Source organism: Aliikangiella aequoris, assembly GCF_053709105.1.
In genome coordinates this window covers 1-655,000 of sequence record NZ_CM132298.1, presented here as the reverse complement: position 1 = coordinate 655,000, position 655,000 = coordinate 1, and the positions used below count along the sequence as shown (strand labels likewise).

At 40.3% G+C, this 655,000-nt stretch carries 590 protein-coding genes, 2 tRNA genes, 2 pseudogenes and 2 riboswitches (1 of these 596 cut by a window edge); of the genes and pseudogenes, 231 read left to right on the top strand and 363 right to left on the bottom strand.

Annotated elements, in window-relative coordinates; translation table 11 throughout:
• Positions 1-357: the 5' end (the start) of a tyrosine--tRNA ligase gene (tyrS, locus tag ACUR5C_RS02970; RefSeq protein WP_454466868.1), read on the bottom strand. It extends 939 nt beyond the left edge of the window; 357 of the gene's 1,296 nt are visible here — the first part of the coding sequence; its start codon is at positions 355-357; its stop codon lies beyond the left edge, outside the window.
• Positions 358-671: 314 nt separating this feature from the next.
• On the opposite strand from tyrS, the gene ACUR5C_RS02965 reads away from it, so the two are divergent.
• Positions 672-2,129 carry a peptidoglycan DD-metalloendopeptidase family protein gene (locus tag ACUR5C_RS02965; protein WP_454466867.1) on the top strand — a complete coding sequence of 486 codons (1,458 nt, stop codon included), beginning with the start codon at positions 672-674 and terminating at the stop codon, positions 2,127-2,129.
• On the top strand, positions 2,129-3,322 hold the full coding sequence (locus ACUR5C_RS02960) for an anhydro-N-acetylmuramic acid kinase (protein ID WP_454466866.1): 1,194 nt from the start codon (positions 2,129-2,131) through the stop codon (positions 3,320-3,322). The genes ACUR5C_RS02965 and ACUR5C_RS02960 overlap by 1 nt, the downstream gene beginning before the upstream one ends.
• Here the strand turns inward: ACUR5C_RS02960 and ACUR5C_RS02955 are convergent.
• The 4 genes from ACUR5C_RS02955 to ACUR5C_RS02940 all read right to left on the bottom strand — a co-directional run bounded on the left by ACUR5C_RS02955 (position 3,319) and on the right by ACUR5C_RS02940 (position 5,836).
• Positions 3,319-4,158: an RluA family pseudouridine synthase gene (locus ACUR5C_RS02955; protein WP_454466865.1), complete on the bottom strand. Its 840-nt coding sequence runs from the start codon at positions 4,156-4,158 to the stop codon at positions 3,319-3,321. The two genes, ACUR5C_RS02960 and ACUR5C_RS02955, sit on opposite strands and share 4 nt — an antisense overlap.
• Before the next feature lie 3 nt (positions 4,159-4,161).
• Positions 4,162-4,515, bottom strand: a complete 354-nt coding sequence (gene erpA / locus ACUR5C_RS02950; protein ID WP_454466864.1) for an iron-sulfur cluster insertion protein ErpA — start codon at positions 4,513-4,515, stop codon at positions 4,162-4,164.
• A 149-nt stretch (positions 4,516-4,664) separates the two neighbouring features.
• A complete protein-coding gene (locus tag ACUR5C_RS02945; RefSeq protein ID WP_454466863.1) occupies positions 4,665-5,120 on the bottom strand; it encodes a bactofilin family protein in 456 nt (151 codons plus the stop codon).
• 11 nt (positions 5,121-5,131) lie between these two features.
• Positions 5,132-5,836 carry a DUF6776 family protein gene (locus tag ACUR5C_RS02940; RefSeq protein ID WP_454466862.1) on the bottom strand — a complete coding sequence of 235 codons (705 nt, stop codon included), beginning with the start codon at positions 5,834-5,836 and terminating at the stop codon, positions 5,132-5,134.
• 293 nt (positions 5,837-6,129) lie between these two features.
• Here ACUR5C_RS02940 and ACUR5C_RS02935 point away from each other — a divergent pair, with 293 nt between their 5' ends.
• Positions 6,130-7,902, top strand: a complete 1,773-nt coding sequence (locus tag ACUR5C_RS02935; RefSeq protein ID WP_454466861.1) for a chloride channel protein — start codon at positions 6,130-6,132, stop codon at positions 7,900-7,902.
• 14 nt (positions 7,903-7,916) lie between these two features.
• A complete protein-coding gene (locus ACUR5C_RS02930) occupies positions 7,917-8,345 on the top strand; it encodes a CopD family protein (RefSeq protein WP_454466860.1) in 429 nt (142 codons plus the stop codon).
• On the opposite strand, the gene ACUR5C_RS02925 is transcribed toward ACUR5C_RS02930, so the two are convergent.
• On the bottom strand, positions 8,346-9,674 hold the full coding sequence (locus ACUR5C_RS02925) for a hypothetical protein (protein WP_454466859.1): 1,329 nt from the start codon (positions 9,672-9,674) through the stop codon (positions 8,346-8,348).
• A 195-nt stretch (positions 9,675-9,869) separates the two neighbouring features.
• On the opposite strand from ACUR5C_RS02925, the gene ACUR5C_RS02920 reads away from it, so the two are divergent.
• The 3 genes from ACUR5C_RS02920 (at position 9,870) to hemL (ending at position 12,771) form a co-directional block, all read left to right on the top strand.
• Complete coding sequence (locus ACUR5C_RS02920) at positions 9,870-10,277, top strand: oxidoreductase (RefSeq protein ID WP_454466858.1); 408 nt, start codon at positions 9,870-9,872, stop codon at positions 10,275-10,277.
• Positions 10,278-10,408: 131 nt separating this feature from the next.
• Entirely contained in the window at positions 10,409-11,425 is a 1,017-nt protein-coding gene (locus tag ACUR5C_RS02915) for an aspartate carbamoyltransferase (RefSeq protein ID WP_454466857.1), read from the top strand.
• Between the two features lie 59 nt (positions 11,426-11,484).
• Complete coding sequence (hemL, locus tag ACUR5C_RS02910) at positions 11,485-12,771, top strand: glutamate-1-semialdehyde 2,1-aminomutase (protein WP_454466856.1); 1,287 nt, start codon at positions 11,485-11,487, stop codon at positions 12,769-12,771.
• A gap of 204 nt (positions 12,772-12,975) precedes the next feature.
• Here the strand turns inward: hemL and ACUR5C_RS02905 are convergent, their stop codons facing one another.
• The 10 genes from ACUR5C_RS02905 to glyA form a co-directional block, all read right to left on the bottom strand.
• Positions 12,976-13,632 carry a retropepsin-like aspartic protease family protein gene (locus ACUR5C_RS02905; RefSeq protein WP_454466855.1) on the bottom strand — a complete coding sequence of 219 codons (657 nt, stop codon included), beginning with the start codon at positions 13,630-13,632 and terminating at the stop codon, positions 12,976-12,978.
• Positions 13,623-14,099: a phosphatidylglycerophosphatase A family protein gene (locus ACUR5C_RS02900; RefSeq protein WP_454466854.1), complete on the bottom strand. Its 477-nt coding sequence runs from the start codon at positions 14,097-14,099 to the stop codon at positions 13,623-13,625. The genes ACUR5C_RS02905 and ACUR5C_RS02900 overlap by 10 nt, the downstream gene beginning before the upstream one ends.
• An 86-nt stretch (positions 14,100-14,185) precedes the next feature.
• Complete coding sequence (thiL, locus tag ACUR5C_RS02895) at positions 14,186-15,142, bottom strand: thiamine-phosphate kinase (protein WP_454466853.1); 957 nt, start codon at positions 15,140-15,142, stop codon at positions 14,186-14,188.
• Between the two features lie 145 nt (positions 15,143-15,287).
• Positions 15,288-15,716 carry a transcription antitermination factor NusB gene (nusB, locus tag ACUR5C_RS02890; RefSeq protein WP_454466852.1) on the bottom strand — a complete coding sequence of 143 codons (429 nt, stop codon included), beginning with the start codon at positions 15,714-15,716 and terminating at the stop codon, positions 15,288-15,290.
• 3 nt (positions 15,717-15,719) lie between these two features.
• Complete coding sequence (gene ribH / locus ACUR5C_RS02885) at positions 15,720-16,187, bottom strand: 6,7-dimethyl-8-ribityllumazine synthase (RefSeq protein WP_454466851.1); 468 nt, start codon at positions 16,185-16,187, stop codon at positions 15,720-15,722.
• A 76-nt stretch (positions 16,188-16,263) separates the two neighbouring features.
• Positions 16,264-17,379: a bifunctional 3,4-dihydroxy-2-butanone-4-phosphate synthase/GTP cyclohydrolase II gene (gene ribBA / locus ACUR5C_RS02880; protein WP_454466850.1), complete on the bottom strand. Its 1,116-nt coding sequence runs from the start codon at positions 17,377-17,379 to the stop codon at positions 16,264-16,266.
• 53 nt (positions 17,380-17,432) lie between these two features.
• The gene (locus ACUR5C_RS02875; protein WP_454466849.1) at positions 17,433-18,083 is read right to left on the bottom strand and encodes a riboflavin synthase; all 651 of its coding nucleotides are present in this window, start codon (positions 18,081-18,083) and stop codon (positions 17,433-17,435) included.
• A complete protein-coding gene (gene ribD / locus ACUR5C_RS02870; RefSeq protein ID WP_454466848.1) occupies positions 18,083-19,252 on the bottom strand; it encodes a bifunctional diaminohydroxyphosphoribosylaminopyrimidine deaminase/5-amino-6-(5-phosphoribosylamino)uracil reductase RibD in 1,170 nt (389 codons plus the stop codon). Before ribD ends, ACUR5C_RS02875 begins: the two co-directional genes overlap by 1 nt.
• Before the next feature lie 11 nt (positions 19,253-19,263).
• Positions 19,264-19,719: a transcriptional regulator NrdR gene (nrdR, locus tag ACUR5C_RS02865; protein WP_454466847.1), complete on the bottom strand. Its 456-nt coding sequence runs from the start codon at positions 19,717-19,719 to the stop codon at positions 19,264-19,266.
• 125 nt (positions 19,720-19,844) lie between these two features.
• Entirely contained in the window at positions 19,845-21,098 is a 1,254-nt protein-coding gene (gene glyA / locus ACUR5C_RS02860) for a serine hydroxymethyltransferase (protein ID WP_454466846.1), read from the bottom strand.
• Between the two features lie 357 nt (positions 21,099-21,455).
• On the opposite strand from glyA, the gene ACUR5C_RS02855 reads away from it, so the two are divergent.
• Both ACUR5C_RS02855 and ACUR5C_RS02850 read left to right on the top strand, forming a co-directional pair.
• Positions 21,456-23,063 (top strand): ABC transporter substrate-binding protein, encoded by a 1,608-nt coding sequence (locus ACUR5C_RS02855; RefSeq protein ID WP_454466845.1) that lies wholly within the window; start codon positions 21,456-21,458, stop codon positions 23,061-23,063.
• Positions 23,060-26,233 carry an EAL domain-containing protein gene (locus ACUR5C_RS02850; protein ID WP_454466844.1) on the top strand — a complete coding sequence of 1,058 codons (3,174 nt, stop codon included), beginning with the start codon at positions 23,060-23,062 and terminating at the stop codon, positions 26,231-26,233. Before ACUR5C_RS02855 ends, ACUR5C_RS02850 begins: the two co-directional genes overlap by 4 nt.
• Before the next feature lie 70 nt (positions 26,234-26,303).
• Here ACUR5C_RS02850 and ACUR5C_RS02845 read toward each other — a convergent pair whose 3' ends face one another.
• Positions 26,304-28,265: an OPT family oligopeptide transporter gene (locus ACUR5C_RS02845; RefSeq protein ID WP_454466843.1), complete on the bottom strand. Its 1,962-nt coding sequence runs from the start codon at positions 28,263-28,265 to the stop codon at positions 26,304-26,306.
• 246 nt (positions 28,266-28,511) lie between these two features.
• On the opposite strand from ACUR5C_RS02845, the gene ACUR5C_RS02840 reads away from it, so the two are divergent.
• The gene (locus ACUR5C_RS02840; RefSeq protein WP_454466842.1) at positions 28,512-29,843 is read left to right on the top strand and encodes a M20/M25/M40 family metallo-hydrolase; all 1,332 of its coding nucleotides are present in this window, start codon (positions 28,512-28,514) and stop codon (positions 29,841-29,843) included.
• Positions 29,844-29,947: 104 nt separating this feature from the next.
• On the opposite strand, the gene ACUR5C_RS02835 is transcribed toward ACUR5C_RS02840, so the two are convergent.
• Both ACUR5C_RS02835 and ACUR5C_RS02830 read right to left on the bottom strand, forming a co-directional pair.
• A complete protein-coding gene (locus ACUR5C_RS02835) occupies positions 29,948-30,661 on the bottom strand; it encodes a UPF0149 family protein (protein WP_454466841.1) in 714 nt (237 codons plus the stop codon).
• 117 nt (positions 30,662-30,778) lie between these two features.
• Positions 30,779-31,387, bottom strand: coding sequence for a transglycosylase SLT domain-containing protein (locus tag ACUR5C_RS02830; protein WP_454466840.1), 609 nt, complete (start codon positions 31,385-31,387; stop codon positions 30,779-30,781).
• Between the two features lie 117 nt (positions 31,388-31,504).
• On the opposite strand from ACUR5C_RS02830, the gene murI reads away from it, so the two are divergent.
• Positions 31,505-32,314 (top strand): glutamate racemase, encoded by an 810-nt coding sequence (gene murI / locus ACUR5C_RS02825; protein WP_454467862.1) that lies wholly within the window; start codon positions 31,505-31,507, stop codon positions 32,312-32,314.
• A 66-nt stretch (positions 32,315-32,380) separates the two neighbouring features.
• On the opposite strand, the gene ettA is transcribed toward murI, so the two are convergent.
• The 6 genes from ettA to ylqF all read right to left on the bottom strand — a co-directional run bounded on the left by ettA (position 32,381) and on the right by ylqF (position 40,586).
• Complete coding sequence (ettA, locus tag ACUR5C_RS02820; RefSeq protein WP_454466839.1) at positions 32,381-34,045, bottom strand: energy-dependent translational throttle protein EttA; 1,665 nt, start codon at positions 34,043-34,045, stop codon at positions 32,381-32,383.
• Positions 34,046-34,232: 187 nt separating this feature from the next.
• Entirely contained in the window at positions 34,233-36,578 is a 2,346-nt protein-coding gene (locus ACUR5C_RS02815) for a carboxypeptidase-like regulatory domain-containing protein (RefSeq protein ID WP_454466838.1), read from the bottom strand.
• Between the two features lie 188 nt (positions 36,579-36,766).
• Positions 36,767-37,789: a M14 family metallopeptidase gene (locus ACUR5C_RS02810; protein ID WP_454466837.1), complete on the bottom strand. Its 1,023-nt coding sequence runs from the start codon at positions 37,787-37,789 to the stop codon at positions 36,767-36,769.
• On the bottom strand, positions 37,786-39,261 hold the full coding sequence (locus tag ACUR5C_RS02805; protein WP_454466836.1) for a glutamate-cysteine ligase family protein: 1,476 nt from the start codon (positions 39,259-39,261) through the stop codon (positions 37,786-37,788). The genes ACUR5C_RS02810 and ACUR5C_RS02805 overlap by 4 nt, the downstream gene beginning before the upstream one ends.
• A gap of 153 nt (positions 39,262-39,414) precedes the next feature.
• Positions 39,415-39,636: a DUF3820 family protein gene (locus ACUR5C_RS02800; RefSeq protein WP_454466835.1), complete on the bottom strand. Its 222-nt coding sequence runs from the start codon at positions 39,634-39,636 to the stop codon at positions 39,415-39,417.
• Positions 39,636-40,586, bottom strand: a complete 951-nt coding sequence (gene ylqF / locus ACUR5C_RS02795) for a ribosome biogenesis GTPase YlqF (protein ID WP_454466833.1) — start codon at positions 40,584-40,586, stop codon at positions 39,636-39,638. Before ylqF ends, ACUR5C_RS02800 begins: the two co-directional genes overlap by 1 nt.
• Positions 40,587-40,754: 168 nt before the next feature.
• Here ylqF and ACUR5C_RS02790 point away from each other — a divergent pair, with 168 nt between their 5' ends.
• Positions 40,755-41,114, top strand: coding sequence for a PilZ domain-containing protein (locus ACUR5C_RS02790; protein WP_454466832.1), 360 nt, complete (start codon positions 40,755-40,757; stop codon positions 41,112-41,114).
• Between the two features lie 8 nt (positions 41,115-41,122).
• On the opposite strand, the gene radA is transcribed toward ACUR5C_RS02790, so the two are convergent.
• The gene (radA, locus tag ACUR5C_RS02785) at positions 41,123-42,490 is read right to left on the bottom strand and encodes a DNA repair protein RadA (protein WP_454466831.1); all 1,368 of its coding nucleotides are present in this window, start codon (positions 42,488-42,490) and stop codon (positions 41,123-41,125) included.
• A 192-nt stretch (positions 42,491-42,682) separates the two neighbouring features.
• Between radA and ACUR5C_RS02780 the strand changes: the two genes are divergently transcribed.
• From ACUR5C_RS02780 to ACUR5C_RS02770, 3 genes are read left to right on the top strand one after another with little or no spacing between them, the layout of a single operon-like run.
• The gene (locus ACUR5C_RS02780; RefSeq protein ID WP_454466830.1) at positions 42,683-44,080 is read left to right on the top strand and encodes a 3-deoxy-7-phosphoheptulonate synthase class II; all 1,398 of its coding nucleotides are present in this window, start codon (positions 42,683-42,685) and stop codon (positions 44,078-44,080) included.
• A 35-nt stretch (positions 44,081-44,115) separates the two neighbouring features.
• Positions 44,116-44,379, top strand: coding sequence for a DUF2970 domain-containing protein (locus tag ACUR5C_RS02775; protein WP_454466829.1), 264 nt, complete (start codon positions 44,116-44,118; stop codon positions 44,377-44,379).
• 51 nt (positions 44,380-44,430) lie between these two features.
• Positions 44,431-44,907: a GNAT family N-acetyltransferase gene (locus ACUR5C_RS02770; RefSeq protein ID WP_454466828.1), complete on the top strand. Its 477-nt coding sequence runs from the start codon at positions 44,431-44,433 to the stop codon at positions 44,905-44,907.
• An 82-nt stretch (positions 44,908-44,989) separates the two neighbouring features.
• Here the strand turns inward: ACUR5C_RS02770 and ACUR5C_RS02765 are convergent, their stop codons facing one another.
• The 4 genes from ACUR5C_RS02765 to ACUR5C_RS02750 all read right to left on the bottom strand — a co-directional run bounded on the left by ACUR5C_RS02765 (position 44,990) and on the right by ACUR5C_RS02750 (position 50,583).
• Positions 44,990-46,864, bottom strand: a complete 1,875-nt coding sequence (locus tag ACUR5C_RS02765) for a CocE/NonD family hydrolase (RefSeq protein ID WP_454466827.1) — start codon at positions 46,862-46,864, stop codon at positions 44,990-44,992.
• A gap of 90 nt (positions 46,865-46,954) precedes the next feature.
• The gene (locus ACUR5C_RS02760) at positions 46,955-48,217 is read right to left on the bottom strand and encodes an MFS transporter (RefSeq protein WP_454466826.1); all 1,263 of its coding nucleotides are present in this window, start codon (positions 48,215-48,217) and stop codon (positions 46,955-46,957) included.
• Positions 48,218-48,342: 125 nt separating this feature from the next.
• Entirely contained in the window at positions 48,343-49,473 is a 1,131-nt protein-coding gene (locus ACUR5C_RS02755) for a PilT/PilU family type 4a pilus ATPase (RefSeq protein ID WP_454466825.1), read from the bottom strand.
• A gap of 75 nt (positions 49,474-49,548) precedes the next feature.
• Positions 49,549-50,583, bottom strand: a complete 1,035-nt coding sequence (locus tag ACUR5C_RS02750) for a type IV pilus twitching motility protein PilT (RefSeq protein ID WP_454466824.1) — start codon at positions 50,581-50,583, stop codon at positions 49,549-49,551.
• Positions 50,584-50,752: 169 nt separating this feature from the next.
• Between ACUR5C_RS02750 and ACUR5C_RS02745 the strand changes: the two genes are divergently transcribed.
• The 17 genes and pseudogenes from ACUR5C_RS02745 to ACUR5C_RS02665 all read left to right on the top strand — a co-directional run bounded on the left by ACUR5C_RS02745 (position 50,753) and on the right by ACUR5C_RS02665 (position 68,676).
• Complete coding sequence (locus ACUR5C_RS02745; RefSeq protein WP_454466823.1) at positions 50,753-51,445, top strand: YggS family pyridoxal phosphate-dependent enzyme; 693 nt, start codon at positions 50,753-50,755, stop codon at positions 51,443-51,445.
• The gene (proC, locus tag ACUR5C_RS02740; RefSeq protein WP_454466822.1) at positions 51,442-52,311 is read left to right on the top strand and encodes a pyrroline-5-carboxylate reductase; all 870 of its coding nucleotides are present in this window, start codon (positions 51,442-51,444) and stop codon (positions 52,309-52,311) included. Before ACUR5C_RS02745 ends, proC begins: the two co-directional genes overlap by 4 nt.
• Before the next feature lie 45 nt (positions 52,312-52,356).
• A complete protein-coding gene (locus tag ACUR5C_RS02735) occupies positions 52,357-52,908 on the top strand; it encodes a YggT family protein (protein ID WP_454466821.1) in 552 nt (183 codons plus the stop codon).
• A gap of 385 nt (positions 52,909-53,293) precedes the next feature.
• Positions 53,294-55,258 carry a dynamin family protein gene (locus ACUR5C_RS02730; protein ID WP_454466820.1) on the top strand — a complete coding sequence of 655 codons (1,965 nt, stop codon included), beginning with the start codon at positions 53,294-53,296 and terminating at the stop codon, positions 55,256-55,258.
• A gap of 626 nt (positions 55,259-55,884) precedes the next feature.
• Positions 55,885-56,259: a hypothetical protein gene (locus ACUR5C_RS02725; protein WP_454466819.1), complete on the top strand. Its 375-nt coding sequence runs from the start codon at positions 55,885-55,887 to the stop codon at positions 56,257-56,259.
• A gap of 102 nt (positions 56,260-56,361) precedes the next feature.
• Positions 56,362-56,796 (top strand): hypothetical protein, encoded by a 435-nt coding sequence (locus tag ACUR5C_RS02720; protein ID WP_454466818.1) that lies wholly within the window; start codon positions 56,362-56,364, stop codon positions 56,794-56,796.
• 170 nt (positions 56,797-56,966) lie between these two features.
• Positions 56,967-57,944 carry a transposase gene (locus tag ACUR5C_RS02715; protein WP_454466817.1) on the top strand — a complete coding sequence of 326 codons (978 nt, stop codon included), beginning with the start codon at positions 56,967-56,969 and terminating at the stop codon, positions 57,942-57,944.
• Between the two features lie 524 nt (positions 57,945-58,468).
• Complete coding sequence (locus ACUR5C_RS02710; RefSeq protein ID WP_454466816.1) at positions 58,469-58,948, top strand: helix-turn-helix domain-containing protein; 480 nt, start codon at positions 58,469-58,471, stop codon at positions 58,946-58,948.
• A 93-nt stretch (positions 58,949-59,041) separates the two neighbouring features.
• A complete protein-coding gene (locus tag ACUR5C_RS02705; protein ID WP_454466815.1) occupies positions 59,042-59,254 on the top strand; it encodes a hypothetical protein in 213 nt (70 codons plus the stop codon).
• Positions 59,255-59,513: 259 nt separating this feature from the next.
• Positions 59,514-59,645, top strand: a pseudogene (locus ACUR5C_RS02700) (transposase); the annotation flags it as partial.
• Positions 59,646-59,738: 93 nt separating this feature from the next.
• Positions 59,739-60,167, top strand: a complete 429-nt coding sequence (locus tag ACUR5C_RS02695; RefSeq protein ID WP_454466814.1) for a hypothetical protein — start codon at positions 59,739-59,741, stop codon at positions 60,165-60,167.
• A gap of 44 nt (positions 60,168-60,211) precedes the next feature.
• Entirely contained in the window at positions 60,212-60,682 is a 471-nt protein-coding gene (locus ACUR5C_RS02690) for a hypothetical protein (protein ID WP_454466813.1), read from the top strand.
• A 413-nt stretch (positions 60,683-61,095) separates the two neighbouring features.
• Entirely contained in the window at positions 61,096-61,554 is a 459-nt protein-coding gene (locus ACUR5C_RS02685) for a DUF4426 domain-containing protein (RefSeq protein ID WP_454466812.1), read from the top strand.
• Positions 61,555-61,590: 36 nt separating this feature from the next.
• Positions 61,591-62,208 carry an RdgB/HAM1 family non-canonical purine NTP pyrophosphatase gene (rdgB, locus tag ACUR5C_RS02680; protein ID WP_454466811.1) on the top strand — a complete coding sequence of 206 codons (618 nt, stop codon included), beginning with the start codon at positions 61,591-61,593 and terminating at the stop codon, positions 62,206-62,208.
• Between the two features lie 52 nt (positions 62,209-62,260).
• On the top strand, positions 62,261-63,466 hold the full coding sequence (gene hemW / locus ACUR5C_RS02675; protein WP_454466810.1) for a radical SAM family heme chaperone HemW: 1,206 nt from the start codon (positions 62,261-62,263) through the stop codon (positions 63,464-63,466).
• 142 nt (positions 63,467-63,608) lie between these two features.
• Positions 63,609-66,431: a trypsin-like peptidase domain-containing protein gene (locus tag ACUR5C_RS02670; protein ID WP_454466809.1), complete on the top strand. Its 2,823-nt coding sequence runs from the start codon at positions 63,609-63,611 to the stop codon at positions 66,429-66,431.
• Positions 66,432-66,450: 19 nt separating this feature from the next.
• Entirely contained in the window at positions 66,451-68,676 is a 2,226-nt protein-coding gene (locus tag ACUR5C_RS02665; protein WP_454466808.1) for a S9 family peptidase, read from the top strand.
• 133 nt (positions 68,677-68,809) lie between these two features.
• On the opposite strand, the gene ACUR5C_RS02660 is transcribed toward ACUR5C_RS02665, so the two are convergent.
• Positions 68,810-69,166 carry an MGMT family protein gene (locus tag ACUR5C_RS02660; protein WP_454466807.1) on the bottom strand — a complete coding sequence of 119 codons (357 nt, stop codon included), beginning with the start codon at positions 69,164-69,166 and terminating at the stop codon, positions 68,810-68,812.
• Positions 69,167-69,286: 120 nt separating this feature from the next.
• Here ACUR5C_RS02660 and ACUR5C_RS02655 point away from each other — a divergent pair, with 120 nt between their 5' ends.
• On the top strand, positions 69,287-70,114 hold the full coding sequence (locus tag ACUR5C_RS02655) for a M48 family metallopeptidase (RefSeq protein ID WP_454466806.1): 828 nt from the start codon (positions 69,287-69,289) through the stop codon (positions 70,112-70,114).
• Here the strand turns inward: ACUR5C_RS02655 and trmB (ACUR5C_RS02650) are convergent.
• From trmB (ACUR5C_RS02650) to asnB (ACUR5C_RS02635), 4 genes are all read right to left on the bottom strand, one after another.
• Positions 70,090-70,752, bottom strand: a complete 663-nt coding sequence (trmB, locus tag ACUR5C_RS02650; RefSeq protein ID WP_454466805.1) for a tRNA (guanine(46)-N(7))-methyltransferase TrmB — start codon at positions 70,750-70,752, stop codon at positions 70,090-70,092. The genes ACUR5C_RS02655 and trmB (ACUR5C_RS02650) overlap by 25 nt on opposite strands.
• A gap of 116 nt (positions 70,753-70,868) precedes the next feature.
• Entirely contained in the window at positions 70,869-72,158 is a 1,290-nt protein-coding gene (locus ACUR5C_RS02645; protein WP_454466804.1) for a metal-dependent hydrolase family protein, read from the bottom strand.
• Between the two features lie 203 nt (positions 72,159-72,361).
• The gene (locus tag ACUR5C_RS02640) at positions 72,362-72,673 is read right to left on the bottom strand and encodes a LysR family transcriptional regulator (RefSeq protein WP_454466803.1); all 312 of its coding nucleotides are present in this window, start codon (positions 72,671-72,673) and stop codon (positions 72,362-72,364) included.
• 125 nt (positions 72,674-72,798) lie between these two features.
• On the bottom strand, positions 72,799-74,493 hold the full coding sequence (gene asnB / locus ACUR5C_RS02635; protein WP_454466802.1) for an asparagine synthase B: 1,695 nt from the start codon (positions 74,491-74,493) through the stop codon (positions 72,799-72,801).
• Between the two features lie 303 nt (positions 74,494-74,796).
• Between asnB (ACUR5C_RS02635) and asnC the strand changes: the two genes are divergently transcribed.
• Positions 74,797-75,255 (top strand): transcriptional regulator AsnC, encoded by a 459-nt coding sequence (gene asnC, locus ACUR5C_RS02630; RefSeq protein WP_454466801.1) that lies wholly within the window; start codon positions 74,797-74,799, stop codon positions 75,253-75,255.
• 85 nt (positions 75,256-75,340) lie between these two features.
• Positions 75,341-75,994, top strand: a complete 654-nt coding sequence (locus ACUR5C_RS02625; RefSeq protein ID WP_454466800.1) for an SOS response-associated peptidase family protein — start codon at positions 75,341-75,343, stop codon at positions 75,992-75,994.
• A 1-nt stretch (position 75,995) separates the two neighbouring features.
• On the opposite strand, the gene ACUR5C_RS02620 is transcribed toward ACUR5C_RS02625, so the two are convergent.
• Both ACUR5C_RS02620 and ACUR5C_RS02615 read right to left on the bottom strand, forming a co-directional pair.
• Positions 75,996-77,165 carry a VanZ family protein gene (locus ACUR5C_RS02620; protein ID WP_454466799.1) on the bottom strand — a complete coding sequence of 390 codons (1,170 nt, stop codon included), beginning with the start codon at positions 77,163-77,165 and terminating at the stop codon, positions 75,996-75,998.
• Between the two features lie 63 nt (positions 77,166-77,228).
• Entirely contained in the window at positions 77,229-78,077 is an 849-nt protein-coding gene (locus ACUR5C_RS02615) for a DUF6265 family protein (protein ID WP_454466798.1), read from the bottom strand.
• Positions 78,078-78,330: 253 nt separating this feature from the next.
• Between ACUR5C_RS02615 and ACUR5C_RS02610 the strand changes: the two genes are divergently transcribed.
• Entirely contained in the window at positions 78,331-79,941 is a 1,611-nt protein-coding gene (locus ACUR5C_RS02610; protein ID WP_454466797.1) for a S41 family peptidase, read from the top strand.
• Between the two features lie 15 nt (positions 79,942-79,956).
• On the top strand, positions 79,957-80,346 hold the full coding sequence (locus tag ACUR5C_RS02605) for a hypothetical protein (RefSeq protein ID WP_454466796.1): 390 nt from the start codon (positions 79,957-79,959) through the stop codon (positions 80,344-80,346).
• Between the two features lie 57 nt (positions 80,347-80,403).
• Here the strand turns inward: ACUR5C_RS02605 and ACUR5C_RS02600 are convergent, their stop codons facing one another.
• The 15 genes from ACUR5C_RS02600 to leuS form a co-directional block, all read right to left on the bottom strand.
• Positions 80,404-80,919, bottom strand: coding sequence for a hypothetical protein (locus ACUR5C_RS02600; protein ID WP_454466795.1), 516 nt, complete (start codon positions 80,917-80,919; stop codon positions 80,404-80,406).
• A gap of 83 nt (positions 80,920-81,002) precedes the next feature.
• Positions 81,003-82,019 (bottom strand): lipoyl synthase, encoded by a 1,017-nt coding sequence (gene lipA, locus ACUR5C_RS02595; protein ID WP_454466794.1) that lies wholly within the window; start codon positions 82,017-82,019, stop codon positions 81,003-81,005.
• Positions 82,020-82,085: 66 nt separating this feature from the next.
• Complete coding sequence (gene lipB / locus ACUR5C_RS02590) at positions 82,086-82,748, bottom strand: lipoyl(octanoyl) transferase LipB (RefSeq protein ID WP_454466793.1); 663 nt, start codon at positions 82,746-82,748, stop codon at positions 82,086-82,088.
• Between the two features lie 12 nt (positions 82,749-82,760).
• A complete protein-coding gene (locus tag ACUR5C_RS02585) occupies positions 82,761-83,051 on the bottom strand; it encodes a YbeD family protein (protein ID WP_454466792.1) in 291 nt (96 codons plus the stop codon).
• Positions 83,052-83,197: 146 nt separating this feature from the next.
• Complete coding sequence (locus ACUR5C_RS02580) at positions 83,198-84,373, bottom strand: serine hydrolase (protein WP_454466791.1); 1,176 nt, start codon at positions 84,371-84,373, stop codon at positions 83,198-83,200.
• Positions 84,374-84,499: 126 nt separating this feature from the next.
• Positions 84,500-85,321: a septal ring lytic transglycosylase RlpA family protein gene (locus ACUR5C_RS02575; RefSeq protein ID WP_454466790.1), complete on the bottom strand. Its 822-nt coding sequence runs from the start codon at positions 85,319-85,321 to the stop codon at positions 84,500-84,502.
• Positions 85,322-85,370: 49 nt separating this feature from the next.
• Complete coding sequence (gene mltB, locus ACUR5C_RS02570; protein WP_454466789.1) at positions 85,371-86,399, bottom strand: lytic murein transglycosylase B; 1,029 nt, start codon at positions 86,397-86,399, stop codon at positions 85,371-85,373.
• Positions 86,400-86,443: 44 nt separating this feature from the next.
• The gene (gene rodA, locus ACUR5C_RS02565; protein WP_454466788.1) at positions 86,444-87,568 is read right to left on the bottom strand and encodes a rod shape-determining protein RodA; all 1,125 of its coding nucleotides are present in this window, start codon (positions 87,566-87,568) and stop codon (positions 86,444-86,446) included.
• 1 nt (position 87,569) lies between these two features.
• Positions 87,570-89,501 carry a penicillin-binding protein 2 gene (mrdA, locus tag ACUR5C_RS02560; protein WP_454466787.1) on the bottom strand — a complete coding sequence of 644 codons (1,932 nt, stop codon included), beginning with the start codon at positions 89,499-89,501 and terminating at the stop codon, positions 87,570-87,572.
• A 13-nt stretch (positions 89,502-89,514) separates the two neighbouring features.
• The gene (gene rlmH, locus ACUR5C_RS02555; protein ID WP_454466786.1) at positions 89,515-89,985 is read right to left on the bottom strand and encodes a 23S rRNA (pseudouridine(1915)-N(3))-methyltransferase RlmH; all 471 of its coding nucleotides are present in this window, start codon (positions 89,983-89,985) and stop codon (positions 89,515-89,517) included.
• Positions 89,986-90,031: 46 nt separating this feature from the next.
• Positions 90,032-90,349, bottom strand: a complete 318-nt coding sequence (gene rsfS, locus ACUR5C_RS02550; protein WP_454466785.1) for a ribosome silencing factor — start codon at positions 90,347-90,349, stop codon at positions 90,032-90,034.
• On the bottom strand, positions 90,349-91,020 hold the full coding sequence (gene nadD, locus ACUR5C_RS02545) for a nicotinate (nicotinamide) nucleotide adenylyltransferase (RefSeq protein WP_454466784.1): 672 nt from the start codon (positions 91,018-91,020) through the stop codon (positions 90,349-90,351). The genes rsfS and nadD overlap by 1 nt, the downstream gene beginning before the upstream one ends.
• 29 nt (positions 91,021-91,049) lie before the next feature.
• Positions 91,050-92,039: a DNA polymerase III subunit delta gene (gene holA / locus ACUR5C_RS02540; protein WP_454466783.1), complete on the bottom strand. Its 990-nt coding sequence runs from the start codon at positions 92,037-92,039 to the stop codon at positions 91,050-91,052.
• 8 nt (positions 92,040-92,047) lie between these two features.
• A complete protein-coding gene (locus ACUR5C_RS02535; protein WP_454466782.1) occupies positions 92,048-92,494 on the bottom strand; it encodes an LPS-assembly lipoprotein LptE in 447 nt (148 codons plus the stop codon).
• Between the two features lie 94 nt (positions 92,495-92,588).
• On the bottom strand, positions 92,589-95,189 hold the full coding sequence (leuS, locus tag ACUR5C_RS02530; RefSeq protein WP_454466781.1) for a leucine--tRNA ligase: 2,601 nt from the start codon (positions 95,187-95,189) through the stop codon (positions 92,589-92,591).
• 594 nt (positions 95,190-95,783) lie between these two features.
• On the opposite strand from leuS, the gene ACUR5C_RS02525 reads away from it, so the two are divergent.
• Together ACUR5C_RS02525 and ACUR5C_RS02520 are read left to right on the top strand one after the other, a co-directional pair.
• A complete protein-coding gene (locus ACUR5C_RS02525; protein ID WP_454466780.1) occupies positions 95,784-96,344 on the top strand; it encodes a hypothetical protein in 561 nt (186 codons plus the stop codon).
• Between the two features lie 157 nt (positions 96,345-96,501).
• Positions 96,502-98,628 carry a tetratricopeptide repeat protein gene (locus ACUR5C_RS02520; RefSeq protein WP_454466779.1) on the top strand — a complete coding sequence of 709 codons (2,127 nt, stop codon included), beginning with the start codon at positions 96,502-96,504 and terminating at the stop codon, positions 98,626-98,628.
• A 15-nt stretch (positions 98,629-98,643) separates the two neighbouring features.
• On the opposite strand, the gene ACUR5C_RS02515 is transcribed toward ACUR5C_RS02520, so the two are convergent.
• From ACUR5C_RS02515 to ACUR5C_RS02450, 14 genes are all read right to left on the bottom strand, one after another.
• Positions 98,644-99,156 carry a hypothetical protein gene (locus tag ACUR5C_RS02515; protein WP_454466778.1) on the bottom strand — a complete coding sequence of 171 codons (513 nt, stop codon included), beginning with the start codon at positions 99,154-99,156 and terminating at the stop codon, positions 98,644-98,646.
• A 189-nt stretch (positions 99,157-99,345) separates the two neighbouring features.
• On the bottom strand, positions 99,346-103,446 hold the full coding sequence (locus ACUR5C_RS02510) for a hypothetical protein (RefSeq protein WP_454466777.1): 4,101 nt from the start codon (positions 103,444-103,446) through the stop codon (positions 99,346-99,348).
• Between the two features lie 300 nt (positions 103,447-103,746).
• Positions 103,747-104,145 (bottom strand): hypothetical protein, encoded by a 399-nt coding sequence (locus tag ACUR5C_RS02505; protein WP_454466776.1) that lies wholly within the window; start codon positions 104,143-104,145, stop codon positions 103,747-103,749.
• Positions 104,146-104,164: 19 nt separating this feature from the next.
• Positions 104,165-104,311 carry a hypothetical protein gene (locus tag ACUR5C_RS02500; protein ID WP_454466775.1) on the bottom strand — a complete coding sequence of 49 codons (147 nt, stop codon included), beginning with the start codon at positions 104,309-104,311 and terminating at the stop codon, positions 104,165-104,167.
• Positions 104,312-104,442: 131 nt separating this feature from the next.
• Positions 104,443-104,787 (bottom strand): VOC family protein, encoded by a 345-nt coding sequence (locus ACUR5C_RS02495; RefSeq protein ID WP_454466774.1) that lies wholly within the window; start codon positions 104,785-104,787, stop codon positions 104,443-104,445.
• Between the two features lie 108 nt (positions 104,788-104,895).
• Positions 104,896-105,183, bottom strand: coding sequence for a hypothetical protein (locus tag ACUR5C_RS02490; protein ID WP_454466773.1), 288 nt, complete (start codon positions 105,181-105,183; stop codon positions 104,896-104,898).
• A 320-nt stretch (positions 105,184-105,503) separates the two neighbouring features.
• A complete protein-coding gene (locus tag ACUR5C_RS02485) occupies positions 105,504-106,406 on the bottom strand; it encodes a mechanosensitive ion channel family protein (RefSeq protein ID WP_454466772.1) in 903 nt (300 codons plus the stop codon).
• A 187-nt stretch (positions 106,407-106,593) separates the two neighbouring features.
• Positions 106,594-107,121: a TlpA family protein disulfide reductase gene (locus ACUR5C_RS02480; RefSeq protein ID WP_454466771.1), complete on the bottom strand. Its 528-nt coding sequence runs from the start codon at positions 107,119-107,121 to the stop codon at positions 106,594-106,596.
• Between the two features lie 66 nt (positions 107,122-107,187).
• The gene (gene ilvA / locus ACUR5C_RS02475) at positions 107,188-108,738 is read right to left on the bottom strand and encodes a threonine ammonia-lyase, biosynthetic (protein WP_454466770.1); all 1,551 of its coding nucleotides are present in this window, start codon (positions 108,736-108,738) and stop codon (positions 107,188-107,190) included.
• A complete protein-coding gene (gene ilvD, locus ACUR5C_RS02470) occupies positions 108,738-110,588 on the bottom strand; it encodes a dihydroxy-acid dehydratase (protein WP_454466769.1) in 1,851 nt (616 codons plus the stop codon). Before ilvD ends, ilvA begins: the two co-directional genes overlap by 1 nt.
• Positions 110,581-111,567, bottom strand: a complete 987-nt coding sequence (locus ACUR5C_RS02465) for a branched-chain amino acid transaminase (RefSeq protein WP_454466768.1) — start codon at positions 111,565-111,567, stop codon at positions 110,581-110,583. Before ACUR5C_RS02465 ends, ilvD begins: the two co-directional genes overlap by 8 nt.
• Positions 111,568-111,597: 30 nt before the next feature.
• Complete coding sequence (ilvM, locus tag ACUR5C_RS02460) at positions 111,598-111,858, bottom strand: acetolactate synthase 2 small subunit (RefSeq protein WP_454466767.1); 261 nt, start codon at positions 111,856-111,858, stop codon at positions 111,598-111,600.
• 1 nt (position 111,859) lies between these two features.
• On the bottom strand, positions 111,860-113,506 hold the full coding sequence (gene ilvG, locus ACUR5C_RS02455; RefSeq protein WP_454466766.1) for an acetolactate synthase 2 catalytic subunit: 1,647 nt from the start codon (positions 113,504-113,506) through the stop codon (positions 111,860-111,862).
• Between the two features lie 501 nt (positions 113,507-114,007).
• A complete protein-coding gene (locus ACUR5C_RS02450) occupies positions 114,008-115,198 on the bottom strand; it encodes a GNAT family N-acetyltransferase (RefSeq protein WP_454466765.1) in 1,191 nt (396 codons plus the stop codon).
• Between the two features lie 170 nt (positions 115,199-115,368).
• On the opposite strand from ACUR5C_RS02450, the gene ppnN reads away from it, so the two are divergent.
• Positions 115,369-116,739 carry a nucleotide 5'-monophosphate nucleosidase PpnN gene (gene ppnN, locus ACUR5C_RS02445; RefSeq protein ID WP_454466764.1) on the top strand — a complete coding sequence of 457 codons (1,371 nt, stop codon included), beginning with the start codon at positions 115,369-115,371 and terminating at the stop codon, positions 116,737-116,739.
• A gap of 2 nt (positions 116,740-116,741) precedes the next feature.
• On the opposite strand, the gene ACUR5C_RS02440 is transcribed toward ppnN, so the two are convergent.
• The gene (locus ACUR5C_RS02440; RefSeq protein WP_454466763.1) at positions 116,742-117,314 is read right to left on the bottom strand and encodes a type 1 glutamine amidotransferase; all 573 of its coding nucleotides are present in this window, start codon (positions 117,312-117,314) and stop codon (positions 116,742-116,744) included.
• 202 nt (positions 117,315-117,516) lie between these two features.
• Positions 117,517-119,340 carry a translational GTPase TypA gene (gene typA / locus ACUR5C_RS02435; protein WP_454466762.1) on the bottom strand — a complete coding sequence of 608 codons (1,824 nt, stop codon included), beginning with the start codon at positions 119,338-119,340 and terminating at the stop codon, positions 117,517-117,519.
• Positions 119,341-119,557: 217 nt separating this feature from the next.
• Between typA and ACUR5C_RS02430 the strand changes: the two genes are divergently transcribed.
• The gene (locus ACUR5C_RS02430) at positions 119,558-120,694 is read left to right on the top strand and encodes a WD40/YVTN/BNR-like repeat-containing protein (RefSeq protein WP_454466761.1); all 1,137 of its coding nucleotides are present in this window, start codon (positions 119,558-119,560) and stop codon (positions 120,692-120,694) included.
• 129 nt (positions 120,695-120,823) lie between these two features.
• Positions 120,824-121,663, top strand: a complete 840-nt coding sequence (locus ACUR5C_RS02425) for a hypothetical protein (RefSeq protein ID WP_454466760.1) — start codon at positions 120,824-120,826, stop codon at positions 121,661-121,663.
• A gap of 297 nt (positions 121,664-121,960) precedes the next feature.
• On the opposite strand, the gene ACUR5C_RS02420 is transcribed toward ACUR5C_RS02425, so the two are convergent.
• The 3 genes from ACUR5C_RS02420 to ACUR5C_RS02410 form a co-directional block, all read right to left on the bottom strand.
• On the bottom strand, positions 121,961-123,496 hold the full coding sequence (locus ACUR5C_RS02420; protein WP_454466759.1) for an AbgT family transporter: 1,536 nt from the start codon (positions 123,494-123,496) through the stop codon (positions 121,961-121,963).
• Positions 123,497-124,114: 618 nt separating this feature from the next.
• A complete protein-coding gene (locus ACUR5C_RS02415; RefSeq protein ID WP_454466758.1) occupies positions 124,115-124,588 on the bottom strand; it encodes an NfeD family protein in 474 nt (157 codons plus the stop codon).
• 14 nt (positions 124,589-124,602) lie between these two features.
• Entirely contained in the window at positions 124,603-125,550 is a 948-nt protein-coding gene (locus ACUR5C_RS02410; protein WP_454466757.1) for an SPFH domain-containing protein, read from the bottom strand.
• 355 nt (positions 125,551-125,905) lie between these two features.
• Here ACUR5C_RS02410 and ACUR5C_RS02405 point away from each other — a divergent pair, with 355 nt between their 5' ends.
• On the top strand, positions 125,906-126,796 hold the full coding sequence (locus ACUR5C_RS02405) for a LysR family transcriptional regulator (protein WP_454466756.1): 891 nt from the start codon (positions 125,906-125,908) through the stop codon (positions 126,794-126,796).
• Positions 126,797-126,860: 64 nt separating this feature from the next.
• Here ACUR5C_RS02405 and ACUR5C_RS02400 read toward each other — a convergent pair whose 3' ends face one another.
• Positions 126,861-127,193, bottom strand: a complete 333-nt coding sequence (locus ACUR5C_RS02400; protein ID WP_454466755.1) for a hypothetical protein — start codon at positions 127,191-127,193, stop codon at positions 126,861-126,863.
• 156 nt (positions 127,194-127,349) lie between these two features.
• Between ACUR5C_RS02400 and ACUR5C_RS02395 the strand changes: the two genes are divergently transcribed.
• From ACUR5C_RS02395 to ACUR5C_RS02380, 4 genes are all read left to right on the top strand, one after another.
• Entirely contained in the window at positions 127,350-128,195 is an 846-nt protein-coding gene (locus ACUR5C_RS02395) for a tetratricopeptide repeat protein (RefSeq protein ID WP_454466754.1), read from the top strand.
• 127 nt (positions 128,196-128,322) lie between these two features.
• The gene (locus ACUR5C_RS02390) at positions 128,323-129,135 is read left to right on the top strand and encodes a response regulator (protein ID WP_454466753.1); all 813 of its coding nucleotides are present in this window, start codon (positions 128,323-128,325) and stop codon (positions 129,133-129,135) included.
• Positions 129,136-129,245: 110 nt separating this feature from the next.
• Positions 129,246-129,620, top strand: coding sequence for a PA2779 family protein (locus ACUR5C_RS02385; protein ID WP_454466752.1), 375 nt, complete (start codon positions 129,246-129,248; stop codon positions 129,618-129,620).
• A gap of 9 nt (positions 129,621-129,629) precedes the next feature.
• A complete protein-coding gene (locus ACUR5C_RS02380; protein ID WP_454466751.1) occupies positions 129,630-130,613 on the top strand; it encodes a PA2778 family cysteine peptidase in 984 nt (327 codons plus the stop codon).
• A gap of 9 nt (positions 130,614-130,622) precedes the next feature.
• Here ACUR5C_RS02380 and thiE read toward each other — a convergent pair whose 3' ends face one another.
• The 5 genes from thiE to thiC form a co-directional block, all read right to left on the bottom strand.
• On the bottom strand, positions 130,623-132,185 hold the full coding sequence (thiE, locus tag ACUR5C_RS02375; protein ID WP_454466750.1) for a thiamine phosphate synthase: 1,563 nt from the start codon (positions 132,183-132,185) through the stop codon (positions 130,623-130,625).
• A gap of 108 nt (positions 132,186-132,293) precedes the next feature.
• On the bottom strand, positions 132,294-133,187 hold the full coding sequence (locus tag ACUR5C_RS02370; protein WP_454466749.1) for a thiazole synthase: 894 nt from the start codon (positions 133,185-133,187) through the stop codon (positions 132,294-132,296).
• Between the two features lie 2 nt (positions 133,188-133,189).
• On the bottom strand, positions 133,190-133,387 hold the full coding sequence (gene thiS, locus ACUR5C_RS02365) for a sulfur carrier protein ThiS (RefSeq protein WP_454466748.1): 198 nt from the start codon (positions 133,385-133,387) through the stop codon (positions 133,190-133,192).
• A 31-nt stretch (positions 133,388-133,418) separates the two neighbouring features.
• Complete coding sequence (gene thiO, locus ACUR5C_RS02360) at positions 133,419-134,528, bottom strand: glycine oxidase ThiO (protein ID WP_454466747.1); 1,110 nt, start codon at positions 134,526-134,528, stop codon at positions 133,419-133,421.
• A 5-nt stretch (positions 134,529-134,533) separates the two neighbouring features.
• Positions 134,534-136,438, bottom strand: coding sequence for a phosphomethylpyrimidine synthase ThiC (thiC, locus tag ACUR5C_RS02355; protein WP_454466746.1), 1,905 nt, complete (start codon positions 136,436-136,438; stop codon positions 134,534-134,536).
• Positions 136,439-136,529: 91 nt separating this feature from the next.
• Positions 136,530-136,664: riboswitch (TPP riboswitch) on the bottom strand.
• Between the two features lie 127 nt (positions 136,665-136,791).
• Here thiC and ACUR5C_RS02350 point away from each other — a divergent pair.
• Complete coding sequence (locus ACUR5C_RS02350; protein ID WP_454466745.1) at positions 136,792-137,235, top strand: hypothetical protein; 444 nt, start codon at positions 136,792-136,794, stop codon at positions 137,233-137,235.
• 44 nt (positions 137,236-137,279) lie between these two features.
• Here the strand turns inward: ACUR5C_RS02350 and ACUR5C_RS02345 are convergent, their stop codons facing one another.
• The 4 genes from ACUR5C_RS02345 to ACUR5C_RS02330 are packed head-to-tail and all read right to left on the bottom strand — an operon-like array spanning position 137,280 to position 141,814.
• Positions 137,280-137,837 (bottom strand): Tll0287-like domain-containing protein, encoded by a 558-nt coding sequence (locus tag ACUR5C_RS02345; RefSeq protein ID WP_454466744.1) that lies wholly within the window; start codon positions 137,835-137,837, stop codon positions 137,280-137,282.
• 21 nt (positions 137,838-137,858) lie between these two features.
• Positions 137,859-139,280, bottom strand: coding sequence for an ammonia-forming cytochrome c nitrite reductase subunit c552 (locus ACUR5C_RS02340; RefSeq protein WP_454466743.1), 1,422 nt, complete (start codon positions 139,278-139,280; stop codon positions 137,859-137,861).
• Positions 139,281-139,288: 8 nt separating this feature from the next.
• A complete protein-coding gene (locus tag ACUR5C_RS02335; protein ID WP_454466742.1) occupies positions 139,289-141,268 on the bottom strand; it encodes an FAD-dependent oxidoreductase in 1,980 nt (659 codons plus the stop codon).
• Positions 141,269-141,289: 21 nt separating this feature from the next.
• Complete coding sequence (locus ACUR5C_RS02330) at positions 141,290-141,814, bottom strand: hemerythrin domain-containing protein (protein WP_454466741.1); 525 nt, start codon at positions 141,812-141,814, stop codon at positions 141,290-141,292.
• Positions 141,815-142,485: 671 nt separating this feature from the next.
• Between ACUR5C_RS02330 and ACUR5C_RS02325 the strand changes: the two genes are divergently transcribed.
• Positions 142,486-142,713, top strand: coding sequence for a DUF6316 family protein (locus tag ACUR5C_RS02325; RefSeq protein ID WP_454466740.1), 228 nt, complete (start codon positions 142,486-142,488; stop codon positions 142,711-142,713).
• 111 nt (positions 142,714-142,824) lie between these two features.
• Here the strand turns inward: ACUR5C_RS02325 and ACUR5C_RS02320 are convergent, their stop codons facing one another.
• The 5 genes from ACUR5C_RS02320 to sfsA all read right to left on the bottom strand — a co-directional run bounded on the left by ACUR5C_RS02320 (position 142,825) and on the right by sfsA (position 147,312).
• Complete coding sequence (locus tag ACUR5C_RS02320) at positions 142,825-143,235, bottom strand: helix-turn-helix domain-containing protein (RefSeq protein WP_454466739.1); 411 nt, start codon at positions 143,233-143,235, stop codon at positions 142,825-142,827.
• Between the two features lie 11 nt (positions 143,236-143,246).
• Positions 143,247-143,510: a type II toxin-antitoxin system HigB family toxin gene (locus ACUR5C_RS02315; RefSeq protein WP_454466738.1), complete on the bottom strand. Its 264-nt coding sequence runs from the start codon at positions 143,508-143,510 to the stop codon at positions 143,247-143,249.
• A gap of 377 nt (positions 143,511-143,887) precedes the next feature.
• Entirely contained in the window at positions 143,888-144,145 is a 258-nt protein-coding gene (locus ACUR5C_RS02310; protein ID WP_454466737.1) for a hypothetical protein, read from the bottom strand.
• Between the two features lie 236 nt (positions 144,146-144,381).
• Positions 144,382-146,418 (bottom strand): winged helix-turn-helix domain-containing protein, encoded by a 2,037-nt coding sequence (locus ACUR5C_RS02305; protein ID WP_454466736.1) that lies wholly within the window; start codon positions 146,416-146,418, stop codon positions 144,382-144,384.
• 183 nt (positions 146,419-146,601) lie between these two features.
• Positions 146,602-147,312, bottom strand: coding sequence for a DNA/RNA nuclease SfsA (gene sfsA, locus ACUR5C_RS02300; RefSeq protein WP_454466735.1), 711 nt, complete (start codon positions 147,310-147,312; stop codon positions 146,602-146,604).
• A 240-nt stretch (positions 147,313-147,552) separates the two neighbouring features.
• On the opposite strand from sfsA, the gene metK reads away from it, so the two are divergent.
• The 3 genes from metK to ACUR5C_RS02285 all read left to right on the top strand — a co-directional run bounded on the left by metK (position 147,553) and on the right by ACUR5C_RS02285 (position 151,102).
• Complete coding sequence (gene metK, locus ACUR5C_RS02295) at positions 147,553-148,713, top strand: methionine adenosyltransferase (protein ID WP_454466734.1); 1,161 nt, start codon at positions 147,553-147,555, stop codon at positions 148,711-148,713.
• 73 nt (positions 148,714-148,786) lie between these two features.
• Positions 148,787-148,869, top strand: a riboswitch (S-adenosyl-L-homocysteine riboswitch).
• Positions 148,870-148,886: 17 nt separating this feature from the next.
• Positions 148,887-150,287 (top strand): adenosylhomocysteinase, encoded by a 1,401-nt coding sequence (gene ahcY / locus ACUR5C_RS02290; protein WP_454466733.1) that lies wholly within the window; start codon positions 148,887-148,889, stop codon positions 150,285-150,287.
• A gap of 71 nt (positions 150,288-150,358) precedes the next feature.
• The gene (locus ACUR5C_RS02285; RefSeq protein ID WP_454466732.1) at positions 150,359-151,102 is read left to right on the top strand and encodes a 16S rRNA (uracil(1498)-N(3))-methyltransferase; all 744 of its coding nucleotides are present in this window, start codon (positions 150,359-150,361) and stop codon (positions 151,100-151,102) included.
• Here ACUR5C_RS02285 and ACUR5C_RS02280 read toward each other — a convergent pair.
• From ACUR5C_RS02280 to pilG, 11 genes are all read right to left on the bottom strand, one after another.
• Positions 151,099-152,550 carry a gluzincin family metallopeptidase gene (locus tag ACUR5C_RS02280; protein WP_454466731.1) on the bottom strand — a complete coding sequence of 484 codons (1,452 nt, stop codon included), beginning with the start codon at positions 152,548-152,550 and terminating at the stop codon, positions 151,099-151,101. The genes ACUR5C_RS02285 and ACUR5C_RS02280 overlap by 4 nt on opposite strands.
• 129 nt (positions 152,551-152,679) lie before the next feature.
• Positions 152,680-154,035: a DUF3482 domain-containing protein gene (locus ACUR5C_RS02275; RefSeq protein ID WP_454466730.1), complete on the bottom strand. Its 1,356-nt coding sequence runs from the start codon at positions 154,033-154,035 to the stop codon at positions 152,680-152,682.
• Complete coding sequence (locus ACUR5C_RS02270) at positions 154,032-155,201, bottom strand: DUF2868 domain-containing protein (protein WP_454466729.1); 1,170 nt, start codon at positions 155,199-155,201, stop codon at positions 154,032-154,034. The genes ACUR5C_RS02275 and ACUR5C_RS02270 overlap by 4 nt, the downstream gene beginning before the upstream one ends.
• Entirely contained in the window at positions 155,176-155,649 is a 474-nt protein-coding gene (locus ACUR5C_RS02265) for a chemotaxis protein CheW (RefSeq protein ID WP_454466728.1), read from the bottom strand. The genes ACUR5C_RS02270 and ACUR5C_RS02265 overlap by 26 nt, the downstream gene beginning before the upstream one ends.
• Positions 155,650-155,682: 33 nt before the next feature.
• Complete coding sequence (locus ACUR5C_RS02260; RefSeq protein ID WP_454466727.1) at positions 155,683-158,196, bottom strand: chemotaxis protein CheB; 2,514 nt, start codon at positions 158,194-158,196, stop codon at positions 155,683-155,685.
• Positions 158,197-158,204: 8 nt separating this feature from the next.
• A complete protein-coding gene (locus ACUR5C_RS02255) occupies positions 158,205-164,996 on the bottom strand; it encodes an Hpt domain-containing protein (protein WP_454466726.1) in 6,792 nt (2,263 codons plus the stop codon).
• Positions 164,993-165,892: a CheR family methyltransferase gene (locus ACUR5C_RS02250; RefSeq protein ID WP_454466725.1), complete on the bottom strand. Its 900-nt coding sequence runs from the start codon at positions 165,890-165,892 to the stop codon at positions 164,993-164,995. The genes ACUR5C_RS02255 and ACUR5C_RS02250 overlap by 4 nt, the downstream gene beginning before the upstream one ends.
• An 11-nt stretch (positions 165,893-165,903) precedes the next feature.
• Positions 165,904-167,967: a methyl-accepting chemotaxis protein gene (locus tag ACUR5C_RS02245; RefSeq protein WP_454466724.1), complete on the bottom strand. Its 2,064-nt coding sequence runs from the start codon at positions 167,965-167,967 to the stop codon at positions 165,904-165,906.
• A 46-nt stretch (positions 167,968-168,013) separates the two neighbouring features.
• Positions 168,014-168,562: a chemotaxis protein CheW gene (locus ACUR5C_RS02240; protein ID WP_454466723.1), complete on the bottom strand. Its 549-nt coding sequence runs from the start codon at positions 168,560-168,562 to the stop codon at positions 168,014-168,016.
• Between the two features lie 8 nt (positions 168,563-168,570).
• On the bottom strand, positions 168,571-168,936 hold the full coding sequence (locus ACUR5C_RS02235; RefSeq protein ID WP_454466722.1) for a response regulator transcription factor: 366 nt from the start codon (positions 168,934-168,936) through the stop codon (positions 168,571-168,573).
• A gap of 74 nt (positions 168,937-169,010) precedes the next feature.
• Positions 169,011-169,397, bottom strand: coding sequence for a twitching motility response regulator PilG (gene pilG, locus ACUR5C_RS02230; RefSeq protein ID WP_454466721.1), 387 nt, complete (start codon positions 169,395-169,397; stop codon positions 169,011-169,013).
• 350 nt (positions 169,398-169,747) lie between these two features.
• Here pilG and gshB point away from each other — a divergent pair, with 350 nt between their 5' ends.
• The 4 genes from gshB (at position 169,748) to ruvX (ending at position 172,703) form a co-directional block, all read left to right on the top strand.
• The gene (gshB, locus tag ACUR5C_RS02225; protein WP_454466720.1) at positions 169,748-170,701 is read left to right on the top strand and encodes a glutathione synthase; all 954 of its coding nucleotides are present in this window, start codon (positions 169,748-169,750) and stop codon (positions 170,699-170,701) included.
• Between the two features lie 21 nt (positions 170,702-170,722).
• Entirely contained in the window at positions 170,723-171,616 is an 894-nt protein-coding gene (locus ACUR5C_RS02220) for an energy transducer TonB (RefSeq protein ID WP_454466719.1), read from the top strand.
• 116 nt (positions 171,617-171,732) lie between these two features.
• Positions 171,733-172,293: a YqgE/AlgH family protein gene (locus ACUR5C_RS02215; RefSeq protein WP_454466718.1), complete on the top strand. Its 561-nt coding sequence runs from the start codon at positions 171,733-171,735 to the stop codon at positions 172,291-172,293.
• Positions 172,290-172,703, top strand: a complete 414-nt coding sequence (gene ruvX, locus ACUR5C_RS02210; RefSeq protein WP_454466717.1) for a Holliday junction resolvase RuvX — start codon at positions 172,290-172,292, stop codon at positions 172,701-172,703. Before ACUR5C_RS02215 ends, ruvX begins: the two co-directional genes overlap by 4 nt.
• A gap of 9 nt (positions 172,704-172,712) precedes the next feature.
• Here ruvX and ACUR5C_RS02205 read toward each other — a convergent pair whose 3' ends face one another.
• The 3 genes from ACUR5C_RS02205 to ACUR5C_RS02195 form a co-directional block, all read right to left on the bottom strand.
• Positions 172,713-173,309: a peptidylprolyl isomerase gene (locus tag ACUR5C_RS02205; RefSeq protein WP_454466716.1), complete on the bottom strand. Its 597-nt coding sequence runs from the start codon at positions 173,307-173,309 to the stop codon at positions 172,713-172,715.
• 79 nt (positions 173,310-173,388) lie between these two features.
• Positions 173,389-174,573: a MalY/PatB family protein gene (locus ACUR5C_RS02200; protein WP_454466715.1), complete on the bottom strand. Its 1,185-nt coding sequence runs from the start codon at positions 174,571-174,573 to the stop codon at positions 173,389-173,391.
• Between the two features lie 38 nt (positions 174,574-174,611).
• Positions 174,612-174,962 (bottom strand): VOC family protein, encoded by a 351-nt coding sequence (locus ACUR5C_RS02195; RefSeq protein WP_454466714.1) that lies wholly within the window; start codon positions 174,960-174,962, stop codon positions 174,612-174,614.
• A gap of 138 nt (positions 174,963-175,100) precedes the next feature.
• Between ACUR5C_RS02195 and tsaA the strand changes: the two genes are divergently transcribed.
• Entirely contained in the window at positions 175,101-175,811 is a 711-nt protein-coding gene (gene tsaA, locus ACUR5C_RS02190) for a tRNA (N6-threonylcarbamoyladenosine(37)-N6)-methyltransferase TrmO (protein ID WP_454466713.1), read from the top strand.
• A 148-nt stretch (positions 175,812-175,959) separates the two neighbouring features.
• Entirely contained in the window at positions 175,960-176,820 is an 861-nt protein-coding gene (locus ACUR5C_RS02185) for a phage integrase N-terminal SAM-like domain-containing protein (RefSeq protein ID WP_454466712.1), read from the top strand.
• 28 nt (positions 176,821-176,848) lie between these two features.
• Here ACUR5C_RS02185 and ACUR5C_RS02180 read toward each other — a convergent pair whose 3' ends face one another.
• The 9 genes from ACUR5C_RS02180 to ACUR5C_RS02140 all read right to left on the bottom strand — a co-directional run bounded on the left by ACUR5C_RS02180 (position 176,849) and on the right by ACUR5C_RS02140 (position 188,475).
• Entirely contained in the window at positions 176,849-178,105 is a 1,257-nt protein-coding gene (locus ACUR5C_RS02180) for a sensor domain-containing diguanylate cyclase (RefSeq protein ID WP_454466711.1), read from the bottom strand.
• 170 nt (positions 178,106-178,275) lie between these two features.
• Positions 178,276-178,752 (bottom strand): transcription elongation factor GreA, encoded by a 477-nt coding sequence (gene greA / locus ACUR5C_RS02175; protein ID WP_454466710.1) that lies wholly within the window; start codon positions 178,750-178,752, stop codon positions 178,276-178,278.
• A 12-nt stretch (positions 178,753-178,764) separates the two neighbouring features.
• Complete coding sequence (carB, locus tag ACUR5C_RS02170; protein WP_454466709.1) at positions 178,765-181,983, bottom strand: carbamoyl-phosphate synthase large subunit; 3,219 nt, start codon at positions 181,981-181,983, stop codon at positions 178,765-178,767.
• A 72-nt stretch (positions 181,984-182,055) separates the two neighbouring features.
• Positions 182,056-183,192, bottom strand: coding sequence for a glutamine-hydrolyzing carbamoyl-phosphate synthase small subunit (gene carA, locus ACUR5C_RS02165; RefSeq protein WP_454466708.1), 1,137 nt, complete (start codon positions 183,190-183,192; stop codon positions 182,056-182,058).
• 191 nt (positions 183,193-183,383) lie between these two features.
• A tRNA-Leu gene (locus ACUR5C_RS02160) sits at positions 183,384-183,469 on the bottom strand.
• A gap of 54 nt (positions 183,470-183,523) precedes the next feature.
• Entirely contained in the window at positions 183,524-183,994 is a 471-nt protein-coding gene (gene secG, locus ACUR5C_RS02155; RefSeq protein WP_454466707.1) for a preprotein translocase subunit SecG, read from the bottom strand.
• A 3-nt stretch (positions 183,995-183,997) separates the two neighbouring features.
• Positions 183,998-184,759, bottom strand: a complete 762-nt coding sequence (tpiA, locus tag ACUR5C_RS02150) for a triose-phosphate isomerase (RefSeq protein WP_454466706.1) — start codon at positions 184,757-184,759, stop codon at positions 183,998-184,000.
• A 123-nt stretch (positions 184,760-184,882) separates the two neighbouring features.
• On the bottom strand, positions 184,883-186,979 hold the full coding sequence (locus ACUR5C_RS02145) for a putative bifunctional diguanylate cyclase/phosphodiesterase (RefSeq protein WP_454466705.1): 2,097 nt from the start codon (positions 186,977-186,979) through the stop codon (positions 184,883-184,885).
• Positions 186,976-188,475 (bottom strand): YfiR family protein, encoded by a 1,500-nt coding sequence (locus ACUR5C_RS02140; protein ID WP_454466704.1) that lies wholly within the window; start codon positions 188,473-188,475, stop codon positions 186,976-186,978. The genes ACUR5C_RS02145 and ACUR5C_RS02140 overlap by 4 nt, the downstream gene beginning before the upstream one ends.
• A gap of 455 nt (positions 188,476-188,930) precedes the next feature.
• Here ACUR5C_RS02140 and ACUR5C_RS02135 point away from each other — a divergent pair, with 455 nt between their 5' ends.
• The 9 genes from ACUR5C_RS02135 (at position 188,931) to nqrM (ending at position 197,030) form a co-directional block, all read left to right on the top strand.
• Positions 188,931-190,274, top strand: a complete 1,344-nt coding sequence (locus ACUR5C_RS02135) for a Na(+)-translocating NADH-quinone reductase subunit A (RefSeq protein WP_454466703.1) — start codon at positions 188,931-188,933, stop codon at positions 190,272-190,274.
• Positions 190,274-191,476, top strand: coding sequence for an NADH:ubiquinone reductase (Na(+)-transporting) subunit B (locus tag ACUR5C_RS02130; RefSeq protein WP_454466702.1), 1,203 nt, complete (start codon positions 190,274-190,276; stop codon positions 191,474-191,476). Before ACUR5C_RS02135 ends, ACUR5C_RS02130 begins: the two co-directional genes overlap by 1 nt.
• Complete coding sequence (locus tag ACUR5C_RS02125) at positions 191,466-192,224, top strand: Na(+)-translocating NADH-quinone reductase subunit C (RefSeq protein WP_454466701.1); 759 nt, start codon at positions 191,466-191,468, stop codon at positions 192,222-192,224. Before ACUR5C_RS02130 ends, ACUR5C_RS02125 begins: the two co-directional genes overlap by 11 nt.
• Entirely contained in the window at positions 192,224-192,859 is a 636-nt protein-coding gene (locus ACUR5C_RS02120; RefSeq protein WP_454466700.1) for an NADH:ubiquinone reductase (Na(+)-transporting) subunit D, read from the top strand. Before ACUR5C_RS02125 ends, ACUR5C_RS02120 begins: the two co-directional genes overlap by 1 nt.
• Positions 192,859-193,467, top strand: coding sequence for an NADH:ubiquinone reductase (Na(+)-transporting) subunit E (gene nqrE, locus ACUR5C_RS02115; RefSeq protein ID WP_454466699.1), 609 nt, complete (start codon positions 192,859-192,861; stop codon positions 193,465-193,467). The genes ACUR5C_RS02120 and nqrE overlap by 1 nt, the downstream gene beginning before the upstream one ends.
• A gap of 18 nt (positions 193,468-193,485) precedes the next feature.
• Positions 193,486-194,715 (top strand): NADH:ubiquinone reductase (Na(+)-transporting) subunit F, encoded by a 1,230-nt coding sequence (nqrF, locus tag ACUR5C_RS02110; protein ID WP_454466697.1) that lies wholly within the window; start codon positions 193,486-193,488, stop codon positions 194,713-194,715.
• 78 nt (positions 194,716-194,793) lie between these two features.
• Positions 194,794-195,807, top strand: coding sequence for an FAD:protein FMN transferase (locus tag ACUR5C_RS02105; RefSeq protein ID WP_454466696.1), 1,014 nt, complete (start codon positions 194,794-194,796; stop codon positions 195,805-195,807).
• A gap of 20 nt (positions 195,808-195,827) precedes the next feature.
• Positions 195,828-196,763, top strand: a complete 936-nt coding sequence (locus ACUR5C_RS02100; protein ID WP_454466695.1) for a carbon-nitrogen hydrolase family protein — start codon at positions 195,828-195,830, stop codon at positions 196,761-196,763.
• Positions 196,764-196,784: 21 nt separating this feature from the next.
• The gene (gene nqrM, locus ACUR5C_RS02095; protein ID WP_454466694.1) at positions 196,785-197,030 is read left to right on the top strand and encodes a (Na+)-NQR maturation NqrM; all 246 of its coding nucleotides are present in this window, start codon (positions 196,785-196,787) and stop codon (positions 197,028-197,030) included.
• A 49-nt stretch (positions 197,031-197,079) separates the two neighbouring features.
• On the opposite strand, the gene ACUR5C_RS02090 is transcribed toward nqrM, so the two are convergent.
• The 3 genes from ACUR5C_RS02090 to folP all read right to left on the bottom strand — a co-directional run bounded on the left by ACUR5C_RS02090 (position 197,080) and on the right by folP (position 199,802).
• Complete coding sequence (locus ACUR5C_RS02090) at positions 197,080-197,493, bottom strand: CBS domain-containing protein (protein ID WP_454466693.1); 414 nt, start codon at positions 197,491-197,493, stop codon at positions 197,080-197,082.
• A gap of 86 nt (positions 197,494-197,579) precedes the next feature.
• A complete protein-coding gene (glmM, locus tag ACUR5C_RS02085; RefSeq protein ID WP_454466692.1) occupies positions 197,580-198,917 on the bottom strand; it encodes a phosphoglucosamine mutase in 1,338 nt (445 codons plus the stop codon).
• A gap of 57 nt (positions 198,918-198,974) precedes the next feature.
• On the bottom strand, positions 198,975-199,802 hold the full coding sequence (gene folP / locus ACUR5C_RS02080; protein ID WP_454466691.1) for a dihydropteroate synthase: 828 nt from the start codon (positions 199,800-199,802) through the stop codon (positions 198,975-198,977).
• Positions 199,803-199,976: 174 nt separating this feature from the next.
• Between folP and ubiE the strand changes: the two genes are divergently transcribed.
• The 11 genes from ubiE to ACUR5C_RS02025 all read left to right on the top strand — a co-directional run bounded on the left by ubiE (position 199,977) and on the right by ACUR5C_RS02025 (position 207,783).
• Entirely contained in the window at positions 199,977-200,741 is a 765-nt protein-coding gene (gene ubiE / locus ACUR5C_RS02075) for a bifunctional demethylmenaquinone methyltransferase/2-methoxy-6-polyprenyl-1,4-benzoquinol methylase UbiE (protein ID WP_454466690.1), read from the top strand.
• Between the two features lie 14 nt (positions 200,742-200,755).
• Positions 200,756-201,367: a ubiquinone biosynthesis accessory factor UbiJ gene (locus ACUR5C_RS02070; protein ID WP_454466689.1), complete on the top strand. Its 612-nt coding sequence runs from the start codon at positions 200,756-200,758 to the stop codon at positions 201,365-201,367.
• Positions 201,364-203,001, top strand: coding sequence for a ubiquinone biosynthesis regulatory protein kinase UbiB (ubiB, locus tag ACUR5C_RS02065; RefSeq protein WP_454466688.1), 1,638 nt, complete (start codon positions 201,364-201,366; stop codon positions 202,999-203,001). Before ACUR5C_RS02070 ends, ubiB begins: the two co-directional genes overlap by 4 nt.
• Positions 203,002-203,034: 33 nt before the next feature.
• Positions 203,035-203,370: a histidine triad nucleotide-binding protein gene (locus ACUR5C_RS02060; protein WP_454466687.1), complete on the top strand. Its 336-nt coding sequence runs from the start codon at positions 203,035-203,037 to the stop codon at positions 203,368-203,370.
• A 43-nt stretch (positions 203,371-203,413) separates the two neighbouring features.
• Positions 203,414-203,635, top strand: coding sequence for a Sec-independent protein translocase subunit TatA (gene tatA / locus ACUR5C_RS02055; protein ID WP_454466686.1), 222 nt, complete (start codon positions 203,414-203,416; stop codon positions 203,633-203,635).
• 35 nt (positions 203,636-203,670) lie between these two features.
• A complete protein-coding gene (gene tatB, locus ACUR5C_RS02050) occupies positions 203,671-204,054 on the top strand; it encodes a Sec-independent protein translocase protein TatB (protein WP_454466685.1) in 384 nt (127 codons plus the stop codon).
• Positions 204,051-204,806 (top strand): twin-arginine translocase subunit TatC, encoded by a 756-nt coding sequence (tatC, locus tag ACUR5C_RS02045; protein WP_454466684.1) that lies wholly within the window; start codon positions 204,051-204,053, stop codon positions 204,804-204,806. Before tatB ends, tatC begins: the two co-directional genes overlap by 4 nt.
• Positions 204,807-204,819: 13 nt before the next feature.
• Complete coding sequence (locus tag ACUR5C_RS02040; RefSeq protein WP_454466683.1) at positions 204,820-205,233, top strand: hypothetical protein; 414 nt, start codon at positions 204,820-204,822, stop codon at positions 205,231-205,233.
• 1 nt (position 205,234) lies between these two features.
• Positions 205,235-206,020, top strand: a complete 786-nt coding sequence (locus ACUR5C_RS02035; protein WP_454466682.1) for a YdcF family protein — start codon at positions 205,235-205,237, stop codon at positions 206,018-206,020.
• 102 nt (positions 206,021-206,122) lie between these two features.
• A complete protein-coding gene (gene pyrE, locus ACUR5C_RS02030; protein WP_454466681.1) occupies positions 206,123-206,767 on the top strand; it encodes an orotate phosphoribosyltransferase in 645 nt (214 codons plus the stop codon).
• 44 nt (positions 206,768-206,811) lie between these two features.
• A complete protein-coding gene (locus ACUR5C_RS02025; RefSeq protein WP_454466680.1) occupies positions 206,812-207,783 on the top strand; it encodes a hypothetical protein in 972 nt (323 codons plus the stop codon).
• Between the two features lie 31 nt (positions 207,784-207,814).
• On the opposite strand, the gene slmA is transcribed toward ACUR5C_RS02025, so the two are convergent.
• Genes slmA through coaBC form a run of 3 tightly spaced genes read right to left on the bottom strand, consistent with a single transcriptional unit; the run spans position 207,815 to position 212,179 of the window.
• A complete protein-coding gene (gene slmA / locus ACUR5C_RS02020; RefSeq protein ID WP_454466679.1) occupies positions 207,815-208,396 on the bottom strand; it encodes a nucleoid occlusion factor SlmA in 582 nt (193 codons plus the stop codon).
• 12 nt (positions 208,397-208,408) lie between these two features.
• Entirely contained in the window at positions 208,409-210,925 is a 2,517-nt protein-coding gene (locus ACUR5C_RS02015; protein WP_454466678.1) for a phosphomannomutase/phosphoglucomutase, read from the bottom strand.
• Between the two features lie 45 nt (positions 210,926-210,970).
• Positions 210,971-212,179: a bifunctional phosphopantothenoylcysteine decarboxylase/phosphopantothenate--cysteine ligase CoaBC gene (coaBC, locus tag ACUR5C_RS02010; RefSeq protein ID WP_454466677.1), complete on the bottom strand. Its 1,209-nt coding sequence runs from the start codon at positions 212,177-212,179 to the stop codon at positions 210,971-210,973.
• Positions 212,180-212,381: 202 nt separating this feature from the next.
• On the opposite strand from coaBC, the gene radC reads away from it, so the two are divergent.
• The 3 genes from radC (at position 212,382) to rpmG (ending at position 213,649) form a co-directional block, all read left to right on the top strand.
• Complete coding sequence (radC, locus tag ACUR5C_RS02005) at positions 212,382-213,062, top strand: RadC family protein (protein ID WP_454466676.1); 681 nt, start codon at positions 212,382-212,384, stop codon at positions 213,060-213,062.
• Between the two features lie 182 nt (positions 213,063-213,244).
• A complete protein-coding gene (rpmB, locus tag ACUR5C_RS02000; RefSeq protein ID WP_454466675.1) occupies positions 213,245-213,481 on the top strand; it encodes a 50S ribosomal protein L28 in 237 nt (78 codons plus the stop codon).
• A 12-nt stretch (positions 213,482-213,493) separates the two neighbouring features.
• The gene (gene rpmG / locus ACUR5C_RS01995; RefSeq protein ID WP_142892448.1) at positions 213,494-213,649 is read left to right on the top strand and encodes a 50S ribosomal protein L33; all 156 of its coding nucleotides are present in this window, start codon (positions 213,494-213,496) and stop codon (positions 213,647-213,649) included.
• 60 nt (positions 213,650-213,709) lie between these two features.
• Here the strand turns inward: rpmG and ACUR5C_RS01990 are convergent, their stop codons facing one another.
• The 12 genes from ACUR5C_RS01990 to ACUR5C_RS01935 all read right to left on the bottom strand — a co-directional run bounded on the left by ACUR5C_RS01990 (position 213,710) and on the right by ACUR5C_RS01935 (position 224,018).
• Positions 213,710-214,453 carry a Rossmann-fold NAD(P)-binding domain-containing protein gene (locus ACUR5C_RS01990; protein ID WP_454466674.1) on the bottom strand — a complete coding sequence of 248 codons (744 nt, stop codon included), beginning with the start codon at positions 214,451-214,453 and terminating at the stop codon, positions 213,710-213,712.
• Positions 214,454-214,459: 6 nt separating this feature from the next.
• Complete coding sequence (mutM, locus tag ACUR5C_RS01985) at positions 214,460-215,272, bottom strand: bifunctional DNA-formamidopyrimidine glycosylase/DNA-(apurinic or apyrimidinic site) lyase (protein WP_454466673.1); 813 nt, start codon at positions 215,270-215,272, stop codon at positions 214,460-214,462.
• Entirely contained in the window at positions 215,273-215,752 is a 480-nt protein-coding gene (locus ACUR5C_RS01980; protein WP_454466672.1) for a hypothetical protein, read from the bottom strand.
• Positions 215,749-217,779 (bottom strand): DUF4350 domain-containing protein, encoded by a 2,031-nt coding sequence (locus ACUR5C_RS01975; RefSeq protein WP_454466671.1) that lies wholly within the window; start codon positions 217,777-217,779, stop codon positions 215,749-215,751. Before ACUR5C_RS01975 ends, ACUR5C_RS01980 begins: the two co-directional genes overlap by 4 nt.
• A gap of 3 nt (positions 217,780-217,782) precedes the next feature.
• Positions 217,783-218,682 (bottom strand): ATP-binding cassette domain-containing protein, encoded by a 900-nt coding sequence (locus ACUR5C_RS01970; protein WP_454466670.1) that lies wholly within the window; start codon positions 218,680-218,682, stop codon positions 217,783-217,785.
• A gap of 128 nt (positions 218,683-218,810) precedes the next feature.
• Positions 218,811-219,119, bottom strand: a complete 309-nt coding sequence (locus ACUR5C_RS01965; RefSeq protein ID WP_454466669.1) for a DUF3301 domain-containing protein — start codon at positions 219,117-219,119, stop codon at positions 218,811-218,813.
• Positions 219,120-219,253: 134 nt separating this feature from the next.
• Entirely contained in the window at positions 219,254-219,667 is a 414-nt protein-coding gene (locus tag ACUR5C_RS01960) for an ExbD/TolR family protein (RefSeq protein ID WP_454466668.1), read from the bottom strand.
• Positions 219,668-219,883: 216 nt separating this feature from the next.
• Complete coding sequence (locus tag ACUR5C_RS01955; protein WP_454466667.1) at positions 219,884-220,144, bottom strand: YfhL family 4Fe-4S dicluster ferredoxin; 261 nt, start codon at positions 220,142-220,144, stop codon at positions 219,884-219,886.
• Positions 220,145-220,300: 156 nt separating this feature from the next.
• Complete coding sequence (gene coaD, locus ACUR5C_RS01950; RefSeq protein ID WP_454466666.1) at positions 220,301-220,792, bottom strand: pantetheine-phosphate adenylyltransferase; 492 nt, start codon at positions 220,790-220,792, stop codon at positions 220,301-220,303.
• Positions 220,793-220,815: 23 nt separating this feature from the next.
• Positions 220,816-222,417, bottom strand: a complete 1,602-nt coding sequence (locus tag ACUR5C_RS01945; RefSeq protein ID WP_454466665.1) for a GMC family oxidoreductase N-terminal domain-containing protein — start codon at positions 222,415-222,417, stop codon at positions 220,816-220,818.
• Between the two features lie 3 nt (positions 222,418-222,420).
• Positions 222,421-222,981, bottom strand: coding sequence for a hypothetical protein (locus ACUR5C_RS01940; protein WP_454466664.1), 561 nt, complete (start codon positions 222,979-222,981; stop codon positions 222,421-222,423).
• Between the two features lie 32 nt (positions 222,982-223,013).
• The gene (locus tag ACUR5C_RS01935) at positions 223,014-224,018 is read right to left on the bottom strand and encodes a hydrolase (RefSeq protein WP_454466663.1); all 1,005 of its coding nucleotides are present in this window, start codon (positions 224,016-224,018) and stop codon (positions 223,014-223,016) included.
• A 394-nt stretch (positions 224,019-224,412) separates the two neighbouring features.
• On the opposite strand from ACUR5C_RS01935, the gene ACUR5C_RS01930 reads away from it, so the two are divergent.
• Positions 224,413-226,599: an Ig-like domain-containing protein gene (locus ACUR5C_RS01930; protein WP_454466662.1), complete on the top strand. Its 2,187-nt coding sequence runs from the start codon at positions 224,413-224,415 to the stop codon at positions 226,597-226,599.
• A gap of 50 nt (positions 226,600-226,649) precedes the next feature.
• On the opposite strand, the gene hemE is transcribed toward ACUR5C_RS01930, so the two are convergent.
• The 9 genes from hemE to ACUR5C_RS01885 all read right to left on the bottom strand — a co-directional run bounded on the left by hemE (position 226,650) and on the right by ACUR5C_RS01885 (position 235,916).
• Entirely contained in the window at positions 226,650-227,699 is a 1,050-nt protein-coding gene (hemE, locus tag ACUR5C_RS01925; protein ID WP_454466661.1) for a uroporphyrinogen decarboxylase, read from the bottom strand.
• A gap of 80 nt (positions 227,700-227,779) precedes the next feature.
• Positions 227,780-229,255 carry an AAA family ATPase gene (locus tag ACUR5C_RS01920; RefSeq protein ID WP_454466660.1) on the bottom strand — a complete coding sequence of 492 codons (1,476 nt, stop codon included), beginning with the start codon at positions 229,253-229,255 and terminating at the stop codon, positions 227,780-227,782.
• Between the two features lie 11 nt (positions 229,256-229,266).
• Complete coding sequence (gene aroB / locus ACUR5C_RS01915) at positions 229,267-230,343, bottom strand: 3-dehydroquinate synthase (protein WP_454466659.1); 1,077 nt, start codon at positions 230,341-230,343, stop codon at positions 229,267-229,269.
• A 21-nt stretch (positions 230,344-230,364) separates the two neighbouring features.
• Complete coding sequence (gene aroK / locus ACUR5C_RS01910; protein ID WP_454466658.1) at positions 230,365-230,889, bottom strand: shikimate kinase AroK; 525 nt, start codon at positions 230,887-230,889, stop codon at positions 230,365-230,367.
• Between the two features lie 88 nt (positions 230,890-230,977).
• Entirely contained in the window at positions 230,978-233,077 is a 2,100-nt protein-coding gene (locus ACUR5C_RS01905) for a type IV pilus secretin PilQ (RefSeq protein ID WP_454466657.1), read from the bottom strand.
• Positions 233,078-233,096: 19 nt separating this feature from the next.
• Entirely contained in the window at positions 233,097-233,657 is a 561-nt protein-coding gene (locus tag ACUR5C_RS01900) for a pilus assembly protein PilP (protein WP_454466656.1), read from the bottom strand.
• Positions 233,658-233,659: 2 nt separating this feature from the next.
• Entirely contained in the window at positions 233,660-234,280 is a 621-nt protein-coding gene (locus ACUR5C_RS01895; RefSeq protein ID WP_454466655.1) for a type IV pilus inner membrane component PilO, read from the bottom strand.
• Entirely contained in the window at positions 234,280-234,849 is a 570-nt protein-coding gene (locus ACUR5C_RS01890; RefSeq protein ID WP_454466654.1) for a PilN domain-containing protein, read from the bottom strand. Before ACUR5C_RS01890 ends, ACUR5C_RS01895 begins: the two co-directional genes overlap by 1 nt.
• Positions 234,849-235,916 carry a pilus assembly protein PilM gene (locus ACUR5C_RS01885; protein ID WP_454466653.1) on the bottom strand — a complete coding sequence of 356 codons (1,068 nt, stop codon included), beginning with the start codon at positions 235,914-235,916 and terminating at the stop codon, positions 234,849-234,851. Before ACUR5C_RS01885 ends, ACUR5C_RS01890 begins: the two co-directional genes overlap by 1 nt.
• 353 nt (positions 235,917-236,269) lie before the next feature.
• Here ACUR5C_RS01885 and ACUR5C_RS01880 point away from each other — a divergent pair, with 353 nt between their 5' ends.
• Positions 236,270-238,855: a penicillin-binding protein 1A gene (locus ACUR5C_RS01880; protein WP_454466652.1), complete on the top strand. Its 2,586-nt coding sequence runs from the start codon at positions 236,270-236,272 to the stop codon at positions 238,853-238,855.
• 80 nt (positions 238,856-238,935) lie between these two features.
• Here the strand turns inward: ACUR5C_RS01880 and ACUR5C_RS01875 are convergent, their stop codons facing one another.
• From ACUR5C_RS01875 to crp, 3 genes are all read right to left on the bottom strand, one after another.
• Complete coding sequence (locus ACUR5C_RS01875) at positions 238,936-239,586, bottom strand: hypothetical protein (RefSeq protein ID WP_454466651.1); 651 nt, start codon at positions 239,584-239,586, stop codon at positions 238,936-238,938.
• Between the two features lie 77 nt (positions 239,587-239,663).
• Positions 239,664-240,254 carry a LysE family translocator gene (locus tag ACUR5C_RS01870; protein WP_454466650.1) on the bottom strand — a complete coding sequence of 197 codons (591 nt, stop codon included), beginning with the start codon at positions 240,252-240,254 and terminating at the stop codon, positions 239,664-239,666.
• Between the two features lie 193 nt (positions 240,255-240,447).
• On the bottom strand, positions 240,448-241,104 hold the full coding sequence (gene crp / locus ACUR5C_RS01865) for a cAMP-activated global transcriptional regulator CRP (protein WP_454466649.1): 657 nt from the start codon (positions 241,102-241,104) through the stop codon (positions 240,448-240,450).
• Positions 241,105-241,425: 321 nt separating this feature from the next.
• On the opposite strand from crp, the gene ACUR5C_RS01860 reads away from it, so the two are divergent.
• Positions 241,426-241,824, top strand: a complete 399-nt coding sequence (locus ACUR5C_RS01860; RefSeq protein WP_454466648.1) for an OsmC family protein — start codon at positions 241,426-241,428, stop codon at positions 241,822-241,824.
• A 55-nt stretch (positions 241,825-241,879) separates the two neighbouring features.
• Here ACUR5C_RS01860 and phoU read toward each other — a convergent pair whose 3' ends face one another.
• The 8 genes from phoU to phoB all read right to left on the bottom strand — a co-directional run bounded on the left by phoU (position 241,880) and on the right by phoB (position 250,586).
• Positions 241,880-242,596, bottom strand: coding sequence for a phosphate signaling complex protein PhoU (phoU, locus tag ACUR5C_RS01855; RefSeq protein WP_454466647.1), 717 nt, complete (start codon positions 242,594-242,596; stop codon positions 241,880-241,882).
• A 10-nt stretch (positions 242,597-242,606) separates the two neighbouring features.
• Positions 242,607-243,443, bottom strand: coding sequence for a phosphate ABC transporter ATP-binding protein PstB (gene pstB / locus ACUR5C_RS01850; protein WP_454466646.1), 837 nt, complete (start codon positions 243,441-243,443; stop codon positions 242,607-242,609).
• Positions 243,444-243,452: 9 nt separating this feature from the next.
• The gene (gene pstA / locus ACUR5C_RS01845; protein ID WP_454466645.1) at positions 243,453-244,748 is read right to left on the bottom strand and encodes a phosphate ABC transporter permease PstA; all 1,296 of its coding nucleotides are present in this window, start codon (positions 244,746-244,748) and stop codon (positions 243,453-243,455) included.
• Positions 244,741-246,138 (bottom strand): phosphate ABC transporter permease subunit PstC, encoded by a 1,398-nt coding sequence (gene pstC / locus ACUR5C_RS01840; RefSeq protein ID WP_454466644.1) that lies wholly within the window; start codon positions 246,136-246,138, stop codon positions 244,741-244,743. Before pstC ends, pstA begins: the two co-directional genes overlap by 8 nt.
• A gap of 67 nt (positions 246,139-246,205) precedes the next feature.
• Positions 246,206-247,240, bottom strand: a complete 1,035-nt coding sequence (locus tag ACUR5C_RS01835) for a PstS family phosphate ABC transporter substrate-binding protein (protein ID WP_454466643.1) — start codon at positions 247,238-247,240, stop codon at positions 246,206-246,208.
• Positions 247,241-247,468: 228 nt separating this feature from the next.
• Positions 247,469-248,164 carry a SapC family protein gene (locus tag ACUR5C_RS01830; RefSeq protein WP_454466642.1) on the bottom strand — a complete coding sequence of 232 codons (696 nt, stop codon included), beginning with the start codon at positions 248,162-248,164 and terminating at the stop codon, positions 247,469-247,471.
• A 359-nt stretch (positions 248,165-248,523) separates the two neighbouring features.
• Complete coding sequence (gene phoR, locus ACUR5C_RS01825) at positions 248,524-249,831, bottom strand: phosphate regulon sensor histidine kinase PhoR (protein WP_454466641.1); 1,308 nt, start codon at positions 249,829-249,831, stop codon at positions 248,524-248,526.
• A gap of 59 nt (positions 249,832-249,890) precedes the next feature.
• Positions 249,891-250,586 (bottom strand): phosphate regulon transcriptional regulator PhoB, encoded by a 696-nt coding sequence (gene phoB, locus ACUR5C_RS01820; protein ID WP_454466640.1) that lies wholly within the window; start codon positions 250,584-250,586, stop codon positions 249,891-249,893.
• A 518-nt stretch (positions 250,587-251,104) separates the two neighbouring features.
• On the opposite strand from phoB, the gene ACUR5C_RS01815 reads away from it, so the two are divergent.
• The 8 genes from ACUR5C_RS01815 (at position 251,105) to ACUR5C_RS01780 (ending at position 261,361) form a co-directional block, all read left to right on the top strand.
• Positions 251,105-252,334, top strand: a complete 1,230-nt coding sequence (locus tag ACUR5C_RS01815) for a fibronectin type III domain-containing protein (RefSeq protein ID WP_454466639.1) — start codon at positions 251,105-251,107, stop codon at positions 252,332-252,334.
• Between the two features lie 319 nt (positions 252,335-252,653).
• On the top strand, positions 252,654-253,328 hold the full coding sequence (locus tag ACUR5C_RS01810) for a fibronectin type III domain-containing protein (RefSeq protein WP_454466638.1): 675 nt from the start codon (positions 252,654-252,656) through the stop codon (positions 253,326-253,328).
• Between the two features lie 272 nt (positions 253,329-253,600).
• On the top strand, positions 253,601-253,840 hold the full coding sequence (locus ACUR5C_RS01805; protein WP_454466637.1) for an acyl carrier protein: 240 nt from the start codon (positions 253,601-253,603) through the stop codon (positions 253,838-253,840).
• A 43-nt stretch (positions 253,841-253,883) separates the two neighbouring features.
• Positions 253,884-255,065: an acyl-CoA dehydrogenase family protein gene (locus tag ACUR5C_RS01800; RefSeq protein WP_454466635.1), complete on the top strand. Its 1,182-nt coding sequence runs from the start codon at positions 253,884-253,886 to the stop codon at positions 255,063-255,065.
• 5 nt (positions 255,066-255,070) lie between these two features.
• On the top strand, positions 255,071-256,000 hold the full coding sequence (locus tag ACUR5C_RS01795) for an amino acid--[acyl-carrier-protein] ligase (protein WP_454466634.1): 930 nt from the start codon (positions 255,071-255,073) through the stop codon (positions 255,998-256,000).
• 3 nt (positions 256,001-256,003) lie between these two features.
• Positions 256,004-256,972 carry a DUF1839 family protein gene (locus tag ACUR5C_RS01790; RefSeq protein ID WP_454466633.1) on the top strand — a complete coding sequence of 323 codons (969 nt, stop codon included), beginning with the start codon at positions 256,004-256,006 and terminating at the stop codon, positions 256,970-256,972.
• Between the two features lie 48 nt (positions 256,973-257,020).
• The gene (locus ACUR5C_RS01785) at positions 257,021-259,570 is read left to right on the top strand and encodes a glycoside hydrolase family 2 protein (RefSeq protein WP_454466632.1); all 2,550 of its coding nucleotides are present in this window, start codon (positions 257,021-257,023) and stop codon (positions 259,568-259,570) included.
• Positions 259,571-259,576: 6 nt separating this feature from the next.
• Complete coding sequence (locus tag ACUR5C_RS01780; protein ID WP_454466631.1) at positions 259,577-261,361, top strand: serine aminopeptidase domain-containing protein; 1,785 nt, start codon at positions 259,577-259,579, stop codon at positions 261,359-261,361.
• Positions 261,362-261,410: 49 nt separating this feature from the next.
• On the opposite strand, the gene ACUR5C_RS01775 is transcribed toward ACUR5C_RS01780, so the two are convergent.
• Positions 261,411-262,160, bottom strand: a complete 750-nt coding sequence (locus ACUR5C_RS01775) for a methyltransferase domain-containing protein (RefSeq protein WP_454466630.1) — start codon at positions 262,158-262,160, stop codon at positions 261,411-261,413.
• A gap of 229 nt (positions 262,161-262,389) precedes the next feature.
• Here ACUR5C_RS01775 and ACUR5C_RS01770 point away from each other — a divergent pair, with 229 nt between their 5' ends.
• The 5 genes from ACUR5C_RS01770 to asnB (ACUR5C_RS01750) are packed head-to-tail and all read left to right on the top strand — an operon-like array spanning position 262,390 to position 269,059.
• Complete coding sequence (locus tag ACUR5C_RS01770) at positions 262,390-263,532, top strand: glycosyltransferase family 2 protein (protein WP_454466629.1); 1,143 nt, start codon at positions 262,390-262,392, stop codon at positions 263,530-263,532.
• A 17-nt stretch (positions 263,533-263,549) separates the two neighbouring features.
• The gene (locus tag ACUR5C_RS01765; protein ID WP_454466628.1) at positions 263,550-264,686 is read left to right on the top strand and encodes a glycosyltransferase; all 1,137 of its coding nucleotides are present in this window, start codon (positions 263,550-263,552) and stop codon (positions 264,684-264,686) included.
• A gap of 13 nt (positions 264,687-264,699) precedes the next feature.
• Positions 264,700-265,809: a glycosyltransferase gene (locus tag ACUR5C_RS01760; RefSeq protein WP_454466627.1), complete on the top strand. Its 1,110-nt coding sequence runs from the start codon at positions 264,700-264,702 to the stop codon at positions 265,807-265,809.
• Positions 265,810-265,820: 11 nt separating this feature from the next.
• Positions 265,821-267,059 (top strand): glycosyltransferase family 4 protein, encoded by a 1,239-nt coding sequence (locus tag ACUR5C_RS01755; RefSeq protein WP_454466626.1) that lies wholly within the window; start codon positions 265,821-265,823, stop codon positions 267,057-267,059.
• A 2-nt stretch (positions 267,060-267,061) separates the two neighbouring features.
• A complete protein-coding gene (asnB, locus tag ACUR5C_RS01750; protein WP_454466625.1) occupies positions 267,062-269,059 on the top strand; it encodes an asparagine synthase (glutamine-hydrolyzing) in 1,998 nt (665 codons plus the stop codon).
• 25 nt (positions 269,060-269,084) lie between these two features.
• Here the strand turns inward: asnB (ACUR5C_RS01750) and ACUR5C_RS01745 are convergent, their stop codons facing one another.
• Positions 269,085-270,206 (bottom strand): glycosyltransferase family 4 protein, encoded by a 1,122-nt coding sequence (locus ACUR5C_RS01745; RefSeq protein ID WP_454466624.1) that lies wholly within the window; start codon positions 270,204-270,206, stop codon positions 269,085-269,087.
• 319 nt (positions 270,207-270,525) lie between these two features.
• Here ACUR5C_RS01745 and ACUR5C_RS01740 point away from each other — a divergent pair, with 319 nt between their 5' ends.
• From ACUR5C_RS01740 to ACUR5C_RS01730, 3 genes are read left to right on the top strand one after another with little or no spacing between them, the layout of a single operon-like run.
• Positions 270,526-271,578 carry an acyltransferase family protein gene (locus ACUR5C_RS01740; protein ID WP_454466623.1) on the top strand — a complete coding sequence of 351 codons (1,053 nt, stop codon included), beginning with the start codon at positions 270,526-270,528 and terminating at the stop codon, positions 271,576-271,578.
• Positions 271,579-271,616: 38 nt separating this feature from the next.
• Positions 271,617-272,651 carry a polysaccharide deacetylase family protein gene (locus ACUR5C_RS01735; protein WP_454466622.1) on the top strand — a complete coding sequence of 345 codons (1,035 nt, stop codon included), beginning with the start codon at positions 271,617-271,619 and terminating at the stop codon, positions 272,649-272,651.
• Between the two features lie 43 nt (positions 272,652-272,694).
• Complete coding sequence (locus ACUR5C_RS01730) at positions 272,695-273,825, top strand: acyltransferase family protein (RefSeq protein ID WP_454466621.1); 1,131 nt, start codon at positions 272,695-272,697, stop codon at positions 273,823-273,825.
• Between the two features lie 3 nt (positions 273,826-273,828).
• Here the strand turns inward: ACUR5C_RS01730 and ACUR5C_RS01725 are convergent, their stop codons facing one another.
• Genes ACUR5C_RS01725 through ACUR5C_RS01695 form a run of 7 tightly spaced genes read right to left on the bottom strand, consistent with a single transcriptional unit; the run spans position 273,829 to position 280,537 of the window.
• Complete coding sequence (locus tag ACUR5C_RS01725; protein ID WP_454466620.1) at positions 273,829-274,629, bottom strand: sulfotransferase; 801 nt, start codon at positions 274,627-274,629, stop codon at positions 273,829-273,831.
• A 38-nt stretch (positions 274,630-274,667) separates the two neighbouring features.
• On the bottom strand, positions 274,668-275,771 hold the full coding sequence (locus ACUR5C_RS01720; RefSeq protein ID WP_454466619.1) for a glycosyltransferase family 4 protein: 1,104 nt from the start codon (positions 275,769-275,771) through the stop codon (positions 274,668-274,670).
• 13 nt (positions 275,772-275,784) lie between these two features.
• Positions 275,785-277,233: a lipopolysaccharide biosynthesis protein gene (locus ACUR5C_RS01715; protein WP_454466618.1), complete on the bottom strand. Its 1,449-nt coding sequence runs from the start codon at positions 277,231-277,233 to the stop codon at positions 275,785-275,787.
• 34 nt (positions 277,234-277,267) lie between these two features.
• The gene (locus ACUR5C_RS01710) at positions 277,268-278,590 is read right to left on the bottom strand and encodes an O-antigen ligase family protein (RefSeq protein ID WP_454466617.1); all 1,323 of its coding nucleotides are present in this window, start codon (positions 278,588-278,590) and stop codon (positions 277,268-277,270) included.
• Positions 278,591-278,625: 35 nt separating this feature from the next.
• Positions 278,626-279,663, bottom strand: coding sequence for a FemAB family XrtA/PEP-CTERM system-associated protein (locus ACUR5C_RS01705; protein WP_454466616.1), 1,038 nt, complete (start codon positions 279,661-279,663; stop codon positions 278,626-278,628).
• Positions 279,663-280,112, bottom strand: coding sequence for a DUF3473 domain-containing protein (locus tag ACUR5C_RS01700; RefSeq protein WP_454466615.1), 450 nt, complete (start codon positions 280,110-280,112; stop codon positions 279,663-279,665). The genes ACUR5C_RS01705 and ACUR5C_RS01700 overlap by 1 nt, the downstream gene beginning before the upstream one ends.
• A 23-nt stretch (positions 280,113-280,135) precedes the next feature.
• Positions 280,136-280,537: a polysaccharide deacetylase family protein gene (locus ACUR5C_RS01695; protein WP_454466614.1), complete on the bottom strand. Its 402-nt coding sequence runs from the start codon at positions 280,535-280,537 to the stop codon at positions 280,136-280,138.
• Positions 280,538-280,799: 262 nt separating this feature from the next.
• Between ACUR5C_RS01695 and ACUR5C_RS01690 the strand changes: the two genes are divergently transcribed.
• Together ACUR5C_RS01690 and ACUR5C_RS01685 are read left to right on the top strand one after the other, a co-directional pair.
• Positions 280,800-281,939, top strand: a complete 1,140-nt coding sequence (locus ACUR5C_RS01690; RefSeq protein ID WP_454466613.1) for a DegT/DnrJ/EryC1/StrS family aminotransferase — start codon at positions 280,800-280,802, stop codon at positions 281,937-281,939.
• 110 nt (positions 281,940-282,049) lie between these two features.
• Entirely contained in the window at positions 282,050-282,964 is a 915-nt protein-coding gene (locus ACUR5C_RS01685; protein ID WP_454466612.1) for a polysaccharide lyase, read from the top strand.
• Here the strand turns inward: ACUR5C_RS01685 and ACUR5C_RS01680 are convergent.
• Genes ACUR5C_RS01680 through ACUR5C_RS01665 form a run of 4 tightly spaced genes read right to left on the bottom strand, consistent with a single transcriptional unit; the run spans position 282,961 to position 287,314 of the window.
• Entirely contained in the window at positions 282,961-284,313 is a 1,353-nt protein-coding gene (locus ACUR5C_RS01680) for a hypothetical protein (RefSeq protein WP_454466611.1), read from the bottom strand. The two genes, ACUR5C_RS01685 and ACUR5C_RS01680, sit on opposite strands and share 4 nt — an antisense overlap.
• 2 nt (positions 284,314-284,315) lie before the next feature.
• Positions 284,316-285,140, bottom strand: coding sequence for a CpsD/CapB family tyrosine-protein kinase (locus tag ACUR5C_RS01675; protein WP_454466610.1), 825 nt, complete (start codon positions 285,138-285,140; stop codon positions 284,316-284,318).
• A gap of 3 nt (positions 285,141-285,143) precedes the next feature.
• Positions 285,144-286,679, bottom strand: coding sequence for an XrtA system polysaccharide chain length determinant (locus ACUR5C_RS01670; protein WP_454466609.1), 1,536 nt, complete (start codon positions 286,677-286,679; stop codon positions 285,144-285,146).
• A gap of 14 nt (positions 286,680-286,693) precedes the next feature.
• The gene (locus ACUR5C_RS01665) at positions 286,694-287,314 is read right to left on the bottom strand and encodes an XrtA/PEP-CTERM system exopolysaccharide export protein (protein WP_454466608.1); all 621 of its coding nucleotides are present in this window, start codon (positions 287,312-287,314) and stop codon (positions 286,694-286,696) included.
• 580 nt (positions 287,315-287,894) lie between these two features.
• Between ACUR5C_RS01665 and ACUR5C_RS01660 the strand changes: the two genes are divergently transcribed.
• Both ACUR5C_RS01660 and ACUR5C_RS01655 read left to right on the top strand, forming a co-directional pair.
• Positions 287,895-289,448 (top strand): right-handed parallel beta-helix repeat-containing protein, encoded by a 1,554-nt coding sequence (locus tag ACUR5C_RS01660; protein ID WP_454466607.1) that lies wholly within the window; start codon positions 287,895-287,897, stop codon positions 289,446-289,448.
• Positions 289,449-289,737: 289 nt separating this feature from the next.
• The gene (locus ACUR5C_RS01655) at positions 289,738-290,976 is read left to right on the top strand and encodes a glycosyltransferase (protein ID WP_454466606.1); all 1,239 of its coding nucleotides are present in this window, start codon (positions 289,738-289,740) and stop codon (positions 290,974-290,976) included.
• A 45-nt stretch (positions 290,977-291,021) separates the two neighbouring features.
• On the opposite strand, the gene ACUR5C_RS01650 is transcribed toward ACUR5C_RS01655, so the two are convergent.
• On the bottom strand, positions 291,022-292,041 hold the full coding sequence (locus ACUR5C_RS01650; protein ID WP_454466605.1) for a polysaccharide deacetylase family protein: 1,020 nt from the start codon (positions 292,039-292,041) through the stop codon (positions 291,022-291,024).
• Positions 292,042-292,478: 437 nt separating this feature from the next.
• A complete protein-coding gene (locus ACUR5C_RS01645) occupies positions 292,479-292,847 on the bottom strand; it encodes an acyl carrier protein (protein WP_454466604.1) in 369 nt (122 codons plus the stop codon).
• 82 nt (positions 292,848-292,929) lie between these two features.
• Between ACUR5C_RS01645 and serA the strand changes: the two genes are divergently transcribed.
• From serA to ntrC, 3 genes are all read left to right on the top strand, one after another.
• Positions 292,930-294,165, top strand: coding sequence for a phosphoglycerate dehydrogenase (gene serA, locus ACUR5C_RS01640; RefSeq protein WP_454466603.1), 1,236 nt, complete (start codon positions 292,930-292,932; stop codon positions 294,163-294,165).
• Between the two features lie 132 nt (positions 294,166-294,297).
• Positions 294,298-295,353, top strand: a complete 1,056-nt coding sequence (glnL, locus tag ACUR5C_RS01635; RefSeq protein WP_454466602.1) for a nitrogen regulation protein NR(II) — start codon at positions 294,298-294,300, stop codon at positions 295,351-295,353.
• Positions 295,340-296,731 carry a nitrogen regulation protein NR(I) gene (gene ntrC, locus ACUR5C_RS01630; RefSeq protein ID WP_454466601.1) on the top strand — a complete coding sequence of 464 codons (1,392 nt, stop codon included), beginning with the start codon at positions 295,340-295,342 and terminating at the stop codon, positions 296,729-296,731. Before glnL ends, ntrC begins: the two co-directional genes overlap by 14 nt.
• A gap of 106 nt (positions 296,732-296,837) precedes the next feature.
• On the opposite strand, the gene ACUR5C_RS01625 is transcribed toward ntrC, so the two are convergent.
• The 14 genes from ACUR5C_RS01625 to ACUR5C_RS01560 all read right to left on the bottom strand — a co-directional run bounded on the left by ACUR5C_RS01625 (position 296,838) and on the right by ACUR5C_RS01560 (position 310,981).
• Positions 296,838-297,080: a hypothetical protein gene (locus ACUR5C_RS01625; RefSeq protein ID WP_454466600.1), complete on the bottom strand. Its 243-nt coding sequence runs from the start codon at positions 297,078-297,080 to the stop codon at positions 296,838-296,840.
• Positions 297,081-297,185: 105 nt separating this feature from the next.
• On the bottom strand, positions 297,186-297,551 hold the full coding sequence (locus ACUR5C_RS01620) for a hypothetical protein (RefSeq protein ID WP_454466599.1): 366 nt from the start codon (positions 297,549-297,551) through the stop codon (positions 297,186-297,188).
• A gap of 374 nt (positions 297,552-297,925) precedes the next feature.
• On the bottom strand, positions 297,926-298,390 hold the full coding sequence (locus ACUR5C_RS01615; protein WP_454466598.1) for a tRNA (cytidine(34)-2'-O)-methyltransferase: 465 nt from the start codon (positions 298,388-298,390) through the stop codon (positions 297,926-297,928).
• A gap of 4 nt (positions 298,391-298,394) precedes the next feature.
• Positions 298,395-299,408 (bottom strand): NAD(P)H-dependent glycerol-3-phosphate dehydrogenase, encoded by a 1,014-nt coding sequence (locus tag ACUR5C_RS01610; protein ID WP_454466597.1) that lies wholly within the window; start codon positions 299,406-299,408, stop codon positions 298,395-298,397.
• Between the two features lie 240 nt (positions 299,409-299,648).
• Positions 299,649-300,161: a protein-export chaperone SecB gene (gene secB / locus ACUR5C_RS01605; protein WP_454466596.1), complete on the bottom strand. Its 513-nt coding sequence runs from the start codon at positions 300,159-300,161 to the stop codon at positions 299,649-299,651.
• 68 nt (positions 300,162-300,229) lie between these two features.
• The gene (locus ACUR5C_RS01600) at positions 300,230-300,655 is read right to left on the bottom strand and encodes a rhodanese-like domain-containing protein (protein ID WP_454466595.1); all 426 of its coding nucleotides are present in this window, start codon (positions 300,653-300,655) and stop codon (positions 300,230-300,232) included.
• 528 nt (positions 300,656-301,183) lie between these two features.
• Entirely contained in the window at positions 301,184-304,795 is a 3,612-nt protein-coding gene (locus tag ACUR5C_RS01595; protein WP_454466594.1) for an EAL domain-containing protein, read from the bottom strand.
• A 788-nt stretch (positions 304,796-305,583) separates the two neighbouring features.
• Positions 305,584-306,033: a hypothetical protein gene (locus tag ACUR5C_RS01590; protein WP_454466593.1), complete on the bottom strand. Its 450-nt coding sequence runs from the start codon at positions 306,031-306,033 to the stop codon at positions 305,584-305,586.
• 83 nt (positions 306,034-306,116) lie between these two features.
• Complete coding sequence (locus tag ACUR5C_RS01585; protein WP_454466592.1) at positions 306,117-306,395, bottom strand: hypothetical protein; 279 nt, start codon at positions 306,393-306,395, stop codon at positions 306,117-306,119.
• Positions 306,396-306,732: 337 nt separating this feature from the next.
• The gene (locus tag ACUR5C_RS01580; protein ID WP_454466590.1) at positions 306,733-307,710 is read right to left on the bottom strand and encodes a transposase; all 978 of its coding nucleotides are present in this window, start codon (positions 307,708-307,710) and stop codon (positions 306,733-306,735) included.
• A 565-nt stretch (positions 307,711-308,275) separates the two neighbouring features.
• Positions 308,276-309,253, bottom strand: a complete 978-nt coding sequence (locus ACUR5C_RS01575) for a transposase (protein WP_454466589.1) — start codon at positions 309,251-309,253, stop codon at positions 308,276-308,278.
• A gap of 162 nt (positions 309,254-309,415) precedes the next feature.
• Complete coding sequence (locus ACUR5C_RS01570) at positions 309,416-309,763, bottom strand: MafI2 family immunity protein (RefSeq protein WP_454466588.1); 348 nt, start codon at positions 309,761-309,763, stop codon at positions 309,416-309,418.
• A gap of 382 nt (positions 309,764-310,145) precedes the next feature.
• On the bottom strand, positions 310,146-310,469 hold the full coding sequence (locus ACUR5C_RS01565; protein WP_454466586.1) for a hypothetical protein: 324 nt from the start codon (positions 310,467-310,469) through the stop codon (positions 310,146-310,148).
• 119 nt (positions 310,470-310,588) lie between these two features.
• Complete coding sequence (locus tag ACUR5C_RS01560; RefSeq protein WP_454466585.1) at positions 310,589-310,981, bottom strand: hypothetical protein; 393 nt, start codon at positions 310,979-310,981, stop codon at positions 310,589-310,591.
• Between the two features lie 313 nt (positions 310,982-311,294).
• On the opposite strand from ACUR5C_RS01560, the gene ACUR5C_RS01555 reads away from it, so the two are divergent.
• Positions 311,295-311,411 carry a phage integrase N-terminal SAM-like domain-containing protein gene (locus tag ACUR5C_RS01555; RefSeq protein ID WP_454466583.1) on the top strand — a complete coding sequence of 39 codons (117 nt, stop codon included), beginning with the start codon at positions 311,295-311,297 and terminating at the stop codon, positions 311,409-311,411.
• A gap of 240 nt (positions 311,412-311,651) precedes the next feature.
• Here the strand turns inward: ACUR5C_RS01555 and ACUR5C_RS01550 are convergent, their stop codons facing one another.
• The 4 genes from ACUR5C_RS01550 to ACUR5C_RS01535 form a co-directional block, all read right to left on the bottom strand.
• Positions 311,652-312,491, bottom strand: a complete 840-nt coding sequence (locus ACUR5C_RS01550) for an alpha/beta hydrolase (protein ID WP_454466582.1) — start codon at positions 312,489-312,491, stop codon at positions 311,652-311,654.
• A gap of 256 nt (positions 312,492-312,747) precedes the next feature.
• Complete coding sequence (locus ACUR5C_RS01545) at positions 312,748-313,098, bottom strand: FHA domain-containing protein (RefSeq protein ID WP_454466581.1); 351 nt, start codon at positions 313,096-313,098, stop codon at positions 312,748-312,750.
• Positions 313,099-313,235: 137 nt separating this feature from the next.
• The gene (locus ACUR5C_RS01540; RefSeq protein WP_454466579.1) at positions 313,236-313,970 is read right to left on the bottom strand and encodes a Stp1/IreP family PP2C-type Ser/Thr phosphatase; all 735 of its coding nucleotides are present in this window, start codon (positions 313,968-313,970) and stop codon (positions 313,236-313,238) included.
• 39 nt (positions 313,971-314,009) lie between these two features.
• On the bottom strand, positions 314,010-316,286 hold the full coding sequence (locus ACUR5C_RS01535) for a serine/threonine-protein kinase (RefSeq protein WP_454466578.1): 2,277 nt from the start codon (positions 316,284-316,286) through the stop codon (positions 314,010-314,012).
• 244 nt (positions 316,287-316,530) lie between these two features.
• Between ACUR5C_RS01535 and gpmI the strand changes: the two genes are divergently transcribed.
• The 3 genes from gpmI to ACUR5C_RS01520 all read left to right on the top strand — a co-directional run bounded on the left by gpmI (position 316,531) and on the right by ACUR5C_RS01520 (position 320,592).
• Positions 316,531-318,045, top strand: a complete 1,515-nt coding sequence (gene gpmI / locus ACUR5C_RS01530; RefSeq protein ID WP_454466576.1) for a 2,3-bisphosphoglycerate-independent phosphoglycerate mutase — start codon at positions 316,531-316,533, stop codon at positions 318,043-318,045.
• 93 nt (positions 318,046-318,138) lie between these two features.
• A complete protein-coding gene (locus ACUR5C_RS01525; protein WP_454466574.1) occupies positions 318,139-319,284 on the top strand; it encodes a murein hydrolase activator EnvC family protein in 1,146 nt (381 codons plus the stop codon).
• 114 nt (positions 319,285-319,398) lie between these two features.
• Positions 319,399-320,592 carry a class I SAM-dependent rRNA methyltransferase gene (locus tag ACUR5C_RS01520; protein ID WP_454466572.1) on the top strand — a complete coding sequence of 398 codons (1,194 nt, stop codon included), beginning with the start codon at positions 319,399-319,401 and terminating at the stop codon, positions 320,590-320,592.
• A gap of 22 nt (positions 320,593-320,614) precedes the next feature.
• Here ACUR5C_RS01520 and metX read toward each other — a convergent pair whose 3' ends face one another.
• The 16 genes from metX to trmB (ACUR5C_RS01440) form a co-directional block, all read right to left on the bottom strand.
• Positions 320,615-321,712, bottom strand: coding sequence for a homoserine O-acetyltransferase MetX (gene metX / locus ACUR5C_RS01515; protein ID WP_454466570.1), 1,098 nt, complete (start codon positions 321,710-321,712; stop codon positions 320,615-320,617).
• 256 nt (positions 321,713-321,968) lie between these two features.
• Positions 321,969-323,336, bottom strand: a complete 1,368-nt coding sequence (locus ACUR5C_RS01510) for a DegQ family serine endoprotease (protein ID WP_454466568.1) — start codon at positions 323,334-323,336, stop codon at positions 321,969-321,971.
• Between the two features lie 384 nt (positions 323,337-323,720).
• Complete coding sequence (locus ACUR5C_RS01505) at positions 323,721-325,736, bottom strand: DUF3857 domain-containing transglutaminase family protein (protein ID WP_454466566.1); 2,016 nt, start codon at positions 325,734-325,736, stop codon at positions 323,721-323,723.
• Entirely contained in the window at positions 325,729-326,853 is a 1,125-nt protein-coding gene (locus ACUR5C_RS01500) for a hypothetical protein (protein WP_454466564.1), read from the bottom strand. The genes ACUR5C_RS01505 and ACUR5C_RS01500 overlap by 8 nt, the downstream gene beginning before the upstream one ends.
• A 71-nt stretch (positions 326,854-326,924) precedes the next feature.
• Positions 326,925-328,268: a DUF58 domain-containing protein gene (locus ACUR5C_RS01495; RefSeq protein WP_454466563.1), complete on the bottom strand. Its 1,344-nt coding sequence runs from the start codon at positions 328,266-328,268 to the stop codon at positions 326,925-326,927.
• Between the two features lie 14 nt (positions 328,269-328,282).
• Positions 328,283-329,284, bottom strand: a complete 1,002-nt coding sequence (locus ACUR5C_RS01490; RefSeq protein ID WP_454466561.1) for an AAA family ATPase — start codon at positions 329,282-329,284, stop codon at positions 328,283-328,285.
• Positions 329,284-330,435, bottom strand: a complete 1,152-nt coding sequence (locus tag ACUR5C_RS01485) for a DUF4350 domain-containing protein (RefSeq protein ID WP_454466560.1) — start codon at positions 330,433-330,435, stop codon at positions 329,284-329,286. Before ACUR5C_RS01485 ends, ACUR5C_RS01490 begins: the two co-directional genes overlap by 1 nt.
• The gene (locus ACUR5C_RS01480; protein ID WP_454466558.1) at positions 330,432-332,099 is read right to left on the bottom strand and encodes a hypothetical protein; all 1,668 of its coding nucleotides are present in this window, start codon (positions 332,097-332,099) and stop codon (positions 330,432-330,434) included. The genes ACUR5C_RS01485 and ACUR5C_RS01480 overlap by 4 nt, the downstream gene beginning before the upstream one ends.
• Positions 332,099-333,076 carry a stage II sporulation protein M gene (locus ACUR5C_RS01475; RefSeq protein WP_454466556.1) on the bottom strand — a complete coding sequence of 326 codons (978 nt, stop codon included), beginning with the start codon at positions 333,074-333,076 and terminating at the stop codon, positions 332,099-332,101. The genes ACUR5C_RS01480 and ACUR5C_RS01475 overlap by 1 nt, the downstream gene beginning before the upstream one ends.
• Entirely contained in the window at positions 333,073-333,768 is a 696-nt protein-coding gene (locus ACUR5C_RS01470; RefSeq protein ID WP_454466553.1) for an RDD family protein, read from the bottom strand. Before ACUR5C_RS01470 ends, ACUR5C_RS01475 begins: the two co-directional genes overlap by 4 nt.
• 216 nt (positions 333,769-333,984) lie before the next feature.
• The gene (gene fba, locus ACUR5C_RS01465; protein WP_454466551.1) at positions 333,985-335,049 is read right to left on the bottom strand and encodes a class II fructose-bisphosphate aldolase; all 1,065 of its coding nucleotides are present in this window, start codon (positions 335,047-335,049) and stop codon (positions 333,985-333,987) included.
• Positions 335,050-335,134: 85 nt separating this feature from the next.
• Positions 335,135-336,313 carry a phosphoglycerate kinase gene (locus ACUR5C_RS01460; protein WP_454466549.1) on the bottom strand — a complete coding sequence of 393 codons (1,179 nt, stop codon included), beginning with the start codon at positions 336,311-336,313 and terminating at the stop codon, positions 335,135-335,137.
• A 226-nt stretch (positions 336,314-336,539) separates the two neighbouring features.
• On the bottom strand, positions 336,540-337,538 hold the full coding sequence (gene gap, locus ACUR5C_RS01455) for a type I glyceraldehyde-3-phosphate dehydrogenase (protein ID WP_454466547.1): 999 nt from the start codon (positions 337,536-337,538) through the stop codon (positions 336,540-336,542).
• Between the two features lie 95 nt (positions 337,539-337,633).
• Entirely contained in the window at positions 337,634-339,625 is a 1,992-nt protein-coding gene (tkt, locus tag ACUR5C_RS01450) for a transketolase (RefSeq protein WP_454466545.1), read from the bottom strand.
• A gap of 252 nt (positions 339,626-339,877) precedes the next feature.
• Positions 339,878-340,195: a thiosulfate sulfurtransferase GlpE gene (glpE, locus tag ACUR5C_RS01445; protein ID WP_454466543.1), complete on the bottom strand. Its 318-nt coding sequence runs from the start codon at positions 340,193-340,195 to the stop codon at positions 339,878-339,880.
• Between the two features lie 31 nt (positions 340,196-340,226).
• Positions 340,227-340,913 carry a tRNA (guanosine(46)-N7)-methyltransferase TrmB gene (gene trmB / locus ACUR5C_RS01440; RefSeq protein ID WP_454466541.1) on the bottom strand — a complete coding sequence of 229 codons (687 nt, stop codon included), beginning with the start codon at positions 340,911-340,913 and terminating at the stop codon, positions 340,227-340,229.
• Positions 340,914-341,158: 245 nt separating this feature from the next.
• Between trmB (ACUR5C_RS01440) and ACUR5C_RS01435 the strand changes: the two genes are divergently transcribed.
• The 4 genes from ACUR5C_RS01435 (at position 341,159) to ACUR5C_RS01420 (ending at position 344,508) form a co-directional block, all read left to right on the top strand.
• Entirely contained in the window at positions 341,159-342,997 is a 1,839-nt protein-coding gene (locus tag ACUR5C_RS01435; protein WP_454466539.1) for an SLC13 family permease, read from the top strand.
• Positions 342,998-343,030: 33 nt separating this feature from the next.
• On the top strand, positions 343,031-344,056 hold the full coding sequence (gene mutY / locus ACUR5C_RS01430; protein ID WP_454466538.1) for an A/G-specific adenine glycosylase: 1,026 nt from the start codon (positions 343,031-343,033) through the stop codon (positions 344,054-344,056).
• Positions 344,057-344,081: 25 nt separating this feature from the next.
• Positions 344,082-344,345 (top strand): oxidative damage protection protein, encoded by a 264-nt coding sequence (locus ACUR5C_RS01425; protein ID WP_454466537.1) that lies wholly within the window; start codon positions 344,082-344,084, stop codon positions 344,343-344,345.
• 87 nt (positions 344,346-344,432) lie between these two features.
• A tRNA-Phe gene (locus ACUR5C_RS01420) sits at positions 344,433-344,508 on the top strand.
• Between the two features lie 850 nt (positions 344,509-345,358).
• Here ACUR5C_RS01420 and ACUR5C_RS01415 read toward each other — a convergent pair.
• Together ACUR5C_RS01415 and ACUR5C_RS01410 are read right to left on the bottom strand one after the other, a co-directional pair.
• Entirely contained in the window at positions 345,359-346,054 is a 696-nt protein-coding gene (locus tag ACUR5C_RS01415) for a LytR/AlgR family response regulator transcription factor (protein WP_454466536.1), read from the bottom strand.
• Positions 346,055-346,072: 18 nt separating this feature from the next.
• A complete protein-coding gene (locus ACUR5C_RS01410; RefSeq protein WP_454466535.1) occupies positions 346,073-347,140 on the bottom strand; it encodes a sensor histidine kinase in 1,068 nt (355 codons plus the stop codon).
• Between the two features lie 259 nt (positions 347,141-347,399).
• Between ACUR5C_RS01410 and ACUR5C_RS01405 the strand changes: the two genes are divergently transcribed.
• The 3 genes from ACUR5C_RS01405 to ACUR5C_RS01395 are packed head-to-tail and all read left to right on the top strand — an operon-like array spanning position 347,400 to position 350,433.
• On the top strand, positions 347,400-347,942 hold the full coding sequence (locus ACUR5C_RS01405; protein WP_454466534.1) for a DUF6841 family protein: 543 nt from the start codon (positions 347,400-347,402) through the stop codon (positions 347,940-347,942).
• A 15-nt stretch (positions 347,943-347,957) separates the two neighbouring features.
• Positions 347,958-348,998 carry an SDR family oxidoreductase gene (locus ACUR5C_RS01400; protein ID WP_454466533.1) on the top strand — a complete coding sequence of 347 codons (1,041 nt, stop codon included), beginning with the start codon at positions 347,958-347,960 and terminating at the stop codon, positions 348,996-348,998.
• A 52-nt stretch (positions 348,999-349,050) separates the two neighbouring features.
• On the top strand, positions 349,051-350,433 hold the full coding sequence (locus ACUR5C_RS01395; RefSeq protein ID WP_454466532.1) for an NTP/NDP exchange transporter: 1,383 nt from the start codon (positions 349,051-349,053) through the stop codon (positions 350,431-350,433).
• A gap of 297 nt (positions 350,434-350,730) precedes the next feature.
• Here the strand turns inward: ACUR5C_RS01395 and ACUR5C_RS01390 are convergent, their stop codons facing one another.
• From ACUR5C_RS01390 to ACUR5C_RS01360, 7 genes are all read right to left on the bottom strand, one after another.
• The gene (locus ACUR5C_RS01390; RefSeq protein ID WP_454466531.1) at positions 350,731-351,861 is read right to left on the bottom strand and encodes a S8 family peptidase; all 1,131 of its coding nucleotides are present in this window, start codon (positions 351,859-351,861) and stop codon (positions 350,731-350,733) included.
• Between the two features lie 329 nt (positions 351,862-352,190).
• Positions 352,191-353,039: an EamA family transporter gene (locus ACUR5C_RS01385; RefSeq protein ID WP_454466530.1), complete on the bottom strand. Its 849-nt coding sequence runs from the start codon at positions 353,037-353,039 to the stop codon at positions 352,191-352,193.
• Positions 353,040-353,054: 15 nt separating this feature from the next.
• Positions 353,055-354,116 (bottom strand): GGDEF domain-containing protein, encoded by a 1,062-nt coding sequence (locus tag ACUR5C_RS01380; RefSeq protein ID WP_454466529.1) that lies wholly within the window; start codon positions 354,114-354,116, stop codon positions 353,055-353,057.
• Between the two features lie 70 nt (positions 354,117-354,186).
• Positions 354,187-354,864, bottom strand: a complete 678-nt coding sequence (locus ACUR5C_RS01375) for a TorF family putative porin (protein ID WP_454466527.1) — start codon at positions 354,862-354,864, stop codon at positions 354,187-354,189.
• A 51-nt stretch (positions 354,865-354,915) separates the two neighbouring features.
• Positions 354,916-355,218, bottom strand: coding sequence for a DUF6694 family lipoprotein (locus tag ACUR5C_RS01370; protein ID WP_454466526.1), 303 nt, complete (start codon positions 355,216-355,218; stop codon positions 354,916-354,918).
• A gap of 82 nt (positions 355,219-355,300) precedes the next feature.
• On the bottom strand, positions 355,301-358,513 hold the full coding sequence (locus ACUR5C_RS01365; protein WP_454466525.1) for a ligand-binding sensor domain-containing protein: 3,213 nt from the start codon (positions 358,511-358,513) through the stop codon (positions 355,301-355,303).
• A gap of 81 nt (positions 358,514-358,594) precedes the next feature.
• Positions 358,595-360,376 carry a S8 family peptidase gene (locus ACUR5C_RS01360; protein ID WP_454466524.1) on the bottom strand — a complete coding sequence of 594 codons (1,782 nt, stop codon included), beginning with the start codon at positions 360,374-360,376 and terminating at the stop codon, positions 358,595-358,597.
• A gap of 395 nt (positions 360,377-360,771) precedes the next feature.
• On the opposite strand from ACUR5C_RS01360, the gene ACUR5C_RS01355 reads away from it, so the two are divergent.
• The 9 genes from ACUR5C_RS01355 to ACUR5C_RS01315 all read left to right on the top strand — a co-directional run bounded on the left by ACUR5C_RS01355 (position 360,772) and on the right by ACUR5C_RS01315 (position 374,590).
• The gene (locus ACUR5C_RS01355) at positions 360,772-360,960 is read left to right on the top strand and encodes a hypothetical protein (RefSeq protein ID WP_454466523.1); all 189 of its coding nucleotides are present in this window, start codon (positions 360,772-360,774) and stop codon (positions 360,958-360,960) included.
• Positions 360,961-361,220: 260 nt separating this feature from the next.
• The gene (locus tag ACUR5C_RS01350; RefSeq protein WP_454466522.1) at positions 361,221-364,289 is read left to right on the top strand and encodes a response regulator; all 3,069 of its coding nucleotides are present in this window, start codon (positions 361,221-361,223) and stop codon (positions 364,287-364,289) included.
• Between the two features lie 264 nt (positions 364,290-364,553).
• Positions 364,554-366,656 carry a S8 family serine peptidase gene (locus tag ACUR5C_RS01345; protein ID WP_454466521.1) on the top strand — a complete coding sequence of 701 codons (2,103 nt, stop codon included), beginning with the start codon at positions 364,554-364,556 and terminating at the stop codon, positions 366,654-366,656.
• Positions 366,657-367,040: 384 nt separating this feature from the next.
• On the top strand, positions 367,041-368,684 hold the full coding sequence (locus ACUR5C_RS01340) for a S8 family serine peptidase (protein ID WP_454466520.1): 1,644 nt from the start codon (positions 367,041-367,043) through the stop codon (positions 368,682-368,684).
• A 324-nt stretch (positions 368,685-369,008) separates the two neighbouring features.
• Entirely contained in the window at positions 369,009-370,091 is a 1,083-nt protein-coding gene (locus ACUR5C_RS01335; RefSeq protein WP_454466519.1) for a sensor histidine kinase, read from the top strand.
• 32 nt (positions 370,092-370,123) lie between these two features.
• Positions 370,124-370,930, top strand: a complete 807-nt coding sequence (locus ACUR5C_RS01330) for a LytR/AlgR family response regulator transcription factor (protein WP_454466518.1) — start codon at positions 370,124-370,126, stop codon at positions 370,928-370,930.
• Between the two features lie 110 nt (positions 370,931-371,040).
• Positions 371,041-372,465: an aldehyde dehydrogenase family protein gene (locus tag ACUR5C_RS01325; protein ID WP_454466517.1), complete on the top strand. Its 1,425-nt coding sequence runs from the start codon at positions 371,041-371,043 to the stop codon at positions 372,463-372,465.
• 211 nt (positions 372,466-372,676) lie between these two features.
• Complete coding sequence (locus ACUR5C_RS01320; protein WP_454466516.1) at positions 372,677-373,666, top strand: endonuclease/exonuclease/phosphatase family protein; 990 nt, start codon at positions 372,677-372,679, stop codon at positions 373,664-373,666.
• Between the two features lie 99 nt (positions 373,667-373,765).
• A complete protein-coding gene (locus ACUR5C_RS01315) occupies positions 373,766-374,590 on the top strand; it encodes a formyltransferase family protein (protein ID WP_454466515.1) in 825 nt (274 codons plus the stop codon).
• Here ACUR5C_RS01315 and ACUR5C_RS01310 read toward each other — a convergent pair.
• A complete protein-coding gene (locus ACUR5C_RS01310; protein ID WP_454466514.1) occupies positions 374,561-374,842 on the bottom strand; it encodes a hypothetical protein in 282 nt (93 codons plus the stop codon). The genes ACUR5C_RS01315 and ACUR5C_RS01310 overlap by 30 nt on opposite strands.
• On the opposite strand from ACUR5C_RS01310, the gene fahA reads away from it, so the two are divergent.
• The 3 genes from fahA (at position 374,816) to ACUR5C_RS01295 (ending at position 378,765) form a co-directional block, all read left to right on the top strand.
• A complete protein-coding gene (fahA, locus tag ACUR5C_RS01305) occupies positions 374,816-376,129 on the top strand; it encodes a fumarylacetoacetase (protein WP_454466513.1) in 1,314 nt (437 codons plus the stop codon). The two genes, ACUR5C_RS01310 and fahA, sit on opposite strands and share 27 nt — an antisense overlap.
• Positions 376,130-376,268: 139 nt before the next feature.
• Positions 376,269-377,582: an NTP/NDP exchange transporter gene (locus ACUR5C_RS01300; protein ID WP_454466512.1), complete on the top strand. Its 1,314-nt coding sequence runs from the start codon at positions 376,269-376,271 to the stop codon at positions 377,580-377,582.
• 61 nt (positions 377,583-377,643) lie between these two features.
• A complete protein-coding gene (locus ACUR5C_RS01295) occupies positions 377,644-378,765 on the top strand; it encodes an NAD-dependent epimerase/dehydratase family protein (RefSeq protein ID WP_454466511.1) in 1,122 nt (373 codons plus the stop codon).
• Positions 378,766-378,813: 48 nt separating this feature from the next.
• Here ACUR5C_RS01295 and ACUR5C_RS01290 read toward each other — a convergent pair whose 3' ends face one another.
• From ACUR5C_RS01290 to cspE, 3 genes are all read right to left on the bottom strand, one after another.
• Positions 378,814-379,431: a GNAT family N-acetyltransferase gene (locus tag ACUR5C_RS01290; protein WP_454466510.1), complete on the bottom strand. Its 618-nt coding sequence runs from the start codon at positions 379,429-379,431 to the stop codon at positions 378,814-378,816.
• Positions 379,432-379,478: 47 nt separating this feature from the next.
• Positions 379,479-380,414: an aldo/keto reductase gene (locus ACUR5C_RS01285; RefSeq protein WP_454466509.1), complete on the bottom strand. Its 936-nt coding sequence runs from the start codon at positions 380,412-380,414 to the stop codon at positions 379,479-379,481.
• Between the two features lie 185 nt (positions 380,415-380,599).
• Entirely contained in the window at positions 380,600-380,806 is a 207-nt protein-coding gene (gene cspE / locus ACUR5C_RS01280; RefSeq protein WP_454466508.1) for a transcription antiterminator/RNA stability regulator CspE, read from the bottom strand.
• Positions 380,807-381,304: 498 nt separating this feature from the next.
• Here cspE and ACUR5C_RS01275 point away from each other — a divergent pair, with 498 nt between their 5' ends.
• From ACUR5C_RS01275 to ACUR5C_RS01260, 4 genes are read left to right on the top strand one after another with little or no spacing between them, the layout of a single operon-like run.
• Positions 381,305-382,111, top strand: a complete 807-nt coding sequence (locus ACUR5C_RS01275; RefSeq protein ID WP_454466507.1) for a DUF432 domain-containing protein — start codon at positions 381,305-381,307, stop codon at positions 382,109-382,111.
• Between the two features lie 16 nt (positions 382,112-382,127).
• Positions 382,128-382,961, top strand: a complete 834-nt coding sequence (locus ACUR5C_RS01270; protein WP_454466506.1) for a mechanosensitive ion channel family protein — start codon at positions 382,128-382,130, stop codon at positions 382,959-382,961.
• Complete coding sequence (locus ACUR5C_RS01265) at positions 382,948-384,798, top strand: autotransporter assembly complex protein TamA (RefSeq protein WP_454466505.1); 1,851 nt, start codon at positions 382,948-382,950, stop codon at positions 384,796-384,798. The genes ACUR5C_RS01270 and ACUR5C_RS01265 overlap by 14 nt, the downstream gene beginning before the upstream one ends.
• Entirely contained in the window at positions 384,795-388,472 is a 3,678-nt protein-coding gene (locus ACUR5C_RS01260) for a translocation/assembly module TamB domain-containing protein (RefSeq protein ID WP_454466504.1), read from the top strand. Before ACUR5C_RS01265 ends, ACUR5C_RS01260 begins: the two co-directional genes overlap by 4 nt.
• A 51-nt stretch (positions 388,473-388,523) precedes the next feature.
• Here ACUR5C_RS01260 and ACUR5C_RS01255 read toward each other — a convergent pair whose 3' ends face one another.
• Both ACUR5C_RS01255 and ACUR5C_RS01250 read right to left on the bottom strand, forming a co-directional pair.
• Complete coding sequence (locus ACUR5C_RS01255; protein WP_454466503.1) at positions 388,524-388,754, bottom strand: hypothetical protein; 231 nt, start codon at positions 388,752-388,754, stop codon at positions 388,524-388,526.
• Between the two features lie 92 nt (positions 388,755-388,846).
• Positions 388,847-391,768, bottom strand: coding sequence for a diguanylate cyclase domain-containing protein (locus tag ACUR5C_RS01250; RefSeq protein ID WP_454466502.1), 2,922 nt, complete (start codon positions 391,766-391,768; stop codon positions 388,847-388,849).
• Between the two features lie 241 nt (positions 391,769-392,009).
• Here ACUR5C_RS01250 and ACUR5C_RS01245 point away from each other — a divergent pair, with 241 nt between their 5' ends.
• Positions 392,010-393,077: a saccharopine dehydrogenase family protein gene (locus tag ACUR5C_RS01245; protein ID WP_454466501.1), complete on the top strand. Its 1,068-nt coding sequence runs from the start codon at positions 392,010-392,012 to the stop codon at positions 393,075-393,077.
• A 15-nt stretch (positions 393,078-393,092) separates the two neighbouring features.
• On the opposite strand, the gene ACUR5C_RS01240 is transcribed toward ACUR5C_RS01245, so the two are convergent.
• The 5 genes from ACUR5C_RS01240 to ACUR5C_RS01220 form a co-directional block, all read right to left on the bottom strand.
• Positions 393,093-395,276, bottom strand: coding sequence for an ATP-binding protein (locus ACUR5C_RS01240; protein WP_454466500.1), 2,184 nt, complete (start codon positions 395,274-395,276; stop codon positions 393,093-393,095).
• 9 nt (positions 395,277-395,285) lie between these two features.
• The gene (locus tag ACUR5C_RS01235) at positions 395,286-395,858 is read right to left on the bottom strand and encodes a YfiR family protein (RefSeq protein WP_454466499.1); all 573 of its coding nucleotides are present in this window, start codon (positions 395,856-395,858) and stop codon (positions 395,286-395,288) included.
• 7 nt (positions 395,859-395,865) lie between these two features.
• Positions 395,866-398,115 carry a TonB-dependent receptor plug domain-containing protein gene (locus tag ACUR5C_RS01230; protein WP_454466498.1) on the bottom strand — a complete coding sequence of 750 codons (2,250 nt, stop codon included), beginning with the start codon at positions 398,113-398,115 and terminating at the stop codon, positions 395,866-395,868.
• A gap of 94 nt (positions 398,116-398,209) precedes the next feature.
• Complete coding sequence (locus ACUR5C_RS01225; RefSeq protein WP_454466497.1) at positions 398,210-400,099, bottom strand: PhoX family protein; 1,890 nt, start codon at positions 400,097-400,099, stop codon at positions 398,210-398,212.
• Between the two features lie 59 nt (positions 400,100-400,158).
• Complete coding sequence (locus ACUR5C_RS01220) at positions 400,159-400,641, bottom strand: GNAT family N-acetyltransferase (protein ID WP_454466495.1); 483 nt, start codon at positions 400,639-400,641, stop codon at positions 400,159-400,161.
• 260 nt (positions 400,642-400,901) lie between these two features.
• On the opposite strand from ACUR5C_RS01220, the gene tesB reads away from it, so the two are divergent.
• On the top strand, positions 400,902-401,762 hold the full coding sequence (gene tesB / locus ACUR5C_RS01215) for an acyl-CoA thioesterase II (RefSeq protein WP_454466494.1): 861 nt from the start codon (positions 400,902-400,904) through the stop codon (positions 401,760-401,762).
• Between the two features lie 82 nt (positions 401,763-401,844).
• On the opposite strand, the gene ACUR5C_RS01210 is transcribed toward tesB, so the two are convergent.
• The gene (locus tag ACUR5C_RS01210) at positions 401,845-403,182 is read right to left on the bottom strand and encodes a M24 family metallopeptidase (protein WP_454466493.1); all 1,338 of its coding nucleotides are present in this window, start codon (positions 403,180-403,182) and stop codon (positions 401,845-401,847) included.
• A 300-nt stretch (positions 403,183-403,482) separates the two neighbouring features.
• Between ACUR5C_RS01210 and ACUR5C_RS01205 the strand changes: the two genes are divergently transcribed.
• Together ACUR5C_RS01205 and ACUR5C_RS01200 are read left to right on the top strand one after the other, a co-directional pair.
• The gene (locus tag ACUR5C_RS01205) at positions 403,483-405,654 is read left to right on the top strand and encodes a winged helix-turn-helix domain-containing protein (protein ID WP_454466492.1); all 2,172 of its coding nucleotides are present in this window, start codon (positions 403,483-403,485) and stop codon (positions 405,652-405,654) included.
• Between the two features lie 187 nt (positions 405,655-405,841).
• A complete protein-coding gene (locus ACUR5C_RS01200; protein ID WP_454466491.1) occupies positions 405,842-406,903 on the top strand; it encodes a Kelch repeat-containing protein in 1,062 nt (353 codons plus the stop codon).
• A 542-nt stretch (positions 406,904-407,445) separates the two neighbouring features.
• Here the strand turns inward: ACUR5C_RS01200 and ACUR5C_RS01195 are convergent.
• Positions 407,446-407,982, bottom strand: coding sequence for a hypothetical protein (locus tag ACUR5C_RS01195; protein WP_454466490.1), 537 nt, complete (start codon positions 407,980-407,982; stop codon positions 407,446-407,448).
• 196 nt (positions 407,983-408,178) lie between these two features.
• On the opposite strand from ACUR5C_RS01195, the gene ACUR5C_RS01190 reads away from it, so the two are divergent.
• The gene (locus ACUR5C_RS01190; protein WP_454466489.1) at positions 408,179-408,550 is read left to right on the top strand and encodes a VOC family protein; all 372 of its coding nucleotides are present in this window, start codon (positions 408,179-408,181) and stop codon (positions 408,548-408,550) included.
• A gap of 92 nt (positions 408,551-408,642) precedes the next feature.
• Here the strand turns inward: ACUR5C_RS01190 and ACUR5C_RS01185 are convergent, their stop codons facing one another.
• Positions 408,643-409,017, bottom strand: a complete 375-nt coding sequence (locus ACUR5C_RS01185) for a hypothetical protein (protein ID WP_454466488.1) — start codon at positions 409,015-409,017, stop codon at positions 408,643-408,645.
• A gap of 148 nt (positions 409,018-409,165) precedes the next feature.
• Between ACUR5C_RS01185 and ACUR5C_RS01180 the strand changes: the two genes are divergently transcribed.
• Complete coding sequence (locus ACUR5C_RS01180) at positions 409,166-409,783, top strand: arylesterase (RefSeq protein WP_454466487.1); 618 nt, start codon at positions 409,166-409,168, stop codon at positions 409,781-409,783.
• Positions 409,784-409,836: 53 nt separating this feature from the next.
• Here the strand turns inward: ACUR5C_RS01180 and ACUR5C_RS01175 are convergent, their stop codons facing one another.
• Together ACUR5C_RS01175 and ACUR5C_RS01170 are read right to left on the bottom strand one after the other, a co-directional pair.
• Positions 409,837-410,733 carry a spermidine synthase gene (locus ACUR5C_RS01175; protein ID WP_454466486.1) on the bottom strand — a complete coding sequence of 299 codons (897 nt, stop codon included), beginning with the start codon at positions 410,731-410,733 and terminating at the stop codon, positions 409,837-409,839.
• Positions 410,734-410,756: 23 nt separating this feature from the next.
• A complete protein-coding gene (locus ACUR5C_RS01170) occupies positions 410,757-411,410 on the bottom strand; it encodes a fused MFS/spermidine synthase (protein WP_454466485.1) in 654 nt (217 codons plus the stop codon).
• 125 nt (positions 411,411-411,535) lie between these two features.
• Between ACUR5C_RS01170 and ACUR5C_RS01165 the strand changes: the two genes are divergently transcribed.
• Both ACUR5C_RS01165 and ACUR5C_RS01160 read left to right on the top strand, forming a co-directional pair.
• Positions 411,536-412,240, top strand: coding sequence for a helix-turn-helix transcriptional regulator (locus ACUR5C_RS01165; RefSeq protein ID WP_454466484.1), 705 nt, complete (start codon positions 411,536-411,538; stop codon positions 412,238-412,240).
• A 41-nt stretch (positions 412,241-412,281) separates the two neighbouring features.
• Positions 412,282-412,998: an SDR family NAD(P)-dependent oxidoreductase gene (locus ACUR5C_RS01160; protein ID WP_454466483.1), complete on the top strand. Its 717-nt coding sequence runs from the start codon at positions 412,282-412,284 to the stop codon at positions 412,996-412,998.
• 77 nt (positions 412,999-413,075) lie between these two features.
• Here the strand turns inward: ACUR5C_RS01160 and ACUR5C_RS01155 are convergent, their stop codons facing one another.
• Positions 413,076-414,488 (bottom strand): aminotransferase-like domain-containing protein, encoded by a 1,413-nt coding sequence (locus ACUR5C_RS01155; RefSeq protein WP_454466482.1) that lies wholly within the window; start codon positions 414,486-414,488, stop codon positions 413,076-413,078.
• Positions 414,489-414,655: 167 nt separating this feature from the next.
• On the opposite strand from ACUR5C_RS01155, the gene phhA reads away from it, so the two are divergent.
• Together phhA and ACUR5C_RS01145 are read left to right on the top strand one after the other, a co-directional pair.
• Positions 414,656-415,477, top strand: coding sequence for a phenylalanine 4-monooxygenase (gene phhA, locus ACUR5C_RS01150; protein ID WP_454466481.1), 822 nt, complete (start codon positions 414,656-414,658; stop codon positions 415,475-415,477).
• A 27-nt stretch (positions 415,478-415,504) separates the two neighbouring features.
• Positions 415,505-415,843, top strand: a complete 339-nt coding sequence (locus tag ACUR5C_RS01145; RefSeq protein ID WP_454466480.1) for a 4a-hydroxytetrahydrobiopterin dehydratase — start codon at positions 415,505-415,507, stop codon at positions 415,841-415,843.
• Between the two features lie 28 nt (positions 415,844-415,871).
• Here ACUR5C_RS01145 and ACUR5C_RS01140 read toward each other — a convergent pair whose 3' ends face one another.
• The 4 genes from ACUR5C_RS01140 to ACUR5C_RS01125 all read right to left on the bottom strand — a co-directional run bounded on the left by ACUR5C_RS01140 (position 415,872) and on the right by ACUR5C_RS01125 (position 420,520).
• Entirely contained in the window at positions 415,872-416,414 is a 543-nt protein-coding gene (locus ACUR5C_RS01140) for a DUF7010 family protein (protein ID WP_454466479.1), read from the bottom strand.
• Positions 416,415-416,447: 33 nt separating this feature from the next.
• Positions 416,448-417,818, bottom strand: coding sequence for a Re/Si-specific NAD(P)(+) transhydrogenase subunit beta (gene pntB, locus ACUR5C_RS01135; protein ID WP_454467881.1), 1,371 nt, complete (start codon positions 417,816-417,818; stop codon positions 416,448-416,450).
• Positions 417,819-417,877: 59 nt separating this feature from the next.
• Positions 417,878-419,413: a Re/Si-specific NAD(P)(+) transhydrogenase subunit alpha gene (locus ACUR5C_RS01130; RefSeq protein ID WP_454466478.1), complete on the bottom strand. Its 1,536-nt coding sequence runs from the start codon at positions 419,411-419,413 to the stop codon at positions 417,878-417,880.
• A 198-nt stretch (positions 419,414-419,611) separates the two neighbouring features.
• Positions 419,612-420,520 (bottom strand): diacylglycerol/lipid kinase family protein, encoded by a 909-nt coding sequence (locus tag ACUR5C_RS01125; protein ID WP_454466477.1) that lies wholly within the window; start codon positions 420,518-420,520, stop codon positions 419,612-419,614.
• A 175-nt stretch (positions 420,521-420,695) separates the two neighbouring features.
• On the opposite strand from ACUR5C_RS01125, the gene ACUR5C_RS01120 reads away from it, so the two are divergent.
• Entirely contained in the window at positions 420,696-421,427 is a 732-nt protein-coding gene (locus ACUR5C_RS01120; RefSeq protein ID WP_454466476.1) for a helix-turn-helix domain-containing protein, read from the top strand.
• A 16-nt stretch (positions 421,428-421,443) separates the two neighbouring features.
• Here the strand turns inward: ACUR5C_RS01120 and ACUR5C_RS01115 are convergent, their stop codons facing one another.
• On the bottom strand, positions 421,444-422,241 hold the full coding sequence (locus tag ACUR5C_RS01115) for an ROK family protein (protein ID WP_454466475.1): 798 nt from the start codon (positions 422,239-422,241) through the stop codon (positions 421,444-421,446).
• A 54-nt stretch (positions 422,242-422,295) separates the two neighbouring features.
• Positions 422,296-425,064 (bottom strand): bifunctional diguanylate cyclase/phosphodiesterase, encoded by a 2,769-nt coding sequence (locus tag ACUR5C_RS01110; RefSeq protein WP_454466474.1) that lies wholly within the window; start codon positions 425,062-425,064, stop codon positions 422,296-422,298.
• A 428-nt stretch (positions 425,065-425,492) separates the two neighbouring features.
• On the opposite strand from ACUR5C_RS01110, the gene ACUR5C_RS01105 reads away from it, so the two are divergent.
• Positions 425,493-426,542, top strand: a complete 1,050-nt coding sequence (locus ACUR5C_RS01105; protein WP_454466473.1) for a diguanylate cyclase domain-containing protein — start codon at positions 425,493-425,495, stop codon at positions 426,540-426,542.
• 118 nt (positions 426,543-426,660) lie between these two features.
• Positions 426,661-427,437, top strand: coding sequence for a ferredoxin--NADP reductase (locus ACUR5C_RS01100; protein ID WP_454466471.1), 777 nt, complete (start codon positions 426,661-426,663; stop codon positions 427,435-427,437).
• Here ACUR5C_RS01100 and ACUR5C_RS01095 read toward each other — a convergent pair.
• From ACUR5C_RS01095 to ACUR5C_RS01085, 3 genes are read right to left on the bottom strand one after another with little or no spacing between them, the layout of a single operon-like run.
• The gene (locus ACUR5C_RS01095) at positions 427,434-427,934 is read right to left on the bottom strand and encodes a hypothetical protein (RefSeq protein WP_454466470.1); all 501 of its coding nucleotides are present in this window, start codon (positions 427,932-427,934) and stop codon (positions 427,434-427,436) included. The genes ACUR5C_RS01100 and ACUR5C_RS01095 overlap by 4 nt on opposite strands.
• A 49-nt stretch (positions 427,935-427,983) precedes the next feature.
• Positions 427,984-428,541, bottom strand: coding sequence for a heme-binding beta-barrel domain-containing protein (locus tag ACUR5C_RS01090; RefSeq protein WP_454466469.1), 558 nt, complete (start codon positions 428,539-428,541; stop codon positions 427,984-427,986).
• 52 nt (positions 428,542-428,593) lie between these two features.
• Positions 428,594-429,025 (bottom strand): YybH family protein, encoded by a 432-nt coding sequence (locus ACUR5C_RS01085; RefSeq protein WP_454466468.1) that lies wholly within the window; start codon positions 429,023-429,025, stop codon positions 428,594-428,596.
• Between the two features lie 189 nt (positions 429,026-429,214).
• On the opposite strand from ACUR5C_RS01085, the gene ACUR5C_RS01080 reads away from it, so the two are divergent.
• Positions 429,215-429,787, top strand: coding sequence for a TlpA family protein disulfide reductase (locus tag ACUR5C_RS01080; RefSeq protein ID WP_454466467.1), 573 nt, complete (start codon positions 429,215-429,217; stop codon positions 429,785-429,787).
• 47 nt (positions 429,788-429,834) lie between these two features.
• Here ACUR5C_RS01080 and ACUR5C_RS01075 read toward each other — a convergent pair whose 3' ends face one another.
• On the bottom strand, positions 429,835-430,398 hold the full coding sequence (locus ACUR5C_RS01075) for a DNA-3-methyladenine glycosylase I (protein WP_454466466.1): 564 nt from the start codon (positions 430,396-430,398) through the stop codon (positions 429,835-429,837).
• A 171-nt stretch (positions 430,399-430,569) separates the two neighbouring features.
• Between ACUR5C_RS01075 and ACUR5C_RS01070 the strand changes: the two genes are divergently transcribed.
• Both ACUR5C_RS01070 and ACUR5C_RS01065 read left to right on the top strand, forming a co-directional pair.
• Entirely contained in the window at positions 430,570-431,475 is a 906-nt protein-coding gene (locus ACUR5C_RS01070) for a hypothetical protein (protein WP_454466465.1), read from the top strand.
• Between the two features lie 43 nt (positions 431,476-431,518).
• Positions 431,519-431,905 carry a TonB-dependent receptor gene (locus ACUR5C_RS01065; RefSeq protein WP_454466464.1) on the top strand — a complete coding sequence of 129 codons (387 nt, stop codon included), beginning with the start codon at positions 431,519-431,521 and terminating at the stop codon, positions 431,903-431,905.
• A gap of 42 nt (positions 431,906-431,947) precedes the next feature.
• On the opposite strand, the gene ACUR5C_RS01060 is transcribed toward ACUR5C_RS01065, so the two are convergent.
• Positions 431,948-437,950, bottom strand: coding sequence for a GAF domain-containing hybrid sensor histidine kinase/response regulator (locus ACUR5C_RS01060; protein WP_454466463.1), 6,003 nt, complete (start codon positions 437,948-437,950; stop codon positions 431,948-431,950).
• A gap of 409 nt (positions 437,951-438,359) precedes the next feature.
• On the opposite strand from ACUR5C_RS01060, the gene rsmD reads away from it, so the two are divergent.
• Complete coding sequence (gene rsmD / locus ACUR5C_RS01055; RefSeq protein ID WP_454466462.1) at positions 438,360-438,977, top strand: 16S rRNA (guanine(966)-N(2))-methyltransferase RsmD; 618 nt, start codon at positions 438,360-438,362, stop codon at positions 438,975-438,977.
• 36 nt (positions 438,978-439,013) lie between these two features.
• Here rsmD and ACUR5C_RS01050 read toward each other — a convergent pair whose 3' ends face one another.
• Genes ACUR5C_RS01050 through ACUR5C_RS01030 form a run of 5 tightly spaced genes read right to left on the bottom strand, consistent with a single transcriptional unit; the run spans position 439,014 to position 443,544 of the window.
• Positions 439,014-439,460: a YaiI/YqxD family protein gene (locus ACUR5C_RS01050; RefSeq protein WP_454466461.1), complete on the bottom strand. Its 447-nt coding sequence runs from the start codon at positions 439,458-439,460 to the stop codon at positions 439,014-439,016.
• A gap of 23 nt (positions 439,461-439,483) precedes the next feature.
• Complete coding sequence (locus ACUR5C_RS01045; protein ID WP_454466460.1) at positions 439,484-439,822, bottom strand: tRNA-binding protein; 339 nt, start codon at positions 439,820-439,822, stop codon at positions 439,484-439,486.
• A gap of 46 nt (positions 439,823-439,868) precedes the next feature.
• Entirely contained in the window at positions 439,869-440,660 is a 792-nt protein-coding gene (locus ACUR5C_RS01040) for a PhzF family phenazine biosynthesis protein (RefSeq protein WP_454466459.1), read from the bottom strand.
• Positions 440,661-440,671: 11 nt separating this feature from the next.
• Complete coding sequence (locus tag ACUR5C_RS01035) at positions 440,672-441,478, bottom strand: class I SAM-dependent methyltransferase (protein WP_454466458.1); 807 nt, start codon at positions 441,476-441,478, stop codon at positions 440,672-440,674.
• Positions 441,479-441,504: 26 nt separating this feature from the next.
• Positions 441,505-443,544 carry a M3 family metallopeptidase gene (locus tag ACUR5C_RS01030; RefSeq protein ID WP_454466457.1) on the bottom strand — a complete coding sequence of 680 codons (2,040 nt, stop codon included), beginning with the start codon at positions 443,542-443,544 and terminating at the stop codon, positions 441,505-441,507.
• A gap of 106 nt (positions 443,545-443,650) precedes the next feature.
• Between ACUR5C_RS01030 and gorA the strand changes: the two genes are divergently transcribed.
• Both gorA and ACUR5C_RS01020 read left to right on the top strand, forming a co-directional pair.
• On the top strand, positions 443,651-445,003 hold the full coding sequence (gene gorA / locus ACUR5C_RS01025; protein WP_454466456.1) for a glutathione-disulfide reductase: 1,353 nt from the start codon (positions 443,651-443,653) through the stop codon (positions 445,001-445,003).
• A gap of 113 nt (positions 445,004-445,116) precedes the next feature.
• Positions 445,117-445,647 carry a gamma carbonic anhydrase family protein gene (locus ACUR5C_RS01020; RefSeq protein WP_454466455.1) on the top strand — a complete coding sequence of 177 codons (531 nt, stop codon included), beginning with the start codon at positions 445,117-445,119 and terminating at the stop codon, positions 445,645-445,647.
• Between the two features lie 78 nt (positions 445,648-445,725).
• Here ACUR5C_RS01020 and aroE read toward each other — a convergent pair whose 3' ends face one another.
• Together aroE and ACUR5C_RS01010 are read right to left on the bottom strand one after the other, a co-directional pair.
• Complete coding sequence (aroE, locus tag ACUR5C_RS01015; RefSeq protein WP_454466454.1) at positions 445,726-446,541, bottom strand: shikimate dehydrogenase; 816 nt, start codon at positions 446,539-446,541, stop codon at positions 445,726-445,728.
• Between the two features lie 212 nt (positions 446,542-446,753).
• Positions 446,754-447,320, bottom strand: coding sequence for a hypothetical protein (locus tag ACUR5C_RS01010; RefSeq protein WP_454466453.1), 567 nt, complete (start codon positions 447,318-447,320; stop codon positions 446,754-446,756).
• 135 nt (positions 447,321-447,455) lie between these two features.
• On the opposite strand from ACUR5C_RS01010, the gene ACUR5C_RS01005 reads away from it, so the two are divergent.
• Positions 447,456-448,373 carry a DMT family transporter gene (locus ACUR5C_RS01005; RefSeq protein WP_454466452.1) on the top strand — a complete coding sequence of 306 codons (918 nt, stop codon included), beginning with the start codon at positions 447,456-447,458 and terminating at the stop codon, positions 448,371-448,373.
• A 12-nt stretch (positions 448,374-448,385) separates the two neighbouring features.
• On the opposite strand, the gene ACUR5C_RS01000 is transcribed toward ACUR5C_RS01005, so the two are convergent.
• Positions 448,386-448,922, bottom strand: coding sequence for a tetratricopeptide repeat protein (locus tag ACUR5C_RS01000; RefSeq protein ID WP_454466451.1), 537 nt, complete (start codon positions 448,920-448,922; stop codon positions 448,386-448,388).
• Between the two features lie 241 nt (positions 448,923-449,163).
• Between ACUR5C_RS01000 and ACUR5C_RS00995 the strand changes: the two genes are divergently transcribed.
• Positions 449,164-449,814: a Crp/Fnr family transcriptional regulator gene (locus ACUR5C_RS00995; RefSeq protein WP_454466450.1), complete on the top strand. Its 651-nt coding sequence runs from the start codon at positions 449,164-449,166 to the stop codon at positions 449,812-449,814.
• 46 nt (positions 449,815-449,860) lie between these two features.
• Here the strand turns inward: ACUR5C_RS00995 and ACUR5C_RS00990 are convergent, their stop codons facing one another.
• On the bottom strand, positions 449,861-450,592 hold the full coding sequence (locus ACUR5C_RS00990; RefSeq protein WP_454466449.1) for a 1-(5-phosphoribosyl)-5-[(5-phosphoribosylamino)methylideneamino]imidazole-4-carboxamide isomerase: 732 nt from the start codon (positions 450,590-450,592) through the stop codon (positions 449,861-449,863).
• Between the two features lie 664 nt (positions 450,593-451,256).
• On the opposite strand from ACUR5C_RS00990, the gene argC reads away from it, so the two are divergent.
• Both argC and argB read left to right on the top strand, forming a co-directional pair.
• Entirely contained in the window at positions 451,257-452,315 is a 1,059-nt protein-coding gene (gene argC / locus ACUR5C_RS00985; protein WP_454466448.1) for an N-acetyl-gamma-glutamyl-phosphate reductase, read from the top strand.
• Between the two features lie 82 nt (positions 452,316-452,397).
• The gene (argB, locus tag ACUR5C_RS00980) at positions 452,398-453,228 is read left to right on the top strand and encodes an acetylglutamate kinase (RefSeq protein WP_454466447.1); all 831 of its coding nucleotides are present in this window, start codon (positions 452,398-452,400) and stop codon (positions 453,226-453,228) included.
• A 52-nt stretch (positions 453,229-453,280) separates the two neighbouring features.
• On the opposite strand, the gene ACUR5C_RS00975 is transcribed toward argB, so the two are convergent.
• Positions 453,281-454,519 carry a DEAD/DEAH box helicase gene (locus tag ACUR5C_RS00975; RefSeq protein WP_454466446.1) on the bottom strand — a complete coding sequence of 413 codons (1,239 nt, stop codon included), beginning with the start codon at positions 454,517-454,519 and terminating at the stop codon, positions 453,281-453,283.
• A 351-nt stretch (positions 454,520-454,870) separates the two neighbouring features.
• Here ACUR5C_RS00975 and ACUR5C_RS00970 point away from each other — a divergent pair, with 351 nt between their 5' ends.
• On the top strand, positions 454,871-455,782 hold the full coding sequence (locus tag ACUR5C_RS00970) for a M14 family metallopeptidase (RefSeq protein ID WP_454466445.1): 912 nt from the start codon (positions 454,871-454,873) through the stop codon (positions 455,780-455,782).
• Positions 455,783-456,024: 242 nt separating this feature from the next.
• On the opposite strand, the gene ACUR5C_RS00965 is transcribed toward ACUR5C_RS00970, so the two are convergent.
• Positions 456,025-457,755, bottom strand: a complete 1,731-nt coding sequence (locus ACUR5C_RS00965) for a hypothetical protein (protein WP_454466444.1) — start codon at positions 457,753-457,755, stop codon at positions 456,025-456,027.
• A gap of 443 nt (positions 457,756-458,198) precedes the next feature.
• Here ACUR5C_RS00965 and ACUR5C_RS00960 point away from each other — a divergent pair, with 443 nt between their 5' ends.
• Positions 458,199-459,053, top strand: a complete 855-nt coding sequence (locus tag ACUR5C_RS00960) for an alpha/beta hydrolase family protein (RefSeq protein ID WP_454466443.1) — start codon at positions 458,199-458,201, stop codon at positions 459,051-459,053.
• Between the two features lie 90 nt (positions 459,054-459,143).
• Here ACUR5C_RS00960 and rarD read toward each other — a convergent pair whose 3' ends face one another.
• Together rarD and ACUR5C_RS00950 are read right to left on the bottom strand one after the other, a co-directional pair.
• A complete protein-coding gene (rarD, locus tag ACUR5C_RS00955; protein ID WP_454466442.1) occupies positions 459,144-460,061 on the bottom strand; it encodes an EamA family transporter RarD in 918 nt (305 codons plus the stop codon).
• Between the two features lie 166 nt (positions 460,062-460,227).
• Entirely contained in the window at positions 460,228-460,767 is a 540-nt protein-coding gene (locus ACUR5C_RS00950; protein WP_454466441.1) for a thioesterase family protein, read from the bottom strand.
• Between the two features lie 151 nt (positions 460,768-460,918).
• On the opposite strand from ACUR5C_RS00950, the gene ACUR5C_RS00945 reads away from it, so the two are divergent.
• The 3 genes from ACUR5C_RS00945 (at position 460,919) to ACUR5C_RS00935 (ending at position 463,085) form a co-directional block, all read left to right on the top strand.
• Positions 460,919-461,737, top strand: a complete 819-nt coding sequence (locus ACUR5C_RS00945) for a UDP-2,3-diacylglucosamine diphosphatase (RefSeq protein WP_454466440.1) — start codon at positions 460,919-460,921, stop codon at positions 461,735-461,737.
• Positions 461,738-461,872: 135 nt separating this feature from the next.
• Positions 461,873-462,511, top strand: coding sequence for a glutathione S-transferase family protein (locus ACUR5C_RS00940; RefSeq protein WP_454466439.1), 639 nt, complete (start codon positions 461,873-461,875; stop codon positions 462,509-462,511).
• A 19-nt stretch (positions 462,512-462,530) separates the two neighbouring features.
• On the top strand, positions 462,531-463,085 hold the full coding sequence (locus ACUR5C_RS00935) for a DUF1415 domain-containing protein (protein WP_454466438.1): 555 nt from the start codon (positions 462,531-462,533) through the stop codon (positions 463,083-463,085).
• Positions 463,086-463,119: 34 nt separating this feature from the next.
• Here ACUR5C_RS00935 and ACUR5C_RS00930 read toward each other — a convergent pair whose 3' ends face one another.
• Positions 463,120-463,308, bottom strand: coding sequence for a CPXCG motif-containing cysteine-rich protein (locus ACUR5C_RS00930; protein WP_454466437.1), 189 nt, complete (start codon positions 463,306-463,308; stop codon positions 463,120-463,122).
• A 174-nt stretch (positions 463,309-463,482) separates the two neighbouring features.
• On the opposite strand from ACUR5C_RS00930, the gene ACUR5C_RS00925 reads away from it, so the two are divergent.
• The 4 genes from ACUR5C_RS00925 to ACUR5C_RS00910 all read left to right on the top strand — a co-directional run bounded on the left by ACUR5C_RS00925 (position 463,483) and on the right by ACUR5C_RS00910 (position 468,512).
• Positions 463,483-465,003 (top strand): YifB family Mg chelatase-like AAA ATPase, encoded by a 1,521-nt coding sequence (locus ACUR5C_RS00925; protein ID WP_454466436.1) that lies wholly within the window; start codon positions 463,483-463,485, stop codon positions 465,001-465,003.
• 142 nt (positions 465,004-465,145) lie between these two features.
• Positions 465,146-465,343: a hypothetical protein gene (locus tag ACUR5C_RS00920; RefSeq protein WP_454466435.1), complete on the top strand. Its 198-nt coding sequence runs from the start codon at positions 465,146-465,148 to the stop codon at positions 465,341-465,343.
• A 137-nt stretch (positions 465,344-465,480) separates the two neighbouring features.
• On the top strand, positions 465,481-467,502 hold the full coding sequence (rep, locus tag ACUR5C_RS00915) for a DNA helicase Rep (protein WP_454466433.1): 2,022 nt from the start codon (positions 465,481-465,483) through the stop codon (positions 467,500-467,502).
• A 32-nt stretch (positions 467,503-467,534) separates the two neighbouring features.
• Positions 467,535-468,512 (top strand): SRPBCC family protein, encoded by a 978-nt coding sequence (locus ACUR5C_RS00910; protein WP_454466432.1) that lies wholly within the window; start codon positions 467,535-467,537, stop codon positions 468,510-468,512.
• A 122-nt stretch (positions 468,513-468,634) separates the two neighbouring features.
• Here the strand turns inward: ACUR5C_RS00910 and ACUR5C_RS00905 are convergent, their stop codons facing one another.
• Both ACUR5C_RS00905 and ACUR5C_RS00900 read right to left on the bottom strand, forming a co-directional pair.
• Entirely contained in the window at positions 468,635-468,898 is a 264-nt protein-coding gene (locus ACUR5C_RS00905; RefSeq protein ID WP_454466431.1) for a hypothetical protein, read from the bottom strand.
• A gap of 213 nt (positions 468,899-469,111) precedes the next feature.
• Positions 469,112-471,406, bottom strand: coding sequence for a di-heme-cytochrome C peroxidase (locus tag ACUR5C_RS00900; RefSeq protein WP_454466430.1), 2,295 nt, complete (start codon positions 471,404-471,406; stop codon positions 469,112-469,114).
• 234 nt (positions 471,407-471,640) lie between these two features.
• Between ACUR5C_RS00900 and can the strand changes: the two genes are divergently transcribed.
• On the top strand, positions 471,641-472,264 hold the full coding sequence (gene can / locus ACUR5C_RS00895) for a carbonate dehydratase (RefSeq protein WP_454466429.1): 624 nt from the start codon (positions 471,641-471,643) through the stop codon (positions 472,262-472,264).
• A gap of 62 nt (positions 472,265-472,326) precedes the next feature.
• Here can and ACUR5C_RS00890 read toward each other — a convergent pair whose 3' ends face one another.
• The 3 genes from ACUR5C_RS00890 to ACUR5C_RS00880 form a co-directional block, all read right to left on the bottom strand.
• Positions 472,327-475,383, bottom strand: a complete 3,057-nt coding sequence (locus tag ACUR5C_RS00890; protein WP_454466428.1) for an efflux RND transporter permease subunit — start codon at positions 475,381-475,383, stop codon at positions 472,327-472,329.
• A gap of 16 nt (positions 475,384-475,399) precedes the next feature.
• Positions 475,400-476,485 (bottom strand): efflux RND transporter periplasmic adaptor subunit, encoded by a 1,086-nt coding sequence (locus ACUR5C_RS00885; protein ID WP_454466427.1) that lies wholly within the window; start codon positions 476,483-476,485, stop codon positions 475,400-475,402.
• A 230-nt stretch (positions 476,486-476,715) separates the two neighbouring features.
• Entirely contained in the window at positions 476,716-478,899 is a 2,184-nt protein-coding gene (locus ACUR5C_RS00880) for a pre-peptidase C-terminal domain-containing protein (RefSeq protein ID WP_454466426.1), read from the bottom strand.
• 602 nt (positions 478,900-479,501) lie between these two features.
• On the opposite strand from ACUR5C_RS00880, the gene ACUR5C_RS00875 reads away from it, so the two are divergent.
• Complete coding sequence (locus ACUR5C_RS00875; protein WP_454466425.1) at positions 479,502-481,934, top strand: ATP-binding protein; 2,433 nt, start codon at positions 479,502-479,504, stop codon at positions 481,932-481,934.
• Between the two features lie 3 nt (positions 481,935-481,937).
• Here ACUR5C_RS00875 and ACUR5C_RS00870 read toward each other — a convergent pair whose 3' ends face one another.
• The 5 genes from ACUR5C_RS00870 to ACUR5C_RS00850 form a co-directional block, all read right to left on the bottom strand.
• Positions 481,938-482,345 (bottom strand): ACT domain-containing protein, encoded by a 408-nt coding sequence (locus tag ACUR5C_RS00870; RefSeq protein ID WP_454466424.1) that lies wholly within the window; start codon positions 482,343-482,345, stop codon positions 481,938-481,940.
• 80 nt (positions 482,346-482,425) lie between these two features.
• Positions 482,426-483,643: a pyridoxal phosphate-dependent aminotransferase gene (locus ACUR5C_RS00865; protein WP_454466423.1), complete on the bottom strand. Its 1,218-nt coding sequence runs from the start codon at positions 483,641-483,643 to the stop codon at positions 482,426-482,428.
• 85 nt (positions 483,644-483,728) lie between these two features.
• Positions 483,729-485,834 (bottom strand): polyphosphate kinase 1, encoded by a 2,106-nt coding sequence (ppk1, locus tag ACUR5C_RS00860; protein WP_454466422.1) that lies wholly within the window; start codon positions 485,832-485,834, stop codon positions 483,729-483,731.
• A 148-nt stretch (positions 485,835-485,982) separates the two neighbouring features.
• Positions 485,983-487,209 carry a 2-oxoglutarate dehydrogenase complex dihydrolipoyllysine-residue succinyltransferase gene (gene odhB, locus ACUR5C_RS00855; protein WP_454466421.1) on the bottom strand — a complete coding sequence of 409 codons (1,227 nt, stop codon included), beginning with the start codon at positions 487,207-487,209 and terminating at the stop codon, positions 485,983-485,985.
• 73 nt (positions 487,210-487,282) lie between these two features.
• On the bottom strand, positions 487,283-490,102 hold the full coding sequence (locus tag ACUR5C_RS00850; protein ID WP_454466420.1) for a 2-oxoglutarate dehydrogenase E1 component: 2,820 nt from the start codon (positions 490,100-490,102) through the stop codon (positions 487,283-487,285).
• Positions 490,103-490,694: 592 nt separating this feature from the next.
• Between ACUR5C_RS00850 and ACUR5C_RS00845 the strand changes: the two genes are divergently transcribed.
• Both ACUR5C_RS00845 and ACUR5C_RS00840 read left to right on the top strand, forming a co-directional pair.
• Positions 490,695-491,060: a cupin domain-containing protein gene (locus ACUR5C_RS00845; protein WP_454466419.1), complete on the top strand. Its 366-nt coding sequence runs from the start codon at positions 490,695-490,697 to the stop codon at positions 491,058-491,060.
• A 301-nt stretch (positions 491,061-491,361) separates the two neighbouring features.
• Complete coding sequence (locus ACUR5C_RS00840; protein WP_454466418.1) at positions 491,362-491,724, top strand: cold-shock protein; 363 nt, start codon at positions 491,362-491,364, stop codon at positions 491,722-491,724.
• Between the two features lie 65 nt (positions 491,725-491,789).
• On the opposite strand, the gene ACUR5C_RS00835 is transcribed toward ACUR5C_RS00840, so the two are convergent.
• From ACUR5C_RS00835 to ACUR5C_RS00825, 3 genes are all read right to left on the bottom strand, one after another.
• On the bottom strand, positions 491,790-492,134 hold the full coding sequence (locus tag ACUR5C_RS00835) for a hypothetical protein (protein WP_454466417.1): 345 nt from the start codon (positions 492,132-492,134) through the stop codon (positions 491,790-491,792).
• A 39-nt stretch (positions 492,135-492,173) separates the two neighbouring features.
• Positions 492,174-492,605, bottom strand: coding sequence for a hypothetical protein (locus ACUR5C_RS00830; RefSeq protein ID WP_454466416.1), 432 nt, complete (start codon positions 492,603-492,605; stop codon positions 492,174-492,176).
• Between the two features lie 133 nt (positions 492,606-492,738).
• A complete protein-coding gene (locus ACUR5C_RS00825; protein ID WP_454466415.1) occupies positions 492,739-493,425 on the bottom strand; it encodes an NAD(P)H-binding protein in 687 nt (228 codons plus the stop codon).
• A gap of 126 nt (positions 493,426-493,551) precedes the next feature.
• On the opposite strand from ACUR5C_RS00825, the gene ACUR5C_RS00820 reads away from it, so the two are divergent.
• Positions 493,552-494,043 (top strand): hotdog fold domain-containing protein, encoded by a 492-nt coding sequence (locus ACUR5C_RS00820; protein WP_454466414.1) that lies wholly within the window; start codon positions 493,552-493,554, stop codon positions 494,041-494,043.
• Between the two features lie 13 nt (positions 494,044-494,056).
• On the opposite strand, the gene ACUR5C_RS00815 is transcribed toward ACUR5C_RS00820, so the two are convergent.
• The 3 genes from ACUR5C_RS00815 to ACUR5C_RS00805 form a co-directional block, all read right to left on the bottom strand.
• The gene (locus tag ACUR5C_RS00815; RefSeq protein ID WP_454466413.1) at positions 494,057-494,569 is read right to left on the bottom strand and encodes an HvfX family Cu-binding RiPP maturation protein; all 513 of its coding nucleotides are present in this window, start codon (positions 494,567-494,569) and stop codon (positions 494,057-494,059) included.
• A 62-nt stretch (positions 494,570-494,631) separates the two neighbouring features.
• On the bottom strand, positions 494,632-495,351 hold the full coding sequence (locus ACUR5C_RS00810; protein ID WP_454466412.1) for a zinc metalloprotease: 720 nt from the start codon (positions 495,349-495,351) through the stop codon (positions 494,632-494,634).
• A gap of 93 nt (positions 495,352-495,444) precedes the next feature.
• Positions 495,445-496,938 carry an FG-GAP repeat domain-containing protein gene (locus ACUR5C_RS00805; protein ID WP_454466411.1) on the bottom strand — a complete coding sequence of 498 codons (1,494 nt, stop codon included), beginning with the start codon at positions 496,936-496,938 and terminating at the stop codon, positions 495,445-495,447.
• Positions 496,939-497,146: 208 nt separating this feature from the next.
• On the opposite strand from ACUR5C_RS00805, the gene ACUR5C_RS00800 reads away from it, so the two are divergent.
• On the top strand, positions 497,147-497,563 hold the full coding sequence (locus ACUR5C_RS00800; RefSeq protein ID WP_454466410.1) for a hypothetical protein: 417 nt from the start codon (positions 497,147-497,149) through the stop codon (positions 497,561-497,563).
• Positions 497,564-497,577: 14 nt separating this feature from the next.
• On the opposite strand, the gene ACUR5C_RS00795 is transcribed toward ACUR5C_RS00800, so the two are convergent.
• Positions 497,578-498,462: a LysR family transcriptional regulator gene (locus tag ACUR5C_RS00795; protein WP_454466409.1), complete on the bottom strand. Its 885-nt coding sequence runs from the start codon at positions 498,460-498,462 to the stop codon at positions 497,578-497,580.
• Between the two features lie 232 nt (positions 498,463-498,694).
• On the opposite strand from ACUR5C_RS00795, the gene ACUR5C_RS00790 reads away from it, so the two are divergent.
• The 4 genes from ACUR5C_RS00790 (at position 498,695) to ACUR5C_RS00775 (ending at position 501,901) form a co-directional block, all read left to right on the top strand.
• Entirely contained in the window at positions 498,695-499,894 is a 1,200-nt protein-coding gene (locus ACUR5C_RS00790) for a multidrug effflux MFS transporter (protein WP_454466408.1), read from the top strand.
• A 183-nt stretch (positions 499,895-500,077) separates the two neighbouring features.
• Positions 500,078-500,836 (top strand): thiol:disulfide interchange protein DsbA/DsbL, encoded by a 759-nt coding sequence (locus ACUR5C_RS00785; RefSeq protein ID WP_454466407.1) that lies wholly within the window; start codon positions 500,078-500,080, stop codon positions 500,834-500,836.
• A gap of 33 nt (positions 500,837-500,869) precedes the next feature.
• Positions 500,870-501,538 carry a DNA-3-methyladenine glycosylase I gene (locus ACUR5C_RS00780; protein ID WP_454466406.1) on the top strand — a complete coding sequence of 223 codons (669 nt, stop codon included), beginning with the start codon at positions 500,870-500,872 and terminating at the stop codon, positions 501,536-501,538.
• 90 nt (positions 501,539-501,628) lie between these two features.
• Positions 501,629-501,901 (top strand): PilZ domain-containing protein, encoded by a 273-nt coding sequence (locus ACUR5C_RS00775; protein WP_454466405.1) that lies wholly within the window; start codon positions 501,629-501,631, stop codon positions 501,899-501,901.
• A 14-nt stretch (positions 501,902-501,915) separates the two neighbouring features.
• Here ACUR5C_RS00775 and ACUR5C_RS00770 read toward each other — a convergent pair whose 3' ends face one another.
• Together ACUR5C_RS00770 and ACUR5C_RS00765 are read right to left on the bottom strand one after the other, a co-directional pair.
• The gene (locus ACUR5C_RS00770; protein ID WP_454466404.1) at positions 501,916-502,437 is read right to left on the bottom strand and encodes an SRPBCC family protein; all 522 of its coding nucleotides are present in this window, start codon (positions 502,435-502,437) and stop codon (positions 501,916-501,918) included.
• Positions 502,438-502,502: 65 nt separating this feature from the next.
• Complete coding sequence (locus ACUR5C_RS00765) at positions 502,503-502,901, bottom strand: hypothetical protein (RefSeq protein WP_454466403.1); 399 nt, start codon at positions 502,899-502,901, stop codon at positions 502,503-502,505.
• Between the two features lie 188 nt (positions 502,902-503,089).
• Here ACUR5C_RS00765 and ACUR5C_RS00760 point away from each other — a divergent pair, with 188 nt between their 5' ends.
• A complete protein-coding gene (locus tag ACUR5C_RS00760; RefSeq protein ID WP_454466402.1) occupies positions 503,090-503,800 on the top strand; it encodes an alanyl-tRNA editing protein in 711 nt (236 codons plus the stop codon).
• 59 nt (positions 503,801-503,859) lie between these two features.
• Here ACUR5C_RS00760 and ACUR5C_RS00755 read toward each other — a convergent pair whose 3' ends face one another.
• Positions 503,860-504,975, bottom strand: a complete 1,116-nt coding sequence (locus ACUR5C_RS00755; RefSeq protein ID WP_454466401.1) for a cystathionine gamma-lyase — start codon at positions 504,973-504,975, stop codon at positions 503,860-503,862.
• A gap of 130 nt (positions 504,976-505,105) precedes the next feature.
• Here ACUR5C_RS00755 and ACUR5C_RS00750 point away from each other — a divergent pair, with 130 nt between their 5' ends.
• From ACUR5C_RS00750 to ACUR5C_RS00735, 4 genes are all read left to right on the top strand, one after another.
• A complete protein-coding gene (locus tag ACUR5C_RS00750) occupies positions 505,106-506,002 on the top strand; it encodes a DMT family transporter (protein WP_454466400.1) in 897 nt (298 codons plus the stop codon).
• Positions 506,003-506,120: 118 nt separating this feature from the next.
• Positions 506,121-508,028 carry an ATP-binding cassette domain-containing protein gene (locus tag ACUR5C_RS00745; RefSeq protein ID WP_454466399.1) on the top strand — a complete coding sequence of 636 codons (1,908 nt, stop codon included), beginning with the start codon at positions 506,121-506,123 and terminating at the stop codon, positions 508,026-508,028.
• A 47-nt stretch (positions 508,029-508,075) separates the two neighbouring features.
• The gene (locus ACUR5C_RS00740) at positions 508,076-508,309 is read left to right on the top strand and encodes a YheV family putative zinc ribbon protein (RefSeq protein WP_454466398.1); all 234 of its coding nucleotides are present in this window, start codon (positions 508,076-508,078) and stop codon (positions 508,307-508,309) included.
• Between the two features lie 19 nt (positions 508,310-508,328).
• Entirely contained in the window at positions 508,329-509,072 is a 744-nt protein-coding gene (locus ACUR5C_RS00735; RefSeq protein ID WP_454466397.1) for a phosphorylase family protein, read from the top strand.
• A gap of 75 nt (positions 509,073-509,147) precedes the next feature.
• On the opposite strand, the gene ACUR5C_RS00730 is transcribed toward ACUR5C_RS00735, so the two are convergent.
• Complete coding sequence (locus ACUR5C_RS00730) at positions 509,148-510,116, bottom strand: BsuPI-related putative proteinase inhibitor (protein WP_454466396.1); 969 nt, start codon at positions 510,114-510,116, stop codon at positions 509,148-509,150.
• 352 nt (positions 510,117-510,468) lie between these two features.
• Between ACUR5C_RS00730 and ACUR5C_RS00725 the strand changes: the two genes are divergently transcribed.
• From ACUR5C_RS00725 to ACUR5C_RS00700, 6 genes are all read left to right on the top strand, one after another.
• On the top strand, positions 510,469-511,788 hold the full coding sequence (locus tag ACUR5C_RS00725; RefSeq protein ID WP_454466395.1) for a short-chain fatty acid transporter: 1,320 nt from the start codon (positions 510,469-510,471) through the stop codon (positions 511,786-511,788).
• Positions 511,789-511,838: 50 nt separating this feature from the next.
• Entirely contained in the window at positions 511,839-512,765 is a 927-nt protein-coding gene (gene hemC, locus ACUR5C_RS00720) for a hydroxymethylbilane synthase (protein WP_454466394.1), read from the top strand.
• Positions 512,766-512,768: 3 nt separating this feature from the next.
• Positions 512,769-513,566: a uroporphyrinogen-III synthase gene (locus ACUR5C_RS00715; protein WP_454466393.1), complete on the top strand. Its 798-nt coding sequence runs from the start codon at positions 512,769-512,771 to the stop codon at positions 513,564-513,566.
• Between the two features lie 21 nt (positions 513,567-513,587).
• Positions 513,588-515,006 carry a uroporphyrinogen-III C-methyltransferase gene (locus tag ACUR5C_RS00710; RefSeq protein WP_454466392.1) on the top strand — a complete coding sequence of 473 codons (1,419 nt, stop codon included), beginning with the start codon at positions 513,588-513,590 and terminating at the stop codon, positions 515,004-515,006.
• Positions 515,003-516,286, top strand: a complete 1,284-nt coding sequence (locus ACUR5C_RS00705; RefSeq protein WP_454466391.1) for a heme biosynthesis HemY N-terminal domain-containing protein — start codon at positions 515,003-515,005, stop codon at positions 516,284-516,286. The genes ACUR5C_RS00710 and ACUR5C_RS00705 overlap by 4 nt, the downstream gene beginning before the upstream one ends.
• Positions 516,287-516,543: 257 nt before the next feature.
• Positions 516,544-516,837, top strand: a complete 294-nt coding sequence (locus ACUR5C_RS00700; RefSeq protein ID WP_454466390.1) for a hypothetical protein — start codon at positions 516,544-516,546, stop codon at positions 516,835-516,837.
• Positions 516,838-516,934: 97 nt separating this feature from the next.
• On the opposite strand, the gene ACUR5C_RS00695 is transcribed toward ACUR5C_RS00700, so the two are convergent.
• Both ACUR5C_RS00695 and ACUR5C_RS00690 read right to left on the bottom strand, forming a co-directional pair.
• On the bottom strand, positions 516,935-517,660 hold the full coding sequence (locus ACUR5C_RS00695; protein ID WP_454466389.1) for a LytR/AlgR family response regulator transcription factor: 726 nt from the start codon (positions 517,658-517,660) through the stop codon (positions 516,935-516,937).
• A gap of 23 nt (positions 517,661-517,683) precedes the next feature.
• Positions 517,684-518,733: a sensor histidine kinase gene (locus ACUR5C_RS00690; RefSeq protein WP_454466388.1), complete on the bottom strand. Its 1,050-nt coding sequence runs from the start codon at positions 518,731-518,733 to the stop codon at positions 517,684-517,686.
• 291 nt (positions 518,734-519,024) lie between these two features.
• Here ACUR5C_RS00690 and ACUR5C_RS00685 point away from each other — a divergent pair, with 291 nt between their 5' ends.
• Together ACUR5C_RS00685 and sbcB are read left to right on the top strand one after the other, a co-directional pair.
• Positions 519,025-522,207: an amidohydrolase family protein gene (locus ACUR5C_RS00685; protein WP_454466387.1), complete on the top strand. Its 3,183-nt coding sequence runs from the start codon at positions 519,025-519,027 to the stop codon at positions 522,205-522,207.
• Between the two features lie 107 nt (positions 522,208-522,314).
• The gene (gene sbcB, locus ACUR5C_RS00680; protein WP_454466386.1) at positions 522,315-523,754 is read left to right on the top strand and encodes an exodeoxyribonuclease I; all 1,440 of its coding nucleotides are present in this window, start codon (positions 522,315-522,317) and stop codon (positions 523,752-523,754) included.
• A 9-nt stretch (positions 523,755-523,763) separates the two neighbouring features.
• On the opposite strand, the gene ACUR5C_RS00675 is transcribed toward sbcB, so the two are convergent.
• Together ACUR5C_RS00675 and ACUR5C_RS00670 are read right to left on the bottom strand one after the other, a co-directional pair.
• Complete coding sequence (locus ACUR5C_RS00675; protein WP_454466385.1) at positions 523,764-525,449, bottom strand: TIGR03545 family protein; 1,686 nt, start codon at positions 525,447-525,449, stop codon at positions 523,764-523,766.
• A 71-nt stretch (positions 525,450-525,520) separates the two neighbouring features.
• Entirely contained in the window at positions 525,521-526,027 is a 507-nt protein-coding gene (locus ACUR5C_RS00670; RefSeq protein WP_454466384.1) for a TIGR03546 family protein, read from the bottom strand.
• 290 nt (positions 526,028-526,317) lie between these two features.
• Here ACUR5C_RS00670 and ACUR5C_RS00665 point away from each other — a divergent pair, with 290 nt between their 5' ends.
• Both ACUR5C_RS00665 and ACUR5C_RS00660 read left to right on the top strand, forming a co-directional pair.
• Positions 526,318-527,028 carry a 2OG-Fe(II) oxygenase gene (locus tag ACUR5C_RS00665; RefSeq protein WP_454466383.1) on the top strand — a complete coding sequence of 237 codons (711 nt, stop codon included), beginning with the start codon at positions 526,318-526,320 and terminating at the stop codon, positions 527,026-527,028.
• A gap of 271 nt (positions 527,029-527,299) precedes the next feature.
• On the top strand, positions 527,300-529,243 hold the full coding sequence (locus ACUR5C_RS00660) for a methyl-accepting chemotaxis protein (RefSeq protein ID WP_454466382.1): 1,944 nt from the start codon (positions 527,300-527,302) through the stop codon (positions 529,241-529,243).
• A gap of 148 nt (positions 529,244-529,391) precedes the next feature.
• Here ACUR5C_RS00660 and ACUR5C_RS00655 read toward each other — a convergent pair whose 3' ends face one another.
• The 19 genes and pseudogenes from ACUR5C_RS00655 to ACUR5C_RS00565 form a co-directional block, all read right to left on the bottom strand.
• A complete protein-coding gene (locus ACUR5C_RS00655) occupies positions 529,392-529,847 on the bottom strand; it encodes a GNAT family N-acetyltransferase (RefSeq protein WP_454466381.1) in 456 nt (151 codons plus the stop codon).
• A gap of 84 nt (positions 529,848-529,931) precedes the next feature.
• Positions 529,932-530,612 (bottom strand): response regulator transcription factor, encoded by a 681-nt coding sequence (locus ACUR5C_RS00650; RefSeq protein WP_454466380.1) that lies wholly within the window; start codon positions 530,610-530,612, stop codon positions 529,932-529,934.
• On the bottom strand, positions 530,609-532,498 hold the full coding sequence (locus ACUR5C_RS00645; protein ID WP_454466379.1) for a sensor histidine kinase: 1,890 nt from the start codon (positions 532,496-532,498) through the stop codon (positions 530,609-530,611). The genes ACUR5C_RS00650 and ACUR5C_RS00645 overlap by 4 nt, the downstream gene beginning before the upstream one ends.
• On the bottom strand, positions 532,440-534,260 hold the full coding sequence (locus ACUR5C_RS00640; protein ID WP_454466378.1) for a vWA domain-containing protein: 1,821 nt from the start codon (positions 534,258-534,260) through the stop codon (positions 532,440-532,442). Before ACUR5C_RS00640 ends, ACUR5C_RS00645 begins: the two co-directional genes overlap by 59 nt.
• 380 nt (positions 534,261-534,640) lie before the next feature.
• On the bottom strand, positions 534,641-534,907 hold the full coding sequence (locus ACUR5C_RS00635; protein ID WP_454466377.1) for a hypothetical protein: 267 nt from the start codon (positions 534,905-534,907) through the stop codon (positions 534,641-534,643).
• A gap of 25 nt (positions 534,908-534,932) precedes the next feature.
• The gene (locus tag ACUR5C_RS00630) at positions 534,933-535,238 is read right to left on the bottom strand and encodes a DUF1272 domain-containing protein (protein ID WP_454466376.1); all 306 of its coding nucleotides are present in this window, start codon (positions 535,236-535,238) and stop codon (positions 534,933-534,935) included.
• Positions 535,239-535,336: 98 nt separating this feature from the next.
• Entirely contained in the window at positions 535,337-535,807 is a 471-nt protein-coding gene (locus ACUR5C_RS00625) for a L,D-transpeptidase family protein (protein ID WP_454466375.1), read from the bottom strand.
• Positions 535,808-535,882: 75 nt separating this feature from the next.
• A complete protein-coding gene (locus ACUR5C_RS00620) occupies positions 535,883-536,332 on the bottom strand; it encodes a helix-turn-helix domain-containing protein (protein WP_454466374.1) in 450 nt (149 codons plus the stop codon).
• Between the two features lie 362 nt (positions 536,333-536,694).
• On the bottom strand, positions 536,695-537,243 hold the full coding sequence (locus ACUR5C_RS00615) for a GNAT family N-acetyltransferase (protein ID WP_454466373.1): 549 nt from the start codon (positions 537,241-537,243) through the stop codon (positions 536,695-536,697).
• A 336-nt stretch (positions 537,244-537,579) separates the two neighbouring features.
• Positions 537,580-537,780: pseudogene (locus ACUR5C_RS00610) on the bottom strand (S1 RNA-binding domain-containing protein); the annotation flags it as partial.
• Between the two features lie 156 nt (positions 537,781-537,936).
• Positions 537,937-538,140, bottom strand: coding sequence for a hypothetical protein (locus tag ACUR5C_RS00605; protein WP_454466372.1), 204 nt, complete (start codon positions 538,138-538,140; stop codon positions 537,937-537,939).
• Positions 538,141-538,676: 536 nt separating this feature from the next.
• The gene (locus tag ACUR5C_RS00600; RefSeq protein WP_454466371.1) at positions 538,677-539,639 is read right to left on the bottom strand and encodes a calcium/sodium antiporter; all 963 of its coding nucleotides are present in this window, start codon (positions 539,637-539,639) and stop codon (positions 538,677-538,679) included.
• Between the two features lie 45 nt (positions 539,640-539,684).
• Entirely contained in the window at positions 539,685-540,221 is a 537-nt protein-coding gene (locus tag ACUR5C_RS00595; protein WP_454466370.1) for a P-loop NTPase family protein, read from the bottom strand.
• A 100-nt stretch (positions 540,222-540,321) separates the two neighbouring features.
• Complete coding sequence (locus ACUR5C_RS00590) at positions 540,322-540,864, bottom strand: hypothetical protein (RefSeq protein ID WP_454466369.1); 543 nt, start codon at positions 540,862-540,864, stop codon at positions 540,322-540,324.
• A gap of 71 nt (positions 540,865-540,935) precedes the next feature.
• Positions 540,936-541,346: an LIC_13387 family protein gene (locus ACUR5C_RS00585; protein WP_454466368.1), complete on the bottom strand. Its 411-nt coding sequence runs from the start codon at positions 541,344-541,346 to the stop codon at positions 540,936-540,938.
• A gap of 81 nt (positions 541,347-541,427) precedes the next feature.
• On the bottom strand, positions 541,428-541,907 hold the full coding sequence (locus tag ACUR5C_RS00580; protein WP_454466367.1) for a hypothetical protein: 480 nt from the start codon (positions 541,905-541,907) through the stop codon (positions 541,428-541,430).
• Between the two features lie 39 nt (positions 541,908-541,946).
• Positions 541,947-542,384: a hypothetical protein gene (locus ACUR5C_RS00575; protein ID WP_454466366.1), complete on the bottom strand. Its 438-nt coding sequence runs from the start codon at positions 542,382-542,384 to the stop codon at positions 541,947-541,949.
• A 33-nt stretch (positions 542,385-542,417) separates the two neighbouring features.
• Positions 542,418-542,888 carry a hypothetical protein gene (locus ACUR5C_RS00570; RefSeq protein WP_454466365.1) on the bottom strand — a complete coding sequence of 157 codons (471 nt, stop codon included), beginning with the start codon at positions 542,886-542,888 and terminating at the stop codon, positions 542,418-542,420.
• 118 nt (positions 542,889-543,006) lie between these two features.
• A complete protein-coding gene (locus tag ACUR5C_RS00565; RefSeq protein WP_454466364.1) occupies positions 543,007-543,789 on the bottom strand; it encodes a YqjF family protein in 783 nt (260 codons plus the stop codon).
• Between the two features lie 686 nt (positions 543,790-544,475).
• Between ACUR5C_RS00565 and ACUR5C_RS00560 the strand changes: the two genes are divergently transcribed.
• Entirely contained in the window at positions 544,476-545,318 is an 843-nt protein-coding gene (locus tag ACUR5C_RS00560) for an alpha/beta hydrolase (protein ID WP_454466363.1), read from the top strand.
• Between the two features lie 112 nt (positions 545,319-545,430).
• Here ACUR5C_RS00560 and ACUR5C_RS00555 read toward each other — a convergent pair whose 3' ends face one another.
• The 3 genes from ACUR5C_RS00555 to uvrD form a co-directional block, all read right to left on the bottom strand.
• A complete protein-coding gene (locus ACUR5C_RS00555; RefSeq protein WP_454466362.1) occupies positions 545,431-548,025 on the bottom strand; it encodes a M14 family zinc carboxypeptidase in 2,595 nt (864 codons plus the stop codon).
• Positions 548,026-548,316: 291 nt separating this feature from the next.
• Positions 548,317-548,934, bottom strand: a complete 618-nt coding sequence (locus ACUR5C_RS00550) for a DUF4919 domain-containing protein (protein WP_454466361.1) — start codon at positions 548,932-548,934, stop codon at positions 548,317-548,319.
• 341 nt (positions 548,935-549,275) lie between these two features.
• Entirely contained in the window at positions 549,276-551,426 is a 2,151-nt protein-coding gene (gene uvrD / locus ACUR5C_RS00545) for a DNA helicase II (protein ID WP_454466360.1), read from the bottom strand.
• A gap of 114 nt (positions 551,427-551,540) precedes the next feature.
• On the opposite strand from uvrD, the gene ACUR5C_RS00540 reads away from it, so the two are divergent.
• The 3 genes from ACUR5C_RS00540 (at position 551,541) to ACUR5C_RS00530 (ending at position 555,826) form a co-directional block, all read left to right on the top strand.
• Complete coding sequence (locus ACUR5C_RS00540) at positions 551,541-552,383, top strand: 2-keto-4-pentenoate hydratase (protein WP_454466359.1); 843 nt, start codon at positions 551,541-551,543, stop codon at positions 552,381-552,383.
• A gap of 60 nt (positions 552,384-552,443) precedes the next feature.
• Positions 552,444-553,883 carry a coniferyl aldehyde dehydrogenase gene (locus tag ACUR5C_RS00535; RefSeq protein WP_454466358.1) on the top strand — a complete coding sequence of 480 codons (1,440 nt, stop codon included), beginning with the start codon at positions 552,444-552,446 and terminating at the stop codon, positions 553,881-553,883.
• Between the two features lie 212 nt (positions 553,884-554,095).
• The gene (locus ACUR5C_RS00530; RefSeq protein WP_454466357.1) at positions 554,096-555,826 is read left to right on the top strand and encodes a two-component system response regulator; all 1,731 of its coding nucleotides are present in this window, start codon (positions 554,096-554,098) and stop codon (positions 555,824-555,826) included.
• On the opposite strand, the gene ubiK is transcribed toward ACUR5C_RS00530, so the two are convergent.
• On the bottom strand, positions 555,823-556,074 hold the full coding sequence (gene ubiK, locus ACUR5C_RS00525; protein ID WP_454466356.1) for a ubiquinone biosynthesis accessory factor UbiK: 252 nt from the start codon (positions 556,072-556,074) through the stop codon (positions 555,823-555,825). The genes ACUR5C_RS00530 and ubiK overlap by 4 nt on opposite strands.
• Before the next feature lie 195 nt (positions 556,075-556,269).
• On the opposite strand from ubiK, the gene yihG reads away from it, so the two are divergent.
• The gene (yihG, locus tag ACUR5C_RS00520; protein WP_454466355.1) at positions 556,270-557,187 is read left to right on the top strand and encodes a 1-acylglycerol-3-phosphate O-acyltransferase, YihG family; all 918 of its coding nucleotides are present in this window, start codon (positions 556,270-556,272) and stop codon (positions 557,185-557,187) included.
• Positions 557,188-557,233: 46 nt separating this feature from the next.
• Here yihG and ACUR5C_RS00515 read toward each other — a convergent pair whose 3' ends face one another.
• The 6 genes from ACUR5C_RS00515 to ACUR5C_RS00490 all read right to left on the bottom strand — a co-directional run bounded on the left by ACUR5C_RS00515 (position 557,234) and on the right by ACUR5C_RS00490 (position 563,204).
• Positions 557,234-557,425, bottom strand: coding sequence for a hypothetical protein (locus ACUR5C_RS00515; RefSeq protein WP_454466354.1), 192 nt, complete (start codon positions 557,423-557,425; stop codon positions 557,234-557,236).
• Positions 557,425-557,802: a SirB2 family protein gene (locus ACUR5C_RS00510; RefSeq protein ID WP_454466353.1), complete on the bottom strand. Its 378-nt coding sequence runs from the start codon at positions 557,800-557,802 to the stop codon at positions 557,425-557,427. The genes ACUR5C_RS00515 and ACUR5C_RS00510 overlap by 1 nt, the downstream gene beginning before the upstream one ends.
• Positions 557,784-558,395, bottom strand: a complete 612-nt coding sequence (locus ACUR5C_RS00505) for a YigZ family protein (protein ID WP_454466352.1) — start codon at positions 558,393-558,395, stop codon at positions 557,784-557,786. Before ACUR5C_RS00505 ends, ACUR5C_RS00510 begins: the two co-directional genes overlap by 19 nt.
• A 107-nt stretch (positions 558,396-558,502) precedes the next feature.
• Complete coding sequence (pepQ, locus tag ACUR5C_RS00500; RefSeq protein ID WP_454466351.1) at positions 558,503-559,828, bottom strand: Xaa-Pro dipeptidase; 1,326 nt, start codon at positions 559,826-559,828, stop codon at positions 558,503-558,505.
• 207 nt (positions 559,829-560,035) lie between these two features.
• Positions 560,036-560,581 (bottom strand): Mpo1 family 2-hydroxy fatty acid dioxygenase, encoded by a 546-nt coding sequence (locus ACUR5C_RS00495; protein ID WP_454466350.1) that lies wholly within the window; start codon positions 560,579-560,581, stop codon positions 560,036-560,038.
• 106 nt (positions 560,582-560,687) lie between these two features.
• Positions 560,688-563,204, bottom strand: coding sequence for an EAL domain-containing protein (locus ACUR5C_RS00490; protein WP_454466349.1), 2,517 nt, complete (start codon positions 563,202-563,204; stop codon positions 560,688-560,690).
• Between the two features lie 337 nt (positions 563,205-563,541).
• Between ACUR5C_RS00490 and fadB the strand changes: the two genes are divergently transcribed.
• Entirely contained in the window at positions 563,542-565,686 is a 2,145-nt protein-coding gene (fadB, locus tag ACUR5C_RS00485; protein ID WP_454466348.1) for a fatty acid oxidation complex subunit alpha FadB, read from the top strand.
• Positions 565,687-565,716: 30 nt separating this feature from the next.
• Complete coding sequence (gene fadA / locus ACUR5C_RS00480; RefSeq protein ID WP_454466347.1) at positions 565,717-566,877, top strand: acetyl-CoA C-acyltransferase FadA; 1,161 nt, start codon at positions 565,717-565,719, stop codon at positions 566,875-566,877.
• Positions 566,878-566,947: 70 nt separating this feature from the next.
• Here the strand turns inward: fadA and ACUR5C_RS00475 are convergent, their stop codons facing one another.
• A complete protein-coding gene (locus ACUR5C_RS00475) occupies positions 566,948-567,478 on the bottom strand; it encodes a S8 family serine peptidase (RefSeq protein WP_454466346.1) in 531 nt (176 codons plus the stop codon).
• A 15-nt stretch (positions 567,479-567,493) separates the two neighbouring features.
• Positions 567,494-569,833 carry a S8 family serine peptidase gene (locus ACUR5C_RS00470; protein ID WP_454466345.1) on the bottom strand — a complete coding sequence of 780 codons (2,340 nt, stop codon included), beginning with the start codon at positions 569,831-569,833 and terminating at the stop codon, positions 567,494-567,496.
• A gap of 196 nt (positions 569,834-570,029) precedes the next feature.
• Between ACUR5C_RS00470 and ACUR5C_RS00465 the strand changes: the two genes are divergently transcribed.
• Positions 570,030-570,704: a glutathione S-transferase gene (locus ACUR5C_RS00465; protein WP_454466344.1), complete on the top strand. Its 675-nt coding sequence runs from the start codon at positions 570,030-570,032 to the stop codon at positions 570,702-570,704.
• A complete protein-coding gene (locus tag ACUR5C_RS00460) occupies positions 570,691-571,350 on the top strand; it encodes a tRNA (adenine(22)-N(1))-methyltransferase TrmK (protein WP_454466343.1) in 660 nt (219 codons plus the stop codon). The genes ACUR5C_RS00465 and ACUR5C_RS00460 overlap by 14 nt, the downstream gene beginning before the upstream one ends.
• A gap of 77 nt (positions 571,351-571,427) precedes the next feature.
• Here the strand turns inward: ACUR5C_RS00460 and ACUR5C_RS00455 are convergent, their stop codons facing one another.
• The 7 genes from ACUR5C_RS00455 to ACUR5C_RS00425 all read right to left on the bottom strand — a co-directional run bounded on the left by ACUR5C_RS00455 (position 571,428) and on the right by ACUR5C_RS00425 (position 578,209).
• A complete protein-coding gene (locus ACUR5C_RS00455) occupies positions 571,428-572,639 on the bottom strand; it encodes a DUF4097 family beta strand repeat-containing protein (protein ID WP_454466342.1) in 1,212 nt (403 codons plus the stop codon).
• Between the two features lie 53 nt (positions 572,640-572,692).
• Positions 572,693-573,673, bottom strand: a complete 981-nt coding sequence (locus tag ACUR5C_RS00450) for a HEAT repeat domain-containing protein (RefSeq protein WP_454466341.1) — start codon at positions 573,671-573,673, stop codon at positions 572,693-572,695.
• A 3-nt stretch (positions 573,674-573,676) separates the two neighbouring features.
• Positions 573,677-574,264: an RNA polymerase sigma factor gene (locus ACUR5C_RS00445; RefSeq protein WP_454466340.1), complete on the bottom strand. Its 588-nt coding sequence runs from the start codon at positions 574,262-574,264 to the stop codon at positions 573,677-573,679.
• A 162-nt stretch (positions 574,265-574,426) separates the two neighbouring features.
• Positions 574,427-575,800, bottom strand: coding sequence for an amidohydrolase (locus ACUR5C_RS00440; RefSeq protein ID WP_454466339.1), 1,374 nt, complete (start codon positions 575,798-575,800; stop codon positions 574,427-574,429).
• A gap of 44 nt (positions 575,801-575,844) precedes the next feature.
• Complete coding sequence (locus ACUR5C_RS00435; RefSeq protein ID WP_454466338.1) at positions 575,845-576,435, bottom strand: hypothetical protein; 591 nt, start codon at positions 576,433-576,435, stop codon at positions 575,845-575,847.
• Complete coding sequence (locus ACUR5C_RS00430) at positions 576,429-577,589, bottom strand: radical SAM protein (protein WP_454466337.1); 1,161 nt, start codon at positions 577,587-577,589, stop codon at positions 576,429-576,431. The genes ACUR5C_RS00435 and ACUR5C_RS00430 overlap by 7 nt, the downstream gene beginning before the upstream one ends.
• Positions 577,590-577,774: 185 nt before the next feature.
• The gene (locus tag ACUR5C_RS00425; RefSeq protein WP_454466336.1) at positions 577,775-578,209 is read right to left on the bottom strand and encodes a hypothetical protein; all 435 of its coding nucleotides are present in this window, start codon (positions 578,207-578,209) and stop codon (positions 577,775-577,777) included.
• 283 nt (positions 578,210-578,492) lie between these two features.
• On the opposite strand from ACUR5C_RS00425, the gene ACUR5C_RS00420 reads away from it, so the two are divergent.
• The gene (locus tag ACUR5C_RS00420) at positions 578,493-581,681 is read left to right on the top strand and encodes an ATP-binding protein (protein WP_454466335.1); all 3,189 of its coding nucleotides are present in this window, start codon (positions 578,493-578,495) and stop codon (positions 581,679-581,681) included.
• On the opposite strand, the gene ACUR5C_RS00415 is transcribed toward ACUR5C_RS00420, so the two are convergent.
• The gene (locus ACUR5C_RS00415) at positions 581,678-582,016 is read right to left on the bottom strand and encodes a hypothetical protein (RefSeq protein ID WP_454466334.1); all 339 of its coding nucleotides are present in this window, start codon (positions 582,014-582,016) and stop codon (positions 581,678-581,680) included. The genes ACUR5C_RS00420 and ACUR5C_RS00415 overlap by 4 nt on opposite strands.
• Before the next feature lie 191 nt (positions 582,017-582,207).
• Here ACUR5C_RS00415 and ACUR5C_RS00410 point away from each other — a divergent pair, with 191 nt between their 5' ends.
• Positions 582,208-583,332, top strand: coding sequence for a GGDEF domain-containing protein (locus ACUR5C_RS00410; protein ID WP_454466333.1), 1,125 nt, complete (start codon positions 582,208-582,210; stop codon positions 583,330-583,332).
• Positions 583,333-583,367: 35 nt separating this feature from the next.
• Here the strand turns inward: ACUR5C_RS00410 and putA are convergent, their stop codons facing one another.
• Positions 583,368-587,171 (bottom strand): bifunctional proline dehydrogenase/L-glutamate gamma-semialdehyde dehydrogenase PutA, encoded by a 3,804-nt coding sequence (gene putA / locus ACUR5C_RS00405; protein WP_454466332.1) that lies wholly within the window; start codon positions 587,169-587,171, stop codon positions 583,368-583,370.
• Positions 587,172-587,327: 156 nt separating this feature from the next.
• On the opposite strand from putA, the gene ACUR5C_RS00400 reads away from it, so the two are divergent.
• A complete protein-coding gene (locus tag ACUR5C_RS00400; RefSeq protein WP_454466331.1) occupies positions 587,328-587,807 on the top strand; it encodes an Lrp/AsnC ligand binding domain-containing protein in 480 nt (159 codons plus the stop codon).
• A gap of 85 nt (positions 587,808-587,892) precedes the next feature.
• On the opposite strand, the gene ACUR5C_RS00395 is transcribed toward ACUR5C_RS00400, so the two are convergent.
• Together ACUR5C_RS00395 and ACUR5C_RS00390 are read right to left on the bottom strand one after the other, a co-directional pair.
• Positions 587,893-588,534 (bottom strand): hypothetical protein, encoded by a 642-nt coding sequence (locus ACUR5C_RS00395; RefSeq protein ID WP_454466330.1) that lies wholly within the window; start codon positions 588,532-588,534, stop codon positions 587,893-587,895.
• 68 nt (positions 588,535-588,602) lie between these two features.
• The gene (locus ACUR5C_RS00390; protein ID WP_454466329.1) at positions 588,603-589,211 is read right to left on the bottom strand and encodes a MarC family protein; all 609 of its coding nucleotides are present in this window, start codon (positions 589,209-589,211) and stop codon (positions 588,603-588,605) included.
• Between the two features lie 425 nt (positions 589,212-589,636).
• Between ACUR5C_RS00390 and arfB the strand changes: the two genes are divergently transcribed.
• On the top strand, positions 589,637-590,050 hold the full coding sequence (arfB, locus tag ACUR5C_RS00385) for an alternative ribosome rescue aminoacyl-tRNA hydrolase ArfB (protein ID WP_454466328.1): 414 nt from the start codon (positions 589,637-589,639) through the stop codon (positions 590,048-590,050).
• 4 nt (positions 590,051-590,054) lie between these two features.
• Here arfB and ACUR5C_RS00380 read toward each other — a convergent pair whose 3' ends face one another.
• Positions 590,055-590,621, bottom strand: coding sequence for a peroxiredoxin family protein (locus ACUR5C_RS00380; RefSeq protein ID WP_454466327.1), 567 nt, complete (start codon positions 590,619-590,621; stop codon positions 590,055-590,057).
• A gap of 270 nt (positions 590,622-590,891) precedes the next feature.
• Here ACUR5C_RS00380 and ACUR5C_RS00375 point away from each other — a divergent pair, with 270 nt between their 5' ends.
• Positions 590,892-592,343 carry a GGDEF domain-containing protein gene (locus ACUR5C_RS00375; protein ID WP_454466326.1) on the top strand — a complete coding sequence of 484 codons (1,452 nt, stop codon included), beginning with the start codon at positions 590,892-590,894 and terminating at the stop codon, positions 592,341-592,343.
• A gap of 51 nt (positions 592,344-592,394) precedes the next feature.
• Here ACUR5C_RS00375 and ACUR5C_RS00370 read toward each other — a convergent pair whose 3' ends face one another.
• Together ACUR5C_RS00370 and ACUR5C_RS00365 are read right to left on the bottom strand one after the other, a co-directional pair.
• On the bottom strand, positions 592,395-592,664 hold the full coding sequence (locus tag ACUR5C_RS00370; protein ID WP_454466325.1) for a YHYH domain-containing protein: 270 nt from the start codon (positions 592,662-592,664) through the stop codon (positions 592,395-592,397).
• A gap of 213 nt (positions 592,665-592,877) precedes the next feature.
• Positions 592,878-594,251: a class II fumarate hydratase gene (locus ACUR5C_RS00365; protein ID WP_454466324.1), complete on the bottom strand. Its 1,374-nt coding sequence runs from the start codon at positions 594,249-594,251 to the stop codon at positions 592,878-592,880.
• A 168-nt stretch (positions 594,252-594,419) separates the two neighbouring features.
• On the opposite strand from ACUR5C_RS00365, the gene acnA reads away from it, so the two are divergent.
• From acnA to ACUR5C_RS00350, 3 genes are all read left to right on the top strand, one after another.
• Positions 594,420-597,128 (top strand): aconitate hydratase AcnA, encoded by a 2,709-nt coding sequence (gene acnA / locus ACUR5C_RS00360; protein ID WP_454466323.1) that lies wholly within the window; start codon positions 594,420-594,422, stop codon positions 597,126-597,128.
• Positions 597,129-597,253: 125 nt separating this feature from the next.
• On the top strand, positions 597,254-597,793 hold the full coding sequence (locus tag ACUR5C_RS00355) for a cytochrome b (RefSeq protein ID WP_454466322.1): 540 nt from the start codon (positions 597,254-597,256) through the stop codon (positions 597,791-597,793).
• 11 nt (positions 597,794-597,804) lie between these two features.
• The gene (locus ACUR5C_RS00350; RefSeq protein WP_454466321.1) at positions 597,805-598,374 is read left to right on the top strand and encodes a YceI family protein; all 570 of its coding nucleotides are present in this window, start codon (positions 597,805-597,807) and stop codon (positions 598,372-598,374) included.
• A 208-nt stretch (positions 598,375-598,582) separates the two neighbouring features.
• On the opposite strand, the gene ACUR5C_RS00345 is transcribed toward ACUR5C_RS00350, so the two are convergent.
• The 15 genes from ACUR5C_RS00345 to ACUR5C_RS00275 all read right to left on the bottom strand — a co-directional run bounded on the left by ACUR5C_RS00345 (position 598,583) and on the right by ACUR5C_RS00275 (position 606,247).
• The gene (locus ACUR5C_RS00345; protein ID WP_454466320.1) at positions 598,583-599,446 is read right to left on the bottom strand and encodes a hypothetical protein; all 864 of its coding nucleotides are present in this window, start codon (positions 599,444-599,446) and stop codon (positions 598,583-598,585) included.
• Between the two features lie 27 nt (positions 599,447-599,473).
• A complete protein-coding gene (locus tag ACUR5C_RS00340; RefSeq protein WP_454466319.1) occupies positions 599,474-600,214 on the bottom strand; it encodes a hypothetical protein in 741 nt (246 codons plus the stop codon).
• A gap of 78 nt (positions 600,215-600,292) precedes the next feature.
• On the bottom strand, positions 600,293-600,580 hold the full coding sequence (locus tag ACUR5C_RS00335; RefSeq protein WP_454466318.1) for a helix-turn-helix domain-containing protein: 288 nt from the start codon (positions 600,578-600,580) through the stop codon (positions 600,293-600,295).
• Entirely contained in the window at positions 600,567-600,752 is a 186-nt protein-coding gene (locus ACUR5C_RS00330; protein ID WP_454466317.1) for a type II toxin-antitoxin system RelE/ParE family toxin, read from the bottom strand. Before ACUR5C_RS00330 ends, ACUR5C_RS00335 begins: the two co-directional genes overlap by 14 nt.
• Before the next feature lie 239 nt (positions 600,753-600,991).
• Positions 600,992-601,474, bottom strand: coding sequence for a hypothetical protein (locus ACUR5C_RS00325; RefSeq protein WP_454466316.1), 483 nt, complete (start codon positions 601,472-601,474; stop codon positions 600,992-600,994).
• Positions 601,475-601,550: 76 nt separating this feature from the next.
• Complete coding sequence (locus tag ACUR5C_RS00320; protein ID WP_454466315.1) at positions 601,551-601,919, bottom strand: hypothetical protein; 369 nt, start codon at positions 601,917-601,919, stop codon at positions 601,551-601,553.
• A 239-nt stretch (positions 601,920-602,158) separates the two neighbouring features.
• The gene (locus tag ACUR5C_RS00315) at positions 602,159-602,587 is read right to left on the bottom strand and encodes a hypothetical protein (RefSeq protein WP_454466314.1); all 429 of its coding nucleotides are present in this window, start codon (positions 602,585-602,587) and stop codon (positions 602,159-602,161) included.
• Positions 602,588-602,666: 79 nt separating this feature from the next.
• Complete coding sequence (locus tag ACUR5C_RS00310; protein ID WP_454466313.1) at positions 602,667-603,164, bottom strand: hypothetical protein; 498 nt, start codon at positions 603,162-603,164, stop codon at positions 602,667-602,669.
• 86 nt (positions 603,165-603,250) lie between these two features.
• A complete protein-coding gene (locus ACUR5C_RS00305; protein WP_454466312.1) occupies positions 603,251-603,529 on the bottom strand; it encodes a hypothetical protein in 279 nt (92 codons plus the stop codon).
• Between the two features lie 72 nt (positions 603,530-603,601).
• Positions 603,602-603,976, bottom strand: coding sequence for a hypothetical protein (locus ACUR5C_RS00300; RefSeq protein ID WP_454466298.1), 375 nt, complete (start codon positions 603,974-603,976; stop codon positions 603,602-603,604).
• A gap of 51 nt (positions 603,977-604,027) precedes the next feature.
• Positions 604,028-604,426 carry a hypothetical protein gene (locus tag ACUR5C_RS00295; protein ID WP_454466311.1) on the bottom strand — a complete coding sequence of 133 codons (399 nt, stop codon included), beginning with the start codon at positions 604,424-604,426 and terminating at the stop codon, positions 604,028-604,030.
• Positions 604,427-604,495: 69 nt separating this feature from the next.
• A complete protein-coding gene (locus ACUR5C_RS00290; RefSeq protein ID WP_454466310.1) occupies positions 604,496-604,825 on the bottom strand; it encodes a hypothetical protein in 330 nt (109 codons plus the stop codon).
• 90 nt (positions 604,826-604,915) lie between these two features.
• Positions 604,916-605,281: a hypothetical protein gene (locus ACUR5C_RS00285; protein ID WP_454466309.1), complete on the bottom strand. Its 366-nt coding sequence runs from the start codon at positions 605,279-605,281 to the stop codon at positions 604,916-604,918.
• Between the two features lie 72 nt (positions 605,282-605,353).
• Positions 605,354-605,788: a hypothetical protein gene (locus ACUR5C_RS00280; RefSeq protein ID WP_454466308.1), complete on the bottom strand. Its 435-nt coding sequence runs from the start codon at positions 605,786-605,788 to the stop codon at positions 605,354-605,356.
• A gap of 60 nt (positions 605,789-605,848) precedes the next feature.
• The gene (locus ACUR5C_RS00275) at positions 605,849-606,247 is read right to left on the bottom strand and encodes a hypothetical protein (protein WP_454466307.1); all 399 of its coding nucleotides are present in this window, start codon (positions 606,245-606,247) and stop codon (positions 605,849-605,851) included.
• A 179-nt stretch (positions 606,248-606,426) separates the two neighbouring features.
• Here ACUR5C_RS00275 and ACUR5C_RS00270 point away from each other — a divergent pair, with 179 nt between their 5' ends.
• Positions 606,427-607,470, top strand: a complete 1,044-nt coding sequence (locus ACUR5C_RS00270) for an IS110 family RNA-guided transposase (RefSeq protein ID WP_454464923.1) — start codon at positions 606,427-606,429, stop codon at positions 607,468-607,470.
• 477 nt (positions 607,471-607,947) lie between these two features.
• On the opposite strand, the gene ACUR5C_RS00265 is transcribed toward ACUR5C_RS00270, so the two are convergent.
• The 5 genes from ACUR5C_RS00265 to ACUR5C_RS00245 form a co-directional block, all read right to left on the bottom strand.
• The gene (locus tag ACUR5C_RS00265; protein WP_454466306.1) at positions 607,948-608,550 is read right to left on the bottom strand and encodes an HAD-IB family phosphatase; all 603 of its coding nucleotides are present in this window, start codon (positions 608,548-608,550) and stop codon (positions 607,948-607,950) included.
• 79 nt (positions 608,551-608,629) lie between these two features.
• On the bottom strand, positions 608,630-609,073 hold the full coding sequence (locus ACUR5C_RS00260) for a hypothetical protein (RefSeq protein ID WP_454466305.1): 444 nt from the start codon (positions 609,071-609,073) through the stop codon (positions 608,630-608,632).
• A 496-nt stretch (positions 609,074-609,569) separates the two neighbouring features.
• Positions 609,570-609,935, bottom strand: coding sequence for a hypothetical protein (locus tag ACUR5C_RS00255; protein WP_454466304.1), 366 nt, complete (start codon positions 609,933-609,935; stop codon positions 609,570-609,572).
• Between the two features lie 103 nt (positions 609,936-610,038).
• Positions 610,039-610,263: a hypothetical protein gene (locus tag ACUR5C_RS00250; protein WP_454466303.1), complete on the bottom strand. Its 225-nt coding sequence runs from the start codon at positions 610,261-610,263 to the stop codon at positions 610,039-610,041.
• Between the two features lie 74 nt (positions 610,264-610,337).
• The gene (locus ACUR5C_RS00245) at positions 610,338-610,679 is read right to left on the bottom strand and encodes a hypothetical protein (protein WP_454466302.1); all 342 of its coding nucleotides are present in this window, start codon (positions 610,677-610,679) and stop codon (positions 610,338-610,340) included.
• Positions 610,680-610,863: 184 nt separating this feature from the next.
• Between ACUR5C_RS00245 and ACUR5C_RS00240 the strand changes: the two genes are divergently transcribed.
• A complete protein-coding gene (locus tag ACUR5C_RS00240) occupies positions 610,864-611,907 on the top strand; it encodes an IS110 family RNA-guided transposase (RefSeq protein ID WP_454466301.1) in 1,044 nt (347 codons plus the stop codon).
• 478 nt (positions 611,908-612,385) lie between these two features.
• Here ACUR5C_RS00240 and ACUR5C_RS00235 read toward each other — a convergent pair whose 3' ends face one another.
• The 12 genes from ACUR5C_RS00235 to ACUR5C_RS00180 all read right to left on the bottom strand — a co-directional run bounded on the left by ACUR5C_RS00235 (position 612,386) and on the right by ACUR5C_RS00180 (position 617,995).
• Positions 612,386-613,102 (bottom strand): hypothetical protein, encoded by a 717-nt coding sequence (locus tag ACUR5C_RS00235; protein ID WP_454466300.1) that lies wholly within the window; start codon positions 613,100-613,102, stop codon positions 612,386-612,388.
• 77 nt (positions 613,103-613,179) lie between these two features.
• Positions 613,180-613,485, bottom strand: a complete 306-nt coding sequence (locus ACUR5C_RS00230) for an energy transducer TonB (protein WP_454466299.1) — start codon at positions 613,483-613,485, stop codon at positions 613,180-613,182.
• A 78-nt stretch (positions 613,486-613,563) separates the two neighbouring features.
• On the bottom strand, positions 613,564-613,938 hold the full coding sequence (locus tag ACUR5C_RS00225) for a hypothetical protein (RefSeq protein WP_454466298.1): 375 nt from the start codon (positions 613,936-613,938) through the stop codon (positions 613,564-613,566).
• Between the two features lie 59 nt (positions 613,939-613,997).
• Entirely contained in the window at positions 613,998-614,294 is a 297-nt protein-coding gene (locus tag ACUR5C_RS00220; protein ID WP_454466297.1) for a hypothetical protein, read from the bottom strand.
• 30 nt (positions 614,295-614,324) lie between these two features.
• Positions 614,325-614,891: a DUF6438 domain-containing protein gene (locus ACUR5C_RS00215; RefSeq protein WP_454466296.1), complete on the bottom strand. Its 567-nt coding sequence runs from the start codon at positions 614,889-614,891 to the stop codon at positions 614,325-614,327.
• A 76-nt stretch (positions 614,892-614,967) separates the two neighbouring features.
• Positions 614,968-615,345 (bottom strand): hypothetical protein, encoded by a 378-nt coding sequence (locus ACUR5C_RS00210; RefSeq protein WP_454466295.1) that lies wholly within the window; start codon positions 615,343-615,345, stop codon positions 614,968-614,970.
• Positions 615,346-615,420: 75 nt separating this feature from the next.
• Positions 615,421-615,675: a hypothetical protein gene (locus ACUR5C_RS00205; RefSeq protein ID WP_454466294.1), complete on the bottom strand. Its 255-nt coding sequence runs from the start codon at positions 615,673-615,675 to the stop codon at positions 615,421-615,423.
• Between the two features lie 52 nt (positions 615,676-615,727).
• Complete coding sequence (locus tag ACUR5C_RS00200) at positions 615,728-616,078, bottom strand: hypothetical protein (protein ID WP_454466011.1); 351 nt, start codon at positions 616,076-616,078, stop codon at positions 615,728-615,730.
• A 49-nt stretch (positions 616,079-616,127) separates the two neighbouring features.
• A complete protein-coding gene (locus tag ACUR5C_RS00195) occupies positions 616,128-616,589 on the bottom strand; it encodes a hypothetical protein (protein ID WP_454466293.1) in 462 nt (153 codons plus the stop codon).
• A gap of 87 nt (positions 616,590-616,676) precedes the next feature.
• Entirely contained in the window at positions 616,677-617,039 is a 363-nt protein-coding gene (locus ACUR5C_RS00190) for a VOC family protein (protein ID WP_454466292.1), read from the bottom strand.
• Positions 617,040-617,117: 78 nt separating this feature from the next.
• On the bottom strand, positions 617,118-617,525 hold the full coding sequence (locus tag ACUR5C_RS00185; RefSeq protein WP_454466291.1) for a DUF7684 family protein: 408 nt from the start codon (positions 617,523-617,525) through the stop codon (positions 617,118-617,120).
• Positions 617,526-617,626: 101 nt separating this feature from the next.
• Positions 617,627-617,995 (bottom strand): hypothetical protein, encoded by a 369-nt coding sequence (locus ACUR5C_RS00180; RefSeq protein ID WP_454466290.1) that lies wholly within the window; start codon positions 617,993-617,995, stop codon positions 617,627-617,629.
• Between the two features lie 291 nt (positions 617,996-618,286).
• Between ACUR5C_RS00180 and ACUR5C_RS00175 the strand changes: the two genes are divergently transcribed.
• A complete protein-coding gene (locus ACUR5C_RS00175) occupies positions 618,287-619,261 on the top strand; it encodes an integron integrase (protein WP_454466289.1) in 975 nt (324 codons plus the stop codon).
• A gap of 170 nt (positions 619,262-619,431) precedes the next feature.
• On the opposite strand, the gene ACUR5C_RS00170 is transcribed toward ACUR5C_RS00175, so the two are convergent.
• The 7 genes from ACUR5C_RS00170 to ACUR5C_RS00140 all read right to left on the bottom strand — a co-directional run bounded on the left by ACUR5C_RS00170 (position 619,432) and on the right by ACUR5C_RS00140 (position 629,211).
• A complete protein-coding gene (locus ACUR5C_RS00170) occupies positions 619,432-622,857 on the bottom strand; it encodes an EAL domain-containing protein (RefSeq protein ID WP_454466288.1) in 3,426 nt (1,141 codons plus the stop codon).
• Between the two features lie 43 nt (positions 622,858-622,900).
• Complete coding sequence (locus ACUR5C_RS00165) at positions 622,901-623,599, bottom strand: HAD-IA family hydrolase (protein ID WP_454466287.1); 699 nt, start codon at positions 623,597-623,599, stop codon at positions 622,901-622,903.
• Positions 623,596-624,543, bottom strand: a complete 948-nt coding sequence (locus ACUR5C_RS00160) for a tyrosine recombinase XerC (protein ID WP_454466286.1) — start codon at positions 624,541-624,543, stop codon at positions 623,596-623,598. Before ACUR5C_RS00160 ends, ACUR5C_RS00165 begins: the two co-directional genes overlap by 4 nt.
• Before the next feature lie 17 nt (positions 624,544-624,560).
• A complete protein-coding gene (locus tag ACUR5C_RS00155; protein WP_454466285.1) occupies positions 624,561-625,313 on the bottom strand; it encodes a DUF484 family protein in 753 nt (250 codons plus the stop codon).
• Complete coding sequence (gene dapF, locus ACUR5C_RS00150; RefSeq protein ID WP_454466284.1) at positions 625,310-626,140, bottom strand: diaminopimelate epimerase; 831 nt, start codon at positions 626,138-626,140, stop codon at positions 625,310-625,312. Before dapF ends, ACUR5C_RS00155 begins: the two co-directional genes overlap by 4 nt.
• On the bottom strand, positions 626,137-626,325 hold the full coding sequence (gene lptM, locus ACUR5C_RS00145) for an LPS translocon maturation chaperone LptM (protein ID WP_454466283.1): 189 nt from the start codon (positions 626,323-626,325) through the stop codon (positions 626,137-626,139). The genes dapF and lptM overlap by 4 nt, the downstream gene beginning before the upstream one ends.
• Before the next feature lie 129 nt (positions 626,326-626,454).
• A complete protein-coding gene (locus tag ACUR5C_RS00140) occupies positions 626,455-629,211 on the bottom strand; it encodes a class I adenylate cyclase domain-containing protein (protein ID WP_454466282.1) in 2,757 nt (918 codons plus the stop codon).
• A 147-nt stretch (positions 629,212-629,358) separates the two neighbouring features.
• Between ACUR5C_RS00140 and ACUR5C_RS00135 the strand changes: the two genes are divergently transcribed.
• On the top strand, positions 629,359-630,153 hold the full coding sequence (locus ACUR5C_RS00135; protein ID WP_454466281.1) for a hypothetical protein: 795 nt from the start codon (positions 629,359-629,361) through the stop codon (positions 630,151-630,153).
• 75 nt (positions 630,154-630,228) lie between these two features.
• Here the strand turns inward: ACUR5C_RS00135 and ACUR5C_RS00130 are convergent, their stop codons facing one another.
• Complete coding sequence (locus tag ACUR5C_RS00130; protein WP_454466280.1) at positions 630,229-630,648, bottom strand: c-type cytochrome; 420 nt, start codon at positions 630,646-630,648, stop codon at positions 630,229-630,231.
• 298 nt (positions 630,649-630,946) lie between these two features.
• Between ACUR5C_RS00130 and ACUR5C_RS00125 the strand changes: the two genes are divergently transcribed.
• From ACUR5C_RS00125 to gmhB, 19 genes are all read left to right on the top strand, one after another.
• Complete coding sequence (locus ACUR5C_RS00125) at positions 630,947-631,870, top strand: hypothetical protein (RefSeq protein ID WP_454466279.1); 924 nt, start codon at positions 630,947-630,949, stop codon at positions 631,868-631,870.
• 1 nt (position 631,871) lies between these two features.
• Positions 631,872-632,465, top strand: coding sequence for a PilN domain-containing protein (locus ACUR5C_RS00120; RefSeq protein ID WP_454466278.1), 594 nt, complete (start codon positions 631,872-631,874; stop codon positions 632,463-632,465).
• Positions 632,455-633,111 (top strand): hypothetical protein, encoded by a 657-nt coding sequence (locus ACUR5C_RS00115; RefSeq protein WP_454466277.1) that lies wholly within the window; start codon positions 632,455-632,457, stop codon positions 633,109-633,111. Before ACUR5C_RS00120 ends, ACUR5C_RS00115 begins: the two co-directional genes overlap by 11 nt.
• Positions 633,104-633,433 carry a hypothetical protein gene (locus tag ACUR5C_RS00110; protein ID WP_454466276.1) on the top strand — a complete coding sequence of 110 codons (330 nt, stop codon included), beginning with the start codon at positions 633,104-633,106 and terminating at the stop codon, positions 633,431-633,433. The genes ACUR5C_RS00115 and ACUR5C_RS00110 overlap by 8 nt, the downstream gene beginning before the upstream one ends.
• 13 nt (positions 633,434-633,446) lie before the next feature.
• A complete protein-coding gene (gene mshL, locus ACUR5C_RS00105; RefSeq protein ID WP_454466275.1) occupies positions 633,447-635,069 on the top strand; it encodes a pilus (MSHA type) biogenesis protein MshL in 1,623 nt (540 codons plus the stop codon).
• A gap of 34 nt (positions 635,070-635,103) precedes the next feature.
• A complete protein-coding gene (locus tag ACUR5C_RS00100; protein ID WP_454466274.1) occupies positions 635,104-636,000 on the top strand; it encodes an ExeA family protein in 897 nt (298 codons plus the stop codon).
• A complete protein-coding gene (locus ACUR5C_RS00095) occupies positions 635,997-637,202 on the top strand; it encodes a tetratricopeptide repeat protein (RefSeq protein ID WP_454466273.1) in 1,206 nt (401 codons plus the stop codon). Before ACUR5C_RS00100 ends, ACUR5C_RS00095 begins: the two co-directional genes overlap by 4 nt.
• Before the next feature lie 3 nt (positions 637,203-637,205).
• Positions 637,206-638,912 carry a GspE/PulE family protein gene (locus ACUR5C_RS00090; protein ID WP_454466272.1) on the top strand — a complete coding sequence of 569 codons (1,707 nt, stop codon included), beginning with the start codon at positions 637,206-637,208 and terminating at the stop codon, positions 638,910-638,912.
• Positions 638,913-638,916: 4 nt separating this feature from the next.
• A complete protein-coding gene (locus ACUR5C_RS00085; RefSeq protein WP_454466271.1) occupies positions 638,917-640,143 on the top strand; it encodes a type II secretion system F family protein in 1,227 nt (408 codons plus the stop codon).
• 2 nt (positions 640,144-640,145) lie between these two features.
• Entirely contained in the window at positions 640,146-640,670 is a 525-nt protein-coding gene (locus ACUR5C_RS00080) for a hypothetical protein (RefSeq protein WP_454466270.1), read from the top strand.
• 90 nt (positions 640,671-640,760) lie between these two features.
• Positions 640,761-641,216, top strand: coding sequence for a pilus assembly FimT family protein (locus ACUR5C_RS00075; RefSeq protein ID WP_454466269.1), 456 nt, complete (start codon positions 640,761-640,763; stop codon positions 641,214-641,216).
• 15 nt (positions 641,217-641,231) lie between these two features.
• The gene (locus ACUR5C_RS00070; RefSeq protein WP_454466268.1) at positions 641,232-641,672 is read left to right on the top strand and encodes a pilus assembly FimT family protein; all 441 of its coding nucleotides are present in this window, start codon (positions 641,232-641,234) and stop codon (positions 641,670-641,672) included.
• 44 nt (positions 641,673-641,716) lie between these two features.
• Complete coding sequence (locus tag ACUR5C_RS00065) at positions 641,717-642,211, top strand: hypothetical protein (protein ID WP_454466267.1); 495 nt, start codon at positions 641,717-641,719, stop codon at positions 642,209-642,211.
• On the top strand, positions 642,211-643,017 hold the full coding sequence (locus ACUR5C_RS00060; RefSeq protein ID WP_454466266.1) for a prepilin-type N-terminal cleavage/methylation domain-containing protein: 807 nt from the start codon (positions 642,211-642,213) through the stop codon (positions 643,015-643,017). The genes ACUR5C_RS00065 and ACUR5C_RS00060 overlap by 1 nt, the downstream gene beginning before the upstream one ends.
• Positions 643,007-643,447 (top strand): hypothetical protein, encoded by a 441-nt coding sequence (locus ACUR5C_RS00055; protein ID WP_454466265.1) that lies wholly within the window; start codon positions 643,007-643,009, stop codon positions 643,445-643,447. The genes ACUR5C_RS00060 and ACUR5C_RS00055 overlap by 11 nt, the downstream gene beginning before the upstream one ends.
• A gap of 23 nt (positions 643,448-643,470) precedes the next feature.
• Positions 643,471-643,935: a YchJ family protein gene (locus ACUR5C_RS00050; protein WP_454466264.1), complete on the top strand. Its 465-nt coding sequence runs from the start codon at positions 643,471-643,473 to the stop codon at positions 643,933-643,935.
• A 150-nt stretch (positions 643,936-644,085) separates the two neighbouring features.
• Positions 644,086-645,006 carry a glycine--tRNA ligase subunit alpha gene (gene glyQ, locus ACUR5C_RS00045; protein ID WP_454466263.1) on the top strand — a complete coding sequence of 307 codons (921 nt, stop codon included), beginning with the start codon at positions 644,086-644,088 and terminating at the stop codon, positions 645,004-645,006.
• A complete protein-coding gene (gene glyS / locus ACUR5C_RS00040; protein WP_454466262.1) occupies positions 645,006-647,072 on the top strand; it encodes a glycine--tRNA ligase subunit beta in 2,067 nt (688 codons plus the stop codon). The genes glyQ and glyS overlap by 1 nt, the downstream gene beginning before the upstream one ends.
• Before the next feature lie 56 nt (positions 647,073-647,128).
• Positions 647,129-647,701: a D-glycero-beta-D-manno-heptose 1,7-bisphosphate 7-phosphatase gene (gene gmhB / locus ACUR5C_RS00035; protein WP_454466261.1), complete on the top strand. Its 573-nt coding sequence runs from the start codon at positions 647,129-647,131 to the stop codon at positions 647,699-647,701.
• Between the two features lie 21 nt (positions 647,702-647,722).
• On the opposite strand, the gene ACUR5C_RS00030 is transcribed toward gmhB, so the two are convergent.
• The 6 genes from ACUR5C_RS00030 to dnaA form a co-directional block, all read right to left on the bottom strand.
• A complete protein-coding gene (locus ACUR5C_RS00030; RefSeq protein WP_454466260.1) occupies positions 647,723-648,037 on the bottom strand; it encodes a c-type cytochrome in 315 nt (104 codons plus the stop codon).
• A gap of 72 nt (positions 648,038-648,109) precedes the next feature.
• Positions 648,110-648,802: an aspartate/glutamate racemase family protein gene (locus ACUR5C_RS00025; RefSeq protein ID WP_454466259.1), complete on the bottom strand. Its 693-nt coding sequence runs from the start codon at positions 648,800-648,802 to the stop codon at positions 648,110-648,112.
• Between the two features lie 101 nt (positions 648,803-648,903).
• On the bottom strand, positions 648,904-651,333 hold the full coding sequence (gene gyrB / locus ACUR5C_RS00020) for a DNA topoisomerase (ATP-hydrolyzing) subunit B (protein WP_454466258.1): 2,430 nt from the start codon (positions 651,331-651,333) through the stop codon (positions 648,904-648,906).
• A 29-nt stretch (positions 651,334-651,362) separates the two neighbouring features.
• On the bottom strand, positions 651,363-652,469 hold the full coding sequence (gene recF / locus ACUR5C_RS00015; protein ID WP_454466257.1) for a DNA replication/repair protein RecF: 1,107 nt from the start codon (positions 652,467-652,469) through the stop codon (positions 651,363-651,365).
• 26 nt (positions 652,470-652,495) lie between these two features.
• The gene (gene dnaN, locus ACUR5C_RS00010; protein ID WP_454466256.1) at positions 652,496-653,602 is read right to left on the bottom strand and encodes a DNA polymerase III subunit beta; all 1,107 of its coding nucleotides are present in this window, start codon (positions 653,600-653,602) and stop codon (positions 652,496-652,498) included.
• 30 nt (positions 653,603-653,632) lie between these two features.
• On the bottom strand, positions 653,633-655,000 hold the full coding sequence (gene dnaA, locus ACUR5C_RS00005) for a chromosomal replication initiator protein DnaA (RefSeq protein ID WP_454466255.1): 1,368 nt from the start codon (positions 654,998-655,000) through the stop codon (positions 653,633-653,635).

Below are 655,000 nucleotides of genomic sequence, written 5' to 3'. Positions count from 1 at the left end.
GTTTTCACCACAGTCAAAATCAATAAACTGACTAACTTGCTGTTTAAGGCTTTCAACCCAGTTTTGCACCGTTTCTGCGGTATTGAGCTGGCGTTCTGCCGCTTTAAATGATGGATCACCAATCAGGCCAGTGGCACCGCCAACCAAAGCTATGGGTTTATGGCCATACTGTTGAAAGCGCTTTAACGCTAAAAGTGGCACTAAGCTTCCGATATGTAAACTATCTGCAGTAGGGTCAAAGCCACAGTACACGACTTTCATTCCATCACTTAAATGTTGTTTAAGTTCGTCTTCAGCAGTCATTTGCTGAATCATGCCACGCCATCCTAAGTCGGATATTAAATCTTGCTTTGCCATATTTTTACCAAAAAGCCATTATTAAAAGAATTGCTTGATTATTTGAATTTTATAACAAGAAGTGGGTCAGATAAGATTGACCCGATTATTACAAAAAGCTATCTTAAGCGCCCAAATTGCTGAGTATATCTGTATTCAAAATTATTGCCGATGCTTTTTACACTATTTTTGGCATAACTTACAATAGTTTTGGGTAACATAGGTATAAACTTTCGGTCGAGCTAAAAGGTAATTAAAATCTAGCTTGAATAATAAAAAGTGCAGCTCAATTAGTTGACTTAATGCACACTGACTTAAAAAGACACAACCTTTGTATGATTAAACAAGATTATAAACCGAAAGAAAACTCACCTATTCGCTACAAAGCCGCAAACTTTAAGTTACCACATTGGCTTAAGCACCCCTATATTATTATAGGTACTGCGATTGCCGTAATAACACTTGCAATCGCGCTTTCCACCTCTAAAAGTGGCTCTAGCGACTCTCAAATGGAAACTCAAAAATCCTTAGAGATAGAAGAGTTAACCTTAATAGCCGAAGAAACAGCACAAAATACCGCAGATCTTTCTGCGCAACAGGTCGCTAATTATAGCGACCCTATCGCTATCCCTATTGATTTAGGTAAACCGAAAGTCGATGAAATAGCGACTTTTCCAATGCTAGAGCAATCAACTCTATGGCAAACCGAAGCAGTGAAAAAAGGCGATAACCTATCGCTAATTTTTAAGCGAATCGGGTTATCGGCACGCCAAGTTCATGAAGTGATTAATTTAGACCAAAATGCCAAGTTATTATTAAAGCTAAAACCTGGAGAGCTTATTAGTTATCAATTAGCAGAAGGCCAGTTAAAAGCGCTAAAATATCGTATCGACATCCAGCAAACCCTTTATATTGAAAGAACAAAAAATGGACTTACTAGCCGCATTGACAATAAATCGATAGAAGTTCGCACCGCTTACGCCCATGGAACCATAGAGGACTCTTTATTTAACGCGGGTAAGAAAGCAGGCCTAACTGACAGCCAAGTAATGCAGCTAGCGAATATTTTTGACTGGGATATCGACTTTATTCTCGACATTCGTAAAGGAGACAGCTTTTCGTTTTTATACGAAGAAAAATTTATTGAAGGGGAAAAAATTGGCGACGGTGATATTTTAGCTGCAGAGTTTGTTAATCAAGGCAAAAGCTTTGTTGCAGTAAGATATACCGATAGCAAAAACAACAGCAGTTTTTATACTCCTGAAGGATTAAGTATGCGCAAGGCGTTTTTACGAGCGCCAGTTAAGTTCAACTATATTAGTTCTAGCTTTAAACCGCGTCGCTTTCATCCAATTTTAAAGCGTTGGAAAGCTCATCGCGGAATCGACTATAGAGCGCCAACCGGCACGCCTATTAGGGCTGCAGGCGACGGCAGAGTCATCGCGTCTAGTTACAATAAGTACAATGGAAAATACGTGTTTATTCAACACGGCCAAGGCATTGTTACTAAGTACTTACATATGTCTAAAAGAGCAGTAAGCAACAACAAGCGCGTCAAACAAGGACAAGTGATAGGCTATGTTGGCGCGACCGGGCTTGCAGAAGCTCCGCACTTACATTATGAATTCGTCGTCAATGGTGTGCACCGCAATCCAAGAACCGTCAAGTTGCCCCAAGCTCAGCCAGTTGAGCCATCTGAAAAAGATCGCTTTATAGCATCAACGCAACCCTGGCTAAATCAATTAACTTCTCGCAATGCGGTTATTCGAGATAATCAGGCGGTAGCCCCTTAATGTCAGCTAAAACATTGTCGAAAATGCCCTCCCATGACACTTCTTCAGAAGTTTATATTGGACTCATGTGTGGTACCAGCATTGACGGTGTTGATGTTGCAGTCGTTGATTTCTCAGATAACGGCTGCCAATTAATTGCTGCTCACTTGCACCCCATAGACAAACAAGTGAAGTCTAAATTGCGTTCACTGTGTTCATTAACCTGCCAAGAAAACAACTTACAAAGCTTTGAACATAGAATAGAGCTATTAGGAGAACTTGATCATGTTATGGGCGAAGTATTTGCTGCCGCGGTAAATGCAACATTGCAGCAATACTCAATTGCAGCGGCGAGCATTAAAGCCATTGGAAGCCATGGGCAAACGATTCGCCATCAACCTAGCCTTGCTTCCCCGTTCACCTTGCAAATAGGCGATCCGAATGTCATTGCTTATCAAACCAAAATTACAACGGTTTCAGACTTTCGCCGCATGGATATGGCGGCAGGTGGTCAAGGAGCACCTTTAGCGCCCGCATTTCACAACGCTGTGCTGCGTTCACCTCTTGAAAATCGTATTATTTTAAATTTAGGCGGAATTGCCAATATTACTTACTTACCGCAACAGCCAGAAGCTGAAGTTTTTGGATTTGATACGGGTACGGCTAACACTTTAATGGATGTTTGGTTTTTACATCACCATCCCAACGCCACCGATGATTTTGACCGAGATGCTAATTTTGCTCAACAAGGCAATGTTAATTCGGCATTATTAACTCGCTTAATGAGCGATCCTTACTTTCAACTGCATTACCCTAAAAGTACTGGCCGGGAATACTTTTCCTTAGAGTGGCTTCAACAACACATTGCCGCTCTAGGCGATCAGCTAACACCCGCTGACGTGCAGGCGACTTTGCTTGAGTTTACAGCGCAGTCTATTTTTGAATCAGTGAACAAACTGCAACTGCCCGACTACAAAGTCTACAGCTGCGGTGGTGGTAGCCATAACCCGCATTTAATAAGCCAACTTGAAACTAAGTTTGGCCACAAAATACTTACTACAAAAACCATTGGCGCCGATCCAGATTATTTAGAAGCGATAACATTTGCCTGGTTAGCTAAACAAAGAATGGAACACAAGCCTGGCAACTTGCCATCGGTTACTGGCGCTCGCTCAGCACAAATTCTAGGTGCCATTTATCAGTGCAGCGCTTAAATATCTGCGAGCTGGAAAGATTTTGGTTGCTGCGTCACCGGACAGTTAAAACTCAATTGGTAAGCTGTTAATTGAAGATCACGACTTTGCACTTGAGCCCCATACAAACGATCACCGATAATCGGGTAGCCAAGCGAAGCTAAGTGACGCCTAATTTGATGTTTTCTGCCAGTATGCAGTTTTAATAAAATCCTACTTGAATTACTCGAAGGCTCAAAACAACAACTTAAGATTTCTGTTTTTGCAGACTTATTATCTATTGGCAGCTCGATTAACCTAGCGTCGCACAAATCAGCTAAAGCGACTCGAAAATCACCGCAAACTTCTGCTTTATATTGCTTGATAACTTGCCGGTTTTCAAAAAGCTGCGCCAGTTTAGTGGTCACTGTTTTGCTATGCCCAATAACAATAACGCCTTGGGTTGCTCTATCGAGGCGATGAACTAAAAATGCAGGACGCTGTTCAGGGTCGTGGGTTTCTACCCAACGCGTGATGGTATTTTGGTCGCTCCACTTAGTTCCCTGCGAAAACATTCCCCTCGGTTTCGACCAAACACTATATTGATCTTCATCGGAGATTAGATGCGGTCTTGCTACTGGCTCAGTTAATATAGCTTCATTGTAATAAATGAATAGGCTGTCACCAACTAAGAGTTTAGATTTGGCCCGCCTAATTCGGCGCACACTATTACCGCGTTTTAGCCATACGGCTCCAGCAGTAAGAGCAGCTTTGGTTTTGCTGCTCGTAAGCTCAGGGCAATGGGAATTGATTAATGAAACTAAGTTCGTATTATTTTCTAGGACTGGAATTTCTTTTTGAAACTTAATTCCACTCATGATTTAAATAGAAAAGGATGATCCACAACCACAAGTTGTTTTCGCGTTGGGATTTTCTACAACAAACCTTGAGCCATCCAAGTCTTCTCGGTAATCAACTTGTGAACCGACTAAATACTGAAAGCTCAGCGCATCGACCACCAGAGAAACGCCTTCTTTTTCAACAATAAAGTCATCATCTGCTTTATCTTCGTCGAAGCTGAAACCATACTGAAAGCCTGAACAGCCGCCTCCCGTCACATAAACGCGTAGCTTTAGTTGAGGGTTTTCCTCTTCTGTCACTAACTCTTTTACTTTAGCACTGGCGGCTTCAGTAAAAATAATAGGGCTAACTTTAGCGACTCCACTTGTAGACATAACTTCTCTCGATGACCCTTTTTAGTAAACTCGCGAATTATTCATGAAACAGTCAAGTAACGCAAATAAACTCTCGCTATTTATCACTTTATTCATATCAACCTAAACAAAAGGGCTAAATTGTTTATTTTAACCCTTCAAAATAGACTTTATTTTGCAGCGTTTTCTTTTGGCGATTGCGACTCTTCACTTAACTCTGTCGCTTTTTTATTATGGCCAATAAGTTTCGGCTTTTCCTCTTTGTGTAACATTTGCCCATTGACTTCGGCTCCCATAGCCATCTCAATGAGCTTATAATACACATTGCCTTCTACTCTTGCCTCTGACATCAGTTCAACATGTTCTAACGCATGAACATCCCCCTTCACACGACCTAAGATCATAATATGAGGCACATTAATCTCACCTTCAATATAACCATTTTGGCCAACCGTTAGCAGCGAGTTTTCAAATTCATCGGCGGCGACATCTCCCTTAATATAACCATCTACGTAGAGCACACCAGTAAAGTTTACATTACCAGTGATTTTTGCTTCTTTACTAATCAAGGTATCAGCGGCACCTGCTTTGGCTCTAGGTGACTGCTTTTTATTTCGGCCTAACATGAAGTTAACTCCTAAATATTCCAAATAAATTGATATTGTGCAGATTGGTTTTTGCGCAACCCACTCGTTTTAGCTTCAATCTCGACCTTTTCAGCAATAAAATCAGCCGGTATTGCAATTTCACCTTCCAGGTTTTGAAAGTACCGAAATTGGAACTGAAAATCTTTACTTTGAAAAGTACCTAGTTCACGAAACTGATAGGCTTTTGTTTCGCCAGCTAATTTACCATGTAACACTAAGCTAACGCGGCCTTTTAAAAATTGGTCCTGCTTTCCAGCTTGAGTAAGCACTAACTTATAATTAAAACTTTCTTTTTGGTTACTTGCAGTAACTTGAAAATCAGCAATGGTTAAGCCTTCTTGATCGAGCTCTGGCGCCATGATCTTACGGTAAAATGACAACTCAGACTCAAGACTCAATTGAGTTTGCTGCATTTGTTTAACTGTTTCTACTAGTTGCTGATTAGACTGATTATCTACCTTAGCGGTTTGAGCTTGCATAATTAAATCTTGATTCGCTTGTTGGTAGGCTGATTGAAACTTATCCAATTCGTTCTCTAACCAAATCACCTTCTCTAATGCTTGCCGCTCACTTTCATGATTGACTAATCGCCCCAAAAAATAGCTCGCAACTAATAACGCGGCCGCTAGCACACCCCAACCACAATACCATAGTGGCGTCTTTTGCTGAGTAATAATTAATCGACTTTGCGACATACTTATAAAATACCAGAATGCATAATTCAATTTTGACTGCTAGTTTACCTTGTTTAGGCTCTAAAACCTAACAAATAAGCCTTTTTGAAAGCGAAATTTAGCTAATTTAATGATTTTATTTGTCTTTTTTATCAATAGGTTATATGCTCTTTTTAAAGTCAAATAATAGATCGAGCTGGGGGTTCTAGCTATTGACTTAAAAATTTGCCGTACCAGAATTTGTTCAACCGAAACAATAATTGCGCTTAGCAAGCGTAATCATTCCCCAACTTATCACAGCAGAATTACAATTAATGTCATTCTTTGAATCAATTAGATTAAAACTAGGCAGTTTAAACGCCTTACCAATTCTAGCAGCTATGGGCCTAATCAGCGGTCTTTTAGCTGGTGGCGTCGTGGTATTGTTTCGGCTGTTTATAGAAAGCGGCTTAGTGTTATGGCATTCCGGTGATGGCAGCTTAGACTTCGAAGAGACAAGCTGGTGGTTTCGATTAGCATTGCCCTTAAGTGGCGGCTTTTTAGTGGGGTTGGTTTTACACAAAGTTGGCAAAGAAAGGCGCCAAGTTGGTGTAGGCCACGTATTAGAAAGAATGGCTTATCACCAAGGCTATTTATCTTGGCGAAATGCCGTAGTACAGTTTTTAGTCGGAGGGTTAACCCTCGCAACCGGCCAGTCCGTTGGCCGCGAAGGCCCTAGCATTCACTTGGGTTCTACCGCTGGAAGTTGGCTTGGCCAGCAAATGAAGCTTCCCAATAACAGCATTCGAATTTTAGTAGGCTGCGGCACTGCAGCGGCTATTTCTGCAAGCTTTAATACTCCTTTAGCTGGGGTGATTTTTGCGATGGAGGTAGTCATGATGGAATACGCTGTGGCTAGCTTTATCCCGTTAATTCTAGCGTCTGTTTCTGCAGCGATTTTGTCGCGGATTGTGTTTGGAAACGATGTTGCTTTTACCGTTCCTACATTAGATCTAGCTTCACTTTGGGAAATCCCCTATTTTATCTTTTTAGGCCTTGTTATTGGCACTGTTGCTAGCTTATTTATAATCACCACGCGCTATATTGCAGTCGCTGCTAAGGACTGGCCAGTTTGGCTAAAATGTGGCGCTGCTGGTAGCTGTGTTGGAGTAATCGCTTTAGTTGCGCCACAGGTTATGGGCATTGGCTATGACTCCGTCAACGCTGCGCTGCATGGCAGTTTGCCTTTACAAATATTAGCCATAGCCTTTGTAGGAAAACTGCTCGCAACAATTATTTGTTCTGGTTTATCACTGCCAGGCGGAGTCATCGGCCCAAGTATGTTTATTGGCGCAATGATTGGGGGCCTTGTCGGCTCTTTTGGTGGATTAATTATGCCAGAACATGCTTCTGATTATGCATTTTACTCCATGATTGGCATGGCTTCTATGATGAGCGCCATTCTCCAAGCGCCTTTAGCCGCATTAATGGCATTATTAGAACTTACTAACAATCCGAATATTCTATTGCCGGGTATGCTGGTACTAGTTATTGGAAATTTAGTGGTATCAGAACTCTTTAAACAACCTTCTATTTTTCAATCACAAATGCGCGTTAAGGGGCTCGATTTAAAAGTAAATCCTTTGTCGCAGTTTTTAAGAAGTGTTGGGGTTGCAGGGCTAATGGAAAGGAAGATCGCTGTACACGAAAAGCAAATTACCGTCGCACAAATAGATAAATTATTAGAGTCAACACCACGCTGGATTTTAATAAAAGAAGATGAGATCCCCAAAGCACTTATGGCCGCTAATGACCTAGCCCGCTATTTCATTGAACTGAAAGAGCAATTCGCCCAACAAACCGATGAGGGCAGCGTTGACCCTAGCGAGCTAAACGAGCAAGTAATTGACCTATTGAGTATACCCGGGGATAGACAAGATATTGCTTCAGTCTATTTGCAAGGAAACTTAGAGGAAGCTTTAGACACTATGGACAGAGAGTCTGTTGACGCGGTTTATATCTTTAGAACCACGGCACCGCTCACTGACAAAATATATGGCATTTTGACTCGCGAAATAATTGAGTCACATTATAGTTACAAGCGTTAGCAAAGTAGGCCACTATGATCGAATGGTACATTTACATTAAGGCAATGCACATCGTATTTTTCACCAGCTGGTTTGCTGGGTTATTTTATTTGCCACGTATTTTCGTTAACTTAGCGATGGTAGAGCACCCGAGTACATATCAGCACTTACTTTTAATGGCACAAAAGCTCTACCGATTTATTACGCCGTTTATGTGGATAACAATTTTTCTAGGCGCTTGGTTGTTATGGCTAAATCCTACTTGGCTGAACATGGTTTGGTTACAAGCTAAGTTAATTCTGGTGCTCACCTTAGTGATTTATCACGTTCAATGCAGTCGTTATTTAAATCGATTTGCCAATCAAGAAAACGCCAAAAACCATGTTTTTTTTCGTTGGTTTAATGAGTTCCCCGTACTCATTCTAGTTGCGATTGTCGTGCTAGCAGTTGCAAAACCCTTATAGCTAGCCTTCTGCCGAAACTTCTTGATAAACCTGCACTTTAACAATTTGGTTACGTGCAACGGGTAATTCAAGCTCACCCCCTTCGGTTCTGATTTTTAACCATACGGAGCGTGCATTTGCTCGGCTTAGACGACCGTCAAAGTCTTGCCCGTCATCTCGATAAATTTTTACTCTTTCATGCATATGACGATCTAAATAAACTGGTGGAATATCAACAAAGGCTTTTTTAATCAGTACGGTCCGATATTGTGAACGCTCAGGATCAGCGAGTAACTTAGCCTTTTCAAATTGTGCGCCAATTTCATCAAACCGAGATAAGTCCCACTCTGACAATAAAGCAGTAACATCTTGTTGATTGATACTTAAGCGCATTCGAGTTAAATCAATTAGCTCGCCAAGGTCATAATACTCACTACCATTTAACTCAAAGCCGACTTTAGGTTGCATAAATAAGTGCAGTTCGCTTTCTGGTTTTATATAGTCGGTATAAAATTTTTGCGCTTCTAAAGACATCTCTACGCCAACCGAATCAAGCATTTCTGCCACAGCACTAACGTGGCCAGTATAATACTCCGCAACTTCAACACCTTGTTGAATGGCACAAAACTCGGCTTTTCGTTGATTATAACCATTATCTTTAGCTGTCAATTCAAACAAAGTAAGATTAGGTAAAACGGTTTCAGTCGCAGCCGAGGCGAATGGGGTAGCTTGAATTGACTCTAACCAAGCAAGAACGCCACCAATATTCATTTGATAGTCAAAGCGCCCTAGCTCTTCAATATCGACTTCTCCATTAAGCACAACACTGCCACTATATCTATCGAGCATGTAAAACTGTTTAGCGCTTAAAGCAAAATAGTTATATCCCATTCTTTCTAACTGGTTGAGCCCAATGGTTTCTTGCTCTCCACAAAAAGCCGATTCAATTAAATCTAAACTGGTGACTGAACTCGGTTGGGTAAGCGCTTTCGACATATTATTATCAAACGGAATTAATACATCGCGGATTGTTAAATAAGCATTATCCGGTAGTTCCTGCTGACTAATGGTGCTATTTAAAAATGCGAGCTCAAAAAGGTTACCGGCAAAAAAGCGTAACTCACCAATTTCGATGCTCGCCCCCATGCTAAAAACGTAAACAGAAACAGCATTTAGCTTTATTTCTCCGTTTAAACCTACACTGGCAGAGTCGTACTCTAATTGAGCAAACGGACTAATTGTATTGGCAAATGCTTTAATGTCTTTATTAAGTTTCCAATCCGAAATAAGCATAGTAGCGGCAATTACGACAATCGCGAGCAAAAGAATTTTTATTAAAAATCGTAACATCCTAAATGTCCTATAATAAGTGCTGGCAGCGTTGTTTTTCTTGAAGAATATATTGGATTCTAACTGGGTTTAGGGATTTTTACTGGTATTTATTCATATTATAGCGACATCCTACCGTTTTATGTCTATAAATACAAAAGCGGAACAATTATTAAGCCGGTTCTAAAACCTAGTTGAAAGGTAGGCCAAAACACAATGTCGAACGACAATGAACTATTTAAAAACTTAAAAGCACTAGAAGACGCAAGTTTTCCAAAAGCCTGCCATAAATGCGGAAATCGCTTTGAAAATGAAGCTGAATATATTGCCAAAACGATTCCATACACTAAAAGCCCTTCCATCGCCGAGTCACAAGATAACGCAGGGCAATCGTTTGTGAAAGTGATTCGGCAATGTAATTGCGGCATGCCAATTGTTGATCATTTTGGTGATAGACGTGATATGTCGCAACGCGGAGAAATAAGACGCCAGGCTTTCGAAAAAGTCATTGTTAGTTTAATCGAGAAAGGCGTTTCACGAGAAATCGCCCGCCAAGAAATGATGAAATATATGCGCGGCAATAAGAGTCTGCTTTTAGAGAAATTAGGCATTTTTAAATCCTAACTATGTTCAAGCGAGTGAGAATATTTTTTCTTTCACATTGCCCTTTATACCTAGAAAATAAAAGTAGACTGCTATTAATTATTTTTAAAAACGACTAAAATAGCGGCAATCGCTTTTATTGAGGTTTTCCCGTGATTCTAAAAGGCCAACACCTACTTTCAGTTAAAGATGTTTCGTTAGAGTTAGTCGATTCGCTTTTTCAAGTTGCCGAAGAAATGCGCCCCTACGCAACCCGAAAAAAAATATCTAAAGTGCTAGACGGTGCTGTGTTAGGCAATATGTTTTTTGAGCCTAGCACACGTACACGGGTGAGCTTCGGCTGTGCATTTAATTTACTTGGTGGTGAAGTACGGGAAACAACCGGCCTATCTAATTCAGCATTAGCAAAAGGCGAATCCTTATACGATACCGCACAGGTTTTATCTGGATACAGTGACATTATCGCTATGCGTCACCCAGAAGCAGGATCCGTCGCCGAGTTTGCCATTGGAAGTCGAGTACCAGTTATCAATGGCGGTGACGGCCCAAACGAGCATCCAACCCAAGCATTATTAGATTTATTTACCATTCAAAAAGAACTACAGCGCCAAGGAAAAGATATTAGCGAATTAAGCCTAACCCTTTTAGGTGACTTAAAGCACGGCCGCACTGTGCACTCGCTGTGCCAGTTACTTTGTTTGTACCGCGGTTTAAAAATACAACTTATTTCGCCGCAAGCACTAGCCATGCCCGCTCAATATATTGACTTACTGACCAATGCCGGCCATCAAGTTACAATGGGAGAAAAGCTAGAACAAGGACTTCCGCAAGCCAACATTATTTACCAAACCCGTATTCAAGAAGAAAGGTTTGCTACAGTTCAAGAAGCCGAAAGTTACAAAGGTTACTTTAGACTAAACAAACAAATTTACTTAGCCCATTGTCAGCCGAATGCCGTTATTATGCACCCATTACCTAGAGACTCTAGGAGCAATGCTAACGAACTAGACAACGACTTAAATTTAGAGCCTGGCCTAGCTATTTTTAGACAGACTGACAACGGTCTATTAGTAAGAATGGCGCTGTTCGCCTGCATTCTTGGGGTAGAGGATCAGTTAAAACAGTATGAAAAATCGGTTAACTGGTTTACTGGCTTGCAGCGTAGTTAGCTTGTTAATATTTAGCTCAATTCAGGATCACGTTTTCCACCACATTTTTAGAGAAACTAATGCAAAAATCAACTCAGCTTTACAATCAATCGTTAGCACTTATTCCTGGTGCCGTTAACTCTCCAGTAAGAGCTTTTAATGGTGTGGGGGGGACGCCCGTATTTGTTGCGCGTGCCAATGGAGCTCACTTTATCGATGTAGATGGAAAAGAATATATTGACTATGTTGGCTCTTGGGGGCCTATGCTACACGGCCATAATAACCAAGAAATTAAACAAGCAGTCATTAACGCAGTAGAAAATGGACTTAGCTTTGGCGCGCCAACTGAAGTGGAACTGCAAATGGCACGAAAGATCAATCAACTGATCCCCTCAATTGAACAGGTTCGTATGGTGAGCTCTGGGACCGAAGCAACCATGAGCGCAATTCGGCTTGCTCGAGGTTATACATCAAAAGATAAAATCATCAAGTTTGAAGGCTGCTACCACGGCCACGCCGATAGCTTATTAGTTAAGGCAGGTTCAGGTGCCCTTACACTTGGCGAGCCTACCTCTCCCGGAGTGCCTGCAGACTTTGCAAAGCACACGCTCACCGCAGAATTTAACAACCTGGAGAGCGTCAAAAAGCTGCTAGAAGCCAACCCAAACCAAGTCGCTTGCATTATTTTGGAGCCGATAGCGGGTAATATGAACTGCATTCCACCCTCAGATGGGTTTCTTGAAGGGTTACGTCAACTTTGCGATGCGCATCAGGCATTATTGATATTCGACGAAGTTATGTGCGGATTTAGAGTGGGAAACTGCAGCGCCCAATCACTTTATACGATTACCCCTGATCTAACTTGTTTAGGTAAAATTGTGGGCGGCGGAATGCCCGTAGGAGCATTTGGTGGCAAAAAGGAAATAATGCAACACCTTGCACCGGCAGGGCCGGTTTATCAAGCCGGAACATTATCCGGAAACCCGATTGCGATGACTGCCGGGCTGACCGCTTTAACGCTATTATCAGAGGACGACTTTTATCCACCAATTTATCAATACTGCGAAGATCTAGTCAGCGGACTACAAAGGTTGGCAGACAAACACCAAGTCCCTTTTACAACAAATCATGTGGGAAGCATGTTTGGGTTGTTTTTTACTGATGAGAAAAATATAAGTCGCTTTTCTCAAGTGGCAAACTCTAACCTAGATCGCTTTAAAAAGTTTTTCCACTTTATGTTAGAGGAAGGCGTTTATCTGGCTCCTTCTGCTTTTGAAGCAGGTTTCATTAGCTCTGCTCATACTCAAGAAACTCTCCAGCAAACCCTTGAGGCAGCCGATAAAGCATTTGCAAAACTAATGATCTAGCCTTGAATGTCAACTCGCTGTGAAGCAATCAATTGAAAAGCTTTTGCTTCACAGCCACCAAAGCTGAAAAGCTCTTCGATCGCTGCAAAAGTAACGCAGCGCACCATCAAAGGTTCAACCGATAGCGGAAAAAAATCCTGCGCAAAAAAGGCGCGAATCAAAAGGCGCGAATCAAATATGTAAGCAAAATAACAGACAAAGCACTTAAAATATTTTACTTAAATGCAAAGTTTCGCCTTTATTCTCCATTTTGACACGGCTTAAAAAGGACATACCTAACAGTACTTGGTCTGGCCCAGCTCCCTGAATCACCATACCGGAAACTTGAGAAAGTTGGATCCCTCCAACATTCACTTGGTTTAAGACCACTTCCCAAGCTCTCGCCCGACCGCTTGCCGTAAGCACAATGCTGGGCACCCCATTTTGCCTATAATTTAAACCAATACTTTGAGCAGTTGACTCATTCATTGCGACATGTGATGCACCGGTATCGACTAAAAACTGAGTCGCAACACCGTTAATTAAGCCAGAAGTAAAATACATCCCCGTTTGAGCTCTACTCACCACCGCCGTTGGCGCTGCCTGCTGAGAGCTATTGCTCGCAGAAAAAGCGCCAAGCTGCTTCAACTTCAGCTGAAGAGGTTTGCCATTAACGAGAAAGGTTGCGCTGTGAGAGTCGGCTTTGATTAACTTAATTACCGGTGATAGGTTTTGCCCCACTCTGACTAACTTTTGATTACCATTTAATTTGACCATAGCGGCATTTTTGAATAACGCGGTCACTTGTATTTCTTCTTCAGCAACTAAATTTAGTGAAACAAAAGTTCCAATCACAAAAATAATTGCGCGTATTATAGCCATAAAACATTAACCCCAAACAGGATAGCCCAAGCGAAACAGCCTGCTAAAATGTCGTCTAACATAATACCAAAGCCGCCACTTACTTTTTGGTCTACCCACTTTATCGGCCAAGGTTTAAAAATATCAAATAATCTAAATAGAATAAAAGCTAAAATTATATTGGTTCCGCTAGGGGGAATCGCAATTAAGGTGATGAGCATTCCGGCAAACTCATCCCACACAATACCGGGATGATCATGTGTGTTCAGTAAGCTTGCTGAACGCCCACATAAATAAACGCCAAGTATACAAACCACAGCACAAACTAAACCATAACTCCACACTGAAAAGTCTGCGATTAGCCAATAAAATGGCAATACAGCGATAGTGCCAAATGTGCCGGGCGCTTTGGGCGCTAGTCCACTACCAAAGCCAAAAGCCAAAAAGTGAACAGGATGATTAAAAACTGTTTTTGCTGAAACACGCATTAAGGCTGTTGGCTCCCAAAGTAAGCGGCGGTTAAAGGTAAAGTTTTAGTTAACCTAAATTGCTTTGCTATAGTCTAAATTGCTAATTAAAAATGCTCAAAGCCGTTAAAATCTAGCGTCACTTCTTGCTTATCTTGCATGACTCTAACACCAGGCTTACCCGTCATACGCCCTACCGGTATACAATCCGAACCGACAGTTTCTAACGCCAACCGGGTCGACTCTAGCGCATCTTCGTCAACAGTAAAGCAGAGTTCATAATCATCGCCACCAGCTAACACACTACGCATCACCAGCTCTTGATTTTGGATGCCTTGGGCCGCACTAGACAGCGGCAGCCATTCTTGCTTGATTAGCGCACCAACTTCGCTGCGATCACTAATATGCTTAATATCAGATAATAAACCATCGGAAATATCTATCACCGCCGTCGCTCTTCCTCGCAAAGCAATTCCAGCAGCAATTCGCGGGTTAGGGGTGTAATACTTTTTAAGGAAATAGCTCGCGTCTTGTTGGCATACATGCAGTTTATTTTGAGCTACTTGCAGACCTAAAGCTGCATCACCTAAATTACCTGTAACACAAATTAAGTCTCCGGCCTGAGCGCCGCTACGCCGATGGAATACATTTTCGGGCACAAACCCATGCGCTTGAATCGTAATTGATAGCGGCCCCTGACAAGTATCACCGCCAACAATTTGAACACCGTAATATTCCGCCATTTTCCTTAAGCCTTGATGAAACTTTTCCATCCATGCCTGCTCAAACTTAGGCATAGTTAGCGACAAAGTTAACCAAGCTGGCTCAGCTCCCGCGGCAGCAAGATCACTTAAATTAACTGCGACTGCCTTATGAGCAATTTCTGCCGGATCACTATCAGCTAAAAAATGTACATCAGCCACTAGCGTATCCATAGAGATAGCAAGCCTTTGCCCTCTTGGCACTTTAAGTAGTGCACAATCATCACCAATTCCAACGAGAACATCTTTTCGACTATCACTATCAAAGTTTAAATAGCGTTGAATTATTTCAAACTCTTTCATCAAAATCCTTATGCAAAAAGTTTTAACAAATACCTTCGCGCTGCATTTAGCAGTTGCCTGTAAGGTAATTCAGGCGTCGCACTAATAAAGCATTTGGTTAATCAAATTTCATAGAAAACCATTAAGCCCCTAAAATAAAAGTTATTTATTTCGCTTCTAGGGGACGTAACTGCTTCGCAAGCTTATCGAGAATACCGTTAACAAATTTATGGCCATCTTCAGCACCAAACGTTTTGGTTAACTCTAGCGCTTCATTAATAACTACTTTGTAAGGAATATCCATACGAGACCTTAATTCGTAACAAGCCAGTCTTAACACAGCTAATTCAACTGGGTTCACTTCGCTAAAGTCCCTTTGCACCACAGGCTCTAAATCAGCGTCTATTTGCTTAACAGAGGCCAAAGTATTTACCAAGATTTCTCTAAAATACTCAATGTCGACTTTGGCTTGATTTATCGTTTCTAAAAACTGCAATTCTATTTCTTCAATAGCATTACCGCTCATTTGCCATTGATAAATACCTTGCACAGCATAGCGCCTAGCTTTTTTGCGGGTTGAAGGTTTTTGAATCATGATTTATTTATCCAGCTGTTTAAAAAGGTTTACCATTTCTAGTGCGCCTAATGCCGCTTCAGCTCCTTTATTTCCAGCTTTAGTTCCCGCTCGCTCAATGGCTTGCTCAATGCTATCAACGGTAAGCACTCCAAAAGCGACTGGAATGTCAGCGTTTAGTGAAACTTGCGATAAGCCTTTAACGCACTCACCGGCAACATATTCAAAGTGAGGCGTACCACCTCTAATCACTGCACCTAATGCGATAATGGCGTCGTGCTGTTTTTTTGCTGCAATTCGTTGTGCTGCAATTGGCATTTCGAATGCACCCGGCACACGAATAATTTCAATATTAGACTCGTCAATACCATGCCGCTTTAATGCATCGATAGCACCTTCGACCAAACTTTCTACCACAAAACTGTTAAATCGAGCCACCAGTAAAGCAAACTTACTACCTTGACCTACCATATTACCTTCAATCGTTTTCATTTCTTTCTCACTTTCAATTTTCTATTTTAAATTCAATTCACTTAAACATTTGGATAATAAATACCAAACACTTTGACTATTTATCTTCAATATATTCGACAACTTCTAACTTAAATCCAGATAACGCAATAAATTTCTTTACCGGACTTAGCAAGCGCATTTTATGCACGCCAAGTTCCATTAAAATTTGTGATCCAATGCCAACGGTTCGAGAAGCTCGACTAGCTTGCGCTTGCTCTTTTTTAGCAATGCTTTTTTCTCCAGCCAAAACTGCAATACGATCTAAAACTGCATCTGAAGATGCGTGATAACCAAGCAGTAGGACCACACCATTTCCTTCCGCAGCAACCTTTTCTAGTGCTCGGTTTATGGTCCAGCTTCCAACACTCTTTTTCTCTTTGGCAAGTAAGTCAGTTGCCACATCTGGCACATGAACTCTCACTAAAGTCGGTTGCTCTGCTTTTATTTCACCTTTCACTAAAGCAATATGTGTTTGGCCATCAATTTGGTCTTTAAACGCGTGTAACTTAAATTGCCCAAAACGTGTATCCCAATCCGTACATAAGACTTGCTCAACACTATGCTCGGTTTGCATTCTATATTCGATAAGGTCAGCAATAGTTCCAATCTTTAACTGGTGCTCTTGAGCAACAATTTCTAAATCTGGGCGACGCGCCATAGTGCCATCTTCATTTAAAATTTCGACAATTGTCGCGCTCGGCTCTAACCCAGCTAATCGCGCTAAATCACAACCAGCCTCGGTATGACCCGCGCGATGTAATACCCCACCCGGCTTGGCCATAATAGGAAAAATATGCCCAGGCTGAACAATATCTTCTGGCTTAGCATTGGGAGCCACTGCAGCCTGAATTGTTTTGGCGCGATCTGCCGCTGATATACCTGTCGTAACGCCTTCTGCAGCCTCAATAGAAACAGTAAAGTTAGTTTCAAAAGAGGCCGAATTTCTGCCCACCATTAGCGGTAAACGTAACTGCTCACAACGCTCTTGGGTTAAGGTTAAGCAAATTAAACCGCGACCATAACGAGCCATAAAATTAATATCTTCAGGCCGAACCATACTAGAAGCCATAACTAAGTCGCCTTCATTCTCGCGATCTTCGTCATCCATTAAAATAACCATTTTGCCGGCAGCAATATCGTCAATTATTTCTTTTGCTGTATTCAGTTGCATTTTTTGTTATCCAATAAGGAAATGTTTTTTAAAAAATTATTGAGCTTAACTTTTTAAGCAAAGCCATTTTTAACCAAAAAGTCATAATTTAAATGAGATTCTGGTGCCTGCTTTTGTCCAGTTAACAGTCGCTCTAAATAGCGAGCCAGCAAATCAACTTCTAAATTAACTTTGCTGCCTACTTGATAATGTAAAGCAGTGGTTTCTTGTATTGTATGTGGCACAAGATTCAACATAAAATTGTCGCCATCTAAATCATTTACCGTTAACGACACGCCATCAACAGTAATTGAGCCTTTTTTAGCAATATATTTCGCTAAATCTTGGGGTGGCTTTACCCAATACTGAACGCTTCTAGCCTGCTTAACTATTGCAACTATTTCTGCTACGCCATCAACATGTCCACTCACTAAGTGTCCACCGAGCCGAGTTGTGGGAGTGAGTGCTTTCTCTAAGTTAACGGCTGTACCGACGTTTACCTGACTTAGTGTAGTCAATTTTAGCGACTCTGCAGAAACATCTGCGGTGTAGAAGTTGTCACCAAATTCAACCACAGTTAAACAAACACCGTTACACGCAATACTATCGCCCAATGCCACATCACTCATATCAAGCTTACCCACAGCTATTTTTAGGCGCGAATCCCCACTGCGAGTTTCGATTTCCGCTATTTTGCCAACCGCTTCTATAATGCCTGTAAACATTATTTTTTTACCCCATAATTTAAGCGAATATCTTGACCTAATTGGGTAAGACTTTGCAGTTCTAACAATGGCGTTTGCGCCATATCACTCACTTGCAAATTGATTAACCCCATCGCATCACTTCCCATCAATTTAGGTGCCATATAAACGATAAGTTCATCGACTAAGTTTTGCTTAAAAAAACTACCCGCTAAACGACTACCCGCTTCAACCAAGACTTGATTCATGCCACGCTTTGCTAACTCTTCTAATAGCTCGGTTAAATCAAACTCATTGGCGTGCTCTGTTAACACCATATTGGTTAAGTCGCCTTGCTCAGGTTTAACCTCAATGTTCTTTTGAGTAACCCAAATTTTAGAGCCCTCTAATTGAAAAAATTTCGCATCTTGTGGCGCTTTAGCATGTCGATCTAGTAAAACTCTGGCTGGCTGTTGAAAACCAAGCTGTTGCGCCTCTACTAACCACTGGCTACCTAAAGCTGGTTCTTCCATACGGACATTTAAGCTTGGGTCATCCATTAATACCGTACCAATTCCGGTAATAATCGCATCTTGTTTAGCGCGCAGTTTTTGAACGTCACGGCGTGCTTCTTGTCCAGTAATCCATTGACTCGCACCACTCTTTAAAGCCGTCCTTCCGTCAATGCTCATGGCCAGTTTAAGACTGACTCTCGGCCGCCCTTGGGTAAACCGAGAAATAAACCCCAAGTTAAGTGACTCTGCTTGCGGCTTCATTAAGCCCAACTCAACTTGAATGCCAGCGCTACGTAAAATATCAAAGCCGCTACCGGCTACCTGAGGGTTAGGATCTTGCATGGCAGCCACTACGCGACTCACACCTGCATTCACCAATGCTTTGGCACATGGACCAGTTTTTCCAGTATGGGCACATGGCTCAAGCGTAACATAGCAAGTGGCTTTATTGGCTTGCTTGCCGGCTTGATGTAACGCATTGACTTCAGCATGCGCACACCCCGACTTTTGGTGCCACCCTTGTCCCACAATTTTATCATTTTGAGTGATGACGCAACCCACCATAGGATTAGGGCGCGCAGTATATTGCCCCTGCTTGGCTAAACGTAACGCCAGCGCCATCATCGCATAATCTTGAGAGTTCCATGTTGCGTTAGAATTTGTCATGCGATTAGACTGCGCGCCGTTTTGATTCATTACGCTGCACTCTATTCGTCTTGAGATAGACGTTCAATTTCATCACGAAAATCGCTAACGTCTTTAAATCTTCTGTACACAGAAGCGAAGCGCACATAGGCAACTTGATCTAATTGCTTTAGAGCGCCCATCACTAACTCACCAATCACTTTGGCGGAGACTTCTCGCTCCCCTAGAGCTCTAAGTTGAGATTGGATATTTAAAATTGATTTTTCGACATCTTCTACAGAAACAGGACGTTTCTCTACCGCGCGCAGAATACCCGCTTTTAATTTACTGTCATCGAAAGGCTGACGTGTTCCGTCTCCTTTGATCACCCGAGGCATCACAAGCTCAGCACCTTCGAATGTGGTAAATCTTTCGCCACACTCAATGCATTCTCTGCGCCGACGGACTTGATCACCCTCGGTGACTAACCGTGAGTCGATCACTTTTGTATCTTGAAAAGAGCAAAATGGGCAACGCATGGCGGCTCCAAATAAGGTGGAAATTTCCACTAAGTCAAATAAAACAAAGCCACGCTAACTCTACAATTAGCGTGGCTGCAAGATTATAACATCAAGCTGTGTGGTTTGAGTAGTCTAGGACCTAGTTAGCTTTGATAAACAGGAAACTTGGCAGTTAACTCTAAAACCTGTGCTTTAATTGTTTCGATAGTTTGCTGATTATCAATATCATCAAGAATATCGCAAATCCAATTTGCCAATAACGTCGATTCGGCTTCTTTCATGCCTCTGGTGGTAATTGCAGGCGTCCCCATGCGTAACCCACTGGTGACAAATGGCGAACGAGGCTCATTAGGTACTGTATTTTTATTAACGGTGATAAAGGCCGCTCCTAATGCCGCTTCGGCATCTTTACCAGTGATATCTTTTTCAATTAAATCAATTAAAAACAAATGGTTATCCGTACCACCAGAAACTATCTTATAGCCTCTATCTTGAAGTACGCTCACCATAGCTTTCGCATTTTTAAGCACTTGAGCTTGAGTTTGTTTAAATTCTTCGCTCAAAGCCTCTTTAAATGCCACCGCCTTTGCGGCAATCACATGCATTAAAGGCCCACCTTGATTACCCGGAAATACCGACGAATTAAACTTTTTTTCTAAGGCTTCATTGGCTCTGGCTAAAATAATTCCACCGCGCGGTCCAGCCAATGTTTTATGTGTGGTCGAGGTCACCACATCTGCATGTGGAACAGGGTTAGGATAAAGGCCTGCGGCAACTAAACCTGCAACATGCGCCATATCTACCATAAAATAAGCGCCAATTTTATCCGCGATGGCACGAAACTTAGACCAGTCAACGGTTCTAGAATAAGCAGAAAAACCCGCTAGTATCATTTTAGGCTTATGCTCTAATGCCAGCTTTTCAACTTGCTCATAATCAATATAGCCTTGCTCATCTAATCCATATTGCACAGATTTGTATATTTTACCCGAGAAATTAACCGGTGAGCCGTGAGTCAAATGCCCTCCCTCACTTAAGCTCATTCCAAGCACAACATCTCCCGGGTTAAGTAACGCCATGTAAACCGCGGCATTTGCTTGTGAACCAGAGTGTGGTTGAACATTGGCATAGTCAGCGCCAAACAAAGCCTTAACTCGCTCAACCGCTAAGTCTTCTGCTACATCAACATATTCACAGCCACCATAATAGCGTTTATGCGCATAGCCCTCGGCATATTTGTTGGTCAAAACTGAGCCTTGCGCAGCCATAACTCTGGCACTGGTATAATTTTCTGACGCAATCAACTCTATATGTTGCTCTTGGCGCTGCTTTTCAGCTTCAATAGACGCCCACAACTCAGGATCAAAATCGGCGATAGTCTGCTTGTTATCTAACATGGGGAGCTTCCTAGGTTAAAATTCCAAGAATTAATACTTGTTTGGAAAAGGTTAAAAAATTTGGCGTATTGTATAGCAACTTAGCCTAAAAGTCGCGAATTTGCAGCGCTTATAACTGTTCTATCTACTCACCCTTCAAGCAGGCTGCCTATTGCATGTAATAACAGCGTTATTTTTTGCTTTAAAGTCAGCGAAATCACAAACTATCAACTAAAATAAGATTAATACTTACGGCCTAAAATCAGTAACTTATATCAAAACTTGTGAATTTAGGTGTCAAAATAATTCGATTATAAAGAAGTTATTATGCCTTCAAGATACCAGAGCCTAATAAAATGCCCTTTACGATTTAGGTTCTTGTTACAAGCTAAGGGTGGCCAAGCCATTTTAGCCCTCGCTAAAATATTGAAATCTGCACGACTAAGCTGCTTTTTACTCTTTGTAAGTAGTGCTTTACCGCTGGTAAACGCTGCCCAAGCAAGCGGCCCAACTCACAGTAATATTAACATTGCTTATTTTACCGAAGATCCCCCTAGCATTGATCCTTTGTCGCAGTCATTCGACCCAGATTCCTACTCCGTTATTGCGCAAATATTTGATCCACTGCTTTACCTCGACTTAAAGGGTCAGCTGCAGCCGGCATTAGCGACTCGCTGGGAACAGCTTTCTGAAACTCGCTGGTTATTCCATTTACGTCAAAACGTTAAGTTTCATAATGGTGAAGTTTTCAATGCCAAAGCAGTCAAATTTACTTTTGATTATGTCCTTAACCCAAAAAAACGCACTGGGAATCGCTGGATTTTTAACACCTTAAAAAATACTTATTTAGTAAAAGGTCAACCTTATCAAATTATTTTTGAAACTACCGCCCCTGACGGTATGTTCTTAAATAGGCTACATTTATTTAGCTCTATTTGCCCACCCAATTATATTAAGAAGCATGGTATTGAACACTTTCAGCGACAACCGATTGGTACTGGCCCATTTAAATTTAAACAATGGCAACCACAAAAATCGATCACTTTAGAGCGCAATAGCAATTACTGGCAACAAAACAAGCCTTATTTAGATCAGGTTACTTTTACTATGACGCCTAAATCGAACTGGCTAGCCGGATTTAAAGCCGGAAAGATTGACTTTATTCCTAACTTAAGTGGCAATAAAACCACATCATTGCTCAGTCTAACTCAAGGCGACGCCAGAATTATTAAAAAGAATATTCTAGCGAGCTACATGATTTTGCTCAATGATAAAGGACCTCTTAAAAATCTCAATTTACGTCGAGCTATTAACTTTGCAACCAATAAGCAGGACATTATTAAGTTTGCTGACTTTGGCAACGCTTTGCCCTTAGGATCACTGGGTAAACGTGGCGAGTTTGGGGCAGACGACTCGATTCCAGTGTACGAATATTCTCCGCAAACAGCACGCAAGCTAATTCAACAAAGCAACCTAACGCTGCCCATTAAACTAACCGCACTTGTTGCTGACTTAGCAGAACCCACCGCTAAAATTATAAAAAGAAACCTTGCCAGTGTTGGCATTCAACTCGATACCACGGTGGTATCGCGATCCGAGTGGACTAAACAAGTTGTGGTTTATAAGATTAGAACCGGAAAACGCCCTGACTATGACATGGTCATTTCGCTCGTTGACAATCCTATTTATCACCTTGGTTTTCACGCTGGCTTATTTTTCCATTCAGAAAGTCCATGGTCTCAAATAAGCTCTGCAGAGTTTGATAATAAGCTGCAAGCAGTCATGCAAATAGCAGAACAAGATAAACACCAAGAGGCTTTGCAAAGTCTAGATTGGTATATTCACCAACAAGCTTTGCTGTTATTCACCACTCAAAAGCAAGTGACTGCAGCCGTTAGAAACACCTATAGCATTAATGACTTTTCTCTTAGCGGCCACCTAAACTATCAAATCCTAAGTGATGCCCAGGTTTCCAACGAGCAATGAACTTTTTTACTCAGCGATTTTTCAGCCGACTAAGGGTTAAATTTTTAGCTCGGAGCATCTTAGTACTAATTATTGGTGTCGTTGGATTTGAAGCCATTACGCTCTACCAAATGAGCAATATGATAAAAGAGCTAACCATTAAAGATGCGCGCACAACATTAAATGATATATCAGTAAAGTTTAATGCTGAGCTATTCCAACTTAACCAAAGCATTGCCACTATTCAGACTTTGCCAGCACTCGAAGGTTACTTGCTGAATATGGATTACGGACTTGAAAATGAAGCCGACCAATACAAGCAAGCACTGGCAGATTTTTTTAAACAGCAAGCTACTCGTAATCAAGAGTTTATGCTATTTAACGTATGCAATACTGATTCAGACTTACTGTTTGGTTACTCCGTTAACAACCAACATCAGTCTTTCGATAAAAATTGTAGTAGTGTCGATAAAAATGAATCTATCGTCACTCGATACGAAAAAATCAAACAGAATACATTCTTAGTCAGTACCGCAAAAATTTTTCGCAAAGAGCAGTTTTTGGGTGTTTTAGAGACCTACTACGACCTAACGCCTTACTTAAAAAAATTAACCCATTCTTACACTAATCAAACTGGCGCGATAGTTGTTCTCGATAGTAAAAACATACCCATCACACCGATAGCAGAGAAGGCTTTTGCCAGCATAATTAATTCAGCCGCTATTTCTCAAATGGACTATGAAAAATCCAATCAAGTTGGCAAGCATTTAATTTACTTGCAAAGACTAGAGAAAATTGACTGGTCGATAATTGCATTATTAAACAAAGAAACGATATTCGCGCCATTATACGCTCAAATCAATTTCGCAATATTAACGATAATTTGCTTGGTCATTTTCGAGATTATTTTCTTAAACTTTTTTACTCGCTCACTGATTACTCGGCGAATAAACAAATTACTCTCAGCAACCAAAAGTATTCTTCAAGGAAACTACAGCGCCCAACTTGACGATGATGGAAATGACGAAATTTCCCGTCTAAACCAAAGCTTTAACCACATGAGTCGCTCGCTACAGACTCAGCTCAGCCAGCTTGAATCTGAGCAAACTGAATTAAAAAAGAGCCAGCACCTTCTACAAAATATAATCGATAATAGCAGCGCCATAGTATCTATTAAAAACACTCAAGGCGAATTTATTCTTGTTAACCATATTTTCTGCCAACATATAGGCAAGACTCCTGCGGATGTTATTGGAAAAACAGACTTTGAACTATTTAGTCAGAAGCAAGCAAAACAATTTTCAGAAAATGATCGCCACGTAATTGAAACCAAACAACCGACTAATTTTGAGGAAAATTCGAGCGACAAAGATGGCAACCAACATACGTTTTTAGTCATTAAGTTCCCGCTGTTTGATGGTGACGGAAAAGTTTACGCCATCGCTGGAATTTCTACGGATATTACTAAGCGAAAAGAAGAAGAGCTTAAGCTACAGGAAACTATCGCAAGACTTACACTTAGCAACAAAGTCATTGAGAATATCGACGAGGGTATCGTTGTGACTGACAGTGAATTTAATATTATCGATGCCAACCCTGCCCTAACTAAAATATTTGGATATAGTAAAAGCGAAATGCTAGGGAGTAAGCCGGAAATTTTTCGGTCGGGCGCTCACGATAATGTTTTTTTTAAGCGCCTTTATGAACGGCTTGAAACACGAGGCAGTTGGCATGGTGAAATAATAGAAAAAACTAAATCGGGCGAAACTATACCGCAACTACTCACCGTCACGTCAATAAAAGACAAAGACGGGAAAATAACCAACTATGCAGGAATTTATTCTGACATAAGCGAGCTTAAACAAACTGAAGCTAAATTACAAAAGATGGCTCACTACGACGCTTTAACCAACTTGCCAAACCGCACCTTATTAGAAGAGCGTACCTCACAAGCAATTTTAGACGCAAAGCGAAACGGTCATAAAGTGACTATGCTATTTATCGACTTAGACAACTTTAAATATATTAATGACACTTTAGGTCATGATGTAGGAGACAAACTATTAATAGAAGTCGCAAAGCGTTTTAAAGAAAACCTTCGAGACACAGATTCGCTCGCCCGTTTAGGTGGCGACGAATTTGTCGTGCTGCTATCTAAAACAACACACTCGGAAGATGCAACCATAATTGCCACCAAATTAAAAGCAGCCGGTAGTTTAGCCTTTAGTGTTGATGAGCATGAACTCTTTATTAGCACTAGCATTGGTATTTCTGTTTATCCAGATGATGCGCAAAACACAACTGAATTGCTAAAAAGCGCCGACATGGCAATGTATGCGGCAAAAGAATCCGGTAAAAATAATTTCCATTTTTATTCTTCTGAGCTAAATCATGCTGCAATTGACCGTTTACGAATTGAAAAAGACCTACGTAAAGCGATAAGAAATAACGAATTACAGCTTTATTATCAACCGCAAATAGCGACTAAAAATAACCAAGTCGTTAAAGTAGAGGCTCTAATTCGATGGCAAAAAGAAGACTTAAGTTTTGTGCCCCCAGACTTATTTATTCCAGTTGCTGAAGAGTCAGGTATTATTGTTTCTTTAGGAGAGTGGATTGTAGCCAAAGCAACACGCGACATTGCTGAACTTAACTCCCAGTTAGACACTCCAATGGCCTTGTCAGTTAACCTGTCAGCACGTCAGTTTAGACACCATGGCCTAGCAGAAACTTTACGCAAAATAGTTGCAAATGAAGGCGTAAACCCTAAGCTAATTGAGTTCGAAATAACAGAAGGGTTACTTGTTGAAGATTTTAAACTCGCAGAAAAAATCTTAACCGAAATAAAGGCGCTAGACTTTTCAATTGCATTAGATGATTTTGGTAAGGGCTATTCTTCCTTAAGCTATTTAAAACACTTCCCCATAGACACTTTAAAATTAGACAAAGTTTTTATGAGTGACATTGAGTCGGACAAGCGTAATCAAGCTATCGTCACGGCAGCGGCAACTTTAGGCTTTGCTCTAGACATGACAATTGTGTGCGAAGGTATCGAAACTAAACAACAATATGACTTTGTATCTTCTATTGGCGATATATTTGTGCAAGGCTATTACTGCTCAAAAGCACTACCTATAGAGCAGCTAAAAGCTTATACCGAAGCAGTAAACGCGGGTAAGCCTATCTATTAAGTTAACCAATAAAAAGCCGGCAAACTAGCCGGCTTTTTAAGAGTTCAGTTGCAAAGTTCAAATCACCTGGTTATTTCGCATTTTTAATTAAGCGGAAAAACCATACAATCAACAGGGTAAAGCCGATTGCACCAGCAAGCATTGCCATTAAGTCACTGCCTGCCCAGCCAGTTCCAAAACCGTCAGGCTTTTTACTTTGGATAAAGGCAACCGCAGCAATACCTACACCCAGAAGCCCTTCTCCGCCCACAAAACCACTACCCAAAAGCACGCCGCGCTCTCTGCGCTCTTCTAATTGTGCTTTATTCTTAGTACGCGTTTCAAAGTAGTGTCGAATTAACCCACCAATAAAAATTGGCGTCATGGTCGCTACTGGTAAGTATACGCCAACGGCAAAAGGCAAGGATGGGATTCTAAAAAGCTCGCATAATATTGCTATACCAGCGCCAATGGCAACTAAAGTCCAAGGTAAGTTTTGATCTAAAACGCCATCGATGACAAGTTTCATTAAAGTTGCCTGTGGAGCCGGCAATTCTTTGGAGCCAAAACCGAAAGTTTCGGCTAGCAATAGTACCGCTAAACAAACAAATGTCGCCGAAGTTAATACCCCAATAAGTTCAGCCATTTGTTGCTTCTTAGGCGTCGCACCTAATAGATAACCACTTTTCAGATCTTGCGAAGTATCGCCCGAAATGGAGGCAGCAATAGCCACGACGCAACCTACGATTAAGGTAGCTGCTTTACCGGTGTTATCGGTCCAACCCATCGCTAAAAATATGGTTGCTGTCCCTAACAATGCCGCTATCGTCATTCCACTCGTTGGGTTAGAAGTTACCCCAACTAAACCAACAATGCGCGAAGCAACTGTGACAAAAAAGAAAGAAAATATTACCACACACAGCGCAGCAATTAATCGTGTTGATACGCCACCTACAGCACCAAAAGCATTAGGAAATAACGTTAATACGGCTACTATAGCTAAAATGCCAAAACCTACTACTTTGAGCGGCTGGTCGAGGCTAGTGCGCTTTGCAACCACTGGCGCGGCAGTATTGTTGCCGATTTCTTTAGCCCCCATTTTAAAACTTTCTAACATTACTGGCACACTACGTATTAAAGTAATGACCCCCGCTGTAGCAACTGCACCAGCACCTATGTACCTAACATAGCGGGTCCATATTTGGCTTGCAGACATATCTTTAATTAAGTTAGTCGTTTCCGGAAACAGTGGCGCCGTTAGAGACTCTCCCCAATAAGCAATTCCAGGTATGATAATAATGGCGGACAGTAATCCGCCTCCAACCATAATTGCCGCAATTCTTGGGCCTAATATATAACCTACCCCAAACAAAGCTGCAGATAGATCAATGCCAATACTCGCCTTTTTAATAAAAGGTATTTTTAATGCCGCATGGTCAGGAATAATCTTTATCCATGAAGTTAAGGTTTTAAAAAGAGCTGCAACTCCCATTCCCCAGAATATATATTTGGCTTTATTGCCACCAACCTCGTTAGCAACTAAAACTTCAGCACATGCCGTACCTTCTGGATAGGGTAATTTTCCGTGCTCTTTTTCAATTAGAAATTTACGTAGAGGAATCATAAATAGAATTCCTAATAGGCCGCCACACATTGCCAAAATGGTCATCTGTAATAAGTCTGGTGCCATTCCCCACATAAATAATGCCGGCAATGTAAAAATCACACCACTGGCAACCGAGCTAGAAGCCGAACCGGTAGTTTGAGCAATATTAGTTTCTAAAATAGTTGACTGAATACCGCTCTTGGCAAGAATTTTAAATACAGCTACCGCCATCACTGCCACAGGAATAGAGGTGCTAATAGTTAACCCCGCGCGCAGTCCTAGGTAGGCATTGGCAGCGCCAAAAATAATACCAAATAAAATGCCTAGTCCAACTGATTTAAAGGTGAATTCAGCAATCGTTTCCGTCGCTGGGATATAGGGCTGATAACTCTCCCCTTCTTGCAGTGGTGTATAAGCTTTAGGATCAAGGCCTTTTTTTTCGCTCACAAATAGCTCCCCGTGAATTTCATGGTACCCGTACAAAGGTACTTTCTGGTTATAATCATTGGCGCCTATTAAATACGCTCTGTTACACCATTGTCAAATTCCGCCATAGCGGGCTTGGCTATCAATAGTCTCTCTAAACCATTAATTTAGATCCAATATTAATAATTACCTGCTTAAAAGGAGTATGCGTTTTACACCAAAATCAATTAAAGTGAGTCTATTCCCAAATAACTTATTCAAAAAACAATGAAACTTATCTTTAAATTTATAATTATTAGTTTTTTATTTGCTGCAACAGCTAAAGCCGTTACCAACCCCAACCTAACCGCTCAGGAAGAGAAAATAGTCCAGTCAATTAACCAAAACCTAGCGAATGCCGAGTCGCTGCTCCTTAAGACAGTCAATATTAATAGCGGCACCATGAACTTTGCAGGCATTAAAGCGGTAGCCAATGTTTATCGCGCAGAGTTTGACGCGCTGGGCTTTACTACTCGGTTTGAAGAAGGCAGCGCCTTTGCTAGAGCAGGCCATTTAATAGCCGAGTACGGCACCGGCGATCTTAAAATCTTAATGATTGGCCACCTAGATACGGTTTTTGCGCTAGACGATCCGTTTCAAAAAGCAGAGAAGCTTAGTCAACAACACATTAAAGGCCCAGGCATTACAGATATGAAAGGCGGCAATGTCATTATTATTGAGGTTTTGCGCAGTTTAAAATCTTTACAGCTGCTCGATAATGTCAGTATTCGGGTCATTTTAACCGGTGATGAAGAAAAAAGTGGTAAGCCACTCAGTTTATCTAAACAGTCCTTAATTGAGGCTGGGCAATGGGCTGATATTGCACTTGGTTTTGAAGATGGAGACGGAGATATTAACACTGCAGTTACTGCAAGACGAGGAGCCAGCGGATGGACCTTAACAGTAACAGGCAAGGCGGCTCACTCGTCGCAAGTATTTCGTGAAGATATTGGATTTGGCGCAATTTATGAAACTGCCCGTATCCTGAATGAATTTAGAGAACAGCTAACTAAACATCAATACCTTACCGTCAACCCGGGTATTGTTATGGGCGGGACAACCATTGATAATGATTTTGCTCACAACCAAGCCTCGGCTTTTGGTAAAAGTAATATTATTGCCAAAACTGCCATAGTAACAGGCGACATTCGCGCACTTTCTCCACAACAAGAAGCAACGGCCAAAGCGCTAATGCAAAAGATTGCAGCAAATAACTTACCTCATACTTCGGCTACTTTAACTTTTGAAGAAGGATACCCTTCAATGGCGCCGACTAAAGGTAATACCCAGCTGCTGGGCTTTTATAATCAAATTAGCCGTGACTTAGGCTACAACCCAGTTACTGCAGTCAATCCAAGACGAGCGGGTGCGGCAGACATTTCATTTGTAGCCAATAACGTAGTAATGGCGCTCGATGGGTTAGGTTTAATGGGTGACGGTGGACATACGAAAGACGAAATCGCTGATATGACAAGTTTTGCGAAAAATATGCACAAAGCGGCGTTATTGATTTACCGATTGTCTCAAAGCAGACCTGCGAAGCCAGCCCCACAAGATTAGAAGCTTGCTAATTAGCTCATAAAATTACCCTGTATATGGGTGAGCCTTATGGGCTATTTTCTAGCTTGTCGATAGCGTCACAACGAATTTTTGTAAACAACGAATTAGTGTAAACAACACTTTTTAAAGGGCTTTCCACTTCCGCAGGGACAAGGATCATCTGGTTTAAGATCGATATCAAAGTCGACTCCAGAGTGGGGAATTTTTTCAAAATGATTGCCTTGCGCAATTCGGTGACCATCAATACCTATCGCCGAAAGTGTCTCTGAGAAAAAAGAAACGACTCGTTTTTCTGACTCTAGCAATGAACCAATGACATCGGGTAAATCATCAATACCTTCTATTGGTTCAGGCCACTTAATTATTTGGATAATCATCACATGTGCAACACCAATTAATGCTGAAGTTTCAGAACTTTCATCAACACATTCATCCCATAAGTCTTCTAACCAGTCGTAACCATTAATATAGCCTTCACAAAATTCTGTTAGTTGATAACTTGGTTTGCCATTTTCAGCAAAACTCATGTTACTAGGAAGGTTAATGTTTTTAGACTCGGAAAGGCATGAATTGCAGTAGTTCCACCATACTAGCAACTCATCAATAAAGACTTTAGACTGATCTGGCGACTCAAACTCGACTTCTTTTTCAATATCTTTAGCGATTAGCGGAAACCATTCATTTATTTTAATTAGATCCGGGGCAGAGGCGACAGCGACGATTAAACCTAAAATATAATAAGGCGACTCTAGCTGTTCGCTCAAGCTAGGATCATTAAAAGCATCAAGGTAAGATTGGAGCTTAAATTCAGATTTCATTTTATACAGATTACGCTGCGCTTAGTAAGCTTGCAATACAAAGTATTCAAGCAGTATTGTTATCAATAAAAATCAGCTAACTAGATTATAGCAGACCCAACCTGATTTTCCGCCTGCTTAAAACCAACTATCGACCTTATCGTCTAGTTGCTTTTTACAACGCTTTAATTGTGAATTATAAGTAGCTGCTCGTTTTTGTACTTTTTTTGCAACTTTGATTAACCAAGGCTTTTTATTAAAGGTTTTTCTTGAGTAACCGCCACGACCTTCGTGGTAGGCTAAATACTGACCATAGGTATCCCACTTAGATAATTTCAATCGCTTGTGGCTACCATGTGTATACCAACCGATAAAGTCAATGGCATCTTCAAAGTCATCGCGATTTGCGCCAAAGCGACCAGAGTCATTGAGATATTCTTCCCATGCAGGATCTTGTGCCTGCGCATACCCATACGCCGTAGAGCGTCGTGGTAGTGGAATAAACCCCAAAAACCAGTCCCTGTCTGGCTGTGCATCAGATATAAAGCGAGACTCTTGATGCATAACAGCCATCATGACATGAATTGGTGTTCCCCATTTATGTTGAGCATCGCGGGCGGCTTCATACCAATCAACTTCGCCCAAAAAAATGTCGCATATATTATTCGTGTTGCTAGGTACATAAGTTGCGCAGCCACTAAGGCTCGACAAGATAATAATGCTAATAATCATTTTAATACGGGGCATTCATGACTTCTTTTTTTCATATAATAGGCAAATCATGATAGCAAAGGATTGGTGTGTAATTAAAGAGTTGATCTATAATCGGCTCATAGTTTTACTTTTTTACTAGTCGAGGTTGTTATTAGCTCTCAATTACACCAACAAAGCGAGCGTCAAGCGCACAGCCCCATTGGCATTTTTGACTCAGGCGTCGGCGGTTTAAGTGTTTTAAACGCAATTAATCAACTGCTACCTAAGGAAAATCTAATTTATCTAGCAGACACTCAGTACACGCCTTACGGAGAAAAAAGCGAAGAGCAGATAAAGCAGCGAGTTTTGAAAATAGCGCAGTTTCTTATTCAAAAAAAGGTCAAAATGATAGTTGTTGCGTGCAATACTGCCACTGCAGCAGCGGTTAACAACTTAAGAGAAACTTATACCATTCCCATTGTCGGTTTAGAACCCGCATTAAAACCAGCCATTTTATTTAGTGAAAAAGAAACCGTTGGGGTACTCGCAACCCGCTCTACTTTAGAAAGTGAAAAATATAAAACCCTTAAAGCTCGCTTTGAAGGGCAAGCAGACATTATTGAAAAAGCTTCTTCTTTATTTGTTGAAATGGTAGAAACTGCGCCTCTCATTGGAGCACGGCAACAAGCGCTAATTAAAGCCGAATTACAGCCTTTTATAAAGGCAAACGTAGCGAGCTTAGTCTTAGGCTGTACCCATTACCCATTTTTAACCGAAGCCATCAGTCGCATTATGGGGCCAAAGGTAAAATTATTTGAAAGTGCGCAACCGGTGGCGAATGAAGTAAAACGTCGTTTAGAAACCAACCTAAATTCACAACAATCAAATGGCGCGATTGAATTTTTCTCTAGCGCTCCAGAAAAGGCGCAGCAAAGTTTTGAGCGGCTACTAAAGCGCCAAGTTAACATAAACTCGTTTTAAGTAGGCGAATAAGAGGCAACAAAAAAGCCGTTATATTGCTATAACGGCTTTCTATTGGTTTTTTAATTAACTTATTTTTCGATATTTAATTCGCGTGGGTGTATCCGCATCTGCGCCCAAGCGACGCTTGCGATCGGCTTCGTAGTCTGCATAATTTCCTTCAAACCAAACCGTTTTACTTTCACCTTCATAAGCTAAGATATGCGTGGCAACTCTATCTAAAAACCAGCGATCATGCGAAATAACCACAGCACAGCCAGGAAATGCTAATAAAGCTTCTTCTAGGGCGCGCAAGGTTTCTACGTCTAAATCATTGGTCGGCTCATCGAGAAGCAATAAATTACCGCCACTTTTTAACAACTTAGCTAAGTGGACTCGATTGCGCTCCCCGCCAGACAAGTCTTTAATAAACTTTTGCTGGTCGCCGCCTTTAAAATTAAAGCGCCCAACATATTGGCGCGATGGAACTTGGTAATTCCCAACGCTAATGACATCTGAGTCATCCGAAATTTCAGCCCAAACAGTCTTATTATCATCAAGACTATCTCTTGACTGGTCTACATAAGAAATTTGTACCGTCTCACCCACACGAAGCGTCCCTGAGTCTGGCTTTTCTAACCCAGTTAACATTTTAAACAACGTCGATTTACCGGCACCATTTGGGCCAATAATTCCAACAATCCCCCCCTGAGGCAGGTTAAAGCTTAAATCGTCTACCAAACATTTATCGCCAAAACTTTTAGTTAAGTGTTCGGCTTCAACCACTAAATTGCCTAAACGCGGTCCTGGTGGTATGTAGAGCTCTTGAGTTTCGTTGCGTTGTTGAAACTCTTGCGAAGAAAGCTCTTCAAAACGATTGAGTCGAGCTTTACTTTTCGCATGCCGACCTTTTTGGTTAGATCGCACCCATTCAAGCTCTTCTTTCATGGTTTTCATGCGCGCGGTTTCACGCTTTTCTTCAATCATTAAACGGTTTTGTTTTTGCTCTAGCCAAGAAGAGTAATTACCCTCCCATGGAATACCGTGACCGCGATCAAGTTCTAAAATCCAACCCGCAACATTGTCTAAAAAGTAACGGTCATGGGTAATCGCTACAACAGTCCCTTTAAAATCTTGTAAAAAGCGCTCTAGCCACGCCACAGACTCTGCGTCTAAGTGGTTTGTTGGTTCGTCTAAAAGCAGCATATCGGGTTTAGATAATAACAGTTTACATAACGCAACTCGTCGCTTTTCACCTCCGGAAAGGTGCTTCACTTCCGCTTCCCATGGTGGTAGCCTTAGCGCCTCTGCGGCTTTGTCGAGCATACGATCGACTTCCCAACCGCCCATAGCATCTATCTTATCTTGTAATTGCGCCTGTTCTGTTAATAAAGCGTCGAAGTCAGCTTCCGGATCAGCAAAGGCGTTACTCACTTCTTCAAAACGGTTTAAAATTTGTTTGATTTCGGCAATACCTTCTTCAACATTTCCGCGGACATCTTTAGCTTCATTAAGCTGCGGCTCTTGCGGTAAATAACCTATTTTGGTTCCTTTTAACGGAATCGCTTCACCTTCAATATCGGTATCAATACCAGCCATAATTCGTAGCAAAGTCGATTTACCGGCGCCATTCAAACCGAGTACACCTATTTTTGCACCAGGAAAAAAGCTTAAAGAGATATCTTTTAAAATGGTTTTTTGCGGCGGGACTATTTTACTAACCCGGTTCATTGAATAAATATATTGCGCCATAAATTTTTAACCTTATTCCAATTTAAAGACAACTGCGTTTAACATTACTAAATTTTTGGCATACATTGTAAGCGCTTTTAATAATTGAGTCTAATGAGCACTCGCCAACATTAATCTAAAGGATTCCTTAAAAATACAAAAGCCAGCTTAAGCTGGCCTTTATATTGATAAAAACAACCTATCTAAATCACTTATCAACGCCTGCTTCATTTCTAGCGTGCGTTACTTCTCCATGAGTAGATTGAATCAGCGGTAATTCAACCGGTCTTTCAGTGACTTTTTGCCAAGTTGTATTATAAAAGCTAGCCCAATATAAAATGTGTCCTTCTGGTGGTATTCCAGAGTAATATGCTCGGTTAGCGTCATCGAAAAAGCGATGGCTCTGCTGCACATAATAACGGTTTGTGTCTGATATATGACTTAAATTCCATTCACGCTTATGATAAAGCACACAATCATCAGAGTCTGCAGGCTCAAAAACTGCAGGCGTACAATAACCCCCGCCATTTCCGTTAGCGGCATTATTTCTATATCTTCTAACTTCTAAAACACCATCAAAACGCAACTGCCAAAATCCAGGCGCAATCCAAAATTCATTAGACTCTAGTTGACCATTTTGATCTAAATCTCTTGTTGATACTGTCGTAGAGGTACCGTCGCTATTTAACTCAATCCAAAAATAACCATTTGGCTCGCCAAAACCAACGCCTAAATCATAAACTCCAACGATATTATTCTCTGTCCAGTTTTCCGCTTTAAAAGGTATCACCCTTCCCGAATAAGAAACTTCATTATCACCTGATGCGCTCACATTAACTAGCGGGAATCCTTCATCATCTAAATCTAAAATTACAAAGTCCCAGCTATTTGAACCCGTTATGGCTAAATGACCTTCACTGGTAATCTGCCAGTTTGCAACTGTATTGTTGTCACTCACATACGAACCATCCCCCTGAATAGTCCGGCTCTCAATTGTCACGTTACCGCCAGAAGCTAAATTTCCGGTAAACATCATATTAGTGGCCATTTCCTCAACTTCAACGCCATCAACTTTCGGGTTCAATACTTGATTATTCATATTGGGAACTGGCATAGAATAAGTAGTATTAAGGCCCAACACAGTCGCCGCGTCAATAACGCCTGCAGACTTCACAAAAGTTTGCACCCAAGCTAGTCGCCTATAATCGTCTTCATCTGGTAACTCGCCATTGGGGAAATGTCTTTTAATCACTGTTGTTTGCAAAACTTCATCAAGTTCCGTGCCTTGATTTAACCATTTAAATATTTTTCTCGACACTATTTCTTCAACTTGTACGGTTCTACCTATTGAGTCGAAATACTCTTCATAAGTTTGGTAAACTAAATCGTTACTTCCTGGAAAAGTGAACACTAACTCTCCAGCATTTCTAGAGACGACAAAAGGGGCAGAGCCTCGAGTGTCAGTGTAGAACCCGGTTAAATTAGTGTTAATTTCAAAGCGATCGGCGTTAAAAGAATAATAACTATCAGGAACTTGACTCATGTCAAAGTTATTCGCAAATAGTAAACTATCTTCTTGTATCAGTTCTTTAACGGCATCAACCAAGTTAGGATAATCTCTTAAAGATACTCGGTAAAACTCGCTCACCGCGTCGTGATCTAGTGCAAATTCCAAAGTATTTGCTGCCGTATTAGGCAAGCTAAAGGCAGTATTTTCACTTGAATAATCAATGACTAATTTAATGACTGTCGCATAGTCTAAAACAAGTCCTTCATTATACCCCTTCATCAAAGCATAAAGCTCGTTCGCATCTTCTATTTGAAAACCATTATTCGCTTTAACTAGCAGCGCGTATCTCGCTGTCGAAAGGTGAGTGACGTTAACGCCAGTAAATTCGTCAAAATCTAATGTATCATCACCGGCCTTTAACGCTAACTGCTCAAAAGAGTCTAATACAGAAACTAACTTAACTTGTTCCTGAGCACCAACGCCAGCAGCTTCAATCGTTACTAAACTTTCAACCAGCGAGTCGTCTATAGATAGCTCTACGGAATAATCACCGTTTTGATCGGCAACCGTCGAAAACACAGTACCAGCAACAGATACATCCACAGTCGCAAAAGCGATTGGTCCATCAGTTACTTTTCCTCGAATTGTCAAAGACTCTAAGTTATTTTCGACAAGCACAGTGACCGATGCAGTCGTAGAGCCACCTTTATCATCAGTCGCTGTCACTGCGAAGACCAATACACTAGGCTCTGTCACTTGTGGCGCAGTAAATGCCAATGTTGCGGTTGAAGAACCGCTTAAAGGCACGTTAATGCCAGAAACTTGAGCCCAGTTGATTAATACAATGCTGCCATCAGGATCTTGAATAGAAGCTTGAATCGAAACTTGCTGACCTTCACTAACAGTTTGATCTTGAACAGAAATTATGGGTTTTTGGTTTTCTTCACCGCCGCCGCCACCGCCGCCGCCACCACAAGCAACAAGGAGGGTTAAAAAAATGAAAGATAAAGAGGTAAAAACTAACTTTTGATTAAAAAACTTCATAAAAAATCCCTAATAGCCTAACCAATGGCGACGAAAACATGATTCGCCACTCTAATTTTTTGTGGATAATATAGGAGAAACGATTACACGACAAGCATCTATAAAAACTAAACGGTGTCACTTTAAAAACGGCTTACGAAATGTAAAATGCGCGGTTACGCAGCTTAACAACAGGTGAACAGTTAGTTCTAACCTAAGGTTACGTAGAACAAACAATCGTTAGTGGCAATATCAGGAAGCGTTGTTGCCATAAAAACTTGCAAGTCTTGCTTAGCTAATAAGCTGCCCTTTTCAAATCTAAAAAGATCCAAGGTATGATCCTGATTTAACTGATCGAGTGCGCTAATAGGTATTGGCTTTGTTTCATCATACCAACCAAGGAACTCATTTTTTTGCGCTTTTTTAGAATTAAGCAACTCAATATCCAGTCGCATCGTTAGACTAGCAGTTGGTAGCTTAACTTTAGCAAAACCGACCGACGCATTGTTTTTTAGTTGTACCCTTACTGGCTGACGATAAACTTTAACCATTGGAGCCTTCAGTGAAAACAAATTGTGCAACGCAAAGAATTGTTGAATCCCTTTGTAAGCTATCTGATGAGCAACTGAATCCTTCGCTCCGCCACACTCTATGGTAACAATAGGGGCGTTAAATTCTAACTCCATCAAAGCTCCTACTTTAAGCTCTGTTAAAATCACCTTTGAAGCAAATAAGTTAACTAATGCTAAAGCGCCTTTTGAGTCACTTATTGAAACCCCAAAAGCAGGGCCCGAACCAGAGGTATTGTGTATGTCAATAACCGCCTCAGGCTTAACTTCTTCAATTAACGCTTGAATTTGACCAGCCCTAACACCCAAAACGCATTTTTTCTGATTGCTATGGCCAAAGTAACGATTTAAATCCTTATCTAGATCAATATAACGATGAGTAAAAACAGGCTTCGTCGATGCGGCTTCAGGGTTACAAATTAAAATTCGTACATTAGTTGCAGGCGTTAGTCCACTTTTTAACCACTCGTAACAGGCAATAAATCCCGACGGCTCGTTCCCATGAATTAAAGTGGTTAAAACTCGTGTTCTTTTATTATCAATACCAGGTATGTCTATCACCGAGAGTCCAGTGAAAACATCCAAGAACTGAATTAAATCGGCACCAATATCAGCACGAATACTTTCGTTAAAATAGCTCACCTCTGGATTTAAGTTAATCATTTCCAGCAACACTCCCATTCACTGATGGGCGCACCACTCATTTGATTGCGATAGTAATTCTCGAGCATTTTACGACATGCTTTCTCATTACTCATTGACTGACGGAAATGTAACAGCGTCTGCTTTTGCCAGCTTGCGCCAGTGATACCGTAGGCTAAGCGCTTCTGAATGACACCCAAATATTTTAAGCGCTCTTCACGATCAACGTTTAATTTTGCGAGTCCATCATCTGCGATCTGGAGCATTTCTTCAATCACATTTCGCAAAGGTATTTGTTGCGGTTTATTCTGAAATTTTTGGGGCCATAATATTGTCGCATCTAAGCCATTTTTTGCGGCTCGATAAAAGTTGTACTCGGCAAACTGAAATGGAATGCGCGCAATATATTCATCGACTCTGTCTTCTAACCCCATAGCCATCCCAATTGAAAAGGCGCTATTAGCTGCCATATCAATTGCAGAAGGTCCTGCTGGTAGCGCTCTAAACTCAATGCGTAAATGGCCTTTTCCCTCATTGGAATATATAGCACGATTCCACGGCCAGGTGGTTCCCATATGTAAATTAAGCTCTGCAAGCTCAGGAGTTTCCTCTTGGCTATCAGCGTCAAATAAATGAGGTAAAATGGGGGCATATAAATTCACTGTTTCTGCAAATAACTCCCAAGCACTCTTACGCACCCAGCCATGCCCAAAAGTCACCCTCGCTGGTTGACGCCAGCCGGTAGAGTCGGGAATTCTGCTATCGGTAGACTGTTTAAACAGCACAACCCTTGTTTCATCCCATAGACATTTGCCTAGTAACACCCCCGAGTTAGCTGATATTCCTAATGCCATAGGTAAAGTTAATTGTGCTGCATTAAAAACATTAGCAAATCGGTCTGGTTGAACCATCAAGTGCACTTGCAAAGAAGTGTTAGCCCCTTCAACACAAACTTCTGAAGAGAGAAAGTCAACGCTTTCTTCTCCTTCAATTTTTATTTGAAACGGTTCACCCCGCTGTTTGAGCAGCTCTCGCGCTAACATTTTGTAACGCTCTAAATCTGTCATAAACTTATTGTCAAGTTGATGTGCTTTTAACGTTGGGAGTATCCCAATAGCGAGCGGGCGAGTATCTAACTGCTTAGATGCTTTTTGTAATAGGCTAAATTTTTCTAAAATCTCTGAAGTCATTGCACTAAATGGCTTGCCAGCAGCAAGCACCGGTGACAGATTGACTTCTAAATTAAATTTGTTGAGCTCAGTTTGAAACTGCTCGTCGCCTAACAATTTAAGCAGCTCTAAACTAACCGGGCTAACGTCGTTATTAGCATTGATTAAATAAATTTCAATTTCGCTACCAATTTGGCAAGCACCGCTACCAAAGCTAGGCCTAGCGATAACTTCTTTTAGCTGTTCAACTTGATTATGAATTTTGCGGTTAAAAGCTTCATAGTCTTCAGCTTTGAACGTTTTCTCTTGAATATTTCGCCCCATTTTGGCTCCTTTGAGCTGTCATTTAATAAAACCTAGCTTAAAGCTAAGTAAAGCTCAAGTTCAGCAGGCGTTAGGGTGATTTTGAAAAGGCAAAAACTAGCGAGTTCACGCCTCATCACTTAACAGTAGCGCAAACCAACAAAAGAATGGGGATTAAGTGCGGTTTTGCTTTAGCGGAATAATTAGCGACTCGAGACCATTAACTTTAATTTCTAAAGTCAACTGCATTAAATCGCCAATGGCTCCTTTTGGAAAGCCTTGTTGCCCAAACCACACTAAATAAGTTTCAGGTAAATCAATCAACATGCGGCCCTGATACTTTCCAAATGGCATCGCTGTATTGGCAATTTTTACAAGATGATGTTTTTCAAACATTAGCGCTTTCTTCTTTTAGCAGCTTTCTTTTTTCCGGCGGCTTTACGTGCAGCATCTTTTTCTTCTTTTAGGCGGGCTTTTGCTGCAACTTCTATTAATTCACTTTCTATCATTGCCGGGCGCTCTAAACTAATTGGCGCTATGCTGGCAGAGCGAAACTCATGAATTAATATTTTACATACTTTATCTAAATCAATTCTTCCGCCGGGCTTTAAACAGCCGCGCTTTTTGCCAATCGCTTCTAGTGTTTCTAATAGTGTTTCGGCAAACCCTTCTAATTTGTATTTTTCTATAATTGCTTGCGGGTAGTATGCTTGAAAATACTCTAATGCATAAAATGCAATATCGTCATATTCAAGCGCGGTATCTTTAATCGCGCCAGTGATTGCCAAACGATAACTACTATTCATATTCTCAATTTTTGGCCACAAAATTCCCGGAGTATCAAATAGCGTTACGCCTTCCTTTAAGTCTATTCGTTGTTGCCTTTGGGTTACTGCTGGCTCATTACCTACCTTGGCAATAACTCGACCAGCTAAAGCATTTATGATGGTAGATTTACCTACATTGGGGATCCCCATAATCATGGCTCGCACCGGCAGCTCTTTTTCAACTCGATGCGGCGCCATTTTGCGACATAGTTGAATGACTTTTTTAACTTGCTCTGGCTTGTGCGCCGAAAGCGGTAGCGCCTTCACACCTTGTTGTTGTTCTAAATACTCACACCAAAGTTGGGTTACTTGCGGGTCGGCTAAATCGGTTTTATTAATTAGCTTAATAATTGGCCGGGTTAACCCGCGATTACTTTCTAATTCTGCGATTACAGGGTTTGCACTACTATAAGGAATACGCGCATCAACGACTTCAATGATTAAATCAACGCTGGGTAAAGCCTGTTTGATCTCTTTTTGGGCTTTGTGCATATGCCCTGGATACCACTGAATTGTCATACAAATGCCATTTATTAAGTTAGGTGTTCAAATTAATCCGCTAGTGTAATCAATATTAGCTCAAAGGGTAAGAGTTTAACTCTGGTTAAATTTCGTGCTATCTTTAATGGGTCTATTAATTATTGCGAAAAGCAGCAACCCACTCTACTTTAAATAAAGGGGTAAGCTATGCACCAAGAAAGACGTCAGTTTAACCGAGTTAGCTTTAATGGCTTAGCAAAACTAGAATGTAACGGCGAGTCAATTAATTGTGAAATCAAAGACTTATCATTGCATGGGGTTTTAATTAGCTTGCCTTCGCCTTTTCTTTTAGTAGACAATCAAACTTGTCAGCTAACCATTCCGCTCACAGACGACATATCGCCTATTCACATGTCTTTGAAAGTAGCTTACGTGAAAAACAAAGAAGTTGGCCTAGAATGCACTGAAATAGATTTAGAAAGTATTTCTCATTTGCGCCGCATTATTGAGCTTAATTTAGGCGATGCCTCATTACTTGAAAGAGACTTTTCTGCGCTGGCCACTTAATACCAAGATTAAATTTCTGATAAGGCTCCTAACATTTGCTGTAGGTTAGTAACCCCGATGGTCTTAATTCCTTCTATGGTTTTTTTGGGTAAATTAGATTGAGGTACAATAGCGGTTTTAAAGCCATGCTTTTTAGCCTCTTTAATACGCTCTTGGCCATTAGGAACCGGTCTTATCTCTCCCGCTAAGCCTACCTCTCCAAAAACGATAAGATCTTGCGGTAGAACTTGATTTCTTAAACTTGACGAAACCGCCGCAAGTAAGGCTAAATCAGCACTGGTTTCCATGACTCTCACCCCACCAACCACATTAAGAAATACATCTTGATCATGGCAAAAAACACCGCCGTGTCGAGATAAAACCGCTAACAACATGGCAAGTCGATTTTGATCTAAGCCAACCGCAACTCGCCGTGGGTGTCCCGAATGAGATTCATCGACCAAAGCTTGTACTTCGACCAAAAGCGGCCTAGAGCCCTCCCAAGTAACTGTAACCGAACTTCCAGCCGCAGCTTGCTGATAGCGGGATAAAAATATCGCAGAAGGGTTTTGAACTTCTTTTAAACCTTCTTCGCTCATAGCAAAAACGCCTAACTCATTCACGGCGCCAAAGCGGTTTTTGACCGCTCGTAGTATTCGATAGCGACCATCTCGCTCTCCTTCGAAATAAAGCACTGCGTCAACCATATGCTCAAGTACTCTCGGGCCGGCTAAGGCGCCATCTTTAGTCACATGCCCAACAACAAATAACGCAATACCTTTTTGCTTAGCAAAACGCACTAACTGGGCGGTCGACTCTCTTACTTGGGCAACGCCTCCTGGTGCAGATTGCAATAGTTCGGTATAAATGGTTTGAATAGAGTCAATCACCATCACTTGAGGTTGGGTAGACTGAGCCATAGCAATAATGCTTTCAACCTGAGTTTCGGTTAACAAACTTAATTTATCACCAGCTAGCCCAAGCCGTTTAGCGCGCATCGATATTTGTTGTGGCGACTCTTCCCCGGTGACATAAACCGCATTTAGCTGTGCACTTAAGTGGCACATTGATTGAAGTAAAATCGTCGACTTGCCAATCCCTGGGTCGCCGCCAATTAACACCACCGAACCAGGCACCAAACCGCCGCCTAATACTCTGTCTAACTCTTTTAGGCTAGTAGGAATGCGCTGCGTATCGCTGTGTTTAACTTCACTTAACTTTTGTAACTGTTTATCAGCTCCTGCATATCCAGCAAACCGAGCGTTTTGAACGGGCTTTTTGGTTTCAATTTGTTCAACCAAACAATTCCATTGGCTACAGTCACTGCATTGACCAGCCCACTTAGGGAAAATAGCACCACATTCGGTGCAAGCGTATTGAGTTTTTGACTTGCTCATTCAGTTCCGTTCAATTTTAAGGGTTATAAACAACAATAAATTCTATAGCGATAGACAATATAGGTTCTACATTTAACTTCAATTTTGGTAATATAACATCATCAGTATTTCTTGCTAAGGTTTTACTAACTTTTCATTCAATGAAAGATTAAACCCTTTAAAGAATAAGCGTTTTCTCAACGGACAACCGTTATGCAAGTATCGCAATCGACAGATTGGCATCCTAATAGCTGGCAAAAATTTAAAGCCTTACAGCAAGCAAATTATGCCAACTCGTCCCACCTTAATGCAGTAATAGAAGAGCTAAGCAGCTTACCACCGCTTGTTTCTGTACGTGAGATCAATGAGCTAAAGCAACGTATTGCAAGTGCTGCACAGGGTGACTCCTTTATATTACAAGGGGGCGATTGCGCCGAGCTATTTAAAGAATGTAACGCGCCAACCATTTCGAGCAAGCTTAAAATAATTATGCAAATGGCGCTTGTTCTAGTTCACGGCCTGAATAAACCGGTTATTAAAATTGGCCGCATGGCAGGTCAGTACGCCAAACCTCGCTCAACAGAAAATGAAACGATTAATGGCGTTAGTTTACCTTGTTATCGTGGCGATCTGATCAATAGCCCTAACTTTGAAGCTGTGTCTCGCCAACCCGATCCTGACAGATTGTTAAAAGGTTACTCGTTCGCCTCGTTAACACTAAATTATATTCGCACGCTGTTAAAAGAAAACTTTTCAGACTTCTCACAGATTGACTCTTGGAACCTTGAGTTTATTTCTCACTCAGGCAGTGCTCGTGAGTACCAATATATTCTTAATGAAATTAAACGCTCACTCGCTCTGCTCAATAACCTTTCTGGAAATGAAAAGTTTGGTCGCCATAATGACAGGCTATTTACTAGCCATGAAGCTCTGCATTTACATTACGAGCAGGCGTTAACCCGCCAGTCAGATGAGGGCCAATGGTTTAATCTATCGACTCATCTGCCTTGGATTGGAATGCGCACCGGGGCAACTAACTCAGCCCACGTTGAGTATATGCGTGGTATTAATAATCCTATTGGTATAAAAGTAGGCCCTAGCGTGAAAGAGCAAGATCTACTTGAATTATGCGAATTGCTCGACCCGACACGAGAGCCGGGTAGACTCACCTTAATTACACGCTTAGGCCACGCTAGCATCGAGCAAAAATTGCCACGCTTAATTAAAGCAATGCAATCACAACGCCGCCAACCACTGTGGGTTTGCGATCCCATGCATGGCAATACCATTCAAACAAATAATGGTGTAAAAACTCGCAGGTTTGACGATATTTTAGCGGAACTCGGTTTAGCTTTTAAAATCCATAACCAAAACAACAGTCATTTAGGTGGGGTCCATTTTGAGCTAACCGGCGAGCACGTTACTGAGTGTACTGGCGGTGCGCGCGGGTTGAGCGAAGCGGATTTATCAACCGCTTATAAAAGCTTAGTTGATCCAAGATTAAATGCAGAACAAGCACTTGAGATGGCGCTAAAAATTGTTCAACTCAATTCTCCGCAAGGGTTAAGTGCTAAACAAAATAGTAATATACACTCATTCAATAAAAAATAATTTTTAGTTTAGTCACGATATAAAAAGGTCATTTAATGCAAGACGCCAAACCAACAAAAGATAACGAACAAACTCAATTGGATGCAACACCTAAACCGCCAAAGCCTGGTATTTTAGGCGTACTACAAAGTGTTTTAGCGGCTTTTTTTGGGGTTCAAAGTGAGCAAAAGCGTCAACAAGATTTTCAGTCTGGCGACGCGAGTAGTTATATTTTTGTTGGCATCGTTATGGTGGTAGTGTTTGTTTTTAGTATTATTGCTATTGTAAATTCTATTTTAGATAATGCAGCTAAAGGCTAAACAAAATTTTATTGTTAGTTGCTTTAACCCATCAATCTTGACAATCCAAACATGCACTCAATTAGACAGCCTGAGATAAGACAAGCACAACTATCGGATCTCGCTTCATTAGCGACTGTCTATGATGAGTATCGGCAACTTTTTTCTTTACCCTCAAGCAAACAACGCTGCGTAGCCTTTTTAAGAGAAAGGTTAGTTAAGCAAGACTCTATTATTTGGATTGCTGTGATAAATGACACCGTGGTGGGGTTTATACAGATTTACCCCAGCTTCTCTTCTATTGCGATGCGCCCTATTTGGCAGTTTAACGATTTATTTATTGGCACCCAATTTCGTCGCAAGAATATTGCCACTCAACTGATCCAGTCTATGGAGGTAGCAGCTCAACAAAATAATATTTTTTCAATTAAACTAGCTACAGCCACTACTAATCAGGCTGCACAGCAACTCTATAAAAAATTAAATTATCAGCCTAGCAGCGACTTTTTGCATTTTTTTAAACAGGTGCCAAGCAAGTCGGAGGCGTAATTTCTGCACCGATTTAATTACTTAGTTAAAGTTTTTGCCTGATGAGCTTGGAGCGCAAATTTACGCTCCAAGATAATGCTTACTATTCAATAATCTTAAATTCAATTTTGCTTTGATTTTGTTGATTGTGATAAACCGTGTGAGTTGCTTTGACAAAATCTTCAGCCTTTGCTTCAAAAATATTAGCGACATAGCGCTGAGGGTTCAAATCTAAAAACGGAAATAAACTACTCTGTACTTGAATTTGCAACTTATGCCCTTTCTTGATGGTATGCAGTACATCGTATAGTTCAAACTTAACTTGAGTGGGTTGATTAGCAACAAAAGGTATCGGCTTACTCATACTTTCTCTAAAGCGACCGCGCATAACGCCCCAACGAACTAGTTCATGGCGATTTCCATTAACACTATTTACTTTGTTCGTGTTGCTATCTTGCTCTGGAAAAACATCTACAAGTTTGACTACAAAATCTGCAGCTGTCTCGGTTGTTGATACCGTTAAATCGACGTTTATTGCACCAGCTAAAGTTAAATCCGCGGCTAAAGGTTCGGTTTCAAAAACCAATACATCAGGCCTACGAGCAGCAAAGCGCTGATCTTCAACCATATATTCTTTGTCCCAACCTCGGCCAATTTTTGCTGAATGTGGTACTGGGCTATTCGGATCACTGACAAAATCACTTTGGCCTGCTAATAATTCTTGCTCCTCAACTAGCTTGTCACCTTTGGAGAAATACAGCGTTTTAGACTGAGAAACTTTAGGCGGCCACTGCGAAAAGTGTCGCCACCGATTGGCGCCGGTTTCAAACATGGTAGCCTGAGCAATTTGCGGCTTTCCCTTGCCTTTTAAGTAATATAAAAAGAATGGTAGTTGAATCTCTTCTTGAAACCACTTACTGGTACTAAAGCCAAAATTAGCTTCACCTAAACTATCACCTTTTCCTCTATTCCACTGACCATGTGACCAAGGCCCCATGACCAACTTAATGTGCTCGCGCTGGTTTTTGCGTGACATCGTTTGGTAAGTTTCTAAGGGGCCATAAAGATCCTCTGTATCGTACCAACCACCCACCACAAGCGTTGCAGGTTTTACATTTTTTAAATGAGGCAACACATTGCGTGCTTTCCAGTAGTCATCATAATTAGGATGCTGAATAATCTCATTCCAAAATGGTCTTTCTCCCTTAAAATATTTTTCATTAACATTAGACAGCGGCCCTAGCTTTTTAAAAAAATCATAGCCGTCAACTGTCTGCTTCTTCATTGCTTCTGGCCAGTGTGCATGCAACTCTTCTCGTTGCTGGTCAAAAGTATCAAAAAATATGAAAGCCATGGGAATCACAAAAGCGCCATTACGATGAAAGTCATCAAAAAACCAATCCGCAATAGGCGCTTGTGGTGAAATCGCTTTAAGCGCTTTGTGACTATTAATAGCTGCAACCGATGTATAGTAGCCAGGGTAAGATGTCCCCCACATGCCGACTTTGCCATTATTATTAGGGAGATTTTTGGTTAGCCACTCTATGCTATCAAAAGTGTCGGTTGCATCATCAACTGCGTTTTTACCTTTTTTATAGGCATCTTGCGGCCGCATGTTGACAAATTCTCCTTCAGACATAAATTTCCCGCGAACATCTTGATGCACAAATATAAATTTTTCTTGCTCAAACGACTCACTCGGACCCAGTCGCTTTTTATATTGACTAACGCCGTAAGGTGCGACCCTATAAGGTGTTCGGTTCATCATAATAGGATATTTTTGAGTACGATCATTGGGTAAATAAACCGATGTGAATAACTTCACTCCATCGCGCATGGGAATTTGGTATTCAAACTTAGTATAGTTTTCTCTAATAAATTCAGCTCTAGTATCTGCTTTCTCAGCACCTTGAATTGAAAACGATGAAACTAACAGCAACCCCAATAAACTTAAGGTAATTATTTTTATCTTTAACATGAAATCTTCTCGTTGTTTTTCTAATCCACTTCTTTCTAACGCTTTGCTAGATCAAGTTCAATTAATAGAATGTAATATTTCTTGTTTTAATCAACTCTCTAATTGCGAGGTTGGCTTTTTTAATAACAGCACATACCAAATACTAACGCCAAACATAACCAATATTGCGGGTATCGCAATGCTAATTAACTGTTCCCAGCTATGACTAAATAAAATCACTCCAGCAGAAAGCGAACCGAGCGCCTGCACGATAAAAATACTAAAGTCATTTAATGCTTGCGCTTTAAAACGCTCATTAGGTTGGTAAGCTTGAGGTAACAAAAGCGTTCCGCTAGTAAATAAAAAGTTCCAGCCAATACCCAACAACACTAATGCCCACCAATAGTGCATGATGTGTTTGCCTGCTAAAGCGACAAACACCACACCAATATAAATAACGCACCCTATTATAAGTAGTTTAGCAATTCCTAAATATCGGATCAGTAAAGCTGAAAAAAGGCTAGGTAAATACATTGCAATGATGTGACTTTGAATAACCCATTTAGTCGACTCTAAACTATGCCCTTCTATATTGTGCATGCTGAGAGGTGTCGCTGTCATCACGTAGCTCATCACCGAATAGCCTATCGCACCGGCGCACAGCGCAATGATAAAAATAGGTTGCGCGACAATAGCTTTAAGTGGCCGAGGGTTAGCGTCAGCGGGATTTTCTTTAACTCCAATGGGATCCAATAAAGCGATTGTTATAGCTGCCATAATTAACATAACCGCCAAACCAGCAAAAGAGCCTGCAAATCCATTTGAAGAAACTATCCAGTCTTTAGCAACAACAGCGACTTCTGGGCCTAAAATCGCGGCAAACATTCCGCCTACCATTAACACCGCAATAGCTGTAGGTGAATCCTTTAAATCTGCTAAACTTTCCATTGCAGCAAACCGCATTTGAGCGACAAACGCCATACTAAACCCAAGTAACACCGAACCGCCAACAAGCCAGTAAAAAGCACTATAATAAGCCGCTGCCGAGCACCAAACTGCACCCACAATGGCAACAAACAATCCGCAAAGTGTTCCAATGCGTCTTCCCAACTTTTTCATTAGCATGCTGGCAGGAATAACCGCTACAGCGGTTCCTAAAATCATTAGAGTTAGTGGCAAGGTAGCCAGCTCAGGTGACGGCGCTATTTTTGCAGCAACAATGCCGCCGGCAAATACCACCATGGATGAGGAAGACATAGCAAGAGGCTGGGCATAAAATAATAGCCAAATATTTTTAGGTAATTGAATAAAATAGCGCCCGAACAGCGCAATGAATAAATGTAAAACTAAGGCAATTAATAAGGTTGTCGACATGTTGCAGGCTCTAGGTCAAAGTGCAGCTCAAAGCATAACTAAAGCGCTAACACAAAGGCACATTAAAATTATTAATAAAAAGGGTATTCTACTTTTTAAACACCCCTTTTAAATACCCTTTTTAATTATCGAGGATCTTGTTCTTCCAGTGACATGCCACCTAACTCACTACCGATTGCTTGACCTTCATTTTCGGAAGAGTCTAACTTAATCATTAAGCGCAGATCGTTTGGTGAATCAGCATGATGCAGAGCATCTTCGTAAGTAATTTCACCCGACTTAAATAACCGGAATAAGCTTTGGTCAAAAGTTTGCATTCCTTGTTCATTTGATTTGCCCATTAAGTCTTTTAGCAAATGCAATTCGCCTTTACGAATATGATCTGAAAGCAACGGTGTGTTAATCATAATTTCAATTGCAGGGCGACGACCTTTACCATCGGGTGTAGGTATTAATTGTTGAGCCACAATGGCTTTTAAGTTTAAAGAAAGATCCATTAACACTTGGTTGTGTTTTTCTTTTGGAAAGAAATGTAATATACGATCAAGTGCTTGGTTTGCGTTATTCGCATGCAAGGTACACATACACAAATGACCAGTTTCCGCAAATGCTACCGCATAGTCCATCGTTTCTGCAGTACGTACTTCACCAATTAAAATAACGTCAGGCGCTTGTCTTAAGGTGTTTTTTAAAGCAACATCAAATGATTCTGTGTCTAAACCCACTTCGCGTTGCGTAATAATACATTTATCATGATTATGAACAAACTCAATGGGATCTTCGATTGAAATAATATGCCCAGTAGTTGATCGATTACGATAACCAATCATGGAAGCTAAAGAAGTCGACTTACCAGTGCCGGTTGCACCAACAAAAACCACTAAACCACGTTTAGTTAAAGACAGTTTTTTTAGTATATTAGGTAACCGCAGTTCTTCAATGGTAGGAATGGTGGTTTCAATTCTACGCAGCACCATACCCACATGGTTACGCTGTTGAAAAGCACTCACACGAAAACGGCCAATTCCGGCAGCACTAATCGCAAAATTACATTCATGGACCCGAGCAAAATCTCGGCGCTGCTCTTCATTCATAACACTTAACACAACTTCTCTTGCTTTTTCAGGAGTAAGAGCACGTTGCGTTACTGGCATAACTTTACCGTGAATTTTAATACTCGGCGGCACCCCAGCAGTAATAAATAGATCAGACGCTTTTTTAGTGACCATTAGCTTTAACAAGCCTTCAAAATCCATTACTAACCGCTCCGCTCAATAAACTTTTGATATTGTGTTGATTATACATAGTAAAAACTTCTTCAAATATATTAATTAAAACTCTTCTTTATTTTTCGCCTTATCTCGAGCATCTTGTCGGCTAATAAGTCCTTTGGCCAACAAATCTTTTAAACACTGATCGAGTGTTTGCATGCCTACCCCAAGGCCGGTTTGAATGGCACTATACATTTGTGCGACTTTGTCTTCTCGTATCAGGTTTCTGATTGCAGGAGTACCAATCATAATTTCATGTGCTGCAACTCGGCCGCCACCGTTCTTTTTAAGTAATGTTTGAGAAATAACAGCCTGTAATGACTCAGAAAGCATTGAGCGTGTCATATCTTTTTCCGCAGCAGGGAAAACATCAACAATTCGGTCGATTGTTTTAGCGGCGCTCGAAGTATGTAATGTACCAAATACCAAATGCCCGGTTTCTGCTGCTGTAAGCGCTAGTCGAATAGTTTCTAAATCACGCATCTCACCAACCAGTACAATATCGGGATCTTCACGTAATGCCGAGCGTAATGCTTCACTAAACCCTAAAGTATCACGGTGGACTTCACGCTGGTTAATTAAGCATTTCTTACTTTCATGTACAAATTCTATTGGATCTTCAATTGTTAATATATGCCCATAATGATTGTCATTAATATAATCAATCATGGCGGCCAAAGTCGTACTTTTACCCGACCCGGTAGGTCCTGTCACTAGCACCAAACCTCTAGGGTGCATACACATTTCTTTAAACGCATTAGGCGCGCCAAGCTCTTCTAGGGTAAGTACTTGTGAAGGAATGGTACGAAACACCGCCGCTGCACCACGATTTTGATTAAACGCATTAACACGGAAGCGAGCAATGCCAGGCAACGAGAATGAAAAGTCAGTTTCGTAAAACTCTTCAAAATCTTTACGCTGTTTATCGTTCATAATATCGTACACCAAGCTATGCACCATTTTATGATCCATAGGTGGTACGTTGATGCGTCTGACGTCGCCATCGACACGAATCATCGGCGGTAATCCGGCCGATAAATGTAAATCTGACGCTTTATTTTTTACACTGAAAGCGAGTAACTCGGTGATATCCATAGGAAGAATACTCCAACATTTCTTTTTTTTAGATGCTAAAATACTAGCGGATCTTTTAATTGATTGATACTTTTACGTTTTTTTGATTGAAGGAAATAAAATAATTGTCTGAAAAGCAGTCAAATATTAAGCAATCCTTCATGCCAAGGCCACATAACGCAAAGCTCTTATGACTATAGCAGATCAAATTCAACAAGTTAGAGCAAATATCGAACTATTCTGCCAAGAATGTGCTCGCCCGCCTGAAAACGTCAGATTATTGGCGGTAAGTAAAACACATCCTATAAGTTCAATTCAAGCAGCCTTTGAGAGCGGTATCACAGATTTTGGTGAAAGCTATATTCAAGAAGCCGTCAGCAAAGTAAATTCCCTCAGTCACTTGCCAATTACTTGGCATTTTATTGGCCCAATTCAAAGTAATAAAACGAAGTTAATTGCAGCACATTTTCACTGGGTACAGAGTGTCGATAGAGAAAAAATATTAAAACGCTTAAATGACCAGCGACCGGCACACCTAGCCCCCATTAATGTTTGCCTACAAGCTAACCTATTTAATGAGCCACAAAAACAAGGCGCTAGTCTAGAACAATTACACCAACTACTTGCAATTGCCACAAGGCTCCCCAATATAAAAGTACGTGGAATCATGGTTATTCCACCGGCCGAGACAGATTTTGAACGACAAATGCAAAGGTTTAGCCAAGTAAAAGCAACCTTTGACACGCTAAAACAAAGCAATGCTCATTTAGACACCTTATCAATGGGAATGAGCGGCGATATAAAAGCAGCAATCTTTAACCATTCAACAATGGTCAGAGTGGGAACAACCATTTTTGGCCCTAGAGGAACTAATCATTTATGAATTCTGAGCAAACTAGCCAGCAATCAACCAAATCAGTATCAAATCAACTTAAAGCGCAGCCTAAAGTCGCATTTATAGGTTGTGGAAACATGGCAAGAGCCATTATTTTAGGCATGCTCAAGTCAGGTTGGCCAGTCAATTCAGTTATGGGAAGTAATCCCAGCCAAGGCAAGTTAAATCTTCTGCTTGAGCACTACCCAATGCCAACAACCCACAATAACCAGCAAGCAGTAGAATTTGCCGATATCGTGGTACTCGCTGTAAAACCCCAAAAAATGCTCGAAGTGTGCCGCCCGCTGGCCCATATCGATATGCGTACCAAGTTAGTGATTTCAGTGGCCGCTGGTTTTCCAGCAGATAAAATCGCGAACGCTTTCGAGCAAGATATTGCGGTTATTCGAGCTATGCCTAACACGCCCGCACTGATAGGTTCTGGCGCAACTGGCCTGTATGCAAATGCTAAAGTCTCAAGCCAACAAAAGGCGCAAGCAGAAGCGATTTTCGGCTCTGTAGGCAAAAGTGCCTGGGTAGAAAATGAGTCAGATATTAATACGGTAACGGCAATTGCCGGAAGCTCTCCGGCGTATGTGTTTCTTATGATGCAATCCATGGTTGAACAAGCCATCGCCTGTGGCCTGTCGCAAAGCACGGCAAAAGCATTAGTTACTCAAGCTTTTTTAGGCACGGCACAATTGGCTCAAGAAACTCCAGCAAAATCCTTAGAGCAGCTACGTAAAGAAGTGACCTCGCCAGGCGGAACTACTGCTGCAGCAATTAACAGTTTAATTGGAGACAACTTTGAAGCCATTGTAAAATCAGCTGTGACTGCGGCCATTCGGCGAGGCGAAGAGCTTGGAGCTGGCTAAAAAGTAAATAAACAAGATTAACTCAATTATATAAAGGACGCTTGGATGAACCCATTTGCTCAACTGTTTTCAATGCTGATTGGCTTTTATGTCAGCATCATTTTGCTTCGCTTTTTGCTTCAGTACTTTCGAGCAGACTTTTACAACCCACTGTCGCAATTTGTGATAAAAGCCACCGATCCACTGATAAAACCCTTGCGCCGGGTTATTCCAGGATTTGCGGGAATCGATTTTTCAACGCTGGTTTTAGCCTGGCTAGTAACCTGTGCCAAAATTTTTCTTATTCAGCTAATCAGCGGAATGGGTATTTCCAACCCAGTAACCGCCTTGCTTTATTCGCTAATTGATATGTTAAGCGCTCTTATTGGACTATATATTATTTTAATTATTGGCAATGTCATTATTAGCTGGGTTTCTCCTGGCGGTTACAATCCGCTCGCCAGTGTAATTCAACAACTTACCGAGCCCTTTTTAGCAAAATTTAGAGCGCTGCTTCCGCCTATGGGAGGGCTCGACCTCTCACCCATGATAGCGCTAGCGCTTTTGTTTTTTCTTAAAAGCAGCCTAACTTACTATCTTTACCCACTTATTGTTTAGTAACGTTAATATTACCAAGTGGCTTATCTCTTTGTGAGCTACTTGGTTACTCAACTTAGCCTTTCCATATAAATCAATTACTTAGCACCCACCCAATAAACTCATTTTGCGATACTTCTTATCAATTATCTCCCTTTAAAGCTATAAAACCCCCCTTTAATCTAGAAACAACCCTAAATTTGAGGCCTAGGTTGCGGATTTACCTAGGTTTTCTGCTACAATCAGCCTAGCTGAGCATTTTCTAAACTAAAAAGCTACCGGCTCTTTTTAAGAGACAGGGGTTACCCAGCTTTAGTCTATTGCTCTTGGTTCTTTCTGGTTAAGCTTTTTAATGCTTAAAACAGTCAGCGGTAATTAAGTTGATAAACTAAAGATGTGAAGCCCTATGTCACAAGAATTCTCTCAAAATATTGACTCATTTGATGAGTGGAAAGCGGACATTGGCCGTAGTTTAAGTCGTTTTCGTCTATGGTTACGTCGTAATCAGCTTTTTGATCAATCTGTTGATGACAGGCTTTACTCACTGCAAGAATCACTAAAAAGCGAATACTTAACTTTAGCTTTTGTCGGCGAGTTTTCTCGGGGTAAAACAGAGCTAATTAATTCGTTATTTTTCTCAGAATATGGGCAACGCATTTTGCCTTCGGAAGCCGGTCGCACCACCATGTGCCCCACCGAAATATTTTTTGATCGCAAAGAAAACAGACCTTATTTACGTTTACTACCCATTGAAACTCGATTGGACTCCACCACGCTTTCCGATTTTCGACGTATGCCAAGTCAGTGGACAGAAGTACCACTAATGACAGGCTCAGCTCAAGAAATGACCTTAGCATTGCATACGATCACCCAAACCAAAGATGTCAGCAAAGAAGAAGCGCTCGCATTAGGTTTTGACGAAGACATGCTTGAGCCAAGCGAGAATGACGAATCGTTAGTAGAAATCCCTGCATGGCGACATGCACAAGTCAGTTTTCCCCATCCGTTACTTAAGCGCGGCTTGTGTATTTTAGACACACCAGGACTCAATGCCTTAGGTAGTGAACCAGAACTGACTTTAAAGCTACTCCCCCAAGTTCAAGCCATAGTATTTTTACTTGGCGCTGACACCGGTGTGACTGCAAGTGATATGGCAATTTGGGAAAATTATATACAAAGCATTGATCAGGGCAACCAACTCGGTCTATTTGCTGTGCTTAATAAAATAGACACCTTATGGGACGAGTTATCTAGTCGTAAAAAAATAGATAAAGCCCTCAAGCGTATGGTGAGCACTACTGCGCGGCAACTCCAAATTGCGCCAGCTCAAGTGCTACCAGTATCGGCACAAAAAGCTTTAGTCGCACGAGTTAAAAATGACAAGTCACTGCTTATAAAGAGTCAAATAGCAGAACTTGAGCACGTACTTTCTGTGAGTTTACTTGAAAATAAAGAAAACTATATTACCGAAACAGTAATTGAAAATGCGACTAACTTAATTAAAGATGCAATGCAGTTACTTAATAATAAAAGTGACAAACTACAAACACAAAAACTGGAGTTAGAGTCATTAAAAGGCGCAAGCAAAGAAAAAGTTAGCGAGCTAATCGAATCAAACCGAGCTGACTTAAAAGTTTTTGAGCACCGCCTACACGCCATTCGACCAAGTCAGCGTTTGTTAGAGCGTCAAACTCAGATACTATTATCTACCATCGGCTCAAAAGTTCTTTCAAAAGAAGTCGAGTTAACCCTGAATGAACTGGTTAATTCAAAAACAACGATTGGCTTGTTTAGCAACATGCGCCAATTTTATATTGCAGTAAACACCATTATGAAAGAGCTTACGCGTGAGGCTGAACTCACCAACAAAATGGCGATTTCGCTGTATAAAAAGTTTGCCGACGATTTTGATATGCATTTGCTAGAACCTAAACTTTTCCCAGCTAAAAAGCTTTCAAGAGAGTTAGAACAAATCATTAAACAGTCTAAGCGCCTCGATAAAAACTTATCAACAACCTTTACCGAGCATAGTTTAGCGGTAAGACGCTTTTTCTCAGGTACAGTGACTGAAGTTTTAGAGTTTTTTCAGCACGTTCGCAATGATCTCGTCAGCTGGACACAAAACGTGATCCATCCTTTAACTCAGCAACTTAAGGTTCAACAACAGCTTATCTCTCAGCATCGAGTTGAGTTGAGCGAGCTAAATAAATCGCGCTCAAACCTTGAAGGAAAAATTAAAGGCCTAAACCGCCTAATTGACGAAGTTGAAATGGAAAATAAAACCGCTTTAGACTTTATTGAGTCACTAGAGAGCAAAAAGCCACTCAACGAGAAGAGCAATATCGTGCGAATGTCTAGGGCAGGACACTAACCAACAAAAATACAGACTAGGCGTTTTGAATAGAATTTCATTATGCCTTGTTTGCACAAACCAATAAATCTTACCTATACATGCATACTTTCAGCAAGCTTATAACAATGGTTTAAGAGCTTTAGAAAATGTAAAAAGCCTAAAGAAGCGATATAGCTGCACAAACGCAACCTGACAACTCGGTACAAATAGCCCGATACTCACAAAAGCAAAAGCCGACGCGAAGGTTGAATCAAAAAATATGGTTCCCCCTTGATAGTAAGCTGCCGGGGCTCCTTCGTCTCCCCGTATCTACAATTAACCCGACTTACGCTTTGTTATAAAGCTATGGCTGTCCTTTTTTATTCACGCGTTTTTAGACGCAGTTAACTTCTGTGGGGGCTCGCTTGCACTCACACAAAAAACATGGCATCTTAGGCAGCATAAATAGACATTATTGATGGAATAAATACGCCAAGAAAGGATGCAAAAACGAATAGCCCGCCTCACACGGTTCAATCGGCCTTCTCACTTAGCTAACAAAACCCATTAATAAAGTATTAACTTCTGTGCCAGCGCGGCACAGTCCAACAGGCATTTATATTGAACGGACTGATGTTCAACATAAATGCTAAATGGTTAAAACTATGAATCAAACAATTCAAAATTTTGTACTAACGCTAGCTGTCTTATTGATATTTATGTTTGGCTATTTCTATTTAAAGCCACAAGTGCCTCAAAATAAGCTAGTTACGTTACAGGGAGTTTATAAATCCGATCTTGTTGAATGGCGCTGGTTTGTTGATTGTGAAAGCCAAAAAGAATATCTACTTACATGGGGTATAACTGAACAACTTGATAAAATTTATCAAGAACATGCGCCAGATGGAAATAAGTCCGTTTATGTCGAAGTAGATGGTCGTTTAGTATATAAGGCCTTGAATGGTACCGAATTGCTTACAGAGCTGGTCATAAACAAAGTGAATAAAATTGTTCCAAATAAAGATTGCAACAATCAATGAAAGGTTTTAACCAGCATGTGTTGCAGATTCGGAGTAAAAGACTCCTCTCTGCAAACATGAAACGTTAAAATAGACAACAAACAATCAAGGTAACAAATTAAAATGCAAAAAATATTTTTAGTAACAATAGTAGCAGCGTCTTCTATGTTTAATCATTCTCAAGTAATGGCTAACGAACATGCTATTGGAGTATATGCGGGTAATATAACTTTGGGTTCGACCACTGAATCTATTTCAGGAATTACATATGAATACCAACTATCAGATAGCTGGGGGGTAGCGGCAAATTACGACCAATATACATACAAAGACAAGGATGATAGAACCAATACGTTTATCGGTGCTCATTACTATCCAGTAGGGCGATTACAATTTGGATTTGGTTTATCTAGTGAATCTTCAGAGGATGGCAGTGAGGCTGGAGCCAGAGTAAGTGTTGGGTATGCATTTAACTTAAGTAGATTAGTAATCACCCCAAGTTACAGAAAATACCCAAACGCAAGTGAATTAGGTGTTTCTCTACAGCTAAAATTTTAACCCGTAGCGGCACACGAAAACTAACAAATAAAGGGATAACAAATAAAGGGACACCCATAATTTTTTCCACCCATAATTTTTTCCAAAAACATCTCAAGATAAATTTGACGGCGGCGCGAGTTTTTATTAGTTTGGCTTAAAAGGATATCGAACTAGAAGGGATTTCAACGATGACTCGCGCTCGCAATTCAATAATTGATTTAGCTTCAACCACTTATTACCACTGTATCTCTCGTTGTGTTAGACGCGCATTTTTATGTGGCGAAGATAAGTTTTCTGGAAAGAGTTTTGAGCATCGAAGAAGTTGGATAGTTGAACGAATAGCCTATCAATTAGATTCATTCGCCATTGAAGTGGCGAGTTACGCTATTATGTCAAACCACTATCATCTTGTGCTTAGAGTCGATGACGACAAAGCCAAAGGCTGGAGTGAGGCCAATGTTATTCGGCGCTGGAAGCGACTCTATAAAATTCCGCCTGTGGTACAGCAGTATATTAAAAATCCACAAGCGCAAGGTATCGCTGAAGTAGCTCAAGACATGATTCAAGAATGGCGAGAGCGACTGATGGATATCTCTTGGTTTATGCGCGGTTTAAATGAATATCTGGCCAGAGAAGCAAACAAAGAGGATGATTGCAAAGGCCGGTTCTGGGAAGGACGCTTCAAATCTCAACCACTGTTAGATGAAGCCGCTGTCATAACCGCAATGGGCTATGTCGATTTAAATCCCATCCGAGCGAAAATGGCTAAGACGCCAGAAAACTCTGACTTCACCTCTATTCAACAGCGAATCAAACAACAATTAAAAACTAAAATAAAAACTACAATACCTCTGCTTAAACTCACCCAATCAAAGCAAAAACATAAAAATGCAATTAATGTAACCCAGCAAGATTATATCGAGCTAGTAGACTGGCTAGGTCGTGCGATAGTTCCCACTAAACGGGGTTATATTGAAAGCGATACACCGCCAATACTAAATCGTCTTAATCTCCATGCTGATGAGTTTGTTTCGTTAATGAAACAAAAAGATGACTTATCGCAACTCAGTGTCATTGGCTCTCCCAGTGCTATTACACACTTTATGGATGTCGCTGAAAGAAAATTAGTGAAAGGGCTTTCTGCGAGTCAGCGATTATTTCTTTAGCTAAAACATATTTCATCAACTCGTAATACCTTTATCAGCTTGGCTGAGGCATAGTGCAAAATACCGGGACACCACTATTTCTCAATCATCACGAACATAATCAATACGATAAAATTATTTACGCCTAAAGCCGAGGCGTACGCTTTGAAATTATGCTGAGGTATTGTAGTATTAGGCAGAAATAAAAATGGGTGTCCTTATTATTTCCTAATAGACATTATTGATGGAATAAATTCGCCAAGAAAGGAAGCAAAAACGAATAGCCCGCCTAACACGGTTCAATCGTCCTTCTCACTTAGCTAACAAAACCCATTAATAAAGTATTAACTTCTGTGCCAGCGCGGCACACTCCAACAGGCATTTATATTGAACCGACTGATATTCAACATAAATGCTAAATAGCTATGTGCAACAAATCCCGAATTTCACGATTTTTTGCAATTGTCAGGTGAATTGACGGGTACTGTCGTCACCGACAGATTGGAAAACTCTCTATATTTAGCGCGTCGCAACCGGAGATTAACATGCTAATTAGACAACTTAGGCAAAATGCTGAGCTATCCCAAGAGCAATTGGCTCAGGAAACTGGTTTGAGCCTTCGCACAATTCAGCGAGTAGAGGCTGGTCATCGAGTTAGTTACGCATCGCTTAGAGCTCTGGCGGCGACATTTGAAACCAATGTCGACTCACTTGAACAGGAGCTATATGCAATGAAAAATATGAACAATGAATTTATAGAAAAGCCACTTTGGGTTAGGCTGTTACTATCTTTACCTTCCATAGGAAAGTTAGATTTATCTGGGTTAAAACGGCATGAGTTAAGCCTGGTTGCTTATTCGGTTTTTGCCTATATAGCCTCGTTTTTAGTGCCCAGGATTGAAACAGAGTATTGGGGTATAACTACTGTAGATCTATTATATTTTAGTGCTTTTACTTCACTTTTATTAGCTTACGTCACTGCAATTACACCCAGGCTTCGCGATAAATTTGGGCCAAGCACATAACAATGCGCTCTTGTCGCCGCAAAAAACGCGGCTGGGACCTTCGTTCCGCTGCGCTTCACTACGGCCCCAAAGCTTAGCGTTAACTGTAAAACTATGAAGAACATCATCGCATTATTCTTATTACTTTTAAGCCATTTTGTAGTGGCTGGAGAGCTTATTCGAGTTCAAAATTCACCGAATAATAGCTGTGGTGAATCTGGTTGTATGTACGACGAATGGAAACTTAACGAAAAATTACCGGGACACCCATCACTATTTCTCAATCATCACGAACATAATCAATACGATAAAATTATTTACGCCTAAAGCCGAGGCGTACGCTTTGAAATTATGCTGAGGTATTGTAGTATTAGGCAGAAATAAAAATGGGTGTCCTTATTATATTATGAAACAAAGAAGGCCAGCAAAGGTTGGAAACAATGGGGAAGAAAAAGAGGACTTTATACTTGGAAAAAAAGAGGACACCCACAACTTTTTCAAAAAACATCTCAAGATAAATTTGACGGCGGCGCGAGTTTTTATTAGTTTGGTTTAAAAGGATATCAAACTAGAAGGGATTTCAACGATGACTCGCGCTCGCAATTCAATAATTGATTTAGCTTCAACCATTTATTACCACTGTATCTCTCGTTGTGTTAGGCGCGCATTTTTATGTGGTGAAGATAAATTCTCTGGAAAGAATTTTGAACATCGCAGACTAGGGTGCTTTAAAGTTATGGTGTGGTGTTGTAATATAAAGCAGGTATAAAAATAGATGTCCCTTTTTTCATTGTTCATTAACACTACTAAGATGCGAAGACTTTTAACTTATGCACTTGCAACTCCAGTATACGGGCCGATGATATTGATGTTGTGGGGAGCAACTCTTTGGGTTCCGGGTCTAGTCTTTATGCCCATGTTCGAAGGTGACTTTTCGGTGGTGTATATGTTTGTGCCAATCATTTTAGGCTACTTCGGTTTAATGGCTGCTATTGATCTTGTAGAGTTTTTATCTGCTAACAAAGATAGCCTTGATGATTATCGAAAAACTTACTTAGGAATGGTTGCAGGAATTATAGCAATAGGATTCCATCATTATATTGTTGAACCGAGCATTTTGAGTTCATTATTGATTGAATTGCCACCCATAATTGCTTCTCTAACAATTGTAGGTTATGTTGAGAGAAAAGGTGTTAACCAGAAATTACATAAAGACGCAAAAGGCACGCGTCTGAATTGAGTGTTAGAGCAAATTGAGAACTCTGGATAATTGAAGGATATTCAATGGAAGAATTATTAGAACGAAAATTTTTAAAAAAATACATGCGTGAAAAATTTGGATTTTTTACTCTGTGTAGAGAGTTATTTAGAGGAAAAGAAGCAATTGGCGCAACTCTGAACAATGATATTAAAGAAGCCAACGATATAAGAGCCATTATCCAGAATAAACTAAATTCAAACGAAGCAAGCCTGTCTGAAAGAGCAGAGTTATGGTCATTACTGCTTAAACCAAAAGTTGGCGCATTGAAATTCTGGTCCAATTTTTGTTCTTCAATGATTGCATTACTGGCTGCGGGCTTACTCACGGTTCGCTATTTGTCTAGTCTATTCAACGATAATAATTCTTGGACTTTGGTGCTAATATTTATCGTATTAACTGTTCTGTTTCTACTTCTTAAATCTTATATAGAGCAAAGAGCATCTTGGCTCGAGTATCTTGGGAGCCATATGGATGCCATTGCTAAACTGTCGTAGATTACCGGGACACCCGCCACTATTTCTCAATCTTCACGAACATAATCAATACGATAAAATTATTTACGCCTGTAACCCCCCCCATTAATTAGCAGCAGTTAAAAGTAGAAAACTATCTAGTTGCTAATAATGAGTGGATTACATAAACTTCTAAAAATATCACAATCAAATCAGTGTGTTACAGCTAATACTATTATCTGCTAGCGTTGCTAGGCGACTTTGCCGAAACTTAGAAACCTAGTCTTGCCTAATAAAGAGGTCAATTAATGGGTGGTCAACCTCGATTAAACACGGCAAACAAACCTCTGCAACCCGCCCTCTCCACTATACTCTTTGTCAATACCCCCTAGATCGCGTTAAAATACCAACCAACTTCAAGCATTAACACTATTCCCTTTTTTAAGGAGCGAACAATGAAATTGCACCTTCATATTTTAGCCAAGTTATCGCAGCTATTATTAATGCTTGGGCTTTTAGGGCTCCCGTTTAGTTCTCCCGCCGCAAACGAGTTTAAAATTAATGATGTCACGATTTATTATAGTGCTGTCAATACTTCGCTAATACCGCCGAGTGTTGCGGCTCAATATGGCATTAAACGCAGCGGTCGCATTGGTTTGGTTAACATTGCAGTGAAAAAGAACGACCAAGCGGTTATCGCAAATATTTTTGGCCACGGTAAAAATTTAACTGGCCAATTAAAAGAATTGGCCTTTAAAGAAATTAAAGAAGACAAAGCAATTTATTATATTGCGACCTATACCTTTAATAACGCAGAAAAAGTTACCTTCGATTTGCAAATTCAGCCAGAGAAAAACGGTCGCTTAATTCCGCTGCAGTTTAAACAGGCGCTTTATATAGAACGTGCTGAGTAAACTTTTACTAGCCCAAACACATGAGATAGCAATACCATGCCAATCCCACAAAAGCCCAGCCAAATAGTTCTCGCTAGTGGCAACCAAAAAAAGCTCAAAGAGCTCACTCAAATTTTGGCTGAGTTTCCAATAACACTCCGCTCGCAAGCTGAGTTTTCAGTAACAGAGGCAATAGAGGATGGCTTAACTTTTGTTGAAAACGCGCTAAAAAAAGCGCGTAGTGCGTGCCAGCAAACCGGGTTACCTTGTATTGCAGATGACTCTGGCATTGAAGTCGACTTTTTAAATGGACAGCCTGGCATTTATTCGGCACGCTTTGCAGGCGAAAAAGCAAGTGACGAAGACAACTTACAAAAACTGCTTACACAAATGCAAACCGCGACCGAAGCCGAGCGCAAAGCAAGGTATCAATGTGTCATTGTTTATTTAAGACATTCTCAAGATCCCACACCGATAATTTGCCAAGCAAGTTGGGAGGGTTCAATCTTAACCGAGAAAGTCGGTGATGGCGGTTTTGGCTACGACCCAATTTTTTATTGCCCAAAGTTAAAGCGTTCTGCCGCGCAATTAACTGCTTTGGAAAAAATGAGTGTCAGCCACAGAGGCAAAGCCTTAGCGCAATTTCAAGCTTCTTTTAGCCAATTGTATGCTTAAGCTCGTTGTTACTATTTAATTCCGCTGACCGATCTGAGAGCTTTTAAAGAATATGCCAATCACCACGCTTCCGCCACTCGCACTTTACATTCATACGCCTTGGTGTGTTCAAAAATGTCCTTATTGTGACTTTAACTCTCACACCCTAAAACAAAGCATCCCTGAACGCGAGTATATAGACCGGCTATTATTTGATTTAGAATCAGAAATGCCCTCTGTGTGGGGGCGCCAACTCAGTAGCATTTTTATTGGCGGCGGCACACCTAGCCTACTTGCGCCAGAAAGCTATGAGCGGCTGTTAAGTGGAATTAGAGCACTGTTACCATTTTACGCCGATATAGAAATCTCCATGGAAGCTAATCCAGGTACTGTAGAAGCAGAAAAATTTGCCGGATTTTTTGCTGCGGGCATCAACCGAATATCAATAGGCGTACAAAGCTTTAATGACAAGTATTTATCAACTTTGGGGCGTATTCACAGCGCGAATGAAGCAGAAAAAGCTTTTCAAATTGCACGCAATGCTGGCTTTAAAAATATCAATGTAGATTTAATGTATGCACTTCCTCAGCAGACATTAGCTCAAGCAATGCAAGACTTAAATCAAGCTATTGCACTACAACCCGAGCATATTTCTTGGTACCAACTTACTCTAGAGCCAAACACATTATTTTATAATCAGCCTCCGACACTTCCAGAAGACGAGCTAATTTGCGATATGGCAGATGCAGGCATTGAGCTGCTCGCCCAAAATGATTATCAGCAGTACGAAGTGTCTGCTTATAGTCGAGGAGGAAACTACCGCTCACAACATAATTTAAACTACTGGCAGTTTGGTGACTATCTCGGAATTGGCGCTGGTGCACACGGAAAAATAACCCGTGCAGACAAAAATAGCATTACGCGTATTAGTAAACGGCGCAGCCCTAAAGACTACTTAAACTCAGAAAAACCAATTATCGATCGACAGAGAGAACTCACGCTAGACGAACTACCACTTGAATTTATGATGAATGTAATGCGACTGAAACAGGGTGTTCCGCAAAGTCTGTTTTTTGAGACAACAGGTTTAGCATTAAACCAGATTAGTGATGTTTTAAGACAAGTTGAGCAAGCGGGTTTAATTAGCTTAAAAGATCAAAAAATTGCGCCGAGTGAACAAGGCTACCGTTTCGTAAACGAGACGCTAGCTTACTTTATGCCTGAAAATTTTAAGCATTTTAGTGGCCTTAAAAATATAAAGATTAAGGAAATCACCTAACATTATCACAAAAGCTCGCCTAGCAAGTTATTACTGATTTGTTACATTTTAAAAACACCTAGTTTAATAGCAATGCTTTATAGTTAAGTGCTAGTAGTTAAGTGCTAGTTTTTTCACAATAGACAGAAAAAAGGAACTCACTTTGTTCAACCGATACTTTATTCTAAAAACTTTTATTTTCGTTTTGTTGTCCACTAATGGGATAGCTAAAGAAAGTTCTCAATGGGATAAAGTGATTGCTAGCGCGAGCAAGTCAGTGGTTAGCATTAGAGTCAATGTAGTTCGCTCGTTTGATACAGAAACCGCAAAAGTGACTCAAGCAACAGGCTTTATTGTTGATGCAGAGCGCGGCATTATTGTGACCAATAGGCACGTTGTTAACCCCGGACCTATCACCGCGGAAGCTGTTTTTTCCAATAATGAAGAGATCCAGTTGCGCCCCATTTACCGCGATCCCGTACATGACTTTGGTTTTTTCCGCTATGATCCCAAAGCGCTTAAATTTATCAGTCCCAATGCTTTGCCTTTAGACGCAACCGCAGCTAAAGTCGGCGATGAAATTAAAGTCATTGGTAATGACTCTGGCGAGCACATGTCTATTTTATCAGGGACTATAGCTCGAATCGATCGCCAAGCACCTTACTATAGCCGCGGTGGGTATAACGACTTTAATACTTTTTACTTTCAATCTTCGGCTGACACCTCCGGCGGCTCATCTGGCGCTCCCGTAATTAACCGCGAAGGAAAAGTTATCGCCCTAAATGCTGGCGCCAACAACCGGAGCTCTTCAAGTTTTTTCTTACCGCTTCATCGAGTAGCCGCTGCGCTACACGCTATTCAAACCAACAAACCTATTCAGCGCGGCTCTATAGAAACTACTTTTGATTATATTCCTTACGACCAAGCGCGCCGACTTGGCCTTACCCCAGAACAAGAAAAAGCATTTAGAAAACTCAAATTAGGCAATGGCGTACTAGCCGCCAGTAGCGTGGTTAAAGATAGTGCTGCCGACGGACTAATAAAGCCAGGCGACATTTTAATTTCGGTTCAATCAACTCGGCAATCGCAAGGCCAGTCTTTAAACTATATTAACCGCTATGAGGCGTTAGAAGGGTTTCTTGACCAACATGTTGAAGAAGTCGTTTCTATCAAGCTGGCTCGACTAGGAAAAGTTGAAACCATACAACTGAAAGTTAGTGATCTACATTTAATAACGCCAGCAGAGTATTTACAAATTGCTAACGGCATTTTTCATAATTTTTCTTACCAACTGGCTCGTCAATCTAATTTGCCAATCAAAGGGGTATACGTGGCGATGCCTGGCTATATGTTTGGTGCATCAAATATTTCTCGAGGCAGTATTATCACCGAACTTAATCAAAAGCCAATTACCAATCTTGCCCAATTTGAAACTGCACTTAGTGAAGTGAAAGAAGCGCAATCCTTTTTAATTAAATATGTCAATCTATCTGCGCCGCATTTACCGCAGGTTGCCAATTTAAAAAAGCAAACCAACTGGCATTTAAATCAAAAATGTCGCAAAAATGATAATGAAGGCCGCTGGAAGTGCGTTAATCTTAATTGGAGTGGCGACAAAGAAGCATTTATCGCTAGCAAAATTTATCCTTCTAAGCATGCTGATCCTCAGGTTAAAAAAGTTTCGCCTTCGTTAGTTTTAATCGACACCACACTGCCCTATCATATTGATGGCCACAACTACAAACACTACTCTGGAACCGGACTCATTTTAGACACTAAAACAGGACTGGTACTTACAGATAAAAATACCGTTCCAGTTAAAATGGCCGACGTAACAATCACCATTGGTGGTATAGCTGAAATTCCCGCTCAAGTAGTTTATGTGCACCCGACGCATAGCTTTGTTTTCATTCAATACGACCCTGCAAGAATTAAAGCACCGCATTTACGCTCCGCAGAACTTTCTAATAAGCCATTAAAAGCTGGCGATTCAGCGTGGTTAGTTGGCTACCAAGCCAGTAATCGGTTGATTAGCGAAAAAGTAAATATCTCTTCATTTGAGCACTTAGAGCTACCTCAACCCAGAGTTCCTCGCTCTAAAGAAATAAATACCAATAGTGTAATAGTCACCAACCCACCAGCAGTCGCAAGTGGCGTGCTCACGGATAAACGCGGCCGAGTACGCTCTTGGTGGACCAATTTTTCACTCGATAATAGCGGTGAGTTAGTGCTTGATCGCGGATTACCGATTAATACTGTCATTTCAATGCGCGATCAATGGCTTAAAACAGGGCGAGTTGAATTTTATTCTTTAGAAACCGAATTCTCACCAATAACGCTAGCTAGTGCGAGAAACTTTGGAGTACCTGAGAAGTGGCTGCTACAACTTCAGAAAAAAGGCGCTAAACCACAAGTCTTAAGAGTCATGGCAACCGTTGCCGGATCTAATGCTGCTGCCAATTTAAATAGTGGAGACTTACTTCTCGCAGTTGACGATCAGGTTGTTCAATCATTTGAGCAACTCGATTTAGTTAGCAACAAGCCTTCTGTCACCCTGACCTTGTGGCGCGATCAAAAAGAAATTAAACAGACAATTACAACCACTTTGTTGCAACAAGATGAAACTCAAGTAGCCTTTTTATGGGCTGGTGCTTTAATCCAGTCGGCCCATAGAGCGGTTAACTTACAACACAAGGTTGATCCGAGCAGTGTTTACATTAGTTGGTATTGGTATGGCTCACCAGCCAATCGATATGGGTTAAGCCCATTACGCCAAATAGTAGAATTTCAAGGCATAACCATTCAAAGTTTAAACCACTTTATTCAACTTAGTCAGCAGTACCAGTCAGCAGAATATGTTAGCCTACGCTTAAAAGATTTAGTGGGTAGAGAGTCGATCTTATCGCTTCGCCAAGATTTTGATTATTGGCCAACACAAAAAATATTTTGGAATGGAAAAAGCTGGCAAAATACTTTAGTAAAATAAAAACAAGCAGGGTAACTCAATGAACCTAAAAAAATTAATTATTAGTACCACTTTTATTGCGTGCAGCGCGATCACACTACCAACTAGTGCTAAGCAGCTCAGTATTGAAAGAATTTACTCTTCTCCTTCACTAAGTGGCGCAAGTATGCGCGGCTTAAAAGTTTCTCCTGACGGTAGCCGGGTTACCTTTTTAAAAGGAAAAGAAAGCGATTACGAGCGACTTGATTTATGGGAGTTTAATTTACAAACCAAACAAACTCGTATGCTGTTTGACTCAGATGATCTTCATAGCGGAGCTGAAGTACTCTCAGATGAAGAAAAAGCGCGCCGTGAAAGAATGCGTTTAAGTGGTTCTGGTATTGTTAGTTATCAATGGTCCAATGATGGGACTGCACTTTTATTCCCACTCGCTGGCGATATTTACTACTACAAAGTCGGCGCAAAAAATGCAACAAAAATAGTCAATACGCCAACATTCGAAACCGATGTACGTTTTTCTCCAAAAGGTAATTTTATCTCTTTTATCAGAGAGCAAAATATTTTCCTCTATGACTTAACTAAAAACAAAGAAATTCAAATAACAAAAGACGGCAAAGGGCCAATTAAGAACGGTATGGCTGAATTTGTTGCCCAAGAAGAAATGGATAGAATGACGGGCTATTGGTGGGCACCAGACGAATCAAAAATTGCATTTACTCAAATTGACGAGTCGCCGGTTGAAGAAGTAATTCGTAGTGAAATTTATGCCGACGAAATAAAAACCATTAAACAGCGCTATCCATTTGCGGGCAAGGCTAACGTTGCAATTAAATTGGCGGTTATTCAATTAAAAGATAAAAAGCGACGTTGGGTTGACTTAGGTAAAGAAACTGACTTTTACTTGCCCAGAGTAAAGTGGACAAAAAATAGCAATCTATTGTCTTATCAATGGCAAAGCCGCGATCAAAAAGAGCTAAAGCTCAATTTGTACGACTGGAACAAAAATAAAGCTCACAATATACTTGTCGAATCATCTAAAACTTGGGTTAATTTGCATAGTGACTTAATGTTTATGGATGATAAAGAACATTTTATTTGGGCCAGCGAATCCGATGGTTTTAAACATCTTTATTTATACAACATCAATGGAACGCTAGTACGCCAACTAACACGAGGCGAGTGGGTAGTAAACGATTTAAAGTTCTACGATAAAGCAAACCAAACAGTTTATTTTACCGGTAGAAAAGACACACCGCTGGAAACCCATTTATACAGTGTAAACATCGAAGCTGACGACATAAAACGGATCACGCAACGCGAAGGCACTCATGGTATAGTTTTTTCAAAACAACAAGGTTTATATATTGATTACTTTTCTTCAATCACCACCCCACCACAAATTAGCTTACACCAGCTAGATGGTAAACGAATTACTTGGTTATTAGAAAACAGACTCGATCAAAACCATCCATTGTCACCTTACTTAACTGACTGGATCACACCAACTTTTGGTAGCTTTTTAACTGAAGATAAAACTCAGTTATATTATCGTTTATATAAGCCAGCCAACTTTAACCCTAAACAAAAATATCCGGTTTTAGTTTATTTATATGGCGGCCCACATGCTCAAATGGTGCGTAACACTTGGGGTAACTATTTTCTACAGTATATGGCTCAACAAGGCTATGTCGTCTTTACGGTAGATAATAGAGGCTCAAATTACCGCGGCAAAGCCTTTGAAGATCCGCTGTATAAATCAATGGGAGGCATAGAAGTCGCTGATCAAATTGAAGGTGTTAAATTTTTACGACATTTCCCTTGGGTAGACGCAGAAAAAGTCGGCGTGCATGGTCACAGTTATGGCGGCTACATGACACTAATGAGCTTATTTAAAGCGCCAGAATATTTTAAAGCAGGCGTGTCAGGCGCACCGGTTACTGACTGGTCTTTGTATGACACTCACTATACTGAGCGCTATATGGGGACGCCAGAGAATGATCAAGAAGCCTACCAAAAGGCTTCGGTATTTCCTTACGCCACTAACTTAAAGTCACCACTGTTGATCTATCATGGTATGGCAGACGACAATGTACTATTTAAAAACTCAACTCGTTTATATAAAGTACTACAGGATAATAACTTACCCTTTTATGTTATGGACTACCCTGGAAAAAAACATGGGATTCGAGGCAAGAAAACATCGATGCATCGCGCCAATATGATTAAGAATTTTTTCGATTTACATTTTGGCTTAGTTAATAAGTAATTTTATTTTTTAAAGCAGCTTAAGTTCGCTATTAAGCTGCTTTAAATGAGCATAGAGAGAAAATTTAACTTTCATCATTTCATCATTTCATCATTTCATCATTTCATCATTTCATCATTTCATCATTTCATCATTAAAAATTTAAAGCTAATAACTCTCCTAGCGAAGGCTGCCATTGAAATTTTTTCATGCTAACTCGATTGTTTATAACAATCACCCGCTCTTGCGATAACAGTTTCGTTTGTTGTTGAGCTTGTTCTGAGCCTGCAGCAAATGCTAACTGTCCGTTACTCCGAATAACTCTATGCCAAGCTAGGGTTAGCTTTTTGGGCGCTTGTCTGAGTGCTTTACCAACCATACGAGCTCTGCCGGGTAGTCCAGCCAAGTCCGCTACTTGGCCATAGCTTACAACTTTACCCAATGGAACCTGATTAACTACCCAATAAATTTTTTCTGCTTTGGCTAAACTAGCCGCTGGAGTGTTTAACATACGGCCTCTATTTTCCACATTTTATTTTGCATTCTGAAATTTAGCATATTTTTTACCTTGTTATTTTCTGTTATGGTGTCATCTAGCTAAAACAAATTCACTTTTTTAAGGACTTATCTAATGTTAAATAATTTTGATAAAAGCCTAAACTCTCAGCTCAGCTTTACTAGAGCGACTTGGATAGCCGGAGTCGTTTTACTGCTAACTGCCTGTGCAACGAATATAGCCGGCCGAAAGCAGTTAAGCTTAGTTTCTGAGCAAAGCGCAATAGTTGCTTCTAAACAAGCTTATGTAAATACTTTAGCACCGCTAGCTGAGGCAGGCAAAATTGACTCAGATCCACAAATTGTTGCTCGGGTAAATCGCATTACTCAACGCCTAATTCAGCAGGCGACAAAGTTACGCCCAGAAACCAGTCAGTGGGAGTGGCAAGTAAAAGTATTACAAGATGACGAAGTTGTGAATGCTTGGTGTATGGCGGGCGGAAAAATGGCGATTTACACCGGTTTAATAAGACAGTTAAATGCCAGCGACGATGAAATAGCACAAGTGATGGGACATGAAATTTCCCATGCACTTTTAAACCATTCTGCAGAGAGAATGTCAGTGGCAATGGCTAACAATATGGCACTTTCAATTTTACAGTCAACAACTGAGGCTTCCGATAAAAATATGACTCTTGCTTCGGCTGCTGCTCAAGTAGCCCTCACGCTACCTAATAGCCGCAACTCAGAAAGTGAAGCCGACCGTATTGGTATTGAGCTCGCCGCGAAAGCTGGATTTAACCCCAATGCAGCGGTCACGCTTTGGCAAAAAATGGCTCAGCTAGGCGGTAGTGGTGGTCCTGAGTTTTTAAGTACTCACCCATCACCCGAAAACCGAGAGCAAAAACTACAATCGTTGATTCCGGAAATGATGCCGCTTTATCGAGCCGCTAAGGTCAACTGATAAACTTGTTGCCCACTTAAAGTATATTTCTTTTCAAATAATGTCAGCGGCACTTGTGCCGCATGAATTTTTGGCTTAATTAAAGCGCCGCTTAACACAAACCAAGCCACAGAAAATTCTTCTAAATAGAGCGCCCAATTACTCCTTACAATGGTTTCATCTGCCAGCTTAATCAAGGCGGGAAAAACAGGATGACCATGCCAGCGCCGCTTTAAATGGATCGATTTAGGCCAAGGATTAGGGTATAAAATATAATGCTCATCAAACTTAATCTTATTGATTACACATAACCGCCATATATCTTCGCAATTCGCTTGTAGCAATAACAGGTTGTTAGGTAAGCGTGCTTTATCATTGGCTTTGCTAAGCCGATAAAGTGATTGATCTATCCCTACCACCAGTGCTTCAGGATTAGCTGCAGCTAACGATTGACTACTTAATGCAGTGCCACAACCAGAGTCAAGAATTAAGCGACGATAGCCAAAGCTCAACAGTTTATTTTGGAGCTCGTTAAAAGCGTCTAAATTATGCTGCCTGTAAGGCTTTAGGTAATCAGTTTTAATATGCTTTAGAACGGTTTGCTCTAGACGCGGATGCAAATCAATTTGGTTGCTAGTAACAACTTTTGAATGGTACACAGTTTTTACGCCTCGCGTTCAAATTTAGAGCATGTTGGGTATTTGTTAGCTATCGTTTACTGCTTACAAAAATGCCGCTAAGTGCGGCATTTTTTTAGATAGCAAAACTGAATGACCTAATCTTTATAAACTTTACCGTCTTTCATCACAAACGTCACTTCAAGCAATTGTTCAATTTGTTTTAAAGGAGACTTTTTAGTGGCGATAATATCTGCGTACTTACCGACTTCTATTGTGCCAATCTTGTCTTGCATATCGATTAAGTCTGCGGCATTAATTGTTGCCGATTTTATAATTTCCACTTCGCTCATACCCGCTTGGTGCATTAAAACCGCTTCGCGCGCGTTCTCGCCATGAGGTGCAACGCCACTATCTGTTCCAAAGGCAATTTTAACTCCAGCTTTATGTGCTTTAGCAAAGTTGCCTTGCATATCAGTGCCCACGCGAATCGCTTTTTTCTTTATGGCATCACTCATAAAGTCAGAATTTTCCGCCATGCGCTTTACCGTATCGCCGGCGACTAATGTGGGAACTAAATAAGCGCCGGTTTTCTTAAATAGTTTTATTGCCTTTTTACCAGTATAAGTACCATGCTCGATACTATCAACGCCAGCCTCTAACGCAGCAACAATGCCGTCTTCTTGATGTGCATGTGAAGCAACCTTTCGGCCCATACTTTTAGCTGCTTTTACAACTTCTTTAAGCTCATCCATTTCCATTTGACGGCCGGTACCGGTTGCTCTGTCGGTAAGTACGCCTCCAGTTGAGGTAATTTTTATTAAATCCGCACCGTACTTAATCACATGCCTTGCCGCACGTCTGCAATCATAAGGTCCATCGCAAACGGTTTTAGAAGTATACAAATCCATTAGTTTAGGTTTTACGCCACTGACATCACTATGCCCGCCAGTTATGCCAACCCCACCAGAAGCGACTATTCTAGGTCCATCGACCCAACCTTGATTAATCGCGTCTCTAAGGGCATACATATACTGCGAGTTTGAGCCAACATCTCTTACCGTGGTAAAGCCTGCGCGTAATGTTTTCATGGCATAGTCGATACTGCGCATGGCCACTAGTTGATCAGACATTTTAAGAGCGTCCTGGGCCTTATTGGGTCCTAACTCGCCTTGCAAATGTACATGCATATCCATAAGTCCGGGCAAAACAAATTGAGATTTAAGGTCGACAAATTGGGCGTCTTTAGAGAACTGGCTAGCACTAATATACCCAGCATGAATTGCTTTAATCAGATTATCTTCAACCACAATGGTTTGCTGACTTAACGGCTTTTTCTCAGCACTTATAAGCAGTGAACCGGCATAAATAACGGTTTCTTTTGCTGAAACGCTGAGTGCACCAACAAGGAGACATAGTCCAGAAAAATATTTAGTATTTAGTTTCAAAATAACCCCCGCAGTTATTATTATTTTAATCACAAGAAATTAAACTAACATATGCAGCTATACAAGGGTATCTTAAATATTGGCTAAACAAGAGTTGAAACATTTCTTTACGCTTTAAGCAGGTAAGCTGCAGCTGATGAGCTATTTGATATTAACTTACAGATTAGCTCACAACTTACCTGCCAAAGTAGTCGGTTTTAGTTTTAGGCTAAACTAACAAACTGGCGCATACTTAAAGGGCGATTAGACCGATTAATCTCGTAACTAAAATCTTTTATTTCAGACACGCTTTGCATAATTTGATGGGCTTTATCTAAAACGACTTTGCCTGCCTCGGTTACACCGACTAGGCTTTTACCATTACGGGCAAATATTTCTATTCCCAGCTCTTCCTCCAATAACCTTAGTTGTTTGCTAACGCCCGGCTGCGATGTATAAAGCCGCTGCGAAGCCAAGGTAATATTTAAGTTACTTTCTGCTATTGCTAGAATAAATCTTAATTGCTGTAATTTCATTTTAGTTCTCCCGTAATTCGCTCATATATACTGGTGGATAACCCGCAATGTGAACACTCCTATTTTTAATGGTTAATGGTTAATGGTTAAGAATATCTTTGCGCTGACTAGGTACTAGCAGCAGTTTAAACCGCTTTAGCATGAACTCCCGCTACCGCTCTTCCCGAAGGATCAGCGTTGCCACTAAAGCTCGCATCCCAGGCTAAAGCTTCCTTGGTGCTACAGGCAATTGACTTGCCACTAGGCACCGTTGCAGCGGCACTGTTTAGCTTAAAGTGAGATTCAAATATTTTGCGGTAAAGTAGCCCTTCTTTACTATCTGGCGTACCTATAGGGAAATCAATTGCTGCTCTTGCCATTTGAATGTCATCGATCTGTGATTCAGCATAAGCTTTTAATGAATCAATCCAGCTATAGCCTACACCATCAGAAAATTGTTCTTTTTGACGCCATAAAATTTCTTCAGGAAGGTAGCCAGTAAATGCCTCTCGTAAAAGTCCCTTTTCAATTTTTCCGTTACCGCACAATTTAGCTTCTGGGTTTACTCTCATCGCGACTTCTAAAAATTCTCGATCTAAAAAAGGCACGCGGGCTTCAACTCCCCAAGCAGCCATCGCTTTATTAGCGCGTAAACAATCGAACTGATGCAACCTTTCAAGTTTTCTCACCGTCTCTAAATGAAACTCTTGCGCATTGGGTGCCTTGTGAAAATATAAGTAGCCGCCAAAAATCTCATCGGCTCCTTCTCCACTAAGTACCATTTTTATGCCCATGGATTTAATTTTTCGCGCCATTAAGTACATAGGTGTAGAAGCTCGTATCGTGGTTACGTCATAGGTTTCCAAGTGGTAAATTACGTCGTTTAGGGCATCAATACCTTGTTGAATAGTAAAGTGAATTTCATGGTGAATGGTGCCAATATAATCCGCGACTTTTTGTGCTGCGATTAGGTCTGGCGAGCCTTTGATACCTACCGCAAAAGAGTGCAATTGTGGCCACCATGCGGGTGATTTTTGCTCATCTTCGACCCGCTTAGCAGCATTTATTTGTGCCACCGCAGAAATAATTGAAGAATCCAGCCCGCCCGACAGCAAAACGCCATAAGGTACATCAGACATCATATGACTTTTAACTGATTTCTCTAAAGCGTGCTTTATGGTGTTAGGATCAACAAGGGTTTCACTAGCACTCGGATAGTCTTTCCAACCAGGTTGATAGTAAGCGCAAATTTGGTTAGTGCGACTATCTAAATAGTGACCCGGTGGAAACACATGAACTTCTTGACATACATCGACTAAAGCTTTTAATTCCGAAGCAACATAAAGTTGACGCTGCTCATCATAACCATAGTACAAAGGAATAATCCCAATTGGATCGCGCGCAATTAGGTAGCGTTCATTAAGCTGGTCATAAAGAATAAAGGCGAACATACCCTGAAGTTGATTAAGCCTAAATTCAATTTGCGCTTTACTTAGCTTATTTTTTTCTCGATCTTGCTGATATAACCCAAGAATCACTTCGCAATCCGATTGGGTTTGAAATTGCACCTTGCTCAATTCTTGCTGGGCGAGCTGTTGGTGATTATAAATTTCGCCATTGACTAATAAAACAAGATCATTAGCTTGGTTGACCAAGGGCTGTTCACCACTATGAATATCGACTATGGCGAGCCTTTCGTGCACTAGCACTGCGTTAGCATCATTCCAAATACCAGACCAATCTGGGCCGCGATGCCGCTGAAGCTGTGACTGGCGTAAGGCAAGCTGACGCAGCGGAGCAATATCTGCTTGAATATTTAAAATGCCAAATATAGAACACATAACTAATCCTAAGAACAAGGCCCAACAAGACCTAATTTAAACTCGCATTAACCGATAAAGACAGAATATAAAAACAAAAACACCCCGCCAATCGACAATAAAATTCCGCGTTCGGCAAGTTCACAGAACAAAATAAATCTAAGATTTATGCTTTCAATCACCAAAACGAACATTTAACAAAACAATCATTAACCAAAACAGCCAATATGTGAATAGCCATTAACACAAATAGCGCATTAGGTGAATAATGTTTAATTTTTTGCTAGTATTCTGATAAATAACTAAACAATCTATGAAATAACTATGCAAAATCATCAAATCGACAAATTAGACAGAGATATTCTTAACGCACTGATGCAAGATGCACGGATCCCTTATGCAGAACTTGGAAAACGATTTAAAGTGAGTCCAGCGACCATTCATGTGCGCATAGAAAAAATGCGCAGCGCGGGTGTGATTAGTGGCACTAGCTTAAAAATAGAACCTAAAAAGCTGGGCTACGATGTGTGTTGTTATATCGGCATTACGCTTAAAAGCGCCGGAGCTTATCCAGAAGTAATAGAACATTTAAAACAAATCGACGAGGTTGTTGAAGCACATTATACAACTGGAAAGTTCAGTATTTTTATAAAAGTGCGCTGTCACTCAATTGAAGACTTACAATGGGTTTTAATTGGAAAGATTCAGTCAAACCAAAAAATTCAAGCCACAGAAACTCTCATTTCACTACAAAATCCAATTCAACGAAATGTTAAACCATAAATTATTTATGCTTACGAATTTGCTCAACACTGTTTGCTTGCTATAGTAAATATCAACTTTAAAACTTTAGCAAACGAGAGAGTATATGTGCGGAGCAATAGGAAGAGTCACTGATAGTCCCTTTGTTAAATCCTTAATGCAGCTGCTCGAAATAAATATTACCGATCCCAGTGATATGAATATTCGGCCCAATGCTAAACTCCCCATTGTCATTGGCAGTGAAAACGGTAATGCCAGCGTTAAGGCAAACTGGTGGCTTTTTCAAAAGCGCATCGAGCAAGGCTATACTTACGACCCAAGATATAAGTCGTTTAATACAAGACGCGATAAACTATTTACCAACCGCAAACAAGATTTCTCGAGTCGGCGTTGTATTATACCTGCTTCTTGTTTTTACGAGTGGAAAGGACACCGCTATAAAATTGCGGCAAAAGACCGCGCAATTGCTTTTGGCGGACTTTATAAAACTTGGCCACTTGCTGACGGTGGTATTCATTACTCTTGCTCTATAATCACTTTACCACCTCACCCAAGATTTAATCATATTCATGACAAGTCTTTCCCGCTAATGCTGTTAGAAGATGAATTTGAACCATGGTTAGACACTCGCTTCCACGACCTTAATTACTGGAGCAATACCTTAGAAACGAGTATTCGATTTGATTTGCAAATAGAACCGGTGAACAAGCAGCAACCCGAAACTTCTATTGGACCGACAGAGCTGCTTAGCGCGGATTAAATTAAGATTTTTTCACTTTCAACCTGAGTAAATCGTTTTGCATAAAACGGGGAAGTTGTTCCATTTTTAAAAATAACACAGCGATCATACTAACAATGATGAATTCGCTAATATCAGGCGATGCGCCCCCTAAAAACAGCTTCATCATTTCCGCCGTTATAACAACTAAAAAACTAGCCAAAAAGGCATATCCAAAACGACCCAGCCAAACAAAGTTAAAATATAAGATGCTACCTAGCAGGTAAATTTTTTGTAAAAAAAGATGCGTATTCATCCACATAGAGCCTTTTAAATAACTTTTAAAAGGAACCCAATTAACTGAACTTAAATCAACTTTATAGTTGAAAGGCAGCAGTCCTTTAAACAGGTAAATAGCGATTAAACACAAGCTTAAATACATCGCTTCTTTTTGCTTGGGTAAATAAATAAAAAATAGTGACCCAATGAGTGGAGCGATCAATTCTTCTAAAGTTAATGAGTTATATTTCACTAAAACTTCTGCCACCCAGGTTATACAAACCAAAACAATCATTCTGGATAAGGTAAGGGAAAGTCGAAATTTACTTAGCATATTCCACAAAGCCCACCATAATAGGCTTTGAAAAATAAGCTCCAGTCCGTCAATTTGAGATAACATGACTAAAGGCTGCAAACTTAACGACAAGCTTTGCCAACTAAAAGAAGGCATTAATGGGAATAATTTGTACAAAAACCAGCAAACAATTAGGCTAAACAAAGCATAAAAATAGGGCGGCCTAGCGGCAAAAATCTGTGGCGATTTAATTGACTGGTAAGCCACAAGCACACCACACATCACGCCAGTGCAAATACCCCAAAAATTAACTAATACGTCAGCGACAGTGGGTACACGGCTAGGAATATAGAATTGAATAAGTTGCATTAGATAGGCTAACAATAAGCTCAGCAATATTACCGAGGCGATTCTTAAAGCAATGCTTTTTACTTTAAGCGGATTAACTAAAAAGCTACAAAAGCCTAATGGAATGAAGGTTAAATAATTACTTAAAATATCACCGTTGGTAGTTCGTTGTTGCAGCTGAGTTGTCCAATCAAACCATGCGATGCTAGCAGGGTCTACCCAAACAAAATCGAATGGATACACCGAACCATAGACAATCACAAACACTACCATCCATAATAACCAGCCCATTTTGTTAGCTTTTAACTCCTAAAATTGTTTGACCTAATGCCTTAAAAACCAATCAGCTCAGTTTCAACATTGAAACGCAGGGTAATACCAAACTTGTTTGATTAAACCGCTATCAAATTGGTAAACAACTAAACTACACTGCGTTTTCACTACTCCCTGCTGAGTCCATGTTACCTTTTCTGTCGCACTTATAAATTCGCCCTGCTCAGTCGCATTAAGTAAAACCGCTTGAGTATTGGAAGAAGCAAAATAGCTATCTAAAGCTTTTAGCAGTGCCTCTTTGCCTCGTGTTTCTAAGTTCATTTTTTGGTTGTAAAAATTAAACCACTGTATGTCATCAGTCACCCATCGCAGCATTGCCTGACTGTCCTGCTGATTAAATAAGCTTAAGTAATGTTTAACTCTTTCAACTTTTGATGATAACTTTGTCGAATTGGGCTTAAACTTATCTTTTTTATAAACTACTTTAAAAGCAATTTTTTCAAGGCTACCTACTGATGCTATCAGTTGCCCTTGAGCATTTAGCTGATAGCGAATTAATTGCGGAAAGTCATGTTGAGGATTAACGAGTTCAACTTGATTGTTTTGGCAGTTTTTTGCCTCAAACAACACTGGTTTTAAATTGTCTGGTGTTTTAACGACGTGATATATTTTACCGCCAAGAGAGATGACTTTAAAAACTTCTTTAAAGTGAGCTTTAGATTCGTTTTGTTTAGCAATAGTAGCCTGTCCAGTTATTTCGCTCTCGCTAATTCGCCAGCTTTCTTGGTAAATGTTGCCATCACTTTGTGCGTGCCAATCCCCTTTTAAAAATTGAAACGCTGCAAGGTTGCACTGGTTAGCAGCATACCCTGTGCCAATATAGCTAAAGCCAATTAAACCCAGCACAACTTTTAAACCGTTAAAATACAAAAGCGCTTTCTCCAAAATCTTTATATTAAAAGCTCGCTTTTTCCAATAGGGATAGGACGAGCAGAAAGTTAATTTAACGCGATACGACAAACGCCAGAATATCTATTTGCGATTATCTTGGTTAATTTAGCTGATATTCTCAGAATATTTAAACATAAAGTCTCTCAGTTTGGCATTATTCCGCTGCATTTTATCTTAAAAAATGGCAGACTTATTTTATCTTGCCAGCTCATCACTAATGGAATTGTTATATATGGGACCTATTTTTAACAAGCATATCGCCTCGCTAACGGGGTTAAGCCTTATTTTCTTAATTGCCTGTGGTGGAGATGGTGGTTCTGAGCCACCAGCAGATGAAGCCCCTACATGGGCAGCTGGAGTTTATGCAGACGAAGCTAACTTTAAGAATCGCTGTGAAAACCCGCGTGTAGGCAGTGATATTAACGGCAATGCATTTCCAGATATTCAGGGCAGCACTTTACTAGAAAACAACTGGTTAAGGTCTTGGAACAACAACACTTATCTTTGGTACGACGAAGTTACCGATATCAACCCTGCTGGTTTTTCCTCGACTCTTGAGTACTTTGCGCTTTTAAAAACCGACCAAACAACCAGCTCTGGTGCGCCCAAAGACCAGTTTCACTTTACTTATGACAGTGCTGAGTACTTAAAATTAACCCAGTCGGGTGTTTCTTCTGGATATGGTGCGGAATGGGCCATAATAGCTAACACCCCACCGCGCAAGTTGGTGGTAGCCTTTACTGAGCCAAACTCTCCGGCCTCTCAACCCAGTGTTAATTTACAAAGAGGAACAGAAATATTAACCGTTGACGGAGTTGACTTTGTTAACGCCAACGACCAAGCCAGTGTGGATATTATTAACGCAGCACTATTCCCAGATTCAAATGGTGAGCAACATACTTTTACGGTTAGAGACGTTGGAAGCAATAATACGCGCAGCGTTACTATGACATCAGCAGAAATAACCCAAGCGCCGGTAAGAAATGTAGCGACAATCCAAACCCAAAACTCTAACGTTGGCTACCTATTATTCAACGCTCACATTGCCACCGCAGAAGAAGGCCTTTTTAACGCAATGACAGAGTTAGCATCGGCCAACATTGATGAGCTAGTACTTGACCTAAGGTACAACGGCGGCGGCTTACTCGCAGTAGCAAGTCAGTTAAGCTATATGATAGCCGGAGCCACCCAAACATCTCAAAAAACTTTTGAGCTAACCCAATTTAATGACAAACACCCTACCACTAATCCTGTCACTGGAGCGACGCTCGCACCGGTGCCTTTTTATGATCAAACTCTGGGCTTTTCAATGACGGAAGGGCAAGCCTTACCTAGCTTAAATTTAAGTCGCGTATTTATTTTATCTACCGGCGGAACTTGTTCAGCCAGTGAAGCAATTATTAATGGGTTACGGGGTATCAACGTAGAAGTAGTACTTATTGGCTCAACTACTTGTGGCAAGCCTTACGGTTTTTATCCTACCGACAACTGTGGGACTACATACTTTACCGTTCAATTTAAAGGAGAAAATCATTTAGGCTTCGGCGATTATAGCGATGGTTTTTCACCGATGAATACATTGGGTAATGTCGGCACATTAGTACCAGGCTGTTCCGTAAATGACGACTTTAGCCAACCGCTCGGTAACCAACAAGAAGCACTTTTAAGCACCGCAATAAATTATATGCAATCTGGCACCTGCCCAACACCTAGCGGTAAGACCATGCAGGCTAAACATCAATTTCAACCTTCGGCTGCATCTGAAAACGGGATCCCAATTTATAATCAACGTAAGTTAACCCAACGACTATTTGGCTTACCCAGTAAAACTCAGCAACCATAAATGGCGGTTTAAGCAATGACATATTTTAAAGTTTTACTACAAGCTGCTGGCCTAACACTGTTAATTAGCGGCTGCCAAAGCAAAGCTGAGCAGCAACCCATAAAAGCTAAAATTGTACAGCAAGATGCGAGTAGTCGTGCAGAAATAGCCGCTATCATTAGCGGCGCTTTGGGAACTCAGCAAATTCAACTAGGTAACGCGCTCTTCTTAAATACCAACAAACTCGTTGTACAAAGAAAGCAGCAAAGAAATATGCAACAAGGGGTGATTAACGGCCGCGACCATCAAGTCCCTAGCTTATTTTTACTCAGCATTGAAAACGGACAATGCAAAATAACCTTAGAGAGTAGCAATAAAAGCTGGCCGCTGAAACGGGCTACTTGCGTGCCTTTGAGTGATGACTAATTTTGCAACAGAACACTCAAATCATGCGAAGAAGTGTATTTCGTATACATTTTTTTGTTAAGAGCACTCTATCACCTCGACTTTCTCTAAACAGTTTTCAGCTACCAAATCGATATAGTTGTAAAGACTTTCGTTGTAGTTCGAACACGCCCCAATAAAAAGTTTCTCGACATTATTTGTGCCTTCTACTGAGTTCAGTATTTCAACATTCATGTATGAAACTTCTAGATTACCACTTTCCCTTGTTGACCACTGAAAATGGTATCGAGTGTACCTCGGTGATAACTGAACTCGATCTGGAGGAGAAACAAACCGGCTGGTGACAGTCGAAGCTTTCTGATCTTGTTTTTCTACAAACACCGTCATTGATCTTGGAGTCCAACCATGCAGCCAGTCTCTTTCAATCTTGGTTTTTATCAGGCATTGTCCTAGTTGTGATGTATTGGACAACGATTCAACAATATCTGCATATTCGTGATTTCTAGCGCTATTTAAAAGAGCAAGTAGCGACCACATTACACTCAACGATGACACCACACTAAGTGCTTTATTTTTTTTATTGCTCGGTCGCATCAAACCTCCATGTCATGCTCTTAACAGCTAACTCTGTGCAGAAAGCTAACCTGTGCCTTTTAAATTTAATCTAAAAGCGGTGACTAAAGATTTTTAATGCCCGCATTATTGCCTTCAAGGGCTTTTTCTGCTCTATAACTAGAGCGCACAAATGCCCCTGAAACAACCTCTTTAAAACCAAGTTCTAAGCCCCATTGACGATACTTTTCAAACTCGGCGGGAGTAACATAGCGTTCAACTGCAAGATGGTTTGGGGTTGGTCTTAAGTACTGACCAAAAGTCACAATATCTAGTTTTATTTCACGCAAATCACGCATTGTTTGCATAATTTCATCATCCGTCTCCCCTAAACCTAGCATTAAGCTAGTTTTAGTCAGTATGTCTGGTCGATATTGCTTAGAGTGCGCTAACAAGGCCATAGTGGTTTCGTAACTGGCTCGCGGGTCTCTTACTGGATGAGTTAAACGCTTAACAGTTTCTAAATTTTGCGCAAATACTTTAATACCAGAATCTAGTACTTTTTCTAGGTGCTGGGTGTTTCCTTTAAAATCAGGCGTTAAAACTTCTACATTAATGCTTGGGCTCGCTTTTATAATTGCTTTTACACAGTCGGCATAATGTTGCGCGCCACCATCAGCTAAATCATCTCGATCAACCGACGTAAGTACTATATATTTTAACCCTGTCGCACTCACAGACTCTGCGGCATTTTGAGGCTCGTCTTTATCTAGCCAACCTTTTGGATTACCGGTATCAACTGCACAAAACTTACACGCCCTAGTACAAACTGACCCCATTAACATAATGGTTGCGGTACCAGCACTCCAACACTCTCCAATATTAGGGCACATAGACTCTTCGCACACAGTCGCTAAACGATTGGTACGAACATTCTCTTTCATCGCTTTGTATTTACCGCCGGTAGGAAGTTGAACTTTAAGCCATTCAGGTTTTCGACCTAAAGCTTCAGGGTGCGCACCTTTGCGTTGTTTAACGCCATTTTTAATCGCACTAAACCCTTGCTCAGTTTCAAATTTATTTCCGCTTTTCACAACGACCGGAATGCGCTCTCCGCGTAGTGGTATTTCATTATCTTTCATTGATTACAGCTCGGGTTTATACAGTTTAGCCATTTATAACTTTTTGCAATCTTAGTGGATTGACGCTTAGCTTTCTTTAAATAGCTCGTAATGTTGATAGTTAAGATTGTGCATTATAGCATCAATTAAATCATTCGCGACTTGTTGAATGTCGCTTGGGCCGCCATTTTCGCTCACTTGAGTCACCTGCATGCCGGCGTATCCACAGGGATTAATACGCCTAAAAGGTTCCGTGTCCATGGCTACATTTAATGCAAGTCCGTGAAAAGAGCAGCCTTTTCTAATCCTAAGGCCTAATGAGCAGACTTTTTTTCCTTCAATGTAAACACCGGGTGCATCAGCTTTAGGCGCGGCACTTATAGCATATTGAGCTAACAAATCGACTACGCTATTTTCTATAGCGGTTACCAGTTGACGTACACCAAGCTTTTTTCTGCGCAAATCCAGTAAAAAATAAACCACTAATTGGCCTGGTCCGTGGTAGGTAACTTGTCCGCCTCGGTCTACTTGAACAATCGGAATATCTCCAGCAGCCAGTATATGCTCTGGCTTGCCAGCTTGCCCTTGGGTAAAAACAGGGTCATGTTCAACTAACCAAATTTGATCGCGGCTTTGATCATCACGATTACCAGTATAAGATTGCATTGCTTGCCAAACATCAACATAGTCACAGCGGCCTAAGTTTTTAACCACAAAAATCTGGCTTAAGTCGAGTTTTTCGTTATCCATTAACGAGTTAACCTACAAGCAAACTTTAACGCAATCTAGTGCATTAACTGCCAAATAAATTTCATCTAACTGCTGCTTTGAGGTTGCGGTAAAGGTAACACTCACGGCAACATATTTACCGGTTCTACTTGGGTTTAACTTTGGCGTGTAGTCGCCCGGCACAAAACGCTGAATAACGGCAACAATTTCATCCTCAACACCTGCTTGTGCAAAAGCCATCGCTTTAAACATAAACTGACAAGGAAACTGCCATAACTCTTCACTGGGATCTTTGTCTCCCGTATCGTTGACTTTGTCGCTCATAACTGCCTCGGTACTAAATTTTAAATTAACGTTGAGAAACCAGACTTTCTACAACAACAAAGCCGCCGAAGCGACTTCATTGACTGTATATTGTCACCTAAATTGAAAGTAAGCGGTTACTTTCTATTTAGGTTTAGTAGCTAAAACTACTCAAACAAAGAGTCAAACCACTGACTAACGGAATCACTCATGCGGCCAAAAAAGCCCGCTTCTGCAATACTTTGCATTGCCACTAGCGGATATTCGGCTATCGTTTCATCATCTAGCTGAAAGAAGACCTTACCTGCTCTTTGGCCCTTGTTAATTGGGGCACTTAAATTCTTTTCAACTACAAAATGTGCTTTCAGTTTATTCTGGCTATTTCTTGGAATGGTGACATAAATGTCTTCTGAAATGCCTAGCTCAACTTCATTTGCTTCGCCCATCCAAATCCTAGGTTTGTGTAAAACCTTTCCTGCTTGTAACGGCATAACGGTTTCATAAAAACGAAAGCCATAAGATAGTATTTTTTTGCTTTCGGTTTTTCTCGCATTATTACTGCTTGCCCCCATAACCACAGCGATCAAGCGCATATCATCTTTAGTCGCAGAAGACACTAAACAGTAGCCAGCTTCTTCGGTATGACCGGTTTTAATGCCATCAACATCTAAACTTGGATCAGACAACAAAGGGTGACGATTATATGTCTCTATGTTGTTGTATTTATATACTTTTTCTTTATACAGACGGTATTCTTGAGGAAAGTCTCGAATCAAAGCTACGGCGAGTATTGCCATATCTCTAGCTGTCGTTTTATGCGTTTTAGCTGACAGACCGTGAGAGTTCTCAAATGTGGTATTTTCTAAGCCTAATCGACTCGCATGGTGGTTCATTAATTGAGTAAATGCGTCTTCAGAACCTGCGACATGCTCTGCTAATGCCACTGCGGCATCATTACCGGACGAAATAATAAGCCCTTTTAGCAACTCAGAAACTTTAACTTGCTTGCCAACTTCTAGCCACATCAGCGAGCTTCCCTTAAATACAGGGTTTTGCGCGTAAGCATTATGACTAATGGTGACAATATCATCAGCACTAATATTACCCGCCTCTAGCTCGTGAGAAACCACATAGCCGGTCATCATTTTAGTTAAACTTGCTGGCGCAACTGGCAACTCTGGGTTATTTTCCGCAATAATTTTGCCGCTATGATAATCCATTAAGACATAGGATTTAGCGGCTAAAGAAGGAGGCTCAGGGACAATGGCAGTAGCATGGCCGACAAACAAGAATAACGTACTAACTAAAAACAACTTTATAACAAGGTTAATATTATGACTCATTGTGTTCCCAAAAAAGTTAATCAAAAAACGCTAAAAAATATTGGATTTATTATAACACTGGTTGTGCAAAGCTGATAGCGCTGCTCTGGCCAGTGTTGCCGCGCGCCTTGCAACAGACTGCGGATTTCACTGGTAGACTACTTTTGGTTTACCAAGTTCCTTAATATCTAAAGTTTGTACAAGCTCTTCAGCAATTTCAAGCGTTGGAACCGGGCCAATTCTAACTCGGTAGAGCTTCTTGCCACGCCGAGTGATATGAGTAATTTTAACCGGAAGTTTAATTTCTCTATCTAAAACTTTTGCCAGTTTTTGAGCTGTTTGGTGATTTGCATAGGCGCCAACCTGCACAAAACGTAAACGCTTATCTTTATTAGAAGCCGCTACTTTAGCCTGCTTTATTGCCTGCTGGCTAAAATTAATGGTTTCTACTTCAACTTTAGCCGTACCCGCTTGGGTCATTCCTAACTTATGCGCAGCGGCATATGACAAATCGATAATTCGATTCTTTCTAAATGGCCCACGGTCGTTAATTTTGACAATCACCTGTTTGCCGTTTTCTAGATTAGTGACTTTTGCATAAACCGGAATAGGCAACGTCTTGTGTGCAGCTGTCATGCTTAACATATCGTAGGTTTCGCCACTTGAGGTTCGGCGACCGTGAAACTTAGTACCGTACCAACTCGCTATGCCCTGCTCTTTATAGTTTTGCGCAGACGCTAACAAATAATAAGTTTTGCCATCCTGCTCATAAGATTTAGGGTTGCCGTAACGACTAATAGGTTCAGGCTTGGGTGTAACCGGCTTTACTTTAGCCCAATCTATTGCGCCAACCGGCGCAGAGTCTGTCTGTTGCGGTGATGGTTTGTTTAAACTAACACAGCCAACAACACTAACGGTTATTAGTAAAACAAATGTTACTTTATATATCTTCGGAAAAATATTTATCATGACTTTAACTCAAGCGCTCCACGGCTTATTCAGCCAAACGGCAAACTATTTATTGCTGCTTTTGTTTTTCAGCTACAATAGCTTGACTCAATTCAAATACTGCAAGCGCATACAAAGCACTATGATTGTAGCGGGTAATCGTATAAAAATTATCTCCCACTAGCCAGTACTGTTGTTGGCCATTAGCCAGCTCAAATGCGAAAATACCGGCCTTTTTAGAACGCTCTTCTAGTGCGGCAACATCAACGCCAGCCGACTGCAGATCCGCCAATGAGTGTTTCAGCTTTAAACTGCTTTGAACCAGTTCTTTTTGCTTTTCAGTCAGCATTATAGGCTGTGCAACAAACCCATTTAATTGCCATTTAAAGCGACTAAAGTAATTGGCAACGCTACCTATCATATCAACCGTATCATTAAATAAATTAACTTTACCATCAGCGTTAAAGTCAACACCATAATGTCGATAGCTGCTTGATATAAATTGCCCCATGCCCATAGCACCGGCATAGGATCCTTTGATTTCGTCTAGCTTCCAATTCTGCGCACGAGCGAGTCGATAAAACTCGCCAAGTTCGCTACGAAAAAATTTGGCTCGTTTGGGATAATAAAAACCTAAAGTATGCAGCGCTTCAACAACCGGAAATGAGCCTTGTATTCTACCGTAAAAAGTTTCTACTCCGATAATGGCAACAATAATAGATGCATCGACACCAAAAGTTTCTTCTGCTCGCGCTAAAGTGTCGGCATGCTTACTCCAAAACTCAACCCCTTGATTAATTCGCTTATCTTGAATAAATATTTTTCGGTAACGATGCCAAGGCATCGACTCAGCAGGCTTTGATATTCTAGCGATAATGTCAGCTCTAGGTTGCATTGCTAGCAACTTTTCTTCTAGCGCGGTTTGATCAAATTGATGCTGTTCGGCCATTTCTTTTGCAAAGGCTTTTATGTCTTTTTCAACATCAGCAGCAGATGGAAGGCTCGCTTGCGCCACTAACGCACAACTAAATAGTAAACTTAAACTAACTGTCCCAATTCTGAGCACGCCTTGAGTTACTGTGGTTAAAAAAAATTTCATTAATAATCCTTACTACTATAAAAATGACTGGGTAAAAAATTGTCCTAACCAGGCAAAAGTTTCTTGTGAGTTTGAATGCCCATTAAAATACCAAAGGATGCCATTAAAGTTACCATTGAAGTTCCGCCATAACTGACTAACGGCAACGGCAAACCAACGACAGGCAAAATTCCCGTTACCATACCAATATTAACAAATATATAAACAAAGAATGTGAGCGTGATCGCACCGGCGAGCAATCGAGTGTATGTTTCTTGTGCTTTTACTGCAATAAAAAAGCCACGTCCAATAATCCATAGATAAATCGTAATTAATAATACAATGCCGTAAAACCCAAACTCTTCGCCGAGCACTGCGAATATAAAGTCTGTATTTCGCTCTGGCAAAAACTCTAGCTGCGACTGAGTACCTTCTAACCAACCTTTGCCCTTAATGCCACCAGAACCAATCGCAATTTTAGATTGAATAATGTGGTAACCACTGCCTAAGGGATCTTTTTCGGGATCTAAAAAAGTGAGTACTCGCTGCTTTTGATAACTTTGCATTACAAAAAACCAGTGAATAGGCGCATAAACAACAACTAGCAATAAAAAACTCAAAATAATACGCCAGCGAATTCCCGCTAAAAAAATAACAAAAATGCCGGAGCTCGCTATCAGTAATGAAGTTCCCAAGTCAGGTTGAATCATAATAAGTAAAGTAGGTACACCAATAATGGTGGCAGCAACTAACAGTTCAGACAACTTGGGCGGTAACGATCGTTCACTAAAATACCAAGCGAGCATCATAGGCACCGCAAGCTTCATTATTTCCGATGGTTGAAACCTAAAAAAACCTAAATCTAACCAACGCTGCGCACCTTTCCCTTTATCACCAACTAAAATTACCGCAATTAATAGCAATATACCGCACGCGTAAATAAACGGCGTCCACTTTTGATAAACTCTAGGAGGCACCCATGCGAGTATAAGCATTGCACTGAACGCAATGGATAACCGAATAATTTGACGATTAAGCTGGCCTTGGCTTTCGCCAGAAGCGCTATAAAGAATTACTAATCCAAAACCAATAAGCAGAAGAAGACCTGCAATTAATGGTAAATCGAGGTGAAGCCTTTGAGTAAAACTTTTACCTCTTCTATCTGAGTTGTCGTAGTCTATAAACGCCATGTCATTGACCTACTAATTGATGTTCAGGTGGCTTAGAAAACGAATTTTTAACTTGCTCACTGGTCTTATTTTTAAAATACTCATCAAAAATCAAACGCGCTAAAGGTGCGGCTTTATCACCACCATGCCCAACATTTTCTACCACAACTGCAAGCGCAATTTCTGGCGCATCATAAGGAGCATAACCAACGTACATGGCGTTATCCCTTAACTTTTTAGCTACTTTCTCTTGGTCATACTCTTCTTCACTTTGAGTCACCAATTGCACCGTACCAGTTTTGCCAGCTGACTCATAAGTTGCATCTTTAAAAGCTTTACGGGCAGTGCCGTATGGAAACTGATTCACTTGTCGCATCGATTTATGCACTGCTCGTAAACTCGATTTATTAGAAAAGTCCGCTTGTTCTTGTGCTTCAACAGGCGCAAAAGTTTTCCACTTATCTGACTCGCCTTGGATCGCCTTAACCAATCGTAATTGATAGCGCTTACCGGCAATGCCAATTTGACCTATCGCGTTGGCTAATTGCAACGGAGTGGCAATCCAATATCCCTGACCAATACCAGTAATTACCGTTTCACCAGGAAACCAAGGCTGCTTATGTACACGCCTTTTCCACTCTCGCGACGGCATAATTCCCGGCACCTCTTCTCCCATATCGATTCCAGTGTAGGCGCCAAAACCAAATTGACGCATATACTTTGACAAGGTATCAATTCCCATGCGGTAAGCTAAATCATAAAAGTAAGGATCACAAGATTGGGCGATAGCCAAATTTAAATCAACATTTGGACCATGCCCCCAACGAATATGGTCGCGATAAACTCTTTCTTCTTCGGTAGGAATTACCCAATAACCGGGATCATTAATCGTGGTTTTTGGGGTAATTAATCCAACTTCTAAGCCTATCCAGCCAATATGCGGCTTAATTGTTGAACCTGGAGAATACAAGCCACGTAATGCGCGGTTAAATAACGGCCGGTCTTTTGACAAAGTGAGCTTGCTATAGTCTTTAGTTGATATACCAGTCACAAATTCGTTTGGATCATAGCCAGGATTGCTCACCAGAGCTAGCACTTCACCATTTCTAGGATCGATAGCGACAATGGAGCCACGTTCCTGTTGCAGTGCTTTCGCTGCGATCCGCTGTAATCGAATATCTAAGCTTAAATGTAGGTTTTCGCCAGAAACCGGTGGCTTTTCAAATAATGGCTTACCTATCACGCGGCCTTGCACATCAGTTTCCACACGGCGCAAACCCACTTGGCCATGTAAAATATCTTCGTAATACTTTTCTAAGCCGACTTTTCCAATATGTCGGGTAGCTTTATAGTTTGACTGGTCAATTTGCGCTAGCTCTCGGCTATTAATACGACCTACATAGCCTAAGGCATGCACTAGCTCTTCGGCATAAGGGTAATAGCGAACTAAACGTGCTTCAACACTCACCCCTGGAAATTGATGTCGACTCACAGAGAAACGCGCCACTTCAGCTTCATTCAATTGGTTTTTTACTACAATGCTTTTAAAGCGGCGCTGCCCTCGCAAATCACTCAGAAACTTTTCTTGGTGTTTGTCTTCTATCAACCCCATGCTTTGCAGCCTTTGCAAAGTATCCTGAATATCTTTAACTTGCTCTGGAATAATTTCTAATGAGTAAATCGAACGATTTTCAGCGAGTAACACTCCGTTTCTATCGTAAATAAGCCCTCGTTTAGGGGCGATAGGTTCAACGCTTATTCGATTATTATTAGAGCGTGTTTGGTAGTTTTCAAACTCCACCACTTGCAAATACCAAGCGCGGGCCAATAAGCACATCATTAAACTAAAAACAAAAACAAACGCGAAAATACTGCGACGGATCAACAACTGACGTTCGTTATAGTGATCTTTAAAAGAGCGAGCGTTACTATATCGATTCTGCGACTTAATCATTTAAGCAACAGTCCTACTCGCGATGATAAGGATGATTGACCGTGACAGACCAAGCACGATACAGTGCTTCAGCTAAAATAACTCGCACCATTGGATGAGGTAAAGTTAATCCCGATAACGACCAACGCGTGTTGGCTCTTTGCAGACAGCTAGCTGATAAACCGTCAGGTCCACCAACCAATAAGGCAACGTTGCCACCGCGATGCTGCCACTCAGTGATTTGCTCCGCCAAAAATTGAGTACTCCAGTTTTTACCTTTAACATCTAGTGCTACAACCCAGTCGCTTGGGTCAATGACTTTAAGAATCTGTTGCCCTTCTTTTTCCATCCATTGCGCGGCCAATTGATTCTTAGTTCTTTTGGCTGCACTAATCTCAATTAGTTCCAAACTGCAATCACGGGGCATGCGTTGCGCATAATTAACAAATGCCTGATTGACCCAATCAGGCATTTTAGTTCCAACGGCAATTAGCTTAATTTTCATCGATGTTATTTAAGCAACAAAAACTGCATAAAGCATAAGGCCTTGCTTATTCCCACAGCTTCTCAAGTTGATAATAATCTCGCGTGGTAGGTAGCATGACGTGCACGATAACATCACCAGAATCAACTAAGACCCATTCTGCGGCGTCTTCACCTTCTACGCCTATCGGTGGCAAATTGCGTGCTTTTAACTCTTTAATTAACAAAATAGCTATCGATTTAACATGGCGGCTCGAAGTACCAGAACAAATCACCATAAAATCTGCAATCGTCGACTTTTCACCAATATTTAATACTTTAATCTCTTGTGCTTTGATTTCTTCGAGCTGTTCAACGATAAAATCTTTTAATTGTGTACCTTGCATTAACTCTCTTCACTCTTATATAAATAATTTTGACGGATGTATTCTATAACACTCTGTGGAACCATAGTATCTATGCGGGGATGTTTTCCACCTAATTTGCGAATTTTAGTGGAAGATTCGTTTTTTTCTGGCATTTTAAGTAAAAAAACTCCAGATTGAGCCATTTTTTTGCACCCAGACCAACTACTACACCATTGTAAACCGACCTGTTCGGCTTTAGCGGAAAGATCAACCGGTAGGCTATTATGACGATTTACCACAACCATATTGCAAAGTTGAGATAATTCTTCGATTGCTTGCCATTGTGGCAAGTCGTTAAAGCTATCCATGCCCATCACCAGCCAAAAGCGAGTTTTAGGAAACTCTGCGCGTAACGACTTGATGGTATCTATGCTATAGGATTTTTTCGCTCGTTGGCATTCGCGTTCATCTATAGTGACTTGCTTAAAGTTAGCAAGTGCTAACTTTAGCATGGCTACGCGATGCGCAAAACTCGCACTTGGCTGCCCTTTTAAAGCTGGAATAGCACAAGGAATCAATCGCACTGGAAATTCTGGTTGGAGTTTGGTTATAGCCTCAACAATTGCTAAGTGGCCTTGGTGAACCGGATCAAAGGTGCCACCAAAAACAAACTCATCATATTCAATACTCGAGTTACCCAGATTATTCATAGAAAATATGCATTAATGATTAAGCTAACTTAGCCCACTCTTCCCCAAATTCGCTGACCCGCTATCATCCACAAACACAGCTCTAGTTCATTCCAAATATCACCGCTTTCTTGCCCTTTAATCATTCCGTCTAACAGTGCACAACGCATCACTAAACGTTGCCAAACCACTGCAGAAAGACGATTAGAAGCAGTGGCTATTAAGCGCTTTTTGCTATCCCATAAAAAGCTTTTGGCTAATGCTTGGGTTGGGCTAATTCCTTTAAGTCCGGCTAAAGCGACTTCTTTACATTGCTCTATTTCGCGGGTTAAATTCACCAAAATAACAATTGGGGCAACGCCTTCATGACGAAACTTATGTAACATCTTTACTGCTCTAGCGCCTTTTCCCGCTAAAGCTTCATCTAAGCATAAAAATATCGAGTAGCGGGCATTGTCCGAAGTGACTTCGACCATTTGTTGCGCGCTGATAGACTCTTGTGGATAAAGCAAAGCGAGTTTCTGCAAACTTTGTCGAGCTGCTAGCAAATTACCTTCAGATTGTTGCGCTAAGCAATGTGCCGCCTCAGGCGCTAATTGAAGTTGCATTTGTGCCGCGCGCTGATTAATCCAATTTACAAATTCATGGGGTTTAGGCGGCCATAACTCGTGCAATTGTGCATTCTGGCTGACAGACTTAAACCACTTTGTAGACTTTTGACGCTTATCTAATTTAGGTAATCGAATTAAAAATTGATTTTCAATTGAAGCCGTCGCTACTAACTCGTTTAAACCATCTTGTGCTTGTTTATTAGGTACTTTATTAAAGCGAATATCGAATAGCTTTAGTTCAGCAAACAAGCTCATACTACTACTATTAGCGATAAATTGATTCCAATCAGTTTTTTCATCAACATCTAATACTTCGCGCTCGCTCACACCGTTTTTTTTAGCCGCTTGAATAACTTGATCGCAAGTTTCCATTTGAAGCAAGGGCTCTTCACTGATGACGATATTAACAAAGCTTGTTGAGCGATTCATAAAGTCTCTTAAAGCTCCATTAAGGAAAGTTGGCGCAATAACTTTTGCGACAGCTCCCGATAAATTTCAGACTTAGTTTGGCGCAACTGATTTTGATGCCCGATGGGGTTTCTAAAATCTTGATAATAACCTTTCTTTAAAGTGATTTTTTTTACTAGAGGTTCGCTTTGCATGCCATTTTTAATTTGGCTCACCCGATACTCTAAACTCGCCGTCACTTGTATTTCATTTGCGCGGCCAGTGGCATCACGACTGACTCCCTGCTGTACAAACTGAATAGGCAGTAATTGTAGTTGCAATCTATCACGACTTAACTCAGTTGTTTGAGTCCTAGATAATTTTGGCTGGTTACTGTCAACGACTTGGCTACCAAGGCTTAATAAATCAGCCTTTAGCATCTTTTCAAACTCACCAAACGGGGTTGCACTGATTAACTGAATGGGTTGCGTGATCATCTTAATTTGATCAGCGCCACGCAGCTTAAAACCGCAACCGGAAAGCACCAAGCCCAAACAAAAAACCAGGCTTATAGCAATAAATTGAAGTCGATTAATTAGCAACAATATTAACCAAACGCCCCGGAACAACAATGACTTTACGCACTGTTTTTCCTTCTATAAATTTAACAACATTTTCGTTTTCAATGGCAATGGCTTCTATGTCTTGCTTTGAAGCCTCAGCAGGCACGCTAACTTTGCCGCGCATTTTACCGTTAACTTGCAGAATAATTAACACTTCATCTTGAACTAAAGCAGCCTCATCCACGGTTGGCCAAGGTGTATCGACAATAAGGCTTTGGTTACCCGCTTGTTGCCATAAAGCTTGTGCCATATGCGGCGCAACTGGAGAAACTAAAATAATGGCATGATCTAAAGCATGTTTAATAACAGCCTGGTCAACCTCTGATTTAACCTCAAATTTTGCAATTAAATTGGTTAATTCCATAATTGCAGCAATTGCGGTGTTAAACGAATGACGACGTGCATAATCATCTGACACTTTGGCAATTGTTTGATTCGTTTTAGCATAAACGGCTTTTTGTTCTGCGTTTAATTCTGCTAGTTTAAAATCGACCGGCTGTATTAAAGCGTTATCCACATAGAGCTTCCATAGTCGCTTAATAAATTTATGCGCACCATGAACTCCGTCATCTCGCCACTCTAAAGATTGCTCTGGAGGCGAAGCAAACATGGTATATAAGCGGGCTGTGTCGGCTCCGTATTGATCAATAAGTGCTTGCGGGTCGATACCGTTATTTTTCGATTTAGACATTTTTTCCATGCCCGCCAAAATAACTGGCTCACCAGTTGATTTCAGCTTGGCACTTACGGCTTTACCTTTGCTATCTTTTTCTACATCAACTTCATCGGCTGAATGATAATGCTTAGTACCTTTTTCATCTAAGGTCACAAAAGTTTCTGATAACACCATGCCTTGGGTTAACAAACGCTTTGCAGGCTCATCGGAATTAACTAAACCTTGATCTCGCATTAATTTATGAAAAAACCGAAAGTAAAGTAAGTGCATGGTGGCATGTTCGATTCCGCCAATATACTGATCAACCGGCAACCAATAGTTAGCTTCTTCACTATCAAGCATTGCATCGTCGCTTTGCGGACAAGTGTAACGGGCATAATACCAACTAGATTCCATAAACGTATCAAAGGTATCAGTTTCCCGCTTGCCAGCGACGCCATCAACCACGACATCTTGAAATTCTGGGTTGTCAATTAATGGAGAGTTTGCCCCTTCCATAATAATATCGGTTGGCAACTTAACCGGGAAATCTTTGGCCGTTACCATTTCGCCGGTTTCTAATTTAATCATTGGAATTGGCGCACCCCAAAATCTTTGACGCGACACACCCCAATCTCTAATTCGATAATTTACTTGAGTTTTGCCAAGGCCGCGCTCATTCAGCCACTCTGCAATCACCGTAAGCGCCTTGTCTGAACTTAGCCCGTCAAACTCGCCCGAGTTTATTAAAGTCCCTTTTTCGGTAAATGCTTGTTGGCTTAAGTCACACACCAAATTGCTGCCTTCTGGCGCAGCAATGACTTGCTTAATTTCAATGCCGTATTTATGTGCAAACTCCCAATCACGCTGATCATGCCCAGGAACGGCCATCACCGCGCCAGAGCCGTAGTCCATTAACACAAAGTTGGCTACCCATATTTCGACAGTCTCACCACTCACTGGGTGAATGGCCTGAACCCCTGTAGCCATGCCTTTCTTTTCCATAGTTGCAATGTCAGCTTCCGCCGTTGTGCTACGATTACATTCTGCAATAAAGTTGGCTAATTCAGGATTGTTTTTGGCTGCAGCTTCTGCAATGGGGTGCTGTGCTGCCACCGCTAGATAAGTTACTCCCATTAAGGTATCTGGTCGAGTTGTATAAATACTCACCCCAGTTTCAGCCAGTTCAAGCCCATTGTTCTGCGCTAATTCAAATGTCATCTCGACACCTTCTGAACGGCCTATCCAGTTGCGCTGCTGAGTTTTAACGCTTTCAGGCCAGCCTTCTAAGTCGTCAATGCTAGACAACAGTTCTTCTGCGTATTCGGTAATGCGAATAAACCATTGGTCAATTTCCTTTTTCTCAACTGGCGTATCGCAACGCCAACAACAACCATCATGCACTTGCTCGTTAGCCAATACGGTTTCATCGTGAGGACACCAATTAACTGCTGAGGTTTTTTTGTAGGCTAAGTCTTTTTCAATTAGTTTAGTGAAAAACCACTGCTCCCACTTGTAGTACTCTGGCTCACAAGTCGTCACTTCGCGCTCCCAGTCATAAGCAAAACCAAGACTTTTTAATTGCTTTTTCATGTAGGCAATATTTTCTACCGTCCAAGCATGTGGCTGTGCTTTGTTCTTAATAGCAGCATTTTCCGCAGGTAATCCAAAAGCATCCCAACCCATTGGCTGAAGTACGTTTTTACCTTGCATGCGTTGATAGCGAGAAATCACGTCACCAATGGTATAGTTTCGTACATGCCCCATATGCAAACGGCCACTCGGATAAGGCAACATCGACAGACAATAGAACTTTTCTTTGCTGGCATCGTGCACCGCTCTAAAAACCTGGTTTTTATCCCAGTGTTGTTGCACCATTTCTTCGACTTGTTTCGGGTTGTATTCTTGCTGCATTCTTAATAGTTCTCGTTATACTTAGGCTGCGATGGCCAATTGGTGTCAGCTCAGCTTAATTGCCAAGCGACTTTACCCTTGCGCATTTTTAAGGGGCTAACAATTTGCGGCTAATTTTAACGACTTTCTAGGCGAAGCTAAAGCAAAAGCGCTCACATTTACTCGCTTTAAGCCAAGTTTCAGGAGATTAACACTTAAAGCTAGCCAAACGAGCCTATTATTAACTCGCTTAACGCGCTGACCTTAAACTGCATTACCTCTCTTTAGCTAACTCTTATAGCTTTCGGTCTTCATACTTCTTTCCTGCTTTTTGTTAAAGCATTAACCCATAACCAACCGATTGAGAGAACACTTTATTGCGTAAAAACAAAGTGTTACGCCGGGTAAATAAAGGGAAAAAATGAAACCGCCCCGACTTTGACTGGTAATTTAATTGGCCCACGCCGGTTAACTTTGTAATGTCTAATTAACCCACGGAGTCAAGGGCGCAACAAAATTAAACTACCGATTGAGCTGCGCCCATTCACTGTCACAGGGGAAACCACTTTATACAACTTACACACAATCAATCACCCAAGATAATTAGAGGAATAAATGATGAAAAAGAAACTTATTTTTAGCGCATTAGCAGCAACGTTTTTATCGAGTGTCGTTCAAGCTGTACCTTGGTGTCATCGTGGTACTATCGTGCAAATAGCAGATGTTCAATGGACACAAGCCCAAATTCTCGCAAACTTCACGGGCAGTGTACCCGGCGGAGTGGCCGATCCTGAAGTTTATAAAACATCGACAGCAACTTATAACTATGCCAGCACCTTTACCGGTGGTGGGGGTGGCTTTGGTGGATATTCTGTGCCGGGTTCTGGCCAGGTAAGAGTAATACCCTATGCCCCTTATACTTACACTAACATGGTAGGTCCGGGTTACTACTTTACTAGCCAAGGGGTGAAATTTAAGCTAGAAAAATGCTATACCATTCCGCCGATGACTGCGCATTTAGAAGTTGATCGACTCAACCCAGACGATGACAGCGGCGGAATTATCTTTAAACCGGCAGAAAAACTACCTGCTTTAGAGCATTATTGGTTAGCGCCAATCACCGATCCTGATGAAGACGAAGACTTTGATCAAGACGAAGACGCCGCCACACGCTAAGTTAGAGCATATCAAGCGAGACACAATAGTTTGAGATAATTTCCCCGTTAGTTAAACACTAATGGGGAAATTGTTGCTTAAAGACTCTTTAGCAATTGAAATAGATAGCCGAACTGCGTAATGTAAGTCATTGGTTTTAACAACTCATTGGCTGTAAATGAATAATAGGTTTGTTTTTAATTGGTATAGCGCGTTCAAATTATTTGGTTACTTTTTTGCTTATTTCTTTAGCCTATATAGCTTATCTTCTTGGTCATCAAACTGCTTTGAGCAACAACTACCGGCGCAACTAAAAATTCAAGCTTGTCAAAATCAAATTCAACAATATCAGGAAAAATACAACAACGCGGCACTCGACGAGCCAACATTTGAAAAATTTAACAAACTCATTGTTTTGCTAACCGCGCAAGGTAGCTTTACTGAAGCTAGAGAACTAATCGCAACAACTCAGCTCGCGCCATTAAATCAATACACGTTTAAAAATCACTTCGACTTTTTACGTAGCAAAGGCATTCTTAATTATCGCCAAGGAGAACTCGCTCACGCTCTAGATAGCTTTTCTTTAGCTAACCTACTCGCTGAAAGCCAACAAGATCACGAATCTATTGCTAAATCGCTTTCAGACAAAGGCACTGTGTATTTAGCTATGATGCAATACCCCGAAGCCTTAGGCGCTTATCAGCTTAGTTTAAAACTCAAACAAAAACTAAACCAACCCAAAAGTATCGCTATTACTTTAAACAATATTGGCAATGTCTATCGCAAACTTCATGATTGGTCACTGTCTGAGCAGTTTTATCAACAAGCATTAGCAATTTATCAGTCACTTAACGACACCAAAGCGACTGCTCATACCCAAGAAAACATTGGCCTTATCCATTTACAAAACCATTCACCTCAGCAAGCAGTTGAAGTATTTTTAGCATCCTATGCCCTGTTTAAGGCGAGTGATGAGCAGCACGCGCAACTAAGGGTATTAATTTTACTTGCCCAGGCTCACCTGCAAATGCAGGAGCTAGATAAAGCCGCAAGCTATTTGCAACAAGCAGAGCAAATTGATCTCCTATTAGGCACTAGCGCCCAGTCAACGAAACTTAAATTAAATCTTGGCCAACTACTCAGTTTAAAAGGGCAATACCAACAGGCACAGGCAGTACTTTTAAGTGGCTTGAATTTTGCCATTGACAAACAAGACAAAGAAAATGAAATCTTAATTTTACAAGCACTCACCGAGCATGCATTACGCTTTAATCAGTGGAAAAATGCGCAGTCTTGGCAGGCTAAACTAACTCAGCAACAATTAGCACAATACCAGCAAAACTTTAATCTATTACTGGCCCAAAAACGCGCCTTATTTGAGTATGAACAGCAACAAAAACAAATCACCATTTTAAATCGAGACAATCAAATTAAAGATCTTAAAATAGCTAATCAGACTCAAAGTATGTGGCTATTAATTACAATGGGTTTGTTACTTATTACCATTACCGCTTGGTTTGCCGCTATACAAATTAAAAAACGCCGCGCCCTAAAACAAGCCTTAACCGAAAAGTCTCAGTTTCATCATCAACAAGTCAAACAACTAGGCGCCAGTTTTGAGTCACTTAAAAATGTTTTTGGCAAAGTCGAACAAGCGTTACTTTTGTTTAATAATAAAAACCAACTCATTTTTATTAATCAACGCTGCAGTGATGAGCTTGAAATTGATAATCAAGAACTTTTAGCAACGCCTTTAGACAGCATAATAGAACGCAGCAACCAAGATTTTTGGAAGCTTTTTGAGTCTCAGGAAGAACTAAACCAACAACAGTTATGCGATGTAACCATTAAGATAGGGAATAAAGAGTTTACTTACGATTTACTCATCAGCAGTGTGCAGCGAGAAGAAGCAATGACCTTAATTGCGCTTGTTGACCAATCGGCCTCGGCTTTAAACTTAACCATTGAGCAGTTAATTCCAGAAGCCAGCTTGCCACAACAGTTAGTCGATCTTATGTTGTCTGGCTTAACCGCATGGGAAGAAGCAACTCAGTCCAGCAGAATAGAGTTAGCTGAACAAAGTGGCATTTGGCGGGTATCTATTGACGATGGCCGGCTGCGCACGCGTTCACTCGACAAATACCTTACTTTAAAAACACTCCCCAAACGACCACGTTGGCGCGAAGTTTTACGCACTGCGCATTTTGTTTTAGCTCACTGCGAACTTAAGCCTGAAACAAAAGTTGCGCTTGAAGACAAACTCAATCGAGTGACTCAACTGATCAAAGCTAAAGCCTTACTTTAAAATTAGTTATTCCGCTTAGCGAGATTTAGCATGTTGCCCGTCATCTTTAACCGCACTGTCACCTAATTCACACAAGCCACAAGAAAACTCAAGCCCTTGCTCAAAAGAGTACAAGGTATGATGGTTGGCTTCGGAGTTTTTCATGGTGGCCGGCGAATGGAATATAGCTCGCACGCTCAAGTGATCACCAATATTTTTATAGGTTAGTTCAGCTTCACTAAAAGAGTGGCAGAGCGCACCAGCTGTTTTATAGGCAACGCCATATTCGTCGTCAAATTGACCACAACTTTTTAACTGGCTACATACCCCGCTAGACTCCTTTGCAAATTGCTGAAGTAAAGCTTGATTGAGTTTAAACTGTCCTAAAATAGTAATTTGACCGCCTGAGCACCAACCGGTGTTAATTGCTTCTTCATGCGCAAATGCAGTGCTACTCACACCGGCACCTAACATCACAGCGGTGGCTAAAGTCCCCACCTTGAGCGTTGTTTTAACCAGATTAGTTGTTTTATTGACAAGTTTTTGCATTATCTTTACCTTCTAACAGTTTTATTCGTTTGCACTAACTTCAGCCTACCTAACCTAACTAATTTTCACTATCAAATTTTAGGGTAAAAACGGGCAAATTAAACCTAACCTATTGAATAAAAACAAATAAACATAATAAACCCGTCGCCTTTTAAGGCGCTATAGTTACCTCAACTCAGCATATCATGATTACTTTTTACTCTCGTCTGCAGACGGGCTGGCTAACTTTGCTTTAGCTTGTTTAGTGGTGGTTAGCTTAGCGTCTGCTAAGTCTTGCCAAATCCAACTGATCCACTTAATTAAACAAAAGCTTAACCAGGTTGCCCAAACAAGCATTAACCCTTTATATATCCAAAGCGGCACACTTATCACATTAAACAGACCAAGAGCACCTTCACCATGATCCATAAACCATTGCATCATATAGCGACTTGAGCCATTGCCGGTTACTCCCATGTTAGGCGATTGCAACAACCCAGAGGGTACTGCCGCAATTAGCGTAAACACCGCAATAACACTGCTAGCTATCACCATCCAGTTTTGGAGTAGTGACTGTTTATAATCAGGTATTTGTCTGCGCCATTGAGTACTTAATAGCCAAGCACCGACAAAAGCTAAAGCCCCCCATGAAAAAGTACTCATACCAAAGCCAAGTGCCAACCACTGCCAATAATTAAGTGGTGAAAACGCTAAGCGACTGAGCCCAAAAGCCAGTCCAATAAAAAATAAAAGCTCACCCCAATAGATAAAAGCAGGACCAATTCCTGGGCCACTTGCTCTTAACAACCAGCGATTTTCCGGCACTATAACTTCGCTCGTTAAATTTGAGTAAGCAAAGTTAAGCTTTGGTGTGGTCACTTCACTTATAAGCGATAATGACAAGGGCGCTTCAAGCACTATGGCTAACTGGTTTTCTCCAAGCTTTAAATTAATCGACACAAGATTATCCACCGCACCAATATTAAGCGGCTGCCCGTTGTGGGTTAAGTTTTTCAGTTCGGCTTCACCAATATCAACAATTAACTGCTCAGATCGAGTGGCGCGATAATTTAGTTTTATTTCATTGGTTAGCTTTCGCTTACTTAAAATTAATCTTTGCTGTACATTTTCAATAGCAACCGAGCTACCGCTAGCGGCAGGTGGTTTAGATAAAGTAAAGTTCAGTTTCTCTCCGGCTCGAGGGTAATATTCATAGCGCCAGTAATCATCGTCGGAGGTTTCAGATTTAACTTGTGGTATGCCTTGCAACTCAATATGCCAATTAGGAAAAACAATAAAAGACCATATTTCATTGATGTGACTTTGCGAAGAAGCCACTAGTTCATAAGACTCTTGTTGAATCACGCTTGAGCGCCAGTCGAAACTATCTGCTTGAGCGGGCAAATTAACCTGCATTTCACTGTCTTTAATAAGTCGATGATGCATTAATGGCTGTTCAAATGAGAGCAGCGGAATGCGTGCATTAATACTCCCTTTTAGCGGCGCTAATCGCTCCACACTGGAAGTTAACTCCCAGTTGTTAGCAAACCAAAAATCACGACGCAAAATAAAATTACTCGCAATTGATTGCTCCTTGGCTTCACTGCTCGCTGCGCCGGGCTGGTCTTTACTGGTTTGAGTAGTTACTTTTTTAATCAACTGAACTTGCTGCCCCAGTATGCGTTGCTCCGCCACGCCAGCAATGTCCCATCCATTAAGCTCACTTTTAAATAACAACGGTCGCTCGGCAAATTCCAGCGACAACTCTGCTTTATTTTTTAATAACGCTGTCACCCTCACTTGACTAATACCTTGAGGTAGATTGATCCAACTCCCTTGGCGGTTTCGCCAAAGCTGCTTAACTGGCTTGCCATTTAAACTAATTTGCTGAATTTGCCAATCTTGAGAATGAGGTAATAGTCCTGCTGTTTTGGCACCATTGTGATAGGTCATACGCAAACTCAACTGACTATTGGTCACGCGTAATTCCGCTTCACTGATACTCACACAGTCTGGTGCACAGAGTGCTTTAGGATATAACCTTTCGCGCAGCTCAGACAGTAGTTGCTCATTAGGTATTGTTTGAGCTTTAACCTCTGGCGCAGTTAAGCTTAAAGCAGCCAATAAAATACACAACATTCCTGCCCACACAGGTGAACTGGCCGCTGTGCCTGACGGCTTAAATGCCGCGCGCCATCCACTAAATAGCTTACCACTCGATTTCAGCATAAAACCAACCCACATTAAGGTAAATAAAATAAGCGCACAACGCCATCCAACTAGCTGCCAACCAGAGATGATAAATAACTCTAAGGTTTCATCTCCATTTACCGGGCCATTCCAACTATACCCTGCTTTATGCCAGCGCCATTCAGGCAACCCTGTTCCAGCCTGAATAATCGCGCCAGATTCATAGCTAGTATCGAGATCTCGACGCTGGATTCTAGAGCCAGTAATAGTAATTTTTTGCAGCTCGTCGCTTGATTCAGCGCTTTGACGTGAACGTTTAAGCTTTACATCTGAACTATCTTGCATCATTGATGGTTGCGCAGAAGGCTTAAGTAAAGCAGTTTGATTTATATTGTCGCGATAAATTAATGAGCGCGACATTTCAAGTTGCGGGTATAGGCTTAATCGAATTTGTTCCGCAATAAAAGGTAATAGCACTAACAACAATAAGCTAATGCTTACGACTTTATACCATTGTATAGCCTTAGTCGCTTTAGGACTTTTAACTAGCTTAACTAAGCCTAACGCAACTACTAAATTGAGCAATAATAAACTCGGCATATCACTTTCTTGGTAACCTAAAAAAAGCGCGATAGCAGCGGTAATGCCAACTCCAAAACCAAAAAACCGATAAACCAAAACCACGGTTAATAGCAGCATAAATAAATCCATTAAATGCCACTTTGAAACCCAATCACCATAGCTATTATCGGCTCCACTAATATTTAAAAGTTTAAACCCCGGCGGAATATTTAATTCAACTTGAGAGTTCGCAAATGAAATATCCCAACCAGAAGCATGTTGCATTTGCGTGGCTTTTACTTTTCCACCGGCATTAATATCTATTCTCGGCGTTCTAATTTCAGCCCCTGTTCGCAGCTGCTCATCTAGCGTAATTAAACGATCTATACCATGATTAGTTAATTGGGTGAGCTGATAGTTAGGTAGCGTTGAAACCCGCCAGTCTTTGGTTTTGTTGCCAGCAATAGCATCTTTAAAATGAAAAACTTCACCATCAAAACTTAACCACAATTGACGCCTTAAGCTTAAAGAGTCGTATTGATGACTTAACCCCCGACTTCGCTCCGTAAAAAGGAAGCGACTATTTTTATCAACCACAAAGTGCGGAAACTGCTTCCAGCCAGGCTGAAATCCCTGCTGGGCATCGATAGGCTCAACCCCTTCAATCTGCAACGAGCGAATCTTTTCGTTTGCTTTAAATGCCCACAATTCTTGCTGCGGCCAATGCTCTCCTTCAGTTTGTAATCTCAATTCTTGAGGAAAATCATTCAACTTAAAAGTTAGAGCAACTTGGTATTCCCCAGGCTTTAACTGCATAATCAACTGGCCAGTACTATCTACTCGCGTGTTTAACGAAGACTCTATTGCCATAAGCTGCTTATTATCTAAGTTAAATTTACCAATAACTTCTTCACGGGCTCTTCCAGAAACATCCAGCTCTAACGCCACTTCCATTTTCATAGGGTGAGAATCAGTAATTAACCGATTGACATAAAGTTTAACAAAGTCAGCTTGCGATTCCGTTTCAGACTTTTCACTGCCTAACCACAAGCTACCGTCACTCATTTTTGGAAAGTTAATTGGTGTATCGTCAACACTTAAGTCAACCAACATAACCCCCGAAGGTAGCGGCAAGGACTCTGGTCGGTGGTTCCAGTTAAATTGACCTTTGATCTGATATTGACCTTTTTTTAGATAAACATAAGGACGATTTCCATACGCGAGAATTGTCACGGGTTGTTGGTTAACGGTGACTTGTTGCGGCCAGTGAAGCGTATCGCCCGGCAGAAAAATCCGAGTCTCATTAATCACATGCCAAGCTTGAGAGAACTCAGCTCCACTATCGCTGACTTTTAAATTAAGTACGCTGGGCCAAGCACAAATATAATGTTCTAAAGGCTGGTTGTTGTCTCCCGACAAGCTCGGGCAATCACGAAACTCTTGCTTATATTGCACCCATGCTTGCCAATCTTTAAGTACTGGCGGAAGCTCATTTGCATTACTTTTAAAAAAAGTTAATAAACCCAGTATTATCAAAACAAAACTTAATGCTTTTTTCACTAATCAATGCCCTTAGATTCCATTTAAGAACACTCAAACTAGCGTAAATAACAACGCAAAGCAACTGCTTCATTTTTATCACGACTCAGTCTATTTCCTTTAACCTTTGCTTACTCATTTAATACCCTGATGATTTCAGTGACATTAGGGTTAGCGCGCTATTTATAGCAACCAAAACAACTAGCCTGCCAGACTAATAAATAACTGACAAAACGGTTAAACGCTTCAACAAGTAGTTAATCCTATTAACAGGCTTTTGCGCGCGGTGAAAGGGAAAACGTTATATAGTTGCAAGCGAGGCTAAGAGGGTTTGTTAGGTGAACATTGATTGACTTCTGCCAAGCCTAAATCAATATGTGCGACGATATAACCGTACTCTTTTTTAGAAAGCTTATCAGATTTGTACATTTGTTTAGCTAATGGATGATTCCATTTGACTCCACATGGTGGACTAGGAATTGATGTATCAACTTTTAAAAGGTGCATTTCTTCTATTATGCCGCCTTTTTTCACAACACTTTTTGCACACAAGCTAAGAGAGTATTCTACAGCATACTTATCTACCCACGGCAGACCAGAAAACTCAACATCACAAGCAAGCTTCTTGTCACCGTTTTTATCTAAGTAATACAACTGCCCTGTTGTACACCCTGTAAAAGCCAAAGAAAGACCAAGGATTAAAAATTTTAAATTGTTCAATGTGTTTTCCATTCATCGATTAGGCAGCGCGAAAGCCGTCGCCTTGAATTTCTAAAAATAGTGATTCGTAACTAGCTCGCTCATCACTTACAGACGGCACATATTCTGACTCGCAACCAACCGGGAAAAACAAAAATATTATAAAGTAATTTCTTATTGTCATCATCAAGCTTCAGCTGTACGGAATACAGAGTTCAGGAGCAATGATTGGGTGGAGTAAAAACTGGAGCTTGCGACATTAGTACCATTTAGCTATTAATTGTCTTTCCTGTAAAGGCTTGTTATGTAACTGAAGCACTACACTTGCCATAGTCCAAGCTGGTTTCCACCCTGTAAATAGATCGCAAACATTCCAAAGCCGGGAATTTCCAATGGGGGATGGATTATTTCTCCTCCCGTACTTACAACCGTTTCTATTGCTGAATCGATGTTTTCGACTAACATATATGGCCGAATGACTGGCTCCTCGGATTCGTGCAGCGGAGCTCGTATGCCGATTATCCCTCCATTCCCAAGTTCAGCTTTACGTGCATTCCCAAGTTCGGGAATTTCATCACTGAATTTTATGCCATATAACTCTGAATAAGTTGCACAAGTATTAGAGACTTCTTGTGTCACGATTTCTAAATAATGGACTTGCATAATTTCTACTCTGTAGTTTCATAACGCCGCAAACAGCGGTAGTTTTGGAGCGTCATTGCCGCGAAAAAGCTGTCCAGCCCACGAAATGGGCGGTGCTGCTTTACTTTGTTAAGTGTTTATTGATTTATGCCACCTGCGAGCATTTTTGAAAGCCTTGTGCCTAGTTGCCTGAGGATATACTCTTTTGTCGGATATTCTCTCTAGTACCTCTACGATATCACTGTCTATTTCAAATCCTTGCTCAATCCATTCGAGCGCGCAGTCAACCCAGTAATAAGTCTGCCAAGTTAATCCAGCCATCAGTGTTTCGCGCATATCCTGCTCACCTAAATCTATTGCCGAAATAAGATCCTTCTCTAGGTAAGCAACTAGCTGTACTTGTCTCTTCGTAGTCATGACACTTAACGCTTATTCTATGCAGTAAATCACATTAAGTAACAAGACTTTTAACTGCAAAAGGTTCAATGTTTTTTATTTTCAATAGTTTATAATCCTTTAAGAGTTAGCTCAAGCGGTATTATGCCAGTCGAGACTAACTTAATAACGAAGCTCACTATGAGAAAAGCAGCACATTTCAATGAGTGAACCAAAAATTATGTGGCGCGTATAATCGAAGACCGGAGTCCGGCAGTGTTCAGAATCTACTGCCAAGCCCAAGTACTCGGATTCGTTGGGCTTTGCTTTAATTACTTTAAAACGCCTTAGCTCGATAGCAGTTATTTTTCAGCACGGCTTTTAAGCATAGTATCTAAGGTTTTACCGCCTTTAGCGTCAAAGTCTAAAGTACGAATAGGAAACGGAATTAATATATCTGCTTTATCCAGCGCTTTCTTGATTGTGACAATCGCTTGATGCCTTGCTTCCATAAACCCAATGCCTTCTGGATAACTAATCCAAAACCACACTAATAAATTTATACTACTATCGCCAAAGCCTTCTGAGTAAACAGCGGTTTCGTCCTTTTGAATAACAAAATCTTGTTTGTTTAAAGATTCAACGATAACTTTCCCCGCTAACTCAGGATCGTCAGCATAAGAGATACCGACAGGTATTTCTATACGTCGCTTTTGGGTTGAAGAAAAATTAGTCAGTACATTTCTAAATAGTATTTTATTTGGAACAATTTCTAACTGGCCATAAAATGTTTCTATTAGAGTATTACGCAAGTTAATTTTTTTAACCGTACCAAAAACATCTCCCGCCTTAATAATGTCATTTATTTGAAATGGCTTACGGATCCCCATGGCGATACCGGCGATTAAATTTTCGGTCATATCTTGAAACGCAAAACCTAATGCTAAACCAATAATACCCGCACCAGCTAATAGGCTAGTGACAGTGCCTTTTAATCCCACAAAGTCAAGCGCAATAAAAATACCAAAACTAACCAAAATCACTTTAATAATAGAGGTTAATAAGTCAGCGATTTGGCGAGACTCTAAGGTTCTATATAACACCCGTTTTATTGCGCTACTTAGTACTCTAGCTAATAGCGCAAAAACAAACGCTACCAGTACTGCGACGACTAAATTGGGTAGATGCTTCACCGTCGCTTCAAACCATAACGAAAGCTTCTCACTAATCAGCACCCAAAATTTATCTACATTTAAAAAATCCAACTTTTTCCTCCTGTGCAAGTTAATGTAGTCTCACAAGCAAAGACCAGGCCAAAAAAAAAGCCCCTATAAAATAGGGGCTTTTGGCAGGATTAAATTACCAATATCAATTAAATTGACAATGAGTAAGTAATTTTTAACTTGATTTTGTAAAATTTACGCATTATTCAAATAGGTTAAAGGCCGCTCGCTAGTTAGACCAAACAATTTTCGACAACTGCTCTTCACCTTCAGCTAAATTCATTTCTATAACACGGTTATTTTCATCAACTGTAATAAACCGGGGTATTCCAGCGGCAGCAAACTGTGAAAAAATTGCTCGGTTCTCGTCCGCAGCCAAACTGACTTTAATATTGTTTTTATCACGCCAATCGAGCACTGTTTCACGGCTTTCTTCTCGCGCAATGGCGACAATGTCAATATCCTTTCTCGTCAGCAATAACGAAGTGTTTAACGCTTTTAGTGCGCGGTTTGAGTCTGAGCACCAGGTCGCAAATAGAATGACTAGTTTTTTTCTTTTCGGATTGGTTAAGTCAATGACGTCGCCTTCAATTGTTGTTACTGACTGAATCGGTAATATCTCTCCCGATTGAAGATACTCTTCGTATTTGGGTGTGCTAGAAGCGTTCACTGACGACTGCTTAAATAAAGACATTTGACAACCGGAAAGAATCACTAACACCGATAATAGTGTCGCTCGAATTAAATTGAAAAACATAATCAGTCCAAAAGATTTTTAGTTGGCGCTTTATAACGCGAAGCTGAAAGAAAGTAAAGCGGCTTATTAAGTTAAAAAGTGTGTAAATGCGACATTACTCGTTTCGTCTTTAAATTGGTAGTTTAAATCTTTTAAGTGACGCAAGAATTGCATAGTTTGATTGTCTGCCACATCAAATCCCGCTAGTACTTGGCCCACCGCGCTGCCATGATTGCGGTAATGAAATAAAGTGATATTCCATTGCTCTCCTAGCGTATCTAAAAATTTTTCTAATGCCCCAGGGTATTCTGGGAATTCAAATTGAAACACTCGCTCTTTTCGATCACTCAGTGTGACTCCACCCACCATATAGCGAATATGTAGTTTTGCAAGCTCATTATCTGACAAATTAATGACTTGGTAATGTTCACTTAATTGCGCAAGCAACTGCGCGAGCTCATGCTTACCTTGGTTTAATTTTACGCCGACAAAAATATGCGCTAAGTCATTACTTCTAAAACGGTAATTAAATTCAGTGATTGTTCTCCCACCAATCACTTGGCAGAACTTTTTAAAGCTGCCTTTCTTTTCCGGAATAGCTACAGAAAGAATCGCTTCTCTTTGTTCAGCGAGTTCACACCGCTCAGACACATAACGTAAGGTGTGAAAATTCATATTAGCGCCACTTAATATTGCAACCAATTGCTGATTGCCCGGACTGGTTTGCATATACTGAATGCAGCCGGCTAAAGACAAAGCACCAGCAGGTTCTGCTATCACTCGCGTATGCTCAAAAATTTCTTTAATCGCACCACAAATTTCATCATTTGATACGCAAATCACTTCATCGCAAAATGCTTGAATCAAAGGGAAATTTTCAGCGCCTACTTTTCTCACTGCGACGCCATCGGCAAATAAGCCAACATTATCTAACTCTACAGGTTTACCAGCCGCAAGCGCCGCACTTAAACAAGCTGAATCTTCAGCTTCTACGCCAACAACTTTTATGTTGGGTTTTAGTTGCTTTATATAAGTAGCAACTCCGGCGAGTAACCCACCGCCACCAACCGGAACAAAAACCACATTAGCGCTAGGAAGCTGCAGTAAAATTTCTTTACCCAGTGTCCCTTGCCCTGCGATTACATCTTTATCGTCAAAAGGCGGAATAAAAACGCAACCACTTTGCTTGGCAAGATCAATTGCCGCTAAATTTGCTTCATTAAAGTTTTTACCAATCAAGTGCACAGTCGCACCCAAATCACGCACACTTTTCGCTTTTATTTCTGGCGTGGTGATGGGCATCACTATGCTGGCTTTAAGATTTAAATATTGCGCAGACAAAGCGACCCCCTGCGCATGATTCCCTGCAGAGGCAGCAACTACGCCTTGCTCATTGCCACATTGACTTAAATTTAGCATGCGATTATAAGCACCTCGAATTTTAAACGAATGTACCGGTTGTTGATCTTCGCGTTTTAGATAAACTTGATTGTTATAAGCACTCGATAGACGATGTAATCGGCTTAACTCTGTTTCTTTGGCAATATCGTATACCGGAGCACACAAAATTCTTTTTAAATAATCGAGAGCAGCGGTGTTTAAACACGGCTTTTGGTGTTTAGAATTAGCCGCCTCCATTACATCATTCCGCTTAATTTACTTAAATCTCTCACAGCACCTTGGTCTGCACTGGTAGCAAACGCAGCATAGGCTTGTAGTGCAGAAGATACATGACGAGTTCGTTGCTGTTTTGGCTGCCATCCTCGCGCAGAAACGAGCGCTCGGCGCTTTGCTAAGGTTGAATCGCTTACCGCTAAATGAATTTTTCGCGCGGGTATATTAATTTCAATTTTATCACCGTCTTCAACCAAACCAATACAACCTTGACTTGCAGCTTCAGGAGAAACGTGTCCTATTGATAATCCTGAAGTCCCACCAGAAAAACGACCGTCGGTTATTAATGCACACTTCTCACCTAACCCTTTGCCCTTTAAGTAACTGGTTGGGTATAACATTTCTTGCATACCCGGCCCACCTTTGGGTCCCTCATAACGGATCACCACCACATCTCCCGCGACCACTTGATCATTAATTATTGCGTCAACTGCGCTTTCTTGGCTTTCAAAAACTCGCGCGACTCCCTCAAAAACTAAACAGCTTTCTGCAACGCCGGCAGTTTTTACAATGCATCCCTGTCGCGCTAAATTGCCTTGTAAAACAGCAAGTCCCCCTTCTTGACGATAGGCGTAGTTTAATGATCGAATACAACCGTTTCGCCTATCTTCATCTAAGCTAGGGTAACGGCAAGCTTGCTGCATCGCTTTTGTGGTTCTTATACCAGCCGGACCTGCCCGATAAAAACGCTTTACCGCTTCACTTTTAGTCACCTTAATGTCCCAATGCTCAAGCGCTTTTTGCAGTGTTCCTTCGCTTACATTGAGACAATTGGTATCTAATAAATTGGCGCGTGCTAGCTCGCCTAAAATTCCCATAACGCCACCGGCACGATGAACATCTTCCATATGATATTTGTTACAAGAAGGTGCAACCTGACAAAGCTGCGGTACCTTGCGAGAGAGCCGATCAATATCTTGCATAGTAAAATTGACCTCGCCTTCTTTAGCCGCGGCAAGTAAGTGCAATACTGTATTAGTGGATCCCCCCATCGCAATATCCATCACCATAGCATTCTCAAAAGCCGCTTGGTTAGCTACCGATTTTGGCAGTACAGTGTAATCATCGTGCTGATAAAAACGTTTGCATAGTTCTACAATTTTTTTGCCTGCTGCTTCAAAAAGTTGCCGCCTATCTTGGTGCGTAGCAAGCACACTACCGTTGCCCGGTAAAGCCAAGCCTAGCGCCTCAGTTAAACAGTTCATTGAGTTGGCCGTAAACATTCCAGAGCAAGATCCGCAAGTAGGACAAGCAGACTCTTCTACTTGCTTAACCGCTAAGTCAGACTGAGTGTCATCGACTGACTGCACCATTGCGTCGACTAAATCGACTTTTATTATTTGTTCAGATAATACGGTTTTTCCTGCTTCCATAGGGCCACCAGAAACAAAAATAACAGGAATATTAAGGCGTAATGCAGCCATTAACATACCCGGCGTGATCTTGTCGCAATTAGAAATGCAAACCATCGCATCGGCACAATGGGCATTAACCATGTACTCCACAGAGTCTGCAATTAGCTCTCTCGACGGAAGACTATAAAGCATACCGTCATGCCCCATGGCTATCCCATCGTCAATCGCAATAGTATTAAACTCTTTAGCAACCCCGCCCGCTCGATTTATTTCCTTGCCCACTAACTCGCCTACGGGTGCTAGGTGAATATGCCCAGGTACAAACTGAGTGTACGAATTAACCACTGCGATAATCGGTTTGCCAAAGTCAGAGTCTTGCATTCCGGTCGCTCGCCAAAGCGCTCTCGCTCCAGCCATGCGTCGCCCTTGCGTAGTAGTTGCTGAACGTAATTTAGGCATTACTAGTTTCACCTTGCGATTGTTGTTTGGACGGCTTTAAGGAATAACTTTGAGTCGCATTAACAGGTTCTAACCAGCCCCACTCATCTAGGGTCGAGCCGTTAAACAAACCAAAAAATGCAGATTGTAATTGAGTCGTTATAGGCCCTCGAGATCCATTACCAATAACAATTTGATCAACACTGCGCACCGGTACTACTTCGGCAGCAGTTCCAGTCATGAGTATTTCATCGGCTAAATACAAAGACTCTCGGGCAATGTTTTCTTCTTTCACTGCATAACCGTGTGATTTAGCCAAAGTCATAATAGTGTCGCGAGTTAACCCAGGTAAAATACAGCCTGATAGTGGTGGCGTATAAATAGTGCCATTACGAATAACAAATAGGTTTTCGCCTGCCCCCTCACTAATCATGCCATTAACATCCATAGCAATGCCTTCGTGGTATCCATGCCGCTTAGCCTCGGTTGAAATTAACTGCGAACTTAAATAATTTCCGCCGGCTTTAGCACCTGTTGGCATAGTATTTGGCGCTAAACGGTTCCACGAAGTGACACAAACATCAACGCCTTGTGCTAATCCTTCTTCACCTAAATAAGCCCCCCACTCAAATGCTGCCACTGCAACTTCCACAGGGACTTTAGGCGGCGTTAAGCCTAACCCTACATTACCGTAAAACGCGACCGGACGAAGATAAGCACTCGTTAAGTTATTAATTGCTACCGTAGACAAACACGCTTGAGTTAACGCTTGATGCGAGTAAGGGATTTTCATACGATAAATTTTTGCTGAATCAAATAATCTTTTAATATGATCTTTTAATCTAAATGCTTGTGCACCTTGAGGCGTTTCATACACGCGCACGCCTTCAAAAACTGACGAGCCATAATGAATGGCATGAGTTAAAACGTGAACTTGCGCATTTTGCCAGGGCATTAATTTGCCATTAAACCAAATGGTTTCAGGATGTGATTTTTTCACTTTTGTATTCCTCAGTTGATTTTTTTATTGTTAATTGGCGTACTGCTGTTGTTGCTTAGCTGTCTTTAAAGTAACGCTTTTTATATCTATTAGCTTAGTCAGCTGATTAATCAGCAGTTCGATACGGCGAGAGCTTTTTACTTTAACTAAAACACTCATCAACTCATCTTCGAAACTAGACTGCATAACAACTTTCTCTAGTTTAAAACCTCGATAACGCATAACTCTTAATAGTTGTTCTAAAGTCGCTGCCTGATTGTCTGCATTAATTTGAATTACGTGTCTTTTCATTTTATCCCTCTAACATAGATTGATTGGCTGAATTTGGTGGTACTAACGGCCATACATTTTGATCTGGATCAATTCTTACATGCAGCAAAAAAGCTTGCTTCGAATGCAACATAAGCTCCAAGCCAACAGCGATCTCGCTCGACTTAGAAATAGTTTTACCTTGAATGCCAAAAGATGCAGCGAGTTGTATAAAATCAGGATTATCTGATAGATCAGTTTCACTAAATCGTTTATCAAAAAACAATGACTGCCATTGGCGTACCATGCCTAACTTTGTGTTATCTATTAGTAAAATTTTAACGGCTAGATTAAAGCGTTTAATTGTACCTAGCTCTTGTATGTTCATCATGATTGAACCATCGCCAGTTACCGCAATGACTTTTGCATTTGGTCTTGCTAACTGCGCGCCTATTGCTGCCGGCAATCCAAATCCCATTGTGCCCAAAGCACCACTGGTTAAAAAATTATTGGGATGTTTAAATTGCATATGCTGAGCCACCCACATTTGGTGCTGACCTACATCGGTAGTAACCACATTATTTTTCGGTAACATATGACTTAGTTGATTTAATAAAGTCGGCGCGTTAATACTCTTTGCATGAACATGCTGAGTATATGAATATTGATTTTTCTGAATTAAATTACGACATTGCGCTTGCCATTGATCAATTTTTCGCGGACTAGATAAGTGCATTAGCACTTTACCCAAATCGGCCTTGATAGCCACACAGGGGTGACGCAACTTACCTAACTCTGCTTGATCAATATCTATATGAATCACTCGCGCATGTGGCGCAAACTCTGCAAGCTTTCCGGTCACTCGGTCATCAAAGCGCGCACCAAGTGCAATTAATAAATCACAATCTTGAACTGCTAAATTAGCCGCTTTATTTCCGTGCATGCCGAGCATACCTAAGTAGCAAGCAGCATGTAGGCTGCTGCACCCAAGTCCTTTTAACGTAGCAACACTCGGTATGCCAGATCGTTGCTGATAATTTCTCAACTGCTCTGTCGCTCCACCAATAGCAACCCCTCCACCGATGTATAAAATGGGTTTACGTGAACATTTTATTAGCTGGTTGGCCTGTTCAATCAGCTCAATACTTGGCTCTTGAGCGAGCGTCTCTTTCATCAATAAAGGTTTAAAGCTAGCCTCTGCCATTTGCACGTCTTTGGGAATATCTACCAACACCGCACCAGGTCTTCCTGTCGTAGCAATCTGAAGTGCACGTTCTAATGTCGATTCTAGTTGCTCAACGTCGGTAACTTGAAATGCGTGCTTGGTCACGCCCAAAGACACCCCTAACACATCAACCTCTTGAAAAGCATCGGTTCCCATAAGTGCGGTAGGAACTTGACCCGTAATTGCAAGCACCGCAACCGAATCTGCGGTGGCATCAGCTAGTCCGGTCACTAAATTTGTCATGCCAGGGCCGCTTGTTGCCATGCAAACCCCTACACGCCCGCTGGCTTTGGCATAACCCAATGCTGCAAATGCTGCTCCCTGTTCTTGGCGGCAAAGATAATGCTTTACTTCACTGCGATAGAGCGCGTCATAAATGGGCATAATCGCTCCGCCGGGATATCCAAAAACACAATTGATATTGTGCCTCGCTAGCACATTTAAAATTAACTGAGCGCCGTTCATTATCGCTTCCCTTTTAATACTGTTATTAGTTTTATGATCATTCTTGTTTGCTAAAAAAAATCAAAAAAAAACCTCCGGTTCTTACGAAGCGGAGGTTTAGCGTTTAAGTCAGTTTTAATTAACCATAGCTCTCCCCCGCGCAGGGAATAATAATCACCACGACCACGAGGACTTGTAAAATAAAAAGTGAAGCTAAAGTATTTTTCATTCGTTAATTTTAATTGCTAATTTAGTTACCTATTAGTAACACAGGTTTTTTAAAAAAAACAAATAACTTTTCTACTCGATCTTGTTTATTAAAATAAAACCATAAGATGGCCACGCTAATTAACAACCATTAACTCGTCAATTTTTGTTAATTATCTTTAATTAAACAGGCACTTAGCCTCAACAACTTAACTAAGCACCTAGTTTTTTTATTTTTAATTTAGTTATCTAACTTTTAGTTATAAGATTATTTCGCTGCTTTAAACCAACCCCAATAAAGCCCGTTATTATTAATTAAGTTTTTAAGCTCTGGCGTTCGGGCGCTTCTTGATGAGGAATTAAACCAAAAAACTGGCGCAAAATAGAGTTCACCAAAGGCTTACGATGCCGGCCCCAAATAAATGAGTCGACCGGCTTTGCACCTAAATTTGCTTTAGGTTCTAATGCGGTTCTGCCTAAAGATAACTTAGGGACTTGCCATTCTATTGCAGCGTTTACGGCAAGTTGAAGCAATCGAAAATAAATAGGTAGCCCTGCAGCCTTACTGTAGTCAATTCCAACATAATAGCCAAAGGCCATTTGTTGATCTTTGATTATGCTAATAAACCCCAGTAACTCACCATCTTTTTTAATGCCATAACAAACAAAATTATTCTGGAGTAACTGCGACATAGCATAAAAGTAACCCCGCTTTAAGCTAGCAGGACGAACTGATGACTGAGCCTCAACATTCATATAAAGTTGATGCAACTCTCGATCCAGCGCTTTATCTAATGTTAGCTTTTCAATCGTACAGCCAACTGAGTCGAGAGTTTTAATGACTTTTCGTGCTCTATTTCGGTATTTTGAAGTTAGCGTCATTAAATAATCGTCAAAGCTTTTAATCTCTTTTGCTAAACTAAGCTGCATGTCTGGATCGGTTTTAATTGGGCGATAGCTATAGCGCTCTAACAAGGTTGAACTAGCGTACAAGTCTTGTTTTATATCTTTTATTAAAGTGACATTAATGCGATGGTTTAACTTTTCAGCTCGCCTAATTTTATACAATACATCAGCTAAAATTCGCCAACCTAAGCTATTTTCTATATGCTCGCTCACAGCAAAACCGTCTAAACCGCTGGACAACATATTTCCACATACTAGAATATTTTCACTATAATTTTTAGCTACCTTTTCGACTAAGCTCGAACTTTTTGTGGAAAGGTTTGCCGCAGACAACTGAGTAATTTGGCAACACACAATAACAACCGGAATACCATTTTGATAAGCGATCGCAAAGCGTGGCGTAACATTATCTGGCTGATGACGCTGCAGCATAGCGAGATATTGATAGCTTAAGAAAAAGCTGTTCTGGTGGGCAACGGTTTGCCAATCATCGATATTTAGTAATTCAATTTTATCGCTTAACACGAGATCATAGTCTAGGTTGGCATGCCTCTCTTTGTGTCGCTGAATTTTGTCCTTTAACTCACTCACTAACGCCATTATATACCTGCCTTCTTATGCTGATTTGGTCTGATTAAACACAAATGTCATATTAAGCACTATAATTAACTTAAGAAACCTATTAGATGAGAGTAGCAATATGCGAAACTAAAGGTGTTAAAATCAGCGCCAAGCGCCTGCTGTTATTAAAATAATTGAAAGGAAGTAGTGTGAATAAAAGACCAACAATCAGTGCCTCAGTATCGCCGAAAGGTAGTTTAGAAATACTTTCTCAGGTCGAAGTAGAAAAGCTTAAGAAGGTGGGTGAAAATGGCCTATATGCACTGTTCCGGCAATGTGCATTAGCCATTTTAAATACTGGTTCCGATAGTGATAATGCAAAAACAATTATTGAAGCTTATGCCGACTTTGACATTGAAATAGTTCAACAAGATAGAGGTATTCGACTCAATTTAATTAATGCCCCTGCCAATGCTTTTGTCGATGGCGAAATGATAGCATCCTGTCGCGAAATGTTATTTAGCTCTATGCGAGATATTGTTTACACGGAAACTGAAAAGCGATTACAGCGTAGCGAGTTACAAACGGGGACTGGTTTAACTGATCATGTTTTTCATTTACTCCGTAACGCCGATATTTTTAGAGCCGGTGTAGAGCCCAATATTGTTGTTTGTTGGGGCGGCCACTCCATTAACCAAATAGAGTATGAGTACACCAAAGAAGTAGGCCACTCAATGGGGCTGCGCGGATTAGATATTTGTACTGGTTGTGGGCCTGGCGCGATGAAAGGTCCTATGAAAGGCGCCACCATTGCACATGCTAAGCAGCGCTATCATGACTCACGATTTATCGGCTTAACAGAACCTGGAATAATTGCGGCTGAAGCACCTAACCCTATTGTCAATGAACTAGTTATATTACCAGATATTGAAAAACGTCTTGAAGCATTTGTAAGAATCGCACATGGCTTAGTGATATTTCCTGGTGGCGCAGGAACGGCTGAAGAACTACTTTACTTATTGGGGATTTTGTTAGAGCCAGCTAACCAAGAACTTCCTTTTCCATTAGTGTTAACAGGTCCTAAAAGTTGCGAGCAGTACTTTCAGCAGCTTCATGAGTTTATTGGCGCAACACTTGGTTTTAAAGCACAGCAAAAATATGAAATCATCATTGACGATCCAGAGCAAGTAGCTCGACTCATGCGCCAAGGCACTCATAAAGTAAAAGCACACCGCCGCCAACATAATGATGCGTTTTATTTTAATTGGAGTTTAAAAATACGTGAAGAGTTTCAAAACCCATTTGAGCCAACTCATGAAAATATGGCGGCGCTGGAACTAAACCTTAATATGCCATCGCATCTTCTGGCCGCTAATTTACGCCGCGCATTTTCTGGAATTGTTGCTGGCAACGTGAAAGAGTCTGGGATTCGCGCTATTGAGGCACATGGCCCTTATGAAATTAAAGGCGATCAAGCCATTATGCAGCCACTCGATCAATTGCTGAGCGCTTTTGTTTCGCAACAAAGAATGAAACTGCCCGGCAGTGAATACCAACCATGCTACAAACTAGTAAAATAAGTTTAATTCGCTGCCTCAACAATTTTAAAAAAATTCTTTAATAGGCGGCGACCATTTTCCTGTGATACTTCTGGGTGAAACTGCACCGAATAGACTGGAAGGGTTTGGTGGCACATGGCTTCAACTGGATAATACGCAGAGCTAGCTAAACATTTAAACGCTGGCGCTAAATCTATGCCTTCGCAATGGTCTTGTTGCATTTCAAAGTTGCTGGCTAAACCGGCTAACAACGGATGGTCTACAACCTTTCGAATCGATTCTTTGTCTCTTCTTGGCTCGCCTTTATAAACACTAGCACCATATTGAATACCGATTGCTTGATGTCCTAAGCAAATGCCAAGTAAAGGAACTTTAACCGTTTTAATAAATTCAAATTGCGGCATTAATCGACTGAAGGTTTCCGCTTCAGTGAGTAAGTGCGGACCACCTGAAATAATGACCGCTCGAAAACCTGCTAAATTAATCCCATTGGCAGCTTCCAAAGCAACAGTTTTATCGTTTAGCCTAAACCGGTTTACCCATTGAGCTATCTGTGGGACTTTGTCACTACCGCAATCGACAATTAAAACTTGCAATTTTTTCTCCGGTTTAGTGGCAGATACTAGTGCTTAGTGGTAATTTCTAACATTACAATTAATTTATTCAATCACAAAAATAGATCCACCCATACCCATAAAAAAAAGCTGCACTTCTCACTCAAAAAAAAACCTGCTAACAAAACGATTGATAGCAGGTTTTTAATTCACCGTTAAAGACGGTGTAAAAAAGCTTGAGTGACTAACTTTCTTTAGGCTTGCGCGATTGCTGTTTACGCTCGCTTTCTGAAAGGTATTTTTTACGAATACGAGTAAAGTTAGGTGTTACTTCAACTAACTCATCGTCGTCGATAAATTCTAAGCTTTGCTCTAGTGTCATCACGATAGGTGGAGACAGTTGAATATTTTCGTCAGTACCCGAGGCGCGAACGTTAGTCAGCTGCTTACCTTTTAAAGGGTTAACGGTTAAGTCATTATCACGAGCGTGAATACCAATAACCATTCCTTCATAAACTTCAACACCGTGTCCTATAAATAAACGGCCACGCTCTTGGAAGTTAAATAAGGCATAACCAAGTGCTTTACCTGTTCCGTTAGAAATTAACACGCCATTGTGTCTTTGTGCCAAAGAACCTTTATGAGCTGGGCCATAGGCGTCAAAAGTATGGTAGATAAGACCAGTACCAGAGGTTGCTGTCATAAACTCAGTTTGAAAACCAATTAAGCCACGCGAAGGAATGTAGAAATCAATTCTTACCCGGCCAGTTCCGTCAAGCTGCATGTCACGCATTTCGCCTTTACGCTCGCCTAAACGCTCCATAATTGTGCCTTGATGCGCTTCTTCTATGTCAACCGTAACGTTTTCATAAGGTTCCATTAAAACGCCATCGACTTCTTTCATAATAACTTCTGGACGAGAAACAGCCATTTCGAAACCTTCACGGCGCATTGTTTCAATTAATACAGAAAGATGAAGCTCTCCACGACCCGATACTTTAAATTTGTCTGCATCGTCTAATTGCTCAACGCGTAATGCAACATTATGAATAAGTTCTTTTTCCAAACGCTCTAAAATTTGTCGCGAAGTTAAGAACTTACCATCTTTTCCTGCAAAAGGTGAGGTATTAACCTGAAAGGTCATATTCACTGTAGGCTCGTCAACCGTTAGTGCAGGTAAAGCTTCTACATTGTCTGGGTCACAAAGTGTATCAGAAATTTTGGGTTCACCTATTCCGGTTACCGCAATAATATCGCCAGCGCCAGCTTCTTCAACTTCAGTACGCTCTAATCCCATATAACCGAGCACTTGACCCACTTTTATTTTGCGAGTTTTACCTTCTGCGTCAATGCTAATTAGTTGCTGGTTTTTACGAATTTTTCCGCGAGTGACACGACCTACGCCAATCGCACCAACATAGCTGTTATAGTCTAATGAAGTGATCTGCATTTGAGTAGGTCCATCCATTTCAACTTGTGGATGAGAGACATACTTAACAATCGCTTCAAACAAAGGGTTCATATCCCCTTCACGTACACTATCATCTTCGCCTGCATAGCCATTTAAAGCCGATGCATAAATGATAGGGAAGTCGAGTTGCTCGTCAGTTGCCCCTAATTTGTCAAATAGGTCAAAAACTTGGTCAATAACCCAGTCTGGACGAGCGCCAGGGCGGTCTATTTTATTTACAACAACAACAGGCTTTAAGCCTTGAGCGAATGCTTTTTGAGTCACAAAACGAGTTTGCGGCATTGGGCCATCTACGGCATCAACTAATAGCAAAACAGAGTCTACCATCGACATGATTCGTTCAACTTCACCACCAAAGTCAGCATGCCCGGGGGTGTCAACAATGTTTATTCGATAGTCGTTCCATCTTAATGCAGTATTTTTAGATAAAATGGTAATCCCACGCTCTTTTTCTAAATCGTTTGAGTCCATTACTCGTTCAGTTGGTTCAGCCCGCTGATCTAATGTACCCGACTGTTGCAGGAGCTTATCAACCAAAGTTGTTTTACCATGGTCTACGTGCGCGATAATCGCAATATTTCTTAAATTTTCAATCACTAGAGTTTATGCCTCAATCTACCGGTTTGACGCTAACGAGTTTAGCGCCAGCAAAAATAGGCGCGTATTCTACGTGTAAATGACGTTGAGTGCATTGTTTTTGGTGTTTTTTTCACCAAAAGGCCTCAATTAGCTCACAATAAGCCAAATAAATGATGATTGTTATTAAATAGTGGGTTTGATATAACTGTTTAAACCGCTCAACAAAACCATTTCAATGAAGAATAAAAATCTTACTTTACCTCTCGATAAATGGACGCTTGCCAGCAAAAATTCACTCACTTTAGGCCTGAGCCGGTGCTTAGTGCTTGGCTTAATGCTGATCAGCCCTTTAGTTAAGACCCACACCAAACAGGAAAAAACTTCTGGCGAGCAAGCTGAATGGCTAATGGCTTATTTGCCCGGCAAACCCTCACTTAGAGCTAGCGCAACCAGCCCACATAAGCTATGGGTTGCAGGAACCATGGGCACCGTATGGACTAGTGCCGATTTAGGCAAAACTTGGCAAGCCAGTAAGGTTGCAACAAATTTTAATGGTGATATTAGAGATTTACAGGTATTTGATGATAGTACCGCAATTGCTATGAGCGCCGGTGAAGGCTCAGACTCTCGACTCTATTTAACTGAAAATGCTGGTAAAACTTGGCGGTTACTATTACAAAACACTCACCCTAAAGGATTTTTTGACGCCATTGACTTTTGGGATCGTCACCACGGATTATTACTAGGCGACCCAACCAACGGCTATTACACCGTGTTAAAAACCAGCGATGGAGGTAAGTCCTGGAGTCGAATAGAACAAGCTAACTTGCCCGCAATAAAAACTGATGAAGCAGCATTTGCCGCAAGTGGCAATACATTAATAACGGTTAACCGAACCCAGGCATGGATCACAACAGGCGGCAAGTCAGCCTCTGCTTGGTTCTCAACTAACCAAGGCGAAAACTGGACTCGAGTTGATGTCCCTATTTACCAACAAACTTCAACTGCAGGTGGTTATGCAGTAGGCCAGAATCAATACCAACATATTTTTGTATTAGGGGGAGATTATTTACAACGCGATGCCAATTACCCTAACTTAGCAAAATTTAACCAGTCTTTTTCTAAACCAAAGTTTGAACTAAGCCATTCAGGAAACTTAGGTTTACGAACGGCGATGCAATGCATTAAAGAAATTTGCTTGCTAACCGGAAAACTTGGCACCGACATTTCATTTAACAACGGCAATAACTGGCGTCCTTTTTCAAACCAAGGTTTTTATACTTTAGCCAAAAGTGATACGGCTTTTTTAGCCGCGGGGCACGACGGCAGAGTTGGCGTGCTACAAATAAAACACCTCATTAAAGCAAAATAATAAATACCATCAAATTACAACAATTAACCTACAACTATTAACAAACAACTATAATCTTTCACAGACATAGCATTAGTTTCCAGTTATTTTTGTTTATCATATTTTAGTTAAATCTATAGGTAGTAAGTAATGAAAGGTTTTATCTTGCAAGCTTTAGCTGCGAGCCTCATGGTTTCTTTGCTTGGCTGTAACGTAAAAAATGACCCAGAGAAAGACACGCTCACACTTGAAATTAATGCGGTTCAAGTTTCTAGCACAGTTAAGCTAGAGGAAGAGTTTTCAAAGCAAGTCATTAACATAAGTGCCACTGGTCGATATGCGTTCAAACTGCCTTCTGGGCAAAAAGTGTATAACCTAAATATCATTGAAAGTGGAGACGAAGCTTGCCAACTATCACCCAGTTTAACTTTAAGTTGCCATCCGGTTGCCTGTACCGCTGACCACAATCCTGTTTGTGCGAAGCAGCCTTTAGCAGGTGTACAATGCGTAACTACCCCCTGCGAAACAGATGCTTATAAAACATTTAGTAATCAATGCTTCGCGGCAACAGCTTATGCAGCTATCAGTTTTAGTGGTAGTTGCCAAGCGTTAGAAGGTGTAACTGCGCTACCTATTTCGCCAGTGATTATAACTGAGCTTGCCTCCGCAAGTATTATCGCAGAGCCGTTTAATATTGTATCGCAAACCATTAACCAAGATACTTTAAACGTTAGTTTTGAATTTAGCGGTGGCTGCGGAAGTCATGAATTTGAGCTTTATCTTAATAATGTTTTAAGCGACACCAGTCCTCCTGAAGTAAGCAACACTTACTCACACGCTAGCAACGATAACTGTATTGAAACGGTAAAATTACAAAAGCAATTCGACCTTCTGCCTTTAAAAGAAATTTACCGCCAGGCAAACCCAGAGGCCAGCGGCGAGCAACAAATAATTCTAGAGGACATTGGCACTTATACTTTTACACTTTAATAAGCAGCTCATTATTAAGCTGGTGTCGCGCTCATCCGCTATAAACAAAACAGCAATTAACTTTTGCATTTAATTGAGCGATGCTGCCGGGTTTCGTCTGTCTACCCGACCTAGCGTTAGCCCGATTTACGCGTTGAGTAAAAGCACCCGTTAAACTTGGGTAGGATTATGGTGTCTCCTCTTCTTTATATTAGGAGTTGTTTAGCCATTTGGCTTATCAAATGTCATTTGAAAAGGTCAACTCACAAAAAAGCCCGGTCAAAACCGGGCTTAGTTATTCAATACAAAAGTTTTTGGTTAAGGGTAGACATAACTTGACTGAATACCCAATGGAATACCTATCCACCAGTAAATAAGCAGGAATATTGTCCAGCCAACCATTAAAGCAATACTGTATGGCAGCATCATAGCAATCACCGTTCCAATACCGGTACCTTTTACATAGCGCTGGCAATATACAACCACTAATGGGAAGTAGGGCATTAATGGGGTAACGATATTTGAAGTGGAATCTCCAACACGATAAGCGGCTTGGGTTAAGTCAGGAGAAATACCTAATTGCATCAACATGGGCACAAAAATAGGCGCCAATAATCCCCACTTAGCCGAGCTGGAACCGACAAATAAGTTGACGATTGCGGTTAAAATAACAATACCAATAATGGTAACAGCACTTGGTAGTTGCATCGCTTTCAGCCCTTCTGCCCCCTCAATGGCCATTAAAGCACCGATATTCGACTTGCCAAACGCATCGATAAATAAAGCGCAGAAAAATGCCATGACAATGTAGTAAGCCATGGAGTTCATTGACTTGCTCATGGCACTAATCATATCTTTGCTTGACTTGAAGGTACCCGATAAAAAGCCGTAAACTGCTCCAGGAACAATAAATAGCAAAAATATAAGCGGTACAATTGACTGCATAATGGGCGCACTAAAGTCAGCTAATTTTCCATTCGCTGAGCGCAGCGGAGAGTCATCGGGATACGCAGCGAAGAACAAACCCACTAGGCCTAAAAACATTACCGCGGTTGCAATAAAAAAGCATTTTTTGTCGCGCGATGTGATTTCTCCGAACACTGGTAACTCTTCTTCATTGGTATCGATTTTAGTATTGGCTAATCGAGGCTCAACAATTTTATCGGTTATGTACCATCCAAGTAGAACAATAAATAAACTAGACGCTGAAGTAAAAAACCAGTTGTTTAAAGGGTTTATTTGTATTCCCGGCTCAATAATTTGAGCGCCAGCTTGAGTAAAGCTTTGTAGTAATGGGTCAATACCTGACGGGATGAAATTTGCACTGAAACCGCCACTTACACCGGCAAACGCCGCAGCAATACCCGCAACAGGGTGACGACCCATAGCATAATAAATAATACCCGCTAATGGGATAACTAATACATATCCCGCATCGGTCGCGGTGTGACTAACAATCGCAATTAAAATGATAGACGGAGTTAATAATGCTTGAGGGGTTACTTTCAGCATCATTTTTAGTCCCGCATTAATGTAACCAGAATGTTCGGCAACTCCAACCCCCAACATCGCAACCAGTACCACCCCTAAAGGAGCAAATGCGGTAAAGGTTTTGACCATATTGGCCAGAAATAAAGCTAAGGCATCGCCGGTTAATAAGTTATTAATGACGATTGCCTTACCGGTTCGCGGGTCGATGGCATCGAATGTCATTTGGGCGAAAATCGCAGACAGAATCCAAATGATTATCATAGAAAATAAAAAGATCATTGCGGGATCGGGTAACTTATTCCCCGCGCGCTCAACCCCATTGAGCATCCGCATTATAAAGTTTGGTTTGGTGAGTTCTGACATAGTCGCCTCCTGGTTGCTCACTCTTGTGATTGTTTCCTGAAAATGGGCTATAACTTGCCATTAAACCACTAAAAGCGCAACCGTTAAGAGAGTCAAACCTTTATAATTTCGTAAGAAGTCACAACAACGAAATCTGTGAGTGGCTGTTTTGAGTGACGCAGGAATCCCAACAAACCGAGCTAAATTTTAATATTTAGTAATATTTTTTAAAGCCGTTTCACAACGCGGCACTTTCCTGCGGGCGACTTTCTGCAAGAGCTAAAAAGTCACCCCAAAAGCCCACCGCTCGGTCCACTAGGACAGCGCGATTTAGTAAGCACTAAAAATAACGATTAACAGTTGCGCCTACATACTTGCCATAATCTATGGCTTTAACCACAACTAAAATTGGATTTAACCGAGGAAATCATGGCAATAAAAAGAAAAAGACTAATCATTTAAAAAGTCTATTTTTGGGGTGGGACTGGTAATTAAGTATTATATAGTGCTCAAAAAAAGGGCGAAGTACCAATGCATTCACATTGATACTTTCACCCTTTAAATGATTGGATTTTACTTAGCCATTTAAAATACTAACAAACCTAAAAAAAGAATTTTAATTAAACCTTAATCAATAGATTATGCTGGCTTAACTAAAAACTTGGCAACTTCAACCGACGTGACTTCAACCAGTTGGTTGGCTTCAATTTTGTCGACTTGAGCTTTAGGATCAATGGTAACTTTCCAAGTAACACCTGAATATTCAGTGCTAGCAGTACTCGCTGGAGTTAGACTTGTTGTTAGCACAAACTGATACCCCACTAAATCGCTACTATTATCTTTTTCAATTGCTTTATCTCCTTGCAACTTTTTAAAAGGTTTCCAAAGCAATCCAGTAATTACGCCAGTACTAACGCCAGTACCTGCCAACCCCGCAACCCAAGTTTCGGGCAACACTTCTAACGTCATTAGCCCACCACAACAAAGCGCCCCGATTCCAGCAAATAGAAAAATTCCGCTGACAAAGCCAGTTGCGACTTCTACTGCCAAAAGTACGAATCCTAACACAAGCCAAAACTCAGCTTGATGGTCAGCAATATAATCGAAAAGCATATTATTTCTCCTTGCTAAGCAACACCCTTGTTAGCATTTAAGGTATTAATAATGGTCATAGCTTCAGCAACAACATTTGCTGCACTTGAGCCACCGTCTGGTAATAAGACCACTGTAGATTCTTTGGCAATAGCCTCTTTGGCTGCGATAGCTTTATCTGCAAGCTCAAGCTGGATCGCTTTTTGACCTTCGCTTGTTGCTGCAACATGACCCACCGTTTGTAATGCTTTTGCTTTAGCGTCGGCTACCGCGATAATCGCTTTCGCCTCACCTTCTGCTTCTAAAATTTGTTCCGCTTTATTAGCTTCAGCAGCTAAAACTTGAGCTTGTTTGGCACCCTCTGCAACGTTAATAGCAGACTGCCTATGCCCTTCCGACTCTAAAATAGTCGCGCGCTTTTCTCGTTCAGCTTTCATTTGCCTTTCCATTGCGTCTAAAATGGTTCTAGGCGGTTCAATATCTTTAATTTCATAGCGTAGTACTTGAATACCCCAAGGTTCAGAAGCGAGGTTTATGGCATTCACAATATTCACATTTAAGCTTTCTCTTTCCTCAAAAGTTTTATCTAAATCAATTTTACCTATTTCACTTCGCATTGTGGTTTGAGCTAGCTGAGAAACAGCATAAACGTAGTCGTCGACGCCATAAGAAGCTTTGTAGGGATCAAGTAATTTTATGTACAAGACGCCATCGACAATTAACGAGATATTATCTTTAGTAATTGCAGACTGACTCGGTACGTCAAATGCATGCTCTTTTAGAGACTGTTCATACGCCACCTTATCAATAAAAGGGACTAATATGTTAAGTCCAGCGACCATGGTTTTGTGATATTTACCAAATCTTTCTACAACAAAAGCTCTATTTTGCGGCACAAACTTAACCGAAGACTTGACCACAATAATGACTAGCAATGCTAAGCCTGTCCAAAAATTTAGTATTATTCCTAATAGCTCGTTCATGTGTTTTCCTTAGTTATTGGCAGGTTGAAGCCCTTGCAATGAAAAATTGAGGAGGCTTTAATGCCGATTTGTTTTGTTAAACATTCACTTATTTGTACCTAAGCACCACCCATAGTGCAAGCAGATTTATGCAAAGCACCCAAGTTAAGCGCCAAGATAAGCACCACACTTTCAAATCCTAGCGAGATAAACGCCTTAAAGTGTGAGATATTCCCAAAAAAAGAGATACCGGATAAAGTACTTGGAGAAGCATATAAGCTCACCAGAACGCTATAACCGATTCGTATTAAGTCACAAACTACTACAGATAATTTTATGATAAACTCATCAAACTGATAGAAAATACTGATTAACTATGAAGCTAGACTTAGATTCCATTCGCGTCCTTAATACGATTGTTGAGCAAGGCAGCTTTGCTGCAGCAGCTAAAACACTACATAGAGCACAATCTGCCATTAGCTACCAAATAAAGAAGCTAGAAGATGCGCTCGAACTAGAAATATTCGACCGGAGTGAATACCGCGCCGTTTTAACACCGACCGGCAAAGTTATCTTAGAGGAAGGTATAAGGTTACTGGGGCAAGCCCAACATATAGAGAGGCTGGCCCAACAGTTGAACCAAGAGTGGGAACCGAGTTTCGAGGTGGTCATTGACGGTATTTTAAAAATTGACCCAATTATGGCAGCAATGCATAAACTACTCGAAGAGGATATACCCACCAAAATTTCGTTAACAATGGAATATTTAGGTGGAGTACAGCATCGTTTTGAAAAAAACAACGCGGATCTTATGTTAGTAAAAGAGTATCAAAAATCTACCCAGCTATTGTCTAAACCGTTACCTTCTGTCGAGTGCTTGCTTTGCGTTGCTAGCCACCACCCTTTGGCCAATCAATCGCAAGTGAGCTTAGCTGTACTACAACAACAAGTTGAGCTCAGTGTGCATGATTCCAGCGAACAACAACTATATGATGTTGAGCATATGCACTTTGGTGGAGAACGAATATTTTTTTTAAGCGACTTTAAAAGCAAACATCAAGCATTGTTGCAAGGAATCGGCTTTGGGTGGATGCCAAACTATCTTGTTGAAAACGATATAAAAGCGAAAAAATTATGTGAAGTACGTTATGAGCATGGCTCGCGTTTTTCTTTTGTGCCACATTTAGTATGGCGCGCAGAAAAAAAGCTTGGTAAAACAGCGCAAAGATTTATTGAACTGCTCGATGAGTTTACCGCAAAGCAATAACAATAACCAAAGCGCCTTTAACTAAAAAATAATGACAACGCCAACAAACTTTATTTTGGCCACTTTAATCACATTCTAAAAAGTAGTCTCTCATCCAATTGAATAATACTTTAGAGGTTACTTCGTCTATTCTTATTTCTAAAAACTCGTCATCCGGCTCTGTGGTTTTAAAGCTAAATTGATAGCGAACCACTTGTGGCATTTGATCATGTAAAATAATGATAATTCTTTTGCCACTGCGCAAACAGTCTATAGTCATGGCATCTGCGGGGATCCCTAAGTCACGCATTTTTCGACTAACGCCAACAATTGGATCAATGTTTTGATATTGCGCTTGAATTTGTTGGTGAGCTTCACTTATTTGATCTGATAATTGCGCTAAATTTTTATCTGACACTAAATTTCCCTAAAGATTAATTGCTTTAAATTCAATCCACATTTTACCTTAGATAGATAGAAATTTCTTCTATCCAGTGCTAAGGTGACAGCTATCCAATTTTGGCGTATACAGCAGAACTTAGCGCATTTATACTAAAATAAATATGAGGTTAACATGGCTCTAAATCCTTTAACACGGTTTAAACTAACCCATTCCCTAAAAGTAGCTCGCTGTTTAGTTGCTGTAATAGCGCTAGTGCTTTGCTCAACAAATGCAATGGCATCGCTCGAACAAGCAGATAAAGCTTACCAAGCAAAACAGTATGAAGAAGCCTTAGAGCTATACTTGCCGCTAGCAGAACAAGGTAACAGTCATGCCCAAGCTCGACTTGCCAGTATGTATTTTTGGGGGCATGGCGTTAGAAAACAGCCTTCTAAAACTTATGCGTGGTCACTTAAAGCAGCCAAACAAAGCAACCCAAAAGGTCAGCATATGCAGGCTTACCTTTATGAAAATGGCGTTTTCGTTACACAAAATAAGCGCAAGGCAATTCAGTGGTATAAACTAGCAGCTGAGCAAGAGTATGCCCCTGCAATGGCATTTATGGCCTCGCATTACATTTTCGCAGAAGTACTTCCTAAGAACATCGCTAAAGGGTTACAACTTGCTAAAAAGGCAGCCAAAAAAGACGAGCCAATGGCACAATATTTGATGGGATATTTATATGAAACGGAATATAAAGATGTGCGAGCCGCGCTAAAATGGTACCAGCTTGCAGCAGAAAATCACTATGCAATGGCGGCCAACCAAATTGGCCTTATTTATTATCAAGGAACGGGGCTTGCAGGCCAAGATTTAAACTCCGCCTATCGTTGGTTTATTATTGCTGAAGAGTTAGGCTCGCCGGAAGGATTTAAGAATAAGCCGATTATTCAGGCGAAGATAAAACCGGCACTACGCAAAAGCATAGAAGAAGAAGCTCAACGCTGGCTAAACAACCACCCATATGAGGAATCATAAAACTTTCCTAGCCAATCCTATTTTTGTCCTAGTTAAATAGGATTGGGCTCACCCTTATGATTACTCAAAGCCAATAAAATTGAACTATACTTGGTAGGTTTAATAATAAATAGCTACTGAGTAACTTATGCAACCACTAAAAATCGCGGTAATCGACGATGCAACGATGATCCGCGATCTAATCAAAAAATTTATTCGGCAAAATTTTCCCAGTGCAAAAGTGTTCGATGCCAATAATGGACTTACTGGTAAAAACTTGCTCACTAGGCAACCTGTTGATTTAATTCTCTGTGACTGGGAAATGCCCGAAATTAATGGAGAAGAACTTTTAAAATGGGTTAGAGAGCAAGCGACTCTTAAAGATACCCCTTTTATTATGGTAACTAGCCGAGGAGATAAAGAGTTTGTTATTCAAGCAATTCAGTCAGGCGTTAGTGACTATCTTGTTAAACCATTTAACAACAAACAATTTCTCGAAAAAATCTATAAAGCTTTAAAGAAGCATGGCAAAGAATTACCCACCAGTGAACTAGTTAATAAACCGCCTACTGGCAGAGGCGGCGACTCTTTGGCTGTACTTACACAGCACTCCGCCCCTGCGCCGCTAAAAAAACCGAAAGAAATGCCTAAGGGGTTGGCGCTACTACGTACTGCAAATGGCGAGCTACATTGCGTACTTAAGCAACTAGATCTTAATGCAATGCTAGGTCTTTTTAAACACAATGACTATATGCCTGCGCTACTCGATCAAGTTTCTTTAGATATTGAGTTTAAGCGTGGTGAAGAAAAGCAAGTCATGCGTATCAATGGTTTTATTCAAATGCTAAAAACCAACGACTTAAAACCCGACTGTAATAAAGTGCATGTCAAAGTGGTGTTTATGGATGAAGATCCAGAAAAACAACGCTTAATTTCAGAATACGTTGGGCAATTTAACTAACCGATCAATAAACAATTGTATAAACTTGCTTAGTTTTCAGTATAGCGCTACCCTATTATTGATTTCGTAATAGCAACTTAGAGCTTAACTAAATTAAAAGGGCGATTAAAATGAAACGATTAATAAGTTTAATTTTTGCAGGACTGTTTAGCTTTTTCTTAGTTAACAGTGCGTCAGCAGGTGTGGTTACCTCTGAAGAAGTGCTACTTCAAGAGCAACGCGACTTTACCCAACAACAAATTATTGCAATGATTGATTCAGAAGAGGTTCAACAGCAATTAATTAGCTATGGAGTGTCACCAGAGCAAGCTAAAGCAAGGGTTGCTAGCCTCACTCAACAAGAGTTAGTACAACTCAATCAAGAAATAAACCAAATGCCTGCAGGTGCTGGAATTGTGGGAACGGCTGTGACGGTATTAATAGTTTTAGCAATTCTAGATATTTTGGGTGTCACCGATGTCTTTTCCTTTATAAATCCAATCTAGCGACAACATATGCTGTTTCACCGATTTAGAGCAGGCATTAGTGCCTGCTTTTTGTTGCTTTGTTCTGGCTGTATTTCTACTGCTTGGCAAACTCAACAAATACGCAACAACCCGCCACCAATAAAACCACAGCACTTAATAAAAGATGTACCTTTTTTCCCGCAGCAACAATATTATTGTGGCCCCACTACGCTTGCAGAAGTGGCAAATTATTATCAAAAAGATACAACCCCAGACAGCATAGCTCCAGCACTTTTTATTCCAGAATTTAAAGGAACTTTGCAAATTGAATTACAAGCTGCTGCACGCCAGCAAGGTTTATTAGCTTACGCTGACAATAGCAGTATTGCTCAACTACTCACGCTATTAAGCGAAGATATTCCGGTAATCGTTTTACAAAATTTAGGTACCGACTGGCTGCCCCAATGGCATTATGCTGTAGCAATTGGCTATAATTTAAATGAACTGAGCATCACCTTACACTCAGGACAAGATGCATTTCGTTGGACCCAGCTAGATAATTTTGAACGCACTTGGAAGCGATCGAATTATTGGTTATTGGTTGCATTACCTGCGACTAAAATATCAACTACTATGCAGCCCATTCGCTACCTAAATGCGGCACAGGATTTAGTTAGCGTGCAACAAACCCAACACGGTTTAAACGCAATGCACACGGCCCAGCAAAAGTGGCCAAATTATTGGCTCAGTTATTTTTTACTTGGAAACTACTACCTTAAAGATAACGAAAAACAGGCATTGGCTTGGTATTTAAAAGGCGAGCATTTAGCACTCAATAACATTTCATATTTGAATAATTTAGCGTTCGCGTTTGGTATGAACGGATGTCAATCGCTTGCTCTTGCCACAATAGAAAAAGCGATAAAAATTAACCCTAATGATAGCAATTTACGCGACTCTAAAAAGCAAATTTTAGCTATGCAAGAAACTGAACAATGCAGTGAAACTATGCTTAAAACACCGTTAAACTAGGTGTTTTTATTACTCAGCACAAGTTACCGCTTCTCTTTGGCTAAGCCTTATAGCTATATCCTCGCTTGGCTTATCGAGTATTTTTTTATGCTGCGTTTGCTCAATTATAGTTAACAAGCGTTGGGTTTGAGCAAGCGGATCGTCTGCCTCAGTAATGGCGCTAATCATAGCAATACCACTTACCTTAGTTGCTGCTACATCGGCTATTCTCGACGCATTAATTCCACCAATTGCAACCAATGGGTAATTCAATGATTGCCGCCAATAGTTCAACTTATTTAGGCCTTGTGGCGTCCAAGGCATTGCTTTGCTATCGGTGTGATAAACCGGGCCACAAGCGATATAAGAAGGTTTTAACCGAATAGCCCTTGCAACTTCGTGGTGACAATGTGTGCTGACTCCTAGCCTAAGACCAGCAGAGTAAATTGCTTCAATGTCAGCGCTTTCAAGGTCTTCTTGCCCTAAGTGCACTCCGTAAGCACCTAACTCGATTGCCTGCTCCCAATAGTCATTTATAAATAATCGACATTCAAATTGATTGGCTATTTCGACCGCTTTTTTAATTTCTCTAGTTAAAGCTTCGCCTCTCAGATCTTTAATTCTCAACTGGATAGTCGTTATGCCTAACGGCAGCAATTTTTTCAACCAGATAGCTCGCTCTACTACTGGGTAAAGACCTAACGGCTTATCATCGCACTTAGGAAAACTTAGGCGATTTAAATCATCCGTTGCCTGACAAGAAACAATTGGTAAGTATTTTTCAGCGACTGGAAAGCTAGCAATATCAATAGGACCTTTACTTTCGGCTACAGAGTAGCTTTGTGCTATCCCTTGATTAATTGCCATTTTGGCAATCACTACGGCATCTTCCATAGAAGTACCATGCGCGATACAGCTTGCAACAACAGACGCTAACGCGCAGCCTGTACCACGTGTATTTCTCGATAATTTTCGTTCGCTACTCAGCCAGAAACATTTATCATCACTGGCAAAATAGTCCTGACAATAATCGCTATATTCTTCCTCGGCATGGCCACCTTTTATTAAGACATGCTGGGCACCAAACAGAAGCATAGACTCAGCTGCTAGCTCAATTTCTTGAGCAGAATCAACCCCTAAATTAGTTAACAACGAGGCTTCTTTCAAATTAGGGGTAACTAAACTACATAAGGGAAGTAACACGTCAACATATGCAGCGATATCTTGGCTTTTAAAGAATGTTTTGCCGCTAGACGCACTTAAAACTGGATCGAGAATAAGCGGCAACTGGCTACTCATAATAAACTTTGCGATCACACGTGCTTGCTCAATATTGGCAATTAATCCAACTTTTACAACGCAAATAGGCAGTGATTTAACCGCTTCTAGCTGTTCTTTTAAGGCAACCACATCGACAGGGTTTATTGCTACCACTTCAAAGTTATTTTGCGCAGTAGTGGCCGTTAGTGCCAGCATAGAATGAATCCCAAACGCTTGCTGGGTCTTTAAGTCTGTACTTATTCCCGCCATACCAGCCGAGTCAGAGGCAGCGATGGTTAAAACTATTGGGCGGTGTTTGTTATTTAGAAACATAAACGACTACTTGATTAAATCATTAAACAGTTAAAAAGCATTGATTAAGCAAGCTTTTTTCGACGCCCAAAACTCATCATGTAGCAACCACAGACTTAAAAGCAAAGCTTACTCAATTTGCTGCCAAAATGGCGTACCGAGTGTTGGTGTACTCGGTTGCGCAATGTCTCGCTCAGGCATAATGCCTGCATGATAAGCTAAACGACCAGCTTGTAAAGCATATTTAAACGCTTTTGCCATTTTAACGGGACTTGTCGCTAGTGCCACAGCGGTATTTAAAAGCACGCCGTCAAAGCCTAGCTGCATTGCCTCAACCGCATGTGATGGCGCACCAATGCCCGCATCAACAATAAGCTGTGTACCGCTAAAGTGCGAGCGCAAGCTTCTCAACGCATAAGGGTTAATAATGCCCTTACCGGTACCAATGGGAGCCCCCCATGGCATAAGCACTTTACAACCTGCTTCCACTAGTTTCTCGCACACGATTAAGTCATCGGTACAATAAGGAAAGACTTCAAACCCCTGAGAATTTAATTCTTTTGCGGCTTCTACTAACCCAAAAGGGTCGGGTTGTAAGTTATACTCATTGCCAATAACCTCTAACTTAATCCAGTTAGTATCAAAAAGCTCTCTGGCCATTTGCGCGGTAACAATTGCCTCTTTAGCGCTATGACAGCCAGCGGTATTGGGCAACAAGCTCACCGGCAATTGTTTTAACATTTCCCAAAATTTTTCACCACCATGAGCAGCAGGGTTTTGACGTCTAAGTGAAACAGTGACAATTTCGCTTCCAGAAGCGCGTATAGCCTGCTGCATAATACTCGGCGATGGATATAAAGCCGTGCCTAATAAAAACCGGCTGCTAAAAGTCTTACCTGCTAGCTCCCAATTATCTTGAGTGCTGTCTGGAGTATTGTTTGGATTGTTTTTTGTTTTGATTTTGTTTGCTTTAAAATCATCTGCTTGTTGTAAGCTTGCTTTTTTTAGCTCGTCAACTGCCATGATTAGCCTCCCGCCATTGGTGCTACTATTTCAATTTGATCATTTTGCTGCAAGCCATGATTTGCATAATCAGCTCTAGTAACAAAAGTGCTATTTAAAGCAACCGCAACGGTTCCCGGCTCACAATGTAATTCATTTAATAACTCAATTAAATTTTCGCTGTGCGTTTGATATTTTTCACCGTTTAAAACTATATCCATAAATTAATCACCTAAGAAACAAAAGCCTAAACTAAGCATTCATCATTGGTTTTGAATTCAACAAATCGCCTTGCCAACTAGAATCTTCAGCAACCACCTGGACTATCTGCTCTGCGATAGCGGGTGCGACTAAATAGCCATGTCGAAACAAACCATTAACTTGAATCAATTTGTCGTTTATGTGCACTAAAGGTAAGTTATTTGGCATGGCTGGGCGACAGTGAGATTTTGTGTTTAAAATAGCGGCTTCAGCAAAGCCGCTGTGAATACTATAAGCCGCAGAAAGCAACTCTAAAGTAGAGCGCACACTAATCGGGCGCAAATCGTCTGACTCTATTTGAGTTGCGCCTATAATGTATTGATTTGGGCTCGACTGGGGCACCACATACAGTTGGTAGCGAGGGTGAATTAACCGAACTAAACGACTAAGTTTAACCTCAGGTGCATCCAGCAAAATGAGTTCACCTCTCACTCCTCGCAGATTTTGGATAGTTTCTTTTGCCGCTAACCCTCGGCAATCGATCACCCAGTCAAAAGTCTGGCTTTGCTTGTCATAGTATATCTTTTGCGATTCAATTTGTTGAACCGCGCAGTTAAATCGAGTCTTAACTCCTAGCGTTTTCAGCTGAGCTAAAATCGCAGCCATCGTCTTATGTGCAGATAACCAAGCCTCTTTAGAAAAATAATAACCACTCGAAAACTTTGCCCATAGTTCTGGCTCAAGCTTGGCTAAATCGTCCTTAGTTAAAGTTGTTTGAACGACGTTTTCATTGTTTAAAGTTTGGCAAAAGTCGCGCGATGCCTGCTGCTTAAAACGGAGCAAGTCTGCGTGATCTCCAGGGTGAGCAACAACAATACAACCGCGTTGAAAATACCCGCAGTCAGTTTGAAGCGAGTCAATAATTTTTGGCCATAATTGTAAAGAGCGCATGCCCAATTGAAAAATCAGCGTCTCACAGTTTTCTAATTCAGAATAAGGTGTAAGCATTCCAGCAGCAGTAAACGAAACTGCAGCTTGTGATTTTTCTGACTCGCGCTCAAACAAAGTAACTTGGTGCTTTTGATTGGCAAGTTGTAGCGCCAACATACGCCCAATGATACCAGCACCAACAATTGCAATTGTTTGCTTGCTTGGTTTCACTTTAGCTATTCCTGCTGCACATAAATTTCAGCGCCTTGCGATTTAAACTCTGCAGATTTTTGCTGCATGCCTTTTTCAGCATAATCGCGTACTTCTTGGCTAATTTTCATGGAGCAAAACTTAGGTCCACACATTGAACAAAAGTGCGCCACTTTGGCCGAATCTTTTGGCAAAGTTTCATCATGGTATTCTCTTGCGCGATCAGGATCTAAACCTAAATTAAACTGATCTTCCCAACGAAACTCAAAACGGGCCTTACTAAGTAAATCATCTCTGTAGCGAGCTCCCGGATGTCCTTTAGCGAGATCTGCCGCGTGCGCAGCTATTTTGTAAGTAATAATCCCTTCTTTAACATCGTCTTTGTTGGGTAAACCTAAATGCTCTTTCGGTGTTACATAACATAACATGGCGCAACCATACCATCCGATCATTGCTGCTCCAATGCCCGACGTAAAATGATCGTAACCCGGAGCAATATCGGTTGTCAGCGGACCTAAAGTATAAAAAGGTGCTTCATCGCAATGTGCTAGCTGTTTATCCATATTTTCTTTAATCATATGCATTGGCACATGACCTGGCCCTTCTATCATCACTTGTACGTCATGCTTCCAAGCTATTTTTGTCAACTCACCAAGTGTTTCTAGCTCACTAAATTGTGCTGCATCGTTTGCGTCGGCCAACGAACCTGGGCGTAACCCGTCCCCCAATGAAAAGCTAACATCGTAGGCTTTCATGATTTCGCATATTTCTTCAAAGTGGGTATATAAGAAATTTTCTTGATGATGAGCAATGCACCATTTCGCCATGATTGAGCCGCCTCTCGAAACTATACCGGTCACTCTATCAGCGGTTAAAGGAACATAACGCAATAAAACACCTGCATGAATGGTAAAGTAATCAACCCCCTGCTCTGCTTGCTCAATTAAGGTATCTCTAAACACTTCCCAAGTTAAGTCTTCTGCGACGCCATTAACTTTCTCTAGCGCTTGATATATCGGTACGGTGCCAATAGGAACGGGTGAGTTTCTAATAATATAATCTCTCGTAGCATGAATATGCTTACCCGTTGAAAGATCCATGACGGTATCTCCTCCCCAACGAATTGACCAAACTAGCTTTTCAACCTCTTCTTCAATACTCGAGGTGACCGCAGAGTTACCGATATTAGCGTTAATTTTTACTAAAAAATTTCGCCCAATAATCATAGGCTCTAATTCAGTGTGGTTAATATTTGCGGGAATAATCGCTCTTCCAGCGGCAATTTCTTCGCGTACAAATTCTGCGGTAATGGGTTGCAAATTAGCGCCCAAAGCATTGCCTTTAAGTCGCTGTTCACGCTCTTGGGTAGTAAATTCATTTTGTAATGCTTCACGCGCTTGATTTTCTCTAACCGCGACATATTCCATTTCAGCAGTAATAATGCCTTGCCGTGCATAGTGTAATTGCGAAACGTTTTCACCCTGCTTCGCCCTTCGAGGCTGACGCTGTAACGCCGCATTGTAAAACTGAAACGCTTTACTAGAACTGCTATGCCCATTGTCTAAAGCTTTTACGCCTCTTCCATGGTAGAGTTCGCTATCTCCACGGGCTTGTATCCATTTTGAACGTATGTCAGCTAGACCTTTATGGACATCTATTTCACAACTAGGATCGGTGTAGGGGCCAGAAGTATCGTAAACAGTAACCGATGTCGCATCGCTTAAGTTTATTTTTCGCATTGCAACCTCAGCTTTAAAAACTGGCGTCACTAGATAAGTTTTTTCGCTAGCGGGCAAGGGGGTTCGGGTAATAAGACTATTAGCTTTTAAAGAAGTTTTACTCGTGTTCGAGCTTACTTGGTAAGATGTTGGGCTTGCTGCGGTATTAGTTTCAGAGTCTGACTTAAAACTCGTGATTGAGTTATCGTTCATTTATATTCCCCACTGTTTAATCATTTAGCATAGTGAGGCGAGAAGTAGCCCAAAAGCACTAAAGCCTTTTACAGACTTTTAATACAATGAGATTACTTCGCTCGCTCATCCCTACGCCGATACTAATCGGATCAGGTTCTACGGGTTTGTGAAATAGCTAAAAATAACTCAAATCACATCTCAGCCAAGGTTAGTTTAAAAACTAAAGGCACCCCGAGAGCTCATGGGCATTATAATCAAGCTTTAAAATAAAGCAAACTAAGTTTTCGTCCTGGAATAGGTTGGCCTTTATTGGCTTAACTCGCTATCATAGAACCAGAAATCTACTTACCTAAAAATAGTTTGCGACAAAAATGCCACAACAAAAATACTTATTCATGCTAAAAGTTATGTTACTTTCGATAACATTCGCTATGCTTTTTAGCTGCTCTAGTAAAAGGGCTGACCCTTTTAGTGAAAGCTTCTATACATTCGAATCTGCAGATAAACTACCTTCTTTTTCCTTTATTCTGGCGTTAAAGGGTACTCAGATTCAACTTAACAATGAGCAGCAAGCTATTCATGATTATCAAACAGGCGAAAGCACGGCTCGAGCGCGTAGCAACCAAAATCTTGCCTTAACTGACGATCCTCAGGACAGATTAGTATCACTTAAATTTAAAATGGAAGAACAAGCTCATAAGCGCTTGGCAAAAAAACTAAAAGCAAGCGGTTTTTGTAATAGCAATATAGTGTATCAAGCCGATGAGTACACTCATGGCCGATATAAGATAAGCGGACACTGTGCTCAAAACTAAAACCCAAATTGGAATTAATTTTAAAGCACAGTAGCATGCAGCTTTTAGTCGAGAGGAATTCTAATCACTAGGCCACCCATAGTGTCACCAATTTTAAAGTCTGTTTTGGGGCTATCGGCATGATCATTATGACAGTCAACACAGGCTTTAGAAACGGCAATATCTGGATACACCGCGGTGTAATAGTTTTTATCTCCTAATTTTTCCTCACCATAAAAATTAGCTTTATTCTTTTCTATTGCTTCCATCGCTTTCACTTCTAGCGGTGTTCTCGGTTTGTTTTGCTTGTTAATGGCAAAACTAGACAGCAGCGCAAAGCTAAAACCTGTGTTTTTTTCATTAACTCTTTCCGCAGACATTCGCAGCATTTGCGCTGGAAGCGGCAAAGCACTCTCTTCTTTCCAACGCTCTTCTGCAGTAATTACTTCGTCTTCATTTTGGAGGCGATGCACGACCTTTTGAGTATACACAGCTCTATCAGCTTCAATTACTGCAAAAATAGCATCAGCCATTTTCTTTACGCTAACTTCTTTAGCGAAACAAACGTTTGCGCTTCCAAGTAAAACAAGCACCGTTGTGAGTTTTCTTATCGATAGTTTCATTTCTTTCTCCTGTTAATGTCTCTATTTATTTTGTTTCTGTTCTATTCGCTCTTTAACTAACTGAATTGCTGGGTGATTTTTATCTGGCGCACGAGAAAAGTTATTTTCAATTAGCGCTTCATCGGCCAAAGCAGATAACGAGAACTCCAGCCCATGACAGTTCATACAAACCTTTCTAAGCATTTTGGTATTGGGTCTTAGATTCTCGTTTTGGTTATGCGAAACATGTACATTACGGCCTTTTTTAATTCTAGGTAAATGACAACTAGCACAACTCACTCCGCTTCCCTTTGGCAGCCGGCCACTTTGTTCCTTGCTCCAAAGTTGATAATGCGGTGTCAACAAATAAGATTCGCTATGATTATCCTGATGACAACCTAGACAAGCTTCAACTGCAGCAAAAGAAACATCCAGCGAATGGGGCTTATGACAGCTATTACAATTTAGTTCCTGATTCCGGTGTGAATTTAAATCGAGCCGCCCTTGCTGCGGGGTAAGTGCAGATAAGCCTTGAGGTAAACGCATGCCATGTTTACTTTGTTCAAAATCATTTACCTGCTTTTTATGACAGCTTTCGCACTTTTTGACTACCTCTGCGCTACTTAGATCAAATTGCCAAAACTCGCTTGAGTGCTGCGAATTTTTATCACTTTTTAGTTCGTTTAAATGACAACTTGAGCAGTTAGCCGCCGTTTTAGCGTGGACGCTCAATTTCCATTCCTGCTCGGCAGTTTGCCAACCTTTTTGTGTATAAGACTCTTGCAGGTTCTTTACCTCTACATTAGCTAACTCAGCTTTGTTGAAATCAGCTTTATCCACTTCAAGCGGCAACTCTAGTTTGTGCTTCTTTAGCCAACGCTTAAAATTCGTTCTGTCCGGTAATAACTGCTTTTCTTTGTGATCGGGTCCATCAAAATGTTTGGTTAAAAACTTTTCGTAAAGCATGCTGTTATCATGGTAGTTATGACAACCCGAGTTAGCACATGAGTCAAATTTAAACTCTGCATGACTTTCTCTTTCAGAGGTAACGTCTTTGTGGCAATGAAAACAAAAATCTTCAGCTAAAGTCACGCCAGTTTTTCGAGTAATTTCCGGCTTATGTTCGCGATGACAAGATACACAATAGCGTGCATCTAAACTTTCTAGCAGCTCAGCATTGCGAGGATCTTGGAATACTTTTTTAGGATGGCTGTCGCTTACTCGATCAAGCTCTTTGGCATGGCAAGATTCACACGCCGTTTGCATATCATCTGCAGAAGAAAATGAATCAACATGGCAAGCATTACATTTAAGTTCAATTTGATAGTGCCCATGCGAAGTATCACCACTTAAAAAATAAGTTTTATCACCTTTAAATAAATTAAAGGCCAGTACTGCACCTATAACAATAGTAAAGAAAATTCCTAAAGGAAGTACGCCGAGTTTTTTATTATATTTTTTCATTATACTTCTTAAAAATAGTAAGCAGATAGAATGTGGAAAAAGATTAATGGCGGAAGCATCCACAGCAATGAGTAATGAACTCTGGACCACCACAAGCGATGTTTTCTAAGTTTAAGATCACTCCAATGATGGTTTCTAGCCATAAAAACACCAACTAAAGAACCTGTGGTGGTCGCTAGCAAAAATACAAACATCAGTGCAAAATTTAAGTTGTTGCCTAACCTCATACCAGTATGAATCATCAACACAAATAGTGCGCCAACACCAATAATAGAGTGAGCAAAGCGCCAACTATCCACATGCCCTACATTAAACCGCTTGATTCGCTTTCGGGCAGCAAGTGCGGTCGCAATAAAGCAAAACCCTAATAACGTAAAACCACTAACTTGTTTCCAAAATGGATCAAACCATAGTTTTTCAATGTGCCAACTAAACTGTACCGAATCGGCAATAGATAGTGGTTCGAAGAAAACTAACGCAAGTATTGCAATGATAGAAAAAATTGAAGTGTATAAAATCGCTTTTTGATGACGCATGACTAAGTTAGGTGCGGGCGTATCGAGCAGGTTAAGTAAAAGCGGCTTACAAGAACCACAGACAGTGCCTGCTTTAGTTTTTTCACCTAATATTTCTACCGTCCTACAACCACTTTCAATTTCTTGACTAAGCTGTCCTCGAGTAATGTTCTGACAAAGACAAATAATATAATCTTCAGGTAGCTCTTTAATATTCGTTTTATTTTGCTCGCGCAAAAGCGTACCATTTTTTTGAAACGCCAAATACTGGCGATGCTTAAGCTTAGTTTTATCATTAAGCATGGCTCGTATATCATTTTGCTCATCCCAATTACCTATAATGATGGCACCAACCAAATGGCCATCAAGCACAACCAATTTACGGTATATGCCTTTAAGGCGATTGCTATAAGTATATGTTTGGCTCCCTTCTACATCTAACTCGCCAAAGTAAGCGGTGGTATAGTCGCTAAATTTAACTTGAACATTTTCTTCCTCTTTTTCAAAGTAGCCTTCACTACCAAAAATATCTTCTACGCAAGCCGCCGCTTGTTTAAAACCCGGAGCTACAACGCCAAAAGTCGAAAACTCAAACTCACAGCATTCACCAATTGCGTAAATGTCTGGTGCACTAGTGCGCATATTTTTATCAACAACTATGCCATTTCTCACCGCTAAATTCGCTTGCTTAGCTAAGCTTGTTTCAGGCCGAACTCCAACACAAAAAATTAAACAGTCGCAAGCTATTCTAGCGCCATCGGTTAACTCAACAGCTTCAACATGTTGTGCTCCACACACCGACGCAATCGGATTACCTTGAACCACTTCAATACCGGATGCATTAATATAGTCTTTTAAAATTGTCTGAGCTTGTTCACTAAAGTTTTGATTGAGTAGTTTAGAGCGAACATCTAAAGTCACTTGGTTGTTTGGTGTTTTTAGAGCCATTGCTGTTTCTAGACCTAATGGACCGCCACCAACAATATAAAACTTTTTTTTTGTTTCTTTTTCACTAAGCAGTCGGTTAGTATCTTGAAGCGTCCTAAACTGATGCACTCCCTTGAGGCTAGTATTCGGGATATTGGGAATAACTGGATTTGAGCCTGTTGCTAGTATTAGTTTTGAATACTTTGTGGATTGACCAGAGTCATCAATGACCACTTTTAGCTTTGGATTTATTTCGACAACTTTGCGGCCAACAAATTGTGTAACCGATTTGGAGCGAGGCTGGGCGGTTTCTAACAGGTCACTTTCTGCAACTTCGCCCGCTAAATATTGCGATAATTGCACTCTGTTATAGGGTTGGCAATTTTCTTCACCAAATATAATAACTTTTACATTCGGATCGCGGGACTCAATTAATTCTGCCGCTTTTAAACCCACTGGACCGTTACCTACAATCACGACCGCATTTAGTATCTTTACTTCGTCGTTTTTATAAGTTTCGGTCACAATTAAGTTGTCACTACTCACTCAAAAGCCCTAACTTTCAATTTAGTTTGGCTGGTAAAGCACGTATAGCGACTTCTCCTCTAAGCTAACACGGCGAGTTAACACTTCACCTACAGCGGTATAATCAGACTTAAACTTAACGACAAGTTCTGGAGTTAAGTCACCTTGGTAAGTTTTACAAAACTTGACCACAGCATTCGCTATGTCATTCATGTCTGTTCTGAACTCTTTAACAATGTTCAAATTATGCTTGTCATTGGCTAAAGTTTGTTCCAAATAGACATAAAATTTAACGTTTTCAGTCAATAAGTGTGCTTGAAAATCACTCTTAAACTGAGCTATTAATCGAGACATAGCGGCAAAATCCTTTTTCTCATAGCCTTCTGACCAGATACGTGAATACAGATTTACCAACTTCGAATGATCACTTTCAAGCTCTTGCATTAGATTAGGATCATATTTAATAGTAGTGGCACTTTTAGGTGGTATTATTTGCGGAGCAGGCGAAGCACTAGGTGCAGCCTTCTCTGGACGATTTTTAAAGAAATTACCGATAAATTCAAACACGTTTAAAACCTCAAGTCCTACTGGACAACAACTGTAAACCACAGAAAAAGCGTCATTTAAAGCTTGCTAGAAACACCAAAAACCGGAGATTTTCCCAATTCCGTTGCTATCCGCTAGAATGACCCATTTAAAGCTATTTATTCAAGACAAGAATCGGGAGATATCTACGACAAAAAAACAGCTTCAACTTATCAATGATTTCCCTAAATTGTTTAAGGATACAGATACCAACCAATCAACGTGACGCACATCACACTTTTCGCTAAAAATAATCTCACAAAGAAATTAGAATCTCACCAAGAGAACGCATAGACTGGTTAACTTTTATATTTCCTTTATTTATCAAAAAACAATGATTAATACCTACTGTTTATATATATTCTGATGATTACCCTTTAATTTAATCGTGGTGACACTAAGCTAACGCTAGTTTTCAAACTAGCCCGTAACTTAAAATCAACAAAGAGTGCATATTCCGCTCGACTATATTCATAGAAACCCATCTTAAAAATGGCTTAATGTAACCTACTTGGCTTTATTAGACTCAGTTGGCGATATCTCCTTAGTTAAATTAAGAGATATCTCACAAAATAAAGCGCCAATTGCCAACAGACTGCGTGAACTCTTGTTGTTATACTTTTTGCAGGATGAAATAAGAAAGGATGCAAACAATGAAAGCCTATAGAGAAACAGACCTAAGGACTTCAAACAAGCATAATCGAAGCCATAGAATTGTAAGCAACAAAGAAGGGATCTTTTATAAAACCAGAGAAAACCATCTAGTTGGGCCTTTTTCTACCCTATCCAAGGCAAAGTTCGATTTGAACATTTTTATAGAAGTAGCAACCTTAGAACAGCAGCTAGAACAAGACTATAGTTTGCAAGTAGCTTGGGGATAGCGCTATAGCGACTGTCGCCATAGCGCCCAACTTAAAACACAAGGCACTACTGAGTGATAACTCACTGCTTCATACGTATTCACTAGTAAATTACGTATGCGGTTTGCTCATTTATTCTATATCAATAAATGTATTAGGTGACACATTAAACCGCTTAGCGAGCTCTCTAACATGACGCAGCGTTAAAGATCGTTTATTACTTAGTATTTCTGAAACAACACCTTGGCTACCTATCTCTTTAAGATCTGCTTGGCGTACATTGTGCAGTTTAATTAAGTAGCGTAGTGCGTGCAGCGCACCGCCTTGCTGCTCCACTAAGTAGACTTTCTCATATTCTTCTGCTGCTCTAGACATTGCTTTAATTAACCCCGATAAAGGGCTATTTGGCCTGTTCTCAACTAATTCCATCGTTGTTTTTAAGTTGATAAGCAACGCTTCATAATCTTCTGGCGATCTTGGCGTGTCGATTACCGGCGCAACCATGTTCCAGTGGTGGAGTGCTTTTTCTAAGTTAGCTTGCATTTGTTTTACCTCTAGTGATGACCTGGCTTTATCGTTTCAATAAATGCCACTTGTGATTCAAAATTAATTAACGTGTGAACAAGTAAAGTTGTTTCTGGAATAGGAAACTTAAACTGAAAGTTGAACCCTCGCATATCGCCAAATGTTGCTCGCAGATCGTTTTCAGAGTAAAAGTCACCCTGCTTTATAATTTGGTACCAACCATCTAAGTGCCAATGAGCAGCTGGATACTTCAATTTTGCTTCTTTTAGCTTTTGGGTCGCGACAACTCTCACAGACCTATCCTCTTTCAATGTTTCTTTTAAACTTAGGGAGTAAAATCCATTTTCATTTTATTCCCCCTTCTATTACGACCAACCTCCTAGTGAGATATGTTCGCTTTAAATTCAAGTTACAGGGGAATTTTCGGAAAATCGAATAAATTGAGATAAATATGCATAACCCATTGATATGCAATGAGATAAAATTATATAAATTTGAGATTTAAGAGATAAATATAGCTAAACACGGAGGTATCTCAGGTCGAAATATATCCAATTGGATATTATGAAAAAGAGAGAACAGAAAGAGTCTCGTGCAAAGAGAAATTAGAATATAAGGTTTGCTTTAGTATGCAGGCTCAATGGCTATATCGCCATTGAGCTGAATTAGATTAACTATCAGATTTAGTCTTGTCATCACGAGCGGGAGTTAATCCTTTACGCTCATTTTCATAGGTACGACTCATAAGCTCTTGCTCTGGTGGCGCACAATTAGGAAAAAGGTGACAATCAAAAGGTTGAGGCTTAAACAGGCTTTCCAGTAGACCGACATCCCTGGTTGCTTCATTTGATGAGAAGTCTGTGGTTTCGGTGTCTGCTAACAGGTTACTTGATAGGATTAATAAAAACGCGCTTAAAATCTTCTTCATAGATAGTACCTCATTAAGTTATTCTAATTAGCCTTAACTTAGATTACCTTCAACCAGTAATTAGGAAGAACTAATTATAAAGTTACTTATATACAATCAGGGCATTTGATAAGAAATATCTTGACTATATGGTCAAAGGTTAATAAAGAGCTAAAATTTATACAAATAAATTAACATAAATTAATATAAAGACTCTTTAACTAATTAAAAAATAAGAAGTTGTTAATCCCTATCTCCTATTTAGATATGTCGAAATACATAAGATCAGTGTTACCCTGAGACGCGATATTAGTGTATAGCTTGCTTTCTTGGCGCTGAAATCCAAACGATTGAGCTTCAGTAAAGTATAAGGATTCTTTTTCACCAGTTAGAAAATTGAGTTTAATGACTTCGTTTAGCTGCTCTCCTTTGTGCTTATGCAAATACAATATATGTTCTTGATCGTATACCGCCCACTCGCCAGCTCTTCGAATATAGTCTACATCTAAAAGCTTAACGCTCGTATTACTCGCAGAAGAGTACTTATACAAGCTTGGATCTTTTTCTTTAAAATAGAGAATACACTTGGCATTGATACAGGGCCTTGCCGTCACGCCTTTAACTAATACACGTTTTTTGCCCAGAGACTCAAGTTGTCTCGACTCTATATTCCACTCTCCGTCGTATTGTACTGAATACAAAAAGCTCTCGTCATCGAAATTAAAAACCGGATTATTGTGCACTTGGTTTGAATAATTAATGGAGTCAAATACTACATTGCCATGTTCGTCAATAATATTAATCACGCCACTTTTATTAAAGATAAGTAACTTTCTTTCGACAGACGCAGACAGCCACTTTAACTCATAAGTTTTATTAAATTGAGTTAATTGCTTAGCATGGTTATTCTCATCCATTAACCAAACTTGAGGCTCTCCAGAGCGACTCGATACAAAGCCTAAAAATCCTTTCCCCCCAGCAGCATAATAGTCATTTGCATTTGAACTGATTAGGGTAGATTTCAAGTTGGTTTTTAAGTCTAAAACTTCAATATCAACGACCCGAAAATCACCAATAACAACACCTATACGCTCATCATCTATGACAAAAGGTAAAAATACTTTTGATAAAAACTGTGCAATGACTTCTTCCTTTGAACCATCAAATTGCATTTTTGAAATTGTTTTATTCCCAGACTGAAAATACACAAAACCCTGAGAATCCCAATCTAACTCTGTTAATAAAATTGGCATCGATTTAATTTTATTATGTAAATTGCTCTCTAAGTCGTAGACCCAAATTTCAGAGGAAGACCAACCAATATTTCGAATATAAGCTAACTTGTTTATTTCTGCAGAATACTTTAAAGCGTAGTCTCCAAAACCTTTTGAGTCAGGGCGCGACACGAGTCGTTGTTCGTGGGTTTTTAAATTGTAATGGTAGATACTCGCTGGCGAGCTTAAATCGGTATTAACACTTAGGAATACTTCCGATTGATTTATCCACTCCGCTCGATAACGTTCTTTTTTATTTTCGCAAGGTTTCACTAAGTCAGCTTTACCCACTGCTTTTGACTCAAGGTCAATAGTCCTCATATATAAACCGCATTCACTTTCGTTTGTAAAAAAGTACAAAAATGCTGATTGATCGGGAGAAAATACCGGGAAAAGCTCATCGGCTTCACTATTTAATATCACATGATAAGACTCTTCACTGATCGGCTTTAGATAAACATCCCAACTGCCATGACGGCGGTGGTTAAATAGAATGTACTTACGATCCGGACTCAAGTCTGGGTTATGCTCTAACCCTTTTAACGTTGTTAAGGGGTGAAGCTTTTTAATTAATGATTTCGGCTGCGAACTCGTGTTCAAAAATACCAGTAACGCAATGGCCACAACTGCCAAAATAGCGCTGGAAATATAGAAAAAATATTTATTACTACTGGCAGCTTGAGGAGCTAACCGATAAAACTCGGAATTGGCAATAAAGCGGAAGCCTTCTCCTGTCACGGTTTCAATATATTGTGGATCGGCAACTGAGTCGCCTAAAGTGTCTCTTAGTTTTTTTATGTTTTGATTTACATTGGCGCCAACGACAATTTTATCTTTCCAGACATGTGAGATAATCTCTTCACGGGTAAGAATTTTATTCTGATGATCAATAAAACATTTTAATAATGTATACAATGTTGGAGAAAGCGAAATCTCTTGATTGTGTTCATCATATAATTTTCTGCTTTCAGTATTGAGAACAAACTCGCCTACTTTAAGCAAATGGGGGTCATTGTCCACTTACAGCCCTTAAACCTATAATTCAATTAAAACCAATAGAACTATTCTTATTTACGGCGCAATACTTCACGCGAAAGCCATATAGTATAACTCTTGTTATCATTTAATAAACCATTATTATCATAATTCGTTCTTACAAAGCATGAATTTAGATTGATCTCCACTAAGTTTAACACGCTGCAATTAAGCTAGATGAAAGGGTATTTTATGCTCGAGTACAATCTGAGTGGTTGAAATATGAGCTTTATAGACCAAGACTTCAACACCTAGCTCAATCGCTTGTTGTAACAGTTCAGCGTACAAGGGGTCAATTTGTTTAGCCGGCACCACTTTTTCAATTGCTGAATGTTGAACCACAAATAGCAATACTGCACGATGCCCTGCTTTCACGCAGTCCATTAACTCTCTCAGATGCTTTTGACCTCTTACAGACACAGCGTCTGGAAAAGCGCCTACACCGTCGCCTAAATGTAAAGTGACACTTTTTACTTCAATATAACAGATTCTATTCTGAGGACTGAGCGTTAAAAAGTCGACTCGGCTATTTTCACTTCCATACTTTACTTCTCTTTGGAGCTCGTTAAAACCAGATAGCTCTGGTATTTTTCCTGCTTGCAGCGCTTCAAACACAACTTCATTAGCCAAGTGAGTATTAATACCAATGATTTCACCTTGCGGACTTTCGCTTACAACCCAAGTATACAAATACTTCCTTTTGGGGTTACCGCTATCAAGGATCCAAGCATTCCAGTTGGGTTCCCAACAGTTTTTCATGGACCCTGTGTTTGGGCAATGTACGGTTAACTCACCTAATTTAGTGTGGACAACATCGGCCAAAAAGCGTTTGTAGCGTTTAACCAAGCGGCAAGTTTCAAGCGGTGTAGTAAATTTCATAACGTAACTGACTGTAATTACAGCTCATTAACCTAAACAAAACACTACCTTAGCCAATCTACTGCTAAGTTTCTATTACTATTGATAATAACTATAACGAATACGTTTATACGGCTAAAAGTCGTGAAAAAGGTGTTTTTTATCTGTACAATTGCGACCTACCTTACAATGATGTTCACATTTAACTTTACCTTGTATTAATTAAGTCTTAATTAATCTTTTATTAAGGGGTTTTTACTCATGGCAGAATACGCTTTATTTACTTCTGAATCGGTTTCTGAAGGCCATCCAGACAAAATTGCCGACCAAATTTCTGATGCCGTTTTAGATGAGATTTTAAAGCAAGATCCCAAAGCCAGGGTCGCCGTTGAAACCATGGTAAAAACTGGCATGGCAATAGTCGCGGGTGAAGTAACAACTTCCGCTTGGGTAGATTTAGAGGATATTGTGCGCTCTACAATTTGCGATATTGGCTATACCAGCTCTGAAATGGGATTTGACGGACAAACTTGTGCAGTCATAAATGCCATTGGAAAGCAATCACCCGATATTAATCAGGGGGTTGATCGTGACAGTAAAGAGGAGCAAGGCGCAGGCGATCAAGGACTTATGTTCGGTTATGCAACCAATGAAACCGACTCGCTCATGCCAGCAGCAATCAGCTGGTCTCATCAATTAGTTGCCCGTCAAGCGCAAGTGCGCAAAAACGGCACATTAGGGTGGTTACGTCCTGACGCAAAAAGCCAGGTAACTTTACGCTACCAAGACGGTAAGCCAGTCGCGATTGACGCGGTCGTATTATCTACCCAGCACAACCCAGAAGTTTCTCAAAAAGACCTTAAAGAAGCCGTTAGAGAGCTCATTATTAAACCGATTCTACCTGAAGAGCTCATTCATAAAGACACTAAGTTTCATATTAATCCAACTGGAATTTTTGTGATTGGTGGCCCAGTAGGTGATTGCGGTCTAACCGGGCGTAAAATAATTGTCGATACCTATGGCGGTTCAGCTCATCACGGCGGGGGAGCATTTTCAGGTAAAGACCCTTCAAAAGTTGATCGTTCTGCAGCTTATGCAGGCCGCTATGTTGCTAAAAATATTGTTGCTGCCGGCTTGGCCGATCGCTGCGAGATTCAAGTTTCATACGCTATTGGTGTAGCTCAACCAACCAGTATTAGCTTAAATACTTTTGGTACAGCTAAAATAGACGAAACAAAATTAATAGAGTTAGTAAAACGCCATTTTGACTTAACGCCGTACGGGATAATCAAAATGCTCGATCTTATTCGTCCCATTTATCGTAAAACTGCCGCCTACGGACACTTTGGTAGAGACGACGACGACTTTACTTGGGAAAAAACTGATAAAGCCGATGCACTTAGACAAGATGCAGGTATTTAAAACTTTTTAATCGGTTTTGATTGTTTTTACGTAGTTATCATTTAAATCGCACTAATTAAAGTGCACGCTATAGTCGACTGAGGGGCGCTGCAGCAGAAATTAGCTTTCTGTCACGCTCAGTCGACTTTCCATTTACTTAAAGGGCGCTCTTATTTTTTATCGGAGAGCATATAATGACTGAAAATAAAGATTTTTATGTCAAAGACTTATCATTGGCTGACTGGGGCCGCAAAGAAATAGCCATCGCAGAAACAGAAATGCCTGGGCTAATGGCGATGCGAGAAGAATTTGGTGATAGTAAGCCATTAAAGGGCGCTAGAATAGCTGGCTCTTTACACATGACAATCCAAACCGCAGTATTAATTGAAACTCTGGTCGCTCTAGGTGCTGATGTACGCTGGGCTTCTTGTAATATTTATTCAACTCAAGATCATGCCGCAGCGGCAATTGCTGCATCCGGTGTTCCGGTTTTTGCTTATAAAGGGGAAACACTTGAAGAGTACTGGGATTTCACTCATAGAATATTAGACTGGGGCAATGGTGAAACTGCCAATATGATTTTAGATGATGGTGGCGACGCTACACTCGCAGTTATTTTAGGCGCAAAAGCGGCAAAAGATATCTCAGTACTGACTAACCCCGAAAGCGAAGAAGAAACCTTTTTATTTGCGGCAATCAAGAAGCAGTTAGCTAGCGATGCAGAATTCTACGCACGCGCAAGCAAAAATATACAAGGGGTTACTGAAGAAACAACGACCGGCGTTATGCGGTTAAATCAAATGGCTAAAGAAGGTACGCTTCCATTCCCTGCTATTAATGTAAATGATTCAGTAACTAAGTCTAAATTCGATAACTTATACGGTTGTAGAGAGTCATTACTTGACGGAATTAAACGCGCAACAGATGTGATGATTGCTGGAAAAATTGCACTTGTGTGTGGTTATGGCGACGTTGGTAAAGGTTGTGCACAGTCGCTGCGCGGCCAAGGTGCAACAGTATATATTACAGAAATTGATCCTATTTGTGCTCTTCAAGCAGCAATGGAAGGCTTTAGAGTTGTTACCATTGAAGATATGGTTGAACAGACTGATATTTTTGTAACTACAACAGGCAACTTCGATATCATCCGCCATGAACATATGACGGCAATGAAAGACCAAGCTATAGTTTGTAACATTGGCCATTTTGATAACGAGATTCAAGTAGCTTCATTAAAGCAATATCAATGGGAAAATATTAAACCTCAGGTTGATCATATTATCTTCCCTGATGGTAAGAGAATTATTCTGTTAGCTGAAGGTCGACTCGTCAATTTAGGCTGCGCAACGGGGCATCCAAGCTTTGTTATGTCTAATTCATTTACCAACCAAACTTTAGCGCAGATTGAATTATGGAAAAATAATGATCAGTATGAAAACCAGGTCTACATTTTACCTAAACACTTAGACGAAAAAGTTGCCCGCTTACACTTAGCAAAAATTGGTGCTAAATTAACTCAATTAACGCCAGAGCAAGCAGCTTACATTAATGTCAGTGTTGACGGCCCTTACAAGCCTGATCATTACCGTTACTAAGCACTAACAGATAAAGAGAAGCGCCCGCTTCTCTTTATCTTTAATTTTTTACTCGCCAATAATACAGACTTATGAGAACTCATCGATTTTACCTTAATGACGAACTGAGTCTCGGCTTAGCCCTTAAACTTCCCAAAGAAGTCAGTCACCATTGCATTCAAGTTTTAAGATACAAAGCAGGCCAAACACTTTGTTTATTTAACGGCGATGGATATGAATACACTGCCACCATAGAGAAAATAGAAGCAAAACAAGCTTGGGTCACTATCACACAGGCCGAACAGCAGCTTTCGGAGTCTCCTCTAAACCTCCACCTTTTTCAGGGCATCGCCAAAGGTGACAAAATGGATCTAATTATTCAAAAGTCGGTTGAGTTAGGCGTTAAAAGTATTACCCCAGTATTTAGCGAAAGGTGCAATGTTAAGCTAGACCATAAACGATTAGAAAAAAAAATGTTGCACTGGAAAAAAGTTTTAATAAGTGCCTGTGAGCAATCGGGACGTGCAATAATTCCCGCACTACAACCTCCACTAACCTTAAACTCTGCAGCAAGTTTACCCGCAACTGGACAAACTACGATATACCTAGAGCCTACTGCAGACTCTAGCCTTTCACAGATTCATAAGCCTAAAGATGCGCCACATGGGATAAACCTTTTTGTAGGACCTGAAGGCGGACTTTCGGACTCAGACATTGCGATTTTAAAAAGTCTTGGAGCGGTTGGAGTCAGTTTAGGTCCAAGAATTCTTAGAACAGAAACCGCTGGCTTTTGTTGCATTTCAATTCTTCAAAGCCAGTTTGGAGACTTAAATTAATCTTGTAGCGGCGTTAGTATTTGCTGCGCCAACGGGGTTAAATTTTGCTTGCTTCGGTTATCAAGTTTAACACCCAATTCTTGTAACAACTTTTGATACGCAGGGTATTTTTTTGAGAATGCGTATTTAAAATAGTTATCACTAAACAAGGTTGTCCCTGAAATACTATCAAGCGATTGAACCAAAGCTTTACCGCTCCACTCTTTCTCATGGTTATTACAGCACAGGCTAAATTTGGCTAAAACGCTAGCCAAACTCTGCTTACCTTTGGATAGCTTACGTAGCTCAATATCCATCGCTAAAAAGTAAATTGCGCCACTCCAATAAAGCCTTTTAGTTCGCCCTACAGGTCCTTTTTTGTGGCGATTAACGACGGCTTCTTGTAAAGTTTCTTGCGGGGCTTTTTGCGCGTGTTTTTCTCCGCGCATGAAACCTGAATACAGCTTTTCCCAGGTAACACTATGGCTTATATTTCCTGCCTGGCCCATTAAGACATACTGTAAATACGAAGCTAAGCCCTCAGACAGCCATACGTCTTTGTATTCAAGCTTAGGTAAAATTAAATGGGCAAACTCATGCGTTGCAGTCCAGTCAGTATAGTATTCTTGAATTGAGCGATCACTGTTAACTAAATAACGAATGGTCAACCCACCGCCACGTTTCACATCGCCCCAAGGCACGGGACCATTTTTATACTGTTTATTCTCTAACACCATTACCTGCAAGTGCTTAAAAGGGTAGTGACCTAAATAGCCCAATAACGTATTCGATGAGTATTTAATCCACTTAATCAGTTCTTTATGTTTAGGAATACTACTTAGTATAGCAATCTCTATTACTTGATTATCATTAAGCTTGATTGGGTAAAGACTTATATCCCCAATCATAATATTAAAATCCCAATCAACCGGAGTTTTGGCTAACAAAAAAGAATTCCTTTGCGCTGCAATTCTTTGCCAGGGAGTGGAAATATTTAACCGACTAGGCAACTCGAATGTCACCTGAACACTTTCAGACTCAGTGAGCTCACTGGGCAACCATAACCAAGTGTTTTTGCTTTGAAAGCTAAGTAATTTAGGTTCGTCAATGGCGTTATAGCGTTTACTAATAAAGCCACTAATATTGGAAGCGTAGCTAATACACGCGCTATCCCCTAATTTTGATAGATCCCATACCAAGCCGTCTATCGGTATGGCCGATTTTTCAGTCTTAGGGCGCTCTAATAAGTATTGGTTTGAGTCTGGCTGACTTACGACTAGCGATTTAGGAGGCTGCCCCTGAAAGCAGGCGCTCACTTTAGCCGTGGTTAAAGTATCATTTATCTCTACTGTATAGTGGTGAACTCTACCCTGCGCAGCAAAAACTAAACTGGAGCTCAGCCCTAAGCAAGCAAGCACAAGCGCTTTGATTAAGACTATAAACTGCTTTTTGTAGCCGCTCCAGAACATGTATATAAAATTCCTAATTAACAATAATTGAAAACTTGTGATGGTATGTTTCAAGACTAGGCAATCATTGAATGAGAGTCGAATAGATAATTGTAACTGAATCCTACAAAATGCTGTTTAAACAGAACTTTAAAATAATTTAATTAATAAATTATAAAGATCATCAACCTCTTTCTGTTTACATAGCTTGTCACAGGCTAAGTGCAGTGCTCTTTGATCGGAGCTCTCAAGTGAATTGATCCTTGCTTTTAATGCGCTGCTTTCAGCAACAATATTATTTCTAACTGCGTGAGTGCGCTGGTTAATTTGGGTATATAAATACAAAAATCGGCCAATAACAACGTACGGAAAATTACGATTTTTAATTGGACCATATTGCGCTTCGTAACCGCCAACAGGGATCCCTTTGACTTGCGAAGTCGCTATTTTATCGGCTCCAAATACCACACCACCAAAACCTAACAGTCCGCCTCCTATCGCTCCAAGCATAAAGCTATGACCAGCGACGGCTAAGTCTGCAGCGGCCCCTGCTACGGCGCCGCTCATTGCGCCTACGATTGCCAACTGCTGCTTGTTTAACCCCCACAAATACCATTGCTCGCAATCAAATAAATCGGGTGGTAAGTCAAAATCGTTTAGCTCAACTTTTACATTTTGATGAGAATAAAGCGTTAATAATGTAGCAAAGATTTCTTTTTCCTTTGCAATCATTGCTTGCGAAAACCTTTTCGCTAACAATGGCTTTAAACTTTCCGCCTGTGACTTCTGAACCACCTTCTGAGTTACTTTAAAGGTACACATGTCTTCTAGAAGCCTGCTCAAAAGCAATACAGCTTGCTGCTTTTGGGTAGTTCGCTCGGCTTGTAAATCCTTTACTAGTTGCTCTAGTTGCCCACCCCATTTAGGATTGATATGTGAAAAAGTTTGTAGCAACTCTAATTGGCTTTCAAAGCTCGCCTGCATAGGGTTAAACACTCTCACTGTTTTAAAATATTGAGTTAAAGCGTTTTCCCATTCAATCACATAATCATCGCTTTCAATGGGATTAATTAGCGCCATGCTGGGTTGGCCTGTCCAACGCAAGATTTCCATTTCTGCTTCATATTCACGTCCGTATGGCCGCGAGCCATCAACCACGTACAATATTGCAGCGCCTTGAGTTATCGGCCTTAGTAACTCGACCTCATCAGGAAACTGTTGCTGACACTCGAGATTATTAACAAACTCATTCACGACTGCAGCGCGTTTATCGGCGCTTACGTTTTTCTCTGTCAGCCAAGCAAGCACTCGGCTGGGTCGCTGAAACCCTGGAGTGTCAATAAGCTCATATCCTGCATTGGCGGTTTCAACCCTAAACTGATTCGCTTTTTCAGTAGTACCGCTGCGCTGTGATATAACCACTGAGTCATTTCGTGACAGCGTAGAAACAATTGACGACTTACCTTTATTAGGGTGTCCAACAACGGCAAATGAAGGTCTCATCATAACTCCGAACTTGGCATTAGATCTTCAGGGATAAAAATTTTCCAATGCGGTAATTTATTTGCAAATCTTTGCCACTCTTCCAAGTGATTCTGCTTTATTGGCGCAAGTTGATTCGCCTTTAAATCAACAGGGCAAATAAAGCCATGAGAGTTTTCTAAATAGTCTGCAAGCTCACCTAATGGCGGTTCCCAAGACTTTACTAATACTAATTGTTCGCCGCGCCATCGCTCAGCTACCTTTCGCTCGGCGATACTTGCGGTTGGACCAGCTGAAAAAATACGCTCATCTTGCGGCTCATATCCAAGCATATTAGTTACAATCGCTCGATTAAACCCACCCCAGTTGCAAATGTATAAATTTTGATTTACTTGATGAACTAGGCTAGCTAGTGCAAAATTTTCACTAGGGCTAGTTGCACCAGAAGTGGCTTTTTGTAGCAATTGAACAGCAAAATCTTTTGCAATACGGTAACGAAACAGAGCAGCCGTAAAAGCCAGTAAGATTCCCCTAGCTAAAACACAATAAACGAGCTGTACCGCTAAGATGAACTGCCACCAAGCTGCGTGAAATTCTGAAACCGAATAAGTGTTTAACAATCTCGAATCTTGGGTTTGAGAAAGCAATTCTAAACTAGGCTGAGCAGACTCCCAAAACAACCAAGGCGAAGCAGCTAATTTTAGAAACCGATACATTGTCTCAGTATCAATTAACGTACTTCGCCAAACAAAATTAACGTCGGAAATTACAAGCAACACAAAATAACTAAGCAAACTGGCAATTGAAAATGCAATAGCTGCGACTTGGCTCTGGTAAAAGAACCATTGTTTGTCAACATTATACTGTTTAATCTTGCGCAACTTTTCTATTTGGTTATCAAACAGTTTAGGTAGTTTGGTTAACAGCCTGGGTAAATTAAGCCCTTTACCAAAAGCTAATGAAACAATTGATATCAATAAACTACTTAAAGGAATAAATAAGTAGATAAAGAGTAAGTAAAGTAGGTTTACTCTACCCTGCGCATCGCCAGAGAGAACACCCCAACTAATAACTAAACCTAAACATGCCGCAACAAAAACAAAAAACCAGTAAACTTTTAGGTCTACTGGTTCAACACGATTATTTTCTTTCACTGGCAATACTTTAGGCTTGAGCTCGGGCTTCAACAATCATTTCTTCTAATTTATCTAAATCGGGAATTGATGCACCAATGTTATCGACGGTCACTTTAATTTTTTCTGCGCTCGATAAAGTCGCTTCGGTTAAAGCTTTAATATTATCTGGACGAACATGAGAAAGTCTCGGAATTCCTTGTACAACAATTGCAATATAAGGTAATTCACGGTTCGCATTTAAAGTATGAGCAACAGCTACACGAGAACGTTTGTTGGCTTGTGGATCTGATTCCCCCTGGATAACGTCTATAGAAATTAGAGGTATTTCTTGGCCACGCCAAAGTAGATGTCCTAAAAACCAGTTAGGTCGCTCAGCGCTCTCAGGAAACAGTTCAACATTACTAAATGGTACTATCTCAGCGACATTAGAGTTAGGTAATAAGATATTACTTTGTACAGTTGGAATCATTAAGCTGTACACTTCTTTCATTTCATCACTCATAGAATTTCTCTCAATTTAGTGCGTGCGACTTTATTAGCTTGTGACACTCAGCGGTAAAAAGCTTAACAGTCGCTGCGCGAGCTCTTCTGGACTTCCAATAAAATCGGTTTGTTGGGCATCGATTACTGACTCTGGCATCGATGCGTTAGCACAAGTTTCTGGCGATTGAGCCCAAACTTTGCCGCCAGCTTGGCGCATTTTAATGGCGCCTTGTAATCCATCTTCTCCCATTCCGCTAAAAATAATAGCGCCTGAACTTTCCGCGTAAACTCCGCTTACTGCCTCAATAACATCATTAATACAAGGAGAATAAGGTCCACTCCATTTTTGCGAGTGATCAATTAACATTGACCCATCTCTTAAAATGACAATTTTCCCTTTAAGTGGCGCAAGGTAAACTTTACCTGCTTGCATATTGTTACTTCCATTAGCAATTTCCACTTCGAACTGGCTATTATTGGTAAGAATTTCGGCAAGTACGGGCAAAAAATTCTCATCAATATGTTGAGCGATAATAAAACTCGCATTAATATCTTTAGGTATACAGTGGAGAAAACGTTTTACCGCCGCAGGCCCACCTAAAGAAGCTCCAATTACCCAGCAAGGTGTAGTAGGTTTGGCGACTGCAGTATTTTGTTTCTCTTCAAACTCAATATGAACTGCCGCTTCTTCTAACATTGGAATTTCAAAATCGGCCAACTGAATTGTGTCACTGCTTGGCTCAACTATTTCAGTGACTTCTTCGGAAATTTTGTCTATCTCGTTCTGAACTTCGGTTTCTGAAACATCACTCACCGGCGTCGAATTTTCCGTTGCACTTTTTGACTCTTCAGTTAAAGAGAAAGATTCGAGCGCACTTTCAAACTCTTCGCTGCTGGGCTCTATTAGATTTTCAGATTGATCTTGCTTAGCTAGTTTTTCTTCGTCGTTTTTCTCAGCATTTTCATCTGACTCTAGAGCACTTGCAGCAATACTTTGAACCACTTCAGGATCAAGTGCAATTTCTGAGTCATCATCTATTTCAAAATCATCTAAGCTCAATTCATCAGGTGCACCAAGATCTAGATCCAGCTCGGGTTCTACAGCCGACTCAATCTCTACTTCTGCCTCTATCTCGGCAAAATCTTCAAGCGTCTCTCCAGTCGCAGCTGCTTGTTGCGAAATAGCGGCTTGACTAGTTTCAGTATTCGTTTCTTCAAGATCTTTTGTATCACTTTTTGCAAGTAACTCATCATCCCCCAAATCAATTGCAAACTGAGCTTTACCGCTTACTGGCTTTTCGCCATCTAAACTTTCTAGCGATAAATTTGCGCTTAATCGCTCAATTTCGCTTTGATCCCCGTCCCCTGAACTAACATCACCTTCACTCGACTCTTCGGCTATTTCGCTATCGAAATCCGCCAACTCTAAATCAAGCTCAAACTCAGAAGGCTCGGCTAAAGGTTCGCCTTCAGCTTTGTTTTCAATTTCAACATCATGTTCAGTGGTATTGTCATCAGAAGAAAAGTTACTAATATCTAAACTAATATCATCATCGTCACCGCCCAGATCCAACTCAGCCAATTCAAAAGGGGTGCTATCTAAGTCCATAGGTTGTTCAATAGAAAGCTCAAGAGAATCTTCGTCGGCTGCAGCTTTCGCATTACCTTCATGCGCTTGGACTTCATCTTGAATATCTTGAATTAGACTTTCTTCATCGTGCGATAAATCAAGTTCAACGGTTTCTTCTTCAAAGTAATCAACAGGTGGCGTATCAAGCTCTTGAGTTTCAGTATCGCGCTTGGAAAGTACGGACTCAGTTGGAGCGTCACCTAGTCCAATATTAAAATTTTCTTCAACTGGCTCGTTGGGAAGGTGCTCAAAATCTATCTCGACTTCTTCTGCGACTGTTTCAGGTTCAGCCAGTGGAGAAGTTTCAATTGAATTTTCGTCAGTGGCAAATTGTTCTTCTTCTGCTGCAAGCACAGAAGGCAAGCTTTCAAGTTCAGAAACCAATTCTGCAGCAATGTCGTCTGGCAAGCCAACAGAATTTAAATCTAGCTCTTCTAGCGAAGTTTCTAAATTTAAATTATCAGCAATGGAGCTTGTTGGTTCGCTTGCCTCGGAAGCTCGATTATTTTCTGATAATTCAACTTCATTTTGACTGGTAATCTCATCATCGCTAGTAGTTTCTTCATCGCTAGTAACTTTAGCTTCACTCACACTTGAGCTATTATCATCTGGCTCTATGTCTGTCATTTCATACAGTCGATTGAGCAAATTACTACACCAAAACTCCGGATGTGATTGCTTTTGTAGAGTTCCAGGTTCGTTAAAATAAACCGGAATTTCAGACTCATCGAGTAAATGATCGATTTGATCGTGCCATGAATCGTCATCCACGCACAAAAGCCAAACATGAATTGATTGGTCTTCTAAATGCTCATCGTTAATTTCACTTGCTTCAATTTGATGCACAATTTGTGCACCAGATTGAGTTAATAAATTAACTAATAGTTGGCTCTCGTCACTTGACGATGCTACCAATCCTATCTTTAAACTACTCACTTTAATCCTCAGGATTTATTCGGTAACAGCGCGGAAATTGTATCTAATAGATCCACTTCATTATAAGGCTTACCCATATAGTCATTGACTCCGATTTGCTCGGCTCTTTCTCTATGTTTTTCACCAGTGCGTGAGGTAATCATTATAATTGGTAAATCTTTTAAACCTTCATCGTGGCGTATAATTGTTGCTAGCTCAAAGCCATCCATTCTTGGCATTTCAATATCAAGTAGCATCACATCAGGCTTGTGCTCTCCCAATATAGATAGCGCATCAACACCATCTTTAGCCGTGATGACTTCAAAGTCATGCCGTTCTAATAAACGCTTGGTAACTTTTCTTACTGTAATAGAATCGTCCACAACCATAATAGTTGGAACTTTTTCTTCTACAACTTCAACTTCAGGACCACCTAGCTCGGCCGCGTTAACATCAATACGTCTAATTAACGAAGGCATATCCAAAATGAGTACAACTCGACCATCACCAAGAATAGTCGCGCCAGATAGGCCACTCACTGTACTTAGCTGACTACCTATGGTTTTAACAACAATTTCTCGACTTCCCAATAGGTCATCTACTTGCAATGCAGTTGGATGGTCAGCTCCATGCAACAATAAAACCGGTAGTGGTTGAGTGATGCCTTGAAGATTTGCGCTGGCCTTATGATCTAACATTTGACCTAAGTGATACATCGAATAATCAATGCCTGCATATTCAAACGCAGAATCTGGGTTGGCGTAATACTCTTCTAATTCAAATGGGCTTACCCTTACAATACCTTCAATATTAGAAAGTGGTATCGCATAAACCTCTTCACCTAATTTTACCATTAAGGCGTGATTAACCGACATTGTAAAAGGAAGCTTAACGGTAAAGGTTGTCCCTTGACCTTGTTTAGAGTCAATTTCAATGACGCCGCCTAATTGCTTAATTTCACTATGTACAACGTCCATGCCTACACCGCGACCAGATATTTGGGTGATTTGTTCTGCTGTACTAAAGCCGGCCTCTAAAATAAGTTGCTGTAACTCATGGTCAGTCAGTTCAGACGACTCAGTTATTAAACCTTTTTCAATTGCCTTTTTACGAATGGCTTGTAAATTTAAACCGCGACCATCGTCTTTAATTTTAACGAAAACTTCAGAACCTTCTCGATACATCGAAATATTAACAGTACCGGTTTCTGATTTTTGATTTGCCTTGCGCTCAGATGGTGGTTCAATGCCGTGGTCCATCGCATTTCGGAGCATATGCTCTAACGGCGCAATCATTCTTTCTAAAACCGTTCGGTCCATCTCACCATCGGCACTAATGGTTAACTCAATAGTTTTACCAAGCTCGGTACTAATTTGACGAACCATTCGACGTAATCGAGGAACTAAGCTTTCAAACGGAATCATGCGAGTGCGCATTAAGCTCTCTTGCATTTCCGTATTAACTCGGCCTTGCTGTAATAATAATGTTTCTGAGTCAGCGGTTAATAGATCAAGTGTCTCTTTCAAGCTAACCAAATCCACGGCGCTTTCACTTAAGCCTCGAGTAAGCTCTTGTTGGCGAGTATATCGATCCATTTCTAGCGGATCAAAGTCTTCGTATTCGGTTACCCCAGACACCTCTTTACGATAAGAAATTTGCGCATCGGTTTCTATATCAAGGTTTCTAAGCTGCTCACGTAATCGCTCAACTGTAGAGTTCATTTCCTCTAAGTTGTAGCGAAGTACTGACATTTGTTGCTCTAAGCGAGAGCGGAAAATACTCGTCTCACCGGCAAGGTTTACTAAGTTTTCTAATTGATCTGCCGAAACTCTGACAACTTCGGTTGATGCTGCAGATTTTTGTTTGACCTCTTCTTGTTGCTGCTTTTTCTTGGCAAACGAAACCACTTCAGCGGAAGCAGGCTCTTCTGCAGCTTTATCCTCTTTTGCTTCTTCTGGCTGTGGAGTTGACTCGATAATTGGTGCCGGAGCTTCCCCTTTAATGAGTGCATGCAAAGCTTGCATATAGGCTTCGGGCACCGTCATTTGCCGCTCTGTTTCAACTTCTTTAACCAGTTTTTCTATAACGTCATAACCTTGCAACATAAAGTCAACGTCGGCACTAGTTGGCGTTAATTGGCCAGCAGTTACCTTTTCAAAATAGGTTTCCATCTCATGGGTCAAATCACCTAGAACCACTAAGTCAGAAAGTCTCGCGCCGCCTTTAAATGTGTGTAAAGTACGTTGCAGCAAATCAATGGTCTCTTTGTTTTCAAGCCCATCCGCCCAATCATGTAAACCTTCGTCTAAGGCTTCTAACAACTCTTCGGCTTCTTCTAAGTATATTTCTAATACTTCTTCACCGTCTTCATCGAGCTCAATTTTGTGCACGTTGCCAGACATCACGATAGGTGCTGCTGGTTGAATTGTATCAGCGGTTCGCGTTTCGGTATTGCTTTCTTTAACTTTCTCTGTTGCTTCTTGAGAGCGCTTATGGGTTAGCTGAATTAGCGCTTCCATATTTTCCGCTTCGGCAAGCTCTTGATGCGATGACTCTTCGGCGCTAGGCTCTTCTGTATCAGTCACCTCAGAAACGAGCTCTGATTGCTCCGTTTCTGCCTGCTCAAACTCTGGCGAATCATCTGTTGCTTCAATTTCTACGCTTTCAGTTTCTAAGCTTTCAATCTCAGTCGTCTCGTCGGCCGCAGCTTGGTGTGTGCTTTCATCTGAAATTTCGTCTGTCGTTTCAACCACAAACTCTTCAGCCTGCTCTAATTCTGAAAACTCAAATGCGCTTGCTTCGTCGGTTAGTTCAGACGTTTCATCTTGCTCTAAACTATCTTCACTCGCGTCCAGATCTTGCTCTGCTGACTCAGTTTCTATCAATTCTTCTGATACTTCAGCTTCGCTATAATCAACGGCTGGCACTTCTAAAGAAATCTCACCAAATTCAATCTCTTCATCTAATGCGCTTTCTGCTTCTGAATCACCTGTTTCAAGGGAAACTTCCTCTTCGCTAACCGTATCTATTACGGTAGGGATCTCTTCTTCTGCTTCAACCGTAAACTCTTGCTCCGCTTGAATATCATCTGCTGGCTCTTCCGGCAGTTCAAAACTAAACTCATCCGCCGGCTCTTCCGTGTCCTTCAGCGTTGGAATTTCAAGCTCAGATTCAATTTCGTCTGTTGTGTCTTCAGTAATTGGCTCCAGAACTTCACTATCGGCAGTGTCTGAAGTAACGGTTTCGCTCGGAGCGGCTTCTTCTGGTGCAGTTACAGCTAATTCCGGATTTAAATGATTGCGAACTTTTTGGATTTCGCTATCTGCAGCTTTTGGCCATTTTAATCGCTTAAGCGTTGCGATCATTGCCTCTAGTTTATTGGTCGCCGATTCTACAATTGGGTAGTCTTTTTCTGTTACCTCGCGGCCAAAATCAACCACTGTATTAAAAACGTCTTCTACTGCATAACCTAGATCGCCAATCGTCATGGCTCCAGCCATACGAGAGCTACCTTTCAGCGTATGATAAATTCGACGTAATTCGCTTATAATCTCTTTACTGTGTAAGTTATCTTTCCATCGAGCAAGCAGTTCGCGCGCAGATTCAATTAACTCTTCACCTTCTTCAACAAAAAGCTCAACAAGCTCTTCGTCCATATCTTGTGGGATAGCTTCATCATCGCTGCCTTCCATCCACTGGCTCAGCTTGTCAACGAGTGCTTGAGGAGATTCTATATCTTCCTCTGATGCAATTCGATTTAACATGCCCATTAAACAGTCTACCGACTCATTCAATAACTCACAAAAAGCGGCATCTAAGTTATCACTTTCCACTGCATAAGCAGCCAGCTGCTCAGTGGTAAATGCGAGCAGCCCCATTTCATCGATGGAAACCATTTCTGCACCACGATGGAATGTATGCAACTCAGCACGTATTGACTCTTTAATTGCTGGATTATTTAAATCGCTTTTCAATTCATCATTAAGGCGGGTGACTTCTTGCAGTATATCCAGCCCTTCAGTTAGGAATATTGATACAAACTGCTGATCGCGATGCTTAACATTGCTATCACTGCCGCTCGGCGCGACTTTTAATTGCTCAACTCTTGAGAGTAAACTTTGATACTCAGTTTCATTGAACTCACCAGCTTTTAAATTATTAATGCAAACTTCTAAAAATTCATGAGTTTCAGCTAATAGCGAAATGGTCGCTTGTTCAAAACGCTGATTACTACCTTTGGCAATTCGCGCGGCTTTTTCCCATGGCCCTGTGATGACAGAGATAGGAGTTACACCTGCCATGTTAGCGCTGCCTTTTAAAGTATGTAACGATCGAATTAGCTCATCACTAATGGCAACAGTTCCTTCACTTGGAGCATCTTTTAAATACTGCTGGATTGAGTTTAAATGACCTTCTGCCTCGGTTGAAAAAATCTCTAATAAGATAGGGTCAATTGCCTCAACCGCTTCTTCGGTTACAGCGCTTTCTTGTTCTTCTTCTATTTCTGGCTCAGCTGTAACACTACCTTGCGGTGTATAGTCAAAGCTAGCTATCGCTTTACCTTCTGCTATATGGTTTGCTTTGGCAATAAACTCTTGATAATCAATATCAACCGAAGTTTGATTCGCAAACGCCTCCACCAAAGTAGGTAAAATTGAACGAGCCTCGCTTAATAAAGCAATTACTGGCGACTCAGCGGGAATTGATTCTTCAATCACTTTATTTAGGGTATTTTCAACTGCCCAACTAACGTCACCAATTACTTTAGCGCCCACTAAGCGGCCGCTACCTTTTAATGTATGGAAAGAACGTCTTAATGTCGTGAGTGCGTCTTCATCATTAACATTGTTGCTCCATCGAGGTAGCATATCGTCAATAACTTGAATTTCTTCTTCGGCTTCTTCTAAAAAGATTTCTAAAACTTCTTCATCAATAAGAGTTTCATCGACTTGCTTATCTGCAGAGGCCGTTACTAATGGAATAATTTCAGCAGAGCTTACCGGCTCAGCTTTTGCTGACGATTGTTCACTAGCTGCAGCATTCGAACTTTGTTGTTCGGTGTCAACCTGCAGCTCTGGTTCTGCTTCAACCGGCTCAATATCATCCTGCGTATCTAATGACGCTTGCAGGGTTGCAACACTTTGCTGCGCTCCTTTCAAGATTGAAGCAACACCTCGAGTTGTGCCTTCCTCTGAAGCATCTAAATAATATTCCACACTGGTAATGACGTCAGCTAGAGCATCTAAATGAGATTCATTAGGTGGCGTTTGCTGGTTGAGTATTTTACGATTCACAAAAGCAAGCGCTATTTCTAAAATATCTGCTGCATCGTCAAATGATACGATTCTCACCCCGCCAAGTACTTCTTGTAATAGCCCAGGCACTTGCGCTAACGACTCTTTATCAAAGTCTGACGCAATGTAATTAATCATATGGTCTTTAGCTGCTTGCATACTCTTACGAGCCGCTTTAATTAATGCGTGAGTTGCGTCATCTACTTGCGATTCTTTAGCATGATCGGCACCAGTTTTTTCTGCTTCTGCGTCGCTGACGTCTGCCTTACTAGATTCTAAATTAACGTTTTTAAGATTAGCTTCTACAAATAATAATGCTCCAGCAATGTCCATTACCATTGAGTCATCGGGCATTTTATTATTTTCTATGAGCTTATTAATGCTCATTATTTGTTGGCGCACCACGTCTCGTGGAATAGCTAATTCAAGCAGTGTTAAGGTATCAGAAATTCGGTTTAGCGACTCGACTAAACTTTGGAGTTCAGAAATATCTTTAGCTTGCGAGCGAACAAATAAATCGAGTTGGTCTTTAACTGTCGCCAACTCTTCATTAATCGCTCCTACTACGCTTGTGATCGCAGTAGAGTCAGGCTTAGTCAGTTTCTTTTGCTGTTGTTTTATTTCTTCGCTGTCAGCAAGAGAAGCCTGCAAATTAAATTCTTTTTTAAGCGCTTCTACTCTAGCGTTTTTCGAGTTTGAACGCGCTACATAGTATAAAATATCTGATAGCAGTTTATCTGGAATGACATCGTCTAATGCGTCAGTGCCTAAATCTGAGAGACGTTTTATTTGTTTATCCACTTGAGCCAAAAGCATGTGAATTTCTTTTTTCTTAAACAAGCCACCTTCGGTGATAGAAAAAATAAAACCATCAGCAACCCACCAAAGTCGTGAAACAGAGTGGCCTTCGGTTAATGCTTCTAATCGCAATAAAACTTTATGGATACGAGACAACGACTCTTTCGGCTTGTCGCCTCTAATTAATCCTGTAAGACCTTTTTGAAAGTGGGCGCGTAACTTTTTAGCATTGTCTTGAAACGCAGACGTTTTATCTTCATCAGATACAGCTTCGGACGCTTTCGGCGGTACCACACTGTAAGTGTCTGCGCTAAATAATTCTCTTTCGTCTAGCGGTGACTCTTCAGCTGCCGCCCTTAGCTCATTTATTAATGGCAATAGGACAATCGGAATATCTTTTTGGCCGTCTTCAACTCTTTCTAAATAGCCAGGCATTTGTAACAAAGCACGCATTAGTACTTCAAACGAAGACTCAACCGCAAACTTTGAGTCGGTCGCCATTTTTTCTGCGAGGAGCTCCATCTCTTGAGCGAGCTTTGCTGCGCCAGAAAATTCTAGCATTTGCAATGTTCCTTGCACTTGATGCAAGCAATTTATACAAAATTGGATTTGAGTTTGGTCTTGAATATCGTCAGCGAAACTTTCCAACCCTTGACGTGCTTGCTCAAGCGTATTGTTAATTTCTTTTCGGACCCAACTTAACGCCAATTGGTCATAATTGTCGCTCATGACTTCTCCGCCATTTTTAATTGACTATCTTTACGTAAGTACGCAAGACAGTGTTTATTATCAACTCTAGTTAGCAACTCTTCATTTACACTGGTCACTTCACCATGACCCAAAACTAATAACCCGCCGGGCTTTAGTCGCTGCAACAGCTGCTCAATAACTTCTTTTTTGCGTTCTTGTCTAAAGTAGATAAGAACATTTTGGCAGTAAATCACATCAAATGATTGCTTTAACTTACTGCTCATTTCTAATACATTACTTTGAATAAAACACGTTCGTTGTCGAATGTTATTTTTTATCTGAAAGTAATCATCAGGGAGCTTTTCAAAGTATGTGTTTTTGGTAACTGGTGGCACAAAGTCCAATTGCCTTGCAGCATAGATACCTTCGCGGGCTATCGCTAACGAAGGGTAACTAATATCTACCCCTGTCACACCAAAATACACTTGCTGTCCCGCTGACTCTTGCAGCCCAACATTCACTTTATCCATTTCAATGGCAAGCGTGTATGCTTCTTCGCCGCTCGAACATCCAACGCTCCATAACTGTAGATGCTGAGGTTTATCTGATGCTTCTTGAAAACCCTTGAGTGCTTTGTTGCGACAATAATTAGCAACAACTCTAAGGGAAGGTGCATCTCGATAAAAACAAGTTTCATGCACGGTTAAAGAGTCGACTAATGAAGCCCAATCTAGCACCGAAACTTGCCCAGCATCTAATTTGCTATAGAGATCTTTATACTGCTTTATCCCTTTAACATTCATGTGCCTAGACAGCGCAGCAATTAAAAATGCCTTTCTGCTCTCAGGTAACCACAAACCTGTCTCTCGCTCTAAAAGAGCTTGCCATAAAGCAAACTCTTCAGAGTGCATTTCGGGCAAATCAAAAGCCGCCATGCTCAATATAACTATGCTTCTTCAGGTAATTTAAATCCGGCGATTGAATTATTTAGCTCATCTGCCAGTTCCGCTAGTTTACCAATCGAGTTCGCTGTATTTTGAGTACCTTCGGAAGTTTGGTTAGTAATTTCTTGGATAACATTCATCGTATTAGATACATGACCCGCTGATGCCGCTTGCTGACGCGCAGCGTTCGAAATGTTTTGGATTAAGTCTGCCAAACTTTTCGATACCCGCTCGATTTCTTCAAGTGCAACACCCGCATCTTGTGCTAGGCGTGCTCCATGAACCACCTCTGCAGTACTTGCTTCCATCGAAATAACCGCTTCGTTGGTATCCGTTTGAATCGTTTTAACTAGCGCTTCAATCTGCTTGGTTGCGTTACCAGAACGTTCCGCTAGTCGCTGTACCTCATCCGCAACAACCGCGAAACCACGACCGGCTTCACCCGCCATCGATGCTTGGATTGCAGCGTTAAGTGCCAGAATGTTTGTTTGGTCAGAAATGTCATTAATCAAAGATACGATATCACCGATTTCTTGAGAGGACTCACCAAGACGCTTGATTCGTTTTGATGTTTCTTGAATTTGCTCACGAATAGTATCCATACCAGTAATAGTATTTCGTACAACCTCACCACCTTTTTTCGCGATATCAACCGACTTTTCCGCAACCGTTGCTGATTCAGAAGCATTCGCAGATACTTGCTCAATCGACACAGCCATTTCGTTGATTGCCGCTGATGCACCAGTAATTTCTTGTGCTTGGTTGCGCGATGCTTGCGCTAGCTCCATCGAGATGTTTTGCGTCGCATCGGTTGCGTTAGCCAACTTAACAACCGAGTCTTTGATGGTTGATACTAAGCTTCTTAGTTGGTCAATGGTAAAGTTCATCGCATCTGCGATTGCCCCAGTAAAGTCTTCGGTTACCGTTGCATTCGTGGTCAAGTCACCGTCTGCCAATCCTTCCATTTCATCCAGCAATCGAATGATAGCTTGTTGGTTTCTTTCGTTTTGCAGTTTCTCTTGGTCAGCAACTAAACGGGCTCTTTCAGTTCTACCCCGGTCATCTTTTCGTTGGCGGCCATATAGCAAGAATAAGAATATAATGACGAAGCCACCGGCTATTCCTGACCAAAAAGGATGGCCAACTTGGTAAATATTTGAACCTTGGTTTTCATACGCTGACTGAAGTTGCTCAGTAAGAGTCAACATATCATTCGCTTGGGTAAAAATCTCATCTGACTTGCTATGCACTTCAAACAGCTCGTCAGTATTACTAATTACATATTCAACGTTTTGTTTTACTTGGGTGTACAATCCTGCGATTTCTTCTAACGCCTCTCTAGCTTGACGGTTTGAAACTCGACTGATGTCCATCATCGCGTCGCCTTCAAGCATCCCGGTTAATACTTCACCAAATAAGTCCACGTCGTGCCCAAAGTTTTCCGCTGAGCGGCTTGCATCATCACCACCGGCTAATACTTTTTGGAAGCTTCGGTTAATTCGCTCGGCATAGGTTATTTGGCGAGTGGCATACATAACCTGCTGCGCAGAGGCATTATTATCTAATAGAATGTCTTGGACTTTTTCATACAGAAACTGCATTTGAGGAATCGCTTCAGACAATTGGGTAGATATGTCATACAAACCGATTACGGTTTGCTGCCCCTTACTGACAACTGCTGAATTAGCGCTCATGTCACTCCACAAGTCGCCTACACGTTTAACTTGATTGTCACGAATACTTTCAGGTGACGGCGGCAACCCTTTAGAGTCATCGCCCCTTTCTAAATGATTATACTTTGCTTGAAATTCTTTAACAGAATCATTCAATAAGCGAAACGCTTGCTCGTTACCTTGCGATGCTTCCGAGGCATTTTTCGCAATTTGCTGAGAAAGCACCCTTAAGTCACCGGCTTTAGTTAAGCGAGACTGGTTCTGTTGACTCTGGTACAACCCCCACCAAAGGTTAGCCGCCCCAACTAAAATAAATACTAAAAGCAAACCAACATAAACCCCAGTATTAGACTTAGCATTTAATTGATTTTTTTTATCGTCTGTTGCGCTCATAGCTTAATTCCTGAATGCAAAAATATTTTCAAAAGAAAAATGTCTTTTATATCAACGCAACTTTACGAAACGCTGGCGTTTCGGCAAGTGCGTTCAAACTAAAAACAGTCCATAGCTTTTCACCCGAATAAAAACCTCCTTTCAGGTATGGCTGCATGAGTTCATCATGCACTGGGACTTCCTTTACCCAGTCTTCATCTTCAAAGTGGTTCATACCGAGAACTTCATCGACAATAACACCACAGTGAATATCATTATGGTTAATCACCAACAAGCGTTGTCGACGTAGTGCATGAGGCGCTTTGCGCCCTAAAAAGCCATGCAAATCCATAATAGGTAATAAGGTTCCTCGTATATTAGCTAAGCCTTTAACCCAAGGTTTAGCACCAGGAACTTTGGTATAACGAGGAATTGAAATTATTTCAGCAACTTCACCGAGGTTGACAATATAGTCATTACCAGACATTTTGAAGCCAACACCAGTCCAAAAACGACTTAAGTCTTCTTCTCTAGGCGACAATGCAGCACTTTCAAAACTACGCTGTTCTATGCTTTGTAAAAACTCAAACGCTTGCTTGTCTGTAATCTCGGTCATAATTGAAATTATCTTCCTAGAATTGCTTGAATCGTATTAATTAAATTGCCTTCTTCTACCGGCTTGGTCAAATAGTCTTTTGCGCCCTGACGCATGCCCCAAATTTTATCGGTTTCTTGATCTTTGGTTGTGACAATAACTACCGGAATATGCGCGGTTGTAGACTCTTTCTTTAATTGACGTGTAGCTTGGAAGCCGTTTAAGCCAGGCATTACAACATCCATAAGAATTAAGTCTGGTAGCTCTTGCTTAGCGACTTCAACTCCAGATTCACCACTGTCGGCAGTTACAATTTGATAGCCGTTGGCTTCTAAAATAGTTGATAGGACGTGGATCTCCGTTGGAGAGTCATCAACAATTAATATTTTAGACATTTATTTTTTTCTCCCGCTTAGTTTGTTCATACTTTGAAAAAACTAAAGATTAATAAGATAGAAACGACAACCTGCTATGCGTGACTAACGTGCTGTTTAATCGCGCCAAGAAGTTCGTCTCTGCTAAATGGTTTCGTAAGATATTGGTCAGACCCAACAATTCGGCCTTTGGCTCGGTCAAAAAGCCCGTCTTTACTTGAAAGCATTATGACCGGAGTATCTTGAAAATCCTTATTATTTTTGATCAAAGCGCAAGTCTGATAGCCATCAAGTCGCGGCATCATAATGTCCACAAAAATAATATTAGGTTTGTGATCCGCTATTTTAGCTAAGGCGTCAAAGCCATCAACGGCCGTTACAACTTCGCAGCCAACTTTTTTAAGCAATGTCTCAGCAGTTCGACGAATCGTCTTACTGTCGTCAATAACCATTGCTTTTAGACCTTGAAAGCTATTTTCCATTCATCTTTTCCTCTACAGATAGAAGTGTGAACTACCTGAAATTCTGTACTAGTACGAAGCGCCAAGTATGGCACACCTGAAACCTGAGTCACTTTTAACATAAAAATCGGTGCTCTTCCACCGAGATTTAGCGTAAATGCGTGCAAAACGCAGAGAGTGGTGTATATTGCAAGCTTAAAAAAGAAAACCATAAGAATCAAGCTTTTAAATGACAAGACAACTAATTAACTTTAAATAAACCGATTAAGCCTTTGATTATATTAACAATATACTTTTTTCAATCTAGCGCTTTCTTTGCATTAAATTGCATAGTAACCTTCATATGTTCCTAATTATAGTCGAGATTCTCCATGTCGTTAAAAATTGCAATCCTGATGGATCCTATTGAGCAAATAAACATTAAAAAAGATAGTAGCTTTGCAATGTTATTAGAAGCTCAAAAACGTCAGCATCAACTGTTTTACTTTGAGCAATCTGACTTACATCTTAATCAAGGTGAGCTTCTAGCCCACTCTTACGCGCTAGAAGTGAAGGACAATCCAAATAATTGGTTTACTAAATCTAGCCTTGCAACCCGCAAAGTTACTGAGTTTGACGTTATTCTCATGCGTAAGGATCCGCCATTTGATATGGAGTTTGTCTACTCAACTTACTTACTTCAGTTGGCGCAAGAAAAAGGCGTGTTAGTTGTAAATAACCCGCAAGCAATACGAGATGCAAATGAAAAGCTTTTTACTGCGTGGTTTCCACAGTGTTGTACGGCTACTTTGGTCAGCCGAAATGCGAAAGATTTTCGCGCATTTCACCAACAGCACAAAGACATTATCTTAAAGCCGCTAGACGGAATGGGCGGTAGCTCTATATTTAGGGCCACCGAAAACGACCCTAACCTTGGTGTAATTATTGAAACTTTAACTCAGCTAGGGCGCGAAACCGCCATGGCACAAAAGTTTATCCCTGAAATAAGTCAGGGCGACAAAAGAATTTTAATGGTTAATGGTGAGCCTGTTCCCTATTGCTTAGCGCGTATTCCCGCCAAAGGTGAAACTCGCGGCAACCTAGCAGCTGGCGGCAGAGGCGAGGCAAGACCGCTAACTGAAAAAGATCGCTGGATTGCCAACCAAGTTGGCCCCACTCTTAAACAAAAAGGGTTATTATTTGTCGGACTCGACGTAATTGGCGAGTATTTGACAGAAATTAACGTCACCAGCCCAACTTGCATTAAAGAAATCGATGCGGCTTATGACTTAAATATCGCCGCCATGTTGTTCGACGCCATTGAGTCTAAAGTGACTTTGAATTAATTTTTAATATTAGTGAAACTTATGCAAAACCACCAAGGTGTCATTGACGAAGCCAACCAGCCGCAAATTAGTCAACTAGATAAAGTCATGTTTTGTGGCTTTTTGGCTATTGTGTTCCATGCCATGTTATTTTTTGGATTAGGTTTTAAATTACCGGACTTATCTAAAAGTACTGCCGGCAAAACTTTCAATGTTGTATTAGCTCAATTTGAAGCCGACAAAAAGCCAGAAAAAGCAGACTATATTAGCCAAGCAAACCAAGAAGCGGGAGGCAGCAGTGAGCAAAAGCTTGCTCCGAGTACCACTCAAAAGGCGCTGTTTAACAATCCCGATCAAATATCCTCTGAGCCGCAGGTCGCCAGTCGACAGATGACTCAACAACCGCCTACACCCGATGTGATTAACTCACAAGGCCGTGCGTTTAAAATGTCGAACCCTCAGCAAAAAGTGGAAGTGAGCAAGCCAATTCCAGACGCTGCGGCACTCATTGATAAAAGCTACCGTCTTTCCGGCCTTATTGCCAATCTAGATAATAGTAACGTTAACCAAGCTCTTAAAGGTCGTAAACGACAAGTTTCTGCCGCAACTCACAGAGCCAGTGATGCCCTTTACTTAGATAGCTGGCGCCGCAAGATAGAAATGATAGGTAATCAAAATTATCCTCAAAAAGCCAAGGTCGATAAAATATTTGGCAACTTAACCATGAAAGTAGCCATCAATAAAGATGGCACTATTAATCAAGTTCAAATCATGCAAAGCTCAGGAAATAAAGTTTTAGATAATGCCGCATTAAAAATTGTTCGCCTTGCAGCTCCTTTTAAGCCGTTAACTGAAGAAATGACCAAAGACACCGATATTCTTGAAATTATTCGAGTTTGGCAATTTCAACCAGACTACATTTTGAATACAAACTAGTCTTATTGATAAAATCGCATTTAGTGCTTTGCTTTATAAAATCATTTAACTAAACCGCCGAATAAAAAATTCATTTGTTACTTGCCTTTAATTCAATAAGTGGCAACACTAGTCATATGAAAAAATTTCCAAGCTTAAAAAACCATTTGTTAATCGCGATGCCAAGCCTTAAAGATCCCAGCTTTGAGCAAAGCGTGACACTACTGTGTGAGCACAATGAAGAAGGAGCCATGGGTATTGTCATTAACCACCCACTAGACTTTTCAACCTTTGAGCTGCTTGAACATATGGCCATACCCTGCTCTAACGCCAGAAATATTAATCCTGTTTTCGCTGGTGGACCTGTGCAGCAAGATAGAGGTTTTGTTATTCATCAGGCAGACAAAATATGGAAGTCTAGTATTGTACTTGAGCAGAATGTTTCCATTACAACATCTACCGATATTCTGCATGCCATTGGGCGTCACGAGCTTAACGATGAAGCTTTTATTGCGTTAGGTTATGCTGGCTGGGAAGCTGGTCAGTTAGAGCAAGAAATTATGCAAAATAGCTGGCTAACCGTTCCGTTAAACCCTCAAATCGTTTTTGCTACCGAGGCTAGTAAAAGGTGGGAAGAAGCGATTAACCTCTTAGGTATTGACCCTCACAGTTTATCTGATTTTACGGGGCACGCATGAGTCAAGTAATTGCTTTTGATTTTGGCTTAGCTCGCATTGGAGTTGCGGTAGGCCAATCAATTACACAAACAGCAACACCATTAGAAACATTAAAAGCAGCTGATGGAAAGCCGTCTTGGGAGCTTGTAGAGCAGCTACTTAAACAGTGGCAACCTCAGCTGGTTATTGTTGGGGAACCATTTAATATGGATGGTACCGAGCAAGAAATTACAAGACGCGCTAGAAAATTTGCCAATCAAATTCACGGTCGCTTTGGTGTGCAAATAAAAATGGTAGATGAAAGACTGAGCAGTGCAGCAGCGCGTGAAGAAATTTTCGAATTTGGCGGTTTTAAAAAACTAAAAAAGTCACAAATTGATAGTGTTGCTGCTGCTCTAATTCTTGAGTCTTGGTTTTTAAGCCAGAATTAAAAGCGCCAACTATTCTTCCAATAACATGGCTTTTACTAACACCAAGGGCTTTACAGGAACATCTGGCCAGCCTAGCTTACTATCGACTCCTGTTTGTACACGAGACATTCTATCAAGTATTTCGGTGCCCTCAATCACGACCCCAAAAACGCTATACCCCCAATTGCTTCCCGGATCTAATCCTGGATTATCGCTAATATTAAAATAAAATTGGCTAGTCGCACTATGCGGCTTATCGCTACGAGCCATGGCGATAGTATAAGACTCGTTTTTTAACCCATTGCCGGACTCATTAAAGATTGGCTGATTTTCTTTTATTGGGTTGTATAAGAGATCATATCCCCCACCTTGCACTACAAAGTCAGCAATAACCCGATGAAATACCGTATTATCATATTGCTTTTGGGTAACATAAACTAAGAAGTTATTACTGGTAATAGGCGCTTTATGCCGATCTAACTCAACAATTATATCGCCAAACTGGGTGACTAATTTGACCCGTGGAAACAAATTGTCGGGCTGAATTTCACTACCTGAGTTATAAGCAAACAGCGAATTAAATTGAATTGCAGTAAAAAAAATTACTAGATATTTTATGATTTTCATTCAGTTTCCTGAGCAAAAGTTGAGTTTGATTGAGCTAACATGAACTTATTTTAACATAACTAAGCACTAGGTTAAGCAATTAGCTAAATGCTTGAATAATATTATGTAATGCTTCCTCTAAAAGTTTTTTTGAGCAAGCCAAGTTGATTCTAAAAAAGCCCCGCCCCTCTTCACCAAACAATAAACCATCATATAAACCTACCCGTGCCTTTTTTACTAATAATTTTCGAATCGTTTCATGAGGCAAATTTAAGCCAGAAAAATCAACCCATGCTAAATATGTACCTTGCGCTTCAACTAATTTAACTTGGGGAAGTTCTTGCTCAAGTTTTAATTTTACTCGATCACGGTTTAATGCGATATATTGGTTTAGGCTTTGTAGCCATGCTCGGCTCTGCGAGTAGGCAGCTTGAGTGGCTACTGCTGAAAACTCATTATCAAGTGAAAGGTGAGACTTATCGATTAGCATTTTTATGCTTCGTCTTAATTGAGGATTAAGACAAATCAATGTCGACTGCGGCAAGCTGGCTAAATTAAACGACTTGCTCGACGAAATAATAGTAATGCTGTTGGTATTACTTTGCGCTAGTCGACTAAAGTGAAAGTGCTGAACGTTTGACGGTCTTATATCAGCATGTACCTCATCACTAATGACTAGAATATTATGCGCTTCACAAATTTGGTTTATTTGGTTAAGTTCCGCTTCCGTCCAAACCCTACCAGTGGGATTATGCGGACTACATAAAATTAAAATTTTAGTTTGGGGGGTAATTATTGAGCGTAAATGGTCCAAATCCATGTGATATTGGCCACTGTTATAGACCAATGGATTAGTGATTAATTGCCGTCCATTTCTAGTGACTAACTTTAAAAGCGGGGGATAAGCAGGTGTCTGTACAATAATTTCATCATTTGGCGATGAAAACTCATTGACGAGTGCATTAATAGCTGCAACGGTTCCTGGCGGATAAAAAAGTAAATCTGATTCATTTAATCTCCACTGATATTCATGTTGCAGCCAATCAATTATAGCATTGACATAGGCTTTGGTGCGCATGCTATAACCAAAAACAGGGTGTTCAGTGCGTGCTTTAATTGCAGTAATAATGGGATCGGCTATCGCAAAATCCATGTCAGCTATCCATAATGGAATTAGGTTAGCATCGGCAAATTTTTTTTGATTGTAATCCCACTTGTAACAATGTGAGTTTTTTCGATCAGGCGGATTATCAAAAGCGTCAAATGGGTTAGGTGCGTCTTTCAAGTGACCTCCTTTAGTGCATTTAAAATGCCCTAGGTTTCTTATTCGCTCCAAACAGCAAATTCATTTAAATTAGTGTCAACAAACTGAAACCGCTTTCCGCCAGGAAAATTAAATATTGGTTTAACGATTTTGCCTCCAGCAGCCTCTACCGCAGCGATGCTCTTTTCAAGATCATGGCTATAAATAACCAAAAGAGCACTGCCCGATTGCGTTTGCATCGACTGCTCACTTAAATAAAAACCAGCATCAATACCCGCATTAGAAATCGCACAATAGGTATCTCCGTAATCAATGAAGCGCCAGCCAAAAACCGCTTGATAAAACTCTTTCGCTTTCACAAGATCTTTTACAGGAAACTCTACATAGTTTATTTTATGATGGGTTGGCATTGCAATTCTCATTCATTTTGGTGATACAAGTAATTGCTAACCTTAAAACAATTGAAATAAGCAATCAATTAAGTCATTCATTAACCAATAAACTAAACATGTTACACTGCACTTAATAATTAATAACGCTCAATTAACATGGCTTACTCATTAAATCCAATTGGAGTTATCCACTCTCCATACAAGCAGAAGTTTGCAATTCCTCGTCAACCCGGCTTGGTTAGCCTTGCTAAAGGCTCAATCGAACTTCACCCGCCGTTTAATGACCCGCAAGCATTTTTAGGAATAGAAGAGTTTTCGCACTTATGGATTACTTTTATATTTCACCAAACAGCAGAGCAAGGCTGGGCCGCGCAAGTAAGGCCACCACGCTTGGGCGGAAATCGAAAGCGAGGCGTATTTGCAACCCGAAGTAATTTTAGACCCAACCCAATTGGACTTTCGGTGGTAGAAAATTTAGGTTTAAGACGCACAAAAAGTCAGTTGTTTTTAGATATTGCAAACTTTGACTTCCTCGACGCTACCCCTGTTATCGACATAAAGCCTTACATTCCTTATTCCGATTCAATAGAAAAAGCGAGCGCAGGCTTTGCACAACTCGCACCAAAATCAGTTTTAGAAATAAGCTTTTCACCTCAAGCAAAGCAGGCTTGTGAAACTCATCGGTCTACTCACCCCAATTTACAACCGTTTATAAGCCAGGTACTTACCCAAGATCCTCGACCCGCACACAAAAAAGCAGACTTAAAGGTTCAGCAATATCAAGTATATCTATATGAGTTTAATGTAAAGTTCGAGATTGCGAATAAACACTGTAAAGTAACCGAAATAAAAAATAGACAGGAGTAAATTGTTATGCTTTTCAGTTAGTTAAATTCTAGGCGAAATTAAAAGGTTAAAATATATACAATAAAACTTGCATAAAACCACCTGTACAAGTAGTATTTATACAGCTAGCCAAAACTAGCAATTAATCTTTTTAAATGGAGACTAACTTATGAGCCAATTACCTCAAAACGCGATTGAGCTAATTCCTAGGATCAATCAAGTAGCTATGCAAGCTGGGCTAGCCAATAACCAAATAGCAGGGCTTATCAATTGGGTTTTGCGTTTTAAAAGGTTTTACAAAGATACCCTAAACATAAGCTTTAACGAGCAGCATTTAGAAGGTTACCTAAACCATTTAATGGTTCATCATGCATACGACTCCTCTCAACTAAAGAATGTTGTCAAAAAGATCTCCTTTTTTTACATCCATATATTAGGACTTAAAATAGGCGAAATAAAAATCCCAAAACCGCAGCGTCAGGCTACAGATAAACCTCATACAAATGACTACTCTAAGCTTTTTCCATACATGCAAGGCACCCCACTATTAATGGTAAAATTAGCTACATTAGCGCAGTTAAGCTTAAACCAAGTAACGCGTATTCGATTGGTTGACCTTTGCTTAAAGCGAAACTGTTTAAGGATAAGGGGAGCTAATAACGCTATTCTTAAGCAAATTCAAATTCCCCTTCAACTGTGCATAGAGTTAAGAATTCAGAGTTTAAAGGTGAAGCGATTAATCAATATTCAAGTTGAAAAGCTTACTGCTTTACCTCAGGCTAACTTGCTTAATAATCAAGACGTCAGTTCGGAACCAGATCAAGCTTTGTTTGTCTTGGGTAGTCATTGCAACAACCCTTTAGCGGCTATTAGCTTTAAACACTTGCTAAATGAAATAAAACTTGCCGAGCGTCAGCTTAACCTTTTTAAATCAACAGTAAGTAATTCAAGGTCACTAGCAAACACTTTTCAGCAAGGTAATAATTTACAGAAAGAATTAGGCTTTAGCGCTCACTTGGGCGCGGCTTAATCATGCTTGAGTAATGCTATGAAGCTTGCTAGGTGCTTATAAATGGTTGTGTATTTCTATCGGCAAAGTCAATTAACTCTTCTGCCGATGTGCCATTTTTGGGGTAATTTGCTTGTCCAACCTGATAGTTAAACTCTAAAAGTTCGCCTTTAATTTCATAGAAGCGCTGCATCGTATCTTGTAGGCGCCATAATAAATCTTTTACGGTTTCAGCAGAAGTATCATCACTCAGTAACACAACAAATTCAGCGCCGACAATTCTGGCAATATTGTCAGACGCTCTAAAACTGTTATTTAACCTAACCGCAAACTCTTTGAGGTATTCGTCACCGAGCTTATGGCCAAGCTTCTCGTTAAGTTCTTTAAAGCCAATTAGATCAATCAACAAAATTGAGCAGTTGCTATTATCGCGAACACTACGCTGTAATGCTCTATCGATTAATTCAATAATTCCACTTCGGTTATAAAGCAGAGTTAAAGGATCTCTTATCGCTTTTTCTCTTAACTCATACTCAAGGTCTTTCTGTTTAGTTATATTTAAAGATACGCCTTCGACGCCTAAAAACTCACCGTCGGCTTTAAAGCGCGCATACGCACTCGTAGAAACCCAAAAAGTCGAGCCATCTTTGCAACGCATTAGAGTTTCTACCGCGACCGCATCACCATTTGATGCCAATATTTTTTGTAAAGTTTCGCTGCGTTCTTCCGGGTTAGCGTAAAAGTGAGTCATCGGTTTACCGATAGCTTCGGAAAAGCTATAGCCTAAGATACGCAACGCATAGGGCGAAGCTTTAATTAAGTTACCTTCAGCGTCGGTTCGGTAAAAAATGCCTGGCATATTCCTAATTATTTGCTTTAACTCGCGCTCAGATTCTCTAAACTGCTTTACTAACTTAGCATGCCAGCTAATATCTCGAACCGTTACAACAATTAGCTGATCGCGGTTAAGCTCTACTAATGTGCCGCAGGTGAGAATCAATGTTCGGGTTATATTAGTACAAGAGAGCTCAACTTCTATTTCACTTTTGGCTTCACTATTGGCTTCACTTTCGCTTGCAGACTTTTGGAGTAGAGCCTCTATTTTTGACGTGAAATCTGATGAAAAAAAGTCACTAAAACGCTGTTTTACTAGAACGTCTAGTTGACAGTTTAATAATTCGCAAAGGGCATTATTAGCAAAAAGTACTACTCCATCATCTAAAATTGCTACGCCGTCCTGAACAGCATTTAGCAATGCGAGGCTGTTAACGTGCTCAATTTGGGGGTTATGAATAGCAGAGTCCATTAGCTTCGGGTGTATTAAGCGAAAAGGATAAACTAGTTTGGCACGATATTTAGAGTATTTCTACTACTAGAGCAGCAATGCGTGAAGTCGTTTTTAATTTAACACCTTTTAATTACTAAAAAGCCTAGCTTAGCTAGGCTTATTAACAAAATTTTAAAGAAGCTTTAAGTTTATAAATATTTCACTTCAACAATTTCGTATTCTACGTCACCATTGGGCGTTCTTACGACAGCAATATCACCTTCTTCTTTACCAATTAAAGCTCTCGCAATGGGCGAGTTTACAGAAATTTTATTCACTTTAATATTGGCTTCATCATCGCCCACAATTTTATAAGTAACTTCCGCATCAGTTTCTAAATTCACCAAGTCTAAAGTTGAGCCAAATATAACTTTGCCATTGTTGGTAATTTTAGTGACATCAATAATTTGCGCCGAACCCAGTTTCGACTCTATTTCTTGAATACGACCTTCAATAAAGCCTTGTTGTTCTCTTGCCGCATGGTACTCAGCATTTTCTTTTAAATCACCATGCTCTCTTGCTTCTGCAATAGAAGCAACAACTCTAGGTCGTTGCACTTGTTTTAAATCAGTTAATTCGGCTTTTAAGGCGTCTGCACCTTCAACCGTCATAGGGGTTAAGTTCATTTATCGTTACCTTTATTTAATTCTTTTATGCAGCTCTTGCAGCGAGCTAACAGATTGTCTATTTTGATGACGTATCGCTTCTGCTGTGGCTAAACCTCCAGCAAGCGTTGTGGTATAGGCCACTTTATACTGTAACGCAGAACGTCTTATTTGAAATGAGTCTGCAACAGCTTGCTTACCTTCTGTGGTGTTTACAATATAATCAATTTCATCATTTTTAATCATATCAACAAGATGCGGTCGGCCTTCAAAAACCTTATTCACGCGCTGACAAAATATACCTTCTTGAATGAGCTTAGTAGCAGTACCACCGGTCGCTAAAATCTCGAATCCACAATCAATGAGCGCCCGCGCAGTTTCTGGCAATTTAACTTTATCACTTTCTTTAACACTCAATATCGCTTTGCCGCCACGCGGTGCTTGCGAGCCACCACCAAGTTGGGCCTTATAATAAGCTTCTCCAAATGATTCGCCTACTCCCATAGCCTCACCCGTAGATTTCATTTCTGGGCCTAGAATGGGATCGGAACCTGGAAACTTATTAAAAGGAAATACGGGCTCTTTAACGGTAAAGAAATTACTGTCTACTAGCGGTTCAACGCCTTGCTCTTTTAAGGAACGCCCTGCCATGACACTTGCGGCAATTTTAGCTAATGGTCGTCCAGTAGCTTTAGATACAAATGGTACGGTTCGCGAAGCACGAGGATTAACCTCTAAAACAAATATATTGTCGCCTTGAATTGCAAACTGAGTGTTCATTAAACCTCTTACATCAAGCTCTTTGGCCATCACTTTGATTTGTTCAGCCAATCGCGCTTGCATGTCCTTACTTAAAGTATGAGGCGGAATACAGCAAGCCGAATCACCTGAGTGAACTCCCGCTTGCTCAATATGCTCCATAATACCGCCAATTAAAACGGTCTCACCGTCAAAAATAGCATCAACATCCACTTCTATAGCGTCATCGAGAAAACGGTCGAGCAGTACTGGCGACTCATTGCTAACAGATACCGCGTCGGTCATATAGCGACGTAACTCTTCTGCATTGAACACGATTTCCATGGCTCGCCCACCCAGAACATAAGAAGGACGAACGACTAAAGGATAACCAATTTCATCAGCAAGTCGAACTCCATCTTCCATATTTTTTGCGGTTCGATTAGGCGGCTGTTTTAAACCTAAGCGCTCAATAGCTCGCTGAAACCTTTCTCTGTCTTCAGAGCGGTCGATTGCGTCGGGCGAAGTACCAATAATTGGAACGCCGGCAGCTTCTAAATCACGAGCTAGCTTAAGCGGTGTTTGTCCACCATATTGAACAATGACGCCTTTAGGCTTTTCTTTATTAACGATTTCTAAAACATCTTCAAGCGTAACAGGCTCAAAATAAAGTCTATCTGAAGTATCGTAATCAGTTGATACTGTCTCTGGGTTACAGTTAACCATGATAGTTTCATAACCATCATCGCGCATTGCAAAAGCAGCATGAACACAACAATAATCAAACTCAATACCTTGCCCAATTCGGTTAGGACCGCCGCCTAAAATCATGATTTTATCACGCTCAGAAGGGTTCGATTCGCACTCCTCTTCATAGGTAGAGTACATATAAGCGGTATTAGTTGAAAACTCTGCAGCACAGGTATCGACACGCTTGTAAACTGGAAACAGCTTAAACTTATGGCGTAACTTGCGAAGTTCTTTTTCCGAAACATCAATGAGTTTAGATAGTCGTCTATCAGAAAATCCTTTGCGCTTCATTAAGCGAAGCTTATCGCGATCCAGCTGACCAATACCGAGCTTTGCAAACTCGCTTTCTAACTTAACAATCTCTTCAATTTGCACTAAAAACCAAGGATCAATTGCGGTTATATTAAAAACTTCTTCAACACTATAATTTTGACGGAATGCATCAGCTACATAATAAATTCGCTCGGCTCCCGGCACTTGTAAGTGGTGTCTTAACGTTTCTTTCCAGTTGGTGCGCTTGACATTAAGAATCGGATCAAAACCATCAACTCCAGTTTCTAACCCGCGTAGTGCTTTTTGCATCGATTCTTGGAAAGTTCTACCTATGGCCATTACTTCACCTACTGATTTCATTTGAGTAGTCAAAGTGGCGTCTGAATTAGGGAATTTTTCAAAGTTAAAGCGTGGTATTTTAGTTACTACATAGTCAATACTCGGTTCAAATGAAGCTGGCGTATTGCCACCCGTAATGTCATTTTGCAGCTCATCTAAGGTATAACCTACCGCAAGCTTGGCAGCAATTTTAGCAATAGGGAAACCTGTCGCTTTAGACGCTAAAGCAGAAGAACGCGACACGCGTGGATTCATTTCAATTACAATCATACGACCCGTTTTGGGGTCAACCGAAAACTGAACATTTGAACCGCCAGTCTCGACACCTATCTCACGCAACACAGCTAAACTCGCATTACGCATTATTTGATATTCTTTATCGGTTAAAGTTTGGGCTGGTGCTACAGTAATAGAGTCTCCGGTGTGAACTCCCATAGGGTCAAGGTTTTCAATAGAACAAACTATAATACAATTATCTTTTCTATCTCTAACCACTTCCATTTCATACTCTTTCCAACCGATAAGCGATTCATCAATTAATAGCTCAGTTGTCGGTGACAAATCTAACCCGCGAGTACATATTTCTTCAAACTCTTCGCGGTTATATGCGATACCGCCACCCGTTCCACCCATAGTAAAAGACGGGCGAATAATACATGGGAAACCGACCTGCTCTAATACTTTATGTGCATCATCTAAAGAATGAGCAATGCCAGCTTTAGGCATGTCTAAACCAATTTTACGCATTGCGCGAGCAAACTGTTCTCTATCTTCGGCTTTATCGATAGCTTCGCGATTAGCACCTATCATTTCAACTTTATGGATCTCTAGAACGCCTCTAGACGCCAGATCAAGTGCACAATTCAGCGCTGTTTGCCCTCCCATAGTGGGTAATATTGCATCGGGCTTTTCTTTTTCGATAATTTTGGCAACAACTTCCCAGTGCAAAGGCTCAATATAGGTAGCATCGGCCATTTCAGGATCAGTCATTATAGTTGCCGGGTTAGAGTTAACTAGAATAACTCGATAACCTTCCTCTTTTAATGCCTTACAAGCCTGCGCTCCAGAGTAATCAAACTCACACGCTTGCCCAATAATTATTGGGCCCGCTCCTAAAATTAAAATACTTTTTAAATCGTTACGTTTTGGCATCAACTATTACCGTTTTAGTTTAGCTATATGTAAAAAAATGACGAATATTGAAATGCTATATTCTGTCTTATCTTAACTTTTAGTGACTTGCATCATGTCAATAAATTTATCAAACAGTGGTGCTGCATCATGAGGCCCAGGACTCGCTTCAGGATGACCTTGGAAACTAAATGCGGCTTTTTGGGTATGCTCGATACCTTGCAAACTACCATCAAATAATGACTTGTGAGTTACTCTTAATGTATCTGGCAATGAACTTTCATCAGCAGCGAAGCCATGGTTTTGGCTGGTTATCATAACGGTTTTATCGTCGAGAGATTCTACTGGGTGATTTGCACCATGATGACCAAATTTCATTTTGACTGTTTTACCGCCACAAGCTAAAGCGAGTAATTGATGCCCTAAACAAATACCAAACAGCGGTATATCTGTCTTTAAAAATGCTTTGATAGCTTCGATTGCATATTCACACGGCTCAGGATCACCTGGCCCATTTGAAAGGAAAATGCCATCCGGGTTTAATTTAAGTACTTCTTCGGCTGGTGTTTGTGCAGGAACAACTGTTAAGCGGCAACCTCGATCAGCTAACATGCGTAAAATATTCTTCTTTACCCCAAAGTCATAAGCAACCACGTGAAACTTTTCATCGGCCTCGGTCAGCTTTTTATGTCCACCAACTAGCTCCCAACTTCCTTCAAACCACTCGTAAGACTCAGAAGTAGAAACGACTTTCGCTAAGTCCATCCCTTTTAATCCAGCAAAGTCTTTCGCTAGCTGTAAGGCTTTCGCTTCATCAATGTTATCACCGGCCATCAAACAGCCGTTTTGAGCACCTTTGTCTCTTAAAATTCGAGTCAATTTACGGGTGTCTATGTCTGCTATACCAACAATATCATTCTCTGCTAAGTAGCTCGATAAGCTCTTTTCTGCGCGCCAATTGCTGTGAACTAATGGCAAATCTCGAATGATTAACCCAGCAGCCCAAATTTGATTAGATTCTTGGTCTTCTTGGTTGATCCCGGTATTTCCAATGTGGGGGTAAGTTAAGGTCACCATTTGCTTTGCATAAGAAGGGTCTGTCAAAATCTCCTGATACCCACTCATTGCGGTGTTAAAAACGACTTCGCCAACTGAAACGCTTTCAGCGCCAATCGACACACCATGAAAAATACTTCCGTCTTCAAGGACTAGAATGGCAGGTTTAGACAAGTTACCCTCCGGCATAAAACAGATATGAAAAAGCGGAAAAGGGTTAAAATTCTCTTCCGCTTTCTAATTTAATTGTGCACTCGACCGCATTCGCGGAAAATCGGGGTATTTTAAGCGATCTGATAAGTGAATGTCCAATCAGAGTGACAAAATAAATATAAAAAAACCGCCTAAAAAGGCGGTTTTAAAATTGGTGCCGAAGGCCGGACTTGAACCGGCACGACCAAAGGCCACTACCCCCTCAAGATAGCGTGTCTACCAATTCCACCACTTCGGCATAATTCTGTTCATTTAACATATTGATACTTCTTATATATTCAATAAGTAATGTTTATTTAGTGTCATCTTCAGGTTGAGTTTTAGCTGCTTCTTTAGCTTTTTCTACTGCAGTTTCAGACTCTACTTTCGCCGCTTCAACTTTAGCATCGCCTGCTTGCTTAACTTCTTGAGTCGCTTGAGGTTGAGCTGGAGCAACTTGTGATTCAAGCCCTGCTTCTGTTTTAGGCAGCTCACTTTCAATGCCTTTGCTTTCAATTGGCGCTGTTACATCTAAAACTTCATCAACAATAATTTCTGGCTCTGCATTTAAATAGCTTATTGCTAAAGCAGTAGCAAAAAATAAAATCGCTAAAATGGTCGTGGTTTTAGTTAATGCATTGCCTGAACCAGCAGCACCAAAAACTGTATTCGCGCCACCTGCACCAAACGAAGCCCCCATTTCAGCACCTTTACCTTGCTGTAAAAGAATAATGCCAATTAAGGCAATTGAGACTACTAAATAAATAATTAAAATAATTTCCATGGTTTATCCTGCCGCAGAATAAATGTTTAAAAAGTCTTCAACTTTCAACGAAGCCCCGCCAATTAAGCCTCCATCAATATCTGGTTGCGCTAATAGGTCACTGGCATTGGTAGCATTCATACTGCCACCGTATAAAATTTGTAAATTTTGTGCAATTGATGCGTCTTTGCGCGCAAACCACACTCTTAACTCAGAGTGTACTTGGTGTGCTTGCTGTGGGCTAGCTGTTTTTCCTGTACCAATTGCCCAAATTGGTTCATAAGCGATTACCGCAGATTTAAATACTTCAACACCCACTTTATCTATAACCGCTTGGCATTGTGCCTTGAGTACTTCTAAAGTTTTCCCAGCTTCACGCTGTTCTAGAGTTTCACCAATACATAATATAGGCGTAATTCCTAGTTTTAAAGCCGCACCAAACTTATTTGCGACCATTTCATCAGTTTCGCCGAATATTTCACGTCTTTCAGAGTGACCTACCAATAGGTAGTCTACCGAGTAATCCGCCAACATGTTAACACTAACTTCGCCCGTATAGGCTCCACTCGCTTCCCAATGCGCGTTTTGAACACCTAGCTGAATTTCGCTGCCACTCAAAATTTGAGCAACATCAGCCACGTGAATACTTGGTACACAGACAATCATAGTCGCCATTGGGCTTGGCTTAAATGACGTTACTAGGCCTTGGGCCAAACTCATTGCTTCCTCTCGGTTGCAATTCATCTTCCAATTTCCAGCAATTATGCGCTTTCTAATACTAGTCATACCAAGTCAAAATCTGGCTATCTTTAAAAGGGCGCAAATCTTACCTGACAACTATCAGATATACAAGATCTGGATAAATTAATTAACTTGAAAAGCTTAACTTGAGCAAGATAGAGCCAGCATTTAGCTGGCTGATTGATTAACATCTTGTTGATTACCACCATCCGACTTTAAAAAAGCGATAAAATCGTCATACACGAGCGGCCTAGAAAAATAATAACCTTGAATATCATCACATTCATTTTGCGCTAAGAAGTCTTGTTGCTGTAAGGTTTCTACACCTTCAGCAATAACCTCTAACCGCAAGCTTTTTGCCATTGAGATAATCGCCAAAGTGATTGCGGTGTCATCGGCATCCACCACCAATTCATCGATAAAAGTACGGTCAATTTTCAGCGCATCGAGAGGAAAGCGGCGCAAATAAGCCAGTGAAGAATAACCTGTTCCAAAGTCATCAATGGCAATTCTAATTTGCATTTCCTTTAGTTTCTCTAAAATAGAAATCGCCTGCGAAACATCACGCATCAACATGCTTTCGGTTATTTCGACTTCGAGCAGTCGCGGCGGAATGCGGTATTTTTGCATCACCATTGCTATCGACTCTGGCAAATTAACTTGACGGAACTGCAATGCAGACAAATTAACCGCTAAGCGTATTTCTAAGCCATTTTCTCTACAAGCAGCAATCGATCGGCAAGCATTTTCAAGAACCCAGCTACCAATTTCTTTGATTAAGCCTGTATTTTCTGCAATAGGTATAAATTCTGCGGGCGAAATTTGGCCTAAAATAGGATGACGCCATCGGAGTAGCACTTCCGCACCAATTACCTTGTTTTCTTTAATATTAAACTGAGGCTGAAAAACTAAACTTAACTCTTTATTTTTAATTGCCTGACGCAACTCATTGGCTAGTTGGTGGCGTCTAATTGCTAACTGGTTAAGCTCCGCCTCATAAAACTCATAGGTATTTCGCCCCACTTCTTTTGCTTTATACATAGCAGCGTCTGCGGCTTTCATTAAAGAATCGACATCTGCACCATCATGCGGGAACATGCACACGCCAACACTCACAGTTGTATTAACTTCATAGTTAGATAACTTAAAGGGAGCCTCAAAACTGCCAACAATTTTTTCAACAATAGATATGACATCTTCAATGTCATGCAGCTCATTCAATATGATAACAAACTCGTCACCGCCTAACCTGGCTAAGGTGTCTTCACTTCTTATTTTTTCTAGTAAGCGTTGACTTGTCGCTTTTAAAAGCTGATCCCCAACCGCATGACCGAGTGAGTCATTCACATCTTTAAAGTGGTCTAGGTCAAGAAAAAGAATCCCTACCATCGCATTAGTTCGCGAAGCACGCTTTAAAGCGTATTTAATTCTGTCCATACACAACGCGCGATTAGGGAGTTGGGTGAGAGAATCATAGTTTGCTAAATATTGGAGGTCTTTGACAGCTCGCTCTAGGCGTTTTTTATTTAACTGCAATGCTTCACTTGCTGCGTCTCTTTCCTTTTGATTGATCTCTATTTTTTCTAACATTTGATTAAACGAGCGCCCTAAGGAGCCTATTTCGTCATAATCGTGTAGCGGTACTCGTATTGCATAGTCTCCACTTTTACTGACTTCTTTAGTAATTTCATCTAATTCGATAATTGGCCCTGAAATAGAGCGCTGGATTGTTAACGATAATAAGTAAACCCCCAAGCAAAGGGTTGCCACTATCGCTAAACTTATTAATGCAAACTCACGTATCAATCCAGAAAAGCGAGACGTTGACAGCTTTAAGTAAATCACCCCAGAAACTTCACCATCTTCTTGAATAATAGGCTCCCAGACACGAAGTTGGTCATTACGCCATTCAACCGCACTTTCAACTTTAAACTCTGCCTCGCTGATATAAAAGGAGGACGCGTTTTCGTCTCGAGTGACTAAAATGCGTCCGGTTGCATCAAACACAGCAGCCCCAAAATCTTCACTTAGCGCAGCTGTTCTTAATACTTTCACAAGGGTGTCTTCATCTTGCAAACTCGCAGGCACCAGTGAGTTATTTGCTAGTAAGCGCGCTTGTGAAACAGCGTCAGCTATTAATGCCGTTTGGGTCGTTTTATAAAAGTTAATCCCAGTAAATAGCATACCGATAATTAACGCACTGCTCGATGTGACCAGAATAACAGCTATGAGTTTGGCTTTGATTGAGCGAGTTAGTCGATTCATTTAGCCTCCCTCTTAAACGCAGTTCCCATTTTAAGAAGCTCTCGTGAAGCCACAAAACCGCTACGAGATAGCGCGGGTATGTCTATATCCAAATGCAAACGTTTGGACTTGAAGCTAACGTTAAAATGAAATTGAGCATTATCAATTTCCTCAAGGTTGGTGATTAGCAGCAAGTTAATATCATTAGAATGACTTAAAATATCGATATTGTTCACTTGCTCCACTGAGTTCACAATCATGGCATCACAAGATTCAACCGGCTTATCAAACTGATATTGTTGCAAGCTAACAGTATGACTAATCTCATTCACCCCAATTAACTTCTGCTCTTGCAGAGTTAATTTTAGGCGATTAAAAATCGCTTCGAAGCTGTCACTATCTTTAAACTCTTTTGAAATACACAGATTCTTCGTTGTTTTAGCGCTCTCAGTTAAAGTCGCCGGCCATTGAGTCTGCCTTAAAATTTCAAGCAAAATAGAAGAAAGCTCTAAATAATCTGTTTTAACTAAGTCAGCCGAGTTTAAAAGTTCAAAGCGGGGTTTATGCCCAGACTTTTCAAACGCCATAAGATTAATTTCAAATTTTCGCTTACTAACCTTTCTATCATCAATTAAGTTAAAGTGAACGCCGCTTTCACCAACCAAGTCACCAAACCCCAAAACCAGCGTATTACGGTTTAAGCGGCTATTAATCATACTTAAAATGCTATTCCCGTTAATTCGGTTAATCACCAAGCCATGACAGTCCGCTAACGACTCTGGCGAAGATTTCTGAAAGACTCTCAGCGGTTTATTTTTAAAACTTTTGTCGCCAACACTTTTTTGAATTATTTGCGCTAAAACCTTATTGCCAGTTAAACACAAATTAAAAAACTGACTTTTATTAAAGTTACTCAATTCAGGCCACTCGGTAAAATTGATCAGCTGACGCAACCGCTGGGCTTTCAAAAGGCTTTGGGACTCTACTACATTAGCGTAATTGATTAACTCTTCACTTGGTACAAACCAGCTTTCGAGAAAAGCATCTAAATTTAGTTCGTAATTAAACGTGTTTTGGCGGTTTAGAAAGAGTCCAATATGAGCACCGGCATCAGCCCTGCCTCGACCTTGAACAATAATTAGCACCTTTGACTGAAGCGTTACTTTTTCAATATGGCGCTTCACTAGTTGAGAGACTTCATTCAAATACAGCGCATTACAGCGACTTAACTCGTTCAACTTTTGTATATTTCTTATTTTAAGCGGCTGTTGATTTACGCTGACGTTTAGAGGAGTTAAATGCTGCTCAAAAATAGCTGCTTGCATTGAGTCTCGAAAAGTACACAGCCGATACTCGGCGAGCTGAACGGCACCGCTCTTTGGCTGCGACTTAACTTCAGCCAAAAACTGCCTAACAATTAAAGATTTGGCTATATTTTCGTCGAGCGCATCTTCAGCCGGTACTGGAATAGCAATAATACAAGTTAATACGATACATACAGCCAGTATCCGCTTCAAGGTGAGCATCCTGTACTTCTAGTGGGTATGGAAAACGACATAATGATATTATCTCTTTGGCTCATTGTATTATTTTAGGCCATATAATTGGCAAACCAATCAAATATAACTGACAAATTTGCTTAGAAATTACAATAATCTAACCCACTCAAGTATAGATTAAATTGATTTAAATTGCTGAAATCACATCAATTAAATCAATATTTTATTATTAATTGATGTTTTCGCTGGTCAATTATCGGCCTAACCCCGTATAATACGCGCGCCCAAAATCTTCGATTAGGTCGACACCTTAAATCAGTGATAATTGGGTAAAGAAAACATTTTGACGCTAGAACGTTCATGCGCCTTAACGCAGCAATAGACCAGTTATTTTTAGGTTAAATTAAGCAAGTGTAAGGCTTTTAAACTATATTGAACGTTCACAAATTCAACTTTTTACCGCTGAAAATTCTATGATCAAAATAAAACGAGGCTTGGATCTTCCAATTAGTGGAAGTCCAAAACAAGAAATTCATGACGGGCCAGCTGTTTCAGAGGTTGCATTATTAGGTGAAGATTACCTAGGGATGAAGCCAACGATGAAAGTTCGCGTTGACGATAAAGTTAAATGCGGAGATCCACTCTTTCTCGACAAGAAAAACGATGGCGTAATTTATACCGCACCCGCTAGTGGCACGGTCAAAGCGATAAACCGAGGCGCAAAGCGCAAACTACTATCAGTTGTTATTGAAGTAGAAGGCGACGAAAGCGTAGAGTTTAATCGTTATGATGCGGCTCAACTACCGCAGCTTAAGCGCGAACAAGTCGTTGAAAACCTAGTAAACTCTGGGATGTGGCCGAGTATTAGAACTCGCCCATTTAGCAAGGTTCCTGCAATAGACGCAGCACCTGCCGCTATTTTTGTAAGCGTTTTAGATACTAACCCGCTTGCCGCAGACCCAATGATTGTCATACAGGGTCAAATGGAGGCGTTTAATCATGGCTTAACGATTCTCAAGCATCTAACTGAAGGCGAGTTATTTGTCGCTTATGACAATACCAAGTCGCATGATTTAGCCCAAAACCCTATCGCAAACTATCAAGCGTTTAGCGGCGTTCATCCTGCAGGAAATGTTGGTACCCATATTCACTTTTTAAAGCCCGTAAACGAAAAGCGAAGTGTATGGCATGTTGGTTACCAAGACGTTATTGCTATCGGTAAACTATTTACTAGCGGTCATTTGTATACCGATAGAGTTATTTCTTTGGCTGGTCCTTTAGTTAAAGCTCCTCGACTAATTAAAACTCGCTTAGGTGCTAATACTGACCATTTAGTCGCTGGACAAATCGCAGATGAAGACGAGCGTGTAATTTCAGGTTCAGTTTTTAACGGCCATATTGCGGTTCAACATCGCGCATATTTAGGTCGTTACAGCAATCAAATCAGCGTATTAGCAGAAGGTCGAGAAAAAGAGTTCTTTGGTTGGTTATTACTAGGTAAAGACAAATTTTCTGTCACTCGAGCCTTTAGTTCACATTTAAACTCAAGTAAAAAGTTTGATTTCACAACCACAACTGGTGGTAGTGAAAGAGCCATTATGCCAATTGGAACTTATGAGCAAGTCATGCCTTGGGACATTTTGCCAACACAGCTCATTAGAGCCTTAGTTGTTGGTGATACTGAGTCAGCACAACAACTCGGTTGCCTTGAGTTTGATGAAGAAGACTTAGCATTATGCACTTTTGCCTGCCCGGGTAAATATGAGTATGGGCCGATATTACGTGATGTTTTAACCACGATTGAGAAGGAAGGCTGATGAAAAAATTAAGAGAGTACATCGACCATCTTGAACCCCACTTTGAAAAAGGTGGCAAGTATGAGAAGTGGTATGCTTTATATGAAGCAGTCACTACTATCTTTTATACGCCAGGACATGTGACTAATAATGCGTCACACGTAAGAGACAACATTGATCTAAAGCGAATTATGATTTTCGTTTGGGCATGTACATTTCCTGCCATGTTTTGGGGTATGTATAACGTTGGCTTCCAAGCTGTAGAAGCTATGGGCAGCTCTAATGTGGTTGCTCTTGAGGGCTGGCGCGGCTGGATAATGAGTGCTTTTGGCATTCAATATACCCAAGACATATTTAACTCTATGTTTATTGGTGCGCTTTACTTCTTACCCATTTATGCTGTCACTTTTATTGTTGGTGGCTTTTGGGAAGTGCTATTCGCCTCTGTTCGTGGCCATGAGATTAACGAAGGCTTCTTCGTAACCTCTATATTGTTTGCACTTTGTTTGCCGCCAGATATTCCTCTATGGCAAGTGGCGTTAGGCATTAGCTTTGGTATTGTGGTTGCAAAAGAAGTTTTTGGCGGAACCGGTAAAAACTTCATGAACCCCGCACTAGCAGGCCGCGCATTTTTATTCTTTGCCTATCCGACAGACATGTCTGGTCAAGTATGGAACGTGGTTGATACTTATACGGGCGCTACTCCTTTAGCCGCTGCGGCAGCAGGTGACTTACAATACGCTATCAATGATCAATGGTGGGATGCTTTCTACGGTTTTATACCTGGCTCTATTGGTGAGGTTTCAACCCTAATGATCTTAATTGGCGGCGCTGCATTGGTGTACTTTAAAATTGCTTCGTGGCGAATTATTGTTGGCGTCATGTTAGGTATGGTTGCGACTTCTAGCTTATTAAACTTAGTTGATTCTTCCACTAACCCTATGTTTGCAATGCCTTGGTATTGGCATCTCGTTACTGGTGGCTTTGCTTTTGCAATGATGTTTATGGCCACAGATCCAGTTTCGGCATCACTTACTAACAAAGGTAAATTTTACTTCGGCGCTTTAATCGGCTTAATGTGCGTATTAATTCGTGTAGTAAACCCAGCATTCCCAGAGGGAATGATGCTTGCAATCCTGTTTGCGAACTTATTTGCACCGTTAATCGACCACTTCGTGGTGCAAGCAAACATTAAGCGGAGGGCTAAACGCTATGTCAGCTAATAATTCTTTTGTGCGAACTATCGTAGTCGCACTTGCTATTTGTTTAGCGTGTTCTATTTTGGTTTCAAGTACAGCGGTTGTTTTGAAAGAAAAACAACAAACCAATGCCAAATTAGATAAACAAAAAAATATTTTACGTGCTGCTAATTTATACCAAGAAGGTATGGATGTGGACGCAGCGTTTGCCAATATAGACAAACGTTTTGTTGACTTGGCAACTGGCAAATTTATCACAGTGGAAAACCCTGATAGTTTTAACCAGCGTAAAGCAGCTAAAGCCCCACAAACCAGCATTGATATTGAAAATGATATTGCCCAAATCGGCAGACGCTCAACGGTTGCAGCAGTATATCTAGTGCGAGAAGGTCAAGCGGTTAAAACTATTATTTTACCAGTTCATGCGAAAGGCTTATTTTCAACATTATATGGCTTTTTAGCGATTGCAGCTGATAAGCAGACTGTTGTTGGACTTAAGTTTTACGAGCATGGCGAAACGGCTGGTTTAGGGGGTGAAATTGAAAACCCCAAATGGCTAGCTAAATGGCCAGGCAAAACCGTACTTAACGAGCAACTTGAGCCAGTATTGCAATTAGTTAAAGGTGGCGCTACACAAAATACCGAAGTTGATGCTTTATCTGGTGCGACTTGGACCACCTCTGGGGTGCAAAACATGCTCAACTATTGGCTAAGTGAAAATGGCTTTGGCCCTTTTCTTTCTCGCTTAGACGTTAACAAGGGAGAAGCATAATGGCTATTGATATAAAAGAAATCAAAAGCGTATTAGTTAAACCAATTGCTGACAACAACCCAATCGCTTTACAAATATTGGGTGTTTGTAGCGCATTAGCGGTAACCAGTAAATTAGAAACAGCACTGGTAATGTGTTTAGCGCTGACCATAGTGACTGCGTTTTCTAACTTGCTGATTAGTACAATTCGCGCACAAATCCCGTCAAGTATTCGTATTATTGTACAAATGACAATTATTGCTTCGCTAGTAATTATGGTTGATCAAATTTTAAAAGCTTACGCTTTTGAAACGGCCAAACAAATGACAGTTTTTGTTGGGTTAATCATTACTAACTGTATTGTTATGGGTAGAGCAGAAGCTTACGCAATGAAAAACGGTCCAGTAATGAGCTTTTTTGATGGTATTGGTAATGGTCTAGGTTACTCAGTAATCTTAATTATTGTTGGTGCAACCCGCGAGCTATTTGGTAGTGGAAGTATCCTTGGCTTTAGCATTTTAAAGCCTATCGCTGATGGTGGTTGGTATCAACCAAACGGTTTATTACTATTGCCACCTAGTGCATTTTTCATCATCGGATTAATTATTTGGGCATTGCGTACTTGGAAGCCTGAGCAAGTAGAGGACGAAAAATAATGGAACAGTATATTAGTTTATTTGTCCGCGCTGTTTTTATTGAAAACCTCGCGCTAGCCTTCTTTTTAGGTATGTGTACTTTTTTAGCGGTATCTAAAAAAGTACAAACAGCTATGGGATTAGGCGTTGCGGTTATTGTGGTTCAAACAATCACTGTTCCAGTTAATAACTTACTTTACACCTACTTATTAGCAGATGGTGCACTTGCTTGGGCTGGTATGCCCGAAGTGGACTTAAGCTTTTTAGGTTTAATTGTTTATATCGGTGTAATCGCTGCAATCGTACAAATTTTAGAAATGTTTTTAGATAAATTTGTACCTGCTTTATATCAAGCGTTAGGGATCTTCTTACCGCTTATTACAGTTAACTGCGCTATTTTAGGCGGCACTTTGTTCATGGTACAAAACGATTATGACTTTACTGAGTCGGTTGTGTTTGGCGTTGGCGGTGGTGTTGGCTGGGCATTAGCAATTGTATTGCTAGCTGGTATTCGAGAAAAGATGAAATACAGCGACATTCCGCACGGTTTACGCGGACTGGGAATCACATTTATAACAGTTGGCTTAATGGCATTAGCGTTTATGTCATTTAGTGGCGTTCAGCTTTAACTCAAGGAAATTAAGACTATGGTAGAAACTATTATTGTTGGCGTTTCCATGTTCACTTTAGTGATTTTGGCGCTTGTGCTTATCATACTTGCAGCTAAAGCTAGCTTAGTGAGTAGTGGTGATGTAAAAATTAATATTAACGGTGATGAAGAAAAGTCATTAGTAACAAACGCCGGCGGCAAGCTATTAGGCGCTCTGGCAAATAATGGCATCTTTGTTTCATCGGCATGTGGCGGTGGCGGCACATGTGGCCAATGTGTGTGTAAAGTAAAGTCAGGAGGCGGTACTTTATTACCTACAGAAGAAAGTCATATTAACAAACGTGAAGCCCGTGAAGGTTATCGACTATCTTGCCAGGTTAATGTTAAACAAGACATGGAAATTGAATTACCAGAAGAAGTTTTTGGGGTTCAAAAGTGGGAATGTGAAGTTATTTCAAATGATAACGTAGCAACGTTTATCAAAGAACTGAAATTAAAACTCCCAGAAGGTGAAGAAGTCCCCTTTAGAGCCGGTGGTTTTATTCAAATTGAGTGCCCTCCTCATACCGTAAAATACAAAGATTTTGACGTTGATCCAGAGTACCACCCAGATTGGGATCACTTTAAAATTTGGGATGTTGTGTCTGAAGTTAAAGAACCTGTCACACGAGCCTATTCAATGGCAAACTACCCTGACGAAAAAGGGATGATAATGTTAAACGTGCGGATTGCTTCACCACCGCCCAGAAACATGAGTCTACCGGCAGGAAAAATGTCATCATACATATTTAATTTAAAAGCCGGTGACAAGGTAACAATTTCAGGTCCTTACGGAGAGTTTTTTGCTAAAGAAACCAAAAATGAAATGGTATTCATTGGTGGTGGTGCAGGTATGGCACCGATGCGCTCTCACTTATTCGACCAATTGAAACGCATTAAGACCGATCGTAAAATTTCGTTTTGGTATGGCGCTAGAAGTAAACGTGAAATGTTCTATGTAGAAGACTTTGACGGATTAGCAGCCGAAAATGAAAACTTTGAATGGCACGTCGCTCTTTCTGACCCAATGCCAGAAGACAACTGGGAAGGCTATACTGGTTTTATTCACAATGTACTTTATGAAAACTATTTAAAAGATCATGAAGCACCGGAAGACTGCGAATATTACATGTGTGGACCACCAATGATGAACGCTGCAGTTATCAAAATGCTAGAAGACTTAGGCGTCGAAAGAGAAAATATTTTCCTCGACGATTTCGGCGGATAGCTTTAAAAAGGCAGTTAATAACTGCCTTTTTTTTCAACTACTCTTTCTTTTATATCACTATTTAGTTAGATAAAAATCATGTTTAGAACAACCATTTTAAGTATCTTTATACTCATTTTAATTAGTGGCTGCGAGCAAAAGAGCAACTATTTAAAACTCAATGGCTCAACCATGGGCACTACTTACAGCATTACTTTTAAAGCCCCAACTAGCCAATTTAACAAAGCCAAATTACACCAAAAAGTTGAACAAGAGTTAAAGCTTATTAACCAATTAATGTCGACTTATATCGAAGACTCTGAACTGTCGTTATTTAATGCCGCACTCTCAACTCAATGTCAGCCTTTGTCTAATCAAACTCTATATGTGATTGAATCGGCGATTAAAGTCGCACAACAAACGCAAGGCAAGTTTGATGTTACTTTAGCTCCCTTAATTGAAATTTGGGGCTTCGACAAAAAACAAACTCATAACCAAGTGCCTGCTGAAAATGTTATTCAACAACTGTTGGGCGAGATCGGATTTCAAAAACTAAGCGTTGGCGAAGGTTGCGTCGCAAAGCAAAATCCGTCGCTGTCAGTTAATTTATCTGCTATAGCTAAAGGATATGGCGTCGACCGCATTGCTGAAATCATTGAGGCAGAAGCCATTGCTAATTACCTTGTTGAAATAGGTGGCGAAGTCGCTACTAAAGGCAAAAACCCTAAAGGGATTGATTGGCGCATTGCGATTGAATCGGCAAGCAGTGCCAAGCGCAGTATTCAACAGGTTGTTTCCACAAAAGGACTAGGTGTTGCCACTTCTGGCGATTATAGAAACTATTTTGAAAAAGACGGTAAACGCTATTCACACACTCTGGATCCAACCAGTGGCTACCCAATAACCCACAATTTAGCCTCAGTTACGGTGTTACATCCAAAAACCATGCTAGCAGATGCTTACGCAACCGCTATGATGGTGATGGGACCGCAACAAGCGCTAAAATTTGCCAATGAGCAACAACTCGCGGTTTTTATGTTAATAAAAGAAAATGGCGGATTTAAAGAAATTTATAATGAAGCCTTTGCACAACATCTATCCCAAGTTAACTAAGCCGACTTAGGAGAGTCATTATGAAGGTAGCTTTAGCCCAAATCGCCCCCGTTTGGCTGAACCGTGAAAAGACGCTTCACAAAGTAGTCGCCAGTATTCAACAAGCGGCTAGCCAAAAAGCCAAACTCATTGTGTTTGGCGAAGCTTTGGTCCCCGGTTATCCGTTCTGGATAGAGTTAACCAATGGGGCTAAGTTTAATGACCCAATACAAAAGAAGATCCACGCAGAGTATGCCAACCAAGCGGTGCAGCTGGAGCGCGGAGACTTAAGCGAAGTTTGTCTGGCAGCGGCTGAAGCGAGTATAGCAGTATATTTAGGCATTATAGAAAGACCGTCTGAACGCGGCGGACACAGCCTTTATTGTAGTATGGTTTACATTAACAACAATGGCGAAATAGCGTCTGTACACCGCAAACTGGTGCCTACCTATGAAGAGCGATTGAGTTGGTCTCCTGGCGATGGTCATGGATTAGTGACTCATAAACTAGAAGAGTTTACCCTTGGCGGGCTTAACTGTTGGGAAAACTGGATGCCTCTAACCCGCGCTGCATTATACGCCCAAGGTGAAGATTTACATGTTTCAATTTGGCCCGGCAGTCAACACAACACCTTTGACTTAATACCGGTAATTGCAAAAGAAGCCCGCGCTTACTCCCTAGCAGTATGCAGTATCATGCGCCCAGCCGACTGTGATTCGACACTGCCAGAACTAGCCGCATTAAGGGAAAGCGAAACGCCTTTTTTGGCCAATGGGGGAAGTTGTTTAGCCAATCCTGATGGCAGCTGGCTGATTGAGCCACAAGTCAATTGCGAAAATATTTTTTATGCACAGCTAGAACACGACTTTGTGCGTCGCGAACGCCAAAATTTCGACCCATCCGGTCACTATTCGCGCCCAGATGTCACCCAATTAACGGTTAACCGCGAGCGCCAAGCTGTGGTAAAATTCAAATAGTTATAGATTGAGAACTCAGCAATGCAATTATTTTTAATCACTTTTATTTTAATGCTCGCCGTCGTTGGTATTATGGCTATTGGCTATATTTTGCAGCGCAAACAAATTAAAGGCAGTTGTGGTGGCATAGCTTCTTTGGGCCTAGAAAAAGCCTGTGACTGTGACGAACCTTGTGATAAACGCAAAGAATTAATCCAGAAAATGCAGCAACAGCAACGTGAAGAGTCATTAATCGATATTAAAGTTATTGAGAACTCAAACTCTTAAAGCCGTTTAAGTTCTCAAAAATAAGCCTAAAATATAGGCTCTAATACAACTACTTTTCTGGTCTAGTTTGGCTCATTTGGCAAAAAGCATTTAATACGCTTTGGCGCGAAATCATTCCTACCAATACTTCTTTCTCAACCACAGGGTACATTCTTACCCCGTCTTTTAAAAATCGCTCAGCCACATCAGTAATATTTTCAGTTGGGTGAACAGACTTTAGCGTTTTAGACATACGATCTTCTACCAAATCTCCGTAATCTTGGTTGTAAACTGCACTTAACACCGTATGCAGACAATCTTTCTCAGATAAAAAGCCAATCACTCGCTTATGCTTGTCAACCACTGGTGCACCTGACAACCGATACTCCAATAAGGTTTGAGCAGCTTCCACAATATCTACATCCGGCTTTAACGTAATCATTGCCGAAGTCATGTAATCTTTCACTGTAACCGAATTAAGCATAGAGAGTCCTCTTTTTATCCATTGTTATATTCGCCAAACGCGCTTTAAACTAGCCTACCTATTTACTCATAATTATAGAAGATAAATTACAGATTATCTTTAACAACGCCAGCCAACTGCTCGGTATATGCGTCTACTCGTGCCCGATCAGTGCCCTCAACCATTACCCTGATTAACGGCTCCGTACCTGAAGCTCGTAACAATACGCGACCACTATCGCCAAGCTCGGCTTCTATTTGCTCAACGGCTGACTTAATTTTAGCGTTGGCTAAAGGCTCACATTTTTGGCTAATTCTTACATTAATCATTTTCATTGGGGCTTTTTGCATTCCTTGCTTTAGTTCTGCCAAAGATTTAGCTTCACTCGCCATTACCGCAAGAATTTGTAGCGCAGAAATAATACCATCGCCGGTGGTGTTTTTTTCTAAACATACAATATGCCCAGACGACTCTCCACCAAACTTCCAGTTATTTTGTTGTAGTAGCTCCATCACATAGCGATCACCGACATTGGCACGCAGGAAAGGTATATTATCGGCCTTTAGGGCTTGCTCTAAACCAAAGTTCGACATAAGAGTACCAACAACACCGCCGTCTAATACACCCCGCTTTTGTGCGTCTTTCGCGATAATATAAATTATCTCGTCGCCATCAACGACTTCACCATTATGATCGACCATCATAATACGATCGGCATCTCCGTCTAAAGCAATACCTAAATCTGCGCTTTCAGCTTTAACTAGCTTTGACAGTGCATGCAAATCTGTTGCCCCACACTCTCGGTTTATATTTAGCCCGTCTGGCTGATTAAATACCGGCAATACATCCGCGCCTAACTCTCGAAAAACTTTAGGAGCGATGGAATAGGCAGCGCCATTGGCACAATCGACTACAATTTTTAAGCCTTCTAAGGATAAATGAGTCGGTACGCTCGCTTTGCAAAATTCGATGTAGCGGCCAGCGGCAGTTTCAACTTTTTTTGCTTTGCCGAGCTTTTCTGCGGAAACGGTGGTCATTTCTTGATCCATCATCGCTTCTATTTCTAGTTCGACTTCGTCGGGAAGTTTTAAGCCCTCGGGAGAAAAGAATTTAATGCCATTGTCTAAATAAGAGTTATGCGATGCTGAAATAACAATACCGGCCGCAGCTCTGAAAGTGCGAGTTAAATAAGCAATACCAGGAGTAGGCATTGGTCCAAGAATTTGAACATTCATTCCAGCGGCAATAATGCCTGACTCAAGCGCTGACTCAAACATATAACCGGATATACGGGTGTCTTTACCAATGACAATTCTATCCCTTTTACTAGAGCCAAGTACTTTGCCCACTGCCCAGCCTAGCTTTAAAACAAATTCTGGGGTAATTGGGAACTCGCCAACTTTGCCTCGAATTCCGTCAGTTCCAAAATACTTTCGCTCAGCCATTTAACTCTCCTAGTTAATTTTTATTGTAAAGCGTGTTATCAGTTAATTAAGTACAGTTTAACAGTTGCTTAGCGCCTGATAAACTTTGATTATATCTCGCGTTTCAGCTACGTCATGAACGCGAATGATATTGGCACCATTTTGTAGCGCCACTAAAGCTACAGCCAAACTGGCTGCAGTCCTTTGTTCTAGGGGCTTACCAGTTATTTCACCTAACATGGATTTGCGCGACATTCCGACTAAAATAGGCAATTTAAACTGTTTAAAACTTTTTAACTCTCGCAGTAATTGAATGTTATGTGGCAAGCTTTTACCAAAGCCGAATCCAGGATCAATTGAAATTAACTCGCGTGCGATACCAGCCTTTTCACATGCTTTTAACCGCGACTCAAAAAACTGGCTAACTTCGCTAATAACATCATAATAGTTTGGGCTTAGTTGCATATTAGCTGGCTGACCCTGCATGTGCATTAAACAAACCGGTAATTGGGCTTGTGCTGCCGCATCTAAAGCTCCCGGCTGGCTCAAAGCACGTACGTCGTTTAACATATCTGCTCCAGCCTCAGCGGCAGCTAACATGACTTCAGGCTTACTCGTATCAACCGATACAGACACACCAAGTGATTTTATCGGCTTAATTAGCTTAATCACGCGAGCAAGCTCTTCTTCAACAGTTACTTCAGCCGCACCCGGCCGGGTTGATTCGCCTCCAATATCAATGATACTAGCACCCGCATTTACCATGTGCTGCGCATGGTTAAGCGCGCTCTGTGTGTCCAAATATTTAGCGCCATCTGAAAAAGAGTCTGGCGTTATATTTAAAATCCCCATCACTTGCGGAGTGGTGCTCTGATAAATCGCAGGCATCGCTGTATTACTTTGCATTGTTTGTAGTAGCCACTTTAAATCACATATAAACTAATTATGACAAATAACAACACAGATAAATAGTTTCAAATGCCTTAGTATTTGCCAGCAGCTTCGGCTTGAATAAGCTGCTAATCTGCGTAACAGTTGGTATACTCTTAGCAACTTTATTCAATATTCGAATGATTGACTATGCACGAAACCTCTTCAGAAAAAAATAATACGACACATTTTGGCTTTGCCGATGTTGCAGTAGAAGAAAAGCAGCAAAAAGTTGCCCAGGTATTTCACTCTGTGGCGCAAAAATACGATCTAATGAACGACCTTATGTCCGGTGGCATACATCGTTTATGGAAACGCTTCACGATTGAAATGAGTGGAGCAAGGCCGGGCCACAAAATTTTAGACTTAGCCGGCGGCACCGGTGACTTAGCCGCGCTGTTTTCTCCTAAGGTCGCACCTCAAGGGCAAGTCGTTTTAGCAGATATCAACGACTCAATGCTCAAGGTAGGTCGAGATCGATTAATAGATAAGGGGCTCGTTAACAATTTGCATTTTACCCAAGTCAACGCTGAAAGCTTACCCTTTGCTAGCAATACTTTCGACTGTATAACAATTGCATTTGGGCTGAGAAACGTCACCGATAAACAAAAAGCCCTCGCTTCAATGTTTCGCGTTCTAAAGCCCGGTGGACGCTTGCTCGTTTTAGAATTCTCAAAGCCAATATACCCATGGCTAAGCAAAGTCTACGACGAATACTCATTTAAGTTATTGCCTAAATTTGGCAAATGGGTTACCGGTGACGAAGATAGCTATCGCTATTTAGCAGAGTCCATCAGAATGCACCCAGATCAAGAAACTCTTAAACAAATGTTTACCGAAGTTGGGTTTGAAGACTGCGAATATCATAACTTAACCGGTGGAATAGTCGCACTTCATCGCGGCTTTAAATACTAGTAGGCAAGCCTTAAATGCTTTCAACATTTAACCAACCAAGCAGCAGACTAATAGAAACAGTTGCAAACCGCATTTTGCTGCTTGACCCTAATGCAGAACAATTGCTTGCCCCATTTCAGGATAAATTGATACACGTTTGCATCCAAGACTTAAATTTAAACTACTACTTCACTTTCCCCAATAAAAGCTTGGTTGTACAAACTCAATCAACCCGAGAGGCTTCAGTTGCAATAAAAGGCAAGTTAAGCGCCTTTATGGCCGCAGCAAGTGACGAAAACTCTAGCGACGCCATTTTTAAGGGAGAGCTTCACTTTAGTGGTGAAATTAATACGGCTCGTCAACTTCAAGACAACTTAAAACAGCTTAACATTGACTGGCACGAACCATTAGCTGAGCTATTTGGCGACGAAATAGGATTTATGGTTGCTAAGGGTATTTCCAAAGCGAGTGACTTTTTTAGAAACCTCATGCAGCAAACGGCAAAAGACATTCCAGAATACTTACAAGAAGAGCTTAAAGTCACCCTAACCCATTCTGAGTTAGAGCACTTTTATCAGTCGGTAGACCTCACTCGCAGCCAAGTCGATCGATTAGAAGCTAGAATACAGAGGATTATTCGTCAATGACCAATTTATTTACTTTGCGGCGAGCCTTTGTGATCAACCGTGTCTTGATCCGCCATGGTCTAGAGGAATTTTTAGCGCCAACCCCCTTGGCAAGATTAACTGGAGTGCTAAAGCTGTTTGCTCTCAGTAAAAATAAAAACAAACAGCTTAATCGCGGCCAGCGCCTAAACCAGGCACTGACAGAGCTAGGTCCTATTTTTATTAAGTTGGGGCAAATGCTTTCAACGCGTCGCGACTTACTTCCACCAGATATTGCGCAAGAGCTAGCCAAGCTGCAGGATAAAGTTACCCCCTTTGCGGGAGAAACGGCAAAAAAAATATTAGAAGCACAATTAGGTACTAGCATTACGCAACAATTTGCAAGTTTTGACAGCACCCCTTTGGCCTCTGCCTCGATAGCGCAAGTTCACCTTGCACAGCTAATAAGTGGCGAAAATGTGGTTGTTAAAATTATTCGTCCGGGAATTCTAAAACAAATAAAAGCCGATCTTAAGCTCTTACATTTGTTAGCTGCTTGGTTCGAAAAATATTCTCGTATTGGTAAACGAATTCACCCTAAAAAAATTATTAGTGATTACCAAACAACTCTTTTTAACGAGCTCGACCTTCAAGTTGAAGCAGCCAATACAAGTCAACTAAAGCATAATTTTGAAAACAGCGACTTACTCTATGTTCCTAAAGTTTACTGGAAGTTAAGCCGCCCAAAAGTAATGGTTCAAGAGCGAATTTATGGCGTACCCATAGGTAACACTCAAGCATTAATAGACGCCGATGTTGATATGCGTTTACTTGCACATCGGGGAGTCGAAATATTTTTTACCCAAGTTTTCAAACACAGTTATTTTCATGCCGACATGCACCCTGGAAATATATTTGTTGATATATCCAACCCTCAGTCACCTAAATATATTGCCATTGATTGCGGTATTATGGGCACTTTAAATGAGAAAGATAAACGTTATCTGGCGCAAAACTTTGTTGCTTTTTTTAACCGCGACTACCGCCAAATCGCATTACTGCACATTGATTCGGGCTGGGTTAACCCAAATGTCTCAGTGGAAGAATTTGAGTCTGCGATTCGTACGGCCTGTGAACCAATTTTTGGTAAGCCGTTGAACGAAATATCCTTTGGACACTTTTTAATTCAACTCTTTCAAACCGCTCGCCGTTTCGAAATGGAAGTCCAACCTCAGCTGGTACTGCTGCAAAAAACTTTACTTTATATTGAAGGCCTCGGTCGCCAGCTTTACCCCCAACTCGATCTGTGGGAAACAGCACAACCATTTTTAGATGACTGGTTAAAACAAACTTATGGGCCAAAAGCAGTGTTTAACAAAATAAAAGATAAAGCACCGCTTTGGTTAGAGCAGCTGCCCGATATGCCAGATAAATTTAATCGGTTTATTGAGCAAGTAGAACTTTCGCAAGCAAATCAAACACAATTAACTCAGCATTTAAAACAGCTGACTCTAGTGCAAAAAAAGAGCAACTTTAAGCTTCGCGCAGCTTTAGTCGGCTTAGCCGGCCTAATGCTTGCTTTATTCTTACCACCGCAATTAGCGCACATCGACTGGCTACCGCTGAGTTTAGTTGGCTTGTCATTATTAAGTTTTGTGGTATCTTTCACAGCCTAAAACAACCAAAGTTTAAGTTTACTGGAGATGATTATGAGCGACTGTTTATTCTGCAAAATCGATCAGGGTGAAATTCCTTCTGATATCATCTATCAGGACGAGAATGTGTTTGTTATCAAAGATATTGCACCTAAAGCAGAAACTCACTTATTAGTTATTCCTCACAAACACATTGCTTCACTTAACGATTTGTTACCAGAAGATAAGCAACTTATGGGCGAAATCATGTTACTGTTACCGCAAATAGCTAAAAATGCTGGTTTGGATCAGGGCTTTAGAACCATTATTAATACCGGAGCTGGCGGCGGACAAGAAATATTTCATATACATATCCACCTATTAGGTGGTGCTCATTTACCTTTTGGGTAACAATATTAACCAATTTAATAGATAACATAGAGAGTAGAAAATTATGGGACCGAGTTTGTGGCAACTATTGATTGTATTGGTCATTGTGATCTTACTTTTTGGAACCAAACGTTTAAAAAATATAGGGAGTGACCTTGGTGGCGCGCTTAAAGGTTTTAAGAAAGCCGTCAACGATGGTGATAAAGAAGCTAAAGATAACTTAGAACAAAAAGAAGCCAATGTTATTGAAGGCGAAGCAACAAAAGATAAAGAAAAAACTCAGTAAAATTAATTATTTAGCCTTAGGAAGTTACCTTTATTATGAGTTTTTTTGAGTTGGTTATTATCGGCATAATTGCCCTAATAGTGCTTGGCCCTGAGCGACTACCAAAAGCAGCCAGAACTGTGGGGCTGTGGATTGGCAAAGCCAAATACAGCTTTAATTCGATTAAAAATGAAATTGAAAGAGAGCTTCAGGTTCAAGAGCTGCAAGAAAAAATAAAACAACAAGAGCAAGCATTAAGTCATTTAGATAAAGACTTATTAGGCGATGACGTTGCTAACCTTACCCAAGATATCAATCAAATAGCCAATGATCTTGAAGCTTCGCCACAAGCTATAAAGGCTGAACAAAGCTCGAAAAACACAAACTCTCAAGCAGAAAAAAGTGACTTGTCAAAAGCTCAAAAAGAGCCGCCTCAATGACCCAGAATAACCCCAAGCAGACAAATGCCAATGAAATGCCTTTACTTGCGCATTTATTAGAACTGCGTAATAGACTACTTCATTCGGTATTGGCCGTTTTAGTTATTTTTTTAGGCTTAATCTATTGGGCCAATGACATTTACTTGTTTTTATCAGCGCCGTTAAGAGAGCAGCTACCCGAAGCCTCAGCGATGATTGCTACGGACATTATTTCACCTTTTTTAACCCCCTTTAAAATGACCGCCATTTTGTCAGTATTTCTTGCAATGCCGTATATACTGCATCAGGTTTGGGCATTTATTTCACCCGGCTTATATCAACACGAAAAGCGCTTTGCCTACCCTCTGCTGTTTTCAAGCATCGTTTTATTTTATGCCGGTTTAGCCTTTGCTTATTATGTGGTTTTTCCGCTCGCTTGGACCTTCTTAACTAAAGCGGGCCCAGAGGGCGTTCAAGTATTGCCCGATATTAGCTCTTATTTAAGTATTGTTTTAAAAATGTTTTTTGCTTTTGGTGTCGCCTTTGAAATTCCGGTGGCAACAGTATTAATGATTTGGTCAGGGCTAACTACGGCTGAAAGCTTAAAAGAAAAACGTCCTTATGTCATAGTTGGCGTTTTTGTTGTCGGAATGTTGTTAACACCACCAGATGTAATATCACAGATTTTACTAGCAGTACCTATGTGGGTATTATTTGAATTAGGCATCATTTTTTCCGCTTTTGGAAAAAGCACCAAATCACAAAAAGATTAATAAGGTTTTGAAAATGAAAAAATTGTACTGGGTTTTCGCTTTAGCAATGCTTTCTAGCGTCATTAATGCACAAGAGCTTCAGTCATGTGCAGACATCAAAGACTCTAAAGCAAGGCTCGCGTGTTACGATAAAACCATTGAGAAGTCCAAGCAAGTCAACGAAGATAAAATTGGCTTGCCTAGCAAAAAGCCTGCCGAAGCCCTACCGAAAGAAATCAACACCCATATTGTTGGGCCGTTTAGAGGCTGGAAAAATGGCCAAGTATTAATCTTAGCCAATGGCCAGGAATGGAAAGTTGTTAGCCGAACATCAGGATATGTAAAACTAGATTCCCCAAAAATACAAATTACAGAAGGGGTATGGGGCAGCTTTGACATCAAAGTAGAAGGCTTTAATGTTCAAGGAAAAGTAAGGCGTATTAAATAATATGTGGTGGGAAGAAGCTTTTAGAGCAACTATTGAAGTCTTGCTTCTTCCGCCAAGCGCAAACTTCATTATTTTATGCCTTGCGCTCTTCACATTTAAACGTCGCCCTAAAACCGCAGGCCTGTTAGCAGGGTTGAGCTTATTAGTATTGTATATTTTGAGCCTACCGGTTATTGCCAGCAAACTAGCACTTTCTCAACAGCAAGGCGAGGTGCTTTCGCCAGCGTTATTTAAACAAATCACCGCGAAAAAAGCGCCCAATACAGCAATAGTTGTTATCAGCTCAGGCAAAATTAGGCGCGCACCTGAATATGGTGAAATAGATACGGTCAACCCAGAAAGCTTATCGCGACTGATGTTTGCAGCAGAAATAGTTAACAAAACTGATTTACCCATACTTTTAGCTGGCGGCGGCTACCCAAAAGATGCAACACCAGATTCAGTTCTCATGAACAATGTCATGCTAAAATATTTTTCAGTTGCACCTCGCTGGATCGAAACTCAAAGTCAAAACCTAAGCGAGCTGACGCAAAATACTGCTAAGCTTTTGTTAAATAATAATATTAATCAAATAGTATTGATCACCGGGCCATGGAAAATGCCTAGAACTTTACAGGCTTTTCAAAAAACAAAATTAAAGGTTATTACCGCACCTACTGGCCACTTCGTGACTGAGGATAGCATTAAAACTTCCGATTACTTTATTCCCAGCGCATCGGCGCTCCAACAAAGTACACAATTATTAACAGAAAAACTGGGGCTAGCCTCACTAAGTGATCAGTTTTAAAGCAATAGATGAGCAAAATGTGAGCTATTAAATACTTTAAATTTGTTGCCTCTAAATAAACCAGTTAAAATTGCCTTTTAAATAATATGATTAGAACCCTCAATGAACTCAGTTAAAGCAGCATTTATTGATTTAGCCATTTCTCGCCAAGCCTTAAAATTTGGTAGTTTTGAGCTAAAGTCAGGTAGAACCAGCCCGTATTTTTTTAATGCCGGTCACTTCGATCATGGCGCTGATCTCGCTTTATTAGGCGACAGCTATGCGCAAACTTTAACTGACTCAGAAGCCACATTTGATATGCTTTTTGGGCCAGCTTACAAAGGTATTCCGCTGGCAGCTGCTACCGCAATATCGTTGGCGCGTGAACATAACAAAAGCGTGCCTTTTTGCTTCAACAGAAAGGAAGCTAAGTCTCACGGAGAGGGTGGCAGTTTGGTTGGGGCACCTTTGCAAGGCAAGGTATTAATTGTTGACGATGTAATCACTGCCGGAACCGCAATTCGCGAATCAATCGATATTATAACCAACGCGGGCGCTACTCCTGCGGGCGTACTAATTGCACTAGACAGGCAAGAAAAAGGCGTTTCAGAACTATCTGCGATACAAGAAGTCGAAAAAGACTATAATATACCTGTTTATGCTATTATCAATTTAGGTGACTTACAAAACTACCTTTCTGATCACTCCGAGCTATCAAAATACTCGCAGGCTATAAAGGATTACCGCCAAGCTTACGGCGTAGAATAAAGGTTATTTAGTATTTATTTAATATTAAGATCGAGTAAGAATGAATGAAATTTATCAATAATCTAATTTTTATTACTTTACTGGCAATTGTGAGCCTGGCGATTAATGCCAAGCAGTTTTACCGCTTTAAAAATGAAGAAGGTAATCTTGTTGTTAAAGACCAGGTAAGTAAAGAAATGATTGAAAAAGGATATGATGTTATTTCAGACACCGGCAACTTGATTAGAAGAGTCGCACCAGGGAAAACATTAGCTGAAATTGAGCAAGATAAACTAAAAAAAATAGAAGAAAGAAAAGAAAAGTTAGCTTTTAAACGCAAAATTAAAAGCGATGCGGAGCTACTAAGACAATTTAGCTCCATCACCGACATTATTAGAAACCGAGATGCTCAATTATTAGCTATTGAGCAGCGAATTAAAATTCAAGGCAGTAAATCCGACTTACTTCGCTTGCAGCTTGAAGATCAACAGCGTCAAGCCGCTACTCACGAGCGCTTAGGTCAAAAGATACCCAAATTATTACAGCAAGACATTATCGAAACACGGCGCCAAATAGAAAACAATGACAATAGCTCTGTTACCTTAGAAGAAGAAAAAGTTGATGTGGCCGCTAGATATCAAAGAGATATTATTCGCTACAAGGAATTAGAGTCTCTTAGAATGACACTAAAGAAAGATAAGCCAAGCAATGATGGCAGTAGCGCAGTGCTCTATGATTGTAACAACCGTGATGAGTGCGATCGCGCATGGCAGTTGGCACAAATTTATGCAAAAGATAATGCTAGCGGCCAAATTGAAATTATTACCAACGCGTTAATTGTGACTAGCACACCGCTAGAAGATAATGATATTTCCCTTTCTTTTTCAAAGATCCCAACACCCAATAATAAAGATCAAATTGTGTTCGAAATCACCTGTAAAGACTCTGAAGTAGGTGCTGAATTTTGCAAGAGCGAAGTTGTCAAAAATATACGCATGAACTATTTAAAATTAGTTAAGCAAAGAGTCGAAAACTAAAGACTCTTTGCTTATTAGGCTATAAACCTGATTAACTAGAAAGCCCTTTATGCAGCAGCTTCCATTGAAATTCCCAGCCCATAATGGGGTCATTTTTGAAGCTAGATCGTACAAATTGCTGTAGTCTACCTTCAACCAAAGAACTGATTAACTTAGCTTCTGCTGCTGAATCAACGGTTGACATGCCTTGTTTAATCGCATTATCGCGTATCACTTGTTTTATTTGTAATTCAAATTTTTCGAAAAACTGAGAAACTCTCGCTTTTAACCTTTCGGTTTCGCCAAGTAAAACCTCTCCAGTAAGTAATCTAGAAATACCGGCATTTTTTTGTGCGAAGTTAAGCAATAACGAGCTAATTAAATAACACTTTTCATTAGCAGAATGTGCACCTTGCAATATTTGATTAATTCTGGAAAAAATACTTTCTTCAGCAAAGTCGAGTAATGATTCGTACATTCTCGCCTTACTTGGAAAGTGTCTGTACAAAGCCGCTTCAGAGACACCAACTTGCTTTGCCAGTCTTGCAGTTGTAATTCGATCACTTAAATCAGACTCAAGCATATGGGCCAAGCTTTGTAGAATATCTTGTTTTCTATTTGTTTTCTTTTCCACCGAAAGGATCCCCTAAAAGTCCAAATTAAGGCTGCTATCAACCATCATCATTTGTTGCTTAAATATTTTTTTGATGCGCGCGATGATTTCTTGGCTTTCACCTTCAAAGCGAATAACTAAATTAGGCGTTGTATTCGACGCTCTTACCAATCCCCAACCGTCGGCATACTCAACTCTAACTCCATCAATATCAATCATTGTGCCTTCGCCAAACGCACCTTGCTTACTGAGTTTTTTAACAAAATCAAACTTTTTAGCATCATCAATAGCGACGTTTATTTCTGGCGTAGCTTCACTATTAGGTAGCGCCTTAAACACCTCAACTGACTTGCGAGTATCAGCAGAAAGCACTTCTAATAGCCGTGACGCAGCGTATAAAGCATCATCAAAGCCATACCAGCGCTCTTTGAAAAATATATGACCACTGCATTCGCCAGCGAGCAATGCACCAGTTTCACGCATTTTTGCTTTAATCAGAGAGTGACCTGTTTTCCACATGATAGGGTGGCCGCCATTAGCAGAAATAACTTTGGCTAAATGCTTGCTGCATTTAACGTCAAAAATAATATCTGCTCCTGGGTTACGGGATAATACATCCATCGAGTACAACATCATTTGGCGATCAGGCCATATAATATTACCGTCTGAATCGATAACACCTAAACGGTCACCGTCGCCATCAAACGCGAGCCCAATATCCGCTTTTTCAGATTTAACTAAATCGATTAGTTCTTGTAGATTTTCAGGCTTACTGGGATCAGGGTGGTGATTAGGGAAGTTACCGTCAACTTTGCAGTATAACCCTATCACTTCACACCCTAATGCCTGCAATAATTGAGGCGCGATTCTACCTGCCACGCCATTACCACAATCAACGGCAACTTTTAATGGCTGTGCCAATGCAACATCGCCAGTAACCTGCCCAATATAGTCTTGAGTTACCGAGGTGGTTTCACAAGTTCCTTTACCTTTAACAAAATTACCACTTTCTATTCGCTTTCTTAAACCTTGAATTTCATCACCGGACAAGGTGTGTCCAGCAATCACAATTTTAAGCCCGTTATAATCTTTTGGGTTATGGCTACCAGTCAAAACCACACCGCTGCTAGCGTCTAAATAGTTAGTAGCAAAATACATTAATGGCGTTGGCACTTCACCAATCTCTATCACATCGCGTCCACTCTCCATCAAGCCTCGCTTAAGAGCCTCAAGTAAACTAGGGCCTGACAAACGACCATCTCTGGCTACGATGATACGCTGTTCGCCACGCTCAAATGCTTCGCTACCAATCGCTCTACCAATATCTGCAACAATAGCTTCATTTAAAGTTTCTCCAACAATTCCTCGAATGTCATACTCTCTAAAAATAGTCGCCGAGATTTCACTGGTATGCGGTAATGCTTTAACGTCTAACCCATCGTCGCTGCTTGAGCTGAGCGCTTCAATTAAAGAGCTGCTCTCTTTAATGGGTTCTTCGGTTTGTTCTTTTTTACTTTTTTCGTTGCTGCTATTACTTTGATTAAAATTAAACCCTTCGCGGCTTAAAGTTTTGCTCATATCTTGGAAGATCTGTAAGTTAAATTCTTCAGTCGCCAGTAGTTTGTTTTCTTGTTTACTATCGAGCAACCACTTCATTAAGGCTGACGCGTCGCTCCGCACCATAAGATGAAGCTTATTTAGCCCTAAAAACCCACCAACACCAACGAGGCTTAAAACTAAAATCAGCCCACCAAAAAATAACATTAATTCGACTTCGGAATTGAACTCAGCGGGATTTTCAGGCCAAAATGCAATTCTCCACGGAGTTTCATTGACACTTGCAATTCCTAGCGGCTCACCAACCTTATACTGAGGATCACCTAGTGACTTTATAACCGTATTCTTATTCGCAAAATTCTGCAAAAACTCATAATATCCGGGCACTAGTCTCGAGTTTGGCAGCGCTTTTTCAAAAATCTCAAAGTCAATTCCTATTAATGCCACTTTATTTGTGCCGCTAATGCTCATCACAACAGCGATATGACGACTTGAGCTGTTGGGGTTTATTGCTTCAGATACAACTTGATGATCTTGTTTTACCCTACGGATTAAGTCTAAAGTTACATTGGTAATTACAGGTACCGAGTTAGTATCAACGTTGTGAGTTTCGCTATCTAAAATACGAACTCCTACTACATGGTTTAACTGCGTTTGCAGGCGTTTCTCTAAAACACTAACGCTTTGTTCACTCGATAAGCGTAAATTACTTTGTACTTCAGGATCTTTTAAGATCGATTGAGCCGAGTCTTTAATACTATTGACCTTACTCAACACCAATTCCATATAAGCACTCATAGTGACATTGACAAAGGTACGATTACGCCCTTCAGCAGGCTGCACTACAACCAAATAATATTGCACTATAGCAACAAATATTACGGTCAATACGCACAGAGCCAAATAAGGCAATGCATGTGAAAGTAATGTTTTTACCGGTCTTTTAGGTCGCTTTTTGAGTTTTTGTTTTTCTTTGTCTTTGGTAATTTTCAATTCTTATTCTCCAACTCCGAATGATAAGCTGTAACTTACTTCGCCCTAATTACTAATTCGCTTACTAATTTCATCTACAATGCTGTGAGCCAGCACTTCTTTTGCTGCAATAGTTAAGCGCTTTTCTTCTTCTCCTTTAAATAGCAATAACAGCTCGTTATTATCGCTATTAAACCCTACATCTGTGTTACTTATATTATTTGCACAAATCATATCGAGCTTTTTGTTATTCAGTTTGCCTAAAGCAAAGGTTTTTAAATTTTGACTTTCTGCCGCAAAACCAACGACAAAGGGGCGGTTTTCAGTGTTAGACACCCAAGCTAATATATCAGGGTTTCGTTTTAATTTGAGGATCATTTCATCCTCATTTTTCTTTATTTTTTGTGTGCAAACTTCAACCGGCGAATAATCTGCGACAGCGGCACAACCAATAAAAACGTCAGTCCCTAACAGGTTATCTTGTACTGCTTGCAACATTTCCATCGCACTAGTGACTTTAATTACATTAACATTAGCAGGTATCGCAAGATTGACAGGGCCAGAAACTAAGCATACCTTAGCGCCAGCTGCCGCTGCAGCCTTAGCTAGAGCGTATCCCATTTTCCCGGAGCTATGATTAGAAATAAAGCGCACCGGATCAATCGCTTCAACCGTTGGGCCTGCAGTTAGTAAGACACTTTTTCCTGCTAAACTGCCTTTAGCAGCATATATTGTCGCCAAACGCTGTGCAATATCAAGCGGCTCTAACATACGCCCTAACCCAATATCACCACAGGCTTGCGCTCCCTCACCTGGCCCTAAAATATGATGCCCATTATGTTCAAGTTGCTGCATATTGGCTTGAGTTTGTGGGTTGGACCACATTTGTTGGTTCATAGCTGGCGCAATAAATAGCGGTGCGCTACTCGCCAAAACAATAGTCGTAAGCAAGTTATCAGCTTTTCCATGAGCAAGCTTTGCCAAAGTATTCGCAGTAGCTGGCGCAATGAGTATGGCATCGGCCCAACGAGCAAGCTCAATATGTCCCATAGCAGCTTCCATGTCGGGATCAAAAGCGGCTTGATTAACAGGATTTCCAGACACCGCCTGCAAGGTCATTGGGGTAATAAACTCAGCCGCGGCATCGGTCATTACCACTCTCACGTCAAAGTCACGCTCGACTAATCGGCGCACCAGATCAGCACATTTGTAGGCGGCAATTCCACCGCAAATACCTAATAAAAGTTTAGTTTTATGATTCGAGTTAGGTGACAAGTTATTTTCCTTGAACATGACTTATCTGGATAATCGTTAAAGAATAGTGGTCGTTAGTTGAAACTGAACACTTACTAACTTGAATCATAGCAAACCTTTTGAGTCATTTCTCACTCTTTTTATCAGAACTATCCTACAGACATTAACCAACCCACAAGCCAAAATACCAAGCTCTACTTCTAGCAAACGCAACGGAGCTGCAATGTCAAGATTGTCAAACTGGCCTGCTACTGAACGCCCCCGAGAAAAGCTGCTTAATCAAGGCGCTAATACCCTGTCTGACTCAGAGCTACTCGCAATATTTTTAAGAACCGGAATTCCAGGGAAAAACGTAATAGAGCTAGCCCGGGATATTTTGGTGCATTTTGGAAGCATAAAAAAAATGTTTTCTGCCGACATTAATAGCTTTTGCCAGTTAAAGGGCCTCGGCGAAGCTAAATATGTTCAGTTGCAAGCCTGTCTTGAGATGAGCCAACGCTTTTTAGCGGAAGAGCTCGCCCTAGGAAATGCAATATCAAACCCGCAACAGGTCAAATCGTTTATTCAAACTCAGTTAGTAAGAGAGAAAAATGAAGTGTTTGCCGGGCTTTTTTTAGACAACCAACATCGCGTGATCCACTATGAAGCTTTATTCTTTGGTACCATTAACGCCGCCTCGGTACACCCCCGAGTACTCGTTCAAAAAGCGTTAAAGTACAATGCCGCAGCAATGATTATAGCTCACAACCATCCCTCAGGCGTGGCCGAGGCAAGCTTATCTGATATTGATATAACGCAAACCATCAAATCGGCTTTGGAGCTGATTGATGTACGCTTACTCGACCATTTAATTGTCGCCGGCCACCAAGTCGTATCTTTAGCCGAACAAGGCAAAATGGGCTAGAAGCATAGGAATTTTTAGCGTAACCGATAAAACGACCACTAATTGGTAATTTTATGAGCAAAAAGTTGTATTATTGGGCTGTATTTGGTATAAAGTGCGCCCTTTCCGCGGCAGGAAGGTTAAAAGGTAATAATTACCATGACGAAATGCCGCAATGTTTAGAATTTTAAGAGGCTAATACCATGTCACGAGTATGTCAGGTTACAGGCAAGAGACCAGTAACAGGAAACAACGTATCACATGCGAAAAACCGCACTCGTCGCCGTTTTTTGCCAAACCTTCACAGCCACCGTTTTTGGGTAGAAAGTGAAAACCGTTTTGTAAAACTTCGCGTTTCTGCGAAAGGTATGCGCATCATTGATAAGAAAGGCATTGATGCTGTATTAACAACCATGCGCCAACGTGGCGAAAAAGTATAATAGGAGCTGATCATGCGTGATAAAATTAAATTAGTTTCATCTGCTGGTACAGGTCACTTCTATACTACAGACAAAAACAAAAAGAACACTCCTCACAAGCTTGAGTTTAAAAAGTACGATCCAGTTGTACGCAAGCACGTGATGTACAAGGAAGCTAAAATCAAATAAATTTGATTTTACACCTCGTGTACCGAGTAGCCTTAAAAACCCAGTCAATGACTGGGTTTTTTAGTCTTGGTAGTCGCTAGGCAAAAAAGCGTGAGAATTCACCAATAAACGTTGTTGCTGCGCTAGTTTTTTAGCAAACTCCGATTCAACCGCTAGTGGATAAGCTTTCCCTTGCCAATAAACCATACCATCTGTTACTAGTTCTAGCTTAACGCTGTTGAGCGACGCATAACTTTGCGACTGACTACAAATATTAATAATGCGCTGAATAAGTAATTCAATATTCACTCCAAACCTAACTTTATCATCTGATACAGAAGCCAGTATTTCAGCATATTTAGAGTAACCATTACCGTAGAGCCCGCAGGCTCTTAAAAAATAACTTGTTTGAGCAACTCGGCGTAGCTGCTGTTCCGCAGTTATTAATTGCATGGCGCGATTAGAGCTTCCTTTAAGCGGAGTGCTAGCACTGATAAACCCATCAGAATAACCGTCGTAGACCCGGGTTGAAGAAACAAAAATTAGTCGTTCCACCTTGAGTTTGTTTTGCGCTACCTGTGCCACTAGACCACCAAATATTTCACTCCATTGCCATTTAGGCCCTGCAGGGCTAGCACTCGCAGGACTAATACAAATAATCAGGTGAGCGGCTTTCAATTGAAGATCTGCGCCTTGATGATTTAGAAGTAAGCCGCGCTCTGGGTCGATTCTCGCAGAAGCTAAATTAAAGCCTTGGGCTTGTAATTCGCTAAAAACAGCAGCCCCAATTCGACCATTACCACAAACTATTGCATCATAGTCCATGCTGTTCTAACGCTGGCATTGAGAGCAGTAAACAGTCGTTCGCTGCGCTATCACTTTTTGTTTTAACTTCGACTGACAATTCACACAAGGCATACCGGCTTTGCCATAAACTTGGTGTGTGTGTTGAAAGTAACCCGGTTTACCGTCTGCAGAAGTAAAGTCCTTTAAAGTACTTCCCCCCGCTTCTATCGCTTCGCTTAATACCAGTTTAATTTCAGCTACAAGCTTCCCAATTCGCGTTTTTGACATGCGATTAGCTGCACGCATAGGTAAAATTCCGCAGCGAAATAATGCCTCTTGTGCATAAATATTACCTACACCTACCACCACCTGACTATTCATAATTAGTACTTTAATCGCAACTTTACGCTGCTTGGCTATGCCATAAAGGTAGTCTTCATTAAATGCAGAAGATAGCGGTTCGACGCCTAACTTTTTTAACAGTGGGTGATCTTCGCCTTCTTGATTGATTAGCACGCTGCCAAAGCGTCTAGGGTCATTGTAGCGCAGTACTTTGCCAGTATTTAGATGAATATCAAGGTGATCATGTTTGGACGCTTCAAGCCCCTGCTCTACAACTCGTAAGCTCCCCGACATACCTAAGTGGATCATAAGCACTAAGTGACCACAATCCATCAATATATATTTACCGCGCCGCTTCACTGCAGCTATTTTTAAGCCCGCCATTCGAGCATTGATGTCTGCGGCTACCGGCCAACGCAGCCGAGGTTGACGAACCTCTACTTTAACAATGGTATTGGCAATGCAATAAGGTCTAATTCCGCTACAGCTGGTTTCTACTTCGGGCAACTCTGGCACTTATTTCTCCTCAGGAAAATAGTTTGATAATTGCGCTATGGGAAACTCAAACTCTTGCTCTTGTTCAACAAAAATAATTTTAAAATAATCTGAATTGCGAACTAATTTACACATAATAGGCCTAGCTCGGCTGGTTAAATAAAGCGAAATTATTTCTCCAGCATAACTTTCAGTGGCCACAGCGCGACCTTGCTGAGTCAATAAGTTTTGCCAAGCAGCAACAATCGAATACATGCTTTCAGTCGAGACTTGCGCCCCAAAACTTTGCCATTGACCATTCTTAAACACAATGCTCACGCCATTAAAATCTATTTGTTTAAGCTCAGCCAATTGACTTATTTTTAATTGAGATACTGGCTTTTCTGCTGTGCTAACTTGCATAGCGCGCCCTACTAAAATCAAAATCAAGATCATTCCACTCACAACTAAAATGATGACATTTAGCCATTGCGCACTACTAAGCCGAGATTTAGCTGTCACGGTTGTTTTCCTCTCGCCCTGTGTGCAAACCGAAAACTAAACCATATAGATAAAAGAATAACCGGGAAAAGCAAACTAAATCCCCATTGCATAAGCCAAAAAACTAACCGGTGAGGCTTAATCGATGAATCTAAATTTGAAGCCTCAGGCGACTGTTTAATCACAGAGTGGGTTAACCAATTAAAGAGGTTTAATGCAAATTGTTTATTCGCATAGTTATTAATTGCGGTATTCGCAGCGAAGTGACTATCACCGATAAATATAGCTCTTTGGTTAGTTTGCTTATGTTCAAAAGCAACTCCTACCGAGAATGCTTGTTGCAGCTCTCCCTGCGACTCGTCAAAAGACAAAACCGTGGCCTCACTGTTTAGCTCATTCCAAACAGCTTGAGGTGATAAAACTATATTTTCAACATTAAACTGGTTAGCTGCAGCTTGCGAATCGACTAGCCACGCGTGACTCCACGGAAAAGCTAATACACTATTTAGAGTAGACACCGTCGGGTGAGATTGCATTTTATCAACAATTAGAATCGCCGGGTGCGGTGTGCCGCTTTGGTGTCCTTGCCAATCAATTAGCACGCCAGGCAGCGGTGAAATCCCGAAATAATCTAACACTTTTTGTGGTAGCCGACTCTTTGGGTCAGACAGCACTAACAAATTTCCACCTTGCTCTAAATAATTTAACAGTAAATTCGTTTCTTTAGTTAGCCAATCTTCTTTACTTGAAGCAATAACCAGCAACTGCGAATTATCACTCAGCTCAGGTAGCAGTTGTAAATTTTGCACCGCTACAGGCCAACCTGCGGCAGTGAGCGATTGATATAGCTGGCTCAAATCGGAAGACTCTCGCCCAAGCGGGCTTGCTTCACCGTGGCCTTCGATAAAAGTTAACCATTGCGACTTGCGCTTTAACATTTGCAGTAAAGCGACTTCGAATGCTTGTTTTACTGGCAGGTCAAAGGGGTAAGCTACTACTTGAGTTAAATCACCTAAAGATAATTGAATGAACTCTCCGGCAAAGCCTAACGAACTTTGTAACGACTGGCGAGACTTAAACTCTAGTTGAGTTTGTGGAAAGTAACGTTTGAGTGTGCTAAAGCCAGCAATGATCTCATCTCTATTAGTCACTTCATCAACCACGGCGGTCACTTTTAACACATTTTGATTTGTTTCTAGCAGCTTTACTAGCTCACTATCTAGGGTGTTTTTCTGTGCTTGAGAAACGTCGCTATAGCCTGGAATATAAGCGGCAACAATTAATAGTAGCGCAGCCACAACAGTAGCTAAAAACATTTTCACGCCGTGCCTATTACAACTAATTGCAATAAAAACTAAACTAATCGCGTAAAGGGTCCAAATAAAATAATTGGCTATGTCTGCGTAAACAATAAGCCCATTACGTAAACTCAATAGTGGTAAAAACAGGCCACGCCACTGGTTAATTTCTGCAGCATATAAAAAACTCATTTCAAAAGCTAAATAACCTAAAACTAGGCTCAATAAAGTAAGTAAAACTGCCATTGGGTGTTTTATCTTTAAACTAAGAACTAGCCCCAAGCAACTACAAACCACACTAACAACTAAAACCCCAATAAAGCTAGCGGCAATTCTAACCCAGTCAAGCTGCGTAGCTAAATCTAAACTGATGAGAATAAAACCTACATAAACCAAAGGCAGTGAGCCAAGCACAACAAAGGGAGTCAAATAAAAACTCAGCAGCTTGCGTGAGCTTAACTTAGACATGCTTAATAGGTGAGAGTGGCCAGAATGGTTTATGCTCGGAAGAAATGCAGCCGACAAAACACTAATAAATAATATACTGGTAAACACCACCAAGCCGACTAAAGGAACGACTAGCTCATCAACTACAGAAAGATTCTTGATATTTTGATTTTGTAAAAATAAAAAGTCTAAATAAACTTTATGAGTAAAAAGTCCGAGTACTGCCAAAACAGCAACTAAGCTCAAAAAGACTATCGGTTTTCGAATTAAAAAGCGAACTAACAATATCGGCATACTTGGCATAGCTTAATCCTTATTGTTAGAGAGAAGTTCAAAAATAGGCAAAATCGCATCGCGGCTAGACTGATAAACTTGATGGATAACATTCTGCTCGCTTAATGGTTCACAACAAGCTGTAACCTCTAACTCACTCTGCACTAAGAAATTAGCTATTATGAAATGCTTGGTTTGCGATCTAATTTGAATATTTTCGTTATTATTTAATATAGCCAGGCAATCTGAGTCTGGTCGCTCTATGATTAGCCAGCGCTGATCTGCTTGAGTTAAATCTAAGCTAATAATTAACTCGCCACGATCTAATAACAAAATTCGATCAGCTGCACTGACTGCCTCATTAAAGTGATGTGAAGAAAAAATTAAGCTTGAGCTTTGTTTGACCTGATTAATATTTTGAATGAGCCTTTGCTGCTCTAAGGGATCTAATGCTTGGGCTGGCTCGTCTAATAATATGTACTTTGGGCTGCCTAAAAAAGCTTGAGCAATAGCAATTTTTTGCATATTACCCTGTGACAAACTAGCAAGCGGTTGCAGAAGATAGGATTCAAAAAACCATTGCTTTGCTAGTGTTTTAACTTCAGCTTCAACAGCGTCTTGGGCTATCCCTTTTAAGTAGCAACATAAATGTAAGTACTCGAGCACGCTTAAATACTTAATTGGTTCCATGTGACTTGGCTGATAGCCAATTGAACTGAATTGGATTGGTAGCTCTTGATTATCGCTCGTAAATTTGAAGCTGCCACTGGTTGGTTTCATTTCGCCAGCAAGCAATTTTAATAAACTAGACTTTCCTGCACCATTGGGTCCGAGCAAAGCAATGGCTTCATTATTATTTAAGCTAAATGAGATTTGGTTTAACAGTTGCTTGTTAGCAACTTGATATCCAAGCTTGTTGACGATTAAACTCAAACAATTAGTTCCTTTTCAGTGTTAATTAGCCAGCATGTTTATTCACTACTAATATATCACCACTAATATAACAAAGACTTTAAATTGGTTATATCTAAACTCTACTCGTTCTGGTTTAGCAATGCAGGCTAATTTAAAGAGTAGGCTTCCAGTTCTACATCGACAATATAATGACCATGAGCCGTCACTGTCCCCTGATAACGGTGTTCACCAGTCGATGTAAACTCAAAATAATAGACTCGCTGCAATCCCCAGCGGCCCAACTTATCTTTGGCTAAGCTTATTTTACGTTGAACGACAGAGTGATCTAAAAACTGAACACCAGCTTCCTTGCAACGCTTTCGGCTAGCGTACATAGCAGCCTGCTTAAGTTTTTGTGTTTTAGACCAATAAAAAACCCCTAGTCCAATAAATAGCAACGCGATTATTTTACTCATAAATAAATCTTATTATCGACTCTAACAATACAGGAACACCTTTTAGGCAAATTTAATTGAATCATCACTAATTGATTAATAAACAAGCACAAAAAAGGCGACTAAAAAAGTCGCCTTTTAAATACTAATAGTATTTAATTTTTAGGTTCTTTAACTACCGTTACCGGACCTGAACCAGCCAGTTTAGCTTGGTCAACAGCTCTTACAACAACCCCTGACTTAGCTGACTCTGCAGCCATAACAACAACAGACGCTTTAGGACGTGCTGCCCGCGCAGTTTCTACGTTTGGTTGAATTGCTTCTACGTCAATTAATCGCCCGTCCATTTCTACGTCGCTATTGGCATTAATTGAAATCAAAATAGGTCGAACAGGGCTAGGCGGCTGATCCACTGGAGGATTTGCCGGCGGTCTATTTAAAACAATTCCGTCTTCTTTTACAAAAGAAGTAGTAACAATGAAAAATATTAACATGATAAATACAATGTCAAGCATTGGAGTCATGTCGACTTCAGTCTCATCATCGTAATGTTTTCTGGCTCTACGCATTTCTTAATCCCGTACTTTTAATAAACCAATTTTCATTAATAATCTTTATTTTCAATGTGTTAGCTAATTTTTATAATTTATACTGCAAAATCACAATTGAATTTAAAATCTTACTTTTCTTAACTTTGCCTACTATAAACCAGTGCAGTGAGATAAGTCTACCCTGTCCAACACAATTACGCGGAATTATCCCTGCCAATGAGGCATTATTTTTACTTAGCCAACAAAAGTATTGCCGGTTAAGTTTTCATATTTAACAATAAGTTGCTCTTTAGACTCTTTGTTATTTGGGTCAAAAGGAATACAGTCTACAGGGCACACTTGTTGACATTGGGGTTCATCATAGTGACCCACACACTCAGTACATTTATCCATGTCAATTTCATAAATCTCTTCCCCTTGCGAGATCGCTTCGTTGGGGCATTCGGGCTCGCAAACATCACAATTAATGCATTCGTCAGTAATAATAAGAGACATGCCGTTTTACTCTCAATTTAAAGAAGAAAGCTATTGTACACTAGGGTTACTCATTGACCAATAAGCATATCTTATGAAACAAGCAGCGAGACTAGCCACAGCTGCGTCTTTAATTATGCCAACGCAAGTCAAACTCAGTCTTTAGCAACCAATATTTTACTCGGCCTGCTTAGCAAATTTTAATTCTAGTGCCGTTAGCACTGGCTCTGGAACAAACTCTTTCACTTCGCCACCTAACATAGCGATTTCTCTGACTAACGAGGAAGAAATAAAGGAGTTTTTTTCCGACGGAGTTAAAAACAGACTTTCTAGTTCCGGCGCTAAACGGCGGTTCATATTAGCGAGCTGAAACTCATATTCAAAGTCAGATACTGCTCGCAAGCCTCGCAATAATGCATTAACTTGCTTTTTTCGCGCCACATCGACCAATAAGCCTGAAAACCCGCAAACCTCAATATTCGCTAACTTAGCAACCGACTGGTTCACTAGCTCAACTCGCTCGTTAACACTAAACAATGGCGCTTTACCAGCACTTTCAGCAACCGCCACAATAACCTTATCAAACAGTTTAGAAGCACGATAAATTAAATCTAAATGCCCATTTGTAATGGGATCAAAGGTTCCAGGGTAAAGTACGATTTTGGGCATTGTTTTTACTCAATTTAAATATTTTAATTAGAACCGTCACTCGAGGCTAATAAGTTGAAGTCGCGGTTATGCTTTAAAGCTAAATTAAACGCTAGTTTAGCTACAATTGCATAAATGCTCAATTGGGGATTAACGCCTAAGCTGGTTGGGAACAAAGAACCATCAAATACAGAAACGCCGCTAACGCCTTTAAGCTCTCCTTCTGAATTGCAAACGCCATGATTAGATTTTTCACTCATACCGCAGCCTCCCATAACGTGAGCGCTTACTATTTGCCAGCGTATTTTTTTGGCTGGCAAATTTTCAATTGCTAATTTGGCCTGCTGCCAATTTGAATACACTTGTGCGTCCATATGCAGCGGCATTACCTGAGCTGCGCCCGCAGCAAACTGGACTTCACAGTTGGCAAGCATTGCGGCTTTCAATCCTCGCCACAATAACGGCGTTAGTGGATAATCAAGTTGAGGATGACCGAATTTATCTAAGCTTACTTTGCCGCCACTTGACTGCTCATTAAACCCATCTCTTAACAAACTAATATTCGCTTGATAGAAAGGAAAGTCCTGCATTAACTGCTGGTGAAATGCACCGTGATGGCGCAATAGTGTGGCTGCTAAAACAGGGTGCAGCGGCGGCACCTCCATTTTAAACCCAAGCTCTTGGGTTACTCCGTCACGCCATAAAAAGTGATCGCTATAAATGCTTTGGGGTGCGCCTTGAAAAGCATTTACCTGATGAGGCATTTTCGCCACGCTGGCAGTTACCGGGTGTAAAAAGGTTCTAGCGCCCAGCTCTGGGCTTATCGTATCAATTTTACTGCGCATTAAAATTGCTGGGGTACCAATCGCACCAGCAGCAAGAATGACTCGCTTAGCTTTTATTTTAAACGGTTTAACCGCTCTTGCTTGCCCTAAACTATCCATCGGCTGAATTTCAACACCACTTGCCTCGCCTCCATTCACCAAAACCCGCTTAACTTGGGCCCGCGATAACAACTGAGCGCCACGACTCAGGGCATTAGGAATGCAACTTACCAACATCGACTGTTTGGCATCGATTGGGCACCCCATACCGCAATAACCTAAATTAGCACAGCCCTTAACGTTACGAGCAATGGTTCCAAATGACCAACCAAGCTTTTTAAGCCCTTGGCTCAACAATTCGTTATTTTGATTTGGCGGTAATGCCCAAGGACTAATATTGAGCTTATTTTCAACCCACGCAAACCAAGGGTTAAGATCGGTCGCCAAAAGCCCTTGTAGCCCAAACGCTTGCTTCCAATGGTTTAGCGTTTGCTCCGGTGTCCGAAAGCTCGATGTCCAATTCACTGTAGTCGAACCACCAACACACTTGCCTTGCAAGATTTGAATTGCTTTATCTTGAGTTTGGCGGCTCCCCATTTCTTGATAAAGTTCAGCGTATGCTTGCTTTTCCGTAAGCTCAAAATCCGCAGCCGTTTTTAGACCTCCCTCTTCAACAATGATGACCGTTAACCCCGCTTGGGTTAATATTTCAGCGCTAATTCCGCCGCCAGCGCCACTGCCTACGATAACAATATCGCTTTCCAGATCGGCAAACGAAGTTGTTTGGCTACAATCAATGCTATTAAGTTGAGTTAATTTCATAGGTTAAGCCAGATTAAATTGCGGTGGCCCGGGGTAATTTATAGCGCGCCAGCTACTTTGTTCTGCATAAACAGCCCCCATAATCAACTGATGCAACCCATTGTAAGCACTTTGCAATAGTGTCAATGAACTGTCTTTTAGCTGGGTGAATGCTCGATCAATTTGAGTTACGCTCGCTTGTTGCCAATTAGCCCAAATTCCCAATAACAGCACCTTGCCTAAATGAGAAAATAATAAATCAAACAGTTGCCGCAACTCATGTTGAGTACTTTTGGGCAAGCGTAGAATAGATTGATCGATATTAGTTAAAACTTGAGTTAACTCTTGCTCAGAAAAAGCTCTGGCTGCAAATATTGGTGTTAGTACGCTTAGCAGCAAACAATCTTCCTCTTGCAAGAACCGATAGCTTTTTGCATCCATGTAATTTAACTGAGTGTTTTGCCAGTACTGCACTGCGCTAGCGCCACCAAGCAACACGAGACTGCTGGCCAGTACCCCTTTTAAAACTGTCCTTCGGGAAGTTTTAGGTTGTTCAGAAGAGTCTTTTTTGAATTGGTTATTCATGATGTTCCTGACGCTTTAAATTAATTGGCTAATTAAAACTGACATGACTTTAAACTTATCTGCTCAGCAAAAAAAGCGGGGATCCTTTGCTCTAAATAGTAATTTGGACGCCACGGCCATCGACCAGCAATAAACCCAACATGCCCGCCGCGCTCAGCAAGTTCTAGCTCCACACAGGCGGAGAGTTCGGCTTCAGCCGGAATCACCGCGGGGGTCATAAAAGGATCATCTTTAGCATGAATGATTAATGTAGGTACTTCAATTGATTTTAAAAACTGACGGCTCGATGACTTTGCATAATAATCTTGCGCGCTGTTAAAGCCATTGATTGGTGCAGTAATTAAATTATCAAACTCCCAAAAGCCGTTGATTCTTTTTATTTGCTTTACAGAAGGCAAGTTTTCGCGCGGGTAACGCTGCTTTTTTAAGATAGCCTTTTGCTTTAATGTTGCTAATAGACGTTTTGAATAGAGCTTAGAAAACCCACGGTCAATCGCGCTGGCGCTAATATCAAGTTGCAAAGGCACACTAACCGCAACTGCCGCTTTAACATAATGCCCTTGATGCTTCTCGCCTAACCATTTAAGCAAGACATTTCCACCTAGTGAAAAGCCCACCAAACAATCTATTTTTAACCCTCGTTTGGCTAGTTCAATCAGAACTATCTGTAAATCACCGCTAATACCACTATGATAACTTGATAACTGACGGTTATCTTCTCCACTACAACCTCTAAAGTGCATCACAAGCGCCTGCATTCCGGACGCCAAAGTTTGCTGCACTAGCCCACCAATATAATGGGAGTGGCTTGATCCTTCTAATCCATGAAGTATTAACAAAGTTGGCTTATTCTGATCTAATGAGCCAAGAGGCACTTGTGCAACATCGATATCTATAAAATCATCATCAGGAAGCTTTAGTCGATGTCTTTTAAAACCTCCAAACCTGCTTGAATTTTTCGCAACGGCTCCCCAAATTGTTTGCAAATGCCTGTTTGCTAACCACCAAGCGGGTCTAAAATTTGAATTTTTAATCAAATGCAGTCCTTACGTATCTAGCCGTCTATCGCAATATAGCCTATTTAGTCACTATTTTTACCCAAAGTGAACACTTTAGGATTAAACTAATTAAATTAGTTAGCATAATCCACAATACGTATGGCACAAATAATTAGCACTTTTTAAGCTAATTTAACGAAATCTGCGTAATTCTAACAAGCATTTGAGAACTGGTTAGTTGAAATTGCTAGAAATTAGACTAACTTTGTTGAAGAACTCATTGTTTTTAGAGACATTTTAACTATTAATGATTGTAAATCGAAGCTTAATTAGGTAGGCTGAAAGCTGCAATTTTTACTTTTCATGGTTCATTCGCTATAAATGACTTTTAAGCGAATGATTCCTGCAATGACAGGCTTATAGGAGACCCGTGATGGATTGGTTATTTAAGGCGTCCTCACCTTTTAAAGTGTTTAATTTAATTGCCAGTATTACCTTTCTGGCGTTTCTTTCAGCGTGTGGTAGCGGTGGTTTTGATGGCCCGGTAGATGACGGAGGCCCCGGTACAGGTGGTGGAAGCAACCCAGATCCTATTGTTATCTCCTTAGCTTTAACCAATGCTTCAACTGGCCAAACAACACAAACGATTACTTCAGCCAATCCAGGTAAGGTTACTGCAACCGTTTCTGGTATTAGCTCTCCAGTCATTGTTACCTTTAGCACTAACATTGCATCCATTCCAATTCCGACTGCAATTACCAACGGCAGCAATCAAGCTACCGTAGATATTTTAGCTGGCTCTCAGTTGGGTGCCGGTACTATTACCGCATCGGTCAGCACGGGAGAAGAAGCCCAGCTTGTGTATGTAGTTGGGGCAACTAACCTTAAAATGGGAAGCGGCTCTCCTTTTAGCGAAGGCGTAGCTGAAATAGGCGCAGCTCAAATTTCTGCTGGCGGAACCACTACCGTTAGCGTAACCATTGTTGACGAAAATGACGTCATTTTCACAGAGCCTGTGGAAGTTAATTTTGCTTCGGCCTGTACCAACTCAAATCCAGCGACTGCTACTTTAAGCACGCCAATTACTACGGTCAACGGGGTTGCCTCAAGCACCTATTTAGCCCAAGGCTGCGTTGGTAACGATACTATAAACGTTACAGCTAATGCTGGCGGAATTTCACTGTCGGCCAATGCGACAGTTAATGTACTTTCTGCAGATGTAGGTAGTATTGAGTTTGTCTCTTCGACTCCTGAAAATATCGTCATACAAGGTGCCGGTGGAATTGGTGGGTCAGAGAGCTCAACCGTACAGTTTAGAGTCAAAGATACTAACGGAAACCCAGTAAACGGACAGCTAGTAAACTTTAGTTTAAACACTCAGCAAGGCGGCATTTCAATTGACCCGATTTCTGCAACAACAAATTCACAAGGTTTAGTCCAAACTGTAGTTAATTCTGGAACAGTCGCAGCATCAGTGAGAGTAACAGCAGCATTGAATGGCAGCGATCCTGCAATCTCAACTCAGTCGAGCAACCTTTCGGTTTCTACTGGTATTCCAGATCAAGATAGCTTTACTTTAGCTGCGTCAGTATTAAATCCAGAAGGCGGAGATTTATCAGGCACTGAAGTAGAAATTACGGCTTTTCTCGCTGATGGCTTTAACAACCCTGTACCAGATGGTACTGTGGTTTCGTTCTCAACAGAAGGCGGTAGAGTTGAACCCTCCTGTACAACGACTGCTGGCCAATGTAGTGTTACATGGAACTCTCAAAACCCTCGTCCAATTGGTGCTAAACATGGAGAGGCAGGCTTAGGGCCAAGTATTAATAATTATATGTATTTGGCTGACGGAACTCTGAATCCCTACTCATTAGGACAGCCTTACGCAGCAAGAACAACAATCATAGCAACTGCAATCGGTGAAGAGTCATTTCCGGACGTAAACGGAAACGGACGTTTTGACGAGTCCGAAATGAATACGTTTTTGACTCAGCAAGATGTTGGAGGAAGGGACTTTGACCTAGATGAAGCATTTAGAGATCACAACGAAGATGGCTTTTTCAACCCGTGGGAAGATCCAGCTAATGAGCAGCCTGGTGGTGAGCTTGAAATATTAGTCGACTTTGACAGTGATAGTAATTGGACTCAAAGAGACTCTCTCTACAATGGTGTACTATGCTCAATACCTGCTCACGCAGGATGTGCTCAACAAAAATCTCTTAATGTTCGCTCTCAAATCGTATTAGTTATGTCAGGAAGTAATCCTTATTTTAGAGTGTCTAATACAATTGACTCTCCAAGTGATCCTGCAAACAACGACCCAAATGATCTTGACTTACACTTAGCTCCAGAATCTCAGGGAATGGGCACTGTGGTTATTTCAGATATTCACAACCAACCAATGCCAGCAGGTACCACTGTAAAATTTGAAACAACGATAGGCAGCCTAACAGGGACCACATCGTTTGAGTTTCCAAGTACTAACAGAAATGGTGGCTATGAGTTCTCGTTTACAGTAAAAGCGGGAACGACGCCTGGCCAAGGAGTGGTAAATGTAGAAGTTGAAACCCCAGGTGGCTTAAAAACTGTTGCTAGTTTAGTTAATGTAATAGTTGAGTAAAACCAAACAAAAAAGCGACCATATGGTCGCTTTTTTTTACCCATCGCTTTCTATCGAGCACTAAGCTCATGTACAGCATCAACATAAGCTTTAACATTCGCAGGGTCAATTGTTGGGTGAATACCGTGACCTAAGTTAAAGATATGACCATTACCATCGCCAAACTTAGTTAAAATATCACCAACTTCAGCGCGTACTCTTTCTGGATTAGAATACAAGACACAAGGGTCCATATTACCTTGTAATGCAACTTTATCACCAATACGCGCTTTAGCTACATCAATATCAATTGTCCAGTCTAATCCAACACAATCAGCACCGGTCGCCGCCATTTGCTCTAACCAGTTGGCACCGCCTTTAGTAAAAATAGTGACGGGGATTTTTTGTCCATCATGGTGGCGCTTTAATCCATCAATTATTTGTTGCATATATTGCAACGAAAACTCTTGGTAGTTTTGAGTAGAAAGTACGCCGCCCCAGGTATCAAAAATCATTACGGCTTGCGCACCCGACTCTATTTGTGCATTTAAATAGTCAGTTACCGAGCGAGCTAGTATATCCAGTATTTGATGCATCATTTTAGGTGATTCAAACAGCATTCCTTTTACTTGACCAAAATTTTTGGTTGTGCCACCTTCAACCATGTATGTTGCTAAAGTCCAAGGGCTTCCAGAAAAACCAATTAAAGGCACATCACCTTTAAGCTCCTTTCTAATGACACTAACCGCATCTGTAACATACTTTAGTTTATCGAAAGTATCTGGAACAAATAATTGGTCTATGTCAGCTTGGGTACGAACTGGCTTTTTGAATGCAGGTCCCTCTCCAGACTTAAAATATAAGCCAAGCCCCATCGCATCAGGTATAGTTAATATATCAGAAAACAATATTGCCGCGTCTAGTTCATATCTTCTTAAAGGCTGTAAGGTTACTTCACAGGCTAGTTCAGGATTACTACAAAGTGACATGAAATCGCCGGCTTTGGCACGTAATTCACGATACTCTGGGAGATATCGTCCAGCTTGGCGCATCATCCAAACCGGAGTTTTATCTACAGGTTGTGAAAGCGCCGCTTTAATATATCTATCGTTTTTTAACATTTGAAGTCACCTGAATTTTAAATTGCGCGCATTCTACCCTAGCAAGCAACAGAATAAAATAAAAGTGACTATAAAATAGGCTAGTTGAGGTTAGCGATGTCTTGCTGCACAGACTTGAGTGTTTTTATCCAAGGCTTTCCAGGATAGTCACGCCGAATATAAACGACACGGGCGTGCTCAGCATCAACCTTACTTAAGTAAGTGTTAGAAATCACTAAATATAAGTATCCTTGCTGTGTTTTGCGTCTAAATATCGACATTTGGTCTTTTAACGGATGTTTGTTTCTATAACTAAGGGCCGACTCATAACTACTTAACCCCACCCACTGTAAAGTAAACAGGTTGGCTGACAAAGTAGAAAGGTAAACTTCGTCTTCAGTTAAATCGGTAGCTTTGTTAGATGTATTTTGTTTTGAAACTGGCGCTTGATCGAGTGATTTTGTTTGCTCGATTTGAGCAGTTTTAGGCGATTGCTCACTTAACGCCGATTTCTCGGCATTGGCTTTAGGCTGACTTTCTTGGTTTTCCGCTATGTCATCTTGTGAAAGAGCTTGTTGAGTATTACTCTCAGCTTTTACCTTTTGACTTGTTTTAAGACCTGCTGTAGTCGGCTCTTTGGGTTGGTTTTGTAGTTCAGGCTTAGCCTGGTCTTGCTGCTTTGTTAAACGAGTCGAAGAAGATGGCGCAGCTTTAGTTGGTCGCTTTAAGTCTGGCGTTTCTAGTTCGAGCGACTGTGGTGGAATATTTTCTAAAGTTTCGGTTTCATCTATTGATTGGTTTATTTCATCTTGAAAGATCAAAATAAAAACCAACCCTAAACAAACCACGCTATATAATAAAGCTTTAACGTATCCACCCGCTTTGCTCGCGTGCACGACTTCTGGTTTAACGACTTCTTGCTGGTTTAGCCAACGCTCAATTTGTAATTTTAATTGGCCAGGCAATCCCTGACTTAATCGCCAAAAATAATCAATTTTTTGCTCATCATAAAGCGCCAAAGCTGTACCTACATCAATCTCTTGAAAGTCAGCAATTAAATGTTGTGTTTCATTTTGCTCAAAAGGCTGCAGTTCAAACACAGCACATAAATCCGGGTTCTCTTTCAAAGCCTCAGACTGAGCAAGCTGCTCTGCTAACTTGGAAGTACCAGAAAGTAAAATAAATAGCTGTGTGTTTTTTTGAGTAAACTGCTGTTTAACAATATCAAGCAAGTAATCTCTCGCTTGTTGGTTCAACTGCTCAGCATCGTCGAACATAACTAGAATGCGTTGTGATAGTTTAGCCGCAGCTTTTTCAATAATATTGACGCCACTAGCTGCTAAGTCAAATCCAACACATTCAGAAATTTGCGTATTAATACCTTCTGGCATTAATTGGCTTGTACATGAGATTTGCGCGATAGCTACTTGAGCTGAGGTTCTTTGTGCTAGCTGGGCTAAAAAAAAGCTTTTGCCAATATGTTGAGGCCCAATAATGACACAGCACAGGTCTGCATATAGCACTTGGTTCTCAATAGAGTCGAGAGTTTGCCTTTTATGATTATTAATATAACTCAAGCTAGCACCTGCTATTCTAATTGTTTTTCAATAGCCTTCATTAAAGCCTCGTTAGCTTCTGTCTCAAAAATAAAGCAGCCTTTATTTGTGGGTATTACTAAGCGATACAAATGACTTAGATTTTTTTTGTCTAGTTGCATTGCTGCTAAAACATCTGACGCACATAGATTAGCATTACAACTAAGAGGTAACCCAATATCACTCAACATTGTTTTATAGGCCAGCGCCCTTTCTTCGGATATTTTATCAAGTGTTAAGGCTAAGTTGATCGCCATAGCGATTCCGATAGATACGGCTTCGCCATGCAAATAATGCTGGTATTGAGTTAATCGCTCTATCGCGTGACCAAAAGTGTGCCCTAAATTAAGTAACGCTCTTTGACCCGACTCTTTTTCGTCTAAACTAACAACTAACGCCTTTTGCGAGCAACTGTGACTAATGATTTGAGCTAATACTTGCTCATCTTTGTTAAGGATAGCTTCACTCTGATTTTTTAATAATGCTTCAATTTTAGTGCAGCCTAATATGGCATATTTAATAACTTCAGCAAAACCAGATAGATACTCTTTTGAAGGTAAACTATGTAGAGACTGCGGATCAATAAAGACCGCTTTTGGCTGATAAAAGGCTCCTATCATGTTCTTTCCAGCAGGATGATTAACCGCAGTTTTTCCTCCGACCGATGAGTCAACCTGTGCTAAAAGGCTAGTAGGGCATTGAATAAACCCCATACCTCTTTGATAACTCGCCGCAACATAACCACCTAAATCGCCAATAACACCGCCGCCTAGAGCCACCAAGGTGTCATTTCTACGAAACCGCGTACTAATCAAAAAGTCTATTATTTGCGTAAATGACTGCAAGCTCTTGTGGCTTTCGCCATCGGGAACGAGAAATTCAAAGACATTTTTATGGAGGAACTGTTGTTTAAGCTTGTCGAGATAAAGTGGCGCAATGGTCTCATTAGTTAAAACCAGAACATTATCGCCCTCACAGTAAGACTCTATTAATGGATTGTTTCTTAAAAGGCCTGACTCAATATAAATATTATAGCTACGCTCACCGAGATTGACTGGTAGTTGTTGCATCAGAAAGTTTTCGACCTTAAGTTATTCAGCGTTAATTTGCGCCACTATTTTATTGGCTACTGACTTAATAGAGTTTTCATTAGTTGCCACAATGATATCCGCAATTTCTCTGTAGAGACGATCTCGCTCAACATTTAATGCTAACAACGTCGCTTCAGGATCTTCTACACCTTGTAATAATGGGCGACGTTTATCCTTTCGAGTTCTTTCTACCTGTTGTTCAATTGAAGTTTCAAGGTATACAACTATCCCTCGTCCAGCAAGGAAAGTTCGATTTTCTGGCTCAGTGATAGCGCCACCACCAGTGGCCAAAACAATACCTTGTCGTTGAGTGAGTTCCTCAATCATTTCTTTTTCGCGCTTGCGAAAACCGTCTTCACCTTCAATATCAAAAATCCAATCTATTGGCGCGCCGGTTTTCTCTTCAATCTCTTGATCAGAGTCAACAAATTGTAAATGCAAAATTTGGGCTAGTTGCTTCCCAATGGTGGTTTTTCCTGCCCCCATTGGGCCAACTAAAAATACGTTCCGTTTACCTTTCATCATAATTTAAAAACTACTTATTCCCCATACAATAAAAGCAAGAACCCGCAATTAAGCGGGGCCTTACGACTATAACTCCAGGTGTAAAAACTTATCTGATCGATTCTTTAACGATCTTAGGTGTTACAAACATCAATAACTCTTGTTTTGCCGATGTTTCTCTAGTAGTTCTAAATAGTGCGCCCACTCCAGGAATATCTCCTAAGAAAGGAACTTTAGTCACATCGCGATTGACGCGTTGTTGATATACCCCACCTAAAACTACCGTTTCACCATTTTCTACCAGAACTTGAGTTCCAACTTCGCGAGTATTAATCGCAGGGCCGAAGTTTACAATATTTTCACCCCTTGTGTCCTGATTTACCTGTAAATCCAGAATTATACGATCATCTGGGGTAATTTGTGGAGTAACTCTTAGACTGAGAACCGCTTTTTTCCAGGTCACTGTTGTACTACCTGCACTACTTGCAGTTAAGTACGGAATTTCTTCACCCGATTCAATGTAGGCTTCTTTTTGATTGGCAGTAATTACTCGTGGAGAAGCAATAACTTCGCCGCGGCTTTCACTTTCTAGTGCAGATAGCTCTAAATCGAGTATGGTGCCTTCGGTTAGCTTTGCGACAGTTAAACCAATGGAACCCGCTGGGTTTAGGTTAGGTAAATCGACTGCAAAGGTTCTGCCTGCTGGGCTTCCTGTTGCATAAACATTGTTCGCTCCCGCTGCAGTGCCCGAAATTGCACCGTCTTGCCCCACATCGGTCACTCCAAAACGCACACCTAACTCTTCTTCAAATCCATCATCAGCGACAACAATACGCGACTCAATTAAAACTTGCTTAACTGGTACATCAAGAGTTCGTGTCATTAACCGAATTTGATCAAGCTTTTTGGCGGTATCTTGTACCAGTAAATGGTTTGTGCGCTCATCAACTGACACACTTCCACGAGTAGAAAGATAATTAGCGCCAGGGGTTCTTATTAACTCGGCTAAAGCACTTGCTTTGGCATAGTTCACTTGAATAAATTCTGCTCTTAAAGGTGCTAATTGTTCTATCTGTTTCTCAGCTTGCAACTCTTGCGCTTCGCGCGAAGCAATCTCAGCCGCAGGCGCTACTAACATGACATTGCCGTTCTGACGCTTAGCTAATCCTTTCGTTTTTAACACTATATCAAGCGCCTGATCCCATGGAACTGTTTGTAATCGCAAAGTAATTGTGCCAGAAACAGTATCACTGGTAACTAAATTAAGGCCTGTAAACTCCGCAATAATAGCAAGTACCGCTCGTACTGGAATATCTTGGAAGTTTAATGATAAACGCTCTCCGGTATAAACTGGTTCAGACAGCTTTTTACGTTCAATTTCTTCAGGCGTTAGCGGCTTTAATTCTATAACGTAGGTATTGTCAGCTTGATAGGCTAAATACTCGAACTCATCTAGGGTATCAATTGCAATGCGAACGTTATTTCCAATCCGACTAGTACTTACTAGCTTGGCTGGCGTTGCAAAATCGACAACATCGAGTTTCCTTATTAGGTCATTAGAAATGTTTGCATCGACGAAATCGGCTAAAATGGTACGTCCTTCTTGGCGTAAATCAATACCAATATTAGCGTTATTTAAATTAACGATAATTCTGCCTTCGCCTTGCTCACCTCGTCTAAAGTCGATAGCAGCAATATCTTCTCCAGTTAGGCTCTTTTTAGTTGCCGAAGGCGTTGCATTTTGTGAACCGTTAAAAGCAGTTGAAGCTCCCTCTGACTGACCATAGCCTACGGTTAACAGCAATTCATTACCTTCTACTCTAGAGGAAAAAGGCACCATTTCAACTAGGTTAACCACAACGCGAGTTTTTCCGCCAGCTTCTACTGCGGTAACGCTGCGCGTTGAACCGATTCCAATACTGTGAGTTTTACGGCTTAAAGCGCTCGAGACACCGTCAAAGTCCATCCAAATCCGAGCTGGATTTTCGGTTGTAATTTCCTTAAATGCAGGCGGCGGAGAATCCATAGTAACTCGAATTAAAACTTTATCTCCCGGCAGAACATTAAAGCTAATGTCTTGAATCTCCGTTGCAGATAAAGTAAGACTCATGCAGGCCAACACCAACACTAATAATTTATTTAAATGGCGGGTAAACATAGCCCTCGCTCCTCGATTCTGTTGAATTTTTTTCTTGCCCCAAGAACTCATACATCACTCCTATATAGCGCTATTGAGCTAGCGCCATAAACACTTCACGTTTTTCCCAACATCCTTTGCTATCAGGAACCAAAGTGCTTATCTTTATTTGCGTTTCGTCAATCGTTTCAATTTGGCCATGATTTATGCCCAAATAATTACCCACCTTGACATGAAAAACCTTATTAATATCCGGACCGGCAGTCATTCTCACCAAGCCCCATCGCTTATCTCGATTATTAACAACGCCCACCATTTGCATTGAATCTAATGAGTAACGCTCTAAATCTTCTTTTCGCCGGGTTATGTCAGGTCGAATATTTTCATCACAACCATCATGCAGAGCCTGTAGTTGTGCTTCTAATTCAGGCTCCATTTCGGAAAATGGGCTTTTCAAATGCGAAGACTGATACTCATGAGGCTTGTATTCAACAACCTCCGGCATTGGCTTTATTCGCCCTGGAGGCTGTGCTTTTATCGTATCAACCCAAGCTCTTAAATCTTCTGTATCAGACGAACAACCAGCAAGACTCAGTCCGGCCAAAGCAGCGAGTATTAACTTATTGAAGTTAGAGTTTCTAAATAATTTCATTATTACTCTCCCTCCGAATCAGAACGATAAGTTTTCGCTGTAATGCTCATCACTAGCATTTTTTCACCAGGTGATGAGGGTACATCCCCTTGCCCTACCGAAATATGAAAGTCGTGCAAAGTCACAATTCTAGGTAAACGTGACACCCTACTAACAAAATCAGCAAGTTGATGGTAACCACCAGTCACTTTAATTTGAATCGGTTTTTCCGAATAAAACTCAGAAGCTTTTTCTTGCAAAAAGCTTGCGTCTAAAAGCTCACACCCAGCCCCTGTTGCAGCATAAGAAAACTCTTCAACTAGCTCAGCCATTTGTTCTGACTTAGGTAATTGTTGAAGCAGCGTTTGAAAACTTTTCTTGATCGTTGACATTTGCTGCTTGTATTTCTCTAGGTTTACCGCTTTCGCTTGTTTTTGCTCAAATTCGCGCTTAAAGTCAATTTCTTTTCGCTCTAATTCTACGAGATCTTCTGTTTGCTCGTTAATGAACAAATAATAAGCAGCGCTAATAACCAATGCTAAAACCAATGCAGCAACTACGCCTTTAGCCGCATTAGGCCACGAGCCCATATTGTTAAAGTCAATGTCACTCAAGTCTAAATTGTTGATATCATCTAAATTCATTATTTAGTCTCCCCTGCGTTCTCATCTTTAGGAGAGCTAATAGTTGTCGTTAAAGAAAAACTTTTACGACCTGACGCAGAGTTAGCGTCGTCAGATATTTTGTCGAGTGGGCCTAGCTCTAGCCACCTGGAGTTTGCCACATTTCGCATAAACTTAGAAACCCGTGGTGCTGATTCAGCAACGCCATTAAATATAAGCTTATCGCCTCTTCTGCTTACAGTTCTCAGATTTACACCTTCAGGTATATTCGTGACTATTTCATCAAAAACGTGAACAATTTGAGGGCGGCTTTTTTGCAGATCTTGGATTAGGTTCATTCGCTCAACCAGCTCCATACGTTCTTTTTCTAACGACTGAATTTCTTTTATCTTAGAATTCAGCTTTTGAATTTCAGTTTGCAAAAATTTATTGCGGCTACGTTGGTTATCAATTTGCGAGCCATAATAGCTATATATTGACCAGCCAATGACAACCCCTAATATTACTACGAGCCCTAGAACGCTTAAGAATTGGCGCTGCTTTTCTTGCCGCAGCTCTTCGCGCCATGGAAGTAAGTTAATATTTGCCATTAATCAAAACTCCTTAAGGCTAAGCCACAACATATCACCAGGGAAGGTGCGTCAGAACTAAGCGCTTGTGCATTAACTTTAGAAGACAATGACATATCAGCAAAAGGGTTGGCGATAGAAGCGGTCGTTCCTAATCTTTCTTCAATCATTTCCTCAAGCCCTTCGATAATAGAGCAACCGCCAGCCAACACTATGTGGTCGACTTCACCATATTGGCTTGAGCCATAAAAAAACTGCAGTGACCGACTCACTTGCTGAATAATTGCTTCTTTAAACGGTTCTAATACTTCTGGCTCATAATCATCTGGAAGTCCGCCTTGCTTTTTCGCCATACCAGCTTCCTCAAACGATAAGCCATAGCGACGTTGGATTTCTTCGGTCAATTGTGAGCCGCCAAAGGTTTGTTCGCGCGTGTATATCGTATTAAAGTCTTCCATTACGCTGAGGCTAGTATTAGTCGCGCCAATGTCGGCAACAGCAATTATTTGACCTTCACCTTGATCGGGCAGTTGACTAGCTAGTAAGCGGAATGAGCGTTCTATAGCATAGGCTTCAACATCGACGATTTTAGCAGTTAGCCCAGCTAACTCTAATGCGTCAACGCGGGAATAAACATTCTCCGAACGAGAAGCGGCTAATAAAACATCGACTTTATCAGGGACTTTCTCCGACTCACCTTGGACCTGAAAGTCCAACGCAACCTCTTCAAGCGGATAAGGAATATATTGATCGGCTTCAACTTCGATTTGATTTTCCATCTCGTCGTCGCTGAGTCCTTTATCCATTTGAATAACTTTGGTTATCACAGAAGAACCCGCAACAGCTACCGCGGCATGCTTAATATTGGTTCCAGAGCGGCTAATTACACGTTTAAGCGCTTCTCCAATGACTTCTGGATCGCGGATATCTCGGTCAGCCATTGCATCTTGGGGCAGTGGTTCCACCGCATAACTCTCAACTCGGTAACGCGAGCCAACCTTGCCTAACTCTATAAGCTTACAAGCGGTAGAGCTAATGTCTATCCCGACTAGGGACGTTTTTTTAGAGCCGAATAAATTAGCCAGCATAATCCTAATTTTCCTATCAGTTTTATCCAGTTACAGGCGGAAACTGTGTATTCACTTTAAATAATAGCGCTAACTATAAGAAATTTCACCTGTTTTTTGTTTTTCTGTGCTCAATTTCGCGTTATTTTTTGATCTTGTCAAGGGTTATTTTTTGACCAGAAGCAATGTTTGCAGACATATCAACTAGTTAGCTTCGTTGATTATCGCGTATTTCGATTAAAAAAAGCCGTGACCCACTGCTAATATTTTAGAATGACAACACCAAATAATTAACTTTGAGGTTAAAGCTGCGAACAAATACCTATATACTTTGTCGATAGTCAACATTAGTTATAGTTTGAACTCTTCCATTTATGAAATTAATTAAGCATATTTTTCCTAAACTTGCCTACTGGGGAACACTTTTTGTCGTTTTGGGCGGCATGGGGTTCGTGGCTCTTTACTTAGCCGTAGGTCCAGGCCTGCCAGATGTGGAGTCCATTCGAAAGATTAAACTACAAACCCCAATGCGAGTTTATTCTAATGATAATCAATTAATTGAAGAGTTCGGCGAAAAAAGACGCATACCTATCACTCTAGACCAAGTACCTAAAGATTTCATTAATGCTTTACTGGCAACCGAGGATCAGCGTTTTTATCAACATTCAGGAGTCGACCTGCTTGGCGTGATGCGAGCCTTTATTAACTTAGCAGTTACCCAAACTAAAAGTCAGGGTGCCAGTACCATTACTATGTTAGTGGCCCGCAACTACTATTTGTCACGAGAAAAACGCTTTTCACGCAAATTTACTGAAATGTTTCTGGCTTGGAAGCTAGAATCTGAATTAAGTAAAAATGAAATACTAGAACTATTTCTAAATAAAATCCCCTTCGGCCACCGCGCATTTGGGCTTGGCTCGGCAGCCCAAGTTTATTATGGGACAACTTTAGACCAACTAAGCTTAGCTCAATTGGCTACACTTGCCGGTATTCCTAAAGGACAGTCTATTTTTAACCCAATATCAAATCCCAAAAAATCTCGTGGCCGGAGAAATCATGTACTCGGCCGAATGTTAGCTGAGGGATTTATTACTCAGCAGCAATTTGAAGAAGCTTCCAATCAACCCATAGAAACAGAAAAGCATGGTGCCAGTTCAACCGTTTATGCACCACACATTGCTGAAATGGTGCGCAAACAAATCATCGAAATGTACGGCCGTGAAGTGGCTTTAAGCGACGGTCTTAAGGTGTATACAACGGTCGATGGAACTCTGCAGCAATATGCACAACAAGCTTTGGTAGAAGGTCTCGAAGAGTATGATCGTCGTCACGGTTATCGCGGGCCGGAGCAAAGTTTTGCAATTAAAGATGATTACGATTTAGAGCAACTACAAGAGTGGCTAGACGATATTCCAACAGTATCAACTCTAGAACCTGCAATTGTCACTCAGGTAAATGAAGAGTCAGCGCAGTTATTATTAAAAAATGGACAAACAACTAGCTTAACTTTGGCATCGGTAAAATGGGCACGTCAGTTTGTCGATGAAAACCATCGCGGCCCTCGAATCAATAAAGTGTCAGACGTACTATCTCAAGGCGATTTAATCAGAGTAAAAATGATTAGCTCTGCTACTTCAGTTACTCAAGATGAACCGGCAAGCCAACCACAGCCACAGCCACAGTATGAGTTAGCTCAAATTCCAGAAGTGAGTGGCGGGTTAATTTCACTCAATCCGCAAAATGGAGCTATTGAGTCACTTATTGGAGGCTACGACTACACTATTAACAAGTTTAATATGGTTACCCAAGCGCGCCGACAACCTGGCAGTAATATAAAGCCATTTATTTATGCGGCAGCTTTCGATAAAAACTACACCGCGGCCTCAATTATTAACGATATGCCCATAGTCGAAGAAGACATTACCGCCGAAAACGTGTGGCGCCCCAAAAATGACGGTGATACCTACTTAGGGCCAACCAGTTTACGCACCGCTTTAAGACGCTCTAGAAATACTGTTTCTGTGCGTTTAATTCGTGAAATTGGCCCAAGTTATACCAAGTCCTATTTAGAAGAATTAGGCTTTCCAGGCGAGCATATGCCACCTTATTTATCGCTGGCGTTAGGCACCGCGGCCTTTACTCCATTAGAAGTTGCCGCAGGCTATGCAATTTTAGCCAATGGCGGATATAAAGTAGAACCTTGGTTTATTCATAAAATTGAAGATGCTAACGGCAAAATTATTTTTGAACACCAACCTAAACAAGTTTGCAAAGAGTGTGAGGCAGTAATTGCTCAGCGCAAGGCCGAAAAAGCAGATCAAGATGAAACTAAGGTTCCGAATGAAACAGAGGCCAATACTGCGCATAATGCTTCTCAATCACTCAGCGAAGCCAGCTCATTTCATAATTTGCCACTAATGCCTATTCCAGAGAAAAACGTCGCTAAGCGAGTGATCGAAGCGCGAGTTCATTACCTTATAGACAACATCTTACAAGATGTTATTCATAACGGTACCGCAAAGCCTACATTGGCGCGCACTCGCAGCCCCTTGCTAAAACGACAAGACTTAGCGGGCAAAACTGGAACGACTAACGATGCTAAAGACGCTTGGTTTAGTGGCTATAACTTAAAACATGTCGCTACCACATGGGTTGGCTTTAATGATCACACCAGAAAACTTGGTACCCGCGAGTTTGGTGGTAGAGCAGCACTACCTATTTGGCAAAAATTTATGGAAAAGGCCCTCGCCAATACACCACAGATAAATCATTTGCGCCCCGAAGGGATTACCACGGTAAGAATTGATCCTAAAACTGGATTACTTGCCACTAGCGCTACAGAAAACCCTATTTTTGAATTATTTAGGAACGAAAATGTACCCACGGAATACGCAGAGCCGCCAATAGGGGATATTTTCAATCAAGACAATGAAGTGGTTGACGAAGAAGGTATTTTCTAACAATAAAACTAAAATACCTTCTATATCAGAAGGTTTAACACTGCCAAATGTTAAAATAAGAAAGTATATTTAACCAGGGTTTAACTTGAGGCAGGGCGATTGCTTAATAATGCAATCCCAAGCCATAAAAACCATAGGATTTGTGTTACCCCAAAAATCTCAGTAAATATGACAGCAGGATAAACTGTGGCAATTCCGGCCACACCAACTAACATTCCAAGATAATTCAGCCCTCGCGAAAACAGCCCCTGCTGTTTAGCCGCAATACTGATTAACAGCACCCATATTCCGCCAACAAGCTCATTGCCGCCACCAATGCTTTCAGTAATTACTGTAATAACAACCCAAAGGTCATAGGCCCTGTCATAATTCGAGTCAATCAGTGCAACTGCGTGCGAAAGGCCAATCGTTGAGAGCATCCCACTGGCAATTACAAGCCCAACCCAAATTGCACCAAACAATGAGGCTATCTTAAATAGCGAGCTTGAGCGACATGCGAGTTGCTCATTCAAATTAACAACAATAACCGCCAATAATAGTCCAAAAACAACATAGATTAGAAAATAAACCATTGAGATTAGGCTTTTATGCTCCGCCAAGTAAAGCATTACTTGTTCTGAATTAGCCCCACTGGGCATTGCAGAAAACACGCCAAAATAGACAAAAGCTGCAATATAAATGAGTGCTGAACCAACGGCTGCAACGCCCGCAATTTTATTAAATTGAATCAATTAAATTTTATCCTATGCGGTATTTTATGATTATCTCACTTAGCTTACGCAGTCCATAAACCAAAGTTAAACCAAAGTTAAATCAAAGTATAGGCGACAGCAACTACCATCGATAATGCAAATATAATGCTAATAACTCGTGCGTGCATAGGCTCTGAAAAAATGGGCTTTAAAACTCCGCCGAGCGCCAACCAAACCCCATCTACTATGGCAGCAATAAAAAGACAGGTGAGACCTGTTACCAAAGTCGCGATTTTAGGATCTGAAAAAGGTAAGAGGAACTGAGAAAAAATAGCAAAAAAAGCGGCGTATGCTTTAGGGTTTAACAGGTTAAGAACAAAACCATCTTGGAAGTTAGGAGCTTTTGTCGCTATCTGATTTTTGGATAAGGGGGCGCAAGCAATTTTAAAGGCGATATAAAGTATATAAGCAGCCCCTGCAAATTTTAAAAATAGGCTCAAACTAGGAAAATGTGAAAGCAATCCCGCTATACCAACAATTGCAGCGCCAATCGCAACACTCAGACCCACAAGAATGCCACTAAGAAAAGGGATCCCTCTTTTTACGCCAAAAGTCGCTCCTGTTGCAGCGAGTGATAACGGCGCGGGACCAGGCGAACCAAGCAACAGAGCGGTTGCTGTTATTAACGCAATAAATGATTCTAACAACTAACCAATTCCTTTCTAAACCACTGCCATTCCACTACTAACACGATTAAAGCCGCTTAGCTCGAAGCTACATTGTGGTTTTAGTTTCGCGGAATACATGCGTTGCGTTAAGAACAATAAAAATCGCGATGAAATGCTACTAAAAATTATTATGGAGACTGACAGCCTGTATTAATTTTAAAACGCAAGCCGTCTAGCGAGTACCGTAAATGACCATGGTTTTACCTTTAACTGAAATATGCTCCTGCTCTTCCAATACCTTTAAAACTCTACCTACCATCTCTCTGGAACAACCAACAATACGCCCTAACTCTTGCCGAGTCACTTTAATCTGCATGCCATCGGGGTGTGTCATGGCGTCGGGTTCTTTAGCCAAATCGAGTAATGCTCTGGCTACGCGGCCGGTCACATCCATAAAAGCCAAGTCACCTACTTTACGGCTGGTTTTTCTAAGCCTTAACGCCATTTGCTCAGCGAGCTTAAACATTATTTCTGGCTGCTCTTTTACTAAGGCTTGAAAGCGCGCATAACTTATTTCTGCAACATCTGTCTCGGTTTTCGCTCTAACCCAAGCACTACGATCGCTCAGACTATCGAATAAGCCCATTTCGCCAAAAAAATCACCGGAGTTAAGATAAGCTAAAACAAGTTCTCTGCCGTCGTCATCTTCAATTAAAACGCTGACCGAACCTTTAATTAAAAAATAGAGGGTTTCAGGCTTGTCGCCAGCAAAAATGATCGTCGTTTTAGGAGCATAGCGACGCTTGTGGCATTGCGATACAAACCATTCCAATGTTGGATCGCTTTTAATATTATGTGGTAATGCTACAGGTTCTTTAATTAAAGCCATTTTGAATTCCGGTTCACGCCTTAAGTGGCATTTCTAGTTTAATACTAGCACTATTACAAGCCTTTCTAGTAAAAATTAAATATGTTGAACATATTCAACTTACTGTATGGATAATACCTGTGAGCTTATCACCATTCAACCAGCAATTACCCTTGAGCATGGGATTCAGCTAAACCGTGAACAAGTTCATGCTTAAAATCATAAATTCTAAGGGTATATTTTGCAAATCCGATAGCAACAAAGGTAAGATCACGCCAATCTTTATAAAACTTAAAACGCACCTACTAACTCAAGCGAGAAATCTCATCAGGAGAACATGTAATGCAAATTACGACTAACTGGCAAAAAGATTTAACTTTTACTGGAACAACCGAATCTGGTCAAGAAATCACTATGGACGGAGATGGAAAAGCCGTCTCGCCAATGCAACTGATATTAATGGCGGTAGGCGGCTGCTCGTCAATTGACGTTGTGATGATTTTACAAAAAGGACGCCAGGATGTAACCGATTGTCGCTGTGAAGTAAAAGCAGAGCGAGCCACGACTGATCCTAAAGTTTTTACTAAAATTCATGCTCATTACAAAGTCAGTGGAAACCAGCTAAAAACAGCCCAAGTTGAAAGAGCTTGTAATTTATCAATGCAAAAATACTGCTCAGTCTCGTTAATGCTATCTAAGTCTGTGGAAATTTCGCACAGCTATGAAATCATTGAAAACTAAAAAGCGCCAGTAAAATTTAAATTGGCGCTGCATTTTTGGACACACTAAGCTTAAATTAAGCGTCAATTTGGCGCTTAATTTCTTCTATTGAGGAGTGCCTTACATCTTTACCTTTGACTAAGTAAACAATGTATTCACAAATATTCTTAGAGTGATCGCCGACTCTTTCTAAAGCGCGAGCACACCAAGAAATTCTTAATGCATTTTTTATCTCCCGTGGATCTTCCATCATTTTAGTAATAAGCAGCCGTGAAATATTTTCAAACTCTTGGTCAATCTGCTCATCATTTTTAATTATTTCTAAAGCTTTATCTACATCCATTCGTGCATAGGCCGTTAGCGCTTGATTTAAGGTTGTAATCACATGCTCACCTAAATGCTTTAGCTCTGCATACTGGCGTGCATTCTTACCATCGTCAGCCAATTTGCTTGCATTTCTGCCCAATTTTACGGCTTCATCGCCGATTCTTTCCAAATCGGTAATCGTTTTGATTATGCTAACCATTAATCGCAAGTCACTTGCGGCAGGCTGGCGACGAGCTAAAATTTGGGTACAGTTTTCGTCGATATCTATTTCCATTTGATTCACTTCAACATCGCGTTTAACAACTGTTTTAGCTAACTCAATATCAGCATTTAAAAGTGACTTTAATCCTTGAATAACTTGCTGCTCAACCAAGCCTCCCATTTGCATTACTTGATTGCGCGCTGCTTCTAACTCTTCGTTAAACCGCTTTGATATATGCTGACTTAAATGTAAATCATTTTCCATTACGCGCTCCTTATCCGAATCGGCCGGTAATATAGTTTTCTGTTAAAGTGTGAGCGGGGTTAGTAAATATTTGCTCCGTTTTGCCCATTTCAACTAGCTGCCCCATATGGAAATAAGCAGTGGTTTGCGAAACTCGGGCCGCTTGCTGCATCGAGTGGGTTACTATCGCTATAGTATATTTTTCTTTTAACTCATCAATTAGCTCTTCAATGACAGCCGTGGCAATCGGATCTAATGCAGAAGCCGGTTCATCCATCAATATGACCTCCGGACTAACCGCAATGGTTCTTGCAATACAAAGCCGTTGCTGTTGGCCGCCTGAAAGCCCTGTTCCCGGCGAATCTAATCGGTCTTTTACTTCTTTAAAAAGGCCAGCTCGCTGTAAACTCGACACAACGATTTCATCTAGCTCTGCTTTGTTGGTGGCTAGACCGTGAATTTTTGGTCCATAAGCGACGTTATCATATATTGATTTAGGAAACGGGTTCGGTTTTTGAAACACCATGCCAACCCGCGCCCGCAGCAAAACGGGATCTAAACTTTTAGCATAAATGTCTTGCTCTTCAAGCATTAAAGTACCATCAACTTTGCAGCTAGTTATCGTATCATTCATCCGGTTTAAACAACGCAAAAAGGTCGACTTGCCACAACCAGAAGGCCCAATTAATGCTGTTACTTGATTTCTTGCTAGGTCAAGGCTAACGTTTTTAATCGCCTGCTTGTCACCATAATGAACATTCACATTCCGCATCGACATTTTAGGATCATCGGCAGTAACCTTACCTACAGTTTCTTCGATAATGATTTCATTGGTTTTAAAATTGTCTGTAAACGCACGATCTTTCATATTAGCTACCTAAACTTGCTTTTCAAATTTTCTGCGCAATATTGCAGCGCTAGAATTAATCAGCATTAAAAATGTTAATAATACGAGTATTGCAGCCGAAGTTTTTGCAACAAAAGCTCGCTCGGGGCTATCAGCCCACAAATAAATTTGCACAGGCATTACCGTAGCCGCTTGGTCGATACCGCCCGGTACATCGACAATGAACGCCACCATACCAATCATTAATAATGGCGCAGTTTCACCCAAAGCTTGCGCCATACCAATGATAGTGCCGGTGATAATTCCAGGCATAGCAATAGGCAGCACATGAGAAAAAGCAACCTGCATTTTAGATGCGCCTAACCCAAGCGCCGCTTCTCTAATGGAAGGAGGTACTGCCTTAATTGATGCCCTACTGGCAATGATAATTGTAGGTAAAGTCATTAAAGTTAATACAATACCACCAACCAAAGGAGTAGAACGAGGCAGTCCAAAAACATTGATAATAACGGCTAAACCAAGCAAACCAAACACGATCGATGGAACAGCCGCTAAATTATTAATATTTACCTCAATAAAGTCAGTTATTTTATTACTTGGTGCAAACTCTTCTAAATAGATTGCCGCAGCAACGCCTAATGGAAACGATAAAAGCAAGGTAACTAACATTGTCCACATAGTCCCAGCGAGTGCACCGCGCACACCCGCTAACTCGGGCTCTCGCGAATCTGAATTAGTTAAAAACTCAATGTTCCAACGCTTTTCAATTCTATTTTGTTGCGACCAACGCTCTACAATATCAACTTGGCTATCGGTTAATCGAATGCCTTTTGCTTCAAACCCGGCGTTGGTTTTTAGGTAGCTGTCAACATCATCATCTAGCATGACCCACACTGAGCGTTTTTTGCCTAGAAACTCAGGTTGTTTTAACAAAGCGTCTCTCACTGTAAACTCAGCATTATTACTAATTAATTGATAGAGATTTCGTTTTTCTTTTCGACCTTGCACTTCTGGCATTGATTGCGCCATAGAGCGACGCAGTGCTTTTCTAAAGTTTGCAGACGCTAATGCATCGATACTTAAACTATCAACACCCAACCAGCTTGGTTGATAGTCAATATCTAATTTCACCCAATGCTGATGAAAAGCAGGTAAGGCCTTAATGACAATGTCTGAAATTAATGTCAAAACCAGCATAAATCCAAAGCAAACTGACAGCAGCCCAAAACCTCTAAAAATTTTTTCTTTTCTGCGCCGCTTCTTCAAGCTTTTTTCAACTCGCTGTGTGACAGAAAGCGCCTCATTGATTTGGTCTAATTTAGTCATACTGCTCTCGATATTTTCTTACAACTTTTAATGCCAACACATTTAGCGCTAAAGTAGTTACAAATAGCATTAAACCCAATGCAAACGCAGCTAATGTTTTAGGGCTGTCAAACTCTTGGTCACCAGTTAACAAAGTGACTATTTGCACGGTAACAGTGGTTACCGACTCTAGCGGATTGGCAGTTAAATTTGCCGCCATTCCAGCAGCCATCACCACAATCATAGTTTCGCCAATTGCGCGAGACACGGCCAGTAAGATAGCACCAACTATGCCTGGCAGTGCAGCTGGTAGAAGCACCTGACGAATCGTCTCAGACAGAGTTGCTCCCATACCTAAAGATCCTTCTTTTAGCGCCTTGGGGACTGCGTTAATTGCATCGTCAGACAAAGAAGAAACAAAAGGGATAATCATGACTCCCATTACGATACCTGCAGCCAAAGCACTTTCACTAGCAACATTTAAACCAATGCTTTCACCTACATCTCGAACAAATGGCGCTACTGTTAACGCGGCAAAAAAGCCATACACTACAGTTGGAATACCTGCCAATATTTCTAACATAGGTTTGGCGTAGGTTCGCAATCGCAATGACGCATACTGAGACAGGTAAATAGCAGTCATCAAGCCAACCGGGACCGCTAAAAGCATAGCGATAAAAGTAATTAACAAGGTACCAGCAAAAAGCGGCACTGCGCCAAAAGAGCCGCTAGATGCAACTTGCTCTGCATGCATAGCAGTTTGTGGACTCCACTGAGTTCCAAATAAAAACTCCCATGCTGGCACGTCGCTAAAAAAACTCATCGACTCAAATAGAACCGAAAGCACAATGCCTACGGTGGTTAAAATTGCAATTCCTGAGCTGCACATAAGAACGTTTAATACGATTTTCTCCGACGCAACTCTTGCTCTAAACTCTAACTCAAAGCGGCTTACAATAAATAAAACACTACAAATACACACTACGACGACTAATAGTGACTTCATCCAAGCGGCATTGTTAGTTAATTCTTGATACTGAGTAGCTGCGGCTAACTTTACAGGATCATTAGAAAAGCTTTCTAAGCTAAGCGCCCCATTGGCGGGTAAATCTTTTAAAGGGTTAAGGTATAGCCCTAAATCAGACGAAGACAATGCTTGAATATCTTGCGGCAACCCAGATACTAGAATCGCTTCGATAACAGTAGACTCGAAACTACTCCAAATGAGTAATACCATTAGCGCAGGAATTCCGCACCATAACGCAGTTAAAAACCCAAATTGCTTTGGCAAAGAGACTAGCCGTTTAACTTTGGTTATGCCACCGGCAACTTTTACGGAACGATGAATACCGTACCAGTAGCTAAACAAAGCTAAAAAAACTATCACAAATAGAAGTGTAGATGATGTCATATTGTACTCTCAAAAAAGTTTGAGACAGTCATTGCTGCCTCAAACTTTTCTTATTGTTCGCTTATTACTATAAACTTAATGGGGTAAAAGATAAAACTTGGGCTCGAATAGCTTTTAGCTTCTCTTCACCTAATGGAATTAACCCTTTGTCTGTTAAATAGCCTTCTTCACCCATTGCATTTTCGCTTGTGTATTCAGTTAAAAACTCTTTAATACCGGGAACTTTACCAACATGTGCGTTTTTAACGTAAAAATATAGAGGCCGTGAAACTGGGTAAGAGCCGTCGGCAATCCCTTCAAAAGTTGGCTTCTGCCCATCAACTAAAGAGCCTTGTAGTTTGTCTGAATTTTGGTCTAAAAAACTAAAACCGAATATGCCTAACGCTTTTGGATTAGCGACTAGCTTTTGCACAATTAAATTATCATTTTCTCCCGCTTCAATATAAGCGTGATCTTCTCTAACCGAATGACAAATTGACTTATATTTGCTTTTGTTTTGCTTTTTTATCGCCTTAATCCATGCAAACTGCTTACAACCGCCTTCTAGTACTAGTTCAGCAAAAGCATCTCGAGTCCCTGAAGTAGGTGGAGGCCCTAACACTTCAATTTTAGTTGCTGGTAGCTTGGGATTGACTTCGTTCCAAGTTTTATAAGGGTTGTCAATTAGAGTTTCGCTGCCATCAGGCGCTGGAATTTGTTTCGCTAGAGCTAGAAACATTTCTTTACGCGTAATTTCCATTGGGGCTGTTGCTTTAGAGTTAGCAATAACAATTCCATCATAGCCAACTAATACTTCAGTGATACTTTCGACACCATTTTTTTGGCACATTTCGAATTCGCTTTTTTTCATACGACGCGACGCATTAGACATATCTGGAGTATCGACGCCAACGCCAGAACAAAATAACTTCATTCCGCCACCGGTACCGGTCGACTCAATTTTAGGCGTTTTAAAGTCAGTCGTTTTACCAAATCTTTCGGCAACAACCGTTGAGAATGGATACACCGTTGAAGAGCCTACTACACTAATAGTATCTCGACCCGCAGCAAGCGCACTTCCAGATATCGCTAACAAAGTTACAGCAAGAGTTAAGTTTTTCATATAATTCCCCGTCTTTTATAAGATTGTTTTAACATACGCCGCTCATGGTATGTAGGAAGTATGACAAGTATATGAACGCAATATGACAGACATATTACACACAACAAACGAATGATGAAAAACTACCGAAAGTAGCCCCAGAACTAGCCATTTTAGTAGCCCCTAAAACAAAAAGGCGCTTGTCCTAAAACAAGCGCCATGACTAAAACAGGGGATCTATAGTGAGAGTTAACGAGCTCTATTTAAAAGTCGCTGCGCCTGTTTTAATGAAATAATATGAGCAATTATCGGGTTGATATAGCCTTTTTTCCTTAAATCTAAATATTGCTCATCGTTTAACTCATTTAACTTCTGCTCATTCACAACATAGATTCCGTTGACACTTCGTTTTTGCTCAGCAACTTCAAAGCTTAAAGTTTGCTCGTCTAACAACTCCAGCTTCACAACAGTGTCAATAAAGTCACGCGTGGTTATTGCACACTTGTAATAATTCTCTAGCGCTTGTCTTCGAGTGGCTAATTGCTCACTTTCAGAGCCATCTTCGTTGAAAATAGCCTCACCTTCGTCACTAATCGCATTGCTTGCCATATCTATTGTCATGCTATATTTCTGTTTATCTTCTGGGTGTGGCACCAACGAAAGTGGGTAATGGGTTAAGCCAGCGGGGATAAATGGGCTGTCCCACTGTCCGTCTTTAACCAGTAAGTTTTCTTTCTCTTGAAGCCCAAACAAAGTGACTAAAAGAAACTGGCCTGTATCTCCATTTTTCACAAAAACTACGGGTAACTCAGAAGCAGCACTCATCACTTCATGCACAATAACAGGCGCCATATGTTGCTCTTTTATATGCTCAAAGCTTTTATTTAATACCAACTTAACATTGGCATGTTCTTTACTACTTAACGGGACAACGTTTGACTGCATGTTTCTCTCCAAAATCATTTCACACTATGTGAATTAGTTTAAAACGCTTATTGATTTTATAGACACTATTTTAAGTTAGTTATTATCTATTAGTTACCAATAAGCTAATCAATTTTTATACAATATCGATGTCTAGCGAAAGCTTTATCACTTTACTAGTGGTTTATCAGGGCTTTTTAGGTAATATTTAGCCGATATAGTGAGGCTAACGGAGGTCAAACACTCAATATTGCAGTGTGTTCAGCCTAACACTTGTTAAACAAGTTGAAAATAGTAATATCCACAAAATGAAGTTTAATTTAAATACCAGTTAACTTTTTATTTCACTTAGCTACTCATAGCCTCTAACAGCGTCATAACTAACTTTCCGTCAGTATTAATCGGCTTTTAGGAAAACGGGCACTAAAAGTAGAGCCTTCGCCCAACTCACTTTCAACATGTAAATAGCCGCCATGGTTCTCTAAAATGTGCTTCACAATAGAAAGCCCCAAGCCCGTTCCGCCAACTTGGCGTGAGCGAGTCGCATTAACCCGATAAAAGCGTTCAGTCAACCGCGACAAGTGCTCAGGCGCAACCCCTTCACCATGATCTATTACTGCAAGTGTGAGCTCTTGTTCATTACTTAAACCCCACACAACTTTAATGCTCGAGCCTTCTGGTGAGTATTTAACGGCATTACTAATCAAGTTTTGAAACAAGCTATAAAGCTCAACCTCTACGCCTTTAATATACAGTTTTTCATCAACTTCTGTTGCTATTTCGCAACTCCCCAAAGCTGAGGTTTTCTTTAGATCGCTAACTAGCTTCAAAATAAGATTTGGCATATCAACCACTTCACCAGAGTTGGCGTCATACCCCTTCTCTTCAAGTTTAGACAAAGTTAATAAATCATCTAAAATACGGGTCATTCGGGTCGCTTGGCTGCTTGCATTAACAATTTGAGTGCGCGTTGACTTGCTTAGCTCAGGTTCAGACTCTAGTAACTCGAGATAACCAGAAATAACGGTTAATGGCGTTCGTAATTCATGTGAAGCATTGGCGATAAAAGCTTTGCGCATTTTTTGCACAGCTAACCTCTGGCTAATATCTCGCGCAGTAACGAGTTTTCTATTTTCGCCAAAATCAACACAGGTAATGGAAAGTGACTTGCCTCGCTCAATTGGTGATGTCATATCAATTTGAGACACAGTTTGTTGCGATTCGATCAATTGATGTAATAGGGGATCTCGAATTAAGTTATCAATCCTTTGCCCAAGATCAGTGGATTTATGAATTCCCAATAAGTCATAGGCCGCCTGATTGGTCAGCTCAATTTCTCGGTGTTGGTTAATGACTACAGTCGCATCAGGTAGCGCAGCAATAGTCGCTTCAAACCGGCGAGCCATTTGGCTTAAACGCTTTTTACGTTCTTTGTTTTTTCGCTGAGCATGCACAATATTTTGTACAATAAGCTGCCAAATACCGCTCGAATCCAACGCTAAACTATGTTTAGCTCCTATCCGAATCCACCTTTCAAGCGCTCTTATTTGGATTAACATCCAGCAAATATAAATAATACAAGGTAACAGAATAGCCACAACCCACCAGCCAGAAACAATTCCAAATAAGATTGCGGCGGCGGCTAAAACTAAAATGCGGGAAATCTCGACTGTCCAAGCATTGTTCATGCGGTTTGATTCTCGCTTAGTATATTAACGGTTAGATTTATAAAGCTAACTTAAACTCGCTATTCAGCCTTTTTCTGGGAGAACATATAGCCCATGCCACGTACGGTTTTAATTAATCCATCCTTAGCAAAGGGTTTGAGTATTTTTCTCAACCTTAAAACATGTACATCGACAGTGCGCTCTTCAATGTATACCGCTTGTCCCCATACAAAGTCTAGCAACTGAGCGCGCGAGTATACTCGATTCTTGTGTTCGACAAAAAATTTAAGTAACGAAAATTCAGTTTGACCAATGTGAACATCACTTCCATCAATACTCAACTGGTTAGTCGCTAAATTTAACTCTAGGCCTTCTGCGGCTAATACGTCGTCTTCATTAGCCTGCGAAGTTCGACGCAATAACGCTTTTATTCTTGCCAACAGCTCCTTCATCCCTACTGGCTTGGTCAAGTAGTCATCGGCACCACAGTCTAATCCGCGCACTTTATCATTCTCTTCAACGCGTGCGGTTAACATGATTACCGGAAGTTCTTTCAGTACTGAGTCTTTGCGTAAGCGCTTAATGAATTCGACCCCATCTTCACCCGGCATCATCCAATCAACAATAATTAAGTCTGGCCTTTGGCGAGCTAGAACGTCTCTACCGGCAACGGCATTAGAAGCTTCCAATACCTTATAGTTTTCACGCTCCAAAGCAAATCGCAGCATTTCTCTTATCGGTTGTTCGTCTTCTACTAGTAATATCTGTTTCGCCATAACGGGCACCTTATACTGCACTTTTTTATTACAAATGCTTTGTTTCTAATATGACATAAAAAATACGCTACATCTTGTCATCTAAAATATAAAGCAAATCAAACTTTGAATATTCGCTATTTTTACCATGAAAAATGACAGCATTATGACAAGTTTAGCGCTTACCCGCGGAAAATCTGCAGTGACCAGCTTTCCTTAACATCACACACTCTACAATCTACTTAACTTTCAGGCTGAAAAATAAATCCAATCAAATATCATAATAAGATTTTGCGATGCCGTTTTTAACTAATAACCGCTTATTTAACTCATTATTTAACTCGTCCAAAGTCAACCACATTAGACCTTAAACCGAATATTAAACGGCGATTTTATTTGTTTGCGTGTCACAAAAATGTGTTAAATAAGTATAAAAAGGCCGACTAGGTCACATTCCAACACTATCCCGCGTTAAGTAATCTGAATTCAACCGATAAACCCTGTGCGCTTCTTAATTTAGGCTTTATTTGGTGAACACTATGACAAAACTTGCTTCTTTAATTCAAACTAATACTGCTTTAGCTGTTTTTTTTGCGGCGTTATTATTGTTAATAAGTGGTTGCGGTGGCGGCGGAACCACTGACGATTCAAGTGATAACACACCACCACCTGCTGGAAATAATGCGCCCTTTATTACGATTATCCCGCCAACAACTAATACCGCTTTCACAACCGAAAGTAACGTCACTTTTGCGGCTACAGCGAGCGATGCAGAAGACGGAGATTTAAGTCATAACATTCAGTGGGAGTCCAATCTAGACGGCGCCTTAGCCACCGGAGCAGAGTTTTCTACTAGCTTAAGTGAAGGAACTCACACTATTAGCGCTAGCGTAGCTGACTCTGCTGGCCTAACGACAACTTCAAGTGTTTCTGTTGTAATTGAGGCAGCTCAACCCAGTAACCAAGCGCCGCAATTAGCTATTATAAGTCCTGAAAACGATTCAAGCAGCTATGCCAATCATGTCGTTTTGTTAAGCGCTAACGCCTTTGATGAAGAAGACGGAAACTTAAATGATAATATCAATTGGGTTTCTAGTATTGATGGTAATTTAGGTGACGGTGCAGAGCTTAGCGTACAACTTTCGGTTGGCTCACATACATTAACCGCCACAGTGACAGACTCTGGAGAATTGAGCAGTAACGCAAGCGTTAATGTGGTTGTAAATCAAGAACCAAATGAAGCGCCTAGGGTAGAAATTACCCAACCTGGAACTCATAGTGAGTTGACTGAAAACGACAGCATAAACTTTATCGCAACAGCGCAAGACGCCGAAGATGGTAACCTCGCGAGCGAGCTAGTTTGGTCTTCGGACTTAGATGGCGATTTAGGCCAAGGTGGTGATATAACAACTCAGCTAAGCGTTGGCGAGCATATTATTACCGCAACGGTAAGCGACTCAAATGGTCAACAACACTCAGATTCAATTAGCCTAACTATCACTCAAGCAGCCCAAATGGCGACTATTTCTTGGAATGCTCCAACTCACAATACAGACAATAGCCAACTAGAAGACTTAACTGGATTTAAAATATACTACGGTACTTCAACTGAAAACCTTAACTTAAGTGTTACGATAGATGACCCCTCGGCCAGCGCGTGGGTAATCGAAAATTTAGCACCTAACACCACTTATTACTTTTCTGTAACCGCAATTAACAGCGCAGGGTACGAAAGTGACTACTCAAATATGGCAAGTAAAGACACCTAATATTTAATCTCAAAAACTATCAAGCCAGATATTTGCAACTCGATTGAGGAAAAAATATCTGGCTACACACTCACCTCATTAGCGCCAAAGCCTATCTGCAAAAACCACAAAAAATGACTAAAACCGACCTAGTACTGGTTTTTTTAAAATAACTGAGTATTATCTAACTCACTGGCGAGCCGCCTATTACGACTAAAAACGAGAACCTGGTCACGCTTTTTTGATCTAAAGGTTAAGTTTTTACTCAATAACCGATAAAACTATCACTTGATTTAATTCAAGCACAAATTTTGCTGTTGCTTAACTGGATACTCTGTAAATGTCGTTGCGAAAAAATAACTCCTTTCTACAAAATATTGGCTTTTATTGCTTATTATTGCCGTATTTGATCACCATTACTGCTTGCGGTGGCGGTAGCGAAGGCGATCCAGAAACGACCAACCAAGATCCTGTTAACTTAGCGCCAGTGGTGACAATCACTTCACCTAGCAATAACTTTGACGCAAACAGTCAATCCTCAATCGACTTTTCTGCCACAGCGGTTGACAGTGAAGACGGAGATCTCAGCGGAAGCATAGTGTGGACTTCGGATATTAGCGGAGAGCTTGGAAGTGGCGCTAACATTTCTACAAGCTTATCTGTCGGTACGCATAATATTACGGCGACAGTGACAGATAGTGGCGGGCTATCTCACAGCTCAAGCATCAGTGTAAATGTCAACAACCTTACCGGCATGGCAAGTGTTAGTTGGAACCCACCATCGACAAATACTGACGACTCCCCGCTAGAAGACTTAATTGGATTTAAAATTTACGTCGGCGAATCAGTTGAGACACTTAGCCCGAAAGTGACTATTGATGACCCGCAAACCTATTCCCACGTTATTGACGAGTTAAAACCCAACACTACTTATTATTTTGCAGTAACCGCTATCAACAGCCAAGGGATTGAGAGCGACTATTCTAATATTGCCAATAAATTCACTGGTAACTAAGCGACAGAACTCAGCTTTGTACTAAAATAAGCCTAAGGCGCTTTATTTAGCGCCTATTGATCACTTTTATTTCCCATATCAAATAACCGATAAAAACAATAAGTTAGCCTCATCGTCAAGCAACCTACAATAAATAATGCTTGCTCAAAACTGATTCTTTAGCCTATCAAACTATTAAATTAAATGAATGCACGTTTTCAGCTATGATTTCCTAGGTCATTTATTTATAATACCTGAGATTTATTCCACATTTTTGTTTTAAGGGAAGTAATATGAATAGCGAAAAGATCAGAGACATCCTTTCTTCGCATGGAAGACTTACGGAATCCGTAGCCAATCTTAAAGATGACAGTGACCTATATCAGGCCGGACTTACCTCTTTAGCCACAGTTGGGTTAATGCTCGCACTAGAAGACGAATTTGACATCGAGTTTCCAGATTCTGCTTTAAGTCGTAAAACTTTTGGTAGCATCAACGCCATAGCGGACACTATTGAAGACTTAGCCGACTAAACTTCAACTCGAAAAGCCAACGATTTTAATGGAACTAGAAATCATGCAGAAAAACGAGCAACAACAAAAACAAGCCTTCAACTCGCTTCTCGAGCAAATTCACAAAATTGGCGCAGATATCATCGCTAAGCACGCCCCCGATGTCGACGAAAAAGCTCGTTTCCCACAAGAAGGCATCGACGCATTAAAGTCGCTAAAATTAATGAGTAGCTATGTTCCCGAATCACTTGGCGGAATGGGCCTAGACATAGCTCAAACCGGAAAAATTTGTGAAGCGTTAGGTCAATATTGTGGTTCTACCGCAATGATCTACGCAATGCACCAAATTCAGGTGGCTTGCATAATCCACCACTGTCTCGATACCGACTATTTTGTCGACTACAGTAAACAACTAGTTAACGAACAGCGCTTAATTGCTTCCGCTACCACAGAAATTGGCATAGGCGGTGACCTTTTATCTAGTTTTTGTGCAGTAGAAGCGCATGACGATACTTTTGATTTAGTAAAAAAAGCCCCTGTCATTTCGTATGCAGAATATGCCGACGACCTAATCATAACCGCACGAAGAAATCCTGAAGCACCTAAAAGCGATCAAGTTGGCGTGCTAATAAGCAAAAACCAGTATAGTGTAGAGCCAATTTCTGATTGGGACACCTTAGGCTTTAGAGGAACTTGTAGCTCTGGTTTTGTAGTTACAGCCAAAGCCAACGCTGCACAAATTTGCCCTACACCTTTTGCTGAAATGCTTAGCCAAACCATGCATCCATACTCACATATTGTATGGGCCTCTTTATGGTCAGGAATTGCTGCATCAGCTGTCGCTAAAGCACGTCAGTTCGTGAAAAATGCCATTCGCCGCAATCCAAACATGCCACCCATATCTTCTATTCGGCTGGCAGAAGTAGATACCAAGTTGCACTCGATGCGTAATAACGTTAGTGCAGCGGTTATTGAATATACCAATTTACTTGATGCCGGCGACAGCGACGCATTTAGTAATTTCGGCTTTGCGATTAGAATTAATAACCTAAAAATTAATAGCTCTAAACATTTAATCGAGATTGTTGGCGAAGCGATGATGATTTGCGGAATTGCAAGCTATCGCAACCAGTCAGAATTATCGCTTTGTCGTCATATTAGAGACGCCTATGGTGCATCGCTGATGGTTAATAATGATCGAATTATGATGCATAACTCTTCTTTAGTTATTATGCACAAGGAGTAATAAAAATGTGTAATTCACATGCGACCCTGGAAGGTCAATACGATAGTTACCGAGAAGAATTAATTGAAGCTGGCTTACTTATTCCATCAGGTGTTAGTGGCGTTTATGGCTTAAGTGGTACTTTTGAGTACATAGTCGAAGCATTTGAACGCTATGTTAGCTCACAAGGAAAAGCACTTAACCCTGAAGTCATGCGTTTTCCGCCAATATTAAACCGCCAAACTTATTTATCCACTGATCATATTGAAACAATGCCTGATCTAATGGGCTCAGTTCATACCTTTAAAGGAAGTCAGCGTGAACACGTTGCAATGATCAATAAGAAATTAGATGGCGAAGACTGGACTAGCGAGCTAGCACCAACCGACGTGATGATGGTTCCCGCAGCATGCTATCCATTGTACCCAACTGCAGCAAATACAGTTTTACCTAAAGCCGGTAGAATTGTCGATTTAAGGGCGTTTGTATTTAGACATGAACCCTCACCCGATCCTGCGCGTATGCAAATATTTAGACAGCGTGAATTTGTGCGTTTAGGTACTCCGCAACAGGCAAAAGAACATCGCGATTACTGGCTAGAAAAAGGTCAAGAAATTCTTCGCTCGGTAGGCTTACCCGTAAAAGCCGAGCTCGCTAACGACCCATTTTTTGGACGTGGCGGCAGAGTAATGGCTGCCACTCAGCAAGAGCAAGAACTTAAGTTTGAAATCGTAGTACCAATCGCTTCAAACGAAAAGCTCACTGCAATTTCCTCTAGTAACTGCCACCTCGACCATTTTGGTAAAGAGTTTAATATTACCACGCCAGATGGCGAATATGCCCATACGGCTTGCATTGGTTTTGGGCTAGAAAGAATCGCTTTAGCCCTACTCAAAACACATGGCTTTGAACTCAACAATTGGCCAGCTGAAGTTAAGCGTGTATTGGGGCTCTAGTTGATGTTTAGTCTTTTAGATGTTTCGCCACAAAATTACCAAAACCATAGCATTCATACTCAAGAAAGAGATTGGGCCGAAACCAACTGCTATGTCGATGTTTGGATTGAACAACTGCATGCCTTAGGGCTTGAGCCCATCGCGGCAATGCCCTTTACTTTAAGCGCCGATTTTGAAGGCGATCAGTGGACATTTTTTAAATTTCAATTAAACGATCTATACGACTTATACGGCATTGAAGTTCAAGAGCTTGTGATTTGGAAAGAATTAATTTCCCATATTGAAGAGCAGCTGAATCTTGGACGGGCCTTTTTAGTTGAGCTAGACTCAATGTATTTGCCGGACACAGCAGGCACGGCTTATCAACGAGAACATGTAAAAACAACAGTCTCTATTAATAAAATAGACGCTAAAAATCATTATTTAGAATACTTTCATGCGCAAGGTTACTACTCGTTAGAAGGGGAAGACTTTCGCAAAATATTTCATTTAGATAAGCAAGATTCCAGTTCAATTCTTGCCCCCTATGTTGAGATTGCTAAATTGAAAAAGCTGCGCCGTTACTCAACGGAAGAGCTAGCAAGTCGCTCCCATGAGCTACTTAAAAAGCAACTGACACATCTACCAGAGATTAATCCATTTATCGCTTTTCGGGAAAGATTTGAAACTGATTTTGCTTGGTTGCTAACTCAAAATATTGAAACTTTTCATCAATATTGCTTTGTAACTTTCCGTCAGTTTGGAGCCTGCTTTGAACTTGCAGCTAACTATCTTAACTGGCTAACTTTACATAAAGTTGAGAACTTAAGCCAAGCTGCACAACAATTTAAGCAAATATCAGAAATAACCAAAGTGTATCAGTTTCAATTGGCGCGCTCTGTGAGCCGAGGTAAACCGCTCGATTTAGGCGTTATCGATAAGCTTGCGCAACATTGGGAAAATGCCACACTGGCCCTTAAACAAAACGACTAAGTAAGAGCTTAACCATAACACTTTGGCTTAATTGACTTGGAAAAACCTATGCCCCAACTAACCGAGCCGTGCAACACTTTAAACGCTTGCTATGAACTAGACACTCAATGGCAGCTTTTTAAAACTAAGCCGGGGCAATTCACATCACCAAAAGAGTTATTCGACAGCCAATTAAATAGTATTGAAGCTATTGTGCCCGGCACAGTTGCAATGGCACTAAACCAGATAGAGTCAGCTCCCATTTGGGAACCTCACTTTAAATATGACGATCATGATTGGTGGTATTCAACCGAATTTAGTAGCCAGCCTGATCACAACTTTGAATATCTCCAGTTTTTAGGTTTAGCTACTTTGTGTGAAGTTTGGCTAAATGGCGAAATGATTTTGTCTAGCCAAAACATGTTTATCCAACACCATGTATTGATTAAAGAACGATTAAAAGCAAACAATCACTTAGCTATTTGCTTTCGTTCAGTCGAATCTTTTTTACAACAACGTCACCCACGACCTCGCTGGAAAACTAAGCTAGTTGATAACCAACATATGCGCTGGGTTAGACAAACAGTTTTAGGCAGAGTTGATGTTTGGACCCCCCCCTTTACTCCTATAGGTCCTTGGCGAAAGATTCAGCTTCAACCGAGCGCGCCATTAACACTTAGTGACTATAAGATACATGCTTTTAGTCACAATAACCAAGCCATGCTAAAGCTCGCAGCAAGGCTAGAGCTAAACCAACTGTCTAATACAAACTTGTCTGCCTACATTGAAATTAATGGTGCACACTATCCGTTGCAAATTTCACAGCATGATTCCTATGCTACACTTTCAATTGACACCCAAATTAACAATGCTGAACTTTGGTGGCCCCACACTCATGGCACACCACAGCTATATGAGTATCAACTCATTGTATCTACTGAACAGCAAAATATTTGTGTTAAACAAGGTCAACTTGGATTTAAATCTGTTGAACTGATAAGCAATCAATCCACGACTCAATTTAAACTTAACCATCAGCTAATATTTTGCCGTGGTACCTGCTGGACAGTCAGCGACTATTTTGGGTTAGACACTGACTTGCCTAGTCTTGAAAAGCATTTACAAATGTTAAAGCAGAGCGGCCTCAACATGATTCGGGTTGGGGGAACGATGATATATGAAAGTGATAATTTTTATCAGCTGTGCGACAAGCTTGGCATATTAGTTTGGCAAGACTTCATGTTTGCAAGTATGGATTACCCTACAGAAGATGCTAACTTTCAAACCAATATTGAAACTGAAACCTACCAACAAGTACAGCGGCTGTCGCAACATGCTTGCTTGGCTTTATTTTGCGGAAATACAGATATCGCCGCTCAAGCGGCAATGTTTGGAATGCCTGAACCACTTTGGAGTAATGAGTTTTTTGACACCTATTTACCCAAGGTCTGCAATCAGTTAGCTCAGTCTATACCTTATATTCCTTCGTCTCCTTCTGGTGGTGTATTACCTTTTCATCTCGACCAAGGTGTTGCTCACTTTTGGTCGGTGGGTGCTTACAGGCACCCAACAGAATCTAGCGATCAACATAGAATAAAATTTGCATCTGAAGGTATGGGTCTGCCACATATTCCCGAAGACGAAACTATCCAATTAGTTAGTGGTAAGCAAACCCTCTTCCCTTACAGTAACCAATGGAATCTGCGCACTCCCCGAGATCTTGGGGCAGGTTGGGACTTTGAAGATATTAGAAATTTTTATTTAAATGATATTTTTAAAGTGAATGCAAACGACTTAAAGCGGAGTCATGTCGACAAATTTATTGCGCTTTCGCGCGTGGTTACTGGAGTAGCAATTAGTCGAGTGTTTCGTCAATGGCGAAAATTTGATAGTGACTGCAACGGTGGTCTCATTTGGTTTAATAAAGATTTTTGGCCGTGCGCCGGATTTGGCATTATTGATAGTCAAGATATTCCTAAAGCTAGCTACTTCCAATTACAAAACGTATGGGCAAGCCGCGCGGCTTTAATCACCAATGAAGGCTTAAACGGTGCTTTTGTCACACTGATTAATGAGCATCCCAAGAAGCTTAAGGGTAAACTAAAAATCAATTTAATTAAGTATCCTAATACTAGCGTTGCGCAAAGCGAAAAAACCATCAATGTAGATCCAAATGAAAAACTAAAAGTCAGTGTAGAAGAAGCTGTCGGCGGATTTTACGATACTGGTTATGCTTATCGATTTGGCCCCCCTCAATTTGATATTATTCATTGTGAGCTACTAGATTGCGAACAAAATGAGCTATGCATTCATCAAGATTATTTATTCACTCACGATCAGCTTTTACCAGAGATAAGCGAGCCAAACGTAAGCGCAACTGCTACGGTTATTGACGAGAACAAGCTGTTATTAACCTTAAGTGCGAGCGTATTTATGCAATACGTGCGGATAAAAGTGAAAGGTTACTCACCACAATGTAACTATTTTCACTTAGCCGCTAACCGCCCCATCAAAGTTATGCTGAATGCCAATGACAACGCCACAGCTCGCTTTAGAGGAGAGGTTTCTGCGTTAAACTTAACTTCCACCTTCCCTATTACTTTACAAGAAAACGATTAGTACTTTATGCAGCCAAACCCGTTAGATTCGCTCAAACAAGTGAAACGCAAAGCTATTTGGATTAACCAAGGCGACCAAGCGGTTTATACCACTTTACACCTACCACTAGGCTCTCCCGAGATAAGTTCTACGGGAGTGATTATTTGTCCACCTTTTGGCTATGAATACACTCATTCGCAGCGCAGCTTACGCAGTTTAGCAGACCAATTTGCTAGCCAAAATTTTGCCAGCCTAAGGCTCGACTACAATGGCACAGGCGATTCATTTTCTGATTTGTTGCAAGCGGATCGAGTGACAACCTTCATTGATAATATTCAACAAGCGGTTGATTGCTTAAAAACAAACCTAGGGGTTACCCAAATAGCTTTAATCGGACTTAGACTAGGCGCGACTTTAGCCGCTGAGTTGGCCACTAAGCTGTCTATTGAGCATTTAATATTATGGGCACCTTGTGTTAAAGGTAAAGCCTATGTGAGAGAACTACAAATCGCACAAAAATTGGCAAGTCACCAGCAAAAGCCAAATGAAAAGGCTGATTTTATTGATAGTGGTGGCTTTATTCTTTCACAACAAACAGCTGACGATATAAGCCAATTAAATTTACTCAAAATGGCACAATTAAAGTCTCAAAGTGTACTCATAGTCGATAGAGAAGAAGCGCCCAGCGCACAAAAACTTAGCTCTCATATTAGCCAATTACTGCCCGGCAAAGTAACCTGCCTACGCTCGCGCGGATTTAATGAAATGATGGCTGAGCCGCAGAATACTCAAATTCCTTATCAAACTATCGACTCAATTCAAGGTTGGTTAAAACAACACTGTCATGCTGCGACAATTGCTCTTAACCCGCAGTCTATAGACAGTTTTTCAGCTGTCAATTCGAGTCCAGATAAAGCTTTTAACGAGCAAATCATCGTTGAGCCAAGCAACCAATTAGTCGGCATATTAACTCAACCTGCAACCTCATCAACAAATGACACAGTCGTCTTGCTAGCAAACTCTGGTTCGGTTCACAAAGTCGGTCCTAATAGAATTTATACTGAGCTTTGCCGGTACTTGGCAGCTCAAGGTGTTCATATCGTCCGTTTCGACTTAAGTAATTTAGGTGACAGTTTAAACGCTGACTCGCGCGACGAAAACGATCCCTATCCACTTTATTCAACCCGTGATATAGCAGCATTTTCGCAGCACCTTGTTGCTACCTATGGGTACTCCTCAATTCACCTAGCAGGATTGTGCTCTGGCGCTCACAATGTTTTGCACAGCGTCCTTGAGTGTTCTAGCATTCCAGTTTCAAACATTACCATGATTAACCCACTGGCCTTTTATCGCCGTAAAGGAGCAGAGGTTTATAATTTTCAAGATCAAAACATGGCTACTGAAATGCTCCAATATCGGCAAAGTATTTTTAGCTTAAGTAAGTGGAAAAAGATTATCTTTGGACAAAGCAACTTTTTACATCTGCTCAAATTTGTATTGCGGGGAATAAGCCGATTGGCTACTAGCCCTGCACGCAAACTAAAGCGACTATTTAAGGGCGTTCCGATTACCCAACTAGATAAAGACTTAAGCAAATTAGCACAACAAAAAATAAAGCTGAATGTCATTGTTGCTTCTAAAGATCCAGGCAAGGCACTAATTAAAAGCGAAGCGCCAAGCCAAGTCCCACAGGGAATTAAATCTGGCGACATTGAGTTTTATGATGTTAAAAACGCCGATCATACTTTCTCCACTTTTGAGAGTCGGCAGGAGTTTTATCGTGTATTTAGCCGCATACTAAAATCAGAATAAGTCAGCCGAATTACTTCAGCTGACTTATTTCATGAGTTTTTACTATGGATTATTGTTTTTCAAATATTAGAATAAATTTATCGGTTTTTTTGAAAACACTTGGCTCCCAAATATTGAGAGTTTTAGAGTCATTAGGATTAGCTAATAAATTAGAGCGACTAGCTAATTGGTAGCCATTATCAGCAAAGACTTTAACCACATATTCTGCAGCAATTCGATGAGTTTTGCTGGTTTGCGAATAACCGCTTCCATTCGGGGCACTATGATCAACAACAAAAACTCTACTTCCGGGTTTAACGGCTTTGTCTAATTCTGTAAAAAATGCCTGTGCATTCTGCAGTGCATCATCGCTGGTAAAAAGATCATGAAATACTTTAGATACCAATACAAAATCTACCGCTTCAGGTACTTTAAATTGAGTTAAGCTGCCAACTAATGGAGAAACATTCGGCAGCCGATTATTAACAAAGCGGGCTGTGGATTTTTCAACGTTTTTAGGTTTATTATGCAAATAAACGTGTCCGCTATCGCCAACCATATAGCTCATTAGCTCACTAAAATAGCCCGTACCAGCATAAATATCTAATACTTTCATCCCTGGCTTTAAATCCATAAGCTTGAGCATTTCAACTGGTTTAGACTGGCTATCTAGCTCAACATCTTTAGGAGGACGTTCAGGATTAAAGACAGCTTCCTCAAACTTGTTTTTAGGAACCGGTTTGGGTTCTTCCGCACAACCGACCAAAACCACACTTAATGTCAGCAGCGAAAAACTCACCAATAATTTTAAAATATTCATTTTTTTCAATCCTTTAAGTCATATTTTATCAGCAATAAGGGAAATCTATTCGGGGCTAACATTAGCATATAAAATGGTCATTTGTCATGAAAGAAGTCCACCTTTAAAGCACATCAAATGTTGATTTAACCTATACATTTGGACGCTTTTAACATAAGCTATCGGAACTATTTAAAACGCCTCATTCGGCGGAGAATTATTTAAATATCATCATGGAAAGATAACAACAATGAACCTCAATATACTTCTTGTCGTAAGCCTCATTGGTGTTGCTTATAGCTATTTTATTTACCCAATAATTTTATTATTGCTACCTAAAAGGCAAGCCAGCACAGGCGCTACAGTTGATGATTCAAGCTTACCTTCAATGACGTTTATTATTACGGCATTTAATGAAGAGTCACAAATAAAGTCAAAATTAGAAAATACCTTAGCTGCCCAATACCCTCAAGAATTACTCGAAATATTGGTCGCTTCAGATGGCTCTACCGATAAAACCAATCAAATAGTGACGGATTTTGCCTCGCAAGGGGTGCGCTTGGTTCATGTTGCTGAGCGCAAAGGTAAAGAAAACGCCCAAAAGTCAGCGATTCAAGCCGCACAAGGTGATATTTTAGTTTTCTCCGACGTTAGTACTAAAATTGAGCCGCATGCACTAAAGGTTATCGCTAACGCATTCCAAAATCCAAAAGTTGGTGCCGTTTCAAGCGAAGATCGCTTTATTTCAGAAGATGGGACAATTGCCGGCGAAGGAGCCTATGTTAAATACGAAATGTGGCTACGCCAACAAGAAGCTGCAGTAAATACCCTAGTTGGGCTTAGCGGCTCTTTTTTTAGTGCTCGTAGAAGCATTTGTCAAACTTGGGATATTTCAGTCCCTAGCGACTTTAACACCGCAATTAACTGTTACTCCCAAGGTTACATCGCAATTTCCGAACCTAAAATGCTTGGCTTTTATCCTAATTTAAAAGATGAAACTAAAGAGTATCAGCGTAAAGTAAGAACGGTTATTCGCGGCATTGCTGCGCTGTTTGCTAAACCCAAATTTCTAAACCCATTCAAATATGGGCTTTTCTCGTTCCAGTTAATTTCACATAAATTAATGCGCTGGACAGTTCCTTGGTTTCTTATACTGTGCTTCATAAGCAATTTACTATTAGTTTCGCAACACAGCTTTTACCAACTACTAATGCTTGCTCAAGTAAGTTTTTATCTTGTCGCCCTATTAGGCTGGATGTCAGCAAAAGCACGTGCTTTTTCGCTCATAAAAATTCCCTATTTTTTTGTTCAGGTCAATTTAGCGATTGCTCATGCAACTCTACAATATATTAGTGGCAAACGAGTTACCGTTTGGGCGCCATCTAAGCGCTAACTAAGGCCGACCCTCTTATGTCAAAGCAATCCGTTTCTAATCAACCGCTCAAGGTATTACAAATTGCTTCTGGTGATCTGTGGGCGGGCGCAGAAGCGCAACTGTTTACCTTGTGTGATTCACTCAAGCACGACTTTTCCCAGCAAGTTTGCGTTATCTTACTCAACCACGGTGAGCTTGAAACTCGCTTAAAGTCAATCGGCATTAAAGTCTATGTTATAAACGAGAGTCAATTTAACATCGTAAAAATTATTCAGCGTTGCATTCGCATTATTAAAACAGAAAAGCCGCAAATAATTCACACACATCGATTTAAAGAAAACATTATTGGCGCAATTTCTGCTAAATTTTGTAATAGCATTGCAACACTACGTAGTTGTCACGGGCATGCTGAGCATCACTATGGTTTTCTTAAAGTTCATAAAAAGCTTTTAAACTTAGTTGAACTCTGGATGGGAGAATACTGGCAAAAGTATATAGTTGCTGTGTCTGAGCAATTAGCCGAAAGTCTGAGTCATCAGTTTTCTAAAGATAAAATTAAAGTTATCGAGAACGGAGTCAATACAAGAGCCATTGAAGCTTTTTTGCAATCGTATAATCCTCCAACAAAGCAACCTAAACGGGTAGCAATTGTAGGAAGGCTTGTGCCAGTAAAGCGAGTTGATTGCTTTATTGAGTTGGCGCATTATTGGCAGCAGAACCAGTCGAGCGAAGTTGAATTTATTGTATATGGTGACGGTCCATTGGCCCCTTTGCTTAAACAGCAAGCAAACGACTTACAACTCAACAATATTCAATTCGCCGGGCACACACAGGAAATATACGCGGCGATAGCATCACTAGATGCGCTAGTTATTGTTTCTGATCACGAAGGCTTACCCATGACTCTACTAGAAGCAATGGCAATTGGTACGCCAATTATGTCGGTAAAAGTCGGTGGAATTCCAGCGGCACTAAAGCAGGGTGAGTGTGGTCTATTAGTTGACTCACAGACTCCGCAAGTTTTGGCGCAAGGGCTAGATGAACTGCTTACTAACCAAACAGCCACACAAGCTAAAGTGTCCGCAGCGAAACAAAATATTGAGCTAAACTACTCTGCCAAAAACAACGCAGGGAAGTTTTTAAAGCTTTATGACTCAATGTTGAAGAACTAACGGAGCAACTACCATGAAAATAGCTCAGTTTATTGATACGCTAGGTGTTGGCGGCGCAGAAACAATGCTAATAAGGCTTGCCGAAGCCATACAGAAAAGTGATCATCAAGTGACTATTTTTCACTTTGGTAATCCCTATATCAGCGAAACAGCAGAGTCACTAAATATTGAACATGTCGTTATCCCTTATTTAACAGAATACAAATCGCTTAAAACCATTTTTCAATTTAGTCGGAATTTTTCACAGCTTTTAAAAGAACATAAAATTGATGTTCTCCATAGTCATTTGTACGGCTCTATCACTGGGGCTCTGTGGGGTTGTTGGCGCAATAAAATTCCACATATTGGCACATTACACGACAAATATATGGTAGAAGAGCGCGTTGGTAGAGGTTGTCTATTACGTATTGCGCAACAGCTCAATACACAACTCGTTGCTGTGTCAAAAGACATGCAGGCGTTTTACCATGACTATATTCCGCTCGCCAAAAAAATAACCTGCATCTACAACGGATTTGATCCTAAGCCATCACTCTTAGAGAGTAACCCTCAAGCCAGTATAAAGAATATTGGTGACCCCAATGCGACTAAAATTGTAAGTGTTGGCAGACTAATCCCATTAAAGCGACACAGTCATCAAATTCGTGAGCTTAGTCAACTTTTAAATACCAACCAAGCGGAACTTTTTATTGTTGGAGGTGGGCCAGAGTTTGAACGCCTACAACAACTCATTGTAGATTTAGATCTCACAGAAAAGGTATTTTTGCTAGGTGAGCGAGATGATGTTGAACAAATTTTACACGATGCAGATTTATTTATTTTAACCTCTGCAAGTGAAGGTTTGTCTTGTAGCATTATAGAGGCATTATCAGCAGGTTTGCCTTGCGTTGTTAGTGATGTTGGTGGCAATAGAGAACTCATTGAGCAACACGTTAATGGCTTCGTTTACCCCTTAGAAAATGAAGAATTACTTAGTGCCTATGTCTTAAATATTATTCAAGAACCCAAACAAGCTGCTGCAATTAGCATCGCTAATAAAGAAAAAGCCCAAGTCGTTTTTTCGGTTCAACAAATGTTGAATCAATATATTTCAGCATATCAACTCATTAGTCAGATAAAATAAAGAAAAAATTTATGAAAATTTTATGGTTATCTCATTTTATTCCGTATCCGCCTAAAGGCGGAGTATTACAACGCGGCTACCACCTAGTAAAGCAACTGGCAAAGTATCATGACGTCCATTTGCTTGCTTTTAATCAAGAAGATCTTATGAGGCCATTATTTCCAAGTGTAGAGCAAGGAGTTAATGAAGCCAAACAGCACTTATCAACTTATTGTAAATCCGTTAGTTTTGTCCCACTTCCTCTAGACAAAAGTCCATTAGCCAAAAAATGGATGGCTTTTAAAAGTCTGTTTGGGCACTCTCCCTATACGATGAACTGGTTATTGTCGAATGAGTACGCAGAAAAAATACAACAACTCATGGCGGAGCACGAATTTGACTTTGTTCACTTTGACACTATCAGCTTAGCCCCATTTAAAGTCCACTGTGGCAATGTAAAAACATCTCTTGACCACCACAATATTGAGTCACATATGTTAATTCGGCGCGCCTCAAAGGAACCTAATATTCTTAAGAGACTTTATTTTTTACAAGAAGGAAAGCGCTTAGAAAAATTTGAAAAATCATTTTGCCCCAAATTCGACTTTAACTTTACTTGCTCAGAAATTGACACCCAAAGATTACAAGAGATTGCACCAAATGCTAACTCCCATACTATTGCCAACGGAGTTGACACTAGCTATTTCGTTCCAAACCCAGAAATAGAAAAAGTTGACCGATTAATTTTTGTAGGCACTTTAAGCTGGTACCCTAATATAGAAGCGGTCAATTTTATCGCCAATGAAATATGGCCTGCGATTAAAGAAAAGCATCCCAACCTGCAAGTTGATATTATTGGGGCTAACCCACCTCAGTCTATTCTCGACTTAGCCCACCAAGATGATCGTTTTCACGTACATGGCTTTGTCGATGACATTTTACCTCTTTTACATCAAGCAAAGTGCTATATTTGCCCAATTAAAGACGGCGGAGGAACTAAGTTAAAAATTGTCGACGCGCTATCAATCGGCATGGCTATAGTCGCCGACGAAATTGCTTGTGAAGGCATTAATGTAAAAAACAATCAAAACGTATTGTTTGCACAAACCGCCAATGAGTATGTGGAACAAATTGAAAGTGTCCTTTTCAACAATGCTAAACGAGAAGGTCTTCAGCAGAATGCGAGGGAACTAGCTCTTGCAGAATACTCTTATGCTTCTATTGGTAAAAAGCTAGCAGAGCTTTTTAATCACTATGCAGGTGCGCAATAAAAATGTGTGGAATTGCCGGAATTATAACTCAAAACTTAGACTTGAACTTGCCACAATTATCCGCACAAATGGCGCGCTCGCTTGCTCACCGCGGTCCAGACGATAATGACTATTGGATAGAAAAAAACCTCACTCACTGCCAATTAGGTATGGTTCATACCCGCTTATCTATTCAAGATCTTTCGGCTCACGGACGTCAACCAATGCAATCAGCATCACAACGTTACTGCATTGTTTACAACGGCGAAGTTTATAATTTTAAACGTTTAAGAAGTCAGCTCGAATCTAAAGGCTATAGTTTTAGTAGTGGCTCAGACACAGAAGTTATTTTGGCAGCAATTGAAGCTTATGGGTTACACCAAGCGGTGGCGCTTTTCGAAGGAATGTTTGCTTTTGCATTGTGGGATAAAAAACATCAAACTCTCAGTTTATGCCGCGATAGACTCGGAGAAAAGCCTCTCTACTACGGCTGGTATCAAGACAGTTTTTATTGGACTTCTGAGCTTAAAGCACTACAGCAATTAGATAGCTGGAAGGCTCCCGTCAATCACGCTATTCTACCTCAATATCTAAAATATGGTTACGTTCCTCAGCCAGATTCAATCTACGAAAAACATTATAAATTGCTACCCGGAAGTATTTTGAGCTTTAGTTTAGAACAGCTGTTTAGCGCCAAATTTTCGCCTAAGACAGTACAAGATAAAGCCACAATCTGCCCTAAACCTTACTGGAATTTAGCGGATTTTACCTCTAAAGAAAACCGAAATACTCACTTAAGCTACGCACAAGCGGTTGAGTCACTTGATGAGCTTTTGAATCACGTTGTACAAGATCAAATGATCAGCGACGTACCTTTTGGCGCTTTTTTGTCTGGCGGTATAGATTCGAGTTTAACGACCTCAATCATGCAAGCGCAAAGCCAGGTCCCCATAAACACTTTTACCATTGGCTTTAAAGAAAAAGATTATAATGAAGCAGGGTTTGCAGCAGAAATTGCTAAGCATTTAGGCACCAATCATCATGAAATGATTATTGAATCGAAGGACTGCCTCAACTTAGTGCAAAACATTCCGCAAATAATGAGTGAACCTTTCGCAGACTCCTCCGTTTTACCTGCATATTTTGTTAGCAAAATGGCACGAGAAGAAGTCACCGTTGCGCTTTCAGGTGATGCCGGCGACGAATTATTTTGTGGCTATAATCGGTATACGCATACGGCTGAAATTTGGACAAAGTTAAACAGACTTCCCTACCCCATTAGGCAAGTTTTAAGTAAAACAATCTTGCTGTTTCCGCCGGCTATGTATGAAACTATTTATAATTTGCTCAGTAAAGCTTTAAGCAGCTCAAATAAAAATACGCGAGTTGGGTTAAAAATACAAAAGCTAGCCAAAATGCTAGCCAAGCGAGACTCTACAGAAATTTATGAAATGTTGATCGCTTATTGTCAGCCGGAAGATAGCATACCGCAAACAACAGCAACCTATTACAACTTGCTAGATAGCGACTTAATAGCAAACCTAGATTCACAAAACGACTTTATAGAAAAAGCGATGGCAGTGGACACTTTAACCTACTTGCCGGACGACAATCTAACCAAAGTTGATAGAACTAGTATGGCTTCTAGCTTGGAAACTCGCCTGCCGCTGTTAAACCATAAAGTGGTCGAGTTTGCTTGGACCTTGCCGCTTGAATTTAAATATCAAAATGGCGTTTCTAAGCGCATATTAAGAGATGTGTTATTTAAACGAGTGCCAAAAGCATTAATTGAACGCCCTAAAATGGGTTTCTCAGTGCCAATTGCTGACTGGTTAAAAGGGCCATTAAAACACTGGAGCGAAAGCTTGTTAATCGACCCTCAAAGCCATTCACATGGTTTGTTAAACCAATCCCATGTAGCTCAAATGTGGCAACAGCACCTGAGCGGCAAACGCGACAACTCTGCCGCGCTTTGGTCAATTTTAATGTTTCAGGCTTGGTATGCCAACCAAGCCAATTAAAATTAAAACTGCCCCTGACGAAAACTTAACGATTTAACACGCGCGAATAAAGCGCGTGTGTTTTGCGAATATATTCACTTAAGCAAAATTCAGCAGCAAGCCTTTGCTGAGCGCTTTCTCCCATACGCTCCCTTAACTCTGGCTGACTCATTAACTTAGATAGCGCTTGGGCGAGTGAGTCAACGTTTTCCGGTTCAAACAACAATCCATCGTGGCCATCTTGAATGACCGTAGGAATTCCACCCACGTTACTACCAACTCTCGCCTTGCGGCTAGCCATCGCTTCTAACAACACGCGTCCCATGGCTTCTGTTCTAGATGGTAAAACGAAGAAACCACACTCCCCCATTAACTGACGAACTTCTTTAGGCATGACCGGTTTACGGTATTCAATTTGGGGATGATTATCAATTTCTGCTAGCACTTCGTCGAGATTAGTAAACCAGCCAACGATAGTGAGCTTCCAAGAGGGATATTGAGTTGCGATCTTTTTAAAGGCCGCGATAAGAATATCAACACCTTTTAAATAGTAAGGGCTTCCAATAAACAAAACCTGATCTGTGTGCTTAATATATTGAAAACTTTCCAGTCCGCTATAGTCAAAAATGCGTTCGATGATATGGCTATGTTTATCAATACCAGTCCACTCAATTTGGTTGTCATATAACAAGCGAATTCCATCCGCTCGTTTTAACACAAATTTTTCCAAGCGCATAAAAACCCAGCGACGTAGTTTATTAATTAGAGTAAAACGGCTGCTGGCATGGTTTTCAATAGCGGTGAAATCGCCATTTACTTCGACTAATAATTTCACTTTATAAAGCTTTTTTAATATCAGTCCGATGAGACCTAACTTAATTGGATCATATGCAACGATCATTTCAATTTCTTGGGGCGTATTAACGCGACTTGCCAGTGCATTTTTACAGGCTTGATAAAACTGATAAGCTTTCTTAAACGGGTTTGCCGAAAATACAGGGTGCGCTTGATAATCAAAGTCACCTAATTTTCCAGTTTCGGCTTCTTCTCCAGTAATTACAATACAGCCAGAGTAATGCTCTGATAACGCTTTAAACTTTTCCATGTGGGTATACTGAAATGTCATTGCAGGCCCTGGAAACATCATCATTATACGCGGTTTATCCATTATTAATCCTTTATCACTTTAATGCTAAATGTATTGTTTTATTAAGTGCTTAACTAGAACAGCTCATACTATGGCTAAAACCAAGACGAATATAATGCCTGATAAATCAGCATAGTAGCCGAGAAACTCAATTTTGATGGAAGATCTTAGCATAATATGCTATTTTTCATGCCAAATTATTCTTCAAATTTAGCCAGTTTGGCCCTAATTTAAAGTCAACGTGAAGATTTAAAGTCAATGTGAAGATTTAAAGTCATCGAGAAGCGTTCTTAACAATAAAAAGAATAATTACCAGGCTTAATTGAATAAGGATTGTGCATTGAGACTAAAAGAACTAGATCTACTACGCTTTATTGCGGCCCTAAGTGTTGTGCTATTTCACTATGTCGCCTATTTTTCTGTCGACTTTCCCAAACAGCGTCCAATATTAGACAGCTTAGAAGTCATTACTCAATTTGGCTTTTTGGGAGTGCCTCTATTTTTTATGATTAGCGGGTTTGTTATTCTTGCTTCGGCTATGCACCGCTCCAATTTAGACTTTGCAATCGCACGATTTGCGCGGCTATATCCCGTATATTGGCTCTGCGTGAGCCTAACCGCTTTAATTGTATTTTTAGTCGATCACAAACCTATCGACTTACCGACTTACTTTGTGAATATGACCATGCTGCAAAGCTTTGTAGGCTTTGCCGATGTCGATGGCGTATATTGGACACTAGCAAAGGAACTCCAATTTTACTTTTGTATTTTTGCACTGCTCTCTTTAAATCTTATTTCACATGTTAAAAGCTGGCTAAGCGTTTGGCTTGTTGCAACTATCACATTCACTTTTTTTAAACAGCCATTCTTTATGGGCTGGTTTATCACTCCAGAGTATTCATCATTTTTTATTGCTGGGGTCTGTCTTTATATGCTTCAACAACAGCGCGATCTAGTATTTTATAATCTAGTATTAGTTCTTTCGCTACTACTTTCAGGGTATTGGATTTACCGCATGTCGCCTGAATTCTTATCCCACGCCACACAGCTCGAACAGTCGATTAGCGTTGCTATAGTCGCCATTTTATATTTAATATTTTGGCTTATCGCTGCAGGCAAATGGACTATGAGTAAAACTTCAAGCTGGATGACTTTAGGTGCGTTAACTTATCCGCTTTATCTACTACATAATATTTTAGGGAAAATAGCACTTAATTATTTAGCTCCGCTAATTGGCGAAGAGCTTGCAGTGTTATTAGTAACGCTCATTGCACTTTACTTATCTTATTGCGTTTATTACTACTTTGAACGTAACGTTGCTTCGCCACTAAAGAAATACTTAATTAATTTAAATAAATTTAAAGGATTTGGCGCTAACTCTACTCCCAATTAGCCTGTTAGAGCCGCTCAAAAAAAGATTTAGGAATGTTCGTGAGAAAGTTAAAACTTGTCATTTATTATATTGCCAAATATACGGGGCTATTTGCCCTAGCAAAATCTAAAACCAAAAATAAGCTGAGAATACTATGCTATCACGGTACATCTTTTCATCAAGAGCATAAAACATTCGACTGGCTTTTTATTAGACCGACGCTATTAAAGCAACGCCTTGAAACGATTAAAAAATATCAGCTGAACGTAGTTGGCTTAGATCAAGCCGTGGATATGTTAGAGCAAAATAAAATAGAAGACTACGCAACAGTAATTACGTTTGATGATGGCTGGAGCGGAATGTATAACCACGCGGCACCCATTTTAAAGTCATTTAATTTTCCGTGGACTTTATATGTCAGCAGTTACTACATGCAAAAGCAAACTATGGTATTCAATATTGTATTGCAACACCTCATTAGGAATGGAAACAAACAAACGGTAACCCTAAATGAGCCTTTCTGCGGCTTGCAAGGAGAGTTCGATTTAACCGGCCCCGTTATCCAAACCGCTTTTTATAAAGGGATAATTCAGTATGCTGATGCGCACCTAAGCGCTACACAGAAACAAGCACTGCTACCTCAACTAGACCAATTGCTTGATTCAGACTTATCAGAATTAATTCAGCATGACTGCTATCGCTACATTACCACCGAGCAATGTAAAGCCCTCTTCAACGATGGCGTAGATATTCAATTGCATACCCACAGACATATTTTTCCACCAAGCGACTATGCGACTGCTCGTAAAGAACTACTGGAAAACAAAGAAATTCTCGACGAGATTACCCAAACTGACACCCGGCATTTTTGTTACCCCAGTGGCGTCTATGGAGAAACAAGCTTTAAAGTCCTGAAGGAGTTTAACATTCGCTCGGCCACAAACTGTATGCCAGGGCTTAATGATAGTAGTACCCCCAAATTAATGCTACGACGCTTTCTAGATGGTGAAAACATAAAGCAAATTGAGTTTGAAGCTGAACTCTCGGGGTTTGCAGAATACTTTAGAATATTTCTTAATAAAGAACTCAGCTAACTGGCTTTAGCAATAAAAAAATTAATGGGATATAACAAGAATTATGAATCAATATATTAGAGGCTTAGATGGTCTACGTGCACTCGCGATAAGTTGGGTTATGTTTGGTCACGTATCAGCCTCTTTAGCGTATGAGCCAGCCTCAGCGATAGAAAAAGGAATGACTTTATTAGCCAATATGGGCTGGGTTGGGGTTCAGCTTTTCTTTGTCATCTCTGGTTTTTTGATTACCAAAATATTACTCGATAATAAAGGTAGCCCGCAGCAGTTAAAAAACTTTTATATTCGACGTAGTTTACGAATATTTCCTATCTACTATATTACCCTTGCATTTTTCTTTATTCTTTTACCCCTTTTCAACGCCGCTCCAACATGGATCCAAGAACCTATCGATCATCAGTGGTGGTTTTGGACATACATGCACAACTGGATAAGGCCTTATATGGGAGATTCAGGTTTTGGTCATCTTTGGTCATTGGCAATTGAAGAGCAGTACTATTTATTGTGGCCACTTTTTGTTATTTGGCTATCTCCCAAAAGACTTATTCAAATCTGCTTGCTACTCGTTGTTTCTGCGCCAATATTTCGCTATTGGTTTTTTTACCACTACCCAGAAGCCTGGGGCGGAATTGAAACCGGCGCAAGTGCCGCTTATGACTTTACGGTATCACGTTGGGATGCTATCGCACTAGGCTCACTGTTAGGCATTATATCTAAACAACCCAAACTAATAGAGCCGCTTAATCGCTATTGTGTATTCGCACTTAGCGCAGTGCTAGCTATCATTGCGATTCAAATTGTTATATTCCATCATTTTATTTCGGTCAGTGCCGGCGTCTCTTTATTAAACCAAACGACTGCAGCTTTGGCGTTCTTTCTAGTTGTTATTTTTGTGGTTGATCGCCAAACATCCCCATTAACCAAAGCTTTAGAATTTGCGCCAATTAAACTGGTAGGAAAATATAGCTATGCCATGTACTTATTTCATTTACCCATAATGATTTGTTGGAATAACTACTGGCAATTTGAAGCAGCCAACTACTCTGGTATCAAAATGGCAATGCTCGTTTTATTTAACTATGGCAGTGTATTCTTACTTACAATGATTCTAGCTGCAGCTTCTTGGGCTTTAATAGAGCATCCTTTTCTAAAGCTAAAAAAGCGCTACAGCTAATCGCTATAAACGCACACCATAGTCTTTCTCAAGCAGAGTTAAAACCGGCATACAGAATTCTGCATGCCGCTGCGCAACATAATTAGTATCAACTAACTCTAGCAAATTAAACTTTGCAGGCGCTTTATTAAGGTGTCCTGCTGAGTAGTCGAGTTTTGCTGGTTCAATATTTAAAAACGCCGCAATTTCATTTGCCATAGATTTCATTTGTTTAGTTGGCACTATTAATAGCTGCTCTTTAGGAATACAGTCTAGCACTCGAGTTACCGCAGACGACCAAAATTTTAAATAAGCTTCAATGGAATAAACATTGTGCTCTCGCAAGGCTTTATCTTCTGCTTGATGTGGGTGTTCGCTTGGCCTAAAAAACATATCATGCCAATAAGCAATCACTTGCTCACTTGGCGGTGGATAGTTAATCGTATGATTTAGCATTGAGTCTAACCAAGATAGTGGCTCACGTATGGATAGTAAATAATGTGCTTTAGGATAAGCCTTAAATAATAAATCTGGGCGATACCCCAAAAAGCAGTTTGACTCAATGTCTAACCAAATGCGTTTGTCTCGTTTAACTAACCACTTAACATAGGCTTCATCAGACATTTTGCCGTGAAAGTGGCGGTGTATTACATGAATTAATTCTATTCTTTCGGGTTCGTGACTAGAGCGAAAATGTTGATTAAATAATCCTGCAACCGAAGTAGTACCGGACTTAGGCGTGCCAATACTAAATGCCTGTAGCTGACGTGGGTGAATTTTTTGACGAATGGTATCAGGAATTAAATACTTTATACCGCTTGTCATTTTATACTTTATAAGATTCATTTGACCCATTATAAGACCTATTTTTTATTACTGTTGCTACTTACTTCAAGTACTGTTTGTATATAATCATTGGCTAACGCTTGCCAAGATTTTGCGTATTGACGCGCGCCACAATGAGCGCTATAAGCTAATGCTTTCTGTGCATCTACGTCCATAGCATAGTAACTTTCAATCGCTTTAGTTAAAGCTTGGCTATTAAGATTCTCAACAATCAATCCAGACTTACCATTTTCAATTAGATAAGGCATGGCGCTATTATTAAAAACGACTGGAATACAACCAGCGGTCATGGCTTCGAGCACGGCCATTGGCATGTTCTCACTTAAAGAGGGAAAAACAAAGAGCTGCGCACTAGCATAAGATTTTTCTAACTGAGCAAATTTTAGCAACCCTAAAAACTCAAACTGTGAGTCTAGACCATGCTGATGAATTAAATCTTTGACCTCGGTTAAGTAAGTCTGATTATTTAGTGAGCCAGCAATTTCAACTCGAATTTTTTGTTTGAGTTGTGGTGGAAGTGCGGCAACCGCTTCTACTAGATAATGAACGCCTTTTTGCGGCACCACGCTACCCACAAACAATAACCTATGGTTGGTTTTATCCGCGTTATATTTAACTTCGCTTTGCACAGTGGTGAGTACGGTTTTAATTTTATGTCGGTGCTTTTTACCAGCTAACTCTTCTGCAAGCTCTTTCACACAAATGCCAGCAGATATCGCTATGTCACATGCTTTTAGCATCCACTCATCGAGCTTTTTAGTCAGCCTATAGTGCAACCGGTTTTCGCGTCGAGTATAAGCTAATTGATGCAGCATGATCACTGTTTTAACACGCTTAAAGATTAAGCTAGTGAGCAAAGTAATAAACATTCGTTGATGCATCGACTCATCAAATATAACGGTTGCGCCAGAGTCATGGCTTACAATAGAGCGAGCGGTCTTAAAATCAAATAACAGCCCGCCTAAAAAATTTGGCCATGGGTAGTCAATTGGGTAAAACTCTACGTCATCACGTTTAGCGAATTCTTCTACTACTTTAGCGTTATACAATTGACCACCGCTCACTGGACGGGAAAACTCAGTCCCAATAAAGTAAACAACCCGACGCTCTTCTTTGCTCATACCAGCTTCCTCTTTAGCGCTTAAAACTCTTCAGTGTTGCTACCATTTCGACTACTTGCTGACGGTTTAATAAAAAATAGCTGCCTAAATAGACTAAGCCACCTATCCCAATACTAGCAATTAAATTAGCCCATGCAGGCAGCATCATTGAAGACGTCGATTGGCGTATCAATAAAACCACAAGTGCCATGATTAAAGTCGCATATATCGCGCTAGACACTGACTGCCACAACTCTGAAACCTCTATTTTCAAAGATAAACAAAGCACCCGAAATAAATATATATAGGCGATTGGAAATGAAATGGTCCACGCGACTAACATCCAATTTAGCCCCCATTGAACCCCTAGCAACATACTTAATGCCATAGAAATAGAAAGAATAATTTGATAATTTACATTCGCTCTTGGGTTGCCTATACCTTCTAAAATTTTAGGTACAATTTGCGCACTAATTCGCATCACACATAGCACACATAAAATTTGTACCGGAGTAATTATACTCACCCATTTTTCCCCGAGCAGTAATGGAATAATATCTTCTGCTACTAACGCCAAACCAGAAAAAAGTGGCAGCGTGATAATTAATAAATAGCTGTGCATTTTTAAAAATAACGACTTACTTTTATTTAAGTCATGTTTTATGCGAGAGACAGAAGGAAATACAATTTGATTAAATATTTCGCCAATTTTGGTTAAGGGCATACTGGCCAGAATATTAGCCATTTGAAAATTCCCTGTGGCAGTTTGACCTAAAAAATGTCCGGTATAAATAGGCCCCCATAAAGTACTAATATAGTTTACTAAGCCAGAAGTCATTATTTGAAATCCATAGCGATAAAAATCAACTAGGGTTTTTATACTTGAGGGGCGGCCAGGTATATACTTTGCTCGGTAGAAGTTAGCACATAGACCAAATATTTGAGAAATAATAACCGACCAAACCAAAGACCAAAACCCATAACCTAGCAAAGCGAAGCCTAGGGTACTTAGCATTAAAATAAAATTAACACTAAATGAGATCATTGCAGATGTTTTAAAGTCCATTTGGCGCAAGATTAATGCGTGCGGTACGGTTGTTAACATGGATAAGATAACGATTAAGCCGGCTACTCTTATAACCTGGCTTAAATGTTCAATTTGATAATATGACTCAATAACCGGACCTAATAAAAAAAGCCCACTGTAACAAACCAATGAGAAAAGCAGCCCAGTCCAAAAAATACTGTGTAGCTCGCTTTCGCTGACCTCGTCTTTATTGACAATGGCGGCTCCTAGTCCCATCCCTGAAAACATCAGCACCACGCCAGTATAGATCCCAGAAATTCCAATTAAGCCATAGTCGTCTGGCGTTAACATTCGGGCGACCCAAATGGTAGAGACCCATGAAAAAACTTGTATAAGCAACTTGGTAGACGCTTCCCAAGCAAACCCGCTAATTATTTTGTCTCGCATATTATCCATAGTGATTAACTAACTTCCCTTTATAATTTTGCGATTAATTTTTTCGATTAAGCAGGTTGGAGAAAAACTCAGAAACTTCGGTTTTATTTTTAGCTTGTGCTTGCGGCTCGAGCTGTTCGATATGCTCCATAACGATTTTGTAAGACACCAAAACTAACCCTGCCAAGTACCAAATAAATGGATAATACAAAACGGAAATAAAAGTTCCGCAAACAAGAAATCCAATTGTAGAAGCAATAAAACTGTTAAAGAGGTAATACTCCCGCTTTAATTTACCTTGCTTAAAGTAAGGTAACAAAATAAGTTTAGCTCGCTGGCATTTGGTAAACAGAATTTTTAATATAACAAAAAATAACAACACACCGATTGTGCCTAATTCAGGAAACAGCGTGAAATAAACTGAATGCGCTTGCCGCCCGGCCATGACTTTGCGGCCTTCTTCCCACATGGGACTTAACTTATAATATGCGCCATTAGCCCAAGGGTAGTTACCCGCACCTATACCAAACCAAGGGTTCTCAACATACATAACCCAGCCAATACTCCAAGACCACAAGCGTTCGTCGCGAGTACTATCCTCAGGGTTAGTCATATTTGTCATATCTGCAACATAAGCTTCTGGTAACGACGCCAAAATGACGCCGCCAGCGACAATCATAAACAATAAAATAATCATGCCATTTTTAACGGGTTTTTCTGACATTAACACTAAGAACCCTATCACCGCAGCAAAGCCTAAAATACCACCGCGAGAAGCAGTAATTGGAATAGCCAAACCAACTACTAAAACACATGCTCCCCAAAAAAAGCGATGCTTAAATTCTTTTTTTGCATTAACAAAATAATAAAATACAAACGGAAATGCCATAACCAAAGCACAGCAAACATCATTTTCGTCTTCGACAATACCGCCAGGACCATAACCACCTTTTGACAAAACTATGAGCGCAAGCAAAACATGGGTGCCTACCCATACATTAATCACAGTTCTTAATTTCGAAAGATCATCTATTATCACCATTAAAGGAAATACAAAAGCGACCAAAAACCAAAATATGCTCATTGACGAGTTAAAGGCAAAACGTGTATTAACCGACCAAAGTACAGAAGACACCGCGAGAATAAAAAAACAGATTAGTAGCTTGTTGCAAGTTTCAGTTTTTAAATAAGGTTTAGGGTGGATAAAAAAGATATAGGTCATTGCCAACATATTTAAGCCAGGCAGCTTTAGCGGTGATAGAAATGACAAGTAGGAGTCCATGGGACGTAAAAATTCAAATATAATCGCTAATGACAGGCACAACATAAACCAACGCGGGTTGGTTTGTTTTTCTTCTTGGCGTAAAAATGAGTTCATAATCAATAAACCATCACTAACTTAGCCATGCTAAGTTATGGCAAGCCTCTAACAATATGTGGCCCAACTAACTGGGTTATTTTTAGTGGTAGCTTTTGCCATAAGTTAATCGCTATTTGGTATTTAGGATTGGAGTGGTTCATCACCGGAACAGGCTCGTTTTCCGGTAGCATATAGTACCAGTACAAAGGAACTTGCTGAGCACCCCACTGCTTTTTAAACTTTAAAGTCCCCGAATCTTTGCTTGAGCGGCCAAAATCAAATTGCTCTGCGCCACTTTCAATTGAGTCTTTTAATATGTTCCAATACAAAAACATATTCACACCAATTCGATTAACTTTTCTTAAGGTTGAAGCCCACGGAATTTCAACTTTTCCATTATTATCAAGTAAAAATCCAGTTGCTACCGCTTCGCCATTTAGTTCAACTATGGCGATTTTAGCTTCTTTAGGGAAATACTTAAAAATACTCTCAAATAACTTTTTCGCGTAAACAGGGGTCCCTAAGTCGCGCATATTAATAGAAAAAACCGAATAGAAATCATCAATTAATTCAGCGCCACCTACTTTAAAGCTAACCCCTTCTCTTATGGGACGCTTTACCTGAGCTCGACGTTTTGCGCCTATGTCACTCCATAGCTCATCTGCAGTTTTGGGCAGCTGCAGCAGCATAGTGACTTTGTCTTCTCGCACAGGCAGGTCACAATTTTGCTTGTCCGTTGCGCGCAGCTCAACATGACTACAACCCAGTTCTTGTTTAAGCTTTTCTGCTTCTGCAATTAAAAAATTTTGAGCTTCAACACTTGTAGCGATTATGCCTGCATAATTGAAAAATGGCAGTGAAACTAAGTAGTTTCCAAATAATAAGGTCTTCATTCTAACTAAGGGCAAAATACCCACTACTTGCTGCTCAGCATTTTTAGCATAAAGATAATAGGTTTGATGCCCAAAGACTTCTTCTATCAGTTTTTTCCAACGTACATCATGATAAAAGCTGACTTCATGACTAGTGACAAACTCGCTCCAGACTGTAGTATCTTGTTCGCCTAACCGATGAATAGAAAACTGGCTCATCATTGATACCTTATTTGCGGTTCTTGTTGCGTAGTAAACATGTCTAAACTATCTAGCTTCTCTCGCATTGTCGTAAATTCAAACTCGTTGCAAAGCTTATTTAAACGATCACTGCACACATCTAGGTTGTTATAATGCCTAAACTTTGAAAACCAACTGACCTTAACTTTAGGCTGCTCAGGGTCAACTTCCCAAGGATGTAAATAAAACACAAACGATCGCTCCTTCGCGTTAACTTTACGGTAAAAATAGCGACTTAACCAATAGGGATAAAGCCGAAAATATCCGCCACCAGCAATCGGCAAGGTTTGTCCTAGCATTTGATAGGTTGACAAAGGATACTCAATTAATCGCGCCCCATTAGGCGTTTCTAACACATGCGGCTCAGTAGGTGAGCCTTTAATGCCATAACGGTCATGGACTACAGGAAATATACTAGAGTCGTACAAAAAACCCGCCTCGTGCAAAATATCTAACGCCCAAGTCGAGTTTCGAGTAATTGAGTAGCTAGCGGCACGATAGCCCCAATGACAGCTTCACCGCAAATATCTTCAAGAAGCGCTTTGGAATCTAGAGTTTCTTGCTTAAATACTGCAGGAGACTGGTTATAGATCAATTGATGACTCATACCGTGGCTAGCGATTTCGTGGCCTCTAGAATGAATATCTTTTATTAATTGAGGGAATTTTTTCGCTACCCAGCCTAGAACGAAATGGGTCGCTTTAATGTTATGTTGCTCAAATATATCTAAAATTTTGTGAGTATTGGCTTCAACTCTAGGTTTTATACTATCCCATTGTGAAACTTGAATACTCTCTGCCAATGCTGAAACTTGAAAATAGTCTTCAACATCAATACTCATAACATTTTTCATTCCAGACCAGATCCCTTTTGTATTGGAATAGATTGCTCTATTATACTTATTTTCAGATAATTAAACTGTTTAGTTACAGTATTTTGTTAAGCGCATTACATGTTTTAATTTCCTTGCCGAGCGCTAACCGAGATATTATATAATACTTGTTTAGGATATTACATCAGTAAGCAGACGCAATCGGCTAATTAGAATCGCTTAAACCGTTACTCAAGGCTTACTCACACCAAACTAAGTGAAAGCACTTAAAAAGGATTGCATTTTGTTTCGTCACTTACGCCCCGTTGGCAACCCAGTAAAATTAACAACAGCTTCACTTGATAGCTTCTTGCCAGACTTTCACTTGACCGGCTTTGGCTCAGGAACACAAGCCCTTGCTGCCGCCCTTATCGCAGCAAAAAGCCAATTTCCACGGGTTAAAGATGCCAAAGTACTGCTACCAGCCTACGCTTGCCCAGATTTAATCAGCGCTTGTGTTTTTGCTAAAGTGAAGCCTATTTTAGTCGATTTAGAAGCTTCTAAGCCTTGGATGGATTTAAGCTTGCTCAAATCCTACTGTGACCCAGATGTTGTCGCTATTATCGCAGTCAACTTTCTTGGTATTCCAGAGAGAATTCAAGCGATTCGCAATGCGACAGCCGCAAAGTCACCGATAATCATTGAAGACAGTGCACAATACCTGCCAACTCAGCCAAACAGCAGCGACTATCAAGGTGATTTAGTGATCCTTTCATTTGGTCGAGGTAAACCTTTAAGTATGCTCGAAGGCGGGGCTGTTTTAACAAAGTCACAAGCGCTATTCGATCAACTACCGCAGCCTAACCAGCCTACCCCCAGTAGCCTGAGTGATTTAAAGTATCAACTTAAGGCCACTCTATTTAATATTATTACCCACCCTGTGCCATTTTTCGCATTGAACTTGATACCTGGAATAAATTTAGGTCAAACCATCTATAAGCCGCTAACTCAATTACAATCGCTACCTCTGCCAGTCGCGTCGCGGCTTTCCAGCAACTTTCAGCGTCTTGCGGAACAAACCTGCTTAGTGAGTTTATATCAGCTTGCGCTTGAGAAATTTAACCAATCACAGCTCAGTGATTTAAGTAAGCTTGAAAGCCGTGATAAAAACGGTTTTTTATTAAGGTACCCTCTATTAATTACAAATAAAAAAGCCAGAGATGCAATTCTCAACGCAGCGACTAAACAACGCCTTGGCGTTACCGCTATGTATCAGACTTCGCTAGGCAAAGTCGCAGGCATTCCTAGCGAGCTTAACATTAATCAACAACTTCAAAATCAGGCAAACCACTTTGCTCAACAGTTACTCACTTTACCGGTACACTCAGCAGTAAAGCCAAAAGATATAAAAAAGATAATAGCCATTTTAAATCAATATTTATAATCTCAAGTTATCTTTGCCATAATAAAACTAGCGAACGTCAAAAAGGCTCTAAAATAAGCAGGTTTTGATAGTTTTTACTTTTAAACAATACCAACAAAGCGGATGGATTCATGAGTGCTTCTAAAAATACATTGATAGTTATCAATAGCTTACTTTTTTGCTTATCGCCTACGTTAAGCAATGCCGCTGAACCGGGCTGCCCTAATAGTGATGCACCAAACTCACAAGTTTTGTTCTGTGATAGCTTTGAAACGCCAGGCGCCAATGAAACCAGCATTAATACTCAAGCGTATTTCGATTTTAATGACGACGATGGAGACTTACAGCGCACTGCTAGTGAAGCAGCCCATGGCAACCATGCAATGCGTGTACAATGGCAAACAGGTGAAGATGAGGCGGGTGCGTTTTTTATCAACTTTGGACGCTCACCGCTAACTTCAAACATTAGCAGTAGTAATGACTTTAGGGAAATTTATTGGCGCTGGTATGTTAAATACCCCGAGAACTTTCAGAGTTATCCAGACAAAATGACCCGCATTACCAGCTTTGCAAACGCTAATTGGGCACAGGCAATGGCTGCACATATTTGGGCAGATTCAGCCGGTAACGCAAACCTAGCCTTAGATCCGGTTTCAGGTATAAAAGACAATCAATTAGTCACCACTCGCTGGAACGATCAAGGCAGCTTTACTTGGCTTGGCTTGGTGAAATCTCAACAGGATTTTCCTAAAGGTCGTTGGGTATGTGTAGAAGCACATATTAAACTCAATGATGCAAACCAAACGAATGGTTTGTTTGAACTATTTATCGATGATCAGCTCGATATTACTAAAAGCGACATTAATTGGGTTGGTAACTGGAATGACTACGCACTAAACTCAATCCACTTTTCAAATTATTGGAATGGTGGTGCGCCAGCCAATCAGCAAAGGTTTTTAGATGCCATTGTTGTTTCCACAGCTAAAATAGGTTGTATTGCACCTGAAAAGCGCCCTAACCCGCCAGAAGATGTTTTATCAAACTAAAAACGTCCAAAGTCTGAATAAGTAAATCCTAAAAAGATTGAATCAGAATCGTTTCTTCCAATACTAAGGTCGGCGCTTAATTCTTTTGAGCGTCTTGACTGAAGCTCAATAAACATTGATAAAGTTTGCGAGTACATGTGCCTATAAATCAAACTCACTTGAGTTAGTTGAGTGTCTGTAATTTGAGTTTGAGCACTGTCAAATTCACTTTCATTTTTGTCAAAAACTAATTCAACGCGAGAATCTAACGGAGTTCCTAGTAAACGCGAAAGGCCATAAGAAAACGCAAGCCTTGCCCCTTTTTGCAACTCTTTATTTGGAGTAAATACTTGGCTTATTTCACGCTGGTTAACGCTTAGGGCGGTTCGTAAAAATAGCGCTGTATATGCATAACTTAACGAATGCTCACGCGCTAACTGTGCACTCGGTATCACTTCATTTCGCTGATTAATAACAATACGATCAGTCGCTAAATTCGTGCTCACAGCACCTTGAATGCCATTCGTGAAACGATATTCAATCGTTTGATTACGATTTACTTGACGAAAAATATTAAAAAGATGCAAGTCAGCGTCTAATTCTCTGCCTTGCTGATCGGTTAACTTTGAGCGTCCTAACTCAGCTAAAATTCGGTTAGTTGAACCGTCTGAGCGCCATTTTAAGTAATATTCTTGTTTATCATAATCTATCACACCTTGCTGCGAATCGGCGGTAAAGTCTGTGGTAGATTTTTTAGCGACCAAAGAAATAAAATTGGTTGGGTTAATTTGCCTTTGTAGCTCTGCTGCAAACTCATTTACATCGCGAGAATTATCAAGTTGTGCCGGTGCTTGATTCGATGTTTCAGAGTCAAATTTTACTTTCATTCCAGTAAAAGTAATACGATCTAAGGTATTTAAACGAACAAAGTAAGCAGGCATGAGTGCAACCGCTCTTTCTTCACGTAAATTATTCACTTGCTGAGTTTGAAATCGATTCACAGGTACTTGCGTAATAGAGCCCAGCCCCAATACAGAAAAGTTAGCGCTTCGCGGCTGGTAATTTACATTGCCTTCAAAGCTTTTTGTATCTTCACTTTCTAAGCCGCTGACCGAATAATTAATGCGATTTAAACGCAAACCTAAATCGTAGGTAAAATCAATGCTTTCAGTTGATGCAAGCGACAACTCAAGCGAACCGGTTGTCGCACTGCCAGACTCTCCGCCCGGCCGTTGTGTTATATTATCACTCGACTGGTTAGCCAGACCAAATAAATAGCGGTACTCTGTAGCTTCAGCTAGGCCAACAAAAAAAATTCCTGCAACGCAAGCTAGCTTTAATAAAATCCTTTTATTTAAATAATTTTTCATTGCTAAAAGTCGTTTAAAACTACCCCTGCAAACTTGTCTTCTCCAATGGTTAAGGCGGCCTGTACAAACTCTTCTTCGGTGCACTTACCATAAGGAATAACTAAGATAACTTTGTCGCAAAGCTCTGCCAATATACGAGCGTCGGCAGAATTAACAATGCTAGGCGCATAAACAATAGGAAAGCGATCAGGGTAACGATTCAGCAGTTGCTGCATAAACTCGCCCATTTTTTCAGAGGTAAAGTATTCAGCAGAATTAGCTCGTTCCAATCCACTTGGCACAAATCTTAGCCGCGGTATACCCGTTTTATATAAAATCTGTTTAGCGTCCCAATCGTCTGCTTCAAGATAGTTAATGAGTCCATCTGTATTCTCAACTTCAAGTAACTTTCCTAATCTTGGCTGGTGAATATCGCCATCAACTAAAATCGACGTTTTGGTTTCGTCTAAAGCAAAAGACGCCGCTAAATTCGCTGCAACTAAACTACAGTCATAATTTGGTACTGCAGAGGTTATTAAGGTAACAAAGTTATCTTTGTTACTCATTGAGAGAAGTTTGGTACGCAAGTTGCGATAGTGATCAAGCAAAGTCGCATCTTTCATTTTAGGATGAATTAAGCGTTTAGCCACTAATTGTTTACGCGTAAATAACGCTTGTTGTTCCATATTAGTGATCCCAGTTTTACTGGGTGATACTAAGTTTTTTCTCGGTCTGTCGTGCTGCTTTAACGACGCATCGGTAATTCCCAAAGCGTTTTCTGCGCTGCCTTCATCTTGAGAATTTTCTTCTTTCATCGCCTTTAAAAAGGCTTTTTCTAAAGTATTCATGTTTTACCCTTGCATTCTCAAATGAACTGTATAGCCATAAGCAATCCACACCACGCTTACCACACTAAACAGCACCGCGGCTTTAAAGTAGTTGGTTTTTTTCTCTTCTTCGGTTACCGCAGCATAAACCGAGCCTAATACCGGTAACTTATATTTATCAGCAAATATACTTTCGTTTCTAACTTTTTGATCCAAAATGGTTAATCCATAAACCACGCCAATAGGAATTAAAAAGCTCATGATAAGGCCAACAATAATAATATGTGAGAAACGAACCCCTTTTGGCGTCACGGGTAAAGAAGCTGGCTCCTGAACTTTCAATGTCATGCCTTGGTTATTAATATCAATGTTCATTGAAATTCTGGCATTTTCTCTTTGGCTTAACAATTCCTGGTAAACGGTTTGATTCACTTCATAGTCACGAGTTAACTCTGATATTTCGGCTTCTACAGAGTTAATCATATCTAAAGTATTACGCTCTTTATCAATGAGTCGCAGCAATTGTGCGCGCTTAGAGTTAAGCGTAGAAATATTAGCTTCAATCGCTAAAATTTGGCTTTTTAGCTCGCGCGCAATAGCGCCGGTTGGAATTTCTTTAACTCCAAGCTTAGCAGCGATACTACGTTCCTCTATTTCTTTTACAATTTGCGCTTTCAGTGAATCTATCTGACCTTTAATTTGCACTATATCAGGATAAGTATCTTTGTAATTTAAACGCAGTGTATCAAGCTGTGTTTCTAAGCCTGAAATTCTTAAATTTAATTGGCGCTCTTTATCAATGCTTGCTCGACTGGCAGCGCCACTTTCACCGGCTAGTTGTTTCTGCTTGGCCAACATACTCGACTCTTGCGTAGAAATTTCTAGTTCAACTGTTTCTAGTTCACGATTTAGCTCGATTAAACGAACATTCGCATTGGCTTTAGCGCCTGGAGTAGCATCAATGTGCTTAGAGCGAAACTCTTTTATTGCCGTTTCTGCACTCTTTAATTTTTCGTGGTATACCGCAACTTGGTTATCAATAAACTCATACGCAGAACGACTTTCTTCTCTTTTTGCTTCTAAGCTTTCATCAATAAAAATCCGCGTCATTTGCTTTGCTGTTTCGTAAGCGGTATTCGCATCATCACTTTTAAATTCAATTTGGATTAAGTTTTTGCCCGCATTACTTACCCGCGTTGAGCCACGAATATAGTCGCTTAAGCCTTCAAACTCTTTTGGGGAGAGAGAACCGGCATTGTCACCTGCCCACGCATCAGTGCTTATGATTTTTTTCATTGCTCGCTGGCTAAAAATAATTTGGTTAGCCATTTTTGCTCGGTCAGTCACATCAGTGGTTACTGCCGTTCCAGCCATTAAAGGGCGAAGGATATTTTGCTCATCAACCAATACGGTCGCCGTCGAAGTATATATTCTTGGCCAAAACCAAGCAGCCGCTAAGAATAAAGCAGAAAAAAAGACATACAGGATTGTCACCAGCGTCTTTTTATCCCACACTTCTTTTTTAATAATTCTAAGTAAATTCGCAATCGTTTGATTCATGATAAATTGTCTTTTTAAAAGTTACGTTCTGGTATAGAAAGAATGTCACCCGGCTGAATAGCATAATTTGTACGCATGTCACCATTATTTAGAATATCAGCCAGGTCAATATCGATAGCTTCAACTTTATCTTGGGTTCTTCTAAATAGCTTCGTTCGGTTAGCCGATGCAAACTCATTTAGCCCGCCCGCTTCAAGCACAACGTCTAACACGGTCATACCCTGGCGAAAGCTCATCGATGAAGGTGTGCGTACCGCACCAGTTACTCTTACCCGTGAAAGATATTCATGACTTCTTAACTGCTCCAATATTACCGCAACCTGTGGATCGCGAATATATTTTGCCAGCTTACTCGTGACTTCTTCCGCCACATCAAGCGGCGTTCTACCACCAGCGGTGACTTCACCAACTAAAGGTACAGAGATTTTTCCATCAGGTCTAACCGGAACGGTTATCGACAAATCAGGGTTTTTCCAAACATTGACTGAAACAATATCGTCTATTCCAATATAATATTGATCAACTAAAAGATTGGTATTAGCACTTGGCCCAGGGGTTGTTTTAGCCGTGTGGTTATTCGAAGAGCACCCTGTGACAACCAGGCAGGCGAAGATCGCAAACAAAATTGGTCTCATAAATAATCCTTTAAAGTAGTAGGTCGTTGGCATTATTATGACCGAGACGACAAAATAAACCTAGTACAAACAAGCAACTATCGCTATATACTATAGAAAAAGCGCTAAATGTTAAGTGATTGTCAGCCTAAAACGGCAATAAAAGGAATGGAATTAGATAAGCGATTACTTACTCAGCTAAAGGTAAGCAAACTTCAGTAATATTGTTATTTTTTCAATCATACTGCTTTTATGTTGGATCCATTCCCTTCGACCTCAACATTCAATCAATACATAATTTCAGTCGCAATAATAACTCTATGCGATATACTAGTCAATCAAATAACAAGGAAGCCTTATAACATCAGGGCTACAAGGATTCACTCCGGCACACAAAGGCAATAAGTAATAGCTAACAGCTCGACTCTTTTCTCATTGCTTATGTGATGTGAGTATCAGTTTGTAGCATTGCAAGGCGACTCGCTTTAAGTAAATTATGGGTTAGCCGATAATTGACGATGTATCCACGAAGTACTATGCTGATTCGATCTAAATGGAATTGACTTAGCGCTAAGTGGTTGGCTAGCAAGTAGAGGTATAAATGATGCTTAAAAGATTGCCAAATCTTTTCTTAATATTACTTTCATTTGGGGCAATGGCTTCAGATGCAAAAATTGATGAAAAAAAATCTCAGGTTTTGCCTGAAAAAAGTCGCGCCATCGCAACTTTTCACGTGGATAAAGACCACCCTTTAGCGAATAACCTGACCAATACGGGCACTGCAGAAAGCCCTTGGTTAACTATTCAGCATGGTGTTAATCAACTCCAACCAGGAGACACTTTAATTGTTCATGAGTCTGCAGAGCCTTACTTTGAACCTTTTCGCGCTAACGGAAGAGACCGTGGCGGTGTGACTATTTTAACTGACGGTACCGCAGAGAACCCAATTACCATTAAAGGCGCTGACGGCGAAAGACCGGTTATTGACCAGCAACGAGCATTATCACAGCTCGACGCTCTCACCGGAGGCGTGTCTAACGACAATCCGTTGCGACTCACGGGGATTTATGTCAATGCTAACTATATCAATATTTCAAATTTTGAAATCCGAAATACCACCGCATCAGGCATTGCGACCTCAGTAACAGAACGCGAAACCAAATATGTCACGATAGAAAATACCCATATTCATCACCAATATGGTCAAGACAACATTGCGGCAATTAGGCTCGATCACTGCGACTTATGTGTCGTTCGCAATAATATCTTGCACGACACTTATAATACTCATAGCTACTCAACTTCTAATCCTTACACCAATGAGCCCTACCAAATGCACTCAGGCGTAATGGGGTATCAAATGGGAAGCCCTTTAATTGAAAACAACACCATGTACAATTTAGATCGTGGCGTTTTTGAGAAAAGTCCAGTTGAGCCAGGAGAAGTCCTAGATGGTGTACCGCTCGACGCCGGTACTATTCGAAAGAATTTGTTTTATAACATTGTAAAAGGGGCTTATTTGCTCGAAGTAATGGGTAGCAATGACCGCCCATCTTATCGCGCAGAGTTTTATGGCAACATCATAGATACCGCCAGAGTCGGTATTGAAGCTGACCTTTACGAGACACGCGCCCAGTCAAGCGACTTTAAAATCTATAACAATACGTTTTACAACGTTGACTGGGGAATTGCGAGTTTAAAAGGGTTTCATGATGTGCAAATCTATAATAACTTGGTAGTGAAAAGTAAAACCACTAACTTCTATACGGTTGACCCTAGTCATAATACCTACAACAACTCTAATCAAATAAGTTACTTTAATAATAACTTTTACTCAGAAGATGCCGATAACTGGGAGCTAGAAATTTATAGCAACGATTCACAAAAATTTGGCTCATTCCCTAGTTGGAAAAGCGCAGCGACAGCTGAGTCAGGCGCTGGATTAGCCGCTGACCCTGACCGTGACAGCTTACGTGGAGAAGCAAACTTTATTGACCCTTTACGCAAGAACTTTCAACTGGCCCCCAGTTCAAATGCTAAAAGCGTAAAACTTCGCGACGGCACTACTGGAGAAGTGGGTGCTTTTGGTATCCCTGGAAATGTCGGAGCTGAAGTCGTTAAGTCCAATCCGCCAACAGGCGCTGTTGCTCAATAAAACTTAGCTCTTAAATAAAGCATCGCAATGACTTCTCATCGCGATGCTTTTTATTAATTTACTCCGTAACAAAAATAAAAATTCTCAATTCTGTTAATCTAAGATTTCTAACTTAACTCTCACGCTAGACATTCACTGCGGCTAGGTTTAATATTTGCGCTCCCTTACGGGGTCAATAATGCTTGATATACTAGGCGTGAGATATTATCTTAAGATTTGGTCGCTATTATTCAAATCGCACTCCTTTAGCGCTCAATAAAAACAAGACGGTTACGGAAAAGACTATTAAATGGAATCATCAATTAAGCACAAGTTGCGCAATAGCAAGTTGTTTTCTCGTGTATTAGAGAAAATTACCTTATTGCCACTCACTCGAGCACTTAGGGTTAGTTTGTGCATAACCTATTTACAATGCGACACCCCAAGAAAAAAGGTCGACCAAGTCTTAGCTAGAGCACTCAAACTTATTGATGTAAATCATAATGAGTCGGAAGTGACTCTGCCTAAAAGTGCGGTAATAAAATCTCCAGTCGTCAACCAGCAATCTCAAGTAGTTGAAAAAGGCGTCATGATTGTTGGCTTTGAGCATGAGCTTGATCGCTTAATTAGCAGCCAACATTTTAACTATATTTGCGATCATTATGACGTGTTATTTTTACCTACATGGCAACCTTTTTATAGCGAAGCATTACTCAGGTTTATCAAAACGCGTCCAGAAAGTTTTGTGCTGCTACCTTCTAGTCAAGGGTGCTACTTTAGTGCGATTCAAAACCCTAAACTAGGAAGAACCTTACCTTTTCATGCTTCAAGTTGGGTAGATGGTAGTATTTTCCCTAAACTAGACAAAGATATTGATATTTTAATGGTCGCCAACTTCGCCCACTACAAACGTCATTATCTTTTATTTGAAGCGCTAAAAACACTGCCAAGTCATTTAAACGTTGTCCTTGTTGGGCGCCAATTGGCAGACCGTAGTTCTGCCGTTCTGCTAAAAGAAGCAGAGTCATACGGGGTTAAAGATAAATTTAGACTGATCGAGTCACCCACCAACGAAAAAGTTAGAGAGTACTTAGGCAGAGCTAAGCTAGTATTAGGACTTAGCCAAAGAGAAGGATCTTATGTGTCTCTTGCGGAGTCTTTATTTGCGGGAACTCCCGTAGCAGTGTATGCCGACGCTGTTGTTGGAACCAAGAATTACGTTAACCCAGAAACCGGATTTTTATTACAGCCAGACCGTCCACTGGCAAGCCAAATTTTAAAATGTTTAGAGCTAGCAGACACGCTCGATCCGAGACGCTGGGCGCTTTCCAATATTGATACGATGTTTAATGTGAAGCGAATGAACAGTATTTTAGCTGCAGAAGCTAAAAGAAATAATAAGCCGTGGACCACAGACTGTAGTGCGTTTCGAATACAAAACTTTGAGTTTGAGCCAATGCAATCGAGTTGGCCAACTGACATTTTTAACAGTGTTCAACAGCTAAAAGATATGGGAATAAACCTGCCTGCGCAATTCACCACTAGCTAAACCACTCGGCAATTAGAAGGGCTTATTCATCAAAGAATAAGCGCTTTATTCACAAAATAATCGCGGGAAAGCAATTTTCGCTTTAAATAAGGCAAACGGGGCGTAAATATCAACATGAAGCCTCTCTATAGAAAAGCGTGAGGGGCGCCCAACACCATCAACAAAAGAAAAACCCACTCGATACCCGGCGGCTTTGGTGTATTTTATTACGTCATCAGAGTATGACTCGTGTTGGCCTACAGGATAAGCAATCGAGTCAACCTGATAGTCCAACCTAGACTCAATTAGCCGCTTACAGCCAACAATTTCATTTTCAATCTCTTTTTCCTCTAACATCGACAGCACAGGATGAGAAATAGAATGGCCGCCAATATCCATACCGGCAGCTACCATCTCTTTGAGCTGCTCCCAACTCATGGAACGGCTTAAATCAGCCTCAGCTTCACTCGCTTGAAGATAAGGATCGCCATAACGTTCGAATAAATCGCTGAGTATTTTTAGGCGCAACTCATTTTTGACTTGCTTTAGTTGTTCCACTGTTTTTAGGTAAGCTTTGTAACGAGCGCGCTGGCCTTTCAGCGTTAAAGATAAACTAAGTTCATGAATTTCAACTAAAGGATGAGCTAACTTATGAAAAAAATAAGCTAGTCTTTCATACCAGAGGGTTTCGGTTGAGTCGATAAAATCGGTGGTAACAAAAAAGGTTGCAGGAATAGAAAGCTCTTTTAAAATTGGGAAAGCAAGGCGGTAATTATCGTCAAAACCGTCATCAAATGTCACCAAAACGGGCTTTTTAGGAAGCTTTAACTTACCTTCAATGTAGTCAGCCATTTGTGCCATATTTAAGGGCGTGTAACGCTTGCTTAAATAGCTCATTTGCTGCCGAAACTCTTCCGGTGTCGCGCTGTATAAACCGTGATCAAAGGGATAGTTTGAACTTGGACGGCCAATTCGATGGTAGGTCAGCACAGGGACGGTTTGTGAAAATCTAGCCGAATAAGAATTCAAAACTCGGTGTAAACCCAGTTTTGTAAACACTTCTGCTGCTAAATGAAGCTTTCTCATTCCAATAATCTCTCACCTACTCAACGCAAAGAGAGCACCTCAATTTAATCAAAACAATATTTTTTATAGGTGCTTAGTCCTTTAAACAACTGCAATGACTGCGGGGCACTTTTGACCGATAGCTAATACAACAATCTCAATTTTATATAAGATATTAACTTATTTGCTAAATAAATTAAGATTATTAGTTAAAAGTGACATTCAATTTTAAGAATAGTCTAGACAACCTATATAAGATAAAACCCACACTATATTGTGATTCTCTAATATTTTAGTCCCCAGCAACAATGCCAGTTTTCGATAGCTGTTGCAAGCCTATATTGTAGACAAAATAATAATTAAATAGAGCCATTGAAAAATAGCCGGAGAAAACTGATATCTAGACTAAATTAGCGACCCAACTTAGCCTAACGTGAACTTTTAATTAAGGCTTACTTTTATTTTTTACTTTCAACAAACTCAATTAAACTACCCACACTTTCGAAAACGTCGGCGCTCAAATCATCGTCATCTGCCATAAAGCCAAACTCTTCTTCTAAAGCAGTTATAACAGATACTATAGCCATAGAGTCAAACTCAGGAATATTACCTAAAAGTAGCGTGTTTTGGTCCAATTGCTCAGGCGTTATATCTAACGACAAAGTTTCAATTAATATTTTCTTAGTTGATATTGCGACGTGATTTAAAGTCATATTAGTCATTCTTACGTAATTTGGCGGGATTTTATCAGTATGTCGGTTATCTTGTACAATCCAATTTTCAATCGATTTAACTTTTGGGTCTAGGCTATAACTTTTTGTTTGCATATAATTGCCACTAAACAGTAGTAATCCGACCAGTTTTTACCTATTCTATTAACAAACATTCACTCTCACTAAGGAACCTAGCGTGAGCCCGCAAAAAGAGTCACTCAATAAGAATAAAATTAAAATTGTTTTATTAGAAGGCATTCACCCTAGTGCCGAAAAAGTATTTCGTGATGATGGCTATACGAATATAGTGACCGCAACCAAATCTTTACCTCAAGATGAGCTTAAGCAAACTTTAGCCGATGCCCACTTTCTCGGAATTCGCTCGCGAACACAAGTTACTCCAGCGCTATTAGAATCAGCCCCTAAGCTTAACGCAATTGGTTGCTTTTGTATTGGGACTAATCAAGTGGACTTGCAAGCCACCAAAGAACGCGGCATTCCGGTCTTTAACGCCCCCTTCGCCAACACAAGGAGCGTCGCAGAGCTAGTGCTTGGTGAAATGATTTTATTATTAAGAGGCGTGCCTCAAAAGAATGCCGCCGCACATCGTGGGGAATGGCTCAAATCCGCTGAATCTAGTTTTGAGACCCGCGGCAAAACCTTGGGAATTGTTGGATACGGACACATTGGTACTCAAATAGGCATACTGGCAGAAAACTTGGGCATGAATGTGCAATATTTTGACATTGAGACCAAGCTAGCATTAGGCAACGCCAGCCCGGCAGAAAGCTATCATGAATTATTAGCGACTTCAGACGTAGTCACATTTCACGTGCCTGAAACGCCAGACACTAAAAACATGATGGATAAAGCAGCTTTTAAGCAGCTCAAACAAGATGCCATTTTAATCAATGCTTCGCGAGGCACTGTAGTAGATATCGATCAGCTCCAGCAGGCATTGCAACAAAAGCGCATATTAGGCGCTGCAATAGACGTATTTCCGGTAGAGCCAAAATCAAACCAAGAAGAGTTTATTTCTCCTTTGCGCGAGTTCGACAATGTCATTTTAACTCCGCATGTCGGCGGGAGCACCAAAGAAGCACAAGCCAATATAGGCATTGAAGTCAGCGAAAAGCTGGTTAAATACAGTAACAATGGCTCTACCCTTTCTGCAGTAAACTTTCCCGAAGCAGCTCTCCCCTCGCACTTAGGGAAGCACCGAATTTGCCATATTCACAAAAATGAGCCCGGCGTACTGGTTAAAATCAACGAAGTATTTTCAAGCAAATCGGTTAATATTTCAGCCCAATACCTACAAACCGACGAAAAGGTGGGTTATGTAGTTACCGATGTTGACTTAACTTCTAGCGATGAAGCCTATGAGTCATTAAGGAAAATTCCCGGAACTATCAGAACCAGAATTCTCTATTAACGCCCCAAAGCCCTCGCAGAGCGGCGAAAGCCCTAGATTTTATGGTTATATCTAGCCTCTATTTGCACCATAACGGTGCAAATAGATTTAAATTAAGATAAAATCACCAAAACAAACCACTTATAGGCTTGTATGGACTTTTCTCCATCTCTCGACTCACTCGGTACGGCATTGCTCGTATTAGATAAACAATTTCATATTATTTATTTAAATCAGTCCGCCGCCCAACTCCTCGGTTACAGTGGACGCGTCGTGCGCGAAGAATCATTTTTTGACTTAGTTAAAAGCGAGCTAGACGAAAACCTCCTAAAGCAGTTCGACAATTCACAAAACATTATATTTTTAGAAGAAATAGAGTTAAAAACCGCTCGGGGAATAATCAACAGCAACATTATGCTGTCAAAATACTCTGCACAAAATGGCTCGGGCAACGCGCATTTATTATTAGAGTTTCAGTCTAGCGAGCACCACTCTAATATCCGTAAAGACATTGAGTTGCAACAGCAAAGCCGAGTAAGTAATCACTTAATAAGAAACCTAGCGCACGAAATTAAAAACCCACTGGGCGGGATTAAAGGAGCTGCCCAGCTAATGCAACGCAAATTACCAGACTCTTTTCCAGACAAATATACCAATATTATTATTCAAGAGTCGGAACGCTTAAGTGACTTAGTTAGCCGATTACTACTTCCGGCAGAGCCAGAAGAAGTAGTACAAGTAAATTGTCACTTAATTATTGAAAAAGCACTTGAACTCGTTCTGCTACAAAACCGCTCAAAAATACACATTGTTAAAGACTATGATCCTAGCTTGCCAGATCTAAGTATTGCGCCGGGTCAAATTCAACAGGCACTGCTTAATTTAATTAAAAATGCCATGGAAGCGGTTACGAGCGACGCTAAAATCACGCTAAGAACGCGCATCGTTCATCAACATACCATCGGCAAAATACAGCATCGCCAAGTTGTGAGAATCGATGTGATAGATAATGGCTGCGGAATTCCTAAACACTTAATAAAAGATATTTTTTTCCCAACGATTAGCGCTAAAAACAGCAGTGGCTTAGGCCTAAGTATTGCGCAGTCGTTAGCTGGACATCATGGCGGCATCATTGAAGTTGAGAGCCAACCAGGAAACACTTGTTTTAGCCTTTACTTACCAGTCGAGAAACCGCATGCAGGAAAATAACCCCAAAAAGCTATTACTGGTCGATGACGATGATAGTATCCGCTGGGTATTAAACGAGTTACTGACCGATCTCGGCCATCATGTGGTACAAACTGAGTCTGCCGAGTCTGCCATTCAATTGCTTGAGCAGCAGGCTTTTGATTTAGTGGTTTCAGATGTACGCATGAAAGGCCAAAGCGGTATGCATTTACTCGCCCATTGCCAACGCCATCGCCCCAAAATGCCTGTTGTTATAATGACAGCACATTCAGACTTGGAAAGCGCAGTCAATGCTTACCAAAGTGGCGCATTTGAATACCTGCCCAAACCATTTGATCTCGACGAAGTTGTCGCCACTGTAAGCAGAGCACTTCAGCCTAAACAAGCGCAACCACTGCCTACGAGCAATAAACAAAATAGCTTTGCTATTATTGGTGAATCACAAGCCATGCAAGATCTTTATCGTGCAATAGGCCGACTTTCAAACTCACAGGTGACAGTATTACTGCACGGAGAATCAGGTACGGGTAAAGAGTTAGTCGCCAACGCTTTGCACCAACACAGCCCACGTCAAAACTCGCCTTTTATTGCCCTAAATATGGCGGCTATTCCTAAAGACTTAATAGAGTCGGAGCTATTTGGGCATGAAAAAGGTGCATTTACCGGCGCCACAGGGCGTTATTTAGGTCGCTTTGAACAAGCCAACGGTGGTACTTTGTTTTTAGATGAAATTGGAGACATGCCGCTAGAAACGCAAACCCGTTTACTGAGAGTTCTTTCAGAAGGCGCCTTTTATCGGATTGGGTCGTCACAGCCCACCCGTGTTGACGTTAGAATTATTGCCGCAACCCATCAAAACCTTTTAACAAAAGTTAAAATTGGCGAGTTCCGTGAAGATCTTTATCATCGTTTAAATGTCATTCCATTACACTTGCCTCCCCTAAGAGAACGCCAAGACGATATTCCATTGTTAGCCAGTTTTTTTCTAGAAAAGATAGCCAAAGAAATAAAAGAGCCGCAAAAGTCTCTTTCTAGCCAAGCAATTCAAGCCATGCAAGAATATAATTGGCCTGGAAACGTGCGCCAACTTGAAAACGTTTGTCGCTGGCTTTCAGTCATGGCAAACAGTCAAACCATTATGCCCATCGATTTGCCTAACGAACTCCAACCGCACTCACAAACACCTCAACAAGCAATAAAATGGCAAAACCTACTCGCCAGTAAGTTAATTAATGATTACCAAAAAGGTGATGAGCAAGCTTTTATTAAAACCCAAAGAGAGCTGGAAAGCGTGATCATTAAAGCCGCAATGGAGGTTAGTTCTGGCAAAAAAGCCGAAGCGGCGAAAGTTTTAGGTTGGGGCAGAAACACCTTAACCCGCAAGATGAAAAGCCATTAGCTTAATACAAGATAAGGCTATTTAATCAAAATATTGAGCGCAGCGACAATAGGACATTGTGAATTGTCCGAGCGAGCTTGCAAGCGGATTGAGGCTCTTGTTATGTTTACTTACCACCAGAGCCTTGATTGTTATCAGGTAAATCATTGCAAAGAGTACAATTAATGTTTTTGCGATAATTGTAGAAACGCCTAATGGCAAAAATGGCTACCGATACCAAGGCCCACAAAATACCAAATTCAATTGAGTACTCAAGACTTCTGCCTTTTAAATATTGAACGCCTGTCAGCAGAAAAAAAATAATTGGTAGAGCTATAGCGTATTGAATAATCCATTTCTTTATTGGCATAATTATTCCACTAACACACTGAGTTTAAAGTAAACATAACGCTTGTCTGAGTTTCGTGAGCCTGCGAGGGTAAACTCCTGACCCTTGTTAGCATTCTGTATATGTTCAAATTTCATTATCTGAACCGAGGCTAATAGAGAGTGTTTTCATATCTATGTAATGATGGATATGGTTATACTTTCCATCTTTTCTTTTATCAGAGCACGTAATCTCTATTTTATGTCCATCATAGGATGGATTTATATTCCCAAATTTCTCGGAACTGGGAACATCACTAATAATATCCGCCATTTCGTGACTCCAAACGCCTGGCAATTTCCCGTTCTTCTCATAATATTCTTTTGCTGACTTAGCTAATAGATGTAGCATCTTATGGATGCTTTCTTCATCACCATCGCAAGTTCGAGGTACAGAAGCGAACGCGTTCTGGTAAAAAAATAGAATTAAAACTAAAAGTAATGTTTGTCTCATTGTAATGCTAACAGATGATTATGTTCAGTAAATCACAATTAATTTCTAACATTCGTTTAGATTTTACTGAATGGTTTTGTGTCATCCGATATTTACGTAACCATACCAAGAAGTCAATCCTTGGATTCAAATAGTCAGTGCCTCAAAGAGAAGTCAACATAGCACGAAAGCCAAAATTTTTGCGTCATGTCAGAGAGGGGATTAGAAGGGTGCAATACGCTTATTTTATCTAAAAAACGATGCTAATTAGGATTAGAGAAATATGGAATAAAGAGATATATGGACGCTAGAGTAATATTGCTAAACCTACCTCAGTCATCGCACTGGTGCCGCTCACATTGAAACCATCATCGTGCCAAAAGCTGCGACTATGATTAAACAGCACCAAGGTAGGCTTGCTGTCGCCATGCTTCATAACTAATAATCGCTACTGAGTTAGACAAGTTTAAACTACGGCTATTTTCCACCATTGGTATTCTGACTCGCATTTCAGCGGGAATAGTGTCCATCACTTCAGGCGAAAGCCCATGAGTTTCTGCACCAAATAATAAAATATCATCTGCTTGATATTGCATGTCACTGTGTGAAATGGTTCCTTTGGTGGTACAGGCAATGACCCTTTTTTGAGGCATTGCTTTAATAAACTCAAAATAATTAGGATATATGGTGGTATTTTCTAGATCACGATAGTCTAAACCCGCTCGCCTCACTTTCTTTTCATCTAAATCGAAACCCATTGGCTCAATTAAGTGTAAACGGCAGCCATTATTAGCGACTAAGCGCATAATATTTCCCGTATTAGGCGCTATTTGCGGCTCAAATAAAGCGATATGAAACATAAAACTACTCGCCTTCCATTTTTAAATCTCTAGTCAATAGCGCTTTTGCTGCGACTTTAGGATCTTGGTTTAAATACAGAATATTATATATTGCTTGGCATACTGGGAGTTCTACTTGGTTTTGCTGCGCTAAATGAAAAACTTCTTTCGTATTGCGGACACCTTCAACCACTTGACCTATTTGTTGGGTAGCTTGCTCTATACTCGCGCCTTGACCTAACGCTAAGCCAAAACGACGATTTCGCGATTGGTTGTCAGTACAGGTAAGCACTAAATCACCTAAACCTGCCATTCCCGTAAAAGTCTCTCTTACCCCGCCTAATTGACCACCTAAACGCATCATTTCTGCTAGGCCTCTTGTGATTAAAGCGGTACGCGCATTAGAGCCAAAACCAAGGCCATCGGCAATTCCAGCGCCTATTGCCACAATATTTTTAAAGGCCCCACCAAACTGAACGCCTTTTAAATCTTCACTTAAATAAACTCGAAATGTTTCATTAATAAACCTTTCACACAGATCACTACTAAAGCTTTCATTATCGGCTGCTAAAGTAATCGCGGTAGGTGATCCAATCGCCAGCTCTTTTGCAAATGTTGGCCCAGACAAAACGGCTTTAGCCGTAGAGCCCCCCATAATTTCGTCGACTCGACTATCTAAAAAGACACTACTTTCCGGCTCTAATCCTTTACAGGCCCACACAATTCTCAGTGCAGGGTTTTTGGCTTCTTTTAATCGAGTTAAAGTTTCAGAAAACGCATAGCTAGGCGTAACAACTAAAATATCATTGACCCCACTAATCGCTTCACTAAAGTCTGCAAAGAGACTTAATTCGTCTGGAAAGGGAACTTCTGGTAAGTACTTTTGATTCGTGCGTGAAGCTTGCATTTGCTCAACTTGAGCCGCGTCTCTTCCCCAAAGTCTGGTAGGATTGCCGTTGCGCGCTAGCAAAATAGCTAACGAGGTACCAAAGGACCCAGCCCCTAAAACAGTAATTGGTTGTTGTTTAATACTTGCCATTGCGCCACTCTCGAAAAGGTTGCAACCACCATAGGTTGAATTGGCCATGCAACAAAATTGAATTTACGCTAAATAATCTAGCGCGGCTTTTGGGTAAAACTTACAACTCGGTCACATGGGTTATGTTAAGTTCGCTGACTTTATCACTCGACCGTTATTTTAATAAAAACAAAGCCAAGCAATAAAACCGTAATGATGGGTTTAGTTGCTTGGCTTATTGTAAAACCTGGGAACGAATATTTACTGAACTGTTTCAGGAGCTGGCGCAGTTCCGTCTTGAGCTTCAGCCTGTGCTTGCTGCATTCTTTCCATATATAAGCCCATAAAGTTTACTGGAGCTAACTGAATGGCAGGGAAGCCAGTTTTACTAATTAAGCTAGAAGCCGCTTCGCGCACATAAGGATAAAGCGCTTCCGGAGCCGCAGCGCCAAGTAACTGATGAGTTTGCTGCTCGTTAAAGCCTTTAATGAAGAAAAGTCCGGCTTGATGAACCTCTACTAAAAAAGCGGTTTTGCCTTCAATTTCAGCACTCAAAGTAACGGTCATTACAACCTCAAAATGGTCGTCCGCTACTTGACGAGACTTACTATTCATTTCCATTTTAACTTCAGGCTTATATTCCACACTAAACATTTCTGGAAGGTTTGGCGCTTCAAATGAAATATCTTTCACATAAATTTTTTGGATAGCGAACTGAGGCCCTTGCTGTTCTTCGGTATTCGCTTGTGGTGTATTGTCTGCTTGTTCAGTCATAATTTCTCTCTTATCAAATTCGTGTCAATGTTCTTATGCTAATTTTATTTTTGTCGCAAAAGCAAGCTTTAGGATTTAACCACAGGTAAGTTTTCACCTTTCCATGAAGTCATTCCGCCAGAAAGCTTATAAAGATTGTCAAAACCCGCTTTTTTCAATATTGAACAAGCAGCATTAACCTGAATGCCATTGGCGCACACTAAGATAATGGGACTGTCTTGATACTTTTCAAGGTCTGCATGACTATCTTTTACTTTACTCATAGGAATATTTAAGGCGCCTTGAATATGTCCTTTGTTGTAATCGCCTGCACCGCGAATGTCAATGACGACGCCATTTTCACGGTTAACTAAATGCGTTAATGTTTGCGAGGTAATCGCTTTAGGCCCTGTGGCAGTTAAGCGTAATTGAACACCCAACAATATAAAAGCAACGAGTATCCAGGCACCAAACATTAACCAATTATCTGCTGCAAATTGATAAAACTCTGTCATAACAACCCTTTGTATAATATTTCACCACAATAAATTCAATTATTTCAATTGAGATACGTGATGGCAAATTCTGAGGCGAAGCATTATACACGCAGTTGACTGGCTTATCTATAAGCCATTAGCGCAGGCTAAGCCTTTTACCTAAGAGGCCTGTGCAGCCAAAACAGCTTAATCAGGGAATATTGCTAAAACTACAGCAATATCACCCTAATCCTATGGCGCTAACGCTTATAAAAAGTGCTAATTGGCCTCGTTTATTAGTCTTTTCGGCCTTTAGACTCGCTTATAACGGACTTAAAACTAGCTTAAAACTAACTTTAAACTAACTTTAAACTGACTTTAAACTGACTTTAAACTGACTTTAATGTAGATGATACTAGGCGTGATACAGCGATAATTATGTGGACAATAATGCAAATTAAGGATGGCTAGCGGCTAATATTAGCGATAAATCTTTGCGCAGTGCGGCGCAGATATTAAACCCTAAGGTTAAGCACTAACTACACGATCTACCCCACGCATCATAGATTAATTTAATTGGCGTTCTATCGTTTTTATATTATTGAGCGAGTTTTGAAGGTATTCACTTGCCTTATTCGCATTCAATGGCTTAGAAAAGTAATACCCTTGGATAAAAAAACCTTTTAGCTGCCGAAGAATATCAAGCTGAGCTTGCGATTCAACTCCTTCAACTACAACTTTTATTTTTAACTCCTCTGCTAATGCAAAAACATGCCGCAAAACGATTTGATTTTGAAAACTCGTCTCTATATCTACAATAAAACTCCGATCGATTTTTAGAATATTAATAGGGAATTTAGTTAAGTAGCTTAAAGCAGAAAAACCAACACCAAAATCATCGAGCGCAATTGAAACCCCCTTGCCTCTTAATGAAATAATAACCGATTGGCAATGACGACGGTTTTGTATCAGGATCGACTCAGTGATCTCTAGCTCTATTCGAGTTAGCGCAACGCCATACTGCTTTACTATAGCCTCAAAGTCAGACTCAAATGAGCTCTGCATTAGCTGAACAGGCGAAACATTGATGGACACTCTAAAATCGTCAGGCAATTTATAGGCAGACTCCCATGCATTTATTTGGTCACAAGCTTGCTCGAGCACCCAAAGCCCTATTGGAACAATTTGACCATTGTTTTCTGCTTCAGGAATAAATTCTTCTGGCGAAATCCAACCTTGTTTTTTACATTGCCAGCGCAACAGCGCTTCAAAGCCAATAACCATACCAGTCAGTTGATTAACTTTAGGTTGATAAAAAACCGTCATTTCATCGAGTTCCAATGCTTGCTTTAAATAAGCTCTTATTTTTACCCTATGATTAAGTAGGGTATTTAATTCACTATTATAAAACGCAACATTATTACGACCTCGTTGTTTAGCAAAGTACATGGCAGCATCGGCGCGAGTCATTAATTCACTCTCACTTTTCGCATCTTCCGGATAAACTGCAACACCTATACTAGAAGAAATTGCTATTTTTTTATTGCCTAAATCAAAATTTTTGCACAAGGCGGTACGTATTCTTTCTGCAATATCAACAAGGCAACCTTGAAGTTTTTGGTCTCTCACAATTACAGCGAACTCATCTCCCCCCAACCTTGCAATCGAGTCGCCTTTTCTGCAACACTCTTTAAGTCGGGTCGAAACTGTACCGAGTAATAAATCACCAACTTGGTGTCCAAATGAATCGTTTACTTGTTTAAACCCATCCAGATCAATCAATATTAGGGCAAACTCATTATTTTTATAAGTAAACTCTTGCTCTAACACCTGAGTAAAACTATATCGATTAGCTAATCCAGTTAGACTATCTGTGTGCGCTCGAGAATATAATTTTTTCCACTGCTTGCGCCTGTCAAGAATATAAAATATACCCACAAGGATAACAGTCGCAACTAAAGACAGAATGACGTAGTGCCACCAAGGGCGTTCAATTTCAAATGAAAACCTTGCTTCCGACTCGCTCCAAACAGCATCACTGTTGCTGCCTCTTACTCTAAACAAATAATTCCCTGGTGCGAGATTGGTATAGCGCACACTATTTTCACTCGTAGGCAAGCTCCACTCATCATCATGTCCAACTAGCTGATACTGATATAAATTATTCTTTGGGTTGTTATAGTCCAAAGCGGCATACTTAAAATCAATGTCATTGTTTTTATAAGCGACATTCAAATTATCACTACTTGCATTGCTAGATATTTCTAGCAACGAAATATTATCTGACATAACTTCCGAGATAATAACATTTGGCTTAAATTGATTAGTTAAAAGATTTTTTGTATCCACCTCTATCAACCCGCGGTTAGTTCCCAAAAAAAGTCTATCGCCAATAATTGTTGATGCCGACTCCATAAAGTTAAGATCTTTTTCAATAAAAATAGAAGGGTACTGCTGGGCCAGCTCGGTTTCCAAGTTAAATTTATATAACTTATTGTAACTTGTAATCCAAAGGTTGTTTTCTTTTAGGCTTAATGACATTAATTCGTTTTCGCTAATTCCCGACTCGGTTTGAAAAAACTCCATGGCAACGTCATTAGCACTCGGAATTACTTTTACAAGCCCTGCCCCTTGCGAGGTCACCCAAATATTTCTATTATGATCTTCTACAATTGAAGTCGCTCTAATATAACTTTTGTCTTTTGATAAAGGGTGATAAGAAATAGACTCTGAAATGGGATTAACTCTAATTAAACCATCAGTTGTCGCTAACCAAATATCTCCTGTGGACGAGATTAGTTTATCCATTGTAAAGTTTCCGCCATTAAAATATGGCGACGTGGCTGTATGCAAAAAACGTTTTACAATGCCTTGGTCTTGATTAAAAAGTGTGAGCCCGACATCTCTATATCCGGTTAACCAAATTGAGTTATTATCACCCGGCATTATTGTATATAACTCACCGCTAAGCGCTGGAATGTTTTGAGTCACATTTTCACTCCGGCCGCTTTTCATATCAAATAAGAGGAGTCCCTTCTCTGTGGTTAACCATAGATATCCTGCTTGAGCCGCTTGAATATGCCACACCGTTTGATGCGCAAATAGCTCGCCTTGAGAGTTGACTAGTTGGTATGAGTTAATTTTTTTACTGCTAATATTGAGCGCATTAAGACCGGCATCACCACCACTCCAAAGCGTTTCTTCTCCATCGTAATACATAGAATAGATACTATTGGTTGATAGGCCTCCACCGCCGGCTATTTGTTTATAAACATTTATTGCAAATCTAAGTGGAGAAATACTCGAAATGCCGCCAGTAGAAGCGATCCAAATTAGTCCGCTCTTATCAATAAACACATCACTTATTGTGTTAGACGGCAAAGACAAGTCGTCAAATGCTTTATACTGAAAGTTTTTGAGTAGTTTTCTTTCTTGATCTATTAGCGAAACGCCATGATTATAATGTCCAATCCACAACCTTCCTTTGTCATCTCTTACTAAATCGGTCACTGTGGTCTTTGCTAAATCCATTGGATTATTTGAAACAACAAAAGGACTAATGCTCCCTGTTTTAAAATGGTATTCGAGCACCCCTGTATCTTCAGTACCCAGTAAAATGCTGTCAGGGCTTGAATCTATCATGCTATAAATTGCGCTTTTATAGCGTTGTTGCTCATCGGTAAAAAAAGCTGGCTCTAACAGGCTCTTATCACTATTTAGCTTGTATAAACCGTTTGAAGCTCCAATAAAAAGTGTTCCATCAGAATGCTGATAAAAAGATTCTACTGAAATATTTGATGCAGAAGTGTCTTGAGATTTGACCAACTCAAAATAGTCTTTAGCAGCGACATACAAAAACACCCCTTCACTACTACCAACCCAAAGTTGTTCATTACTATCTAAAAAAATGGCGGTAAACCAAGAGGTTTTAATATCGAGCCCATTGGATCCCTTTTTAAACACCCGATTATTCCCATCAAAAGTTATCTTATTGAGCCCGTCTTCAGTTGCTAACCAAATATTGCCATTGGCATCTTCTTCAATGGCGGTAACGTAATTATTAGAAATATGGTTTGCAGTTCCCGGTGAATAATTAAATTGCTTAAAAAACTCACCATCGTAACAGACTGCACCTTTATCAGTGGCAAACCAGATTAGCCCATTTTTTTGTTGAAACACTTCAATTACTTGATTAGACGGCAGGCCATCTGAAATCGTTAGTTTTTTAAAAGTGTAATCTGATGCGAAAAGGCTTTTTGATACAAAAATAAGGAGGAGTAAGAATAATCGAATAAAGTTGTGAAACACCTCAATCGTCGAAATAAAATTTAATCGCGGTAAAAGCTTCAACCTACACAAAATTGAGATCTTTTGTAGGTGATATTTTTCCATGAAGTCAGCTTCTATCAATTATTGTTAATGATTAGGGTTATTATTAAATCGGACAATTATTCAAGAAGTATATTTATTGCCCCATAGAGTATAGGACAGCTTTAGCAATACCGATACTATTCAACAAAGAAATGAGATATTTAGTTCGGGGCTATATAATAAGTAATATCTATAGCCATTCTAATTATTAATCGCTATAAAAATCATCATTTTGAAGCATTCAGCAACCTACGTGAGCTTATATTAGGCTTAACGGTAAAAGCCATAATCAGAACCACTTTAATTTGCAACTCTTTCGCTATTACCACTAGCAGTGAACAACGGAACACTGTGAACGCTTGCGAACACCGGGCCATCTATTTTCATTCCGAATGTTTTATTGTGGCAGCCCCTTGCCTGAATGATTGATAACTAGATGTATTTTACAATCCCAATTTTTGATGCGCCAGAACCAAGGGTAGCCGATAAATTTCTAGTAGCGTCTTAGCTAAGCTAAGATATTCTTATCGATTTCTGACATTAAATTGGAAGTTAGAGTGACCTATTCTTCTTTGACTAACTCGGTCATATAGGGGTTAAGCACGCTCAGCCAGCCCTGTTACTACTGCATGATTTGATATAGCGACAATATAATAAACGCACGACTTGTGAAAGCCAGATTGCACGGTAATTTGAATGGCTCCATTACTTACCAGCGGATTAAATTCGCCTTCTGGATCCGATGCTGTCGATGCGAGTCCATAATATTCAACTATGTCCCAAGCGAAAGACTCTTTTAAGTCATCGCTGACTGTTACTAGTTTAGAAAGTAAATGCTGTTCGAGAAGAGCTTCAACCTCGGAATAGCTTACCTCTTTCGTTTCTATGTGTTTTACATCAGTGTTAAGTTTGGAAATGAAGTCTTCGATCGTTTGGTAAAAATCAGTATTTATTGATACAGTACTCGCCCAAAAATCACACTTGTTTTCACTTAGTCTTCTCAGCGAATGCAAATATCCATTTAGATTAGCGATGATAGTTTCCATACTCTCTCTTAGTGCTTAACGCTTTACACAGAATTCAGTGTGTCTTTTACACTGATATTTCTGCTGTTTATTGTTAAGTACTTTCACGCTTCTTGCCATTTAATTTCTTGTCCGCGGTACTGCGCTGGAACAGTGTTCATAGCTTCTTCAATTGAGCCATAACCTGCATCTTGCTCAGTCTCCCAATCCTTGTCGCAGCTAAATCGATAAATTTTGCTGTCACCATCGTATTGGCAGATGGCTAATCCATATATCTCAGCTGCAATTCTACCGTCGGAATATTTGATCACACCAAAGGGCTCACTGCCAGAGAAAGCCCAGCGTAAAACTTTTCCTTCGTCTATATATTTAGGTGGTCTCATTATGTACTTAACGCCAAATTTTGCAGATTTTAACAGGAGTGAAGCGACTGTTGAAAATCTGCAACAATGAATGGTTAGATTTCTTCAAGAATGTATTCATTATCTTGAGTATTATTTTCAGCTGCCAAAAGCGAACAAAGGGACATCCATTTTTATACCTGCTTTATATTACAACACCACACCATAACTTTAAAGCGCCCCAGTCTGCGTTTTATGAGAATAATTTTATCGAATTAGATTCAACCAGGACATTTTGCAAATAGATATTAATTTTCAGGAAACACTACGCCTCAGCCAGGCTGATAAAGGTATTATGGAATGATAAATTATGATTTAGCTAAAGAAACAATCGCTGACTTGTAGAAAGCCCTTTGACTAATTTTCTTTCTGCTACATCCATAAAATGCGTAATCGCACTGGGAGAGCCAATGACACTGAGTTGTGATAAATCATCTTTCTGTTTCATTAACGAAACAAACCCATCAGCATGGAGATTAAGACGGTTTAATATTGGCGGTGTATCCTGTTCAATATAACCTCGTTTTGTGGGAAGTATCGCACGGCCTAGCCAGTCAACTAGTTCGATATAGTCTTGCTGGGTTACGTTAATTGCATTTTTATGTTTTTGTTTTGATTGGGTGAGTTTGATTAAGGGAATTGGGGTTTGAACTTTTCTTTTTAGTTGTTGTTTAATTCGTTGTTGAATTGAAGTGAATTCAGATTTTTCTGGCGTCTTCGCCATTTTCGCTCGGATAGGATTTAAATCGACATAGCTCATTGCGGTGATTACTGCGGCTTCATCAAGTAACGGCTGGGACTTAAATCTGCCCTCCCAGAATCTACCTTTGCATTCGTCTTCTTTGTTTGCTTCTCTGGCCAGGTATTCATTTAAACCGCGCATAAACCAAGAGATATCCATCAGTCGCTCTCGCCACTCTTGAATCATACCTTGAGCTACCTCAGCGATACCTTGCGCTTGTGGATTTTTAATATACTGTTGTACCACAGGCGGAATTTTATAGAGTCGCTTCCAGCGCCTTATAACGTTGGCCTCACTCCAACTCTTAGCTTTTTCGTCATCGACTCTAAGCACAAGGTGATAATGGTTTGACATAATGGCGTAACTCGCGACTTCAATGGCGAATGAATCTAATTGATAAGCTATACGTTCAACTATCCAGTGTCTGCGATGTTCAAAATTCTTTCCAGAAAACTTATCTTCGCCACATAAAAATGCGCGTCTAACACAACGAGAGATACAGTGATAATAAGTGGTTGAAGCTAAATCAATTATTGAATTGCGAGCGCGAGTCATCGTTGAAATCCCTTCTAGTTTGATATCCTTTTAAACCAAACTAATAAAAACTCGCGCCGCCGTCAAATTTATATTGAGATGTTTTTTTAAAAAGTTGTGGGTGTCCTATTTTTTGCGATAAATCCGATAAATCCGAAAAAGACCTTTAACATAACTTATATCCAATCATTGTTTAGTCCCATTTCTTTTTAAGTGTTATTAACGCTCCATAGTGCTCACCAATTTCCTCCAAAAGAGTTGTGGCTGTCCCTTTTTTTGTTTTTTTTGGTCCCTTTTTTTTGTACGAGATGATCAGTGCATTAACGACCGCAGTAGCGGCATTTTGTGAGCGTAAGAACAAAGGAACAAAAAGGAACAAAGGAACAAAAGGACATCCATTTTTATACCTGCTTTATATTACAACACCACACCATAACTTTAAAGCGCCCTAGTCTGCGTTTTATGAGAATAATTTTATCGAATTAGATTCAACCAGGAGATTTTGCAAATAGATATTAATTTTCAGGTAACACTACGCCTCAGCCGAGCTGATAAAGGTATTACGAGTTGATGAAATGTGATTTAGCTAAAGAAACAATCGCTGACTTGCAGAAAGCCCTTTGACTAATTTTCTTTCTGCTACATCCATAAAATGCGTAATCGCACTGGGAGAGCCAATGACACTGAGTTGTGATAAATCATCTTTCTGTTTCATTAACGAAACAAACTCATCAGCATGGAGATTAAGACGGTTTAATATTGGCGGTGTATCCTGTTCAATATAACCTCGTTTTGTGGGAAGTATCGCACGGCCTAGCCAGTCAACTAGTTCGATATAGTCTTGCTGGGTTACGTTAATTGCATTTTTATGTTTTTGTTTTGATTGGGTGAGTTTGATTAAGGGAATTGGGGTTTGAACTTTTCTTTTTAGTTGTTGTTTAATTCGTTGTTGAATTGAAGTAAAGTCAGATTTTTCTGGCGTCTTCGCCATTTTAGCTCGGATGGGATTTAAATCGACATAACCCATTGCGGTGATAACTGCGGCTTCATCAAGTAACGGCTGGGACTTAAATCTGCCTTCCCAGAAACGGCCTTTACATTCATCTTCTTTATTCGCTTCTCTGGCCAAATATTCATTTAAACCACGCATAAACCAAGAGATATCCATCAGTCGCTCTCGCCACTTTTGAATCATACCTTGAGCTACTTCAGCGATACCTTGTGCCTGTGGATTTTTAATATACTGCTGTACCACAGGCGGAATCTTATAGAGCCGTTTCCAGCGCCGAATAACATTGGCCTCACTCCAACTCTTAGCTTTGTCGTCATCGACTCTAAGCACAAGGTGATAATGGTTTGACATAATGGCGTAACTCGCCACTTCAATGGCGAATGAATCCAATTGATAGGCTATACGTTTGACTATCCAGTGTCTGCGATGCTCAAAACACTTTCCAGAAAACTTATCTTCGCCACATAAAAAGGCGCGTCTAACACAACGAGAGATACAGTGGTAATAAGTGGTTGAAGCTAAATCAATTATTGAATTGCGTGCGCGAGTCATCGTTGAAATCCCTTCTGGTTTGATATCCTTTTAAACCAAACTAATAAAAAATCGCGCTTCCGTCAAATTTATCTTGAGATGTTTTTTGAAAAAGTTGTGGGTGTCCTGTTTTTTGAAAAGCACAAAACGAGCAACGCAGTGGAGGTCGGCTTGAGCTGATTGTTAAGTGCTGACTTTTCCATACTCTTTCGTCCACGAATTCCAATTATCCTCGTTACGTAAATACACTAATAATGGAAGGTGATCCATTTCTTTGGGATACGGAATTGCTAGGTGTTCTTCATTGTAGCTACGGTGATTCTTAGAATAGTTAGCGAGTATATTCGTTAGTACGACACTCGCCACCTCTTTAGCTTCCTCCGAAGGCACGCCATCGTACACAATCCGTGCATTAAAATCTTCTCCATCCTCTGAAAGCTGAAAGGAAATCGCTCTAAAAGATGGCGCAATCTCTCCCAATAGTGCAGCTTGTGCAAATTGCATTAACTGAATTTCGTATTGAGTTTTCATAAGCACTTAACGCCTAGTTCATAAATTCAGGCGCTTTTGCCTGAATATTTTGCAACGTCTGGTTAGGCATTATTTCGTACGCCGCTTAAGTAAAAATACAGAGACCACAAGAAAGAGCACGCCTGATGCTCCAAACGGAATCCAAGAAAAATTAATACAATCATCGCTTCCCGTAGAGCATACTTTAAAATATGCTCCCGAATTGCTAGCCTCGAAATAGCCTAAAGCTACAGCAATAAGAATTAGCGCTGTCGCAATCACGAATGTAGCTAATATTGGTAATTGTTTATTCATCGCTCTGATTCATTTTAATGCCTAACGCCTCAATAACCGGCGCGCTTTTTGCGCGTCCGGCGCCGAAGGCGCGTAGTTAATTGACTTGTTATGTACCATTTACTACCGCCATGGCACGTTTATAATTTTCTTTGTCCACTTCTGTTCCATCCGGCCAAGGCTGCTCTAGCAACCACGCTGGGACAGGAATTTTAAGCTCAACCGATGTCAGAACAATGTAATACATTACATGCGTATCGGAAGGGTCCATTGCATTTAGCTCGAGAGCCAGCTTCCGAGCCTTTTTGAGCTCGCCATCTACCAGAGCAGACTCACACTCACTCAATAGTTGGTTCCATTTTCTCGCTACATCCTCTGCTGTCGAAGCCAAAGGAATGAACAACAACATTAAGGTAACAAGTAGCTTGTTCATATTTGTACATAACGCCCAGCTAAGCCGCCGGAACGGAGTTGATTGGTTTGTGCGAGCGTAGCGGAAAAGCACAAAACGAGCAACGCAGTGGAGGTCGGCTTGAGCTGTTTGTTAGTAGCTTATTCTGTTTCAACTTGCTCATGCTCTTCACGATATTCAACTAGCTCTCTTTGCGTTGCCTCTAAGATCAAAGCCTCATTATCAATTTTTATCCCAGAGAGCTTAAAGTAGCGAACTTCGTAATGTTTATCATTTATATCGATAGTTTGCTCAAGGAGAAAATCATTATCTTGAAACCTATCTCCGAAGGTTTTAAGTTCTTGAATAAAGTCACCAGAGACCTTCTCTCTTAAATATGGTTCACGATCGCCAAGAATTACTCCTGGAATATTTGGCCTTACTTGCCCCACAACGTAGACATTCGAGGTTAAACCAACTGAAGCCAGTATGCATTTAACCGGTAGGGTTTCATCTACTTCTTTTAGTTTTTCGATTATCTCAGATAAATTCATAAGTTGATCACTGCGTGGCTACTAACAGCTGATTGTATTCAGTAAATCACAATTAAATTTAAACGCTTGTTTAAATTATTACTGAATAATTGATTTAAATCTGATACTTACCTAACTTCACTTTAAAGTCAATCCCGTAACTACTTAACTTTACTGCGTACAATTCCAGACTCACTTTTTGACAACCTTTTAAATCAATAAGTTACCGATTTGAAGCGTCGTAATTGCAAAACACCCTGACTTTAACTAGTTATATGAGCGGTTTTACGGTAAGCACCAATGAGGATGAAATATGACACAGAATCCATAATTTATGCGTTTGGTCAGGGAAAGGATTAGAACGATGCAATATTCCTACTTTACCGAAAAAAGCTATGCTTATTGGGTTAAAAGCTACGTTCACTTTCATAACTTCAACCATCCCAAGTGAACACCGAGCCATCCGTTTTCATTCCGAATGTTTTATTGTGGCAGCCCCTTGCCTGAATGATTGATAACTAGATGTATTTTACAAGCCTAATTTTTGAAACGCCAGAAACAAGGACAACCGATAAATTTCTAGTCGCGTCTTAGCTAAGGTAAGATATTCTTATCGATTTCTGACATTAAATTGGAAGTTAGAGTGACCTATTCTTCTTTGACTAACTCGGTCATATAGGTGTTATACACATCATTCCTCGGTAGTTGGTAAAAGAGCCTTTAGCCCATTGTACCAAGCCATAAAAGCAACTGTTCCATGAGTTTCATTTTCAAAGTACTGTTGCTCACATTCGCCAATTGAATTATTAATTATAGATGACGCAAATTTGGTGCCCCACTGATAGTTGGTTAATCCTATTTCACCTAAGTGTGAGTTATTTGCAAACGCAAAAAAAATGTTTGAATTAAACTTTGATGTTCTGTTTTTACTATTTAAAGTTCTATTCAAATAATCATTATCCCATAATGCTGTTGGGTCAATAATTAGATAATCGGTAAATATTGATGTTGAATGAAGAAGCTCATTTGCAGCAAATAAGCCACCAAAAGATTCTCCAACTAATACTCGCTGGTTAGAGGCCCTGTACTTGGATTCAATATTAGGAATTAGTTCTTTCTCAAGAAAATTTGCAAATTGGTTGGCGTTGCCTGTTTTCTCAAAGGTGTCTAGAATTCGGCCTTTAAATTTCCACTCTTTTAATGAAGAAGGTGTTAAGTCTCTCTCTCTGTTCGTGTTTGGTATGGAAACCACTATAGACTCTTGGACTTGTCTTTCTAAAGTATCTGTACTCAGTGATTCAAGTACCCCTACAAATCCTTTAAATCTGTGTATATCTCCATCTAGTAAATAGATAACCGGATAGCTATTTTTAGCTATATCATAGCTAGGTGGCAAATAGACCATATAAGGTCTATTTTCGCCCATAATTTTTGAGTCCAGTGAATCAGAAGTCCCAAGAATAATCGACTCTTTCGCATAAGAGACAGAACTTAAGGCTAAAGTAAAAATTACTGTAATTAAATTTTTCAAGCTGACTTCCCTGATGTGCATAACGCTTATTCTATGCAGTTAATGACATTGAGACTCACTGGAATTCCGCTGCAAAGACGATTTATTTATTTTTGCCATTTAAAGGCATCCTGAATCGACGGCTAAAAAAGAGCCGCCGATGTCAACATTGTTGCATTTTTAGTGACGTTTTAGATATTGAAAAAAGCTTCAATGTAAACCGATTTCAAAACCCGCTTTCCAACGAGTCAGTTTAAATTTGAGTCAATTCACGCAATTAAGGTGACACTATCACTGCGGTATCTTCTAAATGATTACCTTTTCCTTCTACAAATCTAAATTGATTAAAGCCGATCTTTATGACGTCATTATCATTTAATTGCTCTCTTTCGACTTTGTGTCCATTTAGCAAGGTACCGTTAGTACTTCTTAAATCTTCTAAGTATATTTTTTGCGCTCCGTCAAAAAAAGGATCTGGCTCTACCACTAAGCGCGCATGCTTTGAACTGACCGATTGATCGTCAATTTGAATATCGCAATCCTTTGCACGTCCTAAAATTACTACTTCGTCAGTAATTTCCCATCGATTGATTACTACGTCTTCAACTATCAATGCTATGTAGGCCATGCCTATACTCCTCTGTATAATATTGGGGCTATTTTGTCATTTTTTATTCATGTGTTCAGCTTAATTACTTCAAGCTGTGATTCAAGTAGTGTTTTGCTGGCATTTTTTAATCTGCGACTAAACATCTAGTAATTTAGTTATTCGTGCGGCGTAATGATTAAACACGATATGTTGTCTTTACTTCCTCCTGCTAAAGCCGCTTGGTAAAGTTTTTCACAACAAGAATCTGACCGACTCGAATTGTTCAAAATCGACTCCAGTGTTTCTTTGGTTACGAAATCGTGGAGGCCATCACTGGACAAAATTACCTGATCGTGTGGGTTTAGTTGGGTAACAATGACTTCTGGCTGAACCTTTTCTTTTATGCCAACAGCCTTAGCGAGCAGGTGCTTAGTATCAGATTTTTCGGCTTGCTTTTTAGTGATAGCGCCTTTGTCTAATAAATAATGTAAAGCAGAATGATCGCGAGTAAGTAAACTTAGCTGGCCCGCGTGAAGCAAATAAGCTCGCGAATCGCCAATCCAAGCGGTATATAGTTTATCTTGAAAAATGACCGCAATTACACCGGTGGTTCCCATTCCGGCTTGGTGCGAGTTAGCCGTAGATTCTTCCCAAATTACTTGGTTGGCTTGCTCGCATAATTCAACTAAAAATGCTGACCAATTAGTTGTCTGCGGATTCGCTATACCCCCCATGGCTGAGTCAACCTGCTGCACAAAAAGTTGGCTAGCGACATCGCCAGCCTGATGCCCGCCCATACCATCGGCAATAACCGCCCAAACAAAATCCGTTTGTACTTGAAAGCCCAACGCATCTTCATTGTTTTTACGGAAATTACCTGTTTTGCATAAGCTAGCAATACTATATTTCATCACTTACTCCAGGTTAACTTAAAGCTAAAATTAGCCTACTTAAATTATTGATTTTTTGTAGTCTCGTTTTAGTGCGTTAACTAAGGCTAGTTTAAATTCTTCGGCGGTTTGGTAGCGCTTAGACTTATCTTTTTGTAATGCTTTATTAGTAATTCGGGCCGCGCTAGTTGGCAACTTGCTATCCCAATGTCTCACAGATTGCTGTTTAGTTTTTGTAATGTGATAAGCCACACTGGCAATTGACTCGCCATTAAAGGGTAAATGTCCACTGAGCAGCTGATAAAAAGTTACACCTAAACTAAAAATATCACTGCGCCCATCAACTTTCTGTCCCAAAACTTGTTCGGGAGACATATAGTAAGGGCTCCCAATAATAGTTCCAGTGCGGGTTTTACTATTGTCAGAGACATAGGCAATTCCAAAATCAGTTAAAGTCGCCTTATGAACTTCGTCGTCGTAAATAATATTGCCTGGTTTAATATCTCTATGTACGACTTGTTGACGGTGGGCATACTCTAAGGCGTCGGTCATTTGTATCATTAACTGATAAACTAAGGGTGCTGGCAAACGAAATTCAGGCTTAATAAACTCAGATAAAGGCGCACCTGTGAGTAAGTCCATCGCAATATAACCTAACTCTGCCTCCTCTCCTACATCATAAATAGTCACTATATTCGCATGGCTTAAGTTGCCCGCTGTTTCTGCTTCACGAAAAAAGCGCGCTTTTGTGCTAGCCAAGTCAGCTTCACTTGAGTCTAAATTTAGCTGTAAAGTTTTAATGGCAACATGGCGATTTATTTTAGGATCAACTCCCTGATACACAATTCCCATTGCGCCTTTACCTAATACCCCTTCTACTTGGTATCGCCCAAAATGGGTTGGCATAAATGCTTGCATATTGGCTTGCGAAGGGGTGCTACTACCTGGCTCGATTACCATAGTGGCGTCTAAATTTTCCTGTTCAACAGCACTTTCTAGTTCGGCTAATTTTTGCACGCTTGCCGGGTGCTTAACCGGAGAGTGAACAATCCACCTTAATAACTTTTTACTAATGGCCAAATGATTATTGGCTTGTGCTTCAATCGCAACATCAAATAGCTTGTTAACCAATGCTTGATCAATCACTGCGTTTTCTAAAAATGGTTGAAGCTTTTCAAACTGCTGATTTTTATAGTAGTCGGCGACAATGTCTGCCAATAATTTATTATGGGTTTGATTGAGCAGATTAACTTTATAAAACTCAAACCGGTAACCCACAAATAACGCCCAGGAGAAATAGATGAGCAACAAGCCAGGTAAAACACTAACCCACTGCAACTGACTAAATGCAATATACTGGCCGCCGATTCCAACGATTGTTACCGCTATTAGCGCCGTTAGTTGCACCCAAACTTTAGTTTTTTTGAGTAACCACATGACCGTTAACGCGGTAATTAAAAATATCCATTGCCCCGCCCAAGCAAGGCTGTTTTGCGTATGCAGTTTTTGCTGCATGACTTGCAGCCCCATATTAGCCAATAGCTGGCCATCTAAAATTGATTGAACTTTGCTGCCTTGTGCCACAACTAAAAGCTTTGCGGCTAGGTTTTGGTTGCTTAGTTGTCCCAGCGGTTTTAATGTCACAGGCTCTCCAGCAATAAAGGCTTTACCTAAAAACCCAAGCGACCATTGCTGCTTAGCGGTATAGAGCTCAACTTCCAATTGGTTATCAAATGCCAAAGCTTGGTCATCTATGTTTGCGTGTAAGCTAGCAACCATTTGGCCAAAAGCACTTAAAAAATAACCATCTTGATGTCGCCATAAACTGGTTAAGCCAAATGAGTTACCGCTATTGGGGGCATAAACCAGTGCCGAGTGACCTTCCCACTGAACCGGTTGGGGGGCGCTAAACCGCTGGCCAAGCAGAGCTTGCCAATAGTTAGGCTTGCTGGGTGTGGCTAGCTGTAATTTTGCGCTGGCAATATTTTCTGTGGCCACTATCAATGATAAGTTAGGCTGCATGGCGAGCTTTAACTTTAAGCGCGAAAGCCATTCGTAACTCGGTTGACCCACTAATACTACAACCATTTCAGGGTATTCTAAAAGCAGCGCTTCTAATTGATTGAGTGCAGTTTCGTCATAGCTGCTTGTGACTAGCTCTACCGAGCCATCTGAGACAGGCGCTGCACTTGGCATAACCGCAGAAAGTACTTCTCGGTTCAGTTTTTCAAGCGCATGAAACTGCCCTGTCGACATTAGCAGGCCAAATCCAAGCCACCCGCTAAGTAACAGAAAAAACCAACCAGTTTGATAAAAAGGGAGCAGCTTTTGCTTCATATATGCAATTTACCCAAAAGAATGACGCGTTTAATCTATTCGCAACCGTAAAGCTTGATAGCTCGCAAGGCCTTATTACACGTTATTATTGTTATGTTATACCAGCAATAAAAAGTGGCATACCCTATCGTAATGATAAATTTTAAGTATTTCAGTCATTCCGAGTGTAGCAATAAATCACAAGTTAAGGAATTCGTGTATAATCGAGCGCAATTTATTCGAATTCAATCATAGTTTAAGTATCATGCAGAAAAGACCTATTGCCCTTATCATTATGGACGGCTGGGGACACAGTGAGTCTCCCGAATCTAACGCCATTATGGCGGCCCATACGCCGGTTTTTGACCGCCTTTGGAATGACTATCCTAAAACTTTGATTTCAGGCTCTGGACTCGATGTTGGCTTACCCGATGAGCAAATGGGTAACTCTGAAGTGGGTCACTTAAATTTAGGAGCGGGTCGAGTCGTCTATCAAGACTTTACCCGCATTACCAAAGCAATCCAAGACGGCGAGTTTCAACAAAATAAGATTATTCTGTCTGCAATAGACCAGGCCGTTAAAGCCAACAAAGCCGTACATATTATGGGGCTTTTGTCAGACGGCGGTGTTCATAGTCACATCGGCCATATAAAGGCTGCACTAACTTTAGCCAAAGACAGAGGCGCTCAGCAGATTTACCTCCACGGTTTTTTAGATGGTCGTGACACGCCTCCAAGAAGTGCCGCTCAATACATAGAGCAAATAGAAGCGCTTAATGTTGGTCGCTTCGCTACTCTTTGCGGGCGTTACTACGCAATGGATAGAGATCAACGCTGGGAAAGAGTTGAAGCAGCCTATAACGTAATGACCACAGGACAATCAAAACATACCGCGGAAACTGCAACTCAAGCACTACAAGACGCTTATAAGCGCGATGAGAATGACGAGTTTGTTAGCCCAACGGTTATTGGCCAAGGGGTTACAATTGAAGACGGTGATTGCGTTTTATTTATGAACTATCGCGCAGACAGAGCGCGCGAAATAACTCGCGCATTTGTCGAAAAAGAGTTTACTGGATTTCAACGCGAGCCATTACAGGTTAACTTTGTCATGCTGACTCAATATGCGGCCGATATCGACGCGCCGAGTGCTTACGAGCCTTTAAAACTACCTAAAGTTCTTGGCGAGCACTTGCAAGACTTAGGAAAAACCCAGCTGCGCATCGCGGAGACTGAAAAATATGCACACGTAACTTTCTTTTTTAACGGCGGCGTTGAAACACCATTTAAAGGTGAAGATAGAGAGTTAATACCAAGCCCTCAAGTAGCCACCTACGATCTCCAACCAGAAATGAACGCACCGCTGCTCACCGATAAATTTGTCGCGGCAATTGAGTCAAACCAATATGACTTTATTATTTGTAATTTTGCAAACCCCGATATGGTGGGACATACTGGAAATTTTGAGGCTACCGTTAAAGCAATTAGTTGCTTAGATGTTTGTTTAGGACGAATTATTGAGTCGCTTCAAGCCAATGGCGGCGAAGCTTTTATTACCGCCGATCACGGTAACGCTGAAAAAATGCAAGATCCCGCCACTGGACAAGCCCATACGGCGCATACTAACTTTTTAGTTCCTTTCATTTATGTGGGCAGAGACGCAACTGCAACTAAGCAAAATGGTGTATTGTCAGATGTTGCTCCAACACTGTTAGCGGCTGCTGGTCTTCCTATACCCAAAGAAATGACAGGAACACCATTGATGGACATAAAAAACTAATCGCTCGATTTGCTATAAGCCATACTGCAAAGTGAAAATAATGCTCAATCAAATAATAAAAGCGAAAAGCATAAAAAAATTAAAAGGTGACGTTTGAAGTTTAAGTGGCAATTAATATTAGTGTTAGTTTTGGGTTTTGCCTCAGCTCCTAGCTGGGGCGAAAACGATCTTGAGAAAAAACAAGCCCAGCAAGCACTGTCGCAATTAAAAAAAGAAATATCAGCACTTCAAAAAAACCTAAAATCCAAACAAAAACAACAAAGCCAAGCCATTACCAACCTTCAAAATTCTGAAAAACAAATTGCTACCGCGACTAAAATTTTAGGTGCGACCAATCGCCAGCTCATCAGCAAAGAAGCAGAACTTAGAAAGCTGCGTAGCCAACAAAAAGATTTAGATGCAAGCAAGCTTCGCCAAAAGAAAGCGCTCGCTGCGCAAATGCGCTCCGCTTTTATGAATGGTAAGCAAGAGTACCTAAAAATGCTGCTTAACCAGCAAGATCCCGCAGAGCTTGGACGAATGCTTATTTATTATGACTACATGAATAAAGCGCGTACCGAAAAAGTAAAGCGACTGCAAGAAACCTTACTCAAGTTAGAAAATATTGATGCTGCCATTCAGTCAGAGATTCAAGATCTCAAAGTTTTAAAGGCCTCTAAAGAAGCAGAGACTGCTCGACTAAAAAAGCTAAAAGAAAAGCGTAAACAATTGATTGCGGATTTAGCCAAAGATATAAAAACAAAAACCGAAAAACTAACTGAAATGCAGATCAACGCCGAAGAGCTCCAACAGTTAGTCGAGTCGGTACAACAAGCCATTGAAAGCATTGATTTTAGTCAGCCTTTAGATGGCCTAAAAAACCTAAAAGGTAAACTAAAGTGGCCTACCAGAGGAAAAACACTACGTAATTATGGTGCTCGCCTGCCCGAAGGGTTAACCAGTAATGGTATTTTAATTGGCGCTAACGAGGGCAACCCAGTTAATGCGATTCACTATGGAAGAGTCGTTTATGCTGATTGGCTGCGCGGGTTTGGGCTGTTGATTATTGTTGACCATGGAAAGGGCTATATGAGCCTATACGGATACAACCAAGCATTATATAAACAAGTGGGCGACTGGGTCGAAGCCGGTGAATCAATCGCAACTGTAGGCCAAAGCGGAGGACAGCCTCGCTCAAGTTTATATTTTGAAATGCGCTACCAAGGCAAGCCAGTTAACCCCAAACGCTGGGTGCGTTAATTTTAACTCGCGCACTTTAACCTGGCTTAGCGCAACAACAATACTCGCTGCAAATGCGGGCTTCTGCTAAAATAGCAACACTTAAATAAGCCACAGCCAAAAGCGACAGTCACTATGAATTACCCTACTTTAAAACTCCGTAAAAACGAAGAAAAGCGCATTAAAAATGGCCATTTATGGGTTTATAGTAATGAAATAGATACCAAAGCGACTCCATTAAAGTCATTTAATGTTGGCGAGCCGGTTATTATTGAGGCTGCTACAGGCAAAGCCTTAGGTATTGGGTATATTAATCCAAACAACTTATTATGCGGGCGTCTTATTAGTAGAGACATAAAGCGTCCTATTGATAAATCTTTTTTTGTGCATAAATTTAATATTGCATTATCGTTACGAGAAAGAGTTTTCGATAAACCCTTTTATCGCGCTATTTACGGAGAGAGCGATGGTTTGCCGGGATTAATTGTCGATCGCTTTGATCAACATTTAGTGGTGCAAATAACCACCGCTGGTATGGAATATCAGAAAGCAGCTATCATTGATGCACTACGCAAAACCTTTAAGCCAGAGTCAATTTTATTACGCAACGATTGTAACTCTCGCAAAATTGAAAGTTTAACCAATGAAGTTGAACAAGCATTTGGAACTACCCCAGAAGCTTTACAAATTGAAGAAAATAACACTCAATTTATCATTCATCCTCACAGTGGACAAAAAACAGGGTGGTTTTTTGATCACAGAATTTCGCGCCGTCAAATTTCCCAATACGTACAAGGCAAAAGAGTGTTAGATGTTTTTAGCTATATTGGTGCGTTTGGTATCCAAATGGCTAATGCTGGCGCACAAGAAGCATGGTGTATCGATATTTCGGCTAAAGCACTGGATGAATTAGAACAAAATGCACAACTTAATAACATTGCCGATAAAATTACTTGCGTTCAAGGTGATGCGTTTGACGCAATGACTGAACTTAAAAATCAAGGCGAAAAATTTGATGTTATCGTGGTCGACCCTCCTGCATTTATTAAGAAAAAGAAGGATCACAAACCCGGCTTAAAAGCCTATAGAAAAGTTAATGAAGCAGCAATTCGCTTATTAAATAAAGATGGTATTTTACTTTCAGCTTCGTGTTCAATGCACTTAAAAGAGCAGGAACTTGAAGATAGCTTGCGCGCTGGTAGCCGACATTTAGACAAGACTCTGCAAATTATAGAGCAGTGCCACCAAGGTCAAGATCATCCAGTGCATCCGGCAATACCAGAAACACGCTATATAAAAGGGTTTATTAGTCGAGTTTTGTCTGCTTAATTCTGGCTTGGCGCTAGGGTTACTAAGTAAAATATTCGTCGGCTAATAGCCCGCGAATATATTGCCCAAATTTTTCAGTTTCTACTAAAAAAGCATCATGTCCGTATTGCGAATGGTGGCTTATATAATGACAGTCAACCCCGGCTTCTACTAAGCCTTCGTAGAGCTCTTGCTGTTGTTGTGGAGTGAATAAAATATCGAACTTTTCAGAGACTACTAACACTTTACAACTAATCCGCGCAAATGCATCACTATGAGTAGGGTAGTTTTGTGTGACATCATAGTTATCCATCGCAGTAGTAATACTCAGGTAACTGTTTGCATCAAAAGTTTTCACAAACTTTTCTGCGTTATAGTCCATATATTTAGTAATTTCGCCATCTTCCGCAGACTTATCCCGGTGGCTATTAAAACGCCGATTCCATTCTGCCGAGTTTCGATAAGTATAAAGCCCTAATTTTCTGGCAAGCTTAAATCCATTTAAGTCGCTGTTAGATTGATAATTACCATTATTCCATGCGGGATCAATTCTAATCGCAGACTGCTGAATATTTCTATTGGCAATATTAGCAGGATAAGCTTTGTAAGAAGAACAACTCAACATTAAGCGTTGCAGTGATTGCGGATATTCAATTGCCCAAGTAAGCGATAACATTGCCCCCATAGAGTTACCGATGATCGCATTGAGTAGATTAATGCCTAAATAATCAAGTAGCTGCTTTTGTGAGTTGACCATGTCACCAATTGAAACTGATGGGAAACTTGCGTTATAAGCAGTGCCAGTTTCTGGGTTGATGCTGGTGGGGCCACTAGAGCCGAAACAACTCCCTAAGTTATTAATACAAACAACATAGTAATTATTACTATCAATCGCCTTACCAGGCCCAACCATGTCTTGCCACCAGCCCTCTGTTGGGTTTTTAGATGAGCTTGCAACGTGCGCTCCCACTGACAGTGCATGATGAATTAGCACTACGTTAGACTTGTCAGCGTTTAGTTCTCCCCATGTTTCGTAAGTAAGCTGTAATTCAGCTAACACTTCTCCAGACTCTAAACCAAAAGGCGTATGAGCGTAGTAAGTAAAACTTCCATCAGGGTTGGTGCTAATGGTTTGACTCATAAAAATTTACTCAATGGGTAACAGTTATTCAACAGATAAAGTAGCATGCGGAACCTTGTTCAACGAGTGAAAAAAGCCGTTAAATAATAACTCAATCTCAACACTTTCGCGAAACTATATAACAAAAGCCACTTTTTAGACCAATATTACTCGTTGTGATTATTTATCATTAAAGCATTTTAACTAATAAAAAGCCCTTCTCAAAAGAGAAGGGCCGCATTACAACATAACCAAAAATAATTTTATTAACTAGCCGCTACTGAATAACTAAGTAAAAAGCGGCTCTGCCTCGAACAACACGAAGAAGAATCTTGTCTGAATCTAATTGCAACGCTTTTGAAAATTCAGCTAACGACTTAACTCTTCGCTTATTAACTCCTACAATTAAATCACCTGGGCGCAAACCGCTATAGGCTGCGTAAGAGTTGCGCTCCATGTTCGCGATAACCACTCCATCAGCATCTTTGCTTTGCTCAAAAGTTACGCCGCGCAACAATGGATGCAGCTCACCATTATTAGCATTTAGACCACTGGGCTCGCCAATTTTTATGCTTTCTGTACGAGTTTTGCCGGAACGAATAAAAGTAACTTTTATTTTATCGCCAATTTTGCGCTTACCAATTTGGCTACGCAACTTGCCTCCAGAGGTTGTCTTTTCGCCATCAACCGCAATAATAATATCGTCAGCTTTTAGCCCTGCATCATCGGCCGGTGAGTCTTCTTCAACATGGGTAACTAAAACACCTTGCTGTCCATTTTTTAAACCAAAGGCAATTTGTAAATCAACGGTTATTTCTTGAATACCTATGCCAAGTTGGCCACGCTTCACCTCACCAGTTTCAATGATTTGATCCATGCTGGACTTAACCATGTCCATGGGTATAGCAAAACCAATCCCCACATTACCACCAGAAGGCGCAATAATAGCGGTGTTAATACCAATTAGCTCGCCACGTAAGTTGACCAAAGCACCGCCGGAATTGCCCGGGTTAATCGACGCGTCTGTTTGAATAAAATTTTCATAGCCTTCAATACCCAGTCCGGTTCGTCCCAATGCGCTAACTATACCGGTAGTGACAGTTTGTCCTAAACCAAACGGATTACCTATTGCCACAACAAAGTCACCGACTTCAAGAATTTCCGAATCGCCCAGATTAACCGCGGCTAAGTTTTCGGCGTCTATTTTAAGAATAGCAATATCAAGTTCAGGATCATTTCCCAGCACCTCGGCGGTATAATGACGGCCGTCAATTAACGAAACTCTAACTTCATCGGCACCTTTAATAACATGGTAGTTAGTAATCACAATCCCTTTTTTAGCATCAACAATAACACCAGAACCAGCACCTCGCATTTGCTTTTCTGGTGGACGGTCAGTAGGTTCTTGCTGCTCTGGAATGTTAAAAAATCGGCGAAAAAATGGGTCATTCAATAGTGGATTATTGGTGTATTGTTTCTCGGAAAAAGTGGCTATATTCACAACCGCAGGGTTAACTTTTTTTAACATATTAGATAAAGATGGAAGTGGCTTTCCATCTGGGTCTACTTGTGGAAGTGAGGCACTCACCCCTCCTATTTGGGTGACAAGTAACACCCCAAAAAACAGCCGACTAAGTCTATTCACTAGCGATCTCCTGAAAAGTTTAGTTAGTTTCTCAATCAGTAAAATAAACTGATCCTATGCGGTTAAGCACGAGAAATTCAGCATTTAAGCTCTATCAAGTTTTTCAAAAGCTAATTTAGGGCCAAAAACATGAATTTCAAGGGTCAATTCTTGAAATTATTAGACTCAAAACAAACAAATGGTTCAATTCGGTGTTGTTTCAGATTGTGACTGCGGGTTGCTTTCTAGGCCAGAGAATTGCTCACTATGGTATAAAAGATAACCAGTGAGAATCACCATAATAATAAATAAAATAAACAAAAGCCGATATATACGTCGCATGGATGGTTTTCACTTTAAATGGTTGGGTCTTAAAGCGGCCATTTTAATGGCCGCTTATTTTAGCTAGTTTCGCCCTTGCTTTAACAAGCGCTTTACTAATGTTTTAAGATCTTGGGTATTTTCTTGTTGGAATTCACGGTTATCAATACCCACCGAATAGTAAATCGCTTCTCTAATTGAGTTAGTTTTTTCTAAGTAGTCAGTCACACTTGCAACATCAATATGATCACTTAAAGTTTCGAACTCATGAGTGACTCTTATGCTATCGGCTTTAGGTATTATTTCGCGCTTATAATGTAATTGAGGCGAGCCAATGTCTAACAAGAGCTCATTTAAGTTCCAGTTAGTTTCGTTAGGATAATTGATTAAAATATCATGTTTCAACTTTATTGGATAAGGGTTGTAAAGCGGCATCTTGCGATTACTAACCGATGGTTTAGCAATATACTCAGCAATTAAATCACCATATAGTGGAAGTTCGTATTGCGCTTGGTTTTGGGTCCAGTAATTGGCAATTTCAAAGTTCAACTTCACAGTGACTCGGTTATGCTTTTCGTCATCGACAATTTTTGCATTACCCAATAATTGTATGCTGGGAAACTGCTTGGCGTAAAAATTCATGTAGCTTTTACTGAAGTGTTTAATACCTTCAGACTTTAAAAAGCTACGCGTATTTTCTGCTTGCGCATAAGCATATTCAAATGTCGCGGTTAATTGGGCTGGGCCGTTAAAAGAGTCAGCTTGATAAACTTCGCTTAATATAATCTCATTCGTTTTAACTGGCGTATTAATTGTGCTTAATGAATTTGTGCCTGGTTTAACCAACAATGCATACTGAAAATCACTTATCCCAATATTTTCAATATCACCAAACTGAAAGCTTCGTGTTCCGTCTACCCAATATTGCTTTCCGTTCAAGAAAAACGTAGAGATAACATGGTCAAAAGCACCAGGCTGCGGAATGAGCTTTTGGATCGCCTTAGTCGATCGACTTGAAACCAAAGCAGGATAGGCTTCTATCCCTTGCATTGATAACAACGTATTTATAAACATCGTCTTGTCTTTACAGTCACCATATTTTCTTTCAAAGACTTCGTCTGGACTATACGGTCGGTGACTATTTTGACCAATCTCTATGCCAAAATAGCGAATGTTATTTTGAGCATAACGCACAACTTTTTCTACGTAAGCTTGTTTCGTTTTACTCTGCTTGGCCCACTTTGCAGCCAGCTTAAGCAGCTTAGTGTTTTTAATTGTGCTTATCTGATAAAACTCGGTTGCCCAATCCACTACGCCAGACCAACTATCGTGTTCACTAAACCTGACCGACATATAAGGATCATACCAACCAGGATACTCGCCTTCATCGTATACAGCACTTACATTGCTAGCACTCCAGTGATAAAAATGTCTATTACCTTGTTGGCTATGTTGGAGGTTTTTATCATCAGCGTTATAGACTTTATAATTTAGCGCTTTATCGGTGGTTAGCTGAACAAATACTTTATCTACATTTACCGACCAATTAAGTGGAAACCCCGTAAAGTACTGACCTTTAAAAATTGGATTATTGCCTTCTATGGTATAAGCATATTCAATAGTATCGCCAACCTGTACATCGGGAATAAGCAGTCTTGCAGTAACACCGCCGTCATAAATTCCTTGAGATATACCCTCTTCTCGTTGTAATAAACGAATATCAACCGCTTTGGTCATTTCTAAAACTTCGCCGTGACGATGTCTTCTTACAAAGTTAATCTTTAATTGTTGAAAGTCTGGCTGAAAATATATACCGGTTTCAGACGCATCTTTTAGGCCGCTTTCTAGGTTAACTTTAACACCATAATGATAAAATCTTGCATATTGATCTTTTATCATTAGAACTTGAGTATCACTTAGCAACCAGCTCGCACCTAAATCTTTTTTAAGTTTTGCAGGTGGCAAAGGCTGACTTACAATCCAATCGGCAATCGGCTCTATATGGTATTCAAAACCGTCTTGCTTTACTGAAGCTGCATGAATGTTTAAATGTAAACATGTGAATACAACCACTACTAACTGAAACAAATATTTATTCACCGCTTAATACTCCATCTTGATTATTTTGCTTTCCACTTTGCAACTGCGTCACCGCATTAACTTGTTGATTAGCTTTCTGTATATTTAACTTAAGTTGTTTCGCACCATTTCCATATTGAGTCCGCTTATCTACCTGAGACAAAATCAAATCGATCTTTGCTTGATATTCGCTACTAGTGTCAAGTGTAGAAATAATTTCGGCAAGTAAAACAGAGGCATTGATATTGCCACGTTCATGCTGGGCGACCAACCAGTCGACATGCGGCTCCAATTCATGATGTTTTTCTAAATAAAGATAAGCCCTGCTTAAGTTTATTTTAGAGATTGGAGGCAAGTTGTCGAGTTTTGAAGCAGTTTCTATCAATTGGTTAAAGTCTCTCTCTCGCATTAACTCGCTTGTCAGTAAATTAATAAAGCTGGCTTCCTTTGATTTCGATAAATTATTCAACATAAGCGAGGTAATCTGTTTGTCGCTTAGTTCAAGATAACTAAAAAGTCTTTTTAGTATGGGAAAGTTATTATAGTAGTGATATTCAAACTCGCCTGAATCTAGATCGACTGCGTGAACACGATATAGAAATTTGTCTTGCTCAATAATAAGCTCTTGGTCAAGAATATCGTATCCAGCAGTTGATAAAATCAATTCAATTTCTGTCGCTTCTCGAATATTAACCGCATTGGCTTTATCTCTGCCATTATTCTCACTAAGCATTGCTTTAATTAGCGAGCCATATCGATTAACTAAAACTTTGGTTCCATATTCACTTTCTTCACAAGCAATCAACAGTGCCAGTGCAATTAAGGATGAAGAATTCTGCGCAAATAAATCATAATAACTTTGAATGTTTTCCTTTCTGCATATTTTATCTTCTGGAATATTATCTAGCTGTTTAACAGCCAGCATATATTTTAATATGCTGTTTTTGGGGTGCGAGTTAGCAAAATTGTTAATATCTGTTTTGGCTTGAGCAACCCTTTCCGGTGTCCAGAGTTGAATATTATTAACGGTCTCCTGCTGCTTAACATTGCTCGTTTTACAGGCTGAAAGTAACAAGCATACAACTAAAGCTAATAGCTGCTGATACTTTAACAAGCCCCTATCTTTTAATCTTTTCAATTTTAATCCTTTCCTAAATCAATTTATTCTAAGCCGTTCAAACTACAATACATTGCAACTCTATCAGTCATTTATAAGCGGCCACTTTGCTTAATATCAAAATACTCGTTAACTAAATTCACCGCAAGGTGAGAAGGTACACAGTCTATAGAGGTAGTCCCCTGGTGCAGAAGCCGCTTGTGCAGGTTTGCTCGTTCTGCTAAATACAATGACGATTGAGCATAAGTTACTGCATCTTCTATATTACTAATATCTTTATCTAGTATTTGATCTAACGCCGATTCGCGTAAGTTAGCTAACATAACAAGGTGGTGTTTGCTTAATATTTTTAATGCTAACGAGTACTCTTCATCATCTTCTTTTCTTACATTTGAAATGACTATAACCAGTGATCGCTTTTTAAAACTAGCACATAGTGACTTTGCGGCGCCGATAAAGTCTGATGCATTATTGCTCGGGTGCACCGAGTAAACAGCATTTAAAATTTTGGTAGTGGCTGAGGGACCTTTGCTAGGCGGGACAAATATTTGTTGCCCGCCAAAAACATTTAGGCCAACAGCATCACCTTGCTTCAACGCGATTGAAGCAACTAATAATGTCGCATTTAAAGCTTGGTCAAAATGCGATAGGTCACCGTCTTTAGCGCGCATACGTCGGCCACTATCTAAAAGAAAAATAATATTCTGATCTCTTTCTTGTTGGTACTCTTTTGAAATTATCTTTTTTAATCTCGAGGTCGCTCGCCAGTCTATTTGGCGCAAGCTATCGCCAATGCGATACTCTCTAAGCTGGTGAAAATCCATGCCTTCGCCTCGACGTTGACGTTGTCTAATACCTATTTGCCGTGTTTTTTGCTCCGTAGCAAGTAATACGTAATTCATAATTGAACGATAATTAGGATAGACTTTCGCTCGGCTTGGATGTGTCAGTGTCAGGCGCTTTCTTAATAAACCGAACAATGACTCTATCCACAGTTCGGTGATATCTATGGTCAGCTCGCCGCGCTCAACAACTTTTATTTGATAATTAATGTTAACTTCTGCGTTAGAATTAATGTTGATACTAACAGGCATATTTTTAAGCCTTACATTATCCGGATAATGTTCGTAGAGCATCAGTTTTACCGGACAAAGATTAAGGTTAGTTAAATGTAAATTAACTTGAGTAAAACTGTTTACCGGTAATGTATGCGGAAGCTCTCGTTGTAACTTGAAGTTCTTACGCTGTTTTAAACTTAATATTTCCCATGCAAACAGCGCACTTAACACTGCGGCATAAATTAACCAAATGAAATCCAACGCGAAACTGTTAGGCGCTTTTTCAGACGCAAACAAATAAAGCCTCACTCCAACCTCAATTAAGGCAAGCGCTATCCAGCCTATAAGCCATAAGACTCCAATACGCGTTAACTTCATTTACAGACTACTCATTAGTGTCGTGGTGCTTCAATTTGCGCCAGAACATCGGCTATAACTTGAGTGATGCTTACCCCTTCAATTTCAAGTTCAGCAGTCAGCACTATACGGTGGCGGAGCACCGGTAACGCAACTGACTTTACTTCATCTGGCGAAACGAACTTACAACCGCGAATTAGAGCAAGTGCTCTAGCTGCACGAATAATCGCAATTGATGCTCTTGGACTTGCGCCCATTTCTATTCCTGGCCACTCTCTTGTCGCAGCAACTAAACGCACTGCATAGTCGAATAGCTGATCATCTACAATAATGAAGGCTGCGGCATTTTGTAGCGCGATAATATCTTGCGGTGTTGTTACTGCCTCTAAATTCTTCATTAACGCAGAATCATCAATTTGCCCTGTAGTTACTTTTTTTACTAACTCTACTTCACTGCTGTGCTCAGGGTAGTCGATAAATATATTCATTAAGAACCTATCTAATTCGGCTTCTGGCAAAGGGTAGGTACCTTCTTGATCTAATGGATTTTGGGTGGCTAATACCATAAAAGGTGCACTTAATGAGAGCGACTCTCCTTCTATGGTAATTTTTCTTTCTTGCATTACTTCTAATAATGCCGATTGTGTTTTTGCTGGTGCACGATTAATTTCATCCGCTAGCAGTAAATTAGTAAAGGCGGGTCCTTTTCGAATAACAAACTCCTCAGACTTGGCGTCATACATTGCATGCCCAGTCACATCGCTTGGCATTAAGTCTGGAGTAAATTGAATTCGGGAAAATTCACCATGAAATGTTTTAGCCATACTTCGTACTAACAATGTTTTACCTAAACCGGGTACACCTTCAATCAATAAATGGCCGCCAGCGATCAAGCAAGTCAGTGCTTGCTCTACTATTGTCTCTTGTCCTATTAAGGTCGCGTTAATCGCTTGTTGCAGCATTTGAATGAGCTTAAAGTTTTTATCTTCAGGCGTATTGTTGCTTTCTATTGATGGATTATTTAGCTCGTCATTCATTATAAGTGCTTCCTTATTGATTGAATTATTCTTACTGTTGAGATAAAAGAGTCTTGCGAGTTGTCACTGCAATTCCACACTTTCTCAATTTTTTTATGTTCAATACCGGTTAGCTCAGCCAGTTTAATGATTTTAGTTTTCTCATCAAACTGTGAAAAACCAATTAAGCGCTGCGCTAATTTATTTTCTAAGTTTTCGCGCATTTTCTTCAGTAATAAATTGCCAGCGTTTAATCGGTAAATGAACTCACCGGCGGCGCGCAAATGCAAAGTGATTTCTCGTTGAACTGAATGAGTATTGGCTTTAGGTCGGCCTTCTCGCCAAACCAAAGAAACAATCACCAACACTAAAACAATCACAAAACTTATAACGAATATAGTGGCGTGTTGCCATAATAGATTAAGCAATGAAGCTTGCTCTCGCTTATGTACCACGTAGACATCACCACAAGGCTGCAGCATTCTTAGCAAAAACAAAGCATGATCGTGTGCTGTGATTTTGCTGTTATTCCAAATAGAAAATTCACTGAGCACAACAACTTTTCCATAACCGAGTGAATATTCAATAACTAAATCTGAGAATGCGTTAGAGCTAATTTTATCTGCTAAATGTTGGCTATCGACTAAATAGCTATGTGAATTAAAATGCAACTCTAATGGTCCTTCCATGTCAGCATTAGTTATATACTTAACAATTTCTTCCTCATCTGTTGTATTCGTCGTTGAGGTATCTTGGTATAGCCTTACCCCTAAGGAGTCTAAAAAGGTGTCTTTAGTTTGCCTTTTTTCAGCTGCATACGGCTCGGTTGCAAGTAATATTAAGCGGCCACCATTTTCAACCCAACGGCGCATTGCTTTGCGCTGAGCTGTTGACATACCAACACGAGAACTAGCAATAAATACACTATCTTTATGATCAAGTTCAGATTCAAAAAGGGAGAAGTCTGTTTTGCTTTGCACTTTATAGCCAAACTGAGCCATGAGTTGTTTTGCCGCTAAAAACTCATCTTGCCTTGCCTCATGTGAGTAACCAAGATCAACTTGTTTACTCGCCATAGTAAAAGAGTTAAAAAACCAAATACAGGCGAGACCAATGCAAATTAGCAATAGACAAAGTAAGCCGCATTCTTTTGAAACTTTAAAACTCATCATAAGCTAGCACTCGTGTTTAATGAGGTGCTAGCGGACTTTGTTACTGCAGGTTTTGTAAATGTCTTAGGCCAGAGATGACAAATATCAATGAGTTGTTGTTTAGGTGTATCTTTGTGAGCGTAAGCAGTTTCACGCCAAACATAGGTCAATTGTGTAATTAATTGGAATTGGTTTAGCTCAATACTTAATGCTTCTCCGCTATTTTCAACTGTATTTTTTTTGAGTTTAGCAATCGCTGCCAAGCATTCTAATTCAGTAAAGCTGGGCTTAATCGTTATAGATTTATTTTCAATTACCCATACTAACGTCGCTCGGTATAGCAAACTGACTGCGGAGCGAATATTGCCTGCGTTAATTAATTCTTCAGCGACTAACCAGTGCTGACTAGGCAAGCTAGCTTGTGTCACATCTAACCCAAACAAACGACTCGGCTTTTTAGTTATGCTTTGTTTGCTTGGCTGCACACCGCTAATAATATGGCGATATTTTACAATCAAAAATATTACGACTAACGCTAATAAAAACCACAACCCAAAACGAACAACCATTGAAAATAACTTGCCAATCAATTCATAACCAGAATAGTCAGTGGCTATATCGTCTTCGCGAGCAGAGTCAGATTCTCCTAAATACTCTAAGTAATTCACCGTTTTAGTTTGTTTAAAAGATTCACCATTTTTTATTTGGTTTATTGCTTTAGTTACAGATTCTTTAGTGATTGTTTTAACATGCCCATTATTAACTGAGTTGCTAGCTGTATTTAAGTCACTGTTTTTTTCAGCAACTGACTCTTGGCTAAGCTGAGTTGAACGATCACTCTGTGGTTCTTGTGCAATCACTAAAGGTGTCTGAAGAGTGCTGATGCCAATTAAGGCCAGCAAGCTCAATAAACGTAGCGAAGCTGCCAGCGAACTAGTCGACAAGCGCTTCATTAAGCGTTTAAAGGTTAATTCAATGTCCCAAGCTTCTAATAAAGTTCTATGATTAAGATACAAACTAAACCCACAAGCGGTATAAAAAGGTGCAACTAGGGTCATGCCAAGATAGACTAAGAAATTAAATGCCATCACATAAATTAAACTGATATTGTCACCGATAAATAGCGATAAAAAGTCAATTTTTTCTAAGTAAACCGCGGGAATTAATAAGAAAAGCAGTGCCATACAAGCAGCAAATATAATGGCTTCTAAATGACAGAAAAATAAAGTTATCCACATTGCACTACTTGAGCCAATGGAATGAATTGTTCTTAGCCTGCTACTACGCTTACTTCCGGCTAAATTTTCTAACTGTACGACTGGCAAATCTAAACTGCGCGTAGGACTTAAACGACGCCAAATTAAACTCGTGAATGCTTGTTTTTTTGCCAGCGAGAAAAATGCCTTTACACAATCTAGCACCGTTAAACGTTCATCAAACAAATGTCGGCTAAGATAATGTAGCATAGGCCGTTCCCATAATGGCTTAAGCCACCAAAATAAAAACAGAGCATACCAACCATAATAAGCTTGAAGTAAGCACAAGAGAAGAAATGCCGGAAGAGTGATTATCAACCAAATTGAATAAAGCGCTTTCGCATGCTGTTGTACTAAAGCTACGCCAAGGTCAATCGCTTCCCAAGATTTACGCGGCCTAACTTTGGCAGTAATTTTATCAATCTTCATTAGGCCTTGCCTCGCCCAAGAAAACTAAAGTAAGCGATAATCAGTAGCCAACCAGCAGCGCCAACCCAATATTTAATCGCTAAACTTATATTAGTTTTTGACGACCAGAAAGCTTCAACAAATGCAGCAACTAAAAGTAAAATAATCGCACCATAGACAAGCTTAATCGCGTCCTTTCCTGCATTCACCAGTGCTTGCTTTCTTGAAAAATTACCTGGCGCAATGATAGCCCAACCCACTTTCAGCCCAGCCGCTCCAGCGAGTACAATACCGGTTAATTCATAAGAAGCATGACCTGCGACAAAAGAGAAAAATGGCTGTTCGAATCCAACATTAATTATATGCGCAGTAACGCCACCAAAAAATAAACCGTTAAAAATTAAGTAAAACTGGCTTCCTAGAGTCGCTAGCATCCCGCCTGCAAAAGTTTGAAAGGCGATCCCTATATTATTTCTAATATAGTGACCAAACATCATAAAGTCCGTATCGGCTTGGCGCTCTCTTCCAAGTTTGTCGTGTGCGGGATCGTACATGCTTTCAATTTTAGCGACACTCGCTTGATCTACAATGCTATAGATAAGTTCAGGAAAGAGTAAAGTTAAACCAAATACGACAAAGCAAGGTAAATAAAATAAAGCCGATGCTATCCAAACAAACTGAGCTTGTTGTCTAACAGCGACGGGTAAACCATATAAAATAAAACGATAAATTTTTGCCGCAAATCCAATGCGCCTTTGATACAGTAATTGATGCCCAGAAAAAGCTAAGGCTTCAAGTTCAGTTATCAGCTGCGTACTATAATGTCGCTGTCTGGCCAGAGCTAAACAATAACAAATTTGGCGGTAGTCACTGGCGAAATGACTAAGCGTTTCTAGCAGTTCAGGGGTTTTCTTTTTGAATTGCTTTAGCTGGCTGGTGGTCGCTTTAAACTTTTTCCACGAAGTTTGATAGCGTTGCTCAAACTCTTCTTGTCTCATCCGCTACCTCGCAACCACTTTGCGATTTGCATGAGCTGGCTTGCTGCACTTGTCTTACCGGATTTAATTAAAGCTCGGTCAAGCCAAGCACTTAAGATACTGGCAAGTTCATTTTGGCGCGGACTAGAGATTTGATTACTGCGCTCAGCAAATGCCATTAAGGCACTTTGTTCTTCCAAAGTTAGCGCTATTTTAGGCGCTCTTGCACTCAGTTGATTTTGCTGTACTAAATTAGAGTGCTCTAAGCGGTGTATGACTAAAGTGCCCGCAGCAAAATCACCCAGGCGCTTAAAGTCTTTACTAAACAACATGCTCAATATGCCCAATGCATACATAAAGGGCAGGAAGTCTACAAAGCGTAATAAATTTCTTACCATTGAAGAAGACCAATCAATCGGCGTACCGTCGTCGTTCACTACGACAATCTTTAAAACTTTTTTACCAATTGTTTGACCATGATTAAAAACTTCGAAAATAACTGGATAAAACCATTCAACTAAGAAAAAGGTTAACAGGAGAACACCATCACCAAACTTTCCAAAAAAGCTAAAAACTAAAATGATAACGAACAGTAAACTCCAGCGAATAACCAGATCAAGCAGAAAAGCCAAGGAGCGACAAACCGCACCGGCTACTGGTAATGACAGAGTAATGCCCTCGGGGACTTCTACTTGTTTAGTGGTGTCTAACATTCCTTTAGATCTTTTATTCTTTGAACTCTAGTTAGAGTTTTGACTGCTGCCTAACAATGGCGATTTCATCTCAACCGATTAAAAGTTGAAATAAATGAGCTCAGTCCTTTAGCTTAAACTCAATTTCCACTGCGCTTAAACGAAAAAGACAGTATGCCGATTTTATCGGCATACTGTCTAGGTACAATTAGCACAAATGTAAATATTGTAACGATTTTATTTGATTTTTGCGTCTAACTCACCACTTGCATAACGCTCAAACATTACCTCTAAAGATACTGGCTTAATTTTACTCGCATTACCAGCCGTTCCAAAAGCTTCATATCGCGCTAGACAAATTTCTTTCATCGCTTGAGTCGAAGCAGCTAAGTACTTACGTGGGTCAAAGTTTGATTTATTTTGCGCTAAATGGCGTCTAATGGCACCTGTTGCTGCTAGACGTAAATCTGTGTCAATGTTTACTTTACGCACACCATGCTTTATGCCTTCACAAATTTCTGATACTGGCACACCGTAAGTCTCTGGAATTTCTCCGCCAAACTCATTAATCACTTCTAACCAGTCTTGCGGTACAGAAGAAGAACCATGCATTACCAAATGAGTATTAGGAATACGAGCGTGAATTTCTTTAATACGGCTAATTGCTAAAACATCGCCAGTTGGCGGACGAGTAAACTTATAAGCGCCATGTGAGGTACCTATTGCAATTGCCAGTGCATCTACATTGGTTTTCTTGACAAAGTCTGCGGCTTCTTCTGGATCGGTTAGCATTTGATCCATCGTTAGAATACCTTCAGCACCAATGCCATCTTCTTCGCCAGCTTCGCCCGTTTCTAGCGAACCTAAACAACCTAATTCACCTTCAACCGAAACTCCACAAGCATGAGCCATTTCTACGGTTCTACGTGTAACATCAACGTTGTATTCGTAGCTTGCAGGCGTTTTTCCGTCTTCACCTAAAGAGCCGTCCATCATTACAGATGAAAAACCTAATTGAATAGACCGCTGACACACCGCTGGGCTAGTTCCATGATCTTGGTGCATAACAACCGGAATATGTGGAAACTCTTCAATTGCCGCTAAAATTAAATGACGTAAAAATGGAGCTCCAGCATAGCTGCGAGCGCCTGCTGACGCCTGAACCATAACAGGGCTATCAGTTTCATCTGCAGCTTCCATAATGGCACGCATTTGCTCTAAATTATTTACATTAAAAGCTGGTACGCCATATTGATATTCTGCGGCATGATCGAGTAATTGTCGCATCGAGATTAAAGCCATGAGTGTTTCTCCATTTTAAATTTTAAACTTTAAATAAGTTAATCTTTATCTGCTATAAAAATACGTTTTGTCTATTACTACTTTATTATTCTGCTGCTCGCTGCTCTAATATTTCTACAGCTGGCAATTTTTTACCTTCTAAAAATTCTAAAAACGCGCCGCCACCAGTGGAAATATAAGAGACTTTATCTTTAATACCAAACTTGTCTACAGCGGCTAAAGTATCGCCGCCACCAGCAATGGAAAATGCAGAACTTGTCGCTATCGCTTGCGCTATTTTTTGCGTACCCCCTGCAAATTGGTCAAACTCAAATACGCCTACAGGACCATTCCAAACAATGGTGCCTGCGTTTGCCAAAATAGTGCTTAAACGCTCGGCAGTTTGTGGACCAATATCAAAAATCATATCGTCATCGGCAACATCTTTAACATCTTTTAAAGTTGCAGGCGTTGTTTCACTAAACGCTTTGCCCACTACTACATCAGTGGTTTTCGGAATTTCTCCGCCATTAGCAATCGCTGCTTGGCTTAATCTTTTAGCTTCATCAATTAAATCTTTTTCTACTAAAGATTGACCCACTGCGTGACCTTCAGATGCGATAAATGTATTGGCGATTCCACCACCAACAATTAATTGGTCAACCACTCCAGATAAAGATTCTAACACAGTTAGTTTAGTTGAAACTTTTGAACCACCCACAATAGCAACTAATGGACGGGCCGGATTATCTAAGGCTTTACCTAAAGCATCTAACTCCGCAGCTAATAAAGGTCCTGCACAAGCTAGCGGCGCAAACTTAGCAACCCCATGTGTTGATGCTTGTGCTCTATGAGCGGTACCAAAAGCATCCATAACAAAGACATCACACAAACTAGCATAAGCTTTTGCAAGTTCGTCGCTGTTACTTTTTTCGCCTAGATTACAACGCACATTCTCAAAAATAATGACTTCATTAGGCTGCGCGTCAACGCCGTCTAAATAATGAGTGGCTAGCTTCACCGGCACATCTAAAAGAGTTTGCATATACTCCACAACTGGCGCCATAGAGTCTTCACTGGTAAGCTCTCCTTCAGTGGGGCGGCCTCGATGTGACATCACCATAACTTTGGCGCCTTTCTCAAGGGCCAGCTTAATGCTTGGCAAAGCAGCTTGAATTCTTACATCTGAAGTAATTTTTCCATCTTTAAACGGCACATTAAGATCTTCTCGAATTAATACGCGCTTTCCATTTAAATCAAGATCCGACATTCTAAGAACTGACATTAGCCAACAAACTCCATAAAGATATACAATACTTTCTAAGGTATTCAAATAGTGTAAATACTCATCGCGAATAATTAATTTTAACCACGATAAACTGATTACTGTAACTAAGAACTAAGCTTTAATGATAAAGCTCATAACAATTCAAATTAATCAAAAGCCCTGCTAAAAACTAAAAAATTAAATCAAAGCAAGGCTTTTGTTGTCACGTTAATAACTAGGCTTGTTAGGCTTTCATCATCGCAATGGCAGTATCTAACATGCGTACACTAAAGCCCCACTCGTTATCATACCAAGTTAGTATTTTTACTAAATTGCCATTTACTCGAGTTTGAGTCGCGTCAAAAGTTGATGATGCTGGCGCGTGATTAAAATCAGTTGATACTAAGGGTTCTACGTTAAAGTCAAGTACTGTTCCATCCGCTGCTTTTTTAACAATTTCATTGACTTCTTCAACACTGGTATCACGTGAAGCTTCAAAAGTTAAATCTACCACCGAAACATTTAACGTTGGTACTCTTAGTGCAAAGCCGTCTAATCGTCCTGCTAATTCAGGTAAAACTAAACCAACGGCTTTTGCTGCACCTGTTTTAGTAGGAATAATCGACATTGCAGCTGCACGAGCACGACGCAAATCTTTGTGTTGATTATCAATAATATTTTGGTCGTTAGTATAAGCGTGAATGGTATTCACTAGGCCTTTTTCAATGCCTAAACCGTCATTTAATGCTTTTGCAACAGGAGCCAAGCAGTTAGTAGTGCAAGAGGCATTTGAAACAATTTTGTCATCGGCAGTTAAAGTATCATCGTTAACACCAAAAACAATCGTCTTATCAATATCGGCTCCACCAGGTGCCGAAATTAAAACTTTTTTAGCACCACCCACAAAGTGCTTAGAAGCACCTGCGCGATCAGTAAAATGACCAGTACACTCTAATACAACGTCAACATCGTAATCTGACCACTTTAAATTCTCAGGGTTACGGTCAGCTAACATGGCAATTTTATCGCCATTTACATACATATTCTCACTATCGCCCTCAACATTCGCTTCAAAGCGTCCATGAGTAGTGTCATATTTAGTTAAGTGAACATTTGTTTCAATCGGGTGCGACGAATTGATTGCGACAACTTTAATTTCGTCTTCGCGGTTGTACTCATAAATCGCTCGCAATACCATGCGGCCAATTCTTCCATATCCATTAATCGCTACTTTTATAGTCATTACATCTTCCTCAAGTTGGTATAGTTACCACTTTCGTGGTGTCGTGCATTTCAATAAATTGGTATTGCTATTTATTATTATTTTCAATGAATAAACTAATCGATTAATGCTTTTGCTTTCGCAACGACATTCTCAACAGTAAATCCAAACTCTTTAAATAAGTCACTCGCTGGCGCTGACTCACCAAATCGATTCATAGAAACGATAGCACCATTTAAGCCCACATATTTAAACCAGAAATCTCCATGTGCAGCTTCAATTGCAAGACGCTTTGTAACATGAGACGGCAATACGCTTTCTTTGTAGTCTGCTTTTTGCGCATCAAAAACTTCACAGCAAGGCATAGAAACTACTCGTACTTTACTGCTGGTTAATTCAGCTTTTGCCTGCATCGCTAACTCAACTTCTGAGCCAGTTGCAATAATAATTAGTTCTGGTTCACCGTCGCAGTCAGCTAAAACATAACCGCCTTTGGCAATTTGTTTTATTTGAGTTGCGCTTTTAGGTTGAGTAGGAACCCCTTGGCGAGTAAGGACTAGCGCTGTTGGGCCGGTTAAATGCTCAACGGCTGCTTTCCATGCGACCGCAGTTTCGGTTGCGTCGCAAGGTCGCCAGGTCGTTAAATTAGGTGTAGCACGCATAGAAGATAGTTGCTCAACTGGCTGATGAGTTGGACCATCTTCGCCTAAACCAATCGAGTCATGAGTGAATACATAAATCGCCTGTTGTTTCATTAAAGCAGCCATGCGAATTGCATTTCTAGCGTATTCCATAAACATTAAAAAGGTGCCGCCAAAAGGCACAAAGCCACCGTGCAATTTAATACCGTTCATAATCGCGCACATACCAAACTCGCGCACGCCGTAGTATAAATAGTTTCCACTAGCGTCTTGTGCATCAATGCCTTTAGCGCCGCTCCATAAAGTTAAGTTAGAGCCAGCTAAGTCAGCCGAGCCACCAATAAACTCTGGTACATGCGGAGCTAATGCTTCAATCGCATTTTGCGAGGCTTTACGGGTTGCAATAGTTGCCGCTTCAGCTTGTGTTTGTTGAATATATGCCTGCGCCGCAGCTTCAAATTCTGCACTTGGACGGTTGCTTAAACGTCGGGTCAGTTCTGCCGCTAATTCTGGGTGAGATTCGCGATAGGCAATAAAAGTATCATTCCATTCAGCTTCTAAGGCGCTGCCTGCTTCTCTTGCATCCCATGCTTGCATGACTTCTGCGGGCACTTCAAAAGGCGCATGTGGCCACTTTAATTCCTGACGAACTAATTCAATTTCGGCTTCGCCTAACGGCGCACCGTGACAGTCTTCTTTGCCACCTTTATTAGGAGAACCAAAGCCTATCGTCGTTTTACAGCAAATAAGCGTTGGCTTATTTTGTTCCGATTTAGCTGCTTGGATTGCTTGCTCAATAGCTTCTGGATCGTGTCCGTCAACATCGCCAATAACGTGCCAACCATAAGCTCGGAATCGTTTTACGGTATCGTCACTAAACCAGCCTTCAACCTCACCATCAATTGATATCCCATTGTCGTCATAAAAAGCTACTAATTTTCCTAAGCCTAAGGTGCCAGCTAATGAACATACTTCGTGCGAAATACCTTCCATTAAACAACCATCGCCTAAGAATGTATAAGTATGATGATCAATGACGTCGAAACCAGGACGGTTAAACTGCGCCGCTAGAGTCTTTTCAGCTATTGCCATACCAACCGCATTTGCTAAACCTTGGCCGAGTGGACCTGTGGTCGTTTCAACTCCAGCGGTATAACCAAACTCTGGATGACCTGGGGTTTTAGAATGTAGCTGTCGAAACGATTTTAAATCTTCAATACTGACTGCATAGCCAGTTAAATGCAGCAATGAATAAATTAACATTGAGCCGTGGCCATTAGACAACACAAAACGATCGCGATTAACCCACTCAGGGTTACTTGGGTTATGCCGTAAATGATCACCCCATAGCACTTGCGCAATATCTGCCATACCCATTGGTGCGCCAGGATGACCTGACTTGGCTTTTTGTACTGCGTCCATACTTAACGCTCGAATTGCGTTCGCTAATTGAAACCGAGATGACATAGAGACTCCTAAAATAGAGGAATTTACCAGTGGGTATTTTGAACGGGGCGTATTTTCTCAAACGCAGCGCGATGGATCAAACCATTTACCGGATATTTGTTCATTTTATCGGCATATTTTCTGATTCTGAGTTAATTTAAAAGGAATAAGTCATAAAAACTCAAAAATCACGCCAAACTTGAACACTTAGCAAAGGCTAAAAGCTGAAAACCTTAGTCCTTGAACTTATATAGCCTTGCCACGGCATAAGAATTATTCTATTTCAGACACGACTTCATTGGTAAGCGCCCACTCACTCATGCCGCCATCCATACTGTAACTTCTGGCAAAGCCTTGCTGATTAAAGACCTCAGCTGCGGGTTGGCTTGAATTTCCATGATAACAGCAGACAATAAGCGGCTTGGTCTTATCGGCGCTAATTAAAAAATCATTTAAATTATTATTGTCAATGCGCAGAGCTCCTTTAATATGCCCTTGAGCAAATGTATTAGGGTCGCGGATATCAACAACTATCGCCGCTTCTTGTTGGATTAACTGGTTAGCTTGAAGTACCGATATTCGTTCAAACATTGTAATTAGTTTCCTTAAATGCTCGCCATAATTATTGAGTAACCTTTTTAAACATTAAGTCCCAAACGCCGTGACCTAAACGCTCGCCGCGGGCTTGAAACTTAGTTACTGGCCTATCCTCTGGCTTAGGAACATAATCACCGGTATCCGATAAATTCTCCCAGCCTGACTCCTGCTGCATAACTGCGAGCATGTGCTCTGCGTAGTTTTCCCAATCCGTAGCCATATGCAATACGCCGCCCGACTGCATTTTTTGCCATACTTTTTTAGCAAAGCTTGATTTAACGATTCTGCGCTTATGATGCCGCTTTTTATGCCATGGATCGGGGAAAAACAACTGTAAGCAGCTTAGACTACTTTCATCAACCATATGTTCTAAAACATCGATGGCATCGTATGAAATCACTCGAATATTGGTCAACTGCTTTTCTTTCATACGGGCTAACAATGCACCAACTCCAGGGCGATGCACTTCAATTCCAAAGTAATTTTTGTTTGGATTGTTTTCCGCTTGAATCGCCAGCGAAGTCCCCATGCCAAAGCCAATTTCTAAAGTTACTGGGTTACTATTACCAAATAGCACCTCAAAGTCTAACTTGGTTTGCGTAAACTCTAACCCGTAATCCGGCATCATTTCTGCGTAAGCCAGCGCTTGCCCTGCGGTCATTCGACCTTCACGTCGCACAAAGCTTCTAATTCTTCGATGAAATTCCTGCACAATCTAACCATTTAATGTTTCGAACCAGCTTAAATTATATCAGTCCTACGACTCACAAGGCTATGCCGAGCCTAAAAAAGGCTGTGCTCATAAGGTGTCGTTTGATGAAATCGTAACCCGTAGGTGGAAAAACCTGCCTAGTTATTTTGATATGGCAAATAAAACATTGATCATTTCTAAAAAACTGTTAGCTTTAAGAACAATAGTGGTTAATTCCACACAAACAATAAGTATTTCAATACCCTATGTTCCCAGCTTTACCAAACTATCATGCCTTAGCCATGCTGTTATTAACAGTGGCCGCACTTTACTTGTTCAGACGAGAAGATATTCGGCTGGAGTCGAGCTGTTTGGCGGTATTAATTATGGTAGCGGTTATTTTTGAGATATTTCCGTATTTGCAAATTGACGGTACTCGCTTAGACTCAACTCACTTTTTTTATGGTTTTGGACACGAAGCACTTATCGCAGTTTGTGCACTGATGATTGCAGGCCAAGGCTTAGTAAGAACTGGTGCGTTAGAGCCTGTTGGACGGATGTTAGGCCGCCTTTGGAAAATTTCTCCTAAATTTTCACTGCTGGTAACACTGGTCGTCGCGGCAATTCTTTCGGCCTTTATGAACAATACCCCAATTGTGGTGCTATTAATTCCCATTTTAATCAGCGTTGCCATTCGCAACAATCAATCGCCGTCAGGCATGTTAATGCCAATGGGTTTTGCAACCTTAATCGGCGGCATGACCACGACCGTAGGCACTTCAACTAACTTACTCGTTGTTGCTGTTGCAGCAGAGCAAGGAATGCGCAAGCTTGGGCTTTTTGACTTTATGATCCCAGCATCAGTCGGTGGCGTAGTAGCCATACTTTATTTATGGCTGGTTGCCCCTAAACTAATCCCGCAAAGAGAGTCAATTTTAAAAAACTCTGCGCCAAGACTTTTTACCGCACATTTAACATTAGATGAAAATGGTTTTGCGGTAGGCAAGTCGCTTGCTGACGTTATTGAACATGCCAATGGCACTTTAAAAGCGGAACGAATTCAGCGCTTCGGCTCCTCTTCTGACGTGCGAATTATGCCAATGCCCGATGTGATTTTACAAGCTGGCGATCGCATTCGCGTCTCTGACACTGCAGATAATTTAAAAGAGTATGAAAAGCTGCTTGGCGCTAAGCTTTTTGTAGGAAAACAACAAGTCGACGACGAACACCCTTTAACCGCAGAAGATCAACAACTGGCAGAAGTCGTCATAGTGCCAGGCTCGCCTTTGGCCGGCTCAACCTTAAAAAATGTGCGCTTTGTTGATCACTATAAAATGGTAGCCGTGGCACTTCACCGTGAAGGTAAAGAAATTGATCTATACCGCAAACTCGGTAGTGTCTCTTTACACGTTGGCGACATATTGTTAGTTCAAGGCCCCCGCGAACAAATCGCAGAAATGAAAAAGAAAGGGGATCTATTAGTTTTAGATGCTACCACCGATTTACCCCATACCGACAAAGCACCAATAGCTTTAACAATTATGGCCTTGGTCGTTGGATTAGCCGCATTTGGGATAATGCCTATTTCGTTAAGTGCGGTGGTAGGCGTGATGGCATTATTAATGACCCGCTGTTTAGCTTGGTCTGATGCCAGCCGCGCATTAAGCACTCAAGTAATACTCATAGTAGTAGCTAGTTTAGCTTTAGGTGAAGCGCTAATGAAAACCGGTGGTGCAGATTATTTAGCGCAACTGTTTCTATTTTTCACCCAGGGTCTACCCGCTCCGGTCATTTTAAGCGCGCTGATGTTACTACTGGCGATATTGACTAATATTGTTTCTAACAATGCCGCAGCGGTTATTGGAACCCCCATTGCCATCAGTGTAGCAAGTCAACTCGGTTTGCCTGCCGAGCCCTTTGTTGTAGCGGTATTATTTGGCGCCAACTTTAGTTACGCGACCCCCATGGCATACAAAACCAATTTACTTATAATGAACGCTGGTGGTTATCATTTTAGCGATTTTCTTAAAATTGGTATTCCGCTAGCCCTCCTTATGTGGATAACCCTTTCGTTATTCATTCCGTTTTATTACGATATTATCTAATCAACCAGCGCTTTAACTCGCCCTTTAACTTTTATGCTAATTAGCCCTAAGCTTTTCGCTCAAAAAATTCTTAAGTTTTACCATGCTCACGGGCGTAAAGACTTACCCTGGCAGAAAAACCCGACGCCGTATCGAGTGTGGGTGTCAGAAGTAATGTTGCAACAAACTCAAGTTAAAACGGTGATTCCCTACTATTTAAAATTTATGCAGCGTTTTCCCGATGTCGAAGCCCTCGCTAGCGCCGAGCTAGACGATGTTTTGCACTTTTGGCAAGGACTAGGCTATTACTCGAGAGCGCGTAATTTGCATCGATGTGCTCAGCAGGTTGTGGCGCAGTTCAAAGGCCAATTTCCACTCACGTTAGAACAAATGCAAGCTTTGCCGGGCATAGGGCGCTCTACCGCAGGCGCGGTACTTTCTTTGGCGAACAACTTACCTACACCAATATTAGACGGCAATGTAAAACGAGTTTTAGCCCGCGTATTTTTAGTCGACGGTTGGTACGGCCAAGCCGCGGTAGCTAAAGAGCTTTGGCGACTTAGTGAAACTTACACACCGCGTCAGCAGACTGCCGCCTTTAATCAGGCCATGATGGATTTAGGTGCCTCATTTTGTAGTCGCACCAAACCTAACTGTGAGGCATGCCCACTGGCCACTCATTGCTTAGCTTTTATTCATAATAAGACGGCAGAGTACCCACACAAAAAACCTAAAAAGACTATTCCTACACGTCACACAAGCCTATTACTCAACCTTAATAAGCGACACCAAGTATTACTAAACAAAAACCCACCTAGCGGCATTTGGGGTGGTTTATGGTCTTTACCTAAGCTAACGGAAAGTCAGCAGCAAGCCACGCAGCTACAGCTAGTCGATGAGTTTCGCCATACTTTTACCCACTTTCACCTTGAAATTAGTATATTTTCTGGCAGTTTAAAGAAAACCGACACAATACAAGAAAACCATGAGTTAGCATGGCATAATATAAATACGTTAAAAGACTTAGCCTTTCCAACGCCGATACGAAAGTTTTTAAATCGCTACTTTCAATCCCTTTAAATTTATTTGTTAAAAGAGAAAAACCATGGTGTTTTGTCAAAAACTACAAAAAGATGCCCCAGCAATGAACTTTGCGCCAGTTCCAGGCGAATTAGGTGAGCGAATTTTAAACAATATAAGCCAAGAAGCTTGGCAAATGTGGATGCATCACCAAACAATGTTGATTAATGAAAAGCATTTAAGCCTTGCTGATCCCAAAGCACGTCAATATTTAACCGGTGAAATGGAAAAATTCTTGTTTGGCGGCGACTACGATAAAGTAGAAGGCTACGTTCCTGAAGAAAAATAAAAAATTATTTAAAACGCGCTTGACTTTAAATCCCGATCCTAGTTTAATAGCGCGCTCTCGGGGCACGAGCCTTGAGATGAAATTTGTGGCCTGGTAGCTCAGTTGGTAGAGCAGAGGACTGAAAATCCTTGTGTCGACAGTTCAATTCTGTCCCGGGCCACCATTATTCCAAAAGCCTAAGTTGAAAAGCTTGGGCTTTTTTTATGCCTTTAGCAAACTGCCGACACTGTGTCTCCCCCGGAGCGCCGGCCGGTTCAATTCTGTCCCGGGCCACCATTATTCCAAAAGCCTAAGTTGAAAAGCTTGGGCTTTTTTTATGCCTTTAGCAAACTGCCGACACTGTGTCTCCCCCGGAGCGCCGGCCGGTTCAATTCTGTCCCGGGCCACCATTATTCCAAAAGCCTAAGTTGAAAAGCTTGGGCTTTTTTTATGCCTTTAGCAAACTGCCGACACTGTGTCTCCCCCGGAGCGCCGGCCGGTTCAATTCTGTCCCGGGCCACCATTATTCCAAAAGCCTAAGTTGAAAAGCTTGGGCTTTTTTATGCCTTCAGCAAACTGCCGACACAGTGTCTCCCCCGGAGCGCCGGCCGGTTCAATTCTGTCCCGGGCCACCATTATTCCAAAAGCCTAAGTTGAAAAACTTGGGCTTTTTTTATGCCTTCAGCAAACTGCCGACACTATGTCTCCCCCGGAGCGCCGGCCGGTTCAATTCTGTCCCGGGCCACCATTATTCCAAAAGCCTAAGTTGAAAAACTTGGGCTTTTTTTATGCCTTCAGCAAACTGCCGACACTGTGTCTCCCCCGGAGCGCCGGCCGGTTCAATTCTGTCCCGGGCCACCATTATTACAAAAGCCTCAAACATTAGACTTTAGGGCTTTGCTAAGTAGCCTAATTCTGAGAGGGATAACGCCTTCTAGTTTACCTAGAAATCTTGCAGTGACTTTATTAGCTTGAATTCAACGCTACGAGTTGCATATGGCAACCAAAGGTTTATTAACTAGAATAAGACTAGGCTAAATAGGGAAAAGTGTTCGATAGCTTTCTCCGATAGGAATTTCATGTTGTTCAATTTCTACTTCGTGTCGATTGTAGGCTGTTACATGATCTTTGTTAATGATAAAAGATCGATGAATTCTTAAAAATTGTGATGGTAACTGTTGCTCGAAACCAGAGAGAGTGCTTTTAACAATATGGCTTCCGCTAGTCGTGATTATTTTTAAGTAATCTTTTAACCCTTGGATATAATAAATTTGACTTAGGATTAATTTAACTTGCTTTCTATTTTCTCTCACAAATAAATACTGCTTTTCAACTTCCTCTTCTTGCGGTTGAGTCATTTTAGACATCAGCTCTTGACTAGCCTTGAACTTTTCAATCGCTTTAAAAAAGCGCGAAAAAACGATAGGTTTTAGCAAATAGTCAACGGCTTCTAACTCAAAGCCTTCTATCGCATAGTCCCTATAGGCTGTAGTAAATATTACTTTCGGTTTATTACGCAAGTTTTGATAGAACTCAGTGCCTTTTAAAACAGGCATTTCTATATCAAGGAACATTAGGTCGACTTCAGTTTGATTCAATAACTGCTGTGCTTCTATCGCGCTACTACAGCTTGCCACAATTTCAAATTCAACAAGATTACTTAAGTGAGACTCGAGCAGCTGTCTGGCAAGAGGTTCGTCGTCAACAATGAGGCATCGGTAGTTTGTCATTTATGTCTAATCCATCAACTATTTAATTAGCGTTTCTAAAGTTAGTGATATCGAAAAAAGCTTATCTTCTCGGTTGATAATGAACTTGTGACGATTTGGATAAAGCAGCTCTAGCTGTCGATGCAAGTTATCTAATCCAATCGATTTTTTATTTGTTTTCTCAGTGGCTTGTATATTAGGGACGGTATTTGAAATAGTGATATTAATAAATTGTTGCTCGGTCTCAATGCTCATATCAATTGTTGCGGTATCTAACTCTTCTCCGGTGCTATGTTTACAGGCATTTTCGATTAAGTTTAATAAGATCAAAGGCGCAATTGACAGCTCAGATTCAATTTGTAGCTTTAAATTGAAAACCAATCGAGAGCCGTAGCGTATTTTCTCTAACGCCACATAGTTTTCAACCAGCTGAACTTCTCGTAGCAGCGAAACATATTCGTCCCCGCAACGATACAACATATAGTCTAGAATGTCGGATAGCTTTTCAATGACGACAGGGGTTAAATCTGATTTAGTTAATGCTAACGCATAAAGATTATTGAGTGTATTAAAAATAAAGTGAGGATTAAGTTGATTCTTCAACGCAGACAACTCAGCTTGTTTTTTTTGTTCGCTTAACTGCAATAGTTTTCGTTGATTAGTGTAAAAACTAAATGCAATCAAAATTGCCGACGGATAGAGCAGCAGCGGATATTTTGTATAGAAAATGTATTTGAATGCCCACAAGCTTAAAGTTCGTTCTTGAAATGTAAAATGGCCATATAATTCTAGGAAGCGCCGATAGGTGTCAGGGTAAGTCGGCTCCAAATAAAGGTATCTAATAAAAATCAATAGTTCAGTGCCAATGAAAAGCAACAAAAACATTATTATTAAAAAAAGGAATTTTCTATTTTTATTGAGAAAGTTAGGTATAAGCCATTTTAAAGCCAATAGTGCGATTGCCATTTGTACCACTACTTGAGGGACAATTGTTTCAATAATTTCTCGGGTACTTGTATAGTTTTCCCAATGTGGGCCTAGATCGAGCAAAAATACCAATCCCCAAAAAGCAATATAGGCGAACACGGTGTTGTTTGATTGGCTCATTCTTTAAAAATTATTCGTATTTGGCTTGTCATTATTGAGACTATAACCTATCTCTATCCAACAGGTCGAATAAGTCGACCAATCCCTATTTTTTATCGACCAAAAAGAGCGATGACGACTAGTCATTATTCATTGTTTGATTTTGACTATTGGACGATTTAACGCTTTTGTTAGTCTACTAAGTCACCAAGTCTTAGTTCGTTGGGTAAGATGAACTTGATTCTAATCATTAGCATCAACTCATTGACTTGGAGATCCCATGAAAAATAGTCTTATTAACAATATAAAGTTTCTACTCATACTCATTTTGTTGTCTAGCGGTTTTAGTGTTTGCCACGCACAAAGAACCAATGATGACGCCGCAATTAAAGAAGTAAATCTGTTCCTTAATCAGTACATAAATCACTTTAATCAGTTATTAAACAATCCCAATGATCTTAGCGCATTACAAGCATCAGCTGAGAATATCAGCTATCCAGCCGTGTTGATCAACGCTAAAGGTAATAAACTAATTGCGACTAAACCCAGTATTGTTAAAGAGGGAAACCTTGGATTCTTAAACTATTTATCTAAACGAGGAATCACTCAAATCAATTGGCAAGTCGTAGAAATTAAACCGCTCGGCAAAAATGTCTACATTGCGAGTAACATCGCTAATTTGCTTAATAAAAGCGGTGAGAAAATCTCCCAAACCAGCGGTACTTATTTACTGCATAGGCAAGAGAGTCGCTGGAAAATGTTCTCGCGAATACAACATCCACTTGAAGATCGTATCCTTCTAGCTTCAGCGTCACAGCAATAACTGAGGAATCATATTATGAATTATATCTATAGAATATTATTTTTGATTATTATCGAGGCTGTTGGATCGAGTAATTTGCTGGCCAATAATAGTTTTCCTGACGCAGCGACCAAGGACAAAGCGATTCTGGTCACCGGAGCGAGTAGTGGTATAGGACGAAATATCACTGAGACTTTAGCTTCGCAAGGATACTTAGTCTTTGCCGGGGCAAGAAAAGACCAAGATATTGTTGCTTTAAATCAAATAAAAAATGTGACTGCGCTTAAATTAGATGTAACTTCGCAAAATGATATTGATAGCGCTGTTGCTATCGTTGAGCAGTCAGGGTATGGACTTTATGGACTAGTAAATAACGCGGGAGTCGCTCTTTTTGAGCCACTGATAGAGGTAGCAGAAAAAGACCTCGCTTTTCAAATGGATGTGAATTTATATGGGCCTTATCGGATGACTAAAGCCTTTGCTCCGCTATTAATTAAAACACAGGGAAAAGTAATCAATATTAGCTCTGTCGCTGGAATCGCGACCGGCTCAATGTTTGGCCCATATAGCATGAGCAAGTTCGGGTTGGAGGCCTATAGCGAAGCACTAGCTCCGGAGATGGCCAAATTTAATGTTTCCGTTAGTTTGATTGAGCCGGGTAACTACAATTCTAAGGTCATGAGCAACTTAAAGAAGCGTCACGCAAAGATTGAGCAAAAGGCGAAAGGCTCTCTATTCAAGGCTGAATACAAGAAAATAAGTAAATTTATACAGCCTGACAGGAGTCACCATAAGGCGCCCGATGAAGTATCAAGTGCCGTGCTGCTAGTTTTAGAAAGCGAAAAACCATTATTACGCTATATGGTCGTGCCCAATAAACGTGAAGCCGTTTACCCGATTAAAAAGACCATCGCTAAACTTGTAGAATTAAACCATTCGCAAGCTTATCGATTTGAGCGTGAACAGCTGATCCAATGGCTAGATGCAGAGTTATCTAAATTGGAAAGTTCGAAAGGCCCTTCGTTAACATCAAAGGTAACGGTTAGTCATCAAACTGCCCAACAAAAAGCGCAGTAATTAGGGCACTACTTCCAGTCAAACAATAACTTTCGAGCATTGAGGTCAATTTATGAATCAAAAGTCGACATCGCTACTACTCAAAACGATCGAGCAAATGTCACAAATTAAGCCTAACGAGTTAAATGCGGCAATTGCGTCTTTTGTAATGGTATTTATTTTAATGGCCTCATACTTCATCTTACGTCCTGTAAGAGATGCTATGGCCAGCGATTGGACTGATACTGAAGTCAGCATTTTGTGGAATTTACAGTTTTTTATTAGTGCCGCGGTTGTCTCAGTGTATGGTTTCGCGATTTCAAGAATTCGCTTTAAATTTATAGTTCCAGTTGTTTATAGTTTTTTTGCCGCAAGTTTTGTTGCGTTTTACTTTATAGTTCCTCAATTAACCGATCCAGTCATTGCTGAAAAATCTTTTTACGTTTGGATAAGTGCATTTAGCTTGTTTCATTTATCTGTATTTTGGAGCTTTATGGCTGACATTTTTTCGTCCAACCAAAGCAAGCGACTTTTTTCGGTTGTTGGTGCTGGGGCGAGTTTGGGTGCAATTGCTGGACCGGCAATTCCAGCTTTGTTCAGCGAACAGTTGGGCCAAGAAAACCTTATGCTAATTGCAGCAGCCTGTTTGATTTGTGTGGTTCCTATTTCACTTTATATCTATCGTTTGAAAATAACGGAGTTACATAATCAAGATATCAAAGCTGACTTGTCTGCAGTCGCACTTGGCGGCGCTTGGTGGACTGGCTTTCGTTTAGTCGTTTCTAGTCCTAAGTTATTGGGTATTAGTGCGTTTATCTTACTTTATGTATTTATTGGCTCATTTGTTTATTTTGAGCAGAAGAATTTACTGGAAGAATACACAAGAGCTGAACGAACCCAAATCTTAGGAAGTATTGATTGGATTATTAATACTTTAACATTTTTAATGGCATTTTTTGTTACTGGCAGAATCGTAAAAAGTTTAGGCATGGCCTTTTCCTTAGCAATGGTGCCCGTATTGTTAGTTTTTGGAATGCTGATTTTAGCGTTTGCTCCACTCGTTATCGTAGTATTAGGAATTCAAATTGTTAGACGGGCTGGTACCTATTCGGTGACTCGACCTGCACGAGAAATGCTGTTTACTCATGTGACCAAGGAAGAACGCTTTAAAGCTAAACCTGTGATCGATATCGTCGTTTATCGAGGTGGAGACGCCGCCAGCGGATCATTGTTCGCGCTACTTACCGAGGGTATCGGATTAGGTTTAATAGCAGTATCTTTAGTCGGTGCAGGAATCGCCACAATTTGGTCAGTTGTTGCGACCTATCTAGGTCGTGGATATCAGCGAGAAGAAGAACTGGAGTCAAATAAAAGTCAATCGATAGAAAGCGTCGCACGAAAAGAGTCAAGGTTCAGCCAAGCGGGTGGGACTAGGCTCAAGTCACTTGCTCGTTAGACAGTTAACCTATCAAACCTGTCGAAAATTACTCCAACGATTAAACACAATTTCCAGTCCATTGTCGGACTCGAGTGTATCCTCCCTCAAGGAAATAAAAGATCGACCCCCAAACATCTTCAGCTCTGTCCCGGGCCACCATTATTCCAAAAGCCTAAGTTGAAAAATTTGGGCTTTTTTATGCCTTTAGTGCCTTTCCGCTAGTCTTCTTAAACTTTATGTTTAGCGTGATTTTTTTTGTTGTGAGCAAATTATAGAGGCCTCTCAGATTAGAGAGGCCATTAATCGTCAATTAAATTATAAGTGAATAATAGGATCTGGATTACCGTCAGGATCATTACTTGCGTTACCACTAGAACGCGGATTTCCATTGGTCATCATAATTACCGCACAGGCATGAGGTGCAGCCATTGAGGTGCCAGAAATAGTATTCGTACCACCATTTTTCCAAAGTGAAAAAATACTAACCCCTGGAGCGGCATAATCTACGGGCGGATTACCATAGTTAGACCACGATGCCATGACATCATTCGAGTTAACCGCAGATATAGTCCAAACCCTGTTTCCATTTGCTCGAGCAGGAGAATGGTTATTCGCATTATCACCGTCATTGCCAGCGGCCAAAACAAAAAATGCGCCAGAAGCATTTGAAGCCGCTACAACCGCGTCATCTAAAGCCTGGCTCACACCACCACCCAAACTCATATTAGCGCAATCGCCAGGGCTGGCATTTGCCGCTACATGGTCAACTCCAGCGATAACACCAGAAGTCGATCCAGAACCTCTACGGTCAAGAACGCGAACCGGTACTATTGTAGTATTCGGTGCAACGCCTAAAGCGCCAATACTATTATCTAGTGCACCAATAGTTCCAGCGACGTGAGTACCATGTCCATTTTGATCATCCATACCGCCTTGATTGATTGAGGTAAATCCGCGACTAGCGTCAACATTTAAATCAGGATGATCCAGATCTACGCCCGAATCAATTACCCAAGCTGTTCGACCACTTCCATCAATTGGGCCTCCGACTCTAGCAGTTCCATAAGACGCTTGTTGAGCACCTCCACCGCTTCCCGGCTTGCCTTTACTAACCGATACAATACTATCCGGTGTAAATGACATAACTTCGTTGTCTTTTCCAAATGCTTTCTCTGCAGCATGACATGGCAAATTAATGGTAAAGCCCTTTATTGAGTGTTTATAAACATGTTTTAACGAGCTTTTTGCGCGCTTGGCAAACCCATTTGCTAAACCCGTGACTTGGCTTTTATCTAAAGAGTCTTTAAGTTGAACAATGCATCGATTTTGAATATTTAGTAAATCCGAATTAACATTAAAAGTAGCCTCTGGCTGATCTTTTGCTGAAACTGTACCAGATAAAGCAATTCCAACCGCAGTAGCAATTATAGTTTTTCTTATTTTCATTGATAACTCCTGTTTTATTTTGTTAATCAATTTAGATGCCTTTATTAAATTGCAAAAAAGACAATCTAAAGACTAGCACTCAAAAACAAAAATCTGATAGTAGGTACCCGACCAAAACTAGTTCAAAAGCGACATTTAGGCATTTAATCTCAAAAAATAGGAAGTCAATGTTGAGCTCGCTTTGTCTAAAGCAAGGCATTATTTTTGAATCGGATTTAGCCTAGTATGAGGTATGTTGTTGCACAAAACTAAACAGTAGTCGCACGCCAAACCGCCACGCAACTGGAGGAAATTCAGTGGATTATCAAATAGCGCTTAACTCTTTTAACTTATCGTATTTTCCGCCAAGAACACATCCATACAGAAATTAAAATTAAACTACTCCCTATAATAAAGGGTATCCAGTCAATTCCTCTTTCCCATATAAGTAAATTAACTAACAGTCCTGCTGGTAACAACGCATTGTTCATAGTAGCTAGCTGGCCAGCATTGACTTTTTTAGCGCCATAGTTCCAAAGAAAATAACCTAAGCCCGATGCTACAACACCTAACCAAATTAATACGCTTACTTGAGTTAAGTTTTGCGGAGTCTTATTCCAGTCTGCAAACAAGAAGGCGGCGATTAATGCAATAATACTCGCCCCCAAAAAGAAAAAGAAAAAGTGCTGAAGCTGCTGCTTTCTGGAGCCAAGTTGAGTGCGCTTATAAACAACCTGACCAAAAGCGAAACATAAATTAGCGCTTTGCACTAATACAAATCCGGTAATAAAGTTAGAGTCGATTCCTTTGTAGCGAATAACAGCAGCGCCAATAACCGAAATAATGGCGGGAATTAACCAGCGACTGCCAGGCGACTTTTTAGCGAAAAGAGCATCTAGCAGGGTTACATATATTGGCGTAAAAATGGTAAACAAAAGCACTTCTGCAACACTTAAATAAAGAAAACTGTGATAAAAGCATAGGTACATTACACCAATCTGAACAGCACCAATGGCAACAAGTTTTAGACTTGAGATAAGTGATAAAGCGTTTAACCGAAGAAACGGAAGAAATACAATTAGCGCGAGCAACATGCGTATTGCAACTGCAATATATCCATCAACATGACCCGCTAAATAAACACCAATAAAAGAGAAACTAAATGCCCAAATAAAGGTTACCACAATTAAATAATGCAATTTTATGCCTTAAATTTATTTTACTTGATTTCTGCCCGCCTCTTTTGCGAGGTAAAGGTTTGCATCTGCTGCTTTAAAAGCAGCATTTAATTGATCTTCAGTGAGTGCATTTGCTACCCCAAAGCTTGCAGTTACTTTAAGCTTGATGGCATCACATACATAGTCAAAAGACTCAACTTTTTCTCTTAACTTTTCTGCCAACTTATGTCCCATGGCTAGATCAGTTTGTGGAAATAAAATAATAAACTCTTCTCCACCAGTTCGAGCAACGACATCTGAATTTCTTGAATTACTATTTAGTACATCGGCAAACTGCTTTAAAATTTGATCTCCCGCATGGTGGCCATGTTGATCATTTATTGATTTAAAATGATCTATATCTACCGCTATCACCGTTAATGGAAAATAGGAACTGGGATCCGCATACGCATTTTTAAAAAACACAGAATCTAAAAATCGTCTATTAGGCAGTTTGGTTAAAGGGTCGGTATTAGCTTGCCTGTCTTTAGTCACATTAATAGTTTCCATTTCACGATGACTTTGCGCTCTAAAATATTCACCCACTAACATTAAAAAGACAGTGGCGACAAATGAGGATAAAAACCGACTAGATTCAGCTGCTGAATATTCTGCGGGTATTAAGTGCTGGTTAGCTAATAAAAATGCAACGATGCCAAACAGTAAGGCATTACCAATAACTCCAACCTGATAACCTAATAAAACAAACAATACAAAAGGAAACGGGAAAACCCAATAAAGTCCGGTATTTTTATAGCCCCCACTATAGACCAAACCCAATATCATAAACACGACCATCACGCCGCAAACATAGGTGAAAATTGCTTTTTGCTTAAAAAAGTGCGATGTAATGACATTAGCAAAAATAATACTAAACCCACTAAATAGCACTGTTTTTAATAATTCTCTATCACTATTAATATGTTGCATAGCAAATAATAAAATTATAAAGCCGCCAATATAGCTGATAAAATAAAATACGAAATTGCGCCTTTTCTCTTCTACGTCACCAGACACATTGCGCTCAAAAATTTTACTTAGCCATTCTGGCTGGTGCATATCTATTCCCCACGGTTTTCGATTTGTTATCGATCATTTTAGTAAAAATTTTAGATAACTTCTCTATTTCCTAAAAGCTAACATCTAACACCAGAGATAAACTTTGCTGCGCAATATCATTCCAATCATTTGTTTTCTTAATGTCAGTGTCATCATAGTTAAGGCTAAACTGATAACGCTTTATAGAATAGCTTAAGCCTGCTTTCCACCATACATAGTCTGCATCACTTAAACGCGAACGATACATATCCGCATATCCAAGTTGATAGTTCCAACTCCAAGCATTATTGAGTTTAAATGATTGGCTAAACGCAAGTTTTGCATTTTTACCTTGATCAAAAGTTTGACGGTCATCGGCATAAGTGAAGTAAATTGATGTATTATTGTAATTAACACCCGTATAAACTTCCCAAAAATAGCTATCTTCTGCTGGTAATGAAATATTAATGTTGTTTAGTAAGCCAACATCCCACTGAAACTTACCCAAATCAAATAATTTTCCACCGCCAAAGTCGAACTCATAACCTCGGCTGTCACCATAGCGTAAGTTCGACGCAAAAGCGTTTAGGTAAAACTCTCCGTGATTAAGCGTCCCACCCCATTGAATTGCCGAGCCATTTTTGGTTTGAGAGACGCCGTCTGATCGGTAGTCTGTCATTAAGCTTAACTTTTGCTCAACCCCAAAGCTAGTCAAGGGTCCACTAATAAAAGTGATACTTAACAAAGCTTTTAATAACTTATTTTGCATAATCTTTCCTTTGGCTCAAATCATTCGACGGATTTGTCGAAATGAAGTTTTCTATAAATTTTCTGCTTCTTCAATTATTTGCATTGCAGTTTTCCCGTCTAGTGCGATCTTTAGCTGTCTTTCAGCTTCTTCTTTCGCATCGGCACCGGCTTTAATTAATAACTTTAAATCCATGTGCTCTAACGTTATGCGCACTAAGGCCTTTTTAAATCGCTTGTTATCCTCTTCAGAAAGCTCTTTTTCCATCGCTTTTATAGAAGCCTTGAACGCTTCGTCACTACTCGTGTCGACACTAGGTGCGCCGCAGCTCGCCAAAAACAAACAAAAGGTTGTAATGCATAATAGTCGGTACATTAGAATTTCTCTTTTTAGATTAATTAAGCTGCGAATATAGACTATTTTGCAAACTAATAAAGTGATTTATAACAAATCCCCTTTATTTTATTAAAGAAAACTCAAATACATCCTTAACCTCTAGCAAGTTCTTAGAGGCGAGCAATTGCTTAAATGTATAATCATCGAGTAGCCGAGATGTAGAGATAATTCCTACTGCCGAAAAACTCTCTCGTTTATTTTTTTCGTCACTGCTTGCTTGCACCTTTAGGCTGTATAAAGCATGTTCTGTTAACATAAGTATGTCTTGAGCATTAGGTATTGCCTGGGAAACTCCGGCATAGGGAAGCAAAGAGTAAGCAATCATAGGCTTTTTTTGAGGCGAGACTAAAGCAAACACTTGCTGATAGATAGATGCAATTGCCTCAATAACTGTGTTGACATTAACACGCTTTTCTACATTAAATAATAGCGCAAATCGATGCTGATCCCAACGAACTAGTGCGGTGTTATTGGGTAGCTCTACTTCTAACTGCCGTGAAAATTGGACCACTGCATCATTTAACTCCGCTTCGGTCAGTTTATCTGCATTCAAATCTACGATTAGAAATACAAGCTTGTTTTCAAAGTGCGAAGGTTTTATACCTGATTTTCTAATCCAATCTAAATTAAAGTGTAGTAAATCGCAGATAAATTTTTGCGTTGGCACGCCGGTTTGCGGATCCACATTGGCACTTTCAGACAGCAAGCTAACCTGTTTTTGAAGCAGTTGATTACTTTTTTGATAGAGTTCTGTCTTTTGCTCAACATTGGCACTCACATGCTCTTGAAAAAGTTCGTGTTCGGCTAATCGTTTCGCTTGTTTTCTTATAAGCATAAAAATAAACAGGCAAAAACTAAGCCCGTAAACTAAAAATGCCCACCAGCTCAACCATGGTGCGGGTAAAACATTAACACGTAAATTAATTGCAGCTTGACTCCAAATCCCATCATTATTGCTTCCTTTTACTTTTAACAAGTAGCTTCCTGCAGGCAAATTGGTGAAAGTGGCACGGTTAAAGTGACCGCCGTCAATCCACTCAGAGTCAAACCCCTCAAGTTTATATTGATATCTATTTTTATTCGGTTGTGCAAAGTCGAGAGCGGCGAACTCAAAAGAAATTAAATAGTCATTATGGCTAAAGGTAATTTCAGATAATTCTTGTAGCGGCTCATCAAAAAGTAGTTTTTTATTTTCGCTACTGATCTTAGTAAGTACGACATTAGGAACGTGAGGATTAGATACAATATCCTCGGGGTCAAACGCACTGACACCGTTTGTGCCACCGAAGAAAAGTCGATTCGAACTAGTTCGTAACATTGCGCCTTGGTTTAGTTCGTTATAGTGTATTTCATCTGCTAAATTGTAGTGTTCAATTTTATCTGTTTCGGGATCGAGTTTGTTCAGGCCACGTGTTGTACTAACCCAAATATAGCCTGAACTATCTTCTAGCACGCCATATACAGTACTGCTATTTAAGCCATTATCAATAGTATAGTGTTGAAATTCATTGATGCCTTTTCGGCGGTTTTGTGGTTCCCAACGATTCAGTCCGTTACCTAGCGTTCCAATCCAAAATCGGCCTTTGGAGTCTTGGGTAATTGAAATGACATTATTGCCAGACAAAGACTTTGAATTTTTTTCACTATAAGTAAAGTCTTCAAACTGCGTGCTTCCTCGGTCAAACCTAGAAATACCGCCGCCATCACTTGAGACCCAAAGATACCCATCATCATCTTCCATCACATGAAATAAGTTATCATTAGCTATTGAGTTTTTGACATTGGTTTTTCTTGAAAAAGCTTTAAACGTATTTGTTTCGCTATAATACTTATGCAAGCCACCGTTATAGGTTGTTATCCAAATATCGCCACGGCTGTCCTGCATAATATTTGTTATTCCATTGTCACTTAAACCATTATTAGAGTTAGGTTCATGCTTATATTTTATGCTTTCACCTGAATTAAGATTTATTTTTTCAATCCCCGATGAAATAGTCCCAATCCATAAGTTAGCATCGCTATCCACCAGCGAGCTCGTTATTCGTTGTGATGAAAGCTGCTTGCCATAAAAATGCTCAAACGGAGCCACTTGCTGAGTAATAGGGTTTAGCACATTCATTCCGCCTCCAAAAGTTCCAATGAAAATATTTCCATCAATACTTTCCGAAAGGGAATAAACCATATTATTCGACAAACTTAAATTGTCTTCGCTAACGTGTCGATAGTGAATAAAGTTTGCTGCCAGAGGGTTCCATTGATTTAAACCTGACAGTGTACCAAACCACATCATGCCGCCGCGGTCTTCAAAAATTGCCAAGACTCTATTATGGCTTAGGCCAGTTGGCTGCGATGGCTTATGTTGAATTCTTGTAAAATCATCAGTTTCTGGTTGGTAAATTGCAAGGCCTTCATCGGTTGCGATCCACAAAATACCTCGAGAGTCTTCGTAAATTTGATAAACTCTATTGTGGTTCAAGCTATTGGGCTGATCACTTTGTTGATAAGTTTTAAATGTTTTTGAAAGCTCTTCAAAACGGCTCAGTCCACCACCACGGGTGGCAACCCAAATTTTTCCTTTTCTATCTTCATAAATATTTCTAACCGGACTATTTAATAGCGCTAAATCTGAACTCGAGCGAGTTGAGCCCCCAACCATTGCGCCGCCTTCAACGATAGTAACTCCATCACTATCGCTACCAAGCCATAATCTACCGCGAGAATCTTTAAAAATCGCACGAATATCGGCATTGAATAAATGTTGAAACGCCTTGTATTGAACAAATTTCGGTTTTTTGGTTTTAGCTTCTGGCTCTAAATAAAAAACGCCGCTGCCATCGGTTCCAACCCATAATATACCATCAGTATCGAGATATATTTCATTTAAGCGAGTCACTGTTTCTCCGTTGGAATTAACTAAAGCGACTCTTTCAAAAGACTCACTTTCTGGTTTATATCGATTAAGACCGCCGCTAGTCGCTATCCATAAATCTCCGTTTTTGTCTTCACCGATATCTCTAATTACGTCATGAGAAATGCTGCCAATATCAGTTAAGCTATGCCGAAAAATTCTGATTTCTCTGCCATCATAGCGGTTTAAACCTTCTTGGGTTCCAAACCACATAAAGCCGAGTTTATCTTGAAATATTGTTTGCACTGTTTTTTGAGAAAGCCGAGTTTCATTTGAAATATGTTTAAAGCTCGTATTTTCTAAATTCTTGGCTTCTCCGCATGAGAGATAAGATAGGAAAAGTAAATAGAGGATTTTTTTTATCATTATATTTTCACTAGTACTTTTGTTCACATAATAAAAAGCCGTGATAAATCACGGCTTAGCTGATAATTATATTATTGCAGATTATTCTTGGTTAACCCAAATATTTACTTCTAGCAAGCTATCGTTCCAGGGACTGGTGTCATTCCAAGGGCTCGTATCGTTCCAGGGACTCGTATCATTCCAAGGGCTTGTATCACTCCATGTACTGGTATCATTCCAAGGGCTAGTATCGTTCCAAGGGCTAGTATCATTCCAAGGGCTAGTATCATTCCAAGGGCTCGTATCGTTCCATGGGCTAGTATCGTTCCATGGACTCGTATCATTCCAAGGGCTCGTATCATTCCAAGGGCTGGTCGCGCTCCAACTATACCCTGAGCTAGCATCAAATGTTCCATTCCATGTGTAATCGGGGTAATTTCGCATATAAAACTCCCCAGCTTCATTTAACATAGAATGACCTGCAAAATGCTGGGTATTATTGAGATCCGCATCAATGTTTAAATTCACATTAGCACAGCCGCTAGCTTGGCTTGCTAGTGCAGCGACCGCGTCAACTGCGCCATGACCTTGCTGAAAGGGTGTATAGGCCCAAGACCCGTCTTCTTTTCTAGCAGGTTGCGCTGATGCCATTAAACGACACTTTACTTCATCGGGTGTTAGCCCAGGTTGTTGGCTTAACATTAGAGCGACTACGCCAGCAACAACACCTGAAGATTGGGAAGTTCCAGACATAGTGAAGTATTTACCGCCGTCATGAAACTCTGGATGCTCCGCAGCCAACTTCATTTTAGACTCCATAAGCCCCATTAAGTGACCGCCTGGTGCGACTAAATCTGGCTTAATAAAACGTTCAAATGTTGGCCCACTAGCCGAGAAAGTCGCTAAGCGATCGTCACTATAGTCATTTGGAGTATAGTTATCTGTCGTAGCGCCAACGGTAATAATATACGGAACATTACCAGGAACACCGATGTTCATTGGTGACACACCGCGATTACCGGCAGAAGTAACTACCACAACCCCAGACTTCCAGGCTTGCATAACCGCTTGGTTAATCGGGTCATCCCAATAATAAGATTTAACAGCGCTGCTGAACGATAAATTTAAAACCCGGATGTTATAAGTTTCACGATAATAAATGGTCCACTGAATTGCTCTAATTACATCAGAATAGCTACTACTACCATCATCTTTAAAGGCTTTAAGGCTAATGAGTCTTGCATTAGGTGCGATTCCATAATAATCACCATTTAAATCACGTTCACTATTTAAAATAACGCTCGATACATGGGTACCATGCCCATTATTCTCATCATCATTCACAGAGGTGCGATTCGTCATGGCATTATAAGTGCCATAAACACGATGGCGACCGTAAGCATCTTGACGGATCCCGCTCATACTCTTTACACCAGTGTCTAAAACCGCAATGGTTACACCATCACCCAATACCCCTTGCTGATGTAATTGATTCGCTTTAGTCATCCTGGTTGCAGAAGCCGGTGTATAACCAATTCTCTGACCTACTGCCCAACCAGCCGTTTCTACCCGATAGTTTGGCGTTACTTTCACGCCAGCTTCAGCAAGGTTGCTTGCTTGCGTAGAAGTTAAATTAACTAATTTGGCATTAATAAACGCAAAATCTTCGAGCGTTTGCGATGAATCAATATACTTTGATAATTGAGAAAGGTTACCGTGAACAATATAGGAACGCTTAGTTTCTTGTATATCGAACGAGAAGTTGCCCGCTACAGAAGAGAATAAAAAAGCAGCAATAGCAATCATGCCTGCAATTAATGCAATAAATTTTTTTAAATTTGATTGCTCATTCGTAAAGAAAGCTTTTGTTTGGGTAAATCGCATTAAATCCTCTCTCGCGAATTTGTAACACTTGACCGACTAAATATCATTCTATGAGATATTAACCCAAGTCACACGCCTTTTAAGGCTTTTGGTTAAAATTACGCTAAATTAGTGTCTTTTTATTACTTATTTTACTAAAACAACAATTTTAAAGCTGTTAACACTATTAAAATTTTAGAATAGCCTGTTAGGACAATGACTAAAATTTAAAATTGAAGCTTGGTTTGCTGTAATTAACCGCTCGGCTACTAACTAGCGATACGATTAACAACAATCACCTCAACCTTAATATAATTGTAATATGTCTGAATAATAACTAATCAACTTGCAATAAAAAACCTTAACTGACTGATATTTAGAAGTTTTTAAATATGTAACGCGTAATTGTCGCTGCAGTGAAAATTTTTGTCGGATTACGACTATTTTTTTCTGCGCATAAAATGGTAAAAATGACCCTGACAGATAAGTACGGCATTTTGAGTGACTTACGCCATGTGACGTTAGCGTTTAAAGCTAACGATATTGTTGAGCCAACGGTCGCCACTCAGTCGCTTGAAAGCGACAGCCAGTCAAATAATTACTAAAACAAACAAGGTACATTTTTAACAATAATAACAACGTACAAATCCATGCTTGGACTCTCAGCCACCTATATGGTGGCTTTTTTCTGCAACAATGAAAAGTTAAATACTGTTTATAATTAACTCTATCCAAACCTAAGCAAAAAATAGTAACCTAACTCCTTGTAAAAAGAGATTGAAAACAAGAATTATCAGCAATTACCGAGTTGAGCATACAACAGTGATTAAACAACGCTAAATATTACGGAAATTAAAATAAAGCAATGCAGCCTTATAAATTAACCCCTCTTGACATCGCCTTAAGTGCCGTAACAGTCGTTTTAGGAATTGTTTATACAGGGTTGTTCGCTTCGACGGCATCACTTGTTGTCTTTCATCAGGCGTTCGCAGACATCTTGTTCCTCGCTTTTATTCTAATTGCGATAGTTTTAAAGCTAAAACAGTCCGACTCCTTAGTTGATCCTATTTATTGGTATTTATTAGGTGGCGCTTTTTTTAGCTGGTTTGTTGTATCTATTATTAAACTTGGAGTTTGGAGCGAACTAAGTCACAACGCTCGCATACTGATTACCAACATTGGTTATTTTCTTTATTTTTCGCTATCTATCGCTGCGATTGAGATAAAAAACTACCACAAAGCGGTTCAACTTCTCTCATTCCAAAGCCTCATCGTTTGGTTAAGTACCTTATTATTTGCATTGGGAATGTTCGTTGTGCTTATTTTAGCCGCGACAACCAACCTAGGTATTCAGCATGAACTGTTTAGTCAATCGTTTATCTACTATATTTTTATGGATCTCTATTTAGCTGCTCGATGGTTGCATCTTGCTATTAGTAGTAAGAACAATAATAGTAACTGGGAAAGCTACTTATACTTAGGCATAGGTACCTTCTTATGGGGAATCGCCGATTGCATAGAGGGATTACAGTTTGCTCACTTCATTCAGTTAGAGTCCGGCAGTTTTACCGATTGGGTGTGGTATCTACCTTATCTATTTATTTTTATTGGTGTTCAAAAAGAAATTCCTTCGCAGCGTTTATTTAAAGACGACTGGGACATTAACCGTATACACCTTTTTAATAGCCCACTATTCTTCGCCATACTCAGTCTATTATTGTTGCGTATTCTCACAGAAGAAGACGCAACATTTGCTCCTTTAAGTTTGACTCAACTCGAAATGTTTTATAGTTGGATTGGGCTACTATGCATTTTATCGTTGGTGCATTTAAGTGAACTACTAAAGCAACTCAAAAGCCGACAACGAGAGCTGCAAGACGCCGAGTTCAATTCTGAACTCATGCTTAAGCAAACCAAACAGCAAGCGCGTGATTTGCTAGCCCAAGCATCAGCTAATAAAGCCATACTAGACACAACCCAAAACGCTATTCTAACTTTAACCAGTGAAGGTGAAATTCTTTCATGCAACCCAGCGTGTGAGCGTCTGTTAGCCATTTCAAATGACAAATTACTTAATTCCAACATAACCCAATACCTTGCACCAGAAGAGGAATTAAACCGCTACTTTAGCTACCAAAGCTATCGCCAAAAACTGGTTCAGCAAAATCAAGGAATAGAGCTAGAAACTCAAATATTATCGCAAGATAACCACCAAATAGCGGTTCATGTCACTTTATCGCGAGACAATTCCCCCACGGCAGACGGACTACTCGTTTTATCAATGGTTGACATCAGTGAGCAAAAGCTTGCAGAGCAAACCGCACACCAACTTAAAGATCAGTTTACCGCCAATATATCCCATGAGTTTAGAACACCATTAACTATCATCAATGGTGTACTCGATAAGCTTTTAGCCGATCCCGCCTATTTAAAAGACAATGATCGTTTAAAATCAGCAAAGCGCAATAGTTTACGCATGATAAGAATGGTCGAGCAGCTTTTAGACTTGTCACAAATCGCAAGCGAAGCTTTGCCTATGTCAGTTTTAGATTTACAAAACACAGCAAAGTTTATTTGCTCGTCATTTACTGAAATTGCACAAGCGAATGGCATCGAATATCAGTGCCATTTAGATCAGCCCATAATCGTTAATGGCAATCAAAAAGCCTTTGAAAAAATACTATTTAATCTACTCTCTAATGCATTTAAGTATACTCGTGAGGGTAAAATTAGCGTTACTTTAAATTGCTCGGATAAACAATATAGCTTAATAGTAAAAGATTCTGGCATTGGCATTCCGGAAAATAAACTAGAAGACATTTTTAAACGCTTTCACCGAGAAGAAAATCAATTTGTTCAGTCAGTACAAGGCGTTGGTATTGGGCTATCTTTAGTTAAAGAACTTTGCGATGCAATGGACTGGAAGCTTAGCGTAAGTTCACAAGTTAATTACGGCAGTGAATTTAAACTCATTTTAAGGCAAGCAAACGAACAACCAATACCAATTGAAAAGGACAATTCCCACCAGGCTAATAATCAGCTTAGCGACTCACAATTAGACATTAAAAATAATAACCTAAAAGGGACACCGTCAAGCAACAACAAATTATTTTCTGACTTAGAACTCGGTTATCAATTGGTTGACTCTCGCTCATCCAATGTGACGCCTACCAAAAAATCGAAGTATTCAGTTTTAATCGTTGAAGATAATCTCGACATGCAAGCTCATATCAAGGAGATCCTAGCACCTCACCACCAATGCTTACTGGCAGATAATGGTGAAGAAGGACTAAAGGTAGCGTTTGACTACCTACCAGACATTATAATTTCAGATGTAATGATGCCTAAAATGGATGGATTTCAGTTACTCAAATCAATTAAAAGTCGAGAGTTAACAACTCACATTCCGGTTATTTTATTAACCGCTAGAAATGACGCTCAAAGTAAGATTACAGGATTAGAATCAGAAGCTGATGACTATATTAGTAAGCCATTCCAAGCCGAAGAGCTGCGCTTACGCATTAAAAACCAGCTTAACTCTCGGTTAAAGCTTCAAAAGAAGCTCAGTCAACAATGGCAAACTACCGGTATTAGTGAAGAGCCTGTGGTTATAGAAGATAAATTTTTATCAAAACTAGATGGAATTTTTCAAGAAAATTATCAAGATAGTGACTTTTCAATGCAAAGCCTCGCGCTCAAATTAGCCATGAGTGAACGTCAAGTTCAACGAAAAATAAAATCAGTTCTTGGGGTCAGCCCGTTAGAAGCGCTTAAAAAGTTTCGTTTAAAAAAGGCTAAAGCCAGTATTGAAAATGGCGAACAAATTGGTGCAGTTTCGCAAACTTGCGGTTTTTCTTCGCAGTCGTATTTTGGTCGCTGCTTTAAAGAAGAATTTGGTATGCCACCTAAAAAATTTCAACAGTCATTGCAATAAGCCTAAGCGTTGCAATCGGCTACCTTGTCATTCTTAATTAAAAATAATTATCGTGTCAGTGTAAAAAAAAGCGACTAAAAGTCGCTCAACTGATAAAAAATGTCGTAAAAGCGCTATTTTTCAATGCCCTTATTTCACAATAATAGAGCCGTCGTTGTCAGTTTGGGGCCAATAATAAAATAATTCCCTAAGCTAGGATCTTTTCTAAAAATAACTATTCCACGCAACGATTCACTCTTAAAATTGAAATCAGGAGAACCGAAAGTGGTATCTAAATTAACCAAAATATCAGCAGCAACGCTGCTTGCATTAGGCGCATCAACTAGCATTATGGCTGACGATAGCCGTTATGTAATCAAAGTCGATAATTCTAAAAAAGGTGTGGTTAAAGCACTTGCTAAAAAAATGGGTGGCGACATCAAGGTTGATGCCAATGGATTTATAGCAGCAGAGTTTGCAGGAAAAACGCTCGATCAGGTTAAAGGACTACTGAACAACCCACACATTCAATTAATTGAAGACGACAATCGCCGAGTGCCTTTAAGTCTTTACAATGACGACGCAGGCGATGCAACAACAACCCAGTTGACGCCTTATGCGGTATACCAGTCACAGGCCAATCAGCTATCACTACAGCCGGGTCAAAAAGTCTGTGTTATCGACTCGGGCATTGCAGGGAGTCAAGGCGAAACAGGCGGACAAAACTTTGACTTTGATTGGAGCGTAATTACCGGAGACAACGACTCTGGCACAGGCAACTGGTATGCAGATGGCGGCCCACACGGTACTCATGTAGCTGGCACCGTTGGTGCTGCAGATAATGGTTTTGGCGTAATCGGCATGGCTCCGGGCGTGCCTATGCACATTATTAAAGTATTTAATGATGCAGGTTGGGGCTACTCTTCCGACTTAGCGCATGCTGCAAACTTGTGTGATGCGGCTGGTGCCAACATTATCACCATGAGTTTAGGTGGCGGTGGGGCGAATTCAACCGAAGAAAATGCCTTTAATGACTTTACTAATAACGGTGGTTTAGTATTAGCTGCCGCTGGTAACGATGGCAACAATGTACGCTCTTTTCCAGCAGGCTATAAGTCGGTAATGATGGTAGGTGCAAATGATGCCGACAACAATATTGCAGACTTTTCACAATTCCCTTCTAATACTCAAACCTCTGGAAGAGGCAAAAATGCCACAACAGAAACTCACGATGGTTTAGGTGTTGAGGTAACCGCAGGTGGTGTGAACACCTTATCAACTTATCCAGCTGGCGGCGCCTCATTATCATCGTTATCTGCAGACAGCGTTGGTTACGCTTCTTCGGCCATGGAAAATAACGGTAATGCATCGGCTGGCACTTATTTTATGGGTACCGCTGAAGCAACAGACGGCGGCGCTAACGGAAAAATTTGCGTGATTGACCGAGGCGTCATTTCGTTTCACGACAAAGTAAGCAACTGCGAAAACTCAGGCGGTGTTGGTGCAATTATTATTAACAATGAAGCTGGTATGCTTTATGGCACATTAGGCGATACAGCAAGTAATACCACCACTATTCCAGCCGTTGGAGCCGCATTAGAAGACAGATCAGCAATTATTAGTGCGGCTAACGCTGCAATTAATATTGGCGCAAGTGATTATGGCTATATGAGTGGAACTTCTATGGCGACTCCAGCCGTGGCAGGTATTGCAGCACTGGTTTGGTCAAATCATCCAAATTGCACCGGAACAGACATTCGCGAGGCTTTAAAAGCGACTGCTGAAGATCAAGGCGCAGCAGGTAGAGATGACTACTTTGGATACGGAATTGTTAAGGCCAAAGCAGCAAGTGACTATTTAGCAGGACAAGCTTGCGGCGGAGCGCCAACAGGTAACCAAGCACCAATCGCTTCTTTTGCATTTAACTGTAGCTTGCTAGCATGTTCATTTGATGCCGCAGCTAGCACTGACAATGATGGTTCAATAGCCAGCTATAGCTGGAGCTTTGGCGATGGCGCATCGGCAGCGGGAATGACGACAAATCATAATTACGCAGCCAACGGCAGCTATACCGCTACTTTAACTGTGACCGACAACGAGGGCGCTAGCTCATCTACTTCACAAACCGTTACGGTTAACGATGGCTCAGAACCACCAGCCGCAGACATTACGTTGTCAGGTAGTCGTTCAGGAAATGGGAGAAGTATCACTCTCAATTGGAGTGGCGCAACAGGCGGTAATGTTGACGTTTATGTTAATGGTAACTTTAACAATACTACGGCCAACGATGGCTCGATTACTTACTCTGTTAATAAGTCTGCAAGCTACACCTTCACAGTTTGTGAAGAAGGTTCGACTACTGCTTGTTCAAACTCAGTAACACTGTAAGCTAAAAGCACCACCTTTAAATCGATAAGGTGACCTTTGAAAGCTCTAAACTTAGGTTTAGGGCTTTTCTTTTGCCTAGATTAAAGCTAACCAATAATCAAAATCGTACAAAAAACCCACAATTAAAGCCACGCTTTCAATTAAATATCGACTGATAAAAAGCTGTCAAAAAAACGTAAATAATACACAAAATGAGATATTTTGTCGGCTGAGTGACAAAGTCTGTCGCATTTGATGTAGCCGTAAGCCCTTATATTTCCTAATAATGACTCATCGCTTAAGAAAAGCTAATCAAAAAACTCAAACAAGGGTTAGCCGACAAATAATAACAATTGAGTCATCGGTAGCGACTTAACTCTCAAATTGAAATCAGGAGATCGATTTATGCTAAACAAACTAACTAAACTCTCTGCTGCGACTTTAATCGCATTAGGTACTTCAAGTGCAGCAATGGCAGATGACAGCCGCTATGTAATTCAAGTAGACAATAGCAAAAAAGGCATTGTAAAAGCGCTAGCAAAACAAATGGGCGGGAACATAAATGTTGATGCTGATGGTTTTATAGCCGCAACTTTTAATGGCAAATCTCTTGAGCAGGTCAAAGGCTTATTAAACAACCCACACATTAAGTTGGTAGAAGCAGACGTAAGACGCATGCCTTTATCTATTTACAACGATGACATGGGTAACCCAATGGCAGAGCAGCTCACTCCGTATGCTGTTTATCAGTCTCAAGCTAACCAGTTAACTTTACAACCTGGTCAAAAAGTCTGCGTAATTGACTCGGGTTTAGATTCATCAAACCCTGACTTTGAATGGTCTAACATCACCGGTGATAATGACTCAGGAACGGGTAATTGGAATTCTCACGGTGGCCCACATGGTACACACGTAGCCGGCACGGTTGGTGCAGCAGATAACAATATTGGTGTTGTAGGAATGGCTCCGGGCGTTCCAATGCATATCATTAAAGTGTTTAACGAAGCAGGCTGGGGTTATTCTTCAGACTTAGCTCACGCAGCAAACTTATGTGATGCAGCAGGCGCAAACATTATTACCATGAGCCTAGGTGGCGGCGGCGCTAACTCAACCGAAGAAAATGCTTTTAACTCTTTCCAAGCAGCCGGTGGACTCGTATTAGCTGCAGCGGGTAACGACGGTAACAGTGTTCGCTCTTATCCAGCAGGTTATAAGTCGGTAATGATGATCGGCGCAAATGACGCAGATAACAACATCGCAGACTTCTCACAATTTCCAAGCAATACTATGACTTCTGGTCGCGGCAAAAGAGCAACTACAGAGACTCATGATGGCTACGGCGTTGAAGTAACCGCAGGCGGCGTAGATACACTCTCTGCCTACCCAGCGGGTATGGCTACAGTGGCTGCAATGTCAGCTGATGGCGTTGCTTACACTACTTCAGCTATGGAAAACCAAGGTTATGCAGCTGCAGCAACTTTCAACATGGGCACGGCTGAATCTACCAATGGTGGCGCTAATGGCAAAATCTGTGTGATTCAACGCGGCGTTATTTCTTTCCACGACAAAGTGCTTAATTGTCAAAACAGTGGCGGTGTTGGCGCAATCATTTACAACAATGAGCCAGGTTTGCTCTATGGTACTTTAGGTGATACTAATGCAACCAGTATCCCAGCAGTAGGCGCGACTATGGAAGATGGAGCGGCACTAGAAGCGGCAGCTAACGCGGTTATTGATATTAATGCGGGTGACTATGGCTATATGTCTGGAACTTCAATGGCAACTCCAGCAGCTGCCGGTATTGCGGCACTGGTTTGGTCAAACCATCCAACTTGTTCAGGTGAAGAAATTAGAACAGCAATGAAAGCCACTGCAGAAGATCAAGGCGCTAACGGTCGCGATGATTACTTTGGATACGGTATTGTTAAAGCAGCTGCAGCCAATGCTTACCTTAATGCAAATGCTTGTACAGGTGATACTGGTGGCGGTGACGGCGGTACAGACCCAGAGCCAACGCCTTGTAAAGGTGGCCCTAAGAAGTGCGGTTAATCCTTGAGATTCGGATTAAGCAAACTGACTATTGACTGGTACTCCTGCCAATAGTTTAAATTAAAAGGCCAGTTTAACTGGCCTTTTTTTATTTCATTTTGTTAGTTTTCATTGGCGTTAGCTAAATATAGCGATAATACGCGATCAGCTAAAGCGACGTTATTTCAAGCTAAACAGTCACCCTAATAGCCTACAGACTGATATACTCAACTAGCGAGCCCAACCTCAGCAAGATGGCTTTACCTTATACCGCAAGCTTTACTGGCTCAGTTATAAGCCTAAATAAAACGCTCGCCAGTTAATAATCAAAAGATAGACTTTTTTATGCAACCAAACCTTCAAAATAAAGCGTTAACTAAAACAAACCAATACCAATTTTTAATCCTAAATAGTGCCGGATGGGCAGGCTATTTTTTAAGCGGATATGTTGGCGCTTTTTATTGGGACAAATCAATAAACTATTATTGGGCTTTATTTATCGGCGCAATTATTGGCTGCCTATTAAGTCTTTTACTGCGCCCCCTGTACCGCAAAGTATGGGATAAAAATATTACGGTTAAAATTCTTACGGTTATTTTTGCGTCTTATTTTACTGCGTTGCTTTGGTCCATTGCAGACAACCTAAGCTATTGGGAGCTCTATAAACAAGGCTATCGCCCTTCTCACTGGTTTGGCTACATAAGCGGCGTTTTCAGCCGTTTTTACATCATTTTGAGCTGGAGTTGTTTGTACTTTGGCATAAAATTTTACCAAGGCATGCAAGAGGCAAGTCAGCGCGCCTTAAAAGCAACTTCACTCGCTCACCAAGCACAACTTAAAATGTTGCGTTATCAGCTAAACCCCCATTTTTTATTCAACACTTTAAATGCTATATCAACTTTAGTGCTAGATAAGCAATCCGCTAGAGCGAATGAAATGGTAACTCGTTTATCAAATTTTTTACGATACTCTCTCGATAATGACCCCATGCAAAAAGTGACACTAGAGCAAGAAGTAACTACTTTAAAGCTATACTTAGGCATAGAAAAAGTCCGCTTCGAAAATCGCTTGTCGCTCGAGTTTAATCTTGAACCAGAAGCCGAAAAAGCGCTGATACCCAGCTTAATTTTACAACCCTTAGTTGAAAACTCGATTAAATATGCCATCGCAAAAAATGAGAATGGTGGAAAAATTATATTAAATGCAAAAGTTTTTGCGAATGAATTATTGCTTGAGTTACAAGATGATGGCCCTGGAATTACATTAAAAGATGGCGAACTACCTTGTGGAAGAGGCGTCGGTGTTCGTAATACACGGGAAAGACTAAATGAAATTTATAATTCTAAACATTCATTTACTATTGCAAACATTCAGCCACACGGATTACAGGTTAGTATAAGACTTCCCTACGAAACGGCCACTGTTTAGCTTGGCTGGTTTAGCCGCTCGAGGAGCCCCATATGACCACAATTAAAACGATAATTGTCGATGACGAATCTTTAGCACGTCGAGGCCTCACCATTCGCTTAAATGAAATTCCTGAAATAGAAATAGTTCAGGAATGTGAAAACGGTCGACAGGCGCTTACCGCAATTAATGAGCTTAAGCCTGATCTGGTTTTTCTCGATATACAAATGCCGGGGCTCGACGGGTTTGAAGTTGTCAGCAAACTTCAAGCCGACGCAATGCCGTTAATTGTCTTTGTTACCGCATTCGACCAATATGCAGTAGATGCATTTGAAGTTCATGCCGTTGATTATGTGCTAAAACCCGTAGAGCAATCTCGCTTAGAGACCGCGGTCGAAAGAGTAAAGCAACATTTGCAGCACGATGAAAGCAATAATCAAAAAAAGCGATTAATCGACTTAATCACCAATATTACCGGCAGAACCCCAGCGCAAATCGATGAAATGCTCACCTTAGGAGAGCAATCACCCAGCCCTTTTCCAACCAAAATAGCCATTAAAGATCGCGGAGAGACCACCTTAGTAAAAACTGAAGCAATCGAATGGGTTGAAGCCGCTGGTGACTATATGTGCGTTCATGCAAACAGTCAGGTACATGTACTACGAACGACTATGAAGGATTTAGAAGCAAAACTTAATCCGAAAAACTTTCAGCGAATACACCGCTCGACCATAGTCAATATTGATAAGATCGAGAAAGTTTGCTCGCATATCAATGGCGAATATTATCTCGTTTTAAAAAATGATGCGCGTCTTAAGATGAGCCGCAGCTATCGTGACAAAATTAAACATATCTTGTAACGCACTATTTTATATTGAGAATTTTATGGATTTACATTCGTAACTGAGCTTGATTCCCTTGGGCAATGAGTATACTTTAGAAACCTCAATTGTAACCAAGAGAGTCTTGAATGCGAGATTACCAAAAATTCTATATTAACGGCCAATGGATTACGCCGAGCTCAGTAACTCAACTCGACGTAATCAACCCTGCAAATGAAAGTGTATGCGCACAAATTAGTCTTGCCAACCAAGAGCATGTCAATGCTGCGGTAGAAGCTGCACACAGCGCTTTTAAAACATTTGGCTTTAGTAGCAAAAGCAGCCGAATAGAGCTACTTAAAAATATTTATTCAGAGTACAAAAAACGCTACAACGATATTGCAGACGCAATCAGTGAAGAAATGGGTGCGCCAATCAGCCTTGCCAGCAAAGCACAAACTGGCGCCGGCTTAGGACATATAAAGAACACCATTAAAGTACTCGAAAGTTTTGAGTTTAGCCAGACCGCCAGTGCTAGCCGTATTGTTAAAGAACCCATTGGCGTATGTGGTTTGATTACACCTTGGAATTGGCCAATGAATCAAATCGCTTGTAAAGTAGCCCCTGCAATTGCAGTTGGCTGTACGATGGTATTAAAACCGTCAGAAATAGCACCGCTTTCTGCCTATATTTTTGCCGAAATTATGGATAAAGCAGGCGTCCCTAACGGCGTGTTTAATTTAATTAATGGCGATGGTGCAAATGCTGGTACAGAGTTATCCAAGCACCCCTTAGTCGATATGATATCTTTTACTGGCTCAACTAGAGCAGGAATTTTAGTTGCGCAAAATGCCGCAACAACAGTTAAGCGAGTGTCTCAAGAGCTAGGTGGCAAATCCCCCAACATTATTTTGCCCGATGCCGATTTAGAAAAAGCAGTAAAGCGCGGTGCGTTTGGAGTTTTTAATAATACTGGCCAATCGTGCAATGCGCCAACCCGTATGCTTGTACCAGCAGAGCATGTACAACAGGCGGCCGAAATCGCTGCTAACACAGCGGCTAAAGTTGTTATTGGCGACCCTAAAGATGAAGCAACGACTATGGGACCTTTAGTAAGCAAAGCGCAGTTTGATAAAGTACAAGCTTTAATCAACAAAGGTGTTCAAGAAGGCGCAACATTAGTTTGCGGAGGCGTAGGACACCCTCACGGATTCTCCAAAGGTTACTTTGTTAAAGCAACCGTATTTAGTAACGTTAATAACCAAATGAGTATTGCTAAAGAAGAAATTTTTGGGCCTGTCTTATCAATCATTGGCTATAGAGACGAAGCGGAAGCGATTCAAATTGCTAATGACACTCCCTACGGGTTGGCCGCTTATATTCAAGGCGAAGATAAGCAACGTTTAGAATATATTGCAAGTCGATTAAGAGCCGGCTCTATCAATATTAACGGACATTCAGGCGACTTCAACTCTCCTTTTGGTGGCTATAAGCAATCTGGAAATGGCCGCGAGTGGGGAGCTTGGGGCTTCGAAGACTTCTTAGAAGTAAAATCCATCAACGGCTTAGACTAACAACACAATTCGTACCAGAAAAAGCCTCAGCCGAAACGCTGAGGTTTACCTTAAAACAACTGAATAACTGAATAACTGAATAACTGAATAACTGAATAACTGAATAACTGGACTTTAACGTTTGGACTTGCTACTGCTACTAAGTAACTTAATTTTGCTAATTGCAACTTTGTTACCACTTTCAAAAAATCCTCATTGGTTTTTTAGGGGAATGGATTTTCCACGCCTACAAATCGCCTTGTGTTGTTGTATTGTTTTATTAGCTAATTATTTATGGCTAAATCTCAACTTACCGATCTATGCCACTTTAACTGGCTTAACCTTAGCCTGCTTTATTTTTCAATTATGGTGGATAACACCATATACTTTATTTTGGCCGGTAGAAGTTAAGTCTACTCAACCTAAAAATAATGCGCGCACAATTAAAATAATTACCAGCAACGTTTTACAAACTAATCGCAACGCGAAAGCGCTCATTGATTTAGTTAACCATGAGCAGCCTGATATACTAGTCACCTTAGAAACCGACCATTGGTGGCAACAACAATTAGATTGTTTGCAAGCAGAAATGCCACACTGTATTAAATGTCCGCTTGATAATTTATACGGCATGCACGTTTATTCAAAGTTACCATTAAGCCATTCAAAAATTCTTTATTTAGTTGAAGAAAACGTACCTTCTATTCATACCCAAGCTTTACTAGCCTGTGGTGAAACAGTATCACTACATTTTCTTCATCCTGCGCCTCCAAGTCCAACTGAAAATGAATTATCTCAAGCTAGAGACGCTGAACTTATTTTAGTGGCAAAGCGAGTTAAATTTAATGAGCTGCCAACTATTGTTGCCGGTGATCTTAATGATGTTGCTTGGTCTAGAACCACTCGCTTGTTCAGAAAAATCAGCGGGCTACTCGACCCAAGAATTGGGCGAGGCATGTTTAATACTTTTCATGCAAAACTTCCTCTTTTTAGATGGCCGCTCGACCACCTTTTTCACAGCAAACATTTTACTATGCGTAATGTGCGCCGACTGCCTTCAATTGGAAGTGACCACTTTCCACTTTATAGCGAGCTTCACTTAGAGCCAGTAGTGCAACACAATGGAAACGACTTAAACTTAGATTCTGAAGACTTAGAATTTGCACAAAACATACTCGACAAACAAGCGATTACCAGCGATATTTCTAAGCTTAAAGTTTAATCTGAACAGTATCGTTAAAATTAAAACTGGATAGTGTATTTGGTTAAATACTCGCTATACTATTTTTAGTCGCTTTATATAATCTCTCAGTCATTCGCTATGCGTATAACCATTTTAACCAACCTTGATCTTGCCAGCTGCATTGCGCTTAATGAGTTATTGCCATTAATAAAAGCCCACTCAATCAGCCTATTTTACTCTTCGCAAGTAGGCAGTAACACTGAGTTTCAACAAGACATCGCTTTTGAGCTCCAACAAATTCATTTGTTGGAGCATGTCATTCCAACTAAAAATATTTTTCCTTTAGTCGAAAAAGAACAGAGTAGAGAAACAAGCAGCGCCACAAAAAAATGGCAAACGTTTAACCAACTAGCTAGCGACTATAAGTGCACATTACAGCCGCTCAATGATATTAACCAAGCCAGTGGGCAAGCTAAGCTGAATTTATCGCGCCCGGATTTAATCTTGTCTATTCGCTTTGGAAAAATACTAAAACGCGAGGCAATCTCACTTGCTAAACTGGGTGTATTAAATCTTCATTCCGGCATTTTGCCTCAATATCAAGGGGTAATGGCGGTATTTTGGGCTATGCTCAAAGGCGAAAAAAACTATGGTACAAGTCTGCATTGGATTGATAGTCATCAAATAGATGCAGGGCCAATAGTTAAAATAAGCCAACACCCACTCAACTTAAAAAAAAGCTATTTTGAAAACCTATTTTCTCTTTATGCTCCCGGAGCTCAAGCTATCGCAAATGCCGTTGATTTACTCGCTAACGGACATGCTATTAACGCTAAAGCTCAACAAGGACAGCCGCAGTACTATAGCTTTCCAAGCTCACCAGACTTTGCGCAATTTAAACAACTAGGCTTATGCTTGATTGACCCTTTATATCTAAGCACTATTTATCGTCAGTTTGGTTAAAGCCTGCCGATACCCGGCTTTAAATAATCGGATTGGCGCATTATCACCATTCAAATCCTCTATCATCATTTTGACATGCCGATTAGCCTTTATGGCCAGCGCTGTTATAATAGACACCAGAAATTCATCCATAAATTTGATTAAGTAACCGCTAACACCATCTAGTCTGCTGTAATTAGCAAGACGGAATAAAAGAGAAACGACTGTTTCAGGAGCAATTTGATTATGAGCAACGCGCTTAATTTCACTCACGATCCCGCTTTAACTAGCTGGGTAGAGTCAGCAAACCAAGAAAACTGTGATTTTCCTATTCAAAATTTACCTTTTGCCGTATTTAAAAGAGCCAACTCGCAAGAAGCTTTTCGCGGTGGTGTTGCCATTGGCGATCAAGTTTTGGATTTAGCTGCGGCGAAAAACAGTGGCGTCTTTAGTGGAATAGCGCAACAAGCGATTGAGGCCTGTGACGCACCTGAGCTCAATCAGTTTATGGGCATGGGAAAAGCCGTTTGGTCCGAGTTACGTGCTGCGCTGTCAAAAGCGTTAGCTAGTGGCTCTTCTGCACAGGCAGATTTAGAGTCCTGTTTGATCCCGCTAAACGAGGTTGAATATAAGCTCCCTTGTACTATTGGTGATTACACTGATTTTTATACTTCGATCCATCATGCTACGGCAGTTGGAAAGCTATTTCGTCCTGATAACCCGTTACTCCCTAATTACAAATGGGTGCCTATTGGCTATCACGGTCGCTCCTCTTCTATTGATGTTTCTGGACAAAGCTTCAAACGCCCCAAAGGACAGCTCAAGGCACCGGATGCGGATCAACCAGTGGTGGCACCGTGTAAGCGCCTTGACTATGAAATGGAAGTAGGTATTTATATGGGTAATGGCAATGCGCTTGGCGAGACAATCAGTATCCAAGACGCAGAAGATCATGTGTTTGGCTTGTGTTTATTTAACGATTGGTCAGCACGTGACATTCAAGGTTGGGAATACCAGCCATTGGGACCATTTTTGGCCAAGAACTTCGCCTCAACCGTATCTCCATGGATTGTCACCACCGAAGCCCTCGCCCCTTTCCGTAGCGCTTGGACCCGTGATGAAAGCGACCCACAACCATTAGAATACCTAGAGTCGCAACAAAACCGGGAAAGTGGTGGTTTCGATATTCAGTTAGAAGTACAGCTAGAAACTGAAAAAATGCGCAACTCAGGTGAGCCTGCTAGCCATTTATCGCTTTCAAACTTTCGTCATTCGTATTGGACAGTCGCACAAATGGTCGCTCACCACACCATCAATGGTTGTAATTTAAAGCCTGGTGACATGTTCGGTAGTGGCACTCAATCGGGACCAGCCCACGAAGAAGCAGGCTCAATGTTAGAGCTAAGTAAAGGCGGTAAACAAACTATTAGTTTAGATAACGGCGAAACCAGAACATTTTTAGAAGATGGTGATACCGTCATTATGCGCGGCTGGTGCAGCAAAGACGGCGCTAAACGGATTGGTTTTGGCGAAGTAACGGGAACCATTCTACCAGCTTAAGCTTGGCGATTTACCCTACAATAAAAAAGCCCTCAGTCGAGGGCTTTTTACTATACAAATAAATTTGCTTACATCCACAACTTGAGCAAATCGATCACAGTTGCTAGTCTAAACGCAGTATCAATCATTAGACTGCATTATGTTTATTCCCCAAAGCATAAAACAAACACTGCAACTAGCCCCTAAAGATCTCAAGATTGTTTTTCTTAGCGCGAGTTATTTTTTTCTGCTACTTACCGCTTATTACATTTTACGTCCTGTTAGAGAAACCTTTGGTATTTCAAGAAGCGCAGAAGATCTACCTTATCTATTTTTGTCTACTATGTGCATTTTATTGATATTAGCCCCCGCAATTGGCTGGCTTGTTGCAAGCTATAAAAGAAAACAATTTATTCCCATAGTGTATCGGGGCGTGAGCTTTTGCTTAATTCTATTTTGTATTGCGTTAACTGCATTTGAAAGTGACTATTTATTTTACACTGGAGTCACTTTTTACGTTTGGTTAAGTGTCATTAACATGCTCCTTATTTCTTTATTTTGGGGATTTATTGCAGACGGAATTAGTTTTTCACAAAGTAAAAATTACTTTCCTGCAATAGCCTTAGGAGGAACACTCGGTGCTATTTTAGGTGGCACTATCACCAACACTTTGGTCAGCCATGTAACACCTAATTTACTAATACTTATTCCAATTATTTTTCTAGAGCTAGCACTTTTAGCCATGGGTCGACTTGATAAACTATTTGATAACCAAACTATCAATGACGCGCCTAAAACCAGCAACAATTTAAATAACAAACTCGAGACAACACCTAAAATAAAGCAAGCTTTCGAAGGTATAAGCTATGCACTTAGCTCACCTTACTTGATGGCAATAGCAGGATATATATTTTTATATGGTTTAACCTCTACTTTTTTATACTTTCAGCAAGGAGAGCTTATTGCCAGTGCCTCAACCAGTCAGGTTCAACGAACTCAGTACTTTTCTCAAATTGATATCTGGTCAAATGTACTCACCTTAATTTTTCAATTATATATTTCACAAAAGCTATTAAACCGTTGGAGCATTGGAGCAATCTTAGTTGGTTTGCCACTATTAACCTTAACCGGCTTTATTTCGCTCGCTATTTTTCCAACGCTAAGCGTCCTCATGGTGTTTCAAGTATTACGCCGCTCGCTTAATTACGGCCTATTTAAGCCGGCAAGAGAGGCATTATTTACTCTTATACCTTCGCAGCAGAAATACAAAGCAAAAAGTTTTGTCGATAGTTTTATTTACCGCGGTGGTGATGCTGTTGGTGCACTAACTCAAAATCTGTTAAATATCATTGGCATCAGTTTAGTTGGTCTTGCCAGCTTAGTCGCACCTCTCAGTTTAATATGGTGCCTGCTCGCTTTATTCTTAGGAAAACGCGTTAAATTACTAGCTAGCCAGACAACAAAGCACAGATAACAAAGCACAGATAACAAAGTATAGACAAACCGCTCGACACTCAAATAAAGGAAAGTTAGCTATGTCAAATCGCCGCAACTTTATCAAAATTTCGGGGTTAGCTAGCCTAACTTCGAGCTTACCTCGGTCACTCAACTTACTTGCAAAGACGCCACGACGGCTCAACATACTCATACTTGGCGGAACGGGATTTTTAGGTCCTCACGTGGTTAGTTGCGCTCTTAAAGCTGGACACCAAGTCACGCTTTTTAACCGCGGTAAAACTAACCCCAACTTGTTTACTCAGCTTAAAACTATCATTGGCGATCGCAACACAAGTGATATTGAGAAGCTATCGGGTTATAAGTGGGATGCTGTCATTGATACCTCGGCTTATTTTCCACGCTCGGTCAATATGGCAATGCAAGTATTAAAACCAAACATAAAGCAATATCTGTTAGTGTCTACGATTTCAGTGTATGCCGACTGGTCTCAACCTGGCTTAAATGAAGACTCGGCATTAGCGACAATTAGTGATCCAGCGCTAGAAGATATTACCAACTCAACTTATGGAGCACTTAAAGCACTATGCGAAGCTGCGGCGCAAAAGCATATGCCCGGCAAAGTATGCACCATTCGACCAGGACTCATTGTAGGCCCAAGAGATAAAACCGACCGCTTTACCTATTGGCCAGTAAGAGTAAAACAAGGCGGCGAATTCATCGCGCCTGGCACTGGTGATGATTTCATACAGTTTATCGACGTAAGGGATTTAGCAGAGTGGATGCTGCTGTGTTTAGAAAAAAATATAAACGGAACCTATAACGCTCAAACTCAAGCGCAAGATATTAGAATGAAAGACCTAATCAATAGTTGTATGAGTGAACTCAATCCAAAGGCTCAACCGGTATACATTCCAGCGGAATTTTTAGCCAAACATCAAGTCACCCCGTGGCAAGAAATGCCAGTCTGGTTTCCGCCAACCGGAGATTTTGCAGGTGCTGGCGCGATAAGTACGCAACGAGCTCATGCCAAGGGATTAACTCACCGACCGATAGGTCAAACGGTAAAAGACTGCTACGCTTGGTTTAGTCAGCTGCCTAAACAGCGCCAAAGCAAATTACGCGCGGGGATCAGCCTAGTTAAAGAGAAACGCGTGCTTAGTGCTTGGAAAAAATCATCCAGCCCAATAGAAAAAATTTAATTAATTAATAGACATTTTTTCTGCCATTAACAACCATTAAATGACAGGCTAAGTTGCTTCACTTTTTTGCGCCGCGCGGCGCATAAGCCAATACTCAGCTTTTACCGTTGGCTGATAAAACTTAGCCACATTCTTATAGCCAAGGCGCTGATAAAAAGTATGGTTTTTAGCAGAATAAGTTTCTAAATAAGTAGCTACATTAAGCTCATCCGCTTGTTGTAAGATTGGTTCTACTAAACCTGGCCCTAAGCCTTGACCTTGAAACTCTGGTGCAATTCCAATAATCGATAGATACCAGTCGCTTGGTTGAACAAAATTGCGTTGATTATCGCCCATTTGCTGTGAAATTAGGCGAATCAGGCGGGAAGCTTTCTCACCTAAACACTGTATAAAAAACTTTTCTTTAAGCTGTCGCTTGCGTGCTAGTAGCGATGAGTCAATTGGTTTACTCCAAACAGAAACCCCATAAGCAATATCGCTTGGCATATAAACCGTAGCAAACTCTTGTGCTTCTACTATGGAATAATCCATATAAGCTAACATACCTTGCTGGGCGACCGCTTCGTCAGCATCAATACAAGCTTGAATAAACTTAAAATAAGGATCCGTTTTTAACGCTAGGTAAAGCGCTTGAGCTAAATGAGGGTGCTTAAGCGAATAGTCCATTTTACAATCCAATACAAACAATATAAATCATTAAAAGTAGTCAGCGTTTATAGCGACTCGAAATACTCTATCATTTGTTTTCGCTGTTGTTGGCTAGGAAGCCTTCCCCGCAAAGCTTGCATGTTATCTTGCATGTGATTTACTTTAGAAGTTGCTGGGATCGCGCAGGTTACAGCAGGATGAGATACAATAAATTTTAAGAAAAATTGTCCCCACGAGTAACAATCAAACTCTTTCGCAAACTCTGGCAGTAGTTTACCTTTTACCAACTTAAATAGACGTCCTTTTTCATAAGGCATATTTACAATTACAGCTAGCCCTTTATCTTGCGCCAAAGGTAGTAAGCGTTTTTCAGCCTCACGCATTTTTATATTGTAGTTCAGTTGCACAAAATCCATGGGGTGAGACTTCATAACGGCTTCAAACTCTTTATACTGACTAACACGCGAAGTGGTGATACCGGTATATTTAAGTTGTGCTTTTGCCTTGAGCTCATTTAAGTTTGCCAATTGAACTTGATAATCACGCAAATTATGCACTTGCATTAAGTCCATTGTCTCGCGCCCCATACGAGTAGCGCTTTCTTTTATGGCAGCTAAGCCCGCTTGCTGACCATAAGTCCAAACTTTAGACGCGGCAAACCAAGGTTGAGTTAATTTAAGCTGCTTAATTAATGTGCCTAAAACCTCTTCGGAGCGACCATACATAGGTGAAGAGTCTATAAAACTGCCTCCGCTAGCAAAGAATGCTTGTAGCACTTTAGTTAGGTTAGTTATTTGGGGGGAGTCCATTGGAACATTAAACGTTTGATAAGATCCCATACCAATAACCGGTATTAACTCACCTGAGGCTGGTATGGCTTTTTTTAACACATTTTGAGGCAAGCTAGACGGCTTGAAAGACTCACTTAATGCAACTCCAGAAAAAGCGCCGAGAACGGGAGTAAAGGCCAAGCATCGAATAAGATCGCGTCGCTGAATCATAAATTAATACTCCATCAAAGGATGAAAGCGTTAACTATAAACCGATTATAAAGCTTGGATCAATCCAATCTAAAATAAATGAGTTAGGGAAAGTTTAAGATAATTGCAAAATGTAGAGCTACACCAAGAAACAAATAAAAAGTACATTAGATATAGGGTGCTACTATCAGCACCCTATTAAAGCACTATAGCGGTACAATATTTTCCGCTTGTGGACCTTTTTGACCGTCGGTAATAGTAAACTCGACTTGTTGGCCTTCTTGAAGCGTTTTGAAGCCAGAACCAGTAATCGCGCTAAAATGAGCGAATACGTCTGGGCCATTTTCTTGAGAAATAAAACCGAAACCTTTCGATTCGTTGAACCACTTTACAGTGCCAGTAACTGTTGACATAATTTTTTCCTATCTTTCTTACAAGTAAATTTGTCTTTATAAAAATAAAGACGATATAGCGAATAAAGCTAGCCTTATTCAAGTGGTCAAAAGAGTTACCCAAAGTTTCACTTAAAGCAGCTAAACGAACACATTTGAACCAAACTAACCTCAAACCTTTCTGAGTATACCTAAAAATTATGACATTGCCATTAAATTTAGGCGCTAACTAGTTGATAGTTAGCGATAAAATAATAAAAGTTGCTAAAATTCACTAAATCCCACATTAATTCCAAAAAAATCTGGCACATTATCCAAAATTCCGGCAACTCTTTAGCTTAGCCATTTTCACATCGCACAGAGTAAATCAAATAAGTGACTCACACTTGAATGTCAGCTAGCACTTAAAGATTGGATAAGACGAAACAAAAGCCGTATTATACGGTCTATCGATAAGCGAGTGTGGTGAGTAAAAACCAATCACTTCAACATCAGGCTAGTGGAAACTAAAATAAATTTATGAGCAAAGAATCTAACGATAACATTTGGCTAAATCCAATTGATTTTAGCGAAAATAAACAACATAAAATTGTTATTGGTGCGCTCCAAATTTATATCACCCAGTTGATTCAAGAGTGGCAATTTAAACACCGTTTTGTTTTACAAGACGAAAGTCTAAGCGAGCAAAAAATCTCTATTACATCGGTAGCGAGTATTCAGGTTGATAATTTAGAGCTCAATCGCTTTATTCAGTCTGACGATATTAACCAATTACATATTAAACCGCGCTTGGCAAATCGCAGTATTGTGGCGAAACCTCACACGCCGGTATTTCTCCCGAGTAAGCAAGCTATTACTATCTATGTAAGCACGCCGCTCTGGATAGCATTTTATTTAAATGGCTTTAATCAACCACTTTTTGAGATGGCGACCTTTAAACTTTCTGACACTTGGTTTGGCCCAAGGCCTCACGTAGGTGAGCTTTGCTATGCTAGTCGTTTTAGCGGCCGCATCGATCTAAAAGCGCTCCCCCGCCGCCCTAGCCGTGTCATTACCCCAATAACCATTAGCAACAATGGTGACGACAATTTGAAGCTAGAAAAAATTGCAATTCCCAGCGAGTACCTTTCCGTTTATTTAACTAAAAACTCCGAACTTTGGACGCCCACACTCAAAGTTACTCGCGAAAAAGATCAAAAAAACACTCGTGTTATCATTGATAAAAACTTGCACCCAGCCTTACAAGATGCAACCAAAATATCGGAGCCTCGCACCTCTGACCAAAGTGGACTTTTCACTAAAACCCTAGATATGCTTTTTTCATGAGCTTGGAGCCTAAATAATGCTATTCACTAATTATATTTATGCTGCCCTATTGATTTTAGCCGGGTTTATTTTTGCACAGCTAATTGCCAAGCGGGCGGTTAGTTTAATTGAAAGCAAATACTCTTTTAAGAATGGCGTGGTCATAAAGCGCTTACTTTTTTATTGTATACTGACGTTGTTTGGCATCATGGCATTACGCCAGTTAGGTTTTAACCTCAGCGTACTTTTAGGCGCTGCAGGTATCTTATCGGTAGCGATTGGATTTGCTTCTAAAACGTCTATGTCGAATGTAATTAGTGGTATGTTTTTATTAGGTGAAGGCGCTTTCTCAGTGGGTGATACCATAAAAATTGCAGCCACCACTGGTGAAGTCATTAGCGTCGACTGGTTATCGGTAAAATTAAGAACGCCCGACAATTTGTACGTTCGCATACCAAACGAAACCATAATTCGTTCTGAAATGATCAATATGAGTCGCTTTAAGATTCGTCGCTTCGATTTAAACTTATCCATTGCTTATAAAGAAGATCTCGCTAAAGTCAAAACTCTACTGCTTGATTTAGTTAACAATGACAATCAGTGTCTTGTAGATCCCGAACCTATGGTTGTTTTTGAAAGTTTTGCAGATTCAGGCGTAACCATTCGTTTGGCTGTTTGGGCAAAGTCTGAAGACTTTATTAAGTTTAAAGGACAAATTGCCGAAAAAGTTAAGTCTGCTTTAGACCAAGAAGGCATCGAAATTCCCTTCCCTCATATGAGTTTATATGCTGGCGCAAATTCTTCACCTATATCAATTAAAATTAGCGACGATAATAACAGTCTAAAAAATGAAGTTAATGGCAAATCATAGAATTCGAAACAAAGTGAATGGTTTGCCAAATATTGTTCAGTGTGGTTTTTGGGCCTGGTCATTAACTGGATTATACCGCACTGCGAGCAACTGTCTTTTAGTTGCCTCACTAATGACAGTGTTAACACTTAAAGCCAATGCTGAATCATCACAAATAGATAGCATTCAAAATGAACTAACAACTAAGATCACCTTAACTGGAATGAGCAGTGATGTACGTTCTAATATTGAGGTCATGCTGGGAGTTGACAACGGGGTATTGGCACCGTCAAGCCTTGGGTTTCCTCGTTCTAACGAATATATTTTGCGGCAAACTAAAAAAGCACTACAAGCGCTTGGCTATTATTCACCCGAGATAAAACTTGAGGGCGATCACCAGCATTGGGTATTAGAAGTTAAAGAAGGTCAAAGTGTTGTTTGGAAAGAAATAAAAATAGATCTTCAAGGTGAAGCACAGAATAATCCGAGCATTACTCAACTAATAACTAACCACCCTTTCAAGCAAGGTGTCAGCGTTAACCATGGCGTGTACGAAAACTTCAAGCAAAAGTTGATCAGTCAGCTTAACGAACAAGGTTATTTACAAGCTCAATTTAGCACTCAAAGGTTAGAAGTGCTTCCAGAAAAGTTAAGCGCCAATGTTATTTGGCAGATTGACAGCAAACAACGCTTTACATTTATGCCTTTAAGTCTACAAGGTTCAAAACTTTCTAAGACCCTACTTGATTACTATATTAAAGTTGAAGGAGGTAGTTACTACGAACAGTCTAAAATTATTGAAACTCAACAGTTGCTCAACCGTTCTGGCTATTTTAAGTTTGTTGATGTCAGTCAACAAATTGATTATCAAACAAAGCAAGTTTTAGTTGCCATAAAACTAACCGACATAGACAAGTATGAACTCAAAACTTCTTTGGGATATGGCACCGACTCAAAGCAAAAATTAAGCATGAGCTGGCGCGACAATCGAGTGAACGATGATGGGGATAATTACACCTTAAGCTTAGCACATAGTCAAATTGAAGATGAGCTAAAGCTACAATATGTTATGCCGTTAAAAGATATTAAAGCAGATTGGATTAATCAATATAGTTACCGTATTCGAAGTGACCAGCTTGGTAAAAGTAAGCAGTCTAAATATGACTCTAAATTAATGTTTAAACATAATGCCAACTGGTCATCACAGTGGAAGTTAACCATTGCTACTGAGGAATTTTTAGAAAATGAAGCTGTAACAAACTTTCTAGAATATTTAGTGCCTTCACTACAACTAGACTACTATAGCGTCACTGACCCGTTTAGCGCGAAACAAGGTTGGCGCTGGCAAGGCATACTCAACTTTAGCCACGACTCAATTAGCGACCCTGACATTAACTTTGTCCAGTACCGCCAACAATTAAAATACTTACAACCATTAAGTCAAAATTGGCGTTTGTTACTACGCAGCGAGCTAGGCACTACACTAATTGAACAAAGCGAATTTAATCTTAATATGCCCAGTGACTACCGATTTTTTGCCGGAGGCGATATTTCAGTTCGTGGTTATGAATACCAAACATTGGCTCCACTTGCGAGTGATGGTAGCGTATTTGGTGGTAAGCATCTTATTACATTAAGTAGTGAGATAGACTATCAGTTTAGCAACAATTGGCGCTGGGCATTTTTTATTGATAATGGCAACGCTTTCAACGATTGGAATACAAGTAAACTCAATTCAGCGTTAGGAACAGGAATTCGCTGGGTTACTCCAATAGGTTCACTACGTTTCGATATAGCTAAAGCACTAAATGGACATAAAGGTTGGAACTGGCATTTAACCATTGGGCCAGACTTATGAAAAAGTTTTTACGCCGCTTTGTTTTTGTTATTTTAGCGATCTTGTTTTTAGGTACCTGTGTTACCTTTTGGATATACGCAAGCGAGCGAGGACTAAATTGGGCAATAAACATCGCACGCCCTTATCTGCCGCAGACTATTACACTTGGAAAAGTGAGCGGTACTTTAGATACTAAACTGTACATAGATAGCCTTATTATTCAGCAACCAGAACAATCTTTAGAACTCAAAAAAGCAATTCTTGAATGCGACTGGACTGAGCTACTTTATTTTCAAGTCAGTTGTCAAAGCTTAGTAGTAAGTAAACTAAACTTAGTTACTAGTTCGCAAAAATCTGCGTCAGGAAACCAACAACTTCCACAGCTCCACGACTTTAAATTACCGATTAATATCAGAGTCAATTCTGCACAAATTAAACAGTTTGCCCTATTGCAAAAAGAGCAGTTAGCCGATGCGAATTCAAGTCAACTAACCATCGACTCAATCATACTAAAAAGCCTATTAACAGCCGGAAGTAAAATTCAGTTTAACTCGTTAAGTGCTAAATACCACCAGCATCAAATGAATTTAGCCGGCTCTATTAACACCCATGCTAATTGGCCTATTGATATTGAATTTTTAGTGCAGCCTAACAATAAATCACTCAATGCGAATCAAACAGTGACGCTAGAGTTTAATATTAAGGGTGAAATTAAGCGAGATGCTCGCTATGCAGCCGTATTAACAACACCTTTAACAGCAAAAACGAGTGGTAGAGTGAGCTGGCAAAAAGGCTTGCAACTAAAAGAAGGTAATTTGCAGCTTAGTCAAAACAGTTTAAAGCAACAGAATTTTATTAACCTGTTAAACTCTTGGACAATTGACAATTGGCAGGCCACTTACCAAATTGAGTGGCCCAAACTAGAATTTGATTTGAAAACTAGTATACAACACCCCACGAATGCAGCACTTAGATTAGATACGAGTTTACTGGTCGATGACATTCTAAACTGGACAAATAACACGCAGCTACCATTAAGCATTAAAGGCCACTTTACTGAAAAGTCAATTCAACAGCTAAGTTCTGAAATGCTATCGAGTTCATCAAATGCACAACTAAAAAACCAGAGGCTATTCAAAGACGACGCTCAACCGTTACAACTTTCATTACAAGCGGAGCTTAATGTTAATAAAAATGAACTGAATGTAGCGCTCTTTAATAGCTATTTAGACGAATTGAATATTGAGTCGAATTTTAAAACTTTAGCGACAAATTTTGATGAGTATCAAGGAAATATAAGAGTCTCATTAGCGAACAGTTTTGAAAATTTTGGTCTATTTGCCAACAACATTAAAGCCACACTAGAGTTTCATAAAGTTAGCGGGAATCGTTTTCCTAGCACGACTATTCAGGCTACAGCGAATCAACTAAGTTACAGCAACTTTGCGTTTAGCGAGTTAAATATTAAAGCAAACAATATATATGATAGTAATAACAAGATTAATTTTGACACTAAAGTCACCAGCAAAAATGCGCACTTAATCAATAATAAGATAAGTGACATAACGCTTGCATTAAATGGAAACCAACACAATCATCAATTGAATTTAAAATTTAATCATCAGCCATTGAAGGTGGTCGACTTAAGCGCTACTGCTGCTTTAAATTTTAGCACCGAGACTCAATGGCTGATTAGCTCGTTAAAGATTCATTCTGCCTATGAAAAAAACAACTTAAAATTAGTAGCTAATGGTATTAGGCTGAGTGCATCTGAGCAGACTGCAGACAGTTATTGTTTTCACTTTAACGGCCAAGTATGCGGGAGTTTTAAAAACACAAAGAATCGACAGCAGATGAGTCTCGCATTTACTCAATTTGACTCACTCGCTTTATCTAAACTAGCGGGCCAGTTTATTGGTGTTTCAAACTATCAGCTAGAATCTATCCTTAACGGCAAGCTTGAGTTGACCGCAGAAGATTTTAAATTACTTAACCTTATGGCGGATTTAAACTCTGCAAATTTCACAATAAAGTACCCTCAAGGCGAAACTAGCTTAGTCGGCTTTAGCCTGCAAAGTTTCAATAACAGTAACGCTATTAAAATTAACTGGGAAGCATTAAATCAGCAGTCTGAAATTGCTGATATCAATGCCAAGTTGCATGCAAACCAAGGGCAAGTGGATCTTCAAATTAGTTCACTAGAAGCTATTTCGCTCGATTTAAATGTGAATAACATTAGTTGGAATTCTCAACTTTCGACTGCAAAGAAAATTTCTGAAATTCTTGTTATTGACTCCTTAAACTTATCCACAAAGCTTAATGATTCAAATTTGATGTCAAGTTTTAACTTTAATATTAATTCGACTGATCACATTAGCGGCAAGCTAGCGATTGAAGACGTGCTTAACCCAAACTCGCCAATCAATGGCGAATTAGATGTCAACCTTAAAAACTTTGAATGGTTAAAGCAGTGGCAATCTAGAATTGACCAAGTAACAGGAAGATGGCAACAACAAGCTCAAATAAAAGGTAATTTAAATAAGCCGTTATTTTATGGAGAAGGAAGACTTATTATTGATCGATTTACTATTCAGGAATTAGGGCTTGATATTAGCGATAGTGAAATAGCGTTAAATGGCGACCATCAACTACTTAACCTAAATGGCGTGCTCAAAAACAAACAAGGGAACCTTAATTTACAAGGAGAGATGAAAGTTTACCCTAATTTGGAGGCGAATCTTAAGGTTTATGGTAACGAGCTGCTATTAATTGACGCTGTAGACAATCGCGTTGTTGCGTCGCCAGACATATCGCTTTCTTTGAAACAACAGCTACTCGAAGTAGGCGGTAAAATAACAATTAATGAAGCGAAAGTGAAAATTCTAAGCTTACCAAAGCAGGCAGTTAAAGTGAGTGATGATCAAATAATTATTGGAGAATCAGCGCAGGAGGATGGTCAGCTAGACTATAAAGTTGACATTGTACTTACCACTGGCGATAAAGTTAGTATTGACGGCTTTGGACTCACTAGCAAAATAAAAGGGGATCTTAATGCCCTGATAGACAGCAATCAACCGATTAAAGTCAATGGTCAATTATCACTAATTGATGGAAAGTTTGAAAAGTATAAACAAGTGTTAAGTATAGATGAAGGTCAGCTGCTGTTTCTCGGTCCACCAGAAAATCCAGGCATTCAATTTAAAGCGAGTCGAAATATCGATAACATTAAAGTAGGAATTATTGCAGATGGCTCTGTCAATAATCCGAGACTAACGCTTTTCTCACAACCAGCAATGTCTAATGAGCAGATTTTATCACTGCTAATCACTGGCAGGAGTATAGAGTCTTTAAATGAAAGTGAAGGAAATGCTTTAGCCAATGCGGCTATAAATTTAGGCATTGAAGGCGCTAATAAAGTCGCTCAAAAAATTGGTGAAGCACTTGGACTAAATAGTTTAAGCCTAACTAGCAAAACAAAAGCCGATAGTACAAGAGTAGAGCTAGGAGCGAAAATAAACGACCAACTTAATTTAAGTTACGGTACTAGCATTAGCTCTAGTAATGAATTTCAAGCAGGATGGATCATTCAGTATCAGCTTACCCCGAGCATTTCTTTTGAAGCGATTAGTGGCGAAGAGATGAGTGCTAATTTAATCTATAAGAAAACATTTAAAGCTGATGAATCAAAAGATTAAATCTTTATACTATTTCTTCGTATGAAAACATAGCAAGTACCGCTAATCACGCTAGTGAATACAGGCACTTGCAATGGTTTGCTCTGGGTAACACAGCTTTCGCTTTAATTCTACAATTTGCAATCTATGTGCTAGGTGTTCTTGGACTTGCTCTTGGCTAATATCAATATTATTTGCTAAATATGTGTCTATAGATTCAACTCGTTTATTGAGACAGTAGAGAATATAAGTAATATCTTGAGTGCTAAGCTTAATTTCTGCATTTTTCTTTTTAAACTGCATAGATGCTCCTGTATTTGTAATGACCAGGCGCTATTATCAAGCTTTAGAATAAGTGTGTCGATACTAGCCATAAACTAGTGTCGCTTTTTCAATCAGGTTGATTTATTTTCTAAGGTGTACTGAATAAACTGATTGCCACCAGATTTTTTGGCAAAATACAGGGCATCGTCTGCTCTATTAATCAGTTGATGCCTTAACTCATTAAGCTTTTTATTTAAGCTATTAGGCTCAACTGACTCAATACACAATCCGATGCTGATACTTAAATAGTCTCCAGCACTTGAGTATTCGTGAAGTATTTTTAAGCCTTTGACCGCTTGAATGCATCGAGTAGCAATAGCAATCGCCATGTCTTGTGTGGTTTCTGGCGAAAATACAACAAACTCTTGGCCGTCAAGTTGTGCTAATGAGCAGCCATTTTTGTTAACGACTTTATTCAGCACCTTCTTAATTTTATCTAAGCTGGCAGTCGTCGCAAGATGACCATAATTCTCGCTATACTTTGCTAAATTATCTACATCGACTAGCATCACACAAACTTGAAGTTCATTTTTGGCTGCGACACTCAAAGAATTGTCGATAAATTCAAAGAAATAGCGCAAGTTACTTACCGAATTAAGTTTGTCTCGGTTAGCAAGAGTATTAAGCTCTGAATTAAGTTGTAATAGTTTTTGGTTAGCCTCAACAAGCTCCTGGGTTCGCTGTTCGACTTGCCGCTCTAAATGTCCGTATTGTTCAGTTAACTTGATTAAGCTTCCCAATCGCCTAAAGTGACTTATGCTTTGGCTAAACAACTTAGGTATTAGGCAAAGCGTGTTGTACCAGAGTGATCGACTATTAACTTCTATGGCCAGTACCAGATAATGCGTAGACGCTATCTTAAGCGAGTTGCTTAGCCTTACTTCTAGGTGGTAACTTCCCGCTGGTAACGTAGTAAAAGTGATTTGATTTTCAGCTACAGATTGCCAATTGGTTTGCAAGCCATTTAGTCGATATTCTAGCCTTATAGTCTTTTCAAGCCATAACCAATTACAGTCCAATAGAATATTTAAAGTCCAATCACCTTCGGTTAGTTGAATATGGTTTTCTTTATTAACAAACTTTGCGTTGCTCCTGATTGATTTCACTTTAGGATAGGGCGCTTCTACTTTGTTTAACAGCGATTTTAAAGCAACACTTTTAAAACCGTTATTCAATCCGCAAAGAACATTTTTGTCATTTAATAAAAGGCTTCTCGCAGTAGTAAATTCCCAAACGGCGTTTTGCGGAAATCTATCCATTAAAAACTCACTACGCTTTTCTTTTACATTAAACAATTTTAAACCTGTGGGTGTCGCTAATAATAGGCGTGTGTTATCAAACCAAAGACATTGCCAAGCACAAACGGTTTCGGTTCCGGTTGTAATAGTCTCCCTAACCTGCTCGCTAATAACAACGAGCTTATCGTTAACAACGCAAGCAAGATCACCATTTGAGTTAGTGTCGACCGAGTATACATTAGTGAGCCCTGCATCTAAGTGCACTCGACTCAGCGTTAAACTATGTACATCAACTCGCCATAAGCCATTGCCTAAAGTACAAACGTAGTACAAATGTCGGCTTGCTTTTTTAATCGAATAAACATAGCCCAAAGAGTTATTATTACTTGAAAATAGCGGTGTAAATTTTTTAAGTTCAAGATCAAATATAAATAAGCCAGAAACACTCCCATATAACATCTTATCTGTTTCATAAAATGCGATACAGCGGCCATTACCGACATTTGCGTCGACAAATATTTTACATTGTGGCGAAACTACTTCTTCTATAAAGCACAAGCCTTCACTAGTAGCAGCCCAAAACCCATAATGAGGATCAGACACAAGATCCCAACAAGCAATATTTTGCAAGCTAGAGAACTCTACGCTTTTTTCAATTTGACTAACAGCTGCAAGATAGCTCTTGTTACTGCCGCCGACAAGGTAATAATTTGGAAATACATCGCTATTTGCTAAACTAATACTTTGGCCGTTAGCTAAATGTACAAAGTTACTTCGAGCCGTTTCTCTTAATTGAACCTGCCTAATAGATAGTACTGAGTTTTGTTTGTTACCACTAAATGATTTTACATAATGATTTAACTGAGAATACTTTAGCAATCCACTCGTGTCAGTGGCGACCCATAAATTACCAAATTTATCTGTAGCAATTTGATTAACCTCAATATCACTCTGGACTAACAAGCGCTTCTGACTGTTTGATGCGTCACCTGTAATTTTAACTATGCTTTCTTTAGTTACGTAAAGCAACTCGCTCTCGGATACTGGGTATACTAGTTTTAAATTCGTCATGTTATGAGGAATTGATAATCTATTTTTGAAACTTAAATTGAAATCTAGCTGGATAACTGACTCATTAGTAATTAACCAAACGCCACTTTCATTAATACAAAATCGCTTGACGGTATCATGATGACTTATTGAGTCGATAGCCAATGGCTCTAGCGTGCCCTTAATATAAAGCCAAATACCGCTTTCGCTAGCTTCAATTAATGCTGCACCATTTGTTAATGCTTCGACTGAAACAATAAACTCATTATCAAGTGGCGAGCCAAGCACCTCAATTGCATTCGTTTGCGAGTTCCAGCGGCGCAAACCTTTTGCGCAAGCAATTAAAAACTGATTTTGCCCAATAGCTGCAATACCTTGACACCAGCCTAAACCGAAGGCTACCGTAGATAAACTTTGTTTAACCTGCGTTTTTTCAACAGAAAATAAATCAACTCCTTGATCTGAGCAAACCCATAAATCATCATTGCTTTTAACTAGTTTTCTTAGACCGTGAGTTAACAACCCACTTGATTGAGAAAATGTGGTAAACCTTACACCATCAAAGTTAACCAAGCCTACCGGTGTAGCAAGCCAAAGTGTTTCCTTTAAATAGGCAATAGAGTGTATTTGATTAGAAGCCAAGCCATCACTTCGCGACACCCACTCATTTTTGATTGTTTCTGTTAGGTTATCTGTATTTCTCATTAATTTAACATACTAGTTATTGTTGATTAATTTACCCCTAAACTAAGCCGTCTCCACAGAGCAAGCTCTAGTGTATTAAGACTAGCTGAAATGCACCAAATAACAATAACTTGTTTACAATGAGTAAAAATTTCGCGGTGCGATTTTATCGACCCGCAATAGGTTTGAATAATTTTAGCGGGTGAACGCTAGTTTATGCTAAATTGAAGCTTTTAATAGCTTACTAATTTAAAGGTTTTCAATGGCAAAGCAGTGGATGATATACGGCGCGACAGGCTACAGCGCAATGTTAATTACGCAAGAAGCGCTAAAACGCGGTTTAAAACCCGTTTTAGCTGGGCGTGACCAAGCAAAAGTATCGCAAATAGCTCAGCAGTTAAATTTAGACTATCGAGTTTTCTCTCTCGATAATGAAGCAAATATGCTTAAGGCGCTGCAAGACATTGATATTTTACTCCATTGTGCAGGCCCTTTTTCTGCTACCAGCAAGCCAATGCTTAATGCTTGCTTAAAAGCGCAAACTCACTACCTAGACATAACTGGCGAAATTGACGTTTTCGAGTATGCTCATAGTGACACTGTTAACGCCCAAGCAATCAAGCAAAATCTTCTCGTTTGCCCCGGTGTAGGCTTCGATGTAGTTCCTACAGATTGCTTAGCTGCGATTTTGAAGCAAAAACTACCTACCGCTACCCATCTGTCGTTAGCATTTTCTGGAGGCACTATGATGAGCCCAGGTACCGCTAAAACAACCGTTGAAGCCCTTGGCTTAAAACCTAAAGTACGTTTGGAGGGAAAAATTAAGCCAGTGAAAATTCGTACCCAAACAATAGACTTTGGTACAAAAAATGGTGCTCTACTCACAATGAATATTTCTTGGGGTGATGTAAGTACGGCTTATTACTCAACTCAAATTCCCAATATTGATGTTTATATCCCTGCGTCGGCTGCGACATTAAAGCGGGTTAAAAAATCACTTTGGCTAAAACCACTTTTTCGTTCAAAATGGATGCAGAATAAACTTAAGCTAGATATTGAAAAACGCGTGAAAGGCCCAGATGCAGAAAAACGAGCACAACAGCGAAGCGTGATATGGGGGAAAGTCTGGAACCAGAATAGCGAATCGGCTTGTGCACGCTTGCAAACGCCTAATGGCTACGATGTCACGGTTTCTGCACCACTCGCAATCATTGATTATTTACTTACTACAGATCTTATACCAGCGGGTTCAACGACACCTTCGTTATTAATGGGAAGTGATTTTATTTTCAGTTTGCCAAATGTTTCCGAACTAGAGTGGCTAAACTAAGTCTTAACCAGTTGATTATATATGCAACAGCGAATCAAGTTTACTAATAAGATCTCGCTCTTTAATTGGTTTACATAAATAGTCTTTCATACCTGCACTAAGTGCACTATCAATTTGATCTTGCATTACATGCGCCGACAAACCAATAATCGTTGGCGCTTTATCTGCTAGCTCTGCATTAATCGCTTTGCTTGCGCTAATTCCATCTAGCACCGGCATTTGAACATCCATTAAGATTAGGTCATAAGATTCAGACAGAACGGCTTCTAGAGCTTCTTGCCCATTGCTAACGCAATCTATGCGAAACCCTGCTTTGTGTAGTTGAAGTTGAAAAGTTTTTCTATTTATTTCATTATCTTCAGCTAAGAGTAAGCGATATTTCTGGCGCTGTGATAATTTGCGACCTGCAGAAGAAACAGGCACCTCAGAAAGCTCAATTAAGCTGAGTAAAGTAGCAGGCTTATAAATGGTTATTGCTTTATTTTTATATTCTGCAGGCAAATCTTCACCAAACCAAGTATACCAAATTATCTGACAAGGTAAGTCACCAATACTCCGCAACAAATTAGTAAAACAAACTAAGCTAGTGTTTGAGTCAACTAAAATACAATCATAAGCGCTCAATTCCATTTCTCTAAAAGCATTGCTTTTTACTAAAGTGTATTCAGAGCCATAATCAACTGCAATCGACTCAAACCAATGTGAAACTAAGCTTTCATCAGAAACAATAAGAATGCGCTTTTTATCAAATAAATCTGGCTCTTGAATGGTTTCATAAGCAGCTTGCATTGCTTCTACTTCAAAGCTAAAAATTGAGCCCCCTTTCTGAGCTGCTGTTACCGATATTTTACCACTCATGGCTGAGCAAATTTCTTTACAAATACTTAGGCCTAAGCCGGTTCCGCCAAATGGTCGAGTTGACGAGTTATCTACCTGCTGAAAAGATTCAAATACACGTTCTCGTGCTTCTTCGGGTACGCCTATACCGGTATCTTCAATCGAGACTTTTAAACGATTCTGGTAAAACCCTATACGGACTTCAGCCCCACCTTTTTTAGTAAATTTAATTGCATTAGTAATTAAATTTATAAATACCTGGCGCAACCGAAAGGGATCAAATATAAGCTTTTGAGGAAGACTCTTATCAATATTAATATTCAGCTCAAGTTTCATGTTAGCAATTTGAGCACTAAATAGTTGGGCAATATCATCAATATACGGCAGCATATCTACCGCCTCGTTTTTCAAATTTAATCCAACACTTTCAATTGAAGCCAGATCTAAAATTTGATTGACGGTATCAAGCAATACATTACTACATTGAGTTGTGAGTTGCGCATACTCCATTTGTTCTGCAGTTAAGTTTGTTCCCATTAATAAATCATTCATGCCAAGCACGCCATTAATAGGGGTACGTAATTCATGACTCATATTCGCTAAAAACTGACTTTTTATTTCATTGGCTTGATTTGCCTTTTGAGTTGTATCTAGCAGCACTCTATTTTGTTCATCAATTGTCGTTAACATATTATTAAATGAATCAACTAAGGCCCCTATTTCATCTTTACCAAACTTTTTCGCTCGAATAGTGTAATCTTTATTCTCAGATACTTCTTTTGCCACGCTAGATAACTCAAGCAAAGGCCTAGACAGAAGACGAGTTAATGAGGTAGCAAAAATAAAGGCAAATACTGTTATGGCTACACCGGTAACTAAAGCAATTAACAAATAGCGAGACAGATGCTCTTCAACTAACTGTAAACTGGCATTAATTAATACGCTACCTATCACTTCATCAGATAATTTAATTTGTTCGACTACCGTAATTTGATTTGAAATAAGGTTTTTAGTAGTGGGTGATAGACTCTCTTTACAGCCTTGTTGTCGACTTTCATTTCTAATATATTCAGCAAAAAGTTGGTACTCTTGATCATAGAGACACGCATAGAAAATGCCGGGATAGAGACTAAGCGAGCTTAGATTTTCAATCGCTAGATTTTTATCATTAAATGTTAATGCCGCTTCGCTTCGATCTCCTACTAATTTTGCCAAAACCGAAACATTGTTAATGGCAGTTTGTTGCTCATCTTTGTGATTAATATAAACAAATACGCTTAGCGCCAAAATTAAACAAAAGGCGCTGATAGTAAGCACTGCTGTAGTAATTTTTGTTTTTATTGATGCATTTTTAAATATCAAATCTATCACCTAATTAATAATCGTGGCGACTTCAAGGAGTAGAGCACTTATTTTTATACCCGAAAGTTTGGCTTGCTTTAAGTTTATTTCTATTTTCATGCGTTGCGCTTCTTGCTTAAACCCTATTATTCCGCCCAGCGAAGCAAAGTCGTTAATATCACTCACACTTAAGATAGCGCGTTGATTAAGCGAACGGATGACCGAACGAATATGATGCTCCTCAGTACGACTAACAAAAACCAAATGACACAAGCTTGCTTGAGAAGGATGACTTACAATCGCTATTTTCACTGGCTTAGACTTTGCGAGCTTTCCAGACAATTCTTCTAATGCGCTGCCTAAGGTGTTTTTACCCAGCACACAAACGGTAAATACCTCGGCATCATTTAATATTGGATTGGCGGGAAGTTCGATATATTTAATAAAGTTATACAAATAAGCCGCTTTTATTTTTTTTATTTTAACCGTATCGACTTTTTCCTGGGGGGCACTTTGCGCAGCTGCAACTTGATGCTGACAAAGACTCAACATAACGATTGCAAAATAGCTGCGGAATGTATTAATAGTTTTAGCTAGTCTCATAAGGACTCTATAGATCTAGCATTAAAGATGCATTTAACATACGACCAGGCTGCGGATGATATGGTGGAATAAAACCAAGCGGGTCGGGGTTATTTAAAGGGTGATATTCAGATTTTAAGCTTGAGCCTGCTTGCCGCCCAACACCATAATAACTTTCATCAAATAAGTTGTTTACACCGACTTGCCCAGTTAAATTTTTAAATCCCCACAATTGCCGCCATGTTAAAACAACATCAGCTTTAAAATAACTAGGCGCACTGCCGTCAAAGTAGCGGTTAGTCGCAGGAACTGCCCGCTTACCCACATAATTGACTCTAAAGTTAATATTAAAGAGCTCATCTAAGGGTTGCCAATCGCCACCTAAATTGAATTTATGTTCGGCGGTATGACTCACCTTTCCCCAACCCTGGTTATTTTCGAGGCCTTGCTGAAAGTGATAATTAGTGTAGATAGATAAGTTACGCTCGACTTGAATATCAAATCGAGCAGTGATACCTCGGACTTTTAATGAGTTAATATTGTCGTAACGCTCACCGCCAGCCCGAGAATTATCTTCAATTAAACCAATGCTATCTTCTAAAGTTGAATAAAATAGATTAACTTTTACCTGACTATTAGAGTTTATTTTTTTTACCGTCTCAAACTCAAGCGTTTTGACTTTTTCTGGCCCTAAATTTTCATTACCACGAAATTCATCATTTAATTCAAATAGTGACGGCTGACGAAAAGCTGAACCATATAAAACTTTAAATAACCAACTATTTTCAGGGTTGTAAATTAATCCTGCTCTAGGGGTATGTGTTGCGCCATAATCACTACCATTACTATAGCGTGTACCAATGGAATAAGATAACTCTGGATTAATTTCACCGTCTAAAATCGCATAAATTGCCGCTTCGGTTTCATCAAAAACTTCATTGATTTTAGGTTGATTTAATCCTCCCGCGTTAACCGCGATATCCCATGAAGAAGTTGTCGTCGATTCGTTTCCACGCTGAATTGCACCTAACGAAATCACCTGGTCTGTTTGCCTATTGCCTAGCAATCTAGCGCCTAAGGTTAGCGTTTTATTATTTTCTAAATTAAAATCAAATTGATTTTCCAAACCGATTTGACTACTCGCACTATGATAAGATTTTTTAAGGTCATAAAACCGGTAAAGATATTCAAACCCTGTGTCGGCTTCTTGTTTATCTAAACGAAACCAAAGATCTGTTTTCCAAGTCAGTCGCTGGGGTATTAATTGATTTTGATTTTTCATAAAAATAGTTAAGCCACTATGATGTGATATGAAATCTTCCTCAGTGGCGGCATATTCGTATGCAACTACATAATTGCTTAAACCGTTGCGACGTTTCCAATACTGAATGCCTGCTTGGGTGGTATCCGACTCAACTTTAAAACGAACCGAAAAATTTTCTTTGGCGTTATTATATCCATCTGGAATCAGCATTCCGCTCATAGGGTGAGCGGTATTGGTCACAAAATTATTATTCGCATCATAGTCAGCGAGTAGAATTTGCGGATAAACATTATCTTTAAAATAGTTTCCAGGATCATAGCGCCCCTTACCACTATCGCCATCACTGTTCATGGTTTTTAAGCTAAGCTGTAAGTTAACATCACCAAACTTTTTACCAAAGACCGCTTCAAGTTGTCGCGTATTATTTTCGCCCAAGCGTAATTTAAGATGGCTTCCTTGGTAGTTTTTTTTAGTAATGATATGTACGATGCCAGAAACAGCATTGGCGCCATACAATGAAGAACCAGGACCTTGAACAACCTCAATTCGCTCAATGTCAGCTAAGATTTGTTCGTCTGTTAACCCTTGAGACCAATTATATGAAATATGATTTTGCACCAACCCATCGATCATCACTAAAAGTCGAGTATTGCCATTATCACCACCTATACCGCGATTAAGGAAGTGCCCTGAATACTCTCCGCCACCGTCTTCATACATAGAAAAATCAAACCCCGGTAGGTCTTCTAGCATTTCAATAATATTTCGGTAGCCCCTACTACTAATCATTTCTTTAGTAATAACCTGAATATTAGCGTAAGACTCACTCACACTTTGCTCGCGGCGCGATGAAGTAACCACTTTAATATTGGCTAAACTCTCTAAACTTAAAGCAAAATAGTCAGCGGAGTCTTCACTATCGGCAATTGTTAACGGGGCAAATGAAAGGGTGAAGAAAATAGAGACAACTCTTAAGCTTAGAGTGTTGTGGCTACTGCTAAAAATCGCGCTCATGCACCATTACCTAAAGTCATGTGGGTTTCTCAATCATATCAGATATAGCACTTTAATCCATAGTGGGAGCGCATGCCGACTTTCCCTAATTTAATTACGACTGCGCAATCGGCTTAGCCTGTTTATGAGTGACCACCACAACGGAAGGCCTTGGCGGCATTCGACGATCAAAATCAGGCCAGCGCGTCGCAGGATTAGCATATTGATCACCTTCACTAGGGTGTTGAATTGAGCAAAACAAACTGGTGTTATCGGGAGTGAAACAAGGCCCACAAACTTCTGCTCCAATGGGTGCGCTTAAAAAACGTTGGCTAAGTCCTTGCACACCATTGGCAGTACCCACTCGCCATAATCCATCTGCAATACCAAACGCATTTTTACTATCTGTGGCAACCCACAAGTTTCCTTGAGTATCAAAAGTGCAGTTATCAGGGCAAGCAAACCAGCCATTGTTGGTTGTTTCAGGATGATAAAAGGTCACGTTTTTAGTAGGGTCTCCTGCCAAAATAAAAATATTCCAACTAAAAATCTCGGCACAATGATCGCCCTGTGGAGGGCTCAATTCTAGAATATGGCCGGCTCGGTTATTTGAGCGAGGGTTGGCTTGGTTAGTTCCTTCTGGTTGACGCGAGCTGTTTTTAGTCAGCATTGCATAGACTTTTCCGTTACTTGGATTCACCTCTATATCTTCCGGCCTGTCCATGGGTGTCGCTCCAACTAAATCTGCCGCTTTACGACAATCAAGCACTACATCTGCCTGACTTTTAAATCCATTTTTAACATTTAAAGGCCCTTCACCATAAACTAAGGGCAACCACCTTAACTCATCATTATCGCTAAACCGAGCCACCGATAAAGTGCCTTTACTTAAAAGTTGACGGTTGGCTCGACGCGCTTCTAGGGTTTGTTGCGGCCGATACTTGTCTTCGCTCACAAACCGATAGATATATTCAAATTTCTGATCGTCGCCAGAATAAGCCACCACGCGTCCATCGTAATTAATATGCAGGTTACAGCCTTCATGTTTGAACCGTCCCAAGGCAGTATGCTTTACCGGAACTGAGCTTGGATCAAAAGGATCAATTTCTACAATCCATCCCATGTGCAAAGCTTCGTTGGGGTTTTGGCGCAAATCCCAACGAGAAAAATGTTTATACCAACTTTTAATTGGTTTCTTCGCCAGTCCAAAGCGTCGGTAATTCTCCGCCTCTGCCAATGAGTCACTATAGCCACCAAAACAATCATCGATATTTTCTTCAGCAGTTAATACTGTTCCCCACGGAGTTAAGCCTCCCGCGCAGTTAGCATAAGTACCCAAAGTATGAATCCCATCTTCAGACAACTTAGTTTTTAAACGGTTACTGCCAGCGGCGGGCCCAACCAAGCGCATCGGTGTGTGAGGGGTAATTCGCCGGTTATATTTTGAGTTTAGTACAACCTGCCATTCTTCCTTGTGGCGTTTAACTTCCACCACGCTAAGTCCGTGCGCGGCAATATCCACTTTAGTTTGCGCTAAGCTGAGCTCTAAATCGCTAGTCACATCAGCAAACATAGCAGTAGCATCGGTATATTCGTGATTAACCACGAGAATGCCGTGCTCTGAATTGTTACTACCTAAAGGTAAAGGTACGAAGCCAATATAGTCATTATTAAACCCAAACTGCTTCAACTGACTTTGCTCGCTCTGATTATTGGGATCAAACGCGGGCGCATGTTCAAATATGGGATCACCCCATCTTAGCAATACTTGCGCTTGATAATCTTCGGCAACATTTAGATTTTCGTCTAACCCCTGGGCAACCTCTTTAAAAACTGACTTAAACGCAGCAACTTGATTAGCGTGATCACTGAAAGCCGCAGTTGAGCAACTACTTGCTAAACCGACAGTGCCCATAGCAGCCCCTGCTTTTAATAGTTGACGACGGGATAAGTGGTTTTCTAATAATTGATTAAAGCTAGTTACTGGTGCTTTACTTGTAGGCATTTGATTCGCTTTTAAAATTTTTGTTAAATAAATAATTATTTGACCTGATAGATATTGTCTTAATCATCAAGTGACATTCGCATTTCAATGAGGTGCTGTTGCATACCAACTTTTTGATAGGCTTTTATGGCTGCCGTATTCTCACTGTAAACGGTCAGCCGCATTTCATTAACACCTTGTGCTTTTCCCCACTGGGTAATTTTCTGCATAATACGCGCGTTTATTCCTTGGCCGCGAAAATCAGGCTCCACGTACATAAAGCCACAATACACATAAAAATCATGATCCAAAAAAGGCTTAGCTTGTCTTATTTGGGCAAAACCAGAAGCAACAATGCGCTGTTTATTTTCAGGTGTAGTCACTTCAGCAACTAAAACTAAAGCCTTAGACTCATCGATAATTTCAGCCAAATTATAATAGCTAATGGGGTTTTCACCTAAAGTGCAATCGAAAGCTCTTTCAAACTCGATAATCCCCTGCTCAAAAGCAAGCAAAGTCGCTAAATCTTGCTTGGTAGCAGTTCGAATTTGCACATGAGACATACTAACCCCCCTAATCCACAGTTCTCACAAACTAAATTGAAGTTAACTTAAGACGCAACCGCCTAACGCTAAATCAAGACTTGCATAATACCAATAGACCAAGGTATTTTTATATTGCACATGACTATTTCTTATATTGGCAACCACAATAGCAGTTCAAATATTTAACGCAAGTCAATGAAATCGATTACAATTACCCCTATTAGAACTCATCTGACCTTTGCTAAACGAGCAAAAAGTCTACTAAAAAAGGAAGTTAAATGTCGCAAGTATTGAGCCAACTACTCGACCTCTTAAGTTTAGAAACGATTGAACAAGGTTTATACCGCGGTAATAGTCAAGATATAGCACTTGGCCATGTATTTGGCGGACAGGTCATTGGACAAGCTTTGTCTGCTGCCAAGCGAACCATAGATCCTGCACGTAAGGCGCACTCTTTTCATTGCTACTTTCTGCGCCCAGGCGATGCCACTAAACCCATTGTCTATGATGTTGAAAACATTCGCGACGGTGGAAGCATTTCTACACGACGCGTCAAAGCGATTCAAAATGGTAAAAGAATCTTTTTCTTAACCGCTTCTTTTCATGAGTCTAGCGGTGGGTTTGACCACCAATCAGAAATGCCTCAAGTAACAGCACCAGAAGAGCTAAAGTCGGAGTTAGACATTGCTCAAGAATTTGCTGAGCATATTCCGGAAAAAATACGCCATTTAGTACTTTGCGAAAAACCAATAGAAATTAGACCGGTTGAATTCTTTAATCCACTAAAGCCTGAAAAAGCGCCACCCAAAAGACATATTTGGATGAAAGCTAATGGCCCTCTGCCCGACGACCTAAGAGTGCATAAATACCTTTTAGCTTATGCTTCTGACTTTGCATTTTTGCCCGTTGCTGGGCAACCCCATAAAGTTTCTTTTATGCTACCGCAATTTCAAATGGCCACCATTGACCATAGCATGTGGTTTCACCGAGAGTTTCGATTCGATGATTGGCTGCTACACGAAATAGAAAGTCCATCGGCAAGTAACGACCGAGGCTTTGTTCGTGGCCGCTTTTTCGATCGCAATGGAAGATTAGTTGCAAGTACGGCCCAAGAGGGTGTGATGCGTAAAAAGAAATAGGCTCTAGTGGTAATTTTAAGCAAGCTAAAAAACATCTCAACTTAAGCCAAGATGTTTTTTGCAATCCGCTTGGCTTAGCTAACTACTTTGAAGGAATTAAAATAAGCTGTTGTTGAGGCGGAGTTAAATACTCTGCCCCAAAATCGGTAATCACCGCCATTTCTTCAACTGATATTGTTTTCATTCCACCATTTGCTAACCGCCAACTGTGAAAACCATCAAAGGCAAATACCATTCCTGACTTTAACGCTTTATGTGCTGCTGGCCGAACTGTAGCACCCCGCGAACCACCTAAGTTAGGTCCAGTATCATGAGCGACATAACCGACCGGGTGCCCTGTGCTCCACATAACTGGTGCAGAATTATTCTTTTTCATGACTTCACTTTGCGCTGCGTCAACTTCGATTCCAAGCGCCCCAGGGCGCATTGCTTTAAACGCAGCCTGTCCTCCTTCCTTAGCACTTTCCCAATAGTGTTGAATATCTGCAGGCGCGCTTTTTTCACCTGGCTTTAAGACATAAGCAAAACGCTGTATATCGCTTACCCAGCGATCGTATAGCTTAATACCAAAATCTATTTGTATAACATCTCCAGGTTGAATCACTTTATTGGTCGCATGCGAATGGCCTCTATCAGCCCCCGAATTAACATTGGGGTTTTGATCAGGAGCCCAACCATCTGTAACCCCATAGGCCTTCATTTTTGCTTTTAAAAACGCCGCTACTTCAGCGTCAGTAGTCTTTCCGGGAATAACCATTTGGTATGCTTCTAACTGCCATTGAGCGGTTAGAGCGGCTGCTTCGCGCAAAATTTCAACTTCTTGTGGTAGTTTAATCGAAAGCCACTCATAAATAACCGTTTCAGAAGAAACCAAACGCTGACTCAACTGTTTACCTAATAATGCCTCCAAATTAATGCGCTGCGAATAGCTCAAGCCATCAGCTTGAGCATTAGTTTTAGAGGAATTAACCGCAATCGTTTTAAAATCACTCGCTTTAATAAATTTGGCCGCTTGCTCAACCGCTGACTCTCCTCGAGGAACCGATTTTACTTTATCAACAACGCCCAGCTCTGCTAACGCAGTCGATTCACTCGAAGGTGAAAAAGCCATTGATTGAAAATGGTTATTTTTATCAAAGTAGAATAAATAAGCCGCGGGGGCGCCAGCGTTTTCACAGCCTACATGCTCTGCTAATGGATCGTTATTATTTTCACGACAAATGATCAGCCATAGATCAACACCTGCTGTTTTCAGCGCATTAGGCAATAATTGGTTAATTCTTAGCTTTCTAATTTCATCCCAAGGTCGAACTAACCCATTAGCCTCTTTGGCAAACGTATGCGGACTAATCAATATGCCAAAAACCATTAACAGCAATAAATTTGCGAAAATTTGCTGAGCTAAAACTTTAACTTTCATAGTAAAATAACCTTTTTATTCAAACACTAAAGAAGCAGTGGTTAGCGGATTAATTCTCGACCTTAGCAATATTTTTACCAAGGATCAGTATAGTGAGTTGTAACTAAGTGTTATAACACTTCAAAAAATTGAATCGAGGTCACTTGCTTTTCTGTTTACCCAACCCATCAACATAGCCTTTCTAAACACAATAGATTGAACATTCTGTTAATTTCATCGCTAGCTATTAGTCAGTGCTTTGTAATAAACTATTAAAAATCAAATAAGTAAGCATTGCTTCCGAAAGCTAAGATCCATTTAATGACCGAACTGAAGTCTACAAAAACCATTTATCTATTAGATGACTGGATTGTCGATGAAAATACCTTAACGATTCGCCGCAAGGATCAAACTAAATCGATTCGTCCTAAAGTGATGGAAGTTTTAATCACTTTATTACGCAATGCACCAAACACTATTTCAAGGGACGACTTAACGCAACAAGTCTGGCAGGGTAATCATGCGATTTCCGAGCAAGCCATAAATAATGCTATATGGAGCATTAGAAACAGCTTAGAAGATAAAGCCGACTCACCAAAATACCTGCAAACAATTCCTAAAAAAGGTTTTAGAATTATTGCTCAAACTAGGGTTTTACCTGCATCAAAAACCCACGATAATCCATTAACATCGCGACATTCCCAAGCGTTAACAACGGCTTTATCTATTTTTAAAATTAACAGATTCAAGTCAATATGGATTATCTGCTTAATTGCGCTAGTCAGCTTTGCTTTGTTTATAACCAACCAAAACTTCAAACAAAATGCCTTTAACCTACCTAAAATAGCTTCGACTAAGGCTCACTGGGATACCAGAAATATAAAACCACTAACGACTTATAAAGGTAAAGAATACATAGGGCAACTGTCTCCAAATGGCAGCATGCTAGCATTCGCCTGGTGGAAAAATGCAGGCGTTGGTAGCTTGTTTATCAACGAAACTACGCCCAGTACTCAATCACCAGTTAAAATTTCTCACCCCAATAACGACGTATTTTCGCTTTCCTGGAGCCCTGATAGCGAAAAAATTGCCTATAGTGCAAACTCTACAAGTGGCGGATGCTCTGTTTGGATTTATTCAATCAAGTCAGCAAATCATACTAAATTGACTTCTTGCGCGAGAATAACGACCCCTATTCTGGCCTGGTCGCCAACCGGAAACACAATAGCCGTGACTCGTTTTGGCGATTCAGGCCTGGGAATTTATTTAACCAATGTAAATACAGGTAAAAGCCGAATTCTGATTCAAAGCGACCAGAATAGCTTAGTAGATTATCAGCCGACTTGGGTTGATAACGGCAAAGCACTTGCATTTGTAAGAGTCGCTAAAGATGGTACGAAAGACATTTACTTAAACGACTTAAATGGCTCAATTCAACGCCTTACCCATTCAAACTATCTCGGATTTCATGGATTAACATGGTCACCATTAGAAAATGCGTTAATCTACTCTATTACTCAACAGAACTCGCGTACGCTCTGGAAATTTAGTTTTGCAGACAACTCGATTAGCTCTCTCGGAATAACAGGAAGCGCCCCACAAGTATTGCAAAACACATTGTTGTTTAGCTCACTCGAAAATAGACAAAGCCTGGCATTAATCACGGTTAATAGTAAGCAGCCAAATTTGCTCAAACTAACAGACTCAATGGGGATGGCCAGCTCTCCGGTATACTCAAAAGCCGCAAATAAAATTGCTTATACTGCACAACGGGCGAGAAAAATCGAAATATGGATCGCTGACTCAAGTGGAGCATCACCCAAAATGGTGGCTCAAATTGAAGGCATAGTTCAACATTTAAACTGGTCTAAGCAAGGCGACCTACTGGCTTTTGTTGGTAATTGTGGCCAGAACAAAACGGTAGGCTTATGTTTAATCGATGCGGAATCAGGGGAAGTTTTGGAGCTCTTAGCAAACGCTGGGCATTTGAGTAGACCAGTTTGGTCTGAGTCTGGCGAGCATTTATACTTAATCGCTCGTTCCAATCAAAACAGCGAGATTGTTAAATTTGATATACAAAATAGACAGATTGAGCTGACAACTAGCCCAGAAGAACCCACCAACATCAAGCAGATGCTAAGTGGTGATAAGTTCCTAGTCACAACTAAATCAAGCGACGCAATTCAATTGTGGAGCCCAAAAGAAGCCAATGATAGTCAGTCTTTTCCTATTCCTAATATAGAAAAAGTGATTGCTTGGACACCGTTCAACCAAGAAATTCTATTAATTTATAGAGAAAAAGCTGAAGAAGTAAAACTATTTAACCCCTACACGGGAGAAATGACGAATCTAGTAACATTGCAATTAGGCACTTTAGTTGAGTACCCCCAAATAAGTCAGGGTCCGAATGGTTTTAGCTTCTATAGCGAACTCGTAAACTCGTCATTCGCCGACTTAATGCAAACAACACTACTGAAATCAGCGCAAAAATAAGCGCTTTTTTAGTCTATTCCTACGCAGCATTTACCGTATAACACTTTGTTTATATTAAAATAAATATAAATTGGATATTTTTTGGATATTTCAATTATAGATCAATTATTGTAACTGAAGCACCCTCTCCAAATAACCACAGCACTTCACACTTAATTAAGTATGTTATTTCTGGAGAGATATTATTTTGAAAAGTATTAGCCAAAAACCACTCACTTCCCGGCAAGCTCTTAGTAGTCAGCTTAAACTTTCTGCGACGAGTTTATTTTTACTCTTAATTACAGCTTGTGGCGGCGGCTCCGGCGAAAAGGATCCCACTGTGCCACCTCCGCCACCACCACCGCCATCACTAGAATTACCCGCAGGTTGGGAAGAACTCGCAGACATTCCAGCTGGAGTCGCACATTCTGCAGCAGTCAATATTGGCGATAAGATTTATTTAGCAGGCGGATATGATAGCAAGCGATCACTTTATATATACAACATAACCACAAACTCTTGGAATACTGGCAGTGACTTACCAGAAGGTACCGATAGTTTGAGCGCTATTAGCCATGAAGGTAAAGTTTACTTAATGGGAGGCGAAGCAAGCCGCTCTGTGCAAGTTTACGACCCTTCAGCAGATCAATGGACCGATAAATTTCTTTTGGCGGGAGATAAATTTTCCTCAGCCACCCAAAAAGTAAATCAAAATGTTCACTTGATAGGTGGTTGGAATTATAACAACGATAACTCTAACTCACTTACCTTACACCAAACCTATGACTTAGCATTAAATAGCCTATCTGATTCTCAGCTTGCCCCTCTCATGGTGGCGCGCAACTGCAGTGTTAGCGGGGTGATTGATAATAAAATCGTTGTCGCCGCTGGTCGTGCTCCAGGGATCCGTAGTACAGACTCTTTTGCACTCAGCACTACTGAAATCTATGACATTGAACTTGACGGCTGGGAATTTGGCGGAGAACTTACCACGGCAAGAGCTTGCGCTGCCCACAGCGTTTTAGACAACAAGCTTTACGCTCTTGGGGGCTTAATACCCCCCGCAAAATTTATTAAAACTATAGAAAGGTACAACCTTGCGTCTAATGATTGGGAACTGGTTGGAAATATGCCGTTTTTTACCTCTGGCGCAGTTGCCGTCACCGTTGGAGAGGCAATTTATGTTTTCGGCGGCTATTACAACTTAGAGTCCGATGCGGCTACGACTAAAGAATCTAACAAAGCATTTAAATTTATTCCTGGGTCTTAGCAAAATATTCAACGGGCTAATCACGCTTTCAATGGTATTAGCCCGCAAAAACTCCATCGCCACAAATGATAACAATTATCATTTGCATTAGAAAACGTTTCATCGTATTATACTTCTGATGACAATTTACTCTCTTTTTATCATTGCGTCAGTAATACGGAGGACAGAATGGGATATCAAATTGAAGCCTATTTAGATCAAGGTAAGCCAACCTTAAAGATTTATGATCTTAAGGACAATGCACTGTGTTTATCATGGACTTATTCGCTTTCGTTAAGCTCACAGTCGCCAAATATTGAAGTTCAACGTCTGTTTCGCGAACTCTTATTACTTACTTGCAAGCAGGATATACACAATGTCAGAGTTTTTAATCTTTCAGTTCCAGTGCTGAGTGACAGGGCTAGTCAGACAGTCTTGCTATCGTAAAAGCCTGAAAGATAAAGCGCAGATAATGTGTGTATAAGTCATAACCTTCGTCGACCCCATCCTAGAATGGTTATGATTTTCAACGCCCGGCTCCCCGCCGGGCTTTTTTACCCAGATTAATTAGGGTTTATTCGTTGTGAAATCAGTGTCTCAAAGTTTGCAACGCTGACCTCAGCAGTAATTTCACCTAAATTTAAGTGCGTTTGATCATCCCACTGACAGAAAAAAGCGGTCGTTTGGTTTTCATCAATACCAAGCTCTAAAGTAAAGTAAGCAATTTCAGGCTGAGCTTCTTCTAAGTCCGGCTGCGATAAATCAATATTGGCAACAACACCAATATAAAAGCACTCACTGGCGCATTCTGGCGCAGGCATTTCAACTATGACCAGCGGGTGGCTTCCAATTCTTAATGGATAGACGTTAAAGTCAAATTCACTCAGAAAAGGCGCTTCCTCGGGGTGAGAAGCTTCTACTTGGTCTAATAAATGACGAATCAGTTGGCGCTTTTTATCTGAACCTAAAACGCCAAAAAAGTAGTGTGGATCTTGCTCAGCAATTTGCTTGAGCGCAATATGAGCCATTACGTAGTGATGAGCGCGCGGCTCATTAGCATCTAAATCAGCACTGTCTTCAGCTTGCTGCTTGTTTGTCATAGTGTTCCTTAAAACCGATGAAGTGAAAGCTTGTGTAGCGAAGAATTCACTAAATTCTAAGCAAAAATAAAATAGTCCCAGCTATTAAAACACTACTGACACCATGTTGTCAGTAGTACTCATTTATTATTCAGTTGCGCCCCAAAATAAACTTAACCAAAACCTTGATTAACAATCACAGTAAAGGAGAACTGCTATGCAGCATTTTATCACTTGGGCTGAAATTCCAGTCACCGACTTAAAACGTGCAATGGACTTTTATCAATCCATTTTTAATATTGGCTTTAAATGCGAACGAATGATTGGTTGTGACTATGCAATATTTGACACCCAACCCGAGCTAGTATCAGGCGCTTTAGTACTTGGCGAAGGGTATACACCTAGCCAAGAAGGAAGTATTAGCTATTTAAATGCCGGCGAAGATCTTGGATTAGTTGTGACTAAGATTGAACAGCTTGGTCACACTATCGTAATACCTAAAACACCAATCGGTGAAGGTGAATGCGGCTATTTTGCTCAATTTATTGATACGGAAGGTAACAAAATAGGGCTTTATTCCGAAAACTAACAACTGAGAAGCTTGCCACTTTTAGAAAGTAGCTTAAAGCCAGCAGCACAATTAAGTCACTTGGCTTAACTGCCGCTGCTGGCTTAAATTATTTACTGTGCTTTTTGCAGTTTTTGGGCTTTTTCTCGATCAACTATCTCATGAAATGCATCATGAACTATATGAAACTGCGCATCGAATGCGCTGATGGTGCCATTACAAGTTAAGTCTAAGTCATTTAAAGTCTTCAGTAATTTCTCACTCGCGTCAATTTCAGCAGACAGTTTTGTCATTGTTAAAATATTGTCACAGGTATTACCTTGACGCTCTTTGCCTGACTCTGCGTGCCACAGCGGAGCAAGCACTTTATGTAAAGCAGCGACCGGCTCAGAAAATTGATGTTCTTTATCCGATTTTGCAAACAAGGATGCACTACTAAGGCTAAAAAAGATCGCGACTAGGCTGTTTATAATGGTACTAAGTTTCATTCAGAGTCCTTATTTTGTATGATATCAATGTCGTTAAATTGATTATAAGTAAAGCGTTTAATGATAACCACTCTATCTCGCATAAATATTGTCTTATTGTTAGCTTAAAAAAATGCCATTAGATCGAAGGCTACCACAGGAATTTATAATGAAATTGCCACTCAAATATTACCTATTTTCTATTCTCATTGTTAGTTTTTGTGTTGTAGGCTGTAGTCCAACTCCAGAACTTCCCAAGCTTACCAAGCAATCAAAAATACTCGCATTTGGCGATAGCCTTACCTACGGTATTGGTGCGGCGAAAGGCCATGCTTATCCACAGGTTCTAGAATCTCTAATTGAAATACCTGTAATTAATGCCGGTGTTTCAGGCGAGACCACCAGTGAAGGCGTAATGCGGTTGCCTGAACTTTTAGAAAAACACCAACCGGATTATCTCATTTTAATGGAAGGCGGTAACGATATATTACGCAACCACCCCGTAGCAACAACCAAACAAAACTTGGCAACAATGATTAGAACGGCACAAGCAAAAAATATTACCGTGATTCTAATCGGAGTTCCGGAAAAAAAGCTTTTCTCAAATGCAGCAAGTTTTTATGCTGAGCTCGCAGAGCAATTTAATGTAACCTACGAGGGAGAGCTCCTGTCAAACTTACTTAAAAAAAGGCAGTATAAATCTGACTTAATTCACCTTAACAACCAAGGTTATTACCAGTTTGCTCAAGGAATAAAAGACATTCTCGAACAAGCAGGCGCACTTTAGTAATAATTTAAATTTATGATTAAAATCATTGGCGCACACTCAGTGAGCAAGCATTAATCTTCTGACTTTAGCAAATTCGCAGGTGAATATTGATCGGTTAATATCTCGCTTTCTGTGTCCCAGTTTACGGTGTTATTAATGCGCTGATAAACTTTGGCAACATCGATACCGTAATGCTTGAATGCTTCGACTAATTTTGGAGCTAAAGCGGGAAAACTTGAGAAATCTTCACAGTTACAACCAAAAATAACCCGATTGCCTTTGGTAGGAGCTTGAAAAATATACAGCTGTTTAAACACGCTTTGATAGGTTACCGACTCATAATTAAACAAAGCACTATTACTAAAAGTATTCGCAGTAAGTATGCCATTAGTCGATAAAAGCGCTTTAACTTCCATTAAAAACTCTTTCGTCATTAAGTGCTCAGGAATATAGTCACCATTAAACGCATCTAGAATAATCCAGTCAAATTTTTGTTTTTTTAGAAGTGCTCGCTTAACATAAACTCGACCATCTTTAATTTCTGTTTTTACCTGGTCATTTTCTTGGTAATTAAAATATTGTTTGGCTAAATCTACCACGACAGGATCAATATCTACCGAAACAATTTCTGCTTGTGGGGAAATTTGGTGCATAGTGCGGGACAGAACTCCACCGCCCAAACCTAAAATAAGAATTCGCTTTGGCTCTGGTTGTAGTGCATATCCTGCTAATACGCCATGCGAATACTCAAATACCAAACGATCATCATCCTGTAAATCAATACAGGCTTGATTAGTAATTTTTTTGCGGCGAGTTTCAAAGCGCATACAGCGCTCTCCATCCTCTTCAACAATGATGACATTACGGTAAATTGAGCGTTTTTTTTCAATTTGCTTGGCGGCTAATTCGTCACAACTAAAGACGGCAAAAAGAGCAGACAAAGCAACCATTAAACTCAATTTTTTCATTATATTAACCTTGTGTGTGAACTTTACTGTGACGACTTCAACGGACTAGCTTGCGGCGTAATCTCTTCAATTAGTTGACCATTGTTTTCATCTAAATACGCAGTAATAAGCGCAATTAGTCCAGCGCAAAATAAGATTCCAAAAGTAAGCCATAAAATCTGATCGACCTCTAGCCAAAGCACTAAGTAGAAAGATGTCATAATAGTACCAATCGCACTACCTAGAGTAGAAACAAAATATAAAAAACCTGCGGTTTGACCAGAAGACTTAGCCGCAACAGTTAAAATCCTAACCGAATAAGGGGCAATCATTCCCATAATAATGCTCGGTATTAAAAATACGCAACTTGAAGCAACTAACGAGCCATAACGCGGGTCTTCAATCATTTCAAATACCCATTCGAAAATAGTTTCATTGAAGAATATGGTCGGCAAAAGACTAAACGCCGCACTAATAAAGATAAACCCAAATCGATTAATACTAGGCTGGTACAAAGACAACTTACCACCACTTAAATAGCCAAGTGAAAGCGCCAACATAAAAACAGTAATTATGCTGCCCCACACATAAACGCTGCTCCCAAAAAAGGGTGCTAGCATTCGCCCACCTAAAAGTTCAAAGCACATAATGGAAAAGCCAGCACAAAAGGCTAATAATAAAATAGTAAATTTACGCATAGAGTTTCTTATTAGTTTGTTTGCGACATACAATACAGCGGATAGACAAAACGGGCAACTGCTTTGCACTTGAATTCTTACCAATTTATGCGACACTTACTCCTCTAAATAAAAGGATATAGACGTTGCGACGCGCCGACAGACTTTATCAAATCACCCAAATTCTTAGAAATAAACGCTTAGTAACAGCCAAACAACTAAGTGAGCGCCTACAAGTGTCGGAAAGGACAATTTATCGAGATATTCAAGATTTAAGCCTATCTGGTGTTCCAATCCAAAGCAGCACGGGAATTGGCTATCAACTCAGACACTCTCTCGATATTCCACCTATTATGTTTAATACCGATGAGATTGAAGCCATTCTGTTAGGCACCAAAATACTTAAAGCTTGGACTGGCAAAGAAACTTCTCAAGCAGCCCAGTCTGCGCTAGATAAAATTGAGGCCGTGCTCCCTTCTGAGTTAAAACACGCCATTTATAGCAGCAAGTTGTTTGTACCTGATTTTGAAATTCCAAAAAATCAACAGTGCAATTTTGAAAATTTACGCCAAGCAATTAATCAAAAGCGTTTAGTCCACTTTGAATATCAAAAGATCAATGAAGAAATTAGCCAGCGACAAGTAAAACCTTTGGGTCTATATTACTGGGGTAAAGTTTGGACGCTCGTGGCTTGGTGTAATTTGCGAGAGAGCTTTCGTGTATTTAGAGTTGATCGAATCATCCAACTAAAAATACTTAACGAAACCTTTTTAGAAGCCCAAGGTCAAGCATTAACTGACTATATTACCCAACAAGAGCGTCGCTATGCCGAATATTGTGGTACTAGTTAATTTTCTGCTCCCTCAATAAATTATTAACAATGGAACCCATCATGAAAGTTATCATAATCGGTGCAACTTCTGGAATTGGCTTGGGGTTAGCAAACCGTTACGCAGACGCCGGATACCAAGTTGGCGTTACTGGGCGACGGGTAGAAAAACTTAAAGCCTTTCAAAAGCGCCATTTAGGCAAGGCTTTTATTAAAGAAATGGATGTTTGCCAACCAGAAAAAGCCATTATTCAATTTGATCATTTAGTCAATCAAATGCAAGGCGTCGACTTAGTGATTATTAATTCCGGCATCGGCTTTATTAACCCCTCCCTCGACTGGCAAAATGAAAAGTCGATTATACAAACTAATGCAATGGGTTTTGCCGCATTAGCAGGCGCAGCGTACCACTACTTTTCCAAGCAATCAGTTGGCCATATAGTGAGTATCTCTTCCATAAACTCACTTAGAGGCAACCCTGTGACGCCAGCATATGGTGCGAGCAAAGCATTCGTATCAAACTATATGCAAGGACTAAGACACAAAGCATTTAAAATGCGAAAAAACATACAAATTACTGATATAAAGCCAGGCTTTGTTAATACCGACATTATTAAAGGCAGTAAAGTTTTTTGGTGTGCTCCAACCGCGAAAGCCTGCGATCAAATTATACGCGCCATTGCGCGAAAGAAAAAAATCGCTTACATCAGCAAGCGCTGGCGATTGGTCGCGTGGGGGATGCGCTTATTGCCAGACTGGATTTATTTTAAGCTAATGTAAATAGAATCATTTTTATGCTATCAATGAATTACGCCTGTTTAGATTTTACCTTGGCTAGCTCATAAAAATAGCTTTTATCACGACTCTGACTCGACTAAAAGCGCTGCGATTATTTTTACGGTTTGCTCAATATCAACATGCGGATCACAGGCGCAATTAAGCCTTATACAATGGTTATACTTGCTACTCGCGCTTGAAAGTTGGCCAGGAGCTATAGCAATACCTAACTTAATTGCTTGCTCAAAGAGCTTAAGACCGTCGTATTTTTTTGGTAATTCGACCCACAAAATACAGCCTCCTTTCGGCTGTGATGTTTGAGTGCCGTCGGGGAAAAATCGCTCAATCGCTTTTTGAAAGCGAAACATTTGCTGTGCAAGGCGCGCAGTGAAAAGTCTAATGTGTCTTTCATATTGGCCGCTTTGCAAAAACTCAGCAACAATCAACTGGGTAAGATTAGGCGCACTAATGTTGGTAAAAGTTTTAAAGTAAGCCACTTCTTTTTGAAAAGCGCCAGGTACTATCCAGCCAACTCTCAACCCAGAAGCAATGGTTTTAGAAGCTGAAGAGCAATAAAGCACTAAACCTTTTTTATCAAACGCTTTACATGGCTTAGGGCGCAAGCCATCAAAGGCTAAATCGCCAAATAAATCATCTTCTATTAAAGGAATATTGTGTTCTGCTAGCAATTCAACTAATTGCTTTCGGTTTGCTTCAGGCATTAGGCTTCCGGTGGGGTTACTGAACGAGGGAACCACCGCCACAGCTTTTATTGGCCATTGCTCTAAAGCAAGCTCTAATGCCTCAATGCTTAATCCCTGTTGTGGATGACAAGGGATCTCAACCGCTTTATAGCCTAGAGATTCGATTAACTGGAACAAACCAACAAACCCGGGTGATTCTACTGCGATGCTATCGCCCGGCTTGGCCACAGCACGTAAACAGATGGATAACCCCTCTAAGCAGCCATTGGTTACTAAAAAGTCACTCGGTTTTAGGCGACAACCAACTTCATTTAGTCGCTTAGCTAAAACTTTTTTCAACTGAGCGAGTCCGGCAGAAAAGTGCACTTCTACCACTTCGGGAATGTTTTGTTTAACCACTTTCGCGGCTATTTTTTGTAAGCGTTTTTCAGGAAAATAATGCGCCGCAGGATAAGTCACCCCTAAATTGATTTTTCCTTGCGCTTCACACTGCTGGAAAATTTGACTCGCAAACTCATGAATTCGAATGCTTTTAGGTAACAATGGTAAACTCGGTATGAGTGCCGGCTGTGGCTGGCTAGCCGGCATTTTTACGTAGAACCCCGATTTAGGCCGTACCTCGATTAAGCCCCTAATTTCTAACTCTTCAAGTGCGCGCTGAGCGGTCGCAATACTAATTCCATGAGCTGCCGACAACTGACGCAACGAAGGTAGTTTTTCACTAGGACGGTAAATACCCTCATCGATTAAGTTTCGTAGTTCATCTGCTAACGCTTGATAGAGTTTCATAGCTATTTGACCAAAACCAGTACAGTTGCCCTTAAAATACAGCATTACAGACTACAAACACAAGAACTGTACCTAATTAAATAATCAAATTCTGAATCTGTAACTATTCTTTAAAGTCTTTTAAGCTGTACCTAACTTGTTAACACACAAACTTTGACGGGATTTTTATGCTAGCAGCTCAAATAGCGAGTCCAGCTCCGCAACCTTATATTTCTAAACAGCCTAACTCTTTTGGCATCATTGACTACTCTGCCGTTGAAAACCAAACATGGCACGATTTATATAGTCGCCAATACAATATTATTAAAAACCGAGCCTGCGATGAGTTTCTAGAAGGTTTAGAAATACTGAATATGGACGCGGATAAAATACCTCAGCTACCTGCTATAAACCAAAAGTTAAATCAGCTAACCGGATGGCAAGTTGAGCGCGTTCCAGCACTCATTGGGTTTGAACGTTTTTTCGAACTATTGGCCAATCGCCGCTTTCCTGCGGCAACATTTATTCGGCGGCCGGAAGATATAGACTACATTAAAGAGCCTGATATTTTTCATGAACTTTTCGGACATTGCCCGTTACTCACTAATCAAGCTTATGCAGATTTTTCACAGCATTACGGCCAACTAGGGCTGGCGGCAAGTAAGCAAGAAAGAGCGATGCTAGCTAGGCTCTACTGGTACACTATAGAGTTTGGTTTAATCAAAACTAACGCGGGGCTTAAAATATATGGCGGCGGGATCCTCTCTTCATTTGAAGAAACCTGCTACAGTTTAGAAAGCACTATTCCTACAAGAAGTCCATTAAATGTAGTGGAAGCATTTCGTACCCACTACCGCATTGATGAACTTCAAAAAAACTATTTTTTTATTGAGCAACTAAGTGACTTAAATCATTTAAAAGAATTAGACTTATCTGAACTAGCGAGTCACGCAAAAACCTTAGGCATGAAACCCAGTGATTATGCCCCAAAAGAAGAAGCTGCGTGCTAGCCATTATTAACAAACAGAGTAACCAAAATGAACCAACTAACCACCCAAAGCTGCGAAGCTTGCCAAGCCGAAGCACTACAAGTAAACGAACAAGAATTAGCCCAGCTAATTAAGCAAATACCAGACTGGAAAGCCATTAGCATTAACGGCGTGATGCAATTAGAGCGCGAGTTTAAATTTAAAAACTTTAAACTCGCGCTAGATTTTACTAATCGCGTTGCAGAAATGGCAGAGCAGCAAGGTCATCACCCTGCTTTGCTCACTGAGTGGGGCAAGGTTAAAGTTAACTGGTGGTCACACTCGATTAAAGGGCTACATAAAAACGACTTTATTTGTGCAGCTAAAACCGACCAGTTGATTAACTAGTGACGAAATAACCAAATGCCAGTGGAAATTAAGCGAAGCTAGGCTGGCGGCTTTCTTTTTTAAGAATAATGCCTGCAAATACTAACTCGATCAGTCCACCGGCAAATGCGCCATAAACTATGGGCGCATTTAAAACCGCCACTAACACTCCAGCAATAATTAATGCGACGGCACATGCCCAGTAAGTTTTATCTCCATAGAGTGTCGCAAATGTAAAGTAGCGTCCACCAATCACTAATAGCATCGCTGCGAAAAACCACTCGGTTTTAAAATAAGCAATACTAAAAGCCAGTAACATACCAATAAACAACAAAAAGGTGCTTTCAATCGCAAGACTAGCTAAAGGGTTACCACTTTGGTGGCTACCTTTTCGCCCTAGAATTTTAGTTAAAAATACGGCTGCCGGGTGAATTAACATTCCACCAAAAAATAAACTTAAAATTGCAGTTTGTGGCGCTTGAAATAGCCCCACAACTCCGGCACACAACCACACGACCCCAGAAGCAATTAAACCTGGTGCGCCGCCAAAATATCCAGCACGCATATCTGCTTGAGCTTGTATCACTTGCATTGTTAACTCCGAGAATAAACTAGACTGATTACTTTAATCTAAAGCGTTTACAATTGCATCTACACTTTGCTTGGCATCACCAAATAACATGCGACTATTCTGTTTAAAAAATAAGGGATTTTGGACGCCGGCATAGCCGGGATTCATGGAGCGTTTAAAAACCACTACTTGCTTCGCATTCCAAACTTTTAACACCGGCATACCTGCAATTGGACTATTAGGATCTTCAGCTGCAGAAGGGTTAACCGTATCATTTGCCCCAATCACTAAAACAACATCAACCGTTTTAAAGTCTTCGTTAATTTCGTCCATTTCAAAAACAATGTCGTAAGGCACTTTCGCTTCCGCTAACAACACATTCATATGACCCGGTAAACGTCCCGCAACCGGATGAATGCCAAACCTAACTTGAATACCTTTGGCGCGCAACTTTTTGCTTAATTCGTAAACCGGATATTGAGCTTGCGCTACCGCCATACCATAACCTGGCGTGATCATAACAGAGCTTGCCATACTCAGTTGCTGAGCAACTTCGTCAGGATTAATTTCGACATAGTCGCCATAGTCTTGGTCGCTATTCAATGAAACGTGAGTACCAAATCCCCCAGCAATTACACTGACAAAAGAACGATTCATTGCACGGCACATAATGTAACTTAAAATAGCGCCACTAGAACCAACTAAAGCACCGGTAATAATTAATAAATCATTTCCTAACATAAAGCCTGCAGCCGCTGCAGCCCAACCAGAATAAGAGTTAAGCATTGACACAACAACAGGCATGTCTGCACCGCCAATCGATGCCACTAAATGCCAGCCAAAAGCTAAAGCAATAATAGTCATAACCATTAAAAGGTTAATGTCGCCGTTTGCTTGAACAAAATATACCATCATGACAAAACACAGAATCCCTGCTAGCAAATTCAACTTATGTCGGTGCGGAAGCATTAATGGAGAACTAGACATTAAGCCTTTTAATTTAGCAAAGGCGACTAAAGACCCAGTAAAAGTTACTGCGCCGATAAATACTCCTAAAAAGACTTCAACTAAATGTATGTTTAGCATGATACCGCTCATGCTTGGGTGGTCTAAAAAGCTATTATAACCAACCGCAACCGCTGCTAACCCAACAAAGCTATGCAACAATGCAACCAGCTCGGGCATTTGTGTCATCTCTACTTTAAGTGCAAACCGAACCCCAATACATGCGCCAATTAACATTGCAGCTATTAGCCAAGCGAAGTTATCGACACTAGGACTTAACACCGTTGCGACTAAAGCCACTAACATACCCAACACACCAAACCAAAGGCCGCGCTCAGCAGAGTCTTGCTTGCTTAGCCCGGCCAAACTGAGAATAAAAAATATTGCCGCAATAAAGTAAGCTGCTTGTATGACTGGCATTTGATTATCGCTAAATAAACTGCTGGAGAAACTGCTGGAGAAACTTAAATCTTGCATGATTATTCCTCCTTCCGAAACATTTTTAACATGCGTTTAGTAACTAAAAAGCCACCAACTACATTAATAAATGCAATTAGCACGGCGAAAATAGCAATCCCCATCACTAGCGGGTTATCACTCGACAGTTGCAGAATCGCGCCCACTATAATGATGCCACTTATTGCATTAGTCACACTCATCAACGGGGTGTGTAAGGCATGTGAAACATTCCAAACCACATAATAGCCAACAATACAGGCAAGTATAAATACACTAAAGTGCTGCATAAATTCTGATGGCGCCACACTTGCTAGCCACAAATAACCAAAACTAATAAGTGCTAAACCCAAATACCCTAACCCAAATGACTTTTTTGGAGGCGTTTCGTTTTTAAGTGACACCTCAGTTGGCGCAGTTGGCTGCGGCTTAGCACTCACTTTTATTGGTGGTGGGGGCCAAGTCACTTTGCCATCATTAGTCACACTCACCTGACGGATCACTTCATCGTCAAAATTAAGTTCGATCGAACCATCTCGCTGAGGACAAAGCAGCTTAACTAGATTAACCAGATTATTCGCATATAAATTACTTGATTGAGTAGGCAGCCGAGAAGGCAAGTCGGTATAACCAATTATGGTAACCTCGTTTTTAACAACTTTTTCTCCAGGACTAGTAAGCTCGCAGTTACCACCGCCTAATGCCGCTAAGTCGACCACAACACTACCGGGCTTCATTGACTCTAACATTGCTTTAGTGATTAGCTTGGGAGAAGGTTTACCGGGGATCATTGCAGTGGTAATAATAATATCAACATCTTTCGCTTGCTCCGCAAACAATGCCATTTCAGCTTGGATAAATGCTTCGCTCATGACTTTTGCATATCCATCTCCGCTGCCAGCCTCTTCTTCAAAGTCGAGCGCTAAAAACTCAGCCCCCATACTTTCGATTTGCTCTTTCACTTCTGGCCTAGTGTCAAACGCTCGCACAATTGCACCTAAGCTACTTGCGGTTCCAATTGCTGCTAAGCCTGCAACTCCTGCACCTATGACCAAAACTTTGGCCGGTGGTATTTTACCCGCAGCTGTGATTTGACCAGTAAAAAAGCGCCCAAAACAAAAAGAGGCTTCAATAACGGCTCGATAGCCAGCAATATTGGCCATAGAGCTTAAAGCATCCATAGACTGGGCGCGGGAAATCCGCGGCACACAATCCATAGCCAGCAGGTTAATTTTCGCGTCAGCATAACTTTGCAGTTGCGCTTGGTTTTGTGCCGGATAAAAAAAACTGATCAGCGTTGCACCGGGCTTAATTAAGGCTTTTTCGGATTCGTTTGGTGGGTTTACTTTTAATAATATGTCGGCTTGCCAAGCCGCTTGCTTAGTAACAATCTGGGCTCCAACCTCACTATATGCCTGGTCCGAAAAATTAGCCTTCAAACCAGCCCCTGATTCAATAACTACATCAAAGTTTGATTTTATGAGTTGACTTACACTAGTAGGAGAAGCCGCCACACGCGCTTCATTTTGAAAAGACTCTTTAACAATGCCGATCTGCATAACTTTAGCCCCACGAAAAGTGAACCTAAGAACAGCAATAAAATAATAGGCTCTAAGTTAGCTTAACTTTAGTTTTGTTAGCTGAAAAAGCTCAACTAATAAGGTAAAACTACGACTAATTGCTAATAAAAGCAAATTTGATATTAGCCTGTAGAATATGATACGACGCCAGCAAAGTTATCAAACTTTGGTGACTTTTTAGCTAGACCAAAAAAAATCGACCGCCCTAGGTAAACATTCAAAATGTGCAGGCGTCTTATTCAGTATTTCTCCATCTGCCACTAAGTGACTTGGTTTTTCTTCAATCACTTTAATCGCAGAAACCTGAAGTGTTTCTACTTCAGGGAAATTAATATGCGAACCGTCATAAATAGAACTAAATAATCGCAACAAGCGTAAACGCGAGATAGTGTTCAACAACACAACGTCTAGTTTACCATCTTGCAAGCTAGCATTAGGCGCCATTAAGAACTTTGTTCCAGTATAGCGAGAGTTCGCAACTTCAACAAAGATACCTTGGCGAGTTTGCTTTACACCATCTAATTCCAATTCATAAGTTTGCGGTTTTAAATTAATAAGCTTCAATAAAGTCGCAATAGTATAAGCACTGTTACCTAACCATTTCAGCGGGGTGGCAGCTTGCGCTACTTGAGACACAAACCCCATACCAACAATATTGATAAAGAAATGTTGCTTTTGTTCGCAGCTAAACATGCCAATATCTAAACATTGCGTATTTTTCGAACAAATAATATCAATCGCCTTACGCCAGTCAGATTTCTTTAGCCCTAACTCCTTCATAAATGCATTGCCAGTGCCGTTAGGTATTAGCCCAAGCGGCAAATCGATTTCCCCGCTTTTTACTAACGGATTATTTTTATAGCCGTTTAACACTTCAAATAAAGTACCGTCTCCACCAGAAGCAATTACCCCTGAGTATTGCTCTAAAGCAGCATTACTCACAAGCTCTAGCGTATGCTTGGGATATTCACTTAGTACTAGCTGGTAGTCTAACTCAACTAAGTCTAGGTATGCTTTAATTTGCGGCAGCAGTTTTAGGGCACGACCATTACCCGCATAGGGGTTATAAATGATGAGGAGTTTCATTTTATATTAATATTATTATGAACGATCAATCGACTGTATCTTGATTAAGGATGAGTGTCAAAAATTGTTGATAACATGTCGTGCAACGCCTAATTCATTAATGCTTGTAATGACGACTTACTTTAACAGTGCTATTCTATGCCCTACAAAAATTCTCTCAGCGAAAGGATTTACCATGGCCCAAACCAGTACGTTTTTAAATGCACTAAAAAACTGCCTAAAAGAAAAAGGTTATACCTATGCCGACGTTGCGCAGCAACTTGATTTAAGCGAAGCCAGTGTAAAGCGTATATTTTCTGAAGAAAACATTTCCCTCCAACGCTTAGATAAAATTTGTCAAATGCTTGCTATGGATCTCTGCGATCTAGCAAAGGTCGCAGAAAAGAGTACCCAAGAGATCCAAGAACTTACCGCAGAGCAAGAGGCCGAATTTGTTAAACAACCAAAGCTCTTATTTGTTGCGTACATGCTATTTAACGAGGTCGACTTTAATTCAATAAAAGCACACTATAAAATTAATGAACATGAAGGCATTCAACTACTAGCGCACTTAGACCGTATTAAGTTTATTGACTTATTACCTGGTAATCGCATAAAGCTGCTAACTTCTAGAAATTTTAAATGGCGTAAACACGGTCCCATTGAGCGCTTATTTCATGAGCAAATTCGCAAAGAGTTTTTTCAGTCAAAATTTTCTAAGCCAGAAGAAAGTATGCAATTTAGTTCTGCCATGGCATCCCGCAGCACCATAATGCAAATGCATAAAAAAATCGACAAGCTTATTCAAGAATTTAATGAACTGGCAAGTCAAGATGCATCTCTGCCAATTTCAGAAAAAATGGGATGCAGTTTAGTTGGTGCCATTAGACCTTGGCAGTTTAGTTTATTTGAACAATTCCGGCGCTAACTTAATAAATTTTATATCAAGTTTGTTGAATTGCTTTTTTTAAACCATTGACAACAATATCTTTCATTTCGGTATGTACTTCTAGCTGACAGTTTTCAACTAATGGCTGCAAACTAAGACTCGCGATTTTTTTCAAGCAAGCATCGCGATAGTCTGATTCATTAAACATACCTCCAGCAAAAACAATTCTTCCAGGATTAAAACAGTTTATTATCCAAGAAACTGCGCCCCCAAGCTGTTCACCATAATCAGCCATAGAGTTTTTCTGGAGCTTAAGATCGTGATGACTTTTATGGTATGACCCGCCACTAGCCAACTGAGTTACACTATAGAGTTCACCATTTTTTTCTATTTTACAAGCCCCAAGTTCACCACTAAATCCGTGTTCGCCTTTAAAGACTTTGCCATCGATGGCAACCCCCATACCAACACCAGTCCCGGACATAATTAAGACTTCGACTTTATATTGGTTAGAAATAATTCCGTAGGTTCCTGCTTCAACATCGTTTAGCGCAACTTTTAACTTAGCATTACTCGATAAGTCGGCTAAGTCAAAGCCTTCAAATTCTGGCACCATATGGCTTAAGTGACAAACATTAGCTTTCAGCAACCCCGGAAAGGCAACCGCTAAATGATAGTTTTCTAATTGGTAATCGCCTTCTATTTTTTGCAAAATTGATTGCATTTTTTGCGGCGTAAAATTAACCCCAGTAGAAAAATAAAAGTCATCAACATTTTGTGACTTTTCAACTCTTACAATTAATTTGGTTCCGCCCAAATCACAACTTACCAAAGGCTTTGCATCGCTCGTCATGTTATAGGTCCTTATGATAAGTTTACTAAATATTAGTGTGCGCTTTTAGTGTGACTACTGTGGTGATTTTTCTAGCGGATAGACAGCTTCGCCACGCTTACTTTTCCAATACATTTCAGCTAGCTCATCCGCTTCAACCGGTCGAGAGATAAAATATCCCTGAATCAAGTCACAACCTTGGCGAGTAAGCTCTTCAATCGTTTTTTGATCTTCAACACCTTCGGCTACCACTTTCAATCCAAGTCGATGCGCTAAGTTAATCGTTGACTGTGCAATAATTCTATCTTCAGAGTAATCTAACATTTTAGAAATAAAAGTTCGGTCAATTTTTAAAATATCCAGCGGCAATTTTTTTATATAAGACAAAGAAGAGTAGCCCGTACCATAGTCATCTAGTGAACACTTAATTCCGAGTTGGTTAAATGCCTGAAGTTGTCGCATCGCTCTTTCTAAGTTACTCATTAAAGCAGTTTCTGTGACCTCAAATTCAACCGTACTAGGATCGATTTCATATTCATTTAAAAGGCTTTTAACTTGGCCAACAAAATCATCGTCAGTTAAATTTCGAGTTGACAAATTAATTGCCACGCTAATATTAACTCCCTGTGCTTTCCAGCGTTGCATTTGAGCCATGGCATTTTTTAAAACCCATTGGGTTAGCGGGTGAATTAGCTGTGTTAACTCAACCAATGGAATAAACTTCGCAGGAGGCAATAGCCCATATTGCTTGTGCTGCCACCTAACCAATGCTTCACAAGAAAAAATGGTATTACTTTTTAGATCAAATTTAGGCTGAAAGTGTAACACGAGTTCATTATTGCGGATCGCTTCTGCCATTTCGGCCATAATAACAAAGCGCTGGTTGGTATCTGCGTCCATTTCAGGAGAATACTGAGCGACACCACCACCTTGGCTTTTTATTTGATACATCGCCAACTCAGCACAACGCAGCAATTCTGCTGGGTTATGCTGTACACCAATCGTCGTTGCTACACCGATACTCGAACTAATTTCTAAATTTAAACCGTCAACAACAAAAGGAAGCTCTATCGCTTGGCGTACCAGTTCGGCAATCTTGATAAATTGGCTAGACTGCTGTTTGTTTCTTACTAATATACAAAACTCATCACCACCGAGTCGATAAACCGTACCATCTTGATCGTTTAAAACTTGCGCCATTCTAGGGCCAATTAAGCGCAATAATTTATCGCCAATTTGGTGATCAAGCGTGTCGTTAATTTCTTTAAAACGGTCTAAATCTACCAGAATCAACCCCAAACTATTCGAGCTAGACAGATTCGCGTTTAAGGCGTTATGGCAATCACGGTTTAATGCATTACGATTAGGCAGCGCCGTTAATGTGTCGATAGTTGCCAAATTTTTCATCGATTGATACTGGCGCGCATTAGCCATAGCAAGAGAAATACTGGTACCAATAGTTTGAAAAAACTCCACTTCATCTGTCGCGATTATAGCGTCAGACTTATAGCCTATTGCCACACAGCCTAAAGGTTTACCTTGGTAAATAAACGGCATCGCAATACCAGACTTAATGCCTTCTTCAAAAAAGATATTTCTAAGCGATGATTTAATATAAGTTTGCGCATTATTATTTTGAAAAATTTCTAGCTGCTTACTTTGCATAGCCAAAGCAATCGGCGAGCCTTGTTCATGGACGGAGAATTTTTTTCGAGTATCAATAAAAACCTGAGCCACGCCACCGGTAGCAATTACTACCATATTTTCACTGGCTTCATCATATTCAGTAAAGACGACCCAAGAATCTTTTTGTAATGATTGCAGTAACTTGACCACTTGTTGGGCTATATGAAAAACACTACGACTGGTGTGCAGCTTTTCTAGTAAATTATTAATTAAACTGAGTTGGGAGTTTTTACGAGCTAAGCGACCTTGAGAGCGTAGTAAGTTTCTCTCAACCGACTGCTGTTCTGTCATATCTAATGCTACTGCAACAAAAACCGACTGATTTTCATAAAAAGTAATGTCTGCTGTGACTAGCAGCGGAACTAAATCTCCAGTTTTACTTAAGATATTTAAATAAACCGATCCCTGTTGTTGCTCAAATATCTGCTCAATTTCAATCTCTATTCTACGCCGATCTTGCTGCGCAACAAAACACGTAAAAACAGTATCGTGAATATCTTCTGGCTGGTAGCCCAAACGCGAAAAGAAATACTCATTCCAGCGCAAAAACTTATGCTCACGATCGAGCATAAACATAAAAGCTGGTGCGGAGTTAAGCTGCGTTTGATTTAAACGAACTTCATTTTTTAGTTCTAAGTGAATATCTTGACGCTCTAACTCGGCAGCAACCCGAATGGCAAAAACTTCGAGAGTGGTCGTAATTAAAGTTGTATTTTTTATGGGTGATTTTTTATAGGCAACAAGAAAGCCAACGGTATTGCGCTGCGAGTCTACCAAGGAACAACCAACGAATGCCTGCGAACCTATATTTTGAATAAGCGAGTCTTGAGAGAACTCTGCGACTGCATTATCGTTCACTAAATAAAAGCCGTGCTTTAAAATTGTCTCAAAGTGCGACCCCTTAAAGTCAAAGCTTACTTCACAATTACTCGGCATAACCGAGTAATCAGATATGCATTCTAAGCGTTGCATGGTTTTGTTTTGCCAACGTGCGATAACTACGGCATCAAGTTCAAATACCTGCATTAACTTATGAGTCAGAGCGTGTAAAAAAGACTCTCCTAATTTACCCGCAGTAGCTCTAAGCAACACTTTAACCGCCCGCTCAAAGTCAGGAGATGAAGTTACTTTATAGTTTGACTCTTCTGTTTTGTGCATACAACTACAACTGCAATCTCGTCAATTATTCTTATTGTGGTTTATTTAAGTGGGTTAGACTTAATCATAATCTCAGCTATTACTTTAACTAAGTAATTTAAATCACTGAAAACTCATGCAATATATCAACGCGCAAAAAGTATTTCAATCTTGAATCGAAGCTTAGTACCACAATTCCACGCTGCTTTATGGCTAAAAGCAAAAAATTTTAAGTCGCCAACACCATTTAATCTAAACAGTTGTTTTTTTAGGCCGAATAGTACAAATCCAAACGCCTAAGCAAATATTTAGCGAACTGGTTCCCAAATTAAGTGGATTCAACTGGTTAATAAAGAAACTGTGAACTATCTAAATGAACAAAACAAAATATTAATTAAACTAAAACAACTTAGCCGTTTATGTTGTTAATCAAAAGGAATCGACTCTAGATGCAAAGCTCATACAAAGTTTCCAATCAATTTCCTTATATTGATATAACAGATTCACAGTCAAGCCAAGGCCAGACTCAAGAACAAGCAAACCTTCAATATAATGTTGGCGAGAGTCGACCGCTAGATCAGCTTAGTTTAACGAACCTAGCATTTGAATCGAGTGCCAATGGCATAATGCTAACCGATGCCAACCACATTATTATGCAGGTTAATCCTGCTTTTACCCGTATTTCTGGCTTCAGCAGCCAATCTATAGTAGGGAAAAAACCCTTTATTCTGCGCTCTGGAGAACACGATGAAAGCTTTTATAATCGAATCTGGAAAACGCTAGAACTAGATGGTCGCTGGCAAGGCGAAGTCTGCTATCGCCACTTTGATGGTCATTTATTTTACGTTTGGCAAACTATTACCTGTGTATATACACCAAGCGGCCAGCTTGCTTACTATATTAGTGATATGACCGATATGAGTCTTATCAAACAGCAACAAAGCGCTTTAATCGAGTTTGCCAATTATGACCGATTGACTAAGCTGCCAAACAAACATTATTTAGCAGCGAATTTAGAACAGTCTGTTCAGCTCGCCCAGCGCAACCAAACACAAGTAGGCCTTATATTTATTAACATAAAATGTTCTTCTCAGGGATATCAGGCAAAGTTAAGTGATTGTTTACTAACAGAAGCGGCATCTCGCATTCGCGCCGCAGTACGAAAGCAAGACACTTGCATTCGATACAGTAACAATGAATTTGCCGTGCTTGTACCTAACCTTTTAAAGCCAGCTGCAATTTTACCGCTAGTCGAAAGAATTGGCGCATCATTCGAGCAACCCATTGACGCAACATTTAATAATAACAGTCGTTTTATTGCCAATATGGGCATAGCAACTTTTACACCTCAACCAGCCGAATCACAGGTAGAGCCCTGCGATAAAAACACGGTTAATGATTTAATCGAGCAAGCCAACCAAGCGATGTATTTGGCCACAGAAAATGAGCAGCTTTATCAATTTTATTCAGCGGAAAAGCTTAATCAGTGGATAAAATAGAAAACTTAGCCAATAACCTAGTATTTCATTGGTTTTTTACCGTTTGGCGCTTGACATTGGCCCACCATTAAATGAGAATGCCTCTCATTTGGTTGACTAGGTTTTATACAGCAGCATTATGGCTAAAATTGCACTTGAAAATGTTCTTAGTGTTCATCACTGGAATGACAAATTATTCAGCTTTAGAACCACTAGAGACTCTGCGCTAAGGTTTAGAAATGGCGAGTTTTTAATGATTGGGCTTCCAGGTGAAAAGCGCCCTATATTGCGCGCCTATAGTATTGCGAGCGCTAATTATGAAGAGCACTTAGAGTTTCTTAGTATTAAAGTGCCCAATGGTGAACTGACCTCTCGACTACAACACATTCAGCCTGGTGATGAAATTTATGTGAGCCGTAAACCAACCGGCACATTAGTCGCGGATGATTTACGCCCAGGCAAGCATTTATATTTAGTGGGCACTGGCACAGGCTTAGCGCCTTTTATGAGCATTATCAGTGATCCAGATGTCTATGAAAAATTTGATAAAATCATTTTGTTTCATGGTGTTAGGCATGTTTCAGAACTAGCCTACCGCGAATTTATTCAAAATGAACTTCCGCAAAATCCGTATATTGGCGAGCTAGTAAAACAACAATTAATGTACTACCCAAGCGTAACTCGCGAACCATTTGTAAACCAAGGAAGAATCACTGACTTAATCGAGTCTGGCAAACTCGCTGATGACTTAGGTTTGCCACAACTAAACCCAACAACCGATCGAGTCATGTTATGTGGTAGCCCAAGCATGCTCGAAGACTTGCAAGCTATGCTAGACAATTTAGACTTTAATATAAGTCCGCGCATGGGTGAACAAGGTGATTATGTTATCGAGCGGGCTTTTGTAGAAGCTTAATCCTTTTTGCTATTGGCTTGCTCTGCTTCGTAGCGTTTTAATAACTGGTTAGCGCGAGCAAGCTCATTAGCCGAAATGGCCTGATACCCGCGCGATTCTTCCCATCCGTAACCCCAGCGAAAACTGGTTGGCCAAAATGGGCTGCCGCCAATCCGAACGCCCGCCTGCATTATATGAGCAATCGCCGTTTCACCTAATTGTTGAACACAAGCCTTTAATTCCTGATCGGCACTTTTGCGCTGCGCATAAGTTCCGCCTAACCAGTAAGCTTTGTCATGCGCTTCACAACAAGTTAACCACAAGGTTTTATTTTCAAAATTACCATCGGGAAAAGAAGAGCAACCATCGCTTGTAAAAGGGCGTAACGGAATTGTTGGTTTCAGGCTACTAGCGGATTCGGCTTTGCTGAAACTCTCTGAAGCTTCTTGATTTTTGTTTTCGCTAAGGGATTTTGGCTTTAACTGATGCGCTTCTTGATTGTGACTTGACACAATCATACTAAAAACTACTCCAATACTTATGCCTATAAAGCTAACTAAATAGTGTTTACTCATCACATTTTATCAACTGGTTACGATCCGTATGCTCAATATTTTTACCATAAATATCAATCGACATTGATTGAATATAACTAAGCTTATTATTTTCTAACTTCATGTTAAAACGGTACGAATGGGTAATGGCTTTGAGCTTTAAAAAAGGTGACTGAGTAATTTGCCATTGCGAATTTTCTTTGTCAGCTGCAACTTGATATTCATAACCTTGCTCTAATTCACTGATTTCTCCGCCAGCCACAACTGCCAGTCCGCGAGGAATAGAAAACGACTTTATTAACAATTCGTTAGCACTATCCCACGATAAATAACCGGTTTCATTATGCAGCATTTCATTATCTTCGATTCTAAAAACCTGTTGAAAATAACGCAGCGAAACTAAATTTTGCTCTTCAGCATTACTAATATCTCTCACTGGATAGAACTCTAATACTTCATAGTAAAGATTTGTTTCCGGCCCGTTTCGCTCTGGCGCAACATCTTCACCGTTATGACTTTTCCAACACCCTATTAAACCACTTAAAGGGCCAAAATCGACCTTGTTACTCAAACTTTATCTCCAATAATCATGCTTTAATAAAAACCGCTTAGATAGTAAGACTTTAGCTAGAATGATCAATAATAATTTTCCACTGACCCTCAATTTTTTTCCAATATAATGTATAAAATCCATGCGGGTTGTCACTAGCTCTTTGCAAAGACCATTTACCTAAAACAAACGCACTGTCTCCGTTGACTTCTACTTGTAAAATATCGAAGGTCAATTTGCCCATGGCGGCTTGGTTTGGATAAGAGTTTTTATAATTGTCGAGCGTTGTTTGCCATCCTGTCTTTATCCCACTCTTGCCAATAAATTGAAGCTTTTCAGACTGCCAATACCCCTGCATAAAAGCTTTCAGGTTTCCTGAATTCCAAGCATCTTGCTGTTGCTGCATAATATTTCTAATTTGCACCTCAGCATTTGCTTTTAGATTTAAGCTAATACTTAAGCATAAAATAGCGCCAAAAACTTTAAACCAACCCAATAATTTCATTTTCCCTACCTGCCTGCTTTTAGTTATCTGTATGGTAAAGCTGAAAGGACACCAAATTCAATCACCTGCAGGTTATTTTTTATCATTTGCCAACTAAACTAGACCCTAATCCCAATCAATTGCTACACTCACTTCAAGACTCAATCAAACAACCCTTTCATCCGGTTTCCGCATAGGAATTCAATAAAAATGACAAACCTAACACCACTCTCATTGAAAATGCCACTAATATTAATCGTTGGATTTTTGGTCAATCCGCTGCTAGCACAGCCTAAACTCGTGGACACTAACGACAGCAGCGACCCTCATAGTTTAAGTACAGCCTCAGCCTCAACTTCACTTGATTTAGCACCCACAAACCTAGCAGCCTTTACTGGTGATATTAGCCCTCAAAGCCTGCTTAAAACTTTTAAAGTGTTTTCCCAAGAATTTGACCGCTACTCTCCAACAACGCAAGAAGTAGAGTTGTTTTCGAAGCTCAAGTCTTTTGATTTTAAGGTATTTTTTGGCACTTGGTGTCATGATAGCCAACGCGAAGTACCGCGCTTAATTAAGCTTGCGCAACTAAGTGGCGTGCCGCTGAGTCAAATACAGCTAATTGCTTTAAATCAAGATAAACAATTGCCACCAGCCTATCGAGCAAGTTTTAAAGTTCAATTTACGCCGAGCATATTCTTGTTAAAAAATAATAAAATAGTGAACCAGGTGATAGAAACGCCGCACCGCAGCTTAGCTCAAGATTTAGCTGAGTCTATCAATTGATGGTGCAACTATTACAATAAATTATTGTAAAGTTGGCTGAGGCTTGGTCAGGTGATGATGACTTGTGGGTGTCTAAAGCAGTCAGTAGTGTGATCATTAATCATACCAACAGCTTGCATAAAAGCGTAACAAATGGTCGTCCCAACAAAGCTAAAACCAGCTTTTTTTAATGCTTTAGCCATTTTATCTGAAGCATCGTTTTTAGTAGGAACTTGACTCAACTTCTGCCAATGGTTTAGCACGGGCTTACCATCAACAAATTGCCATAAAAACTCATTAAACGGTTGCTTCTCGGAAAGTGTTAAATAGGCTTGTGCATTTTTTCTAAATCCATAAACTTTCAGCCTGTTGCGGATAATTTCTGGATTCAATAGTAGCTTATCTAGTTCTGTATCACTCATGTTGGCCATTTTCTCTGGATTAAAACCATAAAATAACCGGCGATAATTTTCTCGTTTCTTTAATATAGTTATCCAACTTAGGCCCGCCTGGGCTCCATCTAACAGCAAATGCTGAAACAAAAGCTCGCTATCGGTAACGGGTACGCCCCACTCTGTATCGTGGTACTCGATATAAACTGGATCTTTTCCAACCCAACCGCAACGATTCATAAGATTTCCTTGTATGGCTTTAAATTAGCTAATATATTGTTTATTAACATCTTCTAGATTAGCGACTTAGCTAAAAATTAGTATATACTTAGGTGCAACCATGTCAATCACGCTAGTAAGTATTCGATATACAGAGTTCTGCTTTACAAGAAAAATATAAAGAAGCCATATATGAGCAACTCATTTGATATAGATAAATTAAAAAAACGCACCCAAAACTTCTCCAAAACTTGGCAGAAGAAACTTAGCTATTTAAGCGAATCAGTTTCTAGAGACGGTATTGATGGCGCTTTTCATTGGTTAAAATCACATAATCAAATAGAAGAGCTCTCACAGGCAGTAGATGAGCTACTGATCGCCAGCGAAGAGTCAGACTTTAGACTAACCCAGGTAGATACAGTGCTATCTAGCTTCAATTTGCCTGAAGAAGATGCCGGGCAGGCAGAGTGGTATAAAACCGCAGACTTATTAGTAGGCAGTTTTTATAATTCACTTAAAAACGACAATATCTTTAATAAACAACTACTCCAGAACGCTCTAAAAGAACTTAAATTCATAAAAGAATCCGATGAGTTTCATAAGCGTTATAACATTCAATCAATTCAGCAAAAGGTGGCTCAATTGTACTCTGAACTTAATCAAGCGCTATCTGACTTCAAGCAGCTAGAAAAAGAAAAACTAGCAACAGCAAAAGAGCAAGAAAAACTAGAAATAGCTAAACTTGAAGCTGAAAAGGCACAAGCCGAAGCCAAAAAAGCGATGATGGAAAGCGTAAAAATTAAAGAAAAGCGATTAGCTATTATCGAAGAGAAAAAACGTAAGCAAGCTGAAAAAGAATTGCTAGAGTCGCAAAGTAAAGTTAATGCCGAACAGGCAGAATTAGCAGCTAAACAGGCAGAGACGGAACGTCAAGCAAAGCTGCAAGATGCTTATATTGATTTGCAGCTAGAAGAAAAAATTAAAAACTGGAACGTTCAAGATTTGGTTAATATGCTCCAACAAAAATTAGAAAGTGAAGAGCTACCTACCGAATTAAGTGCGAAAATTGCAGGTTTAATAGAGGAACTGCAAGGCTAATATTTATAGCTTAGCAATCATAATAACAACTTAGGGTGAAAGCATGCATACAAAATATTTATTAAGCGCTTTTGGTTACGGAATTATTGGGTTACTTTTAGGTATCTACATGGCCGCTAGCCACAATCATGCCCAGCTTGTAACACACGCTCACATAATGCTCCTAGGATTTGTTGTTGGATTTATTTATAGTTTATGTTTTAAAATTTACCTTACCAGCAATAGTCAAAAAACAGCCACAATTCAATATAACCTGCATCAAGTTGGCACCTTAATCTTAGTAACTTGCCTATTTTTAATGTACGGTAATTATGTTGCTGCAAATATTTTAGGGCCGGTTATGGGGTTAGCTTCTATACTTATTTTGGCTTCAATGATTATCATGAAAATGATGTTGATAAAAGAAAATAAGTCGACAAATAATCAATAGATTTCACAACTAACCTATTGCCTTGCGCTAGTCGTCGGATTACTAGGGTATATTTAGCGCAAGCATACTATTAAGCGACTTTGCAAACTCGCCAACATCTTGCTTGCTTGGGGTCGTATCATCTTTTAATTTTTCTTCAATTTTTTCAATCTGCTCAACTAAGTTAATCATTTCTAGCTCACCTGCCGAACCTTTTAGTTTATGTAAACACTCTAAGGCTTTATCAAACTGTACAGTATTAATATATTGCAATATCTTTTGACAGTCATTTTGATGTGATTTCGTAAAAATAGTCGCTAAATCAGCAACCAATTGCTCATCGTTAAATTTATCAATTAGTTTTCGATAAAATGGATGCATGCTAAGCGACGCACTACTTAATTCAGGCCGTTTGGGATCGCTGTCTATTTTATTGCTGCTTTTTAAAAGAGTGTATTTTTCTAGCAAACTATACAGTATAAATTTATCAATCGGCTTGCCTAAATAATCATTCATACCGGCTTTAATACATTTACTTCGATCACCTTTCATTACATTGGCGGTCATAGCAATAATTGGCAAGCTCTGTAAATTAGTAAACTCTCTTATTTTCTTAGTTGCTTCAATGCCGTCCATTTCTGGCATTTGTATATCCATAAAAACTACATCAAAACTTTCTTTAGTAACTTTTTCTACAGCCTCTTTACCATTATTGACTATAACAACTTTTGCTCCCGCTTTTTGCAGCAACTCTCTTGCTACTTGTTGATTAATCGGGTTGTCTTCAGCGAGCAAAACCTTACTCGTAATTTCTAGCTGCTTTACTGGAACAGACATTGGCTTCTTTTCATCGAGTAAGACACAATAATCTTCATTTAATAATGTTAATAGACTGCCAATTTTTAGCGGTAAACTGATCTCATTTAAACCTGTTGCAGATTGCTCGTTTTCACTAGCACTGTCACCCTGACTGCTAGCTAATTTATAAACACAAGCTGCAGACTTGTTTTTTGACATTAGCTGATTAACAAACCGATTTAAAGCTCCGCTTTGATCATCACAAGCAATAAATAGATGAGACAATTCCTTCAGTTTTGACTCAACTATATTACTGATAGATTCAGCGCTAGCAATCACTTCACTTGCTGCGACAACAACTAAGTTAAACTGGAAAGCCTTAGCGCAGTTGCGCCAGAACCGCTTACTTTCCTCGTTGGCAACGATAGTAAAAACTGAACAATCTAAAACTGGCTGTGGCAGTTTGTTGGTAAAGTCTTCTTTAATTACCACTTCAAATATAAACTTACTGCCTTTATCCTGCTGCCCATCTACATATATTTTACCACCCATTAAATTCACAAGTTGCTGCGAAATACTTAGACCCAAACCTGAACCGCCAAATTTTCTCGTAGTCGTATCGTCTGCTTGCGTGAATGATTGAAATATTTTTTCCCGCTTATCTTTCGCAATGCCAATCCCAGTATCTTCAACTTCAAAATGTAAAACCGAGTTGGCTTTTTCTGTTATTGAAAGCCGTATAAAGCCTTGGTTAGTAAACTTTATCGCATTGCCAATTAAGTTAACTATAATTTGAGATAGCCTTAGAGGGTCTCCTCGCCTAAACAACTTAACCTGACTATCCAAATCCAAATAAAAGCTAATACCCTTTTCATTTAACTTAGAAGAAAACAAATCCATTATATTATCTAATACTTCAATTAGGTTAAATCCAGTGCTTTCCAACTCCATTTTACCTTCTTCTATCTTTGAAAAATCTAAAATGTCGTTAATGATACCGAGTAGGGATTTAGCAGAGGTGAGTGTTTTAGTCACATAGTCTCGTTGGCGACTATTCATTTCAGTGTCATCTAATAACGACAACATGCCTAAAACACCATTCATAGGCGTTCTAATTTCGTGGCTTACCGTTGCCAAAAACGCAGACTTTGCGCGACTTGCTTCTTCTGCCTTTTTAGTCTTTTCGGCGAGAGCCTCATAGGTTTCACGTAATTCTCTTTCTGCACGTTTACGCTGCAGAGCATCGGAAATATGGGTAGAAACAAAACTGAGAATGCCAATCTCCCTGTCTCCGTATAAATAGTTATGATCATAGCTTTGAATGATCATAATGCCGATCATTTCAAAATCTGACATTAGCGGTACCCCTATCCAGTCTTCTGGAATACTACCTTGCAGATTGAATTCGCCTTTATTTTCCAATGCTATAATTTGAGATCTGTTTAAATGAACTAACTGCTTTTTACGATAAACATAGTGAGTTAAACTTGTTCCAAATGGTATTGATTTGGGAATATCTTTATCAACAGCATCCGCCACATACTCAAATTTAAACTCCTGTTGTTGCGGATTAACAATAACGATATAGAAACTTTTCGCATACATTAGCTGAGAGATTATACTATGCAACCTTATATACAACTCATTATCGGTAGAGCATTCTTGAGGTGTTTCTGAAATTCTATAGAGTGCATTTTGTAGTTTTTCTGACTCTTCTCTTTGGGCAACTTCTACTTCAAGCTTTTGGTTTATTCGGGTTAATTCCTTAGTCCTATTCTTAACTTGTCGCTCCAATAAATCTTGATAAGCTCTACGTTCAAGGGTAGATACAATAGACTGAGCAACAAAAACCAATAACTCTTCATCCGCAGCGCTAAAACTTATAGTCGAATCATAAGACTGTACCGCCATCACCCCATGAGCACCATCGGAAAACATCAAAGGGATTCCTAAATAATATTCACAGGTAGCACCGATTAGTTTAACCTTTTTGTTTTCAACTAGACGCTTTATTTGCTTTTTATTAATATTTAAATAATCGCCACTCTCTACAACTAACCGCGCTAAACTTTTATCTTTAACATCGTCGGGAATTTTCTTTAATTTTTCGTAATCGTACTCTTGATTCGAGTCAACCAAATAGACCCAGTCAAGCAGGTTGGTCTGCTTATCTAATAGCGCAACATAAAAATTTTCTGCATAGACCATCTTACCTATAGCACTATGAATATTGGCAAACAAATCCTGCAAGCTTAAATTTTCAGAAGCTAAATTAGAAACATAATATAGTGTTGACTGAATCGCTTCACTGCGCTTTCTTTCTATAATTTGCTGTTGCAAATATTGATTTGTCTCAGCTAGCTTTCTCGTTCGCTCAACAACTCTTCTTTCTAAATTTATTTGCGCACGCTGTCTCTCTAACGTTAAAGCAATATGATGTGAAACAAACTCTAAAAGCTCTTTTTCTTCCAGACCAATTTTATGCTGCGCGTCGTAACTTTGAATGGCTACCACCCCCAAAACTACGTCATCTACTTTTAATGGTACGCCCAACCAGTAGAGCGAACGAAGACCAATATATGATTTATTATGCTTCGACTCCTCTGAGTCTGGCGTTCTTAATAAAGATTTACCACTAGCTAATACAATGCCAGTGGAAGTTCGTCTAATTGACTCTGATGGGATTTTTTTTAACGCTTCTTTATCTAGTTCGTCGACTTGATCGACAAAGTAAACAAAATCAATACTTTGATCGTTTTCGGAAAGCAAGCAAATATAAAAATTCTCGGCATATATTAGCCTAGATATAATCTGGTGAATCTTTACATAAATCTCGTCTGCATTTTTTGCGCTCGAAGCTAAGTCTGTTATCTCAAATAATGCAGTTTGTATATTTCTAGCACGCTCGGCTTTATCATACTGTTTTTTTAACTTAACATTGGCTTCATTGATTTCATGTGTTCTTTGTTTAACCTGCATTTGCAAGTAGTCTTTACGACGCTGCCTTTGAATTGCTGAAGCGACATGTTGCGCCACAAAAATCATTAATTCTTTGTCTTTGAGATTGTAGCTTTTATCTGCCAGATAACTTTGTAAAGTCATAATACCGATTACTTGGTTATCAATAAAAAGAGGAACACCTAACCAAAATAGCGTCTCTGGACCATAGGCAGTAATTTCGTTTCTTTGTTGCAAATCAACAATATCATTATTGGTCGCCAATATTGATTCGCCTTTCCGCATAACATAGGCGGTTAAACTATTGGAAAGGCTTTCTTCCGACATTGCTGAAATGCTTTCAATATTAAATTCATCGACAGTGTCGACAAAATAAACCATCTTAAAGCCTTCACTGTTTGGCTCTTTCAAAGCGATATAAAAATTTTCACAATAAACTAACTGGCTAATAATATAGTGAAGCTCACGATAAAAGTGTTCTAATTTTAAGTCCATGTTTGCTAAGTTGGCGATTTCGTAGAGGGCAGATTTAGTCGTTTCACTTTGCTTTCGAAATTCTATTTCACGCTCTAGCTCTTGCGTTCTTGATAAGACTTTTCTTTCTAGTTCATCTTGGTGCTGCTTACGCGCAAAAGCACTAGAAATATGCTGTGCAACATATTCAAGTAAGTTTTTATGCCAGGCAGTATATTTCTCTTTCGCATCATAACTTTGAACGACTAGTATACCAATTGGTTGGTCATCTGCTTTAAGCAAGACGCCAAGCCAGGACTCAAACATGCTTCCTACCAGGGAGACTGATTCTGCTTGTTGAAGCGATTCAAAGCTTTCCTTGTCTAGCAATAAAGTTTCTCCGCGATTAAATAAGACAGCGGAAAGCAATTTCTCATCTATACCAATTACTTTATCTTGTAGTAACTCTTTATCTTGAATATCTGAAAAATAATCGAAAACCAAAGACTTCTTGGTATCATCTAAAATAGCAACATAAAAATTTTCCGCATAGAAAAGCGAGCGCAATATTTGATGTATTTTGCTATAGAACTCATATATATTTGAGTTTATATAAGCAACATTAGAAATCTCGTAAAGCGCATTTTGTATTTTTTGAGCGCGAGTCTTTTCCTCTATTTCCTTAAGTAAAACGCTGTTTACTTTTTCTAGCTCATAAGTTCTTTCTTTAACAAGATTTTCTAAAGTGGTTTGATTAGCCTTTCGCTGAATAGCGTTAGCGACGGATTTAGCAACGTACTCCATTAATTGCTTTTCTGCTAGAGTATATTTTTTCTCAGGAATATATGATTGGAGTACCATCACACCAAAAACTTCAGCATCTAGTACTAAAGGAACGCCCAACCAAGAAATAGGTGTTGGCCCGTTAATTACTATGCCTTCTGTTTTTTGCAAGTCAGCAAGACCGTTATCATCTAATAATAAAGAGTTTTTCTGCTGTAAAATAAACCCTGTTAAACTTTGATTTATAATGCTTTGAGGCAGCTTATTTAAATCACTTAGGCTTTTTTTGTCTTTTGCATCACAATAGTATTCAAATTGAAAGCCGTCTTCACTAGCAACTTTTTTTACAACGTAGAAATTCTCAGCATATACAATTAGACCAATTTGTTTGTGCATCTCAAGATAAAAGTCGTGTAAATTCATGCTTGAATTAGCTAGCTCTGCTATTGTAAGCAAAACTTTTTCCGCAGCTTTCTTCTGCTCTTCTTGCTTACTTTTAACAAGACTATTATCGATATCTATTGCATTATTTAGTAGAGATTTTCTTTCATCATTTTTACTTTTAATAAATTGAGCACAAATATTGGCGACAATCGATAAGGTTTTTTCACATTGGCTTGATAAACCGACATACTCTTTTGCTAAGTAAAAGGCTATTCTCCCGCAAGGTTTTCCAGCAACATTCAAAGCGACGAGCAGCTTACTTTTAACGGCCAGCTCCTGTCTCATTTGATTAGCCTTAACGACAGTTTCTACCTTCTTAGAAGATTGCGACTGATTTATCAACAGAATATTTTCTTCCATGCAATCATCAAAAGCGAAACTTTCCTGATTTGCTACTAAGGTTTCATTTGAAGCATAAACCTTAAAGAGTTGATTAGAGGAATTTAGCTTTAACTCTATTTCAATAGCACAAAAAGGCAATTCAGCCATGATGAGATTTTGTAGCCCCATATAAAATTGAGTTTCTTTTTGCGCGTTTGTGGCTAGTTCAGATAAGCTAAGTAGCAACGCGTTAGAGACGTCACTATTAATATCAATTAACTGATCTTGTTGAGGAACACTATTTCGCATTTGGTTGTTATTATTTCACTGGTTTACAATGCGAGTAAGCATTGACAATGTTGAAATTTAAACCGACAGCACACCTTTTCAGTTGGTGACAGTTTTTATGGAATAAACTAATTTAATTGCAATGACTAAATTTCTAGCCGACAATAATGATCTTAGCGATATTCAGTTCAATCCCTTTTTATACAGTATGGTATATAAACACAAAAATCTCCATCAATGATATGCCATCTTCAATATTATTTCTCATTAAAAACAATATGTTATAAAAAGCACCACAGATAACTCAACTAGAGATAATGAAAACTAAACTAATCGGGAATAACAATACACTAGAACATGGTTTTCTTTTAAGGTTTGCTATCAAAAATGAAGTCTCCTACAATGCGAAGATATTTTGCTGGATAAGACTATGCCCCCTATAAATTCGACCAAGCCCGACTCAACTAAAAAAAATTTGCGCAAACATAAGCAGCGTCAAAATTTAGGTCAAATACGTATAATTGGCGGTCAAATGCGCGGCCGAAAATTAAGTTTTCAGCTTGATGATGGCTTACGCCCTACCCTCGACCGGATTAGGGAAACAGTTTTTAACTGGTTAAGTCCCTATATCAACCAGGCGAATTGTTTAGACCTTTTTGCCGGCAGCGGAGCTTTAGGCTTTGAAGCCTTATCTAGAGGTGCTAAGCAGGTAACATTTGTCGAAAAAAGCCCGAAAGTACTCCAGTCAATTCAAAGTAACTGTCAGTTACTCAAAGTTTCCCATTTCCATGCCCTGTGTACTGACGCTGAGCGCTTTATAGCTGAAAGCGAACAACAATTTGATGTTATTTTTCTTGATCCTCCTTTTGGGAAAGGCATACTCGCAAAAAGCTTTTCACAAGCGGCCCGCTTACTAGCACCAGGCGGCGTTATCTATTTAGAACAAGAGTCAAGCCAAAATGAATTTGTTCCAAGTGAAGACTGGGAGCAACTAAAATACAAGCAAACTTCAAGCCTGAGTTACGCCCTTTATTCTAAAAAGGCTTAGTTAGACTTGTTGGCTCAATTTTTCTAAGAATTAAAGCTAAAATTGATTGGCTAAAATTCTATCCAGATGATTAGCAAAGTTTTTTCGATCGGTTTGATTTAAAGGAGCAGGCCCACCACTTTGCACACCACTAGCTCGCATTGTGTCCATAAAGTCTCGCATGGTTAAGCGCGCTTTTATGTTGTCCTTAGTGTGCAGCTCGCCTCTAGGACTAAGCGCTAAAGCCCCCTTCTCAATGACTTCGGCGGCCAATGGAATGTCACTGGTAATCACCAAATCGCCAGCTTGGGCTCTTTTAACGATTTCATCATCTGCAACATCAAAGCCAGCAACAACTTGCATTGATTTAATGTTTCTCGCAGCAGGCGTGTTAATTGCCTGATTGGCAACTAAAGTAAGCTCTATTCCAGTGCGCTCTGCCGCACGAAATAAAATTTCTTTAATCACCACAGGACAAGCGTCTGCGTCAACCCAAATTTTCATTTTAATACCTTAACGAATTATTTTTAAGCGAGCTTAGTTCCTAGAGGAACCCGATGATCAGGGGAAATTAACGAAACTCCACCAGCTGCGTCGTGGACGCCCGTAACCAAACATTGTGACATTAAAGGGCCTATTTGCTTTTCTGGAAAGTTAACCACTGCAATTACTTGTTTGCCAATTAACTCCTGTTTACTATATAGCTGAGTAATTTGAGCACTAGATTTTAGTTTGCCTATTTCTTCCCCAAAGTCGATCACTAATTTAAATGCTGGTTTTCTTGCTTGTGGAAATTCATCCACTTGAACAACTTCACCGACTCTAAGTTCTACTTTGCTAAAGTCTTCCCAACTAATTTTATCCATCACAAGTCCTCTAACTAACAGTGCTAACTAAACCTTAAATCATTTTTTAAACTTCAATATAGCCTTCTAAATATTGTACCGCGTCACCAACCAGGCTCACTTTGTCATCACTTACTTCACAAAGTATTTCGCCTCCTCGAGCAGACGCTTGTAACGCCTTTAATTTAGTTTTACCAAGCTTTTCAGCCCACAAGGGAGCAAGTCCAGCGTGAATAGAACCAGTGACAGGATCTTCAAGTGTCCCGTTGGCCGGCCAGAAATAACGCGAAACAAAATCGTAATCAATAGCAACAGCGGTGACCACAACATCATATGGCGCTAAAGTTTTAATCTTATTTTCATCAATCGTTACATCAAGAACATTCTGGCGCTCGGGATAAACTACAAAGTAGGCTTGTTCATTTATTAGGACTTCTTTAGGCTCTATCGAAAGACCGTCGATTAGTGCCTCTGGTATTTCATCGACCGGTTGGGGCTTTCTGTTTGGAAAGCTCATTTCTATTTGTCCGTTTTCAAGCTGTTTTACATCAAGCGATCCAACGGCCTCAGCAAAGAATGTCACAAACTTTAAACTGGGATCTTGTTTAAACAAAACAAATGCCGTAGCTAGTGTGGCATGGCCACAAAAGTCAATCTCGGAAATTGGAGAAAACCACCTTATCTCATAAGTATTAACTGCGCTTTTTTTAGCAAAAGCGGTTTCGGAAAGGTTATTCTCGGCGGCTATCGATTGCATCAGCTCAGCAGTTAACCACTCGTCAAGCAAAATAACCGCCGCAAAATTCCCCTTAAAAACTTGTTTAGTAAATGCGTCGATATGGTAAATTTTTAACCGCATATATTTTCCCTCTACTCACTAGATAACTGATTTAGCAAATAAATATCATAGCGAAATTTTTTTGCTAAAATTTGATGACTTGGCTTACTCTCATTTAAAAACGGAGCACCTTTAGGACGCTTCACTACAACTCTTTTTACACCGCTATTAATCGCGTTTAAAAATAGCTGGCTCGAATCGGGATCTTCTCCGGCTAGCAATTTAAATAGACGCATTTCTTTTTTAACCAAAGCCGTTTTCTTTCTTTCGGGGAACATAGGATCTAAATAGATTACATCAAATTTATCTATCTCTATATGTTGCTTGGCGCTCGTTCCTTGCAATGATTCAATACTATTTTCCTTGCTCAAAGAAAGTTTGTTTCGAATTGCGGTATAGTCGGGGTCTTGAAATAAGCGCTGCAAAGCATCTTTAAGCAACTCAAAAATTGCCCAGTTTCGCTCATGCATTTCTACTTTACACCCCAGCATGGCCATGATGAGTGCGTCACGCCCCATACCTGCAGTAGCATCTAGTACAGTTGGTCTAAAGTGAGATTTACACCCTAATGCTTTGGCAATAACTTCGTTTGACTTGCTCACTTTATTGGCTCTAAAGGCCACTTCACCTTGATTTAAATCAAAATATAATTGAGTGACTTTTTGATCTAGCCATATCTCTAATACCAACTTACCATCTTTAACACAAAACACCGCGTCACTAGTTTCAAATGACTGATCTTGTGCTAAGGCTTTTATCTGGTAGGAATCAATCAAGGTATCAACTATGGCGCTACCTTGTGGCTCACTGCATTCTCTAACATAAAGATTTTTTATCATTAATACGGGACCAGAAAAATTTTAAATTACCTATTTTTAATACCTGAATGGCGTAAAAGCGCATCAATACTAGGCTCTCTTCCACGAAACGCACTAAACAGAGTCATAGGATTTTCTGAGCCACCTTTTTCCAATATATTCTTCAAGAATCCTTCCCCTGCAACTTGGTTCATTACACCCAATTCTTCAAATAATGAAAACGCATCAGCTGATAAAACTTCCGCCCATTTGTAACTGTAATACCCAGCAGAATAACCGCCAGAAAAGATATGTGAAAATCCATTTTGAAAACGATTGAAGCTTGGGGTTTCAACGACACTAACTTTGGCTCTTGTTTGATCTAAAACAGATTGAATTTGCTCGCTCGACAGTGGCGGACCACTATGAATTTTCATATCAAATAGAGAAAACTCTAGCTGTCTTACCATCATCATTGCCGATTGAAAATTTTTAGCTTTTATTAGCTTGTCTAAAAGACTTTTTGGCAGCGGCTGGTCAGTTTCAAAATGACCACTGAGCATTGCGATCACTTCTGGCTCATAGCAAAAGTTTTCCATAAATTGACTAGGAAGTTCGACCGCGTCCCATGGCACATTAGCAATACCCGAGGCAGATAATTCATTTACCTGCGTTAACATATGGTGAAGTCCATGCCCAAACTCGTGGAAAAGCGTGACGACTTCATTATGTGTTAGTAAAGCAGGCTTTGGCTTAATTGGAGCGGAGAAGTTGCAAGTTAAAAAGGCTATTGGGTGTTGAATATTTCCATCATTTTTTAGATAACGACCTTGATAGTCGTCCATCCATGCACCACCTCGCTTATTGGCTCTGGCATAAAGATCCAAATAAAATTCAGCGACTAATTTGCCCTCTCTGAGTACTTGAAAATGCTTTACATCTGGATGCCAAACAGACACATTAGTTGACTGCTGAAAAGTCACATTAAAATGATGCTGCGTTAATTTAAATAGTCCAGCAATAACTTTATCTACTGGAAAATAAGGACGTAACTCAGTTTGGCTAATTTGAAAATTTTGCTGTTTTAACTTTTCACTATAATAAGCAACATCCCAAGCCTTAAAGTCTGACTCGCCGAGCTTTTGGGCAAACGCTTTTAACTCTGCAAACTCTTGTTGTGCCTGTTGATAACTCGCCTCACTTAATTGTTCTAAAAAAGCGATAACCTTAGCGGGGTTTTCTGCCATTTTAGTTTCTAAACTTAAATCAGCGTAGCTGCTAAAGCCAAGTAGCTGCGCTTTGGCATGTTTTAATGCCAGTAGCTGCTGCATTATGTCACTATTGTCATATTTTTTAGCGTCGGGACCAAGCTCTGACGCGCGCGTTGTGTAGGCAAAATATAGCTCTTCGCGCAGTGCTTTATCGTCGGCGTAAGTCATAACCGCTAAATAGCTAGGAATTTCTAATGTAATTAAATAACCCTCTTGGTCACGGGACTTGGCATTTTCCGCCAACATGGCCAATTCTGTTTCGGGCAGCCCTTGCAGTTGTTCAGAGTCGCTAATGAGCTTACTCCAGCTCATTGTGGCATCTAACAAATTTTGCTCATACTTAGATTTTAACTCTGCTAACTTACCTTGAATTTTGACAAATTCTTGTTGTTTGTCTTTTGGCAAATGTAAACCTGACAGCTTGAATCCTCTGAGCGTATTTTTAAGAATATACGCCTGCGTCGGACTAAGCTGTTGCTGCTCTCGATTGTCATATAGCGATTTTGTCGCTTTGAACAAGCCCTCGTGCTGGCCTAGTTGGGTTGAATAGAGGGTCAAGTGAGCAAGTGCTTGGTCATATGCCGTTCTTAATTCTGCGCTATTACACACGCTGTTTAAATGGGAAACTGGAGACCAAGCTTTATTTAGTCTATCTTCTAATTCATCGCTAGCTAAAACAAAGTTGTCCCAGGTAATGTTTGGTTGAGCGACTAACTTCTCAATAGCGGCTAAATTATCTTGAATAATTTGTTTAATAGCCGGTTCAATATGTGTTGGCTTCAACTGTTCAATCGCTACTATAGGATTTGGTAATAATAGAGGGTTAGTTATAGTCATAATGGAATAGCATTCTTTTCTAAGTAATTGCAAACTAATGCCAGTTTAATCACTTAAGCGATGAAGTAAAGTAAAGTCAGCGCGCTTCTTAAATAAAGGTTTTAATATGTCTCAATTTGATTACGATTATCTCGCTATTGGCGGTGGTAGTGGCGGAATTGCATCAGCTAATCGTGCAGCAATGTACGGCCAAAAGTGTGCCATAGTAGAAGCAAAAGCCCTTGGTGGTACTTGTGTAAATGTCGGTTGTGTCCCTAAAAAAGTTATGTGGTACGCAGGTCAAATTGCAGATGCTTTTAAGTTAGCGCCAGATTACGGTTTTGACATTGAGGTTAAAAAGCTCGATTGGACCACGTTAGTGAATAATAGAGAAGCCTATATAGGACGCATTCATCAGTCCTATGACAGGGTACTAGGAAAGAATAAAGTCGATGTTATTCAAGGCTTTGCTAAGCTCATTGATAAAAACACCGTTGCCATCGGTGACAAAACAGTCACCGCGAAACATATAACAATTGCCACTGGTGGATATCCAACCATTCCGGATATTCCGGGCAAAGAACACATATTAGACTCAGATGGATTTTTTGCCCTTAAAAAGCAGCCTAAAAGGGTCGTTGTGGTGGGAGCGGGATATATAGCCGTTGAAATTGCCGGAGTCTTTAATGCGATTGGCAGTGAAACTCATCTAGTGGTGCGAAAAGATCACCCGTTACGAGAATTTGACGAAATAATATCTTCAACACTGACCGAGCAAATTCAAGTTGAAGGCATTAAGTTACACAGCCAAACCCAAATTACAGCGATTGAGAAAAACCCAGACGGAAGCTTTTCGCTTAGCTCAACAGGCCAAGACCTACCAGATGTAGACGCGGTAATTTACGCTATAGGCCGAAATCCCATGACACAAAACCTTGGCTTAGAGGCTGCTGGAGTTGAGCTAGACCAACGTGGCTATATTATTACAGATGAGTACCAAAATACCTCAGTAGCAGGCATCTATGCGGTAGGGGATAACACCGGCAGAGCGCAGTTAACCCCTGTGGCGGTGGCCGCCGGAAGACGTTTGGCGGAAAGACTATTTAATAATAAGCCAAATGAAAAGCTCGACTACACAAATATTCCCACCGTTGTATTTTCACATCCTGCGATTGGAACTATTGGTCTAACAGAGCGAGAAGCTCAAGATCATTACGGCGAAAGCCAAGTGAAGGCTTACACTTCGAGTTTTACAGCAATGTACAGCGCAATTACCCAACACCGTCAACCAACAAAAATGAAATTAGTTTGCGCAGGACCTGAAGAAAAAATTGTTGGTATTCACATGATTGGTTTAGGTTCAGATGAAATGTTACAGGGCTTCGCTGTTGCAGTGAAAATGGGGGCAACTAAAGCAGACTTTGACAATACCGTTGCGATTCATCCAACGTCAGCGGAAGAGCTTGTTACTTTGCGATAAAAATTTGAGCGAAATGTTGGTTTTTTCTCGACATTTTTAACCAGAATTTCACTAATTGGGCGGATATAAGCTAGAATACGCAGAATATCTGTTAATTATTGTTAGGCTACTTAATGTCTGTTCGTTCTTTTGAAAAAATGCACCCACAGCTTGGCGACAAAGTATTTGTTGATCCTACCGCACTGGTGGTTGGGGATGTCTCCATTGGAGATGACAGCTCTGTTTGGCCCATGGCTACAGTTAGAGGTGATGTACACTCAATTAAAATTGGCGAGCGTACCAGCATTCAAGATGGATGCGTTTTGCATGTAACCCATGCCGGTCCTTATGATCCTGAAGGACATAATTTAACCATAGGCAGTGATGTAACTGTTGGACACAAAGCCATGATTCATGGCTGCACTATAGAAGATCAATGCCTAATTGGTATGGGCGCGGTCGTTATGGATAGCGCAATCATTCACTCTCAAGTAATTTTAGGTGCTAATAGCTTAGTTCCACCTGGCCGAGAATTAGAAGGCGGCTTTTTGTGGGTTGGCTCTCCGGCGCGTAAAATACGACCACTCAATGAAGAAGAACTAAAGTTCTTTAAATACTCTGCAAGCAACTACGTCAAGCTTAAAGACCGTTACCTTGCAGGGTAGCCGATGCAGCCCATATGCCATTATAACCGCCTAAAACCGGTGAATTTGGCATCATCAGTAACTTTATAAAGCTTAAAATTAATTTATGTTATTAATATTAGGCAGACACTTAAACCAGTGTTGATAGGCTAAAGCCGCTTGACCTAGCAGCATTCCCCACCCATCAGCACTGCGTGTTATTGCATGTTGTTTGCAAAATAATAAAAACGATTGCGCTCTTTTAGCGTAATTAAGATCATAAGCAAACGCACCGCTTTTTAACAAAGGCATTATCGGTTGAACCAGCTCTAAGTTAAACTCGCTTACACAGCTGATCACTCCATCAAACTGGGGTATTTCATCTGCCACTTTTTGACTATGGTTCAATAGGTCGAGACTAGAAATGTTACCCATTAAACGGAACTGATGTTTAAGTGCCTCGACTTTCTTTAAGGTACGGTTTATCACAGTCACTCTAGCTCCGGCTTCTAACAGCGCATAAATAACTGAAACGCTCGCCCCACCCGCACCAACGACTAAAATGTTCTGCTTTTTTACCCCAAAGTTTAAACGTGCTAAGTCTAACAACAAACCAGCACCGTCAGTGGTATCTCCAATTAAACTACCATCCGGGCGCTGAATAATTGTATTAACAGAGTGACATTGTTGGGCTCGGTCAGTTAGTTGATCTAACAATGGAATGATTGCTTGTTTATGCGGCAAAGTGACATTTAAACCGGCACCACCATTTGCAAAAAACTGGGTAATAAAACTAGCAAGCTGAGATGGCTTTACCCTAAATTTTTGATAGTCAATGGTTTGCGCAAACTGTGCAGCAAATTGCTGATGAATTTTAGGGGAAAGACTATGCGCAATAGGATCACCAATTACGCCATATTGTGCATAGGGTTGCATAAACAAATTCGTAGAGTGCTGCGTGTGTACCAATTAAACCAGTTAAGCTTAATAGATTCAATTATTAAGCTAGTGCACTTAGCTAAGTGATGCACCGCCAGAAATAGAAAGGGCCGGATTAGTTCCGACCCAATCTATTTACCTGCAGACTCTTATATAGACGGTTTAACGCGTTATTTGTTACTTTATTTCAATTAATTTGCAAACTTACGCTACTTTTTTGCCAATGCGGCGAGTAACTCATCTGCAAGGCGTTCATGCCCAATATGTTCAAGTGACTTTCTTAGCTGTGCGTGACCCAGTGCAGGTCCACTTTTGCCCGAAGCTAAAAATTTCGCCACTCGCGAGCGCTGGGCCATCGAATGCTGTTGTAATACTTTGGCAAAAGTAAACGGGTTATCCACTGCCACTGTCATTAACACATGTTGTAAATAGCTTGGAGCGCCTGGTTCCCAATTAATTTGCGCAGCCAGTCCAACTAAGAGCTGAAAAGTTTCACTTGGTAGCTGCACAGAAAGCCGTCGCAAAGCAAAAATTTGCCGATTACCATCAAACAGCTGATCTTTAGCAGACGAATTAAATGCTTTAGTGAAGCTCGCGGCGGTCTTTGGAAAAGCCGCTAAAAAGTCTTGTTGTGCACTTTGGCTTCCCGAAGCGTACTGATAAGCTTGGTAGGCTTGTTGAATTTTCTTTGAGGCTTCACTTAGCTCTCCAGCATTGGTAACACCGAACAAAATACTGTTCAGCGCGACACAAAGAAACATTAACTTATGCTTCATCCAAAACACCCTTTCAATATAATCGGCTAGCTTTAAGTATACCTATACTTAACTAGAATATTAAAACTATTAATTGTTTGCCAAAGGCAGCAACAATTGCTTAAGCTTGCGGCTTTATACATTGCAGTAATTATCATGACAAGCTCAACCTCTTTTCGACAACTTATCGCATTAGCAATTTTAGCGATCTTACTGATGAGCTTCGTGCCATTAATCATCCGCTGGACCAATGCGAATGAAGTCAGTATTGGAATTGTCAGGCTAGCCATTGGCGCGCTGGGGTTAGCTATTATTCAGGTATTTAGCAAGTCAGCTATTAAATTAACTCGACAAGACTGGGCCTGGCTAGTCGCTTTAGGGACTATTTTTGGGGTTCATTGGCTTAGCTATTTTCATAGTATCAAGTTAGCAGGGGCTTCATTGGCTGCTATTGGAGTTGCAACCTTTGGCATTCACCTATTAATTCTTAATGCGATCTTTCTCAAACAACGTTTAACTTTTATTGACGCTGCAGCGGTTGCACTTTCCATCATTGGAATTTTGTTGGCCTCGCCGCCTTTTGATCTTAACCCCGAAAGCTGGACAGGCTTTTTAATTGCCATATTAAGCGGCCTATTATATGCGTTTTTACCTTTAATAAACCGCAATATAACCCATTTAACTACCAATACTCGGGCATTAGGTCAGTTTGGTTTTGGCCTAGTATTCTTTCTCTTTCTACTACCTCAAGCAAACTTTGAACTGCAAGTAAACGATTGGTATGGACTTATTTTTCTTGGGCTTTTTAGTACCTTAATCGCACATACTTTATGGCTTAAGGTAAGTACTGAGCTAGCTCCTCAAATTACTGCGGTAATTTACTATGCTTACATTCCCGTCGCGCTCGTATTAAGCTATTGGTTTTTAAATGAAGCCTTAACATGGCAAAAAGTAAGTGGCGCACTCCTAATAATACTTGCCAATGTTTTAGCCGCGGTCTTTCACCAACAGTCAATAACTCGAGCAACCGCACTAAAAGCGGAAGAAAGCACGCCAATAGGCAAACAAAATTAAACCGTTTAAAAACTATTGTTGGCTAGGAAGTTTGGCGTCTCGATAGCGCTTAGAAGCAATAATGCTTTGATAATGCTCAATTTGAATTTGAGCTAGTTTTAGTTGTTGTGGACTCATTTCGGCTTGAAGTTGAGCAACAATTGCTGCTGTTTTATTATTGATATGTTTGGCCACAGGGCTTTTATTTGTAGAAGCCATATAAAACCATACATAGGCTTCTATCTGATTTTTCTTAAAGCCTAGCCCTTGATGCAGCATTAAGGCGACATTATATTGAGCTGCGGCATAGTTTCTAATGCTTGCTTGAAAATAATATTCAGAGGCTTTGCGGTAGTTTTCTCTAAAGCCACTGCCTCTTGGTGGGTCAAAATAGAAATTGCCTAATACAAATAAGGCTTCAGGATCACCTAGCTCCGCCCGATGCTTGAGCTTTGCCCATTCTGTCACGTAGACATTTTTTTGGCTGGTGACTTCTCTTAGCCCACTCGCTTGTGTTGGAAAACATGTTATCCAAACAGCAAAAGTAAGCAAAACCACCAGAAGTTTCATTTGACGTTGCAAAATTGTCCTTAGACGCTAGCTTCTTAACCTCAATCCTATGTATTTTCACAGAAAATCTGGACAAATACTGTGATAAAGATAATTATAAGTGAATATATAACGATACATTGGTTATTAGGTTAGGCTTTTTTTGTGTAATATTTACATGTTTTTAAAACTTTATGCTAGTTTTTTAACGTAAACTTGCACCCTAGATAGTACCAGACCGCAATTAACGAGAGCATTTTAAATGTTGCAACTAAGAAATTTTGAAATATTTAATAATTTGGACAAGCCAATTGTAGATGACATTCTTTCTCATGTGCATATGCGCAGTTTCCCTAAAAAGACTCAGATTGTCACTGAAGGCGACGACTCTCACAGCCTTTATTTTCTTATCGAAGGCCGCGTAAAAATTTACCTAGACGATGACAACGGCAAGGAAATTATTGTCAATATTCATGAAGCTGGTGATTTTTTTGGCGAGCTCGGTTTAATCAAGTCTATTCCTCGAACCGCTTCTGTGCTTACCATGGAAGACTCGCGGCTTGGTATTATGCCAGAAGCTGACTTTAGACATAGTCTGGCAAACTACCCTGAATTTGCGATTAAACTCATTGAAAACCTATCGACTCGCCTGATTGAAGCAACCGAAACAATTCGCAAGCTTGGCTTAATGGACGTTTATCGACGGATTGCAGTGACCTTTTTGAATCTTTCTGAAGAAAAGGATGGGGTTCGAATTATTAACGAAAAACTGACTCAGCAAAACATTGCCAGCCGAGTTGGCGCATCACGAGAAATGGTTGCCAGAATACTAAAAGACTTGCGCGCGGGTGGATATATTTCGCAAGAAGATAATAAAATCATTATTCATAAAGCGCTACCGCATTCTTGGTAATTGTCAGAACGCGACTGGCAGCGCTTTTAAACCCTCTTTCAATTGTTTAAGCAATGTGCTGCTCAAGCAACCCGTTGGCCGCGTGTAAACAAAAGTTTTCTGAATAAAGCGGCTTACCAATAAGCACCCCGGTGGGCGTCATGACCTTAGATGCGAGTAGACTCTCTAAATCGGCTAAATTATCAATTCCACCATTAGCATAAACGGGAATATCTAAAGAGCGAGAAAACTCACCTAAAATGCCTAAACTCGACTTATCTCTGCGACCATTGTCACCTATATGAGTAATCAATAGCCCTACTATTCCTTCGTCTTCAAGCCGTTTACCTAAAGCCAAAAGCTGCTCAATGGCGTCTTGGCCACTCGCCGCCAGCTTTTTTTGGTTGCTATCGATTTCTACCATTACTCGATTCGGAAACTCAATACAGAGATCATCTAGAAAATCTTTTTGATTGATAACTCTTGAATTGACGACGAGAAAGTCTGCGCCAGCGTCTGCCCAAACATATGCAGACTCAATACACTTAATTCCGCCGATCACCTGAACTTGAATATGTGGAAATTGAGTTTTAATTTTACGTACTAAAGTGACGTTTTCCGGTTCGCCCGACTCAATCGCGTCAACATCCACAATGTGGATGCGCTTGACCCCTTTATCACTCCAGCGAGCGACAATATCAATCACATTCTCTTTAACAACCTCATCGACAAAACGATTTTTTGGTTCTATATGAACCCCTTTACCGTGACGAATTTCTAATACCGGAACTAACTGCATTTTTATATTCCTAAATACTAAGGTTAATTTAACTATAGAAATAATTTTACAAATAGTCAGGAAAAAAATTTGAAATTTCTCAGTCGTAATAACTTAAAATAACTTTTTGATCTGCGAACAAATCTTGATCCGATATAGTATGTTAAAACTATCAGTAACTTAGACTTTATTGTATAGAAGAGTAAATGCAGAAATTTAATAATTCTTATTTGAAAACAGTCTAACCAAATTGCTTGCTGAAAAGCCTTGCTGATTTTAACTAGGCCAAATAATAGTAATAATTAACCATTTCTCAAGGCCAAACCCTAGCAACTTGGGGAGGCTTTAGGCATAATCAGCACTATCTGCATTAAGGCAACATAACTTAATTTGCTCAAATATTAGGCTGCTTTATTGTCGATAGAAACGACTTTGTTGCGATTGCAACTTTTAGTTTGATAGGTTCAACATAAACAAAGTTTAATAAATAAGTTCACATCAGCTCGATGCGAATAATGGCTGCGGGAATGACGGCAAGTTTTATTGCAAACAAGCTCTTTAATATCACTAAATAATTAACGAGTTATGCATAAACTTTCTGACGCGGACTCATGCGAGCACTTATTTTAAGAAAAGTAAGTCTCAACAAGCAATCAACTAATTTTATTTCTAGGAAGTTACTATCATGAGTAAAATCAAAGTTTCCATTATTGGCGGCGCTGGCTATGGCGCAGCAGAAATTTTAAGACACCTTCTAGTTCGCGACGATGTAGAACTTTTACGTATTTCGAGTAAAGACTTTATCGGTCAATCGGTTAGTCAGGTACACAGAAATTTACCAGGCTACGAGCATATAAAAATGCAAGACATTAGCCCCCGTGAATGCGCGCAAGGCGCCGACATCATCTTTTTAGCCATGCCACATATAATTACCGCTAAAGTTGCGATGGAGCTATTTGATCTAGACGTACGTATTATCGACTTATCTGGCGACTTCCGCCTAGAAAAACTGGAAGACTATACCCGCGACTACGCTCCAGAACACCCTTGCGCCGACAGACTTGGAACTTTTGTGTATGGTATGCCAGAGCTAAATAGCGAGGCAATAAAATCGGCTAAACATGTGGCAAGCCCAGGTTGCTTTGCAACTGGTATTGCGATGGGATTGTTGCCGCTAGCAGCTAAAGGCTTATTAAAGAACACTAACATTCGCACCGTTGCTATGACCGGTTCTTCTGGTTCAGGTGTTAAGCCGCAAGCTGGTACTCATCATGCAGTTCGAGTTAATAACTTAAAGGCATACAAGTCGCTGCATCATCAACATCGCGCAGAGATAGTGCAAACATTAAAGCATGGTGGCGCCGACTCAATTTCTTTAGACTTTGTGCCAGTATCTGCGCCTTTAGTTAGAGGTATACTTGCGGTGTCGCAACTTGACCTTCCCGAAGGTTTGACCCAGCAAGACATTCAAAAAATTTATGAAGACTATTATGCACAACACAAGCTGACTAGTGTGAGACCACAAGGCGCAGCTGCAGAAGTTGCTGCGGTTTCAGGTACTGCCCGAGTAGAGATTGGAATAGATACGCGAATTGATGAAGACACAGGAAAACGAACTTTATGTTTAACTAGTGCCATTGACAACCTCATTAAAGGTGGCGCTGGGCAGGCGATTCAGAGCTTCAATTTAATGACGGGTAAACCCGCTCACTTTGGCTTAGATAACCCAGGGCTTTGGCCATAAGCTTAGTTCGCAAGCCGGTGTCCTACACCGGCTTTTTTAATCCCAATGATAATCAACCTACAGAATCAAAAGGATAGTTTGTATGCACAGTCCAAAGAAAATTGCGGTCATTAAAGTTGGCGGTGATGTGCTACTCGACAAGCAAGAACGTGAAGGCCTTGCTCAAAATATAAAAGATTTAACTCAACAAGACTGGAAAGTCGTGCTGCTCCACGGTGGTGGCCCGCAAACCAATGAGCTACAACAAAAGCATGGCTTGGTTCCCAATAAAATTGCTGGCCGCAGAGTCACATCTTTAGCTGATCTAGTGGTAGTTAAACAAGCAATAGCAGGCGAAGTAAATGTTAACTTGTGTAGCGAGTTAATTAAAGCCGGACTGCCAGCTTTTGGCTGTCATGGTGCTTCTGGCCAGTTAATCAAAGCCTCCAAGCGTCCTCCTATAAAAGTTTCTGGAGAAGGTGACACGCCCATCGATTTTGGCGAAGTAGGTGACGTAGAGTCAATCAATGGCAAGTTACTGGAAGGTTTACTCGAGCTGCAAGTCATTCCAGTCATTGCAACCTTAGGCGTGTCTGAGAAAGGACGTATTTTTAATATTAACGCTGACACAACGGTTGTAAAAATAGCCGCGGCATTGCAAGCAGAGCTACTGTTATTAACAACGGGTGTAGGCGCAGTTTTCCGTGACCTAAAAAAACCAGAAACCCGCATAACCGAAGTAAACCGCGAGCAAGCCAAGTCGCTTATTGACCAGGGTGTGATTCAAGGAGGCATGATTCCCAAAGTAGAAGAAGCCATGACCTTACTTTCTCAAGGCGTAAAAACAATAGCGATTGTATCGGGTAGAAACCCAGGGGCTTTTTTGTCGGTTGCCAATGGTACTGGCGAATATGGAACACGGATTATTGAATAAGCTTTATTTAGGTCACTACGCAATTTTAGTGACCTAGTCTTTAGCAAGCTAGCTACTTGGCTATTTTGAGCCTTTCTAAACGCAACTCTTTACCCACTGCTTTGGCAATTTTATCCATTAAGCGTTCTTGCTCACGACTTACCAAAGAAAACGACTCACCTAAATAGTGCTTAGGTTTTTCAGTATGCAACCAAGGAGACCTTGTTTTTTTATTCACCGTAGAAACTGCTTGGCGTGACGACTCTTGTTTAGTTTGAGCCATAGAACTACCGGTTCTTGCTGTACGCCCAACTCGATGCACATAGTCATTAGCATTTACCGGTAAGTCAAAATTAATCACATAATAAAGATCACCAATATCTAACCCGCGAGAGGCAATATCCGTTGCGACCAAAAACTTAAACTGCTTTTGTTTAAAGTCAGCTAGCCTTTGCTGACGCTTTTTTTGCGGTATTTCATTGTGCAAACCTTGGCTTGTGAAGCCATGCTCGTTTAATGCTTCGCTTAGTTGATTAACATCATTTTTTGTGCGCGTGAATATCAATGCGCGATCACAATTTAACATGCTTAACAATTCAAACAAATGGGTCCGCTTCTCTTCACGCTTGCACCGATAGAAAGTGTGCTTAATTTTTTCTAGCGGTGGTAATTTTAGTTCTGCCTGAATGCTTTGTGGCTGTTTAAGTGCCGCCTGTGAAAACTGCTTAAGTGCCGCCGTTTCAGTTGCAGAAACCAGTAAACTTTGGCGCTGCTTAGGGAGGCTTTGCAAAATCTTTTTTAACAGCGGCTGTATGCCCATACTGACTAAGCGGTCTGCTTCATCTAGTACACAGTGCTCTACTTTATTTAGCGCAAAGGCATCTAGCCTAACTAAGTCAACTAATCGCTTAGGCGTTGCCACCAATAAATCACAACCACGTTTAAAACGCTTCAGCTGCGATTCAATGCGCTCTCCCCCATAAACAGAAATGGTACGCAACTTAAGTCCAGCGGCATAGCTTTTGATAAATGCTTCTACTTGCACTGCTAACTCTCTCGTAGGAACCACGACTAAGGCTCTAATTGGCCTTACCGCTTGTTCGCTGTAATCAGATTCACTTAACCGTTGCAAAATAGGCAATAAATAAGCTGCTGACTTTCCGGTTCCGGTCGGCGCAATCATGTAAACGTCTTTTCCAGCAATAATTGCCCCGCAAGCCGCTTGCTGTATTTGAGTAGGACTAAAGTATTCTAACGCCTTTATATTAGACTGAATTGTTGCATTAAGTGGCAATTGGGTAAACGATGTCATAACTAAACCGATGTAAATTCTAATGCCGCATTATACCTAGGTTTAAGCGTCATCACCTTATTTAAATGATTTTCACTATTTTATTATACTAAGCTATTTTTATTGATTTATCTCAACTAGTTAGCGCGTAATTTACACCTTAAGTGTAGGCCAAAAAACAACTTTATTTTATACTTAAACCTAGCCAATCATTCGTTGAAGACTTTTTTGACCTAACTAAGTTTAAAAAATAGGCGAAAGGTAGGTAACTGATAGACTAAAACCAAAACATATTTTCAAGATTTGCATTTTTTGACTAAGATTAAGTTAAGCCGTTCAAATATTAAAACTATCAATAATTAAAGGGCTATTATGAGCAATGCTAGCGTACAAACAAAAACAAAACCTTGGGGCGAAGTTGAAAAACAAGCTTGGCTAGAACAACAGCAAGTTCAGCGTTCTTACTTTGACGATATTTTAAGCCATTTAGATCGCCTCAAAGAAGGATTTTTAGTCGAGAAATATGGCGAACTCTCCTACGACAAAGATCGCTACCCGCTTTATGCGTTTAGAACATTCGACTTTGCTTCCACTAAACCAACTATTTTAGTTACTGGTGGAGTGCACGGCTACGAAACCAGTGGTGTCCATGGCGCATTACGATTCTTAGACACAAAAGCACATCGTTATGCAGAGTTTTTTAATGTTATCGTGCTACCTTGTATCAGTCCTTGGGGCTATGAAACTATCAATCGCTGGAACCCTTACGCCGTAGATCCTAACCGCTCTTTTGTTGAACCAAGTCCTGCGGAAGAAGCCGCATTAGCCATGACCTACGTAAAACCTTATCTCGACCAAATTATTGCACATATTGATCTTCATGAAACAACAGATACAGACAATACAACCTTTAGGCCGGCCTTAGCCGCTAGAGATGGAATAGAGCAGGCCATTTGGACCATTCCCGACGGCTTTTATTTAGTAGGTAACTCTAAAAACCCTCAGCCAGCTTTTCAAAAAGCAATTATCGACGCGGTAAAACCAGTCACCCACATAGCGCCAGCAGATGACAATGGGCAAATTATTGGAGCAAAGTTAGAGCAAACAGGCGTGATTAATTATGACACCAAAAAACTAGGCTTATGTGCAGGCATGACTAATGCAGACTATGTAACCACAACAGAGGTCTACCCTGATAGCCCTAAAGTAAACCCTGAAAACTGTATTGAAGCACAAGTGGCCGCAGTATGTGGCGGACTAGACTTTCTTATTTGTCAAAAGTAAAATTAACGACTAAAGCAGTTAACTTAGGGAGAGCTTAAGCTGCGACGTCAATTGGGTTTTGCATTATGGCACAAAGTATTGCTCGCTCGGCTTTGCTTAATTGCTATCGCTTGGCTTGTTAGTCATCATGACAATAAAGGCTCTGTATCTAGCTCTGCGAATTAGCATCTACCTAAAAAATCCTTAGACGTTAAAGCGACCAATAACCAATCACTATAACCTAAAGATGATTCTGAGTAGCTTTATTGGTTGTGATTACGTTCAATCTCAAAAGAGTGGACCCTTTGCTCTGGCGAAATTTTTTGGTGTTGCTGCCACTGCATCCACTGCTTTAAAGAAATTGAAAGCTGCAATGAATAATCGAGAGATATCCAATCTTTGACACTGTCTGGTGAATAGTCAGGTACGCCTTCGCCCATAAGATTAGCTTTTTTTCCGGAACCATTTTGCACCATCATATTAAACGCGGTTGCGGCAGGAGTGTTATAAAAATACACGCCATCTAATGCTGCAAAGCTAATATCATTGACTACTTTCGCTGGCGCGCCAGAACGATCCTTGCCTACTTTAGGATCTTGTGAGTCTGGCGTAACGCACTCGTGAGTAATTTTGCCGCCAGAAAACTGACTTAGCAGTGGTGGCGTTGCTAGGTTTTTATCCGGCACAGAAGCAGTGCCATGACAAGACATACAGGAGCTATTGGCATTATCTGCGGGTCCATTTAAGCGATAGTTACAGCCAAGGTGTCCCATCCATTGAGCCGGATTCTCTCCGCCATACAAATTGAGTTCAGCTACCGTATCCCAGTTGATAACCGCTTCTTGAAAACCATTTTTTTTAGGGTTTTTAGGATAATGTGCAGCTAGCTCACCTTTAGGCGGGGTATCGTTACCCCACATTAACCCTAAGAGGCTTACTCTCAGCCACTTGTTTCTCACTTGCGCTTTGCGCACGCCGTCAGCAACAAAGGTACCATAAACCCACTGAGTTCCGGGCGCTCGACTATCTTTAATCGCAATATCAAACTGTAACAAGCTAACGGGTCCCCAGCGATTGGTGCTTCTAGGACACTGCTGGCTTTCTTCAATTAAACTGCACTCGCCACCAGCGATGGCTTTACACTGACAAAAGGTAGGCTCAGAAATATTCGCGTTCCAACTCGGCATGTTGGCTAAAACCGGCAATTGTTGCGAGCTAGAAGTATTAAACAATGGTTTGGCGATAACTGAACCCTCATTAAAGCTCAAGCTAGATTGGGGAATCGTTGCCTTACCATTGCGCTTCCACACCTGCCCCAAAGTATAAGCAGCAGTCGCGTTATATACTCCAACCGCCCACATAGTCGAAGTTTTACTAGCAGCCTCACCTTTCACCGAAAAAGTCACCGGTGCTTCTCGCGTTAAACCGTGAGTATATTCTCGCCCGCTCATGGCGTCGTAGGTTTGAAACGGAATGTGATACCAAGGTCTAATCGCATTTTCGCAAATATCCCAGTCAACTTTATCAGGGCGATTGACATTACCCGCTAAAACATATTCATAAACTAACCAAGCATATTCATTTGCGAGTTCTTGTTTCACTTCTAATGAAGTTGCGGGCTCAAACAAGACATCAAATTTTGATGCGCGCCAAGGCTGTTGAGCGCTATCGTCGATCGCTTGGGTTGGATAATTATCGGAAAGTTTAAATATTGGGCCATCCCAGTCGGCGGGGGGCACATTAGACAGAGTTTGACCCTGCCACATTGCAGGAAAGCGAGGATCTTGCCAATAGCTTGGATAAATATTAGTACAGGTATTAAGTCTATTTATTTGCTCGCTGCTCGGCTTTTCTACGTCAGCATTCGCGGCGCTTTTGTTTGCGCTTTTGTGATCACATGCGGCAACCACGACTAGCATCACTAGCCCAATAATTCGCCGTCCATATTGATGAGTTAAACTGGGTCGCTGAAACCAACTACCGATTTTTAACATAACTTATTCCCTGTCGTTTTGAATGTATATTGACCAAGCCTAACAAGACAGCGCTCAAACAGCGGCTTAAATACAACTAATACTTTGCGGCACTTGTTGACAAGACTATTAATAAACCGATTCGTCACAACAGGCTAATAAATATAGATAAATTTTTAGTTTTATCTTTTAATGAGATTGCTTTGAGCTTTGCCTTTAAAACTAGGTTGACGAGCACCTAAACAAGCATAAGGCCAAGTTTTAGGAGGCCTTAGGCTTGTTTTGTATTAAAGATTAGAAAAGGATTAGCCTGCATATTCATGACTTTACTCAAAATCGTGCGCTGCAGCGCTTTTGAATTGTGCGTCCCATGCTACAATCACGGCACAAGCTTAATTTAAAGCCAGCGTAACGCAATATCGCTGTTCGACTATAAAGCAACTTAACTTAAAAAGTACCTTAATATGACTCGAATCAAATTGGTTTTTATTAGTATTTTTATTGCCTTTGCGACTCAATCTGCAGCGGTTAACTTTCCTAACGCTTCTTTTAATGTGCCTTATGCAAATGTTGCAAAACTAGAATCACTGCCGCCAAATCAACAAATCAGCTACGGAAATGATCCGCTGCAGTATGGCATGCTTTGGCTAGCCCCAAAAGCCAGGCCTGAACTAGCGACTATTGTACTTATTCATGGTGGTTGCTGGCTCAATGCTTTTGACATTAAGCACACTTACCCGCTGGCTACAGGGTTAGCTCAGCAAGGTTATAATGTATGGTCTCTTGAATATCGACGAACTGGTGACTCAGGTGGCGGCTGGCCTGGAAGCTTCGAAGATATCATGCACGGAATAGCTCAGTTAGAAAAAATGCCAAGTGAAATAAAGCTAAACCCTAATATTATTTTAATGGGACACTCTGCTGGCGGCCACTTAGCGCTGCTTGCCAGTGCCACTTTAAACCAGTGGCCACTGCAACATATCGATCTAAAAGCCACTATTGGCCTAGCAGCAATTAGCAATATAAAAGATTATTCAAAAGGTAATAACAGTTGCCAAAAAGCGACGCCTCAATTTATGCACGGAAGCTATGATGAAAATCAGTCTGACTACGACCAAGCAAATCCTGCTTTAAAGAATCTACCCAAAAGTACCTACTTATTGCACGGTACTGCAGATAGTATCGTTCCAATAAACCAAGCGGAACTAGCCGGCACCCACCAAGTGATAGTAGAAAAGGCAGGGCACTTTGATTGGATTCACCCCGGTAGCCAAGCATTTGAGCGACTCAAACAACAGTTGCAAGAAATTAATCGATAAGTCAACTTACTCAGGTTGATATATAGAGTTAACCGGTAATGGGGTTTACCGATAATGGGGGTTAACCGGTAATAAGATTAACCGGTAAATTTAAGTTTTAGGCTGCCTTTTAAAACGTTTTGACTGGCTACTTAGCATGTTTTGAATCGGCTTAACTAAATATAAGCCTAGCCCTATCCAAATAAATACAAAACTGAGTAGTTGTTCGGTACCGAGCGGTTCGGCATAGAAATAAGTCGCTAGAAAAAAAGTTAAGCTAGGCGCTAAAAACTGCAAAAAACCAATGCTGTTTAAAGCAATTTTCTTGGCCGCAGCAGCAAACCAAATTAATGGCACCGCAGTTACCACTCCTCCACTGAGTAACAGAATGTCAATATGAGTTGAATGACTAAGAAATATCGCCTGACCTTGCCACCCAAGCCAGCCAATAAATAACAAAGCAAACGGCAACGCAATACAAGTTTCTACAAGCAGTCCATTAAGCGAGTCGATTTGCAGCTGCTTTCGAATAAAGCCATAAAGCGCAAAGCTAGTAGCTAGACTTAGCGCAATCCAAGGAAACTCACCATAATTAATAATTTGATTGCCTACCCCAAGTGTTACCGACAAAACCGCCATCCATTGCAACTTTGTTAGGCGCTCACTTAAAAATACCACCCCCATTAAAATCGACATTATCGGATTAATGAAATACCCCAAGCTGGTCGCTAATATTTGCTCATGAGTAACCGCCCAAGTAAAAATATACCAATTACAAGAAATTAATCCTGTCGTTAAGGCTAACCCTGCAAGCAGCTTTTTATTCGCGATAACTTGTTTTAATTCAACCCGTTTACGCAGCGCCAGCATTAACAGCAAAGTAACCGGTACACACCAAGCAATTCGATGCGCCAAAATTTCATTCGCGGGAACAACTCCAACGGCCTTAAAATAGATAGGCGCCATCCCCCACCAGACAAATGCACCAGTGCCAAAAAGCCAACCACTTAACTCAGATTTTTGTGTCATATACTTCTCAAAATTTACTAATCCGCAAGCCTCAATACAACACTCATGAAGCTGGTGCTGAAGTAAAGAGTTCTATATAGATAAAAAGTTTAGGTGTAAACGCTAGCGTTAAACTTGCGTTTTCTAAAATACTAAAAAGTTATCAGTGAGTCGTTTTGCAAACGCCTTAACCAGCCATATAAGTGCCGGTACCTAAAGCAACCAAAGTACCATCAATACTATGTAGCTCCATCCTAACTACTGCAACTTTGTTGCCGCTACGTAACAACCTAGCTTTGGCATAGAAGGCCTCGCCTCGCCCCGGTCTTACAAAATCAACTCGCAAGTCGATAGTACCAATTTTAGCTAGCTTGCGTTTAATTTCCTGTTCATCTGCCGCTAAGTTTTTACTTAACATTCCGGCTGCGGCCATAGCTCCACCAACCACATCAAGCGCGGTCGCGGTTACTCCACCGTGTAATATGCCCTGAATAAAATTTCCTATTAATTCGGGCTTTTGCGAAAAACTAATTTGACAAGCTAACGGCGAAACCAAATCAAATTTAAACCCAATCAGCTGATGAAAAGGTATTTTGTCTTCAAAAACTTCTTTTAGACGACTCATCAATTGTTCTTGCTTTTGCATTTGCTGACTTGATAAGGGTGCTTCATTCGTTTCACTTGAGCTGTCAGTGTTCGGCTTAGTCTTGGCAGGCTTATCTTGCATAAGTTTCATCTTAATAGAGTGAGTTATAAAAATGACAAAAATTGTCGCTGTAATTTTTGGTTATATTAACAGATAAATTGAAATTCCTACTAAAGCGTCATCTAAAAGTCATTTTTCAATCGCATACTTTATTAAACTAAGAGGGCAAATAATGACTAATAAACCAATTCAGTTTAAGCGCCAATGTCAGTCTTTATTTATATCAGACATTCACTTAGGTCACAAAGAAACTCAAGTTGAAACGCTCACTAGCTTATTAAAGACGCTGCAACCACAAAACCTGTTTCTGCTTGGTGACATTGTTGATCTTTGGGAATTTAAAAGCGGCATTCGATGGCCGCCTAGCCATACACAGCTAATTAAAACTATCTTAAAAATGGCCAAGCAAGGAACTCATGTATTTTATATTCCAGGCAATCATGATGCCGCATTGCGCAAATTTAATCGTTATGCCTTTCGCAATATATTGGTAGTTAAAGAGTATATTTATACCAACAAGCAAGGTAAAAAGCTTTTATTATTACATGGCGACCGCTTTGACGTGAAAATACGCTTAAATCGCTTCTATGGTTGGTTAGGCGATAAAGCTTACGATTCGCTCTTGTGGCTTAACCGACATTATAACCTCACGAGAGAAAAGTTAAATTATCCCTATTGGTCACTATCGAGTTTCCTTAAGGAAAACCTAACACGTGCTAAAAGTGCCATTGATTCATTTGCTTACGCCGCAATCGAGTATGCTCACCAAAAAGGTTGCCAAGGCGTCATTAGCGGACATATTCACCACCCCGAAATTAGAACCATCAAAGGAATAGAGTATTATAACGATGGTGACTGGCTAGAAAACAACTCGGCTTTAATAGAAGGCTTTGACGGACAAATCGAGCTCATTAAGATCCCTTCTAGAAAACATATAAATAAAAATATTCAAGCCTACCCTTTAGGTGTCGCCCACAGAAAAAGCGCTTAACTATGCCGGCGAACTTTAAAAATTAGTGGCTTAGCAAAGCCAGCTAAAAATTTACTATTAGAGCTAAAGTTTTACTGTTAGATATCGCTCAGCTCCTCTAAAATAGCAGCTTAGTTTAAGCCAAGGAGCGAGCTAATGGTAACGGTGTATGGTGATATAATTTCTGGCAATTGTTATAAAGTTTACCTAACAAGCCAATTACTCAATATTCCGATTCGCTGGAAGTGCATCGATATATTAAAGGGTGAAGCAGCGGCTGACGATTTCATTAGCAAAAACCCTAGCGGCAAAATTCCCATCTTAGAGTTAGCCAGCGGCGAAATTTTAAGCGAATCTAACGCCATCATTAATTACCTTGCAGCCGATTCTAACTTACTTCCAACTGACAAGCTTCAACTAGCCAAACTTCAGCAATGGCAATTTTTTGAGCAATATAGCCACGAACCTTATATCGCAGTCGCCCGCTTTATCAAGCACTACTTAAAAATGCCGCCAAGTCGTCAACTCGAATTTGAAGCTAAACAGGCCGGCGGCTACAAGGCGCTTAAAATTCTTGAAAAACAATTAGCGAAAACACCTTTTCTTATTGGAGAGCAGTTTACCACCGCTGATATCTCGTTATATGCTTATACTCACGTAGCTGATGAAGGAGGTTTTAACCTAACCCCCTTTACTGCAATCGCGCATTGGATAGAAAGAATTCGCAAACTTCCAGGCTATACCGGAATGCGCCTAAAACCAGAACACCAGCAGCCCCTCACCAACTTAACTTAAAATTAGCTTAGGATAGACCATGAACCACTCTGCAATGATAAATAGTGTTAAGTATTGGATTACTGAAACTATTATTAAGCACAACTTTTGCCCCTTTGCTAAGCGCGAACTTGTGAACCAAAGCATACATTTTGAAGTAATTGACGAGCAAAGTACTGCTGAGCAGTTGCATAGCTTATTTAATGAATTTAAACGACTTGACCAGTGTGATGAGATTGAAACCAGCCTGCTAATTTATCCACAAGGACTTGAGAGTTTTTTTGATTACTTAGACTTTCTTGAGCTAGCCAACCAATTGTTAGTTGAGCAAAACTACGAAGGCATTTACCAAATCGCTAGTTTTCACCCTGATTATTGTTTTGCCGACGCCAAGCAAGACGACCCGGAAAATTTTACCAATCGTTCGCCAATGCCAATTTTGCACATACTACGCGAAGCTAGCCTAGCTAAAGCCATCGATAGTTATCCAAACCCAGCGGATATTCCGAATAAAAATATTCAGGTCGCTAACCAGCTAGGTAAAGCACATTTTATTAATATACTCAGCCAAGCCATGTTAATTAGCAAACAATAAAACCACCCAAGGCTGCCAATAATAGCTAACTAAGCTAATCGTCTTCTGACTTAACCACCACTTGAGGCGCTTGCTCCGGATCTGCCACTACCTGAAAAACTATAGGCCGGCAGCAAACTTGGCAATCTTCAATGTACTCTTGATAGGTGACTGAAGTGTCGATTAATACATCAATCTCTTGCCAACAATAAGGGCAAGTTATACTTTGATTTAACAGATTCAAGAGCCCTCCTTTAACTGTTTAGTGCCTAGTTGACTTGTTTATCATCTCATTTTAACAAGCCCGAATGGCGATTGTCTCACAACAGGAAGCTCATTTCGCTGATATTCAAGCCACTAAATTCCCTTTAAACTAGTGACATCATTAAATATCCTTACCACACCAAGGAATGGTTGTATGTCGTTGTCGATTATTTTTACTCGCGCGGGCGTAGGCATAGAGGCTCCTCTGGTCACAGTGGAAACGCACTTGTCTAATGGCTTACCGAGTTTAAACATCGTTGGCCTGCCAGAAGCTGCAGTAAAGGAAAGTAAAGATCGCGTACGTAGCGCGCTCATTAATGCTAATTTTGAGTTTCCAGCTCGCAGAATAACCATTAACTTAGCCCCCGCAGACTTACCTAAAGATGGTGGCCGCTACGATCTCCCTATTGCACTTGGCATTTTAACTGCCTCGCAACAAATACAAGTTAATACCATAGACCAATTTGAATTTATGGGTGAGCTCGCGTTATCGGGCGAGTTGCGCGCAGTAAATGGCGTGTTACCAGCGTCATTAGCCGCCAAAAAGGAGAGTCGACGTTTAGTTGTGCCCATTCAGAACTTAGCAGAAGCACAATTAGTTGGGGCTAGCCAAGCAATTGGTGGCAATCATCTTTTACAAGTTTGCGCTTACCTTCAAGGCCAACAAGAGATAAAACTAGAGCCCGCAATTGAATCACAACCCGACTTACTACCTCAACCTGATTTATTAGAAGTAAAAGGCCAGTATGCCGCAAAAAGAGCCTTAGAAGTTGCTGCCGCAGGTCGTCACAATTTACTATTTATTGGCCCTCCTGGTACCGGAAAAACTATGTTAGCCACTCGTTTAGCTGGAATTTTACCGGAAATGAGCGAACAAGAAGCCATTGAGTCGGCGGCGATTACTTCGGTGAGCCATCAAGGGCTTGACACGCGCCGCTGGAAAACGCGACCTTTTAGAAGTCCTCATCATACGGCTTCTGCAGCGGCTTTAGTGGGTGGCGGAAGCAACCCCAAACCCGGTGAAATTTCACTCGCTCATCATGGTGTGTTGTTTTTAGACGAACTTCCAGAATTCGACCGAAGAGTCTTAGAGGTTTTGCGAGAGCCACTAGAGTCAGGCACTGTCACCATTTCGCGGGCAACTCGACAAGCAGAATATCCGGCAAAGTTTCAGTTTTTAGCCGCAATGAACCCTTGTCCCTGTGGCCACTTTGGAAACCCAAGAGGAACCTGTCGATGCACTTCGGATAAAATTAGACGTTACTTACTTAAATTAAGCGGTCCTTTTATCGACAGAATTGATATGCATGTTGACGTGCCCGCAATGACCCAGGCAGAACTTAAATCAATTCCAGATACCACTAGTGAGCCTTCAAACCTAGTTAAAGCAAGGGTAATAACCGCGATGCAGCGGCAAACTCAAAATAACGGAAAATGTAATGCTTTGCTCAACCCTAGAGAGTTGGAGAAAGCGGTTAACTTCGCTGCAGGCGCGGAAGACTTTATTCTCCAAGTTCTCGAAAAGCTTAAATTTTCCGCGCGCGCTTATCACCGAATTTTACGAGTAGCGCGCACAATAGCAGATTTAGAAGATACGCCAGAGGTAACGCAAAAGCACTTAAGCGAAGCTTTAAGTTACCGCCGTTTAGAAAGAATGTTATTACAGGTTGCCTAGCCCGACAGCGCGTTTGAATTTTTGAATTTGATCACAAAAAGAATCTCGCAGGGCTATATTTTTAAGTAAAATAGCTGTACAATTATTGGACAAAGTGAAGTTTTAAGTTGTTTCACTTGAGTAGTTAAAGGAAAGGGAGAAAATGGACATGAGCATTAATCAATCAAGATCAATCACACCCGGTGAATACCAATTCAAACCAATGTCTTTCGCACCTTGGGTGCACGTTAAGGTATTCCGCGAGTCAATCGCCAATAAAGATAATTTAAAAGTTAAACTCGCCGGATTGGAATTTCCTGCCGAAAAACTTCTTCATCGTGGTCAATGGAAAGCAATTTAAAATCAATGAGTTGCTTATAATTGCTCTATTTCAGCGTATTGCCTGCCGGTAATACGCTGAGTTTTCATTTGGTTATCTTGGCCTTATCACCTAAAATACCTGCCTGTAGTTAGCTATTAAATTAAAGTATAAAAACATTGGCAGTCGTCCGTTTAAATCAACAGCAAGACCTCGCGGTTAAACAAGTTTCTTCGCCATTACTGGTGCTCGCTGGTGCAGGCAGCGGCAAGACGGCAGTGATCACCCAAAAAGTTGTTCACTTAATTGCCAACTGTGGCTATCAAGCGCACCAAATAGCTGCAGTAACTTTTACCAACAAAGCTTCCAAAGAAATGAAAGCCCGAGTGACCAAACTATTGGGCGACCGGTCAGCTAAAGGCCTGACAGTTTCTACTTTTCATAATTTAGGCCTTAATATTATTCGCAAAGAATATAAGGTTTTGGGGATCCGTCAAAACTTTACTATTTTTGACGATCAAGACGCTTTAGCTTTAATGCGTGAACTGTGTAAAAAAGACGTCGATGCGGACAAAAGCGAGCTACAAGGATTCTTAACTCGCATATCTAGCTGGAAAAATGACCTTACCTTGCCGCCGCAAGCTATTGCAACAGCAAAAGATCAAGATGAGTTATTGGCGGCTAAATTATATGAAGCATATGCACGTAGTTTAAAAGCCTATAATGCAGTCGACTTTGATGACCTGATTTTAGTCCCTACTATGTTACTAAAACACAACGAAGACGTTAGGACTCGCTGGAACAACAAAATTCGTTATTTACTTGTCGATGAGTATCAAGATACTAATACTAGCCAATATGAGCTGGTAAAACTGATTACTGGTAAACATGGTAACTTCACTGTGGTGGGTGATGATGATCAATCAATCTATTCGTGGCGCGGTGCGCAACCGAAAAATCTAGAGCTACTTAAAACAGATTTTCCCAATTTAAAAGTCGTTAAATTAGAACAAAACTATCGCTCTTGCGGCCGAATACTAAAAGCGGCTAACGTTTTAATTGCTAATAATCCGCATCTTTTTGACAAAAGCCTTTGGTCAGACAAAGAGTACGGCGAGCCAATCCGCATACTCTCAGTGAAAGAAGACAATCATGAAGCCGAACGCGTAGTCAGCGAAATTCTCGCGCGTAAAATTAGACAAGGGCTAAAGTTCAAAGACTTCGCTATTTTATATCGTGGCAACCATCAATCTCGACTGGTTGAGCGCGCGTTAGTTAATAAACAAGTTCCCTACAAAGTCAGTGGAAACACCTCTTTTTTTGCTCGCGCAGAAATTAAAGATGTGCTGGCCTATTTAAAGCTTTTAATTAATCCAGACGACGATAATGCCTTTATCCGAATCGCGAATGTGCCACGCAGAGAAATTGGCGCCACGACGCTGGAAAAATTAGGCAATTATGCAAATAAGCGCCATATTGGCATGTTTGCGGCAATATTTGAATTAGGCTTAGAGGAGCACTTAACTGGAAAAGGCTTGCGCGCGGTAAAAAAGTTTGGCGAAATCATAGTACGAGCCAGCGATAATCTTAAACGCGGTGACACAATGCGCGTTTTAAATGAGCTTATGGCTTATATTGGCTACCATGGTTACTTATTTGAAACTTCTAGCTCGCCCAAAATGGCAGAGTTTCGTTGGAGCAACGTCACAGAATTGTTAAGCTGGATTGAAAAAGGTATTGAAGATAACACGACAGCTGATGATCCTTTTGCTACCACCGTAAACAAAATTTGCTTGCGAGAAATGCTTGACCGTAATAGCGAAGAAGACGAAGAACATAATGAAGTACAACTCATGACGCTGCATGCTTCAAAAGGTTTAGAGTTCCCTCACGTTTACTTACTTGGAATGGAAGAAGAATTCCTTCCTCACAAGTCAAGCATCGAAGAAGGCAATATAGAAGAAGAAAGACGACTCGCTTATGTGGGTGTGACCCGAGCAAAAGAAACCTTATCAATATTAGTAGCTAAGCAACGCCAAAAATATGGTGAAATGATCAACTCTGTTCCAAGCCGATTTTTAGAAGAAATGCCACAAGATGATCTCGACTGGGAAGAAGATAGGTTAAATATTTCCGACGATGAAAAACGTGCAAAAGGTAAGTCAAGCTTAGACAACCTTCGAAAAATGCTCTCTAATTAGTTTTTTAATTTCGTATTTAAGGACAAATGATTTTGAAATATCGTGGAAGTTTAGCTGGCTTTATTTGGGGTACAGTTTACGCAATTGTTTGCGGTTATCTATTTTCAATAGGCGATAATTACTCTGTTGAATTTTTAGAATTTGTTTCCATTGCAATGCTCGTTATATCTCCAGTATCGGTTGGAGTTATTACCATTTTCTTTGCCACTCAACAACAAGCTACCAATAAAAACTTTCAACTTTTTCAACCTTGGCTTCCAGCGGTTGGCTGGTCAATTATTTCAATCTTACTCGCTTGGGAAACGATTATATGTATTATTATGCTGCTTCCTTTGTATCTACCGCTTGCTTCATTAGGTGGAGTGATTGGCGGCTATGTTAGGCGCAACTTTTGTGACAAAACCAACCTTGGAATGGTGTCCTGTGTTGCAATATTGCCTTTACTCGTTTCTCCCATTGAAATGCCGATTCAATCTCCAGAAATTTTCCACTCAGTCAGCAACACAATTGAAATTAACGCTCCAGTAGAAGCGGTTTGGGATAGCATTCCAAACATTGAGAATATTAAAGCGGAAGAGCTAAGTTGGAATTTGTCACATTTTATTGGGATCCCAAAACCAATCTCCGCATCAACACCAGTGATGAAAATCGGCGGAATAAGGCAACTTCAATGGGAAAAAGGCGTTAGGTTTCAAGAAAAGATTACCGACATAATTAATCATAAGCGACTGGCTTATAAAGTTATTGTTGAGCAAGAATCCATGAAGATAGCCGCTTTAGACACGCATATTGTCATTGGCGATCAGTATTTTGATGTTATAAGTGGGTTTTATCGGCTAGATACAATCGGCGGCAAAACCTTACTAACATTATCAACTAAGTATCGCATGACATCAAAAGTGAATTGGTATGGTTCACTTTGGGCAAACTTTGTACTCGATGATTTTCATACTTCCGTTCTCGGATTAATAAAAAATCGTACTGAGAAAAAAGTTAAGCACTCAACTTAAGCACAACATATTTTAATCCGCTTGGTGAGCATATAAATATTTTGCGGCAGCCTTGCTCATTTTTTTATAGTCATGGCCTACTCCGTGTACTAGTTGAATTTTCCAGCTAAATGGCTAAACAGCTAAGATTTTAAGCGGGCAATCTTTTCATTGAGTTCGTACTTTTTATCAGTGACTATCGCTTCTAAAACTTCGATTCTGCTCAACTGATCACCAAGATGCTTTTTAACGGCTTTTTCTACCATTTCATCTAAATTCGCCCTTTCAACTTTTAATGCTTCAACCTCTAACTCTTTTATGCTCTTTTTGTGAGCAAAAATAGCAATAATAATTGATGACACCGCTGAAAACCCCACAGCGAGACTTAAAAATAACCATAAATTCATTTCCACGATAAATTTCCCTTCTATTTAAATGTCGACCAATAAAGCTTTAGCAATAATCAAACCAACTTTTACTCCTTTATTTATCATATAGTTAGCAACTCCAGCTAATTTAGTTTAGTCGCTTAAACCAATTTGTGGCGTCGGCTGTCAGCTAAGCTGCTTAGCGTTAGTCAAAATGACTAACACTCTGCAGTTAGCTTATATTTATGTTCACTATAAAGCGCAGTCTTCAGGTTCAAAACCGGCTGGCGTTTTGGGTAAGTCTTGATGAATTTTTAAGTACTCAATTAATGCAAAGCGTTGTTTTTCAGTGAGTTCTGGGCCAATAACGCCCGCTTTAAGCTTATTTTTTTCGGGGTTAGCCAAGTATTTTTCCCACGCTTGTTGGCTTGCCGAAAACTCATGCCCAATATTGCGGTTGCCTTGCTGGGTGGTATCTAATAAAAATCCTTTCTCACCAGAAAAGTTGGCAAGGTCAATGTTATAACCTAATTTGATAGGATCATATTGGCGCAGACCAACATAAAACGACTGAGTTCTTTGAGCTGCAGGCAATAACATTTCATAAATATTAGGCACAGAACCATTGTGCAAAAATGGCGGCGTTGCCCAAACTCCTTCTAACGGCCGAGGTTTATAACCTCTAACTTGTTGCGGTAAGTCTAAAGTAGCGAAACCTTCAATGCATTGCTGTTGTTGGTAAGTTAATTGCTGCTCTTTATAAAAACGCTCTTTAATTAGTAAGCCTACTAAATTAAGCCCTTCTCCTTCGGTGAGTGCTTTAACGTCCCAAGACCTGACTAATTTCTTATTAGCGAGATCGCCAAACTTCAACTCCCATAATAATAGCTGAGTTAAACAGTTTAACTCGCACTGCCAATCGTTAATTGGCTTGTTCGTTAAGTTAAATTTAGCATCTAAACTAATATTTAAATGCGCAAACTCAAAACTAAGTTGATTAAAACTTTCTATTGGCAAACTTGCTTGGGCACTTATATTAGGATTAGGGTATGCCGCAAGAATATCAGGCAAACGGCCGACAGGAAGCGACTTATCTTCACGTGCATTAATCACCGTTATCAACAAACTCTTAACTTCTCTTGCAAGCTGACGTACAAATAACGGGTCGAAGGTTTGTTGAATATCTTCTGCTTTTAAGCCGGTTTTTTCTAAATTGTATTTTCTATCCATAAACCCATTAGCAGCGGCACCGTCAGTGCCAATTTTTTCTAAAGGAACTACTTCAATTTTCCACTGCATTGCAGCGCTTGGTTTCAAAGGTGCACCGGCATTTTTTTCAGCTTCACTTGCCACGTGTGGGCCATGACAGCCTTGGCAATGTTGCTCAAATAACTGTTTGCCAAATGCGGCTTTGGCCTGATCAACTTGCCCAAAAAGTTGCGCAGGCCACTGAGGCGGCGTTAATTTTTGTAAGGTGCTTTCAATAGTTACTAAGTTTTTAATATTAACGCTGCTTGAGAAACGCTGCGCTTCTGGAATGGGTTCTCCAAGGTCGTTAACTAACTTAATAGTTGCACCAACACCTAAAGCTTCGCCTATGTTCCTTGCTAATGGTTGCGCGACTGAACCATTGTATTGAACCCAGTCGAACTTCCAAATATTCCATAAATAAGGGTAGCTTACCGGCGCGCCGGCAACTTGATAGTTTTCTTCACTTAAGTGATCGCCAAAAACCGTATTTCCAATTCGACCTAGAGCATCGGTTCGTCCATAACCTTCTTCAACCGGATAAAGATGACGCAACGGATTATTCTGCCCGGTTTCAATAATGGCTTTTATACTAGTAAAGAGTTGATCACTTAGTTTATCTTTACCTGACGGGTAATTAACTAAAACATTCTCTGCAAACTCGTCAAATTTAAATGGGTTAGCCCAAGTATAAATTAGCGATGCCAATAAACTAGGGCCAAATTGGCCACGCTTTAGGTCGGTAAAAGCATGCATGGCTTGGCCGCCGTCAATACGAATGGCGTAGTTTTCTTGGCCTTGTTTATAGTGAATTTCGCCATTGTGGCAGGCAGCGCAACTGACATCGACAACATATTCGCCGAGCGCTTTTTTGTATGACTTAGTAAAACCAATTGGTAAATGATCGGGGTTTTGAGGAGAAGGCTCCGCATCGACAATAAATCGGTGGCGACGCATATTTTCTGGCGAAGCAAAACGTTGATCGCTAAAAGGAAGCTTTAGATTCACCAACCATTGATAACGAATAGCTCCTTCTACCGCACCTTGCGGAATCGATGTGCCTTGCCCCGTATAATAATAGGTGTGTCGCTCAGGTGTATTTTGTCCTTCACCCCAGTTTTGTTGCAAATAAATAACTTTATCGACTTTTTCTAATTCTGGTAATCCAGTCACTGGCCATACCACAAACCATACAAAGCCAATTGTTAACAACACGATTAAAATTATAAACAAGCGTAATAACCATTTTAACAGTGTACCTAACTTAGTGTTGGCAATTCGAGAAAGCAGCGCAGCCATTAGACTCTCCTAGTATCAATTGTTGTTATTGTAAGGCTGTAACTTAAATGTAAAACGCATCAATAGCGAATTAGTAGGCATATTCTTCAAAATAACATAACTGTTACTAAAGAAGAATGGTTTACAAAAGCAATCAATCAAATATCTCAAATAATTAAGGGTAACCTTTTGCGTCATTTTCGGCTAAAATATGCACTTTAAATTCACCCAACAAAAACCATAGGCGAGTCAATTTTGAGTAATATAAATCATCTTTTTGAAAAAAATATTGCCTGGGCAAATGCCATAAAAGAGCAACAACCTGAATTTTTTGAGCAGCTTTCGCTACAGCAAGCACCAGAATACTTATGGATTGGCTGTTCAGACAGCCGAGTGGCAGCAAACCAAATAATTGACTTGCCACCAGGCGAGGTGTTTGTTCATCGCAATATTGCTAATGTCGTAGTCCACACGGATTTAAACTGCTTGTCAGTCATTCAATATGCCGTCGACGTACTTAAAGTAAAACACATACTCGTGGTTGGTCACTATGGCTGCGGCGGTGTTAAAGCGTCAATAGAAAACCAAGACAACGGCTTAATAGACAACTGGTTAAAGCATATCGATGACGTCGCCAGAATTCATGCATCTGATCTAAAGCAATACTCGGGCGAAGCCAAAGTCAACCGACTATGCGAACTCAATGTAGTAGAGCAAGTGAAAAATGTATGCTCTAGTACTGTGGTGCAAAGTGCTTGGAAAAGAGGTGCTGACTTGCAAGTTCACGGTTGGATTTACAGTATTAAAAATGGCTTAATTAAGGACTTAGGAATTACCTTTTCCAACAACGAAAGTTTTCAGGCCAGCTTAGAAGAATAGTTTAATTTAAGCTGCCGTTAGCACGGCAGCTTGCTAACATTCGATTTAAACCATGCTCATCATTAGTGCGCTTTTTTTAACTGTAAACTGGCACTTCCCATTTGCAACAGACTGGGCAAAAATATAAGCGTAAACAGCGTGCTTACCGTCATACCACCAACAATTACCGCTGCGATGCCTCGATATAACTCAGCACCTGCTCCTGGCACAATTAATAGCGGCAACATCCCGCAAATACTAGTTAAAGTGCTCATTAATATCGGCCGCAACCTAACTCTGACTGCTTGCTCAACCGCGTCACGACGAGACAAACCTTCGCCCTCGCCTAAGCGTGTTTGATACACAAGTAAAATAGCATTATTAACCACTAAGCCTAACAGGATAATAAATCCAATCATTGTGAGTAAATCGAGCGGCTGAAAGATGACTAAGTTAGTCACCTGTAACAAACTAATACCGCCAATGGTAGCTAAGGGAATGGTTAATACCACCAACAAACTATCTTTAAACGAGCGAAATAACGCTGACATCAATAAATAGAGTATGGCTAATGCCAACACAAAGCTTTGCCCCATACTCGCAAGCGCTTCGGTTAAAGCCTCAGCACTACCACGGTACTTAACGCTACCTGACTCGCCCAACTCAGCGAGAATTGCCGGTTCGGCACTTGCTTTAATAACCTGAATGGCTTCTTCTAAGCTCATATTATCTGGAGGCGTTACTTGCAAAGTCACGGTCCGCTTTCTATCTACTCGACGAATAGAACTGGGGCCTGCGGTTCGCTCTATTCGCATCAACTCTCCGACCGGCTGAATACCGGCTTGCGGAGTATAAAATGGAATAGCACTTAATTCTTCTGGGGTGTCCCAATCGGTCGAACGCAAAAATATATTGACTCGCTTTTGACCATTAAAATAATCACCAACGTACAAACCATTTCCTAGGGTCCGTGATAAGCTACCTAACTGCTGACGAGTCCAGCCTGACTCAGCAACTCGCCTTTCGTCTGGTATCATGCGCAGCTCGGGCTCTGCTAAGGTCAGCCCAGGGGTTGGTTGAATTTGCGCCCCCGCTAATGCTTGGCTAACAACGCCATAACCAACTCGCGCAGCTTGCAATAATTCGTCTACTTGGTTGCCCTGAATATCAATATCAATTCGGCGTCCTCCGCTTAAATTTTCAAACAGCTGTGCTTGGCTCGCGAAAGCCATAGTGTCTGGAAAGCCAGCAAGTAATACGCCATTTACAACCTGGACTATCGCTTGGATGTCATCAGCATTATCAGCCCTTCCGCCCATAAAGCCAAAGTTACCAAAAAAGCCCATCCAGGTATGGTCAATCTTAGGAGATTTTTCACCACTCAAATAAGGCATTAAACGTCGATTTATCTCATCACTCATTTCAATACGCGCAGCAGGGTAACTTAGCCCAGGCGGCGGCAAAATAAACGCCCTAAATGAGTTTTGGTTGCCTTTAGGTAAATAGTCTACTTTAGGGAAAATAGCCCAACTACCTACAGCCGACACCAACATTAATCCAAATACCCAAGCATAACGTTTAGTTGGGGTACTGGTAATGGCCATTATTTTATTGGTTGCGCCCCGCCACCAGTGAGCATGAGGATCTTTTTCGCTGACTTCAGTTAATAGTTTTCTTGCAGCAGCTGGCAGTACCGTCGTGGCGATTAACAAAGAAGCGATAATTGCTACGGCTATTGTTATGGCCAAATCAGCAAAAAGCTGGCCGGATACCGCTTCTAAAAAAGCAATCGGTAAAAAAATCGCCACCGTAGTTGCGGTTGACGCAAGCAGCGCCCCCCAAACTTGAGTCGCACCTTTAAAGGAGGCATCGTGCGGTGACTCACCTTTTTCTCTTAGTCGAACGATATTTTCAAGAACAACAATAGCCGCATCTAGCACCATACCCACCGCAAAGGCCAGCCCTGCCATCGAGATAATATTTAAAGTACGTCCCGTTGCGTACATCACAATTAATGTCACCACAATGGAAATTGGAATCGCCACAGCAACAATTAATGTGGCTCTAAATTTACGCAAAAACCACCATAATACCGCGACAGCAAGTGCTATCCCCATTAAAAGATTATTCTGCACAAGCGCCATAGAGCGTTCTATGTAGCGAGTTTCATCGTACATTTGAATCATTTTAAGCCCAGCACGATCAAGCGGTCCGTCATTCAGTTCTTGCATTGCTTGTTTTAAACCCTGCATAACTTGAATGACGTTTACCCCTTGCTCGGCCTGCGCATTCATCGCAATCGCGGGCTCGCCATCTAACGTTAATATGCCGGTTCTATCACGCAGCTTTAACTCAACTTTTGCTACATCTCTTAATAATACCGGCTTACCATCGCGCCACTCTAAGACCATTTCTTGTAGCTGCTCTATGCCATATTTTCCACTATATCTTAGCGTATACTTTCGTCGGCCAACTTCGTTAAACCCGCCAGAAACATCATTGTTACTGCTTAACTTGGCAGCTAGTGCAGGAATATTTAGGCCGAGAGCCGCTGCCTGATAAGGGTCAAATGTCACCCGAAGCTCGCTTTGCAAACCACCAAACGCATTCGACTGAGAAACCCCTTGTACTCGCTCTAACCGGGTCTGAATAACTTCTTCTACAAAATCTTGATAACTTGCAATATCGCGCTGATTTGAATCTTTGGTTTTTAATGCAAACCAAGCGATGGCGTTAAAAGTGCTGTTGCCACCCACTGAAATTACCGGTTCTGTGGCATCTGGCGGATAGCTTGGGACTTGGTTTAACGCATTCATTACATCAATTAAAGCCCGCTCCAAATCAATTCCGGTACGATAGCGAAGGGTGATATTGCCACCCCCTTGATTAGAACTAGATTCTAACGACTCAAGGCCTTGCAAGCCTTTGAGCACATCTTCTTGGCGCTCAATTATTTCAGCTTCAATTTCTTCCGGTGCAGAACCGCCCCAACTGGTTGAAATCGTTATCATAGGCTGGCTAACATCAGGGGTTAATTGAACCGGCAGCTTGAATAAGCTAATTATGCCAAACAGAGCAATAAGTAAAATAGCAACAACGACGGCCGTTGGATTTTTCAGTGAAGCAGTAGTTAGAGTCATTGGTTGGCCTTGTACCTTATTGTTTGTTGCCTGAAATCAACTGGCTATTGTTTTCTTTAATTTGAACAGTTTGACCTGGCTGCAATCGCTCTGCGCCGCGAATTATCACTTTATCGCCTGCATTTACATTGCCTTTTATTTCAATAAACTCTCCAACTCCAAGTCCAATCTCCACGGGTACTTGCTGCGCTTGGTTTTCAGCATTTACTTTAAAGATGCTCATCCCTTCACGGCGCAATACAATAGCGTCTCTGGGTACTGCGAGCACTAGCTTACTTTCACCACTAGCGACTGCTGCTTTAATGCTTAAGCCCACTGGCCAATCAATATCCGACATATCTAAACGAACTTGCATTAAGTGCGAACGATCTTCGGCTACCGGAACAATCGATTTTATTGGAGCAGACGCCTCTCCCAATGCCGACTGCACTCTTAATTCACTTGCACTCGACAGGAAACGATAAGCAGTTATGGGTGCATAAAGAGACACCTCTAAATTTTTCGTTTCTACTAAATGAATAATTGCGGTACCACTGGTCACATATTCGCCTTGGCTACGCAAACGTTGAGTTACCAACCCTTCAAAAGGCGCTTTTAACTCTGTAAATGTTAGCTGTTGCTTTGTTTTGGCGAGTCTCGCTGTTGCCGCGGCTAAATCGCCTTTGGCCACATCGCGTTGTGAAAGCGTTTGATCTAAGTCGGTTTTCGCAGAAAGGTTTCGCTCAGCCAAGCTGGTTTTACGTTTCACTTCAGATTCCAAAAATGCCAAGCGCGATTGAGCGTTCTCGACATTAGCTTGATCTTCCATCAACTGAATTTTAAGCGTACTGTCATCTATTTTTGCGAGCAAGTCGCCTTTACTAACTCGAGCACCAATTTCAGCCAAGCTAACTATTCGGCCTGAGACATCAGCCGCTATTTGCGAGTTATTACGGCTCACAACCGTACCTGAAACCCATGCCACCGGAGACAGAGTACGCTCTTGTGCTTCAACCACATTGACCGAAGGTGCCGGAAACCCGCGAGCTTTTAGCTCTGTCGAGTAGCTGCTGATAATAAATAAGGCGAACACAAACGAAGACTTGCTTAATTTAGCTAACATAATAGGACTTTATATTTTGATTAAAATGCAAATGAAGAAGTGGTTGTATATTCAAGCAACCGGCATGTTGTAAGAATAGCTGAAAATGGCTAATAAAAGCGACTACACAAGGTGAAAGAAATGCATCAATTTGTTTCAAATAGATTATTGCTAACTCATTTGTCTACCCATGTAAAAAAAATGGCCGAATAAATCGGCCACTTTAGAAAGCACAAACTACAGCTTAAAGCTTATAAAACATCACCTTTAAGGGTTGCACCAGAGTAAGACCTATAGCCGCGTAAACTAACATACCAAGTTCCTACTTGCGGATTATTAATAGTACAGGTCTCACTATTACCATTGCGGTAAGGTCGGCAATTGTATGCGCTAGTGGTTGGCTGAGCACCAAAGCGAACATATAAGTCCGCATCGCCACTACCACCACTTAGAACCGCTTTTAATTGCGACGCGCCAGCAGTAACTTGAAGCGTATAGTGTTTCCAGCTACCAGCATTACCTGATAGGTTGTTATGCTCGAAAGAGTCTCCTCCAGTTGCATCTTGATAATCAGCAACTAATTGCAAACCAGAATAAGTTGAATATGCTCGAATCATAACGTAATAGCGTCCAACTTGAGGTGAGCTGAAACTACAGGTTTCTGAGTTACCATTGCGGTAAGGTCGACAATCATAAGTGCTCGTTGTTGGCTCTGCACCAAAGCGCACATATAAATCAGCGTCTCCACTGCCACCGCTAATATTAAAACTCAGATTAGCTGAGTTCGCAGGCACATCGATCCAATAGCCTATTTCATTGCCTTGATTGCCATTAATTCCCGTGACTGCTACACCTTTAGTTAATTCACCTTGCTGCGTCGAAGCCACAGTGACCGATTGGGTTTTCGTATTCGTATTAGCATCATTGTCTGTTACCGTTAAGCTAACACTATAGGTGCCAGCGGCAGCATAGGTATGGCTGGGACTAGCTTGGGTAGAACTATTCCCATCACCAAAGTCCCAAAGTTGACTCACAATATTGCCATCGGGATCGCTACTGTTATTATTAAAACTTACCGCTAGCTGATTCGCACTATAAGTAAAGCTAGCAATTGGATCGCCGTTTGGCGTTTGATTGTCGCCTACTGGAATAACCCCACCAAAATGACTTGAAACTTGAGGCCAAATTCGAGAAATTTTAACGCCTTGATTTTCACATCCACCAAAGTGGTGCAACGCAATCACATTATTACTACTTGAAGCTAATACCGGTGAGCCAGAGCTTCCGCCAATGGTGTCACACATATATCCCATATCGGTTGCGGTGCCTCTACCATTGGCAGAAACAGAGTCGACTCGACAAACACCTCCAGTATTTTGATCACTTTCAATCGCTAGTTCTTTTGGATTACCACTACCGTGCTGTGGAATATAAATTTCTTCTTGGCTAATCGCTTCGCGAACGTCTAAACCAAAATGACCAAACCCAGTGACGCTACTAAAGTTATTTACCGTAAACAGCGTATAATCTAGGGTATAGTCTGTTTTTAACAATGAATTACCTGTGACTATTGTGGTTGGTGCATTACTCGAACCACCACAAGAACTTCGCTGATAGTTAAACCAAACTTCCGTATTGTTTAAACCCGATTGCGTATCAACACAGTGGTTATTGGTAAACATATGATTACCATCACCAACACGCCAGCCAGTACATAAACCCGAACCATTCATTAATAAACGAGCCACCGGACGGGTGCGTTCATACTCAGTAGGGTGAGAGCCTGCCCAACACGCCACATCGCGACGCTCATTAACACCACAAGTTGAAAGCGGCCCTACACCGTCATTCGCATCTGCCTGCATCAATTGCTCTATAACGGCTTCCGAATAACCTTGCATAAAGTGATCAATCACCACTTTATATGGCTGGTTATCAGCAGCGACATACTTGATTAATGCCGTGTCTCCAATGATAGAAAGCGCTGCAAAAGAATTGACCCCATAATCTCCTGCCAAGGTGGTTTTTAGCGACTCGTTTTCGCCCCCGTAACGATGCACTTGAGTACCGGTTTTATTACTAATTTCTAAGTAACTTCCGGCTGGAATTTGAAACTCACTAAAATGAATCTTAATAAAGCTCGCTTCAGGTCGCTGAATAACAATTATTTCATTATCGAAAGAGTCAGCAGAAGTCAGTCCATTGTCATGATTGGCAAGGTTAGAAATAACGCCTAGAAAATTAACTTTATCGGCCACAGTTACAATTTGTGGCTTTAGCATTTGTGGCTTTAGCATTTGTGGATGTTTTTGAATTTCTAATTCATCTTTTAACTGCAAAACCTTTTCGGTGACATCGCTGTTGCTAGCTAATAAGCTACTACTAGAAAGCATCAACAAGGGAATTAGAAAGCTTTTTACGCTTAATTTATTCATATCGTCCTCTTTGTAAATTATTATGGAGTTGAGTTGCGGTAATCGAAACCGCCAAGTTGCCCACTTTGATTTTTCTATTTCTTTTAACGGCAAGAATACGACAGAGGTTCACCACAAGCTTCGCGAATGAAGATCTTAGGCTTTAGTGAGAAGTGATAGTGTAAACAGTTTAATATGCTTAGGTGAAGTCCACTTATCATACAGAGAGATAGTTTTAAAAAAATAGATTTTATAACACCTACACAAAATTTTTTAATCAATAAATCATGGCAATTAGTCTAAACGAGGTTAACCAAGCCGGTAGATTTGAGCCTCACGTAATCGCCCAAAACGATCAAAATGAACCTTGTCACGGCTAAAATGCGGCTGGTAATCCATAAGACTTGGCTACAGCTAACCGCTATTAGAGACTAATACCTTATAGGGCCAGTAACTCATTCATAATCATAGAAAAAGGAATATTAATGGTTAAAAAAACCGAAAAAAGCCCCAACGAGCCTAATTAGCGTAATAAAAAGAACAAATTCAACTATTTTTACTCCTTTTTTGCTTTTAACTTCTATACTTTTATTACCAATCACAAAAAATTCAATATGTTGTTCATGCAGTCAAACTGGTTTATCCCCTTTATTGTTATTATCGTGTTATTGACCTCAGCTATTTATGTTGATCACGTCAACAATCAAAACTACCTTTTTCAGCAACAGCGAGATGTTGCTAATGAACTAAGTATTGTTAGAGCGAAGCTTGAAGGTAATATATTTAATAATATTCAAACGGTTAGAGGCTTGGTTGGGCTAATTTCGAATGAACCAAACTTAACCCAAGAAAGGTTTGCACAGTACGTTGAGCCGCTATTACAAGGCAAAAATCAAATTCGAAATATTGGGGCAGCACCAGACTTAGTCATGACATTAATGTATCCGCTAGAAGGTAATCGCGGCGCATTAGGTTTAGACTTTAATAAAATTAAATCACAACGCGATGACGCACTAAAAGCCCGAGATTTGGGCGATATTGTACTAGCTGGCCCAGTCAATCTGGTGCAAGGCGGCGAAGCTTTTATCGGTAGAATTCCCATTTTTGCTAATCACAAATATAAGCAGCAGCCGGTGTCCGATGAAAAGGTGTTTTGGGGATTAATTTCTGCCGTAATTGATATCAAGTCATTCTACCAGGCGAGCGGTTTAAACGATCCCGACAGCAAAATTGAGGTTGCAATCAGTTGGGCTAGCGAAGGCAGCCAAGACTTTACAACTTTTTATGGAGATCACTCACTTCACAATGCGCAATCCATAACTTCTTATGTCAATTTACCTAATAAAGTGTGGCAGCTTGATGCGATCCCCAAAGGCGGCTGGCAAAAAACGGCACCCAACAGCTTGATGGTAAGAGTTGCCTTAGGCGTTATTGCATTGCTTATTATCATTCCCGTTGTGCTATTTAGCATGGCTGAAACCAAAAGACGCGATCAAGAAAAGCGCTTGCGCGCATTATTTGAACTTTCACCGTTAGGAATTGCACTAAACGACTATAAAACTGGTCAATTTATTGAATTAAATAACGCCATGGTAAAACCAACCGGTTACACTAAAGAAGAGTTTCGTAACCTTAGCTACTGGGAAATTACCCCTAAAAAATACGAGTCGCAAGAAGCATTGCAACTTGAATATTTAGAAAAAACCGGGCGTTACGGCCCCTACGAAAAAGAGTACACCCGAAAAGATGGCTCTACTTACCCTGTGTTGTTAAATGGCGTATTAATTTCCGACTCTAATGGCCGAAAATTTATTTGGTCAATCGTAGAAGATATATCTATTCATAAAAAACATGAAAAGAAATTAATAAGAGAAAGAAATAAAGCGCAAGCCGCAGCAAAAGCTAAGTCAGAGTTTTTAGCCACCATTAGTCACGAGCTAAGAACGCCAATGAATGGTGTTTTAGGTATGTTAAACCTTTTATCCCGAACTCCGTTAGACCCAACTCAAAAGCGCAAGCTAACGGTCGCGCAAGAAAGCGGAAGCGCACTTTTAAAGCTAATTGAAGATATACTCGACTTTGCAAAGGTTGACTCTGGAAAACTTGAGCTAGAGATTATCGACTTTGATTTATTCGATCTATTAGAATCAATTGCAGGAAGTTTTGAAGTAGAAGCCGAAAATAAATCAATCGAACTGAATTTAACTTTGCCAGAACTAGAAAACCAGATTGTAAAGGGTGATCCCAATCGACTTAGACAAATTCTTACCAATTTAATTTCTAATGCCATTAAGTTTACCGCAGAAGGCTCGGTGACAATTACTTGTGATTTAATCGACCAACAAAGTCATTTAGAGTTTATTGTCAATATTAAGGACACAGGGGTTGGTATAGCAGCTCAAGAGCAAGCCAAGCTTTTTCAGTCTTTTAGTCAGGTTGACTCAAGTTCAACTCGAGAGCACGGTGGCTCAGGACTAGGCTTAGCTATTTGTAAAAAACTTTGCAACTTAATGCAAGGTGATTTACAGGTAAAAAGTCGTTTAGGTGAAGGCTCTCAATTTACTTTTGATGTTCACTTAGAAAAATCCAAAGCTACTGAACTACCGGGTTTTGCTGACTTACCTAAAAGTGAAAAACTAGATTGGTCGCAAGATAAGGCCGTTTTGTTAGTAGAAGATATTCCTTTTAATCAAGAAGTCGCCATGCTTTTATTAGCAGAATTAGGCATTAAATCTCAGGCTGCGGCCAATGGAGAAAAAGCCATTAAACTTCTAAGCGAGGGTACAGTTTTTGATTTAATTTTAATGGACTGTGAAATGCCAGAAATGGATGGCTACGAAACCACTAGAAAAATACGTGCCGGAGAGGCTGGGTTATATAACAAAGACATTCCTATCATTGCAATGACGGCTAATGCCTTAGAAGACGATAGAGAAAAATGCTTGCGAGTAGGTATGAATGATTATTTAAGCAAGCCGATAGAAGGTGATGCACTCGAGCGTTGCTTAAAGCATTGGCTAACCGCAAAACGAGAGCTGACCTTAGAAGATAAATAAGCGCTACTGCTTGCTCTTAGAGAGCTGCTGTAAACAGTCTATTGCGGTGTTCTCTGTACCTAAAGGGACAAAAATATGATCGTGATGATAGCCAGCAACTACATTAGCGCTTATATTAAACTTAGCTAATTGAGTTGCTACTGCTGCAGTTAAGCCTACTGCTTGCAAACTAGAATAAACTTGTAGTGTAATTTTCTTATATTCACCCGAATATTCAAGTTGATATTGTTGAGCAATTTGCTTTTCAACAATCAGCGTAAAGCCATCTTCTTCTTGAAAAAAACCAATCGGCTTTATCAAAAGAACTTTTTCCCACTGTGCTAAATCAATACAACAAAAAACAAAGCTTTTATCACTCAGCTGTGGTTGCATTGTGGCAATTAGCTTTTTTAGATCGGTTTCACCATTCATTCTAAAGCTTCCAATAAGTTTGTTAGACAACGAGCTAAAAGCTGAACTTATATTAACTTACAAATAATTAATTGTGAACGCTAACATTGCTTATAGTCACAGAGAAAACTCGCTAATGACTCTAATGCAGAAGTTAAAGTGTCAATGTGCGGTAAGTATACTAGTCTAAAGTGATCCGCCGTTGGTAAATTAAAGGCTCTACCGTGCACCAATAAAATTTGTTTATCTCTCAGAAAATCAAGTACAAACTGTTCATCATCTTTAATATTAAAGCGTTTTATATCGATTTTTGGAAACAAGTACATTGCACCTTGTGGCCGGGTGCAGCTGAGTCCTGGAATTTGGTTTATCAATTTATAGCTAAGATCCATTTGTTGATATAAACGCCCACCTGGTTTAACTAAGTCATGAATGCTTTGATAACCACCTAACGCAGTCTGCAATGCAAACTGCATAGGCACATTAGCGCACAACCGCATAGAGGAAAGCATATCGAGGCCAGCAATGTAATCTTTTGCTATTCGTTTAGGTCCAGATAAAATCATCCAGCCAACACGAAAGCCAGCCACGCGGTAGTTCTTTGAAAGCCCACCTAAAGTGACGCAAAATACATCATCACTTAGTGTCGCTATGGGGATGTGCTGAGCTTGGTCGTACAAAATTTTGTCGTAAATTTCGTCGCTAAAAATAATTAAATTATGTTCTCTAGCAAGGGCAGTAATTTCTTCTAGAATGGCTTTACTATAAACAGCCCCCGTAGGGTTATTAGGGTTTATTAATACGATCGCTCGAGTTTTACGAGTAATTTTTTTCTTGATATCTGTAATACATGGGAACCAATTTTGGGCTTCATCACAAGTATAGTGACGTGGATTTCCACCAGATAACTTTACCGCTGCGGTCCATAAAGGGTAGTCAGGCGCGGGAACTAAGACTTCGTCTTGATCATTAAGTAAAGCTTGCATAGCCATTGTAATGAGTTCGCTAACCCCATTACCAATATAAATATCGTCAACTTTTGGCGTTAATAAGCCCATAGTTTGGTAATACTGGTGTACCGCAACCTTGGCGGAATAAATACCATTCGACGGGCCATAGCCTTGCGCTTCGGGTAAATGATGAATAACATCTTTTAAAATATCTTCTGGAGCTTCAAAGCCAAATGGCGCAGGATTGCCAATATTCAGCTTTAAAACTTGCAACCCTTCCTCTTCTAGTCTTTTCGCTTCCTCTAGAACAGGGCCTCTAATGTCATAACAAACACCATTTAACTTGCTTGATCGTTGAATAATTTGCATAGTCAATTCAGTAAAATGTAAACCTAAACTAAGATTACATGGTTTGTTGTTTGATTAGCAAATAGCCTAGAGTTTGGTTAGCCAATTAAGCGCCAGTTTCAGTTCCAAAATAATCAAAGGCGGCAGTTTCGCAATGCGCGTCGAGCAACGCTTGCTGTACTAATGTATTTTCGGCTAGTGGGTTAATCAGATGATAATCACCATGACTATCTAAACGCCACGACTGGCCTTCATCTTGTAGTAGCCAGTCTAAATCTTTAATGACTCTTGTTGCTATTTTAGGTGACAGAATAGGAAAGCAAACTTCTATACGGTTATATAAATTTCGTTCCATAATATCAGCACTTGAGCAATACACTTGAGTCGCTGCGTTTTGAAAGAAATAGACTCGGCTGTGCTCTAAAAACCGTCCAATCACAGATTTCACTTGAATATTTTCCGACAAACCTTCAACCTCTGGACGTAACGCACACACCCCTCTGACAATTAAATCAATGCGCACTCCTGCTTGCGAAGCATCATACAAGCGAGCAATAACATGGCGTTCACTTAAACCATTTACTTTAAAAATAATTCTGGCTTGCTTACCGTTTTGCGCCGCATGAATTTCATCATCAATCAATTCGATAAGTTTTTGATGCAATGTAAACGGCGCATTAAAAATTCGCTTCATTGGTAGCGTCTGCCCCATGCCAGTAAGCTGTTGAAAAATTTTATGTATATCGTCACTTAACTCATCGTGACAACTAAACAAACTATAGTCGGTATAAATTCGGGCATTTTTGACATGATAGTTACCCGTACCCAAATGGACGTAGCGCCGATAGCCGCCCTGCTCTTTACGCAAAATAAGCATCATTTTAGCGTGAGTTTTATAGCCCACAACGCCATAACAAACAACCGCACCGGCTTCTTGCAATCGGCTCGCAAGCGCCAGGTTTTCTTGTTCATCAAAACGAGCTTTTAACTCAACCACAACGGTTACTTCTTTGCCGCGGCGAGCGGCTTCTACTAAGATATCAACAATTTGCGAGTTATGCCCAGCGCGGTAAAGGGTCTGTTTAATTGACATAACCATAGGATCAAGTGCGGCTTGCCGGAGCAACTCTAAAACGGGATTGAAAGAGCTATAGGGATGATAAAGTAAATAGTCCTTATTACGAATTGACTCAAAATAATTACGGTCGTGATGTAAAGCATTAGGGATATTGGGCGCAAACTCTGGATAAGCGAGTTGCGGCTTATCCATCATTTCAAAAACCGAAAACAAACGTTGCAGATTAACTGGGCCACTCATTTGATAACAGTCTTGCTCACTTAGTCCAAACTCGTTCATAAGAAATTGCATTATGTCATTAGGGCAATTATCAACGACTTCTAAACGCACCGCATGTCCAAAACGGCGATTAAAAAGCTTACCTTGTACTTCTGCAGCAATGTCTTCAACTTCTTCTTCGTTAACGTTTAAATCGGAGTTACGTGTCACCCTAAACTGATAGCAGCCAGTAGCGTGCATACCATGAAAAAGTGAATCAATGTTGTCATGAATAATCGCCGATAAAAACACAAACTCTTCAGTTGTACTATCTTGTGTTTTAGGCAGCTTTATAATTCTTGGAAGTGAGCGTGGTGCGGGTACGATTGCTAAGCGACTTTCACGTCCAAATGCATCTTTGCCATTAAGCGTAACAATAAAATTTAAGCTTTTGTTAACTAACTTAGGAAATGGATGAGCAGGATCCAGTGCAATTGGGCTAACTACTGGCGCAACTTCAGTTTCAAAATAGGTTTTAATCCAATCTCGCTGAGATTGACTCCAGCTTTCTCGCTTTAAAAAGTATATCTGATGTTGCTCAAGTTCGGGTAACAGCTGATTATTTAAAATCTGATATTGCTTTTCAACATAAAGATGACAAAGCTCACTGAGCCTTTTAATAATGTTTTTTGAAGAAAGGCCGTCTGGTCCATAAAACTCTAGCCCAAGCATAATTTGTAGCTTAAGTTTAGCGACACGAACTTCAAAGAACTCGTCTAAATTGCGACTAAATATTAGTAAAAATTTTAATCGTTCCAGCAGAGGATGACGTTTGTCTATAGATTGCTCTAAAACGCGCGCATTAAATAATAGCTGGCTTATTTCTTGATTAATAAAACAGTGGTTGTCATATTCAAGTTTTTGCTTTTTTGGCATTGAAAGATACGCGCTCATATAAGTAGTAGAGACTTACCTAAGCCTCAATAGAAATAGTGTATTAGAGACTTTCAATTTCTCAAAGCAATATGTTTTGATCAACATAAAAAAAGGGGCTAATCAGCCCCTTTTTTAGTTGGTTAAATTACTAGAGGCCTAGAATTAATCTCTCTGGCTCTTCAAGTAGATCTTTAATAGTCACTAAGAATCCAACGGCTTCTTTTCCGTCAATTAAACGGTGATCATAAGACAATGCCAAATACATCATTGGCAAAATTTCAACTTGGCCATTCACAGCCATTGGTCGATCTTGGATTTTATGCATTCCCAAAATAGCCGTTTGCGGAGGGTTAACAATTGGAGTAGACATTAGCGATCCAAATACGCCACCGTTAGAAACGGTAAAAGTTCCACCAAGCATATCGTCAATTGAAAGTTTTCCATCACGCGCTTTAACGCCATACTCGCGAATACCACCTTCAATTTCTGCTAAGCTCATATTATCAACACTACGTAATACTGGCACCACTAAACCGCGTGGCGATGAAACGGCCACACCCACGTCTTGATAGCTATGATAAATGATGTCATTTCCATCAATAGAGGCATTAACAGCTGGGAATCTTTTTAGTGCTTCTACCGCAGCCTTCACGAAGAAAGACATAAAGCCTAGTCTGACATCGTGGCGCTTTTCAAATTCATCTTTATATTTAGAGCGTAACGACATTATTGGCTTCATGTTAACTTCATTAAAGGTTGTTAACATTGCCATATTTTGTTGGGCTTCGACCAATCGGTTAGCAATTTTTGCTCTTAACCTAGTCATTGGTTCACGGCGTTCAAAACGGTCACCTTGTGCCGCCGCAGGGGTAGCAGGCTCAGGTTTGTTGGCAGTTGGCTTAGAGCGATTCTCAATATAAGCGGTAACGTCTTCTTTTAAAATTCGGCCATTTTTACCACTACCTTTTATCAAGCTAGGGTCAATCTCGTATTCAGTTACCAGTTTTCTTACCGCAGGACTCAGTACGCTGTCGCTATCTGACGAACTATCTTTGGCGGCTTCTTTGTCATTACTTTCGTCAGCACTATCGCCTTTATCGCTAGCTTGATTAGATGACGAGTTATCACCCGCAGATGCACCCGCATTAAAGTGGCCTATTAGCTCATCACTTAATACGGTTTCGCCTTCGTCTTTAATAATATCAGCCAACACACCATCGTCGGGCGCTACAACTTCAATCACCACTTTATCAGTTTCAATATCAACGATTAATTCATCGCGAGAAAATGCTTCGCCAGGTTTTTTATGCCAAGTGGCAACAGTGCCGTCAGCCACAGATTCTGGAAACGTCGGTGCTTTTATTTCGGTAGCCATGTTGGTTCCTTTGTTCTCGTTAAATTTTTATTCAATTTTTAAACAGTTAATCTAAAGTGCGAGTTTAGGCTAGTTAGCCAGAAATCGCATCGTCTATAAATTTCTCTAGTTGCTTTAAGTGCAGTGCCATATAGCCAGCAGCAGGTGCCGCTGATGCTTCTCTTCCCGCAAACTCAACATACAACTTGTCATTGTGCGCGCTAACCACTTCTTTTAAATGATGATGTGTACTATACCAAGCACCTTGGTTTTTAGGCTCCTCTTGGCACCAAATCACTTTCTCTAAATTTTTATAGGGTGCGATGCTTTCAGCTAATTCTTGCGCAGGAAATGGATATAGCTGCTCGATTCTGATCAGCGCAATATGTGATGCTGCTAGCTCATCGCGTTTTTCCAGTAAGTCGTAATAAACTCGACCACTACAAAGTATAGCGCGAGTAATTTCAGCAGCTTTGTGCTTGGCGGTTTCACCAATAACATTTTGGAAGCTACCATCGGCAAGTTCTTCCATGCTAGACGTAGCTTGCTTATGACGGAGTAAACTTTTCGGTGACATAACCACTAAAGGTCTGCGTAACGGACGAATAATTTGTCGACGCAATAAATGAAATATTTGCGCAGGTGTTGTTGGTACACAAACCTGAATGTTTTCTTCTGCGCATAACTGTAAAAATCGTTCTAAACGGGCCGAAGAATGCTCTGGACCTTGGCCTTCGTAACCATGAGGTAACAACATAGTTAAGCCGCACAAACGCCCCCACTTATGTTCACCGCTGGTAATAAACTGATCAATGATCATTTGCGCGCCATTAGCGAAGTCACCAAACTGTGCTTCCCAAATGACCATAGTCGATGGGTTTGTAGTGGCATACCCATATTCAAACCCTAATACCGCAAGTTCAGATAAAAAGGAGTCGTAAATAGTAAATCGTTTTTCTACATCTTTTAGGTGTTGCAGCGGAATATATGTTTCGCCCGTTTTTTGATCATGTAATGCCGCATGACGATGCGAAAAAGTACCACGCCCAACATCTTGGCCAGTGATTCGAATGGAGTTATTTTGCTTTAATATTGTTGCATAGGCTAATGTCTCAGCAAACCCCCAATTAATCGGTAATTCGCCTTTCGCCATTAGTAAGCGATCATCTACTACTTTTTTAACTTGGCGCTGAACACTAAAGCCCTCTGGTACTTGGCAGAACTCTTGTGCGATTTTAACTAGCTCTTCGCGATCATAGCCGGTTTCGCCAGGTGTTTGCCAATCGTGCCCAAGGTAAGGTGTCCAATCAAAATAGAGCTCTTTATTTGGATTTTCAACTATTGAGTCTACGACTATTTCGCCGCGATCTAACTTTTCTCTATAGTTATTAGCCATTGCATCTACTTCGTCTTGTTGCAACAGCTTAGACTCAACTAACTGACGGCTATATTGAGTTAAAACACTGGGTAACTTTTTAATCACAGAATACATTAGTGGCTGAGTACCAGAAGGTTCATCAGCTTCATTATGACCACGTCGTCGGTAACAAACTAAATCTATTACAATGTCTTTCTTAAATTGGTAGCGATAATCGATCGCTAACTGACTGACAAATAATACCGCTTCGGGATCATCTGCATTAACATGCAAAATTGGTGCTTCGACTACTTTAGCAACATCGGTACAGTACTCGGTTGAGCGGGCATCTTCTTTTTTGCTGGTGGTAAAGCCAACTTGATTGTTGACTATAAGGTGTACCGTACCACCAGTTTTATATGCCCGGGTTTGCGACATTTGCAAAGTTTCCATAACAACGCCTTGTCCTGAGAAAGCCGCATCGCCATGAATATTGATAGGTAATACAGTTTTGCCTGATTTATCACGGCGCTTATCTTGGCGAGCTCTCACAGAGCCTTGGGTTACTGGTGAAACAATTTCTAAATGACTTGGGTTAAATGCTAAAGCCAAATGCACTTCGCCACCAGGAGTCATCACATTAGAAGAAAAGCCTTGGTGATATTTTACATCTCCAGAACCCATCGCATATTCGGCTTTACCTTCAAACTCATCGATAAGTTCCGAAGTCTTCTTACCCAAAGTATTGACTAAAACATTTAATCGACCACGATGCGCCATACCAATGACCACTTCTTTGGCTTGGTAACTACCGCTACGATTAATCAGCTCGTGCATTATCGCAATTAAGCTTTCGCCGCCTTCTAAACCAAATCGTTTGGTACCAGGGTATTTAGCACCCAAATATTTTTCCAACCCTTCCGCAGCGGTTAACCGTTCTAGCAGGCTTTTCTTGGTTTCTAGGTCAAACTCTGGATGCGATTGAACTTGCTCTAAGCGCTCTTGAAACCACTTTTTCTCCTCGCTATTAACTATATGCATAAATTCTGCACCAATAGTCGACGAGTAAGTTTTTTGTAGTCCGCTTAATATTTCTTTTAAAGTTAACTGATCTTTACCAAAATAGAGGGTTTGGGTTTGGAATTTGGTATTCAGATCCATTTCTGACAAGCCATGATAAGCCAACTCTAAATCATCAACCTGAGTTCTTTCCATAAGCCCTAGTGGATCAAGTTTTGCTGCTTGATGGCCTCTAACCCGATAAGACTCAATAAGCTCTAGTACAGCAACTTGTTTAGTTTCATGTTCTAACGAAACCGTACCACGGACTTGCTTGTTTTTGGCAAGTTCATAGAACTGCTTAAGGATGGCAGAATGTGGCACGTCTTTATTGGGCTGCGAGGCTTCTTCGACCATGCGATCAAAGTAATCGCGCCACTCTTGAGAAACCGATTGGCTATCTTCTAGATATTGCTCATAGAGCTCTTCAACATAAGAAACACTGCCACCAGAAAGATGACTTGTCCGTTGCATACGCTCAATGTACTTTTCTTGCATTGTTTTTCTCTGAGTTAGTATTTGCAGTTATAAGCTTACTTAGATATTTGATATAGGTTAAAAAGTAGTCTGATTCTATATAGTGTAGATAGCATTTTATAAAACGCCCTAAAAATAGGTGATTTTTGCTAAAACACCGCGAAATTGGGTGATTTTTAGTGAAAGTTGTCATTTTGGCGGTAAAATCAACGGCTACTTTTTAATATTCTTACTGATTCGACTCTTACTTGAGCTTATTTTCGGTACATTTTTACGGTTTGGTCTATTTTGACCAAATGGTGTGTACTACTCGCTCTCACACACCCTTAAGAATTTAATCACAACACTTTAATCAACTTATCTCAGTGCTCTTAAAATCTTAAATTTCAAGATAAAAATTACCTTAATTTTGAGGCGGATACTAACGTGTTAAAGCGCTCAGGTCTATAGGCAAATCAGCTATTTAGCGCAAAAAACCAATAAAATAAGCACAAAGTATAATGAATAGTATATTTGCCTAATTTTTTTCTAGCGGCGCTATAACTAAGCAAATCTCACGCTCTTTAGGTTAATATTAGAACATCTAAAGCTCACCTGCATAAGGAAGCAAAAAATGCCGCTAAAACCAATTAACTTTGCCGAAAAACTCGCTTTAATTAACCAACATTGGTCGCCCAAAGTGATTGCAGAAATGAACGACTACCAATTCAAGCTAGTCAAAGTTAAAGGAGAGTTTGTATGGCATAACCACCCAGATACCGATGAAGTCTTTATCGTTATTCAAGGCAGCCTAATTATTGCGTTTGCCGAACACCAAGTTAAGCTCAATGCTGGCGAAATGTATGTAGTTCCCAAAGGAGTAGAGCATAAGCCCATGGCTCAGTCCGAATGCCAAATATTGCTAATAGAACCGAAAGGCGTCGTTAATACCGGAAATACACAAAGTGAATTAACCGCTGCGCAAGATGTCTGGATATAAAGTGCAAGCATGGGCTCACATGCCAGAATTAACATGATTAGCTAGAACAACTCGTTTTTGCCAAATCGAAAAATAAGACGACAAATGCCACAAATCTAAACAAATGGGCAACTTTAACCCGCGTATCAAGGCATATTTTAGTAAAACAGCTAGAGTGAGTAGCCTCAGTTAGTGTAGGATACGGGCTTACAGAATGAGGTCTGCTTTGGTGTCAGTATTTTTTAATCCGCCGAAAGCAAAGACTTTAACCATAGTTCACATTATTAGCACCACAAATATAGACTTTGAGTAGGAAACAAATATGGCCAAAGGCATTATCAAACGTTACGAATTTCGCAAAGGCTTCGGTTTTATTGTCGACGAAAAAAGCGGCGAAGACTACTTTTTTCACAAAAGCGAGTGGCAAGGTGATGGTCCAATTCGTAAAGGTTTAGCGGTTAAGTTCGTCAATAAAGAGTCGGATAAAGGCCCTCAAGCAGAGTCGGTTATGCCCTTAGACGCACCGAGTAAGAAATCTTCAAAGAACCCAAAACCACAAGCAAAACCGGCAACATTAGAAGAGCGCGTAGCTTCGCTTGAAAGCACAGTCACCACATGGAAAGTAATAAGCTTACTCGCTTTTGCAGGTATGGTTGCGCTAGCAGTAGAAAAATACATTCTTTAATTTAGTAAAATTACTGCTAGCTACCCAATTTTAATCGGATGCTAGCAGTTAACAACTAAATTCCATCAACTTTTAACGCCAAACTCATTAATATCTAAACTAAAGCTCAGCCCATCAGTTGCCACTAGGCCTTTGTCTTGTTGGTATTTATAAGTGACCTTGTCAATTTGTGCATTTGAACTAATCATGTTGATAATAAACCCGCTATCACCAAGTTTAATTATGGTTTCTCTAGCTTCTGGCTTTTTAACAAACTCTGTTTTTCTTTCGTCATACACAAAAACGAAGCCTTTTACTCTGCAAAGCCCTGCTTCATAAGCAAGCACTTCACCGACAAAATGCCGTCTTGTGGACTGCCCATACAGCGAGCGATAAATAATATGAACTTTCTCACCTTTTTCGATCAACATCATATTTCCTTATTTATTAATAAAGTTATTTTAATACCTTCACTTACGAACAATAGACACATCTAACACATCAGCTAAATTAGCAACAATACTCGTCACTTTCGTTTGTGAGGTGGAAGACTCAATCATTTTTTTATCACCATTATTCAAAATAACTGAAACTCTAAAAATGTCTGCACCATCTGAGTCATAGATACGTCTAAGTTGAATAAAGTTAACATCAGAAATTCGAAAGTACTGTTTTCCATTTCTAAGCGCTTTATTTTTATGCCGATTAAACTCGAACACTTCTCCTTGATAGACATTCCGCCAACCAATAAAGCACTCTCGCGCTACAAGCAGCCCCGCCCCAAGAAAAAGGATCATGACTTTATTACTTGCAACTAAATTTTGTATCGCCTCAAATAAATTGTATTGCGGCATAAAGTCTTTTAACAAAAGATAGTACCAAGCAACCAAAAAGCCACTCATAAAAAAACTCTTGAATAATGAACCCCAAAACGGGCGAATTAGAATTAAGTGATTTTGGTTTTGCTTTTTGGTAATTAATGTATCCAAGGAGCCTTCCTGTAATATTGTTTTTATTAAACTTTTAGTCGTTTAGTCATTTTAAAACCTGCTTCATCACGTCATTTTCGAACACTTTAGTCCCCGAAGGTTCCGCAGCAGCAGCAGTGCTTAGCATAGCCTGAGCAACTTGGGCTGCTTTAATAGGCGCAACTCTCTGTAGCCTCTCAAATGGAATCCAGCTTAACGGGTACAAAAACAGTAGTCCTAGCGACTCCGCAATTCGAAATTGGCTACGCTGAGTGGCATACAACAAGGAAGGCCGATAAATAAAAAGCGAGGTTAACTCTAAAGCCTTTAATGCGCTTTCCATTTTGCCTTTAGTCTGCAAATAGTAGTTACTGCTCTCAGGGTTCGCATTAAGCGAGCTGATCACATGAAAGCTTGCTGCCTGTTGCTGCTTGGCTTGTTTCGCGATGTTTAAAACCAGCTCAAAATCAACCTGGAAAAACGCTTTTCTACTACCCGCGCGCTTTAAGGTTGTTCCTAAGGTGCAAAAAACATCTGCGTTTGCAAAACTTATATTGGCTTGGCTAGTACTTAAATTTGGGTCGACAACAAAAGTTACGCTATCTTTTAAGCTAGCGGCAATGTTTTCAAGCTTAATATCTTGACGCCTTAACACCACCATAATGTTAGCGTAATGACTCGCTTTACACAGCAGACTGAGTAACTCTCGCCCAACAGCGCCAGTTGCGCCAAATAATACAGCTTTATCAACCATAAAACGCCTTTATGTTGAGCACAAGTTAAAACCCAGCTCACTAATTATTGCTCATTCTTCCGCTAAACCAGTTATAGTATATTTAACCCTAACTAATGTTTAATTCAATGAGAATAGAATAGCTTAATGCAAAAAAATAAAACTTTAACCACTTATCTCCAACTAGCTAAACTACCACTGGGGAAGAAAATATTCTCTGTAATTGTCAGCCAAGTTGCGCCTTATTTCGCCAGCATCAAACCTTACATTACACTATTAGAGCCGAATCGATGCATTTGCATGATTAAAAAGCGGCGACGAGTATTTAATCATATTAAAACAGTCCATGTCATTGCGATTTGCAATGGACTAGAAATGGCGATGGGCGTTATGGCAGAAGCGTCAATTCCAGCAAGCTTACGCTGGATTCCCAAAGGCATGACTTTAGAGTACACCGCTAAAGCGCAAACCAACATTTATTGCGAAGCCAAGGTTAACCCGCAAGACTGGCGACCGGGAGAGTTATTAGTTAGTGTTACCGCGTTTGATGAGCAACAGAATATCGTAGTTAAAGGCCACATAAAGTTATGGGTGACTGAAAAGCCTGGCGCAACTGCCAGCTCTCAAAAAACCGACTAATCTGAGTTTGTGGTTAGTTGAAACGCTTCGCTAACCAATAATCCAAAGATAACTTACCCGCACCATGCAACAACAAGGGAATTAACATCACAATAAATATTAACGGCAATTTATAATTACCAAAACCATTATCAGAAATGCTATAGCCCTGCCATAACTCTCCTAAGCCATGCCATTCACTTGGCCAATGCACCCCGAAAATAGCAACCACAGAAAGAATGATTAAGCTTAATGACCAGAAGCGGGTCAGTATGCCAAGCGCCAGTCCAATTCCACCCAAAACTTCAAACCAAGTCGCTAAAAACCAGCTGATGTCCGTAGGAATAACATTAAAGGGGAATGGAAAATTTTGCTGAATGCTAGCAAACCAGTTTTGACCATTGAGTTTTAACAGCCCTGCTTCAAAAAACTCCCAAGCCAGTATCAGGCGAAGTAACAATGTTGCCCCCCAATCACCAGCGCAGTTTAGAAATTGAGTAATCTGTGAATAGTAGTGGGTGATTTTACTTAATACTGTGTTTTGCATTGACTCTCTCAACTTTAACCTCTATTGCATAATAGATGAACCAACTGCAATTTTGTTTCAAATTATTCGGAATACCAGCGTTGAATTGACAGTTTATCTAGTACCGACAGCTTAAAAATGGTTTTTATTTGCTTTTTCTGCGGCGGCTTAGCGGTAGCGTCAATGATAATGTTTTGCGGATAATTCATGATTGAAGTCTCGTCATAAACCGTGGCAACCACATCGCTTTTATTTAAAGGCGAGTTAATTTCTCGGCATTTTGCTTGCGCGGCGGTTTGATTATAGTTTATTGCCATTAATTTTGGCACACAGCTAATTAAGTGCTCTTCAATGGCGGCCTTTCCATAAGGCCAGTTGGGGTTACGATACTCATGCTCTAAGCCTAATGCGTGGCCGAACTCATGCAAAATAAAACGTTTAGCATAATTTAGCGGTAGATCTGGCGTACTAAGTTCCGCTAATAAAAGGGTCGCCGAGCGCCCCTCTAAATCTGCATGATTACCAATTATTGAGCCAGTGTAGTCTAAAAAACTCACCCGAATGTGAGTTTGTTTTGGGGCAGTCGCCAGCGAGTCAAAAAACTTAAACGATAATGAAGTATTCTCAGTCCACAAAGGAGCGTAGTCTTTTACAAGGTTTTTCTGACGCAAGTCACCATCTAAAAATACAACATTAAGCTGGCTATTTTTGGGCCACTGCTTATCTTTCACCAACACCGCAGCAATTAGCTGGCAAGCAAATAACGAAGTAAGCAAAATACTGGAGGCGAATATTCTTTTCATTGGCAATCAGTAACATAAAACAATGCCATCAACTATACCCTACAAAATACAAAAGCTCACCGGAAAGCATTTTAATTTTCAGCAGCCGCGCTCTTATTCCGCAAACATTATCACTATTTGATTGGCTAGAGCTTCATCATCTTGGCGCCCATAACGAATCAACACATCATCTTTACCATCATGATTAACATCTCGTGTAGTGACGTATGCTCCATCTTTAGGAACCGCGACTTTATGCTTTTTAGAGCGCGAGTTAAACATTCGCTCTTTAGTTTCGCCAATATAAACACGCAGCGTTTTCTCGCCATCAGAAAATAGTAAGTCTTGCAGACCATCACCATTAAAGTCGGCCAGTTTAACTACCGGTTGACCACTTTTACCAGAGGACAAACTAAAAGTTAAATCAACCTCGCGCTCTACTTCTGGCTCTTCTTGATAGTGTCCATTTTCATCCATTTTGAATATTTTTACGTCCTGATCAATACTTCCAGACAACAAAGCACCAATTATTTGCGAGACCCCAATATCAAGGCTGTTTAGCATAACATCCTCCAGTTGGTCACCATTTAGGTCAATGGTTTTAATGCCCACTGTAGTGCCCGATACGGCTAGTACACTACTGGGTTTAGGCTCATACTTTAGGCCCCCAGGAGAACTTTTACCTAGATAAACTTCATAATTATTTTTACGATCGAGCACACCTGAGCTTTGACTAAACCGAATAAGTAAGTCAGGCAGGTTATCATTATTAATATCTTTAATCTGATTCATACTGCGATAAGCCAAGTTGGCCTGATCAAGCTGCTCGCCATTGGCTTCTTTTTGCTCCCACCATTCTAGCGCTTTTACATCGATAGGAAGTTCAAGGTGAGAGCCTATCGTGTTAAATAAGCCTTGCTGTGTTTGTTCAAAATAAATTAGCCCTGCGTCTTTCATTAGTACTATATCTTGTCGACCGTCTAAGCTAATGTCTGCGTAGTAAATAGTTTGTGGTTTATATTCAATAGAATCTCTGTTCATTTCAGACTTAGCATAAATAGGCAAAGTCATTGGTATAAACTCACCTGACGGCTGCTGCAAGTAATAGTGGGTTGCTTTAAAGTCCGCTAAAACGATATCTTGTAAACCATCATTATTAGCATCTACGGTAAACTCCCTGTCTGCCAAATACTGAGCGTTTTCTTGTAAATAAATGGTATCTGCCGTTATTAGACGCTCAAAATTACCGGATTCAAAGTTATAACGGGTGACCCCTTGGCTATCTAAAAATAGTAACGAATCTCTGTTATCTGACGCTAAAATATCGATACTGATAAACCTTTCAGGGATTGTTTTTTGAACCAATAGGTGAAAGTTAAAAGGTTGACCGGGTAAATTCTCTGGCTGGTACACTGCAAAGGTACGCTGTCCGCTTTTGGTCACACCAATAACTAACAACTGCTCTTCGTCACCGCTAAAGCGAGCGTGCTTAAGTGGGTGAGTAATCGTGAAATTGGCCGCGATAGAGTGATGCTTAAAATTAACATTAGCGAAAACATTACTCGCTAAAATTAATAGGAAGATAGAAACGATTGGTTTTATGAGCATTCTAATTAAGTCCCTGTTATGATCTGTCTGTATGACTGAGCTCAATTGACTATTGAGTCAATTAACTTGCTTTGCTATGACCCATATATAGTGCTGAGGTTCATTACAACTCAGCAGTTTTAAAAGTTTGAGCAATATTAACATTAATTATCTACTAGTTTACTAACAACTAGTTAACCTTAATTCATGAGGTCATTTTATTTTGTCTATGCAACCATTTAGTGAGTTTCCAGCCATTGAAATAGAACCGACTAGCGACTTTTGCTTAGTAAATCATCAGCGCCAAGGCGGTGACATTTTATTGTTGGCCTATGCGGTGAAACGAGACTTTTTGTCCGTACCTAAAACTTTTTGTATTTTAGCTTTCAGCGCCGACCCAGGTTACAACGTTGAGTATCACTGCTTAGATAAAATTGACTATCTAGAGCAGTTAGAGCTCGCGCAAGACTCGGTTGAACCAGGCTGGTTGGAATTAGAAAGCACCGAAAACGAATCTATTTTGTTATTACTTACCGAGCGACAAGCAATTGAAATTGCTTGCGATAATTACCAAGTAGAACAAGCTCAATACCATAGCGAAAGCGCTCTGCAGGCCATTTTAGGCTTTATTGCTAATAACGACTAAAGCCGATTCAAGATTTAAGCTGGCTGCTTGAGCAGTCGCTGTCTGATCCAGCGGTTTAGCCGATGTTGATGTTGCCGCTCGTGCCAATAAAGGTAAATTTCTAAATGTCGTGTAGCAAAAGGTAACGGCAATATTTTAATGGCAAAGTGAGTGGCTAAATAATTAGCAAAACTTCGCGGCACAGAAAATAATAAACTTGAATCAGCCAAAAACTGCGGTATTTGCAAAAAGGTTGGGAGTGACAGGCTGATTAAACGTTGTTTGCCTAGCTGCTCTAAAGCCGCATCTACCCTTCCTCGCGTCGGCTCTTCAAATGAAAACTTGCCGTGCCGCTGCTTTAAATAGGTTTCTAAGTCGAGGCTGTCTGCGCTAAGCACACAATCTTTGCCGGCAACTACCACGAATTCTTCTTGGGTTAAAAGTTGACGATAAAGACCCGCTCTCGAATCATTAAACGCCGTTAACACCAGATCAATTTCTCCACTAATCAAGCTGTCTAAGCTTCTAGGAGTGGTGGAGCGAATCGCAAAATTTAATTTTGGTGCGGCGAGTTGAATTTGGTTAATACGGTCACTTACATAAACGACATCCATGTCAGTTCCCGCTAAAACGATGGTTTGTTCTGCTTCTTCAAGCGTTACTTCATCATTTAGCCAAAGGCTTTCAATTTCTGGCAATAATTGAGTTAATTGCGACAATAGTATCTGTGCGCGTGGCGTTAATTGATATTGGTTACCTGCGCGTACCATTAATGGATCATCAAATTCTTGTTTTAAGCGACTAAAAATGCGGCTCATCGCCGGTTGTGAAAGCTGCATCATGTCAGCCGCTCTAGAGACATTTTTTTGAGTTAACAAAACTTTCAGCGCAGGTAATAAGTTTAAGTCGATATTTTTCATGAATAACCTAGCTACGCCGCTTACTAACCAAGCGGCTTAATCAATGACCTTGTTTGGGTTGGTTTGGGTTGACTCAACCGCACCACACCGCACTTAACCTTAACTGGAATGAATAATCCCCATACAGTATTACCAACTTGCATAGCAACTATCAGCATTATAGCATTTACGCATAGCCTTGTTAGGCGTATTCTCTATTTGTTCTTTAAACTCCAGTCTTTAGGTCATTTCAATGCGATATCTCGCACTTTTCGCAGCCATTATTGCAACTACGCCATTAGCCGTGGATATGTATTTGCCGGCTATGATTCAAATTGCTGAAACATTCGACGCTCCAATTACCCAAATTCAAAACTCGCTCAGCATTTATCTGGCAGGGTACGCTTTTGGCATGTTCTTGTTTGGCCCATTAGCAGATAAACTTGGGCGTCGCCCCCTTGTGATTGCAGGATTAAGTGGGTTTATAATATTTTCAATTTTGTTAGCTTTTTGCCAAAGCGCAGATATTTTTCTTAGCCTACGCTTTTTTCAAGCAATGACTGGCGGTGCTGCAACAGTCGTTATTCCTGGCGCAATTAGACAGCTAATGGGTAAAGATACCGCTAAAGGTCTATCCTATGTTTCTATGATTATGATGGTAGCGCCTATGTTAGCACCGGCTATTGGCGGTCTATTATTAGCGGTGCAGCCATGGCCTTTAATTTTTCATGTGCTCGCTGCATACGGAACTTTAATGTTGTTTGCAGCATGGCGCTGGTTTCCTAATTTAGAGCAAGATCCAACTCGCTCACCACTTCAGCAAAGCTTTATTAAGCGTTACCACACAGTTCTAAAAGAAAAAAGCTGCCATCCATTTTTAGCCGTCACCATGCTTTCTTCGTTAGTGTTTTTTACCTACATTACCTCTGTTTCGTTTTTGTATATTGATTTTTTCGAGTTTTCCGAGACTCAATTTAGCCTTTTATTTGGATTAAACGTTGTCGGTTTAATTTGCGCCAACTTTATAAACACTCGCCTTGTTCCAAAGCTTGGTAGTCGCAAAATATTGCATTTTGCCGCCTTCTTTGCACTTTTATTGGCTAGCGCTTTTTTCTGTCTCATTCTTATTAACGCAGCCCCTGCATTGATTATCGCTTGCTTGATCCCTCTGCTTGGAAATTTAGTGGTTATTAGCGCTAATTCAGACGCACTAATATTACGCCAATTTGTACAGCATGGCGGAACTGCAGCAGCAGTTATAGGCACATTGCGATTTAGTAGCGGTGCACTTGCAGGGCCGCTACTGGCATTACTTTTTGATCAAACAGCCCTACCTATTGGCATTATATTTGGAATAGGAATTAGCTCAATGAGTGTGATTCTGTGGATGGGATTAGCCAATCAAACACATCCTAACAAACCGCAAGATGCCACACCAAGCTCTACCTCTTAAATTGAGATATTGAAACTAATCCAATGGTACTTACTCAATATTGCTTAAAATAGCGCAACTTATTCAATCATTTTGAGCGCGCATTACTTTGCCTTATGGTGCAATATTGCTATGATGCGGTCAGATTTAAATCTGCTGCGTACCAGCAAATTGATAACAAAATAGACGAATTTGGGAGTTAAAGTGAAATATTTAAGTTTAATTATTGCCGCTAGTTTACTACTTAGTGCGTGCCAACAAGATGACAAAGCCGAAGAAAAACCAGCGGCAGAGCAATCCGCAAAAGTAGTCACAGAAAAAGTCGAGCCTAAGCCCGCGGTACCTGCCGAGCCAAAACCAGATCACGATCATTCAGCTGCCGATCATAACCATGCCGCAAGCAATGAAGACCTAGAGCCTTATACTCAAGTTGAAATAGAAAAAGCCTGCGAAACTCCTGTAGTCTATGAGTTTTTTGCTTATCATTGCCCGCACTGCTACAACTTAGAGCCTTTTGCAGAAGAGTGGCGCACTAAAAACGAAGGCAAAGTTAAGTTTGTTACAGTACCCACTGATCTTGGACATAAACAGTTCGCTAGTTACTTGTTAGTTCATCACGCTGCCGACAAGTTAGGTATTTTAGATAAAGTTCGTCCCGCTTTGTTCGAGCGTTTTCATAAAGAGAAAAAACTATTTGCTTCTGCCGAGGAAGCCGCTCAGTTTTTAGCAGACCAGGGTGCCGATAAAGCTAAAGCAACTGAAACCCTTGCGCAAGAAAACCTTGAGCCTATTGGCGAAGCAATTAAACAAGACTATTTAATGATGGCTGATTATAAAATCACGCATGTTCCTCAGCTATTAGTGAACAACAAATATCTTACCGATATTACTCGCTCGGGTGGACAAGCAGAAACTTTTGAGAATATTGACAAATTATTGGCCATGCCACACAACTGCAAATAATTACAACGTTCAATCATTGAGGGCCGCCAATCCGTGGAACATTTTGATGCAATTTATCAACGTGCTATTCAACGCAAGGGCGGCCAACAAGCGGTAACAGAACTCCTTCCTCAAGTCCTAAGCGAGCATACATTAGCTCAACAAAGTGATACCTATTTTTTAGCGGCTATGGCCAAAAAGATATTCCAATCAGGTTTTGTGTGGAAGGTCGTTGAAAATAAATGGCCCGGCTTTGAAGAAGTTATGTGGGGGTTAAATCCACAAAAATTAGCTTTAGCTAGTGATGAGCAAATCGAAAGAATGGCTCAAGATAAGCGTATTATTCGCAACCTCACTAAAGTCAAAGCGGTTAGAGAAAATGCTTTCTTTATTCAGCAGCTAGGTAAAAAACACCTTGGTTTTGGCGAGTTTTTAAATCAATGGTCTAGTCATGAAATTACTCAGCTATGGCTTTATCTTAAAAAGCATGGCAGCCGTTTAGGAGGAAACACAGGCCCTTATTTCCTGCGGGCAGTTGGTAAAGACACTTTTTTAATGACCCGAGACGTGGTCGCCTACTTGGTCAGTCAAAACATAGTCTCTAAACAACCCACATCACAGCGCGACTTAAAGCAAGTTCAGTCAGCTTTTAATCAATGGCAACAAGACTCAGGAAAAACAATGGCTGAGATCAGTCGAATAATCGCTTTATCTGTCGGCTAAGCCTCGTAGAGCTTGATTGGGGCTAATTCTGGCAAATAAGCTAAAATAATCTAAACTAAGATTAGTAGCCAAATTTTAATAGGTAAAAAAATGGGAAAGCCATCGGAAAAGCGTCGCCATAAGCGCATCTCAGTTCGCACCAATGTTTTTGTAGAAGGCGAACAGATTCCGCGCTTTAAAACCCAAACAATGGACTTTTCCGACGGCGGTTTATTTATTGAAGGTGCGGCTTTATCTAAGTTAGAAATCGATACACTTCTCAATATTCAAGCAGCAGAAGAATTCCAAACAAAACCTGTAGTAAAAGCGCGGGTTGCTTGGACTAACCGCTATGGTGCCGGGATTGAATATATTTCTGACTAAGCCGCCACGCTCGCCTAGCCTTTTTTCTCAACAACTCTTTTAAGTTGTTGTAATCCCTGATTAAAGCTATCGCCTACTAGCGTATCCATTAGTTGCGCAAAATAATTGCCAATTATTATTGGCTGCATTTTGCCTTGCATATACCAAGTTACCTGAGTTTTTTGACCTGCTCGAGCATATCGAAAGCCGGCAACATATTCTGTTGAATCGCCCTCAAAAGTCATGTTGTAGGCTATGCCTTCGCTTGCAGAGGATTGAATAAAAGTTAGTCCGCCAGAGCCGCTTTCACCAGTCCATGTTTGCGAAGCTCCAACCCCTTTTGTTATCTCGCCAAGAGTCGTTTTCATGCTAGGGTCAAGCGCATGCCACGGAGACCACGCTGGCCATTGCTCTAAATCATTTAAATGAGCATGGATCTCTTGGGGTGAAGCGTCAATTTCAATGCTTCGAGTAACATTTACATTGTTATCTAAAATTAATCCACCAACAATAAACAGCAGAATTAAACCACCAAAAACCTTTAAAAACGTTTGCATTGAAATCCCCTCAGTTATTCAATGATTATTGCAACAAAGTTGTTGCCCATTTTACTGTAGCCATATTACTTTGGCAAAATCTGACGATCAGGCTCCACCCAACCCTGTTGAGCCGCGTTAGACTCAATCACTTTATCACTATAATAAACGGCTATCTGACTTTTAAAATGCTTAAACAAGTCAGCGTTAGCGGCAACAAAATCGACAAAATTACTGGTTTTAGAATCGCGCATTGCTTGCGCAATAATATAAACACTCGCAACGGTTAAACTATAATGAAATTTGTCTGGCGCACCTAAGTGTGTTGCATACTTTTTTATTCCATCAAGCACTTTTTCACAGGCAGTCGCAACAGTTGATTCGTTTAAGTAGATCCAAGTGATGCGTACGTGACCTAGATGGTTAAAATACACTGGATCGAGGGTTAGTGCTTCAAATTGTTGTTTAAATGTTTGATCTTGCATGCTGCTTCCTTTTTAAAGCGGCCGCGTAGATTAATCTAATTACCTGCTCAAAGTAAAGTTGCACCACTTAAATGAGTATTTAGGCCTCAACCATTAGCACTAATAGCGGTAGGTGGTGTTTTTTTAAATTGAACCCTTTTAGGTTATTCAGTATGGTTAAGTCAAATTAATTAACCTAATATCTATTCATGACACTTTCCCTATTTAGAGACGACGCATACTTGCTTGAATGCCAAGCAAGCGTGACAAAAATAAACCAACAAGGCGGCATTATTTTAGACCAAAGTGTTTTTTATCCTACTGGCGGTGGTCAGCCGGGCGATTCTGGTTGCTTAATTAATGCCACTTCATCAATCAATATTGCAACAACCATTGTTGACCGAGATAGCGGTGAAATCATTCATGTTCCTGCGCCGGACCAACCTACTTTGAATGTTGGAGACAGGGTAACAGCACAAATAGACTGGCCAAAGCGCAACCTGCATATGCGGATGCACACCGCGCTCCACTTACTCTGTGCAGCGGTAAATTGCGGCGTAACCGGAGGACAAATTACTCAACTCAAAAGCCGCTTAGACTTTGATATTGGTGAGCGCAGCTTAGACAAAGAATGTATACAACAACAAATTAATCAGTTTGTAACACAAGCATTGCCAGTTACTAGTTATTGGATAAGCGACGAAGAACTGGCAGCAAACCCCGCCTTAGTAAAAACACTCAGCGTACAGCCACCCAAAGGCTCTGGTAAAGTAAGATTATTAAAAATTGGAGAAAATATTGATCTACAGCCCTGTGGCGGCACTCACGTAAAAAATACCCAAGAAATTGGCCAAATTACGGTTACAAAAATAGAAAACAAAGGCAAGCGCAATCGACGGGTACATATTACTCTAGCTTAATGGCTTTGGCACTTTAACAGCGCCTAGGCCAATCTGTTTGCCTTGCTTAAAAATCTATTCTAAGGCGCTAGTGCGCGCTCTAAATCAGCCAAAATATCGACCAGCTTTTCACACCCGACACTAAGCCGAATTAAACCCGGCGAAACATTATCAGTGCCCCAACGCGCTCGTCTTTCTGCCATAGTGTGCATACCACCAAAACTTGTCGCTTCAAAAATTAAATTAGAAGCCTTTAAAAGTTTTTCGGCATTGGCTTGGGTACCTAAATCAAAGCTAATCACAAAACCAAAATGATGCATTTGTTGTTGAGCAATTGAATAAGACGGATCTTGTTTTAATCCAGGGTAACGAACACTTAATACCTTAGGTTGCTTATCTAGATACTCCGCCACCGCTTGCGCATTACTGGTCATTCGCTCTAAGCGCATATCTAAACTCGCTAAGCCTCTATGAACTAACCATGTTTCCATTGGCCCAGGGATATTTCCCGATAGTTTGCGCCATAGCTGCATTGCTTCTAACAGTGTTTCGTTTTGAGTAGCGACGTGACCAAATACAACATCACTATGACCATTTAACGCTTTGGTATCCGAACACATAGAAATGTCCGCACCGAGTAACAATGGTTGCTGCCCTAACGGCGTCAAGGTTGTATTATCAATGGCCAATAGCGCGCCAGCACTATGGACTTTTTGAGCAAGCAACTGAATATCAATAACATCTAACAAAGGGTTGCTGGGCGTTTCTACAAACACTAGCTTCACGTCAGAAAAGTCAAAGTCTAAAACTTCATTTGTAGGCACCGCTATAATGTTTACACCAAACTTGCTTAAAAAAGCTTCGGCATACGCTCGTGTCGCATAGTAACCGTCGGACTGCAACAAAATACTGTCACCAGCCTGTACCAGAGCTGTCATAACCGCGGCACCTGCTGCCATTCCTGATGGAAAGACTAAAGCTTTTCCTTGCTCAAGTTCACCTAAGGCAGACTCTAAAGCATCCCAAGTGGGATTATGAAAGCGAGCATACTGGTGATAATGCGGGTCAACTTCACCTTGGTGGTGAAAAGTGCTCGCAAATACCGGCCCCTGCATTAACGACTTACCTTGCTCAGCCGCAGCAACTCCGGCATGGACCACGCGTGAACCCATTGAAAGTTTAGAGTCTTTTGACATAGTTGTTTCTCTGTAGTTTTTTCATGCTATCCTAACGCGCCTTTAAGACGATACCTAAGGCTTTATAACCCGCTAACTTACACTTTTCAAATGCATTAGCGGAATCTAAATTTTTTGTTTGTAAGTAATTATGCATTTTAATAGAACTTTACTGCTAACCATTTTGGCGCTAATCGCATTTGCAGCTAACTCAGTGTTATGTCGCATGGCTTTAGGTGCGCAATTAATCGATCCCGCGGGGTTTACTGTCATAAGATTGCTCAGCGGCACCCTCGCGCTAACAATTATTTTATACTCTCAGCAGCGACTAGAATCTGCTAATCAAAGTTCGGCTGTAGGCCCTATATTAAACTTTCCACGATCTGCGCTTGAATGGCTTGCTGCGGGTTCGCTTTTTACTTATGCCGCGTGTTTCTCTTTTGCGTATGTAACTTTAAATACCGCGAGCGGCGCAATAATTTTATTTGCAAGCGTGCAATTTAGTATGCTGAGCTATAGTTTATGGCGGGGTAAGCGCTATTCAAAGCTAGAGTGGCTGGGTATTGTTATCGCATTGTGCGGCTTTTTAAGTTTAATGCTGCCATCAGCAGCGCAACCCTCGCCTGCGGGCTTCTTATTAATGTTAGTTGCTGGAATAGCCTGGGGTAGCTATTCATTGATTGGGCAAAGTGCAAAACAACCGATCAAAACAACCGCAAGAAACTTTATTGGCTGCATTCCATTTTGCGTGTTGCTATTACTGACCCAGTTTAGCGTGAGTGGCTGGAATGACTGGAATGTGCAAGGTATTTATTTAGCTATAGCCTCCGGTGTTTTAGCCTCTGCCGTAGGTTATTGTTTATGGTATGCAGCTTTACCGCAGCTAAAAGTAAGCGTTGCAGCAGTGTCACAATTAGCGGTACCAGTGATTGCTGCGCTTGGCGGTTTGCTACTCATGAACGAAAGCATTTCGTTGCTAATGGGGCTTAGCGCGGCGCTCACTTTAGGTGGTATTGCGCTAACCAGTCTTAAAAAACCAGCAAACTAAAATTTATCATTGCAGTCTTTATTCATAATAAAGCCCAATTTTCCCATGCTTGCGAAGCTAATTTATGCCAAAATTGCGACCTTAGCGCTGGTTCACACTCAATTTAAAGTAATACCAAATGATTCGTTTAAAAAAGCTATCTTTATTTCAAGGTAGTAAGCAGCTACTTAATAAAGTTGATCTCACACTTTACCCTGATCAAAAAATCGGTATTGTAGGCCAAAACGGCTGCGGAAAATCTAGCCTTTTTCAAATGCTTAGCCATGAACTTGCGCCAGAAAGCGGCGAACTAGAGTTCCCGCCAAAATGGCGAATATCTTCTGCAAAACAAGAAACCCCGGGGGTTGAAATATCGGCTATCGATTACGTTCTCAGCGGGCACAAAGAATATTTTCAACTGAATCAAGCACTACAAAAAGCAGAACTCGAGCAAGATGGTCACGCCATTGCTAACATTCACGCAGAGCTCGAAGCAATTAACGGCTGGAGCCTTCCGGCAGAAGCAGCAAAACTTTTAACCGGGCTAAGTTTTAGCGAAGCGCAAATGAAAACAAGTGTAAAGCAACTTTCCGGTGGATGGCGAATGCGCTTAAATCTAGCGCAAGCGCTAATTCAGCCTGCTGAGCTTTTACTTTTAGACGAGCCGACCAACCATTTAGATTTGGAAGCCGTACTTTGGTTACAAAGCTTTTTACGTAGCTACGAGGGAATGTTGTTAGCTATCTCACATGATCGGGACTTTTTAGATAGCTTTACTAGCCATATCTTACATTTTGAAAATCAAACGATTAATCAATATACCGGTAACTACACCAGCTTTGAAAAGCAAAAAAGCGAACGAGAAGTTTTGCAACAAGCCAGTTTTGAGAAACAACAAAAAGAAATTGAACATTTAGAAAAGTTTATTACTCGTTTTAAAGCCAAAGCCAGCAAAGCCACACAGGCGCAAAGCCGAGTAAAAGCGCTCGAGCGTATGGACAAAGTGACCGCGGTACAAATAAAAACCAAATTTGGATTTGAGTTTTCACCAATTAATAAAAATATTACCGAGCTTATTAATATTGAACATGCAGACGCAGGGTATGCAGAAAAGACCATACTCAATAATATTACAATGCGAATTTTAGCCGGGCAAAGAATCGGATTATTAGGGCGTAATGGTGAAGGTAAATCAACTTTAATTAAACTGATATGCGGTGAAATTAATAATAAAGTTGGCGAGCTAACGCGCAACAAACACTTTAATGCGGGTTACTTTGCACAGCACCAAGTAGAGCAACTCAATTTAGACCAATCGCCGGTTTGGCACATTCAATCGCTAGGTGATGCGATTAGTGAACAAGAGGCTCGTAATTTTCTAGGCGGTTTCGCCTTTCATGGTGATAAAACACAAGACAAAGTCAGTGGATTTTCTGGCGGTGAAAAAGCGCGCTTAGTGCTCGCCATGATCACTTGGATGAAACCCAATTTATTGCTACTAGATGAACCAACCAATCACTTTGATATCGAAATGCGTGAAGCACTTTCACTCTCGTTGCAAGATTTTGACGGTGCTGTACTGCTGGTTGCCCATGATAAAAGCTTAATGGAAAGCGTTGTGGATGAGTTCTGGTTAGTAAACGACGGACAAGTGAATCCATTTAATGGAGACCTAAAGGACTATCAAAAGTGGTTAAATGAAAACCGCTGGGGCATCAACGAAAAGCCTACAAGTAACAACCAGCTAAGTGATGAAAAAACAAATAGCGCAGCAGCTAAGAAAGAGCAAAAGCGCTTGGAAGCAGAAAAAAGACAGCAAAGAGCCCCGCTAACCAATCGGCTAAAGAAAGTAGACAAGTTAATGGATGAGTTGCAATCCAAACTGGCACAGTCTGAGCAAAAGTTGACAGAGCCCTCAATTTACGAAGACTCAAATAAACAACGCCTTACTCAAACCATTAACGAATCAAACCAATTAAAAGCCGAGCTTGAAAATTTAGAAGAAGAGTGGATGACAATCACTGAAGCACTAGAAGAGTTAAATTAATCAACCACTCACGTCTTTATTTAAGGACTCTATGTAAGGATTATTAAATGCAGCCTAATCAACGATTCATTGCCGGAGCGACCTGCCCAAAATGTGGCGACATGGATAGCTTATTGCTAAATACTGAAGATCAGAGCATTGAATGCGTCGAGTGTCACTTCACTCAGTCGCAGCAAGAAAGAGACGCGCAGCAACAAAAACAAACACAACCTATTAACAAAACTAAACCTAAAAAAGTTGAAGTTAGCGATATTATTCGTATTACCAATATAGACAAATAGTGCTGGAGAGTTGCGCCTAATGAGTCAAAATATACAACGCGTCACATTGTTGGTGGCAATGCAAGCTGAAGCCGATCCCATAATAGAACACTTTCAGTTAAAACTAAATCAACAGGCTTTGAACCCTCAGCTGCCGATGCGTTGCTATCAAGGGCAAGTTAATTCTATTTTTTTATCACTTGTTATTAATGGTCAAGATAAGCGCTATGCAGTTGACAATATTGGCTGCGAAGCGGCAGTACTTGCCACCTATGAAAGTATTGTTAAACTATCACCAGAGATTATTATCTCTGCTGGAACTGCCGGTGGATTTAGCGCTCAAGGCGCTAAAATTGGCTTAGTTTATGCCAGTGCAGACAAGTTTATTTTTCATGATAGAATCGTTCCTATCGCAGGTTTTACCGAATCTTCTGTAGGCCATTTTCCCGCAGCAAAAATTGATAAACTGTGTGATGATTTAAACTTGCCCAAAGGAATTATTTCGACTGGCTCTTCTTTAAAAAAGACCGCTGATGAAGTTGCCATTATCAAGCAGCACAATGCAGTAGCAAAAGAAATGGAAGCCGCAGCAGTCGCTTGGGTTGGCATGCTACTTGGCAAACCCGTTATGGCACTAAAATCAATTACGAATCTAATCGATGAAGAAAATCAATCAGAGCAAGAGTTTATTAAAAACTTATCGCTAGCTTCAAGCCAACTTAAAACCAGCGTAATTGAAGTGATCAATTATTTAAACAATAAAACTCTTCAAGACTTAGCTTAGCAAACGATGAGACTGGTTAAGATCATACTTAACCAGCCGCACAATTTACTCGTTTATAATTGTTATTGTGTCATTCTACTCTAAAATACTAATGGGAAATTCAGTTGCAAACCGCAATCCATCATTGACACTTTGATACTGATTATTATACCCGGTTAAAGTCACCTTTACCTTGTAGTTACCTGCAGCTAACCAGCGGCCATTAAAATCTTTAAGCGGCATCACATCACCAAACATTTTCTCAGACTTCGGCGCTATACTAATAACGTCAATCGCTTCGGTAAACATTTTATCAAATGACCACTGCGCCACTTTTTCTGCTGCCGAATTAAAAATTTCAATTTCAAATCTTTGCCCAGAATTAAAAGTCAGTTCGACTGGATGATTACTCGGGTTAGTTACCACCAAATAAGCATTAATCGATTGTTTTTGAGTTAAGTCAATCGGCCCAGAATCAACATTGGCTTTTATTTGTAAACCTTGTGATTGGGGCAATTGCATATCGCCAATCTTGCTTGATTGTAACGCGTAAGTTACTGGTCCAGCAATCGATTGTGTTTGCCACTGGACTAAACCTACTCCGGCTACAAAGTGGGCGCTAAGTAAACCAACATCTGCACACTGAGAAGACTGAAAGGTTAGTTTAACTGCGTCATTAAACCGACTCGCTTTGGTCGAAACCACAGCAGCTTTTTCTACTAAGGTTGCTTTTGAAACACACTCGTCAATATCAACCTGATACTCAGTGCCCACTGCATCATTAAAATCAACCAACAATTGACTCTCACCTGTATCACTGTACCACACCACCCGCTGATTAAATGATGAAGTTGCAATCCACTGATTTGACTTACCTAAAAAGTGAGAAAATCTGCGCCAATTTTCTCCATAAGTATCATTAACTTCTACTTTAACTTGTTGCTGATATTGATTTTCAAAAACTGAATAGTCATTACTCGAATGCGGCAAGTAGTCATTCGCATTAATTGCAAAGCTGGTGCTTAATGATGCTAGCAAGATTAAACTTTTAGCTGCAAGTTTCATGAGTGAGTTCTCCTAATTGATATAACTCAAATTAAAAAAATAATATACAGCCTTATTGGCTGCGAATTGATTGTCGATGTATAGCAAGAGAGTCTCAACTTAAAAACGATTATCCAACCCACAAAAAAAAGTAATGATTAACCTGCTATTCAAGGTAACACTAAGGCTGGCAAAAATAAATTTAATTTATGACTGAAAAGTGACATTGACTGGGCTATTTACACTTGAGATTTATTGCACCATTTGGCGAGCGATTTAATTGTCTTGGATGCTTAATAACTCACTTTAACTACTTTGGTTAAACGTGCTAAATTGCTTTAATTCAAATCTATAATAACAATAGGAACTAAGCATGATTAAAACTAGCGCTGACTTCTTTACAAAAATAATGCAACGCTGGCTACCAGACGCTTTTTTATTTTCAATAATTTTATCGCTCGTCATTTTTGCTTTAGGTATGTTGACCCAGGCTAAATCACCACTTGAAATGGCAACCTACTGGGGCGAAGGCTTTTGGAAGCTACTCAGCTTTTCGATGCAAATGGTGCTTATTCTGGTATTGGGTCATGCACTTGCTATGAGCAAGCCAATACAAGCGGCTCTAGCAAAGCTTGCTCAGTTAGCGAATACGCCCAATCAAGCCATTATTCTAGTCACGCTAATTGCCATTATTGCTGCTTGGATCAATTGGGGGTTTGGTTTAGTGGTTGGAGCTTTAGTAGCAAGAGAAGTGGCTTCGCGCTTGCCTCAAGTACATTACCCGCTGCTAATTGCAGCAGCTTATAGTGGCTTTTTAGTTTGGCACGGCGGACTATCTGGCTCTATCCCGCTTAAACTCGCTTCAACTAATCAAGACGCCTTAAACGAGCTGCTCCAAGGTCAAACGATTGCCGTAACCGAAACGCTCTTTGCTTACCAAAATTGGATAATCTTAGCGTCTTTGTTAATAGCCTTACCGATTATTAATCTATTAATGCATCCTAAAAATGGCATTCGCCCACTTAGCCTAGAGCTAGAACCGGCACAGCAACAACCGACACAACAACCGCTTACCCCGGCAGAAAAATTAGAAAGAAGCCCAGTGATCAGCTTATTACTTGTGGCGGTTTGCGCTCTATACCTGCTTAATTATTTCTATTTAGGCCACTCTATTAACCTAAATATCATTAATTTTTGCCTCTTCACCTTTGGTATAGCCCTACATTTCAACCCAATTAACTACCTTAATGCGATTAAACAAGCTATCAGTGGGGCTAGCGGTATAATTATTCAGTTTCCGATTTACGCAGGACTCATGGGAATGATGGTTAGCTCTGGCTTAGCCGACTCGGTTAGTCAGTGGTTTGTAGAAATTTCTAACCGCGAAACATTTTCGGTATTTACTTTTATAAGCGCCGGTATTGTTAACTTCTTTGTCCCATCAGGGGGTGGTCAATGGGCAGTACAGGCTCCAATTGTAATTCCAGCCGCGCAAACTCTACAAGTACCGATAAGCCATGCTGCTATGGCCGTTGCATGGGGTGATGCTTGGACAAATATGATTCAACCCTTTTGGGCACTACCTTTGCTTGGTATAGCCGGATTAAGCATTCGAGAAATTATGGGTTATTGTACGGTTATTTTTATCATCAGTGGCGGGATTATTGGTGGTCTTATTTACCTACTGTATTAATCAGTCTGAGGTGTTAAAATTGGCCTCCATATTAGCCAGAGAAAGTATCAATGATTAGAATTGCCACGCGTAAAAGCCCACTAGCCCTTTGGCAAGCTGAGTTCGTCAAAGCGCAATTAGAAGCCTTCCACCCCGGTTTAAAGGTAGAATTGGTGCCAATGTCGACTAAGGGCGATAAGATTTTAGATACGCCGTTAGCTAAAATTGGTGGCAAAGGTTTGTTTGTAAAAGAGCTTGAAGTTGCCATGTTAGAGGGCCGTGCTGATATCGCAGTGCATTCAATGAAAGATGTCCCTATGGAATTTCCGCAAGGCCTTGGTTTAGAAGTCGTTTGCGAACGAGAAGATCCTTTCGATGCGCTAGTTTCTAATCACTACAAGGATTTAGACGAACTTCCGCAAGGGGCTGTTGTAGGGACTTCTAGCTTAAGACGCCAATGTCAATTACGCGCTAAAAGACCCGATCTAAAGATTCGAGATTTACGCGGTAACTTAGGCACTCGGCTAGGCAAATTAGACGACGGAGAATACGACGCCATAATCTTAGCCGCCGCCGGCTTAATTCGCTTAAATATGCCACAGCGTATTGCTCAAAAAATACCCGCCAACTTGATTCTACCCGCTGGTGGACAGGGTGCTGTAGGGATAGAGTGTCGAACTAGCGATAAAGCAACTCAAGATCTTCTGGCGCCCTTAAACCATGCAGAAACAGCAGTAAGAGTAAGGGCTGAGCGCGCAGTAAACAATCACTTACAAGGTGGCTGTCAGGTCCCAATAGGTGCATTTTCGCAAATTAACGAACAGCAAATTCAAATTGAAGCCCTAGTTGGCGCGGTTGATGGTAGTGAAATTATTCAACGAAAAATCACTGGGCCAGTGGGCCGAGCAGAAGCTTTAGGTGTAGAAATAGCAGAGCAGCTACTGAATGCTGGCGCCGATAAATTGCTAGCCCAGTTAGAATCAACCCACGCTTCATAAGTAATGACCGCCAATGCGAACAGTCAAGCCGCAGTTGAGTTTACTCAAATTGCGGTAACTCGCCCTAAAAACCAAGCTGAAACGCTCATTTTTAAGTTAAATCAATCTATTACTCAACATAAAGCAACTCTTACTAGCTGCTCAATACCCCTGTTAGAAATACACAACCTTGCTTTTCAATTACCACAATCACAGCCATATAATGGCATCATATTTATAAGTAGTAATGCGGTTAAACAGTTTTTTAAATCCGAAACTGCGCTTAGTCTATTAAATAGCTGCGCTATAAAAACGCCATTATTAGGTGTCGGTGAAAACACCGCTGCCTGCATTCAAGCTCACTTAAAAACTTTAACACCCAAGCTTAATTTTGCGGTTAGCTTTCCAACAGAAATGAATGCAGAAGGACTTCTTAATTTACCAATCTTACAGTCAGTAGCCCATCAACACTGGCTACTAGTCAAAGGCCAAGGTGGCCGAGAGTTAATCGAAACAACGCTTAAGCAAAGAGCAGCGCAAGTTACTGCTGTGGACGTTTATAAGCGTGCCGCACCCTCAAACACAGATCAAATTATGCGCGCGCTAAATCAGCCTACGCTGTGGCTAGTAACTAGTACTGCAGCACTTGATAGCTTATATGCCGCTAGTCAAAGCCAAAACCTAGCTTGTGACAAAGTTGCTTTAGTTATTTCGAGTGACAGGCTACACTCTTATGCACAACAGTTAGGCTTTAAAATTGTTGCCCAATCAAAAGGCGCAAGCGAGCCTCAACTGATACAATGTATTCAAAGTTTACTTTAATCTAATCAGGAATGAGTTTGGATGAGCGACAAAGGCAAAGATTCTAACCAAGACAAATCTGCTAACAAGGCCACTAAAAAGTCGAAACCTAAGGCCGAGAGAGAGTCTAGTAATAAGTCAGTCTCTAATGAGGCAAGCTCAAATAATCCGGCATCACACAAAAATTCTAAGCCCCAAGCTCAATCGCCCAAGCAAACTACACAGCAACCTGATACTAACCAGCAACCTGATACTAACCAGCAAACGGCAAGCGACAGCGCAGCGCACGCAAATTTTAAGTCTATTGAAAACCCCACTAGCACTAAAAAAACGGGGACTTCAAACCAAGAAAAGCCGCTGTTTGAGGCAAAATCTGCGCCTCGGTTAAGCGCCCCTAAAAGCGCTAAGAAATTTCGCTTCACTACAATGATAATCGCCGTATTGTTGTTACTCACCTTAGGCTTACTCGGCTGGACTAGCTACTCTCAATACCAAATAAAACAAGACTGGCAAGCGACACAAAACCAGCTTCAACAGCAAATCAATCAGCAGCAACAAAATAATCAAAATAGCCAACAAGCGGCTAATAGCGGTCTTAATTTTGCACAAAGCAATAGTGCACAAATTAACCAACAAGCAACCCACATTCAACAGCTCGAACAAGCGTTGACAGCAACTCAACAGCGCATAAAAGAGCTCTCGGGTCGCCGCCAACAAGACTGGATGCTTGCAGAGGCTGAATACCTAATCAATTTAGCCGAGTATAAAATTACTTTAGATAGTGACAAGCAATCAGCCATTGCTTTGCTTAAAACCGCCGACGAAAAAATTGCTTCAATTGGAGACAACAGCTTATTTAACTTACGTAGCGCAATTGCGAACGATATTGCCAATTTACAGATTATTGTCACACCAGATATCGGCGGAATTTCGGCAAAAATTGACAGTATAAGTGAGCAAGTAAAGTCATTAAATATTCTTGCGCTCGAGTTTGAACCGATTGCCGAGCGCATCAGTCAACAACCTGAAAACGACAATCAGGAATTTAGTTGGGGTGATTTTTTTGCCGAGGTAAGTGCCAACTTTGTAAGCATAAAACATCATGACCAACCAGCGCAGCCACTCATGACGCCATCACAGCGTGGCAATTTAAATGCGAATTTACAGCTCCAACTTCAACAAGCTCAAATCGCTTTGCTAAAAGGCGAACAAAAGCTGTATCAACAAAGCTTGTCTAAAGCAGCTAGCTGGATCGAACAATTTTTTCAAGCCGATACTCAGGCTAAACAAATGCAACAGGTATTGGCCGAACTAGCACAAATTCGAGTAACGCCTGACTTACCCAATCAACTTAACTCCAAACAGGCAATTATCCAAATCAATCAACAGCGGCTGTATCAATGGTTAGAATCACCTGCCACTAGCCCTGCCATTAAGAATGATCTGGAGTTACAAGAATGAGAGTCATATTTTTCTTGGTCATTGCAATTGTTATTGGTGGCGTTGCAGGCTCTTGGATAAAAAATTTACCCGGTTTTGTTATTATCGCTTATGAAACCACCACCTATGAAATGCGCCTATGGGTTGCTGTTTGTATCGTTATTATTAGTTTAATAGCACTCAGTTTTATTGCTTCCTTTGTACGCACATTTTTTGCTAGTGCTGGTCGCATTAAAAATTGGCAAGGCAGTCGGCATGCACGTAAGGCTAGAATTAAAACCATTCAAGGCATGTTAGCCTTTACCGAAGGTCGCTGGAAAGCCGCTGAAGAAGCAATGGTAACTGCATCTAAAAACTCTGATACCAAGCTTATTAATTTCTTAATTGCCGCACAAGCGGCTCAGCACCAAGACGCGGAAGTGCGTCGCGATGCTTATTTACGAAAAGCACATTTAGCTGAGCCAGAAGCTGGCGTTGCCATAGGACTAACCCAAGCGCAATTACAACTACAAAATGACCAACTAGAACAAGCTTTAGCTAGTCTAACTAAAATACGTGCCACCAACCCAAACCACCCTTTTGTTTTAAAACTGTTAGCGCGACTTTTTGTTAGGCTAGAAGAGTGGTCACAGTTAGTGCAACTACTTCCGCTGCTAAGTAAATACCAAGTTTTTAAGCAGCACAAATTAGAAGCCTTAGAAACCACAACCGTTAAAGGTTTATTAGCTAAGCAAGCTAATAAAGGCCAAGTAGAAGGGCTAATCGATTGTTGGCAAAACTTAGCTTCAAACTTAAGAAAAAAATTAGCCAATATCACAGTATATTGCGAATGGTTAATTTATTTTGAACAGTTTGATACCGCAGAAAAATTATTACGCACCGAAATTAAAAGGCAAGCAAATACTCAGTTACTCAATCTATATGGGCAAACCAAAACAGCGAATCCTAATAAACAATTAAGCTTTTTAGAAAACTGGCAGCAAGCACAAGACTCGCCGCCAAAAGCCGTATTTAATTGTTTAGGAAAACTCGCATATAATGCCCAGCTGTGGGGAAAAGCAAGAAGTTATTTTGAGCAAGCATTACAGCTGCAAGAGTCTGAAGAAGCTTATTTTTACATGGCTAAAACCCTTCAAGCGCTCGGAGAAGAGGGCTTAGCGGCCAGCAGCTTTGAAGCCGGCCTACAGTTCGCTTTATCGCCACAAAAAAACCAAACCAACCTTACCTTGGCTCGCGGTAGTGAAGACTTAGTTAATGCCGAGTTATTACCTAAATTTCAAAAGCTAGAGAATAAACAATAGTGCTCTGCCAAGGCAGTAATGTTAACGAACATTTGCACCTAGAAAAGTACAGGCCATGACTAAATTACAAGCTGTCTATGGTGTGATTTTTCGCGGATTATTGGTATTAACATAGTATTAGCATGGCATTAACATAGTATTAGCACGGTATTAACATAGCATTAGCTGTCAACGCGCTTTACCCTAATTGGAAAACTATAACGGCGCTGCAGAATAACTTACTTAAAATAATGCGACTAAGTATTGGAAAAGCAACAATGAACAAAGATGAAAAAGAAGCGTTAATTAAAACCAGCTGGCAACTGCATAACCAGATTGAAACGAGTTATTTAAGTCACAAATCCGCTAAAGGCGATAATGACTGGCTAGAAAAACAGCGCTTGTTATTGGCTGATATGGCCATTCACTTATTACAAACGGCATTACAGCCAGAAAAATTAGAGCTTGATAAGTTAAAGAACAATCTGCATGCAATTTTAACAATCTCTGATCAGTTTTTACCCCATGCTAAATTAATACAAGCGACTGAAAAAATTTACCAATCCGAATAAATATTTGTTATTTTTGAAGCGAGAGAAGCGGCTAATCACGATTTAATTGTTTTTTAAAAAACTGACTTTTACAGCAATGTTTTAAAAGAGCTATGTATCACATAGAAGCCAAAAGTTTTTTTACTTCAGAAAGGTGGCGCCGACTTATTTCTACTTTATGCTCGCTACCTTGAATAACAACAAACGTATGTCCTTGCGAATCTTTTTGAATTCCGTTAATAAACTGCTTTGCCACAAGCGCGTTTCTATGCACTCGAACAAACAACTGTTCAAACTCGTTTTGGAGATCTTTTAAAGTGTCTTCAATAATGGTTTCACCACCAGTATGTTTGACCGTGACATATTTTTGATCTGCTTGAAAGTAATAAATATCTTCTACAGGTATTAATTTTATATTACCGCTTATTTTAGCCATAATATTACTGCGACAATTAGCTTTAGGATTAATCGCATTTAATTGTGCAAGATTAAGTTGGCAAGCGCGCTGCAATGACTCTAGCAACTTCTCTTCGCGCACTGGTTTAAGCAAATAATCCACCGCGTTAACTTTGAATGCATCTAGCGCATATTCATCATAAGCGGTGGTAAAAATAATTGCCGGTGAATTTTCAAGTTTAGTTAAATATTGTGCTGTTTCTAAGCCATCAATGCCTGGCATTCTAATATCTAGCAAAACCACATCAGGAGCTTCTTTTTCTACGACAGAAATAGCTTGAATACCGTTGTTAGCCAGCAAAACTTGCGACACGCTTTCAATCTCTTCTAGTAACTGTTGTAGTCTTTGAAGCGCCAGTGGTTCATCGTCAACAATAAGAACTTTCATGTAACTCTCCGTCACTAAACAGCCTAAAAATTTGGCTTGTGCTTAGGGATCTTAATTCCAATTTTATACTCAGTTGGATTGTCTTCAACCTCGATACTCGCTTTGCCTGCATAAATAACTTGTAGCCGCTGCTTGATATTTTTTAGTGCTATGCCATTGCCTTTATGCATACAGTTTTTAGGTTTGGGGTTAGCAACCACTAAAACTAAATGCTCATCTGTAACCCTTGCATCAAGACTAACAACACCCCCTTCGGGCAGCATTTGAATGCCATGATAAACCGCATTTTCTAACAAAGGTTGAATCGTTAATGGCGGCAAACTAATATCTAAGCAAGCCTTATCAACGCTTTCAGTAAACTTTAGTCGGTCACCTAAACGTAATTGCTCTAAAGCTAAATATTTTTTACTATTTTCCAGCTCAATTGCAAACCCAATTAATTCATCTTTATTATTTAAAGTTGAGCGGAAAAGATCACTCAAATCTTGAATCGCAAGCTCGGCTTTTTTAGGATCAATTCGGGTTAAACTTGCGATCACATTCATGCTGTTAAACAAGAAGTGCGGTCTTATTCTAGCTTGCAAAGCTTCTAGCCTAGCGGCAGCCTCTAACCCCACATGTTTTTTAAACTGCTGCTGCAAATAAAAATAACGTAGCGCGACACTTCCAATAATACCGGCGATGAATAAATTTTTTATTATTAACTCTAGTTGCGCGGTGTTTCCTAAGTTGATTTTACTCTGCCACAACAATACGATAACGCCCAAACTAAACACCAAAGTCACCAGCAGTATTACAGCGATACTCAAAGCAGCGGCAATCCAGTCAGTGAAACGCACAAAGTATTGGCGAAAAAAGCACAGCAGTGCCACTGAAACTAAGTTTATTATTTGAATGGAGATTGAGTAGAGGCCTAAAGTATTCCAAATAGATAAACCTATTTCTGCACTTAAAAGGGTAAAGACAATTGCCAGTAACTCGCCAACAAGTAATACCATTAATAAGCTACGCGCTTCACAAAAGTTAGGAATGAAGAAATCTTTTATTCTATTACGATCATTTAGGTTAGGCATTGAGTTAGCTTATTTAAAATAAAATATAAGGATTTATAATTCAAATCAATAGGTTAGCTTGTAATCACCATAGCACAAAGCAGCTTGTCAGCAAATTAATTTAGACTGCTTTTCAGATACCTTGCTCCATTCCCAGAATGAACGGTTAGGTGTATCGCAGCTAGCTTAGTATAGTCGATAGCTTTTCGAGCAGCATGGTACAAAGTTGGATATCTCATACAAAAACCAGTAAAGTTCGAGCAATCAAACAAAAATAAGCTCAAAACTCAGTTGAATTCTGGAGATTTTACCATGCGTTATCTAGCGTATTTACTACACGGCCTTCTCATTTTATTCTCGCCATTGCTACTTGCAACAGACACTTCTAGCTCAAATAAGTCAACTCAATGGGATGTTAACAACCCGCCGGGTGAGTCCTATTTAGCAGATATTAATGTGGATGAAGGTACTTGGATGAATATTAGTGTGAGTCCCGACGGTAAAACAATTGTGTTTGACTTACTCGGTGACATTTACCAAATGCCAATTTCTGGCGGAAAAGCGCAACCGCTAACTCATTCAATCGCGTGGGAAATGCAGCCACAGTTTAGTCCAGATGGTAAATTTATTGCGTTTACTTCTGATGCAGGAGGCGGCGATAATATTTGGGTGATGAACCGCGATGGCACTCAGCCACGACAAATTACCCAAGAAAAGTTTAGATTACTAAATAGTCCTACTTGGAGTCCCGACGGTCAGTATATTGCCGCACGCAAGCATTTTACTTCAAGACGCTCGCTGGGTGCTGGCGAAATTTGGCTATACCATATCGCCGGTGGACAAGGTTTACAGCTTAATGAAAGACCCAATGATCAAAAAGACCTAGGCGAACCAGTGTTTTCTCACGATGCCAAAAAGGTCTATTTTTCTCGAGATTCCACTCCCGGAAAAATCTTTGAGTACAGTAAAGACTCTAATGGTGTCATTTATGAGATTTACTCGGTCGACCGCAGTGACGGCAGTATAAACAAAGAAGTCTCTGGGATTGGCGGTAGTGTTCGCCCTACTCCCTCTTCAGATGGGCGCTACTTAGCCTTTGTGCGCAGAATTAGGAACCAGTCGAGTATCTTTTTAAAAGACTTAAACTCTGGCAAAGAGTTTCCTATATATCAAAAGCTCGATCGTGATATGCAAGAAACTTGGGCTATACACGGTGTTTATCCAACGCTAGCTTGGACTCCAGACAATCAACATTTAGTTTTTTGGGCCAACGGAAAAATCCAAAAGCTTAACATTGCAACCCAAGTGGCGAGCGAAATACCCTTTCAAGTGAGCACCCAAAAAGCAATGCGTAAAGCAGTTACAACCCAAGTAGACCCTGCTCCAGAAAATTTTGACACTAAGATGCTACGTTGGGTACAAGTAAGCCCCAATGGGAAGCAGGTAATATTTCAAGCTTTAGGTAAAATTTATAGCCAAAAGCTACCTAATGGCAAACCCAAACCACTTACCCGCAGTAATGACGAGTTTGAGCTTTATCCTGCCTTTTCAGCTGACGGAAAATGGGTTGTATATGCTAGTTGGAACGATACCAAACAAGGTGCAATTAAAAAAGTTAGAGCTAGCGGTGGTCGCCCAACCACACTGACTAAACAGCCTGGAAAATTTATCGCACCGCAATTTTCAGCTAACGGTGATCAGGTTGTTTTTCAAAAAATCTCTGGCAACAGTCTTTTAGCTAAAAGCTATAGCGTAGATCCTGGTGTTTATGTGGTGAATAGTGATGGTGGCGAAATGCAATTAGTTTCAAAGCGAGGCTCACAACCTTTCTTTAGCCAAAATAACCAGCGCATTTATGCAACGCAATTTACCGCCAAGGGCGCTGAACTTATCAGCTATAACTTGCAAGGGAACGAAGTTATTACCCATGCACAAAGTCAATTTGCCACTCAGTTTAGCTTATCGAAAGACGAAACGAGTTTAATTTTTAAAGAGCGTTATCAACTTTATATGATGCCTTTTACCGCAGCAGCCAAAAGCATCACAGTGTCACCTAACGCTAAGAACTTACCTATTTTGCAATTAAGCGATCACGGCGGACAATATGTTTCATGGAGTAGTGACAATAGTAAGGTGTACTGGGCATTAGGTAATCAACTCTTTGAACACCAGCGGCTACCAGCAACAGAGTGGGAATCTAGTCAAGATCAACTTAAGCCTACGCAATATAGCATTGGTCTAGTTGCGAAAGCCGACTCTCCACGCGGTAATACGTTACTAAGCGGTGCTCAAATCATTACCATGGAAGGCGATAAAGTTTACGCTCAAGGCGATATTTTAATTAGTGGAAACCGAATAAAAGCGATTGGTCCAGTGGGTAGTTTAGACGTACCAGATAATAGTAAACGCATTGATGTACGTGGAAAAACTATCATACCGGGTATTATCGACGTACATTGGCACGGCTCTCAAGGAGCGAGCCAAATTACACCACAACAAAACTGGTTTAACCTTGCCTCGCTTGCATTTGGAGTCACCACAATCCACGACCCTTCAAACAATACCGCCGAAATATTTTCCGCAGCAGAGTTACAAAAAGTCGGTAAAATTGTTGCGCCTCGAATTTTCTCTACCGGAACCATTCTTTATGGTGCTGAAGCCACCATTACCGCGCAGGTCGATAGCTTAACCGATGCAACCAATCACCTAAAACGCCTCAACTCCCAAGGTGCTTTTTCGGTTAAAAGTTACAACCAACCAAGACGTGATCAACGCCAACAAATACTGCAAGCGGCGCGAGACACCAAAATGCTCGTGATGCCAGAGGGCGGCTCAACATTTCAACATAACCTCACTATGATAGTCGATGGCCATACCGGTATAGAGCATTCTATTCCTCCAGCGAGCATTTACGATGATGTTAAACAGCTATGGCAACAAAGCGAAACAGCCTACACCCCCACCCTTGTTGTGGCTTATGGCGGTATATGGGGGGAAAACTATTGGTACCAGCAAAGTGATGTATGGAAGCACCCTATTCTTAGTCGCTATGTCCCTAAAGAAAGACTTTACCCTCGCGCTATTCGACGAACCATGGCGCCAGAAGAAGACTATAACCATAAAAATATTGCTAAGGTTGCCGCTCAACTCCAACAGCTAGGCGTTAAAGTGCAATTAGGTGCTCATGGACAACGTGAAGGCTTAGGTGCTCATTGGGAAATGTGGATGTTTGCCCAAGGCGGAATGTCACCACTTAATGTTATTCGTGCCGCGACACTCGATGGCGCTAAATATTTAGGCATGCAGCAAGACTTAGGCTCATTAGAGGCGGGTAAGTTAGCAGATTTAGTGATCCTTGATAGTGACCCACTAAAAAATATTTATGCAACAGACAAAGTTTCTATGGTGATGATAAATGGCCGCCTCTATGATTCAGCAACCATGAATGAAATTGGCAATCACCCTAAAAAACGAGCCAAGCTCTATTTTGAATAACACTTGTGGCGCAGTAAAAGTTCCACCTGACTGCGCCATAAATTAGCACCAAACAGGTAAGCTTTAGATAGCTTTAAAAAACTGCTTTTAAAAAAGAGAATAAACTAATGAGCGATTCTTTTTACTGGTTCGATTTTGAAACTTTTGGCGTCAATCCTGCCCAAGACAGACCTTCACAATTTGCAGGTATAAGGACAGATTTAGAATTTAACCTAATAGATGAACCTCTCAATATCTTTTGCAAACCCGCAAATGATTTTTTGCCGCACCCCGAAGCTTGTTTAATTACCGGTATTACTCCACAGCAAGCACTAGAGAATGGAGTGCCCGAGAAAGAGTTTTTTCGACGAATTCACTTAGAGTTAAGCACCGCTAAGACCTGTGCGGTTGGCTACAACAATATCCGTTTCGATGATGAAGTGGTCCGTTTTGGTTTGTATCGTAATTTTTATGATCCCTATACTCGAGAATGGCAAAATGGGAATTCTCGTTGGGATATTCACGATATGATGCGGATGACTTATGCGCTGCGCCCAGAAGGAATTAACTGGCCGCTTAATGAAGCTGGTAAGCCATCTTTTAAACTAGAACAATTATCCGCCGCCAACGGAATAGCACACGAAAATGCGCATGATGCGCTGAGTGATGTGTACGCCACGATTGAAATGGCGAAGCTAATTAAAACCAAACAGCCCAGGTTATTTGAATACTTATTTGGTTTACGTGATAAGCGTCAGGTGATGGCAGAGATAGATTTAATCAACCATACTCCCTTTATACATTGCTCTGGCATGTTAGGTCCAAGTAACGACTACTGCGGCGTAATGTTACCCCTAGTAGCGCACCCGACTAACAAAAATAGTGCAATATGTATTAACATTACTCACTCTCTTCCTGAAGATATAGCAGAACTAAGCGAAGCAGAAATTGAGCAACGTATATTTAGTAAACAACAGGACTTAGGCGATGATATTCAACGCTTACCGATTAAAGAAATTCACTACAATAAGTGTCCTGCAGTAGCCCCTTTAGGTGTCCTTAACCAGCTTTCGCAACAAAGACTCAAGATTGATCTTGCTAGCTGCTTAACAAGGGCGCAAGAATTAAAGAAAAATATTAGCCGTATAAAAGGTAGGTTGCTTAATGTTTTTCAAAACCATCAATTTAAGATAATTACCGATCCAGATTTAGCACTTTATTCTGGCGGTTTTTTTCAGCCTCACGATAAAAACCTAATGCAAAAAATCCAAATGATGGACTGGCAAGAACTGGCAACAACCCAGTTTAATTTTAAAGACCCACGACTCCCAACCATGTTACATAGATACCGAGCAAGAAATGCACTTGATACGTTAAACCAAGCCGAATTAGAGCACTGGAATGAGTATAGAAAGCAAAATTTACTCGAACCTAATTCTGGCTCTAGTTTAATTTATCCTGACTTTATTCAAAAAATAGAATCGTTATTACAAGATAAATCTAATGACGCACAACTATTACAACAAGTTAAAAAATATGGAGAGTCCTTAGTTTCTGACTTAACCTAAACCAAGTAACTATAGTTTAATTTTTCCTAGCAAATTTTTCAGCAGTTCATCTTTATTGCCTAACTGTGATTGCCAGTTTGAAAAGTCACCATCGAGCGTATTTAGACCGTCAATATCGCCAACTTTAGCAGTAATCTGTTGCTTCACTCGTTGCTTCAGTTTATCTGCCTTTTGCTTTACTTGATCGCCAATTGCCTGCTTAAATAAATCTTCAAGATCAGATTTAACTTTAATATTCGGCTCTTCTATGCTGCCTGATGCGCTTACTTCAATTTTAAAACCACGACTTTGATTAATTGCTGTTGCGAGAGATTGCTGCCATGATTTAAGGCCTTGCGGCGCTTCAACTTTTGGCGAAGCAACATTAAAAACCGCACTAAAATTAATTTCATTTAAAGTTAGTTTACCTTTAACATCAGCATTGAGTATTCCCGATGTTAAATTCCAATGCCCTTGTTCCATTTGCATTAGCTGCATATTTTTAAGTGGCCAGGCAGCAATTTTAGAGTTAAGTAAAGTCTCCATATTTTCTGCTGAGTCCCAATCGCTAACAAGATTAAACTGCGCATTGCCTTGGCCTTTAAAATTTAAGTCTAGCTTAGCGGCTTGCCCAACTAACCAAGGTAAGTAACCTATATTAAAACCATCACCATCTAACTGCCAAGTATCGCTGTTACCATTAACAATCACTTTTTTAATGAGCAATTCTGGAAGTATTTGGCGGTCATTAAAGTAGACTTTATCGCCCATTTGAACCACATCTTTAACTTGTTCATCTTGCGGAACCGACTTCTCTTGCTTAAAGGTACTAACTAGCGCTAACGCTCGCTGCACCCATGGTTTATATTCTGGGCCTAAATATTTTTCGACTAGACCATCAACCCCGTTACCTAAACCATATTGTGAAAGCACCCGATTAACATCTTCTTGTGGTGCTTGTTTAACCAAGTCAATCTGTTTAGCCACCGCGGCTTTATCTTGTTTTATTTTATCTTTCATTTGCGCGATTAAATCACGCTCATTATCGATTTGTTTTTTAAGTGCTTTCCAGTCTTTTCTATCGGCAATAAAGTTAAGTTTATTTTCTTTTAAGCGCTTAGAAAGTCGTTCATACTCAGATTTTATGGTTTCAACGCGTTGTTCAAATTCGGCTCTATCCAGTGATTTTTCCCACTCCTGACGTATATCTTTTTGCTGCTCATTTAGCGCTTGAATGCGTTTTACCGTAAGCAAGTCTGCCTGCTCTATTTTTTGCTTAATATCAGCTTCGCTGATCTCTGGTATTTCAATAGCAGTCACTGTTCTAATCGCTTTTTCTGATTTTCTACCACCTGCTAATGCACCGCTGCTACTGCGTGGCGTACCAGTTTGAATACCACTCAGGTTTAGTTCATCAATTACTAGCTTTTTCCATACTAACGCACTAGGGTCGACTGAAAATTTGATTAGCTTAGACTCAAATATATTTTTCATTGGTGCGTCTGGATCAGCCGCAGTTAATCCATTTAAACTTATCGCTAACGGAAATAGACTTAAGTCAACTGAGTTAATTTCCACTTTAGCACCCAGCGCCTCACTGCCGACCTCTTGAATGCTAGACTTAATCATGCTTGGCGCAAGTAAAAACCATGCTAAGGCAAATAAGGTTAAAACGCCGATAAATGTCAGTAATCCCCACAGACGAAAAATCTTCATATTTTATGACCTAAAATAATACTCAGTTAAATTAATAAAAACGATTGTTGGCAAGCGTTACTTTGCCTGTACTAGTTAGTCAAGGAGCTATAAGACTGCCAAACTTTAGATGCTTTAAGCATTCTGACTATTTGGTATTTTTCCATTTTATCTAATAGCGTCGTTCGGTATTTACTAACCGCATAGCGAACCAGCGGAAACAGTATTGGCAATATACCAATCGCCACAACTAAAGAGCCAATGACCCCGGTGTAGTAAAAATTACTCCAACGCCCTACAGCGGTATTATAAAAAGATTCCCACATAGGAACTAATGATGGTGCTTGTAGAATATTAGCCCCTAGAGATTGGGCGAAAGGCTCTAAAATCAGCCCCAAGAGAATAAAAAGAGGCCAAGTAACTAAAAATATAGAAATATTAATTCTAAAAAAGAGTAACACAAAGACGATAAACAAATTATGTAATGACAGAGTTGGAGTGAGCCCCACAATGGCAGCTAAACACACCGCTAAAGCGAGTTGGTTTGGGCTTTGCTCTGAATTAAGCGCCTTGAAAATTTTTGCTAAAAGAGTCAGCATGCTTCTATTCCTTTCCTGTTGCCACCAATTGTTGTTAACCTGAAAAGCACAAAAAAGCTTAACGGATTAAAACTTTATATCTTTTATAGCCACCATTGTAGAGCTTTATTACCCAAATTGACAATGAGGTGTTTAATAATTTGAAACCATTAGTATTTTCAAAAATTAATCTCACATTTAATTGCTTAGGCTTGCAAATTAGGATTTAGATAAACATAATTCATGCAAGGGCGACAATACACGCAAAAATCAGTTACATAATAACAATAGAAGACGCTTAGGGTGTAAAAATGCAAAACTTTATCATTGAATTTAAAAATGCACTCTCACCTGAATACTGTGACCATTTAATTAAAAAATTTGAAGCTGCCAAAGATAAAAGCCCGGGCAGAACCGGTGCAGGAGTCGATAAATCTAAAAAAGATAGCGTTGATCTCGCTATTTCTGGTCACCCTAACTGGCAACAAGAAAGCCAAACAATTTCTCAAACAATTTATCAAGCAACGCTAGAATACGCCAAAATGTATCCGTTTATATTAACTGGCGCTATTTCACCCGCAATCCAAGATCCTAAAAGCGGCCAAGTGCGTAGCATTACCCATGAAGACATTGGTCAGCTCAATAATCAAAATATCGACAACTTAGTACGCTCAATATATTGCATGGATAATATTAATATGCAGCGTTACACCAAAGGCAGTGGTGGCTACCATCATTGGCATTCTGAGCACTACCCTCACCCAAGCGATCCAAACCAAAAATCGTTACATCGAGTGCTGCTATGGTTGCTCTATTTAAACGATATTGAACAAGGCGGTGAAACTGAGTTTTTTTATCAACAAGCTAAAGTCAAACCACAAAAAGGCAGTTTAATACTTGCCCCCTGTGGCTTTACCCATACTCACCGAGGCCACGTGCCTATTTCTAGTGATAAATATGTATTAGCGTCTTGGGTTATGTATAAACCAGCCCAACAGATGTATGCAACCGCACCACAATAAATACTATTAAGTGGATCCAGCATTATCACAACCAATATAAATAACGCGATATTAAAATTAATTTCTCGGTTTGTTAGTGTCCAACCCCATAAAACGCTTATTTTTTAAACAAAAAATGTAATTATTTGAAAAGCTCATCTATAGTTTACTAAAACGTCTTAACTATTTTCGTTGTAACTTTATGATAAAAAAGCTTTTTCTGCCTGCCACATTATTAATGAATAATTTAAGGTTTAACCTTAAATTTTCCTTAATTGTGCTGCTATTTTTAATGCCCTTAGCTTTTCTAGGCTTTAACTATTCAGGAGACGTGAGCCGCACTATTCAACACAGCGAAAACGAGCTTGTCGGCCTCAAATTTTTCCAAGTTATTGATAATTATCAGCGCCGCCTCATTAAAATCATTGTCAACGACATGAACTGGCGTTCGGGCCAGTCAATTCCAGCCGCACAAACTGAAGCCATAAAGCAATTCAATAAAGAACTTAGTGATATTGGTAAGCAAAGCTACTTGAGTAAAGAGCAAGCCGACGCCATTACGCAGTCGACCGCCCGAGTTACGGCGCTGCTAAGTGAAGTTTCGCAAGAACTAGGCAATGCTCAACAGTCATCAGTTGATCATTTTAACAACCTTGAAACAGTACTAAATCAACTCAACAATCTCTACATTCGCACGGCAAATTTAACCGGTATAGCTAATGATCCAGAAATTGACACGGCTTCACTAGCCCGCTTGTTAACCGAAAAACGGCTATTATCACTCAGTTTGCTAGCACGGACTTACGGGGTTGCCTCTTTTGCTTTGGGTGAGTCTGCGATTTCCTCTGGCTCTTTTGATAGTTTAAGTATTGTTGCTGACGAAGTGGCCAGTGCTCAGCCTAAAATAAACGCTATGGCTAACGCAGCAGAGGGGCTTGCACCAGCAATCCAAAAGTTAATTCAGAGCGACTTGAAAGTGCAGTCAGGCCTTATTGACGAAAGTTTGCGCTTTTTAGAAGAAGAATTTCTTATTGCAGATGAAATTAGGCTAAAGAAAGTCGACATGGATTCACAGTTCGACAAACAACTCGATGCTTATTATTTTGCCAAAGCCGACCTTTATGACAAGTTAATCGAGCGTATTCAACAAAGAATTGATGTCCAACAAACGGGCTTTATTACCATTGCAATTATTGTCGCGCTTATCCTGGCTATCGTTGTCTATTTATTTGTTGGCATGAGTTTCTCTATTGGTATGACAACCAATAGTCTAACTCAAGTGGCTACCAAATTAGCCGCTGGCGATACTCGAGTTAGCGCCAATGTTCGCACCAAAGATGAGCTAGCTGACGCAATACGAGCGTTTAATCAAATGGCAGTAAATGTTCATGATTTAGTTGAGTCGGTTCTTAATGCATCTGAAGGCGTGTCGCAACAATCAAGCCAAGTAGAGGCAATCGCAGGTCAAACTGGCCTGGCGGTCAACACTCAGTTAGAAGATACCCATGCAATTACCACTTCTATCGCAGAAATTTTAGAAGCCGTATTAATCGTGTCGGAAAGCACTGAAAAAGTAGCCGACTGTTTAGCCAATGCCAACCAACAAACGATTGAGGGCAAACAAACTCTAATTGGTGCACGAAAAGCCACAGATGAACTTGGCGACGAAATTAAGCTATCGGTTGAGGTCATTAACCAACTTTCTCAACAAAGTGATAGCATCAATCAGGTTTTAGATGTAATAAAAAGTATTGCAGAGCAAACCAATTTACTCGCTCTTAACGCCGCAATAGAAGCAGCCAGAGCGGGCGACCAAGGACGAGGCTTTGCCGTAGTCGCCGACGAAGTTCGCTCGCTTGCAAAGCGAACTCACGATTCAACCGAAGAAATTCAAACGACGATTAGCAAACTTCAGCAAGGAGTAAAAGACGCCGTTGAAGCCATGACCCGCAGCGATCAAAAAGCCCTAAAAACTATTGAAGAGTCAGAAAAGCTAGAACAAGCTTTAGATTTAATTACCATGGCCGTTGATCAAATCACTACGCAAAATGACACCACCGAACGCGCCGCCGAACAGCAAAAAGGGATCGCATCACAAATTGAAAGCAGTTTAGAGTCAATCAGCGAAACTTCAAAAACAACCGAGCAAAACGTACAACAAACGGTTTTGGCTAGTAAACAACTAGCTGAACACGTCGCGCGGCTAGAAGCAATGATTGCTAAGTTTAAAACTTAATAGCGAAAGTTTAATTCGAGAACCCCAAAACGATCTTGTTTAGCCTACGAGCATTATTTAATTAGTGCAATAACGGTTAAGCAAGGTTACTGTTGTGGGCTAGAATTTCAAAATACAAATATTACTTTTTAAGCGCTTAGCACACCAACTAGAGCGCAAGTTTAAACCCTTCATGTGTTGCTTTAAACCCAAGTTTTTCATAAAACCGGATGGCGTCGGGCCGCTTTTTATCACTTGTTAATTGAACTAGGTTACAACCTTTATTTTTTGCCAACTGTATCGCATGTGCAAACATTTTCTCACCCAAACCTTTCCCTCGATACTCGCTATGTATTCTCACACCTTCAATCAAGCATCGCCAGCTTCCAGTATGTGTAAGATAAGGGATAAAAGTTACTTGAAGCATTCCAACAACAGAGTTTTTCAACTCAACAACAATTAACTCGTTATTTGGGTCCTGCACAATCGCGTTGAACGCTTCAATATAAGCGCGATTTAAAGGAATTGCAGCGTCTTCTCTTTGACTGCCAAGCTGATCATTTGAAAGCAAAGCGACTAAGCTCTCTAAGTCTTCTAATTTAGCTGAACGATAATTTAATTTCATTGAAAGTTATCTTCTTAAAACTATAGGTATGGCATTTTAATGACAAATTGAAATAACTGATTTTCCATAGAACTAAATGTTCTATCACAGTTTAGTTAAACTATAACCAACTCCACGAATGGTTTTTATTTGGTAGATTGCACCATCAACTAACCCAAGCTGCTTTTTTAAGTTAGATACAAAATTATCCACCGTTCGGTTGTCAACAAAAACATCATTACCCCACACTGCATTTAAGATATCATCTCTGCTACAGGGCTTATTAATATGCTCGAAAAGATATAGGAGAATATCGAATGCTGTTTTGGTTAAATGGATTTTTTGATCTTCCTTATGTATCTCTCGCAAGTTCCAATTTATATGATACCCGTTTAAGTTCTGTGATTCAGTGTGGGTAGTTATGCTCTTTCTTCTCAGCAATGCTTTTATGCGCAAAATTAATTCTGAGGAACGGTAGGGCTTGCTAACATAATCATCAGTACCGGCAATAAACCCTTCAACAACATCTTTTTCCAAATTTCTTGCTGTTAACATCAAGATGAGTACATCAACTCGATTACGCATCCAACGACACAAGTCATAACCATTTCCATCAGGTAGCATAATATCAAGCACTGCTAAATCAACAGTGTTTTCTGCTAGAAATTTCTGTGCATCCTTAACCATAGCGTGTGAAAAAACTTGATACCCTTCAAGTTCCAAATTATCCGCCAATGTTTCTCTTAGGTTATCATCATCCTCGACGATGAGTATTTTAACGCTCAAGAACTTCTCTCCTTACCTTGCGGTGAAGTCTCTGGTAATACTATTTCCCAAGTTGTACCATTTTTACTTGATGCTGTGATAGTAATCGAACTTCTGTGTATTTTCATTATTTGTTTACAAAGTGATAGCCCAACTCCTGTACCTTGTTTGGCATTAGTGCTTGTATCACGATAAAAATCATCAAAAACTCTACTCCAGTTAGACCGTTGAATACCACAGGCATTGTCAGTAAATATCAATTTGCGTTGTTTTGAATCGAATGATGCTTCAATCTTAACTTCTGATTTATCGCAATATTTAATTGAATTAGAAAATAAGTTGATAATTACAAGTTCAAACAATAATGGATCAACAAAGCTGACGGAATCACTTTGGATATTATTTATAAAGATAAGCTGTTTCGATTGATATTCACTAAATTTTTCATATACTCGCTCAACCAATGAGCCTAAATTCACTTTATCTAAATTCAATTCTAGCTCACCCGACTTTATTTGGTTGAGTGATAGTAAGTTATCTACCATTAACCATAACCTGTCGACTTCGGTAATTATTTTATCGGGGTAGTCTTTGATGCTGAGGTTTCTATTGTGTCTTTTTTGAAGAGTTTCAATCATAATCCTAATTGACGCCAAGGGTGTTTTTAATTCATGACTAACCAGGTTAATAAAGTTCTCACGTAAATCAATAAATTCTGATTTTTTCTTATTTCTATAGGATATAAAAGCAACGACAACTAAAAGCGATATAACAAATGTTAGCGTCAGTGCTATTTTGACTTTAAAAAAATTACTTTGCTGTTTTCTTTGTTCTATCCATGTCGCTCTTTTTATATCAAAAGGCAGATCAACAATGGTTCTAACCATTTTTTCACCTTGGGTGTCTCCAATTGATATTTTGTCATCTGCATCTAAAACTCCTTGTAACTTAAGCATTTTTTCTACAGTTGTTAATTCAGTTTCGATGGAAAATGGTAGAAAAAGCATCAAACCTTCAGACGCATGAACCATAATCCATTTGTTGTGAATAATAGCGTACTCTTTCAGCGAGTCTATATTTAGTGATAAATTGGGCTTCCAAAGCTCATTAATACTTTGATTAAACCAACTTGCATCAATATTAGCGCTCTCTAAAATAACTTCAATTTTACTAATCGCCAAATCAATATCTTCTCTGGAGAGTTTATCATTATGTTTAAAGATGAAATCGATCAAAGGTGTTAATTGGTTTGAACCCTCAAATACGATCAACTGAATGAGCTCTACATTCCACCTTGTATCTTCTTCTAATTGCAGAAACCTTAAACTAGATATGATTTCTTCTAATATAGATAACTGATAGTTTTCGACTAAGGAAAAATAATTTTCGACCTCTTGAGCTAGTTTAGCTTGATCGTTAGATTTTAGTGCTTGTTTAATATTTCGCAATGATTCTAGTCTCAGTTGACTTGCACTGGATAAAGCAGACAGCTCTTTTTCACCAAGGGTTTTATTCAGATCATAGTGTTGCCAGAGTGTTGACAAATTATTTCCTTGTAAACCATTAAACCGAAAAGGAAAGAGCCACTTTCCTTGCTGGTTTGCCATAAAGTTTAAGGGTAGCCTTTTCCAGTTTGAAGCGATTTCTGTTGAAGTTAGAGGGTAACTTGCTGATCGATTAGAGATATTAGTGGTCAAAGTTTTTATGACGGTATTTTTCATTAAAAACTGGTTGTCGTCTATTAGACGCTTTGCTTCTCTATATTCAACGGACAACATAAATAACATTGAAAAACCTCCTACTAAAACCAGGAGGTAAGTCAAAATTGATGATACTTTTTCGATAGACTTAATCAAGTAAGGGTACTCTATCAAAATTGATCTTGGTAACAGGGTGGTTCTGCTCAAACAGGTCTGCTCTTGTATCAATTCTTTGTGCTATCTTAACTTGTTCTTTAAGAGTTTTAACTTGGTCTTGCTTTTGATAAGACAGCGGCAAAGTGTCTAATAGTTGCTCAATATCTTGATAGCTATAAACTCTAGCCCAATAGGATTGACGTAATTTTTCTGCAAATGCGGCAACAGCAAATGATAGGCGGCTGTCTGGTGATGCTGCTTGAGTAGTACGTTTGACGACACTCTGAGGAATACCCTTATTAATATAATGTACTTTATGTCCTTGTGGCTTTTTATAAGCAATAGATAGTTTCGCCAAGTCTTTTAATTTAGGTAGTTGTTGGCTATTTATTTTTACTTCATAGAGCGCGGTAACCTTATGACCAGCGCCAATTTCACCACCATCTTTACTTGCATCAGTAAAGTCTTGCTGATTCAAATGACGGTTTTCATAACCTAGTAAACGATAATTTGATACTACGCTTGGATCAAATTGAATCTGAATTTTTGCATCTTTAGCAACGGTTTGCAGTTGGCTATTTAAATCATCGACAAACACCTGTTGAATATCTTTTTGAGAGGCTATGTAGAGATAATTACCATTTCCCTGATTAGCTAGTTGCTCTAACAAATGATCATTATACATACCTCTGCCAACACCTAATGTTGTTAGGAAAATACCCTTTTCTTTACTCTCCGATATTTTGGAAAGAATAGCTTCAGGCGAAGTTGAGCCCACATTTGCCATACCGTCTGAAGTGAGGATCACGCGGTTATTAAAACCAGGTTGAAACATGCTTTCAGCGAGCTCATATCCTTTTAATAATCCTTTTTCGGCATTAGTGCTGCCACCAGAGCTTAAATTATTTATGGCATTGAATATTTTTCGTTTATTTAGCGCTTTCGTCGGCTTAAGAACCACAGTAGCATTGTCGTTATAAACAACTAACGCGATTTGGTCATCTCTATTAAGTTGAGACACAAGTGTTGCCATAGCATTTTTCAGTAATTCTAGCTTATTGTCAGAAGACATCGAACCAGATACATCAGCGACAAGTACTAGATTACTCGGATTGCGTTCCTCATCACTCAAAGTCTTAGTTTGCAGTCCTATATGCAAAATATGGTAGCCGGAGCGAAAAGGTGAAGGCATTGCTTCAGCACTAACTGAAAATAGGTGTTCATTCTGGTTATATTGATACTCCATAGAGTTCACAAACTCTTCAATGCGAATACCGTCAGGATTGGGAAGTTGGTTTTGTTTTAACATAGCAGAGGCTAATTTGTATGAGCCGTTATCAGCATCCATAGAAAAAGTTGATACAGGATTATATTTAGTCTGAATGGTTGGGTTAACTCGATAGCGCTTAAATACTTGGCCAGATGCCTCTGGACTGTTAGCAATAATACGATACAGTCGCTCTTTATCTTCGTCTGAAAGTAGTGAGCGCTGATTGCTCCGCTCTCGAATATACAGGATTTCTCTTTCTGTAGTCGAATCCGACTGTTTTATCTTATGTTGCTTAACTAATAATGACAATTCTTGGAGTGTTTCAGCTGCAGTTTTGTTCGCACGCGATATTGCAGGAGCATCGATAGCACTAACAGGCTCTGCATTTGCGTTACTAATCCTCGAGCCAGTAATAATGATTTTAGTCTTTTCTGACTCTACTTCTGTAACTAAGGGTTCATGTGAAGTCGACGCACAGTTAGCAAGCATAATAACAAGTAATGCAGATGCTGATAATTTTAAAGCGATAATTGCTAATTTCATTGTATTTTCTTCCTTATATTATCCAATGTAAGGATACTACCTAGTAATTAAATCCGAAATGTCATGGTTTTGTCATGATTTCGATAAAATTGATATTTTTATATCAAAGAAGAAATACAACCAAAATATACAAGGACATTCAATTTTATTTCTGCCTAATACTACAATACGTCAGCATAATTACAAAGCGCGCACCTCGGCTTTAGACGTAATTAATTTTACTGTATTGATTATGTATGTGATGATTGAAAAATAGAGGTGGGTGTCCCGGTAATTTGCATGCCAACCTACTAAAACTAGATATTAGCGAGTGCGATAGTTATGGTTCAACGAACAACTTACGCTTGGTTTTTATCCGTTTTTGTTGCGCTTTTCAAATATTAGAAATTGAACAATGAACCAATAAATTCAAATATTCCCATTATGCTCTCAAGTAAAATCTCGAGAAATGCAACAACACACTCTATTACTGATTCACCAACAACAAATGCTTGCCCACCCAATACGCCTATCGCAGAAACTAGAATTAAACTTGAATAAAGACTGAAGCCAGCGAAGAACGCATAAAGCAGAACAAACATTATAGAAAACGCAGACACCGTTCCCAAAATTCTTAAACCCAAAGTTCTTTGGTATTTATTACGCATTATTTTTCCTTAAATATACTATTAATTAATAGTTGGCTTGTTTACTTTTAATAGCATCACTAAATTCTTTTATTTGTTCTCTTGTATATTTTGTGTGTTTTCTCTCTGCCGAAGGCGGCTGACATTTAACGCTAACACCACTCCGATATTCTTGTGTGGGTCTAATTGGCCTTTGAGAAAATCCACCTCCGCAATTTGGACATACGTTTGAAAGAATTTTATCGACACAATCCTTACAAAAAGTACACTCATAACTACAAATATAAGCATGCGCTGAATCAAAAGGTAAGTCTCTATCACAGTATTCACAGTTAGGTCTTAATTCCAGCATTATATTTTCCTTATTACATTCAACAATAGGTAAAGGGGCCCCATGTTAACCTTCTCCGTGAGGCTATATGTTGATAAACCAATTTAATGCAACTTTTACTACCACTCTATAACAATTTTTGTACCCACATTTACCAAACTTAAAAACTCGTCCATCTCTGAATTGGTTATCGCAATACAACCATCAGTCCAATCAAATTTTTGGGTGAGCGAAGACAACCAAGCCAATCCATTTTTTTGGCCATGTACCATTATAAAACCACCCGGACTCACGCCTTTTGACTTTGCATGCTGCTTATCTGTTTGATTAGGGTAGCTAATGTGCATTGCTCTATAAAATGAAGAGTCCTCTTTTACGTAATCTAGAACATACTCACCCTCCGGTGTTTTTTGGTCACCTTCTTGCTCTTTATGTCCTTGAGGACTGCCTCCTAATGATATTGAGTATTCAATTAAAGGAACGCCATTCTCCATCAAGTACATTTTTCGTTCCGATTTATCCACCTTAACCAAGTCTACGGCTGAAAATGCAATAGATGGAAAAAGCAACATAAACGCTAAAACTTTCATTCTCGATCCTTATATACTTTATGTCTGCAATAAACGGCGTAGCTTTGCTACGCCCGGTACACCCAGTATGGTTAATTAATCATCATACCAGATAGAATATTTGTCCCCTTGCCATTTGACAAAATGAATAGCATAAGCCGCTGTGAGCAATAATAAACCGGCCGGAAGAACAGCCTCATTGAAGAGACCTAAACAACAAGACATAAAGCCGCTTACATGTAACACTCTTTCATTTCTAAGAGTTGACTTCCTAGTGGGACGTGTTTGTAAAAAATTGGACATAAACCATATTTTCGATAAAAACGGTAAGTTTTTCCAATTATCTGAATTTTTATCAATCATAAATTTCTCCTGATTCAAAGTTGATACATCAACATTAAGTGCAGAAGCAATACATTTAAGTGACTCCATACTCGCATTTTTTCCACTTTCAATGCGCTGAATCGTTCGAACATTCAATCCAGACATATGAGCCAGTTGCTCTTGTGAATAATGGCGACTAATACGTAACTCTTTAAGAATCATTAAATTTACCTCTTTACTAATGAACCACAAGTATTCATGAATTTTACGCCTGTCAGTTACGAATTTAACACGACATTCACCCGACAGTGCCGAATTAAGCTTTTAAATTAATGGCTAATTCACTATTCAGGCGTTTTTTGCCTCGTTCTCCAATTTTTCATTAGTTTCTATTTTCCGCTCCTCAATCCCTAAGTCTCAGGCTTGTTTACTTCGCAGCACTTGGATCGTTTTATTATATTTAAAATAGATTCTTTAGGTGATATCACTAGATGGATGCACACAATGGAGGGCAGTTAAGTAATGCCAAGAAACCAAAGAATCTCATCAGCGCTTTTTACAGCCTGCCTGTACTTAAGCAGTTTTTATTGGGCATTTTGCTGCCATTCGAGCTTGCTAATCTTATATAACACATGCTCACATTGAGGATGTGATAAATCAATACCTGGGTGCATGAAATTTTGCTTGCTATCAATCATACCAATTTTTTCCATAACCGCTTTAGAGCGATTATTAGCTTGGGTTGTAAATGAGACAACTTCTTTTAAATTTAGGTTAATAAATGCAAATTTAAGAGCTTCTCTGGCGGCCTCGGTAGCATACCCCTTGCCCCAGTATTGCTTTGCAAGTCGCCATCCAACTTCTACGCAAGGCGAAAATGGCATATTACCTTTTGGAGTATGTAGACCGGCAAAACCAATGAATTTCTGTTTATTAGGTATTTCTAAAGCCCAAAAACCCCAGCCACGCTCACTGATAAGAGACAAGATCTTTCGTCCCATTTCATTGCTTTCCTGTGTAGATAGAAGTTTTGGGAAATGCTCCATTACATCCTTGTCGCTGCACATTTCAGCAAATGGAAGAAAATCATCCTCTGTCCACTGACGAAGCAATAACCTATCCGTTTTCAACATTTTCTGACTATGCCTTGCGCCGCAATACGGGCCGATGATAGTTTGCTAAAAACCCGCTGTAGAGTGGAGCCGAGCAAACTAGTAAAAATCCGAATTCATTAAATTATTATGTGCTATGTCAAACTAGTAAAAACTTATCTCATTTTATACCAAAAGTAATTCTCAAAAATTTTAATCGTAAAATAAAAGAATGATAAATGGTTAAACATAGATATACGTTATAGCGCCAACTATACCAACAACTAAAATAGAAAAAATTACTACAATTAACTTGTTACTTGAGTCTTGATAAAGCTCGTGAATAGTTGTTCCCTTGGGTGCTTCTTTGTGCGCTTTTAAAACTGCGCCTTTTTGGCCCCGCTCTAGTTGACTAATACTCACTATAATAAACGCGCCCTTCTTATGTACTTTTGCATCGTAGTCTTCAATTTCGGCGAGCGGCAAATAGCCATGTCGCTCAGCGCCAAAATCGACAAAAGCCGCTTCAAGTGAAGGTTCAATCTTGGTGATTTTAGCTTTAAAGAAATTTCCTTTTTTATACAAGTTTGGAGAAATCAAAAGTGTTCCTAAAATTTTTAGTGCGCTCTCAAAGAGCGCGTTTTAACAGATTATGAACTGACGGTGCACTGCTCTCACTATAATCAGTTTTAGTGAGAATTATAGAAGGTTAGGGATACGTTTGTAGTTTTTCAATCAAGACTCATCATCATTCGCAGGTTTATCGTTAAGGCATTCGTACCCTATTGAATCATAACTTTTAATATTCTCTTTTGAGCCACACTCAACTAAAGCCATTTCATAATGATTGTTCTCATTAAATTGCTGAGCAAGATTACCTATCAAAATTATGATGGCAATAGTTAAGACAAGTATAGAAATTTTCTTTTTAAAGCTCATTCATCTTTCTCCATTGATTCAACGCCTAAAGCAACAGCGCGCTTTTTGCGCGTTGGTTAACCTTTAATTTTTATTGTTTTGGCGATAGCTCATAAACAGCTACCGAGCGACCCTGTATTGTTAATCATATAATTAGTACGAGTAAACTTTTGTCTAAGTGCTTCGTATGTATCCTAAAAATAAAAACAAATGATTTATTACAACAAGTCTTATTAAAACTTAAACTAATATAGTTGACTGCATTCTGCTTAATTAATAGATGTCAAATACTTACTTAAGACAATCAATATGTCAACTGCGTATTTTATTAGATTTACTGCAAGTAAATACAAGAACACTTGTTAACGGCCGTTAAAATGAACTACTTGAAAATTGAGCACATTAAATACAAATTACTCTAATAAAACCTTCTTACGTTGGTTCTGTGCACAAGTCATTTTAAGCGACTGATTCTATGTAATTTCTCCATGCTAAGTAAATCCAGAGCTATTGCTGATTCTCAAAAGCTCTGGAACGTGTTATTTAGCCATAGCATGTCAGCCACCGATCACCGAAAAACTTAACCAAACATAGATGCCGTAGCCCACCAAAAGTACGCCTCCCTCGGTGCGACTAAGACGGCGTCCGGTGTGCAAGAAAAAGAGTAACATCAATGCTGTCCCGAGCATAACCCACTGATCAAACTGTAAGATTCTTGCGTGAACTGGTAGCGGTTGAAGAAGCGCAGACACTCCGAGAATTCCAAGTAAATTAAATATATTGCTACCAAGTATGTTTCCAACCGCTACATCTGCGTGCCGCCGAATAGCTGCAATTACCGAAATTGATAACTCGGGAAGAGAAGTACCCACGGCTACAAGCGTCAAACCTATAACAGTCTCAGGAACACCAAAGTGGGTTGCAATACCAATGGCTCCAATCAAAAGAACCTGTGATCCTGCGATTAGAAGAAGCAAGCCTAAAACTACCGCCATTGCAGTCCACAATACCGACTTTGGAATGACAGACAGCTCATTTCCTTCAGCTTGATGCAATTCGCCTGAAGGCGCAGCGTGGAACTTTTCGCTCCAATATGCCCATACTAAATAAGCACCTAAAGCGACAATGAAAATAGCTGCGTCGGTGCGCGCTAACGCACTTCCTCCAACCAGTACTAAAAACAAAATACTGGCTGCCACTACCGTAACTGCGTCTCGCCTCAATGCCAACGGCTTAACCGCTAACGGCGAAATCAAAGCACAAACACCGAGTATCAATAAAATATTACCAATATTGCTACCAACCACATTCCCTATAGCAATATCTGGCCGCCCATCCACGGCGGCATTAACTGACACCACTAGCTCCGGAGCAGAAGTACCAAAGCCAACAATAACCAAGCCGCTAAGCAAGGGCGAAACACCAAGTCGCTTTGCTGCTGCCAGCGAACCACGGATTAATGCTTCACCACCAGCGGTGAGCATGGCTATACCTAAAATTATAAAAAGGAAGTTCATCATTTTTTGCAGGTGGCTCCTTTAGAATTCAGCATAACAATAAAAGCTCTAATCCTTGCAACTGTAAGATATGCAAGAATTCGGGGGGAGTGATGGTGATGTGTGATTTTTATTTTGCGTTATCATTTTTTTCTTTCCAGAATAGCTCTCATAAAAACCTAGGTGTGCCGAATAGGAAAAAGTATCAGTTCTGTCAACGTACTGACCAATCCAATCAACGAGCATTTCTAAATTATCATCCTGAACCTGTTTACTTGGATACTTGTGTGGTTCCCAAGGCCTTGCCCTCGCATTTAATTGACATGCCTCGACAGATAAATTCATAAAGATTATTTCTGTTGCTCTATTTTTTACTAAATCTAACAGGTCGGTATAACAACCTTCGATTACCCAATTATCATTAGCACTTATAAAATCTTCTATCTCCTTCCAAGACTCGTCTATTGGCTTGCGTTCAGGCGGAGTACTCGGCTTCCAAGCTAGCCCATCTAGATCTAAGTGAGCAAGCCCTCTAGTTTCACTCAAAACTTTAGCCAGCGTGGACTTTCCTGAACCGGAATTCCCAAATACTAGAATATTAGACAAGATATATTTCCTTAGTGCGTAAAGCGACGTTTACAAGCGCCATTTTGCTATTCCTGTTTTTCAAAAAACAATTCAACTGATAATTCAACTGTCGCTTTAGCTAAGTTAGACAGCTCACATTTTTAGCCGTTAGTTTTTCTCTTGCCATAAATGAAAAATACCGGTTTAAAAGCGCTAGAAAAACAATCGGCAATACCGCTGCATAAATACGATCACCTTCAAAATATATTGAAAATGGCAACATTAAAATTGTTGCTGTAAGCAGATACAATGAAAACATCCGTGCGCTACCTTTTACTCCAATAAAACCGGACGACGAAGCAAAAGTTGTCACTACGCCAATAATAACCATTAATATCAGTATTGCTGACTCACGTAACGAGTCATAGAGTTGCATGAACCACCATTGGTTAAAAAATACTGCGAGCCCCCCAAGAATTAAATAGATGTTTCCCGCTAGTACTAGTCTATTTAGCGGATTGCTCAAAGGCAGCAAGACTGCTAATTGTATTAAACCTAACAAAGCGCCAAGCTGAAATGCCTCTAGCCAACGTTCGTTAGATGGCGCGCCAAACCAAAAAGCGAACAAAGCAAATATAGATAAAGGAAAAAATTGAATTAACGCGAATATCCATTTACTCATAAATTTATCGAACCCTTGTGCTTGCTAACCTTTTGGCAATCTACCCCGGAGAGTGTTACCTGAACAAAATGTCATATGATTTTCGCAGCAATTGACCCTATAAAGCAAACTGTCGCAATTGCAAATCCGAAAAAAGGAACCCTAAACCAATACTTGTAGGCCAGTCCCAAATAAGCGATTGAAATAATCGTTACAAAAATTGAATAGTAAATATTTTCTGAAATCACTTCCATATTAAAGACAGCCAACGGAATGTATATTGCAGCAATGGATATAGCTCCGAGACTATGGCTTGCATTAAACCCTACCCAAGCGTCCCACATAGTTGTTTCTTTTGTTAACACCGGGCTAGTGCCTTTCATGCTCTCAGTGACATGATTGTTAAAAGCGTGAAACTTATTAGTGAAGAAAGTGAATAGCAGATGAACTATACCCAAAACACCAAATATTGAAGCACCAACTATTATTAAAAATTTTTCCATGTCAATGTTCCTAGAACTTTACTTTACACAAGACTCAAACCAAGTAATAGTAATTTTTTGCCACGCCTTTTTAAACAGCATTTATTTTTCAGGATATGTTGTAGCTTTAAACGTCGCTCCCGAACTCAAAGCTAAATTTTCAAGTTCTTCAAAATGATTTTCATCGCCTACATAAATTAAATTTGCGCCAGTTAGTGATGCTTCGCCAGATTCTGTTAGAGCTATTTTTAATATAGAGAAATTCAGAGAGTGGTCAGCACCTATTATTGCTATAGTTGCATTAGATTTAGTCGCTTCAGATAGGTGTTGCTGAAGAGTTACAGATGTAGACTCAATAGGTGAGCTTGCCGGAATATGAAACATGAAAAATTTAGTTTTTCCATCTTCAACATATTTTCCTGCCTCCTGCATAGCAGCATTTATATCATACTTAGAATTACTTATGCTAGGACTTGAGGCACATCCAAGGATAAATAAAAGTAACAGGGCAAGTGTAATAGTAATTATTTTCATTAAGCTTCCTTCTTCTCGAACATCACCTAAAATAACTTCTGAATACATATAGTCACTCCACAGATCTCAGCATTTTTATTAACGTAACTAGGACTGAATATTAAAACTGAACATTTTTGCATTTAAGCCGTTAATGTTAACTAAAAATAAGTAATTACCTTCTTTAAAATCAACACCCTCTGACCAAAGAAAAGCTTCATAATCTATATTTGTTGGCGGGCCTATATACCATGCACCGGCCTTATTAAACACGCTATACACTCCACTGTTTTCATCAAACTTTAATATAGTCCACTCTAAAACGTAACCATTTCTTGATAAGTTTTCTACTCTCACTCCAAACCTAGGTTCTATTTTATTTTTTTCCCACTGAATTGTATTTCCTCGATTGTCGAGTTCGTAAAACTCACCAGCCTCAATAATATGACCAAATTCAATTTTGAAATTATCTCTGTTGGCAATATGCTTACTCGATATACAGCCAGATAAGCAAACTAAAATTAAAGCTAGTATGTAATTTCTCATATTTTCCTCTAGTTATCCTGCAATAAAACGCGACTAGTTTAATCGCGTTGCCGCGTACCGCGCAAGTTCAATAGCCTCGCTAAATGCCTTTGGAGTTATCGGACAGAAATATTCTTTAAACTGTCCATCGTTTATAGAAAGCGAGTAGCAGTCGCCTTCAATAGTTGCTTCTCGTACGACCTCGCCTTCTAGCTCCGAACTGTACTTGAAGGTTACGTTTTTATCAGTCGCAGAAACAAGAGCGTAACTATAAGTTTCTACCCAGTCTTCCAAAACTGCGGTGAATTTCTCGCATTCGAACTGAATATACAATTTTCCAAAGAAATCTTCGGATAAAAGCGCCTTTTGTTTCTCTGTAGAATTTTTAGCTTGGCGAAAGCTTGCTAAAGTTTTTTCTTCATTAGATTTCCAGTAGCCTTCTAGTGGGCAAGCGCTGACCTTTACAGCAACAAATAAAAACATTAAAACTAATATACGTAAAATCATAGTTACATAAAAATCCATTTTAACAGATGCCAAATAAATCAATAAGTTCGGGCTTGCCAAAGTTTACGGACAAAAAAACTCGGCAAGCTTTAGCGAGTCTTCTGCATTATTATGCTAAAAGTATGCTAAAAGTTAATTACAGCACTTTAGGCGGTAAATATATGGTGAACTCGTTCAATGGCTCAATAAGAACACTGTGAGCATTTTGTTGTTCTTCAAGCGTCACCAGACCTAGTCGCGACAATAAACCAAAATTAGCCGACTTTAGTTTTGCAGCAGTCACCTCTAACTTTTTGTGCCAAACTCTATATGTGCCTAATTTACCATCTCTTCGATAATAAAATCCTGCCAAGGGATGAGTTAAGTATACAAGCCCCGTTTCCGTATCGGGAAAACCGGGCAATTTTAATTCGCTATTTGTTTCTTGAGTTAACTCAACCTCTGCTGGTGCCCATTTTGCGAGAGTCGTCATCTGATACTTTTTATATATTTTCTGTGACTCATCAAATTCGCAGTCAAATTGAACATCTCCGCTGTACCATGGTAAGCACCAAATAAATCTTGGCACAGCCAGTGTCCATGAATCTAAAGTGGTACCTAAAAACCAAACGCATCGCTCATTTGCTTCTTTATCGATAATATAAATTCGATAATTGGTTTGTCCCATAGTAAATTTGGGAAAAGGGTAAACAGCAGAGGTAAAATCTACGTCAATAAAAGGTACTACGGATATTAACGCTTTTTCTATGCCATTTACTTTTATTGTGTCTAGTTTAAAGCGTTCAGGAAAAAGCCCATTAAAACGAGACGGATCGACTGCGTAGGTTATTATTGCGAAATGCTGCAATTTGCATAAAACATCAACCCCCTTAGGCTCAGGCCTTGGATGCAGAAAGTCATTAAATTTTAAGTAATCCAACGCACAACCCTCCTTGAAACTGAAATCAAATATAAGTTCTGCAACTTGATTCATTTCTATTTGCTAAAAAATTTAAGTTTACCGCAATGATTAAGAGGTTTCTCTTTACTGTGGCACACCGCGTGCTTCCATTCACCGTTGAAATCAATGAATTGAAACCCCAGTTTTCTGCTAATACATGGTGTCAAAGTGTCATCACGAACTTTGATGGTGATGTTATTAATTGGTTTACCTTTAAGCACTTAAAAACTTTTCCTGACAATACAAAGCCTGGCCCCACTCTTACTTATACGTTCCGGTATTCGATTTAGAAGATAAAAACTACAACAGCATTCTTAAATATTTTTTCTGGAGTTATATTTGTTATCTTAACGCTCGCCTAAATTAAACTTAATTAATAGCTATCAAATACTTACTTAAGCTAGTCCTGATGTCAACTGCGTATGTAATTAGATCAGCTGCAATTAAAGGCCAAAGCACTTTGTAATGAGCTATAACATCAAACACTTTATAAAATAAGGCCTATTAAAAGCCTATAACAAGGTAAAATCGTTTAATTTGTTTAACCCCTAATGGTCCAAGTGCTGGTTTGGCTAATTAATTTAAGCGTGCTAAATTACCCATTTAAGCTATGACACATTAGCTTTAACTCTTTATAAAAATAGACCGAATAAGGAAGTTAGCCTATGCTTAGATATTTTCTTCTACTCGTTAAGATTTTATGCTGCCAATCATTGTTAGCGAAAGAGCTTCCTAAAATAGCCCTACAAACTACCTTTTCAATTGGTGAGACTATCCAGTTTCATTCCAATATTTTAAGCGAAGACCGCAAGCTTAATATTTATCTGCCACACGGCTATAGCCAAAATACGAGTAAAAACTACCCAGTCATTTATTTACTCGACGGCTCAGCAGATGAAGATTTTATTCATATTGCAGGGCTAGTACAGTTTGGTTCTTTCTCATGGATTAACCAAGTACCTGAATCGATTGTGGTAGGCATAGCAAACGTTGATAGAAAACGCGACTTTACTTATCCTTCTAAAAACACACTCGATCTTAAAGAGCTACCGACTAGTGGCGGTTCTGCCCAGTTTATAAGTGCGATTAGCCAAGAAATCCAACCTTTAATTAGTAAAAACTATCGAACAACATCAACCAAAACGATCATTGGGCAGTCTTTAGGTGGCTTGCTTGCAGCTGAAATTTTATTTCAATCTCCTGAATTATTTGATCATTATATAATCATTAGCCCTAGTCTTTGGTGGGACGATGAATCACTACTGAAGCGCAACTTGAGTTTTAGCGCAGCAACTAAGTCAGTTTACGTTGGCGTAGGAAAAGAAGGCGCGGTAATGGAACGACTAGCAAAGGCGTTATTTACAAAATTGCAAGCGGTAGAAACAAAACAGCCAGCATTGCATTTTAATTTTTTTGAGCAGTTGAGTCACGGAGATACCATGCACTTAGCTGTGTATGACGCATTCGATAAAATTTTTAAAAGTAAAAACCAAGACAAAGCTAACTAAGTAAATAAATAATTAATTGTGACTTATTTTTAATTACAAAAAATCGCTATTCAAGCTCAATTACTTGAGCTTGAATAGTGAATTAACTGCACTCAACAGGTTAATTTTCTAACTACTCCCAAGTAGCCAGTAAATCAACACCAGAGTAATTAGCATATGCGCGAATACTCACATACCAGGTACTAGCTTGCGGACTAGCAAAACTACACGACTCATTATTACCATAGCGGTATGGCCTACAGTCATATTGCGTGCTCGTAGGCTGCGTCGCTTGCCGAACATATAGATCCGCATCGCCAGAGCCGCCGGCAATACTCACATTTAGATTCGCTGTGTTAGCAGGTATGGTTAAAGTAAAGTGCTGCCACCCGCCTCTATTGTCTGATAAATTACTTCGTTCAAAAGTACCACCACCATTAGAAACAGTATAGCTTCCGGTCAGCGATACCCCACTAAATGCCCGATATCCTCGGAGCATTACATGGTAAGTTCCTACTTGCGGATTATTAATATTACAAACTTCATTATTACCATTACGATAGGGCCGGCATTCGTAGTTTGATGTAGATGGTGGCGTAGCAAACTGAATATAAAGATCGGCATCGCCACTACCACCACTAATTTCAAACGACAAATTGCGCGCATTTTCTGGAACCTGCATTGTATAAAAAAGGGTATCACCTTGCGCTCCATTAATACCATCGACAGGGATACCGTTTTGTAACTCATTCGGGCTTCCTGTAGAAACCGTAATGGCTTTAGTTTCATCGTCTAAATTTCCATTAGCGTCAGACACCGTAAGCGTCACGGTGTATGTACCTGGACTACTAAAGCTATGAGTAACCTGACTGCCTTGCGCACTGGTTGAATCACCAAAACTCCAACTATAACTCGTTATATTTCCACCACTGGCATTCGCATTAAAGTCACAACTTAAGCCATTACAGTTATAGCTATAGGCTGCGGTTACCGGCGGTGGGGTAGAGTCATTTATTTTTAAGAAAATCGCGCTTATTGCACCATCAGTGTTTGAATCGTCTCGGGCGCGCACGTAAATAATATGATCACCCACACTTAAGCCAGACGTATCAATGGTTGAGATAACATCTTCCGATTTACTATTAAAACTTCCATCTGCTGGGCTAAGTGGTATAGCTACAGCCCCAGCTTGCCATGGTGGAGTATCAATAAAGTATTCAGCAGCAACAATGTTCTGAGTAGTTTCTGTGCCATTGCGGGTACTAAATCGCAGATCACTCACGGTCGCGGTTAAACTCACATTGGTACCAGCCGGTACTCCATCTGTCGACGCGTTACCGCTTAAACTTAAACTTAAAGTATCCGGGCCACTTGGGGTAATGTATGGCGTTCGAACCACCTTAGCTGCATAGATTAATGCCGGTAAGTTATTCGGTTTAATTGTGTTTTCATAAGTTGAACAATTTTGAAAAAAGCTGGTACCTAATTCAAAAGTAAAAGCCGCAACACCAAGCTCGGCATAACTAATATTGTCACTGGTACCATCGGTTGCATAAAGGCCAATTGACTGTTGTGGCATATAGCCATTAAAAAAAGCAAACTTTCGTCCAAGCGTACGCATTTGTGCGCCATTAGGTGCGATACTACTTTTATCACCCCAAGGCCACAACACTAGCTCACTATAACTGTGAATATCAATATGAATACCCGCGGTATTTAACGGAGCTGCGTCACTGTCATTTGGGCCACGAGAGTCTGGCCATAAGTTTCGCACATAGTTTTCTATCGCTTGTATTTCTGGCTCAGAACCAGGTGAGGGACCGCGATAAGTAGAACTACACTCATTGCCGCTTGAGCCAGATCCCCCGGTAATATTCCAACGCTCGCTAAAGTTTCTATTTAAATCAGCACCTCGACTGCTCGAACTTGACCCACAATAGTTTTGATTGGTATTTTTTCGCCAACTGCTGCCTGCTTCTGCTTTTTTTCTACCATCGGGGTTGGTTTGCAACATTAAATGAATTTCATGATGGTCAAGTATCCAAGTTGCATCGGCATTTGTTCCGTAGCCATTAACCAGCCAGCGTGCAAAATCTAAATTTAAAGGAGCGGTAGTATATTCACGAGCATGAATAGCGCTATTAATAAATAATTTAGGTTTAGGAAAAACATTTTGTTGGTTGGTTAATACCAACACTTTAATATCATATCCTCCTATGTTTTGGGTTTTTTCCCAAGAATCACCAACGTCTATAAACTCAGCCAAGTTTGGGTGAGAAGTCACCATACTTTGTGCGACACTTAAGGTTTCTTCAACGGTTTCATAACAGCTATAGCCAGGAATACTTTGAATGCTACTGGACAGCGCATTATCTAATAGCGCTTTTTGACTTCTGTTCAGACGCTCATTACGCGCTTTAATATACTGCTTTGCTGGCTTTATTTTAAACTGAAATGCTTTTAGCTTTTCAATCTCATTTTCATTAAGCTCCATAATCAAATAGCCTTTGTCATAGTGCGACTCTAACAATTGGTTATGAAAGCTAATAGATGCTTTTCGTGCTAAGTCTTCATTAGGGAAGTAAACCCTATATATATTTAAGGTCTTTTTTTCTGCTTCTAAAATTTGTAAGGTGTCGTGTAATTCGCTAGCGATAACAGCAGGGGGAATAAAACTTATAGACCCCATAAAAAATATCGATAACAAAAATAATTTTGTTATTTTCATTTTCATGGTCCTCGATTAGATTAATTGACAATACTTTGTCATTCTTTGGCTCACTATTTACAAAGGAAATAGTAAAGTAAGCTTAGTCAGATAGTTATTTTTAGCGAGCACTGAAAAATTAATCTTGCGATTTTGCTGAAAATAAAGGAATTTATTTTGCTAATTTTCACCTGGTGAGATATTGCAAAAGTCTGGTGATGGAATTTGATTGAAATCTGTTTTTAAATTTATGACTTGGCTAATTTAAATTAACGCGCACTAAAAACTTAACCCAAACAACTCACGTATTTTTTAGTTTTGCCCCATTTTAGAGAGCCGATAAAAATGTGCTGCCGGGTTAAAGTAAATAGAAAACTCTTCGCCTTGCTGATTCGTTGCAACGATTAAATCTAGTAGCACCTCACCTCGAACTAATGCTTGAGATTTTTGCTCAAGATCAAAGAAATACAGCACATCATATTCTTCAGAAACAGAAATAGTTTCATAGGCGGTGGTCGCAGTTCTACCATCACCAGTAGCAACAATAGAGTTCATTAATCCTTTTGACCAGCGGTAGTGGTGCGACGCATCTTCAGATTGGCCTAATTGTTCTAAACAAACCGCGGTATAATAATGAACGACCATATCAACAGGGCATTGCTGTAGCCATTCAGCCCCAATTAAACTAGCTTCTATCCAGTTTTCTTCATTCATTGCTAATACTATCGTGTTGAGTGGCCTATTGGATTCACACAATGCCGAAAAATTAGCTTGCCAACCAAGTTGTTTACGTAGCTGATAAAAGTTGGGCGAGTCTTGCCAAGTATAGTGAGTTTGGGTAGGGGCAGTTGATTTACGCGCACATCCGGTCACCATCAAACAACTAGTTATGATCAAAAAACAAAAAACTACACTGAATTCCTGTTTCATTTTTTATCCTTAGTGATAAAGTTTAAATTTGTAACGGCTTTAAAAAATTAATTAACCTTTTTTTAAGGACAGTAACTTGGGCAATTTAGCTTGAATAAATATAAGGTTACAAATCTTTACATTTAGTTTGTTAAAAATATGCAACTATTAACTCGTCTAAGCGTCATAGTAATTGACGTGAAAGACGTCTCCCGCACCCCTCCTAATTAGCGGGATTTGGATTAAGTTTCCCCAAGCTTAATCTGCTATCGGCCTCAAAGTTTCTTTGAGGCTTTTTTTTGTTTCATTGTTTATTGCTTACGTTTATCGCTGATTACTTATTGCCTTTAACTCGGATTCATTTAACTTAATTTCGCATAGGCAAGCATAAGCCATTTAGCCCCAACAGAATCAAAATTAACTTGTACGCGAGCTTGTGCACCTTCACCTTCATAGTTAAGAATAACACCGCTACCAAACTTAGGGTGTGACACTTGCTGTCCTAAACTAAATCCACTGGCCGCCGATTCAACCTTTTGACTTACTGTTTCAAACACCGGCTGACTCACTTGGGTATTAATTCGGACCTCTTGTTTTAATTCATGCGGAATTTCTCGTATAAATCGAGAAACTGCCGGGTAGGTATCTTTTCCCCATAACCGACGCTTTTCAGCATACAGTAAATATAGTTTTTGCATTGCTCGCGTAATACCAACATAGGCTAAGCGGCGCTCTTCTTCAAGTTTATCTGGCTCATCCATAGACATCATATGAGGAAAAAGTTTTTCCTCCATGCCAGAAATAAACACGACTGGAAACTCAAGACCTTTGGCCGAATGCAGTGTCATTAATTGAACACAATCTTCATATTGATCCGCTTGCGTATCTCCAGCTTCCAATGAGGCATGCGCCAAAAATGCAGTCATAGGTGCAAGATCTGGATAGTCTTCCACATCAAATTCGCGCGCTGCGCCAGCAAGCTCAGCTAAGTTTTCTTTTCGCGCTAACGCTTTTTCGCCTTTTTCTTTGGCATACATTTCCATCAGATTACTCATTTCAACAGTTAGGGTAATCTGTTCAAATAAGGGAAGCTCGTGTAATTGCTCAAAGCCGTCACTAATTAACTGCAAAAATCCAGCAAGCGATGCGCTAGCCTTTGCGCTTAGAACCTTTTGCTCAACACTTTGATGCGCAGCTTGCCACATGGTTATTTGATTTTCGCGCGCACATAAGCGAATTTTTTCAATCGATTTTTGTCCCAAGCCGCGCGCAGGCGTATTGACGACTCGCTCAAACGCGGCATCATCTTGGTGGTTATACATTAACCTTAAATAGGCTAAGGTATCTTTAACTTCAGCTCGTTCAAAGAACTTTAAGCCGCCGTATATGCGGTAGGGAATTTGGCGTTGCAACAGAAATTCTTCTAGCACCCGTGACTGTGCATTAGAACGATATAAAATAGCGCAGTCGGAATAGGCGTTTCCTTGACTATGCCAATCACTTATTCGCGCAGCTATAAAACGCGCTTCTTCTTGTTCATTAAAGGCGGAATATACTGAGATGGCTTCACCTTCATTGCCTTCTGTCCAAAGGTTTTTGCCCATTCGTTCGCTATTATTAGCAATAACAGAGTTGGCTGCCTTTAAAATAGTCGCAGTCGAGCGATAGTTTTGCTCTAAGCGTATGGTTTGTGAATCTTTATATTCATGTTCAAAGCGTCGAATATTTTCTATTTTTGCGCCCCGCCACCCATAAATAGACTGATCGTCATCACCAACAATAGTGACATCGCAATGATCTGCACTAAGCAGGCGTATCCAAGCATATTGAATACCATTAGTATCTTGGAACTCGTCAACTAGCACATGTTGAAACCGTTGCTGATAGTGCTCTCTAATATGTTCGTTATCGCGCAGAAGCTCATAAGCGCGTAATAAAAGCTCGGCAAAATCTACTAAACCTCCAACTTCACAGGCTTGCTGGTATTGATAATAGACCTGCGTATGAGTGCTAGTAAATAAATCACCATTATGCCGAATATCCTTTGGTCTTAGCCCCTCGTCTTTTTGATTATTAATAAACCATTGAGCTTGGCGCGCAGGCCATTCGGCTTCATCAAGGTTGAGTTCTTTCATAATTCGCTTAATGATGCGCAGCTGATCGTCAGAGTCGAGAATTTGAAAAGTATCTGGCAGGCCGGCATCTCTTGCGTGAGCACGCAACATACGGTGAGCTAAACCATGGAAAGTCCCTATCCACATACTACTCGCCGAGCGGCCTAATAAAGCTTCAACACGTGATTTCATTTCCGCAGCGGCTTTATTGGTAAAAGTTACCGCTACAATGGCATGCGCACCTATATTTTCAGTAGCAATTAGCCAAGCAATACGATGCACTAAGACCCGCGTTTTGCCAGAGCCCGCGCCCGCTAGTACTAATAATGCCTGTTTTTTTGCAGAAACAGCCTCGCGTTGAGCGCTATTTAAACCCTCTAGAATTGGTGTGACATCCATAATTTGATTCTGTATATTTAATTTTAATTTAAAGGTATCAAGCAATTGATACCGCGCTAAGCAGTCGCATTTGACCCCAACTAACTTGACTCAAGAACTCTCTAGGAACTTAAGGTGATCAAACAACTAGTGCTCAAACAAGTAATAATACTATTCTACCTGCTTTTTGGAATTTCCTCAGCTTTTGCAGCAGAAAGTTTTCCAGCCAAGGTCTATCATGCAAAACAAAACCAACGACCCATGCCTCACCTTTCTTTGCAAAATAATACTATTCAAATAAGTGAAGCAGAAGCCTATCAGTTACAAAAGTCTCTAGTTGAACTACATAAAAATGACTCTATAGCCGGTTATAAAGCTGGGCTTACCTCACAGCAAAGCCAGCAGAAGTTTAATTTAGATCATGCGCTTTCTGGAGTGCTATTAGCCAGTGGCAACATTTCCGACCCCACTAAAATACAACTCAAGCAAGCGTCTCAGCTCATGATAGAAACCGAGATTGGCTTTATTTTAAACCAACCCATTGTACAGCCAGTCAAAAATATTGCCGAATTAAAAACCGCTATTGAAGCCGTTGCCGCAGTAATAGAGCTGCCCGATCTAGGTTATGAACATGCGTCCAAAATTAGCGCGCTAGATTTAATTGCGGCTAATCTGGCATCACACCAATACCTAATGCTAGACCCAGTAGACATTAACCAAATTAAAGAGATTAACAGCATTAGCACTCATTTATATTATCAAGATAAGCTCCTTTTTAAAGGCCAAGCTCAAGATGCTCTAGGAGACCAGTGGCAAGCGCTTTTGTGGCTGGTTAACCATTTATTGCAAAGTGGTTATCAGTTATCAACTGGCGATCTTCTAATTACGGGGGCGCTTGGTAAAATGGTAAAAGCGCAAAGCGGAAGCTACCATGCCACTTTTGATCAGCTGGGCGAGATTAAATTTACCATTCAATAATTTGGAAATTGAAATCGCTAAATTTTATTTTTTATAAAGCACTCTACTTTGGATAATACTATGTCGCTAGATAGTTCTGAAAACTCGACTAATACCGCCAACCAAGTAATTTACCAAGCACAACAAAGCTTTGGTCATCTAGCTCAGGCATTCCAAGAATCTCCCTATCCAACAGAAAAACTAAGACTGCAACAATTAAAAGCGCTGCGAAGCGCATTAAAAAGTCATCAAGACAAACTTTTAAAAGCGATTTCTGCAGACTTTGGCAACCGCTCGTATGATGAAACCTTATTAGCCGACATCTGGCCAACTTTAAAAGCGATTGACTTTGCCATTGCTAATTTACGCAACTGGATGCAGCCCAAGCGGCGCAAGATTGCTATGCTTTTCCAGCCAGCTAAAGCGAACATTTGCTATCAGCCTCTGGGGGTTGTTGGCATTATGTCGCCCTGGAACTACCCCATAAGTACTTTATTGGGGCCTTTAGCTGAAGCTATCGCGGCGGGTAACCGTGTCATGTTAAAGCCATCAGAGTTATGCCCTTATACCAACAGGGTTGTAGCTGAAATTATTCAAGCGGCCTTTACTCCAGACGAAGTTACCTTAATAGAAGGCGATGCCCAAGTTGCAGCCGCTTTCGCGTCACTTCCTTTTAATCACCTATTTTTTACTGGCTCTACGCAAGTAGGCAAAAAGATCATGGCAGCAGCAGCCAACAATCTCACTCCTGTCACGCTAGAGCTAGGCGGTAAGTCGCCTATGCTAATAGCGGATGATGTCAGCTCAGCTTTTGCCGCAAAACGTATTGTGTATGGAAAGTGTTTAAACGCCGGGCAAACTTGTGTCGCTCCAGACTATGTTTTATGCCCAGAAGATAAGCTCGATAGTTTAGTTCAATGCATTAAGGCTGAATTTGCAACACTCTACCCTAATTTAGATAATGGCGACTATTCTAGCATTATTAACCAGACGCATTTTGACCGCCTTAATCAGTTAATTCAGGATGCTAGCGAAAAAGGCGCGCAAATCTATTCACTCGGTAAATCTGACAAACCCAAGCAGCGATTACTTGGGCTCACTTTGATAACCAAGGTACAAACCAATATGCGGGTAATGCAAGAAGAGATTTTTGGCCCGTTACTGCCCATTATTGGATATACAGACATACAACAAGCAACCCAAACAATCCTTGCCCAGCAACGCCCACTTGCACTCTATTTAGTCACCCATAACAAGCGCTTGGCCAATCAAATCATAAAAAGCACTCACTCAGGCAGTGTGTGTATTAACGACTCGGTCACTCAAGCGGCACAACAAGACTTGCCTTTTGGCGGCGTTGGCCACTCGGGAATAGGCCAGTATCACGGTTTTGAAGGCTTTAAAACTTTTTCTCATCAAAAATCTATCTTTAGACGTGGCAAGTTTAGCTCTACTCAATTGGTAGCTCCGCCTTACGGCAAACTAGTACACCGGCTTTTATATCGTTGGTTTATTCGATAGTCACTGATTAAACCCCGCTTTATATTCTGCTTTAATTTAATCGGCTTAATTTTCTCTCGCAAGCGAGAAATTAAGCCTATACTTAAATTTTAGTAGGGCATCGCCAAAATCTGCTAGCGCAGAGCTAGGTGGCTCTTCATCTATTTTTTGATAACCGTAAGTGATGCAAATTACATTGAACTTAGCCAATTTTTGCAAGGATGCAGCGGCCTATGATTAAGATTTTAATTCAAGAAAGTAACCAAGTTGATTTTGACAGCGTTCAAAACATACTCACCTGCATAAGCCCTAATAGTTACTTACTTGAACGCCTCGCTACAACAGATATCCAACAATTTAAGCAGCAACGCTATGATTTACTCCTTTTTTCTATTAATGAGACCGATCACAAAAACGTAACTTTTCTGCAAAGTATTTTAGAAAAAAAGCACGCTAAGCCCGTAATAGCAATGACTGATGCGAGCAATCCGGCGTTCGATCAATCATTAATAGAGTTTGGCGCAGACGATTGTTTACCAAAAAATGAACTTACCCCGGCATTTTTAAAGCACGCTATTCACCATGCCATTCGCCGTAAATTTACTGAGGCCAAACTTGCTCACATTGCCACTCATGATAGGCTCACCGGCTTAGCTAATCGATATTTGCTAAATCAACACTTAGAACATGCTATTAGTATGTCAAAGCGTTCAAGTTGCAACTTCGCGGTTTTATTTATCGATTTAGATAAGTTTAAACTAGTTAATGACTCTCTTGGTCATGAAATTGGCGACATCATTCTCAAACAGACGGCCAATCGGCTAACCCAAGAAGTCAGAGAAACCGACATAGTGGCACGCCTTGGCAATGACGAATTTGCGGTGCTTGTGGAAAATATTGACAGTGCGAACAATGCGGCTAAAGTGGCAGAAAAAATTCAACTTAAAATGCGCGATGTTTTTACCACCCAAGAGCATGAACTTTTTTTGTCTGCCAGTATTGGTATCGCTATTTACCCGCAGGGCGGTACTCAACCTAACAAGCTGATAAAAAATGCTGAAATAGCTTTAAGTAAAGCCAAACAAGGCGGCCGCAATCATTTTCAAGTGTACACACAAGAGCTAAACCAGCAAGCGAAACTAAAACTTGAATTAGAAAAAAACCTGCGGCGCGCTCTAATTAATGGTGAATTTGAAATTCACTTACAACCTCAAATTAACCCACACACCCAAGCTATTGCTGGTGCCGAAGCCTTGCTTCGCTGGAATCATCCTACGCAAGGGCAGATATCTCCCGTAGTGTTTATTCCGCTGCTTGACGACTTAGGACTATTACCTGGTGTAGAAAGCTGGGTCATTAATCAAGTTTGCCTACTTGCCAAAAGCTTAACGGATGAATTTGGAAAAATGCGCTTCTCCGTCAATATATCCGGCTCGCACTTTAAAGCAGGCAGCTTAAAAGAAAATATTTTTGCCGCCTTACAAACTAGCAACTTAAACGCGACCTATTTAGAAATAGAGTTAACCGAAGATATTATGATAGAGCACGTGGAAAAAAATAGTCATTTATTGTCGGAATTAAAAGAGTTGGGCATTTCGGTGGCGTTAGATGACTTTGGTAAGGGTTACTCTTCGCTAAGCTATCTTAAAAACTTTCCCGCTGACATATTAAAAATAGACAAAGCGTTTATCGACAACTTAACCACAGATTCTCGCGATGCTTCAATCGTGGAGTCTTTAATAGAGCTATCCCACAAACTCGGTATTCAAGTAGTCGCAGAAGGCGTAGAAGACAAAAACCAACTGATATTTTTACGAAATATGCGCTGTGATTATATTCAAGGTTATTACTTTGCTAAGCCAATGTCTAAACTAGATTTTAAACATTTTGTAGAGAAGCATAAGCATCAACAAACGACAAACTCAATCAATATTGTGCCTAATTCGATCAGTGCTAACAATTAGCTTTTTGACTGTTGCGCCTCGATTTCAGCAACTACCTTTTCAAGCGCGTCTATCTTTTCTCTCGTGCGCGCTAATACTTTAGTTTGAGCATCAAACTCTTCGCGCGTCACTAAATCCATTTTAGTGAGCATACTTTGTAATATTTGCTTAAATTGTGAATGTAAGTCTTGCTGAAAAGACTTAGCACCAGGCGGAATGGCGCTGCTAAGCTTAGTTGCTAATTCATCGAGTTTTTGCGGATCGATCATGTCAAACCTAATTCAGTCTTTACCAGTAATGTTAGCAGTATAAAAGAAGCGCTAAACAATGTCAGCGCCAAGCTAGATTTTCTTGGCATTTTTTGCGCTAAACCATTAAATAAGCGGTTTTAAACTATCTATTATTTGGGAGTTACAAACTAACTAGGTATAATTAGCAAGAACTTAACCATAACAGCCGATACTATGCTTGCGCGAATTTTGCCTGCCCCCATTTTAGGGGCATTTTCACTTTTACTACATACCATTAATACCTTTTTTTGGATTGGTCCTATTCTATTGGCGGCAATAATTAAGTTAATTGTGCCGGTTAATCTTATTACTAAAGGCTGTAATCTACTGTTAAATTTTTTCGCCTCTAGTTGGATTAGCGTTAATACCGCCATTAACCAACTAACCAAAAATGTTAACTGGCAAATCACTTTACCCCAAGACCTGTCTACCAATGACTGGTATCTGGTTATTGCCAATCACAAAAGTTGGGTTGATATATTCGCATTACAGCAATCGCTTAATCGACAAGTACCATTTTTAAAGTTTTTTCTAAAAAAAGAACTTTTTTGGGTGCCGGTTTTAGGGCTGGCTTGGTGGGCTCTGGACTTTCCATTTATGAAGCGCTACAGCAAGAGCTATATTAAAAAGAACCCGCACAAAAAAGGCGAAGATTTTAAAACCACCAAAAAAGCCTGTGAGAAATTTAAGTCTATACCCATTTCTATTATGAACTTTGCCGAAGGCACTCGATTTACTCAGCAAAAACAGCAACGCCAAGGCTCACCCTATCAAAATTTGCTTAAGCCAAAATCCGGTGGAATCGGTTATGTTTTAACTTTAATGGGCAACGAAATAAACCAAGTTTTAGACGTAACCATTAATTATCCAGACTTTCAGGCGAGTCAATCGCAACCCACCTTTTGGGATTTTTTATGCGGAAAAGTTACCCAAATTAATGTCACCGCAAAACTTAAACCAATTCCCGACAATATCAAAGGTGACTACATTAATGATGCTGAAAACCGAAAGCTAGTACAGCAGTGGGTTAATCAGTTGTGGCAAGAAAAAGACCAAGAGTTAACCGCTCAAGCGAGCGATCAGTCTAGTTGAAACACTTAAACGGTGAGTGAATTGTATTTAGGCCGCTAACGCCTAACTACTTCTTAAACCAGCCGACTAGGGCCATTAACCCAAAACCTGCAACCAATAGCCATTTAGCGGTCGTTAAAAAATCATAATAAGTCGGTACATCGGCTAGTTGTTCGCGCGACAAGTCGATGACTTCAAAACCAGCCACGACAACTAGCCCAAGAATTAAATTGAGTTTCCAGGAAAACCAGCGTTTCACTAAAAAATCACTGGCTTAATAGAGGCAATAGCAAACATTGCCGATATAGCAGCAACCGCTACAACAAATGCAATGACTTTAGCTTGCTTAGTACGCCCCGGTTTTAACGCGATAACCCCGGCACCTATGTACACAGCGAGTAACACTACTTTTAAAGTTAACCAGTCTATTACGAAAGGATATTGACTGGTAATTATCATTAAGTAGATAGCGCTACCCAACAGTAAGGTATCGATAATGTGCGGTAATATTTTTACCGGCTTGACCGAAAGCAAACGATTATTAGACAACATCCAATAGCCGCGCAAAATAAAACCAATTAAAGAAACGAGCGCTAAGCTCATATGTAAATGTTTAACTACTGCGTAATATTCCACAGGACTTGCCCCTTAAAAGTGTTTTGAACAGCTAGCTTAAATTGTGCTATTTGCTCGCTAGCCATATCTAGTTGAACCGTAATTTTGGTTGCATAATCGACTTGGTAGTTATCGATTTGATAGTCTTTTAGTAAATGTTCACAGTCTTTCAGCTGTGCATATTCTAAATTAAAACTTAAATGCTCATAAGCTATTTTTTGGGTAGTTTTTAATTGTTCTATAGCGAGTTTTACACCGCCACCATATGCTCTAGCTAATCCTCCAGTGCCCAATTTAGTACCGCCATAAAAGCGCGTACAAACAGCCACAATATCCCCCAAACCACTGTGTTGTAACACAGTTAACATGGGCTTTCCTGCAGTACCTGATGGCTCTCCGTCATCACTGCAGCCAATTAACGTAGTAGACTGCGGGTTTCCAACAATATATGCCCAACAATGATGAGTGGCTTCTGGGTAGCTTTGATTTAATTGTTTTATAAAGGCTTTAGCATCATCTGCCGTTGATACATTTTTAATGCGAGTAATAAATTGGCTATTCTTGATAACCTCTTCAACTTCTAATGAGTCTGCTGGCACTAAGTAGGATGGCATATAAGTTCTGCAATTTTTCAAACAATATAAGGCAAAAAAACGCTTAAACCGCGAGCTGCATTATCTGCAGCTCGTGATAAAAGTACTTTAAAAAAACGCCCAATTAATTATGCTAATTTTGACATCGCATCGCGGGTTAAATTGATGACCTTGTCGGCCTTTATAATTACATTATCTTCAATTCGGATACCGCCATAAGGCATAAATGATGCAATTTTATCCCAGTTAAAAGCACTAGCAAACTCGCCCTCACGTTGTTTTGCTAGGAGCGGTTCAATAAAGTAAAGTCCGGGCTCAACGGTAAAGGCCATATCATTTTGCATCGTTCGTGTACTCCGCAAGAAAGGGTGATTTTTAGGTGGTGCTTTAGGGCTACCACTGGCGTCAGCAAACTGACCACCAACATCGTGTACTTGTAAGCCAATTAAATGGCCTAGCCCATGGGGGAAAAACGCCGCACTAATTTTATTTTCTACCATGCCTTCTGCTGACATATCAACAAAGTTAAAATCTTTTAATATGGCCGCAATTTTATGATGAGCCAAATCATGAAGCGAACCATATTCATCGCCAGCACGCATGGCCGCAATACAACTTAAATTAACTTTATCCATAGCCGCAATTAGGTCAGCAAACTCATCTTGCTGATACGAATAAGTTCGGGTGATATCTGCATGATAGCCATTAAAGCTGGCCCCTGCGTCAATTAAGAACGAAAACATATTTTGTGGTGGTTTAGCTTGGCATTCATGATAATGCAAAATAGCCGCGTGCTCATTTAACGCAACAATATTGCTGTAGGGCATTTGATGCTCCATCATACCCGCCGCTTCAACGTAAGCTAAATGAATTTGTTGTTCACTTTTACCTGCACGAAAACCTGCCTCGGCAACTTTGTGAGACACAACCGCGATCTCATTAGCACGCTTTATACATGCTTGCTCATAGCCACTTTTAATAGCTCTTTGCCAATAAATTGCATTAATTAATGCTTGAGGGTTAGATGCAGCTTGGTTGTAGTTTGAAGTGATGTCGGTTGTTTCGCCTAAAATAGCTACTTCAGCGTTATCTTTTGGGAGGTAGTTAGCCGCTTCGCCTCGCTCTGTTACTATTTGAATATCAAAATGCTCTGGCCAAATTCCTTCTGGATCGGCTGGCGGCGAGTGCCAAAAATCAACCGGCTGAAAATAAACTAACGTCGGTTTACCACTTAGCCCAATAACAACATAACTATGCGGAAGCTCTGTTAATGGTACATAAGTTCTAAAAAAGAAACTCGATTTAAACGGGTAGTCCATATCATCTTGATAAACCCGAATCGGTGCGCCAGAGGGTACAATTAAATACTCGTAACCATGCTGTTGCATTAATTGACGATGACGCGCTAATAAATCGCTTATATGCTCTGCAAATAATGAAGAAAGGTCAGACACGCTTGGGCCCCTTTAAAAGAATTATCAATTTGATTCGATGCTGCAAACGCATCAAGAGTAAAGGCAGCCATATTAAAGGCTTTAAACCTGAGGTGCAAACCTAGTGGTATTGCCATAGCCAGATTCTATTAATAAGCGTCGCTTTGGCCTGACAAAGCAACGGTCGTAATTAAGCTCCTACCTATTCTAATAAGTGATTACTCACTTCTATAATGACTTTGATGACTTTTTCATAGCTTCTAGTGACTTACGTCTTTTAATCGCGGCTAAAGTCACTTCTTGGTTCAAAGGTTTGCCTAGCCCTAGCGCAAAATAGATTTCGGAAATCAAGAAAAAAGGGCCTATCAATAATTGATTTAAATCTTCAATAAACGCGGGTTTAGCTTTTTCAAAATGATGCCCAATAAATTGAAAAACCCAACCAACAACTAAGACGCTCAAAGCTATCAATAAATAAGACTCAAACTGCGCCGCCCAAGTAGCACTAATCACGAGAGGCACTAAAAATAACAGCATTCCAAGCGCCATTCGCCAATGAAGTTTAAAATAGTAAAGTAACGCTAAACTAAAAAGTATCTGAGCTAAATTAACTGAGTAAGCTTCTTGAGAAAGCATTAGTGTCCACTGAGCTTTACTCAACAATACAGCAATTGACCAAATGATTAACGGCACACCAATAAAATGCGTGGCTAAGTTTCGAGGGTTTAAATGGACACTTTTGTAAGTGGCAAGTTGCTCTTGTGCGGTTTTCATAACCAATTAATGTTCTCAATTAAATAAGTTAACTAAATCATTACAGTTAGCACGGCCTTTGTAAACTGAAATTCCAAGCGGCAAGTGCCTAGTCAACTTTAGCCCTTTAATTGAAGTGATATTTTTTAGCAAATTCACTCGCGGCTATGGGCTTGCCCGTCATAAAGCCTTGCACTAAGGTCGCACCTAAACCTTGCAGCGTTAGCAACTCTTGTTCTACCTCAATACCTTCTGCCACGGTAATAGCTTGGGTTGAGTCGGCCATTTGAATAATCGCTTTAACAATTTTTTGATTGATTTCTAGCAGGTGAATATCGCGAACAAACGACATATCAATTTTAATCATGTTAGCTTTAATATATTGCAAATACTGCATTGATGAATAGCCTGTACCAAAATCGTCTAAAGCCACTTCAAACCCCATTTCATGTAACTCAGCAATTACCTTAAGAAACTGCGCTTGATTCCTCATCACCGCAGATTCGGTAATTTCAAATACCACTTGCTTGGGCGATATTTGATAATACTCTAGCTGGGTTTTGATAAACCGAGTTAAACCAGAGTCCTGAATATCTAATACCGATAAGTTAATCGAAAGATGAAAGTTGGTTTTTTGCGGTGCATATTGATTTAACCACTCAAATGATTCATGAATTACAAATTGAGTAATCTGAGAGATTAAATTAGAGCGCTCCGCCAGCTCAATAAATTCGCCGGGCGATACCATGCCTCGTGTTGGGTGAAACCATCGGATTAAAGTTTCTCCGCCGAGCAAGGTTTTGGTTTGAATATCAAACTGAGGTTGAATATAAATTTCTAAAGCAAGTGCTTCAATCGCTATGCGGAGATCGGCTAATAAGGCTAGCTGGTCTCCGGTTTTTTTATCCATTTCTGGTGAGTAACGCAACCAATCAACACCTTGGTTTTCACACTCAATTAGTGCTTGCTGCGCTCTACGGTAGCTTTCTTGAGGATCATGGGTCTTAATATCGTAATCCACGACTCCCAACCTAAAATTCAGTTTAGTATCTAAGCCTTCTACTTTAACTAAGGTATCAGCAAGCGCTAGTAACGGCGTGGTTATATGAGTTAGGTCGCCTTGGACACGAGCAATAATGACTAAATGATTGCTCGGTAATGAAATAAGGCAATTTCTACTCTTATCTGGCAAAATAAACTGCACCGCCCAGTCTACATTGAGCAAATACTGGGTAATTCTTTGAATGTGAGCGGCTCTTACAATATCCAGCTTTTCAGGTCCAAATAGGGCTAAAATATCTTTAATCCCATCAAGCTGGAGCAACAGCAGACAGTAAGAAGCTTGCTCAGTCGGCGCAGCTAAATCTAACTGGTAGCGGTCGCCTTTAAAATAGGAAAAGTTAGGTAAATTTGTGCGCGGATCAATATATGCTCGAGTCATCGCCAAGTTTTCGGTATAGCGGATCCGGTCAGCTAGCGCAATCGATAGCAATAACAACTCTAATACCGTGCCAAAAAAGAACGCGTGCATTGTAAAGAAATTAGCCGGTAAAACGCTAATGTAAGCCATAGTACCAATAGCTGCACCAATCAGTACGAAACTCCAAGAAAGTATAAAAAATCTTGCAGGATAAAACCCAGCGCGCAGAACAATAATTGCCAGAGAAAAGGTGTACACAGTTCCGGCTAGCTGCATTAAGCTAAACACCGGAATAAGATAATATTCTGCCACCCATAAAGACAACAAAGCACCACTCCCAAGTGTGCCGGTCCACCAAGGCAAATAGGGCATTAACTTAGGCGCGAATTGCTTTGCTTGTAAAAACCGGCAAGCGAAGTTAATTGCTACCAGCAGCAAGATAAAGTTAAGCGTTAATATATGCTGTCCAAGCCAATTTTGTACTGCGTCTGGCCACAGCAATACACCAAATCCGTGTAAGCCAGCAAAATAGATAAAAGAGAGCCCGTAAAAAGCCAAATACCATAAATAAGCCGCGTTACGCACCATTAAATAAATGGCAACGTTATAGAGCGCAATTGCGGCTAATACGGCAATCACAGCTCCCCAAAACATTAGCTTTAACTGAATGTAATCGACAAAGGCTTTCTCTCCTAAGACCTTAATCGGAAGGATGGCCGGGCTGTGGCTGTTTTTACGAAGCAGAAAAGTCGCAGCTTCAAAAGGTTGTAGTTCAAACTCGAGAATTTGCCCTAGCTTTCTGGCATAGCGTTCGGTGACAAAGCGGCTTGAGTTTAAATCGGCTACGCCAAGCGCACTCACCGCAACCAGTCGCTTAGGCTGATGTTGCTTTTGTTGATACAAGTAAACATCAAGATGAGTGATAATAGGATTATCAAATACTAAATACAGCTTCAAGGCGCCAGAGTTGGCTGCCTGATGAGTTAGCTCTAGCTTTTGCCAATAAGTATCACTACCAGCCAGCAATGACTCAGAATAATATTCAAGCGTATAGTCTTGTCGCTCAATAGCTTGCTCAGGAGTATACGGCTTAGCTTTTAATTCTTTAAGCGTGGGCAATGGCATATCAAGGCTAAGGCTCGGATTAGAACTGGTAATCTTGATATGCAGCGGGACTGCTTGTTCAGCTGCTTTAGATTCGAGCGCATTAAATAAGAATGACAACCAAGCAATGCCAATTAAAGCGATTTTAAATACTGTTAAATTTGAGCTAATAATCAGTTGCGCTCCTTGCTAAAATCACTCGCGCCAAGACATAGTTATAATATAGACAACTTATTCATAAGCGCCAATAATCAATAAAACTCATTCCGCTTAACCCGCCATATAAGCGCCCTTCCACGAAAATTCAAACACCTGTTTAACTTCTGGTCAAACCTGTTATACTCAAGCCATCTGTCATCATCTACTCAGATTAAAAAACTAATAATTGTGGCCAATAAAATAGCGAAACTAAGCTAAACTTGGCTTCTAAAGACTAAATCAACCTATGGAGAACACCATGATTTATGACGGTCAATCCCTGCAATGCAAAATGCTGGAGAACGGTATTGCCGAAGTCATTTTTGATAACAAAAAAGAGTCGGTAAATAAGTTTGATAACGCTACCCTTAAAGAGTGGAGCGAAGTTATTGCGCTGTTAAATAAAACAGACGGTGTTCGTGCTGCAATCGCAACTAGCCCCAAGTCTGTGTTTATTGTTGGTGCCGATATCACTGAGTTCTTAAGTATGTTTGCCGAGCCCCGTGAGCAAATGGTTGATTGGTGCAAACAAGCTGGCGCTATTTTTTCTGGCTACGAAGCTTTACCCTTTCCAACCATTTGTGCGATTAATGGTTTTGCCCTAGGTGGCGGTTTTGAAATGGCATTAACTTGTGACTATCGGGTCGCGTCAAAACAGGCTAGCGTTGGTCTACCAGAGACTCAACTAGGACTAATTCCAGGATTTGGCGGAACCATTAGATTACCTCGCGTTATCGGTAGCGACAATGCCATCGAGTGGATTGCAATGGCGAAACCGCATAGACCAGAAGCCGCGCTAAAAGTCGGTGCAATAGACGCAGTTTGTGAACCAGAGCAGCTACGTGAAGTTGCAATTCAAATGGCTGAAGATGCCGCCACAGGAAAACTGGACTGGAAAACACGACGCCAAGAAAAACAAGCCCCCTTAAAACTGAATAAGCTAGAAAGTACAATGGCATTTACAACCGCTAAAGGCGTTGTTGGGGCCAAAGCATTACCGCATTACCCGGCGCCTATGGAGGCAATAAGGGTTATTGAACAAACCGCATTAATGCCGGCCAGCGAAGCATTACTAGAAGAGCACGAAGGCTTTGTCAATGTTTGTCAAACCAGCCAAGCAAGCGCGATGGTGCAAATATTTTTAAGCGACCAATTAATTAAAAAGAAAGCCAAGATCGCAGCAAAAACTGCAACTAAAAAGATTTCCAGCGCGGCTGTTTTAGGCGCAGGCATTATGGGTGGTGGTATCGCTTATCAGTCTGCAGTAAAAGGCATTCCGGTAGTCATGAAAGACATTAATACTGACGCGCTCGACTTAGGTATGAACGAAGCCATTAAAATACTGAATAAAGGCGTTGAGCTGGGTAAAGTAACTCCAGAGAAAATGGCTAAAGTAGTTGCAAGTATTACTCCAACACTCGACTACAATAGTGTTGCTCATGCAGATATCGTAGTAGAAGCCGTCGTTGAAAACCCCAAAATAAAAGACGCGGTACTTCAAGAAGTTGAAGGTGTTATTAGTCAAGACGCCATTTTAACTTCTAACACATCCACTATTTCCATTGACCTGCTCGCTAAAAATTTACAGCGACCAGAACTATTTTGCGGCATGCACTTTTTTAATCCAGTACATAAAATGCCACTAGTTGAAGTTATAAAAGGCAGCAAAACCAGTGATGAAACTGTGGCAGCAACTGTTGCCTATGCTTCGTCCATGGGAAAATCGGCTGTCGTAGTAAAAGACTGCCCTGGATTTTATGTAAACCGCGTTTTATTTCCTTATTTTAGAGGGTTTAGTCAACTCCTCAAAGACGGTGCAGACTTCCGTCAAGTTGACAAAGTCATGGCAGGATTTGGCTGGCCAATGGGCCCGGCATACTTACTCGATGTCGTGGGGATCGATACCGCCTTTCACTGTGTCGATGTATTAGAAGCAGGCTTTCCTGATCGCATGAGTGCAATTAAAGACGATGCAGTCGAAGTATTGTTTAAAGCGGATCGCTATGGTCAAAAGTCGGGCAGTGGTTTTTATAGCTATCAAAAAGATAAGCGTGGCAAGCCTAAAAAAGTAGTTGATGAAACTATTTTTGAGCTAATTGGCAAACCTACCCAAGAATTTGAACAACAAGAAATTGTAGAGCGCATGATGTTACCACTTATTTTTGAAGTCGTTCGCTGCTTACAAGAAGGTATTGTTGACACTGCGGCAGAATGTGACATGGCATTAATTTACGGCTTAGGCTTTCCGCCATTTAGAGGTGGCGCGTTAAAATATGCCGACGAGCTTGGTATTCAAAATGTAGTTGCTGCCGCTGAAAAGTATGCGCACTTAGGAGAAGGCTACAGTGTTCCTAAACTTCTTCAAGACATGGCACAACAAAATAAAACTTTTTATAGCGCTTAATTGAACGCAACGGAATTAGGAGAAAATATTATGCAAGATGTCGTCATTGTAGATGCTATCAGAACTCCAATGGGGCGTTCAAAGGGTGGTATGTTTAGAAATGTACGAGCCGAAGTAATGAGCGCAAAACTAATGCAAGCATTACTCGATCGTAACCCCGCTTTAGACCCAGCAACAATCGAAGATGTTATTTGGGGCTGTGTGCAGCAAACCTTAGAGCAAGGCTTTAATGTGGCACGAAACGCGATGTTAATGACCGATATTCCTCACACAGTTGCAGGACAAACAATTAACCGTTTATGTGGCTCTTCTATGCAAGCAATCCACACCGCAGCGCAGTCAATTCAAACCGGTAATGGTGATGTGTTTTTAGTCGGTGGGGTTGAACATATGGGGCATGTTCCTATGATGCACGGAGTCGACTTTGCACCACAAATCGCCAAGTTTTCTGCCAAAGGTTCAGGCATGATGGGACTCACTGCCGAGCTTTTAGGGAAGATGCATGGATTCGATAGAGAAGCGCAAGATCAGTTTGCAATGCGCTCTCATCAAAAAGCCCATGCAGCTACAACCAGCGGCGCATTTAAAGCAGAGATACTTCCCATGGAAGGACATGATGCCAACGGCGCGTTAACAACTTTTGACTATGACGAAGTTATTCGACCAGAAACTAATATGCAGGGCTTAAGTAGCTTGCGCCCAGTATTTGACCCTCGCGGTACCGTCACCGCCGGCAACGCTTCAGCAATTTCAGATGGAGCCTCTGCAATGTTAATCATGAGTGCCGCTAAAGCCGCTGAGCTAGGTTTAAAACCTTTAGCTAAAGTCCGCAGCATGGGAGTCGCTGGTTGTGATCCTGCCATTATGGGCTACGGACCTGTTCCCGCGGTGAACAAAGCTTTACAACGTGCAGGCTTAAGTGTCCAAGATATTGACCTATGGGAGCTAAACGAGGCTTTTTCTGCCCAATCTTTACCGGTATTAAAAGATTTAGGGCTACTTGATGTTATGGAAGACAAAGTAAACTTAAATGGTGGGGCAATTGCTTTAGGACACCCACTAGGCTGCTCAGGTACTCGAATAAGCGGAACCCTATTGCGTCTTATGCAAAGTAAAGATTCAACCTTTGGTGTTGCAACCATGTGTATAGGGCTTGGGCAAGGTATTGCCACGGTTTTCGAAAGAGTTTAACCGCCAGATCAAATTGGCATAAAAAAATCCCCCGCAGCAACCGCTACGGGGGATTTTTATTTGCGGCTAACTAATCTGCTGTGTGAATTGTTTCTAACACTTCAATTCGAGCTGATTTTACTAAGCCAGAGTTTTTAAGCGCTTTTGCTGATTCAATTAAATCCGCATCTGAGGCCACTTTAAACACTGCTAGTTTAGTTTTAGGATAGCTTACAACTACAGCTAAGCCGAGTTGTTGACTTACTTCGGCCGCAGTAACATTGTCATTAAGTAATACATTAATGTTACCTGAAACTGGCGCAAGGCTTCCCGTTAACAAGTTCTTAACGACAGAACCACGATTAACAAGATTCGACTGCTTAGCGGTTTTTACCAACGCAGAAGAATTATTGCGTTGTAAAATAACCTGATCAGCAGAAACTTGACTGATAGCAACATACGCCATGTCGCGTTGAACTTTGTAACCGCCAAAATCAGCTTGCTCTAATTGAATTCGCTTAACTGGAGCCGATTTTTCAAGTTGCAATTGACCTTCATTAGCTTGAACTGCGAATGAGCCAAAAGTACAAGCAGCAACTAAAATCACTTTTTTAAATTTCATTTTCAATCTCCTTAATTATTGTGCTTGAACTGCGTGGCCGAATGCACGTAACGAAACGCCTTCTAGCACACTGGCATTAGCGTTATTAACGTAACCGGTAAAGCCACCGGCATTATTACCACCGTCAGAAGATGCAAACCCTTGCGCATTAGTATCTAAAAGCTTAATCGTCCAAGTTCCTACCGCTGATTCACCGTAGAATGCATTAGAAAGTAGTACGCTGTCTTTTAGAATGTAACCTACACTCCATCCTGTATCAAAACTATAGGCTGGAAATATAAGCGCTTGCTTAGAAGCAAGTAGTACACTGCGTGTGCCCGATGGAGAAGTCACTTCAATCGCTAAGTCTGAACCGGCAGTCGTTTGGTTACCGTTTATATCACCAAATGCCATATCAGGATTGCTAACATCAAACTTAAATTGAACCGACTCAATCGTCATTGCTGACTCTTCAGTGATTTCAATCGTATGAGTCACACCAGTTGCACTATTATCTGGAATTGACTTGGCTAACGACGCTTCGCCAGCAGTTGTTCCTGCTCCAATCCAACCAGACACCAGTTGCTCACCGATATTTGCTGTGTAATTTTTAGCCATTTTTACCGCTTCACCAGCGTTTATACGACCAAATCCATAAAGATTATTAAAGGTAAAGTTTGCAGCATTAGTCACCCAACCTTGGTGGGCTACAAATTCAGTTCCATTAACATCAATGCTAACTACTTCATCTTCTGCGTCAACCTGTGTTGATGTAGAAGCAATAATATGTTTTACATCTCTCCAAGTTAACTCTGGGTTAGCAGATAGAATTAAAGACACAACACCAGAAGTATTAGGTGCAGCAGATGAAGTACCATTCATCGTTGAGCGGTAATTACACTGTGCATTGTCTGGGTGTCCAGGGTAGTCAAACGGATATTGGCTTGCCGCAAACTCTTCACCGTAAGCGCCAGCCCACGCAGATATAGCTCCGCCAAAAAATCCAGATGCACCACTTAAACAAGTCATAGGATCAGTAGTAATCATAGCAGGTGCATAGCGACCATACTCTCCTGAAGGAGCAGCAGCAAACAAGCCAGCACTTGCGGTAGAGTAACTAGTATGCCCACCGTCTGAATTAACCGCACCAACACTCATGTAATAATGATGACCTTGGCTTGAATCAAATGACCCATCGTAACAAGTTAACCCTAGATCATTACCGCCATTGTCTTCACAAAATGATCCTTCTGGACCACCATCAACAAAAGAGTTACCGCTAGATTTTACGTTAAGTGCACCCTTACCATTTCTTAAATATAAGCTGGGGTAAGACTGAACCGCTTCGTCAAAATCAGATAATGCGATAAAAGTAGGATAAGTAATGCCATAGCTTCGGTTAAACGCGGCAACGTTTTCTGCTACGCTAATTCCACTGCCTGGAAAACCATGCACTAGAAAATCAGTTTGCTCAACTTTAGCACCAGCGCCTAAGTAGTTCATACCAATTAATTGTGTATCGGGTGCTACACCACGACCACCAAAACCATTCCAACCTTTTGAAGCAATCAAACCTGCTACACTGGTACCATGGTCACCACTTTTTGAAGCACTTGTAGGATCAGTATGGTCTAAAGCATCTTCTTGTAAATTTAATGAACGATTAGGTAACACATTAGGCTCTAAATCTTCGTGGCGAATTTCTAAGCCAGTGTCAACAACTACTGCAATCGCATTTTTACCGGTTACGCCTTCTGCGTATGCGCCCATAACATTAATGTCTTCGCCTGCGACTAACACACTTTCAGCATCTGCGAAGACAGCATCAAAAAGTGCAGTGGCATCTTCTTCTGTAAATCCAAAAGAATTAACATATAAGTTTATTAATCCAGCTTTCATTTCATCACTTAATGCATAAGCTTTTTGCCCAGTGTTTCTAAGATGCCACTGCTGATTAGCTAATGGATCATTGGCTACTTCTGCGATAGAAATGGTATTTTGCGAAGACTTGCCGTTAGCGCTTACTTTGTAAGTCATTTCAACTGCTTCACCGGAAATCGACAAGTAAGTAAAAGTTTTATTTTCAACCAGCTCAATCACGCCGTGACTCATTGTATAAATACCATTTTCTGCGCTAACTTCAGTGTCACCGTCGAAAAAAGTTACCGTCATGGCATCGCCATCAGGATCGGCTGCTGGTAATACGAATTCTTGAGGTACCCATTGCTTAACAGACATTACATCTAACGCCATTGCATTGGGCGCTCTGTCGGCAACTGGTTCATCTTGTTTAGGCGAGTCATTGTCTGAGCAACCGGCAAGTGCGAGCATTACCGCTGTTGAAAGCATCGATGCTTTCCAAAAATTATTTTTCATGTCGTTTCCTTTCCTTTTAGTTTTACTTAAACTCTTTTGTATTTAGTTTGAAAGAGTAGCTGCAACTTTTTACCTGCCTTAACAAGGTTAGTCAACGTAAATAATTCCCTAAAAACTCACCTTAAAACTATGTAACAAATTATTTTTAAATTGTTTTCTGCTAGTATATAGGCACACAGTAATCAGCTGGAACCCTATGAAACCTTCTATCCTTTATTCCTTTAGGCGTTGCCCCTATGCAATTCGAACCAGAATGACGTTAGCATACGCTCAAGCTAATATCGAGCTTAGGGAAATATTGCTTAAAAACAAACCAGAAGAAATGTTACTAGCTTCGCCAAAAGGCACAGTACCAGTATTAATCGCTCCTGATGGGAAAGTGTTGGAGGAAAGTTTAGAGATCATTTATTGGGCACTACAACAAAGCGATCCTGAGCACTGGTATCATGGTACAGAAAATAAGTTTAAAGAATTCACCAACACATTAATCCACGAAAATGATAATGTATTTAAAAAGCATTTAGATCGATATAAATATGCAAGCCGTTACCCTGAGCGCTCTGAAGCAGACTACCGAGCCGATGGCGAAGTATTTCTCAGTAAGCTTAACCACTTATTACAGCAACAGGCTTTTTTACTTGGCGATCGGTTTAGTTTAGCCGATATTGCAATTTTTCCGTTTATTCGCCAGTTTGCTTTTGTCAATATAAAGTGGTTTAAGCAAAGCCCTTATTCACACTTGAGAAATTGGTTAGATTATTTTTTAACTCACCCGCTTTTTAATCTGGTTATGCACAAATATCCCCAATGGCAAGCCAATGATAAGCCACAGTATTTACCCACTTTTGACCAGAAAAATGAAAATCGGTAAACGACTTTTAGCGATAGAGCGCCTCATTCCAAAAAGTTATACCAGCATTATCGACTGCTGTTGTGATCACGGTTTGCTTGGTATTCGATTACTACAAAGAAATGAACCTTGCCAAATTATTTTTAACGATAGGCTACAACCTATTCTTGATAATTTAAAATTACGACTGCTAGCCGAGCCTTTAGCTAATCAAAATCAATGGGAAATTTGGAGTGGCGACGCCAGTCTGATTAAAATACCGGCTACAGGAAAGCACTTAGTCGTCATTGCCGGCGTTGGTGGAGACAAAACCATTGCGCTGATTCGCGCTATTTTTAACAACAACTTAGATAGTCATTTTGATTTAATAATTTGCCCAGTACATCATTTATACGATGTTAGAAAATTTTTAACTCAGCTGCCGTTAGGTTTAGTTAAAGAAATGATTGTTGAAGAAAATAAACGCTTTTATGAAATTATCTATTTAAGTGCATCAGCGACTAAAGCTGTTAGTCTTACTGGTTCTGAGCAGTGGGATTTTAGTGAAGAGTCTCACCCACGTTATTTAAAGCAACTAATTAACCACTACCAAAGACAATCGCTTGATCCTAAAAAAGTGGTCACAGAAAAATTAGCTGCATATCGTCGATTACAACAATTAAATTAATCCGTAGAAATGTTGGATTGATAAGCTAGGATGCATGCTCTATGGCTTTGATACCATAGAGCATTAGCAGTGGTGATTTAATCTTCCAAGTACTTGATATAAATATCGCCATTGGTGGTTTTCAAATCGATCTTGTCTCCGCCGCCATTAAGCTTGCCATTGGCAGTAACCTTATCGCTATTTTCGCCTTTAATACTTAACGGAAAATCAGAATAGATTCGATAGTCTCGGTGGGCGTTGCGCGTAATTCTCAAGGTTGCAGAAACAGTCGCTTGCACAGATTTTGGTAAATACAATGTTATTGAACCGCCGGCGGTTTTTAAATCTACATGAGTATCTTTACTGTTGTCTTTTTCAACCATTTCTGCAGTAATCGAGCCGCCAGCGGTATAAGCTTCAATAAACCCTTTCGCATTTTGAATAACTATACTTCCACCGCCGGTTTCAGCCTTAACTGGACCGCCACTTTCACCGACTTTAATACTACCGCCAGAAGTTTCAGCAACCACACTCCCTTTACTGCCTTCTATTTTTACTGAGCCGCCTGAAGTACTCGCTTTAACATTACCTTCAGTCATATCGATTTTTATGCTTCCGCCTGATGTTTCAACATCGACATTGCCTTTAGACGGGCCAACTTTAATGCTTCCACCCGAAGTGTCAGCTTTTAACTCCTTACCCCCAGACTCAACTTTAATGCTTCCACCCGAAGTGTCAGCTTTGGCAATTCCAGTAATTTTTCCAAGCTTAATGCTGCCACCTGAAGTGGTTACTTGAAGGTCACCATTAATATCGCCTACCTTAATACTGCCACCCGAAGTATCCGCATTGACAGAGCCACTCTGCATATCGCCAACACTAATACTACCGCCACTAGTGCGCAATTTAAGTTGACCAGAAATATCATCAACTTCAATCGAACCGCCACCAGTTTTTAAATCTAAATTAAATTGCTGTGGCACAGTCACTTCAAATTCGACCGACACTCGACTGTTCCAGCCACCATCACCATTAATGACGATAGTATTTCCACTTTGATCGATTGAAACTTTAAAATCTTCGAGGCTATCTTTACTGCGCGCGCGCTTAGTAATTTCAATTTTGGCCTCACTCTTATCCCATGTTTTAATTTGAATTGCGCCATTATCGCTATCTAGTTCTAGTTTGCCACCTGCACTCACCTTTAAAGACTTACTAATTTGTTCGGTCTCGCTATAAGCTGGCAAAGAAAAAAGCATTGCTAAAAATAACAAGCCGGTGATTAATTTTGAGTTGGTTGTATGCTTCATGTTTTTTTCCTATGCTTTATTTTTAACTAAAGTATTAAAAATTGGTTTACTGACTAATAAACGCTTCGATTTTGATTGGAGCGTTTACCTTCAAAAATTTTGCTACCAGCGTTGCGAATATAGGCGTTGCTATCAGCACTGGCAAATTGCTTTAACTGCTCTAAAGTTTTCTTATCTTTCACATTAGCCAGCAAAGCGTCAAACACTGCAACGCGAATACCGGGGTTTGTATCGTTGGCAAAAGCTTCAACTAAAACTTGCTTAACAGACTCTTGATTAGCCAGAGCCACCAAGGAGTCTGCGGCTGCCATGCGTACACCAGGATTAGGATCATTTAATAAGCTATGACTAAGTGCCTGTTGAATGGCTTGGCTATTACTATAGTTTTGCATTAGTTCTGCTAAGTTCAATCGCGTCGAGTCGCTCACATCATTTTGCATTGAAATAGCTAATAGGTTTTGAATACTCGGATCGTCCAATTTACCAGACACAGAGGTTCGGGCGACTAAGGAATAATCTAAATTAACTTTTTGGCTCGCTGGGTCAAAATGCTTTACATTTAAATCAACAATTTCGTAATCATTATTATTTAAATAATTTAGTGGCGCTTCGCTAGCTATCATTGCAGTTGTGTTAACCGCCTGTCGACTATTCTGCTCAACTTGGTTAGATACAATAAAGCCACACACAAAAGCAAAACCTAAACTCGCAAACTGAGTTTGCCAGCGATAAGGTTTAAACCATTGAATACGGCGCAACCTAGCAAACAAACTAACCGATTGTTTGGTTTGCTTTAAACGCCGCTTAAGATTCCACTCCAGCGCATTTAACTGCTCTGGCGCTGTTTTCGGTTGGATACCTTTAGGTAAAACTTTCTCAAGTGCTTGGTGTGTTAAAAACAGCTGTTTAAAGTCTTTATCGGTTTTTAACCTTTGTTCAAAGTTTGCTCGCTGTTGCTGATCAAGTTGCTGATATAGGTAACCCAGAATCAGCTCTTCATCTAAACTTATTGAGTGATTACTATTGTTCATCATTGTTTACCTCATATACCCTTGCAGCTGAGTGCGCATCTTATCTCTCGCTCTAAATAAATAGCTTTTAACACTTCCTTCACCACACTCCATGACCAATGATGCGTCACTAATTTTAAATTCTTGCTGATGACATAACACAAATGCGATCCTTTCTTTTTCGCTTAAGCTAGCAATTGCCTGATTAATTGCTCGGTTCAGCTGCTGGTTAACCAGAACACCTTCAGGACAAGCCTCGGTTGGCGCAACAGCATAGTCAATTGGTTGTTCGCTCTCATTGCCATCAGTTGTAAACTTGGGCGTACTAATTAACTTCATAATTCGATTACTTAATTTTCGCTGGCTACTTATCGCAGTGTTCACCACTATTCGGTAAAGCCAAGTGCTAAACTGGCTCTGTTCACGAAACTGAGGCAAAGCTTTATAAGCACTGAGCATCGCGTCTTGATAGACATCTTCGGCTTCATCCTTAGAGTTGACTAGACCAGAAGCCACACTCAACAATTTAGCTTGAGAGTCGCTGATCAAGCGCGCAAAAGCGATGTGATCACCCTTTTTTGCCGAGTCGATTAATTCTTTCTCATTGACTAACAAATCAGTTAAATGCCTATTTTAGTTGTTTTAGTGGTTACACCCCTTGCTTAAGTAATTAGAGCTCACTTAGCAAAAAATGGTTGGCAAAAATTTAAAATTCTTTTTGGGCTAACTTAAAAAGGCTGCGAGTGCAGCCTTTGTTGTAAAAGAGCTCTCTTATTATTACTTAGCAGATGGCCCTAACAAGTTAACTATGGCCAAAGTCATTGCTTCTACCCCGGCATGAATCGTTGGTTTAGGATCTGGGGCAAAATCTGCTGAATGTAACGTTGGCAGGCGCAATTCGCCGCGCTGTGCCTTGTCAAATTGAGCATGGTTTACCGTGCCTAAGCGAAACATCAAGCTAGGTATTTTGGGCTCAACTTGGCCATAACGACCGAAGTCTTCACCCACCATTTCTGGCTTAAGCTCAACAACTTGCTCACTGCCAAAGTGCGCTGTAAATAGATTAAATAGTCGAGTCGTTAATTCAGGATCGTTATAGGCTGCGGGCGTTGTCTCATCAAGTACGATGACTTGAGGCGCAAGCTCAGCAGGCAGCCCCGCGGCTAAAGCCAAGTTTTTAGTTATACGCTTTATCGCACTAATTGTGTGCTCTCGCACTTGCTTAGAGTATGAGCGTAAAGTTAATTGCATCTTTACTTGATTAGAAATGATGTTATGTTGTGAGCCGCCATGAATGGAACCAACAGTTACAACCGCAGGTTCTAATGGGTGAATTTCTCGACTCACGATTGTTTGCAATGCTTGAACAATTTGCGCAGCTAGCACAATCGGATCTTTAGTATTTTGCGGATAAGCACCGTGCCCGCCTTGCCCTTTAACAATAATATCCACAGAATCTACATTGGCCATCGCAAAGCCTTTCACTGCGCCAATTGTACCTGCCGGTAAGTCCGCCGACACATGAATTGCTAAATTAAAGTCTGGCCGTGGAAATTTTTCAAATAAGCCTTCAGCTAACATGGCTTTAGCACCACCGCTACGCTCTTCCGCTGGTTGACCTATTAAAACCAAGGTACCTGACCAAGCGTCTTTATTTGCGATTAAACGCCTGGCAGTTCCGGTAAACACGGTCATATGTACATCGTGCCCACAAGCATGCATCGTCGGAGTTAGCTTGCCATCACGGCCTTGCATCACTTTTTTACTCGCATAAACTAAACCGGTCTGCTCTTTCACGGGTAAGCCGTCAAGGTCAGTTCGCAACATTACCGTAGGCCCTTCGCCATTTTTAAACACCGCGACAACACCATGCCCCCCAAAACCGGTGGTAACTTTAAAGCCAAGTTGGCTTAGTTCAGCAGCAATTTTTTGTGCTGTTTCCACTTCTTGAAAGGAAACTTCTGGGTTTTGGTGTAAATCTTGATAAAGGCTTTCTAAGTAGGGATAGTCTTGGCTAATTTGCGAGTTCAGTTTATTAACATCGAGTGCCATGGTATTAGTAGACACTAAACATAGCCCAATAAGCGTTGCAATCGAAGCTTGTATCGCCAACAACCTGACGCTTAATATATAAAAAATTTGGGTTACCATATTTCACCTACAATCAATTGAGTTTTTATCAATCTTAGCTAACACTAGCGCGGCTTGTATTTGTTTATCATATCACCCGCGTGCGCTTTAAAATCTCCATTACTATCAACAAAGAAAAAAAACGCTTGAATTTGCCATTCATTCGCTAGGCTCTCTCTCCAGTGATATAGCTTAGATCCCCTAAACAAAACCGCGTCACCCTGACCTAAAACAATTTCGTTTACTGGGCTCTCATCTGCTAGAGCCTGTAAGTACAGCGGCCAGTGTTGAGTTCCAGCGTAATCAATTACAACACTTAATACAATTTCTGCCGCGTCTCTATCGGTGTGCTTAGTTAAAACTTCTCCTTGTGGATAGCGGCGCACACTATTAAAGCTATTAAGCAGTTCAATACCTGTTAATTGGGACAAAGAAAGGCGCAAGCTTTGTTGCACCTCCACAAATGCAGGATCGTCATATGCCCAATGACTCATTGGGCACTGCTCACAGTCCATTAATTGCTTTTCTGCGGCAAGCATTGCGATTCGCTTGCTTAACAGCTGACATATATTTAACGGCAGGGCATTTTTTATTACTAAGAAATTATTCTCGCAAAACTCGTTTTGAAACTGTGTATTGTGACTTGCAGCTAACAACTGATTGGCCTCGCGTTAGTTGGCGAATTGTCCTTAATTATATGTTGTGCTAGCGGGTTAATGCGTTGCTGAATATGAGAAATTAAGTTTTGGTAATCACCACAATAACTGCTCACGTTGGCAAATCGGTTTTCATCAGACCAGCGTGTTACCAAGGGTCCTCCTCCACAACTCGCCTTATAATCGCATGACTCACATGGCTCTGCTAAGGCTAAGGAAGCGTGATAAATTTCTCGCCACAAAGGGTCATCTATAATTTCTTGAATATCATGCTCAAGAATGTTTTTGCATGATTGAGAAATTCCATCAATCATCCGCAAGTCATCAATGCATTCTAGCCCGCCATTGGTCATTAAAGTCACAGTAGAAATAAAACCATGCCCTTGGGAGCCACTGTTACCGCCTAATATTTGCAGCATAAGATCGTCAAAAATTCTTATCTCAACATCTGACTCCACTAGCTCATCAATATACAAATCAAATAACTCAATCCAAAACTTACTTAAACTCGCCTTTTGGTGTTGATGGTGAAGGTGTGGCATTAAAACATCTAATCGAGTAACTCCCAATGTGTGCACAAGGTGCTCAACTAATTGTGTCGCTTTTAGATCTTCACTAGCCACCGTTAAAATATAAATGTCGATCCCCGCATTTCTTATACGTTCAATCGCATCAACCGTAGCTTGGTATGTTCCTCTGCCTTTATGATCAATGCGCAACTTATCGTGAAGCTGCTGGGTTCCATCTAAGCTAATCCCCAAGTTGACCTGATAGTTTTTTAGAATGGCGCACCATTCATTGTCGATGAGTAAAGCATTAGACTGCATAGCTAATAGAATTTGGCAACCGGTCGCCAACTCAATATCACGTAATTGCTGACAAAACTCGGCAAATCTCGCTTTAGGAAAAAGCGTTGGCTCACCGCCATGAAATGCAATGCGGACCTGTTTAAGTTGATGCTGATTAATGTGCTGTTTCAGCTTAGTGACAAATGCTAACTGTGCTGGCAGTGTTAGTATTTTAGGTGCGTTCATCACTAAAGGGTCATTAAACCAATAACAATAACTACAGTTAATATTACAGCGACTGGCTAACTTAATAACAAATTCGTTAATTGCTGGGTAGCTATTCTTAGATTTAGAAATATTTGTCACGTATTTCCCTAGTGGCAATATTCGTAGCCTGTAGATTTGGTATATTAAAGCACAAGAAGAGAGCAGCAAGTTCCGCTAACTGACACAACAATGCACTTGTTTTAATTACACTGTCCAAAAATCGATGTGTAGCATAAAATCAACCGCCAAGACTATCAGCTAGCCTGAGCGATTGATTATGTCAGCTAGTCGTTATTTTTTGGATTTTCTTTAAAAAACTTTTGAACTTGTGCTGGCGCATTTGGCGGCTTTGGGTTTTCTGTATGAAACTTTTGAGCCTGCATGGGTGCATTGGGTGGCTTTGGGTTTTCTGTGTGAAACTTTTGAGCCTGCATGGGCGCATTAGGTGGCTTAGGATTTTCTGTGTGAAACTTTTGAGCCTGCATGGGCGCATTGGGCGGCTTTGGATTTTCTGTGTGAAACTTTTGAGCCTGCATGGGCGCATTAGGTGGCTTAGGATTTTCTGTATGAAATTTTTGAATATCAGCATCACTTGCAGAGATACTTGTAATCATCCCATAAAGCTTTTGTGTTAATTTGCTTGACGCTTCACTATCTATTAGAGCAGCTTCGGGCGACTGGTCGACAACGTGATTATTAGCTTTCTGTGTTGTTTGCATAATACCTTCCTTATAATTAACCCTATTTGATTATCGCGCTAAAAATTAACAAATATCAAGTATTTAATAGAAATTCATAAATAATCAACGCGCAAAACCTGCTAACAAAGGCTTCTTAACCAATAAATACTAAAAAAGCCGCTATAATCAATAAGCTAAATAGCGCAAACTTTATTTAGCATGTTACTATAAATTTAAAATGGTATACGAAATTATTAAAACTATAATGAAAATGAATGGATTTATGGGTCCTCTGTATAAAGCCCTCAAACTAAGATCAAGTTTGCCCTGGATATTCATTGCTTGGTTGTTGTTTGGTCAAACGGCATTGGCACAATACCGGTACTTAGAACAAGTTTGGTCACCTTACTTTAAGCACTACACTGCGGACGATGGCTTATCTCAGTCATTAGCGACTAAAATAGTTCAAGATAATGCAGGCTTTCTTTGGTTGAAAACTCCAGTGGGTATCGATCGCTTTAACGGCTTTGAGTTTGAGCCAATAGAGTTTATATCTGACAAAGAGCCGCATCCGCAAGATAGCATCGTTAGTTTATTACACAGCGATACGGGCCAAATTATTGCGGTAAGTACGATGGGTGGGGTGTATCAGTACAGCGAAACAAAACACGCTTTTGAGCTGCAGTTTTTTCCAACTAATCCTGCGCTAATAGAAGATGCCGCTTTAGTTAACCAACAATTATATTTATTTTCCAATATTGGCGTTTATGTCAAACAGCTCCCCTTACTAAGTCGCAGTGGTGTCAATCATCTCCACCCTACATTATCAAAGGTTAAAGCTGTCTCTCATGTTAGCCATGATGAGTTTGGAAACTTATGGATAGGCAACTTTATTGGAGAGCTGTATCACTTTAACACTCATGATAATCGCTTAACCCAAGTTAACATTCCTATTCCAGCAAATAAAAAGCAGCGGCAAGAAGTTATCCCCCTTAGCGACAAAAAAGGTGGCGTATATGTAGGTCTTGACACGGGTGATATCTTCTACGTTTCAGCCAATGATCTATCAATTACTTTAGTTTATGAAAACCAAGGTCAATTTTCTAAAGCAACATCAATCATTCAATCAAGCGACAACTATCTATGGATAGGTACTCAAGGTCACGGCTTAATTAGGCTAAATCTAAAAACACTAAAAATTGAACAATTTAAAATCATTACTGGGCAAAGAGGCTCACTGAGTTCAAATAACATTTACTCTTTATTTATTGACACTCAAGGGCAGCTTTGGGCGAGTGCGCCTAACGGCATTAATGTTGCTTTAGTAGAAAATGTTCGTTTTTATCAAATTGGCGGCAATCAAGCTTATAGTGCACCACTGGCAACTTCATCGGCGTATAACATTGCTATCGATCAACAAAATAAACTGTGGATTTCTAGCCACGATGCAGGTTTAAGCATTTTAACCCCAGCTGACACCATTCAGTCGACCAGCGAACTCATTGGCGCACAACAGATTCTGAGTAACAATAAGAATTTTTATCTTTCCAACTTACCAACTCCACGCTTTATTACTTCTATCGATATCGACTCAAAAAACCGCGTTTGGGTCGGCAGCTCAAGTGGGCTTCAATGGATTGATGCAACGAATGGTCAATCTCTAACTGTCGATAGCCAATGGCAAGATGCGTCAAATAGAGGCATTTCTAATATTTATATTAGCAACAACGATGTTTTAATTTTTACCCAAGACAATCGGTTTTACTATCAGAAAAATAATCAGCCCATTCATGATTTTCAAGTAACGGACAGCAAAAAGAAGTTTGATGGTTTTGATGTGGTTGGTCCCATTAATAACACCTACTGGTTTTCGTCTAGCCAAACCGGCAAAATATTTGAGTACAACACTCAAACCAACCGTTTAAGCTCGTTTAAAATCAAAAATAAACTTAACCAATTTGTCGACAGTATCAATACTATCACCTTAGCAAAAGATGGCAGCTTATGGGTTGGTACTAGCTCTAATGGCGTAGGGCATAGAGCAATAGGCGAGCAAAGTTTTAAGTGGTGGGACAAAACCGACGGCCTAGCCGACAACTATGTCTACTCAATTTTAGTGGATAAAAATAATTACGTTTGGGTTGCAGGTAACAAAGGCTTGTCGAGAATTAGCCCACAAGATCAGTCGATTAACGTTTTTACGAGCAAAGACGGCTTACAAAGTAACGAATTTAACGGCAGAGCTCGGTTAGCCTCAAAAGCAGGCGTTTTATTTTTTAGTGGAATTAACGGTGTCACAGCAATCGACTCTAACACGTTTAAAACTAGTTCGTTTAGCCCTACACCCTATATTCAAAGCGCCAAGCTTTTAACCGATACACAACAGCGCTGGCTGGAAATATCCCAAGGAAAAGTTGAACCGTTAAATTATTGGGATAACTCAATTAATTTCAAAATTGGCGCTATTGACTTACTCAACCCGGAAGGAATTCAGTTTGCTTATCAGCTTTCTGGACATGAAAACAGCTGGGTCGATTTAGAAAACTCTCGCAATATTAATTTACTCGACTTGCCCGCTGGAGATTACTTATTAAAAGTTAGAGCTTGTAATGCCGAGGCTGCTTGCAACGCAACACCCGCAGAAACAAGATTTAGCATTCCTGCGCCACCATGGAGAACTATTTGGGCATACTTAATTTATATTTTAGTCGCGTCAGCATTACTCATTCGGTTTTTAGTTAAACAACGAAACAAGCTGATTCAACAACAAAAAGCCGCGGCACAAGAACGAAAAATTGCCAACGAATTACGTGAGCTGCACACTTTAAAAGATGAGTTTTTAGCCAATACATCACACGAACTAAGAACGCCTCTCAACGGGGTTATTGGATTAAGTGAAACACTCATTATAGATCCTTTGTTTGAGCAATCTAACGAAGCCAAAGAGTCTTTAGAAGCTATTTATAACTGCGGCAAGCAGTTAAAGACATTAGTAGACGATTTACTCGACTTTTCACAATTACAAAACAAACGCCTAATGCTAAAACCCGAGGCATTTAATATCAGCCATCTAATTGAGCAAGTGATTTTATTATTGCAACCGCAAGCATCTATTAAAAACCAAAAACTCGAGCATGTAGCAGAAATAAATGACATCACTGTGTTTGCCGATCAAAATCGAATTAGACAAGTGCTTTATAACTTAATTAACAATGCGATTAAGTTTTCAGATAAAGGGGTTATTAAAATTAAAGTCTCATTACATGAAAACGCAGTAAATATCGCCGTAATAGACAAAGGCATCGGTATTCCGGCTGAGATGCACCAAAAGATTTTTCTATCATTTACCCAAATTGATGGCACTAGTACCCGCAATCAAGGAGGCGTAGGCTTAGGTTTAGCCATTTGTAAAGACATTGTAGAACTTCATGGTAGTCGATTAAATTTGCGTTCAACCTTAGGCCAAGGGTCAAGCTTTAGCTTTACTTTGCCCTTAGCCCATAAAACCTAACGCCCTAAAAAGGCCTCAATCAGCTCGCCAATTCTCTCATGCAGATGCTCTTCAAACTCATCAAGCTGCTTTGAAAATAAGTTGAGATAAACCGCAGCTTGGTCATGTGTTAAACGCTTTTGGGCAACCCGATACTCCATTTCATCAAGTGACTTATCGAATCTAGGTAGAATTTCCCAGTGAACAAAGTCTGCATCTAAGCCTGCAACCTCTTGTTGCGCAAAATTACAGAATTGTTCAATACTATCTATACCATCTGGCCCCATACAGCCTGGTTCTAGCCGATAGATAACGTTAAGTTTTTTATCTGGCGGTAACGGCAGCACAATTTTCATTAACTTTAACTCACATGCAAATATCTAAATTAAAGATAGGTGCTAGCGACACTTTAAGCAAACCAAAGCACAATTTTACTTAACCGGATTAGCCAAAGATTTAGAATCCGCTATTGGTATTAATTCTTTCACACAGCATACATTTTTAAACTAAGCTTAGAGAATAGCCCGAGCAACCGATTTATCAGTTAATGCACCGACTGCAATCATTTAATGAAAACAACGTAGACACTGTACCGCATCTTTGGCTTAGATCTGCCAAAGATATCGTTAAGCGATCAAAGCCTGGTATTTTGGTCTACCCTGTGTTTTGGCCACTCATTGCGTACGGCTCCAATATTCATAGCGTTTATCTCAATGTTACCTTTGCGTTTACACTAACTTTTTTATTTAGTTCGCTACTTCGAGTTTTACATATCCGGCGATTAGAAGATTTCTTTACCCAGCGAACTCACCTGTGGCACCTAAGTTTATATCTCACGGTTTTACCGCAAAGTTTTAGTTGGGGTTTATTATTTGCACTTGCTCTTTATTCAGATAACAGCCTATTTACATTTCTGATGGCATTTTCTTCTGCCGGGTTAGTTGCCGGCGGCAGCAACAGTTTTTCTCCCATAAAAGCCTTAGCTTATACCTACAACCTATCTTTTATGCTTCCAGCCTTACTCGTCGCTGGCTATACTCAACAATGGATAGTAGTCGCTATGCTTGTCACTTATTCGGCCTATATGCTGAATTTAGCCAAACAGCAACATTTCGAGTATTGGCGTGCTCTTTCTAATGAGTACTTGCTCGCACAGCAAAGCCGTACCGATGCCTTAACCCAACTGCCCAACCGCAGGAGTTTTGACGAAAAGCTGGAACAAATATGCCGCTTATATTCCCGTGGACAAAAAGACATTTCACTACTATTAATCGACTGCGATCACTTTAAAAGTATTAATGATAACTATGGCCATGACTTTGGCGACCGTTGCCTTAAAGTTTTAGCGCAAGCCATTAAAGACTCCCTACCCCGCACCGCCGACTCTTGCTATCGATTTGGTGGTGAAGAGTTTTGTGTCATTTTACCGGCAACTAATTTAGGCGGAGCTAGCAAAGTCGCTGAGCGAGTTCGTCAAGCGATTGAGGATTTAACGCTTATTTCAGACCAACAAAAAGTCCAGCTAACTGTGAGTATTGGGAGTGTATCTTTCAGCGTTAAGCGCTTTACGCCAAATGTACCGATACAAATGTTTAAAGTCGCAGACGAAGCACTCTACGAGGCCAAGAAAAAAGGCAGAAATATGTCTATATGTACGCAAAAAGCCGCTTAAAGCGGCTTTTTAATTAGCTTTACTTTGTCACAACCTTATTCGTCATCTTCAACTAAAGTCATTAATGAAGTATTTCCACCTGACGCCGTAGTATCAATACTAATCGTTTTTTCAGTTAATAATCGGTTGATTAAAGTATCGTAATATTCGCTACTAATCGCAGGCAAAATTGCGCCTTCTCGCTGAGCAAGTTCTGCGGTGATAAATTCGTGTCGTTCACATTGACTACTAATAACCACACCAGAAATATTGGCATGAGCCAAAATCGCTTTGAGTTTATTTAATTTAGCAACCTGAAAGACGCCTTCCGCCACCCCAGTTGAAATGAATTTTTCTCTAAACGCGATAGATTCTTCATAAAATAATTCAGGTACTACGGTTATCACTGTATTTCCCGTGGCTAACGCAGTAATAATTGAAATAGCCCAAAAGTTAAACGAGGTATCTTTGTCTGCGTAGCAAACAACGCACCCGCGAGGCTCATAAGTCAGCGTGTTAGACTCACCTGTTGGGCCAGGCAATACTTTAGGTTTAGCTAAGCGCTTTTCTATATTATTTAATTGCATTCTAGCGTCGCTAAGCGTTTTCGCGAGATCGTCAGCAAATTCATTCACAATGTCTACCGTGGCAATTTTAGCGATTAGCTGACGAACCAAAGAAACACGTTGGTTAAGATCAGTTTTTTGCCAAAGCTTTTCATCGCGCTGCGAATTTTGCATTAATTGATCAACGTAAGCCAACTGCTCTGCAGTTAAGTCAAAGCTAACATCTTCAAAGTGCTCTCCAGTGCTTTGGTAGTTATCGGGTGATGCGACTTCTTCGACTAATCGGTATAAATAACCTGGGCCACCGGCTTTAGGACCTGTACCTGATAAACCTCGCCCGCCAAAAGGCTGCACCCCAACTACCGCACCAATCATATTGCGGTTAACATAAATATTACCCGCTTTAGATTGCCGCGCTAAAGCTTGCGCGCGTTCTTCAATTCGCGTGTGGATCCCCATGGTTAAGCCAAAACCGGTAGCATTAATTTGCGCCATCACATCATCAAGCTGATTTCCTTTAAACCGAATCACATGAACACAAGGTCCAAAAACTTCTTCTTTTAATATCGATAGGTTTTCAATTTCGTATAGTCGTGGCGCGAAAAAATAATGTCCATTCTCGCTTATCTCAGGAATGTCACATTGGTAATGTAAAGTCGCTTTGTCTTTCAGATATTCAACATGATCATTTAAAGTTTGAAGCGCTTTTTGATCGATTACCGGGCCAACATCAGTGCTAAACCAAGCAGGATCACCAACGTGTAATTCTTGCATTGCACCCTTAATCATAGTGATGACTTTGTCGGCAATATCTTCCTGTAAAAATAAAACTCTTAATGCTGAGCAGCGCTGGCCAGCACTTTGAAATCCCGAAGAAATTACATCATCAACCACCTGCTCTGGCAAAGCAGTCGAGTCAACAATCATACAGTTTTGACCGCCGGTTTCTGCTATTAATGGAACTTGAAAACCTCCGCGGGCAGCTAGCGTTTGCGAAATTTGAGTACCGGTCGCAGTTGATCCGGTAAACATAACCGCCTTTACTCGCTCATCTGGAATAATAATTTGGCCGACCTTACTACCTCTCGCTACCACCGCTTGGACAACATTGTCTGGTAATCCAATAATTTGCATTAGCTCAATGGTTCTTAAAGCAATTAGACTAGTTTGCTCTGCGGGTTTAGCGATAACTGTATTACCAGTCACAATAGCCGCTGCAACTTGGCCTAAAAAGATCGCTAAAGGAAAGTTCCACGGGCTGATACACAACACAACTCCGCGTGGCTTAAAACGACTATCTTGAGCTAACTCTTCTGCTCTGGCCGCATAATAGCGACAAAAATCAACCGCTTCTCGTACTTCATCTATGCCATCTTGAGCAACTTTACCCGCCTCTTTAATACACAGCCCAATAAGCTCATCACGATATCTTTCTAATATATCGGCAATACGACGCAGATATTCAGCTCGCTGCTCGACTGGCGTTTCTGACCAATCAGTAAAAGCCGCTTCTGCTTTATTAACCAGCTCAGTCATTTGCGCATCATCTAAATGGGTTAAATGCCCAATAATTTCACTATGATTAGCCGGGTTTCTTACTGGTTTCGCGCCTTCAGGAACGTCAGCTTCACTTATAAGGTGCTGCTCTAACCAGTCTTCTAAGTTATGTTTCATCGGCGTAATTTGATTAATGTCGGTCAAATCTAGGCCTTGCGAATTATCTCGCTCTTCACCAAAAATTGCATGAGGTAAAGTTATTTGCGGGTTGATTTTCGACTTTAACCCTTGCAGTTTTTCTACTGGATCCGGCAATAAAGACTCTACTGGTTTTGACTCATCGACGATCGCGTTAACAAACGAAGAGTTGGCACCATTTTCAAGTAAACGGCGAACTAAGTAAGCCAGCAAATCTTCATGTTGTCCTACTGGCGCATAAACTCGGCATTGTACTTTTTCATTGCTAACGATTTGATCATAAAGTGACTCACCCATACCGTGTAAACGTTGAAACTCAAACCCTTGGTTGTCTCCTTTAGCCACTTCTAAAATGGTTGCTGCAGTATAAGCATTATGCGTAGCAAACTGAGGGAATATGGTGTCTCGGTACTCCATTAATTTTATGGCACAAGCTTTAAAGGAAACATCGGTCGCGGCTTTCCGAGTAAATACGGGAAAATCAGTTAAACCATCTTGCTGGGTCAGTTTAACTTCAGTATCCCAATAAGCCCCCTTGACCAGTCGCACCATCATTTTACGATTAACTTTTAAGGTTAGCTCGCGTAGCCATTCAATCACGAAAAATGCGCGCTTTTGATAGGCTTGAACAGCCAAACCAAACCCAGTCCAATCTCCTAGGTCGTCGTCACTGAATACCGCTTCAATAACATCGAGCGAAATATCTAAACGATCAGCCTCTTCAGCGTCAACAGTAAAACCAATATCAAACTGTTTAGCGGCCATCGCCAGCTCTTTAAGCTTGGGTACCAGCTCGCTCATTACTCGCTCTTTATGAGTAAATTCATAACGCGGATGAATAGCACTGAGCTTAACCGAAATACCAGGGCTTTTAATTGGGCCTCGTCCATTAGCAACCTTTCCAATAGTCTCTATGGCTGTCATATAGCTATTAAAGTAGCGCTCGGCATCTTGCATTGTGCGCGCGCCTTCACCCAACATATCGTATGAATAAATATACCCTTTGCGTTCAGTGTCTACCGCTCTTTCAGTCGCCTCTTTAATAGTGCGCCCCATAACGAACTGCTTACCCATAATTTTCATGGCAAACTGAACAGACTTTCTAATAACCGGTTCGCCTAAACGTCCAATCGCCTTTTTTAAAACACCAAACTGTGCTTCTTTATTTTTGTCTGAATAATTAACCAATTTGCCTGTAACTAACAATCCCCAAGAAGAAGCATTCACAAAAAGCGACTCACTATTGCCTAAATGCGAGCTCCAATCACCATTGGCTAATTTGTCTCTAATTAGATGCTCTTGCGTGTCTTCATCTGGTACTCGCAACAAAGCTTCCGCTAAACACATTAATACGACGCCTTCTTCGCTCGACAAAGCAAACTCATTTAAAAGCGCGTCTATTCCACCTTTACCTTCTTGATCATTTCGAATATTCACCACCATTTGACGAGCGCGTTCCCAAGCTCGGCTGCGTGCTGAAACACCGACTTCAGCTAATGGCAAAATATGCTCAATGGCCTGATTTTCGTCAATTCGATAATAGTCACGAATAATTTGACGCGTTGGATTGTCTGTAATTAGGGAGCCATTGAATAACATTGCAATTATCCTCTATAAAAATGGTTGGCTAACCGGAAAAGCGGAATTTAAGTGGGCGCATTTTATCTCTAACACCGCAGAATGTGCTGGTTAATTTTGATAAACTACCGTAAATTACCCTGTAATTTCATCATTAAACCGTAGATTATACTGAAAATGAGTCAACCAGCCAAAATTCGCAATCTGGATAAGATTGATTTAGCCATTTTAGACGCTTTACAGAAAAATGCGCGTATTTCTAATGTAAACCTAGCTAAACAAGTTAATTTAAGTGCAAGTCCCTGTTTAGATAGAGTTAAGCGATTAGAGTCTGAAGGCTATATAGAACGCTACTCGGCAATACTCAACGCCAACTTACTTAAACATGGTTTAACTGCCTATGTTGAAGTGACCTTAGATAAGTCCACTACCGATGTATTTAAGCACTTTGCCCTACATATCCAAAAAATTAGCCAAGTGATTGAATGTGACATGGTTGCCGGAGGATTTGACTATTTACTAAAAATAAAAATTGCCGACATGGAAGAGTACCGTGCAATTTTAGGTGATCTCGTCGATATTCCTGGAGTTGCTAAAAACCACACTTACGTGGTTATCGAAAAAATAAAAGCCGATCAAGGCTTGCCCATACTTTAGCTGTTCAGTTTGGCCACATGGCTTATTAACCGTCACGCCACGCAAATTTTGTTGTTCGCAACTCACAATTATTAGCAACTCACTATTATTCGCGCTTGGCGACTTCAACTTTGATAAATTCTGGTAGATAAGCCGGGGTGCAGTTTTTTGCAACGACTTCACTTTTATAAAGCCCAAATTTTTCACCCAGCTTAATACATCTTGCTCTTAGTTTTGGTTCAAATACACCAATCCAGCCAGCACAAAAATTCATTACCCATTGTACTTCGGGCGCCTCAGCACTTAGTTTGGCTTCGATTACATCCAACAATTTAGCACTGCTTTCTGGCGGCGGAGTTTTCCCGGTCCAGCGTAAGCGAGCTTGATAATACCAAAACCAGCGACGCAGTATGCGAGAGGGACTATCCTGCCATGTTTCCATTAGCGCAATAAGCCCTTTATCTTTGGTTAATTGATTTGCTAACAACCAATCACCGATTTGGTTACTTTCATTTGCATCATGTGAAAGCAAATCATCGGCGAGTTTGTCAATATCACTTGCAACTAAAAGCTTTTTGTCAAATATGAGTGTTGCGAGCAGACGATGATAATATTGACCGGTTGACCAAAGCTCCATTGCTAGTAGGTGGTTTTTGTTAATTTCCTTACCACGTTTTTTAATATCGCCAAGCTTTGGCTTACCAGCCAACTCGGCAACAATTTCTTTAGCTTGTACAGATAAAGCCATAAAAGCAACCCTTTAATTTTGCAGTTAATATTTAGACCTTTGGCGTGTTTAAAATGGCGCGAAATATGTCATAAGCCAAAATATAGTTTAATTCCCGCCAGTGTGTTCGCGGTAGCAACCGATGCCAATATCAAGCCCATCACTCGGCTTACCACACTTGCTCCACTCGAACCAATAAGCCGGTTTATTTTACCCGCGAGCAGCATAAGTATATAGGTCACCAATAACACAGCTAACATCATTAATACCGTTTGCGCCTGTTCCCAGACGCTAAATCGATTATTTTCAGTCAGTAACACTGCCGCCAACATGGCTCCCGGACTTGCAATTGAAGGTACCGCTAGTGGAAATATAGCAGTATCGTGATGACTGTGGGCAAGCTTCACCTCTTCATCAGGTTTGCTTTCGCCAAATATCATTGTGAGTGCGAATAAAAATAAAATAATACCGCCCGCAATTTGAAAAGCGGGAAGCGGAATAGACATTGCAATTAGAATGAATTCGCCAGCAACAACGAAAAAAATAAGAACCATTGCGGCGGCAAGACTAGCAATAAGCGCAATCCTATTTTTAGCTTTATCATCGAAATGTGAGGTTACGGCGAGAAATACAGGGACAGTGCCAATGGGATCGACAACCGCGAAAAATACAATAAATGTGGCTACAAAATCTATCATTTCAGCATGCTCAACCTATTATGGCAGGCCCAAATAAACATCTTACTCAGAATCATTTTAAAAACCTTGCTAATTCATCTTTTGGCCGATTTAAATCTAAATATTTCAACATTATCGCTTTGCAACTTTACCCCAACAGTTTAACTACTGCATAAAACACACTTAGCTAAAAGATTTTTATTGTATATCCCATTAAATAAAATAAAGCAGCACAGCACAAATCAGTGTATCTATTACTTGGCTTGATTCACACTAATTTTTTCCAAGCCAAATGAATTATAGCTAAATTTAAACATTGACCCTCTCTAATTAGCATAAATACTTGATTATAAAATTGAGAATTTTTTCCGAGTAAGATTACTGTCAATTAAACTCGCTTTTCAGTAAACTGGCATTAACGATAAACTTAAATTTGTTAAAAACCAGTGATTAAAATATCTGAATCCGTCAGCATTCCTCTGAATGAAGTATCATTTGATGCCATTCGTGCGCAGGGAGCGGGCGGCCAAAACGTCAATAAAGTATCATCAGCAATCCATTTACGCTTTGATATTGCCGAGTCTTCCTTACCGGAATTTTACAAACAACGCTTATTAACAACTAATGACACTAGAGTAAGCAAAGACGGCGTTGTTATTATTAAAGCACAGCAGTTTAGAACACAAGAAAAAAACCGCAACGATGCAATCAATCGGCTAATTGATTTTATTCAGCAATCAACTAAAGTTTTGCCTCCGCGTCGGGCGACCAAACCGTCTAAAAACTCGCAAACAAAAAGGATGGACCGAAAAACCAAACATAGTCAAAAAAAGAGCTTGCGAGGCAAAGTAAGTGACTAAAAGCTTATTGCGCTTTTAAAAATTTATATAGCTGTTCAAAATCGACTCTATTTTTGTAGCCTTCATAAAAATATTTTTGCGTTATCTTTTGCTCTTTGTCTAATATAAAAACTCCCGGATAAGGTATTCCATAGTGCTTATCTTGTGGTCGATACTGCTGATTAATTACCTTATATTGCTTAATTGTTTGTAAGTCTTGATCCGCCAATAAAGTAAAACGAATAGCATGTTGGGACTTAAACTGACTAAGCGTTGCCACCGAATCGTATGACAGTGCAGCGATAGCGTACCCAATAGACGCAAACTTGTCATGCCACTGGTTTATTTCGATCAGTTGCTTTTTACAATAAGGACACCAATCAGCAGAACGAAAAAACAGCAATAGAGTGCCTTTTGTACCACCAAGTTGTGCCAACTTAACTTTTTCTCCCTGCGAGTTAACAGCATTAATTTCTGGTGCAATTGAGTTGACTGCTAACCCAACCTTTATATCAGCATGAACCGTTTGAGTGATTGCTGCTATCGCAACCACTAGAATAAAGACCTTGCTTATCAAATAATTAAATTTCACCGTTTGTTCCTAAAAAATAGCGAGTGGACTTGTTAAGACCAAACTCGTCCTGTTTTGTTACAGTAAGCTAAAAGGCTAAATAACACGAGCCTCTTTTAGCGCCAAAAGCGGCGCCGAGTCACCAATTGGCTAAAAATTAGCTATAAAAAAAAACCTGCTAATAATTATAAACTTCAGCAAGCCATTTTTAGGCCATCGCTATGGTTGAATAATCAACAATTCGCTAATATACATTTAATTTCTAATTAATCCGCTAGCAACAAAAAGCCTATGAAGCCTATACTTTTTATACTAACGGGCTTGGCCTGCTTTAAGTTACTCCTTATCGCACTGGTAGTTGTTCAAATTTATCAGGTTCATCAAGCAGAAATTCAACTGGCTCAAACAAAAACCGACGCCTTTAAACTATCTTATGAACTTAAGCAGTCCTCCGATGATCTTACCCGATTTGCACGTCTATATAGCTTGACTAATAATCAAGATTATTTGAAAAAATTTTATCAAGTACTTTCGATACGTAATGGTACAAGCCCACGCCCTAAAAATTATGATAGTGTTTATTGGGACTTAAACAAGCCAACCAGAGAAAGACTACATCCCTACCAAACAGCACAGAGCTTGCAATCTAAACTCACCTCAATCGACCTTAGTGAATTAGAACGTAGTAAAATCATTGAGTCTGAACGCCAGTCAAATGCATTAGTTAACTTAGAAGAAAAAGCCTTTAACGCCATGCAAGGGTTGTTTGCTGATGAGAACAAAAACTACACATTAAAAGCTGATCCTGACCAATCACTAGCAATAAAGCTATTACATTCGAATGAATACTTGGCAGCTAAACATAATATTATGCTGCCAATCGATGAGTTTATGGGCATAGTCAAACAAAGAATTGCACTTCAAGAATCAGGCTTAAATCAACAAATGAGTTTTTGGATTAGTTTACTCACCTCGCTATTAGTCAGCTTAATATTTCTTATAGTTATTGCGGTTTGGGTGGTTCATAAAAAAGTATTGAGCCCAATAAAGTCATTGAAAGCGCTCGTTGATGAATTTAAACAAACTGGAAAGATCGCTAATAAGCCAGTTTTCGAAAACAACGAGGTAGGTCAGGTAGCACAAGAAACTTATGTGATGATGGAAATTATAAGAGTCAATACTGAAGCGTTAAGAAAGCTCGCATATACCGATGTACTTACTCACATTCACAACCGAAGTTACTTTTTCACTATTGCTAAAAAGCTTTTACAGCTCGCCTTAAGAAACCTGCAACCGCACTGCTTGTTAATGTTAGACCTAGATCACTTTAAGCAAATCAATGATCAGTTTGGTCACATAGCCGGTGATAAAGTGTTGTCTCACTTTAGCCGTTTAGCCAATAAAGAAATTCGTAAAGCAGATATTTTTGCTCGCTATGGCGGTGAAGAGTTTATTATTTTGTTACCTAATTCAAAGTTAGTAGACGCGATCAGCATTGCAGAAAAAATAAGAAACAAGGTTGAGTCAACGCCATTCATGTTAAATGAGAATCAAATTACCATAACGGTAAGTATTGGCATTACCGAAGTAGATCTTAGCTTAAATTTAGAAGAAAACATTGATAGAGCAGATCAGGCGTTGTATAGGGCCAAGCAACAAGGACGTAATATTCTTTGTAGCTTTGATAGTATTAAAGCAAACAATGTTCACAAAATAAAATCAGAAAACTTCCAAGAAAGATAGAAGCGAGCAAATTCCGGGAGCAACCTCCCGGATAATAAACGGCTTAAAAATTTACTTATTAGCTTTAGACTTTTCTTTTGACAACTTTTTAGGCTGCCCTTTTACACTAAGCTTATCTTTTTCTGTTGCCTTGCTCTTTTTTGAAATTTTATTTTCTTTTTTGTCGCGCTTTTTGTGGCAGTGTTTTTTGTTATCTTTTTTACTAACATGGCAACCCTCTTTGTCTGTCGCACCAGGGTGGGCTTCAATGGGAGCGCTAAGAAAACCACAAGCTAATAAAGCAAAGCTTAAACACCAAAAACTATTTTTAATTTTTTGCATAGAAAAATCCCTTTTATTGAGTGAAGTTTAAATAACTTAATTAAAATATTAACTAAGTTGCCAATCAATATACCTTGCCTAATTTAAGCTAAAGTATCGATTAGGTCACACTTTGTTTGTAGGATTTTTCATAATTCAAAAAACATCTCTAATTTACTTCAATTAGATTACAGCCCAGCGATTATACAAATATTAAATTGGCGAAAGAGATACTCAGTCTATTAGTCCAGCTAACTTTTTGGGATCAAGTAGCACTTCTAACTCGTCTCTTGTAAGCTCGGTCATTTCCTGGGCGACATCAATAATTTTTCTTTCTTGCTCTAGCGCAGCTTTTATTATTTTGGCCGTCATTTCATAACCAATTTGGGTATTTAACGCGGTAGCTAATATAGGATTAAGTAAGGCTTTTTCTAATAATAATGACTGGTTAACCGAAAAATCTAACAGCAATTTATTTGTCATTGCATTTGCGGCATCGCTTAACAGCTGTATTGAAGATAGAAGCTTATCTGCCATAAGAGGCAACATAACATTTAATTGAAAATTGCCAGACGCATTAGCAAAACTCATCGTAGTATCATTTCCCATAACTTCAGCACACATCATTAATACAGCTTCTGCAATAACAGGGTTCACTTTGCCGGGCATAATTGACGAACCAGGTTGAAGCGCTTTTAACTTGATTTCATTTAAGCCCGTTTGTGGCCCCGAATTCATCCAGCGAATATCGTTACAAACTTTTGTCAATACCGTCGCTAGCACCTTGAGTTGAGAGTGCAGCGCTAAGCTAGTGTCTTGAGACGCGATTTTAGCGGCAAGATTTTCACAGGGTTTAATCGGTAGTTTTAATTCGTCCGCTAAATACCGACAAGTCATCGCTGAAAATTGAGCATGGGTATTAACACCTGTACCAATCGCAGTACCACCTATAGGCACTTGGCATTGCGCCATAAGTGCCGCTTGAATACGCCGCTGGCTTTCTTTGACTTGAAACTGCCAAGTTTTAAACTCGCTACCTAAACTCAAGGGTAACGCGTCCATTAAATGGGTACGCCCAGTTTTTATGACCTCTTGGTATTGATCAGCCAACTCTTCTAATTGCTCGCAAAGCCGATCTAAAGCAGGTAGTAATTGTCTGGCCACTTGTTCCGCGCTAGACAACTGAACACAAGTAGGAATAACATCATTACTACTTTGACCATAATTAACTTGATCATTTGGATGAATTTTATTTTCTGGCAAGGCTTTATTAGCCAAATTAGCAAGTACTTCATTCATATTCATATTAGTGCTAGTACCCGAACCCGTTTGAAAAACGTTAACTGGGAATTCTTGCAGGTAATTCCCTTCAATGATCTGGTCAGCGGCTTGCATAATCGCCTCACTCTGCGCTTTAGCAATGCAACCTAGTTCGCCGTTAGATTGCGCCGCAGCTTTTTTAATACGCGCAAGCATTTGGATAAAAGTGACCGGCATGCTTCTAGGTGAAAAGCTAAAATTATCAATCGCACGCTGAGTTTGCGGGCCGTAAAGCGCGTCTTGAGGCAATTCAACCGGCCCTAAGCTATCATTTTCAATTCTTTTCATTTCTATTGATATCCTCTATAACAGTTGATCCTAAGATTAATCAGCTCTATCCTGATAAGTAATGTACAAAAACATGGCAACAAAAAGTTAGTTTAGCGCAACATTGCTAACTAACAGCGGCAAGTTTGTCCATTTCATTCAATTAACGAAAGGGATCACAGACGAATTATGAGCAAGCAATGGCAACAAATTAAACCAATTAAAGTAGGCGATCAAACTTATCAAAGTATTAGTTTCGAAAAACTCGCTAAACAATACGACATTCAACGTCTACCTTACTCCATTAAGATTTTATTAGAAAACTTACTCCGCCACGAAGATCAACCATTTGTGCAAGAGCAAGACATACGAGCCGTCGCTAATTGGGATGTTAAAAACCATCCCGAAATGGAAATTGCTTTTGTTCCCGCGCGAGTTATCTTACAAGACTTTACAGGTGTGCCTGCTATTGTTGACTTAGCCGCAATGCGCAACGCAATGCAATCTCTCCAAGGCGATGCCAATAAAATAAATCCATTTAATCCAGTCGAGTTAGTTATCGATCATTCTATTATGGTTGATCACTTCGCAACGGATGACGCTTTAGAAAAGAACACCGAAATTGAAATACAGCGCAACGCTGAGCGCTATCAGTTTTTAAAATGGGGTCAAAAGAGTTTCTCAAACTTTAAAGTGGTTCCGCCCGGTCGGGGCATAGTTCACCAAGTCAATTTGGAATACTTAGCTCGCTGCGTTTTTGGCACTGAGTTTGCAGGAGAGCCATGGGCTTATCCTGATACGCTCGTCGGCACTGACTCACACACAACAATGATTAACGGTCTCGGCATTCTTGGTTGGGGGGTTGGAGGCATCGAAGCAGAAGCAGCAATGCTTGGCCAACCCGTCACTATGTTAATTCCTAAAGTAGTTGGATTTAAGCTTAGCGGAAAACTTAATCCTGGAGTGACGGCAACGGATATGGTGCTAACCATTACCGAAACGCTTAGAAACCATGGGGTGGTTGGCAAGTTTGTCGAGTTTTACGGACCGGGGCTTGAACATTTATCGACAGCTGATAGAGCAACTATTGCTAATATGGCACCAGAGTACGGAGCAACTTGCGGTATTTTCCCGTTAGACAAAGAAGCCATAAACTATCTGCGTTTAACGGGTCGCAACGCACAACAGTTAGAATTAGTAGAAAGCTATGCTAAGCAACTAGGCATTTGGCATGACGATAAAACCCCCGATGCCAGCTTTCACGAACTAATTAATTTTGACTTAAGCTCTGTAGTGCCCTGTATTGCAGGTCCTAAACGACCACAAGACCGTATAGCGCTTGACCAAGCAGCGGCTAAATTTGGAGAGTGGCTAGACTTAAGAATCAACGATAGCAAACAACCCGAAGAAAATAACTTTGCCGCCGAAGGCGGTAGCGCTAACCCTAAAGTAGAAGCCAACCAAGCAGCTGAAGTAGAATATAAAGGTCAACAATTTAAACTAGACCCAGGCGCAGTGGTCATTGCAGCAATTACAAGCTGTACTAATACCTCTAACCCCTCAGTTTTAATTGCAGCAGGGTTAATGGCACGAAAGGCCAGAGCCAAAGGTATCAGTAGCAAGCCTTGGGTTAAAACATCATTAGCACCTGGCTCACAAGTGGTCACTCAATACTTAGAAAATGCCGGCCTAATGGAAGACTTAGAAGCGCTTGGTTTTAACTTAGTTGGCTATGGCTGTACTACTTGCATTGGTAATTCTGGCCCTTTACCTGAGCCAATCACCAAAGCGATTCGGCTAGCGAAATTACCAGTATGCTCAGTACTTTCGGGTAATAGAAATTTTGAAGGCCGAATCCATTCAGACATTGCGGCAAACTATTTAGCCTCTCCACCACTGGTTGTAGCTTACGCAATAGCCGGTAATATGCAAATAGACATTAGCAAAGAAGCACTCGGTAATGATCAGCAAGGTAACCCGGTTTATCTTAAAGATATTTGGCCAAGCAATGCTGAGATTAAAGAGATTAATGATCAGTTTATTTCACAAAATTTATTTAGTGAAAAATATGCCGACGTTTATAGTGGCAACTCAACTTGGGATGAATTGAAAGTACCAGAAAAAACCATTTATGACTGGCCAGACTCAAGTTACATTAAGCAGCCGCCATTTTTTGCTGATATGCAAAAAGAAGTTAGCCAGGTTGAACCCATTAAGAACGCGCACTGCTTAGTCTTAGTTGGTGACAGTATTACTACCGATCACATTTCACCGGCTGGCTCTATCGCTGAACAAAGTCCTGCAGGTGCGTACTTAAACTCGTTAGGCATTGAAAAGAAAGATTTTAACTCTTACGGTTCCCGCCGCGGTAATCATGAAGTCATGATGCGCGGCACTTTCGCTAATGTCAGACTTAAAAACCTACTTGCACCAGGAACCGAAGGCAGTCATACCACCCATATTCCTAGCGGTGAGGTCATGTCTATCTTTGCTGCTGCAATGAAATATCAACAAGCAAACATCCCCAGCATTGTGATTGCCGGTAAAGAGTATGGTACTGGTTCTAGCCGAGACTGGGCCGCCAAAGGGCCTTCATTGTTAGGCGTTAGAGCTGTTTTAGCAGAAAGTTATGAGCGAATACACCGGTCTAACTTAATTGGCATGGGAATTTTACCACTCCAGTTTAAGTCAGGCGATAATGCTCAGTCATTAGGTCTTAAAGGTGATGAAGCGTTTAGTATTCCAGCGATTGAACAAGGCCAAAAATCGGTAAGAGTGAGCGTCAGCGGCAAACGATCAGTTGAATTTGATATGGATATTCGTATTGATACTGTCAATGAATTCCAGTACTACGCTAATGGCGGAATCCTCCAATATGTTATTCGCAACCTTCTATAGCTTGTTAAGCGCCAAACTTAATAAGTTTGGCGCTAGCATCAATGTTATAGGCTTTTCATTGCTGAGGTTGGGGTTTTTAATACCGACTTATCGCCTACAATTTACGACTCATTTTAGGATTAAAAATGATGCTTAAAAACACCAGCGAAAAATATGGCTTAATTGCAAAATTACTTCATTGGGTAGTCGCGCTAAGCGTCTTGGCAATGTTTTCGGTCGGTATTTGGATGGTAGAGCTAGACTATTACAGTAACTGGTACAAAGTTGCGCCAGACTATCACAAAAGTAGTGGCATTTTACTGGCGATTATCCTTGTTGTAAGAGTGACATGGCGCTTAACCAGCCCAAAGGTTTTACCACTGGAACAGCATACTAAACTAGAAAAATTGGCAGCCCACTGCGTACATCTTCTGCTTTATGTTTTACTCTTCGCCATTTTTTGTACCGGGTACCTTATTTCTACAGAAGACAACCGCGCTATTGATGTGTTTAACTGGTTTAGCGTGCCCAGTATGGGACAACTATTTGATAATCAAGCCGACATAGCGGGTGATATTCACCGCTGGTTAGCGTATATTTTAATCGGATTAGTTGTGGTTCACATTGGTGGTGCCTTAAAGCATCACTTTATTGACAAAGACAATACGTTAAAACGAATGCTCTAAAGGGGAAAAAAATGAAAAATAGTTTATTGACTCTAATCGCTGCATCAACCTTTGCTATCACAGCTAACGCGGCTGACTATAAAATTGATACCAAAGGTGCGCATGCATCAATTAACTTTAAAATACAGCACCTCGGCTACTCATGGTTAACTGGTCGTTTTAATCAGTTTGAAGGTCAGTTTAGCTACGATGCAGAAAAAGTTTCCGACGCTAAAATAAAAGTTAAAATAGACACTACCAGCATTGACTCAAATCATGCAGAGCGAGACAAGCACTTAAGAAGTGCTGACTTTTTAGAAACCGATAAGTTTTCAACGGCTGAATTTACCAGCACTAAAATTATCGATAAAGGCAACGACCAATTACAAGTTATTGGTGATTTGACCTTACACGGCATGACTAAAAGCATCACCATTGATGCGACCAAAGTCGGTGAAGGAAAAGATCCTTGGGGCGGCTATCGAGTTGGCTTTAGTGGTGAAACGGTATTAAAACTTAAAGATTTTGGTATTCCAGAAAGGTTGGGACCTAAATCTAGCCAAGTTTTTATAGAGTTACACATAGAAGGTATTAAACAATAATAGAAAAAAGCCTCTCTTTAAAGAGAGGCTTTTTTAATTAGTTTATGTGTAGTAGTGTGATTATCAAGTTTTTATTAGACCAGCAAAAGCTGCCATAAAGGAGACATTGAAGATTTGTGAATAATGCTGCTAATTTGCTTCCCAACGCAAAATTTTGCATGCTCTAATAAAAGCGAAGCGCATGTTAGGAATCTGCAACAATGTTTTGTTATGCAATTTCAACGCCTCTAAGTGAAAGTTGATTGAGAAATTTTTCAGGTTTATCCAGTGAAATTGCAGCTTTCTTTCTGCGTTTACTAAGAAAAAACGGCCCTATAAATTTAATTGATGTATCAAACTCGATGATGATATTTTTTTCTGAGCCTAATGGTGAGAGAAAGTAAGCGAATTCATCAATTTTGTCTTTGTAGTGTACTTTCCGTGCTTTGATTATTTTCTTTAATGGAATATCCGACTCCCAAGACAGGCCAGACCGATATTTTAGGAGTTCATTATCTAACTCAATAGGCCTAAAGCGAGTAGCCTGCACTTGTGCCAAATAGTAAATTACAGACCATAAGGTTAGCAGAGTAATGATCCATGCAAGCAAAGGCATATTTTTATTCTCAATAAATATATGAATTAACGGTAAGGTTGGTAACTGAGCTATTGCAACAATCCAAAACATATCCTTTGCGTTACTTAATTTTGAATAGCTAAACGAGGTTATATTATTAGTTGTTTCTTGTTTTTCAAATTTAGCAAAAAAGGCATAATATAAAGTGAGCAATTCAGCATTCATTGATTTAAACAGTAAAGGCCATTTCAGGAAATTTTTTAATGCAGAATTAATCGAGTAATCCACCGAATTATATTGCCTTTTTTTCTGTTCAAATACATTAAATAATTTAGTTAACGCAAAATAATCGAATATAAACCCAAAGGTTGTTGCTAATATCACTAAGGCGATTTGGTAGCCTAATAATTGATTCTCTTTTAATATTGATATATTAAAAAGGGAGACCACTACAGCTAAACCAAATATGAATTTGACCTTTGCCCCCTCAATAGATTTTTGATAAGTAACTTCCATTAATGAACCTCTAATCCTGCATAACGCTTAATCGTGTTGCGCGGTTTTTGCGTCAACCACCGATGTATTGCTATGATTTTCCGAATTAATTAAATATCGGTTCAATAATGTATTAACCGACGCTACAACTTCTTTCCAGTTTTTCATTGTTTTAGTTTCTGGATAAGATATTTCAGCTTCAACACCATTAATTTGAGTGTAAAGATACACTCTGCAATTAGCATTTTCTACACAAGTTATACAATCTACATCTGAAATACCTTCTGGTAATAAAGTTATGTATTTACTACCTGAGCCGCGACTGCTTCGCTCATACTTTTGTAATCCATTAAAATTTCCAGCCAAATTAAATCTACTATCAATCTTGCAAACGGATAATTCTTTTCTGTTTATACGTTTATTATACGGACTTACATTTATGTAAAGCTCATCACCCATAGATTTATGCAGCTTCTCTAATCTAGCATATTCATCTTTTATATCTTGTGGAGCTTTTGAGTTTTTATGTCCAATATAAGGAGATATTCTTTTAATTTGTGCCTTAAGCGATGGGTAGTAAAGCTTTAGCTTAAAGCCTCTTTCTGGGTCATATTTCCAAAATCTAGGTTTCCAAAGCATTTCATCTGGAACACTCAGACTAATTGTATTTCTATTCGTAAATTTATAACTAAATTCCAGCGCATGATTCTCACTAGAGCTTTTGCCTTCTTGAATGGTTTTACATCCTAAAATTCCAAATGCTAACAAAATAATTAATATACAACGCATTTACATTCCTTTAGATCATAACGCTTGCGTAAAAAGTGTGACGAACGGAACATCTTTTTCGCGCCCTGGTTACACATATTAATGAAGATTTGAAAAAACTTCGGGATGTTGTTCCGCGATCCTCAACAATGCAATTGCTGGACCTTGTGGGGTTCTTCGTCCTTGCTCCCAATCTTGCAGAGTTCTCATGCTTACGCCCAGCAATCCTGCAAAAGCAGATTGGGACAGCTTCAATTTCATTCGAATTACTCTTGGCTCTGAAGGTTCAGATAGCTCTGTTGTTCTTAACTGAACATTCCCTTTTTTAAATTCCTGAATTTCTTGGAGTCCTTCCAGTATTTCGTTTCCAATATCACGATTTTTCATGATCGATAGCCTCCGCAATTTGTTTTAGTACTGAACCGGAAATCGTAGCTCTCTCAGATTTACTATAAAGAGTAAGCATCCATATTTCGTGGTCAGATTTCTTCCAATAATAGATGGCTCGAATTCCACCACTCTTACCATGGCCCGATTTAGCCCATCTTACTTTACGCACACCCCCCGAACCTCTGACGATATCACCAGCATCAGGCTTTTTAAGAAGGTAGGACTGCAATCCACGGTAACCATCGTCCTATAAGTAATCAGACAGGAGTTTAGTGAATAGTCGGGTTTCTATAAATATCATAACTTAACAGTATACGGCAATGCCGGAGTTAAGCAGGAGGAAAGTTTAGAGTGTAACGCTTTAAGCATGCGCGTGTTTTTAGTCGCATGCCTTTAATGGTTAACGGCTTAATTGATGTAAAATCCGACGTCAACATGTGTCTCACCTCTATTCGATTTAACAGATATTTCAAAAGCTTGTACTGATTCAACTCCTACAAAATAGTACAAGTTTCCAGATGTTGTCTGTTTTGAATATTTTTTTGCCTTGATAGCTTTGAGAAGATCATTAGCATCGACAAGTTCTCCACCAAATTCTTTCGTATAACCCGCAACTTTTGAAAAAAACTCTTCTTCAGACAGAGTTTTCTTTCCTTTAATCGTTGACTCAATGAATATACCAAAATGAACACAACCACCCCGACTAAATTTTATTATCTCGTTAGCTCTTGTAATGATGATGCTATCACCTTCGTCTGAAGCAACACTATCTTTATGACTTGCAATATATGCTTTATTGAATTTTTTCTGCTCATCGGAATCAAAAACACACTCTTCTTCAGCAAACACTGAAAAAGAAAAGATAGATAAAATTATTATTAGTATTTTCATAGACAGTTAACGCCCAGCGTATTCGAAATTGAAACGCAGTGTAAATTTTCGATTACCGCGATTGGTTAGCACTTTACTATCCGCATGAACTAGAAGTTTGCTTAAGCTCACCAACACCGGACTGTGTGTAACTTCTCAACTTACTAGACATATCATAAGAAGGGTTGCTAACCATTCGCGCCCATTGTACTTTTGCCTTTGAGCCCAGTTCAGTAATAGCCCAATATCGACTTTCAACCCAGACTCTATTAGGAGCGGCACTCGATTTAAGCGAGTACAAAGTATGCATTCCTTTAACAGAATCTATTTTCAAACTTGAATCATACTGTTTATATCCTTCACCATAGTTTAGAAAGATTCTCAATCCACTCTTGCAGTTTGAAATTTTCAACTTATATGTTTCGAATTCCGTTCCGGGTCCCCAAGGAGAATCAACATTTCGCACAGATAGCTCTCCTTCCCACGTTCCTCTCAAACTGTTAAGAACAGTAGAATTCGAATGAGCGTTGTATGACAGAATCAATAAAAATACAAAACACAGTTTATTCATGAGTTTCCTTGTAGTGCTAACGCCCTGCAGAAGGGGCCGTAGTGGAGGCGATTGTTTTTGTGTAAGCGTAGCGACTAACACAAAAACGAGCTCCGGAACGGAGGTCCCTCTTGCTGAGCTGGTTATGCATTTTTTCAACTGAGCACCAACAAGCGCTTCTTAAACCAATATTTAAATGGACGCTGAAACATTGCTTTAAGCGAAAATGTAATGCGCCGCTTACTCCACAAATACAGCCTCCAAACCTTATCACGCTGATAGATTTTAAATTCTAGAGGATAAGCACCTTTATCAATTAGGCTTACAAAGCCGGTTTGATCGAGCGGTGATACCACATCTACAACATCCAGATCTGAAGATAAAAGGTTAAACCAGGTTTGCTCCCCATCATAGTAATCGTGACAGGTCACTATTAAAGTGTATTCACCAAAGGCTAACTGATCTCTTATCTCTGTTCCATTGAGAGAAATTCCTAGCTCTTTACCTAATCGAAATAAGGAAACTTTACAACTGCCACCTATTTCTTCACTCTCTATAGGCCTACATGTAAAACCTAATGACATAATTCAGCCTGCTGAGATGCATAACGCCAAGCGTTTTCGAAATTGAAACGCAGTGTAAATTTTCGATAACCGCGCATTGTTAAAACTTATTCCCCAAGTTCTCAAAAACTTTTTCTAACTCTATGTCGCTCAAAGATCCTAACTGTGTTGCGAGTTCAATTACTAAGTCTACCTGACCTGTAGAATCAGTTTCAATAGCATTTATAAGATTAGGAAGGTGGTTCAGAAATTTTTTACATTTCTCCAACGATGGTGGTTTATAAGGCGGTTGGTTGAACGAAGTATCGTTCTTACGAGCCTCCCATTCTACTCTAGGATTAGGCATGAATTTATTTAAACTTTTCTCTAAAGCTAAAAATTTAGTATGATTGAATGCCGCCGCATGTTCTTTTCTTAAACTTGGAAATGTATCGACACAATCAATCGACATAATACGCTGTACCAAAATTATCGAGTTGTACCAAGATAAAGCTTCAAATACTTCCTCTTTATACTCTTGACCAGTCGGAAGCTTTAGATCTGCACCTTGAAGTCCGAAACTAATTAGCAAAAGAATGATGTATCCAGATATTTTCAATTTCGTTCCTTGATAGTTTTAACGCTTTACACAGAATTCAGTGTGTCTTTTACACTGATATTTCTGCTGTTTATTGTTAAGTACTTTCACGCTTCTTGCCATTTTATTTCTTGTCCGCGGTACTGAGCTGGAACAGTGTTCATAGCTTCTTCAATTGAGCAATAACCTGCATCTTGCTCAGTCTCCCAATCCTTGTCGCAGCTAAATCGATAAATTTTGCTGTCACCATCGTATTGGCAGATGGCTAATCCATATATCTCAGCTGCAATTCTACCGTCGGAATATTTGATCACACCAAAGGGCTCACTGCCAGAGAAAGCCCAGCGTAAAACTTTTCCATCGTCTATATATTTAGGTGGTCTCATTATGTACTTAACGCTCAATTCAAAAATTCAGGCGTTTTCTGCCTGAATATTTTGCAATTTCTGGTTAGGTTTTTATCTTCCATAAAAAACAGGAAGTACTTTAACTTCATAACTCTTCGCATAAACATGCCACTCTATATCTACATCGTCTGTAATGATATAGAGATTATATTCATCATCCTGATAGTTCGTCTCTATTTTGTCATTCAAAACTGCAGGATCTGCGAGTTTCACTTGAACAGGAGCCATTAACCAAGAAAGAGGTAGATTCAAAATATCGACACATTCAAATGTTAGCTCAATTTCGCCATCATCTAAAGATCCAGTATCACCACAGAATTTGATTCCTAGAGACCCACCCTCACTGTGCTCGGTGACAGTTAAACGCTCGATAACACCAGGGCCTTCCAACTTGCTCAAATATTTGTTTAGTTCTGTGAGTTCCATTCGTAAACCTAACGCAAAGCACAGCAGTTCTTTTTCTGCTGCTGCGACTTGTTAACAATTTTTACCGAATACTTCATTGTAGATTGCCAATACTTTCACTTCGCCAATTTGGCGACTTCCTTCGTAGATACCAATTAAATCACCGGGCTTTGATTTACCATCGAAACTTTCTGGCGAAAGCAATGAAATAAAGACCTCACAGCATTCCCCTGGCCATAAAATATCTTGACCTATAAAGCGCATTGCTCCAGATGTATGTATTCCATCTTTAGTTTCATGCTGTGGTCGATAACCATGAGTTACAGGTCCAGTTCGACCTTTTTCTGGTTCAGAACTAAACATACTGAAAGCGCCCTTAAAGTCTCCGTCATTTTCATTAGGCTCAGCCATACATAGACTTGTGCCTTCTAATGATGCTAGTAACCCTGCTTCTACTTCTGCTCTATTCATATATGTTGTTAACGCTTAGCGTTTTTGTGTGTTTTAGCGAAGCGGTAACACATCAATAACCGCGTATTGTTAAGTGCAATCAGGGTTTGATACAGTAGCGAGCAATTCCCGCGCTCTATTTATCAACTCTTCACACTCTGTATTCTTAAGTTGAGTAGGCAACGAATTTTCAATCAAGGCACTAGCAATATCTAAAGAACGGAGTGGATTATGTTTTGCCAAATACCGCGCAATTTCATTTAGGAGCATACCTATTGCCGCGACTTTTTTTTGCTCTTCCTTCAAACAAACTAAACCACCATTGCTAACAAAATCCAAATTCCACTTCTCTACTTCTTTATCGTGACTTGATAGGCCCCAAAGCATATTAATTAATTCATTTTTCGTCAGGATCGTCATAGCACTTAACGCCCAAAGCAGCGGCGAGCGTTAGCGAGTCCAGCCCATGCGCTTTTCGCATGGGCGATGCTGCCTTTGCTTGTTAGTTGCTTACTGTACATAGCTAAGACTACCGTCTACGAAGCCCACAGCAAAAGCCTTTGCCTCTTTAAGCTTGCAGATATTTTTAGAGCTTGAATGAAAGTACTGCTTAGCCATTGCTAGAATGTTTTCATGAGCCTTTTCCCATGAGCTCCCAAATAAGGAGTGTGAGACTCGCATGATTCTATTTTGGGGCACCCAATCTTCGTTACATACCCAATCCTCATCTTCCGGATCAAATTCATTTGAGCCGACTATTTCAATATTGAACGGAGACTCATAGATATTGATATTAAAGGCAACAACTTGATCAGGTATTTCTTCACTCAATTGGTTATCGAGCCATTCGATAAAACCCTTTTCATCTTGAATCATGGTCCAATCCTTCCTTGGCAACTAACGCCAAAAGCAGCGGTTTATCCGCTGCCTTTTATTGTTATGCGATGACTAGCAAATAAGGCTAGCCTCGCTAATATTATTTGATAGAAGCTCATTCAATTGCCCACAAAAATTAAGAATGGATTGAGCTTCTGGTTTTAATTCTAGTTTTACACTAGAAACTTCCTCTATACGACAATCCGTATATGGATGATGAGCCAATTCTACTTGCACACCTGCACGAAAACTAGAAAACGAGTAAAAGCGCAGAGAAAACAGCTTATGCAGCAAGTTACCCTCGCCATCCCAGTTACCACCAGTAATTTCTGGTGGATTTTCAGTAGATTTTGCAAAACTCTCTAACTGAGAAATAAATTGCTTAACCTCAGAAATATTAAACCAAGCTTCGCCAGAACCAGAGAACCCATTAGATGAAACAACACCAGTTAAACCTACGGTTCCATCATCTTCAACATCAGCTGTAACTTTCAGGTAATTGCTCATTCTCTATTTCGCATAACGCCTGGGTAGCTGGCCCCGCCAGGGGTCCGGCTGACCCTTTTGTTATACATTTTTTACCACTTTAATATGTTTATTCTCTTTTCCTTTGACCACTTGTAGATATGCACCGATACACAATTGGTAATCTTCACGGACAATCATCATATAGTTAAACTCACTATCTGTTTTGAGTATACACGTTCGACATAACATTTCTTGGTCTGTATCTAGTTCATTACTTAGATAAATGGAGCAATCTATTAGTCTCTTAACAAATTCGGTCTGCTGATACTGATTCTTTAACACATCGATTTTGCTTCGAATTGGCAGCAATAAGGACCTTGCTTTAATTGGCTCACTTCCAGGTTCAAAAAGCATATACCTGCCATCCTCGATGCCAGCTAAAATTTCACCTCTCTCAGGAAATTCAGATTTTTTTATAGCTTCAAGTATCTCGTTCATATCTCACTGATGTATAACGCCTCACTAAGAGGCAAAAAATAGTTGGTTAAAATAAGCGACGCAGGAGCAAAAACCAACTGTTTTTTGTCCTTTTAAGTGACTTGATAATCATTGAGCCTTCTCCCCAGTTTAACCATTTCGGCTAAACTAAAGGCAACCAAACCAAAAGGAGAAGCCCAATGAACTTTTACAATAACATGCACCCATATTACTGCGGAATTGATTTACATGCTAGATCACTTTACGTGTGTATTATCGATCAAGACGGTAAGACCCTTCTGCATAAAGAGATAAGTGCTAATCCGGAAAGTCTACTAGCCCTTCTTGAACCTTATATCGGCGAGGTAGTTGTCGGTGTCGAATGTATGCATTGCTGGTATTGGGTCGCTGACTTTTGCGAGGAACACGCCATTGACTTTATTCTAGGTCATGCGCTTTATATGAAAGCTATTCACGGTGGAAAGGCTAAAAACGACCGTATCGACTCTTTCAAGATCGCTAATCTCATTCGAGGTGGAAACTTCCCATTAGCCTACGTTTACCCAAAAGAGAAACGAGCAACGCGAGATCTGCTCCGACGAAGAATGAAAATAGTACGCCACGGTGCACATCTAAAAGCACATGTCGTTAATACAACTAGCCAATACAACTTACCGCCCAACAAAGTTAACTTAAAAAATATCTCAGCTCGTGAAAAACTTATGTCAACATTTGATAACCCTGTAGTACAACGCAATATTGATTTGGATATGGCTGTGCTCGATTGTTACGCTAAGCAATTAAGTAAAATTGAATGGTTTATTGAACAGCAAGCCAAACAACACAATCCGGTTCATTTACATATATTAAAAAGCATTTCAGGGGTTGGGCGAATTCTTGCTCTTACCATTATCTATGAAGTTGGCAATATCAACCGGTTTCCGTCAGTACAAAAATTTGCTTCTTATTGCAGGTTAGTGAAATGTAAAGCTGAATCCGCTGGCAAAACGTACGGAACGCAAGGAAATAAGATAGGTAATGCTCATCTTAAATGGGCATTCTCTGAAGCGGCGGTTTTATATTTAAGAGGAAACAAGAACGCGCAAGGATACTTGCTTAAGTTACAACGAAGAATGTCTAAAGCTAAAGCACTTTCCGCCCTTGCTCACAAGCTTGGGCGATGTGTTTATTTTATGTTGAAAAACGAAACGGTATTTGATGAACAAAAATTTCTGAAGAGTTAGTCACGCAATGAGGTGAGCGCAACGCCTAACTGGACGTATGCAGAGTGTGATTAAAATTGATGTCTGCTGACTGGTTTTAAACTTAACATTTCAACTTTATACACCAAAAGCTAGAGCCCAACTGCCTTGATTAGCCACCTCATTGGCGTGCTTTTTAATTTAATGAGTAAGATTGTTTACACCTTAACTGAGCCTGGTAATAACTGGATAATGAAATTAAACCCTAATCTTGAATAGTGCCTTTATAAGGTTAACCGATGAATGTCTAGTGCCCCTGCTAAACTCTATGGAAAGTACCAAGCAGGCATTGTTGAGAACAAAGTAAGAGAGCCTCTATATGTGTTTGCGGTAAGCAATTGACTTCACAGCTCAAACGACAGACGAAGTAGATGATATTACTGATTAACTAGTATTTGGTTACTGAGGTAACCGAAATTAATTACTTTTGTTTATTGACTAGAGAACGGCTCATATGTGTTAGCATTCATTTCTCAATTGCTTGCCTTTAAAGTATTTTACGTCTGCTAGGCTTAGCATGGCGAGATCTTCATTTGTATCACCATAAGCAAAAACTTTGTTAAAAACACTAAGGTTCAATTTACTATGGATAGTAGAGACTTTTCTGTCGCCACTACAATCACCAGAAATATATTTACCAGAAAACTTACCATTAATTAACTCCAGTTCACTACATAAAACTTTGATGTCATGCTCTGAACACCACAAATTTAGATACGGTGATAAGGATGCAGAAACAACATAAACCTCATCTCCATTTTTTTGATGCCACTTAATTTTTTGTAGCATGTTATTTCTTATTACTGTGGGTAAATAATTATTCACGAAGTCAGTCGTAATGGATGAAATATCACTTTGCTTTCTGTTTTTAAATGAGACCCAAGTGATAATCGGACGTAGTTTCGAAGCAGGAAAAACATTACATTTATACAAAAAAATAATCGGAAGAAGAAATATATAACCTAGGACTAATCGAAACTTTGGTGTCGAAGCCATGATAAATTTAGTGTAGGTATCTTGTGTTGTGATTGTTCCATCAAAATCGAAGAGTGCCAAATTCACCGTGATATCCCTTGAATGCTAACGCCGAGCGCAGTCGCAAAATTGCGTAGCGCTGTTTTTTGTCGAATGCCGCAACTGGTTAGGCATTGCATCGTCCAATTTCGAATCTAACTTTATGTTCTGTACCCCAAAAGACTACAACCATTTTACTTTCTGGAGCCCAATTTCCACTGAGTGAGTCCGCATCAGGTTTGCATATCTTCTCACCGTAAAATTTCATTGATACTTCGTGAAAGTAACGCACACCTTGCTCTAATTCGTAGGGCATCAACGCCATTTCGATAGAGTTCAATTTAGGATTCAAAACTTGTTTGATCGTCTCAGCATCTAAATTTATTACGCCATCTGACGTATTGATGCTAAATGCCTCCAGCAGTTCCCCTTTAGATTTCGTACTCGCTTTAATAGAAATCTCACCTTCAGTAAGGAGGACTTTGTTGAACGAGTAGTAATGAGGTTGCGATGCATTGCTAATCACAGACCAGAGAAATAAAACTATAAGTGAAATTTGTATCTTCTTCATCTAGTGCCTAACGCTCGGTTGTGCGGCAGTGAGTGAGTGCGCGAGTGAGCTGTCGCGACACCAACCGCTTGTTAGTTTCATTGCCAAACTTCATCGCTATTCTTTGAATATTGAAATAAAGCATATGGGATTGCTAGTAGTGGTAAAAAAGGTAGCCACAGCGCAGCGATAGTTCCAAATTCAATAGTGCCAAAAGCTACGTAAAAATTATACGGTGCAACAATGAGTCCATTCACATAAGACAAAATTGAAGCTATGAACACTACCATCCAAAGTGACTTATTCAATATAGGCCTTCTATAAGAATAGCCAAACAGTCCAATTAGGAAAATAATATCAAGAATCGAACCTATACCTACAGTTAATGATTTTGGGTCGGAATAGGACAAATAACTGACTATTCCGATTTGGTAGAAAACTATTATCCAAAAATAAATTTTCCATTTCAAGACTAACAACTCCTTTTGAAAACTAACGCCTCAAACAAAAGCGCGCATTAATCAGCGTCTTTTTGCTTTGACTGGTTATGATTTTTTATCCCAAAATATCTGGGCTCGTAGCAGTATTTCTCTGTAGTTTCTGCGGTAAATCTCGCAGGAACATTTTCACAAGTAACATCGGGAATTATCACAATTATTTGCTTCCCTTCAAAATAAACTTCAGCTAAGCAATTTGGCTTCGGTATATCAGCTCTCAGCTTCATATATGATTTTTCTTTCTCGCAATAATGGGAAAAACACTCTCCAAGAAACTCTACTTCAATATCAATCGGAACCCAACCACCTTTCGGTGTACTACAAGCTAAGACAACGTTACTACTTAGAGCAAAAATCGCGACCAAAATTCTAATACACAGGTTCAAAAGATAATCCTTTAGTGATCATAACGTTTAATTCAAAAGATGCAGGAGTCTTTTTCCTGCATCTTTTGCAATTTCTGGTTATACGATTTTATATTTATCATTCTCAAAATATGATCGGCTTGTAACTGAACACCTTTTCAGTAAGCGCCTCAGCATCAAAATTATCATCGTCATCATAATAATGTTCAGAATGATAAATATAATCCATGTACCCTGGATCTGGTGAAATTATATCTAGTCGTTCTAGAATTTCTGACTCTCGAATTTCAGTTGGTACATTGATGAGCTCTAGCACTAATCCCTTAAATTCTTCTTTAATAGTATCCATTTAGCTCATTCATATCTTTCTGCGTATAACGCCTCAAGCAGTTTTGCGTATTTCGCATATACTGCCTTGATTGGTTATACGACTTGCTCATGTTTAGCTCCACAATTAACGCACATTTTGGCTCTTGGCGTTCTTAGCAACTCGTTACACTGATTGCACTCAATGCCCCATTCACTGAGACGATGGTGATAAATCGTTTCGAAATGAACTCCAGGCATACCTGTGAGCTCCTCAAATTTTTCCATAGCTTCAGGTTTACAGTTTACCCTAGCAGTTTCCAAGTCGCACTGATGTTTCTCTCGATAATCTTTTATTGCCTGCATTGCATCACCCAACAACGGAGATACTTCATTCCATTCAGTCTCTTCTAAGAAAGGCATTATCCGATCACAGCGCCAACAAAAATATTCTTTCATTTGATTCTACGTATAACGCCTGCATTTGCGGCTTGGGTGAACTGGCGGCTTTTTTGCCGCGCAGCGCGAAAAAGGTGACAGTTTACCCAAGTCCGGCAACATGCGCTTGATAATCATTGAGCCTTCTCCCCAGTTTAACCATTTCGGCTAAACTAAAGGCAACCAAACCAAAAGGAGAAGCCCAATGAACTTTTACAATAACATGCACCCATATTACTGCGGAATTGATTTACATGCTAGATCACTTTACGTGTGTATTATCGACCAAGACGGTAAGACCCTTCTGCATAAAGAGATAAGTGCTAATCCGGAGAGTCTACTAGCCCTTCTTGAACCTTATATCGGCAAGGTAGTCGTCGGTGTCGAATGTATGCATTGCTGGTATTGGGTCGCTGACTTTTGCGAGGAACACACCATTGACTTCATTCTTGGTCATGCGCTTTATATGAAAGCTATTCACGGTGGAAAGGCTAAAAACGACCGTATCGACTCTTTCAAGATCGCTAATCTCATTCGAGGTGGAAACTTCCCATTAGCCTACGTTTACCCAAAAGAGAAACGAGCAACGCGAGATCTGCTCCGCCGAAGAATGAAAATAGTACGCCACGGTGCACATCTAAAAGCACATGTCGTTAATACAACTAGCCAATACAACTTACCGCCCAACAAAGTTAACTTAAAAAATATCTCAGCTCGTGAAAAACTTATGTCAACATTTGATAACCCTGTAGTACAACGCAATATTGATTTGGATATGGCTGTGCTCGATTGTTACGCTAAGCAATTAAGTAAAATTGAATGGTTTATTGAACAGCAAGCCAAACAACACAATCCGGTTCATTTACATATATTAAAAAGCATTTCAGGAGTTGGGCGAATTCTTGCTCTTACCATTATCTATGAAGTTGGCAATATCAACCGGTTTCCGTCAGTACAAAAATTTGCTTCTTATTGCAGGTTAGTGAAATGTAAAGCTGAATCCGCTGGCAAAACGTACGGAACGCAAGGAAATAAGATAGGTAATGCTCATCTTAAATGGGCATTCTCTGAAGCGGCGGTTTTATATTTGAGAGGAAACAAGAACGCGCAAGGATACTTGCTTAAGTTACAACGAAGAATGTCTAAAGCTAAAGCACTTTCCGCCCTTGCTCACAAGCTTGGGCGATGTGTTTATTTTATGTTGAAAAACGAAACGGTATTTGATGAACAAAAATTCCTGAAGAGTTAGTCACGCAATGAGGTGAGCGCAACGCCTAACTGGACGTATGCAGAGTGTGATTAAAATTGATGTCTGCTGACTGGTTTTAAACTTAACATTTCAATTTTATACACCAAAAGCTAGAGCCCAACCGCCTTGATTAGCCACCTCATTGGCGTGCTTTTTTGATTTAATGAGTAAGATTGTTTACACCTTAACTGAGCCTGGAAATAACTGGATAATGAAATTAAACCCTAATCTTGAATAGTGCCTTTATAAGGTTAACCGATGAATGTCTAGTGCCCCTGCTAAACTCTATGGAAAGTACCAAGCAGGCATTGTTGAGAACAAAGTAAGAGAGCCTCTATATGTGTTTGCGGTAAGCAATTGACTTCACAGCTCAAACGACAGACGAAGTAGATGATATTACTGATTAACTAGTATTTGGTTACTGAGGTAACCGAAATTAATTACTTTTGTTTATTGACTAGAGAACGGCTCATATGTGTTACGTGTTGACTGCTTCATTCTCCCACCCCAGAGCTGGCCCTTTGTGAATACCGCCCGTAACGACTAGAACCTGTATATCTTCTTGCGAGGGGAAATGGTCAGAATGCTCAGACCACTTTTCCATGACATATTGCTCCCACCAAACGGCAGGATCTAGCTGAGTAACCTTGCCATCATGCACATTTTCATACCTGTAGCCATCAGACTTTAAATCATCTGTTGCTCTGAGTAATGCTGACTCATAATCTGGGGCTGCTACGTAATAACAAAGAATAGCTCCTTTCCATTCTTGGGGCATTTCCTGATTTGTGCCTCGTGAAACAATAATTGGGCACTCAAACAAAAGATTTGAATCACTAAAAAGCGGCTCAGAATTAGCCACAATATTGCCAAGCAAGGTGTTTGCACAAGAATTCGAAAACATAACATCCATCGGAGATATACCAGCACACTGCTCGGCTATTTCTCTGCCCAACTCGTTTGATGTTTCAGAAGCATCAATAACAAGTGCAATGCGGAACTTTTCCTCGCCCTTATACTTCAGCTTTGAGAAATAGGCATTCTTAACTTGCGGAAATTTCAGAAGAATTTTCCCAACTTCAAATCTTAATGCGCTGGCCCCACTCCCTTCTATATCACCGAGAAACTCCATACCTGAAACCTTTGCTTCAAGTTGCTTAGGTTCTTTCTTCTTTCCAAATAATTTTCCTAGCACTTAACTCTCCAGAGACACGTAACGCTCAATTCAAAAATTCAGGAATGTTTTTATCCTGAATATTTTGCAATTTCTTGTTATGGCTGTTTTTCATCAGCCGCTTTGAATTCCATAGTATATTTGAGACCGCGTTGTACTACTGCAACCCCATCTACATATTTGGGTTTAAACTTCCATTTCAAAAGTGCAGCAAGCGCATCTTTATCAAACACACCTTTAGGGTGAGATTCAATAATCTTTGGGTTTATTGGTGCTCCCGTTTCATCTACATCCATCAAGAATTTCACATAACCAATATCAGGTGCATTGCTGGTTTCAATTTCACTTTTCTTTGAAGCGCAAGATGTTAAACATAGCAATACAATTAGTAAGAGAGATTTCATTTTCTTATAGTCCATAACGCTCAATTCAAAAATTCAGGCGTTTTCTGCCTGAATATTTTGCAATTTCTGGTTAGGTTTTTATCTTCCATAAAAAACAGGAAGTACTTTAACTTCATAACTCTTCGCATAAACATGCCACTCTATATCTACATCGTCTGTAATGATATAGAGATTATATTCATCATCCTGATAGTTCGTCTCTATTTTGTCATTCAAAACTGCAGGATCTGCGAGTTTCACTTGAACAGGAGCCATTAACCAAGAAAGAGGTAGATTCAAAATATCGACACATTCAAATGTTAGCTCAATTTCGCCATCATCTAAAGATCCAGTATCACCACAGAATTTGATTCCTAGAGACCCACCCTCACTGTGCTCGGTGACAGTTAAACGCTCGATAACACCAGGGCCTTCCAACTTGCTCAAATATTTGTTTAGTTCTGTGAGTTCCATTCGTAAACCTAACGCCTAGTTAATTTTGCGTGCTTTTAACGCTAAATTTCAACGCATGGTTATGTTCTACAGCCATTTGACAGCACAGCACTCTCCACTTCACTTGCTTCGCAAATGGACACAAGATTACAGTTCGAAATTGTTTGCACACCTTTTAGGTCAGGTCGCGGATTTTTCCAATTGCCAGAGCACTCTAGATAATCATATTCGCTTAAAGATTTAACTTCTACTCCAAAAACTAAGCGGTGATAGCTCTGACTTCCAGAATCCAGATCAACAACCCAAATAGTTCGAGAAGTAAAAAGCCCAGCAAATACAATAAGAGCGAGACCTAAAGCTAAAAACTTAAAATTCATCTTCGAGTCCTTCCTGAACATAACGCCCCGCTAAAAAGCGCGACTCTCTTTATCTGCGTCTTTTTTCAGCGACTGGTTAGCTTTTTCGACCCAATCAGAAATATCAAGCATAGCCTCAATTTCACTTATGAGCTTTGCTGCTTCTGGTGGAGCCGACGGTGTTGAAATAAAAGATTTCTTAAAGTCTCCAACAATAACCTCTATATATGGTGTCGGAATATCAGTAATGTCATGAATTAATACTGTAGCTCTTTGGTTCACTACCTCGACTCTATAGTCTCTGTACTCTAGTGGGAAATAGAAGAACTTCGATTCATATAATTTCGATATTATAGAGTTTACTTTATTTGAATCTAAATGCTTTGAACGCTCACCAACGATAGCCACAAATTTTTGTCCTTTGAATTGAACGCTACCATCTCCCTTTAAAAGTACGTCATATATTGGACAGGGCCCGAAACAACCACCGCGTCGAATTTTTAATTCGAAGCTAGTTAAGTCAAACTCTCCAGGCACCGTGATACCAGACTTTTCATCGTGATGTATCAAGTCTTCCGAGCTTACAGCGAAAGAAATTAAAGACAGGAGTATAGCCAAGTATTTTTTCATAGTTCCTTCATGAAGCTAACGCCCCAAGCAGAATTGCGTCTTTTGCATATGCTGCCTTGACTGGTTATGACCTATAAAATTCAAAACGAATTTCCCCGCCTTTAATAGTTACCTCGCCAAAATCACCTTCAAGAAAGTACCCTTCATCTCCGATAGTTAGAACGTCTATATTTCCATAATCCTTTTCGCCATCCGCATCGGTAGAAGGTGTTACTTGGCTCATATCCTTTAGTCCTTGAATCGAGTTTACATTCAGAAAATCTAAGCGTGCCTTTTTATAGCAGGTGAACTCATCGTCTTTCGGTTTGCTATAGTATCGAGACTCAGGCCAAATACTCGCCTCTAGGTCAAAAGAAAGGCAATTACGCTCAAGTTCCCAATACAAAACAAATGAATCAGTTAAATCAATCCCTTTGAAAATTTCCAACTCAGTAAAATTCATACTTTAAGTGTCATAACGCTCAGCTGAATCGAATGCGTTTTCAGCATTTCGACTTCCTGCGCTTTGTTATGGTTTCTATTTGATGAACTGTTCATAGCATTCAGTACATAGCCAATTATGTTTACCACTAATATAACCAACACCTATTTGAGGGTCTTCACTATCGCGTAACTTCCACCAACAGATTTGGCAATGGTCGTGGTCATCGCCATGCTTCACTGATGACCACCGTGTTTTCTCCCAAAACTCTCCCTTAGCCCATTCTATCGGTTCTTGAACATCTTGTGCTTTCCATTGATCGCCATGAATTGTAACGAAAGAGTCAGTCATACTTTATGAACCATAACGCCAAAATAAAAAGAACGTTTTTCAGTTTCTTTTTTCATTGATTGGTTAAGTCTTTGTTGCTCACATTCAGGATAAAGTCTTTCTCACGCTTATCCGAACTCCACCCTTCCGCGATCGCCTGCCTGATAAAGTAAGCTATGTGCTTAGGAGTGATAGTCGGATACAAGTCACTATTTATCGACTCCCCTACTTTATCAGAAAAATCTAGCCAAAAATTTCGCGTCACTAATCCTTTTAGAAGTAGTTTACTTCCATTTGATGATTCATTTTGCACAGTGATATTAAATTCAAAATTTCCATCATCTTTCCTTGAAATAGAAATGACGTAGCGATAATCAATATCGTCAATTGCAATTCTACGAGATTTATTTTTTGGTAATGCCATATCTTAGACTTAACGCTTCAAACAGTAGTTCATCTACTGCTTTGACTTGTTACGTGGCATACGCCACAGATTTAATATGCTTACCTATAAAGATAAACATGAGAATGTTTAGGAAAATAAACATCGCAGAGCCTAACCAAGGAAACATATTATACGCCTCTCCATCAGTTGCTAGGTCTACAAGATATGGCAACCCAAGCATTAGAATAGCAAACTTGATTCCAACGACTACTGAAAGAGAGAAATAGCGATGAAAAAACTGCTCTCCCTTATTGGCTCCATTACACCAAAAAATATACAGCACTCCAAAAAAAGTTAGTGCCAAAGCACCAACAACATTGGTTTTTACCCAGACATTAGGCTCTTGCCCATTTAAACCAAGGTAGCCAAAGGTAAATCCAACATAGTCATAAATCAAAGTGGCAAAAAAATATATAAATGCGTGCCCTTCCGATAGGGATTTATTAATGAGTTTTTCTTTCAGTTTTGTTGTATTCCAGATTGTTATCATATTTCTTCCTTGGACACGTAACGCCAAGCGCTGTCGCAAAATTGCGCAGCGATTAATTTTGTCGAAAGCCGCGATTGGTTATGCATGCTAAACGATACCGCCATGGCTCGCACCAATCGAAACTGAATTTCCAGATGGATCTTGAATATCTATAAATTCCGCCATCATATTTGGCTCATTCTTATACTGTACTCCATGTTCTTTTAGCCTATCGAGTAATTCTACCTTCGCATCTTCCCCATGCAAGATTGCGAAAGAAGATTTCACATGAGAATTACTTCCGAACACACTTAGATGCTCTTCGGAGCCGACTTCAAGTAAGTCAATAATAAGCTCCGGGCTAGATTCACAAACTAGCCGGTTATAACTTCCTGAAAAGAGTCCGATCTTTTTAGAGTAAAACTCATGAGCTTCTTTCATATTGGTCACGGACAAGTTTAAGTAAATCATCTTTCTATCCCTGATAGTGCATAACGCTTTACACTGAAGACAGTGCGTCTTTTGCGCTGTTCTTTCAGCTGTTTCTTGTTAGGCATTTTTATATTTACGAGTAAATTCGTCACATTTATCTACTTTGGAAATATGCACTACAAGAACTTCATTTGAATCATGATATTCACTGAACGCAGTATTTTTAGAAAGCCAAAATACTTCAGAAAGTGGCTCATCTTCATGCCAAGTAGTGGTCACAAAACCATCGTCAGGAATATTATCTTCGTATTGAGCTATATTCGCCAAGTCAACTGACGTGTCCCAAGATGAGCAATGCATACCCCAAGCCATCATGTAGTAGCAACCAGATTCAACGATCCAATCGCTGACCGAACTTTGCCAATTTTCAGAAACAGTCTCTTCAACAACGATAACAGCCTTAAACGGTTTGTATCCCGAAATACTTGGAAGCTCAATTCCCTCTTGTATCCTGACGTAATTCATTTTTTGCCTAACGCCTTGCTAACCGGCAGCCGTGTGCGAAGCACGCTTTAGGCTGTCCAGTGGAGGCCGCCTTTTGGCCGGAACGGTGGTTGAGCAACTTGTTATGCCTTTGCACATGCAGCGACCTGGTTCATTTTTATGAGCTGCCCATCATTGGTTTTAAAGAACAGCTTGTTACTTTTATAGACGGCCACAAGGCTAGAACTAAAGACACCGTTACTAACAACATTGTCAGGAATTGGCCAGCCCGAAAAATATTGAATGCCATTCGGGCTTTTTATGGTAATGCAATCTTGATACCAATTTACCTCATCTTCAGAGCCCGACTCAATTATCCAGCTGAACTCCGTTTCGAATGGTGGGACGACTACAATTTCGTGGGCAGACTCATTTTTGACAATGCCATTAAAGGTTGCAGGACACCCTGAAAGTAAGGTTGCTATAAGTACTACGTAAAATATTCGATTCATGGCTTATAGGGCATAACAGCTTATTCTTTTCAGTAAATGACAATAATACGCAAAAACACTTTGGTGTAGAAATACTTTTTTAAATTAAATCAAGAAGATAGAGCGATCTCTTTGAAATCGCGTCGTTTTTATTTAACTTTTATTCGAATAATGTTCCATAGCATAAATAGGATATTCTTTTTATATCAGCAACTTAGATAGCTTTTCTGGCGTAGTAAGAAAATTTGCCTTGACTTATAGCTACTTATACAAGTAGCATTTATAGATATTCATTAATACAAGGAAGTAAAAATGAGTCAATCACAAAAACCAAAATTCATGTGGTTAGTTCGAACTAAAATTCGCGCTTTACACTATTCCTATCAAACGGAAAAAACTTATGTTCAATGGATTAAGCGGTTTATCCATTTTTACAACCTCAAACATCCGAAAGATATGGGAGCGGAGGAAGTTACAAATTTCCTGAGTCACTTGGCTGTTGATAGGAAAGTCTCTCCTGCAACACAAAATCAGGCACTTTGCGCTTTAGTGTTTTTATATAAAAAAGTTCTAGAAACACCACTTGGTGAAAATGCCGTCAACGCAGTAAGAGCCAAATACCACAAAAACTTACCCGTGGTGTTATCTGTCCCAGAAGTAAGGGTAGTTTTAGAGAATATACAGGGTTTACCCAAACTAATGGCTCAAATTATCTACGGAACTGGATTGCGGAAAAGCGAGGTTCATCGGTTACGAGTTAAAGACATTGATTTTGATAGAAACCAAATTACCGTAAGGCGAGGAAAAGGAAATAAAGACCGGCCTCTACCTCTACCTGAATCATGCAAGAGTGAACTGCTCGCTCAAATTGAATTTGTAAAACAACTACACTTAAAAGATCGAAGAGAAAACATCAATGGGGTCGAGCTCCCATACGCATTTGAACGAAAATCTCCAAGGGCTGGAAAGTCACTTGCGTGGCAATGGGTCTTTCCTAGTTTAAAAATAAGTACTGATCCACGCACACTGATAGTAAGAAGACATCATGTTCACCCTTCAGTTTTTGCAAAACATGTTAAAAGCGCAGTTAAAAAAGCGGGAATCAATAAGAAAGTGACTGCACATGTTTTTCGTCACTCGTTTGCAACCCACTTGTTAGAATCGGGCGCTGATATAAGAACGGTCCAAGAACTTCTCGGTCACAACGACGTAAGAACTACTCAAATTTATACTCACGTGCTCAATCGAAATCCATCTGGAACACTGAGCCCGTTAAATAAACTTTAAAATAATTTGAGCGTCGGCTATTTTATTAAATAGGTTTTTACTTCACTGTCGTTTTTGTGATGCTATCAGTCTTATAAAGTATTGCCACTGTCTGCAATAAGATTATAGCCGAAATTAGATTGACTGATTATATTAAGCTCGCCCAACCCAAAATGTCAGATTGAGTTCACTTATCCAACTAATTTTACAAAGTCTTTTGCTAAAACCGGTTTAGAGTAGAAAAAGCCTTGCGCAAAATCACACTTCATTTCAGTTAGTATTTGTTTTTGGACTTCGGTTTCTACACCCTCAGCAATAACGTAAAGATTCAGCTTATGCGCCATTACAACGATAGCTTCGCATAAAGCTCTATTATCAAAGTCCTCTTCTAAATTACTCACAAATGCTCTATCAATTTTAATATAATCTATATCAAATTTTTTTAAATAGGCTAAAGAAGAATACCCCGTCCCAAAGTCGTCTAAAGCAACTTGAATTCCTAAGTTTCTAAAATCAATTAATTGTGATTTTATTTCTTTACGGGCATCCATTATTAAACTTTCGGTAATTTCAATGACTAAAGCATCACCATCTAAATTGCTGGCGCTAAATTGATTAAACCATTCCCCCGACTTAACGCCAGGATTAATATATTGCGCAGCTGATGTATTAACACAAATTTGAAATTGTTTATCGATAGTTTCTCGCCACTTTACAACCTGCATTGTTGCTTGCTTTAAAACCCAATCGCCAATATCTTTAATCATGCCAGTTTCTTCGGCTAAAGGAATAAATTCAGTCGGCGAGATTAAACCTTGATCTGGATGTTGCCAACGAATTAGTGCCTCAGCTTTCGTTATTTTACCATTACTTAAATTAACGATAGGCTGATAGAGTAATAGAAATTCTTGTTGGGTAATCGCACGACGCATATCAGCAATTAATCGCATTCTATTTCGAGCGTTTACCTGCATAGATTTTGTAAAATAACTAAAACCATTGCGTCCCAATTTTTTCGCTTCATACATCGCTTGATCAGCGTTTTTCAACAACCCTTCTAAACTATTAGCGTCTTCTGGAAATAAAGTGATACCAATACTTGCGGAAATATAAACAACTTCATTAGCCAGGGTAAAGGGTTCACTTAAGCGATCCAGTATTGATTGAGTTACCCGCTCAACGTCATACTCGTCTTCTAGTGGTGATAAAATAATGGTAAATTCATCTCCACCCAAACGAGCGACAGTATCACTTTCACGCACCGAAGCATTAATTCTAATCACCGCTTCACGTAACAATATATCGCCATAATCATGCCCTAATGAATCATTTACTTCTTTAAAGTGGTCAAGATCAATCAGTAGTAAAGCAAACTTAGAACGGTCTCTTTGAGCACTCTTTATTCGCTCTTTAAGTCGGTCGTTAAACATACTTCTATTAGGTAAATCGGTTAGAAAATCATAATTAGCTTGCTGCCAGATAATTTTTTCAGACTGCTTTCTTTCACTGATGTCAGAAAACAAAGCTACCCGGCGATAAATTTCACCTTCATCATCAAATACGGTATTGATGGTAAGCCACTTATAGTAAATCTCACCACTCTTGCGTCGGTCTTTAATTTCACCCTGCCAACTACCAACATGTGAAACCGCTAGCGACATTGCTTGATAAAAAGAATCGTCATAAAATTCAGAGTTCAAAATATCCGCTTCTTTGCCGATAACTTCATCGGCCGCATATCCAGTTATCGCGGAAAAAGCAGGGTTTACTGAAATTATTTTTCGCTGACTATCAAAGATCATCATCGCATCGCTGCTATGCTGGTAAACTAAAGAAGCTAACTGCAGCTCCTCAGTTGCTTTATGCTTTTCAATTGCAATACCCGCCAAAGTAGCCGCTTGCTCTATAATAGTAATATCTTCTGTTGATGGCCGTGTTTTATTTTTATGGTAAATTGCAAAAGTGCCCAAAACTTTTCCTTTTGCATTAATAATTGGTTGTGACCAGCATGCCTTAAAACCTATTTCTAAAGCGTAGTCTTTATAGTTTTTCCACAAAGGATCGCTACTGATATCTTTAACAATAATTCGCTTGCCATGAAATACAGCACTACCACAAGATCCACTTTCACTTGAAATTGGTAATTGTTCTAGTGCTTTGGTATAGCTTTCTGGAATACTAGGTGAAGCCCCATTTTTAAAATACTTACCATCGCTTGCTAATATTAAAATACTACAAATCATGCGCGGCTTTTCTGCTTCAACCGTTTCAACTATTGCGGTAAGTATTTTATGTAAAGATTCACCTTTTGCAGTAAGCTCTAAAATATAGTTACGGGACTTTTCAAGCGACTCTAATTTTTTACGTTGGTTAATATCCGATAAAATACCTGCCATCTTAATCGCGACACCGTGACTATCGTATTCCGCTTGGCCGACAGATCGATACCAGCGATACTCTCCACTTTTATGCTTTAACCTTAACTCTAAATCATAAACACCTTTACCGGCTAAATGATTATTAGTGGTTGTAATAACTCTTTCCTTATCATCAGGGTGTAACCTTGAGAAAAACTCTTCTGAATCGTTTGATAGTTCATCATAGTCGTAACCGAGAAGCGCTTTCCAACGCGGCGATAGATAAGTCGCATTAGTTTCTAGTTCCCAATCCCAGATCCCATCTTTTGCGCCTTTTACCGCTCTAGCGTAGCGCTCTTCGCTGTGCCTTAAACGACGGTTATATTCTTTTAGCTGCAGTTGGCGATAGAAAATAAAAGCCAATATCGCTAGCGCAATCAACAACACATTCCATAGCCAGGTGTAGTCATTTTTTTGAAACTTAAGCTCACTAGACCACTTTTGCATAATCGCCTGTTTTTCAGTGTCAGTAATCGACTCAAGCGACTTGTTAATAATGGATAAAAGCAATTTGTTTTTAGGCAAACTTGCAAATGCCAGTTCAGTTGAGAACTCAGTTGTTGCGACAACATCTAGATTATGCAAAGCCATTTGTTTTATCAGATAACTGCATTGAGTAAGACTACATAACAGCGTCTCAATCTCACCAGTTGAAACAGCTAAAAGCCCGTCTTGCATGTTTGCTACAGTAATTAAGTTAGAATCTGGAAACGAGCGCTTAATCTTTTGGCTATAACCATAACCTCTCACTACCGCGATCTTTTTGGTTAATGCGTTACTTAATGATTTAGCTTTAAGGTCTGAATTACGCTTGACCATAATTATTGGCGACGAAAAATAAACATCTGATAAAACCACCTGAGAAACATTTTTGCTATCAGTTGTCTCAGACATTAAATCAACTTGACCGGTGAGAAGAAGCGCTTGTGCCTGTTGCCAATCTTTAGGTTCAATAATTTTAATGGGCGTATTAATTTTTTGCTCAATGAGCGCAATATATTCTGCCACAATCCCTTGATACACACCTTGCTGAAATGACTCAAAAGGCATCCAGTTAGGGTCACCACTAAAGGTAATGACTTGCTTAGTTGCTAACCATTCAGATTCTTGTTGAGTTAATTTAACGGCAGAGTTTGCACTTGTCGGACAACTCCAAAGAAAAATTACCCCAGACCAGACTAAGCATATTAGAAAAAACACTTTATTTAATTGGATAGGCTACTCCTATAATCGTCATCTTGATCTAAGCTTTACTATGAAAAAAAAACCTAATTAACTGACTAACACAAACTTCCAATTGATTACCTTCAAACGGAGAGAAATAATAAAAACGAGTTCCAGCATTTTGCGCACACTGCTTATCGGCTAACAAAGAGTCGCCAATATGACAAATTTGAGCAGGGCTTAAATTAAAGTCTTTAGCAACTTGACTAAGCATTTGTGGATGTGGCTTTGCGCGAAAACCTAAACTCGGTGAGTAGTGCTTAGCGAAATATTGTTGCAACTGCGTTTTTTCGATTTGGCAGTTGCCATTACTAACACTTACTAGCTGATACTGCTTGGCAAGTTTGGCAAGCATATCTAGTATGCATTGTTCAAATTTTTGCGGTTGGCGGTATTTTAAAAACTGTCGTAATGCGTTACTTGCATATTTTTTTGGATCTGATAATACCTGACAAAACTCAGTTAAAGCCGCTAACCGCAATGCAGTTAAATCATCAAATGCCGCGTTAGCTTGCTTAGCCATATTAAGTTTGATTTTTTCAAACTTCGCATATTCGAATATAATATTTTCTTGTGCAAATTGTTGCTGTAAATAATCACGACAAGCTTTTTCGGCACCTTGCAGCACTGGAGTGTTATCGTAAAGTGCATTATCTAAGTCAAAACTAAGTAGCTTAATATGTTTTACAGCTTGCCTCTCAATGTTAACCTCACTCATTTTTTCTTAGCTCTAGGATGTGCAGAATCATAAACACTTGCAAGCTGCTGAAAATCTAAGTGAGTATAAACTTGGGTAGTCGACAAGTTAGCATGACCGAGCAACTCTTGCACGGCGCGCAAATCAGCCGACGACTCAAGGACATGAGTTGCACAAGAGTGGCGAAATTTATGTGGGTGAATACGACCATTCATTCCTGCTCGCTTACCCCAATACTCCATTCTTACTTGAATACTACGCGGGCTTAGTCGGGTTTTTCGCTGGCTAATAAAAAGCGCTTCTTGTGAAAAGTCACTCAACCACACGCTTCTAATTGTTAACCATTCTTGAATAGCCGCCTTTGCTTTTCGCCCTAACGGCACAACTCTCAACTTGCGCCCTTTACCTAAAACACGAACACTCGAATCACGCAAATCAATATGCGCTAAGTCTAACCTGACTAACTCGGCTAAACGCAGCGCACTTGAATAAAAAAGTTCAGCTATTGCTTTATCACGAATACCAATATCTTCTCCAATATCAATCGCGTTCATAAACAAAGTTAATTGATCTACTGCGACCGTTCTAGGAAGCTTTTTTGCTGACTTAGGTGCTCGTACCGGTTTAGCTGGATTAAAACTAACTCGCTTTTTTTCAATTAAAAAATTAAATAAGCTACGACACGATGAAAGTACGAGCGCGATAGACTTTGGAGAAAGTCCTTGACGATGCAACTGCGCAGAGAACCTTCTTATATCGGCGGTGGTTACCTTTTGATAACTTATAATTTTCGCATTGCTAAGATACTCAATAAGCAGCCTAAGCTGGCGAAAATATGTTTTGGTCGTTAATGCAGAGTAATTTTTTTGGACACTAATATAAGTTAAATATTCACTCATATCGCTAGTCAGCGACTCCGGAAAATCGCTTAGCTCTTTATTAATAGCGGCTGCATCAAATTGCATGTTTTTAGTTAAACAATTTAACTTGTAATCGCCGCTACTGTTTTGTTTAGTTGTTTTTGTAGGCGTAGCGACTGAGTTAAGTGGGTCACGATACTACCAATTAATTCAATAAACAAAGTCCCCATTTCTGGCGAAAACCTTTCAACTTCTTCGCTCGCTAAAGCTAAAATACCATGCTCACATTCTTCACCCAAAGGAATTAACGCAAAAGATTTTAGGTTTTTACTCAAATCACCAAACAGCCGTTTTTTAGATTGCTCTTCTAGTCGACCACAGAGCGGTTGGCTATCAGGAAATTGGCAATTAAGTAAGGCTTTGATATCTGCTGCACTTTTAAAAATTTTTGCCGGACCAACCTGCTGCAAATCACCAACCAAAGCGAGTGCCACGCCTTCAATATGAAAGTCACGTTGTAACCCGGCCACGAGTTCAGTATTTAAATCTTGCAGGTTTTCACACTTTAATAAATTAAGCATGAGTTGGTTTACTTGAATAAGTAAGGCCTCATTTTTTTGCGCAGCTTGCAACATATCAATCAGTTGCCCTTGCAACTGTTGATTTCGCTCTCGCAATACTTTGATCTGACGCTCTACCAGCGAAGTCGTCGCATCACACCCATGGTTAATTTCCATATGGGTAAGTAACTGAGGGTTTTTTACTAAGAAATCTGGATTGTTAGCTAAATAATTTTTTACTTGCGCTTCTTCCATTAACTGATTGAGGCGACTAATTTTGCCTTCTTCTAAGGCTTGCGGATGCGGAAATTTCATAACTCAATAAACCCCTGATAAACTAACTCTGCTGGTCCCATCATTTTCAAAACTTCACCCTCACCAGCCCAATCAATATGTAAGTGGCCGCCAGGTAAAAAGACTCTTATTTTTTGTTTCATTTCTAATTGCAGCTGCCCAACCACTGCACTTGCGCAAGCACCGGTACCGCACGCTTGAGTTTCGCCGACTCCGCGCTCATAAACTCTCAGTTTTATTTCATCTTCAGCGGTTTTTTGCATAAACCCAATATTGGCGCCTTCTGGAAATATACTATGTTGGGTTAACGCCATTCCTATTTGATTAACATTAATACTATCTACGTTGTTAACCGCAATAACACAATGTGGATTACCCATAGATACAGCGCCAAACTGATAACTGACGCCTTCAACATTAACATGATAGGTTAGCTCTTGTTGGGCATAGCGTAGCGGAATTTTTTCGGGGAGTAGCTCTGGCACGCCCATTTCAGCGGTCACTAATCCATTGCGCATAATTTGCAAGTTCATTATGCCTTTCATAGTACTCACTCGAATTTTGTGCTTCCAAGTTAAGCCTACACTGCGTACAAAACGAGCTAAACAGCGAGCGCCATTGCCACATTGTTCAACTTCTGTTCCATCAGCATTAAAAATTCGATAATGAAAATCTACGTCAGGTTGCTGTGGCGGCTCAATTAGTAACAACTGGTCAAAACCAACCCCACGATTACGATCTGCTAACTTCCTAATTTGACCTTCGGTAAAATAAACTTGTTGAGAAACGCCGTCTACCACCATAAAGTCGTTTCCAAGCCCATGCATTTTAGCAAAGCTTAACATCATAGCTCTGTTTCCTTTTGCGTAAATTTTGCACTAGATTGGGGCTTTTGGGGTTTATCAATGTCTTGAGTCGTGGCGTTGGTTGTTTGAGATGATAATGCTTGAGGCTCCACTTTAAGCGGACCTTTTTGGCCACAGGCGACTAAAAGCAAGCTACTACTTAATATTAACCAAAACCTAATTAACATAAACCCAACAATGATTTAAAAACTGAACCCCAATTCTCAGCAATTTTAAGGCATAAATCAATGAGTTTGTCGGCTAAAAGCCGCTTAGAATGTTTGTGGCGCTAAGATTTACCGCTAAATTTTGTTCTTTTAGAGCTTTTGCCGCGATACTGCTTGAGCCAGTTTGGTTTCAATTTCTCGCTTAAGCTCTAAAAAATCCATTAACGAAGAGCTTTCCCCTAGCACACTGGCGTCGATATTGGTCACAAAAATGGGGTAATCAGCAGCTTGTTTACGTCGCTTTAAGATGATTTTGACCACTTCTGAGTAGACCATTTCACTCAATTCATCATAAAGGTAGATTGTTCCCCCACAGGCGAGATCAAAGCAAATTTCATTACTCGAATTAAACCGCGCTGTCGCACTAACATTTTCATAGTAATTAGGCATAGACTGCTCAGAAACAAGAATTGCTCGATTTTCTTTACTTTTTTGATCCCAAAGGTAAAGTGCGGGCTTATGCATAGTGTCAGACTCACTCGACATTCGTGGAGCAATCGAGTCTAAAAACTGCAAATAATGATTGATCAGTTGCGAGGTTTTTACATTAGAATGAGCTTGAAAAAAGCAGTTTCCTAGTGAATCTTTAATAAAAACATAGATCACATTACTGCTTCGCGTTAAAAAGAAAACTTGCGGTTGAGAGTCAGCAGGGTAAGTTAAAATACTTTGAACGCCACTGGTAAGTGAAAGTTGATTATCACAGTAAAATACCAATGATTTAGCTTTGGTGATAGCGCATTGATTTAAAAAATCTTTCTCTGTGTCGTAGTAAGTATTACTAATTACGCCTTTAGCAAAGTCGATAGATAAAATCCCATTTTCTACGCTCATAAGAAAACGAACACATTGCTCGCTGGTTTGACTTTTCACTTTTAAGTCTTGCCAGAGATCGAAAATTTCATGTAAGCGTTGACGGTGCACTTCAGTATTTCTTAAGGATTCACCATAGACTTCAACTACATTAATATCATGATGAGAGCTAACAGGGTTTTCTTTAAACAATTCAATTAGCGCGGCTTCACCGCTATACTCTCTAATGATTTTTTCGCCCCAGCTGTTTACACTTAATACACTCAGCTGAGCGTATAAATTAATTTTTAAAGCACCCCATTGAAACCCATCATCATTCGAAACCACACTAAAATAATTAGCATTTTGTTCGCTAATCAGTGGATCTTGATTGCAATTAACATAAACATTAACTGCCACAGTTTTAGCTTTTTCTAAAAATGCACTGGCACCAATACTTGGCATAGAAAAACATACCGCGTGCTCAATATGTTTACTTAAACCTGTTAAGTTATTTTGTAAATAAACCTCATTTTTCGCATTAATATTGACCTGGGTGTCTTCACTTAAAATTCGGTTTGCAATACACCAGGTTAACGCCTTAAAGAAGCTATTTGCGGTATAAACGGCTTGATGAATTACCGCTTGCTTAGTTGTGACTCGGTCACAAAACACCAACCACTTAGCGTCAGCGTGATGCAGCGTTATATTTGTTTCAACTAAATTGGTCGCTATACCAACATTAAGATTGTCGATTTTTCCTTTATGCTTTTCAAAACTAGCGTACAGCATTCGACTAATTGAAACCAATTCATTTTGGTTAGCTTCGTTGAGCACGCCATGTATTCGAGCAAAATTGGTAATAAAGTGATAACTATGATTCAACTCGCGAAATATATCTGCTCGCTCAACAATTATTTGTTTTACTTTCCAGCGGTATCGCTGATTTAAGTAGTCAAGTCTTGCTTGATTCCAACCCCATTTTTTAACCAGTGACAAAATCGGTTGATAACGCCAATTAGTCGAATCGCGCCTATCTAACTCTACTTTACAATTCGCTTTTAAATAAAAAGCTCGGCGCAAAAATTCAAGCCTTTGCGGGTTATCTTGGAGATACTCTTCTGCATACTCTAGCACTAAATAATAGGCATCTAAGCTATTCGCATCGACGCCCTGCTGATATAGCTTTTGCTTAAACTGAGTAGACAATAAACCAGCTTGAGTCACATGACGAGCATAAATCTCTAGCAAAAGCAGCTTCATTGCAGATTTGTATGGGGACGTTGTAGATTTATATAGTTGCCACAAGGCTGCACTAAAGTACTCTCCCGCGGGAATTTCGGTGACATCACCAAAATCAATCCAGTCTTTCGGCTCTATTACTTTTTGAAAAACTAATTGCTGACAAAATTGTGGATAATTTGCTTCGGGCGGAACTAACCACCATAGTGGCATTCTGCCTACTAGCCAAATTGCGGTTCGATAGAACTCGTCCAGTAATAGGAAGTTTTGCATTGAACCACTATTATCTTTACTAATAGACTGTTGTTGCTGCTGTTTGAATTGTTCAGAAAAGACAATAAAGCAATTTAGCTCTATGCCGTACTCGGCAATCCAAGCGCTAATTTTATCGGCCTTTTTAATTAACTTTTCTTGTTGTACAAGATTTAGCGACTGTTCAACACAAATCCACAAATCAAGATCACTATTATATGACTGTGCTAAGGTTCCGGTGCTGCCCATTAGGTACAGTCCTAATATTTCAAATTTAAGCAAAGCTTTGCTTTGCAGCTGAAAACTTTTAAATAAAGCCTTAGCTAGCTTTAGCTCTTTTGAATCCTTGCTGTAATTAGGTATACCATGAGGGGTTTGTTTATCTACATAGCCGGGTAATGCTGGGTGGTTAACATGGAACAACAGTGGAATAAGCTGCACTCGGTCAGCTTGACTTTGACTAAAGTTTTGCAACATACGCTCATAACGCTGTTTCGAGAGTTCGATAAACTGCTGCTGGCGCTTTTCTAGGTGTTTTTTTTCAATCAAAGATTGAGTCACAATATTACGCTTTTCCTAAAGACAATGGCTATAATAACAACAAGGATGATAAATAGTGGTTAATTGAGTATAGTCTTGCTAGGCAACAGCGGCGCTAAAATTTAGCTATTTATTAATAAACGACTCACCAATCAAGCAGAGTTAATCATGTCTTTCGAACAAACGGAACTTTTAAACCGATCGCCATTAGGCATTTTAGTATGTGACCCACAACATAGAATCATTTGGTGTAATCAAAAATTTATGGAAGATACTCAGATTGAGTCGGCACAAATACTCAATCAGCTTTACGCTGCACTGCCAATAGAAGCCATCGACAATGACGCTCATACGGTTCAACTATTTGATTCTGAAGCAAAGTTAGAGGTTAAATTTCAATATTGGAGTGATACATTAGACACTCCAAACGGGCATACTGTGCATTACTTTGCAAAAGAACGCGAAGCCCCGAGCAAACTGGCTTTATCCAGCGCAAAACTCACCACAACCCGAATTCCCAAAAAGAATAACTGGGTTGACTTTTTAGACTACGAAGTCAGCCGCAGCCGTCGCTATGACAACCCGCTTTCAATTATGAAGCTGCACTTGCTTGTGTTTAACAAACCCGACTCGGTAGCCAACGAAACCTTACATCAAACCATTAAAGACACTCTAACGAATGAACTGCGTTGGGCAGATATGATTGGTCATACCGATAATAGTACTTATTTAATGATTTTGCCTGAAACTCCTGAAAGTGCGCTACCCGCTCTAAAAACCAAATTAAAACAAGCGCTTAGCAAGCAACTAGCGTTTATCAATAGTTCTATCGATTATCAATTGGTGTTTGGAGAAACTCACTGGCAAACCCACGATGACAGTCAAAAAATGCTCGCCAAAGCGCGCCATAAGCTAGTCGCACAACTTGAAACCCTACTAAAAGATGAAAAGGCTCTAAAATAAACATCGTTTAAGTTTTATCAAGGCGTAAAAAAACCGGCTATTGCCGGTTTTTTTAAATCTTACAAAAGGGTCAAGCTACTGAAGTTGTAGTAATAAGTAGTCTACAGCGGCTTTAATCTCGTCATCTGAACAATCCATACACATACCTTTTGCAGGCATTGCATTAATTCCCACTATGGCGTTCTTGTACAATGTTTCTTCACCCTTCTCAACTCGGTCAGTCCAACCAGCTACGTCACCGGTTTTGGGTGCGCCAGCTACGCCGCCTTCGTGGCACATTGCACACTTGTCAGTATAAATGGTGGCACCGTCTCTAGGCCCACTAGGTGCTTCCGCCACTGGAGCGACAGCAACAGGTACATTATCACCTTCTTTATAGACAGAGCCCGTTGGCTTCAGCCTTTCTTTAACAGAATGCTCACTAGTATGGGTAGCCGCTACAGCCCCAGCAAAAGCCACTAGCATTGCAACCAATACAACTCGTAATTTTAACACGATACTCTTCTCCCCAATCATGGAAAATGTGCTTAGTAATTTATCAACTAAACAGTCTAAAACTTGGTCTAGGTGCGGATTATAGCCGACTTCCACCAAATGATAAAAGATTTGTCTAAAATTTCGTTAAATTGCTATAAATTCAAATATTTAATACTTTTTCTTAATAATTTACTACAATTAGGGTACATTAGAGCCTAAGAATTTCTGTTTAAAATCCATTCAAATATAAAAACACCGCCTTGAGGCCAGGATGGGTTCAAAAACAACAACTAACTTATTGAAAATATAGATAAAATTGAAATTATTTAAAAAAACAAAAAATAACGATTTTATTATCATTAGTATTGATGGTGATAACTGTCGCCTGCAACACCTAAAAAAAGACAAAGATTCACTCTACCAGTCCAGTTTTGAGCAGTTTACTTTTAAGTCTTTGGATGAACTAGGCAAACTCATGGTGGCTTGGTGTCAAAATAACGCCAACAAGGGCTTGGCGTGCCGCTGGGTGATTAGCCGAGACTATTATCAAACTTTTCAAATTGATGCCCCAGATGTGGCGGTAAAAGAAATTGATGCTGCGCTACGGTGGCAAGTTAAAGACTTGATTGAAAAGCCCGTTGACGAAATATTAGTTAGTCACTTTTTTCCACATAACCCAAATGACACCGGTCCGTCGAAACAACTGAATGCCGTCGTAGTTGACCGAAGTCTGGTTGAAAGCTTTATTGAATGGACCAAACAAGCGGGCTTAGAAATGGACTCGATAGAAATTGAAGAGCTCAGCCTAGGTTTTGGACTTCTCAACCATTTACAAGACGATAAAATTATCGGGTTTATAGGGCAAGATCAGTCCGGCTTAGTTTTTAGTTTTTACCAAGGGCAGTCGTTAGCCTTCTCGCGCTATAAAAAAGGCTTGTTTTTACCGTCGCAAAGCGACGATGACTTTACCTTAGAAGATCAAGCTCAAGCAGAACAAGAGTCGTTTTTATTAGAAACCCAAAGAAGCTTAGACTACGTAGTAAGCCAAGTTTTTAGGCGTCCTGTAGAAAAAATACTGTTGCAGAGTAACGGCGCTGCGACCCAAAAGCTTTCTGAACTCATTAATCAAATAACCGAAATAGAAGTCAGCGAAGTGACTCTTAATATTGCCCAAAAAGATCCACAAATGCCTTTACCCAGCATTCCCGAGGTAGGCTCAGCATTAAGGGTGGATAATTAATATGCAGCATATCAACTTTTACTTTGACGAGTTTAAACCCAAGCCACTTAGCTTCGACAGCCGCTTTGCAGGCCTAGTCTTTATTGTGGTTTTAATCGGTGTAACCGCTTTTGGGTTTACCCAGCAGCGTCAGGCTGAAAACTTAGCTGCTTTAAAAATTCAGAAACAACAAGACTTAACTGTCACCCAAACCCAACTACTTGAGTTACAAAAACGCTTATCTCAATCGACCGACATAATGTCCATTGACGACAAGCTTGCCAAACAGCAGCAAACCTTAAATAGTTACCGAAAAATACTCGCTCAAGTCGGTGACTTAGAAACTCAACAGTTTAACTTTAGCGAAGTGTTGCAGCAATTAGCAAAACACCCGAGCGATACCGTTTGGTTAACTCATATAAGCCTCGACCGAACCCAATTAAGCTTAAAAGGCAGCAGTCAAGACACTGCGGCAATACCTACTTATATTCAACAAATGAACTCTCTATCAGCTTTAGTTAGGGAGTTTGACAGCTTAGAAGTTTTACGTGATGAAGAGAATGTTGGTTTAATTAACTTTAACTTAACAAATGGACGGTTAGTCAATGCTAAGTAAATTAAAAACCTACATTGCAAAATTCGACCAACTCGAGTCACGCAAACGGCTATTTATTACATTTAGCTTCCTTATTATTTGCGTTTTATTGGTGGATTTGTTTTGGTTAAACAAAATACGCACTCAAATTAAACAATCAAACCAACAAATCACTCAATTAGAAACCCAAATCAATGAGCTCAATTTAGCTCAGCAAGCTTTAAACCAAGGTGTTTATGCTCAGCGGAACGATCCTAAATACCGCCAGTTAGCCGCCATTGACAAAGAAATAGCGGTAGTTTCTAAACAACTTTCTGAGCGCGCCTACAATTTAGTTAAGCCACAAGATATGGCGCCTTTACTTAAAAGCATTTTAGAAAGCTCTACTCAACTTAAACTAGTCTCGCTTAAAAAACTGCCGCCTAAAGCACTCCTAACGGATAAAAGCCAAACCAAAGACGAATCGGTTCAAATGTACAAACATGCCATGGTAATGACTTTTGAAGGTGGTTTTAATGCAACCCAAAACTTTATTAAACAGCTAGAAGCAATGCCCCAACAAGTCAATTTCGAGCGCCTCGATTACTCGGTAGAAAACTACCCTAAATCTTTAGTCACACTTGAAGTTTCAACAGTTAGCATGCAAAGGAAGTGGATTGGTGGATAATCGTTTATTAAAAATTATTTCGCTTATTATGGCCATCGGTTTAGTCTCAACTGCGGCCGCCGATCCGACTCGTCCTAAACACTTAACCGTTCCAAAAAAGCAAGTTAATGCAAAAAAAGGCAGTGCCAACCGAGCAGCCCTAACTGCTATAATTTTTAGAGATGATCAGCGACTCGCTATCATAGGTGAAAAAACTTACCGCGAAGGCGATATGTTTTTTGAAAGTAAAATAATCAGAATAAATCGAAAATACGTGACTTTACGCTCGGCTAAAGGCGAGTATCGTTTAACCCTTTTTGGTAATGTTAAATCCAAACAATAGAAAGTTATTAAATATGAAAGTAAGCCAATTACAGATCGCTACCATTTTTGCAGTCACCTGCTGTTTATCAAGCTGTGCAACATCGCAGCCGCCAGAAAAAGCAGACTCACTCGCAACTCAAACGATCCAAGAGATGCAAACTCAACAGGCGAGCAACCAGCCCAAAATTTCTCAGCAAGATGTACTTGCAAGTATGCTACCGCCAGTTTCACAACAAACACCATTAATTATTGAAGAAAAATTTGATGTTTCAGTTAAAGGTATCGACGCGCGTTCATTCTTGCTTGGTTTAGTCGATGGCACTGATTACAACATGGTCGTTAGCCCAGAAGTTAACACTAAAATCACGCTGCAATTAAAAAATGTTAGCGTTTCTGAAGTGCTTACTGCGATTGAGAGAATTTACCCTCTCATGGTGGAAAGACAAGGCAGTATGTTTTTTGTTTCTTCAGCTGAAACCATGACGGCTATTTATCCAGTAGACTATTTAAACCTTTCACGGAAAGGTAAGTCGCGAACTAGCGTGGCCGGGCAAACGGTTGCTGGTGGTCAGAATAATCAAAACAATAATCGCGGCGGTGGCCAAAATAACAATCGTGGCGGTGGCCAAAATAACGTGACCTTGCTTAATTCAAGCGAGATCACCACCGACAGTAAGTCAGATTTCTGGACTGATTTGACTCAAAGTTTAAATTTAATTATAAAAAATGAAGAAAAAGCCAATGTTATTGTGAGCCCCAATTCCGGCGTGGTGATAGTAAGTGCGCTTCCGCAAACCCAAAGACTCGTAAAAGAATTTTTAGGCGTTACCCAAAACTCACTCAATCGGCAAGTAACCTTAGAGGCCAAAATCATTGAAGTTTCGCTCAAAGAAGGCTTTCAAGCTGGAATTGATTGGAGTCGAATTCGCACCGTAAATGGCGGCGACAGCTTTACCTTTGGTCAGCAAGGCCAAGTGGTTCAAAATATTTTAGGAGATCCACCGCTTAATGGCATTTTTTCTATGCTCTACCAAGGCGCTTCGTTTGACGCGGCAATAGACCTGCTTAAAGAGCAAGGCGACGTACAAGTGCTTTCATCGCCAAGAGTATCAACGATTAACAATCAAAAAGCAGTCATTAAAGTAGGCAGCGATGAGTTTTTTGTCACCGATGTTTCTACCACAACCGTAACAGGCAACAGCACGTCGACTACGCCTGATGTTACTTTAACCCCCTTCTTTTCTGGTATTTCACTGGATGTTACGCCGCAAATAAGCCAGCAAGGTGAAATCGTTTTACATATTCATCCGGTCGTTAGTGAAGTCAACGACCAACAAAAAACCTTAACTTTAGGCCAAGATGAGTTCACCTTACCTCTCGCTTTAACTAATGTAAGAGAGTCAGACAGCATTGTTAAAACCAGAGATCAGCAAGTTATTGTCATCGGCGGTTTAATGCAAACCAAAACACATAATACGGTTAGCTCTACTCCGCTGCTTGGTGATATTCCTTTTGTTGGCGGTGCTTTTAGGCAAACACGTGAAAGCCAAGTAAAGAGTGAATTAGTAATTTTATTACGCGCTCACTTAGTAAGTGAAGAGTCAACCAATGACGAACTGAATCAATTAAAAAACCGATTTAACAGCGTTAAATAAATTTGTGTTTAATTAGGACAAATATTTAATCGTTATGTATTTGTATCGCTTTGCCATGAAAAAACTTCCATTTGGGCTCACCCCAGATACAGAGTTTTTTTGTCCTCTTGTTAATCATGTTGAAGCGATAAATGTATTAACCTTTGCTTTAAATAGTGGCGAAGCGCTGATTAAAGTAGTTGGTGAAGTAGGTACAGGCAAAACTCTGCTGTGTCGCTTGCTTATCAATCAACTAGAGCAAAAGCGTAAAGTTGCCTATATTCCCTACCCCAAGCTTTCTGGCAGAGAGCTAAAGTTTGCTTTAGCGAAAGAGCTTGGCATACGCATAACTGATACATGTCGAGAGGATCAACTAACTCAGCGTATTCAAACTAGATTACTAAACTTAAACAAAAAAAGTGGGCCTGTTGTACTAATTATTGATGAAGCACAACAGCTCGATCAAGAAAGTTTAGAAACCTTAAGACTATTTACCAACTTAGAAACAGAGCAGCATAAACTCATTCAAATTGTACTTTTCGCCCAGCCAGAACTAGACACACGACTTAAACAACCGCAAATGCGCCAAATTAAGCAACGGATTGTTTTTAGTTATCACCTAAAGCCATTATCAGCCAGTCAAGTGGCGCAATATGTTCACAAACGGCTTAGTTTAGCGAGTGATAAACCGACCAAAATTAGCTGGCTTGCAACCCGCTTACTGGCCTACTACGCTAAAGGCATACCGCGGATAGTGAATATTTTATGTCATAAAGCGCTCATGTTAGGCTTTGCAAAAAACCAGCAAGTGATAAGCTGTAGTAATATATTAAAGGCTGCCAAAGATACCGAAGCGGTAGCCACGCCCATTCAAGATCACCTAGTTATTACCAGCGCTTTATGCGCACTGCTTATTAGTGGATCAGCCATGGCTATTTGGGGGTTGGTATGAGCGTAGTGAATAAAGTTTTACGGGATTTACAAAACCAGCCGTCAACAACTTCACAATTAGAGTTTTTAACGGCAGACTCTAACACACAAAGCCACCAAGCGATTAAAGGACTGCTCATTGGTATTAGTTTAGCGGTAGCGATATTTTTAACCTACCAACTCCTGTTAAAGCCGGTTAACTCAACCAATGACTTGGTAGTAGAGGGTGGGCAAACAGCCGTTTTAATAGCGCCTCAAAAACAATTAGCATCTGTATCAGAGTCAGAACCTGAACCTGAACCAGAACCAGAACCTAATTCAGCCCCCCGGTTAGAACGGCAAGTGCAACCAACCACACAACCTATCACGCAAACCAAGACTCAACCTAGTTTGGTTAACCAAGTTCAACCTAACACGTCTTTAGCTAACGCTAATCAAGAGGCACCCGAGTTGCCAGCAGAGACTAATAAGAACCAAAACTCATTAAAAGTTAAGCCCGTTGATCAGCCAAGTCAAATAGCACAGCCTGTAAACTCGAACAAACCAACGGTAGATAATTCAGGCCAAACGAATACTGTGGCAAAGGCAGCAACTTCGCAGCCTCAAGTTAAAACCAACAATTCCGAGCGAACACAACCCGTAAAGACGACCTCTAAAGCAACCAGCCTGCACAAAGCGTTACATCGTATCCAATTAAACGCCACCCAAAACAACCAAGCGCAAACTTATAACGCTTTAAATTTACTATCGCAACAAAACCCCGATTTTCATCCAGCTAGGCTAGCGCTTATTAACCTCTGCTGGGAAATGAGCGCTTGTCTTGTTGAGCAAAAACTAAACCAAGCCGTCAGTTTGTTCCCAAAAGACTCGGCTTACCAACAGCTATTGGCTCGCTTCTATTTTGAAAAACAGCGCTTTCAACAAGCAGAAAAAGTTTTAGAAGAGCTAACCCCAAATGATCCGCGTTATTTACAGCTATTACAAACCAGAGCCTTAGCCAGACAGCAACTTGGTAAGCACCAGTTAGCTATTCAAGACTACGCTACTTTGTTAAACCAAGATGCGAGTCGAGGTGATATACTGCTAGCGGTGGGTATTTCGCTTGAAGCAATCGGGAAACTTGCAGAAGCACAACGCAGCTTTAAAAATGCACTCACAGATAGACGACTCTCTGCACCGCAGCGTCAGTTTGCACTCAATAAATTAAACAGCTACCAAGGTTAATCCATGTTACTTAAAAAAGTTCGCTTAGGTGACCTGCTAATAGAAAAAAATGCCATCACTGAAAAACAGCTTCAGGATGCTTTAGCAGAACAAAAAACTAATCGGCAACGACTAGGCAAGTTACTTGTAAGCTTGGGTTACGTTGATGAAAAGCAACTTTTAGTCTTACTAGCAGAACAATTACAAATTGAATTTATAGACTTAGTTCGCTTTAAAATAAATACCGAAGCCACTAAAAAGCTTTCAGAAATGAATGCACGGCGCTTTAGAGCCTTAGTCATTGATGAGAAAGACGATCACTTTTTAGTGGTCATGGCCGATCCAACCGATCTTGATAAGTTTGACCAACTTCAAGAAAAATTGCCTAAATCGGTCAAACTCTGCGTTGCAATAGAATCAGAAATACTTGCCAATATAGATACCTTGTATCGTGACGGAAATGAAATTTCAACCTTAGCCGAAGAACTTGAAGTTGAGCTTAGCGACGATAGTTTTGATTTACCTGGCTTAAATGACAATGTGTCTAACGAAGAAGCGCCTGTGGCCAAACTGTTGCAAGGTCTTTTTGATCAAGCGATTCAAATGAAAGCTTCCGATATTCATATAGAGCCCGACGCCACAGTGCTTAGAGTGAGAATGCGTGTCGACGGACAGCTCCAAGAGCAAGTTATTAAAGAAACTCGAATTGTACCGGCCTTAGTGCTGAGACTAAAACTAATGTGTGGCTTAGATATTTCAGAAAAGCGCATTCCACAAGATGGCCGCTTTAGAATCAGAGCTCGAGGCCACGATGTGGATATTCGGCTTTCTACTATGCCCATTCAACATGGCGAATCGGTTGTTATGCGTTTGCTCGATCAAAGTTCAGGCTTACTAAAGCTCGACCAAACCGGTATTGAACCTAAAATATTAAGAGAGATTCGCAAACTGCTCGCCTTTCCGCATGGTTTAATTTTAGTAACAGGTCCAACAGGTAGCGGTAAAACCACGACCCTCTACTCTGCACTCAGCGAGTTAAATGCGCCCGAGAAAAAAATCATCACCATTGAAGATCCGGTGGAATACAAGCTTTCCAGGGTAAACCAAGTTCAAGTAAACGCCAAAATTGGTTTAGATTTTGCCAAGGTTTTAAGAACCGTTTTGCGTCAAGATCCAGATATTATTCTAGTTGGTGAAATGCGCGATCAAGAAACCGCAGAAATTGGATTAAGAGCAGCGGTTACCGGTCATTTAGTTTTATCTACACTGCATACAAACGATACTTTATCTGCGGCTATTCGATTAGCGGATATGGGTGCAGAGCCCTATTTATTGGCTTCCGGTTTACGTGGGGTAATTGCGCAACGACTTGTCCGTCGAATTTGTTCTTTTTGCCGCGAAACTTATCATCCGAACGAACAAGAACTAACTTGGCTAAGTAAACAAGACAGTAAAATTAATCATGAAACCCAATGGCAACACGGTAAAGGTTGTACCCAATGCCATAATACCGGTTATAAAGGCCGTGCGGCTATATTTGAAATACTCCTGCCAGACTTTGCCATGCTTGAAGCGGTAAGAATAAAAGACTATGCGACTTTTAGCAGTCTCGCTAAGAAATCAGAATTTTTTACCCCTTTAAGCGAGTCAGCTATTAATCTCGCTTTAGAAGGTGTGACTAGCGTTGAAGAAGTGCTGCGGGTTTGCGAATCAATCGAAGAGCTGGAGTAACCCCTTGGCCAACTTTGAGTACTTAGGAAAAAACACCAGCGGTGAAACGGTTACCGGCAGTATTGACGCGGTAAATGCAAGCGCAGTGGCCGATCGATTGCTAGCACGAGGCGTGTCGCCTATTTCCATTACCGAGGCCATTGATAGTCAAAGCGTTTTAGACTTAGACGTTGGCAAAATATTTAAAGCGAAAACCGTAAAAACCCAAGACTTAGTCATGTTTAGCCGGCAAATGTATAGTTTGACCAAGGCGGGCATTCCACTCTCTAGAGCAATTGCGGGTTTATTAGAAAGTACCAATTCACCAGTTTTACGCGAGGCGCTAGAGTCGATTAACACCGATCTAAATGCAGGGGTTAATTTAGCTACATCATTTTCTCGCCACCCTCATATTTTTACTCCCATTTATATTAGCTTAATTCATGTTGGCGAAAACTCTGGCCGCTTAGAAGAAGCGTTTAGACAAATAGCAAGCTACCTTGAGTTAGAGCAGCGCACCAAACAACAAATCAAAAGTGCGACCCGCTACCCTATGTTTGTGATACTCGCAATTCTTGGTGCTGTGGTAGTTATTAACCTCTTTGTCATGCCACAATTTGTCAAAATGTTTGAAGCATTTGGCGCCGCGCAACTGCCACTACCCACACGCATACTGATTGCGACAAGTAATTACTTTGTTGATTACTGGCATGTCACCTTTTTAGCGATTTTTGCTGGTATTTTTGGATTTTACCGTTATATATCGAGTGAGTCCGGAAAATTTTGGTGGGATGAAAAAAAGCTCAAAATCCCAATATTTGGTGACATCATTTACCGGTCATTATTAGCTCGATTTTCGCGCACTTTTTCAATGATGATCCGCTCTGGCGTGCCACTAATTAATGCATTAAATATTGTTGCCGACGTTGTGTCTAACGACTGGGTGGCAAAGCATATTCATGCCATGCGAGATGGCGTGGAACGAGGTGAATCTATTCGTTTGGTTGCTAACCGCACCGGGCTCTTCTCACCGCTTGTTTTACAAATGATATCGGTGGGCGAAGAAACAGGTCAACTCGATGAAATGCTTGAACAAGTCGCTAACTTTTATGAAGAGCAAGTCGATTACGATCTTAAAAAACTCGCTGATTATATTGAGCCTGTTTTAATTGTCTTTATTGGCATTATCGTATTAATTTTAATGCTGGCTGTTTACTTGCCTATGTGGGAACTAACCTCGGTGAACCGTTAGCAATGTCCAGCGTACTCACTGCAACCAGTTATAAAAGTAATCGGTTGTATTTAATTTTATTAGCCTTACTAAGTATTGGCGCCGTCTATTGGGTATTTGGCAAATCACCAAATAAAAGCGAAGAACTAGTAGAGCAGGCTTTTGAACTAAACTACGTAGCATTTAAAAACGGCATTATGCTGGCTCATTTTCAAAATATTGTGTTGCAAGCGCGTGCGCTAAAGCGACAAGAAATGCACCAGCCGTTTCAAAGCTTACATTTTAACCAAGCGGGCTTTCCCGTTGCCTTAGAAAAAGGCCAGGTTCAACAAGAAGTACCGTTTGACCGCGAAGATTGTCAGGCTATCTGGAAGTCAGTTTTGGGGCCTTTACAGCCTAAAGTGTCTTTGTCAGAATCAATTCAAGGTTACTGGACAGAGCTTGACACTGACGGAATATGTCAATTTGGTCATGGATTAATCAAAAATAAGCAGTTTTTTTACCATGCTTTAAGTGGAAAAGTCACATTAAAAGAGATAAATGACTAATTTTTATGGATAATTTCTTATTTTCATCTACAATAAACACATTAACATTTAAACAACTTTTGTATTGCAATTAACGCGGAGAGTCCTAACGTGAAAAATTTATCAACCAAAGCTCAAGGTTTTACTTTAATTGAGTTAATCGTAGTCATCGTTATTTTAGGTATTATGTCTGCGATCGCTGTACCCCAGTTTATCAACTTACAGTCAGATGCACGTGCATCAGTTGGTGGTGGTATTGAAGGCTCTTTACGTAGTGCTGCAACTCTAGCTTATTCTAAAGCGCTTATCGACGGGTCTGAAGGCGCAGCTACTGGCACAATTACTACATCGGGCGGAAACGTTGCTATTATTGAAGGCTACCCAGCTCCTACTGCTGCTGGAATTGGCACTATGGTTGACCTTGGTGGTAGCGATGTAGCTGTTGCTTATTCTGGAAGTGTTGCAACCTATACCATTTCTGCAATTACAGCTTGCACAGTGACTTATACTCACGCAGCCGGTAGCACACCAGCGATAGCTAATAACGCTACAGCGGCTAACTGCTAAAATATTAGTTAGGCCTTGAACACCCAATTAAAGCCGCCGTCTTTTCAGGCGGCTTTTACATTACTAGAACTGATTATTGTTATAGTCGTGTTAACCATCCTTTCAAGTTACATTTTTACCCAACCTGACTCTTCTGAAAGATATCGACGTGATACCGCTAGTGAGCAGCTCTTAATTGCAGCTAGTTTAGCGCAACAGCTGAGTATGAATGACTCTAGTCGTAGTTTTAGCTTAGAAATACAGCCAAACCAAATAGATATACAAGTAGACGGTAGCTCACTCAATGTTGGATCTTTTAACTATCCCATTACTTTAGACTCTCAGGTTTCATTATCGCCAACAGTCAGTCTAGTGTTTGATCAATTAGGCCGAACTAGTGCTACCACTATTACCGTGCAAACCGACACAGCGCAGCTTGTATGCGTTGAAGCAAGTGGCTTTGTTCACCGATGCTAAATTACCGACTCAATAACTCCCTTCAATTCTCGTTTAAGAATAAAATGGGATATTCGTTAATTGAACTTATTATCACTATAACCCTAACGACTTTGGTTATGGTGCTTTTTTATACCGTATTTAGCCAAAGCCAAGCGCGCTCTGTTACTCCCGTTATGCAAATAAAAGCTGCCCAATTAGCGCAAGCTTATTTAGAAGAAATTTCGCTACGCCGCTTTGATGAAAATTCGCCCGCAGGCAATGGGCAAAGATGTAATTCACCCGGCCAACCAAGCTGCAGTGCTACTTTGGGCAGTGACGGTGAAACTCGAGATCAATTTGACGATATAGATGATTACAACGGTCTATCAGACTCACCGCCAAGAGATGCGCTTAATAACCCTCGTAGTGGATTTAACAACTACCAAACCAGTGTTAATGTTAGCTACGCAGGCGGTGATTTTGGGTTAGCCGCTCAAGATTTAAAGAAGATAGAAATTAGCATTACCACTCCCACCGGACAAAGCTTTGTGTTTAGCGATTACCGGAGTAATTTCTAATGCACAACGCTAACAAAAACGTCGGGTTTAGCCTGGTTGAGCTTGTTATTGTTATCGCGCTTTCTGGCATATTAGCCATTTCGTTAGCAAAACTATCGTCTGAGTCTGTGTATGGATATATCGATGGAAAAGATCGCATTTACAACAGCCAAACAGCCAAATGGTTGAGCGAACGGCTTGCCCGAGAAGTAAGGGAAGCACTACCGCAAAGCGTTAGAACCAATGTTAGTGGCAATATTCATTGTGTTGAGTTTATGGATATCGTTAATGCCTCAAATTATTTAAACTTGCCGGCTAACGGGGCCATATCTAATTTTGAAGCGGTTGAATTTGATATAAACTACAGCGCAGGCCTCTTAGTCGCCATTATGCCAGTAGACACCAGCAGTATTTATAACGTTACCGGCACAATAGCGAGCGTGTCATCAATTAACGACTTAGGCAGTCGAGTACAAATTAACCTCGCATCACCCACTGACTTTAGCCGGCGTTCGCCGCAAAACCGTTTTTACCTTCTGTCGACACCAATTTCATTTTGTTTAAATGACAATAATGGAGAAGTTACGCGCTATGATAATTATGCCATCGCAGCAACACAGCCTACCCCACCCAGTGGCGCAAATAGTGAGTTAATAGCTCACAACATAAGCGCCAATGGCACAGTCTTTAATTACCAGCCCGGTTCATTGTCGAGAGCTAGCTTATTGCAGATGAACTTTAAGTTACAAAACCGCAATAGAAACTTAACCGCAAACCAAGAGTCGTTTGAAGTTTTTCATGAGGTTCATATACGAAATGTCCCTTAAAAACGATACCTGTCTACAAGCGTTCAACCCGGCCAAGCTAAACAAGCAGTCTGGCATTAGTATGGCTTTTTTATTATTTGCAATTATTATCATCAGTTTACTCGCAGCCGGTCTAATCCAAATGAATGCATCAGCAAACCTGGCCAATGCGCAGCAAGTCATTTCTACCCGAGCCTTTTTTGCAGCTGAAAGTGGCGCACAGCTCCAAGCATTACGAATTTTTCCCGTCAATGGCGCAGCAGCTAGCTGTGGCGCACAGGTTTATAACTTTACTGTTGCCGGGTTAAATGGCTGCCGAGCTACCACAAGCTGCAATGTGATTAGTGTAAACAGCGAAAACTATTATCAAGTAATCAGTGCTGGGCAGTGCAATATTGGACAGCCGTTACAAGCCACTCGAACCATAGAGGTTCGTCTAAAAGATCTTTAGATTAGGTTTAACAGAGAATTAATATGTTGTGTTACTGCGGTTCGCAAACCGACTTTAGCCACTGCTGCCAACCACTACTTCAAGGCAAGCAACTCGCCCCCAATGCAGAAGCTTTAATGCGTTCTCGGTTTAGTGCGTTTAGGCACAATAATGCTCAATATTTAGTGCAAACACATTGGCCAGTTAACCCTTTAAGCCAACAACAAATTCAACGCACTATCGATACTACTCACTGGTTAGGCTTAAAAGTTGTCAACACTGAACATGTTAAAGCAGATCCGAATATTGCCTATGTAGAGTTTGTCGCTTTTTATTTTGAACAAGGTGGTGTTCAACAACTCCATGAAAAGTCTCGCTTTAAAAAACGAGAGCAACACTGGTACTACCTAGACGGCGAAGCATTACCACCTATAAAAATTGGTCGCAATGAAGCTTGCATTTGTGGAAGCACTAAAAAATTTAAGCAATGCCATGGTCGCACTGGTTGAACACCAGTCTATCTTTAACCTAAATTTACCTACCCTAAGAGTTAGATTGCAAATAGGCTATTTAACCACTATTTCCTCGCTTTAAACATAGGATCGAAGCAACAGGATTGCTATAATTCGCGTTTTTACCCTGCTCCGTGGAGAATAAGCTTGTCAAATAATGCTATTAAAGGCGCGCCGCAAACTTTCCAAAGTTTGATTATGACGCTGCAAGACTATTGGTCTAAACAAGGCTGCGTTATTGTTCAACCGCTCGATTTAGAAGTCGGCGCAGGTACATTTCACCCTTCGACTTTTTTACGTTCAATTGGACCAGAGCCATGGAACTCTGCCTACGTTCAACCCTGCCGTCGCCCTACCGATGGTCGTTATGGTGAAAACCCCAACCGGCTTCAGCATTACTATCAATATCAGGTTGTGTTAAAGCCGTCGCCTAAAAATATTCAGGCGCTTTATCTCGACTCATTAAAAGAATTAGGGATTGACCCGCTAGAGCACGACATTCGGTTTGTTGAAGATAACTGGGAGTCGCCTACTTTAGGTGCCTGGGGTCTCGGTTGGGAAGTTTGGCTAAACGGAATGGAAGTGACACAATTTACCTATTTTCAACAAGTGGGTGGAATCGAATGTAAGCCGGTAACCGGCGAGATCACTTATGGTTTAGAAAGAATAGCCATGTACTTACAAGGCGTTGATAGTATTTACGACTTAATCTGGACCGAAGGCCCGCAAGGCAAGGTGACTTATAGAGATGTGTTCCACCAAAATGAAGTTGAGCAGTCTACTTATAATTTTGAACAGGCGAATGTCGACTATTTATTTAAACACTTTGATTATTGTGAGTCTGAGAGTCAAAGCCTAATTGAAAAAGGCTTACCGCTACCCGCTTATGAAATGGTATTAAAAGCTTCCCATGCTTTTAACTTACTTGACGCGCGCCACGCGATTTCAGTGACAGAAAGACAAAGGTTCATATTAAGAGTAAGAGCGCTTTCTCGTGCAGTTGCGCAAGCTTACTATGACTCAAGAGAAGCGCTAGGCTTCCCTATTGGTAAACAGGAGCAAAAATAATGAATAAACAAGACTTTCTGTTTGAAATAGGCTGTGAAGAACTTCCGCCAAAAGCACTAAATAAATTAGCGGCAGCGTTACATGACAATATTCAAAAAAGCTTTCAAAGCCTCGAGTTACATTTTGAATCAAGTCAATGGTTAGCTACGCCTCGACGCTTAGCAGTAATTTTTTCGCAACTCGATGTTGCCCAAGCAGACAAACAGGTTGAAAAACTGGGTCCGGCTGTAGCCGCAGCGTTTGATCAGGCAGGTCAGCCTAAACCGGCCGCGCTAGGATTTGCCAAATCTAACGGTGTAACTGTTGAGGCGTTATCTAAAAAGCAGACCGACAAAGGTGAAAGGTTAGCCTTTATAGCGGATGAAAAAGGACTCCCGTTAGCAGAACTCATTCAGGACATTTTACAAAAAGCAGTCTCTCAACTGCCTATACCTAAAGCAATGCGTTGGGGGGATTCAAATGTCCAATTTAGCCGACCGGTACATTGGTTAGTTGCCATTTTGGGAGAACAAACACTGCCTGTAGAACTGTTTGAGCTTAGCGCAAGCAATGTCACCTATGGTCACCGCTTTCACGCGCCGCAAGCGATCAGTTTAAGTAGCCCTTCACAATATATCGAGCAACTTCTTAGCGCCAAAGTTGTGGTTGATTGTGAAATGCGTAAACAACAAATTAAACAGCAAGTAGAAACAGCAGCAGCGAGTGTCAACGCAACTGCGGTAATTGATAAAGACTTGCTAGATGAAGTTGCAGCACTGGTTGAATGGCCGGTGGCGTTAGTAGGTAATTTTGATCAAGAGTTCTTAAGTGTACCCGCTGAAGCTTTAATTTCTTCTATGGCTGAACATCAAAAATACTTTCACTTAGTTGATCAAAAGAATGAACTACTACCAAAGTTTATCGCAATAACTAATATAGAAAGTAACAACCCAGAATCGGTAATCACCGGCAATGAAAAAGTTATTCGACCGCGCTTAGCTGACGCTAAATTTTTCTTCGACACAGATAAAAAACGTCAATTAGCTAGCTATAGTGAAAAGCTAAAATCTATCGTTTTTCAAAATAAGCTTGGTAGTTTGTTTGATAAAACTCAGCGCATAAAGTCTTTAGCTAATACTATTGCGAATAAACTTGCGGCGGACCAAGCATTAGTTAGTCGAGCTGCCGATTTATGTAAGTGCGACTTAATGACCGACATGGTTTACGAGTTTCCAGACTTACAGGGCATAATGGGCAAGTATTACGCGCTCAATGACGGCGAGCCTGCAGAAGTTGCAGAGGCAATGAATGAAATTTATATGCCACGCTTTGCGGGTGATGAGCTACCTCAAACAAAAACAGGCTTAGTTTTAGCGCTAGCCGAGCGAATTGATACACTCGTAGGTATCTTTAGTATCGGCCAAATTCCCACCGGTGCAAAAGATCCTTTCGCCTTGCGCCGAGCTTCACTTGGCGTATTAAGACTAATTACTGAAAAGAATCTCGATTTAGATCTAGCAGAATTAATCGATGCTTCACTCGCATGCATGAGTCACGCTGATCAAGATCCTAAAACAAAAGCCTTACTTCTAGAGTTTTTTGCAGCTCGAGAGTTGGCGATGTACCAAGCAGCAGCAATACCTACCCAAGTAATCGCTGCCGTGCAGGCGCTTAACATTACCCAACCAACAGATTTTGCTAATCGTATTAAAGCCGTTAATGCCTTTAACCAAACAGCTGAAAGTGCTGATTTGGCAGAAGCCAATAAACGAGTGAAAAATATTTTGCAAAAATCTGACTCAAAGGTTAGTGACCAAGTTGATGAGTCATTGTTTGAAGCTGAAGAGAAAGCTCTATACTCGACTATCAACCAGGTTAAGGGGACAGTAAACCAAGATGTCGCCAGCGGTAATTATCAACAAGCCTTAACTCAATTGGCAGGATTGAAAGATGTAGTAAATCAGTTTTTCGACAATGTCATGATTAATGCAGATGATCCAACAATAAAAAATAATAGACTCGCGCTAATTAGTCAGCTAAGAGCGTTATTTTTAGATATTGCTGATATTTCTCTTTTACAAAAATAATCATAGAGGGCCAATAAGGCCCTTTATTTTTTATAAGTTCTAATGCAGATTAAGTAATGACTTTAAATAATACTACTCAAGTCTATCCGTTAATTATTTTAGATCGCGACGGCGTAATCAACTTAGATTCTGATGACTATATAAAAAGCGTTGATGAGTGGATTCCTATTCAATCTAGCTTACGTGCAATCGCAAAACTTAATAGCTTAGGCTATAAAGTTGCTGTAGCAACCAATCAATCAGGGATTGGTAGAGGTTATTTTGATACAGCAACCTTAGCTTTAATGCACAAGAAAATGTCACATGAGTTAGCTAAGGTCGGTGGGCATATAGATGCCTTAGAATATTGTCCAGATCACCCTCAAAGTGCCGGGCCTAATAGAAAGCCTTCGCCAGGAATGGCACTTAACCTATTAGCTCAATTTAATGCCAAACCGGAACACACCTGGTTCGTTGGTGACTCTATTTCAGATATTGAGTGCGCTATTAATGCGGGTTGCCGGCCAGCGCTTGTGTTAACCGGTAAAGGCAGCAAAACGCTGCAAAACCCAAAGCTTCTTGAGGATATCCCTCGCTTCAAAAATCTTGCTCGCTTTGTCGACTTTTTAATTGCCGAAAAGGAAGCCTAATAAAAAAACTATTGTAAGCGCTTACTTACTTCCTAAACTTTCATAATATGCGGCCAGATTTTCGATATCTTCATCTGACAAAGCTCGAGCTTGGGAAATCATAGACGCATCCATTCTTTGTTTATTTTTAAACGCTTTAAGCTGCTTAACAGTATAAGCGGCTTTTTGGCCTGCCAGGTTAGGAAAGGTTGGCACAATACTAATTCCATCTAAGCCGTGACAGCCTGCGCATACAGCAGCTCTTTTCTTTCCGGCAGCAATATCTGCAGCGTTTACAGAAAAAGAAAAAATTAACGCACCAAAAAAAGTAGTTATAAAAGGTTTCACCGCAAACATAAATATTTCTCAAAGCTAAAACTTGCGCGCATTTTACAAAAAAATAAGCCTTAATGCCTTAGTTTTGTACAATTATTGTAAAGCAAAAGCAACTGCAGCCTCAGCATGAATGGCGGTAGTATCATAAAGTTTTATTGGCGTGTCTGCTTGCTCTATAAGCAAACCAATTTCAGTACAACCCAGTATCACAGCCTGCGCACCTTGATTAAAAAGCTGATAGAGAACATCTAAATACGCTTGTTTCGAAGATGGAACTATATTTCCATGGCAAAGCTCAGTGTAAATAACTTTATTAACCATGCTTTGTGCTTTTTTGTCCGGAACCATGACGTCGATAGCATATTTATGCTGAATATAGCCTTTGTAAAAGTCTTCCTGCATGGTAAACCGTGTGCCTAACAAACCGACTCTCGTTATATTATCGCGCTTTAATGCCTCTCCGGTCGCAGCGGCTATATGAAGTAAAGGGATGCGAATACTTGCCTCTATGGCGGGTGCAACTTTATGCATAGTGTTTGTAGCTATGATGATAAAATCAGCACCACCTTGTTGTAAGCTTGTAGCTGCCTGGATTAAGAGTTTTTCTGCTTTTAGCCACTCTCCTTGCGATTGATAAGCCTCAATTTCCGCAAAGTTAACGCTATTTAGTAATATTTTCGCAGAAGATAAACCACCTAAAGCTAAATTAACAGCTTGGTTTATACGCTGATAGTATAAACTGGTCGACTCCCAACTCATTCCACCAATAATACCAATTGTTTTCACTGGCTTTCCTGTAATATTTCCCACATTAAGGTAAAAAAAATGGCAGTAAAAACTGCCATTTAAATTTAGCTACTAAGCCGATATCAAACCATCGCCGTTATTTAAACATCTAAGTTTGCAACAGCCAATGCATTTGACTCGATAAATTCACGCCGTGGCTCAACCTGGTCTCCCATAAGCGTGGTAAACAGTTGATCTGCAGCTACGGCATCTTCAATTGTTACTTGCAGCATACGGCGCACTTCTGGGTCCATAGTGGTCTCCCAAAGTTGGTCTGGATTCATTTCGCCCAAACCTTTATAACGCTGTATAGCCAATCCTCGCTTCGATTGCTGCATTAACCAAGTTAAAGCTTCTTCAAAAGTTTCAACATCTTGTTTTCTTGCTCCGCGCTGTACGTAAGCACCTACTTCTAGCAATTCATTCAGTTTTGAGCCTAACTCCACCATTTTGCGGTATTCACCAGATGAAAAGAAGTTTTTATCAAGAATATAACTTCGACTTAAGCTATGGTGAGTCACTATAATTTGAGGTAAATAGCGACCGGTTTCTTCATCGGTTACCACTTCAACATCATAGCGTGTTGCGCCAGCTCGAGTTTCGTTTAATAGCTTAGCCCGTAACCCTTCGGTCCAGCTTTCAACAATAGACCTATCTTTTAGGTCGTCCACGTTGATCAGTGGCAGGTATATCAGCTTGTTCATTACCTTGGAGTCATATAATTGAGATAAGCGAGTAATATGCCCTTCTACCATACGGTACTCAGTGACAAGCTTTTCTAACGAACTACCCGACATAGCAGGAGCATCAGCGTTAACATGCAGCTCTGCTTCATCAAGCGCCATAGAGGTTAAATACTCAACTAAGGCTGGGTCATCTTTTAAGTAGGTTTCTTGCTTACCTTTTTTAATTTTATATAGCGGTGGTTGCGCAATATAAATATAACCACGCTCTACTAAGGGTAACATTTGGCGATAAAAGAAAGTTAATAATAAAGTTCTAATATGCGCGCCATCCACGTCAGCATCGGTCATTATTATGATTCGATGGTAGCGTGTTTTATCAGGATCAAACTCATCTCTACCGATGCCACACCCTAGCGCGGTAATTAAGGTACCCACTTCTTGTGAAGAGAGCATTTTATCGAAACGCGCTTTTTCAACATTTAATATTTTACCTTTTAACGGCAAGATCGCTTGATTCTTACGGTTTCTACCTTGTTTTGCAGAGCCTCCCGCAGAATCACCCTCCACTATATAGAGTTCGGAGAATGCTGGGTCTTTTTCTTGGCAATCAGCTAGCTTACCTGGCAATCCAGCAATATCTAAAGCACCTTTACGCCTAGTCATGTCGCGCGCTTTACGAGCTGCTTCTCGCGCTCTTGCGGCATCCATCATTTTGGTTACAATAATTTTTGCTTCTTGCGGATTTTCTAATAAGAATTCATTTAAGCTTTGGCTCATCGCCTGCTCTACAGCAGTTTTAACTTCTGAAGATACAAGCTTGTCTTTTGTTTGCGATGAAAACTTTGGATCGGGTACTTTAACAGAAACTACCGCGGTTAAGCCTTCTCTCGCGTCATCTCCAGTGGTAGAAACTTTATTCTTATTATTGGCTATTTCTTTTTCTATATAAGTGTTTAGCGTACGAGTTAAAGCACCTCTAAAACCAGCTAGGTGAGTTCCACCGTCTCTTTGCGGAATGTTATTAGTAAAGCAATAAATATTCTCTTGGAAGCTATCATTCCACTGCATAGCAACTTCAACTGTAATACCGTCTTCTACTCTTTCTGAGCTGAAATGGAACATTTTTTCGTTAATTGGGGCTTTAGCTTGGTTTAAATAACTAACAAAAGCTTGAATTCCACCTTCATACATAAAGTGATCTTCTTTGCCTGTTCTTTCATCTTTTAGTTTTATACTGACACCAGAGTTTAAAAATGAAAGCTCTCTTAAACGTTTGGCTAAAATATCGTAGTGGTAGTTAATGTCGGTGAATATAGTTGGGCTTGGGTGAAAGCGAAGTTCTGTTCCTGTTCGTTTGGTATCTCCAGTTACAGCTAAAGGCGCTACAGGCTCACCTAAACGGTAGCTTTGCTCATGAACTTTGCCTTCTCTTCGAATCGTCAGGGTTAGCTCATCAGATAATGCGTTAACAACCGAAATACCTACTCCATGCAAGCCACCAGACACTTTATAAGAGTTATCGTCAAACTTACCGCCAGCATGCAATACCGTCATAATTACCTGAGCTGCACTAACCCCCTCTTCTGGGTGAATTCCAACCGGAATACCTCTACCATCATCAGAGACAGAGACAGAGTTATCGGTATGTATAACAACATTTATATCATTACAATGGCCAGCTAACGCTTCATCAATTGAATTATCAACAACTTCAAATACCATATGATGTAAACCTGTTCCATCATCGGTATCACCAATATACATTCCTGGTCTTTTACGTACTGCATCAAGTCCTTTAAGAACTTTAATACTAGAGGAATTATATTCGTTATTATTATCAGACATTCAGTATGCTACCTTTTATCTTATGTTAATTAATCGGGTTCAGTAGAATCAATTTGGTTAATCTCACCATGTTCCACGTGAAACACATTAGCCGTATTATACCTTTTTTTTAACCATTTGAGCGAATCAACTTGCAAACATGAAAGAAGTATTTGCACATTCTCCTGTGCTAATAACATCTCTAAAAGCTCGTGTTGATTGTTGTCATCAAGTTCAGAGGTAAAATCATCAATAATAAACAAGCTATCTTTTTGAGTCGCTTGTTTTAGTAAAAGTGTTTGAGCTAAAAACAGCGCATTGATAGCGACCTTCTTTTGCCCACGAGACAAATAATCTTTAGCTAGGTAATTATCTATCTTAATACGTATATCAGCTTTATGCGGGCCAATGCGAGTAAAGCCGCTATCAAAATCTTGTTTAAAGCTATCTTTTAACTTCTCAGCAAAGCTTCCTGTGTATCCAGGGTAATAACTGAGTTTAAAGTTATTAAAAAAAGTAACCCCTAATTCTACAACGATAGTCTCTAATTGCGACTCAAGCTTAACCAGTACCTGCTCTCTAGCTGCCGTTAATTTGTTTTCATACTCTATTAACTTGCTATCCCAAACTGATATTTGCTCACTTACCCATTGAAGGTTCTTGCTTCTTAATAAAGCATTACGCTGTTTTATTACTGATTGGTAGCCTTTCCAAATATCATGATAACTATGTTCCACGTGGAACAAACACCAATCTAAATATTTTCTACGCTCATTTGGGCCAGAGTCGATTAAGTGATAAGACTCTGGACTTAACACTTGAGTAGGATACAACTTTGATAACAGCGATAATGTAGTAACCTTGTCGCCATTAATTTTTAAGCTTTTCTGCTTAGTAGTCTTAGCGTAACTTAATCCTATCTTTGTGTTGTTATTACCTTTGCCGAACACGATAAACTGTTCGTCTTGAGCTGATACTACTAAATCTAATTTACTTGTTCTAAAGCTTCTTCCGGAAGTTAGTATAGAAACTGCTTCCAAAACACTCGACTTACCCGCGCCATTTAACCCAAAAATAATATTTAATTTGGGGTGCATTCGCATTTCGGTGGTCACAAGGTTACGGCAACCCTGTAACTTCAAATGAGTTAAATGCACGAGTTAAATGATTCCGATGTAAATTACTAAAGCCTCATGGGCATAACTACATATAAACTTTCTGTATTTTCAGCGTTTTCTATCAACACACTACTGTTAGCATCGCCCAAATTAAAGCGTACGTTATCAGACTTTATTGCGTTCAAAGCGTCCATTAAATATCCCACATTAAAGCCTATTTCTAGCGCTTCACTGGTATAGTCAACATCTAACTCTATTTCGGCTTCTTCTTGCTCTGGATTATTAGCGTGTATCGCAAGCTTGTTGTTTTCTATGCTTAGCCTTACTCCGCGAAATTTTTCATTACACAAAATAGAGGCTCTTTGGAATGCATCACGCAATCGATGTTTATCTGCTACAAGTAAGCGTTGGGCATTCTTAGGTAATACTTTATCGTAATCAGGGAAACGTCCATCGATTAACTTAGATGTAAACAAATAATCACCAATAGTGATTCTAATATGATTGTTACTTAACTCTAACGTACAGTTTTGCTGCAAAGTACTCAGTAACTTTCCAGCTTCTATTATTCCCTTTCTAGGTACAATAGCTTGAACTAAATCTTCCGAAATACTTTCGGCTAGCTCCATTGAGCCCAACGCTAAACGATGTCCATCAGTCGCAACAGACAAGAGCTTAGTATTATTAATTTCTAACAACATGCCATTAAGATAGTAGCGAACATCTTGCAACGCCATGGCAAATTGTGTTTTGTCAAACAAGGCTTTTAAATCTAACGAGTCAAGTTGGAGTTTGTGATTAAAAATAGCTTCTTCAATATTAGGAAACTCTTGTGCAGAAATTGTAGAAAGTGAAAACTTACTTCGCCCAGAGCTCAGTCGCAATCTATTCTCGTCTAAATAAATAGTAATCGGGTTTTCGTCAGAGAGACTCTTACAAATATCTAATAGTTTGCGCGCAGGGACCGTAATATCACCTTCTAAATACTCACCTTCTAAAGCGATTTTAGCGGTCATTTCTATTTCTAAATCAGTTGCTGTTATCACTAATTGAGCATTTTCTACTTTAAGCAATAGGTTTGCTAAAACAGGTAATGTTTGTCGTTTTTCGACCGCCCCAGATACAAGTTGTAAAGGCGTTACTAGTGCTTCTTTACTGATAGTTAGTTTCATTGCTCAAAGCTCTCCTTCCACGGGCCTAAATTAACTAGATAAGGTTCTCATTAGGTTAGTGTAGTCTTCGTTAATATCTTGTGATTCATCTTTAAGTGACTTTACTTTACGACACGCATGTAGAACAGTCGTATGATCTTTTCCACCAAATGCTTCGCCAATTTCAGGCAGACTGTGGTTAGTTAACTCTTTAGCTAATGACATAGCGAGTTGGCGTGGTCTCGCAATTGAACGGTTTCGACGCTTAGATAAAAGATCTGACACTTTGATTTTATAATATTCAGCCACGGTTTTTTGAATATTTTCTATGCTGACTTGTTTATCTTGAGCCGCTATAAGGTCTCTTAACGCATCTTTAACAAACTCTACCGTAATCTCTTTGCCTGTGAACTGAGCATTGGCTATAACCCTTTTAAGGGCACCTTCTAGCTCTCTAACGTTTGAACGGATCCGTTTGGCAATAAAAAAAGCAACTTCGTGTGGTAATTCTATTTTAGACTCTTCAGCTTTTGAAATTAATATCGCTACCCGTGTTTCTAATTCTGGCGGATCAATTGAGACTGTTAATCCCCAACCGAAGCGAGATTTTAAGCGCTCTTCAACTCCATCAATTTCTCTTGGATATCTATCACAAGTTAATATAACTTGTTGATTTCCTTCAAGTAAAGCATTAAAAGTGTGAAAAAACTCTTCTTGCGAGCGTTCTTTATTGGCAAAAAACTGAATGTCGTCGATAAATAGCGCATCGACGCTTCGATAATATTTTTTAAATTTTTCTATGGTATTGGTTTGGAGTGCTTTAACCATATCGGCAACAAAACGTTCAGAATGTAAATATACGACTTTACCATTGGGTTTATTGGCTAGAATTTGATTACCCACGGCTTGCATGAGATGAGTTTTACCTAGACCGACCCCACCGTAAATAAATAATGGATTATAGGCAGTGCCAGGGTTTTGAGCGACTTGCTTAGCCGCAGCCATCGCTAATTGGTTACTTTTACCTTGAACAAAGCTATCGAAAGTAAAGTTAGTATTTAAGTTACTTTTACGCTCAATTGCGTTTACTTGTTGATTGCTTGTATTTAAACCGCTGTTTGTATTTTGATTTGGTTTACTACTAACAACTTTTTTGACGGTAGGTTTTTGTTGTGAGTCAAAAGAAGGGTTAGCTGTGACTATGTCGAGTTGTATTTGGAGTTTATCTTCTCCTTCACTAGCTAAAATCTCTCTAATCCGTGGTAAGTATTTTTCTCTTACCCAATCTAAAACAAATCGGTTAGGTGCTTTTAGGAACAACTGTTCATTTTCTATACTCGCTTTTAATGGACGTATCCAAGTACTGAATTCAGTAGGAGGGAGCTCGTCCTGGAGATATCTTTGACACTTATTCCACAT

Excerpts from the sequence above, each read along its gene's own strand:
- ACUR5C_RS02965 (WP_454466867.1), top strand. The coding sequence starts at position 672 with ATGATTAAACAAGATTATAAACCGAAAGAAAACTCACCTATTCGCTAC.
- ACUR5C_RS02960 (WP_454466866.1), top strand. The coding sequence starts at position 2,129 with ATGTCAGCTAAAACATTGTCGAAAATGCCCTCCCATGACACTTCTTCA.
- ACUR5C_RS02955 (WP_454466865.1), bottom strand. The coding sequence starts at position 4,158 with ATGAGTGGAATTAAGTTTCAAAAAGAAATTCCAGTCCTAGAAAATAAT.
- erpA (WP_454466864.1), bottom strand. The coding sequence starts at position 4,515 with ATGTCTACAAGTGGAGTCGCTAAAGTTAGCCCTATTATTTTTACTGAA.
- ACUR5C_RS02945 (WP_454466863.1), bottom strand. The coding sequence starts at position 5,120 with ATGTTAGGCCGAAATAAAAAGCAGTCACCTAGAGCCAAAGCAGGTGCC.
- ACUR5C_RS02940 (WP_454466862.1), bottom strand. The coding sequence starts at position 5,836 with ATGTCGCAAAGTCGATTAATTATTACTCAGCAAAAGACGCCACTATGG.
- ACUR5C_RS02935 (WP_454466861.1), top strand. The coding sequence starts at position 6,130 with ATGTCATTCTTTGAATCAATTAGATTAAAACTAGGCAGTTTAAACGCC.
- ACUR5C_RS02930 (WP_454466860.1), top strand. The coding sequence starts at position 7,917 with ATGATCGAATGGTACATTTACATTAAGGCAATGCACATCGTATTTTTC.
- ACUR5C_RS02925 (WP_454466859.1), bottom strand. The coding sequence starts at position 9,674 with ATGTTACGATTTTTAATAAAAATTCTTTTGCTCGCGATTGTCGTAATT.
- ACUR5C_RS02920 (WP_454466858.1), top strand. The coding sequence starts at position 9,870 with ATGTCGAACGACAATGAACTATTTAAAAACTTAAAAGCACTAGAAGAC.
- hemL (WP_454466856.1), top strand. The coding sequence starts at position 11,485 with ATGCAAAAATCAACTCAGCTTTACAATCAATCGTTAGCACTTATTCCT.
- ACUR5C_RS02905 (WP_454466855.1), bottom strand. The coding sequence starts at position 13,632 with ATGGCTATAATACGCGCAATTATTTTTGTGATTGGAACTTTTGTTTCA.
- ACUR5C_RS02900 (WP_454466854.1), bottom strand. The coding sequence starts at position 14,099 with ATGCGTGTTTCAGCAAAAACAGTTTTTAATCATCCTGTTCACTTTTTG.
- thiL (WP_454466853.1), bottom strand. The coding sequence starts at position 15,142 with ATGAAAGAGTTTGAAATAATTCAACGCTATTTAAACTTTGATAGTGAT.
- nusB (WP_454466852.1), bottom strand. The coding sequence starts at position 15,716 with ATGATTCAAAAACCTTCAACCCGCAAAAAAGCTAGGCGCTATGCTGTG.
- ribH (WP_454466851.1), bottom strand. The coding sequence starts at position 16,187 with ATGAAAACGATTGAAGGTAATATGGTAGGTCAAGGTAGTAAGTTTGCT.
- ribBA (WP_454466850.1), bottom strand. The coding sequence starts at position 17,379 with ATGCAACTGAATACAGCAAAAGAAATAATTGACGATATTGCTGCCGGC.
- ACUR5C_RS02875 (WP_454466849.1), bottom strand. The coding sequence starts at position 18,083 with ATGTTTACAGGCATTATAGAAGCGGTTGGCAAAATAGCGGAAATCGAA.
- ribD (WP_454466848.1), bottom strand. The coding sequence starts at position 19,252 with ATGAATCAAAACGGCGCGCAGTCTAATCGCATGACAAATTCTAACGCA.
- nrdR (WP_454466847.1), bottom strand. The coding sequence starts at position 19,719 with ATGCGTTGCCCATTTTGCTCTTTTCAAGATACAAAAGTGATCGACTCA.
- glyA (WP_454466846.1), bottom strand. The coding sequence starts at position 21,098 with ATGTTAGATAACAAGCAGACTATCGCCGATTTTGATCCTGAGTTGTGG.
- ACUR5C_RS02850 (WP_454466844.1), top strand. The coding sequence starts at position 23,060 with ATGAACTTTTTTACTCAGCGATTTTTCAGCCGACTAAGGGTTAAATTT.
- ACUR5C_RS02840 (WP_454466842.1), top strand. The coding sequence starts at position 28,512 with ATGAAACTTATCTTTAAATTTATAATTATTAGTTTTTTATTTGCTGCA.
- ACUR5C_RS02835 (WP_454466841.1), bottom strand. The coding sequence starts at position 30,661 with ATGAAATCTGAATTTAAGCTCCAATCTTACCTTGATGCTTTTAATGAT.
- ACUR5C_RS02830 (WP_454466840.1), bottom strand. The coding sequence starts at position 31,387 with ATGCCCCGTATTAAAATGATTATTAGCATTATTATCTTGTCGAGCCTT.
- ettA (WP_454466839.1), bottom strand. The coding sequence starts at position 34,045 with ATGGCGCAATATATTTATTCAATGAACCGGGTTAGTAAAATAGTCCCG.
- ACUR5C_RS02815 (WP_454466838.1), bottom strand. The coding sequence starts at position 36,578 with ATGAAGTTTTTTAATCAAAAGTTAGTTTTTACCTCTTTATCTTTCATT.
- ACUR5C_RS02810 (WP_454466837.1), bottom strand. The coding sequence starts at position 37,789 with ATGATTAACTTAAATCCAGAGGTGAGCTATTTTAACGAAAGTATTCGT.
- ACUR5C_RS02805 (WP_454466836.1), bottom strand. The coding sequence starts at position 39,261 with ATGGGGCGAAATATTCAAGAGAAAACGTTCAAAGCTGAAGACTATGAA.
- ACUR5C_RS02800 (WP_454466835.1), bottom strand. The coding sequence starts at position 39,636 with ATGTTTGAAAAACATCATCTTGTAAAAATTGCCAATACAGCGATGCCA.
- ylqF (WP_454466833.1), bottom strand. The coding sequence starts at position 40,586 with ATGACAATTCAGTGGTATCCAGGGCATATGCACAAAGCCCAAAAAGAG.
- ACUR5C_RS02790 (WP_454466832.1), top strand. The coding sequence starts at position 40,755 with ATGCACCAAGAAAGACGTCAGTTTAACCGAGTTAGCTTTAATGGCTTA.
- radA (WP_454466831.1), bottom strand. The coding sequence starts at position 42,490 with ATGAGCAAGTCAAAAACTCAATACGCTTGCACCGAATGTGGTGCTATT.
- ACUR5C_RS02780 (WP_454466830.1), top strand. The coding sequence starts at position 42,683 with ATGCAAGTATCGCAATCGACAGATTGGCATCCTAATAGCTGGCAAAAA.
- ACUR5C_RS02775 (WP_454466829.1), top strand. The coding sequence starts at position 44,116 with ATGCAAGACGCCAAACCAACAAAAGATAACGAACAAACTCAATTGGAT.
- ACUR5C_RS02770 (WP_454466828.1), top strand. The coding sequence starts at position 44,431 with ATGCACTCAATTAGACAGCCTGAGATAAGACAAGCACAACTATCGGAT.
- ACUR5C_RS02765 (WP_454466827.1), bottom strand. The coding sequence starts at position 46,864 with ATGTTAAAGATAAAAATAATTACCTTAAGTTTATTGGGGTTGCTGTTA.
- ACUR5C_RS02760 (WP_454466826.1), bottom strand. The coding sequence starts at position 48,217 with ATGTCGACAACCTTATTAATTGCCTTAGTTTTACATTTATTCATTGCG.
- ACUR5C_RS02755 (WP_454466825.1), bottom strand. The coding sequence starts at position 49,473 with ATGGATTTTGAAGGCTTGTTAAAGCTAATGGTCACTAAAAAAGCGTCT.
- ACUR5C_RS02750 (WP_454466824.1), bottom strand. The coding sequence starts at position 50,583 with ATGGATATCACCGAGTTACTCGCTTTCAGTGTAAAAAATAAAGCGTCA.
- ACUR5C_RS02745 (WP_454466823.1), top strand. The coding sequence starts at position 50,753 with ATGACTATAGCAGATCAAATTCAACAAGTTAGAGCAAATATCGAACTA.
- proC (WP_454466822.1), top strand. The coding sequence starts at position 51,442 with ATGAATTCTGAGCAAACTAGCCAGCAATCAACCAAATCAGTATCAAAT.
- ACUR5C_RS02735 (WP_454466821.1), top strand. The coding sequence starts at position 52,357 with ATGAACCCATTTGCTCAACTGTTTTCAATGCTGATTGGCTTTTATGTC.
- ACUR5C_RS02730 (WP_454466820.1), top strand. The coding sequence starts at position 53,294 with ATGTCACAAGAATTCTCTCAAAATATTGACTCATTTGATGAGTGGAAA.
- ACUR5C_RS02725 (WP_454466819.1), top strand. The coding sequence starts at position 55,885 with ATGAATCAAACAATTCAAAATTTTGTACTAACGCTAGCTGTCTTATTG.
- ACUR5C_RS02720 (WP_454466818.1), top strand. The coding sequence starts at position 56,362 with ATGCAAAAAATATTTTTAGTAACAATAGTAGCAGCGTCTTCTATGTTT.
- ACUR5C_RS02715 (WP_454466817.1), top strand. The coding sequence starts at position 56,967 with ATGACTCGCGCTCGCAATTCAATAATTGATTTAGCTTCAACCACTTAT.
- ACUR5C_RS02710 (WP_454466816.1), top strand. The coding sequence starts at position 58,469 with ATGCTAATTAGACAACTTAGGCAAAATGCTGAGCTATCCCAAGAGCAA.
- ACUR5C_RS02705 (WP_454466815.1), top strand. The coding sequence starts at position 59,042 with ATGAAGAACATCATCGCATTATTCTTATTACTTTTAAGCCATTTTGTA.
- ACUR5C_RS02695 (WP_454466814.1), top strand. The coding sequence starts at position 59,739 with ATGCGAAGACTTTTAACTTATGCACTTGCAACTCCAGTATACGGGCCG.
- ACUR5C_RS02690 (WP_454466813.1), top strand. The coding sequence starts at position 60,212 with ATGGAAGAATTATTAGAACGAAAATTTTTAAAAAAATACATGCGTGAA.
- ACUR5C_RS02685 (WP_454466812.1), top strand. The coding sequence starts at position 61,096 with ATGAAATTGCACCTTCATATTTTAGCCAAGTTATCGCAGCTATTATTA.
- rdgB (WP_454466811.1), top strand. The coding sequence starts at position 61,591 with ATGCCAATCCCACAAAAGCCCAGCCAAATAGTTCTCGCTAGTGGCAAC.
- hemW (WP_454466810.1), top strand. The coding sequence starts at position 62,261 with ATGCCAATCACCACGCTTCCGCCACTCGCACTTTACATTCATACGCCT.
- ACUR5C_RS02665 (WP_454466808.1), top strand. The coding sequence starts at position 66,451 with ATGAACCTAAAAAAATTAATTATTAGTACCACTTTTATTGCGTGCAGC.
- ACUR5C_RS02660 (WP_454466807.1), bottom strand. The coding sequence starts at position 69,166 with ATGTTAAACACTCCAGCGGCTAGTTTAGCCAAAGCAGAAAAAATTTAT.
- ACUR5C_RS02655 (WP_454466806.1), top strand. The coding sequence starts at position 69,287 with ATGTTAAATAATTTTGATAAAAGCCTAAACTCTCAGCTCAGCTTTACT.
- ACUR5C_RS02640 (WP_454466803.1), bottom strand. The coding sequence starts at position 72,673 with ATGAAATTACAGCAATTAAGATTTATTCTAGCAATAGCAGAAAGTAAC.
- asnB (WP_454466802.1), bottom strand. The coding sequence starts at position 74,493 with ATGTGTTCTATATTTGGCATTTTAAATATTCAAGCAGATATTGCTCCG.
- asnC (WP_454466801.1), top strand. The coding sequence starts at position 74,797 with ATGCAAAATCATCAAATCGACAAATTAGACAGAGATATTCTTAACGCA.
- ACUR5C_RS02625 (WP_454466800.1), top strand. The coding sequence starts at position 75,341 with ATGTGCGGAGCAATAGGAAGAGTCACTGATAGTCCCTTTGTTAAATCC.
- ACUR5C_RS02620 (WP_454466799.1), bottom strand. The coding sequence starts at position 77,165 with ATGGGCTGGTTATTATGGATGGTAGTGTTTGTGATTGTCTATGGTTCG.
- ACUR5C_RS02610 (WP_454466797.1), top strand. The coding sequence starts at position 78,331 with ATGGGACCTATTTTTAACAAGCATATCGCCTCGCTAACGGGGTTAAGC.
- ACUR5C_RS02605 (WP_454466796.1), top strand. The coding sequence starts at position 79,957 with ATGACATATTTTAAAGTTTTACTACAAGCTGCTGGCCTAACACTGTTA.
- ACUR5C_RS02600 (WP_454466795.1), bottom strand. The coding sequence starts at position 80,919 with ATGCGACCGAGCAATAAAAAAAATAAAGCACTTAGTGTGGTGTCATCG.
- lipA (WP_454466794.1), bottom strand. The coding sequence starts at position 82,019 with ATGAAAGATAATGAAATACCACTACGCGGAGAGCGCATTCCGGTCGTT.
- lipB (WP_454466793.1), bottom strand. The coding sequence starts at position 82,748 with ATGGATAACGAAAAACTCGACTTAAGCCAGATTTTTGTGGTTAAAAAC.
- ACUR5C_RS02585 (WP_454466792.1), bottom strand. The coding sequence starts at position 83,051 with ATGAGCGACAAAGTCAACGATACGGGAGACAAAGATCCCAGTGAAGAG.
- ACUR5C_RS02580 (WP_454466791.1), bottom strand. The coding sequence starts at position 84,373 with ATGAGTCATAATATTAACCTTGTTATAAAGTTGTTTTTAGTTAGTACG.
- ACUR5C_RS02575 (WP_454466790.1), bottom strand. The coding sequence starts at position 85,321 with ATGATAAATATTTTTCCGAAGATATATAAAGTAACATTTGTTTTACTA.
- mltB (WP_454466789.1), bottom strand. The coding sequence starts at position 86,399 with ATGAAATTTTTTTTAACCACAGTAACTCAAGGCGTGCTCAGAATTGGG.
- rodA (WP_454466788.1), bottom strand. The coding sequence starts at position 87,568 with ATGGCGTTTATAGACTACGACAACTCAGATAGAAGAGGTAAAAGTTTT.
- mrdA (WP_454466787.1), bottom strand. The coding sequence starts at position 89,501 with ATGATTAAGTCGCAGAATCGATATAGTAACGCTCGCTCTTTTAAAGAT.
- rlmH (WP_454466786.1), bottom strand. The coding sequence starts at position 89,985 with ATGAAAATTAAGCTAATTGCCGTTGGAACTAAAATGCCTGATTGGGTC.
- rsfS (WP_454466785.1), bottom strand. The coding sequence starts at position 90,349 with ATGCAAGGTACACAATTAAAAGATTTTATCGTTGAACAGCTCGAAGAA.
- nadD (WP_454466784.1), bottom strand. The coding sequence starts at position 91,020 with ATGAATAATCTGGGTAACTCGAGTATTGAATATGATGAGTTTGTTTTT.
- holA (WP_454466783.1), bottom strand. The coding sequence starts at position 92,039 with ATGAATCGCTCAACAAGCTTTGTTAATATCGTCATCAGTGAAGAGCCC.
- ACUR5C_RS02535 (WP_454466782.1), bottom strand. The coding sequence starts at position 92,494 with ATGATCACGCAACCCATTCAGTTAATCAGTGCAACCCCGTTTGGTGAG.
- leuS (WP_454466781.1), bottom strand. The coding sequence starts at position 95,189 with ATGCAGCAAGAATACAACCCGAAACAAGTCGAAGAAATGGTGCAACAA.
- ACUR5C_RS02525 (WP_454466780.1), top strand. The coding sequence starts at position 95,784 with ATGATGAAAAAGAAACTTATTTTTAGCGCATTAGCAGCAACGTTTTTA.
- ACUR5C_RS02520 (WP_454466779.1), top strand. The coding sequence starts at position 96,502 with ATGAATAATAGGTTTGTTTTTAATTGGTATAGCGCGTTCAAATTATTT.
- ACUR5C_RS02515 (WP_454466778.1), bottom strand. The coding sequence starts at position 99,156 with ATGCAAAAACTTGTCAATAAAACAACTAATCTGGTTAAAACAACGCTC.
- ACUR5C_RS02500 (WP_454466775.1), bottom strand. The coding sequence starts at position 104,311 with ATGATGACAATAAGAAATTACTTTATAATATTTTTGTTTTTCCCGGTT.
- ACUR5C_RS02495 (WP_454466774.1), bottom strand. The coding sequence starts at position 104,787 with ATGCAAGTCCATTATTTAGAAATCGTGACACAAGAAGTCTCTAATACT.
- ACUR5C_RS02490 (WP_454466773.1), bottom strand. The coding sequence starts at position 105,183 with ATGACTACGAAGAGACAAGTACAGCTAGTTGCTTACCTAGAGAAGGAT.
- ACUR5C_RS02480 (WP_454466771.1), bottom strand. The coding sequence starts at position 107,121 with ATGTTTTTCAATTTAATTCGAGCGACACTATTATCGGTGTTAGTGATT.
- ilvA (WP_454466770.1), bottom strand. The coding sequence starts at position 108,738 with ATGGAGGCGGCTAATTCTAAACACCAAAAGCCGTGTTTAAACACCGCT.
- ilvD (WP_454466769.1), bottom strand. The coding sequence starts at position 110,588 with ATGCCTAAATTACGTTCAGCAACTACTACGCAAGGGCGACGCATGGCT.
- ilvM (WP_454466767.1), bottom strand. The coding sequence starts at position 111,858 with ATGAAAAGACACGTAATTCAAATTAATGCAGACAATCAGGCAGCGACT.
- ilvG (WP_454466766.1), bottom strand. The coding sequence starts at position 113,506 with ATGAACGGCGCTCAGTTAATTTTAAATGTGCTAGCGAGGCACAATATC.
- ACUR5C_RS02450 (WP_454466765.1), bottom strand. The coding sequence starts at position 115,198 with ATGGCGTTAGTGAGTGAGTTAAAGGACAAAATTCAGCGACACAAAGAG.
- ACUR5C_RS02430 (WP_454466761.1), top strand. The coding sequence starts at position 119,558 with ATGAAGAATAAAAATCTTACTTTACCTCTCGATAAATGGACGCTTGCC.
- ACUR5C_RS02425 (WP_454466760.1), top strand. The coding sequence starts at position 120,824 with ATGAAAGGTTTTATCTTGCAAGCTTTAGCTGCGAGCCTCATGGTTTCT.
- ACUR5C_RS02420 (WP_454466759.1), bottom strand. The coding sequence starts at position 123,496 with ATGTCAGAACTCACCAAACCAAACTTTATAATGCGGATGCTCAATGGG.
- ACUR5C_RS02415 (WP_454466758.1), bottom strand. The coding sequence starts at position 124,588 with ATGCTTTTCGATTATATTGCTGACCATCAAGCTGAGTTTTGGCTTGTG.
- ACUR5C_RS02410 (WP_454466757.1), bottom strand. The coding sequence starts at position 125,550 with ATGAACGAGCTATTAGGAATAATACTAAATTTTTGGACAGGCTTAGCA.
- ACUR5C_RS02405 (WP_454466756.1), top strand. The coding sequence starts at position 125,906 with ATGAAGCTAGACTTAGATTCCATTCGCGTCCTTAATACGATTGTTGAG.
- ACUR5C_RS02395 (WP_454466754.1), top strand. The coding sequence starts at position 127,350 with ATGGCTCTAAATCCTTTAACACGGTTTAAACTAACCCATTCCCTAAAA.
- ACUR5C_RS02390 (WP_454466753.1), top strand. The coding sequence starts at position 128,323 with ATGCAACCACTAAAAATCGCGGTAATCGACGATGCAACGATGATCCGC.
- ACUR5C_RS02385 (WP_454466752.1), top strand. The coding sequence starts at position 129,246 with ATGAAACGATTAATAAGTTTAATTTTTGCAGGACTGTTTAGCTTTTTC.
- ACUR5C_RS02380 (WP_454466751.1), top strand. The coding sequence starts at position 129,630 with ATGCTGTTTCACCGATTTAGAGCAGGCATTAGTGCCTGCTTTTTGTTG.
- thiE (WP_454466750.1), bottom strand. The coding sequence starts at position 132,185 with ATGTTTCTAAATAACAAACACCGCCCAATAGTTTTAACCATCGCTGCC.
- ACUR5C_RS02370 (WP_454466749.1), bottom strand. The coding sequence starts at position 133,187 with ATGGCAGTTGACGAGCTAAAAAAAGCAAGCTTACAACAAGCAGATGAT.
- thiS (WP_454466748.1), bottom strand. The coding sequence starts at position 133,387 with ATGGATATAGTTTTAAACGGTGAAAAATATCAAACGCACAGCGAAAAT.
- thiC (WP_454466746.1), bottom strand. The coding sequence starts at position 136,438 with ATGAACGATAACTCAATCACGAGTTTTAAGTCAGACTCTGAAACTAAT.
- ACUR5C_RS02350 (WP_454466745.1), top strand. The coding sequence starts at position 136,792 with ATGCCACAACAAAAATACTTATTCATGCTAAAAGTTATGTTACTTTCG.
- ACUR5C_RS02345 (WP_454466744.1), bottom strand. The coding sequence starts at position 137,837 with ATGAAACTATCGATAAGAAAACTCACAACGGTGCTTGTTTTACTTGGA.
- ACUR5C_RS02340 (WP_454466743.1), bottom strand. The coding sequence starts at position 139,280 with ATGAAAAAATATAATAAAAAACTCGGCGTACTTCCTTTAGGAATTTTC.
- ACUR5C_RS02325 (WP_454466740.1), top strand. The coding sequence starts at position 142,486 with ATGAAAGCCTATAGAGAAACAGACCTAAGGACTTCAAACAAGCATAAT.
- ACUR5C_RS02320 (WP_454466739.1), bottom strand. The coding sequence starts at position 143,235 with ATGCAAGCTAACTTAGAAAAAGCACTCCACCACTGGAACATGGTTGCG.
- ACUR5C_RS02310 (WP_454466737.1), bottom strand. The coding sequence starts at position 144,145 with ATGAAGAAGATTTTAAGCGCGTTTTTATTAATCCTATCAAGTAACCTG.
- sfsA (WP_454466735.1), bottom strand. The coding sequence starts at position 147,312 with ATGAAATTTACTACACCGCTTGAAACTTGCCGCTTGGTTAAACGCTAC.
- metK (WP_454466734.1), top strand. The coding sequence starts at position 147,553 with ATGGCAGAATACGCTTTATTTACTTCTGAATCGGTTTCTGAAGGCCAT.
- ahcY (WP_454466733.1), top strand. The coding sequence starts at position 148,887 with ATGACTGAAAATAAAGATTTTTATGTCAAAGACTTATCATTGGCTGAC.
- ACUR5C_RS02285 (WP_454466732.1), top strand. The coding sequence starts at position 150,359 with ATGAGAACTCATCGATTTTACCTTAATGACGAACTGAGTCTCGGCTTA.
- ACUR5C_RS02280 (WP_454466731.1), bottom strand. The coding sequence starts at position 152,550 with ATGTTCTGGAGCGGCTACAAAAAGCAGTTTATAGTCTTAATCAAAGCG.
- ACUR5C_RS02275 (WP_454466730.1), bottom strand. The coding sequence starts at position 154,035 with ATGATGAGACCTTCATTTGCCGTTGTTGGACACCCTAATAAAGGTAAG.
- ACUR5C_RS02265 (WP_454466728.1), bottom strand. The coding sequence starts at position 155,649 with ATGAGTGATGAAATGAAAGAAGTGTACAGCTTAATGATTCCAACTGTA.
- ACUR5C_RS02255 (WP_454466726.1), bottom strand. The coding sequence starts at position 164,996 with ATGAGCGACAATTATGACCAATTGGCGTTAAGTTGGGTCCGAAAAGAA.
- ACUR5C_RS02250 (WP_454466725.1), bottom strand. The coding sequence starts at position 165,892 with ATGGCGGCTTTTGATTTGCCCGAAATGCACTCTGAAGAGTTTGCTTTA.
- ACUR5C_RS02245 (WP_454466724.1), bottom strand. The coding sequence starts at position 167,967 with ATGAGCGCAACAGACGATAAAAAAAATCAATTAAATGCTAAGTCTAAT.
- ACUR5C_RS02240 (WP_454466723.1), bottom strand. The coding sequence starts at position 168,562 with ATGACCGAGATTACAGACAAGCAAGCGTTTGAGTTTTTACAAAGCATA.
- ACUR5C_RS02235 (WP_454466722.1), bottom strand. The coding sequence starts at position 168,936 with ATGTCTAAAATATTAATTGTTGATGACTCTCCAACGGAGATCCACGTC.
- pilG (WP_454466721.1), bottom strand. The coding sequence starts at position 169,397 with ATGGAAAATAGCTTTCAAGGTCTAAAAGCAATGGTTATTGACGACAGT.
- gshB (WP_454466720.1), top strand. The coding sequence starts at position 169,748 with ATGTCGTTAAAAATTGCAATCCTGATGGATCCTATTGAGCAAATAAAC.
- ACUR5C_RS02220 (WP_454466719.1), top strand. The coding sequence starts at position 170,723 with ATGCAAAACCACCAAGGTGTCATTGACGAAGCCAACCAGCCGCAAATT.
- ACUR5C_RS02215 (WP_454466718.1), top strand. The coding sequence starts at position 171,733 with ATGAAAAAATTTCCAAGCTTAAAAAACCATTTGTTAATCGCGATGCCA.
- ruvX (WP_454466717.1), top strand. The coding sequence starts at position 172,290 with ATGAGTCAAGTAATTGCTTTTGATTTTGGCTTAGCTCGCATTGGAGTT.
- ACUR5C_RS02205 (WP_454466716.1), bottom strand. The coding sequence starts at position 173,309 with ATGAAAATCATAAAATATCTAGTAATTTTTTTTACTGCAATTCAATTT.
- ACUR5C_RS02195 (WP_454466714.1), bottom strand. The coding sequence starts at position 174,962 with ATGCCAACCCATCATAAAATAAACTATGTAGAGTTTCCTGTAAAAGAT.
- tsaA (WP_454466713.1), top strand. The coding sequence starts at position 175,101 with ATGGCTTACTCATTAAATCCAATTGGAGTTATCCACTCTCCATACAAG.
- ACUR5C_RS02185 (WP_454466712.1), top strand. The coding sequence starts at position 175,960 with ATGAGCCAATTACCTCAAAACGCGATTGAGCTAATTCCTAGGATCAAT.
- ACUR5C_RS02180 (WP_454466711.1), bottom strand. The coding sequence starts at position 178,105 with ATGGACTCTGCTATTCATAACCCCCAAATTGAGCACGTTAACAGCCTC.
- greA (WP_454466710.1), bottom strand. The coding sequence starts at position 178,752 with ATGAACTTAACCCCTATGACGGTTGAAGGTGCAGACGCCTTAAAAGCC.
- carB (WP_454466709.1), bottom strand. The coding sequence starts at position 181,983 with ATGCCAAAACGTAACGATTTAAAAAGTATTTTAATTTTAGGAGCGGGC.
- secG (WP_454466707.1), bottom strand. The coding sequence starts at position 183,994 with ATGGAAATTATTTTAATTATTTATTTAGTAGTCTCAATTGCCTTAATT.
- tpiA (WP_454466706.1), bottom strand. The coding sequence starts at position 184,759 with ATGACTAGTATTAGAAAGCGCATAATTGCTGGAAATTGGAAGATGAAT.
- ACUR5C_RS02145 (WP_454466705.1), bottom strand. The coding sequence starts at position 186,979 with ATGAATCGACTAACTCGCTCAATCAAAGCCAAACTCATAGCTGTTATT.
- ACUR5C_RS02135 (WP_454466703.1), top strand. The coding sequence starts at position 188,931 with ATGATCAAAATAAAACGAGGCTTGGATCTTCCAATTAGTGGAAGTCCA.
- ACUR5C_RS02130 (WP_454466702.1), top strand. The coding sequence starts at position 190,274 with ATGAAAAAATTAAGAGAGTACATCGACCATCTTGAACCCCACTTTGAA.
- ACUR5C_RS02125 (WP_454466701.1), top strand. The coding sequence starts at position 191,466 with ATGTCAGCTAATAATTCTTTTGTGCGAACTATCGTAGTCGCACTTGCT.
- ACUR5C_RS02120 (WP_454466700.1), top strand. The coding sequence starts at position 192,224 with ATGGCTATTGATATAAAAGAAATCAAAAGCGTATTAGTTAAACCAATT.
- nqrE (WP_454466699.1), top strand. The coding sequence starts at position 192,859 with ATGGAACAGTATATTAGTTTATTTGTCCGCGCTGTTTTTATTGAAAAC.
- nqrF (WP_454466697.1), top strand. The coding sequence starts at position 193,486 with ATGGTAGAAACTATTATTGTTGGCGTTTCCATGTTCACTTTAGTGATT.
- ACUR5C_RS02105 (WP_454466696.1), top strand. The coding sequence starts at position 194,794 with ATGTTTAGAACAACCATTTTAAGTATCTTTATACTCATTTTAATTAGT.
- ACUR5C_RS02100 (WP_454466695.1), top strand. The coding sequence starts at position 195,828 with ATGAAGGTAGCTTTAGCCCAAATCGCCCCCGTTTGGCTGAACCGTGAA.
- nqrM (WP_454466694.1), top strand. The coding sequence starts at position 196,785 with ATGCAATTATTTTTAATCACTTTTATTTTAATGCTCGCCGTCGTTGGT.
- ACUR5C_RS02090 (WP_454466693.1), bottom strand. The coding sequence starts at position 197,493 with ATGCTTAATTCGGTTACAGTGAAAGATTACATGACTTCGGCAATGATT.
- glmM (WP_454466692.1), bottom strand. The coding sequence starts at position 198,917 with ATGGCTGAGCGAAAGTATTTTGGAACTGACGGAATTCGAGGCAAAGTT.
- folP (WP_454466691.1), bottom strand. The coding sequence starts at position 199,802 with ATGCAAAGTAATACAGCGATGCCTGCGATTTATCAGAGCACCACTCCG.
- ubiE (WP_454466690.1), top strand. The coding sequence starts at position 199,977 with ATGCACGAAACCTCTTCAGAAAAAAATAATACGACACATTTTGGCTTT.
- ACUR5C_RS02070 (WP_454466689.1), top strand. The coding sequence starts at position 200,756 with ATGCTTTCAACATTTAACCAACCAAGCAGCAGACTAATAGAAACAGTT.
- ubiB (WP_454466688.1), top strand. The coding sequence starts at position 201,364 with ATGACCAATTTATTTACTTTGCGGCGAGCCTTTGTGATCAACCGTGTC.
- ACUR5C_RS02060 (WP_454466687.1), top strand. The coding sequence starts at position 203,035 with ATGAGCGACTGTTTATTCTGCAAAATCGATCAGGGTGAAATTCCTTCT.
- tatA (WP_454466686.1), top strand. The coding sequence starts at position 203,414 with ATGGGACCGAGTTTGTGGCAACTATTGATTGTATTGGTCATTGTGATC.
- tatB (WP_454466685.1), top strand. The coding sequence starts at position 203,671 with ATGAGTTTTTTTGAGTTGGTTATTATCGGCATAATTGCCCTAATAGTG.
- tatC (WP_454466684.1), top strand. The coding sequence starts at position 204,051 with ATGACCCAGAATAACCCCAAGCAGACAAATGCCAATGAAATGCCTTTA.
- ACUR5C_RS02040 (WP_454466683.1), top strand. The coding sequence starts at position 204,820 with ATGAAAAAATTGTACTGGGTTTTCGCTTTAGCAATGCTTTCTAGCGTC.
- ACUR5C_RS02035 (WP_454466682.1), top strand. The coding sequence starts at position 205,235 with ATGTGGTGGGAAGAAGCTTTTAGAGCAACTATTGAAGTCTTGCTTCTT.
- pyrE (WP_454466681.1), top strand. The coding sequence starts at position 206,123 with ATGAACTCAGTTAAAGCAGCATTTATTGATTTAGCCATTTCTCGCCAA.
- ACUR5C_RS02025 (WP_454466680.1), top strand. The coding sequence starts at position 206,812 with ATGAAATTTATCAATAATCTAATTTTTATTACTTTACTGGCAATTGTG.
- radC (WP_454466676.1), top strand. The coding sequence starts at position 212,382 with ATGTCAAGATTGTCAAACTGGCCTGCTACTGAACGCCCCCGAGAAAAG.
- rpmB (WP_454466675.1), top strand. The coding sequence starts at position 213,245 with ATGTCACGAGTATGTCAGGTTACAGGCAAGAGACCAGTAACAGGAAAC.
- rpmG (WP_142892448.1), top strand. The coding sequence starts at position 213,494 with ATGCGTGATAAAATTAAATTAGTTTCATCTGCTGGTACAGGTCACTTC.
- ACUR5C_RS01990 (WP_454466674.1), bottom strand. The coding sequence starts at position 214,453 with ATGGACTATGATGCAATAGTTTGTGGTAATGGTCGAATTGGGGCTGCT.
- ACUR5C_RS01975 (WP_454466671.1), bottom strand. The coding sequence starts at position 217,779 with ATGCCAAGTATGCCGATATTGTTAGTTCGCTTTTTAATTCGAAAACCG.
- ACUR5C_RS01965 (WP_454466669.1), bottom strand. The coding sequence starts at position 219,119 with ATGAGTAAAATAATCGCGTTGCTATTTATTGGACTAGGGGTTTTTTAT.
- ACUR5C_RS01960 (WP_454466668.1), bottom strand. The coding sequence starts at position 219,667 with ATGCGTAGAGCCAGAAAACATTACGATGATGAGACTGAAGTCGACATG.
- ACUR5C_RS01955 (WP_454466667.1), bottom strand. The coding sequence starts at position 220,144 with ATGTCTCTTATTATTACTGACGAATGCATTAATTGTGATGTTTGCGAG.
- coaD (WP_454466666.1), bottom strand. The coding sequence starts at position 220,792 with ATGCCCAAAATCGTACTTTACCCTGGAACCTTTGATCCCATTACAAAT.
- ACUR5C_RS01945 (WP_454466665.1), bottom strand. The coding sequence starts at position 222,417 with ATGAAATTAACTCAACTTAATAGCATTGATTGTAGCCAAACAACTTCG.
- ACUR5C_RS01940 (WP_454466664.1), bottom strand. The coding sequence starts at position 222,981 with ATGAATAACCAATTCAAAAAAGACTCTTCTGAACAACCTAAAACTTCC.
- ACUR5C_RS01930 (WP_454466662.1), top strand. The coding sequence starts at position 224,413 with ATGGATTGGTTATTTAAGGCGTCCTCACCTTTTAAAGTGTTTAATTTA.
- hemE (WP_454466661.1), bottom strand. The coding sequence starts at position 227,699 with ATGTTAAAAAACGATAGATATATTAAAGCGGCGCTTTCACAACCTGTA.
- aroB (WP_454466659.1), bottom strand. The coding sequence starts at position 230,343 with ATGCAACAACTACCAGTCAATCTCGGTGAGCGTAGCTATAATATTTAT.
- aroK (WP_454466658.1), bottom strand. The coding sequence starts at position 230,889 with ATGATGAAAGGTAAACGGAACGTATTTTTAGTTGGCCCAATGGGGGCA.
- ACUR5C_RS01905 (WP_454466657.1), bottom strand. The coding sequence starts at position 233,077 with ATGAGTTCTTGGGGCAAGAAAAAAATTCAACAGAATCGAGGAGCGAGG.
- ACUR5C_RS01900 (WP_454466656.1), bottom strand. The coding sequence starts at position 233,657 with ATGAAATTATTTAGAAACTCTAACTTCAATAAGTTAATACTCGCTGCT.
- ACUR5C_RS01895 (WP_454466655.1), bottom strand. The coding sequence starts at position 234,280 with ATGAATTTAGATGATATCAACAATTTAGACTTGAGTGACATTGACTTT.
- ACUR5C_RS01890 (WP_454466654.1), bottom strand. The coding sequence starts at position 234,849 with ATGGCAAATATTAACTTACTTCCATGGCGCGAAGAGCTGCGGCAAGAA.
- ACUR5C_RS01885 (WP_454466653.1), bottom strand. The coding sequence starts at position 235,916 with ATGCTGGCTAATTTATTCGGCTCTAAAAAAACGTCCCTAGTCGGGATA.
- ACUR5C_RS01880 (WP_454466652.1), top strand. The coding sequence starts at position 236,270 with ATGAAATTAATTAAGCATATTTTTCCTAAACTTGCCTACTGGGGAACA.
- crp (WP_454466649.1), bottom strand. The coding sequence starts at position 241,104 with ATGGCTTTAATTAAAGAACCTGTAGCATTACCACATAATATTAAAAGC.
- ACUR5C_RS01860 (WP_454466648.1), top strand. The coding sequence starts at position 241,426 with ATGCAAATTACGACTAACTGGCAAAAAGATTTAACTTTTACTGGAACA.
- phoU (WP_454466647.1), bottom strand. The coding sequence starts at position 242,596 with ATGGAAAATGATTTACATTTAAGTCAGCATATATCAAAGCGGTTTAAC.
- pstB (WP_454466646.1), bottom strand. The coding sequence starts at position 243,443 with ATGAAAGATCGTGCGTTTACAGACAATTTTAAAACCAATGAAATCATT.
- pstA (WP_454466645.1), bottom strand. The coding sequence starts at position 244,748 with ATGACTAAATTAGACCAAATCAATGAGGCGCTTTCTGTCACACAGCGA.
- pstC (WP_454466644.1), bottom strand. The coding sequence starts at position 246,138 with ATGACATCATCTACACTTCTATTTGTGATAGTTTTTTTAGCTTTGTTT.
- ACUR5C_RS01835 (WP_454466643.1), bottom strand. The coding sequence starts at position 247,240 with ATGAAAAACTTAACTCTTGCTGTAACTTTGTTAGCGATATCTGGAAGT.
- ACUR5C_RS01830 (WP_454466642.1), bottom strand. The coding sequence starts at position 248,164 with ATGCAGTCAAACGTTGTCCCGTTAAGTAGTAAAGAACATGCCAATGTT.
- phoR (WP_454466641.1), bottom strand. The coding sequence starts at position 249,831 with ATGAACAATGCTTGGACAGTCGAGATTTCCCGCATTTTAGTTTTAGCC.
- phoB (WP_454466640.1), bottom strand. The coding sequence starts at position 250,586 with ATGGCGAAACAGATATTACTAGTAGAAGACGAACAACCGATAAGAGAA.
- ACUR5C_RS01815 (WP_454466639.1), top strand. The coding sequence starts at position 251,105 with ATGACAAAACTTGCTTCTTTAATTCAAACTAATACTGCTTTAGCTGTT.
- ACUR5C_RS01810 (WP_454466638.1), top strand. The coding sequence starts at position 252,654 with ATGTCGTTGCGAAAAAATAACTCCTTTCTACAAAATATTGGCTTTTAT.
- ACUR5C_RS01805 (WP_454466637.1), top strand. The coding sequence starts at position 253,601 with ATGAATAGCGAAAAGATCAGAGACATCCTTTCTTCGCATGGAAGACTT.
- ACUR5C_RS01800 (WP_454466635.1), top strand. The coding sequence starts at position 253,884 with ATGCAGAAAAACGAGCAACAACAAAAACAAGCCTTCAACTCGCTTCTC.
- ACUR5C_RS01795 (WP_454466634.1), top strand. The coding sequence starts at position 255,071 with ATGTGTAATTCACATGCGACCCTGGAAGGTCAATACGATAGTTACCGA.
- ACUR5C_RS01790 (WP_454466633.1), top strand. The coding sequence starts at position 256,004 with ATGTTTAGTCTTTTAGATGTTTCGCCACAAAATTACCAAAACCATAGC.
- ACUR5C_RS01785 (WP_454466632.1), top strand. The coding sequence starts at position 257,021 with ATGCCCCAACTAACCGAGCCGTGCAACACTTTAAACGCTTGCTATGAA.
- ACUR5C_RS01780 (WP_454466631.1), top strand. The coding sequence starts at position 259,577 with ATGCAGCCAAACCCGTTAGATTCGCTCAAACAAGTGAAACGCAAAGCT.
- ACUR5C_RS01775 (WP_454466630.1), bottom strand. The coding sequence starts at position 262,160 with ATGAATATTTTAAAATTATTGGTGAGTTTTTCGCTGCTGACATTAAGT.
- ACUR5C_RS01770 (WP_454466629.1), top strand. The coding sequence starts at position 262,390 with ATGAACCTCAATATACTTCTTGTCGTAAGCCTCATTGGTGTTGCTTAT.
- ACUR5C_RS01765 (WP_454466628.1), top strand. The coding sequence starts at position 263,550 with ATGTCAAAGCAATCCGTTTCTAATCAACCGCTCAAGGTATTACAAATT.
- ACUR5C_RS01760 (WP_454466627.1), top strand. The coding sequence starts at position 264,700 with ATGAAAATAGCTCAGTTTATTGATACGCTAGGTGTTGGCGGCGCAGAA.
- ACUR5C_RS01755 (WP_454466626.1), top strand. The coding sequence starts at position 265,821 with ATGAAAATTTTATGGTTATCTCATTTTATTCCGTATCCGCCTAAAGGC.
- asnB (WP_454466625.1), top strand. The coding sequence starts at position 267,062 with ATGTGTGGAATTGCCGGAATTATAACTCAAAACTTAGACTTGAACTTG.
- ACUR5C_RS01745 (WP_454466624.1), bottom strand. The coding sequence starts at position 270,206 with ATGGATAAACCGCGTATAATGATGATGTTTCCAGGGCCTGCAATGACA.
- ACUR5C_RS01730 (WP_454466621.1), top strand. The coding sequence starts at position 272,695 with ATGAATCAATATATTAGAGGCTTAGATGGTCTACGTGCACTCGCGATA.
- ACUR5C_RS01725 (WP_454466620.1), bottom strand. The coding sequence starts at position 274,629 with ATGACAAGCGGTATAAAGTATTTAATTCCTGATACCATTCGTCAAAAA.
- ACUR5C_RS01720 (WP_454466619.1), bottom strand. The coding sequence starts at position 275,771 with ATGAGCAAAGAAGAGCGTCGGGTTGTTTACTTTATTGGGACTGAGTTT.
- ACUR5C_RS01715 (WP_454466618.1), bottom strand. The coding sequence starts at position 277,233 with ATGGATAATATGCGAGACAAAATAATTAGCGGGTTTGCTTGGGAAGCG.
- ACUR5C_RS01710 (WP_454466617.1), bottom strand. The coding sequence starts at position 278,590 with ATGAACTCATTTTTACGCCAAGAAGAAAAACAAACCAACCCGCGTTGG.
- ACUR5C_RS01705 (WP_454466616.1), bottom strand. The coding sequence starts at position 279,663 with ATGAGCCAGTTTTCTATTCATCGGTTAGGCGAACAAGATACTACAGTC.
- ACUR5C_RS01695 (WP_454466614.1), bottom strand. The coding sequence starts at position 280,537 with ATGAAAAATGTTATGAGTATTGATGTTGAAGACTATTTTCAAGTTTCA.
- ACUR5C_RS01685 (WP_454466612.1), top strand. The coding sequence starts at position 282,050 with ATGAGTGCTTCTAAAAATACATTGATAGTTATCAATAGCTTACTTTTT.
- ACUR5C_RS01680 (WP_454466611.1), bottom strand. The coding sequence starts at position 284,313 with ATGAAAAATTATTTAAATAAAAGGATTTTATTAAAGCTAGCTTGCGTT.
- ACUR5C_RS01675 (WP_454466610.1), bottom strand. The coding sequence starts at position 285,140 with ATGAATACTTTAGAAAAAGCCTTTTTAAAGGCGATGAAAGAAGAAAAT.
- ACUR5C_RS01670 (WP_454466609.1), bottom strand. The coding sequence starts at position 286,679 with ATGAATCAAACGATTGCGAATTTACTTAGAATTATTAAAAAAGAAGTG.
- ACUR5C_RS01665 (WP_454466608.1), bottom strand. The coding sequence starts at position 287,314 with ATGAGACCAATTTTGTTTGCGATCTTCGCCTGCCTGGTTGTCACAGGG.
- ACUR5C_RS01660 (WP_454466607.1), top strand. The coding sequence starts at position 287,895 with ATGATGCTTAAAAGATTGCCAAATCTTTTCTTAATATTACTTTCATTT.
- ACUR5C_RS01655 (WP_454466606.1), top strand. The coding sequence starts at position 289,738 with ATGGAATCATCAATTAAGCACAAGTTGCGCAATAGCAAGTTGTTTTCT.
- ACUR5C_RS01650 (WP_454466605.1), bottom strand. The coding sequence starts at position 292,041 with ATGAGAAAGCTTCATTTAGCAGCAGAAGTGTTTACAAAACTGGGTTTA.
- ACUR5C_RS01645 (WP_454466604.1), bottom strand. The coding sequence starts at position 292,847 with ATGCAAACAAAAAGTTATAGCCTAGACCCAAAAGTTAAATCGATTGAA.
- glnL (WP_454466602.1), top strand. The coding sequence starts at position 294,298 with ATGGACTTTTCTCCATCTCTCGACTCACTCGGTACGGCATTGCTCGTA.
- ntrC (WP_454466601.1), top strand. The coding sequence starts at position 295,340 with ATGCAGGAAAATAACCCCAAAAAGCTATTACTGGTCGATGACGATGAT.
- ACUR5C_RS01625 (WP_454466600.1), bottom strand. The coding sequence starts at position 297,080 with ATGCCAATAAAGAAATGGATTATTCAATACGCTATAGCTCTACCAATT.
- ACUR5C_RS01620 (WP_454466599.1), bottom strand. The coding sequence starts at position 297,551 with ATGAGACAAACATTACTTTTAGTTTTAATTCTATTTTTTTACCAGAAC.
- ACUR5C_RS01615 (WP_454466598.1), bottom strand. The coding sequence starts at position 298,390 with ATGTTTCATATCGCTTTATTTGAGCCGCAAATAGCGCCTAATACGGGA.
- ACUR5C_RS01610 (WP_454466597.1), bottom strand. The coding sequence starts at position 299,408 with ATGGCAAGTATTAAACAACAACCAATTACTGTTTTAGGGGCTGGGTCC.
- secB (WP_454466596.1), bottom strand. The coding sequence starts at position 300,161 with ATGACTGAACAAGCAGACAATACACCACAAGCGAATACCGAAGAACAG.
- ACUR5C_RS01600 (WP_454466595.1), bottom strand. The coding sequence starts at position 300,655 with ATGACAGAGTTTTATCAATTTGCAGCAGATAATTGGTTAATGTTTGGT.
- ACUR5C_RS01590 (WP_454466593.1), bottom strand. The coding sequence starts at position 306,033 with ATGGAAACTATCATCGCTAATCTAAATGGATATTTGCATTCGCTGAGA.
- ACUR5C_RS01585 (WP_454466592.1), bottom strand. The coding sequence starts at position 306,395 with ATGAGACCACCTAAATATATAGACGAAGGAAAAGTTTTACGCTGGGCT.
- ACUR5C_RS01580 (WP_454466590.1), bottom strand. The coding sequence starts at position 307,710 with ATGACTCGCGCTCGCAATTCAATAATTGATTTAGCTTCAACCACTTAT.
- ACUR5C_RS01575 (WP_454466589.1), bottom strand. The coding sequence starts at position 309,253 with ATGACTCGCGCACGCAATTCAATAATTGATTTAGCTTCAACCACTTAT.
- ACUR5C_RS01570 (WP_454466588.1), bottom strand. The coding sequence starts at position 309,763 with ATGAAAACTCAATACGAAATTCAGTTAATGCAATTTGCACAAGCTGCA.
- ACUR5C_RS01565 (WP_454466586.1), bottom strand. The coding sequence starts at position 310,469 with ATGAACAAGCTACTTGTTACCTTAATGTTGTTGTTCATTCCTTTGGCT.
- ACUR5C_RS01560 (WP_454466585.1), bottom strand. The coding sequence starts at position 310,981 with ATGAATTTATCTGAGATAATCGAAAAACTAAAAGAAGTAGATGAAACC.
- ACUR5C_RS01555 (WP_454466583.1), top strand. The coding sequence starts at position 311,295 with ATGCGTTTGGTCAGGGAAAGGATTAGAACGATGCAATATTCCTACTTT.
- ACUR5C_RS01545 (WP_454466581.1), bottom strand. The coding sequence starts at position 313,098 with ATGGCCTACATAGCATTGATAGTTGAAGACGTAGTAATCAATCGATGG.
- ACUR5C_RS01540 (WP_454466579.1), bottom strand. The coding sequence starts at position 313,970 with ATGAAATATAGTATTGCTAGCTTATGCAAAACAGGTAATTTCCGTAAA.
- ACUR5C_RS01535 (WP_454466578.1), bottom strand. The coding sequence starts at position 316,286 with ATGAAGCAAAAGCTGCTCCCTTTTTATCAAACTGGTTGGTTTTTTCTG.
- gpmI (WP_454466576.1), top strand. The coding sequence starts at position 316,531 with ATGCAGAAAAGACCTATTGCCCTTATCATTATGGACGGCTGGGGACAC.
- ACUR5C_RS01520 (WP_454466572.1), top strand. The coding sequence starts at position 319,399 with ATGAATTACCCTACTTTAAAACTCCGTAAAAACGAAGAAAAGCGCATT.
- metX (WP_454466570.1), bottom strand. The coding sequence starts at position 321,712 with ATGAGTCAAACCATTAGCACCAACCCTGATGGAAGTTTTACTTACTAC.
- ACUR5C_RS01495 (WP_454466563.1), bottom strand. The coding sequence starts at position 328,268 with ATGAAGTTAACGCGTATTGGAGTCTTATGGCTTATAGGCTGGATAGCG.
- ACUR5C_RS01490 (WP_454466561.1), bottom strand. The coding sequence starts at position 329,284 with ATGAATGACGAGCTAAATAATCCATCAATAGAAAGCAACAATACGCCT.
- ACUR5C_RS01485 (WP_454466560.1), bottom strand. The coding sequence starts at position 330,435 with ATGATGAGTTTTAAAGTTTCAAAAGAATGCGGCTTACTTTGTCTATTG.
- ACUR5C_RS01480 (WP_454466558.1), bottom strand. The coding sequence starts at position 332,099 with ATGAAGATTGATAAAATTACTGCCAAAGTTAGGCCGCGTAAATCTTGG.
- ACUR5C_RS01475 (WP_454466556.1), bottom strand. The coding sequence starts at position 333,076 with ATGAGACAAGAAGAGTTTGAGCAACGCTATCAAACTTCGTGGAAAAAG.
- ACUR5C_RS01470 (WP_454466553.1), bottom strand. The coding sequence starts at position 333,768 with ATGTTAGACACCACTAAACAAGTAGAAGTCCCCGAGGGCATTACTCTG.
- fba (WP_454466551.1), bottom strand. The coding sequence starts at position 335,049 with ATGGCTTTAATCTCGATGCGACAATTACTCGATCATGCCGCAGAATAT.
- ACUR5C_RS01460 (WP_454466549.1), bottom strand. The coding sequence starts at position 336,313 with ATGTCAGTTCTTAGAATGTCGGATCTTGATTTAAATGGAAAGCGCGTA.
- gap (WP_454466547.1), bottom strand. The coding sequence starts at position 337,538 with ATGACTATAAAAGTAGCGATTAATGGATATGGAAGAATTGGCCGCATG.
- tkt (WP_454466545.1), bottom strand. The coding sequence starts at position 339,625 with ATGTCATCTCGGTTTCAATTAGCGAACGCAATTCGAGCGTTAAGTATG.
- glpE (WP_454466543.1), bottom strand. The coding sequence starts at position 340,195 with ATGTTTGAACGAATATCGGTACTTCAAGCTAACCAGTTAATCCAACAA.
- ACUR5C_RS01435 (WP_454466539.1), top strand. The coding sequence starts at position 341,159 with ATGTTCCCAGCTTTACCAAACTATCATGCCTTAGCCATGCTGTTATTA.
- mutY (WP_454466538.1), top strand. The coding sequence starts at position 343,031 with ATGCTAATTAGCCCTAAGCTTTTCGCTCAAAAAATTCTTAAGTTTTAC.
- ACUR5C_RS01425 (WP_454466537.1), top strand. The coding sequence starts at position 344,082 with ATGGTGTTTTGTCAAAAACTACAAAAAGATGCCCCAGCAATGAACTTT.
- ACUR5C_RS01415 (WP_454466536.1), bottom strand. The coding sequence starts at position 346,054 with ATGACAAACTACCGATGCCTCATTGTTGACGACGAACCTCTTGCCAGA.
- ACUR5C_RS01410 (WP_454466535.1), bottom strand. The coding sequence starts at position 347,140 with ATGAGCCAATCAAACAACACCGTGTTCGCCTATATTGCTTTTTGGGGA.
- ACUR5C_RS01405 (WP_454466534.1), top strand. The coding sequence starts at position 347,400 with ATGAAAAATAGTCTTATTAACAATATAAAGTTTCTACTCATACTCATT.
- ACUR5C_RS01400 (WP_454466533.1), top strand. The coding sequence starts at position 347,958 with ATGAATTATATCTATAGAATATTATTTTTGATTATTATCGAGGCTGTT.
- ACUR5C_RS01395 (WP_454466532.1), top strand. The coding sequence starts at position 349,051 with ATGAATCAAAAGTCGACATCGCTACTACTCAAAACGATCGAGCAAATG.
- ACUR5C_RS01390 (WP_454466531.1), bottom strand. The coding sequence starts at position 351,861 with ATGAAAATAAGAAAAACTATAATTGCTACTGCGGTTGGAATTGCTTTA.
- ACUR5C_RS01380 (WP_454466529.1), bottom strand. The coding sequence starts at position 354,116 with ATGCACCAGCCAGAATGGCTAAGTAAAATTTTTGAGCGCAATGTGTCT.
- ACUR5C_RS01375 (WP_454466527.1), bottom strand. The coding sequence starts at position 354,864 with ATGCAAAATAAGTTATTAAAAGCTTTGTTAAGTATCACTTTTATTAGT.
- ACUR5C_RS01370 (WP_454466526.1), bottom strand. The coding sequence starts at position 355,218 with ATGTACCGACTATTATGCATTACAACCTTTTGTTTGTTTTTGGCGAGC.
- ACUR5C_RS01365 (WP_454466525.1), bottom strand. The coding sequence starts at position 358,513 with ATGATAAAAAAAATCCTCTATTTACTTTTCCTATCTTATCTCTCATGC.
- ACUR5C_RS01360 (WP_454466524.1), bottom strand. The coding sequence starts at position 360,376 with ATGCGATTTACCCAAACAAAAGCTTTCTTTACGAATGAGCAATCAAAT.
- ACUR5C_RS01350 (WP_454466522.1), top strand. The coding sequence starts at position 361,221 with ATGCAGCCTTATAAATTAACCCCTCTTGACATCGCCTTAAGTGCCGTA.
- ACUR5C_RS01340 (WP_454466520.1), top strand. The coding sequence starts at position 367,041 with ATGCTAAACAAACTAACTAAACTCTCTGCTGCGACTTTAATCGCATTA.
- ACUR5C_RS01335 (WP_454466519.1), top strand. The coding sequence starts at position 369,009 with ATGCAACCAAACCTTCAAAATAAAGCGTTAACTAAAACAAACCAATAC.
- ACUR5C_RS01330 (WP_454466518.1), top strand. The coding sequence starts at position 370,124 with ATGACCACAATTAAAACGATAATTGTCGATGACGAATCTTTAGCACGT.
- ACUR5C_RS01325 (WP_454466517.1), top strand. The coding sequence starts at position 371,041 with ATGCGAGATTACCAAAAATTCTATATTAACGGCCAATGGATTACGCCG.
- ACUR5C_RS01320 (WP_454466516.1), top strand. The coding sequence starts at position 372,677 with ATGGATTTTCCACGCCTACAAATCGCCTTGTGTTGTTGTATTGTTTTA.
- ACUR5C_RS01315 (WP_454466515.1), top strand. The coding sequence starts at position 373,766 with ATGCGTATAACCATTTTAACCAACCTTGATCTTGCCAGCTGCATTGCG.
- fahA (WP_454466513.1), top strand. The coding sequence starts at position 374,816 with ATGAGCAACGCGCTTAATTTCACTCACGATCCCGCTTTAACTAGCTGG.
- ACUR5C_RS01300 (WP_454466512.1), top strand. The coding sequence starts at position 376,269 with ATGTTTATTCCCCAAAGCATAAAACAAACACTGCAACTAGCCCCTAAA.
- ACUR5C_RS01295 (WP_454466511.1), top strand. The coding sequence starts at position 377,644 with ATGTCAAATCGCCGCAACTTTATCAAAATTTCGGGGTTAGCTAGCCTA.
- ACUR5C_RS01290 (WP_454466510.1), bottom strand. The coding sequence starts at position 379,431 with ATGGACTATTCGCTTAAGCACCCTCATTTAGCTCAAGCGCTTTACCTA.
- ACUR5C_RS01285 (WP_454466509.1), bottom strand. The coding sequence starts at position 380,414 with ATGATTCAGCGACGCGATCTTATTCGATGCTTGGCCTTTACTCCCGTT.
- cspE (WP_454466508.1), bottom strand. The coding sequence starts at position 380,806 with ATGTCAACAGTTACTGGCACTGTAAAGTGGTTCAACGAATCGAAAGGT.
- ACUR5C_RS01275 (WP_454466507.1), top strand. The coding sequence starts at position 381,305 with ATGAGCAAAGAATCTAACGATAACATTTGGCTAAATCCAATTGATTTT.
- ACUR5C_RS01270 (WP_454466506.1), top strand. The coding sequence starts at position 382,128 with ATGCTATTCACTAATTATATTTATGCTGCCCTATTGATTTTAGCCGGG.
- ACUR5C_RS01265 (WP_454466505.1), top strand. The coding sequence starts at position 382,948 with ATGGCAAATCATAGAATTCGAAACAAAGTGAATGGTTTGCCAAATATT.
- ACUR5C_RS01260 (WP_454466504.1), top strand. The coding sequence starts at position 384,795 with ATGAAAAAGTTTTTACGCCGCTTTGTTTTTGTTATTTTAGCGATCTTG.
- ACUR5C_RS01255 (WP_454466503.1), bottom strand. The coding sequence starts at position 388,754 with ATGCAGTTTAAAAAGAAAAATGCAGAAATTAAGCTTAGCACTCAAGAT.
- ACUR5C_RS01250 (WP_454466502.1), bottom strand. The coding sequence starts at position 391,768 with ATGAGAAATACAGATAACCTAACAGAAACAATCAAAAATGAGTGGGTG.
- ACUR5C_RS01245 (WP_454466501.1), top strand. The coding sequence starts at position 392,010 with ATGGCAAAGCAGTGGATGATATACGGCGCGACAGGCTACAGCGCAATG.
- ACUR5C_RS01235 (WP_454466499.1), bottom strand. The coding sequence starts at position 395,858 with ATGAGACTAGCTAAAACTATTAATACATTCCGCAGCTATTTTGCAATC.
- ACUR5C_RS01230 (WP_454466498.1), bottom strand. The coding sequence starts at position 398,115 with ATGAGCGCGATTTTTAGCAGTAGCCACAACACTCTAAGCTTAAGAGTT.
- ACUR5C_RS01225 (WP_454466497.1), bottom strand. The coding sequence starts at position 400,099 with ATGCCTACAAGTAAAGCACCAGTAACTAGCTTTAATCAATTATTAGAA.
- ACUR5C_RS01220 (WP_454466495.1), bottom strand. The coding sequence starts at position 400,641 with ATGTCTCATGTGCAAATTCGAACTGCTACCAAGCAAGATTTAGCGACT.
- tesB (WP_454466494.1), top strand. The coding sequence starts at position 400,902 with ATGTCGCAAGTATTGAGCCAACTACTCGACCTCTTAAGTTTAGAAACG.
- ACUR5C_RS01210 (WP_454466493.1), bottom strand. The coding sequence starts at position 403,182 with ATGAAAGTTAAAGTTTTAGCTCAGCAAATTTTCGCAAATTTATTGCTG.
- ACUR5C_RS01205 (WP_454466492.1), top strand. The coding sequence starts at position 403,483 with ATGACCGAACTGAAGTCTACAAAAACCATTTATCTATTAGATGACTGG.
- ACUR5C_RS01195 (WP_454466490.1), bottom strand. The coding sequence starts at position 407,982 with ATGACAAACAAGCAGCAAGCTGAAGACAGTGCTGATTTAGATGCTAAT.
- ACUR5C_RS01190 (WP_454466489.1), top strand. The coding sequence starts at position 408,179 with ATGCAGCATTTTATCACTTGGGCTGAAATTCCAGTCACCGACTTAAAA.
- ACUR5C_RS01185 (WP_454466488.1), bottom strand. The coding sequence starts at position 409,017 with ATGAAACTTAGTACCATTATAAACAGCCTAGTCGCGATCTTTTTTAGC.
- ACUR5C_RS01180 (WP_454466487.1), top strand. The coding sequence starts at position 409,166 with ATGAAATTGCCACTCAAATATTACCTATTTTCTATTCTCATTGTTAGT.
- ACUR5C_RS01175 (WP_454466486.1), bottom strand. The coding sequence starts at position 410,733 with ATGAAAAAATTGAGTTTAATGGTTGCTTTGTCTGCTCTTTTTGCCGTC.
- ACUR5C_RS01170 (WP_454466485.1), bottom strand. The coding sequence starts at position 411,410 with ATGCGTAAATTTACTATTTTATTATTAGCCTTTTGTGCTGGCTTTTCC.
- ACUR5C_RS01160 (WP_454466483.1), top strand. The coding sequence starts at position 412,282 with ATGAAAGTTATCATAATCGGTGCAACTTCTGGAATTGGCTTGGGGTTA.
- ACUR5C_RS01155 (WP_454466482.1), bottom strand. The coding sequence starts at position 414,488 with ATGAAACTCTATCAAGCGTTAGCAGATGAACTACGAAACTTAATCGAT.
- phhA (WP_454466481.1), top strand. The coding sequence starts at position 414,656 with ATGCTAGCAGCTCAAATAGCGAGTCCAGCTCCGCAACCTTATATTTCT.
- ACUR5C_RS01145 (WP_454466480.1), top strand. The coding sequence starts at position 415,505 with ATGAACCAACTAACCACCCAAAGCTGCGAAGCTTGCCAAGCCGAAGCA.
- ACUR5C_RS01140 (WP_454466479.1), bottom strand. The coding sequence starts at position 416,414 with ATGCAAGTGATACAAGCTCAAGCAGATATGCGTGCTGGATATTTTGGC.
- pntB (WP_454467881.1), bottom strand. The coding sequence starts at position 417,818 with ATGCCAGTCATACAAGCAGCTTACTTTATTGCGGCAATATTTTTTATT.
- ACUR5C_RS01130 (WP_454466478.1), bottom strand. The coding sequence starts at position 419,413 with ATGCAGATCGGCATTGTTAAAGAGTCTTTTCAAAATGAAGCGCGTGTG.
- ACUR5C_RS01125 (WP_454466477.1), bottom strand. The coding sequence starts at position 420,520 with ATGAAACTCCTCATCATTTATAACCCCTATGCGGGTAATGGTCGTGCC.
- ACUR5C_RS01120 (WP_454466476.1), top strand. The coding sequence starts at position 420,696 with ATGGCCCAAACCAGTACGTTTTTAAATGCACTAAAAAACTGCCTAAAA.
- ACUR5C_RS01115 (WP_454466475.1), bottom strand. The coding sequence starts at position 422,241 with ATGACGAGCGATGCAAAGCCTTTGGTAAGTTGTGATTTGGGCGGAACC.
- ACUR5C_RS01110 (WP_454466474.1), bottom strand. The coding sequence starts at position 425,064 with ATGCACAAAACAGAAGAGTCAAACTATAAAGTAACTTCATCTCCTGAC.
- ACUR5C_RS01105 (WP_454466473.1), top strand. The coding sequence starts at position 425,493 with ATGCAAAGCTCATACAAAGTTTCCAATCAATTTCCTTATATTGATATA.
- ACUR5C_RS01100 (WP_454466471.1), top strand. The coding sequence starts at position 426,661 with ATGGCTAAAATTGCACTTGAAAATGTTCTTAGTGTTCATCACTGGAAT.
- ACUR5C_RS01095 (WP_454466470.1), bottom strand. The coding sequence starts at position 427,934 with ATGATTGTGTCAAGTCACAATCAAGAAGCGCATCAGTTAAAGCCAAAA.
- ACUR5C_RS01085 (WP_454466468.1), bottom strand. The coding sequence starts at position 429,025 with ATGAAATTATTGGGTTGGTTTAAAGTTTTTGGCGCTATTTTATGCTTA.
- ACUR5C_RS01080 (WP_454466467.1), top strand. The coding sequence starts at position 429,215 with ATGACAAACCTAACACCACTCTCATTGAAAATGCCACTAATATTAATC.
- ACUR5C_RS01075 (WP_454466466.1), bottom strand. The coding sequence starts at position 430,398 with ATGAATCGTTGCGGTTGGGTTGGAAAAGATCCAGTTTATATCGAGTAC.
- ACUR5C_RS01070 (WP_454466465.1), top strand. The coding sequence starts at position 430,570 with ATGAGCAACTCATTTGATATAGATAAATTAAAAAAACGCACCCAAAAC.
- ACUR5C_RS01065 (WP_454466464.1), top strand. The coding sequence starts at position 431,519 with ATGCATACAAAATATTTATTAAGCGCTTTTGGTTACGGAATTATTGGG.
- ACUR5C_RS01060 (WP_454466463.1), bottom strand. The coding sequence starts at position 437,950 with ATGCGAAATAGTGTTCCTCAACAAGATCAGTTAATTGATATTAATAGT.
- rsmD (WP_454466462.1), top strand. The coding sequence starts at position 438,360 with ATGCCCCCTATAAATTCGACCAAGCCCGACTCAACTAAAAAAAATTTG.
- ACUR5C_RS01050 (WP_454466461.1), bottom strand. The coding sequence starts at position 439,460 with ATGAAAATTTGGGTTGACGCAGACGCTTGTCCTGTGGTGATTAAAGAA.
- ACUR5C_RS01045 (WP_454466460.1), bottom strand. The coding sequence starts at position 439,822 with ATGGATAAAATTAGTTGGGAAGACTTTAGCAAAGTAGAACTTAGAGTC.
- ACUR5C_RS01040 (WP_454466459.1), bottom strand. The coding sequence starts at position 440,660 with ATGCGGTTAAAAATTTACCATATCGACGCATTTACTAAACAAGTTTTT.
- ACUR5C_RS01035 (WP_454466458.1), bottom strand. The coding sequence starts at position 441,478 with ATGATAAAAAATCTTTATGTTAGAGAATGCAGTGAGCCACAAGGTAGC.
- ACUR5C_RS01030 (WP_454466457.1), bottom strand. The coding sequence starts at position 443,544 with ATGACTATAACTAACCCTCTATTATTACCAAATCCTATAGTAGCGATT.
- gorA (WP_454466456.1), top strand. The coding sequence starts at position 443,651 with ATGTCTCAATTTGATTACGATTATCTCGCTATTGGCGGTGGTAGTGGC.
- ACUR5C_RS01020 (WP_454466455.1), top strand. The coding sequence starts at position 445,117 with ATGTCTGTTCGTTCTTTTGAAAAAATGCACCCACAGCTTGGCGACAAA.
- aroE (WP_454466454.1), bottom strand. The coding sequence starts at position 446,541 with ATGCAACCCTATGCACAATATGGCGTAATTGGTGATCCTATTGCGCAT.
- ACUR5C_RS01010 (WP_454466453.1), bottom strand. The coding sequence starts at position 447,320 with ATGAAGCATAAGTTAATGTTTCTTTGTGTCGCGCTGAACAGTATTTTG.
- ACUR5C_RS01005 (WP_454466452.1), top strand. The coding sequence starts at position 447,456 with ATGACAAGCTCAACCTCTTTTCGACAACTTATCGCATTAGCAATTTTA.
- ACUR5C_RS01000 (WP_454466451.1), bottom strand. The coding sequence starts at position 448,922 with ATGAAACTTCTGGTGGTTTTGCTTACTTTTGCTGTTTGGATAACATGT.
- ACUR5C_RS00995 (WP_454466450.1), top strand. The coding sequence starts at position 449,164 with ATGTTGCAACTAAGAAATTTTGAAATATTTAATAATTTGGACAAGCCA.
- ACUR5C_RS00990 (WP_454466449.1), bottom strand. The coding sequence starts at position 450,592 with ATGCAGTTAGTTCCGGTATTAGAAATTCGTCACGGTAAAGGGGTTCAT.
- argC (WP_454466448.1), top strand. The coding sequence starts at position 451,257 with ATGAGTAAAATCAAAGTTTCCATTATTGGCGGCGCTGGCTATGGCGCA.
- argB (WP_454466447.1), top strand. The coding sequence starts at position 452,398 with ATGCACAGTCCAAAGAAAATTGCGGTCATTAAAGTTGGCGGTGATGTG.
- ACUR5C_RS00975 (WP_454466446.1), bottom strand. The coding sequence starts at position 454,519 with ATGACATCGTTTACCCAATTGCCACTTAATGCAACAATTCAGTCTAAT.
- ACUR5C_RS00970 (WP_454466445.1), top strand. The coding sequence starts at position 454,871 with ATGAGCAATGCTAGCGTACAAACAAAAACAAAACCTTGGGGCGAAGTT.
- ACUR5C_RS00965 (WP_454466444.1), bottom strand. The coding sequence starts at position 457,755 with ATGTTAAAAATCGGTAGTTGGTTTCAGCGACCCAGTTTAACTCATCAA.
- ACUR5C_RS00960 (WP_454466443.1), top strand. The coding sequence starts at position 458,199 with ATGACTCGAATCAAATTGGTTTTTATTAGTATTTTTATTGCCTTTGCG.
- rarD (WP_454466442.1), bottom strand. The coding sequence starts at position 460,061 with ATGACACAAAAATCTGAGTTAAGTGGTTGGCTTTTTGGCACTGGTGCA.
- ACUR5C_RS00950 (WP_454466441.1), bottom strand. The coding sequence starts at position 460,767 with ATGCAAGATAAGCCTGCCAAGACTAAGCCGAACACTGACAGCTCAAGT.
- ACUR5C_RS00945 (WP_454466440.1), top strand. The coding sequence starts at position 460,919 with ATGACTAATAAACCAATTCAGTTTAAGCGCCAATGTCAGTCTTTATTT.
- ACUR5C_RS00940 (WP_454466439.1), top strand. The coding sequence starts at position 461,873 with ATGGTAACGGTGTATGGTGATATAATTTCTGGCAATTGTTATAAAGTT.
- ACUR5C_RS00935 (WP_454466438.1), top strand. The coding sequence starts at position 462,531 with ATGAACCACTCTGCAATGATAAATAGTGTTAAGTATTGGATTACTGAA.
- ACUR5C_RS00925 (WP_454466436.1), top strand. The coding sequence starts at position 463,483 with ATGTCGTTGTCGATTATTTTTACTCGCGCGGGCGTAGGCATAGAGGCT.
- ACUR5C_RS00920 (WP_454466435.1), top strand. The coding sequence starts at position 465,146 with ATGGACATGAGCATTAATCAATCAAGATCAATCACACCCGGTGAATAC.
- ACUR5C_RS00905 (WP_454466431.1), bottom strand. The coding sequence starts at position 468,898 with ATGAATTTATGGTTATTTTTAAGTCTCGCTGTGGGGTTTTCAGCGGTG.
- ACUR5C_RS00900 (WP_454466430.1), bottom strand. The coding sequence starts at position 471,406 with ATGGCTGCGCTGCTTTCTCGAATTGCCAACACTAAGTTAGGTACACTG.
- ACUR5C_RS00890 (WP_454466428.1), bottom strand. The coding sequence starts at position 475,383 with ATGACTCTAACTACTGCTTCACTGAAAAATCCAACGGCCGTCGTTGTT.
- ACUR5C_RS00885 (WP_454466427.1), bottom strand. The coding sequence starts at position 476,485 with ATGTTAGCTAAATTAAGCAAGTCTTCGTTTGTGTTCGCCTTATTTATT.
- ACUR5C_RS00880 (WP_454466426.1), bottom strand. The coding sequence starts at position 478,899 with ATGAATAAATTAAGCGTAAAAAGCTTTCTAATTCCCTTGTTGATGCTT.
- ACUR5C_RS00875 (WP_454466425.1), top strand. The coding sequence starts at position 479,502 with ATGCAGTCAAACTGGTTTATCCCCTTTATTGTTATTATCGTGTTATTG.
- ACUR5C_RS00870 (WP_454466424.1), bottom strand. The coding sequence starts at position 482,345 with ATGAATGGTGAAACCGATCTAAAAAAGCTAATTGCCACAATGCAACCA.
- ACUR5C_RS00865 (WP_454466423.1), bottom strand. The coding sequence starts at position 483,643 with ATGCAAATTATTCAACGATCAAGCAAGTTAAATGGTGTTTGTTATGAC.
- ppk1 (WP_454466422.1), bottom strand. The coding sequence starts at position 485,834 with ATGCCAAAAAAGCAAAAACTTGAATATGACAACCACTGTTTTATTAAT.
- odhB (WP_454466421.1), bottom strand. The coding sequence starts at position 487,209 with ATGGCTACCGAAATAAAAGCACCGACGTTTCCAGAATCTGTGGCTGAC.
- ACUR5C_RS00850 (WP_454466420.1), bottom strand. The coding sequence starts at position 490,102 with ATGCAAGAAAAGTACATTGAGCGTATGCAACGGACAAGTCATCTTTCT.
- ACUR5C_RS00845 (WP_454466419.1), top strand. The coding sequence starts at position 490,695 with ATGCCGCTAAAACCAATTAACTTTGCCGAAAAACTCGCTTTAATTAAC.
- ACUR5C_RS00840 (WP_454466418.1), top strand. The coding sequence starts at position 491,362 with ATGGCCAAAGGCATTATCAAACGTTACGAATTTCGCAAAGGCTTCGGT.
- ACUR5C_RS00835 (WP_454466417.1), bottom strand. The coding sequence starts at position 492,134 with ATGTTGATCGAAAAAGGTGAGAAAGTTCATATTATTTATCGCTCGCTG.
- ACUR5C_RS00830 (WP_454466416.1), bottom strand. The coding sequence starts at position 492,605 with ATGAGTGGCTTTTTGGTTGCTTGGTACTATCTTTTGTTAAAAGACTTT.
- ACUR5C_RS00825 (WP_454466415.1), bottom strand. The coding sequence starts at position 493,425 with ATGGTTGATAAAGCTGTATTATTTGGCGCAACTGGCGCTGTTGGGCGA.
- ACUR5C_RS00820 (WP_454466414.1), top strand. The coding sequence starts at position 493,552 with ATGCAAAAAAATAAAACTTTAACCACTTATCTCCAACTAGCTAAACTA.
- ACUR5C_RS00815 (WP_454466413.1), bottom strand. The coding sequence starts at position 494,569 with ATGCAAAACACAGTATTAAGTAAAATCACCCACTACTATTCACAGATT.
- ACUR5C_RS00810 (WP_454466412.1), bottom strand. The coding sequence starts at position 495,351 with ATGAAAAGAATATTCGCCTCCAGTATTTTGCTTACTTCGTTATTTGCT.
- ACUR5C_RS00805 (WP_454466411.1), bottom strand. The coding sequence starts at position 496,938 with ATGCTCATAAAACCAATCGTTTCTATCTTCCTATTAATTTTAGCGAGT.
- ACUR5C_RS00800 (WP_454466410.1), top strand. The coding sequence starts at position 497,147 with ATGCAACCATTTAGTGAGTTTCCAGCCATTGAAATAGAACCGACTAGC.
- ACUR5C_RS00795 (WP_454466409.1), bottom strand. The coding sequence starts at position 498,462 with ATGAAAAATATCGACTTAAACTTATTACCTGCGCTGAAAGTTTTGTTA.
- ACUR5C_RS00790 (WP_454466408.1), top strand. The coding sequence starts at position 498,695 with ATGCGATATCTCGCACTTTTCGCAGCCATTATTGCAACTACGCCATTA.
- ACUR5C_RS00775 (WP_454466405.1), top strand. The coding sequence starts at position 501,629 with ATGGGAAAGCCATCGGAAAAGCGTCGCCATAAGCGCATCTCAGTTCGC.
- ACUR5C_RS00770 (WP_454466404.1), bottom strand. The coding sequence starts at position 502,437 with ATGCAAACGTTTTTAAAGGTTTTTGGTGGTTTAATTCTGCTGTTTATT.
- ACUR5C_RS00765 (WP_454466403.1), bottom strand. The coding sequence starts at position 502,901 with ATGCAAGATCAAACATTTAAACAACAATTTGAAGCACTAACCCTCGAT.
- ACUR5C_RS00760 (WP_454466402.1), top strand. The coding sequence starts at position 503,090 with ATGACACTTTCCCTATTTAGAGACGACGCATACTTGCTTGAATGCCAA.
- ACUR5C_RS00755 (WP_454466401.1), bottom strand. The coding sequence starts at position 504,975 with ATGTCAAAAGACTCTAAACTTTCAATGGGTTCACGCGTGGTCCATGCC.
- ACUR5C_RS00750 (WP_454466400.1), top strand. The coding sequence starts at position 505,106 with ATGCATTTTAATAGAACTTTACTGCTAACCATTTTGGCGCTAATCGCA.
- ACUR5C_RS00745 (WP_454466399.1), top strand. The coding sequence starts at position 506,121 with ATGATTCGTTTAAAAAAGCTATCTTTATTTCAAGGTAGTAAGCAGCTA.
- ACUR5C_RS00740 (WP_454466398.1), top strand. The coding sequence starts at position 508,076 with ATGCAGCCTAATCAACGATTCATTGCCGGAGCGACCTGCCCAAAATGT.
- ACUR5C_RS00735 (WP_454466397.1), top strand. The coding sequence starts at position 508,329 with ATGAGTCAAAATATACAACGCGTCACATTGTTGGTGGCAATGCAAGCT.
- ACUR5C_RS00730 (WP_454466396.1), bottom strand. The coding sequence starts at position 510,116 with ATGAAACTTGCAGCTAAAAGTTTAATCTTGCTAGCATCATTAAGCACC.
- ACUR5C_RS00725 (WP_454466395.1), top strand. The coding sequence starts at position 510,469 with ATGATTAAAACTAGCGCTGACTTCTTTACAAAAATAATGCAACGCTGG.
- hemC (WP_454466394.1), top strand. The coding sequence starts at position 511,839 with ATGATTAGAATTGCCACGCGTAAAAGCCCACTAGCCCTTTGGCAAGCT.
- ACUR5C_RS00715 (WP_454466393.1), top strand. The coding sequence starts at position 512,769 with ATGACCGCCAATGCGAACAGTCAAGCCGCAGTTGAGTTTACTCAAATT.
- ACUR5C_RS00710 (WP_454466392.1), top strand. The coding sequence starts at position 513,588 with ATGAGCGACAAAGGCAAAGATTCTAACCAAGACAAATCTGCTAACAAG.
- ACUR5C_RS00705 (WP_454466391.1), top strand. The coding sequence starts at position 515,003 with ATGAGAGTCATATTTTTCTTGGTCATTGCAATTGTTATTGGTGGCGTT.
- ACUR5C_RS00700 (WP_454466390.1), top strand. The coding sequence starts at position 516,544 with ATGAACAAAGATGAAAAAGAAGCGTTAATTAAAACCAGCTGGCAACTG.
- ACUR5C_RS00695 (WP_454466389.1), bottom strand. The coding sequence starts at position 517,660 with ATGAAAGTTCTTATTGTTGACGATGAACCACTGGCGCTTCAAAGACTA.
- ACUR5C_RS00690 (WP_454466388.1), bottom strand. The coding sequence starts at position 518,733 with ATGCCTAACCTAAATGATCGTAATAGAATAAAAGATTTCTTCATTCCT.
- ACUR5C_RS00685 (WP_454466387.1), top strand. The coding sequence starts at position 519,025 with ATGCGTTATCTAGCGTATTTACTACACGGCCTTCTCATTTTATTCTCG.
- sbcB (WP_454466386.1), top strand. The coding sequence starts at position 522,315 with ATGAGCGATTCTTTTTACTGGTTCGATTTTGAAACTTTTGGCGTCAAT.
- ACUR5C_RS00675 (WP_454466385.1), bottom strand. The coding sequence starts at position 525,449 with ATGAAGATTTTTCGTCTGTGGGGATTACTGACATTTATCGGCGTTTTA.
- ACUR5C_RS00670 (WP_454466384.1), bottom strand. The coding sequence starts at position 526,027 with ATGCTGACTCTTTTAGCAAAAATTTTCAAGGCGCTTAATTCAGAGCAA.
- ACUR5C_RS00665 (WP_454466383.1), top strand. The coding sequence starts at position 526,318 with ATGCAAAACTTTATCATTGAATTTAAAAATGCACTCTCACCTGAATAC.
- ACUR5C_RS00660 (WP_454466382.1), top strand. The coding sequence starts at position 527,300 with ATGCCCTTAGCTTTTCTAGGCTTTAACTATTCAGGAGACGTGAGCCGC.
- ACUR5C_RS00655 (WP_454466381.1), bottom strand. The coding sequence starts at position 529,847 with ATGAAATTAAATTATCGTTCAGCTAAATTAGAAGACTTAGAGAGCTTA.
- ACUR5C_RS00640 (WP_454466378.1), bottom strand. The coding sequence starts at position 534,260 with ATGAAATTAGCAATTATCGCTTTAAAATTATCAGCATCTGCATTACTT.
- ACUR5C_RS00635 (WP_454466377.1), bottom strand. The coding sequence starts at position 534,907 with ATGCGTAATAAATACCAAAGAACTTTGGGTTTAAGAATTTTGGGAACG.
- ACUR5C_RS00630 (WP_454466376.1), bottom strand. The coding sequence starts at position 535,238 with ATGCTGGAATTAAGACCTAACTGTGAATACTGTGATAGAGACTTACCT.
- ACUR5C_RS00625 (WP_454466375.1), bottom strand. The coding sequence starts at position 535,807 with ATGAAAGTTTTAGCGTTTATGTTGCTTTTTCCATCTATTGCATTTTCA.
- ACUR5C_RS00620 (WP_454466374.1), bottom strand. The coding sequence starts at position 536,332 with ATGATTCTTAAAGAGTTACGTATTAGTCGCCATTATTCACAAGAGCAA.
- ACUR5C_RS00615 (WP_454466373.1), bottom strand. The coding sequence starts at position 537,243 with ATGTTGAAAACGGATAGGTTATTGCTTCGTCAGTGGACAGAGGATGAT.
- ACUR5C_RS00605 (WP_454466372.1), bottom strand. The coding sequence starts at position 538,140 with ATGAGCTTTAAAAAGAAAATTTCTATACTTGTCTTAACTATTGCCATC.
- ACUR5C_RS00600 (WP_454466371.1), bottom strand. The coding sequence starts at position 539,639 with ATGATGAACTTCCTTTTTATAATTTTAGGTATAGCCATGCTCACCGCT.
- ACUR5C_RS00590 (WP_454466369.1), bottom strand. The coding sequence starts at position 540,864 with ATGAGTAAATGGATATTCGCGTTAATTCAATTTTTTCCTTTATCTATA.
- ACUR5C_RS00585 (WP_454466368.1), bottom strand. The coding sequence starts at position 541,346 with ATGGAAAAATTTTTAATAATAGTTGGTGCTTCAATATTTGGTGTTTTG.
- ACUR5C_RS00580 (WP_454466367.1), bottom strand. The coding sequence starts at position 541,907 with ATGTATTCAGAAGTTATTTTAGGTGATGTTCGAGAAGAAGGAAGCTTA.
- ACUR5C_RS00575 (WP_454466366.1), bottom strand. The coding sequence starts at position 542,384 with ATGAGAAATTACATACTAGCTTTAATTTTAGTTTGCTTATCTGGCTGT.
- ACUR5C_RS00570 (WP_454466365.1), bottom strand. The coding sequence starts at position 542,888 with ATGGATTTTTATGTAACTATGATTTTACGTATATTAGTTTTAATGTTT.
- ACUR5C_RS00560 (WP_454466363.1), top strand. The coding sequence starts at position 544,476 with ATGCTTAGATATTTTCTTCTACTCGTTAAGATTTTATGCTGCCAATCA.
- ACUR5C_RS00555 (WP_454466362.1), bottom strand. The coding sequence starts at position 548,025 with ATGAAAATAACAAAATTATTTTTGTTATCGATATTTTTTATGGGGTCT.
- ACUR5C_RS00550 (WP_454466361.1), bottom strand. The coding sequence starts at position 548,934 with ATGAAACAGGAATTCAGTGTAGTTTTTTGTTTTTTGATCATAACTAGT.
- uvrD (WP_454466360.1), bottom strand. The coding sequence starts at position 551,426 with ATGGATGTCACACCAATTCTAGAGGGTTTAAATAGCGCTCAACGCGAG.
- ACUR5C_RS00535 (WP_454466358.1), top strand. The coding sequence starts at position 552,444 with ATGTCGCTAGATAGTTCTGAAAACTCGACTAATACCGCCAACCAAGTA.
- ACUR5C_RS00530 (WP_454466357.1), top strand. The coding sequence starts at position 554,096 with ATGATTAAGATTTTAATTCAAGAAAGTAACCAAGTTGATTTTGACAGC.
- ubiK (WP_454466356.1), bottom strand. The coding sequence starts at position 556,074 with ATGATCGATCCGCAAAAACTCGATGAATTAGCAACTAAGCTTAGCAGC.
- yihG (WP_454466355.1), top strand. The coding sequence starts at position 556,270 with ATGCTTGCGCGAATTTTGCCTGCCCCCATTTTAGGGGCATTTTCACTT.
- ACUR5C_RS00505 (WP_454466352.1), bottom strand. The coding sequence starts at position 558,395 with ATGCCATCCTACTTAGTGCCAGCAGACTCATTAGAAGTTGAAGAGGTT.
- ACUR5C_RS00495 (WP_454466350.1), bottom strand. The coding sequence starts at position 560,581 with ATGAAAACCGCACAAGAGCAACTTGCCACTTACAAAAGTGTCCATTTA.
- fadB (WP_454466348.1), top strand. The coding sequence starts at position 563,542 with ATGATTTATGACGGTCAATCCCTGCAATGCAAAATGCTGGAGAACGGT.
- fadA (WP_454466347.1), top strand. The coding sequence starts at position 565,717 with ATGCAAGATGTCGTCATTGTAGATGCTATCAGAACTCCAATGGGGCGT.
- ACUR5C_RS00475 (WP_454466346.1), bottom strand. The coding sequence starts at position 567,478 with ATGAAATTTAAAAAAGTGATTTTAGTTGCTGCTTGTACTTTTGGCTCA.
- ACUR5C_RS00470 (WP_454466345.1), bottom strand. The coding sequence starts at position 569,833 with ATGAAAAATAATTTTTGGAAAGCATCGATGCTTTCAACAGCGGTAATG.
- ACUR5C_RS00465 (WP_454466344.1), top strand. The coding sequence starts at position 570,030 with ATGAAACCTTCTATCCTTTATTCCTTTAGGCGTTGCCCCTATGCAATT.
- ACUR5C_RS00460 (WP_454466343.1), top strand. The coding sequence starts at position 570,691 with ATGAAAATCGGTAAACGACTTTTAGCGATAGAGCGCCTCATTCCAAAA.
- ACUR5C_RS00455 (WP_454466342.1), bottom strand. The coding sequence starts at position 572,639 with ATGAAGCATACAACCAACTCAAAATTAATCACCGGCTTGTTATTTTTA.
- ACUR5C_RS00450 (WP_454466341.1), bottom strand. The coding sequence starts at position 573,673 with ATGATGAACAATAGTAATCACTCAATAAGTTTAGATGAAGAGCTGATT.
- ACUR5C_RS00440 (WP_454466339.1), bottom strand. The coding sequence starts at position 575,800 with ATGGTAACCCAAATTTTTTATATATTAAGCGTCAGGTTGTTGGCGATA.
- ACUR5C_RS00425 (WP_454466336.1), bottom strand. The coding sequence starts at position 578,209 with ATGCAAACAACACAGAAAGCTAATAATCACGTTGTCGACCAGTCGCCC.
- ACUR5C_RS00415 (WP_454466334.1), bottom strand. The coding sequence starts at position 582,016 with ATGAAAATTGTGCTGCCGTTACCGCCAGATAAAAAACTTAACGTTATC.
- ACUR5C_RS00410 (WP_454466333.1), top strand. The coding sequence starts at position 582,208 with ATGCACCGACTGCAATCATTTAATGAAAACAACGTAGACACTGTACCG.
- putA (WP_454466332.1), bottom strand. The coding sequence starts at position 587,171 with ATGTTATTCAATGGCTCCCTAATTACAGACAATCCAACGCGTCAAATT.
- ACUR5C_RS00400 (WP_454466331.1), top strand. The coding sequence starts at position 587,328 with ATGAGTCAACCAGCCAAAATTCGCAATCTGGATAAGATTGATTTAGCC.
- ACUR5C_RS00395 (WP_454466330.1), bottom strand. The coding sequence starts at position 588,534 with ATGGCTTTATCTGTACAAGCTAAAGAAATTGTTGCCGAGTTGGCTGGT.
- ACUR5C_RS00390 (WP_454466329.1), bottom strand. The coding sequence starts at position 589,211 with ATGATAGATTTTGTAGCCACATTTATTGTATTTTTCGCGGTTGTCGAT.
- ACUR5C_RS00375 (WP_454466326.1), top strand. The coding sequence starts at position 590,892 with ATGAAGCCTATACTTTTTATACTAACGGGCTTGGCCTGCTTTAAGTTA.
- ACUR5C_RS00370 (WP_454466325.1), bottom strand. The coding sequence starts at position 592,664 with ATGCAAAAAATTAAAAATAGTTTTTGGTGTTTAAGCTTTGCTTTATTA.
- ACUR5C_RS00365 (WP_454466324.1), bottom strand. The coding sequence starts at position 594,251 with ATGAAAAGAATTGAAAATGATAGCTTAGGGCCGGTTGAATTGCCTCAA.
- acnA (WP_454466323.1), top strand. The coding sequence starts at position 594,420 with ATGAGCAAGCAATGGCAACAAATTAAACCAATTAAAGTAGGCGATCAA.
- ACUR5C_RS00355 (WP_454466322.1), top strand. The coding sequence starts at position 597,254 with ATGATGCTTAAAAACACCAGCGAAAAATATGGCTTAATTGCAAAATTA.
- ACUR5C_RS00350 (WP_454466321.1), top strand. The coding sequence starts at position 597,805 with ATGAAAAATAGTTTATTGACTCTAATCGCTGCATCAACCTTTGCTATC.
- ACUR5C_RS00345 (WP_454466320.1), bottom strand. The coding sequence starts at position 599,446 with ATGGAAGTTACTTATCAAAAATCTATTGAGGGGGCAAAGGTCAAATTC.
- ACUR5C_RS00340 (WP_454466319.1), bottom strand. The coding sequence starts at position 600,214 with ATGCGTTGTATATTAATTATTTTGTTAGCATTTGGAATTTTAGGATGT.
- ACUR5C_RS00335 (WP_454466318.1), bottom strand. The coding sequence starts at position 600,580 with ATGAAAAATCGTGATATTGGAAACGAAATACTGGAAGGACTCCAAGAA.
- ACUR5C_RS00325 (WP_454466316.1), bottom strand. The coding sequence starts at position 601,474 with ATGAAAATACTAATAATAATTTTATCTATCTTTTCTTTTTCAGTGTTT.
- ACUR5C_RS00315 (WP_454466314.1), bottom strand. The coding sequence starts at position 602,587 with ATGTCATTAGGTTTTACATGTAGGCCTATAGAGAGTGAAGAAATAGGT.
- ACUR5C_RS00305 (WP_454466312.1), bottom strand. The coding sequence starts at position 603,529 with ATGAGACCACCTAAATATATAGACGATGGAAAAGTTTTACGCTGGGCT.
- ACUR5C_RS00300 (WP_454466298.1), bottom strand. The coding sequence starts at position 603,976 with ATGGAACTCACAGAACTAAACAAATATTTGAGCAAGTTGGAAGGCCCT.
- ACUR5C_RS00295 (WP_454466311.1), bottom strand. The coding sequence starts at position 604,426 with ATGAATAGAGCAGAAGTAGAAGCAGGGTTACTAGCATCATTAGAAGGC.
- ACUR5C_RS00290 (WP_454466310.1), bottom strand. The coding sequence starts at position 604,825 with ATGACGATCCTGACGAAAAATGAATTAATTAATATGCTTTGGGGCCTA.
- ACUR5C_RS00285 (WP_454466309.1), bottom strand. The coding sequence starts at position 605,281 with ATGATTCAAGATGAAAAGGGTTTTATCGAATGGCTCGATAACCAATTG.
- ACUR5C_RS00280 (WP_454466308.1), bottom strand. The coding sequence starts at position 605,788 with ATGAGCAATTACCTGAAAGTTACAGCTGATGTTGAAGATGATGGAACC.
- ACUR5C_RS00275 (WP_454466307.1), bottom strand. The coding sequence starts at position 606,247 with ATGAACGAGATACTTGAAGCTATAAAAAAATCTGAATTTCCTGAGAGA.
- ACUR5C_RS00270 (WP_454464923.1), top strand. The coding sequence starts at position 606,427 with ATGAACTTTTACAATAACATGCACCCATATTACTGCGGAATTGATTTA.
- ACUR5C_RS00260 (WP_454466305.1), bottom strand. The coding sequence starts at position 609,073 with ATGAAGAAGATACAAATTTCACTTATAGTTTTATTTCTCTGGTCTGTG.
- ACUR5C_RS00250 (WP_454466303.1), bottom strand. The coding sequence starts at position 610,263 with ATGGATACTATTAAAGAAGAATTTAAGGGATTAGTGCTAGAGCTCATC.
- ACUR5C_RS00245 (WP_454466302.1), bottom strand. The coding sequence starts at position 610,679 with ATGAAAGAATATTTTTGTTGGCGCTGTGATCGGATAATGCCTTTCTTA.
- ACUR5C_RS00240 (WP_454466301.1), top strand. The coding sequence starts at position 610,864 with ATGAACTTTTACAATAACATGCACCCATATTACTGCGGAATTGATTTA.
- ACUR5C_RS00230 (WP_454466299.1), bottom strand. The coding sequence starts at position 613,485 with ATGAAATCTCTCTTACTAATTGTATTGCTATGTTTAACATCTTGCGCT.
- ACUR5C_RS00225 (WP_454466298.1), bottom strand. The coding sequence starts at position 613,938 with ATGGAACTCACAGAACTAAACAAATATTTGAGCAAGTTGGAAGGCCCT.
- ACUR5C_RS00220 (WP_454466297.1), bottom strand. The coding sequence starts at position 614,294 with ATGAATTTTAAGTTTTTAGCTTTAGGTCTCGCTCTTATTGTATTTGCT.
- ACUR5C_RS00210 (WP_454466295.1), bottom strand. The coding sequence starts at position 615,345 with ATGAATTTTACTGAGTTGGAAATTTTCAAAGGGATTGATTTAACTGAT.
- ACUR5C_RS00205 (WP_454466294.1), bottom strand. The coding sequence starts at position 615,675 with ATGACTGACTCTTTCGTTACAATTCATGGCGATCAATGGAAAGCACAA.
- ACUR5C_RS00200 (WP_454466011.1), bottom strand. The coding sequence starts at position 616,078 with ATGGCATTACCAAAAAATAAATCTCGTAGAATTGCAATTGACGATATT.
- ACUR5C_RS00195 (WP_454466293.1), bottom strand. The coding sequence starts at position 616,589 with ATGATAACAATCTGGAATACAACAAAACTGAAAGAAAAACTCATTAAT.
- ACUR5C_RS00190 (WP_454466292.1), bottom strand. The coding sequence starts at position 617,039 with ATGATTTACTTAAACTTGTCCGTGACCAATATGAAAGAAGCTCATGAG.
- ACUR5C_RS00185 (WP_454466291.1), bottom strand. The coding sequence starts at position 617,525 with ATGAATTACGTCAGGATACAAGAGGGAATTGAGCTTCCAAGTATTTCG.
- ACUR5C_RS00180 (WP_454466290.1), bottom strand. The coding sequence starts at position 617,995 with ATGAATCGAATATTTTACGTAGTACTTATAGCAACCTTACTTTCAGGG.
- ACUR5C_RS00175 (WP_454466289.1), top strand. The coding sequence starts at position 618,287 with ATGAGTCAATCACAAAAACCAAAATTCATGTGGTTAGTTCGAACTAAA.
- ACUR5C_RS00165 (WP_454466287.1), bottom strand. The coding sequence starts at position 623,599 with ATGAGTGAGGTTAACATTGAGAGGCAAGCTGTAAAACATATTAAGCTA.
- ACUR5C_RS00160 (WP_454466286.1), bottom strand. The coding sequence starts at position 624,543 with ATGCAATTTGATGCAGCCGCTATTAATAAAGAGCTAAGCGATTTTCCG.
- ACUR5C_RS00155 (WP_454466285.1), bottom strand. The coding sequence starts at position 625,313 with ATGAAATTTCCGCATCCGCAAGCCTTAGAAGAAGGCAAAATTAGTCGC.
- dapF (WP_454466284.1), bottom strand. The coding sequence starts at position 626,140 with ATGATGTTAAGCTTTGCTAAAATGCATGGGCTTGGAAACGACTTTATG.
- lptM (WP_454466283.1), bottom strand. The coding sequence starts at position 626,325 with ATGTTAATTAGGTTTTGGTTAATATTAAGTAGTAGCTTGCTTTTAGTC.
- ACUR5C_RS00135 (WP_454466281.1), top strand. The coding sequence starts at position 629,359 with ATGTCTTTCGAACAAACGGAACTTTTAAACCGATCGCCATTAGGCATT.
- ACUR5C_RS00120 (WP_454466278.1), top strand. The coding sequence starts at position 631,872 with ATGCAGCATATCAACTTTTACTTTGACGAGTTTAAACCCAAGCCACTT.
- ACUR5C_RS00115 (WP_454466277.1), top strand. The coding sequence starts at position 632,455 with ATGCTAAGTAAATTAAAAACCTACATTGCAAAATTCGACCAACTCGAG.
- mshL (WP_454466275.1), top strand. The coding sequence starts at position 633,447 with ATGAAAGTAAGCCAATTACAGATCGCTACCATTTTTGCAGTCACCTGC.
- ACUR5C_RS00100 (WP_454466274.1), top strand. The coding sequence starts at position 635,104 with ATGTATTTGTATCGCTTTGCCATGAAAAAACTTCCATTTGGGCTCACC.
- ACUR5C_RS00095 (WP_454466273.1), top strand. The coding sequence starts at position 635,997 with ATGAGCGTAGTGAATAAAGTTTTACGGGATTTACAAAACCAGCCGTCA.
- ACUR5C_RS00090 (WP_454466272.1), top strand. The coding sequence starts at position 637,206 with ATGTTACTTAAAAAAGTTCGCTTAGGTGACCTGCTAATAGAAAAAAAT.
- ACUR5C_RS00080 (WP_454466270.1), top strand. The coding sequence starts at position 640,146 with ATGTCCAGCGTACTCACTGCAACCAGTTATAAAAGTAATCGGTTGTAT.
- ACUR5C_RS00065 (WP_454466267.1), top strand. The coding sequence starts at position 641,717 with ATGGGATATTCGTTAATTGAACTTATTATCACTATAACCCTAACGACT.
- ACUR5C_RS00060 (WP_454466266.1), top strand. The coding sequence starts at position 642,211 with ATGCACAACGCTAACAAAAACGTCGGGTTTAGCCTGGTTGAGCTTGTT.
- ACUR5C_RS00055 (WP_454466265.1), top strand. The coding sequence starts at position 643,007 with ATGTCCCTTAAAAACGATACCTGTCTACAAGCGTTCAACCCGGCCAAG.
- ACUR5C_RS00050 (WP_454466264.1), top strand. The coding sequence starts at position 643,471 with ATGTTGTGTTACTGCGGTTCGCAAACCGACTTTAGCCACTGCTGCCAA.
- glyS (WP_454466262.1), top strand. The coding sequence starts at position 645,006 with ATGAATAAACAAGACTTTCTGTTTGAAATAGGCTGTGAAGAACTTCCG.
- gmhB (WP_454466261.1), top strand. The coding sequence starts at position 647,129 with ATGACTTTAAATAATACTACTCAAGTCTATCCGTTAATTATTTTAGAT.
- ACUR5C_RS00030 (WP_454466260.1), bottom strand. The coding sequence starts at position 648,037 with ATGTTTGCGGTGAAACCTTTTATAACTACTTTTTTTGGTGCGTTAATT.
- gyrB (WP_454466258.1), bottom strand. The coding sequence starts at position 651,333 with ATGTCTGATAATAATAACGAATATAATTCCTCTAGTATTAAAGTTCTT.
- dnaN (WP_454466256.1), bottom strand. The coding sequence starts at position 653,602 with ATGAAACTAACTATCAGTAAAGAAGCACTAGTAACGCCTTTACAACTT.
- dnaA (WP_454466255.1), bottom strand. The coding sequence starts at position 655,000 with ATGTGGAATAAGTGTCAAAGATATCTCCAGGACGAGCTCCCTCCTACT.